The sequence below is a fragment of the Pontiella agarivorans genome (genome assembly GCF_034531395.1).
Lineage (GTDB): Bacteria > Verrucomicrobiota > Kiritimatiellia > Kiritimatiellales > Pontiellaceae > Pontiella > Pontiella agarivorans.
This window is the reverse complement of sequence record NZ_JARVCO010000012.1, coordinates 171,485-1,094,230: the sequence shown is the minus strand read 5'-3', so window position 1 is coordinate 1,094,230 and position 922,746 is coordinate 171,485. Positions and strand designations below refer to the sequence as shown.

Genomic DNA, 922,746 nt, shown 5'->3' with positions numbered 1-922,746 from the left:
ATTTGGTATAGGGCCCAGTGAGGTTATCCGCCATGGCAACACCGTAGCGCCGGTTTCCTCCGGTTGGAAGCGTCGCATAATCCCAGCCTTTATAATAAAGCCAATAACGCCCGTCTTCGTGCTGCACAAAAGCCGGATTACTGGTCACCATATCATCCCATGACCCCGGTGCCCCGACATCAACCATCGGCTGATCCCCCACCCGTTCCCACGGGCCGTCCAAGCTGTTCGCCACCGCCATACCGACGCGTTTGGTTTCAACCAGTGCCTGGAAATACGGTGCATATTCATCGCTGTCCATTTCCATGATTTCATCCAGCGAGACATCAAGGGCTGCTCCGCTGGATCCCATATAAAGCATGACATACCGACCATCCACTTTATAGACGGTCGGATTATGAATGGACCACGAGTCCCAGGAATCGTCACGCTCCCCCTTCAGCACCGTTCCCAGATCGGTGTACGGTCCTTCCGGAGAATCCGCCACCGCATGGCCGACCTCGCAGGCCGCCACCCAACCAAGATGGTCGTACGCGTTCAGCCATTTGGAATAAAAGACATGCACCCGGCCTTGATCATCATAGATGGGTGAGCAGCACCAGACGTTATAATCCGGATCCTCAAGAATTCTTCCCACCGGGCTGAGCTTTCCCGCAAACTCCGAAATTTTCTCTTCCCGGTTAAACAGTTCTTTTTCTGACATCGCCACACCTCTCCTGCATCTAAAAAAACAGCCCCGCCGAAAAAGCGGGACTGGAAAAACTCATCCGTTAAAAGCGATCAACGGCTGTACTGAAACGTTTATCCGATCTTCAGAACGACCCCCGAAGAGGTGTTGTATTTCCCACCGCGAAAAGCACAGAACAGGTATTCCGGATGACCGTCCTTACCCATCAGAAGCTGCGGCCGTTCAAACCGTCCTTCACGATCAAGTCCATTGGCATCCTCATCAAAATATTCATGCGAATTGCGGTAGGCGATCTGAGGATCAGACCAGCGCACCCCATCCTCCGACTCAAAATAGAGACCGTATTCATGGTTCCAGTAGCCCATATCGCGCATAATCATTTTAATCAGACCATCCTCCATCCAGATGTAGGCATCTTCGCTCTGGGCATTTTCGCCAACATATTTCAGGTTGATCATCGGTCCGTCTCCCTGCTTCACCCAGGGTCCGTCCAGCGATTTTGCAATCGTGAGTCCATATTGACGGTTGGTATTCTCGCCGGTCCAGGTGCCCAGTTCATTCGCCAGCTCAATATCCTGCTCCCAGTCGGCAATACACCACGTCTTGTAATAAAGACGCAGCTCATCATCGGACACTTTAAGAAAAGCCGGATTGGTCGTGCACATTGAATTCCAGGCCCGGGGATCCGGATCCGGTTTGATAATCGGCTCCGGTGATCTTTCCCACGGCCCATCCAGCGAATCCGCCGTCGCCATACCGACCCGCTTCGTGTAAACGGTGCCGTCGGAGACCCCCAGATAGAACAGGACATATTTATCGCCCACTTTATGAATGGTCGGATTGTGGCAACTGCCGGAATCCCACCAGTCGCCGCCGCGCGGGGCCACGGCCACGCCGACGGTTTCATACGGTCCGGCCGGATCGTCTGCGACGGCATGCGCAATCTCGCAGCACGTCAGCCAGCCGTCATGATCGGCTTCATTGAGCCAGCGCGAATAGAACACATGGATTTTCCCGTCCGGACCGTAGATCGGCGAACAGCCCCAGATATTATAATCCGGACTTTCAAGGATCCGGCCGACACCGGTCAGATTTCTGCAGAAATCCGATTCCACTTCCGGCTTAGCGTTGATTTTGTTTGCCGTAGCACTTGTCATATCTATTCCCCCATTACAACCTCAACAACCACTTCCCCGCCGCTTACCGTAGCCGGGTCGATGATGTTGCCTTCAATTTCCACACCGTTCACTGTCACGGACTTCACGCCCTTCACGACACCGTCCGGATTTGCAACAGAAATTATGTAGGTACGGCCGCGATATTCGCGGGTGACGCTATAGCTTTTCCAGTCCGCCGGAATGCACGGATCGATTTCCAGTCCCCGGAGTCCCGGGCGCACACCGAGCAGATACTGAGTACCCACCAGGTCCATCCACGCCGCTGTTCCGGTCACCTGCGTAACATTCGCCCAGCCATGACGTTTGTTTTCCGGTCCGATGATGTTGGAAACATAGGCATACGGCTCCGCTTCATAGCGTTCGAGACCGATGTTGTTCAGCGCCGTATGCGGAATCATATCGCCGAAAATCTTCCAGGCATCTTCCGCGCGGCCCAGTTTCGACAGCGCGATAATCACCCAGCCGTTGGCCTGACAGAAAACCGCGCCGTTTTCCGCACAGCCCGGATTGTAACCGGTAAACGGATCGGGATCGTGCGGGTAGGTTTTAAAGCCCGGATGAACCAGGCGCAGGCCGAAGTCGGTTGCGGTATATTTGATCGCATTATCCATACCGCTGTTGTTTTGCTCTTCAGTACCCACACCGGCCCAGACCGACCAGGATTGCGGATTGATGAAAATTTTTCCGTATTCCGCCTCTTTGGTACCGACGATATCACCCTCATCGGTATAGCCCCGGCGCCAGTATTCGCCGTCCCACGCATGATCCTCAAGATTCTTCACCATACGGCTGAGACAATCCTGCAAGCGGTCCAGATCCTTCTGCGGCTTTCCGGCTGCTTTACCGATTTCGATCATCTGGCGCAGAATAATCACATACTGCTGGCCGCAGAAAATCGACTCGCCTTTACCGGCACGCGAGAACCGCAGGATAATATCATTCCAGTCGCCGTCAAACGTCAGCGGGAAGCCTTTTTCCCCGAGGTTGTTTTCGGTGAAATCCACCCCGCGCATCAGATGTTCCCAGACGGTTGCGGAACCATACGTGGTCCAGTTGTCCTCCTCCGACAGCCACGGCACATCCTTTTCGAGCAGGCTGTAATCGCCGGTTTCCGAGAGAATCGCATAAACCACCATCGGCATCCACAAATGGTCATCGGCATGCTTGGAGGCCCCGCGCGACATCGCCGGACCGTCCTCCGGATAGCAGGTGTGCAGGGCATGCCCGTCTTCAAACTGCTGTGAAAGCAGATAGAGGCACATATCCGTCGCCCACTTCGGATCGCGGTAGGCTACGCCGACCATATCAGTGGCGGTATCGCGATAACCGAATCCGCGGTAGCCCGGCGCATGCCAGGAGGTGGAGCGCGAATAACGACCGTTATGCACGGTTTGGATCGGGCTCCAGATATTGATCTGACGCTGGATATCCTTGTTCGGAATTTCACAGTCAAATTTACTGAGGTGATTACTCCACCAGTTTTCCAAGGCCTGGAACTGGCCGTCGATTTTTTCCAGAGACCGGAAGGTTTCCAAATCCTGTTTAATATTGGCCATCGTCTCTTTGTGTTTGATCAGGCCGCCCGGGGCCACGCCGAGTGTGAATACCACCCGTTCGGTTTCGCCCGGTTTGACGGTAACGCTGACCTGTCCGGCCGTGCAGGGATGTCCGCACTCGATGGTATCATTACCGCAGTGCCCCTTTTCGACACCGATCGGATTCTGTTCCCAGCGGTATGGGCCGAGGAACTTTTCGCGATCGCCGGACCAGGAGTCCATTTTGCGGTCGGCCGCCATCCAGATCAGCGGAACATCCTCCACAAACGGTTGCGGCGTGTGCTGATAGCGATAGATAACGGCATCCATATCTTCATCATAGAACGTGGTCACCTGCGACTGAATGTAGTAGCCGTAGAACAGGTCGGTGGTCCACTCCAGCTGGGCGAGATCGGCATAGGCAAAGAGGTCGAGTTCCTTTTCCTCCCCGGAATCGTTTTTAATTTCCAGATCATAGCAAAGTGCATCCGTGTCCATTGCGCAGAACAGCTTCAGCGTGGCGGTTACCCCGTTTTTGGTGCCGACAAATTTTGACCAGCCGGCGTGATGCTCGGCATACCAGTCGTCGAGCGGAGTCTCACACGGACGGAAGGTCGGCGACCAGGTGGTGCCGTCTTTTTCGCGCACATAGGTATAAAAACCCGGACCGTCCATCGGCACATTCTGATAGCGATAGTGCGTCATCCGATAGGTGATCGGGCTTTTCCACCAAGCCATACCGCCCCCCGCCTGCGACACAAAAGCATGCAAACGACCGTTTGAAAGATAGTTAATCCACGGCGTCGGAAGATCGCTGCGGTTTATGCGGATTGACTTCTCCTCATCATTAAATGCGTATACGTTGTTATCGTTCATATAAATTCCCAATTATTCGTTATAAATTCGCTGGACAACATGAGCAACCCCTGCCCATATTGACGCTTCATGTTAATGTAAACATCCTAGAGGTTATGCAGGATATGCCGGAACTTGTCTATAGTTTTTTAGTGATTATGTTAAGCATAACAGTAAAAAATGACGGAAGAGGGGCAGAGCAGTCTCTTGGAGATCAATTTACGCAATGGAGAGAATAATTATGAAACTGAATCAGACCGAACCGATTTCATCGGATTTTGAGAAACACCTGAAGCCTGTCGGCCGAATTCTGGAAGATCCCGACTACAATATCTGGGGCTGCTCCCCCATCTGGGGCGACGACGGAAAAGTACACGTATTTTACAGCCGCTGGAAAAACGAAGCCGCCCACCAGGGCTGGATCACCTGCTGCGAAATAGCCCACGCTGTGGCCGATTCTCCGGAAGACGAATTTGAAACGGTCGATGTTGCCGTCACCGGCCGCGGCGGCGATTGGTGGGACGCCATGACCTGCCACAACCCGACCATTCATAAAGTCGGTGACAAATATGTACTCTTTTACATGGGCACACAGGACGGCACCGTTTACACCAAACGCGTCGGCATGGCCACATCGGATTCACTGTACGGCCCGTGGGAACGCACGGATAAACCGCTGATTGAGCCCGACCCGGATCCCAATGCCTGGAATTCGGTCTGCACCACCAACCCGGCCTTTGTACAGAATCCGAACGGCGAACTCTGGCTGTACTATAAATCGTGGCGCGCCACCGACTGGGAAAAAGACCTCGAAGGCGGACTGCGCGTAGCGACGGCCGATGTCGGACGTCACACGAACCGCCAATACGGCCTGGCCAAAGCCACTTCCCTCGAAGGTCCCTGGGAAAAAGTCGGCGACGGACCGATTATCGACCTCAGCCACCTCGGTGAAAATGCACAGTCTGAAGATGCCTACATCTGGATTGAGGATGGTAAATTTAAGATGATCATGCGCGACATGGGCTACTGGAATCATGAATACGGCCTAATGTTTGAATCCGACGACGGCATCAAGTGGGGCGAACCCACCGTGGCCTTTTACGAAGGGCGCAAATACCTCCCGGAACCGCCGAACGGCATCGAGCGCGAAGGCCGTTTTGAGCGCACCCAGGTGCTGCTGAAAGACGGAAAACCGGATTATGTCTTCTTCGCCATGGTCGGCGGAAAATACAACACCTCCTCCGGTGCGGTGCTCAAAATCGACTAAACGGATTCGGGCCATACCGAAAAACAAAAAGACCGGACGGGGCAACCCTATCCGGTCTTTTTGTGCTTTTCCGGAAACCTGAATGAAAAAACACTCAACGCAGTGCTAACTTCGGGAAGCAATGCCCCTTTGCATTGAAAACAAACGTTTTAAAACAGATCAAAACCTGAGATTCGTGCATATTTTTAACTTCGCGTTATTCACTCGGTCGTGGTTAAACAACGCGCTGATTTTTTGGAGATAAGTATATGAGAGAAATTTTATCCATGAACCCCGGCTGGCGCTTTATCCAGCAGGACGTAAAGAAGCAGGGTTTCCAGTCCATTCACGAAACACTGTATGCCAATCCCGCCTGGATGAAATCCGGAAACCACGGCCTCTCCGAAGTCGGCTATAACGATCTCGACTGGCAGCCGGTCGATCTGCCCCACGACTTTCTTCAGGAAAATCCGTTTACGCCCGACGCCGAAGTCGGCCACGGCTCCATTCAGAAAGGGATCGGCTGGTACCGTAAAACCTTCGTTGTACCGGCATCCGATGAAGGCCGCCGTATCCGGCTTGAATTCGACGGAATTTTCCGCGATTCCGAAGTCTGGATTAACGGCCACTTTCTGCACCGGCATCTCAGCGGATACACCAGTTTTCCCATCGATGCCTCCGACGTGCTGAATTATGGAAAACACAACGTCATCGCCGTTCGCTGCGATGCCAACCTGCCCGAACTATGGTCCTACGAAGGCGGCGGCATTTACCGCGATGTCCGCCTGGTGAAAACCCACCCCGTACATGTCCCCTATTCCGGCATTTTTGTGCACACCGAAAACAACATGGTGAAGATTGAAACCGCCGTTCGCAACGATCTCGACACCGACCTGAACATTTCCCTGCAGTCCACCATCATCAATGCCGAAGACCACGCCGAAATCGTCAACGAAACCGACCTGAAAATCGAAGCGGAAAACACCGCTACGGGGTTCCAGACGCTGGAACTTTCCAATCCCCGGAACTGGCACCCGGACGATCCGTATCTTTACACACTGGTCACCAGCATCCGCATCGAGGGTGAAATTGTTGACGAAGTCCGCACTCCCTTCGGAATAAAGGATGTTCGATTCGATGGAAAAAAAGGCTTTTTCCTCAACGGAAAACCCCTGAAAATCCGCGGCATCTGCAACCATCAGGATCACGCCGGCGTCGGCACCGCCATTCCCGATGCCCTGCAGGAATGGCGTATGATTCAGATGAAAAACATGGGAGTCAACGCACTGCGCTGTGCGCATAATCCGCCCACCCCGGCGCTGCTCGACATCTGCGACCGACTCGGCATCATGGTAATGGACGAAACGCGGCTTACGGGTTCTTCGCCGGAGCTGCTCCAGCAGCTCGAAGACCTGATAAAACGCGACCGGAATCACGCGTCAATCATCATGTGGTCGCTCGGCAATGAAGAAATGAAAGTGCAGTCCACCAACGTCGGCATCAAACAGCTGAAAAAAATGCAGCATCTGGTTCACCGGCTCGATCCCACCCGGCCGGCGGTATATTCCATGAACTGCAACTGGCTCAGTATTGCCCGTTTTCATGACAGCGAAAATTTTCATCTCGATGTCTTCGGCGCCAACTATACCCTCACCCCCGACGGCGTGGACGACGGGCAATACGACAAATTCCATGAACGCTATCCGGACTGGCCCATCATCGGCAGCGAAACCGGCGGATCGTTTGCGACCCGTGGGCTGTACGATACTGAATATTACAATGGAAAGCCGATGGAACTGAATGACTTCGGCCACGGCGGAATCTGCTGGGAAAACGAACACCTCAAAGGGATGGCCAGCGCGTATAACAACGGCCTAACGCCATGGGGATCCACCATCGACCAAACCTGGAAAGCCTGCGCCGACCGCGATTTCCTGGCGGCCACCTTCCTCTGGACAGGCTTTGACTATCGCGGCGAAACCTACCCCTTCGACTGGCCGGCCACGGTCACCCGCTTTGGCCTGATGGATCTGTGCGGCTTCCCTAAGGATGCCTATTTCTACTACAAAGCCTGGTGGAACACGGAGCCGCTGCTCCACCTCTTCCCGCACTGGAACTGGGCGGGTAAAGAGGGACTGCCCATTAAAGTCCGCGCCTACACCAACTGTGCAGAAGTGGAACTGGTTTTAAACGGAAAAACGCTCACCCGCCAACCCGTGGAAACCAACGGTTATTTTGAGACGATGGCCGACTATCAGCCCGGCAGACTCGAAGCGATCGGCTACGACACCGACGGAAAAGAAATTTTACGGACGGTCAACGAAACTGTCGGCGATCCGGCGGCCATCCGCCTGACGGCCGAAGCCGACGGCACGTTTGTGGTGAAAGCCGAAATCATGGATGCCGAAGGCCGCTTTGTCCCCACCGCCTCTAACAAAATCCGCTACACGATTGAAGGCGATGCCGGAATTCTGGGAACCGGCAACGGCAATCCAACCAGCCACGAACCGCCGAAAGGCACGGAAAGTTCCGCCTTTTTCGGCCTGAGCCAGGCCATCGTGCAGATGACCGGTGAAAAAGCCGTGCTTCGGGCGGAAGCTGACGGCCTCGAATCCGCAGAAGTTGAACTGCGTTCCAGCCATTGGAAAAAGCCGCCGCATGTGCCCGGTATCCTCGAAAAAGTGGAACCCATTGAAATTGCCTGGAATCCGGTAGATGGCATCCTGTAACCGCAACCCAGGCGGGCTGCCTGGCAAACGTAAAGGAGACGGTTAAAATGGGCCGGAAGAAATTTCATGGTGATCCTGCGCGGTTTGATGTGCTGGCGGAATTTGTCTATGACCGGTTCGGCAGCGGCATTCAGTATATTGCCGATGTGGCCGGCGGTCAGGGCATGCTCAGCCGCGTATTGCGAAAACACTATAATTACGACGCCGAGGTGATTGACCCTCGCGGTTGGACCATGAAGGGCGTGCCGAACCGGGAGGCGGAATATCTTTCGTCCATGGCCGATTATTATGACCTGATTATCGGCCTCCACTGCGATGAAGCTACGCGGCCCGTGGCCGAATCGGCACTGATCCGACCCGTACTGGTTATTCCCTGCTGCAATTTCTGGTCAAAGGAAAAACTGGGGCGTGACGAACTGGTGGAGGCCATTGAAGATTACTATGTCCGCCATCAGGTTTCTTTCGAGCGGATCACCTTTAATTTCAAGGGCCCGAAAAATATTGGAATCCTTTCCTGTCCAACAAAGCCGTCGCAGGAACGTTTCAAAGCAAACAACTTTGAGACCGATCACAATGACTAAACTTTTTTCCAATCTATGGAAACTGCCCACCCTGGGCGTTTTTCTCACCGGCACAGCGTTTGCGGAGCCGCCGCCGGCCCCCAAAGGATTCATGTGGGTGGTCAATGAGGATTTTACCGATGAATTCAACGGCGATGCGCTGAACTCGGAAAAGTGGTATGATCACCATCCGCGCTGGCGGGGACGTCCGCCGGCCCGGTTTATGCCGGAAAATGTCTCGGTCAAAGACGGTATGCTGCAGCTGACCAACGGAACGCTGGATGAATCGATCAGCAGCAGGCATGGCGAGTTCACTCTGGGCGGCGCGGCCGTCGTTTCAAAAAAAACAGAAGCCTATTTCGGTTATTATGAATGCCGTTTGCGCGCATCGAGCATTTCCATGTCGTCCACGTTCTGGATGAGCAATTCAGGCCAGCATTATCCGGGGGTTGGAAGGATTTCGCAGGAACTCGATATTCAGGAAACGGTCGGCGGTTCAAAGCGAAACGAAAAATTTGCCCGCTATATGAACTCCAACACCCATGTCTGGCACGGCGGCGACAGTGATCACATTGGAAACAAAGCCGAACTGCCCACTAAATCCGACGAGGCGTTTTATGTCTACGGCTGCTGGTGGGAGGATGCCTCGAAGTGCCATTTTTATCTGAACAACGAACATGTCGGCACCGTTGAATTCGACACCACACTCACCGAGGAGCCCTTTCGTCATCCGATGCATATCAATATGGTGACCGAAACCTACGACTGGGAAACGCCGCCGACGCCGGAGGAAATCAACGATCCCTCCCGCAACACCACGTATATCGATTGGGTGCGCGCCTATGTGCTGGTTCCAACCGACGGCTCCCTGGCCGACTGGCAACTTAAAAAACTGAAAGAGCAACCGCGCGAATGGAAATCCGCCAACGGGAAAAGCTCCACAAAGGCAAAACTGGTTAAGGCCAAACACGGCTATGCCTACCTCCGGAAAAAGGGCGGCAAAGAAATCCGGGTCCCCGTCAAACTGCTTTGTAAAGAAGATCGCGAACTGCTCGAAAAAGTCATGGCATCGAACTGACCGTTGAATTGTATAAATTCCTGAAAAACATCAACGTTTTCCGGTGGATTCAACCTACGTTTTCTCCAATCATTTCAGCTCACTTTAGAACATTGGAGAGAGATGATGGCTGACCCGATTCCCGATCAGAATAATATTAAATCCGTATCCGCCGAGGGCGAAGGCGAACAGCGCCTGAGCATTGAAAAACTGCAGGAGTTCATGCAGTGGAAATACGGCATGTTCATCCACTGGGGCATGTCGACGTTCGACGGACTCGAACTCAGCGCCTGCGAACCGATCGAAACCTACAACCCCACCGACCTGAATGTGGACGAATGGATTTCCGTGGCACGCGATGCCGGAATGAAGTATGCCGTCCTCACCACCAAGCATGTGGCCGGGCATGCGCTCTGGCCCAGCGCCTATGGCGACTACTCCGTCAAAAACAGCAAAAACACCACCGATGTCGTCGGCGAATATGTCAACGCCTGCCGCGAAAAAGGCATCAAAGTCGGCTTCTACTACTGCGCATGGGATAACACCAACCTGTTCGGCATGCCGGTGACGAAAGACTGGAACGAATATGCACTCGGCATGACCACCACCAATGATGCCTTCCGCGAATTCATGTGGAACCAGTGCGATGAACTGATCGACACCTACAATCCGGATTATTTCTGGGTGGATATGCCCAAAGTGCTTCCGCTCGATAAACGGATTGAATTTTATGACCGCGTTACCGAGCGAAAACCGGAAATGTTCTTTGCCTACAACCACTCCTGCCAAAACGGCACGACGTTCGATCACACCTTTGCCTGGCCGTCAGACATCATGACGCTGGAACGCAATTTCCCGAACGCCTACAACGGCCACGCGAAACAGGATTATTTTCAATGGAAGGAAATCCTCGGTAAAAACTATTACATTCCGGGAGAAACCAACGACACCATCGGCCGCGAATGGTTCTACGCGGAAGACGATGCCGTTCGTTCCGACAAGGATCTGCTTGGCATGTATATGGGCACCACCGGCCGGGGCGTCAACTTCCTGCTGAACTGTCCGCCGGATAAACGAGGCCGCATGCCGCAGCGCTGGATCGATGCGCTGATGCGCCTGCGCAAAAATATCGATCTCGTCGGACTCGATTAGTTTCCTCAATCATCAAATGAGTCAAAAGGTCAGCCGAACGCCGGTTGACCTTTTTTTTGCGTATACGTATTCTAATTGATTATGAAACCGATCCTGCTCCTGACTTTTCTGACCACCGCCATTAGCGCATTCACCGGCGAACAGCCGAACTTACTGTTTATCATGCTCGACGATCTCGGGGCCGGCCACTGCCAGTTTTACAACGATAACCTGACCGTCGACCAATTTGACCCTTACTTTAAAGAGCGCGTTGCCCGGACCCAGGAATATACCCCGGAACAGGCACTGGAGCTTTCAAAAAAAGCGATGCCGGCGCTGACGAAACTGGCCCGCGGCGGAGCCTATTTTCAACGGGCTTATGCCGCCAGCAGCCTGTGTGCCCCCTCCCGGCTGGCTATTGCCACCGGGAAAATTCCACCCGCCGCCGGCGTCTACACCAATATGGATGTGGAAAGCGGCGGCATTAAACCGGGCGAGCACCTCGCCCATAAACTGCACGATGCCGGATACGCCACGGCACATATCGGAAAATGGCATGTGGGCAAACGGGATCAGCAGGTGATTCAGGATGCTCTGGCAAAACACGGCATCACCGAAACCGTATGGTGGGGACAGCTGGGCAAGAAATATCCGGGAATCTGGAACGAAGCCTGGGAAGCCGGCTACTACGGCTCCGTGGTTCCCGAGCAGAATCCGCTGAATAACGGCTTCGACTACTATTACGGCTACAACAACTGGGCCAGCCAGTTTTATGATTCCACGCTCGTCTGGGAAAACACTGAACACGCCGGACGTCAAAGCGGATACAACACCGAGGTCTTCACCGACAAGGCACTGAATTTCATCAGAAAACAGAACGGGAAACCGTTTTACATCCAACTCCACTATCATGCCGTACACGACTATCTGGAACCCAATGCCCCGAAAAAATACTGGAAAGGATTTCAGTCTACGTCCTACAACCTTTCCAATTTTTATGCGCACCTCAATGCGGCAGACCAGAATATCAAACGAATACTCGATTACCTGGAATCGACCGGCCAATTGGAAAACACCTTGATTGCATTCACTTCCGACAACGGCGCCATGTCGGGTGAAGCGAGCGTACTGCCGGGCAACGCCCCCTATACCGGCCACAAAGGAATGTTCCGCCAGGGCGGTATTCGTGTTCCGCTGATGTTTTACTGGAAAAAAGGAATCAAACCGCAGGGAGCGCTCGAGCAGCTCGCTTCCAGCATGGATATTATTCCAACCTTTATCGCCGCCGCCGGCCTGACCCCGCCGGAACAGATTGATGCAAAAAGCCTGTTGAATATACTCTCCGGAAAAGATCCTTCGGAAGTTCACGACCAGTTGATCTGGGCCGGAATTCACGCCCGGGCCTGGGGCTTCAACCGCCACCGTTCGCTCGTCGGAAAAAATGCAGAACGCACAAAAGCCCCCGGCGGCTGGGCGGTTTTAAAGGGCGAACATGTGCTGCGCTATACCGGAACCATCGAAGCCGGTATCTATGAAGATCAACCGGACGGCTGCCCGGACCGCCTCGAGCTTTTCAACATCCGACAGGATCCAGCCGAAACCCGGAATATTATCGACCAGAACCCGGAACTGGCGGAAACCCTGAAAGCGGAATACCTCAAACGCGCCGCGGATTTTCCCCCTCCTGTTGTCTGGAAGAAAGAGAAGTGGCAGGAACTGGTTCCTTAAACTTCAGCAAAAATTACAGGATCATCCATGCAGACCATCCTGTAATTTCGTCCCGACGACTAATCGTTCCAGTGTTCGTCAATGATCTCCTGAATATGGGGGTAGTCGGCATCGGTTTCGTTCAGTTCTGACCGAAGCGTTTTGAGTTTTGCCTTCAGCTTTTTCCGAATCTCAGCATATTCCGGATTATCGTAAACGTTATTCATCTCTTTCGGATCCTGCTTCAGATCATAGAGTTCCCACGCCGCCGGCGTGCGCCACTCCGATCGGGTACCCCAGTCTTTCCGTCCATTGGGATACACATCGGCCCCATAGAAAAAGATCAGTTTATAGCGTTTGGTGCGTACCCCGAAATGTCCCGGATTCGCATGTTTGTGCGCCATATGCATCCAATAGCGGTAATAGGTCGCCTCGCGCCAGCCGTCGGGCTCGACGCCGGTTTCCACAATCGATTTAAAGGAGTGACCCTGCATGTAGTCCGGAGTTCTCACACCGGCATACTCCAGCATCGTCGGCGCAAAATCGGTATTATTGATCAGCGAATCAACGACGGTTCCCGGCTTAACGGTTTCGGGATAACGCATAATGAACGGCATACGCATGCCCTCTTCATACATCCAGCGTTTATCGATATAATCGTGCTCTCCCAGGAAAAAGCCCTGATCGCCGGTGTAGAAAATGACGGTGTTATCCCACAGATCGTTTTTCTTTAGATAATCAAACAGCCGCTTCAGGTTGTCGTCCACCCCTTTCACACAGCGAAGGTAGCGTTTAAGGTAGGCCTGATAAGCCTGATGCGTGTATTCACGGTCCGGCAGATCCGGATCGATCTTCATGTGCATGCCCATATTCCGGATCGTATTCCGCTTGGAAACCGAAGAGCCGATGTCGTGAATCAGCGCATCATCTTTGCCGCGCGTTCCTTCCGAGCCATGATTGCCCGGATCGTAGAGACTTTCCGGTTCGGGTATCAGTTCATCCTCCAGCCAGGAATCATAACGCGGCGCATTTTCGAACAGGTCATGCGGGGCTTTATAGTGATGCATCAGAAAAAACGGCTGCTCTTTATTCCAGCCGTTGGAAAGCCAGTCGAGCGAGATATCGGTAATCACATCGGAACTGTGCCCTTTATGTTTCACGGTCTTAATGCCCGGAGCCCCGTGCTTGCCGAATTTCATTCCGGTTTCAATGAATTCGGGATCAAAATAAGTTCCCTGCTGACCCGCCGCGACCAGAACTTTGTAATAATCAAACGTTGCCGGTTCTTCCTTGAGATGCCACTTACCGATCATAGCGGTCTGATAGCCCGCCTTTTTCATTTCAATCGAAAGATACTGTCGCTCCGGCGGAAGTGCACCGGACAGATCGAGCACTCCGTTGGTTTGCGAATACTGCCCCGTCATAATGCACGCGCGGCTCGGTGTGCAAATGGCGTTGGTGCAGAAAACGGAATCAAAACGCGCGCCCTCTTTGGCCAGCTGATCAATATTCGGCGTCGGGTTGAACTTTGCCAGCCGCGATCCGTAGCAGCCGAAGCCCTGCGTCGTATGGTCGTCGGACATGATAAACAGAATATTGGGCTTTTTCCGAACCCTGGAAACGGCGACAGCTTTCGAAGCCAGCAGTCCGCTGACGATGGCGGTTCGAGTGAAAATCCTTCTGTTCATCATGTGTCCAATCCCCGGGTTCTGATTCGTCTGTTAATGTAAACATGTATATTTGACTTTTACAGACGCAGACAAGAAATTAATGCATTTTACTCCATCAGGTAAATTGTACTAACGGACAGGCTTTTCCAAGGTCCGGAAGGCTCTCGGCTGCATGGCGGAAAAAACAGATATCTAAAGAACAATGGAATTAAAAAGGGAATCAGGGCACAAAAATCGTCCCTGCAATGCGCAGGCGGACCTGCATGATCAAACAAAGGAATACCGATGAAAAATAAACTGCTTATTTCCGCTCTTCTCGTAAGTTCTATAGCCTTGGCCGGCGCGGCCCGGATGCCGGAAAAAAAACCGAACATTATCTTCCTGCTGACCGATGACCAGCGCTGGGATTCCGTCGGATTTATGGGCCAGAAAATCGGGAAAACCCCGAATCTGGATCAACTGGCATCCGACGGCGTGGTGTTTGACAACGCCTTTGTCACCACGGCCATCTGCACACCGAGCCGCGCCTGCTACATGCTCGGCCAGTTTGAACGCAGACACGGCATCGACTTTAACTCCGGCACATCCATGTCGGCCGAAGCCTGGGCCAAATCCTATCCGGTGCTGGTGCGCAATGCCGGATATTTCACCGGCTATATCGGTAAAAATCACCTGCCGATCGGCGACAAAGGCTATCGCACCGGTCTGATGGACCGCAGCTTCGACTTCTGGTATGCCGGCCATCACCACATCGGTTTCTATCCGAAGGACTACCACAAAATTTTCGACAACGCCCAATCCGATACGCAGGCGGAAATCCTTACCGAAGGCGTCGATGCCTTCCTCGATCCGCAATCCAATGAAGCCTTCATGAGCAATGCCATTCAGTTTCTGCAGAAACGCGATCAATCCAAACCCTTCATGCTCTCGATCTGCATGAACCTGCCCCACGGCTTCAGCACGCAGAGCATGAAAATGAAGCCGACCGACGATGCGCTCTACCGTACCGCCTATCGCGAATATCAGGATACCCTGCCCCTGCCCCCTCACTACATTCCCAAACGTGATCTGAAAGAAAACAAGCTTCCGAATGATCTGCTGCTGCAGGATCTGCGGCAGACCGGCTACAACTGGGTCGAAGACGAAGCACAGACCCGTGAACGCATGATCCGGGTCATGCAGGCGGTCACCGGCATCGACCGCCTCGTCGGTAATATGCGCGAGACACTCGAAAAACTCGGCATCGCCGAAAACACCGTCATCATTTATGCCTCCGACCACGGCCTCTTCAACGGCGAATTCGGTCTCGGCGGAAAATCACTTTGCTATGAAACCTGTATGAAGGTGCCCATGGTGATTTACGACCCGCGCAAAAAAGGCGGATTCCGCTGCGACGAACTGGTGCAGTCCATCGATGTTGCCCCGACCATTCTCTCCATCGCCGGCGTCGAAACACCGGAAACCATGCAGGGAAAAGATATGACCCCCCTGATCGCCGGCGAAAAAACCGACTGGCGCGATGCCGCCTTCGGCGAAAACCTCTGGTCAACCATCTTCGGCAATCCACGTTGCGAAACGGTGCGGACAAAGGATTTCCGCTACATCCGCTACTTTAAAAACGACAACCGTGTGCGTCGCGAAAACACTCCGCAGAAAGACTGGTATCGGGTTTCACAGGAATCGGCCGATCTCTACGCAAAATGGCTCACGGCCTCGATTAAAGGGGAGAAAGCAGTGTACGAAGAACTCTACAAAACCTCGGAAGATCCGTACGAAGCCAACAACCTGATCAACGATCCGGCCTATGCCGATGTGCTGAAAGAACTGCGGGCAAAATGCAAAGAGCTGGTTGCAGAAGCCAAAGGCGATATCAACACGCCGCCGGCCACGGTCCGCGTTACACACGAAGATTTGAAAACACACTACCGGAAATGGGAATAACCATGAAATTTCTGATCGCCCTTCTGCTGGGAACCGCTGTGACCGCATCGGCCTACGTTCATGATATCCGTGACTATGGCGCGGTCGGTGATGGAAAAACACTCTGTACCGCCGCGGTACAGAAAGCCATCAACAAAGCGTCGTCCAGCGGAGGTGGCGAAGTGCTGGTGACCGCCGGAAGCTATATGATCGGCACCATCTATATGAAGGACAACGTGACCCTTCATATCACCGGCGGCTCCAAGCTGATCGCCAGCCCGAACATTCGGCACTTTGCTGCTGACACGCATAAAAACATGTACAAAAACGAGCCGCACATGGATCGTTGCCTGATTTTTGCGCGCGGCGTCCACAACATTGCATTCAAGGGAAGCGGAGCCATCGACGGCAACGGCTCCTGGAATAATTTCAATCAGGAAACCGGACGGCCCATGATGATCCGGCTGATGAACTGCACCAACATCCGGATGCATGACCTTACCCTGAAAAATCCGGCCGCATGGACCTCGGCCTGGCTGTACTGTCAGGATATTGTGGTCGATGGTATCACCATTCGCAGCCGGGTGAACAACAACGGCGACGGACTCGACTTTGACGGCTGCGAAAAAGTCCGCGTCAGCAACTGTACATTCGATACTTCGGACGATTCCATTTGTCTTCAGGCTTCGCGCAAAGACAAAGCCTGTCGCGATATCGTCATCAACAATTGTATCTTCGTCAGCAAATGGGCGGGGATCCGCATCGGGCTGCTCTCCCTGGGCGATTTCGAAAACGTTACGGTGAACAACTGCATCTTCAGAGATATCGAGGATGCCGGTCTGAAAATACAGATGTGCGAAGGCGGGACGATGAAAAACATGACGTTCTCCAACCTGGTAATGAGCAACGTGCCCCGTCCTGTTTTTATGACGTTCGGCCAGCAGCGCTGCTGTGTGGACACCCCGAAAGGTGAACTGCAGCCGATGAAAGAAATGAAAGGATTTGTATTCGACGGCATACGGATCGATTCCTCCACCTGCGGAAAAGATTCCGCCATCGTCATCACCGGCATGCCCGGACATCCGATCAAAGACCTGGTTTTCAGCGATATCCAGATGACCACGGGCGGCGGCGGAACTTCCGCAGATGCCGCCAATGAACTGAAGGAACTGACCCCGGACATACTTGACGGCTGGTGGCCGGAATACAGCCGCCTCGACGCCACCGTTCCGGCCTTTGGAATCTATGCCCGCCACGTCGACGGTCTGGTGCTCAGCAATGTGAATATGAAAACCGCCAAACCGGACCAACGTCCGGCGACCCGGTTTGTTGATGTCAAAAACCTAAGAAATGAAATCCAATGAAAAAATTCCTCTGCAGTGCCCTTCTCATCACGTCTGCGGTATCCGCGGCACCCAAACCGAATATCGTATTGATTATGGCCGACGATCTCGGCCTCGGCGATATCAGCCACCATGTACGCACGTTTCAGAACAAAACACCGGTGGTTGAAACTCCCAACATCGACGCGCTGGCACAGCAGGGCCTCTGGTTTACCGACGGCCATTCCGCCACGGCACTTTGCTCGCCGACCCGATACTGCGTCATGAGCGGCAACAATAATTACCGTTCCTACGCCCCGTGGGGCGTCTGGGGCACCTTCCGCGAAACAGCCTTCCGCGACGGCGAGGTCACCCTGGGCTCCGTAGTCAAAACGGCCGGCTATCAAACCGGGTTTATCGGAAAGTGGCATCTCGGCGGCGATTTTCTCGACCGGAAAACCGGGGAGCTTTACCGCGGAGCCGACCGCGACAACCCGGAGTCGCAGGTCGACCTTTCCCGTTTCGTCGGCCATGGACCGAAATTCTGCGGATTTGATTATGACTTCACGCTGCCCTGCGGGATTCAGGGCCCCATCTATCTCGCCTACGAAAATGAACAGTGGTATCCGATCAAACAGGACTCCGAAATCGTTTTCATGAATAACGAAAATGCGATTCACCCCAAAGATCTGACCAGCAAAGGCTTCGGTTTCGGCGATTCAAACTGGGACACACGGAACATCGGCGATCTCATCTCCCGTAAAGCTGTCGATTTCATCGATGAAAAGGCGAAAAAAGACGCCCCGTTTTTTCTCTATTACTGCTCGCCCATGGTCCATGTCCCCCACTGCCCGCCGGACGAATTTGACGGAGTGAAAGTCAACGGAGCCACGCCTTCGCGCCACATGGATATGATCGTTGAACTCGACCTGCAGGTCAAACGCATCGTCGATGCCCTGAAAGCAAACGGGGTGTATAAAAACACCCTGCTGGTATTCACCTCGGACAACGGCGGCCTCCAGGTCGATCCGGAAACCATGGCTACCCGGCACCGCTCGAACGGCGGCTGGGCCGGTTGCAAAAATTCACCGCTTGAAGGCGGTCACCGCGTCCCCTTCTTTGCGCTGTGGCCGGGACATATCCAGCCCGGCGTTTCCAGCGAATTTATTTCCAACACCGATATGCTTGCCACGTTTGCCGCACTCGTCGGCACACCGGTTCCTAAAAATGAAGCACAGGACTCCAATAACCTGCTGCCCCTGCTGACCCACCGGATGGATCAATTTGTCCAGCGCGATTTCATCGTGCTGCAGGCCGGAGCAAATAACGAAGTGATCTATCGCAAAGATCCCTGGAAACTCATTATCCAATCCGACCACCATTGCTCCTTCTGGAAACCCAAAGCTCTTTACAATCTGGAAGAAAATCCGACCGAAAATCACAAAAAGAATCTCATTAAAAATCCGGAATACAACGATCTGGTCGAAAAGATGAAACAGGAATATCTCGATATCCGCACCAGCGGAGTCCGCACCGCCCCGTATAATTTCCAATGATCGGAAGTTCCGGAAGCTGAAACGGCGAGACGAAAGAGAGCCGGAAAATGCGCCCGGAATCATTCCGGGAAACCGGGGGCGGTTTCATCAAAACCGCCCCGATCAATTAAAGGCCGCTTCCGATTCTCGCCTGCGGAAAAGCGGAAAGGCCGATGGTGAACATAATCTGGTGTTCATTCTCATCGTAGAAATGATAGCCCAGTCCGTAACGCATGCAGCACCAGTTGGCATAAACCATGCCGGCAATCTCTTCCAACTCGTCCTCTTTATCGTTGTAGCGGGCATAACCTTCGAAGCTAAGATCAGATTTTGGAAACAGTTCAAACCGCGGCGTCCAGAGTGATTCACGCTGCGCACGGTAGAGATGCTCAATACTCAGAATCAGATCGTCATAATCATAGGAATAGCGCGTATTGAAAAAGGGAACCTCTCCTGAATTCCAATCCACCACTCCTTCAACATCCACCATTGCACGCTTTGTCAGCGGCATCCGTGCATCAATAAAGAGCGAATCAAAATCGTTGCCGCTTCCATGATCCTCCATCAGGTAGTACGTATACAGGTCGAGATCAATAAACCGCGAAACCCGGTTATCCCGCTTCGTCTGCAGAATATTCCGAAGGCCGACCTTCACTTTATTTTCATCCTGCAGCATATCCACATCATCGAACTGATAAAGATCTGAGCTGTCGACGTCGCTGTCCTGATAAATATAATCCGCATACGGCTGGATTTTATGGCGCAGCCCTTTGCCGTACCAGCGCTCGCGCTCCGACAGCACCTTCGTCGCCTCGAACGAAACCTGCATTCCGGCTCCCGGAATCTGCCGTATCTCTTCACCGCCGGCCGCAGAATCGCTGTAATAGGTTCCCCGATACGTCGCGCGCGGAACCACGCTCAGCACGCCCCAGCGCTGCGGCAGATAAACCGAGTTCAGCGAATCCAGCCGGGTTGCATCATATTCCGCCACCGGGTCGAGCGTCCCCGAAACCCGGTCGAGCTGAGCCACCGCATTTTCACTCTGAAAATAAAACGGCGTACCCGGGATCCGGGTGCGGTAGGCATCCAGCGAATATTCATACCGGTCGGTGTTGTTATAAAAATCGTTCAGCCGTTTATTCACAAAGGCCTCGGTGCCCAGATAAGTATTGCCGTAATCGAGCGAAAAATAGTTTTCCGGCTGGGCATACGAGCGGTATTCCCCTTTAAAAAACTCCTCGATCACCGCCGGATCACTGAGATAGTTCCACTTGGTATTCGCATAAAACGTGTCGTCAAAATACTGATGATGCTCCAGCTTCAGCCGGTATCGGTCATTGCTGATTTCATCGCCGACGGCTCCGTCCGGTGCAGGGTCGGCCGGATCATACCGCGCATATTTATCCTGATCCTTCAGATAGAACCCATGGAAGGTGCCTTTGGCGTTGGGATAATTCCAGTTTAATCCCTGCCCCAGACCGACGCCGCGTTCCGTGTAAAGATTCAGATCCGTCTCCGATTCAACATGCTCCGTCAGAGGAATCGTCGCTTTGGTCAGCAGAAACAGCCCCCATTCAGAACCGAACCCGCCCTGAAATGAAAAAATCGGTTTGCTCAGCTTCTGCCGCCAGTACGGCACATAAAATACCGGCACCTTTCCGACATACACCGTAACCCCTTTTGCTTTCAGATACTCATCATCAACAAGGTAAGCCTCTTTCGCCGTCACATGAAAGTGAGGATGATCCTTGGGGCATGTAGTGAACTCCGCTCCCTGCAGGCGGAATTCATTGGTGGAAACCCGCTCCACCTGATCCACACTCATAAGCACCGGATCAAAATTAAGAGTCGAAGGACCGAAATCCCCCACTTGCGTAATATAGTTGTATTCCAGCTCCGAACCGCGCCATTCAATATTTCCGCGTTTGAAAAAAATGCCGCCTTCCATTTTCAAATCGCCATTGGCGGTATTGCCTTCAACCCGGTCCGCACGAACAACCACATTTTCAAAACGACCGGTTACTCCGCCGCTGGCAATGAGGGTGTCGTTGGTGAATTCAAGACTGGCAGCCGTCAAATCAAACGGCTCATCCGGAATCTCTTTCGGCAGATCAAGATCGGCTGCCACTGCAGCGGCGGCAATCCCGAAACAACAGAAAAGCAGTGCCGGTCTAGCCCTCGACATCCTGTCCGCCTTTCGTAAAGGGAATCGGACGCGACCGCGGGGCATCGGGGGTGCGAGCCTGGGTCGGCATCGCCAGAATTTTTTTCAGTTCTTCAATGCGCTCATACGCTTTCGGCACCAGCTTACTCTTCGGATATTCCTCGATCATCTTTTCATAATAGATAATCGCGGCTTCCGGCTCTTTCGGCACCTTGGCATAAAACGCCCCCTCATCAAAAACCTGCTTTGCCTTCACTTCATAAAGCGAATTCCGCAGCCTGATGATTTCCGTCCGGTATTCCGATTTCGGATACGTTGAAAGAAAAACGGTGGATGCCGTCAGCATACGGTCCAGAATCTCCGGAGCCGCGGGATATTCCTTGCGCAGCTTCCGATAGCACTCAATCTGCTGCCACGCCGCCTCCTCCGCAAACGCACTGTCAGGATAGCGATAGCCCAGCACTTCGTAGGCACTGATCGCCAATTCATACTCACTCGCGCCCTGATTGCATTGGCCCACCATAAACTGAGCTTCCGGCGCACGGCTCCATTGCGGACCGTTACGCACCACTTTTTCAAAATACTCCACTGCATATTCCGGAGCCCGATATCCTCCGAAAACCCAGCGCAGACGACGGTGGTTCATAATTTTCACCGCAATCTCATACTGCGCCTCCAGCGCCGAGTCATAATGCTCCATCTGCCCCGAATAATTATCGATCAGATACTGATACGCCGTAAATGCAGCCTTCCACTCCTTGCGCTCAAAAAGCATATCCGCCCGCGCCCGTGCAGCCCAGGGCGCTTCTTTGCTGTTTGGCCACCGGCGGTACAAATACATCATCCGGCGCTCAGCCGCTTTCAGCCGGCCCTTTTCACGGGTTTCCTGCGCCAGCTGCCACTGAGCAGTCGGATTGTCCATTTTTTTATCGAACGCCGAACGCCACGTAAACTGGCCCTTATCCTCAACCCAGTAAACCGTTTCGTCTTTCGACTGCTCCGTCATGTCCGCCACCGACACCTTCGTGTCGGCGCCGACCTCCGACGCCTCGATTTTTTTGGCCTCCGACTGCGCATGAAGCGCCGGCGGGCCGGTCATCAGAAACAAAAGCGAAGCCAGTAGAGTTGTACGTGAAAATTGCATAATCCGGATAATGTAAATCAGGGTTGAATTTCGGGCAATGGAAATACGTGACAAGTGATTCAGCGGCGAATCTTCCAATTACTGGAAAAATGATCACACCGCATGCATCACGTTCAACATTTAATAACTCTTTGCAAAAACCACGCGGCCGGGGCTCGGCTTGCCGCAGCAGATGCAGGCCCCTTCGCCGCTCTCAGCACGATCGAACGGAATACAACGAATCGTCACCGACAGCTCATCGTTGATTTTATCCTCGCACTCACCGCTTTCGCACCAGTGGCTCAACGCAAAACCGCCATGGGCTTCCGGGCGGTTTTTATTCTCCGGCGTAAAGAACGCCTTAAACTCATCATAAGCGTCGATTTCCCGGGTATGTTCCGCCCGATGGTCCAGCGCCCGCTGCAGCAGACTGTTCTGAATATCATCCAGCGTTTCCACAATGTTCGCCACAAATTCATCTTTATCAACGCCCTGCTTCTGCATCGTATCGCGGCGCGCCATGAAGACCGAATTATTCGCCATATCGCGCGGGCCCACCTCCGCTTTAATCGGAATCCCCTTCTTCACCCAGCTCCAGCCCTTTTCGCCGGCATTGATATCGCGGGAATCAATCACCACCTCCACATCGCGTTCGTGGAAACGCTGTTTCCGAAGGTTGGAAGCAATCTCCTCGCAATACGCCAGAATCGCTTCGCGGTCCTCCTCTTTGCGGATAATCGGCAGCAGCACCACATGACTCGGCGCCAGGCGCGGCGGCATAATCATGCCGTCGTCATCGCCATGCGTCATAATCATGCCGCCGATCAAACGCGTCGAAACGCCCCACGACGTCGTCCACGCATATTCCAGATTGCCCTCGCGGCTGCTGTACTGAATCTTCGACGCCTTCGCAAAATTCTGACCCAGAAAATGGCTCGTACCCGCCTGCAGCGCCTTGCGGTCCTGCATCATCGCCTCAATACACAACGTGCTCACCGCCCCCGGGAACCGCTCGCCGGCGGTCTTTTCGCCCGTCAGCACCGGCATCGCCATATACTCCTCGGCAAAGGTTTTATACACCTCAAGCATTTTGCGGGTTTCTTCCCAGGCTTCGGCTTCCGTCTCATGGGCCGTATGCCCTTCCTGCCACAGAAATTCCGCCGTACGCAGAAACAGGCGCGTACGCATTTCCCAGCGCACCACATTCGCCCACTGATTAATCAGCAGCGGCAGATCGCGATAGCTCTCCACCCATTTCGCAAACGTCGATCCGATAATCGTCTCCGACGTCGGCCGCACCACCAGCGGCTCCTCCAGCTCGCCCGCCGGAACCAGCCCGCCATCCGGGCCCTCTTCCAGACGATGATGCGTCACCACCGCGCACTCCTTGGCAAAACCGTCAACGTGCTCAGCCTCTTTTTCCAGATAGCTCTTCGGAATAAAAATCGGGAAATAGGCATTCACATGCCCCGTATCCTTGAACATTTTATCCAGCGAACGCTGAATATTTTCCCAGAGCGCATAGCCCCACGGACGGATCACCATACAACCGCGCACGTCGCTGTTTTCCGCCAATTCCGCCGAACGCACCACCTGCTGATACCACTCCGGATAATTCTCGCCCCGCGTCGGGGTAATCGCCGTTCTCTTCTGTTTAGCCATAATAAACCAGTTATCTGTTAATTGTTATTCGCTAATCGTCCGCAGGATATTCCAGGTAACAGCCTGATCTCAAATCACCCATAACGATTAACCGCCGGGCATCACCCGGCAAAAATGAAGCGCGCAATCTACCCTCCCGATACCGGGAATTCAAGCCCCCACGCCAAACGCCGCACATTTCCACCCCCCGGAAACAAAATGCCCCTTTTCCAGCAACATCGTCCGCATCCCCCCGGGAACCAATCCCGCACCTGCTCCAGACCTTGCATCTCATAAATTCCGACCAAGGCATCTGACGACGTTTATGGCACTGAACACATTTCGCACTCATAATCTCCGTAACCGGGCCTGCTCAACGAGCCGAACCCTTAGAAAGAAATTGATCGCTTTCGTTTTCGCTGCACACTCGTACGGACCGACTGTGTGCGACGGAAGAGCATCCTGCGTAAAATGTTGAAATCTTCCGGAATCCCTTGCTCGTTCTGCTGCCCGCCATCCGATCCCCGGAGCAAAACCGACATATGCATATAAACAAAAAAAGCCCCGTTATCATTGCTGATAACGGGGCTTTTAAAATGGCTCCGGCGGCTGGGCTCGAACCAGCAACCAAGTGATTAACAGTCACCTACTCTACCATTGAGCTACGCCGGATTTCTCGTAAAGAGGCGCATAAGGTACAGGAATCTTCCGTCTTGTCAACACCCCGAAATTAACTTTTTTATCCTGATTTTTTTCAGGCCTTGGAAACCAATAACTTGCATCGTTTATTCCATAAAAAAAGATGAAATTAATCGAATTTCTGACGCCCTGAAATAGCTTTCGCCAGCGTTGCAGCGTCGGAATATTCAATCGCACTTCCAGATGGAAGACCGAAGGCAATACGCGAAACACGGACTTCCCGGGTCGAAAGAATTTCTTTGAGATAACTGGCCGTGGCATCGCTCTCCACATCGGTACCGAGCGCAATCAGCACTTCGGTGATTTTTTCATCGGCAATACGGGCAAGCAGCTGATCAACCCGCAGGTCGGCTGCGCCGGTGCCGTGCATGGGCGAAAGCCGCCCCATGAGGGCATGGTAACGCCCCTGAAATCCGCCGGACTCTTCAATTTTCATGATGTCGGCGGGCGATTCAACCACACAGAGAATATGGGCATCCCTGCGGTGCCGCGTGCAGAGCTCGCAGGGATTAACAGCCGAGAGCGTTACATTTCCACACCGTTCGCAACTGGCGATTTCGTCGTCAGCCTCCAGCAGCGCATTGGCCAGAATGCGCATCAACCCTTTGCTGTCCTGCACCAACGCCATCGCCATACGCTCAGCCGTACGCCTTCCAATGCCCGGAAGCCGACTGAGCGCTGCCACGAGATTATCAAGTGGAACTAAATGCTGCATGCGCAGTACATCCTAAATCCGAAGTTCGGATATCCAAAACCCATTTTTTAAAGGAATCATTTCCCCTGATTTTGAATGCCGATTTTATACTTTTAAACGACCTTAAAATCCCATGCCTGGAATGTTCATACCGCCGGTGAGCTTGCTCATTTCTTTGGACATGGTTTCCTGTGCAGCACTCATGCATCCATCAACAGCGGCCATCACAAGATCCTCCAGCATTTCAACATCGTCCGGATCAACAGCATCGGGATTGATTTTGACGGAGCGGACTTTCATATCGCAGGTTGCCGTGACGGTAACCATGCCGCCGCCGGAGGTAAACTGGACTTCGGTTTTAGCCAGTTCATCCTGCTTTTTCTTCATATTTTTCTGCAGATCCTGCGCCTGCTTCATCATTTTCATCATGTTCATGCTATCTTGTTCCTCGTTCCTGGTTCTTAGTTCCTTGTTCGAAATTGCGGGCTTTGATTTTCACACACCCATCGTCACGCATTACTCTCTGATATCGGTAATTTCACCATTGAATGCATCGACGACCAGCCTGACAACCGGATTTGCATACCACTGCTGTTCTTTAGTGAGCATCTGAGTCTTGCCGGCGCCGGAGCTGTTCATCGGTTTATCTGCCGGCAACGGGCGCGGATCGTCCGCTTTGAGCGGCTCGTAAACTACGGAAAGCTGACGCCCCAGATACCGTTCAACTGCGCGACTGAGAGCCAGCTTTGCCCGGTTATCCTCCAACCGGCTCCGATCATTGGTAAATTCGGGATCATAGCCTACCACCAGCTGTGTCTCGGTAGTTTTCAGCGGGGCGGTATTCAGCAGGCTGCTTTTAGCCAGCAAGTCGGCTTTGCCGACCTGATCGATGATTTCGTACCAGGTTTTAAGCAGCGTTTCGACTTCACCCGCCGGGGCTATCTTTTTTTTTTGGCCGGAAGTTCCGAAAGAAACCGTGGTTGCGGAGGGACTTCCGGCTACTGCTCCGCCGGATTTAAAGTTTTTTTTTAGGTCGGCCACCTGTTTAAGCAGCTCATTGATCGTTGCGGTTTCGGCGGCCCGCGAACAGCGGATGAGCCCCGTCTCGAGCAGTGTTTTTTTAGAGAGCGCGTAGCGCATCCGCCCGTCGGCCTCCACCAGCAAATCAATAATTTTGAGAATCCGTCCGGCCTCAAAATCCGGTGCAATATTTTTGTAATATGCAAGCTGCGCCTCCGGGAGCTCCAGAGCAGCGGCACCACTTTCGGCATAGATGACCACCAGCAGATTACGGAAGCTTTCCAGCAGTTCCATCACCACCCGCTGCAGATCCTTGCCGGCTTGATCCATTTCGGCAACGATATGGATAATCTGCGGCACATCGGATTTCAGAATGGCCATAGTCAGATTTTCGAGTACATGGCGGGAAACCAGCCCGAACACGGCAAGCACATCGTCTTCACCGATATCCTTACCGCGAAATGAAATAATCTGATCGAGAGCCGATTCAGCATCGCGCAGCCCGCCCTCGGCCCCGCGCGCGATGGCCAGCAGAGCATCTTCTGTAATATTAATCCCCTCTTCTTCACAGCCTTTGCGCAGGCGATCAACAATGTCCTGCACGGAGATCCGGCGGAGATCAAACCGCTGACAGCGGGAAAGAATGGTGGGCAGCACTTTGTGCACATCGGTTGTGGCAAAAATAAACTTCACATGCTCCGGCGGCTCTTCCAGCGTTTTCAACAGCGCGTTGAACGCCTGCGTGGAGAGCATGTGCACTTCGTCAATAATGTAAATTTTGTAGGGTCCGCGCGCCGGTGCATAGCGGGCATTGTCCCGCAGATCACGCACCTGATCGACCCCGTTGTTGGAAGCCCCGTCGATTTCAATGACATCCAGACTGTTGCCGGCCATGACTTCTTTGCAGGAGTCGCAGACATCGCACGGATATGGAGTCGGTCCTTTTTCGCAGTTGAGGGCTTTGGCAAGAATTCGGGCCGAGGTGGTTTTCCCGGTACCGCGCGAGCCGACAAACATATAAGCATGCGCCACACGGTCGGTTTCAATCGCGTTGGTCAGCGTACGCGTTACATGCCCCTGCCCCACAACATCAGAGAACTGCTGCGGGCGCCATTTTCGTGCTAGAACTTCATAGGCCATAATACAAAATTTCCTCATAGGCAAGGGAACGAAAGGGCTCCCGGCTGCGCTCCCGCCGGCGGGTCCGGACACCCGAGAAACATGGTGTACCGCTGCTGCCTTCCGACCCTGACGGGGTTAACCCGATCTCGTCATCCGGATGCCTGCGCTCAACACGCTGCCGGGAACCGTCTCGTTCCCTTCCCTTTTTCAGGGAAGAACGGGGAAGATACTAAGGGCCTCCGGGCATGGCAAGTTCCAAGGACTGGAAACCTCCAATCTCCGGAATTTTACAAAGCACGGAAGCATCAGTCCGCCCGGCGGATCATAAAGAGTCCATAGATCTGACCCAGCACAATCGGAATCCAAGGTAACAGCCAGGGATAATACTGCGGCTTTTTATCAAACGTGTCCGAAAGAATAATAAAGATATAGTAGATAAACATCACCGCCAGACTCATGAGCATCCCGATCGAGGATTCCTTGCGATGCGAGGTGATGCCCAACGGAATGGCCACCAGCACAAACATCAGCGGCGCAATGGCGAGACAAATGCGCTGATGAAATTCAATCAGGTCGCGTCCGTGCTCCACCTGCATATCATATTTCCGCATCCAGCCCATATCCGCTTCCGGATTTCGCAATACATACACCAGTTCTCTGAAGTTCAGGTATTTCCGTTTTTTACGTACCGAACTCTTTTTCGTCAGATCATTCAGATCCACACGAATCGGATGTTTTCTGGCGCTCATGTAGTGAATTTTACCCGGCTCTTCAGCATCGGCAATTTCCATCCGCACATCAAAAAGATCGATTTTCAGGACCATTTTTTCTTCATCAATGGTCAGAATACCGCTGTCGGCCCGGAGTGTATCGGTGATCTCACCGCTGGTCCGGTCTGTTTTATACACCACGAGATCCCTCACTTTATTGCGGTATTTTTTGCCGACATAAATCATGTAGCCCGGAAAATCACGAATAAACCGTCCTTCCTCCAGCAGCTTGATCGGATCCTCCACCCCCATGCTCAGTGCATTCTTTTTCAGACGCTCCGCCGCGAAGGTGGTTTTCGGATAGATCGTGAAACTGTTGTAAAAACAGATGATACTGAGCAACATGGAAAACAGAATGATCGGTGACGAAATCTGAAACAGACTGAGCCCTCCGCCCCGCATCGCCGCCAGCTCACTGTCGGAAGACAGCCGCCCGAACAGCAGCAGCGTTGAAAACAGCGCACTGATCGGAATGGTGAACGAAAGCGAATACGGCAAGGTGTACACGGCAAACTGCCCGATCACACTCAACGGCAGTCCTTTGGCCATATAATCGATCAGCTTGTACATGGTCCCGATGCTGAATGCAAACGTGATCAGCAGCAGCGCCGTCCCGAAAATGGTCAAAAAATCAGATAAAAGATATTTGGTCAGTTTACGCACGCCGCCTAATCTCCTGAAAACTGACGGTTATAGAGTTTGGTATACAACTCGTCACTATTGTAGAGCTCGTCATGACTGCCGACACCGCGAACGTAACCGTCTTCCATCACTACGATCGTATCCGCCATACGGATGGTGGCAAAACGGTGGGCAATCATGAAGACTGTTTTTTCGCACACGAGTCGCTCGAGGGCGACCTGAATCTTTTTCTCGCTCTCCGAGTCGAGGGCTGAGGTGGCCTCGTCCAAAATCAGGATCGGGGCCTGTTTCAGAAAGGCGCGCGCGATGGCGATGCGTTGTTTCTGTCCGCCGGAAAGCCGGGTGCCGCGTTCGCCCACCACAGTGGCATAGCCCTCCTCCAGCTCCAGAATAAAGTCATGAGCAAAAGCGTGGCGCGCGGCCTCGAAAATCTGTTCATCCGTGGCTTCCGGCCGCCCGATCCGTATATTTTCAAGAATGGTGTCATTAAACAGGAAGGTGTCCTGGGACACCACCGAAATGACGCTGCGCAACGCCTCTTTGGAAACGCTCTTCACGTCGATGCCGTCGATTTTAACCTCTCCCTGCTGTACATCGTAAAAGCGGGGAATGAGGTCGGCAATCGTGGTTTTACCCGCACCGCTCGGTCCGACCAGGGCCACCACCGATCCGGGCTTGAAACTCAGCGTCACATCTTTGAGCACCCACTCTTCCAGATAGCGGAAATGGACATTTTCAAAATCAACCTGTCCGCGTACGTTTTCAAGCGGAACCGGATGCCCCGGCTCCGGCACATAGTTTTCGGCATGCAGCACATATTCAATACGCTCCAACGCCGCTTCGCCTTTTTTCATCGCCACATGAATTTCGCCGAACTTTTTGACCGGATCATAGGCCATATAAAGCGCAGCCAGCATGGAAGCCGCAGCAGCAATGATGTTTTTTTCCAGCATGTAGACCACGGCCCCGGAAACACAAAACACCCCGACTACCTCAACCGTGGGACGCACAATATTGCTGTATTTCACCACTTTCATCGATAGATGGCAGAAATTATCCAGCGCCTGATCAAACCGGGTGATCTCATTTTCCTGCAGGTTGAACGCCCGGACCTCGCGCACCGCACTCAGGTTTTCGGATACATATTTTGAAATATCCCCGCTCTGCGCCTGCACCTGCTTCGCCCGCTTCAGAATCCGTTTTCCGAAAACCCGCAGCGGCAGAATGATCAGCGGCATGGTGGCCAGAAACAGCATCAGAAACCAGACATCCTGCTCTTTCACCGCCAGATAAATCAAAGCGGAAACGGCGCCGATCATCGTGACCGGCTGTTTGACCAGATCGTTGGCCACCTTGGTCAGCACCTGCTGCAGCGCCAGCGTATCGCCGGTCACGCGCGCCATAAGATCGCCCACCGTGTTCTCATGAAAGAACCCCAGCGGCAGCGCCTGCAGTTTTCTGAGGACCCGGGACTGCAGCTGAATCAGCACCCGCATCCCGCAGAAGGAAATCAGATAGGTATTGATAAATCCGCTGGCCGACCGGATCAGCATGGCCACCGGAAAAACCGCAATATAGGCTGCCATCTTCCAGATATCCGGCCGCGGATCGGCCGACACCAGCGGAATGATTTTATAAAGCAGAAACGGCAGACCGAACCCGCTGGCCGCTCCATAGAGAATGCCCATGGACAGTCCCCCGGCAAACTGGGTTTTGACCGGTTTGAGCAGCCCGAAATACGGTCTGAATTTTTCTATGCCCGACTTATTGCTTTGTTCCGTAGTTTCCATAAACACCTATGTTCCGGCCGCGGCGTTTGAACTGTCATCCCCCGCCCGCCTGAGTTTGATGAATCAGTCCGACCCCGCTCCGGCGTTCCGGCGACAGATCCCTGTACTGAAAAATCATGGTGCAGGTTCTAACATTCCCAAAACAACGACTCCACCCTAAATCTCCGGAGCCTGCTCCGCCACCCGCTCCGGAAAAACGGAACCTGCCCGCGCCGGCATTGCGCTATAGTTTTTTCAGTTGCATGACCGATAACGCTTCTGCTTGCCATGAGACCGATAATTGCATTCGCCCATATTCCAAAAACAGCCGGAATCACCCTCGTTTCCATTCTTCGGCGCAGCTACAGCTGGCGGCACTTCGACCGCCCCGGCTTCTACCGCCCGCTGACGGCCCGCGATCTGAAGCAGATCCGGAAAGTCGACCGCGGCCTCGCCAGCATTGCCGGGCACACCATTCAGCCGCACACCAACCTGCATCAACAACTCCCCGTCCGCTACTACACCTTTTTACGGGATCCCGCCAAACGGCTGATCTCCGAATTTAAATTTTATCTGCGCCGCAGTACGTACGACGAAAACGTGCACGAACACCTTGAAGCATCCTGAAACACCTGGCTGCCCACCCGCAGCAATTATCAGTGCCGCTATCTTTCCGGCAAAGAGTCGGCGGAAAAAAACCATTGAACTGATCGAGGACCGCATCCCGTTCATAGGCCTGCTCGAACGCTTCAATGAATCCCACCTGCCGTTCAGAAAATGGGCCGATGACCCGCGGGGCGGCCTGCAGCAGCCAACTCACCGAGGCAACCACCGAAGATCAGAAACTCTACGACCATGTTCAGGAGGTCATCTATCCGGCGCAATGCCGTGCCTATGGAAACACTATGGGAAACCGCGCTCCCGTTCCTGCTTTCTGAATAGTGTCTCCATTCCCCCGGCATTAAACTACCGACCAATCCCGAAACACGACGGAACCGGAATGAGATAAACGACATCAACCTTAAAAACGATAACGCGGACAGCGGAACCTTTTTTACTGCCAGCGGACGCTTTACCACTTGCTCCGTTACAGCATTACGCTCTGATTCCGTTTTAGTCCTCTGCTCATGTCGGCACATCACACCTCTAAACCGTATGCAACCGCTCCAATATACTATTTATCCGGCGTCATTAGATAGCGAATCTGCGAGGCATGAAAGAGAGAGGACCAGCGGCGCTCATACCGGAATTGGTTACCGAAACTGAGATTCACCAATCGCTTGATGAGCGAAACCGACAGCCGCTCAAAAAAGGTATACCGATAGAACTCGATTTTAATCCTGTGAATTTGAAAACGGATATCACTGTAAAAAGAGGGAACCTTCCGTTTTTTCGGCTGATGCTCGGGAGAAACAAAATAATACATGGTATAGAGTCCGAAAAAACGAACATGGGTCGGATCGGAGTAGGCAAGGACATTGGAATAGTGCGGCACAATAATTTCAATTTTTCCGCCAGGCTTGACCACGCGATGAATCTCCTTCATCAGCGGGAGAAAATTGTCGATATGCTCAAAGCAGTGCCGACTGTATATTTCATCCACACTATTGTCCGGCAGCAGATCCAGCGGTTCATTCAGATCGGCAACCACGTCCACCCCATCCATTTCCAGATGATCAACGGCGAAAAATCCCTCCACAGGACCCTGTCCACAACCGAGATCCAGTTTGATCTTCCCGCCCTGCTCCAGAGCTTCCTGAAGTTTTTTATTCAGTATCTTCATAATTTAATACCTTTCTCTGTCAGGTGATCATTCAGGCATGCTGCCAACAGAGCACCTACCGATTCGTTGGAAAATTCTTTTTCGGCACGCAGTCTCCCGGCACCGCCACATTTTTTCCTCAGCATTTCCGATCCGTATAGCTCTGCCAGATAGTTTATAAATTCGCCGCTGTCTATAGCGGCAAAACCCGGACCGTCCTTCACAACATCCCGATTCACGCCGACATCGGAAGCCACCACGGGAACTGCAGATGCCATATACTGGATCGCTTTATATGCACATTTCCCGGCGGAATGCAGCGTATCAGGAAGCGGCATCACCCCGACATCAAACTGCGCAATCTCTTTTTCCTGCGTTTCAATATCCCACCTTCGCATGTCAACCTGAACTCCGGGAATCTCCACTGTATCATCTGAAACAATTCGCAGTTCCACAGGAATATCCGCCGACTGCAAGGCCTGCAGCACCGGAGCAAGCATCATCAAATGCGGCAGGTTCACCCGACCGCCGACCCAGCCAATAACAAACCGTCTACCGAGCGTATATTCCGTTTTAACCGCAATATTGCGTGTCTCAACTGCAGACGGAATAACATACGTTTTTATAGCGCCGAACTCCCGGGCCCAGCCTTCCAGAATCCGGTTTCCGGCAATCACAAAGTCCGATGCCTGAATGACATTTCTGAACTTGACCTCCCGACTGCGACTTTTACTCCCTTTTGAATCATGAGGAAGATGCTGCGCATCATCGAAATCGTATCCCAGCTTTCTGCAGTTTTTACGCAGCAGAAAAAGATCAAACGGGCTGGGCATTTTTTTTTGGAGAACAACCAGATTAAAACCTCTGCATTTTCTAAATAGCCGCAACTTATCGCGGAAAGTTTTCGGATAAACTTCGACCTCCACCTCCAACCCGGCCGTATCTAATTCGGGAAGCAGGTTCAGCACACGGATCCGGCTGCTTGCCGCATCAGGATTCAGGATAATAACCAATATCTTCTTTGAACAGTTCATGCTACCGCCTTGCCGCCTTCATCAACAGTTCCATAGTCTGTTCCGCATTCCAGAGATCCGTCATACCTTCCACGGTTCCACATACCGCTTGCGGATCTGAAATTCTCAACGCGCGATCAACCGCATCAGCAAATGATTCGATGTGATCCGGATATTCAAAAACGGCCCCGTTTAGTTCCTCACAGATGAGGTCAGATGTTCCACAGGATTTCGTGGTCACAACCGGTGTTCCGCTGGCCAGGGCCTCTATTCCGACATTTGGAAAAGGATCATACCAAGAAGGCACAAGGGCAATATCGGCGGCATGGAAATAAGAACAAAGCATCTTATCCGGAGCCAGAAAACGCACACGATCATGCACTCTTTTCTTTCGCGCGTATTTTTCCCAGGCTTCAGGACGGTCCCGGCCCATCACCAACAAACCGGCTTCCCGCTGTAACTGAAGCATCTCTATCGTTTCTTTCACGCCTTTTCGCCGGAACCCACTACCGGCAAGAAGCAGCAACGGCCCTTCCCCCAGCCCCAGCTCATTGCGCAACCGGATGCGATTTTCATTCCGATTCACGACAGAAAACATATCCGGATTCACTCCATTATGAATCACTGAAATCCTGGAGCTGTCGAGCTCGGGAAATGAGCGTATGATATCCCGCTTCACCATGTTCGAATTTGCAATCAGAAATGGCGTGGAATGAATGCATTCCCGTTCTGTTTTCAACACTTCACGTTGGAAGGCACTGGCTCGAACGGCCATTTTCTTGAGCGGCGGCTCAAACATCGACCTCATCTGCAGCCAGACACGATGAACCCCTTCTCCTCCCCGCCAGATATCCTGCCCGACAGTCCGCTCCAGACTCATCACCGCATCGAACCGGTTCTGTCTCAGGTATTCCGAGACACCTCGGGAAAAGGACATCAACCGAGCCCGTCTGGAATAGGTTTGCATAGGAATACGGTGAATACGAACCTGATCCGCCACATCTCCTTCCCAGGATGCTGTGATCAAATGAACCCGGGCCCCCTGTTCCGCACAGCGGTCCATCAGCCGCTGCAGATACCCTTCCCCCCCGCCGAACGAAACGAATTTCTGTTTGATAAATGCAATATCCACCCTGTTACACCATACCTTCTGGCAACCGCCGTTTTTCTGATTTAAAGATTAAATCTTTCATTTTAAACTGGTCTCCATCTCGCGGCCTTTAACGTATTTCCAGAAGGTGTACTGACTGTACAGAACAGCAATCAGAAATCCATGCGACCCACCCAGAATTCCCTTTTTGAATACAAAAAGACGCACAAACGTCCACATCGACCTCAATGTAGCGGTGAGCAGACCTGAGGGTTTCACATTGAGCGAAGAATAGCGGTTCTGCTTATCCACAAACTGCTCGATGGAATCATAGGCCAGATGCTCCATGTGGTTTTTCAGCGTTCCCGGCTCTCCATCCAGCACCACCTTTTCATGAACCGCATCTTCCGTAAACCGCCCCGACGTGCGGTTGAAGAGCCGCACGGTATAATCCGGATACAGCCCGCAGTACCGGATCGGCTTTCCAAAAAACCAGTTCAACCGCGCAACCTGATATCCCGGCCGGTCCGGTGCGCTCTTCAGCAGGACCTGGATTTCTTCCGCCAGCTCCGGCATAATCCGTTCATCAGAATCGAGCACAAAGACCCAATCATTGGAACAGAGCTCCACTGCCCGCTGTTTTTGCCGGCCGAAGCCCAGCCACTCCTGACTGAACACCTTGGCCCCCAGCTCCTGCGCCACCGCACAGGTACGGTCTTTCGACCCGCTGTCCAGCACCACCACCTCGTCGGCAAAAGCAGCCGACTTCACCGCATCGGCAATCACCGCCTCCTCGTTGTATGTAATGATCGCCACCGAAAGTTTGTTCATTGTCCACCCCGCAGTGCCTGACCGCTCAGTTCCAGATATTTCTTCACGACCATCAACGAAATCAGCTCATCCGCCCTGTGATCGGTGAACAGCCGGTAATAATGCTGCAAGTTACGGATAATCTCACGGGCCTCCTGCGGATGCGCGGTATAATGCTCCACCTTTTCCGGCAAGTCCGCGTAGTCATCCCGCAGCTCCACATAATGTTCTCCGCCGGTCAGCCGTCCCTCCATCATCCAGGTTTCAAACTTCGGCCGGGTCATGAAACAGAGCGAGTTGGACTGCGCGATCCACTTCAGGTTAGTCGCCACATCATTCCCTTCAATCGACAGAATAAATTTATACTGCAGTTGCTCGGCAATGCTCATCTTCGGCTTCACCCATTCCGCCGGAGCAGTTTCTGATGGCGGATTCACCTGTCCCACATCACAGAGCGGATGATTCCAGTATTGTTTGAGAAAATCCTTACGCCACTTTTTCCATGCCGCGCCCCGCCAAACCAGCATATCTTTCTTTTCGGCATAATCAACCGGGTCATGAATCGGGATAAAATGCCGCACGGAATTGAGCTTGAGCAGAATATTATTTTCATTGCCGGAACCGATCGGACGGCTCTTCACCAACGTCGGGTGCGGCTGGTTGAACGAAATATCCCCGAACTCCACATCGGCCCGGACCTCGACCGGAAAATAGCGCATCAGCGCGCGGTAATCATAAAAATAGGCCGAAGCGACGTCCCCTGTCAGCTCCTTCAGGGCCACAGCGGAATCACTAAGCGAAAAGGGCCGGTCCAATTGATTATAATAGCCCACCCGGTCCAACATCGCTTCCGCATCATAAGCCGAAAGCCGCGCCAGCTTTTTCCCGAGCCGAACACGGTAAAAGGCGTCAGGAATCAGCGCGCGTTCCAGCGCTGAACGCGCATAGAACCGCAACTTGTTTGCTCGTTGAACGGTCAGTAATCCCACGTTTCCAAAACCTGTTTAATCTCGCGCTGCACCCGAATAATACATACCCTTTAAATTGAAGTTCCCGATAGTAGCTGCACCGGGATAAAACAACAGAAAAAACAGACAGGGCAACAAAAGAAACAATTATGCGCGGAATTCAAAACTACACCCCAACAGAGTGGCTGCGGCTGGACCCGCCCATTTGGTATCTCAAGGAAATCCGGAATAAAGCCGTCAGCCGCCGGTTTGTCCGCAGTCGCCCCGCAACCCTCGATCCATTCCTGCAGCGCCTCCAGCACCTGCGCGGAAAAAACATTATCGCCGTGGTGGCTTTCAATTCGCCGTGGGTCATCGAAATCCTGCTGCGGAATATGAAAGAGCACGTTAAGGATGCCGAGGTCATCGTCTGCGACAACTCGAATAAACCGGAGCTCCGTCCTGAAATTGAGGCCGCCTGTCGGGCGGCGGAAACCCCCTATTTCTCCCTCCCGCCCAATCCTGAAAAACATCCCTGCCGCTCACACGGCATTTCCCTGAACTGGATCTATTACAACATTCTCCTCCCCTTGGAACCGAGTATATTTGCCTGTATTGACCACGACCTGATTCCTTACCGGGATGTTAAGCTTGTCGATCTGCTCAACCATCAGCCGGTCTTCGGAAGAAAAAAGGACGCCCCCTGGAGCTGGTTCCTCTGGGCCGGCTACTGCATGTTTGATTTCAGCCACACAAAAAATAAGGCCGTCGATTTCAACAACGACCGTCCGGCCCTGCTGGATACCGGAGGACAGAACTGGGAACCGCTGTACCGCCGGCTCGATGTCCGGAACATGCGCTTTGCCTCACATGTCATTCGAAACGTGGCCCACCCGACGGCCAATGAACATATGCCGCTCGAAGTACTCGACGACACTTGGCTCCATCTGGGGAATGTCGGCCAGACCAAAGGACGTAAAGACTATTTTTCTGATCGGGCTCAGTTCCTATCAGAACTGTTTGATGCCGTCCGGGACGGAAAACAGCTTGCCGGCTTTATCGGCAAACCGGTAGAAATCTGACTATGAACCGTCGAGTTTTTGCATATTTATTATCCACCGCATGTATTTCCAGCGCCAAGACACCGGAACTCCGTCCCAAGGGGCTGATGCTGAACCTTGATTTTGAGGGGGTGAAAGAGGGGCTTATTCCGAACAAAGCGCTTTATCCCCTTTTTGTGCCGACCGGAAACCTGTTTGTGGATCGGATAAAGCATCGGAATCTGCTGGTGGTGGATGAAGGCCGCGGACTGGATATTCCACACAGTTCACTGCTCGATCCGGCCGGTGACGAATGGGTGGTTTCGATCCGCGTTTTTCTCCTGACGGACGGACTGATTCTTTCGCAGGGCAACGACCGGCACGGTTTTGCCATTTACACAAAAGACCATCAGGTATTCGCGCGCGTCCGCACCGGAAATGTTGCCTATACCCTGCAGGAAAAACCGAACAGCGGTATCAGCAAATTCCGCAAAAAATGGGTAACCATTGAATTACGAATCAGTGCCGGCCATGCCTTTCTCAGCCTCAACCGGAAATATGCCGCCATGGTTACCGGCCAGCCGCCGCTCAACGGCGACGGCATGCGGATCCGTATCGGGACGCACCGCGAACTGCCGGGTGTGTTCCGGGAATTCCAGAAACTGAATACCGACGGCTTCAGCGGAGCCATCAACTCGCTGAAAATCCACCGGCAATAAAACGAAACCTCAACAACCGGCTAGAAAGGAACAAAATCGGTTTCCGGTGTAATGTTCTCCACTGTTTTTGCAATCAGCTTCGCACAGGCTTCCAGATCCTTCAGGCTGATCAGTTCACAGGGGCTGTGCATATAACGAAGCGGAATACTCACCAGCGCCGTCGTGACACCGGCCCGATTGAGCTGCAATGCATTGGCATCGGTTCCGGTTCCCCGCGGCTCGGCATTGATCTGCACCGGAATCTTTTCCGCTTTCGCCGTTTTCACCAGAAGATCGAACAGCTTGGCATTGATATTCGGCCCACGCGTAATCACCGGCCCTTTGCCGAGTTCAATCAGGTTTTCACGTTTAACCGCATCCGCCATATTCGGGTGATCCGTTGCAAATGTCACATCCACCGCAATTCCAATGTCGGGATTAATTCCATAGGCCGCCGTCTGCGCACCGCGCAGTCCGATCTCTTCCTGTACCGTCGCCACACAGTGAATTTCCGCTGCCGGATTCAGGGCTGAAAGCTGCCGCGCCGCCTCCAGCACCACAAAGGCGCCGGCACGATCGTCAAAGGCCCGGCCGACCGCCAGCCCGTTGGCCATTTCCTCATAGCCATATGCCACGACCAGCGGGTCGCCGATTTCAACCATCTTTTCTGCATCCGCTTTATCCTTTGCCCCGATATCCACCCACAGATCTTTCACTTCTGAAACTTTTTTACGGTCCTCCGGCGACTGCAGGTGAATGGCCACTTTACCGATCACCCCGCGGATAATGCCCTTCTTCGTATTAATCTGCACCCGCTGGCCCTGCGCAATCTGCGGATCCCAGCCGCCCAATGCCTGAATCCAGCAGAACCCCTGATCATCAATGTGCGAAATCTGAAAGCCGATCTCGTCATAATGCCCTGCAAACATCACCACCGGTGAACCGCCCGGATTTACAATGGCGTGCGAATTTCCGTGCGTATCGGTCCAGACGCGGGAAGCGAAAGCCTTCGCCTCCTTCTTCCACACATTCGCTACCGGTCCCTCATAACCGGAAGGACTGATGCTGTTGATGAGACTGGCGAGAAACTGTTTTGATTCTTTTTTCATAAGCACTCCTGAGTTAACGGCCCTATTGGTAATGCAGATTCCGTATTGTATCAATACGGAATAAACAGTACGACATTCAGGCTATGGAAAACCTACACATTATTCTAACCTTTGCCGGCTACCTGATTTTCATGCTGCTGATCGGTACTCACTTCTACAAAAAAAACGAATCCCTCTCCGATTATCTGATCGGTGACCGACAGCTCAACAAATGGGTTGCCGCCATGAGCGCTCAAGCCTCAGATATGAGCGGATGGCTCCTGCTCGGCCTTCCGGGCTATGCCTATCTCCAGGGAATGGAAGCCGTATGGATTGCGCTTGGCCTCGGCATTGGAACCTATCTCAACTGGAAATTTGTGGCTAAAAAACTTCGGCGCTATACGGAACTCGCCGGCGATTCCATCACATTGCCCGACTATTTCTCCAACCGTTTCAACGACCACAACAAGACTCTGCGCGTACTGTCCGCCGTATTTATTCTCGTCTTCTTCCTCATCTACACCGCATCGGGGTTCGTCGCCGGCGCCAAACTGTTTGAATCCGTCTTCGGCCTGCCCTATCACTCCGCCCTGCTCATCGGCGTGGTGGTCATCATCTCCTACACCGCACTTGGCGGTTTCATGGCTGTCAGCTGGACCGATTTTTTCCAGGGTGTCATCATGTTCTTCGCCATTATCACGGTTCCCATGCTCGGCATTCATGCCGCCGGCGGCTTTACCGAAGCATCCCATGCCTGGAAATCGGCCACCCCCGGATTTCTTGATATGTTTTCCCATGCCGATGGAGAAACGCTGAAAACGATTTCTGTCATCTCACTCATGGCCTGGGGGATCGGCTATTTCGGCCAGCCGCACATCCTGACCCGGTTTATGGCCATCCGCTCACCGGACGAAATCAAACCCGCACGACGGATCGCTATGGCCTGGGTGGTCGTCAGTCTCACCTGTGCCGTACTGGTCGGTATGGCCGGCCGCATCTACCTCACCGAACTGCTGCCGGATTCCGACGCAGAAAAAATCTTCATGATTATGGTCGATCAGCTGACCCATCCCATTGTAGGCGGCATTCTGCTGGCGGCGGTACTTGCCGCCATCATGAGCACCGCCGACTCGCAGCTGCTGGTCACCTCCTCGGCATTGACCGAAGACCTTTATCGCGTAATCATCCGGCCGAAAGCATCAAACAAAGAACTGGTCTGGGTAAGCCGGGGCACCGTCATTGCCGTGGCCCTGCTGGCCTGCCTGATCGCACTCAAACCCGACAGCAGTGTGCTTGGACTCGTCTCCTATGCCTGGGCCGGATTCGGTGCCACTTTCGGACCGCTTGTCATTGTTTCCCTCTACTGGAACCGCATGACCCGTAACGGTGCCATTGCCGGCATTATCGGCGGCGGCATCACCGTACTCGTCTGGAAACAGTTGAACGGCGGCCTTTTCGATCTGTATGAAATTGTCCCGGGCTTTATCATTTCAACCCTTCTGATTGTCGTATTCAGCCTGATCGATAAAAAACCGGAATCCGGAATTACAGACACTTTCGAAACCGCCCGCAACTAGAATGCCCTGGTGGTTGAACGGGGCACATCGCGGCGGTGCGATTTGCGCCGTTTCCGAGCTGCGGATTCGGCAAAAGCATCCCCCGAAGCAACCAGCGCCAGAATCAGCAACAGCCCCATGGCAGTGCCGTACGGAAAAATCATAAGATTACCGAGTGCCAACAGATAGCCCAGCGAAAGCCCCCACGTTTTCTTCCAATGAATTCCAATGGCCGCCAACATAGAGACCATCAGCAGCACAACGAAAAATGCAGGAAGTAAAATTGCGGGCCTTTCGTATTCCGTCCACCTCATCAACGTCCACGCCAGCAAAACCGCGTAAACCACGGGAAGGACAACGCTGAATACACGCAGAAACAGCAACCCGGCACCGACGCCCTCTTTTTTACCCGGCAGTTTTTTATGCATCTTTGCATGCTTATGCGAACGTCCCTTCCATTCATCAATCTGTCTTGGAGCGGTATAGATGGAGGAAGTATCACGGCCCGCAGCTTCATCATCACGCCCTTTCCGATACCGGCCGTCGCCCAAGTGATACTGCTCGCGACGCCGACGCATACTGTTGATCTCAAAATACCCCAGCGTCAACAGCGCCAGCATCGAGCTACTCAACAGTGTAATATTTGAGCGCCGCTCATAGTTGTACTTTTCATACAATGCGCCGCTCTCCTGCATCTTCTTGATGTTATAGGCTGTAACACCGACCAGCACAGAAAAAACAACCACTCCCGTAATACGCAAGAATCTTAGCATGGCTCTCCCCTCTTCTCCTCCTAAGATAACCCCCACACACTAGTCGGCAATTCGTTTTTGTCAACGCCTGCTCTAGTATTTATTACTATCCGACCGCATCAGACCACGTCCATCAGAATATTACAAACGCCGGTTGGTCGCTCAACGCCTGCGCCGAATCCAAGATCTCCACAATCCGCCGCTGCTCCTCCATCGGCGGCAGGACACACCTCCCACAACGTCACCATTTTCTAACCCGGTTTCGTGATAGGCTCCCGCAAAGAAAGTAGGACAGGCATCCTGCCTGTCCGCGGTGGCGCGGCTCCATTCTACGGAAAACGAGCGGGACGCTTGTGCTACGTTGTTGCCCTCTCATTTGAGCATCCCCTTCAATTCCACAATCCCGGCGGTAATGCCGGTTTCGAGTTCGGCAATGCGATCGAGCAGCACTGCGGGCGGATCGTAGATGACCACTTCGCAGACAATCTCTTTATAACGGTTGCTGAAGAGGTCGTATTCATTTCCGGCAACCTCGGTCTTGGGCGCGAGGAACGGTTTTTCGGTGCGGGCGCGGTCCTGTTCGCGTACCGCATTCCCGTCCGGCTGGGTCGGTACATTATTCCAAACTCAGATACCGCGCGACAATGTCGGGAATATCGTTGGCGTCGACGGGCTGGCGTTTGTCGTCGAGACTGAATCCGTCGGCCTGCATAATAGAACCACAGAAGAACTCTGATAACCAAGTGCTTAGAACATGCAAAATGCTCACCTGCTGGAGCACCACCGGATTATCCCATCCTGTTCCCATATCTTTGTTGATCCGTATGTATCCGTGGTTCCTATCCGTTTCTAGGATAAACGGTTTAAACGATAGATTCAGACCCGCTTTTCAGCAAATTCCAACCCTTGGAAAGAAGGCGGATCGGGCGGGCGGAGTTTTTTTACGCTGCGCCTTCTCCGGGGAATCCCTTACGGACACAAAAAAAGGCTGAAACCGAAGTTTCAGCCTGAAAGATGGTGGGCGACGACGGGCTCGAACCGCCGACCCTCTCGGTGTAAACGAGATGCTCTAGCCAACTGAGCTAGTCGCCCGAATGGATCGTTTCCTTTGAAAAAATGGTGGGAAATGACGGGCTCGAACCGCCGACCCTCTCGGTGTAAACGAGATGCTCTAGCCAACTGAGCTAATTTCCCATTCGTTCAAAGGAGCGGACATAGTACCCATTCCGGTTTTTGAGTCAAGGGGTGATGAAAAAAAAGTTAACTTTTATCCGCCATGACCGATTTCAGCGCGTCGAGCATCAATTGATTCTGCTCTGGGGTGCCGATAGTTATGCGAATATAGTCCGGCAATCCATAGGGATCCATCGGACGCACAATCACCTTGCGTTTCTGCAGTTCTTCAAAGATTTCCCGTCCGTTTCCGGTCTTCACCAGAATAAAGTTCGCGCCCGACGGAACCGTCTCGATTCCAAGCTTTGGAAGTTCGGCTTGGAAAAATTCCAATCCCTGGAAAACCATTTCGCGGGTTTCAACCATATGCGTCACATCATCGAGCGCCGCCAGGGCCGCTGATTGCGCCATCAGATTGACGTTAAAGGGCTGGCGCACTTTGTTGAGCAGGTTGATCAATTCGGGATGCGCGACGGCATAGCCGATGCGCAGCCCGGCGAGACCGTAGGCTTTGGAAAAGGTGCGCAGCACAATGATATTCTTTTTCCCGGCGCGGATGTGTTTGAGCACATCGGGTTTCATGGCATCGGGCATGACTTCAAAATAGGCTTCGTCGAAAACCGCGACAACGTGATCCGGCAGCTGTTCGATGAAGGCGTCGATGGCTTCGGGCGGAAGCATCGTTCCGGTCGGGTTGTTGGGATTGCAGATGCAGACCAGACGGGTTTCGGGGGTGATGGCGGCGAGCATGGCATCGAGATCGTGCACGTGCTCCGGCATGGGAACGCGAATGGTTTCGCCGCCGTAGAGGGCGTTGGCCAGAAAATAGACGGCAAAGGCTTCGGCCCCCATAATCAGATTTTTTCCCTGCTCCATAAATACATGGCAGAGGAAAACAATCAGCTCATTGCTCCCGCAGCCGAACAGAAGGTTTTCGGGGTCAACCGAAAGCTTTTCCGCCAATTTCTGTTTCAGATAAAATGCGCCGCCGTCCGGATAGCGGTGCATTTCCGGAATGGCTTCCCGCATGGCTTCCGCCGCCAGCGGTGACGGACCGAGTTCATTTTCATTGGATGCCACTTTCACAATTTCGGCGATATCGTCGAACCCCAGTTCGCGCGCCACTTCTTCGATGGGTTTTCCGGGTTCGTAGACCCGCAGATCGGAAATATATTTTTTGGGTATCATCCCCTGCTCCTTGCATTATCGGTGATAAAAAATGTAAAACGTCTATGTTATCATCCGCCCCCCGCGGAGCAATGCCCAACCGTGATAATTCACGGCGAAGATATGCGAATAAAATGATCATATTTTGCGGGTGCAAAAGTCTGCCTCACGCTTAAATACGTATTGTCTATCCGTATTTAAATGCGCTAACCTGTTGTATTGCGTCGAATCGTAACAATACAGGGGGATGTATCAATGCTGGGGATTGAAGATCCATGGGTCGTTTTGGGTTATTTTCTGTGCATAATCTGCACACTGATTTGCCTCGTCTGGGGGGCGTTCAAATGGAATGTCGATGACACGGTTCAGGAGCCTGAAGAAGAAATTTCGCATTGGGCCGAAGAAGAAAACCGCGTTGAAGCAGAGTTGTAAGGGGAATCGATGTCTATTTGGATGATGATCATTGTCGTGGCGTATCTCTGCGTCATTGGATACCTCGGGTTCCGGGGCTTTAAAACCACAAAATCGGCCACCGACTATATGCTGGGCGGACGTTCGGTTCATCCGTATGTGATGGCGATGTCGTATGGAGCCACCTTCATCAGCACCTCGGCCATCGTCGGGTTCGGCGGTGCGGCCGGCGTATTCGGCATGGGGCTGCTGTGGCTGACGGTTATGAATATCTTTATCGGCATCTTTATCGCCTTCTGGGTATTTGGCGGCCGGACGCGCAGAATGGGACTTCGGCTCGATGCCCATACCTTTCCGGAACTGCTGGGCAGACGGTTTCAATCGCGCTTCATCCAGGGCGCCGTGGCCATCATTATTTTTCTGTTCATTCCGCTCTATGCTTCGGCCGTTCTGATCGGCGCGGCGAAATATATTTCCTCGCAGTTTTCGGTCGACTACAACGTGGCGCTGTTTGTTTTTTCCGTCATCATTGCGCTTTATGTGGTGATGGGCGGAATCAAGGGCGTGATGTATACGGATGCGCTGCAGGGAACCATCATGCTGTTCGGCATGACGGCGCTGCTGATCATGACCTACGTTAAAATGGGCGGGGTTACGGCGGCCCACCAAAGCCTTACCGACATGGCGGCGCTGGTTCCGGAAAAACTGCAGGCGGGCGGACATCAGGGCTGGACGAGTATGCCGAAGTTCGGTGCCCCGAGCTGGTGGGTGCTGGTGAGCACCATCATTATGGGCGTGGGCATCGGCGTGTTGGCTCAGCCTCAGCTGGCGGTGCGGTATATGACGGTGAAGAGCGGCAAAGAGCTGAACCGTGCCATTCCGATCGGCGGTGTGTTTATTATGATGGTGACCGGTGTGGCATATGTGGTCGGCGCACTTTCCAACGTCCATTTTCAGCAGACGCTGGGCAAGGTATCCATTGTGGCGGCCAAGGGTGATGTTGAAGCCATCATCCCGATGTATCTTCAAAGTGCCATGCCCGAATGGTTCAGCATTCTGTTTATGCTCACCCTGATTTCTGCGGCCATGAGCACGCTCAGCAGCCAGTTTCATGTGATGGGCACTTCGCTCGGCCGGGATCTGGTTGAAGAATCCATGGGCCGGAAGAATAACGGCGGAGGCGTTTTGGCCACCCGCGGAGCGGTGTTCGTGGGCATTCTGATTTCTGTTTACCTCAGCTACATCATCGAACTTAAATTCGGCAAAACGGGAACCTCGATTGTGGCCCGCGGGACCGCTATCTTTTTCGGTCTTTGCGCCTGCGCCTTTCTGCCCATGTATGTGGGGGCCTTGTGGAGCCGAAGCATTACCAAAGCCGGGGCCATTGCCGGCATGCTGAGCGGCTCCGTTTTCAGCCTTTTCTGGATGGTCTTTATTCAGGAAAAGGCCTCTTCCGCCCTGCTCCTCTGCAACCGGCTTTTCGGCACCCGGTCGCTGGCCATTCATCTGGTCGACGGGAAAGAGGTGTTTTCATCCATGGGCCCCATTGTCTGGGCCTATGTTGATCCGCTGATGATCGGCCTTCCGCTGTCCGTACTGATGACGGTGGCCGTTTCGTGTTTTTCCAAAAAAACAGCGGAAGATCATCTGGACCGATGTATGGGAACGAAATCATGAAAAACAGCATGAAACAAAAAACTACCTGCATTCTGGCAGCAACCCTGGCGGCCTCCTTTGCAACGGCCGAAAGCGTTGTGAAACCGCTGAACGAAAAGGGCTTCGGCACACTCTCCGGACGCCTGCAATCGGTCAGCATGTACCGCGACTATGACAACGGGGCCAACGCCTACTCAACGACACTGGGTTTTCTTCTGAAATATACGTCCCCGGACTTGTCCGGCTGGTCCCTCGGCGCGGCCTATAACGGCGCGGGCGTGCTCGATTCCATGGATTACGGCAAGACCGCGAATCCCGGCGATTATCTCGTCTCCAACGGTCGCATTCACGTGCTCAACGAAGCGTATGTGAATTATACCTTTCTTGAATACTCCAGCGCCAGCGTCGGACGGCAAATCAACAATGCCGAAGTCTTCCGCGCCGATGACATCCGCCAGAAATCCCGTTCTATCACCGCCCTGCAGGCCCGGTTTAACGACATCGGGCACTGGCGGTTTGCGGGCGGCCATGCCATTGAACAAAGCGGAATTCTGGATGCGGGCGATCGCTGGAAATTCCGGAACTACGGCGAGATATTCGGCAAGAGCTACGACACGGACGGGATGACCTGGGGCGAGGCCGCCTATACCGGAATGGAGGAACTCGATATTGCACTTTTCGATGCCGCCGCATGGGATGTGGCCAATCTGTTCGGGATTCGCGCCGGATATACGCTCTCGGAAAAAACCTCTCTGCTCGGCTACTACCGCAACGAGTTCAATCTCGGCCGCGCCGCAACGCACCACGCGGATGCGCTGGGACTTTCGGTGGTGCAGCGGGTGGGCAAGGTTCGTGTGGAAGGCGGTTATTTCGGGGTGTACGGAGATGGGCTTCAGTTCAATCCCTTCACCACCGGGTTTAATCATGCGCTGGGCACCTCGCTGATGTTTTATACCGACACATTTGCCGGCGGCGCGGACTCGTTCTACCTGAAAGCCACGACCCGACTGGAACGTTCTGAAACGATACTCTATACCCTGCTGCAATACACCAAACAGAATGATCTCGCTGCCTTAAACAGTGCAGGCGAACTAGATCTGATCGTCAAACAACCCGTCGGCGAAAATATGACGGTGTGCGGAAAAGCGGGACTCGGGTATCAGGACGGCCCGAATACCCCGGCCGGTGATTTTCGTTTGTTTCTGACGTATGCGTTCTGAACGCCCCTTGCCGGAAAACAAAAAAGCGCGCTCCGTGCGGAGGGCGCTTTCTGCGTTTCCAGACCTTGGAATTTTCCAGAGATTGGAACTATTCGCTGTCGGGCAGCGGCGTACTGGTTTTATACACCGTCGCATTATAGACCGCAATTTGGTCGCCGGCCTGATTGGTTACCTTAATCCGGTAGTGCGCCAGCTTGCGGCTGGCGGAAACTTCCTTGGCTTTCGCGGTGAGGGTGTCGCCCAGCGGCGTGGCATGAAAAACCTGAATATTGCCGTTGGTCAGCAAGGCCACATTGCCATAGGAGTTCGATGCCGCCGCCAACGCAATATCCGCCAGCGCAAAGATCGAGGCTCCATGGGTAACGCCCGCCGCGTTCAGGTGGCATTTTTCAATTTTCAGTTCGGCGTATGCCCGCCCTTCACTGACTTCGGTTAATTTGACGCCCAGATAATTGCCCAGATTATCGTTCTTCCGAATCAGTTCTTTAATTTTATGCGCACTCATATAAATCTCCGGTTTCCTGTTCGGTCAAAGGTCCCAATGTCAAAGGTCGAAAGTCAAGCAGACCTTTGACTTTCGACCTTCAGACGTTTTCTGACAGGAAGGTCCGTTCCTACTCACCTCTTCCGAGCATGAACGCGGCTTCGTTCACTTCATGCAGGCGTTCTGGAAGCTGTGCGCGGACGGCATCCATCCACTGCTCCACCGAAAACGGCATATGTTTGCTCAGTGCGCCGAGCAGAGCCACATTCAACGTCCGCTTATTGGTCAGTTGATCCACCTCGAAATCGGACGGTTTCACGAGCATACCGCCATCCTTCAGAAAATACTGATTGGCTTCAACCAGATCCTCTCCCATCACCACCAGGAAATCGGCCTGCCCGGCCGAAATCATCGGGCTGAGCACCTTATCGCCGAAACGAAGATCGGAGGTAATGGAACCGCCGCGCTGACTCATGCCGTGCACTTCCGCTTTTTTCACATCGTTGCCCATATCAAACACAACGCGCCCGAGAATGTCGGTGCAGGTTAAAATCCCCTGTCCGCCCAGCCCTGCAAATTTTACATTCGTAACTTTATTCATAGTTCAATCCTTTCAGGAGTCCGAATCCCAATGCCTAAATCGGAGGGTGCTAGCGCACCTTCTCGCCGCGCTTGATTTTTGCATCGCGCGCAACAGCAAGAATGCAGGGACGGCGCGCAATAATTACCGTCAGGTCGTCAGAGGCCAAGGCATCGCGGACGGCCTGCTCAAAGCGTTCCATTTCGCGGGACGGATCAAGCACCACCACTTTATCAACCCCCATGGCTTCGCAGGTGGCTTCGATGGAAACCGTTTTTTCTGCCGGCTGATGATCCAGCGTTTTCCCGGTGCCCGGATGTTCCTGCAGGCCGGTCATGGCGGTGGTTCCATTATCCAGAATCACGATCACGTGGCCATACTTCGGACGGTTACAGATCATATCGGCCACCCCGGTCAGACCGCTATGCATAAAGGTTCCGTCGCCGATTACACTGACCACTTTGCGCGCCTGCTCTTCCGGCAGTACGTGGCGCATTCCCAGACCGATCCCAATCGAACCGCCCATGCAGATGCAGGTATCCATGGTTTCGAAAGGCGGCAGCACGCCCAGCGTGTAGCAACCGATGTCGCCGGTGATGGTGCATCCGATATTTTTCAGCAATTTGAAACTGGCACGGTGCGGGCAGCCGTCGCAGAGCTGCGGCGGCTTTCCGCGCGGCGGTGCCGCTTCTTCGGAGTCGTCGCCATCGATGATACGTTTCACACGAATCACATCGAGCTCGCCATACCGATAGCGCTCCAGCCGCGGGCGGACCTTGCCGCCGGCGGCCTGCACTTCGGTTTGAATGAAGGGATCGGATTCTTCGATAATGATGCAGTCATCCACGGAATCGATGAATTCAAGAATGGCTTTCATGGGCAGCGGATAAACCATGCCCAGCTTCATCACTTTTGCATCCGGCGCCGCTTCCTGCGCATGCAGCGCGGTAACGCCGTTGGCAATGATGCCGAGTTTAGTGCTGTTTCCAATGATTGGATTCGGTCCTTCAGCATTGTTCCATTCTTCGATTTCCGCCAGCTTGGCCCGCATTCTTTTGTGTGCCGGACGTGCATAGGCCGGAATCATCACACGGCCTGAAATGTCGCGCACATAATCGGCCTGCGGAACAGGTTTCGATTCAGAAGGAATCACGATGGTTTTGGAATGGCAAACCCGTGTGCTGAGTCGGAGAATAACAGGCTGACCCCAACGTTCGGAAATCTCGAACGCCAGCTTGGTCATATCATAGGCTTCCTGCGAGTCGGCCGGTTCGAGCAGCGGAACGCCGGCCGCCCGGGCATAGTTTCGTGAATCCTGCTCATTCTGAGAGGAGGCCATGCCCGGATCGTCGGCAACGGCCAGCACCATCCCGCCGGTGACACCGGTGTAGGCCACGGTGAAAAGCGGATCGGCGGCCACATTGAGGCCGACGTGTTTCATGGTGATGATGGTGCGGGTTCCGGCAAAGGCCACGCCGATACCGACTTCCAGGGCGACTTTTTCATTCGGAGCCCACTGCGCTTTACAGTCTTCGAGCTTGGCATAATTTTCGAGAATTTCGGTGGATGGCGTTCCGGGATATCCAACGCCCAGCGCACAGCCGGCATGTTTGGTTCCCAGAGCAACGGCTTCGTTGCCGCTCATCAGTTTACGTTCACTGCTCATATTTCTCTCCGTTTAGTAAATGATTAATCCAATCCGGAATACGGATGGGGCTTCCTTCGGGGTTGGTCAGTGCATGAATGGTAAATCCTTCCGCCACGGGTTTCCCGGTTCCGGCCATGGTGATCACCGTCTGAAATTTAAGCCGCGCCCGCCCCGCCCGCTCGCACGTGGTTTCCAGACACAGCAGGTCATCATAACCGGCGCGCCCTTTAAACTTCAGATTCGCTTCTATAATCGGAGCCATGACCCCCTCGGCCTCCCATTCCGCATAGGCTTTTCCCGCGGCGCGGGTCAGCTCTGAGCGCCCCACTTCCATCCACTCCAGCAGGCGTGAATTATAGAAGGTCCCCATGCGATCCGATTCACTGTAACGTACTCTCAGTTGACAGGTATGACTGAACATGGAATTCCCCAAAGAAAATAAACGTACTTTTTAACCGTATTTTAAGAGGGATTCAACGAAAAGGGCCAAGCTTCTTCGGTGCGATATGGTGTATTCGATGATCACGTATGGCTGTTTCGCTTCTTTTTTCGATTTTCATAAGTCCATACCCCGGTTCGCTTCGGACCGATTGAGCTTTTTCTTTTCGATTTTCAGCTTCAATCCAATACCGGTCCGGCAGCCGGGCTATTTGATACTAAATTTAAATACGTATAGAATTTAAGTATTTTGGTGAGCTATCTTGCTTTAACGGCCGGTATTCAGTAGATCTTTTCAATTCAAATAACGTTACTGAAAGGCATGCCATGCACACACAATGGAATGATCGGGAGAGTCTGATTCATCCTGCTTCCGCGCCGGATTATCTGCGCGAAGAACAGCTTCGAAAACTTCAGCTTCAACGGCTTCGGGCCATGACCCGGCACGCTTATGAAAATCAAACGCTCTTCCGGGAACGCATGGAGGCAACGGGAGTGACGCCCGATGATGTCCAAACGCTGGACGATATCCGCAAGCTGCCGTTCACACAGAAAACGGACCTGCGCGACACCTATCCCTACGGACTCTTCGCCGTCCCGATGAGCGAGGTGGTTCGTTTGCATGCTTCGTCCGGCACGACGGGAAAGCCCATTGTTGTGGCCTACACCACCGAAGATATTGAGGTCTGGAAAGAGGTCATGATTCGGGCTTTTGCCTGTGCGGGATTGCATAGCGGAGACATCGTCCAGAATGCCTATGGCTACGGCCTCTTCACCGGAGGACTCGGCGCGCACTACGGCGCTGAAGCATTAAACGCCACGGTTATTCCTATTTCCGGCGGAAATTCCGAACGGCAGATTATGGTGATGCGCGATTTCGGCACCACCGCCATCTGTGCCACACCGAGCTATTTTCTGCATCTGATTGAGTATGCAGAAAAGATGGGCATCGAGTGGCCCGATCTCCCGTTGCGGGCAGGAATCTTCGGTGCCGAACCGTGGACCGATGAGATGCGCGAATACATTGAAGGGAAAACGGGCATCAAAGCATTCGATATTTACGGTCTTTCGGAAATCATCGGCCCCGGCGTCGGTATGGCCTGCTCCGAACAGAGCGGCCTGCATATTTTTGAAGATCATTTCATGATCGAAATTGTTGACCCCGTCACCGATGAACCCATGCCCGATGGCGAAGAAGGCGAGCTGATCATCACAACGCTGAGCAAAAAAGCGATGCCCGTAATGCGCTACCGCACCCACGACATCACGAGCATCATTCCGGAAAAATGCGAATGCGGCCGCACCATCCGTCGGATCAACCGAATTGCCCGCCGCTCCGACGACATGTTCATTATTCGCGGCGTAAACGTCTTCCCGTCGCAGGTCGAAGCCGCGCTGCTTAACGTGGAGGAAACGCTGCCGCATTATCAGATTGTACTTTCGCGCTCCGGCGGAATGGACCAGATGGAAGTTCAGGTGGAAGTCACGGCCGAAACCTTCACCGACACCGTTCGCGGAGTGGAAGCCGTACACAAACAACTGTCCGATGCCATCGCTCACATCCTCGGCATTCGCGTAAAGCTCACCCTGGTTGAACCCAACATGATCGAGCGGTCCATGGGCAAAGCAAAACGGGTGATCGATAATCGATAAAACAATCAATCTGGAGATAAAAATATGAAACTGAAACAGTTATCGGTATTCCTGGAAAATAAACCCGGCCGGTTACGCGAGCTTTGTGCATTGCTGGCGGATAACGGAATCAACATGATCACGATCTCACTGGCCGACACGGAACAGTTCGGTATTCTCCGCCTGATCGTCAGCGACTGCGAGGCGGCGAAGTCCCTTCTGGAAGAAAAAGGGTTTGTGGCCAAAATCACAGAAGTGATTGCGGTGGAAGTAAGCGATGAACCCGGTGGATTACGGGATGTTCTGCAGGTGGAAGAGGCGGCGGAAATCAGCGTGGAATACATGTATGCCTTCACGATTAAGAGCGGTGAAAATGCCGTACTGCTGTTCCGTTTCGACGACATGGATAAAGCTGTCACGGCGCTGCAGAGCGCAGGGTTCAAGGTGCTGGACCGCGTTGCACTTTTCCCGAATACGGAAAATTAAATGAGCGGCTTTGTGGTAGAAAACCGAATTTGGGATAAAGCGGAATCACTGCCCCGATCCGACCTTCAATCGCTTCAGTCTTCCCGACTGCGGAAAACGGTTGAACAGGTTCAGCGGATTCCGTTTTATAAACAGAAATTTGCGGAAGCCGGCATCACACCGGATAAGATCCGGACGCTGGACGATCTGCAGCGTCTCCCCTTCACCACCAAAGCGGATTTGCGGGAGGAGTATCCGCTGGGCATGCTGGCGGTCGATCGCAAAGAGGTCGCCCGGTATCACGGTTCATCCGGCACCACCGGCCGGCCGACGATGGTGGCCTATACCAAAAATGATTTAAAAACGTGGTCTAATTTATGTGCCCGTTTTCTGACCGCAGGCGGACTTTTACCGGAACACAGCGTCCAGATTGCGTTCGGCTACGGCCTTTTCACCGGCGGGTTCGGCCTGCACTACGGCGTGGAACATGTGGGCGCTTCGGTCATTCCGGCCGCTGCCGGAAACACCTCAAAGCAACTGATGCTGATGAAGGATATGCAGGTCGACGCACTGGTCTGTACGCCGAGTTATGCTTTGACGATTTCGGAATTTATCCTCAAAAATCAAATTCCGAGAGAGGCCCTGAATCTGAAATACGCCCACTTCGGCGGTGAGCCGTGGACGGAGGATATGCGGGCACGGATCGAAGATGAAATGGGGATTCTCTGCTTTAACAACTACGGCCTGAGCGAAGTCATCGGTCCCGGCGTCAGCGGCGAATGTGCCGTGCGGGACGGCATGCATATTTCAGAGGATGCCTTCATCGTTGAATGCATCGATCCGGACACCCTCGAACCCGTGGCGCCCGGCGAGGAAGGCGAACTCGTCTTTACCTCTTTATGCAAAGAGGCCATGCCGATTATCCGCTATCGCACGCGCGATATTGCATCGCTGAACCCGGAGCCCTGCGCCTGCGGACGAACCTCAATACGCATGAGCCGCATCAAAGGCCGCAGCGACGATATGCTCATCATCAAGGGGGTGAATATCTACCCTTCGCAAATTGAGCAGGCTCTGCTGCGCGTTGAAGGAACGGCACCGCACTACCAGATTGAAGTGGATCGTCCGGACCGTAAAGATATCGTTTCTGTGAAAGTGGAGATGACCGAAGAATCCTTCAGTTCAAGTATGAAAAATATGCAGGAACTGAAAGAGCGGATTGAACACGCCATTCAGGCCATCACGGGACTGCGGATGAATATTGAACTGGTTTCGCCGAATTCGCTCGAACGCTTTACAGGCAAAGCCCGGCATGTAATCGACCGAAGGAAAAAATAAGATATTCAGGCGGCCCGGATTGCGGAGCCGCCTGAAATGACCGGCGGATCTTATCAGTCGTCGGCAAAAGGAGACAGTTCACGCAGACGGTTGATAATGACCGGCAGTTTCTCGAGCACGGTATCAATGTCCTCTTCTGTGTTATAGCGACTCAGGCTGAAACGGATTGAGCCGTGCAGGCTGGAGCGCGGAACATCCATGGCGCGCAGCACATGCGACGGCTCCAGCGAGCCCGACGCACAGGCTGAACCCGTCGAGGCACAGATGCCCTGATCGTCCATCATGAGCAGAATGGCTTCGCCTTCCACATATTCAAAACTGATATTTGTCGTGTTCGGCAGACGGTTTGAAGGATCGCCATTCACCTGCGCTCCTTTGCACGTAGCCAGGATACCCTCTTCAAGACGGTCGCGCAGTTTACGCTCATGCACTACATCCTTTTCCATGCGTTCCCGGGCCAGCTCACAGGCTTTTCCAAGACCGACAATGTAGGGCACATTTTCCGTACCGGCACGGCGGCCGCGTTCCTGATGCCCGCCCATGATATGCGGGGTCACCTTGGTCCCGCGCTGCACATAAAGCGCACCGATACCTTTCGGGGCATGCAGTTTGTGACCGGAAATAGAAAGCATATCGACGGGAATATCTTTCACCGAAATCGGCAGCTTTCCGGCAATCTGAACTGCATCCGTATGGAAGACTCCGCCTCCCTCTTTAATGATGTCCGCAATTTCAGCGATTGGAAAAATGACGCCGGTTTCGTTATTCGCCCACATGATCGATGCGACCGTCTTCTTGCCGGACATCGATTTTTCACGCACGACATCCAGATCCAGATTTCCTTTTCTGTCGACCTCAAGCGTAGTCAGGCGAAACCCTTTATCTTCGAGATAGTGGCAGGGACCGAGAACGGCCGCGTGTTCAACGCGCGTTGTGATCAGGTGCGGATGACCTCCCATGGCATCCACCGCGCCGCGGATCGCCATATTATCAGATTCCGAACCGCAGCTGGTGAAAATAATTTCGTTCGGGTGTTCGGCTCCGATCAGTGCCGCTACCTGCTCGCGTGCCGTATCGAGCGCGCGTTTAACCTGTCCTCCGAAATTATGCATCGAAGACGGATTTCCCCAGTGCTCGGTAAGGTATGGAAGAATGGCTTCCGTCACTTCCGGTGCAATTTGTGTCGTAGCGTTGTTATCGATATAAACCGGCTGTTTCATTTTTTATTCCTATCGTTCAAAAAGAGCTAAAAACGAGTTTTCGATCGGCTTCCTGCTCAACGGCTCCTTAAAATGAAAACCTTATATTCAGCCGGAAGACCTTTGCGTTCCTGCCCGCACACCAGATCGTGTTTGTCCGGCGTTTCGAGCAGGGCGCTTCGGGCTACACCGCCTCCACAATAATATTCTGCGAAACCGCCTCGCGAAGCTGGGTTTCGACCACATCTTTGAGGGTTACGGCCGATACCGGACAGCTGACGCAGGCACCGATGAATTTGACGATGACTTTATCGCCGTCCACATCGTGCAGCTCGAGGTCGCCGTTGTCGCGGCGCAGAATCGGCCGCACCTGCCGATCAATCGTCTCTTCGATCAGCTTGATTTTCTGAAGCTGCGTCAATTTCGGTTTCGGCTCTTCTTCCGCCTGTTCTTCGCCGATGACGCGGTTGATGATTTCTTCGATCTCCGGAATACACTGTCCGCAACCGCCGCCCGCTTTACAGGCATGGGTCACATCCTCAGCCGTTGCCAGCTTCTGTTCGCGGGTGATCTTTTCGATCTCTTTATCCGTTGCGCCGAAACAGTGACAGATCACCTCGCCATCAATGTGCTTATCCAGTTTTTTACCGGTACGGTAATTGTAGATAGCCGCTTCAAGGGCTTCACGCCCCATCACCGAACAGTGCACCTTCTGCTTCGGCAGCTCGCCCAGATAGGCAATGATGTCCGCGTTGGTGATCTCTTCGGCTTCTTCGACCGTCTTGCCGATCAGCATTTCCGTGAGTGCCGACGAAGAAGCAATCGCCGAAGCGCAGCCGAAGGTCTGGAATTTCGCCTCGGCGATTTTTTTCTCTTCGTTCAGCCTGAAGGTCAGCCGAAGCGCATCTCCGCAGGCCAGCGAACCGGCCAATCCGTCCCCATCCGGATTTTCAACAGCCCCTACATTTCTTGGATTTTTAAAGTGGTCGGTTACTTTATCCGTATATTCCCACATTCCGGTTACTTACCCCTGGTCTTTCTGGTCAGCTCAATTCGAGCATCCGTTCGATCGAGAGCCGGGCTTTGTCCGCAATTTCCTCGGGGACCGTAATGCGATGCTGCATGTCCTCAAGTGACCAGAGCACCTTTTCCAGATCGATTTTTTTCATATTAGGACAAAGAGCGCGGTCGCTGACGGAATAGAATTTCTTCTCCGGATTTTCATTACGAAGGCGGTAAAGCAGCCCCATTTCGGTGGCCACAATAAATTCCGTTTCGTCCGACTCTTTGGCGTGAGTGATCATCTGACCGGTCGATAGCAGGTAGTCTGCCAAGTCGCGGATCGGCAGCGGACATTCCGGGTGCGCCATGATCTTGGCGTTCGGATGATCTTCAAGCTCGCGTTTAATATCCACGTCGCGGATTCGCGAGTGCGTCGGGCAGTATCCGTCCCAAATCACCATCTCGCGTCCGAGCTCTTCCTGAACGTAGTGGCCGAGATGAGTATCGGGCACGAAAATGATCGTTTTATCGGCCGGTACAGAGTCTACAATTTTCATGGCATTCGAAGAGGTCACACAAAGATCGCTCTCGGCTTTCACTGCCGCAGAGCTGTTCACATACGCAATAACGACCGCGCCCGGATGCTCTGCCTTTTTTGCCCGAAGTGCTTCTGCGGTAATCATATCAGCCATTGGGCATCCGGCAAACTGATCCGGCAGCAGAATCTTTTTTTCCGGACTCAGAATCGCTGCGGTCTCGGCCATGAAATGTACCCCGCAGAAGACAATGACCTCTTCATCAAGCTCGGCCGCTTTGCGGCTGAGTTCCAGCGAGTCGCCGGTGAAATCAGCAATGGCCTGCACCTCATCGGGCTGATAGTTATGGGCAATAATAATGGCCCCTCGTTCGCGCTTCAGTTTCTGAATTTTTTCTTCAATCGTCTGCATAGTTTGTCCTCGGCAAAGCGGCGTATATAAAACGAAGCGTGTAGTAAAAACAAAACAAAAAGGATGGCAGTTCCCCGCCATCCTGTATCTGGAAAACTACATTGTTGTACGGGTTCCGGAAAATCCGGAAATTTTTGACGTAAAAATGCGACGTTTTTTACGCGGTCCGGAGATCAGTCTTTCAACCTTTTCGGTTTGCAGACCTTGCCTTTGTTTTTGACCACGGCACCGCATTTTTTACACTCGAAGTGATCTTTTTTCTTTTTATGGGTCGACTTGCCTTTTTTACATCCCATAGGTCGCACCTCAATTAGATTCTGAGCTGGTTCTATCGCTCAGCGTCGGCACCGTCTACCGAAAATATCAGAAAATAAGCGGCGACTAAAATTCAAGCTGATCCCCCAGGCAGGTATCCACCAGAGCGGCGGTCTTCAGCCATGGATGATCCGCTGGAACCACCTTGGTCCGTCCCGCCACCTCGTTCAGCGGAACCGCCTCGCAGGTTTCTCCTTTCAGCCCCACCATCACATTATAAATCCCGTCGTGCAGCAGTTCACCGGCTTTCGTCCCAAGCCGTGTGGAGAGCAGGCGGTCGGTTGCCGTGGGCGATCCCCCGCGCTGCACATGACCCAGCGAGGTATAGCGCACTTCGATCCCGGCAGCCTGCTGGATTTCGCGCGCCACACGACTGGCCACCGGTTCCTGAATCAAACCTTCAACTTCCCCGTCACGCGGAATTTTCTTTTTTTTACGCCCCTCTGAAGCCTCGGTTTTCGAAATTGCACCTTCTGCAACAGCGATAATCGAAAACCGCTTATTATGGTGACGCCGCGCCATAAGGTGCTCTACAACATGCTCAAGATCATACGGAATTTCCGGCAGCAGAATCACATCCGCTCCTCCCGCAATTCCTGCTCCCAGCGTCAGCCAGCCGGCTTTATGCCCCATGATTTCGCAGACAATCGCACGATGATGACTGCTCGCCGTCGTATGCAAACGGTCAATGGCTTCGGTCGCAATGGCCATTGAAGAATCAAAACCAAACGTAATATCGGTGCCGGCCACATCGTTATCAATCGTTTTCGGCAGCGTCAGCACATTCAGCCCGGCTTCATGCAGGCGCATCGCATTTTTCTGCGTGCCGTTTCCTCCGAGACAGACCAGACAGTCGATATGATTTTTCCGGGCATTGGAAACCGCGACTTCGGTCATATCCAGCACCTTATCGCCCATAGGCATTTTGTGGGGTTTATCGCGACTCGATCCCAGAAAGGTTCCGCCGTGCGTCAGAATGCCGCTGACATCCTTATCATCCAGCATCATCACCCGGTTTTCGACCAGACCGCGAAATCCGTCCTGAATTCCAATCACGGTTGTCCCCTGCCCGAGCGCCGCTTTCGCCACTCCGCGGATAGCTGCATTGAGTCCCGGACAGTCTCCGCCCGATGTTAAAATTCCGATGGTTTTTGTTTTGGTTTCCATACCGAAAATCTATTCTGACTGCCGGGTGTTCCGCCAGTCCAAACATTGGAAATCCCGCCTAAAACCTGCCTGATGCTGCTGGTAAGCAACGGAAAAAGGATCTGAAAACCGGGCTTTCCGTGTGTTTGATTATGTACTCTGCGATTCCGGCCGATGCGGTTCAAACCGGGTGCGACGTTTTTTCTCGGCGTCGACAAGAGCCGAGCAGGCGTTGTTATACAGCACCTCCTGACTTCGGATCTTTTTTACACCGCGGCTGCTCACCCGCTCGTAGGTTCCCGAAGGCTTCAGCACCCACGCACTCTGGTTGTCTGCATTGTGGATCTCATTCATTCTGATCAGTTGATCCCGGCAGCCCGGATCTTCCACCGGCACCATCAACTCCAGCCGTTTGTCCAGATTCCGCGGCATCCAGTCCGCGCTCGCAATATAGACCCGTGGTTTTCCGCCGTGATGAAAATGAATGATGCGAGCATGTTCCAGATAGCGATCGATGATGCTGGTGACGGTGATATTCGCAATCGGTTTCAGGCAGCAGATCCCCCGAACATTCAGGTTGATTTTCACACCCGCCTTCGCGGCTTCATACAGTTTTTCCGAAAGCACCACATCCACCAACGAGTTCACCTTGGCATTCACCAGCGCCTTTTTGCCTTTTTTGGCGCGTTCAATTTCAAAATCAATCATCTCCAACAACTTATCGCGCATACTGATCGGTGCCATGCTGATAAGATTAAAATCGCGTGGCTGAGCATATCCGCAGAGCGCATTGAAAAAACCGGCGGCATCATTGCCCAGATCGGGGTTACAGGTCATATAGCTGATATCGCCATACAGTTTGGCGGTGGATTCGTTATAATTCCCCGTGCCGAAATGGCAATAGCGCACCACCCCGGCCGGTTCACGGCGCACCACCATGCAGATTTTAGCATGGGTCTTATACCCCTTGACACCGTATATCACCTGCACTCCGCACTGCTCCAGCGCACGCGACCAGGAAATATTCTGCGCTTCATCAAACCGCGCCTTAAGCTCTATCAGCGCCGTGACATTCACCCCGTTTTCCGCGGCCCGTTTGAGAGCGGCAATAATCGCGCTGTCGGAACTGGTGCGGTACAGCACCATCTTAATCGCCATGGTATCGGGATCAGCCGCCGCCTCTTCAATAAAGCGAACCACCGGATCGAACGTTTCATACGGATGATAAAACAGCAGATCTTTTTTTGCGATCTGACCAAACATCGGTTCGTTCGGAATTACGTCAGGCGAAGCCTGAGGCGGCCACGGCTCCACCTTGAGCTCATCGTATCCCGGTATAAACATCGACATAAAATCCTTCATGTTCAATACGTCGTCGATCAAAAATATCGCTTCGGCCGAAACCTGCAAACTGGCCGAAAGAAACTTCAACACACCTTTGGAAACGGCAGATTTAACCTCAAGCCGAACGCAATCGCCCGTCTTCCGTTCTTCCAGCACATCCTCCATGCCCCGCATGAGATCCGGCGCTTCATTTTCCGCAACGGCAAAGTCCGCATTCCGGGTGATGCGGAACTGTGCACATTCCATAACCTCATAGCCAGGAAACCAGTCGGCCGCATATTTTTTCACCACCTCTTCACGCAGCACATAAACATAGCCCTCATCGCTCGGCAGCTGCACAATACGAGAACCAGCCCGATCCAGCGACATGACGGCATAAAGATTTTTTCGATCTCCGGACGCTTTGTCCTGCAAACGTACCAGTACATTCAGCGCCAGATTCCGGATCATCGGCACACTCTGCCCATCACACAGCGCCACCGGTGTAATCACCGGAAACAGCTCCTCTTTAAAAAGCTCAAAAACAAATGCATCCTGCTCCGCCGTCAACGCATGAATGTCCGCATGCCGGATTCCGCCCCGCTCCAACGCCGGTGAAACCACATCGTTAAAACAGCTGTGCAATTCCTTCATCATTTTCTGCGAGCGCGGATAGATTTCCTTCAACTGCGCCAGCGGCGTCATACCTGCCGGATCTTTTTTACGCAGTCCCGCTTTACGGGCCATGGCCAGCCCGCCGACACGGACCATGAAAAACTCATCCAGGTTGGAGGCCGTGATGGCCAGGAACTTCAACCGCTCCAGCATCGGATTACGCGGATCTTTCGCCTGTTCGAGCACCCGCTGGTTGAACTCGAGCCAGCTCAGTTCCCGGTTGAAATAGTTAGATTTCGGTGTAGTTTTCGCCATTCTGTATCTGCCTGTTTTTTTTAAAATGTCCGCAGTTTAAGCGGTCTGCATACCCGTTTCCGCACCAAGCACTTATCCCCGTCTTCTTCTAGACCTTAAAACCATGGTGCGACCATAGACCTGTTCAAACAGTTTTGCCTTACCCGCAAGCGCCCGTTTCTCCGCCGTAAAATCACCGGACCGGGTGGTCTCAACCACCACTTCCTCTTCGTGAACACTAATTTTCACATCGCGGATGGCCTGCGTGTGCGAACGGTCAAAGGCATCGGCGGCTCGAAGAATGGCCGCCAGTTTATTCACCGCCAGCCGGTTTTCACGTGTAAGTGTTCCATAGCCCGGATGCCCCGGCCGGGGATTGGCCCGACGATGATACCGCGCCACCAGCGCCACCAGTTTGATATCTTCTTCGCCGAGCCCGAACAGATCGCTGTTTTCAATAATGTACTGACTGTGTTTATGATGACTGCTGCTGCCGATAAACATACCTACGTCGTGAAGTTGAGCGGCCACCGTCAAAATGACTTCATAGCGGAAACTCAACTTATGCTCACGCTTCAGCGCCCGGAAAATCGCACGCGAAATCTCTGTTACGCAATCGGCATGATTCTGATCCAGCTGATAGCGCCGGCCGACTTCGTGCACAGAGTGCAGCACCTGTTCCACAAAGTCCTCACTCCAGGCTCCCCCGCTCGCCGCTTCCGTCAGCAGCCCATCCCGCAAGGAGGCGCCGCAGACGGATACTTTTTTCACCCCGAATGCCTGCGCCAGTTTCACATAAGTTAAGAGCGCAGGCGCAAGCGTCTGCGCCTCTTCAATGGTCATGTGGTATTTGCGGACCACCTTCTCCACATCCATGGACAAGATTTTTTCGGCCAGCTTTTCCAATTCGTTCAGTCTGATATCAATAACCGACTGTTCATCCCAGTCCGCATCAACCGTCTGCGCGGTAAAACGGGCCTCGCCCCCCATCAGAAGAAGTGAAAGCGGTTGTCCGTCGCGCGGCACCGCATCGCGACACTGGCGGATACCGGAATCGATTTCCATCTGCAGCACGTCGCGTTTCCGTGCAACGGAACCTTCCTGACCGTCCATCGCCTCGCGCAGGCGATAGGCCCCCATGCGGTAAATATGGGCAAAAGAAACCCGCCCCTGATCCAACCCCAGCAGTTCGGTACTGCCACCGCCGACTTCTGCCACCAACAACCTGTTTTTCCGGAGACCGGAATATTTTTTCAACGTCGGCTGGATGGCCAGAAAGGTCAGGCGATTGACTTCTGTGCCATCAATGGCCTGAACCTCAATATCCGTCGCCATGGACACCCGATCAATAAATTCATCACGGTTCCGGGCCTCGCGCACAGCACTGGTTGCCACCGCATAAACATCCTTTTTCGGATCAATATTATATTCGTTCAATACACTCGAAAAATTGCGCAGCACCTTGACGGCATCACCGATTGTTGATCGCGAAATGCGGCCACGGGTAAACGTATCACTGCCAATGGAGACACTCTGATTGAGCGTATCCAATGTCTGGAAGGTTCCGTTCCCGAAAACCTGAGCCACCACCATCCGGATAGAGGTGGAACCGATATCGATTACCGCTTTGAGTTGATAGGTTATGGAATGGTCTGATTTTTCTGCCATATAATGTCCTCTTGAGCAGTTTAGGGTAGAACGTGTTCCGGCCAAGCGCAATGAATGTTAATGTTTTGTTTACGCTCCGGCCGATCCGCATCGCGCTTGATTATGGGCGGGTTCCCATTGATCAACCGGCTTTATGGATTGATTCATACAACGCTCAGGCTACACTGTGCGTTTTGATTTTTTTATGGGAGAACGAATGGCGGATAAAAAAGAAACACCGATGATGCAGCAATACCGGACCATCCGGCGTGAGCTGCCGGAAGATACCATCCTATTTTTCCGTCTGGGCGATTTCTATGAAATGTTTTTCGATGATGCCAAAACCGCCTCAGACATTCTCGGCATCACCCTGACCAAACGGCACAATACACCCATGTGCGGGGTGCCCTACCATTCAGCCGGCGGTTATCTCGAACGGCTGGTGAAAGCCGGCGTAAAGGTCGCCATATGTGAACAGATCGAAGATCCCGCCACAGCCAAAGGGGTGGTAAAGCGCGACGTGACCCGCATCATTACACCAGGCACCATTCTCGATGAAGTGACGCTGGAGGGAAATCAGAACAATTTTCTGGCGGGGCTCTATAAAGAGAAAAACCGCTACGGAATGGCTATGCTGGACCTCTCCACCGGCGAATTCTGGATCGAAGAGCCGGAAGATGTGCTGAGTGTGCAATCCAATCTCTCCCGTTATGCCCCGGCTGAATGCATTGTGGCCGAAGAACAGATGGATACTCCGGAGTTTTCCGAGCTGACGCTCGAAGCCACGAATACCCTCTTAACCGCCTGCGAGGACTGGACGTTCGAGACAGCCTCCGCTAATGATTTTCTGTTGCGCCATTTTAATGTCCATTCACTGGAAGGCTTCGGATGTTCCGCCATGAGTGCGGCCCTCGGTGCGGCCGGTGCCGTACTGTATTACTGCAAAACCGAGCTCCGCCGAAACCTCGATCATGTCCGCACCATCCGCGTGAAAAATCCGGCCGACTACATGCTGCTCGACGAAACCACCGCCAGCAATCTCGAACTGGTTGTTCCGATCAACTCCAACCGGCAGGCCTATAAAGCCACACTGCTCAACGTGCTCGATTCCACCTGCACCGCCATGGGCGGCCGCCTGTTACGCGAGTGGGTCCTACGGCCTCTGAACAATCTTGAACAGATCAATGCCCGACACGATGCGGTCGAACTGATGACCAACAACCAGACTTATCTTCGTTCACTGCGTGACATACTCGGCGATATTAAAGACATTGAACGCCTGATTTCCCGCATCGGTTCCACCACCGGAAATCCGCGCGATGTGCGTGCTATGGGGGTTTCATTGCAGCAAATGCCGCTGATGAAGTCGCTGCTCATCAACAAAGGAACGATGCTCGAAATCCTCGGAGAGCAGATTACCTCGCTGCCTGAGATTGTGGCGCTGATTGAATCGGCCATTGTCGACGAACCGCCGATCAACCTGAAAGACGGAGGCGTGATTCGTGAAGGCTACCATCCCGAACTGGATGAACTGCGCGACGCCGCTACACAGGGCCGAAAATGGCTGGCCGATTTCCAGGCATCGGAAATGGAGCGCACCGGCATTAAAAACCTGAAGGTCCGGCATAACAAAGTGTTCGGATACTATATTGAAGTCAGCAAAGCCAATGTTGCGCTGGTGCCGGAGGATTACATCCGGAAACAGACTCTGGTCAATGCCGAGCGTTATATCACTCCCGAGCTGAAAGAATACGAAAACAAAATCTTCGGTGCGCAGGAACGTTCCGTCGCCCTTGAACAGGAAATTTTCAATGAAGTCCGCCGCCGGGTGGTTGACCATCTGGAAACCATTCAGAAAAATGCACTGGCCATCGGTCAGGTAGACGTACTCGCGACCTTTGCAGACCGGGCATTGGCCAACAATTACACCCGGCCACTGATGAACGACGATGGACGGCTTGATATTAAAGACGGGCGGCACGCCGTGGTTGAACAGATGCCCGATGCCGAACGTTTTGTTCCAAACGATACCCGGCTGGATCGCGAGACCCACCAGCTGATTATAATCACCGGTCCGAATATGGCCGGTAAGTCAACCTATATCCGGCAGGTCGCTCTGATTACCATTATGGCCCACATGGGCGGTTTTGTCCCGGCGGCGAAGGCCGAAATCGGAATCGTGGATCGCGTCTTCACCCGGGTGGGAGCAAGCGACGATCTGGCCCGTGGACGCTCCACCTTCATGGTGGAAATGCAGGAGACCGCCAACATTCTGAACAACGCCACACCGAAAAGCCTCATTGTGCTGGATGAAATCGGACGCGGCACCTCAACGTTCGACGGGATCAGTATCGCGTGGTCCGTGGCCGAGTTTCTCTGCAAAAATGAAGACATGAAGGCCAAGACACTTTTTGCCACGCATTATCATGAACTTACCGATCTCGCCCTGACCCTTCAGAATGTGCAGAATTTCAGCGTGCTGGTGAAAGAGAAAGGGGATTCAATTACTTTCCTGCGCAAAATTGTACCCGGTGCGGCAGACAAGAGTTACGGCATTCAGGTGGCCCGGCTGGCCGGCCTGCCGAATGCAGTCATCGAAAGAGCCAACGATATACTGACCAATCTCGAAGAGGGAGAACTCGGAGATACAGGTCAGCCGAAACTGGCCAGGAAACGTCCCCATAAACTTAAAGCGAATATTTCGCAGCTGGACCTGTTCTGATTTCAAAGAATTAGCAACTTGCATTCATAATCCGGTTCGCATTAGCCTGTTTTACGTTAACACGGGAGTATAGTCATGAGTAAGAAGTCGTTCGGTGTATCCGTCCTTTATATGGTTTTGGGACTGGTGTTCATTGCCGTCATCGGCCTGCGCACCATAAGCACTCCGGAACTCTGGACGCATCTAGCGCTGGGCCAGAATAACGGCCCGATCTCCTTTATTGAAGGAGACGCCTTTGTCAATACCAGCTGGCTCTACGATAAGCTGCTCTACATCGTATGGAACCTCGGCGGCGCATCACTGGTCATCATCCTTAACGTAATAGGTCTTGTTGCCGCCTTCTACCTGCTCATTCAAGTATCAAAAAAGTGGGGCGGCGGAATGGCTCAGGGGTTTGCCCTTCTCATTTGCGGACACCTGATCTTCCAGACGGTGGATGTCGGCCCCCGCACAGTGATGATGCTCTTTATTGCTCTCTTTCTGTTTATTTTGAATACCCGCCGCTCTCCGGCGGTACTCTTCGGCAGCCTGATTCCTCTCCAGATTCTCTGGACCAATATGCACAGTTCCTTCATTTACGGCCCAATCATTGTCGCGCTTACCGCGGCACAGGCCGCTCAAGCCGCAAAGGCACCCGGTGCGCGGAAAAAGAAGCAGGAAAATCAGTCCGGTCTGTTCGGTATTCTGACTGCGGTACTGCTGATATGCACGGTTGCGAACCCCTATTTTCTGAATATGCACGCTCAGATGATTACCAACATCAAATCTCCAGCGCCTGCATACTGGTCCTCGCTTTTCATTGAATACTATCAGATTCCGGAAGTTAAACCGCTGATCTTTTTCACCATGATCCTCGGAGCCGCCGGCCTGATTACCCTCAAAAAACGGCTACCTCTTGTACTGACCACACTGGCGATCTACAGTGCGTTTTTGGTTTGGACCTCACCGGCGACCGCAATGCTGTTCGCGGCCATGGCTTTCCCATTCATTGTGCTGAGCCTCACCTCAATCAGTGAATACCTCAACCACTCTTTCAAATCCATTCTCGGTGATAATGCAAAAGTAATGGCTCCGCTGACGGGAGCGATTCTCGCTGTATTGATCCTGCTCTCCATTGTTCCGATTATTCAGAACAAGGCCTATGTCAAAACCGGCAGTGCATCCACCTTCGGTCTCGGAGTGCAGGAAAACCTGTTCCCGAACGATCTCGAACCACTGTTTAACGATCCGGCCTTTCCCGAAACCGCCATCAATCTGGCGGCTGACGGCGGATACCTTGCCTTCAAATATGGGCGAAAATGTTTTATTGATTACCGCTCCGGAACGTATGACAAAGAACTCCTGAAAACCCTGAACAAGACTCTGCTCGGCGACCGCGAAGCCTATAACACTATTCAGGATAAATACCGCCCTGAAGCCTATATTATCAACACGCTCACCCCGGCCTCGGCCCAAGGAGTGGCCACACTCCTGAGCAATCCGATCTGGAAGCTCGCCTACTTCGATGGAACCACCGCTGTAGTACTCCAGAACAAAACCGAATTCCAAAGCCTGCTCAACAACACCGCTTTACAGCAAAGCGGCCTGGCCAAACTGGAGGCCGCGCGTAAAGCCTATGCCGCGCGCAACAGCAAAGGCGGAAATCCTGCCGAGCTGATCGGGGCCGGCAAGATCTATCTCGCCTTCAATCGGCCCGTCGAAGCAAAATCCATATTCTCGCTCATCCTCCGTGGAAATGCGGCAGCTCCGGCTGCATGGATCGGTCTCGGAAGCAGCCAGCTGATGCTAAAACAATTCAGCGATTCGGTAGCTTCACTGCGAAAGGCCACGCATCAGATGCCCGAAAGTCTGCTCGCCTGGGCTACTTATGCATCCGCCTGCAGACATGCGGGACTCTCCGACGAAGCAGAGGCTGCAGTGGAAAAAGCCCGCAAACTGGCCGCAAAGAATCGCGAAGCGAATAAAACCGAGGGCGAACCGAAGAAGGAATCTGTAAAACTGAAGCCAACCGAATCTCTTCAGGATATCACCATTCCCGAATAAGCCTGAATTCAGAATACGCTCATGGCCGGATTGCCTTAAGAACACTCCGGCCTTTTTCTGTTATCTGATGATTTTCCCCGAAAAGAAAGGTGTAGGAAAACAGCGCCAGCCCCCTGCTTTTCGATTTTTTCACCGCTTCAATCTGCCGAAGAATGCGTTCTTCATCATGCTTAAGATAGACCCCGACAACCACCGAATTACGAAACCCCTTCCGCCCTGCAGCCTTCTTCATGCTGCTTATGTAGCGGTCAAAAGAACGGGTGGCATAGTTCATTTGAACAGCCCAATCAATAAGCCCTGCACGAACCCAATGCCCTGAATCCTGATAGGCATGCGACCGTCCCTCGACCGGATTCCCCATCACACTGGCAGAAAGAATACATGATCCCGGACGTTCCACCTGCATCTCATAAGCAAGATCCCGAACAACTTTGGTCACAGAATCCCGTCGGAAATCTTCAATCTGTTTTTTCGTCACATCCCACCCGTATTTTTCATACAACGCGGACTGAGAAACCGAATCATAGGAAAAATCAGCACGACGTCTCAACTCCTGATCGGTTGCATCAGGATAGTTCTGTTTTGCCACCAGATGATAATCGTGCGGATAGCGGATATAGTCGAGGTGAATGCCCGCAACATCGTACGCGCAGAGCTCTTTTACAATCCCTTTAAGATGCTGACGAACCTCAGGCACCACCGGATTAACAAAAGCATACCAACCGGATGTCGGCAGCATCTTATCTCCGAACGAATCAACCATGAACCAGTCGGGATGCGCTGTCCAGAGCTGCCCCGCCGATTCCGGCGGCTCGGCACGGCCCTTCCAGCCCGGCAGCACATTCATATAGGCATGAACCCGAAGCCCGAGCGGCCGGGCCGAATCAACCGCCAGCTGCAGCGGGTCCCACCCCGGATCTTTTCCAAGGTCCGCAATCCGATGGCCGGAAAGTTCGTATGCCCATGGCTCAAGTGAACTGTTATAAAATGCCGTACCATTCCCGCGCACCTGAAAAAAAACATCCGTAAACCCGGCCTCCCCGACATTCCGGATAATGTTTCGGACATCCTCGGGATTGGAATAATCGAACCGGGTCACCCACAGTGCGCGGACCTGAGGCAGTTTCGGAGCAGTGGGCTGCACCCACACAAACAGAACTGCCACCAAAGCGGTGACTGCAATCAGAATAGCCAGTAAAACGCGAAATTGTTTCATTTTCAATTCCCGGGTGCAGTTTCCAGACATTGGAAATTTACACTACGGTGTACAATGTTCTAACCTTAAGGCGTTGTTACATGAAAGGAATTTATGAAGTATAAACGCATCCTCCTCAAAATCAGTGGTGAAGCGCTCCAGAACAGAGAAAAAGCCCTCAACCACGACCCGGAAATCATGGCCATGCTGGCCGCCCAGTTTAAAACCATGCTCGAAATGGGCGCCGAAATTGCCGTCGTGGTCGGAGGAGGTAACATCTTCCGCGGCCTGGCCGGTTCTCAGTCCGGCACGAACCGAACCACCGGCGACTACATGGGCATGCTGGCGACAGTCATCAACTCTCTCGCCATTCAAAATGCCCTCGAAAATGAAGGCATTGACACCCGCGTCATGACAGCCATCACGATGCGAGCCATCGCCGAACCGTTTATCCGCCGCAAAGCGGTGCGCCATCTGGAAAAAGGCCGCGTCGTCATTTTCGGTGCCGGTACGGGTAATCCCTACTTCACCACCGATTCCGCAGCCGCACTGCGCGCCTCAGAGATCAACGCGGATGTCCTGATGAAAGCCACCAAAGTCGACGGCATCTATACCGCTGATCCGGTCAAGGATCCGAATGCCACGAAATTTGAAACCATCACCTATCAGGATGCTCTCAACAAACAACTGAAAGTCATGGATGCCGCCGCCTTCTCGCTCTGCATGGAAAATGACATTCCCATCGTCGTGTTTGACTTTTTCAAGGAAAACGGGATGGTAGATGTCCTGACCGGCGTAGAGTCCGGAACACGGGTAACACACGCATAATTGAGGAAAAACAATGACCGACGAAATACTTTTGGAAGCCGAAGACAAGATGGATAAAACGCTGCAGTTTCTGCAACAGGAACTCAGCGGCCTGCGCACCGGAAAAGCTAATCCGGCCCTGGTCGACACGATCACCGTGGACTACTATGGAACCCCAACCCGACTGCGCGATCTGGCCAACATCTCCACTCCGGAGCCGCGTCTTATTGTGATCAATCCGTTCGATCCCTCATCGCTCGGCCTCATCGAAAAAGCCATTGTTGCTGCAAACATCGGTATTACCCCGATGAACGACGGACGCCTGATCCGCGTGCCGATTCCGGAACTCTCCGAAGAGCGCCGTAAGGATATGGCCAAAATGGCCGGCCGCACCACGGAAGAACAGCGCGTATCCGTCCGCAACATCCGTCGCGATGCAAATGATCAGATTAAGAACCTGCAGAAAAACGGCGACATCACTGAAGATGACCGCGACGCCGCTCTGGAACAGATCCAGAAATCCACCAACGAGCACATCAAAAAGATGGATGAGATGCTCGCGGCAAAAGAAAAAGATATTATGGAAGTTTAAAAGTGGTTATTTCCTGAAAATTTAATGGTTATCCACACCGGATAACCATTGATGAATAACCGATAATTGGAGTAAAGCGATTCTATGAAACCGAAAGTTCTCGTTGGAGTTTCCGGAGGTGTCGCTGCATACAAGGCAGCCGACGTCGTAAGTCAGCTGGTGAAAGCCGGCTGCGACGTCCGGGTGGTCATGACCGAATCCGCCACCAAATTCGTGGGGCCGGCAACCTTTGCCGCCCTGACCCAGGAAAAGGTACTGACATCCATGTTCCCGGAAAGCAACTCCGGCGGTATGGACATCATCTATCCACACCTCTATCCAGCAACAGAAGCAGACGCTTTTCTTGTTATCCCGGCGACAGCCAATACTATTTCAAAGATCGCACACGGTCTGGGCGATGATCTTGTTTCGTGTAGCGCCCTCTCACTGAAATCCGACTGCAAACGTATTTTCTGTCCGGCCATGAATTTTCAGATGTGGGGAAATCCCGTGGTGCAGGATAACGTGAAAAAACTGCTGCACTACGGCTGGCATCAGGTCGGGCCTGAAAAAGGCCGTATGGCCTGCGGAACCTCCGGATACGGCCGCCTGTCCGCCCAGACCGTTATTACGCAGATTGTGCTTAATTCGGTCTTCTGATGAACCGGACCCTGCTTGTTCTCTCCGGACCTACCCACGAATATATCGACCCCGTTCGTTTTATCGGCAATGCCAGCAGCGGACTCATGGGCAAGGCCATCGCGGAAGAGGCCCTGCGTCACAACGATCAAATTATTTTCATTTCCGGTCCGGTTGCTCCGACCCATCTTCCAGACCTTGGAAGTGCGGGACAGGTTGTTCGGGTGACGGAAGCCGAAGAAATGCTCGTTGCCGCACAGAGCCATTTCCACGCTGCAGATGTAATTATTTTTGCCGCTGCGGTGGCCGACTATACCCCGCAAGAAAAACAAACCGAAAAAATGGCCAAATCGGAGGAAGAGCTCATTCTTCGCCTGAAGGCCACACCGGATATTGCAAAAACCCTCTGCGCTTCAAAAACTGAAAACCAGATCGCCCTCGGGTTTGCACTTCAGACCGCTGAGGGAGAAAAAAACGCCCGACGGAAACTGAAATCCAAAAATCTCGACGGTATCGTTTTAAACACCCCGGCCACACTCGGTGCGGAGTCCGGCTCTTTCAGTTTTCTATCCGCAAAAAACGACGCCTTCGAACCCTGGGGAACAATCAGTAAAACCAAATGTGCCGAACACATTTTCCAGGCATTGGAAAAAATCAGCCGTGAAAAATAAAAAACTTCCGGCCGGTATAATTGAACAGCGTGGCAAAAACGATCGCGGTCAGGTTGGATACCGTAGTCTGAACTCCGAAAAACCGGATCAGAGCATCGCCGGACCAGGTACTGAGTAAAAACGCAGCAAACGAAACCCCCAGAAACAGAGCGATCTCGTGCAGCACCTTGTGCTTTCCGCCCTTGAATACAAAAAGCACGTTCGTGACGTAAGCCACAATATTCCCCCCCATAAATCCGGAAGCCTTGCACAGCCAGAAATGCTTCAGCCGCAGTGACTCTGAAATCGGTTCAATCTCGAGCCCGAGCAGCTGCGCAAAAAAATCATCCGGAGTCAAAGCCGGAAAAACAAACAGAGCCGTCAGATAGAAAATCGTAATATCCGTTGCGAATGCCAAACCGCCGCAAAATGCATATTTGAGAAACTGAACGCCCGGATGCTCCTTTTCCAGCAGGATTTTTTTAATGAATTCCATAATCATAAAGTATCTGAACACGTTTGAATTAGCAATTTTCATCTAGGAATTAATGGAGGTAAATCCGATTTTTTCATGGAGCCGGCAATCCCTGAATGCTAGGGTAATTCCAGAAGTTAAGGAAAGGAATGAACGCCCTACGTGGTACGAGTAATAGGTAACTCCTCTTACCCAATGATACACTAAAGGGAGCTTAACTTTCGGCCCGGTGCCTACATGCCGCTGAATAAGTGGTGGTTCTGGAATCCGGATTGATTCGCGCCCACATCTATTACCACGGTGATAGAGGTTCGCCTAGTAGACGGCCAACGCGGGGTTCCTTTTCCTTGCTTCATATTTTCTTCTGATTCGGGATACTCCTCCTCTTGCAACCTTAATCCCGCATCCGTTATCTTCCCCTTATGGATCTTTTCAGCCATCCATCCGAAAAACCGAAGCCGAAAGCCGGAGCAGGCACTGCACCGCTGGCCGCACGCATGCGCCCGAAGAACCTCGAGGATATGGTCGGACAGGAACATATTCTGGCCGATGACAAGTTGCTGCGCCGCGCCATCGAAGCCGATCGAATCAGTTCGATCATTCTCTATGGCCCCCCCGGATGTGGAAAAACGACGCTCGCGGAAGTTATTGCCAAAACCACCGATCGACGGTTTGAGCGAACCAGCGGCGTACTGGCCAATGTGTCCATTCTCCGGAAAATTCTGGAGGCGTCCAGTCATTGGAAAAAAATGAAGGGGCAGGACACCATTCTGTTCATCGATGAAATTCACCGCTTCAACAAATCGCAGCAGGATGTTCTCCTGCCCTATGTGGAAAACGGCGACATCATTATAATCGGTGCCACCACGCACAATCCATTTTTCTTCATCAACACTCCGCTCAACTCCCGCTCACAGATTTTCCAGCTCCAGCCGCTTTCCGAAGAATCCATTATTAAAGTTTTAACCCGCGCGCTTAAAGCTCCGCAGGGATTAAACAATCTTGTAACAGCCGACAATGAGGCGTTGCAACATCTGGCCTCCGTCTGCGAGGGCGATGCACGACGCTCTTTGAATGCCCTCGAAATCGCCGCGCTCACCACCCCGCCGGGTGATGACGGAATCGTGCACCTGACCAAATATGAAATTGAAGAATCCGTTCAGAAAAAAGCGGTCAACTACGACCACGACGAGGATGAACACTACGACACAATTTCCGCCTTTATCAAAAGCGTACGCGGATCCGATCCCAACGCGGCGGTCTACTGGCTGGCCAAAATGCTCTATGCCGGCGAAGACCCGCGTTTCATCGCCCGGCGTTTGATGATTCTGGCCTCCGAGGATATCGGCAATGCCGACCCGCGCGGCATCACCCTCGCCGTTTCCTGCATGCAGGCCGTGGAATTTATCGGTATGCCCGAAGCTCGCATCACCCTCGCCCAATGCACCACCTACCTCGCCTGCGCGCCAAAAAGCAATGCCGCCTATGTTGCAGTAAACGCTGCACTCGACGATGTGGAAAACGGCCGAACTCTCCCCGTTCCCAAACACCTGCAGAGCGGACCGAAGCCCGATAAGGGCGACCGGAAATACCAATATGCCCATGCTGGCGAAGGCCATTTTGTGGATCAGGAATATGTTCCCACCGACAAAATTTATTATGCCCCTACCAATCAGGGCTATGAAGACATCATTCGCAAACGCATTGAATATTGGAACAGTCAGCGGAAGAAAACCCCTTCCACCGAAAGACGGGATCACGGCCCCCGCCCTACATAACGCTGTAGCCGAGGTCCCCAACCTCATTCCGGCTCCAACGCCGCTCCACCGGAACGGCAGAATCCTGGCCCGCTCCGGAAAAATTTCCAGCCAAGTTCATCGACCTCGAATCGCCTGAAAATATCCGTCGCCAAACCCAGAACCCGCGGATCCGCTCCTTGCAAAAACGGCTCGCTCTTAATGCTCCGAAAAGGTTTATTTTGAATATGACCCTGACCAAACAAAAAATCCGAAAAACCATCGCAACCAAACGTACCGTGCTGGATCCCCAATGGCTGGAAAAAACCAGCACTCGGATAGTCGAAAATCTCCAATCATTGGAAGAGTTCCAATCGTCGGAAACAGTCGCGCTGTATAAGGCCATCGGCGGCGAAGTGAATCTGGAACTTTTATTTGAGATCTGCTGGTCGCTCGGAAAACGGACAGCCATCCCGGTTTTCAACCCGGAAACCCGGATTTATGAAATGGCGGAAATTACGGCATCCACGGCATTCGAAATCGGAAATTACGGCATTCAGGAACCTGTTTCTCCGTGTTTACTGCCGCTTTCGGACATTGACCTGATCGCCGTCCCCGGCGTTGCGTTCGACCCCTCCGGAAACCGACTGGGCCGCGGCGGCGGGTATTATGACCGGATGCTGTCCGGTTTTCCGGGAATTACAACCGGCATATGTTTTGATTTCCAATATGTGGAAACCGTTCCGGTGGACCTGCACGACCGGCCCGTAGACCACATCGTATCAGAAACAAAATGCAGGAAAGTTCCAAAGGAACGTTAGACAAAATCCTTCCTCTCGGGTTACTCTTTGTGAACCTATAAACACAAGGGGATCGTGCTGCCCGTATGGTGCCGTTGATTGCATCGGGCTTTCCATGGAGTGCGATCTATCATGAAACGGAGGTTACCGTGGAATTTGCAAGTTACACAGGTTTTGAATTTATCCTGGGCGTCGGATTCCTGGTGCTCGGATTCTTTTTTCATGCCTATATCACGAAAACCAATGCCATTGCCGCGAGCAAACAGGCCAAGGCGATTCTGGATGAAGCCCAGAAAGAAGCCGAAGTGGTGCGCCGCGAAGCAAAGGTGCAGGCAAAAGATGCCATCCTTCGCGCACGCGAAAATTCCGAGCGGGAGCTTTCCAAACAGCGAACCGACATCCTTGATCTGGAAAAAAGAGTCGTCAATCGCGAGAAAAACCTGACCAGCAAACTGGAAATGCTCAATAATAAAGAGCTTCAGCTTACCGGGCGGATGACAGAAATCAGCGAACAGAAGGATGTGCTGAGAGCGAAAGAAACCGAACTCAACCGTTTGATACACGAAGAAACCCTGCGGATTGAAGATGCTGCCAGCCTGTCCCGAGAAGAGGCCCGGAAAATCATCATGGACCGCATGAAGGAAGAGCTGAAGGCTGAAACTGACAGTCTGATTCGGCGCTCGCAGAAAGAGGCCAAAGAAGAAGCCCGTAAACGGGCCCGCGAGATCGTGGTGACTGCCATTCAGCGCTATTCCGCCGAGACGGTCAATGATGTCACCACCAGTCAGGTTAATCTGGAAAGTGACGATGTGAAAGGACGGATCATCGGTAAAGAGGGCCGGAATATAAAATCGTTCGAAGCCGAAACCGGGGTGAATGTCCTCATCGATGAAACCCCGGAAGTGGTTGTGCTCTCGTGTTACGACCCGATTCGACGTGAAATTGCACGCGTAGCTCTGGAACGACTGATCGAGGACGGCCGAATTCACCCGGCGCGAATTGAAGAAACCGTGACCAAAGTCAAAGAGGAAATCGACGACACGATCCGCCGCGCCGGGGAAGAGGCCTTGTTCGGACTGGGCATTACCGGGGTTGCTCCGGAGCTGGTTCATATTCTCGGTAAATTGAAATTCCGGACCAGCTATAATCAGAATGTTCTCGACCATTCCGTCGAGGCGGCCCACTTGATTGCAATGATGGCTGCCGACCTCGGGCTCGATCCGAAAACTGCAAAACGCTGCGGCATCTTTCACGATATCGGCAAAGCACTGGATCACGAAATGGAGGGCGGTCACGCCGAGATCGGAGCAAAAATTCTCCGAAAATACGGCGAGGAGCAACTGGTCTGGGAAGCCGTCGGGTCACAACACGAAGGTCTTGATGTGCACAGTATTTACGGCGTGCTTTGCGATGCCGCCGACGCACTCACCGCCGCCCGCCCCGGCGCCCGCATGGAAACCACCGACATCTATATTGAACGGCTGGAAAAAATTGAGCAGATTTGCAATCAGTATGCCGGTGTGAAAAGCAGTTATGCGGTTCAGGCCGGGCGGGAAATCCGTATTATGGTTGAACCCGAAAAATTCAACGACCATGGGGCCTCATTGCTTGCGAAAAATATTGCCAAACAGATCGGTAAGGAAGTTAAGATTCCCGGCACAGTTCGTGTGACGGTGATCCGCGAAACACGTTGCGTTGAATACGCGAAATAAGAAACGGTCAAAAATCTGAATCTCAAAGTCTGACATCGCCGTGATAAAATTCGGTATGTTACCATTCCGGCGATTTTAGACGTTCGAGAATCCGATTTCCGGCCCAACCAGATTGGATAGAAAAATGAGCAGAGTTGTTGAATTGAAGCACCCGCTGGTGAAACACCATATGGCTATGTTGCGGGATAAAAACACCCCAACTTACATTTTCAGGGATCAGATCCGTCGGCTTACGTTGCTGCTGGCCTACGAGGCTACCGCCACACTCCCCGTTGAAGAGGTGAATATTGAAACCCCGCTCTGCAACACGATGTGCAAACATATCACAACTCGCATCGGTCTCGTCCCGATTCTGCGCGCCGGCCTCGGAATGTGCGAAGCGGTTCAGGAACTGATCCCCCAGGCCGAAGTCTGGCATCTGGGTTTTTACCGCGATGAATCCACCCTCAAACCCGTTGAATATTACCAGAAGTTTTCGGAGCATCCTCCGGAAATCGCCTTTGTACTCGACCCGATGCTGGCCACAGGAGGCTCAGCCGTTGAAGCGGTGAATATGGTAAAGGACTGGGGCGCGGAAAATGTGTCCATGCTCTGCACCATAGCCTCTCCGGAAGGTATCGAAAAGGTTCAGAAGGCACATCCGGATGTCTCCATCTTCTCCTGTGCCATTGATGAAGGTCTGAACGAAAATGCCTATATTCTGCCCGGTCTGGGCGATGCCGGCGACCGCATCTTCAATACCCTCTAACGATAACCCCAAACGAAGGAGTAAACCCCATGAAAAAAACAGCCAAATATATGACTATTATGGTCTTGTTCGGCGCCATAGCCACCGCATCGGTTCAGGCCCACTGCCAAGTGCCCTGCGGCATATATGATGACGAAATGCGCGTAAAAATGATGTACGAACACGTCACCACCATCACCAAAGCCATGCAGCAGATTGAAGCCGGTCAGAACGCAAATCAGACCACCCGCTGGATCATGAACAAAGAAAAGCATGCTGAAGAAATCATCGAACTTGTTTCAGACTACTTCCTCGCCCAGCGCATCAAAGAAGGCATGGACCATTACGAAGACAATCTGAAAACCCTGCATCAGATCATTGTCTATTCCATGAAATGCAAACAGACCACCGATGTGGCGAACGCGAAAAAACTGAGTGAAGCCATTCACAAGCTGGAACACACCTACTTCGGTGAAAAACACCAGCACTAAACTCTACCACCAAAGGGAATAGGCCGGGTCCAGCGAAAAGGCATTTTCAATATGCCGAATTTCAGGATCACCTCCGGGCTCGCCGATCACCTCAATAACGTCAAACCGGATATAATCGGGTTTGGCGTTTTTCTTTTTCAGGTAGTTCACCGCAGCACGGGACAGACGTTTTCGCTTCGCGTTGTTAACTGCAGAAAACGGACGGCCGAAATCTTCATTTTTACGCGTTTTGACTTCGACAAAAACCAGAGCGTTCCCGTCGTCGGCCACAATATCGAGCTCATCGTGTTTTCCCGAACGAACCCGTTCTCCGATAATTTTCCAATGTTTGGAACGCAGGAATTTGACCGCAACCTTCTCCCCCCAGCGACCGGACTTCAGGTGCGGTGCCTCTTTCTTTCTCCAAGGGAGGATTTTAAGCCCTGAAAAGACAGAAGAAACACAAAAACGGAATCGGTCTGCATACCCATACTTTTTGTGCCTTTTACCGGCCATTCCAATCAGTTTCCAATGATCTTTCTGTAGAGTGCAATGTAATCGTTGGCCATATGCGTAACAGAAAAATCCTGCCGCATGGCGCGCTTCATCAGCGTTTTCCAGCGGTTGGGATTCTTATAAATCTTCAGCGCGCGTTCCAAACACTGGAAAAAGGCCTCCGCTGAAAATTCACTGAACTTGAAACCAGTTCCACCTTTATCGGAATAATCGGTCACGGAATCTTCCAATCCTCCGACCGACCGGACCACCGGAATGGTTCCGTACCGCATGGAATAGAGCTGGTTCTGTCCACATGGTTCAAATTCGGAAGGCATCAGGAACAGGTCAGCACCGGCTTCTATCCGGTGCGCTTTAGTATTTGAAAATTCAATCCACGCACACACATTTTCGGGCCAGCGATCGGCCCAGTTCCGGCAGGCGCTTTCATAATGCTCATCACCGGTCCCGAGAATCACCAGCTGTGCGCCGCTTTCCACAATCGGTTTGATGGAATCAAAAAGCAGATCAATTCCCTTCTGCGGAACCATACGGGAAATCATTCCGAGCAGCGGAACATCGGGGTTTACACGGAAGCCGCAAACTTTCTGAAGAGCGGCTTTACACTCCGCCTTTCCGGACAGATCCTTTGCTGAATAGTTCGCCGGAATATGTGTATCGGTTTCCGGATTCCAGCGCTCATAATCGATGCCGTTCAGAATACCGTGCAACACATCCTGCCGGTGATAGAGCACCCCGTTAAGTTTACAGCCGAATTCCGCGGTTTTCACTTCCTTGGCATAGGTCGGGCTGACGGCGTTAATCGCACTGGCACCAACAAGCCCACCCTTGAGCGAATTAATTTCGCCGTAAAACTCCAGCGTCTCCATCGTATAGCAGCTGTCCGGCAACTGCGTCATATAAAACTTTTCTGCCGGTGCCCAGCCCTGATGCGCCAGATTATGAATCGTCATCAGCGTTTTTTCCCGTCCATTACGGAAATTCCCATCGATTCCGTGATACAGCAGCATCGGAACCAGCCCGGCCTGCCAATCGTTGCAGTGCACGATATCCGGCTTCAGTTCCCATTCATCGATCAGCCTCACCACTGCTTTCTGAAAAAAAAGAAAACGCTCAAAATTATCGCCGTAACCGTGATTCGGGGCACCGTAAATACCTGGACGTTCAAAAAAGGCATTGCTTTGGATGAAAAATGTCGTCACCCCCTGCCACTCATTTTTCCAGACCGTACCCTGAAACCAACTGCTGCCCAGCGGAATATGAATATCAAAATCGCAAGGTCCAATGCCAAATTTTTCGCGATCAATGGACTGGTACAGCGGAAGAAAACGTATCACTTCCACCCCCTGCTCCATCAGAGCCCGGGGTAAAGCCGCCAAAACATCTCCTAGACCCCCCGTCGATGCGAATGGTACAATTTCACTACTTACAAAAATTACTTTCATGCAAACCTATAAGCAAATTCCGTGACACAATAAAGGAACCCTCCATGAGCTTCGATACCCAAATCCTTCAATTTATGGCCGCCCCCGGTTACCGACCTATGAAGCAGCACGAACTGGCACGGGCACTTCAGGCCGTTTCAAAGGGGCAGCGCGCCGACTTCCGGCACGATCTCTACCGCCTCGCCGATGAGGGGAAAATTATCAAACTCCGGAAAAACCGCTGGGGACTTCCAGACACCAGAAATGAGATTATCGGCACCATTAAGATGATGCCCAAAGGCGGCGCAATTTTTATTCCGGACGACGAAAATGAATCCGAGATTTATATTTCCGATCGGAATCAGGGTGTCGCACTGCCGGATGACAAAGTGGCGATCGAAGTCTTTCACTCTGAATATGCCGCCCGGCAACGCGAGCGGCGCGGCCAGACCGACCTCCGGGCCGAAGGCCGCGTGACATCTGTGATCAAACGCCACTCCACCACCACCGTCGGTCTGCTGAAACACACGCCCTACTATTCCTATGTCATTCCCGATGCCCAGGGGTTCCGGCACGATGTCCGGATTGAAGACACACAGCATATTCCGGAAAATCATAAGGTCCTGGTAAAACTTCACAACTGGAGCGACCCCTATCATCCGTTGAACGGTGAAATTATCGAAGATCTCGGAAATATGGGAGATCCCGGCGTTGATATCGACAGCCTGCTGCGCGAAGCCGGAATCCGCGAAGATTTCCCTCAGGAGGTCATCGATGAAGCCAACCGCCTTTCCGGCGAAATAACCCCCGAAAAAATGGAAAGGCGTACCGACCTGCGCCATGCCGTCACATTCACCATCGATCCCGAAACCGCGAAAGATTATGACGATGCGATTTCGCTGGAGCCCCACCCTGACGGCGGCTGGATTCTCGGCGTACATATTGCTGATGTTTCCACCTATGTCACTCCAGGATCAAAAATTGATGCAGAAGCGTATCACCGCGGAAACTCCATTTATCTGGTCGACCGCGCCGTCATGATGCTGCCCAAAGAACTGACGACCAAAATATGCAGCCTCAACCCCGAAAATGATCATCTTTCCCATACGGCTGAAATTCATCTGAGCGACGATGCCGAGATGCTCGATTATAAAACCTATCCCTCCGTCATTCATTCCAAATGCCGGATGACCTATACGCAGGTGCAGAAATTTATCGACGGCAAAACGGACCACGGTATTCCTGAACAGATTATCCAGCGCCTCGAAAATCTGTGGCCGCTGGTGCAGAAGGTCCGCGCCCGCCGTATCGCCAGCGGCTCCATTGAAATCAATACCCCCGAAATTGAGATCAAACTCAACGCACAGGGTAAAGTGGAAAAAATGATGCCCCGCTCAGAATCCAGACAAGCCTATGGCTTAGTCGAAGACTGCATGCTCCTGGCCAACCGGGCCGTGGCCGAAACACTGATCAATGCCGAACTTCCGGCAATCTACCGCGTGCACGAAGAACCTGACGAAGAACAATGGGCCGCCATGGGGATGGAATTGCAGGCACTGGGCATACCGATGCTGCCGCAGACCCGCACCGAAATCAACGAAGCCGTAAAAATGGCAATCGGAACGCCTGTGGAATATACCGCCAATCTGGCGATTCTGCGCAACTTCAAACGTGCCGAATATTCAAATACGCAGATCGGCCATTTCGGCCTGGCGTTCGAGGATTACACCCACTTCACTTCCCCGATTCGCCGCTATGCGGATTTGCTGGTGCACCGCCTCCTGAATGCCGTGGAACAGGGAAAACAGTACCCCATCTCTGGAGAACAGATTGCTGAAATTGCACAGCACTGCACCGAAACCGAAAAAAAGGCCGATGAGCTGGAGAAGAAAAGTACCGAAAAAAAACGCATCGAGTATTACAACGAACTGATGAATTCATCACAGGCCCAAACCTTCAAAGGCTATATCGTGGCGATTAAAGGCAAGGGCATGATTGTCGAGCTCCCCGATTCACTGCAACGCGGCATGATCACCTTTGCCTCCGTCACTTCCGACTGGCTGGAAGCCAACGACGAGATGACTCAGGCGCAAACTAAAAACGGGAAAGTTGTCTTTACGATTGGGCAGGAAGTTGAAGTTATGCTGGCAAAAGTCGATACTGCCCGCGGATTCATCGACTTTGTACTGGCCGATCAGACGGCCGGACCCCGACGCCGTGAACGCCGACCGAAAATTGAACCGGATTTACGGACCGGACAGCCTCGCCAGAAAAATAAGCGCCGAAGACGGCGTTGATAACAAATCTTTCCGGCACTCAGAGAGGGCGTTTATCTCCAGAAGACGCTGAATTATCGGCGCTGATTCCTGCTCACCCTAACCGGCGGAAGCCGGCTCGGTGTTTTTCTGGTGCAGGAATTTCAGTGCCGGAATTATGCTGCAGCCTGATGGCCCGATTTCCTGCGAATAGCAGCCGAAACTTCACGCTCCGCTTCGGGCCAGTTAATCACCCGGCCCTCTTCAATCGACATTTCCAGACGGTGATACCCGACGACCCTGCGGTATTCGAGAATCTGACGGTCCAGCATTTCATGGAATTCGCGTTCATCAGAACCGCTTTCCACCACTCCCATAGCTTCAGCATTGTTTATCATCTTGCTTCTCCCGTTAATGACAGGAGATATATAGCAATTACAATGCCAATAAAGATTAATCCTTTTTATTCAGAACGCTTCCGATGGAATAACCTTCAACATTAACCGGGCTGGCTGATCCGACTCTTTGGAACCGATTTTATAAACCCCATTCCCCTTGGTTCCCCAAAGACCGAAGGTTATCACCGGCACTTCCATATTCCGGACTTCTTCGAGCTGGGCGCGATCAACCGTAATGCCGACCCGGCGCTCCGCCTCCCATTCTACATCCGAAATCTGCTTAACTTCATTCCAAAGTCTGGAATCCAACAGGTTTTTAACGGAACGTCCGTTTGCATCCACCCAGTCTTCATCCCGGAAACTCCGCCACTGAAAAGTCGATTCCCCGACTTTTGCATTACGTCCCTGCAACCCCAGATCTCCACCCCCCTCAACCCAGAGCCCATTGCTTTCACCCAGCGCCATCGTGGCAATTGTCAGCGAAAGCGGCGTATCGGAGTCCTCTAGAATTTGGAAATAAAATTCCGCGGATTCAATTTCGTTTGTCACGCCGCTCAGATCAAACCCCACCAGCGTGGTAACTCCCGGCATCCCTGCCAACAACAGGGCCTTCGAGGCTCCGTTGTTCTTGGTCCGGTGATTACTGCGAAAAAACACATCTTTCGATGCCGTCAGCTCAATCACATTTTCCTCTCCGACGGCAGCACCTGCGGCGACAACCAGCATTAAAATCATTCTCAGAACTTTCATAAACACCTCACCTTTAGAAAACCACCATTAGAAGCAGGATTAAGACCAGTCACCCACCAAATTCCGCCTCAAACTGTTCCAGACAATCCCGCAAACCCTCTGAGGTTATCAGCGTTTTGGCCTCCCGAATCGAAACGATACGGCGTTTACGGCGATCATTCTCATCCCATTCGTCGTGTATGATGTTCACTTTCAGCGCAAACAAAGAGAGCCGGACCAGCTCTCCACTCTTAATCAGCACTTTGGTCCGGTAAACGTGTTTTTTATCCACGCGCCCTTCAATTCCCGCCTCCTCTAACGCCTCCAGCGCAGCTGTTCCAGACTTACCGAGCTTGTCCTCGAACCGGCCCTTCGGAAAAATCCAGTACCCGCGGGCACTGGTAATCATCACCACTTTGAGCTGACCTTTCTCATACAAAAAGGGAATAGCACCATACTGTTTCTGCATTATTTCATCCTAAATCAGACACTCAATTTCTTCCCAGACCTCTTCATAGGCCCAAGCCGCCGAACGTTTCCCCGCATACGAAAGCGCCGGAGCACGGTGTACACCCATCTTTTCAATATCGCTCGAAAAAGGAATCGTATGCTGCAGAAACCGCTTATACGTTTTGCGCATACGTTCCATCGACTCCGCATGCAGCTTCTTCCGCTTCTGCACCATCGAAAACACCGGAACGATTTTTTTCTTCCGCAAGCCTTCTTCATCAAAAAATGAATAAAGCTGCTCCAGCGCCCGTTCCGAAAGAGTGGTCGGAATAACCGGAACAATAATCCGGTCCGACGCCTTGAAAACATTTTCCGACAGGCGTGAGATATTCGGCGGACAGTCCAGCAGCAAAAGATCATATTCATTGTCCGCCGCCTTCAGCGCCTTTTTCAGCCGGGAACGGCTATGCTTCATCCGCGAGAGAAAGATATCAAAATCCCGAAAATCCGGATTTGCCGGCAGCAGATCCAAGTGATCAAAATCACTTGCCCGGATTGCTTTAGTAAACCGCTTCACATCTTCAAAAAACCGCTTTTCCCTCAGTTGTTTTGACGGCTTCACCCGGAAATAAAACCCCGACGCCCCCTGCGGATCCAGATCACACAGCAGCACCCGCTTTCCACTCAGAGCGGCAGCATAGGCCAAGTTCACGGCCGCCGCCGTTTTTCCCACGCCGCCCTTATTGCTGTAACATGCCACAATCTTCATTCCGTATATCCTTTTGAAAATAATGCTTCGAATACCCGGGCCGGCTCCGGTTTCACGAATTCTTCCAGCCCCTTTTCCACATCCTGCCGGACCTGCAACTGCAGTTGAAACAACGTTGCCTCCAGCGCGCCCGCACTCTCCGCCAGCATCAGCCCTTTTTTCCCTCGAACCGGATGCGTTTTCACCAAAACCGACAGCGCCTCGCGTTGCACTGAATAATCATTAAACCGCCCGAGCACATCCTGCAATCTCTTCAGCGATTTGATCCGCACCTTATTTTCTTCCGCCGGAAAAAGCGGCGCGAAAAACTCCAGCAGATAACGGAACTTTTTACACTGAATCCGAAGTTCATGGACCGCAACATCAGGCGCATTTTCTGAAATCACCGGCGCAATTTCAACAATCCGCTCATACCGTTTTCGGCTTACCCGCCTCGCAAACTTCAGCGTCGGCATAGCCGCCCGGGAACCTCGGCCCCGGTTTTCGAACCACCGGAACTTCGCCCGAACGTGCTCCATCCGCCGATCGTATTCCGAGGACCGGAAAAACGCGGCGACTTTTTCCTGTTCGCTCAACCGCTCTGCCTCAATCATCCCGAACATAATATCGAGTCCCGCATGCACCGACTCTGGAACCCGTGCATAATATTTTTTCCGGCCCAGCAGATATACATCCAGGTCGCGCAGCCGGTTTGTTCGCTTCATCACATTCCTCAGTTCAGACTTCATTTCCTCCGAAAATCCATCGTCATACACCCCTTTAAAAAGACTAAGTAATGAACGGACACGGCGCAGGCTCACCCGGTAGTCGTGCAGAAATTCAGTATCAACATCATCCGCCGCACCGGCTTCATTCCGCCGGGCAATATCCAGCCCCCTTAGTACAATCTGATTCGCCGTTTCAAAAATCGGCCAATCCGCCTCAATAGCCACAATCGACTTGGGGGTATGGGCCGACCGACCGCTTCCAGACATTGGAATTTTTTCCATATCGCCCGCTTCAAACCCCGCCTTTTCCAATGCCCGTAAAATCCTCGCCGTTTCGGATTCATAACCGCGCAATGCCTCACCGCTCAGCCAGACCCTCCGCTTTTCACCGCAGAGGAATTCAACACTCACTAAACGCATCACCGTTTTCTGCAGCTCATCACACCCCCTCCAGTGCCGCCACTGAACAGTCAGCTCCCCCAACGGTATAAAAGCCCGGAGCTCGGATTTTTCCAGACATTGAAATTGAACAGCTCCGGCATTCAATTCATCCGCAAACTTCCAGCTTCCGGAAAATGTCTGTTCATCAATTTTCCCGGTCTGCAGATGGATGAGGACCAGTTTTTTTTCGGTCTGCAACAGTACGCAGCCGCTTTCCCGCATCACTTCATTGAAGGTGTCCAGCATCTGCCCGGTCAGCACAGCCTCCTCCACCGGCTCAATGGAAAAACCGCGCGGCAGTTTTCTGGCAACATGACAGACATCAAACGTTCCCCATTTCCAGACTCCGGATATGCTACCGTTGGACATGGAATTCATTATAAGCGAGGCACCACATGGATCAAGCGTTGACGACACAACGATGAAGATTTAAACTTTCTTTATTTCCTGGAGGATAATCATGAGCAGAAGCCTTTTTGATGATGCCATGCAGCGGCTGAATACCGCGATGCCGTATACCGACCTCGACGACGAGATTGCGTTGCGTGTCGGAACCCCTAAATCCTGCCTCGAGGTTTCAGTCCCGGTACGGCGTGATGACGGATCTCTGACGTTCTACAGGGGCTACCGCGTCCGGCACGACAACACCCGCGGCCCCACCAAAGGCGGCTTACGTTATCATCCCTCCGTTACACTCGACGAAGTCAAATCCCTCGCTTTCTGGATGACCTTTAAATGCGCAGTTGTCGGCGTGCCGTTCGGAGGAGCCAAAGGCGGGATTTCGGTCGATGCCAAATCGCTGAGCCCCATGGAGCTTGAACGACTCAGTCGCGGATTCATCCGGCAGGTCGCCGACTTCATCGGCCCCGACGTCGATATTCCTGCGCCGGATATGTATACCAATGAACGGATTATGGGCTGGATGATGGATGAATATTCCACCATCCGCCGCCAGCACGTTCCGGCAGTCATTACCGGCAAACCCGTCAGCATGGGCGGAAGTGTCGGACGGGCCGATGCCACCGGCCGCGGCGCCTATTACTGCATCAGAGAACTCGCCCGAAAACATGACCAGTCCCCCTCATCCACGCGCATAGCCATTCAGGGCTTCGGCAATGCGGGACAGCATGTGGCCCGGTTACTTCACAAAGACGGATACCGCATCGTGGCCGTCAGCGATTCCCAGGGGGCCGTCTACCACCCCGACGGCTTCGATATTCCCAGTCTGATCCGCATCAAGGAAAAAACCCGTCATGTACAAACCGTTTATTGCGATAAAGCGCTCTGCACTTCAACCGCAGCCGATCAGTTGACCAATGAGGAACTCCTTGAACTGGATGTAGACATTCTTATCCCGGCCGCACTTGAAAACCAGATCACATCCCGCAATGCCCAGAATATTCGAGCCCGATATATCGTCGAGGTTGCCAACGGCCCGATCACTTCCGAAGCCGATGCCATCCTGAACAGCCGGAACATCGAAGTGGTACCCGACATTCTGGCCAATGCTGGCGGAGTAACCGTCAGCTATTTTGAATGGCTTCAGAACCGGTCCGGAAGCTACTGGGAACTGCAGGAGGTACATCGCAAACTCCAAGCCATCATGGCCCGCGAATTCGAATACATCTATGACCTGCATCACGATATCAAAACCGATATGCGCACCGCCGCCTATGTGCATGCCATCAAACGCCTCGGTGAAACGATGAACGCTAAAGGAACCAGCTCCTATTTTTCCAACGGCAATCAGCGATGACCTTGCCGCACAAAAAAGAATGGCGCACTCTGAGGGAGTCGAACCCCCAATCGACTGGTTCGAAGCCAGTTGCCTTATCCATTAGGCCAAGAGTGCGCATGTGAATTCTAGAAATACCGGTTTTACAGGAGGACCTCAAGGGGTTTCACTCCTCTTCCAATCACTGGAAATTTTTCGCAATCAGGTATTGGACGCCCGGATTTGTTCCTCTATATTCCCCGCTTTCCCAAACCAACAAAGGAAAAGGATTTATGAAAAAACTGGTAATCGGACTGCCCAAAGGCAGCTTGCAGGAATCGACGTATGCGCTTTTCAAAAAAGCCGGATTCACGATTAAGGGCGGATCGCGTTCTTATTTCCCGTCGATTGACGACGAAGAAATTGAAATCCGCATCCTGCGTTCGCAGGAAATGAGCCGCTATGTTGAACACGGCATGCTCGATGCCGGTATTACCGGCCTGGACTGGATTGCTGCCAATGGCTCCGACGTGGTCGACCTTTGCAGCTTGGTCTACTCCAAGCAAAGCAAACGCCCCGTTCGATGGGTTCTGGCCGTGCCGAATAATTCGGATATCAAAACCGTAAAAGACCTCGAAGGCAAAAAAATCGCCACCGAAGGGGTCGGCATTGTTGAGCGTTACCTCAAAGAAAACGGAGTTAAAGCTGAAGTTGAATTCTCCTGGGGAGCAACCGAAGTCAAAGTTCCGGATTTTGTGGATGCCATTGTCGATATCACCGAAACCGGATCTTCTCTGCGGGCAAATAACCTCAAGATTATCGACACACTGATGGAGTCCTACACTAAATTCTTCTGTTCCAAAGATGCCTGGGCCGATGAATGGAAAAAGCAGAAACTTGAAAAAATTGCACTCCTGCTCAAGGCCGCTCTCGATGCCGCAGATAAGGTACTGCTGAAACTTAATGTAGAAGAAAAAAATCTCGAAGCAGTTAAGGGCCTGCTTCCGGCACTCCACTCCCCTACCGTCAACAAACTGACCGATAACGGCTGGTATGCCATCGAAACGGTCGTCGACGAATCCGTTGTCCGCGAAATTATTCCGGAGCTCAAAAACAGCGGAGCCGAAGGAATTATCGAAATTAGCTTGAATAAAGTTGTGGCGTAAGTACTTTACTTGCCCTTTTGAGAACGAATCAGGAGAAATCATGGGTACCATCAAAAAATGGCGTAAGAAAAAAATGTCGAATCACAAACGTCGCAAACGCAGACGCGCAGATCGTCATAAAAAGAAATAAGCCTTAACCGCTTAGATCCATTTCAAGGTTGAAAAAAAATCGGCCTTGCTTTGAAAATTCCTGAAAATCTCTTGAAAGATGAGATTTTCAGGTATTTTTTTGCCCATATTTTCACACATTGCAATGTATGAAAAAAAGAAAACCTCTATACTGAACCGCATTGTCCGTTTCACACATTGCAATGTATGAATTTTCGATTGTATTTCCAGAAGGGTGGGATCAATCCAGAATTTCACCCTTCACGAGGGTAAAACCGTTTAAAAAGGATTTCGCCGGCATACGTTTTTTTCCGGGAGGCTGAACTTCCCTGAGTCGCAGGGCCCCGTCGCCGGCTTGTACCAGCAGCTGTTCATCAAGCAGGGTTCCGGGTTTCTCCCCGCGCCCCTCTTCCACATCCGCACTCCATATCTTGAGCAGGTCACCTCCGGGCATCCTGCAGAAGCTGCCGGGCCAGGGATCAAAAGCACGGATACGGTTTCGTATTTGATCCGCCGATAAAGACCAGTCGATTCGGCCATCGTCTTTCGTGAGTTTTCGCACCTCAACCATTTCCGATTCATTCTGAATGACCCGGCTGACCGATCCCTGACGAATATCGTCGATGGCTTTGATTAAGAGGTTCGCGCCGACAACAGCCAACTTGTCATGAAGGATTCCTGAGGTTTCGTTCCCGTCCAAAGGATAAGTCTCCTGTCGCAAAATATCGCCGGCATCCATTTTTTCAGCCAGATAAATTATGCTGACTCCGGTTTCCTGGTCTCCATTCAGAATGGCCCATTGAATCGGTGCGGAGCCGCGGTACTTCGGTAACAGAGACGGATGCACATTGATGGCCTCATGTGTGGCCAACCGGATTACACGCTGCGGAATATATTGACCGTAGGCGACCACCACCAGCAGATCGGGCTTCAACTGTTCCAAGGTCTGTACCGCATCGGGATCCCCAATTTTTTCCGGCGTCAGGATATTCAGGCCCTGCTCATCGGCATAGGCTTTAAGCGGACATGGTGTGAGAATACGCTTACGCCCGGCAGGCCGGTCCGGCTGGGAAACCACCCCCACCACATCATCCTGCCCGGAGTGGAGAATGGCTTTAAGCGAAGGAACCGCCAATGCGGCTGAACCCATGAAAACGATACGCATGCTACCTCCTTGAATTACTCAGCAGCTTCGGCGGCCCGGGTGGACCAGCGGTCGCGGTCGGACAGGAAAATCTGGTCCTGTCGGTGCAACGAAACCCCCTGTTTAAGCGGGAAGTCGGGGGGAGTGCGGCCACTCATCACGGGAAGCCAGCTTTTTTCCGGACCATCCAGTAACTCTTTCACAAACGGCTTGTTCTTGGTGATGGTCGTGAAATACATGCCTGAAATATACTGTTTATAATCGTTTATTTCGTAGAACTGATCCAGGTCCTGCGGGAGAAGAACCGAAACGCGATCACCGTACCACGCGGTCGCCCATGGCATATCGGTGCAAAGCACTTCGCGTTCATTGAGCATACCGGCGACGCGGGAAATGATGTAGGTGTTATACGGCGGATACGGATGAACCTCATGGGGCGGCATCAAGGTAAGTCCGAACGGGATAAAAGCCAGAAAGACAATCAGGCATTTAAGCGCCAGATTGTAAAGCCGCACTCCGAGGTCGAGCCGATCGATCAGAATATAGAAAAAAGCCAAGCCGTAGAGGATGGCAAACGGCCAAAACAGATGTAGCATGCGAATGGACGACTCTGAGAAAAAGCCAGCGATGATCACCATGAGCAGCAATGATACCCCCAGCCCCCACCGGAGATAATTCACCTGAGGACGGACAAAGTGATAGAAGAACGTAACCAGAAAGAGCGACATAAGAATGCCGCCGCCCATACCGGAAATAACCCCTGCATATTCGCCGGAATAGTTGAGCACCCATTTTTTCTTCATAGAGTCTACGATCTGCCCGCCGGAAATTTCAGGATGGTAATCGCGTTCTACTGAATTATCAGGGAATCGTGGCGATTCGTTCAGCATAGAATACATCGCCATCCCCACGGGATTCCCGCTAATCCGGTAATTCCGTACGAACCACGGTGTGATCAGCAAAAAATATAAAACCGCAAAGATAAACACGAAGCGCGTGCCGCCGCGAAAACGCCCGGCCATCAGCCAGGCAAACAGACAGATGCCCGGCACAATGGCAGCCGTGATAAAACGGGTGTAAAACGCAATCACCGCCGAGATAATCGAAATCAGAAACGGGAGAATCCATAACAGTTTGCCATCGCCGTCGCGCTTATTCAGCATCGAGACGATCATTTGATGAAATGATAATACGGAAAAAAATACGGCCATCGAAATATTCAGTCCGGAAATGGAATCGATCCATACCAGATTACTTAAATAATAGATCGTCATGCCCAGGAAACCGATCTCGCGCGAAAACAGTCGTTTTCCCAGCAAAAACACGAGCATGCCGGTCAGGATGGCAAACAGATGATTGACTGGAAGCACCACCCACTGCTCCGCCGGGAGCAGCGCCGCATGGCTTCCCTCGGGTACCTCAAACGGATCAACACCGATCAACTCAAAGAACCCGAACCCCAACGAAAGTAGCGCCGGATAGGCCGGGGCATTGTAAAGATCCGGATGCAACCCAATCTGAGGGTTTTCATCCGGTGTACGCCCCTCCATCACATGCATGCTCAGCGGGCGCACATTTTTTGTAATCAAACCGTTATCGAACGAAATATTCCGGCCGAGCTGACACAAATCCATAGCTTCGGCCGATTTAAGCCCGCGGAACTGTGTGGCTGTGAATACCATAACGATCACAAGCAACAGGAGAATATAGAGTCCGACACGGATGATTTTCAGTCCGGTGCCCGTGTCGATACTGTAGACGATATCGTGAAGTGTCGATTCAAACGATCTGTTGTCTGCCATTGCTGCTCCGTATGTTCGAAATTCTCTTAAAAAAATGAGCCGCTAAGTATCCATGAAACCCCGGGGAATACAAGTTTCCAACCATTGGAAAAAGGAGGGCGATTCCCGCCCTATTCCGGTGAAAAATGTTCAAAGGCTTTGGCCTCCAGCACCTGCCCATCCAGCCGCAGTATACCTGTTTCCGCTGTAACTCTTCCAATCACCGGAAGTACCGTGCCGAATTTTTCCTGCCATTGGAAACGGAGCTCTTCCGGATCGGGCGCGGTAAGCAGGAGCTCAAAGTCTTCGCCGTCAAACAACGCCTGCTTCAGCGTTCCTGCCTTTGGAACAGCCTGGCCGTCCAATACTGCACCAACGCCGCTCTGCTGGAGAATATGCCGCAGGTCCGTTGCCAGCCCGTCGCTGATATCCATCAGTGCATTCACCAAACCGCTTTCCCGCAGAAAGCACCCCTCATCCACACGCGGAATAAAATCGAGATGCTTTCCGGATTCAAAACTGCATCCGAGCGGCCCTGTAACCAAAATTGAATCCCCTTCATTTGCCCCGGAACGCAACAGCGCCGATTTTTCCGGCAGCAGGCCGGTCCCGAAAATGTGGAGCTCCAGAGCGGGACCGCGTGCCAGATCTCCGCCAATGACCGAAGCGCCGAAACGGTTACAAAGATCCATCATGCCCTTATACATTTTTTCCAGATCATGGATTTCCAGCTCCGGCGGGGCCACCACATTCACCAAAATCCACTGGGGCCGCGCGCCCATGGCCGCGATATCGCTGAGTACCCGACCAACGGCTTTATGACCAATACGCATGGGATTTTCCAACGATTGGAAATGTATATTTTCTATCACGGGATCGGTAGTGAACACCTGATCCGCTCCGGTGCCCGGCAACCGGCACACGGCGCAATCATCGCCAGCCCCGATCCGAAGTTCCGGATGGGTTCCGAGCAGGGGAAGAATTTTACGAAGAGCCGCATGTTCACCAATTTCGCGTAATGTTGACATGAAATAAAAGGTAGCGTTACCAGACCGCTTTCGCATTCAAAAAAACTCGATACCTTAGAAAGCAGTCTGGTAAAAGACTTTCATGTTAAGAAAACGGCTGTTTATTCTGACCTTCTGTATGGCACTCACGTCCGTTGCCCGAACCGAAACCCACCGACCGAAAATCGGCCTTGTACTGGGCGGCGGCGGAGCGTTGGGATTTGCACATGTCGGCGTCATCAGAGAATTGGAAAAGCTCAACATTCCCATCGACTATATCGGCGGAACAAGCATGGGGGCCATCGTGGCGGGCATGTATGCCTCCGGCATGACCCCCGACGAAATGGAACAGTCGTTCACGCAGCTCGACTGGTGGGATGTGCTCAAAGATCAGTCGCCGCACCAATACCTGGTCTACCGACGCAAACAGGACGACAACCGCTACATGGGAGCCGAACTTGGATTCAACCACTGGGCACTGCAATATCGTCCCGGTATGGCCTATGGACAGAAGCTGAATAATGTACTGGAAACCTTTTCGCTGAACAGCACCGGTATCGCGGATTTTGATGACCTGAACATTCCCTATCGCGCCATCGCAACAGACCTGCGCAAAGGTGAGTCGGTGATCCTGAAAGATGGGGATCTATCGCTGGCGATGCGGGCCAGCATGGCAGTTCCGGGGGTGTTCACGCCGGTGCGTATAGGCGACCGAATTTTTGTGGACGGCGGCATTTTCAACAATATGCCGGTGGATGTAGTGAAAGCTATGGGAGCCGACATTATCATTGCCGTCGATGTGGGTGCTTCAGGGGCCCACAAAAGCGAAGTCAGCAACTTTGATTCGGTACCTGAGGTTATCGGCCGCACTTATACTATTATGCAGCGCCCGGGACAGGAAAAGCAGCTCGAATCCGCTGATATCATAATCCAGCCCGATCTTTCCGACTTCTCATCCTCCCATTTCCAGCGGTCGGCTGAAATTATTCCGGCCGGCCAGATCGCCGCCGAAAACAAACTCGATGAGCTGAAACCACTGGGTGTTCCGCCTGCTGAATATGCCGAATTCCTGGCCAGGCAGCGCGCAAAGTACGATAAAAAAATCATCATCAATGAAATTCGGGTGGAAGATGGCAACAGCGGGCTGACTGATCTGATTGAATACAGGGTCCGGTCAAAAAAAGGGCCGCTGGATCTGGAAACCGTCAACCATGATCTGCGCAGAATATACGGGATGGGTAATTTCCAAACGGTCACTTATGAACTGAAACGCAACAATGGAGAATACGCTCTGGTATATAAAACCGAAGAAAAATACTGGGGTCCGGCATTCCTGCATTTCGGTATAAAGTTTGAGATGGCTTCCAATTCCTCGATGCTGTGGAACTTTCTTCTGAATTATACACATAGTGATCTAAACCCGCTCGGAGGCGAACTCCGGGTCGATCTTCAGGGAGGCGAACAGCAGCGTGGATTTTTCGCCGAATGGTATCAACCGGTGACGCATTCCGGGCGTTTCTTCGTTTCCCCTTCGGTGACTGCACTGGACCAGGATATTGATCTTTATAATAATGACGACAGCTACGCGGAGGTCGAACAACAGCACATTCTCTGCAATCTGGACGCAGGAATTTCCGCATTCGAATTTGGAGAATTTCGCGTCGGCATGCTCGGCGGTCACGTATGGGATGAAGGGCGAAGCGGCAGCGTCTCCCTGGGGGAACTGAACGATCGGGTTGTGGGCGTCACCACCCGCCTGATACTCGACCAGCTTGATGATAACTTTTTCCCAAGTAAAGGCTTTCAGGTCTCCGTTGACGGATGTTTTACCGATAAAAAAATCGGCTCGGAGCATGGTTTCGACCGGGTAGAAGTCAAAGCCCTTGTACCGATGACTATCGGCCGCCATACCCTGACCCCCACGCTCTCCGGCGGCAGCAGCTTCGGCACCGAACTGCCCTTTTATGCGTCATTTTTTCTTGGCGGCATGAACAGCTTTGCAGGGTATGCCCCCTACCAGCTTTTCGGGAATTATTACGGCTCTTTCAATTTGGCCTACCGCTATCGGCTGGGCCGGCTGCCGCCCACCTTCGGTAACGGCGTATTTGCCCTGGCCCGTTTCGACACCGGCAAGGTCTGGAAGAAAAAAAGCGACGTCGACATCAAGGACCTTGAATTCGGCGCCCTGGCCGGCCTCGGTGCCGACACCCTCATCGGGCGTGTAATGATCGGCATCGGCCAGGCCCTGGACCTCAACCGTCCGCGCTTCTACATAACCATCGGCAACAACTTCTGAATCCGATTCCGGAGTCTGAAACCACCGATATTTATTCGTGCCGCAACGCCTCAATTGGATCCATCATGGCAGCACGCCGTGCCGGGTAAATACCGAACACAACCGAGACCGCCACCGAAACCGAAAAGGCCACAGCAAAGGCCGGGAATGTCAGCACAGTTTTAACATCGGTTGCGGCGGTGATGAGTAACGGAATAATTGCCCCGAAAACAAGACCAATCACACCACCGGAAATTGAGAGAATTAGAGTTTCCATCAGAAACTGGAGAACAATATCGGTGCGCGTGGCCCCCAGCGCACGGCGAATGCCGATCTCGCGAGTGCGTTCACTGACGGTTGCCAGCATGATATTCATGATGCCAATGCCGCCGACAATCAGCGATATCGCTGCAATTGACCCCAGCACGATGTTAAACAGCTTCCGTGTTTCACGGGCCTGACGAATCAGCTCAAGCGGAACCACAACACTGTAATCCTCTTTCTTATGATTCTTTTTCAGAACACGGCGCACCGCATCCACTGCCCGCACAACATGATCCTGCTCATCGATGGAGAGGATCAGCTCATAAAGTTCAATTTTCTCGAAGGTGCCGCCGCCTTCCGACCACTGAGTAAAAAGATCACCGCGCTTCTGCTGGTAGGTCCGGAGCGGTATGTAAACACTTTGATTTTCTCCCTCAAGCCACAGCTCATTCTGCGACAACTCTACTTCGCCCTGTGCAATGTCCCCGACAATCCCGACCACCGTATAGGCATCGCGATCAATCGTGAGCGTCTGCCCGACAGGGTCATACCCGGCATAGAGCATGCGGGCCAACCGTGTTCCAATCACACAGACGGGAGTTCCAAAAGACTGATCCGCAGCACTGAGAAAACGCCCGCGAACCATGCGGTAATTCTGCACCCGGATAAATGCCGGCAACGTGGCCACCACATCGGTCTGCAGTTTGCGTTCCTTAAACTGCACATCGTAGCGCAGACGTTTGATCGGAATGGAGGCCTCGAGATTCGGCACAAAACGGGTAAGATCGTCTGCGTCGTCATAGGTCAGACCATACGAGGCAATGAAATTCCGCGAGCCTCCGCTGTTGGTCTCTTCTTTCGGCACCTTGACACTTTTAATCAGGATATTACGACTGCCCATCCGCTGAATTTTTTCCTGAATCTCCTGGTTTGCCCCTTCGCCCACACTGAGCATGGCGACCACCGAACAGACCCCGAAAATAATGCCCAGCATTGTCAACCCGGCGCGAAGCTTGTACTGGCTGAGGTTTTTAACCGCCAGTTTCACCATCCGCTCTGGTCGCATGGTATTCATACTTTCGCGGCTCCATTCCAGTCGTTGGAAATAATTTTTCCATCCATGAACCGGACAACGCGCTGGGCCCGATGCGCAATCTCATCATCGTGCGTAACCATGACAATACTTTTCCCTTCGGCATGAAGCTCATCGAGCAGTTCCAGAATCTCCTCACCGGTCCTGGAATCAAGATTACCCGTCGGTTCATCGGCCAGCATGAGAATCGGATCACACACCAGCGATCGCGCAATGGCCACCCGCTGCTGCTGGCCGCCGGACAGTTCCATAGGTTTATGTTTGAGCCGTTTTTCCAGCCCCATACGTTTCGCCAGCTTTTCCGCCTGCATACGGGCCTGCGCTTCCGGAACCCCCTGATAAAACAGCGGAACTTCAATATTTTCGAGCACGTTGAGCTGTGGAATCAGATTATAGGACTGAAAGATGAAGCCCAGCCGCTTAGAACGGATTTCGGAAAGCTCGTCATCATTCAGATCCGACACATCCTGTCCGCCCAGCAGATACGTTCCAGAGGTCAGACGGTCCAGACAGCCCAGGATATTCAGACAGGTGGATTTTCCCGAACCGGATGCCCCCATAATGACGGCGTACTCTCCCCGGTCAATACGGAGATCAATCTCCCGCATAGCCGTCACCCGAAGCGAACCGTTAACGTATTCCTTAACGGAGCTTTTAAGTTCAACGATCGCCTCGCTCATGCTTTATCCCGGGCCTCTGATTTCGAGTTTTCCGCCCGGCCTTTTTCCTCAACATCAAGTGGACTTTTCTTGAGCTGAGCATCGGCTTCGAGCTCAACTTCTGCATAAAGTAAAAGCTCTTCTCCAACTTCCAGACCGGAAACAATCTCGATGGAATACGTGTTGAATTTACCGATTTCAACTTCGCGCAGCTCTTTACGCCCGTGATTCACCACATAAACATAATGGGTTCCGTCACGCGAGACCACCGCCTGAATCGGTACATAAAGAACGTTTTTGAGCTCATCGGTAACGATTTCAACGGTAGCCGACATTCCCGGCTTAAGCTGAGTATTGGTTTCGGAGGTGACATCGATCATAATCGTATACGTCTTAACACCGGAACTGAACCAGTTCTGGGAGTCCGGAACAGCACTGACCTTCTCAATATTGCCCTCAAGGATCAGCCCCGGCAACGCATCCAGCGTCGCGACGGCATGCTGCCCAACCGACACCTTATCAATCATCGCTTCCGGAATACCCACCTGCAGATTCCAAGCCGAAAGATCCGGATATGAGAGGATTTTCTGACGCATCTGAACAGTGGCCCCTTTTTCAATTTTCGGGCGGTGTCGTTCCTTGGGATAAAAAACCTGACCGTCAAAATCGGCATAAACCTTGGTATTGGAAAATTCGGTCTCTTTAGTCGCGAGCTGATTGCGTTCAATTTCCAGTCGGGTCTTTTTGGACTCGATGCCGGCTTCTTTACTCTGGATATCCGCTGACTGGGATTTTTTCATGCGTTCCAGCGCTGACACCGCATTTGAAACCGCATTTTTCAGTTCCATCTGCCGCTTGATATGCGTGTAGTTTTTCAGGATTTCGAGGTCGGCTTTTTTATTTTTCACCTCAACCTCTTTACGCTCCACACCCAGCTGATCGGCCTCCAGCTCCGTCCGGTTGGAATAGCCTTTATCATAAAGCTCCTGCGTTCCGGCCAGTTCATTACGGGCCTTTTTCAGCTCCTGTTCGGCGAGATAAATCTCCGACTGTGCCTTATCCACCTGCTGCTGATATTCCACGTCCACATATTTCTGCAGGTCCATCCGGGCCAGCTCCGCTTTCATTTTTGCGGTTTCCAGATCGGTTGCATTTTTAAGCTTCGCGATGGCCAGATTTTCTATGGCCAGCTTCAGACTGGCTTCCGCTTCGGCAACATCGGACTGCTGATCAAGATAGCGCTCCTGAAGCTGAGCCGATTCCAACTCAAACAGCAGCTGTCCATTGGTCACAAAAGCGCCGTCATCCACAATCGAGGTAATCTTGGCATCGCGATAGGCCTGATTCTGAATATCCCGGCTCTTCTTTGCTCGCAGTTCGCCCGACTGCAAAATACTTACCACCAGATCCCCCTGCTGAACCTGGCAAAGGTTGGCCTCATCCATATCGATTTTATTCGTATCATTTCCCGGATTCAGCAGCAGAACGGCAACAGCAACCAGTGCCACAGCGAGCCCGATCAATACGGAACGTTTACTCAGTAATTTCTTCTTCGGATTGCTCATACCACATTCCCTTGGGGTCAATTTCAAATCGTTCAATGGCGTCCCAGAAGCGCAGGCGGTTAATGGTGTAATCCACCAGCGCGCTGGTTGCCTGGTTACGGGAACTCAGCAGGTCATCCTGCGCATCGAGCAGATCGCGCGTCTGCACCTTTCCCTGTTGCAACAGAAGCTCCGTATTCTCCACCCGCCGTTCAGACAGCCGCACCGACAGCAAGCGGTTTTTATATACGGATCGGTTGCGTTCCAGCTTACGCCACAGCTCCCGGACATCGCGCCGGATATCATCCTCTTCCGCCTGCAGACTCCTCACCGCCCGGTCCAGCCGAATCTGGGCAATTCGGTAATCGTTGCGTTTTTCCGTCCAGTCAAACGGAATATCCAGCGAAACCGTCAAATCCTGATCAACCTGATCGCTGCTGTCGAATTCCGGATCGGCCGTTACATTATAATTGGCATTTAAATCCGGCAGAAAGTTGCGACGGGTAATTTCAAGCAACCGTTCATTGTCTTCAACCGCATCGCGGCGGGTAATTAGATCCAGCCGATTGGAAAGAGCACTGTCCATGGCAGCTTGCTGATCGATATCAAACTGAACCAGGCCGCGTTCTTCCAACAGTTTCAGCTCCCGGGAGTCAGGTTCCACATTCAAATCAATGGGAATGCCGAGCGTGTAGCGGAAATCATCCAGAGCAGACTGATAATTCGAAATGGCCAAAGTCAGACTGTCCGCAGCATTCAGCTCGCTCTGCTTTGCCTGTGCCGCCTCAAACTCCTTAATACGACCGGCCTTCGCCATCGATTCCGTCTGCTCGCGGTTGGCAACCGCACTTTCATAGTTCCTGCGCTGGTTGATCAGCTGATCGCGGGTCTGCAAAGCGGAATAATACTGATCCGCTATATTGATCACGAAACCCTGCTGATAGCGTTTGAACTCCCGCACAGCATACACCATGTCCCGCTCCGCCTGCCGGAGCGTTTCCTTCGCAACCAACGGCCCGAACCCATTCAAAAGGGGTTGAACAATATTTAAGGAAACAGCATTGCCCTCTCCGGAGGTATCCGGAGAAGAAAATGCATTTAAAAACGCATGGGTGAATCCCAGCGAAACCTTGGCCCCGGAAACCAGCGTGCGCGAAATCCCCAAGGTCAGATTTCCATCCACTCCCTGTTCACCGAACGTTTCAACATTACCGTTCTGCTTCGAAATTCCAGTGCTGGCCGCGGCACTGGAAGCACTGGTATCCCAATTGAAGTCCTTTTGCGTTTCCGTCAGGTTCAGCGCCTGGATAAAGAGGTTTTCCTTTTCAAACTGGTAGGATCGACTGTTGGCCATAGCCAGCGCAATCGTATCGGCAAGACTGAGCAGCTGCACCTCTTCCTGCTTCCGGTCGATTTCAAGCAGTTGCTGCAGAAGCTCTTCTTCCTTTACACCAATGGAAAAAATATCGGTCTCACCAAAGGCGGAATGCTGTGCTCCGGCAATATTGCTGTAGGCCGCTTTATTTGCCCGCTTCTCGGCATAATTCCCGATTTTCGTACACGAGGACAGCAAGAGTAAAAACACCGCCCCCACCGTTAATCTAACCGTTCTTAAATCCATAGCTCCCATAGACAATAATAGACGCCCTCTTCCATAAAACCCGGACACTCCAAATCAAAAAAAATACTGTAATGATAATCTATCACCGAGGTTCACAAGCGGGGCATTCTGTGCTACACCCTTTTCCGAAGACTGGAAAACGGATGAAATAATGGAACAGGTTCTCGTACTCATAAACCCAAAATCCGGCGTAGGCGGCCCACACCGCTATATTACAGCTGTACAGGAAACGTGGGATGACCCGTGGCACGATGTCTATTTCCAATTCAGCCAATCGGCCGAAGACGGCATAGAAAAAGTCCACCGTGCTGTGGAACGCGGGGTAAATACCGTGCTGGTTGTAGGCGGCGACGGCATGGTCAACACCATCGGCTCTGAACTGGTCGGAACCGATGTCCGGTTCGGCGTACTTCCCGCGGGCAGCGGCAACGGATTCGCCCGGCACTTCAAAACTCCGCTTCAGCCGGGCCCCGCCACCAAAGCCCTGCTCAACGGACATACCGAAAAAATTGATGTCGGCAAAGTCAATGACCGCCTCTTCTTTGTCACCTGCTCCATGGCCTGGGACGCCGCGCTCGTGGAAACCTTCGAAAAATATCCTTTCCGCGGCATCGTCCCCTACGTCCTCGCCGGAGCGCAGCAACTGCTGGAATATCGAGCCCAGCCGTTTCATGTGGAAATCGATTCCGAGCAGCTGGAACTTAAACATCCGCTGATTTTCACCATCGCCAATCTCACCCAGTTCGGCAGCGATGTAATTGTGGCCCCCGATGCCAAAGCAGACGACGGCAACCTGGAACTGGTGGCCATTGAAACCAAAGACATGCCCCTGGTTCTTGCGCAAGTCCACCGTTTCATTGAAAAAACCTTCCACCAACATCATCTCGTAACCAACCGAAACTTCAAAACAATGACGGTCAGGCGGGAAAACGATACCCCCATTCAGATTGACGGAGAACTGTACCAGACCGAGGGCGATGTGCATATTCAAGTGCTCCCCTCTGCGCTGAATGTAATTATCCCCTCGCTCTGATTTTCACTTTACCCCGCCCGCAATACACAGTAAGCAATATTCCTTATGGACGATTTTTCAGAAGATGAATTCTACATGCACATGGCCCTGCGCGAAGCCCGGCTGGCAGCCGAAGAAGGTGAAGTGCCCTGCGGGGCCGTAATTGTGCTCAACGGCGAAGTAATTGGAAAAGCGCACAACCAGACCGAAACGCTCAACGACCCCACCGCACATGCCGAAGTGCTCGCCATCACCCAGGCCACGCAAACCGTCGGCAATTGGCGACTCAACGATGCCGTGATGTATGTCACCAAAGAACCCTGCCCCATGTGTGCCGGCGCTCTGGTTCTTTCGCGCATGAAAAAAGTGGTCTGGGGTATGACCGATCCGGTCCGCGGCGGCGCAACATCGAAATTCAATATTCTCAACGAAGCAGATCTAAACCATGCGGTTGAAGTTGAAGCCGGCCTGCTTGAAGGTGAATGCCGGTTTGTTATGCAGGAATTTTTCCAGAAACTTCGACAGGCCTCCAAAGATCGCAAAAAACAGCGTCGAATCGACGAAGATTCCGCTGCGAATTAGGCAACCAGCCGACCGGTCAGCGATAACTCGGAAGCCCGGGTGATTTCCACCGTTTGGAACGTGCCCACCAGATCTTCCGGCGCATCGGTAATACGAACAGGAAGCTTGCCTTCGGTCCGGGCCTGCACAGCCCCTTCCTTACGCGGATCAACCCGCTCAACCAACACTTTATATTTTTTACCGATCATCGATTCATTGTGTTCCAGCGACGTACGCTTGAGCACTTCCGTCAGGCGCGCCAGTCGTTCGCTCTTCTGCTGCGGTGTAATGTCATCCTCCCAACGGGCAGAGCGCGCACCGACACGCGGCGAATACTTGGCGATATAGGCCATATTGAACTTCACACCCAGCATCAGCTTCGCCGTATTTTCCAGCTGTTCATCGGTCTCGCCGGTAAAGCCGACAATGATATCGGTAAAGATCGTAGCCGTCGGCAGCAGCTCGCGGATGTCGTCCACAATTTTAAGATAATCCTCGATACTGTGATTCCGGTTCATTTTACGCAGCAGTTTTTCATCGCCGCTTTGCACCGGCAGATGAATCTGCTTGGCGAGACACTCGTAATCGGCAATCGCTTCAATCACATCCCTCGTCATATCCCGCGGATGCGGCGAGGTAAAATACACCCATAAACCCTTGCCGCTGGCCTTACCCAGCTCACCGATTTTGCGCAACAGTTCGGCAAATGAAATTTCTTCGCCTTTTTTATCCAATCCATAGGAGTTCACATTCTGCCCCAGCAGCGTGATCGACTTCACATCTCGGTCAATCAGCTTCTGCACTTCCTGCAGAATATCACCACTCAGGCGGGAAACCTCGCGGCCACGGGTATAGGGCACCGCACAGAACGAACAGAACTTATCACACCCGTTCTGGATCGGCACAAAAGCTTCAAAGTCCGAACTGTAGGTCGGATCCACCTGCCAGAAATCGGTACGCTCATCATGCCGCTCAATATCGGCAACCGGATTCCGGACTGAAAACTCAGTCGCCACCCCGCACTGCTGCAGCATTTTAGGCAGATCCGGGAGTTCGTTCATCCGGAAAACCAGGTCAAACAATTTCAGGAATTTCACTTCATCGGCCGGCAGAATACAGCCGGAAACAAACGTCACCAGCGGACGCTCATTCTTCCATCTGTTCCACTTTGCAATTTTACTGTAAACCTTATCAATTGCTTTCTGCCGCACCGAACACGCCACAATACCAATCAGATCCGCCGCCTCCTCGGAATCGGTCATTTCATAACCGTATTTCTCAATGACACTGCGGATCCGTTCGGAATCCGACTGATTCATCTGACAACCTAAAGTGACAACGCAACATTTCATGACAGTTCTCTGACAGCGCTTTTACGGGATAGAAATGATCACCCCGAATACCCCGTCTTTATATTAAAAATAGACCTCGGTGTGAATCTGAGCAGTGGGAAGACCTTTATCCTGCAGCATATCGAAGGCCTCATAGATCATATCGCAGTTACCACACAGATAAGCATTCGTTTCGGGGTCGATTTCAAGATCCCGCAGATAATCCGTCACACGCCCTTTAAAATCGCCGCCCTCTTCGCGCGATACACAATGAAAATAGTGATCCCCGTAAAAATCAGATTCATAGGCTTCATCCGCGCGGGCCGTGCCGTGGATGAGCCGATAATTCAGTCCGGTATATGACTCAGCAAAACTGTGAAACGGCGAAATTCCAGTTCCCGTGGAAATCAGCAACAGCGGCTTTTCACGCACCTCATCCAGCAGCTTGAAATGGCCGTACGGACCGCCGACACTCACTGCCTCTCCGACGTCGAGATCACACAGCTGCTTGGAAACCAGACCGTCTTCCACCCGGCGCACAAGAACTTCAAGATAGTCCGCGTGGTTGCTCCCGGAATACACCGAATAATCGCGAATCTCCGGATCCCCCTCCAGACCGACCCGGATATACTGCCCCGGCTCAAAATCAAGTCCTTCCCGCTCAAAACGCACCACGGCGGTTTCCGGCGTTAAACGACGGATCTCAAGGACCTTGCACGTACTTCTTTTCTTCGTTGTTGAAAGCATGTTTAACCTCGTTCCACAAACAGACCGTTTTTAGTGCTGTATCGCTAAAAGCGGGTCTTTATAGTTTCCAGTCATTGGAAAGTCAAACTGAACCGCCCGGATTTCCAAACATTGGAAAGTGAGCTTGCAAAAACCGTATAAGCCGATACCTTGGGTCGCCTTCGAAAGGATGTGTAACATCAGCAGAAAACCCGCCAGTTTAACCGCCTATTTCCGGCCGCTTCGTCTCGATATTGCGGGCACCATCCTCTTCGGCCTGCTCACCGTCGGATGCAGCCTGAGCATGCCCATCATTGTCCGCTGGATCATCGACGGACTGGAGGCGGACACCCTCACGAAGCCATTGCTGATCCGCTATTTCCTCTATTTTTTTGCGATTGGTTCCGTCTCCGTCGTTTTTTCCCGCTATCTGCGAAAAATCCCCATGCGCATGTCACATAAAGTGGAGTGCGCACTGCGCCACGATCTCTTCACCCACCTCACTGCTTTGGATCAGGAATTCTTCCGCTCCGAACGCACCGGCGACCTGATGACACGGCTATCGTCCGACATCAACATCATCCGCGATTCCATCGGACAGGGATTTCTCCAGGGCTCGCGCACCATCCTGATGGCCGTCATGGCCTCCGGAATCATGCTGACAACCGACCGGCAGCTCGCTCTCATCGTCATCGGCCTTTTCACTCCGCTCGTTTTCGCTTTTTTTGTGGTGCTGCGCAAAATGCGCGTATACCAGCAGGAACTGCAGGAACACGTCTCCGAGGTTTCGAACTATTCCCAGGAAACCTTTTCCGGCATCCGCTGCGTCAAAGGATTCGCCCTTGAAAAAAGGAGAAACACAGAATTTGAAGAACTGAATTCAGGCCTCATCACCAAAAACATGAAAGTGGCCACCACCCGCCACTTCCTCTTTTCGTTCATGGCCTTCGGATTCACCATCGGCACCATTCTCATTCTTATTTTCGGCGGAAAAAAGGTTATCAGCGGAGAACTGACCATCGGAGTCATCCAGCAGTTTATTTCCTATATCGCCATACTCCAGTGGCCGCTCCTCGCCGTCAGCTGGGTACTTTCCATGTTTGAACGCGGCCGGGTCAGCTGGAAACGCGTAAAGCAGATTCTCGACCGCGAACCCGGAATCCGAAATCCATCCGACGTTCCGGATCTTGAAAAAATTCCGGAACCGACCATTGTTTTCCAAAATCTGGATCTCGAAATTGACGGCCGGAAATTCCTTAAAAACATCAACCTCGAAATTCCGCGCGGTCAAACGCTGGGCATCACCGGCCCGACGGGAAGCGGAAAAACCCTGCTCACCTCCCTCGTTGCCCGCCTTTCCGACCCGACGCGCGGTGCCATCACCGTCGGCGGAACCGATATCCGTGAAATGCCGCTGCCCCGCCTGCGCGGCATGATCGGCTACGCCGCGCAGGAACCCGTACTCTTTTCCCGAACCCTGGAACACAACATCGGCTTCGGACTCGACGACCCCGATTTTCCAACCATTGGATGGGCGGCCGACATCGCTCACCTGCACGACGATGTTGAAGGCTTCCCCGAACAGTACCGGACCATGCTCGGCGAACGCGGAGTAACCCTTTCCGGCGGCCAGCGGCAACGCACCTCCATCAGCCGCGCCATTGCCCGCAAACCCGAAATCCTGATTCTCGACGATGTGCTCTCCGCTGTCGACACCCAGACCGAAGCCGCGATTATGTCCAAACTTCAGCCGGTCATGAACGAGCGCACCACGCTCTTTGTCAGTCACCGTATTTCCACCCTGCGCTATGCCGACACCATCATTGTTATTGAAGACGGTGAAATCACACAGCGCGGCACCCACGAAGAACTCATTGCACAACCCGGCTATTATGCCGAACTCAACACCATGCAGCAGCTGCAGGAAAAACTGGAGGAAGAGCGATGAATAAAACCCGCCGCTTCCTCGCCTACGCCAAACCCTATTCCGGATGGTTGATCCTGGCCTTTACCCTGATCATGGCCACCACCATCACCATCAACTATCTCCCGGTGCTGGTGCAGAAAATCATGGATGAAGTGCTTCGAGCCGACGGAGCCGATACCGGCGGGCGTTTTGCCCTGCTCATGAAATATGCAAAAATTTATGCCCTGCTCACCGCCTGCGGCTACGGTGTCCGCTATATACAAACCCTGCTCACCGCCTGGATCGGTCAACAAATTGTCTACGATCTGCGATTGGCCGTTTACCGCAAAGTGCTGCGGATGCATCAGGGCTATTTCGACAAAACGCCCGTCGGAACCCTGCTCACGCGCGTCACCTCCGACATCGAACGCCTCCAGCATTTTGTAACCGAAGGCGTCGTCGGATCTATCGCGGACCTTTTCATGATTTTCGGCATTATGGGCTACATGATCTGGTTCAGCCCGCGACTGTCCATTTCCATTTTTTCCACGTTGCCCTTCCTCTTCGGCATCATGTATTTCGTGAATGCCAAACTGCGTAATGCCAATCGGGATATCCGCGACCGACAGGCCCGGCTGAATGCACTGATCCAGGAGGATCTCACCGGCATGACCACCATTCAGCTCTTCAATCGCGAAGCCAGCACCATTGAAGATTTCGACGAACGAAACACCCACCTGCGGGCGGCGCACTTTGATGAAGTCCGTTGGTTCAGCCTCTATTTTCCAACAATGGAAACCGGGCAGATTGTGGCGCAGCTCATCACGCTGACCATCGGCGGCCTGGCTATTATGGGCAGTTCCGACGCCGTCACGCTCGGCACGCTGATTGCCTTTCTGGCCTATCTCAAAGGCTTCTTCCAGCCACTCGGTTCGCTGTCCGATAAAGCCGGCTCGTTCCAGGTCGCCATGGCCTCAATCGAACGGGTCTTTGACCTGCTCGATGAAAAAGAACAAATTACCGATCCGGAAAACCCGGAAAATCCGGAAAAGCTGGCCGGCGCCATTGCATTTAAAAACGTGTCCTTTGCCTATGTGGAAAACAACTGGGTCATCAAAAACCTGTCATTCGAAGTACAGCCCGGACAGGTCCTCGCCGTCGTCGGTGCCACCGGCGCAGGAAAAAGCACCATCATCAACCTGATCGGCCGTTTCTACGATGTGCAGCAGGGCGTCGTCACCATCAACGGTTCCGACATTCGCAACTTTTCCAAAAATGATCTACGAAAACGGCTCGGCTATGTATTTCAGGATCCCTTCATCTTCACCGGTTCCGTCGCAGATAATATCAGCCTGGGTCAGCCGGGCATCTCCCGCACCGATATCGAGCACGCCGCAAAAACGGTCAACGCCCACGGTTTCATCAGCGCCATGCCGAAAGGATACGATACCGTTCTGAATGAACGCGGTGCCGGTCTTTCACTCGGTCAGAAACAGCTGTTGGCCATGGCCCGTGCCCTGGCCCAGGATCCGGAACTGCTCTTCGTCCTGGACGAAGCCACCGCCAGCGTCGACACCGCCACCGAAATGCTGATTCAGGATGCCCTGAACAAACTCATGGCCAACCGTACCTCCATCGTAATCGCCCACCGCCTTTCCACCATCCGCAATGCCGACCGTATTCTCGTGATGCGCCACGGCGAACTGATCGACCAGGGCACACACGATGAACTTATGGCGAACGACGGCTATTACCGCCAGCTTTATGAGCTGCTGGAGCATGCCCCCGCCTGATTCAAAAATAACTTCAGTCTTGAAAAAATACTCAACCATCATAAAATATTTTTTCAATACAGGAGGATGACATGAAGGCAGTACTGGCATTCACATGCACTGCGGGGATGGTTATCTGCAGTTCCGCCGACCAGGCCGCGGATGAATTAAGAAAAGAATTCGAGGCCTACAGGATGCAGTCCGAAGCCCGTATCCGGACCCTGGAAAACATGACTGTCAGTCGGGACCAGGATCAGATTCATCAGGGTGACCAGCCGGACCGCACAACCAAAGATTTTGAATTCCACGGCTATTTTCGCGCCGGACTCGGCGTGAACGGAAACGGCGATGCCATGGAGGCCTTTCAGGCCCCGAATGCCGGTTCAAAATACCGCCTCGGCAACGAAGCCGAAACTTATATTGAAGCCACCTATCAGCAGAACTTCCGTACACAGGAACTGATTGAAAATAACATCGATATCTATACCAAACTGACCTTTGCCTACTTTACGCCGACGGTCGACAACAACAACTTCGACACCACCACCTCCCTGCGCGAAGCCTTCGCCGGTGCGCGCGGCGTCTGGGATACCAAAAAGGAGGCGCTTTTCTGGGCGGGTAATCGGTTCTATCAACACCTCGATATCCACATTACCGATTTCTTTTTTCGCGATATGGCCGGCTTCGGCGGCGGGATTGAAGATGTGGCCCTGGGCGACGAGATGAAATGGGCCGCTGCCTGGCTCGGCGGTTCCATCGACCAGCTCGACTCCAGCGGGACCGCATACACAAACGATTATCACTTCAATAAAAACACCCTCAACCTGCGGCTCTACGATATCCCCGTCGGCATCGGTAAACTGGAACTCATCGGAGACATCGCCGACTTCTCCGGCGACCGGTTGGAAACAGCGGGTGCAGACATCATTATCGAAAGTGGATTCGGCTGGGCACTGGGTGCGATTCTTCAAACCCCGCTTTCCGATAAAATCGCCAACCGGTTCACCATGCAGTACGGTGAAGGCGTGGCCGATAATTTCCGCGCCGTAATCACCGCCCCTCAGGGCCTCACCCTCGCACCGGGCGACACCTTTAAAACCGAAGATACCCGCCGGTTTCGGATGACGGATGACGTAGTCATTGATCACGGCAATCCGGTTTCCCTGCAGTGCATGGCACTCTACGAAAATTATGACAACGGGGTGACCGGACCGATGGACTGGATTTCGCTCGGAGCACGGCCGGTCTATCACTTTAATGAATACTGGTCGCTCGCTTTTGAAGCTGGCGCGGACTACACCAATCAGGACAACGGATCAGAAGGAGTGCTGGGAAAATTCACGTTGGCCCCGCAAATCCAGCCGTCGGCCGATTTTTTTGCCCGTCCGTCCATCCGTGCCTTCCTCACCTACGCCACCTGGTCGGACGGGTTTGAAGGGATGGTGGCTCCGACCGGCTACAGCGACGAAACGCACGGCATTTCCGCCGGCGTTCAGATGGAAGCCTGGTGGTAAATCCGGAACGGTCCGGAACTACATCTTCATTTTCTTGAAAACGAATTCCGGAATGCAACGGATGATCAGCATAATCCAGCGCCACATCCAGAGAATGTAGATCACATTCTTCTTTTTTTCCAATCCATGGAAAACCGCTTCCGCAATCTGTTCCGGACTGGCTGTCAGTGCCGCCGGAAGCTCCAGATTCTCTGTCATTTTCGTGCGTGCAAATCCCGGCTTCACCGTCATCACATGCACCCCTTTTTCAGATAGCCGGTTTCTCAGACCGGCCAGAAAAGCCGTAAGCCCCGCTTTGGCACTGCCGTAAATATAATTACTCTGCCGTCCGCGATCCCCCGCCACCGAACTGATGGCCGCGATGGCTCCATTGCCGCGCTGCCCGAAATCCTCGGCAATCACACTGAGCATCGTCGCCATACCCGTAAAATTGATATCAATCGTCCGCCGAATATCTTCAATATCATTTCGGACGTTTTCCTGATCGCTCATATAGCCGAAGCAGGCAATCACCGCATCGGGTTTCACCGACAGCGAATCATAGATTTTCCGATGGCTGGAAAAGTCCGCCGCATCAAATTTAAACGTCAGTACTTCCGATCCCGACCGCACTTTCAGATCACTCGCAATCGGTTCCAGAAGATCGACCTCCAGCGCCCCCAGCGTCAAGCTCCAGCCCTCCGCCGCATATTTCTTCGCAATCGCCTGCGCCATATCTGACGTCGCACCTAAAATTAAAACATTCTTCATTGCCCGTTCACCTATAAATTCAAACCACGAAATACACTAAATACACGAAACGTCAGTTTGCGATTTGTTCGATCTGCACTTTGGGATAATGGCCGAAATTCACCAGAAGTCCTAACCTGTATCCAGTTGCCTTTAAATAATTTTTAACCTGCGCTCGATGCTCATCTGAAAGATCCTTTACCGCTTTGATTTCAACAATGATTTTATCCATGCAAATAAAGTCATGAATATATAATTTTCTCAACAGCCGGCCCTTGTATTTCAACTTTAAAGGATACTGAGCAACAAACTCTATCCCCTGCATCTCCAATTCAATTTCCAGACCTTCCTGATAAACAACTTCAGGAAAACCGCATCCCTTTTTCTTTATACACCTCGAAAAGCACACCTCGTATCTGATAGGTCAGATCTTCATATATCAGTTCACTCATTTTTGCTTCTTCCGTGTATTCAGTGTATTGCGTGGTGATACATTTATTCTGTGATTCCGATCCGTTTGGACTGCAGCGATGCAAATCTCGTTCCGCCTTCGTTCAGCAGCGCAATCACCTGGCGGAACTCATCCGCATTGGGATAGGTTTTTTCAAACATTTCCGCATTCATGCGTGAATCTTTAGCCAGATAAAGCCGGCCGCCGTAATCGGCCACCATTGCATCAAGCTCTTTAAACAGACTCATCGCTTTTACCGAAATGGGGAAATCAAGCGCCAGCGTGTATCCGGCCATGGGAAATGACATAAAACTCTCCTGCTCGCCAAAGAGTTTGAGCACGGCAAGGAACGACCCGAGTCCACTGTCGGTAATCCGCTTCAGGATGGTTCGCATACCTTCGCGACCGGCGGCTTTGGGAATCACAAACTGGTATTGTGTAAATCCGCGTTTGCCGTAAATCCGGTTCCAGTCGGCAATCGCGTCGAGCGGATAAAAGAAGCTGTTGTAATCTACAACATGCTCATGTTTCCCGGGCCGCGTCTTGTTGTAATACGCAAAATTAAAAGCCTTCATACTCAACGGATTCAGCACAAAGTTCGGAAAACTCACCGGCACCCCCAGCTTGCTCCCCTGCTTAACCGACAACGGATAATCCCGATGGGCCTGATTCACCAGATCGGTGGTTGTGGCATGTTCGCCCCGCATCAGAACACTCCGCCCCATCGCATCGCCCTTGGCCAGACAATCGATCCAGGCCACGGAATAGGTCCAGTCATCCGACATTTCGAACCCGTCCATAATCTCTTCCAGATTCGCGGCACGGACTGTTTCCTCTTTGATATACGCCGTCTCGATTTTCCGCAGACAAAACGTGGCATTCAGAATAATTCCGCTCAGCCCCATGCCCCCGACGGTAACATTGAAAAAATCCGCATTCTCCGTCGGTGAACAGGTGATCAGCGATCCGTCGTTACGCATAATATCCATACGGAGAACATGCTGTCCGAACGATCCGTCCACATGATGGTTTTTTCCATGCACATCGGAAGCAATCGCACCGCCCACCGTAATCAGCTTCGTTCCCGGTGTCACCGGCAGAAACCAGCCGCGCGGCACAAAGACATCCAGAATTTCCGAAAGCAGCACTCCCGCCTGGCAACGCAGTTCCCCCGTCGTTTCATTGAAGGAAAGAAATTTATTGAACCGGCGCGTCAGCACAATCCGCTTTTGCAGCGAAGCATCCCCATAGGAACGCCCGTTGCCGAAAGCAATCACGTCACCCGGAAGTTCCAGCTGCTGTTTCAGCTGTTCCGTGCTATCAAAACCGTTCACCTCGGCCTCGATAACCGGATAATTCCCCCAATCAGAAATCTTTCGCATGGACACCTCATTCACGACTTGTTCAATGACCCGACACCATATACATATTTAAGCATGAAGACAGTAGAAATCATTTGCGGGAATTGCGGGGCCGACGCCCTGCTCACACGTGAACCCATCTATGAAGGGTTTAGCAAAATCGGGGAAAAACTCATCTGCTCGGCATGCGGTTTTGAGTTTCCCTCTGAAGCCGACGTACCGTTCAAACATAAAAAAACTGAACCTGCCATTTTCACCGATGCCGACCGCCCGGAAACCGTTAAAATTTTCGAAGAAGATGAAAACGCCGCGCTCTGCCGCTACTGTGCAAACTATATCGTAAATCCTTTCACGCAGTTCTGCTCCGTTCACAAAAAGGAAGTGGAGTCCACCGACACCTGCCCGCAGTTTGAAAAAGCACAGGCCAAAAAAGCCTCGGATGACCTGTTCTAGATCTCCGGGTTTTCCAATGTCTGGAAATCTTCGCCTTCCAGTTCCACCTTTTCAATCTTGGTAAACCGGCTGCTGATTTTTTTCGCCGACGTCTGCACCAGCCCCACATCCTTGTTGGCCTGATCGATATGTGTCGCCAGCTTATCCATACGATTTTGGAACCGCTCAAAATCCTTCGAAAGCGCCACAAGGTGTTCCTGGATAATATGCACCTGTTTGCGGGTGGCGGCGTCTTTCAGCACGGCACGCGAAGTCGTCAGCACCGCCATCATGGTCGTCGGCGATGTCAGCCAGACCCGTGCCCGCTGCGCCTCTTCCACGAGGTCCGGATAACGGGCATGAATTTCGGCAAAAATCGCCTCGGCCGGAATAAACATCATCGCACCGTCTGACGTCTCCCCGGGAATGATATATTTCGAGGAAATGTCTTTGATGTGTTTTCTGATATCCTGACGGAACTGCTGCTCCGCCGCCTTCCGATCCGCATCACCCAGATTGAAATCCACCATTTTCTGATAACTCTCCAGCGGGAACTTGGAATCGATGCAGATCGTCCCGGTCGGTTCCGGCAGAAACAGCACACAGTCGGCACGCACCCCGTTACTGAACGTATGCTGCAGCGAAAAACTGTTTTCCGGCATAATATTGGCAATCAGTGCATTCAGCTGCACCTCGCCGAATGCACCGCGTGACCGTTTATCGGAAAGCACTTCCTGCAGCGAAACCACATTCCCCGAAAGCTCCGCAATTTTCTCCTGCGCCTTATCAATCTCCACCAGACGTTTCAGCACATCCTCAAAAACTTTGCTCGTTTTCTCGAAGCCCTTATCGAGCCGCTCCTCCACTTTACCCGAAATTTCGCCCAGTCGCTTTTCATTGGTTTCGATCAGCTGCCTGACCCGCTCACCAAACTGGCGGCTGTTTTTTTCCAGCGATTCATCCACCCGCACACGAACCGATTCAACATCTTCACGGAGTTCCTTTTCCAGACCCCGGAAAATATACTCCAGCTTCTCAATCCGCTCCGCCCCCTGATCATTCTGAACACCGATCTGCCGGGCAAACTCATCAAGACGTGTATTCACCTTTGTCATTCCGGTGAGCTGCAGCATCAGCACTGTTCCGAGAACGACCAGAACCAGAATCAATAAAACCGTTGTAATCATCAAAACCCTCCAAAGACCGGAGCACTATGCAAAAACTTCCAATGCGTGGAAAGCGTTGAAAACATCCGCCCACCGGAATGCGGCATATGCCGGTTCATTCGGATGAACGAAAGGTTACTGTACCGTGCGCTTGCGATAGTGGAGAGAATCCCCTCGCTCGTTAAACCCGATGGTCTCCCCGATGCCTTTAATTCGCCCACTGAGGCATCCCCGGCACATCGATGAATTTTCATCGGTACAAGGCTTGTTATCGTAAAGCTGATATTTCGGCCGGAATTCCGTTTCCGTCAGATTCGGCATAATCACATTCGCCCCGCATTTCAGCCCCTGTTCGCGACCGGTGTACTCCAATGCCTGAAGCGCTGTGGCAGCCGCAATATTCACATCGCGCAGAACCAGCCGCGTCACAGCAATCATTTTCAGCCCCAGCTGCAGCGCCACCTTTTTTTCTTCGTCGGTATAAGCCGGAATTTCTTTTCCCATCGGCGTATCGGAATGCGGGATATACGGCCCCATGCCGATCATATCAATATCGATTTCTTTCAGAAAAAGGATGTCATCAGCCAGATCCTCCATGGTCTGACCCGGCATACCCATCATCACCCCGGTGCCTACCTGATATCCGGTACGGCGCAGTGCTTTCAGACACTCCTTACGCACGTCCATCGAATGATCCTCCGGATGTATTTTTGCATAAAGCTCCGGATTCGTAGTTTCAATCCGCAGCAGATAACGATGAGCACCCGCCTCTTTCCAGCGTTTGTACACCTCCTCCGTCTGCTCACCCAGCGAAAGCGTAATGCCCAAGGAACCGCCGGTCGCCTCCGCAATCCGTTTCACCACCCGCTCAATCATGGCAATGTATTCCTCGTCCTGCCGCTCGCCCGACTGAATCACGCAGGAGCCGTATTCCGCCTCATACGCCCACATCGCCTCTTTAAAGATCTCCTCTTCATCCATCAGAAACCGTTCGACATTCTGATTACTGCGGCGAATCCCGCAATAGAAGCAATCCTTGATGCAGATATTACTGCACTCGATCAATCCCCGGAAATAAGCGACCCGGCCCACCTCTTCCGCCTTTACCGCATAAGCCGTATCAAACAGCATCTGCATATGCTTCTGATCCGACACCGATAACAACGCCGTGATCTCCGCACGGGACAGATCGCCGGTCTTCCGGGCTTTTTCCAAAATCTCTTCCATCATCATTCCGTTAAAAATAGAGGTCCCGCGCACCTTCACGCACCTGCTGCATACGGTTTAGCAACTCGTCCTTCGCCTTGCTCTCCGGCATGGCTTCCAGTTCCCGGTCAATCTGCTTCAGCCCCGCGGCGAGGGTTTCACCCGACGCATAGTCGTTCAGATACTCCAGAAACGTAAGCACCGCGTTCGGCGTGCAGAAACGCTTCACAAATCCGGGAATAGCAAATTCCATAAAATGCTCTCCGGTGCGCCCCTTGCGGTAGCACCCCGTGCAGAACGAAGGAACAAATCCGGCTTCGCACAGTTCGCGGATGATTTCATCCAGGCTGCGATTGTCGCCCAGCAGGAACTGGCTCTTCTTAAACGCCTCCGGATCCTTCTGGGAATACGACCCCACGCCGATGCTTGAGCCGCCGTCGATCTGGCTCACGCCAAATCCCAGCATTTCATTGCGCAGTTCCGTCGATTCGCGGCACGTCAGAATCAGCCCCGTGTACGGCACTGCCAGTCGCAGAATCGCCACCAGCCGTTTAAAATCAAAATCCGACACCGCATGTTTTTTTGTCAGCGCCTCAATATCCGTCCCGATCGCCGGCTCCAGCCGCGGAAATGAAATCGTATGCGGACCGACATTAAATTTTTTTTCGAGATGAATGGTATGATACAGCAAGGCCATCGTTTCAAACCGCCAGTCATACAGTCCCAGCAGCGCACCGATCCCCAGATCATCAATGCCCGCCTCCATTGCCCGGTCCAGACCGTGCAGCCGCCAGAGAAAATCCGATTTCGGTCCACCCTTATGAACCTGCTTATAGGTTTCACGATGATACGTTTCCTGAAAAATCTGATAGGTCCCGATGCCGGCGGATTTCACCGTTTTAAATCCGTCCACATCCAGCGGCGCCGCATTAATATTCACCCGCCGGATTTCGCCGGGGCCTTTTTTTACCGCATAGACTTCCTTCACCGTATCGTGAATATACTGCGCATCATATTTCGGGTGTTCACCGTAAACCATAATCAGACGTTTATGACCGAGATCCTCCAGCGCCTCGACCTCCGCCACCAGCTCCTCGCTCAGAAGCGTTTTCCGGTGCACCTCGGTATTGTCCGCCCGGAAACCGCAATAGGCACAACGGTTCACACATTCGTTCCCCACATACAGAGGAGCGAAAAGTACAATACGATTGCCGTAAATCCGGCGCTTCAGCTCACGCGCCCCCTCGAAAATCTCCTCCACCAGCTCCGGAGAATCCGCATTGATCAGCGTTGCCATCTCCTCCGGATCCAGCCGGTTTTTATCCAACGATTTCCGGATAATTTCCCGAACCCGTTCCGCATCCGGATGCTTTGTTTTTTCCAACCATTGGAAAATCTCGTCATCGGGGATAAAGCTCTTCAGCCCTTCGGTATCAATCTTCGGTAATCCACTCATTTCGTCACCTCATCATAAGCCGCCAACGCCGCCGGAAACGGGGACAGCACGCGTCTCAAAACGCCCTGCGTCTGCGCAATACACAGGCCGTAATTTGTAATCGGCACTCCGGCCGCCTCGCACTTTTCAATGCGACTCAAAACCTCTCGGCGATTCTGCATGCATCCGCCGCACTGCACCGCCAGTTTATATTCCGACAGGTTATCGGGAAAATCGTGCCCGGCATACACATCAACCTCCAGGTCGATGCCCACATACTGACGCAGCCACCGCGGAATCTTCACCCGCCCGATATCATCCTCCAGCGCATGATGCGAACACGACTCCGCAATCAGCACCTTATCGCCCGGTTCCAACCGGTCAATCGCCGCCGCGCCCATCGCAAATTTTCGAAGATCGCCCTTCAGCCGCGCAAACAGAATTGAAAACGTCGTGCACGGAATTTCCGGCGGCGTATCCGCCACCATTTTCAGCACCATCTGCGAATCGCAGATCGCCACATCCGGTTTCCGGTTCAGCATCGAAAGCATATGCGCATATTCCCGCTCTTTGCAGACCAGCGTCGCCGCATCATGATCCAGCGCATCGCGGATCGTCGAAACCTGCGGCAGGATCAGCCGCCCCTTCGGTGCCTGCAGATCAATCGGAACAATCAGCATCGCCAGCCCGCCCGGTTTCACCAGATCACCGATCAGCGGCGGCGGCGTCAGAAATTCATCGGGGCAGACATTGATCAGTTCCGCTTTCAACGCCGCCAAAACAGAATCGCGGGAACTGAAATCGCATGAATTACACTGTACGGGCGACATGCAAGTCGCCCCAACAGGAAACAGGTCCACCTTATTTGCGATATGGACAACCGGGATTTCTTTTTCCTCCGCCTTCTTAATGACGGACGTTTCAAATGCGGTAATTTCGGACCCTTCGTGCAGCAGCAGAATCACATCCGCCCGGTCAAACACCCGCCCGGTTCGGTCAATCCGTTTTTCCCCAAGCGCCGTCGCATCATCAATCCCCGCCGTATCCAGAAAAACCACCGGACCGATCGGCAGCAGCTCCATCGGCTTTTCCACCACATCCGTCGTCGTACCCGCCTGCTCCGAAACAATCGAAACATCCTGCCCCGCAATCAGATTCAGGAACGATGATTTGCCCACGTTCGTTCGTCCGAACAACGCGATGTGCAACCTTAAACTTTTAGGTGTTTTCTGCATTATCGGTGCCCCAGTGCCATCAGATTCTGCGGCGAGAGTGTTTTTTCCACGACCTCTTCACCCAGTTCTTCCGTTAGATAATTTTTAAAATCGCTCCGATCGGTCTTCTTGAATTTCTCAACCAGCTCCGTCGCTTTTTCGTATCCAATGGTTGGAAGAAAAGCGGTCACAATTTCGACCGATGCATTAAAGTGCCGCTCACATGCCGCTTCGTCGGCCTCGATCCCTTCCGCATGCTGCGAGAGCATAGTGCAGGCATCGCCCAGCAGCTCCATCGATTCCAGCAGGGCCGACGCGAGCAACGGCATAAATTCATTAATCTGCAGCGACCCGCGCGATGCACATTCCGTAATGATCAAATCATTCGCCTGCACTTTGATGCCGACCTGCATCACGCTTTCGAGAATCACCGGATTCACTTTGCCCGGCATGATCGACGATCCCGCCTGCACCGCCGGAAGTATGATTTTTCCGGTCATATGCAACAGCCGAAGATCGCCGCAGATTTTCAGCAGATTCGCTGCACAGGCCTTCATAATCCCCGAAACTTCAACAAATGCATCCGCATTCGCCGTCTGATCCACCAGGTTTTCACCCCGGCTGATTCCGAGTCCGGAAATTTCGCGCAGTTTATCGGTAACCAGAAAAATATAATCACGCGGTGCCGTCAGACCGGTGCCGACTGCAGTCCCGCCGAGATTCACTACCCGCAGCCGTTCCTCACACTTAAACGTACGCCAGCGGTCGCGTGCAAACGCTTCGGCAAAAGCGCCGAACTCCGCACCGAGCGTCAGCGGAACCGCATCCATCAGCTCGGTTTTTCCAAGGGTTGGAATATGGGCAAATTTATTTTCCAACCGTTGGAAAACGCCCTGCAGTTTTTCAATCTTTTCGGCGAGATCGCGCAGTCCGTAAATCGCCGCAACTTTTACGGCGGTCGGATACACATCATTTGTCGACTGATGCAGATTCACCTCTTCAATAGGATGAACGTTTGCCTGGTGTGCAATCACCTCATTGATGAACATATTGGTGCTCGTTCCCGCCCCGCCCTGTAAAGCAGGCAATGGACATTCCGGACGATCCATAATCTGTTCACAGGCATAAATGACCGCATCCGCTTTTTCAGGAGATAAACAGCCGAGATCTTTGTTCGCCAGCGCACAGGCTTTTTTGACCAGCGCCAGCGCGGCGATCAGAGATACCGGAACGGCAGGCCCAGCCATTGGAAAATTTTCCAGTGCGCGTGCGGTATGGATCCCCCACGGCGCATCCGCCGGGATTTCTTTCGTTCCTAATAAATCATGCCCTTTTCTTGTACTCATCGCTGACCGGAACCTATCGATTCTGTCTTCCCGTTTCCTTGATCGCAATCAAGCCTGCTGCGCTTTACTGAGCATCGATTTAACGGAGACGCCGGAGAGCCGGCCGAGTTTGCCCGTAAGTGAACCGAGCTGATCCGTATCGGCATCAATCACCAGCGTGATGGCGGAGCAGTTGCGGTCCGGACACGGCACGCCGGTACGCGCGAGAATGATGTCCCCGTATTCCGATAAAAGGGTATTTACCGCTGCCGCGTTTTTTTCGCGGTTTTCAATAATCAGCCCCACAAAGCCGAGACGCTTTTCCATGATCTCCTCCGTTCCGTTAATCGAAACCGTCAGATTGCGTTTTAAAGAATCCTCACGGCCTGCCGCAGCCGACTGCTCAGATAAATGCACCCTATTTATTTCCTTTCTTCCGGCAAGAGTGAAGTGGGCCTACCGGTCAATATAGATTGCGTATAAACAAAAAAAGCGGCCCGAATGGAGCCGCTTTTACAGATTGCAAAAACCGTTTAATAAAATTTTGACGGACGGGTCGGCCAGCACCGTTCTCCGGTTTCCGGATCGAACGTGCGACCGACAGGGAGATCGCAAAGTTTGTCAGCAATCTCCAGCCATTCGTTCCGCGTTGCTTTCGAAGCAATGATTTCGCCGCGCTCATCCTTGACGACCATCATATAACCGGAATAGCTTTCGCCGCGGCGCTGACCATACGACACGTAGGCTGTCACCGGGATTTCCTGAGTAGATACCGTGAACTCCGACCCATTACCATTCAGCGTAAACGACTCCTTCTGATAACTGTAGAGAATATTCTTATCCCCGTTATTTTCTTCGCCGATATTGAAAAACTCCAGCGTAAGCGGCCGATGATAGGGTCGACCGGAAAGCTGTTTTACCCTGGCAGTAAACGTGTATATCGTTTGACGCGGCAGTTCCGACTCATTGTACGTGGGCGGATAAACCCGTTGATCGGAGGTTTTTCCCAGCTCCAGATCAAGGCGCGGCGGATTGAGAAGCTCTATGTAACGGCGATCCTCTTTGCACAGCCCGGCCAAAGGCACCTTCCGGATCCTGCCCCGGACGGTCTTCAACGTTACCTCCCCGGCAGCAAGGGCAACATATTCCGCCTCCACGGTTTTTCCGTGTTTCAACGTCCACACGTGTACTTCGGCCCGGGCCATCAGGGAAGTCAGAGCCATTCCAAGAAAACTTAAAATCAGTCTGTTCATAACCATTCTCCTAGAAATCCCGGAAAACCGGACCGTTCGTCAGCGTACACTCACCTTCCGGCAGCAACTTATAGATCTCATCCAGCTGATTCCGGGAAAACTCCTCAGTTTTGAAGGCGGGCAGCAACGGTCCGCCCTGACTCGTACGCGGATATTCAACCCCCTCCACTTCCACCAGCAAACAAATCCCCATTTCACCGCCGGTATATTCCCCGAAAATCACTTTCATATCCCGGGGTTCCCCCGCCTTGAGATCAATCCACTCGCCAACTTTCAGCTGCTGATTGGCCACATAATATTTATCTGAGTGAGCCGTATCCGGTGTCGTCCAATGACGCAGATAATCCTTCAGCCGGTTTTCCCAGCCGTTGATCAGCACATTCTCTCCGTCCACATTCACCACGCAGTATGCATCACCCGTACCCCAGAAACGGAAACGAATATCGTCCTTATACACCAGTTTTCCTTCATACTTCACAAGAAAGAAAAAACTGGCGGTCTCCGGTGAACCGTACACATCCGGCGCCAACGGTGAGGTAATCGGCGGAATCATGAAATGTGTGGTATACAGCTTATTCGGTGCCCGATAATATTTATTGAGAATGGATTCCTTCATATTGTTGCGCGCCAGCTCCCTGACGGTCATCATATAAGGCTCTTTCTCCATCGGCGCAGTGCCTCCGCGCCGGTCGCGTTTCAAATCGTAAAATGTACCTTCAAAATCATTACCGATCGACTGACCTCCCCCGAAAACACTGACCTCTTCCAGATTCGGCATAATGTCAAAACCACCGATGCCCCCCACAATATCCCCGCCGATCCCGGACATTTCAGGAAGCTGAATATCGGGCATACTGGCCTTCTGAACTTTCGTGACAATCCGCGTGGTTGATCTCGGCTTCGAAGACTTCTTCACCTTCACTTTCGGCTTCTTCAGCTTCATTTTCGGTCGGTCGACCGGTTTCGGAGGAACAAACTTTTTTTCCTCTTTCTTAACCACATTAAAAACAACCAGCATCCCGGCCAGGGCAAAAGCGGCTGCATGAATGGCTATACTGATAATAAAACCGCTGGGCGCACCTTTAACGACCTTAGCCTCTTTTTTCTTCATTCCTTAAATCCCTCATTTTTTCGCGCACGTTTTCCCTTCAAAAAGAAGTCGTTTCCATGCGTATCCTGCTGTTGTCTCCAAGTAAGAGACTTCCCCTCAGCAGTTAGAGACGGTACCTCGATTGAAAACCGGATAAAAAGCCGGTGTTCCGCCAAAAATATACAATATCCAGCCAGACTGACCGGTTCTCCGATCCCCTCGGTTTTTCGTCTTTTCGGTGAATCTTTATTCTGCTCGCCGATTCATTCTGTTACGTTTTGATGATGTTAACGCTTGAAAACCTGATCAATGAATATGCCGCGCTCGAAACGGAAATACGCAAGATAATGACCCACCTGTTCAGCGGAACGTGCGGCCTGTGCACGGCGTGCTGCTGCCGGGCCGACATCTGTGAAGAAGCGGTGGAAAGCGCGTTTCTCGCCCGCCTGCTCAAAAAGCAGGGCCTCGGGGAAAAGGATATGGACGACCGCTTCGGCTGGCTGGATCTCAGCGGCTGTTCGCTGGATTACGGCCGCCCGCCGGTCTGCTATGCCTATTACTGCGATGAACTGCTCGCCCGCCTGCCTGACGACACCCACCGTTATTCCGCCGGTGTGCTGGGCAAACTGATCCTCCATATCGGACAGCAGGCCCTCGGCAACCGTCATCTGGTCGAGATCATGGATCCGGACGATCTCGAAAAAATTAATTATGATCGCGTTTTCCAAAGGCTGGAAGAAGCCCAGGCCGCCTTCGAAGTGATTAAAGCCTATCTGGCCAGCGGCATGCTCAACAAAGCCGACCGCGAAGTGCTCGCCGTCATTACCACCGAAGAACCGTAAACCTCAGTTCTGCAGCACATCCCACTTCGGCCGCTGCCAGCTGGCTTTAAACGATTCCGCATCGCCGAGCACAATTTCATCCGACTTTTCCACCGCGTCGAGAAAGAGGACAAATTCAAAAGCCCCGCCGTCGCCCATTTCGCGGACCGCCTGCTCGGCCAGCCGGTTCGGCGGCAGCAGGCGGCGCCCGTTGATCACCTCCGGCTCAAGCGGAAGCTCCCCGCCGGCGCGATAGGCTTTATACACCAGCTCGGAACAGACCAGCGCATTTTCAGTGGTGAAATCAAAGTTGAGATCATAGGGCTTGCCGTAGTACGCCAGCGCACCGAGCAGCGCTTTAAACTTTTCCGCTTTTCCAAGGGTTGGACGAACCACCCCGAGATAATCGCACCGCGCACTCGTTTCCAGAGATTGGAAAACAACGCCGGGACGGATGGCCTCGATGACGCGCATGGGGAATCCGTTTTCATCGGATGCTTCCAATGCCTGGAATGCATCGGGATAGAGCGCCTTAATGGTTTCCAGGGGCTGGAAATCCAGCTCACTGAAACAGGCTTCGATTTCCGCCGGCGTTCCGACATAGAGCGCAACGTGGGGCCAGAACCCGGGAATGCCGATATTGGTCATGTGCCAGTTCCGCCGCTGAATCAGAATATCGCCGGGCTGCAGTTCGGCCTGATGCTCCGCAAGAATTTCGGGGGTGATCAGATAGTCGCGTTTCGCTGTGCGGATATAACTCATCTGCACCGCCACATTTTTCTGAACCGGCAGAATTGTTTCAAATGCCGCGCGCTCAAGAATATCGAGCGGGTTGTCGATGAAGAGGTCGGGATGCATACCCATGGTTTTCACAAACGACGTGCGGCGTTCCCGGAAGTCGGCCACAAGCTCCGGCTCAAACGTGATCTCTTTTTTAACCAGTTCAAAATAAGCCGCGCCGGCATTCATCCGCAGGATCACATTCGGATGCGTCAGACGCTGCTTCATAAAATAATAACTGTCGACCGGAATGCCCTCGCCCTCTTCGTTGAGCAGCGTTTCCATGAAAGCATTGCTGCCCACCATTTCAATCACCTGTATGCAGGCGTTGTACTGGGTAATGTAGGCCATGTAAGCCAGCATAAAGGCGTCGGCGTGCAGCGCCGGCTCAGCCACATAATCGATCTGGTAAAACCCGCGATATTTAGCTTTCAGCAAATCAAATTCCAGAAAGGCCATAACACCGTCGCGCCACAGGCGCCGTATGGTTTTGCGCTCGGCCGGGCTCAGTTCATCCACCTTTTTCTGAAGCAGTCCGTTGGACTCGAACGCGGCAATAAAATCATCGGCGGTTTTACGCAGCATATGGTAGCTGCCGAGATCGCGATCCATTTCCGTCCGGATCTTTTCCGGGCTCCATTCGGCCAGCGGACTGCGCTCCACCGGAAACAGCGCCGAGGTGACATAAAACGCCAGCAGCAGCAAAACAGCAACGATCGCATGCGGAAGAAAAGGTCGCGCCTTTTTACGGATCAGCTTTTTCTGCACACGCAGAATCCGGCGGTTGATCTGATAGGAAATCAGCAGCGGAATCCAGCCGAGACCGAGCAGCCCGTAAGCAATGAGCCGGTGCGACGGAAAACCGATTTTCATGCCGAGCACGACAATTGCACTCAATACAAACAACAACGTTAACCAGAGAAGACGCTTATTCTTAAACATAACAACCTACTGTATTGAATGATCCCATCAGATAATAACCGCTTCGGTACGACCGGGTTCAAAATCCCATGCGTCCCGCTCAACGTTCGCCTTCAGCGGTGTCCGGTTCCTCCTTCTCCCGGTTGTCCATATCGATTTTCCACAGCATCTTCTGTGTCTGATAAACCGTAACAAACAAAGCAAAGGTTGCGCCGGCCAGTACAACCGGCAACACCCGCGCAATTTCGAACTTCTCCGCAAAAATAATGATCAGCGTATTGGCCGCGATAAAGATCAGCCGCACCTCGGTCGGGCCGATGCCCAGGTAGCTGATTTTGAATGCCCCCGTTGCCGCGAACGAGAGGAATGAATTCACCATGAATGCGCCGAACAGAGCGAGGATGTAGAAAAGCAGATACTTGTTATGATCCTCCACCATCAGACCGTATCCGATGAGAATGGAGCAGAGAAACAGGTAGTCGAGGAAGTGATCCATGTAGTACCCCCATTTGATCAGGCCGGTGTTCCGCCGCCGTCCCACCTCGCCATCCAGCAGGTCGGTAATGTATTGCCCGAAAATAGCCAGCGAAACCACCCAGAGAAAATGAATGGAGTACCGCGCCATAAAACTGAAGAGAATAATCATGGCGCACCACAGCAGCGTCGTCAGCGTCAGATGATAAGTCTCAATCCCTTTCGGCACCTTGGGCACCAGCCAGTCCTTCAGCCGGTTTTCTGCATCGGCCAGCAGCCAGGTTCCCTCTTTTTTATCGCCATGAAACGCCATTGTCTTCCCCTGTTTTTTCAACTCAGAACGGGATTTTTATCATATGCCGATAACCGCGAAAAGGTCTATCCCCCACCCTGGCCTGTTCCGGATTCGTTTCCCTTGAACTTCTCCGTCCAAACACAAAACAGCTCCTATGCGCCTGAAAATAAACACATTTTTATCAACTGTATGATTTACAAGCATTAACTAAGTATATAGTTCTACCCGCAGCACGTAGGAAAAACGTGGGAAGAAGAAAATCAGGAGAAAAATAATGGCTGCAAAGAAAGCTGCAAAAAAGAAAGCAACAAAGAAGGCTCCGGCTAAAAAAGCCGTTGCAAAAAAAGCCCCGGCGAAAAAGACGGCCAAGAAAGCGGTCAAAAAAGCTCCGGCTAAAAAAACCGCCAAGAAAGCGGTCAAAAAAGCCCCGGCTAAAAAAGCTCCGGCTAAAAAGGCTCCGGCTAAAAAGGCTCCGGCTAAAAAGACGGCCAAGAAGGCTGCTAAAAAAGCCGCGGTTAAAAAAACCGCCAAAGTGAACTACACTGCCGAACAGGTTTATTCCATGATTGAGCAGGCCGCTTACTTTGCCGCTGAAAACGACGGTTTCTCGAAAGAGCCGGCCGAATACTGGGCGCATGCAGAAGCTTCAATCAACGCCATGATCAAAGGCTGATTCCAAAGATCTGAACGTTGAAAAGGCGATCCCGTCGGGATCGCCTTTTTTATACCTCGCTTCCGAAATCCGGAAATTGCACTGAACTTATTTTGAGACTGTAAGTTTCACGCTGTGCTGAATTCCGTCGGTTGCGTATTCCTCGCTTTTGTGGTCAGCCAGCGGAACGGCGTCGTCCCAGGAATAGGCCGTAATTTCAACCTTCCCTTTTTTGTGGCCGGTCACAACACCGAACTTGTCGACCGATGCGATGGAGGAATCGCTGGATTTCCAGATGATGCCGCGCCGGGTGGCGTTTTGCGGATAGATGCGGCACGTCAGCTCCTTGCTGCCGCCAACACGAAGCGGCACCTCGCCTTTGACAATCTGCAGGCGTTGAACCGGAACGTAGGCATTCTGCTTCAGAATCTTACCGAGACCGTCATAAGCGCGCTTCTGTTCCGGAGTCAGTGTATTGATATCGAGTCCGCTGTAGTGCCATTTATTCCAGACCTTGGGCACCTTTTTCTTTTCGGCTCCCGCCTCCTCAAAAAGGTCAGTCCGCAGATCAAAAAAGCGGCCTTCAGGATAGAGCTTGCTCGGAGCATACCGTTTAAATTCCTTGGTAAAAGCATACTCAACCACGTTATCCAGATCGCTGGATTTATTATTTCCGTTATACCAGGTGTAAATCCATTTACGATGATCGGCAGAGGCTTTACCGGTCACCTGCGGCCAGAAACTGATGCCGTCAAGGGCCTCTTTATTCGGCGGTTCAATGCCGACCGCGTCGCACAGCGTCGGCAGAATATCGGTCAGATTAACCATGCCCGAATACGATTTTCCCGCCGGAATTTTTCCGGGGGCCCGAAGCAGCAGCGGAACATGAAGACCGCCTTCTTTATTACTTCCTTTGTCGCCGCGGAATACCGTGCCGTCGGGCAGCACATGTTCGAAACATTCCTTCGTGCCGTTATCTCCCATTACGACAACCAGCGTATTATCATCCAGTCCGAGCTTTTCCAGCTGATCCAGCACCTGTCCCACCATTTTATCCGCATACGCCAGCATATCCGGAAAATAGCGGCGGTCGTCCCCTTTCATAAATCCATATTCAGTGGGTTTTGAAATATCGTGCTCATCAAAGATACTGGCGGGTTTTGTGTCCGGCGTCGGCGTATGTTCGTCGTGCATCAGCACCATGGAATAGTAGAGAAAGAACGGCTTCTCCTGATTACGTTCGATGAAATCGAGGGCGTACCGATTAAAAATATCCGGTCCGTAACAGCGCCGCCCGGTCACCGGATCAATGCCTTTGTAATTCATGATTTCCCCGTTTTCCACAATGTCGGGATCAATCATGCGATACCCCTCGGTCACCACATCAAAACAGCAGAACTCATCCCAGCCGAACTCGGAAATATAATCTTTCCCGGGAATACTTTTCGTGCCGCGCGTCTGTTTCCATTTTCCGACAATGCAGGTTTCATAATCTTCGCGCTGAAACAGATCGCCGAAGGTGATATCCGATGCATGCTGCGATTTGCACTGATGGTAGTTCCGGATATTATTCATGCCGCTCATCAGTGCAATCCGAGTGGGTTCACAAAGCGGATAGGCATAGGCATAATCGCACTTCATTCCATCTTTTGCCAGACTGTCAATACGCGGCGTCTCAAACTCCACGTTTTTAAAAAACCCTTGCGTCGAACTGATCCGGTTAGCCCCATAGGCGGTAATCCCGTAATGACTTAAATCATCAATCAGAATAAATACAACATTGGGTTTTTCAGACGCTGTGACGGATACTCCGGCAAGCAGGGCTGCGGCAAAAAAGCAGGTTACACGTTTCATAATTACTCCATTTATAAATAAACAGAATAACCGCAAACCGACAGGGCTCAACCTATCCTATGGGTTGACTTCCTAAAGACTCGAAAACTTTTATTTGGACGACGTAATCGTCAGATTATCAATACACACCAGGCCCAGCTGAGTGTCCGGTGCAAAAAAACCGATATGGGCACGCGAGGTATTCCACATTTCCTTCGCTACCTTATCTTTTTTATTATCTGAAAATTCTATCTCGGCAATCAGTTCGCCGCTTTCGGCTCCGAGAATTTCCACCCGCGTTTCAAATGAATCAGGCTCGGTCAGCTTCTTTGAAACCAACCGCATTTTATACCATTGTGAAATCGACACGGCATTGTTTTCACGAATGAGGAAATTTTCACCATAAATCCGTTTCGACGATTCATCCGGCATGGCACCCGTCAACACCCAATCGCCAGAGGGAGAAGCCTCCAGCTTTACTTCCCAGCGCGCTTTCGGGCTCAGCAGTGCATTCCCTACCATTACGCTCATCACGGGTTTGGGGATGATCAGTTCCCGAGGATCAGCCGCAATTTTAAAATCAAATTCAGCCTCCAGAGTATAGCCCGGCAACCAGCGGACCGGCTCACCGGTCACACAGCGGATCGGTGTTTTAGACGCTTTGATTACCAGCGCTTTATCCCCGTCGGCTTCACTCGTTCCGACCTGGTCCATAATTGACAGCGCAGATGTATCCGGCACTTTATCGTAGGTATTCCACTCGTGCTGACCGCTGATCGGCCCCGCCTCGAAATCATTAAAACTATACTTCAGGGTCTCCCCCTGTGCGCCGGCACCGATACAGGCCGCTGCCGCGAATGTCAGCCATTTTATATCCATCAAAATCTACCCCATGACGTCTTTATTTAAACGAAATGAATATAGCAGGAGGCTTGCCAACTTCTTGAAAAACCTTTGATCCCGGAAGCAAAAACGCACGAAAGGGCTTTGCCCTTCGTGCGTTTTCACACAAGATTTTTTTTCGGAAGAGGCTACTTTCTGACCGCAGCGCGGATTACCGCAGTGCCCACATAGCCTTCGTCACTGTCCGCAAACGATACGGTAACGACGTTTTCCGCTTTCAATTTAGCCGGATCGATATTGACCAGTTTGGTCACACCGTATTCCCCCTTGCTGAAGCGGTCCGCCGCATCTTCCAGCGGGACATCCAGCGTTTCGCCATTGAGCGTGATGATTGCATTTTTATCGGCATCCGTTTTACGGGTCAGCCCCACGCGCAACTGCGCATATTCAATCTCCTGATCAACCGGAACCTTGATGGTGAACGTCGCTTTTTTCAGCGGCACCATGGTTTTGTCGCCATAGCATGCTATCTCATTCACCACAGCACGTTCTTCAATCACGTCCCCCAGATTCGCAACAATCATAACGGCTTCCCGACCGCGCAGCGTCAGCGTCTCCGGCGTTTTCACGGTTTCCTCGGTGAAATAGGCGGTATAATCATCGTTGCGGCCGAATTTACGGATTTCAACCTGATCGGCTTCGATGCCGTATAGGTTGACGGATTCCGGACGCCAGCTTTGGTTGTTCACAGCCAGATACAAGGTGGAACCGTCCACAAAGGCCCGCGTCTGCAGGTCCGGATCATTGACCAGTGCTTTCACTCGCCGGCCGTTGACGCCCCGGAAAAACTTATAGAAATCGAGCATGTGCGTTTCCACCCACGTCTCTTTGTCGGTGTAGTTTTTCGGCACATACAGACTCGCATAATATTTGGTATCCCACGCCCATGTATTGGGCAGCAAAAACGGAACCGACTTCTGCACGGTGTCGGGATGATCAATAAAAGCCATGGTGTTTGCCAGAATACTGCTCACATGAACAAACGCTACGATGGACCGTTTTTTCAGCTCTCGCTCCCAGGGTTCCGCATCGTTGAAATAGTTTGCCGCCAGCTCTTCGGCCAGCAGCTCACCATCGTAAGCCCCTTTGGGCTGAACATTGATATATCCACCCTGTTCACTGACCACCACGTCGACCTCTTTGCCGAAGGTATTCACCGTAAAGTTCTGCATCAGATCCAGCGAACCTTCCAGGGCAATCCCCGACTGTACACGGCCCCGGAAATCATCATCCTCCCATTTAAAGTAGTCATAGGAATGGAACGAATAGAAATCCATATTTGCATCGGTATTTTTAATAAACCCCTTGAATCCGTTAAAATTCTGATAGTTGTCCCGGAAGAAATAGGAAACCGACTGGCACATCCCGCCGACCTTCACCTCGGGGGTCACTTCGTGCAGTTTTTCCTGCACCGCCAGATGCCAGTCCGCCAGATGCGGATCCACAAAATATTTCCAGTGCGGCTCATTGAGCGGTTCGAAATATTTCGGCCGGTCAAAATCAGTGTAGTTATGCAGGAAAATATCCGCCGCCAGCTGGGCGGCCGCATCGATATTTTCCGGAATCCATTCCGGCGTTCCATGATAATCGGCACCCTCCTGCATGTGCTTACCCATATAGGCCGGATACGCATTATGATTACCGTGCGCCGCTACATCCAGATTCGGCCCGAAATCTTCCAGAAACTGCTTTCCGGGCTTCGGGAGGTTCTGTTTTTTAAGTTTTGTGGTGTCGGCATATCCCGGTCGATTCGGATCCTCCGGCAAGGTTGATGCGGTATATTGCACCGGGCCCAGACTGCGCCCGAAACTGATCCCCAGATCATGCACCAGATAATCATAAATATCTTCCGGCATACGCTTATCAAAACCGGTTCCGTTATCGCTTACCGCAAAATAAGCTTTGCGATCGACTTCAGAAACGCCCCCGATTTCACGCGTGGTATGCGCATCCACCACAATATGCGGCTCATCCCAGTTCACCGTCCGCGCGGCATCCGGTTTCCCGTCATTGGAAACACATCCCGCAGCCAATACCGAGGCCGCGGCCAAACTTCCATAATAAAACTTCATATTCATTTCTCCGTTACTTCTTCTTCAATAAATTCACAAACTTACGCGGCTGGCGCTTACGCGGTTTTTTCACAGTAACCCGCAGTTCAGCAATCGAGGTTTTGTTCCGATCGGCCGCCACCCGGGCCACAATACGTTCCATACCGTTCCCCAGCGAACGGCGCGTATGCTGCTGCATCACGCCATCTGTGCTCCAGCTTCTACCATCTGCCGACCCCTCAATCACAAACCAATAATCCGGGCCCAGTTCTTCCAACCGTTGGAACTCGATTCCCGTATATTCGCCCTGAGCATCGGTCAGTTCCACCTGATGCGGGAGCTGTGCGGCGGTTGGAAGCTTCGGATCCCGCGGATCCCCGCCATGAATATATTCATGAAAATTATCAATTCCATCCCCGTCCGGATCCTCGTCTGGATTCAACGGCCCGAATTTCTGTTCGAACCAGTCGGCAATCCCGTCTTTATCCGCATCCGGCGACGGCAACGGCGCTTCCGAGTCGGTGTCATACAGAGCATACTTTTTCAGCTCCGGCTCCAGCTTTGCTTTCTCCGCCAGCAGCATGTTTTTATATTCACCGTTCGGCAGATCCTCCAGCCGGGTGAACGAATGATAATCGCCGGGACGCTTATTGACGTCATACCACGTGCCCTCCCCGTCTTTCATCACCTTGTCGTTCCGGATCATCTGCGCATCAATGCGCATGGCATAAATATAGTCGCGGTGTTTTTTCGATTTTCCCGTCAGATAGGGCCACAGACTTTTTCCATCGAGCCGATCATAATTCTCCGGAAACTCAAACCCCATCAGTTCGGCCAGCGTCGGCAGCATATCCGTGAAATCAGCGAAGACCGGCAGACGGCCCTGCCGCAGACTCTTCACGCCCGGAGCATAGATCATCAGCGGAACCTGCTGCCCCTGCTGCTGCGTAATCCGGGCTTTCCCGAAATGCCCCGCATTATCCTGCGTACCATTATCCGCAAAAAACAGAATAACCGTATTTTCCAGCTCCCCCATTTCCTTTAGCTTCTCGACATACTGCCACATGTGATAATCGAGATACTCCACATGATAGCTCAGCCCCGCCGGGGTAATATTAATCCGCTCATACGTACCGTCATTGTTTTTAATGTGCTTTGGCTCCTTACGCACATATTTCCCGTTTTTCCACTCAATCTCCGGCGTTCCCGGCCAGACCGTCGGCGTTCCGGGAATGGCACAATCCCTGGCCAGATGTCCCAGATGCGGATGATGCATCACAAAAAACGGATTTCCAGAGGCCTTGGAACGCTCCATGAAATCAAAGATATATTCCATCTCCAGATCCGGCGCATAATCATTGATCTCCGTTTTCACAAATTTAAACGGTTCATCCGGGAAATCAGGATGATTGATCAGCTGAATTTCCGGCCACCAGAAAAAGGATTCATGGTCCCAGTCCTCCGGATTCGCGGTTCTGAAAATCGGATACGGATTGGTGTTCGGCGTTCCGAACGGGTTCCACCCCATATGACGCGCCGGTTCCGCCGGATCAAAAACACACTCGTTAAATCCGAAACTCAACACATCGCCGCCGGCCCCGATATGATTTTTCGACACCCAGATATTCGCATACCCTGCATCGCGGCTCATTCGTCCCAATGTAATGGGGGCGCTTTCATAACCGGAATAGACGTTCCAGCAATCGGAACCGATATGTTTATTATCCCAGTATTTATTCTGATACGCATACGTACCGGTCATCAGCTGCACCCGGCTCGGCTTGCAAATGGTCGAGCCCCAGAACGTCTCCACAAAACAGCCGCCGCCGTCAATCATCCGATCCATCATCGGCGTTTTTGCCCGGCGCTCCCCCGTCCACGTCGTCGATTCATAATACGGGAATTCCCGCGCACTGATATCGTCCGCCATCACCAGAATCACGTTCATTTTTTTCCCGCCTGCCGCACGCAACGTACCGGCAGCCAGCAGGATTCCCAGGACCGGAAACCACATTGCTTTCATCATCTTTCTCCCGCCTTAAAATGAGAACTGAAACACCTTAAGGAATTAAAAAACCCAGTCAACGGAATCCGACTGGGTCATAAGAACTACTTCAGTTTAAACGGCCGGCGCGAAACGGCATCCGCCGTCGGAAAATCATCCGGAACCGGAATCGTCACTTTTCCGGAAGCCGCCCATTCACAGCCCCGCACAAATGTCGTAATGAATCCAACGCCCTCGAAAGCCGGCGTATCGTGTCCCAGCGTCGTATGAAAACAGCGGCCCTGACCGTAATCAATGGCCATCAGCATCGGCTGGTGTTTTCCTTTACGTTTTTCCACACCCTGATCCTCGCCCGTGGCCAGCACCGTCATATTCAGCGCCGGACCGCGCATATTGGCATAGCATTCATCTTTCGACGTCAACCAGGACTTCGGCAATCCCTTCATCACCGGATGTTCCGGCGCACGCACCACAATCGGAAACTCATGCTGCGGACCATGGGAACCGGCATTGCCCGGCGAAGTATCACGCACTTCCTTGCCCTGATCATTGAAATAGACCATCGGACCGCTCTTTTCATTACGACCGCCCCAGCCGCCGACACCGATCATTTTATTGAATTCAATCCACTGCGGCCAGGCGTTGTCGGCCGCATGCACCGACACAAATCCGCCGCCGTTCAGCATATATTCCTCCAGCGCCTTCTCGGTTTCTTTGCTCAGGTTCGCCGCCTTCCAGCCGAAGTTCGAAATGATCACATCATAATCGGAAAAATTCGGTTTAAAATCGGGATCGCTTTTCGGCTGCTTCACCGCCTCGCTCTCAAAGTCACCGGCCATCGGAAGATATTTGGCTTCACGCTCCGATTTCCAGATGTAGCGCACCCGGTCCACATCCACTTCAAACAGGCCGGTTTCCTCCAGATACTGTTTCATCATGATCGTGGACTTCGGCCAAACCGCATGGTTGTTCTGACCATCAACAATCAGTGCTTTCAACTTTGCTTCCGCACCGCCCACAGCCAGCACAGCACACAGCAGACTCCATATAAACTTTTTCATACTCCTGCTCCTTTCTCGGATTTATGAGTTGTAAAACATAAGACGCCGGTCGCATAGAATCTTGTACGGAATCCGCATCCTTTTGTATTTCACAAATACCCGACACCCCGATTTGCGGACTATTCTGTCACATATTCCGACGCGGTGTAGGAAAAGTCCGGATCGAGATTCTCAATCACGCTTTTTCCAAAAGCCGGCGGGATTTCAAGAAAACCGATGGTCTCCACCATCGTGACATCGGTTGAATTGGTGGTTTTGGTGATTTCCGGCACATCGAATTTACGAATGAGGGACAGATATTTTTCGGGCTGAAGCTCCGGTTCCAGCACAATGACCTCTTCAAATTTCAGCGGAGAATCCTCCCAATCGAGCTCCAGCGTATTCGTCCCCGCCGGCAGCGTCATCGTCACAAACGATTCATTTCCGATCACCGCCGCCAGCTCACCATCCATATGAATCAGCACCTCCGACGGTGCCGGCTCCGGCTCAATCCGGATCAGCGTCAGTTTTCCAAAAACCGGAACAGGCGGCTCTGCCGGCACCGCTACCGGCGGTTCCACCGAGGCCGGAACCGTTTCCGCAACCGGGGAATCGACCTTCGACGCACAACCGCTCAACAAAACCAGCAAACAGCATATCGACAGATAAAATTTCACGCTTTCCTCATTTCTGAAGAAAGCGTGACACGGACTTCCAATCATTGGAAGAATTATTCACGCCATGCGTCGATTTTAACGAACCAGAATCACCCAGTCCTCTTCGGCTTCCGACGGCGGGTTCCCCAGATCGGCTTTTCCCCCGCCTTTCACCGCAGCCACAGAGCCGTGCTGCAACGCCCCGCCCCGGCGCGGGTTGAACCAACGGACATTGAAATCGCCCGAAACGCCCGAAAGATCCAGCTCAGCTTTTCCAGCCTTTGGAACATAGATCACATAAACTTCCGGCCGGGAAAAACAGAATCCGGCATTCACATCATTTTTCGGATTTCCGATCAGCGCATTGCTGTTTTCCATCTCCCAGAACGGGATCTTATTTTCGTTGAAGAATGCGAGCGCATAGCGGCAATAGTCCCAGAAACCGTCACGCGAGCGCCAGTCGGTACAGGTCAGATCGGAGTGCGGAACCTTATAGCCGAAATACCATTCCACGCCCCATCCGCCGGCGAGCAGCGTTCCCCAGAGTGCATTTTTACGGGCGTTGTAGTGATTCACGCCGTCGGAATCATTCGCATCCGGAAGCAGCGAAAAGGAGGCATCGCCCGGTTCATCACACGCCACGGCCCACGGTTTTCCATGCTCGGCAGACTGGTTGCGCAGTTTAAGCACATTACCGTGCACATTGCGGAAATCCTTTTGGTTCGTTTGCAGCGAAGGTCCGGTGTATTTGCTCTCCGGCCCGAGAATATCATCGAACCATTTTCCGTTATGAATCACCCGGTGGTGCTGATAAGGATCCTGCAGATACAAACGCTCCGCACAGGCCAGCCGTTCCGGCGTTTCGGCCGGCGGTGTTCTCAGGTGTCCCCATTCGCCACTCTCCTCACAGACATTCCAGTTGAGCGCCAAATGATGCCCGAAACGGGCGATGATTTCGCGATAGTACAATTTGGTCCGAGCCCCCACGGCTCCACCGTCGAGCAGGCCTTGGTTTTCGTGTTCCATCAGCTTGAAATGCAGAAAAAGGCCGTGCCGCTGCGCATGTTCAAATACAATTTCCCACTGATCCAGTTTGGAGCAGTCGAACCGGTCCAGCGTGTCATAATCCACATACGGAAAAGCGTTCTGATCATCCCCGCCGATATTCATCGTCAGAAAAGAAACCGAATTGAGGCCCTCGGATTCCAGATAATTCAGTGCACCGATAATCCCCTTGCCCTTTCCGCCCTGCCAGACGGGATCGCCGTTTTTCCAGTCTCCGGAATGCGCTTCCCAGGTTTTCACGAGATTATCTTTATGCCCGTCGGCATTCTGAGTGCCGTCAAACTCGGCATACGACAAAAAGTTTTCCGGCGCATCGGGGCCCATTTTCAGGAAATATTCCCCGCTGCCCGCAAACTGCAGATAGTGCCCGCCCACATAATCAAGGCGGCCTTTGGAGCGGAAATCGCGCCCGGTTTTATCCGTTTCCGCAATATCGAAAGAACCGGTTTCCCCATCCATAAATTCGCCGGGTTTACCGGTGTCCTTTTTGGAACTGATCGCCGCGTAATTCCCTTTACGGAAATCGACCTCATATTCCCAGGTGCCGGTCCGGTCCGGCGAAAAGTGCACCCGCCATTTATCGCCTTTAACCGCCGAGGTTTCTGCGGCATTCCCATCCGCCGCAAAATAACCCGGAACCACATAGATTTTTCCGGTGGCCGGATGCCGGAAGGTCACATTGAGACGATAGTTCATAAACGGATTTAATTGGGCCTGCTCCGAAGTTTCCGGACCCTGGAACGTCAGGGTGACCTTGTGCCACGTTTTGAGTTCACCCGAAATTTCGGCTTTGCCGAACGCCCATACACTCATAAGGCACAGCAGTGCCGTCCATGCTCGCTTCATGCTCAACTCCCTTGTTTCATAATGGAGGAAAAGGCTTTGTCCGAGCCGCCGTTCACCGGACAGGCTCCGACGGAGCGTCGCCCTCCACTCAATTATTTAGTTTTCGTCACCGTCGTGATCCGGGCCGCAGACATCGTGATGCCCTTCTCCTCGGTGGAGATCTTCAGGACGTTGTCCTTCTTGATCCAGTCCGGATTTACAGAGAGTTCAACATAATCGAAGAAATTAGGCGTTCCTTTTGAATAAGAAAGGTCCGCAGTCCCAACAGCCTGACCGTTCAGCTCAAACGCAACGGGTTTCTGCATGCCGCCTTTACGATAGAATCCCACGCGCAACACGGCGGATTCCACCTTTTTCACATCGACCGGAACCGGCACTTCGATGGCACCGTCGATCTTAACCGCCGTGCCGCGGGCATAGTGAATGCGCTCTTCCAGCGTGGTTTTGATCTTCGGCGCCTTTTCCAGCTCAAGTTCAAAAATGGCGGTAACATCCACCCCCATCGGAATGGTCTTCAGACTTTCGAGCGGCTCATAACTGTACCGGGTTTCGCCCTTCTCAAAAAAGGCCATCCGCCGTTTCACAGATTTCACCGCAGCGCCCTTCGGCACCACGGCATCAATATCCAGCTCCACGCGCTGCCCGCTATGGTTATTCATCACAAGACGAATCAGATTGCCGTCAATCAGTGCCTGTGTACGGACCTTGTGCTCGGAATCGGATACCGGAATACGCGTGCCCTTAAACCCCTTCCACATATCGAGAAGATAGGTGTTTTTGGTTTTCACAAACTCGCCGTCGGGCGTCTGATGAATAAACGTTTCCAGCGAGTCCGGCGCCCAGTGCATGAAGGTCAGCATGAACGGAACCGTAATCTCAAAATCGTGCGGACGGTCGAGAAACTTAACCATCAGCGAATTGATGTTCTTGATATGCATCCAGAAACCGCGTTCATCGCGCACAAAACTGAGCGAGCCGTATTCCGAACAAACCATCGGTTTATTATTTCCGGTCGCCGCCATATGGGCGCGCAGCATATCCACCGTATTTTCCAGCCCGCCCTGCACATAGCTGCTTCCCTCGCGCTGCACCCGCTCGAGCGAATCCATGGCTCCGACTTCATAAAAGTGGTGCGAATAAAAATCGAGTTTATCGCGCGTCAGATCCATAAAACGGGCCTGATCGCGCCACACGCGGAAATCGCCGGCATACGGAACAAACCAGGCCGAAACCGGACCGCCGATTTTGATCTCCGGCAACTCTTCATGAATGGTGTCGGCCATCGTGTTGTGAAAATCGGCCAGCAGTTTCCAGCTGTCGTATCCTTTTTCGTGGTGATAAACCCACTCCGACTTCACGTCCGACTCATTTTTCACTTCCCAGTAATTTGCCGTACGGCCGCTGTCGCGAATCTGCGCTTTCAAAAACTGAAGAGAAAGGTCCGCCGCCGCATGGAATTTATCGACCGCCGGCGTGCCGCGCTGATTCGGAACCCCCGGGAAATTAGTCGGATGCATAAAACGCGGCCAGGAATCGAAGCCCATAATAAAATCCAGCTCAGGGTCCACCCCTTCAAACTGCCAGCAGTCTTCCTGCTCAAAAAACGCCGGATCCGCATAGCCCGAGCCCGGACGCGCCGGATCCTCTTTCAAGGTGGTCATCGCGTTGGCCGCCCCGTAGCGATCCTCATAAGCCGGCCCCAGCTCAGCCAGTTGCCGGCCGGGCAGAAAACCCATCCCTTTAAAATAGGGTTCTTTACCGGAACGGTCGGCATTCGGCATGGCGTAATAGCGGAAATAGCGTTCCGGTTTCAGCTTGGAAATCCCCTCAATCGAACGATAGTGCGTGGCATCCACCGTCACCTGCACACGTTTCACCGGTTTATCCAGCCCCGGCTCACGGTAGATCGAAGCATCAAATTCCATGGCAATGCCTTCGCGATGCACAAATTCGACTTTCTCCACCGTGCCCTGACCCTCGATTTCCAGCGTCAGCGGAACATTCAGCGCGCACATAAATGACGTCACTTTGATCTGAATTGATTTTTCGCGCTGCGCCGTAATCCCGAGCACCGGGTTGCCCGAACCGATACTGATCACTTTCACCTTGGTGACGCCGTCCAGGTTTTCACCCAGAATCTCCACCTGCTTAAAATCAAAAATATGTTCGTTCAGCTCCTGGGGAATCGGAACCTGCAGCATACCGTCAATCTCCGTCGGTCCCTTGTAAAACGGCAGATGGGTCAGCGCCTTCACCCCGGAATTGACCTGCGTTTTCGTCGAAACCTCATAATGCGGCACCACCTCGTTAAACAGACGCTGATGCTTTTCATAGGCCGCTTTTCCGGCCGGACCCAACTGTTCCAGATTAATTTCCGCCGCCCCGGCCGAAACCGCCGCAAGCACGAGCACTGTCAGAAAACTTCGCATGAGAACCATAACATTATCCTTTCAAAAAAGATCCAACGATTGGAACCCCCAACCGTTGGACAAACAAAACTAGGCTTTTGGCGCAGCAGTCGATTCGCGCGTAAGCAGATGCGGCTCAAAACGCATCTGCCGTACCGGCATCTGACGGTCCTTGTTTTCAATGCGGTCAATCACCAACTGAGCCGCCTGCACGCCGATTTCATAAGCGTCCTGATGCAGTGTCGTAGCCGGCGGAATCATATATTCGGAAAACTCTTCATCGCCGAAACCGATCACGGACAGCTCTTCCGGAATGGGCATATTCAATGAATGCGCGGCACGGTAAACACTGGGCAGCATAAAATCGCCGCCCGCAAAAATTCCGGTAACCGCATTTTCTCCAGTAAGAATATCCCGGATTCTGGCCTGATTTTTTTCATCATCCTCAAAATTCCAGCCCTCCAGCATCACCGGCTCTGCCGCATCCGCCATACGGGAAACCGCATATTCAAACCCGCGCTTACGAAGCTTAAGCGATTCAGTATCCGTATAAAGCATCGCGACCCGGCGGTGTCCGAGTTCCAGCAGATGCTCCGCGGCCAGCTGCCCGCCGTGTTCATCAGCCGTACCCACAAAATCAAACTTTTTTTCACTCGTCAGCGCATAATCCACCGAAACCACGGGCATATGATGCTGCTCAATAGACTCGGAAACCTCATCCATCCGCTCCGGATAAGGCCGGATAATCAGCCCCTCCACCCGCCGTTCCGCCAGACGCTGCACCAGCTGCTCGTCTTCGCCATCCTGATTATGCATCAGCAGAATCGGCAGATAATTCCGCTTCATCAGCTCATCATGGGCCCCGCGGAAGATCTCTTCGGTAAAGTTATCCACAAACGGATCAATGATCAGCCCGACCGAATAGGTCTTGCCGCTCTGCATCCCTTTGGCAAAAAGGTTCGGTACGTAGCCCATTTCATTGGCCACTTTTTCGATTTTCCGCACCGTGGCGGCTTTATGAAGATGGGCTTTCCCGTTCAGCACGCGGCTGACGGTCTGAAACGAGAACCCCGTCTTCTCGGCAATATCGCGAATCGTGATTTGTTTGCTCATAGTGGCCAGTTGTTACCACAAACATTTAACTTCAGGCAATATTTAAAAGCCTTTCCCTGCTTTCACCGTATCCTGATCCTGAGAATTAACATGTTTGTCTCAAATTATGAAACCTGCGATGCCGCGGAAACGCACCGCCTTTTCCAGCCCTTGGAAAGAACAGACCGTCCCCTGCCGCACCAAATCTTTGCAAAAGATTATTTTTCACGCTCATCAATATAAGGTAGCTTGATTCCAAATACGGTACGAATGGCCGAAAGGATATACCTGCACCGGAATATGCAATACATATCAACCACACTGTTGGTCTCGGAAAATATAAAATGAATATCTATCGAATTTACGAACATGAAGAAAAGCGACAAGAAACAGTGAAAGTTGGTTTCCTCTGGTTCGCTTTCTTTTTTGGGTGGCTGTGGGCGCTAACGCAAGGATTATTCAAATGCGCTCTTAAATGGTTTCTAATATCGTTAACCATTAGCGTTGTCGCACAAGTGATTAGCCGATTAACCCACAACACAACCATGGGCTCAATATTCAACCTAGCGGCTTTAATAGTGTTATGGATTTGGATTGGAAACATAGCAAGCCGTAGGAAAGAAGCTCACTTGGTAAAAAAAGGATACAAGTTGATATATGAATCAGAAGCTGGCTGTTTTGATGAAGCAATGAGTTCGTTTAGAAAACAGCAGATACCTGAATAAAAAAGACCAACCAGATCCCGGACCCTACTTGAACAACGCCCGTTTTTGAAGGCAAAGTTTGTTTCCCAAGCGGGTCAGGATTAACGTTGGAAGAGGAAAAATATGAAAATAATTGGCGTGATTTTTGGACTCATCGCAATACTTGGAACGTTGCTCGGAATTGCATCGTTATCTGAAGCAACCATGGGTATCGGAATTATTGCTGCATCCGCAGTAGCTGCAATCTTCTCACGCATATCTCAAGCTGATGCACATCATCTTGAACAAAAGAAAAAAATCCAAGAGCTACAAACTGAGATGTACGAAGTTAAACGTATTCTCGCTCATGTGCACAAAGTCAAAGTAGACTAAAAGACTTCCAACCAGCCATCTGAGGTTCTCCGTCAACGCAAAAATTGACTTTCGACAGGCCCGTTCAGCCTAATGGCATCAGGGTGTTCGGCAATGATTTTGATTAATCCAGAGCCTCGTCTTTTGAGTACGCTGATATAGTGCAGCTCGTCGTAAGGAACCCGCTCTTTCCAGCAGCGGTACAGAATACGGTTCCATTTGTAACCCAGTGCCCGGACGGCCTGGTGATGACCCATTCCCTTCTCTCTGGCTTGGATGTAGAACGCCCGAGCCCACAGGGAGTGCTTACGGGTCTCACCGGCCCATTCATGAAAGCTCTGCCGTATAAAGTTCGAGCACTTCCAGCGTCGGTGCACCCAGTGCATTTTTCCGCTGCGTTCAGTGACGGGGGCAATGCCGGAATAGTTCTCCAGTTCCTGTGCTGAGTTAAAGCGGTTGCGATCGGTGCCCAGTGCGGCAATCAACCGAGGGCCGAATACTTTGCCGGTGGCCGGAAAGCTTGAAATGATGGCGACATCGGCATGCGAGGCATAGGTGCGAACGATCTGCCGGTCGTATTCCCGGATGGTTTCCCTCAGCTTCTGAAGCTGGGCCACCAAAGCCAGCATCTGCATGCTGAAGCTTTCAACGATCACCGGATCGCCGGTGACCGGCTCTGCCCGCTCGATGGCGTTCAGACGTTTTTCAATGGCTTTCGAGTAGCGGCTGTTGCCCCGGGTGTAGAAGCTGCGAACCGTCGTTAAACGGGAACGCTTGAGTTTTTCAAACGTGGGCCAGCGAGCCAGAAAATCAAGAGCCAGTTTTTCGTTCAGCTTGTCGCCGGCCACCTCGCAGGCGAGTGGATAGTAGCTTTTGAGACAGGAACGCAGTTCGTTGGTCAGTTTGACCCTCAGATCAACCAGTTTGCGGCGATGCTCGGTCAGCAGCATCAGTCTACGGGTGTCCGGACTGTCCGGACGCCAGGCCTTAAGTTTAAGGGTAAGTGTCCGTCCTATTATTTCGTTATCAGACCCAAAGCTGGCGATCGAGGGTGCGGTACTGAATGGCCTCCGAAATGGGGTTGGGCTGAATAGTTTCGGCGGCGGCGAGGTTGGGGTCGTGGTCTACATTTTCCAGAGGTTGAAAAGTTCCAATGACTGGAGGGTCGAAGGCCTCGGCGACCGGGCGGCGGGTTCGGCGAACCAGCCCTACCCATGAACCGCCTGTCTTTCCTTTCCGTGTATTTCGTGTATTCCGTGGTTCATAATTTTCTGTCCGCGCAAGTCCCTGCGCGGCATCGGTACGGCCTTGGCAAACATCGCGGATCACCTCGTCGTCGAGATCGGGAATGTGCACCGGGGTCAGGTGTCCGGACCGCAGAAACTCCGCCAGCTTACGCGCATCGCGCCGGTCGGTTTTCTTTTTGTCTCCGGACTTCGAGGGAATCAATGAAGGAGCAATAACCACGCATTCGAAGCCGAGTTTAATCAGCCGGCGCGCCAGCACAAACCCCGTCGGCCCGGCCTCATAGCAGCAAAGCACTTCAGCATCTTCAGGATAGCCCAGCTTCTGCTTGGCCAGGACCAGTTCAGCAAGAAACCGTTTGCGGTCACGGGCATCAATATTTTTGCGCCGGATCTTTTCGCCGTTATAAAAAGCCAACAGCCATTTGCTGTTGCTCAGCTCCATGGCAACGAGTAATTTCTCAACGTTATGTGTGGGTGTGTTGTTCATTATGTATCTCCTTATTCTATGGTGATCTAAGGATCATATTTTGAATGACAACCCCCACATAGCATCTACCGTGAAAACGCCCGTCAAGTCAGGCAACGAACAAGGCTTTAACGTTAGACTAGGAAAAAATATGAAAACCATCATCACATTCATTATAGCCATATCAGTAACCATCACGGGCTTTTCTGAATCAAAAGATGAGCTTATTGAAAAACTTATCATTCTCAATGGAGTGGAACTGCAATTCAATGAAGGCGCAGAGAAAATACTCAATCAGCTCATGCAATCATATGAGGGAAAAGGGAAATCATATGATTCAATAAAAGAGATCGTGCGTAAGCACTGCAACTGGAAGAGTTGGAAACCATATTACACATCCCTCTTGGATGAAACATACACAAAGAAAGAATTAGAGAGCCTGATTCAGTATCGAACCTCTATCCCACCTGAAATCATGAAACTGTCAGAAAAGCAGGTCGATATTCAAGTGAGGTATACCTTTGCCCAAAGGAAGTGGGTTGAAGAAATCCAGCCACTAATTAGTGATGACATCCAAAAACTACCCCCGACTCCAGCAGAAGAATTAGAATCATATGCAGACAAATGGAATAGCTGGAGTGAGGGAGAAAAACGATTTTACATTTCTGGATATAAAACCGGATGCGAAGGTGCGATTGCAGAGTTTTCCCGTGAACTAAAACCGAAAAAAGAAGTATTAAACAAGATAACTAAACGCGTTGAGTTAAACTCACACTTCCAAAAATTAAGCGGAGCTGTTACAGATTTTTACGCTGATCCGAAAAATGCAGAAATTCCATACATACCAGCCTTCTATCTTGTTGATGCAAAACTTCAAGGGAACGACATCAGCGAAAAGTTAGAACGGGCAAGAAAACGATCATCAAAAACTGATCCGAACCGGCTATCTAAGGATGTCCGTCAACCATAAAGAAGCCTGCTAAGGGTTGATCAATTTAAAATCTTCCGAATGTTCTGCGATTACTTTCCACAGACTTAACCCCCGCTTTTTAAACCTGCTCAAGTAGTGCAGTTCGTCATAAGGTTTCTTCTCGTTCCAGCATCGATACAGGATGCGGGTCCATTTGAAGGCCAGTGCCCGGACGGCCTGGTGATGGCCCACCCCTCGATCCCGGGTCTGCGCAGAGACGGACTTAAGATTTTGGACCACGGGTTAAGTTAGGTTTTGGTGCATGACTCCTCAAATGAGCAGGTAAAGGAGTTATGAAAAAGCATAGACGGAAACATACCGCTGAGTTTAAGGCCGGGTTGCTCTTGAAGCGCTCAGGGACTTCACCGAACTCAACATATTTCCATCAGGCAACTAACAGCTTCCGTGCAAGCCCCACGATGCCGACCCGTAATATGCCCGTCATTGGAAGGCTTTGGAGGGTGGAATTCCGCGGTGTTTTTTATAGGCACGGGAAAAATAGAGCGGATCTTCAAAACCGCATTTTTCGGCAATCCGGGCCATTCGCCAATCAGGATTGGCTTTCATGAGCCGATCCGCACGGTCGAGCCGCAGCGCCATTTGATATTGCTTGAAACTGACGCCGATCATGGTGGTGAACAGGTGCGAGAGCCGGGATGCGCTTAAACCGACGATTCCGGCGGCGTCTTTAAGACTGAGCCGTTCTTCGGGTTGCCGGCGCATCCGCTGCACCAGCGGATCGAGCAGGTCGTAGTCCCGCCGCCCGACCAGTGCATGACTGGTGATGTGCTGAATCAGCACATCAAACATACTGAGCAGGTCTTCGGCTTTCTGCGGTGTAAAAACCGGCATTTTTTCCAGCGCCTCCGCTTCGTGCGCATTGCGGACTTTTTCTTCGGATCCAACAATACGGAATTGCCCGACCATGGCGTAGCCGATCGGGGTCTCGCCCACATATACCGGCACCACGGCCTCATAGAGTCCGGCGTGGCATTGATAAAAACAAACGCTTTCCATTTCCAGTGCCGCCCGGCGGCCGGCCGCATCGTTGGCGAGACAGGCCTTATCAAAGCCCTTTTCGCGCCGGCGCATCGCACAGTAGTCGCAAATACTGCGGTCCTGACCGATGCAGAGTTCCTCCCCTTTCAACGAAAAAAAGGCAATCCGCACTTCTGTCAGCGAGGTAAAATGATCCAGCAGCTTCAGCATCCGGTCGCTGAAAATATATTCCATATCCCGATTCATGGACTGTTTTTATCCATTGCCGGCAAATTTGTCCATAACTATAGCATCTGCGTCTATGGCTAAAATCACCTACATCCTATTACGTATTAAAAACGTGGCAACGTTGATGTGATGCGTGACGGGATCGTTACGGCCAGGGAATCACAGGTCAATCGTCACAGTTCAACCGGGTGTTAACGAAGGAGATATAACAATGACAAAACGAGAAGTGGTTCGGATGGTCCTGAACGGGGAAAAGCCGCCGTATGTGCCGTGGTCCTATAAATTTACGGAAGAACCGGAGCAGGCTCTGGCGGAATATCTCGGTACCGACGACCTGGAACGGGCCGTGGGCAATCACATTGTGCGCGTCGGCAGTGATATCGGTTTTTTTGACGATCTGGGCAACGACCGCCTGAAGGATGTATTCGGTGTGATCTGGGACCGCAGTGTCGATAAGGATATCGGCGTGTGCGAAAATGTGCTGATTCCGGAACCGACGATGGAAGGCTTTGAATTCCCCGATCCGCTCGACAAACGGTTCTTCGAAAATATTGAGCCGAAACTCAACAAATATGCGGACTGTTTCCGCGTTTTTGAGCTGGGTTTCTCACTTTATGAACGAGCCTGGACTTTGCGCGGTATGGAAAACCTGATGATCGATATGATCGAAGAGCCGGAATTTGTTCATGAACTGATGACGGCCATTGCCGACTACAACCTGGCGCAGGTGGAAGAAGCCCTTAAATATGACATCGATGCGGTTTATTTCGGCGATGACTGGGGCCAGCAGAGCGGCCTGATTATGGGTCCGACGTTCTGGCGGGAATATATTCTGCCGCAGCTTAAACGCATGTATGGCAAAGTGCGCAGCGCCGGAAAATTTGTGATGATTCACTCCTGCGGCGACGTCGACGAACTGTTCGACGATCTGGTTGATGCCGGCCTCAACTGCTTCAACCCGTTCCAGCCGGAAGTCATGGACATTCATGAAATTCTGCCGGCCTATCACGGCCGTCTGGCCTTCCACGGCGGACTCAGCATGCAGAAAACACTGCCGTTCGGCACTGTGGAAGATGTGCGGAATGAATCGCGTGATCTCCTGAAACTCGGAGCCGACGGAGGCTATATTTTCTCGCCCTCGCATTCGGTTGAAAGCGACACCTCCATTGAAAATATCGTGGCCTTTATCGAGGAAGCCTTTGCTCAGGAAACCTATCAGGCGTTGCATCCGGGCGATGGTTTAAAGCTGCCTGCAACGGCATAATTTCCAACCATTGGAAAACAGGGAACGCGCTTTTCCACAGAGAAGCGCGTTTTATTTAATCTTCACGATCTTCACCCGATGGGTCATCGGCTGTGCCATCTCATAGATTTTATCGATGGTATTTTCCAGACGTTGGAAAAGAAGGTCGTAGTCGTCGATACACCGGACATACTGAGCCAGCACATGTTTCACATAATCACTCGGCGGAGCCCACAGGCCCTCGGGCTCGAAACCGGCATCAATCCGCCTGATCATTTCCAGATTTGCGTTTTTGTCTGCGGCATCGTGATCTTTTATTTTCGAAAGATACCCTACCGCCCAGACCACACTCCGAATGTCCGCCATGATTTTTTTCTGTTTCAGCCCCAACAGATAAACCTTTTGGCTCTGCTGTAACTGCGGAGTATCCAGCCGGGCCAGATTAATGCCCGCGTCGAGTTCGGTATGGCTGAAGCGCCCCGCCGTTTTATCCCCGATCTGCACTCGGTACATGCCGTCCGTCAGCCCGGCTACACGCAGGATTTCCCGGTTAAACGCCTCCTCAAACGGAATCAGTCCTTCCGCTTTTTCATAGCTCTGCCGCACCATCGGCAGCGCGTTCGCCGTATAATCAAACTGAACCTGTCCCGCACCCGTTTTCAGAGAAGAAACGACCGCGTTTTTAACCGTCCATTTTTTCTCCGGATCATTCAGCCGAAGCTCCACTTCAGCCACGGGCCCTTCCAAGCCCTGGAATTTCAGAAAGGTATACCCCATCACGGTGTGTCCCGCCTCGCCAGGATGAACCCGATCAAGTCCAACCAGGGTAAATGCCGGATCGTTCTGCTGCCGCCGTTCATTAATTTCCAGCAGCGCCGAATTAAAATCGCAGACCGGATAGCCGCGCTTTTCCGCTTCCTCATCAATCACTTTTTCGCCGAAATCAATAATGGCATCATTTTTCCCAAAACCAAATTTAAGCAGATTGTGCTGCGCCTGGGGATTCACCATCGTCTGATCGTACGGCGATGATTTAATCAATGCGATTCGGTCAATGCGCTGCGCTTCCAGATGATTCAGCAACGAAGCATAATTTGCGCGGTACCATCCGAGTTGTTTTTCATGAAAGCTCATCAGCTGCTCCCGGCTGGTGGACGATTCAAAATGCGAACCGCCGACATCATTCATTCCGAGCATCACTGCGGCCGCCGTCGGCGCATACATCCGCACATCACGCTCCCAGATTCCGTCCCCGTTCACAGAAGACCGCTGCGCACCGCCATGAGCCGTATCACCGCTGATCCCGACGTTGAAGCAGGCCACCTTCCGATCCGGAAAATGCGTGGCATAGAAATACTGGATCAGCGTATGGTAGCTGCCGCCATGCGTAATACTGTCGCCCACAAAAACGACCCGCTCATTTTCACGATACGGCTCCGCATATAAAAAACCCGTCACCAACAGCACAGCCATCAACATCTTAAACTTCATCTTCTCTGCTCCTTCCAGACGCTGGAATTTCCAATGTTCGGAACTATACTGAAGGCTCAAAATGAAACGAGTCGATTGCTTTGCAGAAATCGCGGTTTTTGCATTGGGTAATGTTTGGCGGATGCGTCATAGTTTCCGCCAGTTTAACCAACGAGGATTTTTCTATGGGAACGAGCGTAAATGTAAAGGGTGTGAAATTCGGAGAAAAAGACCCGCTGGCTTTAATTGCCGGACCGTGCGTCATTGAAAGCCGCGAGGGCTGTATGGCCATTGCCGACCGTCTCGTGAAGCTGGCGAAGGAACAGAATATCCCTTTAGTTTTCAAAGCGTCGTACGACAAAGCCAACCGAACCTCGATCAACTCCTATCGCGGCCCCGGCATTGAAAAAGGCCTTGAGATCCTCGCCGAAATCAAAGCCAAATATGACATCCCGGTTCTCACTGATGTCCACAGCGTCGAAGAAATTAAAATCGCCGCCCAAACCGTCGACATCATCCAGCTTCCGGCCTTTATGATCCGTCAGACCGATTTTGTGGTGGCCGCCGGAGAAAGCGGTGCGGTGGTGAATGTGAAAAAGGCCCAGTTCGCCGCGCCGTGGGACATGAAAAATGTGGTTAAAAAAATTGAATCCACCGGCAACAGAAACATTCTGCTGACCGAACGCGGCGCGTCGTTTGGATACAATACCCTGGTCGCCGACATGCGAAGCCTGATCATTATGCGTGAATTCGGCTATCCCGTAATTTTCGACGCCACCCATTCCGTACAGTCCCCCGGCGGACAGGGCGACACCTCGGGCGGTGACGGACGTTTTGCCCCCTATCTCGCCAAAGCGGCGGCCGCCGTCGGCGTGGATGGCATGTTCATTGAAACACACCCCAACCCCGCCGAAGCCCTTTCCGACGGACCCAACATGATTCCCACCCGGGATCTTTCCAGCCTTTGGAAAAAACTGGATGCGATCGACCGGATCAAATAGACCCGCCGTGTCTTCCCGCTACCCCGTTCCCGCCGGCCGGCACCGGGCTGAAACGGTTGAAAAGAAAAGCCGTTTTATCGCCACGCTTCGGCGGGTCTGCTCTCCGGATGAAGCCAAACAGTTTGTAAACGAAATCCGCAGCGAATATCCCGATGCCCGGCACCATTGCTGGGCCTATGTGGCCGGAGCCCCCGGCAGCTCGCATCCCTGCGGCATGAGCGACGACGGCGAACCGCACGGAACGGCCGGACGCCCCATGCTGCAGGTTTTACTCAACTGCGGCATCGGTGAAATCATGGTTATCGTGACACGCTATTTCGGCGGGACCAAACTGGGAACGGGCGGTCTGGCACGCGCTTACTCCGGTGCCGTGCAGGCCGTACTCGAATCTCTCCCGACCGAAGAAGCCGTCGATACAGAACCCGTTATGATACGCACCGCATTTGAATTCGAACCGTCCATCCGGCATCAACTTTCGCTGCTGAAACTCGACATTAAAGATACGGTTTACACCGCAGAAGTTACGTTGCATATCGACGTTCCGGCGGATCAAATGGAAATAACAGAAAACCATTTAAACGCCAAACTGCCCCACAACGCCTTCCGCTGGCTTACAGATTGAGCAGTTCCTGCACGTCTTCCCAGGTGAGTTTCTGCATCACCTGTTCATCGGTGGTCAGCGTCGAATCGATAATGCCTTTTTTGTGCTCCTGCATCGCGAGGACCTTTTCTTCGACCGTGCCCTTGGTGATGAGTTTAACGGAATAGACGGTCCGTTTCTGGCCGATGCGGTGTGCCCGGTCGGTCGCCTGATCTTCGACGGCGGGATTCCACCATGGATCGAAATGAATAACCATGTCGGCCCCGGTCAGATTCAGCCCGGTTCCTCCGGCCTTAAGACTCATCAGGAACACGGGAACGGTATGGTCTTTATTGAACTTCCGCACCACATCCTGACGATCTTTGGTGCTGCCGTCGAGATAGCAGAACTTAATGCCGCGCTCAGTCATCTCCTCTTTCAGAATCGCCAGCATACTGGTGAACTGACTGAAGACCAGTACCCGGTGCTTACTGTCGATCGCCTCGTTGAGCAGTTCAAAAAACAGCTCCATTTTGGCCGACGGATGCTTGCTTTTCACCCCGTCCAGTTTCAGCAGATCGATGTGGTTGCAGGTCTGGCGTAATCGCAACAGGGTTTTGAGGATTTCCATACGGCTCTTATTGAAGCCTTCCTTTTCCACCATTTCATTAATTCTGGCTTTAGAATCCTCAAGCAGCTGCTTGTATACTTTATGCTGATCCTGCGTAAGCTTGCAGGGGGCAACGCGGATAATTTTTTCCGGCAGATCTTTGGCCACATGTTTTTTGAGACGTCGCAGCAGGAACGGATGCAGCTTGCGGCGCAGTTTGATCTGAGCCAGATCCCCTTCCGTACCGCCGTTCAGAATCGGCAGTTCATAGTGCTCACGGAAATCCTTATGATCCCCGAGATAGCCCGGCATCAGATAATCCATAATCGACCAGAGATCCGTCACGCCGTTTTCAATCGGCGTTCCGGTCAGAACCAGCTTGTGGTCGGCCTTGAGCTTTTTGGCCGCCAGCGCATTCTGCGTGGTGCGGTTTTTGATGTGCTGCGCTTCATCCAGAATCGCAATCGAATATGTGTATTCCAAATGCTTTTCAATATCACGCCGCATCAGCGCATAGGAGGTGATAACCAGATCAGATTTCGGAATATTTTTCCATTTCCGGTGCCGGTCTGTGCCATGCAGAATCAATGCCTTGAGATTGGGGGTGAATTTCGCGGCTTCCTCTTTCCAGTTTTCCACGAGGCTGGTCGGACAGATAATCAGCGCCGGTTTGCCGTTCTGCTCACCATCCGCCCGGCCCATCTGAACCCAGGCCAGGGTCTGCAGTGTTTTGCCCAGCCCCATCTCATCGGCCAGAATACCGCAGAAACCGCGGCGCTCCAGAAAACGAAGCCAGTTGACCCCTTCCTGCTGATAGGAGCGCAGCGTGGCCCTCAGCTCCGGATGCAGCTCAACCTCTTCCACGGCAACCTGTTCATTCTGAACTTTCGCACTTTCCATCCACGAAGGCGTGGCTTCAATATTGATTCCATCGAGCGCATTGAGCGACGCTTCGACGTAGCTGCCGTAAATTCCGCTCATCCGGAAGGAACCGATCTTTTCGCCTGCCCCGACGGCACAATCCTCAAAAACTTCACGGGCCTGCATGATGGCATCGCCATCGAGCAGAATCGTCCGGCCGTTGCGTTCAATAAATGAATCGCCTTTCATCAGCGCCCGCTGAATATCGCGCTCGGAAACGCTTCCGGTGCCCACCTCGTATTCATAGCTGACGTCAAAATAGCTGCCGTCTTCGGTTTCATCCACATGCACAACCGGCGTGACATAATCCGCTTTTTCGGCGAAGGGTTTAACCCGCCCTTCCAGCTCAACCTGCCAGCCGAAGCGGCGGATTTGCGGCACACCGGTGCCCAGAAAATTCAGCACCTCGCGCGGACCGACAATATTTTTGAGCGTATCCCCGGCACGGCCGTCAAAACCGACGCTGTGCAGTTTTTCCACAGCCGCCTTTTCTGCCGCCATATTGCGGATCCGGTATTTCAACAGATCGCGCGGATCGGGAATGGCAAAATTGCCTTTCATATCGGCACGGCCGGCCACCAGCTCCACGGCCTCATCATAGCGGGCATAAAGCGTTGCCGCCAATGACGCCGGGCTGCCCTTCACCACCAAACGGAACGTCGGCTTGGCCGGTTTCATAAAAAAGAGATCGGGCGTAATTTCCGTGCGCACGGTACTGAATTTTTCAGCCTGCGGCAGTTCGGTCATGAGAAACGCCGGCACACTCGTGCGCGGAATAACCAATTCAGTCGTGTAAACTTCGTGCAGTGATTTCGGCAGAATACTGCTCAGCGGGTAAAACTCGCCGGCCGCAAAAATCCAACCGCTGTTCTGACCGATGATATACTGCGGAAACAGATCCCGCTCGCCGTCAGGAAGTTCAGTAACCACGTTGAGAATCAGTTCTCCGTCGTCACGGTCCATATCCATTTCAAGAACGGTATCCAACGCACCGCTGTGGACCGTATAGCCCTTTTTCCGGCCTTTATAATGAATGGTCTTTCCCTGATGCAGCCGAAGGATATTAATAAAATCGTAAACGGAAATTTCGATTTCGTTCTTCAGGGCACCGCGGCAAACATCTTCCAGCACATAGAGCAGATTTTCATCGCGCCGCGGAAAGGCAAACGGCACATCCACGGGAACATCCATGGCTTTATACCGTTTTTTCTCATACTCCACAGCGATATGGATTTTAACCTTTTCCGACTCAAGCTGCTTTTCCCAGTCTTTATCAAGTTCGATATAGAGGTTGGCATCCACCGCTCCCGGAGCATCCTGCCGGACTCGGGTGATGCGCGTGCCTTCTGCCGCCTTCACGATCCGGTCAATCCGTTTTTTCTCTGCCACCGCCCGCTCATTACGGCTGGACTCGGAGTGCTGTTTAAGCACTTCCAGACCCATCGCGACCAGATGCGAACAGATCAGTCCCCGTTCCTGATTATCACGGCACGGGCAATGATTTTCCACCAAACCGTTTTTCAGAATCTCAAATTTACTCCGCATCCCGCGGGGCCCCAGATTAAGCTGACCGGTAATGAAGGGAGATTCAAAGGTGACCTTTTCGACTACGCCCCGCTCAAAAAGCGCCTTTCCGTCGCGAAATGCCCGCCAACCGGCCCAGTCTTTTAATTTCTTCTCGGTATATGGAATTTCATCACTCATTCGGTGCGCTCTCTCTTCTCCCTACAGGAAATAGGGGCCATTTTCTCCAGCTGGGCAAATAAATCGATAAAAAACTCTGCTTTTTATCCTCATCCGGACCTATCCCTGTAAATTCCACCCTTTGAAAATCAACATTCTCACCAAAATCGGCTCAAAACAGATGTTGACGCAAAGGATGCCCGATAACATTATGCGCGCCTTTGAAACGAGGAATCGCTATGCAGCGCATCATGAAAAAATCCAAGATACATACCGCCACCATTACCGGGCGGGAACTGTATTACGAAGGCAGCATCACCATCGACCGCGATCTTATGGATGCCGCAGACATGCTGCCCGGTGAACAGGTTCAGGTCGTCAACCTCAACAATGGCGAGCGTTTTGTCACCTACACCATCAGCGGCGAGCGCGGCTCCGGGGCCATCGAGCTCAACGGCCCCGCCGCCCGTCTGGCAGCCCAAGGCGACAAAGTGATCATCATTACATACGGCAATTACGACGAAGAAGAAGCCCGCGCGCTCGAACCCATTGTTGTTTTTGTTGATGACCAGAACCGAATCGTTCAGAAATGAGCGACTACCTCTATCAGACCACCCAGCAGTATTTCGGTCAGCTGGCCGGCGGATCCGAATCCTGCGGTGAACAGGAACTTAAAGCCCTCGGTGCCTCTAAAATCCGGAGAAGTTATCTGGGCTGTTATTTCTGCGCGGACCAACGCACCCTTTACAACATCGTATACAAAACCCGCATTTTTTCCCGTATTCTTGCGCCACTTATTGCCTTCGACTGTCACTCCGAGAAATATCTTTATAAAACCGCGCAGAATATTGACTGGTCCGATTTCCTCACGCTGACCAAAACCCTGGCTGTTACAGCCAATGTGGCAAAAAGCAACATTCGCAACTCCCAGTATGCCGGACGAATCCTGAAAGACGCCATTGTGGACCAGTTCCGCGAAAAAACCACAAAACGCCCGGATGTCGACACCCGTTTCCCTGACCTGCTGCTGAATCTGTATGTCTACGAAAACAAAGCCCGCATCAGCGTCGATCTCGGCGGAGGATCGCTCCACAAACGAGGCTATCGCACCGAATCCGTCGAAGCCCCCATGCAGGAAACACTCGCCGCCACCCTCCTGCAACTGGCCGACTGGAATGGCGAACGACCGCTCTACGACCCGTTCTGCGGTTCCGGCACCATCCTTTGCGAGGCCTTCATGCGCGCCGGAAATGTCCCTGCATCCTACCTCCGGAAAAAATTCGGATTCCTCCGGCTCCCCGATTTTGATGCTGCCGTGTGGAACCAAATCAAAACCAAAGCGAATAACGAGACCAAAGACATTCCGGACGACCTGATCAGAGGCTCCGACCTCAATCCGGAAGCCGTCAAAGCTGTGCGCGCCAACCGCGCCGAACTTCCGGAGATTGGAACCCTTAAAGTGCGCCGCTCTGACTTCCAATCCCTGGAAGGGTTTGAAAACACCGTCATCGTCACCAATCCACCCTACGGCATCCGGCTGGGAAACACCGAACAGGTGACCGGACTGCTGAAAGATTTCGGCGATTTTCTGAAACAGAAATGCACCGGATCCACCGCTTTCATTTATTACGGCGACAAAACACTCGTCAAAAAACTCGGCCTCAAACCTGAATGGCGACACGAACTCCGCGCCGGCGGCCTCGACGGCGTCCTCTGCAGATACCAGCTGTATTGATTTTCCCGCTTCATTTCCCTTCGGTCTAATTAAAAGCTCTCATACATTCTTTTCTTATTGAGATACCGAATTGAGGCGCATTTTCTTCACAAAATGATTTCGAGCGATCGAGGATTTCGCAGATCTTAAACTTTCTTCTTCGCAAATGTGAAAAAATCAGACCCACCACCCGCCCCTCTCTGTGCCCCCCGCTTACAGACTCTTAAAACATAAAATTCCGTTTAAACCGGATATGACCCACCGCGCACCCGCCCTTGCAGCAAATTAATTTGTTTTGAGCGGAGCATAAACAAAACACACCAATGGCATAGAGTTTGCTTAATTGATAATGGCCTCAACCGACAGGATATGTAATCGAAAATAATGAAGAAAGGTCCTCATAATATGGCAATCGCATCGAAAATCGATCATGGGCGTAAAGCTGCACGGAATGGAAAGGCAAAAAAAGGTGGCTTCACATTGATAGAAGTTCTGGTTGCCTCCTTCATTTCCGTAATGGCCGTCTCCTCGGCTTTCATGCTGCTGACCCAGTCCATGGATATTCTGCGATCTTCCTCAAACCGACTTGATGCGCTCCAACAGACTCGCGGAGCTGTTGAATATCTCCGATCCCTTGCTTTTACCGAAGATGAACTGAATATCGGAAATCATACCACCACCCGAAACGGGCAGCAGTTTTCATACACGGTCTCCAAGTATGAAGGAGATGATAATCTCAAGTTGATCAACGTCCGAACCAACTGGCGGAGTGAAGTGGCTGATGCCGACCGTGAACTCGAATTGGAAACTGTAATTTGCGCCCCGCTCCACGCCAACTAGGACTTGTCATGATATCGCACCGCACATCTAAACAGGGGTTGACTTTAATCGAAGTGATGATTTCACTCTCTCTTGCTATGATTGCCATGGCTGGTTTCATGACAGTTTTCATCGCTTATCTATCCCAATCGGATGCCGCAACCGTGTGGAGGGATGCCGATCACAATGCCAACAGAGCGCTGGAACGCATCGTCCGGGGAACCCCCGAAACGGTTGGGTTGCGCGAGTTTTATAAAGGATTAATCCGGTGGACTTCTGACAACGATGGCTGGAGCATTACGGACGACAAACCCAACGCCGGTTATACGTATAACGCATCTGCCGGAACCATCTCTGATTTTAACGGGAATATTTTTGCCCGCAATGTGGAAGCCTCCACCCTGTCATATGCGAACAACCGCATAACACTGACCCTCTCTGTAACCTCCCGGCAAGGACGAAACAGTTCGACACGTGAATACAGCACAACCATCCAACCCAGAAATCCCTGAGGAACGACCATGATGAAGCCTCAATTGATGACAACGAAAAATACAAACCGCAACGGATCCGTTCTGCTCACGATCCTCATTATCATGTTTGTGCTGACGATAGCCATGGGCAGTTTACTTACACTCAGCACGCAGTATTTTTTCTCGACTCAAACGAAGGTGGATGCCGCACAGGCGCTGTATTATGCAGAAGCCGGCGTCGAAGAAGCCTGTCAGTTTGTATCGGAACGTGGAGTGAATATTCCTGACTCATACTCAGGCACCGGGACAAACGGTGTCGGCAGTTTCGACTGGGATCTGGAAAAAACAAACTTCTATTCCGGAAATATTGTTTCCGTCGGCGAATTTAATGGACAGAGAAAAGCCATTGAAATCAGGAATGCCCGAAGCGCAACCTATGCTCAGTTCGCCTTCTGGGCGGAAAATAATCTATCCATCTATTTCAAAAATGGTGAAACCTTCTGGGGCCACATTCATACCGACAGTAAACCCTGGTTCTCCGGTGACCCGGAATTCAATGATGTGTTCACCACTCTGGCCAACAGTTACGGAGGAAGCACCAATTCCGTGGATTTCAAAAGCGGGTTCAAAATGAATACCGCCATGGGATCGATGGCGGAAATCGATTTTGACGACATGAAATACTTCGCGCAAACCTATCCCGACAATGCGCTTCTACTCACCGGGGCCACCTCCTTTAAATTTGACGGAAACCAGGTTTTGATCACCAACGAAGCTTACGGTTGGGATGAAGAACCCTATACCCTTGACTCTGAAAAGCTGATTTATATTCAGGATGGAACCATCGATACAACAGAAAGCTACTATCAGTATGTCGGCAAAAAAAAGGGAGACTACAACTACAGTCGTCGATACGGATATTACTATGCCGGCTATAACAAAGGGTATTATGATTTATCCACACGAACAGTAACTCAGAACTCCCCGGGATCGCTCTCTCTGGATGGCGGTGATCTGGACGGCCGGCTCACGATCGTGACCGAAGATGACATCTATATTAACGATCATACGGAGTATGCACTTGACCCGCTTGATAATGACGCAGTCAATGATGCCATAGCCTATGCGAAGGACAATAATCTGCCGTCTGAATATACTGACGTAGTCAACGATGCTCTGGGATTGATCAGCGGTGACGATGTAATCATTACCGGCTATGCCCCGGACAATATCCATATCGACGCCACGATCATGGCTACCGGTAGTAAGAGCCCCTCAAATGATCCCGGCAGTTTTTACGTCGAAAACTACACCTCTTACGATCCCCGGGGATTCATCAACCTCCTCGGCGGTATCGTCCAGGAGGAAAGAGGACCGGTTGGCTCCTTCAGTACCTATACCGGAAAAACATCGCACAGTTTTGATAAAAATTATGTATTTGATTGGCGGTTCGCCTATATGCCGCCCCCATTCTACCCCCCCCTGTACAGTAAGCTGACATTTGACTCCTGGCAGGAAATCTCCCCGGAATCATGAGTGCAACCGATAAAACCCTGTTAAGTATCTGTATCCTCAGCCTCGTTGCCGGACTGCTTCAGCACGGCTGCTCCAAACGGATTGATAAAAAGGATGCCGCTCTTGCTCAAAAAAGTGCCTCCGGAACATTTTCCGCGCCCGCACAAAACGAAACGAATCCGAATGGAACGTCAATACCGACATTCGTCCACATCGTGAATGATGAACCCGCCGAAAGCATGCCCGAAAACGAGCACGACCGGCGCATGAATGCCATACACAAACACATCGACAACTTAGAAAATCAAGAACCGATCAAACTCCCGGACGATTTCGATCTCTTTACCGCCCGCGAAGGACTGAAAGATATGCTCTTCAGCCCCACCTTCGACAGCGGCACAAATACCATGACCGATGCCGAAAAATGGGAATTCATTGAAGCTGGCAACCTGCCCTGGTAAATGCAGGACACGATTCTCTCCATTACGGACACTCCGCTGAAGCCCACTCCTGCCTACCACGCGATGCCTGAACGAATAGAAGTTTTTATCGGACACGCTATAGAAACCGCAGCCCCCGGTTCCCGCCGCTGTTTTGAAGTGTTTCTTTTCGTTCACCGTGTTGACAGATCCATACGATCGGAAGATCAGCATGCCAGCGTCCGATAGCAATCCAGTCGGCTCCGAAGGAATTCATGTTTTTCGTTTTCAGCAACAGCTATCAAACAGATAAACAACCTTGTTTCATGCAGAATGCCTCCACTTTCATCGCCGCTGAATTAAATTGATCAATCAGATTCTGGAATTTCTATTGCACATGAATCCTTTCCCCCTCATTTCCTTCGTTGCACAGAAAGGAAGTAATGCCGAAGACGTTATGCCTGCTCAAACTCACGCGCTTCAACTAGGACACTATAGTCGGCACTGAAATCCCGAAGAAAATCCGTTGTCGTATTGCTGTTCATGCCCCCGCTCAAACACTTCAGAATTCGCCGACCGAATTTTCCGGCAACACGCACAGTTCCAATCCGGCATTCTCGACCTGCAGCCTTCATGCTCGCGTCAGTAACATACATGACATTTCTAAAAAGAAAGTCCCTACCGTTCAGTGGACTTATTTTCAATCAGCCCCAAACCGGAAAGGCCCCTTTTTCGAAATAGAAAAGAGAACCGGTTGCGCTGCGCCCGTCCCCCATGAGAAAACGCGCCGTTTTCCAATCTCAGGAAACAGCACAATAACACGGCCTTTCAGCGTCTAATTCTTCGAAAGCCCCTCTTACGCCATCATTCCTTGATCACTGCGCTTGACTCCTTCGGATGTTCTGCACAGAATAGTACGGCAAAAGGATGCAAAATCTATGAGCCGAAACCAATATATCCAAGACTTCATGAACACCTTCAAATATGAAGGCCTTACCTTTGATGATGTGTCACTGATTACCCAATATGCAGACTTTCTGCCGGGCGACACCGACATCTCTTCCAGGCTGACCCGCAACGTGAGCGTAAAAATCCCGTTCCTCTCAGCCGCCATGGATACCGTAACCGAAGGCCGCATGGCCAACGCCATGGCGATGATGGGCGGTATCGGAGTGATTCATAAGAACCTCGAACCGGAAGTTCAGGCCCAGCAGGTCAGTCGGGTAAAACACCACCTCAACGGACTGATCTCCGACCCCATCACATTCTCCACGAACGATACGCTTGAAACGATTGCGATTCGGCGAGCCGAAAAAGGATATAGCTTCAATGGATTTCCGATCATGGATAATGATGGAAAACTGGTCGGCATACTGACTTCGAAGGATATCCGTTTTTCGCGTTCAAAGCGCGCCTCCGTCACTGATATCATGACAAAAAATGTTATCACCGCTTCGCCGGACACGAATTTAAAGCAAGCGTATGAAATTATGCAGGAGCATAAAATCGGCAAACTTCCGCTGGTTGATAAAGGCAAACTGGTCGCCCTTTATTCCTATGCTGACGTCCGACGCCTGATTGAAAATGAAGAACCGCTGTTTAATCGCGACGAACAATACCGCCTGCGCGTTGCTGCCGGCGTCGGCCCCGGCGATTACGAGCGCGCGGAAATTCTCAACGACCGTGAAGTGGACGTGCTGGTGGTAGACACCGCACACGGCCACACCAAAGGCGTAATCGATATGGTTTCCTGGGTGAAAAATAAATTCCCCCATATTGACGTGATCGGTGGAAATATCGCCACAGGCGAAGCTGCGCTGGCCTTGCGTGATGCCGGAGCTGATGCCGTAAAAGTCGGAATCGGCCCCGGATCCATCTGCACCACCCGTGTCGTTGCCGGCGTCGGCATTCCGCAGATTTCCGCCATTTATGCTGCAGCAAGTGCACTCAAAGGCGAAATCCCGGTTGTCGCCGACGGCGGCATCCGAAATTCGGGCGACATTGCCAAGGCCCTCGTGGCCGGTGCCGACACCGTCATGATGGGATCCGTATTGGCCGGCACCGAAGAATCCCCCGGTGAAAAAATTATTTATGAAGGCCGTCAGTTTGTTATTTACCGCGGTATGGGATCGCTCGATGCCATGAAGTCCCGCGAAGGTTCCCGTCAGCGCTACGGACTGAGTGATGACGACGATATCGTACCGCAGGGCATCGAAGGCATGGTTCCTTTCGCCGGCACCGTCAGTAAAGTGATGAAACAGTACTGCGGCGGGCTGCAGGCCAGCCTCGGATATTGTGGAGCACGAACCATTCCGGAACTCAAATCCACCGGAAAATTTGTTCGCGTTTCCGGAGCCGGAGCCGTCGAAGCCCACGCGCACGACATCAAAATCACTAAAGAAGCGCCGAACTACAGAAGGTAGATGATGCGAGAATCGTGAGGTGTGATTCCCATGCCTCACGGCTCCATCGTCACGGCTCACATATGAAAACAGCACTGATTCAAATGAATCCGACGGTCGGCGCACTGGCAAATAATGCCGACCGTATCATTTCCAAAGCATGGGAAGCCTTCAACGCTGGAGCCGGACTGATCGTTTTTCCCGAGCTCGCCCTGTCCGGATATCCGCCCGAAGATCTGATTCTGAAAGATCACTTCTGTGGCGATTGTGAAGCCCTCCTGACCCGGCTCGGAAAGGAATTTCCGTCCGAGCCCGTCATCGTTGTCGGAACGCCCATTTCCCGAGAAGGGAAAAAATACAACGCCGCACTGGTTTTCCAAGGTTCGGAAATCATCGGGGAATACCGGAAAATGCTGCTCCCGAATTATGGCGTTTTCGATGAAAAACGACTGTTTGAAGCCGGCTCCCAGCCTCTGATTCTCGACATTCACGGGAAAAAAGCCGCCGTCCATATTTGCGAGGATTCCTGGGCCCCTTCCGGAAAAGCCGTCCAATCGCTGGAAAACAGGAACATTGACCTGCTCATTAATCTTTCCGCCTCGCCCTATCACCGCGGAAAACTGCTGAATGACCGAATCAATGTACTCGCAGAAACCGCGAAGAAACTTAAAAGCACCCTGCTCTACTGCAATCTGATCGGCGGACAGGATGAGCTCGTCTTCGACGGTGCCAGCATGGTTTTTGCTCCCGACGGATCCCGCATTGCCCGCGCAAAACAGTTCGAAGAGGATATTCTCTATTTCGAAGAATCTCCCTCCCGCAAAGAAAAACCTCTTCCGGACCTGGAGGAAGTGTACGAAGCCCTCAAGCTTGGCCTGCGCGATTATGTAAATAAAATCGGCTTCAAACGTGTCGTCGTCGCCCTGTCCGGCGGCATTGACTCCGCACTGGTTCTCGCCATTGCCGTCGATGCTCTGGGTAAAGACCGCGTCGCCTCCGTTACCATGCCCTCCCAGTATTCCTCTTCGGGAACGCTGGGCGATGCCCACGAAATGGCAAAGATCCTCGATATCGAATTTCACGAAATCCCCATCAAAGGCCTTTATAATGAGTTTAAAGGCGAACTGTCAAAAATATGGGGAAAGGACAAAACTCCTGGACTGGCCGAGGAAAACCTGCAGGCCCGTATTCGTGGAAACCTCATCATGGCGCTCTCCAACGAATATGGCTGGCTCGTACTGACTACTGGAAACAAGAGTGAAATGGCCATGGGCTATTGTACCATCTACGGCGATATGGCCGGCGGATTTGCCGTCATTAAAGATGTACCCAAAACCCTCGTCTTTGAGCTCTGTCGATGGCGCAATGAACAGACCGGCGGCATCGTTATCCCACCGGGCATCATCGAACGGCCCCCTTCAGCTGAATTGCGGCCCGACCAGAAAGATTCCGATTCTCTGCCTCCATACGAAGAACTCGATCCAATCCTCGAAGATTATGTGGAAAACGATATGGGCATTTCATCCCTAATTGAAAAGGGCTACGACGAGACCATTGTCCGCCGTGTAGTACATGCCGTCGAACTCAGCGAATATAAACGCCGCCAATCACCGCCCGGCGTAAAAATTACTCCGAAATCATTCGATCGCGATCGGCGCATCCCGATCGTCAACCGCTACCGAAACTAAAGACTGCGCTTAAAAGCCTGTAATCCTTAACTCGCCTTAATTTCATACATTGCAATGTATGAAAAATACAACCAGTCATTAAATAAGGGCCATATATAAACTTCATACATTGCAATGTGTGAAATTTGGAACAGATCAAGTATCTCGATTAGAGCGCCCAGCGACGTCTGCGGCGACCGTGCTCAACAGCCGATTCTTCATCTTGAGTCGTAACCACCGTCTGCTCTGATAATGGCGTTATTTCGATGGCATTCCCTTTTTTGACGGCCGGGCAGATATTCCTGCAGGCCCCGCAGCCCCTGCATTTCAGCGGATTGATTTCCGGCAAAGGGATTCCATCTTTACCATCGTGCATTTCAATGGCGTTATAACTGCAGAATTCATCGCAGGCCATACACTCCTGTCGGTCTTCCCAAGCCAGACAGGCTCCCCGGCGTATACGGGCGGTTGCAATTCTACGCATCTGTTTATTTTCTTCGCTTAAAAACTGTATGGCTCCAGTGGGGCAAACTGTAGTGCAGATATTACAGTACTGCTCACAATATGACCCATCCATTCGATCAAAGTCCATTTCGGGCAGACAGAGCTCTGCCAGCCCCCCCTCTTTCCGCACTGTCAACACACCGGTTGGACAGGCTTTCACACAGGCGTAACAACGCATGCAGGTTGCCGCAAAATCATCCAGCGTTTTGGCGCCGGGCGGCAATACCGGAGGCTGTACAGCCCTGGCATTCTGTTTTAAGACCATGGCTGTCGGAACCCCCAGCGCCAAACCGGTTAAAATTTCACGACGGCTGGATTTTATCGATCTATCAGTCTGCGGCGTTTTCACCTTAAGCTTCTCAACCATGTATCCCAGCGGACAGAGCTGCATGCACCAAATGTGAGGTTGAACAAAACTCAGCAGTAAGAAAACAGGTATCAGCGCTCCGGGAATCCATGCCATGGCATGCGCAGTCCCCTGTCCGAGTACTCCGAACCGGGTGAAAGTCGAAAGCGGGTCAAGAAACAGAATCAAAGGCAGCCCGGCCACCGACGCCGAAATCGTAAACCAGAAGAGGTATCCGTTCAGCTTCCATGGCAGAATTCTTTTTTTTGCACTGAACTGCGATGGAATGGAATAAATGGTGCCTAATGGACAGATCCATCGACAGAAGAAGCGTCCTTTCAACAGGCTGAGCAAAAGAATTCCAAGGGCCGGAAGTGTCCAGACGAGCGAGACATACCATACCTGATGCGCCAATGTGGACGACAATGCCGCGAGTGGACTTAATGCGGGAACCCAGCGTACGGCATGCTCCGGCAACGGTCCGCCGATCAGAAAAAAGATGCTAAGCCCGAGAATAAACAAACGAACCGACCAGCGAATCGCCTGCTTATGTTTTTTATAGAACCCGTCTCCACTCATCATCAGCCAACTTCTATGTTGTGAATATTCATTAAGCTTTTATCAACAACCCCAATTCCCATCTCCCCGGCATACTTCAGGTATTTGATATCCATCGGATCCCGCTCAAAGATATCCATCACGCAGGCATCGGCGGCGACCTGATCCTTTGAAAGAATCAGCAGATGAGGCATCTTAAGATTTTCGGCTGGTCCCTGCGGGCCATGATCCATCATCACGCGTGTAGCATCGACGATGGTCCAGGCCGGTTTGATAAATGTGGAAAAATCCGCAATGCACTGATGCAGATCCGTACGGTGCCAATGACGGCGATCCTTCACAATCCCCATCCAGTTTTTCATAGCGGCGGAAACCGTGGCTCCGCTGTGGTGCTTGGCCACGGGCATATTCACAACAGCATCGGCATCCAGATATTCACCCGCCACCTCGGCTTCCTTGAGCTTACGCCCCCCGGGTATCTCAACTTTGCGGAAGCTCTTCTGCTTCTTCTTCAGGTCGATCATCCTGCACTTATGTTTTTTCGCAACCTTTTCAATGCCGCTCCGATCGAAGGCGATTTTAGCCGCACTGCAGGGATGCTCCGGAATCGTAATTTTTTTAACGCCGCCTGCTTTCGCGTTTTTCAGAAAAACATCGATGAGTTCCGGATGGGTGTTGGCCCCGACCTCCGGCTCCCGTCCCCAGGCGGCATTCACCTTCAGCGCCAGAGTTTCTACATGGGGTCCAAAACCGCCGTTTTCAACGACAATCCCCATGGCTTTTTCCATGAGCTTACGATTGTCTTTACCATGCAGGATCCAGACCTCTACTTTATCCGGAGAAACAGCATGCGCACCGGATGCGGCCGCCACGACCGTACCGGCGGCGGTGGTTTTGACAAATGCGCGACGGGATGCAGATTCGGTTTTCATGATAAGCTCCTTTTGCTTATGGATATAAGACGGAAGAAGCTGTCGTTAAACCACTCTAAAACAGAGGGTCACACAACTTTAGACAGAATCCGGCTAAGCCGTAATCAAAGGTCCAGGAAGTTCTGCAGGAGTTTTTTACCCTCTGCGGTCAGAATCGATTCCGGGTGGAACTGAACACCGTGAACGGGATGTTCTTTGTGTTGAACCCCCATGATTTCACCCTCTTCCGTCCAGGCCGTGATTTCCAGACAGTCCGGCAGGGTTTCACGCTCAACAATCAGGGAATGATAGCGCGTGGCATTAAACGGACTCGGCAAACCTTTGAACACGCTCTTATTGTCGTGAATCATAGGCGACGTCTTTCCATGCATCAGCCGTTCCGCCCGTATGACGTTGCCGCCATAAACATCGCCGATCGACTGGTGTCCCAGACAGACCCCGAAGGTCGGAAGCCGCGGTCCGAACTCGCGAATGATATCGCAGGAAATCCCCGCTTCTTTCGGCGTACACGGCCCCGGGCTGACCAGTACTTTTTCAGGATTCAGTGCCACGGCGTCTGCAACAGAAATTTCATCGTTACGGAACACGCGCATTTCCGCGCCCAGCTCGCCGAGATACTGCACAAGGTTATAAGTAAAAGAGTCGTAGTTATCGATGACCAGAATCATGGTTATTCTCCTCCCGTACGGGCGGCGTGGTAATGCTTGGCCAGGGCCAGGGCTTTCATCATGCCGCGCGCCTTGTTGCGCGTCTCTTCATATTCACTGCTCGGAACCGAATCGGCAACAATCCCGGCCCCAGCCTGAACGTAGGCTTTGTTCTTATCCAGAATCACCGTACGGATCGTAATCGCCGCATCAAAGTTTCCGTTATAATCAAAATAGCCGACACATCCGGCATACGGTCCTCGTTTACTCTTCTCAAGTTCTGCAATAATCTCCATGGCCCGGATTTTCGGCGCACCGCTCACCGTCCCTGCCGGGAAACTTGCGCGGACAACATCAAAAATATCATGCTCATCCGACAGTGTACCGGTCACATCGGAAACAATATGCATCACATGACTGTAGCGCTCAATCACCATCAGATCCGGCACTTCGACGGAGTTGAATTCACAAACGCGGCCGACATCGTTACGCCCCAGATCGACCAGCATAATATGCTCTGCAATTTCCTTCGGATCCGCCAGCAAATCCTTTTCATAAGCCCGATCCTCTTCCGGCGTTGCTCCGCGCGGGCGCGTTCCGGCAATAGGCCGAACCTCCACCTTTTTGTCTTCGCAACGCACCAGAATTTCGGGTGATGTACCGACAATTGCACTCTCTCCCATATCCAGGCAATACATGTAGGGCGACGGATTCACCGCCCGAAGCGCACGGTAGACATCCAGCGAATCGGCCTCATTCTCCACTTCAAATCGCTGGGAAATCACCGTCTGGATCACATCGCCGGCTCGGATATATTCCTTGGTCTTTTCAACCATACCCACAAATTCTTCTTTTGAAGTATTCGATTTCGGTTCCAGCGGTTCCACTTCGGTATGTGTATCAATCAGAACCCGGGTCACCTCCGTTTTCAGCGCATCAGTCAGCTCATCAATCTGAGCCAGAGCCTTGTCATACGCTTCATTCGGATCACCGTCAATGTGGGCATCCGCAACAATCCGCAGGTTATGATTCACCCGGTCAAAAATAATCAGCCCGTCTGTCACCATGAACACCATATCCGGATTACCGATTTCATCATTTCCAATGATTGGAACCCGCGGCTCAAACTGCGATACCACATCGTAACCGAGAAATCCGACCGCGCCGCCGATGAAACGCGGAAGCGTCGGATCGTCCACCACCGGTGAAAACTGCGCCATATGATTTTTCAGCGCTTCCAGCGGATCGATATCTTCGATCACCTGCAACGCTTTATCCCGGGTCTGAATTTCCACCTTACGGCCATAAGCCCGCAGAATAGTGCGCGGATTACCGCCGATAAACGAATAGCGGCCGATATTTTCTCCACCCTCCACCGACTCCAGCAAATAGGTGTGCGACGTCTTATCTTTTTCGCGCAAATATTTCCGCACCCGTTTATAGGCGGAAACCGGTGTTTCCTGATCGGCCAGAACTTCTTTCCAGACCGGCACCAGATTCCCCTGCTTTGCTTTTTCCAGAAATGTTGCTCTATCGGGTATAATCGCCATGAAATCTCTCACTGTTAAAGGGAGCGAGTGTAGCCATTACGCGAACCATCGCAATTAAAAATGTCCAGTGTTAAAGCCCACGGCAGACTCCCCAACGAACTTCATGCATTTAAAGTACATGACGATAAAGATAGAATGCAGGCGTCCCGGAACTTCCCCGATCTATTTTGTCCGCACATCCACTTTAAGAAAATCCGCGTCCGATCCGGAAACCGGAGAAAGCAGACGTTCCGTCACAGCCTCAACACCATCCATCAGCGGATCCGACTGAATGACTGCCGTCTGATTCGTCTGCCACCCGGCCCCTTCAACCAGATTGGTGGAATGCAGCACCTGAATATCCACAAACGGCTGCGCTTCGGAGGCCCGACGATACGTCACCCCGAAATAGTCATCTCCCACCTCGCTGAAAAATTTAAATTCCGGAAGATTCGCGGCATTGTCCTCTCGCGGATTCAGCCCCATCGCAAACTCATCCAGCGCCGTCAAATCGTCGTTGAATTCATCTGCACCCGGCTCCATGGCTTCCGCCTCGCCGGCATAACGGATTTCAAAATCGTCCGACAACCCGTCACCATCAAGGTCGCGCTGCAGCGGATCTCCATACGTCACATCCATCACCGCCGAAGCCAGATGACCTCCGGATGAGGCATAGGTAACAGAAATAACATTGGTCTCTGACAGCATTGCCGTCGGCACATCCACCTCCCAGGCCTGCAACAGATCCGTCGCATCCCCCATCTGATTGGACGGCATGGAAACCGGCTCACCGTTCACCCGCAACGATGAAGGTATCCATGCCCCCACATTTCCAGCGGAAATACGCAACCGCGCATTCAGAATATTTCTGTTTCGATCAATTCCGGAGATCGTCACCCGGACGGGCGATTCCCCGACAATCGGCAAAATCATCGCATCGCCGAAATACGTTATTTTTTCATTTTCCTTCTGCCCGGAAGGCGTCCCTGAAAGGTTCAGTGTCAGCATTACCGCTTCATAACCGCTGAGGGTGAGATCTTCTTCCGAAAAATTGAAGGAGCTGCTGGACACTTTCGTTGCATCGGAAGCGCCGTCCCAGTACAGCCTCGAAATTTCAGCTGAAAGAATTGAAGCATCACCGGTTAAATAAACCGGTTCCACATTCACGTCCGAATCAAGGGTATTGTATATCACCCAGCGAACCGTATTGCCGTCCTGTAACGCATGTACCAGCACATCAGAATTCCCGGATGAAACCTCCAGGCGTGCGCCGCGGAAATCCTGCCAGAATTCATAAAGCCGGATCATATCCGTCCAGACATAATTACCGTTGCCGTCATCCTGCAGCATGGCACTTGCCCACGAGGTCGAATTAGCCGTATTGAACGGAATACTCCGCCCCATCAGCCCGCCGCGTTCCAGAAACTGGAAGAAAAAGGAATTCTGACCCCGCATGTTCTGCCAGAACTTTTCATTCAACGACCCCTCCATATCCGGCAGATGCCCGAACTCGGTAATCATCAGCGGCCGGGTCTCGCCCAGACGGATCATGGAATAATTATTAATCATATCCATAATCGCCTCTGCATTGGGCCCCATGCGGGAATAGAGGTGAACGGAATAGGCATCCATCGATGCCCCGGCAATATCGATAAACTCCACCCAGTCGCGATTCCAGATTCCGAAATTCTGATATTCAAAGGCCGGCCATTTCCCCCCGAATCCCACAAATTTTGTCCCTAGATTATCGGCATGCACCCGATCGGCCACCGTTTTCGCCAATACGCAGATATTGCTCCAGGTCGTGCCCAGTTCACCCGCTTCACCGTTGATTTCATTCGAAAACTCATACCACGTCATTCGTGGATAAAACATCTGGATATATTTCGAGACAAACTCGGCATTCGCGTCATGATCCCAGGTCCGGAATCCGTTGGGCGGCGCATTGGCAATATCTTCGGCCGATGGAAAATGGGTGCCGGTATGACTGGTGGTGATTTTATCGGTCGTATTGTCATGTGCAGGGCTTCCCGCATTTACCCAGCTGTTGGATGCACTGACAACCTGACTGTTCATCTGATCCAGATCCCAATAGCCCGGCCGGTCCGCATCCTCTTTAATCTGATTCATCTTCCAGATGACTCCGAAACTGCGGCCCGCATAAACATCCAAATCTTCATATACATACTCCTGCTGAGCCGCACTGAACCCGCTGGTTCCCGCATGTACGCTGAACAGGTTTTTCCGGATAATATCCAACTGCCCGTTGATCAATCGGCGCCGCGTGACATCCACCCGGACCGGAACTGCATCCGGTTCCGTTTCATCCGGAGTTTCCGGAACGACTGCCGGAAGTCCCGTCCAGCGCAATTCCGTCAGAATAAAATTATACTGCGTTGTATCATCCGTATCCCCGGTTTCAATATAAAGTCCGCCGCCCGTAACAGCCGACAAATCCGGAACCCCCGCAACCAGCGTCACAGGAGCAGCAATCGCGTGCTTGGCATCGGCATCCAGCTCATTCATTTCCAAAGCTGCCGAATCATCCACCTTAAGCCAGCCGACCAGAGACGGATCAACCGCAACCGTCGCAGATGAAACAACAGTCGTTGCCGACGAAAGATACCAATCATAATTCGCATCGCGAACCAGCCAGCGGATTTCCTGCTCCGGCGCGGCCCCGGAAATATCCGCTTCCATTCCCGTCAGCTCCAGCGCCTGCGATGCTGAAGCTGTTCCGTTTGTGTCAAAAACCGCATAAAAATAAGTGCCGCTGTAATTAGCCGAAACGGCAGCATCCTGATTCGTATTTGCATAAAGCTCGAGCCGCTGATGCCCGCCACTGATATTCACATTCGCCCGCCAGCCGCTGGTCGAAGCCTGACTGTACCCGCCCCAGAGATAACCCGATCCCGGCATAACGGCCGGTGTTTCAGATGCGGAATCACAAATCGAAAATCCATTGGTGGTTTCAAAACGTTCCACCAGGCTCGTCTGAGCGAAAACTTCGAATAATCCGGCACAACAGAAACTGAATATAATCCACGACGGAAAAAATTTTCCGGAAGAGATATTCCGTAGCGATTTTATGGACTCTTTCATGCTGTTTCCCTCCGATCAAAAAAATAAAAAATCAGCCTATAACATCTTCCGCACAAACAAAACACACTTTGTTTACGATCTCATTGATCAATAAAAAGAAAGCGGAACCACCATCAGTTCCGCTCATGTCACATTGCAAACCGCATCAGCCTTTCAGCTTCAGCAGCACATCCATCGATTGCTTCTGCATTTCAACCACTCGCTCTTCCGAGTCCGCTTCGTTGTAGCAGCGAAACTCCGGCGCGTTGCCCGACGGACGCATATGCAGCACTTCCGATGACTGGAAAGTCACGCGCAATCCATCCGTGCGGTCAATGGATTCAACTTTTCCGAACAGTTCTCCGAAAGCATCCTCAATTGCAGAAACGTCCTCAAACTGTGCCAGAATCTTACGGCTCTCTTCCGTCGGAAAATCCTGAATGCGGTCACTCGCCGTGAAACGCTGGGGCAGATCCGCCAGCAGTTGCGAGATCGGTTTACGTTCCTGAATAGAGAGCAGAATAATGCTCAGCACCGGAAGCACCGCATCGCGCGTAGGCAGAGCCCGCAGCTCTTTTCCAAACACTGAAAAGGTGGAATTTGTCAGAAAACCACCGTTGGCTTCATACCCGACTACCCCCTTTTTTCCGGAAAAGTCGGCCTCGATCATCGATGCGACCACAAAAGGCGAACCGATTTTCGTCCGGCGGATATCTTCAAACCATCCGCATTTTTCCAGCGCCGTATTACAACTTACCGGCGTGCTGACCGAATCCGCACCCAGATATTTTGCGGCCAGAATACCCGCCACATCACCGCGCAGCCACATTCCGTTTTCATCGGAAATCAGTGGACGGTCGCTGTCACCGTCCGTAGAAAGGATCACATCAAATCCGTTCTGCGCCGACCACTCTGCCGCAAGTTTATAATCCTCCTCGCGAATGGCTTCGGTATCCACCGGAACAAACGTATCCGAAAATCCGAGCGGCGTAACATCCGCTCCCAGTCCGGAAAAAATTTCAATCAGCACATCGCGGCCCACCGCTGAATGCTGATAGATGCCCACCTTTCTGCCCTGCAGGCAGTCTTTCGGAAATGCGCGCAGATAACGCTGAACATATTCAATTCGTGCATCAATGTTTTCTTCAGGAAGTTTAAATCCGGCATCCGTAAAAATCGAATCATCCGTTTCAACGACCTGTTCGCGGATCTGCTCCTCATCAAACTTCAGAATTTCGCCGGTGCATTTATTGAACTTAATGCCGTTGCGGTCCGCCGGAATATGACTTCCCGTCACCATAATGGCCGGACAGCCGTTTTCCAAACCGTACAGTGCCACTGCCGGCGAAGGAATCCGCCCGCAGTTTACCGGCGCATAACCCATATCAGCAGCGGCCTTGGCCACCGCTCCCATAATGCGGCCGGTGCTCGGACGAAGATCACCGGCAATGGCCACCGATTCACCGTTTTTTTTCAGTTCACCCGATTCTTCCAGATACTGGAGAAACCCCTTGGTGTAGGCATAGCAGACCTGATCGGTCATCTCCACCGCCAGGCCGCGCGCGCCGCTGGTGCCGAATTTCACACCGCTCTTTGCCATCAAGTCATTAATTTTAATTTTCATAAAAATCTAAGGTTCCGGGTTTTAAAGGTTGATGAGACCCCCGTTTTACGGGTCCATATTTTCAAGCTTCGTCGGATTATCCAGATCAATTTTGCGGTAATAGCAGTTGCGCGGCTCACCTTTGGAATTCTTGGTGTGACAGATACCGCCGCGATTCGGGCGCACAATGAAGAGCAATGAATTCTGCTCACAGTTCACATAGGCTTCCAGCAGCTCAAAGGTTTCTCCGGAAGTCAGCCCTTTAACCCAAAGTTCCTGACGCGACGAGCTCCACAGCACCAGCATCTTTCGCTTGAGTGATTCCTCAAACGCAAGCTGATTGATATAGGCCACCAGAATCACTTCCTTTGTATCTGCATTCTGCACAGCCACAGGAATAATTCCTTTTGTTCCTTCAACCGCCTTTTCCAGTTTGTTCCAGTCCAGCGCCAATTCAAATCCTTCTTCCAATTCTTTGCTCATAATTTCTCCTTAAAATGAAAACTCGAACTATACGCACCCGCAGCCCCCTTGCCAATCTTCTCAACATACAGATTATAAACCGGACTGTCCGGCCTGCTTCATCAGCGTCGTTATTTCTTTGTATTTTCGCTGCGTAACACGGGGTGCAGCACAACAACTGATAACATGGGGAAATTAATGAAACGACGCAACATACTCGCTGTCGGTACGGCAGCAGGCGGCGGAGCCTGCCTGCTCACACTGACCACCGCCTTTAAAACCAATACCAAGGCCGAAGAGAAAAAGCATAAACTCGAACCGGGCAAGACGGAAACTGAATGGAACTATGGAACACTTTCCGCAGACGACACCGGCCGGATTGCCTATAACGGCTATGCCGAAGGCAGCTGCATGTATGCCGTGGCAAACAGTATAATCCAGCAATTGGCCGACCGGTTCGGCGAACCCTACACCGCGTTCCCCGTACACATGATGAAATACGGCCACGGCGGAGTCGGCGGATACGGAACCCTTTGCGGCGCATTGAACGGAGCGGCGGCCATGATTGGCCTGGTCGTGCCCGACAAAAAAGATCAGAATGCCCTGATTGCAGACCTGTTCCGCTGGTACGAGCAAAGCAACCTGCCGGTGTACTCACCTGAAAATCCGGTAACCGAATACACGCCGGAACCCTCAAAAGCAGGCTCACCGCTCTGCCATGCCTCGGTGAGCAACTGGTGCAAAGTTTCCGGACACGGATCCGCCGGGAAACAGCGGAAAGAACGCTGCAGCCGGCTTTCGGCCGATGTCGCCATCCAGGCCACCGCCATGCTCAACCGGTATTTTGACTGCGAATACCAGACTCCGATGTTCAGCGGTGAAACGTCGAATACCTGCCTCACCTGTCACGGCAAAGAAGGCAAACTGGAGAATACCAGCGGGCAGATGAGCTGCACCGCCTGCCACACCAAATCAATCGGCCACCGGCTCTTTGCCGACGTACACTACAAATGCATCGAAGAAAAAGAGTAGCGGTTCAGAGGCGTACTTCCACACCCTTGTCGCGCATGTATTCCTTCAGCTCACCGACCGTGAGCTCGCCGAAGTGGAACAGCGATGCCGCCAACACGGCATCTGCTTTCCCTTCGGTTACGGCATCCACAAAATGCTGCTTCGTTCCGGCACCGCCCGAAGCAATCACCGGCACATTCACCGCTTCTGAAATCGTACGGGTCAGTTCCAGATCGTAGCCGTCGCGGCATCCGTCGCAGTCCATACTGGTCAGCAGAATTTCGCCCGCACCGCGCTGTGTACCTTCAATCGCCCACTTCACGGCATCGAGCTCCGTCGGATTCCGGCCGCCGTGTGTATAAACGCCCCACGTACCGTCGCCATTGCGCCGCGCATCAATGGCCAGCACCGTGCACTGCGCACCGAACGACTCCGAACACTCATTGAGAATATCCGGATTATTAATCGCCGCCGTATTGAATGAAACCTTGTCCGCTCCGGCCTTCAGCATACGCCGCACATCCGGCGCCGTACGAATCCCCCCGCCGACCGTCAGCGGCATAAAAACCTGCTCTGCGCAACGCCGGACAATGTCCACCATCGTATCACGTCCGTCGCTCGACGCCGTAATATCCAGAAAAGTCAGTTCATCCGCACCCTGCGCTTCATAGGCCTTGGCGCATTCCACCGGATCGCCCGCATCGCGCAGGTCCACAAAATTAACCCCTTTAACAACACGACCGCCGGTTACATCCAGACAGGGTATGATTCTTTTCGCAAGCATGGTAAGTCCCTTAAAATTAAAGGCCCGAACGATATTCCAGCCATTGGAAAAACGCAAACGGGATTTCCCCCTATTCAGATTCCGCCGCTCCGCTTTCTTCCCGCTCCGGCATCACCCGTCGACAGGAAAACGATAAATCGGACAGATCCACGCGCGTGAGCTGAACCAAAACCTCTTCATCCAGCTCCACCTTATCCATACGGCGCAGTTTGGCATCGATCGCCAGTTCGGGAATCAGCACCGTGCCGCGGTCATCCCGCTTATCCACCAGAACGCCGCGATACACCTTTTCCGGCTGCTGCTGCATATGCAGCAGCGTCCAGTGCCGATTGCTCGACCGCTCCGCCCGCGCCGTACTCCCGCCCCCGACATCCGCCTGCGCCGTGCGCGACAGCATATCAGCCTCCGAAATCAACGCTTCGCCGCGCAGCCAGGCGCGCAGTTGCTGATGCACCAGCAGGTCGGAATAGCGGCGCAGCGGGCTGGTGACGCGCGTATACGTTTCAATCCCCAGTCCCGCATGCAGTCCCGGCTCCAGCGACAGCGACGACCGCTTGAACTTTTTCCGATACGCAAACTTTTCCGCCATTGTCTCCGGCGTCGACGGCTCATCCGGCGGCGGCTGCGATGCAAAAGGCGCCGGAATCTCATGCTCCATCAAAAACAGCGCAATGGCTTCACCCGCCATCAGCATGGCGTCGGTAACCAGATCCCGGCTTTTCAGGCGCGGCAGATCTTTCACGCTCACCGAATAATCAGCAGCTTCTCTCCGTTCCAGCGCATGCTCCCCCATCAGATTATACAACCCGCCCTCAACCGAAGCCGACAGCTTCACCTCCGGCAGATCAATCACCGTTGCACCATGGGCAACACGACGCGCCCGGTATTTTTCTGTAAACTTCAACAGATCCGCGAACGGCGCCTCCTCCATGCGTGCATCCACCTCGGCATAACTCAGACGCTCCACCGCCACCCAGCTCGGCACCATTTTTTCGCACCGCGGTGTGCCCGCGTCATCACACGTAATTTTAAACGACAGTGCCGGCGATTTTTCCGCCAGCCCCAGCCCAAGAATTTCCGTCACCCCTTCCGGCAGCATATGAATCACCGTTTCCGGCAGATAAAGATTTGCGCCGCGCGCCCGCGCTTCGACATCAAGTTCAGATTCCGGAGCAATCAGCGCCGCCGCATCGGCCACGTGCACCCAGATCGCATCGCCGTCCAGACTGATCGCATCATCCGGATCGCTGCAGTTGTCATCATCAATGGCATAACTCGCCAGCGCCGTCAGATCCTCGCGCTCCTCATCCGGAAGCGTCGGAATGGCCAGCCCGGGCTCCGCTAACGCGCACCCTTCGCGCGCCGGATAGGGATTGACCGTTTCATTCCAGATCTTCAGCTGCAAAAGCAGCCGGTGCGCTTTTTCCGGCCGAACCTCAATGCCCAGCTCCTTCAGCGTCCGGTTCGTCACAGCCCGCCCATACGCCAGCCGCTCCACCTCGCTCAGATGCTCAAAATCCTCCGGCTCCACAGCCGCGGTCTTCACCCGCTCAAGATAAGCCGTCCAGCGCGCGGCCTCTTCCGCCTTCGCGCGGCGTTTCGCCAACGTCTCAGCCACCTCCGCTTCCGGCTGCGCCGTCACTGACTCCATCGTTCCTGAAAAATAGAGATTTTCCTGCAGAGCCTGCCACGCAAACCAAACCGTCGCCGGCGTCTCCTCACCGTAGATCAATTCCGCCAGCTCCGTCAGCGAAACCGTCTCGCCCTGCAGCAGTTCCCACGCCTCTTCAATATTTCCCGCCGGTTCAGTATCCAGTTCATGAAGCCCCGTGATCGGCCCCTCATGCAGCAGCTCAATATCTTTGGGCCGCACCTTCACCTGCTTACCGCCCGCGCGCTGAATTACAATCTTATCCCCCACCTGCTCCACCAGAGCCGGAGCCTTCTTAAACAGCACTAAATTTTTCGGTTTAAATAAATCCGACATCAAATTTCCTTTTTAGCGGCGTCATACACTTCGCGAACCGCAACCTTGTTTTCTCTGGCCAATCGGCGGCAGTCCTCAATTTCCGGCGAGGCTGTAATCACCTTCCCGCCCCGTTTCCCGATCTTCACCCGCACATCACCGAACGGTGTTTCCAGGGTTTGGAAACTTCGCTCCAGCACCGTCCGTTTCTCCAGTCGCTCACGGATGCCGAACGTGGTTGATTCTGCAAAAATCAGATCCAGCATGCGATCGCGGTCAGCCGGCAAACATAGAACTGTGAGTAAAATTCCGGAGCGTTGTTTTTTCATTTGAACCGGCGCCGTGAACACATCCAATGCACCGGCTTCGAGCAATTGATTGAACAGGCAACCCACCAATTCCGGCGTCGTATCATCCAGATTACACTCCAGCACCAGCACTTCGTCAGCCGTCTGATCCTCGGCTGATTCATAGAGCGTCGCCCTCAATAGGTTCGGCCGACCGTTCAGTTGCCGATGTCCGAAACTGTAGGCCGTTTTAACCGCCCGGCTTCCAATCACTGGAACTTCCGCCGTACGCCAACTGGCCATCAGCGCGGCCCCGGTCGGCGTCACCAGTTCAAACGGCTCATCCACATCCTGTACCGGGAAACCTTCCAGAATCCGGAGCGTCGCCGGGGCCGGATTGGGATACGTTCCATGTGCACATTCAATGGTCCCGTGCCCCTGCGGGAGATTCCGGATGGAAACTTCATCCACGCCCAGCTTTTCAAGGGCCAGACAGCTTCCGACAATATCGACGATCGAATCCATCGCCCCGACTTCATGAAAATGGATCTTTTCAATATCGACGCCGTGAATCGCCGCTTCCGCTTCACCGATTTTCTGAAAAACATCCAAAGCCTGGGATTTTACAGGGTCTGGAAGCGCGCTTGCTTCGATCAGTTTTTTAATCGTGCTCAGGTGGCGCCCGTGATGATGGTCGTGGTCATGCCCGTGGTGGTGATCATGGTCGTGGTCATGATGGTGATGATGGTGCTCGTGCAAAACGACCTCCCCGCGCACCCCGCTCATGCCCTGCTCGACGATTTCATCGACCACAATCTCGAACGGATCCACCTTCAGCGATTTCAGCTCTTCATTCAGCTCGTCCACCGAAACACCCAAACTCACCAGCGCCCCGAGAATCATATCCCCGCTCGCCCCGCCAATACTTTCAAAATGTAAAGTTCTGCTCATAATGCGCGGGAGCATGGCAGGTTTTAGAATCGGAACCAAGCCTCTAGCCGAGATCCCGCCCGCCCCTCTGCAGCCGAGATCCCGCCCGCCCCTCTGCAGCCGAGGTCCCCGACCTCGCCACGCACGCAACACCATTCCACCGAAAGGCCATTCCACCGTCCAGCGGGGTCACGGCCCCCGCCCTACATAAACCTGTAGCCGATGTCCCCGACCTCGCTCGCCACGCAATACCTTTCCACCGAAAGGCGGGGTCACGGCCCCCGCCCTACATACATCGTCGTGATTCAGGGATTTCAAACATAATGTATATGCCCGGAATATTTCCAATCCTTGGAATCTTCAACCAACCCTGCTCTGACGGGGTTTTGCCGGATATAGTCCCATTTTTCGGAATATGATTCATCAGAACGGATCAGATGATCGAAAAATTCCCTTTGCCAAAGCGGTGCCTGAATTCCAATCTTTGAACCAATTGCTTTGGCACTCCATTGTTTCCATGCGCCGATCATTTTAGAAAGCGGGGTTGTACTTCCGACATCCGCACAAAAGAAATGCACATGATCCGGCATGATGACATAAGAACCAATGGGCCACCCGTATAGATCCAATGACTTCGCCCAATGCTCACGAAGGATTTCATGAATCGCAGAATGAGCGAGGAGATTGCGGCGATGATAGGTGCAGGTCGTAATGAAATAGCGGGGATGGCTTTGATAAACGCAACCGAGTCTTTTCAGGTGTCTTCGTTCCGGCATATTTCTCCTCCACCACGGCGGGGTTACAGCCCCGCCCTACACCGATTCAACTTCCGGCGCCCTACACATTCTTCTGTAGCCGAGGTCCCGACCTCCTTAATTGAATCGAACCAACCCGGCTTCGCGCAGGCTGAGAAAATCGGTATTCGAATTTGTGCGGCGATGACCGATGACGATGTGATCCAGCACCTTGATGCCCATCACCTCGCCGGCACCGATCAGCTGCCTGGTGACTTTGATGTCTTCCGCCGAGGGCGTTGGGTCGCCGGACGGATGATTGTGCGCGAGAATCATGGAGGCACAGGACAGTTCAAGGGCTTTTTTAAACAGCTCTCTGGGATGTACCAGACTGCTGGTCAGCGTGCCTTCGCTGATTTTCTGCGGCTCGCCGATCAAACGGTTTTTGGCATCGAGCATCAGCGCCCAGAATACTTCTTTCTGCAGAATGCGCGCGCGTTCCCGCAATACAGCCGCCGCCTGCTCAGGCGTCACCACCATCGGGCTTTCTCCGACGCTCTCTCGCGTCAAACGCTGCGCCAGCTCCATGGCCGCCTTAATCATCTGGGCTTTGACGGGTCCGATGCTGTTGATGGACTGAATTTCTTTCTCCGAAGCTTTGGCCAGTGCCGTAAGCGATCCAAAGGAAGAAAGCAGACGTTGCGACACCTCAACCACATTCATGCCTTTGGTCCCGGTCCGGAGAATCAGAGCCAGCAGCACCGCATCGGAAACATTCTCCGCCCCGACCCGCTCAAATTCCTCGCGCGGGCGGAGCTGTGCCGGCATATCGCAGACCCGCAGCGCGTCGTGTTTTACGGAATAAGAGACCTCTTCATGCATCGGCATTTTCTCCATAGTGCGCCATCGCCTCTTCCACAATTTCACGCCCGATGAGCGCATAGGCGATGACCATTTCGGATTTGACGGCATGCACGACATGGGTCCGGGCGATTTCGAGGAACGAAACAACGCACCCGAACAAATCGGGAGGATCCAGCTGATGATTATCTTTTCGCATTGAGCAAATGTTATTCTAATACAACACCTTTTACCCAACACTTTATTTTACTTATTTTCCCGTACTGCCGAATCCTCCCGATCCGCGGGTGGTTTCGGAAAGCTCGTCCACCATTTCGTAATAGATCGGCGAGCAGTCGCAGGCGACAACCTGGAAGAGGCGCTGCCCCTTTTCGGCCGTGTAGGATTCGTCTTTAATGTTATCGCACATCGCCATCAGCTCCCCGCGGTAGCCGGCATCGATCAGTCCGACGGAATTGGCGAGACGCAACGGGGTCTTGGAGATGCTCGAGCGCGGCATCAGGAAATAGGCGCGGCCGTCTTCCGGCTCGCAGGCAATACCGAGTTTGATCGCTTTGGTTTCGCCCGGCTCAATGGTGATGTCTTCGAGCACATAGAGATCGAGCCCGGCGTCGCCCTCATGAAAATGGCCGTGATCGGAATATACGTCGCGCGCGGCGTCGTTGAGCGGTTTGATTTTAAGATGCATCTTCAATCCTTTTTTGAGTTACAGAATCCGGTTAACTTAAAATATCCCGCACGCTTAATCCACAAAAGAGTTTTAAACTCCCGTTCTTTTTCCTATCTTGTTAACTCTTCGCATCGAGGGGATTGGATTATGGATTGTGTTCAAGGGGAAAATACACCGGCTGCAGAACCGGGGTTGGTATCAATACAGAACGTCACCAAAAAATTCGGCATGAAGGTGGCTCTCGATCAGGTTTCATTTGAAGTTCCTGCAGGTCAGCTATGCGGACTCCTGGGGCCTAACGGCGCGGGAAAAACCACCCTCTTCCGCCTGCTCATGGGCATCCTTAAATCCTCCCGGGGCAAACTGTTTGTGGATGGACGCGATGCCTTCGAAGATCGCGTGGTAGTCAAGACCCTCGTGGGTTTCCTTCCCGATGAACCGGTCTTCTATTCCTATCTTTCCGGCCGGGAAATTCTGGAATTGAGCGCATCCATGCACGGTTTGAATCCAAAGCAGACCATGAAGCGCATGGCGCCGATGATTGATCGGCTCAACCTCAAAGACGATATGCGGAATTTTGCCGAGGATTATTCACGCGGTATGAAGAAGAAGCTCGGACTGCTGCTGGCCCTGCTTCACGAACCCAGGCTCCTGATTCTTGACGAACCGACCAACGGACTCGATGTGGAATCGACCCACCTCTTCTACGAGATGATGAAAGAGGAATCGCAAAAAGGCGTAACGGTCCTCTTTTCCACCCACCTGATGGATCAGGTTTCCAAACTCTGCACACACAGCATTATCATTAATAAGGGTAAGGTGGTTATGCAGGGATCGCTCGATGAACTCCGCGCGGAGTTCGACGATTCATACAGCCTCGAAGAGATCTTTCTGACGCTGACTGCGGAGCCTGCGAATTGATGGATAACCGGGTTTCCATGACCGGGTGGAAGGGCTTTTTCCGAACCCTGAAACTCGTGTTAAAAACTGCTCGCATCCGGGCGGCCGGAAGGAGTCAACGGCAGCAGCAACTGCTTTATCAGCGGACAGGTTCGCACAATGATGCCCTCCGCGTCCTCGGCTTTCTCGCCATGCTGTTTGTCATGGCGCTCGTTCATGGCCTGGCCGGTTTTTCCGTGCACTATTTCGCCTCCGAAGCCTATCGCTATGGACTGGAAAGAGACGGAACCATCATCGTCAGTCCACAATTCTACAAACGGCTGGTCGAATTCAAGGCGGCCGACCCTGAATTGGAACAGAAGGAATTTCTCACCACACGCGACTGGTGGCTGGAACGCGAGGCCGACAGACGGGAAGAACGCTACGGGGGTACGGAAACTGGACATCGGGATATGCTGGTTCAGATGATCCAGCATAGACCCATTGAAGATTTCGGTCATTTGCCCAGGCACTATAGAGCTTTACATTATGCCGACAGACTCGCGCCCTTTCCATTAACTCTTGCTTCTCTGAGTGCACTATGGTGGTTCATCATGCTGATCTGTCAGGGCGAGGGCCTTGAACTGGATATCCAGCGACGGCGTCATCCGATGTGGGAATGGTTTTTCACCCATCCCGTGCATCCCGGCGCGGTTTTCCTGGCCGAAATGCTTTCCCCCCTGGCCGCAAACCCGGCTTTCCTTGCAGCGCCGCTTTTCCCGGGCTTCCTGTTCGGTCTGCAATACGGAGCTCCGGCCGGATTGCTGGCCGCGATCATCACCGGCATCCCGCTCTCGGTCGCATGCGCCTGCCTAGGAAAATCCATTGAAGTGGCCGTCATGCTCCGCAGCCCTGTTCGTAAGCGCGGAGCGGTTATCGGGCTGAAAAGCTGGCTGGGTTATGCCGCCTTCATCTCTTTCCTGCTTGGCACCTTTGCCGCCCCGCGCATTGTGAATGCATTCGGCTTCCTTTTTTACAACCTCACCGAAACCATACCATTCAAGTTCATCCTTCCAATCATTGGAAGCTGGGGCAGCAGCTCCTCTTTCTGGCTCGGGATCCTTTTCTGCCTTCTTCTCTCCCTCCTGATGATCGCTTCAGCGGTCGGCATCAGCGTTTGGGGAACACGGAACGGGCTGGCCGGCAATAGCGATCCCGGCGAAGCCATAACGAATAAAAAGAGCGAAGAAATCATCGTAAAGCTGGGCCGCGATCCGCTCTATCGTAAAGAGCTTCTGTGGTTCATACGCGACCGGAGTGCGTTCATCCAGGTCTTCCTCATCCCCATCACCATCGCTGCAACGCAGATGTTCAACATGCGTTCATTGCTGGAACACGCCGACAATACATGGAATACGCTTTCCGGAGCAGCCGTCATTTTCGGCACCTATTTCCTTTGGATTCTGGGCCCGAAGTCCCTGACCTCGGAAGGGGCCGCCCTCTGGATTGCCCAAACCTGGCCGTGCGGCATGGAGGATCTGCTGAAGGCCAAGGCCCGGCTCTGGTTTATGATCTCAAGTATCGTGGTCGGCCTTATTCTTCTGATTACCGCCCTGCGATTTTCTTCCGATCTCTGGAAAATCGGATTGATCGGCCTGGGTTGGATCGCCTTCGGGCGGAGTATGGCCGAAAAGTGTGTCACGCTGGTGAGCGTTACCAAAGAGTCCGGCGAAACCGAAAAAGTTCCCGCCGGCCGGCAGATGGCCGCGGCGCTTGGCATGCTCAGCTTCGGTATCGGCATATTCACCCGACAATGGCACCTTGCCTGTATCGGCATCATCTACTCCTGGATCACCGCTGCCGCCATGTGGCAGAACTTTCGCGCGCACCTGCCCTATCTTTATGATCCGTGGGCGGAAAAAATGCCCCCCGCCCCTACAGTGATGCATGCCATGATTGCCATCAGCGTGCTGATCGAGGTCGGCGCTGTTTTCACCGGTATCTTCGTGGCCGCTTCCGGGGATGGAAACCTGACCGTTGCCGGAGGAATCGCCTACGCCATTATTTCTTTCATCATGATGTTCATTACCATGGCCAAAATGGGTGACTACTACCTCACACCCGCTGAAACCTGGTCGTGGAACGAAAGTATCGATTCCGAACATCGGAAAAAATGGTTCTGGTGCGGGGATAAATCCCGCCGCCTCGCCTTTTTCAACGCCTGTTTCACCGGCATCGGAATCGGCCTGATCTGGGCGGTATTTGCCCACGGATATATCGAAGTACTTAAGTATTTTGAACTACTCAGGGAACTAATTTCGACATCGGAAAATTACTTGCAGGCTCACAAAGACACACGGACCGCCCTTATTCTGGTGGCGGTCTTCTGTACGCCCTTTGCCGAGGAATATCTTTTCCGCGGGCTGCTTTTCCGGGCATTAGATAGAGAATGGGGCGGTTGGAAGGCGCTGCTCGGAAGTGCAGCATTCTTTGCCATTTATCATCCGCCAATAGCCTGGCTCCCCGTCGGTCTCATGGGCCTCATAAATTCCTGGCTGTTCAAGCACACCGGCCGCCTTGCCCCGTGTGTGCTTCTGCATATGGTCTACAACGCCGTCGTTTTGGCCTGGTGATACAAACCGCGAATACACGAAACACACAAAAACCTTCCTTTCCTTCCTTTCGCGTATTTGGTGTATTTCGTGGTCACTTGCAATTGAAGGGAAACAGACATGTTGAAATTAGCTATTTTCGGATCGGGGTCGGGTACCAACTGCCAGGCCATTATTGACGCGGTTGAAGCGGGGACGCTGGATGCGGAAATCAAGTGCGTTCTGGCCGACAATAAGGACGCCTACATTCTGGAACGCGCCCGCAAACATAATATTCCCGCCATCTATTTTGACTGCGCCCCTTTTAAAACCAAGCTCGACGGCGAGGCCGAACAGCAGGTGCTCCGAACACTGGAAGAACACGACGTCAATTTTATTGCCCTCGCCGGATTCATGCGGATTGTGAAAGACGGGCTGCTCAACGCCTACGAAGGCCGCATGATCAATATCCACCCCTCCCTGCTGCCCAGCTTTCCGGGCCTGGACGGCGGAAAACAGGCCTTTGACTACGGCGTAAAATTTACCGGATGCACGGTTCACTTTGTCGACTCAGGCGTCGATACCGGAGCTATCATCAACCAGCGGATCATCTCGATCGATGATGACGACACGCTGGACACCGTGATGAGCAAGCTGCATGCACAGGAACACATCGCTTATACGGAAGCTTTGCAATGGATTGCAGAAGGCAGAATCAAGCGCGACGGCCGGCGGCTCTCGCTGAAGTAGAGCACGCGTCTCACTTGCCGGAACGAGCAGCATGCCCGTTCTAAACGAGCAGGTCGTCGTCTTCCGGCTTGTGATGGATTTCATCGAGCCGGACCGGGTCCCAGGGAAAATGACTGAGAATAAATGAAACCAAACGGGTGATAAACAGAATGCCGCCCCCGAAAAACAGCAGAGCAATCACCGGATAGTTTTCGTAAGCAGCCATGAATTCATTTCGCAATGCGCCGGCCACAATAATCAGCAACATTCCCGGTGTAATAAAACGAATGGCAACATCCCATAACACCGGCAGCTTTACCGCACTCACCGAATTTACGTGATTGCGCATGACCCCCGACTTCAAGATCCACCCCACGAGAATACATTCAAGAACTCCGCCGATAATCAGGGCATAGTTGTTAATAAAGTGATCGATGATATCAAGAATGAACAGACCGGCCTGTGTCGTAAACACAATACTGCCCGCCAGCCCCAGACCACAGATGATTGAAGTCGATTTTTTCCGGCTGATTTTAAACTTATCACAAATGGAACAACTGAAAGCTTCGGTGAGCGAAATGGCCGAAGAAAGACCCGCCACAATCAGCACGAGAAAAAAGAGTGCCCCGAAAATACGGTTTCCGGCCGGCAGCTGATTGATCGCTTCCGGATAGACGACAAAAGCCAGACCAGGCCCTGCCTTGATGGCCTCCCCGAAGGCAATACCCTGAGCCTGAGCCATGTAGCCGATGGTGCCGAAAACCGCAAAACCGGTAATGAACGAATAGAGGCAGTTGAGCACACAGGTGGTCAGCGCATTACCGACAATATCGGTTTTTTTCGGCAGGTAGCTCGCATAGGTGATCATAATACCGAAGCCGAGCGAAAGCGTGAAAAAGATCTGCCCGAATGCCGCCACCCAGACCTTCCGACCGACATCGGTGAACAGACTTATTTTAGAAAAATCGCAGGAAAGGTAGTTTTCCTTAATGGCGGTCCAGGCCCCCGGAAGCTGCACCGACCAGCCCACAAGCACGAGGGTTAAAACAAAAAGAAGCGGCATAAAAATCATGCTCGCTTTCTCAATACCGTGACTGACCTCGCGGTAACAGATCCCCCAGACAATCGCCCACGTCAGAACCGTCCCGCCTAAAATCGGCCAGCGGATGGAGCCGAGATCGAAAGGTCCATCGCTGATCTGCAGAAATTCGCCGAAGAAAAAAGCTCCGGTATCAGCGCCCCACGAGAGGTTGAACGAGAGTAGAAAATAGTTCATACACCAGCCGATGACGGCGGCATAGAACAAATTGATCCCGAAAAAAGCCACCGTCGGCATCCACCAGCCTAACGGCTCCCACAGCCGGTTCACCCGGGCGAAGGCCAGCGGAGGAGAGGCTTTTTCCCGATGCCCGAGGGCATATTCGAGAATCATCAGCGGAATCCCGGCCATCAATAGCGCCACAGCATAGGGAATCAGAAAGGCCCCGCCGCCGTTTTCATAGGCCATATAGCCGAAGCGCCAGATATTTCCAAGCCCTACCGCCGAGCCGATTGCCGCCAGCAGAAAGCCGACTTTACTGCCCCACAGGCTTCTTTTTTCAGCCATCGCGTCGCTCCGTCTGAATCTGGATTATTGAAGTTCCGGGGTGTTGAAAAATGGAATGCATGCCGCGTCCTTCATTCAACACGCCGACCCTCCACCATTCCATTTAATTTCTATGACGGAATGTGATACGCCCTTTTTCCAGATCGTACGGAGAAATTTCGATGGTTACCCGGTCGCCTACAGCAATACGGATAAAATGCTTACGCATCTTTCCGGAAATGTGCGCGAGAATCTCATGTCCATTTTCCAGTTCAACACGATACATCGTTGCCGGAAGTACCTTTTTAACAACACCTTCTGCTTCGATTACGTCTTCTTTAGCCATTTAAGCCCCTTTCAAAAATTACAAAAGGAGCATGCTACACGCAAAAACAACGTTTGCAACCCTAACAGTTAGCGCTTTTCCAATTTACAGCTCAGCCCGCCGCTCAATCAGCACTTCCACCACCGAAGGATCCGCCAATGTGGAGATATCCCCGAGGTTTCCGGTTTCCTGGCTGGCAATTTTGCGCAGAATCCGCCGCATAATTTTTCCGGAACGGGTCTTCGGCAGACCGGTTGTGATCAGAATATGGTCCGGTGCCGCAATGGGACCGATGTGCGTGCGGACTTCATTTCGCAGCTCCCCTACCAACTCGGCGTCGGGATCGAAACCTTCCTTTAGAATAACATAAGCGAAAATACCCTGCCCTTTGATCTCGTGCGGAAAACCGACCACCGCCGCCTCGGCGCAGCCCGGATGGCTGACCAGCGCGCTTTCCACTTCGGCCGTACCCATACGATGGCCCGAAACATTGATCACATCGTCCACGCGTCCGGTGATCCAGTAATAGCCGTCCTCATCCCTGCGGCAGCCGTCTCCGGTCAGGTAATAGCCGGGAAACGGATCGAGATAGGTCTGCGCAAACCGAACATGATCGCCCTGAATCGTCCGCGCCATTGCCGGCCACGGACGCTTAATGGCCAGCAGACCCGATACGTCGTTGCCATAAATTTCACAGCCCTGATCATCCAGCAGCACCGGTTCGATACCAAAAAACGGGAACGTGGCCGAACCCGGCTTGGTCGGCGTGGCTCCCGGTAACGGGGTGATCATAATGCCGCCGGTTTCGGTCTGCCACCAGGTATCGACAATATTGCAACGCCCCTCACCGACCACATCGTAGTACCACTGCCAGCTTTCAGGATTGATCGGCTCTCCCACGGAACCGAGCACGCGCAGACTGGAGCGATCGTACATTTTCACAAATGCATCACCGTTACGCGCAATGGCGCGAATAGCGGTCGGTGCCGTATAAAACTGTGTAATCTGCAGACGGTCCACCATATCCCAGTAACGACCGGAATCCGGATAGGTCGGAACCGATTCAAACATCACTGTCGTTGCTCCGTTCGCCAAAGGCCCGTACACCACATAGCTGTGGCCCGTAATCCAGCCGATGTCGGCAACGCAGGCAAAAATATCGTCTTCACGATAATCAAAAACATAACGATGGGTCAGCATCGTATAGAGCAGATAACCCGCACTGGTATGAGAAATCCCTTTGGGTTTCCCCGTCGAGCCCGATGTATAAAGCAGAAAAAGGGTGTCTTCGGAATCCATATGCTCGACCGGACAATACGGTCGCTCATTTTTCATGGCTTCATTCAAATCGATATCGCGCGGCTCATAAAACGGAACCTTGGCATCGGTATGGCGCACCATGAAAACATGCTCCACCGTCGGGCAGGCCATCACAGCCTCATCAACCGGTCGTTTCAACGGAATGGATTTCTTTCCGCGACGGCCTTCATCGGCCGTAATCACCGCCTTGCATTTGGCATCAATAATCCGGTCCCGAAGCGCTTCAGCACTGAACCCCGCAAACACCACGCTGTGCACCGCCCCGATGCGCGCACAGGCCAGCATGGCAAATGCAGCTTCAGGAATCATCGGCATATAAATCGCCACCCGATCGCCCTTACGAATCCCGTTATGCCGCAACACATTGGCAAGTCGGCAGACCTGACGATGCAGCTCGCGATAGGTGATTTCACGAACATCCCCCGGCTCATCACCCTCCCAGAGAATCGCCACTTTGTCCCCGCGGGTTTCCAGATGACGGTCGACACAGTTATGACAGACATTCAGTTTTCCGCCCAGAAACCACGCCACCATGCCGTTCGAAAAATCGCAGTCCGAAACCTGGTTAAAACCGTGAAACCAGTCAATATGCTCCCTCGCCTGTTCACCCCAGAAGGCGTCCGGATCTTCCAGCGACCGGTCATACAGTTCCTGATATTCCTCCAAAGTCTGGAAATGAGCCCCCTCGCTCACCCGGGCCGGCGGTGCATACAATGAATTACCCTCTTTCTGACCACTCATATAACTTCTCCGATGTTAAAACAAATATACATTATAAACATGATCACATTTTGAGCAAAACTTTTTCCCGGCCATTAAAAAAGGCGGCTTCCAATCATTGGAAAACCGCCTTTTCAAGGGTTTGATGAGTGTGAGGGCCTACAGAGATTCGCCGCGTAGCGGGATGCCGCGTTTAAATAAGTTGCTCTGCCTCGTGATCCCTGCAAGCAGATCTTTCTGCTTATTGGCCTTGGCGACCTTCGCGGCCCGCTTAGACCATTCAACCGCTTCACCGAAGTGCGACAGTTCCGCATAGGCCGCACTGATCAACACCAATGTCGTGACCTCATTTTGTCCGGTGAGGTCGAGCAGCTTCTGCGCATATTCCAAAGCCTCTACCCCGTTGCGTTCGTCAGGATTTTCATCTGTCGCCAAAATGGTGATCAATTCGCGCAAAGCATCGGTATCGTGCGGGTTGACATGCAGTTTTTTGAGCGCCTTTTCACTCTTCGATGCGTTTTCAGTTTCATCCGCATGCATTTCCAGATCATCGAGCGAGGATACAGACAGATCGAGCCGAATATTCTCCTCTTCAAATTTTTTCTGCAGGAATGCCTTATCAATCGCGTTGCTATACGCTTCTTCCGGGGTAATGATTCCGCGTTTGACCAGACTCAGCAAATCATCGGCAAATGTACACATTCCAACATTTTTTCCCGTCTGCATCAGCGAAGGAATCTGATGGGTCTTACCCTCGCGGATGTTGGCCGCAACCGCCGGAGTTGCCACCAGAATTTCACATGAAGCAATCCGGCCGCCGCCAATTCGCTTGCAAAGGGTCTGCGCAATCACACCTTTGAGCGAGTCAGCCAGCATGGTCCGGATCTGATTCTGCCGGTCGGCCGGAAATTTATCAATGATCCGGTCTACGGTGGTAGCCGCTGTATTGGTATGCAATGTGCCGAAAACCAGATGCCCCGTCTCGGCGGTCTCAATGGCAATCTCCATAGTCTCAAGATCGCGCAACTCTCCCACCAGCACAATATCGGGATCTTCACGCAGGGCAGCCCGCAGCGCACTGGAAAAATTTTTGGTATGAACATGTACTTCACGCTGATTAACCAGACAGCCCAACGAACGATGCTTGAATTCCACCGGATCTTCTACGGTGATCAGATGTTGACGCCGTGTACGGTTGATCAAATCGACCATAGCCGCCAGCGTTGTCGATTTTCCCGAACCGGTAGGCCCCGTAACAATCACCAGCCCTTTATTCAGAAAACAGAAGGATCGCACCCCTTCGGGAATATTCAGCTCCTCGAAAGTGGGAACCCGGGAGGGAATCTGACGCATTACACATCCAATACCCTCATGATCTATAAACACATTCACACGGAAGCGGGCTGCACCGGGAAGCTCATACGCAAAGTCCGTATCCCAATCTTCCTCAAGTTCAGCAATGTTCCGCTGCGGTGCAAATTCATAGATAAGCTCTCTCAGTTCCTCGTCCGTAAATTTTTCAGTGCCCCGCTGAAACTGCATTTCACCGTCAACCCGGTAGCAGGGCTGATGATTGGAGGAAAGGTGGATGTCACTGGCCCCCTTTTCGAGCATTTCTTCAAGATATCGGTCTATACGTCTCATAGTTTTCCCTTAACAAAAACACACAATATCTTTAGCAACATCAGTGCCATACCGACCGGCAATTTAAAATCACATAAATAATCTACTCGTTTCCGCCAATATACTTCTGAATGGTCCGACCCAGCTCTTTCCAGTCAAGTGGTTTGGCCACATAGGCGGCATGACCCAGCGAGCGCAGATCTTCGCCCTCAACCTTTTCCATGTATCCGCTGCAGAGGATGGCCGGAATATCGCTCCGAACCTTGAGAATCTGCTCAATCAGATCATGCCCATTGATTTCAGGCATACTGTAATCTGTTACAACCACATCAAAAGCCTGCGGGCGGAGCTTGAAGGTCTCCAGCGCGCGAAGACCGTTGGGCGCCGAAACCACTTCATAACCGAACGATTTAAGCATTTCACTCCCCATCGAAAGAATCGCCTTATCATCATCCACAAAAAGTATGCGCCCAGCCCCGGACGGCACCGAAAGATCGACGGGATCTTTCTCCGACAGAACTGCCTCGCCCAACAGCGGAAGATAAATTGTAAATGTCGTACCGACCCCCTCGTCACTCACTACGCTGATCTGGCCGCGGTGTTTACGGACGATGCCATGAACAATCGACAGTCCGAAGCCTGTGCCCTCTCCTTTTTTCTTGGTTGTAAAATAGGGTTCGAAAATATGTTCAACGATATCAGGTGGCATACCGCATCCGCTGTCAGAGACTGTAATACAGGCATATTTCCCCGGGTCGAGATCCACCAGCATTTCGTCTTTATGCCCTTCCGCAACGTCGACCTCCTGCAAGGAAACACTCAACGTTCCCTGATCGGTTCTTCCCAGCGCATGAGCCGCATTGGTACACAGATTGATCAAGACCTGCTGAATTTGTGTCGCATCCCCGAGAACAGCTCCGCATGCCGGATCAATATCCTGCTCCACGGTGATATTCTTTTTCATGGTGGTCTGCACCATGTTTAGCGAATCCTCCACCACGGACTGCAGTTCCAAAGACTGGAACTCCTGTTCCTCCTGCCGGCTGAAGGTCAGAATCTGCCGAACCAGCTTAGTGGCCCGATCACCTGCTTTTACAATCTCCTTGAGATAACTGTAAACCTTGCTTTCTTCATCCACGGTATTCATGCACAGCGCCACATAGCCAAGAATCGCGGTAAGAATATTGTTAAAATCGTGGGAAACCCCGCCTGCCAACGCACCGATAGCATTCATTTTCTGTTGCTGACGCATGTGCTTCTCAATCTCGCGCTCCTCCGTGATATCACGGCTGATGGCCACATAGTTGATCATCTCATTACCGTCACCGCGGATGGGATAGATAACCGATTCCTCAACATAAAAACTGCCGTCCTTTTTTTGGTTGATGAATTCCCCCGACCAAGGATCGCCCCGACTGATCGTCTCCCAAAGTTCTTCAAAAAACTGTGTCCCCTGCTTCCCACTGTTCAGAAAATCGGTTTTTCGCCCCAGCACCTCATTGTGAGTATAGCCCGAGGTATTTTCAAAGGCGGCATTCACATATTGGATATTTCCACTGACGTCAGTAATAATGATGGATTCGCTCGACTGCTCAACCGCCACAGCCAGACGACGCATCTCCTGCTCCATCTGGATACGTTTGGTCAAATCGCGGCTGATACTGATCATCCCGGTGGAGCCAGCTGCAGAATCAAGATACGGAATTTTCATCGTTTCATGATAAACATCTTCTCCATCCGCATTGCTGACCCATCCTTCAGATTCCGCAGCTGTTCCCTTTGCCAGAACACGCAGATCTTCCATGTGCGAGGATTTTGATACGTTTCCCGGAAGAATCTCCGACGACGTCCGCCCGTAGATCCCCTCAACTTCAGCCCCTACAAACCGGGCATATGCCGAGTTACATCCCAGATAGAGACCCCGGCTGTCTTTCACATAGATCGGATCCGGGATCGAATCGATCAGGCAGTACATCAGCGCCTGCTGCTCCACCAGACGGCGTCCAACCTGAATACGGGCCAGCAACTCGCCACTGTCGAACGGCTTTTTAATAAAGTCATCCGCCCCGGCCGCGAAACCTTCAAGCACATCCTCTTTATCAGATTTCGCCGTGAGCAGAATCATATAGACCGGGATCGGTGTTTCAACCTGTCGCATTTTTCGGCACAGCTCAATCCCACTGAGCCCCGGCATCATCCAGTCCAGCAAAGCCAGTTTCGGAGGTTCATCCTGCTGCAGAATTTCCCAGGCCACGTCACCATTCTCGGCCGCAACCACATCATACCCCGCCTTGGTCAGTGTTTTTTTCAACAGGGTCCGCGAGAACGCATTGTCCTCTGCAATCAGAATTTTCATCGGGTCATCTCCAGGCAACCGTAAACCATGCTGTGAATTCTCAAAAAAGATCGATTCAAAAGAAGTGTTACAGATCGTTCACAGGGGTTCAATCGTTTTCAAACTCTGTAAAAGCAACAAAAAGCGCCCCGTTGAATATCGAGGCGCTGTGCGGTTATTCCAGACATCGGAAACGCGAAGACCTAATGGTCGGTCACATCCACCACTTCCTTCACTTCCGGCACCCGTTCTTTGAGCAGGGATTCAATCCCGTTTTTCATGGTCATACGCGCTCCCGGGCAGCCTTTGCATCCACCTTCGAGCTCAATATACACAATACCGTTATTAACATTCGTCACATTGCCGCCGCCACCATGGGAGGCCAATGCCGGTGTAACTTCCTCGTCCATTACCGCATTCACTGCATCCAGAATTTCCTGATCCGTCATGGTTTTTTCCTTTTCTATAGATGAAATTGACTTAGCTCTGCTTAATCCCTACTACTTTCCCCCGACTTACACAAGCATCGGGGAGCCATTAATGATCGACTATATTCTGAATATTCTCAAAGGCGCACTCATGGGTGCAGCCAACGTGATCCCCGGCGTTTCCGGCGGAACCATGGCCCTGCTCACCGGAATCTTTGAGAAACTGATCAACACCATCAAATCGTTCGATCTCACGGCCGTTAAACTCGCCTGCACCTTCAGATTTAAAGAACTCTGCGAACACGTCGACCTCAAATTCCTCTCCGCCATCGGCATCGGGGTCATCGGCAGTATTCTCACCGTCGCCCGGATCCTTGAATATCTCTTCGAACATCAAGCACTATACGTCTGGGCCTTCTTTTTCGGCCTGATCCTCGCATCCGTCTATTTTGTCGGAAAAAAGATTCAGCGGAAATCCATTGCGGTCTACCTGCTTTTTGCACTCGGCACCGCCATCGCCGTCGGCATCGCCTTTCTGGAACCGGCCGAGCAGAACGACGCCATCCCCTACCTGCTCCTCTGCGGAGCGGTCTCCATGTGCAGCATGATCCTGCCCGGCCTCTCCGGCTCCTTTGTCCTCTTGCTCATGGGCAACTATGAACTCGTTATGATCGATGCCGTCAACACCCTCAATCTCCGTGTCATTATCCCGACCGGAATCGGTATGGTGCTTGGAATTGCCGCCTTCGCCCGCGTCCTCTCCTGGGTCTTCAAAAAATTTCACGACCAGACCATTGCCCTGCTCACCGGATTTATTTTCGGGTCGCTGGCCATTCTCTGGCCCTGGAAAGATGAAATCATCAAAACTTTTCAGGACGGCGAAAAACTCAAAGAAAAAGTGGTGGGATACCACTACAGCCTGCCGGAATGGAACACCGAAACCGGCCTGGCTTTGGCCATCATGCTGGCCGGAATCATCATCATTGCTGTGGTGGAAACCACCGCCGGAAAAATAAAGGCCGACTGATCACTCTGCCGGCCCGTCTATTCCAAATACCGGAATCATGCCTTCAGCATTTTATCCGCCCGGTATGACGAACGGACCAGCGGGCCCGACGCTACCGCATCAAAACCGATTTCGTAAGCCGCGTCCTCGAAATCGACAAACTCCTTCGGGGTCACAAACCGCTTCGTGTGCGCATGGTCACGCGTCGGTGCCATATACTGCCCAATGGTCAGCAGACGGATCCCGTGATCATAAATATCCTGCAGACACTCCATCACCTCTTCGTTCGTTTCACCGAGACCCAGCATAATACCGGTCTTCACCCGAATCGATCCATCGCCATACTCCGACGCCATTTTCAAAATTTTCAACGAACGCTCATAAGTCGCGCCAGAGCGAATCGAGCGCTGCAGCCGTTTCACCGTTTCCACATTATGATTAAAAACAATCGGTCCGGCGTCCAGAACCTTATAGAGCGATTCCTTCCGCCCCCAGAAATCCGGTGTCAACACCTCTACGGTTAAACCGGGAACCCGTTCTTTGACCGCAGTAATCGTCTGCGCAAAAATTTCCGCGCCGCCGTCAAGCAGATCATCACGCGTAACCGACGTAATCACCACATGTTTCAGTTTCATTTTTTCCACGGCATCCGCAACCCGGCGGGGCTCATCCAGATCCAGCCCTTCCGGCTTCCCGAACGCAATCGAACAGAACCGGCAGTCACGTGTGCAGATATTCCCCAGAATCATCACCGTCGCCGTGCCGTGGTTCCAGCATTCATGCCGGTTCGGACACTTGGCATCTTCACAGACGGTGTGCAGCCCGTTTTTCTTCAGGGCATTGTGGGTTTCAGAATATTCTTTATCCGTCTGAATGGGGCGCCGCATCCATTCCGGAATCCGTGCGGGCCGCACTGCTTCTTCAGTTGTACTCATATCATGATCTCCGATTGCCGCCCAATCACGGCGACTTCAGTGGCAAAACAGGAAGGAACATACCAGAACCTCCGCTCCGGCAAACTCTAATCCTTAATTTATGTAGGACTGAAAATGTGCTGAATGGATAGTTTTGTCAATTATACAGCATTTTAGTCCATAACAATAGCATCTCGGTCTATGGCCAAAATCAGCTTGATCTTATTACCTATATAACATTAACCAAGATATAAGGAGTTTGATCATGCCCGTTCACCCCGATCCATTCAAAGCCGACCGAGAATCGACCGGTCTTCATCACGTCGATGTCGAAGGTGAAAACCTTCCCCTGATTCTCACGCACAAAGAAGTCCGCAATGCCGCACGCGATTATGAATCGTTCAGCAGCAACAACCCTCTGATGTGCGTCATCCATTCCGAAGCTGACGTACGCACTGTCCGTCAGCTTCCCCTCGAAATCGATCCCCCCGACCATACCGACTATCGCAATATCGTAGAGCCGCTTTTCAAGCGCCCGATGGAAGACGAAAAGTATATGGCCGACATGAAAACACTGGTAAGCGAAATGGTGAGTCATGCCGTACACCAGAAAGAAATCGAGGCTGTACGCGGATTTGCTCTTCCCTTGCAGTGCCGCGCTCTGACACGCCTGCTGAACGTTCCGGAAAGCGAAGCGGACGAATGGATCAATTGGGGCGTACACGTCTTTCACGACCGGGACGACGGCGTCGACAGCGGTCCGGTTTTGGAAAACTATACCGGAAAACAGTTTGCCAAAGCGGAAGGAAATCCGGGCAACGATTTTTTCAGCATACTGAATCTGGCGGAATTCCGCGGCAGAAAACTGACCCTCGAAGAAAAGCAGGGGTTTGCCAATGTTGCCTTTGCCGGCGGCCGCGATACGGTGATTAATATGGTCTCCAGCATTCTGGCCTATTTCGGCGATCATCCGGAAGGCATCGACTTCCTGCGGGAAGACGAAACCCGCATCCCTAAAGCCATTGAGGAATTTGTCCGCTATGTAAGCCCCCTGACTGCCATCACCCGGGTCTGTCCCCATGCCAAAGAAGTGCTGGGCCATACCGTTCCCGCCGGCGGACGCGTCGGGCTATGCTGGCCATCGGCCAATCGCGATGCCACGGTCTTTGAAAATCCGGATGAGATCATCCTCGACCGCCACCCCAACCGACACGTCGGTTTCGGTCATGCCACTCATCGCTGTATGGGTGCGCCGCACGCTCGGCTGATCATGCGCAGCCTGCTTGAATCACTCTGCGAACAGGTCGAACGCATCGAACTGATTGAAGCTGTACCGAAATACGACGAGGAAGCCTCATTCAAGCGCATGACCGGATACGAGTCGGTAAACATTCGTTTTATCGAACGATAAACCGCCCGTACCCGCCAAAGAGCGGAAAGCTTAAAATAAGCGATATCAGCCGCGAAGCGTATCGATCATCTTTTCAAGCTTTTCGCTCTTCTCCTGCAGCTCCACCTTGCGCTTGCGCTGAATGTCCACCACATCCTTAGGAGCACGGTCTACAAAATTAGGATTCTCAAGCTTCTTCTTAACACCGGTCAGGAAGCCGTTGACTTCCTCCAGCTCTTTAGACAGCTTTTCGATTTCCGCATCGACGTCCACCAGACCTTCAATCGACATATACACTGTTCCCAGTGCACTGATACCGCTGGGCATTGCACCTTCCGGCGTATAATCAACGTCCACACGAATTTCCTCCGCATTCAGCGCCGCCGAAATCGAGGCAATATCATCCTCGATCTGCTGTGCAACCTCCGCATTGGAGGCGCGGACACAGAATTTAGCCGTCTGCTTATTGGCCAGGTTATATTCAGCCCGCAGAATACGCCCGATGCGGATTAGGTCATGCTTTCCGTCAACATACTTCACCACCGCAGAACGGATACCCGAAACCACGGCGTTCTCCGGCCACGGCGCAATCATGATCGATTCGGATTCATGATTATATCCCATGCCCTCCCAGAGCTCTTCCGTCTGGAACGGCATAAAAGGATGCAACAGCCGCAGGGCCGTGGAAAATGAAAAATGCATCACCTGCAGCGTATGCTTCTTCTGTTCCGGCGTGCCTTTGTAAAGGATCGGCTTCGCATATTCGAGGTACCAATCGCAGTAGCTATGCCAGAAAAAATCATACAGCGCGAGCGTCGCATCATTAAAACGATAGCGGCCCAGATTTTCATTCACCGCCTCAATCGCTTCATTCAGCTTCGCCAGCAGATGCTGATCGTCCGGTGTCAGATCCGCTTCATCAAACGCCAGATCCTTCACATCAAAATCGGTGGAATGCATTTCCATGAAGCGCGCTGCATTCCAGATCTTCGTACCGAAGTTACGGCCGATCTCAAATTTTTCGTCATTAATATAAACATCCTGCCCGGTCGCTGTAATCATCAGCAGCGAAAAGCGCAGTGCATCCGAGCTGTATTTTTCGATGATATCCAGCGGATCGATGGAATTACCGAGCGATTTCGACATTTTCCGTCCCTGGTCATCGCGCACAGTGCCGTGGATGTAAACCGTATCGAACGGAATATCCCCCATCACTTCCAGACCCGACATAATCATACGCGCCACCCAGAAAAAGATGATCTCGTTACCGGTCACCAGCGTATTGGTCGGATAATAAAATTTCAGATCTTTATCATCGTTCGGCCAGCCGAATACAGAGAACGGCCAGAGCCAGGAAGAGAACCACGTATCGAGTACATCCTCATCCTGCCGCACATTGGCTGATTGACATTTCGGGCACGCGGTTTCCGAGGTCTTGGAGGCCCACTCGTGTCCGCAGTCATCGCAATAGAAAATCGGAATACGGTGCCCCCACCAGATCTGGCGCGAGATGCACCAATCGCGGATGTTTTCCATCCAGCCCATATAGGTCTTGTTCCAGCGCTCCGGCACAAACTTTATCCGGCCGTCATTCACCGCCTCGATCGCCGGACGCGCCAGTGATTTCATCTTCACAAACCACTGCGGAGAAAGGCGCGGTTCAACCACCGTATCGCAACGGTAGCAATGCCCCACCGCGTGCATGTGCTTTTCCACCTTTTCCACCAGCCCGCCGGCCTTCAGATCTTCCATCAGCTGCTTGCGGCATTCAAAGCGGTCCATCCCTTCGTACGGACCGGCCTCCTCGTTCATGATGCCGGTATCGGTCATCACATTAATCTGCGGCAGCTCATGACGCAGCCCCATTTCAAAGTCGTTCGGGTCGTGCGCCGGTGTAATTTTCACAATACCGGTTCCGAATTCCGGATCGACGTAATCGTCGGCAATAATCGGAATTTCACGATTTACAATCGGAAGAATAACCGTCTTCCCGACAAGGTCCTTGTAACGCTCGTCACGCGGATTTACCGCAACTGCCGTATCGCCGAGCATCGTTTCCGGACGCGTCGTCGCAACCACCAGCTTTTTCTTTTCGTCTTTCACCGCGTATTTAATGTGATACAGCGCACCTTCCACTTCAATATGCTCGGATTCCTCATCCGACAACGCGGTCTCGCAACGCGGGCACCAGTTGATGATCCGGCTGCCGCGGTAAATCAGATCTTTGTCATACAGCCGGCAGAAGATTTCCAGCACCGCATCGCTCAGCCCTTCATCCATCGTAAAACGCTCGCGATCCCAATCGCAGGAAGCCCCCAGCTTTTTCAGCTGGTTGGAAATCGTGGAGCCATACTCCTCTTTCCATTCCCAGACGCGCTCGAGAAATTTTTCACGGCCGAGATCATCACGCGTTTTACCTTCTTTTTTGAGGGCGCGCTCCACCACATTCTGCGTAGCGATACCCGCGTGATCGGATCCCGGAACCCAGACCGTATTTTTGCCCTGCATACGGGCGACGCGCGTCAGCACATCCTGGATATTATTATTCAGCGCATGGCCCATGTGCAGAATGCCGGTCACATTCGGCGGCGGAATCACAATGCAGAACGGATCGCCCCCGTCCTCGCTTTCGCCATGAAAGCGCTTGTCTTCCATCCACTGCTTGTACCACTTTTCTTCAACTGCCTTCGGGTCGTAGTTTTTAGATAATCCTGCCATAATTTTTAATCCGGGTTGTTACTAAATTCAGAGTTCATAAACTTGAGCCTGGATGTAGGAAATTCACGGCTCACATTTCACGAATCACTTTTTATCCTCATTCAAAAAGAGTTTGTATTCCACGCCGTCAACCAGAGCTTCCCACGACGCTTCGATGATATTTTCCGAGACACCGACCGTACCCCAGGTATTTTCACCGTCCGACGATTCAATCACCACGCGGGTCTTCGCCGCCGTCGCCTCTTCCGGGTCGAGAATACTCACGCGATAGTCCGCCAGCTGCACATGCCGGATACTCGGGTAAAATTCCTGAAGCGCATGGCGCAGCGCCATGTTCAGCGCATCCACCGGGCCATCACCCTCACCCACCGTAAACGCCCGTTTTCCGTTCACATTCAGCTTCAGTGTCGCCTCGGAAACACACGGCGCATTTTTGCCGCGCTTTTCCACCATCACGCGGAACCCCTCGAGCTCAAAGAAACTCTTATGCTCCTTCAGCACCTTCTTGATCAGCATCTTAAAGGAGGCATCGGCCGACTCATACACATAGCCGCCCCGCTCCTGCTTTTCCATCATTTTCAGAATCTCGCGCACTTCCGGCGATTTCCGGTCGATATTATTCAACCCCATCTCAATCAGCTTTTCCATCACATTGCTTGCCCCGGAAAGCTCCGAAATCAGGATACGGCGATCATTGCCCACCGACTCCGGCGGCACATGTTCAAAACTGTGCGACACCTTCCGCACGCCATCCACATGCATCCCCGCCTTATGAGCAAATGCGCTCTCGCCCACAAAGGCCGCACGCTGGTTATCCCGCAGATTCGCCTGCTCATTCACAAACTGCGAAACCGACTTCAGACTTTTCAGCTGCGCCGGATCGGCCAGACAGGTTTTGTCCGTCTTCAGATTCAGGTTGGCCACCACTGAAACCAGGTTGCAGTTCCCGCACCGCTCACCGAATCCATTGATTACGCCCTGCACATGCACAGCCCCGGCACGAACCGATTCCATCGCATTCGCCACCGCGGTTTCTGAGTCGTTGTGCGTATGAATACCCACCGCCACGCCGAATCGATCGCGTACCAGTGTGGTCACCTCAAAAATTTCGTTCGGCATACAACCGCCGTTGGTATCGCACAGCACCAGGCAGTCCGCCCCGCCCCTCACCGCAGCTTCCAGGGATCGGAGGGCATAATCCGGACTGTCCTTGTATCCGTCGAAAAAATGTTCCGCGTCGTAAATGACCTCTTTGCCGTTTTCCTTCAAATAGCGGCAGGTATCCTCGATCATCGCCAGATTTTCCTCCGGCGTCGTTTTCAAAACTTCGGTCACATGCAGCAGCCAGCTTTTTCCGAAAATCGTGCAGACGTCCGTATCCGCCTCCAGCAGCGCCGCCGTACCCTTATCCTCTTCCACCTTCACGTTGGCCCGACGCGTACTTCCGAAAGCCGCAATTTTGGCCTGCTTCAGCGTTTCGTTTTTAATGGCCTTGAAAAAGGCCATATCCTTCGGATTCGACGCAGCGAATCCACCCTCGATATAATCCACCCCGAACGAATCGAGCATTTTCGCCACATGGATCTTGGCCACCGGCGAGAACGTGACGCCCTCCGCCTGCGCACCGTCACGCAACGTTGTATCGTAAATGAAGACTTTATTTTCTGCACTCATGTAGGCTCTCTCTGTCAATAGAAACGCGGAAACATAACGCAGGCCCCGCAATCGAACCAAGCTCGAAGGGGGAATTTCTCCAGATGCAAAATTCGCTGTTTTTCGCTGAACCAGCCGCATTTCGCCGCTATATTTTCCCAATGGACCCGATTCCCGCCAACCGAAGCCTCGCCTATCTGCTCGGTCGCAGATCGGCTCCGCTCTTCCTGAAAGCCAACTGGATATTCAAGGCGCTGGCGGGCAGTGAAAAAGAGAAAATATCCGCTGAATTCCAGATGGGCCTGTTGCTGGCTCAGGCCTACGAGGAGAAAGTTCCAACCTTTGGAAGTAACCGCCTCGATGAAATTGCCGCACAACTCACCGCCCGCCTCCGAAACAAAAACCGGCAGCACCGTTTCCGGCTCGATCAGTCCGGCGAACTCAATGCCTGCGCCATTCCCGGCGGATTCATCTATGTATCGGAAAAACTGTTCGATCTGTGCGGCGAAGATACCGACGCCATCGCCTTTGTTCTCGCCCACGAAATGGCCCACGGCATTCACGGCGATGCCAACGAGCGTTACTTAACCAAAACGGTGATCAGCGGACTGCTCCGCTTGAAAACGCGCGGCCTTTCCCCGGGCACGCAGCAGCTGCTCGCGCGGCTGATTCAACAGGGCTATTCCCGGGAGCAGGAATTCCGCGCCGACCGCTTCGCCGTCGCCCTCACCCGGGCCGCCGGATTTGATCCCGAAGGAGGATGCCGCCTTTTTTCCAATCTTCGGAAAACCTCAAACGACCCGAACCCCTTCGGTGCCTATCTTTCCTCCCATCCCCCGATGGATGAGCGGATCAAACGGATCGAAAAGCGAATCAAAGAACGGGCTTAATCCAGCGCCGCTCCACAGAATTTACAGTATTTTGCATCGGTATCGTGCGGCCCTCTTTTACAAGACGGACAGATTTTTCCTCTGCGCTTCATCGCTGTGGAAAGACCCACCTCCGCCGTAATAATTCCGGTAGGCACTGCAATGATGCTGTAGGCAATAATCATCAGGAAAGCCGCCAGCGTCTGACCCAGCGGCGTCTGCGGCGCCATATCGCCATAGCCCACCGTCGTCACCGTAATGATCGCCCAATACACCGACTGCGGAATACTGTTGAATCCATGCTGCTCGCCCTCAATTGCATACATCAGCGATCCGACAATAATTACCAGCGTCAGCACCGTGACGAGGAAAATACCGATTTTGCGCCGGCTGGCCATCAGCGCATTCAGCAGCAGGTCCGCCTCGCCGACATATTGCGCCATTTTCAGTACACGGAATATACGCAGCATCCGCAGCACTTTTATGACATCCAGAAATTCCGCATTATCAATAAAGAGCCCCAGGTAAAACGGCAACACCGCCAGCAAATCCACCACCCCGAAAAAACTGTGCGCATATTTAACCGGGTTCTTTGCACAGTAGAGCCGCAGAACATATTCAATGGTAAACAGCACCGTGAATACCGTGTTGAGCGATGAAACCAACAGACCGTGTGCATCGCGAACAGAATGCACGCTGTTGAGCATCGTCAGCCCGACGCTGATCAGAATGGCCGCAAAAAGCCCGACATCAAAGGCTTTTCCCGCCGGAGTATCCGCCCCGAAGATAATGATAAACAGCTTTTCTTTCAGCGGCTGATTACGCATGACAACAACATCCGGTCGGTGTGATTTCCAGATGATGCACCGGAAATTCCAGCTCCTTTAAATCCGTATAACCGATTCCGATGGCGCAATCGCCCATGCCCGAACCGGAAATTTTCGCGCCGAAAATATCCGGCGACTGCTGCAGCGCATTGACGATAATCTGAAGCTCCGGCGTATTCACCCCCATCTCATCCATCAATTCCTGATTCCGGTTGAGAATTTTTCCAAACCCTGGAAAATCGTGATTCCGAAGTTTGGAAACCGCGTTCTGCGCACTTGCATTCATTTCCGCATAAATGCGCTCATACTTCGCGGGATCATCCGCCTTGAGCTGTTCCACCCGCAGAATGACATCCGGTGTCGGCGTTTTGTACCCGCAGTAAACCGCGGTCAATGGAATCGAAACTTCAAGGGGAATAAAATCCGGATCAATCGTGTACCCGACAATTCCGCCGAACACACTGGCGGCCAGATCAGAACCGGACCCCCGCCCCTGCACGGTCTGTACTGTTTTCAGAGCGGCCTCAAACAGCTGCTCCGGTGCGGCTTCTATGCCCTCCAGCCAGAACATCAGCGCCGCATGCACGGCCACGGTCACCGCGGCCGACGAACCGAAACCGATGTCGGCCGAAAATTCAGAATGTATCTTCAGACGAAATCCCGACGGGATAGCACCGAGATGCTGCCGCACAGCCTGCAACACAAAACGAAAACGGGGATCGTCCTCCAAACTGCTGAGCGATGCCCGGTAATTTCCGAGAGCGGAATCGATTTCCAGCACATTTTCCGGAGTCTGGAAAAGTTCCACCTGAATGCGCCGGTCAATGGCACCGACCAATGCGCGGTTTCCATGGAGCACAGCATGCTCGCCCAACAGCATCAGACTGCCCGGAGCCGAGGTTTTGATGACGGCAGCTTCGGCCATGAAACTTAAACGATTCGGGTTCCCAGCGGATCGCCTCGCACGGGCGAGACGGCATAGCCGTATTTTTCGCAGATTCCACGCGGCATTTCATCGGCAATCACTAGCACCACACCACCGCACTCGCCGGCTACGGATCCTGCACCGCAGATTTTTGCGGACCCGCCCCACGCTTCGACTTCAGCAATAAACCGCTGAACCTTTTCCGGAACAACCCCGATCGCCGACAGCAACCGGTTATTTTCCCGAACCAGCCAATGCAGCTTCTGTGTGTTATTGCTCCGGATGGCCTGTTCAAATTCGTTGGTCACAGCCTCGAATTCGCTCCAGATTCCGCTGTTTCCAAACTGCTTCTCCACATCCATCACACACTCGCCGGTGGACGTTGCGGGAACGCCGGTCTGCACCATGAACATTTGCGTACGCGGCAGTGCAATGGAAGAGGCCACGCCATTCTGAAAACGGGCGCAACCACCGTGCAGCGAAATATAGGAATCCACACCGCTCGGCCTGCCATGCTGCAGCTTTTCGGCTTCAAGCGAATATTCGTAGTACCAATCAGGTTTAAAATCGACGCGGAAATAGTGGCCGATCGCGCGGATTTCGCTCAGCACCGTGGCCGCCGAGGATCCCATTCCGCAGCCTACCGGAATACTGGAGCGCAACTTCATCACCAACCCGGAATCAAGCGTGCGATGCAATCCATCCATCGTATGGATAAAGGTGAAACGGAACAGATCGGCCGGCGCTCCGAGCACATAGCCGATCCCGACATCGCCTTTCAAAAATTCGCGGTATTTTTTCTCAGCACGGCGCTTCAGATCGCGCAGAGCCATCACCGTATGGGATTCGGAAACGCCGGTTCCGGGAAGATCAAAGGCGACGCCCTGTTCCTCTTTCGGAGTCAGCTCAAATACCGCACTGCGATCGATCGCCATGGCAATGGCCGGTTTCCCGTAAACCACCGCATGTTCACCGCTGAGAATCAGCTTGCCTGGAGCCACTGCTTTCATTCGTCCACTAATGATTCATACTCCCGTTTATGCTGACTGATCCCCGAAAACCGGAACGGCCCGGTTTTGTATTGCGGGAAAATATAATCCCCGCCATCGGTCGGCACGCCGTAATGAAAAATATCTTCGTACTGTTGATACGTAAGTTCCGTGCGTTCGGCGAGCATTTTTGCATGCTGATCCCCAAAGAGGACATCGCGGTAACCGGGCTGAACCACCCCGCTGTAAAACTCGCCGACACATCCCGAACCGTAGCTGTAAAGGCCGATGCGCTTTCCAGTCAGATCCTCTTCCCCCGTTTCAAGCAGGGACGTGAGGCCGACATACATCGATCCGGAATAACAGTTCCCCGTAATCCGGCTGTAACGCAGCGACTCCTCCAGCAGATGCTGCATATCTTCGCGCGAGGTTTTCACCCTGCATTTTCGGCAGAGCTTCTGGTGCGCCTTTTCCGCCATTTTGGTGAACGGAATGTGATAGCAGAAACGGTCGAAATCGGTCAGTTCACGACCGGACTCTTCCGCATACTGCTTCCAGGATTCTATGAGAGCATGGATGTAGACCATCGTGGAATACTTCCCGTCCACCAGCGCTTCCGAGCGATAATTCGGACGCCAGAAATCCATGACATCTTCCGTATAATATCCCGCTTCGGGATCAATCGCCAGAATCCGCGGATCGGCGGAAATCAGCATCGCGACCGAGCCGCAGCCCTGCGTGGCCTCCCCCGGACTGCCCAGTTCATAACGCGCCACATCGGACGTAATCACCAGCGCTTTTTTTGCCGGATTCCGCGCCACAAAACCGAGGGCCATCTGAATAGCCGCTGTTCCGGAATAACACGCCTGCTTCAGTTCAACCGTTCGGCAGCGCGGCCCCAGCTCCAACAGCCCGTGAACATAGACGCCCGCCGCCTTTGACTGGTCAATGCCGGTTTCCGTGGCGAAAAGCAAAAGCTCGACCTCTTCAAGCTCCCCCTCCTTCATCAGCGGATACGCCGCACTTGCACCCAGCGTCACTACATCTTCATCCGGCGCAGGTATACCCATTTTTTCCTGCCCGATACCCACATAATATTTATCGGCATCCACTTTACGCGCTTCAGCCAGTGTTTTCAGATCTACAAAATAATGAGAGGTGTAGAAGCTGATCCGATCAATTCCAATTTTCATTCAGAATGAGTTCCTCTTTGCCTTTCAAATTCTCAACACGTCCCGTTCCCAGCAGAAACATCGCCGTCACAAATTCCCGTTTCAGCCGCTGAATCACCTGCCGCACCGCATCCGCCGATTCCCGCGCCGGATCCAGAAACGGGCGGGCCAGACCGCACATCGATGCACCTAGAATAATACTTTTAGCCATATCTATGCCACTCCGGATACCACCTGAAGCAATCACATTCATCTCATGCCGGAACGGCTTCATCATTTTTAATGCAACCGGCGTCGGAATTCCCCAGTCGCCAAACAGTTCACCCAATGCGGGATTCTCACTGCGGCGGCTCTCCACCATGCTCCATGATGTACCGCCGCTGCCCGCAACATCAATATATTTCACACCGGCCGCCAGCAGATGTTCCACATCCTGCGCGGAAATCCCCGCACCGACTTCTTTGATCACGACCGGTATTTTCAACTGCTGCACAACCGTCGCAATTTTATTCCGAAGGTCGGAAAAATCGGTATCCCCCTCCGGTTGAACCGCCTCCTGCAGCGGATTCAGATGCAGATACAACCCATCGGCATCCAGCACCTGCACAGCCGCTTCGCAGTCCGCAAACCCCACATTATAATTCAGCTGAACCGCCCCCAGATTTCCTAGAAGCGGAACCGTCGGAGCATACTCACGCAGGGCAAAGCTTTCCCGCGCCGCGCGGTCGGAAAGAAAAACACGTTGCGATCCCACCGCCAGTGCCACGCCCTCGGCCTCGGCCGCAACAGCAAGATTGCGGTTGATTTTCACCAGCTCCTCATCCTTCCCCCCGGTCATTGAGGAAATCAGCAGCGGAAATGAAAGTTTCCTGCCGAGAAAGGTTACCGCGGGATCGATCTCCGCCATATTCAGTTCCGGTAACGCACGGTGCGTCAGATGAATCCGGTCAAAATAGAATTTATTGCGATCAATCGCCGCATCGTCCGACACGATATTGATATGATCCAGTTTACGCTGATTGATTTTTGCCATAATTCGGAAGACTGTATAACGATCTTCCAGGCGTTGGAAATCCTAAAACAGGCACTAAACCGCTTCAGGATCGATGACTCGCGGCTTGAAACTTGCCAAATTCCATATTTGAAAGGATAGTTACAGCATGAACAAATTAACGGCTCTATGTATTGGTCTAATCCTCGCAACTGTCGTTCCGGCATCGCACGCACAGGAAAGCATTCAGAATCTACGCGTCGTTTGGTCGAAAGATCCCGGCACCCAGGCGGTTATTGTATGGGATGCCCCCCAGGCAGATGAAACCGCGCGCGTGCTCTACGACACCCGGTCGCATTCGGACGAACAGAAGAATTATCTCTTTAACGCCCCCCTTTCTGAAACCGGTCTGTACAACGAAAGCCGCGCGAAAAAACCGAAATCGGCTCCTGCAGACTGGACCTCCGAATCCTCGCCGGACCTGTTCTATCACCAGATTCAGCTCCAAAACCTGGAGCCCGAAACGATCTATTATCTAACCGTAAAAACGGCCCGCGGAATGAGTCGGGAATATCATTTCAAAACCGCTCCGGAAAAGCAGACGCCCTTTAAACTGATCTATGCCGGCGACTCCCGAACCCATCTGGAGGTTGCCCGGAAAATCAGTTTACAGATCAGAGAAATGATCAAACAGGACGATTCGATTATTGCACTGATCCATGGCGGCGACTATGCCGTCACCACTCGGCGGAAGGTCTGGAAAAACTGGCTCGAAGCCTACGCACTCACCACAACCGAAGACGGACAGCTGCTTCCCATCATTCCAACCATTGGAAACCACGATGTCCCGGGAAAAAGTCCTATTTTCCGTCAAGCCTACGGCTACCCCGGCGGCGAACGCGACTACTATACCTGTCGACTGACCCCCGACGTCAGCATTCTTTGCCTGAACACCGAAATCAGTGCCGAAGGCCGGCAGCGGGCCTTTCTGCAATCGGAACTCGAAAAGCTGAAAAAAGATCATGTAAAATGGCAGCTCGCCGCCTACCACAAACCCGCCTTTCCGGCGATTAAACAACCCAGTGCGGCGAAGGTCAGCTGGGTACCGCTCTTTGATAAATTCAATCTGGATCTCGTGCTGGAATCGGATGGGCACTGCATCAAACGAACGGTACCCATTCGCCATGGAAAAGAAGATCCGGCCGGAACGGTCTATCTCGGCGAAGGAGGCTACGGAGCCCCGCAACGGGACCCGAAACCCGATCGATGGTATCTGCAGGGCGAAAATTCTTTTGCCTCAAAGGGCGATCACATCATGCTGCTGGAATTCAATGGCGATACGATTCATTATTCCACCCTCCTTGATACGGGCGAAACCGTAGACACCGCCACCTTCAAAGCCCGACGCTAGTATGCACCATCAAAAAACTGCAGCATTCCGGCATGCTCCGCCCCATCTGTTGGCTGCGGCATACACTCTGACGTGCCTGGTCTATGCCTGGCGTTTCAACCGCTATTCCTCCAAAACATTCTCCTTCCTCTGGGAAGAAAATGGAATATCCGAAGCCGGAGCCGGACGGGTTGAGACCGCGATGATTCTCCTGCTTCTGTTTTCAGCGGGCTGCATTTGGAGCGGTAAACTGCGTAATCTTTCCCTGCTCGGCATCATTCCGATGTTTTTCGAAATGCTCTCGGAAACCTTCATGCCTTCCGCCAAATATCCCCTGCTCTACTGGGCGGAATGGGCGCTGCGCTATACCGTGCCGGCAGCGGCCATCATCCTGCTCAATCCATCAGAAAGAAACCGGGCATGGAGCATGGGGCTTCTGCGTATTTCAATCGCACTCACCTTTGCCGCACACGGAATTAAAGCCCTGCTTTCCGATCCCCACTTCCTCGATTTTCTGCTGGTATTCCTCCGACGCATAAACGTGCAGACAGTCAACGAAGAATGGATGCTCCACGCGGTGCATCTGATTGGGATATTTGATCTGTGCCTTGCGGCTCACCTGCTGTTTTTCAAGCTGGAGCGCAATCGGGCAGTATTAATATGGATGGCCACCTGGGGCGCCATCACCGCACTGGCCCGCATTACCTACGGGGGCTGGGGAAACTGGCATGAAGTGTGTATTCGTTCCGCTCACAGCATCGGGCCCATCACCCTTCTGCTGTTGATCAGCATCCGTCGATCTGAAACGTCCGATTAACCGCCGGATTTTTTTACCGTGTAGCCCATCGACTGCAGTTCAGCCACCAGCAGATCGCGATGGTCGCCCTGAATTTCAATCGTCCGGCCTTTAACCGTACCGCCTGTTCCGCATTTCTGCTTCAGCTGTTTCGCCAGGTCTTTCAATCCTTGCGGATGCACCGGAACGCCGGTAATCACCGTCATCCCTTTACCCTTGCGGCCCTTGGTTTCACGGCCCACCCGGACAATGCCGTCGCCCTTCGGCACTTCCGGCTTTTTCTTTTCCGGTTTAATCCGACCCTTATCGGTTGAGAAAACAATATCCAGATCGTCAAAACTGTTCATGAGAAATCCTCATTGCATCTCAGCAAAACCGAGAATACCGGCCTGATCTTCAGTTGGAAGGATCACAGCACCCACCTGCTCCAGCTCTGCGCACATCTGCTTGCAGACATCCAGTTGCTTGCCAGCTGTAGGTTTACGGACAACAAACAGCGTATTTTCAGGATGTTCCGGAATACTCTTCAGGCGTTCCAGTTTGCTCTTCCAGGCATCCGCATGGCTTACAATCTGATGCGTTTCGTTTTTATCAAGATCCAGCGGGCGGATCGCCCGTGTAAAACGGTCATCCTGCTGTCGAACAAACGGAAAATGCGCCGTACAAAGATCTCCGGTAAAGGTGTGGTCGGTATAATGCTTTAAAATCTGCTTTGCGGAAAAAACCTGCCGCAAACGCTTTTCCATCAGTTTTTCCTGATATTCCTGTCGCTGAGCAAATCCCCGTTCCACATAATGTTCAAATAGAGTCTCCAACGTTTGGGCAGGATCATCCACCAGACAGGTGCGCGGATTGCTGAAACAGAAAGCCTCTTCCCGCGGACGAACCAGCGTTAAAAACGTCTGATTAAACTGTTTAGCCAATTCTTTAAACTGAGGTTGCCCTTTTTCATATCCGTTATGGAGCACCTCGCGAACGCGCTCCAATTCCTCTTTGAACAACTTTCGCCCTTCAATAAAAGATTCTTTGTTCTGCTTCAGTTCCGGAAAAAATCCGGTAATGCGCTCCACGCGCCGTGTTTCCAGCCGGAAGTCAAACCAGTGTAGATCCGGGCACGCCATCGCAACGCCAAGGTTCACAAACTCTTCGCTTTCCGGATACGGAAGAAAGCGAAGAACCGTATAGTTACATGCCAGTTTATTTTTCATTAGCCTGCCCTCCAAATACATCGAGGAGTTTATCAAAACGGTTTAAAATTGCATTTGCGGTTTCCGGAATAAAATCGCCGGGACGCTCATCCTGTTCCACCCACTCATCCGGAAAATCCTTAATTAAATCTCCAAACCGGCCCGCCATATTCGCGAAGCGCTGTTTTTGTTCAAGCAAAAAGGAGGCCGGAATCCGGCTCCGCTCCTCCCGGAAAACATGGTGCTCAAAAAATGCGACTTCGTCGAATTCCGAATCGAACGCATTGTTGTGGTCGATAACCGTTAATTGTTGGTCAACCGGGTTCCACAGCAAATTCACATTGCCACCTTTCTCGCCGAGCGTACGGTCTTCATTTTGAACCCACCAGTCAAACAACAGAATTTTCCACCGCAGATCCTGCGGGACGGACGAAACTTCCACCGGCAGAAGGGATGAAACATGTTCTACATACCGCGATCCAAAAGCCGGGCCGGCACTCAGATCCCGAATCCCCGGAACCGCGCAAAATTCCAACAACACCTCCGGCACATCCAGCACCTCAAACCCCGCCACCGGCAAACCGATTTCGGATGCAAGTTTTGCGCACAGCAACTCATAACAAAGTTCGTTTCGGTTCCATCCGGTGCCCATTCCCTTAATCCAATACAAGCTGCCGTCATCCGCCCGAACCCGGAACGGACGACTCACACACGTTCCTTCCGCACAACGCGCTATAATTTCGACAACCTGTTTCATTATTCCTCCCCGAAAACCTCAGCCAACGCATCGGCACCATCCTCGTCTATCGCATACGCAGCCTTGAACACTTCGAACAAGGCTTCGATTTCGGCGAAATGCTCGTGTCCACTTCAGGGGCTCAATATCGAAAGCCACACATGCCTCAATGTCCTTCTGCGAAAAGTAGTGAGCGTGCACTAATTCTTCCCGAATCTGGTCGGAAGGATCTGCATACATTCGTTCTTCAATATCCCAGCTATCCAGCAGGAAACGCTTCAAGCAATCGTGAATAACAGGTTGCATGTGAATTTGAATGTGATCAATGCACTGGAGGGCTTCCCCCATTTTCTGATCCGCACTCTGAGAAGCATTGTAGAAGATGTTTCCGTTGGAATGGGCTATGTCGTTGCGCTCCTTAACGAGCTTGGCATATTGCCCTACATCGTTGTTGTCGCATCCGATCAGCTTTAAGAAACGAAAAATGCGGCTCTCATTGATTGTCCAGAATGCAAAAGGTGATGATGCATCCAACAAACCCCTCTCATCGGCTTTTGAAAAACCAACCAAAGAATTTTTGAATAGCTCGGGCTTCGGCTCATAGCGGCGGTGCTCCGAAACAGAACCCGGTGTCGGGAACTTGGAAATGACATACGGATTGCCCTGCTCCAGATCCCAGAAATAGTGAAGGTTTCCATTGGAAAGAATCACAAAGCGGCAGTTTTGGGCATCGGCATAGGAACGAGCCTGTTCCTTCGCACTCAGAGGATTGATAGCCTCGACCTTTGCCTCCAACACCACAAAAGGGAACCCCTTCTCATCCAGCAACAGAAAGTCGATAAATCCGTTTTTGGTCTGCTCAAAATTTTCACCAAGACCGGAAATCTGCGGTTGGGTAATTTTGACATGCGGTTCGAGAACAATATTTGCAGGGCCGGATTCATCGTCAAAAAAATGCCTCCCTGCCTCTTCAAGCAGACGGTTGATCTTAATTCGAGCCTTCGCTTCCTTTTCCACCGTTCTGTCCCCTATCACCATTGATAATCGGAAAAGAATATAAGCTGTTTAATTATTCAGCAAGCCAGACGCCTAACATTTTAAATGTGGCAGGACAAATCTAAACCAATCGCACACCGTCGTCTTCAATGGTGATCAGGCGTTTTTTATACAGGGCACCAACAGCATTTTTATAGGTCTTTTTGCTGACCCCGAATAATGCGTTGATTTTTTCCGGCGAGGTTTTCGAGGTGACCGGCATGAAACCGTCATTTTTCTTCAGGTGTTCAAGAATCACATCCGTGAGATCCGTTACTTTTTCATAGCCCTGTTTCTGCAGCGTCAGATCAATCCGTCCATCCGGCCGAACATTTTTAATGTAGCCCTTAATTCGTGTGCCGCGTTCCAGGGCCTGAAAAATCTCATTATGAAACACCATGCCCCAACGTTCATTATTGATAATGAATTTATAACCGAGGTCCGACTTCTGCCAGACCATCAGATCCACCTCTTCATTATTTTTATAAAAGCGTTTGGAATTCAGATATTTGTCCAGTTTGGCGGAAGCCACAATGCGCTCGCTCGCTTTGTCGTAATACAGATAAACCAGATACGATTCACCTTTGCGCATCTTCATCCGCTGCTCACGGAACGGAACAAAGAGATCTTTCGGCAATCCCCAGTCCAGAAAGGCACCGATCGGCGTGGCGTCTTTACAGCGCAGCAGTGCAAATTCGCCCACCTGCGCCTTCGGTTTCTGCGTCGTCGCGGTCAAGCGGTCTTCGGAATCGAGATAAACAAACACCTCAATTTTATCCCCAAGGTTCCAGGCCTTGGAAACATAGCGGTTCGGCATCAGAATTTCACCGAGCTGAAGCCCGTCGAACACCAACCCGAAATCCGTCTCACGCGAAATCGCCAGCTTATTCCATTTTCCCACTTCAACCATGTTTAGACCTGCGGCTTTTAATCCGCGACGGGCGGCCCCCTTTTCTACCACTCTTCAACCGGCCGTCGGAACTGACCCTCGGCTTGCCACGCTGCTGCCGGACTTTCGGTCCCGGTTTGGCGTCAGCGCCCGTTGCATTCATGGCCTTTTCGGAATGCCAACTGTGGGTCAAATCGCGCGGAATTTCAAATCCGATCAGTTTTTCAATGGCCCGCAGATAATCCCGTTCCGGCGCGCAGCACATCGAAATAGAATCGCCCTCGGCTCCGGCACGGGCCGTGCGGCCGATCCGGTGCACATAGGTTTCCGGCTCCACCGGCATATCATAGTTGATGACGTGCGAAATTTCCTTCACATCAATCCCGCGCGCCGCAATATCCGTGGCCACCAGTGCACGGCATTTGCCCGACTTGAAATCGGCCAGCGCCTGCGTACGCGCGCCCTGACTCTTATTGCCGTGAATGGCCGCCGCTGAAACACCCACACCTTCGAGCTTTCGTGCCACTTTATTGGCCACATGCTTCATCTGCGTGAAAATGATGACTTTATCCAGCTTTTTACTGGCCATCAGCTGAAGGATCAGATCGTCCTTATGCTCTTTTTTAACAAACATGACTTTCTGGGTAATCCGCTCCACCGCCGGCTTTTCAGGCTCAATCGCCACCTGCGCCGGATGACTCACGAGCGACTCCGCGAGCTGCTTGACCTTCGGTTCCATTGTGGCCGAGAAAAAGAGTGACTGCCGTTTCTTCGGCAGCTCTTTAATCACTTTTTTAATATCGTGAATAAAACCCATATCGAGCATACGATCGGCTTCGTCGAGCACAAAGATTTCAACGCCGCCCAGATCGAGCAGCCCCTGCCCCACCAAATCGTTCAACCGCCCCGGTGTTGCCACCAGAATGTTCACCCCGCGGCGAATGGTTTTCACCTGCGGATGCTGGCCAACGCCGCCGAAAATCACGGTGTGCGAAATTTTGGTATGTTTACCGTATTTCTTCACGCTGTCGCCGATCTGCGCCGCGAGCTCGCGCGTCGGGGCAAGAATCAGCACTTCCGGCCGTTTGGAAACCGGTCGTTTATTCTTTTTCACAAGATACTGGAGAATCGGCAGCGTAAAGGCCGCTGTTTTTCCGGTCCCCGTCTGGGCACAGCCGATCATATCGCGGCCCTGCAGCAGATACGGAATCGCCTGCTCCTGAATCGGTGAGGGGGTTTGATAGCCCGCTTCGGTTACTGCTTTTCCAATCTCTGGAAGTAATTCTCCGAAAATGCCCTGAAGGTCGTTTTCTTTCTTCATATAGTTTTTTTCCACGTAGCAATCATCAACCGTTCATCGATCCGCCCTCAATCGAGGAAGGACGAAGGAACAAACTGAACTGCCACAATGTGGCTCCTAACCGGCGAATAAAAATAATTTCAAAACTCGCCGCCGGTGGAGTGAAGAAAAAAGGAGCGGTCCACTTGACCGTCCGAAAGTGGTGGGGGTTCTATAGGTTCAACCCAGCCAAGTCAAGCTCAGCAATCCGGAGTTTCCGGCGAGGCCGTATAGTCCTCTTTACCGAAAAAGGCCCGGAAGCAGAACATCCAGACGGAGAGCAACCCCCAACCGAGACCGAAAAGCACCCCTGCATCCACAATACCGCGCCAGGGCTGCGCCAGATAACGAACCGACAAAATCAGCACAATCACCATCGTCGTGATGCTGTAAGCCACAATTTTCCGTTTTTTCGTGGCATGGAAAAAACCCATACAGAACAGCGGGGCAAAAAGAATACGAATCAGCGTCGGGTTGTTTTTCAGATACAGCGCCCGCGCGGCGACCCGTGGTGAAAATTTAAGATGAAACCCTTTATAGCCTTCAGCATAGCCCATGAACACCAGACTCACCGCCAGACCGATCCATTCGACCGCACTGAATCGCGTCCCGATAATTTCGTCCACAAACGGCCAAATACTGAAGAGCCCGCGCCCCAGAATAATACTCAGCCCGAATATGCCCCAAATCGCTCCAATTGTTCCTGCCATAATATTTCCCATCTCAAAAGCGCGGAAGTCTAACAGCGAACGCCGCAAAACAAAGTTCTTTCTGATACCCAATCCAACCTGGCATGCGGACTGCTATATACTCTGGCACATCTCCTCCTCACCAGGCAGTGAGAGCTCGGGGTCACCCACTCTCCTGCCTGGTGCTCTTAAAACACCAACAAAACCCCTATTTTCAGTGTAATTGTGAGGAATAAGGACTAATAAATTGTCAACAACAGATCCAAACAGTTCTTACTTCAAAACCTCAATTTAAGTACCAAATAAGTATCAAGTTTCACATTAATTTCCGCCTTCAATGTCAGCGAATAAAGTAAGGTTTACTTATCACATACTCGAACTGTGGATTCACATTTATTATGTACTAGAATTGGAATCTCATCTTATCCGCATACAGGCACTTAATTCAGGAATTACGGCTTCCGGTTTTGATAAAGTCCAAGAGATACCGCGTAGATCAAAGAGAAGCTCAAGGGGATGACAGGAGAGAACTGGGAGCAAATCAGGGAGGAGTTGATATGACCGGTACAAATTCACCAGTATCACGTCGCCTTGTGCTTCCATTCCTTTCGTGGATAAACGTGGACATACACATTTCGATCACCGTCCTCCCGGAAGGTAAGCCCCAATATTAAACTCTGCCGCGTCAATATTCGGATAAATATCGGACTCTCGAGCCCTTTTTCGTAGTAATATTTCGGTATCTGTTCGATTACTCATCCCACCCCCTACGCCAACAGTTTGAGTTCGAGTTCGGTTTTTAGCTTTTCCCAGTGCGGGAGCTTGGATTCTAAAAGGGTGCGGAAGGCCTGGTTGTGTTGTTTGTGGCGCACGTGGCATAGCTCGTGGATAACGACGTAGTCGATCTGCGCTTTGGAAGCCTGGATCAGGTCCTGGTTCAGGATGATGCGGTGCGGTTTTTCGAGATAGCTGCCCCACCGCTTCTTCAGCTTACGGATTCCAAGGCTTGGAAGTTCTTCATAGTCGAACAGCCCGAAGCAGACATGGAGCCGCTCGCGGAATACACGCTCCGTCTTTCGGGCATACCACGCATCCAGCAGCTTGCGGGTAATCAGACGGTTTTGCGGGAAGGCGCTATAGACCGTCAACGTGCCGTGCTGCAGCGACACACGCGGTTCGCCCTTGGCTTTCCGCACCAGCAGCTTGTAGGTGCGCCCCAGATAACGAAACGACTCGCCGGAAACATACTGCTTTTCCGATGGCGGCTTGAATCGGAACTCGGTGGCCGGGTGCGCAAGGGAGAGCATGCGTGCCCCGTCGTGTTCAGGAAAATAGTCGAACCCGACCAACAGGAGGAACGGCCCGAGCAGAAAGGCTATGCGATGCTTCGCTACTACCGCGTATTCAATACCGCGCAGTGCTAGGGCCTCGAAGGCAAGGTGCCCGAGGTTGCGGTTCCCCAACGGGAACACGAACCGCTGGAGATTGCCGAGCGGATTCTGACAAACATGCCCGACATCGGCTATGGCCGGACGCTGGCGTCGTATTCGCCATCGATGGACACCATATCCATGCCCTGCCCTGAGTGGTTTGAATCCCGGGAGGAATTTTACGGGGCACTCTGGCACGAATGTGCGCATGGAACCGAAGAGTCCCATTCAAGCGGTCTGGACTGCCCGCCGTCCCGGAATTACCTTCAAGGAATCGATGTTCCACTGGCTGGGCAACCTTAAGTTGGGCTGGCTTTATGGCGCTCCAGTTGGACTTTTGGGATCATCTTACGGTCGGACTTAAAAGTTCCCCTCCGGAGCATGAACTAGACCGCTCAGCCGAGTTTGTTGGCCAGAAGGGCATTACTCTTAAATTTTCCATTTTTGGATATGAGCAGATCGGTATAGGGTGCACGCAACGGATGGTTCCGTTTGATAAAATGATTGAACATAATATCTCTAATGTAATGCTGATCGTCCAACCGGAAACTTACCATCGCTGGCGCAGACCAAAGGATGACAACCCCAAACGAGCGAAGGGTTCCTCTTCTTCCGCTATTTAACTCCTAATATCCTTTTTAATAGGTCTGCTGAAATTTTTATTTCAGGATTAAAACCATCAGATGCACTATAGTTCAGAAGTGATTGAAATAGTGCGCAACCTTCGGCGGTTTGCTGGATGGCTGGGAGATCGATGGCGCTGACGAGGATGCGGCCGTTGCCGACCTTGAACTCGAACAGCGTGCCGAGTTTGTGTGAACGCCACATGTTGTCAATGCTTTGCACAAATGGACGATATCCTTCCGGTGCATCGTCTAAGATGATCGGGCGCGAATTTTTCACCGGTGCCCACCATTGCCAGTTGCTATGAAACTCGGTAGGGAAACCGGCCAATGCCGGATGTTTTTCATCGATCAGCAGCCCCAACGTTCCAGCCGAAGGCTCAACGCCTTGCCTTACTGCAATAGTATAAAACATCGTGTACGACCAAAATTCGGTCATAAACAGTCCTCCGACACTGTTATCCTTGATCGTTTCATGTTCGGGAACCAGCAGAACCCTTCCGCCCTTTTCCAAGGTATGGATCGTCTGATCATCCAGCTTGCGGGTTACCGTTACGTTTTCGGGAATGCTTATTGCCATGGGAGCCGGATAGATCCAGAGAGGGTAAGATTTAACAATGCCGTTCAGTTCCAGTTCGATGGTGGTCTGCAATGCTTTTTCAACGGTTGGAAGTTTAACGTTAATCTGTCCTGCATCAGAGATTCCTCCTTGATCGGCCTCAATCACAAAAGAGCCATTTCCAAATGATGGAATGTTCCAACTAAACATTCCTGAGATATCGGACGGTCCATAGTTGGCCACCTTTAGATCAGCTGTAAAGGTTTCTCCTGCGGTCAGGGTAAAAGTATCAAACTCTGCGAGAAGCGTTACGGGGGCGGAAAACTCCCGCCACTTTTCAGGCGTAATGGTTCCTTTCGATTCCATAAATGCATTCAGCGGACCAACGAGTGCCGTTCCCTGCCCTGGAAAGTCCTGCAGATCAAGCAATTGAAAGCCGCCGAATCCGGGGGTACGAATACCGGATTCCATGTCCTCGCAGTAGAGAATAGAGGCCCACTTTCCTGCAGCTTCAAAAAAATCCGGCCATTGATCATACATGCCCTTTTTTTTCAGTAGTTCACGACCCGCCTCCAAATTCCAAGGTTTGGTCACTCCTGTGTATTTTTCAATCTCATTGTAATCGGGATAATAACAATACTGACCTGTTTCATGACCGATGACCGGGACATCCGTATCCGCCAGCGATTTACTGAAATTCACACGGGTGGACGGGCGCAAATGATTGATCGGGCCGCCATCAAATTGATCAGCCATGGAAAAAGACATACGCGTGACATTGTCATAGTTTTCCCATGTTTTGGTAGACGTCCGCACCGTCGTCCAATAGTCATCCGTCGCACCTTTCTTTGGATCGCGGAAATTATTATTGGAACCCTGCGTATAGAGGCGGCGGTTGTTATCGGATTTTCGATAGCCATCCACCAAGCGCTGCATGACCGCGACATTGCCTTTTAATTCATTCCCGAGCCCCAGCATCACAAAGGAGGCATAGTCGCCGTATTGATCCAGAATCCGCGCACCCTCTTCATGGAAGAACGCTTCGGCTTCGGTCACCATGCTCGGATCAAACTTGCGCCCCGTCTTCGTTTTCTCGGAGCCGAACGCTACCGCATTCACATCCTTGATCTTCACGTTTCGTTCCTGCTCCCAAAGCACGCCCCAGCATGGCAGCTCCGGCTGCATGTAGATGCCCACCAAGTCTGCGGCGGCCAGTGCGGCTTCCGGCGGACACCACGTGTGAAATCGGTAATGGTTGATGCCATATTCCTTGGCGATTTTCAGCACGCGCACCCACTCGACCACGTCCATCGGCGCATACCCCGTCAGAGGAAAAACACAGCCGTCATGCGTACCGCGCAGGAACGTGGTTTTGCCGTTAATCACAAACTGAGAACCGTTCTGTGTGAACTCACGCATGCCGAAGGTACGGCTTAATTTCTGTACCTGCCCATCAGACAACTGCATCGTAATATTCGCTCGGTACAGTGCTGGATCAAACTCATCCCAAAGCAGCATGCCCTCGCCCATCTTAATCACAGCCTTTATCGTCGCGGATTCTGCATTTAACTCAAAGGGAACCATTACGGTCTTTGGAACATGCTTCGCATCGCTGTTAAAGCTTTCTGCGGCAATATGGATCTTTCCGCTCTGCGCACCGTCGAGCTGTTTGTTCAGCGTCAACTCAACCCTGGCCTGACGTTTTCCAATATCTGGAAAAAAGCGAATACGTTCAATCCAGATCATCGGAGTCGCTTCCAGCTGGAGCTTGCCGAGCATGCCATTCCAGTTGGTCTGTGTGTCTTCAACATTCATGTGCGACCGACCACTCGGAGATCCGTCCTTAACGTTATCCACAGCAACCACCAGCTCATGTTCACCGGGTTCCAATTTTCCCAGTTCTACCACATGTGCGGTACTCAGCGATGGATCAACCCCAGCCAATTGCCCATCAATCCAGACTGCGGTTTTGCGCGTACGCTCGATGCGCAATACCACGCGCTTCCCATCCCAATCCTTTGGAATGCTGATCGAGCGACGATACCACGCCGTTCCCTCGAACATAAATTCCCGCGTCAAATGCTTCGTTACCGTCCGGTCATTATTCGGAATACCCTTTTTATTTTCGGTGAGGCTTCCCGGCAGACACAAAAAGTCCTCAAATGCTATGCCTGCAAGCCGAGGCGCGTCTCCCAGAGCCTTGTCTGGCTGAAGCGCCAATTCCCAGTGACCGGCAAGCTCAATGATCTCGCCACTATCCGAACTCAATACATCCGCTGGCTTAGCTGCCCCCCCATTGAGAAGCAGTCCGGCCAAGCTCAACAATATCGTCCACTTCATTTTATTCCGCATATCTTACACCCTTGCCTTCCATCAGTTCTTTCAATCGTTTTGCCATGGCTGCGGCTTTTTCCGGATACTCATCCATGAGATTATTCAGCTCGCCTGGATCGCAATTCAGGTCATAAAGTTCCGCCGGTATGAATGCCCCCGCCTTTGTCTGTTTAGCGGCAATGAATTTCCAGTCGCCAATCCGTAGCGCACGCCCATCGCGCATAGCCTCTTCAATCATAAAAGGCAGACCCTGCTCTGATTTACCAAGGAAGGCATCCAATGTATTGCGGCTGTCGCGTGCTACTCCCTCCGCTAAATCGATTTTCAACAGCGAAGCAAACGAAGCTATGAAATCAATCTGATTAACCAATGCATCTGAAACGCCCGGTTGAATCCGACCCGGCCAGCGGATGATCAACGGAACCCGGGTGCCACCCTCGTATATCGAATATTTCCCGTTTCTCCATATTCCCGATGCATCGTGTCCGCGATCCACCTCACCGATTTCATCCCGGTGCTTAGAACCGTCAACGTATGCATCCTGGTAAACAGGGCCGTTATCACTCGAAAAAATGACAATCGTGTCATCCGCAACCCCCATGTCCGCCAGCGTTTTCATAATCTGTCCCGTCGCCCAATCAAACTGAACCATCGCATCGCCTCGTGCGCTCAACGTCGTTGTCCCGCAGAAGCGTTTGGCTGGCATGCGCGGTGTGTGAATGTCATGCGTGGAGAAAAACAGAAAGAACGGCTTGTCCGATTTTTCCCACAGAAAGGCCTGCGCCTTTTCAACCAAGACATCGCCCATGGTCTCATCATCCCACAGAGCCGATTTTCCTCCAGCCATGTATCCGTTCCGTCCAATGCCGTGAATGACCGTGTCGTTATGTCGGAATTCAGTTTTCAGAACATTCATTGCTTCAGGATTAGACCGCCCGTCCGGATATTGCGTACTCCCTTTAACCTTCCGAATTTCCTTCAGGCTTCGACTCACCACCAGCGGATCATTCGGATTTAAATTCACTACATAATGATTCTTCACATAAACGCATGGCACCCGGTCATTCGTAATCGGCAACAGAAACGATGAATCAAACCCGACTTCCAACGGCCCCGGCTTCACGGCCCCGTTCCAATCCAGCGAACCTTCATTCTCACCAAGTCCCAGGTGCCACTTGCCCACGATGCCCGTGCGGTACCCCGCCTGCCGAAACAGCTTCGGCAGCGTCAGATCCAAGGTTGAAACGGAGAGTCCGGCCGTTGGTCCGAGAATTGAAACTCCGTCCCTGAAAGCATGCACACCGGTTAGCATAGAATACCGCGAAGGCGAGCAGGTGGCCGCCGAACTGTGTCCATCCGTAAAGCGCAGTCCCTCTGCAGCCAACCGGTCAATATTTGGCGTGGGGATAAGTCTCGACCCATATGCGCCAACATCACCGTATCCGACATCGTCCCCGTAAATGATAACCACATTCGGTTGTTCTGCCGCCTGAGAAGTCCCTAACAGCAAGGCCCCCGACACCATCAACAATCCCTGTTTTATTCGATCAAGTTTCATGCCGGAACCTCTATCAAACCTCTATTCGCCAATTTAATCAGCGTCTCCTTAAATTCGCTCTTGTCTCCGATCTCCAATTTGATCATAGGTCAGGGCGCTCGGAGTTGAGTTCTCGAAGCAGATTTTTTTTCATCTGCTCCACTCGTTCGGGATACTTGGCTGACAGTTCGTTCCGTTCCTCGTTATCTTCCGCAATATGGTAGAGTTGGAATTCACCGGTCTTATTGTCCTGAATCAGTTTCCATCCGTCGGAAGTCATAATAGAACTACCGCCCATAATTTTCCAGGTATTGGCCACCACCACATAATCATGCGTGGTGGTCTGCGGTTTTCCCAACAAGGTTGGCAGGTAGGAAATCCCGTCCTTGCCCTCAGGAGCGTCCACCCCGCCAATATCCGCCACGGTTGCCATAAAATCATAATGTGCCGTCAGAAGATCCGTCGTTCTTCCCTTCGGAATGCTGCCCGGCCACCGCGCCATCATTACACACTGGATACCACCCTGATAACCGGAACGTTTCAGCCCCGCCCTGCCTCCTGCTCCATTAAATACATCATCCACTTCCGATGTTCGGAACTTGTTGTCGGTCAGATTATATTTCCTGCCGTCAGGTGTTTTCTGCTTCTTGTAATCAATAAACGGGCCGGAATACATTTCATGGCCGTTATCTGAGGCAAAAAAGACCACGGTATTGTCATCCAGCCCCTGTTTTTTCAGTTCGTCAAGAATCTGTCCCACGTGGTTATCCAGAATTTTAACCATTGTGGCATATTTTTTCTCAGACAGGTCGAGCCGCCTATCATCCACATAATCCGGATGAATGGCCGGAACAGCTGATGGCCCATGCGGTAACTGGGTCGGATGATAGATAAAGAACGGTTTCAAGTCCTTGCCCGAACGAATGGCCTCTCCATGCTCCCGGATATAATCCAGCATGCTTTCAACAAACACATCCGGACAATAGGTTTCTCCGAACTTGCCAACCGGCTCGTCCATGCCGTCCTGACTGGCTTTTCCACAATTCGGGTACGGGTTGCCTTCGAGTTCCACCTTTTCACCATTGCGCCAGATGTAGGGCGGATAAAACCCGTGGCAACGGACATGATCATACAAGCCCTCATAAAAGTCCCACCCAAAACGCTTCACCCGCTCATGCCACGTCAGGAATCCGCGATCCAATTTGCCGAACTGGGCTGTTTTATAGCCCGCTTCTTGTGCCACCTGGGCCAGAAACACTTCATTATCTGCAATGGGGTGAGCATTGGCTTTCAACTCTTCAAGCTGCTTTTGATATTCCTTTTCCGAAATCTCCCCGGCATCCCGTTTAATAGGAAGACCGGCACGGGTATGCTTAAAGCCGCCGATTCGGCCGTCGTGCATGCCGGTTAGCAGCGTCCAGCGTGCGGGCGCGCAGAAGACACCGCCATAATAGTTTTCAAATGAAATTCCCTCGTCAGCGAGCCTGTCAATGTGCGGCGTCGTTACAATCTGTTGCCCATAGCAGCTCAGCATGCCCGGCCCCAGGTCATCTGCAAAAATCAGGATAATATTTGGTTTATCGTTCGCGATGGCATTTACAGCAACCAAGACCATACCGCATAAAGCGATCAATCCACGTTTCATATTTCATTCTCCGTTCAATTAAGGGAAAGCAAGCACTCCTTCGCAGGAACAGAACATGTATCCCTCTATACGTTATTTCACAGTCCTGACTGACAGTTTTGTTCCCACTGAGCATAGGTCTTTTTCATCTCCGAGACCTTCTCGGGCATTTGTTGAGCTAAATTTTTGGTTTCGGTATTATCTGTCGACATGTCGTATAATTCCCATGGATCATCCTTGTACTTAACCAGTTTCCATTTTCCGTCGCGGATCATTTTCCCGAACTTATAGTCATTGCCGATCTTGTATTCGCGGCTCGGCAACTCTTCTTCCGAAAAAGACGGAACCAGACTAATCCCCTCAATCGGCTTAGCAGGTCTGCCATTGAACTGTTCCGGGTAGTTAAGGTCCGAAAGGTCGAGAAAAGTGGCCATTATATCCACGAGGTGAGCCGGCTCACGGCACCAGCGATTTGTTTTTTTAATTCCCTTAGGCCAATACGCAATCATGGGCGTACGGATGCCGCCCTCATGACTTGTTTTTTTAAAATAACCCAGCGGGGTATTCGCCACATAGGCCCACTGTTGGCCAATTGCATCCCATGTAAACGCCCCGCCCTGCACCTCCCTGCCATTCGGCTGATAGGCGTCTTTATCCGGTTTGATATAGACCCGCTCCGCCCCGTTATCTGACAGAAACAGGATCAGAGTATTTTCCAGCTTGCCCTGCGCGGCCAATTCGTCGAGCACTCGGCCGATATTCTGATCCACCCGATCAACCATCGCCGCATGCACTTCCATACGGTTCGCTTCCTGTTGTTGCTCTTCCGCGGACAACGAATCCCATTGTTTTTTTTTCTGCGGGTGCAGTGGCGAGGTCTCCGGATCGATCACCCCCAGCCCGATCATACGTTCATAGCGCTGGTTTTGAATCACCTGATAGCCCGCATCATAGCGGCCGTCATATTTAGCAACATCCTCGGCCCGAGCTTGAATGGGATAGTGCGGTGCTGTGTAGGCCAGATAGAGCAGAAACGGTTTTTCCTCGCCCTCATACTCCTTCAACCATTGGATCCCATTATCCGTAATCGCATCGGTCACATAAAACTCAGGGTCTTGTGGAACAAAGGGCTCCACCCATTGGTCATCAACCATCCACTCCACCAGGCTCGTACTCGAATACGGCAACGGACGACCATCCGCCGTTTCCCGAGCCGGACAGAAGAAGTTTGACAGTCCCCCCTGCAAACCGAAGAAGCGATCAAAACCGCGTTCGGTGGGGCGAATCTTATTATGATTCTTTCCAGCCATCAGGGTACGATAGCCTGCTTGCTGTGCCAGCTCGCCCAACGTCGGTCCAACGGCAAAATTCTTATGCTCTGTCACCCGCGTAACGTAACGTCCGCTTAACAATGCCTCCCGCGATGTGTTGCACTTTGAGGTATTATAAAACTGCGAGTAGCGCAACCCATTCGCTGCCAGACGGTCCAGATTCGGCGTTTCAATTTCACCGCCGTAACACCCGATATCGGAATACCCCATATCATCCACCATAATCAGAAGAATATTGGGCTTCATCCCTGCCATCAGTACAGCTGCATTCAGGAATAGCCCCAAAAACACTATTAGCACCCGCTTCATTTCCATCTCCTTCAGTTCAAATCTGAATTGAACAATATTCAGGAAAACCGAAAACAAGCAATGTACGGATGTTGTAGTTAGGTAGTCAGACGTTAGCCCCTACGAATGAGTCCTATCTGTCAACGGCAGCTGCATCACGTATGCCTAGTGCCCTTCCAGGCATCGACATCCAGCCGTTACCTTGGAGTTGAAAACTTCCTGAACACGACCTCGATCGGTAAGCTTGGTGCTAATGCTGTATAATTTTGATACCTCACAGTGCTTTGAGCTCTCCACCGTCACCGTCGTCGCGTCAAAAGGTTTTAACACTGGAACAGAAACCGTCCCAACGCTTTCTCCATGAATCAAAACTTCCAGCTCCGCCTGATCACTTGAGGCCACCTGACCAAAGTTACTGATTTTCACCTCAAATAACGTTCCCGCCTCACCCACTCTCAATACCGGAACTTCGGCAGAGAGAATGGGTTCGATATATTCAACGTCCGGCAGATGTGACCACCCAAACAACAGCTTCCCCGTCGAGGTCTTGCCCAAAAGCTTCCCGGCAAAATTATCGGCAGTGAAGCCGTGCCCCTTTGCATCAAAAATCAGAATGAGATCCCGGCCGTCCTTCTCCGTACCGGTTATTTTACATCCGCGCCCGAAGTTGACTTCTTGGGCTGCCCCGAAATGCAGCGATTCAATATCTATATCTTTATGCGGATTAAACCCATCTTCGGCTTTTATTTTCACTTTGATTTCGTCCGTATCAGCAGTGATCGTATCTGAATTCAACACCTCCAACTGACGCCCGACGGTCATGGGTATACATACGTTTTTCGAGTTGTGGTTGTCGTTGCCTTTTTCGGTGTCTTTATCCACATCGAGCGCCGCAAAGTTAATCTGCATTGCACGGCCCAGATCATCCTGCAACACCTGCACCCGCTCATAGCGCCACCACTCATTTTCGGTTCCATCCTCATAGAGACACTTCGCGCTCCCATAGCCCAGACCCGGCTCCCGCACCCACTTCACCCCGTCTTTAGAACGCAGATAGTACGCTTCCCAATGATTATAATCATGCGTCAGCATATGATACTGAATACCATCATACCAAAGAGCAGGATCCTCATATTTGGTGGTTTCGTCCTGACGAGGGGGAAACACCGGTCCCGTTCCAATGGCATACCACTTAGTGGTGCCCGTTTGACTGATCAGCATACTACCCTTTTTGTCCACCGCTAGACAGGCACCATCCTCACGTCGCGTAATCCCAAAATTAGATGCATGCAAATAGGCCGGACGCCCGCGCAGATCATATTCATAAGCATTGATCACCCACGGATCTCCCAGATTTTTCGCACGGTAGTAATAAGTCAACGCTCTGCCTTCAGTGCGAATAAAAGCATAAACAACATACGAACCATCGGCTTGCCGATAGGCCGCCGGATTATGCCCCGGCCCGAGTCTTTCAATCACCTCATAAGGACCCAGCGGATTTTCAGAGACCGCATGCACGATTTGCGAGTGCATCCACGCGCGATGCCCACGCTTGTTATCCTCTGACCAGCGGCAGGGAAACATGTGATATTTCCCATCGTCCCCCTTCAGGATTTTACCGCCCCAATACGACCAATCCGGATCCTCAATTCCATTCGATAGATCGCGCGGCAGAACATTCTCCGCGCCCCAGGTATCTGATGTCAGCTCTCCAATGATTGGAACCGGCTCAAACCGATCCGTAAACTGCCCGCCAAAAACAAGTGTTTCCCCTTCCGGCACGCCGACCTGCGATTGCGCAGCTGCGCAGAACAGTCCCAATGCGATAACTCCCATACTCTTTTTCATCTTATTTCCTTTTCCATTCATCCAGCATGTGGCCCCACAAAGGAAGATTCCTGCTCAGGCTTCTGATAACCGGCATTCTGCGCTAACACAAAGATTGCGGAGTCTCCCCGCAGAAAGTCAAAATTTGGGCTGCCCCGAGGGGAAGCAGCCCATCCTCAATGGTTCCACATTACGGGCAGCTGCAACCGGCCGACACCGAGGACTTGAATTCCTCCTGGACACGCTGATCTACAATCAGCTTTGTGATCACAGAATATTTTGCACCTACCTCACATGGGAAGTCCCCAGCCACCGTTACAGTTTTCGTTTCAAACGGCTTGAGTGCAGGAACCGAGGACGAAGCTCTCATGACTCCATCCACATACACCTCAATGACCGCCGTTTCATCGGATGCCACCTGACCGAAATTGCTGACATCCACTTCAATCAGTGCCCCGCCATCGGTCGCTTTCAGTACGGGCGGAATCGCCGATAAGATCGGTTCTATATAGGTCACGCCCGGCAGATGCGACCAGCCGAACAGCAGGTTGCCTGCGGTCGTCTTTCCGAGCAATTTACCTGCAAAATTTTCCGGGTTGAATCCGTTACCTTTTCCATCAAAAAACACAACCAGATCTTCGCCGGATTTTTCTGTTCGGATCACCTGACATCCGTGCCCGAAATTGATCTCCTGTGCCGCACCGAAACGGAGCGATTTCAGATCCATGTCCTTATGCGGCTCAAAGCCGTCTTCCGCTTTAACCTTCACGCGAATCTCGCGCGTATCAGCAGTGATCGCCTCGGTATTCAAAACCTCCAGCTGACGACCGACGGTCATCGGAATGCAGACATTTTTTGAGTTGTGATTGTCGTTGCCCTTTTCGGTATCTTTATCCACATCCAGCGCCGCAAAGTTAATCTGCATCGCACGACCCAGGTCGTCCTGCAACACCATCACACGCTCATAGCGCCACCACTCGGTTTCGGTTCCATCCTCATAAATACACTTTGCGCGCCCATAGCCCAAGCCGGGCTCGGAAACCCAATGTACGCCGTCTTTAGACCGCAGGTAAAAGCCCTCCCAATGATTATAATCATGCGTAATCATGTGATATTGAATCCCGTCATACCAAAGCGCGGGATCTTCATATTTAGTGGTTTCGTCCTGCCGAGGCGGATAAACCGACCCCGTTCCGACCGCATACCACTTGGTCGTTCCGGTTTTGCTGAAAGACATCGTGCCCTTTTTATCCACCTTCAAAAAAGAACCGTCTTCGCGCATAGCGAAGGCGCAATTCGCGGCGTGAGCGTAACACCGCGCCCCTCGCAAATCTTCTTCGTATGTATTGATCGTCCAGGGCCCGTCCAACGTCTTTGCGCGATAGTAATAGTTCTGCGCTTTGCCTTCGGTACGAATAAAGGCATAAACCACATATACACCATCAGCCCGTTGATAGACGGACGGATTAACACCCGGCCCGAGTCTCTCAATCACCTTATACGGCCCCAATGGATTTTCAGAAACGGCATGTACGATTTGTGAATACATCCAGGCGCGATGCCCGCGTTTATTATCCTCTGACCACCGGGCGGGGAACATATGATACTTCCCGTCCTCACCCTTGATAATCTTGCCGCCGAAATACGACCACTCAGGATGCTCAATCCCATTCGAAATATCGCGGGGAACCACATTGTCCGCACCCCACGTATCCGACGTCAGCGGCGACAAAATCGGAACCGGCTCAAACCGATCCATAAACTGCCCGCCAAAAACAAGCGTTTCACCTTCCGGAACGCCGAACTGCGCCTGCACAGATGCGCAGAGCAGTCCCAATGCGATAATTCCTATTCTATTCAACATAACAATTTCCTTCAGTGAACGTAGTTTTTCTCTCACAAGAGTTCCCTCACAGGAAAAGCATTGCACAAAGCCAAACGCGTAAAATTGCTTCAGCTGTTAAGATCCCCTAATTCAAACTCACAAACCGGCTTTGCAGTTCTGCTCCCACATCGAAAATGCCTGCTTCATGGCCGCAACCTTTTCAGGCATTTGTTCAGCCAGATCACGGGTTTCCGTGCGGTCCTTCTCCATATCGTACAATTCCCACCCCAGCTCCTTGTACTGCACCAACTTCCATTTTCCGTCGCGGATCATCTTGCCGAACTTATAATCGTTACCGATTTTATGTTTACGCACCGCCAGAGGCTCGCCCCTAAAGGATGGCAGCAGGCTAATCCCTTCATTTGGTTTGGCCGGCTCCCCGTTAAATTCCGATGGGTACCGCAGATCTGTCAGATCCAGCAGGGTACTCATAATATCGACCAGATGCGCAGGCTCATGAACCCAACCGTTTTTGAGGGGTATCCCCTCGGGCCAATACGCAATCATCGGCGAGCAGACGCCACCTTCGTGACTGGTTTTCTTGTAATAGCCCAACGGGCTGTTAGCGACCATTGCCCAGTTTTTACCCAGAAACTCCCAGCTGAACATGCCTCCCAGCTGCTCGTTTCCCGTCGGGGTATAATAATCTTTATACTCGTCGCCTCTCGAACCATTTGCCCCGTTATCGGACATAAACAGAATCAGCGTATTGTCCAGCTCACCCCGAACTTCCAGCTCAGATAGAACCCGTCCGACATTCTGATCCACCCGATCAATCATCGCGGCATACACCTCCATCCGGTCAGCCTCCAGCTCCTTTTCCTCAGGAGAAAGCGAATCCCATTGAGTAATCTTTTGCGGATGAAACGGCGCGGTTTCCGGGTTGAACACACCATCCTTCACGGCGCGCTTATAACGTTGTTTTCGAATTTCCTGATAACCGACATCATAGCGGCCCTCATATTTTTTAATGTCTTGCTCCCTCGCCTGCAATGGGGCGTGGGGCGCTGTGTAAGCGAGATAGAGAAAGAACGGTTTATCTTCCCCGCTGTATTCCTTCAGCCATAGCAACGCGTTATCGGTAATGGCATCGGTCACATAAAACTCGGGATCGGTCGGGACAAACAATTCTACCCACTCATCATGAACCATCCACTCGTTGACGCTTGTCCCGGTATACGGAACCGGACGCCCATCCGCCGTTTTTCGAGCCGGACAGAAAAAGTTAGACAGTCCCCCCTGTATACCGAAAAACCGATCGAACCCACGCTCCGGCGGACGAATGCTGTTGTGATTTTTCCCCGCCCAAAGCGTACGGTACCCGGCCTGTTGAGCCAGTTCCCCAAGCGTCGGTCCGGAACTGAAGTTTTTATGCTCGCTGACCCGGTTCACATAGCGGCCCATCAGCAGGGATTCACGTGAGGTATTGCACTTCGAGGTATTATAGAACTCAGAGTACCGAATGCCGTTCGCCGCTAAGCGATCGAGATTCGGTGTTTCGATTTCCCCCCCGTAACAGCCGATATCAGAATACCCCATATCATCAACCATGATGAGAACAATATTAGGCCGTCCTTCAGCACGCTTATTCGCTTTACCAAACGCCGTATAACTTGCGATAAGTAATAAAATTACGAATACACCTCGGATAAAAAACTTTTTCATAAATACTCTATGCTATGGGGTTAATTGGCTACGGGTCAATGTGAGGCGATAGATCGGATTCCCAACTTCATCGAGCAACCGATAGGTAACTTCCGGATCGGGCAGCGTGGTATTGAACTCGAATTCACTGAACGCAAATCTCCCCATAATGCCATACAGCTGAGTCGTCCAATTCGGATTCGTCGCCGGCGGACCTCTTCGCCCGCCGAGACTCGCCGCGCCGAACTCGTAAAACTTAAATCCGTTCTTGCGCGGAATGGTGAACCCGCGGGCACCGTGGCGATCTCCGGAGATTAAGAGCACTCCTTTTATCCCCTGCTCTTCGATGAAGCTGAAAAGCTCCTCGCGCCCTTGAGGATCGAATGCTCCCCACGAATCCTTTCCATTGGAAACAAAATCGGTCCACATGGTGCCACAGGAAAGAATAATGAAGGGGCCTTTGCAGTCGAGCAGCTGTTCCTTGAGCCACGCCATTTGCTCTTCGCCCAGAAACGCATATTTCTCGTTCTTTGCACGCCTAAAGGTCCGGTTGTCGGTCAGTATTACGTCCGCCGGACCAATCCGTGTCCTCATAAAAATACCACGCGAGTCTGATTCGCTTCCGTAAGAAGGATTCACCCACGACTGAGTAAACACCCGCCGCGTATTCGCCTGGTCTTCAACGCTGAACTCTGGACTGATGCCCGAGAGATCGTTCGCTCCGTAATCATGGTCATCCCAGGATGCAAATCCCGGAATTTCCGATACAAACCGTTGCCAGCGCGGAGCCAAATCTCTCAACAGCACATCATGACGCTGCAAGCCTAAGTGTCCGAGTCGATCCTGCAGAGCGATATCACCGATCATCAGCATAGCCACCGGTTTACGAGAGCGAATCACATCCATCTGAGGATGGCCAATGCCCCACCGATGCCAGCAACTTCCGAAGGCTATACGGGTGGCAGCGTGATCGACGGGCACCGTTCGAATCGTAGTGCTAGAGTCGGTACGAATCGGCTGATCATCAATCAACACGCGATAGGAATATTCCTTCCCCGGTTTTAATCCCGTAATAACCACGACGGCCGTCAAGTCACTCTCTTCCGTGCTGGATACCGGCCCAAAGCGCATTCCATTAATTTCCACACTTACGCTGGAAGGTCTAAGCGTTCGAATCCAGACACGGGCTCCGGTTTCTGAAATGCCGCCCAGCATCGGCCCGCCCAAATGAGTGATTCCAGACGCACGACACAGTGCAACAAACTCCGGTTGCTGCATCAGTCCGGAAAAAGAACCATCAGGCGCCTCGTTTAAATAAGCAAACGCAAGGCTCAACATCTTCTGCTTATTGGGCGCTGCCTCTCCCCACAAATTCAAGATGGCCATAGACGCGTCCAGCCCAGGCCCCTTCAGGAATTTATGGTCCAGTTTTGTGCTCGTACCTTTCGCCCATACCGGCAAGGCTCCCAGCACAGAAACACCGCCCATGCTTACAATAAAACTTTTTCTATTCACCATGCGTCTCCCTTGAAATTATTTTCCCCACCTCGTTACTTCGCCCTTAATCTCAAGGGCATCCAGCTGTGCCTGCAGCTCCACCTTAACGGTGGTAAATTCCGGATTTTCAGCAAGGTTGGTCCATTCGTTCGGATCATTCTGATGGTCATACAGCTCTTCAGAACCATCTTTATACCGCATGTAGCGGTAACGTTCTGCCTGAAGGGCAAAGCAGTTTTCCCGCCAAGCTGTCAGCGCCGGGTACGGCCATTCTCTTTTCGGATCATTCAGCAACGGCACCAAACTTCGGCCTTCGTTTTTCGGGTTTTCCGGAAGTCCGCACAACTCCAGCAGCGTGGGGTAGATATCCAGCAGGCTGACCACTCGGCCGCATCTTTTTTCTTTCTCAATGCCTGTACCGGCAAACAACAGTGGAACATGCCCGGCGCGATCCCACAAGGAGTGCTTCTGAAAACTGTTTTTTTCGCCCATGTGATAGCCATGGTCCGACCATAGAACAATAACGGTGTTATCCTTGTACGGGCTCGCCTCCAGCGCATCCAGAATACGGCCCAGCTGGTGGTCCATAAAACTAACCGACGCCAGATAGGCATGCAGAATATTCCGCCACTGGTTGTTCTCAATCGCCCACTGGGTTCGCGGCATATTTTTGTGAATATTTACAGCTACTGAAGCCGGCGGAACATCATCTAAATCGTCCGCCTTGTAGGGAGGCAGGGTAAGTTCAGCCGGATCATAGAGATCGAACCACTTCTTATTTACATACCAGGGAACGTGCGGACGAATAAATCCGACCATCAGCATAAATGGATTTTTTTGCTCTTTCTGAAGCTGATTAATCGCCCAGCTCGCTGCTTCGTAGTCAGGGAATTCTTCATCCGGTTTATCGACGGCAAACCAATCGGTGCTGGTACCCGCAGGGCCATAATTCTTACACATGCGACCCAATCCCGCAGTAAAAGACCCACGCCCGCCACTTTCATCCACGCTTCCTTCCGGGACATGATCATGACACAGCTTCCCAACGGCCAGCGTTGTATAACCATGCTCGGAAAAATATTCATGCACCAGTTTGGTCCCCAATTCCCGGGTGCGCTTCTGCAGATCTTCATCCACCCATTTTTCCTTCCCAGCCACAGTGGTCGGCAGCAATCCGGACATAACGCTGTTGCGCGACGGGCCGCAGGTGGGCCACTGACAATACGCCTTTTCAAAAACCACCCCCTGTTTCGCCAACCGATCCAGATTGGGCGTAATCGCATCCGGGTAACGCTCCGCATAGGTTGGATAATCATTTAGGTCATCCACGGCGATAAAGAGTACGTTGGGGGGCGCTTTAGCATCCTTAACTTCACTTCGGCTTTCCGCAGAACTAACGCTCCAGCATAAAGCCATACACAACATGACTACTTCGACACTATTATTTTTCATCTATCAACCCTTCCCTTCGATTACCCGTAATCATCAACTCAACGACTACGCTATAGATCATTAATGCGTCTTATAACTCCAATTCATGACCATCTAAAGAACATGAGAATAGCCACCCTCCCCAAAGGATGCGAAGTACGGATATTGTAGTAATAACAAGACAATAAATGCCTCTATTGCCTTCCTAATTTCTATAGAAAGGCATTCCGCTGGAGTAAAGCGCCGGTTATATGACTCAGATCACGTGACATTTCATTCCAACAGATCGCGCTATTTATGCGGCTACTTACCTATCAATTCGATAGACTTATCCGCTAAACGTTTGCCGAACACCCTATACCCGTCGACGGAGTAGTGCAGATTATTCCTGATCATCTTCCCGCGGGCATTGATGCCGTCGTTTAAGTCATCCGACGATACCCAATCAAACTCTGGATTTGAATCCGCCACCTGCATCTGAGCCTGTCGTACAATCGACCAATGCGGGATACTTTGTGCCCTGCGAGTCATGATCTCTCAAACGACCGATTACAAAACGAACATCATCCCGGCCCGGGTCTGCCTGCAACAGCACATACAAACCTATCAAACTTGCCGCATATACCTCGCCATGTTCCTTGGCATCCGCCTCGCCCTGCATTCGGACAACGGTCATCGTATTAAAGCTTCTCTCTTCCATAGCCAGACGCACTTTTTGCATCAAACGATGCATACAATTTCCCCGTCGCTTTCGGCTCATCCCCCTGCAACGGCGTCCACTGCTTATACCATTCCCGGATTGGCTGGCCGCCCTGCGCATCATACACCACAGCCACGTTTGCGGCACCGAACTCCGCCTCCACGGTGGGCGTGAAAGAAAGATTTGGATCCAGTCTCTCCATAGTCGACAGCCCCGGCAAAATTAACAGATGCTTCTCTACCCCTATGCCTGAACACCGGTCAAAATCAAACTTGCTGCCAATACAGCCACATACCCTATTCTCATATCAACATCGCCCCATCTCTTTCGGTTATTATTCACACTACAGACGCATCTATTTAGAAGCGAAACCCTATCGAATCACACAGGCTGGTGGCTGATCGCCACTCCATAAAATGGCTTCCTCTCTTTTCTTGAGGTCCAATTGAAACACCTTCGATCGTAGCACCTTCTAGCAGAAATCGCGTGCTCCGGAAACCTTCACCTTACCATTTAGGCCGGGCCGAATTTTGCACGGCTCGCCTGCCAGACTTTTGATGGGTATGAACTGCGTTTCGCCTCCTTTTTACGGGAAGCACAGACGAGGAACGCCCATTACTTCAATACCAACCCACAAACAACGGCATGGCCCTTAACCGGATTCAATATGACGCTTACTATTTCGGAGTCAGATAGCGTCACGGGCGCATCCCATTTCAGCGGCTCTTCCGGCTGTACAGAAACGTGCTCGCTGACCACTAATTTTCCGCCAACTCGTACATCCAACTGCATGTCGCTATCGACAGGTGTATTAAACAGCAAGGACAGCTTATAATTACCCGCCGAAACGGGTTCCGGCTTAAACTCGTCAAACACCGTCGTAGCCGGACTGCACCCAAAAGAAAGAATCGGCGAAACCATCAGTGTCATTGGCTGATCACTCATCACTCCATATTGAAAGACTCCATCTGTTGACGTTTCAAAAACTTCTGCACCGGTTTCTTCGGCTCCGAACGTCTGCCAGACCGCTTTATCCGCCTCATAATGGAACGTCAATTGACCGCGCGCCTGCGCCATGAGTTCATGATCCGTCGGACCGAAGTTATAGCGAATCGCATCTAGCCCTAACTGCTGGCGCAAGCGGACAAAATGCGGAATCCAACGCGTATTCATAGAAACCAGCAGCCCCATCTCGCCTTTCGTCGCTCCGCATTTTTTCACCGCCGACGCATAATCCGCGACTACCTTTTCCGGGTTCAAACCCCGTACGATTTCGCGCGCCTGATCGAACTGCGCCTGTGCCAATGCATTGGTCGCCTGCTCATACCCAGCCAGCGTCTGATAGACTTCCAACACAAACAGCTCGTACTCCTTAAAAAATGCATATTGCTTACGCTGCGACTCCGACATTGCGGAAACGTTCGCCTTTTGCAGCAAAGCCAACCGCTCTTCATAGCCCGATTTCACCTTCGACAGATCGTGCCCGATTTCATGGCCGATAAAATATTCATCCGTCTCACGCGCAAACGCCGGCATACCGTCGACCCATTTATCGAGATATTCCCCCATTACGGTTTCATTCGCCGCGCCGAACCAATTCCGTGCGACAAAAGCACACGATTCCGACTGTGATTCATTTTTCGTGGCCGACCAGGTTTGACGGCTATGCGCCGTGTAGTACGGATCAAGCGGGTGCGTCATCCAGTGAATAATCCCGAAACCTCCGGCCATACAAGTCTGCAGGCGGGCTGAAAGATCCTGCACAAAATCAAGCGGTGAGCCGATATACGCGCCATCATCGTGGTGCGACCAGATCACAGGAATAAAACGTTCGGGTCCAATCAAATCCCCCAACCCCTTCAGTCGTTCATAGCTGTTCATGAATCCGGTTCCGCGCAAAATGCGTGAATCCAATGCAATCAGTGGCGTATCGTGCGGTAAAAATTCAACCGCTACTGGTATCCATTTATCATTCCAGCTCCCCATCGCCAGCGTAATATCTTCCCGCCCAGCCTCTTTCAGTGCGCGCTTCCAAGCCGCATACATCTTTGCAATACCAAACAAGCCGACCGACTGGAACTGTTTGGCGACCTTGGGATGCTCCGTTACATACGCTTTATATTCCGCCTGCCACTTCGCCGGATACTCCTCCAGCTTTACATTCAATAACGGTGATTTGTCACCCCGACGCCACAACGTAATCATATCTACCTGCGGATACGCTTTTAAGAGAGCATCGCACTGTGCTTTATAAAACGTGTAGCCTTCGGCCGTATCCGGACGAGCCACCCACAGCCTGGCCGCCGGCACCTTCATTCGCGGACGCCCTGCATAGTCGATTAGGAAACGATCAGCCTCATTCAACGTCGTAATCAAATTCTGCGGTAAGCATGGTGGCATATCGATATCGATCGCAATATTCACATCCACGCCGCGTTGATCGGCATATTCAAACGCCTTCCCCATCATTGCTTTCACCGTTTCCGACTGCGAACCGCTCTCGTCCACCACCGCTTCGCTTCCGAAAAAGTCCTGATCAAACAGCTCACTGCCCTGCATTAGGCGTACGTCGTTCACATGATTGACTGCCCAATCACGCCCGGAACGTGTCGATGCCAACTCGCCGACCGGTTTTTCCTGACCATTAAATGCATAGGAAAACATCGGGTTATTGCCATAAGCATGCACCATCACCGTATTGAATCCGGACTTCTGCGACTGCGCGATCCACTCCTCCCAGTCCTCAAGATCCCATGTGCTGCAGCTGAACAAAAAGTTATGCCAGTTAAAGCTGATACGCACCGGCGTTGTCGGATAGTTTTCCAACTCCCAGCCATCGAAACTAAACGCACCCGACTTCGACAACGGCTTCGCGTCGCCGCTCATAAACAGGCCGTAGCCCAGCTTTTCCAATATTCCGCAGACGCATACATCATGCCCTGCGGATCGGCTCCGATAATGCGCGCGGTGTTGCCATCATGAGAAACCACATACCCTTCAGCTTCGCCAGAACCGTCCGCCGCTAACAAAATCGTCTGCCTAGACCCTGCTCGCGAAGAAATCGTAAAGCGCTTCTTCGGATACAACTCTCCCAGCGCCTCCGCTAGTTCCGCCGCCGCAATCTGTTCAATCGGACCAGCATTTTCCGGTACAACAATCCGAACGTCCTCTTTTGCACATCCCACGCTACAAAGCAACAGACAGCCCAGAATTATCTTTTTTAAAATTTGTTTCATATATCCCTCTATTCTCAAGTTAAGCGGCCCGTCTGTCAGATGCTTCAAAATATCAGACGACCGCCCCGCCATCCAAATATAGATCTTGTAGTACGAACCGATCCGCCAAAATTATTTACCCGCCACCGCCGCAATATCGCTGAACAAACCCAGTAATGACTGCGAACTCATGAAGAGTGAAAAGCAGGCGATCAGCGCAAGCGAAATCCAGCCGGCTTTATTCCGCCGGTGTTACCCTAAAAGTTCTTTGCGGCTCGAAAGGTACATCAGTCCCAACAGAGCCAACGGCATCACCAGCAAATCCGCGCCTGCGATAACAACAGCAGAAACTCGGGGAACCAGTGAAGTATTATAAACCCGCCCATTTGCAAGCACTTTAATGCGATGCCCCTTTTCACCCTTCACCACTCCGCCATAACGGATGACCAGTTCCGATGCACCGGAGGGACCGTCGTTTTCATCGCACTACTGAACAGAAGCATCCGCCTCACCTGTAAAACGAATATAACCTTCTCCCCGAAAGATTCGGCCATGTGCTTTCCCTTCCCTTACAGCTCCCGTAAAGACTGCGCGTTCAGCCTGCTCTCCGGCCGGTATCTCGGATGCTTTCACACTGCTTTTCCAGACAAACCCTTCGCCCGCCGCAAAGCGCTCATCGAGATTCAATACGGGCAGACCGTCGAGGACGACCAGTGCTTTTACCATAGTGCCCAACGTTACAGGAAATGTGCCCGCATAACGCGTCGACTCCGCCGTCGGCTCTGTCCCGTCCACGGTATAATAGATATCAACATTCGCTTTAGGTGCTTTACCCCGAAGCGGAAGCAGCTGGACATCGATACTCACCAGATCTGAGTACACCAGTTTCTTTTCACCAATGAAGATATCTCCCCTCTAGATGCGCCTATACGGTTCGAGCATGGGGGAGTAATTTATTTATTCAGCGTACCAGAATCGAGACCGGTATTATGTTCAACTTTCAATCCAGTGGTTCCGCCTTTGCTCTCTATTCGGATGGGGAATTCGAATCCGGCAAAACTGTTGTTTTTCACTCGTACATCTTTGCAGAAATCCAAAGCGACTGCCGGCAGCCCGGAACTGCTCGGATACGTATTATCGACTTCTACCGTGTTCTCTTCAACGATCAGGTTCTTAACAGATTTCGCATGTACCAGATGGCCGTTAAAATTTTTGATCCTGTTATTCGTGAACCGGATATTCCAGTGATATTGGTCGTCGCCCAGCGTCTGCTCCGGCAGCAGCATGGGTGCGGCGTAGAGAGGGTAACCCTGCCCATTTCCATACCCGTGATTCACAAATGTATTGTTATTGATCGTCACATCCCGAACTCCGCCGGATTCATACCAGGACTTGTTATCTCCCTCGATCAGCACTCCGTGCATCTGAGAAGAAAACCAGTTATCTTCGAGCAGGACTTTACCTTTCGTCGAAATCAGAACACTGCGGGCACGGTTTTCCCGCACAATACATTTTTTCATGATGACGTCCGGATACCAGGTCAGGTTTTCAAACGATAACGGACCTTCCGGATACGTTTCCGGCATCATATCCACCGTCATCAAAAAGCGGGATTCATTCAGAATTCGAGTAGCGGTAACGGTCGACTCATAAAGAGGCTGAACATTTTTACGTGACGTAAGCATCACCTTGTCGCCCGGTTCACAGAAGATCAGCCCTTTCTGTTGTCGATGACTGATTTCACAGAGAAATGTGTTATCACCCATGTACTCAACGACCTTCACATAAGCACCATGCACATTGATTCCATCATCTCCCATATGCTCCAGCAGACAGTTTTCCACATGAATGAGCCCCTTACAGCCGAGAAAATGAGTTGCATCCGCACGTGCAGAAAGTGTTCGGCCTTCCGCTGAAGTTACAACAAATTTATTGAGATGAATATTTTCGCATCGTTCCGCAATCAGTCCCATACCACCGCCGGCATAGACCGTTACATTCTCAATCGTTGTATTCAGAGAATTGCCCAGATGAATAGACTGCGCCAACCGGTTCGGAGAGTTCCCCCAAGCGCATAATACGGCACCCAGCGGAGGAGCAAGGCGTGTGGCGTCCTGAAGCCGCACTCTGTTTTCTCCAACGTTGGCGGCCTTCGCCCCTCTGTATTTCAGGCCATACCTGCGTGTATCCCAATAAGGCGCACCTGTCTTCGGGTCGTACGGAATATTCTGCCCCAGCTCATCTTCCCAACCATAGTGCCCCAGCAGCAGTTTACCGCCCTGTACTTTGAAGCCGTGCTTCATCGGGCTGACTTCTGCCACGAAGGTATTGTTCTTTTCATCACGTTCAACAACGGTCAGCTCGTGATGAAACGGTGTATCCCAGTCAATACTGAAATTTTTCAGCATGATATTTTTTGAATTCTCGACGATCACCGGACAGATACGTCCATAAAACAGGAACGTGGATTCCCCGCCATCAAGGGTAAAGTCTTCAAACCCATACAATGGAAAAGCAATTCGTTTCAGGCTGTTGTCGTGGTTGGTCACGGCTCTATATTTCTCGATTGCATTTTCCGGTTTAAACTCATAACGCCCTTTAGGAAAATAAAGGGTCACCCCTTTTTCTCCCTGAAGTTCTTCCAGAAGCTGATTCACTTTAAACGTTACATCCTGCCCTGGTACAATCCCGTGATCTTCCACATTAACGGTTCGTGCCAATACACTTCCGGCGCAAATCACCAGAAGACAACCGACTCCGAAAAAAGTTCTCATCTCGTTTTTCCTCTTACTTTTTTTGACTGATATGCTCAACCAGCCCAATATCCACAAAGCCACCCTTTAATGGTTTCTCGGCAATCACTGTAATCGTATGCATACCCGGAGTAAGTTGCCCGCAGCGCTCACCTACAGGAATGAGGCGGTATCCATCGCAGCCCTCCTCCAGTGTCAGCACATTGCGACCGTCGATGGAGATGGCAACCCGCCCCGGATTCGCCTGCGAAAGCCGCGCGGTCTGTTTCAGGTAGAGACAAGGATTTTTCACGCCGGACTCATCCACCTTGAACGTTTTCTTCAGGTAAGCCGCTTTGCCCTTCCAGTTCTGATCCGCAATTAACGGCAAACGCGATGTGCCGGCCTCATCCACCTGTTTCCAGATGGCATCCAGATCGGCATACTTTACTTCACTGTCTGCACCGGGAATCCCTTTCACGCCCTTGGCCCGTTTATATTTCGGCATAAGGTCGCTGAAGAAAACCGTCCACTCCGAACCGCTCGGTACAATTTCCTTGAGTACAGAATCGTTTTGAATATCCGTGACCCGATGCCAGACTGCGGTTTCTGCAAACGTACCGGACGATACGGTGATTTTATTTTCGCCCGACTTAAGCGGAACCTTGTTCCAGCGATGAATTCCATATTCAGCGTCAGTGATTTTACCCATGCTCGTTCCGTTCACGATCAGCTCTACTTCATCCAGATTGGAATAGGCCGTGATTTCAGCGGTATCCAGCAGGCGAACATCAAATCGCTTGTCGCAGAGATGAAGCATCGGTTCCGGATTCCAGTTGGCCTTGTAGAAAAAGAAGGCGTCTTTAAACTGCTTGCGGTCTTCGCCCACCAAGCCCTTATCGTGCAGGAAGGTGGCACGGCCCTGATCATAGTTCGGAACAAGAAATTCCGATAACGTCCAGATAAAGGTACCCCATAGCCACGGACGTTGCTGCATTGCCGCCCAGTGCTCCTCGTGACTCCAGTTATAAAAGTCCTGAGGGTGAAATTGATCTTTATTGTAAGGGGCAATCCGTCGATGCTCATCAAAATGGTTACTGGCCGCACCCGCACCGTATTCCGTGATGCCCAGTTTACGGTTCGGAAATTCATCCCGCATGGTGTCGATCCAGCTGAAGTCGCTTGGTCCCCCCTCATACGCATTCCAATACCAGCCCTGATAGCGGTTCCATCCATTGATATCGGGAATATCGTTGCGCTCCCCGGCCTTCCAGCTAACCCCGCAGGTCAAACGAGCCGGATCGATTTCCTTGGCCGTACGGTTTAGCCCCGCAAGAAATTCCAGACCGTTAAACCCTTTCCACTCATCACTACGCAACTCGTTATACAGTCCCCAAATGGCAACAGACGGATGATTATAGAGTTGATAGATCATCTCCTTCAACTGCTGTTCACAGTTGGCCGTATAAGCTTCAGAACCGTTGAAAAGGTTGATCAGCGCCATTTCCGTAAAGACTACAATCCCAGCTTTGTCGCAAAGATCAAACCGGTATTCGCTGTGCGGATAGTGAGACAGACGAACCGCATTCATGCCCAGGTCTTCCATGATTTCCGCATCACGCTCAAAATGTTCCGCACGCATGGCCGAGCCGACACCCGGGTAATACTGATGCTGTGCACAACCATACAGCGGATAGGATTTCCCATTCAGGAAAAATCCCTTATCCCGATCCACTGCAACCGTCTTAAATCCAGTCGTTACATCCACCTGATCAACGGTTTTTCCCTTTAGCTGAAGCTCAACGCTCAGTTGATAAAGGGCCGGATTTTCAAGACCATTCCAAAGGCTGGGCTTCATCACCTCCATGGGCACAGTTACCGTCCACTGCTCGCCGGCCTTGACCTTCACGTTCCTGCTTTCCTTTGCTACAGCTGTACCGGAGGAATCCTTGATGGTGCAAACCACTTTGTACTTACCTCCTGCACCTGCCGGAGCGTTAAGCACGGTATCGATCTCGAGTTCGGCTCTCTCCGGGGAGACATCCAGTTGTCGGCAATAAACACCGCTGGAAGCATAGTGTACCGGACTAATACAAACCTGCGGTTTTTCAATCAGCCAAACCGGGCGTGTAATGCCGCCAAATTTAAGATAGCCGCCACCCAGCGGAGTAATGGCATCATTGAATTCATTATTTACCCGAACCGCGATGACGTTGTCCGCTCCATAGTTTACCTGACCGGTGATTTCATAACAGAATGCAGAAAATCCACCGTCATGCCGTCCGATCTTTTCACCGTTCAGGAAAACATCGGATCGCAGATAGGCCGCATCGAACCGGAGAAACAGGCGTTTTCCCTTCTGCGCCTGATCAACAAACAGGTTTTTGCGATACCAGGCAGGCCCCACATACTGAACCGCTTCCTGTTGCTCGCGGTAGATCTCTTCCGAGCCCGATGGATTATAGGTATGCGGAAGCTCGACCGCTTCCCAATCACTGGAATCAAACTCCACGGCCTCCGCCCCGACAACCTCGCCCTTTTGAAAGAGCCATCCGTCATTGATTCCCAGCTTCGCCGCCATCACCTGATGACAGGTAACTAAAAGAATGATAGCCTCAAATAAATACTTCTTCATTGTATCTCCTTAAATCACTGGAACTTTCGTTTTTTTGCTCTCAGGCCCCTGGACCATCGTCATTCTTGTCACCAGGGCTTCGTGCATAGTTTTTAGAACAGTCTTATACGCGGGATCGGCATAGAAATTAATCAACTCATCCGGATCCTTTTCAAGATCGAACAGGAAGGGTTCGCCTTTCGAGGAATAGATCAGCTTATGTTTCCGACTGACCGTTGCCACCCACAAACCATTGGCCTCCGCCATATAGGAGATGCGGTCATCGAAAATCTTTTGATCCTTGCTTAACAAATCCTCAGAGCAATCAACTCCCTGCGCACTCGGAATGAATGATGCACCCATAAGGCCCAATATGGTCGGCGCAAAATCAGTATTATTATACGCCTTGTGAATGACTTTGCCCGACTTGATCTTTTTCGGATAGCGGATCACGAACGGGATGCGGGCAGAACCATCAAACGGTTGCCCTTTGTTCACCTGGTCGTGCTCGTAAAGCATGTCACCATGGTCGGAGGTAAAGACCACAATGGTATTGTCAGCTATCCCCTTTTCGTCCAGGAACTGGAGAAGCCGCCCGACATTCTCATCGATGCACTTCACCATACCGAAGTATCCGCTCATCTTTTGCTTATCAAACTCCTGGCCGCCATTCTTATTCTCCGATGAACGCCAGCCCGGGAGCGTGCCCGCTGGCATCCTTTTCCTGGTACGCGGCGGCTCGAAAGGGAGATCCGCAAACATGGTATCGTATGGTTTTCGCACGGTATTGGGGGAATGCGGGTCGGGAATCGAAACCATCAGACAGAATGGCTTATGACGATCCCGTTCCAGGATTTCGAGCGATCGATCAGCGAGCCAGTCGGTGGTGAATGATTTTTCGTCGGCATTGTCCAACTTGCCGGTCGGTTTACCCTTGTGGTTTGTTGCCCCGACCCTGGGCGAACCGTCGTCATTCTGCGCCATCTTTTTCCAATGGCCACCGTTCCACATGAAGCGGTTGTCCTCGAAACCAAATTTGCGCTGCGGAGCAAACTGCGGATGTCCTTTACCATCCAAGTGCCATTTGCCCAAATATGAAGTGGCATATCCTTCCCGGCGTAACACTTCTGCAAATGTCACCACTTCATCCTTCATCGGAATGCTGTTTTTCCAGGTTCCTGTCTTAATCGGATACTGCCCGGACATAAACGAGGCGCGCGATGGAGAACAAACCGGTGACGTTGCATAATAGTTCATGCAGATCGCGCCCTCATTCGCAATGCGGTCAATATGCGGAGTGTCCACCTTCACACCCTTGCCCCAAACAAAAGCCTGGTCTTCGCTCAACTGCTCACGGTAGCAACCGAGTGTGCGAAAGTTATGTTCGTCGGTATGAATGACCAATAGATTCGGTCGCTTCTGCTTATCCGCCAGTACACTGCCGGTTCCAGCCGTTAAACCGACCGCAGCCCATTTTGTAAAACTACGTCTGTTCATGAAATTTTCCTAGCTGCGAGTCTCAACAATCAAAGGTTTTTTCGGCGACACCAGCATCGGTTCATTGGCGCGCTTCATTGCATTCATTAGCGCAGTTTTCATCCGCTGGCCGATCTCCTTATATTCCGGCTTGGGATATTGATTGATCAGCTCATCCGGATCCTTTTCCAGATCAAACAGCCAGGGGTCATCAATAGGTGTCAGCACCAGCTTGTAACGTTGGTTAACCGCCGTCACCGCATTTTGGTGCGCACTGGTAACATACGTGATGCGATCATCATTCACCTCCAGTTCCTTGCTTAAAAATGCAGACGATCCATCGATTCCCTCAGCATTCGGAATGGTTTCGGAAATACCCATCATGCCGAGAATCGTCGGAGCAAAATCCACCGTCGTATAAGCAGTATGAATCACTTTACCCGGCCGTATTTTTTTCGGATAACGGATGACAAACGGAATGCGCGCGGATGCTTCGAAGGGCATACTCTTGTTCGTACGCTTATGCTCCCCAAGCATGTCCCCATGATCCGAAGTAAAGATTACAATGGTATTCTGATCCAGCCCCTTTGCCTTTAGGTCTCCCAGAACTCGGCCGACATTGTCGTCGATGCATTTAACCATCCCGAAATATTGCTGAAACTTGTCCTGATCGATTTCGAGACAGGTATTTTTCTGTCCGACCCGATGCCATTTAGGCATTTTTTCCAGCGGCCAGTCCATCGTTTTCGGATTCTTGAAATGCAGATCTTTAAACATGGTGTCGTAGGGTGCACGAACCGTATTGGGGGTGTGCGGATCAGGGATCGAACACATGATGCAGAATGGCTTGTGCTGATCGCGCTCAATAATCTCCATGGTACGATCCGCCAGCCAGTCGGTTGTAAACGATTTTTCATCCGCACCGTCCACCCGCGTGTTCACTTTTCCATTGCTTCCGATGGATGCCACATAAGGCGATCCGTCTTCCTTCAGTCCCATTTTTTTCCAGTGACCGCCATCCCACATATAACGATTATCATCGAATCCGAATTTTCGTTTCGGTGCAAATCCAGGCTTTTCTTTGATTCCTTCCAAATGCCATTTACCAAGGTAGGAGGTGGAATAGCCCTGTTGCTTCAGAACCTCAGCAAAGGTCACTAAGCCTTCCTTCAAGGGAATCCCGTTTTTGTAGACGTTGGTATTAATCGGGTAAAGACCGGAAACAAAAGAGGCGCGCGACGGAGAACAGACCGGTGATGAGGAATAATACCGATCGCAAATCGCTCCGTCTCTGGCTATCGAGTCAATGTGCGGCGTATCCACCTTTACGCCCTTACCCCAGACAAACGCCTGATCCTCGGACATCAGATCCCTGTAGCAGCCCAGTGTGCGGAAGTTGTGCTCATCGGTTTGAAAGATCAACAGATTCGGCTTAGTCTGTTTCGCAGCGAGCGTAGACCCCGTTGCTGCAACCATCGTGGTTGCTGCCAGTTTCGTAAAATCACGTCTTTTCATTTTCTATTCTCCATTATTCTAAAATTGAATATCCACAAACCGCATAGATCCCGCCGGAACGATCAGTTCAACCTTCCCGTCAGTGATTTCCAGTTGCTCCTTCGACAGGATATCGACCGCACCTTTAGGACCCGTTTTTTGAACAGTTATCTCGCTCGGGCAGTCACGCGGATCGATATAGTGCGGATCCACCAGCACAATGCGATAGTGACTTTCATCCAGTTTGATTGCGCTCCAGGATGCGCCCTTCACCAGAAATGGCAGTTTTTTCGCTCCAGCTTTTACTGTTTTTGAAATTGTCGTTCCGAAAGTATCAGCAGACACCTCCTTCCCCCCAACAAGGCCATTCCTTGCATTACTCACAAAGTAAGGCGTGCTATTCTGTTGCAACTGTTTCTGATAATCGAGCGGAGCAATCGGCACCATGCCATGTGGAAGTTTCGGCATGAAATTTAGCCAACGGTAGTCCACTCCCAGCGCTTTCGAGAAATCATAACCCGGCACACTTGCGCCGCCCCAGTGTACATTCACCACAGAGAGAACCGCATCATAGTCCTCTTCGAGATAGGCGTCGATCGTGTGGCCGAGATGCTCCCGCATATGAAAATCATGGGGTACTTCTTTCATCAGATGATAGGCTCCGATGGAAGCCAGATCATCCGCATCTTCAATCAGCGGAAGTACGCCGGATCCCATCATCGCAATCAGCAGTTCAAGCCCCGGTCCATCCACACTGTGAAAATTCCACAGCAAACCGAATCGAGCACCATACGCTCCGCGAATCACACCGCTGCGCAACCATGGAGAGATAGATCGCTGCCGGCCGGGCGCAACCGGGCGCCAGCCCGTCGGATTGTCATCAATTAGCCGCATAGCAAAATCATCAACACAGCCGGCGGTAAACATACCCACACGACCGGCCAGGTTCAGTTCCTGAGTCGTAGAGTTGGTATCTTCCGTCCCCGGCACCAGAAGATCGGAATATTTTCCAGAAAGAAACAGCTCATTCCATGGGTGCGCCTGAACCGTCGTTGCCCAAAACGTCTGCTTGTAGCGGAAATAGAGCTTGGCTTTACCCTGCTTTCGACACGCTTTCGCCAGTCTCGGCATATAATGCTCAATAAAATAATGAATGCGCGGATCTTCCGTATTCGACATCTCCGCATAGGTAAATCCTAAACACGTATTCGGCGCTGCCTCCAGTATGGCTTCCAGTGTCCCAATAGATACATAAAACGGATCGCTACCATGACCTGCCCAGATAATAAACGCCTCGCCTTGGGCCTCAAGATCCTGCGCCTTCCGAATGAGGTCTGCACGGGAATCGCGATAGGGCTTACGCTTGTCCCGTCTGTTTCCATATTGTTCTCCCACTACAGAAATGATATCTGACCGATCATAATCCTCCGACCAGATCTCCTCATCGGCTATAACCACCTCATTGAAATCCAGCGCTGCCACTTCTTCCTGAATTGCACCGCCATAGCCCATCACCCAGGGTTTCTTTGCCGGTGACTGATATTCGGGTGGGTCAAAAGACAGTACCTGCTCATATAATGTTTCCAGATTTGCCTTAACATCGCTCATCCGACCAGTCCATTGGTCATGCTGCATCCACCATTCGGATTGGGTCAGGTCAAACTCATAAACCCCGTTATCTCCGCCGACCGATCCCGCTCCAAACAATTTCCTTGTTGCCGGATGCATACAAATATCACCAAACGGGAAACGGGCGGAATTAGATCCGCTCCATTCCAACAGCTTGCCCTTGGAGTCGAGCACATAAAACGCGCGGCCAAACTGGATCAGGATTTCGTCTCTGGCAGGATAGAGAGAAGTGCCGATCGAATGCGCATAGCGCTGGCGGGAAGCGCGCTCAACTTTTTTGTAGCCGCTGAGATCAAAACCCGCAATCTCTTCAAACTCTCCATTTAACGCAGACAACACCGGGCCGCTATTCAGAAAAACCAACAGATCATCCAAACCGTCACGATCCAGATCCTGAACCCGTAGATCGGTCATGATTCCCGATAACCGTTTAGTTCTGTTCCTTGATGATAAAGATCCCATGTCCTTCTTTAGATGATCCGGATCGAGAAACCCGAATGTCAACCAGCCGGACTTGTCGTGCCGCATGGTCATCACAAAAAGGAGCGGCTCGCCCTTTTTCTTAAAGTCACCGATTTCCAGCTTGCGGATGGCACCGGGAACGCCGTGCTTCGTGATCAGGTTTCCATCGCGGTCCAGCACATAGATGACTTTGTCGTTACCACCCGCAAAAATCTTTATATCCTTTCCGCGTTTTAACACCGCCACTTCATTAAAACGGACTTTGCGGTCCCCGCTGTATTTCCAGCGAAGCGAACCATTGGCATTCCAGCAGGTGATGGATCCGTCACCGCTTGCCGTCAGCAGATCATCACGCCCATCGCCATCCACATCCGCCACCTCAATTTCAAACAATACGGCAGGCGACTTGGTTTCATTCCGCCAAAGTTTCTTCCCGTCCGTAGTATAGCAGGAAACGCTGCCGTCAAGTTCTCCGAAAAAGAATACCGGCGTCGATTTGATCATCCCCGGAGTCATTTTCCGGATGGCATTGCCGTCGGTCACAAAACTTTTTGCGGATACCACAACGGCCGACACCGTAAGAAACAACACTGCTTTGACCAAACATTTACCCATTCACTCATCCTTTAGCATAATTCGATTAAGAAATTAGATGCACCAAGTAAATTTGCAAAGGTACGGATGTTGTAGTCATGCCGGCAGATGCAATCCCTACCCGCTCTTTGCAAACGAGAAGCGTCGACCGAGCCAGGCACACTCCAGAACACTTTGTGCTGCAATCCCAACGGTGAAATCACACTTAGCGTGCATCAAGTCATGAAAAGGATTATTCACTAACCTTTAGTTTGAAAAACTTAGTTGACATGGTAGAGGGAAACACATTGGTCACGGATTCAATGTTACTCGCCCAGTTGCCCGAATCCCATTGCCCACCAAGCGTCACTGCATAGTTCCCTAGTTTTTCCAGCTCGAAACCGGGAGTATTCACCAAGTCAGTATCCGAAAAAATATTATATTTAGGGTACGGCCCGTTCTTTGGTCGGGGATGAATGATCAGAAAGTTACCATCCGCACCAACCATATACCGTGGCAGCCTTCCCGTCGCATCACTGGGATTCCTCGGGTCTCCGCCAAAACCCCATTCTGTTACATTGTCTAAACCATCACCGTCATAATCATTCGTACAGATCGCATCATTCATATATATGCCTTGCGAATCTGCCCAGACCTGATAATCAGTCAATATCGGTATGGCCACAATGCGAAATCCTTGTCCTATTGTTATAGGATATTCAAGGCGGGCCACAGAACTTAAATAGTATGCATCATTAATATATTCTCCTCCTCTAATTACCCGTTTTTCACTCATGTCATCAAGCACACCATCAAATGCACTTTCCGTCCATTCCCATTGGTTGCCCCCCATATCGAATGTACCGTTGTTTTCAACGCTCCCCGACCCTACATTCCATAGGCCATCTTTGTTGTTGTAATTTTCTCCCCCCGCCCTTTCGATCGGTATCGAATCCCCGGTGGGATAAAGAGTGAATGCGCTTCCATCCGACTTAAGATAGGCCGCTTTGTACCACTCATCTTCGGTCGGCAACACATAGACCCTGCTGTAAGCCGCAACTGCCGCCTCGCGATTTACATTGGTCATAGCTCCGCTCCCATCAAACTGATAGGCACCTTCATAGGCGTTACCACTCGTCAACCAGTTTGCAAATTTGGCGGCTTCATTCCAGGTCGCAGAACGCACGGGCAATGAACCGCTCCCATCATCCGAATCCCCCACATCGGGATCTGCCGTGATCACCGTTGCCCACTGCGAAGCGGTCACCTCATACTTGCCCATGCGATAGGCGTAATCCACCGTGCCATAGCCCGTTGAATCTGCGCCGACATTGCTTTGGCCGATGTCTACGAATGTCATATTGACCATCGTTCCTCCATGCTGAATTGAATCAGCTCCGGTCCCGACGGAAAGAAACGTAATTAGTAATGCTGCTCCTGTCATCACCTTCATTTATCGCACTCCGATTTTAGATCATTATTTAACTGCTCAGATACACTCTGAATAAGTCGTTTTTGAAGGCGACTCTATCCACTCAAATTTTCTGATACGACAGAAGGAACAGCAGAGCTTTACCTCTATCATTGATATTCGTTCGTGTGCCCGGGAACGAAAATAATTTACCTAACGATAAATTCCAAAGTACGAATGTTGTAGTCTGCCGACCGGAAACGACTTCTCCCTGAAGCTCAGAATTGCAATTGGGCCGCGATCTGCCCTGAATAGCAACGTTCCCCCTGCGCCATCTTTACCCCCTAGAGAGCGAGACGGATGAGTCACCTCCCGGTTTTCCCGAACAAGTAGACCATTTACATGAACGAAGACAAACTGGGCTTTTTGATTTAATCCAGCATCATCAATCCCTCTATTCACTAAAAGGGATAGATAATAAAAGCCAGGGGGATGAGGACAAAGGTACGGATGTTGTAGTCTCAAATGTCAGCAGAAATCCGCACATTGGAAACGTTGCATCTCATTCAATCAGGCGGTCGCGCAGGGCTTTGGCCACTGCGCCGGCAGCGGAGTTGACCTGCAGCTTTACGTAGATGGAGCGCAGATGATAATCGACGGTGGTGGGAGCCACATGAAGTTTGGCGGCGATTTCCTTTCGGGTATCGCCATTGGCCAGCATTTCCAGGATTTCGACTTCACGCTCATTCAGCTCTTCAAACGGTTGTTTCGGCTTAAAGTACTGCAACACATAGGAGGCAATCGAACTGCTGAGCGGTGCCCCGCCTTCCATCACCTGATGAATTCCCTTGAGAATATCATCGAACGGGTCGTTTTTCACGAGGTAGCCGGCCGCTCCTGCACAGATAGCGTCGAAAACGGTTTTCCGGTTTTCATCAACAGTCAGCACCAGAATATGAATATCGGGATGCTTCTCGGTCAGTTCCCGAATGACCTCAAGCCCGTGCATGCCCGGGAGGTTCAGATCTAGCAACAGCAGGTCGGGATATGCTGCACTTTCGATACTGGGCAGGGCTTCCTCGTAGGACTCAAACTTTGCAGTGCACTCGATCACATCATCCAGATTAATCAAACGGGCCAGATGATTGCGAAAGTGCGCTTCATCTTCAATGATCCAGACCGTCTTTTTCGCTTTTCCCATTATTTCACCTTCATTTTAAGCTCAACCAGTGTACCGGTGCCCGGAGCGGATTCGATCACCAAATCGCCATGAATCCGCTTCGCCCGCCGCTTCATGCCTTCGAGTCCCAGATGCATCTTCCCTTCATCCATATGTTCAGGATCAAACCCGCCGCCGTTATCCTGGATCCGGATAACCAACCGAGGCCGGTTCCAAAGTATGGAAATGTTTATTTCCGAAGCCCCGGCATGTTTCACCGCATTATTCAATGCTTCTTTGAAGAACATCATCACATCGCGCTTTATCTTAATACGAATCGGCCTGTCGGGAATCTGATGCAAAGGCGAATGCTTCAGTTCCAGCATTTCTGCCGGCAATGTACTTTCCGCAATTTCCTTCAACTTGCAGACCAGTTCGCCCAGACGGTCCGTCCTGTTACTCGTAAACCAAAGTACGTCGCGTAACGCCTGCTTCATGTCGGCTGCGATTTCATCAATATCATTCCCGCACTCCTGTGCGACCGGTTCGGGGGTTGCCTTTTTCAGGTAGGTGGAAACCAGCGAGATTGCCCCGATCTTGCTGCCGATATCATCGTGCAGATCCTGAGTCACACGCTGCCGGAACAGGAAGGTCTGCCGACGGCGTAACAGCAGACCGGTGAGACTGATACCCGCCAGGATAAGCACAAGTGTTACCAAACTTCCGTTGAGAGCCAAACGACGGAATTGATCCCCGCGGGCAGTCAACTTTTCCTGCAATGCCACATTAGCCTTCAGCCAAAGGTTAAGATCTCTGCGGAGCGAAAGTCCATCGAGCCACTGCAATACAGGAATCACACGACGGCCTCCGGCAAAGCCATCAGTCAACCGCAGCAGATTAGTTTCAGACAGATCCAGATCGGACTTAACCGCACAGCCCGTACCCATCGATACCCGATCGCGTGTAATCGCTATTTCGCCGAACCCAAGAACATAATCTCCCTCATAATGCGGAAGCTTATCCAGCGTGAACCGAACCCAGCGTATATGGTTTGGAATCTGCCGCACACGAATTACATTATTGCCCGGATTTTTCATATCCCTAACCCATTGTTCTCGTAAAACGGTTCTGGGCACCCCCTCTCCACGGTCACGGATATATTCAATTTTTATTGATCCGGGGAATCCATAACCGGGCACCACGGCGCCCTCCGGAGGCTGAGCAGGATAAAATATAATATCGCCTACTCTTCGGTTTTCCTCCAAATCCAGCTCCAGAGAAATCGCCTTATCAGGTTTGGATGGGAAATGAACCACAAAGTCCCGAATCGATTCATCCGGTTCCGGGAGCACCGGGAGCCCCATACCGGTTTTCCCATCCTGAAGATATTCTATACTCCAGAAAGGCGGAACTTCGAAACTCGAAGAAAGCCGCACGGAATGTATCGGAAGAAGGTTGGACTCTCCACGGATAAACACTTCGTCAAGCGCAAAAAATTCTTTGCCGGCTTCGCTATGCCCCTTGAAAACATCAATCTGAATGCCCACATATCTCCCATGCGGGATAATCAAACGTACAGGAAGACGCCCCGGATCAGGAAAATCCCGGTCGTACCAGTCAGAGAGAACAAATGATTTCCCTCTCGAATCAGTCCCCATGATTCTGAAACGTTTAGGAAATCCATAACCGGGCATGGCTGGATCGCGGCGATCGGCAGCAGGAATCAGATATATTTCCCTTGCCCTTGATCCTTCCATGCCCAGAAACACCGTCCACCGCGGCTCCTCGGGCACTTCATCGAGTTCCGGCAGAAAACTACTATGACATCCATAGGCATCCAACTGCTGCGTGTCCTGCAGCAGGGGGAGTTCCGACAACATGCTGAGAAGCTTATCCTCATCGGCTTTCAACCGGGACAGCATTTCCCCGACATTCCAGCCTGGTTTTTTTTCCGGCACAAAGACACAAGGCCCTTCATCCAAGAGCGAATCTACCGGGATGTCTGCCGTATCATAGATGCGGACATTGGCCAGTTCCATTCGATAACCTGTGCCCCGAATGCCGCCGCTGCCCAGAATTATATCGTCCAGTGCAATATCCGCATCGTTCAGCTGCAGGTCCGGCTTTTTCATTTCGCCTTTCTCGGGGGTTACATAGCACTCCACCGCTCCGGAACGTTTCTTCCGCACCAAGAGATGATACCAAATCCCCGGTTTTTTTATCGCAGAACCGAGATCATACAACTGCAACGACTCACCGCTTCGGAAGCGCAGATTCCCCTGCCTACGCGTGTCACTGTGAACCTGCCAACTACCGCGCATCCTTTTTCCGCCCGAACCGACAACGCTTAGATAATCTATTCGCTGATCAACCTGATCCGTTCGAAACCAGAGAGAAAAAGTGAATTCGTCGAGTCTGCCGGGCCCTTTGCACTCCAGCCAGGACACCGAATCAAGCCCTCCCGAGAACACAGCCGTCCCATATGCACGATTCAGCATCACTTCCGGTAGCACCGCTGCCTTGCTGCGTTGCTCCAATCGGTATTCCGGGCCGACTTCATTATCAAGCAGATCCCCATCAGAAAAGTCATAGTGGGCAATAAGCCGCGCATCGCTCGCAGTGCCCATCAGCAACAATGCAATGAATAACCAGATTGATTTATGCCGTATGAATTTCATTAACATTCCATTTAACAAATGGGCTGCAGATCTTTCGAGAAACAAATTCCACTGAAGAACGATGCCCCCCCCTATGGCTGAATGCGCCTGCCCCCAATCTTAGACCACGGATCGGCGAATTTAAGGTGGAACCTGCCAGTCCCTGTTCCGTGTTCCAGCGGCCAACGAGCCGCCCTTCTATGATGCCGTCGCGAAGCGGAGCCCGTCCCCGAAGGGGTGGCCCGGAGGGCCAAGGGCGGAGCGCAGCGACGGCATCACTCGTGATCATGTTCTGACTACTCCTTCCTTGAATACCTCAGCCGGTGTTCGTTTGTCCAGAGCGCTGTGTTTCCTCTCGTGGTTGTAATAGTTGAAATAACCGTCGAGTCCCTGGAGCAATTCCCACCCGTCAGTGTAGGAGGCCGGATAGACCTTCTCGTATTTTACCGACCACCACAGCCGTTCGATGAATACGTTATCAAGCGCCCGTCCCCGGCCATCCATGCTGATCGTGATGTTCTGGCCGAGCAGGACATCGGTAAAGGCATGGGAGGTAAACTGAGAACCTTGATCTGTATTGAAAATGCCGGGTGTCCCTTGGGTCAACGCATGCTCAAGAGCATCGATGCAGAAGAGACTCTCCATTGTATTCGAGAGCTCCCAGGCCAGAACGTACCGGCTGAACCAATCGATCACGGCGGTCAGATACATGTATCCGTTGCGCATGGGGATATAGGTGATGTCCGTACTCCAGACTTGGTTCACCCGCTCAATGTCCACATTGCTCAATAGATACGGATATATCTTGTGCCCCGTCGCCGGCTTGCTCGTGTGCGGGCCGGGCGTGATCGCCTGAAGCCCCATGCGCCGCATCAGGCGGGCGACACGCTTGCGGTTGACTTCATGTCCCTCATCCTGCAGCCAATCCGTCATACGGGGCGAACCGAACTCGGGATGTTTCATATACTGCTCATCGATCAAACGCATCAGAAGGAGATTCTCTGCCGTTTCCGGGGCGGGTTCATAATAGACCCCCGACCGGGGAACGCCTGCCAGCCGACACGGTCGCCGGATTGAATAATCGGGGCAGGGCTCCACCCAGCTCCGACGGGTTGAAAGCGGCAGGCTCATAGCTTTTTTTCGAGCCACTTCACGTCCATCTTCAGCCGCCCGATCTCCTCGTAAAGTGGAGCCGTCAGCTCCTCTTCCGTTTTGGCCTGTGCCTTTTTTCCCGAAGCAAAAAGCTCCGGCGCATTCGAAAGCAGCTGCCTTTTCCGATCCGAGATCTGGTTCGGATGAACCTGATATTCCGAGGCCAATTCGTTGAGTGTCTTCACGCCCTTTATGGATTCGAACGCCACCTTGGCCTTAAACTTGTCCGTAAATGTCCTTCGTTTTCTTCCCATTTCCATACGTCCTTTCGTACCATTTTAAAGACGCAGATTCCACTTAAGCCAGTGGTCCTAAAATCGGGGTAAACCGCAGAACGAATGAATCCACCGGCTTCCGTAAATATGGAGTTTCCCCTCATCATCCTTCACGATGCGACCATCCCAGTAGCACCAGTTTTCCAGTGTTGCATCTTCCAACCCGTTTTCAATATCGCGGGGCAACACATTCGGATCTCCCCAAATACCCTCTTCGATCAGTTTACCCTGCGGCTCCATAGGAAGAAAATAATCTACCAGTTCTTTAGCCGATGCGCTTCCACAGATCGCTCCTGACCAGCAGCATTAATATTAACTTAAAATTCCTCATTTATTTGCCCTCTTAAACCTGTATTCAACTGCAACAACATACGGTTGTTTTCAGTTCGTACTCTTGGATAAAACGGTTCATTCACATCCCTCTTCAGGGCCTACCTGGCTTCAGTGCCCGTTATACATACATTTCCCATCGCATGGATTATACCCCACCACTCGATCAATCTCGACAGGAAGTGCTGTATGTACACCCATGCAACTTTTCATCCGATCATAAAAATGACAACGCATAGCAGGTTCGACGAAGGAAGAACAACCCGCCTTGGACTGCGCCGACAGGGCCGGCACACCAAGACGTTTCGTGCGCTCATATTAGGGTTGTGTGATCCTTAAACGGAAAAAGAGCTGTTCATCGGAACTTCCGCCTACGCGCCGTTCAGCTTCGATATAACCGGGATCTGTAGGCCAGTTTGTTATTGAATCCCACACATTGCTCCAGGTGCCGTTCACAAGATCTTCCGTCCATTCGCTGAGATAGGTGATGCCGAGATTGGCATTGGTGTTTTCCCAGTTAAAAAAACTTACGCTATTGTCGGGATTGAACACCATGTGAGGCGGATTGCCCTGTACGGCCGAATTGATCGGGTCCCCGCCGAGAGCAAACTCCATGAGATCGGACTCGCCATCCAGATCCTCATCCCCTGAGCCGGACAGGTTTAAGCCGGACTCCTGAGCGACCTGCGCCCAGTAGTTCGGATAGGAATAAACCACCAGTTGCGGCCTATGCCCTTCTTCGGTCTCCCGCGAATTAAAGGTTACGGCACTACCGCTGGAAACCATGCTGAAGGAGAGCAACTGATCGGTAGCGCGTTCAGCCTTTATTACATCGGTAAGATCAACTTCCTGCCACCAAACGGTGTCCAGACAAACAACCGTGGTAATGACCGCTCCTGTTGCCGGTTGGTCACTCCACGTAATGTCGTATTCCTCCCAACTATCGTCATCCACCCGGGTAAAGGTATGTAGCGGGCTTCCGCCATTGTGGTGTCCGACATTAAGTCTGAGGATCACGCGACCAATCAAGGGGTTGGTAATGGATGACAGATCGAACCGCATAAAGGTCTTACGCGTCCATTTGTCCAGACTACCCGTCTGCACCACCAGCTCAGGGCGGATTCCAAAATTCTGGTTGGAATCCCCGCCGCCCTCAATGTAGGCATCTGCCTCCGGGTATAGCAGGCTATAGCAGGCGCCCGCTGGCTCAACCTCAATCAGTAGCTCGGTCGTATTCGTTCCCGCAGATCCGTAGACCTGCACTGCAAAGCTGTTCATCCCGATATCATTCGTGCCCGGCACTCCATAAACCATTCCGTTCGTGGATACATTCAGCCAGGCCGGTCCCGAAACCTTCTCAAAGGTCATGGAATCCTCATTCAGATCAAATGCATCGGCCGTGATGAATGCCGTGTAATCCCAATCGGCAACGGCATTCATGGTGTAAATCGGGTTGGCGCGGAATTCCGGAGCAGCATCAATTCGCCCGCGTTCAAACTTAAAGTTGTCCAGCTGCACCTGCTCAAATCCGCTGAAGGATGATACTGTTCCTCCGACAGTGTTTGTACCGGTGGTATATCCGGCATAAACCTTCGTCCCATTCGTGAGTCCGAGATCCATCCAGTCGCTTTTGAACAACAAGCCTCCTTCGTAGTCATATACCGACACGATGCCTTCGTAGTTGGAAATACCTTCCTCGATATACCACTCCATCCGGAACCGGTCACTCCATCCACCGGCAACCGGATCCACGCCCAGATCAGCATGAGATATCAGTCCGTTGGTCATTCCGGCCAAGCCGATTCCACTGCCCCGGTTCGCCAGCAGCACAAAGCGGTTGTCGCCCGCACCAGACGTTTTGTCCGTGCTGAGCAGCAAGCCGAAAGCCGCTTCGTTCAGGTTGCCCGAAACGACACCCGCCTGATGTTTATACCGGAATTCTGACCCGACCCTTAGAAAGGGACCACCTTCCAAATCGAGACTTCCTGCCAACTCCGGATTTTCCGACAGAGTGAACCCTTGGAAATTAACAGCATGATGATTACCCATCGCCGATGTTGTATCCAGAATACCAACCACGTTGTTGCCATGAATCCAGTTCGTCCCCCCGCCGGTCGTCGTTACCGACCAAAAATAGCTGTTCAAGTTCGTGAAATATTCTGCCGCCGAAAACAGATCATCCGAATACCCATCGCCCACCGCAGTCCCCGCCGTCTGGACCGGTGGAGTATATTCAAAACCATACGCCTTTACCCCCGTCATATAGGCTTCATAAACCGGCGTAAACTTAGCGGTGGCAATCGCAGGCCCATACTTACTCTTTCCTCCATCCGGCGACACACTGGTCAGCAAATGTTCCAGTTCCGGAGGGATCTCCAAGGTCTCCTGCCACTTCAACGTGGCATTGGTTCCATACACTGCGGTGATATCGGTAATCGAAGTCCCCGCCGCAAAAGTGCCCGGTCTGATATCCGGATTGGTGACATCTTTTGTATCAATCGTGTCTCCGCCACCCAGGGTCGCAGCAAAAGCACAGTTCGTTGCATACACCCCCTCAATCGTCACCAAACCGTTCTGCATATTATGCGGCCCCAGCATGACGGCGGACTTGCCGATTTCGCAGGAAATATCTTTTCCGACAATATTATGTGCCCCCCCGAACTGCCGCTCGTTCATGGTACGCGCACCGGTTTCCACACGGAGCGTGCAACCGCCCAAACCATACAGATTCGTAAACAAGACCGAATCTGCCGCCTGACACTGAACCGTTCCATATCCATAATGGCCATAGTACGAACTGATGTTAGCAACCGTACCGCTTACCGCGTATCCGCCCGTATCCCAATCATATCCATCGGAAAACAGATTAATGCAGGAGTGCGTCGTGTATTCGTCATGTACATCCACATTCGCAATATAAAAATTCCTGACATTCCCCGTATTCAGAAAACTGCGCGCATTATCGGCCGCCCGAAGAAACACGGCAAACCGGTCATTGGTGGCTCCGGCAGCCGGAATCCCGCGAATACTGACATTGTGGATCGGCTCAAGCAGTCCTCCACCCATACTGAAAATTACGGCATTACGATCCACGCGAGGTACATACTGCTCAATGGTCGTTCCTCCTTCGATCTTGATGTGTACATCCGATTTAAATGCAATGGCGCCGAACAGATAGTCATCCTGCGGAATAATCAGGTCTCCCCCCCCCGGCAATGCAGATATCTCATCAATCGCCTGCTGCAAAATAGCACTTTCATTAATATTTGTATCACCGACCGCACCGTAGTCGGTTTTCAGGTTCTTGACGACATTGTGCGTCTCAGCCGCGGCGTTATAAAATCCGATCATGTTCATAGTAACCGGAGGCGGAGGAGTGTTTGAGACAATCGTTACCGTAATACTGTCAAAATAAAGATCGCCCGTCCCGTAGGCACCGGCCCCATCGGAAATCGCAATGCCAAACACCGCCAGGTCATCCATATTATCAATAACCGCGGCGACTCCATAGGTGCTCATATCCACCGTAATCGAGTTGGTCTGCCAGGCTCCAACCACTGTATTGAAATGTTTAGCTCCTGTTTTGGAGCCGGAAGGCACCGATTCGCCATCCAGCAAATCCACGCCGGAGAGGTTGTTTGTGGTGATGAGTTTGCCCGGAGCATAGCGAGCGTCCTGCGCAATCATATCCGTTCCGGCCATGCCGTTCGTGTTGCCCGTCCAGCCGAAGAGGGACACATTATAGTCGGCGGCGACATTGGCATACGTCACAAAAGTGAACGTCAGCTGATCTCCTGTTTCATCCGTCACAAGATTGTACTGATGCAGTGCCTGATTTTGCGAAACAGATGTTTTCGAGACCACAGACCGGCCATCGAATGCATTGGTCACCCAGGCCCCCGCTGAGCTTCCCTCCATCCATCCCAATCCGACATGCTCAAAATCAGTATGTCGAATATCAGCCGCCATAGACAGCGTCATATCCGCATCGGATATCAATGCTGCCTGTGTCTGCAAACCCACCAGCCAGCCCAAGGAAATTGCGCCTATTACACTCTTCATATATACCTCTTTCCGTCTACCTTTCCTCATGCAGATAATATTTTTTACCCGAAAAACCCCGCCGGATTAGAGCGGGGTGTTTCCGAATGCACCCCGTGAACCGGGGCACATCATTTGGTTTACGATTATTCCGAGACTTCGACCTTGAAGAACTTGGCATCCGTATCCATCGGCACCGCGTTCGTTACAGCTTCGAAGTCAGACTTATCCGGCCATTCTCCACCGGCACTGATGGCATGCGTGCCTTCATTGTTAAAGAATGGGATGATTGTAAGGCTCGACGTTTCCAGAACCGTGTAGGTTGGACGATTTACACTCTTTAGGCGTGGATAGATGTAGAGGAAGTTCCCCAAACCATCCGCTCCACCAAAGCGCTCGGTAATGCCCTGGTTGTTGGCATTGGCGGGGTTTCCGCCCAGTCCCCATTCAGTACCGTTATCGAGACCGTCACCATCAAAGTCGTTGGTGAAGGCCGCGTCTTCGTTGTAAATACCCATTGAATCGGCCCATTGCATATAGACCGTTGGAGAAGAGCCCTGAGTGAGCGTAGCGCCTTCCAGGTATTTATGTCCACCGCCAGTATCCTCACTGAATATACCTACCGCATTAATATCCGTCAGACCAAGTGAACTGCCGGCAACAGGCGAACCGGACAGCGACATCAACGGACCACCCAATACCCCCGGTGTCACCGAATACCAATTTTCCTCCGTCAAATCGGAAAGACTGAAGGTTGTATCACTTCCTGACGTTTCGCTGGCATACCAGGAGCTTCCATTCCGGATGGCCAGACGGAATACATCTGTCTTATGACCATTGATTGTTGCTCCAACTGCCGATGCCGTGGCATCAACAGATTCGCCGCCGACCTCTTCGCACCACAGCAGGAATGCACCATCCATACCGTTAGGATTCATGCGGAATTTATCCAACCCAGTATAATTACGAACCTGCATATGAGAGGTTGTGCTGCCGTTCGTTACCATCTGGTAGATTCCGCAAAGCACCGCACTCACGCCCGTATCATAAGCCGCATCATCGATCCAGGAAGTTGTGCCCAGCGGACTTGCTACCCCCGCTCCGCTTACGAATAGAATCCCGTTCGATTCTATCTGCGAAATAGAATAATTAACATGGGAGCTAACGAACTCGGTTGCGCCCATACGCATGGCCACACCGAAGTCAAGCGCCCGATTAAGGACCTGATTGGAGAATTCTGAGTCCGTTCCTCCATAGTTGGCTTTGAACACATAGAAGTAGGTCCGCAGGTCACTAAGACCGCTATTATCGACGTATATGATGCTGCTTACATCCGTGTAGTCAACTCCATTGGTGAGCGACGCAATCTTGACATAGCTGGTTCCGTCGACTTCTGAACGGTAGATATCAACATGGTCTTCTTCACCTTTCGTTTTGCAAACTACAGTCAGTTCAAGCGCACCACTGACGGAAGCTCCTGTAGCGTCAGGTGCAAATATGGGCGTTTCACTCGCATTGGTGTGAGTAACCGAAACAGAATCCACCGAAACCTGGAGCAGATCCGGAGTCGTAGGCTCCCATTGAGTTTCACCGTATGCCATAACAAAATGAGCGGTATCCGAGTCCCAAAGGGCAGCAGGTTTATTTGCTGCATATTGCACGTTGCCCGTATAGCTATTTCCGCCTACGTGCGCAATCAGTTCGCCGGTATAGCTGTCGTTACCGAGCGCTTTGCGGATGCGGTAATCGAGCTGTATCGAATCGGTAACCAGATCCACTTCATTACTCGGCGTACTGTTGGCCCAGGTGGGATCCCATCCCAGCTCAGCGGCCGACAAATTAAGAATGTCGTTTTGGCCAATAAATCTTGAGTTCATGCCAAACCTGATGTCGCCGGTATCCGTGTACCAGCTCATGATGGCGGTAGTGACGCCATTGTTCGGCATCACCACCGAATTATCAACATCCGAACTGAGACCGAATCGGAAAAAGTCGCTCGCGCCCCCCCATTCGGGATTGCCTGTGATGTTGGCCACCTGCTGGGTATTGACCCCTTCGACCTTTTCAGTCATAGGCGAGTTGCTGGCATTTACGGTGAACACGATGCTGCCGCTCCATACCGAACCGGCCGTGTTGGTGCATTCGCGAGACCAGTAGACACCTGCGCCATTCGTGGCTGCGGCACCGGCAGTGGATAGCGCATAACCATTGCCATCTGCATCCACCGTGAACGCATTTGCGGCACCGGCAGTGATTTCCAACCAGCGAGACTGCGCGTCCAGGATTCCATCGGAATAGCCATCGGCCGTATCAAATGTAGTGTCAAGGAAGGTTTCATTGATAGCAGCGGTATCCGGCGTTGCATAAACCGGAGCCGAATCGGCATCCGTCGCATCAGCGGCTTTTGAACGAACCACATATTTATACTCCGTTCCATTCGAGAGACCGGAATCGTTGTAAACATTGGTCGTTATACCTGATGCAATCACGACATCATCGCGTAGAATATCGTAGCTCTGTGCTTCAACGACTGCGCCCCATGCAAGATCCACTGTTCCATCATCGGGAATAGCAGAAACAGCCGTCGGATAGAGGGTCGGAAGATTTCCGGTCGAATGAGAAAGGCTGAGCTCGTCCACAGCAACATCGAACTGATTCGTATTCCCGTTATATCCTGCTCCGCCATCGTGTTGCATCAGCAGATATGGAAGGGTGGCTGAATCGTAGGCGGTCTGGCATGTCCCAAACGAAGCGATTGTTCCATCAACCGCCGCGCCGCTCGTCAGGTTAGACAAGGAGCATGTCATGCTATAAACACCGCTGTCGCGCGTCTTGCGGATGGCATAGGCAAGGCGCAGTGTATCGGTTTGCAGGTCTATGCCCGGATCAGGCGCATCCCAGCCGCAAAAAGCCGAGTCCACATCAATTATTGTCGCCCCTCCAGATATACTTACTTTAAGTTGATCAGGAAATCCGCTCGACACATTCACGTATACGTCATCTGCTCCCGCCAAGTTTCCGCCGTTATTAGAGGAAAGCCCCACGGCGAGAATGGCTCCATTCGCAAAGGCTGGATCGGTTCTGCTCACAGCGAAATCAACCACACCGTCCCATTGGTCATCGATAGCATTGCCCGACGACACGGTTTGGTAAACTGCTGCATCAATCCCGTCAAACAGTGTAGGGGCCGAATCGGCCGTACCGGCCGCAGTGATATCGAACGCATTCGTTCCGGCAGCCTTTACCCAGCCCTGTTGGCCCGCCAAATCATTTCCGACAGTATATCCCGTCGAAAAATCGGTGCTGTAAGGCAATTGCGCCCATGTTGCTGATAATATACCCATGCTTATAAGCAGGGTTGTTGCGGATTTTCTGATCATCGTCTTCAACTCCTCAATTATGTGGTTTCATCATCCCTATCCATCTTTCAGCAAGCCAGGAATCTATTCCAGGCTCACATTGGACAATATATTTCGAACACCTATGAAAATGCGAAGTACGGATTTTGTAGTTGCGCCCCTCCTCTGCCGCATTGCCGATTATCACATTTCGACGTATCAAGCCTGTCTTTCAGCTCTTGGTCCACCTTGCATAAGTACTGACAGTTAACGATCGAATCAAAGTTCCAGATAGACGCCGAACCAACAAAGATTTGTTATTTTCCGACAGGACTACAACATCCGTACCTTGCTCAAACCGCAGGTTTTCACGAATATTAGAAACATGAAACAAGAGGAACACATCCCGCAGGTTGCCATTCTCATGAATACGGAAAACGAGTGGTGCAGCAGCCTGGTCAACGGCATCATATCCTATGCCCAAGAGGCCGGTCCATGGAACATATGGTTTCGACGCGCCTCTCCGCGTATTTTTGAACACATACCTCTCGACTGGAAAGGCGACGGCATTATTGCCCGTGTCGCCAACAACAGCTTGGCCAAAGAGATATCAAAATCCGGCATTCCCTTCGTGAATGTCGACGACTCCCCGCCCCCCGGACTTTTTGCACCAAGCGTGATGACCGACAATGCCGCTGGCACGCAGATGGCCGTAAATTTCTTTGTTGAGCGGGGGTTCCACAGCATCGCTCTTGCGGGATCGAGACGTACGCCCATGACGATCAAATATACCGAGTCCTTTGAGCAGGCGGTGGCTGCCTACAAGCTTCCCTTCCAGTTCTTCGAAATTTATGGAAACCGCGGTGAACTGAAAGATAGGTTAGTTGCCTGGTTGCATGAACTCCCGAAACCGACCGGCCTTCTTTCCTGTGGCGTAACCGGCGCCGCCTGGATCGCCGACTGTTGCCGGGAGGAAGATATTTCGGTACCCCACGACATTGCCATTCTGAGCAGCCGTTTCGACAAGATCATCTGTAACTCCTGCTATCCGCCGTTGTCGGGCCTGATTGCCCCTACCGAAGAGATCGGCCACCAGGCTGCAGCCCAGCTCCACCGAATGATGCAAGGGGATAAAGTTACTAATGACAACACCTACCTTCCCCCTCTCGGTATTTTGGAACAGCAGTCCACTGACACCATCGCCGTCGAAGATCCCGACCTGGCGAAAGCCATGAAATTTCTTCAAGCCCATGCATGCGAACCAAACCCCATGGAGCAGCTCGACAGAATCATTCCCATGTGCCGTAGGTCGCTTGAACGCCGATTCGTGAAAACGTACAAGCGAACCCCGAGCGAAGAAATTCGCAAATTGAGAATGAATAGAGCACAGGAACTGCTGGCAGAAACAGACCTACCGATACAGGAAATAGCCGAAGCCTCCGGATACTCCAATTACAACTATCTGTCGCATGCCTTTAAAAAGGCAACCGGTATGACTCCGACAGCTTACCGAAAACAGTTTCGCTAACTTCGACATCCGACCTCTTATCCCGTAAAAGTATATCTTTCGCGGGTAACGATGGGTTCGCGATAATGTGACCTCATTTTGGAAGGCAACTTAAGGCAGGGCCGGGTTGCCGGATAGATGCCCACCCGACAAAGTTTTGATAAATCCCATCAACTCCCCCTCGCAATACATGGCCCGAGAAATTGGAGAACAAAGAACCCCATGCCACAACAAACCTTGTCCTGATCGACTACGTCGATGGAGATCCTTCCAATAGCGTCCACAACACCAGCATCCGGAACGGCGGATTCGAAGACAATCCGGTCGCATCCGTTGGAGCGTCCGACCGGAACCTCCGCGCAAAATGCAATCATCACCGATGTCCCCGAACGCGAAGCCGCCAACCATACCGGATATACGGTTGCCGAAAACGACGCGTTTTCTTTAGCCACAAATGACGCGATGCCTCGGCATGGATCGATGCCAGCAGCGACCAGATCACCTTCCAGTCCTACACCACCACTGACGACACTATCGAAACCAGCCAGATTTTCGAATCCGACCTTTCCGTCCAACAGCAGCTACCAGGAAGCCTCCGGCTATTTCAGTGCTCCCGCCGCAATGAATGCTAAGCATCTCTTCATATCCATCAACGGACTCGACGGAGGTGGTGATCCTGACTTTTTTTATGATCCGTCATCCCCTCAACTAGTTCGCAACGAATCGACTCCCAGTTATCAGAGTTCATTGCGCGTAATTTCTCCATCACCCAAGCAGGAACAGGAATTCGTCCTCCTCCTGATAGCTCAGGCATGTGAAGCCCATCTGCTAATTTAGATACCGTTTCCTCATTAAAGCTTTGATCATAATGATCAGTCATCTGAATAGTTTGATGAGCGGTAATCTGCTTAATGATCGTGTCTGGCACACCGGCTAAACGAGCAATCGTAATAAAACTGTGTCGGAGGCTATGGGCACCGGTCTCCACAATGGCCTTCTGCCCAGTCAAATTTAGATCTTTATGAGCCGCAAGCCCTGCAGCATCAAACACCTTTCTCATTCGGCGAGATACTTCAGATCGATCCCTGTTGTAACTGGCCACGAGATCGGGCAACACGTAATCATCATAGCGTGCAATGCTATCAAGTTCAGCCTGTAGTTGTGGAAGTAATGGAATAAAGACCTCTTTGCCTTTTCGCTCGGTTTTTACGGGGGTCATCGTAATGACCTTTTTTGAAAATTAACTTCTGACCATTTCAGTTTTACGCAATCAACCAGGCGCTGCCCGGCACAAGTCAGAATGATCAGCAATGTACGCATTTACCTTTTTTATTACACAAATTCCTCACCAAGCAGTGAGCTGAGAGCGAATCAGCTCGCTGCCTGTGTGTTTACTTACCCAGGAGAGTAGTTCTTCAGCACCCGGAGAACTGCTCTTTTTCTTTTTAAGGATCGCCACCGCATTTTTCCGCAGTTGTGTTACGCCGGCATAACTGACCGCATTGCCTTTAATCAACCGGCGGATTTCACCAGCGGATGTTTTCAGCAACCACTCGAGGTCAATCGGAATGCGCGTATCGATCTTATCTTTCGGCGGGCAGACCACCGAGCACCAGTCACAACCGAAAAGCCAGTCCTCCATCATTTCCGCTTCTTTAAAATTAAGAACCGATCGTTTCTCAATGGTGAGATAACTGATGCAAAGTCGCGCATCGATCGGCTCGCCAAACTGAATCGCCCCGGTCGGGCATTTTTTAATACACGCCTGACAGTCATCACAGGCAAACGGCATTTTCGGCTCCCGAATCACTTCCGGCAGCTCCCGATCCACAAAAAGGCATCCGATAAAAACGCGGACATTGGTCCGCGTCGGCACACGCAGCAGATCATTCGCGCCACGAATTCCCAGCCCCCCGACAGTGGCAAACAACCGCTCATAGACTGCCTTCGTATCGACCGCAGCTTCCGCCTGAATATCTTCCCCCAGTTTTTCCTTCAGCGCCCCGAGCATAGCCTGTCCGGTGGAATGATAATCCTGCTCCCTCGCATAGGCCGAAATATAGCCCAGCAGCGCATCATTTCCAGGCATTGGAAAGGGATGTGTGGCCGACGGATCCCCCCACTTATTTGTAAACGTCAGCACAATCACCGATTTTGCAAATGGAAAGGCCTTCCATGGATCGGCTTTATCGACCGCCATACGCTCCAGATAATCCATCTCCCCCTGCCTGCCCGACGCCAGCCACGCCTCGTACAAGGCACTGTTTTCAGCAATCCGCCGCCTCAGCACCGGATTATCCATCCGGATACACGCCGCCGAAAACGCACCGAGATCCTGTGCGGTTTCCTGCAGCCATTCTGTAAAGTGTTCTGAATCCATTTTAAGCACCACGAAACACACTGAATACACGGAACGTTCCTGAATTGCTATTTTTTCCGTGTCTTCAGTGTATTCCGTGGTTTAGCCTCCGCTCCCACGATGAGCAACGGTTTAAAAATTCTATTTATCTTTGTGGACGGCTTCGGGCTCGGGTCCGACGATCCCGCCGTAAATCCGTTGCGTGATTCCCGTTTTCCAAACCTTTCCAACCTGCTCGATTCAGCCATTCCGATCGATGCGTGCCTCGGCGTCGACGGTATCCCGCAAAGTGCCACCGGCCAGACTGCGCTCCTCTGCGGCGTCAATGCACCGGAAGCCATGGGACGTCACATCGAAGGCTTCCCCCCGCCCCGCCTCAAAAAACTGATCGAAAAAGAGAATATTTTTTCCAAGCTTCGGAAACTCGGCAAAGACCCCACCTTTGCCAATTCCTACTGGATCGACGACCCCTTCAACATTCCGCTGCGCCGTCAATCCGTCACCACCGTTATGGCACTCGCCGCCAACGGAAAAGTGCGCCATAAAGAAGAACTGATGAATGGGAAAGCCGTCAACCACGACATCACCCGCTGGACGATGCACGAACGCGGGTACGACGGCCCGCATATTTCCGAAGAAGAGGCCGCCGGCCATCTGCTCACAGTGGCCGCAGAACACGATTTCACCCTCTATGAATATTTCATGACCGACCGCGCCGGCCATTCCGACGGTCCGGATCTGGCCTTCCAATGCCTGGAATCGCTCGAAAAATTTCTTCCCATTACCGCAACATTCGGAAACCACCCTAATCAGCTGTTTCTGCTCTGCTCCGACCACGGCAACATCGAAGACCGCACAACCCGCGCCCACACCCGCAATCCCGTCCCGCTGATCGCCATCGGAGAAAACGCCGAACACTTCCAATCCCTGGAAAACCTCGCCGAAGTTACCCCCGCCATTCTCAGTATATTCTGAATGCCGCAAAAAAACGTTCCGGCGGCACCACAACAGGAGCATTTTGTGTGAATACCATACCCCCTTGGGAGAAAAGACGGGTATGCCATGTTCACTCAAACCAAACAACCTGACAGCATTCAGCCTGCTAACTTTACCCCCGACCTGCGCAAAACCACATAATATATTTATTTTACATACTGTTTTATAACTATTTATTTTTTATGAATTTTAAATCGGAGGATGCTTATGAAAACGGTAATTACATTCTCTTTTTTATTATTTTTCTGCCTCTCTTCCTTTTCCGAAATATTCACGCTGGATCTGAACTCGCCCAACCAGTTCACCGATAATTTCCAAACATCGTATACCGGAACGCCCGTGTCACAACAAAGTGACGGCGGACTCGGAGGATCGGGATCCATTGATTTCACCAGCGGCGACGGAACTCAGGGATGGCACACTAAATTCTCATTCGATCCGATTGATGTCGGAGTAAGTCTCTCTTTGTCCTATGCTTTTCAATATCATGACAACGATGCTGGGATTAAAAGTTCTTCAGGAGTAAAAATCGGTTTCTGTACCGATCCGACCTCACCCTCTGATCAATCCGGGATGCCCTCCTCAGGATTGCTTGGCGATCTGGGAATGTGGAGCTGGGGCACGCATCTAAGTGACACACTTTCCAGTGGCTCATCCGGTATGATCAGCGGAGGCTTGGGGAACGCTATTTCCATGACGGATTATGGCTGGTACGAAATCGGACTTGCACTTTCCCGAACCGCGGACACAACGTACGACATCACCTATTCATTCTGGTCGCTGAATGATGACGGGGAAAAAGACACGCAACTCGGATTTAACACTGGAGCGCATGACTCCTCGAAATTTAATACCACACTGTATCCCTTCCTGGCTTTGGAAAATCCGGGAGCCGAGGCAACCTTTAATGCTTTGGACAACATAACCCTCAGCAGCACCGGAACCATAAATGATCTCGCAATCCCCGAACCAAGTTCATTAACCCTGGCCGGATTTATTGCTGCATTTGCTTTTTTCATTCGCAGACGAATGATGATCTAACCGCGGTATTTAAATTCAGAGACGGCTCCGTCTGCGCCGCAATTATTAACCCAATATTGGCTTTGTCGAACGTCCCTGCCATTCGGTACATTCTTCGGATGAAAAAGGAAGAACAGAAACGGCCGGACTGGGACGAATATTTTATGGACATCGCGCATGTGGTTTCCCGACGGGGAAATTGCTCCCGGCGTAAAGTCGCTGCTGTAATTGTCCGGGACCGGCGGATTATCTCCACCGGCTACAACGGCACCCCGCGCGGCATCCCCAACTGTTTCGAAGGCGGCTGTCCGCGTTGCAGCTCGGATGCACCGTCGGGCTCGGACCTGGGCGACTGCATCTGTGCCCATGCAGAGGAAAATGCCATTGTGCAGGCGGCATATCACGGCATCAGCGTGCGCGACGGATCGCTCTACTGCACACTGAGCCCCTGTCTGCTCTGCACCAAAATGATTATCAACGCCGGTATCAAGGAAGTGATTTACGAAGAGGAGTATCGCTTCAGTCCGCAGTCGCGTGAACTTTTTGCCACGGCAGGCGTAATCTGCCGACAATTCAAACGAAAATAACGGCATGAAGTATTGCGCATCAGTTCTGCTCTGCTTCGCTCTGTCGTTTTCGGTTCGGGCCGAAGATTTTTCCAGCTGTTTTGTTCCCGGCGAAATTTCCGGGTATAAGGTTTCCTGGATGGGCATTCCGCTGGCGTGGTCGAAGTCGACAACCGATACCACGAATGAAAACGGCCGGGAGTTGATTCGGATCCGGATGGTGACCCAAACGTATGCGGCCTATAGCCACATCTATAAAGTGGACGACATTACGGAAGTGCTCATTGATCCCAAAACCGCTCTGCCTGTTCGCCTTGATATTATTCTGAATGAAGGTTCCCGAAAAAAAAGCAATGAGACCCATTTTGATCATGAGAACCGAACGGCGGTCTATATCGACCGGCTGGCAGACACGACAAATACGGTGGAAATTGCTGCAGACACCCGGGAAGTGATGAGCTTCCTTTACTCGATGCGGCAAACCGATATTGCCGATCTAACCGCCAACGTCCATACGCTTTTTGTTGATGGAAAACTTCATAAAATGGGGGTCGGCTTTCTGAAAGAAAAAAAAGCAAAACTTCCAACCTATGGAAAAGTGGAGTGCAGCGTACTTGAACCGGTGGCTGAATTTGATGCCCTGTTTCTGCGGGAAGGAAAAATCTTCTTTTGGGTTTCCAAGGCTGACCGGCGCATGGTTACGTTGGTGCAGGCCAAAGTGGCCGTGGGCAAAATCAATGTCAAGCTGCAGAAGGTTTCAGGACCGGGCGACGATTTTTGGGTGAAGGAGAAGGAACAGGAATGAAAATTACGGTAGAGCGTGCAAAAGAGCTGCTGAGCAGCGCATCTCAAAAACGGATTCTCGTGGTGGGCGATCTGATGATGGACCGATTCGTTTATGGTTCCGTCTCCAGAATTTCTCCCGAAGCCCCGGTTCCCGTGGTTCATGTTTCACACGAAAAGGCAATGCCCGGCGGCGCCTGCAATGTGGCCTCCAACCTCCTCGCCCTCGGTGGCGCAGCCGCCATGGCCGGCATCATCGGAAGAGATGCCGTAGGCGGAGAACTTAAAAAACAGCTTTCAGCAAACGGGGTACTGCTGAATGCCGTCATTGAACATGCCGTTCATCCCACCTGCGTAAAAACCCGTATCGTGGCCGAGCAGCAGCAGGTCGTCCGGGTGGATCGCGAGGAATACCTGTCCATTTCCGCCGCCGAAATGGAGGCGTTCTGCTCGCACATGATCAAAGAAATCAACTATGCCGACGGGGTCATTATCGAAGACTACGGCAAAGGCTCCGTTCAGCAGAACGTAGTCGATACCGTATTGGCTGCCGCTCAACAGAAAGGCATTCCGGTCGGTTATGACCCCAAGGATGATCACATCCTTAAAATGGAAGGCGTATCCGTGGTAACGCCCAACCGGAAAGAAGCCTTCGGATCCGCCGGCGTTACAGAGACCAAACCGGCTGATAATCCGCTCGAAGATGACGCACTGCTCGAAACCGGGCGTATTCTCGACGAAAAATGGAAAGCCCGGCACACCCTCATCACGCTGGGGCCCCACGGCATGCTGCTTCTGAACCGGGGAGAGAAAGCGAAACACATTCCCACCCGCGCCCGCGAAGTGTTCGATGTTTCCGGGGCCGGCGATACGGTAATCGCCACCTATGTCCTCGCCCTCGCCTGCGGAGCATCCTATCTCGAAGCCGCAGAGCTCTCCAACTTTGCCGCCGGTGTAGTCGTCGGCAAACTCGGCACCGCCACCTGTACACAGCAGGAACTGTTTTGCTACATGAAGAAACACGCCGACGAGATTTAAGCATGAACATCATGATCACCGGAGCCAGCGGGCTGCTCGGCCGTGCCTGCACAACAGCCTTTGCCGACCTCGATCCCGTCACCTGCGCCTGGAGCCGGGCGCAGGGAAACGACCTCAAACTTGACCTGACCGATGCCCTCGCCGTTCGCGCTGCGTTTGATCAGATAAAACCCGATTTAATTATACACACCGCAGCGGAACGGAAACCCGACATCTGTGAAAACCGGCAGGATCTGACACAGCGGTTAAATGTGGATGCCACACGAACAATCGCTACTTGTGCCGCAGAATTCGGCGCTAAAATGATTTATATTTCCACGGACTATGTGTTCGACGGCACCCAGCCGCCTTATGCGGTGGATGCAGAAACAAATCCGCTCAATTTTTACGGACAGACCAAACGCGACGGCGAGCTGGCAACCCTTTCCGCTTCGGCCGATCACATCGTTCTGCGTGTTCCGATTCTGTACGGAGAAGTGGAAAATATCGAAGAATCCCCGGTTACGCTGATGCTGTATAAACTGCTGAATCCTGCCCCCGCTGCTGAAGACCACTGGGCCATCCGGTTCCCGACCTACGTCGGTGATATTGCCGCAACGCTGCGGAACGGACTTCCAACCCTTGGAAAGGCTTCCGGCATCTATCACTTCAGCGGAAACGAAGCCCTCACCAAATTTGAAATGCTCAGGATCATGGGCGAAGCCCTGCACCTGAACACCGAACATATCTCAGCGAATCTCGACCCCCCGTCCGGTGCTCCGCGGCCGAAAAACTGCCGGCTGGACCTCAGCCGGCTGGCGGCATGCACTCAGTTGCAGCAGACACCGTTCAGCCAAAATATCGGGCGGATTCTCAGTTCTTACCTGAAAGGAACCCATCATGCATAAAATTGTCGGCGTCATTCCCTCCCGCTGGGGCTCCACCCGTTTCCCGGGTAAAAGCCTTGCGCTGATTTCCGGTAAACCCATGATTCAGTGGGTCGTTGAACGCGTTAAGCAGGCAGAAAAACTCGATGCCGTCATCGTAGCCACCGATGATCAGCGTATTGCAGACTGCGTCCAATCATTGGACCTTCCGGAGGTCACGGTAGCCATGACCCGTCCCGACCACCCTTCAGGCACCGACCGGATTGCTGAAGCGGTCCAATCATTGGAAATCGATGCCGTAATTAATGTACAGGGAGACGAACCGCTGATTGACCCGAAACTGATTGACCAGCTGGCCGAGGAGATTCTTTCGAACGAATGGGATATGGCCACCGCCGCCACGCCCATTACCGACGCCACTCAGATTACCGATCCCTCCGTGGTTAAAGCGATTTTCAACCGGCATGGTCAGGCGCTCTATTTCTCACGCGCCGCCATTCCGCACATCCGCGAAGTGAAAGACGTTTCAATGGCTGGAATCTATTGGCGCCATATCGGCATCTATGCCTACCGTCGTGAATATCTGCTTAAACTGGTTGCAGAGCCCCCGTGCGAACTGGAAAATCTGGAAAAACTTGAACAGCTCCGGGCCCTGAATATGGGTTGCCGAATGAAGGTGATTCAGACCGAAGACTTCGGCATCGGTGTTGACGTTCCGGACGATATTCCGAAGGCTGAAGCTCTGCTGACCCGATAAAGCCGATGCAGAAATATGCATCGCAAGGGCTCGTGGTTTGCCTGCGAAATTCAGACTTAAATTTGAAGCATTAAAATCAGTTGCCAACGCGTGCCAGTTTGCTATCTTCCTTGGCTTTCCACCACACGCCGGGGTGGCGAAATTGGTAGACGCAGGGGATTCAAAATCCCCCGGCTTCGGTCATGCGGGTTCGAGTCCCGCCCCCGGCACCATTTTCCTGCAGACTTTCCCTATAACAACGCGTCGTACGATCCATTTTCGCGCAGGGAAACCACCATTTTTTTGATATCCTGAGCACGGTCTTTCGGGCAAACGAGTGTTACTCCTTCAGCCTGAACAACAATCAGATCCTTCACCCCGATCACTGCAGTCAGGTGATCTTTCGAAAGGATAATGTTGTTTTCGGCATCGAGCGTTTCAACGGTACCGATCGGTGTGTTGCCTGCTGCATCCTGATCAAAATGACTTTCAAGAGCCGGCCAGGCTCCGACGTCATCCCAGTAGAACGTACCGCAGGCCATGACAATGTTATCGGCTTTTTCCATGAGGGCATAATCGACGGAAATTTTTCCGAGATCCGGATACGTGGCCTCCATACCTTCAATAATTTTTCCATCAGCAGCATAGCCGGTAAGCGTCTTCATAAGCTCCAGCATTTCGGGGCAATGGGCACCGAATGCTTTTTCCAGAGCCTGAACAGACCAGATAAACATTCCTGAATTCCAGAAAAACTTTCCGGTTTCGAGATATTCAGTCGCCGTGTCTTCATCCGGTTTTTCGACGAAACGCGCCGCCTTTTTAAACGCCACACCCTCTGCAGCCTGAAAATCCGCGCCGGATTCAATATAACCGAAACCGGTTGCAGCATAGGTCGGTTTAATTCCGATCGTAACCAGAATATCGTTTGCTTCGGCAAGATCCATCCCGCCTTTAAGCGTATTGGAAAAGATGTCGAGATCGCCCATCACCTGATCGGCAGTGAGCACCGCAAAAACCCCGTTTTCATCTTTGGCTTTCACCAACGCACCGCCACAGGCCACCGCAGCGGCGGTATCACGGCCAATCGGCTCTCCGACAATATTTTCCGGCGGGAGCAACGGAGCCGCTTCCCGCGTGGCATCCACCAAATCCGCATTCGTTACGACAAAAACATGTTCCGGCGGAACCAGCCCGTCCAGCCGGTCAACAGCCTGTGCAATCAACGGTTTGTCGCCGACCAGTGCCAACAGCTGTTTCGGATGTTTCGATGTGCTGAGCGGCCAGAAACGCTCCCCTTTTCCGCCTGCCATAATTACTGCGTAACGTCCTGCCATAATAATCCCCGGTTATTTTCGTTTGAGATTCTAGGTTTTAAGCATCGAGCACTAAACTTCTTTGACCGCATCAACCATCGTTTTCACAAAAGCGGCAGCATCAGCCCGGCCTTCAGCAGTGTGCGGATTATGGTGAAAGGCATTTACGATGGCACTGCCCACCACCACAGCATCGGCCAGTCCGGCGGCATCTCGCGCCTGATCCGGCGTTCCGATTCCAAATCCAAGTGCAACCGGAAGATCAGTATGAGTTCTGATCCGTTCTACCAGCGCTCCGGCTCCTTCCGCAATGGAGTCCTGCACACCGGTCACCCCTTCACGCGATACGCAATAGATGAAACCAGTCGCCTGCTTTACAATTTTTCCAATACGGTCATCAGGCGTTGTCGGGGTTACCAGCTGGATCCCGTTGAGTGCATTTTTTGACAGAGCCCCCTTATAAGGTTTGGCTTCCTCCAGCGGGAGATCAAGCAGCAGGAATCCATCAATGCCGGACTGAGCCGCCATTTCAATGGATTGCTCAAACCCGCGTGCCAGCAACGGATTCATATAGGCATAAAAAATCATGGGAATTTCCGAGCGTTCACGGATATTCGCAATGCATTCCAAAACGCCTTCAAAGGTGGCCCCCGCCTCGAGCGCACGTGTTGCGGCCTCCTGATTCACACGTCCGTCAGCCAGCGGATCCGAAAACGGCAGACCGAGCTCCACCACATCCACTCCCGCATCTTCAAGGCGCAAAACAATATCTACAGTATCCTGGAGATTCGGATCCCCCGCAGACAGATAGGATACAAATCCCTTTTTACCCTGCTTACGAAGATCGGCGAACCGGCGGTCAATTCTGGTTTTTTTCATGAAATTTCCTGTTTAAAACTGAGAGGAAGATTGTACGTAAATTCGCGTGCATTGGAAGTCCGCGCCACAGTTTTCTGGCGCATAAAACCTTAAACCATCCGAAACTGATTAATTCTGATTCTGCAAATCAGAGATAGCCACCTGCCATCGTCGCAGGCAACCATTACATCGATGTTACGACCTGCAGTGCGCCTGAATCGCCTCTTATAGTGACATAGATCCCGACATTCCGCATTTCCGCGATCTTCCTCAGCCCGATGAACATGAAAAATCAGTCTTAACCGCTCCCGGTCAATTAAAACTAAGTGTACCCTTCAATTCCGCTCTCTCTACCGGGCTTGTGCACTTCAATCGACTCCACTACGGGCTGATCAATCGCTGACCGGAATCATGAATTCCTGGTCTACCGCCTCCAAATCTGAGGAGTGTAATCATAAAAAAAATGAGCCGCAGAAAACTACATCAACATGTAAACACTCCCTGTCGGGTCTACAAGGATCTTTCCCTCAAGTGAATGCGAGCTGCTGGACATACATAAAAAAGCCGCCCCGGTGAGCGCGGGGCGACTTCCAACAACGTACCCTGTTATACGTTACATCGATTTACTGAAGGTCAGACTGTTAACCCCCGCAGCAGCACAAGCATCCATGACATCGATGATTCGACGATGAAGCGCATCGGCATGAGGCAGCACATTCACGAAAAACGGAGAATTCTGTGATGCGGCAATTTCCTTCAGACCAGCGACCTGTACCACCAGATCTTCCAGTTCGCGATCGTCGTAAGAAAAGCGCATACCTTCCACCTGAACGGTTCCATCGCGAGTGATTTCAATCAGAACTTCAACGGGAATTTCCTGCATATCCTCCACGGCGACATTGGCCGGGAGCATGAAGCCGATATCGGCTTCTTTCTTGATCAGCGAAGCCGTGACCATGAAGTAAATAAGCAGCAGGAACACCACGTCAATCAGCGAAGCAATTTCAAGCTTCAGCGGACTTTCTTCATAATGTTGCATTAAATCCATGGTTACCTACTCCTCGAATACCGAATAGATCAGATCCTGTGCACCGACTTCGGCACAGGCCAGGGTGATCTCTTCGTTAACCTTGTATTTTACATCACCGTCCGCGCGGATCAGGATGCGCAGTTCGGGATCGCTTTCAATCCATTGACCGATCGTTTCCTTGATCTGATCAATGTCTTTCGGCTCCGGATCCGAACCAATGAAATATTTTTCATCCTTGGTCACAGAGATCATCAGACGACCGGTTGTATCTTCCGGCACTTTACCGTAGGCGGCCATCGGAATGTCCACTTTCGGTTTTTCGTCGATAACCTGCGAGGCGACGATGAAGAAAATCAGGAGCAGGAACACCATGTCGATCATTGGCGACATATCCAGCTCTAGATCTTCTGTCTCTTTCTGTACGAGTTTCATACCCGATCCCTACCTTCCAGGGGTTGGAAAAATCAGACGATAGAATCAGAAGGCTTATTCGCCTTCCATTTTCTCCAGCGTTTCGAGATCCATGAAGCTCACCGGTTCTTTTCCGGTCTGCAGGGCGTCAAAGAGATAGCCGATGTTACGACCGAGGGTCGCCAGCGTCTTCTGAAACCCTTTCTTAAAGAAGAAGAAAAAGAACATCGACGGAATCGCAATCACCAGACCGGTGGCCGTCGTGATCAGAGCCTCACCAATATTCGCGGCAAGCAGCTCTGGTTTACCCATACCCTGCGAACCCATGGTATGGAAGGCTTTGATCATACCGGACACCGTACCAAGCAGACCCAGCATCGGAGAAGAAGCACCGATGATCGAGAGATAGTCGATCGGCTTCATGAGTTTGGCCATCTGTTCAACCGAAGCTTCTTCAACGGACTCTTTTACTTTAACAAAATCGATTTCCTCTTCACCATCCATACAGCGCTCAAGACCCGCACCGAATGTATTGGTAAACATGGACGGATGTTTACGGCAGTAGATCAGCGCCGTTTTACATTTTTTCTGAAGCATCATTTCCAGCAGTTGCGGCATCTGTTCCGTGTGCAGCAATGTTTTTGGGCGCAGGGAAATAAAGTTCTGAATAATCAGTGCCACCATGAAGAACGAAAAAGCGCCCAGCGGGAACATCGCCCATCCACCCTGCTTCAGCAGCGTCCACAAATCCGTTTTCTGCGCCGCAGCAGCATCCGTAATATCACCTTGAGCCAATGCAGCACCAGCCACAGCCAGCAGCGCCACCATCAAGAGTCTTTTTTTCATTATCTTGCCTCCGTTTCCTTATTCAGATTCCGTTTTAGTTGTCTGTCGTTTCACTAACATCCGTATTCGCGGCATCAGCCTTTTTGGCCGCTTTTTCAGCTTCTCGCCGGGCCTTCTGCTCCGCTTTCCGTTTTTTCGCAGCCTCTTCGGCAGCCACCTTGGCGGCTTCCATCTCAGCTTTAAGCGCCTGCTCTTCGGCCTCAATTTCCCGACCGCCAAGTTCTGCCCAGAGTTTTTCCGCATTGACGGCCACCGCCGTACCGGCATACATATTTTTAACCTGACGCGCGGTATTCATGGCTGAATTAGTTGAGATCACCGAGTTGGTTCCTGTCATATCCAGATAACAATACGCCACCAGCAGTTCACTGGCCGGAAGAATTTCAACATCATTCGGAAATTCTTCAATAATCTGTGTAACGGTGATAATGGCATCTTTTTGTTCGCCCTTGGCACGTTGAATCGCTGCCTTCAGATAAAGGTCCGCAGCAACTGCATCTTCAGGAAGTTCCCCTTTAATTTTTTCCGCAGCGGAGACATTGCCCTGATCCAGAGCGATCTGGGCCAGGCCGACCTGACCCATCAGCTTCATTTCATCGTTATCCATCGCCGCCAGTATCTCAGCATAACGCGTGGCATTTGCATAATCCCCGAGCGACTTATAGCTATTGTACGTTAATACAAATGGCGTACGCATATTGTTTTTGATCGGCATGTACTGAATATACTTCTCCATCACTGAACTGGTCGCATCGATGACCTTCTGGAAATCGCCGTCATTGTAGCTTTGCTCAATATTTTTGAGCACCATTTTAAAAATCAGATCGAGCTTATCCGCCGTGGAAATGTGTTCCTGTTTGAAGACCTCACTCACCTGTTCGTCACTGATGACCTGCTGCTCACGGTAGAAGTCGAAATCCTCTTTACCCATGGAAAAAGTCAGACTGCTAATCTTATCGCCAGGTACCGTCATTGACCTTGAACCGGCCACAAAGGTCAAGTTACCGGCTTCCATTTTTTGCAACGTTACCTTAGCTTTTTTCCCGTTTGCAGTTTCAAGCAGGGCCGGCGTACCAGCCGGACCCTCCACCTGCTTCTGCTGCGCTGTTGCAGCAACTGCACCCAGTACAACAAGACTCAAAAAAACGCGTTTCATTATTCGCTCTCCTCAGTGGAAGACGCTGCTGCCGCATCGGACGAAAAGGCTTTATGCTCATCGTCCCCGCCCTCTGACATTTCAGCTTCAACAGCAATGGTGATGTTTGTTGTGTTCCCCGCATCCATATAGGCCACAATCTCGGCCACTTCCGTGGCCCCCAGATACTCCCGAGCCACATCGGCCTGCGGTAAAGTATTCACATAAGGATCAAACAACAACGCTCGGTAGGTATTACGCACGTCGTTTTCCCGACCCATTTTTTTGAGGATACGTGCACTGGCCAAGTAGCCCTCTGCCGCCCAATAGCCCCCGGCATGCCCTTTGTACTGGAAATAGGTGCGCTGGTACCAGCCGAAGGCTTTAGGCAGATTCCCTGCCAGTTCCTCCACCTCACCGAGCTGGAATGTAGCCTGCGCCACCGGTACACCCCGCCATGAAGGAACCGTACGAATGCTCATATTGGCTTCACGAGCCTCTTCAATTTCACCCTCATCAAGCAGCACCTGCGCTTTCAGCAACTGCGCCCATGCCACATCGTAATCCGTACCGTAAAGCGCCTGCGCATCATTAATCGTCGCCAGCGTACCCTCGTAGTCTTTTTCATCGTACTGTCCGAAAGCCCGCAGCTTGTAAGCGGCACGCATGAAGTCCGAATCCTCAAATTTATTGATAAAGATACGGAGGATCTCTTCAGCACGATCATAATCCTTGTTTTCGAAGGAAGCATCGCAGATCAAAGCAAGCACCGGCGGTGACGCATTATCAAAACTCTCAAGCTCAGCGAGAAGTTCGGACCCAAGTTCCATCTCCGTTTCGAGCAGTTTGGCCAGTGTAACTCTCAAACGCAGCAGCAGGGTTTCATTTTCTGCCGCATCGCGGGCCTCATCGAGTTCGGCAATAAGCTTGTCCTGTGCCTCGATATCGAGATAGATGCGGGAAATTTTAACCAGTTCGTTAATCATCTGGTCAACACCGTCCTGACGCAGGTCTCCGCCGTATTTGACGATAGCTCCGACGTAGGTGTCCACCGCTTCATCATATTTTTTCTGTTGAATTTTCGTTTTGCCGATCCAGAACCGGGCCTTGGCAATATCGGCCTCTTCGTTCCAGTCCTGCTCATAGCGTTCGACCACACGCAGGATATCATCATATTTTTCTTCGGCTTCATAGACTTCCGCCGCCTGGAACGTCGCATACGTGGCCTGATTTACCTTCTTAGAGGCGACATAGGCCCGCTCGTAATCTTCGATAGCGAGATCCAGACCGTTAACTTCATCAGACGCACCGTGCAGGTCACCGCGCATGCTGCAGGCTTCCGGATACACGGAGGAATCCGGATAGGTTTCAATTACATGCGTAAACCGCTCTTTGGCTTTATCATACATTTCCTGACCAAAGAAACATACGCCCCCCTGGAAGTAGCATTCGTCCACATACTGTTCAGACGGAAACATACTGATATATCGATCGAAATTGGTCAGGGCATCGGCATATTTCTGCAGGAATAACTGCGACATCGCATACCAGTAGATACAGTTGGCCTCCTGATGAGATTTCGGAAACTCATCGAGCACGTATTTGAAGCCTTTTTCGGATTCCTCATAATTCTGACCGACCAGATCGGATACCGCCTGCATAAAATAAAGTTCAGTATCATACTTAACGATCGTCTCTTCATTTGTTCGCACAAAGGTATCAATATAGGGCTTCAGCGTTTTGATACGGGGCATCATATCATGTGACTGATAGTAACCTGTCAGCATATAGGCCAGCTGCCGCGGGGTCATACCCTCGGTGTATTTACCCATGTGCTCATGGGCCAGCTCTTCGGCCCTTTCAAGTTCATCGAGATTTTCCAGCAGCATATCCACCAGCTCATAAACACAGCGCTCACCGACTTCCGTGGTCGGATCCGCCCGATACACAGTTTCAAAGAATTTCAGCGCTTCCCAATACCGCTCAACGGTTTTATAGAGATCGGCCATTCGATATTGAATATTCAGTTCGTACGGCGGTAACGCTTTAAGGGCATCAATAAGGGCTTCTAACTCACGAATCGGCTTCGGCACCTCTTTTTCTTCCACGGCGGCCGTTTCACCATCTGCGGGTTTTTCCTCTTCTCCTCCGCCGAAAAGAAGCTTCTCAGCTTCGGTCAGTTCAGCTCCTTCTTCCGGGGCCATATCATACGCAAGGCGAAGATCACGCAGCTTACCCTCCTGATATTTTACCAGCTCATCGCGCGGCATAATCATACGATACAGCGGCAAAGCGGAGTCATATTCAGCAGCATCATAAAGAGCCGCAGCAGCATTCATCAGCGCCAGATTAACACGAATGTCATACCGAGCCTCAGTGCGGTACAGCTGAGGTACCCACTCCAGAATACGGTCAAATGCCGGAATTTCAATCAGCGCATTAATCACCTGCATCATCGCAAAACCTTTGCGCTGATCATCATCGGTATGCTCAATCACATACGAGTAGGCCGGAATACATTCTTCATATTTTTCAATATTGAAATAGGACTCCGCCAACGTCATATGCATGGTCGTCAGTTCATCCTGAGTATAAGGATCTTCAGGTTCGATTTTCTGTTTGGAATAATCTTCTTCGTCGTCATCGTCGTCCGATGTACGTGTCGCGATCAGGACCGGGTTCTCATTGTAATACAGCGCATTGGTCACCGTGGTCGCACACTCTTCATAGGCCTCAGTGTCAAAATAGCACGTCGCCAGCATTTTCATTGCCTGGCGTGGCTTATCCGCCAGCGGAGTATCAATATAATCCTGAAGAACCGCTGCCGCTTCATCATAGCGGTCCTTCTGAATAAGAATCGATGCCAGCTTGAATCGGGTATCCTGAGCAATGGCCACGACGCGCGGAGCCTTGGATGCCTCCACTTCGCCGATGTACTGGTACATCCAGTCGATCGCATCATCATATTGCTTGGCCTGCATCGCCTTCATGGCTGACTTCAGCATTTCACCGGCAGTGGGTGCATCCTCTGCCGAAAAGGCACAGGTTGCAGAACCCAACAGGACGATGGCGAGTACGAGTTGACGAATTACAGAAAAACGTCCGGCTTTTTTCGTTAGCATCTTAAACAGTCCCAAACTGATTCCTCGTTCTTTCAAGTCCGGGAACGCCTTCCGACGCCCCCCGAAACACCAAAACGGGCAATAAAACATTCTGTCTTACCCCTCTACCTGGGCTCGAGATTCGAGTATCCAGAAATAAGGCCGAAATATAGGTGAAAAAAACTTCAGGAGAAAGGTCTAAGTTAGGAAAAAACATATTTTGGACACGCTCAACAGATTTTCTTATCCCCGAACCCTGCGACATCAGCCGACTTACACAAATATTCTTAAAAAAATGATAATTCATAGAATCTTCATTCGGACCCACGTTAAAACGCCCGCCGAAAGCATTTCTCCTTACCAATAATGGCATTTTCCACCCCTTGAAAAAGCCGGACTTGTAATTTCCACCCATTGGAACCACACTCCCGCGCTTTTCCACTTTCAACCGAACAGGTCTCTATGAATCCTTGGGTATTATTAGACGAAGCCGACGTACCAAACCACGGCGGTCACATGAAACTCTACCAGCGCGCCTTTGAATATTCGATCAGCATCGACAACGAAGAGCTCATGAACAGCCGCATGCACGGCTCCGAAGATGCCCTCGCCGAGCTCGCCTGCGAACCGCTCGCCCGCACAGAAAACCCGCGCGTACTCATCGGCGGTCTCGGCATGGGCTTCACACTGCGCGCCGCACTCGACACCCTCAATCCCGCCGCCACAATCGAAATCGCCGAACTCGTCCCCGCCGTCATCCGCTGGAACCGAACCCACCTCGCCGACCTCGCCGGCCACCCCCTCGCCGACCCCCGCACCGTCGTGCACGAATCCGATGTCGCCCTCGTCATCAGAAACGCCGACAACGTCTTTGACGCCATCATGCTCGATGTCGACAACGGCCCCGACGGTCTCACCCACGCCGACAACGACCGCCTCTACACCGCCGGCGGCATCAAAGCCGCCGTCAAAGCACTCAAACACGGCGGCATCCTCGGAGTCTGGTCAGCCGAGCCCGACACCGGATTCACCAAACGCCTCCGCGGCGCCGGACTCAAAGTCGAAGAAAAAACCATACGCGCCCGAAAGACCAAAGGCCGCCGCCATACCATCTGGCTCGCACAGAAAAAGTAGTGCGCCTCTTGTAATTTCCAGCCATTGGAAACATGATGCGCCCCCAAATTCAGGAACCATATTATGAAAAAGCAGATCTTTACCGTACATTACAACGACGAAGGCAAACGTCTCTTCGTTCTCATTGCTGAACAGCTCGACATTTCCAAAAAAGCCGCTCAGGCCCTCATCGACGACAAAAAAGTCCTCGTCAACGGCAAACGCGTCTGGATCCGCAAACATGAAGTCCACGAAGACGACCGTATCGAAATCCTCGTCAGCGACTTCAAAAAACCCGAAGCCAAAAAAATCGCGATCCTCTGGGAAGACGCCGACTACCTCATCGTCAACAAACCCGCCTACTTCGTCACCAACGCCGACGACAACTCCATCGAGGCCAAACTGCGCGTCCAGGAAAAGAACCCGAACATCGTCGCCGTCCACCGGCTCGACAAAGAAACCTCCGGATGCGTCATCTTCGCTAAATCCGCAAAAGCCAAAGAAACCATGATTCCCATGTTTCAAGGCCGGGATATCATGAAAATTTACCGCGCCGTCACCATCGGTCACTTTCCCTCCAGCTGGAAAGAAATCCGTACCGACATCGAAGGTTACATGTCCACCACCCTCGTCAAAACGCTCGACTCCAAAAAGCACGCCTCCTATCTCGAGTTACGTATCGAAACCGGCCGCACCCACCAGATTCGCCGCCACCTCGCCGACAAACGCTACCCAGTTATGGGCGACAAAAAATATGCCGGAACTGGCAACGAACTTTCATTAGAGCAGCCCCGTCAGATGCTTCACGCCTACCGCCTCATTTTTCCCCATCCCAAAACCGGCAAACCCGTCCGTGCCACCGCTCCCCTGCCCGGCGACTTTAAAGCCTGCCTCGCCCAGATGAAACTCCGCTAAAATCCCGATGCACCACGCTCGGCGAAAACCGGCAGTTCGACAGCTTCCGGCCCGGCCCGGGTGAAACCCGCCTGCCGTTCTTTACACATAAAACAAAGACTGATAATTTTAATTGATATCTATATTATCCAAAAAAACAGACCTCTCAGTGCTGAGCGGATAAACGGACTTTCAAAAAAGGAGAATCAGTATGATAAAATGGATCTCGGTTTTATTTGCGGCATTCATCATTAACGGCTGTTCAACTCCTCCGTCCAACCCCGCCCCACATGAAAACAAATATACCGTTCAGATCCTTGAGCTGAAAGTTTCCGTAAAGCCCCCTCATTACACCTTTAGAAACATCGATCATGAAACACAGCTGGGGACATCCATCCTGTTTTCTCTCGGCCACACTGTCGATAAGATTGAAGACACGCTTTCAGATCCGGAAACCCACATTATTGAGTACCCTGTCATCCGCACCGGGCTGAACACCCCCTGCTCTCTCAACGAAACCAAACCGGTTTCGCTTACCGAAAATTTCATCCTCAAAAACGGAAAAATAAAACTCATCAAAAAAAACTATCCGCTGGGAACCACCATCGATCTGAACCTCATTGAAACCAAAGCTGACCATATCACCTATCAGATCGACCTGAAGATCAAACGGCTCAAAGGATCCCAGCCGATGACTATTGCAGAGCAAACCGTTCACATGCCCGTGTTTTCAGAAAAACAGCTCGATACTGAAATTCAGCAGTCCTTCGGCAAATGGGTTTCACTCGGAACACTGGATAAATTTAAAGACCCGGACAACCAACGCTTCAGCATCCAATATGCCGTACGCATTCTGCCCCCGAAAACCCCTTAAGCTCTTTCAAAATACAGGCTGAATATCTTCAGCCGGATAGTTCATTAAAGAAACACAAGGCGGCATGCGTTTAACATTAGAAACAATGCCCGCTCCAGCCGCAAAGGAACGACCATGAAAAAACAAACCGTGATCATCTTTTCTATCCTGCTCATCCTGATCCCGGCATTCCTTATTGGACTGAAAGGAATGATCGTCACGAGTTCGACAATTGCTAAAGAAGAAAAACGATTCTGTCCCCCGACACCGATCGATATTATACAACCGGAAAACCGGAAACTGATCAAAACCGGCGACCTTTCATTCGAGTGCCATAATCTGGATAAAACCCGCCGGGAAATTGAGAACACCGTCAAGCGGTATGACGGATTCATCGCCAAAGAAAGGCTCTATTACGGCTACGACAAAAAAACATCCAATCAGGATCTCAAAATTCGGGTGCCTGCAGAACATTTTGATGCGCTGGTTTCGGACATTTCAAAAGGAGCAAAACACATCGATCAACGCGTCATCGAAATTGAAGATGTCACCGATCAGTATTTCGATATAGAAACCAGACTCTCTGTAAAAAGGCAACTCGAGACGCGTTACCGGGAACTGCTCTCCGATGCCCGGGATGTTACCGATATACTGAACATCGAAGAACAGCTCGCAAACGTAAGGGAAGAGATTGAAAGCGCCGAAGGACAACTCAAACGACTGGATGACCGGATCATTTTGAGTACACTGGACATTACCTATTATATTCATCTGGATGATTCCCCCGGATTCAGCGCATATTTCAAAAATGGGTTCGGCAACGGATGGAACAATCTGCTTTGGTTCGCTGTAGCCCTGCTTAATATTTGGCCGTTTATACTAAGTGCTATCATTCTGATCCTCGGATTCAGATTTCACCGCAAACGGAATGCCGTATAACGGCATAGCAGCACAACGCCCGCACTCCGCCCCCATATCACTCTTTACACCACCGGAAAAGATTCGTTACGGTTCACAAACAATCAGCAGAAACAGTGGAATCAGGGAATATTCCCGTATTGCCACTCAGTTGCACATCAGGAATGTATTAAACACGCTGCCGGAGTCTAATACATTCAATGAGGTGGAATCCCCCTACACACTGTCTCTGCATGGCAATCAGGTACTGAAGCACAGAAAAGAAAGATCTATGAAAAAAACAAATAACATAATTCTCGGAGCAATCATGGTAATGGCCATAACCGCTCAGACATCAAACGCGAAGACCTTACTCGGAACGAACCATGTTCGAGGGGCATTCGGCATGGTCAAATTCGGCGATAACTTTTCAGACGATGTCCTGGGATACGGGTATGGGTTTGAAGGGGCTGTAAACATCGCCGTGCACAGCAATATCGATCTGAATATTACAGGATCATATCTTACGGCAGATGGAGACACCGCAGGAGTCAATATCGATACAACAACACTTTCCGGCGGAGCAAGTTTGCTTTATCATTTTTCCCCCCGTGAAACCGTTAATCCATTCATCAGTGCCGGAGTTGGCGCAGTCCGTTCAGAACTCGAAATCGCGGGATCCGAAGAACATGAAACCGATACCGGTCTTAATGCGGGGGCCGGCATTGAAATTGAAGCTTCGGAAAATATTTTATGCAGAATTCGCGGTGATTATATCAATATCGACAATGAAGACGACATCGCCTTCACCGCTTCAGCCGGCTATTGGTTCACCGCACGGTTTATGGGGGAAGCCGGCCTCTCATACAGCCTGGACTCCGAGGATATCGTTGCAAACCTCGGCCTGGTTTTCAGCATGTAAAAAATGCAGCCCCCCATTCCCTCTGAACAGGAACAAGTCATCACCCTCAAAAGAGATGAATCCGGAGAATTAGTTTCTCCGGATTCAGACCGCAACGGACACCGGATACTCTCGGCTTTACTGACAGCTTCTTCCTGCGCAAATTAAACACGCTGTTAGACAGGAAAATACAAGGAACCGAAAATGAAATTAACCTTTCTGTTTTTAGCCCCTCTCTTCCTCATAGGATGCGGAACAACTCAAACCTATGACGGACCGAAACGACCTTCCAGTGAACTTGCAACAATTGAAGCTGTTCGTTATGTAAAAATGGGGATGCCCTCTCGTATGGAACTTTTATTGATAACCGAATGTAACGGGAAAACCATTGGAACGGAATTCAAGGGTTATCCAAAAACAATCGATGTGCTTCCCGGGCAGACCCGAATAAAGCTCTTTTACAGACACAATTTAGACAAATCCCTTTGGGAAGTAGCAAACAGCACCGGGGTCATCACCTATGATGCTACAGACGGACAAAGCGATATCGATTTAGGTAAAATCACATTCTGCACCCAGGCAGGTCACGATTATAAATTAATGTTTCATCCAGCCCTGCTGACGGGAAAATTATGTCCTCCGGCATTATGGGTCGTTGATCTGAAAACCAAGAAAATCATCTATGGATCTGTCCCTCAGGAAATTAAAGACCCCGCAAATATTCAACTATAAATACCTAACCGCCATCTGCCTCCATCACCGATGCCCTGCGAATAGCCACTCTTCCAACCTTTGGAAAAAATGTAACCGTGCAATTGTCCATCTATCGCAGGATTGCGTCCATGGGATTCTCTTTCGGATTATCTATATTTCATCTCAATAACAAATCCGGGAGAGATCATGAAAGCAACCGACAAACCGCGCTGGTACAAATGCGACGTACCGAAGGAGGAACTGAAACAACTGATGCGGAAGAGCGATATCGCCGGCATTATCCACACCGCACTCTATCTGACCCTGCTTATCGGTCTCGGAACGGCTGCGTATTTTTCCATTGGAACGGTCTGGATGATCCCGGCCTTTTTCATCTATGGCACAGTTTACTGTTTCTGGAACCACATGATGCATGAAACCTTTCACGGCACGCCCTTCAAAAACAAAAAACTCAACGGGTTCTGGTGCTGGATTTCTTCTTTTTTCAATGGCGTCGAAATGGTGCACAACCGCTACGGTCATCTGCAGCATCATAACTTCACCTATTACGAAGAGGACGATCCGGAAATTGAAATCCAGCGCACCATCACCCTGTGGAAAATGCTGCCGAAATTTATCGCAGTCGGACTCTTCAATCCGATCCCGATCGCCCGTCACGCGCTCGGCATCCTGGATAAGGAAACCCGGAGCATCGTCCCGAAAAATGAATGGAATAAAATGATCTGGAGCTCCCGTTGGTGGCTGCTGGGGCACAGCCTCATCATTGCATCCTGTTTTATATTCAACAGCTGGCTGCCGGCGGTCTACACCATCTTTGCCCGCTTTTACGGAGCCCCGCTCGGCCGCTCACTGGATCTGATTCAGCATATCGGCATGGAAGTAAACGTACGCGATCATCGGCTCTGCACGCGCGATGTCTACCTTAATCCGCTCACCCGTTTTCTTTACTGGAATATGAACTATCACATCGAACACCACATGTTTCCGGCCGTTCCGTTTCATGCCCTGCCAAAGCTCCACGAAAAAATAAAAACCCAGTTGCCGGAAACCTATTCCAGCTGGCTCGCCGCCTATCGCGAAATCATTTCAACCGTCCTGAAGCAGCAGAAGGATCCAACCTATTGCTTCACGCCGAAACTCCCGGAGAAAACCCTATGACAATCAAATTCTTCACCCCGCACTGGGGCTTTGAACATCTCGATTTCAACACCTTCTGCCGACAGGTGGCTGATGCCGGGTTCGATGGCATTGAGCTCAATCTTGCGGCTGAGGCCGATGAAGCCGACGCCCAGCTTGTCCAGCTGAACGCAAACGGTCTTGAATATGTTGCCCAGCACTCCGGCACACGCCATCACGACTTTGAAGAACATAAAAAACACTACCGCGAAAACCTTGAACGCATTGCCGATTACCGGCCGCAGTTGCTGAACTGCCACACCGGACTGGACTTCTTCCGTGTTGAGCAGAATCTTGAACTCATCGATATTGCTCAGGAAATCCGCGCCGCTTCCGGTGTACCGATTATACACGAAACGCACCGCGGACGTTTTCCCTATCACGGCCTGCTGACCTTTCACTACCTGAAACAACGGCCCGACCTTCGGCTGACGGCCGATTTCTCGCACTGGTGCTGCGTATCGGAATCGCTGCTCGAAGGGCAGGAAAATCATATCAATGAAGCCATTAACCGCACAGACCACATCCATGCCCGCGTCGGACACGAACAGGGGCCGCAGATCAATGATCCACGCGCTCCGGAAAACGGGCCGGTTGTTGAACGCTTTCTCGGCTGGTGGGACCGTATTGTAGAAACGCACCGGAAAAAAGGTTCCGCGCAACTGACCATCACCTGCGAATTCGGCCCCTGGCCCTACACCCAGCAGCTGCCCCTGACCCAGCAGCCGATTTCCAACCAGTGGGATATTAATCTGTATATGATGAAACTGCTGCGCGAACGCTACCGGTAATCGCGCGGAGCCACACCCATGATTTTTTTAAATAGACGGGAAAAATAATAAGGATCCGGAAACCCCAGCTGCTCTCCCGCTTCACCGACCCGGAGGTTGGTCGTAACCAACAGCTCGCAGGCCCGCTGTATTTTCAGACGGTTGAAGTAGTCAATCGGCGTACTGCTGTAGCGCTTTCTGAAAAGCGCCCCGTAATGATTCATACTCATTCCGGCAATTCCGGCCAATTCTTTCAGACCGAGTTTACGGCTTAGATTGCGGTGCATAAACTCCACTGTTTTATCAAGATTTTCATCCGCTGTTCTCAACCGTAATTCTGAAGAATGCATATGCAATTGAATGACCCCGAGCAGCTGACTGAGAGCTCCGCCGGCCGCCACCAGCGTCTGATGGGTGTGCACCCGGCTCATAAACTGATAAAGTTGCTCAATACAGGCAATCATCTCAGGATGCCGAGGCAGATGGATCACCGGATTTCCGGGGTCCGGAACGATCTGCCGGGCAAAAGCACCGGCCTGCCTCCCCTGAAAGTGTACCCAGAAATTAGACCACGGCCGCTCTGGGTCAGCGCCATAGCGATGCGGAATATGTGCCGGAATCAGAAAGGCCTCGTGCTTTTCAACCGAACGAACCTGCTCATCGATGTCCAGCCAGCCGCGGCCTTCCGTACAGTAAATCAGAATGTGATCATAACTCCCTGCCGGCCGGGGAATATAATGGGCCGGTGACGGCCCCTGAAAACCGACCCGCGTACAGAGCAGATCTTCTGTGAGAGGCCGGCTCAGAAATTCATCCCGCAGATGGGCTGCAAGATGTGCCATGCGCATATCCGGAAAAGCACCGCGCTGCGCATGCCGGATGTCCGGCAACGACAGATCGGACAGTTTCGCACATTGTAATCCGTTTTCACGAAGGAGCCGCAACACCTCCGCCTCACACGCCACTGGCATTTTCTCTATCATATCGGGTTATTATCCATCTTATTCAACAGCTTGTCCATGGTGAATTTAATTTCCCGGACGGTAAAACATAGGGACCAATCAGGAGAATGGATATGCAAACCTTTGACTATAGAACCGAAAAGCGTACCTACAGCGCCGACCTGCACAACAGCGTCTTTAAACCGAATAACCGTATCAAAAAGTTAATCGACCGCCGCGACTGGCTGGCAAAAAATCATAAAAAGGACATCTACTGCGACAACGCTGAGTTTTTAATCTACCATTGGTCGGGCAAAGCCGAAACCTTCGCCGCGGCCACCGGCGAACAGGCCGCCGACGAAGATGAACGCATCAACATTGGCGACCACACCGCGCGCATTGACGGCGGCGGTCCTTTTCCTTTTGCCGATCAAATGCCCTCCAAAGTAAAAGGCTATGAACCGACCGTCACCAATTGGGCGGAAGACTATGCCTTTTTTCTACGTCACTCCGAAGCGGAAGTTCATCCCTACGAACAGATCGTTGGCGAATTTCACTGGCAGCTCGATGAAGCGCGCTATTATAAATATCCCCAATCTCACGCCGAACTAGGTTTGAAAGCCCGTGCGCTGGGTGCCGGCGGGTTCAGTCTGGCTCATTGCTGCCCCGATCTCTCGATCGGTCTCAAACTCGGATGGGGCGGACTCCTTGAAAAAGTCCGGACCTCGCGCAATAAACACGAATCTTTCGGCAACGAAAAATCCGCCACCTACCTCTCGGCCAGCGAACAGATTGTTTTGGCTGTCATCGATTTCGTACAGCGCCACGCCGAAAAAGCGGCTCAGCTCGCCGAATATGAAACCGATCCGGAGCGCAAAACCTCCTATGAAATTGTTGCTCAAAACTGTTCAAACATAGTCTGTGACCCTCCCGGAACCTACCACGAAGCCCTCCAGTGGATTATGCTCTACATGGTTGTGGAACGCATCAACGGACATGGCAACGGCTACGGCCGTTTCGACCAGCTGCTCATGCCGTTTTACGAAAAAGACAAAACCGCAGGTCGCATCAACCGCGAACGCGCCCGCGAACTGCTGGGCGAGTGGTACCTGAAATACGGCCCGCATCTCTCCTACGGCGGCCGAAAGGAAGACGGTTCCGATGCAACCAGTGAAATGAGCTGGATCGGACTCGAAGCCTACGACATGGTCGGCGGCTACAATCAGTTCGGCGTCCAATGGCACGCCGACATGGACCCGGCATTTTTCAACTATGCATGCGATGTTGTCGGCCGCCATGGCTGCGGTGTTCCGGCACTGCTCAATTCCGACGTAATGGTGGCCAGCCAGTTACGTACCGGATTCAACGAAGCCCATGCCCTGAACACCTCGTATAGCGGATGCCAGTGGTACTGTATTCCGGGACGCGAATATCAGGACCAGGACGTCAACTGCATTGTACTCATTTCTCCGATGCAACGGACCATAGATCGAGCCATAGATCAGAACATCAGGGATTGGGATGCCTTCTGGACACTCTATTGCGAAGAAGTGGATCAAACCGCCGAAGCCTTAGTGGCGTTTAAAAATGAAGCCTACAAATATCACGCCAGCCTCTGGCCGGAAATGATCACCTCATTGGTTTCACACGGACCCATTGAAAAAGGCCGCGATGTGACCGATTTCGATGCCGTCGACTACAACTATCCATCAGTCAACATTCTCGGCGTTCCGAATGTCGCTGATTCGATGTATGCCCTCAAAACCGCCGTTTTTGAACAGAAAAGATTCACACTCAAACAGGTGCGCGATGCCTGTGCATCCGACTGGACCGGTGAGAACGAAGAAATTATGCGTCAGGTACTGCTGAACCTTCCAAAGTTTGGAAACGATGAGGATAACGTCGATGCCATGGCCGTTCAGGTTTCAGAACAGATCCGTGAAACGATGGAATCCAAGCGCTGTATCAAAGGCGGTCATTTCCGTGTATCCCTTTTTCAGTATCAGGGCCACACCGTCGCGGGCCCCTATCTCGGCGCCACACCGGACGGCCGGAAACGCAGCGAACCGCTGGCACACGGAATGAACCCGATGCATAAACGAAACCGTAAGGGCATGACCGCCACAGCAAACTCATTCTGCAAACTCGACTTTGCAAAATATCAGGGCGGCTCCTTTCAGGTCGAACTCCACCCGAGTTATTTTCCGGAAGAGAATAACCGAGGCGAACTCGTCGAGCAGTTTGCCCGAACCTTCTTTAAAAAAGGCGGGGTTCAAATCAATCTCAATATTTTTGACCTCGAAGATCTGAAAAAGGCCTATGAACATCCCGAGGATGAAAAATATGACGATATCGTCGTTAAGGTCACCGGCTATTCCGCCCACTTCACCAAGATGGATCGCCAGTTTCAGAAGGAGTTCATCGAGCGCGCAAACTACGAATCGCTCCAGTGACCGGCCATACCTTCAGCATTAAACGCATGCAGACGCACGACGGCCCGGGACTGCGCACCACAGTCTTTATGAAAGGCTGTCCGTTGCGCTGTGCGTGGTGTCATAATCCCGAAAGCCAGTCATCAGAACAGGAAATCTGGCTCGATGAATCGAAGTGCATCGGATGTGGATTCTGCTTCAATGAGACCGGAGAACGAACACATCATTCAAACTGGAACGGCAACCTGAAAACCGTGAAAGACTGCCCATCCAAGGCCTTGAAACAACTGCGCCAGACCAGGACCGAAGAACAGCTTTTCATCGAAATCCAACGCGATGCCGACTTTTTTGAAAACGGCGGTGTCACCTTCAGTGGAGGCGAACCGCTGCAGCAGCCCGTCTTTGTTTCCGCCCTGCTTCAGCGCTGCAGACAGGCCGGATTCCACACAGCAATCGATACCTGCGGCGCAGCATCAGATCGCGCGGTTGCCATGGTCCTGCCCCACACCGACCTGATGCTCTTCGACCTGAAAATCATGAATCCGAATCTACACAAACAATGGACCGGAAGGGATAATCGGCAGACGCTGGAAAACTTCCGCAGAATCAGCGCTTATGCCGCGAAGCACCCCGGACTTAAACTATGGATCCGCACACCGCTGATTCCCGGGGCCACCGACAGCAGAGCAAATATAAGAGCCATTGCCCGGTTTCTGAAGGAACACTGGTCGGAGCAGATTGAACGCTGGGAACTGTGTGCATTCAACAACCTCGCAACGGATAAATACCGAAGACTGCAAAAACGATGGCCTTTTGAAAACACACCGCTGATCACGCGCAACCATGGCGCTGATCTGCTGCAAACCGCCATTGCAAACCTCGGACCGGAAAAGAAGGCCTGTATCGTTTTAAAAGGACGCATGACATGAAAAATGTTTTAATTGTACTGCTCGCAGCGTTTACCAATGTCGGAACAGTGATCTGCCTGAAAAAAGCGAAATTCGCACTGGTGCATGCTCTTCCTTCAGCAGGATGGATTGCCGGCATCGCGCTGACCATCGTCACCGCGCAATATCTGATGTGCTGGGCCGATGTACGGGGCGCTTCACTTGGGCTCATTATGTCCTGCATCATTGTCCTGGTCATGCTCTCCGCCGTTTTAATGCAGGCCCGGGCCCCTTCCGGAAAAATAACCCTGCTCTCCCCGACCGAACTTCCGCCGCTTGAAGGGATAGGCTACGGACTGACGGTAACCGGCATTTTTATTGTTGGCATATCCAGAAGTCTCTCCTGACGGAAAGGTTCGAAAACATTCACCGGAAAATGCGGTCGGGGAATTATCCATTTCAACCGTTACTTTATCCATGGCGGACCCTAACCGCATTCTGGATACTGTTTGTTACCCGTTCTATTTTTTAAACATCTGGAAGGATTATGTATCATGGAAGCAAACAGCACGAGTAGCGGCTCAATGGCCTATCTCTGGTTCATCTGCCTGGTCGCAGCCTGCGGCGGGCTTCTTTTCGGTTATGATGCAGTTGTTGTTTCGGGCACAACCAGTCAGGTCGAAAAACAGTTCAGCTTCACTGAAGCGCAACTGGGCTGGTTCGTCAGCTGTGTGCTATGGGGCTGTGCGGTCGGCTCCGGCATAGCCGGCCCGGTATCGGATGCAGTTGGACGTAAAATCACGCTCATGATTTCCTCTATCATGATCTTTATTTCGGCCATGTGGAGCGGACTCGCCGGCAGTGCCGACCAACTGATCATGGCGCGCCTGCTGGGCGGGATCGGCATCGGCGCGGCGACCATGATCTGCCCGCTCTATATCTCCGAAGTCTCTCCCGAAAAACACCGCGGCCGCATGGTCACCCTTTTCCAGCTCACGATCACCATCGGTATCGTCATGTGCGTTTTTGCCAACTGGGGCATTTTTAATTTTGCACAAAACAACGCAGATTCGAACGCTTTATCCAGCTTCTGGAAACAGTTTGCTGTCGATGAAAACTGGCGGGCCATGTTTATGGCTGAAGCCCTGCCCGGCATCTTATTTCTCATCTGTGCTTTCTTCATTCCGGAAAGCCCGCGCTGGCTGGTCAAAAATCAACGATCCGGAAAAGCCGAATCCATCCTTGCCCGAATCAACGGCCCTCGGAAAGCGGCAACAATCCGGGCTGAAATCGAAGAGACACTGAACGAAGAAGGTGAGGTTCATTTTGCGGACCTTTTTACCCGGCGCCTGAGTAAACCCTTAATTCTGGCGGTGTTGATTTGTGTTCTTTCTGAAGCCTGCGGCGTATCTGTTATTTTCTATTACGGCCCCCGCATTTTCGAAGATGCCGGGCTCGGACTCAGCGGATCGCTCGGCGGATTTTCCATCATCGCCATCATCAACTTCATTGCCACCATCTTCGCCCTGTTCTTTGTCGACTCCGCCGGACGCCGCAAACTGCTGACCGTTGGAGCAAGTGGATCCATGCTCTCCATGCTTCTAATCGGAACGTTCTTTGCCCGCGGCATCATGGGTTGGCCCATCGTCATAGCCATCAATATGTTCATCGCCTTCTTTGCGTGCGCACTGGGACCGGTAAAATTTGTGGTCGTCTCCGAAATCTTCCCCAACCGCGTACGCGGTAAAGCGATATCGTTGGCCACCGTCTTCATCTGGTTGACCAGCGCCACCGTCGCCCAGTTATTTCCCATCGTAGAAGCCAACGCACCGCCGGGCACCCTCTACTTTATTTTTGCCGGAGAACTCATCCTGCTGTTGCTCATGGTCAAATTCCTCATGCCCGAAACCAAAGGCCGAACCATCGAAGAAATCGAACGATCCTGGCTCTCACCTGACAGATCATAATCAACCGGAATTCGACGGCTCATCAGTCTAAAAAAATAAAGCTACCAGCATGCTTCCCGCGAATTTGTTACACGTGAAGCAAGCATAACATCTTTTATCTGGAAAAGATGAAACTGAGTTGAAGACCCGACGTGCTCTTCAAGCGCTTAGGAGAATTGAAATGATCCATGAAGAACACGTCTTCCCTGTAAAATCGGTAAACCAAGGCACAGGACTAACCCATACGCCATCAGCAGAGCTGATTAATATGCGCGGGCGTCGCTTTTTTTCATGAAATTGATGAATGAACGGTTGGCTACGCGGTGGCCGCCGGGCGTCGGATAGTTTCCGGTGAAATACCAGTCGCCCTTGTGATTCGGGCAGGCTTTGTGAAGCCCTTCAATGCTCTGGTAAATAATTTCCACTTCGGCTTTCATGCCTTTGGGCGTTAAAATTTCAGCGATTTTCTTGGAAATTTCATCGGCTGTAAAAGGCTCAAACAGCTTTTTCACCTGGTTTTCGGCCTGGATCATTGGTTTTTCCTCGTCGTCCAGACAGGACATAAAAATGTCTTCCAGCAACTCTTCGCGGCCGGTATCACGAACCAGTTCCACGGCAGCTTCAAACGCAATGAAATCCTTCATTTTCGACATATCAATGCCGTAGCAGTCGGGATACCGAATCTGCGGAGCTGATGAAACAATCACGACTTTTTTCATGCCGAGGCGGTCGAGAATACGGAGAATGGAGGTCCGCAGCGTCGTACCGCGCACAATAGAATCGTCAAGAATCACAAGGGTGTCGTTGGGCTTCACAATGCCGTAAGTGGTGTCATAGACCTGCGCCACCAAATCGTTGCGGTCGGCATCGGCCGTAATAAACGTGCGCAGCTTGGCGTCTTTGGTCATCAGCTTTTCAACGCGCGGCTGAAATGAGAGCAGTTCGTCAATGCGCTCAGCACTCATTCGCCCACCGTCCTGAAGCAACTGCCCTTTCGTGCGCTCAGTCACCAGATCCTTCACACCTTCCACAAGCCCGCGGAAGGCAGTTTCCGCCGTATTCGGGATATAGGAAAAAACGGTATTTTCCAGATCATAATCCACCGTATCCATCACCCGCCGCACCAGAGAACGGCCGAGATTCTTGCGTTCCTGATAAATATCCTTGTCAGTTCCGCGGGAAAAATAGATCCGTTCGAATGAACACGGCGTTTTTTCCAGCGGTTTATTGACCTCTTTCATCACCACTTCGCCGGTACGTTTCACCACCAGCGCATGCCCCGGCTCGATCTCCTTCACGGATTCAACTGGCACATTCAGCGCCGTCTGGATCTGCGGACGCTCGGAAGCAATCAGCACAATTTCATCATCATGATAGTAGAAGCCCGGCCGGATGCCGCTCGGGTCGCGCAGGGCAAACAGATCGCCGTGTCCGATCATGCCGCACATCACATAGCCGCCGTCAAACGACCGCGTCGCCTTTTTCAGAATCCGGATCACATCCAGCTCCTGGATGATTTTGTCCGTGATTTCCATACGGCTCAGCCCTTCTTTGCGATATTTGCGAAAGAGGAAATCGTTGGCTTCATCGAGAAAATGGCCCATTTTTTCAAGAACCATCACGGTATCGGCTTTGTTACGCGGGTGCTGCCCCAGTTCGACGAGCATATCGAACAGCTCGTTGTTGTTCGTTAAATTAAAATTACCCGCAACCACCAGGTTACGGGTCATCCAGTTGTTCTGACGCAGAAAGGGATGGCAGAACGATTCGCCCTGAGCTCCGTGAGTGCCGTAGCGCAGATGGCCGAGCAGCAACTCGCCGGCAAACAGCACGTTGTTTTTCACCCACTCCCCGTCATTCATTTTTTCGGGATTTTTTTCGCGGGCATCGGCAAAGGCTTTCACCATGCGGTTGCGTACCGCCATGATCGGATTTTTGTCGGCCGAGCGGGTACGGAAAATGTAGGGCTCGCCGGGAGGCATATCGAGTTTGATGGCGCAGGCGCCGGCACCATCCTGACCGCGGTTATGCTGCTTCTCCATCAGGAGAGTCAGCTTATTCACCGCATACATTGCGGTTCCGTATTTCTCGATGTAGTAATCGAGAGGCTTCAACAATCGTACCGCGGCAATACCGCACTCATGACCGATCCAATCGCTCATAACATACCGTCCTCTGGTTATGTTCGGGTTTGATTAGGAAAAGGCGCACCGTGCCCTAGATCATTCCCCCGGTCAAGTCCCTCTGCCGACTTTCATCCGCTACAAATTCGTCAACATAATTGCAATTGCCGGAAACCCCTTTATTCACCATATTTTCTGCAACATTTTTGAACATTCCGACCGTCTGGTCGTCTATGGGGCAAACCTTAACAAGGAAGTAAAAGTTATGCTGTTATCGCTCGATCCCGTCTACTGGCTGTTCATGATCCCCGGCCTGATTCTTGCCGGAATCGCCTCTGCAAAAACCAAAGGAACCTTCAATAAATATGCCCGTGTCATCGCCGGCTCGCGCATGACCGGGGCTCAGGCCGCCCGACAGATGCTCGACCGCGCCGGACTGCACGATGTTGCGATCAACCGTACCCGCGGCTTTCTTTCCGATCACTACAACCCCGCCAACCGGACTCTGAATCTGTCGCCCGATGTCTATGATTCGCCGTCGCTCTCCGCTATCGGCGTCGCCTGCCACGAGGCCGGTCACGCGCTGCAGCATGCCCAGGGCTACGTCCCGCTCCAGATCCGCAGCGCCATGGTGCCGGTCACCCAGTTCAGCTCCTGGGGTTCCTACGTCTTTATTTTCCTCGGTATTTTTATGCAGAGCATGGGCATGATCAAACTCGGCGTCATCCTTTTCGGCATCGGCTTTCTTTTTTCCGTCGTCACTCTGCCGGTCGAATGGGATGCCTCCGCCCGCGCAAAACGACAGATGGTCACCGACGGCATTGTTCTGCCCTCCGAAGCCGCCGACGCCGGAAAAGTGCTCGATGCCGCCTTCCTGACCTATGTTGCCTCCGCCGTCACCGCCCTGCTCACCCTGCTCTACTACCTCATGCGCCTCGGCCTGCTCGGCGGCCGCGACGACTGAGCCTTTCCGCCCTCCCAATGTCCGGGGCATCATGCTCCGGACAAATCAAAACCCGCTCACACAACAGCAACGTTTCGCTAGATCTTTATGAACACCGCCCGGCCAAAGTTCCGGACGTTTATGAACATCTGCGACATCATGCCGTTTTACAGCCCGCTGAACGAAGACGTGAGGCACCGCTACGGCATCCGGCCCGATATCGGGCATGTGCTGATCGTGCCGTCGCACCGTAACACCCAACCGCCGAACAGTGCAGGCGGATGAACCCGCCGGACCTCAACCCCCGGACGTTTTCAAAAATCGCTATTCAGGGACTGGTGATCACTGTGATCCTATCCAGTCTTGTACTCCTTTTCACCTCCACAGGCGACACGCTCAAACTGCTGAAAGAAACGGTGCGCCGGCCGAGCGTCGCTCTCCTCTCAATTCCCATTCTGCTCGCGTAGTGCTGCAACGGCGCACGCTTCTGGCTGATGAGCCGCTGCATCGGTCATCCCATCAGCTATCCCCGGGCATGGAGCATTGCCGTCTCCTTCGAATTCGGCGTCATGGCCTCCCCCGGCGGGGTCGACGGCGCCGCCATCCGGCTCGGATTCCTCAAAAAATCCGGCATCTCCTATGTTCACGGCGCATCCCTTCTGGCGGCCGACGTTTTCATCGATATGCTCTTTTTCATCTCCATCATTCCCTTTCCCATTGCTTCCCTGCTCAAATATATACCGCTCGATTCCCTCTCCGGAAATCTGTCCATACAATGGCTCGCCCTCCTGCTCATTCCGGTTCCGCTCTATGCCTGGCGCAAACGGATTTTCCAATCGCTGGAAAAACAGCAGACCTATCGAAAACACCGCATGGGCGGACGTCTCCGGCTCGCCCGCAGAAACCTAACCCACGGTTTCCGGCAGGGCCAAAATGCCGTTACTCTTATTTTCAAAAACCACCGCGGCCTTCTCGCCATCAATTTCGTCCTCGCTGCGCTTCAGTTCACCGCACGGTACAGCATTCTTCCCCTCGCCATTTACCTGCTCGGAACCTCCGTCAATCCCCTGCCCCTCATCGTCATGCAAGGTGCACTGTTCATGATTTCCATGCTCGTCGTCGCTCCCGGAGGCGGCGGAAGCGTTGAAGTCCTCGCCGCCCTCGCCCTGCCCCGTCTAATCCCCCTCAATCACGTCGGCGTTGTCATCCTGCTCTGGCGGATTTTTACCTACCACTTCTATCTGCTTTTCGGCGGAATCATCTTTACGCGAACGCTCAAAAAACTGATATAGCCGAGCAGAACAGCCGGGCTTTGCATTCCTGAAAACGGCACCGCTTCAACACTCTCCAATATTCAGCAGACGCCCCGGCCGCATTTATAATTTCATACATTGCAATGTATGAAATTATGAGGTGTATTTTTTGAAGAGACCTGTGAAGAATCCAACCAATATGCGGGATATGAATCGGAAAAGCGGGTTGCAGCCGAAGCTGAAAAAGTAACCGTAGCGCGTGCCTGTATTTATCCAAGCCCTCTGAAAAGAAGCCGGCTGGCCCCTTTCTCATTACTGCAGTGCCGGCAGCTATGGCCGGTTAATTGCTGTCGGCGGGACCTGCACGGGGGCCGGTCGGGTGAGCTTGGCATACTCCGGTTTCTGCGGAGCGGGAAAGGTCGGAACCCGGGGATTCGTCGTCATGATGTCTGACTCCCCCGTTCTTCCGGTTCGTCTTGCGCAACCGCTGCCTGTTCACACAGGCTGCGGGAAATTACAGTAATCATTTCGGTAAGATGCCCGGTCTTTTTATTGAAGTATTTTTCCACCAGTCCGAGATGACGGGAAAAAAAGCGGCTCACCGCATTTTCCGGGTAGGCATAGACCGATGCCACGTAACCGACGCCCGCGTCACCGCAATCGAGCAACTGCACATGAATAACGGCCTGATAATTTCCGAAGAAACGTTTTCCAGAGGAATAGAGGATAATATCAAACGTGGTGTCGGAGGTTTCGCGGCGAAAGATTTCTGAAATATCGGTGCGTTCCTTTTTGCGGTTCACATAGTGAAATTTCTTTTCGGCGGTCTGCTGAATGGAGAATTCGGGCGCACCTTCTTTCAGCACATGCTCGGAATACGCCGCCTGCACATTCACCAGCAGGTCCGGATGCGCATACACCTTCAGAGCCTGAGCATAATCCACCGGAACCCGTCCCTCGGTTTCGCAGTAGATCGGGTTTCTGCTTTCCAGCAGCGTTTTCGATGCCCCGTCCGGCAGAAGCGGAAGGGTTTCCAAAGCCCTGACGGAAATGCCGCATAGCAGCACGGCAAAACCGAGCGCACCGCGAATCATGCGACACCGATCATGTTTACAATTTTTCAAGGGCGTGCTCCCATCGGCTGTCCTGCGCTTTAAGACCGGCATTGATTTTGAGCTGTTCATAAAGTGCATAATCCCCGGTGACACGCTTCATCGCCTCAAACAGTTCATCCGGTGTACGGGCGTTTACCACCAGCCCCGAGTTGTGCGATTCCACAATTTCCTGCGGACCGCCCTCGTTTGAAACAATCGCCGGAAGACCGGACGCATGGGCTTCGAGCACGACATTCCCGAAGGTGTCCGTCAGGCTCGGGAATACAAACAGATCAGCACTGGCATAGACTTCAGCCAGTTCGTCACCGTAGAGATAGCCGGTAAAAACAATCTGCGGATCGTTGTACTTCAGCTGCAGCTCATCCCGCTGCGGTCCGTCGCCCACCACAATCAGATCCGCATCGCTTCCGCTTTCCACCAGCCGGGTAAAGGCCTTGAGCATAACTTCGATATTTTTCTCCCGCGAAACGCGGCCGGCATAAATAAATTTAAAACTTCCGTTGCGGTTATAATTTTTTTCCCACATGGCCCGGTTCCGATGTTCCGGACTGAACCGTTCACGATTAATTCCGCGCGGCATGACATCGATTTTACCGGCGTCAAATCCGCCATCCATCAACCGGGTTTTATACTGCCGGGTCGGGACGAGAATCTGATCCACCCGGCCATAGAACCAGCGCATAAAGCGCCAGGCCGCCTCGCCCATTTTTTCATCGTCCAGAATATCGGAAAAGAAGCGCGGAAAATCCGTGTGATAGATGCCTTTGGTTTTCAGGCCCAGCATGTAGGCCGCACCCAGCGCACAGATCCCCAGCGTTCCCGGTGTGGAAATGATGACTTCATCAAACTCCTCTTTTTCAAGGTAAGCGAGCATCTCCATGAACGGCGGATAGCTGATCATGAGCGATTCATATTCCGGCATTCTGAACGAACCCACCGGCTTAAAATTTTTAACCGGAAAATCGGCCGTCGGCTCTTCATCGAGACTGGTAATGACGGTGATCTCCTTGTGATTCTCCTTCGCCATAGCGGCCAGGGTGCGAATGGTTTTCGTGACCCCGTTGACATCGGTGAATGTATCGGTGACCCACGCTTTGCGGCCGGTTTTTTCCTTAAGACTTCCAGCCGCTGGAAAACGGTTGGCCACGCGGCGCAGAAATTCCTCGTCCTTATGCTGCGTGGCGAATGCCGTCAGATACGGCGCAATACCGAGCGCAACGGGGCCCAGCGACGAAACCGCCTGCAACGATCCGATCAGTTCGCCCTTGCGGATCTTTTTCGCCGCCTTTTGAATGAACGCAAAACTCAGTTCCTGACTCAGGCGGCAGGCCGACTTGAAATTAACCGAATCCTCATCCTCGACCGGCTGCTGCGGATCATTTTCAAGTACGCGTGTAAGCTCCTCAACAATCATCTGCTCCAGCTCATTCATCTGCGTTTTGACATAGGCCTTCTGAACCTTTTTCTGAAACGCCGCTTTGACGGATGCCCGAAAACCGGTTTTTTCCGGCCCTTTTTCATCCGGTGTTTCCGCCATGGTTTTCAGCACATTACCGATGACCGAACGATCGTTGGTTCCCGGAGAAAGAAGCCGCTCTTTGTAGTAGCAGTAGGCAATACGGTAAAGACTGTTGGCCAGCCGGACACTGGTTCCACCGACCCCGCCGGGCTCGTGCTGTCCCTCACGAATATATTCCAGGAAATCAATCACGCCCGGCGCATGCGGCGTCACCGTATACGCGCTGGCAACATAAAGCCCGCCGTGATCATCTGATCCGCCGGTCAGCGTTTTATTCCACGGCTCCAGCCCGACCGGTTCGAGGTTATGTTTATCCGCCAGACTGGAAATCACATCCGGCGTCAGACTGGAGAAAATCGCATTTCCAATCTCACACGCCCGCGGAACCCGCGATCCGTTGATGCCTTCGAAACGGTTGAACATCACCAGCAGTTTTTCAACCTGCTCTACCGTCAGCTTATCGTTCACCCGGAACAGCGGATGCGCAATCGTATGAATGACCCGGTTCTGATTCATATACTGGCGCAGATCGTAAATATTTTCACGGACCTTCTGCATATCGCGGAACTGGTTTTCCGTAATCCCCGAAACCAGACAATGAACCTTGCAGCCGTTTTCCGGGAAATAGGTGGTCAGTTCAGCCGAGATAAAGGTCCCCGGCAAATGAGCAATCTCCTTCGCACCGCAAATACAGTTATGGTCGGAAATCGTCACAAAATCCATGCCCGCTTTTTTGCAGACCTGGTATACCTCCAGCGGCTCCATAAAACTTTCCGGCGCGCCGATGCGGCGAAGAAACCATTCGGATGGCCGGTTGGAATATTTACTGTGCACATGCAGGTCGGCTTTGGATACAGAAGCATTTGTTTTCATGTGCGCAAATTCACCCGATGCCGTTACCGTCGAATTGGCCGGCCATTAGGATTACATGAGTTTCCGCTCCCCAACTCCCCGCTTGATTTTCCAATCCCCGGAACTATAGTCCCGCACGTTCAATCGAGCTGAACCACAGAAAACATGGAATATACGGAAGTCCTGTTTTCTGAATATTCTGTGCCTTCCGTGGTTACTAATTTTAATCTATGAGTAAGATCGAAACAGGCGGATATGAACATCGGTTCGGCGGACTTTTCCGACTCTACGGAAAAACCGCTATGGAAAAGCTGCGGGCAGCGCACGTGCTGATCGTCGGCGTCGGCGGAGTCGGCTCCTGGGTCGCCGAGGCGCTGGCGCGTTCCGGCATCGGGCACCTGACGCTGGTGGACTGGGACGACATCTGCTTTTCAAACACCAACCGCCAGATCCACGCCATGACCGGTACTGCCGGCCGCGCCAAAGTCGATATTCTGGCCGACCGCATTCACCTCATCAATCCCGAGTGCAAAGTCACCCCCATCCGCGAATTCTATTCTGATAAAAACGCCGACGAACTGGTCACCTCCGGCCTTTCCTACGTCGTGGATGCCATCGACAAAAAAAACGCCAAGATTCATCTTATTACGCACTGCACGAAACTCGGCATTCCGGTGATCGTCAGCGGCGGTGCCGGCGGCCGGGTGGATCCATCCAAAATCCAGACGGCCGACCTGCGCGACTCCTTTAACGATCCCCTGCTCGCAGCCTGCCGCAAACAGCTGCGTAAAAATATTCCGGGCATGCACCTGAAGCACAAAAAGAAATTCGGTATTCCCTGCGTCTTCTCTGCGGAGACCATCCGCTATCCGCACCCCGACGGCGGCATCTGCTTTGAAAAACCCGCAGCCGGCGAAGGCCCCAAACAACTCGACTGCCAGTTCGGTTTCGGGTCCGCCACCTTCCTCACCGGAAGCTTCGGTTTCGCCATGGCCGCCAGAATCATCAACGACCTCACCGCAGAAGCCGAACCGCCTTCATAAAGACCAAAGCCGCAGATCCCCGTAACGTTTCAGCCTAAGAAACCAGTGCAAGCTCCGTGCAGGATCCAAAAAAGCCGATCGGCTGCGTACCGAGGCGGCGTTCGCCTTTCCAGCGCCGGATCAGTTCCTGCTCATTTTTACGGTGTGTATCATCCAGCAGAATACGGCACTCCGGATCGAGATGATTTCCCATCACCGGAAACAGGCCGTAACGCCCGCCCCGGATCGTTCCCGGCGGTCCGTCACAGATCACCATACCGAAATCGCTCGGCAGATCGGCCGGCACGTCATACCACTCGAATTCACCATAGGATTTCAGCGGTGTGTGGCAGACGGTCACCTGTTTCAGGTCCAGCGAAGCGAGTACGTCGTTCACATGAGCGGCCCAGTATTCGTGATGCTCAAAGGCCCAGGCTTTCCGGTTATATTTTTCGGCCAGCAGCGCGATGAGTAGAGTGGTCGCCCCGGATCCGCATTCCAGAACCGCCCCCCGGCTTTCGCGGAAAATACGTTCAACCTGCTGAAGATACCGGGCACTGGCCGAATAGCCGATATTGCCCCAGGAGAGTAAAAGCTGAATCCGCTGCTGCCAGCCCAGCGGCTTTTCGGTGTTTAAATATTCACGGACATTGCCGACGACTCGTTTGAGATTTCTGCTTTCGAGTCTGCGTTTCTGTGCTCTGGAGGACATAAATTCCCTTTCATGGATATGATTACGGTTCGTAAACCGTTTGCGTTCGGCATGAACTATTTAATGAAAGGATTAGCCCGAAATTCGGGAGGGGTTAGCTCTGCATGAGCAACAAACCCCAACTATCACGGAATACACAAATCACAAACGCGCTCCGCTTACGGCATTCCGTGGCGAATCAATAGACCGCAAGAATAATGCCTTCAAGACCGGTAGGCAGTTCAACAAAACCCGCCTCGAAATTATTCATCAGCCGGGAACCCAGTGGCGACTCCGGCGTGATCACCGTCACCGTACAGCCGTCCACCTTGACTTCCGTTCCCCCGCCGCAGTTCAACAGCAGATACGTATCCGACTCTCCGTCAAAATCCACCTCAACCATGGCTCCGACATCGATTTCCTGGCCGGTAAAATCCTCAACCGGCATCGCTTTGAGCTCATCCATCCGATGCTGAAGCTCCAGCGCCTGGCCGGCATAGCCGCGGGCCAGATGCGCCGCTTCAAACCCGGTGGTATCGCGCTGTTTTTCGGCATGGGCCGCGCTGAAGGCCGATGCGGCATTCGACTGCGCGTTCGCGCGCGCCTGCCGCTCGAGTTCTTTTTCCAGGCTCTGGATCACTGCTGCTATAACCGTCTCTTTCATGGCGCGCATTTATAGCCGCAAATTTCCAGCCATTGGAAGTTTGATTCATGATAAACCTGCAGTCATGATCTATGCATCTAATGAGGAAGTATTTATGGCTGAAAAAATGAGCTGGGAAAAGTTACTGAGCGGCAACCGCCTGCTGGATAAGCGTAAGATTGACCAGGGCGGAACACGCACCGGTTTTCACCGCGATTACGACCGCATCGCCTTCAGCCATCCGTTCCGGCGGATGAGCGATAAAACGCAGGTGCACCCCCTTTCGCCGAACGATCACATTCATTCGCGGCTGACCCACAGCCTGGAGGTTTCCATTGTCGGCCGCAGTCTGGGCATGTCCGTCGGCGAACACCTGCCCCTGCCCGATGGGATCAACCCGACGCACATCGGCCAGATTCTACAGGCGGCCTGCCTGATGCACGATCTCGGAAATCCCCCGTTTGGCCATGCCGGTGAAGACGCGATTCAGCTCTGGTTTTCCGATCCGAAAAACGCACACCATCTTGAAGGACTGACCCCGGAACAGATCAGCGATTTCCAATCCTTCGAGGGCAATGCCCAGGCCTTCCGGATTGTGAGCAATCTGGAAAACAATCCCGGTAACGGCGGCATGCAGCTGACCTGCGCTACGCTGGGGGCATTGATGAAGTATCCGTGGACCAGCGATAAAATCCGCGGCAAAAAAAAGTTCGGGGCCTTTCAGGCGGAAAAATATCTGATGGAAATGGTGGCGAAAGAGACCGGCATGATCAAAGAAGAGGACGGTCGCTATAAACGCCACCCGCTGGCCTATCTGGCCGAAGCCGCCGACGACATCTGCTACCGGATCATCGATCTGGAAGACGCCGAGGAAATCGGCGTGGTCTCGCACTCCAAAGTCAAAAGCCTGCTGAGCGATATCTGCGGAAAGAAGCCCGACTCCAAAGTCAGTAAACGCAAACAGATTTCCTCACTGCGTTCCGCCTCCATCAACAAAGCCGTAAATGCGGTATCCGCAGCTTTCCTTGAACATGAAGAGCAGTTTCTTTCCGGAGAAATCCCCTACGATGTTGAGCTGATCAGTCTATGCCCGCCGGACCTGAAAGAAGCGCTCGACCGCGCCAAGCGGTACGCCAAAAAACACATCTACACCGATCCGCGCAAAATGGGGCTGCAGCTCGGCGGATATAAACACATCGGCAATATGCTGGAGCTGTTCTGCACGGCGGCCCGTCAGCGAATCGACCATAAATACATCTCCTACCATTGCGAACAGGTCATTACGCTGCTCAAATCCGATGCTCCGAAATATGGCGATGATCTTTATCCGGCGCTGCTGAAACTTACGGATTTTATCTCCGGCATGACCGACCACTATGCCTCACGCCTCGCCCGGCAGCTGAGCGGCATGGGATAATTCATTTAAAGATCGAATCGATTCCCATAGCGGATTCGGAAGCGAATTCCGGCACCGCCTTTCTGCTGAAACGCTTCAGCAAAGGATACATGACCGAAAGAACATTCAGCATCACGATTCGGTCAAACAGGCGATAGCCGTGCTCGCCGCGGAACATTGTTTTCAGCATCAGATGCAGGTGCGCACGCCGCAGTTTGAATTTTGAAGTATCCAGCATGAGGACATATCGCGGTTCCTCATATTTCATTTCATATTCGGCTTTCATTTTCTGCAGCCGCTCCACCAGCTCATCGGTGAAATCGAGAAAATAATATTCCCGGACCGCGGCAATGATACTGAACGTATCGTACTGAAACTGAAGATCCTCTGCCGGAAGCCCCAACCGCAGCGCGAGCTCCTTCATCCGTTTGATTTTTTTCAATGCACCGAAGCCCTGCTTCACGGCACGCCGTCCGTCGCTGACATAACAGCGCATAAATTTACGCATAAAATGGTTCGCCACAATATGTCGCCAATACACATTCACCAGCGGCGGAACCCGCAGCCGGCGGAAATAAATATTCCGCGATGCGAAATCTTCGGTATAGAGCAGCTCCTTAATGACTTCGTCAGAAAGTTTGAGCAGTTCCTGCAGCGGCCGCCAATGCGGATCGGGGTAATTCCGACGGTAGTATTCCTGAATCACCTGATCCGTGGTCCGTGTCTGATCCCGGAAAAGCCGCACCGTGACAAAGGCGTTGATTTCATTCCAGACCGCGTTGTCATCCAGATAGGTCAGGCGGCGGAAACCGCTCCATCCGCCGGTCTGGCTCCATACCGAAATCCCGGCCATGTTCTGGCCGATCAGTTTATCCCGAATGTTTTCGTAGTCCCAACCGATGAACGACGGGTATTCGCCGAAGCCCTCATATTCCCGCCGCGCCTGAAACTCCACCAACTTCCGGTGCCCGCCCCGAAAGAAAAGCCGGCTCAACGGAAGATAACGAAAAAAATCGGACGGCCCGTATTTCATGGAAATAATAAAATGCTCATGTTCCAATCCCTGGAAAACCGCATCAAAGGTATCCGGATTCCAGATAATGTCCCCCACTTTCCCAACGCCCACACTCCAGGTGCGGAAAATCAGCAGGCGGTCAAATTCCTCAAAAACCGGAATCAGTGCCTCAATCATCCGGCGGGCCTGCAACGGAGTCTTCAGCACCAGTCGACTGTGAAAATCGCCCTCCACATCCAGCCCGTCCGCCTCACCGATACGGACGATCAATCCGCCAATACCTGGAAAATCGGTAAAGAGCTGACGGCAGGCGTCGGCGGCAAAACGTCGCACATCCTCGTCTTTGGTTCCGATATGTTTTTCAATCGCGCGGTTATAAAACAGCAGATCGGTTGTGATGTACGGCGTGAGCCCGTTTTCATCGGCAATTTCGAACAGCTCGCTGAAAAAAAGGCGATATTCAAACAGCTTATGTATCAGTTCCGGTTCATAAAAATCAAAAATACACAGATGCGCCAGATCATCCAGCGTGATGGCATTGTAGCCTGCATCCGCCGCTTTTTCACAGAAGGTACGAAAATCACACCGAATCTGCTCCAGCCGCTTCACATTCAGTCCATCGCCTTTTTCGAGATGAGCAAAAGGGGCTTTCGACCAGTTGATCACCTCCTGGTCGAAGCCCCTGAAAAACGGCGCAATACCGTCGATTAAAAACAGATCCATACTGATCGATTAACTTCGTGTTTTCGCAATGCGCTCTACCTGTTTCAGATAATCTTCAATATCGGAACGCGGCTTGAGCTCATAGGCGCGACGCAGCAGCGGGATGGCATCGGCATATTTAGCCTGACCCACCAGCAGCTGCCCATGGTACAGCCTGGCTTCGGCTTCAAATTTTTCAATCCCTGCGGCACGCTCATAATAAAAGATCGCTTTTTCAGGCACGTTGCGGCCGTAGTGCTGAGCCAGCAGAATAAGGGCCTCGCCGTCCAGCGGATCAACTTCCACCACCTCCTCCAGAATGGCCACCACATCGTCACCGCCCCCCTCGGCCACGGCCACGCGGGCCTGCAGCTTCAACAGCTCCTTGAGATTTTCCTTATCCAGCGATGACTTCCGTTCCGCCACCCGGCTCAGCATTCGAACCGACTGTTCCAGCGATCCCCGGGCCGCCAGAATTTTTGCCGCACGCAGGGCCTTTTCCGGCTCCGCGCCATCATTCAGTTCGTAAGCGCGCAGATAAGCATCGGCCGCCAGATCCCAACGCTCTTCATTCACATAAATATCGCCAAGCATGGTCATACTTTCCGGGGTCGATTTACCCATGGCATTAACATATTCATAATTTTCCGCGGCCCGCATCGGCTGTTTCAGCCCGAGATAGGCATTCGCCTGCAGCAGCCAGAAATCGGCGTTGTCCGGCTTTTTCCGGATCAGCGTATTGCAGAGACTCACCGCATCACCGAACTTCTGCTGCTTAAAGAAACTGCGGGCCAGCCCCAGCTGCCAATCAATGGTTTCCGGATCGAGCAGAATCGCCTGACGATAGGCCGATTCCGCGCAGAGATGATGATCAGTGGAGCCATAGGCGAAACCCAGCAGCCCGTAGGCAATGGATGTGTGTCCCCCCAGCTCAATCGTTTTGGTCAGATACGGCAGCGCCTTTTTAAAATCCCCGTTGCGCACATGAATCAAACCCGCATTTTTATACGCCCGACGGAAATTCGGAAACTGCGCAATGGCCTCATCATAGTACTTCAGCGCTTCATCGAGCTTATCCTGTTGAAAATAGATATTCGCCAACGTGAACTCAAAGGTTGCCGAAGAGGAGTCTTTGCAGTTTTTCAACAGGAGCTTTTCCGCTTTTTGCGTATCATCCTCGGCCGACATGGCATCCAGAATTTTCTGCATCTGTTCGTATTCCACGGCCGTCAGCTTCGGTTCAATTTCGGTATTCACGCCATAGCTGGCCATAAACTGTTTCTGGAACATTTCTTCATCCCAGATCGACAGGTCCTGAACCTTTTTCGGCTTTGTGTTGACCATGGCTGAAGGCGGCTTACGGATACCGGTCATATCCGGCAGTGCATTGATCAGATCCTGCATTTCATCGGCGCCGGCGACGCCGGCGCAAAGCATCAGCGCGGTGATGCCGGCGGTTTTATAATTTCTGGACATATTCATCATGACGTTATCCTACTTTTGGAAGGTGATCGGCACTCGCATCCGGAACTGGACGGGTTTGCCCTTGCGTTTACCCGGCTCAAATTTCCACTGCTTGACCGCCTTCAGGGCCGGATTATTGAAGGCCGGATGCGTCGACTTCTGAACTTTCAGGTCTTTGGTTCGACCATTCCTGTCGACAAGAAATAAAACATAAACGGTGCCCTGCATGCCTTTACGCGCCAGCTCGGGCGGATAAATCGGGGCCGGCTGATACACCACGCGCGGTTTCTGATCGAGATCGGAGAGCGAAAAAATCGCATCGACTTCATCACCGTTACCGGCCACGGCACCGATGTTGACGGAAAAGTCGCCGCCGCCGAATCCGCCGTCACCGGGGTTCAAAGCCAGTTCAAGCTGCGAGAGATCCAGCGGAGCAGCATCGACCGCCGGGGGCGGCGGTTCTTCCGGCTCCGGTTCAGGCGGTTCCTCCTCTTCCATCGGGGGCGGCGGCGGAGGCGGCACGTTGGCCACATCGACCGTGCGGATGGTTAAATCTTTGGCCGGCGGCTGCGTGATGACCTGAAGAATCGGAAGCAGCATAAAAAAGGAAAAGGTCAGGGCTCCGCCCATTGCGACATTTGCCGATTGCTGCGCCAACTGTTTTAAAAATTTAGCGAACGGTTCCACGTTGTCCTATCCCTGGTTCTTAAGGGTGGAAATACTCACTTTGACGGCACCGGCCAGCTTGGCCTCGTCGATCACCCGGACCAGCAGACCGGACATCACGTTCTGGTCGGCCTGAATGATGACCGGCACCTCTTCCTTCTGCATCATGCGCTTCACTAAAGGACGGATACCGGAAATACCGATTTCGTTGCCGCCATAAACAACTTCCCCGTTCTGGGTGATGGCGATCATGATGCTGGTTTTTTCCAGCTGAACCGACGACGCCGCCTGCGGTTTATCGACTTCCACGCCGGTCTCCTCCACAAAGGTGGTGGTCACGATAAAGAAAATCAGAAGAATAAATACGCAGTCGATCAGTGGCGAAATATCCACCGCCACTTCTGTATTATCTTCGCTGCTGTTGCTGAAACGTCCCATTTGACATACTCCGTAATTCGTATTGCGTAAGGGCTACGCGGCATCCTTTTTCAGGGTCTCTTTATAAATTCGCTGGGAACACACCGTCTGCAAGTGGGCCAGAAAGGCTTTGTACTGCGCATGCTCGCGGGCCAGCTTGTACTGAAAAATCAGACCGGGCAGCGCAATCAGCAGACCGGTTTCCGTGGTGATCAGGGCTTCAGAAATCCCGCCGGCCACCATGCCCATGGTTTTATCGCCGCCCGATCCGCCGGCCAGTGCCGCAAAGGTCGAGAGCATACCGGTCACGGTACCAAGCAGGCCCATCAGCGGCGCAATACTCACGCAGGTCTGCATCACTTTAAGATCCCGGTTGACCGGTGCAATCTCGGTCTGGTTCAGCTCATCAAAGAAAATACCGATCTCGTCGAGGTCACGCGCCCCCATCACAAACCGGATCATTTTTCCGACCGGACCGCGCCCTTTTTCCGGAGCCTTGATCCAGCGCTTCATCTTTTTTTCAGAGACATAAAGATAGCCCTTCGCCCGAATGCGCGAAAAGATGCTGAAGCCCATGTAGAAAATGATGAAGGCATCGGCGGCCAGTGCATACATCGCCCAGCCGCCCGATCCCCAGATCGTCAGCGTTTGTTTCCAGAATTCCTGTAAGCTTAAGTCCATGGATCAGATTCCGCTTACGCCGCCGTCGCTTCTTCAGCTTCTCCGGCCGCACGGACCGAACGGTTGATGAAGAGAATGGCCACCTGTTCCATCTGGTCGGTAATCTTTTTGGCCATACGCGAAAGAAAGGCATACATCACCAGCGCACTGATCGCCACAACCAGCCCCATTTCGGTCGTCACCAGGGCTTCGGAAATCCCGCCGGAAAGCGTTTTCACATCGCCGGACCCGAATACCGTGATCATTTTAAAGGTGTTGATGATACCCGTAACCGTACCGAGCAGCCCCATCAGCGGTGCGGTGGACGCGCAGACCGCCAGGACCGGTGTAAATTTATTCACACGCATCCGCGTCGTCAGCATCTCTTCATACATCACCTCTTCAACGAGTTCCTTCGGTTCGGTGATATGCTCGATGCCGGACGTCAGCATGACGGCTGTCGGCCCCCTGAGTTTGCCAATTTCGGCAGCAGCTTTTTTATGGTCGTTCACCAGGATTGCTTTCAGCACGGGCATCGCCCTCGATTCAGACACTTTCGGCACCAGCAGCAGCTGAATGACTTTGAAAATCGAAATCGCGACACAGAGCACAAACATGCCGACAATCACATAGCCCACTTTTCCACCCTTCGCCAGATGCTCTTTGAAGGTCTCTCGGGTTTCCTCGATTTTCCGGGCGTTTCCAAGGCTTGGATCAAACGGAAAGATACCTTTCTTTTCCGCCACTGTACGCTTCACCATTTCCGTATTCAGCGGATCGGCAAACGGCAGAACGGTCGGCTCCAGCGAACCGAGGCGCTGTTCGGCAATCCCCGCCAGCGAACCGTCTTCCGATGCAAAAAGCGCCACCGGTCCGATCAGCAGGAAATTGCCCTGTTTCACAAGACCGTCCTCGCCGGCAGAGGTTCCGGCGAATGCACTGCCGCCGACAATCTCCTGCAGACGCTGAATGGACGTTTCCACCAGTTCAGTCTGTTTAACAAAAATCTCCTGGTCGGAAAGGTTGCTGTTTTCCGGCGCCAGCGAAGCGGCCTTTACCAGATTTTCATATAAATCCAGCTCGGCAATGTGCAGCCGGGTTTCAAAGTTCCGGGTGTATTCAACCAGCAGATTGGAGATGTAGTTTTTTTCGCCCTTGCGGCTTTTAATATCGGAACGCAGGTTATTCAGATCAAGATTGCGGCTGTCGAGCTGACGCATGATTTTCTGATGTTCAAGGCGCACCTCCATCACCTCATCTTCCAGTGCATTGAGCCCCTTCACCATCGGAAGTTTTTCCCTGGCGATTGCGTTCCGGACATTGGAAAGCTCCTGCAGACTGGCTTCCAGCTTTTCCTGCATAGGGACGGCATTCTGAGCGGACGCCCCCAGTGCGGTGAGTACCAGCAGCGCAACAGCAGAAAGAAAACAGTTGCGGCGCGGCGTGCAGTTAAATCCTGATTTTTTCATCGTATAATCCTTAATCGACGCTTACGGGCAACGGCATAAAGGCCGCGACCTTTTCGTTTTTCAAAATGGAGATGGAGTCGGCAACGGTCCGGGCGATGGAATTATCCTGCTCCCATTTCCAGCCTTCGGAAGTCGGGGTTCCGATGAAGGCAACATCGCCGTTGTTGTTGCAGGAATAGCCGGCCGCATAGCCGATATACATCGTCTGCACTTCAGCGCTGGAGCCATCGGAAAGTTTTTTCACTTCGCTCACCACGGTAATTTCACCGGCTCCTTTGTTGAGCTCGTTGATGATTCCGATGAGGTTCTGATAGCGCTCCGACAACGAGAGCTCCGTCTCTTCTGTTTTCGGAATCCGCTGACTCAGCGATTTGATTCGCTCCTGAACCGGCTCCGGCAGCGACGGCAACAGGTTCAGCACTTCGCGCTCCAGCGTGAAGATTCGGTTAACGAGTGTCGCCGATGCATTTTTCAGCGCGTCTTTTTCTTTAACCAAATCCTCACGTTTTTTGTCGGCGTCGGTAATCAGCGACTGTGTCTCGTGGATTTTGGTATTCAGGGTATCGCGCTCGTTACGGACCAGATCAATCCGGTCGCCCAGAATTTCACGTTCCAGCTCCCATTTCTGCTTCTCTTCCGAGATCAGCTTGCGGGTTTCAACCCACTTCGAGAGCGCCTCTTTCGTCTCATCCAGTTCCTGCGCCTGTGCCCCGAAGGCCGCGCCGGAAACGGCTAAAATTATCAACAGTTGTTTTTTCATGTTTACCTCGGGCTAGAGTTCTATTGTCAGAATGTTTTTGAACAGTGAGTGAATTGTTAGCAGGTCGTTACCAGGTGGTGCTCACACCCACACTGTATTCGATGCCCTTTTTATAGGAGGTCCGAATGACATCCTCACCGGCATATTCAGAGCGGTAGACGGACTGAATTTCCGGATTGAGCAGATTTTTTGCTTTGAAACCGACTTTGAAATGATTGCCCAGTTTCTGCGAAAGGGAAAAGTTAAGCACCCCGTAACCCTTTTCATAAATATTCGGAATATACCGGTTGGAATCCTGTGTTCCCGCAGCCTTCAGCGCATCACCTTTAAAGATGTAAAACAGGCCGAGCTCTGTTCCGAACTTCGGAACCGTATAGGTGGCATTTAAATTATACAGATATTCAGGGGTGCCCATCATATCGCGCGTGCCGTCATCATATTCCGCCTCGATGATTTCGGGGAGTCCGGCCAGCGCATCAAGCTCCGCACCCGAAGCATCCAGTTCAGACTGGATCAGCGTCAGGTTGGCCCCCAAATCCAATCCCTCCAGCGGTTCCCACCATTCACCTAATGACTGGCGCATCTCAAGCTCATAGCCGTTGATGGTTCCTTCCGAATAATTGTCCGGCGTGGTCGCCAGCGTTGCTCCCCCCAGAATCTGCTGACGATAATCAATGACATCCTTCAGCTCCTTATAAAACCAGGAAACAGAAACAAGCCCCCCCGGATAGGGATTATAATCAAAACGCAAATCGTAGTTCCGGATGGAGCTCATCTGCAGATCCGGATTGCCGATAAACGGATCATCACCCAGCGTATCGACCTGCTCAATCGGCACCAGCTCCTTAAAAGTCATGCGGGCGATGGTCTCGGTATACGAACCCCGGAATGAAATTTTATCATGAGGAATAAATTCAAACCCGATCGAAGGCAGCACATCGTTCTGATCAATTACCGCATTTGCCTGATCTTCATTGCCCGCGAAATCAAGCGGACCGTAATTGTTGGCCGGAATATATAACTGCGCATTCGGATCAACATCCCGCATGGTGGTATTTAATTCCGTTTTTTCAAAACGGACCCCCCCGGTAATTTTCAAAAATGAAGCAACGGGTAAATCGCCCATCAGATAAAATGCGGTAATATCCTGGGCACCGTCATAATTGACGTCGAACGGATAATCGCTCATGTCAATCCGCTCATCATTCAGGTAGGAACTCCAGAACTCCTCCCAGGCCATGGAAGGCTGTACCTGCAGGGAACTCAATTGCTGCGTGGTATAAAAACTGTTCTGATCAAACGAACGTTCCACCGAGTCATCAAAGCCGCCGAATTTGAGAAATCCTTCTTCATCGTTCCACGCTTCAAACGGCAGGTTGATATTTCCGAAATACTGAAAACTGTCCTCATCAACACTGCGCCAAGTGCGGATAAGACGGGCACGGCCGCCATCATCATTATACATGCGATGAATCCCGTCTCCATCGTCATCTCTCCGCCAATAGGTTTCCAGCGAACGACGGTCCGGGGTATCCATTGTTGATCCGCTCCACGCAACCGTCCAGTCAATCTCCGGTTCATTAAAGGTAAAAGCAGAACCGATCCGCAGGCTGCCGAGCGGAAGAGTGTGATCTCCGCGCAGCTGCAGACTTCCGGCAGTCCGCTCGGTGTAGTCCAGTTCTTCTTTTCGATTAAATGCGGCAAAGCTGGAAAAATCCTGATTCCCGCCAAAAAGCGCTGAATCAGAATCCGCCCCGCCCGGCGATGTGATGTCATCGGGATCATACCCCGGAAAAAAATAGGTTTTTCCCCGCGTATCTTCTGACAGACGGGCCGTACTCTCCCCGGTGAAGTTGTAGGAATAAAGCAGGTTGACCGCATTATTTTCCGTCTCGGCACCGATGCCTCCCAGGGTCCCCCACTGCAGTTCTTCACTCCCCTGCCGGAAATCATACAGTGACGTGCTCAGCTCCGAACCGGGATTCAGATAAGACGTGCCGCCGAATGTAAGATAGGGATTATCCCCGCTGTATTGCGGCGTCATCGTATCCTGCAATCCGCCGTCATTCTCCAGCCAGTATTTATCATTCCGCCCTTCGCTGTACGAAGCATCCCGCTTATAGAAAAGCGATCCGACAAATCCGACTTTCAGATCGGAACCGACCGCAAACTTATCCCCGGCCGTTAACGACCAGTCATACATGGGCCGGCTGTCCCCGCGTTCAACCCCCACAACCCCGGACCATGGCGTGCTGATATCCTGCGGTTGTATGTCATCTGCTGTATGCCCCCACGTGCCCATGTCTATGGCATCATCGACCGGAAAATCGCTGCCGGCATCGCCAACGTTGGTTTTATATTTTGTGCCGATTTTAAACTGCAGCACCCGTTCATCCGGAATCCCTTTGAGTACAATATTCACCGCACCGCCGGAGGCATCGCCCTGCTGATCCGGCGTAAAGGTTTTGGAAACCTGCATACTTTCAATCATGGCCGAAGGAAACTGATCGAGCTGAACGGCGCGTTTATCCGGGTCCGCACTCGGCAGGCGAACGTTGTTCATGAGCGAGGCGACGTAGCGATCCGGCAACCCGCGTACCACCGCATATTTTCCGTCCTGAATCGTCGTACCCGGAACCAGGGTCAGCGCCTGCGCAGCATCGGAAGCCCCGGCTTTGCTCATCAGATCCGCTCCGACCGAATCCATCATCGCCACGCTTTCCATACGCAGATTCAGCAGGCCGATTTCTGACGCACCGCCCAGGCTGATCTCCTTTACGACAAGCTCATCCATCTCTTCATATTCGCCCGCCAGCGACGCATCCATCTCCGCCAGTTTTCCGGGCGACACAATCACCTGCGGCTGTGTGAAACGGGTATAGCCGCCCTTGCTGAACATCAGCGTATAGGCCCCCGGCTCAACCTGTTCGAGGAAGTAGCTTCCCGCATCACCGGTCACCGCCTCCTGGCCGGTTTCCGAAATCACCACTTTAACACCGGGAAGCGGCACTTCAAAATCGGCATCCATCACCATACCGCGAATACCGCCCTGCTGAGCGGATGCTCCGCAGATACAAAGAGACAAAACAAATAAAAGTCGTAAACAGTTTTTCAATTCACACCATCCAAAATCGTACACATTCTGTTCCACCGAAACCGGCGGATCCGTTACCAGGGCGTTCCCAGGTCATTCCGCATTTCATTCAGCCGCTCCCATAGCAGGTTGCCCGGCTCAATATGGTTCAATGCCAGAGAGCAGCAGATCCGGTTTAAATCATCCGCCTGCGGTCTTGAATTGGGATTAAAGGTTCCCTCGGCAATCGCCTCTTCATACAGCTCCAGCGCAACATCGGTTTTTCCCAGCGCCCCGTATACTTCAGCAACAGCACATACCCGGGCAGCGCGTTCCATATTCACAATCAGCTCCCGGTGTTCCCGGTAATAAGCCAGCAGCAGATCCACCTCTTCCGACGCTTTTTCATCCTGCCCGGCCTTTATCATCAGTTGCAGAACCCGGGCGGCTTCTGTTACATAATAACGCGGACCGGATTTCAGGCTTTCAACCATCGATTCGAGTTCCGTAAGAATCGGGAGAACAGATTCGATATCGTTATGTTTCACCGCAATCGCAGCAAATTCCTGATACAGATCAATTTTCATGAATACCGGAACCCTGGTAAGAGCGGGCTTTATTTCCTCATTCAGAATCCGGTTCAGATTCACCGCGTCATAATGCTGATCCACCGCATGCACCAGCGCATGAAAACCGAAGTACGCAATTTCAAAATTTTTGTGGGTGGTTAAGGGCTTGAGCCGTTGAATCGCCTCCGCCGTATCAGCGGCATTTTCCACCATGGCTTCCGCATTGAGAATGGCCGCATTCACCTCACCATACCGCCCTTCCGGAGCGACAGTTCCAACCGTCTTACGGCTCATACGCCGGACTTCCTCCACACGCGTCAGCACCGCCTGGTAACGCTGATCAACCAGCGTATCAATCAGAGGATTTTCTGTGCTGGCGGCAACTTTTCCGGAACGAATATCTTCCGACATTTCCAGCGCCGGATAAACCTTCGCCAGAAAATCCTCCGCCTTCTCCTGCATCCCCAGCTCCGCATAATATGCGGCAATATCCGCATAGCCCATCCAGCGCTGCCAGTTCTGAATATCATTCACAAAGCGTTCAGCCCTATCCGGGCTGTTCAGTTCCAAACAGGTCCGTGCCGTTTTCAGCTGTGCCCGGGACCGGTTTTTAATATGCGGACGCAGCGGCATCTCGGAGACTCCGGAAAAAGCCAGCTCCAACAGCTGTTCCTGAAACGGCGCCATTGAAACCGCAGTTTTCGAAGATGTTTCAGCTCCTGCCACCAGAACCGTCGAAAGCACCAAACCTGTCACTAACCGCATCATATTGCTCACCTAACACATCCGTTTAAAAAAGGCTGGTGGCAGAGCAATCCGCCACCAGCATATTCAGATCATCTATCGCGATGCCTTACTTCACTACGCGGAAGAATTTAGTCTGGTCTGCAGCGGCATCCGCCCAGGCCATTTCCTCCCCGGTACCGATCAGCGTGGCTTCAACAGAAGCCGAAGAGAAACCCGCATCAGCCGAGCTCTGCACGAAGTATTCAACCCCTTCGTCGGTATCGAAGGTCAGAGCCACACCGCCCTGAACCATATCGTTGATCATCACGCCTTCACCATGGCTGGAGCTGTCGATCAGGCCGAACTGGTCTGCAGCAGACCATCCCAGCAACCAGTTATGCGTTGCACTGAAACCGCCTGCATAGGTGGCTTCCGTGAAGAATCCATCCGCAGCAACCGAAGCGCCCATATCCACGGCATCGTTCGCAGCGCACGGATCAAGGCTCAGCACCGGGCTGATGGTTTTACCTTGTGTGCTGGTGAACCCAGTAGTATCGCGGGTAATTGAGGCAATCGGCATGGCCGCCGGCTCAACAATGTTATTGAGTGCCGCATTGGTCTGCCCCAGCAGGTTAAACCAGGTGTAGTTATTGTTGTTGTAGAACACACAGTTTTCAAAACCGGCCAGCGTACCTTCGCCCTGTGCGGTATAGATGGTCCACGGCGCAATACCGATGCTGTTGGAAGGCAGGTTGGTATACGACTCAGAGAAAACCTGATCAAACGTCAGCGTTCCGTTGTAGCCATAACCCTGAGCACCGTCACCGTCATCGCCATCTGCACGAACCACATGTTCAGAAACATCCATGAAGATGCAGTTACGATACTGCAGACGGGCTCCATCGCGCCAGGCCGTTCCGCCGTCACCGTCTTCACCGTTGCCGTTACCCTGCCCGATGGCTGTGAAGTTGGCGATCACGCCTGTCGTTACCGGCTGGGCATCGGAATCTTCCGCACCGTCGTGCTCGAAAATATTGTCCCCAACGCCGGACCCCTGATCATAGTCACCGGAATGCCCCTGAACAATCAGACCGAACTGAGCCTTACCGCGCCATCCCTGGTCGATATCAAAGCTGTCATCCCCCACGTTCCAGATATTCACGTGTTTCAGATTCACTTTACCGCCCCAGATTTCGATGCCGTCATCCACGTTGTTCATGACTTCCACATATTCGATATCCGTGGCTGCGCCGACACCGCCGAGGGAGAGACCATTCAACTCAACATCCGGCTGAGAAGTCTGCTGACCGCCGTAACGAATCGACAGGTATTTGATGGAACCACTGTCATCGTTATCATCGTTACCGCCGTAATACGGGCGGGTATCCCCCACATAGGCCGCACTCAGGCCTTCCATGATTTTATCGCTGTTGCCGTCCGGATCTTTTGTATTCTGCACATTGTCCGAACCGATAATTGCGGAGCCTTTATAATGCGAAGCGGAGATCATGCCGTTACCGCAGATGGCAATAGACCCCCACTGGTTGCACTGCGCCTGCCAGGCGGAAAAATTATCGTTGGTCGAAGTGAAGATCACCGGATCATATTTGGTTCCTTCAACAAACAGCTGGGCACCGCGGGTGACCCCCAGACTGCCGTCGCCCGAGTTTTTAAACACCACTCCGGCTTCGAGCGTCAGTGCAGCACCCGGCATAACGTAAACAACGTTCGTCAGGCTGTAGTAATCTCCATCCGGCAGCGCCGACAGGGTGGTGGACGTCTCGATGTCCTGATCAATATAGGTAGCGGCCGCGCCGGCCATACCCGCTGCAGCCATAGCTGCTGCAATAATAAACTGCTTTTTCATTAATTTCTCCTTTAATGAACATTTGATTTAATTCGATGCGGTCACCCGCGATAAATAAAATGGCGCTAAAGGGGAGAACCGGAGGCCGTTTCTTTTCTACCTTCCGTATTCGACAATCCAATTGAAGCGTTAAAGTGAAAAGGGTTCGTTGATTAAAAACCGTTCCAATTGAATTGCTCCCTTCAACGCCGATGATTTGGCCTTTCCAATGTTTGGAAAACATTAGGGAATGTTATGGATGCTGTTGGCGCTTTATGGCCCGTTCGCTAGAAAAGAGTTAGCGTTCTGTTTACCCCCTTTAAAATCCCCGGTTTTTCAACCCCTGGAAAACAAATCGGCGCCCGGCTTTTCCGAACAGTGGAATAAAAAAACGCTCCGGCACAAATGCACCGAAGCGTTTTATCCACGATCTCATGACAGAAGGACCTCGATATCTGCATCTCTGTTTCCTCTTGAACCCGCCCGCCTGCACAGGCATTTTTCACAACGGTGTAACCTTCAGGATTGCGATGAACAAATGGATCTCCGGAAATTTTCAAACGATTGCGTTAATACTCATAGTCTGCGGAATGCCGGTTGCCCGGGGACTCGCTGCAGAAGCGACCTATAACATACTGAAAACCACGGATCATGATCCGACCCTTTTCACTCAGGGGTTCATGGTCGATGGCGACGAACTGATTGAAAGTTCGGGCCTTTATGGGCAATCCCGAATCCTGCGCTACAAAATTGCCACGGGAAAAGTGATCCATAGCCGGGACCTGCCTGCTTCTGTTTTTGCCGAAGGCCTCCACCTGCTGAACGATTCCGTTTATCTACTGACCTGGCGGGAAGGCTGCGCCTATCGACTGGATGCAGCAGACTTCAGCATTCAGCAGCGCTTTGTGCTCGAAACCGAAGGCTGGGGACTGACGCACGACGGTACGCACTTTATTCAGAGCGATGGATCCAACGTGCTGTATTTTCGCAACAGCTCAACCTTTAAGGTGGAAAAGCAACGGCCTGTTTACAACGGAATGCGGCGGCAGAATAATCTTAACGAACTGGAGTATGCCCGGGGACTGATCTGGGCGAATGTGTACATGACCCCCACCATTGTCGCCATTTCGCCGAACAACGGACGCGTGGTCTTTTCACTGGACCTGTCCGCCCTCGCCGCCCGGCACAACGATGGAGACATCGGCCACGTTCTCAACGGAATTGCCTACGATCCGCAGCGCGACGCCTTTTGGATCACCGGAAAATGCTGGAACAAACGCTACCTGATCCAAATCAATCCGCCCGAAACCGCAGCCCCGGAAAAATAAATGGTGGAGGAAACCGGTCCGGAAAAAGTTCCAACGTTTGGAACGGTCTAACGTGTAGGGTGCAAACTCATTCACCACATCGTCGAATCCCTTTAAAATGAAAAAAATTAACGACCCTTCTATAAACGGAATAGACAGATTACAGATAAAGTCTATGGTGATGCGCTTATTTTGATAACCGGCACGAATCTTATCTGGACTCTGTAAGAATGAAAACAACACTTGTAATCATATGTGCGCTCTCCCTTATAGGAAGTACGGCCTCCTATGCAGACGTAACCCTCTTCGATGATGACTTTTCCGCATCGACAATTGCAAATGACGGACGGATTTCCCGGGATGATGTCGGGGAAGGATGGCGCAAAAATACAAATTCCCTGTGGACTGCGTCCGGTGGGAACCTTGCCAATGCGGGCACAAGTTCCGGGGTGCCATCAGAGGGTGCCGTTGGGCAGGTGATTTCCGTGACCACAACGGATACAAGCCTGACCAAAATCCAGGTTTCGTTTGATTATGTGGTCGGTACGGGATCGACACTTTATTTCCACCTTCACGGCTATACGGAAAACGGATCGCCTGCTGCAAACGAACCACTCGCAAATACCGGCGCGCAAAACGGCCGCATTCAAAATCAGGCGGACGACAAGTACGCTGATATCAGCCTCCTGGACGGCAGTGACCCGGAAACCGGGCCCTCAGGTCACACCTTATTTGCGGCCGGCACATCCGGAAGCTACGCGCAGACATTCGATCTGACTGAATATTCCTGGTCTGCCGATGAACTGCCCGGGGTTTCAGGAAGCATCGGGAGTATCGTTGACTTCGATCTCATTCTGGCGGCTTTCGCTTCAAATGTGACGGAAACGGATGGATCGGGAGCAATCTCAGTCGATAATTTCAAAGTCACGGCCATTCCGGAACCGGCGGCCCTTGGATTAGTTGTACTGTTCGGAAGCAGTTTCCTCTTTGTTCGGCGCTTCTTCGATAAATAACCTGTCCCAATACTCTCAAGGCCCCGTTTTAAGACTGCGTAGATTCGATGAACCAGCCAATCTTGGGAACGGCCCAACGAGCAGGACGCGAACAGCTCTCATACCGCCGGTGATTGGAAGTGAACAGCGCCGAACCGTCGCGTGCCCAAACGAACGCTAGCCGAGGTCCTTGACCTCCTTCGCTCGGCGGCGGGGTCGCGGCCCCGCCCTGGTCCCCGACCTCGCTTTGTACGCATATGAAGCTGCACCGAAAAATAAATGACGGAGAAATCCGGCCCGGCAAATCTTCCACTCTTTGGAACGGTCCAACGTTCAGGATGCGAGCGGCTGAAAGGTTTCATTCTTCAACTGTTTCAGCCCTGCAATCACGCCTCCTTTTTCCAATCCTTGGAAACCCTAGATTCGGGGAGCAGGCGAGCCGCCTGCGCTACGTTTCCGGATCCATTGAAAGTAGAACAAGCGTCCCGCTTGTTTTTACTTCGCTCTATTGCGCAGGAAGCAAGCGGGACGCTTACTCTACGTTGCTAAAAAGCCGTCTGTTTACGGTTCTACGTAAATTTTCTGCTAAAGCTGGCGATTTAAAGAGCCCTGCCTTCCTCTCAGGAATTTATTCGCAACGGATTGATAGACATCATCCGTTGCTTTCTATCAATCCGTTGCCCCTTCCATAAAATTCTACGAAGAGCCTTTAATAGTCAGGTCTTTATTGAGCGGCTTATGCTCAAGGAATACGACTAATCGGTTTCGATGACGATGCCCTTAAAGATGTTCAGCGCGGTGGTTACGTTGGAAAGATCGGGATTGACGGCGCCGTCGCCTCCCGAGATATGCCCGTGCCCGATGAGCTCGGCCAGCACCACAGCAGCTTCCGGTTTCAGTTCGGCGCTATAGACCAACGACGGCTGGCCATTCGGGTTTTTCAGATAGACCGGATCGTCCGTAATGTTCGTTTTGTTGAAGTAGTCATTGTCGTCAAAGGACTTGTTCACCTCAATCATGATTTTCGGATTGCCCATTGCGGAATATTTCGAAACCAACGAAAAACTGGTCAGCGGTGTGGCGGCGGAGAGACCGTCGATGACCGCCGAACCGGCATCCGGCATAAACAGGCCATCGGCCGATTTCACGCCACGTGCATGGCTCCAGACCGGGAGCGCCCCGGGACGGCGGTTTTTCCCGCCACTATAATTTCCGGTGGCCGACTTGCCGGAAACATATAGCGTTTCCAGATAGTTCCCTGCCGCATCTTCCAGCCAGACCGCAACCTGCGGAATGGACACCACCAGCTTGCCATCCGGCAGGGTTCGTTTCGTCATGTATTCCGCCCCGGCAATAAAGTCGATCTGAATGCTTCGGCCGGATGTTTCCGATTTTGTGGTGATGATATATTCCGTCTTTTTCCGGATTTCATCCTGCCTCCGCAGTGTTTTCCCAAAGCCGACAATCTGTTTAAAGGGAAAGAAGGAATAGGAAATTCCCACAATGAAAAGGGCCACAATGCCTGATAAAATCGGACCAATGAAACGCGTCTTCTTTTTGGTTAAATACGTTTTGAGCGGTTTTGTAGTTATTGAAGATATGAAACAGCGCCAGTATCAGAAACGATAAACTGAAAATGACATGGAAGGCCGACAAGCGGTCATTATATTTCCAGATATAACTCAACACGCCGGTCACAGCCATACCGACAAACATAAACGCGATAAACAACGACACTAAAGCTCTTGATTTCATATGGTTCTTTCCAATGTGATTTACAGGTCCTGAGGCATGCGAGGCTTTCCAGACGCACCACCGGTCGATCCGTTCGAAATTAAAACCATATTTCACTCAATTCACCGGATTCCAGTTCCTTGGCGCAGCTCAGGTAATAGTTCCGGTTGGGGGCGTTTTATTTCCACGCGCGCAAAACCGGGGCGGGCCCGGCTTGCAAACGTGGTGAAGGGTTCAAATGCTGCGTATGAGACCGCCTTCGGCACGGATGCAGGATCCGTTGATGACAGAAGCGCGTGCGCTGCATAGGAACGTAACGATGTCCCCGATTTCTTTGGGGTCGATCAGGCGGCCGATCAGGGAAGTCGGTCGGTTCTCGAGCATGAATTTACGTTCAGCTTCAACGGGTGACAGACCGGGGAAAACATCCTGGATAAACTGTTCCACGCTGTCGGTGCGCGTGGGCCCGGGCAAAACGGAATTAACCGTCACCTCGCTGCCTTTGGTTAATTCAGCCAAAGAACGTGAAATCCCTAATTGCATCGTTTTGGTTGCGCTGTAGTGGGCCATCTCCGGAGCCGGACTAACGCCCGATTCGCTGGAGATAAAAATCAGACGGCCACTTCCGCGCTTCAGCATGCCCTGCAGAAAATGCCGGGCAAGGCGGACGCCGCTCATGATATTAATGTCAAAAAGTTTCTGCCATGCTTCATCGGACTCGTCAAAGAAACCAACCGCTTCGTAGATGCCCAGATTATTGACGAGAATATCGACGTCCTTCAGCTGAGTGATCGTTTTGTTGCAGCCCTCGACGGTTCCATTGTCGGCAACAAGAGGGATTAGCTCGGCACCCGGAATGGCGATCTGCTCGATGGCTTCGTCCACTCCTTTCTTTGTTCGGCCGTTAATGACCACCCGCGTCCCTTCTGCAGCCAGCGAGCGGGCGATTTCCAATCCTATGCCGCTTGACGAGGCGGTTACCAGCGCGGTTTTCCCTTCTAATTCAAGGTTCATAATGTATCTCCGTTTAATGTTATTTTTTTTTCGGGTTTAAGGCCAAGGGCGGATCTCAGGATTCCCGCCCGACGTCATGGTTCATGCCTATTCCCCGCGTTCATTCGTTTCGATGAGCGCAAGGTATATCGGCCGGACGGATAACACAAATAATAGTAATTTGACCTATCCATTATAAAACTGATAGATAGGGCGCATGATAAATCTCGAATGGATCCGCACCTTTAAGGCCATCTATGAAAAAGGTAGCATGACCGCGGCGGCCGAGGTGCTGTTTACCTCACAGCCCGGGGTCAGCCTGCACCTGAAATCGCTGGAAAACTATATCGGCTATCAATTGTTCGAGCGCTTGCCCCGCAAACTGGTGCCGACCGAGCGCGGAAAAATGCTCTACAATGCCGTGATCGATCCGTTGTCCCGGCTGGAGGAGATCGAGCGAAACGTGCAGCGCAGCGGGAAGACCGATGTTCCGAGCATTACGCTGGGCATGTGTTTTGAAACCTTTCAGCTTTGCCTGGAATCCTCGGTGCCGGAGCTGCCGTTCAACCTGATTCTTGAATTCGGCGACTACCACGAACTGCTCGGCAAGCTGGACAACAACGTGATCGATCTGGTGGTGACTCCGCGCAAAGAGGCGATCACAGAGATTGAATACCGCGCATTCTCACAGGAGCACATTCTGATTGTGGCCGGCTCCGCCACCGACATCAGCGGATTCAACCGGGTTGTAAAAGCGCAGAAAAAAACGGACCTGCTCGACTGGTTGATCGCAAAACGGTGGTATGGGATCGCGGGGGACAACGAGCATCTCCATCGGTTTTGGATGCAGAACTTTGACCGCCATCCGGATTTCCGACCCAACTATATCGTGCCGAATATCCAGTCCATCCTGCGCTGTCTGGCTTCCGGCGACGGCCTGGCGGTCGTCCCCGACTTTCTGGCCCGGCCCTACATCGAACGGGGGGAAATCAAGATGCTCTGGGCCGGCTCCCGTCCCCTCACGAACACGCTCTATTTTGCCCGCCGGAAGCGGTCTCTGCATACGGAAGCGCTCGACCGGATTGAAGAAATCATCAGCACCCGCATGCCGGCACGTTGTAGGGCGGGAACGGTTGAGCTTGCGAATCCTTCCCGCCGAATCCCGCACCGCCGGGCGCACCGCCGAACCGATCGCCCGCACGGCTGAAAGGTCTCGTTCCTCAACCGTTTCTGCCCTACAAATTACACGCTGCATATAGCGGGGTATTCGGCCTACGGTTTCAGTTCATTTAAAATTTTTGCTTTAATCTCCTCGGGTCGGTCAATGAATACATCCGCCGGATCCACTCCCCGGCCGGTCAAGAACTGCAGGTTCTGCGCAATGAACGCATCACTTCCAATGACGTAAAACTGATGATCCCGATCGTTGGCGTAGTCCGCCAGGTGATCATAAAATTCGGTTCGGGATGAAACCCAATCATTGACATATTGAGGAGGTACCGCGCGCAGTTCTTTCTCATAGACAAAGCTGCCATCACGATCGACATTCAGGTTAACCAACTTCGGTATTCCCGTTTGGTCTGCAAGAAAAGCCAGAATGAGCGGACGAATGGTTGCAACACCAACCCCCATGGAAACCATCACCAGCGGTCTGCCGTTACGGGCCAGTTTGAGTTCATTCTTCGGTTTGAATGCAATCATCTCCGTTCCGACTTTAATGCTGGAGAATCGCTGTTTGTATGTGGACCCGCTTCCGGGAATTCGTGTTGTGAATCCCAGCTGGCCTTCGTGCGGCAACGTCATAATTGAGAGATGCCGAACCAGCGTTTTATAGGTGGTATGCATCATCTAGGCATAGGCCGCCGATTCACGCGTTTCGGTAAAATGCTCTTCAACCTGCCTAATAAATGTCCTGAAATCCTGAATACGATGCTCATCAAACTTTCGCGAAAGTTCATCTGGCCGTTCGCCAAACGTTTTGAAGCACAACGCGGCAAACAGAAGCCGAACCAACGCTGATTCATGAGTCGATCCCAACGCCAAATGGATTTCATCCATCAACACGCCGCAGCTATGCGCCTGTTGCTGGCGGGTAGAAAAGACCGGAACAGCCGTCGCATCAATATGATGCGGCGCAAAAAAAGGAAGCCGAATTTCCGTGCGCAACTGATCGATAAACCGGGCGTGATCAGCAGCATTTTTCCCTCGGGTCGCCGATCGAAATCAAACGCCTGCACCTGATTGCGGTTCACATAAATAATAGAGCCCGGTTGAACCGGATATTCATGGAAATCCACAAAATGGATACAGGTTCCTTTGGTAATGAGAATCAGGTTGTTGAAATGCACGCGGTGCGGCTTCGACGGATCATGATTCTTAAACGGGAACCGTTTATAAAATGCATCCAGCTCGATGTATTCAATGCCGAAATCATCGCGCTCCTTCGCCTTATATTCCAACATCCGGGATCATTGACTTGCTCTACGCAGAAGCACCGCGTTCGATGCGGCGATGAGCATCCATCAGTTCGCCCGGATTGGTCTGGGCGGCAAGGAGCGAAAGTTCCCCGCAAAGCACCTGCGCGGCGCAGAGACAGGCGAGCCGTTTCGAATTTTCGCCGGGTTCGCGGTTTTCGGTCAGGCCCATGCGCTGCATATTTTCCAACACAAAATCGAGGCCCTTTCCATTGCCGACCGTGCCCATAATCAGATTCGGCAGGGTGACGGAAAAATAGAGGTCCCCTTCCCGCTCCTCGCAAATCGTGAACCCCTGCGAACCTTCCACAATGTTGGCGGCGTCCTGCCCGGTCGCCAGATAGAATCCCAGCAGCATATTCGCAAAATGAGCATTCGCACTGCGCGATCCGCCGGCCAGCAGCGTGCCGATCAGGTTTTTCCGAATATTAAGCTGCACCACTTTTTCGGGGGTGGTTTTGAGATAACGCCGACACAGTTTTCCGGGGATGGTCATTTCGGCCACGACATATTTGCCCCGGCCGAGGATGCCGTTGACGGCGGTGGCTTTTTTATCGGAACAATAGTTGCCGGAAATCGAGCCGTATTTCAGGTTCGGGTGGGTTGAAAGAAGGTGATTCATCAGCGCTTCGGCCGCCTGCGTGCACATATTGTGGCCGGAGGCATCGCCCGTCGTGAATTCAAACCGAATGAACAGCAGGTTGGCGGCGATCTGGGAATTGACGTTGATCAGCCGAGCAAACCGGCTCGTCCCCTCCACCACCTTTCCAAGGGTTGGAAAATCGGCCTTAATTTTTTCCAGGGACTGGAAGGCATCCGACGCATCGGGCGCTTCAAAGAGCACGGAGCGGGTCATGCGGTCGTCGATGACCGTGCACTGTATCCCTTTATCGCACTTCATGGAAACGCGGGCCCCGCGATTCACTGACGGCCACAGCGGCGTTTCATAGGTCGCCAGCGGCACCTCGAATTCACCGTCGATAACCGGTCCGGATACCTTTAAAGGTCCTACAAACTGCATGGGGATCTGTGCAAATTCACTCATAGTCTCGTTCCTCGAAAAGAAGAGAATCTAGGGGGGACATCCAGCGGTGTCAAATCCCCTCTTTCATGTCAGCACGTCCTCAGACGCACCCCCTTTTTTTAAAGGCACCCGAAACGCCGCTCAGGCTACACGGCCTTTATTCGGATTTTCCAGCGGAAGCCATACCCTGAAGATGCAACCATGCGGTTCGGCCGACTCCAGCTCTACGCCGCCTCCGTGCAATTCTACAAAGGCCTTTACGAGACTCAACCCAAGTCCGTTCCCCGGAATGGTACGGCTGTCCCCGCCCCGGTTAAAGCGTTCAAAAACTGATGCCTGATCCGACGGAGGTATGCCCGGCCCGTTGTCCACCACTTCGAATCCAGCCTGATTTTCATTCTGGTAAAGACGGACCTCCACCCGGCTTCCGGGCAGGGTGAACTTGATGGCATTATCCAGCAGATTGGAGATCACCCGTTGCATCTTACTTCGATCCGCTTCCACAAAAACCGGCGCTCCCGAAAATGTGTGCTCCAGTGTTATTTGTTTCTCTGCGGCAAACGCAGAAAATATCTCGATTGATTTTTCCAGTTCGGCACCTAAATCGATCGGTTCCCGATGCAATTCCATCACCCCGGTTTCTGCGCGGGCCATATCCAGAATATCACTCACCAACGGCGTCAGTTGGTCGCATTCCGCGATCACCATTCCGGAAATCTCCGCGCGTTCTTCCTCGGAAGCCGCATTCCAGTCCATGGTTTCGACCAGTCCCCGTATGCGGGTGATGGGGGTGCGAATATCGTGGGCAATATTGGCCGTGACCTCTCGTAGTTCCCGCACGAGCTTTTCGATGCGTGAGGCCATTCCATTGAATGAGCGGCACAGCTCCTCCACTTCGGCGCCTGCCCTGCAACTCTGCACCCGCTGTTGCAGATGCCCCGCATCAAACACTCGGGCGGCTTCAGCAACCCGTTTAACCCCTTCCATCGCATGCCGTGAAAGGAGCAGCCCGGCTATCAGGCTGAACGGCAGAAAAACCACCAACAAACTCAGCAAAAAAATGCCCCAGCGCCGAAGCTCCATCATCCCGGCCGAAAAGTCGTCCGAGACACACAGAATATTTCCATCATACATTTTCCGGGCAATAAAAATCCTTTTCATAAAGCCCGACGAATGAACTTCTGAATTTGTTTCCTTCAATTGTTGCAAGAGTGTTTCCCGATTCATAGGAATCGGACCGTCTGCGTCCCCCCCTATAATTCCCCCCTTGGGATCCAGTAACAGCAAACGGACTCCCGGAACCGAGGCATCGCCAAACGGATTTATGAGAAATGCGTCCAACGCATGGAAAATTTCGTCGACCGATTCCGAATGGGCAATCCACATTTGGCCTCCTTCCGAGATAAGGATTTCCATCCGTTCCCGCCCGGTGGATGCAATCACTTCATAGCCCAGGCCATCGTGCTGCCCTTCCGCTTCAATAAGAGCAATTTTTGCCGTAGGAAATTTTTGATAAAACGCGGTCTGAAGTTCTTCCGACCACTGGTTCATCAGGATTTTCTGCGGCTCGTATTCCGGAGCAGTGCCCACATACTTTTCCGTTAGAAATACCATGGCCCGATCCAACTGAGTCAAGGCATCTGATCGCAACTGCTGATACACCATGAATAAACTGATCCCAAAGGTAACCAGAAGCAACACCAGAGTGAGTCCCAGGCTATACCGCACCATCCGAAAACGAAAGGATCGGCTTTTACTGGTCTTTGATGGTGAGCGCATAGCCCGCCCCCCTTATCGTATGAATCAGTTTCGGCTGATAGGCCCGGTCAATTTTTTCCCGCAGTTGGCAAATCCGGGCCTCCACCACATTGGTCTGCGAGCCCGCATTATACTGCCAGACCTGTTGCAGAATCGTATCCTTTGAAACCACCCGATTCTCCTGACGCATCAGATAAACCAACAACATGTATTCCAAGGGTTGGAGCAAAATTTCATCGTCATCCCGATAGACCTTATTCCGAAGAATATCCACCCTGAGATTAGCCACACAGAGTTCCGCCGGCGGATGCTGATCGTAGCGGCGCAGGCGCGCTTCAACCCGGGCCAGCAGTTCCGCAAAAGAAAACGGTTTTACCAGATAATCATCAGCCCCTGCACGTAAACCCAGCACACGGTCCTCAATATCGCTTTTAGCACTCAGAATCAGAATCGGCGTATTCCGCCGGGCATCCCTGAACTGCTGAATAATCTGAAGTCCATCCAGGCCGGGCAGCATGAGATCGACAATGAGCAACGAGTGATTCCCCGCCAGTGCCATCTGCAATCCGTCGTCACCGCGGGGGGCATGCTCAGCGGTGTAGCCCGCCTGCCGCAACCCTTTCAGCACAAACAAAGCAATTTTTTGATCATCTTCTATCAATAATATATCCACGAACCGCCCTTCCTCTCGAAAGGCATAGTATATACCTGCATAACCCAGACCAGCGCAATCAACCGAACATGACGAAATGGTTAAGTTCCTGAAATTGCCTCTCGAGATATCCCGGCACTACGTTCCCTCCATGAACAAGACCGCGGAAACTCAATCATCTGACGCGGAACCAATGGGAGCTAAACCATGAAAAAGCGCGCCAATATTTTAATCATTCGTCTGCGGTCCATCGGAGATATCGTCCTTACCCTGCCCGCCGTTCATGCGGTGCGGGAACACTATCCCGACGCCCGCATCACCTACCTCACCCGCAGTTCGAATTCCGCCCTGCTCGAAGGATTTAAAGAGGTGGATGAGATTCTCACCCTCGATCAGAAAGCGATTACAGACCCGTTGCGGGCGCTACCGGAATTATTCCGGCTGATTTACCGCCTCCGTGCAGGAAGATTTTCATTGGTGGTCGATTTGCAGGGCTATGGGGAAACGGCCTGGTTCTCCTGGTTAACCGGTGCTCCGAAACGATGGGGCAGCATTTACAGCCGGGGCCGGAAATGGGCATACACCCAGAGCATTCCACGTAACACGAATCTGCATCCCATCGAGCGGGACCTTTTATTACTGCGAACCTGCGGGATCCGTATGTCGGAACCCGAAAACCAATTTTCCATTCCCGAAGATGCGATTAACCAGGCAAAGGCGTTGTTCGAAAAAACACAACTGGACCCTGAAAAACCCAGTTTGTATATCCAGCCCTTCACCAGCAACGAAAGAAAAAACTGGCCCTTCATGAACTATATAGCTGTCGCTGAATATTGGCGGGATCAGGGCATTCAAGTTCTATTCGGCGGTGGACCGAATGATGCCCCGAATCTGGAACTGGCCCGGGAAAGAGGCTTCCCTGCCTTCAGCAACACCCCCCTTTTGGTTTCCGCCGGTTTGATGCACCTTTCTTCGCTCATCATCGGAGGAGATACCGGAATGATTCACCTCGCCATGGCCCAAAATAAACGCGTATTGATGCTCATTAACGGTTGTTCTCCCGGACAGGCCAACCTGTATCAACATAACGAATGGGTCATCCAGGCCAACGATCCCGAAAGCTTTAAACAACTCCCTGTCGAAACCGTGAATGTTAAATGCCGGGAACTCATTTTCTCTGCCGCCTGAAGTATTCAGACCTCAACCCCGACCCATCCTGTTCTATGAAACAAACGTTCATAAAACTGCTCGCAGTTTTTGCTCTTGTTTACCTGCTTCCACTGAATTTCCGTCAACTCTCGGTTCCCGATGAAATGCGCTATGGCGAAATTGCCCGCGAAATGCTCGACTCAGGCGACTTCATTGTTCCGCGACTCAATGGCCTGCGTTATTTCGAAAAACCCGCCGGCGGCCATGCGCTCAACGCACTCGCCATGGGAATTTTCGGAGAAACGAATTTTGCCGTTCGGCTGATGTCGGCCTTGGCGACGGGGCTGGGCGCCTTTGCACTGTTTTTACTCATGAAACGCGAACGGGGCCCACAAATGGCTGCGCTCGGAGCGTTCCTTTTTATGACCTGTGGCGAAATTATGGGAGTCGGTACGTTCAGCGTGCTGGACAGTATGGTCACCGGCTTTATTACCTTAACGCTCTGCAGCCTGTATACCGCCCTGAACACCACTGGAAAAAAGAAGCTGGCCCTGCTGGCACTCACCGGAGTTTTTGCGGGGTGCGCCTTTCTGGTGAAAGGCTTCATCGCGCTGGCCGTGCCCGTGGTAGTGACCGTCCCCTACCTGCTGATTCGCCGCCAATGGAAACAGCTGTTTGTACTGCCCTGGATACCGCTGTTTACCGCGATTGCCGTTGCGCTACCGTGGTGCTTGGCGGTGGCCGCAAAAGAAACCGACTTCTGGCACTATTTTTTCTGGGAAGAGCATATTCGTCGATTCTGCTCCAAAGGACATGCGCAACACGAAAATCCCTTCTGGTATTTCATTCCCGTGTTTATCGGGGGAGCCATTCCCTGGATATTCATTGCCCCCATGCCTTTGCGCGACCTGTTGCGGCGCCGCCTTCGCGAACCCCTGGTTCAGTTTGCCCTGTGCTGGCTGATCGCTCCGTTTCTTTTTTTCTCGGCGTCATCCGGAAAACTGGGCACCTATATTTTACCCTGCTTCGCCCCGTTCTCCCTTTTACTGGCCTGGGCGTTGGTTGACCGTTTTGAAGAACAGCGGAAGCAGAAATCACTTCAGGTCGGAATCATCCTGATGGCGACCATCGTCGGAGTGTTGCTGGTTGCGCTGCCGATTATTGTCGGCTTAAATGCTTTTCAGTTGCTCCCCCCGCTCGACACGCACTTCGGCCTAAAAGTGACGGGGTTGCTGATGGGATGTTCTGCGGCATTGGCCTTTCTGATCAGCGCCTATAAAAGTGAGCAAGGCAGACGGAAGGTCGTACGCTTGGGAATCTCGGCGGGCATCCTCTTTATTTCGGCCCAAATCTGCGCGCCCAGAGACATCTCCGAAAGCCTCGGCATTCAAGGCTTTCTCGAATCAGAAAACGACCGAATCACAGCCCATACAGTCCTGGTCGCAAATCCTAAAACCGTGCACGCCGTCTGCTACGTGTACAAACGGGACGATGTCTACCTGTACCAAGGAAAAGGAGAACTGACGTATGGACTCTCCTATCCGGATTCCGAACACCGCTATCTGGCAACCACGCCGGAATTGCAGGAACTTATCCAAAAACGCGGCGACCGGCGGGTCGCACTGGCTATCCGATCAAAACCCGGCGATCCCGATCGGGCCAAGCTACCCCCTCCCAATTTCGAGCGGCAATGGCGGAAAACCTGGTTTGCAGTCTATGAGCCCCTCACTACCGACACCCCGGAGAACTAACTATGCGCACCTCATTTCTTCCTTTTTCCACACCGTCCGTTTCCGATGAGGAGATTTTCGCCGTGGCCGATGTGCTCCGCTCCGGATGGATTACCACCGGCCCGAACTGCGCAAAATTCGAAGCCGCTTTTGCATCCTACTGCGGCGCTGAAGGCGCGGTCGCCGTAGCCTCGGCCACCGGCGGTATGCACTGCGTACTCCAGGCTCTTGAAGTCGGAGCGGGCGATGAAGTCATCACGCCGTCCATGACGTGGGTCTCCACCGTCAACCTGATCTGCCTGCTCGGAGCCACGCCCGTCTTTGCCGACATTGATCGGGATACGCTCATGGTTTCCCGCGCAACCGTTGAGCCGTTGATCACCGAAAAAACAAAAGTCATCATTCCGGTCCACTATGCCGGGGCCCCAGTCGATATGGACCCGATCCGCGAACTGGCCACAGAACACGGTATTGCCTTGATCGAAGATGCCGCCCATGCGGCCGGCACCGAATACAAAGGCGAGCGCATCGGCAAAAAAGGCACCTGCATCTTTTCCTTCCATCCCATCAAAAACATGACGACGGCAGAAGGCGGCATGGTTTGTTCCGATAACTCCGAACTGCTGGATAAAGTAAAATCACTCAAGTTCCATGGCCTCGGCGTCGACGCCTTTGATCGCCAGATTAAGGGGCGGACCCCGCAGGCGCAGGTGATCCAACCAGGCTATAAATATAACCTGACTGACATCTCTGCCGTGCTCGGCCTCGGTCAACTCGAACGGTTGGACGCCTTTAACACTCGGCGCACGGAACTGGTCACCCGCTACCACGAAAAACTGGCTGACCTTCCCGAAATCCAACCCTTGAAATTTCCCGCCTACCCCCATACGCACGCCTGGCACCTGTTCATCGTCCGGCTCGACATCTACAAGGCCGGGCTGGAACGCGATGCCTTCATGGCCGCGCTCAAGGAGCAGAACATTGGAACCGGCCTCCACTTCCGCGCCGTCCACTTGCAGAAATACTACACTGAAACCTTCGGATGCCACCCCGGTATGCTGCCGGAAACAGAATGGAATTCCGACCGCATCTGTTCCCTGCCGCTCTGTCCGTCTATGCAGGACTCGGATGTGGATGACGTCGTGGCTGCCATCAAAACCGTACTGAAAAAAGGCTGACCCATGAAAGCATCCATCGTCATCCCCGTCTACAACGAGCAGGAAAACCTGCCCGAACTGATCCGCCGCAGCATCATCGCGTGCGACGACATGTATATTCCCTATGAAATCATTCTGGTCGATGACGGAAGCCGCGATGACTCCGCCCTGATGATTAGCGAAGCCGCCGAAACATTCGGAGGCAAAGTAGTGGGCGTGCTGCTCAACCGCAACTATGGCCAGCATGCCGCCGTCATGGCCGGCTTCGCCCAGGCCCAGGGAGAGTTGATCATCACCCTGGATGCCGACCTGCAGAATCCGCCGGAGGAAATCCCCAACGTCGTCAAAAAGATGCTAGAGGGCTATGACGTGGTCGGCACGGTCCGGCAAAACCGGCAGGACTCCTTTTTCCGCACGCTGCCGTCCCGCATGGTCAACAAAATGGTACAGAAAACAACCGGCGTGCTGATGCACGACTACGGATGCATGCTTCGCGGCTACACCCGTGAAATCGTGAAAACTATGCTCCAGTGCCGCGAACGAAGCACCTTTATTCCCGTACTCGCTAACACTTTCGCCCACAGGGTCACGGAGATACCGGTGGGTCACAGCGAGCGTGCCGACGGCGATTCGAAGTACAGTTTCTGGAAGCTGATCAATCTCCAGTTCGATCTGCTCACCAGCATTACCACCTTCCCGTTGCGCGTATTGAGTGTGATCGGCGGTATGATCTCTGCCTTTGGAATCGGACTGGGCACCCTAATCCTTGTCCTGCGTCTCTTGCATGGACCGGCCTGGGCGGCCGAAGGCGTGTTCACCCTCTTTGCCATCCTGTTCGTCTTTGTCGGGGCGCAGTTCATTGGTCTCGGCCTGCTCGGCGAATACATCGGCCGCATCTACCACGATGTCCGCGACCGTCCCCGCTATTTTGTCCGCACCGTTGTCGGTCGCGAAAATCATTCATCCCCAAAGGAACAATACGTATGAAAACTGTCGTTCTGGCATACCATTCCATCGGTTGCGAAGGCATCGAAGCCTTACGCGAATCGGGCTATGAAATAGCCGCCGTCTTCACCCACGTCGACAACCCGAATGAAAATACCTGGTTTGATTCCGTGGCCGAAAAAGCGGCCGGACTCGGGGTTCCGGTCTATGCCCCCGAGGACATCAATCATCCACTGATCGTGCAGAAAATCCGTGACCTGCGCCCGGAGGTAATCTTTTCGTTCTACTACCGCGATCTGGTAAAGCAGGAGATTCTGTACATTCCCCCGAAAGGCTGCATCAACCTCCACGGCTCGCTGCTGCCGGCCTACCGCGGGCGATGCCCGGTTAACTGGGTGCTGGCCAACGGTGAAACCGAAACCGGCGTAACCCTGCACTACATGACCCTCAAACCCGACGATGGCGACATTATTGCTCAGAACCGCATTGCGATTGATGACAACGATACTGCAAAAACCCTCTTCGGCAAACTGGGAAACAGCGCCCGCGACCTGCTGCTCGAAACCCTTCCGAAAATCAAGGACGGCACCGCGGACCGCACTCCGCAGGATCATTCCAAATCCTCCTATTTCGGTGGCCGTAAACCGGCCGACGGAGAAATCAACTGGGAAATGGGTGCGGTGCAGATCCGCAACCTCATCCGCGCCGTCACCCGCCCCTACCCCGGAGCCTTCTCCTTCATCGGCGACCGCAAATTCTATTTCTGGAAAGCGTCGGTCGAACCCCGGGTATCCGCCGCCGTACCGGGCACCATCCTCAGTGCCGACCCGCTGGTTATCGTCTGCGGCGACAGTGCCCTATGGATAGAAAGCGGACAGATGGAAGGCGGCGTACTCGAAGGCGGCAGCCAGCTCGCCGCGGATGCCCACCTGCTGCCCAACATGAAGTTCGGACCCAACCCCAAAATCAGACACGAACAGACCCGCCGCAAGAGCGTCCTCATTCTCGGCGTCAACGGGTTCATCGGCAGCCACCTGTCCGACCGCCTGCTGGCCGATGGCAAATACGAGGTCTACGGCCTCGACCTGCGCAACACCTACATCGAACATCTGATGAATCATCCCTCTTTCCACTTCCGCGAAGGTGATGTCTCGATCCACAACGAATGGATCGAATACCACATCCGCAAGTGCGATATCATCATTCCGCTCGTCGCCATTGCCACGCCGATTGAATACACCCGCAATCCGCTGAAAGTATTTGAACTGGATTTCGAAGAAAACCTGCGGATTGTGCGCAGTTGCGTGAAATACAAAAAACGTATTCTCTTCCCGTCCACTTCGGAAGTCTATGGCATGTGCCCCGACGAACAATTCGACGAAGAGGAATCGCCGTTGGTGCTCGGCCCGATCAATAAGCAGCGCTGGATCTATTCGTGCATCAAACAGATGCTCGACCGCGTCATCTGGGCCTACGGAGAAAATGAGGGGCTCGACTTTACCCTCTTTCGTCCCTTCAACTGGATCGGCCCGCGTCTCGACACTCTTATGTCGGCCCGTATCGGCTCCTCGCGCGCCATCACCCAGCTGATCCTTAACCTCTGCCAGGGCGCCCCGATTCAGTTGATCGACGGCGGCGAGCAGAAACGGTGCTTTATCGATGTCGATGAAGCCATCGAAGCGCTGTTCCGGATCATTGAAAACAAAGACGGAAAATGCAGCGGAAAGATCATCAACATCGGCTTCCCCGACAACGAGGCCAGCATCAAGGAGATGGCCGACATTCTGGTGAAACAGTTCGATGCTCATCCCTTGCGGAATAAGTTTCCGCCGTTCGCCGGCATGGTGAAGGTGGAGAGCGGCATCTACTACGGCAAAGGCTATCAGGACATGCAGCGCCGCGTCCCCAGCATTGCCAACGCCAAACGCTGCCTCGACTGGGCTCCCTCCACCGGGCTGGAGGACTCGATTGCCAAAACGCTCGACTTTTTCCTTCAGCAGGCTATTGAACTGGGTGAATTCCAGGATGAAGAGGTGATGGCTTGAAACTGGGGCTGCGCATAGACGTCGACACGCTGCGCGGCACCCGGCTCGGGGTGCCCGCCCTTTGCGATACGCTGGCAAAGCACGGCGTAAAGGGCTCGTTCTTTTTTTCGGTCGGGCCCGACAACATGGGTCGCCATCTCTGGCGGCTGCTCAAACCCGCCTTCCTCATCAAAATGCTACGCAGCAATGCCACCAGCCTCTACGGCTGGGACATCCTCCTGCGCGGCACCTTTTTCCCCGGACCGATTATCGGAAAAAAGTGCGCGTCCGAAATTAAACGGTCAGCCGACGAAGGCCACGAGATCGGTCTGCATGCGTGGGATCACCACGCGTGGCAGGCGAAGCTCGACCGGATGAGCGCCAACGATATTTTCCAGCATCTGGAAAAAGGGGTAAAGCTGCTGACGGAAATCTGCGGCACGGCGCCGACCTGTTCCGCCACCCCCGGCTGGAAAACCACCGATGAGGTTTTACTGCAGAAAGAGCGTTTCCCGTTCGAATACAACAGCGACTGCCGGGGCTCCTCCCTGTTCATGCCGACCGTGAACGGGCAGCGCCTGAAACAACCGCAGGTCCCCGTCAACATTCCGACCTACGATGAAATCATCGGACGCGACGGCATCACCAACGACAATTTCAACGAGCACATCCTGTCGCTCATCAAACCGGACCAACTCAATGTACTGACGATTCACGCCGAGGTGGAAGGTATCGTCTGTAGCGACCTATTTGACGACTTCCTGACCAAAGCCGCCGAGCGGAATATCGAAATCGTTCCCTGCGGCACTCTGTTCCAATCATTGGAAAATCTGCCCTCCGACGCCATCGTCCAGCGCGTCCTCCCCGGCCGCGAAGGCTGGATCGGCGCACAGAAATCCGTCGTGCATAAGTGAGAGATGGAAAAATAAGGTCAGAAATATGAACCCTCGATTTCCAATGTTTGGAAACCATTTTCCAACGAACCCGTCACCATCCAGCGACTCCCTTTGGTGACGCCGATTCCTTAGGGTATTCGGCATCATGCAGCTTCTTCAGATGCTATTTAATGCGCGTTGAAAACGCATCTGACGCGTTGCCCGAAGGTGCAAATGCAGGCAGACCCAATTCGATTTGTTACATTTCCCTGAGTAGCCGTCAGCGTCTCAAATTCCCACCACGGCTTGCTTGATGGCATCTTTGTTTATATCTTACTACAAGTAAGTAGTTACCTTTACTGTTACGACTGTTTTCGCCTATTACAAATTGCTGTTAACGCATCCCTTTACTTAACCCCATCCGATGCATTTTCTCATCCCCCTCAGATTAACAACTGCAATACGGCTTTAACCGTTTTCTAACATTTTAAAGATTGTTAGCATTCGGTAAATGCGAAACATTGACGCCATGGAAAAGATTAAAATTCTGGTTGTTGAGGACGAAGCACCGATTCAGGAACTTTTACAGTTCAATCTGGAGCGCAGCAAATATCGCGTGAAGGTGGTGGATTCCGGAGAAGAAGGTTTAACCACAGCCCAGCAGTTCAAGCCCGACCTGATCCTGCTGGATATCATGCTGCCGGGGGCCGACGGCCTTGAAGTCTGTAAAAAACTCAAAGCCGATCCCAAGACGGAGCGCATTCCGATTATTATGCTGACCGCGCTCTGTGAAGAAGCGGATATCGTGACCGGCCTTGAACTGGGTGCCGATGACTATATCACCAAACCGTTCAGTCCGCGTGTCCTTCTGGCCCGGGTGAAAGCCGCCCTGCGCCGCATATCGGCTTCAAAACCGGCCGCCAATGAAGAGCTGATTAATATCCATAATATCACGGTGGATATCGGCCGCCATAAGGTTGAGGTCGATGGAAAGGACGTGACCCTCACCTTTACCGAATTTAAAGTGCTCCAGCTGCTGGCCCAGCAGCCCGGTCGTGTTTTCACACGTTACCAGATTGTGGATGCCGTTCACGGCGAAGATTATCCGGTCACAGACCGCTCAGTGGATGTCCAGATTGTCGGCCTCCGCAAAAAGCTGGCTGCGGCCGGAAAATATATCGAAACGGTCCGCGGCATCGGATACCGCTTCAAAGAAGAAGAATAGGCCGAAAAACGGTAATGAAAAAAAAACATCTGTTCTGGCTGCTGCTGCCCTCGTACTGGATATTGATAGCGGGTGCCATTCTTGTGGTGGCCCTGTATGCCTTCCACTCCATGCAGAATCTTTATTTCCAGGCCCTGGAAAAAGATATTCTCACCCGGGCCACCTTGCTTTCCGAACAGATTAAAGATTTTCATCTGCAGGATGAAACGGCTCAGATCGATGCCCTCTGTAAAACGGTCGGTTCTTCCTCACAGACCCGTTTCACGATTGTGCTGCCCGACGGGAAGGTCGTCGGCGATTCCAATAAAAAGGTGCAGGAAATCGAACCGCATGATGACCGGCCGGAAATCCGCATGGCCCTGGCCGGTGATCCCGGAATGGATACCCGCTTCAGCCGTACGGTCAGGCAGGACATGATGTATATTGCCGTTCCGCTGAAAAATGAAAATCAGGAAACCCTCTGCGCCGTACGCGCGGCGCTCCCGATGACCGATATCGAAAAAGAACTGGATGCCATGACCGTTCGTGTTCTGGTGGTTTCGGTTCTGGCCGGTATTCTGGCCATGGTGGTCTGCGTGATCATGGTTCGCCGCATCACCTATCCGCTCCGCGGCATGGGCCAGGCCGCCCGGCGCTTTGCCGCTGGCGATTTCATCCAGCGCGTGCCTCGCCAGCAGGCGCTTGAACTCGATGAGTTGGCGGAATCACTCAACACCATGTCGGAACAGCTGGATAAAACGCTCACTACACTGAACGAGCAGCGAAATGAACAGAATGCGGTATTATCCTCTATGGATGAAGGCGTTCTGGCCATTGATAAAAAAGAACGCATCATCCATATGAACCGGGTCGCCGGCGAAATTCTGGGCGTGGATCATCATAAAGTGAAACGGGAAATTGTTCAGCAGGTGATCCGATATGCCAATCTTCAGGAATTCATTAAGGCTTTGCTGGGCTCACAGCGTGCAATCAGCCGGGATATGGCCCTGATCGGTGATGTGGAGAAACAGATTCAGGTCCGCGGAACCGTACTCTGGGATGCCGAGAACGCCGCCATCGGGGCTTTGGTGGTTCTGCGCGATGTTACTCAACTGCGTCACCTCGAGACGGTGCGGTCCGACTTTGTGGCCAATGTATCGCACGAACTCAAAACCCCGATCACCTCGATTAAAGGTTTTGTGGAAACGCTGCTTTCCGATGACTGGAACCACGAACCCAATATTCTCCGCTTCCTCGAAATTATCAGTCAGCAGGCCGGGCGTCTGAATAATATCATCGATGACCTGCTCACACTCTCCCGCCTCGAGCAGAAAGAAGGCCATGTGATGACGGAGCCCGCAAAGCTTCAAAGTGTCATTGAAACCGCAATCTATCTCTGCCAGCTGCAGGCCGGGAAAAAGCAGATAAAAATCGACTGTATCTGCCCGGAGGACCTCGAACTTGAAATCAACGCTCCTCTGCTGGAGCAGGCACTGGTGAATCTGATCATCAATGCGGTAAAGTATTCCGAAGAAAACAAAAAAGTGCTGGTGCTGGCAGAAAAAAAGGAAAGCGTTGTCAGCATCTATGTTAAAGACGAAGGTTTCGGGATTGAACGCAAACACCTCGAACGCCTCTTTGAACGTTTTTACCGCGTCGACACTGCCCGCAGCCGTAAACTGGGCGGAACCGGGCTCGGCCTTTCCATCGTGAAACATATTGTGCAGGCACACGACGGCACCATCCGGGTTGAAAGCAAACTCGGTTCCGGCAGCACCTTCACCATTGACCTTCCGATTCCTAAAGAGCACTGAAATCGTCTGCTTTTCCCGTCCCAAATCGCTGTATTATTTATTAGCTTTTCATTAGTCATGTGGTAGGTTCTCCGCGCAATTTTTATTCAAACAGGGGTGTTGTAAATGAATATCGATTTCATTTTGAAGATTGTCTTTCCGGTGATCGGAGGACTGGGGATTTTTCTGCTGGGCATGAAACACATGTCGGAAGGACTTCAGGCGGTTTCCGGCGACCGTCTGCGCAAAATGATCAGCGCGGTCACCAACAACCGCATCATGGGTGTCGCCACCGGTATTCTGGTCACCTGCCTGGTGCAGTCCAGCTCGGTCACCACCGTCATGGTTGTCGGCTTCGTGAACTCCGCCATCATGAACCTGATGCAGGCCATCGGGGTCATTCTCGGGGCCAACATCGGCACCACCATCACCGGCTGGATTCTGGTGCTCAAAATCGGCAAATACGGCCTGCCCATTCTCGGGATTGCCGCGTTTTTCTTCCTCTTTTCGAAAAATCAGCGAGTGCGGTACATCGGGATGACCCTGATGGGTATCGGGATGGTCTTCTTTGGTCTCGAACTGATGAAAAACGGGTTTAAACCGATTAAAACGCTGCCGGAATTCGAGGCCTGGTTCCACGCCTTCCAGGCAACCAGCTACCTCGGCATCATTAAATGCGCCATGGTCGGCATGATTCTGACCATGATTGTACAATCCTCTTCGGCCACACTGGGGATCACCATCGGCCTGGCCGCAACCGGGGTCATCGAATTCCGCACCGCCGCCGCGCTGGTGATGGGCGAAAATATCGGCACCACCGTCACCGCCCTGCTCGCCTCCATCGGCACGACCACCAACGCCAAACGCGCCGCCTATGCCCACTTCTTCTTTAATGTCATCGGCACCGCCTGGTTTATTGCCCTTTTCCCGGTGGCCATCGGCAGCCTTTCGCATTTGATTGCCGTAAAAACCGGATTCGACCCCACCACCGTGACCCTCACCGAACTTGCCAACACACTCTTTCCCGACGGTGACATTCAGGCCATTATCGCGGATGCCAATCTGGCCGATCCTCTGACCGATTCCGGAAAAGCAGTAGCCGGACGGTTTGATCAGCTGGTAACCGCCGGCATTGCCCTCACGCACACCACCTTCAATGTCGCCAATGTCCTGATCTTCCTGCCGCTTATCGGTTTTCTGGCTAAATTTGTCACCAAACTGGCCCCGGAAAAGGACACAAAGGAAGCCGCACACCTCACCTACCTCGATGTCCGCATGCTGGATACCCCGTCGCTCGGTATTGTGCAGTCGCAAGGCCAGCTTAACTTCATGGCCGACAGCGTGGAAGGCATGATGACCAAGCTGCGCACCTGTCTCGACAACGGCACAACGGAAAAACTGGAACGCAAAATCTTCGAGCGCGAAGAAATCCTCGATAATGTGCAGAAAGAAATCTTTCTCTTTCTCAGCAATATGGTGTCCGGTCAGGTTCCGATGGAAGTCACCAACACCGCAAATAAACAGATGCGGCTGGCCGACGAATATGAAAGTCTCTCCGATTACTCGACCAATGTCCTGAAAGGCCTGAAAAAACTCAAAGCAGGCAATCTTGACCTTGAAGGTTCCGCCAAGGAAAAACTGCTCATCCTCCACGACCGCGTCGCTGCCTATATCATCAAAGTAGACAAATTCATGAAAGACGATAATCCGGACGTGCTCACTTGGGCCAGCACGGAAGGCACGGCCATTTCAAAACTGATGAAAGAGATCCGTGCCGAACATATCGACCGCCTCCAGAAAGAAGAGGCCTCGCCCTACTTCAGTCTGGCCTACACCGATATTCTCAACTTCTACCGTCGTATGAAAGACCACGCCCTCAACATTGCGGAAGTGGTTAACAGCGAAACTTAATACGGATATTCTCCGCACGCAAAGGCTCCCGGACCGGGGGCCTTTTTTTATATATCCCCCCCCTTTTATACTTTCCAATCCGTGGAATTCAGTCGCCGATGCTCACTGATTCACCCCGGAACGGCCCTCCGGGGGTCGGCGAGAATCCTCATTCCAATATCAACGACTAACGCAATGCTCATACATCCCTAACACTCGGAACCTAATCATTTGCTCATATTTAACGAGGAAATGAATTTTTCGTTAACATTTTCCGAACACAACCCCTGAAAAGAGAAATTATATCGGTAAAAAGCGGGTTGAACGGGACATTCACAGGGTCCGGAAAACTGTAACCTAACAAAATGCAAATGAAGGATGAAGGTATGAAAAAAGAGCGTATACAGGGAATGATCGCATTACTGGTGCTGACCGCGCTGACTGCAGTTGCCAAGGAGAGTTCAGTCTACGATGAAATCTGGGGCACAGCGGCTTATGAGAATGACGAGGCTGCCGTACTGCAGAAGCTTGCCTTTGTCGGCCGCCTGCAGGGCGATGCCTACTCATTCGGCGGGGACAGTAAACACAACGAAGACCTGATATGGCGTCGTCTTCGCCTCGGCCTCAAAACCCAGCTTTTTCAGGACTGGCTGATTCATATTGAAGGCGATTTCGATTTGAATGAAATCGAAAACTGGGATGCCTTCAACAACCGCCTAACGGATTCGTACATCGGCTGGGCTCCGTCTGCAAAAGTAAAAATGAAGGTGGGTAAACAGTCTGCCGGCTTCACCCTCGACGGGGCCACCTCGTCCAAAAAACTGATCGCTCCCGAACGCAGTATTGTGGCCGGAAACCTCTGGTTCGGCACGGAATATTTCACCGGTTCAGCAGTCTACGGGGAGGTTGGAAACGGGTCCTATAAAGCCGGCGCATATTCTTCGAGCGGCGAATCCGGTTTCGGGCACTTTGAAAGCGGATACTTCACCCTGCTTTCCGGCGGAATCAAGGTCGGAGCAAACAGTACGCTGCGCCTGGACTATGTGTTCAATGACACCGACTACGATAGCCGTCGCGGATACGGCACCAGCAAACTTAACCACATTGCAGCACTGGTCTACAAAACCCAGCTCAATGAAAAACTCGGTCTCTGGGCCGACATCGCCGGCGGCATCGGCAATTCCGACGAGGGCATGAGCGATCTGCTCGGCGTCGACATCATGCCCTTTTACAATTTCACAGAAAACCTGCAGCTCGTTCTGCAGTATGCCGGCGTGACCAGTCTCGAGGGTGATGTGGATGTCAATATGGCCCGCTATGCCTCCCGTAACGTCAACCGGGATAAAGTGGAAACCGCTCACAATCTCCTGCTCGGCTTCAACTGGTACCTCTATGGCCATAAGCTGAAGTGGCAGAATGCCGTAGAGTATAACTATGGGAAAAACCGCGCCGGATCCGGCGACGACTACAACGGGTACGGATTGACCTCCGCGTTGCGCATCAGCTGGTAATTAAACCGCAACACGCAAATAACCTGCCTCAGGGCACCCGGATACCGGGTGCCCTTTCTTTTTGCAGGCTTGCCTTAAACCGCCGCTCTCTGCCATCCTGTTTCTTCATCCAAGACCGCAAGAAAAAGGTGATCTGTATGTCGAAATCCCCTCATAAACCATCCTTTCTGAAAACCGTTACATTCCTGCTGCTGTCGGGCATGGTCAGCGCACAGGCTGCCCGTACCGCAGATAATTTTCCGCTCTACACGCTCGCCGGAACCTTTGACCCCGTCCTCATCACCGGTCGTCTGCAGGCCGACGGCATCTCATTTCATGAAGGCGCTGACCGTCTGGACGACCTGTTCTGGCGGCGCTTCCGAATGGGTGCAAAAACCGATTTTAAACACGGACTGAATGTAAAGACGGAGCTGGATTTCAACCTCAATCAGGCCGACTCCGGCGACTGGCAGAAGTTCTACCGCCGCATCACCGATGCCTATATCCGCTGGAAACCCATCGATTCCCTGCAGCTGACCCTGGGCAAACAGGCCGTGAATTTCACGCTGGACGGCGCGACCTCCACCACCAAACTGCTCACCCCCGAACGCAGCGCTGTGGCCAATAATATCTGGTTTGCCGCCCGCTTTTTCACCGGGGCATCCGTCGGCGGCCGAACCGACCGTTTTTTCTATACAGCCGGTGGATATTCTGCCAGCGGTGAAGCGGAGTTCAGCCATTTCGATGCCGGTTATTTCGGCCTCTTTTCCCTCGGATACCGGACCGGAAAAAACAGCTCCGTTCGGGTGGACTACGTCTATAATTCGCCGGATTACGCAACCGCATATAAAAACTTTTCCGGTCAGCAGGACGTCGGTTCCGCAGATCACCGACAGGTCCTCTCTTTGGTACTTAAACAAATGCTTTCGGAAAAATGGGGAATCCAGGCCGATCTGGCCGCCTCTGAAGGCATTCACGATTCCGAATATTCGATTGACCAAAGCGATCTGCTCGGACTCGAAATTATGCCCTTTTACAACCTGACCGAATCCCTCCAGCTTGTATTACAGTATGCCGCCGTCGCTGCCCTGAACGGCAACCCCGATGTGGTCATGCCCCCCTGGGCCTCTGCCAACGCCGACCGGCAGAAAGTTGAACAAACGCATAACCTGCTGTGCGGATTCAACTGGTTTATCTACGGGCACCGCCTCAAGTGGCAGAATGCGGTTGAATACAATTACGGTGAAAACGTCGCCGGTGCGGCGGACGACTATTCCGGTTATGGTGTAAGCTCCGCCCTCCGCATCAGCTGGTAATCCTTTTGCGGATTGACCTCTTCAGACGACTCTGGTAGCCAGCCCCATGCATTTACTCATCGCAGAAGACAGCCAACGGATTTCCGCCACCCTCGCCAAAGGGCTGCGCGAATCGGAATATGACGTGACCGTGGTCGGAAAAGGGAGTGATGCCCTGACCTGTTTCAACAATCGCAAACCTGATCTGATTCTGCTGGATCTCGGCCTGCCGGATATGGATGGGCTCGATGTGTTGAACCGGATCCGCGAAACCGATCCCATTCTGCCGGTCATCCTCATTACCGCACGTGATAAAATTGATGATCGTGTTCGGGGACTCGATGCCGGGGCCGATGATTATCTCGTAAAACCCTTCGCGTTTGCGGAACTTCAGGCACGTATTCGCGCCCTGCTGCGCCGAGGGAAGAAACCGGCCGATACCACCATAAAGATTGCCGACCTGGAAATTGATCCGGTCAGGCGGAAGGTTGACCGCGCCGGCTGCAGCATTGAACTCACTCCCCGCGAATTCGATATCCTCTATTTTCTCGCCAGCCGTACCGGCGAACCGGTTCCCCGCGAAATGCTGGCCCGCGAAGTCCTGCAAACCGCCTCACACTCGGTTTCATACGACAACATTATTGATGTGCATATTTCCAATCTCCGGAAAAAGATCGATACCGGTGCACCGGTTAAACTGCTGCACACCCTCCGCGGTATCGGCTTTACCTTGGAGGAACGCTCATGAAATTCCGGAAATCCCCCCTGCGGATCCGCTATTTTCGCAAACTGATTCTTCTGCTGCTGAGCTCCTATCTTATTTTTTTTGTTATTCTATGCATCGTGGAATTCCGCAAAGCGGTTTTTGATCCATCCCGATTCAACGAAGCCGCTCACGAAGTGGTGGTTTTCTTTTTGGTCGGCCTGGCGTCCATGCCGATTACTGCATTTATTGCCTGGCGCTTGACCCGACAGCTCCTACAGCCCCTCCAGGAGATGGTGCAGACCGCGGAAGAGATCAGCGGCGGGCAGTTTTCAAAACGCATCTCATTGAACAACACCTACGATGAGCTCGACCAGCTTGCCACCGGATTCAACCTCGCTTTTGACCGATACGAAACCACACTGGAACGGCTTCGACGCTTCAGCGGTGATGCCGCCCACCAGCTGCGGACCCCACTGGCTGCCGTGCGCAGTACCGGTGAAACGGCCCTGATGTCAGCCCGGACTCCGCAGGAGTATGCCCGTTCCATTGAACAGATGCTCGAAGACCTTCGCCAACTTACCGGCATGGTCAGCCAGCTCCTTCAACTGGCACGCCTGAACGCCGGTACGCTACGGAAATCATTCGTCTCTTTTCTGCTTGCGGATCCCATCACCCGCGTTATCGATCAGTTTTCACCGCTGGCCGAAGCCGGAAAAATTTCCATTCATCACCAGCTGGACACCGGTTTCAAACTGAAGGGTATCCCGGAACTGATCGAACAGGTCATCGCCAATCTGCTGGATAACGCCATCCGCCATGTCCCCGTAAACGGCGAAATCATCGTTTCACAGTCCGGCGGAATTCTCACCATTGAAAATACCGGTCCCGCTATAGCAGAAGAACTCCTTCCCTATATTTTTGAAGAATTCAGAAGCAGTTCCGGCCAGAACGGCCTCGGACTGGCCATCGTGAAGGAAATCATTGAACTGCACAACGGAAGCATAAAAGCCCGCAATCGCGCCCAAGGCGGAGTCCGATTTGACATCCGACTACCTTAAGCAATCTTAAGATATTCTCATTTCATTGAACGACAATGTATTACGGGATTTTCAATCCCATTCTAATTCCAACCTGTCCCGCATACACCTCTTCTCCACGTCTGTGTTAAGGTATCATGAGTATTACACTCATATTATATACCCATCAGCACGATTGAATTTTTAAACGACAGGAGAGTTACCATGAAAAAACAGCTGATTCTAACCGCCGGTCTGCTGACCGCTGCTCTGACAAACGCCGCCGCCCCCGTGGAGCTGGTTCCCGTTCAGAAAAAGGATCTGAGCATCACCACCACCCAGCCGGTGAGCCTGGAAGCCTTTCATTCCGCCGATCTCGGCACACGGGTCACCGGATATGTCCGGGAAGTGCTCGTTGATATCGGCTCACCCGTTAAAAAAGGACAGCCCATGGTTCGCATCGACGCCCCCGAACTGGTGGCTGCAGCAGCTGTGTTGCAGGCGGAAATCCGGAACCGGGAAGCCGCCGTGGCTGCTGCCGAATCCGAAAACCGCCGGGTTCAGGATCTCGCCGCTAAGGGCTCAATCACCGAAAAAGCGGCACAGGAAGCACAATTCCGCTTTGATCAGGCGGTCGCCGCAAAAGCGGTCACCGAAGCTAAACTGGCCGAAGCCGAACAGATACTGCAATACACGGAGATTCCCGCCCCCTTCGACGGAATTGTTTCAACCCGCAATGTGGATCCCGGCGATCTCGTAGCGGCCGATTCAGGCCACGTGCTGCTTGAAGTGGCATCGGTTACCCCGTTGAGAGCCGTCACCTATATCCCGGAACGGGAAGCCGTCTGGCTGAACAACGGCGACCGCGTGGGGCTGACCTTCGATGCCTATCCCGGCCAGACCTTCTCCGCAAAAATCACCCGGTCAGCGGGCGTGCTTGATGGAAAAACCCGACGTATGCGTACTGAAATTGATCTCGATAACCAACAGGGGCTGCTCTACCCCGGCATGTACGGAAAAGTGACCGTTGAACTCGAATACCGCCGCGATGCCCTCATCCTGCCCGCCGGTTCGGTCCGCCTGAACGACGGTGCCCCGCACGTTTACGCCGTTGAAAATGAAAAAATAAAACGGATTCCGGTAACCACCGGTTCCGACACCGGCACCGAAATTGAAATCCTTTCCGGCCTGACCGGCACCGAACAGATTGTCGCCAACAGCCTCGGCCGCCTGCGTGACGGCGACGCCGTATCCGTTAAAGCCCGTAAGTAAGCCGGAGATTCCCCATGCTTGTAAAATTTTCCCTTAAAAACTCATTTGCCGTTTTAGCCGGCGTGCTGGCCCTGGCCTTCCTCGGCTGGGCGGTCTACCCGAAAATTCCGACCGATATTCTCCCCAGCTTCAAAAAACCGGTCGTGGCGACCTACTATTCTTATCCCGGGCTGCCCACGCTCGATATGGAAAAATCGGTTTCGGCCCGCGTCGAACGCGTACTGACTATGGCGGGCAAACGCGACACCATTGAAGCCCGGATCATGCCCGGAGCCTGCATCATCAAAGTCACCTTCCAGGCCGGTGCCGACCCTTCGGCCGCCATGAACGATGTCGTGAACATTGAAATGAGCGACCTCCACCACCTGCCGCCCGGCATTGAGGTTCCTTTCACAATGAGTGGCGAACCGGCCAACCTGCCGGTCGTGCTCGCGGCCATCGGCGGAGAAGGACTGACTGAAACCGATCTCTATAAAATTGGCTACTACGCCGTCCGCAACAAGATGGGCGGAATTAAAGGCGTTCAGATCCCCCACCCGTTCGGCGGAAAATTCCGCCAGATGATGATTTACATCGATCCGGATAAACTGGCTGCACACCACCTCGAACCACTCGATGTCGTGAACGCGCTGGAAAAAGCCAATCTGGTGCTCGGTGGCGGAACCATGCAACTGGGCGGACTTGAATATCAGGTTCATCCGGTCAACACCCTGCCCGGAACAGCCGACATCGACAATGTGCCCGTCGCCGTCCGCGATGGTCAAACGATCTTCATTAAAGACATCGGCTATGCCCAGGACGATGCCGCCATTCAATACAATGTGGTCCGCGTGAATGGTAAGCGCTCGGTCTATTGCCCGCTTCTCCGCGAACCCGGCGAAAACACCGTGCAGGTGGTTGATCGCATCCGCGACGGCCTCGCCGAAAAAATCCCCGCCATGAAAAAGAGCGGCGATATCCCGGAATCCACCGAAATTACTCTCGTCAGCGACCAGTCCACCTATATTCGCCAAGCCATGGCCGGCCTGCAGAAACAAATTATGATCGGAGCGCTTCTCGTGGTCCTCATCGTGATTCTTTTCCTGCGCCGATTCCGGCCGTCGCTTGCCATCCTGCTGATGCTGCCGCTCTCGCTGCTTGCCGGTATCCTCGGCTTTTATTTCACCGGCGAAACCCTCAACGTCATGACCATCGGCGGGCTGGCCCTCGCGGTCGGCACCGTGGTGGACGCCGGCATTGTGGTGGTGGAAAATATTATCCGTCACCGTCAACTGGGGAAAAATCCCGTCGATGCGGCGCGCGATGGAGCTGAAGAAGTCTCGATGCCGATTCTGGCTGGTGTTGTGACCACGCTGGCGGTATTTATCCCGGCCTTATTCCTCACTGGAATGATCAAGTTTATGTTCCAGCCGCTGGCGTTGGCCGCCGTGCTGACTATTGCGGCATCCTATGTGATTGCCATGACGGTCTGCCCGACCTTCTGCGCGCGCTTCCCCACCCGCGCCGGCAAAACACCCAACCTTGAACATAACCTTGAAGAACGTATAGGCGAACCGAAAGGCTTCTACCAAAACATCCTCGCCAAAAGCATGAAAGTCCGCTGGTTGACAATCCTCGTGATCGGTGGTCTATCGGCGGCCTGCTTCCTGCTCACGCCCATGCTCGGCAGGGAACTCTTCCCCGATGTGGATGCAGGCTCCTTTGAGATCCGTATGAAAACTGCTCCGGGTACCCAGCTTGGTAACACTGAAAAAGTGGTCGAACAGGTGGAACAGCTGATCCAGAGCATTATCCCCGAAGATGAAATTAAATCGGTGATCGCCAACATCGGAATGCCCATTGGTAAAGGGGCAGGATTTTCAACCGTGCTCAGCTCCAACTCCGGCGCAGACACCGCTTTTCTGATTGTCAACCTGACTGATCAGGGCCGTAAAACAAGCACTATGGAATATGTTAAACAACTGCGCGTTGCATTGGCGGAACAACTGCCAAAAGAAAAATTCCTGTTTGTTACCGGCGGCATGATTAACGCAGCCCTCAATGAAGGGGTGGCAACCCCCATCGACATTCAGGTTTCCTCCGGATCGCTCGAAGCCTGCCGCGTTGCAGCGGAAAAGGTGGAACGTGCGGTCAAGACGGTTCCCGGCGCTGTTGATGTTCAGATTGCGCAGTCGCTGGATTATCCACAGCTCGACATCAAAGTCGACCGCGCCAAAGCCGCCCTCGTTGGACTGACACAGGAAGACGTGGCCAAAAATGTACTAACCGCCTACGGGTCGAGTGTCGGAATGGCCCCCATGATCTGGGTTGATCCGAGCACTGGCGTCGATTTTTATATCGGCGTTCAGTTTGCCGACAACCGCGTGGAATCGCTCGACGAACTGCGGAATATTCCGCTACGAATCGAAACCCCGAACGGCCCGAGCACCGTCCCGCTTTCAAGTGTAGCGGAAATCAGCCGTGTGAATATTCCCGGCGAAATTGCCCACTACAATATGTCGCGAATAAACGACATCTACGTGAATGTTGAAGATCGCGATCTCGGTTCCGTGGTGAAAGATATTGAAGAAGTGCTCGCCGGAATCACCTTAGACGAAGGCGTGAGTGTTGACCTGCGCGGCCCCGTGCAGACCATGCGTACAGGTGCGGCATCACTCGGCTTCGGATTACTGGCCGCCATCGTGCTGGTATTCCTCGTGCTGATGGCTCAGTTCCGCTCGTTCTCTGAACCGCTGATCATTATGCTCGCCGTTCCGCTGGCCTTGTCCGGTGTGGTGATTGCGCTCTTTGTGACCAATACCAACATTAACATCCAGTCGCTGATGGGTGCCCTCATGCTGGTTGGCGTGGTGGTGAACAACTCGATTCTGCTGGTCGAATTTGCCAACAAACAGATGGAGCGCGGGCATAATGCCTTCGAAGCGGCCTATGAAGCGGCCTGCGTTCGTCTGCGTCCGATTCTGATGACCTCGCTGACGATGGTGGCTTCCATGCTGCCGTTTGCCTTCAACTTCTCGGTCGGCAACGAAGCCATGGTACCGCTGGCGCGGGCGATGATCGGCGGCATGATTGCCTCCACCATCCTGACGCTGTTTCTCGTACCCTGCGTCTACACACTGGCCAAACGTCATCAGCCCAAACACATCTAATTTCCGGAGATTGGAAAATGAAAAAAATTCTACTGAGCATCGCGGCGGGCCTCACTGCCGCATCGTACGGGGAAACCCTCACCATCGACCTGCCTGCCGCTCTCAAACTGGCCGATGAACGGAATACCGAACTGGCGGTTCAGGTGCAGAATGTCACCCAGGCCGAACTCGAAAAATCCGCAGCGTGGTACCAGTGGGTGCCGACGCTGCGCATCGGGGCGGGCTATGCCTATCAGGATGGAGCCCTGCAGGAAACATCGGGGAGTGTGATTGATGCCGAACGCAATTCGCGCTATCTCGGCATGGGATCCATGACCGCCCCCGGTCTGGCCTTCAACCTCGATTTTTCGGAAGCGGTATTCGCACCGCTTGCGGCAAAACAGCAGTTGCGGGCGCAGCAGTTCAGCGAGGAGTCGATCCGCCTGCAGGTGATGCTGGATGTGGCGGCGGCCTATTATGAACTGGTTCGTGCAACGCATGAGGTTGAGGTGACCCGGGAAGCGGCAGGTCACGCTGAAGCTCTGGCCAAACAGACCGCTGATTTCGCGGCAAGCGGTCAGGGGCTTCAGGCCGATGCGGAACGGGCTGAAGTGGAATCGCTCATTCAACAGCAGAAAGCTGAAATGGTGGAAGAACGCAAACACATCGCCTCATACCACCTGGCCCGGCTGTTGCGGCTGGAGCCGGAGGTCGCGCTGATTCCGGCCCATCACCTGATCACCCCGCTTCTGCTGGTTGATTCCGATACCGAACTTGAGGATCTGGTCATCCAGGCCTTGGAAGTCCGCCCGGAAATCGGACAGTACCGCGCCGAAGCCGCTGCAGAACAGGCCCGGCTCAAACAGGAAAAATACGGCATCTTTTTCCCGAAACTGGAGGTGGGATACAGTTACGGTAATTTCGGCGGCGGCACCGGAACCGGTAATGATTATGACGACGGCCGCAGCGATCTTTACGGCATGCTGTACTGGGAATTCGACAGCCTCGGCCTGCGCAACCGCAACCGGATGAAACATCATCAGGCGGAAATGACCAAAGCCAAAGCGCAACAGGAACAGGCCGCAGCCGATATTGCCGCGGAAGTGCGTGTGGCGCACACCGCATTCAAAAGTGCCGCCCGGCAGATCGATCTGGCAAAGCGCGCCGTTGACCGGGCCCGCAAATCCTACGAACTCAACAGCGAGCGCATTTTTGAAAATCAGGGACTCCCCCTTGAAGCGCTTCAATCCATCCGGGCATTGGCGGATGCGGAATCGCTCTATCTGGCCACTGCCGCGAAATACAATATGGCCCAGCTGAGACTGCTTTCCGCCACCGGAAATGAGCTGGAATAACAACCACCGCCGGTAAGTTCCAATGTTAGGAATATATTGGAACTTACCGCTTCTGAATCTTTCTCTAATGCCCGCCTAACATGCAGAGCACAGATTGCCCGTGCCCTTTAAGAAATTCTGTTAGGAATTCATAACAAATCAGGAGAAAGAATCATGAAAATACAGATCCTCGCAATGACGGCCGCGGCAACGGTTGCTGCAACAGCCGGTGCGTCCGATAAGATCGTTATTGACGGCTCCACAACGGTCGGACCGATTGCCAAAGCCTTTGCCGAATATTATATGGCCGCCAATCCCGACGTGAACATCACCGTTTCCGAATCCGGCTCCGGCAATGGTGCAAAATCAATGGTTAACGGCACATGCGATGTCGCCATTATGTCCCGCCCGATGAAAGAGACCGAATTCAAAGCGGCGGCGGATAAAGGAATTCAGCCGGTTGCCCACGTCGTCTCCCTCGACGGCCTGCCGATTTTGGTGCACCCCTCCAACCCGGTGCAGGAGCTTACCGTTGAACAGGTCCGGAAAATCTATCTGGGCGAAATCTCCAACTGGAAAGAAGTCGGCGGCCCCGATAAAGCCATCGTAACGATCTCCCGCGACACCAACTCCGGCACCTACGAAACCTTTGCCAAGCTGGTGATGAACAAAGAGAAAATCGGCGGAAAATGTGAATATGTCGGTTCCAACGGCGCCATCCGCCAGCGCGTCCAGAGCACACCTGCCGCGATCGGCTATGCCGGCCTCGGCTTTGTGGACAAAACGGTGAAAGCCCTGAAGATCAACGGGATTTATCCCTCAGCGGAAACGGTACAGACCGGCGAATATCCGGTTGCCCGCCCGCTGTTCATGTATACCGACGGTTATCCCAAACTGGGCACTCCCCTCTATCAGTTTATAACCATCCACCTGACCGAGGACGGACAGGAAATGGTGGAAGAAATCGGATTTGTTCCGGTCACCGCATACTAACCTGTTTTATTCTACACCTGCCTGCGGGATTCGGCCGAAAGGCTCGAATCCCGCTTTTCGTCAAACGCGCTGAAACGGAAACCGTGCCCACCCGCAACCGGCCGCCATTACCACCCTCTGGAAAATCTACCGCCTTCCGATACTCCGCCTGCACTCACCCAACCTTAATCCGCCACTAATCTTTCACTAACAGTTCTGCCCCATGGTCTGTCGCGATATTTAAGGGATTTCTGTATCTATGAGCAAAACAGCTAATACGAACCTAATCATGAGCGATGCCGCCAGCCGGCGTCAGAGAATCAGCACGCTGCTGGGTCAAAGTTTCCTTTTTCTGATCACTTCGCTCTCCACCTTCGCCGTCTTCTTTATCTTCTATTTCATCCTGAAAGATGCGATCCCGTTTTTTAAACTCGAAGGATTCACAGAATTCTTCTCCAGCACCCGCTGGTATCCCTCCGGATCACCGGCTGAATTCGGGGCCCTGCCCATTTTTGTCGGCACAGGATTGGTTACACTCGGAGCGGTCGCGGTTGCGGTTCCCCTCGGTATTTCCGCCGCGGTCTGCCTCTCCGACCTTCTCCCGTTCAAGGTCCGGCAGATTGTAAAACCGGTCATTGAGGTCCTGGCGGCGATCCCCTCGGTGGCATACGGCTTCTTTGCCCTGGTTGTTTTCGCTCCCCTGCTCCAGAATCATGGCGGCATCATTCTTTCAACCGGCGTCTGGCTGGTGCTCGGGCCGATCCTCGCCCTGCTTGTCATTGTACTCGGCGACCTCCTGATTGATAAACTCCGTAAACAAATCCCCAACCCTAAAATTGCGGGAGCAATCATTTTTCCAATCCTTGGAACCCTGACTCTCATTTTTCTTTTCCAACTCTCAACTCGACTGCTCGGCCTCGAAATCAGTTCCGGCACCAATGCCCTCAACGTATCCATCATTCTCGGCATCATGGCCCTTCCCACGGTAGTCAGTGTTTCTGAAGATGCCCTGCAGGCCGCCGGCCGCGAACTGCGCGAAGGTTCGTATGCCCTCGGGGCCACACGGGCGGAAACCATCATCAAAACCATCATTCCCGCCTCGATCAGCGGCATTCTGGCCGCGGTCATTCTCGGAGTGATGCGGGCCATCGGGGAAACCATGGTGGTCTGGATGGCCTCCGGCAACGCCTCCCGTATTCCGGAACCCTGGTATAATGTACTGCAGCCGATCCGAACCCTTACCGCCACCATTGCCGGCGATATGGGCGAAGCGGACCACGTAACCGGCTCCTCCCGTTTTCACGTCCTGTTCGCCATGGCGTTCTGCCTGCTGGCCTTCTCTTTCATCATGAATCTGGTCAGCGAAATCATTGTTAAACGCTCCCGTAAAAAACTGGGTAAATAAGCATGAGACTGGAAACCCGAAAACTTCTGGATAAAGCCTTCTCCGGACTCGGACTGATCGCCATTGCCGTCATGGCCATGGCCCTGCTGGCAATTCTCACCCCGATCATATGGCGCGGCTCCAAAGCCTTTGTTTTCAAAGGAACCATTGAACACCGCCGGGTGATGCTCGAGCAGTTTGATCGGGGCAACTCTGACCGCTTCAATGAGGAACTCAATCTGACTGCCGCCGCCCGCGCCCCGGTCTACGACATGCTTGAAGCATTTGAAGCCGAAACAGCCGAACTCGAAAAAACGCTTGAAGCACAGGAAGACGAAAAGAAAACGCAGGCCAAAGTACTGAAAAACCAGGCTCGAGCACTGAAACGGGAAGGCGGGAGCGAAGAGGAAATTGCACGGCTCGAAGCTGAAGAAGACCGGCTGAAGGCTGAAGCCAAAGCGCTGAAGGAACAGGCCCGGAGCCTGGGTGAAACCCGCGAAGAACCCTATGAGGCACTCGTGGATGCGGTACAGGAACTCTTCGGTCCGATGCCCGGGCAGAAAAAACCGGTGCTGATACGGCAGCAGTACGGACAGACCCGCTGGGACCGCACCCTCGTGAAACTGCATGAAGTGATGGTCGAAGAGGAGTGGGACTATTCCAATCCCGACGCCATGGGAGTGCTGGTTGAAAACCCGCGTATTGAAAAGTTCCGCGGCACCGGACTCGAACCGTTTTTCCAATATCTGGAAGACCATATCGATGAAATGATGCGCCCGAAAACGACCTTCTACTGGCAGTTCATCACCGACACCTCCAAAGACTCGCACATTTTCGGCGGCATCTGGCCGGAAGTCCTCGGCACCATCTACCTCACCCTCGGTGCCATGATTTTCGCTATTCCAATGGGGGTTATCGCCGCGATCTATCTGTGCGAATATGCCCGGGAAGGCCGCACGGTCAGCTTCCTGCGTATCTGCATCAGTACGCTCGCCGGTGTGCCTTCCATTGTATTCGGACTCTTCGGCCTCGCCTTTTTCCTGAACACCATCCAGGTTTCCGACTCCAAAAGTGTACTCGCCGGATCACTGACGCTTTCCCTGCTGATTCTGCCGACCATTATCCGCTCCTCGGAAGAAGCCATTCTGGCGGTGCCGCGAGCCTACAAGGAGGCCGCACTCGGCCTCGGGGCGGGCCGCTGGCATACGGTAATGACGGTCATTCTCCCGGCAGCGCTGCCCGGTATTCTCACCGGTGTGGTCATCTCCATGGGCCGGGCGGCCGGAGAAACCGCACCCATCATTTTCACCGCCGCTGTATCGGTCGGGGCTCCGCTGAAAATCTGGGAAACCCTGAACCAGCCCACCCCGGCACTCCCCTGGAATATTTACAACCTGTGCACCGAACATGAAGCGGTCGACGAAATCCGCCACGTCCAGTACGGCATGGTATTCACCCTCGTCGCCATCGTGCTTTTACTGAACCTGTTCGCCATTCTGATGCGCGCACGAATTTCGAAGAAACTGAGAGGCTGATATGTCCGATGAAATTACCATGAAACCCATCGATACCTTTGCTGAACACGGCGATATCGATATACATGCAGCACCCCATATCGAAGCCAATGACTTCTCCCTTTTCTATGGCGATTTCGAGGCGGTGCGTAAAGTGAACATGAAGATCCCGCAGAAGATGGTCACCGCCATGATCGGTCCGTCCGGCTGCGGAAAAAGTACGCTGCTCCGTTCCATCAACCGCATGAACGACCTGATTCCCAACACCAGCGCCTCCGGTGAAATGATCTTTGACGGACATAACATCTACGCCAAAAATATTGATGTGGTCACGCTCCGCGCCCGCGTCGGCATGGTCTTTCAGAAACCGAATGTTTTCCCGAAATCCATTTTCGACAACGTAGCCTATGGTCCGCGCCTCCAGGGCATAAAAAACAAACAGGAGCTCAGCGAAGTCGTTGAGCAGAGTCTGCGGCAGGCCGCCATCTGGGACGAAGTCAAAGACCGCCTGCAGGCCAATGCACTCGGCATGTCGGGCGGACAGCAGCAGCGCCTCTGTATTGCACGCGCCCTGGCCATTAAACCGGAAATTCTGCTGATGGATGAGCCCACCTCTGCACTGGACCCGAAAGCCACCGCAAAAATTGAAGATCTGATCGGCGAACTGCGCCGGGAATACACCATCATCATCGTCACCCACAACATGCAGCAGGCGGCCCGGGTCTCCGACCTGACCGCTTTCATGTACGAAGGCGTGCTGGTGGAATTCGGAAAAACCAAGCAGCTCTTCACCAACCCCGAAAACCCGCAGACCGAAAATTATATCACCGGACGATTTGGATAAAAAAAGAGACGTGAAAAGCAAGCCGTGACCTCATCACGCAGCATGCATCACATACCGCAGGAGAAAATATGGCTAAGCATCTGGAAAAAGAACTCGAACGCCTGAAAAAACTGATTTACTCACTCAGTGCCCGGGTGGATGAAAACCTCGAACTTTCGGTGAAATCCTTTCTGGAAAATGACCTCGAACTGGCACAGCAGGTCATCGACACCGACCGGCAGATTGATGAGCTGGAAATCGAAGTCGAGGAGGAATGTCTGAAAGCCCTCGCCCTTTATCAGCCGGTCGCCATTGATCTGCGTTTCATTATTGCTGTCATGAAAATGAACAACGACCTCGAACGCATCGGCGACCTCGCCAAAGATATTGCGAAAAACGGCATGCACATCAACCAGACTCCGAAACCCAAAGTTCCGCTCGATCTGCATCAGATGACCTATCTGGCCAAAACCATTGTCCGAAAAGCACTGGACGCGCTGATCAACATCGATACCTATCTCGCCCGCGAAGTGATTCTTGATGACGATGAAATCAACGCAATGAAACAGGAAATGAAACTCGAAATCGCTGAAGCACTGAAGCGGGAACCCGAGCATGCGGAATCGCTCATGACGCTGCTGGCCATCACCCACCGTCTCGAACGCATCGGCGACCACGCCTGCAATATTGCCGAGGATGTCATTTATATGGTGGAAGCGGACATCGTCCGCCACCAAACGCCCGAACAATAACCATATTTCGGGCCGGTAACGCCACCGCAGATCCGTCCCCTGAAGGCCGAAAAAAAGCCCCGGAATTTTCCGGGGCTTCGGCATTTCCAGAGCGTGGAAACTTAGTTGTCTTCGAAGAGCCAGGTGGAGAGATAGCGCTCGCCGGTATCACAGATCACCGTAACAATCAGCTTACCCGCATTCTCCGGCTTTTTAGCCAGCTCAACTGCGGCGTGCACATTACCGCCGGCGGAGATTCCGCACAGAATACCTTCTTCTTTAGCCAGACGGCGTGCCATGGTTCCGGCGGCATCGCCTTCGATGGTAATCACTTCATCGATCAGGTCGGTATTGAGGTTCTTCGGAATAAAACCGGCACCGATCCCCTGAATTTTGTGCGGACCGGGCTTACCGCCGGAGATCACCGCAGACTGCACCGGTTCAACCGCGACAACTTTCACATCAGCGTTCTTTTCCTTAAGGTATCCGCCCACACCGGTCAGTGTTCCGCCGGTACCGACACCGGCCACAAAAGCATCAACCGTACCGTCGGAATCTTCCCAGATTTCCGGGGCAGTGGTATCGTAGTGGATCTTCGGGTTGGCCGGGTTATCGAACTGCTGCAGCATGATGGCATCCGGATTTTCGTCGACCAGTTTCTGCGCTTCGGCAATCGCACCGGGCATCCCTTTTTCGGCCGGCGTCAGCACCAGTTCGGCACCGAGAACCTGCAGCAGGCGGCGACGCTCAATACTCATGCTTTCCGGCATGGTGAGCACCAGCTTATAGCCTTTGGCTGCTGCGGTGAAAGCCAGGGCGATCCCTGTGTTTCCACTCGTCGGTTCGATGAGAGTGGAACCCGGTTTGATCAGACCTTTTTTCTCAGCATCTTCAATCATGGCAACGCCAATACGGTCTTTCACGCTGTAAAGCGGATTGCGCGATTCAAGCTTCACGGCCACGTTGCCGGGAAGACCTTCCGTGATGCGGTTGAGCTTCACGAGCGGGGTGCGTCCTACTGTTTTTGTGATGTCCTCATAGATAGGCATGATTTATCTCCGTTAGCTAAGGTTAAATACTGAAATTAATCGGCTGATCCGCAGTCTGCTTGTCATAGTCATCGTGCAGTTCACGCAGCGTGATTTTCGAGAAATATTCACGAAGCTCATCGCTGGCCCCCTGCCAGACCCGCTGCACCACGCAGGTGTCGGATTTACTGCAGCCTTCAGCCAGACAACCCACCAGATTAATATCGCCCTCGGAGGCTGCAAGAATGTCATACACCGTGATATCGGCCGGATCTTTGGCCAGCCGGAAACCGCCGCGCAAACCGCGCACACTGTTAACCAATCCCGCATTTTTCAGCGGAACGATAATCTGTTCAATATAGTCGGTGGAAATGCCTTCCTGTTCGGAAATACGCTTTTTCGGAACGGGCTGATCCCCCTGCAAGCGGGAAATACAAAGCAGGATGCGCGTCGCGTAGCGTCCTTTCGTTGATAATTTCATCGATCTTCTCCTATCAAACCGTGAATTGGTTATAGTTTTTATCATGTATAAACGTGACTTTATTACCCGTCAAGCTGGATTTATGGAAATAGTTGTAAGGGTTTTATGGAATAACCCTTTTCCCAGTAAAAACACTGGTTTTACTCGGTTTTCCGCCTAGTAATCAAGCCGCCAGTTCACGCCGATTCCTGCGCGCATCTCCGAACCGGTGTAGGTTTCAACCGAAAAATGGCGGGTCACTTCCAACTCCGCCGCCACTCCGGTCTGCTGCTGCGCATCGAGCGAACGGTTGACCTCCACATAGAGTCCCGAGGTAATATATTTCCCCGCCGCAACCGACGAAGCCTCACCGGCCACCTCGGCCTCGCGCCACTCCAGCGTGTCGAAACCGATGGCCCGACGAATCTGATACATAAATCCCGGACCGTTCAACCCGCCCGAAAGCTGCCGCGCCGCAGCCGCAATCTGATAGGCCTGCCAGGGCGAAATGGAACTCGTGTCGCGATTAAACAACACATGCGACAGCACCTCGTCCTCCGGCATCGCCGGATCGGATTCCAGCCGAAAACGCGGATCGTTTGCCGGACCGTTAAGCACCAAACGCGCGGTTACATCCCGCCGCGAATACTCCGCCGTCAGATTATCCATAACCGCCACCGCCGGCACCGAGCCGTCCAGCACGATTTCCCCTTCCGTGAACCGGAACTTTTTACCGATGAAACTGACAAATCCCCGCCGCGGCGTAATCTCCCCTTTCACCGAAATGCCTTCCGGCGAATCGGTAACCTGCAGCCGGCCGCCCAGCACCGCCTCCACCATCGACGCATTCACAAACACCTCGTCGGGGATATCCACCACCACATCCAGCCCGAACGGCAGCGCTTTTTTCCGAGGTCCGGAAACCACCGTCCGGTTGGTCTCCGAAGCATCATACTCCGTCAAAAGCGGCGGCGGAGGCGGAGTGATATTGTCGAGCAGAATATCCGCACGGTTAAGGGTCAGTTTTCCAGACACATCAGGCCGCAGCGGATGGCCGTCAATCGCCAGATGTCCCGAAACCTGGGCTTCCACTTCATCCCGCCGGATCATCCAGGCATTGGAAAAATCAAGCCCGATTCCCAGGCCCGACCGATACCACCCGCCCTCCATTTTCACCGAGCCCGCTCCCGAACCGGTGGCCGAAACCTGCTCAATAACCAACCCCTGATCCGTGGCCTTCAGATCGGCATTGAAGCGCTGGATCACCAGTCCCCAGTCATAGTGTTCATACGCCCCGTCACGAATCCGCAGAAAACCCGACGGCTCCTGATCCGCATAATCCAGCGACGCCTCAATCCGTCCAGCCAGACGCTGATCCTGAAAAACAGCCAGCCGGTTCAGCAGCCCCAGATCCATATTCGCCTGCATCTGCAGAGCAATTTGTTCCACCTCAGGCGCATACCTGAACGGAGTAAAAGAGAACCGGCACGGCATCTTCAGCGAAGCCGTCAGATGCCCGTCCGCCCCGTTGGTGATGGCGGTATCTGCAAAAAGTCCACCATCTGCCACGCCGCAGTTGATCGAGAAATCGAGTTCCGGAAGCTCATCCAGCGCCTCCTCGGAACTGGCAAACCCCGAAACCTTAATTCCCGAAGTAATCTCCGGTTTTTCCAGCGACCCGGTAATACGGACCGCCCCCTTCACCGTTCCCGTAAAATTGGACGTTCCAGCCATTGGAAAATCAGCAACCGCCATCTCCGCCAAGGCACCGCTCAAATTAACCGCCTCCGGGTCCACCGTGCCGGACAGCTTCACCGCCACCGATTCCCAGCCGCGAATTTCGGCCGATTCCACCTCCACCGCCCATCGCTTGTTCTCCGTTGAAACGCGGGCGGTTCCCTGCAGATCATAACGGTTCGTCTGCACATCCACAAAAACCGCATTCACCGCCACATCAACCTCCCGGTTGCTGAACGTCAGACTCGTATCCCCCGACAGCGCAAATCCGGTTCCGTTATACTGCATCTGCTGCAGGTTCAGCATGCGGTGGCCATACTGCAGCCGGGTCGAAAAACGGTCCCCGTCGAGCTCCAGCGCCAGCTGTGCCTTGACGCCGGTTGAATCAATAACCGCTTCCCCGGCACCTGAAAGCGCATCAAAACCGAAGGTCGGCCGATGCAGCTGCTCCACCTCCGCCTCCAGCACCAGCTGATCATCCGGGCCGCCCCGCAACAGGGCATCGAGATCCACCACGCCTTCCGCATCGCCGCCGATCGCCAGCCGGCCGGTCAGCGTTCCGTCCGGCAGATAGGCCAGACCACCGGAGTGCACCGTATATTCCAGCGGCATGCCCGCCACCGGTTTTTCCAGCCTGAACGAAGCCACCGAAAGATCATCCAGCCAGAGTTCCAAAGGCCGGAAACCACCACCGTTTCTTCGCGGCGCTTTTTTTCCAGACGCTGGAAACCGGTGCCAGACAATTTCATCCGCGCCCAGGCGGGCCAGACGGACACGATCCTCCAGCAGATCACGAATCATCCACCGGCAATGCAGATTTTCAACGGTGAGCCAAACGCCCCCGTCATCTTCAACCTCGAGCGAATCGATGGCCACATTGCCCGGAATCCACCCCGAAATCTTTCCGATACGCACCTGCATCCGTCCCGATGAATTCAGCGAACTTTCCAGTCCTTTTGCCAACAGACTTTTGCCCGGCGGCGTTTGAATCAATCCGAACAACACCACAGGAAGCAGCAGAATAAGAAGCAGCCCTTTCCAGACTCTGGAACGTTTTCCCGCCATCAGAACGCCTGTCCCAGTGAAATATAAAACTGAAGCCGCTCCACCTGCTCATCATCCGGATTCAGCGGAAAGGCCAAATCCGCGCGCAACGGACCAATGCCCGTGAACCAGCGCAACCCTAAACCCGCGCCATACCGCAACGACCGATCCGTCCCCCAATCAAGCAGGTCGGTAAAAACCGTGCCACCATCCAGAAAGAGCGCATATCCCAGCCGATTCCCCGGCTGCATCCGCAGTTCCGTCGAAAATTCAACCACCCGGTTACCGCCGGTCGGCGTTCCGTCCACCCGGGGACCGACCTGCTGATATTCATAGCCGCGGATCGATCCGCCGCCGCCCGCATAAAAACGCTCATCGGCCGGCACCGCCGAAACATCCGTACCATCGATGCTGCCGATCTTGCCGCGCAGTGCCAGAGAAAGATGAATACGCTCCCAGAACAAAATATATTCCCGGGCTTCGATCTCCGACTTCAGATAGGAATCATTCCCGGTGGTATCCTCATACCAGGCCGTGCGCCCGAACAGCTGAAACCCTTTCAACGGATTCAGCCGGTCATCCCGATAATCCAGCACGCCCTGAACCGGAAAAAACACATAGGAAAAACGATCCTGCTCCCCGAACTGATCCACCAGCGAATAACGGTAACCGCTCCCCAGCCCCGCCTGAATATTCGGCGTAAAATCGCGCAGTACCATCCCCGAAATTTTTCCGTTTTTTGCCCGGTACGCATCCGGATCCTCATAGCCCGCCGCCATATCCAGCACCAGCGTCTGCCGGCCATCCAGAAAACCGGCGCGGGTCAGTTTGCCGTCCCACTTCACCTCGATCGGTGATCCGCTCAGCGAAGTTTCGAACCGCTCACCACCGCCGAAAATATTGCGGTGCGACCAGAAGATGCGCCCGCCCGGGCCGATATCCGAATAGTTCACGCCCAGCCGAATCGTACGCATGGCCCGTTCATTCAGTTTAATGTTCAGCGGGATGGCATTGGTCCCCTCGGCCGACCGTTGCGGCACCACCCGGGCCGAACCGAACTGGCCCGTGCCCAGCAGCCGCGTCTCGAAATCGTGCACCAACTGTGCATCATAGCGCCGGCCCGGATTCCACGGAATCTGCCGATACACATATTTATCCGGAATCTGCTCCAGCCCCTCCACCGTCGATTTCCCGAAAAACGACAGCGTTCCCGGATTAAACTCCAGCACCAGATTCACCCGTTTCCGCTCCCGGTCAACCGTCACCGAACGCCGGCTCAGCTCGGCAAACGGATACCCGCGCCGCGCCATCAGATCCAGCACCCGCTGCTGCTCAGTAAACACCGTTGCCGCCACCGCCTTATGCCTGCGACGGATCAGCGGCTTGATTTTCTCCAGCTGTTCATCCCCTTCACCGGAAAACAGCAGATCCACCCGGCCGAACCGATACTGCGCCCCCTGCTCCACCCGAATCGTCACCCGCATCGGATCACGTTCAGCATCCAGATCCATCTGAACCGTGCCGTCATAAAAACCGCGCGCCTCCAGCAGCGTCTCAATCAGCGGAACATCCTTCTCCATGCGGCGGCGCAGCTGGCCGACCGTGGAAGGAGGCCGTTTACGCATCGTGTATGTACGGCACGATTCTTTGATCGATTTTTTAAGCGCATTATTTTCCGCCCCCCGGATCTTCACGCGATACTCCACGCCGTCCGGCCCATCCGCATAAAGCGCAGATGCCCAAAAAACGCAAAAAAGCACAGCTAGAATGTTCCGGAACAGCAGATTCATAACGTGCAGGCAGTCTATGCCCTTCTGCCTGAAACTTAAATCCCAAAAGACAACCCCATTCCCAAAACAGCAGTTATACCACTTGCTGAAACATACGGGTATATTTTGCCCCACCCGCTCCGCTGGAGGACGCGAAGATTCTGGACGACGAGGTTTTTACCGGGAAGGAATCAAACAGAGTATCAGCCCTACCCCTCCCCCCGAAAACACCCCGGAATTTCCATGCGTTTATTTGCACCAACTCACAGCTGGCTCCAACCGGATTTGTGTTTCATACTCCCGCCATGAAAACCGGACGCGGCCAACAGAAACCGGCGGACGGATAAGCCGGACAAAAGCGTAAATCAATATGAACATCCAATCCGGCACACAACCCTCAAACCCAGAAAGGAACCGCATCATGAAACTGCACATCGGCGTACTCGGCCCCCACACCACCACCCCCGAACAATACCAACTCGGCCTGGCCGTCGGACGCAACATTGCCGACGCCGGGGCCATCCTCTTCTGCGGCGGGCTCGACGGCATGATGCGCGCCGCCGCCGAAGGGGCCAAAGCCGCCGGCGGACAAACCGTCGGCATCTTGCCCGGCACCGACAAAGCCGACGCCAACGAATTTATCGACATCGGCATTCCCACCGACCTCGGGGCCTACCGCAACGCCCTGCTCGTCCGCTCCTGCGACGCCGTCATCGCCGTCCACGGTGCCTACGGCACCCTCTCCGAAATCGCCTTCGCCCTCCGCCTCAAAGTCCCCGTAATCGGCCTCCACACCTGGTCCGTTTCCCGCGATGCTTCCCCCGATCCCGCAATCCACGTTGCCCAATCCGCCGATGACGCCGTCGCGCAGGCCATTCGACTCATAACCTCCTGATCAGCCATTCTTATATACAAAAGAAAAGATTGCATAGACTTGCGGGCCGATATCGGGATATAAAGAGTAGAGATACCCACTAAAACTAACGAATCGATATATGCCACTGTTCGCTAACATAAATAATGGAGATAAAAACCATGACAAACACCAAAGCAAAAATCGACCTGAACACCCGAATCATAGAACTCGAAGGAAGCGAGGAGTTTGTCACCAAGTACTTAAATGAGTTTAAGCAGCTCATTGCCGAAGCAGAACAAAGCGAACCAAAGACTATACGAAAGAAGAGCACGAGTACTTCGACTCCTGCCAAGAAGAAAACAGCTCCCGCTAAAGATAACGATGGAGCCAAGGCTCCAAGGAAGAAAAGAGGCGCTCCCAATATTAAAGCAGAAAAATACGATATTCATGGGGGCGATGGGACTCCATCACTAAAAGAATTCTTCGACGATAAAAATCCAGGGCGAGCAAACGGTGATCGAATAGCCGTTATCGGATACTACATTACCGAAATTTTGGAAAAAGCCTGCTTCACGGAAGGGCAAATTGAGTATTCATATAAAATGCTGAAACTTGACCGGCCGGGGCATCTCCACCAAATCATGATTAATAATAAAAACGAGAAAGATTATTACGAAGAAACCGAGAGCGAGGAAGCCGGAGAATGGGTGATGACGCGAGGTGGTGATATTTTCGTCTCTGATCAACTGCCCAAGGCGACTGTATGAATATCGAACATTATGCTCGAAAGGTGTCTCTTGATGAATCCTCAGAGATCAGGAAGGTTGAGCTACTTGCCTTTTTCTTTTCTGAAGACAAGGATCAACAAGAATTCTCTGTTCCAGAGATGGTAGAGATCCTAGTCGCATTAGGGTATGCACGTCCCAATGCGACGAGGCTAAAGGGTCGAATTAAAAAATCCTCAGCATTCATAAACGGTTCGAAGTCCGACCTCTATCGACTGAGCAAATCTTCATTCAAATCACTTCGTGCAGATTTTCCAGACATTGGAGATTCAGAAGAAATCGTCTCGGACAGCACCCTCATTCCTGAGATCTTATTTGAAGAAATTCGCAGACCCTATCTTGTGAAGATAGTTCAGCAGATCAATGCCAGTTATGAAAACAACCTCTTTGATGCCTGTGCAATGATGATGCGACGGCTGTTGGAAGTATTAATTATTCACTCATTTGAGGAAGCGGGTATTGTTTCCGAAATCACGGATTCCGATGGAGGATTCCAGAACCTGAAGACCCTGATAAACAAGGCCAAATCAAGGCCAGAAATTGGACTATCGGGTGGTGTACGAAAAGCTATAGATCAGTTTCGTGAATTAGGGAATTTGTCAGCACACCTCATTCGATACAATTGCCGTAAAGATGATATTCGAACTCTGCGAATGGATTATCGAGCTACAATTGAAGAACTACTCTACAAAGCTGGGCTTAAAATATAAAAAACAGCGAACCACCATTAAGTCCCTCTGAGTAAAGACAAAAAGTTCCCTGTCCCAATCTTCGTGTTTTGCCAACTACCACTACCGATTGAACATTCCAACCTGGTCTCAACTTGTGCCGTTTTTATTTCCGCATGAACGAGTGGAGCAAGGCTCCCAGATCAATCCGAAGTTTAACTCACAGATCAATCCGAAGTTCAATTCATCAATTAATCCAAAATTCAACTCCTCGTTAAATCCAAGATTCAACCGGAGTTATGGCGGACCATATCTATATGACTTAGACCTCAATCAAAAAGCATATCTAGTTAAGGCAGGTGAACTCGTGGATATCATGTTTTCAACCAACGGGGAACATATCCACACATTGGTAACGACAAAAAACAACGTAAAAGTTGAGTTCGACCTAGATGGAAACTGGACGGGCTACTATGTAACCGCAGATGAACATGTTAGCTTGCGTTACACTCCTGATGGGGAATGGACACATATATTAATAAACTAGGCATAACCAGAGGCCTGCCCTTACCGTGAAAACGCCCGTTGAGTCAGGCAACGAACAAGGCACGGCGGGTCACCCGTAACGTTCGCTTATAAAAAAACGAGAACCCCATGAAAAAAACACAGTTTGAAAAAGGTTTCGCAGAGGGAGCCACTTCTTCCATAAACAAAACACTTGAAGAAATTGAAAAAATAATGAAGGGAGAAGAACTCTCAGACGCTGGCCCATTGCGTTCCGATTTGAGAGATGCCATTGAAAATGCACTAATTGAGTTAGCAACGCGTTGGTATAAAAAAGGGTTCAACCGAGGCCATAAGGAAAGTTATGAAAAATATGTGCTCAAGGATAAATTTCCTAAGAGAATAACCACAACAGTTTCAAGGAAACTCCTCCCAAATGCTAAAGAAGAAATTGAGCTGGGATCGACGATAAAAAAGGACTTCAAACTCAGGGTAGAAAAGAAGCTTAAAAAGAAAAAATAGCCAACCAGCAGATGGAGTCTATCGTGACAATGCCCGTCGATGAAGTTGAAGCACTATCCACTCAGGCTCCCTTAACGTTCTGCAAACATAAGGAAACAAATGAAATCATTCATTAATCTAATCGCAATCAGCGTGATATTGACCGGAGTTGCAGCATGTACAACTTCAGACAAACAAGCTGAACCCCAAAATACAAAAGTCCCAGTCGCCCTTCCGATACAAGATCTCAAACAATCAGAAACTATAGTCGTAAATAAACCTATAATTCCGACTCCATCACCAAGCGGACGTAGCGTTGTCAAAGTTGATGAGAATAATCAAATTTTTGTTAAGGATCAAATTGTTGATCTCAATGAACTACCCGTTGAAATTGATAGCTCGAAAGTAATGCTAGCCGTAGATGAAAATGTTCCGCATCGAATTGTCGTTTCAATTATGAATAAGCTTAGAGAATCCGGGGTTGAAGATATTATCGTTGCTGTTACTCCAAATTAAAAACAGGCAGAACCAGCGGCTGGAGCTTACCGTGAAAATACCCGTTGATTAGGTCAAAGTTTATGCGCACGGAAGCTCATCCATAATGTTCTGCAAAAAAAACAACCAAGGGGAATAAAATGAAGAGATCAAAGTTAATAGTCAGCATCATTACATGGGTATCTGCATTCATGATTTGCTCAACAGCCCATGCATTCGAAAAAGACCCGGAAGTTGTGGGAAGATGGAAGACCGTTGATTTCGTAAAAACCATTGATCAATTCAATCCTTCCACAAAATATTGGAAGGGTGATTTATTTCTATTGGAACTGGATTTCCACAAGCGAGGGTATGTTACATGCAGTAACAAAAAAGTTGATAAATATCAGCAGGACTGGACAAAAGGCAAGGTAGATCCGGATAGTGAACATCCTGCCCATTACTATATTAAAGAGATTGAGAATGAATCTTACCTGTTTTTCGAATGGATTAGTGGCGATGTTACTGAACGAGGTCAAAAACCTCATTATTATGTCCTGAAGAAAAAATAAGCAGAACCACCATTCTCAGCAATACGACGATTTGAAAGAGAAAGGAGATGATATGCTGAAGAAACTCATGAGAACGGACACCTCGAAGGCTACCATTCTGATCCGCCTGATGGTTGGTGCGGTCTTCCTGTCTGAAGGAGTTCAAAAATTTCTTTACCCCCTTGCCCGTGGAGCTGGGCGGTTCGAGAAGATGGGATTTCCGAGTCCAGAGTTCTTCGCCAATTGCGTAGGTGTGTTTGAGGTGCTGGGAGGCCTCTTGATTCTACTTGGGCTGCTAACGCGCGGGGGTGCTATCTTCACCTTCATCATCATGTCAGTTGCGATTGCGGTCACCAAGATCCCGATCGGACTCGGACACAGCTTTGGGCCGTTCGCCCTGCGAGACCTTCACACATACGGCTTCTGGGTCATGGCTCACGAGATGCGAACCGACTTTGCGATGTGGTTGGGGAGCCTGTTTCTTCTCATCAGAGGCGGCGGAAGCCTGTCGGTCGATGCCCTGCTCACCCACCAGTCCGGAGAACGAGGGAATCAGTCAGAGACGTGACTAAGTCAACTTCAGCCATAAGATCTAACCATAGAAAAGAAAGGGTATATCATGTCATCAACAAATGGAGGAAAAGCCAAAAAGTTTGACTGGGAATTAATAACCCCACGAATCAGCATTCAAAATCATGAAGGCAGAGTTCATGAATATGAATTAACTGAGATTTTCGAAATCATCAATTGGCTCAAAGACAAATTTTCTGACCAATGGTTCCCTCTTGCAAATAATGTTGAATTAATGAGCAATGGCACAGAGAAAGATGGATTAGGGACTGCAATTCTGAATTCTAAACCCAATGACATCACTCATGCTCAAGGAGCGTCTTACCTTGGCGTAGTTCTCCAAGAAATTGGGATATTTGAATGGAACCATGCAAAAAGAGGGATTGAGTGGAAAATTGTTAACCCTCCAAAAACAATTTCTGAACTACAACAAATGCTAACAGGAAAAAACGGCTAACCAGCGGGTACGCCTCTTATTTCAACAGGGAAAATTGCGGTTGCCCCCTATTTCAGGACCGCTGACTTGAGATGGACCTCGCCACGGAACAAGAGCTGTGGGTAAAGATCTTCAGAAAAAAGATCGGCATTCCAAGTGTGACCCGGGACGATGTCATGGTTAAGGCGCTGTGCCGGCCGCACTGAAAAACACCCCGAAGGCGAAATAATTATGACTCAGACCATCCTCTACATTCTCGGCGCCGCCAATCTCGGTGCCTTCATACAGATGGCGATCGACAAGCGTCTCGCCATCAAAGAGCGACGGCGCATCCCCGAGGCCCAGCTGATTGCCCCGACGTTTTTCGGCGGCTTCCCCGGCATTCTGCTGGGGATGCTCGTCTTTCACCACAAGACCCAAAAAAGGAGCTTCCAGCTGAAGCTCCTAATCGCCGTAATTATTTTTTCCGCTGCGATCTATGCCTGCACCCGCCTGTAGCCGAGGCCCAAGGCCTCGGGCTCGCTCCCGGCACACGTCTACCCCTCAGCGTCATGACCCGCGGTCCGTTTTCCAGAGATTGGAAACCGGACCCGGTCTTTTCCACGGATTGGAACCTGATATCCCCTTTATTTGTTGGCGCGGAAATATTCGATCAGGGCGTTGGTGGAGGCGTCGTGCGCGAGGTCGGCATCGCCTTCGAGTTCCGGAAGAATGGCTTTCGCCAGGATCTTTCCGAGCTCCACGCCCCACTGATCGAAGGAATAAATATCCCAGATAATACCCTGCACAAAGATTTTGTGTTCATAGAGCGCCACCAGCTGACCCAGCACGGACGGCGTCAGTTTTTCGGCCATAATGGTATTAGTCGGACGGTTGCCTTCGAACGTTTTGTGCGGCACGAGTTCGGCCGGTACGCCTTCGGCTTCGAGGGCTTCTTTGGTTTTTCCGAAGGCGAGCGCCTCGGTCTGGGCAAAGAAGTTAGCCATCAGTTTAACGTGATGGTCGCCGATGGGGTTCTGTGATTTGCAGAAGCCGATAAAATCGCACGGGATCAGCTTGGTGCCCTGGTGAATCAACTGATAGAAGGCGTGCTGCCCGTTGGTTCCGGGTTCGCCCCAGATGATCGGCCCGGTTTGCCACTCCACTTTTTCACCATCGCGAGTGATGTATTTTCCATTGGATTCCATATCGCCCTGCTGGAAATAGGCCGCGAAGCGGGACATATATTGATCGTACGGAAGAATGGCCTGCGACTCGGCACCGAAGAAATTGTTGTACCAGATGCCCAGCAGCGCGAGGATTACCGGCATATTTTCGGCAAACGGTGCGGTGCGGAAATGGGTGTCCATTTTATGGTAACCGGCGAGCAGCTCGCGGTAGTTTTCCGGACCGATGGCCATCATCAGCGGCAGGCCGATGGCGGATGTCAGCGAATAGCGGCCGCCAACCCAATCCCAGAATTCAAACATATTGGCGGTATCGATCCCGAATTCAGAAACCGCATCGCCGTTGGTGGACAGGGCCACAAAATGTTTGGCAATCGCTTTTTCATCTTTCAGCGCATCAATGCACCAGGCCCGTGCCGTGTGGGCATTGGTCATGGTTTCCTGCGTAGTGAAGGTCTTGGAAGCCACAATGAAGAGGGTCTCTTCCGCATCGAGGTCGCGAAGGGCTTCCGCAATATGGGTGCCGTCAACGTTGGAAACGAACACAATATTCAGGTCGCGCTGCGTGTAGGGCTTGAGCGCTTCATAGGCCATAACCGGTCCGAGGTCAGAACCGCCGATACCGATGTTAACCACATTTTTAATTTTCTTTCCCGTAAACCCTTTCCAGGTTCCGGAACGCACCAGATTGGAAAATTCCTCCATCTGATCGAGTACCGCATGCACTTTGGGCACCACGTTTTCGCCGTCGACCTCAATAACAGCCTCCTTCGGCGAGCGAAGGGCAACGTGCAGTACGGCGCGGTCTTCCGTGGCGTTGATTTTTTCACCGGTAAACATGGCCTCGATCCACTTCTTGAGATCAGCTGATTCCGCCAGTGCCACAAGTTTTTCCATGGTTTCGGCCGTCATGCGGTTTTTGGAATAGTCCAGCCGCAGGTCTTCGGCCTGCAGGGTAAAAGCACCGGCACGGTCGGCATCGGCAAAAAGATCGCGAAGGTGTTGATCTTTCACATCGGTAAAATGAGCCTCAAGCGCCTTCCATTCTGAACGTTCAGTCAATTTGGCTGTCATAAAAATTACTCCTGTTATCGTCTAAATTTGAGTGCAGGAAAATACAGGCATCGTTACACGGGTTGAAGGTAAAAACTCAGGAATCTAACCCTTAATGCGGCTTGTTTTGGAAATACCCAGCCGATATTGTGAAGTTTATCTAGTCTTAACCAGCAAGGATTTTTATGAGAGTTAAAAGCACACTGTTCGTCTTCGCCCTGCTTGCCCTTCCTATGCTTGGGATCGGTGAGCTGGAAAAAAGTGACCTCGACGTCAAAAAAATAAGCCGGACTGTCGCTTATTCCCTGCCCGTCTTTCATCTCAACCAGCTTCACTTCGACGAGCACATTTCCACCAATGCATTTGATCTCTATATCAACTCGCTCGATCCGTCGCGCAGTTATTTCCTCCAGTCCGATATCGATACATTCTCTCAGGAAGCCGGTTTGCTCCACAAGCAGCTTCGTAAAGGCGATATTGATTTTGCCCGGAATGCCTACGAAATCCTCATGCAGCGCATTGATAACCGCATGACTTTTATCGAGCAGCAGCTCGAGAAAGGGTTCGATCTTGAAGTGGAAGAAGAGTTTTTATGGGACCGTAAAGACGCACCGTGGCCCAAAAACGAAGCCGAGTGGAATGATCTCTGGCGGAAGCGCCTGAAAAATGAATATATCGCGCGCCTCGTTTCCAAAGAGGTCTATGCCGACGACACCAACCATGTGGATACGGTTTCCAGCAATGCTCTGGCTGAAGCCGAAACAGAAAACACGAACGACGTTGCACAAACGGAATACGATGAAGATGCCGAAGACGCCAACCTTTCCCCTGAAGAGTTTATCCTTGAGCGCTACAAACAGTTCCAGCTCACCATGGAATCCTTCGACGAAGAGCTGATTCTGCAACGCTACCTCTCCTCCTTTTCACTCGTCTACGATCCGCACTCCGACTATATGTCGCCCAGCAGTGTCGAAGATTTTGATATCAACATGAAACTTTCGCTCGTCGGCATCGGAGCCATGTTGCGCCCGGACGACGGAACGGCACGCATTGTCCGCATTATTCCCGGCGGACCGGCCGATGAAGACGGCCGTCTGAAAGCCGGCGACAAAATCGTTGCGGTTGCCCAGGGCGACGAAGAACCGGTGAGCATTCTGCACTGGCCGCTGTACAAAGCGGTTCGCCTCATTCGCGGTGAAAAAGATTCCACCGTCGTGCTCACCGTCATTCCGGCCTCCGACCGCTCCGGCACACGCACCAAAAAAATCGATATCGTGCGCGACGAAGTCAAACTCGAAGAGCAGGCCGCCAAAAGTGAAATCAAAGACGTTGAACTCGATGATGGAAGCTTCCGTAAGATCGGCGTGATTACCCTCCCCGATTTCTATGCCGATTTCAGCGCAACCAGCAGAAATCTTGCCGATGCCCGGCGGGCTTCAACCGATGTCCGGCGGCTCACTCGCGAACTGCAGAAAAAAGGCATTGAAGGTCTCATTCTTGATCTCCGCAATAACGGCGGCGGCTCACTGGTTGAAGCCATCGACATTACCGGACAGTTCATTTCCTCCGGTCCCATTGTTCAGGTAAAAGAGAAAAAAGGTGTACAGGTGCTGCCCGACGCCGATCCGACGGTTGAATATGACGGACCGATGATTGTCCTCGTGAACCGCCTCAGTGCATCGGCTTCGGAAATTCTGGCGGCCGCCCTGCAGGATTATAAACGCGCCATCATTGTCGGCGACCGTCAGACCCACGGAAAAGGAACTGTTCAGACCCTTATGCCGCTGGGCGATAAAAAAGGCTCGCTCAAGCTGACCACTGCCGGTTTCTACCGTATCAACGGCGGTTCCACGCAGCTCAAAGGGGTCAGACCCGATATCTACATCCCCGACTATCTCGATGTGATGGATATCGGTGAAGATTCCCTGGAACATGCTCTGCCGTGGGATACCATCCGTCCCGCTATGTACCGCACGAACGACGGATTTGAAGCCTATCTTCCGGCCCTCACCGCGCAGTCTGCAGAACGCCTCGCGGCCAATGAAGAATTCCAGGTTTACCTGGCCCGCCGGGAGCGGCTCAAAAAACGCTATGAAACCAAAACCGTTTCCCTCTCCCTCAAGGAACGGCTGGCCGAAGCCGAAGCGGAAAAGGAACTCGACGATATTCAATCCGGCGCATTCCTCTCCGAGGACGAGGATGCAGAAAATGATCACGACCTGATTCTGGATGAGACCCTGATGATTATGTCGGACCTGATCGATCTGCAGACGCTGGCGGCCCAGGATGCCAATGCCCCGAGCCTGAGCGAAAAATAAGGATCTTGTTCCATTCCCCGAATATTTTTCGGGGATTTTTCATTATCTTGCGACGGGCAGACCCGCCGGTATGGCAGCAAGCACCGACCAAAAAACCAAACCGGCTAGGCCCTGATGTCTTCGACGTGGCCTTCCAGGCCGTTCACATACAACGTCTGGGTCGGGAACGCAAATTCAATACCGGCCTCGTTATAGCGGCGGAGCAGCTCCATATTCACCCATTCGGCGTGCGCGAGAAAATCCCAGTAGGCCGGTGGGTGATACCAGTATATGGCCAGGATATTCAGCGCCGAAGCTTTGAAATCGTTAAAAAAGACGCGCGGCGGAAAATCCTCTTTCATGCCTTCGTGGTTATCGAGAATATCCCGCAGAATATCCAGCGCCTCCTGCACTTTTTCCGGCGGGGTGTCATAGGTAATCGTCACATTCATGACGCGCTTGATATAGGGGCGTTTCCCGATGTTCTGAATCATCTGATTGGCCAGCTCCCCGTTGGGCATGGTCACCAGATGCCCATCGAGGGTGCGCAGGCGTGTGGAACGGAAACCGACCTCCTCAATGGTTCCGTCATGCCCGCCGACCGTAATACGTTCCCCGAGTTCAAACGGCTTGTCCGCAAAGATCACAAGCGACCCGAAAAAGTTTTTAATGGTTTCCTGTGCCGCCAGCGCCACCGCCAGACCGCCGACCCCGAGACCGGCAATGATCGATGTGATCGGTTTATCACTCAGGATCTGCGCAACCTGCACCAGCCCCAGAATCACCACCACGACCCGCAGACTCTTGCGAACCATCGGGGCCATCATATCGTCCATCGTAGTCGGCGTCTTTTTTGTGATGTGTGTAATCGCGAAATCGATGACATCCACCATCGAATAGACAAAGAAAGAGACCGCCACCGTAAAGAGCACACTGAAACAATCGGACACCACATCGCCGACGCTTTCGCTGAAGTGCAGCACAGCCAGCCCGTACCGCAGTCCGATTGTTAGAAAAAGAAAAGGAACCGGACGGGAAAAAGATGAAAAGGCCACCCCCACCCACGGGCGCGACTCAAATCGTTTCGCTTTGCCCAGACTGTTCAGCAGCAGCTGGAGCAACTTGCCGAGCAGCATCGCCCCGACCACCCAGCCCATCAGAAAAAAGATCTGCCCCCAGGTCACCTCACCAAAAACAACTTCCTGCATCATGAACTTTATCTCCGTTCCGTTACTGACGCTGAAGATAGAAGGCTGAACCGGAATGCCAAGTTCCAACGTGTGGAAAAATCAGCGATGATTGTCCACCGTCGGCGGAGCAAAACCACCGGAAGCCTGAAGATCGAGAGCCTCGGGATAATGCCGGTAGTGCTCGCGCACGGCCCGGCAGAGATTTATTTTAACTGCGTCGTCGATCGTACAGATGCCTGCATTCGGCAGCGCACGGATAATGCGGTCGAGCAGCCGGTCCTGCGGATCCGGCATACGCGACACCCACGACAGCAATAGATTTTTATCCACCTGCGGCGGAAGCGAACCCAAAATGCCCACATCATTCTGATCATGCACCATCAGTCCGGTCGTAGTACCGCGGTCCAGCGTGAGCACCTGAAAAAAATAGAGCGTATGATAAGCCAGCTGCGCCGCCCGCTCCGTTTCCGAAGGTTGGAAACCTTTCGCCGCATTTTCCTGCAGAATCCGGAGATACGCATCGATTGCCGCCTCTCCGACACGCCACGCAAGCGCAGAATCCGCTTCAACATCACCGCTGTTCCAGTTTTCGAGATAAAAGTGGGTTATTCCCCGGTGCCGATTCAGAACAGGAATGAAAAAGTAGCGATCGCCCTGCTCCCGCGCTTCTTCATACTGTTCCGGCGCGGCAGCCTGCAGAGCCCGGGCAAACCGCTCCTTATTTTCTTCAATCGGCACCGACGGGTTCAGGTCCGCCATCATCCGCCAATAGCCCCTCCCCGATTTCATCTCGGTCCAGCTGATGTGGATATGAACGGAAGGCTGGAACGGATCGACCGGATGTACGATGGTCGAAATGGCCGTCGCCGCCCCGAGCCTGCGCTCCGGCTCATCGTCGTAGTGCACCTGCGAAACATTCACCGATGCCCTTCCCAGCAATGCAGCATCCTGCACCCCGAACCGCCGGCCGCCACCGTGCCGTCCGTCATCACGAAACCATTCCAGACACTGGAAGTTTTCGCCGCCGAATTTTTCCAGCCCTTGAACAAAGCGGGTCTGCAGCGCTTCAACACCTTCCAGTGCGTGCATCGCCTGTACCGATGCCGCGGGCGTTCTTTTCGTCTCAGTTTTCATATTCAACCACATAGCGAAAACCGACATCACTGGGCACCACGGCGGTATCGGAAGAATTACTGCAAGGCAGAAAATTATCCGGCGTGGCAAAACTGCCGCCTTTCAGCTGGTACATCTCCGAGCTCCCGGGCAGCAACGTGGAGGTCATTTCCCGCACATTCCCCCCCATATCGCGCACGCCGTAGGGCGAAGCGTCGTTCACAAATTTTCCAGGCTCCGCCCACAGCGGATAGGTATCAAAACCCGTAGGATTATATTTGGTATGGCTTAGATGCAGCCCGCGTTCAAAACCATTTCCCCATGGATACATCCGCCCGTCTACGCCCCGTGCCGCCTTCTCCCATTCCTCAACCGTTGGAAGCCGAACTGTTTTTCCCAGCTGTGCGCTCTTCCATTTACAGAATTCAACCACCGCGGCATGCGTGAGGCCCACCACCGGATACTCCACCTTCACCCGGGGATCATTCGGAATTCCGTCCGCGTTCCAGGCATCGACATACCTCCGCTCATCCATATGAAAACGTATACGGCTCATGCAGGCCGCTTTCTGTTCCGGAGTATCCAGCTGTTTCCAGAATTCCAGATATTCAGCAATCGTTACCTCTGTCCTTTTTATAAAGTACGAGGGCAGCGAAATTTCGTGCCGGCGGTAGAAGCGTGAATACGGCCCCCCGCAGAAAAATGAACCTTCCGGAACAAAGACCAGACCTTCGGGCACTTCATCAGGAATGAGCGGCGTCAGCTCCACATTCTCGCCATGGTCGATATAAACAGGATATGGAACCAGCCTGCCCGTCGTGGTCGTGAACTGAAGGATGTAAGACCCTTTTTCCAGATAAGGAATTTCTTTCGGAAAGTGGTCCGCCCGGTCCTGCATATCGGCCTGTTTGAGTCGCGGACCGGCATCAACCACCGGCCAGATGGTTACCTGATCCACATTCGGTGCCGGATTGATGACCAGGCTGCCCCATCCTTCAATACGACGGTGAACATCATTGGTATACGCTTTCGCGTCTTCAGAAAGCCCGCCTCCCAGATCCATCTGCTCTTCCATCGTCGCATCCAGCCACACCCGCGCCGCAGCATAATTTTCGCAATAGAGGGCAAATTCCACCTGCCGCCAGACCGTTTTTTTGTACCCATCCACCACGTTCGGCTTAAGGCGATAGGCCTCAGGTATACTTTTATAGAGGTTAATCGATTGAATGTAGTTGCTGTTAACCTCTTCCTGTAAGGCCTCCAATTCCTGCCTCAATTCCAGCTCTTCCCGGGTCGGTTCTTTTTGGCGGATGGTTCTGCACAGCGCCTTGAGTGCGTCATATTTCGCCCGGGCCTGCTCCATCCGATCTTCCGCTACCCGCCCTTTCTCTTCCGCCATGGCCAGCTTACCCGCATATTCACCTCGCAACTGTGAAACCTGAATGGTTTTCGTCAGGCCGAAAGCCACCAGCGCAGCCATCACCATACTTGTTCTGACGGGATACCGTCGGCAGATATTCCAGCAGCGCACATAAACCGGGGCACGGTATGCACTGACCTCTTTATGCGCGAGATAATTGCGAATATCCTCCGCCAGCTTATCGACTGAACGATAGCGACTCACCTGAAAGCGCGACATCGCCTTCATACAAATTGCATCCAGCTCGCGCGGAATTTTAAGTTGCGGTCTTCGTTCGCGCGGCCGCACAAACCGGCCGGCTTTTACGTTATCGAGCAGCTTCCTTAATTGCGTTTTTTCAAAGGGCGGAAGGTGCGTGAGAATATGATACAGAATTGCGCCGAGACTGTAGACATCACTCTGGAAATCCACATCGTCCACCTTACCCTCGGCCTGCTCCGGCGACATATAATTCGGGGTCCCGGAAATGGCTCCGTCCATCGTGTTATTTCCGGATGCCTCAAATTCCTCCATGCGCAACTGAACCCCGCTGTCCGTCCCCGAATCCCCATCGAGCCGCTTCACCAGCCCCCAATCAAGAATCAGCACTTCCCCGAATTCCCCGATCATAATATTGGCCGGTTTAAGATCCCGGTGAATCACCCCTTTGCTGTGCGCAAACGCCACGCCGTTGCAAACGGCCAGAAAAATTTCAAGAAGACGACTGAGTGGATATTTTTTTAAATACAATGAGGTATTGGCTTCAAGCCGGTCCAAAATCTCCTTGAGATTTTCGCCCTCAATTTTTTTCATCGTGAAATAGATTCCGAATTCATCGGTCACCCCCATTTCATGGACCGGCATGATATTCGGATGTTCCAGCTGAGCATTACCGCGCGCCTCTTTTAAAAAACGGTCAACAATCTCCTCTTCATTGCGGAACTGCTGTTTGAGCGATTTTATGGCCACGTCGCGCCCCAGCAGAGTATCATGCGCACTGTGAACCTGACCAAACGAACCTTTGCCCAGCGGGGTCACTGAAGTGTAGTGCGACTCCGGGGCATCCATTTTGACCGACAGCACGCGCTTCACATTATTCAGCTCAAGCGATGACGAAACACCCTGTGTCTCCTCACTCATTTCCCCCGCCTCCAGCTCACGATCTTCAGGTTGATCCATAATACATTCTCCAAGCAGGAACCTTATTCAAATTTCCGGACATAAACAGCCCGAAACAAAAAAACCCGGCTTCCAATCCTTGGATAACCGGGTTTGTTCAGCCTTTGGGAAATCAGCCGGCAATCCAGGAACGAATGCTGTCCGGCAGTTCATTGATGGATTTAATGGTACATTCACCCGCCGGAATTTCAACGGTATCGCCTTCGGCATGGCCTGCAAGTGCTTTAGCCAAACGGGTTTCACTGGAAATAATATTGAGCGCTTCATCCTGATCCCACACGCCAAGGATGTAATACGTCTCGACGGCTCCGGTTTCCGCATAGCTCAGTTCAACACCAACCCCCGCTCCGACAACATCCGTCTGGGCATCCGCAAAGTCAGTCGGTTTAACCTTTTCAAGATCCTCCGCCAGCTGGGCGCCCTGGGCCATCAACAGGCCCTGACGCTCCTTCGCATATTTGAACTCCGCATTTTCCCGAAGATCGCCATGACTGCGGGCCACTTCGATCTCTTTCGAGTTTTCCGGAATCTCAACGGTCATAATACGCTCAAGCTGCTTTTGGCGTTTTTCATAACTGCTGATCGAGGTAAACGGAACTTCCTTCTTCTGGGCGGTCTGTGAGGCCGTCGGCAGAATAATATCCTGCAATTCCGGATACTTGCGAAGCACCTTCGCCTCAACCGATTTGCGGTCCAAAGCATCCCAGCCATGACCCTCATGAATACGGCGCATAAAGTCGCGGCGCTGCTGCTCAGACATATCATCCATCACATCATGAAGCCATTCCTCCGTCTGGAAACGCTCACGCAGCTGATTCTGCGCACGCAACATCGCACCGGCACTGTTCACCTCAAGCACTTCCTGAATACGGAACGCCAGATCACCTTTTGAAATCAGATCCCATTCCATAATTTTTTCGGTCGACCGCTGGCACCACAGCAGCATCGGAGCACTGGCTGTACGGCGGGAGACCGCATTGGTCATAATCTGCCGGACATCCTCTTCAACCCCGTTGGCGATCAGAGCCGCCATAATCTCATTCAGCACCGGATGACTCACCACCGGAATAACCTGACTCAACGTAGACACCACCGCATCTTTATCATTCTCAATAAGAATCGACAGCAGGGTCTGCAGCGAGCGTGAAGGCAGACGATCGAGTGTTGCAACCAGATCACCGTCAATCAGATCACGAATCAGTTTATCAGTATCCAGCCCGGTAGGCTCGATGCTGAACTGACGGGCAAAGATGAACCCCTGGGCTTTCCACTCCGGACGCGCAGAAGGTGCTCCCTTGATAATGAAGGCGAGCCGGTTGGACAATGTTTCCAGCGCAAACTCCGATGAATAATCAAGTTTTTTATCGATAACCTCGTTAAAACGCTCGAACAGGCTTTCAATATCCCGTTCGTTGGCAATCAGCCCGAACCACTCATCGTCGTAAGCCAGACCGCCCTTATGAAAAACAATATTATCTGAACGCTTCTTCGGAATTTCAACCGAAGCATCGTCTTTCAGCGCCTTGCGCGCACCTTCCCAGAACTTTTTCCAGGCGGCCTCAGGAAGAATGGAAGGAATCATCTTCTCCATCAGACGGGTCACCGACAGGCTGCCGTAGCTCCGCAGCGCAATTTTCACCACTTCCGCCGGTTCCTCTTTAATCATCCGTTCGAGTTCGGCAGCATTGTTGTGTTTGATGGCCAGAATATGATCATCATCGATCAGCTCCAGAGCTTCAGCGGCATAGCTGAAGGCCATTTCATGATCGCCCTTCTTTTCGAAATCAATTTCAAGCTCACCGTAAAAATGGTCGATATCTTCAATAATACCGAAGCCCCAGGTTTCGTTATAACAGAGTTTTCCAGTTTCGAGCGACCGCAGGAAGGCCAGACGGTTGAATGCTTCCGCCACCGGCACCTTATGATTACCGAAGCCGGCCGGCTTCAGCATCCTCAGCACATTGCGATTCTTGCCGAAAAGTTTTTTGAGGCTTCCGGTCAGGTCTTCGACCTTGCCCTGAGCACCGAGCCAGGCCAGTACCACCAGTGCGTCGTCCTCCTTTTCAGCCTCAACGAGTTTCGAGTAAAGCTCCTGAGCTCCGTTCCAGGCCTCGACCCCGCGTCCAGCTTCAACCAGCGCATTCAGCGCCCCGTGCAGTTCGTTCTGATCCACTCCACTGCCGGCCAGTCCGACAATCCACTCTTCGTTAATCGCATCCAAATCCATTACAATAGGCCTCCTGAAAAATTAGCGAAGAAACCTAACGCTTTTTCGAACCGCTGGAAAACGTTTTCGCTGTTTTTCCAAGCACTGGAATAAAATAAAAAAGCCCGCTCAACGGAGCGGGCTTTCAGAATGGTGCACCCGAATGGAGTCGAACCATCACGCCATTGCTGGCACAAGAACCTGAATCTTGCGTGTCTACCAATTTCACCACGGGTGCGATGAAGGGCGAATTTATACGCATCGTTTTGGTGCGAGTCAACGCCCTAAAGTGATTTTTTTTCGATCCCTTCACACGATGTGCTCAGGGCATCAGTCCGGAGGTTGAGTTCAGGCGTTCGACGGCCTGTTTATCAGGCACTTCCTGCCATTCTCAACCTGCAGAATTTCAACTACTTACCATCCTCCATATCACAGATATTACAGGTGGAACAGTCCATCGAGGCCGGCTTATAGCCCTTGCCTTCTTTTTTCGCCTTTCTGATATTCAGCGCATTCATTCCGGCCAGAAAAAGACCAAGAATAATGAATGCACCCGGCGCAGACGTCCAGAGCATGAAATCGGTCGTCCACCCGGGAATCAGCTTAATTTGAAACAGCGATCCGCCGGCAAGAAACTCGCGGACTCCGCCGAGTGCCACGAGTGCCATCGTGAAACCGAGGCCCATTCCAAGACCGTCCATAACCGATTTGGCCACGCCGTTTTTCGAGGCAAATGCCTCGGCACGACCCAACACCACACAGTTAACCACAATCAGCGGAATAAACAGGCCGAGTGCATCGTAGAGTTCTTTCGGCGCATAGGCCTGCATCGAGAGATCAATCATCGTCACAAATGTGGCAATAATGACGATATATACCGGAATACGGATTTTCTTCGGGACAACATTCCGGATCAGCGAAACCACAACATTACTGCCGAGCAACACAAACATCGTCGCCACTCCCATGCCCAGCCCGTTGGTTGCGCTTGAAGTCACGCCCAGCGTCGGACACATTCCAAGCAGCAGCACCAGTACCGGATTCTCTTTCCAGAGTCCTTTTGTGAATTCCTTAATCATTTACTCGGCTCCCTTTGAAAGCTCTTCCAGATGATCGACCGCTGTTCTGCTGACGGCATAAACCGCTTCGCAGACGGCCCGGCTGGTAATGGTGGCCCCCGTTTTTCCATTAACCGCTTCGCCGTCTTTCACGATACCCCAGACTTCGCCGCCGGCTTTTTTTCCGGCGTACCAGTCCAGATAGCGGTTGGGAACCAGCCCCTTGATTTCTTCCGAACCCTGAATCAGATCCACAATGGTCTTCTGCACCTTCCGGTCCGTAACAGCAGTTCCCAGCCCGGGGGTTTCGGTCTGCGCGGTAACAATCACGGCACTGTTCACCACATTTCCGCCATCGATTTCTGCAACGGAACCGTCGGGACGAATCCCCACCATCAGAGAAACCGTACCGGAAAATCCGTCGTCGGTATTATCAACCTTACCGGCGAACCCGGCGATTTCTCCCCCTTTACGGGCGGTATAAAAAGTGACCTCCCAGCCGCGTCCGCAGACAAACGTGTTGGTTTCTGAAGCAGGATCATTGTCGTATTCCGGCAGTACCTGATCCATCGCCCGGCTGATCGCCGCTTTTTTATTAGCCTCAATCTGCGGGGCCGTCATGGCCTGTACTCCGGAAAGCAGCCCGGCCGCAACCGCCGCCACAATACCCAGGAATGTTCCAAGCAGTGGAATATTGATTTTCTGCTGACTCATGATTACGCCTCCCCTTTCGCCGGAGCCACATAGCCAAACGGCTTACGGACGGTTCCGCGGTCAATCAGCGGCACAAGTGCATTCATAAAGAGAATCGCGAAACTGACGCCTTCCGGATAACTTCCCCACAGGCGGATCAGGCTGGTAATCAGGCCGCAGCCCAGACCGAAAATCCACGCCCCTTTATGGGTCATCGGCGAGGTCACCATATCTGTAGCCATAAAGAATGCGCCCAGCAGCAGGCCGCCGCTCAGAATATGAACAAAGGGCGAATGATATTGTTCCGGATTCACCAGATGCATCATGCCCGTGATGACAAAAACGGTGCCGATAAAAGCCAGCGGAACTTCCCACTTAATCAGTTTTTTCCAGATCAGGATACCGCCGCCGATCAGCAGCGCCAGCGCCGAAGTTTCACCCAGACAACCGCCGACATTCCCTAAAATCATATCCTGCAGAACGGTTTCGCCGGGGGCCAGCCCCAGCGGGGTCGCGGCGGTGACTCCGTCGATGACCATGCGTCCCAGTTCCGGTTTATGCCAGGTCGTCATAATCCCGGGAAAACCGATCAGCAGGCCGACGCGGGCAACGAGCACCGGATTGAACGGATTATAACCCAGACCGCCGTACAGCTGTTTACCTAGAATCATGGCCAGCAGACCGCCCAGCACACAGATCCACCACGGCGAACCGGCATTTAAGTTCATCCCCAGCAAAATACCGGAGAGAATGGCCGAGCCGTCGCGCCAGGTCGACGGACGTTTCATCAGCTTATTCCAGCCTTCTTCCGCGAGGATGCAGGAGACCGTGCTGATGACGAGGACCTTCAGAGCTGCAAGCCCGAAAAACAGTACGGCGGCAATGCAGGCCGGCAACATGGCCGCAACCACGGTCAGCATAATTTTATCGATCGTCGGTTTATCCCGCATGTGCGGCGAATTACTGACCATCAGTTTCGATGGATCGGGCATTCGGATGTCTGGTGTTTCTTCTGACATAAATCTTCCCTTATTTCCTCAGGCCGGCACGAATCTCGACCTTGGCTCGTTTAAACTGCTGGTTCAGCGGACGGTGCGACGGGCAGGAATAGGAGCACGATCCACATTCAATACAGGCCATGACATTCAGCCTTTCCGCCCAGTCAAACCGATTATTCTCCACCGCCTGACTGATGGTTGCCGGCAGGATCTGCATCGGACAGCAGTCAACACAGCGACCGCAACGAATGCACGGCTCGGAGGTGTAGAGCGAAACCTCATCCTTTGCAATCAGCAGCACCCCGGAGGTGTTTTTCATCACCGTTACATCAAGTGAACTCTGCGCAATCCCCATCATGGGCCCGCCCAGCAGCAGTTTTGCCGGCTGTTCCTTAATGCCGCCCGCCAGTTTGAGCACTTCATCAATCGGTGTTCCAATACGCAACTTCCAGTTGCCGGGATCATTCAGCGGTTTTCCGGTCACCGTGGTGATGCGCTCAATAGAAGGGATCCCCTTCACCACCGCTTCCGCCACCGCCACGGCCGAAGCGACATTCTGCACCACGCAGCCGACATCGCTCGGCAGTTTACCCACCGGAACTTCGCGCCCGGTAATGGCATAAATCAATTGTTTTTCTGCGCCCTGCGGATAATTCACCGGCAGCGAGGCCACTTCGACGTTGTATTCTCCAGCCACTTTTTCCAGAGCCTGAATGGCATCGGGTTTATTGCTTTCCACCCCGATCACAGCACCTTCCAGCCCCAGAATGCGCGCAAGGATCGCCGCACCGAGCACCACCTCTTCAGCCTGTTCGAGCATGAGCCGATGGTCGGCCGTGAGATAGGGCTCACATTCGGCCCCGTTCAAAATCAGTTTATCCACCGGTTTATCTTCCGGCGGCGACAGCTTGACGTGCGCCGGGAAACCCGCACCGCCCATTCCAACAACACCCGCATCCCAGACCCGCTGCTTCAGCTCGGCCGGATCGGTCTGCCGCCAGTCGGCCATCGGCTCAAACGGACTGCCCCACTCATCCTCCCCGTCGGCTTCAATCACAATACAGGGGACACTGACCCCCGTCGGACCCGGTACCTTATCAATCAGTTTCACCGTCCCGGAAGTGGGAGCATGCAGCGGAACCGAAACAAAACCGGACGCTTTGCAGAGCAGCGAACCCTTTTTCACAGCATCGCCTTTTTTCACCAGCAACTCCGGCGGCGCACCGATATTCTGATGCATGATCACTTTATAGGTGTCATAAAGCGGAGCGGTCTGAATCGCTTTATGGGCTGAAAGCGCTTTGGAATCGTTCGGATGAACCCCGCCCTTGAATTTACGCGGCTTTTCACTCATTTCGATGCTCCTCCATAGGCCCCTTTTGCATGCTCTTCATCGATGCGCAGTGCCGTTGTCGGGCAGCCGGCGGCTTCGACGAGGGAGGCCGGCGGCGGATTTTCATAGTTACTGCGAATCAGGAACCCGTCGATTTCCATATAGTCCTCTTCGCCGGAGGCCTTCACACATTTACGGCAGGCAATGCAGGCGGTTTTGCAGACCTTACGTTTCACGGCCCCTTTTTCCGGCGAATTGCAATAGACGTGGGTCGTGGCCGAAGCCGGAACCATGGTAATGAGATCTTTCGGACAGGCCGCCACACAGTTTTCGCAGCCGACGCAGAGTTCTTTGTGCACAACGGCCAGGCCATCGCGAATCTCAATGGCCCCGAACGGACAGGCTTCCGCACAGGAACCGAAACCGAGACAGCCGTAGTCGCACCCCTTGGCCCCGCCGGCAACCAGCACCGCCGACCGGCAGTCGCGCACACCGTTATAAAGTGATCGCACGGTATTCGGGATATCACCGGAACAGCGCACCAGCGCCACCATCTTTTCCTTTTCCTCGGCCGCAATGCCGAGATAATCGGAAATCGCCACAACATCTTCCGGCGAACAGACCGGACAGCCGGCCGGAGTCGCTTTTCCGGCAACAACGCCTTTGGCAAAGTCCGCACAGCCGGCAAAACCGCACCCGCCGCAATTGGCCCCGGGCAGCATCTCTTCGACCTGCTCGATACGCTCATCGATATCCACCGCAAAAACCTTCGCCACAATTCCGATAATCACACCGAGAAAAATGCCGAGAACACCAACCGTCAAAATAGGTAATAATACATCCATGAATAACACGTCCTTACACTAGCCCGGAGAAGCCCAGAAAGGCCATAGCCAGAATGCCGGCGGTGACCAGTGAGATGGCTGTACCCTCAAATGCCTCAGGTACTTTGGCGAGATCCAGCTTTTCGCGCAGACTCGAAAAAAGAATCAGAGCCAGCGCAAAACCCAGGGCGGAGCAAAATCCGTAAATCGTGGCCCCGTACCAGGTCGACTGTACCGATTCCGGAGCCGACTTGGCGTTGAGCACCACGGCCCCGAGCACCGCGCAGTTGGTGGTGATGAGCGGAAGAAAAATACCCAGACTCTCATACAATTTAGCGCTGAGTTTCTGCAGCATGATTTCCACCAGCTGCACCAGCGAAGCAATCACCACAATAAAGACCAGCGTCTGGAGATATTGCAGCTTCATCGGCACCAGCAACAGCTGATTGATAATCGAGCTCACCAGTGACGCCAATGTCATTACAAAAATAACCGCACCCGACATCCCCAACGCCGTATCCAGCTTTTTCGATACCCCCAGAAACGGACAGACTCCCAGAAACTTCGACAATACAAAGTTATTCACGAGAATCGCGCCGATGGTGATCACGAGAAATTCATTCATCATGCTATATACCCCTGTTCTAAGAACGCGACAAAGCAAGCTATGATACGCAGCAGACCTGCTTCGGCAATCCCATTAACCCGGGACAGGTCAATTTAGAATCAATATCAACAATAGCCCGGAATAGCGCTTGTTATATCGATTGAAATATAGCGTTTGAAACACTTTGATTTTGCGAACCCATGCAGTCTCCCCATTTCAGTTTTTCCGATGCCAAAGCAGCTGGGTGCACGGCGATATCTGCAGCCAAGCCCCCTCTGAAAAACCTCTTGTCGACAAACTGAAAGTGGTCTGACACCTCTCCCCTCCGCGAACATGCGATCAAAGCCGATACTTATTGTATTATAAAAATAATTGAAAATAAATTAGCACTATCCTATACCTCACGCACTAATCAGAAGTTAAGGAGAATCATGGCAAGAACCCCCACAGGAAAAGCAACAAAAACCATCGGGATCAATATGTCCGAAAAAATGGCTGAAGAACTGACCCAGCGCGCGGACTCCATGCATCTGTCGGTCAGTAAATACTGCAAAATAATTTTGCAGCAGTGGATCGATTCCGGGAAACAGCTGAATCTGACCGAACGCTGAATTTAAAACCGCGGGAATTCATTCAGCCGGCCACGTTGAGGTCGGCTTTTTTCAGATATCCCCGAACCACTAGGATATTCACCACCAGCGTAAAGATACTCAGCACCAGTGCCGTATGCAGAAAGACATTCCGAAACCGGTAATCGACCGGAAGCATCAGAATCAATGCCACAGAAAGCGCACCCTTGAGACCTCCCAGGTTCAGCACATGCATCCATGAAAGAGGCAACCTGAACCGGAACACGCTGAACAGCACCCCGAACCCATAGATCACCACACTGCGGGAAAACAGCAGCGCGACCAACGAGATCAAAATCAGGCTCCACTGAAATGCATCGGTATGACTGCCGATCTCAGCCCCCAGAATAAAGAACAGAATCGAATTGGCCAGTTCGCTGAGAAAATCCCAGAACCCTTTGTAAAACCGGGTATCCATATGATTCGGCATCTCAGCCCGCGGAATCTTCCTTACCATGCGTTCCATTGTCAGCGTGGCCGCCATCACCGCAATCACACCCGAAACATCAAACCCGCCCTGCGCCGCACAAAAAACCAGATAGACCGCAATCAACGGCAGCAGCGGGGCGATGAAATGATCTTTCAGGGCTCGCCAGCTGCGCATCAGCAAAACACATCCTGCTCCCGCCGTCACACCCAGCAGCAGCGCCGCAGAAACAGACAGCACAAACTGCATGACCCCGTCAGCAAAAATAAGGTCATGGCCTTCAATCACCCGGGTATAAAGCAATGAGAAAAGAATCACCGTTGTACCGTCGTTGAGGAGCGATTCCCCCTCCACCAGCATTTTAAGTTTTTCGGGAACCGGAAATACGCGGAAGATTGCCGAAACGGCCACCGGATCCGTGGCCGACATAATACCGCAGAACAGCAGCAAATCCATCCCCGGAATTTTCGTAAACACCAACAACGGCATCGCCATCACAAACATACTGACCAGAATACCCAGTGTAGCCAAAACGGTCGCCGGCCAGACCACAGCTTCCGCCTCTTTCAGGCGCAGTTTCCGTGTGGAATCAAATATCAGAACCGGCAGAATCAAATAAAGAATCACATCGGGGTTCAAAAAAATACGCGGCAGTTGCGTAATTAAATGCTCCTGCAGAAATCCGTAAATAATCCCAAACAGAACGATCCAACAGACGATCGGAAGCGGAGACTTCCGGAAATAGTGGGAGGTTGCGCAAAGACCGATCAGAAAAATACAGACAAACACCAGATGGCTTTCAACACCCATATGCACTCCTTGCTGAAAGAAGAATCAACCGGCCTGCTTTTTCAATCGTCGACGGATTTCCTGTCCCTCCAACGGTTTTGTATTCCACCGGCGATGCATCCAGATCCACTGCTCCGGCGCCTCACGCACCGCATCCTCAATCACCGCATTATACCTCCGCGTCGCGGCATACACCGCCTCATCCGAACGATCCGCCGGCGGCTCCAGCATGGGTTGCACTTTCAACCGGAACGTTCCGTCCGGCTTGCGGTAAATGAAAACCGGAACAACCGGCGCCTGCGATTGCGCCGCCATATAGGCCAACCCCGGCGACGTACAGGCCGGCATCCCGAAAAAATCGACAAAAATCCCCTGATCGCGCGTCATATTCTGATCGATAATCATACCGACGGCTTCATTTCGGCGCAGCGCCTTCAGGCAGTCGCGATATGCATTTCTGCTCGAAAGGAACGTCAACCCTTCATGGGAGCGAAGTTTTTCAATCACCTCGTTCACCGCCTCATCCTTGATTTTCTTCACAATGGTACTGAGCTTATATCCCTGAGCCGCCGTGGCCATGGGCATCAACTCAAAACAGCCGATATGCGCTGTAAGTGCAATCATCCCTTTTCCCCGGCTAAACGCTTCGTCCGCATGTTCGCGCCCCTCAATCTCCACGACTTGGCTCACCCGATCCAGTCCCTTCATCGAATACCAGATAAACTCCACAAAATGAACCCCCTGCAGGCGGTACATCCGGTTGATTATCGCCTTACGTTCTCCAGCCGACAGTTCCGGCATCGACCGCTCCAACGCCTGAAACGCATCCGTCCGGTGATGCCGAATAACGTTTCCGAATACAAAACCGATGAATGCACCGAGCCCCCGAACCGCAAACAACGGCATGATCCCGACCAACCAGAGCAGAAATGTGAGTAATACTTTAACCATAGGTTTAAAAGGTGCATGAATCCGCAATTCGGGGCAATGATCTTTGCGTAAAATGATCGTTTACAAACTCCGGAACCGCTATGCTCTGACCTCATGAAAATACACTCTTTTAACACGGCCGAAGACCTGATCCGCCAGACACTGGACATTTTACGCAAAACCCTTCCAACCCCTGGAAATATGATGCTCAGCGGCGGCTCCACACCCTATGTCATCTATAACCGCCTCGCGGCCGCCCCCTGCCCCGTGCATGCACAGCGCAACCTTTTCCTGAGCGATGAACGGATGCAACCGTTCAACTCCGATAAAAACAACGCCCACAACCTGCTTCCCATGCTCCAGGCACTAGACTGCCATGGAAACTTTCTGCAGGTCGATACCGCCCTTTCCCCGGCTGCCGCCGCCGAAAAATATGCACAAGCACTCGAACCGATGAAATCCATCGATCTGGGCTTTCTCGGAATGGGCAACGATGGACATACCGCCGGATTCTTCACGCCCGAACAGGCCCGCATTCAAAACCGGCTCACGCTCCACACCGACCGACCGGACGGTATGCAGGGCGTCAGCGTCACCCCCGCCTTTTTCCAGCGGGTGGAAAAGATCATCCTGCTCGTTACCGGAGAATCCAAGCGCAAAATCCTCAACACCCTGATAAACGACCCCCAATCCATTGCCGCCGGTATTGCCCTTTCTTCCCACCCCGATTGCGAGCTTTGGACCGATCTCGTCCTCACTTAAAACTTCCTTAATCCATTCGCAAAGACAGACCTTATCCGGTATGGATTCACGATTCAATTATGGAGCACTTTATGAACGATTTTGAGTTGATACGCACTGAAGAAGTCAACGAGCTGAACACCACCGCAAAAATCTACCGCCACATTCCCACCGGCGCGGAGATTCTTTCGATGGAAAACGACGACGAAAACAAGTGTTTCGGCATTGCTTTCCGCACCCCGCCGTCGGATTCCACCGGCGTGGCCCACATTCTTGAACACACCGTACTGTGCGGATCCGAAAAATATCCGGTAAAGGACCCCTTTGTACAGCTGCTCAAAGGTTCGCTGCAGACCTTCCTTAACGCGTTCACTTATCCCGACAAAACCTGCTATCCGGTCGCCAGCCAGAACCTCAAGGATTTCCATAATCTGGTGGATGTCTATCTCGATGCCGTTTTCAACCCGCGGATCACCGAAGATTTCTTTATGCAGGAAGGCTGGCACTACAGCCTGGAAAACAAGGAGGACGACCTTAAATTCAAAGGGGTCGTCTATAATGAAATGAAAGGCGTCTACTCCTCGCCCGACTCCCTGCTCATGGAAGCGTCCCAGCAATCGCTCTATCCCGACACCACCTACGGCCTTGATTCCGGCGGAAACCCGGCAAATATCCCCGACCTCACCTATGAACAATTCAAGGCTTTCCACGACAGCCTTTATCATCCATCCAACGCCCGCATTTTCTTTTATGGCGATGATCCGGTTGAGGAACGGTTTAAACTGCTGAAAGGCTATCTGGGGCAATACACTAAAAGTGACCCCGATTCCAATGTGCAGCTGCAACCGGCTCTGCCGGAACCGGTCCGCGTTGAAAAATCCTATGCCGTTTCTACCGACGATGAAGATCCGCAGCCGATGTTCACCGTCAACTGGTCGCTCCCCTCTCCGACCGATGCCGAAACCGTTTTCGCCTTCAACCTGCTCGACCATATTCTGCTCGGCACCCCGGCATCGCCGCTGCGCAAAGGACTCATTGAATCCGGCCTCGGCGAAGATATCACCGGCGGCGGCATTGAAACCCATATGATTCAGATGATGTATTCCATCGGCCTGAAAGGCATTGATGCCGAAAACCTGGATAAAGGCGAAGCCCTCGTTTTCCAGATCCTGGAAAATCTCGTCAAACAGGGCATCGATCCCGACGACATCGCAGCCGCACTGAACACCTTTGAATTCGAACTGCGCGAAAACAACTCGGGCGGATTTCCCCGCGGCCTTTCACTCTGGCTGAAATCGCTCAATGCCTGGATCTATGACGCCGATCCGCTGGAGCTCATCGCCTTTGAAGAACCGCTGCAGCATCTCAAAAAGCGGGCATTGGAACCCGGCTATTTTGAAAACATGATCCGTGAATATTTTATCAATAATACCCACCGTTCAACGGTATTGCTGATTCCCGATCGAGAGTTTTCCGCGCGCACGGAGAAAGAAGAACAGGACCGGCTTGCCGCCATCAAAGCCAGCATGACCGAACAGCAGCTTAACGATATTGTGACCAATACAAAACGGCTTCTTGAATTGCAATCCACGCCGGATTCCGATGAAGCACTCTCTACGATTCCCCTGCTGCAGCGCGAGGATCTTGATAAAAAAGTGAAAACAGTCCCCTTCACCACGCAAAATATTCTGGGTACCACCGTGGTGAAACATGACCTGTTCACCAACGGCATTCTCTATCTGGACATCGGCCTGAACCTCCACGGTCTGGACCAGGAAGATCTTCCCTACGCCTCATTACTCGGCAGTATTCTACTCGAAATGGGCACACAGTCGGAAGATTATGTAACGCTCTCGCAACGGATCGCCAAAGCAACCGGCGGCATATACGGCACCCCCTTCCTTTCTGCGCAAAAAGACAATGAAACGGGAATCACCCGCTTTTTCCTGCGCGGAAAATGCATGACGGGGCAGACCAAAGCGTTGCTGGATATTATGCACGACATCCTGCTTACCGCAAAATTTGACGACAAAGAACGCTTCAAACAGATCGTCCTCGAACATAAATCCGAGCTCGAAACCGGGGTGGTACCCCGAGGACATTCGGCCGTAATGACCCGCCTGAAAGCACAGCATCATGAAGCCCACTGGGCCAACGAAATGATGGGCGGCGTGGAAGCACTCTTTTTCATTCGCAAGTTGGCCGATGAGCTTGATCAAAACTGGGACGCCATTCTTCAACGGCTCGAAAAAATCCGGCAGACCCTTGTATGCCGCGATCATATCCTCATCAATGTCACCGTCGATCCCGGCGCCATGGAAACCACCATCCAGACTCTGGAACAGTTTATCGAAAACCTTCCGGCAACCGGGGCCTTTTCTTCCAAAGTCTGGAAACCCGCACCGTTTCCGGAATCGGAAGCCCTTACAGCACCGACCATGGTCAATTATGTAGGTTGCGCAGCCAACCTGTTCGATGCCGGCTATAAAATGCACGGTTCGGCCATGGTGATTACCCGCTATCTGCAAACCGCCTGGCTCTGGGAAAAAATCCGCGTTCAGGGCGGCGCCTATGGCGGCATGTGCGCCTTCGACCAGCGCTCCGGCGTATTCACCTTTGCCTCCTACCGCGACCCGAACCTTGAAAACTCTCTCGAGGTCTATAAGCAGACCGGAGAATATCTGAAAAACCTACAGTTAAGTGAAGACGAACTCACCCGTGCACTGATCGGTGCCATCGGCACGCTGGATGCTTATCAGTTGCCTGATGCCAAGGGCTATTCCAGCACCATGCGTTACCTGCTGAATTATACCGACGAAGAACGTCAGAAACTGCGCGATGAAGTGCTAGCCACCACGCAGGCTCATTTCAACACTTTTGGCGATGTCCTCATTCAGGCCTTTGAAAATTCAGCAGTATCCGTCCTCTGCTCTCCGGAATCCGCCGAACGCGCCGGACTGCTGACCAGAACCAAAGTGCTTTAATCCGAAGAACCTCACGACGTGCATTCAGCGGGCGGATCACTCTCCGCCGCGTTCCGAATTGCACAAAAAATCCCGGTTTGAACCGGGATTTCACAGACTTTAAAACGGAGCTTAGTTGCTCTGTTTGTTTCCGTATTCTGCCATATATTTGCTATAGAGCTTTTGCTCCTGTTCATTCATGAACTTTTTGATGTCATCAATGACGGAACCATCGGCGTTAAAACTTTTGACAATCGGTCCGAACTGTTCTCCGAGAACACGATTTGCCCCATCAGAATTTTTTCCGGCTTTGGCCAGAACCACAACGTTGATCGTCGGCCATTTCTTTTTGTCCGGCCCATACACATCAAGACACATAGCAGACAGTGCTTTTGCCATTTTCCGAGGATTGTTATCTGATATTTTTTCCCGCTCTCCGTTGGCTTTTGTTTTTGTATCATTCCAACCATCAATATAATTGGTGGTCAGCACAAAAATGGTATCCGGTTTCTGTTCCAGGATCGCCCAGGCCACACCACGGCCCCAATGCATAAATCCACCAGGTGCATCCGGAGCATATTTCTTTTCCAAGGCCGCCGGAACAGAGTAGGGATAAGCCCATTTGGTTGAATAATCAGGCAGGTTATCTACCCGTTTCGGATAGTTGTTATATGCCCTGTTGATGCGTCCGCGCGGCTCTTTCGGAATCGCAAAACAGTATTGATAGTCACCCTCGAGCGGGTTTACCGGATCCATCCAATCTTTGACTTTCTGCTTATTGACGGGGGTTGCAAGCTGCATATTCGGCTCCATGGCCCAGGCATCGCCTGCAAAATAGGCGATTACATTAAAGAGCGTATATTCCGGCAGAGTATCCACCAGATCTTCAAGCCGGTTGCGAATGGTCAGTCCCGTCATGCGCGAAAACGGCGTGTACTTATCTTTTCCATTCTTACTGCCTGCACTGATCGTTGCGGGACCGAAATGGACGACAAATACCACTTTTTCACCTTTGGCTTTGGCGCCGAAAAAATCCATTTCCGGCATGGAAAAGCCTATGCTTTCCATTCCGCTTCCGCTCCCCTCCATAGCTCCCAGCCCACCTTTAACCCCGCTGATTTCAGGCATCTTAAATTCCGGTGTTTTTCGCTGGATATTTTTTACCACCACACGTTTGCGGAGTTTTGGTTTCGGCTTGTTTTTCTTCATCTTCACCGGAACCTGAAGCTTTTTAAGCTTCTGCTTCGGACGGTTCACCGGCTTGGCTTCAAACTGTTTATCTTCCTTCTGAATAACCGTTACGGCTACAAATGAAATGGCAACAAGAATCAGTACGGCATGAATACCCAGACTGATCATTGCCGCACTTGATTTGGCATGCTTTGCAAAAAAACCTTTTTTCTTCGGCTTACTCATAGCGACTCCTCATGATACCGCATTTAATATAACAAGGTCTCAGGACACATATTTCGGGGAAGCAGGATTTTTACTACAGAAAAAGTAAGGCGGTGTTCTCACACCGCCTTATTTTTCAGATTACATATTACATGGACATACTGAATGACATGTTTTTCACGTTGGCCGCCGCACAGGCATCCATGACACGGATAATCCGCCCATGTAATGCCTTATCGGCCGGCATGATATTGACAATCAGATCAGTGCCGGAAGAGTCTGCAGCCTCTTTCAGCGAAAGCAACTGACCAATCAGATCATCCATATTGTTCTGATCTTTTGCAAATACCATTCCATTAATCACGATATCGCCCAGCTCTGAAACTTCGATCAGCACTTCGATCGGGAGATCCAGCGGCTCTGTCACATCTACCTTCGCAGGAAGCATGAAGGAGAGGTCGGCTTCCTTTTTGACGAGGGAGGCTGTTACCATAAAGTAGATGAGCAGCAGGAATACAACGTCAATCAGCGGAGCGATTTCCAGCTCAGCCTTCTTATTCATCATTTCTTCAATAAGTTTCATGACTATTCCTCGAAAGTTGCATAGATGAGGTCGGTTGCTCCGACTTCACCGCAGGCGATCATAATATCCTTACACGTCTTATATTCGACGCGGCGATCCGCACGAATCAGGATGCGCAGATCCGGATTAAGATCCAGCTCCGTTGCAATATAGTCTTTCAACTCTTCAGTCGTTACAGCAAGCGTACCGACATAAACCTGATTATTAGCGTCAATGGACAGCATCATACGGCCTTTTGTGTCTTCAGGAACTTTGGCGTGGGACGATTCAGGAATCTCCACCTCGACCTTTTCCAGTTCCGTTACCACAGAGGCCACCATGAAGAAGATGAGCAGCAGGAACACAAGGTCGATCATCGGCCCCATGTCAATTGAAACATCATCTCTGGATGGTCCTTTAATATTCATTACACACCTCGCTTTGGAGGGTTACACCACACAGGAGTCATACAGACCCCGATTTACTCTTCGCCGCCTTGGAATCCGAGCGGAAGTTCACCGGTTTCCAGGGTATCGAGCAGACCGCCAATGTTACGGCCGAGGGTTGCTGTGGATTTAATAAAGCTGTTACGGAAGTAGTAGTATGCCAGCATGGACGGAATCGCGATCAGCAGACCGGTCGCCGTCGTCACAAGGGCCTCACCAATGTTTCCAGCGAGTGCTTCCGGCTTACCCATACCCTGCGAACCGATGGTCTGGAAGGCCTTGATCATACCGGATACGGTACCGAGCAGTCCGAGCATCGGAGCAGTTGCACCGATAATCGAAAGATAATCAATCGGCTTCATGTAAGAAGTGATCTCCTCCGTAGAGGCTTCATCGATAGCTTCTTTCACTTTGTTCAGATTGATTTCCCGGGTCGTTGAACAACGTTCGAGACCGGCAGAGAATACATAGGTAAAGAGCGTTTCATTTTCCTTGCAAAGGCTATGTGCTTCAACAATTTTTTTATCTTTCATCATCTGAATGAATTCCGGAATGAGGTCCGGACGCAAAAGCACTTTTTCGCGCAGTCCCAAGGCATTCTGAACGATGAAATAGACCATCGCCATTGACATCAGGCCCAGCGGCCACATGGCCCAGCCTCCCTGCTTGATCATCTGCCACAGTGTGGTTTTCTGAACATTTGCAGCCGCTTCAGCAGCTGCTCCGTCTTGGCCGAATGTTGTCACGGCCAAAACCAAACTCAGGCAAAAAGCCGTTGTGATAATTTTCTTATTCATTTTAATTACTCCTTCTCCTGTCGGTTAAGCTTCAGACTCTTCAATGGATTTCTGTAATTCCTGTTCAGCACGGATCTGTTCGATCTTGGCCTTCAGCTGCTGAGCCAGGTCATCTTCATTAGTGTTTTTGTACAAAAGGGAAATCTGCCGGATGACCTCCTCGGCGGAATCAAGCATGATGGGATTTTCCCGGCCCAGTTCGGTGTAAATCTGAGCACAGAGCAATTCAGCCGGCTGCATCCATTCCGGGTCCTGACTGTTGAATGCAATCACTTTGGCAACCAGCTCCATGGCATCGGCATACTGCTTTTTTAAAACCAACAGCTTAGACGAAATATAAAGCTTATCCGCAGAAGCATCCGCGGTCAGATCTGTGCTCCAGCCGTATTCGGTTATCAGCTGTTCTGCGGCGACCGCATCGCCCGAATCAATCAGCGCCAGCACTTTATAAGTACGCGCTTTTTCCTGCAGCACAGTATCCCGGTCATCGGCCGCGATGGTTTCAGCAATATCAATCGTTTTGGGATAATCTTTTGTTTTGTAATAGAGTTCCATCAGCAACGCGTTGTAGCGGGACAGATTGGAAGGGATATCCTTATAATCCTGATAGGGCTTTAATGCCGAATTAAGTGCATTGATCACCCGCTCGTATTCACGATTCCGGTTCATTTCATTGAGTTTTTCCTGATCGATTTTTATATCGAAAACAAGTTCCTTAATGGTGTTTGCACCCAGACGAATCGGTCGTGCCCCCATGTCGGTGGAAAACTCAATCCAGTCGCCATCACGCCCCACCACGTTTCCCTTCCAGGAACGCCCGCCCGGCATCATAAGCTCAGCCTGCAGCGAAGCGGCTTCAACTGCGGCCCCGGCAAGAAAGACACCGGCGAGTGCGACACTGTATATAGATTTGTTCATTATTGTCCCTCGTATTTCTTAAGCTGCAAACGAACCTGCTCTGCCAGCGGATTGGTATTGGTGTACACATCCTCCAGCATCGCCTGAAGCGTTTTAACGGCATCTTCCTCACGTCCCATTTTTTTGAGCACATCGGCCGCTGCAAGATAGCCTTTAGCTGCCCAGTCGCCATCCGAATAGCTCTTGAAGAGCAGATAAACGCGCTGATAGAAACTATGTGCTTTTTCCAGATCACCGGCAGCCATAGCACAGTTGCCCATACCGAACATGGCCTCTGCAAACAGCGGTCCGCGCCATTCCGGAACCCCCAGGATCATATTATAGGAAGCCTCGGCCTCCTCCAGCCGGCCCATCTTGAATTCCGTATCCGCCTTGATGATCTGCGCCCAGCCCATATGAGGTTCGGCACCGAACATACCCTGAGCCTCATCAATCGACCACAGCACATCCTTATAGTTCTCTTCAGCAAGATACATGAATGTCTTTGCGCGGTAGGCATGCCACAACAGATCAGATTCCTCAAAATTCCCGATAAAGTATTCACTCAGGCGCTTCATTTGCTCCACATCGCCCATATCAGCCGCCGCATCACACATCAGTGCAAGGGATGCCGGCGTGGTCAGTTTCAGCGGCACATCGTCTTCAAGCAGTTCCGCACCGAAAGCCGCTGCGATATCTTCGCCTTCGAGTAGAACCTGAGTAACCTGCAACCGAAGGCGCAAAACTTCGTAATGCGGATCGATATTGGTCAGTTTTAATTTAACCCGTAGCGACAAACTGTCACGATCGCCTTCGCTGAGGTGGACATTCGAAATCGAGACCAGCTCATGAATGATTTTATCCACACCATTTTTTTCCGCTTCGTTTCCGAAACGTTCAATGGCATCCAGATAGGCGGTAACGGCTTCATCAACCTGTCCCAGTTCAATCTGGGCCTGCCCTTTCCAGAAGGTGGATTCCGCCACATCAGCCTGCTCCTCCCACCTATCCTGATAATAGTTCATCAGGTCGATAATTTCCTGCCACTTATACTCCAGTTTATAAACCTTGGCCGCCTGAAATGCGGCATAGGACGCCTGCATCGACGTAGTCGCTTTATCAATGCCTTTACGGTAGTCAGCAAGCGCACGATCCAGCGTATAAGGATCTTCATTCGTGGCTTCTTTGGCCGCTTCAATATCACCCCGCATGCTGTAGGCTTCGGAAACAAGCACATCTTCCGGGAATTTTTCGATAAACCTGCTGAATACGGCTTCGGCCTCTGCAATTTCTTCGAGACCGAAACGACAGACCCCTTCACGGAACAGTGAAGCGGACAGATGTTCGCCATATTCATTTTCCGTCTGATACTTCTGAAAATCCTTCAAGGCCATCGCGTAGTTGGCCTGCATCATATAGGTCATACCGCGATAGTAGATGGAATCTCCAAAGTGCGAACTTTGCGGATAGTTATCAATAATAACACCGAACTGTTCTCCGGCCGCTTTATAGTCCTGTTTCTGGAAATAACCGAAAGCCAGCATGTAATTCAAATCGGACTGCAACTCGAGTTCCGTTGAGTCATCAGTCTGCGGAAGTACTTCAATATTATCGCGCATTTCTGTGACACGGTTGAAATTCTGTTTCACGAGGTTGTCACGCAACAGCATGGTAAGCAACGTACGGGCATACCGGCCATCCGGATTTTCCTGAAGATAAAGCAAGATACGCTTCTCAGCTTTTGCAACCTGTCCGATATCGTAGAGAATCAAAACAGACTGCAACATGGATGCTTCACCGATTTCACTTACTCGATCATTCTGATAAAGCTTATCGAAGAGGACGTAGCCCTCCCAATAGCGCTTCACCTCTGCATAAATCTGACCGATCCGAAAGGTAACCTCATCCTCGTATGCCGGAAGATCTCTGAGCACTTTCTGCGATTCACGAATATCATCTATCTCATTACGGCGTTCCTGAATGTCGGACTCAGGAATCCCCCGTTTGACATCCGCATCTAGTTTGGCGCTGAGACTTGCAATACGCTTGTCGGCATGATCCAGCAATTTTTCACGCGGCAGAACCATACGATAGAGCAAAAGTGCGTTAAGAAAATCTTCGTCTTCAAAACGGGCTCTGCCCGCTTTCATCAACGTCAGGTTTAGCGTGATATCATATTTCGCTTCGGTACGGTACACCCGCTGCACCCACCCAAACAACTGTCGCCAGTTCTCCGCCTCCACCAGAGCGCGGACCACCATAATCTGACAAAGTTGCTCAACGTGTGGATCCTTCGCATAATCGGCCGCATAGGCCAGCGGCTCGACGGCTTCCGCCCATTTTTCGAGCCGGAAACGCGCCTGACCCAGCAGGAGATTGGCATTATAGAGATCTTCTTTCTCCAAATCAGGGAATCCGAGCAGTCGGGATGAAATCTCTTCTATCTTATCCCACTCTTCGGTATCAAAAAAACCCTGAGCCATCATGCGCAGAGCCATTCGTTCCCGTTTACGGGGTTCATTTGCCAGATATTCATCCAGCACCTTCACTCCGGCCGGAGCATCCCCAACCCGATAATAAGCACGCGCCAGCTGAAACCGGCAGGTCTGACAGGTTTCCTTCCCCTGAGGATCCGTCAAAGGAGCTGTACGATTAATCACTTCTTTCAGCGCCGGAATAGCGCCCCGGTAATCCCATCGCTGCAACATACGATCAGCGGATGCCACAAGGTCGGTAATACCCATGGAGGAATAATCCTGCGCAAAGGAGGTTCCCGTTGACAGCGCAACGACCAACAGCACTGTTTTTAATGCGTGCCCGTAAGAACGGCAGAAAAACTTCATAAACTTACCCCTCGTTACTTAGTGTAACAAAATCTCAACAGAGCCCGTTCGACCCCAGACTGATCATCCCGCTCAGGCAACCCGCCTGCCCGGAAAATACAACAAATGCGATTCGTAACAGCCTATTCCACCAAAGAAACAATTCAAGCCAATAACCTCAAAAAAACTATTGGTGCCGGGCCTTTCAGAGCCCTATGTATTTTTAAATGTCAGCTATTGTCTCGAGCAATATACGGGCCTGATTCATACGAATATTCACCTCAGCACCGCATCCCTTTGGAATTCAACACAATCGGAATACAGTACTGAAAAGGACCAACTTCACCGAACGCAATGCCGAATGAATCTACTCTGACACCAAAGCCGATTTAAGGAACGCCTATGTTTCTGCACGTTTTAATCCATTTTTTCGGTCAACGACTCCGTTCCGCAGCATTAAAGGCTCCCTCAGCCCCGTCATTCCCCGGCTCAAGCACCCTTTCACCGACCAGCCTGATCGTCACCGCGCCGATCGGAGCGGTGAAAATGATACTCATAACCGACACCGCCAGAATCACCTCTCCCGGACCGGTATCCATTCCGGAAGCCCCCATCGCCATCAGCGGCACAGCTCCCATCGCGGCCTGAACCGTCGCCTTCGGCCAATAGGAAACCACCACAAAAAGGCGCTCCTGCATATTCAACGGACTCCCAAACAGCGACAGACCAACACCCAGACTGCGTGCCATCAAACCGCAGAGAATCAACAGCAACCCCGACAAACCGGTATTCCAGGCCAGCGAAATATCCACCTGTGCCCCCACCAGCGTGAAAAGCATAATTGACGCAAACACCCAGAGTTTCCCGAGCTTGGAAGAAATCTCGTGCGCCATCTCTTCGTGTTTCTCGAGAAATATAAATCCGGTAGCCATCACCGCCAGCAAAGCCGCAAAAGCAATTCCCTGTTCTTCAAGAAGATACTGAATACGCACCAGCAGGATCGAAACCCCGATCAAAATCATCGTTCGTTTAGTCGCCCGCGGATTAAAACGCTCAAACAGCTTCAGCAACAAAACCCCCGTCAGCAGCCCAACTGCAATACCGGCCACCACCGACACCGGAATACCCGCAAATTTCATCCAAAGATGCTCAGATGTTCCGGTATAAAGTCCCAGAAATACCGAAAAAATAACAATCGCCACCACATCATCCAAAGACGCTGCTGCCAGAACCAACGTAGGAATACCCTTTTTCGCCCCCATTTTCCGTTCAATGAAATCAATCATCATCGGAACTACAACCGCGGGTGACACCGCCGCCACAATAAACCCGAGCATCGCAGATTCAAGGCGGGTCAACGGAAGAAAATGAGGCCCCAATAAAGCAATCGTTGCCCCCTCGAAGATTCCTGGAACAAACGACAAAAGCAACGCCTGAATCCCCACCCGGTTCAGCGTGTCGCGATTCAGCTCAAGTCCCGCACGCAAAAGGATAATAATCAAAGCGATCATCCGGAGATCAGCAGAGGCCTCCAGGAAACCGGGTTGCAGAATATCACAGACAAAAGGCCCGCAAACCACACCCAACAAAAGCATGCCGAGCAATCCCGGCATTTTAAGCCGCCGGAATATCCAATCCGCCAGCAAACCCAGCAGAATCATCTCGGCAATGCTTACGGCCATAATATTTATTCCGCCATCAGATAATTCTGCACATAATCCGCCACGCCATCTTCCAGCGCAGTAAATTGCTCAGAATAACCCGCATCACGCAGTTTTTTCAGATCGGCCTGCGTATGATACTGATATTTTCCCTGCAGGTGCTCCGGCATATCGATAAATGAAATATTCGGCTCGCGTCCCATCGCCGTAAACACAGCGGACACCAGATCAACCCACGTACGCGGTGTGCCCGTGCCGCAATTGAAAATACCGCCCGTTTCACAGTGCTCACCAAACCAGAGCGTCTCCTTCACCGCATCCTTCACATAGACAAAGTCCCGAACCTGCTCACCATCTTTATAATCCGGACGATGCGACTTAAACAACTTCACTTCACCGGTTTCCAATATTTGGAAATAGGATTTATGAACCACCGAACGCATATCATCCTTATGCGCCTCCCCCGGCCCGTAGACATTAAAATATTTCATCCCCGCAATCTGATCCGCAATGCCCTCTTTCAATGCCCAAAGATCAAACATATGCTTGGAATAGCCGTACATATTCAACGGCCTGTATTTCGGCGTATCTTCATCGGCATCCGAATACCCCAGATTCCCGTCGCCATAGGTCGCCGCGCTCGAGGCATAAACAAAACGGACACCGTTCTCCAGACAGGTTTCGCAGAGCGCGCGGGTATAGCCATAATTATTTTCCGCCAGATAGTCGGCATCCTTTTCCGTCGTCGCACTGCAGGCCCCCAGATGATAGACCGCTTCAACATCGTTCAACAGGCCATCACCGATTACCGTAAACAGATCATTCTTATCGAGATAATCCTCATACCGCAGTCCCACCAGGTTTTTCCATTTTTCACCCATACCCAGCGAATCCACGACCAGAATATCATCCTCGCCCCGCGCATTCAGCTCTTTGACAATATTGCTGCCGATAAATCCGGCCCCGCCGGTCACAATGTATTTAATACTCATAATTTCACCTTTTCAGAACCTCAGATAAACGCGAATGAACACCTGTAATTTCACGCATAAAATCACCATACTCCAATCCGTGTCCATCCGTGGCTCAACCTGCACCTATTTGCCATACACTTCCAAAATACGTCCGATGACGTTGGTGGTGGAGCGGCCCTCCACCATTTTTGCCAGCACTACTTTTCCTCCGGCGGCCTCGACCTCTTCGCGACCCGAAACGTAATGCGCCCAATCCTCGCCCTTCACCAGCACATCAGGCAAGAGCTCACCAATCAGCTCACGCGGCTCGTCTTCATCGAACAGCACCACATAATCAACGCATTCCAGCGCCGCGATAACTTTTGCCCGGTCCTCTTCGCAGACAATCGGACGATCATCGCCCTTATTGCGCCTCACCGAAGCATCCGAATTCATACCGAGCACCAGCACATCGCCCTGCTCACGCGCAAAATTCAGATACGTCACGTGGCCGGGATGCAAAATATCAAAACAGCCGTTCGTAAACGAAACCACCTTGCCCTCGGCTTTCAGACGGGCCCGTTCCTCAATCATTTCAGAACGGCTCTTGATTTTATTCAGGAAATTTCTCATAGCAAAAAACGATGCCCGTTTATTCCAGGCATTGGAAGCCGGAAAAAAGAAAAGGCACCCGCCCAAAGCGGATGCCCTTGCATTTCCAGTGATTGGAAAACTTATGCCTTCGTAAAGCAGAGCGTGGCATTGTGGCCGCCGAAACCGAGCGAGTTGCTCAGTGCGGCATTAATCTGCATCTCACGCATTTTGTTCGGCACATAGTCCAGATCACAGTCCGGATCCGGTGTATTGTAGTTAATCGTCGGCGGCGCAATATTATCGCGAACCGCCAGCGCCATAATCGCAGCCTCAACACCGCCCGCCGCACCAAGCATATGCCCGGTCATCGACTTCGTGGAACTGACCGCCGTTGCATAGGCCTTCTTTTCGCCCAGCGCGTTCTTAACCGCCAGCGTTTCCCCCTTATCGTTCAACGGGGTACTGGTTCCATGCGCATTTACATAGTCAATATCATCCACACTCAGGCCGGCATCGGCAATCGCAAGCGTCATACCGCGGGCCGACTGCACCGCTGAAGCATCCGGAGCTGTAACATGGTAGGCATCGCCGGTACGTCCGTATCCGGAAGCATAGCAGTAAATTTTCGCGCCGCGCGCTTTGGCATGCTCCTCGGATTCAAGAATCACCATACCGGCACCTTCGGACATCACAAATCCGTCGCGCTCCAGATCAAACGGACGGGATGCTCTTTCCGGATCATCATTAAGCCGGCTTGTTGCACGCAACGCAGCAAAACCGGCCACCCCAAGCATCGCAACCGAAGCTTCTGAACCACCGGCAATCATGACATCCGCATCGCCATACTGAATCATCCGCATGGCTTCGCCAATGGAGTGTGTTCCGGATGCGCAGGCACTCGTAATACAGAAATTGGGCCCTTTAAATCCATACTTAATGGAAACATAGCCGGAAAGAATATTGGTGATCATTTGCGGAATGAGCTGCGGAGAAACACGTCTGGGCCCTTTTTCATAAGCCTTCAGACATTCTTTCTGCATCACCTGCATACCGCCGATACCGGAACTGGCCAGCACCCCTGCACGCTCCGGATCGATATTGCCGGCATGAATTCCGGCATCCTCAATCGCAAGTGCCGATGCCGCCACACCATAAATGGAGAACGGATCCATTTTCCGCGCATCTTTTTTCCCCACAAAGCGCTCGACATCCAGATCTTTTACTTCACCGGCAATTTGTACGGGATACTGATCAATGTCATCCATCTGCTGAACTCTGCCGATGCCTGACCTGCCGTTTTTGATGTTATCCCAGAACGTGCCCAGTTCACTTCCGACCGGAGAAACCACCCCAAGCCCAGTTACAACCACTTTACGCCCACTCATATCCCGTACCTCAAAATGATGTTATGATAAATGGCCGGAACACCCCGCAGAGAAGTTCCGGCCATTGAAAAATCAATGCGTCGGTTTACTCGAAACCTTTTTCTTTCAGGTAGCTGATTACGCCACCGACGGAAGTCAGCTTTTCAGCGTCTTCGTCCGGAATTTCTGCGCCGAATTCTTCTTCGAAAGCCATTACCAGCTCAACCGTATCCAAAGAGTCTGCGCCGAGATCTTCAATGAACGAAGCACCTTCGGTAACCTGGTCGGCATTCACACCGAGCTGCTCAACAATGATATCTTTTACTTTATCTTCAAGTGCCATTTTAACTGTCTCCTTTTCCTAGGTTTACACTTTTAAACGTTACATTACCATGCCGCCGCATGTCGAGAGGACTTGCCCCGTAACATATGCAGAAGCATCGCTTGCCAAAAACAAGGCCACATTGGCCACATCTTCCGGGTCTCCGAAACGGCCCAGCGGAATCAATTCCTTCATTTTATTCTGAATCTCTTCATCCAGTTTGTCGGTCATTGCCGAACGGATGAATCCGGGCGCAATCGCATTGCAACGTACGCCGCGGGAAGCCAGCTCCTTGGCAACGGTTTTACTGAAGGAAATCACGCCGCCTTTCGAAGCGGCATAGTTGGCCTGACCGGCATTGCCCATCAATCCGATCACCGACGCAATATTCACAATCGTACCGGAACGCTGCTTCATCATGCCGCGCATGGCGGCTTTGGTGCAAAGGAACACACCTTTCAGATTAACATCCAATACCGCATCCCAGTCCTCCTCGCTCATGCGCATCAGCAGACCATCTTTGGTAATACCGGCATTATTCACCAGCACATCAATTTTACCGAAATCTTTTTCTATGGATTTAATACACGCCGTCACGCTGTCAGCCTCAGCCACATTAACGCCGTATGCCGCCGCCTCACGCCCGAGCGCTTTTACTTTTCCGACGGTTTCTTCGCACCATTCTGCGTTCAGATCGCACACAGCAACATCCGCACCGGCTTCCGCCATTTTCAGAGCAATGGCCTGACCCAGCCCCCGGGCCGACCCGGTAACGACTGCGACTTTTCCTGTTAAATCAAACATTTGCATCCCCTGTTTATTATTCAAAATTGGTAAGCGCGCCGATGTTACGAACTGCCGCACCCTTGTCAATACGCTTTATAAGTCCTGCGAGAACCTTGCCGGGACCGACTTCAACAATTTCCTTCACACCGTCAGCAATCAGCTTCTGCACCGAAGCCACCCACTGCACCGAGGAAGTAATCTGTTTAACCATATTTTCCTGAATGTCGGCCGAAACATGAACCTCCGCCGTCACATTGGAAAGCACCGGTTTTGCAGGAATTCCCAGCTCCACGCCGGAAAGGAACTCATTCATTTTATCCGCAGCCGGCTGCATCAGCGGCGAATGAAAAGCCCCGGCCACCGGAAGACGCACGGCACGCTTCGCACCGGCATCTTTACAAAGGCCTTCCGCTTTCTCAATCGATTCCACCGTACCGGAAAGTACCGTCTGCGAAAGCGAATTAAAGTTGGCCACATGGCATCCGGCTTCGGCGGCGATTTCAACCAGCTTGTCCCCGTCGAGATTCATCACGGCCAGCATAGCCCCTGGATTTTCCTCGCAGGCGGCCTGCATAAATTCACCGCGAGCCTTCAACACTTTAATCGTATCTTCAAAACTGATCGCTCCGGAAACATAGAGCGCAGTCCATTCACCTAGGCTGTGGCCTGCAAGCACATCAAATTCCAGGCCGGGCTGCTTCAGCTCCAGCGCTTTAAACGCGGCCGCGCTCGCCACAAAAATACCGAGCTGGGCATGATTGGACTTATTCAGTTCTTCCTGCGGACCTTCAAAACAGATCGCGGCAAGATCGTATCCGAGAATTTCGTTGGCCTGATCAAACAGGGCTTTACACTCCGGAATGGCCTCCGCGAGATCCCTGCCCATGCCAACCACTTGAGATCCCTGACCGGGAAAGACGATTGCTCTTTTCACTATTTCCCCCATTCCAACAGATTCGCGCCCCAGGTAAAACCGCCGCCAAATACAGTCAGCACCACCAGGTCGCCTTTTACAATTGTTCCATCCTTCACCGCTTCATCCAGCGCAATGGCCAGGGCAGCGGAGGACGTGTTCGCATATTTTTCAACATTCGCATACATGCGATCGGCCACACCGAGTCGCTTTGAAATGGCATCAATAATACGGATATTCGCCTGATGCGGAATGATACATTTCACCTCATCAATCGAAATTTCATTCCGCTCCAGAACCTGAATAACCGTTTCGCCCATACGCTTTACGGCATGTTTAAATACTTCACGCCCCTGCATTTTCAGATAATGCTCTTTGCGATCGATCATTTCATGTGAAATCGGATTCCGGCTTCCGCCGCCCGGCGTCCACAGCAGATCCGCCAGCGATCCGTCCGAGCCCATGACAGAATCCATCACACCACGTCCATCGCCCCCTGCGCGCAGCACGGCCGCCCCGGCACCGTCGCCGAAAAGAATACAGGTCGACCGGTCCTCCCAGTCCACAAACGTACTCATTTTTTCAGATCCAATGACCAGCGCCGTCTCAACAGACCCTGCCGCAATCTGATTCTTCGCACTGTCCAGCGCATAAAGAAAACCGGAACAAGCAGCCCCGAGATCGTAACAGAATGCATTTTTTGCCCCGATTTTTTCCTGAACAAAACAGGCGGTACTGGGAAAAAACATATCCGGAGAAAGCGTAGCGACAATGATCAGATCAATCTCGTCGGCCGAAATACCTGCATCAGCAATCGCCTTTTCCGCTGCCGCCGCGCCGAGATCCGACGACGCCTGATCGTCGGCCGCAATATGACGCTCGCGCATACCGGTGCGGGTATAAATCCATTCGTCGGAGGTCTCGACGATCTCTTCAAGATCCCGATTGGTCAGCACCCTTTCGGGTACGTAGGATCCTGTTCCAATGATTGAAACTTTTCGCTTAGCGTCCATGCAGTCGTTCCGTGAAAATACTAGGTTTCGGGATTTATACGCTTAAGCTCATCCTCAATCAAATGGTTTACATGATGATCCACCGCTTCGGTGGCCACCCGGATTCCATTGAATGTGGCAAAAGCATTTGAAGAACCGTGGCCGATAATCACAATCCCGTTGGCTCCAAGCAACGGCGCACCGCCATAACTCGACGGGTCGGCATGCGTCTTCATTTCCTTAAAGACACCGCGTGCAAATACATAGCCCAGAATACGGAAGATATTCTGCTTGAACATATCCTTGAGCCAGTTGCCGATCATTTTCGCAACGGCCTCACTGGTTTTGAGCACCACGTTGCCCACAAAACCGTCGCACACAGCAACACTGACCTTGCCGTCGTAGAGATCGCGACTCTCGACATTACCGGTAAAATTAATATCCGTTTCCTGCAGAAGACGGAACGTCTTCTTGGTGGTCTCATTGCCCTTGGCATCCTCTTCGCCGATACTGAGCAGACCCACAGACGGATTTTCAACCCCGAGAATCTCGCGGGAATAAATACTGCCCATCACCGCATACTGTTGGATCATCTCAGGCGTACTGTCCGGATTGGCACCGGCATCGAGCAGCACAAACGGCTTTTCCGGAGTCGGCATCACCGTGGCAATCGCCGGTCGGGAAACCCCTTTGAGCGTACGGAGCTTCAGCGTAGCGGCCGCCACAGCCGCTCCTGTATTCCCGGCCGAAAATACAGCATCGGCCTTTCCATCTTTGACCAGCTCCACCGAACGCGCAATCGACGAGTCTTTCTTGCGACGGATTGCTGTCGCCGGCGATTCACCCATGCCTACCACTTCCGTGCAATGAACAATCTCAATGCAGGAAGGGATCGGTCCTTTGTGCTTGTTCAGCTCGGACTGAATAGCGGCTTCATTGCCTACCAGATAAATTTTTTCCAGGCCCTGAATTTTTTCAGCAGCCTGGATTGAGCCGGCAACAATTTCCCGGGGAGCAAAATCGCCCCCCATCGCATCTACGGAGATACGCATGATCTCTAGTCTTCAGTAGCGACCGTGAGAACCTGACGTCCGTTATAATATCCGCAACTCTTACACGCATGATGCGGCTGAGCCGGAGCACCGCACTGCGGGCAGGAAGATGCACGCGCAATCGGCTTTTTCATGTTCTGCGCCTTGCGGCTTGCTGTTTTGCTCTTCGAAGTTTTTCTTTTTGGAACTGCCATCGCAATCCTCCTTACATCTGCGCTAAGCGCAACGTTATCAGTTAATCATTATCAGCTGTCAGCACATTGTTTCTCCAGAAACACCTTTCCCGGCAACCAACAACTCCACCGCTCGCGCGGTTATTTATAAATTCAATCCATCCAGCGCCGACCAGGCACTCGGGCCTTCATCTTTTTCGCATGCGCATGCCCCCTTATTCAAGTCGGCACCGCACTGCGCACAAACACCCTTACACTCTTCGCTGCACACCGGAAAGCTTGGCACATGCAAAAGAATTTCCTCACGAAAATCCTCCGTAATATCCACCGAGTCGGTGCCTTCCGGGGCGGGACAAGCGCGTAGAAAATCGGAAACCCCTACCGTTGTCGAGAAAAATTCCGAACATCTTGCACACTGCAGCTCCACATCGACATTCAGCTCGCCGCGCACCACCAACTCATCCGACACCCGCTGGACATACAGCTTATAGTGCACATCGCCGGGATTACGCAGAAACTGCTCCTGCTCCGCATGCAGAATATCCCCCGGATCATCACCCTCATAATTCGACCCCTCTTCCGGGATCCTCGCCACTAAAATATTCATAATCGCTTCCTGATTCCTAAAACACGGAGTGTGTCCGCTTTTTCCTTCCGGTTTCAAGTTTCAAGTTTCAGCTTTCCGCGGTACCTTTCACCCATGCAATTTTCCGACTTAATTCAGAACAAAAAAATTCTTCAAGCGATCGAAGATGCGGGCTTCACAGCTCCGACCCCGATTCAACAGCAGGCCATTCCAGCCATTGGAACCGGCCGCGACATCATCGGCCTCGCCCGTACAGGCACCGGAAAAACCGCCGCCTTTTCCCTTCCGCTTATCCAGAAACTGGAAGACAGCTGGACCGCCGCACGCGAAATCCGCGTCCGCTCCCTCATTCTCTCCCCCACCCGGGAACTTGCTATTCAGCTTTTATCAACCATCCGGAAATTTACCGCCCACACCGAACTGACCTCACTACTCGTCCATGGCGGAACCGAATATGAAAACCAGATCCTCACCCTGCGCGAGGGCGTTGATATCCTCATCGCCACTCCCGGCCGCATGCTTGATCTGATCGAACGAAAAGCTCTCAAACTCGACCAAGTTGAGGTTTTTGTGGTCGATGAAGCCGACCGCATGCTCGACATGGGGTTTGCACCGGATATCCGGAAAATCGCCCCAATGCTCCCGCAAACCCGCCAGGCCCTCTTCTTCTCCGCCACCATGCCCCCCGAAGCACTCTCGCTCGCCACCGGCATTCTGCACAAACCCATGACCATCTCGGCCGACCCCGTCTCCGCCGCGGCGGAAAACATTCACAAATCGCTCTATTATGTTGAAAAAAACAATAAAAACGCCCTCCTCAGCTGGCTGCTTAAAAAGCTGAAATATGAACGCATCCTCGTCTTCTGCCGCACCCGGCGCGGCGCTGACCGCCTGACCGAATCCATGAAAAAACAGGGACTTCCAGCGGCAGTTCTTCACGGCGACAAAGAACAGCGCCATCGACAGGAAATCCTCGAAAAGTTTAAATCCGGCGAAATCCCGATCCTGATCGCCACCGATCTCGCCGCACGAGGCATCGACATCGAAAACATCTCGCACATCATCAACTTCGATCTCCCCAACGAACCCGAAACCTTCGTCCATCGTATCGGCCGCACCGCCCGCGCCGGGGCCTCAGGCCACGCCATCAGCTTCTGCGACCCGACTGAAAAAGGATACCTGCGCGACATCCTGGCCCACCTGAACGAAGACATCGACGTCGTTGAAGCGCACCCCTTCCACTCCGAACAGGTGAAAAACTTCTCCGGAAACGTAAAATCCAAACACACCCCGGACAAAAAAAAGCACATCAGTAAAATCCGTGAGCAGACCACCTGGCGCCTCCCCCCCGGCCAACAGAAAAACCTGCATAAAGATGCCGGGCCCGGAAAAAATGCACGCCGCAATCCCAGAAAAAAGCAACAACCATAGCTCATAGCATTCATTCCCCTTTTTCCAGGAAATTGCTCCCGCTATGCAGAAAAGCTCGGACCGCCGGCCGATCCATTCCTCTTCGACATCAGCGGGGACCCGCCACAGCCTCATCAACCGGAGCGGCAGCTTTCCGAAAATCTCCCAACGCGTTGATCTACGCCGCCCTCGAAAAATCTGATTTCACATACGAAACATTAATTATCACAGTCCCCACTCAGGATCCGGTCATATTAAGTTGAACCGACCATATTGTTCATCTCTATCCCCTAACCGCCCGCTAACTGTGAACAAGTCATCGACGCATAAATAAAACGGCCTATTTCCTAACAAATTCGCTCATTTCATCATTTTCAGTTATTAACAGCCTTGTAACTGTACGAACGTTCAGTTATATATTTTTCCAGACATTGAAAAAAATACCCCAAAACGAACGATGCCCAGAACAATTAATTTAGCTGAGAAAATTGAACAATTACGCGCCTTTTACGATGCCGAAGGCCGCGCGCCAAGCTATGCCGAAATGGCTAATCTCTTCGGCTATAAATCCAAAAACGCCGTCTACGGACCTGTTAATAAGCTGTTAAAACTCGGATACCTCGACCGAGGCAGCGACAACCGCATTTTATTGACTACCAAGATTACCGGATCCACCAAACTGCTCGGTTCTGTACAGGCCGGCTTTCCCTCCCCCGCCGAAGAAGAGCTCGTCGACTCCATCAATCTCGACCAGTATCTCGTCCGCCGCCCCGAGGCAACCTACCTGCTCACGGTCAGCGGCGAATCGATGATCGATGCCGGCATTCAGCCCGGCGACCTCGTTCTTGTCGAAAAAGGCGGCGCGCCGAAACAGAACGATATTGTCGTTGCCCAGATCGACGGAGAATGGACCCTCAAATATTTCGGAAAAGATGAAACCGGCGTCTACCTCGACCCCGCCAACTCCGCCTTCACCCGCATGCGCCCCGAACGCACCCTCAGCATCGGCGGCATCGTCAAAGCCGTCGTCCGGAAATACAACACCTGATTTAAGAAGGAGAATTCCATGAAAGCACTGAAAACCCATCCCCAACCCTACAACACCCTCAGCAATTGCCTCGAAGCCTATTTCGGGGATCGCCACACCGCCCGCAATTCTCGCCGTGCAGCTCCCCGAAAACGCAACGAACCGGAACAAGGGCTGAAAACCATCCCTTTCCAGTCCCTGCCGTTACAGCTCGACTACATGCAACGCAGAAAACCCCGCTCTTTAATCAGTTTACGCATGGGTTCCTGAAATCACCCCGGCGGAGAACAGCAACAGAATCAAGCCTCGACCAAGCGCATACCCATTCCGCAAGAGCTCGTCATCGCCCTTACACAGAGTTAAAAGAAGTCCCGCCAGAACGTCTAAAGAAAAGACGTCTGCTCCAGCATTTCTCTGGCGTGTTGAAGCGTGACGTTGGTGGAGTCTTTTCCGCCAAGCATGCGGGCAAGTTCCTCCGGACGGGTTTCGTCGTCAAGCAACTCAACTTCAGTAAAAGTCCGCCCGTCTTCCACCTTTTTTGAGACCGCCAGATGCCGATTACCGCATGCGGCAACCTGAGGAAGATGAGTAATACAGAGCAATTGATGATGCCGGGCAACCTCTGCCAGTTTTCGCCCGACCGCTCCGCCGATTTCACCACCGATATTGGCATCGATTTCGTCGAAGACCAGCACCGGAATCTGATCCTGCTTCGCAAGCACTGCTTTGGTGGCGAGCATAACGCGCGAAATTTCCCCCGAAGATGCAATCATACGTAAAGGCCGCATATCTTCGCCGGCATTCGGGGCGAAACCGAAATCGATGGTATCCATGCCGGTCGGCGTCGGATCGCACGGTGTAATCTGGACATCAAAAAAGCCATGCTCAAACCCGATATCAACGAGCTCGCGAGTGATACATTCGGACAGATGGTCGGCCACATTTTCACGCGCCGCCCTCAGTTTTGCTCCGGTCTGATCCAGATCCTGAAAAATGAGAGTCAGTTGATTTTCCAACTTTTCCCGCTTTTTATCCCGGCCCCGCAATTCCTTAAGCTGCTCTGCCCACTGTGCACCATTTTCAAGAACTTCCTCAACGGTGGTTCCGTATTTACGCTTCAGTGTCTGATACGTGGTCAAACGGTCATCCAACCACTCCATGCGTTCAGCACTGGCGTCAATATCACCGGCAGACTGCTCAATAGAGCGCACAACTTCCTGCACAGATGTTACCGCGCTTTCAAGTTCGTCATGCCAGTCCTGAGCTTCGGGCATCAGTTTAATCAACTGATTCAGCGCCTGCTGCGCGGATACAAGACCTTCAAAAGCACAACCTTCGCCTTCTGTCAGGGCCTGAACCGTCCCGTTGGCCAGCTCAATCACATGCTGCGCATTGGCAATTTTACTGTGCTCTTCTTCAACCTCCGCCTCCTCCTCGGGATTAAGATTGGCGGATTCGATTTCATTGACCCTATAATCCAGAAACTCGATCTGGCGCTGCAGATCCTCCTCATTATCGGAATTAAGTGCCTCGATCTGCTTCTGCACATCGCGATATTTTCGATAGTGCTCCTGATATTCGCTATGATCGATTTGACCGAATGCATCAAGAATTTCGAGCTGCACATGCTGATCCAGCAACGACTGATGATCATACGGCCCATGCATATCGACCAACACCTCACCCAGCCGTTTTAAAGCATTGAGGGTAACCGATTCATCATTAACAGTAGTCCTGTTCGATGTACCGGTAATAACCCGACGGATAATCAGCAGCCCTCCGTCACACGGCTCCAGCCCCACATCTTCCAGGATGGCATCAACGGCCCTGCAGTCCTCCAGCCCGAATTCCGCATGGACCGAGCAGGAGGTTTCGCCGGTCCGGATCAAGGATTTATCCGCGCGCTCACCGAGCAGAAGACGCAACGCTCCGATCATAAGCGATTTCCCAGCCCCTGTTTCGCCGGTAATAACATTGAGTCCTTCAGAAAAGCCGACCTGTACATCGTCGACCAGTGCGAGGTTTTTAATTTTTAACGTCCTGAGCATATTCCGGCGGAGTATCCAAACTTCGCGCGGTTTGCGCAAGCCGGATTAATCAGGATTGAAGTGTTCGCTGGCCATCTGATTCTCCTCCTCCTTGCGTTTCTCCTCAAAGGCAGTGATAAAAATCACCAGCACGCGCATCAGAATCAGAACAAAAACAACACCGCCTATAAAGTAGAACGCATCGGGAAGGTCCAGCGACTGACGGGATCGGCCGCCTCGGTATTTTGCACGGGCATTCCCCCGGGAGGCCTCCTGTTTGATGAGATAATCATCCGCCGTCACACCATACACCGCCGTCACTTTATCCGAAGGATCCATCGATTCCTTCGCTCCGGCATCCTGAGCAGGCACCGAAAGCGAAACCAGCCAAGCAGCTGCAACTAACATTAGCGTTCTGTTTTTCAACATCGTTTACACCAACTAGAATGATAGCAGAATGGTGCCCTAACAGAATTCTAAAACGTTATTTTTTGTTCAGGCCACCACGTATCCACAGGCATTTCCAGCCCCAGACCGAGCATATAATTATATGTTGCACGCTTCAGCATCTCTCCCATGTCATCAAGATCGTGATCGAACGAAGCATCGAACGGAATTTCATTCAGCGCAAATGATGCCGGAGCCGTTTCAGGCACGGAAATGCAATACTGTTCCGGATTCATCGAGATCCCGCTATGGGCCGTCAGTGCAAACCGATGCCAGTAGGCAGAATGCAAAATATCTTGAGCGAAAAGATCGCGCACGGTTTCCAAGGTATGGAAAGTTTCGGCTGCGGTCTGTGTCGGAAAACCATACATCAGATAGGCGTGCGTCAGAATCCCGGCATCGGCCAGGTCGGTCAGCACACGAATCGCGTGCCTCATTACAATCCCCTTGCACATCAGCTTCAGCGTTCGATCGCATCCGGTTTCGAGCCCCCCGGTAACCGCGATGCAACCGGCGGCGGCCATTTTTCGAATCAGATCGCTCGAGAACCGCTTTTCGTACCGGATGTTGCCCCACCACTCAATGTCCAGTTTACGGTGCAGAATCTCATCGCACAATCCATCAAGCAGATCCGGCGGCAACGCTTCATCGACAAAATGAAAACCCCGGAAACCGGTTTCGTTCATCACATGAACAATCCAGTCGCAGATCGAAACCGGATCTGCCGGATCATATCGGCAGATATAATCAATGGATGTATCACAGAATGCACAACGGCTCCAACAGCACCCATGGGCCAGCACCAGCTTATTCCACCGCTCATCCGACCAGAGCCGTGTGACCGGATTGAGCGTCTCAAACACCCCGAAATAATCCCCGAGCTCCAATCCCTGAAAATCCGGCGGCGGCAGCTCCGCATGTGGAATTTCAGGCATTTCCGAAGTTTGGAAAATAACCGCGCCGTTTTCCCGTTTAAATGTCCGCACCGGCTGCCCGCCAGCGGCCAGTTGCCTGAGCGGCAAAAACCCGCTGTCGAGCGTAATGAAATCGACATAGTCAAAAATTCCGGGATCCGCGAGCTCCCTCAATTCGGTATTCACATACCCCCCGCCCAGCACAATGCGCACACCTGCGCAAGTGTGCTTTATACGTCGCGCTGTAATCAGCGCACCGAGCAGACATCCCGGAAACGGAACCGTCAGCACAACCATTTCCGGCCGATGCAGGACCATTGCCGCATCCGTCAGTTCTTCCAGCCACTGAAAAAAAACAGATGGGCTGCCTTCAAGTTCATTCCGAATCTTCGCAAAGTCAGGAACACTGGCGGCAATTTTTTCAGCATAGCGGGAAAATTCAAAATTCGGATCCAGTCCGGCGGCGGCATCGGCAATATCATCGAGATACAGACTGGCCAGATAACGCGCGCGATCCATGAAATCCAACTCCCGAAAATTCCACCCGAGCTGTTCCTCCATTTCATAAGCCCGGGCCAGATGCTCACCCTCCGGCAACCAGCCGCGATCCAGAATATTCTCCATTGCGTCCGGATTACGGTTTTGTAAAAAAGCAAGGACCGGATCGATCGTTTTCAAATACGGCTCGGCAGCATCCGGAGGAATCTCCAATGCCGCACAAACTGCGGAAAGCCCTTTCCGGGAAAACAATTTCAACAAAAGTTGCAGCGAGAGGTCAGATTGTACGGCCTGATGTCCCAGCGTTTTAAGCCAGGCCGTCAGCAATGGCGTGGCCGCATAAGGCGTATTGGGGTGCAGCAAAGGCGGTGTAATGAGCAATATTTTCATGATTACAAGGTTGTAAAGTAGCGGTTCATCATCCGTATTTCCAACTGCAATCCGTAATATGATTGCACGGGAAAAGCTGAATATGCATTAATGAGAATCTTTTACGAATCCGAGGGATTTATACTATGGCAAAACCAATTTATGCGGGCACATACAACAACCGTGGCGGCGGTCGATGGAAAACCGTTTTTGTGATCATCATCCTGATTCAGGTTGCGCTGGTAGCAGCTTATATGATCTGGCAGAAAGACAAAAAAACCGATGATCCCGAAATTGCCGACACACCTGAACCGGCTGTTCCAGCCATGATGAGCACGCCGGAGCCGCTGGTTCCGGGCATTCCGGAACCGATCCATTCCGTTGAAGCATCGCCGGCCATCCTTTCAGCTATTTCCGATGCGGAGGCGGCACTCGAAGCCGGTCAACTGCTGGAGGCTAAAAGCCAGCTCGATGATATTGTTGCCCGTTCACCTAACGATAAAGCCATCGAATTGCTTGGCGATGTGAATATCAGGCTTCTGAAATCTTCGATTCCGATGCCCGGAAAAGAGCGTTATTCCATTCAGCCGGGCGATTATCTTCAAAAAATCGCAAAGAAATACAATACCACAGTCGCGCTGATTAAAGATATGAACGGCATGCAGACCGATACGATTCGGGCCGGAGCCGCATTGGTTGTTTATAACGGCGATTTCAGTATCCGCGTTTCAAAAAGCAGAAACACTCTGGATCTCATGGCCGGCGAAAAACTGTTTAAACGCTATCCTGTCGGAACCGGAAAATTCGGTAAAACACCAGCTATTAAATTCGAAATCGTGGATAAAATCACCGAGCCGCCGTGGACTCGTTTTACAGACGGCAAGCAGATTGAATACGGCGATCCCGAAAATGTGCTGGGTACCCGCTGGATGAAGATCGTATCGGACGAACACCCGGAAATTACCGGCTTCGGGATCCATGGAACCTGGGAGCGCGACAGCATTGGGAAACAATCCAGCGCCGGTTGTATACGTATGCTCAACGAAGATGTTGAAGAGCTATTCGATATTGTTCCGCGCAAAACAACCGTTATAATCAGCGACTAATTTCTCAGGAGAAGAGTATGAGTGCACCTTTCAGTCTGCCATTTGAAAGTCCCATCCAAGAACTGGAAACCAAGCTAGCAGAGCTTGAATCCTTCAGTCAGGAGCAGGATATCGATGTTTCTCACGAAATAGAGAACATGAAACAGAAAATCGAGCAGACCCGCAATGACATCTACACCAATCTGACCGCATGGCAGAAAGTGCAGGTTGCCCGCCATCCCAGCCGTCCCTACACTATGGATTACATCAACATAATGTGTACCGACTTTGTAGAAATCCACGGCGATCGCATCCACCGCGACGACCGGGCGATTATCGGCGGTTTTGCCAAAATTGATGGCCAGAAAGTCATGATTATCGGTTCCCAGAAAGGGCGCGACACCAAAAGCAATGTGGAAACAAATTTCGGCTGTGCACATCCTGAAGGATACCGCAAAGCCCTGCGTCTGATGAAACTGGCCGACAAATTCAATGTACCGATTGTAACACTGATCGATACCAAAGGCGCTTATGCAGGCCTGGAATCCGAAGAAAGACACATTGCCGAAGCCATCGCCGTCAATCTGCGCGAATGCTTCAACCTCAAAGTGCCGATCATCTGCGTCATCATCGGCGAAGGCGGATCCGGTGGCGCACTGGGTATTGGGATCGGTAACCGCATTCTGATCATGGAACATGCCTATTACTCAGTCATTTCCCCGGAAGGCTGTGCAGCCATTCTTTGGAAAGATCGTGCTTATTCCGACAAAGCCGCCGAAGCCCTGAAAATCACCGGCAAACATTTAATGGAACTGAAACTCGCAGATTCCATTATCCCCGAACCTCAGGGCGGTGCCCACACCGACCACGAAGCCGCAGCGGAAAACCTGAAAAAAGCGCTCCTCGAAAATCTGGAGCAACTGAAAGCCATGACGCCCGAAGAAATCATGGAAGACCGCTACAATAAATTCCGCGCAATGGGTGAATTTGAAGGCCAAGTGGCCTAGATCCCTCAAAAGCTAATGATCAAAAGAGACCGTTCGGTCTCTTTTTTTCAAGGAATGGAAATCTTAATTTCATACATTGCAATGTATGAAAAAACATCCGTAAACATTCAGGGGCGGGTGACTTCGACCGCAGATGCACGGGCGAAACGAAGGGCACCGGGTTTATCAATCGTGACGATGACGCGTTCAACCTTTTTGTTTGCCAAGGCGATTTCAGCAATCCGCTCGGCCATCGCTTCAATCAGTTGAAATGAGCTGCCTTCGACGAGTTTTAGAATATCTTTTTTGATTCCTTTGTAATCAACAGTGTCGTTAAGATCATCGGACCGCCCCGCGGCTCGAAGATCAGCATGCATTTCAACATTAATTAGAACATCCTGTTTTTCACGGCGTTCCTCCGGATAGATTCCGATAATACAGCGCAACGCCAAATCTCTGATAAAAATTTTATCCATAACAAGTCCCTCTCCTGATACCGGCTCCAGCCGGCGTATATCGAATCATTCTACAATATGTACCGATCAGACTCCCTGATCAAACACACCATTACCCAGCAAATGCTGGCCTCCATCGACAAACATTACCTGCCCGGTGCAGAAGTCTGCTTTCAGCAGAAAAATGACGGCTTCAGCAATATTTTCAGGTGTTGGAAAAAGCTGCAACGGAATGTTTCCCGCCCGGTCGGCAAAATGCTCCACGCTTTCCCCCGGCGGCGGCAGAATCGGCCCAGGAGCCACGCCGTTCACGCGGATTCCAGGAGCCAGTTCGAGTGCCGTCAGCTTGGTCAGCTCTTCCAGCCCTTTTTTTGAAAGGGAGTACGGCAGTGCCGCAGGATCGTTTGCACGAATGCGACGGTCAAGCAGGTTAATCACCGCACCACGCGTGGTCTGTTTCGCAAAACAGCGGGTCAGCTCCATCGGTGCAAGCAGATTAACGTTCATTTCCCGGAGAGCACGCTCAGGCTGTGCTTCGGCCAGCGTATCTTTTGTAAAAAGCGATGCATTATTAATTAAAATATCCAGTGGTCCCGCCGCCTCAATCAACCCCGACACCTCGTCCAAATTCCCTAAATCCGCACGAACCGTAAATGGCGAAAGCATTTCGGCCTCTTGTTTAGACCCAAAAAAGTGAACCACCACGTCCACACCCTCCGCCTGCAACGCCTGCACAATCGCTTTGCCGATCCGAACCGCCCCACCGGTCACCAATGCTCTTTTTCCTGAAAGATTCATAATAAACATCAGCATAAGCACCTTTTCCAGTCATTGGAAGTTTAGCCTTTCCTTTTTCCCGACTCTGGAAAAAAATGGTCCTGTATCTAACGGAGAACCCCCTATGCTTCGGACATTTCTATTCACACTGGCCGCCTTGCTCCTGTCCTTCCCGGCAAAAGCCCGGGAAACAAACAGCACACCGCTGGTTTACATCGTTCCAATCAAAAACATGATCGAGCCCGCTCTGGTCTACGTGGTCCGACGCGGTGTCGATGAGGCCGTCAGAAAAAATGCCGATGCCATTATTTTTGAAATGAATACCCCCGGCGGCGCAGTGAACGCGGCTAAGGAAATTATTGATATCATCGGGAATACAGAGATTCCGACCTATACCTTCATTGAACAGGATGCCTATTCCGCCGGCGCCATTATTGCCATGGCCACCCCCAACATCTATATGGCCCCCGGCAGTGTAATCGGTGCCGCCACCCCCATGATGATGTCCCCCATGGGCGGCGTCCAGGACATGCCGGATGAAGTGCAGGAAAAGATGACCTCGGCCGTTGCCGCGATGGTTCGTGCCGCTGCAGAACAAGGCGGTTATGATCCCGAGATGGCGGAAGCCATGGTCCGGGCCGATATGGAATACAGCGTCAACGGAACGGTCATCAGCAAAGAAGGACGACTGCTCACACTCACCAATAAAGAAGCAGAACAGCGCGTCGGCGAAGATAACACCCCCTTGCTTTCCAAAGGTACCGTAAAAAATATCGACGATCTGCTGAAAAACATTGAACTGACCGGTGCCGAAAAACGTGTACTCCAAGTGACCGCTGCCGAAAAGCTGGCCCGACTGATTGCCTCCATCGCCCCCATCCTGATGATGATCGGGCTGGGCGGACTCTGGCTGGAATTCAAAACCCCCGGAATCGGCATTTTCGGCATTGCAGGAGTAACCTGTCTGCTGCTCTTTTTCTTCGGGCATCATATTGCCGGGCTCTCAGGCTACGAGGACCTGATCCTCTTTGCTCTCGGCATCGGCCTACTGGGCCTTGAAATTTTTGTAACGCCAGGCTTCGGCGTTATGGGCCTCTCCGGCCTGCTCCTTATCTTCATCTCTTTTGTCAGCGCGATGAGCGAACGAATGCCCGGATCCTGGCGACCAATTGACTTTTCGCCGGAAACATTTTCAGTTCCTCTGCTAAAAGTCATGATCGCCTTCATCGGCACTTTTATCATCGCAATTCTCGCTGGAAAATTTCTCCCGGAAACCAAAGCACTGAAAAGCCTGACGCTTCAGGATGTGGTGCCAGACCCAACAGAAGACAACTCCCTGCTGGACCGGAAGGGAACGGCACATTCCGACCTTCGGCCCGGCGGAACCGCCCTCATAGACGGACGGAAAATCGATGTGGTAACGCGCGGTGATTTCATCGCACACCAAACCGGAATCCGAGTGGTGGAAGTTCACGGAAACCGGATTGTTGTTGAAAAGATTTCCTGATCAGGAATAGAGATTTTTCTGATAATTTATCCATTCATCGAAGCGCCGATCCATCACAGCCAGATCTTTTTCATTATCCGCATCGAGTGCCGCACCTCCGAAATGGGTATAGACAACCTGGACCCGTGCGCCCAGAACATTGCCGATGCCCTCGGACAGGCGGTTGAAACCGGCTATCGACCGAATCCGGTCTGCCAGTTTCGGATGGCCGTGCCGGTCGTAATACAGCGATAGCTGCATCACAATAAACACACGAAGACCTTTGGCAAAACGGAACCCGTGCGTCAGCGCAGAAAAAAATACCCGGACGATATTGGCCAAACGGGTCTGGTAGCGCCACTCATACATTTTTTCAATGTAATCCAAGTGATCCAGCATCAGCGGCTTGGCCACGTGCAAATTATTATGCCGCATCAGATCTTCTTTCACATGAAAATAGATCATACGAATGCCCGGCGTATCCCCATGCGGGTGATAATACCTGAGGATCTTTTTGGAGGTCACTCCGATGGAATAGTCATATTCATGCATATTCGCACGGTTTAAAAACTCATCCACTTCCTCTGCGAGCAGCATCGGGATATCACAGGGAACCACCAGCACCGGGGTGGATTCATACCCGCTCCCCTTCAGATTCCAGAATTCCTGAGTCTCATCGAGGCCCAACGAACAGACATAGCCGACCTTGAAGTTTTCAATCATATTTTCGCGTTGCTCCACCACCGCAACGTCTTCCGAAATACCGAATATTTCCAACGATTGAATCAGGCGCTCTCGCGGCCCCACAATGACCACCTCGCCGACATGTTCTGCACGGAGCAACGCTTCGAGCACATGAATAAACAGCGGCTTTCCGCGAAGATTCAGGAATGCTTTGTTTTCGTTATGAAGCGCAATACTGGCCCGCCGATCACCAGCCAGCAGTACGGCATTCACTTTTGACGTCGTCTGCATATATCCTCCGTCGTTAAAAACGCAGATTAACCAAGCAGAGCGATCCTGTCAAAAGCCCGCAAAAAAAGGCGGCCGCACGGCCGCCTTTTCCAATCACAGGAACCTTCCCTACTGATTGCCCTGCAGGGTCATAAGAAACTCAAGATTGCTGCTGGTTTTTTTGAGCCGGTTGATCAGTAACTCCATGGCTTCCACTCCCGGCACATCCTTGAGGGCCTTCCGCAGCGTCCAGATTCTGGAAAGCTCATCGGGATGAAGCAGAAGCTCCTCCTTGCGGGTACCTGATTTTTCGATATGAATTGCAGGATAAATCCGCTTATTGACACATTCCCGATCCAGGTGAAGTTCCATATTACCGGTACCTTTGAATTCCTCAAAGATGACTTCATCCATGCGACTTCCGGTATCTACCAGAGCGGTGGCAATAATGCTCAAACTTCCGCCGTTTTCGATATTTCGTGCGGCACCGAAAAAGCGTTTCGGTTTATGCAGTGCATTGGAATCCACACCGCCCGATAGAATTTTTCCCGAGTGCGGCGACGTGGTGTTATACGCACGGGCCAGACGGGTAATGGAGTCGAGCAAAATAATGACATCCTGTCCCTTCTCCACCAGACGCTTCGACATTTCGATCACAATTTCAGCAACCTGGGTATGCCGTTCCGGCGGCTCATCAAAAGTGGAGGCCAAAACTTCCGCTTTGGTATTTCGGCGCATATCGGTGACTTCTTCAGGCCGCTCATCAATTAGCAGAATAATCAGTTTTGCTTCCGGATTGTTGGCCGAAATACTATTGGCCATTTTCTGCATAAGAACGGTTTTACCGGTTCGTGGCGGTGCAACAATCAGACCGCGCTGCCCCTTGCCGATCGGTGCAACAATATCAATTACCCGCATGGAAATCTCTTTCGGATTTTCCACTTCCATCACGAGGCGATCATCCGGAAAGAGCGGCGTCAGGTTTTCGAACGGCACCCGCTTACGTGCATGCTCCGGTTCGTCTTTATTGATTCCCTCTATTTTGTAGAGCGCAAAAAAACGTTCTTTTTCTTTCGGTGCGCGGATGGAACCTTCGATGTAATCACCGGTACGAATACCAAAGCGGCGAATCTGTGACGGAGAAACATAGATATCATCGGGCGCCGGCTGATAACTGTTCAGCGGCGAACGAAGGAACCCGAATCCATCGGGCAGCACCTCAAGCACTCCGCGTCCCTGCAGCGGGCCGCCACGGCGGCCATGATTTTTAAGCAGCTCAAAGATCAGCTGATGTTTGCTGTAGCCCGCATAGTCCTGCAGTCCGTATTCTTCGGCCAGGTTTTTAATGTCGTTAATCGGAGTCACCTGCATTTCGTGCAGGGAAAACGGCGGAAGATTTTCGGTATTCGGCGGCGGCTCATCATTACGGCGCTGCTTATTTTTATTCCGATTCTTCTTATTAAATTTTCCGTTGTTCTGTTTGCCGTTGTTATAGCGCGGGTGATTATTCTGCTTTTGACCGCCCCCACGGTCTTTTTCCTGTTCCGGAACCTTCTGTTCCGGCGCTTTCTGTTCTTCGGCAGGTTTGGACGCCGGCACGTCGGCTTTTATTTCTTCCTTCACTTTGCTGCCGGAAGTTTCGGCCTTTTCTGCCGGAACATCTTCCACTTTTTTTGCAGCCGCTTTCTTTTTCGAAGCTTTTTTCTTCGAAGCTTTTTTCTTTGCAGGTGCCGCCGGTTCTTCAGCAGCGGGTTTAACTTCTTCAACCACGTCTTTTTCGTCGCTCATATTTACCTTTCAAGCATGATGGCCTTGACGGTTTCCCGCACGGCCAGCTCCAGTTCCCCCAGTGTGCCCAGATTGTTAATCACCACATCCGCCCGGCTCTCTTTTTCCGCCAGCGGCATTTGGGAGAGAACTCTTTGTTCAGCTTCTTCCGGACTCAGTCCGCGCTTTTCCAATCGTTGGAAAACAGATGGCTCAGCACTGGAGACACAAACCACGACATCCCAGTTAAGATCATCCATCCCACTCTCAAATAAAAGCGGCAAAAGGACTGCCGAAGGTCTGTTTTCTTTTTTCTGAACGGCCATCCACTTTTCCAATTCCTGCCTGACCGCCGGATGTACCAGCATATTCAGCAGTTGTAGGCGGGATGGCTCCTCAAAAACCATCTTTCCAAGATCCGAACGCGAAATCCGCCCGTCTTCCGTCAGCACATCATCACCGAAATGATGAATTATCTGCTGAAAAACCGGCTTCCCCTTCTCCATCAGATCATGTGCAACACGATCCGCATCGCACACAGCAAAACCCATCTCGCCGAGTATTCGTCCCACTTCCGATTTACCACACGCAATACCACCGGTTATCCCTAATGAAATGGCCTTGCGATGCGAATCCGACATGAATGCTGGAATGGAAGGTTGAGTTGAAATTTCCGGAAATAAAGAGGCGTTTCACCCTGAAACTTATGGACGTTTTAGGGGTTTTGTGCGGACCTGTCAACCCTGCGCCATCGCATTCAAGCAATTATCTCTTTGCATTTTAAGGCCTCTGCCCCTAGCTTAAATATTCGTTTTTAGCAGGAGAAACCGACCCGTGGCGGCAGAAGATCAGTATCAAACTCGAGCAACCCTTATTCAGCGCGTTCAGAACCAACAGGATGAACAGTCCTGGGAAGAGTTCGTCCGCGTATACCGTCGCTACATTTACGCCATCATCCGGAGCATGAATATTTCCGAGCATGATACCGAGGATATCCTGCAGCAGGTGCTGATCAATTTATGGAACAGCCTGCCGAAGATGGAATATGAAAAAATAAACCGCTTCCGCAGCTGGCTCAGTACCGTAACCAAAAACTGCGTAACCGACTTTATCCGTAAACGCACCCGCGAGGCCAACCGACTGGAAAAAGCCAGCAAGGACGACACGCTCACCTACCTTAAAGCCATCCGCCTTCCGGAAATCAACGATATTGCAGAACGCGAGTGGGAAATTCACCTCACCAACATGGCGCTGGAGAATATCGAATCGCTCTTTTCCGGAAAAGCGGTCGATGCATTCCGGCTCACCCTGCAAGGCAGAAGTGTAGAAGAAATCGCCCGGGAGCTGGAACTGAAAGAGAACTCCGTTTACCGCCTCAAAAATCGCGTAAAAGAACGCCTGATTCAGGAAATTCGGCACCTTCGTGACGAACTTGAATAGCCGTTATTTCTTTGTGTCCGACCGCTTTCTCTGCTCCGTCTTCCGGCGTTCCTGCGCAATCTTCTTCAGCCGATCGGCCTCGGCATAAGTCCCGACGACCTCCATCCTTTCTCTCAGCGCGGCAATCGTATCTTCCGGAAACTTATTCACATCCATCACAATACGCTTCAATCCCAATGAATTGAGCTGATTCAGCATGGAGGATTTTGATTTTCCGGAAATCGCCACGCCGGAAATTTTCAGTTCGTCCAGCCGCATTCCGCGCAACTCATACAGATGCTCAATCCGGGTATTGCTCAAATCCAGCGATTTCAACTTCAGCGGCTCGAGCACGTTACGGCGATATACGCCGATGATATTAATTGAAAATACAGTATAGGGCGCTCCTTTGAGGTCCAGCGTTCCGCCTTCTTTCGACCACGTATACTTGAGCCCGTTCTTTTTCGCATAGTTTGTATAGTTCAACTTATCCAGCACGGCGGCCGCCAGCGGCTCATAATCCACCGCTTTAGCACGCGAAGGCCGGCGACGCATATGATGGTAATACACATAATAAATGGTCATCTGCTGAGCAGCATTCGATTCATGAATCAGGTCCGCCAACTGCCGGTCGGTGAGCTGCTTTTTATCCACCGTTTTTATTTTTGCATATTTTTCGCTCAGCGTACGCAGCTGCCCGATTCGCTTCGACTCACCGGCTTTCTCGAAACTGTCATTTGCAGCATTAAATTCCTGCAGCACAAAGTGGAGAATACCTTTCTGTTCATAGAGGTTCTGCCGCTTAACCGTATCCACATTTTCCTTCAGCCCGGTTTCGAGCAGAAGAATCATAGAAGCGGCATTAACAAAGTCGCGACTGCGCACAGTATACGAAACCGCTTCCCCCAGATTCACCCCGAGCTGCTGCCGCTGCTGCTGTTCCTTTTTATACAGCTGAAAATTGGCTTCCGCATTTTTCCGTGCAGCAACCGCCTCCGCTTTCTCATGGGCAATTTCAACCAGATAACCGGAAATAACAAAGGCGAGGATAATCAGGAAGGAAATCAGCAGAAATGACATCCGGCTGTGACGTTGTAGCAGCAACGAGGTTTTGATGATCCAGCCCGCATGTTCTGCTTTGGTCGGGTGCCCGCTCAGAAACCGCTGAATTTCAGACCGCAACGCAAGCACCCCGTCATAACGATCCGCCGGATCGAGAGCCAGCGCTTTCATAATGACAGCCACCAGACTCTTCGGAACCCGGCGCTCCTGCCGCCGGCGCCGCGGAGAAATTATCTTTCCCGCCCGTGTATTCTGAATAACTTCATTAGCCGAACTACCCTCCACCGGAAGCTGATAGGTCAGCAGATTATAAAGCAGCACACCAAGCGCATAAATATCGGTTTTCTCGTTTTTTTCTCCATAAGCCTGAGTCTGCTCCGGCGCCATGAAGCCCGGCGTGCCCTTCAGCGTGCCCGACAGCGTCATATCATTCAGAATATCGCCGTCCAGCTCAGGTGAATCTTCAACATCTTGGTCAGGCGTTCCATGAATGACACGTGCCAGCCCCCAGTCGCAAACCAGTACCTCACCGAATTCACCAACCCGGATATTATCGGGTTTAATGTCCAGATGAAGCACCCCCCGCGAATGGGCATAGGCAATGGCTTCACAGATTTTCAGAAAGATATTCAGAAGGGTTTCAATCGGGTAGTCCATCCGGTAGGCGGCATCGCCGTCACGCAGCTTACGGATAATGGTTTTCAGACTGTCCCCGGGGATCAGCTCCATGGAAAAGAACGGCTCACCCTCCTCGTCCAGCCCCATATTATACACCGGCATGATATTCGGATGGGCAAGGTTAGCCGTCAGGCGTGCTTCGCGAAGAAACTGCTCAAGATCCTGAGGTGCTTTATTCCGAACGGCGCGGGCCATGGCAATACGACGGTCGAGCCGGTGATCGTGAACCAGCGAAATCTTTTTTTCGCCCCCTTCAGCAATTTCCTCAATGACCTGATACCGATGCTTATCCTGTTTCAGTGAATTAAGAATCGGCGTCAGAGATTGAACTTCCTCCTCAGACATCGTGAGAGCGTCGGTATCATAAAAACTGGCAAGCGTTTCAAAACGCTCGCTGAAATCGCGTTCAAGTGCCTTGCTGTCCCCGTCGTCCATTATCCCTTCCAATGGTTGGAAACTTCCACTATATCGTCTTTCCAATCATTGGAAACCGTTAAACCGCTGGAAATATAGCAAGCAGCTCTGCCGGATCATTCACCAGAAAATCCGGCTTCACTCTGGCCAGTGCCTCCGGGGTATTCAGCCCCCAGGAAACCGCCACCGTTTTTGCCCCGGCATACCGGGCACTTTCCACATCAATGGTCGTATCCCCGATATAGTAAAGCTCGCCGGGATTCAGTCCTCTGCTTCGGATGTACTGTTCCACCCGTCGGCGTTTGCTCAAAATTGAACGCGTGGATTCAACCTCATCGAACCAGTTAATCCGGTGCCGGGCCAGAAAGGTCAACACATTTTTACGACGGTTGGACGTGAGAATATCCATGATATAGCGTCCACTCTCATGAATCTGCGTAAGCACATCCACCAGACCGTCCGGAGGCAGAATCTGATCCATCGAAGCGTGCATACGCCGACGCGCATGGATCGCAATAATCGGCACCTTCCAAAGCGGTATACCCACATGATCAATAAACTCACGAACGGTCAAATGACGCGCCGCAGAGATCTCCTCAGCCGGAAGATGCCGATATCCGTAAACAGGCGACAAGCTGTTGAACACCTCATGAATCAACATCATGGTTTCTGCCAGCGTACCGTCAAAATCAAATAGAATTGTCTTTTTCGTCTCACTCATTCAGGGCGTTAAGATAGCGTTAGCGAGGTGTCAAAACCAGTAGATTCGCGCCGTCTTATTTAATGAATTCCCTCTTTAAGCACTGTACTTTCCGAGAAAAAAAAACTAGAAAATGAAAACATGAAAAAGCTAACCATACTTGCCGCCCACTCCACAGCACTTCTTTTATCTGCAACCACGGTTTCTGCCATCGATTTCACGGATCAGGGAGAATATCTCGGCTCATCCGACTGCCTGGTCTGCCACGAACGGTTTTATGAACTCTGGAGTACGTCGCATCACGGCAAAGCCATGGAGGCCTTCAGTGCACGCCTCGTGAAAACCATGAAACCGATGACAGAGCCGCTCAAACTCGGTGATGAATCGTTCATTGTTGAATTCGATGATCAGGGCGGTGTTCTTCACGGAACACTCGCCGACGGCACAGAAAAAACCTGGCGAATCCGCCACTCGTTCGGCGGCCGAAACGTGCGCTATTTTCTGATTCCACTGGAAAAAGGGAAACTGCAGGTTGCACCGGTCGCCTATTATGTCCATAGCGGCGAGTGGTATGATGCCACCGGCAGCATGGTGCGCGATTTTCAAGACGACGGCCCCTCCGATGCCGCCGTACACTGGACCGACCGTTCACTCACCTTTAATACATCCTGTCATGACTGCCATGTGAGCCAGCTGGAAAAAAACTACAATCCCGAAGACGATTCCTACAACACCACCTGGCAGGAAGAAGGCATTAACTGCGAGGTTTGCCACGGCCCCGCCGAAGCCCATGTAAAAGCCGCCGAAGAAGCCGCAGCAAAAGGGGAAGAACTAAAAGAGCTCAAACTGCTGCGCTTCCACGAAGACCTGAACCTTGAGCAGCGCGATTCCACCTGTGGTCCCTGCCATGCCAAAGGCCAGATTCTTACCCGCGATTTCACTCCGGGAGAACTCTTTTTCGACCACTACGACCTCACCTCCTACGAAGACCGCGATTTCTGGCCCGACGGCCGCGACCTCGGCGAAAACTACACGCAGACCGCCTGGATGGCCAATCAGTGCTCCATTTCCGGGCAGCTGGAATGCATTCACTGCCACACGTCGAGTGGACGCTTCCGCTTCAAGGACAATCCGAACCAGTCCTGCCTGCCATGCCATCAGGAACGCGTAGATAATATTCTCGAACATTCACACCACAGCGCCGAAGCCGGTGTTACCTGTGTGGACTGTCACATGCCGACCACCGCACAGGCCTTCATGTCGCGCTCCGATCACACGTTCCGCCCGCCATCCCCGCAGGCAACACTTGAATTCGGCTCACCCAACGCCTGTAACCTCTGCCACAACAACCCCGAAGCCATTATGGGCGATTATCAGGGCCACAAAAAAGAGGATGTCGAGTGGGCCGCAAAATATGTCAAAGAATGGCACGGCGAAAAATCCGGCGAACCGGTCCTTAAACAGGGGCGCATCATCAGTCTCTGCCGCGACGGCGATTGGGATCGCCTCCCGGAAATTCTGGCCTTTTTCGACGATAAAGACTGCGACCCGGCAGTAAATGTTGCGATGCTCCGCCTGCTGGTCAACTGCCCCTATCCCGAAAAATGGCCCAAAATGCGCGAACAGCTGAACCATGAACACGAATGGGTTCGTGCCGCCGCCGCCGCATCCATTCAATACGATAACTCCCACGAAGCGACTAAAGGACTGTTAAAGCTCTGCTCCGACCGTTTTCGTACCGTTCGTATCCGCGCCGCACAATCACTGCTGGCCCGAAACCTCGCGGGCTACTCCGACGCCGAACGCGACACCTATGAAAAAGCACACGATGAATACTGGAATTCACTGATCATCTGGCCCGACCGCTGGTCCACGCACTATAATCAAGGCATTTATTACGACCGCATCGGCGATCCCGAACATTCGCTGGCCGCCTACGAAAAAGCGATGGAACTGCGTGACGATGTTGTACAGCCGCTGATTAATGCCTCAATGGTGCATGCCCGTACCGGCAACAGTACCAATGCCTATGAAATGCTTCAGCGTGCATTGAAAATTGAGCCCAACAGCCCGATGGTCAATTTCAACCTTGCTCTGCTGGATGCCGAATTCGGAAAAATGAAAGAAGCCGAAAAACATCTGAAAACCGCCCTGGCTGCCGAACCTGAAATGGCGCAAGCCGCCTATAACCTCGGCATTCTGCTGGCGCGAAAAGGCGAAGACGAAGGATTCCAATGGTTGAAAAAAGCAGCGTTGCTGGTTCCCGAAAACTGGAACTACACCTCCTCTTACCTGTATTTTCTGCAACAGGCCGGACGTGCTTCCGAATCCGAAAACATGATGCGCCGGGTCGTCGATTCCGGACGCGCCGCCCCCGAAGCCTATTTCACGCTCGCAGGCACTCTGGAACAACAGGGTCGTATTTCCGAAGCCCTGGAACTTTACAAAAAAGCTAAAATCGCCAAGCACCTCCCCATGGAAGCCAAACGCTACGCCGCCAATCAGGAACGTCGACTGCGTTCCGGCGCACAATAAAATCCGTACCCTTTCCAAGGGATGGAACCCGTTGATTTCAACCCTTGGAAATGCTACCTACCCGGCATGTGGAAATTCATTAAAATGCTGATCGGCATTGGGCTGATCCCGCTTTGCTGGGCCGTCTCCGTGGCAATTTATGCCCTGTATCAGGATTCCGTCAGCACGGCATCGACTCATCCGCACGAAGTATGGGCCCTCCCGGCCGGATTCACAGCGTGGGTGGTGATCTATTTCATCCTTCCGCGTCCGGTCCGCACTTATGTAATCGCCCATGAACTCACACACGCCCTCTGGGCCTTGATGATGGGCGGACGTATCGGAAAAATGAAAGTCGGTAAAGACGGCGGCCATGTTGAACTCTCCAAAACTAATTTTCTAATTACGCTGGCTCCTTACTTCTTCCCCTTTTACACGGTTATCCTGATTGCCGTGTACTACCTGCTGTCATTCTATATCGATGTCGAACCGTATCGAATCTGGTGGCTGTCCGGCGTCGGCCTTACCTGGGCCTTCCACATAACCTTCACCATCAGCATGCTGGCAGAACGCCAGCCCGATGTTCAGGAACATGGACGAATCTTTTCGTATGCCGTCATTTATATTGCGAATCTTCTGGTGATCGGCCTATGGATGGTGATGGTCGGAACACCGAAAACTGAAACATTCCTGAATCTGCTGAAAACCGACACGGTCGCAGTCTACAGTGATACATGGCAGTACATCGAGCGGGGATGGGAATACTGCGTAATGCGGATTCATGAAACCCGTGTCAGCGATTCCTGAAATTCGAATAACCGGAACCGTTTTACTCGGAAAGTTCGAGTATTTCCGGGGCGATTGTCCGAATCAGATCATGACACAGCCGCTCCACATGCTCGGCCGAATGCGAATTCAACGCTTTCTGGGCCAGCTCAACAGCACTGGAATAGTAGAGTTTCCGGATCACATCCTTAATCAGCGGAGCCTGTGACGGACTGACCGAAAGCTCGTCCACCCCCAACCCGATCAATAACGGCACAAAGGATGCAGTGGACGCCATCTGACCGCAAACGCACGTCCACAGTCCATACTTATGACTCACATTCACAACGTGATCAATCAGTCTGATAATGGCCATATGCGTGGGGGTATACAGATGGGCCACGTTTTCATTTCCACGATCCACGGCCATCGTGTATTGGATCAGATCATTCGTCCCTAAACTGAAAAAACTGACATGCGGTGCAATGATATCGGCGATCAAGGCAGCAGAAGGCACCTCAATCATCGTGCCAATCTGAATATCCTGATTAAACGGAATTCCCTCTTTGCTCAACTCCATCATACACTGGCGCAACAGCGTATTTGCATCCCTCACCTCACGCACACAGCATACCATCGGATACATCATCCGCACGTTATCATACACACTGGCTCTCAGAATGGCACGAAGCTGGGTTTTAAACAGCTCCGGCCGTGCAAGACACAGCCGAATCGCTCGATCCCCCAGAAACGGATTCAATTCGTCCGGATTCTCAAACCCCACCGGCATTTTATCCGCGCCCAGATCCAGTGTGCGGATCACCACCGGCGACGGATACTGACTTTTCGCCGCACGGATATAGGCCTCCGCCTGCTCATCCTCCGAAGGGAGTTTTTCGGCCCCCAAAAACAGAAATTCTGTCCTGAACAGACCGATACCTTTTGCACCGCGCGCATCCACCCCGTCCAGTTCTTCCAACAGTTCAATATTAGCCGTAATCGGAACCAGATAGCCGTCGAGCGTCTCCGGGGCCTTATCGCGCAACGATTCGAGTTCACTGCGGATCTGCTGCTGTTCCTCGGCTCGTTTACGGTATTCCTCCAGGCGTTCCTCGCTCGGATTAACAAATACCAAGCCTTTTGCGCCGTCGAGCAAGACTAAATCCCCGGGCGAAACCACTGCGGTGATATTATGCAGTCCGACCACCGCCGGAACTTCCAGTGCTTTGGCCATAATGGCCGTGTGCGATGTAGAACTGCCCAGATCGGTTACGAAAGCCTTGACCAGATTTCGATCGATACTGGCTGTATCCGAGGGGGCCAGATCGTGCGCCACCACAATACAGGGTTCTTTCACCTGTTTCATGCGGTCGATGGTCTCTCCGGCCAGATTGGCCAGAATACGCTTCGTTACATCCCGGATATCAGCAGCCCGTTCGGAGAGATAGGAATCCTCCATTTTCGAAAGCATTTCCGCATACCGGTTGGACACGGTCTGCAGTATAGGCTCTACATTGATCAGCTCATTTTTAATGGAGCGGATAACCTCTTCAATAAACGTGCGATCATCAACCACCAGAATGTGGGCATCAAAAATGCTCGCATGCTCATCGCCCAGCACTTCAGCCACCTGCTTCTGGATATGCTTAATCTGCTCGTGAGTAGCAATCAGCGCTTCCTCAAAGCGGGCTATTTCAACCGGAACTTCATCCGCTGAGATTGACCGCCGAACCGCTTTTTCAGTCTGAGGAGAAAAAAGCCGGCAGGTATATACCGCAATCCCCGGAGATACGCCGATCCCCTTCAGGGCAATCTCGTTTTTCACCTGTGTTTTAGACACCGGAATCAATCCTCGCCGAATTTGTTAACAAACAGCTCCTCGATCTCGTCCATGGCCTCCCGGGCATCGGCACCCGATGTGGTCACGGTCATGATACTTCCCGGGTAGCCTTCAATGGTCATAAGACCCATAATGCTTTTGCACGAAACCCTATTCCCATCTTTTTCAATGAAAATGTCGCAGTCGTATTTACCAGCGGCTTTCACCAGCAATGCGGCCGGTCGGGCATGGATGCCGTATTCGTTTAGCACCTCAAACTTTTTTTCCAGGGTCTGATCAGCCATTACGCACCCGCCCTCTTGTGAGCCTGCTGATAATTTTATCATCCAGCTCTTTTGCTGCATCATGCCCCAGCTCTTTCAGCTTCTGATTCAACGCAGCCACTTCAACAATATTGGCCATATCACGGCCTGAACGGACCGGCAACGTAATGTACGGAACCTTAACCCCCATGATTTCGATGGTTTCCGGCTGTACCCCCGTGCGATCTTCGTTACCGGTCGGATTTTTCAGGTCCACCACCAAATCGAGTTCGGTCTGCCGGCGAATCGCAGCCACCCCGAACAGACTCGGCACATGAATAATCCCCAGACCGCGGATTTCCATATGATAGCGCGTCACTTCATTGGCCCAGCAAACAAGCCGACTGCGGGAATTTCGACGAACTTCGGTAACATCGTCTGAAACCAGGCTGTAACCGCGCTCGATGAGTGCCAGCGCCGTCTCACTTTTTCCAATCCCCGGATCTCCCCGGAGGAGCACTCCGATACCCATAATTTCAAGACAGGTACCCTGAATGCGTTCTTGAGGAGCGGTCAGCTCTTCGAGAATAACCGTGCACTCGTTTACAAAATTCATAGTCACCATCGGCGTCCGAAAAACCGGAACCCTGTGCTTTTCAGCCAGTTCAATCATTTCTTTCGACGGTTTTCGGTTCCGCGTAATGACAATCCCCGGAATCTGCTGATCAAAGAGATCCACCAGCCGTTTTGAACGCTCCGCCTGTGGAAGGCTTTTCATATACGTAAATTCAGCCAGCCCGAAAATCTGCAGACGCTGATTCGCGAAATACTGAAAAAAACCAGTCATTGCCAGCCCCGGACGGTTCATCGTGGTTTCGGGCAGTTTTCGATCAAGAAACTGCTCGCCCGCAATGATGCTGAGCTGCAGCTTTTCTGCACCTTCGTTCCACAGAGTTTTAACGGTTATGGCCACGGTCGGTCTCCAAATTCTATTTAGTACATCAGAATGAAGAATTTACCACCTGAATAGCAACCCTTCATTCTGAATTCTTCACGTATCTTTACTTATGATGATCCTGCACTTTATCGCGCTCTTTACGCATCTGGCGCTCAGCATGCTCAATGGAGCGATCAATCGCATCATACAGATTCTCCGATCTCTCCTTTGCCGTGACGCGAATATGATTCGAACCCTGTATGATAATTTCCGATATATTTTCCCGCGCTTCCAGATCGAGAATGACCCGAATATTTTCTATTCGGGGGAACACACCCAGACATCGCTCCAGCTTTTCTTCCACATGAGCCTTGATGTTGTCGGTGACATTGAGATGCCGTCCTGTAATGCTAACTTGCATGGGTTGCTCCTTTCGTTTTTTACATACTGAACCGCGGACCCAGATAAAGTTCACGGCTCATTTCGTCATTCACCAAAAAGTCACTGTCCCCCTCACGCAGCACCTGACCGTCGCAAAGCAGATAGGCCCGATCCACCACTTCCAGCGTATCGCGTACGCTGTGATCGGTAATCAAAACCCCCAGTCCCTTTTCTTTCAACGTCTTCACAATTTCCTGCACATCAGCAACCGCAAGCGGATCCACCCCGGCAAATGGTTCATCCAGCAGAATAATCGCCGGGTTCGTGACCAATGACCGGGCAATCTCCAGCCGCCGGCGCTCACCGCCGGAAAGCGTATACGCTTTCTGTTTCGCCAGTTTTGTGATTTTCAGGTCATCCAGCAATTGCTCGAGGCGCTCCTTTCGTTCTTTGGACGAAAGCGGAAGCGTCTCCAAAATGGACATTACATTTTCCTGCACCGTAAGTTTCCGGAAAATTGAAGGTTCCTGTGAAAGATAGCCCATACCCATACGCGCCCGTTTGAACATTGGGGTATGGGTAACATTTTTCCCCCGGAAAAAGACCTTGCCCTTCGTCGGTCTGATCAGCCCCACAATCATGTAAAAACTGGTGGTTTTGCCCGCGCCATTGGGGCCCAGCAGCCCGACAATTTCACCGGCCTTGACATTCACATCAACTTCACGAACGACCTTGCGGCCTTTATATGCCTTCACCAGCTTTTCGGTCCGGATCAGATAGGTTTCTTCAGCAGCCATTTATTCGTCTAAATCTTTCAGGAATTTTGCTTTGGTTTCCTCGTCCAGATAGAGCAGCACACGGGCATTCGGCTCGCATAGCAACCGCCGATTTTCATGCCAAAACAGAATTCGGTCACCCGTCATCACATTAAGTCCCTGCTTCACCTTCGGCTCATCTTCAAGCGTAAATTTTCCCTCATCAGCATGGTACAGCGCACGCCCGGCCAACGCTCTCCTGTCGTCTGATTGGATTATTACCCCGCCGACCGCTTCTATCCAATCAATTTCGTGTTCATCTTTCAGAAAAAGGCGTACCCGATCACAGTTCATGGCCGCTCGCGGATCGCGCACGCGCACATTACCCACCAGTTCAGCAACGCCCTGAGCCTCATCATACACCGCCCGGTCGGAACGTATCTCCGTATCCAGTTCCGCTCCGCCTTCAACCCCTTCAAGTTCCAGGGCTGAATCACCGCTAATTTCCAGTAAAGCATTCGGCTCGCAAATCATTCGTCGGTCATCGCGCACCCACAGCTGAATCCGCTCGCCCGACAACCGGTTACCGGCCTGAGCAACCGATGCCCGCCCCTCCAGCTTCACAAAACCGCTGTGATGATTGTAAATCACATGATCCGCTGTAGCGGTACGATTGCTGCTGACCAGCGTCACACGGCCTTCGGCCTCAATAAACTCCACGGTATTCGAAACAGAAAAGCGCCCGATTAATGCATCTGCCGTCAACCGGCCTTCATCATCCTGCACCACCACCCGCTCATTCAGCATAATGGAACGCAGATCATAATCCAGCGTCAGACCTCGGCCACTCAGCAGTGTTTCCCCCGCTTCGCGCTCCACCGCCTTCATGGCTTCCAGCCGTTGGAAAAACGGAGCAAATTCCTCTCCGACCGCGGGTCCGGAAGTCGGCACCCGGCTTTCCGGCATCCGTCCGGGATCCGGGACCGTTTCGGCATCCGCGGCAATCGCTTCGATATCGGCCCACTGAGACTCATCCATCTTGGTATCGCTCGACGGCGAACATGAGACCAACAGCAACAGCGCCGCAAAAACAAGGAAGTCCCGGATCACAAATCCACCCCTTCCATCTCGCGCGCGCCCTTCTTAATCAGTACCCGGGAATCTTCGAGAATCTCAAAACGATTCTGAGCCGAACTGAAACGGAATCCACGCCCGGCCACCGTCATCTGCTCCATTTCGATCAGCACTTCCCCATCGGAATAAACCCTCAGGACTTTTACATCTCCCGCTTCATCCAGCGTCGTAAAACACTGCGGCGCATAAATGGTCATGATCACCCGGCCCTTGTCATACACATCAATCCGGATGTTTTTAACTTCAACCTTCGCATTATCGAGGAGCTTTGCATACCCTCCGAAAATACGAGCCTGCAGCTCTCCGTTCTCACCATAGTACGGGACATTAATGCCCTCAATCCCATCCCCGGAATCGAAATAATCATACAGATCAACAGAATTTCCAACATCTGGAACCTGCGCAGATACAATTCCGCACAAAACAGTCAAGACCAAGGCTGATTGCAGAGTGAACTTCATAGAATACTTGATAACAGAAGAACGCAAAGGGCGCAAAGCAATCCATGCACACCTTCGCGTCCTTCGCGAACTTCAGATTGAAAGGACTTTAACCAACGGTCACCAAGCTCGGGGTGTAATCCTCCGGTGCTTCATAACCCAGCAGCGTGATACAGGTGGCCGCCAGATTGGCAATACCCGGTTTTTCAACATCGGCCTTTTCAGCGTGCGCCGCATCGGACGGATCATAAACAAACACCGGAACCGGATTCAGCGAATGGGCTGTTTTCGGCTGCGGTTTTCCGTTTTCGTCCAGTTTGATTTCACCGGTTTTTTTGTCCAGCGCGCACATATCATCTGAATTACCGTGGTCGGCCGAACAGACCATAATTCCGCCGGTTTCCTTCAGCGCTTCCATAATGCGGCCGACGCCTTCATCCACCGCTTCAACCGCGACCTTCACCGCTTCGAATACGCCGGTATGCCCCACCATATCACCGTTCGGGAAATTCAGACGGATAAATTTATATTCACCGCCCTTGATCGCCGCAACGACTTCATCGGTGATCTCAGCAGCCTTCATACGCGGCGCATTTTCAAACGGGCAGACATCAGAAGGAACTTCCTTCCAGGTTTCCGTTTCAAATTTTCCGGAATTATTTCCGTTAAAGAAATAGGTCACATGGCCGAACTTCTGCGTTTCAGAAATTGCAAACTGCTTCACTCCCGCATTCGAAAGATATTCACTCATCGTGCGGTCAATGGCCGGCGGCGCAACCAGAAACAGTTCCGGAACCCCCAGGTCGCCGTCATACTGCATCATCCCCGCATACAGAACATCCGGTTTCGGACCACGCGGAAATTCGGAAAGTTCCTGAGCCTCGAAAGCCTTCGTGATTTCCAGCGCACGGTCGCCGCGGAAATTGAACAGAATCACGCTGTCGCCATCCACAATCGGGCCGACCGGCGCACCGTCACGTTCAATAACGAACGGCGGAAGATCCTGATCAAGAATCCCTTCATTTTCAGAACGGAAAACCTCCACCGCTTCTTTCATCGAAGCAAACATCCGACCTTCCGCTTTCACGTGCGTTTTCCAGCCCGCTTCAATCATCGGCCAGTTGGCATCATAGCGGTCCATCGTGATATTCTGGCGTCCGCCCCCCGAAGCCACGCAATAATCAACCGTGCCGTCCGCATTCATTTCCGCCAGAAAATTTTCGATACGTTCAACATATTCCAATGCCGAAGTCGGCGGAACATCCCGACCGTCAATCAGCGCGTGCAGACGGATTTTTTTAATACCGTCCGCTTTGGCCTGTTTCACCATCGCTTCAAAGTGCTCAAGATTCGAATGCACATTACCGTCGGAACAGAGCCCCAGAAAATGGAGCGTCGAATCCTTATCCTTCACATTGCCGGTCACTTTTTTCCAGACCTCGCCTTCATACATAGATCCGGTATTGATCGCATTCCGCACCAGTGCCGCGCCCTGGTCAAAAACCCGCCCGCAGCCGATGGCATTGTGGCCCACTTCGGAGTTGCCCATATCGCCGTCATCCGGCAGACCCGCCGCGCGCCCATGCGCCGCCACTTCGGTATAAATGGCATTTTCCTTCAGCCAGTCCAGATTCGGGGTGTTGGCGATTTTCACATAATCCGTTTCCGGATTTTTACCAATGCCGACCCCATCCATAATAACGAGAACGACCGGTCCCTCAGGACCGCTGAAAGCTTCATTTTTCTTCAACTGTTCCATGTAGTTCATCTCCTGATGTTTCCAATATTCGAAAAAGTCCGTGAAATATGCCTGTCCCGAACCGCCTTGGCAAAAAAATACGCGGGCGTTTTTAACGCGAAATAGCGCCGGCGGATGATTCGGGCCGATATACCAACGGCCTATACCTGCATCTGATTAACGTAATCTGAATCGCTGAAGCATTTCAGCCTAACTTCGACACCGCCTATTGAACGCCTTCAATTACAGCCGCAGACGGCTTATTAAATTCAAAGGAGTAATTCATGTTAAATCTGGTCTCAACGAGCACACCTCCGGGTTTCGGAAAATGTACGCTCAAACCCCTTTTCGCACCCGCATTGGCCGCACTCTGTTTTCTGGGTTCAGAAACAGATGCAGCACTTGTTGCACGATATACGTTTGATGGAAACTACAACGATGTGTCAGGTAATGGCCACCATGCTGCACCGTCCTCCGGAACGGGCTCCATCACCACCGATGCCGTCAGAGGTTCGGTTTTCAGTTCAACGGATACCTATCTCGATCTTGAAGACACACTGCCGCTGCCGCATTTTGCGGCCAATTCCTCCATCACACTGACCGCCTGGGCCAAACAAACCGCAGATCCGGGCAGCAACTATGCCTATATTCTCCAGCTGGGACAAAACGGCGACAATCCCATTGCCAGTCTGGGCATTCTTCCGGATGGCCGATTTGTTTCATACAGCGAAACCTCCCAGCCGGGTTTCAATACCGATCAGATAAACAGCCACAGCGACGGCCCGGTGGAAGACACTGATGCCTGGGCACAGTGGCACCACCTCGCGGCCGTTTATGACAGAACTGCAGATCTGGTTACACTTTACGTCGATGGAACAGTTGCAGGAACCAATGACATCTCGCTGCTCGATGATACGTATGCCTTTAACTGGACCGGGGGCAGAATTGGCGGCGACTACGGCGGCGCCCCTTATTTCCAAGGCCTGATCGACGATGTATGCATCTATGACGAGGCGCTTTCCGCATCGGAAATTGCAGCCATGGTCCCCCCGCGCATTCTGGTGGATTTCGGACTGACCAACGAAACAACCTCCAGTCCGGATGCATTCGGACATCACTGGAATAACTTTTCCGTGAACGGAAGCGCCCTCCCTGCGACAGAAACCCTTTCCACGGTGATCAGCCGCAACGGTGCAACAGCCCCCGGCGTCAGTATCTCGATAACGAATGCATTTTTCCGCGCCAGCTCCAACTCCAGCGGAAATGAAGATATCTATGTTTCAAACGCAACCGGCGATTTCTATTATATCGACAAAGGCAACGACCCTTCCGCCGCCATGATCATTGCCGGGCTCGATCCATCGGGCGATACGGTTTACGACTTCAAATTCTTCATCACCTCAAACCGCTCGGAACCCGAAGTATTTATTACCGACTTCACTGCAATGGGCACGGTTACCAACACTGCTTCTCTGGAAGCCGTCAACAACACCAATACCGTGGCATCTATCAACAGCATACAGCCACGTGCCAACGGTGAAATTGAAATTCTGATCGAAATCAACGACGCCTCCACCTCCTACGGCGGCCTCAGCGTCCTGGAAATACTCGGCCGCTCTCCTTCGGAGGCCGTCACCCCCGACCCGCAGCCGGCAGGAGCCCGCTGGGCGGAATTCGGCTCGACCCCCAATCCGCCGGCAACAGCAGGAGGCGCAAACCCGGAAGGATTGACCGCCTATGTTTTTGAAACAGATGATTCATTCAGCGGATACGTCGGAGCCGGTGAATCCCTGCGCCGCGCCGGCTTTCATGTTCAACCGCTCCCGCTCGACGAACCTCCTTTTGAATTCACTGACGATCCGGAAACCGATGTCGATCTCATCCTGTTCGGCTCTTTTGTCAGTGAAGATCCCCGGTATCAGGCCTACATGGCGGCATATGCCGATATCCTCGACGACTATGTCGACCGCGCCGGCTACCTCGTCCAGCTCACTCAGGCAGACCAAACCGAACCTCAACCATCCTTTCTCCCGGACACCCAGAATGCCACCCGCGAAGACGGAGATTTTACAGAAGCTGTGATCCTGGCACCAACCCACCAGATCATTCAGGAATTCCCGACTAACGCAGCCGGAAAAATCGCCTACACAATGCCGCACATCGGCACCCACAGCAATGATGTCGTATGGGAAGTGTTCAACGCCTTTGCCGGTTTCGAAGTCATTCTTTCCGGCGATACCCGGGCCCGTTATCCCGCTTTAATGGAAGGCGCATACGGCCAGGGACAGCTCCTGCTGGCCGCCATGGCACCGGACAAAATCCTGAATGCGGATGATGGCTCGGAACAAAGCGATGTCGACTACAGCCGATTCAATCAGAAGTTTTTTGAAAACCTCTATATCCAGACCCGTAACGTCCGCGATCGTGAGGCCGATCCAATCACCATCACGCCACAGCCCGGCGATTCCGCCATCGATGACGGTGCCTGGACCATCGCCCTTCTTCCGGACACGCAGATTTACTCCCAAAACCGTCCCGGCGTTTTCTCAGCCCAAACCGTCTGGCTGCGGGACAATGCCCGGAAATACAATATCCGCTACGTTCTGCACCTGGGCGATATTGTAAACGTTAACTCCCAACCCGAATGGGCAGCCGCACGCGAAGCCATGGGCGTCCTCGACGGCCACCTGCCCTACGCCTTTGTTCCAGGCAATCACGATTACGGGCCGAGCGGAAACGCATCCAGCCGCGACACACTGATGAATGATCATTTCCTGTTCGGAGATTATTCAGCACGCCCGCATTTCGGCGGAGCCATGGAAAACGGGAAACTGGACAACACGTATCATCTGTTTGAAGCCGGTGGTTATGACTGGATTATACTCTGCCTGGAATGGGGTCCGCGCGATTCAACGATCGCCTGGGCGGATTCAATTCTCGATGCCCATCCCAACCGCAAAGCCATCCTCGTCACGCATGCCTATATGAACAATAACGACCTGCGTTACGATCACACCGACACGGAAAATCCTCAAAACTACAATCCGCACAACTACAGCACACCGGGCGGAGTCAACGACGGTGAAGAACTGTGGCAGAAACTGGTGAAAGAGCACGATTTCGTGCTGACCGTCAACGGTCATGTTCTGGGCGACGGCACCGGATTCCGCACAGATGCCAACAATGCCGGCCAGAACGTCCATCAAATGCTCGCCAACTATCAGTTCCTTTCGCCCTTTGGAGGAAACGGATATCTGCGCCTGCTGATTATCAACCCGGACGGAACTGTTGAAGTCAAGAGCTACTCCCCGCTCTACAACAACTTCCTCACAGAGACAGACCAGGAATTCGCGTTCGATTTCGAATGGTATGCCCCCGCCGACACCAACAGCAACGGCCAGCCGGATTACTTCGACGATACGCTCGATTCCGACGGCGACGGCCTGAGCAACTACCGCGAATTCGTAGTGCTAGGCACAGACCCCTTCGGAACCGACAGTGACGGCGACGGAATTCCGGACGAAGACGAGATCGCCATCGGCACCAACCCTAGCGTCAGCGACAAGCAGATCAACGATGCCCTGCTCAATCATGGAACCCGTTTCGGCCTCTATACGGAACAGGAGATTCTTGATCTCAATCTGAGTCATCTCATGATTACACCCGACGGAAGCAACTTTGTCCTGAACCTGCAACTTGAGTACTCCGACGATCTTACAAACACTCCATTCGAACCGGTCGGCGAGCCCGTTGAGTGGACACTCCCAAACAACGGCATCAAAGGATTCCTGAGAGTCCGGGGCGAATAATCAAATCATAAACGCCAGGGAGCAAATACAGCTCCCTGGCGCTCTGTCTGAAAAAAACAGCTTCGCTCAACTATCGTGAAATAGCGACTCCCAGCCGATAGCTAAAAGTTTCCTCATCGTAAAGACGCAGATTTTCGCCATATCCGTAAAACAGCTGGCCAACCACAAACAGATTCACCGGACGAATCGGATACGACGCCGTCAATTCCACCGCCCCGTTCCAATCTCTAGAACCTTTGCGCAGCATCACCTCACCGGCCAGACCATCATTTTTACCGGTTTTAAGCGTCAGCTCCCCGAACCCGTAATAGTCCGAAATATCATCCATCTCTTCACCGACATAAAGCGGTGCCCAGATTTTCAGCGCAACTGCCCGTTGCCAATTCCCGGAATCTCCCCAGGTCCACGTCGGTTGCAGATTCAGCCGATCCCACGTCCGGCCGTATTGCTCATCCCGCCCGTTCGATTCATGCTGATATCCAAACTGCAAATCCACCCGGGCTTTTCCAGCCTCTGGAAAAAAGTCGTTCCAGCGCCAGAAGAATTCCGGACTGAAATAGCTGTCCATATAATTGTTCGGATACGGCGCCGAATCCTTTTCCAGATCCCAAAACATCGTCTGCGTGTAAGCAAAAAACAGATTATCGAGCGCCTTTTTCCACCCCTCATCAAACGTACCCTCGTCCACAAAACGATATTTGAACGAAAACTGAAGCTCCGCCTCAAGAATCGGATCCGCCCCGATCACCGCATAATTCGACTGGTAAAAGGAGATGCCCTGCCCCGCGGTTTCCAGAGATTGGAAAACAGACTCCGCCGCCCCGGCCGAAACCGCCAGCCCTGTTGCTAAAAAAAGAGTCTTCATGGCCCCACTCTATCCAATCCCCGGCAACCGGAAACAAAAAAAGCCGCCCGCAACGGACGGCTTTTTCCAAGGTTTGGAAAATTCCGAAGATTGGAATTATTCCGCAGCCTCATCTTTACCCTCTTCCTTCTCGGCCTTTTTCGGCAGATGCAGGCGGAGGTGCAGATCACGGATCTGGTTGAATTCCACGTCGCCCGGCGCATTCATCAGCAGGTCCTGCGCTTTCTGGTTCATCGGGAAGGCAATCACCTCGCGGATGTTCGGCTCGTCGGCCAGCAGCATGACCATGCGGTCAACCCCCGGGGCAATACCGGCATGCGGCGGTGCGCCGTACTGGAAGGCTTTGTGCAGCGCCGGGAACTTGTTGGCCACCACCGATTCATCGTAGCCCGCAATATCGAAGGCTTTGATCATCATTTCCGGGCTGTGGTTACGCACCGCACCGGAAGAAAGCTCCACCCCGTTCACGACGATGTCGTACTGGTAGGCCAGAATATCCAGCGGATCTTTGTTTTCCAGATCATCCATTCCGCCCTGCGGCATCGAGAACGGGTTGTGCGAGAATTCCACTTTGCCCTCATCGTCGAGCTCATACATCGGGAAATCGACAATCCAGCAGAACTTGAAGACATTCGGATCAATCAGGTCCAGGCGTTTGCCAAGCTCGTCACGAACGTGTGCGCCGATTTCCGTCGCTTCTTTCGCTTTGTCGGCAATGAAGAACATGACGTCGCCGTCTTCCACATTACCCAGTTCCTTCAGTGCGCTGAGCGTTTCCTCGGAGAGGAATTTAGCGATCGGGCTCTGCACTTCACCGTTGTTCCAGCGCAGGTAGCCGAGCCCTTTCGATCCGACGCCCTGGGCAAATTTGATCATGTCGTCGAAGAACTTGCGCGACTCGCCGGCACAGCCTTTTGCCGCGATGGTCAGCACCTTGCCGCCGGAAGCAACGACGCCGGCAAAAGCCTTGAAGTCGCAGTCGCGGAACAGCTCCGTGGCATCCTGAATAATCAGCGGATTACGCAGGTCCGGTTTGTCGGTGCCGTATTTCGACATCGCTTCTTTGAACGGAATGCGGGTGAACGGAATATCATCCACCTGCTTGTCGGAGAATTCGGTGAACACGCTGTGCAGCACCTTTTCGTTCACTTCAAAAACATCGTCCTGCGTGGCGAAAGCCATTTCCATATCGAGCTGATAGAATTCCCCCGGCGAACGGTCGGCACGAGCATCTTCATCGCGGAAACACGGCGCAATCTGAAAATAGCGATCAAACCCGGAAGTCATCAGCAACTGCTTAAACTGCTGCGGCGCCTGCGGCAGAGCGTAGAATTTTCCGGGATGCACGCGGCTTGGCACCAGATAGTCCCGCGCGCCTTCCGGCGAGCTGCTGGTCAGAATCGGCGTCTGCATTTCCATGAACCCTTCCGCCGTCATCAGCTCGCGCAGACGACTGATGATTTTCGAACGCAGAATCAGGTTGTTGTGCAGACTTTCGCGGCGCATATCGAGAAAACGATATTCCAGACGCAGCGCTTCGTTGCAGTCTTCATCCTTGGAAACCTGAAACGGAATCACCTTGGATTCGCCCAGCGTTTCCATCTCTTCCGCCACCAGTTCAATTTCACCGGTCGCAAGATTCGGATTAACCGCCTCTTCAAAACGGGCAACAACCTTTCCGGTAAAGCAGATCGTGGATTCAACACGCCAGTGCTCAACGCCTTTGTAGAACGGTTTCGACGGGTCAATGACCACCTGGGTCAGACCGTAGTGATCGCGAAGGTCGATAAAGATAATTCCGCCGTGGTCGCGCACACTGTGCACCCAGCCGGAAATCCTGACGGTTTCATCAATGTGCTCTTTTCTAAGTTCGCCGCAAGTATGCGTTCTGTAACGATGCATTGTTTTCTCCATTAAATTCTATCGAACAACTCCGCAAGCGGCGCATCTTCCTGCGTCCCCTGCTCCATATCTTTAATAATTAAAGTCTGGTTGGTAATTTCATCGTCGCCGCGGATAACCACCTTCGCCGCGCCGGACCGGCCGGCTTTGCGCATCTGCGCCTTCATACTTTTCGCTGCAAGCTCCATACCGCAGCGAATACCTTTGGCACGCAGTTCAGCCGCCAGCTTCATGTTTTCCATCAGAGCTTTTTCACCGAGCGATACCAGCCAGATACCGCCTTCCGGTGCAAACTGTTCGCCGGAAATCCCACAGGCTTCCAGCGCCATGATGGCACGCTCAAAACCAACCGCAAAACCAACGCCCGGAATCCTTTTTTTACCGAGATCAATCAGATAACGACCGCCGCCGGCCAGCGCATCCTGTGCACCGAGAGCAGAATGGCTGATTTCCCAGACGGTGTGCACATAATAATCGAGCCCGCGAATGAGCTTCGGATCAACAGTCACTTCCACACCCATCGCGTCCAAAGCCTGAATGACCTGATCGAGATAGCCGCGCGAAGCCTCGCTCATAAATTCAATCGGAGAAGGAATCTGATCGACGATTTTCTGGCAGCTCTCGTTTTTACAATCGATGACGCGCAGCACATTTTCATCGATCCGGCGCTGACAGTCTTCACAAAGCTCCTGCTCATACGGACGAAGCGCCTCACGCAACCCTTCCGCCACTTTCGGCCGATCATCCGGCTCACCGCGGGTGCTCACCTTGATGGTGGAGCCGGTCAGCCCCCAGGCATCAAGCAGGCTTTTCTGCAAGGCAATGGCTTCCGCATCGGCCAGCGGATTCGGTTCACCGGTGGCTTCAACACCAACCTGATGAAACTGCCGCTTGCGACCGGCCTGCGGACGCTCGTAGCGGAACATCGGGGCAATGTAAAAAACACGCGCATTCAGCCCCTCTTCACCGCGTCCGGCCAAATGACGCATGGTTCCCGCCGTACCTTCCGGGCGCATCGCCAGTTCGTGTTTACTCGGCTTGAAGGAGTACATCTCCTTTTTTACCACGTCAGTGGTTTCGCCGAGCGAACGCTGAAAGACGGTGATTTTTTCAAGCACCGGGGTGCGCAACTCGTCGTAGCCGTAGCTGGTGAAAACGTTGCGCGCCCGTTCCTCCATCATGCGCCAGAGATAAATCTCCGGCGCCGGAATGTCGGACATGCCCTGAAGCGGCTGGAACTCGTTATTTGCCATTGGTTGATTTCCACGTGTTGATTTCCGATTTCCGGGCTGCGACGCTTCTCAATTGAATCGGCAATCGGCATGCTGGAAATCGGTAATTAAATGATTACTCCCCGGTGATCCGTTCGCGCATAATCTTGCCCGGCTTGAATTTAACCACTTTCCGGGCCGGAATGGTGACCACATTTTCCGGCTTATTCGGATTACGACCAATGCGCTGCTTGCGTTCACGGACTTCGAACACACCGAAATTACGAAACTCAACGGTATCGTCGTTTTCGAGGGCCTCAACAATGTAGTCGAGGCTCTTCTGAATCACCGCATAAACATCCTGTTGAATCAGGCCGGTTTCGTCGGCGATGCGCATTACCAAATCACGTTTCGTCATTTTGATGTATCTCCTTGATTTATAGACGTTTCAATAAAAAGAATGAATGTTTTCGCAAAAATGAACCACGGATAATAATCCGCCGCATTTCGCGGTCAAGCTAATCCGGTGATATTTAGTGAATTAGGGTGGTTTTCCAGGAGCTGGAAATCACCGTCCCAGAATATGAATAGCCAGAAACGTCCAGAACGCAAAAAAACTGAAAATTGCGAGACTCTTATTGAACAGATAAAAATGGTCTTTCGGATTAATCAGAATGGCCGGGTCGGCGGCCAGCACATCGCCCTGCTCCACCGTATCACCGTCATGAACTTTGAGGACCTGGGCATCCGCCGCAACCCATTCCTGCAGCTGACCGTTCGCCCCGGAAACGGTGATTTTACGAGCCTCTTTATCCACAGCAACAGTACCGCCAAATTCAGCAGGAACACTGTCCACCATCGTATGAGTCCCCACCCGAATCTCCATCACCTTGCCCTTGGTGGGCGAAAGCAACACAGAGGAATCGATCTTTTCCTTCAATGCATTCACTGTTGCATGAGCTTCCTCACGCGCAACCCTGGCCTGTTCTTCGCTTTTGAGAATATCGGCATAGCCCTGCTCCGACACCCCGTTTTTCTCCGCATTTTTACGGGCAAGCTCCATCATCTGATGTTTTTTCCGTTTCTCGGTAAAATCGATTTTGGCCTTTTCATACTCTGCGGCAATGCGGTCGCTGCGCAATCGGGCAATCACCTGATCTTCGGCCACGGAATCGCCGACTTCCACCAATACATCCTCAACCGTGCCGTCCTCTTCGAACGTGGCCATCATTTCACGAGGGTGTTTTCTAAGGACTTTTTCTGAAGGAAACCACGCATCTTTGATTGCCCAGAGGCAGAGAAAAAAGAAAATCGCGGCAAGCACGATAAAGTCGTTGGTTCCCTTAACATTATACTTACGTTTTGCCGGCATACACATCTCTCCCGATTACAAAATAGATGAGTACACGTTTACAAACTGCCCCGGCCTTGTCCACCCCGTATTTTGCCGGAACAGGATTATGCGAATCCTTTATCGATAAATCCATACCCAATATTTTTGTTTACCATTGCCTGTAAATTTTCTTTGTGCATAATGCACAGGTTTACTTTTCAGGGGGTTATAGAATATGACAGAGAACGCTAAGGGGCTTAACAAGACCAGAATCATCGGTCTCATCGTTGCGGTTATCGCATTCATCATTCCATTTGTGGTTCAGTTCGACGGTCTTTCCGTTGCCGGCCACCGGGTCCTCTCCATCTTTCTGATGGCGATTGCCCTCTGGATTTCAGAAGCAATCCCGCTCCACGCCACGGCGGCTCTGATTATTATTCTGGAAATCCTGTTTATTTCCGACAAAGCCATGCTTCCATTACCGGCCGGATTCGATGCCCCGTCTTATAAAGGCTTCTACGGCGCACTCGCCAGCCCGGTCCTTATGCTCTTCCTCGGCGGATTTTTCCTCGCCGACGGCGCAGCCAAATTCAATCTCGACACGAACCTTGTCCGCGTTTTGATTAAACCCTTCGGCACCATGCCCTCCCGCGTGATTCTCGGCCTGATGCTTATCACCGCCATTTTCTCGATGTTCATGAGCAACACCGCCACCACTGCCACCATGATCGCCGTGGTCCTGCCGCTCATCGCCAAACTGCCGGAAGGTGACCGCACGAAAATCGGTCTCGTCCTCGCCATTCCCGTTGCGGCCAACATCGGCGGCATGGGCACCCCCGTCGGCACGCCCCCCAACGCTATTGCGCTGGGAGCACTGGCTAAAGAAGGCGTCAACATCAGCTTCGTCAATTGGATGATCATGGTTATCCCGTTCATGCTCATCGTGCTGTTTTTCGCCTGGTTTGTCCTTGCGAAATTCTACTCCCAAAACGATTCCAAAATCGAAATCGACATCGATTCCAAATTTGAGACCACCCCGAAAGCCATTCTGTTCTACATTGTCGCCGCCGCCACCATTCTGCTCTGGTTCACAGAAAAGCTGCATGGCATCCCCTCAACCATCGTCGGCTTCATGCCGGTGGTCGTACTGCTCGCCACCGGCGTGATCAACCAGAAAGAATTCCACTCGATGCAATGGAGCGTACTCTGGCTTGTCGCCGGCGGCATCGCCATGGGCAGCGGCGTAGGCAAAAGCGGGCTGGATCAGTGGCTTATCGGACTGATCAACTGGGCGGAAATGTCGCCGGCCTTCATCGCAGGCGGCATGTTCATCGCCGCCCTGCTCATGGGCTCTGTCATTTCCCATTCCGCCACCGCCAACCTGCTGGTCCCGATCGGCATGAGTCTGGCCACCGCCCCCGGCGTCGCCATCAGCCCGGTCGCCTCCGCCGTGTTCATTGCCATCGGCTCATCACTGGCCATGGCCCTGCCGATCTCCACTCCACCGAATGCGATTGCCTACTCCACCGGTGCCATAAAAACCAAAGATATGGCCATCACGGGCATTATGTTCGGTATTCTCGGCACGATCCTTTATGCCGGATTTGCTTCCAAACTCTGGAATCTGCTTGGAATTATGCCTGAATGAGTGAGCCCTTCAACCCCCTTCAAATAGGATTGCTCAATCTCCCCAATGAAGAGATTGAGGACGGCCTCATTTCCGAGCTCGACTACCAGCTCAATTCCCCGCCCCGGCTCAGCATCGAACCGGGCGTCACCCTGTTTGAAGAGAATCAGCAGCTCAACGGCATATGGATCCTGCTCGACGGACAGGTGGAACTCTACCGTAAAGTTAATGGCGAAAAGATCATCTTTCACAAGCAGACCGCCGGGCGCATTCTCGGCCTGATTGCTCTGGCCCGGAATTCACGCGCGGTTTTTTCCTGCTGTGCCCAGACCCCGCTCAAACTGTTGCGGATCACCAACCGGCAGCTCGACGAAGCCCTGCAGAACAGCGATATTCTGCGTAATCTGCTGATTTCCGTACTGCTTCAGTCCATGGGCCGGCGGCACAAACGGCTGATTGCCCTTCAGGAAGAAGTGCTCAAACTCAACAAAGATATCGCCGCCGAACACGAACAGGTGGTCCAAACGCTGGACGAACTTCAGAAAGCCCAGGCCATGCTGGTGGAATCGGAAAAAATGGCTACTCTCGGTCAACTCTCCGCCGGCGTCGCCCACGAGCTCAACAATCCCGTCGCAGCCATCATTCGCGCCTCCGACTTTGTGCACAACGACCTGCTCGCCCTCTCAAATCAGATTGCCAACGGCCGCAGCATGCAGCAAATCCTCGACCGCTCGTTCCACTCGGAATCCGTATCCACCCGCCAGCAGCGGGCAGAACGCAAAAAACTCACTGCCGAAATCAACGATGCCGAGCTCGCCGACCGTCTGGTGAAAATCGGCATTCACAGTGCCGCGGAATATGAGTTGCTGAGCAACGATATTTCCGGCTCACCGACCGAACAGCTGGAGCAGCTCGAACTCTACCACCAGATCGGCTCCGCACTGCGCAACATCAGCAGCTGCGCCGGGCGCATCTCCGGCATCGTGCAGAGTCTGCGTTCCTACATCCACGCCGACCACCCCGAAAATGAATACATCTCCGTCCACAAAGGGATCGACGATACGCTCCTGCTCTTCTCCAACCGGCTGCGCAACGTGACTGTTGAAAAAGAGTACGGAACCCTTCCGGACATCATTGCCAACGCCGGCGAACTGAATCAGGTCTGGACCAATATCATCGGAAACGCCCTCGATGCCATGGGCAATAAAGGCCGGCTGATGATCCGGACCCGGTGCGACACCGACACCGTCACCATCGGCATCATCGACAACGGTCCGGGAATTTCGCCGGAAAATATTGATAAAATTTTTGAGCTCCGTTTCACCACCCGCAAAGGCCGCGTCGACTTCGGACTGGGACTGGGCCTTTCCATCACTAAAAATATCATTACCCGGCACGGGGGCCGCATCGACGTAACATCGGAACCCGGACACACAGAATTTTCCATCACCCTTCCCGTTGAAGGTGCGGCGGAATCTGTATTACTATCAAGTCAGGAGAACCCATCATGAAAAAAATTGCCATACTGTGTGTAGAAGATGAAGCCGAAGTCCGCGAAGCCGTCATCCGCGACCTCAAACCGTTTGCCGGCGCCTTCCGCATCGAGGCCGCCGAAGATGTCAACGACGCCCGCGACGTCCTTACCGAACTCGAAGAAGAAGGCCTTGAGCTCGGCCTTGCCTTGTGCGACCACATGATGCCCGGCGAAAGCGGCGTGGATTTTCTCGTTTCTCTTGAGAACAATGACGAATATCAGGATTCTCGCAAAATTCTCATCACGGGCCAGGCCGGCCTCGAAGATACTGTCCGGGCTGTGAATGAAGCCCAATTGCACCACTATATTTCCAAACCCTGGAACCCCGAGGAACTTCAGAGTGTGGTCAAAAAACAGCTGACCGACTACGTCATCGAAAATGCCGAAGATCTCAAGCCCTACGTCGCCTGCCTCGACGGCGCACGCCTCATGACCGAAATCGCCAAAACCGGTTCCGACCGATAAAACTTTTTAACTGCAAAAACCCGATAGAGCGCAAAAAATACCGCCTTTCGGCGCTTAGCGTTCTTTCTCGGTTAATTCAACGAATTGATCACGAGAACTTCGAGCGTGATCGACATTTTTCAGTCCGCCGCGGTGCCGGAGGATACAAACCGGCGATGTGACTCCACCCGTTCATCCCGAATCTGTTTACGCAGTTTCTTGAATTTTTCCGGGACCGCAACGGGATCATAGATCTCCCTATTCCGCATATCGAACCGCTGCCACTGATTGAGCGCACGCCCAGCCTCGTCCCACCGCTCTGCCTTCATCAATACTTTCACCAGCGTATGGTAGTGAGGATTGCATTCCCATTTTTGGACTCCGTTATAAGCCATGCGAATGGCAATATCGGGTTCCCAGATTTCCGGATTTTCATACATCATCCATGCATGATTATTTTCAGAAGAAGTTGCACCCCACATGGTCGCTTCACGATAATAGGCAGCCGCTTTTTCAACATCTTTCTCCACCCCTTTACCATCGCTGTAAAGAATACCGAGATGGGTCAACCCATCCACATTCCCGGCATCAGCTGCTGCCCGCCAATAATCCATCGCCTTCAAAAAATCCTTTGGCCTGCCTTTTCCCGTATAATGGGCATAGCCAAGCTTAAAAAGGCAGTTGCCCTCACTGAATTCCGCCCCTTGCTCATAATATTCGAGCGCCTTTTTCCAATTCTTGGAAATTCCGCTTCGCCCATATTCATAGACATGTCCCATTCGACGGTACGCCAACCCTCGATACAGGGATTCACCTTTGCCGGCCACTTTTTTTAAAAGGCCGACGGCCTTGTCTGCAGAATCATCCCAATCATATTCAAGAGCTAAATAATAATCCGAGACATTCGGCAATTCTGCAGACTCGGGTTTGACATTGCTTCCCGACAGATCCAGGTCCCATTCCATACATTTCCAGGGACTGTACACATTGTTCAGGTTCCAGAAAGCCGCCTTGTGATACAAATGAACCGCATCAGTCGAACGGTACCGCGTCGAAAATTCCCGCCCCAACAGATAATTCGTCGCGAATTCCTCCCATGAGCTGTACCGTTGTTGTAATTGCTGGGCAGCCTCCATAATCCAATTCCAGGCCTCCTCTTCCTGTAAGTACCCACACAACACCCCCCAACGAGCCAGAGAAACCACCCTGCCAATATCCCAAGCCACCAGCTGCTCCGCCTTAAGGTCATCTTTATGCTCCATAACAAAATTACATCGGTATTGATACTGCGGATCCATTGCATTCCGAATTTTATACTGAAAACCCGGCCACCACCCGGCTTTATCCAGATTCTTGTGGATGCGTTCATAGACTGCCCGATGACCTTCATCGCGTGCCCATCGCATCACTTCCAGAAGCTCTTTGCGGGAATCCACACTCCACCACGTCACCAGTGTTTCTTTTTTCGCATCAACGGCAAGCTGAATTTGAGGCGCGCCGGTTAAGGCAAATAAATCTTCCTGGTTTCGTTCTGTAAGTATAGCTGAAACCGCCAGAGCCCACTGTTTCTGTTCCGCAGAATAAAACTTCTGAGCAACAATCGTTTGCGAAACCGCAACGAGCACCCAAACAACCTTCATAAAATTTTTCATAACTTAACCATACTGAAAGATCAAAACCGTTACCACATATTTAAAAAATGCTCTCATGTGCAAATTGCAGCATCTACACTCTTCGATTCCGCCGTTGCTGCATTGAAGCAGCCCGTACCTGCCTCTGCCAAACAGCTCTATCCGATGGATTTGATCACGAAAGCCTCAGCCGGGGTCGAGATCTCATTCTTCCAGCTACTGGAAAAATCCGGCGCGAAAGAAATCATCTGACCCCCGGAGATGTTGAGTCCCCCTTCGCCAACCGACACCGTTCCCTTACCCTTCAGTACACAGAAATCGACAGGTATCGGCAGCACATGCCCCGGATCTCCCCGCTGGGCTCAATCTCCAGTAGCATATTCATTGCCCGCCTTTTCATACCGCTTCGTGCCCCGGCATCCGTTCTGCTCCGGTACCACGGTTCCGTTTTCCTCTGAGTAAATGTCATTCCGGACTCCATATTAGGCCATGTAAGGTGAAGGCAGAATAATTCCCTGCCCCGGTTTTTCTAAATTATTCCGCCTGTCCGAACGCCCTATTTCCACCCAGTTTCGGTTTCTCTCCGTTCTGCGGATTGTGTTAGTTTCGGCGATCGCTTTTTTGGAGGAAGATTTGTGTATCTGAAAACCCTGGAAATTGTTGGATTTAAAAGCTTCGCGAATAAGACCAAGCTGGACTTCGAGCCGGGTATGACGGCGATTGTGGGTCCGAACGGCTGCGGAAAAAGTAATGTTTCCGACGCCGTTCGCTGGGTACTCGGTGAACAGCGTGCCCGCGCCTTGCGCGGAGCGAAAATGGAAGACGTCATTTTCAACGGTACCGACTCGTCCAAACCGCTCGGCATGGCCGAGGTCAGCATCACGCTGGCCGACTGCACGGAAGCCCTCGGCATTGAATACGACGAAGTCTGCATTACCCGCCGCGTTTTCCGCTCCGGCGAATCGGGCTATTTTCTGAACCGCAAAGCCTGCCGCTTAAAAGACATCCAGCGTCTGTTCATGGATACCGGCGTCGGCACCGATTCCTACTCCGTACTCGAACAGGGAAAAATCGACCAGATTCTTTCGGCGCGTGCCGATGACCGCCGCACCGTTTTTGAAGAAGCCGCAGGCATCACCAAATACAAAGCCGACAAAAAAGAGGCCCTGCGCAAACTGGAGCATACCGAGGCCAACCTGCTCCGCCTCGACGATGTCGTGCGCGAAGTGAAACGACAGATCATCTCGCTTCAGCGCCAGGCCGGAAAAGCCCGGCGCTATAAAGAACTCTCGGAAGAGATGCGCAGCCTGGATCTTTATGTCACAAACCAGCGTCTGAAAGAATATGCCCAGAAGATCAACGAGCTTTCCGGCGAACTCCAGGTGCTGGAACACAAGGTCAATGAGCTCCACAAACAAGTGGAATCCGCGGAAGCAGAAGCAAAAAATTCACGCTCCGCCCTTACCCGGCTGGAAGAAAGCATTTCGCAGGCGATGGAACAGGCTTCCGCCGCCCGGAGTGAACTGGAGCGGACCAGAAACCTGATCACCATGAACACCGACCGGATTGCCGAGCTGACCACGCTGGCCCAGCGCAATACGCAGGAGACGGAGGAGGCGCGGGTGCGCCTGGAGTCTCACCGGGCAGAACTTGAACAAATCATCAGCAACATTCAGGAAGCGGAAGTCGAAAAAGAGGCGGCCGGCATTGAACTGGAAAAAGTCACCGAAATTCAGAAACAGGCCGAAGAAAAAATGAATGCCACACGGATGGCTCTCAACGAGCTGCGCAATGAATCCGTCGCTCTCGATTCCAAAGCCTCCAAAATGCAGAATGAACTGAATGCCCTCGACGCACGCGACCGCGAGGCCATGCTGAAAAAGGAACGACTCGCCACCGAAAAGGCCGAACTCGAACGCTCGCTGGCCTCGTTTACCGAACGTGAAGAGGAAATGACGGCAATGGTTGAAACACTTCAGAGTAAGGTGGCTGAACAGGCCGATACCCTGAACAGCCTCAATTCCGACCGGGCATCGCGCAAAGACCGCATTGTTGAAAGTGAACGCAAGCTCAACGAACTGCAGAAAACCGCGGCCGCCAAGCGCGCCCGGCATGAAATGCTTTCCGGCGGCGAAGCCCGGCAGGAAGGGTTCCCGCCCGGCGCACAAATCCTGCTCAATCCCCCGGATGATTTCACCCCCGACCATTCCGGCATTATCGGACCGCTGGCCGAACAAATGACCACTTCGCCGGAATATCAGACCGCACTGGAAGCCATTCTGCGCCCCTGCATCGATGCCGTTGTGGTTCGCGATGAAGCCTTTGCGCGCGAGACACTCAACTGGCTGCGCGATAATGAAGCCGGCAGTGCCCGCCTGCTGAGTGTGGCCTCAGCCAGGGAAGAAGCCCAACTGGACTCCTCCGCCATCGGCCGGGCGCTGATCGACTGTATTACTTTTGATGATGCCGTCGCTCCGCTGATTCGCCGTCTTTTCTGGAATGTGCGTGTGGTCGGCTCCGAGGTGGAGATTCCCGACGTACTGTCCGCCGACACGGTGGTCGTGACCCAGAACGGTACCGTGATTTCCGGATGCGGCGCATCGGAGATCTGGATGCCGGGCACCGAGGATAAAAGTCCGCTCGCCCGCCATCAGTTACGCGAGCAGTTGCAAAGCGAAATCAACGGACTGGAGGAAGAGATCCTGACACTGGAAAACCAGCTTGAAACACTGCGGTCCGACGAATCAACCATGGTGGAATCCATTAACAGCGCCCGCCAGATGCTCGAAGAATTCCGGCGCGAACTTGCCTTACAGGAAGGTGAACTGCAGGTGGTCAGCCGGGAAACCAAAACCGCACGCAATCGTGTTGAAACCGTAACCTTTGAATTCAATAATCTGCAGGAGAACGAAAGTGAAGGCGCTGAGATGCGCCGGAAACTGGCCACAGAACTGCAGAACTGCCGTAACCGCCAGTCCGAAGTACGCCAGGCCAGTGCGGAGCAGACCCGTATGCTGACCACCGTTGAAGAGGAGCGCAACAGCGCTCTTCAGATCACGTCCGAGCATCGCATTGTTTATTCCCAGAAAACCAATATCCTCGAACACCTCAACAACCGGAAACAGCCGATGGAAGCCCGCATCGCTGAACTTGAGGAACTGATTAACGAACGGTCGAGCGGCGTGGATTCCTATAACCGCCGCATTGAAGACCTCAAGGTTTCCATCGAGGACGAACAGAATAAAATCCAGCCTCTGGAAGATCGGCTGGATGAAACCACCCGAACGCTTGAAGCAGAACGTTCCCGCCGCGAAGAAACCATTCAGATTCTGACCACGGCGGAAAACCGTCTGCAGGTGATCCGGCGCGATCTGGAAAATGAACTGAATAAAAAATCAACGTATGAGGTGGAAAAGGCCGAGTTCACCATGCGCCACGACAATGCCCTGGAGCGCGTCACCGGTGCCTACCAAATCACCAAAGAGGAGCTGGCGGAAGCCGAAGCTCCCCACTGGGAAAACGATGAAGTTCCGGAACGCGAAGTCATCGAAACCCGCGTGGCCGAACTGCAGGCTAAACTCAATTCAATGGGACCGGTGAACCTTGTTGCCATCGAAGAGCATGCCGAACATGAAGAGCGCTATACCTTTCTTCTGAAGCAACAGGAAGACCTCGCCGCCGCAAAACAGCAGCTGCTGGATATGATCAAAACGATCAACAACACAACCACTGAACTTTTTAAAGATACCTTCAATAAGGTGAACACCGAGTTTCAGGAAATGTTTAAAAAGCTCTTTGGCGGAGGTTCCGCCAAACTGGTGCTCACCGACGACGAAGACGTGCTTGAAGCCGGCATTGAAATCATCGCCCGCCCCCCCGGAAAAAAACTGCAGACCATCTCGCTGCTTTCCGGCGGTGAGCGCACGATGACCGCTGTGGCCCTGCTTTTCTCGCTGTTTAAAGTGAAGCCGAGCCCCTTCTGCGTGCTCGACGAGCTCGACGCGGCGCTCGACGATGCCAACATCAACCGCTTTGTCGAAGCCCTGACCGATTTTCTGACTCAGTCGCAGTTTATTATCATTACCCACAGCCGCCAGACCATTGCCGCAGCCAGTGTCATCTACGGTGTCACCATGCAGACCCGCGGCATCTCCAAGGTGGTTTCAATGAAATTTGCCGACTATCAGGCCAACGAAAAGAATATGAAGTAAGTATTCGACTCATCTTCCGAACATTACTCAAACAGACAGGTCCAGTACGTTATGAGCAACGATAAACAGTTTGATTTCTGGTATGCGGTAAACAATACCGAACTGATTACCACACCCACCGGCCAATTGGAGACCTTCGGCGATACCGTGGTGAATTACTATCTGGTATGCCAGCATATGGACAGCCTGGACAAAGTGGTGGTCCGCGAAGGCCACCTGAAGGCACTGAAACCGGCCATCATCACCCCGCAGTCACTGGGCCAGGTGGATGTCGGCGATCTGGGCGCCGAGGCCCAGGAGTATGCCGACTGGCTGCGCGAACATGCGAATGAGCTCCGGATCATTCAATATGGATTTTCGCTGGAAAAACAGGAATTGAAAGAATACGTGGTGAGCGATCACATCAACAATGTGCTCGACCGCGTTAAACAGGAAGTGGCGGAAAAAGATGATCCGTTAAGTTCCATTCTGGTCGGCGTTGATGATCCGTGGGAAGTCTGCCTGATGAAGCTGATGGTCGACCTCGTTCAGCATTCCGCCCAGGGCAATATGCAGGATTTCCAGCAGCAGTCTGTTGATATGAAGAAACGCCTGACCGATAATATCGATCAGGCCTTTCTCGAAGCCTCGCGTGATCCTTCAAAAATAAACGGTCTGGCCAAAATGCTGAAACTCAACAATCTGTGGGAAAAATACGAAGACCGTTTTTTCGCCCTCGTTAAAGCTTCCGGACAATAGCAAAAGCTCCCTGCCGCTTTATTTTCCGAGATCCCGAATCCATATATTACGATACTCAACCGGACTGCCGTGGGCCTGAATCCAGAAAGGCCGACGGGGTTCATGTGCTTCGTAGAGCAGCGCTTTATTGTGTTTGGTCGGTCCCGTAATCTCGGTATTAACGTGGACAAAGACTCCGTTGTGCATGACCGTGACATAGGCCGGAGTCACCAGCGTTTCTTCATCAAACACAGGTGCTTTGAAAAAGATGTCATACGTCTGCCACTCGCCCGGCTTCCGGCAGACGTTGAACATCGGCGGCGTCTGACCATAGACCGCAGCGGCCGAGCCATCGGCATAGAGTTCCACCGAATAAGAATCGAATACCTGAATTTCATATTTTCCCATCAGGAAAATCCCGCTGTTTCCCGAATTGTTGATTTTATTGGTATTAATCTCCGTCGGCGTCCGCCATTCAATGTGAAGCTGGCAATCGCCGAAGGCATCCTTGGATGAAATGCCGCCGCTGACCCGAAGTGCGCCATCGACGACCGGACATTTCGTATTCAGTTTATTCAGTGACGTTCCGTCAAAGAGCAGTATCGCGTCCGACGGAGCCGGCGTCATTCCCGGATACGGAGCGGGTTTAACCCGCGGCGGCTGCGGACGGTCCTTCTGATGAACAATCCACTCCTGCCCCGGAATCTTCGGCGTCCAGGTGACGCCCGGACTTTTATAGATATGAAACCCCTCTTCGGCATAACCCGCGGCGGCGAAAAGGAGTAATGCTGTCAGTGCTGTTTTTTTCATATCGTACCTTTTTCATTGAACGTGAGTCCCGGCCCGGGAACACAGAAACTAAGCATTTTTCCAATCGTTGGACGTTTCGCGGGAACGGAGTGCATTGGCTTCGCTGTCGCCGGGGAATTCTTCCTTTTCCGGATCCCATTTGACCGTCCGGTTCAGCTTCATGGCAATCGATCCGGTCAGCAGTGTCGTGCTCAGACGATGCAGATCTTCAGCATCATAATTTGGTTTTGCCCCATGAAGTACCACATCGAGAAAATTGCGCTGCTCATAGGGCGGCATCTTCCAGATTTTGTTATCTTCATATCTCGCTTTCAGGATGCGCTTGTCATGCGCCATCAACTGGCCACGCCATCCGTCGCATCCGCACCAGCCCTGAGTTCCATAGAACATGATACGGGGCTGCGACGAGAGTACATTCATCGTGACGCCGTTTGCATAGGTGAATTTCAGATCGAAATAGTTCGGCACGTCGTTCATGGAATTTTTCGGAACGATGAACTTAATGGGTTCCGCTTTCACCGCGCTGGTCCGTTCGGAGAAATTGGCGACCTGGGCGGTATCGCACAGATGCATACCCCAATCGGTCAGAACACCGGCGGCAAAGGCATCCTGCTGACGCCAGGCCTGCGGCTCCGTGCGGTTTGCCGTGTAGGGTTTATATGGTGCAGGACCCAGCCACATGCTGTAGTTGAAATCATCGGGCACAGGAATTTCCGGCATGTTCGGATAACTCCAGGATTTGTAGGGCAGCCCCACATCAATTTTAATCAGGTCGCCGATGGCTCCGTTGCGGACGGCCTCGGCCAGCTTGTAATAATGAATAACCGCACGGTCCTCAAGGCCGACCGTAAACACCTTTCCGGTCTTCTTCTGCACCTTCACCAGCTCGCGCCCCTCGGCAATCGTCAGGGTCGGTTTTTCGCTGATCACATGTTTACCGGCTTCCATCGCCAGGATCGACATCGGAACGTGCCAATGGTCCGGCGTGGAAATACAGACCGCATCGATATCCTTACGAGCCAGCATATTGCGAAAATCCGGAATGCCGGCACACCCTTTATCACCGTATTTCTCATTCACAATCTGCTGCGCATGGTCCTGATTATTCGCCTTCACATCGCAAACCGCCACAACGCGGCAGTCGTCCTGCGACAGGAAATTTTTCAAATTCACATTGGTGCCCTGATTGCCGACACCGATAAAACCCATCGTCAGTTTTTTCGATGGTGCCTGACCGCCCAGAACGGAAGCTGGAATAATCGTAGGCGCTGCGACGGCACCTGCGGTGAAGACGCCGGCTTTCAGCGTACTGCGACGGGATAGAGAGGATGTGCTTTTTTCTGTTTTCATAGTGAAGAGATATAACAAAACGACCTTCAAACCCTAAGAAAACTATTTTTCCAATAGTTGGACTATTGTAGCACTCACTATTCTTCCGCTTTTCTCAGCGAACCCGGCGACATCCCGGTTTCTTTGCGAAACTGACGGATAAAAAAGGGCACATCGGTATAGCCCAGTGCAGCGGCGATATCGGCGATGGAACTCGTCGTCATACCCAGCAACTGAATCGCCTGTGCAATACGGTGCTCAATCACATAACGGTTAGGCGAAGTTCCCGTCAGCCGGTTAAACCAACGAGTCAGCTGCGAGCGCGAAATCCCGATTTTCCCGCACATCACGTCCACCCGCCAGTCCAGACCGGGTTCACGTTTGATCTGCTCCAGCAGGGCTTCCACCTGCTGCTGGACCGCACTAATATGCCCGAGATCCAGATTATCCTGCAACAGATGGAACAATTGACGCAGCGCCGTTTCGGTATGGATGCCGGAAGAAGACTCTTCGCGCTGCCGGCACTTCACGGCATATTCCGCCGTCGCTTCAAACAGACTGACCTCACGGATTGGTGCATGAATCAACCCTCGGATATTTTCAACGTCCGGAAGATCCGCAAAATGCGCCGCAAACATCGTTACCGGCCTTTCGTCCATCGCCCGGCCGCTCAGCCGCTGTCCCGGCCGGAACAGAAAACAGGTTCCCCGCGTCGCCCGGACGGTCTGCCCCTCCATTTGATACGCAATATGCCCGCTCATTACATACTGCAGCGTCAGTTCCTTGATCTCCACTTCCCACTTCCAGTTCCGCATATTATGCAGCATATACGGCGTTACCCGCTGCGGCGCATCCGGAAACACCGGTTTTCCCTCTTCAAAAACCGGCGTCTGAAACTTCAAGGGTCTGAATATTCGATTCATGAAATAAACGTTGCAGAAACAGGCCGGAAAAGGAAGAAAATCGGTTCTTCGTCAGATATGAATGCGTGATTTCCGCGTGACCACCCGGTCATCAAACCGCGATCATCTAGGCCGTTTCGGGCATAAACGTCGGCATCACCACTCCTCGAATGGAAGGCCCTTCTCCAGTGGTCTGGCCAAAATGGAGCTCGCAGTTTTTTGCCCCCAGTCCATACATGGCCTGCGTTATGACCGGGCGATCCGACGGCACCAGCCAAACCATCGTTTTTCCTTTGCGGAAATTCAGCTCGCGACGGATCAGAGCAACTGCCGACTCATCGGAGCGCATACACCCCGGCCCCAGCATGGTGCTGGCCGGATGCCAGATCGAAGCCAGAAAACCATCAAGATTTCCTTGCTCATCTTCAATCACGCTCATATGCCAATCGCCCCTTTTATTCTTTATAAAATATTCAAAATCAGAACCACGGCGAATCCCCAGAACATCCTCTTCCAATGCAACCATCGCCGCCACATCGGAAAGCTGAGCATTCCGTACCCGCTTGCCCTCGGGAGTCCGCTCCTCAATGCCCTCTTCCGGCACATCGAAAATCATATCCTGATACACCGCATACGGAGCCAGGCCCGCACGATTATAAAGAGAATAGGAATCCAGATTCATGGCACTCGAAACCAGACGCAACGGTTTCCCCTGCTCTTCTGCAAAATTCAGGATATATTCCAATAACTGCCGCGCAACGCCTTGTCCGGCATAATTAGGGTGGACGTTCATGATACCGAGCGACACATGGGTTTCACGGTCATGATAAAAACAGGAACCGGCAAGGCTTCCCATGGTTTCATCCGCCGCAATGAGGCAGCGGGAAGCATCCAGCTCATCATACACTTCGCAAAAAAGGCGGGTGGAATCGGGAGCTCCCTGAAAGATCGGAGGATTTCCCTTCGCCTGATACCAGGCATTCGTCGACATATAAATCAATTCTGCAACACGGTTCCAATCACTGGATGCGGCATGTCTTAATCCTATCTTTATTTTCATAATCAGCTCCTATCCTGCCTTCGTTACAACGGTTGTTTATCTGCGGAAATTCCAGCATTTTGCGGAATACCCGTAACCGAGAATCCGTTTATCCGGAGGCCTTTTTCAGCCGCAGCCGCAGTCGCATGCTGCCGGCAATCGCGGCCAAACGGAAACAGAGTTTCAGCCCACTCCCGGACCCCGGAATCGGCGGATACAGACAACCCGGCCAACAGAAATAAAATGACAAAATAATTTTTCATCTCCCCCATCACACCTTTAGAAAAACTTTTTTCCGTAGAGAAAATAGAGAAAAATCCATTCAACGCAGATAACTCCCAGCCCGATGATCAGCGGTGCAAAATCTCCAAAATACCGGGAGACTCCGCCAAAGATAAAAGAAGCCGGTTTCCAGAAATCGAAAATTTTAACCGCCAGATAAATCGTGATCGAATTCATGCCGATCACCCGGAAAAACAACGTCCACCTCTGTACTTTCCAGACGTCAATCACGAGGTAGAACAGAGCAAGCAACAACAGGCTCAAACCGCCGGACAGCATAATATACGGCACCGTAGCCAGCCCCTTGATGATGGGGTACCACGTTTTAAGAATCAGGGCAACCACCACAAAGCCTCCCCCGACTCCGGCAATAATCCCGGTTTTTTTATAGGGCGATATTTCATCGCGTTTCAGCAGCATTCCGGCCCACACCCCCATAAGCGTGATCGATGACGAAACCACCACCGCCAAAATCCCTTCCGGATCCATTGTTTTACTCAGCAGTTTCCCGGGCATCAAAAGACGATCGATATATCCATTCCAGCTGCCCTCCCCATTTAAAACCCCAGCTCCATAACCCGGCACCGGGATAAAGAGTTGAAGAACTCCGTACCCCAGCAAAATACCCAACACCCAAATACCGAGTGATTTCGCCGAACGGAAATTAACCGCAATGAGAGCTCCAATGGCATAAGCTCCCCCGATAAGCCCCAGCACACTGGCCACACGCAATTCACTGAATTTAAACTGCAATGCTCCATTATAAACGGCTCCAAGAACGACCAGAATCACAAAGCGTTTTATGATTTTCAGATAAATCGACTTTTTGGATTCTCCTTTATCCAGCCTGCTGTAAAGCGAATAAGGAATAACCACGCCAGACATCAAAATGAACAACGGAAAAATCAGATCAAAAAAATGAAATGATCCCCATTTGGCATGATGCATCTGTTTGGCCAGCGCATCCGCCCAGCCCCATTCCGTAATCTCAGCCAGTTTCAGAAACAGAAAACCGCCGCCAACAATCCATAACATGTCGAATCCGCGCAATGTATCGAGAGAGAGAAGCCGCTCTTTTTGGTGTGGTATATCAGACATCGCTCGAACCTTGTTATTCTGAAGAGGGATTGGGGGATACGCATTCAGAGTCACCATGTTCCGATACCTGCTAAATAGTTTAGCATCCCTTATCTCCACGCTTAACACCCCAAAGATCAAAAGTATTCACAGACCGATATCGAACGGTCACGGCTGTTGACTTTGAAGGCTTCACGTTTTTATTTTTCCCGGTTACACGCAGCGGCTAAAGCCACAGCCCCAATAGGTTTTAAACTCCAACTTCAGCTCGAAATCTACATCGCAAAACAGACCGGCAATCCCTGAACGTATGGCGAAATGTTTCCGACCGCTCCTGCGCAGCCCCGTGTACAACCGTTAATTTTCCCGTCGTTTTTTGAACTAAATGACAATGTAATCAAGATCATCTTCGGAAGCCTTGCCGATAGCCTGTTCGAAGATTCTACGAATCTTCGATTCACGATGTTCAATGCTTTCACAAAGCCGGAACTGAACCCGTGCACGCAGTAGATTTTGCTCGGGTGAGATCACTTTGAAATAACGGTTACCTGCCAGATAATCCTGAAAGAAACGTAACCCCAGCTCGAAGGCAATCAGCCGCACCGCATCAAACAAATATTTTTTATCGTTATCCGTCAGAAAATCGCCGGCATGTTTCATGTAGCCCCGGACAAAAGCATCACACAGATCCAGGTCAAACGTCACCTTCGACAGATTCCGGGCATCTTCACCACCACGGTTGCAGATGGAACGAAGGGCATCGCCGAAATCATAATGAATCAGCCCCGGCTTGGCTGTATCCAGATCAATAATGGCAGTGCCCTTTCCCGTATCATCATCAATCATGATATTACTGACCTTGGGATCACCATGGATCAGCCGCTGCCTGAGCTCTCCCGACTCCAGTGCATCCTGCAGCACATTGGCCAAATCACGACGCTGCGCCACAAAACGATGCAGATTTTTCACCTCCATCGAACGTTCTGTCAGTCGCTGTGAATGCTCCTGCCGAAGCACCTCATCATATTGCTCTAAATATCCCGGTGTTTCATGGAATCCCGGCAGAGTATCGCGCAGACTCATCGGATTCATCCCGGAAACCAAACGATGAAACTGTCCCAGCACCACGCCAACTTCGTGCGCATGTTCCATATTCTGTGCCGTTTCGTACGAGGTTGCCGAGGCAATGAGGGTTAATGCCCGCCAATACTCCCCCGAATCGTCTTGAAAATAATCGCGCCCGTTCCGACATGGAATAATGCGGGGCAGCTGCCACACCCGATCGGCCTGACCCTGCTCCGCCTGCAACTGCTTATGGCAGTAATTCGTGAGAATACTCATATTTTCCATGATCCATTCCGGCTTCTTGAAAACATGCTTATTCACGCGCTGAACAATAATGCGCTCTTCGGAAAAATGCGTCCGAAACACCGCCAGATACGTATCGTTCACATTTCCATTGCCCTCCGGCCGAATGCGAACGAGTTGCCCCGGAACCTCAAATACTTCGGCAATTTGTGCTGGTTTCATCATGCATCCCTCTGCCATTCCGGCTTTCTTTCGTAAACCCATCGGTAATAATCGGCCAGCTTCAGTGCTGAAGCTGCCGCTTCATCGAGGAATAACTTTGCATTCGGATGATGCTGCAGAACCGATGCCGGCATCATCGCCGAAACAGCCCCTTCCACGGATTCTGCAACCGCCGTCGCCTTACGTTCTCCGAAAGCCAGAAGCAGGTTCATCCGGGCCTCCATAATCGTCCCGATACCCATGGTAATGCAGTGACGCGGAACCTGATGCTCAGCACCGCCAAAAAACCGCGCATTATCCTCCACGGTCTGTCTAGTCAGAGTTTTGATCCGGGTACGGGAAGTAAAAGAAGAAGTCGGCTCATTGAATCCGACATGACCGTCCGAGCCGATGCCCAATATCTGCAAATCAATCCCGCCGGCATCGGCAACCTGTTGCTCGTACGCTGCACAGCTGGCCGCAACATCCGGTGCCATTCCATCAGGAATGTGAATATTTTCAGGTTTAACATGAATATGATTAAACAGGTTTTCATGCATAAAATGGTAATATGACTGCGCATGCGTCTTCTCAAGCCCGATGTATTCATCGAGATTAAACGTCGTAACCCGACTGAAATCCAGGTCCTCCTCCCGGTGCATCCGAATCAGCTCTTTATAGAGTTTCAGCGGCGTACTGCCCGTAGCCAGCCCCAGCACAGCCGTTGGTTTTTCCTGCACCAACCGTGCAACCACCCGGGCTGCGGCAATGCTGGCTGCATCTGCACTTTTCTTTATAATAACTTCCATTTCCACTGCTCCAATTCCGGCCGATCAGCAGCCGGAACCTGTATATTTTCCAGGGTTTGGAAAAATTTCCCATGGTTCCATTTCCGAACCCGGTAGAGGGTAGCAAAGGTAAACGCGGGGGCACCGGTGCCCTGCCCCCCGACCAGTTCACTGCCACGGCGAACATTATCCTGCATCCAGGCCGGCAGCATAAGGTGATATGGATTTCGCGCCACTTCCCCTTCATGCAGAGCCGTTGCCGCCACCAGTTCCGCCACCATTTCCGGCCGACCCTCCACCATCAGATTCGGATCATCCATCGCCCCCCAGAATTCAGTTTCCACCACCGTGCAACTGAATGAATCCCCCATACACTTCAGCGCTTCAAGCACAAGAAAATGCACCTCGACATGCCGCGTATTCCAATCTCCGGAATGCGGCATAAAAAGAATTTCTGGCTGAACCTGATCCAACACACGAACTACATCCGAAACCTCCAAAGGCTGGAAATCCGGACGCACACGATGAATGGACCAGCCCAGATAATCGCAGGCATTTTTGAGTTCGTTCATACGCCCCGCCCGACGGTCCGTCTCGCTGCCGAAGGTAACCGGAACGTTAACCACTCTGCATCCGAGCTGCGTCATCAGCCGAAAAGGCAACAGGCCCGTGATACACTCATCATCCGGGTGCGGTGAAAACAGCAGAACCACATCGCCCGAGTCTGCAGCATTACGAACCCGCGCATCCGGAGCAATCGTCCGAGCCGCCTCCTGGTCCTGTTTAATTTTATTCACGAAAGATAAATAGGGATTCATCTGCGCCCTCCAAGACCCGGGAGACTTGCCGCCGCAACCGCCTGACCGTGCCGTTTTTGTTTTTCGCCCGGTGTGCACAGTTCAATCTGTTTTCCAAGCACCGGAAACTCGGCATCCAAAACATCCCGGGCCGTTTTCAGAATGAGCGCTCCGCCTTCACCGCTCATCACACGCCCCATCAGCATGAGCATCCGTATGTCATAAAAATCGGCATAATGTGCAATCGAATACCCCAGACAGGTCCCCATCGTCCGATAGATTGCCGCAGCACGCGGATCCTGCTTCGTCATCGCTTTCTGCACGGCAATCAGCTGCTCAGGAAACGGCATTTCCGCAGCAAATTCAAAGTTGGCTGCTTGAGCCAGACGCGCTACGGCCTGCTGCGAAAAGTACTGTACCCCGCAGCCGGAATCGCCCGACCATTCATCGATCGGGGCTGCCGCACGGTAATCCACCGGTGCAAACGCCAGCTCATTCAGCATGGCCGTAACACGGCCTTCCGGATTCACATAGCCCACCGCCTCGCTGGTCCCCATCGCCACACCGAGCACCCCGTTTTCATGCAGATCCATCGAACCGGCAAGCGCCGTAACCTCCCCGTCGTTCACCACTTCAAAAGGCACATTATTCCAGCGTTTTTTCAGATCGGAAAAAACAGGACGAACTCGCGACACGAAGTCCGCATCCGAAACCCCCCGAAAAAGAGAAGCCACCCGGACTTCATTCTTCACATAAACTCCGGCAGCACTGCCGCCAATCGCATCCACGCGCGGAAGATGCTCCGCAGCGCGCTTCAGGGAATCGTTGATTCCCTCAATATGATAATCCGGATTTTTTTCAAAATACGGGTTCCATTCGACCTCTTCGGAAAACACCACCCGCCCCTCGTTCACCGCAGCGCACTTGCGGTCGGATCCCCCCAGATCAAATCCGATCCGGCATCCATCGAAATGACGACCCACAGGCACATCGGCCTCCTTCAGATCGGGCAAAGCATCGAACGAACAGGGTCTGATTTCCAATGGCTGGAGAAAAATCCGACGGCCGAAAAAATCAGCATCAAAAGCCCGGGCTCCATTCGGGGAATAGATGAAAGCCAGCTTTTCCGTCACCGCCCGGCATCCGGCAATCAGTACCGTGCACGCACCACGTTGCCAAAGCAGAAACTTCAGCAGGCGCTCCATATATCTCAGTGTCAGCGGATCATATTCATCTGAAGGCGGAAGAATCTGTGTTCGGTAAATACTTCCGGTTTCATCCGGCCGAATCAGCGCAACCGCCACCGCCATGGACTTCCCGGATTGAACCATCTTTTCCCGATATGCCCGGTTCCACAATGCCGCAGGAACAAAATCAGGATCCAGTTCGGGTCTGATGGCAGGTTCAACGTTCACCGACCGTTTCCCCCTCTTTAAATACCGCAGCAAAAAGAAGCAGAATCACGCCCGATAAAATGGCCGGGAATAACCAGACCGCCCGCCAGTTGATAATCTCTTCGACCGTAAAATATTTCACCGCTTCACCGGACAGGTTGGCACCGATCACCATACCGACACCATAGGTAATAAAAGCAATGAATCCCTGAGCCTGCGCCTGAATGGCTTTCGGCGCGGTGTTGTCCACATAGATCTGGCCGGTCACAAAGAAAAAATCATAGCAGATACCGTGCAGCAGAATTCCGCCGTAGAACATCCAGACCATCGATTCCGCATTTCCCAGCGCAAAAAACACATAACGCACCACCCAGCAGAGCATGCCCAGCAACAGCATTTTTTTAACCCCGAGCCGCGCAAAGAAAAACGGCATAATGATCATGAAAATAAATTCCGACATTTGTCCCAGGGTCATTTTTCCCGCAGCATTCACCACCCCGACATCATTCAGAAACATATTCGCAAAGTTATAGTAAAAGGCCAGCGGGATACAGATGAGCAGCGAACCTGACACAAACACAGCAAACGAGCGGTTTTTCATCAGCTTCAGCGTTTCAAGCCCCAGCACATCTGCAACCGTCACCTTATGACCCAGCGATTTGGGCGGTGTATCGGGCAGGAAGAGCGAAAGCATTCCCAGCAACAGCGAGCTGCCACCCGCAATCTGAATCGGAACATGCTGCGCCTCAACCTTCATAAACCCAACCAGCAAACCGGCCACAATCCAGCCGACAGTTCCGCATACGCGAATAGCCGGAAACTGCTTTTCCGGATCGTTCAGTTTTCCGAAAGAGATGGCATTCGCCAGCCCGAGAGTCGGGTTATAACACACCGCATAGACCAGCAGTACCCAGAACATCAGGGACGGATCTGTGACCGTGCTGGCATACATCAGAATAACACCGCCCGTAAGATGCAGAAAAGCCATCACCTTCTGAGCCGCAAAAAAGCGATCCGCAATCATACCCACAATAAACGGAGCAATGACCGCTCCCCATGGAATCGCGCTATAGGAACGTCCAATTTGCGCCGGATCAAAATTCAGTGTCTGGGAAAGATAGGTTCCCAGCGTCACATACCATGCACCCCAGATAAAAAACTGAAGAAACATCATGATGCCGAGCCGAACACGAATAGCTTTATCCCCCATGACTCACCCCCAGGCGCTTCGCGGCCAGCTTAATATCCTCTTCCCGAGAATCCCCCGCTTCCCGCTCAATTTCCAGTGCCCCCGAATAACCGATTTTTATCAGAGTCCCGATAAAGGCGTCACCATCCACATCGCCGTCTCCCCAGGGCACTTCAACTCCCCACTCCCCCTTAACTGAAGCAGCTGTTGCATCCTTGATATGAACATGGCGAATCCACGGAGCAAGGACTTCAACGGCCTGAACCGGATCCCCTTTCCCATATAGAATCATATTCGCCGGATCAAAATTCACGCCGAGAGCCGGATGTTCAATCTCATCCAGAAAATACCGGAGATCCTCTGCCGTTTCCTGACCGGTTTCCAAAAGAAGACAGACCCCATTTTCCGCTGCCGCATCAGCCAGTTCAGTCATCCGGCTGCAGAATGTACGGAATCCTTTTTCATCATAGTGATCAATAAAACCGGCATGAAACGAAAGATAATCGACGCCGAGGCTGGCAGTGGCTGAGATCGCCTCGAGCACAATCTGTCGATTCCGTTCCCAGCAGTCATTTGGAATAATGCCGCCCGTCTGCCTGATAGATTCCAACGTTGAATAGTCTTCCTGCGGGAACCCGACCATCGTACTGGTCACTGTAATATTACGTTGTTGAATCCCTTCGCGAAAACCATCCAGCGCCGAAATATCCAGATGCAGGCAGGACAATCCGGCATCTTCCAGAGTCTGGAAAACCAATGCTGCATTGTTTTTTAACGACCAGGTGCACAGACCAATTGATTTCATCATAATTTCATGGTTTCCAATGCCATACGAACGGACTCCCTTGCCTGCTCCGTCGTTATTTCAGTCTTGATCTGAGCGCCTCGAATCAGATCCGAAAAATAATTAATTTCTTCGGTATAGCCATCCCCGGGGTCCAGCTCGACGGTATACGCCTCGCCATCGACCGGAAAGATCTTCAGTTCATGCCCATCAAAAACAGCGGTCAATTTTTCAAATATGATTTCATACGCCATACGGAAGCCATACGATTCCGGCATGAGCCAGCTGGCCGTTGCACGAACCATTTTACCGGCACCGTACTTGAGCTCGGTGACGACATGACCCACCGCCCCGTTCTCAAGCCGCAATCCGTCGGAATGCTGGGCATCAGGTTCGCCGAATAAATGCTGAATGAAATCGAGATCGTGAATATGTAGATCGAGCGCTATGCCCCCGCTCTTGCTTTGATCCGAAAACCAGGAATCCCCGCTCCAGACCGGAGCATAGGTGAGGCGGGAAAATTCAGCCGATTTCACCTCACCGGCGCAACCTTGTTCCATAACGGACTTAATCCATGCATAAGCCGGCCAAAACCGAATGCAGTGGGCCACCATCAGCTCTTTCCCCGCCTCATCCGCCGCCGCCATCATGGCATTGCAGTCTTCAACATTCAGCGCCATCGGTTTTTCACAAAGCACATGCACTCCGGCTTCCAGGCATTGGATGGAGATCGATTTATGCAGATGCGTTGGCAGCGTAATCGAAACGGCATCCAGCTTTTCCGCGGAGAGCATCGCTCCGATTTCAGTATAAATATGAATTCCATCGAGGTTCAGTTCATCCGAACCGGCATCGATATTCCCCTTTGTTTTTCCCGCAATCGGGTTGGCATCGCACACGGCAACAACATCCGCATACCGGTTCTGCTGCCAGGCATTTAGGTGCACCCCCCCCATAAATCCCATGCCGATAATGCCGATACGCATCATGAACGCTCCGTAATTTCCCAACCTTTACGGTACTGTCGTTTCACGAACGCATTCGCCTTTTCCAGATTGGAGATCCGCAGTTTTTCAGCATCCCACTCCAGCGTTTCACCGGGAAAGTGCGAAGCCAGCGCGCCCAGCAGAACGGTCTCGGTGAGCGGCCCGCCATATTCGACAAAATCGGACAGCGGCTTCACCGGTTCTCCGCGAACCGCCTTGATAAAATCATCGTAATGGTTACGCGCTTTAAATTTCGGATAGCGGAAGTCGGCAAACTTTTCGCGCGGATACGGAACCGGAAGTTCATTATGCGGATGCAACAGAATTCCTTCCGTGCCGACAAAAATTGAGCCTTGTTTCGGCATCTTTTCGCCGAACATTTCCAGAAACTTTTTCGGCGGCCGCAACGAGCCGTCAGTCCAGGTCACCTTCACGGTTTCCGCAGCAGTCAGTTCATTTCCGGGAAAAATATACTCAAACTTTTCATTAATGGCCCAGTTCGTCTCATTCGGCTTTCCTCCCACGGATTTGACAGAGAGCGGATGCCGAACACCCAGCGCCTGAAACATCGGGCTGTAAATATGGCACCCCATGTCGCCGAGCGTCCCCGTACCGAAATCCAACCTGCGGCGCCAGTTGCCCGGATGATAATATTGGTCAATATACGGCCGCTCTTCGGCCACACCCAGCCACAGATCCCAGTCCAGCCCCGCCGGAACCGGATCAACGCGTTCCGGCCGCGGTTGCGGGTCTCCCCAGGTTTTATGGCTGAACATATGAACTTCCTTCACCTTGCCGATCACGCCGTCCTGAATCATACGGGCGGTGAGCCGCTCATACGTGGTAGACGTCAACTGCGTTCCCATCTGGGTCACCACACCGGTCTTTGCAGCAACCTCCGCCATCCGCCGCGTTTCATAAAGGTTTTGCGCGAGTGGTTTCTGTCCATAAACATGCAACCCCAGCTGCATGGCCGTCAGGCCGATCGGTCCATGCATGTGATCGGGAGTGGAAACATTGACCGAGTCCAGGTTACGGTGCTCCTTCTCCAGCAGCACCCGCCAGTCTTTATAGACCCGCACCTCGGGAAACAGCTTCTTCACCCGTCCCAAACGGCTTTCATCCACTTCCGCCACGGCTATAAGATTCACCTCCTCATTACGGGTCAGACTCTTAATATCCGAAAAGGCCATGCCGTTTGCCCCGAAGCTGGCATGGTTCACCTTCCGGTCTGCCGGAACATAGTTGACTGAAGAGACTCCGGCGGCACTCAGCAAAGGCAGAGCTGCCCCGGCAAGTGCGGTTTGCGAAATAAATGAACGCCTGTTTTTCATCCTAAAGCTCCTTAAGGTAAATATTACGAAATGCGACCGGATCGTTATGACCCGCAAAACCGAAATGACCGAATGTGCGCTCTTTGCCCAGATGCGCTTTGTTCTGCATGAACTGCGTAACAGCTGCGAGATCGCAATCGAGGATCACCGCGCCGTTAAGCTCCACTTTAATGGAAGAACCCACCACCGTGACCGTCTGTGCATTCCATTCTCCGACCGGTTTCAGGTGTCCCCGCTCGGCGGCCACCATACCATAGGCCGAACCATGATACTGCCGCGGGTCAAGTTTTGCATATTTGGGCGCAGTGTTATCCAGCACCTGCAGCTCGCACATACCCGCATAGGCCGGATTTCCCTGCCCCGGATAACGAATCGCCAACCCGTTGTTTCCACCGGGAGGAAGTTTGAATTCAAACCGCACAACAAAATTGGTGAATTGCTGTTCCGTGTAAATAGTCCCCCCGCGGCCCTTTTGACACCGGATCATTCCATCGGAAAAGTCATAGTTACCGAGCGCCCCTTTCCAGCCATTGGAACTTTTCCCGTCGAACAGGGAAACGAATTTTTCCGGAGCACCGTGCGATAACAAAACCGCAGCGAACAGAATCAGCACTGATAATATCTTTTTCATAGGCTGGCAAAGCTACCAGCCCCCGCTTACACCGTCTTGTAAAAAACTGATGCCATTGTGTAAAGGCCCGACAAAAATCAATTATTTTTTCGATATTGACTTGGAGAAATACCCACTTCTTTCTTAAAGCTCCGGCAAAAATGGCTGTGATCGTAAAACCCGGTTTCTTGCGATATTGAAGCGATTGTATTGTGTGTACTCTTCAGCAGATGACTGGCCGCACGCAGCCGGACATTGAGAATGTGCTGCTTGGGCGAGATCCCGAAAACCTTCTTGAAATTCCGTTCAAACTGTCCCGCAGACAGGTGAACCAGCCTCGCAAGCTCTTCAATGCGGATCTGCTGTGCATAGTTCGTACGGATATATTCCAGCACCTCGTTCATTTCAACATAAGGCCGCAGCGTCTCATGCATGGCCGTCATGTTCCGGGCAATGCATGCCAGACCGACCACTTCACCGCGATTTCCGTATAGCGGAACCTTTGTTGTGACAAACCAATTGATGGAATGATTCGGATCTGGTGCCAGCTCCACCCGGTCCCGAATCGGTTCTCCGGTCTCAAAAACGCGCCGGTCATCATCCACATAACTGTCTGCCCGGTCTTCGGGGAAAATATCGTAATCGGTTTTCCCCCTCATGTCAGATTCTGATTCAAATCCGCAGAGCCGAACCGCAACCTCATTCGCGGCCATCACTCGGCCTTCCGCATCTTTCACGACAAAATACACATCAGGCAGAAGGCGGAAGAGACTGATCAGCTCGCTGGCATTCAGCGAGTCCAGATATTGAGTACAACGATCAGAATGTTCTTTGCGGTCATTCACACAAACACCATATGAGGTGCGGCAAGGAAAACCAATCATAAGTTTCCCAGGCCCTCGATACCCCCGGCCACTCATGCATAAACCACAAAGATAACAGGCTCAGAAAAAGAAAATGCGGCCAGATTTCATCGCAGCCTGCCCCATACAGCAGCCCGGCTCTCCCTCAACGATTCTCATACTTTGTTACGAAACCGGTCCCAATTTGAGGAGTGGTGAGGAGCTCGGAACGCAAAGGAGCATAACGGCCATATATTTGATTCAGAACCCGTTCTCACATGAAAATGAAAAAGGCGAACCCGCAGAGAGTTCGCCTTGAATAAAAATGGTGGGTAATACTGGATTCGAACCAGTGACCTCATGCATGTCAAGCATGCGCTCTAACCAACTGAGCTAATCACCCTCAGGAAAGGCAGGGAATATACGGATGCGACCTGTCCCTGTCAACCGGGCAAAATGTATTTTTTACAACCGTTGAAAAACGAAGTTTCAGGCCGCCGGGAAGTGCTGAATTATACAGCCGTGATTTTCGGTTCCGGCTTCCGCGGTGCAACACCATGGCCGCCCTCATTTTGACGATACTCAGATGGAGAAAAGCCAAAGTGCTTGCGGAAAACCCGGGAAAAATAGAGGGCATCGTCGTAACCGACCGCCAGGGCAATTTCGGCTACCGGTGAATTGGGTTTGGATTTGAGCAGCCCGGCGGCGCGTTCGAGCCGATAGCTTACCTGATACTGTTTAAAACTCAGCCCGGTCACCTTCTTAAAAACACGCGAAACGGTGGAGGCGCTGCGGCCAACGGTCCGGGCCGCTTCATCGAGCTGCAGTTCCTGCTCTGGGTGCTCACGGATGCGTTCAATAACCGGGGCGATCAGATCATAATCCTTGTGCTGAATCATCTGATCGCCAATGATAAAATCGAGCAGATGATGAAACAGCTCGATAAGCGTCTCAATCTTGCCCTCCGGAAACACCGCAGTCTGCTCATAGGCCTGTTGGAGCGCGTCATCACCTTTCGCCTTTTTCCAGTCTCTGGAATACGGCGATTCCTCGGGGGCAGATTCGCTGCGGAACTGACCGAGCATCACATAGCCGGCCAGTTCACGGTTCACAAAAATCGGTGCCGTCACCTCGCGCATCCCGGCATGACAGGTATAGGTGATCATATCCTGCCGCTCAAAGGCCACATGCATCATCCGATGATCCAGCTCCCGGCATTTCATTTCCAGACCGAGATCCTCACGCAACAACCTGCAGTGGTCGCAGTTCGGACGGTTTACGGCGTCGGGATAAATCAGACTGCCATCCGGACTGAACAGCGTTATCCGGATATCATGCAGCTCGGTATACAGATCGAATATTTCCGAGACTTTCTGACTGATTACATGGTGCATGGATTCAAGCATGTGACGAAAAAAGCATATCTCGCTTCTTTTGTCCATGTCTTTGCCGGGTTATCCCATGGTTTTTGCTCGCAACTTTCCATACATTGGAAAGCTCACAAATAGACAAACCAGGAGGACAACCCATGTATGATGAAAACGTAGTTGCAGAAGCACAGGCTATTCACAAAGAGATTTACGGCGTTGAGCCGACCACCGTTTCCTACGCACCGGGCCGCATCGAAGTGCTCGGCAATCACACCGATTACAATGCGGGCACCACGTTCTCCTGCGCCATCAACTTCGGCCACTGCTTCTGCATCTCCAAATCGGACAAGCCAGGCATTCACGTAACGGCCGGTGACGTTCGCGAATCCTACGAATTTTCCGCCACCTGCGATGAACGCATCGACAGCTACTGGGCCAACTATGTAAAGGGGAACTTTTACTACCTCGCCACGGAACACGGCATCCTTGTCGACGGCATCAACTGCACCTTCCTCGGCTCCATCCCAATGGGCGCCGGCCTCTCCTCCTCTGCCGCACTGGAAGTGGCCACCACCTATGCCGCCCTTCAATATGCCGGCAAGGAAATCGGCAAAGATATCAGCAAAAAGGAAATCGGCCAGCTGGCCCAGAAATGTGAAAATGTCTTTGCCGGCTGCAACTGCGGACTGCTCGATCAGTTCTCCAGTATCTTCGGGGTACACCACGGCCTCATTCACTCCGACTTCCGAAGCCTCGAAACCTACCCCGTTCAGCTGCCGGACGATGTCATGTTCCTGATGATCAACCCGCACATCAAACACAAGCTGAAAGACTCTCCTTATAACGCCCGCCGTGAAAGCTGCGAAAAAGCCGCTGCGGAACTGAATGAACTGGTCAGCTACGAAGTGAAAGCCCTGCGCGACATCACTCTGGAAGATTTTGAAGCGAACAAAGAAAAAATTGATGCCGAAGCCGCCCAGCGCGCCACGCACGTGGTCTGGGAAATTCATCGGGTGGAAGACGGCGTAAAACTGCTTGCCGACGGAAACATCGAAGCCTTCGGTCAATATCTGTTCGATTCCCACGAAACCTCCCGCACCGCATTTGAAAACTCCATTCCGGCGCTCGATACGGTGGTTGCAGCAGCAAAAGACGCCGGCGCACTCGGTGCACGTCTTTCCGGCGGCGGCTGGGGCGGCAGCGTCTGCGCACTGGTAAAGGTGGCGGATGCCGACCGCATCAGTGAACAGATTATTGAAGCCTGCAAAGCACACGATCTGGAACCGACCATCGAAAAAATTGTTCCTTCTCAGGGAGCCCAGATTATCAAATAATGAAATCTGACGATTGAGCCGTGATGCAGATTTTGTCTTAATTCCGCGTCACGGCCCACTCATCACGAAAGGATTCTGCCATGAAAGTTTTAGTTGCCGGCGGTGCCGGATATATCGGAAGCGTAACCACACAAATGCTCTGCAACGAAGGCCACGATGTTGTGGTTTTCGACAACCTCGAACGCGGCCACAAAGCGGCCGTTGATCCGCGCGCCAAATTCCTTAAAGGTGATCTGCGCTATAAAGAGGACATCAAATCAGCGCTGCTGGCGGAACGGCCGGAAGCCGTCATTCACTTTGCAGCCTATATTGAAGTCGGCGAATCCATGATCGACCCGATGCCGTTCTATGAAAACAATGTCAGCGGATCGCTCAACCTGATTCATGCCATGATTGAGGCCAACTGCAAAAAGCTGATTTTCTCCTCCACCTGCGCCACTTACGGAACCCCGGAGCGCATCCCCATGGATGAGACGCTGCCGCAGAATCCCGAATCAGTATATGGCGACTCCAAACTGCTCTGCGAACACATGTTCAAATGGGGCCAGGAAATCCACGGTGTGGAATGTGTGTTCCTACGCTATTTCAACGCCTGCGGCGCAACCGCGGAATACGGCGAAGCACACAACCCGGAAAGCCACCTGATTCCGCTCGTGCTCCAGGTCGCCCAGGGCAAACGTGAAAAAATCTTTATGTTCGGCGATGATTATGAAACCCGCGACGGCACCTGTGTACGCGACTATATTCACATTAAAGACCTCGCCCAGGCCCACATTCTCGCCCTCAAACCCGGTATTTCCGGAGCCTTCAATCTCGGCAATGGTGACGGCTATACGGTGAAAGAAGTCATCGAAGTCTGCCGCGAAGTCACCGGACATCCCATCCCCGCCGAAATTCAGCCGCGCCGCGCCGGCGACTGCACCGCCCTCGTGGCCGATGCCACCAAAGCGCGCACCGTGCTCGGCTGGAATCCCCAGCATGCCGATCTCAAAGAGATTGTCCAGAGTGCATGGGACTGGCACCGCGAACATCCCAATGGCTACGAAGACTGATTTTCCAATCGTTGGAAAAAATACAGCCCTCCGGCATCCCGGAGGGCTTTTTTTGTGTATGAAAAGAAGACAGAACTTCCGCAGCGAAATATTTCTGAGGGGATAGAAATACGAGGGGTGCTGCGGAAGCCTGCCCAAAAGGTTACGCGTGTTTGCGGCGCATCTTTGCCCCCGGCGGAACAAAACGCTGCAGCTTTGGAGGCTGCCGTTTTTCAAAGCCGATCCGCTTCAGCTGCGGCAATTTATCGAGCAGCATCCAGCGACAGGCCTCCGCGGCGATACACAGCGGGGAAAAGACCAGCATCGCCTTCAGCAGAATTTCAGCATAGCTGGCAGATTCAGGCGATTTCGCGGTTAGACCCCAGACAACAGAGCTGGCGGCAATGGCATAAACCGGGGCCCAGAGAAGTGCTCCTTTGGCGAGCGCATCGCCAATGCTTTTATCGCTGTCACGTTCATTCATGATGTTTGTCTTCATGTGTCGGTCTCCTTGATCTTCTAACCTTTGCGTTGCTTATTTGCCCAACGTAACGGAGACCCGGCATGGTTTATGGACAGAAATTTCCTCCAAATATTTTTGGACAATAATTTTTATAAAAAATTGATTTTGTACACGTTACACAGAATAAAAAGTGGACATTTTTCTGCATGAAAGATGAATACAAAACAACGATGGACGAACCGGATATAGGACAGAAAATATCTTTTTTCCGCCGCAAGACTCCCGACCTAAGCCCGTAAATCAGACAATCCAAAATTGGAGCAGAAAAGCCCCTGACCGGAATGAATATTTTCTCAGCGACCAAAATGGAGGAAAGGAGCAACGGCATGGGCAAGAAAAAGGAAACACACAAATCGCGGAGACAAACATTTGAACCGGAAAGAACCCATACCGACCGAGACATTCATCAAAACCAGTGATTCCTCTGAAAAGGCACTATTTTTTCTTTGTCTTCTTTTTTGCGGAATTCTTTTGATTGATATCAGAATCGGCCATGTTCATTGCATCGCCGACTATACCATTCAACCTTTCATGCATCGTCCTGATCCGGGCTCTAATCTCCGGATTTTGAGCGAGGTTGTTCCACTCATCGTAATCGCGGTCAATGCGGTATATTTCGAATTCATCCGGATGGAGAACATGCTTCACTTTCTGAGCGGCTGACGGATCGACCTGAGCTGCGATGTTCCACTCCGTCCACACCTCGGCAAACTTCTTGGTATATTCGCCGTTTTCCGGCTTTTTCTCATCAAACCCCTTGTACAACTGTGAGGCATTGCGCTCGGGACTCCACACCAGTTTCCAGTCGTCCTCGATCAATGCACAGCGCCGAGTCGGATTCACACTCAACACATGTACAACATCGCGGTGATGTTGACTTTTCCCTTCCAGTACGGGGCGCAGACTGAAGCCGTCCAGCTTGGGGTCCGGACCTCCTGCATAATCTATTAAGGTCGGTAGAATATCGGCGTATTTACTCAGAACCTGCGTGCGGCCCGGCTGAATAGTTCCCGGCCAGACAAAGATGCCCAGACTGCGGTTTCCTTTTTCATAGATGCTCCATTTACCGCGCGGCATCGCCATCCCCTGCTCGCTCAAGCAGATCAAAATCGTGTTTTCCGTCAGGTTCATCTCATCCATCATCAGACGGATATCGGCCAGCTGCTGATCAAAGGCGGTGACTTCCGCCGCATGACGAACCAACGCCTCGCGGGTTGCGGGAGTATCTACATAATCTTCCGGAACAGGAACCCGTTCAACCCCGTCTTTTTGAGGCGTGCCGACCGTCCATGGATGATGCGCGTGAACAGAGGCGACCACCGTGCAGAAGGGCTGATTATTCTCCTGCGCCTTTTCAATAAAAGATTTTACTCCGCTCAAGTCATATTCAGCGATGTCGTCGTTGGCCCCGACCGGAAAGCCGGGAATTTTTGTAAACTTCTTTCCTTGGTTGAAATGAATCTTACCGGTCAGGCCGACTCGGTATCCCAAGGGTTCCAGAAACTCCACCATACTTTTGACACCCGGTTTTTTTGTGCGCACGGTGTTTGCCACGACTCCTGTACTGAGAGGAAAAAGACCCGTATAGAGTTCCGTTCGTGAGGGACGACAAGTTGCCACCGTGGTATACAAGCGATCAAAAACCAGACCTTCTTTGGCGAGCTGATCCATATTCGGAGTTTGCGCAAAAGCATTTCCGGTACAGCCGAAAGCCTCGTATCCGATATCATCTCCCAACAAAATAATGATATTTGGTTTTTCTGCCTCATCCGCTTGTGCGCATACCCCAAGAAAGGCCAGCGCCAGCATCCTCAAAACATTCATTTTTAACTTCATAACAAAGTAGCTCCCGTCATCCCAAACAACACATACTAAACCGGTTAAATTTTCTTTCTAATACAAATAAAACCATGAGCATTATTCCTATCACAGATCAACACGCCCTTTCTCTATCTCAAATTCACATTCAAAAAGAGCTTTTAACTTTTCCGGACTGCCACCCTTTCTTTTTCATCTCAACGCCCCAGGTCCAGGACTCCTCCGGCTGTTCAGCGTGCACCGATTCGAGATATTGAATCAGTGAACGCTTCAGCAGCTCAGTCTTTTCCGGATAGGTTTTAGACTGGTCCTCGGTTTCTTCAATCCCCTCTTCAATATTGAACAGCAACGATTCCTCATCCCCATCCCAATAGTGGACTAACTTCCACTGGCCTTGACGGATCGCCGACCACGGACGCGTGCTGAAATTTCCGGCATGCGGATAATGAAAAACCAAAGGAGAAGAACGTTCCAAAACCAGTTGACCGTTGCTTTCCAGCAGCGGGCGCAGACTGACGCCATCCAGATCCGGCTCCAGATTTTCGGTAGAACCCGCCAGATCAGCGAAAGTAGGCAACAGATCGACCCCGGAAACCGGAGTGCGGCTGTACGTGCCGCCAGCAACCCCGGGACCGGCAACGAAGAAAGGTACCCGGACTCCGCCATCCCAAATCTGAGATTTTCCGCCCCGAAGCGGTGCATTTAAATTGTTCTTAATCCCAAGACTGCCGCCGTTGTCGGACAGATAGAAAATATAGGTATTATCGGCTACCCCCATTTCTTCAATCGCATCCAGCAGCATACCGATGCTGCAATCCAGATCTTCCGCCATGGCGTTGTAGAGGTCGTTCCCGTGAATCGGATCATCTGGAAGTGCTTTGTGTTTATCCAGCGTTTCTTGTCGCGCCTCATTACGACTGTGATTGGCATAATGTGAAAGCTGCAGATAAAACGGGTGGCCGGCCTCATACTCGGTCTGCATGAAATCGATCGCTTTTTGAGTGAGAGCAAACACAAATTTCGGGTCCTCCACCGTTGTGCTCTTTCCCTTGTTATTGCCGGTACCGTTCCCGTTTGGACCATCCTCCACATCAAATCCGGCACGTGCTGGAGTATGCGTTCGGTCGATACCGCCACTGTTCATATGCCACTTGCCGAAATGTCCGGTTCTATAAGATGGGTTAACCGCCTTCAGAACCCGGGGAATACTCTGAAATTGAGTCAGGTCCGGCCGTCGCTTTAACTGTGCCCGATTCGTAGTGCGCATCAACCGCGCGGGCGTACGCCCATAGAGCAGACTGAACCGAGAAACCGAGCAGATCGGCCCCGGTGCATACCCATCGCTGAATGTCATCCCCATTTGAGCCAGTCGTTCCAACTGCGGCGTCTGAATGATTTGGCTGCCCGTATCGGGCCGACCTTCAATCATCGGTACTGAAGTGTGACTCCAGCCCATATCATCCGTTAAAATAAAAATAATGTTCGGGGGATTATCCGCCTGAACGGCGGATAGGCCCAGCAGGGAGAGTATTGCACTGTAAAGGATTTTCTTTTTCATCGTTTCATTCCGGTTTGATTCGTTCTACGCAGCTGGACCATGTTCGCCTCGCTGTAAAATCGATTAATCACCTTTCACAGGACGACGCGTTTCTCTGGTACCGTATTTGGATTTCCAGTTTTTGAAGGTGACGGCCCACTTGCCCTCACGGGCATCTTCCGGAAATAAAATTTTCTTATCTTTGTTGTAGGTAAAACCTTCTGCAGTTATGAGGGAAAGGGTCACGTCATATTGATCCTCTGACGCGTCATAAACCGGGGCGATGGATGGGCCGCTCATAAACTTGTTGTCATACCAGAGGCGCAGATCCTTGAAGTACGCTTCAGGGATGAGCTGCATCGACGCATTCTTCAGCTGCGCATTCATACCGAACACCGCATGAATATTTTTAATGGAACTGCCCTTTGAAAAAATGCCGGGCTTTGCATTGGGGTTCAATTTTAAAGCATTTGCTTTCACCCCGCCCTGTCCGAGCTGGACGGCATACGTACAGCCGATGGCCTTCACATTTTCAATAGTAACTTTTCCATTCATGGCACTGTGCGGACCCATCATCACGGCACAGCGGCCATTCTCACAAACAATGTTTCGCGCGGTTATATTGAAAACGCCCGTATGTAAAAAGCCAGCTCCCGTTTCAAGCCGCAACGCAACGCCTCCATCGGCATAAAGGTTTTCAAAATGCACATTCTGAGCCCCATGCAACTGAACCAGACCATAGCCCGGACTCCCGTTAAAAATCCGGCAATTACGGATCGTTCCATCCGTGGCCCGCGACACGTCCCAGTTTTCAGCATCGGGATCCCGCGAAGAGGTCGGACTCAAAGTCAGCCCGCAATACACCGTGTAATTATCTCTCACATCGAGGTCAGCAATCAGGAAGTTCCGAACCATTCTGCAAATTACCGCCCGGGCCCCTTCTCCCTTACGCGGGAATCGATCGGAATAGTCGACAGTCCAACGCCCGCCCAATCCGCGAATACTGACGTTTTCAATAAACGCATCCGGTGCTGCACCTGATTCCGGGTGAAGGGTAAAAACGCAGATCTTATCCCCTACCGGCCAGTCGGGCTTAATCACCGCACCTTTTTCAATCAGCAGATGGACATTGGATTTCAGATGGATGTTCCGAAAGGAGTACGTCCCTTTCGGAATAATCAGCCGCCCGCCGCCGGCATCCGCCATATCATCAATCGCGTGCTGGACCTTTTCGCTTTGATCGTTTTCAGCATGGTCATCAACGAGGTTGTAATCTTTCCCCAGATTTTTCTCCAGGCCTTCAGCGGCCATGGTTTCTGTATAGTTGGCCTGAGCCAACAAAGGAAAAACAAACAGGAGAATTGCTATAGCATGCAGTTTTATTTTCATCATTTAGTTCCAATCAGTTAAGTTCTCGCAGGTGTAAAATCTGACCGTTCCCGAAGAAACGATCATGAACATCATTCGGTTATTGTCACGGGCCGGCGCGTTTCGTTCATGCCGAATCTGGACTTCCAGTCTTTGAAAGTAACGGGCCATTCATCCCCCTTCCGCTTATTATTTTTCCGACAGAACAACAGCCTCCCCGGGTTTATTTGACCGGTCTGATCCAGAGGTTGTGCCCTCCCCCGGGCGCGATTTTCACACGAATGACATCGTCTTTTCTGACGATCTTTTTTCGGATCGTGTACAGCTCACGCGTCGTCTTCACCGGAACCAACTCCCGTTTCGCGGCCAGAGCAGCCTTCTTGTTTTCCATACCCGCATAATGGTAGTCCGCGCCTTCGCCATCCTCATACAGGGTTGCGTCGTAGCTTACGCCCTCTTCCAAGAAATCAAGCGTCAGATCAAATGACCTACCGTTTTCGTCCGCCAAAGAAGAGATGAACCAGGCTGATCCATTGCGGCGGGCCATGGTAATCAGGTGCCCGATTTCAGCATGAAGAACCCGGGTCTCATCATATGTCATCGGCAGCTCCGCTATGAATTCGAAGAGGTCCAGTTTACGCCTGTAGGCATCCGGATGATCCGGAAGGGTCAGCAAACCGGATGGGTAGATCAAACACTGAGCAAGCTGCGAGGCAACTGTGGTCGGAAGCTGACGGTGGCACTTTTTACGGGAAATGTAGTCATCAAGATCAAACATGCCGCAGCTCCGGTCTACCGGTCCGGCCAGATTATGAACAAACGGAAAGGTACAGAGTGTCGTGGGAGTGGCGGAAGGTCTGACCCCCGAATCGAGCATACTGTTGACGAACTCGCGAGAGAGGTAGTGCGGATAGGTTCTGCGCATACCCGTCGGCTTATTCGGTTCATGCAGAACATACATGATTTTGTATTCTGCACACTTCTTCATGACCTTGTCCGCGAACTCAACATGACGTTGCGTGTCACCGCTCAGAAAGCCCTGTTTGATACCCACTACCCCCCATTTTTTATAGAGCGAAAGCGTTTGATCCAGATCAAAATATTCAAGTGCACGACTGTTTACATACAACCACAAACCAATGTCCTTGCTTGTTGCATAGGCGCATATTTTCGGAATATCAACCTGCGGCAGATAGGTTTTGGGGTCCGATTTTTTATTCCGTTCAGGACCATACCATCCGGCATCTACCATGACATACTCAACATGATTTTCACTGGCGAAATCAATGTACCGGATATAGCTCTCCGTAGTCATCGCATACTCAAAACCATCATCAGCGATTGCTCCGTGATTGCGCCAATCCCACATCGTTTTCCCCGGCTTGATCCACGAGGTATCCTTTAAAGCGCAAGGTTCATTCAAATTCAGACACATCGAGGATTCGATCAGCCCTGCGGCGGAATCAGTTATGGTAACCGTGCGCCATGCACTCATGGCCGGAGTCGACTGCGTACTTCTTCCCATAAATTTAAGTGAATGCGCTTTATGGTCCAGACTCACATAGCTATCGCCCGCTTTTTCAAGCGCCGCTTCGTGCAGGGAGATATAGCGGTCGTCAGACAATTTAACCGTAAACGGGGTCATTGAATTTTTTGTACGGCCGGCACCACGTACATTTTTATCGCCTTTCTTCGTTTTTTTCTTCGACGGGGGCGGCAGCACCAAGTTGTTGACATCAACGGGGTCGGACACCAGAACTGACGACAACGGATGCCAGGCAATTGGAGCATCTGAAATAAACGCAACCGTGGATTTTTCTTCGGCAAACGTGACGGTATCCAAGCCAACCTGCTTCGGGAAAATATAGCGGAAAGCAATCCCGTCATTGAATGCACGGAAAATGATCTGCATTTTTTTAGGCACAGCCTGATCGTCTTCTACATTCAGAATCAGTTCATTATAGTGATCACGGTATGTTTTGTTCTCACCCCAGACGGTATCCCACGGGGGGTCATGACTCCCCCTCACTGAGTTGACGACGGTTAACTTTCCGGAAAACGATCCGTCGATCAGCGAAAGCCCCAAAGGGGATTCCGCAATAATATTGCCTTTTTTAAAATCAACCGAGTAACAGATTTTTCCTGATTTATTTGTGGTTTTCAGCACAATATTTTTATCCGGCGAAGTGACCTCCTCTCCGGCACAAACGAAACAGCAGGCCATGATGAAAATGAATGTTGTTCGTTCTAATAATTTCATTTTTCACCTCCAAGCTTCCGAATCGCTTCGGCTTCCTGCTCAGCATTATATGCTCGGTTCAGCTGGGTGGGCACCGGTGCCTTCATGGCTTTACGCCATGCCGATAAAAGACTGCGCAGCTCTGCCGCTTTTTCCGGATATTGACTCGCTACATTTTGACGTTCGCCGGTGTCCGCTTCCAGATCATATAGTTCAATACGTCCGTCCTCGAAATATTCATGCAACTTCCATTTTCCCTGGCGCAATGTGGAACCCGGCCGAGTGCGGAACAGCACATCGTGTGCTTCATTTTCGGGGCCGCCCTGCAGATAAATCGGGAAGTGCCAGAAAAGCGTTCGTTCCGGAAATGTGCCCGTACCGGTCAGCAATGGAATCAGACTGCAGCCGTCGAGCACTTTATTTGCCGGAACCGGTGCCATAGCGGCCTCAAGAAAGGTTGGAAAAAAGTCGACCCCAATGACCGGTGTTTTACAGATGGAGTTCGGAGGAACCTTTCCGGGCCAACGAATCACCAACGGCACTCGGACTCCGCCCTCAAAGTACGAGCCTTTAAAAGAACGATACGGTGCCTGCGAGGTGCATTGGGAAATACCTCCGTTATCCGAACAAAAGAGAACCAGCGTTTTTTCGCGCAGCCCAAGCGCATCCAGTTCCGCTAAAATTTTTCCAATTCCCTGATCCATCTTTTCAACCATGGATGCATAAACGGCATGAATGGGTTTGCTTTTATATTTTTCAACCAGCTCGGGAATTTCTTCCAGTGGAGTATGAACGGAATAAAAGGCCATGTGCATAAAGAACGGTTGATCGCCGGTTTCGCGCATGAATCGGATGGCCTGATCCGCGTAAATATCCACCCGATGTGTTCCTGCAGGATATCGGTTTGAAAAAGCTTTCATCTCACCTCTTTTAAACGATGAATAGTAGCCGCCGGTCGGATGCCCCTGCGTTCCGCCGCCGATATTGACATCGAACCCGTTTTTCAACGGGTCCTTGCTGACATGCCATTTACCCAAATGAATGGTCCGGTATCCGGCCGCCTGCAATGCATCGGCCAACGTCGCATTACCGGGAGCGAGCACCGTCGTATTTTTGATTGGCACCAGCTTGCGGTGCTGTGCCTTGCCTCGCTCTGAGCTGTTGACGGTATAGACACCATGACGCGGGCCGTATTGTCCGCTCAACACCCAGGCCCGGCTCGGCGCACAGTTTGCCGCCGGGGCATACGCTTCCGAAAAAAGCATTCCCTCTTTCCGCAACTGATCGATGTTCGGCGTATGGTAGAGTTGCGCGTTAAACCCCACATCCATCACCCCAAGATCATCAGCATTGATATAGATGATGTTCGGTTGAACTTTTCCGGCTTGCGCAAAACTAAGAACGGTCGCGAAAACAATCAGGAGCACTGCTTTGATGTATTTTTTCATTGCCCGATTACTCTCCTGTTGGTTTGCAAGCCGGCGCGGGGCGGATCCACATGCAATGCCCACCGCCTGGTGCCATCTTGGCCGCAACCGTATCGCTACGGGTCACTTCGCCCATACGCACCTGATAACTTTCGCGGTTGGTAACGAAATGAGTATCCGGCGCATCTTCATAATACGTGACCGTGTAGGTGACCTCCTTTTCCAGAAAGTCCAACGGAATTTCCAGCGTGCCGCCATTTTCATCGATCACACTGCCGACGAACCACTCATCGCCGGAACGGCGGGCAGTGGTAATATATTCCGCCATACTGCTGTTAATAATGAGCGAATCATCCCACGTCGCCGGCATCTTCTGCAAAAACTCAAACAGGTCGGCTTTCTTTTCATACTCTTCCGGCGCATCCGGAAGAAAAGTAAGACCGCCGAAACTCACAAGAACTCGCGCAGCTTCAGAAGCAACCGTTGAATTAAAACTCTCTAATTCTTCGGGAGCGTATTTCCGGTTTCCTCGGTTCACGCCGTTGAGACCGAAAATACCATTCGCCTGATCCAGCGGACCGGAGAGCGCATTCAGGAAGGCCATTTTAAGAAAACTGCTCGGAGAAAATGCACGTTTACAATCCTGCTGGGCATGACAATATTCTCGCGTAATGGCATTGGGCAACGTGCGTTCAATCCCGGTCATCGCGCAGGGATCATCATGATAATTCACCAGCAACTGATTTGCCGCCGCACGGCGGGTGGCATCGCGCGTGAAATAGGCTTTGTTTTTCATGAAACCGTATTTTATTCCGGTCGCTCCTAAGCCGCGGTAATAAGGGAACACCCGATCATCATTCAGAATCTTTGCCTTTCGGCGATCATAGTAAAGCTGTACATCGACCCCTTTTTCGGCCGCATAAGCCATAACGGCATCTATATCCAAATCGGCTGGCGGAATGATTTTTCCCGGCGTTGCTTTGGTAATCCATTTGGCGTCGGCCAGAAAATATTCAATGTCGTACTTCGCCGCAAAATCGATGAAGCGTTTATAGCTTTCCGTATTCACCCCATAGGTAAATCCATCAGCTTCATAACCGAGAACGCGCCAATCCCAGAGGCATTTACCGGGCTTGATCCACGAGGTATCATCCAATTCGCATGGGGCGGCCAAATTGAGCGGCATTTGGGAAACGACCAGATCACCAACCTGCTCACCCACGAGAATAACGCGCCAAGGTGTGATGACTTCTTCTCCAGCATACTTAATCTCATGTTTGGCGATCTTTTTAGAGCCGGTATACAACTCGCTTGAAGAGGCACGCATGGTGGACGGATCCACCAAAAGAGAGCTGGCCTCAAAACGTTCCGCGCTATACAGGTCTGATTCCAGGATTCCAATAAACCGGTCATCGTCCGTTTCAATGACCGTCGGCATAACCGCCCGCGATCCGGCTTTGGCTTGATCCAGCATAAAGGGCCCGGCTGCTTCATGGGCGCCCGTTCTTGGGGCCCAATACTCCGCTTTCGGCAACGGATTATATTCCGTGATATATTCAATATCCGCACCATTTTTTCCGGCCTGTTCCGGTACCACAAAACGAAAGGCAACCCCGTCATTATAGGCGCGGCAAAGCAGTTCATACTGAAGATCTCCCGCGTGCATTTTGAGGCGCAGCTGCCTGCAATGATCCTTCATCAAACTGTGCTGACCCCAAATCGGTTTCCAGATTTGGTCCATCGCCTCGATTTCCGAAGCATCGATACTCAACGAGGATTCGGGAAACAGAGAAATTTCTGAATCACGGAGAACGGTTCGGCCTTTCCAGGACAGGGAATACGAAAGCTGCGATTCATGATCAGTCAGCGAGAGTTGTATCCGACCGTCAGGCGATTGAACCCGGTATTTCGTCTCGGCGGCCTGCGCTGCCGTGCAAAGCATCAACACCCCGAGCAGAGTATACTGAATATTTTTTATGAGTTGCCGCATAAACATCTTATTTCCTTTTTACTTTCCGGAAGGGTTTAGAGGGATCGTAGGTCGGGTCCGGGCCGGGAATGACGGCATGCATTTCAACCAGCCATTGTTCCAGCACAGCTTCCAATTCTGCGGCCTTTTCCGGCATGGTGTTTACGAGGTTGTTCGTTTCCCCGATGTCGTCTTTCAGATTATAAAGTTCACGCTTCCCATCCTCATAATGGCGGATGAATTTATAGTCACCGACTCGCGTGGCACTGCACGGGGTTTCTCCAGAACCGTGGTAGTGCGGAAAGTGCCAGTAAAGCGCTGCGTGCCCCTCAAACGGTTTATTTTCAAAAATCGGTTTGAGCGACCGTCCGTCTTTATGAGCGGCCGGTTGCAGCGGAAGTCCGGCCATATCCAGCAGCGTTGGAAACAGATCATTGGAACTCACAATGGCGGCCGACTCTGCACCGGCCTCGACCATTCCCGGTTTTCGAATGATGAGCGGCACACGAATACCACCCTCGTGGTATAAACCTTTACCCCCGCTCAGCGGGTAACATGACGTCAGCTCTTCGACGCCTCCGTTGTCGGAAAAGAAGACAACGATCGTGTCCTCGTCCAATCCCAGTGATTTCAGCGCCTCCAGCACTCGGCCGACATTTTCATCCATACTGTGAACCATCGCCGCATATTTTGGATTTTTCCAAGGATCGGAAGGATGCTTCGCCAGTTTCTTTTCATAATACCTTACCAGCTCCTTCTTCGGCTGAATCGGCGTATGTACCGTGTAGAACGAAAGCATCAGGAAGAACGGAATGTTCCGATCTTTGGAATACTGCCCAAGCAGTTCGATGCACTCATCGCCCAAACGATCCGTCAAATAATGGTCATTCGGTTTGGCACTTATTTTCGGATTTTTGAACGGCGCAAAATATCCGCCCGGCGGAGACCCTTTGTGATAACCGCCGATGTTTACCTCATATCCCTGCTCTTCCGGGAAGCCGGTTTTTTGTCCCTTGTCATTCAAGTGCCACTTGCCCACAAAGGCCGTTCGGTAACCATGACCTTTGAAAGCATCCGCAACGGTTACCGCCTCAACCGGCAGCATCCGTTCAGTGAATACTTCTTTAACCGGCGTATTCGGCATACGCGCCCCGGGAATCCAGTCGGTAATCCCGAACCGAACGGGATACTGTCCGGTCTGAATACTTGCCCGTGTTGGCGAACAGACTGCACACGCGGCATAGGCATCCGTAAAACGGATACCTTCACGGGCCAACCGGTCGACGTTCGGCGTTTCGTGCAGCGTGTTTCCATAACAACCGATATCTGAATAGCCGAGGTCATCGACCAGAAAAAAGAGAACGTTTGGTTGATCCGTTGCCGATGCATCATGAATTCCAACGGCCAGAGCCAACAAAACAATGCTATGAAATAAACGGTTCCGCATTACTCCCGCTCCTTTCGGTAACGATGAGAGATTTCAATGGCACGGGCGCGTTCCTCAGACCCGTAGTCCCAGAAGTCATTGATCACTTTGTTAAAGGGAAATTTCGGATCATCCTCACCCAGTTCAGCCCGGCGTGTCCGGAGCTGTTCTTTCAACGTTTCAATGACGCCGGCGTATTCCGGATTGTCGTAGACATTGTTGTCTTCGGTCGGATCACTTTTCAGATCGTACAGCTCCCAGCCCGGCGGGGTCTGCGGCTGATCGGCATCCATGGGCGCTCCGTAAAACAGAATCAATTTATACCGTTTGGTGCGGATGGCAATGTGGCCCGGATTATCGTGCGAGGCCATATGCATCCAGTAATGATAATAGGCCGACTGTTTAGAATCTGCCGATTCCTTACCGGTTTCGAGAACTCCCTTAAAGCTCCGGCCCTGCATGTAGTCCGGCGTATTGACTCCGGCGAAATCAAGCAGTGTGGGGGCGTAGTCGATGTTTTCAACCATCGCATCCGAGCGGCCGACCTTCACGCTTTTCGGGTAGCGCACAATGAACGGCATGCGCATCGATTCTTCATAGGCCCAACGCTTATCAATATAGTCATGTTCGCCCAGGTAGAACCCCTGATCGCCGGTATAGATGATGATGGTATTGTCGTAGAGGCCTTCGGCTTTGAGATAATCAATAACCCGTTTAAGGTTATCATCCACGCCTTTAACACAACGCAGATAGGCCTTCAGATAGATCTGATACGTGTCGCCCATGATTTGCTCGTCGCTGCGGGACTGATCCAATGTTTTGGCCCATGCCCCGTGCCCCTCGGCCTGAGAATAATTCCTCCTCGTATTGCGGCGACCGACCGAGGTGCCGATATACGATACCAACTCGTCCTTGTAACCGCGGGTTGCAATGGAGCCGTTATTTTTGCGGTCACGCATATTTTCCGGCTCCGGAATGGTAACGTCTGCCAGATATTTTTCATACCGAGGTGCGTACTCGAAATAGTCGTGCGGCGCCTTGAAATGCAGGCTGAGATAAAAGGGTTTCTTCGGATCTCGCTTTTCTTTGAACCAGTCCAGCGCCGAGTCCGCAATACAATCCGACGAATGCCCCGTCATCATGACCGAATCTTCATAGACCTTTTTCCGATACTTATTCACGCCGGTCGCGCCGGTCTCATAAAAGATCGGATCAAAATAACGCCCCTGCCCCGGCAACACCTTGTAGTAATCAAACGCCGCCGGTTTGGCATGCAGATGCCATTTACCGATCACCGCGGTCTGATAACCCGCTTTTTTCAGTTCAAGCGCGAGATACTGACGGTCTGCCGGAAGCTCGTCCTGCAGCGTCGGGCAACCGTTCACCGCGGAACTCTGACCGGTCATAATGCAGGCCCGGCTCGGCGTGCAGATTGCATTCTGGCAGAACGCATTTTCCATGACCATGCCTTCTGCGGCGATCGAATCAATCGTCGGCGTCGGGTTGAGCGCGGCCAGCCGACCGCCATAGGCCCCAATTGCCTGCGACGTATGGTCGTCGGACATGACAAACAGTATATTGGGTTTTGTATCCGCCAAACATGCCGATGCGGCACACAGTACAATGCACAGAATTGATACGACTATTTTCCTGATCACCTATTTCCTCTCCTTCTTGCTGACGGCCTGTGATGGGATTGAAATTGTTCGCTTCAGAGTTTCGATCTGCTGGTTTCCACTATCCGTGCGGACCATTACTTCCTGTTGTCCCCGCTGAATTTGAGTGGCCCCCGTGTTCATGCGGACGATCGTTTTTTCAAACGGTTTCAACGGCGGCACGACGGCGGCCCCTACCCTCACGCCTTCCACCAGAATTTCCACCCGTCCATTCTCGGAGACCACCTGCCCGAAGTTCTGAACTTCGACGGAGAGGTTATACCCTTCCTGCGTCTTGGTAAATTCCGGCATCCGGGCGGAGAGAATCGGCTGGATGTATGCAATACCCGGCAAGCGGCTCCAGCCGAACAACAGTTTGCCCTCTTTGGTTTTGCCCAGCAGTTTCCCCGCGAAATTTTCATCGGTAAATCCGTTGCCCCTCCCTTCAAAAACCAAAATCAGATCCTCGCCGTCTTTCTCCGTTTTAATCAGCTTGCTGCCGCGCCCGAAGTTGACCTCATCCGAAGCGCCGAAGCGAAGGGATTCCATATCCATATCGTTGTGCGGGTTGAAGCCGTCTTCCGCTTTTATTTTAAGACGGATGATTGGGGTTGAAGCCGAAATTTTTTCTGCATTAAGCACTTCAATCCGCCGACCGCGGGTGAGCGGAATCACGATCAGTTTTGAACTGTGATTATCGTTCCCCATATCTCCATGCTTATCGTAGTCAATCACCGCAAAATTTGCAGCATGGGCCCGACCGTATTCATCCTGCACCACGCGAATGCGTTCGTATTTAAACCACTCTTCCTTTCCCCCCGTTTCGTGGACGGCAACCCCCGGCTGATATGCTTCGCCGGGCTCCACCTTCCAGCGTATGCCGTCCGGCGAACGCAAATACCAGGCAATGCGGCCGTACCAGTCGTTTACAATCAGGTGATACTGCACATCGGTTTTCCATATGACCGGATCCTCATAACGTCCCTCCACAGGAGGATATACCGGTGCCGGCGTAACGAGAGAATAGGGAGAAATTCCATCCTGACTGAACCAGACATAGCCGTGACGATTCACCATCGCAAAACTTCCATCTTCACGCTGAGCAAAGGTATTGTTATGCAGGAAATTCGGACTTATTTTTTTAAGGCGACCGCGCGTGTCATATGTCAGTTCCGATGAGACCCATGGTCCTTCCGGTTGGTCTGCAAAGTAGGCTCCTTCGGTATGATAAAGCACATATTTTCCGGAGCGGGTCTGATACCAGGTCGGATTATGACCCGGACCGATTTCCTCCTGCGCCGTAAACGGTCCGAACGGAGAGTCGGAAACGGCGCGAACGATGATGGACTCGTGATAGGCAAAATGCCCTTTCGGATCATTCTCCGGCCAGCGGCAGACCATCAGCTGATACTGCCCACCACGCTTCAACGTATTTCCACCCCAATAGGACCAGTCCGCATGTTCAAGTCCATTGTTTATATCACGCGGGACCACCTCCCCCCAGGTATCCGAAGTCATGCCGCCCAAATCCGGCATCGGCTCAAACCGATCCATAAAGCGACCGCCATACACCAGGTTTTTCCATTCTGCAGGACGCTCCCGTTCCACAGCCTGACCTTTTATTTTCTTTGCCGCCCAACCTTCCTGAGAAATGCAGGCAATCAAACCGATCAGGGCTGCCTGGGAAATTCGTTTATTCATAAATTGATATCCTTTTTTTTCAGCATGCAGCTGAGTTATTCTTCCGTCTCATGATTCATTGGTTATTGAGAACAAAGTTCAACTGACTGATGTTCTTTTTTTTAAGGTCCAGTTTTCGGGTTTCAGATATCCCGTCCTTTGCGGCATAGACTGAACGGCAACCGGGAATCAGCCCCGATAACCGGTAATGACCATCAGCATCGGTGTATGTAAAATGCGTTTCCCCGCTCTGGATCCGAACATTGGAAAGACCACTCCCGTTCGCATCCGTTACGCGCCCGGAAACAGAAAAGGTGCCGGGCTTTCCGGAAACAACTTCGGCCAGCCATTTGCGCAACCGCAATACAGAAGGACGGTTTTCCAGAAACATGGTGTCGGTGTGCGCACCGATACCCGATTCACCAAAAATAACCGGAACATCGAGTTGTTTGAACATAGCGCGCAATTTTTCATGATGCCCATTATCGGTATGAAATGTGGCTCGCCCTTTAATGCGCGGTCCGCGCTCGTTCAAAGCGCTTTCGTATGCGGCACCGCCATACCCATCGCCGTCATAGTGTTGGCAGGGATGAAATGCCAGCCATACATCGGCAATGCGATCGTGGTTTCTTCCAATAAATCCAACCGCCACCGCGCCGCGCGAAAACCCGGTCAAAATTACAGCCGAATGATCGCCGCCATAGTTTTCACAGAGATGGTTGACCAGCTCAATCGCATACTCAATGGTCGCATCCACATTGCCCCAACCATTAAGCGCCAGCGTATTATTCTTCGGATTAACAAACGGAGCATTCACCCAGATATATCCTTTACCTTCCGACATGCCGAACCCCATTCGCGATCCTTCCGGACGTCCGGTTGAATGGCACGGACCGGACAACCAGCGATTGCCCGAATATTCGATAATAATCGGGTAGCGTTTACCCGGCTCCCAGTCCGTTGGCAGATAGAGGGTGTGGTAAAGCGCGGTCCCTTTGTACTGAGGAAGCTGGTCCTTTACCCGGAGGCCTGCCGCCGGCACACCATCCACCATAGCGGGAAGCTGGAGACGATGATATCCCACCGGCTTTTTGAGTGTTGAATCCCCTTCCCGACGAAAAACAGGCCCCATTTCCAAACGGCAGCCTTTCGGGGGCTTTTTCAGCGATACCCGGAGATATTCGATGGAGCGGGTATCCACCTTGTTCACCAGTCCGCCTTTCCAGCGTTGCTGAAGGTTGATAACGCACTCGCCCTGTTCGCCCGGCTCAAGAAACAGAGAGGAAACCGGTGCGTCCCATCCAACTGCTCCGACGGCCCAGAACTCTACCTCGAACGCGGCTTCTCCGGTATTTTTGAAGGAAGCACTAACCTGATCAAAGTTTGACAAATCCCAGCTCCCCTCCGGTGCATGAATCATGACGGTGGGAAATAAATTCTTTTTCTGCTCCATTTCAAGATGCAACAATGCTCCTTTTCCCGGCAGCATTTTCACATTCAATCCTTCAGCCGTCAGTTGCTTTTCTGACAGTTGTGAAATCCAAGCGCTACCGCCATCCGGTGCTGCAATTACGATGTTAGCCATCAGCAGCCCGCCCGTTATACTCTTTATCCATCGATTCATTTTTTATATTTCGTCCTTTTCCGGATCAAAATTCCCTCGAAAGTTCGTTGGGGATCATCTTATCTGACCTCCTGAATTCGATCTGCGATCCGCTTCTTCATTTTTTCAACCGTTGTTTTGTATTCAGGATTCATGGCCTGATTGGAGAACTCGCCCGGATCTTTATTCAGATCATACAGTTCCATGTTTTCAGCGCCTTCCCCCCATTGCGTGAAGCGCCAGTCTTTTGTTCGCAGCGATGCGCCGTCATAGACCGAAAAAGTCAGCACCGCATCTTTAGCCCATTGCGGATCATCCGGGTTCATCAACAGCGGAACCAGACTGGTTCCCTGCAGAACCGAGGGAATGTCGAACCCGGCAAGTTCAGCCAAGGTCGGGTAGAGATCGACCAATTCGGTAAACTGTTCCGTCTGGGCTCCGTGTGCATCGCGAAGCCACGGCACACTGATGATGGAAGGAACACGCGTGGTTTCCTCGAACAAATGTTTTTTCTGCCACTTATGATGCTCGCCTAAATGGAACCCGTGATCGCTGGTAAAGACAACAATCGTGTTATCCGTCAGATTCAGGGCATCCAACTCATCCATGAGGCGTCCGACCTGAGCATCCATATAAGAGACGGCGGCATAATAGGCGCGCAGAATCTCTTTATGGCCTTCCGTGGTAACGCCATAAACTGCGGTGCTGTCATTTCTGCGGATCTTCATGGGCAGATCGTCGAGATCATCCGCGGGAACCTCCGGCAGATGCATCGCGTCGGGATCGTAGAGATCAAAATATTTTTTCGGAGCAACAAACGGTACGTGCGGACGAACCATGCCGACCGCCAGAAAGAAGGGCTCATCTTTGCGCGCTCTCATCACTTCAATTGCTTTTTCGGCCGCCATGCCATCAACCTGCGAAAGGTCCGAGCCCTCCGCCTCAATGGCGCGTAATTGCTGGCTGCCTTTTTTCTTCGGCGAAAAGTTCGTATTTTTTCCCGGCGAACCCAGTTCCAGCGATTTGATATCGAACGCTTGGTTCCAGGAGGCCGGGTCGTCATGCCGCGTTTTTCCGCTCATGATTTCTTTCGGAATTTCCATATGATAAACCTTGCTGACCCGAACCGCATGATAGCCCTGTTGCATAAACAGTTGCGGCATAGTCAAAACATCGGGATTCGCTTTCCGTAAATTCACTTTGTTATCCATCACCATCGATTTTACCGGATATAAGCCAGTCATGAACGATGCACGAGAAGGACCGCAAAATGGAAATTGACAGTGCATCTGCCCGAATCGAACCCCGCGTTCAGCCAGTCGATCCAGATTCGGTGTTTTACAATCCGGATGCCCGAATCCGCTCAATGCGGTATTCAAATCGTCAGAAAGAATTAAGAGCACGTTCGGTTGTTTCGGCCACTCGGTTGCCTGAGTTCCCATACACATTCCAACGGCAAGTAATCCCAAATATGACCTCATAAAAAATTTATACATGAGTGAACCTATTCTTAACGGTCAGGGTGTCGTGACATAGAACTTAAAGAACAACTCCTCTTCCTCTAAATTCTGCAATTGATATTCAATGTATTCGAAAGCGGGGTCTCCGGACGGAAGATTCGTCATGCCGGACCACGAGCGGATCCATGTACCGGTCACAAGATTATCTGTCCACTCAGCAGTATAGAGAATCCCTGAGTTGGTATGCGTCAGTTTCCTGTGGGCGAAGTGCACCACCCCGTCTGTTCCAAATCTTAATTTTGGGTTTTCCGCCAGGATTTGTGAATTTGCTGCATCCCCGAATAAAGCATATTCATACAGATCAGACTGACCGTCTCCATCGAAATCAGTGGTTTCAATTCCGCGAAGGCCTTTACTGTCCATATATTCAGCCCATCCGGTCCGCGGCACTGTCACGACCAGTTCCATAGTTTACATTAGCGACGGTTCCACTCCAGTTCATCGGAGGCAAGGTCACCGGTACCGGCGAAACTCGTATTCATGTTTGTGGTTTGTACTCCTGCAACCGCAACCATGTCCCATGGCTACCCAAACAGGTATAATTTTTCCCCTTCCGTACATATTCCATATCCTCATTCGTTATGCAGCTTATCCCCGTCGCGATCCTTACCGCGAATTCAAAGCCGACATATACAGATTCCCAGCCGAATCAAAATTTGGGACAGCACTGAACGAAAAATAAAGAAGTGAAATATTGATACTTCCGGCGGGTTTCCGAACAACCCATGGTCATCAGCGGAAACCTTTTTCAGAAAAAAAATATGACACAAACTCAGAAATTTAAGCAAAGTCTGTTCGGCACACACGGGATTCCCGCCCGCGCATACTCAGCAAACTCACGTTCGGCAATGAAAAAGCTGAAGTCTGAATGCAACTCTGAAATAGCCGATTGGACTAATCCGTCGTCAGTTTAAATGCACGCTGGGAGATTTTTCCAATCCCTGGAAAATCTGGAGGAATTTCTGTTTGAGTCACAGTCCCGGTCGCCGCCCATTCCACCCCCCGTTTGAAGGTGGTAATGAAGCCGACGCATTCAAACCCTTTGGTGTCGTGACCCAGCGTGGTATGAAAAATCCGGCCTTCGTGATATTCAATCACCATCAACATCGGTTCCTCACGGTGGGTCAAGGTACTTTCGGCAGTTCCTAAAATCGTCAGATTTTCAGCGGGACCCCGCATATAGGCATAGCATTCGTCATAGGCATGCATCCATTTTTCAGGAAGGCCTTTAGTAATGGGATGCTCTTGATTGTAGGTGTTCACGATAAAATCGGAACGCTTCCCGTGTTTACCGCAAATGCCCGGTGAATGATCGCGTACCACTTCACCTAATTTATTCACATAAATATACGGCCCAGCAGTTTCATCGCGCCCGGCCCATCCGCCAACACCGATCATTTGGTTATAGGCCTTCCACTCCGGAAAACAGTTATCTGCAGCATGCACCGAAACGAAGCCCCCTCCTTCACGCATATAGGCTTCAAAGGCGGTCTGCGTCTCCTTCGGCCACGGAGCCGCCCGATACCCGAAGTTGGAAATCACCACATCATATTTTTTAAAATCAGGCTTAAAATCCGGATCGGTTTTAGCGCCTTTGGTTTCCGCGCCTTCTGCAACCCCAGCCAGCGGTAGCCATTCGGCTTCCACCGTACTGTTCAGCAGAAATTTTGTGCGGGCAATGTCCACCTCAAACAGGCCGGTTTCTTCCAAATACTGCCTCATCATGATGGTCGATTTCGGCCAGACCTTGTGATTATTCTGACCATCGATGATCAGCGCCTTTAACGGAACGGCCCCTCCAAACATTGGAAAACAAAGAACGGCCATCAGCACCATTATTCGGTTCTGCTTCATTGGATCCCCTGCATTTTTCTACCGCTCATTTCGCGTTACATCGCGGACATTCGTCAGCATATTATCCGGCGACTCAAATGAAAAAGCGTCAATATAGGCGTTTGTTTTCCCCCGGAACTTTTTGCCGACTTTGAATTCGAGCGTATGTGTCCCTTCGGGCAATAATCTGGTCTGATACAACTTACTCATCGGACCGCCCCATCTTAAAATGATGGTTTCAATAAACCGGCCGTCGAGATACACATCAAATGTGCCCCCTTTTCCACTGTCCAGTGTTCCGTACGCCCGCGCCTTGGAACCGGTGAATGTGAATTTGACCGAGTCTCCGGTATGGGAGCTCGTACGTTCATGGTTCATGTAATATCTCGAATTCGGTTTGGATACAGACCAGTTTCCGGAAAATTCAACCGAACTGTCGGTATCGTCCACCATCCGCCAGAATCCTTCACAGGTTTTCTGCCCAACAATCTTTATGGAATATTCGCAGTTGTTCGCATTCGGATGATCAATATCCATAGACAGTCGATAATTTTCGTAGGGTTTCAGAGCAGGAACCTCAAATCGCTTAAGCTCTTTCCAGCCCGCTTCGCTGTGCTCCATCAGTATCGCCTGTGCCGGCGCAGAGTCGGACAGTCCGCTGTTTTCAATCTGACCTTCCAGGGATTGGAATTCCGCATTTACCTTTACCGGCAGAGCAACCAATGATGCGGCCATCGGAGATTTTTCCGGCAGCAATGCATAACCAATGACCAGATCGCCGCCTTTTGTCTGCCCCAGCAGTTTAAAATCAAAGTCGAAACGATTAAGCCCGTGCGTTCCCTCAAAATAAACAACCAGATCCTTCCCTGCGGGTTTAGAACCGACCGCTTTGCAGCCCCCGCCATAATTGACCAGCGAGTCTGACCCGAAACGCAGCGATGCCAATTCCAGATCCTGTTGAGGATCAAATCCCTCTTCCGCTTCGATTTTCACCGCAATTCTTTCTGCATCTTCCGTAATCGGAGCTTCGCCCACAATGGAGATCAGCTTCTCCACCACAAGCGGCTGAATCATATTCTTGGAACTGTGGATATCTCCGCCCACGTCCTCAAACTTATCAATATCAATCAATGCCAGCGAAAGATGGGTGGCCCGACCCAAAGCATCCTGAATCACCTTGGCCCGTTCAAACTTGTGCCACTCGTTTTTTGTACCATCGGTGTAGTACGTGGAAGAGGTGTCGTAGGGCAGGCCTTCTTCATTTTTCCAGTGGATTCCGTCCAGAGAACGCATATACCCGCTCTGGCGATCCATCGCACAATTGTAGATGCAGTGATACTGATGCCGGCTTCGCCAGACTACCGGATCTTCTCCATAGCCGCTGAGACGGTGATAGTTATCCGTCGAAACCATATTGTACGGTCCGAGAATTCCATTGTTACTGATGGCGATATCGCCCCGCTTTCTCATCAGGAGAATGCTGCCGTCCGGCCGGAATTCGGTGGTCAGATTCGAACCTTTATACATCTTGGGCCGAAACCCCCGTCCATTGATCTTTATCTTTCCAATCCGCGTCCATGGTCCGGGCATCCGATCCGAAGTATAGACCTCGGCTGACGCAGTATGCAGTGCAAAAGAGCCGTCCGGCATTCTCATCACTTCCGGATTATGTGCTTTCTTGATGATGGTTTTCGTGACCACATAAGGCCCGATCGGGTTATCGGAAACGCAATGAGCGACCTCCGACTTCGGCCACCCCCAATGCCCGGCACTCTCCAGCCAGCGGCAGACGGCAAGATGGTATTTCCCATCATTGCCTTTGATAGGATTCCCTCCCCAATAGCACCACTGATTATCTTCAATCCCGTTGTCCTTGTCCCGAGGCAAAACGTTATCGCATCCCCAAAGTCCCTCCGATTCCAAACCATCGATAATCGGAGCCGGAAGAATCAAGTCCTTGAATTGTCCTCCACGAACGAACAGCTCATCCGCATATCCGTTCGTCGCCGACGTTGAAATACAGACTGAAGCCACAACAATGCCTAACGATATTTTACTCATCATCAAATCATTTTCCTTTAACGTTTCCACAGGTCGGAACCGTATTCCCACCCCTTGCGAACCGGCTCTTTCACGTACGCATTTAATTCCGGCCGATTCGTCACCCGCATAGTTTCTGAGTCCCATTCAATCCGCCCGCCAAAACGTTGAGCCAACACACCGATCAGCGCAACTTCCGTCAGCGGTCCCGCATAGTCAAAGTTCGATCCCGGCTCCGGACCGTCACCTTTGATGGCACGCATCAATTCCGCATGCGGACCACCCTTGACCCGCGGATATTTTTCTTCGATTTTCACATTCTTCTTAAATTCAACAAAAGCCTCTCGCGAAGCCAACCGCGGACCATTGGAACGAATATCAGTATAAGCACATTGTTTGTCTCCAAACCAATAGCAGCCGCCATCAAATTCACCCATATCCCAATCATCCGGACGTTTGATGGGGGTCCCTCCATTCAGCAGCCCGTCATACCAATACATGGAACAAGGTGCTTTATTTCCACGCGCCGGAAAATAAAAACGAATGATGGAGTAATCAGGAATCATGCCTTCCAAGGCCGGACCACGCTCTACGCATTCAACAACAGTCGGAGCATAAAGATCGAGCGTCCAAACCGGGCCATCACCGGTGTGGCAGAAAAAGTCGCCGAATTGCCCGGTTCCATAATCGAAGAATCCGCGCCAGGTCGCCGGATGAAAAACGCGGTTGTAATCGGTGTACTTTGCCGGACCGATCCAGCTTTCCCAATTCACACCAGCAGGAACCGGCTGTCCGGGCACCGGAAAAGAGGTGGGTTGTGCAAAAAAACGGCTCTTCCAGTCCGGACCACGGTGCCCCAGATGAATTTCACGTATCTGGCCAAACACATCGGCTTCGTACCATTCCCGCATCTGTCGAATACCACTGCTGGTGTGACCCTGATTGCCCATATTGGTCAGAACACCATACTTGTTTTTGGCTTTCTTCAGCGTCCGCGCCTGCCAGATATTGTGCGTCAGCGGCTTCTGGGTGCAGACATGCATACCGCGCTGCATAGCATCGATCGTAGCCACGAAATGGGTATGGTCGGGCGTATTGATACAGACCGCATCAATCTCCTTGCCCATCTTATCGTACATAACCCGGAAATCTGAAAAGGTCGGCGTTCCAGCATACTCTTTAGGAAACTGTCGGCTATCGATATCACAAAGGGCCACAATATTTTCATCCTGGCACCCGCTATAGGCCACCCGGGCAATTCCCCCGGCTCCGACCATAGCCACATTCACCTTGCTGTTGGCCGAAGGCCCCGGCTTGCCAATGGAAAACAGCGGTATTGCCGCCGAAGCCGCCGCACTGGTTTTAACAAATGAACGTCGTGTGTTTTTCATGGTACTCTCCAATCTCTATTTAAAATTCATGTAGTCTCGCAGTGAATCCAGGTTCAGAATTATTCATAAAACGGTCAGCAGCTGATCCTGCTTAACCCCCTTCGCAATCCGGCCGCACCAACCACCGAGGCTCCTTTTCTACGATTCGTCCCGGCGGTCCATCCGCTCAACTCCGCCACAGATGATGCGGGTTTCAATATCGAAATGCGGCGCACGATTAAAGGAAACGACCGACCTAAAAAAACGGCGGACCAATAACCCTGCCCATTCTTTATTTTTAAACGCATTTCTCATTTTGGATGTGCTTAGCATGGGGTTCTAATTGCTCAAAAATGTTCATTCTTTGTTCAGTAAAACGAACATTCCACAGATCCTTCCAGAGCTGATTAAGCCCCACCCTTTTACTATACTTAGAAGCTGAGAAGAAAACCGGGACAACCGATTGCTGTAAAACGTAAGGCAATCCATCAGGGATCGATCTCGATGATTTCAAACCCCGCTGCCGCCTTGATGTTTTTCCGTAATTTTTCCAGATCAACCAGGCCTCGCGAAATGTAAAGTGTCTGAAGATAAGGGAGTTCTGCTTTATACTCCATGATCAGATTACGGCACGCCCTTACATCAAGCGTTTCAATCGAAAGGCCCGACAACTCATAAAGTTTAACATCACAATTTGCAGCAATTGTTAAGTGCCGAATTGGAATGTATCGAAGCAGGCAGGGGCCGTGGCGCCAATCTTTATAACAAAAGCTAAGTTGTCCTCGATCGGAGTGAATCTCCATCGAGTCAGTTGCTCCCTCATATTCAAAGGAAAAGTGCTTTAAACCCCCGTTGTAAAACGCAACCAACGCTTCCACTTCCCGATACAATTCAGAATGATTTTTCACAATAGTCGCATTGTAGGTGAACGAAGTATGAATCAGTTTACCCAGCTTACTCCCAATCGTTTCTGCTTTAACCAGCATCGCAATGAGCTGTTCGGGTGTAGGTCGATTTTCCTCACCAAAGTTATAGTCAGGAAATGCTCTTGCGAGTGCGAGAAAATCACTTCTTGTTTGATATTGCTCGTCCCGCAAAGCGGCTTTGTAGTCCATTTTTCTCAGGTTATTTTGAAATCGCTCTCGATGCGCAGCAATAGAGTCAGGATCCAGCTCCAAGGCCATATCAATCAATTTTTCCATCTGCGCGACCGTTACCACCGTTCTTTTATCGATCCCGCTTCTCTTTACCCGAACGGCCGCCTCCACTAACTGCTCGGCCAGTACCTCTTTCGACTGTTGAGTGACTTTAATCATGTCATCGTAATGGCTCGACAATGCAGCGACTTCGGACAGCAGATCATGCGCACGTTCGCGCTGCTCATCGGTCGCTTGCTGCAGTCGGTTTAAGCGATGAATGTACGAACCGGAAAGTATTGTCAGAATAAACAGTGCCGTCGTCGCGATCGCAACCGGAATGCGGTTACGACCGATATATAATGCTATTTTTTTTAATATGGGCGGATGTTCCGCCCGTGTTGAAAATCCACTCAGATAACTGTGTATTTCCCGGCTCAACTCGACCACCGAAGAATACCGTTGAGCGGGATCTTTCTCCGTGGCTTTCAACACTACAGCCTCGAGGCTTGCGGGTATTCTTCGTAATGGATACCGCTTTCGCATCGAAGGAACCTTCGAAAGAACCGTCTGCTTTAATATCTTTTCTTTTGAACCGCTGAACGGCGGTTCACCGCAGAGTATCGCATGAAGTATGCAGCCCAGTGCATAGACATCCGTACGTTCATCCGTTTCCCGGTCTGGCACCGCCTGTTCAGGAGCCATGTAGCCGGGACTTCCTTTAATCAATCCCATCTGCGTAACAAGTTCCAATGTATTTGCTGCAAAGGCCTCTTCTTCTGGAATTTCATCAACACGATCCCCTCTGCGGCCGAGCCCCCAATCGCAGATCACAACTTCACCAAATCGGTTGCACTGAATATTTTCCGGTTTCAGATCCAAATGCACCACACCTTCAGAGTGGGCATAGGCCATCGCATCACAGACTTTCAGGTAAATCTCCAGCAGGACAGATCGGGACGGCGGCCGATCTGAGCGGATCAGATTTCCCAGATGCATATCCCCTTTCAGGGCCATGGTAAAATAAGGACGGTCATCTTCATCCATCCCAATATCATAGACCTTAATGATATTCGGATGGGTTAAGGATCCAACCAGCCGCGCTTCCTGAATAAATAAATCGTAGTACTGAAGTCCTCGGTCCGCCCGCAATCGGGCAAGGGCAATCCAACGCATCAGCTTACGGTCATAAGCCCGATATACCTCCTTCAGACCGCCCTGCCCCAACAGTTCTTCATCGCAATACCGCGGCTCATCTGAATTCATATGGGCGAATTCAGGACAGACCATCTCCAGCACATCTTCAGCGTGCTCTTCGGCCGCGTCGTAGATGCCTGCCAAACGGCGGTCCGGCTTATATTGATCATCCATTCTTAACAGGTTTCCAAATCCTGGGTAAGATCAAGCACTTCCAGATAGAGTCTTTTTTTCACCCGTTTTTTCAAGGTATAGACCGATGAAACGGTCAACCCGGTCCGATCAGCAATTTCCGGAGCCGACAGACCGTCAAGTGCCAGTTCAAAAACCTCTATAGCCTGTCCTTGAAACAGCTTTTTCACCCGCTCCATCGCTTGACTCGCAATATACGTTGCCCACTCCTCTTCGATATAGGTGTCGACTTCATTTGCACGACCGAGCAATGCAATATCCTCCAGCGTTCTCCACTTTTCAATCCGTCGTTTTTCATTCACCCTTCGGCGGTAATCTTTAACCGCTGTATTGCGGATAATGGTGCTGAACCACGTACGGAAACGTCCCACCGAACGATCATATCGTGATAAATTATCCAACAGCACCACGAGTACCTCTTGAGCGAGATCATCCAAATCGGAAGGCGGCACATTCAATCCATGAAGCACATAATGTATAAACCGTCTGTAATGAGCCACCAGCTGTTTCCAAGCCTCGTCATCGTTCAGATCGACCGCCCGTTGCAAAAGCGTATAGCTGGTTTTATATTGTTCTTCCATAGGATTAGTGGACTTCTCCGGCAACAACGCTGAAATTACTTTTCAGAATATACCACACCGACGATCAGTCCCCAAAACACTCCAGCTCATTTTTTCTCAGACCGCTTCAGATACAGCCTATCATCAATCAGAGCCGATAAATCCTGAGTCGAACAAATAAAGAATCTCTGGTGTCAGAGCCGCTAGCGCCATAATCCGCCACCAGCCCATCAGAAAACCAGCCAGAAGCAGGCCTATGAATAAAATTTACTTTTTAAATCATCATGCCACAGCCATCCGGCAGCGTAAGCGATCATTTAAAAGTGACCGAAATTTGATCCATAACCACATTCACATTCTGATCCGGTGCCGAAACGGTACGGTATTCAAAACAAAAGCCGTATCCTTCCGGCAGCGAGCTCAGATCCAATCTGGCCGGCGTCGTCTCGACAATTCGTGCAAAACCGGGTTTCTGGGAATAAGTTTCTTTGACCTCCTGCCAATCCGACCATTGATCAACTTTTCCGTCACCGGTCGTATCCACTCCGGCACGGGCCTCAACGCCCGGCACCCAGGGGCCGGGACTGATAAAGTCCACTTTGCCCTGTTGCTGAAGCAGATAAAACCGACCTTCTGCAAACCCTATGGACGGGTCCGGATGCCCTCCGCCAAGCTCACCGCAAAAACTGAATTCTTTATCCAGACTGTCGCTTGTAAAACGCCCGATTCGAATTTTTTCCCCGACGGGATCATAGTCACAGAATAGATAATACTGGCCACCGACCTTAATGGCCGTCCAATCGCCATACGCATTTTGCTCCGGCTCATGAATTTCATATTGAAGCGGAGTCTCACTGGATGAATGCACATATTCACCCCATTTACCGGTCGGGTTCGTGCGGTGGTCTACTGCCGGAGGCAGAATCTTAAAATCGTTAATACCATCGGGACTCACCGCATGGCCGGCGAGCGGCGAATCCCAAGAATGTTCCTTCGCATTAATAGGATCCCAATTCTCATAAATCAGGTGAAAACGCTCGTCTTCATCCCGGAAAATCGCACAATCCGAACCATGTGAAGGATCGGCAAAAACCATGCCCTTATCTTCGCCCATTTTTCCATCACGCAGATCGGAATCGATGATGAGATGAGGGTCCTGATCATTGGGATTATCGTAATAAATATAGAATTTCCCATCGGCATATTCCGCCGTGGTCACCCACCGCTCTCGATATCCGCTAACCGGGCCGTAATGTGTCCATGTTTCCATATCAGTACTGTGCCAGGCATGATATCCCATTTCGTCATAGGTATGATGCTTCAGCGTTTCCTGAACACGCTTGGGATGCGTATCGTATTTGCGGGCCAGCAACCAATAGTCCCCGTCCTTGACCGGAATCAGAACAACAGCATCGAGCGTCCCTTCCGGACCGACATTGGGCACTTCTTTCCAGTTATCCCATGCCGTGGTTTGTTTGAAGGTGATCGATTCGAGCGCGCGTTTTTTATCGAAACGCTTCATGGCACTGGTGAATTGACTCTCCGTCGCAATCGATTTTGCCTGGGCATCCACAATTTCAAGCCGGGAAGTGGATGAGGCGGCATCCAGCCATTCATTCCGGGAGCTGATGGTCCAGGTCTCAGACGTGGCACACCCGGTCATAAGCAAGGGAATCACCCCGACCATCGGCAGGGACTTCAGTACAACATTTTTATTCATTTCATTTTCCTAGGTTTCACATTGCAACACTGTGTTTCTGATTTCAAAAATGCGCGCGATTGGGGATTGACCAGAACGTTAGATTTTCCCGACTGACAACGGCGCAGAAAACAGCATCGGTTCAAAACGTTTTTGTTCCGGGAATATATTTGGCATCCTTTTCTGGAATCAGACGCGCTTTTATTTCCCAGTCCACCTGACGATCCAGCAGAACGCCGTATTCCTGATAACCGTTGTAATCAATGGTCTGCTCCGCCCAACGCCTGACTTGATCATCATATTCTTTACGCATTTTATTCAGCACCGGCTGTGCTTCCGGATTGCTGGCGAGATTCGTCATTTCGAGCGGATCTTTGGTTAAATGAAACAACTCTTCAGTCGCTTTCATTCCCTCACCTTCATAAAACCAATAGATATATTTGTATTCACCGTTGATCACAGAAAGGCAGCGAGTGCCCTCCTGTCCGAAGACCTGAATAATCGGCAAAGTTTCACGCACTTTACTATGTTCGTCAGCCACGATGGGCAAGAGACTTTTCCCGTCATAAACGTCCGGAATGCCAACCCCCGCAACATCCAGAATGGTGGCGGCAATATCCACATTCCCGGTCAACGAAGTTGTACGCCGCATGGTCCCGCGTTTCGGGCTGCGCGGATCGTAAATAATCAGTGGCGCTCGGGCACCTTCTTCGTAAGGCAGCGCCTTTCCTCCCAAACCGTGCGATCCCAGCAAATATCCATTGTCTGAGGAATAAATAACAACGGTGTTTTCCGCAATCCCCAGCTCCTCGACTCCCCGCATAATTTTTCCGACCGCGACATCCACCCCGTAGATCAGCTGATGATACTTCCGCAATGTTGACTGATATTTTTCATCCGTGCTGTACGCCTCGTCCCAATATCGTTTGTACTGACGGTCCTGACGCGATTGTTCCGCTAAATGCAAACCGGCTTCACGACCGTAGTTTCCCGGCTTTTTCCATATCGTGTTTTTATAAATATGATCAAATTGAGGGTCCGGCTCGAGAGGTTTATGCGGAGCTTTGAAACCAACCGTTAAACAGAAAGGTCTGCCCTCTTCAACAGCATCACGCATAAAGTCAATTGAAGCAGCGGCCAATGCCTGAGTCAGATGCGGATTTTCTTTTTCATACGTCCCTAAATCTTTGTTTTTAGCCGTCGTATAATTGCACTGACCACCTTTCGTCAGATATACATCGAAGGTTTCTTTCACGCCGGTTCCTTCGATTCCGCGTTGATCCACATTTCTGTTATCTTTTACAGCAAATCCGAATTTTCCTGCGTTACCAACCCGATAGCCGGCTTCTTTCAGCAATGCGGGATACGAGGTGGACCATTGCTTTGTGCCCATAGCCCCATGATCAAAATTGCACCCGTTTTTGTATTCATACATCCCGCTCATCAGGTTCGCCCGACTTCCCATACAGATGGCCGTTGTATCGTAATGACGGTCGAACACCAAACCATGCTGACCAAGCCGGTCGATGTTGGGCGTCTTAACCTGGTCATTCCCGGTGATGCCTAACGTGCGATAGGCTTGATCATCCGTAAGCAGGAACAGGATATTCATTTTTTTCTCTGCAGATGCGCTTCCCAGCGCAAGCACGAAAAACAATAAAGCATAAGCATGCACAGCACGTCGTCTCTGTTTTTGCGTTTCAGTTTTCTTCATTTTATCCCTGTCTTTCAATTCAACACCCCTCTGCAAACGGCTTCACGGCCCACCAATCGATCGCACCAGAATCATTGTTCACCTCCGGCCAGATCTGGTCGCCCGGAATCCAGTTCACGTTCCAGAATCGTTTTAAGTTGCGATACCTTTTCCGGATATTGATCCGCAAGGTCGTGGCGCTCTTCGTTATCGGTCAGAATATTATAGAGCTGGAAGAGACCACGTTTTTTATCCGCTTCCACCAGTTTAAACCCCTCACGTGAAATCAGCGCACTGCTTCCCATAGTGGTTTTTCTGTTGTTAACAATGACGTAGTCATGTGTTTTTTCCTGCGGCTCACCCAGCAACGTCGGGAGATAGGAAATGCTATCCTTACCCTGTGGAATCTCACCGCCCACCAGTTCGGCCAAAGTAGCCATAAAATCGTAATGCGCAGATAACAGGTCCGTTTCAGTCCCCGGCTTAATCTGCCCCGGCCAACGAACAATCAGCGGACACTGCATCCCGCCTTGATAACCGCTTCGTTTCAACCCCGCGCGTCCCCCCGCCCCGTTAAAGACGTCGCCGCATTCCGATGTCCGCCATTTTTTATCCGTAAGATTTGCTTTCTCCCCGCTGGGCAGGATCTGTTTGGCATATTCACTTTTCGGTCCGTAATAAAGCTCATGCCCATTGTCCGAAGCAAAAAAGACGATGGTATTCCGGTCCAATCCCTGATTCTTCAGTTCCTCCATAATCAAGCCCACATGATCATCCAGCATTTTGACCATTGATGCATACTTCTTCTCCGCCAGCGATAAGTGCGGATCGTCTGCAAAGTCGGGATGCAGTTCCGGAATAGCTACAGGTCCATGCGGAAGCTGTGTTGGGTGATAGAGGAAAAAGGGTTCATCCTTATGCTTGCGAATATATTTCAGGATGTCTTCAATAAACACATTCTGCGAATAGGTTTTGCCGCCATATCCGACGGGCTCATTCCCTGCTTCACTGGTTTTTCCGCAATCAGGAAGAAAATTCCCTTCCAACTCGATTTTATGGCCATTCCGCCAGATGTAAGGGGGGTAGAAACCGTGACAACGGGTATGGTCATAATAGCCCTCATAAAAGTCCCACCCGAATCGCTTGACCCGCTCGTGCCAGGTCAGGAAACCTCGATCAAGCTTGCCGAACTGTGCTGTTTTATATCCGGCGCGCTGAGCAACTTGAGCGAGGAAAACCTCGTCTGGAGCAATCGGATGGCTTTTGGCCTTATGTTCAGTAAATCGTTTTTGGAATTCCTCCTCGGAAATTTCTCCTGAATCGCGAAGAATCGGCAAACCGCCACGGTTATTCGCCCAACCCCCAATCCGACCATCGTGCATCCCCGTAAGCAGGGTCCAACGAGACGGTGCGCAATAGACGCCGCCATAATAATTATTAAATTTCATCCCCTCTTCAGCCAGCCGGTCGATGTGCGGCGTCTTCACGATCGACTGACCATAGCAACCCAGCATACCCGGCCCGAGATCGTCGGCAAAAATAAGAATCACATTCGGCTGTCCCACAGCAAATGCCATGACCGCGCCCAACAACAGCGGGGCGATTAAACAGTATCTAAAAAATCCGGTACTCATTTATTTTTCATCCTGTATTTTATTAAAACGCTCAAGGCGAGAGCTCGACTTCCGCGTTTAAAGTGCAACCCGAACAGTGCCCATTCGAAACCTCACACGATTTTTCCATATTCAACAGAACCCGGATTTTCTTTCGAAGGCAACCGGAACAACAAATACGAAATAATGAAACCCCGAAAAACCGACTCCCTTACGCTTCATCCATTTGATCCCTATGTTTCTAAAAAACCGCGAAGAAACCGAACAGGAGGAAAAAAAAAGGGAACCCCCCGGCCGGAATCTACACGGGAAAAAGTTGAACATACCCCGCAGAATCCAGCGGGGTATTCAAATTACCGTCCATGCTTACATCATGAATCGACGGCGGATAAAAAGAAAACTCCCTCCTGCAACCATAATCAATCCTAATGCTGCCGGTTCCGGGACGACGGCTCCGAAAACCTGCACTTCACCCATCCCCGCGTACTTTGTTGAACCGCCATCGCTACCTGAGGTTGAATCCACCTCAAAAGCCAGATAGCGACCGGTTTGGGTCAAACTGTCAAAAACCGCGTTGGGAGCCGTAATTGTTGTATCCTGCGGATTCACGGAAACAGCGGCAGCCGCCTGCAAAGAGGCCCAGCCTGTTGAATCAAATGCAGCCTTGCTTCCGGCGACATTCAACGTATCCGCAGTAGATCGCACATAAACATTCATGCTCGATACAGAACGGCCGATATATTGATTAGTGCTGGAATTAAAGTTCCAGATGCTGATGGTATCGAGCGCATAGACTGCCCCCAGGTCCAGAATGATCCAGGCCCCGGAATTATTGTTAGCCATCCAGCCCTCGCCCTTCGAAAGATTATCATCGGCCGGATTCATGCTGTACTGCGTCCAGTCATTCACATCCCCGGTATTAACCAGTTCAACACCGTTGTACAGATTGCCAACTCCCCGGCCGCCTGATTCCGAACTGGCCGTTGATCCCGTAGGGATAATCAGAGCAGCGTGTACCCCTACTGCTGTCGTCAGCATAGAAGCCAACACACTATGTATTATTTTCATCATTTTCCCTTTTAATTTTACACCGAAAATATGAATCACATTCAGACAAGTTCACTGGAAAACGCCACAAATCCCCACTTACTGCTTATTTACCTATTCCCACCCGACTTGTTTATTGGGACACCCGTTATTATTTTTCCTGTGCACCCTCCTCGGCACAGCCGCTCATTCCAGTAGAAAGCATCAATCTGACGATCTATACAGCGACCAAATAACCGATAAACCGCGACAGAAGATGCACAGAAAACCGGATGTAAAAATCGTAATGTTTTATGACCGCACCGCAGCCGTTCTCATTGGTATGGCGACCTGAATATTCGCCGCTGAGCGAATCGGTCAGACCTGCTTATAAATGAGAGCATCACGGGTCAAATGCCGGAAAAACCTGTTCATCATACGCTTCATTTTCTCTTTGAAGCACTTCTTTAGGATGAATTCCCAATCTTCTTCCCGAGAGAGGCTTCCCGACTTTTAGACCATATGAATTCGCTCAAGCTCACCAGCGAATTATTGAACATATGCGCGCTGCAGGAATGGCAATATCAGAGCACGAACCAGAAACGAATGCCCGACCGAAGACCCCCAACGCCTTCGGTACATTCACTCAGAATCTAAGAAAAGATGAGATCCGCCATAAAACGCAGCATCAAACTTTAAACCATCCGCATGACCCGCCATCACTTATTTTTCCCAGCAGTTCACCACATCGGACTGCCGACGCGCAGGGGTTACAATCAGTTTTTCTACTCGCCCGTTGCGGAAACAAACCTCAACCGTCGTATTCTTCGGTGCATGCAGCTTAAAATCGACATCCACATCCTTCGGCCAGGCGGGCAGAATCAGGATCTTATCTCCGAACGTTTGCATCAGCATTTCCTGCAAACCGATCATGCCGGCGCCGCCCTGATTCAAATCGGGAATACCATCATAGTTCGGTCCCCAATAGATGGGGAATCGCCGCTTGGTATCATCGCCCAGTTTGAGTTTATGATATTCCAGTGCTTCATCTGTCAGGCCCATCCGTGCCAGAAAAATACCGCTCTGATTCCAGCCGATATGTGTGCGACGCATACTGTTGTCATATTTCCAGGTATTGTGAAACGTTTCCATTTCATCATCCAGCAGCGTAAACCGGTTATACGGAAAGAGCGGATACCATTGGGGCGACTCGCTGCTTTCAGCCGGCGGGGCCCCCTCTGCTGCACTCATCACCCGGTGTCCTTCCAACTCCCCGAACGGAAAATCCGGAACGCGCTTAAGAAAGTCCTGATAGTACTCCTTATCTCCCTGCGAAATATACGGAACGTCGATGGAGAGCAAGGTCTCCAAACAGGCGCGTAACCCCGAAACAGCATCAACCGGATTTTTCACTCCTTTGTAAGCCTCGCATGCCTGCGACGGATAGATCACCAGTTTCCCGTTTTCATCCAGCGTCCGGCCGCTCCGGGCTTTTTCACGAATCTGGTAATGCTCATCATAAAACTTCAGCGACTCGCGAATAAACGGCATGTACCGTTCGAAACTCTCGCCCGTGTAGAGATAACGCTCCAACAGCATATACGAAAATTCAAGCTGCAAGGCATGATAATAGGAAAGCGACGGATTAATCATCACCCCTTTCTCAACCGGCGCCGCTGCGCCGATACGGCCGCGCACCCGGGGATCGCAGAACGGAATTTCCTCGCCACGTTCCGCCCAGTGCCCCGGCGCATTGGTCCAGCCATAACAAAATGGGATATTGATTCCCGAGGGATCTGTATTCTCACAGAACGCTGCGCCGCCATGCCCGAATGCATCACGCACCCGAATCATTGCGCCGGGCAATGCCATCATATAGAGATCAAACTGCGGTATCATCATGTCAAAATCACCCGATTTCAACATTGGCCAGTAAAGCAATCGCTGATTTTGAGCCGTAAAAAAATCGCCGCCCCATCTGCGCCAATCCGGATCATAGCCCGGTCTGTCATCAAACGTCAGATTTCCACCGTTAAACTTGGACGGAAATTCGCCATATGCATTTCCTCCAAGCACGTATCGCATCAAATTATAGTTTCGGCCTATCTGCCAAACCGGCGACGTTTCATCCTTATGATCCGGGTTCACCACAATATAACTGCGCTCCCAGAACTGATTCCACCACGCTTGATTCCTTGCAAAATTACCCTGCGTTTTAAGAACGTCCTTACAGGAAGCATTCAGCTCAGCAACCCATTCTTTTACATCCTCCCGTTGCGCAATATGCGTTGCCACAAAAAGATGATGTTTTTTTGCCGCCGTCTTACTTTCAAGGATCAGGGATTTAAAATCGGTCTTATAATATTTACCTTCGCCCTCGCCCGCCGGAATCGCATTCTCCGCGAACAGCCGGCCGCCCATCGTCCGATTGGCAATCACATTGGTGAGCTGATCTTTGTATGACTCCAGCCCCTGCTGTTGAATCCCGAAATTCGGCGACAGGGTCTCTTCGGGATTCCGGTGATAAAACAGGACCGAGTTTTGATCGAACGAAAAACCTTCATCCTTCCGTTTAATCACTTCAAAAGGAGCCAGCACATAAGCAAACGAACCGAAACGAGACGTTCCAATATGTCCTTTTTCAATCTTATCCTCCGGCTCCGTTAAACTTTTATCCTCGGTACGCCAGCTTTCATAAGCCGCCGACCAGCGGACCGGTTGGTCCGCATCGATGGTCACATTCACTGAATGCGTAAACTGATCAACCCAGAGTTTAATGCGCGTTTCAAAATCGCCCCTGCCTTTGCCCGTGGCCTTAATCGAAATATAACCGTCCTTCAGAACCAAACGCTGGGAGAAGTCCGCACAACCCTTCAGCGGATTTGGATCAAGAGCAATGCGGATACGTCCCAATTTAATATGCTCTCCGATTTCAGAAAACGAACCGCTTCGCTGCATATAGAACATGAGATCGCCGGTCTTCTCCTCCACCCAGACATTGCAGGCCATATCCCCGGCACCAACCGGCATATTTCCCTGCACATCCCGGCTTGGTGTTTTCCATTCAACATCATACCGGTCGGTCCAGTATTCGCTTCCGAACACTGCTCCGCACACACAAATCATCCATCCCCATACTGCGCATCGTCCTGCCATATTATAATGCTCCTATGCATCCGAATGTTCTATTCATGCATGCGGCCCGCACATCCGAATCCCCTACTCGTCCGCAACAACAGCCGTCGGCAACGTTGCAAATCCAAACAGCAGACTGCCATCCGTTTTACGGCCGATTAACTTTGCGGCATAATGATCCGGAGAGATTCCATTTCCCCGGCCAGCAAAGGTAACCAGCAAATCCGCTCCCGAAACCTCTGTTGAAATGGGCGCACAGCCTTTTCCGAAATTAACCGCTTCCGGCGCGCCGAAAGACAACGATGTCCGGTCCACATCCCGACGGGGATCAAAACCTTCTTCTGCCAAAATTTTAACTTTAATTTCCGCAGTAGCCGCCGTGATGGGCGCCGTATTCAAAATCTGAAGACGACGCGGGACCTCCAACGGAATAACTATATTTTTTGAGCTGTGGTTGTCGTTGGCCAGATCATCATCTTTATAAACATCGATCACAGCAAAATTCATATGCGTTGCCCGTCCGTATTGATCCTGCCGGACTTTCGGCCGCTCAAACTTCCACCATTTCTCCGACGTTCCGCCCTCATGTTTCATAATATCCGGGGTATAGGCCAGTCCCGGTGCCCATTTCCATTTAAGTCCATCTTTCGAACGCATATAAAAAGCCGCGCGTCCCCAGCAGTCGTTCACAATCAGATTATATTGCACCTCGTCTTTCCAGATGACGGGATCTTCCAGAAGATATTCGCCGGGCAGTTTGGGATATACACCGCCGGTGACCTGAACAAAATTTTCATCCCCTTTTTCACTGATAAAAACAACGCCGTTCTTGTTCATCATCAGCACACTCCCATCTTCACGGGGCACAAATGTTTTATTGGATTCATTGATGTAACTTCCCGGCTTTTTGATGTGCAGAGTCGTGTCCAGAAGCGTCCAGGGACCATTCAGCGTCGGGCCATGATAGGATTTACGCATCACTCCGATTTTATAGCTTCCGTCCGCCAGGCGATAGATCTCCGGATTGTGCCCCGGACCGACTTCATCGATCACCTTATACGGACCCAGCGGGTTATCGCTGACGGCATGCACGACAACTGAAGACCACCACGTATGATGCCCGGAGGCTTTGCCCCCGCCCTTTACATTATCTTCCGGCCAGCGGCATACGAACAGATGGTTTTTGCCGTCATCCCCCACAATAATATTTCCGCCCCAATAGGAATATTCGGCATCCTCGATTCCGTTTTCAACCGCGCGCGGAATCACATTGGTCGCGCCCCAAACATCAGAGCGCAATTCACCGTGAACCGGAACAGGTAGAAACCGATCAATAAATGCCGCTCCATAAACCAACCCTTCCGGCGGGACATAAGCAGACGGCGGCCGCTTTGCCCGGCACACCCCCATTGTAAGAACCAAAACCGCGAGAACACACGCACTTCGTTCACATCTTTTTTTAATTACTTTATGGATCATATTCTCTTCATACCTCATATGTTTTGTCTTAAAATACAGCATCTGAACTGTACCTCAGATTGATTTAATTACCGCCAGCCGGTTGTGACAGCCTAATGCGGAAAAACATTTTATCTGCACTTCTTACCTGTTGCTCCACCAAATTATATTTCTGATCTTCTGAAACCTAAAATTACTCGGCGAAGAGGCTTCGGTCTAAGGAAACCTGTTGCCCTGCATTCCCGTCAGTGGGGAGCACAATCTGCCGGGCAACACCACCGATGGTGACAGTGATGGTTTCCGCGGAATGAAGCGGATCACTGACGATGACGCGGTCGTTTTTCAACATGAGCAGGCAGGGTTGATTGACTTCAACAAGGATGCCGCTTTGGCTGGCGAGGCTTCCGGCGCTATAAAATACGGCCTGAACACCAACGGAGTTTTCAATGGCTAACAGGTCTTCAGTTTGGCTGAGAATCTTGGTTTCATTATTCAGAATGGCATCAGCCATTTGGGTTCCATCGGTTTGTGGGTAGAGCGTATATGCATAGCTGGCGTTGACGGGTGAGGCCCCATGGTCAATCCAAATGCTGAATACATCACCGGTGATGGCACCATTTTCATAGAACCCATTGATATCCTGCCAGTCTCCGGTTACTTCTCCGAAATTAACGGTGGCGGGTTGGAGAAGATGGTAGCCGATATTGTTGTGTTGAACCCAGGTGCCAGCTGCCAGTGTATTGGTACCGGTTGTTAAAGGGCCTGAAGCGGTAGTTACAGGACCATTGAGCCAAGATTGCTCTACGGAGGTATAAACGGAGCCGGAGGTGCTTCCGCCGATGCCTGCGCCCAGGCACGTAACTGTGTCGGCACCGAAGAACCAGGCTTTGCGGGCGGACAGATTCTTACGCTTATAAATCATCGCGGCCATACCATTTTCGCCGTCGTTTAAGACACCGGCATAGGGCGATTTTCCATACTCATTATTCCAGCCATTGGGGAGCAGGTTGTCGTTCCCCTGATCGCACGTCGTTCCGGGGAGTCGGTGCCAGTCCCATAGGCCGGTTACATCCTCATATTCTGCGCCGGTTTGGTAGAGATAAAGCACACCGTCGGCAAGATGAGCGCCCAATAGATTTTGTTCATTCGCCGTTTCGGTGCCGACGACTCGCGTGGAGGTCATTTTTACGGAACTATACCATTCCGGGCGACGGTGAACAGCCAGCTCGGAGCGCCAGAAGGAACGATGACCGGGACGAGGGTTTGTTGAATCAATCACCTGTTCATAGGCAACCCTTGCGGCGGGATCGATCTTGATCATATCCCGAAGTTGATTGGCCACTTTGGTGCCTCGCAAGGTCTGCGTGTTCGGATAAAAGTTGCGCCCGACTCCGCTGAGATCCATCCGTCCCTTCCAGATCACCCAGGCTTCCCCTTCGAGCATAAAGTTGCGCAAAATTTCAAGACGCGAGGCTACGGGGGCATAAAGGGTATCGCGCATGTATAGGCCTTGTTCAATCATCAAGGCGGTCATGCCTAAACCATAATTACCAAACTGCTGTTGCGGTCCATGCTGGTGGTAACTCCAGTCCGGCTGAATGCCTTCTTCGGTGGTGATGTATAGTTCGTTCCATAGTACGGTGCTGGCCTGATGCATAAGCGAAATATCTTTGTCTAATAAACCGCGCATGAACACTTTTGTGGCCAAACTAACCTGATTGGCACCGGTCATATCCATCGCGGTGTTCTTAAAGATTTTCGAACGCCCTTCGGTATACATGGATACAGGAAGGTCATCCCCAAGCAGGGTGAATGTGCGTAAAAAGTAAAGGGGTACACTGATTTTCCAGGTAAACCAGTTTGGATTTTTATAGTCTTCATCCAACCAATGCTGGAGCCCTAGCAGGATGGCATCGAGCAGGACGGGATCTTTATAAAAACTGGAGCGGCTATCGACATAGGATTGAGCCATCGAGGTCAGTCGGGTCAAATGAATCGTGGTGGGCCAGCCGGAGCGCTGCTGACTCTCATAATCGACATCTGGCCAGGTGCCGTCAGCCTGCATGCTGTCCAGATTGGCTTGCGTAGTGGCGTCGTTGGGGGCGTTCTCTGCGAAATAATCAATAAACTGAGAGTGCACTTTTTGAATATCAATCATCTTGTCCTGGCCGTTGAGGCGAAAAAAGGCGACAGGGGCGTCGTTGGTTTGGTTCCAGCGATGCTCTTTAACGGCAAAAACGGTGCCATCAATTGATTGCCACTCATTCGAAAATAGGTTGGTGCAATATTCCAGATTATATTGGTAATCCAGATCCATTCCGGTGGCCTCGATCTCTACCTGCTGATCATTCAGCGAGGCTACATGGAAACGAGTGGGCGCAGCATGCACCGAAACCTTTAGACCGGAAATGCCTACATTCTTCCATTTTGAGTTGGTGATGGCCCTGCCGGTAATGACAACGGTGCCATTGGTGTCGGGGTAAATGTTTTTCCATGAAAAATAAGTGCTCTTCGTGGTACCGTCTTGAATATATTCTGTCGTGTCGCCTGTTCCGGTTACGATTTTCCAGGTGCTCGAAATACCGGTTGGGCTGGGAATGACGTCAATAGTACAGTGCCCCTCCAAATCCAAGCCAGAAAGGGTTAAGGTGAGCCCGAATTCGCCCAGGTTAGCTGAGCCTCCCGTTCCGGCATAGAGGCGATCATTTGTCAGGTTGGTGCTGATCCCGGATACGGCATCACGCGGAGTTCCAGAGGCATAATTATACGTGCCGGCATAGTGTGCATATTGAAGAGTGATGCCGCTTGTTTTTCCTAACCGGTCTTTCAGGCTGATCGAACTCGGAGAGCTGATATTGTTATATTGATCGGTTACGTCGGAATAGGCGTCGCCAGCAGGGCCGAAATCAACATAGATCACATTCGTTTTAGCTTGAGTGGTCCATACTACCCAGAATGACAGTATCCAACTTATGATTATTCTATTCATTATAAAAACCTTTCTCTTTACGTGATTCTCCCCGCCCGTAATAGCGTCTCCGCAGGTTGTATACAGAATCTCTCGTGCTTTTGTTATGAGGTTCTCGGTTAGTTAAAAATGGAACGGTACGTTCCGGTCCGGTTATTCCACCTCGGCTTTACCGAGGTGGGATGAGCGTGGCTTCTCATATGGCCTCCTTCATACGTTCAAGTTCGTAGAGCCGTTCCATACAGAGGTAGCTTTTGGAACCCCACTGGGTTTCGGCGATGTGACGGAGCCGGGCCGCGACCCGCATCAGGGCCGAACGACCGTCCGGGAAGCCGAACCCTCCCTCAGGAGGGACATAGACTGAAGGCGGCCGTTTTGCCTGACAACCGCTCGCGACCAAAGCGAATACTGCGACTAACCAGATTCGATTACTAAATCTGTTATTCATCTGTTTTTGATCCCAGTTTTCATTATTCATTTTGTGCGATGTTAAAATGCGGCTTCAAATGTTTTTCACTAAGGAACCTCGACGGGGATAAGCTCATAATAACTGTTCCAATTATTTGCACTGTTTCCGTGCGACTGAATGCGAATAAACCGAATGGACTGCGTCCCGGAAAAGTCAAAACGTACCAAACCGGAATTTAACGAACTGCTGCCGGAAAAATATTCACTCCAGTTCTGCCCATCCACCGATCCGCTGATATCCAGACCGTATGTTCGTTCATCACCTTTATAAAATTTGATATCAAGCCCCGAAACCTGCTTCATTTCGCCCATGTCATAGGTAATGGTAGGTGTTCCCTCAGCAGCCCAACGAGTGGACAAATCACCATCCACCAAATGCGGACCGGGGTTACCTGCTTCATAATCGGTTACGGTGATCCCGGAAACAGGGATGACTTCTCCAAACAGAATGTCACAGGTATGCGTGCGCATCACAGAGCCGGAACGCCCGACGGCTGACAGGGTATTTGTTCCATTTGCCAAAGCCACCGACCATGAAAACAGATTGGATTGCGTACCGAGTGAAACGCCGTTCTGGAAAAACTCCACTTCATTCATGTTGGAGAAAACGCGATAGACCTTATTGGAATCGCCATCCCGCGGGGTCCATTCAGCCGCTTCTATGTACACCACCGGCTCATCGTTCCAGTAGGATTTCATCAGATAAAAGCCCGGCTTTTTATCGCGTTTAAAGGTAACCATTCCCTTCTGGTTGATATGCGGCATAGAATCGCCGCGCCACACGGAACCGAAATCGCAGAACGCCCACCAATTGGCTCCGCAAAGCCAATCAATCTGCTGAATCTGTTGCAGATGCGACTCCAGAAAATCATTCTGATATTCAATACTGAAATCCTTTGAGCGCGGGTTCTCCTTTCGAATCGTCAAATCGGAACCCGCCCCGAACTCGGTCAGAATTAACGGTGTATCCGGATCCTTCGCGTGCAGTTCATTCAGTCGATCCGTCAGGTCTGTGTACGAATTACCATACCAACCGCGATAGAGGTTATACCCCAGCACATCGACGGCACCGCCAATGCCTGCATCGGATGTATTGTCAGTATCCCCAGTCACATAACCCGCTTTGCGCAACGGATCCTCCTGATGAACCAGCTCTTTCATTCGAAGCAGATACTGCCTTAAATTCTCGTTCGCCCACACTTCGTTGCCCATGCCCCAAATCACAATGGCAGCATGGTTGAAGTGCTGCTCAATCATCTCTTTCATCATGGAGCGCAACGTGGGTTCCATCGCCGAAATATTTCCTCCAAGGTATGGAACTTCCTCCCAGACCAGCAGCCCCATTTCGTCACAAAGCTGCACGACATATTCATCCTGCTGATAGTGGGCCAGGCGCAGCCAGTTGCACCCCGCTTCCTTAATCAACAGCAAATCGCGCCAATGCTGCTCCAACGAAAGCGCATTGGCTTTCTCAAAATAGTCCTGATGACGGTTGACCCCGCGCAGTTTGTACGGCTCCCCGTTCAGGAAAAATCCATTATTCGCCGTTATCGCGAACGAACGGAAACCATAGCGGGTCGTAGCGGAATCAATTAACGCGCCCGATTGTTTCAGCTCAATAGCCACTTGATAGCGCTCCGGCCGTTCAGGACTCCACAACCGCGGCGTCACCAGACTCGGCATGGCAACCAGGACATTCGTAAAAGACCCGGCGCTGACTTCTACCGTGTGGCTCCCGAAAGAAACCACCGAACCATCCAGATCCAGTACCTTAACCCCGACATCCACGGATTGTGCCGATGCCGATCCGTTATCCACACAGACCTTCACCTTCAGATCCGCTTCCGCCTCACTGACAGACTCACTCCACAGCCTGAATCCGGGGCCGCCATAATAGTTGCGGGCAATCGAAATCTCCGGGGCAGAAATCAGCTGAACCGAGCGGTACAGCCCTCCATACGAATTAAAGTCCGGGGTTTTATTGGCGGGTTTGGCCTGCGGGGCAACATCGCTCACCGTTTCATTATTCACCCAGACATCAACCCGGTTGGTACCCGCCGAAACCTGTCCTGTCAACTCGCAGACAAAAGCGCTGTACCCTCCGTTATGAAACGATAGTTCCGATCCGTTCAGATAGACCCGTGCTCGTTGCGCGGCTCCTTTAAAACGAAGATACAAACGTTCGGAAAGTTGATCCGGCGTAACCACCAGATTCTTCCGGTACCAGGACGATGCCCGCCGGTAATCATTGCTATGCACCGAATCAAAAGCATTCCACGAATGAGGCAGGGTAATCTGTTCATAAGCGCTGTCATCATCCGCCGGAAGTGTTTCGGTATCGCGCTCCAGATAAAGCCAGTCATCATTCATGACCTGCACATTCGCCCACGGATTTTTCAGGGGCGGCATCGTACTTTCGCTAAGACGGAAAAAAGCTGTTGGCGCTTCTGAGGAAACAAGCCAGTCATGCATCGCCGCATTGGAAACGACCGCCCCCTGACTCATCCAGTTGGAAGCGGTCAGGCTATCGCTCCCCTGAAGCTGATAGTCTATTTCGGGAGCAAGGCCGCTCGCCGCCAACACCATGGTAGACGGCCCCTCCGAATTCATTTCCATCGAGATTCCTAATGAGTGCTGTACCAGAAAAAACAGTGCACTAAAGATCATATTTTTCATCAAAGCTTCCTTCTACATTTAATCCAGCAGCAATCAGGGTTCAAGCCATGCCTTGACCCGGTAAAAACCGGCCGTTGAAACGCCCGATGTAACATCCTCAATCCGATTCGTATCCCCATTGCCAAAATTTGCTGATGCCCCGGCACCACGTCCCATTTTCCCGTCACACTTCCGGCCTGTTCAATGGAGTGGAAGCGCGCACTGCCCGACGCATCCAACCCTACCGATTCAAACCCGTTTTGATCCTGATCGATCAGCTGACGATCCCCGCCGACAGCCGCATGCAAATAGCGGCGGCATAATAAACCGCGTTCACCCAGCGGTTATCCCCATAGCCGGGTGCTCTTCCATCCAGTAATCATTGACCCGCTCCACAACTTCAAACACGTCATTCTGCGGAGATAAGCCTTCACACCGACAAACAAAATGCCAACCGCCAGCAAATTGCGATATTTAGCTCTATAGATTAAATCAATCATCTCATCCGCATTCCACATGGGAATCAAAGGTCCCCGACATCGAACACACAAAAGATGAGCACGGCATGAACCCGTCATACCGCGCTCCCCTTACGTATGCTAAATGCCGTATTGCATCTATTTAGCAATCAACCGGAAGAAGCTGGTTGCAGCTCCCGTATCCGGCAGGTTAAAGGTATGCACCGTGTTTGTACCCGTCGTGGCAACCACTTCAACCGGTGCCCAGGTAGGTGCAATCATCAGATTTTCGTCCCACTGGAGCTCATAGGTAAGACCTTCAGCAGCATCAATCGAGATCGTCATATTTGATGAAGTAATATCAATGATGTCGTATGCCAGATCATCGGGATTAAACGGAGGCAGGAACACATAAACGGCCATGTTGTCAAAACTTGCCCGGTCATTAAACGTACCGAACCCAAACTGTACGCCACTGGCGGCCATGCTCATGAAAGCAGGATTATTGGAGGAACTGCCATCCAGCAGGACGTCCGAAAATGAACTAGATCCCGAGCCGCTCAGTCCGCTTACGCTGAAGGACATGCTTTCGGTGTCTGCATCCCACTCGACCATGGTGGTGTACCAGGTATCGTCCGCGAGCGAACTTCCAGTATAATAGACGGTAGGCGGCAAAGTTGCTGTCTGTGTCCCATTTGTGTTGGTCACCAAACCATATTTAACCCCATTGGTTACTGCCCACATCTGTTTCGAAACATCGTTTTCACCCAGACTTAGACGGTAATAGCTTTTATCATCCATATCACCCACAAAGAGCAGTGCATCATCATAGCCGCCTTCATTCTCATATTTCACATCAGCCACCAGCACGAAATCATATTTCGGGTCAACGGAAACACCGTCCCATAATGCCCAGCCTGAAGCCTGATGGTTATCGATGCTTACAAGCCCGTCACCGACATGCAGGGCCGTTCCTTCCTCGGCTCCTGTTTCATGATTGACCCCGTTGATCGTTGAGATTGCATTTTCATTGATGGAAGTCACTGAGTTCATGACCCAGGTAAAGTGGGCAATACCGCCATTCTCAAAATCCTCGGTAAAGGACGGATCGGTAAGCGTACGCAAAGCAGTACCCGCAATAACAACATTGTCACAGCTGGCCCGATCGTTGAACGTTCCGAAGCCAAACTGCACCCCTCCGGCGGCCAGATCCTTAAGAGACACTTTATCGCCGGAACCATCCAGTACGCTCGCAAATATCAGCACATTAGATGAGCCTGCCACTTCCTCTACATGAAGAGTCAGGGTTTCCGCTGCAGCATCCCAGCCAACCGTTGCCGTGTACCAGGTATCGTCAACTAAAGCCGGAGCATACACTCCAAGCGCAGTACCGTTGCGAACGCCGCCTTCAATCAGATATGCACTTTGGGCGTCCGTACTTTCACTGAGTCCCAGTCGGTAATAACTTTTTCCGTTAAGATCGCCGATAAAGATCTGGCAGTCATCGTAATTGGATTCCTGCTCAAACTTGAAATCAACCGTCATCGTAAAGTTCGATGCCGGGTCGACCAGCAGGTCGTTCGCCTGTATCCAGCCGGCGGCAAGCGTGTTGTCGCCACTGGCGCTCAACCCATCGCCGACATGTGCTGCCGACCCTTCGGCTGCTCCGGTAGCATGATTAACGCCTGTAGTAGATGAATACGCATTGGAATTTGCTGCATCAGCCACATTCACGATCCACGTAAAGTTGGTCATTGTGCCTTCAAAATCTTCGTTCAACAACACGGTCGTCACGACTGGAGGAGGCGGCACCGGACGATCGTTCACTGTAACCGTCACAGCATCGTCTTCTGTCACGGTGCCGTAGGTATAACTTGCCGCAACCGTAACCGTCTGAGAGAAATCAACTGCCCCGGCCGTCAGAACCCCGGCGGAAATAGTAGTCGTATCATTGTCCTCAGACCATATGGCGGTATTGGTAACATCATTCGTGCTGCCATCGTCAAAAAATGCCAGACAGGTATATTGACCCGTTGTCTCTTCATAGATCTCCGACGGACCGAAAACCTGAACAGAAGTCAGAGCCAAGCCGCCCGAGTCAGCAATCAGAAGCGAAGCCCCTTTTGTTCCGGAGGCTTCTTCTTTGGAATAAGCGTAAAAACCAAAATTAGCCGCCGGATCATTGTATGGGGCAACAACGAAGGTTACTTCATCATTCCCTGCGGCCTTGGCATCCCTCAGGAAGGTCAACATATTGGCCGATGCCATTTCATAGGCTTCCCCCGCCACAATACCCAGATTCGCATGGGTGGCGTCAGCTGTATCAAACAAAGGCGCAGGAGAGCCGGTCACGTCCCCGTAGGTATTAATATATTTCATCGGTGCGGTATTCCATGTTAGGGCTGTTTCATCCCAGGAGTCGGTGAGCCCGTAAACACGTATTTCACCGGCACCGCTCGTAGAGGCCAAACTCTGTATATGCAACGTCAGCTCGGCACTCACCGCAGCATTCAGCTGCGCTTCTGTTATCGAGCTGATATCAAACTGATAATAGCCCACACGCCCCCAGTTCTGAGATGGGTTGGCAGAACGGACAAACGTGTTCGTATCGCTTCCAAAGTTGGTGTCCTTGGTTGATGCCTGAATGAATGTATCCTGCTGAACATCCAGTATAAAATTCTCCGCATTCACGAAGCCCACGCATCCCAGAATGCTTAATAGCATTGTTAATATTTTACTCATATCTTCTCCTATCTTGATTGTTATTGCCGTGTATCAGACATACGACGATGTTTCAGAATATGTCCCCCATTCTCTTTGTAAGAGAAGAGATCCAACACGCCAGATCAATTCATTCAATTCCCATCTTATTTTTTACCGTTTCTACGCTGATCTCACTTTCGTCGCCTGCAAAATTGCGCCGAAACCACCTAAAAAGAAGTGCTTCACACACAACCCCCTTTATTTAATGCATTCTTATGTCGATATATTTTGAGGGGATTGAGTTTTTTGCAGAACGGAAACGGTTGAGCGTTCAAATCCATCCTGTTAAACGGCGCAGGAACTTCCTCCACCGAGATCGCTAAGAGTTAAATGAAACGGGGATGATTAATTATCGTCTATTAACGAAAACAAGTGGTTCCCGATTGGGTCCGGCTCTATCTGGATTAAGTTAAGAATCCCGGACCGATTCCTGAAAATCACCCGGCACAAGGCCGGATGTTCTCATTGGTAAAAACCGGAAATACGGCTGACTGCGAATGCTTTGTAAACGACCGGTTAGATTATGAGTCGACGACGCACAAAAATAATGGCTCCGCCAAATGCACCGATCAGCCCGAGCGTAGCCGGTTCAGGAATAGCTGTCCCTGTCAGCTGAATATCATCGAAACTGGCCCGGTCATTATGTGTTCCAAACCCGAACTGAATGCCATCAGTGTAATCTTTCAGAGACACATTATATGCTGTTGAACCATCCAGAACCACGCTGTAAGACGCAGATCCGACCGTTGCAGTCAGCGTTTCAGTTGCAGCAACCCATGAATAGGTAGCACTATGCCAGGTGTCATCGGCAAAAGTAGTGCCGAAATCTGCTGAGGCATTCGCGGAATTCCCTTCCCGTTTTCCGTTCTTAGCAATATAGAGCAACGATCCCCCCGCACCTTCTGTAGTATAGGATGTGTAATAATTACCGGCATCCAGATTTCCGAAAGCTAAAATTGCATCGTCGAACGTACCCTCCTGCTCAAACTTAAAACTATAGGACAGGGTAAAATCGGAATTAGCATCAACAGCAATACCATTAGCCTGCAACCAAGCTCCGGCCTGACTGTTATCCCCGTAGGTTACGCCATTTCCGACATGGCCGGCCTGCCCTGTAACCCCGGCAACCAAACTGCTTTTCCCTGCATTGGACCCTGCCGCGGTGCGATCAACCAAGGTGAAGTTATCTAGACCGGCGGTATCAAAGTCTTCAGTAAAACTGAGTGGATCTGCGAGAGCAGACGTAGCAACTGCAAACACAACTGCTGTAACGAGTTCTTTTGTATATTTCATTTCATTTCCCTTTTCTTTGTCAAACCGACCGTTCCGGTCGATTCTCATTGATCACATCAAGCACCCCTTTTAAAAAGGCTGTGCAAGCAATGTAGGACATGAAAAAATAAAAAAGCTCAGAAGCGCCCTCAAAATTGTCTGAACAGACCCTCAATTTCCTATTTACTTTGCAAATAAAGGGTTTTATGGCCCACATCAAAGGGACGTATATGTCTTCTTGGGGTTCAAAAAGGAGTCAATCTTGAAAAAAAGAAGTGCCCGAAAAACACCCTGAAACCGCCTGATAAATAATCCGACACCTCATTGATAAACATGATAAATGCGAATTAATCCTGCCGATTCTGAAACTGATAATCTTTAGGCGTCATCCCTAACTGCTTTTTAAATACGGTCGTAAAATAGTTAGAAGAGTTGAAGCCTACTTCAAAAGCCGTTTCTGTTACGTTTTTTTTCATCAGAATGACTTTTGCCATTTCAATACGAACATCGGTCAAATGCTGATTAACGGTATGACCTGTTGATTTTTTAAACAGGGCCATAAGATAAGAACGACTGACGTTCAGTTTTTCCGCAATTTCACCAACCCCGATATCTTCACCGTAGTGTTCAGCTATAAATGCCAGAGCTCGCTCAACCACATTGTCCACTCTGGATTCGCCGACTTCGGCAATCTGTTTCGCATAGAATATCGTTTCACGGTGTACGATTTCCTCAACCTCTTTTACCGATGCAGCTTGATCGATTTTAACTCCGGAGATCTCCATTCGGTCAAATAATATAACCGGATCGCCTCCATCTGAAATAACAGCATCGGAAATCATAAAAATAATTTCATGTACTCGCTGTTTGAGGACTCCAGATCTCCCATGGCAAAAAGTATTCAATTTTTCCAGCAAAACATGAATGTTATCATTTATGTCTTCGACATGGCCTGAACGAATCTTCAGCAACAGTTCCTGTCGTAAACGGAATGGATAAGTGGCGTTGACGGCTGATTGCGCCAGATCCGTGTACCGAACCACCATGTTACCGCCATTCGATGATGCATGCAGAACGGCTTCATACGCTTCCTGATAAGATAAGCGCAATTCGGAGAGTGAGGAATATGACGTTCCTATCCCAACACTGACCGTAATGGACAGATGCTTCTCAACAGATTCACGTAATGCTTCTCCAACGGCCAGTATGCTGTTTTCATCCAGTGTATTGCCTTCGCAAATACATAACCCGATATTGAGCGACCCCGACGGAAGAAAAACATAATTTCCAGCCTCTAATATTCCATGAAAAATATCGGATCCTAATTCTTGATGTATAAATTCCCCGGAAAATGCGGCCGCATTCACATCATCTACGGATAGATCAGGCTTAATCACAATGAACCGGCTCACCTCTGAAGTAACCCCGACAGCATTGAACAGTTTGCTCAGCGTCGCTTCTGTTGCCGATCGCTTTCCAATACTATGAAATAGTTCTTCATGAATAAGTGGACTGAAAACTTCGGCTTTATCCCGCATCTGACGAATATCCAGATAAATCGAAACTCCCCAGAATATAACGCAGATTATCGAGCTCGAATAAAGAATCCACCATTCCTGCAAGGCTGTTCCTATGATCATGGATATCCCGAAAAGAAGTACCCCGATCAAATTATACCGAACATTAATGTTACCGTCTTTTTTCGAAATAAATAACACGCTGGGCACAACCATCATCAAAAAAGCAGCCGCAATCTGCAGCCCGTGGACATACCAAATAGTTAAATGTAATGACTTAATCTGGCGTGGTGTGTAGCCAAAAAACTTTCCTATTTCACAAATCGAAACGCAGTCCCGGATTAAAATATACAGCAGCGAAAATACGACTCCCGGAACATATGCAATAAAATACCACTTAGTCGTAACCCGGTATTTCATCTGAATGGCGGTTGCCAGCAATAAGGAGGGAATCCCAACCCCGAAAAGAAGAAACATCCTGATATACAAAGCATTAGCGATTCCGGTGGTCGACAACCACTGATGCAGCAAACGTCCGCCGAGAAACAGAATAAACGAAATAATGAACGCAGCGTAAAATGGATAAATTCGCTTAATTTGTTTTTTGATTAGGGTGAAGTAGATCAAAAAAGCTAAAAAAAACTGAGCGGAAATCAGAGGAACGATCTCTCTCAAAAAATATTCAAGCGTCAGTTTCATAGCCTTTCCCCCTATTCAGTCATCAATACTTCTTTTCAACGCCTTCAGAATATTGAATAGCATTGCATCTGCCCCCAAATCTTAGGTCATGGATCGGCTAATTCATGACAAAACCAGCCGGATCCTGCTTGATGCCGTTGCGAAACGCCCTCCGTCCTCCCTTAGGCCTTGTTGAAATTTATCCGATCGCACTCCGGCACGCAAAACAGATCGTGCGCCGGTTAAAAAAATAAATGATGCCCTTTTCAAGGTTTCTTTGTGATTTCGCTGGGCGTTCCCGGAACAGGCAAACAGGCCATTCTTCCAGCTTTCCATTATGCGCAAACGTATGGTCGCCTTCCGTTAAATCGATCACGGAATACTTTAACGAAGCAAGAAACTTAACCTTTCAACACACTATGTGGCGCCTCATTCCAGAGGCGCCACTATTTTAACGGTACAATTACTCGCCCGCCTCTTCGGCAGCCACTACAGCCTGCATATCGCGATCGAAGGCTTCTCCGTCAAAGGGAACAACAATAATTTTACTGCCGTGTTGATCGTTACCACGATCTCCGCCTTTGGTGACGTCGATTACCGAAAAGTTAAAATGTGTAATGTGTCCGTCTTCCGTGTAAGCCGTCGGACGCTGAACAATATACCATTCATCCACCGTACCATCCGGATAACGGAACAGGGCTTCATCTTTACGGTAGGCAATGCCCCGATACTTCCAGTCGTGAATACCGTCTTTCGATGAAAAGTGATAGGTCGTTTTACCCGGCCAATGATTCACCAGCATATGATACATTCCGCCGCTGAACCACGCGGTTGGATCTTCCATGCGCGTCTGGGGAATTTCCGGCATATCTTTGTAAACCCGGTCAGACATGATCTTGTACGGACCGAGAATTCCATCTTCGCTGATCATGACGGCCGTGGAACGGGCAACGATCATATAGCGTCCGTCATTTCGCGGAATAATCATAACATTGGACATGTTTCCCTTTCCGCCGTCATAACGCGCCAGACCGGGATTAAATCCATTGGGATCAACCTTAATTTCTCCCAGCAGTTCAAACGGCCCGTCGGGACCATCAGAGACAAATACTTCACCTCGGGTCCGATCACTGGTGACCATTGCATACCGTCCGTCGAACATCCGAAGACCAACCACATTATGACCGAGACCCTCTTTCCACTGCGGCCAGGTCAGCCCCATATCTTTATACGGCCCCATTATGTTATCACTGACCGCATGCATCCCCTTCGAGTTTTCCTTCCATCCGAGGCTATGCGGAACCGTCTGTGTCCAACGACTGGCATACATATGGTATTTACCGGCATCATCTTTCACAATACTGCCATCCCAGTAGCACCAATTTTTCATGCTCGTATCTTCCAGCCCGTTCTTCGGATCACGAGGCAAAATATCTTCTCCCCAAATCCCCTCGGACACCAACGGTCCCTGCGGCTGCATTGGAAGAATATATGTTCTGAAATCCACCCCGTTCCACGTTTTTTGCGGGGCCGCCGGTGCCGGATCCGTATTGATTTCAAAACGGGAAACCACACGATTCACCACACCGGAATTTTCATCGGAAGCTCCGGCCTGAATCAGCCCAAAGAGCTCATCCGTATTTCCGGATTCAAACGTTAAACCCTGTTTTTCCCAACGCTTGGACCAGTTCGATCCCGGCTTACGGTTTTTAAGAATCACAACTATATTCCACACGTTGCCTTCAGCACGTGTCAACGTCATGGATAGTTTAAGCGGATCGCTCGTACCTACTGCAGCATTATCTTTGAACCCGATATTGGGTTTGAATAATACAATCCCCTCGGCATACCCCTCCATCCCAATGGAATCATAGTCACCCCATCCTTTTCGGTTAAAGGTCGCCATCAGACGGCTGGACCCATTGCCAACGCCGATCCGGATTACTTCCTGCTCATATTTTTTTTTGACCTGATCGTAGGTAAAATCTATCGACACTGTAACCGCATCGCCAACCTTCGGAACCGAAATCGGATGGGCGTATTGAATCAAACTGAATGCTGATGACTTTTCAGCCGCTATCACCATTCCCTTTTCACTTCCGGTAAAAACTTCGTCGGCAGCCGAAGATTTCCAATTGCGGTTTTGCGCTATGGCACGACCAACCGGATATTGCTTTGCTGCGCCGAAATCAACCACATCGGCATGGGAAACCACCGCTAGCCCAACGGCCAGCAGGCTTCCTGTAACAGTTAATTTTCTTTGATTCATAATGATCTCCTTTGACATCAAGTTATTTTTTCATGCGGGCCCATCCCGCGTGTTCCTAAGATTTTTTTATTCAGCGATTTTCCGGACATAAACATAGTAGGCATGTGTCAGCCGCTTTCCGGACTCATCATAAAAGATGGATTCAACCGTGGTTTTTCCTTTAGGCAAATTCACTTCGAACACCACCGATTTATCTGCAGCAGAAACCGAACGCATTGCGTTGAAATCGCCGACCTTCAGCGAAACAGATGCCACAGGCAGTTTTTTGAATTCACTGGCATAAATCAGGTGGGTCCTGGGACGTAATTCCCATGCATCAACTGTTTTGGTTACCGTTGGAATTCCCTGCATGGTGCCGTCGCCACTTTCCCTCGGCCAACGGTAGACTTCAAATTCATAGCGACCTGCCGTTGCCGCCTCGATATGCCATATCCCTTCCACCTCATCGGCTTTCGCAGCTGCACTATGTGCGAATCCACATTTCTCCCGATACTCACTGCAACCGAGTAAAATCTCTTCATCATACGGAGTACCGACGATTGGTGCCGGATAACTGCGATGATCCGGAGTCACATGCTCCCAATATTGATTAAACTCGTCTTTCAGTTGCTTTACCACTTCAGGAAATTGACCGGAAACATCATGTGCCTGTCCTGGATCCTCCTGAATGGCATACAATTTCTTTTGTCCCACCAGCCGCCATTTCTGTGTCATGACAGCACTCCGGCTTCCTTTATGAGGTTCAACCGAACGCTGGCCTTCCACAAACAGCGTCCGCTCCGGCCACTTTTTGCTTGTTCCGCGAAGCAGTGGAACCAAACTTGTTCCGTCAAAATCAATCGACCGGGGCAATTCCATTCCGCACAGCTCGACGAGCGTAGGCAGCAGGTCGATGTGCGCCGAAAGCGTCGGAATATCGCGAGGTTCACCCAACAAGCCACCGGGCCAACAGAAAAAACAAGGCACACGATGCCCGCCGTCAGCGGAAGATCCCTTTCCGCCGGACATCCCTGCATTGAACGATTTACGTCCAAACTTGCCGCCGTTATCTGTCATAAAAATGACCAAGGTGTTCTCACTCAGATTTTCATCGGCAAGCACGGCTCGTAATCGGCCGATATTCTGATCGACCCTCTCAATCATGGCATAGAAAAAAGCTCGATCAGCCGGCACGCCGATCTGTTTGTATTTATCCGCCATGGTTTGATCCGGAACCGTACACGGAGTATGCGGGGCATACGTTGGAAGGTAGACAAAGAACGGCTTCTCGGACGAACGCGTCTTCACATAATCAATCGCCGCATCAAAGAAGACATCCGGATTGTACCCCTCGCGGAATTCCCGTTCGCCGTTGTGCCAATAGGTATCATTGACCCGATCATTCCAAAACCAGTCATCCGTGGTTCCCGGTCCCCCATCACCAAGTCCAATCCATTCGTCAAAACCACGGTCTATCGGACGGTACGGATAATTGGCACCCAGATGCCACTTGCCGAACATGGCCGTATCATAGCCGTTGTGTTTAAAGACATCGCCCATCGTCACTTCTGTTTTTCGAAGATGGTTTCCGCCATGGGTCGTATGCCAGACACGAGCGCGATGCGAATACTTGCCCGTCATCAGCGCCCCGCGAGTTGGTGCGCAGGTGGGATCGACGTGAAAGTCAGTCAGACGGACCGACTCGCTGTGCAATCGATCCATTTCCGGCGTCTGAATCTGCGGATTGCCGTGAGCGGCAATATCGCCATAGCCCTGATCATCCGTCATGATCAGAATTACATTCGGACGACGAGCCGCCATGCCCGTGCAACTTAAAGAGAGGCTGAGTGCCCATATCCACAGTTTCTTCATTATCTCAACTCCATCCCTGCTCAAAACAGGGAGCATTTTATTTTTTCTTTGTCTTCTTAACACGGCCCTGAGCCAGCTCTTTTTCGGTGGGATTGCTTTCTCGCAGTTTGAGATATTCATTCGAAATTTTAACTGCTTTTGCCCGTTCTTCCGGTCCGTAATCCCAGTATTCATCGATCACCTTATTGAACGGAATGTTGGCCCCGTCTTCCTGATACTGCGCACGCAGGCCTTTCAGCTCTTTCTTCAAGCGTTCGATCACCTCGGCATATTCCGGATTATCGATGACGTTATTGTTCTCTTTCGGGTCCAATTTCAGATCGTAGAGTTCCCAGGCGGGCGGCGTAGTCGGAGTATCCATCGACATCCATGTTCCATAAAACAGAATCAGCTTATAACGTTTTGTGCGGATTGCGATGCAGGCCGGATTATCGTGCGCATGCATATGCTGCCAGTAGTGATAATACGCCGACTGTTTCCAGTTATCCGGTTCCACGCCTGTTTCAAGAATGGAGCGGAAACTCTTTCCATGCATATAATCCGGCGTTTCAACATCCGCAAAATCCAGCATGGTCGGCGCATAGTCGATGTTTTCCACAATCGCATCGGAACGACCGATTTTAACCGACTTCGGGTAGCGGACAATAAACGGCATACGCATGGACTCTTCGTACGGCCAACGCTTGTCGATGTAATCGTGTTCTCCCAGATAAAAGCCCTGATCTCCGGTGTAGATAATGACGGTATTGTCATACAGCCCTTCCGCTTTGAGATAATCAATGACCCGTTTCACATTGTCATCCACCCCTTTAACGCAACGCAGATAGGCTTTCAGATAGCCCTGATACGCCGCGCTCTGAATTTCTTCATCGGTCATCGAATCGTTCAATGTCTTTTTCCACTCGCCGGCCATGATGTAATTCCGGTGAGGATTGCGACGGCCGATCGAGGCCCCCAGATGATGCACCAACTCATCATTTTCACCACGCGTCGCAAGCGATCCGTGATTTCCGCGGTCATACATATTCTCCGGTTCCGGAATGGTCACATCAGCCAGATAATCAGCGTAACGCGGTGCGTACTGAAAAAGGTCGTGCGGCGCCTTAAAATGCATTTTCAGGAAAAACGGTCTGGATTTATCGCGGCCGTTTTTAAGCCATTCCAATGATGAACCGGCAATGCAGTCGGAAGAATGCCCCCTCATCTGAACGATTCCTTTTTCAGTGACCATTTTTCCGTGAAAGTCATAAGTCACTTCGTTATCAACGCCTTTTTCCCGAAAGATGGGATCAAAATAGAGACCCTGCCCCGGCAGCACTTTATAATAATCAAAGGCTTCGGGGCGCTCCTTCAGATGCCACTTACCGATTACAGCCGTGCTGTACCCCGCCTTTCCCATTTCGATAGCCAGATATTGTCTTTCCGGCGGAAGCGGGCTCCCCAGCCGCGGACACCCGTTCACCGCACTGCTCTGTCCGGTCATGATGCAGGCTCGGCTCGGCGTGCAAATTGAGTTCTGGGTGAACGCATTCTCCATCACCATACCTTCACGGGCGATCGAATCAATCGTCGGCGTCGGATTCAGCGGCGAGAGCCGACTGTTATACACACCGATCGCCTGCGACGTATGATCGTCGGACATAATAAACAAAATATTCGGTTTTTCAGCCGCAGCGATGCTGCCGACTGCAGCCGCTGCGCAAAGTAACGTTTTTAACAGTTTGGTTATCATTATTTCCCTTCTTCATAATAGGTTTCAGGATTCCATGCAGGAATGCCCTGCTCCGCTTTCTGCTGGTTATAAAGTGTAAAAAGCGGAGGTTCCGTTCCTTCAAATTCACGATCTTCGTTAATCATCATCGGCAGGGTCTTTTCCCACCACTCGTGACGGGCCATGGTGAGCTGCTCCATCACTTCCGGATATTTTTTGGAGACATCTGTGGTTTCCTTCGGGTCGTTGGAAATATCATAAAGAAACTTTCCGGCAACCTGCCGCCAGCGCTGTGTACGTACCCCGCTCCGCCCGTCGCGGTTCGGTTCCTCTCCGCCCCCCCAGCGACCGGAATGAATAAAGAGCATGCGGTCGGCCCATTCCGTATTCGGATTATTCAGCACAGGCAGCAGTGTGCGACCATCCAGTTCCTGTACATTTTCAGGAATGGCCGCTCCGGCCAGGTCACAGAAGGTTTTGTAGAGATCAAGATGAGCTGTCAGTCCGGAAAACGCTTCGCCTTCCGGAAGCTTCCTTTTCCAATACCAGAAACAGGGAACACGGGTGCCCCCTTCTGCGGGCGAGCCTTTTCCGGTTTTGTATCCGTTATTCCATAAAACATCGACTTTCCCGTCTCGGACCTGTGCGCCGTTGTCAGTCATAAAAATGACCAGGGTGTTGTTCAGTGCCCCCCAGGTTTCTAGCTTCTGCATCATCATGCCGAAGTTGTCGTCAATGTTTTCAATCATGCCCCAACGTCCGAGCTGCTCTTTGGCCAACCCCGGATGACGCTTATTAATGCGCTCTACATTTTCTTCCGGCGCAATCAGCGGCGAATGCGGTGCGTTGGGCGTGATATACGCAAAAAACGGCGTCTTTGAATCGAGTTGCTTTTTTATCCACCCCAGCGCCGATTCAAAAAATACATCCGTGCAGTACCCTTTCGACTGCACTGCGGTTTTGTTGTGCAGCAGCACATTGTCAAAATAACGCGGGCTGTGATCATTTGAGCTGTTGGGCGGAAAATCAGCACAGCTTCCCGGATATACCTGCCCTATGCCGCCGGCACCATGGGTTAACGCTTCATTAAAGCCGCGATTGACCGGCCAGTATTCCTCGATATCGCCCAGATGCCACTTGCCGAAAATCCCGGTTTCATATCCCGCGCTCTGTAGAACTTGTGGAAAGGTAACAGCAGACAAATCCATCAGTTCGCGTTCATGGATGGTATGCGTGACTCCATTTTTAAATTCATGCCGACCCGTCAGCAGAGCTGCACGGGTCGGGGCGCAGGTTGGGCTCACATGAAAATCGGTCAACCGAAGTGCTTTTTCTGCGAACGCATCAATGTGAGGGGTCTGCAGAACGGGATGGCCCATACAGGAAAGCAACGGCCCCTGATCATCCGTCATAACCAGAATAATATTGGGTTTTGATCCCGCCAAAGTCCCGGTTTTCCCAACTGCAAATACAGCACAAACACTACTGAGCAGCGTCGCTGTAAGTATGATTTTTTTCATCTAAACCTTCCTTTTTAAAAAAGTAAACCGATGCGGGGCAAACCGCTATTTAACCCAAACTTTTTTAAACATGCTCTGAAGTGCTTCGCTTTCGTGGCCGTGGAGCGGAATCATTTTAATCACAAACCAGTAGGGTTCACCGGACTGCAGTTCTCCTACATCGTAGGTCAATTCAACCGTCCCGGTTTTCTTTTTTAAGCGATGGCGCAGCGCCACAAATTTTTCGTGGGTATGCACATGCTCCAACTCAACATAGAGTTCCGCCGAAACATTCGATTCAACTTCCACTTCAAACGTGATTTTCCCATCGGCGGGAACGAGATCCGGGAAGGTATGATTAACAATACCATCGGTCAGAGGCTGTCCCCAATTGTGCAGCTCCGGATCTTTAAAACGGGCCAAACTCTCTCTATCGGTATCCTGAGATGCAACGGCCATACCGACATAAAATTCATCGCCGAGTTCGACCTCCGTTTCACCCGCTTTTTTCCAGTTCATACGGTTGCTGCTGGAAATATAGGCCGTAATTCTGCCGCCCCGCTTTTCCATCCGCAACCAATACGGCGCTTTCAGCGCGCGGGAAGCGATGACGGTATCCTGACCCTCAAAGATGAATCCACCCGGCCGGGAAATGGAGGCAAAGACGGATGGCGTATCCATCTCCAGACTTTTGCGGAACATGAGCCCCGCTTTTACCGGATCGTCTGAAATATCCTGCGATAATACCTGCACGGTTGCGGAAATATCACCTGTCATTTTCTGATAGACAAAACGGCAGGCGTCCTTCCGGCCGGGTGCTTTAACCCGCATGGTATTAAATTCCGTTTCATATCCGGTATTTCCGCGACGGGAACCCGCACCGGTATTAACGGATTTCCACGGAGCAGGCGGACGGGTCCGGTCGGCTTTGGCCAGCTCCTTACGCACCGTTTTTTTCATCTGTTTGCTGAATGCTTCGCCGTCAAATGGAACTACAACAATTTTACTGCCATGATTATCGTTCCCGCGGTCCCGTCCTTTATGCACATCGATAACGGAAAAGTTGAAGGCTTTTACCAGACCGTCTTCGGTGTAGACCGTCGGCCGTTGAACAATGTACCACCAGTTCGAAGTCCCGTCCGTATAGCGGAAAAAATCTTTCCGCTCGCCGTCAAATGCAATTCCCCGGTTTTTCCAGTTATGAATGCCGTCTTCGGAAGTCAGATGATAGGACACATTTCCGTTTCCATGATAATTAACGACGATGTGATACAACCCATCGCTGTACCAAACGGTCGGGTCCTCCATCTTGATTTGCGGCAACCCTTCGATGCCCCGCCAGGCTTTATCGGCCATAATTTTATACGGTCCGAGAATTCCGTCATCGCTGATCATCGGGGCGCAGTGACGTGCAACAATCATGTACCGTCCATCCGGCCGTACAATCAGCATGGCATTTGATAAATTACCGACTACGCCTGCCTTTACAGCACCACTATCGAGTTCATCATACCTACCCAGCCCGGCATAATATCCGTTCGGATCAATTTTAAATTCGCCGAGATGTTCAAAGGGTCCATCCGGAGAGTCAGATACAAATACATCACCCGGCGTTCCTTCGCTGGCAACCGCAGCATATCGTCCGTCAGGTAACCGCAACCCAATCACATTATGCCCGGCCCCGTCCTTCCAGTCCGACCATATTTCACCCAAATCCTCATAAGGCCCGAGCAGATGATCGCTAACGGCATGTGTGCCCTTGGATGCGGTATTCCAACCTTTGCTGTGCGCATTGGTCTGGTTCCAACGACTGGCATACATATGGTATTTACCGGCATCATCCTTGACAATTTTTCCATCCCAATAACACCAGTCGCTCAGATCCGGATCTTCCAGTCCGTTATGAATATCCCGCGGTAACGCGTTCGTCTCTCCCCATATCCCCTCTGAGACCAACGGCCCCTGCGGTTCCATAGGAAGGAAATAATCGACTAAACTTTTGGACTCAGCAAGTGGAGCCAATGACCCCGCCAAAACAACAAGTAAACTCTGCACTATTTTATATTTCACGATCTGCAATGTCCTTTATGAATACGGTTTAAGGTTGAACTGTTTTAAGACGAACGAATAAATGACGGTTCGTTTTCCCGTAAATCTGTCGTTCAATATCGTTATAATCTGTCGTAACCGGAATGTTGGCGGAGTAGTTCCAGGTATCGTTCCAGTCATTGGAAATCAGATTATCGGCCCATTCAACGACATACATAATACCCGGATTGGCCGCGTTTACCTGTCTGGTGTAAAAACTGATGCTATCGTTTGTGCCGAAAGTTAAGCGGGGAGCAGGAGCTTGAACGGTTGAATTGGTGGGATCTCCTCCGAAAGCGTATTCCTCAACATCGGTTTGTCCATCGGCATCAAAATCTGCAGTTACAGAACCGCTCAGTCCATAGTCGACGACATAATGTTCCCACCCCGTCAATTCCATCCGCAACGCCAACTCGGGACGATCCTTCGGATCCGTCGCTTCGCGGGAATAATATTCAACCCGATCTCCGGCATCTGAAGCAACCGCCAGTGTAAGAACCTTATCCCCCTGCAGTTCCTGCAGCAGCCGATCCGTTACATCAACCTGCAATCGCGAGCGCTGCGGCGGGTAGACCATACTCCCCAGCACTTCGTTCGTTGCGGAACGCGTGTCCCACGTAACCGTTGCCTCTTCCCAATTGTCATCTTCAACAAAATAGACCGTATGCAGATCGGAATACCCGCTACTGCCGGCAACCCGCATTCGAAACAGCGCATTTGTAAAACTGCGTTCGGGCAACGAGGATAAATCAAATTTTAAATAGGTAATGCGGGTATCCCGATGATCCGGTCTCCAACGGTCATTATTTGCACAAACCAACCGATTCGAGGTCCCGTAATTGTCAGTTGCATATTCTCCACCACGCACATAGGAATCCGCCACCGGATTAATACTAACCGTAGAAGCCGCCTCGGTCTTTATCTTCAGTGCCAGATCCCGTTCGAAGGCCTCGCCATCGACCGGAACGACAATGATTTTACTTCCATGATTATCATTACCGACATCCGCGCCTTTCTGCACATCAATGACGGAAAAGTTAAAATGCGACAGGTGGCCGTCTTCCACATAGGCTGTAGGACGTTGCACCGTTTCCCACTCATTCACCGTACCATCCGGATAGCGGAAGATCCCTTTTCCGTGCTGATAGGCAATGCCACGATTAACCCAGTCATGAATCCCGTCTTCGGAGGTCAGGTGATAGGAGGTATCCGTCGGCCAATGATTCACCACAATGTGATATAAGCCCCCGCTGTACCACACCGTCGGATCCTCCATATTCTCTTGCGGCAACCCCGGAATGTCTCCATACGCCCGCCCTGCCACTATTTTATACGGCCCGAGAATTCCGTCATCGCTGATCAGAATGGCACAGGACCGCGCCACAATCTGATAGCGGCCATCCGGGCGCAGCATGATCATGACATTCGACATATGATTCGGTGCCTTGTTATAGCGGGCCAGACCAGGCTTAAACCCGTTTGCATCCCACTCTATCTGGCCCAGATGCTCAAACGGCCCATCAGGTGAGTCCGAAACAAAAACATCCCCGGGTGTAATTTCGCTGGAAACCATGGCATAACGTCCGTCATGCATCCGCAAACCGATCACATTATGCCCGATGCCCTCCTGCCAATTCGGCCAGGTCATTCCCTGATCCACATACGGACCATTCACATTGTCACTGACCGCATGCATGCCTTTTGAGTTAATCTTCCAACCGGAACTGTGTGAATTCGTCTGACTCCAGCGACTGGCGAACATGTGATAGCGCCCGTCATCACTCTTCACAATACTGCCGTCCCAGTAGCACCAGTCGCTCATATCCGAATCTTCGAGGCCATTGTTGATATCACGCGGAAGTGCCGTCGCAGCGGAACCCCAAATTCCGCTCGACACCAACGGACCCTGAGGTTCCATCGGCAGAAAATAATCCATCAGGCTCTGACGCGCTGTTACAGGAGGAACCTCGCCCCCCCATGATTCGGGATCGCCCCATCGAATATTTTTTATCGTGGCGCCCACAACCGTTGGATCATCATTCGAGTCAATGCCGAAACGAATCCCGATATAATCGTAATCACTCAGGTCGGTATAACTCCCGACCGCCACGCTGTTGGTGATCAAAACCGATACGGTCTCCCCGGAACTTGAGATCGCCTGCCGGGCACTGACAGAAGCCTCTCCGGTCGATGCGCTCACAACGGGGAAATTTCCGGCCAGAAAATCGACCACCACCGTGCGCTCGCCGCTGGCAATATCCGTCTCCACCTTCGTATTGAACCAGTTCATTCCTGGAAAAATGATATCCGCCCCATCGGGGGCGGTATTCGTCACCTTAATCCCGACCAGTTCATAGGTCAGCGCAAGCGATGCATTCGTGGCTGCCGGTCCCGGCGTCCAATCGAAGCCGAATACCAGTTCGGAGCCGATATTCGTGCTAACGGAAACCACCTGGGCAACGCCCCAGTTATCCGCGCCGACCACCTGAAGGCCGCCACCGGGAGCTTCCTGCCAATGGGCTTTAGATTGCCAGCCGGAATCGACCATGCTGTAGAGAAAATGATTCTCGTTATTATCCGTATGCGAATCAATCAACAGGTTTGCATGAGAGCTGAGGGTCAGCATTCCCCAAACAACCAATGCCCATTTCCACCGAATTACGTTTCTCATATAATAATCCTTCATTTTCACAACCAACTCCCCACTCTCACAACATCATTTGTTATTGCGCGAATTCTTCCCCGATTGTTTCGTAGAGATTCTTGTTCTGCTTCTCTAACGTCACGATCGGAATGATTTCATAATAGCTGTTCCAATTATTTTCATTGTTCCCTTTGGCAAAAACCTGCAGATAACGGAGCTCCTGCTGACGGTCGAAAAGAAAGGTCTGCAGCTCGGCATCCGGCCGGCTTTCACCGGCAAACAGCACGGTTGATTTTTTACCGCCCGACGATCCCTTAATCTCCAGCTTGTAGGTCCGCGATTCACCCTTGTAAAATTTAATTTTCACACCGTTGACGAGGCTTATTTTTTTCAGATCCAGATCAATAGTCTGCTCACCTTCGGCTCCCCACCGCGTGTTCAGGTTGCCGTCCACCAGATGGCTGGCCGGATTGGCGGCTTCTTCGGCAGACGCCCGGACAAGATACTTCGCCTCCTTATCACCGAAACGAACTGAGAACCCGTGTTCGAGCTGAACATCCCCAGACACCCCTTTGGCAAGCAGCGTATTTTCTCCGTCAACCAGCGTCACAGCCCAGCGGAAACCTTCGGTCTGCTTTCCGAGCGAACGCCCGTTATGAAAAAACTCCACCGTATCCATATTGGAAAATACACGATATGTCTTTTTCGGCTTACCGCTGCGCTCGGTCCAGAACGGCGATTCGATGTAAACCACCGGCTCAGTGCTCCAGCGCGATTTAAACAGATAGAAGGCATCCTTCTTCTGGCGATCAAACGTGACCAGCCCTTTCTGATTCACATGCGGAATGGAATCACCGCGGTGTGCCGCACCGAAATCGCAGAACGCCCATTGGTTTGCGCCGGCCAGCCAGTCGAGCTTTTCAATCTGATCGAGATGTGATTCGAGAAAATCATTCTGATACTCAATGCTGAAGTCCTGCTGGCGCGGTTTTTCCGTATGCACCGCAAGGTCCGACCCCGCACCGTACTCAGAGAGAATCAACGGTGTATCCGGATTCATCGCATGCAGTTCATTCAGCCGATCCGTCAGCGATTGATACCCCGTGCTGCCATACCAGCCACGATAGAGATTGTAGCCGAACACATCCATCAGTCCGACCACCTTGAGTTCCGACGCATAATTGCGGTCCCCGATCACAAACACCGTTTTACGCACCGGATCTTCACGGTGTACCAGATCTCGCACGCCTTTAATCAGATCATAGTTGTGGGCATAGCCGTCTCCACGATCCTTCATCCACGTTTCATTGCCCATTCCCCACAGAATAATCGCCGGATGGTTGAAATGCTGCTCAATCAAATCCTTCATCATGGAGTGCATCACCGGTTCGATCAGCTCCGGTTTCCCCTTATTCACATAAGGAATCTCTTCCCATACCAGGATGCCAAGCTGATCGCAAAGCTGTACAAAATAATCGTTCTGCTGATAGTGCGCCATCCGCAGCCAGTTAACTCCGGCTTCCTTCATCAACTTCACATCGGCCAGATGCTGATCCAGCGGCAGCGCATTGCCCTTGCGATAATAATCCTGATGACGGTTGGTGCCATGCAGCTTGTAGGATTTTCCATTGAGGAAAAAACCCTGGTCCGCCGTAAACTTAAACCAGCGAAAGCCGTGATTGACGACGACGGAATCCAGGATTCGGCCATTCTGTGATAACGCGATTTCCACCCGGTAGAGTTCGGGATGCTCCGGGCTCCACAGCCGGGGATTTTTCACATCGTCCATTTTAAGATCAACCGCACGTGTTTCACCACCCTTGACCTGTACGTCGGCCCGGCCGGTAGAAACGGGGCGTCCATCCAGATCCAACACGCGCGCAGCCACGGTCACGGAAGAGGCTTTTGATGAACCGTTGTCCACCTGTACGGTCACATTCATATCGGCAGAATCATCTCCAACCTGCTCGCTCCAGACGCGATAGCCCGGCCCACCGAAATGCTTACGCGAAATCGAAACTTCCGGAGCTGTAATCAATTGAACCGAGCGGTAAAGACCGCCGTAAAAATTGTAGTCGGCGCTCTGCGGAATCAGATCGTTCTTAATTTTATTCGATACCCACACATCAATGCGGTTTTCGCCTGCTTTCAGTTTTCCGGTAAGTTCAAAGGTGAAGGCGCTGTAGCCGCCGCGATGGGCTCCGAGCTCCTCGCCATTCAGATAAACTTTCGCCTCCTGTCCGGCAGCACCGAACCGCAGATAAAGCCTTTGCTTCAGCTGTTCCGGCGTGATCATCAGATTTTTCCGATACCATGAGGCCGCCTGCCGATATTTCTTGGTTTCCAACGTATCGAGCGCGTTCCACGTGTGCGGCAGAGTCACCGGCTGATAAACCCTATCCGCATCCATCGGCAACTGATCCGTATCCCGCTCGAGATAGAGCCAGTTATCATTCTGAATTTCCGTTCCCGGCCAATACGGTTCGTATTCAAAACCAAAAACCATGCCGGCCAGCAGAGTCACAATACCCGCTAAATAAAGACGCTTCTCCATCATATATTACCTTTTTATTTTACAGCTTTAACCTTCACCGCGTTTCAGAAACGGTGATCTATTCCACATCAAACTCACACTGGTGAGATTCCATTCCCACTTTACAGCAATGGCCGATATGAGCTGCAAGACGATCATTTTTTTACTTTTCCTGAATCTATTACCCAGACCCTATAAATCCTGCGGCCGGCAACGTTGAACGTCCCGACAAATTGTCGGAACGCTCTGATGATGAAGAAACCGCGAATAAAAACTATTCTGCCAACAATTTGATGAACATTTTGCTCTCCACGGTATCGAGCATATTAGTGTAGTCGCCCATGAGCCCATCATTTCCTGTAACAGATACCGGACCGGCATTGGTGCCCCAGGAACCGTTCACCAGATCAAGGTTGGTGAGTACATAATAGTTGAGCGTGTTATCATTTCGAATAGAGAACTGATAGGCGCCGGTTGCGGGATCGAAAGTTGGCCGAGTTCCCTGGTCAAGTGCTCCGTTCGGGGGCACTGGATCCCCGCCGAAGATATATTCGCCTCTGTTACTCAGCCCGTCACCATCGTCATCGTCGGTTTCACTGCCGGTCACGCCTTTGCCCGCAGCCCAGATACCATACCCCGGTTCTATTCCTGAATTTTCGGTCACCAAGGTAATATTTTCGATGGTGGATCCCACAGCGGTTGCATCGCCCGAGGCAATGCCGTCGATGTGAAAGCGAATTCCGAAATAATCCAATTTGCTGATATCATTAAACGCAGCGTCATACCCGCTGATATCAAATGTAACGGAATAATTCGTCGTTATCCCCTGCCCTGAAGCAGTCACAAAGATTTCACTCTGATTCTGTTTATTCGTGAACGAGTTCCCATTCGTCAGATCCACGACACGGATGGCAGCACCGTCCAAAACCCCCGCCTGTCTACCATCAAAATTCATACCGTTAAAAAATGAACCGTTCGACTCGGATCCATCGGTCTGCCATCCAATCAATTGGTAATTCAATTGCCACGCATTGGTTGAGGTCGGCGTCCAGTCAAAACTGAATGTGAGTTTCGACCCGCTTTCATTGGAAATTGAATTCACCTGAGCAACGCACCAGTTATCTCCGGTATCGTGCACCAACCCATCGGCCGTTGCCGTCCAGAAATCTTTTGCTTGCCAGCCGGTATCTTCCATGCCCCAGTCCATGCTGTTGGAATTATTATCGGTTAATCCCGATTTGATCATATTCGGGGGAGCATCTGATGCCGTGAGGCTGATATTTTCGATGGTGGATCCGACAACGGTATTGGTGTTGCCTCCATCAATATGAATGCGAATTCCGACAAACTCATACTCGCTGATGTCGGTTCCGATATTAAATGTCGCAGAGTAACTTTCCGTGACACCGGGAGCCGATGCCGTCACATCGGTTTCCCCCATGTTTGAACCGTTGGTGCTGCCAACGCTGCCGGCAACCAGATCCACGCGTTCGTGCGTCCCGCCGAGCGTATCGACATACCGGCCATCAAAATTCATTCCGGTGAAAAAGTTACCGGAACTGGCCGGCGAAACTTCATTCCACCCGATCAGCTGATATTTAACCGTCAACTGGGTATTTGACGGAATGTTGGCCGGCGTCCAATCAAAATTCAAGGTCAGCAGATCCCCGGATTCATCATCGATCGAAACAACCTGCGCAATTCCATAGTTCAACCCCGGACTGCCCATGACCAGCCCGGTGGCATTCGTGCTCCAGCCGTCCTTGGCCTGCCACCCGGTATCGAGCATACTCCAGTCAATATTGTTCGTATTATTATCTGTAAACCCGGGTTTAAATATATTGGCCTGCGTACCCAAAGCAACAGCCCCGGCCAAACTGGCTATAATCCATTTTTTCATCTCAATCTCCGTATCTGATCAGTCAGCTTTCTATTCTCTCTGTATACTTCCTTTACGACCTGGCGTGAGCCGGCGAAACAGAAGAACGAATAAAAAAGCTTCCGCATTGAAGACGAACTAAAAAGGCCCCTCCTGAACAGCGTTTATCTACAGCTCAACGGGAATGTATGTCCCCGTTCAACCCTATGTTTCAGGATGTGACCCTGCAGTGAATATCTCTCATCAGAGAGCTTATCCACCGGATCTGCAAAGAAAACAGGCCCTGGAGTTCCATGAGATACTATGGATGCATTCCACCGAAAAGCGGCGCAATGTGAAAGGTGTACTCCGCGGGCTCCGCCATAATCTGATATGGTTTCTCGGTCACCGGACCACAGGAAATTGAACCCCTGAGGAATAAAAAGACCCCATCACGGACAGAGCCTGAATTTTTCTATATTTTCATCACGGCACCCCTACCGCACAACGGTTTTATTCGCGTCCGGGCAACGCAACATACCCCATCAGGAGTCCTCCACTCTTCGTTCGTCCAATCATTTTTGCGGTGAAATTATCCTGGCTTACTCCATGTTTTCGGCCCTCAAAGGTCACCATCAGATCGCTTCCGATGGCCTCAGATTTAATCGGTTTGCAGCCTTTGCCGAAATTAACCAGCTCAGGAGCGCCAAAAATCAGCGAACCAACATCCACATCCTCCAAAGGCTGGAACCCCTCTTCCGCCAGAATTTTCACTTGAACAGGTTCTGTATTCAACAGAATGGATTCCTGGTTTAAGAGTTCCAGCCGTCGCGGCACAACCAAAGGAATAACCACATTTTTTGAACTGTGATTATCATTCGCGAGGTCGTTGTTTTTAATCACATCAATCACAGCAAAATTCATATGGGTCGCGCGGCCGTATTGATCTTGCCGCACCTTCGCTCGTTCGAACTTATACCACTGTTCTTTCGTTCCGTCTTCGTGCTTCATCACCTCGGGCGTGTAGGCATAGCCGGGATCCCATTTCCAATGGATGCCATCGGGAGAGCGCATATACAGGGCATAACGACGACGCCAATCATTCACAACCAAATGATACTGCACTTCATCTTTCCAGATCACCGGATCCTCAAAGTCGTTTTCGATTTTAGGGTAGACACTTTGGTCCGTCACCTGACGGAAATGCTCATCGCCATGATCACTGATGAACATATATCCGTTTTTATTCATCATCAGCACCGATCCATCTGCTCGCGGAACATAGGTACGACAGGTGGTATTCAGCTTTTCCTTCTTACAATCGAACGTAGCTTTAATTTTTGTCCAAGGGCCATTCAGCATCGGTCCGGTGTAGGCCATCTCGCCCATAATGCCTATGGTAAACGTGCCGTCTTTGCGCCGATAAATTTCCGGGGTTACACCGGGCCCGATCACATCAATTACTTTATACGGTCCCAACGGACCGTCACTGATCGCATGCACCACTTCAGCGGCCCACCAGGTGTTGTGACCGGATGCTTTTCCGCCGCCCTTCACGTTATCTTCCGGCCAGCGGCAGACGAATAGATGGTTTTTCCCATCGTCACCGACGATGATATTTCCACCCCAATAGGAATATTCGTCATCCTCGAGCCCATTATTCACGTCGCGCGGAACCACATTTGTTGCGCCCCAGACATCAGAGCGAAGGGAACCACTCACCGGAATCGGCAGGAAGCGGTCTATAAACGCCCCGCCTCGGACTAAACCGGACGGAGGAACATATTCCGACGGTGTACGAACGGCATACAGCGTAGTGGATAAGCTGAGAAACACAGCAACCGGGGTGAGTTGTATCAGTGATTTATGGGCCATATTGGTTCCTATTGAATATTAGTTGGAAAGTTTGGCATACCCGAACAGCAGTGCGCCTGATTTGGTGCGGCCGATGAGCTTGGCCGCAAAATCATCGGCAGTGATTTCATGAGCCGAACCGGCAAAGGTGACGACACGATCCTTACCGGCGGTTTCTGATTTCAGCGTTGTAAAACCACGCCCGAAATCAACGGCTTTCGGTGCCCCGAAGGTCAGCGACTTGAGGTCCACCTCCTCCACCGGATCAAAGCCGTCTTCCGCCAATATCCTGACGCGAATCTTTTTCGTGCCTGCTGTGATCGGTTCCGTATTCAGAATCTGCAGACGGCGGGGAACGACGAGCGGAATGACAACGTTTTTCGAGCTATGGTTATCATTCGCGAGATCATTGTCTTTGATCACATCAATCACGGCAAAATTCATATGGGTGGCACGGCCGTATTGATCCTGTAACACCTTTGCACGTTCGAACTTATACCACTGCTCTTTCGTTCCGCCTTCGTGCTTCATCACCTCGGGCGTGTAGGCATAGCCGGGATCCCATTTCCAGTGAATGCCATCGGGAGAGCGCATATACAGGGCATAACGACGACGCCAATCATTCACAACCAAATGATACTGCACTTCATCTTTCCACATAACCGGATCTTCGAAGTCGTTTTCGATTTTCGGGTAGACGCTTTGCTCGGTCACCTGACGGAAATGCTCTTCGCCGTTATCACTGATGAACATGAAACCGTTTTTATTCATCATCAGTAGCGACCCATCTGCTCGCGGAATATAGGTGCGGCAGTGTGTATCCCACTCCTCTTTTTTCGAATCGAATGTAGCTTTAATTAGAGTCCAGGGCCCGTTTATAGTCGGTCCGGTGTAGGCCATCTCGCCCATAATGCCAATGGTAAACGTGCCGTCTTGGCGTCGATAAATTTCCGGGGTTACACCGGGGCCGATCACATCAATCACTTTATACGGTCCCAACGGACCGTCACTGATCGCATGCACCACTTCCGCAGCCCACCAGGTGTTGTGGCCGGACACTTTTCCCTTGATGTTGTTTTCCGGCCAACGGCAGACGAATAGGTGGTGTTTTCCATCCTCTCCTAGGATGATGTTTCCACCCCAATAGGAATATTCGGCATCTTCGAGCCCATTATTCACGTCGCGCGGAACCACATTTGTTGCGCCCCAGACATCAGAGCGCAGGGGACCACTCACAGGGACCGGCAGAAAGCGGTCAATAAAAGATCCGCCGTGAACCAATCCTTTCGGAGGGACATAATCCGATGCATACAGGGAGGTTGATATTCCAAGAAGCAAAGCGAACAGGCTGAATAGGGTCAGTGATTTATGGGTCATATTGATTCCTATTGAATATTAGTTGGAAAGTTTGGCATACCCGAACAGCAGTGCGCCTGATTTGGTGCGGCCGATGAGTTTGGCTGCAAAATTATCGGCAGTGATTTCATGAGCCGAACCGGCAAAGGTGACGATGAGATCCTTACCGGCGGTTTCTGATTTCAGCGTTGTAAAACCGCGCCCGAAATCAACGGCTTTCGGTGCCCCGAAGGTCAGCGACTTGAGGTCCACCTCCTCCACCGGATCAAAGCCGTCTTCCGCCAATATCCTGACGCGAATCTTTTTCGTTCCTGCTGTGATCGGTTCCGTATTCAGAATCTGCAGACGGCGGGGAACGACGAGCGGAATGACAATGTTTTTCGAGCTATGGTTATCATTCGCGAGATCATTGTCTTTGATCACATCAATCACGGCAAAATTCATATGGGTGGCACGGCCGTATTGATCCTGCCGCACTTTAGGCCGCTCGAATTTATACCATTTTTCCTGCGTACCGCCTTCGTGCTTCATGATCTCAGGCGTAAATGCAATGCCCGGCTCGGTTGTCCAATGAATGCCGTCCGGCGAACGCTTATAGTAGGCCACTCGGCCATACCAATCATTGTAAACCAAATGATACTGCACCTCATCCCTCCAGATAACCGGATCTTCATAGTGCCCTTGCGGCGGCCGTGTATAGGCAGATTCTTCTGTGAGGAGGTGGAAGTTTTCATCGCCCTTCTCGCTGAGCCATAGCGTGCCGGCCTTGCACATGGCCAGTACACTGCCGTCCTCCCGCGCCACATAGGTTCGGTTTTCATGCCAGTGCTTCGGAACATCCGTCCGGTCGAAGGTCGACACCACCTGCTCCCAAGGCCCTTCGAGAGATTCTGCACGATAGGCCTTCTTTCCCATCACCCCGATATACCACGTACCGGCAGCCGTCTGATAGATTTCCGGATTGTGTCCTTTGCCGATGGTGTCGACCACTTTATACGGGCCGAGCGGATCATCGCTGACCGCATGCACCACCTCCGAGCTCCACCAGGTATGATGCCCGGATGCTTTTCCGCCGCCCTTCACGTTATCTTCCGGCCAGCGGCAGACAAATAGATGATTTTTCCCATCGTCGCCTGCAATGATATTTCCACCCCAATAGGAATATTCGGCATCCTCGATCCCGTTATTCACATCACGCGGAACCACATTCGCCGCGCCCCAGACATCGGAACGAAGTTTTCCACGCAACGGAACCGGAAGAAAACGGTCTATAAAAGCTCCGCCCCGAACAAGGCCTTCCGGCTCGTGGTATACAGATTCTGCAGACTCGGCAGAGCCCATACCTATACCTAAAAAAATCAAAATGAATAAGCTACTACGTTTCATGTAATTTCCTTTTTCCGTTAAATCAGTACGATTCATTATCCATTTACCGCACCCGGTCATATGGACGGAGAATCAACCTCTCTCTGCGACTCATTTTGCAGAGCAATTATACACTAAAACCACAATAAATCATCGCTTACGGATGGATATCAAATTGCACATTCATCGGTGAGCCAGTCATCATCTGTAGTTCAGCGCCCACTCCACGTCGGAATTAACAGAAGCCGTGAGCGTCAAAGAAGTGAGACCGGCAACAGCATGTGGCAACCGTTCAACGTCGCCGCCTTTTGCGGTTGCTTCCGACACGTTGCCCCCATTATCAGCGACTACAATTCTGAATGGCTCACCACCAATAACATGAGCTGTTCCACTCAATACTTTAGTGGTCGAATCCCATTGAACATTCTTCAGATCAACCCAGCCCTGAAGTAAATGACGATCGGTGCTGATCACCTGAGGGTGAGGCCGTGCTTTTCGCAGAGAAATCATGGCACAACAGTTCGGGTTCAGTTCCCATTCAAGGCGAGCGGTTCCCGGCAGCTTTCCCAGATAGGTATCTGTCCAGAATTCATAGGCATGATAGTCCTCCGACGGATCCAGCCCCACCGCATTCCCGATCCGTTCCCCGCTGATCGCCGTAGAAACCTTTCGCGTCTTTTTCCCGGTGTTATAGAGCGCGATCTGATGCCAGTCAGGCGTGAGCTCCAGATCATAAACCTGAGGATCCCTCACTCCCGTAAAGGCATCCAGTGGCCGCGCGGTAATCGGCTCGCGATAATGCGGATAACTGCGCGATACGATGCGGGTGATCTCCGGAGTAAAAAGGGAGAACGAGGTGGATAGATCCAGGCGCCCGCTAGTCAGAAAATTCATCGTTATCAACGATTGCTGAATTTCTTTGGAAAGATTATGCAGCGCCTTGGTATCGGAATAATAGTTGAAAACAGTGCGGTTTTTATACCAGCGCAAACCGCTGCGAGAGGTCATTTCCGGTTCAAATTTATTGGAATCCCACCAGGTACGCTGAGTATCCACCAGTCCGGCCGTAACATCCAGACAAGGGCGCCCCGAACATCCCAGATTACGTTCATCAATAAGACCGTCTTCTCCCATGGCCTCCCGTAATAATGCAAAAGCACGACGGTAGGCCGAGTTACACGTGGCATACCGATCATCAAAACCACCTTCCGCGCACCATGCCGTGACCGGATAATCAACTTTAACGCCGCGGATGCCATCGGCCCGCAACTTGCTCCAGACCTTCAGGAAGTGTTTAGAAAATTCTTTATCGGTATAATCGTAGGTTACATACGGCTCATGATGACTGTGTTTCAAATGAACCCCTTTTTTCACGATCCCCTTGCCGTATTTTTTTCGATCCACATCCGAACCGTCGTTGAAAAGCATGTATTGCGGAAACTCCCGCACGAAATCATCGGACGGCATCCCCAACTGCATATAGATGTAGGGCACCCCGTTCGAAGCCGTCAACGCATCACTCCACGACGCAATGGTTTCATACGGCGGTACGAGATGCCCGAATTTGCGCATATGTTCATCATCCCACCAACCCTGCTCAGTATCGAAATGATATTTATCGGGCTCAAGACGAAGTGCAACCTGAGTATACCGGGTCAATCCGCACGCATTGGCCGCTGCAAGTTCTTCAACCAGTTTAGCCGAATTGTTGACACCGGGCAATTTACTCATATGCCCCACGCTCCAACCGCATAAGATCGGAAAATCGTAGACATTGGGCTTTGCATGATTGGCCAGACGCATGGTGCGTCCATAGCGTTCCAATGCATCGAAGGGTTCTCGCGTGTAGACATCCAGATAAAAGGTATCCCGGGCCAGATAGGTCTCCTCTCTATCAACTAAACGTCCCACAGGATCTTCGGCGAAGAAACCCGGCGATCCATCTCGTAATGTGGCAATCATTGCAAAATCGCTGTAACTGAGTCCGCCCCACACCACACTGCGCCGTTCGCCGTCAACCCGCGTGGTCAGCATCAGGCTGTTGACCGAAATGCGCGATAAGCCCTTCTTCACAAGAGTCGGCTCCGATCCTGCTGTTCCGTTCAGTGTGATCAGCTCGGTCATCGGTCGTCCGTCAAAAAGCCGGCCTCCGGCCAGAGGCTGACTTTTCATCAGTCGCATACTGATATAATGAGGTGCCTTCATGCCGAATCCGATCACGAGGGCCGGATTGTTTTCATACAATGTATATGAAAACAGGTGCTGAGGGGGCTTCGGCCCACTGCCGTGATAAGATCCATAACGGAGCAGGTTCCAGTCCATCACTTCCAAAATGACGCGTTTTCCATGACCGAGTGCATCCTGCACGTCATCAACCCTCATTACCTTAACGGATGCGGGCGCTTCACCGGACGGCAATGCAAAGCGCGCATCCGAAAGCAGCGGTTCACTGCTTTTTGCATCCTGAATGGAAAAGGTTGCCGCCTTGTAATCAAAGGCAACGGAAATCAGTCCATTGTCCAGCGTCTGTTCATGGAACGACACCGCTTCAGCCTGCAGGGTCAAACTGAGCGGGACGCATAGTAAAAGAACGATCTGCTTGGCTAAACTATGTTTTCGTTTCCGTTTCGTACATTTCATAACACATCCTCTGAAATCATATCTCTTTTCGGTTTATAGTGACGTCATCTCTACCTAAAAGAGATTCGCAGTGCGCCCCGGAATCTGTTGCCCTAAATTCCATGTTTTTGATTCAACCACGAGGCCTCAGCAAAGGACTGCTTAAACAGCACGCGACCGTGCAGATCTGTAATTTGGATCAGCATGCTTGCCTGGTCATTGATCAGCTGCGCATCAATAAGCGTTAACGTTGCCTGTTCCGGCTTCGGACCACCACCGATAAACTGGTGCACGGGCATATCCGTTGTGGGCATGTCATGGCGGGCCACGTGGGTATGACCGCTGATAATGCCTTGAAAACCAGCCGCTTTGAGTTGCGGAAGCCAAAGTCTGGCACCGAAACCACTGTAACGCGCATACCCTTTAAGGGTTGTCCCATCCGGCTGTCCCTCAAGCCCGCGCAATGGAATGTGACAGACGGCAACTTTAAAAGGGGCATTCCGGATTTCCTCCTGCTGCAATACCCCTTTCAGCCAGACGGCTTGGTTTTCCCGGTAGGGTTCGTAAGCGGCCGTTCCGGCAAAGACCGGATGACGGTCCGGTTTGTCTTCGCCCGTATCCAGTATGACTAAAGCCAGCGGGCCAAAACGCAGCGCTTGATTATAAGGAAGTTCGGTTGATTCCGGGCAAGGTGAAAAGATCTTCACAATTTCCCGGGCGCGTTCCCCGCGAACATCGTGATTCCCGTTGGAATAGAGCAACGGACGCGTAGCCGCCCATGCCATGCTTAAATCATTAACTGGGTTAAGCAGAATTTGCTCCGGTGCATCATTGCCATTGAAATCATTACAGGTGTCTCCATTCCAAATCAGTACATCAGGCTGCAACGCTTCAATCTGTGTATTCAGACGGCGCAGGGTTTCGGCATTTTCATGTGTATCATTAATGCTGACCACCCGAATATTTTGAGCATTGGGATCGGGAAGGCGCAAAGCATAGACAGGCGTTGACTGCGGCTCACCGCGCTCTAGTTTATACGCATTTTTATAGTGCAGCGGCTGCGCTACAACACGGTAATAAATGGGTGTATGGGTCGGAAATGCTTCGCTGTGATTGACCCGTATGTGTAAAACCCGATCATCCGCGGCCACCAGTCCATGCTGACTCGCCACCGCAGTAAAGGCCAGGTTATCTTTTTCAAATCCATACTCAACCCACGCCGTGGCAAGGCCGGAAACCGCCAGGCTGATGCCCAGGCCGGCTGCTCGCGGATTCTGTACCACAGGCGGACTGGCAATCAGCGCTTTTCCGGGGCTGGCGGGGGCTTCCGATGCCCGCGCGGCAGCCATTGACGTCATGGCGATTCCATGAACAGAGAGGGTTCCGATAAATTGACAGCGATTCATTCGAGCAGGCATCATGCAGTTCTTTTAATATTTTACATTTATCATTATTCGAGGAGCGTCAATGTCCCGATTCTGAAACCCACTCCAACAGTCCTTCTATATACTCTCTTTACGACCTTGCTTAAGCTGGCGAAACAGAAAAATGAAAAAAGCTTCCTATATTGAAGCTTGATTGAAATGGGGACCATGGATAGCGTTTAAATGCTGATGAACGGGGACACACATGCCTGATGAATGGGTAACAAAACAAACACTGCTTCAACGGGCCAGAAATCGTGATGACGAAGAAGCCTGGAATGAATTTGTCAAATATTACACGGGATTCATTCACGCCGTCCTCCGCCAGATGTCTTTTTTCAGTAAAGATTTTGATGATGTCACACAGGAAATCATGGTTAAAATCTGGCGGAATCTCTCCACCTTCGATGGTGAAAAATATCAGGTTCATTTTCGGACATGGCTATCCAGCCTGATTCGGAACTATGCCATCGACTATATCAAAAAAAATCAGGGATATAACAAACGCCGCGACAAAGCTGCGGAACTGCAAGGTGAAGAACAGCTGATTTCCCAAACAGATTTAGACCAGATCGTTGAACAGGAATGGGTCAGGCATCTGACAGAGGCGGATCTAAAATTAAGGCCCTAGTTTTCTCTGAGGTCAGACCTCGCTTCAGGTGGCGTCGGCAGACACCGGTTTATATCTTTATCGAAGTACCATCCATTCTGCAGATTTTTAAATTTATCCAGATTCCGGAAAAAGTTTTCGCTGGAGCTTTCATAAGCAATAATTTCGCTGCGCTTATCGCGAATAACAACAAGGTAGCCTCCATAGCGTTGCCCCCTCCGTTCATCACTAATAATATAGTCCAGCATTTCCACTTCCCGACCTGAGAATTCATGAATGAAATTATTTTCCCTGGTCAAAGTAAAAGAGGAGGTCGTGTGATCCAGCAAAATATGTTTCTCGCCACCGACTTCCTCCCCGATAGCATAAAATTCAGCAGTCAGTTCCAGACCGTATGGCCGCATGCTGATTTGCTCGACCGAAGCAGAAAACGTATAGAATGATCCGCGAACCGGTGGTGCATCACCGGTATAAGTATCCCCGAATTTGCGAACTTTAGTGGATTTCGAGAAATTAATGTTCAGTTTCGGAGGATTCGAGAGTAGCACAAATTCACGATCATCCTGCGCCAATGCACCCAACGGAATTTTGACCTGCTTACCGCGAATCGTCTTGAGGATAACTTTTCCGGAAACAGCAGATAAATATTCCGCCTCAATCGTTCGGCCCTTTTCCGTAGTCCAGATCCGCATCGTAGATGGTTCAGGCTCAATATCCTCCTCTACCGCCGGTTCTGCATCTCCGAAAGCAACTGGCTCCGGCGTAGAGATCTTCGCGGTATAATAATCATTGAACACGGGACCATTCGTCAGCGAACACTCTCCCTCCGCCAGGAACTTTGAAATTTCAGTCAGCTGATCCCAGGAAAACTCTTCCATTTTGAAAGCCGGAAGCAAAGGACCGCCCGAACGTGAGATCGGATATTCCTCGCCCTCGACTTCAACCAGAAGCATACCGGCCACCTCTCCGCCCTTCCATTCCCCGAACAGCACCTTCATATCCACCGGTTCACCCGCCTTTAATTCAATCCAGTCACCGATCACCATCCGCTGATTACCCAAAACATAAGTACGATCGCCTCCGACAGTACTCGACCACCAGTCAAACCAGGAATGATGAATAGCCAGGGCACTCATCAGAACTTCCTTACCGTCAACATTTACAAAAATATAAGCATCCCCAATACCCCAGAACCGGAATTTAATATCTTCTTTATGAACCAGTTTTCCTTCGTATTTGATAAAAAGAAAATAATCTTCCAGCTCCTGAACACCGAAAATACCGGGAGCTATTGCCGTAGGAACCGGTGGCACCATAACATGTGTGGAATATATTTTTTTCGGGGACTGATAATACTTCGAAAGTACCGAGCCTTTCCACCCGCTTAAGATATATTTACGGAGGATATCACGAAACTGGTCGGGTCCCATACTGATTGTTCCGCCATTTCGATCATGCAGCAGAGAATACACCACTCCTTCTAAATCGTTGCCAATACTCTGTTCGCTACCGAAAACACTCATTTCCGAAATATCGGAGACAATATCAAATCCTCCGATATCACCATCAAAGCCGTTCCCCATAATATTCATTTCCGGCAGCTGAACTTCGGGCATATTCGCCTTTTGCACTTTAGTCACAATGCGTCGCATCGACTTGGGCCGGGCGGATTTCTTCATTTTCACCCTCGGTTTTTTCAACTTCATCTTCGGTCGGTCAACGGGCTTAGGAGGGACAAACTTTTTCTCTTCCTTTTTAGTCACATTAAAGACCACCAGCATACCGGCCAGCATAAATGCCGCAGCATGAATGGAAATACTGATAACAAAACCGCTCGCCCCCCCTTTATTGATATTTCTCCGTCCTTTAACCTTCGTTTTCATCCTGCTCCCTACTATTTGTTTCGTTCTATATAGTGTTGATTAGGCTTGAGATCGCCCGGTTGTCTGGATAACCATTGATTAGGTGGAAATATTCAGGTTCTTCGCGACCAAACTTCCGTAACCGGACGTTCCCTTGTGAAAACAGTCCGTTGAAATCCGTCGAACCCTCCCAGCCACACGTAAAGATCGCGCATACCACGGCGATGACTGCACCACCTGCCTGCTTAATAGCGAACAGTTTACTCTTCCCACTCCTCCTTTTTCCTTCTTCACGAATAGATATCCCCGGGCATGCCCGGGCTTCTATGGCTTCGCTTCGCCAGTTTACAGCCCCATCTGAATCCTTCCATCCCCGGTATTCGACATACCGAATGATTGTTTCTTCATCAATACCCACACTGCTGATGAAGTACCCGGAAACCAATGCAGCATGTTCTTTCCAACACACCTTTGAGAACCATTCAAATTTCTCCCGCAAAACCGACGGCGATTAGCTGTTAAGTGCTCAACCACCTCAACAATGCTGTATTTCGGTGGAATGACCATAACCATTATATACTCCCTCTTACGACCTTGCTTAAGCTGGCGAAACAGAAAAATGAAAAAAGCTTCCTATATTGAAGCTTGATTGAAATGGATGCCATGGATAGCGTTTAAATGCTGATGAATGGGGACACACATGCCTGATGAATGGGTAACAAAACAAACACTGCTTCAACGGGCCAGAAATCGTGATGACGAAGAAGCCTGGAATGAATTTGTCAAATATTACACGGGATTCATTCACGCCGTCCTCCGCCAAATGTCTTTTTTCAGTAAAGATTTTGATGATGTCACACAGGAAATCATGGTTAAAATCTGGCGGAATCTCTCCACCTTCGATGGTGAAAAATATCAGGTTCATTTTCGGACATGGCTATCCAGCCTGATTCGGAATTATGCCATCGACTATATCAAAAAAAATCAGGGATATAACAAACGCCGCGATAAAGCTGCGGAACTGCAAGGTGAAGAACAGCTCATTTCCCAAACAGATTTAGACCAGATCGTTGAACAGGAATGGGTCAGGCATCTGACCGCAACCGCCCTCAATTCTATCCGCAAATTATTTTCAGGGGTGGCCGTAGAGGCCTTCGAACTCTCGCTGGAAGGAAAATCATCCAGAGAGATTGGCAAAGAACTCGGTATTAATCCCGAATCCGTTCGCACATTAAAAAACCGGGTCAGACAGCGGCTGATGAAAGAGATTGCCCAGCTTCGTAAAGAACTCGAACGTTAATGGATAAAATGGATCATTCAGAAACTTCGCCTAAACTTACCCGGCTCATGTCGCTGTATTATGAAAGCGAAACTGCAGAACGCGACTTTAAGCCCGAATTTTCCCCCATCTACTCCGAACTGGAACCCACCACGACTCACTTTCAGACGGATGTCCTGCTTGCACGAGGCGGGATGAAATCTATTTTTCGAGTCTTCAATCCAAAAACCGCACGCTATGTGGCCATGGCCCGGCTCAACCCGGGCTCCCCGGAAGAACTTTATGAGCCTTTCCTGCGCGAAGCCCGCCTGACAGCCCAGCTGGATCATCCCAATATCATCAAGGTCTACGATATTGGCCTGAATGCAGACTCCACGCCCTACTTCATTATGGAGCTGAAAACCGGCGAAAGTCTGGATGTCATCATCAACCGGAATCACAGCAGCCCGAATAAACACCTGAGTAAGGATGTCCTGGCTTCGCTTTTGAATATCTTTCTTAAAATATGCGATGCCATTGACTACGCCCACTCGCAGAATGTCCTTCATCTGGACCTGAAACCTCAAAACATTCAGGTAGGCGCGCACGGGGAAGTGGTGGTTTGCGACTGGGGCCTCGGAAAACTCATCGGTAATCAGGACTATGACGGCGGTGATTTTGATCGACTGCTGCTCAACCCCGATTTACTCAATAATATGACGCTCTCCGGCCGGATAAAAGGCACCCCCGGTTTCATGGCTCCCGAACAGGCTGAAGGAAAAGAGGATAAATCCTTCCAGACGGACATCTATTCGCTGGGGGCCATTCTCTATTCAATGCTGACCAATGCCCTCCCGGTTACCGGGGAAACGCCTGAAAAAGTTCTGGAACAAACCTGTCAAGGCCTCATCATTCCCCCGGCCACCCGCTGCCCCGATGCACAGATTCCACCGGCACTTTCGGCCATTACCCTCAAAGCATTGGCACTGAACCCCAAGCACCGCTATGCCTCCGTAAGCGAAATGCGGCAGGATTTGCTCAACTACCAGAATGGATTTTCAGCGACTGCGGAAAACGCCGGTTTCTTTCGGGAAATGCGCCTCTTCTATCTGCGTCAGAAAAAGATACTCAACCTGTCCGGCATATTTATCCTGCTTTTAATTCTGGCCGCCGGCATTGCTTTTGCGCTCATTCATAATAGCCGCGAAGAGGCCATTAAGGCCCTCGCCGAACTCCAGATTGAAAAAGAGGAACGCCAAAGACTCGGACGGGATGCAGCCCCCCAATATCACGAAAGAGCACTGAATGCGCTATCCAGAGGAAACATTGAAGGCGCATTTAATCACATAAAAACGGCTGCAGTTCTCGACAGCACAAACGTCGAATACCACAATCTTCTGGCGGCCCTCTATTTCATGAAAGGGCAGTATAGAAAAGCCGATCAAACCTTTTGGGAATATCCTCAATCTCTATACCGAATGATTCGGGATGTTAACCAGGCATTCATGAAAAACAACCTGACCCGGGAAGAGGAATATATACAGGTTGAGAAGATGCTTAAAAACTGCAGCCAAATCAAATCGACTCCGCTCACCATGGCCCTCTTCATGCATTGGGCACTGGATGAAAGAGAGGATTTCAGAAAACTCGCACAGACCTATATCCCCTTCAAAAAAGAACTGTGTGCTGAAATTCTGGCCTATCTGGAGCAACAAAATAATTCCGGCGCAGCCTCGGAATTACTCCTTCGGGTTCTCCAAACGCTACAGGCCTCTCCAGACTGGATCGGCAGACGGATTCCTGCCGCCCGCGGGGCAAAACTGTCTGAAAACAAAGAAATGAAAAAACAGTTTGAAGAACTCATTCCCGACAACCTTGTGCTCGGTCAACCCCTCACCTCAATGGGAGGAGTGAGAAGCAATCCGGAATTCGCCGTCGACGGGATCATCACCGAAAGCAACTATTGGTCTGCAGCGCCGCTTCCCGCTCAAATCGATATTGATCTAGGGGATATCCACACCATTTCCAAGATCAAAGTATTCACCAATGATTTCGCCAAGGAAGCCCGCACTTTTCGTTACGACATACTGCTTTCAACACAGCAGGGAAGCTACACCGGTGTCGCCTCCCGAACCCACCGCGATGACCTCGCCTCAACCGTTCACGAATACGAAATCGAGCCATTCTCCGCCCGCTTTATTCGCCTTAAAATCAACTATCACTCCGGCCCGATCCCCCTTCATATCCATGAATTCGAGGTGTACTGAATAGTAAAATGAAGTCCCCGGTCGGTCCCGCAAATTCAGCACATCGACGTGTTCAGACCAGATGCTTTTTCAAATCCGCTATCGCGGCTTTTTAAAGGGCGAACTGGAAAATTTGGATTTAAAAGAACTCTCTCCCGGCTCTTCAAATTCCCGATAATCTCTCGACTCCCGGTGCGGCGGCCGCTTCGGCGCACGTTTTCCCGGCGGAAGCAGCGCCTCACGCTCAGCCTGCAGCGCTTTGATTTCTTCCGGTTTTAGCGGGCGCGGTTTTTTCGGCTTCACCTTAAGGGGAAAACCGCGTTCTCGCGGTTTCAGCGCCATCTGCTCCGGACTCCCCTTCGGCATGCCTTTGTAGACATAAAGATAAAATTCCTCCACGCGGTTTCGCGCCCATTCCGCCTTTTTCAAAAAAGCCAGCGCACTGGGAATCGTCGGCTGGATCCGGAAACATTTCAGTTCAATCGCGGCATCCAGCGTACGCCATCCGTAAAATTCCACCAGCTCCGTCAACATCGCTTCAGCCGAAAGGCCGTGCAGCGGACTGTTCTGCAGTTCTTCATTCTCCATAGTCTATCCTCTATCAAATTTGCAACCCGGACCATACTACGGATCCGTGCGCGAAACAGGGATTAAACCACCGCATTTTTTCATTCAGCCGGCAGGGCACAACGGCCGGGCGGGCCGGTCCGTTGGGTATAAGCGCACCCGGCGATCGCGCCCGGCCCCAACTCATTCTCATTAAACATTTCCCTCCCGTGCGGTTTCCCCTACTCTCCGCCGCCATGCAGAACTTTTTTCCCGGACAACGATGGATCAGCGAAACCGAACCCGAGCTGGGGCTCGGCATTGTCGTTGAAGCGAATACCCGAACCGTGCAGGTCTTTTTTCACGCCGCCGGCGAAATGCGGAACTATGCCGCTTCGAATGCGCCGCTGAATCGCGTGCGCTTTGCTGAAGGCGATGAAGTAAAATCCAACGACGGAAAAACGTTCGTCATCGCCGCCGTTGAAGAGGAGCCCCATGGATTGGTGGCCTACTGCGCAGACGATGGGTTCCGGCTGCCGGAAACCGAGCTCTCCGACACGTCGGGATTCGACCGTCCGGAAACTCGGCTGCTCAACGGCCACGTTGATGAAAACGTCCTGTTTGACCTGCGGCTCGAAACGCTGCGTGCACGGCATCGCTATTCCAGCCTGCCTGTTCGCGGATTGCTCGGCGCGCGGATCGACCTCCTGCCCCATCAGCTTTACATCGCGCACGAGGTGAGCAACCGTCCACTGCCCCGCGTACTGCTGGCCGATGAAGTCGGGCTGGGAAAAACCATTGAAGCCTGTCTGATTCTGCATCGGTTAATGGTGTGCAACATCGTGCAGCGCGTTCTGATTCTCGTACCCAACGCACTGGTGCACCAATGGTTCGTGGAGCTGCTGCGCCGCTTCAACCTTTCTTTCAGTATTTTTGATGAAGAACGCTGCGCTGCCATCGAAACCGGTGATCCCGTAACAAATCCCTTTCTGGATGAACAGCTCGTACTCACCAATATCGAATTTCTGGCCGGAAATCCACAGCGGGCCGCGCAGGCTGCTGCCTGCAAATGGGATCTGATGATTGTCGACGAAGCGCATCACCTGCACTGGTCGCCGGAAAACAGCAGTATTGAATACACCATCGTTGAACAGTTTGCCCGCGCCATTCCCCGCCTGTTGCTGCTGACGGCGAGCCCGGAACAGATGGGGCTCGAAAGTCATTTTGCCCGCCTGCACCTGCTCGATCCGCAACGCTATCCGGATGTTGAGCGTTTCATGGCCGAACACGCGCACTATGCCGATGCCGCGCAAACCATCGAAGCCGAACTCGATACCCTCACGGAGCAGGAATTGGCCGAGGCCCTCGACCGTCACGGCGCCGGCCGCGTGATTTTCCGGAATACCCGTCGGAACATGACCGGATTTCCAAAGCGCATTCCGCATCTCGTTCAACTGGAAGACGAGGCGGCGCCCAGACCCGCCGTTAACTGGCTCGTCGGATTTATCCACGGGCACCCTGCCGAAAAAATTCTGGTCATCAGCAAAACCGCGGCAGAAGTCACAGCACTGGTTGAGGCCATTAAAAAGCAGTCGGGTGTCGATATCGCCAATTTCCACGAAAAGATGCCGCTGGTACAGTGCGACCGCCAGGCCGCCTGGTTTGCCGAACCGGACGGAGCACAGGTAATGGTGGTTTCCGAGATGGGCGGCGAGGGGCGCAACTTCCAGATGGCCTCGCATCTGGTGCTCATCGATCTTCCGGACGATCCCGAACTGCTGGAACAGCGCATCGGCCGTCTGGACCGCATCGGCCAGCGCGGCGATGTGCATATTCATGTCCCCTACCTCAGCGGTTCCGAAGAGGCGCAGACCGTTCGCTGGCTGCATGAAGGGCTTAATGCATTTGCCGAACCGGTGATCGGCGGCTATGAAATGTTCGAACGGTTTAAAAACCGGCTCGATCAGGTTACCGATGCGGTCATCGCGGAAACCCGATCGGAGTATTCCAGGGTTCGGAAACAGATTGAATCCGGCCGGGATCGCCTGCTTGAACTCTCTTCATTCCGGCCGGAAATCGGACGGGAAGTGGTCGAAGAAATCCGATCCTGCGAACAGACCGACGACCTGCAGCAGTATCTGCTGAACCTTTTCGATCAATATGGCATACGAGTCGAAGCCCTGGACCGGCATTCTTTTCATATCCGCCCGGATCAGCTGTTTGATGAATGGTTCCCGCTGCCGCCCGACGGCCTGCGTATCACCTTCAGCCGCAGCGAAGCGCTGGTGCATCCCGACACGATTCTGATGAGCTGGGATCATCCGATGGTTACCGGTGCCGGAGAAATGATCAGCAGTACCGAACGCGGAAGCTGTGCCATTGCCGTGGATCCCGCACAGGATGTTCCGCTGAAACTGCAGGCCGTTTATATCCTCGAAACCGTGGCTCCGCCCGGATTGAATGCAGACCGCTTTCTTCCCCCCACCCCCATCAGCATTTCCATTGACCATGCCGGAACCGAAACCGAGGAAACCACCACCCGCCATCTCAAAGACGGTGAATCGTGGAAACTGCTGGAACACGAAGGCGTTCGCACACAGATGATCCCGAACATGCTCGAAACCAGTAAAACCATGGCGGAACAGCAGGCGGAAAACATCCGTTCCGAAGCGCGGCAGCAAATGCTTAAAACGCTGGGGGCCGAGTTCCAGCGTCTGGAACATCTGCAGAAAGTGAACGATAATATCCGCGACGACGAACTCCGCCACGCCCGCAAATCCATTTCCAGACTCGACCGGCTTCTGGCCGATGCCCGGCTGCGGCTTGACGCCATCCGTATAATCACAGCAGTATGATTCTTCCAACACCATCCCCCATCCGCTGCCCCGTCTGCAGCGAGCCGCTTATGCTGCAAGACAACATGATTGCCTGCCAAAACGGCCATCCGTTTAACATCGCCCGCGAAGGATATGCCAACCTGCTGCTGAGTCATCAGCGAAAAGCAAAACAGCCGGGCGATGATCCGGAAATGGTTATGGCCCGCCGGCGTTTTTTTGATTCCGGGGCATTTGATGTCCTCACCGAGGCTGTAACCGAACTTCCAACGATTGGAAACGACGATAATGCGGTACTGGATTGCGGCTGCGGCGAGGGTCACCTGCTTGGAACGCTGAGCGAAAAATACCGCGGTTTTTTCTGCGGGATCGATATTTCAAAAAAGGCGATACAGGTCGCGTCCAAACGTTGGAAAAATGCCGCGTGGTTCGTGGCCAACGGCATGCGAAACATTCCGGTTGCAACGAATTCAATGGACAGCATTCTCAGCATTCTGGCCCCGCGCAACAACGACGAGTTTCACCGCATCCTTAAGCCGGACGGGGTGCTGATCATCGGCGTGCCCGGCTTTAATCATCTGATCGAGCTTAGAAAACAGCTTCAGTTTTCATCGGGCGATTTCAAGGAAAAGGCCGATACCGCAGCGGAAAAATGCGCCCCCCTTTTCGAGGAGGCAAACCGCATCGCCGTCAGCGGAAAAGTCGCCCTGAACCGTGAACAGATCACCGACCTGATCCGGATGACCCCGATTTTCTGGCGATCATCCGACGCCGCCAAAGCCGCCGTCATGCAACTCAGCTCGTTGACCGTGACTGTCAGTTTTACGCTGCTGAGGATGACGAAAAAATAGTCCCCGGTTCCCACAAGGCAGGACCCGACCCAAACTGTGCGGCCTACCTTATGCTCAGGGCGGCAATGTCGTTGCCGGAAGGCTGCTGATAGACGCGCAGGCCGAACTCCGGAATTGCGGCCAGAATGTGATCAAAAATATCGGCCTGAATACTTTCGTAAGCAGCCCAGTTTTTATCGGCGCTGAACACATAAATTTCAATCGGCAGTCCCTGTGGCGTCGGTTGCAGATGACGGACAAGAAAGGTCATGCCTTTGTGAATTTTCGGATTGCTGCGCAGATAGTTCTCCAGATAGGCGCGAAAAATTCCGAGGTTGGTCTGCCGGCGGCCGTTCACCATTGTAGAGGACAGATCAATATTTTTCTCCGCGTTGGCGGCGTTGATTTCCTCCTGCGTTTTAACGACGTAGTCTTTAAGCAGTTCCATGGCCTGGAACTTTTCAAGCATGGCTTCGTCGGCAAACTGAACCGTGTTCATATCAATACAGATGGAACGTTTAATCCGCCGTCCGCCGGATTCACTCATCCCGCGCCAGTTTTTGAATGAATCAGAGATCAGGGCATAGGTTGGAATCGTGGTGATGGTCTTGTCCCAGTTTCGGACTTTTACCGTGTTCACCGACACTTCGATCACATCGCCGTCGGCGCCGTATTTGGGCATTTCGATCCAGTCGCCTTCGCGCACCATATCGTTGGCACCCAGCTGAATTCCGGCCACAAAACCGAGAATGGAATCCTTGAAAACGAGCATGGTGACGGCGGTCATCCCTCCCAAGAGCGTGAACAGCCCCCACGGCTCCTTATTGAGCAGCACCGATATCATGAAAATGGATGCCAGAAAATAGGTGACCAGCTGCAGCGCCTGAAAAAGCGGGCGGATCGGCTTGCGGTGTTCATCCATGCAGGAGTGATAAACATCCGATACCGCATTCAGAAAGGCCTCGACCGTGCGGGCACCGATAAAAATGATGACTGCAAACACCACGCGCTTAATCAGCACAAAACCGCCCGGCGCAATCCGTTCCAGACCAATGGCAATAACGGTGAGCGGAATCAGCCGCAGCAGGCGGTGAAACACGCGCGACTCCATCAGCTTGTCGTCCCACTTATTCGACGTTTTCTCGGTGATACGGCGAATCACCTTGAGCAGATAGTTTTTGAGAATCCAATACACGGCATAGGCCACAGCAAAAATCAGTGCGGCGGAAATCACCAGTGCAAACTCATCGGCCGACGCTTCCGGCGTGCCGTAGGAAATCAACAGATCCTGAATCCACTTAACCAACATACTATCCTTCCTTTCAAAAGCCGAAAACTCTACCGGGTTATTTTAAAAAATGCACCTGTATATCGTTCCGGGATTGACGAAACCCACCAGAAACTCTCACAGTATCCGCATGAAACTGATGGTCACACTTTTACTTTTAAGCACAGCCTTTTCAGCCCTCGCTGACCCACTGAAACCCAACAATATTGTGCCGTTTAAAGAAACGCCTCAGGGAGAGCTTCGCCTGCACTTCTTCAATCCCGCCGGATTGAATAAAAATAACAAACGTCCAGCCATCATTTTTTATTTCGGCGGCGGCTGGCACAGCGGATCCCCCTCACAGTTCTACCCCCAGGCCAAACACCTGGCGGATCGAGGCATGGTGGCCATCTGTGCCGAATACCGTATCAAAAAAACGCACAGCACCGATCCGCGGGCCTGCGTGATGGATGCCAAATCCGCCATGCGCTGGGTGCGGCAGCGGGCGAAAAATCTGGGGATCGATCCCAACCGTATTGCTGCCGGCGGCGGCTCCGCCGGCGGGCATCTGGCGGCCGCCACAGCCACCCTGTCCTGGTTCGATGAACCCGGCGAAGATTCATCCGTCAGCTGCGTTCCCAATGCGCTGGTGCTGTTCAATCCGGTGTATGACAACTCAGAAAACGGCTACGGCCATGACCGTGTTTCCAAATACTGGAAAGAATTTTCCCCTCTGCATAAGCTCAAACCGGGTATGCCTCCGACCATCGTTTTCCTCGGCACCAACGACAACCTCATCCCCGTTGAAACCGCCGAAAAATTCCAGAAAATCATGAAAGACAACGGCGACCGCTCCGAACTTGTTCTCTATAAAGACATGCCCCACGGCTTTTTCAATCCGGACAAAGAAAACAACAGATACAAAGAAACCCTCGCCGAAACAGATGCGTTTCTCGTTTCATTGAAATGGCTGAAACCGCAAAAGAAATAATCCCCGCTAACCCCGTCCGAATACAGCGCTAAACTTCAGCACAAAAGGTTAACGGAACTTAACTGTTTTTCCGCCGCCGCTTCCCCCACGGTCATTGCAGTTCAATACAGGGAAACAGTTGTGAAAAAAGAGCGTATTCTGATTATCCGTCTGAAGTCCATCGGCGACGTACTGCATACCTTGCCCGCCGTCAACGCCGTGCGGCAGAATTATCCTGACGCACAAATCAGTTTCCTGGTGTGCAAATCCATCGCTCCGCTGATTTCCGGATTCAGCGCGGTCGATGAAATTATCTCCATCGACCGCAATGCGCTGAAACATCCGGGAAAAACTCTCCCGACCCTTTTTTCCCTTTTAAACCGCATCCGTCCCGGACGGTTCTCCCATGTGATCGATCTGCAGGGTTATGGAGAAACCGCATGGATCACCTGGTTCACCGGCGCGCCCCAGCGCTGGGGTTCGGTCTACCGCAGCATGCGCAAACTGGCCTATACCCGGGGCCTCGACCGCGACATCTCCTCCATGCATGTTATCGACTGGTACCTCTCCATGCTTCGGCAATGCGGTCTGCAGATCAACGAACCCGACAACACCTTTCATCTCCCGGAAAACTATACCGAACAGGCCGCCGGTCTTTTCCGTGAACACGGTCTTGATCCTGAAAAACCCACCCTGATGATCCAGCCGTTTACCAGCCGCGCATCAAAAAACTGGCCGTTGCTGAAATATCTCTCCGTCGCCCGATTTTTCAAGGCACACGGTATTCAGGTCTTTTTCTGCGGAAGCGCAGAAGATGAAATCGATCTGGAGCCCGTCCGGGCGCGCGGGCACACCGTAATTACGGGGAAATCACTACTCGTGACCGCCGGACTCATTAAATCCTCATCCCTCGTTCTTGGCGGAGACACCGGTATCCTGCACTTCGGTCTCGCCCTCGACACCCGCATCCTGATGCTGTTCAACCGGAAGACCTCTGAAAAAATATCCACAATTCCCTACCGGCATCTCGACTGGGTCATCGACCCCGCCGGTTTCGACAGCTTTCCGAAAATTTCAGTCAACCGCGTCGTGGAAGAATGCCGGAAAACTTTTCCGCACGTCCCCTCTCCGAAGGCCATTAAAACCGAACCCGGCACCCAGCCCGATCGTCCGAATTAATAGTTTTGAATCTAAACCAGTTTACCTAAACAGGGAAATTAGAAGAGATACGGTTAACCTTCCTCTCGCAACAACTTCTTTTTTATCCTCTGTACACATCCGTCCAAGTCCTCTTCGAGTTGATAAACCCAAAAACGGCACACCTGCCACCCGCACACCATCATTTGCTCATCGCGCCAAATGTCATCATCTTTCCGGCGTCCACCCGCAGTACGATGGAAAGCCTCCCCATCCACTTCTATATCCAGCTTTACAGGAGACAGCACGGCTAAGTCGAGAAAGCGACCTGCAACCGGATATTGCGGCACAGCATCAATTCCAACATCAATCAGTGCCTTATGGAGTTTCTTCTCCCATGGCGATTGATAAAGTTCGCCTTTATCTTCTGGCTTGGTTTGCGCATGAACAGCACGATTTGCACATTTTTGGATAAAAGAAATATCGCAAGAAAGAGCCCAATTTAGATTGCCTACCATTCTCAGTGCTGCACGGGCTCGCGTGATGGCTACATTAAACAGGTTTCCATCCTTCGTTATAAATCCTCGGCTGCCATCGGGCATATCGGGACCACAGCATAGGCTGAAAAACATGACATCACGTTCGTCCCCCTGAAAACCATGAGCAGTATCTACATTAAGATCAGTTCTTTTTATGAATGCCGGCTTTAGCTGTTGATGTATCTCATCTGACAATCTTTGTTTCTGGACTCTAAAAGGAGTCACCACACCTATTGAGCCATCGAAATCATTATTCTGGAGCTCCAAAAGTTCCCTGATAATATGCTCACGTTCCTCTGGAATATGAACGCCACCCTGCCCCTTGCCCGGTCTGATCGTCTCTCCAACCACATCATCCCAGTGAATGCCGGTTTTCCCCCTGACCGAGTGCTTAAAATGATGAGGATCTGTTCGAACCAACAAAGCTGACTGATAGAACGAATCACTTGCAAAATTGGCTATGTCAGGATGAGAGCGAAAATGCTCTCTTAGTGCTACATAATTTGATCCTGGAATAGAAGAACGAACACAATCGAACAGGGAATTTACTCTATAGCTAAATCGCTGAAGATCATTATCAGTAAGCTGATGTGCAGTTAAAAGATCCCGATCTGATTGAATCTGAAGTTTTGTTACATGTTGAAGCTGCATGGGATCACCAACGACAATCGCTCTTCTGCAGCGGACTAATAGAGGAATGGATGATGCTATATCGCACTGACTAGCTTCATCAACAATTAAAAGATCGAAGCAGCCAGGCACCAAAGGAATGGTGCTCTTCATCGACTGGCTCGTACTGGCCCATAGAGGAAATATTTTTTGGATAGATGCACTTTGCTCTAAGAAAGCTGCGTTTAGGCGAGTCTGGCCAAATGTTTGTAATGCGCTTCTCAAAGAACTCAACCCTTGTCGCTCTTCATCACTGATCACGAGCGCACCTCGCGCAACCAGATCGACACATTTCATTAGGCTGGCTTTTACCTTATCGCGAAACTCCTGACCCATTTCATTAAGCTGATTGCGATCAGGAAGTTTCTTCAGATGTTCATCAATATAAACAAGCTCTTGTTGAACAGATTGATACTCCGACCAAAGTAGGCAGGCATCCCAAAAAGAATTATCCACTTTCTTAAATTTTTCAGTAATATCTGAAATCAGCGATATCGCTGCATTGAACTTTGCTTTGACAAAAAGTTGAAAGATCCATTTTTTCAACCCTTTTGATTGGGCGACAGAGAGCAAAGATTTTAGTTCCTTAGGGGAGTGCTCCCCCACTATCCTACAAATTTCTTCCCCTATACGATCAGACCTCCACGTCATCGGTATGCTGGATTTAATCTGTTCGCCTTTATCAGCGGCACACTCTCTCTCTTCTTTCTTTTGTAAGATCACTGACAAATCTGCGCGATTCAGCTCTCTCGCCTCTAGAGCTGCCCTAAGGTGACCAAGCTGCTCCTCCAGCCCTTCACTGTCTTCAGCGAAAGGCCTATTGAGCAATTCCTGAAGTAATTGATGTAGAGGCTGCCTTGCAGTCCAATCCTGTCGGGCAGACCTCACAACTAATGGCCCGTTATCAGACAGCTTATTTAAAGGCAGCTCTACTGCATCGAGCGCCCTATGGTTCTTGCTTGCAAATAAAACCGACCGATTTCGAAGCGCCATATTGATCATGATGTTTCGAGCAACAGCAGATTTTCCAGTTCCTGGAGGACCAGTCACAGCTGCCATAGGGAGGTTCAAAGCCATACGAACAGCTTCCTCCTGTAACTCATTCAGAGGATCTACACCAGCTACGTATGAATTGGGTAAAAGCTGTTGAACATCTTCACCGGCTTGATCCTCACCTTTTTTCTGATGAGGAAAAAGTGACGCTAATGCTGTAGAATCCAGTTGCTCGTCCGAAAGATGATTCGCAATGTAACGAAGTTCGCTCATTAAGCTTTTAGTATACTTATAGCGACCACCCACTGACATGATGCATGAGTTATAGATGCCAGGCTTAGCAGTTTCCCAGTCAGGTGAACTAGACTCATCTAATCGGATTGGGGTCATTAGCTTGTCGCCAAGATAACGTCCAAGCTTTTCTGCCAGTATCCCCACGCGCCTTGCCTCCTGAATCGAATCCTCGTCATCTTCGGCATTTAAGATGCCCAAAAAGCGAAGAAGCGCATTTCTATCATCAGGTCTTCGGAATCGATCATCGAGCCATTTTTGGTTGGGCATTACTACCCCATCCTGCTCAAGCAGCAAGCTGTGATCTCCATCCGTTACCTTAACAGGAGTGAGTAAAATAGGCATTAACCAGCGATTTCCATTTCTGGTTTCTACCAGTTCGATTGGATAACCTATATATAGGGACTGGTCTTCACCTCGCTGCATTCTGTTACGCTGAAAAGCAGCTTGGTCTTCCGAAAAATGTGGTATTGCAACCGGATGCCCTGCATGCAGCCGATCCCATTGAATATTAGATTTCAGTCCCACCCAGGTATCATTTTGGCCTTCAAAATAGGCTCGCACCTGTGGCATTTCCGTAAATTCGATACAGTCTAGATAGTAATCAACAAGCCGCCTGAATGTTGCCCACCGGCCACTTCTAACGGTTCCACTATTTTTGAAAGATTCGTCTAATCCCGGGGCAGTGTAAGTTTTATCTCCTTGCTCCGAAATATCATTGGGCTTTGCTCCACCTACGACATTATTAGATCCAGTCGCAACTGGAGGTGGAGACTTGATTAACTTCCAATTCATGCCCTCAAGCTGAAGCGCGCCCTGCTCTTGCAATTCACCCAGCGCTATTGAAACCTCATATTCCTTTACGTTTTCATTTACATGAATGCATACACGGCGGTACACATCATGCGTCGTTAAAGGAAACCCTTTCTCGGCAATCACTCGCCAACATATGTCCTGCAGATTACTTTTCATTGCTTGCCAGAATCTTGATATCCCCAAGTGTGGCTTCTTCCTTCAATAACTTCAGCATAGCCTTAGCCATGTCTTTCTGCCGATTCATACCAACTTTACTGGCATATTCGAACATCTCATTCCATTCTTTCCAACGTTTACTATCCACAGCTAGAAACTCATCATCAAACCGACGTCTTTTAAGAATATGAGGCGCAATATATAAACAGTTGTTATATTTCGGACCACGGCGATTTGATTCATAATACATTAGACCGATGATATATTTTTCAATCGTATTTATCTGTGAGTCCTTAATGAACTCAGGACGCAATGGATCCACCCTAAATCTGATTAAGTCACGAAAGGCTCTTATCCAGTTATTGTTGCTATCTATGCTGTAGTTTTTTTTGAGCTCTCTAATTCTCTCAACAAACATCTCAACAAACACCTGGATGTGTTCTTTTTTAACAAAGGCCTTTCCCGCAACTTCGAGATCGCATGGCATCTCCTGTCTCTTCTTGATTCGCTCAACCGCAACTTTAATAGCACTTGCCGGACAGGCCTCATACATCCAACCTGCTAACCGAATAAGCTGATCATTTGAAGGAGCCAGATCTATCGCATCACCCAAGTTCCGAGACAACTCCTCCAGTACCTCGGGCCTAGCAAATCGATTAAAGCTGTCAGAACTGGCGATTCTTCCATCATATTGATATGGCTCGTTACCATTTAACCAAAAAGCAATATATTTCCTAAACTCTGACACCGCATGAGGGGTATTCCTCCTCGGCCTGAAATCTGATAAAACTTTAGAAATCTCTTCAAAAGGAGCTAAATCCCAACGCGACACATTTGAATGGACATTCGCAACACCCGGAGGCCACGCATATTTAGGAGCAGGAGGAGGCGTTCCGTCCTTCATTGTTTTCCAGTTTAGTTTTGTTTCAAAGAAACCAGGGCGTTGAGAACGAATTAGAGCGGTAGCAAAACCTTGTCCAGGACGAACTTCAGCGGTGATAACTACATTTTCATTATCTGCCACACTTTCGCGCAAACCAGCAGACACTTGACGGATAATTTGTTTATTTCCAAATTTCCTTCTCAAAATAAGAGTTAGAGAGTCCTGACCTGCTGGAATAAAGAACTCTTTAATCGGCTCTTTGGTTCTCGCCACTTTGCCCGCTTCTACGGTTGTTCCCTCGATAAGCGTCTTCGTGGATATTACAGGATCCCAAAACTCGTCATTTCCTTTATAGAAAATTTCTATCGGTGCAATGCGATCTCGGTAAGTTGGAAGCCCCCGTTCTAATTGTTGAGCCACCAGCTTCGCTCCATTGAGCGTCGCGCTACCATTCGTTACTTCGAAAATCCCATAGTCTTCATACTGATCTAGAACTCGCCCAGCAATGGAAACCCCACCCATACAAAGTCCTGCTAATGAACCATCGGCTATCGTTCCAATACAATCTCTATCTCGTTTCTTAAATTTATTGGCATGCTTTATTAGCTCTGAATTTAATGAATCCGGATTTATAGAGCAGTCTTGATTCGTTTTAGCTAACCGGCCCGACCATTCCTTAACTGCAGAACATGCTCTGTGAAAATCATCCGTATAACAATTCAGGCTTGTGTCATTTAGGAGCTCTTCTATCAGGTTACTGGATACGATCTTGAACCAGACATCTGAGATATCCGCTTTGTTCACACCGATAGCATATGCCGCAAGCATACTTAATCCATCAACGGCAAGCCCACTACTATGCTCCGTGTGATCCCTGACCGGTATAAGAAACTCGGTCTGGCCAAATGAGACTTTTCGTATATCCATAGGACAGAACTCCCATCGATCTAAACCTGCGGATAACACCCAGATATAGCCACAGCAACCGCTGTCCCTATCGATGATCCGAAATTTATCAGGATTCTGCCTACTGCACCAGTCCGTAGCAATGGCTATTGGACGCGGCAGAAGATGGACTGCGGATGTTGCTCCCAGTCGGTCAAGCAAAGCTTGCTGTGCACCTTCACCTATATCATCGGGAACAACAAAACAAATCAGATCATGGTCAGAGAAATTATCAATGCATGCCCCAGCTGCTTCAGAAATAATATCTTCTGCTGAGAAAGAAACCTTAGAGCGATTGTCTGCAGGATTTGGCTGCCAAGAAATTTGCCGTTGAAAAGGCTGATAGTTATCCCATGCTGAATCCTGAGTTTCAAATGATGCTAGATATCGCCATGCTTCAGCCAAGGTAACTCTACCCTTTCCATACTTTGGGTTATTGCTGTAAGGAATTTGACTTTCTGGCGGCCATAGCAATCCTGCCCCACGGCGGTGCAGTTTTGCATCTTTCCCTACAAGAATAGGCTCATCCTGCACCATTGGAAGTATTACAGCAGGAAACCAATCAGTATCTGCACAGGAACTACATTGACTAACTGCATTGGTCAAATCGATGCCTATAGCCTTCATCCACAGCCTCCAGCAGCTTCAAGTGCTATTTCAATTCCAGCTTCAATATCTTCGAAATATCGATGAGCATCCATAGGAATAGAAATCCCCACACACATAGAATTACCTATACCAATCTGCTCAACCTGAGGTCCTTTTTCTTCTACCGAAAGGTCTGCCGCAATAACCAGTCCAACCCACTGATCTTTATCAGACACTGATCGGTCCATACTCTCACGTGCCTGCCGAATCATTTCTTCAAGACTTATCGCATGAGGATCCTTGAGAACATACCAAATTGCTATACCTTTTCCTCCAAACCATAAAACCTGATCACATCCGCACTTTCCGATCCGGTCAAAATCAGGAAAAGCTTCACTCTCCTTCCATAGCGAAGACCAACCAACGGTGTTAACATCAAGTGAATCATAGAGATATACGGGACCTTTGAACGGACCTGGCGCACGAAACGGCATGAGCCACTGCCCAGAAAGTCCCTCAGTTCTAAAAACCGGAGTGGACACTAAGAGCTCACTCCATATTCCTGTGAGAAATGCATGAAATATTTGACGACCCGACTCACCCCACAGCACTCGCTGCCACGTCCAAGCATCTTCAAATACTTGATCTTCCCGCCTAATAGCCAAGTATGTTTCCCAAATGTACTTATAACGAGACTCAAACTGTAAGGGATAGTTGGGTTCTGACGGCAAATCCAAGAGCATATCTACGTCACAAAAAGTTGGGCGGTTTATCCATTCCTGTAAAGAGGACATCAACCTCTTTACAACGGTGTGTCTATGGCTATCTGAAAAACGGCTATTTCGATCCAGCCACTCTGCAGCCATCGCACTCATCCTTGTCAACACCCATAAAGAAACACGGTTCTCTAGAGTGTCTATATTCTCCCTACGCAATACAGAGTAAAGACGTTGTTTTGGCCCCGCTTTTTCGAGCGAATTTCTTCCTGGTCGGTGGGCATAATTTCTGATACACGCAGAATCAAGTTCCTGTATTCTTCCTATTGGTGTATCTGAACGGTAACGCTCCAAGACTCGACGAGGACTTTGAGTAATGAGGTCCAATGCCTGAACAAGGGCTGAGTTACTCGCTAAACGGACAATTAGTGAAATTTCCGGTTCATCTGAATTCGCGTGTATCCACTCACGCCTGACAGAATCCCAAGAACGTCTAACTGCACCACCATATCCAGCCTCAAACTCTCCGAGATTATCATCGGGATGGCTCAGTTCAAAGTATCTAAGTAGCTGCCAAAAGAGCCATTTATCGCGCGATTTAACTTCTACCGAATCGTCTTCTTTAGCCTTTCCCCTTCTAGGACGAGGCATTAAATTCGTTTGTGTTACCTCTATATCCAACACAGACAGCATATCTGTTTTTTTTTGTTCAATTTGCCCCGGGGCACTCGTTAGAGGCAGATCATAGGCTTGGTACCATACCCCCTTATTTAAAAAAGGGAATCCAGACTTGGGTAATTCAAGAGAGCCAAGCCAAATCTCCTTACCCATATCGGCAAGCACAATACGAGCGGAACCACGACCATCCACTGTTGAACTATCAGCTGTTACCCTGTCATCCCAAGGGTGCTTTCTTAACTCTTTTACCCCTTCAATTCTCACAGCGATCCACACCTCGCCAAATAAATGAGTTCATACCGCGAGAATGATTACTTTGACGACCCTCTTCGAATGCAGCAGATAGAACTGGATCTTCCAGATCAGCTAGAATTGTAGAAAGCTTCGAAAATGCGTCATGATGCTCGTTTACATCTAATCCTCTCAGCTTTGGAAGGATACGCTGCTCAACCTGATCTGCCAAAGCAATCTTTTCGCGGCCGCTGATCCAGTCTGGGTAACTAAGCACGTAGTTGCCGATAGCTTTGCCCACACGGTGAGCAAAGGGCTTGCCTGTCATATTGAGAACATCGTTTAGTTGTTCAATAACATCAACTGTATATACGCTCGGCGTATTATCCCCAAGATCAGTCCACTTCATCCAAGTATCTCTCGGCAACATGCCGTCGGGACCCGCGGCTGAAAACGCAGAGCCTTTTGCTTGATTGGTTTGCAGTTGCTTTGGTTTCCCGAAACGCAGTACGCAGGATCTATCCAGTACTTTGTCAGAAAGATTCTGAGTGGATTCGTCCTCATTCATTGTTCCAACGAAAAGAATGTTTCTATCAGGATAGAGCCTGACTTCATCAATACCTTTGCTACCATGCCCCATCTCTAGGGCAATTTCTACCTTCTGTCTATCCGTCAGTTTAGCAGGATCCACATCTCGTCTGATTTCCAACTTTGATAGAAACTCACTGAAGTAGTACTCAACCCGAGCCAGATTCATTTCATCCAAGAGAACCAACATCATTTGGTCCTTTAGATCACCGCCATGAGCAAGCTTATTGTATCGCTCAAACTGTACCATTGCTCTGGCAAGTTCGGTTGCTTTGTATTTTTGTTCCATGTAGTTGTAGAAACCGAACATATCTTGGGGACTATCCCAGCGAGGCTGAACAGCCAACCCAAGAAAATGAATTCCCATCGCATCTGAGTATGCTCTTGGCAGAAGACTTTTGCCTGTACCTGAGATACCCGACAATACGGTCAGAGGAGAAATGTCTGCAACTTTCAGTGCAGTATGGAAAGCATTTAAGGTTCTATCAGCAAACACCAATCCTCTGTTTTCAAGATTCTTGGATAAATCTCTCATACGAGACTCTTCGTTAGCTTCGTTACTGACCCTAGGTGTTTGCGAAAAGACAAAATTAGGGCTCCACAAATCGCCCATAGGATCATCTGTCTCATTTACTCCACCGGCATTTTTATGATCAGCTTTAAGAGCTTCAAGATGCTTCGTACGAGCTTCAATTTCTTTTTCTAACGCTTGGGATTCTCCCTTAAGATAGCTGTATTTTTCAGTCATTTTATCGAGGTCTTTCTTAACCTCATCATGTGAGTTCCTTAACTCTTTCAGCTGACTCTCTACCCGAATGATATCCCCAGTAACATGCTCTTGATGCTGCTTCAAAGAGACCAGTTCACTTTCCGCTAAAGGTATATTTTTTCGGAGTTCTGAGAATCGTTTATTCAAGGATTCAATTTCTTTCGACAATTCTTCAACAGCTTTTTTTCGAGTCTCGATACCCTCCTCTTCACTTTTTTTAACACTCTCTAGACGAATAATTTCTTCTCGGAGAGTTTTTTCTTCTGCCGCCGTTTGGTTCAACTCGTCATGCTTCGTAACTAATTTAGATTCAAGTTCTGCAACTTTCTGCCCAATGGGTTCAAGTTGTTGCTTCTCATGCTCAAGCTTTTCCACCTGGGTCTTCAACAACTCCACATTGGCAGTATCCTGTTTCAGTTGAGCAGCCATTCGAGCCCCCTGCTCAACCTCCGGCTCCAACAACTTATATCTTTGTTCCAGCTCAGAGCATTTTCCTTGTAGGTTTTTAAATTCCCAAAACTTGGGAAGCCTCCACATTATTGCCAAAATACCGACGCTGATAAAGCTGACGACCAGCCAGAGAGATAGGAGTAAAGTAAATGGTAAATTAGTCATTATTTAGTCTCAGATTGGGATTCTTTGATACGAACAGATTCTTCACGAGCCGCTACTTGGCGCTCTCGTTCAGTAACTCTTGATTCTCGTTCTGAAAGTGTTCGATATTTGGCACTCAGCTCTGAATATTCAGTACGCGCCTTCTCAACTTCAGTCTGCAATTCAGCCAACTGAGCTTTTTTCTGTGATACCGCTACATCTAAATCATCCAATCTGGCTTCTTTGCTGGCGAGAGCAGCTTCGCGTTGCTCAACCCGTTTAATTTGCGATGATATTGAAGAACTCTTAACTTCCAATTCACGAATATCCTCCTCGAGAACTGATTTATCCGCGGTTAGCTTTGATACGTCGGATTCCAGACTTGAGTTATCTGCTTTTAGGATTGAGTTTTTCTGCTGTAACTCAAGTAAAGCTGAACGTTCCCGTTCCATTCCCTTCAACTCGACCTTAAGGGAACTAATTTGTTTTTTAAGGCGATCCACATCTGCCTGATATGTTGCTACATCTGCCTGTTTTTCTCGCAAGGACAAATCTGCGGTCGTCAGATCAGACCGTGCATCTGCAACTTGCTCACGAAGTTTGGTTAATCGTTCCTGCTCGGATGTGATATCTTGGGTTATTTGTGCTAAAGAATTTTTTAGAGATGATTTTTCCGACTTGAGCGATACTAATTCCTTTTCGATCGAATCCTTTTTATCTTTTAGAAGATTGAGGTCGCTGGTTTCTGTTCCTAGCTCTAGCTTTTTCTGGAGCAAATCAGAAACCGCTTTTTGTTCTGAGGATTTCTTGGCTCGAGCATTCCCCACAGCAATCAGTAATTCATCACGCTGAGTCTCGAGCTCTTTTATTGTAGCTTCGCCAGCTCTTATTCTGGCGGTGAGATCCGTGTATTCCTGAGAAGCCTGATTCCTTGCAGCAATGACTTCTTTTGCTTTTTCATACTTTGAGCTTACTGTTGCATAATTTTCTTCTAATCCGGCCAGTTCCGCTTTTAATGAGCCGATTTTTTCGGCAAGAACTTCCGCCTCACTCTTATACTTCGGAATTTTCTCCAACAGAGCATTGTACTCTGCAGCAGCCTGTTTTTCTCGATCTTCTGCGCGATCCGCATCACGAACTTGTAACACGAGCCACATACTCATGAGCATGAATGCTACGACCAATACCAATGTGAAGGTAAACTCTAAGCGCGCATTGCGCTTTATCGTGATACCGGTATCAACATTACTTTTAATCTGTTTTTCACCCATTGCTAAAACCTTTTACTTAAAAACTCGTGGCCATAATCAATATGACGACGATACATATCTAAAATATGCATCATCTACAGAACTTCAAAGAAGAACAATTCAATACACTAAAAAAACACGTCTTCACATGACCTAAATTATATAATTCATAAATCAATAATACTGATGCATTCGGATTGTTTATCCATAATGAAACGAACATATGACCTGATATAAACTTGTGTTCATTGTATAATGGAAAGCCCTGTCCCAAAACGGAAACAGGAGAACTACCAACCACCGGGTAATCCGGCCGTGTTCCGCTTGACCCGCAGTCACCGAACGCGGCCGGATTTCCGGTATTTCGCCGGCGTGATACCCATCCACTTTTTAAACTGCTTAATGAAATAGGACTGATCACCGAAGCCGGTTTCATAGGCGATATCGGTGCAGCTCAGATCCGTCTCCTCCAGCAGACGCCGTGCCTCCTGTACGCGCAGATAATGAATATTCTGCAGTGCGGTTTTTCCGGTGGCTTCTTTCAGCAGATGTGCAATCCGGAAGGTGCTGAGTCCGGCGGCGGCGGCAATATCTTCGAGCGCGATCGGCTCGGTATAGTTCGCAGTGATATAATCCAGCGCTTTGCCCACGGCCGGACTGACGGGGCTCACCCCCTGCAGAAAAATGCTGTTCATGAAATCATCAAGTGCCTCACGCAGCACGTTGCACAGATCGTCAAAATCGTGCGTCTCCACAATCTGCTCAATCCATTTCATGTGCCGTTCGAGCAACGGCTCGGAAAGCGGGCTGTCCTCCACGGCAGTGCGCACCAGATATCCCATCATTTCAATGGCGCGGGCACGGACCACCACCGGTTTAGGGGAATACAGAAACATTGCCGCGAGCATTTTATTGAACATTTTTCGGGCGCCGGCACGATCGCCCACGCGAATGAGTGAGAGCAGAATACGTTCGTCATCGTAGGGGTAGGCCCGGTTCTGCTCCACCTTGCGCTGATGGATCTCTTCGGCAATCTGCCGCTGCTGCAGCATTCGGTCGCGATTACGCATGAGCTTCAGCGGCTTCCATCCGCTGTACTGATAAAACGATTCATACAGCGCATCCACCACCGGACGAACCCGCTCCTGCTCAAAAACATGCAGTCCCCGGACAAAGGCTTCGGCATCTTTGCGCCGACCGCCCTCGCCTACAAAATAATTGACCGCGGTATGAATACTCTGCGGATCATCCTCCAGCAGAATACAGCCGCCGCACAACCCGCCTTTCACCTCGACTCCGTCGACCAGCGGAACCAGCCAGCTCATGATGCCCGGCGCAACAAAAAAGATATGGGATTCGCCCCAGCGCACCGCCTCGTTCAGGTTATGAAAACGCAGATGGCACATGGCCGGAAGATTTTCCACCGGGCTCATATTTTCCGGCATCACAATCCGGCCTTCGCAGTCGGACAGGCACAGTTGCAGACCACACTGCTGCAGATAATCCTTTGCTACCGAATTAAACATTCTATTCGACAAGATCGACATATCGTCACCACTCAAATCCCGTTCCAAACTTCAGAAAAACAGATTATAGTCGTGCGTGGTGGCAAGAACGCAACAGTTTAGTATTGAACAAATCCATTTTTTTATCTCGAAGACCGCTGCGGGGTAACCTATTTAAAAGGCAACGGAGGAACCTGATGAATCACAACGATATTGCCGGCCGCGAAGTCGCGGATAAACTGCTGGAACAGATTGCCCTGGACGTGGCTGCCCTTAAAAAGCAGAACTGGAACCCGAAACTCGTCTCCATTAAAGTGGGCGACGATAACGCCGTGGATCTTTATGTGCGCAACCAAAAACGCAATGCCGATAAAGTGGGCATCGAATTCGACGAGCGTCACTATCCCGGAAACATTTCCGTAGAGGAGCTGACCGCCGCCATCACCAACCTCAATGTTGACCCGACGGTCACCGGCATTATTCTCCAGCGTCCGGTCCCCGAACACCTGCCCATTAAAGCACTGCAGGAAACGATTCATCCGCTGAAAGACGTCGAGGGCATGCACCCGAAATCGATCGGCAACATTGTTTACGGCGAACTGGAGCTGGCCCCGTGTACCGCCAAGGCCTCGGTCGAGATCCTGAAAAGCACCGGCATGAAGCTTGAAGGCCTCGAAGCCTGCGTGATCGGCCACTCCGAAATTGTCGGCAAACCGATTGCCTTTCTGCTGATGGCCGAAGGCGCGACCGTAACGGTCTGCCACCATATGACGCGCGAAGTTGCGGTTCACTCCCGCCGTGCGGATGTTGTTTTTGTGGCCGTCGGCAAGGCCGGTCTGCTGACCGGTGATATGATCAAACCCGGCGCGGTGGTCATTGATATCGGCATTAACGTCATTGAAGACGAAAATGGAAAAACCAAAGTGGTTGGCGACTGCGACTACGCCTCCTGCCAGGAAACCGCGGGCTGGATCACCCCGGTGCCCGGAGGCGTCGGCCCGGTAACGCTCTCGATTCTGATGAAAAACACCGTGACGGCCGCCCTGCGTCAGCAACAGCATTATCATGCTCATTTTCAGCGGGCTCCGCTGGAAGGCTGACCCGAGCAACACCCGATTGAAACACAGAAAAAGCCGCACTGCGCCCCCTCTCGGCGGCCCTGAAAAAAGCGATCTGAAACCTGCGGTGCAGCCTTACGTCTGGACGGCTATGGACGGTGCCCCGGAGAAAACCAACGATGCGGTTGAACTGATCGCTGAATTCTGTGACAGTCTGCGGGCTTAATTCAGCATGTTAAGGGGTTTAATTTTTATGAACGACGATCGATACGACGCATACATTCCTGCGGCCATGGCCAAACGGGCGGAGGCTTCGGCCCTGCGTAAAGCCAACCGCGATATCATCAGCGCTTTTTTTCTGGCCGTACAGGCCGGTTCTTTCATTGCTCTCGGCGGCGCATTTTACACCTTGGCCATCACCGGTTCCACGATGGGATTCGGAATGACCAAACTGATCGGCGGACTGGCTTTTTCGCTGGGGCTGATCCTGGTGATCGTGGCCGGGGCCGATCTGTTTACGGGCGATACGCTGGTGGTGATGGGCTGCCTGTCCAAAAAGGTGAAGATTTCCCGGATGCTCAAAGGCTGGGTATTTGTGTTCCTCGGTAATCTGGTCGGCTCGCTCGCCATGCTCCTGCTTTTTCACCTCAGCGGACAGTGGACCGATCACGGCGGGGTGATCGGTGCCAAAGCGGTATCCATTGCAAATTATAAAGTCAGCCATACTTTCACCGCCGCCTTTGTCAGCGGCATGCTCTGCAATATTCTGGTCTGCCTGGCCATCTGGCTCTGCTACAGCTCGCGTTCGGTCACCGACAAAATCCTTTCGATCATTTTTCCGATCACCGCTTTTGTCGCGATGGGCTTTGAGCACAGTATTGCCAACATGTATCTGATTCCCGCCGGGCTGATCCTGAAATCCAACCCGGACATTGTTTCCCAGCTGCACGGGGCTGATCTTTCCAATCTCACCCTTCAAGGCTTCCTGCTGAACAACCTGCTGCCGGTAACGGTGGGCAATATGGTCGGCGGCGCCCTTTTTGTGGGTACCATCTACTGGATTCTTTATCTGCGCAAACAGGAGAACTGATTTTCCAATCCCTGGAAAACCGACAGGAGAAATTGTTATGAAACTTGATCCAACAAAGATGGCGGACTGGCAGATTGCCGAAGCGGCTGAAACCCAGATGAAGTCAATCCGGGAAATCGGTGAAAAACTCGGACTGCAGGACGGCGAACTGATTCCGATGGGACGCAACGTCGCCAAAATCGATTACAATAAAGCCTGGAGCCGCGTCAAAAATTCCAAACCCGGAAAATATGTCGACGTCACCGCCATCACCCCCACTCCGCTGGGCGAAGGCAAAACCACCACCACGATGGGACTGGTGGAAGGCCTTGGAAAAATCGGCAAAAAACCCGTCGGCGCCATACGGCAGCCCAGCGGCGGCCCCACCTTCAACATTAAAGGCTCGGCGGCCGGCGGCGGACTGGCGCAGTGTATTCCGCTCGCCCCGTTCACGCTCGGGCTTACCGGCGATATCGACGCCATCACCAACGCCCACAATCTCTGCATGGTGGCGCTCACCGCCCGCATGCAGCATGAACATAACTACGACGATGAGCGCCTCGCCCAGATCGGCATTGAACGGCTCAACATCGATCCCGACCGTGTGCAGATCAAGTGGGTAATGGATTTCTGTGCGCAGTCGCTGCGCAACATTACCATCGGTAAAGGCGGAAAAATGGACGGACTGGAAATGGAGTCCGGATTTGCCATTTCGGTTTCCAGTGAGCTGATGGCCATTCTGGCGGTTTCCAACAGTTTGAAGGATATGCGCGAACGCATTGCCGGAATGGTGGTGGCTTACAGCACATCAGGAGCAGAAATCACGACCGCCGATCTGGAAGTCGACGGCGCCATGTGCGCCATCATGCTGGAGGCCATCAACCCCACCCTGATCCAAACCATCGAGGGCAATCCGGTGCTGGTGCACGCCGGACCGTTTGCCAATATTGCCATCGGACAGAATTCCGTGATTGCCGACATGCTGGGAACACGCATGGGCGATTATCTCGTGACTGAAAGCGGATTTGCGGCCGACATCGGGTTCGAAAAATTCTGGAACCTGAAGTGTCGCTGCTCCGGTTTGAAACCCGATGCCGTGGTGATTGTGGCCACCGTGCGTGCTCTGAAGATGCACGGCGGCGGACCGCAGGTAAAACCGGGAAAACCGCTTGATCCCGCCTACACGCATGAGGAGCTTGCGTTGCTCGAAAAGGGTTGTGAAAACCTCAAGGCCCATATCAACATCGTTAAAAAGAGCGGTGCCAGTCCCGTGGTCTGCATCAACGGATTTTATACGGACACCGAAGCGGAGCATAATCTGGTGCGGCGCATTGCCGAAGAAGCCGGCGCGCGCTGTGCCGTTTCCAAACATTGGGAACTCGGCGGCGACGGCGCAGTTGAACTGGCCCAAGCCGTGGTCGAAGCCTGCGAAGAGGAAAACCGGTTTGAGTTTCTGTACGATCTGGATATGCCGCTGATGGAGCGCGTGCACAAAATCGCCACCGAACTCTACGGTGCGGACGGGGTCGACTGGTCCGAAACCGCTACGAAAAAAATCGAGGCCATGCAAAATGATCCGAAAACGGTGGAGATGGCGATCTGCATGGTGAAAACCCATCTGAGTCTGTCACACGATCCCGACTTCAAGGGAGCACCGAAGGGCTGGCGGCTGCCCATCCGCGATGTGCTGATTTATAAAGGAGCCGGTTTCATTGTTCCGGTGGCCGGCGATATCAAACTGATGCCCGGTACTGGAAGCAATCCGGGATTCCGGAAAATCGACGTCGATACCGATACCGGCAAAGTGACAGGATTGTTTTAGTTTTCCAGATAGAGGAAAACCCCAAATGCCCTGTTTTACAGGGAATGATTTACACCAACCCCCTTTCCAAACCTTGGAAACGGGGTTTTTCAGCAAGATTATACGATTTTCTCCGATAAATCTTCTATTCCCGCCAGTCGGCAAAGCGTAAAACATGAAGATCGAAAAGGTGCAAACAATGAACTTGGGGGAAGGAAGCCATGGCTAGAAACGAAGAACTCTATGAAGCTGTACTGAAGGGAAAGCGCAAAGATGTTGCCGCTCTCGTTCAAACTGAAATTGATAAGAAAGCCGATGTGGAGGAAATCCTGATGGAATCCATGGTTCCGGCCATGGCGGAAATCGGAGACCGCTTTTCGCGCAATGAAGCCTATGTGCCGGAAATGCTCATTGCCGCCCGCGCCATGCAGGCCGGACTTGATCTGCTCGAACCGCTGCTCGAAGCCGCCGGCCATGAGCCGATCGGAAAAGTCGCGATTGGAACCGTTAAAGGCGACCTCCATGACATCGGCAAAAACCTCTGCGCTATGATGCTTAAGGGGGCCGGTTTCGAAGTCATGGACCTCGGCGTGGACTGCGATGTCGAAAAATACAGAGAAGCTGTCGACAGCGGGGCTCAGCTCGTACTGCTCAGCGCCTTGCTCACCACCACCATGCCGTACATGAAGGAAGTGGTTGCGGGACTTTCCGGAAGCGGCGCAAAAATCCTGATCGGCGGTGCGCCGGTGACGCAGGATTATGCCAACGAAATCGGAGCCGACGGCTATTCCGACGATGCCAACACCTGCGTGCTGGCCGCCAAGGAAGCTCTCGGCGTTGCCGCTTAAACGACCGGAAACCGAATGTTTGAAAGGTCGAAGATCTTGATTCGCTGAAAAGCGGCGGTTTGATCTTCGACCTTTTTACTTTCCGACAGGGGAAGCGATGGCCATTTGCATTCACTTTGATGGGCAAGCGGTGGACGTGGAGAACGAGGCGAATGCTTCGATCATGGATCTCGCCCGCAAAGCCGGTTGGCACATCGAAGCCAAATGCGGCGGCCGAGGCTCCTGTGCAAGCTGCAACGTGCTGCTGGGAGCGGGAGTCTACCGCGTTTTCGAGGAGACGTTCACCGTGGCCCCGGAACAGCGCCGGGAGGTGCTTTCGTGCATGACCCGGGTGCTCAGCAACGACGCCGAAATTTTCCTGCCCGAATCTTCGGTACTTTCTTTCGAGGGGGCTCGTATTGCGGATGAAATGGAACTCCCGCCCCACTCACTCAACCCGCGTTTTTCAAGTGGATTCGGGCTCGCTGTGGACATCGGAACAACCACGGTGGTGGCGGCCCTGATCGACCTTTCGTCGGGAGAGGTCGACTGCCGGGAATCGCTCTACAACCAGCAGATTCTGAAGGCCGACGATGTGGTCTCGCGTATCTCGCTGTGTTCAGAAGAGGGTGAGCTGGAAAAACTGAAAAACCTGGTGATTGAACACACGCTGAATCCCCTGATCCATCGGCTGTGCGACAAAACCGGTATTAAAAAAACAGCGATCCGGCACGCAGTTCTTTCCGGAAATACGGTAATGATGCACATTTTTTTCGGAATTTCGCCGGAAAGCATCGGCGTCATTCCCTTTGAGCCCGTCAGCCGCCACTTTGAAAGCACGGCCGGCGATCTGGGCATCAATATCCATCCCGACGCCCCGATTGAAGATATTCCGGCCATTTCGGGCTACGTCGGCGGTGACATCACATCGGATCTGTATGTCTTCGAACATCGCACCGTCCGGAACCCATCCAGGGTCTGGAAAAAAGGGGATCTGGCCCTGCTGATCGATATCGGAACCAACGGCGAAATGGTGGCCTATCTGGATGGAAAAATGACGGCCTGCGCCACGGCGGCCGGTCCTGCTTTCGAAGGAGCCGGCCTGTTGCACGGTGCGCGCGCCGCCAGCCGCGCCATCGATACGGTCCGTTTTGATGAAAAGCTGGACTTTGAACTCTCTGTCATCGGAGACCCGAATCCCATGGGACTGTGCGGTTCGGCCATCATTGATTTTATAGCCGAAGGCTTTCGCTGCGGACTCATCAATAGGGTCGGACGGTTCAACGTGGAACTGCTGAAACAGCAGGATCGTTATGAACAGGTCGCCGGCATGCACGCCTGCATGCTGGTGGCTCCGCAGCTCTCAGCCACCGGTGAATCAATTACCGTGACCGAAGGCGATGTGGCCGAAATTCTGAAAGCCAAAGCCGCAATTTACGGCGGGCTGAAATCCCTCTTGAGAGAACTGGGCAAAACGGTGCACGACCTCGACCACGTCATTCTGGCCGGCGGTTTTGCCAAACACATCAATCTGGAAAATGCGATCTGCATCGGACTGCTTCCGGATATTGGAAAAGAAAAATACGACATCATCGGCAATGGATCACTGGCCGGAGCAACTCTGGCGCTGCTTGACCGGAAGGTCCGCCCGAAGTGCCTTGAAATGATCCGCCGTCCCGAAGTCATCACGCTCAATCAGACCGACCACTTCGTTAACCACTATCAGGAAGCCCTCGCCATTCCGAATCTCGAACTCGACGACTTTCCAAACACTGGAAATTAAATATCCCGTAAAAAAACCTGAAGAATGCCGCCACAAACCAGTTTAGTTTTCGTGCCTTTTTCAGATTTCTGTGCCTATACTTTTCATTATGAAGCTCAAGCTGATCAGCTGTGAAATTTTCTACCGGGAGATGCAGTTCCTGCTTAAAGCGGTTCCGCACGAAATTGATGTGCAGTTTCTGCAGAAAGGCCTTCATGACATCCCCACAGCAGAGATGCTCAAGCGGCTTCAGGCCGAAGTGGATAATGCTTCCGAAGAAAAATATGATGCCATCATCATGGGCTATGGACTCTGCAACAACGGACTCGAAGGATTAAAAGCCCGATCGGTTCCCGTGATCATTCCGCGGGCACATGACTGCATCACCCTGTTTCTCGGCAGCCGTTGGCGCTATAAAAAATATTTCAACGAAAATCCCGGCACCTTTTTCAAAACCACCGGCTGGATCGAACGCGATTATGTGGCGGAAGATCTGAAAGACATCTCCATCCCGACGCAGCTGGGGATGGACCTGACGTATGAGCAGCTCGTGGAAAAATACGGTGAAGACAATGCTGAATTCCTCTGGGAGGAGCTGTGCGATACCGAAAAAAACTATTCGCAGATTACCTTCATTGAAATGGGCGTGGAGCCCGATGACAGCTTTGAACAGACCGCCCGTGAAGAAGCCGTTTCCAAAGGCTGGAAATTTAAAAAAGTATCCGGCCGTCTCGATCTGCTGCGCCGTATGCTCCATGGCGATTGGGACTCGGATGATTTTCTGGTGATCTCGCCCGGTTCCGGAATCGTGACCACCCACAACGATACCATCATCCGTGCATCCAAAGACATCTAACGGCCGGGCTCCAGCAAGATTGTTTTATTCAATATCCGTAACGGCCTATACGGAATTGATATTCCGCCTATCATGGTCTGATCATTTTAAATAAGGAGCATGGCATGACAGGCAAACAGATTCTTTTAGACGCAATTGCAGGCAGGGAAACCTCCAGACCGGCCTGGCTTCCGTTTGTGGGATGCCACGGCGGTTTTCTGATCGGAAAAACAGCGACCGAATATCTCACCTCGGCCGACCTGCTGGTCGAAGGCCTGAAAAAAGCAAAATCACTCTATAAACCCGACGGACTTCCGGTGATGTTTGACCTCCAGATCGAGGCGGAAATCCTCGGTTGCGACCTGCACTGGGCCGACGAAGTTCCGCCGGCGGTTACCACGCACCCGCTGGCGATGGGAAAAACGCTGGCAGATCTTCCCGAATTGGATGAAACCAAAGGCCGCTTCCCGATTGTGGTTGAAGCACTGAAAACACTGAAAAATGAGATCGGCGAAGACACGGCCCTCTACGGCCTGATCTGCGGCCCCTTCACCCTCGCCCTCCATTTGCTGGGCAACGACATTTTCCTTGATATGTATGATGATGAGGATGCCGTGATTGAGGTGATCAGCTACTGCGCCGAAATCTGTAAAAAATCGGCGGATATTTATCTCGATCACGGGGCCGATGTAATTGCAGTGGTGGACCCCATGACCAGCCAGATTTCTCCGGATCATTTTGAGCAGTTTGTAACACCGGCCATGAATGCCGTTTATGACCACATCCGTGAACGCGGCGGCATCTCCTCCATCTTCGTCTGCGGCGATGTGACCCGGAACCTTGAAGTGATGACACAGACAACGGCCGATAATATTTCGGTGGATGAGCAGATCGACATGGTCCACCTGCGCGAACTTTGCGAAGCACAGGGAAAATCCTTCGGCGGCAATATCAAGCTGACCGCCGTGCTGCTGCTCGGTGATGAAGAGGATTCAAAAATGGAAGTGCTCGATATTATGGAGAAAAGCGGAAATAAAGGCTTCATCCTCGCTCCCGGCTGCGACCTGCCCTACGCCGTCCCGATCAAAAACCTGCAGGCGGTCGCCGATATGGTGCATGATGAATACGCCCGCGAAACGGCAAAATCCCTCCAGGCCAAAGAAATGGATTCTTTTGACGATGTGGAGGTCCCGGACTATCAGGCCGCTGACGGCGTAATTCTCGATGTTATCACGCTCGACTCCACCTCCTGCGCACCGTGCCAGTATATGATGGAAGCCGTGAAAAAAGCCGCCGAAAAAACGACCGCGAAGTGCTACATTAATGAGCATAAAATCAAAGTCCGTGAGGGCATCGGAATGATGGTGAAACTGGGCGTCAAAAACCTGCCGACCATCTGCATTAACGGAGAACCCAAGTTTGCTTCGATCATACCGGATATCACCACGTTGGTGAACGCCATCGATGAGGCGGCGAAATAGAATTCGAACTCCGGAACCCTGCCGGCTTCTCCGGTGTGTTTCGGATTTCGAGTCGCTTTTAACGGAACTGAAACCATGATTCCTATTTGTCTGATAACCGGTTTTCTGGGCACAGGTAAGACGACACTCCTCAAACGGATTGTTGAACAGAACAAAGACCGGAAATGGATCTATCTGGTCAACGAATTCTCCGCCCTTGATGTGGATGGAGCCATCGTTTCGGCAGAAAATCCCGAAGTGGTCTCTATTCCCGGCGGCAGCATTTTCTGCAAATGCCTGGTCACCGAGTTTATCGGGCAGATGAGCCGAATCCACGAGGAATATATCGATACCGAAGGGGTCATTATTGAAGCCAGCGGTATGGCTGATCCGCGCGTTATTGCCGATATGCTGAAAGAGACCGGTCTCGGCGACCATTATGAACTCAGCAACATCATCAGTATTGTGGAACCGCGCAGTTTCCTCCGGCTGATTCACACCCTGCCGAATATCATTCATCAGGTCGAGGCCGCCGATCTCGTGCTGCTTAATAAATGCGATCTGTTCAACGAGCAGCACCTGTTGGAAACCGAAGCTGAGATTCAGCATATCCAGCCCGGCGCACACTTGCGCAGGTGTGAATATGGTCAGGTGAATTTTCCTATCTTTGGAACCGGCGGTTCGCACGCGGACCTGCACGGAGAATATGCGAAATGCCGCGACCCCCGATATTCCGCATTTGCGCTGGAGCTGAATGATGCTGTTGATCCGGAATGCTACAAATCGTTGATTCTGGAACACGAAGATTCCGTCTATCGCGTGAAAGGGTACCTCCGCTCTCCGGATGGCCCGGTTTATTTCGATTATTCCAAAGCGGAATTTTCACTCACACCGGCGTCACCGTGTGAACACTATGGACTGGCCTGGATTTGCGAAGGCGACAAAGCGGAAAAAATGGAACAGCTTGCACGCGCAATCAATTAAAAACAGCAACGCTATTATCAATGCGTTCACCGGCTTTCATGTAGACGCGGTTCCGATCAATCCGGGTGATATCGAAGGTGTAGGTAAAATCCTGTAATTCAATGTACCACTGCTGTCCTTTCCGGACGATATCACCGGTGGTACTCAGAATCACAACTTCATCATCCAGCGACACAAATCCACGAATTGCCAACCGGTTGGCGGCGGCAATCCACGCATCGGTAGCTTCGGCGTCATCAGGCACCAGCACCACCCCCATCGAAGTGGTTACCCGGATATACGGGTTTACCACCTCTTCCTCCTTCGGCGGCGTATCGGCCTTCACAATGATTTCCGGCTTGGACTCCAGAAGTGCCTGTTCCCATTCAAGCTGCGGGTTTTTGCCCAACCTTTTCCAGTGACTGGAAGCCATGCCCTTTAGCGACGAGGGATTCATCATTGCCCGGGTCAGAGGATCCGCAACCAGACGGTCCATTGGGATATCATATTCCGCCTGTATCAGACCGGCCAGAACAGAGCCGTAAAATGCAGTCTCCTCGGATCTCCATATTGTATCAGTCCGAACCTCTTCAATAGCAGATGAAATTCCATCCGAACAGATATACTCAATATAGCACAGAAGCCGGACCTGCTGATCCTCCGTCAAAGAAAATCCATCTACATATTCCGTTCTTTTCTGCAAAAACTGACGCGCTTTCTGAACCAGTTTATGCGCGGCCTTATCCGATTGTGCGCCCGCAAAAAAGGAGGCCAGCAGTATGGTTTTCTGCGGATCTGCAGACTGGATCGCTTTCAACAAATCGCGCCGAACCGCAAATCCCGAACGAACCATCGCCACAGCCATCCGTTCCTTCAGAATCTGGCCGGTGGCTCTCTTTTCTTTCCGGCTTTGAAGCATGGCATTTAAATTTTCAATACGGCCCTCAAACAGCTCGAAGACATTGTGCTGAATTAATGACGTATCAGAAACAACCTTTTCTACTCCCGGTTCAACCTCAACGATGCTCCTTTTCTCGGTTTTTATTTCCTGAAAAAGCGCATCCATCCCGATGTACTGTGAAAACGTGGGCGAATCCGGAAAAATGAGGGAATAAATTGTGGAAACAGAAGCTCCTCCAACCATGCATATGATAACAAGAATTCCCGCAGAAACGGCAGCTTCCCGGAGGGGTACTTCGAAAAAAGCGATGACGAGTGCAATGGAAAGTGCCAGCAGGAGCAACATGGTTAACGGCCAGGGAGACCAAGGGAAATGCACAAGAGAAGTATGAGCAACGAAGACCATCGACATCACATAGACGGTTTTCTTATGTTTGATTTCAAACAGCTCATCGGCCTGTTTGCACAATACATAGTACAGCACCAGACCGGCTAAAATATAGATCCCCAGATGCAGAAATGCATCAAAAAAAATGGCCGCCGAAAACGATATCATTGTGTATTAACCAAATTGTCCCATGCGGTCATACAAGCAACAATTCGGCCAACTAATCACAGAGCTAAAAAAAATAGAAGAGCTTTCATCACTTCAGCAATCAGAACCTCGCGGAAAATTACGAATGCTGACCAAGGACCGTTACTAAACGGATTTTTCCGCAAACTGTTCAAGCGTATCACGTTCAAGAAACTCAAGCACCGAAGCATGAGTCGATTCCAAACGGATTTTCGGGGCACACCCGGCATCATACGCCTGAATCCAGCGGGAAAGACACAGGCACCAGAAGTCACCCTCCTTGCACCCCTGAAACCCGAATTCGGGAATCGGCGTCGAGAGATCATTCCCCACCGATTTCGAATAGGCCAGAAACTCGGCCGTCATCCGCACGCAAATGGTATGCATACCCTGATCCTCCGCCCGGGTATCACATTTTCCATTACGGAAAAACCCCGTAAGCGGATCCAAACTGCAGGGAATCAGCTCCCCGCCGAGCACATTCTTTGCCACTGTTTTTACTCCACGTAAGCGACAGACATCTCTGCCTCGGTCAGTTCAGCCGGCGCCTCATCATAGACCTTGATATTCTCATACTGCGTGGTCCGCTGCGCCGGAATATAGCCCGCCTCGCGAATCAGAAACAGAACGAGATCCTCATCGACCTGATAGTCCACACCGGTGGCACTGACCACCTCTTCGGTCATCAGCACACCGCCATAATCATCCGCGCCGAACTGCAGGGCCAGCTGCGAAACATCCGGGCCTTCCGTCACCCAGCCCGCCTGCAGATGCGGCACATTATCCAGAATAATCCGGGCCATTGCGATCAGGCGCAGATAATCGACACCGTTCTGCGGCCGCGGGCAATCCAAGTCGGTATGATCGGCCGAGAAACTCCAGGGAATAAATGCGGTAAATCCGCCCGTTTTATCCTGCAGATCGCGCACCTTCATAAAATGCTCAATCCGCTGCTCGGTGGTTTCGCCGAAACCGTACACCATCGTCGCCGTGGTTTTCAGGCCGATCGAATGCGCATCCTCCATCAGATCCAGCCACGCTTTCGAACGCGTCTTCTTCGGGCTGATCCGCTTGCGGATATCGTCGTTCAGAATTTCCGCGCCGCCGCCCGGAAGCGACTGCAGGCCGGCATCTTTCAGCCGCTGCAGACATTCCTTGATCGAAATGTGTTCCATCGCCGCCATAAACTCAATTTCGGTCGGTGAAAGCGAATGAATCCAGATATCGACATTATCCCGAATACCGCGCAGGCATTTTTCGTAATAATCCAGTTTCAGCTCCGGATGGAGTCCGCCCTGAATCAGAATCTGCGTGGCACCGGCCTCAGCGGCCTCTTTCACCTGCTGCACAATCTGCTCCGGCGATTTCACATAGGCATCGGACTTTTCCTGCTTGGTGTAAAACGCGCAGAATTTGCAATCCACCACACAGACATTGGTCGTATTCAGATTTTTATCAAAAACATAGGTCGCGATATCGCCCGGAACCGCATCCTGACGGCGCTTCGCCGCCACACGACCCAATTCCTGGAACGGGGCTTCGTCATAGATAATTGCCGCTTCTTCCGCATTGATCCGCTCGCCCGCTTCCACGCGGTCAAGAATCGGCTTCCAACGATTGGAAACCTCGGGGGCGGCTTCGACCGGTTTATCCGCCCGCTCACCGGTATGCTTCATGGTGCCCTCTTCCGGAATCAGCTCATCATAGACGCTGTTCGTCAGAATCGGAGTATGATCGTGATTCAGCAGGAAATCTTCCATCTCTTTGGCGGTAAAGAATTTCTGACTCTGCGGAGCCCCGCCCTCTTTGGCAATCCGTTCTTCCAGACTCGTTCCGCCGATATCGTCGACGCCGCTGTGCGTCAGCACGCCCAGAAGCTTGCGGTCCATATAGTTCACCAGCATGCGGACGTGCGGGAAATTATCACAATAGATGCGCGAAAGTGCCGCCACACGGACCTGCCGGTCTCCGCTCACGGTGTGTTTGATCCCCAGCGCCTTTCCATTTGCCTGAAACGGCAGCGGAATCACCGCCTGAAAACCGCCGGTTTTATCCTGCAGCGTCCGCAATCGGGAAAGGTGATCAATTAAGTGCTCATCCTTTTCAATATGGCCGAACAGCATCGTGGCATTGGTCGGAATACCGAGTTCGTGTGCCGTTTCATGCACTTCCAGCCAGTGCTGCGCCAGAATCTTGGTCGTCGCAATTTTCTTGCGCACATCCGCATGGAAAATTTCCGCCCCGCCGCCGGAAATGGACCCGAAACCGCAGGCTTTCAAACGCTCCAGACATTCACGGACCGAAATTCCCGCATTTCCGGCAATCCAGTGAATCTCAACCGCAGTCATGCCCTGCAGCAATACGCCGGGCAGCATTTCCCGGGCGAGGGAGAAAAGATCTTCGTAATATTTCATGTCCAGCTCCGGAATCATGCCGCCGACAATATGCAGGTCGGTCAGGTTCCAGTTCTGGGCCCGTTCCAGATTTTTACGCGCATCATCGAGCGTTGTAATATACGCATCCTTCGCCCCTTCCGGACGCCAGAACGAGCAGAGATTGCATTCAACCACACAGAGGTTGGTCGGGTTCAAATTATGGCTGTGCACATAGTACGTCTTGCTGCCGTGCCGCGCCCGGCGGATCTGGTCCGCACGGTACATCAGCTCCGCCGTCGACATGTTCTGCAGCATATCCAGCGCTTCTTCATCGGTGATTCGGGGTTGAACGTAATTACTCATCGAAATCAGGCCTCGTTGGTTAATTGGGACTAATTTGGTATAGATGGCCCTCTGAGCCAATCCAAAAACAGCGCCAATCTCTGGAACAAAACGGGCATCATCCATTTTATCGCTTTTCAGTCAACCCTATGAAATATTCTTTGTCGGTGGATGATTATGGAGGTGGGCCATGAATATGGAATTTCTGCGGCAGTTTTTCGGATGGATGACCCTGATCAATCTGGCGCTGTTCATTTTCACAGCCCTCATGAGTGCCTTTTGCCGGGGCCTGATCTACAAGGTCCACAGCCGCATGTTCGGTCTCAGCGAGGAAACCACCAACAAAGCCCTCTACTACTTCCTCGCATTCTACAAAATCATCTTTATCACTTTCAACCTCATCCCCTGGCTTGCCCTCACCATCATGACCTGATCAACGCGGGAAAGTCCTGAAGCCCATGAAATAGAACCGTTTTTGTATATTTCGTGTATTTCGTGGTTTAAAAACTCCGCCGCTCCCGTATTCTGACCCGCATGCAAACGACACTCATTACCAATGCTCGCATCGTCAACGAAGGCAAAATCCGAGAGGGCGACCTTCTCATCAAAAACGGCCGAATTGAAAACATCGCCCCGTCTCTCTCCGGCGAAGCGGACCGGATCATCGACGCCCAGGGAAAAGCGCTGCTTCCCGGCATGATCGACTGCCACGTCCACTTTCGCGAGCCCGGCCTCGAAGTCAAAGCCGACATGCATTCCGAAAGCGGCGCGGCCGTCGCCGGCGGCGTCACCTCCATCATGGAAATGCCGAACACCAAACCCGCCGCCATTTCCAACGCCGTACTCGAAGATAAATTCGCCCTGGCCGCCACCAAATGCATCGCCAACTATTCCTTCCACCTCGGTGCCTCCAACACCAACATCGACGAACTGCTCGACATGGACCCGAAAAAAGTCTGCGGCGTTAAACTCTTTATGGGTGCCTCCACCGGCGGACTGCTCGTCGACCGCACCGAGCAGCTCGAAAATATTTTCGGGCAGATCGAAGTGCCGATTTCGCTGCACTGCGAAGACACCAACACCATCCGCGAAAATGAAAAATCCGCCCGCGAGAAATTCGGCGACGCCATACCTTTTTCCGAACATTGGAAAATCCGTTCCGAAGAAGCCTGCTACGTCTCCACCAAACTCGCCTATGAACTCGCCGTCAAATACGGCTCGCAGATTCACGTGCTCCACCTGACCACCGCCAAAGAACTCGAATTCTTCAAGGCCGGCGCCGTGGAAAACAAAAAGATCACCGGCGAGGCCTGCCCGCACATGCTCTGGTTCTCCTCCGACGACTACGACGAAAAGGGCGCATTCATCAAATGCAACCCGTCCATCAAAACCCCGGCCGACCGCGCCGCCATCCGGCAGGCTGTGATCGACGGCGTCATCGACACCATCGGCACCGACCATGCGCCGCATCTTTACGAAGAAAAACTGAACCCCTACGGCTCCGCGCCCTCCGGCCTCCCGCTCATCCAGAGCGCCATGACCACCGCCGTCGAACTCTTCCCCCTCGAAATGGTCGCCGAAAAAACCGCGCATAATCCCGCTAAAATTTTCCAATGCCTGGAACGCGGTTTCATCCGCGAAGGCTATTGGGCCGACCTCGTGCTGATCGATACCGAAAAACCGCACACCGTCACCAAAGACAACATCAAATATAAATGCGGCTGGTCCCCCTTCGAAGGCGTCACCTTCAAATCCTCCATCGACACGACCTTCGTCAACGGCGAAATCGCATACGCGGCCGACGAAATCAACACCGCCGTCCGCGGTCAGCGCCTCCTCTTCGACCGCTGACCGAAAACAGCGCGGCTCGCTTGACGGCCGGCATCCTATATCCGTACAATATATTCACAGTTTCAGCCGCCCCTTATCCTTCTTTCCGGTAGCTGAAGTGAATATCTATGACGAAGCAACTCCATCTGATTCCGTTGCTCCTGCTGCTGCTCCTGCCGAGCCGCCCGGCGGTTGCCGTCACCACATGGAAAGGCGGCGTATCCGGGTATTGGGATGTGCCGACCAACTGGGCCGGCGGCTATCCCGCAAGCAATACCACGGTGCGGCTCAACCACGATAGACAGACGAATGCCTACACCGTCGTTGTCAGCGGCCCGGCCACCACGGACAAATTATGGATCGATACATACGGCTCAGTCCCGGTTCATCTGCTCGTCAACCCTTCCGGAAGCCTTGAGCTGTACAGTATGCGCATGGGATTCAAAGAGGACGATCGCGAATCCGGATTCACGATTGACGGCGGGAGCGTTCTCGGTATGGAAGCCGCATCATCCGCCATCACCAACACCGCTTTTCTGATCGGAAATAATCCAGGATGCATCGCAACACTGGACATCATCAACGACGGAACGCTGTCGGTGATGGGATCAAACGGTCTGGTCGCAGCCGGCAGCAAAGAGAGCATCGGCCGGATTACCGTCACCAACGGTACAATGAACATCAGAGACTCACTCACGCTGGGAAAAGGCCCGCAGGCCCTCGGCGAACTCCAAATCTCCGGCACCTCTTCTGTTTCCATCACCGGAATGCTGCACATGGCCAAGCTCGAGCTCGGCGCACTCTCACCCACCGGCACCGTGCACGTTTCGGGCGGATCTCTGGAATGCGGCGGCCTGAATATCGGAGCCCGCGGCACCGGCTCGTTCACACTCGAAGGCGGGCAGGTGCAGGCACTTGCCGGCGGCATCACGCTGGGACAGTTTGATTCCTCAGCCCGTCTGAATATCTTCGGCGGAACGATGGAGACGATCGGGTCCCCGCTGACAATCGGCCAACTGGACTCCTCCGCAGACCTGTGCATGACGAACGGGTTTCTGAATATCGACGGGGCCATCACGCTGGGCGCTTCCAGCCGGACAGCAGGATCGATGCTGTTGACGGGCGGAACCGTTCACACCAAAGAACTGATCATCAGCTCCGCGAGCTCTTCAACCGGTACCGTGCACATTCAGGGCGGCACCTTTGACGTCGACGAAACGGTCCAGGTCGGCCCGGAAGGCACCGGCGCCCTGCATCTCGAATGCGGCATACTGCGCACGACCGATCTCGTGGCCGGCGGCGGCGCGGCGGCCGCCTGTACCCTCACCGGAGGAGAGCTCATCATTCGGGGACCGGAAAACAGCGATCTGGCGCTGTCAAACAGTCTGCTCCATCTGGAAAAAACATTAATTCAATGGAGCAACCCGAATCTTTCGGCCTGGGTCAGCAATTCGGTTTCAAGCGGCTCCCTCACCTGGACGAACGGGATGGCCTACGGCACACTGAGCTCCAACGGCTTTGATGGATGTCTCACCAATCAGCATTCCCTGCTCTTCTGGGACAACCTCGATAATGGATCCTTTTCTACTCAGAGCGTCCTCTGGGTCGAGGAATCGCCCTATCTCACCTGGACCGACAGCCACCTGCTCTACGGCAGCAATGCCCTGTGGTCCGCCGACCCGGATCAGGACGGACAAAACAACCTGATCGAATTCGGGCTCGGCGGGAATCCGACCAACGGACCGGATCCGGAAACCCGCACCACCTTCCTGCCCCGGGCGGATCTGAACCAGATGGAATTCACCTATCGACGGCGCAGCCAACCGGCCGCGTATGGATTAACCTATCAGCTGGAACACAGTTCCGACCTGGTGACACCGAACTGGACCACCGCCGAATTCATCCCCTTTGGCGAAAGCGCACCCTTCGAGGACTTCGTAACGGTCACCAACCGGATTCCGATGAATCACGAGCACCGCTACATCAGATTGAGCATCCAGCTTGACTGATGCCGGCGGTGAGGCGCGCAATGCATGTTGTGCCTTGACCACTTCAACTCGAATACGCATAACTCCTGCGTATGAATTCCCCCTATTTAGCCTACAAAGATTACATGCGCGAACACTACGGCGAGCCGCTGTTCCGCGTTCCGATTGACTTTAATTTCGGCTGCCCCAACCGCGAAGCGGATGGATCCGGCGGCTGCACCTTCTGTAATGTGCGCGGCTCCGCCGCCGTACAGACCATCGGTGCAGGCACCGTTAAAGAACAGATGCACGAAGCCATCCGTTTTGCGCGCAACCGCTACAACGCCAAAAAATACATGGCCTACATCCAGGCCTTTTCCGCCACCTTCGGCAAAAGCCAGCAGCCGCTCTATCTCGACCTGCTGGACTCATTCGATTTCACTGCGGTCAGCATCGGCACCCGCCCTGACTGCCTCACGCCGCAGGCCTACGACTTTCTCGTCGAACTGAACAGACACATCGAAGTCTGGGTCGAACTCGGGGTGCAGACCGTCCACGACCGCACGCTCGACCGCATCAACCGCGGCCACGACTGGGCCTCGAGCGAAACGTCGATTCGGAAACTGCATGACCTCGGCCTTAACGTCGCCGTCCATGCCATCCTCGGCCTGCCCGGCGAAACCGCTGAAGATTACCGGCAAACCGCCGACACCCTTGCCGCGCTGCCGATCGATGCCGTAAAGATCCACAACCTTCACATTGAAAAAGGTACAACGCTCGCGCTCGAACATGCCCTCACGCCCCTGCCCGTGCTGATGGAATATGATTTCGCGGAACATCTGATGGATTTTATCCGCCGCATGCCGCCGAATATTCCGATTATGCGCCTCACCACCGACACCCTCGACGAAGAGCTCATTGCCCCGAAATGGCATATGGCCAAAGGCCAGTTCCGTGACTATGTCGTACAACAGATGACCTGCCGCGAATGGAAACAGGGCGATCTCTTTGGAAATCTGAAACCCGAAACTGGAAACTGGAATTTTGAGGCGGTGGAAACAAAGGATGGATCCACTACCTTTTGGAACGAGGAGTATAAAGAGCATTACCACACCCCGGAAGGCGCACGGCTCGAGGCGGAAGAAAAATACCTCGTCCCCGGCAAACTGAAAGAACGGCTGGCACAGGGCGAGGTCCAACTGCTGGATGTCTGCTTCGGACTGGGCTACAACTCATTATCCGCATTGGAATTCGCCGATTCGCCTCACCACTCGCTCAAAATCACTGCGCTGGAAATGGACCGCCGCGTCGTCGGCGCAGCGGCGCAAAACATCCAAACTCTGGAAACGGATTCCAATGATTGGAAAAAAATTCTGGGCGATCTCTATGAAACCCAATCAGCATTCGGCAATCAGCAATCGGCCATTCAAATCGTCTGGGGCGATGCCCGTTACACCGTAACACACCTGCCCGATACCACCTTCGATCTCGTTTTCCTCGACGCCTTTTCCACCCAGCGGAACTCCGAATTGTGGACGGTTGATTTTTTCCGAAAACTGAAACGGGTCATGAAACCGGACGGCGTATTGCTGACCTACTGCGCGGCGATTCCGGTTCGGGCCGGACTGCTGGAAGCCGGCTTCTTTGTCGGTGAAACCGATCCGGTCGGCCGTGCGCGTGGCGGAACATGTGCGGCGTTGCGCGAAGACCTTATTGAAATCCCCCTGCCCGCCCACGAAATGCGCATGATCCGCGAGACCTCCCGCGGGCTGCCCTACCGCGATCCGTACGGCGTCCGGACCAATAAGGAAATCCTTAGGGACCGTCAGGAAAACATCATAAAATGCAAACAAGAAGGGACTTCCAATCCCTGATCCAATGTGTTTAATTCCGCCTCCTTATGAAAAACGAAATGCATCTCACCGAAGACCTTCGCGTAACAGAACTGAAAAAGCTCATTACGCCTGCACAACTGAAAAAAGAGCTTCCGCTGGGCGATAAGCTGACAGCAAAAGTCGTATCCGACCGACGAACCGTTCGCGATATTATTCATCGTAGAGACGACCGTCTGCTGATCGTCATCGGCCCCTGCTCTATTCACGATCCTGAAGCCGCACTGGACTATGCCCGGCGCCTCGCCGCACTCTCCGAACAGGTGAAAGATCGCTATTTTATCGTAATGCGGGTCTATTTTGAAAAACCGCGCACCACCATCGGCTGGAAAGGGTTCATCAACGACCCGCACCTCGACGGCTCCAACGACATGCAATACGGACTGCCCGCTGCCCGCCAGCTGCTGCTCGATATTGCCAACCTCGGCCTTCCGATTGCGACTGAATTTCTCGATCCGATCGTTCCGCAGTATACCGCCGATCTCGTCAGCTGGTCAGCCATCGGCGCACGAACCACGGAATCGCAGACCCACCGCGAAATGTCCAGCGGCCTCTCCATGCCGGTCGGCTTTAAAAATGCCACCGATGGCAACATCGAAATCGCCATCAATGCGATTGAATCCGCCAGCAATCCGCACAGTTTCCTCGGCATCGACCAGGATGGTCATACCGCCGTGGTCACAACCACCGGCAATCCGAATACCCACCTGGTACTTCGCGGCGGAAAAGGACCGAACTTCCAATATCCGGAAGTCACCTATGCGGCCTGCAAACTCGAAGACGCCGGACTGCCCCCCTCGCTGATGGTCGACTGCTCCCACGCCAACGCCAACAAAGTGGCCCGCAACCAGATTAAGGTCTGGGAAAGCATTCAGAAACAGCGCACCCGCGAAAACTGCCCGATTACCGGCGTGATGGTTGAGAGCTTTATCAAAGAAGGAAACCAGAAAATTTCCGGTGACCTCGAATACGGTATCTCTATCACCGACCAGTGCATCGACTGGGAAACCACCGAAAAAATGCTGCTGTCGTAGCACGGCGCTCCGCGCCGTGTATTCAAAGGCGCGGCGCACCCGTATTACTAATTCCCCCCTGTAACACGGTAGAAGCCGTTGGTGGTATTTAAAGGCACGCTGCCTACGAAATCGCGCGTCGGCGCGGTGACCTCCGTCCAGGTTGCATTGGTGAGTGAGCCTTTCTTCTCGATCACAAAAAACGGTACGCCGCCGTTCCACTCAAAATCGGCGCGGCCACCGGAGAGTTCAAAAGAGGTAATAACCAGATCTTCGAGCGGGTCAACACCCGTTACGTCCAGCACAACATCGTTACCCGTCCCTCCCTGGTAGGTGATGAGCAGAGTCGCCATACCGGCGGAAAAGGTTGCCCCCTCTTCCAGCCCCTTGAATGTGCCACTTACTTTATCGGTGCCCATGTTGTCTATGATGGTAAAAGAATCCCCCTCCGCAGGCATGAAATCCCAGAGAACGGTCAGCACGGGATCCAGCAGCGCCAGAATGCCGTCCACGTTCAGGCGGTCATAGTCACCTTCTTGGTAGCCTCCCATCTGCGCCTTGAATCCAGCGCCTGACTGCAACACCGTACTCTGGGCGGTCAAGGTGCCCACACTGTTACCAGGCGACACCATGCCGCGGCTGTTGATTTCTCCCACGGCACCGGCTCCACCGAGGGTTGCGGAAGAGGATATGCTCACGTCGCTTGCAATCTGCTGGCCGTTGACCAGAAGAGTTCCCTCATAGACATAGGTAGTGCCGGAATAGGTGTTATTGCCGGTAAGGTTCAATGTGCCCACTCCATATTTTTTGAAATATCCGCTCCCTTCTATCACCCCGGAAAAGGACGTGGAGGTGCCGTCCGATCCGGCCGCGAGACCTGCAGTGCCGAGCGCAATCCGGCCCTCTCCGTGCAACGAGCCGATGGATTCGGAATAATGGTTCAGATCAAAGAGCCCAGATGATGTCATTGCAACCCGGCTCCCGGCAATCTGGGAACCTCGCCTCAGCCGCAAGACATCCACATCCGCTCCGCCATCGCCATCGCCGATGTATATATCGCCGACCAGGGCGCTGACGCCCAGCTTATACAATTCGAGTGTACCGCGATCTATATGCGTGTCGCCGGTAAAGCTGTTGGCGGAGGAACCATACAGGATGAGTGTTCCGTAATTGATGATCCGCAATCCGCCGGCGCCGTCGATTTCGCCAATATGGCGCAGCTCCGTGCCGGCCGAAACGCCAACGGCCGAGTCGGCAACAAGGGTAATATCGCCAACCCACTCGTTAAAGCCGCCGGCCGATGCGAGTGCACCCCACGTACGGTTGGTTGAATTCAGGGTCAGGTGTTCGCCGGCAATGGTATGCCCGCCGTTTAGGAGCAGCAGGTAGCCGCCCCCGTTGACCGTTGTTCCTCCATACGTGGTCCCCAACCCAAGGTCGTTATCCAGCCACAGCCCCCCTTCATTCACAGCAAACGGCCCGTCGAAAGTATTCGCGCCAGTGAGCTTAAGCTCACCGCCCCCTTTCTTTGCAATTTCATTGTTTCCGGCGACAACGGCATCAATCACGAGGTCAGGGGTGCTGCCGCCGAATGAAATCCCTTGCGCCACCGTGAGAACCGCCGGGTTTGAAAAACGGAGGTTCCCCGAGATCACTGAAGAAGCATTGATCACCGACATCGGGTCAACCTCCAGATTCCCTGACAGTGCCAGTTCGCCGGTTCCGGTATCGACGTCCGCACTGCCGCGCAGGGTCAGGTTTTCGATCGTTTCGAAATACCCATCCAGATCATAAAAGCTCAAAGCGTTGACCACAACGGATCCGGTGATTTCATCGTTGGCGGCATGCCGGACCTCCGCCGACGAAGCACCCGGCACAACGCTGCCGATCGAAAGCGAATGAGGAACGGAGGTGCCGGTTTTCCCGAGGATCAGGGTTCCATCGAGAACCGTCGTATCACCGGCGTGCGTATTACTACCGTAACCGGACAGCACCAGAACGCCCTCTCCGCTCTTGGTGAGTCCGCCGGATCCGCTGATGGTTCCGTTCAGGGTCATGCACGAGGCGGTTAGGTATGGCACCCCGATTTCGACATCACCGGCCAGAGTGATCGCCCCGCCCCAGGAATTGGAGACGCCGAAGCCGTAGTGCTGCAATGCCCCATTCCCATTCCCGCTTCCGTAGAGAGTAAGAGGTTCGTCTGCAACCTCCACATCGCCCAGCCGGATATAGGCCCCGTCCCGGACAACGGTAATGCCGGCACTGCTGCCCAGGGCGTTCCCGTTGGCGATAAACAGCGTGCCCTCGCTGATAACGACAGCTCCGCTGAATGTATTGGAACCATACAGCGCAAGCTCCCCTTCCCCCGTTTTCAAGATGTCGCCGGAACCATTGACACACCCGCCTCCGAACGAAAGCGTCGCGCCCTCGGAAATCTCGAGGGTATGCATTCCCGACATCAAGGTCAGGTTTCCGCTTATGAAAGCATTGCGGTTGGTTGTGACATCAGCCTCAATGGCACCGCCGAGGGCAAGGATTCCGCCATCTGTCTCCGCCCCGGCGCTGGTCAGATACAGGTTCCCCAGGATATCGGTGCAGCCGTTCAGATCGAGGAGCCCCGGAGGGACGACATGGACATCCACATTCTCGTTGACCTGGAAATCTCGCAGCCACCTCACCACGATACTGTCCCAAACACCGCTTCCCGAACCCACATAAAGGCCGCCCGGCCCGGGCAAAGCCCCATCGACGGCCCCCTGCTTGTCAAGATAGAGCGTTCCAAGCTGAAGATAGGTGTCCCCGTCATAGGTGTTGGGTGCGCTGCCGGAGAACGTGAGGCTGCTGATTTCATTGCCCAGAATGGTTAACGACCCCGGCCCACCGACGGCTCCGCTGAGCACCAGATTGCCGGGTTGCGAAGAGAACGCGCCGCTGACATAAATTGCCGAATTCTCATTGAGGATCACATTGCCTGCCCAACCGGTATTATCCCTTGCATAAAGAGCCACACTGTCTAGATCGGTATATACCCGTTCCAACACAAGCTCCTCCTCGCCAATGGAGACATTGTCCAGCAAAACAAGTATTGAGATGTCCGCCGATCCGCCAACCGTGGTACCGGACGCCGTAGAACCCAGTGCCGTATCACTCCCAAGATAAACGTACCCCTCGTTCACCACGGTCGTACCGCCATAGGTATTGTTGCCGCTCAGCAGAAGTTGGCCGTTACCGGTCTTGATCATCCCCCCGTTGCCGCTGATATTGGCCGTGATCTCAAGGTCGGGAGACGCGCTGCCATTCTCGACATCGATTGTCCGCGTCAGCGATCCAAGCCCCAGATTGCCGTCGATGAGCGCAGAGGAGATAGAGGTACTCTGGACGCCGATGTCTCCGCCAACCGACAGTTTTCCGGAAGAGCTGCTGCCGGCGTGTCCACCCGAAACAAACGTAAGCGAGCCGATCGTGTCCCGGTAGTCGTCCACATCCAGCCAACCGGGATAGTAAAGCTTTACGGGGATTGTGCCGATCTGATAATCGGCCTCCTCCCGGACGATGACGGTATCGGCGAATCCTCCCCCTCCCCCTATCTCAAGCGTGCCATAGGGAATGGCATTCCCACCAACCTTGGCCAGCACCATCTCCCCGTCATCCACCCAGGTGTCGCCGGTATAGCTATTTGGATTGCTCCCTTCCAGCCAAAGCGTGCCGTAGCCGTATTTTGACAATCCACTCCCGCCGACACCGCCCCCGGTACCGCTGATGACGCCGCACAGGTGCATGTCTCCGTTTCCATCGACACAAAGCCGATGCGTGCCAAGATTCACATCCCCGTCCACATACAGGGTACTGCCCGAGCTGCATGTATTGGTCTGACTCGCCGCCAGTTCAATGTTCAACTCAACCCGGTTCAGGCTGCCGCTGCTCGTGGATCTGATGCCGGCAATCAGGCCTATGGTTTCTCCGTTGCCGATTCCGCTCAAGACACAACCGTCCCCGTTAAAGGTGATCGAGTGGAAGGTAAGGTTTCCCAAGTTGTTGATATTATTCGGATTCAGGGCTCCGGAACGGAACACCAGATCATCGCCGGCAACCGGCACGACAGCTTCCTCCCAGTTCAACGCAGTACTCCAGTAATTGCCGTAGCCGCCCCGCCAGGTACGGGTTGCGCCTTGCAGAATACAGGGACTCGCCATGAGGATTGCAAGCGGCAGAAGATGGCTGCCCCGGAAGAAATGCACTGGCAACCGTGTTTTCATCGTCTTCCCTCCCGTTGGAAGGGAGCCTCTTGTTCACGGTGCGGACACGCGCCCGGGAAGATCGCGATCGGAAGGGGCTTCCCTTCGAACCGGTGATACTCTATCGCGGTCCTATAATTTGTCAAGAAATCATATACTTATGTGTTTTTTATGATCTATATTATCACAATATTCATGGATAGGTCACATGGCCGCCAGCTCGCCCACAGTGAGCCCGCCCCACCCCGGCTGGCTCAGCAGGTATTCCAGCAGCTTGGCGGAGGCCACGGCATCGTACAGCGCGTCATGCGCCTCCCGCCCGACGCAAAGAGCATCGATCTCGGGTTTAAGATCCAGCAGGACGATCAGATCATCCAGCGCATAGGACGTGCAGCCCGGCCATGCCTTGCGGGCAATACGGAGCGTATCAATCCACAGACCGAAACGGTGCATCGGAGCCATCTGCCGTGTAAATTTTTTCTCGGTACCTACGTTGTGGGCACAGAGCGGGAAATCGGTCAGACGCGCTTTCACCGACGGCCAGAGTTCCTGCGGGGTCGGCGCTTCGGCCAGCTCGGCGCGTAACCGGGCATGGCGTCCCGGTGCATGGGGATTAAACGGCCGGTCCGCATCAACCTTCAGCCAGCTCTCAAACATGGAATCCGGATCCAGCTTCCCCGCCTCAAGCGTCACCATACCAAGCTGCCAGGGCTCCGTCGGAAATCCCCGAACCGAGCCCGTGGTTTCATAGTCCAGCACCGTGATGCGGGTATTAAAAATGGCCATGGTTGAATCCATGGCCATTATCATCCACATCAGGATGGCTATTGCAATACTTAGCCTTCCAGAGCAAGCAGCAGCGGCTCTTCGAGCGCATCCACAATCCAGCGGATAAAGCGCGCTCCGTCAGCACCGTCGATGATGCGGTGGTCGTAGGACAGCGACAGCGGCATCATCATGCGGCCGTCTTTTTTGACCGCCCGGCCAACCCCGAGAATCGCCACTTCCGGCGAATTCACGATCGGCGTAAAGAACGTTCCGCCGATACCGCCGAGGTTGGAAATCGTAAAGGTTCCGCCCTGCATATCCTCAAGGCCGATTTTACCTTCACGGGTTTTCTGAGCAATGCTGCCGAGATCGCCTGCGAGCTGAATCATGTTTTTCTGGTCAGCATCGCGGATAACCGGAACCATCAGGCCTTTCTCCGTATCGACCGCAATGCCGATATTGTAGAAGTCCTTGTAAATGATCTCTGCGTTATCCGTATCAATACTGCAGTTAAAGTTCGGGAATGCTTTCAGCGCAGAAGCCACCACTTTCACAAGAATCGCCGTAACGGTCAGCTTGGCCCCATGCACCTCGGCCTTTTTCGCAAATTTCTTACGCAGCTCATCGAGGTGCGTGATATCCGCCCAGTCCTGCTGCGTCACATGCGGAATGGTGGTCCAGCAGTGCGTCATGTGATTCATGGTCGCCTTACGGATGGCCGACATTTTCTCAACACGGACAGCCCCCTGAACGCTCGGACGGCTTCCTCCGCCGCCACCGCTTTCAATGGTGCCTTTCGCGTGATTCTTCACATCTTCCATACTGATTCTGCCGCCCTCGCGGGACGGTTTGACCATATGAATATCCACACCCAGTTCACGGGCCAGACGGCGGACATTCGGTGCAGCGGAAACCGCATTAACCGGCCGCTGATGCTTAACCGGCTCCGGTTTCTTCGGTTCCGGCGGCCGCACGACAACCGGCTGTTCCGGTTCACGGGCAGCAGATTTCGGCGCGGGAGCGGCAGGAACCGGCTTCGCGGCCGGGGCCGGAGCGGCTGCCGGAGCAGCGCCTCCTGATGATTCAATGGTAAAGGCCAGCGTACCGATGCTTACCGTATCACCCTGAGCCACATGCACAGCTTTGATCACGCCGGCGGCCGGAGCTGGAATTTCCATACTCGCCTTACCCGCTTCGATTTCGAGCAGGCCCTGCCCTTCATCCACGCTGTCACCTTCAGCGACAAGTACGTTGATGATATCGCCGGACTCAATATTTTCTCCAAGGTCCGGAAGTTTAAATTCAATCGTTTCTCCGCCACCGGCCGGAGCCGGAGCCTCCTCGGCCGCCGCCGGAGCTTCTTCCGCGGGTGCAGCTTCCGCTACAGGGGCCGGCTCCTCAGCCGGAACCTCATCAGCAGCGGGCGCCGCAGCGCCGCCATCATCAATGGTGAATGCCAGCTGGCCCACCTCAACGGTATCGCCGGTGGCCACATGAATGGCCGAAATGGTCCCGGCAGCCGGAGCCGGAATTTCCATACTCGCCTTACCCGCTTCAATTTCCACCAGCGACTGGCCTTCAGTTACGGCCTCGCCGACCTCAACGAGAACGTTGACCACGTCTCCGGATTCAATATTTTCTCCAAGCTCTGGAAGTTTAAATTCAAGTGCCATGATTCTTATTCTCCTACCGGATTCGGTTTATCGAGATCGATGCCCAGATCCTTGCGGGCTTTATCGAGTTTCTTCTTATCAAATTCGCCTTTTGCTTCCAGCTCGGAAAGTACAGTAAAGGTAATGGCGTTGGCATCCACTTCAAAGTGCTTCCGCAGCGCACAGCGACCATCGGAACGGCCGAAACCATCGGTACCCAGCGAAACAAGTCCTCCCGGAACCGCTTTATTCAATGCATTCGGCAGCAGTTTCATGTAGTCGGAAGCCGCCACAACCGGCCCGTTTTCCCCTTCCAGACATTCCGTGATATAGGCCTTCGCATCTTTATTTCCGTTACGCACCTGTTCACGTTCAACGTCGAGCGCATCGTTGATCAGGTTTTTATAACTGGTGACGGACCAGACGTTGGTTTCAATTTTATATTTTTTCTTCAGCTGCTCAGCGGCTTTGACGGCCTCGGGCAGGATGGCTCCGGAACCGAGAATCTGCGCCTGGGCTTTTTCCGAAGACTGGAACTTATACATCCCCTTCAGAATTCCCTCGTCGCTGCCTTCCGGTTTGGCCGGCTGCTCATAGTTATCATTCATCAGCGTGATGTAATAGAAGATCTGCTCGTTATCCACATACATGCGGCGGATACCGTCCTTGATGATCAGCGCCAGCTCGTAGGCAAACGCCGGGTCGTACGCCACCATATTCGGATAGGTCAGCGCCAGAGCAAGGCTGTGCCCGTCCTGATGCTGCAGGCCTTCACCCGCCAGCGTGGTACGCCCTGCAGTGGCTCCAAGCAGGAAGCCTTTGCAGCGGGAATCACCGGCCAGCCAGGCGGAATCGCCGATACGCTGGAACCCGAACATCGAGTAGTAGGTGTAAAACGGAATCGTGTTTATGCCGTGGTTGGCATATGCCGTACCCGCTGCGACAAACGAAGAAAACGCCCCGGCCTCCGTGATCCCCTCTTCGAGAATCTGGCCGTCCTTGGCTTCCTTATAATACAGCAGGTTGTCTGCATCCACCGGCTCGTACAACTGACCGGAGTGGGCATAAATACCGACCTGACGGAACAGGGCATCCATACCGAAAGTACGGGCTTCGTCCGGAATAATCGGAACCACAAGCTTCCCGATATTTTTATCGGACAGCAGTTTCGAAAGCACGCGCACAAAGACCATCGTGGTGGAAACCGCGCGGTCGGAGCCGGCATCAAATTCCTGGAAAATTTTATCGGCCGGCATATCAATCGGGTTGAAGTCAGTCAGACGGGTCGGCACATGACCGCCCAGTGCCGCACGGCGCTGGCGCAGATATTCCATTTCCGGACTGTCATCGTCCGGACGATAGAACGGCACGTCATCAATCTCTTCATCGGAAATCGGCAGACCGAAGCGGGTGCGGAATTCACGCAGCGATTCTTCGCCCATCTTTTTCTGGGAATGGGTGATATTCTGGCCTTCGCCCGCAGTACCCAGACCATAGCCTTTAACGGTTTTAGCAAGGATTACGGTCGGCCGTCCTTTGGTTTCAACCGCCTTCTTGTAGGCCGCATAAATTTTGGCCGGATCGTGGCCGCCGCGGCGCATACGTTTGATTTCGGAATCCGACAGATTGGCCGCGAGCTCGGCGGTTTCAGGATAGGCTCCGAAGAAATGTTCGCGGACATATTCGGCGTCTTCAACGGTATATTTCTGATACTGCCCGTCAACGACTTCCCCCATACGCTTCACAAGCATACCGCTTTCATCTTTTTCCAGCAGCGGATCCCAGCTGTCGCCCCAGATCACTTTGATCACGTTCCAGCCGGCACCCCGGAACGCGGCTTCGAGTTCCTGAATAATCTTGCTGTTGCCGGAAACCGGACCGTCGAGACGCTGCAGGTTGCAGTTGACCACAAAAGTCAGATTGTCGAGTTTTTCGCGTGCCGCAAGCTTCAGCGCACCCAGCGATTCCGGCTCATCGGTTTCTCCGTCGCCCAAAAACGCCCAGACATGCTGATCGGTCGGCTCGCGCAGACCGCGGTCTTCAAGATATTTAATATAACGGGCGTGATAAATCGCCGTAATCGGTCCCAGGCCCATGGATACAGTCGGGAACTGCCAGAAATCGGGCATTAGCCACGGGTGCGGGTACGAGGACAGTCCCGGCTTATCATGCAACTCATGACGAAAGTTTTTCAGATGGTCATCATTCAGGCGGCCTTCAAGATAGGCGCGCGCGTAGACGCCCGGGGAAGAGTGCCCCTGAAAATAAACCATATCCCCCGGAAACGAATCGGTGCGTCCGCGGAAAAAGTGGTTAAAACCGACTTCGTACATCGCGGCAATGGACTGATAACTCGAAATATGACCGCCGATGCCGTCTTCCTCGCGGTTGGCACGCACCACCATCGCCATCGCATTCCAGCGGATCAGCGACTTAATGCGGCGTTCCATTTCACGGTCACCCGGGTAGGCCGGCTGTTCATCCATCGGGATCGTGTTAATATACGGGGTGTTGGCGGAAAACGGGAGGCGGACGCCTTTGCGATGAGCTTCGACCTGAAGGTCGTGGAGAATGTCCTTTACGCGGTCTGCACCCTCGTTCTCGAGCATCTCGTGAAGCGCATCGAGCCAGTCCTGTTTATCGTAATCGATCTTCTCACTATTCGAATTACTTGTATCCATAGTTATCAGTTCCTCGTTAATAATCGCCAAAATGTAAATATGACCGAACCAGTACACAATTAAAAAAACTCAAAAAACGCGGCAACAACCCTCACATTTTCGGCATTTAGGTCATATTTTCGTATTTTCCAACCCCCAAAAGAGGCCCATTTATATCATTTTGTTGCAATTTCACGAAATTCAAGGAATACCGAAACCGGTCAAAAGCCCTACTTTTTTATAAAATCCGAAAAATACAAACTCCGGAAGGATCCGTTTCGATGGAAGCTTTTCGCACGGCCCTTAATATGGTTTGATCTTTGCTCTTTTTAACAGAAAGCAGAAAGCCATGAAATATGTCGGAGCCCATGTAAGCGCCAGCGGCGGGGTGGAAAACGCGGTGCTCAATGCGGTCGGAATCGGGGCCAACGCCTTTGCCCTGTTCACCAAGAATCAGCGCCAGTGGGTTGCAAAACCCCTCTCCGAAGAAAATATTGCCGCCTTCAAAACCCACTGCGCCGAGCACGGCTTTGAGCCGCACCAGATCCTGCCGCACGACTCCTACCTCATCAACCTCGGCCACCCCGAGGCCGAAAAGCTGGCTAAATCGCGTACGGCTTTCATCGACGAAATGCGCCGCTGCGAACGGCTCGGCCTCGACCGGCTCAACTTTCATCCCGGAAGCCACCTCAAACAGGTGTCCGAATCGGAATGTCTGGCCACCATTGCGGAATCCATCAATCTGGCCCTCGATCAGACCAGCGGCGTTACCGCCGTTCTGGAAAACACGGCCGGTCAGGGCACCAACCTCGGCTTTAAATTTGAGCACCTCGCGGAGATCATCGATCAGGTGGAAGACCAATCCCGCATCGGCGTCTGCATCGATACCTGCCACGCCTTTGTGGCCGGCTACGATCTCCAGACCCTGGAAAGCAGTCAGGCCGTGTTCAGCGATTTTGAATCCATCGTGGGGTTCAACTATCTGAAAGGCATGCATCTCAACGGCTCAAACAAAGAGCTCGGCAGCCGCGTCGACCGTCATCATTCCCTCGAGCAGGGGTTTCTGGGCCTCGACGTTTTTAAATTCATCATGACCGACCCCCGCTTCGATGGCATCCCGATGATCCTCGAAACCATCGACGAAACCATTTGGAACAAGGAAATTGAATTACTCCGGAGCTTTGAAAATTGAACTGAGAATCATCACGGATGCTCACACATCACTTTTCCAGACCCTGGAACAAGTGCTGCAGAGTAAAAATCAGTGATAAAAGAAAATATGAATATTCTAGATAACATCAGAGTCGTTCTTGTCAACCCGATGCACGGGGGAAACATCGGCGCGGTATGCCGGGCCATTAATAATAACGGCATCACCGACCTCGCCGTGGTGGACGAACGCCCGGAAACCGACTGGAACGAAGCCCGTAAACTGGCGTGCAATGCACGTGAGCAGTTCGAGGCCATCAAAAAGTTTGATACCCTGCGTGAAGCTGTGGCCGACTGCACCGTCGTCGCCGGCACATCGGCCCGCACCGGCTTTTACCGCGACACCTCCTATCCGGTCCGCGATTTTGCGCCGATCGCTCTCGAGAGTGCGAAGGAGCACAAAATTGCACTGGTTTTCGGGCGCGAGGACAAAGGCCTCTTTAATGAAGAGCTGGCGCTCTGCTCCCACATCATTCAGATTCCGACGGATGAACTTTACCGCTCTCTCAACCTGTCGCATGCCGTCTACATCTGTTGCTACGAAATCTACACCGCGCTCGGTATTTTCCAGCCTTCGGAAGAATCTGCGGAAGAAGCGAACTCCGACCTGCGCGAACGCATGTTTGATCTGTGGCGCGAAATGATGACTGAAACCCAGTTTGTGCACGATCAGAAACTCGACCATATGATGATGGGCCTGCGCCGAATTTTCAACCGCGGCAAACTGACCGTGCCCGATTGTAAAATCCTCATGGGCCTCGCCAAGCAGTCCATGTGGGTTGCTGATCAATGGCGTAAAGAACAGAACAAGGACAAAAAAATGCACTGATTTTCACTTATTTTCACTAATCAGTTTCCCAGTTACCGAAAATTAGTGTTGATTAGTGCAAATGAGCAGTTAGGAACACATGAACGATTTTCCAGCGAAAAAACATATGACCAAAGCCGCCATCAATGAACTGCCTATGCGTTCATATGACGGTCCGATCCATCTTTTCAATACCGAAGCCGAGGCCGACGAAGCCGCCGGTAAACTGTTAAAAGAAACCCTGCTCGGGTTCGACACAGAAACCCGGCCGGCCTTTCGAAAAGGCGAAAGCTATGACCCGTCCCTGCTCCAGCTGGCCACAGGGAGCGACGTCTACCTGTTTCAGATTCAGCAGTGCGGCCTCACCCCGAACCTGATCAAGGTGCTCTCCTCGCCCAACATTGTTAAAGCCGGTGTGGCCATCGAACGCGACGTGGCGGAACTCCAGGCAATGGAACCATTCCCCCCCGCCGGCTTTGTTGAACTGGCCACGCCGGCCAAAAGCGCCGGCATTAAAAACCTCGGTCTGCGCGGCCTCACGGCCATTCTCTTCAGCTTCCGCATCTCCAAAAAGGAACAGGTATCCAACTGGGCACGACAGGAGCTGACAAAATCGCAGCAGACCTATGCGGCCACCGATGCCTGGCTCGGGCGTAAGATTTATCTGACGTTCCGGGAACACGGATTTGTTGCATAAAACGGTCTCCCGGGCATTCAGCGGCACGAATACCCTCTATTCCATCTCCACATGGAGGTGGTAGTACCCTCCGACCGCCTCCACCGAATCCGTATAACTGTTTCGGGGGAAAACCATCTCATTTTCCAATGATTGGAACGCATTTGTAAGATGATCCGTCCACGCGATGGAATATACACGCCCCGGCACCGCATCCCATTGCAGCACCTGTCCGGAAGGTGTGTCCCAGGGGTTGGAAATTTTCAATACGGAAGAAGTGTGAGTTGGATCGGTGCCCATGATGCGTTCGGCCCAATTGTCCCGCAGGTCTCCATCCGCGTCGGCATCAGCATAAGCAAGAGGATGGTCGGGGTCCCCGAAATATTGAACTTCCCAGGCATCGGGAAGACCGTCGTGATCCAGATCGCCGGCATAATCAAGTCCATCGCCGCGCCATGCCCTGAAGTCATCCGCAAACACCTGCCCCGGTGAAACAGCGGTGCCTTCATTTTCCACCAGCAAAAGAGCATCGAACATCGTTGCCGCACCGAAGCCCAGTGCGGAAGCATCGATTTCCACCGGAGAAGACGGTCGCCCCCGGAAATAAAACATCGTGCGAAACGCAGGAACCGCTGCATCATATTCAATCCAAAGGGTCGTGTTGCTGACCGGGCCAAGCAGCGAAGAAGCAGCAAAGAACGGCGCGGGAACGAGCCCATCGAAAGCTTCGGTCTGAACTTCGAATTCCCCCGCCCCGGCATGGGACAGTTTCATTTTCACGGCCGCGCCATCCGCCTCCACGCGCAAAGCAGGGGCAATCCCGTTGAGCGGCAGCAGAAAACCGACATCCACCGCCACGGACCAGTTTTGCGTGGCACTCAGCGAGCTGCGCATCCACTGCCATCCCGCAGCCGAGGCACCGCCATCCGAGCGATACTCCAGCCGGCCGTTGATATTCGTCAGCCCCGCATCCGGCGCCGGGTTCCACAACGTCCAATGTGCGGCACGCAGGGTATTATCATTAAAATCGTCATAGCGGGCGGTCGGGCCAAACACGAAATAATCGTGCGTCGTTTCCGCCTGCTTGATGACCACATACGGCACATGGTCTGCGTTATAGTCCCCCCGGATATATCCCTGAAACTGAGCCATACTGCGAATGCCCTCCCGAAATTCAAAGGGATCGGTTTGCGCGGTGGAGAGCGGGCCGTCAATCGGAGGTGCGCCGGGCAGGTTGATGATGGCACCGGAGGAATAGATGGCAAAAATTTCATCGGTCGGATTATCCACTTTTTCTTTCAGCGTATGGTAATTTGCATTCGAAAAAGCAGGCGGCCACGCCAACGCGGTGTTGCGGCGGAGCCGATAGGATCCGTGCAGCGGTTCAGGCCACCCCAGCTGCGGCTCCTCGCTGAATGCGGGGATGGGTGTAAAGCCGTCGTCATGGGTGTAGGGATAAACCGTGGATTGAAAACTGGCGTCATTAAACCCGAAGGTCATAGTCAGCAAGCCGTCCAGCCGCGCGTCGAAAGGCTGGGTATCCGTTTGTTCAATACGCCAAAAAAGGGCCTCATCTCCGGCGACCGCGTTGGTGGAAAAGACATCCAGCCCGCCCGGCGTCTGCATCCGAACCGAAACCACATTGGTGGTGGTTTGAAAATCGAGCGTATACCAATAGAGATCGTCGCCCGTCTCACCCGGTTCGGCAAAGTCGTGAGCATACTCGACCTGCATCATCGCAACCTCATTGCTCAGCACAAACTGCGCCTCGGCTGCAGGCCCTATGCACACCACAAAAGCAACAGCTTCAGACAGTTTCATAACAACCTCCTTCTGAACCGGGAGTGCCTGCTATGCGAGTGCAGCATGCATGAGAAAAAATCCACCCCCTGGAACTTCCAGGGTCTGGAAAACCTCGGTCCGCAAACCGGCACACCACCGACCTTACATATATCTCCTAGAACTCCATCGAGATCGCCGCATAGAGCCGCGCTTCTTCCGGAATTTCCGTTCCTTCATACTCCGCATTGGCACCGATGGAATAAGCGCCGCCGACATCGAACCGCATCGCCCAGAGATTGATCCCCAGGCCTCCGGTGGCAATCCAGTCCTGCCAGTCCGCCGCCAGATTGTTATACGCCCCCAGACGGACCGCCAGCATCCAGAGATCCAGCTCGGCACCGAAGGAGAGGCGCTGAATATCATAATTATCCATCAGCGTTCCGGTCTCCAGCAGGTCATAACTTATTTCAACCATGAACCGCTTCGACGGCACAAACGCCGCGCCCAGCGTCACCTGCGGATCGATCGTATAGTCCGGAACCGTGATATCAATTGGAGCACCCACCGGATTACCGTCTTCATCGGTCAGCTGGATCTGGTCGGAAAATCCGTCAAACTTCGGTGCGTTGATGTTATGCGCAACCGCGCCGAACTGCAGCATCTTCATACGGTACAGCACCCCCAGGTCCAGACCGACGTTGAACGAGGCCTCCGTATTGTCCTCCATATTATCGAGCGAATCCTCGAAGGCATCCCCGTTGGCAAACCGGATTTTGGTTCCGGTCACGGTGCCGTACATCGCCTTGGCCGTAATCCCGATGGAAAGGTTGTCGTTAAAGGCGTGGCCATAGCTGAACGGCACCTCCATCAAGCCGAACCCCCGGGCCGTTACCGTGCTCTGGTTGTTTTCAAAACTGTCGCTGTTCACATTATTAGGATCCTCCCCGAACTTGATCAGGTTGACCATCTCCACAGCATCATCGACCAGATCATCCGTCAGATAGCCGTCGTTTTTCAGCTGGGTCAGTTTAAAATCCACATACGCTTCCTGCGCACCGGCAATACCGCTGGCCGCCAGATCACCCGGGTTGATCGAGGTATAGGTATAGCCGACCGCAGAGAAACCATCCTCCAGTGCGGCATCATCAAGGGCGGTGTTAAACTCCGCGAGCGACTGCTCAACCCCGAACCGCTGCGTATCCAGATAATCAATGAAGCCCGCTGCTTCCGCAAAGCCCCGGATGCCCACGCCGAAGTTGCCGAACCGGAAATTCATGCCGGCCGTAGCATCCACATAAAATGAATTGTCCGGATCCGATCCCAGCCCGTAAAGCACACTGCTCAGCTGCAGCAGTGTCTCCACCTGCCCCGGCAACTCAGCCATCGCGCCATCCAGGCCGCCTCCATCAAAATTATCAAAATCGATCTCCGCCAGCGCCGTGACATATTCCGGCATGTCCTCGGTCATGGTGTAACCGACGCCGACTCCCAGCATATTCCAGCCCCAGTCATTTTCCTCAAGCTTCATGTTATCCACGCGCGCCCGGTCCGGCACCACCGTGATATCCACCACCTCATTGGTGTAGGTATAATAGGAGTTGGTAATATTCAGCATCACCACCTGATAATCCGCGGCCGCATTCGTCACCGAAAGCTCCGCCACCTGCGTCTCCATCACCGCATTGGTCACCGTCACCCCGTTTGTTCCGGTCTCCACCACTTCCGACGGCACCTCATTGGTCACCATCACGGTCTCAACCACATTCGTCGGGACTTCATTCGTGACCGCGGACTGCTCAACCTCAACCACAAGATTAGAGACCACATTCGTCTGCAGGCCCGGCACTTCATCCGCCTCGCGGTTGAAGAAACCGAACGCCGCCGGATTGTGCCACTGCGCCGAAGAATCATTCGCGGTCGCCACACCTGCACCTCCTATACCCTGCGCCCGGTGCCCCACAAACGAATACCGCTCCGCAACCGAAACCTGAACACAGGCAACCCAACCGACAACCAACCATGCTCCTAGCTTTTTCATGAAAACTCCCTTTTGTTGTTTTGACTGAACCCAAGTTTATGCCCCGCCCCGCCTCGTGCAACATCTTTCACAAACTCAACCGCGCTCCGGCCCCGCATCATGGCCTCCGGCTAAAGCGGCTTCACAAGGAACCCGGAGAATGACGTGTACTCAGCATGGGCATTAATGCTGTTACCGCTGCTGGCCGAATATACACCGGGCATCACCTTGTCGCCCGCATGGCGGTGCTCAGGTTCAAAGGATTGTGACCATTCCTCAAAACCGAGTATTGCCGGTCGATCCGCAATGTGTGTTTCCACAACTCAAGCGTCGAAGGAGCCGTCGAACCTCCCGTGATATGACACTTTACCTGAAAAGCGTAAATGCCGGTAACAGGTGCCTCAAAGTATCCAACCGTCGTCCCGATGAAGACGGGGAAATCATGCTGACCGTCACGCATCCGCCTGCCACAAAATCATAATCCGAGCTTGTACTCGTCAACACCAGAGGCTGGTTGCTGCCTGGGCTCAACGCTCCTTTAAGCACAAGACTTCCCGACAACACGCCGCTGCCGGACAGGACCGCACCGTCATCGACCGTTACCACCGCCGCATCGAGAGCCGCCGCAACCACCATGGTCACCGCCAACACAGTTCCGGTTTTCAGTTTTATTTCCTTTTCTCCTTTTCAAATCCCGCCCGTTCGGGGTCCGGACCTATAAACTAAACGCTCGGTAAAGATCGACGTACTGCCTACATGCCAGCACCGAAAACGGCAATAAAGGCCATGGAGGATGGCTCAGGAATCACCGTCAGAAACCCGTTGGCATAAAGATCAGTGATGTCCTAAGAAAGCCCTTCAGCAAGGCCGGATTATGTTATCTCAGCCAAAACGCCGGATACCCCTCCATCCCAGTTAAACAGGTCAAAACCTGCACCGTTGGTCGGGAACCCGGTTGCCTCCCCACTCAGTTCATGAGCTGATGCTATGGACACCATAACCATACCGGCCATCAGTCCCCGCAGTACCGTTTGCGTATAGGTGTTCATTATTTTCGCCCTTTATTTATTTAATTTCAGAAAATCCTTAATCCCGGAAAAAGACATGGAATAGGAGATGTAGGTACTCCATGGGTTCACATCCAGGCCGTTCCAGAACTCTCCGCTGAGGCTGAGGGTACTGGTTTCGAATACCGGCAGATCAAACAGCACCTGCGTGTAGGTTCCGAACTCGGTATGGTAAACAGGCCGCCCGTTTGAATCCGCCTCCACCCAGTTATTCGTCCCCTTCAGCTCAGGGATTTCCACCCAGCCGACGCCAATCCGCGCCAGCATGCGCCACGACCGCTTGGTTTCCGTATCGCGGCCCTGCGCAACAAAAGCCATGACCGCTTTATAGTTCCCCGCAATATCAAAATTCTTTTTCTGCGTAACCAATGTGGCCACCACTTCCGGTCCTACACTCACCTGGACGGCATTGCTCTGCCGATTGAAATAGACGGGATTTCCGGCAGCCACTTCGGCATACATATCCCCGCCGGCTGCGATCGTGCTCCCGTTCGCTTCCCCATCCCCGCTGCTGTTGCCCAGCACAAAACCCAGCTTCGCCTCCCAGTCCCACGGGCGGTGGTGCCTGCTAAATGGATTCAGCCCCACCCATGGATTGATACGCCACTTTTCAGATTCATCATCAGGAAATGAAGACCGCCAGGCATACCGATCAGCAAAGGCCACCTCAACAAAGGCGGACCCGTCCGTACTCGATTCATCAAGCAATAACTCGCCCGGATTCGCGGGATCGTCTTTGATGGTATACGGCGCAAAGGAGACATAGCCGACCTTCACTTTGGTCACTGAATTTTCATACGACCGTGCCTCTTCGAGATCCAACCGGGTTTGGGTGACCAGTCTCTGAATTTCAGTAATTTCATTAGTAACCCCTCCCAGATTATTCGTAGGTATGGTTTCAATCACCATATTCAGCTTGGCAACGGTGTCCTGATCGGCCCAATTCCGACTGATTTTTTCCGCAGAAGAGAGAGCTCTCTCACCAGCCCTGATCGACGTAACCAAACCGGCCGACGCCGCAATCATAATCCACAGATAACTTTTCTTTTTCATCTTTTTCCTCCTTTTCATACGGGACGGCGAGCTCGGCGATCCTGCCCGACCTCTTCATTCCCTCATTCAACTTTCCAATCGGTGATCTCTCTGCCTTTAACGACGTTCCGTCCATGGACCCCAAGGTATTTATTCCCTATTCCGATCCGCTTTTACGCATTTCATGTACATGAACGGCACCGGAAAAAAGAATCCTATCTGCAAATCCACTTTTTTCGGCGAAATCAAAGAAACCGGGAAATTCCATGTTTATTCCGTAAATGAAGGCTATCAGGCTGCAGTTGCGGACGTATATACCTCTTTAGAGGTAATACATTACCACTTTACTCTTATTTTGTTTGCCCAAAAGACGCATACGTTCTATTCATATTTCTGTCCGAAGAAAGAAACTCAATGACAACCACTGTTCACCGGTAAAATTTACTCGTTGGTTTAAAATGCAGGAGAAGGCGTTGGTTAATTCAAATAGTTTCAGAAATCTGTCTCACGCGGATTTACAGCACATTCTGCTGACCTGCGAACTGCTTCATCAGTTCGAGCCGGAGCAGTCGTTCCTCCCCCATTGCCAAGCCACACTGGATGGTATTTTCGCCTGCGTTCACCACTCAACCGAACTGTATACCCTGACACCGTTCGCCCTTTCCGAACTGGAAAATCCAACGATAAACGGTCATTGGCTTGACGTTTTCAATCAGCATATGCATGAGCATCCCTATGTATCACGCATGCTCAGCGGGCAACCCAGCCATCTGGAAGCCGTTCAACAGGAAAAGAATCTGGAATCATTCAAGAAGACGGCTCTCTATAATGAGTTTTATGACAAAGTGCAGGGGCAGAACCATCTTTGGCTGGCCTACCGAAATGATACCAACTTATTAAGCTGTGTCTTTCTGAGGGAGGCCGAATTCAATGAACGTGAACTGTCCATGGCCAGCATTATCCATCCACATGTGGAGTCCGCCTGGAAAAACTGGAGCAGAATGCGCTCGTTTAAACAGGAACTCGACTCGCTGAAAGGAAGCGTTTTCCAAACTCCGGAACAGGAAATAGAGGCCGCACTCATCCGCAGCAGCATTGAATCATTAACCGCCCGCCAGCGCGAAGTGGTTGAACAGGTGGCCTCCGGCAAAGACAACCAGCAAATTGCCGATGAACTGAAGATCTCCGTCCTGACAGTTAAGAAACATTTGCAAGCGATTTTCCTATCCCTGGAAGTCCGTCATCGCACCCAGCTGGCTGCAAAATGGCATCAGGCGCATTCCATCTCAATTTATTAATCCGCAACATGTTTGGCAAAAATGGCCGCGGTTTCCGGCGTATCTTTCAGCAACCTATCTCATGAAATCCGCGACAATCATATTTACGATCCGCTGAAATATTCGCTCAGTAATATTCATTTCAGTACCGGCTTCTACGAATCCGAACCTTTTCTAGTCATCGTCACGAAAGTCTATCCACTCAGCTGATATAGAAGACTGCCGTCAAGCAACATGTCGACGACACATTGCGCCGTTTAAATTCTAAACAGGTATTCATCTCTCATTTTTTGTATAAAAGAGCAGATTGCACGGCTCAGATATATTCCCCTCTCGTACAGCATCATCGTCTGAATATATGAATTCATTTTTGTATTATTAAATTTACAATACTACACTAATGAACATTTAATGCATCATTAAATTTTACCGATATAAACCTATTTATTTGATAATATTATACTTACGACTATCAAGAATACTCTGGCACAGCTGATGCATAACAACATCCCATATTTGACCAATATGGTCATATTTAAAAGTGATAATGAACGAAGCGAGATCCATCATGAAAACGAAAAGCCCCTTGACGGGCATCATGAAATCTATCCGCAACCTGAAAAAACCGGCAGCGGAAACTCTGAACGCAACAGCATCCTGGATGCCCATGTGGAATAACATGGGCCTGACGATCTGTCCTGTACAGAACAGCGCTTCAAAACAAACCTCAACCTTCCATTCTCCGGATCAACAACGCTAAACGCGTTTCCAGCGATCGGAAAATCCGAACCCGGAGGGTCATACGCAGTGTGACCACTGAACAAACCGCATCGCACCCCTCCGACTAAAATAACAGTTCACACCGGTGGACTGTATCCCGAAACAACCTGCACCCCTGTTAAATAAGGAAAGAAAAATGAATACGAAAATACTGATGGAACGGGAAACAGAACGAAATCTGAGCGACGCCCTCGCACGAGGTGCTCTGCTCTGGGCTCCGCTGTACTCGGTCGGAGCCGCCGCCGTCAGCTACATGCTGACGGCGGAAAATCCGTCAACAGCCACTCCATTCAGCGAAGTGCTGATGAAGGCGCTGTTGCTCCTGTCTCCGGTCTGCATGGCGGCAGAAGCCGCAGGCTGGGCCGTGTTCAGTAAACGGAAAAGACTCAAACGTCTGGGCGATCGTAAAGATCCGCTTCCGAAGCTGGTGCATTTTGTACCGCCGCTGGAAGCGAGAAAAGTCCGGACAAAACATGCGGCCTGAGTATCTGCATCCGCCAGGTGCGGCTGATATTTGAGCCCCGGCGGATCAGACACGGTTCCTTGATCTGACAAAGGAGAATGCCTATGCAGCAAACCGAAAAACAAAACCCCGATAAACAATAGACACCCTGTTCGGGTGCGCGGAGCTTCAAGCCCGCAAAAATATGAAAAAAGGCGCCGCCACGGCGTCTTTTTCATTTCCTGCAACAGGACATTCTTCGATTTTTAAGCAACGGAATAAACCGAATACGGCGCAAAGAGCAATATCACGGGAACATTTCCTTTCGAAAAAGATCATCATTTTCGTCGCATTGTTTCCTTTTCAACCTGTTTTCACGCCATAGAATGCCCCCCCATGAACACATATCCCGAAATCCCGAAAGATCAGCTGGAAAAATATTCCTCCGCCATCTCCCTGTCCGACATGGAAATTTTTGTTTTCCCGGAACTGCTCTACAGTCTGGTACTGGCCAATATCATGTCGCCCAGAATCTGGAAATGGAAAGAGCACGAATGGTTTGCCAAACTGGATAAAATGAAGCCCTACAAAAAAATCCAGCGGCTCAAACAGTTCATCATCGATAACTACGAATTCAATCTCGACCTCGACACCTGGGGCCTCACCACCAAAGAAGAAGAACTTGAGCGCTTCAAGCCGTACATCGACGAGAAAACCATTGGACGCTCCAACGCCCTCTTCGGCTACGAAGGCGATAAACACTATTTCTCGCTCGATATCCGCAAACACTTCGGTCTCGATAAATACAACTCCAACGTCATCCCCTTTTGGAAAACCGAAACCCTCGAGGCCATGGATGCGTTTCGTCACAAAGAAAACTACCGCGTCGGTGCCGGCGAATGCGTTTCCCTCTCCACCCTCTACGCCGCAGCCCTCTACATCATCTGCGATATTCCGCTGGAGGATATCTTCCTGATCGCCACGCCGCTGCACTCCCAGAATTTTATTCATGTGAACGACGGCGTACTGACCAACAACCGCCGACTCGTCACCAAAAACATGTGGTTCAACGGAACCGACCTCACCGCCAAGGCGCAACGGGCCCTGCGCAACGAACAGGTAACCATCGTGGCCAACAATACCGGCTATATCCACACGGTCTACGATAACGCCACAATCTCGAAACAAAGCTTCGAACGCTTTAAACAAAAACTCGATGCCTTCACCACCTCGGACATCACCTTCGAAATCCTGGCCAATTTCCTGCGCGAACGTTCCGAGTTCCAGAAATGTTTCCAGATCAAATATCTCCGCCACGGAAAAGAGCAGTATCTTCCGATCGAGCGTGCCTATGCCTACGAGCACGGCAGCCCCTATAAGGTTTCCGATAACGCCACGCGCAACAAACTGCTCGAGCAGATCGATGAATACGATTTCTACACCGAACCCATCGAAGACCGCATCCAGCTGACCAAACTGGCGGATTTCCTAAAAGGCAACCCCATCTCGCATTTCGATCAGGAGAGCATGAAAGCCCTCGCGGAAAAAATTGAATGCACACGCGACATGAACCGAAAAATGTCGGTCATCGAAGGCCTCATCGACTTTGTTCACCTCGAACCCGAACTTCCGGATGATGCAACGAAAACCTTTGAAAGCCCCGGCCCGATCGACCTCCCCGTCGGCACCGGCCGCGAAGAAATCATCGAATATATCCGCAGTCTGCGCAACACCCACCCGGTAGCCGATCTCGCTTTTTATGCCAGCCGCGACCTTTCCATCGCCCACTGGGAGCCCTTTATCAAAGCCGGCCTCGAACGCAATCCGGTTGTGGTCGAAGCCACGGCTGAACTTTCCGACGACGAGCTCATCCAGACGTTGGAAAATCTGGAAAATGAATCCATCTATAACGGCTCCCGTATCGCCCAGCCCGACGAAGTGTGGAACTTCCAGCGCGGCGACGGGCTCGAACGTGCTTTCGCTCTTTCCAATGTCTGGAAAAAACGGCATCCGGATTCCGCAGTAAAACTCACCGCCGACGGATCCGCCGTTCAGCTTGATCTCGACGGTCGCCACGTCAGCTTTGAGTCCGCCAAAGGACTCGAAAAAGTGCTGGAACTTTAGATGATCACATCCGCAACCCACACCGGAAACCACCGGGCATTCAGTCGCCGGAAGAAAGTGAATTCATGATCCGCACCCTTGGAAAAATGCTCCTCGCCATTGTGGTGGGCATCCTTGCCGTCAACCTGCTGTACGGCGGAAAAGGGGACAAACGGGACGGACTTTCCGCCTTGGTGGAAGACGGGGCGCTGCTCATCGATACCCGCACTGCGGGTGAATTCCAGCGCGGGCATGTGAAAGGCGCAATCAACATTCCCCACGATACCATTGCCGGCGTCATCGATCAGCACACCACCGACAAAGCAGCTCCGATCATCGTGTACTGCCGTAGCGGAAATCGCTCGGCCCACGCAAAACGGGACCTGATCAATGCGGGGTACACCAACGTGATTGATGCCGGCAGCATCGGCAACATGCAGCGCAACATGCCGAAATAAACGGGACATGCAGAGCGCTTCTTCTTATTAAAGCTGCTCGCGGTAATATGCGTCGAGCTCCCGGATCAGCCGGTCACGCCTGATCCGGCAGCGAAAACTCCGCCGCCGGCTCCTCCGTCAGTACCGTAATGCCCGAAGCCTGCACCCATGGCATCGCCGAAAAGACGGCCACGGGAACAACTAACAGCTTTCGCACCATACCGGACGCCATAATTGATTGAACAGACCGCTCCCAATGTACAAGATATGCAGTTTCGAGCCCATTACGCTTTACGGAATACCCCTTGCTTCTCATGAAAGTTGTCATCACAGAAAAACCCTCAGTCGCTCGCGACATTGCATCGGTGCTCAAAATCACCGACAAAAAAAACGGCTATATCGAAGGCCGCGGCTGCGCCATCACCTGGGCCTTCGGCCATCTCGTCACCCTGCTCGATCCCGGTGAATACGATCCCGAACTGCGCAAATGGCGCCTCGATGCCCTCCCCTTCATTCCGGACACCTTTAAACTTAAACTCATCGAAAACCCCGGAGTTCCGGAACAATTCGAAGTCATTAAAAAACTCTGCACCGAAGCCGACGAAATTGTCTGCGCCACCGACGCCGGGCGCGAAGGCGAACTGATCTTCCGCTACATCCTCGCGCTGAGCGAATGCGAAGACAAACCCATCAAACGCCTCTGGCTCAGCTCGCTTACGCCCGATGCCATTCAGGAAGCCTTCAAAGACCTCAAAGACGGCCACGACTACGATCCGCTCTACGAAGCCGCCCGCTGCCGCTCCGAATCCGACTGGATTGTCGGCCTTAATGCCACGCGCTATTTCACCGTCAAACACGGCCGCCTCTCCGCCGGCGACGACCGCGTCCTCTGGAGCATCGGCCGCGTACAGACCCCCGTCCTCGCCATGATCGTACAGCGCGACGACGAAATCATGAAATTCCGTCCCAAACCCTTCTGGGAACTCACTACAAAATACCGCGAAACCACCTTCAAATTTACCGGCGAACGGTTCGATAAGAAAAACGAAGCCCAGGCCCTGCTCGAAAAGATTACCGGCCAGCCTTTCGTCATCACCAAAGTCGCCGGTCGCCAGAAAAAAGAACAGCCGCCCCAGCTCTTCGACCTCACCACGCTGCAGCGCGAAATCAATAAAAGCCACGGCCTCTCCGCCGCCGACACCCTGGCCGCCACGCAGAATTTGTATGAGTCAAAACTTGTCACCTATCCGCGAACCGACTCGCGCTATCTCAGTGCCGACATGAAACCGCGGATTCCCGGGATTTTTGAAAAACTGAAAGGGCTGCGGAAAGAACAGATCGAAACACTCGACCTTTCCAAACTGCCCTTCACCAAACGCATTGTTGACGACAAAAAAGTCACCGACCACCACGCCATTATTCCCACCGGCATGATGCCCGGATCGCTCGGCTCCAACGAACAGATCGTCTACAACGCCGTCGTCACCCAGTTTATCGCCGCGTTTTATCCCGTCTGCATCAAAAAAATCACCACCGTCGACGGCGAAAGCGCCGAAGTCCCCTTCCAGGCCAAAGGCACCGTCGTGGTCGATCCCGGCTGGACCGTCCTCTTCCCCAAAAAGAAAAAGAAGAAAAAGGATCCGGAGGCCGGCGACGATGACGACCAGCAGCTTCCAACCTTTGGAAAAGGCGAAACCGGTCCTCACGAACCCTCCACACGCGAAGGCAAAACCAAGCCGCCCAAAGCCTTCAACGAAAACTCCCTGCTCGGCGCCATGGAAGCCGCCGGCAAATGGGTTGACGACGACACCCTGCGCGAAGCCCTCAAAGAACGCGGCATCGGCACCCCCGCCACCCGCGCCGCTATTATCGAAACCCTCCTGCGCCGCAACTATATCCGGCGCGACAAAAAACAGATCCGCGCCACCGACATGGGCCGCTGCCTCATCGCCCTCATTCAGGACCCGCTGCTCAAATCGCCCGAAATGACCGGCGAATGGGAGGAAAAACTCAAGCAGATCGAACGCGGCGAAGCACAGCCCGGCGATTTCATGGACGGCATCGTCGGCTACACCCGCGGACTGATTGAATCCAGCACCGCCAAAAAAATCGACGTCGACCGCCTGGGCGACTGTCCCGTCTGCGGCAAACCCGTTATTCGCGGAAAAACCGCCTATGGCTGCTCCGGCTGGAAAGAAGGCTGCGACTTTGTGCTGCCCGTCGAATACAAAGAGTTAACACTTTCCCCCAACCAGATTCAGGTCCTCCTGCAGATGCACATGCTGCCCTACTCCGTCCGCATCGAAAACGAACAGCGCCTGCTCATCCTCAGCAAACAGGGCTTCATCATGGACATCGACCTCCCCTCCGCCGACCGCCAGCAATCCAGAAAAGAAGAAGCCCGCCCCGCCAAAAAGCCGGCGAAAAAGTAAAACTGTGTCCCGCTTGTTCCGGCAAGCGGAATAACGGCCGACTTATAGCGACCGATAAGACGGTTCCCAACCGGAAACCGCATGCTGCATACTTTGTGTCCATGCGGACTATACAATTAACTCTTAATTAATTCGGCCTTTCGGGGATCATACTTATAATCCGCAACAGTTCCATCAATCACCTTATCCACGGCTTCTCTAATGATATGAAGAGGCACTAAAAACCATTCCCGAGGCCGGAACGGTTTTCCGAACCGGTCTTTGATTTCGATATCAAGGCGGGCGGGTGAAAACAGTTTATGAAACACATTTTCCAGTTTGCCCGCATTCACATTATAAAGTTCAAAACTCGCAACCACTTCCACCTCAGCCAATAGATAGGTTGCCTGATTTACCGCATTCGCAATCCGTTTTTCCACACTTCCTGTCGTGAATCCGATTTTATGAATCAGCTCCCGGTTTTCGACAATGTATGGAAGTTCTGATTGGCTGCGAAGTACGTAGATTACACCTGAAGCCTGATCTTCTTCGCATACACGATCTCCGAATAACGGCCCCATATCGGCAGGAATCACGATGCGCCGGGCGGTATCATCCTCCCATAAAAGTTTCTGAAACGAACGTCGCAGCATCCCGCTTTCGGTTCCATTGCTGAAAATCACCCGCAAACGCCGATCTTCCCGGCCCTCTCCGGTAGTAAATGCCTCACCTTCGCTCACGATATAGGCCGTCAGTCCATCCACGACAAACCAATCCCCAACTTTCACATCCGTTTTATCATTGCATCGGATCATCTGCCGCATATCCGCTTTCAGCTCTTCCCGAACCTGTTCAAAGAGCGGCTTGAACGCATCAAACTCTTCACATTTTTCCCGGCCGGCAATCTCCTCGGCCGCACGGATCTCCCTGCTCGAACGAACATGCTTCAGCTGCTGAATAGAACCCACCGGCGTTTCCACCCCTAATGCCTCGAGCAGTTCGTCATCGTTCAGTTTATCCAACGGCTCCTCTGGACACTCTTTTTTTGCACTTAAAAGTCCCTGATGATCCATCGGCAAAAGCAGTGTATGAAATTTTTTCAGCTCCTTCATACGATCCAGCCGCACGGCATAGAGGCGTTCGAAAATATCCCGATCTTCTCCATGCTGAGGAGGATGCCCGGACTCTTCCACAAAACGCTGAATTTCCTCAAATCCCGCAATAACCCGCTCCTCCTCCTTGGTGTACCTGGTCTTTTTCTTTGCCTCAACATCGACCCCCAAGGCCCCGAGCAACGCATCATCTTCTTCGGTAAACTGATTTTTATTCGTTTTAGCCATTTACCGCCTCCGCCTTTTTCTTCGCTAAAAAGGCAATTCCCTCTGCCATTCGCTTTTCCCACGGATCAGCCGACGTGATGCTCGGCAGGCGGCCCCGTTCAACCTTAAATTTCAGAGCCCGTTTGGCTAATTCTCTGGCCTCATCCATTGAAAGATTGATTTTTTTCGCCGCAATAATGGCCTTGAGCTCTTTTAGACGCGTTTCATTCATGGTCTTGGCCATAATGGCATAGGCCTCGCTGAACGGATTAATCCGGTCAATCAAATCCACATCCAGCTCACGAACATCCATGGCAAACTTCCGCACCCCGTCAATGAGCGCGGTATTGGGCGACTCCTCCTGACCGCCCCCCCCTCCCAGCACATCTGTAAGCGCTTTCTTTGCCTGTTGCGTCAGGTTCAATGCCGCCACCGCATGCTGTCGCACGGCCTCCTGATCCTCCGCATCCAGCTCGGGATATTTTTCGCTGACAATTTTACCGACCCGAAGCTGCGTAATCTCTTCCGGAACCATTTCTTCATCAAAAAGACCGCGTTCAATCGTCTGCTTATCCTGAACGACCGCCGTGATGACCTCGTTTAAATCGTCTTTGCAAATCCGCTGGGCCTCCTCGCTCTTCGGTTCGGCCAGCCCCTTGATTTCGATCTGCATTTCACCGGTATTCTTATTATATCCGGCATTACACTCTCCGGATTTATAACCGCCTTCTCCGTAATCAAAACCCTCTTCCGGACCATTGCCCGGATTTTTCGGCTTGAAATTGAATCGCGGAGCTAACACCTGCTCCATCAGCAGGCTCGCCGCAATCGCTTTAAGCGTATCATTCACCGCTTCCGCCACCGCCAGCTCAGAAGCATCCGGCTCCGCAATCAGATTGGTGAACCGCGCCCGCGTTTTACCTTCGGCATCGCGCGTGGTTCGACCGATAATCTGAACCACTTCGGTTAAACTCGCCCGATAGCCCACCGTCAGCGCATGTTCACACCAGATCCAGTCAAACCCCTCCTTGGCCATGCCCAGCGCAATGATGATATCCACATAATCCCGGTCCGTTTTTATTTTCGGATTTCGCAGACTCTGCTGAATCCGTGCCTGATTATCCTGATCAACCAGCTCCGCAATTTTCAATATCCGGCCACGGGCCGTTTTAACCCGTTGGAATCCCGTCTCCGGATCTTCGCCCAGCCACTCCCCGAGTTCCCCGATAATGTGTTCCACCTCTTTATGCTTATCCTTCGTGCTCTCCCGGGAATTTACATTAGGAATATGGATGATGGTCTTTTCAGCCGGATCCAAAACCGACATGATTTCGTCCGTGTAGGCCCCTGAATAAAAATAATAGCCGATATCGAGTGTTTTCAGATGCTCATACCCGTTCAGCTGCTCGTAATACGTATAGGTCGCCGTTTCAAATTTCGCTTCATCTTCCGGCAGCAGCACCGGCACCGCATCCCCCCGGAAATAGGAACCCGTCATCGCCACAATATGCACCTTATCGCGGATAATAAACTCCGACAGATGCGCCCCCAGTTTATTGTCCGGATTAGCCGAAACATGATGAAATTCATCAATCGCCAGCAGGCAGTCATCGAACGCCTCATACCCCAATTCATCCACCGCAAAGCGGAACGTCGCATGCGTACAGACCAGTACCCGGTCCGGGCCCTCCAGAAATTCCCCGACCGATTTCACTTTTCCCTGCTCCGACGTCGGTGCATTGCACAGATTCCACTTCGGCTCCACCTCCCAATCCGCCCAGAATCCAAACTCACTCAACGGTTCATTGGCAAAACTGGCCCCGATCGATTTTTCCGGAACCGCAATAATCGCCTTTTTCAGCCCCTGATGATGCAGCTTATCGAGCGCAATGAACATCAGCGCCCGGCTCTTGCCCGAAGCCGGCGGCGATTTGATCAGCAGATACTGCTCCCCGCGCTTTTCATATGCCCGCTCCTGCATCGCCCGCATGCCCAGCTCGTTGGAACGCGTCGACGCACCGGTCCTCGCATAATTTACCGATACAGACGGGACGGTTTTAATCGTGCTCATCGCTGCTTCCTTTATCCTTTAGCTGCTGTTCCAGTTTTTCGAGTTCCTTCAAATCGTCCAGATCGGCCGCTTTAGCTTCGGCCAACCGGCGGTTTTCATCAAATGATTCATAGCGGCGGTGCACAATACGTTTCATATCGTCATGGCTGATTTTTCCGGTCCCCTCAAGAACAGCTCGACCGTTAAACTCCAACAGGCGATCCACATTCTCCCGCCAGAAATCAAGTGTCAGCTCCTGCTGCTGTTTCACCCGCAGCTCCGCCTGTTCCAGAAAAATCACCACCAGCCGATTGAGAGTATCCACCTCATCGGCCGACAGATAATTCTTAGCCACAATCACATCCTGCTTGCGGACTCGAGAGCCGCTCCAGTTCGTCAGCGCCATATTCGGCTGAGTCGGATCGGCCCGTTCAACAACCAGCTCCGCCGCGGTATGTCCCGTCACGGCATACAGCAGCTTATTCTGAACCTCTGCAAAAAACAAATGCGTCTCCTCTTCTCGAATCCGGTAATCCGAACTCAGCGCAAACAGATCCCGAACCTTCTGATAAAACCGCTTTTCCGACGCCCGGATTTCCCGAATCCGTTCCAGCAGCTCATCAAAATAATCCCAGCCGCCCGGATTCTTCAGGCGCTCGTCATCCATCACGAAACCCTTGACCAAATATTCGCGTAAATGACGCGTCGCCCACTGCCGAAACTGCGTACCGCGCGATGAGCGGACCCGGTACCCAATGGCCAAAATCATATCCAAATTATAGAAAACGCGTACTCTTTTGACCTGCCGCGCTCCCTCCTGTTGAACTGTCAAGGATTCCTTGACAGTTGCCTCCGGCTCCAACTCACCCTCTTCGAGAATGTTCCGTGCATGGAGGCTGACATTCTGCTTCGTGGTCTGAAACAAATCGGCAACTTCAAGCTGATGCAGCCATACCGTTCCGTTTTCAACCCGCAGATCAAGCCGCGTTTCGCCGTCATCCGAAGTATATAAAATCAACTCACTCATAATCTGCCGCACCCCCGTTGTCCTTCGAAGAAGCGGTCGAAAAGGCATAATGTATCGCCCGCAATCTGCGTACCCCGCACGTTCCGTACCGTGTTCAAGCCGGCCGGAATCCATTCAGCCATCGCCCCCTCCATCATGCCTCTCCCTCCAGCTTATTGATGCGAGGATCACCGGTGAGAATCCGCATCTGCTGAATGGCGGTGCGGTTCAACAGCCTTAATCGTTCCGCTTGCGGCAACGCCTGCTGAATCAGATGGGCATTCAGCGTTTCAAGATTCGCCAGACAGACCAGCTGCGAAACATTGGCATAGTCCCGGATATTCCCTTTTTTGTCCGGCTGTTCTTCCCGCCACTGCTGCGCCGTTTTACCGAACAGCGCCATATTCAGCAAATCCGCTTCCGAGGCATACACAAAACTCACCTGCTGTCCGGTCAGTTCCGGCGGAATCAGGTTTTCCTTCACCGCATCCGTGTGAATCCGGTAATTGATTTTCGTAAGCTGGCGCTTAACGTCCCAGCCCAGCTGTTTTTGCTCCTCTTCTTTCAGCCGCTGGAATTCTTTAATGAGGTACAGCTTAAACTCAACCGAAACCCACGATGCAAACTCAAAGGCGATATCCTGATGGGCATAGGTCCCGCCATAACGCCCCGCTTTGGAAGATAACCCAACCGCACCCGTTAGCGAGATCCATTGTTTGGGCGTCAGTGTAAAACTGTTCAGTCCGGCCTGTTTTCTAATCCCGTCGAATTCGACGGGGTTAAAATCGGGATTATGCAGCTGCTCCCAAATCCCCAGCAGTTCCAGCGTGTTGCGGTTCCTAAGCCAGTTTCTAATCAAGTCGTCGGGATGATCCGGATTTTTTGATTTTGCAATGTCGGTTAGACAGATGAAATCACTTTGGTCTGTGGTTTTTACTTTGACCTCGGTGCTCAACACATTGATTTTCTTATTTGCAGGCATGCTCCCCTCCTTTCCGGATTTTAATTACGGCGAATTCGCCATAATTAAAAACGGAATTATATGATCTGCACGATCCAATGGTACCGGATTCCGTTAGATTAAAGTGGGGTTGTGTCCCTGCGCGTAACAGGCTGGACGCGCAGCGAGGCGTTCGAAACGAAAGCAATGACCGAAGAGAATGGCAACCCTGAGAAACGCACGTGTCGCCGCCATCATGGCAGTTTCGAGGGCCCGCAGGATGCGGGCGGTACGGCAATCGTACCGCAGGTTTCCAGCCTGCCCCGCCGAACAGGATTTCCGCATTACCCATCCTTCCCCTCCGTCATCTTCGTGTAGAGCTCAAACAGCTTTTCCAGCCGCTCGGTATCATTCCGGAAGCGCCGGCCGATGTAGATGCGCTCCAGCACCTCATCATTCTGCTCATGCGCCGCCCGCAGGTTTTCGGGCATTTTGTCGGGCGCATACAAATCCGCAATCGTCGCCGGAAAATGCGCTTCCCGCGCCAACAGAATATTTTCCGCACAGCGCGTCAGATCCGCCTTGTTCTTCTCCGTCAGCGGCGGAACAGGAAACGTGTTCCACCCCAACGTGTTGGAATAGCGAAAATCGGTTTTCATTTTCCCGCAAACGGTAGCGATCCAAACCAGATGAATGCGCGAGGCAATCAGCGCCATATTCCACAGCGGCGCGTCGTAGAGGGCGAATGCTTGATTCGTCGTTCCTGTTCGTCCCTCTATTACCGTTGTGGGAAGATAGTCACGAGACTCAGAGGAAACTTGAGGTGCTAAAATGGTAAGCCTTTCGGCAAGATTACGGTCTCGATATTGATGAGGCCGGGAAGCCAATGCATTGTAGCTTGGATCTTTGCTGTCCTTACGAGTTTGCTTCACTCTCTCAATTCTGGATGCAATTTCAGGCACACGAAGTGCCATTTCCAGATCATCATCGTCGATCCATATGCAATAGCGTTTTAGACCTTTTATGAATTCTTGGGCACCATAAAGAGGAAGAATAAGCTTTGCAACCTCAGGATGCTGTCGCAGAAGATCATCCTTTTCTCTTTGAGACAAAGACAGATGATTGCCATCACCAGGTAGATTGCCATAGTTCATTCTGTGGACTTGAGAAATTGGTTTGCTTGCGGTTGTTACAACAACGGCAGAGCCAGACAACAGGTACGGATTTATTTCTGCCACTTCCTGAACAAGTTCTCCATCGTATATTTTTTTAGCCTTCCTGGTTGTACCAACTCCGATAACAACAACCGTAACGCCTGCATTATGAGCAGCGTTGTTTGACCATTTAAACGAGCGATGGGCAAAAGTGATTTCGAGTCCTTTTGAGAAAAGATGCGGCCAATATATTGGAATTTGAGTACCTTGTGTTACTGAATTTGTTGTTACAAAAGCAAATTCTCCACCCTGCTGGACAATGAAGTCCGAAGCCTTTTCCAGCCATCCAAAAACGTAATCCAAGGACGCGCTCGAACGAACTTTGGAAGCTAACAACGCTTTTAGATCCGCCTTCTGTTTCTTATCTTGATTCCTTCTTCCAATATAAGGCGGATTGCCGCAGATATAGGTTTCACCGCCCTCGTTTTCAAAATCGATTTCGGCCTGATCGAGCGGAGTTTGGAACAAATCGTCGGCGCGGTGTTTTACGCCGGTTCCGGTCGGCGGGCAGATGCTCAACCAATCAACCTGCAGCGCATTGGCACAGGTGATCCAGTTGTCGCGTCGCAGCGGCAGAAAATCCTGAATGGCCTCTTTCTGGCCGCGATAAAGCACGTCGCATTGGTATTCGGCAATAATCAGCGCCAGCCGCGCAATCTCCGCCGAAAAATCGCGGATCTCAATGCCGCGGAAGTTGGTGAGCGGAATCACACTGCGGTTTTCAGGCTCTTTTCGCCGCCGATTGATTTCGGCCTCGATTTCGCGCATCTGTTTATAGGCAATCACCAGAAAGTTACCGGAGCCGCAGGCGGGATCGAACACGCGGATTTTAGCAAGTCTTTTACGCAGATTGATCAGTTTACGGGGATTGTCGCCCGCCGCCGCCAGCTGTTCGCGCAGCTCATCCAGAAAGAGCGGATTCAGCACTTTGAGGATATTCGGCACCGAGGTGTAGTGCATCCCCAGTTGTCCGCGCTCTTCATCGTCCGCCACCGCCTGAATCATCGACCCGAAAATATCGGGATTGATCTTTTTCCAGTTCAGGCTTCCGATGTGCAGCAGATAGGAACGCGCAATGCGCGTGAATTTCGGCACGGCCATACTGCCGGAAAACAGCCCGCCGTTGACATAGGGCAGCTCCCTGGCCCAGCGCGCAATTCCGGCGATCTCGCGTTCCTCAAATTTTGTGTTCATGGCGCGGAACAATTCCTGGATAATCTCATGGGTGTTCGAGGCGTCCGACGCACTCATGCGCTCCACCGTGTCGGTAAACAGGTCGGGGCGTCTGAAAATATCGGTATCTTCCGCGAAAAAACAGAAAATCAGCCGCGCCATAAAATGGTTCATTTCGGTCCGCTTGTCCGCCGCGCCCCAGTCGGGGTTGTCTTTCAGCAACTGAACATACAGGCGGTTCAGACGACCCGTGGCTTTGATATCGAACGCACTTTCGCGGATCTGCTGGACCGTGCTGATGCCCGCCAGCGACAGAAAAAAGCCGAAATGATCCGGAAATTTTTTATAATCACAGGAAATCACATCCCCGGAATTAAGGTCTTCCGCCGCGAACAGTTCGCCGTCCGTGGCGAGAATAAACTTCACCTTGCCATTTTTCGTGGCCGGACTTTCGCGCAGGGCCTTCAGCGTTTCATCAACCGCCCCGTTTTCGCAGATTTTCAAATGGATGTTATTCGTCTGCAGTACCCCGCCGATATCGGATTTATTGGTCGAACCCGCCCGCAGCCGCTTAATCGTCGTCGCCTTGTTTCCAAAGGCCGTCAAAAACGCATACGGAAACTCCGCCGCATCAAAAGGGAGCTCCGCCAGTTCACTGATCGCCTGTTCAATTTCTACTGCATTCATAGGGCTCCACTATAAAGCATTTCCGGCAACAGTCAGCAGTAAGAAATCATCAAACCTGCGTTTTCACTATCGAATAAATTATACCAAACGTTAAAACTATCCGGTATAAATTTGATCCCGCGCAGAGGCGCTGAGGACGCAGAGAAATTCAGTCATAAATGGCTTTGCGTCTCTGCGCGGAATAACTCTGTCGTTAAGACCGGAATGTTTTAGTAAATGGTATTACTGTAAGCCACAGGCCGTTCTGAAATTTACCGAAGAGACATGAACCGCCATGTCCGAAACGATAAAAGCTAAACGGACACCGGTCAACGGGGACGTTGCCCCTTTCCAGCGGCACGCGGTTATCGAGCGCTTCAGCACAGATCAGCGCGTCTCATACGCGCTGTTCAGTCGCGGGATTCGACGACTTTGACCGGGATCGCAGGCGCGGGGTAGTAGATTTTTTCCTGGCCGCGTTTAACTTCGGCGGAGACCACGAGACTGAGTTCGGTGCCGGGTTCGATGGATTCATCGACCGCAATCATGATAGAGCCCCAGGCCTCGTGTTTATGCCATTCATCCCGGCCGTCTTTCTTTTTGGTTTTGATGCGTTTTTTTCCGATCCATCCGTTTTTCGCGGTGGAGAATCCTTCGGGCGGATGATCGAGTTTGACGCTGTAACCGCGCTGTTTCCCGATAATGGTGCCTTCGAAACTGATGCGGGTTTCACGGCCGGCGACCAACTCAATGATTCCGGATTTGGGGACTTTTGCATGAAAAAGAACGGGCGGGCGTTTTTCTACCGGAGCCAGCACCAGCTCGCGGGCCGGAACGAGATGACGATAGAGATAGGCCTGCATCTGGTCATCGACAGGAACCGCCGTATGCACGATGGCTTCGCCGTTGATCATCGCGGTTCCGATGATCTGCGGACTGACCAGTTTTCCGGCCATCTTTTTCGGTGCGGTGATGGTGAAACGGGCGAGATCCGAACCGGCTGCAATCTCGGCCCGGCTCATCACAAATCCTTCGGGAAGCTCGTCCGCCGAAAGTGTGATCTGTTCCCTGAAACCGTCTTTGCGGCTTGCCCTGACGGTGAAAACGGCGGTTCCGCCGGGGCCGATATGCATGCCGGAAGGTTCCATGCGCAACGAAAAGTCGGGGCTGGCTTTGCTGATGCGCAGGCGGTAGCCGTAATCGTGGCCGCCGTTACCCTGAGCATCGGCAATCTCAACATAGTAGGTTCCGGATTCCGGAAGGTTCTGCGTGAGATAGGAATCGGCGTGGTGCGTAACCAGGCCCGCACCGAGATAGAGGTGGCTTTTGTCTTTGACCACATAATCGTCGTTCCGAACCGGTTTTTCGAGCCCGGGTCCCGAGAGACTGATGACGGAATCCAGCGGGGAGTTCAAGCGGCGTGCAATGACTTCAACGGATACCGAATCGCCGGCTTCGGCATAAAAACGGTAGACGTCGCGGTCGCCCTGCTGCTGAATCCGCCCGTTGATCAGCAGCGGCCGTTCCACGGGTTCCCCCTCGGCCGGTGAACTGTTCGGTTCCGCTTCAAAAGCTTCGGGCAGCTCCCCGATGGCAAAAGGCATCGGGTTGGAGCGGTACCCCTCTTTCCGGACGGAGACATGGCGCAGGTCGGTTCCGTCGTCCGGCAGTTTTCCAGTCAGCCGCGATTTCGGAAGATTACGTCCGGTGAGCGCAATATCCACCCGTTCGCCTTTCCGGGCACCCAGCGGAAAAATCGAGGTGATAAACGGCAGTTCACCGATGGCGATGCGGTAGATAAAATCCTCGCGGCCGCGGTAGATCGAATCCCGGATCGACAGGGTGTAGGTACCCGTCTCCGGAACATCAAAAAACAGCACCGGGTCCGGATTGAATTTATAGTCGTCCTGATAGGCCACTTCGTTACCGTCCTCGTCGTACAGCGCAACCACTGCCTGGAACCAGCCGGGCACCGCGTCGGCCAGATAGGGAATAATCCGCCGGGCGTTTACATCGACGACAATGGAATCGCCTTTTTGCGCCTGAAACCGGAAGTGGTCCATATCGCCGGGCCGCACCTGACCATTGATGACCGACGGAACGGGAACGGTCTGGAGATTCGGTTTCATGTGATCGTCGTTGGGTTCGTGTTCTCTCACTTCCTCCAGCGTACCGACCTGAAAGCAGAACGGATTGGAAAGCCCCGACGGCGTATAAACGCGCAGCTCGCGCTCGCCGGACGGTGCATTTTCCGCAACGGTTACCCGTACGCGCAGACGGTCCTGAAGCTGCGGATTAAACTGTTCCTTCTTATTGTAGCCATAAAACTTCCGCATCGCCTTGCGGTCGAAACGGTCTACACCGGGCGGGGCATCGGCCACCCGCAGCTGCTCCTCCGCCCGATCGAAACGCTGTTGGAGTTTTTTGATCTGTTCCGCATCCCCCTTTTCTCTGGCCTCTTTAAGGGAGGCCCGGGTGTTTTCATAGTTATTGAAAAGATTATTGATCCGCCGCGGCTCATAGCGGACCGAAAACTGCTGAATCTCAACAGAGACGCCTTCGCCGCTGACAAACACATTGGTTGCTCCCTTGAAATACTGACCGCCGATCAGCATCTCAAAGGAAGTACCCTGCTGTGCACCGGCCGGATAGGCAAAACCGATGTGCGGTTCATTCGATGCCTGTGCCGCTACAGCCAACAGCAGGACCAACCCGATTTTCCAACCTTTGGAAACGGCGCTCATGACATGATTTCCCGGAGCCGGCCGCCGATGGTAATGCCGTCGGCCTCGGTTGCACACACACGGACATCGATCCCCTGCGGATGCGGCAGTTTTGCATTCGGGTCAATGCCCAGCTGTTCATAGATGCTGCCGATCAAATCCCACGGATAAACCGGACGATCCGTTACTTCTGAACCGGTCTCATCCGAGGCGCCAACCACCTGCCCTCCTTGAAATCCGCCGCCGGCGACCACGTGGCTGAAGCATTTTCCATAGTGACTGCGTCCTCCGTTCCACGGGGCTTCCCACTGAATTTTCGGACCGCGACCGAATTCACCACCGGCCCACACAATGGTGGAATCGAGCAGACCGCGCTGATGCAGATCATCCAGCAGCGTGGCCATACCGCGATCAAATTCCGGCAGACGGGTGCGCATCACCTCGAAATGTTTTTTATGCGAATCCCAATTGGGCGAATAATTATAATTAATGGTGATGTATTTCACGCCCTGCTCCACAAGCCGGCGGGCAATCAGGCAGGATGCGCCGAAGTCGCTGCGGCCATACCGTTCGCGCAGCTTCGGATCCTCATCTTTTATATCGAACACTTTCCCGGCGTCACCGAGAATCAGTTCGTAAGCCTGATCAGTGCACAGATTCATGTGTCTGATCTGTGGATTATCCGCAGTTCTCCGTCCGAAGGTATCCAGTGCGGCAAGCAGATCGCGACGGCTTTCCTGACGTGCCTGAGTGATGCCCTTCTGAATAATGCCTTCAACGGTAAAAGGCGTCTGGCTCGGCCGGCCGCCGGTGGCAAACGGTTTATAGCGCAGCCCCATAAAGCCCGACTCCGAGAAACGGCCTTGAGGTTTGGTCAGAACAATGTAAGGCGGCAACAGCCCTTTATACCCGGCATCGACTCCTTTGAAGCGCGAAACCACAGCACCGGCACAGGGAAAGGTATCGCCGCCGACCGGACGCCCGGTCTGCGTGACGTAGGATGCGGTTTCATGGGCATTAATCCCATGCGTCATGCTTCGAATAATGGCATATTTATCCGCGTGTTTCGCCAATTCCGGCAGCGCCTGACAGATGCGGATTCCGCTGACATTGGTTTCGATGGGGGCCGTGTAGGGCCCGCAGTAATCGGCCCCGGCGTCCGGTTTGGGATCAAACGTATCCAAATGCGAAGGACCGCCCCACATCCAGATCTGAATGACAGCTTTTGCCTTGCCGTCTTTCATTGCGGAAGCCTCCAACGGGGCCCCGAGCATCAGACCGCCCATTCCTGTGGCAGCAAGAGCCATGGCTTCGCGACGTGTCGCATCCAACCCGTTTCTCATTTTCATTGCCCGCCTCCTTCAAGCTCAGTGCTTGAAAATAAATTCTTTGCTGTTGAGCAGCCCCCAGACCAGATCCACCGAAGCGTCATAACGGTTGAGTCCGCTTTCCCGAATATAGGCAATTGCCGTATTGGTTTCCTTTGCCGTCGGGTAGCGTGAAAGAATGGTGAGATACATAGTTTCTATGGCCTCTTCCGGCTTTTTCCACTGAACCTGCGGTTTCTTTTTTCCTTTGACCCTTTTGTACTCCATACCCAACAGTCCTTTATTATTCAGAATTTTGTTCTGAATATGGGAGGAGTTCAACAGGTGCAGTTTCTGCGCGGCGGACGGAGTGTTGTTTCGTTCAGATACATATCCCGTGTCCCGGGACGGGCGACCGTACAGATCCAGAAAAGGACTGGTGATGCTGCCGTCGGAAATTCGAACCGACCGTTCATTTTCCGGAATAAACGTAAACGGCTCGGGAATATCGGAAGAATAGGACTCCGTTGTTTTCGTGATCTGACAGATGGCGTCAATCAGCACCTCCGCATCGAGCCGCCGAATGGAATAGTGCGAAAAATTTTCTTCATCATTGAGATTCCCGGCGGTGTGAATGGATGAGCGCTGATAGGTTTTTGAATTCAGAATAATCCGGTAAATATGCCGCAGATCATATCCGCTCGAAACCAGCTCCTGACTGAGAAAAGCCAGCAGTTCCGGATTCTGCGGCGGATTTCCGGCACGGATATCATCGGGCTCATGAATGATGCCCCGCCCCAGCAGCCAGTACCAAATGCGGTTGACCATATTATCTGCAAACACGCGACTACCGACCAGCCAGTCCGCAAAGGCCACGCGCGGATCCTCATAGTCTCCCACTTCAACTGCGGTTCCATTGGGCAGCACACAGGGCACCGGCTTTGCAGTGCCGGTATAGCAATAAGTTTTGGAGGGATCATGAAATACAATCTCCTCTTTCCATTCCGCCGTACCTTTGTATCCGATCTTCCCGAAAAAGGCGGCCATCCCCTTGAGTTTCTCTTCCTCCCAGGCATCGGTTCGCATGCCCATAAAAGTCAGCGCAACAATGCCGGCAATCGGTTCGGGTTCGCGCTGCGGCATGGCGCGGTAGAAATTAACCGGCGCCGCACGGAAGTTACTTCCGCTGGAAGTGAGCATCAGCCGCGCAAATTCGTCGTAGGGCATATTTTTCCAAAGCGCGGTACGGACAAAACGATAGTAGGCCTGTACGGCATTCGGCCAGAGTTTGCTGGGAAATTCGGCCTTCACGCGGAGCAGATCGCACCACTTCATGGCCCGGTAATCGGCAAATTCCGGACGTTCAAACAACTCTTCAATTAAGGCTTCACGCTTACTCTGTGCGTTGCTGGCCAGGAACTGTTCCGCCTCTTTCACGGTCGGAAGCGTGCCGATCATGTCGAGATAAACACGTCGAAGAAAAACTTCATCGGTGCAGATTTCCGACTGCGGGATATCGAGTTCAACCAGTTTATCTTGGACCAAACGGTCAATCCGGGCACAGGCCAGCCGCGGGACCGCCCCGGAGGTCATACTTCCGGCCGTCAGGAGCACAGCGACGGCGGCCAGAAGGCCCCGACCCTTTGTCACTCTGCTTATGGTCTGTATCCCACTCACACGCTAATGGTCCCCTGTTTTCTAATAGACGTTGACCGCATTCAAAACATGGACGCCCTTCCGGTATTTAAACAAAATATCAAAAAAAAGTTTTCCAACCTCTGGAATCTCCAGGCATTGGAAAACTTTAATCGGAGGGTATAGGCCCGATTTTAGAGAACGCCCTGAAGGGCGTCTACGGCCTTGGCGATGGCATCCTTGGCTTCAACCGCATCTTTGGCGCTCTTGATGATTTTCTCGTAGTCTGAGATCGGCATCTGAACTGCAACAGCATTTCCGTTTCCATCGTAGAAGATCTGTACATTATCGTTATCCATGGCTTACTCCTTATTTTTATCCGTTCTATGTAATTTCATTTATTTCAATTTGCTCAGCAGGTCGAGGTGTCCCCCGAGGAAATCATCCATGTCGAATTTTTCCTCTTCAGATTCGGTTTTGGATTCTGCTGCCACAGTCTTTTCTGCAACCACCGGCTCCTGGACCAGAACTCCGCCCATATCATTGTCGTCCTGCGACCCGGAGGCATAAAGCGCATCATCGAATACGGGGATGTCGAATTCCGGCGGGTCAACCTTCCCGGAGGGATTGGGTTCCCCGTCTTTATCAAGTTCAAGCGGAAAAAAGGGTTCTTCTTTTTTCGGTTCAACCGGAGCGGTTTCGGCCCGAACAGGCTCCGGCTTCGCTTTACGCTTAGGTGCGGTTTGAACGGCCGGAACAATCACCGGCTTTTGTTCAACCTTTTCGACGGGCGCTGCCTGTACTGTTTCAGGCATCGGGATGACGATCTGATCTTCGCCTGTAGCTGTTGCCCCCTGCGCCATTGCAGCATCGCGTTCAACCAGCACTTCGGCTGCGCGTTTCCCGATGCCGAATTTATTCATGATGCTCCATACCGCACCGACGGCCACACCGGCCCCGATGAACGGTAGCGCAACAACATTGAGCAATACCGAAACACCTGCCCTTGAAACCTGGCTGTTTAATCCGGCATCAATTACCAAAAGACCGATGATCACAAAAATAAACGGAACCTGTCCCTTGTTGAAAAAGGCCAGCCGCACCTTTGTTGTGGCGTTGCCAACGGCCAGCGCTCCAAACGCGCCGTAGGTTGCCCCGGCTGTTGTAATCTCTGCCACGCTGATTTCCGTCATATTCCGGACGCCGAAGTAGGCCAGCGCTCCGCCGGCAACATAGGAGCATGTTACCACGAGCGGCTGCAGACCCAGCAAGGTGATGGCCCAGAGGATGGACGCCACATTCAGCACCGCAAATCCGCCCCACAACAAAATGTTGTTGATCGGAGAAACAGCACCGCTTCCTGCAGCCATGAACACTCCCACGTTCAGTGCCACAAGTACTATGGCCGCAGCCACAATCGTTATGATGTTTGTTTTCTTATTCATGTTTTTCTCCCTATTCCTAACTTGCTGTCAGGCCGACCTCCTCGAAGGCTTTAGCCATGACTTTGAGCATCGTGTCATTCAGGTCGTTGACCTGGACACAGACCAGATTCAATCGACTTGAAAGCAGACGCGGCACTTCGCACAGATTGAGCGACTGCAGTGCATCGGTGTACCGCTGATCAAGCGAGATTCTCAGCTGCCTCTCATAAATATCGATAAAGGCAAACTCTTCCCACTCATCATAGTTCCACAGACTGCAGATACCGTCTTTCAGTGTCACCCGGACGGTTCCGCCGCAGGCATCATTAAGAAAAGCATAATACTGTTTAAAAACACTGAACAGACGGCCGGATTCATCGAGTTTATTAAAGTGTACAGAAATATCTTTTTTGATGGGCGGTACGGCCATACCTTCCGGAATCCCCCCCCGCTCGGATGCGGCTCTGCCTCCCGGACGGACAGCCGGTGTACCGGAATCGGCTTCAACCGAAACTGCTTCGGCCGCTTTATCGCTCTGCGGTTCTTGTGCCGAAACATCCTTCCGTGCTGCTGCGACTTTCTTCTGAACCTCGACGGCAGCCACGGCCCCCCCCAGCACCTGCCTCAAATCGGCCATTACAGTATTCTTCACCTCACGCATCCGCCGGCCTTCTTTGACCTTCTCCATGATCGCTACATAATCCTTATAAGGAAGTTGCAAACGACCGTTTTCTTTGGAGACCATAATTTTATCTGCACTGCTCATCGACTCTGACCTTCACTTTCATGTGTGAAATTACGGGTCGATAAGAAGCAAACCGCGTGCCACATATTTGTCACGCCCTGATTTCCTTTCAAATAAAAACAATTTCCGGAGTATCAAACAATAGGCATGCAACCTGCTATATCCAAGGCAACCCCGGTTAGGGAAGAAGTGAGGTAAACGATGAAGAAACTGAGAATAATGGGAATAGCGGCAGCCGTGGTTCTGGGAGGAACCCCGGTCATTGCACAGCAGGTCAATCAGTGGCGCGGCGGCGAAACCGCCGAGAACTGGACGGATAAATATAAATGGAAACAGAACCATACCCCGAATGAAGGCGAATCCGCCCATTTTCGCGAACCGATCAGCGTTATTAATGTCAACAGCACGGTTCAGCTCAGTCATGGCATGCACCTTTATGGTCAGGAACTGTCGCTGCTCGGCAACGGCAACATTAATCTTTGGAGTCAGGTTCCGCATCAGCGCACGGTCAATATTCCGGCCTCCGGCGATGGATTTGCCAGCCTGACCCTTCATGATAATATCTCAATCAACGGACGACTGGCCCTTTCAGCTAAAGGCTTCGGAACCTCGGCCTCCAAAGGATCAGTTACACTCAGAGATCGTTCCAACGTCACCGGCGAGCTGTGCATCGGCAAAGCAGGAACCGGCACCGGCCAGGTTTTTCTGAAAGATCACTCCACATACCGGATCACCGGGCTCGAAATCGGAACTGAAGCCAAATCCGGCGGCTCTGCTGAAATTCATATTCTCAGCGGCACCGTGCGCATTGAAACCCAGAACGACCCGTTCGAGACCTTTAACGCCGACCCCAGCCGCAGAATTATTCTCGGCTCCACAGGCACAGTGCGCTTTGAATACACCATGCCCGTGGCCCACAAAAAAGAAGCCATTAAAGCGATGATCAAAAACAACCGGCTCGTAGCCGCCCCCGGCTGCCGCCTCAAAACGCCGATCATTCAGGAAAAACTGGTGATTGTGCGCGCAGAAGACGAACGGAACGATTCCGCCGTGAAAACCAAGAAACAACTTCTAGCGGCTATTGACCGTATTTCCGCCGCTTCCACAGTCGCGTCAAGCGGCACACAGCCCCAAAAACTGGAATCGCTGCTGAAGAATATGCGCAGTAATAGCCGCAACGTCGCGGCGGCTCCGGCCCCCACTGCGAACTCCACCCCGGTTCCAGTACCGACTGCCGGAGGGAATTCTTCTCTTGCATTGATCATGCAGCAGAAAGGGGTTTCCGCGGAAACGCCGGATGACAACACTCCCGCAACCCGATCCGTTGCCGGCTATATCGCTTTCGTCGGGGCAGCCATGCTCATTCTGCGCCGCAACCCGGCGGTCCCTGAAACCGGGGAAGTCGCGGAGCAGTCCTCCCCGCAGGAAAAAACAAAGACACTGAAAACAAGCAAAAAAAAGAAACGCAGATAAGTTCCGGGCCCCGGCACTTTCCAGATCCGGAAAGAGTTTCTCACTCTGAAAGCCAAGCGGCATGCTTTACAGCATGCCGTTTTTCTGTTCACCCCCCGGTTATACGGGCTCTTTTATAGACTAACCGCCACGAGACGTCATTGGCACATGATCTGCTAAATTGTTTCCGGTTTTACAGTTGGATTTTATAAAGGCGGAATCATGAAACTTTTTTCAGCACAAATGCGGTCTACAGTATTGAGACATACCGGAGCAGCCCTGATGTTCAGCATACTGCTGTTTCCCCGCACGGGACTGGCCCAGCAGGTGGATGCTTTGATCATTCCCCTTCAGATGAACATTATATCCTATCTCTTTATCGGCGTTCTGCTGATCATTGCAGTGACCATGTTTCTGTTGTTTCAACGGCGCTATAAAACGACAAAACGTGAACTGGACGGTTTGACTGAAGAATTGACGGTGACCCGAACCCGACTCACAGAATCCAACGAAAAGCTTGAAGCGGAAATCAACAGCCATAAGGCCACGAACTCCCGCTTCACCGATATACTCTTTGAGGCCGGCACGGGCATGTTCCAGCTCGATCACTCCGGAAAATGCATTTACATCAATCAGGCCCTGCAGGAGATGTCGGGCCTGTATCCCCAGAAAGCGCTGAAAGAAGGTATCCACAGCGCCGTGCATCCGGAAGACAAAGACGAATTTATTGAAGCTTGGCAGCTCTTTGCCGAGCAGGACGAAACCGACTTCGAACATCGTTTCCGTTTCCGGCACTCGCGCGACCGCATCTCGCACGTTGTCTGTCGCGGCCGCCGGGTACGTAATGTACGAAAGGATGTTGAAAGTTATATTTTCTGGGTCACCGACATCACACCGTTCCAGGAAAGGGTCCAGGACAGCGAGGCCGAAGCCCGCCGGATGGCAAACTTTATGTTATCATCTTCCGCCGGATTCTACCGCCTTGTGCCGGAGTCTCCTGTTTCGATGGGTTCCAATCCGGACCGGATTGCTGAAAAAATCATGAAAACCATGGTGCTGGGCGACTGTAACCAAACCTTTGCCGGACTCTACGGTGTCACACCGGATCAGCTGATGGGAAAAACCATCGGCGAAATGAAGGATGGCTGCGGACTGTTCCGCTCCCTGGATGTGCTGAGAGAATTTGCGCGTAATAATTTCAGGGCCGTCAACATTGAATCGGTCCACCTCGACGCCAATGGCACGCGCGTCAACCTCGTCCATGAAGTGAAAGGCATTGTTGAGGCGGGAAAGCTGGTGGGAATCTGGGGCATGCAGCGAGATATCAGTTCCCGCAAACGCGAGCTGGCCGAACGCAACAGCAGAATTCGGTTTTTGCAACGGATTATTGATTCACTGCCAGCCGATGTACAGGTCAAGGACACCCGCTGCCAGTATCTCTATGCCAGTAAAAAACTGGCTGAACGCACCGGAATTTCCCAGGAGGAATGGGTTGGCAAAACCATATACGAGATTATGCCGGGGGCTCCAAGAGACTATGATGTGCTGGCTATCAAGGCCATGAAAACCGGAACCCTGCAACGGTGCGAACGTCAGTTTAATGCACAGGGCCAGAAGGGCTGGATGGAAAACAACCAAATTCCGCTGGTCTCCAAAGACGGCCTGGTTGAAGGCGTGATCAGCCTCTCCTTCAGTATCACAGACCATAAAAACCGTGAAGAAGATGCCCTGAACGAGCGGATGAACATGGAAACCCGGCTCGTCAATACACAGAACGAGCTCGCCGATGAAAAAGAACAGAATGCTCGGCATTCGACTGAGTTGGCAGAGCTACAGAGCCGACTGGACACATTTGAAACCAGCCGGGCTTCCAGAGAACAGGAGTTTGAACACATGCTGGCCGAGACCAGAAAAGTGGAGGAAAGCCTCCGCCGCAGTGAACAGGGATTGCTTACCCGGCAGCAGCAACTCGAAGAACAGCTTTCCAAACGCCTGAACGATCTGAACACCGAAACCGATAAGCGTAAGAAATGGGAGGAACTGCTGCAGATCAAAGAAGATGAATTACGAAAAATCGAAGAGAACTTGGCCGAAATTAAAGAGCACTATACCCAGGAAACCGCCCGTCGCGAAGACAGCGAAAATCAACTGCGCAGTATGCAGACCCAACTGAGTAAACTCCGCGGACAGCTTGCGGAGATTGAAGAACAGCACGAACGCGAGCTGGAAAAGCTGAATGCACAGCACCAGACCGGGCTCGAAGCAGAGCAGAGCGGACGGAAAAAAGCCGAAAACCAGCTGTCCCGCACCCGGGAATTTCTCGAGAGCACACAGGAGCAGGTGAAACGCATGACCGAACAGCACACGCAGGAGCTCGAAGAAGAGGTCACTGAACGTAAGGCTGCGGCCAATAAACTGCTCAACAGTATGAACGAGCTGGAATCCCTGCGCAAAGAGTTCGGCCAGCGACTCGAAGAAGAGACCCGGGCCATTAAACAGGAACTGGCCCAGAAGCAGATTCGCGAAAAAGCCATGCGGAAACATGAAAAGGACCAGGAAAAACGGATCAAAGAGCTGGAACGGACGCTGAACCAGAATAGCAAAGATTATGCGGAGCAGCTCCAGGCGCGCGAGGGAGCCGAAAGCGAGAAAAATGAGATTGAGCAAAAGATGGAACAGCTCTCTCAACAACAGCAGAAGCTGATGAATCAGGAACGTGAAAAAATGAACCTGACCATCGCCGACATCCGTCTGGGTGAGGTGAAAATCCGCAGAAAAGCAAATGAACTCGAAGCGGAAAAAGCCCGACTCGAAGAGCAGATTCATGTGCGTGATGACAGTTTGGAAAAAGCCCGCCGGCAACAGCAGAAACTCGAAGCGGAACTGAACGAAGCTCAGGCCGAAGTGCAACAGCTCTCGGGAAGCCGTTCCAAAATGGTGGCCTCCGAAACCTCCGCCCTCCGGAAACAGCTGGAGAAAATGGAAAAAGCCGCACAGGACATGAAGGTGAAAATCGAAGGTCTGATGGTGGAGAAAAATGAGCTGGGTAAAAATCTGGAGACCCGGAACAGCGAACTGAAAAAAGCCGCCAGAGAATACCGAAAAGTGGTCGACGCCTATAAAGCCGCACAAAGCCAGATGCAGCAAATATATGACAGCCAGAAAGGGCTTGTTGCCCAGCAGACCGGAGATCTCAAAGCCGAGATTAAACGGCTTCAGCGGTCCGAGCAGATGCTTCGCCAGCGCGAAACAGAACTTCAGGGCCGGATCAAAGCTCACGAGGATGAATTTGAAAAACTTAACACTGCCCTGCGTGAGGAAACCGACCACCGTTATGAAGCCGAAAAGAAACTGCGCGAGCTGGAGGTCACCTTGCGCGCCACTTTACAGGACAGCGATGAACTCCTTAAAAAACAGACCGATGCTCTTAAACAAGAGGTCGAACATGCCAAACAGAAAGAAGTCGGCCTGATTACGGAACTGAAGCTGGCTGAAGCCACCGTTAAAAATCGCGACACAGCCCTCGATACCCTGAATAAGGAACAGCACAACATTGCCGAACGGCTGAAAGAGGCCAAACAGAAACTGGCCGATGCAGAACAAACCTATCAGACGAAACTCAACAAATCGCGGGGAGAGATAAAGGCCGTCAGCCAGACCAACGGAAGACTGATCAACGAACTCAGTGGCATGGTTCACGATTCACTTGAACCGGTGGTTGAAACTGCCGAGCAACTGGAAAAATCAAATAACCTTTCCGAAGCACAACGGCATCAGATCGCCGATGCCGGCCGCAACTGCCGCGGCCTGATTGATTCATTAAACTACCGTGCCGAACTCAACCTTTTAAGTCATGGCGACAGCCGGATTAACGAGGATCATCTGGACCTGCACTCCCTGCTGAATGAAATCGACCAGCAATACACGGCACGTGCAGAAGCGCAAAAACTGTTTTTCGCGTTGAGTTTCGCTCAATATCAGGCCTCCAACAATGTGCCGAAACATGTTGTAACGGATAAAGAAAAGATGCGGAAAATCCTCATGATTCTACTGGGTTATGCACTGAAGAAAACCCGTAAAGGCCGGATGGGCCTGCATGTAACCCGGACCTCTTCCGACTCGGAGAACTTCAGCATTGTCTTCGAGCTGGCCTACACGCCCGAAGAGGTAAACGATGAACTGCTGGACGGCATTTTCGCTAAAGAATCCGAAGGTGCAGTTGATATAAAACATGGTCTGACGCTTGCCCGCAAATATATCTCCATGCTCGGCGGTTCATGCAGCACCGAACAGCGGGATGCCGGCATCAGTGCCATCACACTGACCTTCCCCTTCAAACGGGCCAAGTCCGAAATCATTATCCCTAATGGCGATGAAAACTCCAAAGCAGGCGCAGCATAAACACGCATTCTTGACAGGTTTCATGCACCCGCATACCGTGGGTGTATGAATATTATCAGACTCACACTGCTCACCCTCTGCATCGCCGCCAACTCATCTGCCCGGTTCAATGAAACCTGGGCCTATCTGATGAAAGGCGAAGAAAAATATTTCCCTGTCACCTCTCCGATCACCGATATCGGCTGTTTCAGTGCATCAGTGGATCCGGATGGAAACCTGACCGGCGGTCACCAGACACCGCCCCGTCTTTCCGGAGCAAATCCCGGAACGCGCTACCACCTCGTCATCACCATGCCCTGGAGCACCACCCTTTCCCATCTCTATCTCGACCCGGAACTCCCCTTCCGACAGCGCATCATCGATGGAATCACGGAACGCTGCCAACCGTTCGACGGACTGCAGATCGACTTCGAGGCCATCAGCTCCAAAGACCGCGCCAACTATTTCAAATTCCTCGTCGCCGTCAAAAAGGCCTTACCGGAAGACAAACTTTTCAGCGTCGCCGTCATGGCCCGCTGGGCCGATCACAAAAAGAAAAATCCACAGGATGCATTCGATTACTCCTTCATCGGGAAAGTGGCCGACCGCGTCATCGTGATGGCCTATGACGAACACTACCGCGGAGGATCCGCAGGCCCGATTGCCTCACTGCCCTGGTGTACCCGGATCTACAACTATGCCTCGTCAACCATCCCCGGTGAAAAGCTGATCATGGGCATTCCGCTCTACGGCCGCTCCTGGCAGAAAGAAAAAACCACCGCCGCCATGCGGAATCCCGAAGTTTGGACTGATCTTCGCAAACGCGGCGTCGAACTCACCAGCACTTCCGAAAACGGGGGAAGTTATTCCTACTCCACCAACGTAACCATTAACGTCCATTTTGAATCCATGCCGTCGCTCAATGCCAAGATGGACCTCTATGCCTCGCGCCCCACGCAGGGCATCGCCTTCTGGCGCATCTCCCAGGAACCCCTCGGCTTCTGGAATAAAATCGCCGAATAGATTTCGTTCAGAAAAGGGCGCGTCTTGAAGACTTCACATTAAAATATTATCATTTTTAAATATTGAAGGAGATAAATATGAAGATGGAAAACTACATCCGCATCATTGCGGCTCATTCATTTTGATCTCGCTGGCTCTCGCCCACTTCATCAGCCCCAGGTGGCTTTGGTTCACGGTCTTTGTCGGTGCCAACCTGCTACAGTCCGGCATCACCAAATGGTGTCTGATGGAAAGCATTCTCTCCCGAATCGGCGTAGAGAAATAGCCGGTGCTATTCGGGAGCCTCGCATGAGGCTTCCAGCCACGCGGCATATGGTGTTCCGTCGATCTCCCCGGCCGCCAGGGCCAGAGTCTGTAACACCGTACTTTCTTCCGAGGCCTGAAACTTTTTTCCATTTGCCATAAGAAAGATATAGGCTGCCATGAAGCCGGTACGCTTGTTCCCATCAACAAAGGGATGATTCTTCACAATGCCAACCGCATAATCCGAAGCCATCGAATAAATCGTCGGCTCACTATAATGAAACGAATTTTTGGGACGATCCAAGGCCGACTCCAGCATAGCTTGGTCGCGAACGCCGGACAACCCACCGAACCGCGCAAGCAACTCCTCATGCACCGCATGGATTACACGGGCAGAAATCCATCGCGGTTGATTCACTTAGCCAGTTCCCGCAGGGCATTCCTGTAGTCGCGCATACCCTTTTCAGCAATTTCCATCATGTCCTGAAAGTCCTTATCTTCAGGCGTCACCTGAACCGCACCTTCAGCAGCTTCCGTAATATAAAGCGTTGCGCCCTCTTCCACCTTCATCGCCTGCAGCGCTTCTTTCGGCAGCACGATGCCCAGTGAATTGCCGATCTTCCGTACTTTTGTTTTATAAGCCATACCGGCACCCTAGTTATAACTTATGTTATTACAAGCCTAAACCCTTGCGGTTCAGACACAAAAAATCCAAAGGCTGGAAATTTCCAACCCCTGGATCTTCTTGACCCGATCGTTACGAGTCACGGACTGCGAATACTCAATCAGCCGTTAATTTCAGCCTGAAGCGCGGCGTCGGCCGCAATAACCTCTTCGGCCATGGTCTTTTTGTATTCAACCATTTTAGCGCGCAGCTCCGCATCGGCTCCGCCCATAATCTGGACCGCCAGGATCGCTGCGTTGATGGCACCGGCTTTACCGATCGCCACCGTCGCCACCGGAACGCCCTTGGGCATCTGAACGGTGGAGAGCAGGGAATCCAGCCCGTCGAGCGACCAGCCCTTAACCGGCACGCCGATCACCGGCAGCACCGTATGACCCGCCAGCACACCGCACAGATGCGCCGCGCCGCCGGCCGCACCGATAATGACTTCATATCCGTTATCCGCCGCGCTTTCCGCGAATTCCACCGCTTCATGCGGGGTACGGTGCGCCGACATCACTTTCACCGTACTTTCAATGCCGAATTTCTTCAGCGTATTGCGCGTGAATTCCATCACCGGCCAGTCCGTTTGACTGCCCATCACAATGGCCACAGCAGGCTTTTTTGTTGCTTCCATCTTCTTACCCTCTCGTTTCGTTATTTAGATCAATACCCAGACGCTTCAGTTCACGGTGACCAATGTCGTTGCGGTAAAAGTAATCCTTAAAACTGATGGTTTCCACCGAGATGTAGGCCTTCGAAAGCGCATCCAGCAAATCATGTCCCAGCGAAGTAATGCCGAGAACGCGCCCGCCGGCCGTCACCACCTTATCGTCGTCCTGCGCGGTGCCCGCATGGAAAACCACCGTATCATCCACGGCGTTGGCTTTATCGAGATTCTGGATTTCATTACCCTTGGCATAGCTGCCCGGATAGCCGCCGGCCACCATCACCACGCAGACACTGTGCTCGTCTTTCCACGAAATCAGGTCTTCAGAGAGCGTGCCGTCAATCACCCCGTTGATCGCCGGCAGCATATCGCCGTCCCAGCGCGCCAGCACCGCCTGCGTTTCCGGATCGCCGAAGCGGCAGTTGAATTCCACCACGCTCGGCTGATCATTTTCGATCATCAGGCCGGCATACAGTACGCCTTTATAGGTGATGCCGCGCTTTTTCAGCTCGGCCAGTGTGCGGTCATAGACCTCTTCTTTCACCTTTTTCAGCACCGTTTCATTCACAATCGAAGCCGGCGAATACGCGCCCATGCCACCGGTATTCGGTCCCTCATCTTTTTCAAAAATGCGTTTATGGTCCTGCGACGACGCAAGCATCACCACGTTTTCACCGTCGATCAGCGCCAGAATCGACGCCTCTTCACCGACGAGAAAATCTTCGATCACCACGCGCGATCCGGCCTCGCCGAACGCATTGCCTTCGAGCGCATCTTTGATTGCCGCTTCGGCCTGTTCGACCGTTTCGGCCACCGTAACACCCTTACCCGCCGCCAGGCCGTCGGCCTTGATGACAATCGGCGCCCCGCGTTCCCGGACATAGGCACATGCTTCGTCCGGATCGGTGAAGGTTTCATAGGCCGAGGTCGGCACGCCGGCCGCCTTCATGATTTCCTTGGCAAACTGTTTAGAGCCTTCCAGCTCAGCTGCGGCTTTATTCGGCCCGAACACGCGGAGTCCTTCCGCTTCCAGAATATCCGCAAGCCCGGCACAGAGCGGTGCTTCCGGACCGATCACCACCAGATCGGGCTCATTCTCAAGGCACCAGCCCTTGATCCCATCAAGATCGGTGGCCCCGAAACCCAAATTCGTTCCCAGCTCAGCGGTGCCGGCATTGCCCGGTGTACAGAAAAGTTCGGGTTTCGCACTGTCATTCGCCAATTTCCAGGCCAGTGCATGTTCACGTCCGCCGTTGCCGACCACCAGAATCTTCATTCAATCTCTCCTAATTCAGTTCAAAAAAAGCTCCGCGGAACATACCCAACGGAGCTTTCATTGCAAAACACTTTCTCACTCAGGGTGAAAGCACATCCACCGTCACCCCATCCGGAAACACAAAAATCGATCCCCAGTCCCCGTTGGAGATTTCCCCTTCACTGATAATGACCGCTTCCCCGTTTTTCGTGGCATAGGCAAACCCTTTATCTCCAAACGGCTCTTCATCCGCGAGAAAACCGCTGCCGGCATTCATATTCCGGAGAAACACGACCGGCGTATGGCCCGGGGTCGTATCATTTACCCCTTTCAGGATACACCAGGCATTGTTTTCCGGCGAAAAATCCGTCGCACTGCGCGCCGGCGTCATCCCCGGTGCCGCAAAAAAAGCATAATCCACATCCAGATAGCCCTCTTCCACCAGTGATTTCAGAAAAGCGGTGGAAGAATTATACTCCGCCGCCTGGGGCCAGCCTTGACTGAACCGACTCGCCGCCTCTTTCGCCGTAATGGCTTCCACAATCGATTTTGCACGATGCGCCTGCTGCGTCAATTTTCCCCGTAACCGCGCTTTGCCGATCTGTGGAGACACCAGCGTGAAAAGAATCCCGATGATAGCAATCACCACCATAAGTTCGATGAGCGTAAACGCCTGCCGGCGCATGAAAGTCGTGGATCGTTTCATCTTTATTTTCCTCGGGGGATGCGTATCCTTCTGCGGTTTTTGGGAAGCTATCAAATGAAAACCGACCTGTTCAACTATGATCTGCCGCCTGAGCTCATTGCCCAGCACCCGCCCGAACGGCGCGAGCTGGCGCGTATGATGGTGCTGCACCGCGACACCGGAACCATCGAACACCGGCAGATCAGCGACATCGTCGACTATCTCCGCGAGCCCGATGTCGTCGTCGTCAACAACACCAAAGTCATCCCCGCCCGCATCTTCGGCCACAAAGCCTCCGGTGGAAAAGTGGAGTTGCTGCTGCTCGAGGAAACCGATTCCAAGGTCTGGAAAGTGCTCATGAAAGCCTCCCGCCGTCCAAAAGTCGGGGATACCCTCACGCTCTGCTCCGGCAAGGCCTCCGCTGAAATGCTCTACGACGGCGAACAGGGCGAAGCCGTCCTCAACATCCGCTCCGACCGGCCGCTTATGGAAATTCTCGACGAAGAAGGCGTGCCGCCGCTCCCGCCCTACATCGCCCGAAAAGAGCAAACGCCTGAACAGATCGCCGAAGACAAAAACCGATATCAGACCGTCTTCGCCAAAACCCCCGGTTCCGCCGCCGCGCCGACCGCCGGACTGCACTTCACGCCGGAACTTTTCCAGACCCTGGAAAAACAGGGCGTCAGCAAAGCCGAGCTCACCCTGCACGTCGGCCTCGGCACCTTCCGCCCCGTCTCCGCCGAAATCATCACCGATCATGAAATGCACCACGAGCGCTACGAAGTCTCCGAAACCGCCGCCGCAAAAATTTCCAATGCCCGGAAAACGGGCGGCCGCGTCGTCGCCGTCGGCTCCACCAGCGTCCGAACCCTCGAATCACTTCCAAACATTGGAAGTGCCGAAGGCTCCACCAACATTTTCATCTACCCGCCCTACGACTTCAAGCACGTCGACGCCATTCTCACCAACTTCCACCTGCCCAAATCCACGCTGCTCATGATGATGTCGGCCTTCGCCGGCCGCGACCTCATGCTCAAAGCCTACAAAACCGCCGTCGCCGAAAAGTACCGCTTCTTCAGCTACGGCGACTGCATGCTGATTCTCTGATCGCGGATCGGGCACCGCCGCCGGTGCCCGCCGGTTGAGACCGGGAACCACAGTTAATCCAGAAAGGCTTCAACCGTGAAGTAGCCTCTGGGTGCGACACTCATATCTTCGGCCTGGTAATAGGTCTGCAAAATCGTATCGCCTTCATCAATCGGCGCTCCATAGGCCACGAGTGTCGATGATCCGTTTCCGAAGAGCGGCAACGTGTCGGTGGAGACGGGCCGCACGGTCACCCCGGCCGGCGGATTTTTCGGCAGGCGGACCGTCTGCGTGTAATATGTTTTCGCCGGATCCAGCACAGCACTTCCCAGAATTCCGTTTAAAACGGCTCCGGATTCGCTGCCCGCCCCAGGCAACAGCTCGACGGCATCGTTCCCGGCGGAAGGATCGGTTTGGTAGGCCAGTTCAAAGATATTTTTAAATCCGTCGCCATCCGGATCATCCTCTTCGCCCTGCTGCCCGGCGGGCAGGCCAAAGGGTTCCAGATAGAGATCCAGCACGCTGGGTTCCGACTCTTCCCCGACAAACACACGGACCACGCCGGTCTGCCCGCTTACGCGATATCCGCCGCCATCGGAGGAGACGTAATAGACAAAGCCGCGATCATCATAAACCGCATCACCGACGGCCTTCTGTGTATTATAGAACTTGAAGCCTTCTTCCGCGTTGTAGGTCGGATCAAAATCCCCGTTGCTCAGCAGGCGCGCATGGCCGATTGCCCGTTGGGCTCCATAGGCCTCGAACTCGCCGTAGACCACCACTTTGCCCGATGGCTCCGTGATAAAACCGAAAATGGTCCGCTCAAAATCGGTATCGTCCCCGTTGAACCCGGCATCGTACGTTCCATCCGCATTGAGACGCTTCGGCCGGTAGCGGCTGTTGTCCACCGAATAAAGAATCTTCCCGTCCGGCTGCTGGGTGAAGAAACGCAGGGTCCGGTTGGCAATCGGAATATTATCGTTATTCTGGGAAAAACTCAGATCCCGTGCACCACTGCTCTCGAGGCGAACCAGCCCCATACTCGGGATACTATCCCCGTTTGCCCATTTTGCCGACGCAACCTGCACGAGAATTTTTCCGGCGGGCGTCAACTCGAGCTGCAGGGCGCTCGGGGCGTAGCTCGGTGAATAATTAATAAACGGATTTATAAAACCGGGCACCTGGACACCGTCGTAATCCAGCAGAACGAGCGATGGAACCCCAACCCCATTCAAGGTGGTGTTATTATTCACCGCGCACAGGTACCCCTGGCCCGGAAGCTCAATCACATCGTTCAGCCGGATGGTCGTATTGGTTGTCCCGCCGACTCCCGAAAAAGCGACATTGGTAAACGACGGATCAGGCGTCAACGTATCCGGATCGAGGCGCACCACGGAAAATTCGCCGAACCCGACCAGCCGGCCCTGCGAATCAATGAAGCCGCGGCGGATCCGGGAATCGCCAATGAGTTCATTGCGGACCAGCACCTGACCGTTCGTGCTGAGCAGCTGCATGCGCGGGGCCTCAATCTGCAGCACACGATAGTCATCATAAAGCACCAGCGAACCCTGCATGGGAAGCGGCGGCTGCACAAAACGCATATCCTGAAATCCCGGTTCTGCCGGAATCCGTGTAATCAATATCGGCTGGCTTTCAATGGTTCCGCCATCACCGCTCACTTCCAGCGTAAGATTTCCTTCGGTTTCGTCGGTGACTTCAAGATTTAAATCGGGCGCCGTTGCACCGGGGATATCTACACCACCGATTTTCCATTGATAGCTGATATTCGCCCCGCCGGCCAGACCGCTGAAAAAGAGCGTCTGTCCCGGGTTCGCGTACACCGTCGATCCCGCCTCGGACGGATCAACCACAAACTGGGTCGCCGGGCTGAGATTCAGCGAAGCCAGCGTGCGGCGGTATAGACGTGGACCCTGGCTGTCCGTTCCGTAAAGGAAAAGATGGGTTTCCGACGGCTCGATCCAATCTGCGTAAAAATCAGCCGGCAGATTCAGGTCATCGAGCGCATCCCACGTCAGCCCGTCTGTGGCGGAAAACAGCAGCTGCCGCTCCCGGGCCGTAAACAGATGCGTTGAATTTGCACGGATATTAAACCCGTGGCCGAGAAACGGGCTATACTTCCAGTTCCCGCCATCATCGGTGTAATAAACACCGTCGTCCGGGGTAGCGGGCCCGCTGGTAGCATACAGCAGACGGCTGCCGAACCGCACCAGTCCGCCCGGCGTACCGCCCACGCCCCCCGATCGGGTCCAGCTCAGGCCGTGGTCTTCCGATACATACACACCGCCGTTATTCTCGGCGAGAACACTGTAGAGGTTGAGAAACACCTTGCCTTCATGCGCATCCACACTCCGGGCATTCACAAAAGCGCCATAGGGCAGTCCGGTCTCCGGCAGCCCGTTCCGGCGTTCGGTCCAGTGGAGCCCGTTGCTGGAAACATAGCAGCCGGCAAATGCGCTGGCCGCATAATACATGTCCGAACCGGGATCATAACTTACATCGTCCACCGAAACATTAATCGGACCGGTCAGCCCCGGCTGCGCGGCCTGCTCCCAGACCGTATCGCCCGGCTGCAGGCGGTGCATGGCCGTGTAGCCGAGTGTCGCCGTGTAGCTTCCCGGATCGGTGCCGACATAAATATAATCGCCGGCCCGCTCCACAAAACGCAGCGCGGTAAGGCCCAAATCATAGCCCGCCCCACTGACCGTATTCAGCGTGCTAAAACTATTTCCATTATCCGATGTTCGGAAAATCCCGGTGTCGCCGAGCACATAGAGCTCAGAGCCCGTCGCCAGAAGCGGACCAATCTCATTATCGGGTGATAAAGCGCCCTGAACATTGACGGTGATGTCCTGCCAGTCGTTCGACGGTTCCGTTACAAAAGCCGCAACCGTGGCTCCTAAGCTTGAAACGGAACCAGAGGCATTGGAGATCTCCACCCAATACGTCGACGGAGGGTTTGCCGCCGTGACGGTCAGGTTCGATGAATTATTCGCGGGCACCGGCTGGGTGATATCCCCCGGCTCGCCGATATACCATTGAAACGTATGCCCCGTTCCATCAACGCCGACCGATAGCGTAATCGGAGTGCCCGCCGCCAGAACGCCCCCCTGCGGCTGTGAGATAATCGAAAAATCCGCTACGACACATAATTCCATCTCAAAACAAGGGAGAGAAAAATTGTAACCATATGAAGTGATCCCGTTTTGCGTCGAACCGACGGGTTTTAGCCTTCCAACCAGTGTAAGTTCAATCACTCCCGTTTCACCATCGGCAAGAAGTCCGTCATGAACCGCCGCTGTGGCAATTGAGGAGTTCCCAGCATAAAAGTCCGTACCATAAACGAACCCCACGGTTGACCCCGTTACTTCGTAGTAAAAGGGCCCTCCCGACAAACCACTTGCGGTGGCGGGTGCCGGCGTCGGCGTCACCCCCGGCGGCAACGTGGCATGTGAAATGGAAACGAAAAACAACAGAAGAAAAGACAGTACGAATGTTTTCATAATGATTAATGCGGCCCCTTTTAGTCGAACGGCTTCTCTTTGATTGGGGCCCCGCACCCCAAAAATAATTTCAAAGCAGTTTCAAGAATTGATATACCTAAATTCAGTGGTCATTATTTTGTCAAAAAACAAAAAGGAATAATAAACCTGCCCGGCTTTGCAGGCCGTGAATCCAGGCGAGTCTTCCCCGCCACCCTTCCAATGGGCCGCAGAATTACCAGCCCCCGAACTCCGACTTTATTTCGGGACAGATTATACGTGCCTTGCCGATTAAATAATTTATGCTGAACTGGATGAACTTTTACCCAGCCATTCTTCCGGAAGAGACCAACCCCGCCGCAGTTCGGGCATTCCTCTTCCGCAACGGAAAAGATATTCTGACCGACGGAGCATCCGTCCCTATTCTGAATCCCGACAGCCCTTTACTTAAAAATGCGGTTTATCTGGGACGGTATGGCGTTGAGCCGTGTTATACGGCCCGCCTGAACGAATCCGCCGATGTACCCAAAGGATATGAATTGAGCGATATCCGCTCGCTTCACAGCCAGCTTGAGACAGAACTCTATGCTTTGATCGGCTACGCCTCGCAGATTCTAACCTGGCGTGAAAATCATCAGTTCTGTTCCCGATGCGGTACCAAAGCCGAGCCTTCCGAAAAAGAACGGGCTATGATCTGTCCGGCATGCGGGCTTCAGAACTATCCGCGTATTTCGCCCAGCATGATTGTGGCGGTCACGCGCGGCGACGAACTGCTGATGGCGCGCGGTCACCACTTTCCGGAAGGGCTCTACAGCGTCGTTGCCGGATTTGTGGAGCCGGGTGAAAGCCTCGAACAGTGCGTTGCCCGGGAAGTCATGGAAGAGACGGGCCTGGAAATTAAAAATATCCAATACCACTCCAGCCAGCCCTGGCCCTTCCCCCACTCGCTGATGGTCGGCTTCACGGCCGACTATGCCGGCGGCGAAATCCGGATAGACCCCAAAGAAATCGAAGACGCCGGCTGGTACACTGCAGAAAACCTGCCCGAAAAAATTCCGTCAAAATCCACAATCGCCCGCGCTCTGATCGATGATTATCTGAACCGCACCGGAGTTACATCATGAAATACAGCACCGTACTGAGCATTGCCGGCAGCGATTCCGGCGGAGGCGCCGGCATCCAGGCCGACATCAAAGCCATCTCCGCCTGCGGCGGCTATGCCGCAACGGCCATCACCGCCATTACGGTTCAGAACACCGTCGGCGTCAGTAACGTGCACCCGATTCCTCCACAGATCCTCGAAGAACAGATTGAGGCCGTACTGAGTGATATCGGCGCGAACGCCATCAAAATCGGCATGTTGCATTCTGCGGAAATTATCGACGTCGTCTGCCGTGCACTGGACCGGTACGCTATCGAAAATGTGGTGCTCGATCCCGTCATGGTCGCCACGTCCGGCGACATCCTGCTGCAGAACGAGGCCCTCACCGCACTGCGGGAAAAACTCATTCCCAAAGCCCGCATCATTACGCCGAATATTCCCGAAGCCGAAATCCTGCTCGATGCCCCGATCGCTGCCGACGATGATCTGCCCCGCTGCGCCGCTGAGCTGGCCGACCGCTATCAGGTTTCCGTCCTGCTCAAAGCCGGCCACCTCGACGGCGATACGCTGACCGATGTGCTGTACGATTTTGAAAAAAAGGAAAACCTGCTGCTTCAGTCGGAACGCATCCGCACCCGGAACACCCACGGCACCGGATGCACCCTCTCGTCATCGCTCGCCGCCTTCCTCGCCCGCGGCTTCGATCTGCAGGACGCGGTCCAACGCGCCAAAGCGTACATCAGCCACGCCATCATCGGTGGCGCGGCCTACGAGATCGGCAGCGGCCACGGCCCCGTCAAACATTTCCACGAAATGCCCCCCGCCGGCGAATAAAATGCTCCGCAAATGCAGCCGAGGTCCCCGACCTCGCAGGCGGGCCCAGGGAACCCGCCCTACACCTTCCAACCCTTGGAAAGATCAAACCCGTGAAAGTAGAGTAAGCGTCCCGCTTGCTCATCGCTCAGAAGACAAAGCCCGCACCATTCCGCAAACCGCAGCCGCCACTGCAGCCGAGGTCCCCGATCTCACTTCCGGCTCAAAAGCCCACCCTGCAGATTCCGCGCCCTATCCCTTTCACGCTGGAAGGAAGCCTCGCACGTCAGCTATTTGGTTTTGGCGGAAAGCCATTTCTGTTCTGCTTTGTAAAACAGAACGCAGATGATTCCGGTCAGAATGATGACGACGGTGGTGGTGCCGACGGGCGTGTTGTACGGGAGCAGCAGGCGGTACAGAACAAATCCGATGAGCCAGAGCAGTCCGTTTTTCAGGTTGAGGTTCCGGGTCAGGCTGTCTGCACGGCGGAGGATGAAATAGTCGGTAAACAACACGGCGTAGAGCGGTGCAAAGACGGAGCCGATGAAGTAGAGAAAGTTTTCGAACTGCGCCAGCGGTGCCAGCAGGGCCAGCGCCACTCCGGCGATGCAGACGAGGAGGGCGACGCTCTTTTCTCCGGCACGCGGAAAAAGATTGGTGCAGCTGATGCCGGCCGAAAGAACGTCGAGAAACGTGGTGGTTGTGGTGGAGAAAAAGACGACGAAGAGCGCGGGAATACCGAGACCGGCGGCCATGAGGATCTGACCGATATCGGAGGTGCCGGAATAGAGCGCGGCACCCAGGCCGATGATAAACATGAAGGAGCTTCCGACGGCATAGCCGATTACGCCGAAAGCAGTTCCGCGGATTGGACGGCGGGCGGAGCGTGTGTAATCGGCGATGAGCGGAAGCCACGAAAGACTCATGGCGACGCTGAGTTCCACCCCGCCGCCGAAACTCATGGAACCTTCCGCCAGCGGCCCCATGGCCGCGGCGTCGCGGAAAATGACAAATCCAAGCACGACACAGAAGATGAAGAGCAGGCTGACGACGACGGCGTTTATTTTCGCCAGGTTTTTCAGGCCGACAGCAATCCAGAAACAGATGAAGAGTCCGATGCCGATGCTCCACAGCGTCGGGTTGCTGTAGGCAAAGAGCTGCGTTGCGGCTTCGTCGAAAACCGCCGCGCCGCTGGCAATCATGATGGCGGTCCATCCGAGGAGCTGAATGATGTTCAGCAGCGAGAATCCATAGGACCCGTATATGCCGAACGAAAGCCGGGTGGATTCCATGGAGGTCAGGTTTTTCTGCGCCCCGATGACTCCGGCGAGAAACAGGATCAGCGCACCGATAAGGTGGCCGACCAGAATGGTGGCGATGCCTTTGGCCAGTCCCAGCGGCGCAAGAAACGAGCCGGTCAGGATTTCCGCGATGGAGACGGCGGCGCCGAACCAGATGCCGAGCAGGTTGACGGAAGATAATTTAGGGGGTTCCGTGGACATATTGATCTACCTTCTTTTTAAACGTCGTTTATTTCAACCTGCGGCGTTCAGGGTTGTAAAAATGATGCACGGGGACACAGTCTTTCCCCATATTAAAGGTGTAATCGATGGCGGAAGACGTTACACAGCCATTTCAACATCAAAGCGTTACCCCGCCGTTAAGGCGATGATAGGTAAGAGTTCGCCGGAAGATTGTCAACCGCATTCAGTCCTGTCGCCGGATTCCAAACCCTGGAAATTTACCCTTATGAGGCTGCATTAAGCGGATCGCCGAATGCCACTTCGGAGTCACCCCGCCCCAACCGGAAATAGACTGCGTGTTCTTCCGAACGCTGAAAGAAGAAAAAAGGGTATGAGCCGCGCCCATTTCAGCTTTAAAATATTTGAGCGCAGGCTTGAATCCCACCCCCTGCTTTCGTATTTTGCGCGACTGATTTCGCACTAAACTGTAACAAGGAGAGATATAAATGGCTGAAGAAACCATGCAATTCAAGACTGAGTTGGAGCAGCTGCTGCATCTCATCACCCACTCACTCTATTCCCACCGCGAAGTGTTCCTGCGCGAACTGATTTCCAATGCGGCCGACGCGATCGACAAGGTACGATTCGAAGGCCTTAACAACGAGGAAATCCTCGAAGGACATTCCGACTGGAAAATCACCCTGAAAGCCGACGAAGAGGCCAAAACCCTGACCATTTCCGATAACGGTATCGGCATGTCGCGCGAGCAGGTCATCGAAAACCTCGGCACCATCGCCCACTCCGGCACCAAAGCGTTCCTGGCAAAGGCGAAAGAAGCGGACCTGGAAAACAACCCGGAACTGATCGGCCAGTTCGGCGTTGGTTTCTACGCCTCCTTCATGGTCGCCGACGACGTCACCGTCGTCACCAAGGCCCATGGCGCCGATGCGGTGAAATGGGAATCCAACGGCACCGGCGAATTCACCCTGTCCGATGCGGACAAAACGGAGCGCGGTACCGAAATCACCTTGCACCTGAAAGAAGACGCCACGGAATATCTGAACGAATGGACCATCAAATCCACCGTTAAAAAATTCTCCGACTTCCTCGAACATCCGGTCGTTTTGCTGACCACCAAAAAAGACGAAGAAACCGAAGTGGAGGAAGAGGTCGAAGAACAGATCAACTCGCAGAAAGCGATCTGGCTGCGTCCGAAAAGCGAAATCACCGATGAAGAATACGGTGAATTCTACAAACATATTTCACACGACACCAACTCGCCGGCGGAAACCATCCACTACAACGCCGAAGGCGCGATTGAATTCAAGGCCCTGCTCTTCATCCCCGAACACAAACCGTTCGACATGATGATGAACAACGACCCCAAATCGCACCTGAACCTCTATGTGCAGCGCGTCTTCATCGGAAACGACTTCGAAAATCTGTTGCCGGGCTATCTGCGCTTCGTGAAGGGCGTGGTCGATTCCTCCGATCTGCCGCTCAATGTTTCCCGCGAAATTCTGCAGGAAAACCCGATGCTCGACAAAATCCGTAAAAACCTGACATCCCGCGTGCTCAAAACGCTCGCGAACCTGAAGAAAACGGACTACAAGGAATTCGAGATCTTCCACGAAAACTTCAGCACCATCCTCAAAGAAGGTCTGCAGTCCGACTGGGAAAACAAAGAGAAAATCGCCGATCTCCTGCTGTTCGAATCCACGAACAAAGAAGCCGGCGAAAAAACCTGCTTTGCGGATTATGTGGAAAATATGTCCGACGACCAGGAAGAGATTCTCTACCTCGCCGGTGAAAACCGTGCATCCATTGAAAACTCCCCCTACCTCGAAAAATTCAAAGCCGACGGCAAAGAAGTTTTGCTGATGATCGACCCGATCGACGACTTTGTGATTCCGCAGCTGATGGAATACAAAGGTAAAAAACTCAAAGCGGTCAACAAAGGCGACATCGACGGCGATGATCTGAAGGAAGAGGAAAAGGAATTCGAAGGCTACATCGGCTACGCCAAGGATCTGCTCAACGGCGTCAAAGAGGTGAAGCTCACCTCCCGCCTCAAAGATTCCGCGGCCGTGCTCGTGGGCGACGAAATGTCCATGAGCCCGCATATCGAAGAAATGATGCGCCGCATGGGTCAGGACGTTCCGCCGCGCGAAAGTGTGCTGGAACTCAACCCGGAGCACACCGTGGTGAAAAAGGTACAGGCGCTCTACAATGCGAATGAAAAAGATCCGAAGGTTGAAACCCTCACCAAGCTCCTGCACGATCAGGCCGTAATTGCCTCCGGCGCCAAGCTCGACGATCCGGCCGGCTTCGCCGCCCGCCTCAACGAAGTATTGGCAGACTGAAATTTCCAATGATTGGAAATGGAAAACCGCCCGCATTTTTCGCGGGCGGTTTTTCCGTATAAAACATGTTATGCAGTGAACCGATCCCGGAACGTTTACTTTTCAGGGATCGGAATTCCGGAGTCCGGAATCTGCTGGACCGCGCGTTCCAATCCCTGGAAATTTGCTTGTAAGTTTTCATCCTCCTGTTGAGAATTCACCGTAATAATCAACCAAGGAGCTTCCCATGATTGGAAAAATCAGTGCTGTTGTATTCGGCCTCGCGGTGCTTTCCGCCTCGGCCGCCGAAGTATCCCTCGAAAAAGACCTGATGCCGCTGTTCCAGCGTTCCTGCGGGACCTGCCACGCGCCGGACAGCGGGATTCGCGGGGCCATTAAAAACGGCGCCTATTTCAATGAAAAAAAGGACCTCCTGGGGAAAGTCGGCGGAGCGGTCGTGGCAGGAAACCCCGAGAAAAGCGGACTGGTTAAGGTACTTGCCCAGGAAGTGACATTCGGCAAAAGAGCACTCGTTATGCCGCCGCCGAAATCCGGCGTTCCGGCCTTCAGCAAAGAGGAAATTGAAAAGATCAAAGCCTGGATCAACGCCGGCGCGAAAGACAACTGATGAACATCCGGTTTAGGATGGACACCGGTTTCGCCGGTGTTTCCCGCAGCGGTTAATCACCATCCAAAGAAATCGTGCGCCTTGCGTTCGATTTCTTCGTAATTTTCGGGAATGAACTGGTGGGCCTCAATTCCCTGCTCCCGGGCCGTGGCGACATTTTCCGCGAGATCATCAATAAAGAAACACTGGCTGCCGGAGACGCCGAGTTCCTTCAGCACCATTTCATAAATCCGCGGATCAGGTTTACGCACGCCCATGCGGTAGGACATGAACAACCCGGTGGTGCCCTCAAAAAAACCGTTCCAGTTGTTTTCAATGGCTCGAATATGATAGTCGGCAATATTGCTCAGCGTATAAACCCGGGCATCCGATCTCTTCGCCTTATCAAACAGCCGGTTCCCCGTTTCATTCAGGCTGAAAATCTCCTGCCAGATCAGATGTAGATTATCTGTCGTCCAATTGAGCCCTTTGGCTTCATTCAAATAGGCCACATAATCCGCTTCGCTCAGCAGTCCTTTTTCCACACTCACATACATTTCTTCATCCCGGTCGGACTGCGGCTCCAACGAACGGCCGGAGTGGTCCGAATAGGCCTGCAGCAGTTTTTGGAAATCAAAATTGGTGAGTACGTTTCCGATATCGAATAAAAAAGTTTTCATGCAATCACGCTTCCAGACCCCGGAACATTCCGCAATCTCAATTTGAGAGGAATTAACGATAACCTCGTGGTGAAACCCCCATGATTTTTTTAAACAGGCGCGAAAAATAGAAGGCATCCTCGAAACCGAGCAGCTCCCCCACTTCGCTGATCCGCAGCCGGGTCGCCGCCAGCAGTTCGCAGGCCCGTTGAATTTTCAGCCGGTTGAAATAATCAATCGGCGGATGGCCATAGCACCGGTGAAACATCGTTGCATAATGGTTCGGACTGATGCCTGCTACAGCCGACAAATCCTTCAGTGTGAGCCGGCGACCGAGATTGCGCTGCATGAATTCAACGGTTTTGGAAAGACCTTCTTCGGCACCGCGCAACCGGACCTCCACCGCCTGCCTGTTCTGCATTACAGTGACCAGCAGGTGACTCAGCACCCCGCTTGCCGCAATGACTGCCGTATAGGTGTGAACATCATTCATCTGCTGATACAGCTGTTCAAATCCATTTCGAACCGCTTGCGGTTCCGGAAGATGCAAGACCGGATTTTCGGGGTCCGGTGTAATCATCCGCATATAATCCGCAGCCTGCCTTCCCTGAAAATGCGTCCAGTAGGTGCTCCAGGGACAATCCGGATCCGCTCCATAGGCATGCGGAATATGGGCTGGAATGAGAAAACCGGTATGTTTCTCAATGACATGTGTTTTTCCGGAAACCTCGAGCCAGCCCCGCCCGTCTGTGCAGAAAATAAAGATGGTATCCTCGCTGCCCTCCGGCCGCGGGAGATAATGCGTGGGCGGCGCCTGGTGGTGTCCTGCGCGCAGACACAGCAACCCTTCAGTAATCGGCCGTTTCAGGTATTCAGCCTTCAGTTCATCTGAGAGATGAGTCACCCGCATACCGGGAACCGCCCCGCGCTGCGCATACCGGATCTCGGCCGTACTTAGATCGGATAATTGTCCAGCATGAATTCCCCTATCATGAAGAAATTCTAATACAGCAGCCTCAGATCTTAACCGTACGGAATTCATATACCGTAATATAGTCCAGATTTATCTGAAATATGTCCATGGCGTTTTTCGGCGAAATTCCGTTCACTGTTTCGCATCCATCTACCGGAGGTGACCGATGAAAAAAGTAACATACCGACTTTCAGCCGCTCTGATGATTGCAGGCCTGGGCTCTTCAGCACAGACCCATGCGGATAACAACGTGCAGGATGGGGGCATCAGCGTCACAACATCCTCTGCGAAACCCGCCGCAAACCGCCGCATTTTCAAAGAGGAGTGGCCTTCCATTGCGCAGCACCGGACCCCTGAATGGTTCCGTGATGCCAAATTCGGCATTTACACCTGCCTGGCACCTGCCACGGTCGCTACGCAGTACGGCACCACGGAATGGTATGGCTGGGCGATGTATAACACCAATGCGATCTATTGGAATAATGCGCCGAATCATAATTTCAAATGGGATCCCGCACAGGTGTTTAATCTGCATCGTGAAAAATTCGGTGATCAGCATGAATTCGGCTATAAGGATTTTATCCAGCTGTTCCAGCCAACCAACTTTAACGCAGCAGCCTGGGCGGATCTGTTTGAAAAATCCGGCGCTAAATTCAGCGGTCCGATGGGAGTGCATCACGACAACTACTATCTCTGGGATTCCGAATACACCCGCTGGGATATTATGGACACCGTCGGATTCGATATGTGCGCTGAGCTGGAAAAGGAAATCCGAAAGCGGGATATGAAATATGTCATGACCTTCCACCATGCCTTCACCTGGTGGTTTTTCTATCATTCCTACGCCTTCGACGGTGGACAGCCCGGCAATGAGGATCTTTACTGCCGACCGCACGAATTTTCATCGGACAACGACAGTTTTGCAGAATATCCCGATGCGGAATATGAGGAGCTGTGGTTTAAAAAACTGGAGGAGGCCTGTGTGAAGTATGATCCCGACCTGATCTGGTTCGATATGGGACTGGAACTGCTGAGCGACAATATCCGCAAGAAAGCCTTTGCCCGACTGCTGAATAATGCCGAAGAGAACAATCAGGACATCGGACTGTGCTACAAGATTAAATTTGATGTCTGCATTCCGCCGAAGGCCGGAATTCTGGACTATGAAAAAGGGCGCTCCACCGTTATTCGCGAAGATCCATGGCTGACGGATACACCGCTGGGCGGCTGGTTTTACAACGGCCGAAAATCGCGCTCCCCGGAAGCCGTCATTGAAATTCTTGTGGATATTGTCAGTAAAAACGGCTGCATGCTGCTCTGCGTCAGCCCGAAACCCGACGGCACCATTCCGGACGATCAGCAGGCCACCCTGCTCGACATCGGGGAATGGCTTAAAATGAATGGCGAAGCGGTTTATGACACACGGCCCTGGATTATTGCCGAGGAAGGACCCACGAAACTGGCCAAAGACGGTCATTTCAACGAAAACTGGGAAGCCATCTACACCGAAGAGGATATCCGCTATACACGCAGCAAGAATGGCGACACGCTTTACGTGATAGTCCTCGACCGTCCGACGCGGAGCAGCGTGACCGCAACCCAACTGGCCGACATCTATCCCTATTTGGACCGCGGCATTAAAAAAGCGGAACTCATCGGAACCGGCGCGGTTGACTGGATCCGCGACAACAAAGGCCTGCACCTCGACTTCCCGGCTGATGCCAACGGCAAACATGCGTGGTGCTACAAGCTGACCCTGGCTCCAAAATATTCCTATCCTAAAGGCACCGCGCAATTTGATTGGTCGGAAGCCTCTTCCGGCGAATGGTGGAACGCCTATGGATACCGGGAAACGGACAATAACATCACCCTGATTACCGGAGGGCGCACCGCCGCCCATGGCGGCACCGACGGAACCGGCGGTGTCGGCCATGCCATCAAAGCAGCCTATGAAGCCGACTCCGAAGCCGGAACCTTTGAAATCGAATCCGGCGGGGAAAAGAAAACCTTTAAAGTGAATGCCGTCGATATTGCGGCCAACCGTTCCAAGGGAGAGTTCATTCCGTCGCTGACCGGGAAACGAAACGGGAAAACACAATGGACTATCCACCCGGAAACCGATCGGAAATTCCATACATACACCGAAGCAACAACGGGCGATCTCTCAAAACCGATCGACATCATCGAATGGAACACCGGCGTTTCAGCCAACCCCGGCAGCGTTTTAGACAACCTTATTGACAATCTGAATATCTCTATTATGGAGTAGAACATGATCACAAACAAAAAATGGATCCTCCCCGCCCTGCTGACCTTGGGATCTGCACGGGCCCAGCTCGACACCGCACTTCCCTATGCCGATGGTCCATGCGAACCCACGTGGGAATCGCTGGCGGAAAACTACGAATGCCCCGAATGGTTCCGCGATGCCAAATTCGGGATCTGGGCACACTGGGGCGTACAGTGCGTGCCGGGAACCGGCGACTGGTGCGCAAAGTTTTTATACAAACCCACACCGCCCAGAAATGCGTGGTGGGAAGAACGCGGTAAGCAGTGCTACGACTATCATATTGAGCACTACGGCCATCCGTCCGAAATCGGCTTGAAAGATTACATTCCCCATTTCACCGCTTCCAAATGGAATCCGGACCATCTTCTCGATTTGTATCAGAAAGCCGGTGCCCGTTATTTTGTAGCGATGGCCAACCATCACGACAACTTCGATAACTGGGATTCAACATATCAGCCGTGGAATGCGGTAAATATGGGCCCGAAACAGGATCTGATTGCGGGCTGGAGAAAAGCGGCCCGGAAACGCGGGCTTAAATTCGGAGTCTCCGTCCATGCCGCGCGTCAGTGGAGCTGGATGACCCCGGCCTTCGGAGCGGATCGTGAGGGTCCGAAAAAAGGCATCCCCTATGACGGCCACATGACCAAAGAAGACGGAAAAGGAAAATGGTGGGAAGGCTGCGATCCGTGTGATCTTTACGGCCCGCCGCGCACCGCCCGGACACCTCCCTCTCAAAAATATCTCGATACCTTTTATTTACGGACCCGGGAGCTGATTGACCGCTATAATCCGGATCTGCTTTATTTCGATGACAAACAGGCACCCCTCCAAAACGTCGGACTGAAAATCGCGGCGCACTATTACAACCGCGCCTTGGAGCGGCACGGCAAAGTGGATGTCGTGCTGAACACGAAGCTCAACGATGAAACAACCAAACCCGCCCTCGTGGACGATGTCGAACGCGGTTCGAAAAATGATATTGATCCCAACCCCTGGCAGATCGATACCTGCATCGGATATTGGCATTACCGCACAGACGTCACCTACAAAACCCCGGGCAAAGTCATTCACATGCTGCTCGATGCCGTCAGCAAAAACGGCAGCCTGCTGCTGAACATTCCCATGAAACCCGACGGCACCCTTGAACCGCAGGAAATCACCTTCCTCAAAGGCATGGCTGCATGGATGGACATCCACGGCGAAGGCATTTACGGCACCCGGCCCTGGGAGGTCTACGGCGAAGGCGTATTCATTGATGCCGCCGGTCACAACCTCGAAACCAAAATGAATGCCTACACGCAGACCGACTTCCGCTTCACAAAAAAAGACCAAACCCTCTACGCCTTCTGCCTCGCCACACCGAAAACGGATCTTCTGATCAAATCGCTCGCCACCGGCGCACGCAGTAAACCCCACACCGTGAAAACCGTAGAGCTGCTCGGCAGTGACGAACCGCTGGAGTGGGAGCAAACCGGAAACGGTCTTAAGATCAGCAAACCTGAATTTATACCAACGGATTACAGCCTCTGTTTCCGACTTACATTTAAAGACAAAATTTAATCGCAAAAGGATATATACATGAAAATCACGTTTCCAGTGCTACTGATCTGCGGGATCGCCCGTATGAGTCCGGGAATGCTCGACACCGCGCTTCCCTATGCCGAAGGCCCCTTTAAACCGAACTGGGATTCGCTGGCGGAAAACTATGAATGCCCCGAATGGTTCCGCGATGCCAAATTCGGCATCTGGGCCACCTGGAGTGTGCAGTGCGTGCCGGGAACCGGCGACTGGTGTTCCATGTTCCTCTACAGGCCCGAACCGAAAAACAGCTGGTGGGAAGAGCGCGGCAATGCGTGTTATGATTATCACGTGAAACACTATGGCCACCCCTCGGAAGTCGGAGCGAAGGATTACTGCAAGGATTTTACCGCCGCGAAATGGGACCCGGATTATTTGATGGATCTTTATGTAAAAGCCGGCGCACGCTATTTCGTCGCGCTGGCCAATCACCATGACAACTTCGACAACTGGGACTCCACGTACCAGCCGTGGAACTCCGTCAACATCGGTGCAAAACGGGATCTGATTGCGGGCTGGAAAACCGCCGCAAAAAAACACAACCTCCCCTTCGGGGTGTCGGTGCATGCCGCCCGTTCGTGGAGCTGGATGACCCCGGCCTTCGGAGCGGATCGTGAAGGTCCGAAAAAAGGCATCCCCTATGACGGCCACATGACCAAAGAAGACGGAAAAGGAAAATGGTGGGACGGCTATGATCCACGCGATCTTTACGGCCCGCCGCGCCAGTGGAATACCCCGCCGAATCAGACTTATCTGGATACGTTTTTCCTGCGCACCCGGGAGCTGATCGATAAGTACGACCCTTCGCTGCTGTATTTCGATGATAAGCAGGCGCCGCTGGAGAATGTCGGTCTCAGGATTGCAGCACACTATTACAACCGCTCTATGGAGCGGCACGGTAAAGTGGATGTGGTGTTGAATACCAAAATGAATGATAAAATCACCGGCCGGGCACTGGTGGACGATGTCGAACGCGGGTCAAAAAATGAAATTGATCCCAATCCCTGGCAGATCGACACCTGCATCGGCTACTGGACCTACCGCCGCGACGTCACCTACAAAACCCCGGGCAAAGTCATTCACATGCTGCTCGATGCCGTCAGCAAAAACGGCAATCTGCTGCTGAACATTCCCATGAAACCCGACGGCACCATTGAACCCCAGGAAATCACCTTCCTCGAAGGCATGGCGGAATGGATGAACATCCACGGCGAAGGCATTTACGGCACCCGCCCCTGGGAGGTCTATGGCGAAGGCGTATTCATCGATGCGGCCGACCACAATATGGAAACCAAAATGACCGCCTACACGCAGGCCGACTTCCGCTTCACAAAAAAAGGCCAAACCCTCTACGCCTTCTGCCTCGCCACCCCGGAAACGGATCTTCTGATCAAATCACTCGCCACCGGCGCACGCAGTAAACCCCATACCGTAAAAACCGTGAAACTGCTCGGCAGCGATGAAAAACTAAAGTGGGAACAAACCCCGGACGGATTAAAAATCACCAAACCTTCAGTCCTGCCCACCCGGGAAAGCATCGCATTCCGTATTACGTTCGCTGAAAAAATTTAAAGCGAATACAGATCATAAAAAACAAAAGCCGTTTCAGCTCACAAAAAGCTGAAACGGCTTTTGATTTCAAAAACAGTCACGCGAAGCGACTCGGAGCTGTGCGAACGAGAACCCACAACTTGACCAGTCAATTAATGAACCGGGACTTTGTTGCTTCTGATTTCAAAGAACTGTCAATCCACAACGGCGTGATATGCTTGTTTTCCAGGAAAACAGTTGCTTCTGATTTCAAAGAACTGTCAATCCACAACTTTGGGTGATCGGTTTTTGCGTCTGAATCTGTTGCTTCTGATTTCAAAGAACTGTCAATCCACAACAGACACCGAACGCGCCTCTGTTAGAGCGTAGTTGCTTCTGATTTCAAAGAACTGTCAATCCACAACTTCACGGATCAGTGTTTCGCGGTCGTCTTCGTTGCTTCTGATTTCAAAGAACTGTCAATCCACAACCCTTTCCGGGTCTATCTGCAAGTTATCTTGGTTGCTTCTGATTTCAAAGAACTGTCAATCCACAACATTCTATCGATCCATGTTTCTTTACCTCTAGTTGCTTCTGATTTCAAAGAACTGTCAATCCACAACCGCCGGCGCGCAAAAGTGCGACATGTACCAGTTGCTTCTGATTTCAAAGAACTGTCAATCCACAACTAAGGCTTATCGCTGGCCGCAATCTTTGCTGTTGCTTCTGATTTCAAAGAACTGTCAATCCACAACTCGATGGGCAAAAGTTTGAATTCGGCAAAGTTGCTTCTGATTTCAAAGAACTGTCAATCCACAACTATGGGGGGAGGGAGAAAAGTAAACCCTGTGTTGCTTCTGATTTCAAAGAACTGTCAATCCACAACCTGGCAAAAACAATCCAAATTACGGAGCACGTTGCTTCTGATTTCAAAGAACTGTCAATCCACAACCGGATGCGGCGCGGTAATTTCTGCCAATAAGTTGCTTCTGATTTCAAAGAACTGTCAATCCACAACTCACCACGCGCCCTCAACCCCCTAGGCCCTGTTGCTTCTGATTTCAAAGAACTGTCAATCCACAACCCCGCGAAGATATATACGAACATGATTTGTGTTGCTTCTGATTTCAAAGAACTGTCAATCCACAACTAAGCAACCCGTGGGCTGTTGCGGTAAAATGTTGCTTCTGATTTCAAAGAACTGTCAATCCACAACACATGAACACCTGAGGAACTGGATATCTTCGTTGCTTCTGATTTCAAAGAACTGTCAATCCACAACAGCGTGCCGAAGAGATAATCGCTGATCGGAGTTGCTTCTGATTTCAAAGAACTGTCAATCCACAACATAGCCGCCATAACTCTCTATTTTCCAAGGAACTACCAACTAAGGTGCCGAAGGAAAAATGGAATGGCTCCAACCATGAAGTAGATTTACCGTTCATTTTTTTCATTCTACCTATCTCTGCGATACCCGCCAGTCAGAAAAATTCCAATTGGCTGGGTTTCGGGGGAACCGGCGTTGCCGCCTTCCCCCAGAAATTGATAATGCTCCCATACTGTTTGTCGGTAATCCGCAGAATACTGACCTGCCCTTTGGAGGGAACGAGTTTCTTCACCCGTTTTGTATGCACATCAGCACTTTCAGAACTTCCGCAGTGCCGCGTATACACGGAATACTGCATCATGGTAAAGCCGTCACCCAACAACCGCTTGCGGAACACAGCCGCGTCATGGCGCTCCTTTTTCGTGTTCGTCGGCAGATCAAAGAATACAAACAGCCACATGATCTTATACGCGTTAAGCCGCACCTCCGACATTTTCCACCGCCTTCATTAAAGGATAATCCATCTTCTTTTGTTCACCGCGAATACAACGCGCCAGCGAGGCCGTTGTGTACGACAAACCCACCATCAACGGCCGCAGGGTATTCGTCATGTGAACATCCGCAGCGAGCAGCTTGAGCAGCTGCTGTTTGTGTTCCCGGGAAAGTTCTTCAATGGGTTCGTCGGCCGCACTCCATATTCCATACACCACGTCATCGGCATACGGCCGATAGGGCTCCATCACATCGTCCGCCAACGCAAACGCATTGTATTTATTGTGATGGTGAATGCCGATGGCCGGATAAAGACCGGACCCCACCAGCGACCGCGCAACCGCTGCACGTAAAATGGCATAAGCATAATTGAGCAGATGATTCGGCGAACCGCCGAACCGTTCGCGCCGAAAATCTTCACCAAACAGGTTTTGCCAGTAGATCCGTGCGGCGGCCCCTTCCCGGTTATCGGTATCGCCGCTTTTCACACTCGCCGCATGACGGCGCAAGGCCTCCGCCCCGCCGGATCCTGTGCGTTCCAGCATAGCCGCCTGGTTTTTAATCTTTGCCTCGACCGTCTGTTTCCACAGCTGCTTTTTCAGCGGCTCCGACATGTCCAGTTGCGCAGACAGCGTTTCGGCATGCGTGGTATTGCCATCGAACGGGACCGACATCGCTGTAGGATGATGCAGCTTATCGCAGAACACAACGGCCGCATTATTCGCCGTCAGCTCTTCGATCAAGCGAAGCGACAGTGTAATGCTGTGATTATCCAGCACCACAAAACCGATATCCTCCACCGGCACCGTCCGCACCTCACCCTCCGGCTTCGGCGTATACACCAACTGTCCGTTCTTAAAGGAAAGATGCGCCGCCGACTCGAAATAGACCGTTCGCTTTAACATGATTGCTGCTCCGTGAATTCGACTTCACCAAGAACACTTAGCCGGAAATCAACACCTTCAACTAACACCTTCATATTCGATGGGCTTACTTTGATCTTACTTACGGGGAGATCGACAGAGAAACTTGCAGTAGCTTTGTCCTGTTCCTTGTCATCTCTTGCCTCCATATGATGCCTGAATTGTACACGGCCATCCAGTCCATTGATCCCAAATGCTTCGTATAATCGACAACTTAATTCAGCCGACGTAAGCACCTTCAGCTCTTCTGGAGATTCAGCATAAACCAAAACAGCATCTCCTATCTGAATCACCTGCTGTAGCTCGCACTCGACATCCCGCACGTCAATGGAATCGGGACAGCCACCCTCACCTGCATAATTAGTGGCGGTGTAATTATTAAGAACCCTAAAGCCAGCCAATGCCCTGCCTTTGGCAGATTTGCCGTTGTACAAGGCAATCATGTAATTCTCGTCATTTTCAACATAGTACTCTTTCTTCCATCTAGCCCCGTCTCGCTTAGACACATCCCGATGCTTCTTGAGAGGAAACGCCCCCTTGGGCTTTGCTATACAACGCACACGCTTAATAGCAATCCCCTTCTCTTTGTTCATCCATATGGGCTCTAATAAGGCATCCTTAAATGACAATCCCGAAACCATGCGTTGCTGCACGGACTTAATAACTTTATCTCTAACTATCGGGTCAACAATCCGCTCAAAATCCTTCGTTTTCCAGTCTTGGCGTTCGTCATACAGCTCATCCTTCTTGTCGTATGCTTTCGAATCAAACCCAAAAACCCCGCCACCCGGATTGTGCACCAGAGGAACCCTGACCACATACCTCAAATCACCATGCTCACTAATACGTCCATAAAACGTATCCCTATGCAAAGACCCCCTTGCGCTCTTGCCTTGCTGTAATACACGCTTACCTCCTACCTTTACCCGTTTCTTCGTTTGCTTAAGCAGATTGTTGGGCGCGTAATAGGATACGAGCATCTGGTTTTTCAGGTCTTTCATATCTTCGGTAAAGGTTGGCCATGGCTTCCCAAAACGAGGTTTTTGCGGGGTAGCAGAATCGCCGAGTTCGTAGCTTTCGTAGTCGTGGTAGTAGCTAGCAAGAGCATCGTATTGCTCCCGCGTAACACAAGCCGCCACAATTGCATCTACGGTGTGGTGCGCATGGTTGTCCCGGCTTTTATCCACCCCCCAGCACCGGCGAAAATCATCGGTCGTTTTACCATTGACGGTATGCACTGTGGCAAAGACGGTTTTCAGGTATAACCGGGCATACTTGGTGATGATTCTCGTATCGACCAATTGACTATTCTTGAATCCTCCCGTCACTTCTTCCATCGTGAAACGGCGGCATTTCTCTCGCAAGTAGTTTCGCTCAAACTCCAACAGAAGACGCTTCTGGATTGCAGCGTCCTTTGCTTCCTTGGTGGTTGCATACCGACTCTTCGGCTTTTGTTTTTCAATTAGTTTGTTCAGGTCATCGATCCGATCCTCCCAATGCGCGATTCGTTGAAGGATCTCATCGTGCCGGGGACATTCGAACGGTATGCGTTTCTTTTTAACCGTCCGATTATACTCTCGATCACACAGCGTCTTGTTTTCCTGTGAGTTGTCGCAGGAGAGACTTCGGGGAATGGTATGTTCAATGTCGAAAACAGGGTTTTCACCGATGAAATCGCGCAAGCCTATGGTTTTCCCCGTATATGGGCAGATATGCTTTTGTTCCTCCCACAACTGGTATTTAAGAATTTCGTCATCCGTAGCCGCTCGGTCTATCCCCTGTGCTTTTAAGTCTTCTTCGATCGCTTCTTTATACGTTTTACGGGTCGTTTCATTATTTCGCTGCCATCTTCGAATTGCTGCCCGTTTGTTTGCGTCGTTCAGTTCGCGCGCCATTTCCAAATGGACTTGCGTTTGATCTGTAATAACGCCCTGTTTGAGCAATTCGTTAACTACGGCCTTAACCCGATGCATCGCCCGCATGAAAACCGGGTTGCGGATTGAAGATATTCGCGGGTCTCCAAGATAGAATTTGTTATCTTCTGCGCGCTCAGCAGCCTTATACGTCTCCTCCTTGGACGGATGGTACAGCCTTTTGACCGCATCTGAACTGGCATTGAATTGCTCTTTCAGATAGTCGCCGACCCGTTCTTCCAACCGCCTTATCGGTAAATACTCTCCGTTTCCGTTGTTTCTACCGATCTGAGTTGAGATCGTTTTACAGATGCTCTCCTCACGCCCATGTAATTGTTCCGGTAGCTTCAAATCCTGTGGTCTGCGCAATTCATACTTTGCCTCAAAGGTTCGCGGACTTTCCTTGTACTCCCTCACGAACTCATTAATACACCGCGATTCGGTAATATATTGGTTGTGCTCATCAACCAATCTCACAATATCCTCTTTCACCCGTTCATTGTCCGCAGCGGAAATGCCTATCACCTGGTCCAGGTTGGCAAAGAATACTGCGTGCGAATAAATCAGCCCCTGCCGCAGAAACGGGAGAATTTTGCGAATCGCCTTGAGGCTCAATGCACCATAGCCTTGGGGTGGATTGATTTTCGCAAACTTTTCCGCCTGTTCGTCGTCCAGCCCCAACCTAGTTTTGGCATATTCCTTGACCTTCTCCACATCGTCGAAAGAAAACAGTACATGCCAAACTTCATGTAAAATATCTTCCACCGATTTGGCATCACCGTTTTTCCGTGTCTTTGCGCACGTATACGAATCGAACAGGGTTTGGGCATACTCTTCACCCAAAAGGTTTTTCAATTTCGCTATAAAAGGGCACCCGGCAAGTGATTGGCTGTCCCTGAAGTTGAATTTCACGTGAGCTTCACCAGAGTCACGCCCCTTATAATAGGCATGCGTCTGGTTTCGCGGCGTCAACTTTTTCGCAATATCCTTGAAATCGAAATGCGCTTTACTCACCCGGTAAAACAGCGGCATGACCTTCCATTTCTCCTCCATCGTCAATGAACGCAATCGGTCATCATCGAGTGTCTGGATTTTGATGTTGTTCAGCGTTTGCCAAACCCGGAACTCCTCGAACAACGGATGCGAGACTGGCGCACGCTTTTTCTTCGGTTCAAACGGGCAGTTTGCCACCAAACCCTTTTGCGATTTGAGTGGCCGTTGAAAAAAGACCGCCCGATGAAGTTCGTCTTTCAGGGTGCTGGGAATGTCCTGTTTCTTGCAGATGAACTCAAATTCGGCCAAATAATGTTCATCTCGGGAAGTATGCACTCTACGGATTGGTGAACTTTCTTGATAACAATCCTCCCAGAAATACTGCCCCAATGTCCTGCCATCCATTTTTCCAGAAAGCTCGGAAATTTCTTTTTTAACTACCCCATCTGATTCCTGCGTCGTGTCCAGACGATTGCTCTTGAATCCTCGTCGTTGCGCAATGTGGTAAAAAGCACGGCCCAATTTAAAGCGATCTGATTCATTATCTAGATCAAGCTTCGTAGTCGCCGCCAGCCAACGGTAGTAGTACGGATTCTTATATTCTCCCGATTCCGTAGTTTTCGGTTCAGACGTCTTGCACCATTTCCGGAACGCCGGGTTTTCAGGATAAACCTTCTTCGACTGCCATGCTTTCAGCTCATCCTCGGTTAGCGACGGACAAAAACCTGCTTCAGACAAAACCTTCAGCGTTTCGATTTTGCGCAATTTGCGACGAAATTTCAAACGACGCGCAGAGCGATACCCCGTCCGCTCAGAGGCCTTTGAGGATTCGTTCCCTTTCTCGATCTTCACACCCTCTTGAAATATGTGAACCCCCCGTTTAACAAGATCAAACTGCCCATTTCCCAAATCATCCACCACGGCCCAGCCGATGCTGTTGGTGCCCAGATCCAAACCCAGAATACGCTTTCCCATGATTATTTCCTTTCAGCTTCGTATTGACCCTTCTTCAAAAAATACATAAAAACTGACTCAGAAAAGAAATTAGAACTGTCTTTTCACAATAAGGCTATATGCCGAAGGTCTTTGACCTATTACCCCGCCTCGGCGGGGTTTTTCTTTATCTCATCCGCAAGATATTGTTCAGTCTAGTTTTTAGAATGAGATTATTCTAAAGAAAGAAACAACAATCAAGAAATCAGTAGATATCACGCTGTCCGGACAGCAAAATTCCACAGTATTTTCCACGTTCGTTTTGCTTTCAGGGCAGAGCCGCCAGGATGGCGGCACAAGGTATCGTCTGCTTTAGCAGTTAAATGATGAAAGCGTGTATTCCGCGGTCTGTTTTTAAAAGCGCTCACGGTCGCCGAGGTAGCGCCACTGGCCTTCGGGGAGATTTCCGAGCACGACTTTTCCGATACGGATGCGTTTGAGGCCGACGACTTTGAGGTCGACCAGTTCGCACATCCGGCGGATCTGCCGTTTTTTACCTTCACGCAGAATAAAGCGGAGCTGGTCTTTATTCTGCCAGCTGACCTGGGCGGGTTTCAGTTTTTTACCGTCGAGGCTGAGCCCGTGATTCAGCAGTTGAAGCCCTTTTTCAGAAAGATGCCCGGTAACGCGCACGAGGTATTCTTTATCGACCGATGAATCTTCGCCGATGAGCTGCCGCGCGATCCGTCCGTCCTGCGTCAGCACCAGCAATCCCTGAGAATCGATATCGAGCCGACCGGCCGGGGCCAGTCCGCGAAGCTGGCCGTGATGAAATTTGCGCGGCGAGCGGTCCTCGCTCCACTGATTCGGCCGGTCCAGCAGATCGGAAGCCGGGCGGTGCCCGTCTTCCGGCTGGGCCGAAACATAGCCGATCGGCTTATTGATCAGAAACGTCGCCTGCGCCGCCTGATGTTTTTCCGCGGCTTCCACCAACTGAATGTCCGCGTCCGGCGACACCTTTGTGCCCAGCTCGGAAACGCGCTCCCCGTCCACGATAACAAGTGCACGTTCAATAAACCGGTCCGCCTCGCGCCGGGAACACATCCCGCGCTGCGCCATAATTTTGGATAATCGTTGTGGTTCCATAAAAAGCAGTGTCAGGTTTTACGTATTAAGTTTCAAGCGACTTCAGTCTATTCCACCGGATGCCCGTTAATTGTAGGCCGTGATCTGGTAATGCGACGCTTTTGAGCAGTGGATGATGTAGTAGTTGGACGGGGTGAATTTATTCAGCAGTTCAGGATCGGTCAAACGGGGTTTATCCGGATCCGGATTTTCATCGCCGATGTATACGGAAAGTACCCCTCCGCTCATGCGGTAACGTTGATGCGCAAAACCGCCGCCGTAGCCGCCGATATATTCCACCACAATTTCCTGACTGCCCTTCCCCCTCAGGTCCTCTACAAGAATCCCGAAACTTCCGTAGGCGGGAATACGGTGTGAACGGCCGGAAAACGTCTGTGAATAGAGCACATTCCGCCGCGGCGCCCTCCGTCGCTTCGCCGCCCGTTTGCGCGCTTCGTTGCGTTTCCGGATTTCCTCATTGCGCCGGGCCACCGCAGCGAGCCGCCGTTTTTCCTGCTCGATTTTTTCGGCCAGCAGTTTTTTATATTCCGCCCGCCGCCGCTCCAGATCCTCGGCCAGATAGTCACTGAAAAGCTGCCCGCTTTCCGTGTAACGCACATCGTCTTTGAAATACTGAATTTCCTCCTCGCCGTTGCGCGTTTTCACAAAACGTCCCTGCCGCATGCCGTCTTCAAACGTGCCGGCAATCGTCAGCGTGGTCTGTTCATCCGTCACAAACGGCAGCATGGTTCCCTGCCCATGGAATTTACCGTTTTTAAATCCGCCGCGGTAAATCCCTTCATAATCATATTGTCCGACACTGAACAGGTCGGCCGAGCCCATCAGCGCCACCCCCTCCCCGTTCAGGCAGTTGCCCTCCAGGCAGTCATTAACAGCCAGCTGGAATGCACCGCGCTTTGCGGCGGCAATGCGCGAGACACCCTCCGGCAGTGCCAGTGTGCGGATATATTCCGGCACGCCGTCATGGAGCACAAAGGCCTTGATTTCGCCGTTCGGCAGCGTCAGCTCGCCGTAGCCCTGCGCCCGTCCGTTTTCAAAGGAACCGGAAAAGGTTCCAAGGCCTGGAAGTTCCAGCATCCCCTCCCCGTTTTGGCAGTCGCCGGAAACCGGTTTGCCGAAATACACGGCAAACGGCGTTTTGATCAGGAAGCCGGCTTCGCGGTCCTGCGGCTGGTGATGCAGCCAGTATTTTTCGGATTCCATCAGCAGTTCGCCGTTTTCATATTCCTGATACAGATGCGGCAGTAGCAACACTTCATCCTTTGCAGTAAAATAGTGGTCGTCTTTGCGGATCATCGCCAGATCATCACCGCCGGAAAACTGATAGGAAATACCCGGACCGTGGCGCTCTCCGTTTTTGAAGTTTCCGATATACGCCGGCAGCGGATCTTCCGTCGGATCACTGTAACTCATAAACTGCATGCCCAATCCGTCCGGCCGGGCCTCTTTAAAAAATCCTTCGTAGCGGTATTCCGGATCGTCAGTGAGATAGCGAATGCTTGCGTATCCGTTGATGCAGTCGCCCGACAGGCAGTCCACATCGGTCAGGTGCGGATATTTTTCCACCAGCGGACGATAGGCTTCCTTCACCATTTCGAGCACCAGATATTCCCGCCCGCGAAACGCTTTTTTCACCAGCCGTTTTGCCCGGCTGTTTTCCGGTCGGGCTGTCCAGCGCCTGTTTTTATGTTCAACCACCCACCCGTTTTCAGTGAGCAGGTCTTCAAGTTCCTCCTGCGGCAGATTATAGGAATCGAAGCCGTATTTCGGAACAAGCCACAGTTCCAGCTCATACCGCATCGGCCCGGTCGATCGCAGCAGCTGACGGGGTTCCTCCTCCGGCGGATTGAGCACGGTTTCCGGCAAATGGAAAATTTCCGGATCGTCCGTCGCAATACGAACATCCCGAAATTCCGTATCGGCCTCATCCAGCAGCGCCAGCAGGGCCTGCTGTCCTTTTTCTGTTTTCAGCACGGGAATTTCCGGTGCTTCATCCTGAATCAGGTTCGGTGTTTCTTCTGTTTTCTGCGACAGCCGGGCAATGGGCGCGGAACCGGGTCCGATGTATTCAACCCGCAACCACACCATGTCGGTTCCATCCACATTTTCGAGCGCAAGAATTACCCGGGTCTGTGAGCCGGACTCTTTTTTGGTGAAGGTATCCGAGCCATAGAAAAATGTATTGGCCGATTCCCTTTCCCATCCGGCCAGCCGGTTCGAAAACCGGTTGCGGTAAGCCTGAAATTTTTCATGCAGCGTCCGGCGGCCCGCCTCATCGATTTCCGCCAGTTTGACCGACGCCATGTAGCGCGCCTCACCGTTACGGACCCATCCGTCAAACCCCAGAATTTCGCCGCCGTTTTCCAACCCCTGGAAAACATCAGTTTCGGCTACGGCGTTAAACCCGTTCGGGGCATCTGCAATCAGATCCGAAACCAGCTGCTCCGTCGTCTGCGCATGAGCCATCAGGGGAAGGATCACCACAACATGGGTTAACCATCTCATCGCGCTTCCTTTTTCAGTGCCAGATAGGCTTCATATTCCGCCGCGTTTTTCACCCCCGACTTCGTTGAATGGATAACCGTTCCCCTCGAATCCAGCACCACCTCTTCGATCTTTTCACTCAGGTCGGGATTGGAGAGATTAATCATGCCCCAGCCGCCGTCGGTCGGAGGAACACGGGCCTCGAAAAAACGATTTTTCACCAGCTTAATATGACTGTATTTCCGCGGCGGAATAATCATTTCACCCGCTTCGCTGTAAACCGCCGTACCCGGCGCATGCACAAAAAGGAAGGAACCCTGTACTTCGAAACTGTCGCGCGGAAACTGCGGCTCCAGAAAAACCTTTCCTGCGGCAAAGGAAAAGACGCCGTATTTAAACTCCTCGTTGCGCAGCAATCCCAAGCGTTCGGTTACCGGCAGGCAGACCAGCAGATACTGATCGTTCAGCGGTTCGACGCCGGCATAGATTTCGGGAATGATTTTATTCAATTGCGTATCGACCGCACCGGCCTGACCGCGGCCCAGTGAAACCCGATAAAACGTTCGTACCGTGTTTAACGGATCGTCCACATTGAATTTTCCGGTCCAGCCGCTGATGGATGCATAAATCATCGGCAGTTTTTCATGGCCCCGCTCATCGACCATGCCCCAGCGTCCGTTCTTTTTCACCCTCGCCAGCCCGTTGGCATCGAACGCCTCGATTTCTTCATACTCCGGCGGAACAACAAATGCGCCGGAACGGTCGACCACGCCCCAATAAAAATCACGGGCCACGACGGCATATCGGTCATTCTCCCCGACAAATGCGCCGGGTTTGACCGCTTCGTATTCCACCGGAAGAATCTCGGAACCGTCGCCTGCAAATACGCCCCATCGATTTTCCTTTTTCACGCGGATGGCCCGGACGTTCCGCATATCCAGTTCATCGAATTCAAAAGGCAGCATCGCATCGTTGCGTTTATTAATGAGCCCGAACTTTCCATCTTTTTGAGCCGGCATGAAGTCGGTGAAAAACATCATCGGGTTTTCATAGACCACCGGAATGATTTCGCGGCCCTTTTCGTCGACAAACCCGTACCGGCCGTCTTTTTCAGCGGCCGCAACCCCGTTATAAAATGATCCGACGTTGTCAAAGTTGTTCTGCCAATCCGGAGCGTCGGCGAACCCCGCTGTGGCAACAAGCGTGAATACGGCACTACAGAAAATAATTTCAGGAATCTTCATCGCCTGCTTTCTTTGACTGACTTTATCTATCCATCCAAATACAGGAGTGAAGTAATAAAGTATTCAGGAATTGTCAAGAAAGGCCCGAACCGCCTGTCGTTCCGCAATATTCCCTTACAGGCGGGCGACTTGCTGATCCCCAAAAAGCCGGCTTACTTTTTCCAGTAGCTGGGCAGAAACAGAATGAGCACCGTGTAGAACTCGAGACGGCCGAGCAGCATGAAGAAGGTCAGGATGGCCTGACCGAGCGGCGGAATGTCAGCAAAGTTCTGCGTGACACCGACGGCATTCAGACCGGGGCCGATATTGCCCAGCGTGGCCACCACCGAAGTACAGGCCGTCACGAGGTCCGGCGTAAAAAAGGTCATAACAATGGATCCGAGAGCAAAGATAAAAACAAAAATCGCGAAGAAGGCCGCAATGTGGGAGATAATTTCCTGCTCTACCGGTTTTCCGCCCAGCTTCATCTGAATGACCGCCGAAGGCCGCATGAACAGTTTCAATTCGCGCAGCATTTTTTTGAACATGATGAAAACGCGGACAATTTTCATACCGCCGCCGGTCGATCCGGCGCAACCGCCCATAAACATCATCACCACCAGCAGCAGCCGGCTGGCATTCGGCCAGAGGTCAAAATCAGCCGTGCCGAAACCGGTTGTTGTGATGACGGACGTGGCCGTGAAGGCGGAATCGCGGAAGCAGCGCGTGAACGATCCATCCGCCCAGCCGTGCGACCAGATATTAAAGGTCAGAAACAGCACCGATCCGAGCAGGAAAAACGTGTAGAAGCGAAATTCCGGATCCTGGAAATAGCGTTTCGGTTTGCCGGTAAGCGCGTGGTAGTGCAGCGAAAAGTTGACCCCGGCCAGAAACATGAAAATCGTAATAATGGTGTCGATGACTGCCGAATCATAGGCCCCGACACTGGCCGAACGCGTGGAGAAACCGCCGGTGGCCATGGTGCCGAAGGCGTGGCAGAAGGCATCGAACCAGTCCATTCCGCCGGCAAATTTGAGCAGTGCAGCTTCCACGACCGTCATCAGGGCATAAACACCCCAGAGCAGTTTGGCGGTGGTGGCGATGCGCGGCGTGAGGCGGTCTTTCGAGGGGCCCGGCATTTCGGCACGGTAGATCTGCATGCCGCCGACACCGAGGAACGGCAGAATCGCCACGCAGAGCACCAGTACCCCCATGCCGCCGAACCAGTGCGTCAGCGCACGCCAGAAATGGATGCCGCGCGGAATCTCCTCCAGATTGCTCAGCACCGAGGCTCCGGTGGTGGTGAAGCCGGACATCGTTTCAAACATGGCCGCAACCGGATGATGAATCACATCGGAAAAGATGTAGGGCAGCGATCCGAAAATCGTGGCGGAAATCCAGCCGAAGGTCACAATGCCGAAGCCGTCGCGCCGCGATAAATTGATTTCGCCGCGGGTGAAAAATCCCACAACAGAGGCACAGACAATGGCGATGACACCGGAATAGATCAGGTCAAGCTGGACGTCCAGCGGTTCCTGATAGGCCAACGAAATTCCTGCACACAGGATCATCGCCACACCGATGACCAGCGTCATGTACGAAACCAGATGAAATACTGCGCGCTTATTCATAGCTTAAAGGAAAATCGACTGAATCTTCTTCACGGCATCGGGATGGCAGAAAATCAGCACCCGGTCTTCCGCCTGCAACTGCAGATCGCCGGTTGCAGTAACCACTTCGCCTTCGCGCATTACGGTGGCGATAATGGCCGTCGACGGAATTTTGATATCCTTGATCTGCATACCGTCGACTTTATGGTTTGCCGCAACAACCACATCAAGCAATTCGCCGGGCAGATTGTGCAACAGCGAGGCGGCGCGGACCTTTTTGGAGCGCAGCCAATGCAGGATCGCATTGGCCGTGGAAATGTAGGGACTGACCACCCGGTTCACCAGATAGAGCGATTCCACCACCGGAATAAAATCGGTGCGGGTAATCTGTGTGGCGGTAAAAGAAGCCCCCTGCTTCTGCGCCATGAGGCAGTTCATGATGTTGCCCTCGTCGTCACCGGTCAGCGCCACAAAAGCGGTTTTATCATGAAGCCCCGATTCTTCCAGTGCACTTTCAGTCAAAGCATCAGCGCGTAGAATCAGCGTTTTATTCAACTCCGTTGAACAGAACCGGGCGCGCTCTTCATCCTGCTCCAGCAACACGGTATCGACCTCGTTTTCAATACATTTTGCAAGCATGAGGCCCAGATCTCCGCCACCGGCGATAATGACCTTTTCGAAGGGCTCGATATCGGGCTGCACCCATTGGAAGAAATTGGCAATATCCGCACGTTTTCCCACCAGATAGACCACGTCATTCTGCATGAAAACCGTATTTCCATGCGGCACCACCAGTTGATTATTGCGGCGAATCGCAATCACGCGCACGCTTTGGATCAGATCCAGCCGATCGCATTCAGCGGGCGTACGGTCGAGCAGCGGGCTCATGGCATTAATGGCAAAACCGGCGACCATCACTTTCCCGGCAAACAGATCAAAGGCTTCGAGGGCGCCGGGCATCTGCAGCATATTGAACACTTCCCGCGCACATTCCTGTTTCTGGTTGATCACCAGGTCGATGCCCATTTTTTTGAGGTCATATCCGGAGGAGGTATCGAGAAAATCGGGATTCGTGACCCGCGCAATTTTTCCCTGCACCCCGGCGGCATGGCCGAACAGGCAGGAGAGAATATTGATTTCGTCGTTATCCGTCACGGCAATCAGCAGATCCGATTTCCCCACCTGCGCCTCTTCCAGCACCCGCGGGTTGGAGCCCGGCCCGCAGACTGTGAGGATATCCAGCCCCGCCTCGGCCGAGGCCAGCGCACGTGCATCCTGATCAATCATAACGACACTATGCTTCTCGTCGCACAACCGTTTTGCCAGCTGACGCCCTGCGTTTCCTGCTCCGATAATCACAATACGCATTTATTTTCCCCTGCCGAAAAGCGGTCGTATATGCTTAAAGACGGCCAGCTTATCAACAAAAAAACATAAGAACAATCGACAGATTCCGGATAAAAAAAGGACTGCAAGGCATAAACCCCACAGTCCTGAACGCCGATTAAGCGCAACAGCGCCTCAGAAATTCCCCTTAATAATCTGCTCCGCTTTCGGGGCCTGGGCATCGGTCATATAAGGAATGCCGGTTTCGGCCTCCGTCTCCCGGTTGGCGGCCATCAGATCTTCGCGGGCGACTTCCGAAAGCGAAAATTTTCGGGATCCCGCCATAAACTGCTGAAGTCCGCAGGCCAGTTTATCGGCATAACCATACATGGCCACTGCTCCGAACGGGATATGCTTCATTTCATCAGCTCCCACCTTTTTCTTCACCTCTTCCCAACCGGCAAAGATCTCTTCCGGATAGGTGCCAACCGCTTTGACGGTGGCCGGCAGATCCTCCCAGTGACCATGCAGTTTTTCACGATTTTCCGGCTGGAACACCCCCTGAATATTGCTGCCCAGAAAACCGGGAATCATCGGTGCACGCCCCATACAGACCAGTTTTGCATAGGGAGCTCCGAGGGCCAGTGCTTTAAAAACATGATCTTCCCGCGCAAAACCGCCGGCAAAGGAGAGATCCGGCACGTGCACTCCCTGCTCCTCCAGCATACGGCAGTATTCATAGGCTTTGGCATGTAGCGGCAGTGAAGGAATCCCCCAATGGTCCATCATATTCCACGGACTCATCCCGGTTCCGCCGCCGGCACCATCGATGGTCAGCAGATCCAGATTACAGTCGGCCGCCAGACGAATCGCCATGGCCAGCCCTTCCATGCCGTATGCGCCGGTTTTGAGCGAGATCCGCTTAAAGCCGAGTTTGCGCAGATAGGCCACCGAATTCATAAAGTCTTCCTGCACCTGTGCCGGCGTGTCCAGATCGGTGCTGCCGAGCCGGCTGTGCCGGGCGAAGGCGGTTACGGCATGGTTTTTGAAGGCTTCCTGCACCGTCGGGTCATTCGGGTCAGGATCCACCACATACCCGCGGTTTTTCAGGAACTGCGCATATTCCAGCGACTTCACTTGGATTTCACCACCGATATTTTTCGCCCCCTGTCCCCATTTCAATTCGAGAATAATCTTGTCGCCGTATTTCTCGGCCAGATATTCTGCAACCCCGTTGCGGGTATCCTCCACATTCATCTGAACAATGATCGCACCGAAGCCGTCATAGTAGCGCATGAACATTTTGATCCGATGGTCCAGCTCCGGTGCCGACGTAATCCGCCCGTTCTCCAGAGTCGCAGCCCGGTCCACTCCCACGACGTTTTCGCCCACCACAATCGGGAAACCGCAAATGGCCGCGCCAACCGCAAACGAATCCCAGTAATGCGCCGCAATAAAGGTGGATCCCAGCGCTCCCGTCATAATCGGAACGCGACATCGGGTTTTAATTTCACCGCCGAACTCAGTCTCGACATTCACATTCGGAAACACGCAATCGTCGGGATCGTGGCTCAGGCCTTCGGAAAGTCCGTTTGCACCGTACGCATATCCCTGAATGCGAAGCGACTGATAACCGACTCCCACCGAAGTCACATGGGCCGATCCGGCCGTCGTCAACGGATAATCCCGCGGATAAAGCAGTTTGCGCCCGACCAGACACGAACTCCAGGTTTCGCATCGCCCCTTACAGTCCGCCCGGCAGAGGGTGCAGAGGCCCGATTCACACGGTACCCCCCGGTTTGTTGTTCCCAGTGCATCGTTGTTCTTGAGCCAGTGTATCATGACATCCATTCTCCATTGGTTAATATGATCCTTTCCCGGCAAATGAATACCGGACAAGATACACAGCATCTTATAATTAGCGCCATTTTTACGATTTAGACTTCATCTAATTAAACTTTTTCGGCATTTTTGCCGCATAACGCAAAAGGACTCCTATGGAAAAACGTGAACGCAAACGACTGGCTATTCTTGATGTTCTCAGCGCCGGCGAACGCCCGCTCGGCAGCGCGAGAATCACCGATATTCTGGTGGCCCGGGGGATGGAAATCAGCGATCGCACCGTCCGTCTTTACCTTCAGGAACTCGACCGTCGCGGCCTGACCGAAAACCTCGGTCGCCGCGGCCGCCGGATCACCGCCGCCGGAATGCGCGAAGCCGACGAAGCCCGGGTACTCGAACACATCGGTTTTTTATCCGGAAAAATCGATACCATGGCCTATCGCGCCGATTTTGATCCATCGACATACACCGGCAATGTAGTGCTGAATCTTTCACTGGTGCGACCGGCCGACATCACCCGCGAACACCGCCGCCTCATCGGCAGAGTATTTGCCAAAGGGTATGCCATGGGAAAAATGATGGCCCTTTTCGAACCCGGCGAAACATTCGGAACCACCGTTATCCCCGAAGAGATGATCGGGATCGGAACCGTTTGCTCCATCACCCTCAACGGCGTATTGCTGCGCCACGGCGTACCCACAGTTTCACGTTTCGGCGGACTGCTTGAACTCAGAAACAGCCATCCGACCCGCTTTGTGGAAATCATCAGTTACGACGGCACCAGCATCGACCCCCTGGAAGTGTTCATCCGCAGCGGCATGGCCGACTACATCGGCGCAGTAACCACCGGCAACGGCCGCATCGGCGCAAGTTTCCGCGAATTTCCGGCCGAAAGTATAGAAACCGTGCACGCCGTTGCCGCCCGGCTGGAGGAAACCGGACTCGGCAGCCTGCTGTGCCTCGGCCATCCCGGACAGCCCATTTTCGGGGTTCCCGTCGGACCGCAGCGGGCCGGTGCCGTTATCATCGGGGGACTCAATCCCATGTCCATTTTTGAAGAAACCGGGTTGCGCATTCACTCCCGCGCCCTCTCCGGCCTCTGCAACTTTCGCCGCCTTTTCCACTATTCGGAATTCCGGGCCCAGCTCGATTCCCTCTAAAACTCCCGTCCTTTTTTCCAGACATTGGATACATTCCCGCCTATAAGACCTTCAGTTTTTCCAATGACGGGAACGAATTGAAAACAGGGATTTTTATGGACCATCTGATTCAACACCCCGCGCCGGGTGAACACACGATCCACTTCCGCGGCGACACCGTCACGTTCACCCTCACCAACCACACGGGCAGAAAAGGCAAAGCCTGGCTGCGTGCCAACATCGGCCATGCTCACACTCGCCACACCGAGATCATCATGCACGCCGAGCAGGGGCTTCCGCCGCTCTCGCGCGACTGGCATGATTTCCCGATGAAGGCCGAAGGCGAAAACCGGTTCACTCTCACCCTGCCCCTGCTCGGCGTCGGACGGTTTGAAGCCAAGGCCTACTTTATTGAAACCGGAACCAAAAAGATCTGCTGGCCCGACGGCGGCAACTCGGTGCTGAAAGTGGAACCCGCCGAAACCTGCGCCGGCAACACAATGTACACCGCCTTTGTCCGCCAGTTCGGCGAAGCCAAATATAAAGGGGCCATCGACTCGCGCGATGAACATGCCATCCACCAGCTGGATCAGGCGGGCTATACGGTTATTCCAAAGGCTGGAAAGTTCCGCGATCTGATCCACGAACTCGATTTTATTGTCGGTACGCTGCGCTGCAAAATTGTGCAGTTGCTCCCCGTTCACCCCACCCCGACAACGTATGGCCGCATGGGCCGATTCGGCAGTGCCTTTGCACCGCTCGACCTGTTTGACGTCGATCCGGTCCACGCCGAATTTGACAAACAAACCACCCCGCTTGAGCAGTTTGAAGAACTTGTCGACGAAGTGCACAAACGCAAGGCTCGGCTCTATATGGACATGCCGATCAACCACACCGGCTGGGGCTCATGGCTGCAGATCAACCATCCCGACTGGTTTGAGCGGAAGGAAAACGGCAAATTTAAATCGCCCGGTGCCTGGGGCGATGTCTGGGCCGACCTGGTAGAGCTCAACCACGAACACCGCGCACTTTGGAAAGAGCTCGCCGAGGTTTTTCTTTTCTGGTGCCGCAAGGGCGTTGACGGCTACCGCTGCGACGCGGGCTATATGGTTCCATTCGAAGCCTGGCAGTACATCATTGCCAAGGTCCGCATGGAGTATCCCGACACCATCTTCATGCTCGAAGGACTCGGCGGCCATAAACATGTGACCGAACATCTGCTGGCCGACTCCGGCATGAACTGGGCCTATTCTGAAATCTTTCAGAACTATGACCAGGGGCAGGTCGACGGCTATCTGCCGGAATCGATCCGCGTGTCGGAGAGCAAAGGCAACCTGATCCACTTTGCGGAAACACACGACAATGCCCGCCTCGCCGCCGTCTCGCATACCTTTGCACGGCTTCGTGCGGCTTTCTGCGCGCTGACTGCCCACAACGGCGCGTTCGGTTTTGCCAACGGGGTTGAATGGTACGCGGATACGCAGATCAATGTGCACAACGCCCATTCGCTGAACTGGGGTGCGGAACCGAACATGATCGACTGGATACGCCGCATCCACGCCATCATGGAAACCCACCCGTCATTCCATTCCGGCGGAAAGGTGGAAATGATCACCAAAAACTATCACAACTCCGCAGCCGTTCTGCGCACCGACGTCACCGGCGAACACCGTCTGCTGGTTCTGGCCAATCTGAATCATGAAGGTAACGGTTTCGTGGAATGGCAGCATGATTTAAGCGCATTTAAAGCCGACCTGATGTCTGCCGCTGCGGTGACCCACAACGGATCCTCTTTTGTGCTACAACCCGGCCAGGTGCTCTGCCTGACGGATAATCCAACCTGGATGGACGATGTTTCCCAAATACTCCACCTCCCCTATACAGGAACCAGGGCGGCGGAACAGCAATTGCTGAAAGCCAAAATTATGGATGTATTCGTTCTATTAACAGAAAGTTCGCTGAAATCGGGCGGCACCACTTATGTGCCGCAGGCTTCCTTCCCGCCGAACTCCGCTGAGTTCATTGAAAACCCCAAAACATTCTGCGAAGAGCTGGCGGGCGGGAAACCGATTGTCACCACCTGGCAGTGGCCGCGCGACCAGCATCGCACCGTCATGCTGCCGCCGGATCATTTTCTGCTGGTCAAAGCGCCGGTCGGTTTCATTGCCGAGATCAAAGATAAAAATGGGAAAACGCTGGCGCATGAAAAATCGCTGACGCAGCCGGACGGCGGAACTTTTGCCCTTTTCCAAGCCCTGGAAATGCCGGAGCAGCATACCGCCTTGAAGCTGAAGCTGACCGTCTTTGAAGATCAGATTCAGAAGATCCATGCACCCCTCTTGCAACTCTGCGCTGAAAAAAATGCAAAAGTGATCACGACCTGTAAAGCGGGGACGATTCACGATAAAGACCGCTATGCCGTCTGTACCAACGAGCACGGCGCGCTGTCGCAGGTGCGCGTCGCCTGGGGCGAACTGCGCAGCAAATACGACGGTCTGCTCATCGCTAACCTCGACCCGGAAGTGCCGGTGGACCGGCATACCATGTTCTCACGCTGCCGTGCGTGGGTGGTCTTCCGCGATTATTCCAACGAACTGACTCTCGACTGTCAGAAACGCTTTTCCGTGGCCGACGACGGCACGGTGATCTGGGACTTTGCAGTCCCGGTCGGGGAAGGGAAACTGATCCCGCTCAAGGCCGCCCTGCAACTGCATCCGGATACCAATGCCGTCAAACTGAGCTTCGTGCGCGAACCCGCCGGCGGCGATCCGGAACACCTCGCGGACCGGCTGCCGGTCACCCTGATCCTGCGGCCGGATATTGAAGACCGCAACAACCACGAAGTCACCAAGGCCATGTACGGCCCGGAAAAAAACTGGCCCGGTGCCGTCCAGCCGCTGGAAAACGGTTTTGAATTTGCTCCGGCCCACGACCGCCGCCTGAAACTGGAACTGAAAAAGGGCGAATTCCATCCCGAGGAGGAGTGGTATTACATGATTCAGCATCCCGTCGACCGCGAGCGCGGCATTGACGGCGAGGGTGATCTCTGGAGCCCGGGCTATTTCCGGATCGACCTCAAAGGCAAACAGACGGCAGAACTGACCGCATCGATCAACAAGGTTCCAACCTTTGGAAAACCGACGCTGGCGGTGAAACAGGAAACGATCTCCATCGAGGATTCGATGAAGCTCGCTATGAAACAGTTTATTGTGAAGCGGGATGACTTCCAGACCGTGATTGCCGGCTATCCCTGGTTCCTCGACTGGGGCCGCGATACGCTGATCTGCCTGCGCGGCATCATTGCCGCCGGCTTCCTGGAAGAGGCGCAGAATATCCTGCTGCAGTTCGCCAAGTATGAAAAGGGCGGTACCATCCCGAACATGATCCGCGGCAACGACGACAACAACCGCGAAACCTCCGATGCCCCGCTCTGGCTCTTTGTCGCCTGCGATGAACTGATGCAGGCGCAGGGGAATAAAAAACTGCTGAAGACCGACTGCGGGGACGGCCGCTCGGTGAAAGAGGTGCTGATTGCGCTGGCGAACGGCCTGATGAAAGGCACCGAAAACGGCATTCAGTTTGATGCCCGATCGGGCCTGATTTTCAGTCCGTCGCACTATACCTGGATGGATACCAACTACCCGGCCGGCACCCCGCGCACGGGCTATCCGATCGAAATTCAAGCCATGTGGAAATATGCCCTGAATATGCTGGCAAAACTGGAAAAATCCAAGAATTGGAACAATCTGGCCCTGCTGGTGGAAAAATCCATTTCGGAACTGTTTTTGATCGAAGCCGATGATTTCACCTATCTGGCCGACTGCCTCTCCGCCGAACCGGGCGAAAGTGCCTTTGATGCAGAACAGGATGATGCCCTGCGCTCCAACCAGCTGCTGGCGGTTACCCTCGGGGCCGTGACGGATTCCGATCTCTGCAAACATATTATTGAAGCATGCGAACAGTTGCTGATCCCCGGCGCGATTCGCAGTCTGGCGGACCGGCCGGTGCAACATCCCTGCCCCGTGTATAACGACGGTCATCTACTGAATGATCCGCAACGTCCGTACTGGGGACATTATTCCGGTGACGAAGATACCCGCCGAAAACCGGCCTATCACAACGGCACCGCCTGGACCTGGCCCTTCCCGTCCTATGCCGAAGCACTGGTGATGGTCTATGGCGACGACGCCCGCAAGACCGCCCAGTCCATTCTGGGCAGCTCCTCCGACGTGCTGAACCACGGCTGCCTGCGCCAGAGCCCGGAGGTGATCGACGGAAACCATCCGCATACCCAACGCGGCTGCGGCGCTCAAGCCTGGGGGGTCACAGAGCTCTATCGCGTCATCAAGCTGTTAAAGACCTGATGTATAAGCTTGTAAACCCCTCAACCTATTGTTTTGATCATGCTAGCGATTAAGGGGAAACAATGGCTGACCAAAAGAAAAAAAAATCAAGTAAGAAAGCGACAGCAAAACCCAGAAAAAATACGAACAAGAAAGTTCACACAAAAAAAGGTCCACGAATTCTGATCGTGACCCCGGAGATCACCTATCTCCCTGAGGGCATGGGCAACATGACGAACAAGCTCTCGGCCAAGGCCGGCGGTCTTGCGGATGTCTCCGCTTCGCTCGTGTCCGCTCTTTATGAACTGGGGGCCGATGTGCATGTGGCTCTGCCGCACTACCGCAAAATGTTCCATGTTGACATCGGCGGATTCATCGACGATGAGCTACTGATCTATAAAAGTAAACTTCCGGACGACCGCATCCACCTCGCGGAGGACCGGATTTTTTATTATCAGGACCGCGTGTACAGTAACTCCGAAGAGGTGGATATGAAGATTGCCCTCGCCTTTCAGCGCGAGGTCATTAATAACATCATTCCCACGGTCAAACCCGACCTCGTCCACTGCAACGACTGGATGACCGGACTGATTCCGGCGGAAGCGCGCATGCTCGGCATCCCGAGCCTCTTTACCTTTCATAACATCCACACCGTGAAAACCACACTGGCACACATTGAGGACCGCGGTATTGATGCCGCCGAATTCTGGAGTAATCTGTTTTTCGGCTGGCCGTCGGCCAACTATTTTGAAGCGCGGGAAAACAATCCGGTCGATTTCCTGTGCAGCGGAATTTTCGCCTCGCACTTTATCAATACCGTCAGCCCGACCTTCCTGAAAGAGATCGTCGATAATGAGCACGATTTTGTGCCGGGAAATATCCAGTGGGAAGTGGCCAGTAAATTCCATGCGGGCTGCGCCCGGGGTATTCTCAACTCCCCGGATGCCTCCTGCAACCCGGAGACTGATGATTACCTGATCCAGCAATACGGTGTGCTCGACCACTATACGGCCAAACGCGCCAATAAAGTCTGGCTGCAGGAACGGCTGGGACTCGAAATGAATCCCGATGCCCCGCTGCTGTTCTGGCCGTCGCGTCTTGACCCGGTACAGAAAGGTTGCCAGCTAGTGGCCGACATTCTCTACCGCATCGTGGATAAGTACTGGAAAGAGGGCCTGCAGGTGGCTTTTGTGGCCAATGGAGCCTATCAGCAGATCTTTCACGACATTGTCGATCAGCACGATCTTTACAAGCGCGTGGCGATTTGCGATTTCGAGGAAGGCCTTTCCCATATCGGCTTTGCAGCCTCTGACTTTATGCTGATGCCCTCGCTGTTCGAACCCTGCGGCCTTCCGCAGATGACCAGCGCGATCTACGGTTCCCTGCCAATTGTCCGCGACACCGGCGGGCTGCATGACTCGATCAGCCAAATGGATATCGAAAACGGCACCGGTAACGGCTTTCTTTTCCAAACCTACGACGGCGGCGGCATGGAATGGGCCATTGATCAGGCCATGGCCTTCCACGCCCACGATGAACATACGCGCGGAACCCATGTGGGCCGCGTGATGAAAGAAAGCAAAGAACGCTTTAACCACGAAGTGACAGCCCAGGCCTACATCGATATTTATCAGGAAATGTTGCACCGTCCTTTAGTAGATGAAGTGTTTGAAAACGCCAAATAGGATTTTTTATGAGAGACCCAAAACTCGCCAGACTTGCTGACGATCCATGGCTGGAACCCTATATGGGACAGATTCAGCAGCGCGCGAAACATATCCAATTTGTCGAAGAGCGGCTGACCGGCGGAAAAATGTCGCTCGATGAGTTTGCCAACGGGCATGAGTATTTCGGACTCCACTTTCGCGACGGGAAGTGGTCTTTTCGAGAATGGGCCCCGAATGCCACCGCCATGTATCTGATCGGTGACTTCACCAACTGGCAACAGCTGGATGAATTTGCCCTGCACTACGGCGACGGCCATGGGGTCTGGGAGATTGAACTTCCCGCGGAAACCATCGAACATCTCGATTTGTATAAACTGAAAATTTACTGGCCCGGCGGCGAAGGCGAACGGCTTCCGGCGTACTGCCGCCGCGCCGTGCAGGATGAAGAAACGCATATTTTCAGCGCACAGGTCTGGAAGCCGGAAAAACAGTATGTCTGGAAATTTAAAAATCCGGCAAAACCGGTCGGTGCCCCTCTGATCTATGAATCCCATGTGGGTATGGCTCAGGAAGAGGCCAAAATCGGATCCTACCTTGAATACAAGGAAAAGATTCTGCCGCGTATCGTTGAAATGGGCTATAATACCATCCAGTTTATGGGGATCATGGAACATCCGTATTACGGTTCGTTCGGCTACCATGTTTCCAATTTCTTCGCCTCCTCCTCCCGCTTCGGAACTCCAGCAGAACTGAAAGAACTGGTCGATGCCTGCCATGAAGCCGGCCTTGCGGTCATTATGGATCTGGTTCACTCGCACGCCGTCAAAAATGAAGAAGAGGGACTCTCCCGTCTCGACGGAACCCACTACCAGTATTTCCATGATGGAGACCGCGGCTACCACGAAGCCTGGGATTCACGCTGCTTCGATTACGGCAAACCGGAGGTACTGCACTTCCTGCTTTCCAACGCCCGATACTGGCTCGACGAATTCAATTTTGACGGCTACCGCTTCGACGGAGTCACCAGCATGCTTTACCACCACCGCGGACTGGGCACCTCGTTCGGGGACTACGGCAACTATTTTGATGGCTCATGCGATGTCGATGCCTATGCCTATCTCGCACTTTCGAATAAACTGATTCATCAGGTCCGACCGGATGCAATTACGGTAGCAGAAGATGTGTCGGGCATGCCCGGGCTCGGCGCCTTGGTTGCCGAAGGCGGCTGCGGTTTTGACTATCGACTGGCCATGGGCGCTCCCGACTGCTGGTTTAAGCTCTCCAATGACATTCCGGATGAAGAGTGGAACATGAGCTGGCTCTATCACGAACTCACCAGCCACCGCGCCGACGAACAGGTCATTTCCTATGTGGAATCGCATGACCAGGCGCTGGTCGGCGGAAAAACCTTTATTTTTGAACTGATCGACAAAGAGATGTATTACAACATGCATCTCGATGCACAGAATTTGGTGGTAGACCGTGGACTTGCCCTCCATAAAATGGCCCGACTGGCCACAGCTGGCGCGGCCGGACATGGTTACCTGAACTTTATGGGCAACGAATTTGGACACCCGGAATGGATCGATTTTCCGCGCGAAGGCAACGGCTGGTCCTACCAGTATGCACGCCGGCAGTGGAACCTGCGTGATGACCCATCTTTGAAATTCCATTTTCTGGCTGATTTTGATCAGGCGCTAATGAAACTCATCCGCGACCATCAGGTAATCGGTTCTGGTGACCCCACCTTCCGCCTCATCAACGAAGCCGACAAAATGATTGCGTTTGAACGACAAGACCTTCTTTTTGTACTTAATTTCAACCCGACAAAATCATTTACCGACTACTCGGTCGATGCCTCGCCGGGAACCTATAAACTGGCGCTCAACTCTGATGCCCCGGAATTCGGCGGTCATGATCTTGTTCAGACAGATCAGGAATACCAAACCTTTCCGTTCAATGACGGAGAAAATGACCGCAACCTGGTCAACCTCTACATTCCCGCACGTTGCGCATTTATTCTCCAGCGTATGAACAACTGATTCAACCGCAATTAAGACCGTTATTGCAAAACAGGATTAGCAATTCTTATACCATTTAATAATTTTTCGTTTTTTATTAAGGAATTGTATTTTCCCAGTATTCAATCACGGAAAAACACAGTGAATCATACTTAAATTACGGCCTACTTAAAACAGGCACGCATCCTGCTAAATCTTGCCTATCTGAAATTCAACGTGAGTTTAGCATGCCATCTGAATCCAAATTTCCGGGCCATCAGTTCCAGCCCATTAAAGACGAAACTCTGGTGAACGCACTTAATGAACTGAGCCGTTCTATCAACATCGCCACCACATACGGGCGGCAGCACCCCGCTGTTGAAGCCGCCGTTGTAACCGCCGAAGTGGCCATGAACAGTCTCTTTACCGATCGAAAAAAAGTACTGCTCGGGTCATTCAACGGCATGCTGACTATTGATGAAACCCCCGTCAGGGCGGTCAGTACACTGCATAAATCACTGGAAAAGAGGCTTTGCCGGCTAAATATAACCGCCCTGAAAATCAGTCAGGGCATCACCAGAAATGAGCTGATTGATCTCATTCAACTGCTATCCAGCAGAGAGGCCGGAGATTTTCAGGCCGGCCTGAACCGGGCAAACCTTTCGCACATCACTTCCGACCAGGCCCGCTACAAAGCCGTTCACGACAACGAAGCCGTCGCACTTAAAACCGACATCGGCAATGCCGCTGCAGGAGAAGCCTACGATCTCGAACGCGATGGAACATTCGTTCTCGACGAAGAAACTGAACGCAGCTCATCCGACATACATGTTGATCAGATCATCGCTTTTCTCAAAGGAAACAGCGGGCCCGACACCGAACAGCATGTTGGGGAAGGTCTGTCTGAACTGGCCTCCGATCCCGCCAAACTGGGAAAAATTATCCTTGAATCGGTCGCATTACGTCAGAAAGTTACCGATCTCTCCGGAGAATCATTGAGTGATATTATTCTGGGCAGTCTGCGAAGAACCTATGAAGGACTGCGCACCCAAAGTCCCTTCAAGGATAAAAACGGAAAAGCAGACCTCCAGAAAGCCATGCTGCTCCTCGAAAAGAACCTGCTCGATAAAATAAGCGCCCTCAAAGGAGAAAGCAATCCTGCGCTCGACCGAGACATCATCCAGGCCATCCGGAATATGAATGAAGAGCTCAGTTTTGAAATGGCCGCCATGCAGTATATGGAGCACCGCCGGGCCGTGGAGCAGCAGAAACATGAACTGCAGGATTTCATCCACAGCCGCGGTACGGCCGCTGCGGAAGGTCTGCTTGCCGATACCAATTTTCCCTCAGCAGAATGGCGGCGCATTGTGGTGGAAAGCGGACAGGCCCACCCGCAGATTGCCGACGGTCTCAATACACTGGCCACCGTTTTCGAGCGCCTCGAAAAAATGATGAGATCCAAGAGCACGGACGGAACCACGGTTAAAGACCTGCTTGGTCAGGCCAATGAAAATCTGGATGACACCATTTTCACAACAAAAGAAAAGCTCGACCTCCTTTCCAGACAGCTCAAGGACGGCGAAGCCGGTACGATCGGCGGACATGGCCGGCATATGAGCCAGGATGAACTCCTGGCCGCTCTCTCTGAAGTCGCGCAGGAACTGATGCAGCCGCTCACAGCAATCACCGCATCACTCGAAATGATGCTCGGCGGCTTTGTCGGCGAAATCACACACGATCAGCGCGACCTGATCGACCTCGCTGCAAACAGCGGAGACCACCTTAAATTCCTCATGAAAGAGCTGATCGATATTGTAGGCTGCCCCACCAATACCGGCGTCGACCAACGCTTCCACACCACCAGCGAAGAAGTCGTTCAACTGCGCGATGCAGAAGGCCAGGAAGACCTCCCGCTCAGTTATTTCCAATAATCGACAAAAAAAACGCGTCGCCCCCAAAAAAAGGACGACGCTTCCAAATTATGGAAAACCGGTCAGGTTAAATCCTGTCCGCGGCTCATCACCACTTTTCCGGTGCGGACAAGCTCAATAATTTTAAATTTGGCAATCATCTCCTCGAGCGCATCGATTTTGTCGGGATTGCCGACCACCTGCAAAATCATCGACTCTGGCGTGAGGTCAACTGTTTTACAGCCGTAGTGTTCGGCAATCTGAAGCGCTTCCGAACGCCCTTCGCTATCCACCGAAATCTTGATGAGTCCCATTTCCTTGGTAACCGATTCATCGTATGTATGATCGATGCAATGAAGCACATCAATCAGCTTCATGAGCTGTTTAATGATCTGGTCCAGACCTTCCGGATCACCACTGCAACTGATGGTCATACGTGAAAACTGACCGTCGACAGCCGGAGAAACAACCAGCGACTCAATGTTAAAACCGCGACGGGAGAATACCTGGGCAATACGCGCCAGCGCACCCGGTTTATTTGAAACGTAAACACTCAGTGTGTGCATGTTTTTATCATGATGAAGCATTATCTCTCTCCTCGATTAAGTGGAACCTGTCGGTTTATCCAGTTTAATGGTCGGCGGGTCAATCAGCATGTCTTCCAACGCAGCTCCAGCCGGAACCATCGGGAATACGTTATCTGCTTTTTCCACTTCGCAGTTAATCAGACACGGGCCGTCGTTATAATTCAGCGCATTCTGCAGGACGCGCTTAACATCGCCCGGGCGGCGCAGGTTGAACCCTTTGATCCCGAAGGATTCTGCCAGTTTGACGAAATCCGGATTACCCTCAAGATCCACCCCGCTCTTGCGGTCATCATAGAACAGCTCCTGCCACTGGCGGACCATGCCGAGATAATGATTATTCAGCACGACGATTTTAATCGGCAGCTTGTGCAGCGCGGCTGTGGCCAGCTCAAAGAAGGTCATCTGAAATCCGCCGTCTCCAACAAAGCAGACGTTGATATCATTCGGCCGTCCGAATGCCGCACCGATCGTGTATGGAAGACCAACCCCCATCGTTCCCGCACCGCCGGAACTCAGCCAGTTATAGCGGCTGTCATTTTTATAAAACTGAGCGGCCCACATCTGATGCTGCCCGACATCCGTAGCCACCACCGCCTTGCCATCGGTCAGCTTGTAGAACTCATCGATGATATGCTGCATCTTCAGACTGCCCTGACGCTTGAATTTCAGCGGATGCTTTGTTTTATATCCATCCAGAGTTTTCCGCCACGCGTTCGTCTCCAGCACCGGAACATGTTTAATCAGCTCATCCAGCGCCGTCTTCGCATCGGCAACACAGGCTATCTGCGGCTGAATCATTTTACCGATTTCAGCGGCATCAATATCAATATGAATAATCGTCGCATCTTTGCAGAATTCATCCGGCTTCCCCAGAATGCGGTCATCAAAACGTGAGCCGATGTTCAGCAGCAGGTCGCACTCACAGATCGCCTTATTGGCATAGGCCGTTCCATGCATCCCCAGCATCCCCAGCGAAAGTTCGTGGGTTTCCGGAAAAACACCCTTACCCAACAACGTTGTCGTCACCGGAATCTGTGCTTTTTCCGCCAGAGCCAGCAGAGCCGAATCAGCCCCGGAAATCATGGCCCCGTGACCCGCCAGAATTAGCGGACGCGAAGATTTTGAAAGCGCCTCAGCAATCTCCAGAACCTTATCGTTATCAACGGCATAATCGATATGGTATCCGGGCAGGTCCATTTCAGCGTGCAGATCCGCCGTACAGGGGCCCGCGCTGATATCTTTGGGAATATCGATCAGAACCGGGCCCGGCCGACCCGTTGTCGAAATATGAAACGCTTCACGGACAATGCGCGGAATGTCGTTGGTTTCCTTAACCAGATAGGAATGCTTAACCACCGGCATCGTAATTCCGAAGATGTCCGCTTCCTGAAAGGCATCCTTGCCCAGCATCCACGAAACCGACTGCCCCGTCAGAACAATCATTGGAACCGAATCCATTTGGGCCGTCATGATACCCGTCAGCGTATTGGTGGCGCCCGGGCCGCTGGTTACCAGCACCACGGCCGGCTTTCCCGTTGCACGCGCATAACCGTCTGCCATATGAGCAGCACCCTGCTCATGACGCACAAGAATAAACTTAATTTTGGTATTGGTTGTAACCAGCGCATCGAAAATCGGAATCGCAGCACCGCCGGAGTAGCCGAAAATATATTCAACTCCCTCACTCTCCAGGCAGCGGATAAGCGCCTGGCCACCTTCCATCGTCTCATTTGTCATTATATTTCCTCCAGAAACACCAGAACCATAAAACAGCTGTTTATTTTGTCAACATTATAGAGTGCAAAATGAAAAAACCAATATTCGCCCAATAAAACAGACTTTCACCCCAAAAATTATCTTATTTTTACAAATTTAAAGCCTAAATGAAGCCACCAAGCCCAGAACAAAGGCCGAATCATACTCACGAGAATATATATTCGCCCCGCTCCTATCATCCAACTCTATTTTTCCATCAAAATTAACCCCAATAATCGCACTAACAAACCCTCCCGGATAAAAAAAGTAACCAACACTTCCAATTATTGGAATATTTCGATCTTCCCCCACCCCATTTGGTGCCAATCCATCACCATTCAGCCGAAACCGCTTTTCCTCATATCGGCCGGTAACTGCATATTTCCAATGTCTGGAATAATCATAAACCAGCGAAAGCCCCGGTCCGGCCGTCGCCGCGAACCCACCGCCCGTTTCCAGACTGAGCTTTTCAGTGATATTCCAGTTAACCAGCAGTACCGGAAAATAACGGGTCGAATCCTCAATTTGTCCAGACACCAAAAAAGCCGGACCCAGTGTCAGCCGATCCCCGAATGTATAAGACACACCGCCGAAAAAGGTACCAACAAAGGCATCATCCAGATCCGTTCCGGCTTCCCCATACGAACGAACCGAAGGCCCGGCAAACAGCGCCCATTTTTCATCCAGCGCCCAGCGCGCAAACAAACCGAGGCGGTAATTATCAATATTGTCCCAGAGCTGCGTGCCTAATCCGTCAAAATTATAATCATCCTGCCCATAACCGGCCGACACCGCAACCATCCGGTCAAAGCCCCACATTCGGGCAATACCCGCCTCCACAAAATAGCGGTTCACCGAAAATGCCCCTCCGCCATCCAGATCCGCAGGAAAGTCATATACAGATCCGGCCTTCAGCGACGGTCCCCACCGGGGAAACGAAAACTTCGGCGACTCATTCGTCTGGCCACAAACCGCACAGGCCAGCACCACCCCATATATTATCAGTCTGAATTTCATATTTTATCCAGTCCTTGGAAGCGCAAAAGAAAACCATAAAATTGCTGAATTGAACATCTCAACCCGATTAAAGTTCCCCCATGAACAAGGAAGCTTACATCCGGGCACTGGAAATTGAACGGGATGGCGACTGGGACGCCGCCCACCGCATTATACAGGAAATCAACACAACCGAAGCCGCATGGATTCATGCTTATTTGCATCGGGTCGAGGGCGATTCCGGAAACGCGGCTTATTGGTACCGACGCGCCGGACGCCCCGAATGCCACTCCTCATTGGCAGAAGAGCGGCAGGAAATTTTCGATGCTTTAAAAAAGGGCGGTCATACCACCGACCCTGCCTGAGTTTTTCACATCCGCACGCGTTCGCTCAGCAGAAGAATATCCTTAAGCTGCGCCTCGTTTTTCGCTCGCGCCCAGCGTTTTTCAAATTCCGGGTGCTGTACAATATGGGCAATCGCCGCCAGCGCCTTGAGATGCATATTGCGCATATCCCTGCTGCCGGCAATCACGAAAAACGCCTTCACCGAGAGATCCCCCTCAAAAGGAATCCCTTCGCGGCTTCGAATCAACGTGATATTGAACAACCCCTCGCCGTCCACGATGATGTGCGGAATGGCGACAAATGGAGTAAGCACACAACTGCCCTGCTGTTCGCGCTCCACAAAACGGCGTCTGATTTCTTCTGCCGAATGATCCAAATCCTTTTCCAACGTCTCCGACACCACCCGAAGCAGTTCATTCTGATCCGCTCCCGGCCCTAAATCGAGAGCCTCTGCACTCTTCAGAATTTCATCAAATTCATCGTGTACCACTTCATCGCGCTTCTGCAGCACATCGTAGAGCTCCTTCTCCAGCGAATCGGCGGTCAGTTCCTTATTGGTCAGACTCTCAACAATATGCAGCAGCGCATACTCCATATCCGTGCGTTTGCGACCGTAGAAAAAATAGATCAGTAAACCGAAGACCACAAAACCAAGGCTCACTTCAATGGCCGCCATCCCCATATCAACAATCAGCAGCGTGAAACTGATAATTCCGAAGAGCGGAAGCCACGGACACCACGGCACACGGAACGTCGGGCGATAATTGGTCAGCTTACTGTGGCGCATCACCAATACGGCCGCTGCGGAAAGCACATAAGCACTGATTACCACGGCCGATGCCGCCTTCACCAGTTTTTCAATATCCAGCAGCAACGACAGCAGAATAATCGTCGACGTCATAATGATCGCCACCATCGGCTCGCCGCGCTTATTGACCTTGGCAAAAAACGGCGGAAGCAGATTATCGCGTCCCAGCGCCAGCGGATAACGCGAAGCCGACATAATGCCCGCATTGGCCGTCGTCACAAAAGCCAGAACCGCCGCAACGGTAATGGCCCCATAACCAACCGGCCCCACCAGCATCCGCGCCGTGTCGGCAATAGGCGTGTAAGAGCCGGAAAGCTCTTCCGCCGGAAGAACCCCGACAGTCACAAACAGCAGCAGCGCATAAAGCAATGTGATCGCCAACGTGGCTGCAATGAATCCTGAGGGTATATTTCTCCGCGGATTACGCACCTCCTCTGCAATCGTCGCCGTTTTCAGAAGCCCGCCGAACGAAACAAAAACAAAACCCGCCGTCGAAAGAATCCCCGAAAAACCCCCGCCCTCTTTCACAAAAGGAGTAAAATGCGAGGCCTCCAGATTCGGCATACCGGCCACCAGATAGCCCCCCATCAACAAAAACAGCACCAGCACCAGCACCACTTCAAATTTTGCCGCAGCCTCAGCCCCCCGAATATTCAACAGCGCAAACAGCACCGTCACCGGCACCGCCGTCGCAAACAGCGGCACCCGCTCGCCACTCAGCAGATAGATAACCTCAGCCAGACCGAAGATCGCAAACGCGGTTTTCAGTGAAAGCGCAAACCAGCTCAATAACCCCGAAACCGTCCCGATCAACGGCCCCAGACTCCGGGTCAGAAAATAGTAATCGCCACCCGCTTTCGGCATGGCGGTGGCCAGCTCGATCACACTCAGCACCCCGATCAGCGCAAGCAGCCCGGCAATCAGATACGCAATAATCATTGCCGGTCCGGACTGCGCAAAAGCCAACCCCGGCAAAACGAAAATCCCCGAACTGATCATTGCCCCGGAGGCAATGCAAAAGACGTCGATAAAGCCCAGGCCTTTTTTCATACGCTCGCATCCTTTTGTTTATGCTGAACCAACTGACCGCACGCCGCGGCAATATCGGAACCCATGGAATATCGGAGTGTAACGTCAAATCCCGCAGCCTTCAAGCGGTTCGCAAACTGTTCACGTTCCGGTTGCGGCGTGCCGCGCAGACTGCTGCCTGAAAATTCATTATAGGGAATGAGATTGATATGTACCGGAAGGCCTTTCAGATAATCCGTCAGAGCCTGAAAATCCTGATCACGATCATTCACTCCCGCAAGCATCAGATATTCAATCATCACCCGACCGTGGGCAGAAGCCGCCACCAGTGTTTCACGAATCCGTTCCAGCGGAAAAACCCGCGCCTGCGGCATCATACGCTGCCGCACCTCCTGATCGGCCGAATGCAGACTCAACGCCAGATGAACATTCGGATAAGTCTGCGTAAACAGCTCCATCGCCTCCGGAATGCCCACCGTCGAGACCGTGATGCGTGAACCGGCCAGATCAAACAGCTTCGGATCCATCATAAAATCCAGGGACCGTAAAACCTGCTCTGTATTCAGCAGCGGCTCGCCCATCCCCATAAAGACCACATTACGGATCGTCCGCCCCTCCGGCTTCACCATCCGGTTCGCCTGACTGACCTGATCCAGAATTTCAGCCATCGTCAGATTCCGCGTGAACCCCATCTTTCCGGTCGCGCAGAATGAACAATAGCAAGCGCAACCGACTTGCGATGAAATACAGATCGAGGTCCGGCCCGTCTTCGGACGCAGCACCACACTCTCGATCAGATGACCGTCATGCGTTTTAAAAATAAGCTTACTCGCGCCGTCCACTTCCGAATCATGACGTTCCGCCAGTTCCAGACACTGGAAAATAATGCTCTTCTCAAAATCCCCCCGAGCCTCTTCCGGCAGCACCGCCAACGCGTCATTCCAACTTCCGGAATTTTTAAACAACGCATTGCGGAACAGCTTCATCCGGTGCGGCTGCACCGCATTCCGGCTCCGGATGTCCTCGATCGCATCAGTATCGTAAATCGTGATCATAACACCTGTGCAGCAGAAGAGCACAACGATCACGAAGAGCAAACCACGCTCAACGGTGCGCCCCGACGGCCTGTTTTTGATTCCGTCTATTTGAAGGTTTTGCGCGTCGTCTTGTTCAGCGCCTTCCACAGCTCTGCTTCATCAGCACAGTTCAGCAGCATTTCACGCGCATCTTTATCCCGGAACGTTTTAGAAAGTCCGGCAATGAGTTTCAGATAAAACGCACTCGTTGCCGTCGGAATAACCACAAAAAAGAAGATGCGCGACAACGTACGGCCGGGACCGCCGAACTTCACCCCTTTTTTACTGATCCCTACCGCCATCGAAAGGCCCCCGCCCTCCACACCGCGTACGTGCGGAAAAGCCAGGCCGTTATCCACCGCGGTACTGATGATGGCTTCACGCTGCAGTGCAAGATCAAGCAGATGATCGCCATCATTCACAAAACCCTCCTGCTGCATCCGTTGACACATTTCCGCAAGCACCTCCTCACCGGTTCCGCCCTTCAGCGGAAACATCATCAGCTCAGGTGCTGTGAAGCGGGCGATTCCCTTTTTCTGAACTTCGCCGTACGAACGACTTACGCGCTCGCGTTCCACCAGCTGATCCGGATAATACAAAAAGCGGGCACAGTTCGGGCAGCGGTTCAGCGCTTCCGATTTAGCCACACTCTGCACCAAACTCTTGGTCAGCGACATACCGCACCCTGCGCACAGCTCCCCGGAAACCGGAACAATCGCTTCCGGATGCTTCTGCAGCAACCGGTTGAAATGCGACTTAATCTGCTGAGGCACATCAGCGCTCAGCGCCTGGATGGATTTGTTCAGCTCCTCCAGACGGGCATTCGGCTGCGAAACCTTTTTCTGCATGTTCGCAACGATCAGCTCCTGAAGCTGAATCAGCTGATTAATCAAACTATGCGTCGTTGTCATATAAATTCCTCTATGGGTTCAAAAGCTGGCAAATTTTACTAGGGCCAACGCAAAAGAAAAGCCCGGAGCTCATCTTTTCCAAACATTGGAAAACCTCCACCCGCAATTGTTCAAAAAGAATATCAAAATAAGCCGGCTTCATCCCCTCGAAAACCGGTTCAACCTGCAGATGCCTGTAAACGCCGTCAGTTGTCCTGCATAAAATGCTCCTCATACGCCGTTTCAAAACTGAGTTTATGCCCGGCCTCTTCCCGGGCCAGCTTTTCAAACATGGCCTTAAGTTCCGCATTCGAAATCCGGCTGGCCATATCCGCATAGAGCTCCATCGCCGCTTTTTCCCGCTTCATGGCCACCACCAGCGCATCCTGAAAGCTCATCTCCGGCCCCGCATCAACCTCCACCAGATAATCCCCGATTTTGAGATCAACCACGCGACCGCCCGGTTCACCCACGGCCAATCCGGCCTCCTTCGCCGCCAGCAGTTTTTTCTTATGCCCCTTCTCCACACCGGCAAACGCCGTCAGCGCCTTTTTCAGCTGAAGATTATCCGTCCGTCCGGCAAGGTTTTCATAAAACTCAACCGTTTCCTGCTCCCGCCGGACCGCAAAATCAAGCACCGCTTCGACAGTATCAAATGTGTCCATCATTCATCCTCCTTCACGTCAAGAAAAGCACCCGGCTTCAGTGTGGCCACCGCATCGCTCTTCAGGGTCAGAGCACCGACGGGACAATATTCCGCCAACTTCGGAAGTTCCTCGCTGTTAATGAGGCACAGTTTACGATCCAACGCCGGTTTCACACGGGCATCAAAACCGCGTCCCGAAAACCCAACGCAGGGGTCATTCAACAGTTCATCACAGGCCCGCACACAGGTTCCACACTGAATGCATTTATGCTCTTCATATACCAATACCTCATGGGAATCGTCCCGGCGATAACTCCGTTTATCTCCCGCAAAACGCTGAGGCGATGCATCAAATCGCGTGGCAAAATCGCGCAGTGCACATTCATGCGCATCACGGCAGCCGCACGCCATGCACCGCGCCGCCTCTGCCCTCGCCTGCTCTTCCGTAAACCCGATTTCCACCTCCCGGAAAGTCTGGGCCCGGCGTTTCGGCTCGAGCCGCGGCATCACCGCGCGATCCGCGGTATCGAACGGAGCAACAACCTCAGCCGGGATTTCAGCCAGTTTTCCCATGCTGTGATTATATCCTTTCGGATCGCCAACAATGTTTTCGCCGCGCAGATACTGATTCATCGCAAATGCAGCTCGCCGTCCGGCAGCCACTGCATTCACCGCAATATCTGCGCCCGTCACACAATCGCCTCCCGCAAACACCTTTTCAATCTGTGTCTGCCCCGTCTGCTCATCCGCTTTCAAGGAACCCCACGGCGTCTGCTCAATTCCGGAGACCATCGATGCATCCACATGCTGGCCAATTGCCGCAATGACATCATCCGCCGCAACCGTGTATTCCGACCCCTCCACCGGAACCGGCCGGCGGCGCCCTGATACATCGGGCTCGCCCAGCTCCATTTTAATACAGGTCAGAAGCAATTCATCGCCGCTCTGCTCAATCCTCACCGGAGCCGCCAGTGTTTCCAGCATAATTCCCTCCTCCAGAGCATCATCAATCTCCTCGTCCCACGCCGGCATCTGCTCCCGTGCACGTCGATACAGAATACTCACCGACTCCGCACCCAGCCGCAGCGCTGTGCGGGCCGCATCAATGGCGGTATTACCTCCGCCGACCACCACAACCCGGCGCCCGACCGGCAACGACTCATTGCGCGAAACCGCACCGAGAAACTCAATGCCACTTCGAACGCGCGCGAGTTCCTCGCCGGGCGTCCGCATCCCCGAAGCCTGCTGCGCACCGAGCCCGAGAAAAACCGCATCGAACTGTTCCTGTAATTCTTCAAATGTGATATCGGTCCCCAGCCTCGTGCTGTAGCGGAACTCCGCCCCCAGTTCCTCAATCACCGCCACCTCACCATCGATCACTTCGCGCGGCAGCCGGTACGAGGGAATCCCGTAGCGAATCATACCCCCCGGAGCTTCATGCGCATCAAACACCGTACAGTCGACGCCGAATTGCTGCAGAAAATACGCCGCCGAAAGCCCTGCCGGCCCCGCACCGACAATTGCCGCTGTTTTCCCGATATCCGAACATTTTTCCGGCGTCATGTTCCACCCACCTAAAACAGCCTGATCCGCCGGAAAACGCTTCAGCTGACAGATCGCCACCGGCTGTTCGACAAGTTGACGCCGGCAACCCTCTTCGCACGGCCGCGTGCAAACACGGCCCAGACAGCCGGCCAGCGGCATGTTGTTTACAATCAGCTCCAGCGCCTCGCGGTCCCGCCCTTCCGCGATGTGGTTCACAAAACCCGGGATATCGATCCCCGCCGGACACGACGTCATGCATGGGCCGAGACAATCCCCCACGTGGTCAGAGAGCAGCAGATCCAGACACGTCTTCCGCGCATTTTTCACCCGCTCGTTCTCAGTATTGACCACCATGCCCTCCGCCACTTCGGTGGAACACGATGGCACCAGCGTCCGCCGCCCCTCCACCTCTACCGCACAGACAAAGCAAGAAGCAAACGGCTTGAGATCATCCCGGTGACAGAAGGTCGGAATAAACAGCCCCGCAGCCTTCGCCGCATTCAGGATGGTGTCCCCCGCTTTCGCTGCAGCGAGCTTTCCATTTAAGATAAAATTCAATTCCGCCATGACTACACCACCTTCACCGCATCGAAATTACAGACATCACGACAGACTCCGCAGCGCACACAGATGTCGAGATCGATCACATGCGCTTTTTTCCGCTCCCCGGAAATAGCACCAACCGGACACTTGCGCGCACAGACGGTGCAGCCAGTACAGGCCCGCCCATCAATCACATAATCACAGAGACTGCTGCATTTGCCCGCCCGGCATTTTTTATCATTGATGTGCTCTTCGTACTCTTCCCGAAAATATTTCAGCGTCGTCAGCACTGGATTCGGTGCCGTCTGACCCAGCCCACAGAGGCTCGTATCCTTGATCTGCACCGCCAGCTCGTCCAGCGTCTGGAGATCTTCCGGCACCCCTCGGCCTTCACAGATACGGCTAAGCACTTCCAGCATACGGCGCGTACCGATCCGACAGAAGGTGCATTTTCCGCACGATTCCAGCTGCGTAAAATCAAGAAAGTAGCGAGCAACATCCACCATACAGGTCGTTTCATCGAGCACAATCATACCGCCCGAACCCATGATGGCTCCGGTACGGTTGACCTCATCGTAATCGATCCGAGTATCGAGCAGCGATTCCGGAATGCAGCCGCCGGACGGACCGCCCATCTGCACCGCCTTCACGGCACGATTTGTACCTGTTCCTCCGCCGATTTCCTCAACCACTTCACGGATGGTGATACCCATCGGCACTTCCACCAGGCCACCGCGTTTGATTTTTCCCGCCAGCGCAAACACCTTGGTGCCTTTCGATTTTTCCGTACCGATGGAATTATATGCAACCGCCCCGTTCCGGATAATCCACGGCACACTCGACAGTGTTTCCACATTATTAATGGTCGTCGGTTTCCCGAACAGTCCGGACTGCGCCGGAAAGGGAGGACGCAACCTCGGCATTCCACGCTCCCCCTCAACCGAAGCCATCAACGCGGTCTCTTCGCCACAGACAAAAGCTCCCGCTCCCTCTTTGATATGGAGCTTAAGTGAAAAGCCGGTGCCCAGAATATGGTCCCCCAGAAATCCGCGTTCTTCCGCCTGAGTAATGGCAATTTTCAAGCGGGCAATCGCCAATGGGTATTCGGCACGGCAATAGATATAACCCTCGTTCGCGCCGGTTGCAAAGGCCTGAATTGCCATGCCTTCCAGCACTTCGTGCGGGTCCGATTCCAGCTTACTGCGGTCCATGAACGCCCCGGGGTCGCCTTCATCGGCATTGCAGATCACATATTTTTCATTCCGCTCTTCGGCCAACGCAAACTTCCACTTCATCCCCGTCGGGAATCCGCCCCCCCCCCCGGCCCCGCAGCCCGGAAGCCAGAACGGTTTTACAGATCGCCATCGGGTCATTCTGCTTCAGCACAGATTCCAATGCCTTATAGCCATCGGCAGCCAGATATTCATCGATATTTTCAGGATTAATACGGCCGCAATTACCCAGCACGATGCGCCGCTGCTTACCCAGCAGTTCCGGTCCGATTCCCTCATCGGACTTAAACAGCCACTTTTCGATCGGGGTACCGCCGCGCAAGTGATCACGGATGATCCGGTTAAGTTTTTCCGGATTAAGATCCTGATAAAGAAATGTATTATTCCGGGAATCAGTGATCTGAATCTGCGGTTCCGCATGGCACATGCCCAGACAACCCATAATGCTCAGATCATCGCCAAACCCCTCTTTTTCCAGAGTTTGGAAAAGAATGCGTGATCCCGCCGCCATATTGCAGGTCGACATTCCGACAGCAATGTTGAAAGAATTACCCATCGAGTGCCTCCAATTCGTCGATCAGCTTCACCACGGCGCCGCGATCAACCCTCGCACTGATATCATCATCCACCGCCACCACAGGCGCCAGCGAGCAGCAGCCCAGACAAGCCACCGATTCCAGCGTATATCGTCCATCCGCCGTCGTCTCGCCATCGGATATTCCCAAGCGTCTTTCCAGCGCTTCCGTCACACCTTCTGCACCGGCCACATGACAGGCGGTGCCATGGCACACCTTGATGATTTTTTCACCCACCGGCTCCAAACGGAACTGCGAGTAAAACGTGGCGACGCCATACAACCGGGTTTCGGTCATTTCCGTCCGCGCGGCAATCTGCTCAATCGCCTCAACCGGAATATACCGGAATTCGCTCTGCACCGCCTGCAGCAACGGAATCGCCAGATCGTTTGCTGTGCCGATGCGGTCAATCATCCCATCGACTTTTTCCCTGATGTCACACTTACAGCTCATAGTATCCCCACACTGAATTCAGTAGGAAAACAGAGTAGAGCGTGACGCCTCGCTTTAAAAGGCCTATTGGAAAATCGGACCGCGTCTAAAGAATCAGAGATTCAGCTCACCGATAATTCCGACTCCCCGCAGTGTGAGTTTGGGATCAATGACCGCCGCAATATCCCAGTCTTTGAAAATCCACCCGGCATAACCTCCGGTGCAGCAGACCGGAAGCTCCGTGACACCGAAATCGTTTTTCAGCGACTGGAGAATTTCACGCACCATGCCCCGATAGCCCAGACGGGCACCGATCTGCATCGCCTGCTTGGTATTGCGGCCGACGACCGCTTTGGTTTTGACCGGTTCCACATGCGGAAGCAGTGCGGTTTTTTCGGCCAGATAATCAAACATCAGCGGCAGACCCGGGCAGATAATACCGCCTTTGTACCCCTTTACCGGATCGAGAATATCAAAGGTCAGTGCCGTCCCGAAATCACACACCACCGAGGGCGTCCCCATCAGCTTTGCCCCCGCCGCCGCATTCGCCAGACGATCCGCTCCGATATTTTCCGGCTTCGGATAATCAACCGGAACACCCAGCTCAAGTTCACTCGAAACAAACAGCGGCTTCGGCAGCCCGAGTAATTTCACGGCTTTTTTCCACCGGGCATTCACCGGCGGCACCACCGAAGCAATCACCACGGCCTCAACCGGTTTCTTCGTAAGAATCGGCTCAACGTCTTCCAAGGATTGGAACCGCGATGCACACCGCCCCACCGACGTCACCTTCCCGTTCCGATAGTAACCCACCGAAGAACTGGTATTCCCAATATCTATGACCAGTATCGCACTCATCTTATTTTTCCCGCAGAAGCGCGGAACTCACAGAACTTAAACTGATGTTCCCCTGACCACACTGTGACACTGCGGAATCATGTTACTCCACAAAATCGAGCGCAAGATCGATCGATGGAGCCGAGTGCGTGAGAGCACCCACCGAAATGGCATCCACGCCGGTCTGGGCAATGTCATAAATCGTCTCAAGATTGATACCGCCGGAAGCCTCCGTCTTGCAGATGCCTTTGCACAACGCCACACATTCGCGCAGCACCGGCGGCGGCATATTATCCAGCAGCACCCAGTCCGGCCGGGTGGTCAGGGACTCCTTCAACTGCTCCACCGTATCCACTTCCACTTCAATTTTAAGCCCCGGATATTTGGCCCGCGCAGCCGCAACACATTCGCCGACACCGGTACCGTGTTTCTTTTCCCACGAAACAAGATGATTGTCTTTAATCAACACCGCATCATACAGCCCGATACGATGATTCGTCCCTCCGCCGCAGAGCACCGCATATTTTTCAAATGCACGGTGTCCCGGTGTAGTTTTCCGGGTATCCAGGAGCATGACGTCAGGATTGCCGGCCGCTTTGACGTATTCTGCTGTAATCGTCGCGACGCCGCTCATCCGCTGAATAAAATTCAACGCGGTACGTTCCGCGGTCAGAATGCTCTGCGCGGCACCTTTAATCTCCAGCACCGTAGTCATCGCCTCGACAGCACGCCCATCTTCAACCAAAACGTCGCACTGAAGCTCCGGATTAACCCTTCGAAAAACTTCCGCCGCCACATGAATACCAGCCAGACGACAGGCTTCGCGCGCCACCATGTGCGCAACAGCCTGCTCTTCGGGCGGCACCGTTGAATCGGAGGTAACATCGGTATTGATCGGGCCGAGGTCCTCCGTAAGTGCCAGATCGATCAGCTGATTGACTTCAGGTCGTTCAAATATATTCGGTAGTTCCACTGTTCTATTTCCCCTGGGTTTCGTGGGTTTCTTTCCACAGGCTTTTGCCTGAACCCATCAAGATACTGATTGGTTTAAGCGCGTCGATATTTTCGCACACAATTTTAATCGCCGCGGCAATCGGCACCGAAAGCAACGCACCGGTGATTCCCCACATCCACCCGAAGAAAATCAGCGAAAGCAAAATAACCACCGGACTCAGATTCAGGCTGTCGCCCATAATTTTCGGCTCCACCACATTGCCCATCGTCATCTGGATCACCAGCAAAGCCAACGCCGTAAACACGGGTGTCCAAACCGACGGGTAATACTGCACAATCGCCAGCAGAACCGGAGGAATCGAGGCAATGATTGAGCCGATGCTCGGAATGAAATTAAGGAAAAACGACAACGCCCCCCAGGTCAGAGCAAACTCCACTTTCAACAGTGAAAGCACCACCCAGACCATTACGCCGGTAGTCCCGCTGATGGCCACCTTCACCACAAGATACTGCCCGATCTGCTTGGAGATCGACGCCGTCATTTCAGTAAAAACCGTAGCCCGTTCCGCCGGAAAAGCGGCCGCCACTTTATATTTGAAATACGGTTTACCCAGCAGCATAAACACCAGAAAGATCAGGACCAGCATCAGCTTACCCAGAAAGTTGGTCATAAATCCGGCGAGCGTCACGGAGGCTGATGCAATCTTCGGATACACCTGCTGTGTCCAGTTGATATCCGCCAAATAATCCTCAGGAAGATCCAGCCCGGAAACCAGATCCTGATAAATCACATTAAGCTGCTGCAGATATTTCGGCGATTCCGCCAGCACATCACGCACGCGGCCCCCCAGAAAAACGCCGCCCAGATAACAGACAAACAACACCAGGACCAGCACCGCGAAAACCGATAAACCCAGCGGTACCCGCTTGTGCACCAGCCAGTTAACCACCGGTCCGCAGATATAGGACAGCAACCAGGCAATCATCAGCGGAAGCACCACCGTTTGCGCCGCCTTGAATGCCGTTGCCACGGCAAACAGAACCAGCACACTCAGCAGTCCCGCCATTAAACTCGAACGTTTCATTCAAAAACCCCTTTAGAAGTGGCCTATAGATAAACCACATTTACGGACATTGGAAGGGGAATTGATGCGGGATAAAGAACGGGTATACCACAGGTCCTTACCGAAGAAAAATGAGCAAGCTGTGACTACAGACGCTCTGAAATGCACTTTCGGTCCATAATAAATTCGGCGGTCCGTCAATCTTCGAACCCACCCCTACACACGCTGACTGACCATAGACGGGTGCACGATCAATAAAGTATTTTATAATTTTTACATCTTATCCTATACAATAATTCATGCACTACTCATTCGGGGTGAGTTCGAGGGTGCAAAATAGGGCGTCAATGATCTCTGCTTCTATCCAGCTATCAATTAGGAATATAAATGCATCTTATTCCACCCAATCGATCTTCACGCAGTAAAAACAGCTCGGCAAAGCAGCTGGGTTGATTGGCAGAGAATTGAAAATAAAAGCAGGAACCGCCGTTGGCAGGATTGTTTCCCCGAATATATTCCTGTCAGTTTAGATTGCCGTCACCATCCCCATCTTCTTGGGCGATGACCGCTGTTGAGCGGCTCCAATAGTTTCCGTTTTTTTATGCCAACGAATGGGTGACCAAGAGGCAGGACTACACCAATCTAAGAGTGATCAATAAGGCTCATAAGTTCCGAAATGGAGGAACAACGCCAATCAGAATTCCCTGCATCGCACAGAGCATAACAGAAGTTAATCGCATTTGTCCAAGTAGTTGCCCCACTCCCCGATTAGGAATCGGGATCCTTAATCCACTCTAGACCTGTTAGTTCTAGACCTGTTAGTAAATCTGTGATGTAGCCACTTCCCGAATCCATGAAGCGAAGGTTAGGCCAAACCATTCCCTTTTACAAAGCACCATCATCTGCCAGATAACAACTTGTCGTTTGCCCGGTCTGGGCGATTATTGTACCAAGACTGAAAACAGCACCCCCATCATTAATAGTCAAAGTGTCATTCTGTTAAAGAATCATCCCAGTTCGTGCCCGCATTCCCAAACACTTACTTCAAAGCTCCCTTAACAATGCCGGAGCCTACATCTCCAGAAAGAGTAAGGGTCATGAGCGCTGTGTAGAATGGTTAGAGATTGCGGCATTCACAGCAACTTCATTCGTCACATCACTGAAAGCATCATAATAGATGTAGTCCCTTCACGTTGGGCAACCGATAAGCTCGATACGGTTACCGTTGCATTAACCGATATCGAGATAATCTAAAATATCATGATTAATAAGGTTTATTTTTTTAGTGTGCACTTTTGTCTCGCTGCATTCAGCGCGCCCTCTTGCGAGGAGGCACGTCCCACAAACTGCGGCACGTTCGCCACGTGAGCCGAGCTGGACACGCCACCACGCCTCACTCGGGCGAACGAGCCCGGCCTTTTATTCATCCAGTTTCACATTTATGCTGTAGAACCCTTCGCCTTCCGTTGAGTGGACGGTGTCGGTAAAGCTGTTTTGCGGATAGGCGATGCCATTGGTTAGCACCATCAATGAATTCGTCAGACTATCGGTCCATTTAACCCCGTAGCTGCGCCCTTCAACGGCATTCCAGCTGAGTACATATCCGGCGGGACTTGCGCCGGAATCAGAAACTTCGAATACGGAAGCCCCGTTAGTCGGGTTGGTGCCCGCAACAAATTCAGCCCGGTCGTCCAGCTCGTCGCCATCACCATTTCCGCTTGCAGGGGCGTTGGTGGGGTTGCCGTAGTATTGCTGCTCCCAAACATCGGGCAGACCATCACCGTCGAGATCGGAACACTGCGGGTCAACTACTCTGGACAACTCAAAATCACCAAACCATGTCATCGTGTTGCCGCTGACCACACTGGACACGCCGCTTTCGCCATCCATACCCCATTCTCCACAGGTGTCGGTGAATGCCTCCATCGACAATGAAGCACCATCCCAGGAATAGACTCCGCGCTCCATGCCGTCGTATCCATTTGGATCGAAACTCGATTCGCCATCCTGTGCAAAGAAGTAGATGCCGTTTGGCAGGAAAGTGAACACCACATTATCATGGTTGTTTACGGTATCCAAATGGTACCAACCACCTATGATGGATGGCGGAGTGGACGGGCTATAAACGCGCTGGAAGGGTGTAGTACTTTCTGAGGACGACGAATAATTCAAGGCATCACCGTTCACTGTGACGGTAACGCTTCCACCAGGATGCGATAGTCCCCCTTGACCATTAGTATCCACAGTTACAGTCGCAGCAAATGCTCCAGTATTTCCATTCCACGTATAGGTTCCTCTTTCCATCCCAAGTCCCCCGGCAAACCCGGCTGAACTATCGTGAGAAAGAAAATAGGTTCCATCAGCCATGAAGGTAATCATTACCGTGTCCTCGGTGGTTGAATCGCCCGTTACCCAACTGCCCACAATGGAGGAACAGGGAATCAGCGCTTCTTCATTCGGCGGCACAGTTCCAATGTATGGAAACAGTTCCAGATTATCGCCATAGACCGCTCCGCTCGGAATAGCCATCCCCCGGTCACCGCCACCGAGATTCAGCGTGAAGGTGTCCTCATCCGTCATGCCCCATGCGGTGGTATTAAAGGAGGTGAAGGGGAAAAAGCCGTTACCTTCATCATAGAAAAGATGCAGGTGCTTCGTTTTGGAGCTGAAGGTCAATTTAACAGCCAAAAAGTCATTGGTTAGTCTTTTGGTGGCATCCAGCACCTGCACATCATCAACAGCCGCTCCAACACTGAAATCATGTTCCGCTATTCCATAATTTGATTTATCCCGCGAAAAGCTGAAATAGTTTTTTGAAGAGACAAACGTTCCGTTTGATTCGCTTCCGGTAATCCAGAATCCGATCGAGCACTCATTGTTTACAATCGATGTCTCATCAAGCGTATTCATCGTTTCATAGGTCATGGACCAGTCCTGCGCATAGCTACCACTGTTAAGAATCCATGTACGACTGACCGGTCGGAAATCCTGCGGGCCGGTTGAAGAAACAAGTTCCAATCTTCCATTTGTCTCTTCCAAGGCGCATCCTACTTGGGTCTCTGTGTTAACCCATTTAGCCCCATCCATCGAGTTACCATTAAAATCATCCCCTCCGGAAAAGTTGGCCATGGCCGGGATGGCAGCCATCGCAATAATGATTACGGAATTTCCTGTTTTCTTTTTCATTTCCCAACTCCTGCTTGATCAATCTGTACTGTTTTCTGCATTTAAACGTGCGGCGTCATCAGGCCTTTCTTTCGACAACGACTATAAAACCTCTGGGAAAAATGGCACATACGTCCTTTTGCGTAGTTTAATTATCGTATTACTCATATTTTATTGATTTATCCTGTTATCAAGGTAATTTTTTACTGCTGAAGGTGTTATGCATTCCGCACAATCTTCTTTTATTTCACAAGCACTATCGTGGGCATCTCCACTCTTAGCTGCACAAGACAAGGGAGGAAACGATGGAAAATTTTACGAATGCAGGTTACCGGAATCTGTCAGAAGCCGATCTCCAGCGGACGGTTAAAGTCTGTGACCTCCTCCACCAGGCCAATGAAAACCGGTCCTTCACAAAACATATGCATGCTGTTCTTATGCAGATGTTCAGCAACGTTCACTTTTCATCGGAACTCTACCAGCTCGAGCCGTTCACCCTGCTTGAGCAGGAACTGCCCACCGTGGACGATCGTTTAGTCCCTATTTTTAAAAAATGCATCTTGGACCATCCGTACGCATCACAAATGGTCAGCCAGACCGTTCCCGAACTCAGTATGACGCAGTTGGAACCCTCCATGAAAGAATTACTGAAAACGGCTCTCTATAATGAATTCTACAGTAAAGTTGAGGCTCAGAATCAAATATGGATTGGCCTGCGCGATGGCAATGAACTGCTGACCGGCGTCTATTCCCGTGAACGGAAATATTCAGAAAAACACCGTTCGATGATGGGCATAATCCTTCCCCACCTTGAACTGGCCTGGAAACACTGGAAACAAACCCGATCGCTAAAGATGAAGCTGGGCATGCTGAAAGATGCACTTTTCCAGTCGGAAGAGCAGGAAGCGGTGGCCGCCCGATTACGCAAAGCGATCGATGCCCTGCCCTCCCGCCAGCGGGAAGTGATTGAGCAGGTCGCCGCCGGCCTCGATAACCAGCAGATCGCCGATGAATTGAACATCTCGAAACGCACCGTGCAAAAACATCTGGAACTCATTTTCCGAGCCTTGGAAGTCCATCACCGCACCGAGCTCGTCGCCAAATGGCACAAGGCCCATTCCATCCAACTCTATTGAATCTACCCGCCTCGCTAATACCGCTCGTTCCAGCAAAACCCGCACCGTTCCATACCCCTGACTATCGATACGGATTTATTGTTCGCTCTATACAAATCCCTCAAACGAAAGCGAAGGGCATGAATCAGAAGATCGACATACCCGACGTTTCTCCCCACCAGGCGCAGAACTTGCGCCACCAGTTTCCATCGCGGTATTTTTCATAGTCACAGGTATAAATCCGGTTCGGCTCATTGCTCCACCACCGATCAAACGTCTTGCACGCCTTTACCAGATTCGGATCATCCCGCGGCGCGGTAAAAGCCAGATCAGCCTCGCAGTTGAAATTATTCATATTCCGCCGCGTGTAATTACACGAACCCAGCAGTAACGTGGCCGATCCATCCGGATTCTCCACATAAAGCATTTTCGCGTGACACTGTTCCCCGTGCGTATCGGCCCAACGCAATGGAATCCCGGCTTTTACCAGTTTCGCACCGCTCTGCCGGTTCGGCACGCCGTTCTTTGTCCGCCCGAACGAATCTCTGGCCGGATCAAGGATAATGCGTACATCAACCCCGCGTTTTTTGGCGTTGACGAAGGCTTTAATCACTTTTTTTTCCGACATATAAAACATACACAGGTCCACTCGGGCCCCGGGCTGTGCGTTTTCCAGCAGTTCAAGCACCTTGTCGCGAATCCGGATTTCAGATAGCAGCTCGACCTTGTATCCCTCTGAAGGGCGAGGCTCCGTCCGAGCCATGGAGGACGCTGCGGCTCGGACGGAGCCTCGCCCTCCAAACTCCGGAACAAACTTTTCTTCACCCGAAAACTCCAGAACCGCCGACTCCATTTCGCAGGCCTCGGCCATCCCGGCATTCACTTTCAACGCCACATTGCGATGCGCCGAACTCGCACTGTGCGGATTGGCACTGGTCATCAGCAACGCCTGATCCGTCACCACCACCTTCCGATGGTTGGCTTTAAAATTCAGCATCTTAAACATACTGCGCAGCGAGATCCGCCCCTCACCCATCGGATTCGGCAGTATATTTCCCGGCCCGGTCCCCCACGGCTGCGCCAGAATCCTCCAGGGTTTGGAATAAATCGGATTGCTGTCGCGCAGTTTATTCAGATCCGTCACCACCACCTGCACACCGGCCTTTTCCAAGGCCTGGAACTGCGGCGATTCAATTGAACCATATACCGTATTCACCGGATCGGTAATAAAGATAATTTCAACATCCGGGCGGTTGCTCCGTTTCACCAGCAGTTTTTCCGTCAACTCCGGCCCCAAAGCCCGCATGCATGGACCGACCTCAAAACCGAACTCATTCATCAGGAACAGATCGATCAGCACAAACTGCTCGGCCTCATCGATCATTTCATAGATCGCATCAAAAATTTCCTGATCCACATACCGCACACCATTCGTGTCCACCCACGTTTCATCCACCAGAAATTCAACTTCAGACGCACGGGTTTCCGCAGAATAGGCCAACCCGCGTTTTTCATAGTTTGAGACACAGCCGTTCAGAATTGAGGCAAGAAGAGCTGCACCCAGTATCAGAATCAGTTTTCGCATCGGTCGCTCCATCATAAAAGTAAAAATCTTAGCCGGACTTCGAGCTATTGGAAATAAAAAAGAAATCCATGCAATGCGGTAATCGTGCAAAGAATAGTTCCATCCCGTTGCCGGGATCGGACGCCGACGCTCCTGATCGCCCCTATTTCATCAACGTGCCGGACTCATCCCAGAACTTCTTTTTAACAACGCTGCCGTTTCCCATAAGCACCTCGGCCTTTTTCGAGCTGTCCTCATACCAGGCATAGGAGATTCCATGGGGCGTGCCGTTACTGAATCCGGCATCCTCAGCCAACTGACCGTTTTTATGCCAGCGCCGAAATCGCCCATGAATCTGACCGCTGACGATTTCTGCTTCAGACTTTTTTTCACCGGTGATGTACCACTGGGTTCGCAGCCCATGTGAAATTCCATGAGTGAAATATTCGGTCACCTGTAACTGCCCGTTGGTGTACCAGCCCTGAGACAGACCGTCCGGAACACCGTCCGCGATTTCCGTACGGCTTCGCAATTCGCCGTTTGCATAATAGCGCTCCTCAACCGGCTTTCCCGGGGCGGCCGAATGAGGACGCATCAATGTCCAGAACAGGACCAAGCCGATGAAGATGACTCCAATCCCCGCAAAAAAAAGGGCTCTGCTGGTACGAGATGAAAATTCAGGTGCACTCATATCTCTTTTCGCAGGCCGGCACTATTGTACGACACCCCGGTAAAAGACTGCAGGATTGGTTGAGTTCACCTCGATCTCAACAGTCCCCACACGGGATGCCGGATAGGCAATCACCTGATTCGTACGGATCGACGGCACAGAAAATTCCGCGATGTTCCATTCCTGAAGATCGTCAGTTTCCTCGATGGTATAGGTTCTCCCTCCAATAGCCAGGAACTGAAAAACGGTCGCATTCGTCGTGCGTTCCTTCAGATGGAGTTCAAACAGATCGGAATGATCAAAGGCATACGTTCCGGCAATATACTCTTCAAAGTTAGTCATTCCGTCTCCGTCATCATCTCCATCCGGTTCAATATCGCTCAGCGTTAAACCGCCGCCTAAAATATCGATCAGGAACTGCTCCCACGCATCCGGCAGACCGTCTCCGTCCGAGTCCACTCCGAGCGTGAGGTCCAGACGCGTTTTCCGCCCCTCATCTCCCAGCAGCAGATAGTCGCCCTGCATTTGAAGCGGGACATGGGTGGAAGCACCGATCACCACATAAATCCGGAACGGCACCTCGGGAGCTAGAGCATTTTCGTGGTAGGGATTCGACGGATCCACATCCATGGGCACAATCATTTCATAGTTGATCCCCGGTTCAAGATTCTCCGATACCGCCCCACTGAAAGTCTGCCCTTCCGACGTTTCAAAGACGATATACGAAGAATCATTCACCGGCTCACCGTCTTCGCCCCGGATCATGCCATAGAGGGTATGCGGCGGGGCCGGAGGATATGCCATGGCCGCCCCGGCACTGAGCAGCAGACCAACCCATGCCGTTCGCAGGATATTTTTTTTTGCAGTTTTCATAATTACCAACCTCAGGGCACGTACGCTTAGTTTCCGGAATACGAATACGTTACGAAGTGAATCTTAATATCTTCAAGCGCCCGGATTAAGCGACTCAAGCCCTCTTCCTCATCATTGAGCAGGGTTTTTCCAGGAATCACAATTTTCCAGCGGGTATTCCAGACTGAACGGGCAATCAGACGGTTGCTGGTATACTGCGACCGGGCCAGCCCTCCGCTACCGACATAAATATCCGGACTGAACAGCGACGCATCAGATACGGGCCGGAAGGCCGGGTGTTTGCGCACCGAAAACATGGTTTCAGAAAGCGTATCTCCAGACTGGTACATCGGCGTAACCGAAAAGTCGGAGCTTCCGATATTAAACGGCATAGGAAGCGCCACATCATTGACGATCCACGAGCGGATTTCATCCGCATCACCCAACGGCGGACTTCGCATGCTGTCAGCCCCCACGGGAATCAGATAAACATAGGGCGTGGCCGACAATCCATCCGGATTCAGGTACGAGGTGTCCGGATCATCCGGCGATTCCCCCGATCCCTCATTCGCAGCAGGATCATCCATGCCCACATAGCCCTCCAGGGCGAGACCGGCAGCATGGATCTTAGTGGCAAAGGAGCTGCTGCTGAAGGCATGGTCGCCGGCAGCCAGCGGTTTTCCGAACAGGTTGTATCCATCCTGTATCGTTGTACTGAACTCCAGAACAATACCCGGAACCGGCAAACCGTCATCATTGGCAATTTGCATGCAGTGTCGCCGGATATCCCCGTCCTCCATCAGATCGCGTTTTCGGGCCAGATGCAGGATTTCTTTCCAGCGCGCATCACCTTCATCGTCCTTTTTAAGACGGAACAGCTCCTGCCGTAATGAAACCGTCGTGCCGTAGCTGTCCGGATTATTGAAGCCCAGCCGCGTTTTCACAACATCCCAGTCGGCCTTCATTTCGGCCAATGCACTGGAGAGCCCCGGATCCCCGGTGTTACTTCCGGCAAACTGAGGGGTTCCGTCTGAGCTCACCACACCAAGCGCCCGCGACTGAATGATCCGCGCAGCAAAATCGCGTCCTTCATCACTGCCCAGCAGACCGGTTTCGTAGTCATAGGCATTGGCAGCGAGCAAACTGTAACGCGCTGCGAGATCGAACAATGTTTTATAGCGCTCAAGCTTTTCGTTGCGGAAGATCCGGAACGCAGCATCCCGTGTCCGATACCCCTGCACCAGGGCAGCCGAACGTTTGCGGAAAATTTCACGCTCTTCCAGAAGCCGGTCCCCCGATGCAATCACCGCTCGGGTGACCTGTTGCGCATCCTCATATTCACGTGCGGACTTGTTGATACCCCATAGCTGGTCCTGCATATCGATCAGGATGTCCGTGATACTTGCCACAGCATCGCGCATCGCGATATCCCGCTCCAGCGGCTGAATCGAATTAAACTCTGTCCAGCGGCGCGCCGACGACGTTGCCCCTTCCAGAGATTGGATCACCGATTCACGAATGACCGCCGCCACCCGGAATCCGATTTTAATCGAAGCACTGATCGTTTTAATTGCTCCCGAAGCCGCAAACCCGACATCACCGCCCGCCGCAAGCCCGGCGATGAAGCTGTCCGGAACCAGTTCGAGCGATGTCTCTTCGGCTTCCTCGGTCGCAAATTCAAGATTATCCTGCAGCGACTGGAAGATGGCATTGGCGATTTGAGCTTTTTCCAGCACCTCATCCGCAATCAGGAGGGACTCGTTATATTCCCGAATCTCCTTCTGCTTGCTTATTTCACCTTCCAATACGGTGAGCTGGCGCTTCAGGACCGCCTTCGTGCCATCCTGGCCGTAAAGCGCTTCATAGAGCTGGTTCCGCGCAGCGATCTCTTTCGAAATTACCTGCTGGACCTGACCCGGCGACGCCCGCTGCCCGGTCCATCCGGACGGTTTTTCCAGATAGCCGTTCGAACCGATGTGATACGCGATGACCTCTGTAGTGGGATCTTCACCGTCAAAAATGTTCAACGCGTCGTATCCGTAATTGTCCTGGAAATCTGCCGGAAGATCCTGCACGCCCAGACTGAAGGTATAGGCTTCAGCAATGTTGCCGGGATAATTCCAGAGGCTTTCAAAATCCTGCTCCGGATTTTCCACATACATATAGTGCACCAGGTCAGGCCCGTCATATTCCTGATTCCAGGTTTTTCCCGGGCCCATATCGTCGGTATACGGCGTGCCGTAGAGCTCAATCAGGGCATTGCGATATGCCAGCTCCTGCTCTGCAATACGGTTCTGCAGGTTTACCAGCGAATCCTGCTCAGAACGCATCAGACGGGTTACATCCTTGGCATCATCAAAGGCCACCAAAGCATTTTTCAGCGCAACCGTCGCCCGGGAATAGACCTGTTCAAAATGAGTTTCCCCGGAAGCACCGACCACATTCGGGTCAATATCGAAGACGACGGAATCCTCCGGAACACCGAGCGGTGAAACACCGGATTCCGCATTATCCATGGAAATTTGAAGATCATCAGCAAGTACCGGAAGCTCACTCAGTTCCGCCACCGTCGTACGATCGACCTTCTGAATCCCCTCGTGAGACGGATCCGGATCTTCATAGGGCACAATCGCATTACCCACCACCCAGTTCAGGTAACTGCCCTGCCCAACCCGGCTGGCCCATTGATCCATCCCCCAATGACGCGTCACGGCATTCGTCTCCGCCCCGGGGGCCGTATAGGTCCGTTGCTCATTTTCCCGAGTGTCGGAGAACTGCGACCAGCCGACCTTATCCACCGGTGCATAATCCTGACGCCACGTCAGATCAAACACCTGCTGACCGGAACGGGACACCGCGGCCGCGGCCGCAGCAAATTTGCGTTCATCCTGATAATCGACCGAAACCGGCTTCCCGAGAATGTTGACCGCCTCGATTCGCGGCACCCAGTCAAACTTCGAATTCATCAGTAGCGAATAATAGCCCTTCAACGCCGTCAAATAATGGCCATAAGCATCGCCGTGGCCCTGCGGGTACATATACGCCGCATCCTCGGCATCAATCACTCCGTCCGGATCATCATTCGGATTTTCCTGAATATTATAATTCAGGGCATAGATAGACTCACCGGCATCAATTCCCCGGGTGTAGTTCCAAATCAACCGGTTATACACAGGCGTCACCTCAACCCCCGGCTGGAAAACATCATCCCGCCCGCGCAACAGCGCAAGTTCTTCATCAAGCAGCGAAGCCTGCTGCCCCTTGAAAGAGAACAGCGCCGTGGCGATATCCCCGTAGGTGTTATCCGCAGTTCCGATTCCGATCGTCGGATTGGCGGCATCCGCCCAGGCCTCGTTGCCCAGCATCATATACAGATCGCTCAGATACCCCGCAGCCAGCAGCAGCGCATCATTGGCCGGACCGTAATTATAACCCGATTCAATACTCAGTGAACGGCCGCGACGCAGCACCGTTTCGTAGATTTCAATCAAGCCGTAATCGTTGATCGTTTCAAGGTTGAGGGCAATATCCCCTTCCCAGCGCGGGCCGGCCTGCGTGAGGATACTGACATCCGTATTCACCCGATTGTTAAAAAGATCCGTCACACGCTGATTAAAGGGATTGATTCCCGCCAAAACGCGTTTGATCCAACCTTCAGCCAGTGCCGGATCCGTCCACTCCGACCATTGATTATAAAGTGGATGACCGGGTTTCCTGGCTCGATAACGCATAATGACATAGTTATCGCCCAGCGCCTGAATCCCGGCTCCGCCCAACGTGTAGCGGGTAATATCATCGCCGCTCACGAGATCAAGATAACCTGAAGGATCCGCAGGCGGGAAGCCGTCAACCGGCGCTCCGATTTTCCATTCATATTCAAATTCGTCGGAATGCCCGCCCAGATCAGCCGTGTGCTGGAAGGTCAGCAGTTCACTGAGCGGATTCTCAGCCGCAATCACTTTCAGTTCTCCGGGATCCAGTTCATCACCCCCCACTTTGAATACGTGCAGGGCGACCGGATCGCCCGGCTCAGTAAAGGCATCCCCTCCGGATTCTACCATCGTCACATAACCGCTCCCCGGACCAATGGCACTGACCGCATAGGAATCGCGCGGAATATTGTCATCCACAATTTCAACAATATCACGGTACCCCGCGGAGTAGGTCAGCAACTCGTCCGGAATATAGGAACCGGGCTGAAGCGGGTCCTCATGGAAGGTTTCCACAACGGTACTGAGCGCCATAACAACAGCATCCCACGCAACCTTATCCGGATCAGCATCCGGACAAAGTGCCAGCACGGCGTCAAGATCGCCGCCTCGCAGCAGGTTCAGTTGCAGATAATCCCGTCCAAGTGTTTCCTCCTTGTATTCGCCTTTCAGCACAAGGCTTCCGTTCGCGCCCCGGTCAGGATCGAAGAACAGCCGCTGTCCGAGATGAGGCGGCAGATTCGGGAAGTAGATTTTGCCCAGATAGTATTCCGTTTTCACTCCGCCCGGAAGACTATCCAGCCCCTGCCCGGAAATATCAGAGAGTTTGAATACGGTCGGATCGTGCAGAATGGCGCTGTACTGCTCGGACACCAGATCAGAGGCAATCGACTGCTGATACAGCATTTTCGCGGTTCTCCAATCCCTGACGCCGGGGAGGTTATACGCCGGCTTAGCCAGCGTTGCCCCGTACGGAAGCAACGGCAGCGGCTTGGCACTGTCTTTCGGATCCGTCACCGGCCAGACCGGACGATAGACGATTTCCAGCGCGGCAGTGTCCGCAGAAGCACCGTCACCGACATATTGCCCCGTTCCTTCATTGTAGGGGCGCAGATAAGGCACAATGCTGCCGGTTTCCGGCGGATGCTCCACGCCCGGCCAGGCAAAGCCCTCCATGGTTTTATAATAGTAACGCATGGTAAAACTATTGGTCGGCGAGGGAGAAGCCGCCAGGAACGGAGGCCGATTGGAGAAGGTCGTGACCGAACCCGTATATCCGTTTGTACTGTTGAGTACCAGCGCGCCTTGAGCCATCGTGCTCAGATTGGATGAAACAGAAAGCGAAAGCTGATTCGTCACCATGTCGCCTTCATATCGATCTTCGATCAGCAGCGAGAGTGTATCGCTGTATCCCGCCTCATTGGTTGAAGGTGTACCCACCAAAGCCAGCCCTTCGATGCTCATCCAGCCTGGAAGATTCTCCACCGACAGGTCCAGGTACTGATCCTGCCTTGAAGCGTGAACAACATACCGGAACGGTTCATTCATCACAGCCACGGCATCCGGCAGCGGATCAAATGTGCCGCCTGCTTCATTGAAAGACCCCGCCGCTAATTCAGGCCGTCCGGCATGCGGTCCGCGGTAAACCCAGAAATCATCTTTGCGATCCCTGTAGGTAAACCCAATGTAATGCGCATAGGTATTCGTGTTGTCCGCCGTCGCCCAGTTTCCGGGGAGGTCGCCGACCGAGGCCGGCTCCGTGTTGTAGTTGACGGCCGTTTCACCTGTTCCTTCCACCGGTTTAGGCAGCAGCGGCAACGGCATCGGGGCCTGCAGCAGCTGACCGGCCGGAACAATGTAGTCAAAGACAAACCCTTCGGCGGGTTTTTCACGGAGCACTTTGAAGACCAGCATCGCCGGTCTTAAATCACCCTCCACATAATCGAGCAGCACATACGGTTTCGAGGAATAGTCCGGGCCGGTTGTAATATTCAGATCATCACGGGTCGCAAACGGCGTCCCGCCGGACATGATGGCATGCTCTTCGTTCGGATTATAACCATGCAGTTCCGGATCATTCTGGGTATAAATGCTGCCTTTTGCCTGAAGCGAAGACAGCGCCCCGCCGCCTTCATTACTCGCGAGAATAATTTCAGGGGCTTGATCCGGCCACTCAATCGTGTAGCGCCCGATGGCTGACGGCCAGTAAATCGGAGAAAAGCCTTTCGCCCCGTCACCGGCATTGTAACCGGCATTCCCGGTATTCTTCCGGAACCACCAGGCTTCCAGCTTATTTGCTCCCGGTATCGCATTCACCGGAATAATCGCACCCAACGCGGCGGCCTCAAAACCGGCACTGAACGGATCAATATAGGCCTCCGGATGATAAGATGTGCCGATCTCCGGATTCAGGTATCCTGCCTGATCGTCTTCTCCTACTGGGGCCTCGATCCGCTGCCCGACATATACTGTTTCAAACAGAATTCTAGGTGATCCCGGGGTATTTACCCATGGGCTCGATGCATTCGCCGGGGCTTCCGGTACAGCCGGCATTTCATATACCGGATCAAGCAGTTCATCCAGACGGCTGACTGTCGGTCCGGGCACCCCGGGCGGAAGGCTTTCGCCGGCCTGATAATCCGTGGGACGATAAGTCCCGCTGGCAGGAGTCGATACGGGCACGGATATGGCCTGGTCTTCAAAGGACAAATTCAACCCGCTTATTATCGCTCCGCCGCCACCGGCATCGGACAGCAGCGCACACCCCCGTCCCGATGGAGATGCCAGAAAGATATCCCAATCATTCAACCATGCATGACTGATGTCCTGAAGGTGAACCTTAATCTGCACAACAGCACCGGTCAGTCCGGATACCGCTACCACTGAAGGATATGGCGATGCCGTTGCTTCCGGCGCCGGTATCAGGATCGGGGTGGCCTGACTGAAAGTGTTCGTTAAATACACATCCTCATTTTCAAGATAGGATATAACCTCAAGACTCCAGTTTGAAATAGACCCGCCTTCGCTACCGGAAACATCATCACTGACAAACAGGCTCCAATCTCCGTTAACCCCTCGGGTTACATCACTGATATAATTGGTATAGTTCCCGAAATTTACGAGGTATTCGGCATACTCTTCCAGATACTCCGCATAGACTGCCGGATAATTCGTATAATCCTGCCAGGCCTGCAGATCTTCCACAATGGTATCCGCAAAGTTGGTGCCTTTGAGATTATCGTCGAGCCAGGAATACACGCGTTGAAACGCAATGTTGTCTCCAGATGAAAAACGCAGCAGGGTACGGTGTGCCGGAACCGTTGAATCCAACATGGTATAGAAGGCCGATGTCGGCGAAATTTTGGCCCGCGGGCGATCAAACGGATCCTGATACTGAATGAACGGAACATTATCCGGATTCAACTGAACGGCCGTTGCCAGAGCTTCTTCATCCGTCGGCGCATCCGGACGGACATAATGACTGTAGCTGCCGATATCCGTCGGCCAGTCCAGTTCATACCGGGCAAGCCGTTTGGGCCAGCGGATCGATGCCACCCCTTCCTCCATCCAGAAGATCTGAAGGTCAGACTGGTTCAAGGTTTTCCGGGCGGCATAGTATTCAACCTGTGCACTGCCTTCTATGACATGACGATAAGCAAAATTTAATGCATTCAGCTGATTCAGCGGTTCCGGCGTCACCTCATCGACGGTATCCGGAAACGGCGGATGAATGCGCTCACCGAGCTCAGTCCATTCATCCACCGGCTGGGCCTGCCGATAGACATCCACAATTTCAAACCCGAGCTGTTCCCGGGTCACATTGTCATCACGCAGATCCCCGAGAAGCTCAACAAAGACGCGGCCTTCCACGTTATAGGCATACAGGTAACCCTGTTGCTGGTTATACCAGAGCGTGCGCAGTTCCGGCAGCGCATTGGTGGCCGGTGAAGTATCTCCGATAGCCTTATATTCCTCCGCCACGCTTTGAGGGAATGTCACCTCATTGTAAACAATATTCACTGCTCCTACGGAGCCCCCCGGTATCTGGACCGGCTTGCCCCTGGACAAAAATGATTTCTCGGTCCAGTACATATTTTTCGGCTTTTTTACCGGGCTTCCGGATACCAGATATTGCTGCGTATAGAGCAGGTATACATTAGCCCCGTTCGTCACAAAACTTTTGCTGCCCAGTTCATTCACATAGGCCGGTTCGGCCCCCTGAGCAAAAGGAACCCGTTTTCTCCATGTAATGTTCATCGGTCCCGGCTGCACCGTATAAACTTCGCCGGAGTGAGGGCTCCAGTAATAGCCCTCATTTTCATGACTGTTTTCGGTATAAGGTTCCGCATCCCAATAGAGCAACCCTTCGGCGGTATCGGACAGCAGCACACCGGTTTGATCGGTTTCAGGTACCGCGACCACCGAACCGAAAAGATAGGTGATCGGCCGATTCAGAAACGGTGCGCCGATCTGGACCCGTTTAAGAACAAATGTCGCGCTTTCCGTTGAATCTGCCGGTGCCGTGTCATTGACCGCGCCGCCCAGACTGAGCAAAGAGCTGTATTGTTTTCCCGTAGCCGGAGGAACCTCAGGGGCCCGGCCATCGGACCCCGGCGGTGACCCCACAACATGAGAAAGCGGAACTCCATTCGTCGACTGCAGATTATACGTCGTTGAATCCTGAACAATTTGCAACGGAAGCACCTGAGCCCCCGCAGGGGAGGATGTCATAAAACAACCGGTTAAAAGTACAACCTGAAAAAGTTTGCAGATGCCCTCGCTCAAAACCGTTTCGGCCGGAGTATTTTTGGGCACACCCATCTTTTCCTCAGTGTATTGATGATGTCGTTTTTTCATGAGCACCCTCGGGAGGCTAAGTCAAAGAAATGGATTATTGTTCCAGAGAAAGAATGCGGGACTCCAATACATCCAGCCGATCTTTGAGGGCCCTGTTTTCCGCCTTCAGCATTTCCACCTTTGTATTGAGTTCTTTAATGGCGCCGATCGCAATCACTCCGACACGGCCGTATGAAAGACCCAGATATTCTTCCCCATCGTCCACAATTTCAGGAAAATAGGGTTGCACCTCCTGAGCAATAAAACCGAGCTGGAGTTCTCCATTCGGATTATCTTTAAAACGATACAGACGGGGCTGAAGCTGTACCGCCCGATTCAGAACCGAATCCATATCCGTGATATCCTGTTTCAACCGGGCATCACTGTTCCCTTTGAACCCGGACCCATCAGCATCAACCCAACCCTTTAAAGAGCCATTCAAATAAAAGAACAGATCCTCGTCCAGACCGCCGGAATCGTCGGTATCAATTCGCAATGACCAGTCATCCGTGCCGGAATTCGGTGTCGTACAAGACAAACGCAACACCTCAAGACCGCTGGAATTATAATCCACACGACGGCAAATACCCATTAAGCCATCTGCATTTTGAAATAAGGTATAAGTCCCATCCTCATAAGCAACCCAACGCGAATAGTTATCACCGACCCCCGGCTTGATCGTCAGGGCAGTATTAAAGTAACGCTGGTTTATCCCGATACTCCCATTCAGCGTTAAATCACTTTGCAGCTCGGAGTTACCCACCGCATTCGCTGCAATTTCGGAAGCGCCCACCGCATTCGCCGCGAGATCAGTGGCCGTCAGCGAATTATCCTGCACTTCTGAAGTGCCAACGGCTCCGGTCGCGATTTCAGACGCATAAACGGAGTTGGGAGCAAGGTCCTGATACGTAATGGATTCATTCTGAATATCAGAACTGTTGATGGTATTACTCAGAATATCGGCGGAAGAAACCGTGTTATCGGCAATATTTGCACCGCTGATGGAATCCGGGGCAACGTGATGCGCCATAAAAGCGTAAGGAGCCGTGACCAGTTGGAGCCGCGGCAGAATATCCGCATCCGACCCGCCGGACCCGATTCCTTTAACACTGATGCCCATAAAACGCTCTGAAGCATCGCTTCCCGAAAATACTGAAGAAAGAGCCGGCCGAAGCTCCCCGTTCACCTCAGTACCTTCTCCTAGCAGCACACTGAAGTAGCCCTTATCCACCGTCACGGTCTGCTGTTCCGACCATTTCAGGGTCCCGCCGGACTGCGCCGTCCAGATCCTGAAAATAATTTCGAAATTTTCCGGAGCACTGTTGCCGAGTGCGGATCCGTTACCATCTACCACAAAACCCTGATAGGTCATGCGCTCCGGCGGCTCCTCTGCAGCGGAAACCCGGGCAGGCAGGCCAAGCAGCACACTGGCGGTCAGCATTGAAAACAGGATGTTCGGCAGTTTCATGTTGATCTGAGTTTTCATTGTTTTCTCCGTTTCAATAGTCATTTCAAAATTCTGCAGGTTAACATTTCGGCGGGAATCAAAGCGGATCAGTAATTTCTGAAATCTCAGAAACACGACCCATACTGAACAAACCGTGCACTTCAAAAATCTGGGTATCATTTGTTCCGCCGGCACGCGGAAGACCCATGACCCGGATGACTTCCTGATACGATCCGGTCAGCTGCTGATGGGCCTGTACCCGATCCGAAAAGTTGGTACCCGGCGGGGCCACATTCAGCATAATTTCACGTTCAATCGTGTAGGACTCTGCCCCTTGCCCCAGTTCCTGTTTAAAGCGGCTATCCAGATTGTCATGATCCGGATGATAGGTATGCAGAAAAGGATTCGAACGCTGATCATTGAACGCGGTGATTATCCGGGCGCTGATGGCACCGCCCCGCTCCAGCGTTCCATCAAACAGCCAGCCCGGATTTTCCTCGCTCCAGGGCAGATGAATAGCCGTGACACGGCGGGCCTGATCATACTTTTCCGGATCCAGCACCGACTCCTCGCGGGTAATCACCGGCCGGGAAAAAGCATCCACTCCGAAATAGACCTGCTGCATCAGCAGCGCATTTCCCGATTCCGGGCTGTGCACAATCAAACGCAGAGGATAGGGCCGCGCGACCGACTCGATATTGCGGTTAACGGAATCGACAATATAACTGCCCTCTTCCGAGATCTGGAGGTCGTTGGTTACCACCAGATCCGCATTGGTTACAATTAAAGGATCCGTCGATCCGGCCGCATAGGTTTTCAGGTATTGTCCCACTTCGGTAACCAACGCCTGTCCGACCCATAGACCGGCATCCGAAGAAACGTCGGCCTGAATCGGAACATGGATGTCCAGCATCCCGCCCGAATCGGAGAAATTCAGAATACCCGCGAGCAAACTTCCCGGCGGATCTGTAATCGCCGCCCGATCAAGCCCCAGCACCACTTCAATTTCCGAACCCTCTTCATCCTTTTCCGCAAGTGTCCATTGCGAGCCGTTTCCAGCACCCGGAATCAGGATCTCAAACCCGGCCGTCAGTGTTTCCGGATCCGTCGGACCGCGGACCAGCAGTTGAGGCAAACCGTCAATCATCGGTTCCCCGGCGGGCGGATTCTCCGATGGAAGCAAATCCATCTGTACTGTAACCGGTTGTCCGCTCATATTCCGTATGCGTAAACTGAGTGCACTACCGGAATCGCGGTAATTCAGCCCCTCCCTTCCCGATAAATCGACTTCAAAGGGCCCGAAATAGCGATTGAACGTCTCCCCGCCAGACATCCAGTAAGCCTGCCCCCGGTTGAGCGCTTCATTGCGGTAAAGAAAAGGGTGGATCTTTTTCGGATTGGTCGAATCCAGTTGAATTCCGTTGTAGCTGTAAAATGTATAATCCGTCGCCTGAAGTTCCGCCGAAGCATTGAAATAATCTTCAAAAGTCGCCGGGCTCGTTTTGTCGGTCGGAAATCCGAAAAGGTTCAGGCCGTCCACATTCCAGTCATAGGCCGGAACGACCGGACGTCCCTTGATTGCCCAGGAATAATCGCTTCCCGTTTCCACCAGATAAGCCATACCACCGACCATCGTCTGCAGGCCCTTGAAAGGATCGCTGACAATCCACTGCTTCCACCCCGTTGCAACCTGCGTATATTCAAACGGATCCTCATAGAAATTTCCCGTCGACGGGGCATTCCAGCGCCAAATCTGTGTGATCGGACTGTTAATATCCCGGTCCAGCAATTCCGGAATGGATACATGGGAGGGATCAATATGTAAAAAAACCGCATTCCAGCCCTGCTTCAGCTCATAGGTTTCCGTAACCCACTGTGCCTGCACATTGAACAGAGCCAATGCAAAGAAACCGATCAGCGCTCCTGGCCGAAATATTGACTGTTCATAAAAAGATCGGCTACGGGCAGTTGCGAATGCAGTAAAGATACTAGTTTTATAAAAATTCATCGCTGCCATCCTTTGAATTGGAATGGCGACTTTAGGTCTCTTTTTTTGCAATGCAATTTATAATAGTTTAAAATATGATCAGGATTTACTAGTTATTAATAAGCCTATAATTACTAATTATTTAGAAAATCATTACCCGTCCCCTTTACTGAAGAACAGTACAATTCAGCCCACCCTCACCGCCGACTGCGACGAAGCAGCCTGCTGCCAATCCTAGGAAACAAAAAAAATCGGCCGCACCATACCAGAAACAGGACCGATAACGGACATTTCCTGAGGCTGTAAGATTTACCATCCTCAAAAAAATTGGCCCCGCCAGCGGGGGTGCTGACGGGGCCAGGGGGTGGGGTGTTAACTAACCAGGGGAAGTTAGATTTTTCCTACGAGGTCGAGACCCGGAGTGAGGGTATCGCTACCCGGCTGCCAGTTTGCAGGACAAACCTGATCGCCGTGCTCGTGTACAAATTTTGCGGCTTCCAGCTTGCGCAGTGCTTCTACAGCACTGCGGCCGATACCGAGATCATGAATTTCTGCTGTTTTGAGGTTTCCGTCGGGGTCGATGATAAAGGTGCCACGAAGCGCCAGACCTTCTTCTTCAATATAAACACCGAACAGTTTGGAAACCTCTCCAGTCGGGTCAGCACCCATGAGATAGTTCACTTTGCCGATGGCATCAGATTCGTCATGCCATGCCTTGTGAACAAAAGCGGTGTCGGTGGAAACAGAGATAACTTCAGCACCGGCTTCCTGGAATTTAGGATAAAGCGCAGCAACGTCTTCCAGTTCGGTCGGACAAACAAACGTGAAGTCTGCCGGATAGAATACAACCACTACCCATTTACCTTTAAAGTCTGACAGCTTGATATCTTTAATTTCATCATTCTGAAACGCCGCCATTGCAAATTCAGGTACTTCCTGACCGATCTTGACCATTTTTACTCTCCTTGGTTAATCCATTGTTTCCCAAACAACGGATCAAACAGTACCATTTGCGTTCGGTTTGTAAATAGGAATATGGATACTTTTTTAACGTTTTAACAAAACCCCTGTTTTTATTACCTAAAACGGCGAAAATAATTTCTGCGGCATTGATAAAACAGACAAAAACAGGTGCTTCCCACAAATCATATGCAAAAAAACACTCCATTAGCCTAATGAGGATCGATATAATTCTATCTATAACACCTGACATCGCGGGCAGAATGTGGTGCCCCGCTGAGCCACAATCCTTTTTTCAAGAACCGTTTTACACCGAAAGCACGGTCTGCCGGCTTTTCCATAGGCCCTGACTTCACCCCGATTTTCTCCGGAGTCGCCATCGACCTGCCGGTAGTTGGTCTTACCGTCTCCCAGCGAGGTTCCGCGGTTTCTGACCCCCTGCCGCAACACCTCTTTAACGGCTTTGAACAGTTTTTTACCTTCCGTATCAGAAAGTGAATCAGCATGTCGTTCCGGGTGAATCCGCGCATACCAGAGCGCCTCGTCGGCATAGATATTTCCAAGTCCAGCCACCACAGACTGGTCCAACAGTAACGCTTTGATCGCGCGCTTACTTTTCTGCAGTTGCTGCGAAAAATAAGTAAGGGAAAAACACCGCGTCAGCGCATCGGGCCCCAGAGCCCCCAGAATTACCTGCGGGTCATCAACGAGTTTCCAGCGGCCGAACTTTCGGGTGTCCCGATAATAGAGCGTCAGTCCATCTGACAATCCGAGCACAATCCGGTCATGACTCCCCTGCTCCAGTGCAAACGAACCTGCCATCCGCAGATGCACCATCAGTGTCTGTCCCGAACTCAGCGAAAACAGCATCCATTTCCCGACTCTGGAAATGGTTTCAATGGTGCAGCCATTTACATCCTGTAAAAACTGTTCCGAACTCAGCGGCTCAATCATCGGAGCCCAGTTCACCGTCACCGAAAGAATCCTCTTTCCCTCAACACCCCTTCCCCGCAGCTGCGAAGCAATGGTTTCAACCTCTGGCAGTTCCGGCATATCCTCTCCTGTTTTCTTCCGCTTAAACCATCCTTCCGGAAAGACTGGAAAGAAAGCAATTTAAAAAGTGGGCTACCCTAGTAAATTTGACTAGACTAACTTGTTATAAGCTAGGAGAATATTAACAACGGAGTTGATCATGCCCTACCCCCGCCCCAAAAACGAAGTTGAACGCCTTCAGGCATTGAAGAACTACGCCGTTCTGGACACGCCTCCGGAGCAGGAGCTCGACGATCTCACACAGCTCGCCTCCTACATTTGCGACGCGCCGATCGCACTCATTAGCCTGGTGGATGAAACCCGTCAGTGGTTCAAGGCCAAGGTCGGCATCGAGGCACCGGAAACACCGCGCGACATTGCTTTCTGCACCCATGCTATTCTTCAGTCCGAACTCTTTGTCGTTCCCGATGCACTGGATGATGACCGCTTTATCCACAATCCCCTCGTGACCACCGACCCGAAAATCCGTTTTTATGCCGGAGCACAGCTTGTTACTCCCGCCGGCCATTCGCTGGGCACCCTGTGTGTGATCGACCGCAAACCCCGCGAGCTGAGCCGGAGTCAAGTTGACGCCCTGAAAACGCTGGCCAATCAGGTTATTGCACACCTTGAGCTCCGTCATTTAACCTACCGCCTCGAACGGACCAACCAGGAACAGGCCAACCTCATCACTAAGTTGCAGCAGGCCGCCCGCCACATCAACATGCTCGAAGACATTATTCCCATCTGCTCCAGCTGTAAAAAAATTCACAACGGAAAGGGTGACTGGCAACCGATGGAAGACTACATCAGCGCCCACTCCGACACTCGCTTCAGCCACGGCATCTGCCCGGAATGTGCAAAAAAGATCTACCCGGACTATTGCGAACCCAAAGCCCCGTAGAAATTCATTGAGCTCAGCCTGTCGGACAAAAAAAGCGGGATTCTGCTCATTGACCGATGATAATCCGTTTTCATAGCGCAAGAAGGCACGTGCTCTGAAGGACACCAAGAAATTGAGACGTGCGACACTGCACCAAGCACCAAACGAATGAGTTCTAAAAAATATATGAATATAGCTGAGGAATGATCGGCGAGGTAGCACAGCCTAAAAGGAGAAGGATATACATTCCCAATACCGCATACATCTCCATTCTAGATGCAGGAACCTCCCAGGCCCGGTCCCAGATTTCTCGAAGAAAGTGAGCCTGATTCACTTCATTCTGGATATCAAACAGGTTTAAGGAACATTCCATTCTCTTCAACATTTCCGGTCGATAACGGCCCATTTCAAAATCTCTTTTACCCTCTTTTCTGAGCCGTAAAATCATCCCGGACATATTGTCCTCCCTCTTTGCTCCGGCAAACATCGCCATTCCCAGAACAACGAAAAAAACGCATATGTAGGTTGATCATGGCGGCAAAAGGACTTCACATAAAAAAGACTCATCAACAGACCGGTCACAATCCGATAGGCCAACCGTGTATGAGGTTTGTGCAGAAAAATCAAATGCTCAACGACGGAGTATCCATCGAACGGTTTCACCGGCACCAGATTCATGGCGGAGACAAAAATAAGGGCAATTTGCAAAAACAGTAAGTCCGTAAATTCCACTATAAGAACCGCTGATTAAACATAATACAGCAATCCCCCAGCCGAACAGAGGGCCAAACAGGGATACGAACGCCTTCCTTCCGGCAGACAATCCCTCAACGCCCAAAGCAAGTGGACCCAAAATACCGATCCCGAATGATGCGGCCTCGCTTCCTGTAATACGCATACCAAGGTAATGACCTGACCAGAGCGACCACTGTCCATCCCAACGAGATCTCATGGTGCCCCATAAGATTGAGCATTCCGGCTAAATCAATGTAAGAAAATTAGCTCCGACTTTATTCCATTGCGTCGCAGAGACGGACAGTGACTGCAAGCAGTCAAGAATATCGTCTGCAGAATACAGCCTCCCCGACAAGCCTGAGCGTTATTCCCGGATCTTCTTCAGCCATACAGCAGCATCATCCGAACGGCTGAATGATCCGGAGGTCTGGGAAGGCGGCGATTACATCGGAGGCCACTGATTCCAGAAACAGCAGTTTAATATTCGGACCGGCATCGATGGTGAGAAAAAGTTCAAGCCCCTCCCCGCGCAGACGCTGAACGGTGTGAATGATTTCAAGCGATTCCGGCTGCAGATAAATAAGCGGCGGCCAGGCAGCCAACATTGTGGCATGCATTGAAAGCGCATTGTGCTCTGCCGTTTTTCCAAGCATTGGAAAGTCCTTTTCCCGGATAGAGAGACGAATGGCTTCAAGATCGGCATCCGCCTGCGCAGGCCAGCTGTTATACAGCTCAGACGTTGCGACAGTCCGGTTCATACCTTCACGCGAACCGACCGGCTTGTGAACATTGGAAACTTCAAGAATACCGACCCGCAACTCCGGCCATTCTGCATCAATCCGCTCTGCATAGGAATCGCTGCCGTCATCATCGGTACCGGCATACCACTGAACAAATCCGCTGTAAACCGAGCGCGCAGCACTGCCGCTGCCGAGCCGGGCGATTAATGACAGCATGCGCCGGCCGAGCCCCCAACCCGCCAAATCGTTCAATGCCAGAACCAGGGCCGCGAAGCCCGATGCTGAGGATGCCAGCCCCGCGGCCGTTGGAATACTGTTCTGCGTCCGAACTTCAAAATGCGCTCCAACCATTGGAAACAGCTTCAGAAAATCAACCGTTCGTTTATAAAAGAGCGTTTCGGACCCCATCGCTTCACCATTCAGAAAAACCGAATCCTCAGCGGCCACGCGGATTTCAGTTTTTGTTCCGAGATCACCCAGCGAAACCGACAGGCTGGACGTTGCCGGCAGGTTGAGTTCGGCATTGCGTTTTCCCCAGTATTTGGAAAGCGCAATGTTCGCCGGAGCAAAGGCCGAGCCCTTCTCCGACAGCTGCGTCTCAGTACCGGCCAAGACGTTTTTGATAAATTGGGTTTGAATCTGGCTCATGAATTCCCTGTGATATTATGGATTTACTAAAAGGAATACCGTTCTATATGAAGAAAAGCAACGTCACATTCATTGCCCTCGCCCTTATTGCCATTCACGTTCTCGTCTTTATGTTCGTCATCGGCACAAAAAATACAAATTCCCAACCAGACCGGACCAAATCCACACCACAACCAATCGCAGCAGCAGAACCCATTGAGCTTCCGGAATTTAAGGTTCCCGAAGTGGCCATTCCTGAAGCGCCCGCCATTGCCCCGATGCCGGAACCCGTAATCATGCCGGTTGAAGTGGTGGAAATGAAACCTGAAACACCGCTCGAAACCATTGCAACAACTGTAAACGCCGCCGGCTACCTCCGCTCCGACCGCCCGGACAAACGAACTAAACAGGTTTTTGCAGAACTCAAAAACGATCCCTACCAGAGCGCCATCGTCATAAATGCCCGCACCGGAAAGATTTTATATGAAAACCGCTCCGCCGTGTATTCCTACCCCGCCAGCGTCACCAAAATGATGACAATGCTTCTGACCCTGGAACAGATCGATGCCGGTGTCATCAGCCTGAACGACCGCGTAAAAATCACCCAGGAAATTGCCGGCATCGGCGGCTCGGGCGTCTACCTCGATGTCCGGGAATCCGGCGCGTTTACGGTCGACCAGATGCTCGAATGCCTTATGATTCACTCCGCCAACGATGCCGCCGCCGCACTCGCCGTACATGTCGGCGGCTCCATTGAAGGTTTTGTGGATATGATGAATCAGAAAGCACGAGAGCTGGGCATGAATTCCACCAAATATCATTCACCGCACGGCCTCCCGCCCTCCGGCGGGAAACAGCCGGATATCAGCAATGCCTACGACATCGCCATCCTGTCACTCGCCTGCCTCCGCCATCCGCGAACCCTGCATTACACCAGCACCAAACTCTCCTGGCTGCCCACCAACAGTTTGCGCAAAGAAAAGTTTATGCTCGCAAACCGAAACGCCCTGGTCGGCAAAAAGCCCTACCAGGGATGCGACGGCCTGAAAACAGGCTATCACTCCAAAGGCGGCTTTTCACTCGCCGCCACAGCCAAACGAGGCAACAACCGGATTGTCGCGGTGATTCTCGGTTGCGAAAACCGCAATACACGAGATATTGAAATCCGCAAACTGCTCGACAAAGGTTTTGCCGCATTAGAATAATTCAACAACACTTCAGTATATTTCACACATTGCAATGTGTGAAATATTTAGCATGCGAAAGCATATTTTTCCTTATAGGACATCTAACTGAACTTTTCCGCTGCACGTAGATCTCGCACCCAAAATTATGAGCGCCAGAGAAAATTTTTCAGATTAGCGATAAAGGCCCTTTTCACAGGAGCTCACAAAACTTTCCGCAGAAGATTTTAACTCTTCCCATTCCCGTCGGATTTTTTGCGATTCTTCAGGATCAATTTTCCCATCATTTTCGATACTTTCCGTAAGCACGTCGAGCAAATCGGAAAATTCGCGAACGATACGGCGGGTCATGTGGAGCAACGGAATTTTATTAATTTCGGCGGGTGGCACGTTTTCGACAAAATAACCATCAGCATGCTGGCAGAGCCATTTCACCGGCCCCCGATCTCCGGTCAGCTCATAGATGCGGGCCAGCCGATCCAACGGATTTTCAGCACCACTGGCATCTTCAGCACCGGTTGGCTGGCACCATTTATAAATCAATGACGTAGAGAGACCGAGGTCCGAAGCGACAGACTTAACCCCTAAATCGCTGACCGATTTTTTTAATACTTCATGCGATGGTTCCATTGTGATCTCCTGACGAGCGCAACCTATACCTCTCCGGCGCTCCATCCCCTATTTATGATTTCAAAAACTGTCTCCACTCTCGCGCAGATTCACCCATCGACTGGCACTTAAACTGCTATAACTCCAGCTTCATGCTGATTTAGCATAAACAATACAGGCCTATTATCAGATTGATTATTATAAACACATACTTTACAACATTTATAAAGGCGCATATTTACAAATCCGCTGCTAAAAAGGAGACTACCATGCGAAACATGCTGACTTCATGCACCATCATCCTCCTGTCCTCAGCCGCCTTCGGCGCGCCCCCTGTTAATGACGACTTCACCAATGCGACCGTCATCATTAATTACACTAATGGTGTATCCACCGCAATAGAAACGTCCGAGGCCTCAGCCGAACTTGGTGAATCCGCGCATGCCCAAAACGGGCCTTTTCACTCCATCTGGTGGGCATACACCCCGTCCAAAAACGGCGTACTTGAACTGAATACCTTCGATTCTGATTTCGACACTTTGCTGGCGGTTTACACCGGAACAGTGGTTAGTGCTCTGGGAGAAATTGCTTCAAACGATCAGGCTAACGACAGTGGGCAAAGTTATCTTGTTGCTGAAGCTGAACAGGATATTACGTATTGGATAGCGATCGACGGCTTTGATAACGCCACAGGCAATGCCGTTTTAACCTGGAAACTCCGGATTGGAGATACGCTGAGCCCTCCGATCAATGATGACTTCACCAATGCGACACTCATCACACAAAACGCCGGCACATCAACTGTCAACACGCTAACAGCAACGGCAGAAAACGACGAACCGGACCATGCTGCTGTCGGTGCGTTCAATTCAGTCTGGTGGCAATACATGGCTGCCGCAAGCGGGGCTCTTGAAATAGACACCTTTCTATCCGATTTCGATACTCTCCTTGCCGTTTATTCAGGAAGCAATTTAAACTCACTATCAGAACTTAAAGCCAGCGATCAGTATCAACATGACCAGAGTTATGTTCTTATTCCGGTAGAAAACGGTTCCAACTACTGGATCGCGGTCGATGGATATTTCGGTGAGTCTGGCGATGCCGTATTGCGATGGAATTTCTCAGGCAACAACGATACTGACAGTGACGGGGTCGGCGATGCCAACGAAGTGATTGCCGACACAGATCCTGACAATCCGAATGATTGGTTTCACATCACTGCCCTCTCAAACAACACGATCTTTTTTACTTCGTCCACCAACCGGTTATACACGCTACTATCCACCACCAATCTCATGGAACCACTGTGGATCCCTGTAACATCCGATCAGAGCGGCTCAGGCGGGCCCGATTCACTCATCGACCCCGCACATATCCCAACGCTGAAAAAGTATTACCAAATTAAGGTCAGCATCCCTCAGGAAGATTTAGCAGAACCTCTGTTCATTCCATAGCCGCGCGTCCTTCAACATCAGATCTTCCCTTCCTCTCCGTTCCTGAATCCCCAGTTTTCCAAACCCTGAAAACTGTTGGCATTTGATGCAAATCGCCTTGTCGACGGGCTTGACCTGACAAGCCGCTATGCGTATTGTGCGCTTTCTTTGACCAAAAAATCAGTAAGCCGCTTGTCCGATGCTGTCGGAACAAAGGCTGTTATATAGGATTCCGTTATGGGTTATCGGAACAAGCCTTGCCAGCAGATCAGTTGACCTGATTTCCGATGACCCCTAACCGATAACCGGAACTGGAAACCTGCGGTTTCCGGTTCCATTTTACAGGAGAAGAAGAATTTATGAACGTTTCAGTTAAAGACGACAGCGCTTGTCGCAAAATCATGACCATTGAGATCCCGGCCGACAAAATTGCCGAGGAGAAAGCCGAAACTCTCAAGGCTTATATCAAATTTGCGAACATTCCCGGCTTCCGAAAAGGTAAAGCACCGAAACACGTGATTGCCAAAAAATATGCTTCCGACATCAACAAAGACCTGCAGGAACGCGTGCTGCCTAAATTCTACCACGAGGCATTAGCTGAAACGGAACTCAAAGTGGTGAACGTGGTTGATGCCACAGAACCGGAAATCGCAGACGACGCTCCCGTTTCGTTCGACGTCACGGTTGATATTGAGCCGGAATTCACGCTCCCGAAATATACCGCCATTCCAATAAAGGAAGAAAAGGTAGAGGTCACCGACGAGCAGGTACAGGCCCAGATCGACATGATTCTGAACCAGCACGCCAACTATGAAGAAGTGGAAGGCAAAGCCATCGAAGCCGGTGATATGGGCCAGCTGACCTATGAAGCCACCACCGAAGGTCAGCCTCTGCAGGATGCCATTCCGGAAGCCAAAGGCATCGGCTCCGGCGAAGGCTACTGGGTGTCCGCCGACGAGCATGCCTTCATCCCCGGTATGGGTGAAGCATTGGTCGGCCTGAACATCGGCGACAAAAAAGAGGTGGAAGTCACCTTCCCGGAAGACTTCATGGTAAAAGAACTGGCCGGTGTCAAAGCCCTCTACAATATTGAAGTTACTGCTGTGCGCGTCCGCACGGTACCGGAACTGAACGAAGATATTCTCTCCAAACTCCAGGTGGAATCCGAAGAAACCCTGCGTGCCAGCATCCGCGAACAACTCGAAGCCCAGGCGGCCAACGCGGCGCTCGGAAAAAAACACGAACAGATCGTTGAGTACCTGATCAAAAAGACCAAACTTGAAGTTCCTGAAAGCGTAGTGCAGCAACAGACCCGGAACGTAATCAACGACATCGCCAACCGTCGTATGATGATGGGCGAAACCCAGGACGCCATCATGGCCGATCTGGAAAACCTGCAGAAAGAAGCTGCTGATCAGGCACTGGAGAACGTAAAACTTCGCTACATTGGCCTTGGAATTGCTAAAGAAGAAGGATTCGAAGCTTCTGAAATGGAGATCGACGAAGAAATCGCATCGATGGCGATCCAGCAGCGCAAAGATGCTCAGGCCCTGCGCAAAGAAATGATGGAAAACGGATCGATCGACAGTGTAGGAGAACAGATCCGCTTCAACAAAGCGCTCGACTACATGGTCGACAACGCGAAGGTCAAATAACCCCGACCTTTTCGCCGATTCGGGAGGCTGGATTATAGGGTTGATGGGACGCCCATTTAGTCAGATAATTCGGCCATCCTTGCAAAACCAACATAACGGAGTGTTTTTAATGAACGAAATGGCGAACTATCTGGTTCCTACTGTGATCGAACAAACCGGCCGCGGGGAACGTGCTTTTGACATCTATTCCCGCCTGCTCAAGGAACGCATCATCTTTCTGGGAACCGGAATCGACGACAATGTCGCAAATCTGATCATTGCCCAGCTTCTTTTCCTCCAGAGTGAAGATCCGGAAAAAGATATCAGCGTCTACATCAATTCCCCCGGCGGTGTAGTGACAGCCGGACTGGCTATTTATGATACGATGCAGTTCCTCAAGTGCGATATCACAACCTACTGTGTCGGTCAGGCGGCGTCTATGGGTGCAGTGCTTCTCGCGGCAGGTGCTCCGGGAAAACGCTTCGCCCTCCCCAATGCCCGCATCATGATTCACCAGCCGCTCGGCGGTGCGCAGGGTCAGGCCACGGACATCAATATCCAGGCGCAGGAAATCATGCGTATAAAGCAGATCCTCAACGGGATTCTCTCGAGCCACTCCGGCCGAAGCCTCAAAGATCTCGAAAAAGATACGGACCGCGACAACTTTATGTCCGCCGAACAGGCCAAAGAATACGGTTTGATCGACGAAGTTGTCACAAAAGCAAAATAAGGTAAGGAATCTCCCATGGCAGATAAACACAACACTCCCGAATGCTCGTTTTGCGGAAAAAATGAAAAAGAGGTTAAACGCCTCATTGCCGGGCCGGGTGTATTTATCTGCGATGAGTGCGTCGGACTCTGCGATGCCCTGCTGGGGCATCAGTCCGGCGAACATGATGAAGAGCCCAACTCATCTCAGGAAATAGGGGTTCTGGCTCCGCACGAAATCAAAGAAAAGCTTGATGCTTATGTCATCGGTCAGGATCTGGCCAAAAAGGTCCTTTCCGTCGCCGTACACAACCACTACAAACGCATGTTTGCAGAACTTGACGAGGACGGCGTTGAAATTGACAAATCGAACGTTCTGCTCATCGGCCCCACCGGCAGTGGAAAAACCCTGCTCGCCAAAACGCTGGCGCGTTCGCTGAATGTGCCATATGCCATCACCGATGCGACCACCGTTACTGAAGCCGGTTATGTGGGGGAAGATGTTGAAAACATTCTTCTGCAATTGCTTCAGGCGGCGGATTTCGATGTCGCCCGCGCGCAAAAAGGCATCATCTATATCGACGAAATCGACAAGATCGGCCGCCGCACGGATAACGTATCTCTGACGCGCGATGTTTCGGGCGAAGGCGTACAGCAGGCTCTGCTGAAAATCATTGAAGGCACGGTAGCCCGGGTTCCGCCGAAAGGCGGACGCAAGCATCCACAGCAGGAATATCTTGAAATCGACACCTCCAACATTCTCTTTATTTGCGGCGGGGCATTCGTCGGCATCGAAGAGATCATCAAAAGACGCGTCGACAAGAAAACCATCGGCTTCGGCCCGAGCAGCAAATCGGAAGAAGAACTCTCGCCGAACTTTGTCACCATGAACGTTGAATCCGAAGACCTGTTAGGTTTTGGATTGATTCCTGAATTTATCGGCCGACTTCCCGTAGTTACCCGCCTGCAGGAACTGACCGAAGACGATCTCATGCATATCCTCACCGAGCCGAAAAACGCCATGATTAAGCAGTACAAAAAACTGCTCGCCATGGATGATGTTGAGCTCGAATTTGAGGAAGACGCCCTGCGATCCCTCGCCCGCATGGCCATTAAGCGTAAAACCGGAGCCCGCGGACTGCGAGCCATCATCGAACATCTTATGCTCGACGTAATGTACGAGGTGCCGATGCGCGACGATGTCACCCATTGTATCATCACCCGTGATATGGTTGAACACGGACTCCATCCGCTTGAAGGACTCAAACTGATCGAAACCGAAAAGAAATCGGCCTAGTTTTTCCAAACACTGGAAATAAAAAACGCCTTCTGCATCCACTGCAAAGGCGTTTTTTCGTGTCCGAACCCGCGCAAAATCAGAAGGCAGCGGTACTCCTCACCGTTGATCGGCGATTTTAAGTTCAAGAACCGGGGCCTGCTCACTTTCATCCGCACTGAACCAGAAGTCGTTCCCCCCCTTATCCATCGTCAGCACAAACGCATTCCTGCCGGCGGAAAGCAGCGAGACATCCAGATCCAGCTCCAGGTCTTTTCCTTTGCCGGCACCGCCGCTGAAATGGGCAATGGAAATACGCCTTCCCTCCCCCTGCTGATCGGGATCCACCCGATACAGCCTCAGATCTCCGCGTCCTCCGTATTCCTTCTGCCACGCGGTCACACGCAATCTGAGCCTGGCCTCCAGAATACGTCCTTTCACCGCGCCGATATCAAAGACCATGAACCCCTCTGCATTGCGCTCGGGATCAACCACCATAAATTTTTTACGGCTGAAATTCAGCGTCTGCACCAACTCCGGCTTGATCCGCAGTTTCATAAACGGCAGCGCCGGCTCCAGCTTTTCAGAGGTATCCGAAAAATATCCGGCGCTGACGATGCGACTTTCGGAACGGTCGAGCGAAGTAAACTGCACCTTGCCCCTGATCACCGACAAACGCGTACGCTCTTCCGCCACAACTTCGAAGGAGGTGCCCAGCACGACCACCTCGGCATCGCGCGTAACCACGCGCATTGGCCGCCCTTCCGGCTGTCGGGCAACCTCTGCCGATAAATACCCGTGGTCCAACCGAATGCGCTTCGCCCCCTCAACATCCTTCACATGAACCAGCGAATTCCCGCCGAGACGGATATCCGTCTGCTCTTCCAGATATTGGAACGAAAGCTGGCAGCCCGGCGGAATAATCACACGGTCCCCCGAACGAATAGCTGACGTGGAATTCAGTTTGCGAACATGCCCGTTGTTCACCACAGAAATCGCCTCACCTTCCACCGCAAAATAATCCGTAACATTGGCGATCACCGGAGCTGACGGTCTGGAGGAAGCGATCATTTCCGAAATAGTGGCCGACTGGGAAAAGATCAGCATACCAAGCGTTGCAAACAGTGCCGCAGCCGCGGCAATAACCTGAATACTCCGGCGACGGCTCCGACGGGATAGCAGATGAATAATCCGCTGCCCTTCCGCATGGTGCATATGATGAAGCAGCCATTCATCCCGCCCCACGCGCACAAATTCTTCGCGAGCCCCGACATCCTCGGCAAGCAGATCCTGCAGCGTCTTCAGTTCGTCGGCACTGAGCGTACGAAGATAATATTCCGAAATCAGATCGGGTTTGTTTTTGATCGGACTCATTATATCTCCGGTTGAGAAAGCTGAAATTCAACGCATTTCCGCAGCCCCAGCTTCATCCGCTTAAGCAGCCCGTAAATTCCCTGAATCGAACGACCGATCGTTTTCGAAATCTGAGAACAGTCCAACTCCTCGACATAGCGCATCTGCATAATACGCTTCTGCTTTTCCGGCAATTTCTCCACACAGTTTTTCAAGGCCAGCTGACGTTCTGAAATCTCATCATTATCGTACGAGGCATAGAGCGGCATAAAGTCTTCAAGAAGTTCAAAACTGACATTGGCGGCTTCCCGTCCTTTCGTTCGATAAAAGCGGTGAATCTGATTCCGCGCAATACCCATAAACCACGGAAGGGCCGGACGTTCAGAATCATAGGTTACGGCCTTTTTAGCCACAACAATGGCAATTTCCTGCAGAATATCTTCTGTGGCATGATAATCACGCGTCGCGGAAAAAATATATCCGCGCAACCGGCCCTGGTTCGCATAGAACCGGCGCAGCAGGGTTTCAATTAAAGCGGTTTCCGTCATAACACTCCCAATCAGACGCTTATAGCAACTCGTTCATTCCTAATTCACAGAAACAACAACGATTAGTCACCGAAAAGTTCAAATTACACCCCCGCCTTCCCGGCGCTCACCCTGCCCCTACGCACCACCGATCCTTCCGGACTCGATTCTTTCACGAAGCTTTTTAAATTTTTCAGGCAGCTTCAGCGGGTCATAATTATTGCGCTGACGCATATTCAAACGTTCCCAGGCATTCAACTGCGTCCATGCCTCATCCCAGCGCCCGGCCTTGATCAGCACCCGGACGAGGGTGTCATAATGTGGCTGACACGCATCTTTTCGGATGGCGGTATACGCATAGGCCACAGCCTGATCAGCATCCCATACCTCCTCATTTTTGAACATCAGCCAAGCCAATTGGTTTTCCGCACCGGAATCCCCCCATTTTCCGGCCAACTCATAGAGTTCCATTGCTTTTTCAAGGTCCTGCTCCACCCCTTTTCCCTCGGCATACAGAATCCCCAGGTTTCTCAGTGCAGTCACATGCCCCGATTCCGCCGCCCGGCTCCACCAGACGTACGCCCGGTTAAAATCTTTCGGCCGTCCTTTTCCGCGGTAATAGGCCAGCCCCAGATCCAGCATCGCACCGTCCTCACCCAGCTCTGCGGCAGTTTGATAGAAAGACAGTGCTTTTTGTAAATTCGGCTCTATTCCGGGACGACCATACTGATAATAATCACCCAGCTTTTCATGGCACATCGCCCGGGAATAAGCCGATCCCGAATCCTTCAGCTCAAGGAGAGCTCTGACCGTATTGGTATATCCCCCGTACCGGCCGAAACGGGCCCCTTCATAATACGGTTCAGCTTTCGGCAGTTTTTCGTCACCGGCATAAGCTTCGGTCGATCCGGTCAGATCCAGGTTCCAGTCAACTTTCACCCAGGGACTGTTCGGATTTTTCAGCAGCCAGTAAACCACCGGCCGAATCTCCTCCCCGCCGGTACGAAAATGATAGGACGACCAGAACATCCGGCCCGTCACATAGGCCTCGCCCAGCTCCTCCCATGACCCATAAATCCTCTGAATTTCCTGCGCTGCGGGCATGATCCACTGCCAGGCCTCCTCTTCCTCCAGATATCCTGCCGCCACCCCCCACCGGACCAGAGAAATGACACGCGCAAGATCCCAACCGATCAGCGACCGTCCCGCCAGCTCCTCCGCATACCGTTCGACAAAAGCCACGCGATGGGGGCGGAACGCATAACCATATTTCAAACGATGCAGAAAATTATTGATCCAGTAAACGGCCGGCCCGGCCTCCAAACTGTCATGAATCTGCTTAAACGAGCTGCGATGCCCGGTCTTCATCACACGCTCTATCGTCTTGATCAGATCCTCGCGACCGCTCACGTCCCAGCCGTCTCCCTCCAGAAATTCCCTGTTCCGTTCCTGCTCCCACACAGAGTCCGGAACGCCGCGCAACGAAAACAGATCGTGCTCATTTTTTTTCGTGAGTACCGCCGACGCGGCAATACCCCACTGCTTCTGCTCCGCTGAATAGTAGAGGCGCTCTTCGTCGGCAACCCCGCAACCCAGCATACCGAAAACCATAATAACGATGAAACTTTTCATATATTCACGTTAGCAAAAGGTTGAACCCGGAGCCACTCGCATCTATTTTTTTGCCATGGAAAACATGATCAATCCGGCCATGCTGAAAACCGCGACCGCAGAGCTGAAAGCGATGTGGCCGAAGTCCAACGTCAGATGCGGCATCATCCTCGGCTCCGGCTGGGGAAAAGCCGTCGAGGATTTTGACGGCATCGAAATTCCCTACGACCGCATTCCAGGCCTTGGAAACACCGGTGTAATGGGGCATGTCGGAAAACTGCGCTGCACCATCATCGATGACATGGAGGTTTTCATTTTTCAGGGACGCCGCCACTGGTATGAAGGCGAAGGCTGGACTCCGGTCATTCTGCCGGTCTATCTCCTGAAGGCAATGGGAGCCGACACAGTCCTGCTGACCAACGCATCCGGCGGTATTCGCGAAGACCTCGCGCCCGGATCCCTCGTCGCCCTCTCCGACCACATCAACCAGATCGGCTCCAATCCCCTCATCGGCCCGCACCTTCCAGAGCTTGGAACCCGTTTCCCCGACCAGAGTGAAATCTACCGCAAACCCCTCCGCAAAAAACTGATCAAAGCCGGAGCCGCTTCCGAAGGCGTTTACATCGCCACCTCCGGCCCGACCTTTGAAACGCCTGCAGAAATCCGGCAGTACAAATCCATGGGCGCCGACCTCGTCGGCATGTCCACCGTCCCCGAAGCCATCGTAGCCAACGCCATCGGCCTGCAGGTTGCCGGTCTCTCCTGCGTCTGCAACTGGGCCGCCGGTATTGCACAACATCCCCTCACCCACGAAGATGTCAACAACACCGCCCACGACGCCATGCCCCGCATGAAATCCACCATCACCCATTTTCTCAAGGATCTCGCCCGTGACGCCTGAAAAACTGATTCTTCGTGCGTTCCAGGCCCTGGAACATGCACACGCGCCCTATTCCGGTTACGCCGTCGGCGCGGCATTACAGTGTGAAGACGGAACCGTTTTCACCGGATGTAATGTGGAAAACGCCTCCTACGGACTGACCAACTGCGCCGAACGTTCCGCCGTTTTTTCCGCCATTTCCGGCGGACACAAAAGCTTCACCGCCATCGCCATTGCATCATCCGCTGCCCCGCCTCCCTTCCCTTGCGGAGCCTGCCGTCAGGTACTCGCTGAATTCTGCAGTCCCGGATTCAAAGTCTATATCGCCGATGGCGACGGCTTCCAAACGGTGACGCTGGGCGAACTGCTTCCCCACGCTTTTGACCTTGGAGATTCCAATGCCTAAAACCCTCTACCTTGTCCGTCACGCCAAATCAAGCTGGGTCAACCCGAGCTACAGCGATTTCGACCGGCCGCTTAACGACCGCGGCCGGCACGATGCCCCCGAAATGGGACGGAGGCTTAAAGAGAAAGGAATTCTCCCCGAAATCATCATCTCCAGCCCTGCCCGCCGCGCCACAGAAACGCTGGATGGTCTAAACCGCGAACTGCAGGTAAATCCTGATTCCGTTTTCATGCAGAAACGGCTCTATGAAGCATCAACCGAAATCCTGATCGAGATCATCCAGGCTCTGAACAATACCGCTGATTCAGCACTCATTATCGGCCACAACCCCTCCATGAGCTGGGCCATTGAAAAACTCAGCGCAGAACCGGGCGGCAACCTCCCGACCTGCTCTGTCGCGGCCATCAGGCTCGATTCGAACGACTGGAATCTGGCCGGAATTTGCACCGGCGAACTGCTTTTTATCGATTACCCGAGAAAACCGGCCTGATTACGGACCGATTTTCCGAACTTTTTCACCAGATAAGGGTTGCGTCGATGAAGGGGGGTGTGTAGGTTCCTCGCCTTGATTTTTCAACAAATGAATTGAGGTTTGCCATGAGAATTAGAAGAGCAATGCGTAAGAAGCCGCTGCGTCGTCCGGTCAAAAAACCGCGTCTGAAGCGCTACCGCATCAAGCAGCAGAAATCCCGCTTGGAGGGCGCCGGCTACACAGAAGAACAGCTGGTGCACATGAACACCAAGGAGATTCGCGCAGCAATTCGCGAAACCGGTGCTTAAGCAGTACGCTAATGCAGTTTGAAAAACGCTCCTGAACGGAGCGTTTTTTCTGTCTCGGGGGTCATTGTAAGGAGATTGGCATGAAAAACATTGTGCTCGTAGGCTTTATGGGCAGCGGAAAAACCTGGGTAGGCAAACTGATTGCCGAACGCACCGGTATGCCCCTGCTTGATATGGATTCCATTATCGTGGAACGTGCAGGAAAATCCATCAATGAAATCTTTGCCGATGAAGGCGAAGCCCACTTCCGAAAACTGGAACGGGAACTGGTTCAGGAACTGGCTCAGACCGAGGGCAATATCATCTCCACCGGTGGAGGCATTGTCCTGAATCCGGACAACATTGCCGATTTTGAAAAAACCGGTCTCGTGGTCTGTCTGCTGGTTGATGCCGAATCCGTCCTCGACCGTGTGCGCAACGACGACACCCGTCCCCTGCTCGCCGGCGACAAAGAAAAAGCCATTGTAGAGTTACTCGAATCCCGCAAACCGCTCTACGAAGCCGTGACACACAAAATAAACACCAGCGGCCGGCCGTTCCCGCCGGTACAGACCGCGGAAGAAGTTATTGCCCTCTACAACACATTCAATTCTTGATATTCGCAGGATGAATACCGAAACTGTGTTGACCTTTAATTTGATTTGAACCACTCGGGGTACGTTTGATGAGCGAAGAAAAAAAAGAACAAAAGGACTTTCTAAGCGGTCACGAAGCACTGCTGAACAGCATCAACAGTAAAACAGAAACGCCGGAGGAAGAAAACGCAGCGGAGACAGAATCCACTGAAAATCCAGTCCCGGAAGAAACGACCCAGAAACCGGCTGAACAGCCCCGCAATGAACCGGAGCCCGAAGAAGTCACCGCGAAGCCGGTGGAGAGTGAATCTGCTGTAGCCGCAAAAGAAACGGCGACGGAAGAAAAACCGGTTGAAGAGGAGCAGGTCGTCGAGCAGAAGGTGGTCGCCGAAGTGCCTCCGGTCGTCACGGAAGTCCCGGCCAAACCGGCTCCGAAAAAGAAAAAGCCGGCCAATCATGAGCAGGCTGTGAAACAACGGCACGAAGCGGTTGAAAAGGCTGAAGTCAAAGAGGTTCTTAACTTCTACCTGAAATACCTCAAACCAGCGGCCGCCGTCATTATCGTAGTCTGCATTGCGGTCGTGGCCTCCAGTCTCATGCGCAACAACCGGATTCAAAAAGAAGCGGCGGCCGATTCCGCGCTCATGAGTGCCCGTACGGCCGAAGATTATCAGGCGATTCTGGATCAGTATGAAAACACCCCCTCCGCTCCGATGGCCTTGATGGGTCTGGCGCAGAGCATATTCAACGATGCCCGTCCGGGAGAAGCCGCCAAACTTTACAGCGACTTTGTCAAAAAATATCCAAAACACGAAATGGCGGTCCAGGCGGAATTCAATTCCATCTCCTGCCTGGAAGCGGAGCGGAAATACAGCGAAGCGGCGGCAGCATTTGCTGCCTTCCGGAAGTCCCACGAAAAATCACACCTTGCCCCCGTTGCTTTGCTGGGCCAGGGCCGTTGTCTCGAAGCAATGGAAAACTATGCTGAAGCCAAACAGGTCTATGAAGATATCATGGCCTTTTACCCGGACAGCGGATGGGCTCAACTGGCTCAGAGCAATATCAGCATTATCGACAGCAAGCTGAAATAGACACCCCGGATCCTGAAAAAAGGCAGGCTCACATGGGCCTGCCTTTTCATTTAAATCTGTAAATTGCTTTACTCTTATTCCCCGAACTCAGCATCTTCAAGCAGTAGCTCACGCGCGCTGATGAGCGGCCCGGGAAACATCTCAAGAAATTCACCGTCGTTCTCTTCATAGAGCTCAATCATGGAATCATAAGCCGCTCGGCCGTAACGCAGAATCTGTCCAAGCTCCTGACTTTTCGTATTCTGAAGCACAAAACAGAACTCCTCATCCGTCGAATCCTCCACATTCAGTAACAGACGGTGCGTTTTAGGATCCGCCTTTTCCGGATTCCGGGTAAAAATGCTGTATTTAACATATTCCACCACCCGCTGATTCAATCCCTTTTCCAGCATAAAGATCAGCTCCACAAGCTCCACGCGGGTCAGCACCAGACGCACATTGGGCGCCTCCTGCCCTTCCGGCATCTGCTGATGCATGCGCTCAAGCGACTCTTCGAATTCATCGAGAATTTCCTCACGCCCCATCTCCTCCGTTTCCGGTACCCAATGAATCAGCATACCCAGTTTCGGATCATTATACATGAGCGGTTTATCCACACGGAAATTCAAATCACATCCTTTGCAATGAATACGATTGAGCATGTTCTGCATCAACGCATCCTTCAGCTCCGGATCGGTATTCACATTGATAACATCGTAGAGACGTACATCCTGCTTTGTCCCGCAGGAAGGACAGGTGATATTAACTGTTCTGCTGATACTCATACACTGTTTCCCATACCGCCGTTAAGGCGTTCATCATTTAAAATAGCATGATACTGATGCTCCAGATCGGCGATCTCCCGCTGCCAGAACATTTCACTTCCCCAGTCCGGAAAGTTAGCCTGGAACTTAAAGTCGTCCACCTGCGTACTGCACCATGAAAGAAAGTAAATAATACGCATTGCCCGCAGAATTTCAATCAGCCTCAACTGCCGGTCGTCAAATTCCATAAACTGCTCATAACCATCAAGAATCAGATTAATTTCAGTGCGGGTCTGATTCGCATGGCCGGGCAGCAGCAACCAGATATCCTGCACCGCCGGGCCCATAACCATATCATCAAAATCAATTACCATCAGCCCTTCGCCGGGCCGCTCAAGGATATTTGCGCGATGACAATCCCCGTGAATACGCTGCAGCTCAATGCCTTCAAATTCCCGCAGAGCAATCTCTGTAATGCGAGCGGTAACGTCTTTAAAACGGTCCGCCTGATGCCGCGACATAAAGCCGCCATCAAGCAGCATTCCGATCTCCGGAAGCGTTGTGGTTTCCGGATGCATCTGCAGCCGATGCTTCGCAGTCCGCTCCCAGCCCGCCTGATGAATCCGCCCTACCAGACGGCCAAGACGCACCCAGCCCTCGCTATCGCACAGATCCATTTCACGACCCGATTTTTTCGGAAAAACCGCATAAAGAATCTCATCAAAACTACCGATCGTTCCACCCTGCGCCAATTCCAGCGGAGCAACCACCGGAATTTCATCCGCAGCACAATCGCGGACAAAATCATGCTCATCCTGCAACGCCGCGCGCTCCCAGCGCCCCGGGCGATAAAATTTGGCAATAAGCTTCTCCCCGCCAACCGTTTCCAGTTCATAGACCCGGTTGATATAACTCGGCAACGGCGCGGTCAGACCGGTCAACCGGCAGTCCATGCCGGTCTCCACAGCCTCAAGAATGCGATCAGGTGTCAGATCGTCAAATACACTCATACATCCAATGCCTGGAAAAGATGTTCTGCATCCTCAAATGAGTCGACAATAATATCCGGATTCTCACCTTCAAGCATTTCGCGGGTAAACTGACCGTTACAAACCGCAACGGAGGTCATTCCATTGACCCGGGCCGCCTCGATATCCGAAGGTGTATCTCCCAGCAGAAACGAACCGGACGGCTGACCAGCACGCTCAAGGGCCAGTGCCGCCATGCGATTGCGATCACTGTTGTCATCGCCAAATCCGCCGATATCGGAAAAATAGTGTTCCAGTCCGCCGTGCCTGAGCTTCAGATAGGCGGTCCGGCGAATATTCCCGGAAACAAGCCCGAGTTTCCAATGGCTGGAAACGCGTTCGAGAAAACGGCCGACCCCCGGAAAAACGATCGGCGGCCACTTACGCATATTTTCGTCGAGATAAACCGCCATGCGCTCAAAAAAAAGCGCCGTTTTTTCTTCTGACAGCTCCTGCCGGTTTTCCCGGGCCAGCCGGGCCAGCACTCCGAGATCGGTCGCTCCGGCAAAATTAATATGATCCACCGATATCTCAACGCCGTACACATCAAAAAAGGCCGCTCCGAAAGCGGGGCGACCCGACCCTTTCGCATACAGCAAAGTGCCGTCGATATCGCAGAATATGAATCGGTTCTGCACCGCAGTCACCAGCCCTTAATCCACCAGATCAATCAGTTCATTGATGGCATCAGATTCGGACATATTGTCCTTCGGCTTGCGTTCAGCTTTGGGCTTATTGTTGTTATTCCCGTTATTATTGTTTTCGCCTCCGCCGTTTTTCTTCTGACGGCGGCGCGGAGGACGATTGCCTCGCGAACGGTTATTGTTTCCACCTTCGCTGCGCTCATTGCCCCCGTCATCACCTCCGGTGTCGAATGCTTTGCGGAAGGTGCTCACCCGCATCTTTTTCACCTGACTGCCGACGAGCTTTTCCGCGGCGGCATTCCCGGAGATCATTACAGCACCAGCACCTTTGGATTGAGCGGTTTTGACGAGACATTTCGCATGCTCATCCATGGAAGCACTGTAAGCCACAGCAATCCCTTCAAAATTTTTCCCTGCCGGGGCCTTGTTGAGCGGCGTACCGCACAACACAGCAATCACTTCCAGCTTTTCGCGCTGAGCAAAACGTGCGAGGCGACGCAGCATCTGCAACTGATTACGCGGCGGAATCTTGCCTTTCTGACCCGTGGCCTCGTTAAGCGATACGACGTCGACAACCAGCACTGTACGGGCCGGCTTAAATAGGTTGAATAAACCCATATTTATTTCCTTTATGTTGGCTTTTCACTTTTCCATGCACATGCATCGTCGTTCCGGCTGTAAGCGTCTGGTTGAGATTTACAGCGGTGGCGATGTGCTGCCGTGCGTTTAAAGTTCAAAAAAGTACCTCAACCCACCAACCGGCGCAAGCCCCGATTTCCCAACGTCTGGAAGCGGAAGTCCGTCCGTTATTCCGGTTTTTCTACGGCCCGCACCACCTCCCACCAATCCGCTCCAGCCGGATATGAAAGTCTACAATATGGTACCGGACGGAATTACGGTATTCTTGGGAATCACCATGATCCCATCGCGAATCCAGTAAAGATCCGTCCGTTCATTTTCAGGTTTCTCTTCGGGAGAGATGGTTACGCCGTCCCCTATACGGACATTTTTATCGATAATCGCGTTTTTAACGCGGCAGTTTTTCCCGATGCCAATGGGAATACCGGAAGGATCATCCACCAGTCCGTGCTCGTAAAAATCAGCACCCATAAGAATCGAATCTTCAACAACCGATCCTTCCCCCACCAGCGCCCGCAAACCGACCACACAGTGATCAACCCGCTCGCCGGAAATAATACAGCCGTCAGAAAGCAGACAGCGGCTGAGGTTACACTGATTGATCTTGGAAGGCGGAAGATACCGCATACGGGTGTAGATCACCTTGCTCATATCATAGAACGAAAACTGCGGCAACGGCTCCGTCAGCGCCAGATTGGCTGCCCAGAAGGAGCGAATGGTTCCGATGTCCTCCCAGTAATCTTCGAAGATATAGCTGTATACTTTAAAGTTATCAATCGCACCGGGAATAATGTGTTTACCGAAATCGGAATCATCGCAGTTGCAAAGGAGCTCCCGCATCACGTCCATATTGAAGACATAGATCCCCATACTTGCCAGATAGGTCTCATCGTCACGCAATGCCTTGAGCTCATCCAGCAGCCCTGAGTCGCCCGGCTTCTCAGCAAAGCGGACAATTCGACCATTTTTGTCGGTTTTCATAATACCCAGAGCTCCGGCCTCTTCCCGGGCAACGGGCTTGGTACTGATCGTCAGATCCGCCCCTCTTTCAAGATGCTCGTTAATCATTTCCTCCAGATCCATCCGATAGAGCTGATCCCCCGAAAGAATTACCACAAGATCCGGATCTTCATCCCGGAAATACCGCATGGAACGCCGCACAGCATCGGCCGTACCCTGAAACCAGCCAGCGGAATCCGGCGTCTGCTCGGCGGCGAGAATCCGGACATGCCCGCCGCTGAACTGATCAAACCGATAGGTATTCCCAATATGTTGATGCAGCGAAACACTGTTAAACTGAGTAAGCAGGAAAATATTCCGGATACCGCTATTGATACAATTACTGATCGGAATATCGACCAGCCGGTATTTCCCGGCAATCGGCACCGCCGGCTTTGCTCGTTCAGCGGTTAGCGGCTGCAAACGGGAACCGGCTCCGCCCCCTAAAATAAGTCCAACAACGTTCATTCCACTCCCCTTGGGTTGTAATTGCCGAGGCATAAACTGAGCATAGGAGAAGTGAGTATTTTTGCGAAACAAAAGAAAATAAAAATAATCGCTTGCGTCATCAGGGGGGGTTCTGTAAAACATGCGCTCCTTTCACGGGAAAGACCTCACAAACGGTTCGTGAAAAGAAAAAATTTTTGGTCCGGTAGCTCAGTCGGTAGAGCATTTGACTTTTAATCAAAGGGTCCTGGGTTCGAGCCCCAGCCGGATCACCATATTAAACCCCGCCATCGGTAACGATGGCGGGGTTTTTCTTTAAAATCAGATTCCCGTAAAATACGGGGTAAGGGCGAAAATCTATTCGCTTTCGGCTTTAGGGGCACGGCCCATGAGAGCAACAACCGCTTCGCGGGGATCCCTGCCTTCATGAACAACCGCGTTGACCTGATCGGTAATCGGAACCGGAACATTCTTTTCAGCCGCCAGCTCGGCTGCGGCCTGACAGTTCCAGACACCTTCAGCCACCATTTTCATGGAGCCCATAATATCCTCGAGTGTTTCGCCTTTACCAAGACGCTCACCCACCCCGCGGTTGCGCGAATGCTGACTCATGCAGGTGACCATCAGATCGCCGATACCGCTGAGGCCCATAAATGTTTCGGGTTTGGCGCCGAGTGCGGTTCCGAGCCGCGTAATTTCCGCAATTCCGCGGGTCATCAGGGCCGCCTTGGTATTATCGCCGAAGCCCAGCCCATCGGAAATCCCGGCCGCCACAGCAACCACGTTTTTCAGTGCGCCGCCCAACTCGACACCGATGACATCATCGAGGGTGTAGACGCGGAAGGTATCGTTGACAAACAGTTCCTGAATCTGTTCGGCCACAGCATGGTCTTTGGCCGCAATCGCCACAGCACACGGCACACCGCGTGCAACCTCTTCGGCGTGGCTCGGACCGGAGAGCACCGCAACATCGCGCTCCAGAATTTTTTCAGCCACTTCACTCATGCGTTCATAGGTCTTTTCATCAAGCCCCTTGGTGGCACTGATAACAAGGGCGCTTTCGGGAAGGTAGGGTTTAAAGGCCTCGACCGTGTCTTTGTAATAACGCGACGGCACAACGATCACGACCAGTTCGGCTTCATCGACGGCATTTTCATGACACGATGTCCAGTGGATGGAATCGGGCAGCTTCACGCCGGGAAGATAATTTACGTTCTCCTTGAAAATCCGCATTTCATCCACATAACTTTCGAAGGGTCCCCAAACGGTTACCTCGTGTCCGTTGCGATCCAATACCATGGCCAGTGCAGTGCCCCAGCCTCCGTCTCCAATTACGGTTACTTTCATGCGGATGTCTCCTTTTTCTTTCCAAAGCGGTTTTCAGTTCCATTCATCAGTCGTTTGATATTGGCCCGATGCAGCCAAATAACCAGCACGGCCAGAATACTCAGTGCAATACAGACAATTTGACTGTCTTTAATAAACCAGACGCTGATACCGACAGTCAGAGCAGCCAGAATCGAGGCCAGCGATACAATACGCGAAAGCAGCAGACAGATCAGCCAGACCAGGAAGCCGATCCCCACCGATGCCGGAGCCACACCGAGCAGCATCCCCGCACTGGTGGCGACCCCCTTGCCGCCCTTGAATTTAAGATAAACCGGAAAGCTGTGCCCCAGAATGGCCACCATGCCGAACAGCACGCCGTAATCCCCGTTAAGATTTCCAATCATTGGAAACACAAAAGAAGGAATGAATCCCTTCAGCGCATCAAGCAGGAAGGTGAACACCCCCCACCCTTTTCCAACCACCCGAAAAACATTGGTGGCACCGATATTGCCGCTGCCCTTTTCCCGGATATCCACGCCCCGCGATTTCGCCACCAGCAACCCGAAGGGGATTGCACCGAAAAAATAGGCTGTAATTGTCAGTAGTGCTATGGTCATTTAATTCTATGCTTTCTGCCGCAGAACGGATCTGTTCTGTTTAAATTCATTTACGTGTTTTTACGGCTCCGATCATTCCCCGAAGAGCCATTTCCCCAGATTTTTGAGCTCCTGCTTGAGCGCTTCATCTTCGCCGATCTCTTTCACCTCTTCGCCGAGCATGTCAACAATCGCATCCGACACAGTCGGAGGAGGCGCGTTTGTAGCGGAAGGCTCTCCGCCTGCCAACCCCTTTAAAACCTTCTTTACCGCTTCGTTTTCGCCGATTTCCGGAACGGCTTCGCCCAGTGCCTCCACGGCGGCATCAACATTCGCCGGCACGTCAGCAGGGTCCACCCCGTGCTTTTCCGCCTGCCCTTTAATCCACGCATTAAGCAACGAGCCCGCATTCTGACTGATCGCCGACATCAAGGCGCCCTGAAAATCACCGCGCGGTTTACGGAGCGTCCCCGTAATTGGAACCGACAACTCGAGCGACTCCACCGTCGCCATACCGCCGAGCTTACGCGATAATTTATCCTCCAGTTCAATTTCCTGCATGGCCATTCTGATCGTGGAATCCACAAAACGATGTTCACGCACCTGAAGAAGCGGCTCAATGGAAAAAGGCTCCGGCCGAATACCGGCCCGCTTCCAGAGCGATTCCAGTGAGCGCGGATCAATTTCCATGATTTTGCCGAACAGATCAAAAGACAGCTGCTCAACATCCCGCACAGGTGCCAGCCTCAGATTCAGCTTGGTGACATAACTGTTGTGATCATTGCCCAGGGCACCTTCAATCACCGCTCCCCCCCACGGAGCGGCCGAATCCGAAAGAGTTGAGAGATTTGCCGCTTTCAAATTGAGATCCAGCACAATATCCAGCTGATCCAGATCAAAATCGAGATAGCGCACTTCTGCATCGCAAACAATGCGCTCAAACAGCAGCTCGGGCAGCGGCTTCTTCGGTTTTGGCGGAACAGACTCCTGCCCGGATTGCGGCTCCTTTTCAACCGGTCGTTTTCCGGACTCAGGAAAATCCGTGGAGGCTGCCGGATCAGCGGACGATGCCGTCAGCCCCTCTTTTAATTTGTTGAGATTGATCTCGCCGTCTTCATTACGGATCACATTAACGACGGCATTTTCAACCTCGACATATTTCACCACGAGCGGCTTCTGCAGCAACATGGATTTGACATCGACATTCACATTAATACGTTCAATCGAAGCCAGATTCTCCAACAGAAATCCCTCGGGATTGCGCACCTCGACGTCGTCAAGATACAGCATCCCTTTCGCTACATTGATGGACAGCCGACCGACCCCGGCATCAATACCGGTTTCAGCTTTGATCCTCGGCAGCACCACCTCGCGCATTGCTTTTGTCAATCCAAACAGCATCACCAGATGAATGATGATTAAAATCACCGCTCCCAGTCCGAATATCAGTCCCAGAACTTTAAACGTCGCCTTCATAAATCACCATTTGAGAATACCCGAGCCCTGCGTTTTCACCACCAGAAAAACTATAAACTAACCGCCAGCGCCAACAGCTCTTTGCTTAACCCCTCATCCGGCTCCGACAAATGCAGCTTCTCGCCGCCACGCTCCACGAAATTACGGGCTTCAAGTTTTCTGAGATGCCGATAAAGCGCCTGCGGCGAAATTCCCGTTTTCATCGACAGCTGCAGCTCCGCCAGCTCACCTCCGGAAAGCGCCCGTACGATCTCAATTCTACGCTCATGCGTAAACGCCGTCACGGACCGTATCACAGCAGGAACCGGCATAAAGGCATCATATGCTCCCCGCAAAGCTTCCAACAGCCGATCAGCCCCCGCAACCTCCGGATTGGCTAACGGCCGATACAACACAAAATTCTTCTGCCGGCGCGGAAGAATCAGCCCCCGGGCATTCAATGCGCGCAGATAGGAACTCGCCACCGGTTCAGTCAACCCGACCGCCTCGCCCAGCCGGGACACACTCGATTCCCCCTCCTGAAAAAGCTTCCACAGCAAATGCAGCCGATTTTCGTTCGCCAGAACCCGGCATGTTCGCCACAGCGATGGATGTAAATCAGTCATTATTTCCTCCATATTATTCACACATTGCAATGTATGAAACAGCGGAACGTTTATAAAGAAATGAATTTTATATTTTTCATACATTGCAATGTATGAAATCCGCATATCAAACCACGGACTGCTGCTGAAACTCGGATTGCACCTTGTCTCCATTCCATCTATCTTCCTCCCATGGGATTTTTTGAGAAGAAATTTACAATTGTCGTGGCCTGCAAAGCCAACATCACCCGGAGTGCCTATTTGCATGGCTATATGGAGCAGTATTTGAAGGATCATTATCCATATGCCCGAAAAAGGATCCGCATCAAGTCCGCCGGCGTACGTGCCCGGCGCGGCAGCTCGGCCAACTCGGTGGTCAAACACGTTGCCCGGGTCAACGGCTTCAGCCTGAAAACACACCACTCCGACCCGTTCACCAAAAAACTGGTGAAAGAAGCGGATGTTATTCTCGTGATGGAGCAGTGGCAAAAAGAGGAGCTGCTTGAACGTTTTCCGAAATTCGGCGATAAAATCTTCCGAATGATGGAATATCTCTGGCACGAAGATCCCTCTGACATCCGGGACATCCCCGACCCTACCGGACAGAACACCGCCGATTTTGAAGAATTTATCGAAGTCGCCCACGCCGAAGTCGAGCGCATCTTCAGGGAACTCGGACGGGAAGGCATTATTTAAACACGGCTCACATAAACCCAACATTTCGCGGCTAAAGTTCAATCAAACCCAATACAAGGACATTGATTATGAAAAGATCAATTGTTTTAGCCGCCCTGCTCACCAGCTCAGCCTTAGCCCACATCGGCGAACATTCTATGCGGCACTGGGAGATCCCGAGCCCGGATCCCGACCGTATTTTCCTTACGTTCCATGGTGATCCAGCGACCTCTCGAGCGGTAACGTGGAGGACCGACCAATCTGTCGAACAGGCCTTTGCGGAAATTGCTCCGGCGTTGGGAGAACCGGGCTTTATCCATAAAGCCATGCGGATCAAAGCCAGAACAGAAACGGTTGATCTGAGCCAGATCATCAGCAAAGACCGGGAACCCGTCCATTATCACAGCGTTATTTTCCAGGATCTGGAACCGGAGTCCCTCTATGCCTACCGCGTGGGCGACGGCAAAAACCGCTGGTCGGAATGGATTCAGTTTAAAACCGCTTCCGACAAAGAAGAGGATTTCCGCTTTGTTTATTTCGGGGATGCCCAGAACGATGTATTCAGCCGTTGGTCGCGGGTCATCCGTATGGCCCATCAAACCGCTCCCGACGCCGCGTTTGCTCTGCATGCCGGAGATCTGATCAACCACGCCAATGCCGACCCCGAACGGGCTGGCTGGTTCAAGGCCGGCAGCTACCTGCATGCACAGTGGACCGGTGTTCCTGTGATTGGAAATCATGAATACAATCCGGTGGGCGGTGCCAACCGGGCCGATAAAACCATGTCTGCACTGTGGCAGCCCCAGTTCACCCTGCCGACTGATGAATCTCTTCCGGATTCACTGAAGGAAACCGTCTATTCGTTCGACTATCAGGGCGCGCGTTTTATCATTCTGAACTCCTGCGCCGAAAATGCAGTGCAAACCCGCTTTCTGGAAAAAGAGCTGAAGAAACCCGGTGCTCGCTGGAAAATCGTCTCCTTCCACCATCCGATTTTTGCCCCCGGCGGACGGAGCAATTATAAACCGGAAGACCGCGAAGCCTGGCGCGATCTGTTTGCCGAATACAATGTGGACCTTGTGCTGCAGGGTCATGACCACAGCTATCTTCGCGGACAGGTTCCGACCCTTGGAAAAAACGGGCAACCGGAAGATGACTTCAAAACGCTCTACGTGGTCTCCGTCAGCGGTCCCAAGCAATATCCGACCCAAAAAGAGTTTTTAAAACAGTATGAACCGGAACACTACGAGCCGGTTCGCCGCGGCGAAAACTCGCAGTTTTTCCAGGTGATCGAGGTGGGTAATGATGAGCTGGTCTATGAAGCCTATATCGCCACCGGTGAGCGGTATGACCGCGCTGTGATCCGCAAAAATCACAGAACCGGCAAAAAGAAAATCCGGCAGGATTTTGAAGAAATCGAACAGCGCACCATGATCAATACCATTGAGTATTCAAAAAAAGATCTGTAGCGGATTCAACTTAACCGCACGCATCGGGTCCATAGAAAGAGTTTGCGGGAGCCGTTACCGAAAGGTACGGTTTCCTGAGCTTTTATTCTGGAGATTTGTATGAAGAGTTTGTTGCGCGCCGGCTTTACGGTTTTCACTGTTTTTCTGTTCACCCTGCCCCTTTCAGCCAAAGAATTTCTGAATCTGGATACGATCAGAAAACAGGCCGAAGCCGTCACCGTCGAAAAATATCCCGATTCCGATGAAGTACTCGTTGATGATGTAATTGAAATCGAATATCAGACCGACGGAACCTCCGATTCCTGGGACGACACCGCTGTAAAAATACTCACCGAAAGAGGCAAGCGTAACAATCGCACCATGACGCTGGGCTTCGATGTTGCCTACGGAACAAACTATTTCACCCGGGTCCAACTGCTCAAACCCGACGGATCGATCGTCGAAATCGACCCCGAAGCCAACAGTAAGGTGATGACCGATCCCGGGCAGATGAATGCCAACATTTACAATCCGAATTCCAAACAGATGACCCTCTCCATCCCCGGCCTCGAAATCGGTGATACCCTGCGCTATGTCATCCGCCGCCAGCGCCATAAAACCGTAGTACCCGACTCCTTCAGCGACTATCAGACCTTCGAAGGCGCCACGCCCTATGAACGAATGACCTATCGCATCATTGCGCCCAAAGAACGCCCGCTCGTAAAAATTGCACTGAAGGATGAAATTCCCGGCACCGTCGAATTTTCCGAACAGAAGAGCGAGCAGAGCGGAAAAATTGTCTACACGTGGAAAGTGAAGGATGTTCCGCGCATGTTCGACGAGCCGGATATGCCGACGCGCTACACGGTCGTCCAGCGCCTGCTGGTGAGCACCATGGAAAGCTGGGAAGATCTGTCCAGATGGTACTGGGAACTCTGCCTCCCCCGGCTGCAGACCACTCCGGAAATGAAGGCGAAAGCCGAGGAGCTCGTCGAAGGCGCCGAAACAACACAGGAAAAAATCAACGCCGTTTTCAACTTTGTCTCTCAGGATATCCGCTACATGGGCATCACCACCGAGGACGAAGCCCCGGGCTATGAACCGCACGACGTCAGCATGACCTTTTCCAATCGCTACGGCGTCTGCCGCGATAAAGCCGCCCTCCTTGCCGCCATGCTCCGCGATGTGGACGTAGAGGCTTTTCCGGTCATCATCATGGCCGGCCCGAAAAAAGATGAAGAAGTGCCGCAGCCCTTTTTCAACCATGCCGTCACCGCCGCACTCGATGATGACGGAAACTATATTCTGATGGATTCCACCGACGAAAATACAAAAGATATTTTCCCGACCTATCTGCAGAATATGAGCTATATCGTAGCCCGTCCCGAAGGCGATACACTGCGCACGTCACCGATCATTCCGGCCGATGATAATCTGCTGACCATCAGCTCTGCCGGAACGCTCGACAAAGCCGGCAACCTCGAAGCCGAAAGCACAATGGTTTTTGAAGGCATCAACGACACCGCCTACCGCGGCTATTTCTCAAAAATCAAACCGGAAGAACGCCGGCGCTTTTTCGAAGGCCACATTAAACGATCCATGCCGACGGCCGAGCTCCAGTCTCTGGAAATTCTTCCGGTTGAGCTGCGCGACACCACGCAGCCACTAACCATAAAACTCCGTTATTCCGCCGATAATCTTCTCGTCGAAGGCGAAACCAAAAAACTGCTGAACCTTCCAAGGCTTGGAAGTTCGCTGGGCTATGCCAATTTTCTGATCGGCCAGACCGGCCTCGAAAAGCGCAAATACCCGCTTTACACCCGTATGACCGCCGGCATCCGGGAAACTCTCGACCTCAGTATCCCGGACGATATCGGCACGCTGAACATTCCTGATTACCAGATCATCGACAGTGACGAACTGACCTGGAAGATGAAGGTCACCCAGCAACCGGGAATGTTGACGGCCACCAACACGTTTCTGCTGAATGCGGTTGAATTTGCGCCGAAACAATATCTTGCGCTGAAGGACAACCTGAAAGCCATCGAATACAATCTCCGTAAAAAACTGATTCTTGATGTCCCAGCTCCCGGAAATTCCACCGAGCCCGACATCCGTATCCTGTCGCGCGAAACCACCATCGACCTCGAATCTTCCAGTGTCTGGAAAGAGACCCAGCGTTCCCGCATTGAAATTCTCACCTATGCCGGAAAAAAATCGAACTCGGAAATCAAACTGGCCTACAACCCCGCCTGGCAGCACATCGAACTGACCAAAGCGGAAGTCACATTGCCTGACGGTTCCGTGAAAGTGCTGAACGAAGACGAACTCAACATCATGGATGCAGGCTGGGTCTCGGCGGCCCCGCGCTATCCCGCCGAAAAACTCCTGGTCGCCAACCTGCCCGGTGTAGAAGTCGGCAGCGTGCTGGACTATGAATTTGTTTCCACCGTGAACGGAAAACCGTTTTTCTCCACGTTGCAGGCATTCAATGCCCACGAGCCGATCGACCGAAAAACGCTGACGCTGAATGCCCCGGCGGACCTTGATCTTAAAATCCGCAACACCGGCATCGAAGAAAACCGCACCGAAAGCAAAGGAACGGTTTCCTATGTCTGGCGTGCGGCAAACCAGCCGGCGGTTGAAAAAGAAGAGGCCCTGCCCCCATGGTCCACCTTCAATCCCGTCGTCGCCATCGCTTCCAGCGACTGGAAAGGCTACAGCACCATCATCCGCGAAGCCCTGCTCAGCCATACCCGCAACCAGACCAATGCAGTCGCACTGGCCGAAAAACTCACGGGATCGTTGAAAAGCGAAACCCAAAAAGCCGTGGCCCTGCGCAACTGGCTGGCCGAAAATATACGGCAGGCAGGCCCGTCGCTGACGCGCCTTCCTCTTTCCGCACTCAGTGCAGCCGACACCACCCTGACCGATCGTTATGGCAACAATGCCGACCGCATGATCCTGCTGTTCACTTTGTTTAAAGCCTCGGGATTCAATCCGGAATTTATTCTGTCCGGAAGCGTTTCCCTGATTCCCGAAGCAGCAGATCTCCAGCTTGCAGTTCCGTCACGCCGCGCCTTCAGCAAAGTCATGATCAAAGTGGAGATTGACGGAGAAACGGCATTCATGGGCGGCGAATCACAATATGCCGAACTCGGCACAACACCGTACGACCACCGTGCTTATCTGGATCTCCAACATGGCACCACCGGCACTATCAAAGTCGATGGTGAAAAGGAAGACCGCGGGCATCAGATCTATGACATCACCATCACTGCGGATGGAAAAGCCGAAATTAAACAAACGTCTATTCAACAGGGGACCGCCTTCGAAAATTTTCACCGCGGCTATGCGGAAATTACGCCGGAAAAACGCCGGCGTCATTATCTCGAACTGGTGAACAGCGTATCCCAGTCTGCCAAAGCAGCATCAGAACTGATCACGGATTATGCATCCTATCCCGGAAAACTGGAATACACCGTTTCGGCCGAGCGCTATGCCGTCGCCGACGGTGAATACCTGTACTTCAGTGTTCCGGGCGGACTCGGCGGCCTGCTCTCCTACCGTTCCAACGAGCGCACGTTGCCGCTGGCCTGGAATAACTACATCGACAGCATTGTGGAATACACGATTGCCCTTCCGGAGGGCTACGAACCGGTCATCCAGCCACGCGCCTTTTCCTGGCAGGCCCCGCAGGGCGCCGGACTCGTTGAAATGGCTGTGGAATATTCAGAAAAGAACCACACGATCCGCATGGTGCAGATGGCCGACCTCAAACCGACCCTCATTCCGGCCAAGGATTTTCCTGACATAATCCAGGCCATGAAAAAGCTGGCCCATCCTGATATGCGTACTATCCTTTTGAAAAAAACAAAGGAGTAGGGAGTAGAATGAAAAAACTGCACTGGCTTCAGCATGTTCCCTTCGAAGGCCTGGGTTATATCGAAGACTGGGCGGAAGATCAGGGATTCAACATCACCTGCACGCGGCTTTACGATGAAGATGATGAATTTCCCGATGTGGACGACTTCGACTGGTTGGTCGTTATGGGCGGTCCCATGGGGATTTTTGATTATAATGATTATCCCTGGCTTACCGACGAAAAAGAATTTATCGAAACCGCGCTGGATGAAGAAAAGACCGTCATCGGCATCTGCCTCGGTGCCCAGTTGATGGCCGATGTGCTCGGTGCCGACGTCTATCCCGGCCCTCAAAAGGAAATCGGCTGGTTCCCCGTCACCCGCTCACCCGAAGCCCCGGATCTGATCCCTGAACAGATCACCGTTTTTCACTGGCACGGCGATACTTTCGATATTCCCGACGGCGCTCTTCCCCTCGCAACCAGCGAGCCCGGGATTAATCAGGGCTTCATTTATAACCATCATGCGGTCGCCCTCCAGTTCCACATGGAAATCACCGAATACGGAATCGACACACTGATTCAGGAATGCGGAAATGAACTCGTCGATGCGCCCTATATTCAGAATCCCGCCGAAATAAAAAACGGCCGATCAAACATCGAAAGCGTCAATACGGCCATGAATAACCTGCTCAACGCCCTCCTCTGATTCCCCTTTTTACGGGCTTGTTCTCCTCCAAAGGACCCGACCTCATCCCTCCCCCGTCTGCATCCGTCGAGCACATTCGCGCTCGACCGGACGCAGGGCGAATCAATCCACGAGCAGTTGACACCGGCCCGCGCCGTTTGTTACCTTTCATGACAAATTAAGGATTTGCTATGAAATTTGGTATTATCGGTCTCGGCAACATCGGCCGGGTTCACGCAAAAAATATTCAGGACGGTTTAGTAGAGGGTGCCGAATTGGCGGCTGTGGCCAACCAGCCGATTGATACAACCGACGACTTCAAGAAACAGGGTATTGCCTGTTTCGGCGATGCTTCGGAACTCATTGAATCGGGACTGTGCGAAGCGGTGATTATTGCGCTTCCGACACACCTGCACGCCCCTATCGGCATTCAGGCACTGGAAGCCGGGCTGCACCTGGTTATGGAAAAACCGCTGGCCTGCCATAAGGCCGAAGGAGAGCGTATTCTGGCCGCCGTTCAGCGCGAAGATCAGATTGCATCGCTGATGATGAACCAGCGCACCCACCCCTGCTATGTCCGGATCAAACAATGGATCGATGAAGGGGAACTCGGTGAATTGCAGCGTATCTCATGGACCATGACCAATTGGTTCCGGCCCGAAATCTACTACGCTTCCAGTCCCTGGCGCGCCACCTGGAAAGGTGAAGGCGGCGGCGTTTTGATGAATCAGTGCCCGCACAACATTGACGTCCTGCAATGGCTGGTCGGCATGCCCGTAAAAGTCCGTGCGCAGTGCTCTTTCGGTAAATATCACGATATTGAAGTGGAAGACGAAGTGAACGCCTATTTCGAATTCGCCAACGGCGCAACCGGTCAGTTTTCCGCCAGCACCGGCGAATGTCCGGGCAGCAACCGCCTCGAAATTGTCGGAGATCGCGGCACCATTATCACGGACGGTAATGAGGTGAAACTCATTCGCACCAGCGAATCGGTTTCCACCTTCAGTAAAAATACGGATGAAATGTTCGGCACCCCCGAAACCACCGAGGAAATTTTCCAACCTTTGGAAGAGGTAAATCAGCACGCCGCGATTTTAAACAACGTTGTAAAAGCCGCCAGCGGAGAGGCAAAACTGATTGCCCCGGCGGTTGAAGGACTTAACTCGCTTGAACTGGCCGGTGCTATGATTTACTCCACCTGGATCAACGATGAAGTCTGCCTGCCGCTCGACAGCGCAGCCTACGAACAGGTGATTAACCAAAAAATAGCGGAATCCCAACCCCGCAAAATCATAAAAACCGCCGCCAAAGTGGATATGTCAAAATCCTATCGATAACCGAAGCGCACACCTGCGCAGGTGTGCACTTATAAAAAAACAGCATTCAGGAAACAGCATGAGTAAACACCAGATTGCCAGCGGGGCGGATTATGCCCCCACGGCCGAAACCGAAAAAGTCGTTGCCCCGGGCGAATTTGTTTTTGCATCGGCCTTCCTTGATCACGGCCATATTCACGGACAGACCAATGGTTTGCGCGATGCCGGAGCCACCCTGAAATGGGCTTACGATCCCGACCCGAAACGACTCACCGATTTCCTTGAAAAAAATCCGGAGGCCAGAGCGGCGGAATCTTATGAACAGATTCTGAATGATCCGGAAGTGAAACTGGTCTGTTCCGCGGCGGTTCCATCGGAACGGGCGGGCATCGGTTTCCAGGCCATGGAAGCCGGGAAGGATTATTTTACCGACAAATCCCCCTTCACCACACTTGATCAACTGAAACGTGCCCGGGAACTGGTCAGACAAACCGACAGGAAATACATGGTCTACTATTCCGAACGGCTACACAATGAAGGCGGTATGGCGGCCGGGAAACTGATCGATGAAGGGGCTGTGGGAACCGTGCTGCAGGTGATCAATCTTGCCCCCCACCGGCTGAGCAAATCCATCCGGCCGGACTGGTTTTTCGAGAAGGATAAATACGGCGGTATTTTAACCGATATCGGTTCTCACCAGTTTGAGCAGTTTCTGCATTACACCAAAGCCGCAGATGCCACGATCAATTTTGCGCGCGTGGAAAACTTCAACAATCCCGACAAACCGGGTCTGGATGATTTTGGTGAAGCGTCGCTGACGGCGGATAACGGGGCCTCGTTCTACTGCCGGATCGACTGGTTCACGCCGGATGGTTCTCCGGTCTGGGGCGACGGCCGAACCTTTGTGGTCGGAACAGAGGGCACACTCGAAGTCCGGAAATATATGGATGTTGCCCGCGAAGCGCCGGCGAGCAAAATTTTTCTGGTTAATGGGAAAGAAGAGCAGGAAATCCAATGTCTGGAAAATACCGGCTTCCCGTTTTTCGGCGACCTGATTCTCGACTGCATCCATCGCACCGAGAACGCGATGACACAGGACCATGCCTTCAAAGCGGCGGAGCTTTCCATGAAGGCACAGGCCATGGCCGATGGAGTCAAATAAGCCAACCATCCGACTCCATTATCCCGCAAAGAAAAAAGCCCTTTTCCAAACCTTGGAAAGGGCTTTTTTCATAATGAAGCATAACGCTTCATCTATGTTTTACAGCTTATAATACTGCTCCCAGCCCTTGCGGACCTCGTCTTTCAGCAGACTGTCGGCCAGTTTATTATTGGTAATCCGGCGGGTTTCGCGGTCAAAGTGCAACTCACCACCAAGCCGCTGTGCCAGACAACCGAGCACCAACACCTGCGAAAGCGGCCCCGAAACGGAGAACGGCGAACGGGTTTCCTCTTCGCCCTTACAGGCCAACAGGAAGTTGGTATAGTGGTCGGAATTCTTGCCGAAATTTTTCGGCACATTGCCGGCTTTCAGCAGTTCACGGTATTTTTCGTAAGGCAGAATCTGAAGTGTGGAACCGTGGCTGTCCCCTTGGAACACATAGTCCTTTGAATAAATAAACTTGCCCGGTTTATCCTTCTTCAGCTCGCGACCGGCAAATTCTTTCGGAATCGGCGGAAGATTTTCCTGCCCGTCGTACCAGTCGATATCCATCGCCGGCATGTCACCACGTGCCGGAAAGGCAAAATTGATGGTCGTCGCCAACGGAAAAATCAGATCATTGGGCTGAACCCATTTTGTGGCCGAAATTTTCTCCGGCATGCCCAGCTCAAGGAAGCGGTGGATCGTGTCCAGAATATGAGCGCCCCAGTCCCCGAAACAGCCGGTACCGTACTGATACCATCCGCGCCAGTTGCCGGGATGGAATTTCGGATCGTAAACATTCGGAGTCGGCGTGACGCCCAGCCAAATATCCCAATCGAGTCCGGCCGGCTTTTTCGCACCGGTCGGATAAGCCTGCAGATCGCCCCACGGATGCCAGCGGCGCCATTTGTTCATGTAGGCATCCACATGCGTGACATCTTTGATGATGCCGGCCTCTTTCCAGGCTTTGAACTGAAAATAGTTATCGCCGGAATGGCCCTGGTTTCCCATCTGCGTCGGAACCCCGTATTTCTTTTCAGCCGCCATCAGCAGGTCAATTTCCTGGAAAGTGCGGGCCAGCGGTTTCTCGGTATAGACCGGCTTTCCATGGGCCATCGAAACCATCGAAATCGGAAAATGCTGATGGTCCGGCGTCAGATTAATGACGGCATCAAACTGATTGGACATTTCATCAAACAGTTTCCGCCAATCCTGATAGACCTTGGCATTGGGATATTTGGCCTTCATGGCCTGCATGTTCTTGTTATCCACATGCACATCGCAAAGGGCTACGACATTCAGAATGCCTGAACGCTCGAAATTGCTGATAATGCGCGGACCGCGCCCGCCTACGCCGATCCAGGCCACATCGACTTTTTCATTGGCCCCAAGCACCCGGCCCGGAATCATGGATAGCGAAGCCGCAGCGCCGCTGGCAAATAAAGCATTCCGTCGGTTTAAGTTCATATTTTTTCTCCTGTTAAACGGGCACCTCTCCTTTTGAAAAATGCCGATCCTGCTTACACGTTATAATACTGTTCCCAGCCCTTGCGTACATCATCCTTCAGCAGAGCATTGGCCTTTTTACTGTTGGTAATCTGCTGCGTTTTGCGGTCAAACTCAAACTCGCCGCCCAGCCGCTGAGCAATACAGCCGAGCGCAAACATCTGACAGAGCGGTCCAGCCACCGAAAACGGGGAACGGGTCTGCTCTTCACCACGCACCGCATTGATGAAATTCTGATAGTGGTTGGAATGCTTCCCGTAATCCTTGGTAACAACTCCATCGACCAACATCTGTTTAAACTTATCGTATGGAATCACCTGCAACGGACGATGATGACTGTTGCCATGAAAAACGAGCTCTTTGGAATAGATGAATTTTCCTGGCCCGCCGGGGTTGCGATCGCCCATTTCCTTCGGCTTCGGGCACCAGTTTTTCTGTCCGTCATACCAATCGATATCCATCGCCGGAAGTCCGAGGCCGCGTTCCGGGAACTGGAAATTAATAACCGACTTCATCGGGAAAATATAATCGTTACGGCCTTCGATCATTTTTGTGCCGAACTTTTCGGGCAGTCCAAGTTCGAGGAACTGATGAATGGTATCGAGGATATGCGCACCCCAGTCACCGAAACAGCCCGTGCCGAACTGATGCCAGCCACGCCAGTTTCCATAGTGCAGCTTATCGCTGAAATCAACGCTCATGGGCGTGGTGCCCTGCCAAACCTTCCAATTCAACGTGGCCGGCACGTTCTGCCCGGTCGGGTAACCGGTCACATCGCCCCACGGATGCCAGCGCCGCCAATTGTTCATATAGGCATCCACATGCGTAACATCCTTGATAATCCCCGCTTCACGCCACGCTTTGAATTGGAAATAGTTATCGCCGGAATGGCCCTGGTTCCCCATCTGGCAGATCGCATCATATTTTTTTTCGGCCTTCATGAGGAGATCACATTCCTGGAAAGTGCGCGCCAGCGGTTTTTCCACATAAACCGCAATGCCCAGTGACATCGCATGCATCGCAATCGGAAAATGGGAGTGGTCGGGCACCCCGATACAGACCGCATCGATCTGATCCCCCATTTCATCGAACATCTTCCGGAAATCGCGGTATTTTTTCGCCTTCGGATATTTTGCGGCATTGTGGGCCGGAGTGATGGTCGCTTTGCCCCAGCCCAGCTGTCCTTTGGAGTCCTCTTTCACCGGCGAGGAACTGTCGATATCCACATCGCAGATAGCAATCAGATTGACGTATGGATTTCCGGCGAACGCACCGGTAATCCCCCCGCCCTGCTGCCCCAGTCCGATCGCGGCAAAATTAACTTTTTCATTTGCGCCGAGCACCCGGCCCGGAATCATGGCCCAGCCGGCTGCAGCCGCGCCGGCCCCCAATGTCGTTCTACGTGAAAGCTTCATCATCATTTTCCTAGATTTTATAATACTGCTCCCAACCTTTGCGGACCTCGTCCTGCAGCAGGCTGTTTGCCCGTTTATCGTTGGTGATCTGCTTCGTCTTTCGATCGAACGTGTATTCCCCTCCCAGGCGCTGGGCAATACAGCCGAGCGCAAACATCTGGCAGAGCGGTCCTGCCACTGAAAACGGCGAACGCGTCTTTTCATCACCGCGTACCGCATGAATGAAATTGGCATGATGCGTCGAATGCTTGCCGTAATCCTTGGAAACCTGACCGGACCGCAGCATATCCTTGAATTTATCCAGCGGAACAATTTGAAGCGGACGCCCATGGGTTGAACCTTTAAATGTGAGATCGTCGGAATAGATGATCTTTCCGTTCCCCCAGAGTTCCTTGCCCTCGTCTCCGCCCAGCTCTTTCGGCATCAGAGACCGATTGCCCACGCCGTCGCGCCAATCGATGTCCATGGCCGGCAGGCCCGGTCCGCGTTCCGGGAACTGGAAATTAATGGTCGATTCCAGCGGGAAGATATAATCATTTCTGCCCACCAGATGCGTCGCGGAAATTTTTTCCGGCAGGCCCAAATCCAGAAATTCGTGAATCGTATCAAGAATGTGTGCGCCCCAGTCGCCGAAACAGCCCGTGCCGAACTGGTGCCAGCCGCGCCAGTTTCCATAATGAAGCTTATCGCTGAAATCCACCGGTTTGGGCGTAGTGCCTCTCCAGACATTCCAGTTGACGCCGGCAGGCATTTTTTCACCGCCCGGATAGCCGGTCACATTGCCCCACGTATGCCAGCGCCGGATCCCGTTCATCTGGGCATCAACATGGCGGACATTTTTAATGATTCCCATCTCGGTCCAAAGTTTGAACTGATGATAATTATCGCCGGAATGCCCTTGGTTGCCCATCTGCGTCGGCACCTTGTATTTCTGTTCCGCCTGCATCAGCAGTTCACACTCCTGAAACGTGCGCGCCAGCGGTTTTTCCACATAAACCGGTTTACCCATCATCATCGCCGCCATTGTGGCCGGGAAGTGGGAATGGTCTGGCAGGCCGATACAGACCGCATCGATCTGATCCCCCATTTCGTCAAACATCTTCCGGAAATCGCGATATTTTTTCGCCTTCGGAAACTTTGCCGCATTGGCGGCCGGCGTGGCATTCGGATTCATCCAGCCGCGAACCGAATATTTCGGGTTCACATCTTTCGGAACCACCGGAGAATCGCTGTCGATATCCACATCGCACAGCGCAACCACATTCACACCCGGCTGCCCTCCAATTGCACGCAGAATATTTCCACCCTGCTGACCAATCCCGATCGCCGCAAGATTCACCTGATTATTTGCGCCAAGCGCCCGGCCCGGAATCATGGCCCAGCCGGAAACCGCAGCCCCCGCGACCAATGTTGTTCTTCTCGAAAAACTCATCATCAATCTCCTTGTATATTCAGCCGGCCACTTCTAATGCGCACAACTATCAGAACATTTATCAATTGAACCTTGCATACTCAAATCTAATTTGTAACTTTTAATTACAAATATTCCCCGCGCTGTCCAGTTACACGGTATGGTGAGCGTTGGGTGCATGAACTGTTTAATGAATAAACGCCACGGAAACGGAGATTTATACCATGAAAAAGCTGTTATTTTTCGCCTTGTGCGCAACGGTGCTGGTTCCTGCAGTACAGGCCAACACGATTTCTGAAAGTCAGCGGAAATACATTAAAAAATATGAAAAGCAGAAAACCATTCCGACCCCGGAGGAGATGCTGATCAATACGGACAAAGAGCCTGACCTCTGCTGCGGCTTCACTCCGCTTTTCAATGGGAAAGACCTCACCGGATGGACCCCCCGCGGTGGAAAATCAACTTTTGAAGTCGTCGACGGAGCCATCAAAGGATCCTGTGTCAAAGGTTCCCCCAGCACCTACCTCTGCACCGATAAATCGGATTTCAAAGATTTTATTTTCACCTGCGAAATGAAGTGGCTGGTCGACGGCAACTCCGGCGTCATGCTGCGCGCCATTGCAGCCCCCGGCGGAAAACAGGGCTTCGAAAACATCAAAGGTCCGCAGGCTGAAATGGAAGGTTTCAAACCGAATACCGGCAGCCTCCGCGGCTGGTCCGGCGGAATCTACGGACAGGGCTACGGCGGATGGGAATATCCGCTCTGGCTCGAAGCCCACAGCGAAGTGCGTAAACAGCTTAAAAAAGATGACTGGAACCGTCTAACCGTCAAAGCCGAAGGCGATACCATCAAAACCTGGCTCAACGGCGTTCCGGCCGCACACTGGAAAACCACTGAATATATGCAGGGATTTTTCGGTCTGCAGGTCCATGCCGGACATCAGGGAACCATTCTGTGGCGCAACCTTAAAGTGAAAGAACTCTAATGAAAAAACTGCTGATTCTTCCTGCCGTAGCCCTGGCCATCGGCACCTGCGCCAAACCCGCGCCGGTCCCCTCCTACTCCTCTGTGACCGAGGCCGAAAAGGCTCATCCCGATTTTTCAATGGTTGGAGAATATATTTCCAACGATGGGAAAATTGCACTTCAAGCCAACAAACTGCCCGGCGGCAAATTCCTCGTTGCACAATATGCCGGCGGACTCCCCGGCATGGGCTGGAATCAGTCCGCCATCGTCTCCGCCCTGAAAACCCCGGACGAACTGAAAACCGCCGTACAGAATTTCCAGAAGGTGGAACGCGTCTCTCCAACCCTTGGAAAACCCCAGCCCGACCATGCCATTCTGAAATTTCCCGAAGATTTCACCAATGTGAAAAACGGATTTCTGATGGCCGGCGGAAAAACCCGGAAAAACATCGGCTCGTTCTCGATGCATCTGGAATTCATGCTTCCGTTCAAACCGGACCGCAACCTCTCAAGCCAGGACCGCTGCAACAGCGGTATCTACATCTTCAACAACTACGAACTGCAGGTAATGGATTCATTCGGCCTCGACTTTGAGCATCCCGAAAACAATGCCAATACCATTAATTCCAAAAATTATCAGTGGTGCGGAAGTCTATATAAAAAGAAACTCCCCGATGTAACGATGTGCTACCCGCCGCTGCGCTGGCAGACCTACGACATCGACTTTACCGCACCGGTTCTGAAAGACGGCGAAAAGGTTGAAAACGCCCGCATCACAGTCCGGCACAACGGCGTACTGATTCACGATGACGTAGAGCTCGAAACCGGAACCGGCCTCGGCGCAAAACGGCCGCAGCTTGCCGAAGGCCCGATTTTTTTCCAGTCTCACGGCACCCCGGTCATATACCGAAACGTCTGGGCAACCCCGCTGAAAAATTAAGCTGAAATGACTGAGGTGCGTTGTGCAAAAAAAGCACCGCACCTGAATCGTCACTTGTCACACACATCGGCAATCTCTACCTTTGGCGCATGTTTATTCTCAACAGCATCGCCCCGATTTTTCTGCTGATCCTGCTCGGCAAAACACTTCAGAAAACCGGTTTTATGCCTGAGGTGTTTTTCAAGAGCCTCAGCCGTTTTGTCTTCTGGTTTGCCCTGCCGTCACTGCTGATCAGCAGTATCAGCCGGGCAGATCTTAACTTCCCGACCATTTCACGGATTCTGGGAATCTTTTCCCTCGGAACCGTGCTCAGTCTGGCCTTTGCGTGGGGCGTCGCCAAAGTCTTAAAACTTCCTGCACCGAAAACCGGAGCCTTTATTCAGGGATCGTTTCGCGGCAACGGAGCATTTGTCGGCCTGCCCGTCATTGTCTATTCCCTGGGCAGCATCGATGCCTCCGCGGAACAGCTCGCCACCGTTGTACTGGCCCCCGTCGTTGTCATATTCAACATTCTTGCCGTAACCGTTCTGCTGCACTATGGAAAAGACAAACACAGCACTGGAGATTCCATTTCCACCTTCTTTCTGCAGATGGTAAAAAATCCGCTGATTATGTCCTGCGTCACCGGCATTGCGCTCAACCTGCTGAAACTGGAACTCCCCCTTTTTCTAAACCGTTCCCTCGAAGCCCTGGGGCGCGCTGCACTGCCCATGATTCTGATGAGCATTGGCGCAAGCCTGGCCGTCGAAAAACTTAAAGGAGCCGCCTCGCCCTCCCTGATCGCCTCGCTCATCAAAGTGGCCGTCACCCCCGCCATCGGATTCCTGCTGGCTGGATTTTTTGATTTATCGGTCACTGAAAAAATGATCGCCATTTTCTTTCTCGGCTGCCCCACCGCCGGCATGTCCTATGTCATGGCTGATGTAATGGGATCCGACTCCACCCTCGCCGCCCGTATTATCGCGTTGAGCACGCTGCTCTCCGCCATCACCCTGCCTGTCATTATCGCGGTTGGACTATGATTCATTTTGAAAATATAACCCTGAATGTTCCCGGACAGACCCTGCTGAAAGAAACCGGGCTGCGGATCGCACCCGGCGATAAGGTTGTCATACGGGGACCATCCGGAAGCGGCAAAAGTTCACTGCTGAAAGCCGTAGCGGGCGCACGTCCAATCCTTGGAAAAATTTCAGTCGGCGGCATCGCACTGACCGCAGAAAGCATCGCGGAAATTCGCCGCCGCATTGCATTCATCGGCCAGGAACCGATCCTCGGTGCAGAAACCGTCCGCGAGGCACTGCTCCTGCCGTTCACCTACAAAGCCCACCGCGGAAAACAACCGGACGATCAAACAATTTTCCAAACCCTGGAAAAACTGCATCTCAAACCCGGGATTCTGCAGAACGAAGCCAAGCGTATATCCGGTGGTGAAAAACAGCGCATCGTCATTGCTCGCGCCCTGCTGCTGAATAAAACCCTTTTCATTGCCGATGAAATCACCTCCGCCCTTGATCCTGAGAGTAAACAAGCCGTGATAACGCAGCTTCTCCACAGCGAATTCACCGTCCTGTCCGTTTCCCACGATCCCGACTGGATCAAGGCCAGCACCCGCATCATCGACATCATCAACAGCAAACTGCAGGAGGCCGAAGTATGATCGTCGAAATGGATATACTTTCCACACTTTCGATGTTTGCGCTGCTGCTCATCCCGATCGGCATCTTCATCTGGCTGCATCTCGGCCTGGTCCGTGAAACCGTCATTTCCGCCATTCGAATGGCGGTTCAGCTTCTGCTCGTCGGCATCTATCTCAAATATATTTTCCAGCTGAACAACGGGATTATGAATCTCATCTGGGTACTGATCATGATGGTTGCCGCAAACCTAAGCGTACTCGGAAAATCAGGGCTTAAACGAAAGATTTTTTTCTGGCGCACCTTGACCGGGATTGCAGTCAGCACCTTCATCGTCAGTGCATGGTTCATTCTGGTCGCCATTCGCCCGGAACCCTTCTACGACGCACGCTATATGGTTCCAATCATTGGAATGATTCTGGGCAACTGCCAGCGCAGCAATGTCATGAGTCTCGAACGCTTCTTCAGCGGCATCCGAGCAAATGAACAGGAATTCATGACCTACCTCATGCTCGGTGCCTCCCTTCACGAAGCCATCCGCCCCTACCTGCGCACATCACTGAAAGCCACCGTCAACCCATCAATTTCCACCATGGCCACCATGGGCATCGTCTCCCTGCCCGGCATGATGACCGGCCAGATCCTCGGCGGCGCACTGCCGATGCCCGCCATAAAATACCAGATCGGCATCATGCTCTGCATCTTCACCGCCATGGTCATCGCCGCCCTCATCAACATCCTGCTCAGCCTGCCCGCGGCATTCGACGATCACCAACGCCTGAAACCTGATATTTTTCAATAAGCCGAAACCCGATCCTTTAATTTAAAAACCACAAATTTCATACATTGCAATGTATGAAATACCAATTCACTCAATAATATTTATTCATAATAAATATCATACATTGCAATGTGTGATTTTTTCATACCCAACAACTTGTAGAAAAATCCTGCTTCCGGCATTTTTCCGAAGACAAATTCAGCAAAAATAAAAACGTATGTTATGCTGTTCCCGGAGCGATTTTATGAAAAGCAACACACCCTATATCCTGATTGGAATCGCGTCTTTTGCGGCCCTGATCAGCATCGGAGCGGCCATGACTCTGGCGGCGAAGCATAAAGCGGTCAAAGCAGAGAATTTTAAACTTAAAACACAGATTGCCCAAATGGAAGCGACGCTGCCCGACGTTTCCAAAGAACCGGAAATCATCTATCTGACCCACAACGGCGACACCAATGACATCACGGCACTGAAGTCTCAACTGGCCGAAAAGGAAGCGTTACTGCAGGCTTTTCAGTCGAATACCAACCGCCCGGAACAGCGGGACCGCAACAATCGGCAATCCTTTGAAGAGCGTATGGCGCAAATGAAAGAGGAGGATCCGCAAGGTTATGCCGAAATGATCAAGCGACGGGAAGAACGCTCCAGCCAGATGCGCTACAATCTAGCGGAACGCACCGCGACATTTATGGATATCAATACCTCATCCATGACAGAGGAGGAGCTCGCAAACCATGAACAGCTCATTGCCCAAATGGCACAAATCTGGGAAATGACGGAACTGTTTCAGGATCCTGAAGCCGCACCGGACCGCGAAACCATGCGTGAAATGATGGAAGTGGCCCGCGATACGCGTCCTCTGCTTGAAACCGAACGGGAAGTCATGCTCAAACAACTGGGCGCAGATTTGGGCTACGAAGGCGAGGACGCCGAAGCTTTTGCTCTGTATATTGGTGAGATCTATGAAGCCACCACACTAAATATGCCGGGTGGCCGTGGGCGCGGAAGCAGTCGAGGGCGCTGATCATCCTTCCAGAATCCAGAAAAGCGCCGGATAATACGGGTTTGCACTATTTGCAGGTCCACGTATAATTCCGCGCTTATTTTTTAAACAGCCGCAGGCGCATCTACGGATTTCCCTGCGGCAGTTATGTGTTAATCGTTAAGGTTATCCGTTTTCCAGATAACCATTAACTAATAACCGGAGCGGACAGGCTCCAAGAGGAAGAATCATGTCCAGATCATACAATATTACCCTGCTTCCGGGCGACGGCATCGGCCCTGAAGTGATCGCGGAATCCGTCAAAGTACTCGACGCCGTATCGGAAAAAGCCGGTTTCAGCCTGAATTACACCGAACAGAATGCCGGCGGGGCAGCCATCGATGCGCACAGCGACCCGATGCCTGATTCCGTAGTCGAAACCTGTAAAAAATCCGACGCCGTCCTGCTCGGTGCGGTAGGCGGCCCGAAATGGGACGAACTCACCGGGGCCATGCGTCCGGAAAGCGGTCTGCTCAAAATCCGCAAAGAACTCGGTGCATTCGCCAACCTGCGCCCGGTCACGGTTCCCGAATCACTGGCGGAAAATTCCCCGCTGCGTCCGGAAACCGTAGCCGGTCTGGATCTCTTCACCGTTCGTGAACTGACCGGCGGCATCTACTTCGGCGAGCCTCGCGGTACCGAAGGAGAAGGCGATGAAAAAAAATCATGGAACACCATGGTCTACTCCGTTGCCGAAATTAAACGGGTTGCCCGCGTGGCATTTGAATGGGCCCGAAAACGCCGCAACAAAGTGACCAGCGTCGATAAAGCCAACGTACTCGACGTTTCCCGTCTCTGGCGCGACACCGTGATTGAACTCCATGCCGCGGAATATTCCGACGTGGAGCTGGATCATCTTTACATCGATAATGCCGCAATGCAGATGGTTGTGAATCCCCGTCAATTTGACGTGATCCTGACCGGAAATATTTTCGGTGATATTCTTTCCGACGCTTCGGCCACACTCGGCGGTTCACTCGGACTGCTGCCATCCGCCTCCGTCGGTGGTCCGGTCGGCATCTTCGAACCGGTACACGGCTCAGCGCCGGACATTGCCGGACAGGGCAAAGCCAATCCGTTTGCCATGATTTTATCGGCCGCAATGATGCTCGACACTCTGAACGAAAGCGACGCAGCCAACGCGATCCGCGCCGGTGTTGATAAAGTTCTGGCCGACGGCTACCGCTCCGGCGACCTGTGGAAAGAGGGCAACACCCTGGCCTCCACCACTGAACTGGGTGATCTGGTGAAAGATGCCGCTCTGGCAGCGCTCTGATTCATGAACACATGAAAAAGAAAAGGCGTCCGAGCGGGCGCCTTTTTTATTGGTTTCGCAGCGCCGTTGAGCTGATATCCGCCCGGAACAGGTCTTCCGGAACTGGAATAAACAGCGCCTTGAATTCTTCAGGAATGACGACATTTTCCAATGTCTGGAACCGTCCGCGGTGAAGGCGGCCGCCCACAATAAACTTCGTTTCCAGAGTTTGGAACTTTTGCAGCATCGCCGGGACGTCGGGATGATATTTCGGGTCGATGAGGCGAATCGCGGTGTCATAGCCCAAAACAAACCAGGCACCGGGAAAAAGTTCGGCTTTTTCAATAAATGTGGGTGAACGGGTCAACACCACCGGCAGATCAATTCCGGAAAGCCGTCGATGAATTTCTTCGCGTTCCAGCGCAGGCTTATCCACATTTTTTACAGAAAGTTCCAGCACGCCGTTCCGTCCGCTTAGGTTTTCGGCGGTTTTCAGCAAGCCCCGATGTCCCGGATGCAGCGGATTGAAGGAACCGGGATAAAACAGCGGATTTGCAGGCAGTTTTTCACAGCCCATCAGCACATGGTCAATTCCGCCGTCGAGCAGCTGCTGCAGTTTATCGTTCATCGTGTTCCCCTACAAAATCGGCGAGCAGCGTAAGGAGTATTTCGCTGAGCGTCGTATCCTGTTCGGCACGCGTACCCGGCTCCAGATCAATCCGTTTGCAAACGGTCTTTTCCAAAGACTGGATACAGATATAAGCGCGGTCAGCCCCTTTGCGCGCGCGATTGGTTTGAAGTGCGGCCGTGCAGGCAACGCCCAGCGTTCCCGATTCCAGCGCTTTTGCGGCCATCAGCCGCGCGGCGGCTTCAGAACAGGCGGAGACCGGCTTATCCCCGAGAAATTTTTCGAGAGCTTCGGCGCTGTAGGGAATGCGCACATCGAGCACAAAACGCGAGGCACCGGGATGGACCAGCATGGCGTGCACGGCGGCAATGCCCCCGCCGGTAACCGCCCAGACCGAGCGGAAACCGCTGGCCTGGATTCGTTCGATGGTTTTGTTTCCAATCATTGGAAAAAAATAAGGCGCAACAGCCGGTGCTGTCACGCCTTGGTTTTCCAATGTTTGGAACTATTTTCAGTCGATCACGGTGACTTCGTTGATGAATACGGGCTCAACCGGCACATTCTGGTGAGGACCGGCGTTACCGGTTTTCACGCCTTTAATTTCGTTCACGACGTCCATGCCTTCAACCACTTTTCCGAAGACGCAGTAGCCCCAGCCGTCCTGCCCGGGATAGTTGAGAAATGCATTATCGTTTACATTGATGAAAAACTGGGCACTGGCGCTGTGCGGATCAGGCGTACGGGCCATGGCAATGGTTCCGGCATCGTTTTTAAGTCCGTTTTTCGCTTCATTCTCAACGGTATTCGGAGCGTCTTTCTGATTCATGTTTTCATCAAAACCACCGCCCTGAATCATGAAACCGTCCATTACGCGGTGAAAGATGGTGCCGTTGTAGTGGCCGGATTTTGCATAAGCCAAAAAGTTAGCGACCGTTTTCGGGGCTTTTTCGGCATCGAGTTCGAGGTGGATATCCCCCTTCGACGTTTTCATTAAAATCATAACAGTATTCCTTTCTTCTGGCTTGGGTTCGTCAACAGCGGCCGAAGCGGGAGTCGCTTCCACGTTTTCAGTCGGCGTTACAGGTTCCGCAACAACAGCTTTTCCGACGGATTCATCCGTTTCAGCAACGGGATCGATACGGGCGGTTCGGCAGCCGGACATCAGTCCGGCCACGGCCAACAACAATATAAAACGCTTCATTCTTCACTCCTGTTTCGGGGTTACAGCAATGTGTCGAAAAATATTGGTATGTCTGAGGGTTGTCGATAAAGTTTCCGCTCATTTTTGGATCTCACTATGCCGACCCTGAAGAGAAAAATTAAAAGAATCATTCGGAAAATCCGACGCGCAGTACGCCGTCCGTTTGAGGCGGCGGGATATGTCTTTCTGAAATGGACGATTCCCCTGCTGCCGCGGAGGATGGTGATCGGGCTGGCCCGTTTTGCCGGATGGGTCGCGTTGCGGCTGCCGATCCGGGAACGGGAGGTGGGGCTTAAAAATCTGGATGCGGTTTTCGGCGATTCCAAAAGCACGGCTGAGAAAAAGGCGATTCTTGCCACTTCGCTGGCCACCTTCACACAAACCATGTTTGATGTATTCTGGTTCTCAAAAAATCCGGCGAAGCGAATTGCTGATTTCGTAACGTTTGATCCGTCACCGCTCGTAGAACGTTTTTTTGAAGACGGGGCGGTAATCTGCATTACGGCGCATATGGGCAGCTGGGAGATTCTCGGGCAGGCTACCGCCCTGCGTGGAGCGGATCTGGCGAGCATTGCGGCAACCGTGAAAAACAGAACCGTGGACCGCGTCCTGATTGAACTGCGGGAAAAAACAGGGCAGACTATTATTCCTCAGAAAGGGGCACTGAAAACGCTGATTTCCAGACTGCGGAAAAAAGGGAAAACCGCTTTTGTACTCGATCAGCATACCGCCCCGGAAAACGGTGGCATTACCGTCGATTTTCTGGGGCTTCCAATGTCTGTTTCCGCCGCTCCGGCAGCTTTGGCTTATCGCACGGGAACGCCGGTTTATTTCGGTTTCAGCATTCCCGATTCTACAGGCGGTTACCGCATAGAAATCACCGATTCGCTGAAACCGCCTGCCTTTCAAAAAGAAGCGGATATGGACGGCATCGTGCAGCAGCTGACGCAGAAAATTGAAGACCGGATTTCCGCACAGATTCATAAATATCCGCAATTCTGGCTGTGGTCGTATAAACATTGGCGCAGGCAGGCTGGCGGCAACTATCCCGCCAGCTATCCAGACTATTAAAAGCGTAGACTCACCTCCCTCAAATCCGTATGGTTTGCCGCAGCTTTAAATGAGTTAAAACATGTCGGACGTCAATCGGATCAAAGAACGGATCAATTTCTGCATTAAAGGGGAACTTTGGGAACAGATTCCGAAGTTTTTCGAAGAACTGCATCCCGCCGACATCGCCGAAATCATCAACCACGCGCCGGCCAGTTCATACAAACAACTCTTCGAAATGCTCGGCGACGAGATTAAGCCGGATGTGCTGGCCGAACTCGATGACAAAGTCGAGGCCGATATTCTTGACGAGCTGACTGATGAAGAGATTTCGGACATCGTCGAAGAGATGGCTCCGGACGACGCCGCCGATGTGCTGGGCGAACTCGAAGATGAGCAGCGCGAAGATATTCTCGGACTCATGGAAGAGGAAGAGTCGGACGAAGTTCGCGAACTGCTTCAATACGATGAGGAAACCGCCGGGGGGATTATGACCCCCGACTTTGTGGCGGTGCAGGCTGATATGACCGCTGCAGAAGCCACCGATTTCATCGGCTCTCTGGATCTTGATGAACCGGTTTATTATGCCTACGTCGTAGATTCCAAGGGCCGGCTGACCGGCTGGATTCAACTTTGGGAACTGCTGAAACATGGAAACCGCAACCAGACGCTCGCGGATCTGGCAGAATCCGAAACCATTTCCGTTCATACCGACGCCGACCAGGAGGAGGTTGCACGACTGGCTTCAAAATACGACCTCAGCGCCCTTCCGGTACTGGACTGGCAGCACAAACTCGTCGGCCGGATCACCATGGATGATATTATGGACGTCATGGAAGATGAAGCCTCGGAAGATATCTTCAAACTGGCTGGTTCCAGCGAATCTGAGCTGGAATATACCTCAGCTCTACATGCCTCAAAAAGTCGTCTGCCCTGGTTGCTGATCACCCTGACAACCGGGTTTTTCAGTGTACTCCTGCTCAACAGTTACCATGCCTATCTTTCCTTTTCCCACGCCATCATCCTCGGAGCTTTTGTTCCTGTGATCCTGGCCATGGGCGGTAACACGGGCATCCAGTCATCCACCCTGGTGATCCGCGGTATCGCGCTGGGCACCGCCCACACCAAAAACATCCCGAAAATTCTGCTCCACGAAATTACCGCCGGAGCCATTATGGGGGCCATCTGCGGTATTGTATTCGGACTCTACGCCTTATTCGTCATCGGCCGGGAAGAGACCGCCTTCGGACCGCCCTATCTTGCGCTTACCGTGGGCAGCGCTCTTTTCTCCGCCATGGCCTTTGCTGCGGTTTTCGGCGCAGTGGTCCCGGTTATTCTGAACCGGATGAGAATTGATCCGGCTGTTGCATCCGGCCCTTTTGTAACCTCTTCCAACGATATTCTCGCTTTGCTGATCTATTACGGGGTGACCTTTCTGATGATCAGTCTAAGGAGCTGACAGATCACCATGATTATTCGGGCCACAGCTATTCCGCTTGCGATTTATCCCTATTCCAGTACATCACACATTGTCCACTGGATGACCCGTCATCACGGAAAAATATCCACTCTTCTCAAAGGAGCTCTGCGCGCACAGAGCCGGTTCATCGGCGAATATGAACTGTTCAGCACTTCGGAACTGCTCTACTTCGCCAAATCCAGCAGCACCCTGTACACCGCCAAAGAATGTGCCCTGCTGGAGCGGCGCAGCTCGTTCCGGACCAACTGGCGCGCCATGCAGGCAGCCTCCTATCTGGCCGCCTTGTTTAACCGGACCTCGCCGGAGAACGCCCCCCACCCCGAACTGTTTGCGCTGTTCGAAGAACTGCTCGACCTGGCGGAAAACTTCGGCGACCGGCCGCAGTTCATCCCCTGGACAGAGCTGCAGTTCTGCGATGCCCACGGCCATGCCCCGAATCTCGGAAGCTGCATTTTCTGTTCTTCGACGCAATCCCTGAACTTCTGTGCCTCTCAGGGCGGCACCGTCTGCAGCAGCTGTTCCAAAGACCGGAAACTTCCAACCCTTGAAAGCCCGCCGGAAATACTGAGAACTTTACGAAACCTACAGCGAACCGACTCACCCGATGTTGCGGAAAAACCGATTCCGCCGGAACAGGAAAGCGGCATCAGCATCATTCTAAATGCATTTATGCAGGAGCAATTCAACATGAACCCCCAACACCGAATGGCCATCCCTGCAGCATGACCGCTAAAAAGAAAATAGCCTTTATCCACCGTTACGGACTTGAGGGATGGATCTGTTGCGGCGGCCATGCCGTTCCGGCCATGGTGGAACAGCTCCTGCCGGAAACGGAAGTTTATTTCTTCGGCCCCGAAACCACCGAACCCGCAAATGATGCTCTTCGTTCCCGACTGAACCTGCACCTGCTGCCCTGGACATTTGACCGGGCAAATCCGGACCATAAATGGAGCAGAACACTCAAATTCTATCTCGCTCTTCCTGCGATTGGTAAAAAGTGCAGAAAACTGGGTATCGACTTTATCTACTGGGAGGAAACACTCCCGCTCGGTGCCGGAATTCTGCAACGGTTCTATGGCTCAGACATCGGCATCATGGTCATGGACTTCTTTGTTCGCATTTATGCCGAACAACATCCCTGGCTCAATTGCTTCCGCGACCTGGTCGAAAAGTTCGATTGCAAAAACTGGAAAAAAATTCCAGTCGTCTATACTCATGTTGAATATGCAAAGCAGTTTCTGATTGAGCGCGGCCTGCCCTCTGAAAACATTCACGTTGTGCCCAATCCGTGCGATCACTCCAAATTTCACCCGGTCGACGAAAAAGTGCGACGGCAAACCCGAAAGCAACTGGGGCTCTCGGATCAGGACCTGGTGCTGAGTCACCATGGCATCCTCCATCCCAACAAAGGAAACGACTGGATTTTTGAACGTATTGCCGAAGTGAAAAACGAACTCCCCCATCTTAAATTTCTCCTCATCGGCAACGGCCCCGAATACAGCCGACTGAAAAAGCTCGCCGCCAAGCTCGGAATTGAAGACCGCATCATAATGACCGGCTGGCTGCCCGCCGAGGCCGACCTCAATAACGCCCTTGCCTCATCCGACATCGGTCTCGTCATGCGCATCGGCCAGGAAACCGACCATTTCCATATGACCGACACCCTCAACCATGAAATGGCCTGCGGAAAACCCATTCTCGCCGTCAACTTAAAGGGGATCGCCGAATTTATCGATGACCGGACGAACGGCTATCTCTTCAGCGGATCGGAGCCGGAAGCATTCCGCAGCAAACTCATTGCTCTGGCGGGATCAGCCGAAAAACGACGGCAATTCGGCCTCAACGCACTGGCCTTCAGCAAACAGACCTGCAATTATCAGAAATGCGCAGAGCAAACGCTCGCTCCGATTTTAGGTCATCTCGAAGAGGACGCATATCGCGTATGAGCTATCTGGAAAAATACAAAACGGGCTCGTGTCTTTTCCGTACCTTATCCGAAGCCCGCATGCGCCTCCAGGCGGCCCGAAATGCTTTGCGCTACTCGTATCCGGCTCCCGTTGCACTCATTGGAGTACATGACTCCGGGAACGACGGTTCCTATAAAAAATGCACCGATTCCTCTCCCATACCCATTGAAAATACTTCAGTAGTCATTCCGGCAGAAGCCTCCCGCATACTCGAAACACACACGCCTGCCACCTATCCGGAATCGTTTATTTTCCGGTTGCATAACGGACACGTACTGGGCGACGGCACCGTCGTGACCCCCAAAAACAAAATCCTTTCAGAAAGCACCACCGATTTTCATCGCAAACAGAAATACCACCATCTCATCTATGAACGCCGTGTTCCCGCACCGGAACGCTTTAACGGCCGGCTTGCCGTCATTACCTCTCCTGGAAGCGATAACTATTTTCACTGGACGCTGGCCTCCCTGCCACGCCTGAATCTGCTCAATGACATGGACGATGAAATCGATGCCTACTACATCGACTGCTCCAGTCGATTTCATCAAGAATGGATCAGCATGCTCGGCATTTCCGAAAATAAGATTATCGCCGCCGCACCGAACCGCCATATAGAGGCCGACGAACTCATCGTCCCATCTTTCGCCGGACTGCCCAGCCTCCCCACCCCCGCCGGGCTCGATTTTCTACGCAACTTTATACCACCGCACAGCAAAGGACGCCGGCTATACATCTCCCGCGCCGGAGCCCGTCGGCGCCGAATCCTCAACGAAGAGGTGTTACCTCCCGTTTTGCAGAAATATGCGTTCGAAACCATTGAACCCGGCCGAATGACGGTAAAACAACAAATGGAAACGTTTGCTTCGGCGAGCGTAATCATTGCTCCTCATGGTGCGGAACTCACTAATCTGGCCTTCTGCTCAGCAGGAACCCAGGTCATCGAAATGTTCTCGCCCTATTACCTTAATCCCTGCTTCAAACAGCTCGCCGCTGTTCGCGGCCTGCGCCATACCGCACTCGTTGGCAAAGGCGGAACCCGTGTCGTGCGTAAACAGCTCGATGCTCACCATGTGTGGGCCAATATAAATATAGATGCTTTAGCGCTCGAAACAGCACTGGCAACCATGTTGTGATAGAAGGATGGAATCTAGATTTAAAATCGCTATCGTTGGAGGCTCTCTATCCACCTATGGAGGAGGTGCCCCACGTTCCATGGCGCAACAGGCAACGGTGCTGACCGAACAAGGGCACCATGTAGAACTGTTTGTGGGCTTCAGCCGAAAGTATCCGCTGACCCAGGAACAGTTCAGCTGCAGGGAGACGCCGGTCAATGCATCCGTTCTCTGGGGCCCGAGCGTACTGGGACTGTTTCCCCGCGCTTTATTCAAGCTCTGGAAACGGGCCGGTGAATTTGACTTCATTCATCTCAACGGAGCATGGAACCTGACCACCGTTCTCGGGGCCCTCATTGCCCGTTCAAGGAAGACGCCTTATATCATCACCATGCGGGGGCATTTTGGTGAATACCACTTCCGGAGAATGCCCTCACTGAAAAAACTGATCTTCCGGATTTTTGAAAAAACAAACATCCGACACGCCTGCGCAATGCATGCCACAGCACAATGGGAAGTTGAAACGTCAGCGATGGCCCTGCAATACGCCAGACAGGTAATCGTTATTCCCAATCCAGTTGATTTAACCGACTTCAGGAATCCCCCTTTGCGTCAGGAGGCCCGACAGAAACTGGGTCTTTCAGATAAGGACTTTCACATCGTGCATTTAGGCCGACTGGCCAAACAGAAAAATCTGCCTTTTTTAATCGATGTTTTTGCGCAGGCGAATTTAGGAAGCGATTCGTTTCTTACTTTTATCGGCCCTCCGGAGCCGGACCTGAAGTGCGAACTTCTTAACCAGGTTGATGCACTCCAAATTAAAGACCGGGTACGCTTTATAGATTTTGCCAAGGGCAAAGAGCGCAGTAACTGGCTGGCAGCGGCCGATTTATTTGCCCTTCCATCGTTTGACGAAAACTTCTGTATTGTAGCGGCAGAATCCGTGGCCTGCGGAACACAGACTCTCCTCTCCCCTCATGTCGGAGTCACAGAATTCCTGCCGGCCCAGTTGACTCATGTTGCAGAACTTGATCCGAAAAAATGGATTTCTGCTCTTCAGCAATTTAAAGCGGACGCCCTTCCCCAGCGAATCCCGGACCCTGCAGATCTAAGCGGATTTTCAACAGCAAAAGTGTATGCTGAGTGGATGAGCTTCTATCATTCGCAGCAGAGAGCAAACAGCTATGAAGATCAATAATAAGTTATTCCATCAAGTCGACACAGAATATGAACGGTTTCTGGAATCCTTCCGCTCCGTATCATCGGATTACGGAGACAACAAAGCGCACGAATATTTAGTCCGGTATAAAAAAAGAATCAGCACACAGATCACCTGTCAGCTGGCGATCATCAAAAAAGAAAACTTTGAAAATCAACGTATGCTTTCCCTGGGCGGCTGGCCCGGCATTGCCCCTATTATCCTGAACCGCCTGACCGGCGTTCAGAGCACTCTGGTTGATCACCCCGCTCTGCTGACCGGAAATATGGCCGGCTTTTACGAGAAGCAGGGGTTGAAAACCGCTGCCTTCGATTTTGCTAAAGCAGCCGAAATGCCCCTTCCGGTTTCGGGTCCCTTTGAAATGATTGAATGCTGTCAGTGTATCGAGCATTGGAATTTCTCGCCGATCCCTGTATTCCGACAGCTCTTCAGCCATCTGCTGTCGGATACCGGGCGCCTGCTGGTGACCGCACCGAATGCCGCCAGTCTCTACCGCCGGCTGGCAGCCCTGAGCGGCCGGAATCCCTATCCATCGATGCAGTCGTTCATCGATGTAGACACCGAAAAACCGGGAGCAGAGGTTTCCCCGCACTGGCGCGAATATACGCTCGACGATCTGAAAATGCTGGTGGCCCATTGCGGCGGAACCTGCGTTGATACCCGAACCGCCTCCTATCCGCCGGCCAGCTACAATTCACCGGCGCAGCGACTTTACTCCCTGTTCAACAATCTTCATCCCGGCCTCAAAGAAAATGTTGAAGCCATCTGTTCAAAGGCATGACGGCTCAACCTGTCCATCCAGTCGACTGTGCTCCGGTTCTGATTTCCGTCTACGACCGCAAGGCACATCTGCAACGATGCATTGAAGCCCTTTCAAAAAACAGAGAAGCGGCCCGCACCACGCTCTATATCGTCTCGGACGGGGCAAAGGAAGAGCATCATAAACCGGCCATTGATGCCACACGTGAATACATCCGGACGATCGATGGATTTAAAGCTGTCAAGATGCGCTTCCGCGATAAAAACTGGGGCATGCGCGCATCGGCACTGGATGCCATCAACTGGGTCATGAGTGAAAACGACCGGATGATCCGGATGGAAGATGACATCATTTGTTCGCCCTATTATCTGGATTTTATGAACCGGGCCCTATCGACCTTTGAACACGACCCGCGGATCTTCGGAATCTGCGCACACACACATCCCAGATTCACGCCCCCCGAGTCCTACCCGCACGACATCCATTTATGGCAGTCCTTCTCCACCTGGGGATTTGCCATCTGGAAAAACAGATGGACCGCTTTTCTCGCCGATTCAGAAACAGACCACTTACAGCTGAAAGATCCCCGGCAGTGGAAAAAATTCCGCAGTAACCGGCCCATTCTAGGTACACAGGCCCGCTATACCCGCGGAAACCTTCACCTGGATGCCCGTCTGAATCTGCATGTTTTCCTGACCGGCCGCTATGCCGTTTTTCCGAACCGGACACTCACCGTAAACAGCGGATTCGACGGCTCGGGAACCCATTGCGGAACAGGAATCACTTATGCCCGTCAGACACTGAATCCGCACCCCGTCAACCTCCCCGCACATATCGAGCCGTCAAAGAAAATACAGCACAGACTATATAACACCCATTTTTCTTTGCTGAACCACGGCGTTGGAAGTGTATTGCGGAAACTTGGAATTTTTGATCCTCTGTTTAATGCATACAAACAGATAACCGGAACAAACCGCACCGCCGCCGAAAAATAAACAACGGATATAAAATGAAGCCCATTGAAAATATGCTGCACGTCGGAGCTCCAAACATTGGAAGCCGCGATCGTTTCTTTGACCGGGCCAACGAAATGTTCGATCGACGCTGGCTGACGAATCGCGGCCAGCTTGTTCAGGAATTTGAACAGAAGGTGGCCGACTACCTTGGAGTGAAACACTGCATCTCCATGTGCAACGGAACCGTTGCACTGGAAATTGCCATCCGGGCACTGGAACTCAAGGGAGAAGTCATCATGCCTTCGCTCACGTTCATTGCCACCGCACACGCTCTTCAGTGGCAGGAAATCACACCGGTATTCTGCGATATTGATCGCGAAACCTACTGCATCGACCCCGCGGAAATCGAAAAACACATCACCCCCAGAACGTCAGCCATCATGGGCGTTCATCTTTACAGCCGGCCTTGCGATATTGAAGCCCTTCAACGCCTGGCCGACCGGCACGGCATCAAGCTGCTGTACGATGCCGCACATGCCTTCGGCTGCTCCCACAACGGCACAATGATCGGCAATTTCGGCGATTGTGAAGTCTTCAGCTTCCACGCCACCAAATTTTTCAACACCTTCGAAGGCGGCGCGGTGGTCACCAACAATGACGGACTCGCAGAACGAATCCGACTTATGCAGAACTTTGGTTTCAAAGGCATGGACAATGTCATCTATCTCGGCACCAATGGAAAACTGAGTGAAATCTGTGCGGCCATGGGCCTGGTCAATCTGGAGGAGATTGACGGTTTTCTGGAAACGAACCGGCGGAATTATGAAGCCTACCGCGCCGCTCTTGAACATAAAAACGGACTGCATCTGATTGATTTCAACGGTGCCGAAAAATGCAACCGGCAGTATATCGTCATCGAGGTAGACGAGACCTACCCTCTTTCCCGCGACGAACTGATGGAAAAACTGCATGCGAACAACATCCGAGCACGACGCTATTTCTGGCCGGGGTGTCATCGTATGCAGCCCTATGCCGCACTTCAGCCGAACGCCGGCATGATGCTTCCGATTACGGAAGAGGTTGCCGAACGTATTCTAGTACTCCCCACCGGCAGTGCCATACAGCCGGAAACCATCGAACAAATCACAGCACGCCTATGACCCCGTTTTTCATTATTGGAAACCCCCGCTCCGGAACCACTCTGCTCCGGCTCATGCTCGCCAGCCATCCCGATCTCCTGGTCACCCCGGAATGCGGTTTCGCCCTGTGGTTGGCCGGTGAATTTTCCAATCAGGACTGCACCAGCAAATCCGTACGCAAGGCATATGCCCAGCAGGTATGCAATTGCAGAAAATTCGACACGTGGGGGATTACCGCTGAAGCGCTTGAAAGTCACCTTCTAAAATCCACCGCCGGCAATTATGCTGAACTCGCGGCGGAGGTCTATCATTGCTACGGAAAGTTAATCGCGAAAAAAAAATATCTGCGATGGGGAGACAAAAATAACTTTTATCTGAACCAAATTGATCAGATTGCATCTCTTTACCCGAAGGCTCAGTTCATCCACATCATCCGCGATGGCCGGGATGTGGCCTGCTCATACAAGGAACTGCATAAGAAAAATATCACCAGCCGCTTCACCCCGGGCCTGCCCATTAAAACGGAAGATATAGCCAGGGAATGGCGACAGAACATCTTAACAATCCAGACGGGTCTGGGCAAACTCAGCCCCCATCTGGTCCTGGAACAGAAATTTGATTCACTGCTGAATAATCCATCACGCGACCTATCCCTGATCTGTGATTTTCTGGGAATTAAATACGATGACCAGATGCTCAATTATTATCTGCTGAACAAACAAAACCAGCTTGAACCCCGGGAGTTGCTCCCGTGGAAAGAAAAAACACTTCAGCGTCCCCAACGGGACCGATCCGGCCGGTATCATCAGGATTTGACAAAAAGTCAAATCCAGCGATTTGAGAAAATTGCAGGAGATATCTTATCGCATTACCATTTCCTCTGAAGAACGAGAGCATTGAATTATTCCCGGAAGAGCAATTGAAAAAAATCAGCGAAACCTCACAAAAAACGGCCTGTTAAAATATGGAAAACCTCCCGGCAAATAAACAATTTTACAACCGTGCAGGATCCGAAAACGGATTCTACTATCCCTCGAAAGAAGAAAAGCAAAACCATCCATATGCGGATTATCTGAGAGGTGCCATTGCCCGGCATCAATTGAAAAACCAAAAGGTCTTGGAGATCGGCTCCGGCATAGGAGCCTTTCAGGATTTCATTGCCGACTACACAGGCACAGATTTCTCTGAAACCGTGACCAGCAATTACCACAAGCCGTTTTTTTGTGCAGACGCAAAGACGCTGCCGTTTCCTGACAATACATTTGATGCCGTGTTTACCCACGCAGTCTTAGAGCACATTCCTGATCCGGAGAAGGCCTTGAAAGAAATGAGACGGGTCTTGAAATCAGGCGGAATCCTTTTATTGCATGCGGCCTGGCATGTTCCATGGTTTGCTTCCGAAGGATATACAGTCCGCCAATACGCGGAACTCCCCCCTGTTAAGAAAGTAAAAAAAGTCTGCGCTCACCTATGGAAGCATCCCCTTTCCAGAGCACTTGATATCGTAACATGCAGATTCATAATCTTGCTTCGGCATCTTCTATTCGGCTCACCAAAACTTCATTATAAAAAGCGCACCGCAAATTATGAAACATTTTGGTGCTCCGACTCTGATGCCTGCAACTCCATCGATCAGCTGGAAGCAGGGATCTGGTTCGTCAAACAAGGCGATGAGTGGATCGCACCGGGCAGCGCACTGAAAAAGTTTTTTATGGTTCGCGGGGAACTGGAACTCCGAATAAACAAAGACGATCCAGCTATTCAGAGCACCCTGTAAGCCGCTTCACCGTGACACCGAAAACAGCCGGAGCACACAATCCGACAGCGGCAGCAAGCGCCAAAAGCAGCCCGGCTATCTGCAGCACCGGGCCGGTTATATTTGCAGTACACCTGAATACAACCCCGTGAACACCGGCGGGAACATGTACGCCCATGGAGAGCGCATTAGCCCGGTACACCGGCACCTCTTTCCCGTCCACAAAAGCCTTCCACTGAGGCTGAAAACGCTGGGTAAAAAGCAGCACGGCGTCCTGCTTTGCTTCCACCTGCACCTCTACGGAACTGGTCTTCCATTTCACAGAAACCGGTTTAACAAACCCCTTTCCATCCGTTTGGGGAAGATCAGCATCAATCAGGACCTGTTCCATCAAATCATTTTGTTTAGAAAACAGCTCATCCATCATGCGTTCCGGCACCACCTGTTTCCAGCCGTTGAACAAAGCCAGCCGCGGCAAAGTCTTCTTCAGCTCCAGAATCACCTGATCCTGTGCACGCTCCGGACGGGCCATCGACTGAACCATCAGTTTCTGATCCGCTCCCATGCCGAAACGATAGAACATCACCGGTTTAAAGACATCGCCAGGCAGCTGGTTCACCGCACCAACCGGAGCCAATGCGTATTTAACCGAGGAGGACTGAAGCAGCGCGACAATATTTTTATTCGCACCACCCAGATAGTCTTTATATTCCTGACTCAGCCGCGGGGCCTGCCAGAACCAGAATCCGTTAATGCCGTGAAGCAGAAAATCAACCCCGATCCACCGGTTGTAAATCCCATTACGGTCAAAAGTAAATACCCGGTAATCCCCCTGATTTTCCTTCAGGTAATCAATCACCACATTACTGCGCCGCATCTCGGCAAGATCATCAGCCCGGAAATACGGTTTGGTGAGATAGAGCGAATCCACCACCGGAAAAAGACAGATCAGACCGCAACAGTAAATCCCCGGCTTTCTGCATCCTTTCGCTGCCAGCAACGCAAAAAGTCCGGCCGATACTGCGGCATAGAACGAACTGATCGCCATCCGTTTGACAATCAGCGGAGCCACTGCCCCCCAATCGGCCAGATTTTTTTCGAATCCCGATGCCCCCGCTTTCAGGACCAGAGCGCATAGCAGAAAACAACCGCTCAGCACCGCGGAAACTATCCACGCCCGCCGCCTCGCCGCCGCCGAGGCCAGTATGGTGTCGACGCCATATGCCGAAAGAATCCCCAGCACAACGCCGAGATTGTGAAGAAATTTAATGGGCGCCCGAATACTTCCAATCAGTGGAAGCTCAATGACCAGTCTGTACAATGGAGTGAATTTACCGAATGAAAGCACCAGCAAAAGTACCGCAACTCCCCACCAGAAAAGCAGCATTGCGCGTTCGGCCCTTTCCTCTTTCCATACGCCGAGACCCAGCAAAGCACTCAACGCCGCGATGAATGGAACAAGACCCAGATAAACATTATCCAGCCGGAAATTCCGGAACCCCTGTTGCGTTTCCGGCCACTCCGCCGACTGCCCGGTTTTTCCCCAGTAGGGCGCATCCGCATCACCGGTTTTCCAGCCCATAAAACCCGGTGCCAGCAAATCCGGAAACTCTTGCGGCGGCTGGCTCCACTGAGTAATAAAATTCCAGGTACTTTCCGAAGATTCGTTGACGGAAGAGGCCTGCACCACACTGGTTTTATAAGCCGAAAGTGCAGTTCCAACCGAAAGCATCAGGCCGATGACCGCAATCGGCAGCAGAGTCAGAATCCAGTCCATCGGTTTTCCGGAAGCCGTCTGCACCAGGCGGAATAGCGCATAAGGACCCAGCACTAATCCAAACAACAGTCCGATGTCCTGCTGGGAAAGCAGCATAAAACCCACAGCGGTTCCGCAAAGAACCGACCAGCAGAGACGCCGAACACCCTGTGTTTGAATACTTTTTTCAAGTAATACCAACGCCGCTGAAAAGAAACAGGCCGCAGCCAGTTTTCCATAGTGTCCGGCCGCAGCCAGCGTGGCCGACCCCAGCCAGAATGCAGATACCGATCCGAACAACGCAGCCCCCCAGCTTCGCCCACGCAGACGCAGGAAGAGCAGCAGAAAAAAGGAAGAAGCCACCAGAGTCAGCGGCGCAAAAAGATCGTTGAACAGAAAAGGCGGTATTACCGCCTGCAGAAATGCCTTCGGAGAAAAACGCGGTGCCCGTACATTGCCCTGAATGTATCCGCCATAACTCGAAGCAAACATCTCTCCCATCTGAGGACGGCCCGAAACAATATGGCCGATATTGGCATCGGATGCCGCGAAGGCCTTATCCGCCCCCCACGAACAGCGGAATACCACCGCGGCCAAAATCACCAGCAATCCCAGCGCAACCGCATAGCCCATCCAGTTTTTTTTAAAAAAAGCGGTATTCTTCACTTAAACGTCCTCTTCGGTCTTTTGTCGCAGAATCAGCCATGACGTTCCAATCAGACCCAGCAGATTGGCCAGCCCGGCAACAGCGATAATTTCAAATGTACTGTCATGAAAAAGCTGAACTCCGCCATAATAAAGCGCAGCTGCCGCCACTACAATCGCCGCGGCTTTGAAATACCGCTGGGCCAGCAACAGCGTGGTATTGATTCCCAGCAGCACCGCAATCCCCATCACCACCGCCATCCAGCGTGTCTGGGCAATCAAATCGGGCGAAGGTTCCAGAACCCGGAACAGAAACCGGTGCAGAAAATGTGGAAAAAACACACAGAATAAAAAGGAGCCCGTCAGGAAAAGCGCGGTATAGGCCACACCGCGCAGATAGATCTTTCGGTGCTCCTGCGTAAACTTACCGGCCGAGGAAACCTTTGGAAACATCGCCATGGTGATCGATGCCGTCATGAAAACCACCATACGGCCCAGCGTCGCCGCTTTGGCGAAATCGGTTTCCTCCGGCAGAAAATGCTTCACAAAAACCACATCTCCATTGAGCAGCAGAGCCATGCCGAACTGAATAAAAAAGCATTGAAACAGATACAGTCTGAAACTCGGAAGCGTTTCTCCATCGGCGGGAAAACGGTACACCAGCAACAGCATAACTGTCAGCGAAATCAGCAGATTGAGATAGGCCCCGCTCACATGCCCCAGCAGCGCCCAGCCGCAGGCGGGAAAAAGCAAAAGTACCAGCGCAGCTCCAATGGCCACACGTCCAATAGCCCCCGCAACAGAAGAAACCGCCAGCCAGCCGAACTGTTGCATACCCCGCATGGTTCCGCCGACAACAGGCGTCAGAAACAGAGCCGGCAAGGCCGCCGCCGAAACCACCACCGGAGCAACACGCTCCAGGTCGAAAAGCGCGGCAATCTGCCGGGCAAACACAATGCAGACGGCTGAACAGATAATCGAAGGAATGCCGCCGATCAGAATCCACTTGCGCGCCAGCCGTTTCACGCTCCCGGAACGGCCCTCATTCATCAGCAGACTGGTATAATGCGTCGTGGCCGTTGCCAGCGTTCCCAACGGCCGGGTCACAATGGCAAACAAGGACAGGAAGGTGGCAAGCAGCGCATAATCCACCGGCGAAAGCGCCCGCACAACCACCATTTGAAAAGTAACATTGCAGACGTTGGCAACCATCGACGCCATGAAGAGCATCATCGCATGGCAGAACAGAGAATCCTTTCGCAGAAACTCAACCAGCCTCGATAGAAAACGATCATAGATGTGCACGGTGCATTTCAGCGGGGAATAAAGCAACCGCATCCGAACCACGGCAAGGAACATATCCAACGAAGAATTAAAGAACCGCACCTTGGACCCCTCGACATCTTTCCAGACGGTGGGTTCCTCCGCGATACTGTACTGATTCCGTTTCAGTTGATAGAGCAGGTCCACATCAAATGCAAAACGGGTGATCCCGATATGCGGCAGAATGGATTTCCAAGCAGCGGAAGAAAAAACCTTCGCTCCGCACTGGGTATCCTTATATTTCAAACCGAGCAGTATTCGAATGATCCAGTTGAACGCGCGCGACGAAAACAGACGCATCGATTTTTGTGGAATCGTGACATCAGCCCCCTTGATCCAGCGAGATCCAATCACCCCGGCCCGGCCCTGCGACTTTTCATAAAGACGAAAAAATTCCTCGGGCGCTGTCGCTCCGTCGGCATCCACAAAACCGATGTAATCTCCTACAGCCTGCTTGACCCCGAGAATAACCGCGCCGCCTTTTCCAATGCGTTTGGATTCATCAACAACTCGGATATTTGAATTCCGGCGCGCAATATCCTGTGCAACCGAAGCCGTCGCGTCTTCACAGCCATTGGCCACAACAATAATTTCCGCATCATTGCCCATCTGCTGCTGGAAAAAAGATGCATAGGCTTCAAGTACCGGCGGAAGCCGCTTTTCCTCATTATGGGCCGGAATGACGATAGAAAACTTCATTCAGCCTCTCTCCGTTTGAGCATGATAAGCTCGGTATGCGCCTGTCCAAAATATGGAATTTTTTGGAGCAGATCAAAACGTGATTCCAGCACTGAGGAAAAAGATGCCCGCTCCGCCGGACTGATTTCAGTAATGGCCGGAGATTCAATGGCGAGGCCATAGCCGGAAAAGGCGGCAACGGGAGCTGTGGAGGTTTCCAGAGTTTGGAAAAGAAGGTCGCGATTGAGGAGGTGCATTTTTTCAGCCTGCTCAGTCGGCATATCGGGATAGTAGGAAAACGGACCCATTTCCATACCGCGCGGCACCGAGCGGTTGGCCTCAATCGCGAGATAGGTGTCCTGCGTGAGGAGCTCGGACCCCTCCGGCGAATGCTGTTTCACAATTTCCGCCGCATCGCGCAACAGCGCCAGATCGCTCTGCTCTTTAAACTGCCACCAGATCCGGTCGCGCCCCCGCACAAACCAATCCTGATTGATCGGCGATGAAAATGCGGCGGCGATCGATGCCAGCAATAAAAACGAGAGCGACGGGACAACCCATGGGTTTCCAATCCTTGGAAGAATCGTCAGCATCACGGCGGTGGCGAGAACCGGATAGGCAATCGCCTGATAATCGTCGTACGGAAACGCCGCAATGCCGTGAACCAGCGAAATACCGATGCCGCAGCACCAGAGCAGCGCAGCCGTCGGATTCCGCTGTTTTTCCAACGGCCGGAAAATCAGCGCGGCGAGCGTCAGCAGCGTAAAAATAAAATAGGCCTGCACAAAGCGGGAGATAAACCCAACCTTCAGCGTCAGAAGAGCCCCGAGTCCGCCCGGATCGCGCCCCGCGTGATAACCGAGCAAACCGAAATGCGCCTGTTCCGATGATTGGAAAAACGGTGGCGCATAAACGGCCAGCAGCATCACGCCTCCGCCGATGCCGAACCAGAGCCAGTCGAGCTTGCGCTCCGTCTGAAAAATCAGCCAGACGCCCGTAATGGGCAGTACGATGCCCGCCGAAAGCCGCGTCCCCGCCGCCAGCGCCAGCAGCGCACCGCCAACCACCAGCGCGGCTTTGTTCCGCAGCGTCAGCAGATAAAAACCCGCCATCAGAAAAAAAGCCGTCAATCCGTAGGTTTTAACGACCGTCGTGAAATAGCTCTGGTACACATTACCGGCAATCAGCAGCACGACCGCAATCAGTGCAACCCACCGCTTTTCCGACGTCCGGAAGGCCAGCAAGCCGGCAAACCCGGCGGCCAGCAGCCCGAATACCGTAGTAATCGCCCGTCCGCCGGCGACGCCGAATTTCCCAACGATTGGAAACAGCGCGGCATATACCTGCGGCAGCACCGGCCCCTGCGTGAAGGCAAAGTCGGCGTAGGGTTTATGCCCTTCGGAAACCATTTTCGCGGCATAAAGATACCAGCCCTCGTCCTGATTCAGGTTTCCGTGCTGCAGGTTCATACAGGAAAGAAGCAGTGCCAGCAGCACCGACAGACTTCCAAGGATTGGAACTGCTTTTCCCATTATTCAGCCCTTGAATACAAATTTCTTGCGCATGGTGAAGTTTGTCATCATAGCACAGGTGAAAACAAAAAAGTAAGCCCAGGTGACCTGCCAGTCGTAACGGGCAATCAGAAACCGGCTCAGTAAGGTAAAGAAAACAAAAGAAGTCGTGGAGAGTACGTAGAACATGACCACCTCCTTGAACTTCTGATGCCGACCGTCATTAAATACAAAAAGAACGTTGGTAATGTATGCCACCGTATTCGACGAAAGAAACGCCACGATTTTGTTGATCACAAAATTCCGGAGAAGAATATCCTCCGGAACAATACGGATCTGACCGCCCAGCACACCAATGATCATACCGAATGGATCGCCTTCCCGAAGACTTGGCAGAACGATCCAGGCCATTAGATAAAAAACCCCTACATCCACAACGAAGGTAAGGCCGCCGCAAATGAGGTATTTGAAGAACTGAGCATGGATGCTTTCCTTGTTCTGCAGGAAAGAGCTCAAACTGGATAGTAGATTCGCCATAGATAAAAATTTCAATGAGAGTATGCAAAAGCACACCGCTATTGCGAGTGTTTTATCCCCTGCGAAGTATTAAAATACCGGTGATATGGGGCCGAAATGAGCCCCTCACCGCACCGGATGCAAACTTGACCTTAAAACTCATTACTCTATCTTATGGGTTCATTTTGCAAAATGAGAGGTATGCTTTGAGTTCTGAAAAGTTTTTCCGCAAGTCCGACTGGGTTGCCTGCTGGGTTACCTTCGCTGTTTCATTGTTCGTCTACACGCTGACGCTGCAGCCCACATTGGGGCTGGAAGACTCCGGCGAACTGATTGTGGCCTCCGATTATCTCGGCGTACCCCACCCCCCCGGTTATCCGATCTGGACCCTGCTGACCTGGTTTTTTCAGTGGGTCTTTCATTCCGTCACCTTCCACGGTCAGCCCAATCCGGCCTGGGCCGTCAACTGGTTCTCGGCGGTTTCCGGAGCCGGTGCCTGTGGTGTTATCGGACTCCTGATCAGCCGTTCGGGCATGGATCTGCTGCGTAGCTTGCACCGGGAATCCCGTATTCTTGGCGAAAACACCGAACGCCTTTTCTGCACCGCCGCCGGTATCTGCGGCGGCCTGCTGCTGGCTTTTGGTCAAGGCATGTGGTCGCAGTCCGTGATTGCGGAAGTCTATTCGCTGAACATTTTCTTTCAGTCGCTGCTGCTGATCTTCCTCTACCGCTGGATCCGCGAACCCGGTAATACAAAATGGCTCATGCTCTGCGCCTTCGCTTTCGGCCTCGGCATCACCAACCACCAGACTCTCATGTTCATGGGACTGGCCCTTGCTGTGGCGGTCGTATTCAACGAACTGGAAATTTTCCACAAAAAACATCTCGGCTTCACGCTGGGCGCATTTGCCGGCGTAGTGGTTTCGCTGGTCGGAATCTACTTCGGCAACCTGTTTCTGCAGGTGATCGGAATTGCATGCTGCATCATCTCGAGCCTGCTCATTCGCGAAAAGTTTCTCGTCCGCGATTTCATCATCACGGGCTCGATGTACATCCTGCTGGTCGGATTCAATAAAATGGCGGCCGGAAATCCGGAACTGGCTGATTACATGTGGGTTTCCGGCCCGGAACATGCCGGTTTCTGGATCTGGACGATCTATGCCCTCGCCATACCGCTGATCGCCACTTTCGTACTGCCCAACGGTAAAGTGGTCGGCCCAACTTTTCTCGTCATGTTCATCGGCCTCGGCTTCTACTTTTATATGGCCTTTTCGTCAGACCAGAATCCGCCGATCAACTGGGGCTATCCGCGCACATGGCAGGGCTTCATGCATGCCATCACCCGCGGGCAGTATGAGCGGGTCAAACTCGCCCACGTTTTCACCCCTCGTTTCCTTGAACAGGTCGGCACCTATTTAATGGATCTTCGCTCTCAGTTCCTCTGGCCAATCGCCATTCTGGCCATTGTCCCCTTTGGCTTTATCTGGAAAACCGGGAAACGCAATATCGGCTGGTTTGTAACCACATTAACCGCCTTCCTCTCCGTCGGGCTGGTCTTCATGATTCTGCAGAACCCGAAAACCGACATCCAGAGCCTCTTCATTGGCCGCGTACAGTACATTCAGTCGCATGCCATCTATGTAATCTGGCTGGGCTACGGGATCCTGTTTCTCATGGCCTCGCTTGAAGCTCTGGTGAAAAACAACCCGTACACCAAAATCGTGGGCATCGCCGCTGTACTGCTGCTGCCGTTCACCCTCGTTCACAAAAACTATTACAACAAAACTCAGCAGAAAGTGGTCGGCGGATCTGAGCAAAACGGCCACGATTTCGGCTGGCAGTTCGGTAACTGGCAACTCCGCGGCGTCGAAGGCATTAAAGACGACATGAAATACTGGTACGGCGAGGATACCGAGGAATTCAAAAAGCAATGGGCCGCCTACCCCAACAAAAACTACCCGGAACCAATGGGTCCCAATGCCATCTTCTTCGGCGGAACCGACCCCGGACGATTTGTCCCCACCTACATGATCTATTCCGCCAAAGTGCGCCCGGACGTCTATCTCATCACTCAGAATGCCCTGGCCGACAACACCTACATGAACGTCATGCGCGACCTCTACGGCGACCAGATCTGGATCCCCTCGCCGGTCGACTCCAACCGTGCATTCCAGATGTATGTACAGGGCGTGCAGAACGGCACGATCAATGCCGGCGCTGACGTAAAAACCGAAGGCGGAAAAGTACAGGTTCAGGGCGTAGCCGGTGTGATGCAGATCAACGGATTCCTTTCCAAAATGATTTTCGACCACAACCAGTACATCACCGAAACAAAAACCGACGAAGAAACCCGGCCCGTCGGTGCCGCAGTCGTACATGAAGATCCGGTGCACGATCCGCAGACCGGCCTGCCGCCTCTGCGCTCATTCTACGTCGAAGAAAGCTATGTCCTGCCCTGGATGTATCCCTATCTCACTCCGCACGGCCTGATCATGAAGATCAACAATAAACGAACCCCGCTGAGCGCCGAGATCATCAAAAACGATACCGATTTCTGGAACTGGTACTGCGAACGGCTGCTGAACGATGAAAAATTCATCCGCGATATTGTCGCCCGCAAATCATTCTCCAAACTTCGCAGTGCCATTGCCGGGCTCTATGCCGCACGCGGAAAACCCAAAGAGGCCGAAGCCGCATTCCGTCAGGCGGTTGACCTTTATGATCTCAGTCCGGAAGCCAACTTCCGTCTGGCCGATCTGATCTCCAAACAGGGCCGCTATGACGAAGCCATCAAAATATTTGACATTTTCCTGGAGAAAGATCCGAAAAACGACAAAGCCGAAGCCTTCCTGAACAACTTGAAAAACATGAAGAAAATGGGCACCCGCCGGGCTGAACTTCAAGCCGGTTTAAAAACCGGAAAAATCACCTTCCCGGAAATGATGGAGCTCGTTCAGATTCATTACGCCATGAACAGTTCCCGAGCCGGCGAGGCTCTGGTGCGCAACATGTTGAATTCCCCCAACCTACCCCCAGAAGGGATGATGAGCATTGCCCAGTTCATGGCCCAGAAACGGCAGCTCCCTCTCGTCGAACTTGCCCTCAAAAAATATACCGCCGCCCGCCCGAAAGATGCTCAGGGCTGGATTAACCTTGCCGGTCTGCAGCTGGCCCTGAATAAACGCGGCGAAACGTGGCCCTCGTTGCGCAAAGCGGTCGAAGCCGGCGGCGAACCCGCCCGCAATGCCCTCCGCAAAGACAAACGCTTCGATGCGGTCCGGAATACCACCGAGTTCAAAAAAATAGTACCGCCTCTTCAAACCGCAAGCCCCCTGGGCCTGGCTCCCATTCCCGGCCTCCAATGAACATTCTGGTTTATGACGACAACCCCGACTTCGGCGGCCATCAGATTATGGCCGCCCGAGGTATCGAGGCTCTCGTCGAAACCCCGGGGCTGCATATCAGCCTGATGTGCAACCCGAAAAACCGGAAACTCATCCGGATTCTGGAACATCTGAAACACCTCACAATCCTGGAAGCCGATGCAACCCGTATCCAGACCCTGGAACCGGATCGTGTGCTTGTGATTCAGGGCGACATCGCGCAGTCCACCGCCGGCCTATGTGCCGCGCGCGACGCCGATATCGAATGCCTGAGTTATATCGCCATTCCCCATCGGCTTGCAGAAATGGGAGCCAAAATGGGAAAACTTCGGGACATTAAAAACCGACCGCTTTTCCGGAAACCCGACCGCTTTATCACCATCTCCGAAAGCATGGCCGAACGATTACGCGAACGCGGTGCCTGCCAGCCGGTCACCATCGTTCAAAACGGCATTCCCGCCCCGCCCATACCCCGCCTCACCATACACGACACCAAGTTCACCATCGGCATAATCGGCCGCATTGAATTTTCGCAGAAACAGCAGGATTTTTTTGTCCGCACCTTCCGCAGACATCCCTCTCTCTTTAGCGACTGCAGAGTACTTTTCATCGGCAGTGGGCCGGATGAGGAGAATCTAAAAAAACTGATCAAAGGCGACCATACGTTTGCCCACCTGCCCTGGCAGAAAAGTATGGAAGAGACCTACGAAGTACTCGACATGCTCGTGATCCCCTCGCGCTACGAAGGGGTCCCGCTCGTCATGCTCGAAGCTCTCGCCCGGGGAATCCCCGTCATTGGAAGCCGCCGCGACGGCATGCAGGACATCCTGCCCTCAGACTGGACCTTCACCCCCGAAGATGCCGCCTCACTCGCCACCACCTTTTCCAGCGCACGCCAAAACTGGCAACACAAAATCGCAGACCTCCAGAACCGCATTCTAGAAGAACATTCTCTGGAGCACTTCAACACCAACTTTGTGAATGCTGTAACACAGAAATAGCGAAGCTATTTATACGTTATCACTCGCAGCCCGGTTTCCCGTCAAAAAATCCGAACCCATCATGGGCAGAAGACCACAAAAAAAGGCGCCCCGAAGGACGCCTTTTTGTATTTCCAGTGATTGGAAACTTATTCGCCGGCTTCAGCGGCATCGTTCAGCGCAGCTTTACGGCTGAGGCGAACACGGCCCTGATTGTCGATGTCGATACATTTGACCGTCATCGCATCGCCCGGCTTGCAGATGGAATCAACAGAGTCGATCCGCTCGTTCGCCATTTCGGAGATGTGCACGAGACCTTCTTTGCCCGGCATACATTCCACAAATGCGCCGAAGTCTTTAACCGCAATAACCTTACCCTGATAGGTACGGCCGATTTCGATTTCAGCGGTCAGGGCATTCACTTCGCGAATCGCAGCATCCATCGCTTCAGCGTCTACCGCAAAGATGTTGACGGTTCCGTCTTCCTGAATATCGATCTGAGCGCCGGTGCTGTCGGTGATCGCGCGGATATGTTTGCCGCCCGGGCCGATGAGGGCACCGATCTTTTCCGGATCGATCTGAACCGTGGTAATACGCGGTGCGGTTGCAGCAAGCTCCTCACGCGGATTGGCCAGTACGTTTTCCATCTGGTCGAGAATGTCGCAACGTCCCTTGCGGGCAATTTCGAAGGCTTCTTCAACCTGATCCCAGTCCATACCGTGTACTTTCAGGTCAACCTGGAAACCGGTGATGCCCTTACGGGTACCGACCACTTTAAAGTCCATATCGCCGCAGTGGTCTTCCACACCGAGGATATCGATCACTTCAACCGATTTAGCCTGACCGTCTGTAAACAGACCGACGGAAATACCGGCAACCGGTGCTTTCAGCGGAACCCCCGCATCCATCAGTGCCAGGCAGCCGCCGCAGGCCGATGCCATCGAGGAGGAGCCGTTGGAGCCCATCACTTCGGAAACAACGCGCACGGTGTACGGGAAGTCTTCCGGCATAACCGGAGCAATAGAACGTTCAGCGAGATTACCATGGCCGATTTCACGGCGGCTGGTCATGCCGAGACGTCCGCACTCACCGACCGAGTAGGGCGGGAAGTTGTAGTGCAGGATAAAGTTCTTTTCATCTGCACCACCGGTCACTGCGTCGAAACGCTGCGCTTCTTTGGTGGTACCGAGTGTCACCGTACAGAGCGTCTGCGTTTCACCGCGACCGAATACCGCAGAACCGTGCAGCTGCGGGAATACACCGACCTGAATATCGAGCGGGCGGATTTCAAGCATGCCGCGGCCGCCGATACGGGTGTTGTCTTCCAGCACGTTCAGGCGAACGGTTTCCACTTCCAGATCATGGAAGGCATGGAAATATTCGTCTTCCGTCATTTCCGGGAAGAGTTCCTGCATCTGCGGCTTCAATTCTTCCTTCAGCGCACTAACCGCATCCTGTCGTTCCAGCTTGCCGCCGATCTTCATCAGCTCTTTGAACTTTTCGCCGACGAGTTCGCGGGCTTTGTCCAGCAGCGTGGTATCTTTCGCTTCCGGTGCATACACTTTTTCCGGCAGGCCGAGTTCAGCACGCAGCTTCAGCTGGCCATCGATGATTTTAACCACTTCGGCGTGGGCCGTTTTCATGGCTTCAACAAATTCCGCTTCCGGGATTTCCTGTGCGGAACCTTCGATCATCATGACCTTTTCGCGCGATCCACAATAAGTCAGATCGATGTCGGACGCGGCCAGCTGGTCGTGATTCGGGTTGATGATCCATTCGCCATCGTTGCGAACGATGCGGACTGCGCCGATCGGGCCGTCGAACGGCAAATCAGTCAGCGTCAGCGCGGTGGATGCCGCGTTCACACTCAGAACATCGGTATCGAGCGTCTGGTCCGAGCTGACGAGCATGTTGTTGATCTGAACTTCCCGGTGGAAATTGTCCGGGAAGAGCGTACGGATCGGACGATCTGTTACACGCATGGTGAGGATTTCCTTCTCGGAAGGACGGGCCTCACGTTTGATGTAACCACCCGGAAAACGGCCGGCAGCATAAAATTTCTCGCGGTATTCCACCTGAAGCGGGAAGAAATCCACACCTTCTTTGGCTTCTTTCGCGGAAGTGACTGCGGAAAACACGACGTTATTGCCGATGCCGCAGGTAACGGAACCGTCCGCCTGCTGTGCGAGCAGTCCGGTTTCGAGGGTCATGGTTTTTCCACCGACCTCGAAGTCTACTTTGGTTGTACCCTTCATAACTTAATCTGCGCCCTTGCTAATTTCTGTTCTGAAGAGCGCACCTTTCCTTGTTGTTTTTGCCGTCCCGTTGACGGCGATTATATACGAAGCAAGCCCTTTACTTGTGATAAAGGGCTTACGAACGAATTACGGATTGTCGAACATCCGGTCAAACGACTTATTTACGAAGTCCAAGCTTACTGATCAGCTCTTTGTATCGTGCGTCGTCTTTTTTCTGCAAATAGCTCAGCAGCTTACGACGCTTGTTCACCATCATGATGAGGCCCCGGCGCGAACTGTGATCTTTTTTATGAACTTTAAGATGCTCGGTCAATTCCTTGATGCGGGTGGACAGCAACGCAACCTGTACCTCTACGGAACCGGTGTCCTGTTCGCCACGCTTGAATTCGTTTTTAACTTCAGCTTTTACTGCTTGATCCATGAGTATGGACTCCTGTTGATATAGTTCTCTCTCAAAAAGTAAGAGCGGGACTATACGCACCGCCCCACCCCGTGTAAAGCACAGTTTCTCAAGGTTTTTTCGCCAGTTTTCCAACCCTCGGAATACAGACCGGACCGGCAGCGAATGCTGAAAAAAACAACGAATATATATGGTTACAACCCATTCGTTGTTTTTCCTGCATTCGGTGCGCCTGAATCGCCAACCTATTCGATCACAAAATCCGGCTCGGCATCATGATTATTAAATTCCGGCAGGATGTTCTTCAGTTTATCACGTTCTGCACGGTGCGCCGCAGAGACCTTTTCCCAGTCGTTAATTTTTCGAAAACTGATCAGATCATCCGGCAACCGCCCGACATCCCACCATTTTCCATAGCCGTCCTTCATCACCTTTCGGCCCCGGATCAACTGCATTCCGCCACGATAGGCATAGATCCATTCGCGGTGCTCTTTCTGATCCGTGGTCAGGTACGGCCAGAGACTTTTTCCATGGATCTGATAATCGGCCGGCAGCTCATACCCCATAATATCCGCCAGCGTCGGCAGCACATCGGCAATATTCACCAGGATGTCCTGCTCACCTTTTTTTGTAAAATCCGCCCCCGGAGCATATACCATAAAAGGCACATGGCAGCCTTTCTGACGGTCCGGGCTCGCCTTGCCGTAGCCACTTGTCCCGTTATCCGCACAGAAAATCAGTACCGTATTATCCGCAATGCCCAGTTCCTCGAACTTTTTCAGATACTGCCAGATCTGAAAATCGATATATTCCACATGGGAATGCATACCGGGCTCCGTGACCGTACCATGCGTGTCATACTTCCCGTGGTCCCCCGTAACATTCGGTTCCGTCCGGATATATTTTTTTCCATCCCATTTAATGACCGGTGTTCCCGGCCATTTATTCCCCGACTCCGGATGCAGCCAGTCAAAACCGTCGTGCCCCAGATGGGTCGTGTGATAGACGAAGAACGGTTCGTCCTCTTCATGCTTCCGCTCCATGAAGTCGAAAATAAAATCGAGTTCCACATCCGGACCATAGGTATTGACGCCGTAGTTTTTACGGTCCTCTTCCGAAACCGGCCAATAGGTGCAATTCTGTTCTGCGGTAGCCGGCGGAACCGACGGATGATTCATCAGTGCCACAGACGGCTTCCAATACCACGATGTCTGAGCATAGTGCGACAGCTCAACTCCCGTATCTTCATTGACCTGCGTTTTCTTTTTTCCCTTCACCGTGGTCAGCACAAAATCGGTATAGGGATTTTTCGGGAAAAGATAGGAACCCGGTGTAAAAACGCCCTCGTCGAATCCGAACATTCGATGATCACATTTTTTCATCTGGGTTTTACCGGTCCACTGCGTTGCATATCCGGCCTTTTGCGCCACATGGCCGATCAGCAGCGGGGACGAAACATATAACGGAACCACCCAATCGGTTTTCTTTCCGTTTTTAACAATCCCTCCGAGATCACCATTGTGCCACCACTTGTGAAGATTGGCATAGCGCCCCGTCATCATCATTGCCCGGCTCGGTGAACACACCGTCGCCGCCCAGGCGGTTTTAATCCACACCCCCTCTTCCGCCAGTTTATCGAGCACCGGCGTTTTTGCCCGATAAGCTATATCCTGCGTATCCCGGCCCTTCGTATCACTCCAGACCGAACTTCCATAGAACGGAATTTCGCGCGCGGAAATATCATCCGCAAAAACCACGACCACATTCGGCTTATCCAGCCTTGCCGACACACTGACGGCACCCGCGGCCAGCAATCCCAATAGAATTCGTTTCATCATCTCATCCTTTCCAGAAGTTGGAAACCAAGCGATGAACGTAGCATGCCGGCACCCCGCCGCGTCAGCTGACCGAAAGTATTACCCCGTCCGCTCCCGCACGGAACGAATAGCTCTCCCCCTCGCCTTTTCCCGTCAGCGCACCGCCCACCGGCGATTCCGGCGTAATGACCGTGACGGCACTGCCGTCCACCTGCACCTCCGTACCGCCGCCGCACTCCAGCAGAATAAACCAGTCGGAATATCCATCCATCTCGGTTTCCACCAGCGCACCGACGCCGATCGGCCGGCCGGAAAAATCCGCCGGCTGAAAACTGCGCAGCTCCATCACGCCGGCCGAAAGCGCTTCAAACTGTTTCGCCAGGCCGCGCGCCAGATACGACTGCTCCAAACCGCACGTATCCCACTTGCTCTCCGCTTTGGCCTCCACATGCGTTGCGCCTTCCGCCGCCATTGCCTGGCCCTTAAGCTGCACCCGCAGCTCCTCTTCCAGTGCCGCAATCACGGCCTTCAAAATCTTCGCTTTATCCATTTCACCACTCCAGCTCTTCGACCGGGTCGATCGAAAAAGGTTTGCACTGCGCCGCAAGCTGCGGCGACACCCGGACGAGCAGTGCCGCATTCGGACCGTCATATTCCTCTTCAAGAATTGAGGCGTTTTTCTGCAGCGTCGAAAGCAGCTTGCCCTCGCTCAGCGGCACAGAAAGATTCATCTCCACCTTCCGGCCTTTCAGGCAGTCGGCCAGCTCATCAAAAAGAACATCAATATTTTCGCCCTCACGCGCCGAAACCGCCACCGATTTCGGGAACTGACGCTGCAGTCGTTTTGCTGCATTCCGGCCCTTCTCCGTGTCAATTTTATTGAAAACGTAGAGCATGGGTTTATCGAGTCCGCCGATTTCGTCCAGCACTTTATGCACCGCTTCAATCTGCGTATCCACCTGCGGATGCGATGCATCGATGACATGCACCAGCAGGTCGGCTTCGACCACTTCTTCCAGCGTCGCCTTAAAGGAATCCACAAGGTGATGCGGCAGCTTCTGAATAAAGCCCACCGTATCGGTCATCAGCATCGGCTCATGGTTCGGCAGTTCCACCTGCCGCGTCGTCGGATCCAACGTAGCGAAGAGCTGATTCTCCGCATAAATATCCGCGCCCGACAAGCGGTTCAGCAGCGTCGACTTCCCGGCATTGGTATAACCGACAATCGATACCAGCGCCCACCCATGGCGTTTACGCCCGCGGCGCTGTTCGGTACGACGGGTGCGCACCAGTTCGAGATCGCGCTTCAAGGTGCGGATCAGATCCTGCAATCGTCGACGGTCCATTTCGAGCTGTGTTTCCCCCGGCCCCTTCAACCCGATTCCGCCCTTCTGACGCTCAAGGTGCGTCCACATATTCCGCAAACGCGGCAGCAGATACTGATGCTGCGCCAGCTCAACCTGCAGACACCCCTCTTTGGTCTGGGCCCGCTGGGCGAAAATATCAAGAATCAGCTGCGTTCGATCAAGTACGCGGGTCTCAAAAACATTCTGCAGGTTGCGGCCCTGTGCCGGCGTGAGATCATCATCAAAAACCACCAGCGAAACCCGGTTTTCCTTAATCCAGTCGGATATTTCAGCCGCCTTGCCGGTGCCGATATAATGCCCGGCCTTGATCTTCTGCTGGCGGACCATAAAACGGCCCTTCACCTCCGCACCGGCACTCTCGGCCAGTTGCGCCAGTTCATCCATCGTATCTTTAACCCGCCACTCTTCCTCGTTTCTCAAAACGACACCAACGAGCACAACGGTTTCGACACTCTTATCTTCAGTTTCTAAAAGTTCAGGCATAGTGATTATTTAAACCATTAATTTTCACGAATGGGCACTCATTAGTGAAGTTTAGTGTGAATTAGCGATTAAAAAACAACAGGCGCCGGGCCGGTGTCTTTCCAGACATTGGAAACAGCGGCGGCCAGTTTTTCCAGCGATTGGAAAGCGGCGGTATCAATCCATTCCACATTCAGCTGATTGCGGAACCAGGTCATCTGGCGCTTCGCCAGCTGACGGGTACGGATCACCGTTTTTTCCTTTGCTTCATCCAGCGTCATTTCATTGTTCAGCACGGCAAAAGCTTCGGCATAGCCGATCGCCTGCATCGCGGTCTGTGACAGCTCGAGCTTGATCAGCGCTTCCGCCTCATCCAGCAGCCCGGCGGCATACATGGCATCCACCCGCATCTCAATCCGCTCCAGCAACACCGGCCGCTCAACATGCAGCCCCACCAGCTTCGGCTTCGGTCTGCTGTTCCAGGATCGGTCATACCGCCCGCTTCCGGCCGCCCGCTCCAGAATCCGGATCAGGCGGCGCGGGTTCTGCTGATCGTCTTCGGTCAGATTATTATAAAATTCAGCAGCTTCAGTTTGGGCCTGCTTTTCCAAGGTTTGGAAATCCAGCGCCTCCAGCTCATTCCGAAGCCTGGAATTTTCGGGGGCCACATCGTCGAACCCCTCAGTCAGACATTTAACATACAGCCCCGTTCCGCCGGCAACGATGATATCGCGCCCCGATTGGAACGACGGGCGCACGGCATCCAGATAGGCCGCAACATTGAATTTTTCGGTCGGGCCGGCGAGATCAAACCCGGCATAGTCCGCTTTTTTCCGATCCTCGGAAGTCGGCTTGGCGGTACCGATATCCATGCCGCGGTAAATGTTCATCGAATCGGCCGAGACAATCAGCTGCCCTTCCCGCTCCGCGATATACTGCGCTACGGCACTTTTCCCTGAAGCGGTCGGCCCAATCACAAAATAAGCATGCAGGCCGGCATCAGGCATTTTCCGCTTTCTCTTCCTGCTTTTTCTTATCCAGAAAACTCATCACCAGAAAAACCACAAATACAATGCAGATGGCGGAATCAGCGACGTTGAAAGAGGGATATTCATAGGTGCCGAAAGAGAACGAAAGAAAATCGGTCACCCAACCGAAACGGATACGATCAATCAGATTTCCGGCAATCCCGCCGAAAAGCAGCCCCATCAGAATTTCATTCCGGCGTTTCCCCTCAATGATCTGATTACGAAACCAATAGAGCGCCACCATCACACCGAATGAAATCAGAATAAGGATAATGCCGTGCCCGGCAAGCAGATTCCATGCGGCGCCGTCATTGCGCACATAGACAATATTAAAAAAACCATCGATAACCGGAATAGAATCCCCGTAAACCAGATGGGCACGTATCCCCTGCTTCGTCAGCTGATCCAGAAAAAGAACGGCCAAACCTATGATAAGAATGAGCATTTCCCCTCCAGAAAAAATCCGAATCCCGAATGTTGCAATTCAAAACAAGCCCAATACGCTAAACGACAAAACCCGAAACAGTTTCTGTCATTTGAGCGCTCCAAATTTCATCCTGGTTTCGGGTTTTGTTTTTCGTACTTCGGATTTTTCCGAAGCGGTACACCACGTCTCGGCTACATGCCGTGCATGGTGCTGCCGAACGGACGGTAGGTTGTGGCCTGACCCTTCTCAATTTCGTTCTGTGCCTTGATCGAGTAGCGAACGTACGGCAGGGCCTCGAGGCGTTCGATATTAATCGGCTCATCATACATTTCGCAGATGCCGTATGTGCCTTTTTCGATGCGACGGATTGCTTCGTCGATTTCGAACAGCACATCCTGCTCATTGGAAAGCTGATTGAGCGCAAATTCGCGGTCGAAGGTGTCAGTGCCCTGATCGGAAAGCGACGGATCACGCTCCGTGGAACTCAGAGAATCCCGGTTGATGGAGAGAATTTCACCAGTCACCCGTTCACGCAGACTCAGGAGACGGTTAAGCTGCTCCTTCAACTGCTTGTTGGTAAAATGTTTGTTTTTCCCGATTTTTCCGCTCAGCGGACCGCCGGACGTCATTGCCACGGGCGAAGCTGATTTCCCAGCTTTCTTTGCCGCGGTCTTTTTTGCGGCGTCTTTTTTAGCAGTCTTTTTTGTAGCCATTTTCGGTTGTACTCCAGTCAAAATTCAGTTCCGAACCCAAATAAAGGGTTGCGTATTTATCATCTGCCCTATGCCCTGTCAATCAGCATATCGACCTCATTCAGCCGTCGTAATGGACACCGCACAGGCGTGTCCGTTCAAATCTAATTCCGTACCGTTTTCCACACCATTTTCCGCAATTTCACAGGAAAGCGCCAGCGTTTCCCCGGCGATATACGCCCGGTGTCCGGCAACCGCTTCCGCCACCTCTTCATCAGAGCTGAAAGCGACATGGATGCGCTGGGTAATCTCCAGATCCATTTCTTTACGCAGATTCTGTACCTTATTTACAAATTCCCGCGCGAGCCCCTCCGCAATCAGGTCATCGTTCAGTTGTGTATCCAGCCCGACCACCAGTGCGCCTTCCGCGCTCACCGCCATGCCCTCTTTCGGATTGCGGACAATTTCAATATCGGCCGAAGTCAGCTCTACCGTCTGACCTTCCAGCTCAACCGCAACGGTTTCACCGCCGGAAATCTGCGCAATCTGTTCATCCGTCAGACTGTTGATCAGCGGAACGGCCTTTTTCATCAACGGACCTAATTTGGGACCGAGCTGTTTAAAATTCGGCTTCGCCTGAATGGTGGCCAGTTCCGAGGAATCGGTTCCGAATTCCACGGCGCGCACATTCAGCTCGTCGGAAATCAGACTTTCCAAGGCCTGGATATTGGCCAGCAGATTCGGGTCATCGCAAACCACATGCATTTTGGCCAGCGGCTGGCGGTTTTTCAGTTTGTACTCGGCGCGCAGCGTCCGACCCTGCTCGACCGCGCTCATCACCATGGCCATCTGACCTTCAAGCACTTCGTCTCGCTTGGCGTCGGCAGCGGTCGGGAAATCATTCAAATGAACCGATTCCGGCATATCTTCGGTTTTCAGATTCTGATAGATGGTTTCCGAAATAAACGGTGTAAACGGTGCCGCAATTTTGCAGAGGCCCAGCAGCACATCGTAGAGCGTCGAATAGGCCTGCACCTTATCGGTGTCGTCTTCGGTTTTCCAGAATCGGCGGCGCGAACGACGGATATACCAGTTCGTCAGATCTTCAATAAATGCCACAAACGGGCGAACCGAAGCCTGCAGATCATAACGATCCATCGCTTCCGTCACCTGCTGTTGCAGACGCGCCAGCGAGCTCTGGATCCAGCGGTCCATCAGATTATCACGTTCCGGCACCGACTGCGCCGGCGTCCAGCCGTCGATATTGGCATAGGTCACGAAGAAGCTGTAGGCATTCCACCACGGCAGCAACAGATGGCGGAGCGAATGCTTCACTCCCTCTTCTGAAAAACGGAGCGATTCTGCCCGAACCACCGGGGAATAAATCATATAAAGACGGAGCGCGTCGGCACCGTATTCGTTGATCACGTGAATCGGATCCGGATAGTTTTTCAGGCGCTTGGACATTTTCAGCCCGTCTTCCGCCAGCACCAACCCATTGACGACCACATTTTTGAACGCCGGCTTATCGAACAGCGCCGTGGAAAGCACCATCAGCGTGTAGAACCAGCCGCGCGTCTGATCGAGACCTTCGGCAATGAAGTCGGCCGGAAAGTTGGCCTCGAAATGAGCTTTGTTTTCAAAGGGATAATGATTCTGCGCGTACGGCATGGAGCCGGACTCGAACCAGCAGTCGAGCACCTCCGGCGTGCGTTTATAGGTTTTTCCGTCCTTTTCGATGACGATTTCGTCGACGTAATGCTTATGCAGATCCTCGACCTTTTCGCCGGACAGCTCTTCGAGCTGCTCGATGGACGAAATGCAGATCATGTCGGATTTATCTTCAATATTCACCCAGACCGGAATGCACGAACCCCAGAAACGGTTGCGGCTGATATTCCAGTCCTTCGCGTCGGCCAGCCAGTTGGCAAAGCGTTTTTCGCCGACATAGTCCGGCATCCAGTGCACGCCCGAATTATTCGCCAGCATTTTTTCGCGCAGGTCTTCCACGCGGACATACCACGCATCGATGGCGCGGTAGATCAGCGGCGTGTCGGTGCGCTCGCAGAAAGGATAGCTGTGCTGAATCGTACTTTGATGAATCAGCTTTCCGCTATGCTTCAGCGCCTTAATGATCGCTTTGTCGGCGTCTTTGCAGAACTGACCTTCATAATCAGGAACCCTGGATGTGAAAACGCAGTCCTCGTCAAGCGGGTCAATCAGCGGAATATCGACAGCGCGGCAGATGCGGTAATCGTCTTCACCGTAGGCCGGGGCCATGTGCACGATACCGGTACCGTCCTCCGTCGATACAAAATCATCGTTCAGCACCTGAAAAGAATTCGGGTTATCAGAAAAGAAATCGAAGATCGGCTCGTATTTCAGCCCCTTCAATTCGGAGCCCTTAAAGGTTTTGAGGATTTCGTACTCCTCTTCCTTTTTATAGTAAGCCGACAAACGCGCTTCAGCCAAAACAAAGATCTCGTGCGTCTCTTTATCCTTAATAGCGACATAATCGATATCCGGACCCGCGCAGATAGCGAGGTTGCTCGGCAGCGTCCACGGCGTGGTCGTCCAGATCAGCGCCGACGCATTTTCAAACTCGAAATCGAGCAGTTTCACCCGGACCGTGATCGCCGGATCCTGCACATCCTGGTAGTTGCGACCGGCCTCGAAGTTGGACAGCGGCGTGTTCAGCTTCCAGCTGTAGGGCATGATCCGATGGGCCTTATATATACGGTCCTGCTTCCAGAGTTCGGAAAATACCCACCAGATCGTCTCCATGAACGGTTTGTCCATGGTTTTATAATCATTCTCAAAATCGACCCAGCGCCCCATGCGGGTAACGGTTTTTTCCCACTCTTCCACATATTTGGTGACCATCGAGCGACACTGCTCGTTGAACACGTCGACCCCGGCCTCCTGAATGGCCGGCGCTCCGGCGAGCCCCAGCGCTTCCTGCGCCAGCGCCTCGATCGGGAGCCCGTGGCAGTCCCAGCCGAACCGGCGGGAGACATAATGGCCGCGCATCGCCTGATAGCGCGGAATAATATCCTTGATGGTGCCGGCGAGCAGATGACCGTAGTGCGGCAGTCCGGTGGCAAAAGGCGGTCCGTCATAAAAAACAAATTCCTTACTGCTTTCACGAATTTCCAGCGATTTCTTAAAGATATTCCTCTCCTTCCAAAGTTGAATAATCTCCTCTTCCATCTGCGGAAAACTGACTTTGCTGGATATTTCACGGAACATACGCTATACCTCATCTGTTAAAAGAAGCGGAGAATGTAGCGACTGCCCTCCCCCTTGACAAGAAGGCAGATCCGCCAATTTCCGCGCAATGACACCACGAATACCGTCTTTTTATTCAATGGGACGAACAACAGCATATTTCCGGATATCAAAAAATCGGAGTTGGACACAAAATCCCAATTTACGTTCGATTTCAATTGATCGGTAACGGGGCGGGGGTTACATTGTGCTATCTTTTTGTAAGAAGTATTTCGACCAACTACCGAGGGGAAATGGAATGAAGAAGCAATCTATCGTCATCTTTTCATTAATCTGCTCTATGAGCAGTATGGCTATTTATCAGGGGCCGTCGAGGAAAGCTCAGACTGACCAACAGATCGAACTGTCATGGAACGCCCGTTTCAGTTATAACAGCGGTGGAGAGAACTGGAGCAACACACTGGAAAACCAATACTCTGGCAGCTGGGTATTTGGCATAGACGACACGACTGTGGAACAAACTTCGGGCGGCAATGTTAACTTTACCCGGGGCGGAGCAACCACCGATCCCACCACCTTATATCTTAAGAACAATGTCAGTGGCTACATCGGCGGAGTCAATAATGGCGGTTCACAGACCACAAGCACAACTGTTCTGGCTGATCCCGGCACAACCTTCAGCGGATCTGATCGCGCTATTGTACTGATGACGTATTCCACCACCGGCAACGGCGGAAGCCATGGTAACTGGGAATTTATCGGCGGAGATTACAGCGGTGCGAATGAAGCGGCCTATATTGAATCAGTCGGCAGTATCGTATTCGACAGCGTCACGTTTTCCCCAGGCAGCGGCGGTTACTCTGCCGTCCAAATCCTCAACTCATCATCAACCACCATTAAAAATTCCAGAGATCGTAACGATATCAGCTACATTGCTTCAGATGCCTCATCTGGGGATGGCCGCTCCGGCCTGCACGTTGGAGGCGGCACCGGAGCTGTATCCGGAGGCGGCACTTTTATCGGGGGAGATGCCGGAGGCGGAGATTCGAGCCTGGTCAACAATACAAGCGAGCAGGAAGCATTCGGCATGGGGGGTAGCGGCATGTATTTTGGCGGAGCGGTTACCTTTAGCGGAAGCAATAGTTACACCTTCGCCGCTGGAGATGCTGCAGATGCCACGGTTGGCGGAACTTCATCTGAAGCCTGGGCAAATGGCGGAAGCGGAGCTTCCGTCGGTTCAGCCAAAGGTAATATCGATAATTCGATTTTCCGCGGTGCCAACGGCGGAGAAGCCGAAGTTTTAAAGCTACAATACCTGACCGCCAAAGATACCATCGTGGAACTGGCCAACGACTCCAAAGCTTTTGCACACGGAGGCAGCGGCCTCTTCGTGGGAAGCGGAAGCGATACACTGATTTTAAACAATGCAGATGCCAGCGGCGGAACTGGCGGCAGCGCGATTGTTGCGGGCACAAACTCATATGCCGATGCGTCGGGGGGCAACGGCGTCACCAGTGGAGGTAATCTGGTTATCAACCAAGGATTTTTCAAGGGAGGAAATGCGGGCAGCGCGTCCGCTCGAGACGGCGAAGCCTACGCCATTGGCGGCAGCGGCGTTTATGCCTCAGGAACGGTTGAAATCAACGGAGGAAGCTTTACCGCCGGTAAAGGAGGAACAGCTACTACATCAGCTTTTGATGGAGCTGGTGTTACCGTTATTGATGGAGAACTCGACATTAACGGAGGCACATTCAAAGGCACGAGCCGGTCATCCCGGGGTCTAGGGTACGGAAATGCCCTTTGGTTGCAGGACAGTGATCTCACTATTGACGAATCCGTTGCGGATACGGTCATTGAAGGTAATATTCTGATCAACGACAGTACCGGAACATCGGCTACGTTTGACGCAGGGCACATTACCGGTGACATCATAAAAATCGGCAGCGGAACCACTGCCCTCTCCATCAGTGAAAACGCCTCCTATACGGGATCATTCATTCAGGATGGCGGAGGAGCCGTAGACGTATCCCTCACCTCCACGAATGAGAGCAAATTTTTCTCTAACGTAGATATTTATGACGGCGATCTTTCATTTTCCGGACAGGAAGTCGTTACTATGGAGGGAGCCCAGTTCACCCTCTACAGCACAAATAACAACACGCTAAGCTTCAACAATGGCGCAACCCTTTCTCAGGGCACATTAATCGATGCTGGATTCAACACAGCTTCTTCAACAGGCGATTTAAACCTCAAGAAGGATTCTACGATCAGAGTAGCTTATGACGTTTCGCGCGGACTCGAAGGAAACCTGACCGTAACCGGCGGAGATTTGAATTTTGAAGAAGGATCCAAATTCATCTTCGACGGTATTGCAGATGTTGCTTCAGGAACTAAAAAAATCGCAACAGCTGACAATGTCGGTTACACCGGAGACATCAATGACTTTATCGACGTCAACTTTGGATGGCTGACGGCGGTTGACACCAATGCAACCAGCACAGCGGGCGGCATCACAGTATCCTGGAACTACAACTCCCTCACCAACTCCTCGCTGAGCGATCTGGATGAAAATGTGCTGTTGCACGTTGACTCCGTAATTCTCAGCACCAACGTTGACTTCTACTCCCTCAATGCTGCAGGTCAAACCAGTGGCGAAAAACTGTTCCGCTACAACATCTCCCAGCTGCCGGATGCTTCCGAAGCTGTATTCCAGTCAGGACAGCAGGTGAACAAACAGATTGCAGCCCGCGGAACAGAATTCCGTTCAATGAACGGATTTGCATCCACCAAACCTGACTTTGCTCCGGAAGGGGTGGCCGGTCCGACCACTAAAACGGATGAGGAAAAAACCATGCAGGGCTGGGTCCGGGTTTACGGCTCAAAAGGTAACCGCGACGCGGAAAATAACTTCGTTGAATACGACAGCACCGCTTGGGGCACTGTGATCGGTGTTGACAAGAGTTTCGGTAATCTACTGGCCGGTGTAGCCGGCGGATACGGCCGTACCGACATCGATGCCGGTACCGCATATCAGTCTGACATTGAAACTTACCACGGGTCTATCTACTCCACTTATGGCGGGGAATCCCTCTTTATTGACCTGGCCCTTACCTATGGCTGGGGAACCACCGAAGAACAAAGCGACATTGTCAATAAGGGCGAATTCGATTATCAAACTTACAGCCTTTATGCCGGAGCGGGATATGCATTCGACCTCGGCGGAAAAATCGCCCTCACCCCGGAAGCATCGCTACTGGCTTCGTTTTACGATCAGGATGAATTCTCCCGAACCAGCATCCTTGGTGACGCAACGGTTAAGGAATATGACACATCATCCTATCTCGGCTCTATTGGAGTGAATCTGGCTACCCAGCATCAGATCGACTGGCTGAATCGGGGTATCGCATACATTCCTGAAGTTCGCGCTCATTACATCCATGAATTCAATGCAGACCCGGATGACTTCACCTATGTGATCGGCGGAACGGCCGCACCTTTTGCAGTACGTCCGCGGGATGAAAATATCTTCCGCGTAGGATTCGGACTGGATATGTGGAGCTGGAAATATATGAACTCCAAATTTGAAATTGATTATGACGCCCTCTTCTCGGACACCTATTGGGAACATATCGTAAGCGGCAAAGTTACTTGGCGTTTCTAATATTTCCAAAGAGTGGAAAAACAAAGGCGATCCTCCGGGGTCGCCTTTTTTTATGCCGTGTCTCTTTTTTCGCTTTTACAGTCCTCCCGAACAATGCCCGATAAATTACCGGGGCATGGATACGAACGAGAACACTGCAGCGCGACGAATTTGATATACAATGGAGACGCCGAGAGTGGATTGAGAACTTTAAAACGTCTGACTTGACGCCCGTTCCATTTTGCAGGAAAAAAACTCCATTGCAAAACGCTGGCCACAACAGTTGTGCAGGGAAAAATAAGTTTTTTTTTGCGCGATGAAACCGGGTCGTGAAATGGTTTCGGCACATGAGGTGCGGGTTTCACCTTCCGAATCAAACTAAGGAACAACTCCTTCTCAGGAACATCCGGCCATCTTCTGCGGCGTCGATTCCGTGTTATAAGGAGTGTGCTACTGAATCATTACGCTCTATTGCCTATGAGCAGCCGTTGATCTATAGCGGGGATCGCTCAAACCTAGGCATTACCGCTGATATTTTTCATTTGCTTGATTTTGACACCCCGTTTTACAGAGACGTTTTGATCAGATTCCCGCCGAAAAGTAAATCAGACGGCCGCAAGAACGCGTCTTCAGAAAAAGATTCAATGCCTGATGAAAAATACCAAGGTCCGAAAAAGCCCATTATCCGTACAAATACCCTTGAGTCCATCGTTCGCCACCCCAGGGCGCAGTACGCTCAGAATGGCATAAGAGACCGACTCCATATTGATTACACCGGGGTATTACAGACTGACGGCTACGGCACACGCGCCTGCAGGAAATCAAACCACTGAAAACCCCGCTTCGTAAGCCACTCACTACTGATACCCGAAAAGACGGGTACACTATATCCTATACATAAAAAAACTCCCGACTTACACCGGGAGTTTCAATAACATGCACTCGTTGTGCAATTACTTATCAGTCAGAGCAACGATGCCCGGAAGCTGTTTTCCCTCCATGAATTCCAGGGAAGCACCACCGCCGGTGGAAACATGGCTCATCTGATCCGCAACACCGGACAGATTGACCGCCGCAACGGAGTCGCCGCCGCCGATGATACTGATGCTGTCGGATTTGGCCACCGCTTCGCAGACGGAGAAGGTACCTTTCGCGAAGGGTTCCATTTCGAAGCAGCCCATCGGTCCGTTCCAGACGACGGTCTTGGCATTGGCTACCGCTTCACAATAAAGATCGATGGTCTTCGGACCGATATCCAGCGCCATCCAGCCTTCTTCGATAGAATCCTCGACCACTTTTACGTTGGCATCCGCAGAAAATGCATCGGCTACGGTGTTATCGATCGGAAGCAGCAGCTCAACGCCCTTTTCTTCCGCCTGTTTCAGAATCTGGCCGGCCAGTTCAACTTTATCTTCTTCCACCAGCGATCCACCGATGGCCTTGCCCATGGCTTTATAGAAGGTGTAGGCCATGCCGCCGCCGATGAGAATCTTATCGCATTTGTCCATCAGGTTTACGACGACGTCGATTTTACCGGAAATCTTCGCTCCGCCGATGATGGCGACAAACGGTTTTTCCGGCGCTTCGAGGGTTTTGCCGAGATACTGGATCTCTTTTTCGAGCAGGAAGCCGGCGGCGCACTGATCAATAAACTTGGTAACCACAGCCATGGAGGCATGCGCACGGTGGGCGGTACCGAATGCGTCGGAAACATACACGTCACCATAGGAAGCCAGCTCTTTTGCAAATGCTTCCTGTTCTTCAGCGGTACAGCCTTTACCCTCTTCTTCTTTATAGAAGCGGACGTTTTCAAGAACCAGAATTTCACCGGCCGGCAGGGCTTCAACAAGGGCTTTCACTTCGTCACCGATCACATCGGGAGCGAGCGTGACTTTGGCTTCGACCAACTCAGCCAGGCGGTCGGCGGCCGGCTTGAGGGTGAACTCCATGTTCTTTTCGCCTTTCGGGCGTCCGCAGTGGCTCATCAGCACCAGCGAACCTCCGTTTTCGAGCACATAGTTTATGGAAGGCAGGGCGGCCTGAATACGTGTGTCGTCCCCGACAACACCGTCTTTTACCGGAACGTTGAAGTCGACGCGCATCAGTACGCGCTTACCCTGAACGTCCAGGTCCTTAATGGTCATTTTATTCATTTCTAACTCCTGTTGGTTAAACGTCCTTTAAAATAAGCCGTTGACTATAAGCATATCGAAATCCGAGTCAAACGAAACAAAGCTGTTGTCCTGCGTTACGAATCCGATAAATTGCATTCAAACAACGCCCGAGGATTGAAAAATGAATCTAGAAACCGCAACTGACCGAATTGAAGCCAATCTGAAAAATCTCGAAACCGCCATTGGTGAAGCTGTTTTTGATGAATGGGCTATTATTGAAAAAACGTCCGAGGGCTGGAAACTGGTGGAATACCGAGGTGATCGGCACGAAGAATTTGTAGCTGACTTTGGTCGGGATATGGCTGCACTGAAAGAAACCCTTGATCCCTCCAATATCCAGATCGGGGATTTTGCCTTTTCCCACGAGGGCTACGGCTCCGGATTTGACGCCCACATCTGCGCCGGAAAAAATAAACTGGTGATTTTCAACAACACCAGGAAGAGCACCGATGAAATCACGGCCAATCCCAAATGGACATCCGCTCAGGTGCATTTCAACAACCTGCTGGAAGCCTTTATTGCGGATCCTCTGACGTAGAATATTTCGGCTGTATTCAGGCCAATCCCGACCAGAGAAAATAGCCGAAGGCGGCCAGCAGGAGCACCGCCGCAATCCGCGGAAGCTTCCCGAGCACCCCGACAAACAGCAGGTGCGCCGCACTGAGCCCCATCAGAATCAGCAGTGACTGCTGCAAAAAAGCGGACGACGGGACATCCCGGAAAACAGCAAAGATTCCGATACAGAGCGGAATGCAGATATGCGCATCGCCCGACTGAGAGGTATAGACCACATCCATCCGGGCTTTGGAAGCATAGTAAAAAGCCAGAATCGCATTCGGCAGTACCATAAGTACCCCGCTGGCCCAGCCCAGCACCTGTGGCGGGACCGTATCGCTTTCCAGAGATTGGAACCACTGCACCAGCCAGTCCGTCGAAATAAAAACACCGGCAGCCCCGATCAACAGCAAAAGAACTTCAACCGGGAGCGTCAACGGATACCTTTTCTTTTTCAGCAAATTGGTCTTTTTCACATCATAAACGTGGAAACACTGCCAAAAGACAAAAAGAAGCAGCAGCACAAATCCGTCCATCCGTCCGATTTTTCCGTCGGCGGCCAGCAGCCAGACAAACAGGGAAAAGAACAGTGCCGCCACCAGATTGAGCGCCAGCGAAAGACGTCCCATTTTATGCTCCAGCACCACGGCCTTGCTTTTTTTCCGTGGAATACTGGCCATGCCCCAGATCAGTACCGGTGCACCGATCAGCAACGTCAGATTGGTGATGTTGTTAAAGAGGCAGTTGATCAACATATCCTCGCCCGTTCCTGCATTCCGGGCAAGAACCAGCGCAAAAACGATATTACCCATGCCCGAACAGAACGGCATAAAAACGGTACCAAGCACCGTACCTTCCACCCCCTGCCCCGATAGCGCCTCCAGCCGCCAAACCACCAGCAGACTGGCCAGCAGAAAAAGGAGAATGCAGGTGACAGGCGCGTAGGCTCCGAGCGATGCGATTGTTTCGTAAACCACTTCCATAGATAAAAAATATAGCAGGAATAGAACCAGAATGAATCCGAATTCTTCAGCCCTCCACCTTTTGCTGGATGACATCCCATTATCGCTTATGCTAAATGTTAACGTTATACATTCTGGAGTTGTATAGCTTAAGGGGACTTACAAATGCATGTAGTGGACTGGATGATCGTCGCCGCGTTTCTCGGTGTTAACATTGCCATCGGAATTTATTTCAGCCGGCGCGGCGGAAAAAATGTGGATTCCTTTTTTGTCTCGGGCCGATCGCTGAAGTGGTATGTCGCCGGCGCCTCGATGATTGCCACCAATTTTGCCTCTGATACCCCGCTCTGGGTCGGCACCTGCGTCCGCGAATCCGGACTGCATGCCGTCTGGCGCTACTGGTCCCCATTCATCGGCTGTGCGCTGGGCGTCGCGCTCTTCAGCCGCCTCTGGCGACGAACCCGCGTAGTGACGGATAATGAAATGCTGGAACTGCGCTACAGCGGAAAAGGCGCACAGCTGCTGCGCGGTATCACGGCCGGTGCCGGCGCCCTGCTGCTCTGTCCGATGATTATCGGCTGGGTCTGCAAAGCCATGATCACCATTGCGCAGGAAGCCCTGGGCGTCTCCGGCCAGACCTTCTCCATCCTCGGTATGGAAATGCCGGCCGAAATGGCGGTTACGATTGTCGTAATGGCCTGCGCCATTGTCGTTTCAACCTCCGGCGGTATGATGGGCGCAGCCTACTCGGATTTTCTTCAATTCCTTCTCGCCACACTCGGCACTTTTCTCCTCGCCTGGCTGGCCATTAAAGAGGTCGGCGGACTGAGCTCCATGGTGGAACAGCTGCAGGCTAATGAATCATGGCTCGGACGGGAGATGAACATCGGCCCGCAGATCAGCACAACCATCACCTCCGAAGGACAGCCCGGAATGATGTCGATCTGGAACGCCATCGGATTTTTCGGTATTCTCTGGTGGGGCAATGCCCTGAGCGGCGGACACCAGGCCCAACGGCTGCTTTCCTGTAAAAACACCAAACATGCTTCAAACGCTCTCCTGATGTTTGCCATCATTTATTTTGCGGTTATCTGCTGGCCATGGATCGCCGTCGCACTCTCCTCTCTGATCGTTTTTCCGGATATGGGGGAAGCCGGTCACGATGCGGCTTATCCACGAATGATGCTGCACATTCTGCCGATCGGACTCCGGGGCATTATGATGGGAACCATGATTGCCGCTTTCACCTCCACCGTACAGACCATGTTCAACTGGGGATCGAGCTACATCGTCAATGATATCTATCGCCGGTTCGCCGTACGGGAAGCATCGGACAAACATTACGTCCGGGTTTCGCGCATCGTGACCGTGTCGGTCGGCATACTCGGCGGGTTGATTGCCTTTAAAGCGGACAATATTCTCCAGTTGCTGGATATTTTCTTTGTGGTCGGCGTCTGCTCAACACTGGTCGCCGTGCTGCGCTGGCTCTGGTGGCGCATGACCGTCGAGGGCGAAGTTGCGGCTTTTGTGCTCAACTATGTTCTCGGCATTCTTATGCTTTTCGGGCATCGGATTCTCGGCCTGGAAAAACCGCTGTTTGACCGCCCAATGGGCTGGCTGTTCCACCTGCCCGAAGGAATCAGCTTCACACAAAGCGCCGATATGCTCGGTGCCCGCATGCTGGTCGTGATGTTCATCAGCACTGTCGCGGCCATCATCGTTTCACTGCGAACAAAGCCAACCGATCCGGAACTGCTGACCGCCTTTGTTCAGCGAACACGCATCCACCGTTTCGGCTGGGCACCGGTCATTGACCGGATTGACGGATACAAACCCGCTCAAACACTACCGCAGGTTTTAACAGACTGGGTATTAATCATGGCCACCATATGCTCGCTGCTCTTCACCTTTGCCAATATTCTCAGATACCGTCTTCCTGCTGCTGCCGGCGCTCTGCTCCTATTCGGCGCCCTGCTGTTCTGGGTGGTTCGTCGCACCAGAAATGAATTGGACGAAGACGATGCGTAAATAAAAACCCGACTCCAACCGCCCCCCGGCATGACGATACAGCCCCGGCACCTGCCTATGAAATAATTGGACGGAAATTAAAGAACCGTTTAACCTGATTGCGATTCAATCAACATCCCCGGGGAGAATTTTATGAAAAAAGCAATCTGGATTTCATTCGTACTGTTCATCGGCAACGCGAATCTTCCGGCACAGGAGGAACAGATTAAAACGGCGAATAAAAAAGCTTCCCCGATATCCCATATTCAGGAACCTTCGCTGAGCGAATCCCCAAACCGTTTCCGTGACAATCTGTATTTCGGCGGCTTCATTAATTTATCGTTCGGCGATTATTCGGTGATCGGAATTGAACCGATGGTCGGCTATTACGTGACCCCGAAATTATCTTCGGGTGTAAAAGTTCGGTATGACTACATTCGGGACGACCGGTATGGCGACTCACGAACCAGCAGTAATTATGGCGGCAGCCTTTTCGGCCGTTACCGCATTAACCAGATTTTTTATGCCCAGCTCGAACCGGCCATGTATAACTATGAACTCTTTTATCGCGGCGGCGGTTCAGAACGGGAATGGATCCCTTATATTTTCGCCGGCGGCGGCGTCCGCCAGCCGCTCTATGAAAAAAGCTGGATCTATGCAGAAGTCATGTTCGACCTCCTGCAAGACAGCAAATCGCCCTACGACGACTGGACCCCCTTCTTCAGCATCGGCGCCGGCACCGGATTCTGAAAATTATCCAGAGAGATATTCTCCAACATCCAACCGTACGCCAACGGCCTGCTGTGGAACAAAAAAAAGCGCCTCCGCATTGGAGACGCTTTTTTTATCGAAGAATCGATCGGGCTTAGCCGGCGATAACTTTGATCAGGTCGAGAACCTTGTTGGAGTAGCCCCACTCGTTGTCGTACCAGGATACAACTTTAACGAAGGTGCCGTCCAGCTGGATGCCCGCTTTGGAATCGAATACGGAGGTGCAAACTTCACCACGGAAGTCCGTGGCAACAACAGCCTCATCGGTGTAACCGAGGATTCCTTTGAGAGCGCCTTCTGATGCTTCTTTCATTGCCGCGCAGATGTCTTCATAGGAAGCTTCGTTTTTCAGCGTGACGGTCAGGTCGACCACAGAAACGTCGGAAGTCGGAACACGGAAGGCCATACCGGTCAGCTTACCGTTGAGTTCCGGAATGACTTTACCTACCGCTTTAGCAGCACCGGTGGAAGACGGGATGATGTTTTCCAGAATGCCGCGACCGCCGCGCCAGTCTTTCATGGACGGACCGTCAACAGTTTTCTGTGTAGCAGTAGCCGCGTGAACGGTAGTCATCAGACCTTTTTCGATACCGAACTTGTCGTTCAGAACCTTGGCAACCGGAGCCAGACAGTTCGTGGTGCAGGAAGCGTTGGAAACGATATCCTGACCCGCGTAGGAATCGGTGTTGACACCGCATACGAACATCGGGGTAGCATCTTTGGACGGAGCAGAAAGCACAACTTTCTTCGCACCGGCTTCGATGTGTTTGCGTGCAGTTTCGTCGGTCAGGAAGAACCCGGTGGACTCAACAACAACCTCAGCGTCAACATCGCCCCAGGCGAGGTTGGCCGGATCGCGCTCAGCGGTGATGCGGATTTCCTTGCCGTCTACAACGAGGGCACCTTCTTTTACTTCAACAGTACCGCCGAAACGACCGTGTACAGAGTCATACTTGAGCATGTATGCGAGGTAATCAACGTCCAGCAGGTCGTTGATGCCTACAACTTCGATGTCTTCGCGAGCCGCAGCTGCGCGAAATACCATACGTCCGATACGGCCGAAACCGTTAATACCAATTTTAGTAGCCATGATTAGCACCTTTCCTTTTTCGGTTAGAAACACCTGTTTCGTTCAAAATGAGCGCACACCCTACCCAACCGCAAAAAACCCGTCAACCACTCTGCAACGGTTTTTATTAGGAGATCCATACCCTTGTTTAGATTTAATACCATTAATCGTTTGACTTTGTTTTAATCGAGGCTAATTTATCGGATGTTTTCCAGTCATTGGAAAATGTTCTCCCTGTCAGGATAAGCCTGAAGGTTGTTTAGACATATTTTTTGCCGGTACGCGGGTTCTGAGGCTGAACAGCATACTGGATACGGAACCATTTGGTTTAGACAACTTCAATTCAGGAAACTCCCTTGGGGCTCCGCCCCCTCTTTGTCCCGGCTCATCAGCTGCTGAATTGTCCGTCGTACTGTATTCCGATGGTTCCGGTCCGTACACCGGCCCGTTTCAGAAACATAAGGAGATAAGATGAACTGCAGGAACCTACTGATGAGCGGCCTCGCCGCTGCCGCAACTGCCGCCGCTGCTCAGAACGAAGATCGACTCGCCGCCCTTGAAAAAAAGATGGCCGAAACCCAAGCCGAAATCGCCGCCCTGAAAGGCAGTCAAAACGACCTCGCCGCAGTAACCCAAAGCACGGGCAGCAAGTTCCGCCTCGGCGGATACGGGGAAATCCACGCCAACTGGGAGGAAAGTGGCAATGACCTGCTCGATATCCACCGCCTGGTGATGTACATCGGCTACGATTTTAATGAATGGATCAAGCTCACCTCTGAGGTTGAGCTGGAACACGCCTCAACCGACGAAGAATACCTGCTGATCGAGCAGCTCTTCGTGGACTTCCTGTTCGACGACGCCGTGAATATCCGTGCAGGCCGCATGCTCGCGCCCCTCGGCATCATCAACCAGAAACACGAACCCACCCTGTTCAATGGTGTCGAACGCCCGAACATGGCAAAATACATCATCCCCTCCACCTGGATGGTTGACGGCATCGGCCTGTTCGGTTATCCGCTGAGCTGGCTGAACTACGAGGTCTATGCCGTCGCCGGACTGAACGAATCGGGTTTCAGCAATTCCGACGGAATCCGCGGCGGACGCCTCAAAGGCCGCCCGGGGTTGAACGACGGTGCGCTCACCGGCCGGCTCGACGTCTTTCCGGTCTCGACCGACGACCAGGATCTGCGCGTCGGAATCTCGGGCTACTATGGCGGAACCGATAACCAGAACAAGGGCGGAAGCCCGAGCGGAACCAACTCCACCGACAACGTCTTCTCCATGATCTCGGCCGACTTCGAATATCAGATCTCCCGCGTGCAGCTCCGCGGCGTTGCCGCCTTCGGCTCGAATTCCGACGCGGACGGGCTCGATGCCGCATACGGCAACGGCGCCGGAGAGGAAATTTTCGGCTGGTATCTCGAAGCCGGAGTCGACGTGCTGCCCGAAACATGGAAAACCGGCAAACTGAAAGATTCCGCCCTGATTCCGTTCGTCCGCTACGAAGCGTACGACACCGAGCATAAAGCGGCGGACGGCGGATCGGGCGATGCCGCCAACGACCGCACCGAAATCACCCTCGGAGCCAGCTGGTTGCTGACCCGGAACTTCGTCATCAAAGCAGACGTGCAGTTTGCTGACACCGAAGCCGCCAGTTCAGACGTCGTCACTAAATACAACATGGGCCTGGGCTGGATCTTTAACTAACACCGATTCACGCGGCCTCATCACCGTCCCCGCTTTGGTACGGGGGGACGGTTTTCGCTTATCCCCCCGTCAGAAAACCGCTATCCTTGCCGTTGTATTACCCATGAACATATTAAAAAAAACCATTCTTCTCATCGCCCTCGGCACCGCGGCATCTGCTGGGGCGGAAAATGTACATGACACGGTCACCCGCGCGCTCAAAGGCCTGCGGACGGCCGAATCCCCTATCCCCTATTCACGCACAATTAAAGAGCTCTATATCGGCTTCGATGAAAAAGGGATACCGAAAACCGGTGTGGCTTTCCGCGAAATCGAATCCTTTAAAACCATTACAGGTGTGGTCATCGTCGATAAAACCGAAACCGGCTACATCCTGCGCGAAGCGGTTTTTCCAGACATTGGAAAAATAAAAAATGCCAAAGACCGCAAGCAGGTCAAAGCCGTCCTTAAACAGTTCCAAAACGTCCCGTTCGATCCCCATGCGGAAAAATCGGCCGTTGATGCCTTGTCCGGCGCCACACGCTATGGGATAAAAACCTCTGGATATTTAAACTACCTTGCGCGGCATGTTGCTCTGCAGATGGAGTCGCCGCCCGAATGGACCAAACCATAAGAATACATGCGCCGTACCATTAAGATCGATTGGGATAATCTCGTGGATTTCCAGATGCTGGAAACGCCCTTTCCACGTCCCGAACGCATCTACCCCGGCCTCGACAAAATCGACCCAGCAACCTTCCCGGCCTTTCTCGACGAAATCGGCCTCATCGGTATGGGGGGAGGCGGATACCCGACATCGAAAAAACTGCAAGCCAACCTTAATGCACACACGCTGGTCATCAACGGCATCGAATGCGAACCCGGCATCAGCATCGACAAATCGGTCCTGCTTCAGGACTCTTTCTGGGTCGCCGCCGGTGCCAACGCCTGTGTTAAAGCCACAGGATCCACAAAAATCGTCCTCGCCGTCCAGAACGATCCCGATCTGATCAAAGAACTCAATAAATACTATGGCGAGTTCATCATCGTCGGCTTCAACCGAGAATATCCGGCCGGCGCAGAAAAACTGATTATTGAAAAACTGACGGGAAAAAGACCACCTGCCGGAACCCGTCCCTTTGAGCTCGGATTCCTGATCCAGAACGTTGTGACCCTGCGCGCCATTGGCCGGGCCATTATCGACGGCATTCCCGTGGTGGAACGGCCGCTCACGCTGGCCATGCCCTCAAGTGGTTTTTACAAAAACATCATCGTCCCGGTCGGCATCGAGATTCGAAAACTGCTCGAGATATACAACCTTCCCTACGATGCCTCTATGCATCTCATCACCGACTCCGGCCTGATGATGGGCCGCGAGGTCGACCGATTTTCAACCATAAGAAAAACAACCCTCGCAATTTTCATTCTTCGTCGCGATGAAGTATACCGTGAAGAACGCCCCTGCACCCGCTGCGGGGCATGCAATGCCGCCTGCCCGCTCGGCCTTCACCCCTTCACCCTAACCGAAAAAATAAATAAAGGAAAAACGACAAGCACAGCCTTTACCGCCCAGATGACCGAATGCTTTCTCTGCGGCGTCTGCGCCGCCGTCTGCCCCTCCGGAATCCCGCTAATCGAAACTCTCCAGAAAGGGAAAAGATGCCTCTAACACCGCCCTTCATCCGGATCGGGTCCAGCTCATCCGCCGGGGCCGCCTGGGCCTGTCTGGCCCTGCTGACCCCCTGCTCGATTTACAGTTTCCTGTATCATCCAGCCTACCTGCCGCACCTCATCGGCTACTCCCTGCTCGGCTCCATGGCCGAAACCCTCTACACCCTCGTCATCAAACGCAAACGCCGCCTCGTCTGCATGGGCTCTGCCTTCAGCGCCGCGCTGCTCGCCGCCAGCGTTCCTCCCACCGTTCCGTTCCCGCCCATGCTGTTGGCCATTCTGCTGATGGTATGGATCATTAAACTTCCAATGATTGGAAGCCCGCTTCGCTTCAACGCCGCCATGTCCGGCCGCCTCTTTCTGATGCTGGCCTACCCGTCCACCGTTATAAACTGGGGCTCCCCAGCGATCGATACCATCTCCACCGCCACACCGCAGGAACTCTACCGCTCCGAAAGCTATCCGCTCGAATACAGCCACTGGCTTTTCAGCAAAATCGAAGGAAACTGGGAAGGCTTGTTCACTCTGGTTCCCGGAAGTCCAGGAGAAACCTTTCCGCTGCTCCTGATACCGATCGGGGCATGGCTCATTTGGAAAGGCATCATCGGCTGGCGCACCCCGGTATTTTTCCTGCTCTCCTTCAGCATCATGACCACCATTTCCGGAAATGACCCCCTATACAACCTGCTCTCCGCCGCCGTCCTGTTCAGCGCAGTTTTCATCGTGACCGACCCCGTATCCACCCCCATGAGCAAAAGCGGACAGATCATCTGCGGAATCGTCACCGGAATCAGCAATGCCCTGATCCGCCAGTTCACCTTCTATACCGAAGCCATTGTTTACGCCGTCCTGATCGGCAATAGCTGCGCCCCCCTGCTCGATAAAATTGCATTCGAACTGCGCGGACGGATCCTGATGAACCGATAAAAAAAGCCCCCCGAATTTCGGGGAGCTTTTCCAATCATTGGAAGTCGTGCTCAGCCTTCCTGAGCTTCCAGATAACGCTCCGCCTCCAGCGCCGCAGCACAGCCGGTCCCGGCAGCCGTAATCGCCTGACGATAAACCGCATCTGATACATCGCCGGCAGCATATACACCTTCAAATTTGGTTTTTACACCATCAGCAATCAGATAGCCCACTTCATCTTTTTCAAGCTGATCAAACGGTTCTGTATTCGGTTTGTGGCCGATCGCTGAGAAATAGCCCGATGCCGGAATTTCCGTAATTTCATCCGTTTTTACATTACGGATTTTCACTCCCGTCACGCCGGAATCATCACCCACGATTTCCTCAATGACAGAATTCCACGCCATTTCAATTTTCTCATTCTTAACCGTACGTTCAGCCATAATCTTAGACGCACGCAGTTCATCGCGACGGTGCACCAGCGTCACTTTCGAGGCAAAACGGGTAAGGAAGGTTGCTTCTTCACAGGCCGTATCACCGCCACCGACCACAACGACCGGAACATCCTTATAAAAAGCTCCATCGCAGGTGGCGCACGCCGAAACGCCGCGTCCCATAAATTTCTGTTCCGATTCCAGCCCGAGATATTTAGCCGTCGCACCCGTGGCAATAATCACCGTTTTAGCTTCAATCGGATCCCCCGCCATCATTTCAAGCTTATACGGTTTCTGCGAAAAATCAGCCTTAGCCACGGCATCATACTGCAGGAACTTTGCTCCGAAACGTTCCGCCTGGGCACGAAACTTTTCCATCATTTTTGTACCATCGATTCCCTCAGGGAACCCCGGATAGTTTTCCACCTCCGTCGTAGTGGTCAGCTGTCCTCCCGGCTGCATACCTTCAATCACAAGCGGTTCAAGATTCGCACGGGCGCAGTAAATCGCCGCAGTATATCCCGCTGCTCCAGCTCCGATAATTACAACATTTTCCATAATGGTTCCTTCGGTTAAATACATTAAAGTTTATGGATGCTGAAACTACAGGAACGTTCAGCCTTAATCAAATGTGTTTACAACTGTTTGGCCGTTGATCAGCTTCCTCCGCATGCAGAAAACTCACCTTGGACAGATTAAATGAAACATCCATATTTTTCATACATTGCAATGTATGAAATAGATATAATTCCATAAAAAAGCAATAAATGTAATTTCATACATTGCAATGTGTGAAATATTTCCAATTACACTTACTTTCCGGGAAAATGCCGCTCATGTAATTGCCGGATCATTTCGGGAACGATCTCCAGTACATCTCCCACCAGTCCGTAATCAGCATAGTCAAAAATCGGGGCCTCGGGATCGTTATTGATCGCCACCAGAATATCGGCCCGACGAATCCCTTCCAAATGCTGAACGGCTCCAGAAATTCCGCAGGCAATATAAACAACAGGAGCAACCGTTTTTCCGCTGAGGCCGACTTGTTGCTCCCACCTCCTCCACCCCATATCCACGACCGCTTTAGAAGCTCCCACCGCACCACCCAGCACTTCAGCCAGCTCTTCCAGACACTGGAAATTTTCCGGTACCCCGATTCCGCGCCCGCCGGCGATAATAAATTCCGTGCTGTGCAACTTCTCGCGCTCAGCATCGTCCAGTTTCTGAGTTTTCTGCATCCGCTTCCGAACGCTGGAACAATCGGGTCGAATGATGATGTCCTCGAATTGGACCGGTTCAGGCCCGAAAATACCGGAGCGGACGGTGGCCATTTGCGGACGTCGTTTTTCACATATAACTGTGGCAAGAATGTTTCCGCTGTATGCCGGACGGATCATTTTCAGCGTTTGGGTTTCGGGATCAATTTCCAATCCGGTGCAATCGGCGGTGAGTCCGGTTCCAAGTTTGGCAGCCAGTGTCGGCGCGAGCGTTTTTCCAATAGCGGTTGCACCGAACAGCATGATTTGCGGGCGTCGTTTCTGCACCAGCGTCAACAGAGCCCGGGTAAAATAGTCATTCTGAAAGTCGGGCAGGTCCACCGATACCCGACACAACTTCATTCCGGCCTGATCCGCAAGTATCCGGCCTTTTGCGAGCAACTCATCAACAACCGGCTGATTCGGCTCGTTAAAAACCCAGAGTTCATTCATTTCAGTGCTCCCCGCTTTTCCAGCCGGTCAATGAGTACTGCAACCATTTCAGGAACGGAGCCCGTCAGCATTTCACCTTCATTTTCAACAGAGAGGCGATTCAGCGCAACAACACGCGTAGGCGAACCAGACACCCCCACCCGTCCTGCCTCCGGCTTCAATTCAGCACGTCCTAGGATTGGAATAACGGCACGTTTGGCCGACATCCGAAGCTCAAAATGCGGTTCGCGCAGTTCATTATTCTCCTTAATCACCGTCAGAGCACAAGGCGATTGAATATTCCAGCATTGGGACCCGGAATCCGAAATACATTCCACCTCAAATCCGCCGGATACCGGTTTAATAGAACGAGCACAGGTCAGAACCGGAAGATCCAGCAGGCAGGCGGTTTCAGGACCGACCTGTCCGGTATCACCATCAATCGCCTGCCGCCCAAAAAGCAGCAGATCAAAATCAAGTGTTTTTAAAGCAAGAGAGAGAATATAAGACGTTGCCAAGGCGTCGGACCCGCCAAACGCCGGATCGGAAATCAAAAAGGCGTGATCGGCCCCGCAGGAGAGAGATTTGCGCAGTATCGCCTCCGCCTGCGGAGGCCCCATTGAAACCACAGTAATTTCCGCGTCAAAAACATCCTTCAGACGTAACGCCGTTTCCAGTGCACTTTCATCGTATGGATTCATGACGGCATAACCGTCACCACGGTCAACACCCCCGGTTTTCGGGTCAACCCTTATCCGTCCCTGTTCAGGAACCTGTTTAATGCATACAATAATTTTCATGGTCTCAACCGGATAATGTGCACAATATGGAGATTATAATTAGCGGTTTCAGGCCGTTTTGCAGAGTTCCAAACATTGGAAAACGCTTAGGGTTGACTCACCGATCATAAAATACCAATACTCCGATCATTATTTAAGGAGAGCGAAGAATGGATTTTGATGTAATTGTAATCGGAGCTGGACCAGGCGGTTATCCCGCCGCGATCAAAGCCGCGCAGCTGGGCGCAAAAACGGCCATCATCGAACGCGAATGGCTCGGAGGAACCTGCCTGAACTGCGGCTGTATTCCAACAAAAACCCTGATCGCCGGCGCAGAAGTCTATCAGAAAATTCTGCATGCGGAATCGTTCGGCATTAACGTCGGCAAACCGGAAATCGACTATCCCGCCATGAAAAAAAGGAAAGACGCCGTCATTGAGACCCAGCAGAACGGCATTGCCTATCTGCTGAAATCGCACGGCGTCACCCTGTTTGAAGGAACGGGATCCTTCAAAGACGCCAACACCATCGCCATTAAAAAGGCCGACGGTGCTACAGAAACCATTACCGGTAAAAATATTATCATCGCCACCGGTTCCACCTCCACCGTCCCCGGTTTTATTCCCAAACATGAACGGATTGTTGAAAGCCGCGCCTTCCTGGAACTGGAAGAACTTCCCGAAACGCTGATGGTGCTCGGCGGCGGGTACATCGGTTCCGAACTCGCCTGTATGGCAGCTGGCCTCGGCGTAAAAGTTACCATTGTTGAACTCCTGCCCGACATTCTGATGCTGCTCGATAAAGACATCCGCAACGTCGTTAAAAAGCATATGAAAAGTGAACTCGGCATGACCCTGCTTACCGGTGACGCCATGCAGGATATTGCGGCGAACGACAAAAAAGTCACCGCAAAAGCCGGCGACCAAACCCTCGAAGCCGACATGCTGCTCGTATCCATCGGCCGCAGCCCGGTACTGGATGGGCTGAATATTGAAGCTGCTGGCGTGACGGTGAATGAGCGCGGCTACGTTGAAGTCGATGACCTCAGCCGCACCAATGTACAGAACATCTTCTGCATCGGCGATGTTTCCGGCCGGATGCAACTGGCGCACGCAGCGACCTCCCAGGCCATGTATGTCTGTGAATATATCATGAAAGAAGAGGAGAAAATCGAAGAAGTCGTTATCCCCGGCGTCATTTTCACCTCTCCTGAAGTCGCACTTGTCGGGCTCACGGAAGAGGAAGCCAAGAAACTCGGTCGCAAATATAATGTGGGGAAATTCCACTTTAAACCACTCGGTAAAGCACAGGCAGCCAACGAGACCGAAGGCTTTGTGAAGATTCTTGCCGATGCAGAAAGCGACATCATTATTGGTGCCCAATGCGCCGGACCGCACGCCACGGATCTGATCAGTGAAATGGTCGTTGCCGTCCGCGAAGAACTCACCGCAGAAGAGCTGGGCAACACCGTTCACGCCCACCCGACCTTTGCAGAAATCTGGATGGAATGTGCGCACGCCCTGCACAAAGGCTGCGTACATGCCCCGCCGGCGCGTTAAAAAAACGTCCAATTGCCGGAAGTAAAAACGTCTTTTTCGAAAGGCGTTTTTTCTTTTTTAGCGGGATTGACCCCCGAATATCAAAAAGCTACGTTCCGCAACCAACTTGAAAACACGCAAATTAAAGAGTTATGAAATATAACATTTTCAGTCTCATATTCCTGTTCAGCGCAACCATCAGCGGCTTTGCGCAGGATACGATTGTGCTGAAAAACGGCGATATACTGAGCGGGGAAATTCTCGAACAAGCCGCCAGCCATGTGTATTTAAAATCTGCAGCGTTCGGTTCCATCAGCATTAATCCACGCGATATTTCCGAAATCCGGATCACTCAGAAAACACTGGGAGAAATCACCGTTCCAGAAGCCGCTATTGCGAAAAACAAAGCCAAACCCGCCAACCTTCCCGCATCCAAACCGAAAAAAACGGCCCAACCTTCAAAATCGGCCAAAGAATCCTCATCCAAAAAGAAAAAGAAACAATGGTCGGGGCAGGCCGGCCTGGCGATTGCCATGCGAAACAAAACGACATCCAACCTGAGCGGAGTCTACAAAGACGAAAAGTATGAAACCTATCGCATATACGGAAATCTAAACTGGAAGGGTGAGCGAAACTCCCTGCGCTGGGACTGGACCTATCGCTACAGCGAAGATGAATATAAAATCCGGGATGATTTTTTCAACATCACGCAGAAATACAACCGCAGTTTTAAAAATAAAAACCTTTACGCCACGGCCAAAACCCTCTATCAGCGCGATTACAACCGCCGCATTGAAAACGAATATCTCCAGACCGCGGAACTGGGTATTAAATGGTTCGGAAAAGACTCGCGGATAAAACTCTCCACTTCCGCCGGCGGCGGTTATCACGTCTACGACCGACTCGACTCCACCCGAACCAGCACCACATCGGTTTCACAGCCGAAATTCATTTTTGACGAAAGTCTAAACTGGAAAATCCTGCAGGCCCAAGAACTGGAAATCATCCAGAAATACACCCACCTGGGTAATCTGGATGACTATCATTTCGTCTTTTCCTTCGGTATTCAGAACAAACTGGTACGAGAGCTTTTCCTGCGGGTGGAGTATAAAATCGATAAAGACACCGAGGTGTTTTACGATGACAAAGGCTATTACGACAAAGCTCTGCTGACCAGCCTGGTCTATAAATTCTGAGCAGGCGCATTTTGCGGTACAGGAATACCGAGCACGGAATCGGGCGATAAATCTGACCGATTCAGATCAGTAGGAAAATCCTTCTTATTTTCCGTTCCAGCCTCTGGAAAAAAATCATAATCGCGCTTTTTGATCGGCCGCACCGCCGTAGCCGCCAGCTGAATCGTATCATCGTCTAGATCCCAGGGTCTGCCGTAAACCACAATCATATAGCCGGGCTTGGCCAACGTTTTCAGGTAACTGATACGCGCCGGTTTATCCACCGTCCAGCCCGCCTTAATCCGGCCTCCAGATTCAGCAGACAGCCGGTACGGGTTCCCCCTCTTATGATACTTCCAGTCAAAATCACGGTAATCGATATCAAAAGCCACCTGAATGGTGCGCTCGGTTTCCTTGAACTGAATATCATCAATAATTCCGGCCCACGCCACTTCGGTCTCGGCATAGGCCTGAAAATTGGTTTTGACATCGTGAAAATTAACGGCTCGATCAGCACGACCAAAGGCTTTCTTCTCCCGGCTTTTATACGGTTTATACGCCCTCGGCCCCGTCGATGCGCAACCAGCAAGTACACCGGAAATCAGCAGAATAAAAATCCTCATAAATCACTCCAATAATAATACATTCTCCGCCCCGGAGAAAACCGGCTAAATAGTGGCACGACAACAAAAAGAATGCCATGCCGATTCAAAAAGAGCTTAAAATCCTCCACGATGCACCGATTCATCTTTTTCTTCAGCCGCAGCACTCGAACATCTGATGAAAAATCAGGACGCACACAAAAAAACAAGAAATTCAAACGGCCAAAATATCGAAACACTCCCTTATTTCGCTCCAAATTCCGAAAAAATGATTATTACTCAAGGTCCGTCCGCCCACAACCCTTTGATGCCTTTATCCATACTTTATTTTACAGACAAATAACCACCCCCTTTTTCCCCTCGGAAAACCCCGAAAAAAGCCGACGGAATTCGAGTCCCGCGCCAATTGACACCCCTGCCCCGAGCCCTTATATTTACCGCCTTTTATGAAAGGTCTCTCCGAGGCCGCTTGGAGTTAATCCTTATTGGTTAGCCGGCAGTGCTGCACCTTTTCCAATAACGAATAACCATTAACCGATAACTGGAGCGAGACTCCACTTTGAGGATGAGAAACGACATGAATGATTTGGATCGCCTGCGCCACTCCACGGCGCACGTTATGGCTGCGGCAGTATGCCGTCTGTATGATAATGTTCAGCTGGACATCGGCCCGTCGACCGACGACGGCTTTTATTACGATTTTGACCTCGCAGAGCGGATCACTCCGGAAGACTTCGAGCGTATCGAAGCCGAAATGCAGAAAATCATCGATGAAGATCATGAATTTATCTGCAAATCGGTTTCGCGCGATGAAGCAAAAGAAATCCTGAAAGACCAGAAATATAAACTGGAACGGCTTGCGGACATTCCGGAAGGCGATGATATCACATTCTACACCTGCGGTGAGTTCATGGATCTGTGCGCCGGTCCCCATGTGGAAAGCACCGGAAAACTGCGCGCCTTCAAAATTATGAATATTGCCGGTTCCTACTACCGCGGCAAGGAAACCAACCCGATGCTGCAGCGGCTTTACGGCACAGCATTCACCAACCCGAAGCAGTTGCGGCTCTATCTCAAACAAATTGAAGAAGCCCAGAAACGCGACCACCGCAAGCTCGCCAAGGAACTGGACCTGTTTTCAATTTCTGAAAACGTCGGACCGGGTCTGGTTAACTGGCATCCCAAAGGCGGCCGTGTCCGCACCATTATCGAAGATTTCTGGCGCAAAGAGCATTACAAAAACGGTTACGACATCATCTTCACTCCACACGTCGGCAAGGCCAATTTATGGGAAACCTCCGGTCACCTCGATTTCTATCGCGAAGGCATGTTTGCCGCCATGGATGTCGACGGACAGGAATATTTTGCCAAACCGATGAACTGTCCGTTCCACGTGGAAATCTATAAGCAGGGTCTGCGCTCCTACCGCGAACTGCCGCTGCGCTGGGCGGAACTCGGCACCGTTTACCGCTATGAAAAAGCCGGCACCCTGCATGGCCTCTTCCGCGTCCGCGGTTTCACCCAGGACGACGCACACATCTTCTGTACGGTCGAGCAGATCGAAGACGAAGTGAAAGAAGTCATCCGCTTCTGCAACTTTATCTGGAAAACCTTCGGCTTTACCGAAGTGAAAGCCTATCTCTCCACCCGCCCCGAAAAGGCGGTCGGCGAAGAAGCTCGCTGGGATCAGGCCACCAAATCGCTGGAATCCGCAATTAAAGCCGAAGGACTGCCCTACGAAATCGACGAAGGCGGTGGTGCTTTTTACGGACCGAAAATCGACCTCAAGGTCAAGGATGCCATCGGCCGCGAATGGCAGACCTCGACCATCCAGTTCGATTTCAATCTTCCGGAGCGTTTCGACCTTAAATACATCGGCGACGATGGCGAAGCCCATCGCCCGTATATGGTGCACCGGGCACTGTTCGGATCCATTGAACGATTCTTCGGAATTCTGACCGAGCACTATGCCGGCGGCTTCCCCGTCTGGCTGGCACCGGAACAGGTGCGCGTGCTGCCCCTTTCCGATGAGCAGCTCGATTATGCCGACGAAATTCTTTCCAAACTCCGGAATGCCGACATCCGCGTAACCGTGGATAAAAAGCAGGGCAAACTAAACGGAAAAGTAAAGAACGCTCAGCTGGACAAAGTTCCGTATATGCTTATTATCGGGAAGCAGGAAATGGAAAACGGACAGGTTGCCGTGCGCCACCGCCTCAAAGGCATGCAAGGCGAATGTGCTCTGGACGATTTCATCGCCCAGCTCAAAAAAGAAGAGCTGGAAAAAACAACCGCAGACTAGGAGGTCTCAGATTAGCAGGCAAAACTTCAGAGGACGGCAGCAGCGCGAGCCGCAGGTACGCATGAATCATCGTATTCGGGTGCCGGAAATTCGTGTAATCGATCCGAACGGCGAACCTATGGGCGTCATGAAAACCAGCGATGCCCTGAATCGTGCAAAACAGTACGGTATCGATCTGGTCGAAATCACACCGAACGCCAAACCGCCCGTGTGCAAAATCATGGACTACGGCAAGTTCAAATATGATCAGGAAAAAAAGAAAAAAGAGCAGAAGAAGCATCAGGTTCAAACCAAACTCAAAGAAGTAAAATTCCGCGTTAATGTGGGAGATCACGACTACGAGACCAAAATGCGTAACCTGCGTAAATTTATTGAACACGGCGACCGTGTCAAAATCTCTCTGATGTTCCGCGGACGCGAAAACGCCCACCGCGAACTGGGATTGCAAGTGATGCAACGGGTCATTCAGGACACCGTCGATATCACAACGGTTGATCAGGCACCGCGTATGCAGGGCCGCTTCATCAACGCGGTACTCGTGCCGAAGAAGAAACAAAAGTAAACATATTCCACAGAACAAACCGTACAACGGAGCTGTTCCCCTATGAAATCGTATTCAAACCGGAACCCGTTGGCTGGCCATCAGAAAAAGGCAGTGTCGCTTGCGGCATGTGCCTTTTTTTTATGCCTGGCTGCCGTCGCCCAGAACAACGAGGCATCCAACAACGAGGTTTATGGCTCCAACATTGACCGGACCGCCCTTACCACATTTAACGACGGCAGCACCGATCTGGATATTTTCAATCCCCTCACAACATCTCTGGCCCTGAATCATGAAGTATCTGGATATGTAACCGTGAGCAACAGCTTCAATACGTTCAGCATTACCGCAACCGGCGCCTCTTTAGCGTCACCCAATACAGCCTCCCTCTCCATTTTCGGCGGAACTAATCTGCTGATTACCGGGGGAACATTTGGTGCCGGCGTTCTTAATGTGGCATCCAACGCATGGACCGAAGCCGTCGGCGGCCGGCTTTCCGATGTAAAGAATGCCGATATTCAGGATGCTGTTTTCACCGGCCAGTCCGCAGAAAGCGACAGTATCAGCACAGGCGGAGCCCCTCCGCTTCCGGGAGCATCCACGGCGGCTAACGCCTCAGGCTCGACCGGGCTGATTCTGGAAAACGCAACGTTTGCCGACATCTCCGGCAGTACACTGACCGGCGGTACGGCGGGAAACGCCAGCGATACCGGAACCAATACGTTTGCGATTGGCGGAACCGGCCTTTCGCTGTACTCCTCATCCGCTGTACTGAGCAATGTGACGGTTTCCGGCGGAGCCGGTGGAGCAGCAGGTGCGTACGGAAATTATTCCGCGTTTGCCTCGGGCGGCCACGGCATTCAGGCCTCGAATTCCACAGTCGTCATTCACAGCGGAACCTTCAATGCCGGAGCCGCCGGGTCGGTTAACGGAACGGACGATGCCGGCGGATATGCTCTCTATGCCCGCGACGGATCATCCGTTACCAATCATGGCGGCACCTTCAATGCTGCCGGCGAACTCCATTCTGTGGTCATTAAAAACAGCGATCTGACCACCTACGGCGGCACCTATTCCGGCGAAGGCCTGCTCGGAGTCACAACCGGATCCGGAACCAACAACCTGTATCTCTCCGGCGGAAATTTCAACGGACTCTCTTTCATTAACTCATCCAACGGCACACAATTTGTCAGCGTCAGTAATATTTCCGTTTATTCCGAGGTCTATATGGAAGGTGGAACTGTTGAAGTGGATAACATCGACAACACGGCCTTCCAGACACTGGAAATCGAAAACGGAAACATGATATTTAATCAGGATTTCACTCTGAGTGGCACTCTGAGCCTGAACTCGGCCGCAAGCACGGTCAACTTTTCAGAGCTCTCGGTGGCTGATGGAGGAACCATCGATGCCGGAACCGGCTCCATCGTCGCCTCAGGAAATGCCCTTTTTGCCACGGGCTCGATCCTGAACCTTTCCGTGATCACCAACCAGGCCGGAAGCCTGCAGGCCGCCGGCATCACCTTCGAAACCAATTCAAGCCTGACGGTAGACGCCAGCCTCGCCGGTCTTTCGTCGGGGATCACCAATATCAGTATAATCAGCGGAGCTCTTTCCGGCTTCGACACCAACCTGATGAATGCCGAAATCGTTGTTTCCGCAAATACGAATACGGAAAGCCGGACCACCGCCGCATTTGATCCGTCGGGCTCCGGACTGAGCATCATTTTTGACACCCTCAAACTTTCCGACTACTGGAATGCCACAGGCGATTTCGCCTTGCTGGCCAATGAACTGGAAGATCTGGCCCCGACCGAGATGAACGTCATCATTAACAATCTCGGTGCCGAGCAATCTGCCGAATTGGTGCAGGAAACCTACTTCAGCACCATGAACACCTTCCAGGTGGCCAAACAGGGACTTGATTCCGCATTGGGCCTCTCCCTCTCTCGCGGCACTGAATTCCGCGATCAACTCGCTCTTCCTAAATCGGCTGAAGGTCCACGGGGCCCGACGGCAGAGCCCCGGAACGATTGGCGGTTCTGGATGAAATATTACGGTAATTTTTATTCCCGCAGCGAAGAAGGCCTGAACCCGGAATATGATGCCACCATGCATGGTGGCGTGATCGGCATGGATAAAAGCCTCGGCCGCTTGCTGATCGGTCTTTCCGGAGGAATGGGTAATTATAAAATTGATGCTGAAAACGGTGCCGAACAAACCATGAATGCCTTCCAGGGGACGCTATACTCCACCATTGGGTTTGGACATTCCTTCATCGATGCCGGCCTGGCCTATGGTTACAACGATGTGGACTCCGCCACCGCCGATCCGCTTACACTCGAAGGCGAATTCGATACCCATCTAATCAGTGCCCATCTCGGCGGCGGCATTGGATTCGAATTTGCAGCGATCGGAACTGTAATTACCCCCGAAGCCTCCATCCGTTATACGACCTACAAACAGAATGGCTACACCGAAACCGGCACGACCGCCGCGCCGCGCACCTTTGATTCATTCGATTCCGATTCCATGGTCGGCTCGCTGGGCCTCAATGCCGCCATGCTTAACTCCACGGCTCTGGAAACCTTCGCGTTCAAAATCGAAGGCCGAGCCCACTGGCTTCGGGAATTCAACCCGGAACCCGGCGATCTCAACTATCAGCTGGTCGGCGGTGCGAATGATTACACCATAGTCTATCCCTACCTCGATGAAGACACGATTCGCCTCGGTGTCGGCCTCACTTTTTTCAATACAAAAAAACGATCCCGAAAAAATGTCCTGCTGCGCCTCGACTTCGATGAATTGATCGGCGAAGACTTCAACTCACACAATCTCTCGGCCAAAGCCATATTCGCATTCTGACCGCAGCCGCCGGACACAAAAAAAACCCCGTCTGATTTCAGCCGGGGCTTTTTTCCAGTGTTTGGAAACTAGTGCGCCTTCATCCGTGCCACCGAAGCAGCGACAAAATCCTTGAACAGCGGATGCGGATCCACCGGCTGGGATTTCAGTTCGGGGTGCGCCTGCGTGGCAACGTACCATGGATGATCGGCCAGCTCGACCATTTCCACAACACCGATATCCGGATTGATCCCGGAAAGAATCAGACCGTTTTCTTCGAGCTGTTCACGATAGCTGTTATTGACTTCGTAACGGTGACGGTGGCGTTCTGAAACCCGTTTTTTACCATAGGCCGCAAATGATTTAGATCCCTCTTTCAGATCACACGGGCAGGCTCCAAGACGCATAGTGCCCCCCTTCTCCTCAATCTCGGTCTGCTCTTCCATCAGACAGACGACCGGATGCTCCGTTTTCACCCCGCGCTCCTCATCAAACTCGGTGGTATGCGCACCGGTCAGCCCGCAAACATTCCGGGCAAATTCAATGACCGCACACTGCAGGCCGAGACAGATGCCGAGGAACGGGATATTATTTTCCCGAGCATACTGCGCCGCAAGGATTTTTCCTTCCATTCCACGCGAACCGAAACCGCCCGGAATCAACACTCCATCAACGGTGTCCAAAACGGACGGATCATCTTCAATATCTTCCGCCGCCACTTTCACGGCATCAACTTTATATCCCGCCGCATAGCCACCGTGGTAAAGAGCCTCATAGATCGATTTATACGCATCCTGCAGCTCAGAATATTTTCCGACCACCCCGATGCGAACAATGCCCTTGGGATGACGAATGGTATCGATCAGGCGTTCCCACTTTGTGAGCGGCCGCGATGGTTTTGCAATCCGGAAACGGTTGAGAATGATTTCATCGAGTCCGGCGCGGGACAGCACCAGCGGAATTTCATAAATTGAGGTCTCAACGTCTTTCTCCACTATCACGCAGTCTTTCGGCACATTACAGAACAGCGACAGTTTTTCGAGGTGCTCGCGTTCCATATCAACTTCAGTCCGACAGACCAGTACATCGGGCATAATCCCGATTTCGCGCAGTTTGGCCACGCTCTGCTGAGTCGGCTTGGTTTTCACCTCTTTGGCTGCGGCAATGTATGGCACATAGGTAAGGTGAATAAACATGGAATTATCGCGACCGACTTCCAATGCCAATTGACGGAGCGCCTCGAGGAAAATCAGGCCTTCAATATCGCCCACCGTTCCGCCGAGTTCGCAAAGAATAATATCCGGATCCCCTTCTTCCAGCACTTTAATGCGCGCTTTGATTTCATTGGAAATATGCGGAATCATCTGAATCGTACCGCCGAGATAATCGCCGCGTCGTTCTTTGTGCAGCACATCCCAGTAAATACTGCCGGCGGTAATGTTGCTTTTCTGCGAAGTCGGCGCGCCGGTGTAGCGTTCATAATGCCCGAGATCGAGATCGGCTTCCGCGCCGTCATCGGTCACATAAACCTCGCCGTGTTGATACGGGCTCATCGTGCCCGGATCGACATTAAGGTAAGGGTCCATCTTGAGCATGCGGATTTTAAGACCGCGGTTAATCAAAAGACGCCCTACCGAGGCGGCCGTGATGCCCTTGCCGAGCGATGACACTACGCCACCGGTAATAAAGAGATATTTTGCCATTAAATTTGTCCCATATTTCGAGTGCTGGATCGTTCAAAAAATACGGGAAAAGAATCTATCCGCTTTCCGCAACCGGCTCAAAGCCTAAAATCCAACTATCGAAAAAAGACCTCTTCTTCCAGTCGGGCCGGAAGCCGCAAAATTCGGCAAACATGTTTGTGTTTTAGACCTCCCGCCTGTAGATTGCGCAAATATTTTCTGGGGCGGAAAAACCCCGCGATTAACACGGAGTCTTATACTGATGAAATTTACCCGAACCACGGTCTTTCTACCCCTGATTTTTGCGGTCGTATCCGCTCAGGCACAGCTTTATAAACTCAACGATCCCAACGGAACGAATGCAGTCCTTTCGACTGAAGAAACGTATACCCGGATCATCCTCGGCCAGGATCAACCGAACAATGCTCTTGAAATTACAGCAGGCGGACGGGCGAACGTCGGTTCGCTGGTGGATATCGGACAGCAGGTAGGCGCAACCAACAGCAGTCTGACGGTAAACAACGGCGGGCTGCTGGTCATCGGAGCGGCCGACACCAACAACCTGCCTTCCGGCGGCATTGTGGTGGGTGACTCAACCGGAACCGGCGAGCTGAAAGTCGGTTACGGCTCCAGCGTGGAAACCGATAATCTGATCGTCGGTGCCGGGGCGGGAGAAACCGGTGCGGTTGTCGCCCGTAACGGCGGTAAAATTACGGTGCTGGAGGACCTGACCATCGGCACAGCCAACAATTCCGGAAACACGGTAACCATTGAGGATGAAAGTGCGCTAATCATTGCGGACACCCTGAACCTCAAAATCAACAATATCACCGGTGCCACCGAAAACCTGAATGAATTGAATATCAACCGCGGAGGCTCACTTCTGGTTCAGGGCGATGTCAATTCCACGGCACTCTCCTCTTCTGAAAATGTCAATTTTGAATCCGGCTCCACACTGGGCGTCGGCGGCACACTTACCGCAAAAGACAATTCGATCAATAACGGCATCAATATCCTGATCGACAACGCCCTTTCCACCAATCACACCGCCCAGTGGCATGCGGATTATATGGATATCGGAACTTCTTCCAGCGATAATTCACTGATCGTCCGTAACGGGGCCATTGCGGTTTCCACCAACGATATCAGCATCGGAACCGACAGCTCAGCACAGAACAATGCCCTGTCTATTGAAGGCAGCAATTCCACCTTCACGGCGCTGGACCGGATTTTGGTAGGCATTAACGGCAAAAATAATGAATTCAATGTTCTCGATGGTGCTAAAGCGGATATTGCCGCAGATCTCGCCCTTGGGGCCTCCGTATCGTCCGGGAACCGTGTTCGCATCAGCGGAACCAACAGCATGCTTTCCGTTGGGGGTAATACGTACGTCGGCGGCAGCGGCGGCAGCAACACCCTTGAATTGGAAGACGGTGCAGCTGCTGATTTTCAGGGAAGTGTTTATGTGGGAGAAAAGAGTGCGAACAACCGTTTCACCCTTTCTGATTCAACCGCCACAATCGACGGTAAACTGATCATTGGCAACGCCGAAAGCGCATCCGGCTCAACCGGCTCAGTCTCCCAGAATTCGACGCCGAACACCTCCGGCAATATGGCTTCGGTGGGAACAAACTCCACACTTAATCTCAAGAACGGTCTGGTTGTCGGCAAAGAGGGCAGCGGCAGCATTCTGAATATTTATGATGGCGGCAGCGTCGATGTAACCGGAGATGCTGTCATCGGCGAAGCATCCGGCGATAACTATATTTATCTGCAGCGCGATTCCAATACACAGTTCAACGTCACCGGTGACCTGGTGGTTGGGAAATCAGAAGAGGGTTCCAACCGTTTTGCGGTATATGGCGGCACTGCGGACATTGGCGGCGACCTGCTGCTTGGAGCCAGCACCAACCAGCACGAAATCAAAAACTTTATCCATCTGGAAACCACAAATGCCGCACTTCTGGTCAGCGGATCGCTTCAGATCGGGGCATCCAACTCTCTTAACACCCTTGATGTCGTTGACGGAGCAACCGCATCCGCCTCACAGCTTCTCATCGGGGCATATGCCGGAACATCTAACAATACGGTGACGGTTTCAGGAGAAAACGCTTCAATCGCGATTTCCGGAATGGTTCAAATCGGCTCAACCAACAGCGGCGGAAACAGCATTCTGCTGAAAAATGGCGGAACACTGGAAACTGCGCAGGATCATATCCTAATCGGCTCAACCAATGATTACCTTACCGTAGCGGACGGCGGCATTCTAAAAACACTCGGCTGGGATTTCGATGCCCAGACCAATCTGGCCACCAATATTGTATTCGAGTCGGGGTCGACACTGCATATGATGGGCTCGCTCTATGGAACCAATATGGTGGAGGGCGGACTGCATTTCCTCCTCGACGGCACCGGATCGGACTGGGATACCGGAACCAACACGCTGTATGTCGGTTATGAAACCGATAACAACACCCTCTCCCTTACCAACGGAGCAAAAGCAACAACTCTCACCGATCTCCATATCGGCTTCGACTCCTCCGATAATATCGTGAATGTTGGCGGAAGCGGATCGGTTCTTACGGTTGGAAACAACCTGATTCTCGGAGCGGAAATTGAGGACTGGCAGCGAAACTACCTGAACGTACTCGACGGAGGACAAGTCAACGTCGGCAACGACCTGTTTGTTTATCGCGGATCCGAAATCACGATTGATCCCGATTCTAGCGTCGTGATTGACGGAAATTATATTCAGGATGAATATTCAACCCTCAGCATTGGCGTCAGCAGCAACCAGGCCTCCTCCGGAAATATTAATCTGGTTGTCGAAAATGATGCCCGTTTTACCAGTAGCTACAACTCGGATAATCATGACATCATCCGGGTATTCGACTACGGCATCGGCGAATCCAACACAGTCACGATTGTTAAAGCGGGTGGTCTTTATCTTGATGATCATAAAACCACCGGAAGTTCGATTATCGGACATATTGCCACCAACGATCTGCTCGGCTTCACCGTGAACATCTCCAACGAAACGGACTACGCCTACATTATCCTCTCCGATTTCATGCAGGAATCCATCGGCGGCGGTGGGAACCTGACCGGTCAGTTACTCGATATTTCCTCTGAAATTGACGCTATGGCCGATAATGGAGACACCAATGCTGCAGCCATGATCGCTACCATCAGGGCAAACTATTCTACCGAAGCGGAGATCCAGAAAGTTTACGGCGATCTATACGACGAAAAGCAAAGCGCTGTTCCGGCACATAATGTGATCAATCAGGGCATTCAATCGGTGAACAACCAGCTCTTCATGCGCGCCGATACCACCCGGGCACGCTCCGGACAGGCTTCCTCTGCAATGAACCGTTCCGAAGGAGTCGCCGGGCCACACCAACCGGAACAGGAACTTCAGGGATGGATTTCAGGTTTCGGTTCCTGGGCCGACAAAAGCGCTTCTGATGGATTTGCCGGATACAACTCCAGCCTCAGTGGATTCATGATCGGTGCCGACTTATCGGTTGCCCCGAATGTACTCGTTGGACTGGCTGGCGGTAAAGGAAGCGCCGACATCGACAAAGACAACGGCGCATCGGCCGATACCAAATCGATCTATGCCGCCCTCTACTCCTCCATCGGCACCGATTCCTGGTTTGGTGACTTCAGCCTCATTTATGCCAACAGTGATGTAGATGCCCAGCTCGACCACGCTATCGGCACCACCGCCGACTACAACGCACAGAACATTGCCTTCTCGATCGGTGGCGGCAAAGAAATGATCGGAAATTACCTGATCCTTACTCCACAGGCTTCATTGCTGGGCAACATCTATTCCCAGGAGGCCTATAAAGAGGATGCACCCAGTGCCGTCGGCCGGAATGTAGACAGCTACAGCGCCTTCTATCTCCAAAGTGCAATCGGCGGCAGCGCCTCTTTCTATATGGGTATGGGCAATATCATATTCAAGCCGGAAGTCCGGCTGCACTGGCTGCATGAATGGCTTGCCGACGATGAAAGCCTCGACTTCAAACTGGCTGGCGGAGCAAATAACTACAGCATGCTGCTTCAAGCACCGGAGAAAGATATCTTTAAACTGGGCATCGGATCATCGGCTAAAATCGGTGAGTTTCTCGAACTTCGTGCCGATCTTGATACGCGGTTCGGGAAGGACTACAGCGATTACACGCTGCTGGGCTCTCTCCGCTATCAGTTCTAAAATTTCCAACGGTTGGAAATGCCAAAGGGATCGCTGTTGCGATCCCTTTTCAGTACACTGCTCTGTTGCTATCTGCCGCTTATGCTGAAACGACTTCGTTCCGCTGCACCCCGATTCCGTCAACCCCGATTTCCACCACATCCCCGCTTTTCAACAACACCTGCGGATCCCGGGCTGAACCGATTCCGGAAGGCGTTCCGGTAGCGATAATATCGCCGGGATTCAGCGTCATGCCCCGCGAAATAAATTCAATCAGAAAGGGCACATCAAACATCATGTCGACGGTATTTGCTCGCTGCAGCTCTCGCCCGTTGCACGTCTGCCAGACTGTCATATTTCCAGGATCCGGAAGTTCATCCGGTGTAATCAGAAAAGGCCCCAGCGGCGCAAACGAATCAAATCCTTTTCCCCGCATCCACTGCCCGTTTTTTTTCTGTACAACACGCTCCGTCACATCATTCATCAGCGTATAACCGGCCACATAATCCAGCGCATCAGCCTCACGAATCCCGAATGCCGTTTTACCGATGACCACAGCCAACTCAGCCTCCCCATCCATCACCCGCGCGCCATCCGGAATCCGAATTGGATCATTCGGTCCATTCAGCGCTGACGTGACTTTGGAGAATAGAATCGGCTCCTCAGGTATCTTATGGCCGAATTCCCGGGCATGATCGGCATAATTCGCCCCGACGCAGATGATTTTCGATGGCCGGGCAACCGGAACCCCCAGCCGCACTGTGGACGCTTCAACAAAACTTGCGCCAGGATCTTTCAAAAGCTGCTCGAGCTGCCGAATCCCGTGATGCGTGAAAAAGTGTTCATTATAATCTTCAATGTGGAAGGCCAACGCCCGCACATCAAGAATCCGTCCGTCGCCCATCCACACACCGGGACACTCTTCCCCTTTTTCACCAAACCGAACCAGTTTCATTCTATCCTCCAATGCTTGGAACCCCATCGTAACGAGATTGCAAAGTTAGGCAATACCCATTAAGTATTACCTTCATGTGCGGACGATTTACACAGACTAAAATACGCAAAGAGATCATTGAACAACTTAACGGAATCGAACTTCCACCTCTTTTTCAGCGTCGTTACAACGTTGCACCAACTCAACGGATTGCCGTCATCCGCCAGCAGAATCCTTCCAGCGCCGAAGAATCGATCTGGGGATTCGCAAACCCGCGCTCCGGCGCACCAATCATCAATGCCCGATCGGAAACCCTCACCGAACGCCCGATGTTCAAGCACCTGATTTTCACCCACCGCTGCCTCATTCCGGCAGATGGATTTTATGAATGGAAAGGCCGACAGCCTTACTATTTCCAAACACTGGAAAAGAAACTTTTCGCTTTTGCCGGTCTCTGGAAAGATGGCCGATGTGTCATCATCACCCGTGCAGCCGACCGCAATATGCAGGGTATTCACGACCGCATGCCCGTCATCCTTCCCCCGCAACTTTGGAACGACTGGCTACTGGTTCCAAAGGAGGGAAAACCAAAAAGCACCATCGTGAATCTAAAGCTTCCCGAAAAACCAGAATCCTTAACCATGCGCCCGGTTTCACGCCGGGTGAATAAAGTAGCCTACGACGACCCCGCCTGTCTGGAACCCGGAGAAATACAAACATCCTTGTTTCCCGATGAACTCTGATCTATTTTCTCATTTTACGGAGATTTACCGATGAAAATTCTTGTCTTAAACGGCCCCAACCTGAACCTGCTCGGCACACGCGAACCGGATATCTACGGCTATGAAACCCTTGCCGATATTGAAACAGAAATGAAAGCCGTCTTTCCTGAGGTGGAACTGGACTTTCGCCAATCCAACGCTGAAGCGGAACTGATCACCTGGATCGGTGAATCCCGCGGCATATTCGACGGCATCATCATCAACCCCGCCGCACTCACTCACACCAGCCTGGGGCTGTGCGATGCCCTGAAAGCCGTAGGCGATATCGTTCCGTCAGTAGAAATTCATTTGAGCAATACCCACACCCGTGAGGAAATCCGACATAAGAGCCTGACCGCTCCGGCATGTATCGGTCAGATTATGGGATTTCAGGGTTTTGGGTATACGCTTGCTTTGCGCGCACTGGTCCACGCCATCAGCAAATAAGCACCCCGCTATCTGCGGGCAAGCTTACGGAAGGCTTCATCGAAAATCTGCATATCAGGAATATTTCGTTCCACCCGTCTCGACATCGCTTCAACCTCGCGAACCGCTTTAAGAGCGGAGCCCTGTGTATGGATCTTCGCCTGTTCCTCCAGTTTCTCCATGTCCTGAACATGAATCAACTCATCAGAAACCACGCCGGAAACCAGCATCAAGACATCACGCTGCCAGTCCAGCATCACACGAAACACATCGGCCTGCACCTCTTTCAAACGTGCATTGGTCCGCGCCTCAAGAATGATCTTCAGCTTGGATTCATCGAGGGCTTCATCATCCTGATCAAGCTCCTCCATCACCGCATCGGAAATGCCATCTTTCACCCGGTCCAGCAACGCTTTGAGCAGACTCGCCATCCGCGCCGCATCCAAACCGTTCGACGGGGGCATCGCATGCAGAATGCTCATCAACGGTTCGCGCCAGATCTCATCCATCGCCGAAGAACCGCCCTCGGAAAGTACAATTTTCTGACAACGTGAGATAATGGTCGGCAACAGCGATTCCGCTGAATCCGTAATCAGCAACAGCAATGTATTTGCCGGAGGTTCTTCGAGCGTTTTCAGCAGTGCATTTTCAGAACTCTCGTTCATGCAGTCAGCAGAAAGAATTACGCCACTTTTCCAGCCCCCCTCAAAGGACGTCTGCGTCATGCGACGGATTAGCCCGCGCACATCCTCAGCCAAAATCTGCCGCGACTTGCTCAACGGTTCAATCCACAGCGTATCCACATGGCTGTGCGCCTCAACCTGCCGACAACCGGCACATTCATTACAGGGTTTTTCAGCGCGCTCACAATAGAGCAGTTTCAAAAATGATTCCGCAAATTGCAGGGCATTACCCCTTGGCGATCCCACAATGACATATGCATGCGCAAGACGACCGGACTCATAACCGTTTTTAATCCCCTGCCAGGCTTCTGCATGCAGATCTGTCCCATCCATCACAGCAGAGCTCCTTTGACCGCATTCCACACCTCGGAAGCCACCTCGGAAATCGGTAAATTGGCATCAATCACGCAGAACCTTTCATCCTCCCGTTCTGCCAATCGTTGATATCCATCACGCACGCGGCGATGGAAATCGCGCGCCTCAAGCTCAAAGCGGTCGTGTGATTCCCCCGATCCGGCATAGCGTTTTTCCAACCGTTGGAAACCGACTTCAATGTCGAGATCCAACAGAATGGTCAAATCCGGTTTCTTATCATAAATCGCAAATGCATTGATCGCATCCAGAGTCGCGATATCCATGCCTCGGGCATATCCCTGATAGGCCATGGTCGAATCAATGAAACGATCGCAAACCACCCAGTCCCCTGTATCCAGAATCGGAAGAATGACCCGGTCCATCAATTGTGCCCGACTGGCAGTGAACAGCAAGAGCTCAGCCCGATCCGCCAGCGGCTCGCCGGCAGCATCGTGCTGCAGCAGATTACGGATCTGTTCACCGGTAGCCGTTCCGCCAGGCTCACGACTGCAGGTTGCACGAATCCCCTGTTGTTCCAGCTTTTCAACCAGCAATTGGATCTGCGTCGATTTACCGCTTCCCTCGGGACCTTCGAACGTGATGAATTTACCCGGCATTTCAGAGTTTCCGGAGTTTGGGTCCTTCGGGGGTATCCTTCACTGTCCAGCCCAGTTCAGCCAGACGATCCCGAATACGATCGGATTCCCCCCAGTCCTTATCTGCCCGAGCTTTGGTCCGGGCTTCCAGCAACTCGTTTACCTCAGCCGGAACCTCTTCCTCCTGAGGAATCAGCAGACCGAGTACGGCATCAAGTTCTTTCCAGAGGTTGGAAACCGCCAGAGCTTCTGCTCCGCTTATCGGCTTCTCCGCCATCGCCTTGTTCCCGGCATGCACCGCATCGAAGACAGCAGCCATTGCCCCTGAAATATTCATGTCATCGTCCATCGCTGCCGCAAAATCTGCACGCGTATTCTGCGCCCATTCCGGCAGTTCTCCGGCATCGGCCTCAGTACCAATGGCCTCTTTGATATTCGCATAAAATTCATCCAGGCGCTTAAGAGCCGCCCGATTGGCACCCAGCGATTTAAAGGCAAAGTTGAGCGATTGCCGATAGTGCGAAGAAAGCAGTTCATAGCGTACTTCGCGACCGGTATAACCCATATCCAGAATTTCACGCAACGTGTGAAAGTTCCCCAGCGATTTAGACATTTTGCGTCCGTCTACCACCAAATATCCGCAGTGCATCCAGTATTTAGAATAGGTTTTTCCGGTTGCCGCCTCTGACTGGGCAATCTCATCTTCGTGATGAGGAAAAATATTATCTACGCCTCCGGTATGAATATCAAAACTCTCGCCCAGAAGCTTCATGCTCATGGCAGAACATTCGATATGCCAGCCGGGCCGGCCTTTGCCCCAAGGCGAATCCCAAACCACATCACCGTCTTCGGGAACGTACGCTTTCCATAACGCAAAGTCGGCGGCGTTATCTTTATCGTACTCATCCTGAGAAACTCGAGCACCAGACTGCATTCCCTCGCGATCGAGATGCGCCAGCTTTCCATACTCTTTAAATTTATCAATGCTGTAGTAGACGGAACCGTCGTCAGACTGATAGGCATACCCTTTCTCAAACAGCGTCTCGATAATCGAAATCATTTCGGAAACATAATCCGTTGCCGCCGGATAATGCTCAGCCGGTTCGATATTCAGCGTTCTGAGATCCTCAAAAAAAGCATCAATATAAGTTTTCGTATATTCTTTCAGCGGAAGCCCCTGCTCAATCGAGGATCGGATGGTTTTGTCATCTACATCCGTGAGATTCTGAACCTGTGTAACTTCAAATCCGCAGAATTTGATATAACGACGCAACAGGTCTTCAAACATGTAGGCCCGGAAATTTCCAATGTGTGCATAGTTATAAACCGTGGGTCCGCAGGTATACATGCGGATGTGCCGGCCATCAATCGGAACCAGTTCCTCTTTTTTCCGGCTCATTGTATTATAAATTCTGAACGCCATTATTGCTCCCCTCCCACTGCCACACGGGGTGCGTCCTTCCACAGTTTTTCCAGATCGTAGAATTCCCGCAATTCCTGCTCAAAAATGTGTACCATGATGCCGTGATAATCCATAATCATCCAGCCGCTGTCCGGAACACCTTCTTTATGGAAACCTTTAAATCCCGCACCTTTGAATAATTTCTGCAGGCCGTCATACAATGCCTTGAGATGCGGTTTATTCGCCCCCGTTGCAATGACGAAATAATCGGCAATATTTGCATGTTCGCGAAGATCAAGCGTCACGATATTCTCCGCTTTCCGGTCATCCAAAAAAGCGACCACCTCTTCTATGATTTGTAAATCTGTTTTTTCCATTGTTCCTTTCAACCCTGATAAAGACCGTGCTCAAAAATGTACTGTTCCACTTCGGCAGATACCAGATAACGAATCCCCAGTCCTTCGGCTATACGCATTCTGATTTCAGACGAGGAAATGCCTACCATATGGGATTCAAATGTATTGGCAAGCACCCTCTGTCTCAAGGGATCTGTGAGAGCGACCTTTTGCTTAATACTCTTTATGTCATCTTCACCCGGCCGCAAAAATGAGGTGATTTCACAGTATTTCATGATCTCATCTATGCGATACCAATTGTGCAGATCCACGAGCGTATCACTGCCGACAATCAGAAAAAGTTCTGCGGCCGGCATATCTCGCTTCATACTGCTTACCGTATCCACGAAATACGAAACACCGCCACGGCTTATCTCTACATCGGAAACAAAAAAGCGACGGTCGCTTTTAAGCGCTAGCTTCAGCATATTCAACCGGTGTTCGGCCGATGCCTGCTGAAGATGCTGCTTATGTGGTGGAATAGCGGCTGGAATGAAAACAACCTGATCGAGTTCCAGCTTTTCCGCCGCATCCTGTGCGATAATCAAATGACCACTGTGGACTGGATCAAATGATCCTCCGAATAAACCGAAACGACGCACTGGGGCCGGCTCATTCATGTCCGTCCTCCCCTTTTAGGCTACCAAGGTTTCTGCGGCACTTTAATGACATCTCCGGCATCAATCTTAACATCCAGAGACGGGTTCTCTTCCAAATCTTTCATATTGAACCGATAAACTTTACCATGTCGCGTGATCGTTACCCGGCTTTCCCAGGCAAATGGTGTATAACCGCGGGCACCCGCTATCGCCTGCAGAAGCGTTGTTCCACTCGAAAGCGGAAACTGCCCTGGCTGATTCACTTCACCCTGAACATAAAAAACTTTCGCGGTCATTGTGACATTTACCGATACCGTTTTATAAATTCCACCCTCAATATAGGATCGCTCGATTTTAGATGCCAACTGTGACGGAGTTAAACCAGCAGCCATGATCGGATCCAGATGCAACAGGCTGATCTCGCCGTTCTCATCTATGGTTGCTTCAAGCTGCTGTTGTTCCAAAATACCGCTAAACCGAATGTAAAGCGGGTCTAATGCTTTCAGAATCAGTGCCCCCGGTTTTGCAATATCACCGGTCTCCCGCTCTATGATGCTGAAATCAGAATCGTCACCCAACGGGTTAACAGGTTGAATTACACAGCCTGTAAGCAGGGTGGAACACAAAACTACGATTAAAAAAATAAAATTACGCATGGCTACAATCCCCAGAACTATTATGCCTTAATTTTTACGCACCACTCTCATCCAGTTCTTCACTTTGAGAACTATGATAGTAGTCCGAATAATACGAGTGATAGTAATAATAATAATCATCTCGCATCACATTAATGTTATTCAGCACTGCTCCAACGACATTAACACCCAACGTTTCAATCATAGCTTTTGCTTTTATCAGCATATCACGCGGGTATTTACGGTACTGCACCACGATAATCGCCCCGTCGGTTTCCTTGGCAATGATCGAAGAATCACTGATCCCCACCAAAGGGGGTGTATCAATCAATACCACATCGTACTTGGACTTCAGGCTGGAAATCAGTTCACCAATGCGTTTCGGGTCCAATACACCCAGCGAAGTTCGCGGCAAACGGCCGCTCGGAAGAAAGTGCAGATTCGGAACACTGGTCGCCTTGATGGCTTCTTCCACGGGGACGTCACGCAACAGAACATTTGTCAGACCGAAACGATTGGATACACCCAGAATAGTATGCTGAACCGGCCGCCGCAAGTCGGCATCAACCAGCAAAACTTTTTCCCCCTGCTGTGCACAGACAAATGCCAAATTGAAACATGTCGTCGATTTACCCTCGCCTGCGCCGCTTGACAGCACCGAAAAAGCACCTCGATTAGATCCACCTTCAGTAAATGCCAGATTTGTTCGAAGGACACGGTAGGATTCCGCATGCTCACTGTCAGGACCCTCTTCAATCAAGGGGCGAACTTTCTGAGGAATCAAACCAAGAACCGGAAGCCCGAGAATACGTTCCACATCATCCGCTGTTTTGATGGAGGTATCAAGATACTCAATGAAGTACGCCAGACCAACACCGGCACCCAGCCCCACAAAAATGCTCAACAGAACATTCATGAAAAGATTCGGGCTCACTTGACGCCGATTCGGCTCTGCGACATCAATAATTTCTACTGGATTTCGGGGTACTTCTAGCGTGATAATTTCCTGTCGGTGTTTGGATTTCAACTGATTATAAATAAAACGCTCTGTTTCAAGATCTGCCAGCGCATTACGAAACGGGCGGTACTTTGCTCCCTGAGACTCAATGGTTTCCGTTCTGACCGATGCCAATGCCTTATCAAGGCTTTCGAATTTATTCTGAGCAATCAGATATTCTGTTTCCAGACTCAGGCGAAGGTTACTGAGATGATTTTTCAGCGACTCTTCAAGCCGCTTTTTCTGTAAACGGTACCGTTTAACTTCCGGATGATTTGTTCCATAATCCGCATCAAGGGAACTCAGTTGCACATCAATATCCTGCAACTGCTGTATTGTGGTCATCACAAACTGATCAAATGTAATGCGGGAGGCGCGTTTCATCAGATCATCATCCTTAAGGTTATCCAGGATTTCCAATAGACCTTTTTTCTCCAGCATTTGCTCCTGAGCAACAAGACGGTCTCCCTCTAACTGCTGCATTCGAATATCTTCGACATCGATACTGCCCTCGGCTCCGACCACAGCAATATCCAAATTTTCACGAATTTGCTGCACCTCTTCTTCGACGGCCTCAACTCTTCGTGCCTGTTCTTTCAAAGCCTCATCAATTTTATCGATGGCGCCGCGGGCACTTTTGATTGCGAGATCCAGGCGGGAGTCGCGGTAAACTTCAGCCAATTCATTGGCGATATCAGCAGCCTCTTCCGGGTCATCACGTCTCACGTTAATAACGATAAGCGTAGTATCGCGTTGCTGAAAAACATCAATACTGTTAGCCAGAATCTTATGAGCAACATCCCGAGTCAGTTTTTCGCCGCTACTCCCCCATTCTTCCTGAAGGTTAAGCCGGTTTATCACCTCGTACAAAATGGGTTTCGAAGTAAGAATTTCGAACTGGGTACGAAGAAAATAGGGGTTGTATGAGGAATAATAAGATTGCTGAACGGCGAAAGGATTAATTTCAGGAGCATCCTCAGACACGGATATTCGAACCGATGAAGCATAAATGCTGGGGAGCATCAATGTATAAACTGTACCCGTCAACACAACGAGAATGGCGACTGCCAGAACGATCTCTTTCCTTGACCGAATTACACGCCAATAGTCGAGAAAGTGAAGGGTACTCGACTGCTGCGCCGTCTCATTGCTCATAAAATGCTCTCCATTCAAAAAATCAAGATGGTGAAGGTAAACCTCACCACCTTGTCATTCAAATCAAATCTTAAAATAAGACCCAGTTACTACAGGCGCAGTCTCCAGGCTGCATCAAGACGATTACCGTCCCAATCATTGAGGGCTGTGTTCCCGGAAACATTGCGAGTACGGAACAAATACCCCAATTCAACGAAGTTATTACGGTTAACCTGATAGGAGCAACGCAAACCCAAAGAAACAAAGTTATCCTTCGCATTACTACCGGAACCAGCCAACGCATAGGAACCATCATAGTAGCTGTAGATATAACTCAACGAACTCGAAAGGGCGATTTTTGCTGTAATATCATGACGCGCACCAAGCGTTACATTGAAGCGATCTTGCGCATTGTAGATACTGTTTTGCGAACGATATAGCGAGTATCCGAGAGAGGTAGTGACACTGGTACGGGCAGAAGGATTAACCTCCAAGCCCGTCGAAAGATATGGAGAAGAGGTATCTTCACTTCCTCCACCCGCATTATCAACAGAAGTCAGCGTATAACCAACACGTCCGAAACCGGAAACGGTAGGAGTGAAGTTCTGATCCGCACCCACAAGGAAGGTAACCGAATCATAACCCCCGCGATCTCCGTCATAAGTGAGGCTTCCATAATTAACACCACCCATAATCTGGGTTTTTTCAGGGTTCAGCTGACGAAAATACGAACCATCCGCCTTGAACAGATCATAGTTATTACCACCGCCGGCACTACCTTGCCACTCACCATAGTCACTGTCATCCCAGATTCGAAATTCGTATCCCAAACCAAGCTTAATGAAACTTACTTCATTCAGGGTATAATCAACAGAACCCAATAAATCATTTTCGAAATAATTCTGGTTATCCTGTGAGGCATAATCTGACTGCCCGTCTTTCTGCTGATAACGGAATCGGTCAGAAAGCGTCAGGAACGTGCGCTGCGAAAGAGCATGATTCAGCTGAGCATACAAATTCTGATAGCTCACAAATTCCGGATCAGCATCGAAACGATACTGGAACTCCGGTTCCCAGTAAACCAACGCATCAGTTCGGGACGAAAAATTAAACTTAGCAGAGAGATTAATAATATCCGTGATAAACCCAGAATCAGTCGCATTTTTCGTCTGATAAATATTATCATCGTATCCGATGCGGACATGATTCTGAAAACGGATTACACGTTCTTTTGCCGCAAAAGACGCAGCGGAAACAAACGTGAGAGCAATGAGCACTTGAAGTGTTCTATTCGTCATAATGTGTAACTCCCTTAAACAACCTAAATTAATACTTTTCAAAAGTCCGTTTATTCCGGCGTAGCTTCCGAATCACTAGGAGAAATACCCAAAGAAACCCAGAGATTGGCAAACTGCTGCTGATAAAAACCTCTTACCTGATCAGAATCCCAAGGAACATCATAAATATTCGGAATATCATACGGTCTCCTAGCACTTCCTCCCGCATTTTCATTCGCTTCATTCCAATCTTTAACAGCCTCTTTCACATCTTGCGAAATAACTCCATTGAGCGCATCCTTGGCCTTCTGAACGGCAGCTGCAATATCATCAACAGCTGATTGTGCGGCATCTTCATCACCACTCTCTACCGCCTTTTCCATTGACGAATAAGCCTCCAATGCCATGGCCATGGCAGCATCAACAGCATCCGAACGCTCACCAGCCTCTGCAACTTGATCGGCATTGCCAGCCTTAGCCGCCTCAGCCAATGCAACCTTGGCGTCTACCGATATTTTTGCAATTTCAGACAAATCACCCGCAGCACCGGCTGAATCAACAGCAAATGTATTAAGCACAGAGCAGCCTAAACTGATAGTAACCAGCATTATTTTGGAAAGTTTTTTCATAGTCCCTCTCTCCTTATTATTTGGAATATTTTCGAGCAATAATTTTTTTAACTCGGTCATAGTTGAACTGAACCTGAGAACTGGAGGCCAATGCATCCTGCAGCGACGCACGCATAACAGGCAACGCTTCCGCTCTGTCCTCTGAAACAGCTTCAATATAGAGCAGAGCAATTTGAACCACTTTGGCGCCGGAATGAGCAACCCCTGCATTCACTTTTGCAAGCAGGGCATAATCACTAGCAATTTCATCGGAGGAAGCCGTTGCAATTTTATCAGCACTTTCTTGAGCGCCTTTCATCGAATCAATTGCAATTTTCCAGTTTTCAGAGGCCGCTTCAAGAACCATAGCCACATCAGTCATCAACGGTGAATCTTCAGGTATTGCCGCAATGAACTGCTTACCCTCTGCAATGGCTATGCGGGCCTTTTCAACCTCAGCTTTCGCGCTGTTCACTGCCGCCGCTGACTCGGCAATAAGCGCGGAGCTCCCCTCAGAATAAACCTCTTGGCCCATAACACGGCTGGAGCCCAACCCACATAAAGCCGCAACGGCCAAACCGAAGATAAAACTGTGTCTAATCATGCCCCTATCCTTAAGTTAATTTTCCAACAGTTATAAAAAAAACGCACTGCACGCAAGTAAAACTAACGCTTTAAGCGGGACAACATTTTTAATGTGTCGAGCATTGCAGCGTGACCTTCTGTATAATCAACACGATTCATAATACAGAATTCCTCCCAGGATGCAATGCCTATGGGAAGTTTTACTTTGCCCATAAAATATTCAGCCTCACCCGATAAAAGCAACTCAATCTGCCCCATTACCCGAGCACAATCCCTGAACGTAAACTCTGACCCATTAACAACTTCCATTAAACCAAAATAAACTCCGTGTTTGTTGAAAAATTTAACACAATCCGTAAGAGATGCATTTTCATCAATATACTGATCAAACAAACCGAAATATTTCCCGAATACAATTGCCGCATCGGCATGAGTAGGCACCAGGGATGCAGAGGCGAACCTGTCCACCGCGGCAGCACTCCGGCAAACAAAACCGATTAACAGCAGCACGAATACAATTCCTGTTTTTTTCATCTTTGACCTGCCCCGAGTATAATGCACTTTAGGCACCACTTTCCACACACCAACATTTATATAGACTGACTTAATGATAACTATGGATCCTCGATGAAAACCAATTCTTTTACCTACAAACTGACGCCACAACAACAGGAGGCAGCATACACACTGCTGAAATCGGCATCATATCTGCCCGAGAAGGTGCCACACACACGAATAGCCGTCTCCCTTCCAGACTGCCGCATCAACCTCTATAACTCAGGAAAACTGCTCGTTCAGGGAAAAGCTGCCCGGGAATGGATCACATTCACACTCGAAACCGAAATTCTTCATGAAGCCCGTTTGGGCTATGAAGATTTACATGACCCCGAAGCCATCCAGCCCCACATGGGTATTGATGAATCCGGCAAAGGCGATTTTTTCGGCCCGCTCGTAATCGCCTCGGCCTATGTGAATGAAGAGCTCGTCGATAAACTTCGGGAAATGGGCGTACGCGACTCTAAAAAAATCTCATCCGACAATGTTGCCCTGAATTTAGCGCGCGACATTCGAAAACTGCTGGGCGACCGTTGTGCAATGATCACCATCGGCCCACGCTCCTACAACCGGATGTATTCAAAAATCCGCAATGTAAACAAAATGCTGGCCTGGGGCCACGCCCGCGCCATTGAGAATCTACTTGAAAAAGTTCCGGACTGCCCCCGGGCTCTCTCCGACAAATTCGGCCCCACTCATCAGATCGAACGAGCCCTTATGGAAAAAGGGCAAAAGATCCAGCTGGACCAGCGCACAAAAGCCGAATCCGATCCCGCCGTAGCGGCCGCATCTATTCTGGCTCGCGCCGGCTTCATTTATGCCCTCAAACAGATGGGAAAAGCGCATCACTTTGAGGCTCCGAAAGGCGCATCCGAAAAAGTACGACGCGAAGCCGAAAAGCTGGTGGCCGACAAAGGCCCGGGGATTTTATTGGACGTTGCCAAATGCCACTTCCAAACCACCGATAAAGTACTGGCCGAGGTCGGATATTCCCGCAAGGACCTCCCCCGACCCGACTGATTTCAAAACCCGCAATTTCCCGGAAGCTGAAAACTGACCGGTTCCGGAGCTTCCGTAGATCAGAAACTACTCCGCAGTTCCAAACGTTACATTTTTTATTCCGGCACCGGCGCAGGCATTGAGCACATCAATCACGCGTTCATGCACGGCATCATCATCAGCCGCAATGGTGATCACCGCTTTGGTTTTAGAAATCTTTGCCGCCTGAGCATATCGCAAAAGAGTATATTCAAGCCCCGCGAGATCGGCTTTGTCCGGAGAAACATACACCTTGTTATTCAGCACAATTTCGCCCGAAGCAAGCACTTCGATAATCTGCTCATCAGGAATCTCCATCTGAGTTGACACCGAAACAGCACCAGGAAGTGCGAGATCCAGATCAGCCTCTGTGCGTTTTAACTGCGCACTGACCATAAAATAGATCAGCAGCAAAAAAACCACATCGATCAGCGGAGCAATCTGCAGTTCCGTTTTTTCGTTAACGAGCTCGTCGACCCAAGTTTTCATACTCAGTTCCCCGACTCAAACGTTGCAAAAATAACATTCACCACTCCGCCTTCAGCACAGGCCGCCATAACCTTTTTGACGTGCTTATGCTTTGCATAACGATCGGCCCGAAGATAAACCTCGGCCTTCGGATCTTCACTGAGCAATTTGCTGACATAAGGAGCAATTTCCTCAACCTGAACAGGCTTGAGATTCATGATAACATCCACCTCTTCACCTGTTTGATCATGAGACCGAATCGTGATCAGCTGACGTCCATGCGCACGCTCCGGAACCTTTGATTTGTCGGCGACCGGCAACTCAACTGGCGTGCGATCCATCTTTGACATATGCGAGGCCACCATAAAAAAAATCAGCAACAGAAAGACCATATCAATCATGGGGGCCATGTTGATTTCGTCTTCGCCACCTTCCGCTGGAATTTTAAATTTCAAAAAAGCCGCCTGATTTCAGAATCAATCCACTTTGGCATAACGGAAAATATTCATGTAATGCCCGACCAAACGTCCCATGGTCGACATCGTTTTGATGAAATTATTTTTAAAGAGGAAATAAGCAAACATCGCCGGAATCGCAATCACAAGACCGGTTGCAGTTGTAATGAGCGCCTCGCCGATGGAACCGGCCAGCTTACCGGGATCTCCCATGCCGCCCTGGGCAATAATCGAAAATGCTTTAATCATCCCCGAAACCGTACCGAGCAGGCCAAGCATCGGTGCAGTTCCGCCAATGATTGACAGAAAATTGATTGGCTTCATAAAAATCACCATCTGCTCATTGCCCGCTTCCTCGATGGCCTCCATCACATGCTGAGAATCGTATTCATGCTCCTCAGAAATCCGCTCCATCCCGGCATCAAGCACCGCCGTGATCAAACTGTCATTTTCCGCGCAGAGACTGCGAATCCCCTTCACATCGCGTTTGCGCATCAGCGCTTCAATCTGCTCTTTCAAATCCTGCCGCAGCATATTTTTCTCTCGAAGCAGCAGTAGATTACGAATAATAAAATAAAACATCGCTACCGAAAACAGCCCCAGCGGATACATAGCCCAGCCCCCCTGCTTCAAAAGCGCCCCGAGGGTAACCGACTCCGCGGCCTCCGCCTGAACCGCTGCAGCATCCACCCCGACCTCCTGCGCAAGCGTCGTTGCAATCGGCAGCATCATACCGATCAGCAACACAACCATTGCGCAAACTCCTAAATAACCTTTTTTCATAACGCTAACCTCCACGACTTCCTGTTGATTCCACTTTAATCGTTTCGCCCCGCCGACTCCAACGCGAATCGGGATAGGCAATAATCAGCTCCTCCGCAACTGCCGCAGCCTTAACCGGCTGTCCCAACTGCTGATAAATCTCCGCCTCCAGCACCGTAGCCGGCGGAAGCCACTCCTCATCCCGAATATGAAACGCAATAATTTTCGCCACATGCTTCATTGCAGCCTTAAGATCCCCCGCCTCCAACGCAAAACGGCCCTGAATATATTCCGTCATGGGCTCGGAAATATCCGCCGGATATCCAACACTTGAAAAAACAGTCCGGGCATTCTCCACCTTTCCCTGATCCAACAGCATCATAGTGAAATACATCCCCGCCACATCCATATCCCTTTTATTTCCGGATTTCCGGATATACCCCACCGTGGCTCCGGCTCCGGCGGCATTCCCGTTCCAGTATTGGCACCTCAGCCACCATATCAGATAATCCCCCAGATTAGTCGACAGGTGGCTATACTGCGCCACCGGCCCAACATACTGATCCAAAAGCCCCTCAAGCGCTTTACGATCGCCACGATGGAACATCGATTCGCACATATTTAAACCCACACCCGAAAAACGGAATTCAATGGATTGAATCATCGACAAAGCAAATGAAGACTCCCCTGTATCCAGCTTCAGCCGATCCCCCTGAATATTGAGCATCTTCACCACAAAAGAGTTCCCCGAGTTCAGAGTCACTTTCGCGGCATATTCCGATTGAGCCGAAACAGACAGCACCGCCAACAGCAACACCGCCGCCATTTTCAAAACTATTCTCACGGTACCACCTCCCCGGCCTGAAGCGCCTCAAGCCTTTCGGCCGCATCGCTCCCTTCCGGCGTAGCCGCTACACGCTCATTCGCAAGCATCTCACGCAGCGTATTGACAATTTCCTGCTCGTAACCGCCCAACGCTTCCATACATTGAATACTCTTCAGATAGGCTGGCGCCACCCAGTCGGCATACCCCTCATAAAGCACATAAATACGCTGAAAATAAGCAAACGCCTCATCCGTCGCCCCAAGCTCCATTTTACAGATTCCCGACCAATACAGCGCCTCCGGCGTCAGCGCCCCGCGCCATTCGCGAATTGAAAGCACCTCAGCATACGCCTCCAGCGCACGCTCAAAATCACCCGACAGACGAAACGCATCACCTCGCCGCTTACGCGCATACCCAACCGACTTACTGTAACCGAACTTCAACAGAATTTCTTCTGACCGCTCAGCCGCTTCAGTATAGCGCCCCTCCCCGATCAATGCATCGAGATCAGCAATCATGACATAGAGCATCTGGTTCGAAACCGGAAAATTCGCCAAGAACCGTTCGGCTGCCTCATGAACCAACGCCCAATCTTTCAATTTCACCGCCTCGCGGGCGATCAACAGCAACGTACCGGATCCGGCCGCCGGAATATTTTTGGCCTGCACAACGGCCTCCACAAAAGCCTCACGCTCCCCACCCTCTGCAATTTCGGCAAACACCGTCTGATACCGCAACACCAACGTACGCTCAGCCTTCCCGGAAACCGTATGCAGATGCTCATCCAGAGCTTCCATAATCATCGTCTGATTCTTCGCAAGCTCCGGATTCCGGTAGTCGCTCACAATTTCGTTCAGAATGACATCCACCCCACTCAGAGAAGCATCATTTCCGTAAGCATTCACAACCTCAAAATAGCCCTCCAGCGCACGGGAATACTGATCCATCCCTTTATAGGCTTTGCCTTTCCAGTTCGCCGCATTGGCAAAATCGCCCTCGGACCCGTATTGCCCGAGATAGTCCGACATCATTTCCACAATATCGACATAACGCCGTTCCATCTCCAACACCTTGGCCGCCTGAAACAACGGATAATTCACCTGACCGATATTCTGCGCCTTCTCGCGGGCCAATGCATAATAATCGAGTGCCACATCCAGATCGCTCTCGGCTGCACGCAGATCCCCCAGCATGGCATAGGCTTCGGACAGCAGCGTACTCTCCGGATAACGGTCCACAAAAGACCGGAACGTCTCTTCCGATTCAATAAATTTATCCGCACCGTACTGAGCAATCCCCAAACGGTACGACGCATCCTCTTCATAAAGCCTGCCCTCATACTTCGGATTACTCAGATACCCAGCAAAGGCCGACTCCGCCTTCTCAAATTCTCCCAGAAACAACAGAGTCATGGCACGCCAGTATTCCGATGATTCATAATAACGGCTCTCCGGCCACTCCCCGAGCACCCGGGTAAAATGCTGAAGGGCCTCCTGATAATCCAGACTATGGAAACGGATGTATCCCATCAGATACGTGATCTGATCGATATATTTATGATCCGGCGAAAGCTCCAACGCTTTTTGCCCCATCTCATAGGCCAGCTCAAACTGTTGCCGGGTCATACGCACCTGCATCAGATTCAACGTCACATCATCACGGAATTCGCCGTTTGGCATCTGTTCGACGTAGGCATACCCCTCCACCGTGGCCATCGCCCATTCCCGCTCATCAATCATCACCGTAAACGCGGAATACCGAGCCTGATCCGCCAGCTCACCCTCCGGATTTTCATCAAAAATGCGATGATAAATCGCATGGGCCGGCCAGTTCCGCCCCAAATCATTATAGCACTGTGCCATACGCAGCATGACATCCATATCATAATCCTGAAAATCAACGATTACATCATACTGCGCCTTCAGCCGATCAAACAACTGCTGACGCTTCAGCTGACGCTCCTTATATTCCGTCAGCGTCTGCTTCCCGTCCGCAACAAACGGTTTCATAGCCGCCTTGGTGTCGCGCAACCGTTCCTCATAATGTGCAGTCAGCTCGGCTTTTGTCAGCACCAGACGATACAACAGCAGAGCTTTCCGGAATTCCCCGTTATTATAATGCGAATCGCCGGCCTCCAGCAGCGCCAGATTCAGCCCCACATCATGCCGCGACACCCGGTCGCAATGCGGAAGAAAATGAAATAGATTCGGAAAATCATCCAGACGCACATAACAGGTCACCAGCATAACCGCCGCCCCCGACCGGACCGTATCCTTCTGCGCCATCCGGTAAAGTGACGTCAGCGGCTTGATCGCCTCGGCCCATTTTTCCTGCTGATAACGAGCTTCGGCCAGCAATTGCACTGCGGGAATCTTCAGCTCCTCAGTCAGCCGCAGGTTCTGCAACACCAACATCGCCTGCTCCTCCACCGCCGGCCACTGCTGCACCATCGTCAGACACTGGGCCGCCATCACCCGGGCTGACTCCTGCTGAAGATCATCCGGAAATGCATCGGCAAAACGGACAAAATTCCGGGCCCCGGAGACATACTCCCCCAACTGCATCTGACAGTAAGCCAGCTGATAGAGCGTAAAAGCCAGGGTCTGCCGGGCCTTTTTCTCATCATCCCCATCCAGACGAACCAGAATTTCTTTCAGAAAAGGCAGAGCTTCCTCAAGCTGCTCATTCTTCAGCAGTGCCTTAACCGACTCCAGCAGCACACTCGTTGATTCGGATTGCGGATTCAAACGCGCAAGTTCGCTCCGCGTCATTCCCCGCCCCTTTTGCCGCAGCTCCTGCTGGGCATCGGCCGTCACAAGCACCCCCGCCACCAGAAGCCCTGTCAACCGCCCAAATATTCGGTGCACATTCCACATAGGCTGGAAACCCTACTCAAGCCTCCAAAAGGACGGAAGAGCAAAGTAGGAAAAAAAGAAAAATCAGCCTTGCGTCAAGCCCGTCGTTCATATAAAAACCTCGCTCCCTTAACGAACTAGAGGATTTTACCATGAAAGCAGATATTCATCCAAAGTACGAAGAAGCAACGATCCGCTGCTCCTGCGGTAACGAGATCGCAACTCGTTCCACCGTTAAGGAAATGCATGTCAACACATGCTCCAGCTGCCATCCGTTCTTCACCGGCAGTGCAAAACTGATCGATACCGAAGGCCGCGTCGACCGCTTCAAGAAGCGTTTCGCCGAAGGCATGTATTAATCAATTTGCCCTCAGCAAAGCCGAACCTGCGAAAGCACGTTCGGCTTTTTTGCGTTTAAACCTCACAGGACATAAAGCACACTAAAAACCACAAAGCACCCCCTTCAAAAAGGTCGTGTATTCGCGGTAAAAAACAAGGTACTCCATGGTCGATCAAGCCTATTTAGATCAGCTCCAGTCCAACGTCAGCGAACTTGAAACCCGCATGTCGCTGCCCGAGGTTTCGTCCGATCCGAAAAAAATGCAGGAGTGCATGCGCGAATACGGCCACCAGAAAAAACTGGCCGAATGTGCCTCAAAAGTGATTGTCCTGCAGCATTCAAAAGAAGAATCAGAAGCCATCCTTTCCGATGCAGGTTCCGACGATGAACTCAAGGAAATGGCTGAAATGGAGCTGGCCGAAATTTCCGAACAGCTACCCCTCGCCGAACGCGAAATGGAAATTGCACTTATTCCGCCGGACCCCACCGATTCCCGCAACGTTATCATGGAAATCCGCGCCGGAACCGGCGGCGACGAAGCGGCTATTTTTGCCGGAGACCTTTACCGCATGTACACCCGCTATTTCGACGTGCGCGGCTGGAAACACAGAGTCCTTGATGTCAGCCCCTCGGAATCAGGCGGCTATAAGGAAATCTCGTTCTCTGCAGAAGGTGATGATGTCTACAAAACACTCAAACACGAGGGGGGAACCCATCGCGTCCAACGCGTTCCGCAGACCGAAACTCAGGGCCGCGTCCACACTTCCGCGGCCACCGTTGCCGTACTGGCCGAAGTGGAAGACGTTGATATCGAAGTAAAAACCGAAGATCTCCGCATCGACACCTACCGCGCCCAGGGTGCCGGCGGGCAGCACGTCAACACCACCGACTCCGCCATCCGAATCACCCATATTCCATCCGGCGTCGTCGTCCAATGCCAGGACGAACGCTCTCAGCACAAAAACAAAGCCGCCGCCATGAAAATGCTGCGCGCCAAACTCTACGACGACCAGCAGCGAAAAGCCGCGGAAGAGCAGGCCTCCGAGCGAAAATCCATGGTTGGATCGGGAGACCGCTCCGAAAAAATACGGACCTACAACTACCCTCAGAACCGCCTCACGGACCACCGGATCAATCTCACGCTTTATAAACTGGACCGCATCATGGAGGGATCGCTCGACGAAATCCTGACCGCCCTCTACGAACACGATATCGAGGAACGCATCAAACAGCAGATGCAAAAATAATCCGCGATCTCATTCTCGTAAATACTCCTCTCCACGGACCGGCTTTGCAGATTTGCTATGCCTACCCCTTTTAACCTAACCTCCTGCATATAAAACAGGGGGATTTATGAAGATTTCATCATCGGGCACCGGTGGCATACTCGGCAGAATGATCTTCAGCACATTCGGGCTGCTGTTTGCCGGACTTCCATGGATACGGATCCGCAACAGAAGAAAAACGGAAAAACAGGAAAAATCCACAAAATCATTCTTCATTCCCTTCGGCTCTGTATTTGCCGCAGTCGGTCTGCTGATGATTAAGCCGCTCCTCGCTGATCCACTGCTGAAAACGCAGGATGCAAAAACCTGGAATGAAGTTCCAGCCACCGTGGTCTCCAGCAAAGTAAAATCACACGACAGCGATGACGGTACCACCTACAGCCCGTATATTGCCTATCGTTATAACATTGGCAGCACCGAATATTTCGGGGACCGCTACACCTTCATCGGCGAATCAAGCAGCGGCTACGAAAGTAAAGCTGAAATCATCCGACGCTATCCAAAAAACAGAAAATTTACGATATACGTCAACCCGGAAAACCCGGCAGAATCGGTAATCCATCGTAATGCTTCCGGGAGCCTCCTCCTCGGCCTGATCCCTCTGATATTCTGCACGATCGGCTTCGCGATCATCATCGCCGGATTCCGCACAAAAAGTGCAAGCACCCCGCTCAATCCGGAACAGGCCGGCAAACGCATCGTCACACTCAAGGGAAAATCTCCCGCCGCCAAAGCATTCGGACTGACACTATTCGCAGGCATCTGGGGAGGTGTCGTTTTCCTTATACTCAAATCCGATGCACCGATTCTCTTCCCCATCATCTTCGGTCTCTTCGGCATCGCCATCGCCGCCGGCGCCATCTATGCCGTCCTGGCCCTCTTCAACCCTCGCCCCTCCGCCGAAATCACGCCCGGCCAAATTCACCCTGGCACCCATGTTGCCCTGCGCTGGCGCATCAACGGCCGGGCCGAACGGATCGACGAACTGACCGTTTCATTAAAATGCCTGAAGCTCACTGTCGAAACCCGTCGCAGCGGCGGAAAAACCACAACCACCCTTGTAAAAACGCCGATTCACGAAACGGAATTGATGCGCAGCAGCGAACAACACAACATCGCACAACAGGCGATCCGGTTCACCCTTCCCGCCGATCAGCCCGCTTCCCGGCCAGGTAACCACGACGGTATTCAATGGCAACTGGTTTTCCATGGCAGTATCCCGCAATGGCCCGACCTGAAAGAAGAGCTCCCCTTCCTCGTATACCCGCAAGAAACGAACGGCTAAACCTTCCCTTTACCGAACAGGAAACGTATATTTCCCGGCCGAAAGGATAAATAGATGAGCGGAATGAAAAGTGCATATGAGTTGGCCATGGAGCATCTCGGCGGTGAATCCCGGGAACTTTCCGATGAACAGAAAGCGGCCATTGCCGATATCGATGCCAAAATGAAAGCCAAGGTCGCCGAGACCGAAATCATGTTCGACCAGCAGATGGCCACCGAACAGGATCCCGCCAAGGCAGGTCTCATTCAGCAGACCCGCCAACAGACCATCACCAAAATTAAAGCAGACGCCGAAGCCGAAAAAGAACAAGTGAGGCAAGAGGCATAAAACAGTCGGCATCCGTGATAATGAAAGCCATTCATTATTGCCGGTCGGCCTGACACCTAACCCCATTCTCCCATGAAAAACACACCTAAAAACGTAGATTTTCTCGTCATCGGCTCCGGGCTTGCCGGCCTGACAGCCGCCATAGAACTTTCCAAACATGGAAAAGTCCTGGTCAGCACCAAAGTTGAAGCTTCTGAATGCAACAGTTTCTATGCCCAGGGCGGCATCGCCTGCGTCATTGATCCCGATGATACCGTCCAGGCGCACGTAGCAGACACGCTCAGCACAGGATGCGGCCTCAGTAATCCGGACGTTGTTGAAAAGATTGTACGCGGTGGATATGACCGAATCCACGAGCTTGAAGAACTCGGCATTGAATTCGACCTGCGCAAACTGAAGGGCAAGGAAAGCGAATACGATCTGGGCCAGGAAGGCGGTCATTCGCACCGGCGCATTCTTCACGCCGGCGACATCACCGGAAAATCTATGATGCAAACCCTCATCCTTCGTGCTCAGGAAAATCCCAACATCACCCTGCGCGAAAATCTCATGGCCATCGACCTCGTCACCACCGACTGGGCCAAACATCCCGGAAAAAATGCCTGCATCGGCGCCTATTTTATCGACACCAAAACAGAGCAGATTTTTGCCGTACACGCCCGCTGCACGGTGTTAGCCACCGGTGGAATCGGAAAGGTCTATCCCTACACCTCCAATCCCGATGTCGCCACCGGCGACGGCGTCGCCATGGCCTGGCGTGCCGGACTGCCCATCCGCAATATGGAATTTGTGCAGTTTCATCCCACCTGCCTTTATCATCCCGACGCCAAATCCTTCCTGATCTCCGAAGCCGTTCGCGGCGAAGGAGCCGAACTGATGGATATCCGCGGACGGAAATTCATGACCGATTTCGATGAACGCGGCTCGCTCGCCACCCGCGATGTCACCGCCCGTGCCATTGATGCGGTCATGAAAAAACACGGCGATGAATTCGTCTATCTGGACATTTCCCACCGCTCCGAATCCTTCCTGCGCGAACGCTTCCCGAACCTCTATAACGCCTGCCTTCGCTACGGCGTGAATATGGCAAAAGAACCGATCCCTGTCGTTCCGGCCTGTCACTATTCCTGCGGCGGCATTGTGGCGGAAGTGAATGGGAAAACCGCCCTCCCCGGTTTTTATGCCTGTGGCGAAGTCGCCAGCACCGGCCTGCACGGTGCCAACCGCCTCGCCAGCAACTCGCTGCTCGAAGCCCTGGTCTGCGGCCACGCCACCGCCGTCGAAATTTCCAAAGTCTGGAAAGAATTCAGCGAAGATGCGGTCATTCCGGACTGGCGATGCGGCGAAGCCGTTTCATCCGACGAAGCGGTTGTGGTGGAACACAACTGGAATGAAGTCCGCACCGCCATGTGGGACTACGTCGGCATTGTACGCACCGAGCGCCGTCTGGCCCGCGCACGGGCGCGCATCCGCAACTTGCGCCAGGAAATCAAGCAGTATTACGGCGACTATCTCGTCACCGCCGACCTGCTGGAACTGCGAAATATCGCCGACGTAGCGGAACTGATCATCCGCTCCGCCGAGCAGCGCAAAGAGAGCCGCGGCCTTCATTTCATGTCCGATCATCCGGAAAGGGCCGATGCCCTCACCGATACGGTCATCCACGATAACCCCGGCGGTCCACTGACATAACCCGCGCTACAGTCTGTGAACACCCTGTGCGGATTTACGTCCGCACAGCTTCGTTCAAATGACCACACCGGGGACAGCGGTCCATCGGACGGTTTCGGGCAAAGGCATAAACGTGATCGCAGTTGGAACATTCATAGATACTTTCACGCTCTCGCATAGGACGATGCTTCGCGCGGACATTATAAAACACCGCAAGCACACCGGTCACCAACAACGGAACAGATACAAACGCCGACAATAGCATTTCAACATTGATCCCAGTCATTCTTCCTCCCCGGCATCAGATACGGATGGCGGCACGGGCTGGGTTTCCGGAGAATAGATTTCAACCACCCCTTCCACCTGATCGCCTGCACTGAAATTCAACCCGTGAAGCATCTTAAGCACACTCTGGTTGAGCGGTGCGGAGTCGAGCGGTTCTTCGAGAAACACATGCTCGACCAAACCATCCCCGGAAATGCTGACTTCAGCACGTACCGCCCAAGGCTTTGAAACCTCCTGATTCAGTTCCGCCGGCAGCACAACTCCACCAACCAAACGCGACTTCAACTCCGGGGCCAGCGAGACCCGGCGAGCAGCAGGTTTTTCCACATCTGCACCATAAACATCATCCGGAACAGCTGGCTCAGAACCGATCAGTGCGATGAGCATAAGGTTTTCGGAATTCAACGCTTTTCTTCGCCGCATCCCCGGCACATCCAGAAAACGTTCGGGAGTCCCGGACCCCGGATCAAAACGGGGTGTCTGGATACGCTCTCTGAAAAATTCCCGGCTGAATCCCATCTTCGAAGGCAGCGAAAACAGAACCGGGGAAGAAACCGTTCGGACCCGGGGGCCTGACCGTGAAAAAGAGGTATGACCGCCGGACTGATAACGCGTTGAAGGTACGTCCATATGAACCCCGGCCGTGGCTCCCACCAGGGGGCGTATCGGCAGAAAAAGCGCGGCATGGAATACGACGGCAATCCCTGTTGCCATCATCATTCCCCTGGACAGAGGGCGACTCACGGCTCCCCCTCTTCAACGGCGGAAATCCGTGTGGCAATTGACACCTCGGAAATTCCGGCTTCAAGTGCCGCGTTCCAGGCCTTTACAACGGCCCCATGCGATACATGCTCATCGGCTTCGATAATCAATACACTGTCCCGGTGCAACAATGCCGCAGCCCGCAGTGCTTCCCGCAACCCAGCTTCGTCGAGCCGCTCATTATTAAAAAAGTACCATTCCCCGCGCGTAATCGAGAGCACCATCGAGCCAAAACGCGCCCCCCCCGAAAATGGGGATTCCGGCAACGTGATATTAATGCCCGGCTGCATAACAAACGGAGAAACCACCAGAAAAAAGGCCAGGGCCAGCAGAGAGGAATCACAGAAGCCCAGCGCAATGGTAAACACCCCGGCCGGTTTACGGGTGGGCTTAAAATTACGAAGCTGTTGGCTTTTTTTATGGGGATCAAAGGGCTTCATTACCGTCGACTCCGCCTTCGGTACGGTCATAAACCAGAAAATGATAAACCTCTTCAGCCGCATACTCCATATTCAGCGTAATGCGTTCCACCCGGCTCAGTAGAAAATTATAGCCCGCAAAGGCAGGAATGGAAACACAGAGGCCGACCGCCGTGGTTATCAGCGCCTGCCATATGCCCTCCGACAGATCTCCAATCTCAGCCAGCGGTGCATTCTGTTGCATCGCCGTAAAAATCTGAATCAGACCGACCACCGTGCCCAGCAGCCCCAGTAGCGGTGTAATCTGGGCAATGGTCAGCAGTCCGCCCAGATTTTTTTCCAGACGCGGAATTTCACCCAGACCAGCTTTTGTTATGGTCTGTTTGAGCTCCTCCGGTTTTTCATCAGCATGAAGCAGCCCTGTACGAATGATGTGCGCAACCGGCCCAGGAGTCTGGTCACAGATCGAAACCGCCTCGGCCGTATTGCCGCGATTCACGATCGTATAGATTCCGCTTAGAAAATCATCCTGCTTGATCTGTGCACGGTGTAAATGAAACACGCGCTCCAGAAAAAGAACTGCAGCTGCAATGCTGCAGACCAGTAGCGGCCACATAATCCAGCCCCCTTTAACCATCAGTTCCAACATAAGTGCCTCCGGAATTCTGAATACGGTCCCCTGAACTCTGACGGCTATACACGGGCATAGCGGGCCCGCACATCAATCTTCGGCAATCAGAAAACATCGGTTCCTCTATTCACGCTCCTCCTGCTCCTGAAAGAGCAGCCAGTTTTCCTGTTTAATTTTGGTAATACGTTCTTTCGCCCACTGGCTAGCCGATTCATTCACATTGGCTTCCAGCAACCGCTCATAAACCTGCACGGCCTCTTTCCAGGCCCGTTGACGCTCTTTGATCGCCCCGGCCGAACGGGCCGAACGCGTGAACCACGTCACCGTATAGGGCGACCGCTCAACGTTTTCATTAATGAAAGTATAGACTACATTCATGTAGCGGCTGAATGCCTTGTCCGAAACATTCGTCTTTTCCAGACACTCACCGATTTTATTTTCCACATGGAGCTTCAACCCGACCGGTGCAGACGGCCGGTCAAGAATCGCCTGATAGGAACTCATCGCTTCCACATAACGAGCCGGATTATCCACCCCCAGCGAAAACTGACAGTCACCCTTCCGTCCCCAGGCCGAATTCACCAGATAACTGTCGGGATAGTTCTTAATGATCTCTTCAAACGCAAGAATCGCCCGGGCAAACTGACCCAGCTCCGTCAGCGCATCGCCCTGTGCAAAGCGCACCTGCGGCATAACATCGCTATCGGGGTAGGTTTTCGCCACCTCGGAATACCGTTCTATGGCATTCACATAATTCGACTGCGCCGCCGCCGCCCGGCCGGCCCAGTAGAGCGCACGCGCGGCATATTCATGCCCCTTGAAATCCCTGGCAATTCGAAGAAACAGCGGTTCGGCCTCTTCATAGCGTCCTTGATTATAAAACTGTTCGCCCAGCCAGAAAATCACCTTGGGCGACCATTCAGACTCCGGATATCTTTCAACAAACCCCATGCAGGCATCGATTGACTCCTCATAAAACCCCTGCAAGGCCATACTGAACCCCCGCATGAATTCAGCCTGTTCTACATATTCGCTGTCTGGATATTTTTCGATTACCTCTTCAAAGGCTTTCTGAGCCTCAGGATACTGCTTCAGATATTCATAAAGGACCAGCCCCTGCATGAACCGGCAGGTTGCAGCAGTGGAAGCGTTGGTGTAGGTCCCGATAATCTGATCATATTTTTCCAACGAGGCATCCCATTCCCGGTTGGCACGCAGCACATCAGCCGACCGCAGAGCCGCCTGCTCCGCGAACGGACTTTCAGCATGATTGGATTCCAGAATGCCGAAAGTCGTCAGCGCTTCATCGCGACGGCCGATCCGCATCAGAGAAAGACCCAGCTGATAGAGCGCATTCGGCATTTTTTCATGCACCGGAAAGTCGGTTACAAACGATCGATACCGCTTCTCCGCATCCTCGAGCCGGTCCGCCTGAAAATAACTGTCCGCCGCCTTGAACAGCACATTGGCCTTCAGTTCCGGATCCTTCAGCGCCTTGTATGCTTTGTCAAAAACACTGGCGGCTTCGGCATATCGGGCCAGTTTCCAGAGGCACAGCCCTTTTCCGTAATACGCCTCCGCCAAACCGGCTTCATCCACTGCCACATCGAGGTATACCTGATAGGCCTCCTCTGCCGCCTGATACCGTTGGGCCTGAAATAAAGCATTTGCTTTTTCCAACTGCAGCTCAGCGGCGATTTCCTGATCAGGGGCCTCTGCACGGCATTCTTCCAGCAGCTTCAGCGCAGGATCTGTTTTCTCTTCATCCAGCAACACCCTCGCCAGCGCCAGCTTCAAGGGAACCCGCTGCCGGGCATCGGGGGAAAGAGCAATGCCTGCACGCATCGCCGCCTCGGTCGCTTCAATATCACCGGCTTTCTGCTCCAGAGCCGCCAGGTCCACCCAGGCATCAATACGATAAATCAGCCGTGTATTTTCATTCGTAGCAAGCCCGTTCAACAGCCCGCGGGCCCGATCAAAATTTTCGTCTGCGCCCTGTGTATACAACAGATGAGCAAGTTTAAGCCTTGCCCTTTCCGCCGTATTTTCGCGCACCGACTCGCTCAACCCTTCATAGATCGCAATGGCCTCCGGTATCCGCTGCTGCAAGGTGTACACCTCGGCAATATCAAACCGGTTTTCAGTCTGAAAACGGTTATTCGGAAAATCAGCAGCAAATTTCTTATACGTCGCCTCTGCCTCGTCAAGAAGACCAATCTTCTTTTGCAGAAACCCCTTTAGCCTCAGTACAGAAGGAGCATACCGGCTGTTGCCGAGCTCTTCCTCTGAAGCGTTCAGAATATCCAGCGCCTGCGTATACTGGCGCAATTCGAAATGGGCTCGGGCACGCCAATAGACAAATCCCGGATCTCCGGAAAGGTCCTGCAGTTCCCGCAGCAGTTCGGAGTATCGCTTCTGCCCCCACAGCGCATGCGCCAAAAGCAGATTGGCTTCGATCGCCTCCTCCTCTTTCGGCTCAAGCAGAACCACACCGCGGGCCTGCTGTTCCGCCAGCACAAAAAAACCGTCATCCAGCGATGCTCGAATGTTCGGATAACGTGAACTCTGAGGCTTCGGAACCGGTTCCTGCGCAACCGCTTTAAAAACAACAAACAACGAAAAAAGTAATAATATGGATAAATAGGATCGACGCATAAAATGTCCAATAATTAGCCGCCATTATTTCCAATGAACGGGCAATATAAAAGCCCTTTTTCCCAATCTGTCGCCTGTTAATTCAACCGCAGCCGGCTTTCTTTCCGAACAATATCTTCACCGTACTGTCCGTTTGATAAGCTCAGGCATCGTCAACCCTGTTGAAAGGAGCTCTGCCGACCGACCATGAAAAAGCTCGAACCTCAACACTGGAATCACCCATGCGCGGCGCATCTGCTTGCGCGCAGCGGCTTCGGCGCGCCGCCGGATCAGATCAGCCTGGCCGCCTCCCGATCTCTGGAAGATGCCGTCGACGCGCTTTTTCAGACACCGGCAAATATCACCCCGCCGGAATGGGTTACCCCCGAGGCTGCCGTGAAACCGGATCTTCAGATGCTGCGCGCTCTCACCGACGACGAACGGCGACGCTACCGCCGAAAATTCCAGCGCGAAACTGCGCAACAGCAACGGGAACTGACCGGCTGGTGGCTCGAACGTATGATCAGTTCCCCCTGCCCGCTGCAGGAAAAAATGACTCTTTTCTGGCACGGCCACTTTGCCACCAGCATACGCAAAGTCCGCTCGGCCTATATGATGTATGCCCAGAACCAGACCCTGCGGCGCAACGCCTTCGGCAACTGGCGGCAACTCATCACCGCCGTTTCGCAGGATCCGGCCATGCTCGTTTACCTCGACAACACCCGTTCACGGGCCGGTGCCCCGAACGAAAACTATGCCCGCGAACTGATGGAACTCTTCACGCTCGGCGAAGGCCGGTATACCGAAGACGATATCAAGGAAGCCGCCCGCGCGTTCACCGGCTGGATGGTCCATCCGAAGCGATACGCGTTTTTCAATAATGTCAGGAATCACGACCGCAAACCGAAAACCTTCTTCGGCCGGACCGGTAACTTCACCGGCCACGACATCATCCGGATAATTCTGGAACAGGAAAAGGCTGCGGAATTTCTGGTTTCCAGACTCTGGAACTTTTTCGCTTATGAAAATCCCTCCCCGGATATCGTGCAGGAACTCGCCGCACAGTTCCGCGACAATGATTATGAACTGCAGCCATTGCTCAAAAGCATATTCATGAGCGAAGCCTTCTACAGCCCGCAAGCCATGCACACACAAATCAAAAGTCCGGCCCAATGGCTCGTCGGCTCCTGCATCGCCCTCGGCATCCGGAAACCCGACACCAGCCAAAGCATCAATGCCCTGCGCAGCCTCGGACAGGAACTGTTCGCACCGCCCAATGTCAAAGGCTGGGACGGCGGCTACGCCTGGATCACCACCTCTTCACTGACCTCGCGCTACAACCTCGCAAAACAGTTGATCAACCAACGCAAACGGCTTCCGCCCGGCGAAGGTAAAAACGACCGACGTTTCGGAGGATATATCGTCAATACCGCCAACGTGCTGCCCTGGGACAAAAGGAACAGTCTCGAACAGGCGCGCAACCACCTTGAACTGAACGTTTATCAAACCGTTCTCTCTCCGGCCGACCGCAGCAAAATCGACGGTTATTTTGACCACCTCAATCCGGTCAGCGACTGGACAGATTCCGATGTCCGGAATATCCTGCATGTCTTGATGAGTACCCCGCAATATCAGCTCACTTAGGAGTAAAACCATGAAAAGACGCGAATTCATCTACACCACAGCCTTCGGCGGAACCATTACCCTCTCCGCTTCCAGTCTTTACGCAAACACCTCATCAGTCTCCGATCCCGTCACGGTCATCATTCAGCTTGCCGGGGGCAACGACGGACTCAATACCGTCATCCCGATTGATAACGATCATTATTACAACGCCCGTCCGAAACTGGGCATTAAGCCCGCCGCTGCACTGAAACTCAACAACACCACAGGACTCCATCCCAACCTCGGCGGATTCAGAACCCTGTACGAAACCGGCCAGCTCGCCATCGTCGAGGGAGTAGGCTATCCCGATCCCAACCGCTCCCATTTCCGTTCCACCGAAATCTGGCATACCGGTTCCGACTCCGACACGGTTGAACAGTACGGCTGGCTCGGCCGCTATTTCGACCGCTACTGTGCCGGCCAGCCCGCCAGCGTCGGACTCGCCGTCGGCAAACAGAATCCGCAGGCGTTTTCCGCCGCCATGCCCACCGGGGTTACCTTCTCTGATCCCCGCCGGCTCGCCGTGAAAAAAGCGCGTGGCGATGAAGAACTGATGAGGAGTATGATGGGCATGGACGACGATGACGAAATGTCCGGCGGATCCATCGGTGCGCTTTCCGGCGGAGGAGGAACTCCGGCCACCGGAACACTTGACCCCCTCGCCTATCTTGAAAAAACGGCAACCGAGGCCCGAATCAGCGCACAGCAAATCGATACCATTCTTAAAAAGGTCAAACCGCAACGTAACTATCCGCAGAGTCGTTTTGCCCAGGAACTCAAAGTGGTCTCCCAGCTCATCCGCGGCGGCATGCCCTCGAAGGTCTACTATCTTTCGCGCGGCGGATTCGACACCCATACCAACCAGGCCGGAGCACACGCCAACCTGATGAAAGAGATTTCTGAAGCGCTGCTCGAATTCAACATCGAACTTGAAAACACCGGCCACAATCGGCGCGTTGCGGTCATGGTCTATTCCGAGTTCGGCCGCCGCGTCAAAGAAAATGCTTCCGGCGGAACCGACCACGGCGTCGCAGCTCCGGTCTTTATCATGGGCGGCTCAGTGAAAGGCGGTTTCTATGGAAAACGGCCCGGCCTCGCTCCCGACAAACTGATCAAGGGCGATCTCGCCCACACCACGGACTACCGATGCATTTACGCCACCCTGCTCGAAAAACATATGGGGGTGGACTCGACGCCGGTACTGCTGAAAAAATTCCAACCTCTGGAATTTATTTAATTACGCATAGCCGAGTTTTTTGAGAATCCAGAAGTTCTTGCGCCAGTTTTTTTCAACCTTCACCCAGAGCTTGAGTTTAAAACGGACGCCGTACATTTCGTAGAGTTCTTTCTCGGCCTGTTCGCGCACCCATTTGATCAGGCGCCCTTTATTGCCGATAACGATCCCTTTCTGGGAATGGCGCTCAACCATCACCGCAACCTCAACGGTCCATTTCTTTTCCTGCTCATCAATGTCCTCAACCCAGATGGCCAGGGCGTGCGGAAGTTCCTGTTCCAGACGCTGAAAATATTTTTCTCGGATCACATCGGCAATATTCAGTTTCCGCGGATAGTCGGTCAGAATATCGTCGGGAAAAAGCGGCTCCCCTTCCGGCACAGTTTCGAACAGGGCCGTAAGCAGCTCGGGCATCTGATCACCCTGCAACGCGGAAACCTCCATCCAGGAGACCTCTTTGTCCGAAGCCCGATCAGCTTTAACCTCGTCCCACATTTCGCGGTATTGATCGGCGCAGCTGTAGCGGCGGTCGGATTTATTCAAAGCAACAATCACCGGCACCTCTTCGCGGGTAATGCGCCGAAACCAGCCGTCGTCCTCCATCGCAGGTTTTGCGGAGGCATCGAGCACCAGCAGAATGGCATCCACTCCCTGCACGGCGGAACGCGCAGCCTTGTTGAGATTTTTACCCAGTTCCCCTTCGGCTTTGTGCACTCCGGGCGTATCCAGAAAAACAAGCTGCCCCCGTTTTTCGGCGAGTATCGCGCGGATCACGTTCCGTGTGGTCTGGACCGTATCGCTGACAATACTGACCTTCTCTTCGACGAGATGGTTCAGCAGGGTCGACTTGCCGACATTGGTACGGCCGACAATGGCCACAACGCCTGACCTTCCGAGGTCTGTAACTTCTGGATGCTGTTCGTTCATGCGCGCGGGTTTTACAGGGATTGGGAAACCGGATAAAGAATATTCGCTGATTTGCTTTTCGGCGTTGCGCCCTGCGGACCCTTTAACTATGGTGTCCGGATTATGAGATCTGCCTGTAAATTTTTAGTCATCGTCGCACTCCCGCTAAGCGCATTTTCCCAGTTTCTTCCCGGTGCTCAGCCTCAGCCCCAGCAGCCGGTTTCGATTGAAATCGACGGCTATGCCGCAAAGGTGAACGACCGCGTGATCACACGCGGCGAAGTACGCGAAGCCATGGCCCCGGCCCTTCCCGAAATCTACCGCCAGTTCCAGGGCCCCCAGCTCGAGGAGGAACTTCAGAAAGCCTTCAACAAAGCGCGTGAAGAAATCATTGAACGCGTGCTGATCATGGAAGCATTTGAAGAACGCGGCGGAATGATTCCCGACCAGTATGTGAACGACGAAATCAAGCGCGTGATCAATGACCGCTTCAAGGGCGATAAAGCCATGTTTGAGCAGCAGCTGGCCGAACAGAAAAAAACACGCGAGGAATATGCCGATATGATCCGCGAACAAATGGCTGTCGGCATGATGACCAGCGAAGAAGTATCCCGCCGTGCCCGTATTACACCGGAACAGATTCGCGAAGAATACGAGAGCCACAAAGAAACCTACTTTATTCCGGAAAAAGTTAAATACAGCATCATCGTGCTTAACAAAGGCACCACGCCCGAAGATCAGGCGGTGAAACTCGAAGAGGCACAGAAAATCCGGAAAAAGCTGATCGATGGCGCCGATTTTTCCGAAACCGCCAAAGCGGTCTCTGAAGGCAGTCGCGCTGCCGACGGCGGCGCATTCCCCTGGCTGCAGCCCAAAGATGTTCGCGAAGAACTGCGGGAACCCCTGCGCAGTCAGCCGGTCGGCGAAATCAGTGAAATTATTGAGACCGACACCCAGCTGTATATTCTGAAAGTGGATGCCCGGCGCCAGCCGGGATACAAACCGTTTGATGAAGTCCGCAACGACATCAAAAACATTCTCACCGCGAAAGAACGCGCGCGTCTGCGGGCCCGCTGGATTGAACGGCTGAAGGCAAATAATTACATCGTAATCTACGATTAATCGTCGGGCCGGACCCGCCCCCGCATTTTTTTCTTCTGACCCTGTTTCGATTTATCGTCAAGCATACGTGCTTTCGCGCGCCGGGAACGACGGCGTTTCTGGCGGCGTATTTTTTCAATCGCCTGCTGTTTTCTGCTTTTTTCACCGAGGCATTGCTCTTCAATCTGTTCACACAGATCCACGCGGGCCCAATAACGGTTCTCCGCCTGCGACCGGGTTCGCTGGCAGCGGATTTCCACGCCGCTTTTTCTATGGCACAGCTGCACACAGGAAGAGGTCTTATTAATCTTCTGCCCGCCTTTTCCGGATCCGCGGATAAACCGCTCTTCGAGATCCTGTTCGAAAATCTCCAGCTTATTCATCCACCCGCGCAGTTTTTCCCATTTCTCAGGTTTAATCATATCGACAGCATAGATTCCCGATCCGGCCTCCGCAATTGATTTCGCGAAGCGGTCCTGTAAGATGTGCCGAATGGAAGAGTCCGCATCTATCTGGCAACAGGCCCTGCAATGGTTTCTCCTCATCGGCGGAGGAATGGCATTGGTCGGCGTTATTGCACACGAAAAACGGCATCCGGCCGACCGGCATCAGCTCACCGACACGCTGGCCGGCCGATCCTGGGAACCCCGTCAGGTCTTCATTCTGCTGGCTACATTGGTCATGCTATATCTCGCCGCCGGTTTTACCGGACAGTTTTTCCAGGGAGAACGGCGGCAGATGCTGCCCTACGTCCAACTGCTCGTCACCCTGATTATTTATGCCGTCCTTATGCTGGAAGCCGGCATCATCAGCCGTATCCGCGGCGGAAGCTGGACACAGAATCTGGGTGTTGACGCTTCCAGCTTCCGGAAAATCAGGCTCGTTCCCCTCATCTATCTGGCCACCATTCCGCTGATCATCGTCGCATCAAAACTCTATCAGCTACTGCTGACTTTCATCCTCAGAAACGAACCGGAGGTGCAGGAAGTTGTCGAAATTGTTTCGCGCGACATGAGTCTGCTGAAAATGCTGTATATCGGCATGGCCGTATTCGCGGCCCCGGTGTATGAAGAACTGCTCTACCGCGGAGTCTTTCTACCCTACATGGTCAAACGCTCCAACCTGGCCGTCGGCACTGTGCTGGGATCCGTCCTGTTTGCAGTCATGCACAACAATGCCGCCTCCCTGATCTCGCTGCTGCTGCTATCCGCCGTTTTAAGTCTGGCTTACTGGCGCACCGGCTCGCTGTGGGTCAGCATCGGTGTGCATATGCTCTTCAATGCCGTCACGATTATCGCCCTGAATATATAGCCTAAAAGGTCACCAGTCCGGCAATGGCAGCACCGACCACCGGGGCATCGTCAACCTGAATACAGCGGATATGCAGACCGCGCTTTTCCAGCATCGGTTTCAGATAAGCCTGAACTTTATCCGCCATTTGATACGTATAATAATACGTAGATCCGTCAATATTCACACAGACCGGATGCGCCGCATCTTTCCCTGCCCCGCATTTAACCGTCGCCGCACAGAGATTCACCGCCGTCAACAGAGCGGCGCGATCAACCACGCCTTTAAACACCATTCGCATAATTTCGCGGTCGCCCTCCGTAAACCGGTCGGAACCCAACTCACCGATGTCGCGGCCGTTTTCAGCGGCAAGATTGTCGATCTGAATAATATAAAGATCATCCAGTGCAGCCAACGCTTCAGCCCCGCTTTTCGAAAATACCGCCAGATCATGTTGAAGCGCTTTCAGCAATTCCAGCGTGATGGTTCCCATGTAAACCCCGGAAAGCGCCTTCTCAAAAACATGACTTCCCGGATTTTCGCTTTCTGCATCCAGTTTGAGATCGATGGCACTGCGCGGATAAGCCGCAAAACCGCCGGACTCCACATTGATGACCTGCGCACCTTCGTTCATATCGACCAGTTTTCCGATATTCCCGTTCTGTTCTACGTAAGCCGTATTGGTTCCGGTGCCCAGAATAAAGCCGATATAAGACGACGCATTAAAGCCCTGCCCCTGCGCAAGCCCGGCGAGCAGGCAGGCCACGGTATCATTCAGCAACACCACTTTTTTTCCGCTAATCCCGCGCGCCTCCAGCGCCTCAATCAGTCCGCCCCCGACGTGCCGGCCAACCAATTCCGGAATTTTGATTTCTTTCGTCCAGTGCAGCAGCTGACCGTCAAAATTCGGCTTAATTTCAGCCGGATAGGAAAAACAGAATCCAATGCTCTCAAAATCATCTTTCATCGGTTCAAGGGCATCCGCCAGCACCTGATAAAATTCCGCGCGGGTCTTCTCCTCGAACCGGCCCGGCATCGGCTGTTTACTGAATCCTTCAAGCTCAACCTCCCCGGCCGCGTTAAACCGGGCGATACAGACCCGCAGGTTGGTCCCCCCGGCATCAATCACCGCAACCGGTTTTCCGGTCGGCACCTGGCCGGCAACCCCCACGAAAGCCGGAATCATGGCCAGTGAACTCTCATCGCCGTTCAGTCCTTTTTCCATTTCGATCAGAAAATTATTCAGCAGCTCTTCTGCATTATACGCCTCGGCCGAAACCAGCCGCTCTTTCAGCCATGCAACAATTTGTTGGCTCATCCTCTTCTCCTTAAAACCGTTTATACACATATTGAAACCTCCCCCGACAAAGGAGGGATTACTGAAGTACACTCACTGCGATTCAGCACCGGCCGGTATCCCCATCAGAAACTCATTCCGATACCAGGCATGAAGCGATGAATCGTTACGGTAAAGTGTACACCGGGTGTATTCCATCCGGAACCGCGGTTCGCGCTGAAGCCCGTTCAGCACCAGCTGGTCAAACTCCTCCGAATCACCGCAAATCAGGATATCGGGTGCCCAGCGGTAAAACAATTTCCGGTTGAATCCCGTATGATTTTTAAAATGGGCGGCATCCCCCGGCACATGCGCCATTTCTGTTGAATTCAGCCCCATCAGATCGAAAACAAAACCGGCATAGCCCAGCTTATTCCCCCCCGCCGTAATGACGGCCACCGTTGGCCAGGCATCCAGATCCTGAAACATCCGGCTAAGCATTTCCCCGTTCCGGCGCCCTTCTTTCGCAATACGAAATTCGTGCCGAAGATTTCCAGTAATTGGAAAAAGAGTCCAGCCGATCAGAAACAACAGCGGCAAAATATACGGCCGCATGTTTTCGAAAAAACGCCCGGACATCAGACGGCTCCATTCGTGAGCCCCAACCAGGCAGAGCAACGGCCAGATCGGCTGATAAAAACGGAACGATCCGAAATGATCGCCACCCACCAGCACCGGAATCCCGATGCCCGGCAAAAGAAAACACACGATCCGAATCACAGCCGAATCCGCTTTATCCCGTTTTAAAATCACACACAGTAACAGCAGTATAACAACAAAAACCATGGCCCCGCTGAACAGATAACCCGTCGGATAACCGAGTCCGTTCCAGATATTGGAAAAAATTCCCGGTGTAACCTTTGCATAATAGGTATTCGGAACCGGCCATCCGAAATAGACTATTCGAAAAGCAACCAACAACCCCAGCGAAACGGCATAGGTTAGCAGCACCGGCAATACGGCCCTCAAACGCGCGCCTTTTTCCGCGAACACAAATACCAGCAGGATCACCCACACGCCCCACAGCATCGATTCCGGACGGGTAATCACCAGCAGCGGCATCAGCAGGGCCGCCGATCTGCTGCGCCGTTCCGCCACGGCCAGCCCCAGCAGCGTCAGTAACATACACCACAGTCCTGTTTCCATCAGCGTGACCTGACACCAGGCAAACCACGCGGGCGCTCCGGCGAGCATAAGGAGAAATACCGAACGCTGCTTCGTCCGTTTTAAACAGAACCCAACCGCGATCCCTCCCAGAATGAGATTCAGGAAAAATAATGGAATTTCCGGAGATCGGAACACTGCTGCAACCCCGGAGCAGATCAACGTCCAAAGCAGCGAAGTGAACCCCTCCACACGCTCCCCGCCGATGTTGTAGACGAAGCCATGACCATCAGCAAAATGGTTGGCATAAACCAGAAAGATATCAGCATCGTCAATTCCGGTACGCGGCATGCCCAGCATAAGCCAGGCGCCGAGTGCACCTAAAAAAACCACCAGCATTGAATGAACTGTAATCCGGTTGGACATCGGCAAAATCTAGCGAATCGCCCACCGCTTTCCAACCCCTGGAACGGAGAATAAACCCCAGAAAACGCACACCGAAAAGGAATTGGTTTCCAAAGATTGGAAGCCGCGCAACAGTGTGATACAAACACAACATTTTACGAAGAAGATGAGGAAATTTATAATGATGATCCGACTGTTGCCTTTGCTGTTTCTCCTCCTGCTGTCCGGCTGTTCCATGCAGGAACCAGCCGATACATCTGATCCTGCAGCATCGAAAAAATGGATTGCGCACTGCCTCAAAGAAGCCGGAAAAACATCAGGAACCATGAAAGCATCATGGCTTGTAAATGCCTATGAATTTGCGAAAAAGGCAGATCTCGTTTCAGCGCAGGAGGAACAGATTCCTCAACAGGTGCTTCAGCTCGGGCGGCAGACCAAAAACTTTTCAGCGTTCAACTGGGCAATAGACCACGGTGCCGAACCGCCCGTACAGTTTGGAGATCTGCTGGCCTACCGTGAGCTCGGGCGGGAATGGCGCGACAAAGTGGTGCAACATGATCCCGACACCCTCCCGGTTTTCATGAGCCTGGCGGTGGATCAATACGACCGCAAATTTTTCCGGGAACACGCCGCCGAATTTATGAAATATGATTTCGACGTTCCGCAACCCCTGGAAAAAACCGAATTCAGAATCCGCTACCGTCGCTTTCTGGGCGTTCAGCTTCAGGAAGCTCTGGACAAACAGGATGAGGAAAAAATCCGCTTTTTTATTTCTGTCACCCCGAAACTCGAGAATGTCAGCTATCTGGACAAGGCCGCACGAGAAAGCATGCAGGCAACCGGCGATTTTGTTTTGCAAACGCTGAAAGATGATGCACTGTTGCTGCATATGCTGGAGCTGAACTGGCCGCTGAATCCAATCGATTTTTCAAACCCCGTATTGAGCGAGGAATTTCTCGAAGCCTATCGCGCCAAACCCGAATATGTCATCCGCACCCAGGGCCTCGAAGAATGGGACGGCCCAATGTCTCCGGAAGAGGCCCGTTTTCTCACCACCCTTCCGGAAGAAGCCTGGGCCCTGCTCCCTAAATTACACTTCGATGAACTCACCGAGGAAAGTGTGAAAATGGTCGACACCGATGCCGCCGCCCGCGTAATTGCCTTTAAGGCCGCGCAAAAACCACTGACCCAGGCAGACTATAATGAACTGGTCAACTGGGCCCTGATGCATGGCAATAAATCCGTCTTTGAATTTGTGATCCGTGAGTCGGGCGAACTCGACCTCTTCAACATCGATTTCGCCGCTCTGGCCGAAAACCAGAAACTGTTCGAAATGTATGCCCCGAAAATTATGAGCCACATTTACTACACGCTGGACACGGAACCGCGCGAAGACGGCGTAACCATCGGCAACATCAAACGCGTCTTTGGGGCCAAAAATGAAAAAGCCGGGCTCTGGCTGGTGCATAAATACGACCTTTCCGAACCGTGGGCAAAGGCAACAGAGGGTCAGACCCTGCTTATGGATGTCTGCGAAATGGGTAACCTGCTGGCCACCCGCTATCTGGTGGAAAAGCGCGGGGAAAATGTTCGCCAGCAAACCGGTTACACGCAAATGCAGGTCACCATGTTCGGCAATACCAAACCCACCGAAGGAAAACTTTCTCCCATCTTTTTTGCCGCAAAAAGCGGCAATTCCGAACTCATAAAATATCTGGTCTCCAAAGGAGCAAATGTGAATGCCCGCTCAAACTATCGCGCCACACCACTGATGTATGCCGTAAGCGCCGGAAAAGTCGGCGCAGTAAAAACGCTGATCGGGCTGCACGCCGATGTGAATGCGGAAATGAATCCGAATCTCCAGAATATGGACCTGCGGGAACTCGGAATATATCACGAAATAAGCAACCCGTACCGCCGCGCCATGAGTACCCACAATGAGGAAATACAGCGGATTCTCCGGGCGGCCGGCGGCCGCCCCTGATGCGCGGCCCGATTGAAATGCGCACATTTATACTCGGATGCGCTCAACACACGTCCTGTCGAAGCCCGTTGAACAATCAGAAACTGTATCCAATGCCGACGACCAGTTGATAGTCATCCTGCTCCGGATAATCCAGACCGCCAACACCGTCATCCACGGGTTCCGGATCTTCGATCCGGTCCCAGATCAGGGAAATATCGAGATCAAGATCATTAATGATTTCATAGGAAAGTGTTGCCACCATATGGTGCGTATACCGGCCGTTTTCCGGACTCAGAAAACGCGCTGAATAGTCGTAAATAAAATCAAGATCGCCCGTCACCTCATAATCCAGACGCGTACCGATCGTTCCGAAAGCCGACCCGGAGCTCTCATCGGCCGTCGAAACCACCTCATCATAAATGGTTTCCTGATAACCGCCCCCCGCATTAGCCGTCCATTCAGTCCGGGCCGTACGGATGACATCGTAACCAACACCGGTTGCCACCGAGACCTGATCCCTGATATTCACAAATTCATCGCTGTAATATTCCGCATCAAAAATCCGCCAGTAAAAGCGGCCGGTCAGGAACCAGTCGGAGTACGCACTCAGACGATGATTATCAGCCGTCTTCTCCTTACCGTCATCCGAAGTTTCCACTTCGCTGTAATTGCCGATGTAATCCAGATTAATCCGAGAAGACGCTGTACGGCGCTTGATATTTGCCATGGCTGTAATATCGAGCGTTTCTGTATTTCCACCGCGCAGCGTTGCTCCCAGCGAAACGCTGCCGGACCAGTTATCGCGTTCGTTGCTCGATCCGCCCGCAATAGAAACCAGCTGATTCCGCTTAAACGTCTGAACCTCATCCCCGTTGAGAACCTTTACGTTTGCCCCGTCAAGTTCAATAATCCCCTGCAGCACCTCGGTTTCCCGACGTTTTATTTCGAACATCACTTCCTGGGGATCGCACGAACGGATTTTTTTCACGTCATCCAGGTCCAGTTCCAACAGATCCAGCTCATCGGAATCAAATTCCAGCGTGTAATTGTAGAGTACTTTAATTTCACCCTTCAGCCACTCGCCGGAATCCAGCTGCACCCAGTCATATTTTTTATCCGGTGGCGGAACAAAATTATCCCATTCTTTTTCATCCCCGACAGCAAACGCCGAGCCGACCAGAAAAAGCGAAAAACCAGCTCCTAATATCCTGCGAAACAACATGTTTACTCCCTTTTTCATTCATTGTGGTACGGATGATTCTCCACCACCGTAAAGGCACGGTATATTCCTTCAAGCAAAACCACCCGCGCAACGCCCCCGGCCATGACCAGCGACGACAGCGACCATACCGCATCCGCTTTTTTACGCACCGATTCCGCAAGGCCCAACGCCCCGCCGATCACCACCACCATGCGGCGCTTTCCAGCCATTGGAAAAGCTCCCTGCCTCCCGGCTTTAAGCAGATCCGCCATTTCCAGAGTTTGAATGTTCCGGCCCCGCTCATCACACGCCACCAGATAATCACCATCTTTCAGCAGCTTTCGGATCCGCTGCGCCTCCGCCTCTTTTATTTGTTCCGGAGTTCGCGATGAAACCTTTTCATCTTTATACACCGCCACCTCCACCCCGAACGGTTTCAGGCGCTTAATATATTCATCCTGCGCCGCGACCAGCGCTTTCGGCTTAATTTTCCCCGGAAATAAAATGCAGATTTTCATGCGCCGCTTTATGCCTGAATTTTCCAGCCATTGGAAAAGAAAAAGCCGGTTTCCAATACATGGAAACCGGCCGACAAACGCAGCAGAAAACCTGCCAGCGTTTATTTCCCGACGTTACCGATCACTTCCTTCGCCGTAGCCACAATACCCGCAACATCGGAGAGGTTCGACGGAATGATCATCGTGTTATTTTCCTTCGCCAGGTTGCCGAACTCAGAAATATACTGCTCCGCAATACGCAGATTCACCGCATCCGTTCCGCCTTCGGCGTTGATCGATTTCGCAATTTCAGTGATTCCCTCCGCCGTTGCCGTGGCTACCGCCCGGATTTCAGCGGCGCGTCCGTCGGCCTCGTTAATACGTTTCATTTTTTCGCCTTCAGACCGGGCAATCGCCGCCTGCTTTTCACCATCGGCCTGATTGATCGCCGCCTGTCGTTCCCCTTCAGATTCAGCAATTACCGCACGTTTTTCACGTTCAGCTTTCATCTGTTTTTCCATTGCCTCTTTAATACTCTGCGGCGGCGTAATATTTTTGACTTCGTAACGGGTAACCTTCACTCCCCACGGATCCGAAGCTGCGTCCACGGCTTCAACAATTGCCCCGTTAATGGAGTCGCGCTCTTCAAAGGTTTTATCGAGATCCAGCTTACCGATCACCGATCGCATGGTGGTCTGCGCCAGCTGCGTTGAAGCGAAACTGTAATTGCCGATGCCGTACGAAGCATTTTTCGGATCAATCACCTGCATATAAAGAATCCCGTCGACTTCAACGGAAATATTATCTTTCGTAATACACATCTGCGGCGGCACATCCACGGCCTGTTCCTTCAGCGTGTGCTTATAGGCGACACGATCAATAAACGGAATCAGAATATGCATCCCCGCTTCCAGCGTCTTACGATATTTCCCCAATCGCTCCACGATATAAGCATGCCGCTGCGGCACAATCTGCATGGTTTTTGCAATCGCAATAAATACAAAAACCAATACCGCCCCTGTGAAAATCAACCATTCCATCTTCTATCTCCTATACGCTTTTAACAATTAATGTCAGACTCTTCTGACCGCTTACCACCACACGCTGCCCGACCGTGAGAACCTCTTGGGACTCCGCTTTCCACGCCGTTCCGTTCAGCATGACTTTCCCGGCCGACTCCGGCGTTATTTCCCCCGTCACCTCGGCCTCGCATCCGATCATCCCTTCGTGAAAGGTATCCGCATTCACATCCGTTGCATTACCGGTGAAAACCGGTTTGATCAGCCGGCGCAGACCGAAAAGAGAGAGCACCGATGCGATCGTGAAAATAAGCAGCTGCGCCGGAAGTCCAACAGGCAGCAACCAGGCAATTAATCCGGTGAACAAAGCCCCAAGTCCGAAAAAGAACAGAATCAGACCCGGCATGACGAACTCACAGAGCATCAGCCCGATTCCAACAATCACCCACCAGAATGCGGGAGTAAACATATCAACCTCCTTAGTAATGACATAAAAGATAGACTTACAAATTAACCTTTTCCATTACAAAGCGCCACCCCGTTTGTAATACATAAAAAAAGCCGGTTTCCAATGATTGGAAACCGGCATCCCCATTCAGTCAGCTAACAGCAATCAGACTCCGCTGAAGGTCGAGAAACCGCCGTCCACCGGAACCACAGTTCCGGTGACAAATGAGGCGGCATCGGAAATCAGATAATGGATTGTTCCGTAAACTTCATCCTGATTACCAAAACGACGGAAAGGCGTATTGTCAATAACCTGTTGTCCACGCTCGGTATAAGAGCCGTCTTCGTTGATCAGCAGCGCCCGGTTCTGATTGCCGATAAAGAACCCCGGAGCAATGGCGTTGACCCGGATTTTATCCCCGTATTTCAAAGCCATTTCGGCCGCCATCCAGCGAGTGAAATTATCAATGGCCGCCTTGGCGTTGGAATAGCCCAGAACACGGGTAATCGCCAACGGAGAAGACATGGAAGAAAAATTGACCACACAACCGGAACCCTGCTGCTTGAAGGCTTTGGCAAAGGTCATGGTCGGCATAACCGATCCCTTGAGATTCAGATCGAGCACCTTGGAATAATCTTCGATCTTCAGATCGAAGACATCCTGATCCGGACCGATAGTTGCACCGGGCATATTTCCGCCGGCACCATTAATCAGCACATCGATGCGCCCACAGGTTTTCAATACCTGATCGTACACCGAATCGAGTGCACCCTGATCGAGCACATTGCAGGCAAAACCGCAGCACTTGTCGGAAATACTCTTCGCCTTTGCCACTGTTTCATCCACTTTGTCCTGAAACAGATCCAGATAAACCACATACGCACCCTGCTCCTGAAGATACGTTGCAGTTCCTCCGGCCAGCACACCGGCCGCGCCGGTCACAGCAATCACTTTATCCTGAATATTAAACAATTGATTCATATAAATCCCTTTCACCTCAAAGGTTTGAGATATAAATAAATCAAAGTATCCGGAAAATAGGAAGGAATTTATTCCGCCGGTATATGGTAGAGCATCATTCCGTTATAAAATGCGGGTTGTCCCTCCGTCACCAGCCCGACCTGTGCGGCGGGCCAGCGCCCTTCCACCTCGACCATGGGCCGCCCGTTCAGCTCGATGATGACGCGATCGTTCAATTTGACACACCGGAAAAAATAACTTGATTCCACATCCAGCGTAATCACGGTCTCCTGCGGGCGCGACATAGTATCCGACAGTGAATCTCCACTGCCTATCATCTCATTGATCCCTAAACTTTCTCCGGGGGTATAGCCGCGAATATAGCGCCCTGTCCGGCTGTCAATCACAACAGAACCGGAGATATAAAAACCGAACCCGACATAGTTTCCAATGACCGGACGAAACCGGATCGGATTAAAAATACCGGATTGCTGACTTCGCGGCTTAGGTTCATCCGCCTCATCAAACCGGCCATCGTCCCAGAGGTTGGGCTGCTCTCCGCGATCAAGCTGCGCATATTTGATAACCATGGTGTCGGCGGGAATCAGAAACTCCTGACGCAGATGTTCGAATTCCCCTTCCAGCCAGCGGATATCCATGGCACTGATTACCGACTCGGAACGCAACCCATAAACCCACGAAGTCACACTGCGATACGCAGTGCTTTTGTCGTAGAGATGCCGATGGACCACCTTTGTTTTAAGACCTTTTCGGAGCGGCTTAATGTCACGGCCGGCCAGCTTGCCGCTCACCACCAGCTCACGCGCCCGCGTATCAATCATGGCTTTGAGATAATTGTTCCTGTCCGCAAATACCGGAAAAATGCCATAGGTACGCTCTTTGCCCTCCTCCATCTCCTCAAGCTGAACATTAACGGTGAATTCATACTGATCCAGCAGATCCCCCTTAAACGCGCGGCCGGTTTTCGAATGGGCACGCTGTTCCAACCCGAGCTTCCGGTCCATACGCCACTCGCCGCCCGCCTGCGTTCCATCAAGCGCACCGCCCCAGCCCGTGATATACGCATCGTGTTCATCCCAGCCGGCCGTATAGAAAAGCCCATCAAATTCAGCCACAGAATTCCCGCAATAAACACCGGGAACGCCCGGCTCTGAAATCCGGGTAACCAGTGCTTTCTCCGGCAGCAGATCAATCCCGTTGAGTTCAATATCGAAATGGGTACCGTTCCTGGACACCCGGAGCCGATGCAACGGAGCATCGGTCTCTTTCATGCCCGGCGGTTTTTCCAACAGCTGGAAGGTTTTGGGAAGCCGAAACTTTTTCGGCGTAACCCGGCCCGGTTCGATGTGATAAGACCAGGTCCGTTTGGCCGGGTTGATGCTCACAATCAAATCAGATTCTCCATCGCTCCAGGCCACCACGCCCACGTCGCCTTTTCCGGATGGCGGGAACCGGATACCGGTTTCAAAAAGATAATTCATCCGGGGCTCCTGATTGAGATAGGCTTTTGCCTTTCCTGTGGGTTCTGTTTGGCGCATGGCCCCGGCCGTACTCATCCATTTTCCACCGGAAAGCATCCAGCGTTCCCCCCACTCCTCATGCTCTCCCGGAGGAAAATCATCCGCAAACGTCGGCTTTACCGGCGGCGGATGATATCCCGGAGCGGTCTCCGTTGCAGGACCGTTAACCACCAATTCCTTGTCAAAGAAAAAGACCCGGTCAAGTCCCGTTCCCGGAACACCGTTCCACCAGGCCTGATACAGCATCCATTTTTCAAAACCGTTCGGCCCGTCAATCAGACGAGGGGCGTTGAGCCCGTATACCGTCGGCTCCACGGGAAGATCCTTTGCATCAAGCAATCCGAAATCAATAAAACGTGCCCGCGCATTTCTGGAAACCCGTACCCGGACCGCAATGACATTCTCCTCCCGAGAGAACACCCCCTTGCAAGCCTCTGAAATATCGAAATTACTGTAGGCGATGGCCGGCACCGCCGATGCGTGAACTTTTTTTCCATTGATAAACACCTCCACCGCGCCTTCGTGACGAATGTTCAACACCGGCGTTTCCGGAATACCGCGCCGAAGATCAAACTCCCGCCGCACCCAGAGATATTGTCCTTCATCCCACGTTGTCCTACAGGCATGCAACTGCGCACCGTTAATCTCATCGGGCGAACCGAACCCGCCATCTCCGGTTCGCCACTTCGAATATTTATACCCGGTTGCCGTCCATTCCCCCTCCGGTTCAATGGTCGTATATCGACCGCGCCACGGCGTAAACTCGCCGGACGGCAGAATGGTTTCATAGCGATACGAAAGCCGGTCGGCGTTCCGGCGCAACACCGGATCCGGCAGTTTATCCGTATTATCCAGTTTCAGCGGATTTTCATTCATCGCCACCCCCACCTGCCTCAGGCCGGTGCGCGGACTCGGATTGTTGGCCGCATACAGCAGATAGTAGTTCCCCCGATAAGCAAAAATCTCCGGCTCGCCCAAATCCGCACTGTCGAGCGAATCCCACATGCCGCGGCGGCCATCCAGCAGCTGATCGGGTTTCCCGTAAATCTGCCACGATTTGGAATACCGCTGCAGCCACACCTCGCCCTCTTTTTTACTGCCGGACCGACGATTCACCGAAAACAGCACACCGCCCGGATCCTGATACATACGCATTTCATCGCCCGAAAGTCCCGTCTTCCGCAATGCGGAAAACGGCTCAAGCGGCTGCTCCGCCCAGGCATAGCCCTGCCCCTGTGCATACAAATGAAATAAACCGTTTCGGTGGAACAGCTCATAGGGCCCCGCCACGGTATCCGGCAGCACACGGGTGGCCGATTCCCAGTCCACCAGATTATCCGACACCAGCATCACGCCGTTCGTGGAACCATCCATCGCATAATAAGCCCCGTTGTAGCGCACCAAGGCCCCGTCCAGCCGGACCGGCAACGGATTATGCGAGGCCCGCACGTTCGTGCCTCCCCACAGCAGCGACGAAATCACGCAGAAAATACTCAGTTTACCGCCCATTGCCTCTCCCAGTAATTCCGGGGAGTATCCCGGAACACCCCCCGGTAAACCAGCGTATTCTGTTCGTGATCAAGGCACCCCGCCCGATAATTCCCAAAGCGGACAGCACGCAAACCGCCCCCCGAAGCCCCTGTATTTTGCCCATATATTCGGTGCTTTTTTGCCCGAATCAAACAGCGCTTATCGGCCGAAGCACGTTTAAACAAAACGTGCCCTCAACCTTAAAAAGGGAAAACCCAATCACGAATCCGCAGGGATACAAACAGCCCTACTTCAGAATATCGTGCACCACATCGAGCTGTTTCCAGGCTTTATTTGAATTGTAATCTGAAGGCAACCGCGGCCCTGGCGTGCTTCGTCCATTCATAATAACCGAAGCAAGATCATGTTTTAACGACTCGATAACTTCCGGATATTTTTGTGCCAGATTAACGTTTTCTTCCGCATCGATGCTCATGTCGATCAATTGAAGCGGAGCCGCGTTTCTGATCGGTTCATTTTTCCGCGGATCACCGCGGTTCGAACCGCCGAAATCATCAAACATCACTTTCCACTTTCCTTTACGGATAGCGAAAATTCCCTGATCTGAATGGTGAATAACGAGCCGTTCTTTATTTCCGGGAATTGAAAGTCCGTTCAGCGCCGGAAGAAAACTGACACTGTCCTCGCCGGCGTCATCGTTCAGTTTACAGCCTGTAATATCTGCCACGGTGGCAAGAAAATCAGTTGTACAGGTCAATGCGTCAGAAACCGTTCCCGCCTGAACCCGCTCCGGCCACCGAACCACAAATGGAACACGATGCCCACCTTCCCAGTTGGTTCCTTTCATTCCACGGTAAATCCAGCTGGAGTGGTGTCCTTTGGCCGCCATGGCAACAATTCCGGCTTTAGGCGATGTTCCGTTATCCGCCGTGAAAACCACCAACGTGTTATCCGCCATATCCAGTTGCTCCAACGTCTTCAGCACTTCACCAACCACCCAGTCTGTTTCCATGCAGAAATCCCCATGCAGATTTAAACCGCTTTTACCTTTGAACCGTTCGCTCGGAACAATCGGCGAGTGCGGCGATGGCAACGGAAGATAGATAAAGAACGGCTTATCCTGATTTTTCCGGATAAAATCGCAGCTCTTTTCAGCGAGTTTCGCGAGCACCTCCTGCTGAACATACTCTTTTGCTGCATAGCCTGTTTTGGACGGCTGAGTAAATCCCCGCGCCTCCACAGCCGCCATCGTCTCCAGCGCCTCCACTGTTCCCAGCATACGATCATTTTCGATGTAGGCATGCGGAGACATATTCAACGAAGCAGCGATACCGAAATAATAGTCAAACCCGTTGCTGTTCGGACCATTTTTGATCGGCTGCGCGGGATCAACCTGTTTCCAGGAAGCTTTACCTCTTTTATTCGCAGCATCTGCCTGCGCCCAATCCATACCCAGATGCCACTTTCCGAAACAGGCTGTCGCATATCCCTGTTTCTTCAAAAACGAAGCCACCGTTTCACGAGTCGGTTCAATCAGATGGGCGCTATACCCACCCAGCACACCCTTTTTCAGCGTCGGTGTACGCCAGGAATACCGCCCCGTCAGAATTCCGTAGCGCGTCGGCGTGCATACCCCTGAACTGGTGTGGGTATCCATAAACTTCATGCCCTCGCTCGCCATGCGATCAATATTCGGCGTTGAAATTTTTGAATCCGGATTATACGCCGAGACATCGCCCTGCCCCATATCATCGGCCAGAATATAAATAATATTGGGCTTTGACGGATGCGCACCGGATTGTTTTTCCGCCTGGGCAAAACCCGAAACCATCATCGATAGAGCAATAAATACCGCATTTTTCATTTTATCTCCTTGTTGGAACCGTGCCGCAAGCAACGTCTCCCCCTTATATTTTATCCCCGGTTATTCCCGGTAAACACACCGGATACCCGAAGCCGGCCTTCCGGATTCAGCGTTCCCGCTCCCCCTTATTCCTCCCCGCTTTTTCGGGATTTCATCCGCCGCTTCACCTGATCCGCTGGTTTACCGAGCTCCTGCCAGGGGTCGACCGGGCTGTAATCCCCCGCATCATATTCATCGCCGCGGTGACTCTTTTGAGCAGAGGCCATAAATTCCAGAATCTGCCGGCGCATCCGCTGCGCTTTTTCAGGATATCGCGAAACAACATTGTTCTGTTCCGCGACATCGTTCGACAGATCAAACAAACGATCACTGGAAGCATCGGTCGGCGATTCGATAATCAGTTTAAATGTTCCTTCCACCAAACCCGCATACTGCCTGAAACGGAACGGAATCGACTTCTCATGCACAGCCTGTTCCCCGAGAAGAATCGGAAGAATATTCTGCCCGTCCAGCTCCCGGTTCGGCAGCAGCTCTGCACCGGTCATTTCGCAAACAGTCGGCAAATAATCGAGTACCGACATCGGCACATCAATACGCGACCCCGGCGCAATCCTCCCCGGCCAAACCGCCATCCCCGGAACGCGAACCCCGCCATCAAACATACTGCGTTTACGACCGGAGAAAGGACCGGAACTCCCTGCCCGCCGCGTTTTTAAGCGGTCTTCAGGCTCTCCGCCTTCCGGCCCGTTATCGCTACAGAAAAAAAGCGCGGTATTTTCAGTTATCCCGAGATCTTCCAACTCGGAACACAAACGCCCCACCTGATCATCCACTGCGGTAATGCATCCATAATAATGCGCCGCCTCGCCATAACCTTCATACATTTTCAGGTATTCCGGTCCCGCCTTGATATCCTCATGCGGAGCATGAAACCAGATCACAGCCACAAACGGCTTTCCCGCGTTTACGGCGCCCCGGATAAACGAAATCGCCTTATCCATGATCACGCGCGAATCACAGCCCACCGGCGGTTCATCCACAGGCTTTCCATTATGATAGTAAGGATTATTCACCGCGCGCTTTCCCAGCCCCGGATCCCACGTACAGACGGCGGATTCGGTGACAAAGCTTTCATCATAATCGCGTTGCCACGGCGGCGCAAAATTTACATCCGGCCGGCGCCCTTTCCCCTTGGCCGACACCGTTCTGCTCAACGTCCCGAGATGCCATTTCCCAAAATGCCCGGTAGCATATCCCTGTTTTTTAAGCATACGCGCAAGGGTATACTCTTCCTTTGGAAGATGGCCTTTATTCGCCGTCCAGACTCCCATGCGGTAATAGTGGCGCCCCGTCAAAAATGAAGCACGCGTGGGAGAACAGACCGGACCGACCGAATAAAAATGCGTCAGCACAGCTCCCTTTTCTGCCAGATGGTCCAGCTGCGGTGTTTGAATAATGGAATTTCCATTAAAACCAACATCACCCCAGCCGAGATCATCACACATCATCAAAATAATATTCGGCTTTTCCTGCTGCCCATCAGGCAACTGATCCGCACAGACCGTACCGACCATGAAAAGAAATCCGACGAATAAAGACCACCCATTCATTTTTCACTCCTTATTTGCGGATCCGTTCTGCCCATATGCAGATGCCCCGCTCAACCGTATCCCTTCACAACCATCCCATAAACAAAGCCAAAAACTGACATTCATACGCACGCTGTAAATATTTCCGTCCGCATTTTCAGAACCGGGAATATTTACAGCGTCGGACCCGCCTGCAAAGGGGCTGGAATCCTGCTGATGTGCAGCCTACTTCAGCCGAGACAGATCACGTGTTGCTTTAATTCCGGGAGCTGCGTCGGCATCCACATAGTTCTTCGGCTTTTTATGATTCGGAAACTTACCCGCAGCCCGAGTTTCAGGAACCCATTTTTTCATCCGGGCTGCGATGGCGGCATATTCCGGACTGTTGATTAAATTAGTCCATTCCATGGGATCATTCTGAAGATCATAAAGCTCTTCCGTGCCGTCCAGCTGGAGGGCATAGTGCCAACGCTCTCCCATCACAGAAGTGCCGGCAGACGTCACCGTAATACCGGGGCGGTCCCAGGCCGTCTCCGGATTTTTCAGCAACGGAGAAAAGTCCAATCCATCGAGCTCTTTTTCCGGAAGTCCGCAGAGGCTGACCAGCGTTGGATAAATATCAATCAGGCTTACGGTACGATCGCAGACCAGCGGCTTTTTCATGCCCGGAATTTTTACGATAAACGGAGTTTTGGCCGTCTCGTTCCAGGTCGTATTCTTCAGGAAACGCTGTTTTTCGCCAAGGTGCCAACCGTGGTCTCCCCAGATAACCACAATGGTATTATCTGCATATTGACTGTTTTCCAGGGCCCGGAGCATCTTACCCACACAGGCATCCGCAAAACTGATGGATGCAAGATAAGCACGGGTGGCGTCTTTTTCCAGCCCGTGTTTTTTAATCCATTCGTATTCTCCGCTCGGTTTAAAGGCCTTTTTTCCCTTCGGAGTTAGAATATCATCAAGATCATCCTCCTTCACCTCCGGCGGCTGAATGGATTCGAGATCATAAAGGTCAAAAAACTGCTGCGGCACATACCAGGGCAAATGCGGCTTAATGATTCCGGAAGCAATGAAGAACGGCTTTTCAAAATCACGCTGTAATACCTCTTCGGTCCAGGCGGCGACTTTATAGTCCACCATCTCCTCGAACCCGCACTGGGTCGGCCCCCAGCTCAGTTTGGCTTTACCCTTGTATTCAGGTTTTGAGATGCCGTTGATGATGCCCGCGCCGGCCGCAGTAAGCTTTGCTTTATCCGGACGGTTGTTCACACCGCGACGCGCACGGGCATGCTCGTCCCACGCCCAATGACCGAAATCCGTATATTTGCCATCAATACCATGCTTGTGAAAAATCTTACCGTTCGACAGCGTATAATATCCATGCTGAGTAAAATATTCAGGCAGCGTGGCATGCGTTTTCACGATCTCGGAAAAAATCATATTATGACCATTTCCGTAAACTCCGGTTGTACTCGGGAGAAAACCCGACAAAACAGCCGATCGGGACGGTCCGCAGATCGGAGCCGCGCAAACGGCATTTTTGAAAACCATTGCCCCGCCTGCACAGAATCTATCCAGCTCCGGCGTCTTGGCCTGCGGATGACCGCCGAGCGGTCCGATCCAGTCGTTAATGTCATCAATGGCAATCATCAGGATATTCGGCCGTTCCGCACCGAAACACCCGGCGGCCAAGTGCATGGCGGCAAAAAAAACAAGGCTGTATTTGAGCACAATTTTCTTCATCTATTCTTTTTCACTCCTTCAACGTTCCGGTTGCCCATCCTGTAGACGATGGGTTTATTGCAATTGATTATTTCCCGCAGCCTCACTTTATCCGAGTCCCGGTATTCTCCAAATTCGCATGCGCTTTGATCCTATTGTTTCGTGTGATCCGCCCCGTATAACGGACTGGTGACGCGCATCTTCTTTTACCTGAAGCAGAACTCATAAGGGCCCGGAAACAAGACTGCTCATATTCCAACTAATTTATCGGGATGTACGGCATCGTTGCTACATGGTATCACGTAAAGGATGTGCTCTTTCTTGCCACAGAGTTTTCCTCCGGGCGCATTGATAAAATTTCAAACAAAGATACAATCTCTCTTCCGGGGATTGTTCACTCTGCCGAAAAAGGGTAATTAAAGGCCATGATGAAACGTAAATCTTTCCTGTCCGGTTTATTTTCTCTGTCCTTCCTGCCTGTATTTTCATACGGCGGAGAATCAGCCAACCCGCTTAAACCTCCGTTTGAACCGGGCGAAAAGCTGAAGTACAGCCTGGGCTGGCAGTTCATTGTGGCGGGGTATGCGACCCTTGAGGTGCTTCCGGATGAGGAGCTGGACGGCGTGAAACTGCGGAGTTTTCAGATGCAGGCAAAGACCCGCAAGGTGGTGGATTCGATTTTCAAAGTGCGCGACACCCTGTCGTCGCTCACAACCTTTGATGTGGGCCGTTCGATGGGGTATTCAAAGATTCAGCGTGAAGGTAAAACAAAACGGGACATCACCGTGGACTTCGACTGGGAAAATCTGGAGGCGCATTATTTTGAGGCCCGAAAACAGAAATCGCAAACAACCCCGATTCTGGAAAACACGCTGGATCCGCTTTCGGCCTTTTATTTTGTGCGGCAGCAGAAACTTGAAGTGGGCAAAACCATTGAGGGGCCAATGACGGATGGCAAGCGCTGCAAAATTGCACGCATTGAAGTGAAGGAACGCAAAACCATTAAAGTGAACGGCAGGAAGTATGACTGCTTCCGCCTGAAACCGGATATTTCCGATGTCGGCGGCGTTTTCGAGAAAAGCAAAGACGCAAAAATCGAGATCTGGTGCACCGCCGATCACCGTCACATTCCGGTACTGCTGAAAAGTAAAGTCGCCGTCGGCAGCTTTAAAGCGGAACTCATACCGGATGAATAACCCAAATGCATGAAGCTCTGTCCAAATCGAAATCTATCCTGATGTTGACCTGAGCACCGGCTCATCGGAAGATGGCCTTCGGTAAGGAAAATCCAGCCGAATGGGTTGACCGAGAACCACTGAAAGAATCGCTTATCACAACCGCCCCCAAAGCGGGCAACAGAGAAAGGATCAGCATGAAAAAAAGTCTGGCACTCTTTGCAGCAGCAGCCTTGCTGGGCGGCTGCGCGACAACGAACATGAATTCGAAGAAGGAAACCGATATGATTACCCACTCCGTATTCTTTAAACTGAAACACCCTTCAGGGTCAGCAGAAGAAGCCGCATTCCTGGCCGAGGCGCAAAAGCTGGCGGCCATTCCAGGGGTTGGAACGTTCCAGGTCCTGAAAGAAACCAGCCCGAAAAATGAATTCACCTACGGTCTGACCATGCTGTTTAAAGATCAGGCGGCATACGAAGCCTATAACAACCACCCGGACCACGTCGCTTTTGTTCAGCAGATCTGGCTGAACGAGGTCGAAACTTTTCAGGAAATCGACCACATCCCCTTTGGAGAATAATGAAACGTACAGCCTTCACTTATGCCCTGTCCGCAGCGTCCATATTGGCGCTCTCTTCGTGTAAAATGCGGACCCCGCGCCAGGAATCGTGGCAGAACCCTGCATTCAAGGAGTATAAACTCGGGAAAACTCTGGTGCTGGCTACGGCAGACAGTGAATCACGCTGCATGCAATATGAGGCTCTGTTTGTCAACCAGTTGCTCGCCTATGTCGACGCCGGATCGCTGCATGCCAGCGAGCAGGTCACCGGAAAAATCGATAAAGACAATCTGGAGCGTATTCTGAAAGCCAATGCTGTGGAAACCCTGATTGTGACGAGTGTTCTTGACGGGACGAGCCGCGATGAACTCGTAGCGATCGGCTATGAAGCCCATCCCTACTCCAACGATTACTGGGGCTATTACAATTACGGGTACGCGCTGTCGGCCAATTTCGCCTCGGTGAGCAGCTACATGGAGTATGTTCTCGAAACCAACGTTTATGATGTGAAAACCAAAAAACTGGTCTGGAGCGGACGAAAAAGTATTTTTGATGACCGCTCTGATCCGGACAATATGAAAATCATCATCAACGCGGTCGTCCACGAACTGAAGCGCAAAAACATGTTTTAAAAACTGATCGAGGCAGGCCTGGCGGCCTGCCTCGCTTAAAAAACACTGACCCAGCTCTTCAGATCGGCCTATTCGGGCTTAAGCACCACGAAGGTGGGCAATCCTTGAACACCGAATTCGTTCATCACCGCCAGCGTCTTTTCGTTAGTGGGATCTTCAGCAACATATTTGATGAAGGTATAACCTTCGAGACGGGCCTTAACCATCTCATCCTTAAACGTGGTTTTATCCATTGCTTTGCAGTTCTTGCACCAGCTCGCCCAGAAATCGAGAAAGACCGGCTTTCCTGCGGCGTGCGATTCCGCGAACGCTTCAGCCAACCCGGCGTTTGAAGATCCATCAATAACAATATGCCCTTCTATCTCACCCTTGTCGGTGATGTCGGCCGGTTTAAAAGCACGGAAACTCAGATTTCCATAGTAGAGGGCAAAGAAGATAATACCCACGCCGAAACCGTATTTCACATATTCCATCCATTTTCCAGGCTTTGGAAGAAAAGCAAGGCCGGCACCGGCAAACGGCCAAGGCAGCGCCATACCGATACCCAGCACAAACGGCAGCGCCAGGCCGGCCGCAGCGTTGGCTTCATAGACATTTGTAGCCAGCAGAAGCACGGCAATCACCACCGGGGCAACACAGGCCCCCGCCAGAAGTGCCGCCACAGCCCCCATCGTCAGGGCCACTGGAAAACTGCCCTGCTTCTGCTCTCCACCGCCCATTTTTGACTGGAAGCGGGAAAAATCGATATGAAAAATATCAAACATCGCCAGTGCGAGAACGACGAAAATCAGGGCGATTCCCAAATTAAACCAGGGATTGGCCTGAATGGTTCCGAACTGGGATCCGGTCAGCACCACTGCGACACCCAACAAACCGTAAACCAGCGCAATGCCCAGACCGTAAACTCCACCCAGCGCAAATCCGCGCTTTTTGGACCCGGCCTGAGCGCCGGCACCGATAATGGCCAGATTGATTGGAACCATCGGAAGGACGCAGGGCGTCAGGTTTAGCAAGAACCCGCCGAACAGAATAAAAAAGAGGGTCAGCAACAGCCCCGACTCGCGAACAAAAGCCACGGGGTCCGTGAGAAAAAGTTTAAAGCTGCTGACTTCGCCTGCTGCACCGTCATTTTCGGCACGATCCAGAAACCCCGTAAATTCTTCGGCGCGCATATATCCCACTGCTGATCCGCCGACAGCAAACTGCTCAATTTCTGTTTTCCAATCACTGGAACCCGATTCCGCCTGAGCGGTTTCCATCGCGGACGTTGCGGAAGCCGCCGACGCTTCCAGCTCAACCACCTTGGTCTGCGGAAGGAAACAGACTTCGTCGTTACAGCCCCAGTATTTCACGTGAATCGCGGTGTCACCGCCGGGTGCAGGTTCCCAGTTGTATTCGGCGGAAAATGACGAAGCATAAACCGGCTTCGGTTTTCCGGTATTCGGATCGGTGATCTCTTTGCTTTCGGGAAGCACTGTGGCGGTCTGCTCATTTCCAAGTGCATCGAGTACCTTGAAACTGCCGGCATACAGATAATGCGCTTCCGGCACATTGACGTCGATGCGAACACGGTCGGAGTCCGGAGTAACGGTAACCTCAAAAGGATCCCCGAACTGACCGAAAGATGAATGCAGCAGCTGTAGAGTAAACAAGAATGCGAACCAGATTTTCTTCATGTGATAAGTTCCTATTTTTTATTGGTTCCTTCGACACAGCACCCAAACTATAGTTCATTCTTTTACGGGTGAAAGATTATATGAATAAATCAGTCGCACAGAGAGCCGTTGCTGCCGATGTGGTGCAGACGCTTCGGGACCGGGGACATATTGCACTTTTTGCCGGCGGCTGTGTCCGGGACGAACTCCTTGGTCGAACCCCAAAAGATTATGATGTGGCGACCGATGCCTTTCCTGAGGAAGTGGAACGCATTTTTCCGAAAACCGTACCGATCGGCAAAGCCTTCGGTGTGATTGCAGTCATCCGGGATCATCAGACCATCGAGGTGGCCACCTTCCGCGAAGAGATCGGCACGCTGGACGGACGTCACCCGGAAACCATTACCTTCTCCGCAGCCAAAGAGGATGCCCTCCGCCGCGACTTCACAATCAACGGCATGTTTTACGATCCGGTTCACGACGAACTGCACGATTATGTCCATGGACGCCGCGACCTGAAGCGCCGTCTAATCGTTGCCATCGGAAATCCCGAAGAACGCTTCCGCGAAGACCACCTGCGGATGCTGCGGGCGGTGCGTTTTGCACATACGCTGGATTTTGAAATTGAATCGGAAACGGAAAAAGCCATCCAGGCCATGGCCCCGCTTATCCGGAATATCAGTGCGGAACGCATCGAACTGGAACTGACCCGCACGCTGACCGAAAGCAACAAAGCCGGCCGCGCACTCAAACACCTGCATAAACTCGGGCTGATGCAGCAGATCCTGCCCGAACTGGTTCCAATGGACGGTCAGGAACAACCGCCGCAGTTTCATCCGGAAGGCGATGTCTTTGAACATACCTGCCTGATGCTTGATGCCATGAATGAAATTCCGCAAACCGAGGCATTCACCCGGCGCGAACTCGCCTACTCCGTCTTACTGCACGATGTCGGCAAACCGCCCACAGCGTCAATCGGCCCGGGAACCGACGGAAAAAGCCGCATCCGGTTCGATGGACACGCGGCCGTCGGCGCCCGCATGGCCGAAGATATTCTGATCCGGCTGAAGTTTCCGAATGTTGAAAAAAAGCGCATCATCACCGCCGTCGCCGGACATATGCGGTTTATGGATGTCCGGAATATGAAAGCCTCCACTCTGCGCAAAATGATCGGTGCCGACCCCTTTGAACTCGAAATGGCCCTGCATCGACTCGACTGTCTGGGCTCGCACTGCATGCTCGAAAACTATGATTTTGTGCGCGCATATCAGGAAAAAATGGCGAATGAACCGATTCTTCCGAAACCGCTGATCAATGGTCGGGATGTAATGAACCTGGGTATTGCTGAAGGCAGAACAGTCGGGCGCATTCTGAAGGCCGTGTACAATGCACAGATGGAAGATCAGGTCCGAAACCGGGAAGAGGCTCTCGCCTGGATCCGGGAAAAATATCTTTAATCCAGCACCCGGAACCCTCCGACATCCCGGGGCACCAGTTCCAGCGTACCTTTATAAAGAACAACCGGGGCCTCCACCCGTAAACGACGTCCCTCATCCACCGCATCGCGCTCCTCGCCGGACACCCGGCTGTCCCAGAAGAGCAGCTGAATGGTTCCGGTATCATCGGACATAGGATAAATCACCCCGCCGGGAATCGAACGCGGTTCCCCCAGCACCCCCTCCGCAATCACCACCCGGCCTTCCATCAGCGCATGGATGTCGCCGATCTGAATCTCTTCCGGCGGCACCTCAGCCGTTCCGGGGCACTGAATCCACTCTTCGCGGATCACCTTGAGTTCCAGACGTCCGTTATATATCTGAACAATCCCGGTGACTTCAAGCGGCTCGCCCTCCTCAACCTCCGGCGGGTTTTCCAGCCAATGGATAACATCGATCCGGCCGGTGGGATCTTCGAGCACAATTCTGTACGGCGCTTTTGAATCGGGCCGCGGCTTCCAGACGCTGGAAACGACTCCGTTCACCAGCATCGTCTCGCCTTCGCGGTCGGGTGTAATCCGCGAAATCCGGGACTCGGAACCAGCCGATTCCGTCTGACCGGTCATCCGGATGGTCGTTGCCTGGAGACTGATGCGGTTTCCCGCTCCAACCCGAAGATTTCCCTCGGCTTCCACACGGGCGCCGCCGGGCAGCGGCATATCCACCGAAACCGCCGGAACAAACACCGCGAGCTGTCCGGTTCCATCATGCACCAGATGAAAAACAGAACCGCTTTTCAATTCCCGGGCGGGTTCAAGCAGTACCCCTTCAATCCGCACCCGTTTGAAATTCATATAGGGTTTAATATCGGCCACATGCACCGTGCCGGGTTCGCGGCGGTTCACTGCACGCGAAATCACAACCGCGAGAATAATCAGGCCGCAGAAGATCCCCATGCGCGTGACGAAAGCCCACGGTTTCTTCAAACGCACACCGCAGTTTGCGCACCGATCGCTGCGCTCAACAATTTCTCCGCATCCGGAACAGCGAACCGTTTTTCCAAACTGTGGAAAGGCCTTCATCCCATTTGCTAAAACGCACCAAAGAGCACACTGCCGAACGAGGTTACCGGCGATGCTTCACGCAGGTCATCAACGGCGGCGCGGACATCTTCAACCAACAGTGTAGTTTCATTGTACAGCTTGGCATCGCGCACCAGCAGGCCAAGCGTGCCTTCACCCTGGTTGATGCCCTCAGCAATCGCCCGTGCCGCAGCCATGGTGGCATCGAAGTTCTCATAGAGCTCCGAATCTTCCGAAAGCAGTTTACCCATGGTGCTCTCGCCCTTGGCAATCCGGTCGGAAACCATACGCAGGTTTGCCATCATTGCCGAAGCATCGTTATAGACGGCTTCGTCGGTGAGCAGCTTACCCACTGTGCCCTGCCCTTCGGCAACACGGCCGACAATCCCCTTCAGATCTTCTGCCAGCACCGCCATGTTATTATACATGGTATCGTCGTTCAAAAGCTGGCCCAGCGTCCCCTGACCGCTTTCCACGGATTTAATCATGCGCTGCAGCCCATCGACGGCTTCGGAAAGTTCGGCAATCATATCAACCGGTTTGGAACCGAGAATCGTCACATTTTCCCCCAGCAGCGGTGCGTCTTCAGGCCCCTCGTAGATTTTCAGGTATTTTCCGCCGAGCATCGACGCATCGACAATTTCAATCTTATACCCATGACGCAGCTGGAGCGGAACATCCATCGTGACATAAACATGCACCCGGCTGTCTTCAAGCGCGGTCTGCTTCACGCGGCCGACATTCATGCCGCGCAGATAAACCCCATCGCCCTCGCGCAGACCGCCGACTTCAGTGAAAATGAATTCATACTGATAACTCTCGCTCCACAGCTTTTCACGGCTGAGTACAATGGTAAAAACGCTGAGGGCAATGAGCACCACAAACATAAAAAGACCCACCAGGATCTCAACGCTGACTTCACGGCTGAATTTATTCATGACTAAACTCTTCCCACCGGCCTCTCTTCGTAATGTATTGCGACTCAAGAAAGCTCTGCACCGTTTCATTTTTCGACCGGATAAAATCAGCCGGTGCAGCATTTTCCACAATCCTGCCCTGATGCAGCATCATAATACGCGAACCGATGGCCAGCGCACTGTGCAGGTCGTGGGTCACAACAACACTCGTTATACCGAGCTTTTTACGCATATCCACGATTAAATCATCGATTCGCCGGGAGGTCACCGGGTCCAGCCCGGACGTCGGCTCATCATAAAGCACAATCTTCGGATCCATGATAATGGCGCGCGCCAGACCGGCGCGTTTCTGCATCCCGCCGGAAATATCCGACGGAAACTTATCGCCGGCATCGCCGAGACCGAGCAGTTCCAGCTTTTCATCCACCCGTTGGAGAATCTCCGCGTCTTCAAGTTTTGTATGTTCACGCAGCGGAAGGGCTACATTGTCACGCACACTCATCCACTGCAGCAGGGCCGCACTCTGGAACAACACCCCGAATTTTTCGCGAACCGACCGAAGGCTCCGCCGGTTCAGATCGTTAATGATTTCGCCGTCAATCGATACAGTTCCGGAATCCGGAAGCATGAGACGGATCATGTGCTTGAGCGTAACGCTTTTCCCGGCTCCGGAAAGACCCACAACCACAAAAGTCTCGCCTTCCCCGACCTCGAAACTGACACCGTCGAGTACGTTCCGGCTTCCCAGTTTTTTTGTAACCTGATCAAACCTGATCATACGTAAAACAGCCTTGTTATCATGTAGCCCACCACCAGAATCACCAGAAAGGAAATGACGACGGAGCGCCGCGTGGCTTTCCCCACCCCCACCGCGCCTTCGGTGGTCATAAATCCCTGATGACAGGAGACGGTGGTAATGATGATTCCGAAAACGAATGCTTTAAAAAGCCCGACATACAGATCTTTATTCGTGGCAAACTGCGTGGCGTTATCCATGTAGGCCGTTACAGAAACGCCCAGCTGCGTTGCTCCGACAATCGCTCCGCCGACAATCCCGAGAATGTTGGTATACACCGCAAGCACCGGCATCATGACACACAGCGCAAACAACCGCGGCATCACAAGAAAGCGGTTGGGATTGATGCTCATCACCTCAAGCGCGGCAATCTCTTCCGAAACCGTCATGGTTCCAAGCTGCGCGGCAATGGCCGATCCGACACTGGCGGCAATGATCAGCGCCGTCATGAACGGTCCCATTTCGCGAATAATGGAAACAGCCACTGCGGACCCGATAAATTCCTCCTGCCCCCAGCGCTTAAGCTCAAGGCCGGTCTGCAAGGCAAGAATCATCCCGGTGAAGAGCGCCACCACGGAAATAACCGCGAGGCTCTTAATCCCGGTGACATACAGCTGCGAAACGGTTTCAGCCCGACTGCGTTTACCGAATGCATACCGTAGAAACCATATGGCCTCAAACAGCATGAACATGGCGTGCCCGGTATCGTGCAGCACCTGCAGTACCCTCGCCCCCAGCCGCTGGGCCGAATGCACCGGATAGCGCATATAATCTATGTGAAGACGTGTTATGGTTCCGACTCCTTATTTCCGCCGAACCACACGAAGAGAATTCGGTACCGGCGATCATCCTGCTCCTTTTTATAGCCCGCCAATCCCTTGAGCAAGCTCCATTCAAACTGCTCCTCCTCTTTATCACGCACCTGCCGGTATAATCCCCACAGAACATGATGCCCGATCTCGCCCTGATCATCGACCCGCCGGTACAGCGTCCACCACGGTGCCCAGTTCCGTTCAATACCCGGTGTATTCCGAAAAGGCCAAAGTTCCAGTGTCCGGAAACGCGACCGCTCACCGATCCGGTCCCAGCTCATCAGCGGCCACAGTTTCCAATAACCGGTAAATGCCTCACCTTCCGCATACGACCCGGAAGCTTCGGTCATGACATCGGCCTGAGAATAAAAAAACGGAATGATTTTCCGGCGTCGCTGCTCATGCGCGGCATAGGTGGTCTTATTGTTCCAGAACAGCGGCCAGAGCCAGTACTGGCGCTGCGTCGTGCCGAGCGATTTTTTCCCGTAGAACGGCCAGAAAATGCGCTTATTCATTTCCCCGCCGGCGAGCTGAACAAACGGCCATGGCGCATGCAGAATCCACTGCTTGTCACTGCCCGTATAACGGAAAAACGGAGGAAGCACCCAATAATTATCCGCCCGCTCAGTTTTGATCCGTCCATAAAACGGCACCAGAATAAACCCGCCGCCGGGATTGCGCTCGTTGGTATACCTGACCTGACTGTAAAGCGGCCACAGATAATAGGTCTTTTCAAATTCACCTTTAAGCCGGTTATGTCCGTAAAACGGAAGCACCCGGAAGCGGTCGACTTTTTCACCTTGTGCCGACGAAATCAGCGGCCAGAGCACCGTCCACGATTCCACGTCGTTGATCCGGCTGGTGTACCAGGCGGGAAAAAGCACAAACGAAGCTTCATCGCGCGCCATAAATTCATAGAGATTTCCATAGATTGGAAAAAGCGCCCAATAATTTTCCCCTTCTTTACTGGTACCGCTGAACCAGATTGGAAAAATCCAGTTTCGGTGCCGCTCCGTATCCCGCTCAAAATCGGCGGAATGTCCGAAAAACAGAAAACGGCTGTACGTTTCATCCTTGAACCCTTTACGGGTGTAAAGCGGCCAGAAATAATCCTTACGCCAGCGCTCCGGTTCCGTGGAGTGAGAATAGAACGGACGCCAGGCATAAAACGTTTCATTACTCTCTGCAACGCGGGCATAGAGCGGGTCGCCGTCGATCTGCGCAAAGGTGCTGACCGACAAAACACAAGCCAGACTGACCAGCAACCGCCTCATTCATACCTCAACGCATCAACCGGCTGCATCAGCGCTGCCCGAATGGCAGGAAGTACACCCGCCAGAATGCTGAACACCATGACAATGATGCAGACGAGAACCACATCTTCCGACGTCGTGCGTGAAGGCATCTGGCTGAACTGATAAAACTCTGCCGACATCAGGTTCGGATTGAACCGACGGAGAAATTCGAGAATCGCATCCAGATTCCCGGAAAACCAGATGCCCAATGCAGAACCCAGCACGCAGCCCAGCACCCCCTGTACAATCCCGAGAAACAGAAAAATACCGACAATTTTTCCGGAAGAAAAACCCACCGCCTTCAACAGGCCGATTTCATGCGTTTTCTGAATGCCCATATTGATCAGATTGATCGAAACACAGAAGGCCGCCACAACGGAAATCGCAATCAACAGCAGAAACATCATATTTTTTTCCACCGCCAGCGTACTGAGCATATTCTGATGAATTTCCACCCACGACCGGGTGGTCAGAAAACGGAACCAGTTGAGACTGTCGTCGGCCAACATGGCCTCACCGAGTTTTTCACGGATTTTACGGCCGGTTTCATCGACCGTAAACGGATCTTCTGTAATCAGCCGCAATGTCTCCACGCCCTCTTCGAGGGCAAACACATCGCGTGCGGTAGGTAGTGAAGAGATCATGAACTGGGAATCAATCTCATACATATCCACCGAAAAAATACCGACCACAGTCAGCTCTGCCGGAAGCCGCAGTTCATCTTCGCTTACAAAACATTCCGGCGAATAAACGGTGATCGTATCGCCGATCCCCACGCCAAGCTGCATCGCCAGCCGACTGCCGACCACCACGGTTTCCTCCTCCAGCGGGAGTTCGCCTTCAACCAGATACGATTCAATATCGGAAATCTCTTTTTCCAGTTCCGGCTCAACGCCTCGCAGCACGGCCGTAATCGCCTGACCGTAGCGCGTCATCATCACAAAACCTTCAACCGCCGGGGCTGCCGCTTTGATCTCCGGCATTTCACTCAGGACCTCCAGAACCGGCTGCGCATAGAACGTGGAATTTCCGCGGGTCGAAACCTGGATATGCGAGTCCAGCTTGATCATATGCTCTTTGTGCACATCATCAAAACCGGTCATCACCGAAAGCACCACAATAAGAATTGCAACGCCCAGCATAATGCCGCACATCGTCAGAATCGTGATAAACGACACCATCGACCGCTTCGGCTTCAGGTATTTAACGGCCAGAAAAAGTGAAATCGGAAGTTTCATTCAACAGGTGTAACACACGTTAAATATGTTCGACGAGATACTGTTTCACCAGATCGACGTCGTTGGCAATGGTTTCGCAGCGGGTTTCAGCATGCTCGAGCGCGTCGAGCGTCGGATGATGCACCGCCTCGCCGATGGCATCGATAATCGCCTGTGTAAATTTAGCCGGATGCGCCGTCGCAAGACAGATCGTCGGACTTTCCGGAGACCGGAACTTTTCAGCGACATAAACACCGACTGCTGTATGCGGATCGAGTACATACCCGTATTGCTCTTTATAGCGCTTAATGGTTTCAAGCGTGGATGCCGTATCGCCGCGGCCCGCAGCAAAAAGATCGTCGACCACACCCGTTTCATTCAGAGCCACCTTCAGTACGCCCTTGTCCTTAAAGTCATTCATCAGGTCGACGAGTTTCGCCGCGTCTTTGCCCACCTTGAAATAAAGGTAGCGTTCAAAGTTGGACGCCACCTGAATATCCATCGACGGGCTGATGGTCGGAACCGCCTGCGCCTTGCTGTATTCACCCGTATTAAAGAAACGGGTCAGAATATCGTTTTCGTTGGTGGCCAGAATCAGTTTGCTGACCGGCAGACCCATCTGCTGAGCGAGGTACCCTGCCAGAATATCGCCGAAATTGCCGGTCGGCACCGAAAACTGCACCGTAGACGCGCCGGTTTTTTCCAGGGTCCGGAAGGCGGCATAGAAATAATAAACCGTCTGCGCCAGTACGCGCGCCCAGTTGACAGAATTGACCGAACCGAGCGAATGCTCTGTTTTGAACGGCACATCGCCGAATGTCGTTTTCATGATGTTCTGGCAGTCATCGAACGATCCGTCGACCGCCAGATTGAACACATTGGCGTCCAGCACACTCGTCATCTGCTTTTCCTGCAGCGGACTCGTCCGCCCTTCCGGATGCATAATGAAAATATTGATGTTCGGCTTGCCGCGCACCCCGTGAATCGCCGCGCTGCCCGTATCGCCGGAGGTTGCGCCCAGGATATTCAGTTTCCCGCCGCGTTTTTCCAATATGTAGGCAAAAAGATTGCCCAGAAATTGCAATGCCACATCTTTAAAGGCCAGCGTCGGTCCATGAAAAAGCTCGAGGATTTGAAAATCGCCCACGTCAACCGACGGACAGACCTCCGGGTGCTCAAACGTGGCATAGGAATCGTCGATCAGCTGTTTCAAATCCGCATCCGGAATATCCGTCGCAAACAGGCGGATCACCTCAAAAGCCAGCTCGGTATAGGAGAGCTTCGACCAGGCTTCCAGTTTATTTCCAACGTCCGGAAGTTCCTGCGGCAGCAGCAGCCCGCCGTCGGGGGCCAGTCCGGTCATGACAGCATCCTGAAATTCAATGGGCTCCATCTGCCCGCGTGTACTGATATATTTCATGTGGCATTCCTCAAAAATGGTTGACGCGGGATCATTAATGACTTCCCGGAATGATGAAAGCCAAATTTGACACGCAGCTCTCCCAAAAACAAAGGGCCGGAACACTTCGACCGTAATGATCCCTTATTTTTGCTGCGGATACTCCCCAGGAACTCCGCCTTTCAAAAAATCCCTCACTAACTTTAACAACTAATTCGTCAAAATCTGTTTTACCGCCGCGGTTGTGCGCGTTAGCGTTTGATCCATTCAACGAGGATGGTTTTATGAACACGATTCAGCAAATTGAAAAAACGGCACAACAGCTTCTACCGCTTTACGTCCATCAAGATACCGACCGCCCTGACCGGCCGCTCTGGGCACATCCGGAAATTGATCAGGTGATCGAGGCCCTGCGCCTGCTGTCCGACGTCCTTTTTCCGGGCCGCCACATTCCGGAACCGTCCAACTTCAAAGATTTTTTTATTAAACAGCTGAAAAACACGACGGAACTTCTGCAGGAAGAAATTGAGAAAGCCCTGCCGTTCCGCTGGATCGGCGCAGCCTACCTTCACGACCACAAAACCCCCGAAGAAAACCTCTATATCACCGCCAATTCCATCGTAAACGAGTTTCTCTCCAAAATTCCCTATATCCGGGAAATGCTGGTGGAAGATGTCAAGGCCGCCTATAACGGCGACCCCGCCGCGCTGAGTTACGCCGAAGTCAAACTGGCCTATCCCGGTCTCGTGGCCATTACCTCTCACCGCATCGCCCACGAACTCTACAACCTCGACGTTCCGATTATCCCCCGGATTATGAGCGAATATACCCATTCCCTCACCGGTATCGACATCCATCCCGGCGCCACCATTGGAAAAGGGTTCTTCATCGATCACGGCACCGGCGTCGTTATCGGCGAAACCTGCCACATCGGCGACAACGTCAAGCTCTACCAAGGCGTCACTCTCGGTGCGAAAAGTTTCCCGCTCGACGAACACGGCCGGCCCATCAAACACATCCAGCGCCACCCGACCGTGGAAGACAACGTCATTGTCTACGCCAACAGCACCATTCTCGGCGGTGACACGGTCATCGGCGCAGGAACCACCGTCGCCGGCAACGTCTTCCTCATGGAAAGCACCCCGCCGAAGAGTCTCGTCACCCGTTCCGAAGCCGGTGTTATGATCCGCACGCGCGAAATTCACGGCCACGGACTCGGGATTTAGTTCAAGGCGGTTCTGCAGGTGGACATCATCCCCTGCAGCTCAGCCGAAAGTTCAATCCAGAAACAGCATCCCCCGCCCGGCGCCTCATCCACACCGAACCGCCCGGCGTGGGCATCGCAGATATCCGCCACCAGCGCCAGGCCGAGCCCCACGCTCTCTTTGCCGGAACCGGACGTCCGCTCGAACGGGCGAAAAACAGAAAGCCTGCGCTCCGGCGACAGCCCCGGCCCGGAATCCGTGACCGTAATCCGCGAAAATCCGTCCGTCGTTTTGGATAACCCGATCTCGATACGCCCCCCGTCCGGAGAAAATTTCAGGGCGTTATCCAGCAGATTGGCCAACGCTTCGCGCAGAAGGTCCGGAACCCCGACCTGCAGGAACGGCGTGGATCCGGCCTTCAGTTCAACCGCGATATTCCGCGTTTCCCCGATCGCCTGCCCTTCGCGCACCACGTCTTCGGCCAGTTTCCGCAGATCAACTTCCGTCAGCCCTTCCCGCAGCGCCCCGCCGGCGGCTCGCGCCAGCAGCAGCAGCTGATCCACCGTCCGGCTCAGCCGGTCGGTATCCTCCAGAATGGAGCCGATCACCCCCCGGTATTCTTCCTCCGTACGCGGATATTTCAGGCACACCTCACTGTGGGTTCGAATTGCAGCCAGCGGGTTGCGGAGCTGATGCGAGGCGTCATAGCTGAACCGATGCAGCCGGTCCAGCAGCTTCTGATAGTTATCGAACGTCTGATTCAGCGTGGCTGCCAGCCGCCCGACCTCGTCATGGGGATTCTCAACCTCAATGCGGCTGGCCAGACATCCGGCACTGATTCTTTCCGCCTGAACCACCATAGCATTCCAAGGCCGCAGCAGCAGCTTGGCCACCAGCCACGCCCCCGCAAGCCCCGTCGGAAAAAGAACCGCCATCACAATCCCCAGAACCATCAGTTCTTCCAGCTCCTCTTCCAGCAGCGCCGGATGCTGCAGAAACTCAATGAGATCGAAGAAAAACAGCGCCAGCGCAATCAGGATGAAAATGATCAGCGTATGCAGCGCCAGCCACATAAAAAAACGGAAGCGAATCGTGCGGTTTTTCATACATCCTCTTTCAGAATAAATCCGACCCCGCGCACCGTATGGAGCAAAGGCGGCTCTCCGGGCTCTTCCAGCTTCTGCCTCAAACGGGAAATATGCACATCAATGACGTTCGCCATCGAAGCCATCGCCGAATGGACCTTCCATACATTTTCCTGCAGCATCTGACGCGTGGCCACTTCGCCCCGCAGCGACACAAGATAGGCCAGCAGATCAAACTCCCGCGGCGTCAGATCCAGCAGGCGCCCCGCCCGCTCTGCCCGGCGGCTCGGCAGATCGAGGGTAAGGTCCCCGACCGACCGCTGAAGCCGGACCCGGTCCGAATGCCGAAGCTGAATACGAATGCGGGCCAGCAGTTCTTCAAACGCATACGGCTTCACCAGATAATCGTCGGCCCCGCCTTCGAGCCCCCCGACCCGGTCGGTCACCCCCGACCGGGCGGTGGTGATGATCACCGGAAGCTCGGTATCAATCGTCCGGATAAAACGAAGCAGGTCCGAACCGTCACCGTCCGGCAGCCCCATATCCAGCAGCACCAGAGCCGGAAGCTCCTCACACAGCAGGGCTTCGGCCTCTTTGACCCGACCGGCGACCGCGCAGAAATACCCCGCCTCCTCAAGTCCTCTCGAAAGACTCGCCGCAAGCTTTTCATCGTCTTCAACAAGCACGATCCGGCTGTTCTGATTCATAACCCTGCCTTTGATTTTTCCAAGGGTTGGAACCTATCACCACAGACTCCCGGGGTTCAACCTTACAAACCTTACGGGATCTTCAGATTTGTTCTTTTGAAAAACCCGGTGAGCAGGTGGATGTTGGCCTCACACCCCAAGGAGACCCGAATCATGCCCCGAATAGTATATCCGCTTTACCTGTCCTTTCTGCTGGCGCTGAGCCCCCGCGCCGACACCGCCGCTGAAACCACCGCATTCGTCACCTTCAAAGGCACCTCAACCCTCCACGATTTCGAGGGCACCGCAACCTCACAGCCCTTTGCACTCACCTTCACAGAAATCCCCGAGATCGGACAGATCCGCCTATCCGCAACCGCCGATCTGAACGTCAGCACCATGGACACCGCCAACAAAAAGCGCGACCGAAAGATGTTCACCATGCTCGACCGGGAACATTTCCAGCTGATTTCCGGCTCCCTGCCGGAAACCGTAATCCCCGTCTCCGGCAGCGGCCACGCCCGGCTGAAACTGAAAATCAGGGATACCGAACAGTACGTCGAAGCCACCCTTTCCAACTGGCAGCGGGAAGGAAATACAATCCGTGTGGATCTCACCTTTCCCGTCTCGCTGGCGGCCTTCGGCCTCAAACCGCCCTCGGTCCTCGGGATGATCCGTGTGGGCGATACCGTAAACGTAACGTGTGAAATTGAAGGAAACTGCCAATGAAAACCTATATCCACCATATCGAGCCCGTCCTCCCCCGCTATTCCTACCGCCAGGACTACGCCCGCGACCGCATGATCGACTGGATGCCCGGCAAGCGCAACCGCCGCCTGATCAAGGGCATCTACGACCACTCCGGCATCAACACCCGCTACAGCGTGCTGCCCGACTTCGGCCCCGGCGCGGAACCCGTCCTCTTCCGCGAAGATGAAAACGGCCGGATCATCGAGCCTTCAACCCGGGACCGCAACCGCTACTTTGCCGAATGCGCCCGCGAACTCGTCGTGGAGGCCGGACGCAAAGCCATCGATCACTCCAGCGGCTTTTCCGCCGCCGACATCACCCATGTCATCACGGTCTCCTGCACCGGCTTCTATAACCCCGGCCCCGACCTCGACCTCATTCTCGGGTTGGACCTGCCCGCCTCGACCGAACGGTATAACCTCGGCTTCATGGGCTGCTACGCCGCCTTTCCGGCCATGCGCATGGCCGATCAGTTCTGCCGCGCACGGCCCGACGCCGTCGTCCTCGTGGTCTGCATTGAACTCTGCTCCCTGCACATGCAGCTGAACGAAGAGGCCGACAGTCTGCTGGCCAACTCGCTGTTTGCCGATGGCGCCGCCGGCATGCTGATCAGCGCCCGCACCCCGGCGCCGGACCGGGCCGCGCTGGCCATCGATTCCTTCACCTCCGCCCTCGCGCCCGAAGGCGCCGTGGATATGGCGTGGGAAGTCGGCGACCGCGGGTTCGATATCCGCCTTTCCTCCTATGTGCCGAATATCATCGCCCAGAACATCCATGCGATCATGGACGGGGTGCTGGAAAAATCACCCTGGACCCGGGAGCAGATCGGAACCTGGGCCGTGCACCCCGGCGGCCGCTCCATTGTGGATAAGATCGAAGAGGGACTCGAGCTGTCGCCGGAAATGGTCGCCGATTCCCGGCAGGTCCTGCAGGAGTGCGGCAACATGAGCAGCGTCACTGTGCTGTTTGTACTTCAGCGCCTGCTGCAGCGCGCCGGCCTCGACGAGTCCGAACCGGTCTGCGCCATGGCCTTCGGCCCCGGCCTGACCATTGAAACCGGCCTGTTTGAACTTCAACCCGCCGCCGCATCCCGCCCCCGCATGCGCCGCTTCACCGAAACCGTTGCATAAGATCCTTAAAATTTTATCCGTGCTGTTCCCCGTTCTGATTGCGGGGTTCTCCGCCCGGTTCGCTTCCGGCCTGACCATCGAGCAGGACAACGAATCCATGCAGTCCGCCGAAGCCCGGCAGGACCCGGCCTATGTGGCCTTCCGCCGGGCCTTCGATTCGGAATACGAACTGATGCTTTCCGTCACGCGGGAACATGTGCTCGAAGAACTGCCGCATGCCGTTGAATGGCTCCGCAGTCTGGACGGCGTTCAGTCGGTCTACTTCCCGCCCGCGGCCGAGCAGGCCTCCGGTTTCCTCTCGAAAGACGGGCGGACCGCCGGTCTGCTGATTACGCTCCGTTCCGATCAGAGCAGAACCGGCCGGACCGCGCTGATGAAGACGCTGCGCACCGAAGCGCCTGCACAGATTGATGGAACCGTCCGGATCGTTGGACTGCCCCTCCTCAAAGAACGGGTGGCCCGGTATATTGCGAAGGATCAATCCACCATCATTCCTCTGTCGATCATCGTCATGATGCTTATGCTGGCCCTGCTGTTCCGCCGGGCGGCCGGCGTCGTGCTGCCGATGCTCGTGGTCGGCATGAGCCTGATCACCACCCTCGGCTTTTATGCCGCCTGCGGACTGGAGCTCAACAGCATCACCTCCCTGCTGCCGCCGGTGGTGATTGTGCTGTCCGTTTCCGTGGCCGTCCATCTGCTGGATGCCTGGAACCATGCCGTCAACGCCGGCCTCCGCGGCGATGACGCCGTGCAGAATGCGGTGAAGAATGTATGGAAGCCCTGCGTCTTCACCGCCGCCATGACCGCGGTCGGTCTGCTCTCGCTCTGCTTCAGCCCCGTCCCGGCGGTACAGCTCTTCGGTCTGTTTGCCGCAATCGGCGTTCTGCTCTCGGTCGTCTTCGGCTTTACCCTGCTGCCAACCGCACTGAGCTGGACGCCCCCACGCCCCGCGGCCGACAACCCGACCGGGATGCGCCGCTTTCTGCTGCTTCTGGCCGCGTGGCCGGCACGGTATCCCAAAACCATTCTGCTGCTCGCGGCCCTGATTACCGCGCTCAGCATCTGGGCCGGCACCACCGTCGAAAACAACACCGACCTCATCCGCTTTTTCAAGACATCCGATCCCGTATACATCGCCCATGACGAGGTCAACCGCACCCTCGGCAGCGTGCGCTCGCTCAACCTGCTGATTCAGCATGCAGACGACTGCCCGTTCAATCCGCATTCCGATGTAAAGCCGCTCAAAGCATTCACCGATCAGATCAGCCGGATCCCGGATGTGGTCCGTACAGATTCGGTTGCGGATTTCCCGCCCGATGCGCCCGCAGTACCCCCGGAGCTCCGGCGGCGCTTCATCACCGACGACGGAAAAACTCTGCAGGCCGAGGTTCACCTCGGCGACATCGGATCGGCCCGCGCTTCAGCGATCGTGGCGCGCATCCGGAGCCTGTCTGAAGAAACACTCGGAGCGGGATGGATCGTCCGGCCCACCGGGGACTACTACCAAATGGTTCGCGACTCCAATCAGCTCGTTGCCACGCTGCTGAAGAGTTTTGCGCTCTCGCTGTTCGTGGTCATGGGCTCGACCTGCCTGCTCTTCCGCTCCCTGCGCGTCCTGATTCCGGCCTTCATTCCCAACATACTGCCGGTGATCTGGGGGGCCGGCCTGATGGGCCTGTTCGGCATCGACCTCAGCACCGGCACCACCATGGTCGCGGCGGTGGTGATCGGACTGGCGGTGGACGACACCATTCACTACCTCCACCACTTCCAATCCTTCAAACACCTGCCGATTCGCGAGGCCGTGCGCTCAACCACCCTGCGGATCGGCCGCGCCCTGACCGTCTCATCAATCGTTCTGGTCGGCGGGTTCTGGATGGGCGCGTTCGGCAGTTTTATTCCCACCAACACCTTTGCCCTGCTCACCGGCAGCATGATGATTTCTGCGCTGTTCTGCGACCTGCTGGTGCTGCCCGCCTACCTGATTCTGACCCGGAGACCCTCCCATGATGAATGATGCCCATACCTACCGGCCGTCACAGCGGCTCGTCGCACTGATGTACGGCCTCGTCTGCCATCTATCCTTTGCGGCCGCCGTGGCCAGCATGGCACTGGCGCTCTTTTTCGGGATGCGCATCGGCCGCGGCCCGTTCCACGGCTGGGCCGCGCTGCCCGCCAACGTCCTGCTGATCGCCTCGTTTCCATTCGCCCACACCTGGCTGCTCTCACCGAAAGGCCGACGCTTTATGAGCCGCCTCGTCCCGCTGGGCATCGGCCCGAAACTCTCCTGGACCGTCTTTGCCACAATCTCCTCGTTTCAGCTGCTGTGCGTATTCTGGCTGTGGTCGCCCTCCGGCGTCGTATGGTGGGAAACTTCCGATGCCTGGAAAATCAGCATCGGCACAGCCGCCGCCGCGGCGTGGCTGTTGCTCGGCAAATCGATGTGGGACGCCCAGCTCGGCGTGCAGACCGGATACGTCGGCTGGAGTTCCGTCTTCCTGAACCGCAAAGCCACATACAAACCCTTCGCAACGCAGGGCCTCTACCGCTATGTCCGCCAGCCGATCTACATCTCCTTTGCGCTGCTGCTCTGGCTCGCCGCCGTCTGGACACCGGATCAGCTGGTCTTGGCGGTCACCTGGACCGGCTACTGCGTGGTCGGCGCGGTGATTAAGGAAAAGCGCTTCCTCCGCTATTTCGGCGAGGCTTTCCGCAACTACCAACACGAGGTCCCGTTCTGGTTTCCAAAGCTTGGAAAAAACAGCCCCGACGCAAAAGACACCCGCCCCAACGATTTCGATGCGGTGATCATCGGCGCAGGCCCGGTCGGCCTGCTGCTCGCCAACCTGCTCGGTCAGCAGGGACTCAACGTCCTGGTGGCCGAACGCCGCGTCAAGCCGCCGGTAGGCTCCATGGCCATCGGCATCACCCCGCCCTCGCTCAATATTCTCAGCGCGCTGCAGCTCGACACCCTCTTCGAGCAGAACGGCATTCCCATCACCAAAGCCCGGGTCTTTGAGCACGGTGATTTTCTCGGCGCGGTCGATTTTTCCGGCATCGCCGCCGACCACCGCTATATTCTTTCTCTGCCGCAGTGCGAGACCATCGCGCTCCTGAAACAAAACCTGACGCACTATCCATCGGTTCATCTGCAGGACGGCATGGAGCTGGCCGCATTTTCAGAAACCGGCGGCGGCATCCGGGTCCGGCTCAAGGATGTTGAAACCTCCTCCACCTCCGAAATCACGGCATCCTACCTCGCCGGCTGCGACGGCCACCGCAGCCAGGTCCGCCGCCTCGCCGGGATCGGTTTTCCCGGCCGCGCATACCGCTCCAGCTTTTTCATGGCGGATTTTGATGATCAAACATCGCTCGGCCGCGAAGCGCACCTCTATTTCGGGCCGGGCGGTTCCGTTGAATCGTTTCCCCTTTCCGGCAGCCGGCGCCGGTGGATCGTCCAGACCCCGGGGCAGCTCCGCCCGGAACAGGATGCGATCGGCCCGGCCGTCAGCCGGCTGGTGCACGAAAGAGCCGGATTCGATCTGCGCACCGCCGATCTCCGGTTCGAGAGTGCCTTCCAGCCGCAGCGGCGGCTGGCGCGCACCTATACCCGGGGCCGTGTGCTGCTGTGCGGCGATGCCGCCCATGTCATGAGCCCTATCGGCGGGCAGGGCATGAATACCGGATTCGCCGATGCCGACTATCTCGCCGAGGCCCTCACCGAAGCGCTCCGTTCGCCGGATAAAGCCCACAAACTGTTCGCCGCCTATAACCGGGTCCGCCGGCATGCGTTCCGCTGTGCGGCCGGCCGCGCCGCCCGCGGCATGTGGATGGGCACGCGCACCGGAAGCCTCTATTCCGGCCTGCGGAAATGGATGGCCCGTCGCATTCTGTTCCACCCCGCCGTCCGCACCAGACTCGCCCCCCATTTCGCCATGCTCACCCTGCCCGGAAACCCTCAATCAAAAGGAGCCGCATCATGAACGCCCGTTTCCACCTCAAACCGATGGATTATATCCAGACCCCCGAATCCAAACTCACCTTCAACCGGTCCCTCTTCGCCGAAGTGGCACCGAAATACGACTTCATCACCAAGGCGCTTTCGTTCGGCCGCGATACCGCGTGGAAACGCGCTCTGGTCGCCGGTCTTCCGGCTGCGGAACGGCCGGCGTGTATTGACCTCGCCTGCGGCACCGGCGATATCACCCGCCTGCTCGCCGAACGCTACCCCGACGGCGAAATCACCGGCTTCGATCTGACGCCCTCGATGCTCGACCGCGCCGCCCAACTGACCCGCAGCCGGAACATCCGCTTTCTGGAGGGCAGTATGCAGCACCTGCCGTTCGAGTCCGGAAGTTTGGATCTGGTGACCGGCGGCTATGCCCTGCGCAATGCCCCCGACCTGAACCAGACTATCGATGAAATCGCACGCGTACTCCGCCCCGGCGGAACGGCGGCATTTCTCGATTTTTCCAAACCCCGGAACGCCGCCGGACAGCGGATCACCCATTTTGCACTCAAATTCTGGGGCGGCCTCTGGGGCACTCTCCTTCACGGCAATCCGGATGTCTACGGCTATATTGCCGACAGCCTGAAACTCTATCCCGACCGCACGGAACTCCGGGAACGCTTCGAAAAACGCGGCTTCGTCCCGCAGAAACGCACCCTCCTCTTCGGCGGTATGCTCGAAATTTCACGCTTTAAAAAGGGGTAAAATGAAAACATGGATTCCAGACATGCTCTACCGCGCCGCGTGCGATGAACTGATGGATGCGCCGGATTGCGATGAAACCCGGCTTCTGCGCACCGTTCGGCAGTTTTCCTCCATCAACCGGCTGGTCTCGCGCTACCGCACCATTCTTAAACGTGAAGTGCTGGCCGACATGATGAAAGAACCCGGACGGGAATATCATCTGGTCGATATGGGGGCCGGCGGATGCGATATCGACGCCTGGCTCCTGCAGTCCGCGCAACGGCTCGGGCTGAAACTTCGCATCAGCGCCTGCGACCTCGATCCCCGGATCATCCGATACGCCCGGACCACCTACGGCGATACGCCGGGGCTCGATATCCGCAGGCTGGATCTGCTGCAATATCCGCCCGAAGAACCGGTCGACTATGTTTTCGCCAACCATTTCCTGCACCACCTGACCGATCAGCAGATCAAACACCTGCTGGGCGTGTGGGCACCGCGCACACGCCGCCGGATGGTGCTGAGCGATCTCAGGCGCTCTTCCGCGGCTTATCTGGGCTATGCCGCGCTCTCGCTGTTCTATCCCGCCAGCTTTGCCCGGACCGATGGCCTCATTTCGATCCGCAGAGGATTTCTTCCCGGCGAACTGCAGGCGCTCGCCGATACCGCCCTGCCGGAAAACCGGCACACCGTTCTGCAGTACAGTCCCGGCAGACTCGTGCTTCGTATTGAATGTTCTGCCTTGCCAAATGACGAAAGAACCGTAAATTGACGCCGATTCATTTCACGGAGGCAGCATGTGTCCGGAAGCCGCCCGCTCTGCAACGGGCTGCCCGCGGAAAGTCCCCCGCTTTTTTCTCATAAAAAAGGGTGGACTCGCATAAGTGCTTTCCCTATACATAACCCTCTTTTGCGCGATTCCCCGATCTCGCATGGACCTGAATTTAAAGAAATGGTGGTATTACAATGCCGAAAATGAAGACAAAAAAATGTGCAGCCAAACGGTTTAGCAAAACCGGTACCGGCAAACTGAAGCGCAATCACATGGGTGGAAGCCATATTCTGTCCAACAAAAACCGTAAACGCAAACGGAAGCTGCGCAGCCAGGACATCGTCCACTCGGCCGATATGAAGCGCATCACTCCGTACATCTAATTGCCGAGGAGATTAAACCATGCCAAGAGCAACGAATGGACCGGCGTCACGCGCCAGAAGAAACAACCGCCTGAAACTTGCTAAAGGTTTCCGCGGTGCCCGCAGTAAACTGTTCCGTCAGGCTACAGAAGCCGTTGACCGCGCACAGGCCATGGCTTACGTTCACCGTAAGCACAAAAAACGCAACTTCCGCCGTCTGTGGATTGTCCGCGTGAATGCCGCCTGCCGCATGAACGGCATTTCCTACAGCCGTTTCATCGATGGATGCAACAAAGCGAACATCACCATCAACCGTAAGATGCTGTCCGAAATCGCCATCCACGATGCCGAAGGTTTCAGCAAAATCGTTGATGCTGCAAAAGCTAAAGTTGCTTAAGCAACACCAAGCTTTTCTGCAAAGAGCGTCCCGACCGGGCGCTCTTTTTTTGTGCCTCCATTAAAGAAAAGCCGGGCGCGGCCGCCGGGCGCGCCGTACGCAGGCCGAACATTCTCCCCGTCCCTGTTTCCAATCATTGGAAGTTTTCCCTATCGCCGTCCGCTCCTAGGTCACAATGATGAACTGCACATCCTGCCCATCCCGATAATCGGTCAAAAAAAAGTCCGTCCCGTTGAACACAGGACGGACTCGGCAGTGCGTGATGGTTTGGACTACTGAATCGTGACGAAGCGTTCCCTCGGAGTCATGCAGATCCCGCATCTTTCGGGCGCTGTGCCGGCATAGGTGTTGCCGCAGGTAAGGCAAACCAAATATTGGGATGCCAGTGAATCCTCATGGCCCGCGACCAATTTCGCCACGGCATCCTTATACAGCGCCGCATGCTCCTTCTCGGTCTGATATGCATAGTTGAAGGAAACAAGTGCCAGACTGACATTCTCCTTTTGCGCGGTTTTCAGAAACTCCGGATACATGGTGGCAACTTCATAGCCCTCTCCCTCAATGGCAGCCTCCAGGTTTTCCCTCGTGGATTTCACGGTATACTCCGGGGTGAAGGCCTCCATACTTTCGCCGAGCTTCGCCAATACCGCCCGATGGTTTCCGGCGTGGATCGTTTCGGCCTTGGAGGTTGCCTGAAAGAGCAGGGCAATCTTGTCGTACCCCTCATCGGCGGCCTTCTTTGCAAAGGCGGCATACTTGGCACTGGCGGTGGTTTCGCCTTTAATGGCCGCCTTGAGGTTGGCAACTGTGGCCGCCGACGATCCGGCATGTACGGAACTCCCGACAAGCATGGTGGCGGCAAGAACTGCGATAACGTTTGATGTCATGATAAATCTCCTTCGGTTAGTTGTTTATCATCGAACGGAAAGAAACATACCCGAACCGGACTTAACGAACCCTTAAACGCGTCTTAAAATTCGCTTAAAAATCATGCTGCAGGGAACCCGATGCGGAACGTGGTTCCATGTTCGGGGGAGCTGTCCGCTGAAATGGAAAAGTCCTGCAGGTCGACCAGCCGTCTGACAATGGCCAACCCCAGGCCGGTACCCGGAAGATGGGAGGAACGGCATTCATCAATCCGATAAAAACGGTCGAAGACGCGGTTCAGCTGCGGCTGCGGGATGCCGTGTCCGAAATTGGTGACCGAGAGCTCGATATGATTTCCGCCGCGGATGGTTTGCACCTGGATGATCCCGTTTCGGCACGAGTATTTGACCGCATTCGAGATCAGGTTTTCGAGGATAATGCCGGTCATCGCGGCATCCGCATTGATGATATCGGAACCATGGAAGCCGCATTTCACGGAAATGTTTTTTTCGGCGATGGATTCCCGGAAATGGCCCAATGCGGTTTCAGTGCTCAGTTTTAAATCAACCGGCCCCATCATCGGGCGCAGGCCGTTTTCGGAACGGGCCAGCGTAAGCAGCTGCTCAACCAGCGCAGCCATCCGATCCACCTCGCCTATCACATATTCGATTTTTTCCTCATAGTGTCCAGGTTCCCGCTGCTTGCGGATCAAAACCTCCAACGTCCCCCGGATGACCGAAATGGGATTGCGCAGTTCATGCGAGGCATCAGCCGTGAACTGTTTCTCGCGTACGACCGCCTCCTGCAACCGGTCCAGCAAACGGTTGATCGTTTCGGACAGCTTATAAAGCTCGTCCTTTCGCGGAGGAACGGGAATCCGTTCATTCATATTTTCGCGGGTGATCAGATCGGCGGTAGCGATGACCGTGTTCACCGGGGAGATGATCCGACCGGCAATCATCCGCGATACGGCAAACAGAAACAGCAGCACCGTCGGGAACGAGATCAACAGGATATACCTGAGATTCGACAGCACCCTCGCCGACTCCTCAAACGGAATGGCAACAATCAGGTAGCCCTGAATCGGACCGTTGTCCGGCCGCAACGGAGCCTGGATCTGCCGCACAGACGCCCCGGCAACGAGTAAATCATAGAACGCCTTTCGCGTCGCATGCGGGTGGAATTCAAGATTGTTATTTCTCAGGTTAACGGTTTTCCGCAGATTTTTTCCCGAAGGATCCACCACCTGTATGAAGGTGGGGTTGACTTCGATCTGCGCATGCTCCTGCTCGCTCCATTCAAAGGTATTGGCAAAGATCAGTTCATCTTCGATATAGACGATACTGTTTGCCACCTCGGCACATTCGGCCTCAAGATCCTTGTTGAGGTGCGTGTAGACGGTGTTATGGACAATACCGTAGATCACCAGAAAAAGAATGGCCGTTGACAGCGCCGTCACCGCCACAAAGTAAAACGCAATCCGGTTTCTCAGGCTCATGCTATTCTTCACGCGCAATATAGCCCACCCCCCGGATCGTTCCGATGTGGTTTTTCCCATCGCCGGTATCGAGTTTCTTGCGCAGGAAGTTGATGTAGACATCGATCACAGAGGTATCGGAGTCGAAATGAATATCCCATACGTGTTCGATGATGCGTGTTCGGCTGCACACCTTGCCCTTGTTGCGAATCAGAAACTCCAGCAGGGCGAACTCCTTCTGAGTCAGCTTGATTTCGGTTTCGTCTTTAAACACCTGGTGCGTATCGAGGTTCATCTGGATGCTGCCCAGCTCCAGCCGCGCGTGCTCGCCTCCGTGTTCACGAAGCTGCACCCGGATCCTCGCGAGCAGCTCCTCAAACTCAAACGGTTTCCTGATATAGTCGTTGGCACCTGCCTCCAGCCCGAAAACGGCATCCCTGACGGTGTCCTTGGCGGTCAGGAAAATAATCGGTGCCGAGATTTCCCGCTGGCGCATCTGCCGGCAGATTTCGATACCGCTGACCCCCGGAACCATCCAATCCAGAAGAACCATATCGTAATCGTTGGTCAGAGCCAGCTCCAGCCCCTCATCCCCGTCCGATGCGGCATCCACGGCAAAATTCTCCTCCTGAAGCCCTTCCTTCAGGAAGTTCAGTATGCCTTTTTCATCCTCAACAATTAAAATACGCACAGGTTCTCCTGCTTGGTTTGTTGTGTATCAATCGACATCATCACCGCCCAGTGCGCCGAAATCAATCCCCAGATCGAGCTGTACACCGGCTGCATGCTTAAACACAAGCTCGCCGCCATAATATCCGGTTCGGGCGACCGAAAGCACGCCGACCAGGAAAAGCAGCAGGGCCACCGCCTTCACGACACCTTTATATTTTTTCAGGAGCACCGCTGCAATCCGGACGAGCGCTGTTCCCGACACCAGCCACAGCGTAAGCTCCGCTGCCGATTCATGCAACTCCAGCGCCTGTCCCATCGCTCCGGCTTCCGGCATGCCGTCACCGGCATACTCTCCGGAAAGATAAGCAGCGACCACGCCTACGGTTCCGAGAATCAGCAGATAAAATCCGCAATGGTTGAAAAACGCCCTCCTGGTCACCAACCCGATCAAATCGCTCATGAAGCCGACCAACAGTAACGCAATCGGGAAATGGACAATCATCGGATGAATATGAGTTAAATCAAGCACGGGATACCTCCATTGGTTTAGCCCCAACATACCCTGCCTCCCTTAAAAGAAACTAAGTGGAGTCTTAAAATTCGCTTAAAATTCCCCTGCGGAGATTCCACTGAAGCCCGTGGTCCTAAATTTGGAGTTAAGCGCACACAAACATGATCAAAAACGCCATTGCCAAACTCATCAACCAGGAATCGCCCGGCCGCGCGGAGACGGCCGCGACCTCCGCGCGCCGTATGCAGGCCGAACATTCTCCCCTTCCCTACTTCCAATCATTGGAAGCTTTCCCTATCGTTTTCCAATCATTGGAAAATCAGGGAGCACGTATGATCAAAGACGCCATTGCCAAACTCGTCAGCCACGAAACCCTTTCACGCGCGGAAGCCGCCGAAGCCATGACCGACATTATGTCGGGCGACGCCACCGAAGCACAGATCGGTGCTTTTATCATGGGCCTGCGCCAGACCGGCGAAACGCCGGAAATCATTGCCGGCTGCGCCGAGGTGATGCGCGCCAACGCCACCCCGGTTAAATGCGATGACCCGAACGCGGTCGATATTGTCGGCACCGGCGGCGATGGGGCGCATACCTTCAACATTTCCACGACGTCCACCTTTGTCATTGCCGGCGCCGGCGTCACGGTGGCTAAACACGGCTCCTACGGCGTCTCCAGCAAATCCGGCGCGGCCAATGTGCTCGAAGCCCTCGGCGTCAACATTCAGTACACCCCGCAGCGCATGGAAGAGTGCCTGAACGAACTGGGCATTGCCTTTCTGTTTGCGCCCGGTCTGCACCCGGCCATGAAACATGTCGTCGGCCCGCGCCGCGAACTCGGCATCTGGAGCATTTTCAATATTCTCGGACCGCTCTGTAATCCGGCGGGCGTTAAAAACGGTGTCATGGGTGTGTTTAAACCCGAGCTGGTTCCGATTGTGTCCGACGCCTGCGCCCAGCTCGACATGAATTATCAGTTTATCGTGCACGG

The 922,746-nt window shown here is 52.3% G+C and carries 725 protein-coding genes, 8 tRNA genes, 1 other RNA gene, 5 pseudogenes and 1 CRISPR repeat array (2 of these 740 only partly in view); of the genes and pseudogenes, 278 read left to right on the top strand and 461 right to left on the bottom strand.

Annotation, left to right across the window (positions count from 1 at the left end):
- From P9H32_RS17480 to P9H32_RS17470, 3 genes are all read right to left on the bottom strand, one after another.
- A protein-coding gene (locus P9H32_RS17480; RefSeq protein ID WP_322610210.1) for a glycoside hydrolase family protein crosses the window boundary here: on the bottom strand, positions 1-703 show its 5' portion. 356 nt of this gene lie to the left of the window's left edge; only the first 703 of its 1,059 coding nucleotides appear in the window; its start codon is at positions 701-703; its stop codon lies beyond the left edge, outside the window.
- Positions 704-801: 98 nt separating this feature from the next.
- The gene (locus P9H32_RS17475) at positions 802-1,845 is read right to left on the bottom strand and encodes a glycoside hydrolase family protein (protein ID WP_322610209.1); all 1,044 of its coding nucleotides are present in this window, start codon (positions 1,843-1,845) and stop codon (positions 802-804) included.
- A gap of 2 nt (positions 1,846-1,847) precedes the next feature.
- Positions 1,848-4,277, bottom strand: a complete 2,430-nt coding sequence (locus P9H32_RS17470; protein WP_322610208.1) for a GH36-type glycosyl hydrolase domain-containing protein — start codon at positions 4,275-4,277, stop codon at positions 1,848-1,850.
- A 220-nt stretch (positions 4,278-4,497) separates the two neighbouring features.
- On the opposite strand from P9H32_RS17470, the gene P9H32_RS17465 reads away from it, so the two are divergent.
- The 6 genes from P9H32_RS17465 to P9H32_RS17440 all read left to right on the top strand — a co-directional run bounded on the left by P9H32_RS17465 (position 4,498) and on the right by P9H32_RS17440 (position 12,707).
- Complete coding sequence (locus P9H32_RS17465; RefSeq protein WP_322610207.1) at positions 4,498-5,523, top strand: glycoside hydrolase family protein; 1,026 nt, start codon at positions 4,498-4,500, stop codon at positions 5,521-5,523.
- A 248-nt stretch (positions 5,524-5,771) separates the two neighbouring features.
- Entirely contained in the window at positions 5,772-8,231 is a 2,460-nt protein-coding gene (gene galA, locus P9H32_RS17460) for a beta-galactosidase GalA (protein ID WP_322610206.1), read from the top strand.
- 47 nt (positions 8,232-8,278) lie between these two features.
- Complete coding sequence (locus P9H32_RS17455; protein ID WP_322610205.1) at positions 8,279-8,812, top strand: hypothetical protein; 534 nt, start codon at positions 8,279-8,281, stop codon at positions 8,810-8,812.
- Positions 8,805-9,869 (top strand): SHD1 domain-containing protein, encoded by a 1,065-nt coding sequence (locus P9H32_RS17450; protein WP_322610204.1) that lies wholly within the window; start codon positions 8,805-8,807, stop codon positions 9,867-9,869. Before P9H32_RS17455 ends, P9H32_RS17450 begins: the two co-directional genes overlap by 8 nt.
- A gap of 105 nt (positions 9,870-9,974) precedes the next feature.
- Positions 9,975-11,000: an alpha-L-fucosidase gene (locus tag P9H32_RS17445; protein ID WP_322610203.1), complete on the top strand. Its 1,026-nt coding sequence runs from the start codon at positions 9,975-9,977 to the stop codon at positions 10,998-11,000.
- Between the two features lie 81 nt (positions 11,001-11,081).
- Positions 11,082-12,707: a sulfatase family protein gene (locus P9H32_RS17440; protein WP_322610202.1), complete on the top strand. Its 1,626-nt coding sequence runs from the start codon at positions 11,082-11,084 to the stop codon at positions 12,705-12,707.
- Between the two features lie 59 nt (positions 12,708-12,766).
- Here the strand turns inward: P9H32_RS17440 and P9H32_RS17435 are convergent, their stop codons facing one another.
- Entirely contained in the window at positions 12,767-14,377 is a 1,611-nt protein-coding gene (locus P9H32_RS17435; protein ID WP_322610201.1) for a sulfatase family protein, read from the bottom strand.
- A gap of 264 nt (positions 14,378-14,641) precedes the next feature.
- On the opposite strand from P9H32_RS17435, the gene P9H32_RS17430 reads away from it, so the two are divergent.
- Genes P9H32_RS17430 through P9H32_RS17420 form a run of 3 tightly spaced genes read left to right on the top strand, consistent with a single transcriptional unit; the run spans position 14,642 to position 19,154 of the window.
- Positions 14,642-16,297 (top strand): sulfatase-like hydrolase/transferase, encoded by a 1,656-nt coding sequence (locus P9H32_RS17430; protein WP_322610200.1) that lies wholly within the window; start codon positions 14,642-14,644, stop codon positions 16,295-16,297.
- A 2-nt stretch (positions 16,298-16,299) separates the two neighbouring features.
- Positions 16,300-17,640, top strand: coding sequence for a glycoside hydrolase family 28 protein (locus P9H32_RS17425; RefSeq protein ID WP_322610199.1), 1,341 nt, complete (start codon positions 16,300-16,302; stop codon positions 17,638-17,640).
- Entirely contained in the window at positions 17,637-19,154 is a 1,518-nt protein-coding gene (locus tag P9H32_RS17420) for a sulfatase family protein (protein ID WP_322610198.1), read from the top strand. The genes P9H32_RS17425 and P9H32_RS17420 overlap by 4 nt, the downstream gene beginning before the upstream one ends.
- A gap of 106 nt (positions 19,155-19,260) precedes the next feature.
- Here the strand turns inward: P9H32_RS17420 and P9H32_RS17415 are convergent, their stop codons facing one another.
- The 10 genes from P9H32_RS17415 to P9H32_RS17370 all read right to left on the bottom strand — a co-directional run bounded on the left by P9H32_RS17415 (position 19,261) and on the right by P9H32_RS17370 (position 30,798).
- Entirely contained in the window at positions 19,261-21,318 is a 2,058-nt protein-coding gene (locus P9H32_RS17415; protein WP_322610197.1) for an LPS-assembly protein LptD, read from the bottom strand.
- The gene (gene bamD, locus P9H32_RS17410; protein WP_322610196.1) at positions 21,305-22,441 is read right to left on the bottom strand and encodes an outer membrane protein assembly factor BamD; all 1,137 of its coding nucleotides are present in this window, start codon (positions 22,439-22,441) and stop codon (positions 21,305-21,307) included. Before bamD ends, P9H32_RS17415 begins: the two co-directional genes overlap by 14 nt.
- A gap of 120 nt (positions 22,442-22,561) precedes the next feature.
- Entirely contained in the window at positions 22,562-24,082 is a 1,521-nt protein-coding gene (gene proS, locus P9H32_RS17405) for a proline--tRNA ligase (RefSeq protein WP_322610195.1), read from the bottom strand.
- A 576-nt stretch (positions 24,083-24,658) separates the two neighbouring features.
- Positions 24,659-24,733: transfer RNA gene (locus P9H32_RS17400), tRNA-Asn, on the bottom strand.
- Positions 24,734-24,869: 136 nt separating this feature from the next.
- Positions 24,870-25,475, bottom strand: a complete 606-nt coding sequence (recR, locus tag P9H32_RS17395) for a recombination mediator RecR (RefSeq protein WP_322610194.1) — start codon at positions 25,473-25,475, stop codon at positions 24,870-24,872.
- Positions 25,476-25,577: 102 nt separating this feature from the next.
- Positions 25,578-25,889, bottom strand: a complete 312-nt coding sequence (locus tag P9H32_RS17390) for a YbaB/EbfC family nucleoid-associated protein (protein WP_322610193.1) — start codon at positions 25,887-25,889, stop codon at positions 25,578-25,580.
- 81 nt (positions 25,890-25,970) lie between these two features.
- On the bottom strand, positions 25,971-27,614 hold the full coding sequence (gene dnaX / locus P9H32_RS17385) for a DNA polymerase III subunit gamma/tau (protein ID WP_322610192.1): 1,644 nt from the start codon (positions 27,612-27,614) through the stop codon (positions 25,971-25,973).
- A gap of 50 nt (positions 27,615-27,664) precedes the next feature.
- Positions 27,665-27,762, bottom strand: an RNA gene (gene ffs, locus P9H32_RS17380) — signal recognition particle sRNA small type.
- A gap of 139 nt (positions 27,763-27,901) precedes the next feature.
- Positions 27,902-29,029 (bottom strand): LptF/LptG family permease, encoded by a 1,128-nt coding sequence (locus P9H32_RS17375; RefSeq protein ID WP_322610191.1) that lies wholly within the window; start codon positions 29,027-29,029, stop codon positions 27,902-27,904.
- Positions 29,030-29,034: 5 nt separating this feature from the next.
- A complete protein-coding gene (locus P9H32_RS17370) occupies positions 29,035-30,798 on the bottom strand; it encodes an ABC transporter ATP-binding protein (protein WP_322610190.1) in 1,764 nt (587 codons plus the stop codon).
- Between the two features lie 267 nt (positions 30,799-31,065).
- Between P9H32_RS17370 and P9H32_RS17365 the strand changes: the two genes are divergently transcribed.
- Both P9H32_RS17365 and P9H32_RS17360 read left to right on the top strand, forming a co-directional pair.
- Positions 31,066-31,404, top strand: a complete 339-nt coding sequence (locus tag P9H32_RS17365; RefSeq protein ID WP_322610189.1) for a sulfotransferase family 2 domain-containing protein — start codon at positions 31,066-31,068, stop codon at positions 31,402-31,404.
- A 125-nt stretch (positions 31,405-31,529) separates the two neighbouring features.
- Positions 31,530-31,715 carry a hypothetical protein gene (locus tag P9H32_RS17360; RefSeq protein WP_322610188.1) on the top strand — a complete coding sequence of 62 codons (186 nt, stop codon included), beginning with the start codon at positions 31,530-31,532 and terminating at the stop codon, positions 31,713-31,715.
- 236 nt (positions 31,716-31,951) lie between these two features.
- On the opposite strand, the gene P9H32_RS17355 is transcribed toward P9H32_RS17360, so the two are convergent.
- Genes P9H32_RS17355 through P9H32_RS17335 form a run of 5 tightly spaced genes read right to left on the bottom strand, consistent with a single transcriptional unit; the run spans position 31,952 to position 36,441 of the window.
- On the bottom strand, positions 31,952-32,560 hold the full coding sequence (locus P9H32_RS17355; RefSeq protein WP_322610187.1) for a class I SAM-dependent methyltransferase: 609 nt from the start codon (positions 32,558-32,560) through the stop codon (positions 31,952-31,954).
- Positions 32,557-33,573 (bottom strand): glycosyltransferase, encoded by a 1,017-nt coding sequence (locus P9H32_RS17350; RefSeq protein ID WP_322610186.1) that lies wholly within the window; start codon positions 33,571-33,573, stop codon positions 32,557-32,559. Before P9H32_RS17350 ends, P9H32_RS17355 begins: the two co-directional genes overlap by 4 nt.
- Before the next feature lies 1 nt (position 33,574).
- Positions 33,575-34,684, bottom strand: coding sequence for a glycosyltransferase family 4 protein (locus tag P9H32_RS17345; protein ID WP_322610185.1), 1,110 nt, complete (start codon positions 34,682-34,684; stop codon positions 33,575-33,577).
- 57 nt (positions 34,685-34,741) lie between these two features.
- Positions 34,742-35,473, bottom strand: a complete 732-nt coding sequence (locus tag P9H32_RS17340) for a glycosyltransferase family 2 protein (protein WP_322610184.1) — start codon at positions 35,471-35,473, stop codon at positions 34,742-34,744.
- Positions 35,470-36,441 carry a glycosyl transferase family 90 gene (locus P9H32_RS17335; protein WP_322610183.1) on the bottom strand — a complete coding sequence of 324 codons (972 nt, stop codon included), beginning with the start codon at positions 36,439-36,441 and terminating at the stop codon, positions 35,470-35,472. Before P9H32_RS17335 ends, P9H32_RS17340 begins: the two co-directional genes overlap by 4 nt.
- A gap of 128 nt (positions 36,442-36,569) precedes the next feature.
- Between P9H32_RS17335 and P9H32_RS17330 the strand changes: the two genes are divergently transcribed.
- Both P9H32_RS17330 and P9H32_RS17325 read left to right on the top strand, forming a co-directional pair.
- Positions 36,570-37,481 carry a hypothetical protein gene (locus P9H32_RS17330; RefSeq protein ID WP_322610182.1) on the top strand — a complete coding sequence of 304 codons (912 nt, stop codon included), beginning with the start codon at positions 36,570-36,572 and terminating at the stop codon, positions 37,479-37,481.
- Between the two features lie 2 nt (positions 37,482-37,483).
- Positions 37,484-38,158, top strand: coding sequence for a LamG domain-containing protein (locus tag P9H32_RS17325; protein ID WP_322610181.1), 675 nt, complete (start codon positions 37,484-37,486; stop codon positions 38,156-38,158).
- A gap of 20 nt (positions 38,159-38,178) precedes the next feature.
- Here P9H32_RS17325 and P9H32_RS17320 read toward each other — a convergent pair whose 3' ends face one another.
- Positions 38,179-39,246 carry a M42 family metallopeptidase gene (locus tag P9H32_RS17320; protein WP_322610180.1) on the bottom strand — a complete coding sequence of 356 codons (1,068 nt, stop codon included), beginning with the start codon at positions 39,244-39,246 and terminating at the stop codon, positions 38,179-38,181.
- An 83-nt stretch (positions 39,247-39,329) separates the two neighbouring features.
- Here P9H32_RS17320 and putP point away from each other — a divergent pair, with 83 nt between their 5' ends.
- Positions 39,330-40,802 (top strand): sodium/proline symporter PutP, encoded by a 1,473-nt coding sequence (gene putP / locus P9H32_RS17315; protein WP_322610179.1) that lies wholly within the window; start codon positions 39,330-39,332, stop codon positions 40,800-40,802.
- On the opposite strand, the gene P9H32_RS17310 is transcribed toward putP, so the two are convergent.
- The 5 genes from P9H32_RS17310 to hisC form a co-directional block, all read right to left on the bottom strand.
- Positions 40,799-41,554 carry a DNA translocase FtsK 4TM domain-containing protein gene (locus tag P9H32_RS17310; RefSeq protein ID WP_322610178.1) on the bottom strand — a complete coding sequence of 252 codons (756 nt, stop codon included), beginning with the start codon at positions 41,552-41,554 and terminating at the stop codon, positions 40,799-40,801. The genes putP and P9H32_RS17310 overlap by 4 nt on opposite strands.
- A gap of 595 nt (positions 41,555-42,149) precedes the next feature.
- Positions 42,150-42,341: a hypothetical protein gene (locus P9H32_RS17305; protein ID WP_322610177.1), complete on the bottom strand. Its 192-nt coding sequence runs from the start codon at positions 42,339-42,341 to the stop codon at positions 42,150-42,152.
- Positions 42,342-42,548: 207 nt separating this feature from the next.
- Positions 42,549-42,625 (bottom strand) — tRNA-Val (locus P9H32_RS17300).
- A 25-nt stretch (positions 42,626-42,650) separates the two neighbouring features.
- Positions 42,651-42,727 (bottom strand) — tRNA-Val (locus P9H32_RS17295).
- A 66-nt stretch (positions 42,728-42,793) separates the two neighbouring features.
- Positions 42,794-43,894, bottom strand: coding sequence for a histidinol-phosphate transaminase (hisC, locus tag P9H32_RS17290; RefSeq protein ID WP_322610176.1), 1,101 nt, complete (start codon positions 43,892-43,894; stop codon positions 42,794-42,796).
- A 234-nt stretch (positions 43,895-44,128) separates the two neighbouring features.
- On the opposite strand from hisC, the gene P9H32_RS17285 reads away from it, so the two are divergent.
- From P9H32_RS17285 to P9H32_RS17275, 3 genes are read left to right on the top strand one after another with little or no spacing between them, the layout of a single operon-like run.
- The gene (locus P9H32_RS17285) at positions 44,129-44,305 is read left to right on the top strand and encodes a symporter small accessory protein (RefSeq protein ID WP_322610175.1); all 177 of its coding nucleotides are present in this window, start codon (positions 44,129-44,131) and stop codon (positions 44,303-44,305) included.
- Between the two features lie 9 nt (positions 44,306-44,314).
- Positions 44,315-45,961, top strand: a complete 1,647-nt coding sequence (locus P9H32_RS17280; protein ID WP_322610174.1) for a sodium:solute symporter family protein — start codon at positions 44,315-44,317, stop codon at positions 45,959-45,961.
- A gap of 8 nt (positions 45,962-45,969) precedes the next feature.
- Positions 45,970-47,160 (top strand): hypothetical protein, encoded by a 1,191-nt coding sequence (locus tag P9H32_RS17275; protein WP_322610173.1) that lies wholly within the window; start codon positions 45,970-45,972, stop codon positions 47,158-47,160.
- Positions 47,161-47,248: 88 nt separating this feature from the next.
- Here P9H32_RS17275 and P9H32_RS17270 read toward each other — a convergent pair whose 3' ends face one another.
- The 4 genes from P9H32_RS17270 to P9H32_RS17255 all read right to left on the bottom strand — a co-directional run bounded on the left by P9H32_RS17270 (position 47,249) and on the right by P9H32_RS17255 (position 50,293).
- A complete protein-coding gene (locus P9H32_RS17270; protein WP_322610172.1) occupies positions 47,249-47,665 on the bottom strand; it encodes a hotdog fold thioesterase in 417 nt (138 codons plus the stop codon).
- Positions 47,666-47,774: 109 nt separating this feature from the next.
- Entirely contained in the window at positions 47,775-48,245 is a 471-nt protein-coding gene (locus tag P9H32_RS17265; RefSeq protein ID WP_322610171.1) for a 2-oxoacid:acceptor oxidoreductase family protein, read from the bottom strand.
- A 49-nt stretch (positions 48,246-48,294) separates the two neighbouring features.
- Complete coding sequence (locus tag P9H32_RS17260) at positions 48,295-49,890, bottom strand: thiamine pyrophosphate-dependent enzyme (RefSeq protein WP_322610170.1); 1,596 nt, start codon at positions 49,888-49,890, stop codon at positions 48,295-48,297.
- Positions 49,880-50,293 carry an acyl-CoA thioesterase gene (locus tag P9H32_RS17255; RefSeq protein ID WP_322610169.1) on the bottom strand — a complete coding sequence of 138 codons (414 nt, stop codon included), beginning with the start codon at positions 50,291-50,293 and terminating at the stop codon, positions 49,880-49,882. Before P9H32_RS17255 ends, P9H32_RS17260 begins: the two co-directional genes overlap by 11 nt.
- A 344-nt stretch (positions 50,294-50,637) precedes the next feature.
- Between P9H32_RS17255 and P9H32_RS17250 the strand changes: the two genes are divergently transcribed.
- From P9H32_RS17250 to P9H32_RS17240, 3 genes are read left to right on the top strand one after another with little or no spacing between them, the layout of a single operon-like run.
- A complete protein-coding gene (locus P9H32_RS17250; protein WP_322610168.1) occupies positions 50,638-51,963 on the top strand; it encodes a phenylacetate--CoA ligase family protein in 1,326 nt (441 codons plus the stop codon).
- 24 nt (positions 51,964-51,987) lie between these two features.
- Complete coding sequence (locus P9H32_RS17245; protein WP_322610167.1) at positions 51,988-52,428, top strand: ACT domain-containing protein; 441 nt, start codon at positions 51,988-51,990, stop codon at positions 52,426-52,428.
- Positions 52,429-53,745, top strand: a complete 1,317-nt coding sequence (locus P9H32_RS17240; protein WP_322610166.1) for a phenylacetate--CoA ligase family protein — start codon at positions 52,429-52,431, stop codon at positions 53,743-53,745.
- A gap of 53 nt (positions 53,746-53,798) precedes the next feature.
- Here the strand turns inward: P9H32_RS17240 and nifS are convergent, their stop codons facing one another.
- The 7 genes from nifS to P9H32_RS17205 all read right to left on the bottom strand — a co-directional run bounded on the left by nifS (position 53,799) and on the right by P9H32_RS17205 (position 62,254).
- Positions 53,799-54,965: a cysteine desulfurase NifS gene (nifS, locus tag P9H32_RS17235; protein WP_322610165.1), complete on the bottom strand. Its 1,167-nt coding sequence runs from the start codon at positions 54,963-54,965 to the stop codon at positions 53,799-53,801.
- 163 nt (positions 54,966-55,128) lie between these two features.
- Positions 55,129-55,959, bottom strand: coding sequence for a Fe-S cluster assembly protein NifU (nifU, locus tag P9H32_RS17230; RefSeq protein ID WP_322610164.1), 831 nt, complete (start codon positions 55,957-55,959; stop codon positions 55,129-55,131).
- Positions 55,960-55,987: 28 nt separating this feature from the next.
- Positions 55,988-56,893 (bottom strand): quinolinate synthase NadA, encoded by a 906-nt coding sequence (gene nadA / locus P9H32_RS17225; protein ID WP_322610163.1) that lies wholly within the window; start codon positions 56,891-56,893, stop codon positions 55,988-55,990.
- 173 nt (positions 56,894-57,066) lie between these two features.
- Positions 57,067-57,189, bottom strand: coding sequence for a hypothetical protein (locus P9H32_RS17220; protein WP_322610162.1), 123 nt, complete (start codon positions 57,187-57,189; stop codon positions 57,067-57,069).
- An 85-nt stretch (positions 57,190-57,274) separates the two neighbouring features.
- Positions 57,275-58,375, bottom strand: a complete 1,101-nt coding sequence (locus P9H32_RS17215; protein WP_322610161.1) for a 6-phosphofructokinase — start codon at positions 58,373-58,375, stop codon at positions 57,275-57,277.
- 129 nt (positions 58,376-58,504) lie between these two features.
- Entirely contained in the window at positions 58,505-60,607 is a 2,103-nt protein-coding gene (gene ppk1, locus P9H32_RS17210; RefSeq protein ID WP_322610160.1) for a polyphosphate kinase 1, read from the bottom strand.
- Between the two features lie 72 nt (positions 60,608-60,679).
- Complete coding sequence (locus P9H32_RS17205) at positions 60,680-62,254, bottom strand: Ppx/GppA phosphatase family protein (RefSeq protein ID WP_322610159.1); 1,575 nt, start codon at positions 62,252-62,254, stop codon at positions 60,680-60,682.
- 196 nt (positions 62,255-62,450) lie between these two features.
- On the opposite strand from P9H32_RS17205, the gene mutS reads away from it, so the two are divergent.
- On the top strand, positions 62,451-64,955 hold the full coding sequence (gene mutS, locus P9H32_RS17200; RefSeq protein WP_322610158.1) for a DNA mismatch repair protein MutS: 2,505 nt from the start codon (positions 62,451-62,453) through the stop codon (positions 64,953-64,955).
- Between the two features lie 75 nt (positions 64,956-65,030).
- Positions 65,031-66,998 (top strand): tetratricopeptide repeat protein, encoded by a 1,968-nt coding sequence (locus P9H32_RS17195; protein ID WP_322610157.1) that lies wholly within the window; start codon positions 65,031-65,033, stop codon positions 66,996-66,998.
- Positions 66,999-67,017: 19 nt separating this feature from the next.
- Here the strand turns inward: P9H32_RS17195 and P9H32_RS17190 are convergent, their stop codons facing one another.
- Positions 67,018-68,214 carry a glycoside hydrolase family 10-like protein gene (locus P9H32_RS17190; protein WP_322610156.1) on the bottom strand — a complete coding sequence of 399 codons (1,197 nt, stop codon included), beginning with the start codon at positions 68,212-68,214 and terminating at the stop codon, positions 67,018-67,020.
- A gap of 93 nt (positions 68,215-68,307) precedes the next feature.
- On the opposite strand from P9H32_RS17190, the gene pyrH reads away from it, so the two are divergent.
- The 4 genes from pyrH (at position 68,308) to P9H32_RS17170 (ending at position 70,881) form a co-directional block, all read left to right on the top strand.
- Entirely contained in the window at positions 68,308-69,021 is a 714-nt protein-coding gene (pyrH, locus tag P9H32_RS17185; protein ID WP_322610155.1) for a UMP kinase, read from the top strand.
- A gap of 13 nt (positions 69,022-69,034) precedes the next feature.
- Positions 69,035-69,592: a ribosome recycling factor gene (gene frr / locus P9H32_RS17180; protein ID WP_322610154.1), complete on the top strand. Its 558-nt coding sequence runs from the start codon at positions 69,035-69,037 to the stop codon at positions 69,590-69,592.
- An 84-nt stretch (positions 69,593-69,676) separates the two neighbouring features.
- The gene (locus P9H32_RS17175; RefSeq protein WP_322610153.1) at positions 69,677-70,231 is read left to right on the top strand and encodes a flavoprotein; all 555 of its coding nucleotides are present in this window, start codon (positions 69,677-69,679) and stop codon (positions 70,229-70,231) included.
- On the top strand, positions 70,231-70,881 hold the full coding sequence (locus P9H32_RS17170) for a phosphopantothenoylcysteine decarboxylase (protein ID WP_322610152.1): 651 nt from the start codon (positions 70,231-70,233) through the stop codon (positions 70,879-70,881). The genes P9H32_RS17175 and P9H32_RS17170 overlap by 1 nt, the downstream gene beginning before the upstream one ends.
- Here P9H32_RS17170 and P9H32_RS17165 read toward each other — a convergent pair.
- On the bottom strand, positions 70,865-71,362 hold the full coding sequence (locus P9H32_RS17165; protein WP_322610151.1) for a GtrA family protein: 498 nt from the start codon (positions 71,360-71,362) through the stop codon (positions 70,865-70,867). The genes P9H32_RS17170 and P9H32_RS17165 overlap by 17 nt on opposite strands.
- Before the next feature lie 395 nt (positions 71,363-71,757).
- On the opposite strand from P9H32_RS17165, the gene P9H32_RS17160 reads away from it, so the two are divergent.
- The 5 genes from P9H32_RS17160 to P9H32_RS17140 all read left to right on the top strand — a co-directional run bounded on the left by P9H32_RS17160 (position 71,758) and on the right by P9H32_RS17140 (position 76,801).
- Positions 71,758-73,113 carry a replication-associated recombination protein A gene (locus P9H32_RS17160; RefSeq protein WP_322610150.1) on the top strand — a complete coding sequence of 452 codons (1,356 nt, stop codon included), beginning with the start codon at positions 71,758-71,760 and terminating at the stop codon, positions 73,111-73,113.
- A 206-nt stretch (positions 73,114-73,319) separates the two neighbouring features.
- Entirely contained in the window at positions 73,320-73,892 is a 573-nt protein-coding gene (locus tag P9H32_RS17155) for a 5-formyltetrahydrofolate cyclo-ligase (RefSeq protein WP_322610149.1), read from the top strand.
- Between the two features lie 65 nt (positions 73,893-73,957).
- Positions 73,958-75,583: a ribonuclease Y gene (gene rny / locus P9H32_RS17150; RefSeq protein WP_322610148.1), complete on the top strand. Its 1,626-nt coding sequence runs from the start codon at positions 73,958-73,960 to the stop codon at positions 75,581-75,583.
- A 124-nt stretch (positions 75,584-75,707) separates the two neighbouring features.
- Positions 75,708-76,331, top strand: a complete 624-nt coding sequence (gene upp / locus P9H32_RS17145) for a uracil phosphoribosyltransferase (RefSeq protein WP_322610147.1) — start codon at positions 75,708-75,710, stop codon at positions 76,329-76,331.
- 29 nt (positions 76,332-76,360) lie between these two features.
- Positions 76,361-76,801: a superoxide dismutase [Ni] gene (locus P9H32_RS17140; RefSeq protein ID WP_322610146.1), complete on the top strand. Its 441-nt coding sequence runs from the start codon at positions 76,361-76,363 to the stop codon at positions 76,799-76,801.
- A gap of 3 nt (positions 76,802-76,804) precedes the next feature.
- Here P9H32_RS17140 and P9H32_RS17135 read toward each other — a convergent pair whose 3' ends face one another.
- Together P9H32_RS17135 and glgA are read right to left on the bottom strand one after the other, a co-directional pair.
- Positions 76,805-77,296 (bottom strand): YraN family protein, encoded by a 492-nt coding sequence (locus tag P9H32_RS17135; RefSeq protein ID WP_322610145.1) that lies wholly within the window; start codon positions 77,294-77,296, stop codon positions 76,805-76,807.
- A 5-nt stretch (positions 77,297-77,301) separates the two neighbouring features.
- Positions 77,302-78,741, bottom strand: coding sequence for a glycogen synthase GlgA (gene glgA, locus P9H32_RS17130; protein WP_322610144.1), 1,440 nt, complete (start codon positions 78,739-78,741; stop codon positions 77,302-77,304).
- A 44-nt stretch (positions 78,742-78,785) separates the two neighbouring features.
- On the opposite strand from glgA, the gene P9H32_RS17125 reads away from it, so the two are divergent.
- Entirely contained in the window at positions 78,786-81,017 is a 2,232-nt protein-coding gene (locus P9H32_RS17125; protein ID WP_322610143.1) for a ribonuclease R family protein, read from the top strand.
- A gap of 134 nt (positions 81,018-81,151) precedes the next feature.
- Here the strand turns inward: P9H32_RS17125 and P9H32_RS17120 are convergent, their stop codons facing one another.
- From P9H32_RS17120 to P9H32_RS17100, 5 genes are all read right to left on the bottom strand, one after another.
- Complete coding sequence (locus tag P9H32_RS17120; RefSeq protein WP_322610142.1) at positions 81,152-81,373, bottom strand: hypothetical protein; 222 nt, start codon at positions 81,371-81,373, stop codon at positions 81,152-81,154.
- Positions 81,374-81,442: 69 nt separating this feature from the next.
- Entirely contained in the window at positions 81,443-82,123 is a 681-nt protein-coding gene (locus tag P9H32_RS17115) for a hypothetical protein (protein WP_322610141.1), read from the bottom strand.
- 49 nt (positions 82,124-82,172) lie between these two features.
- Complete coding sequence (locus P9H32_RS17110; RefSeq protein WP_322610140.1) at positions 82,173-82,571, bottom strand: NUDIX hydrolase; 399 nt, start codon at positions 82,569-82,571, stop codon at positions 82,173-82,175.
- A gap of 9 nt (positions 82,572-82,580) precedes the next feature.
- On the bottom strand, positions 82,581-83,321 hold the full coding sequence (locus P9H32_RS17105; protein WP_322610139.1) for a ParA family protein: 741 nt from the start codon (positions 83,319-83,321) through the stop codon (positions 82,581-82,583).
- Positions 83,318-84,838, bottom strand: coding sequence for a CHAD domain-containing protein (locus P9H32_RS17100; protein WP_322610138.1), 1,521 nt, complete (start codon positions 84,836-84,838; stop codon positions 83,318-83,320). Before P9H32_RS17100 ends, P9H32_RS17105 begins: the two co-directional genes overlap by 4 nt.
- A 91-nt stretch (positions 84,839-84,929) precedes the next feature.
- Here P9H32_RS17100 and P9H32_RS17095 point away from each other — a divergent pair, with 91 nt between their 5' ends.
- Positions 84,930-86,225 (top strand): Glu/Leu/Phe/Val family dehydrogenase, encoded by a 1,296-nt coding sequence (locus P9H32_RS17095; RefSeq protein WP_322610137.1) that lies wholly within the window; start codon positions 84,930-84,932, stop codon positions 86,223-86,225.
- Positions 86,226-86,245: 20 nt separating this feature from the next.
- Here P9H32_RS17095 and P9H32_RS17090 read toward each other — a convergent pair.
- Positions 86,246-86,321 (bottom strand) — tRNA-Arg (locus tag P9H32_RS17090).
- Positions 86,322-86,476: 155 nt separating this feature from the next.
- Between P9H32_RS17090 and hisG the strand changes: the two genes are divergently transcribed.
- Positions 86,477-87,349 carry an ATP phosphoribosyltransferase gene (gene hisG, locus P9H32_RS17085; RefSeq protein ID WP_322610136.1) on the top strand — a complete coding sequence of 291 codons (873 nt, stop codon included), beginning with the start codon at positions 86,477-86,479 and terminating at the stop codon, positions 87,347-87,349.
- A 349-nt stretch (positions 87,350-87,698) separates the two neighbouring features.
- Here hisG and fmt read toward each other — a convergent pair whose 3' ends face one another.
- The 3 genes from fmt to thiL form a co-directional block, all read right to left on the bottom strand.
- Positions 87,699-88,622, bottom strand: coding sequence for a methionyl-tRNA formyltransferase (fmt, locus tag P9H32_RS17080; protein WP_322610135.1), 924 nt, complete (start codon positions 88,620-88,622; stop codon positions 87,699-87,701).
- A gap of 14 nt (positions 88,623-88,636) precedes the next feature.
- Positions 88,637-90,403 (bottom strand): ArnT family glycosyltransferase, encoded by a 1,767-nt coding sequence (locus P9H32_RS17075; protein ID WP_322610134.1) that lies wholly within the window; start codon positions 90,401-90,403, stop codon positions 88,637-88,639.
- A gap of 110 nt (positions 90,404-90,513) precedes the next feature.
- A complete protein-coding gene (gene thiL, locus P9H32_RS17070; RefSeq protein ID WP_322610133.1) occupies positions 90,514-91,410 on the bottom strand; it encodes a thiamine-phosphate kinase in 897 nt (298 codons plus the stop codon).
- An 82-nt stretch (positions 91,411-91,492) separates the two neighbouring features.
- Between thiL and P9H32_RS17065 the strand changes: the two genes are divergently transcribed.
- Positions 91,493-93,685: a patatin-like phospholipase family protein gene (locus P9H32_RS17065; RefSeq protein ID WP_322610132.1), complete on the top strand. Its 2,193-nt coding sequence runs from the start codon at positions 91,493-91,495 to the stop codon at positions 93,683-93,685.
- 31 nt (positions 93,686-93,716) lie between these two features.
- On the opposite strand, the gene P9H32_RS17060 is transcribed toward P9H32_RS17065, so the two are convergent.
- Genes P9H32_RS17060 through P9H32_RS17045 form a run of 4 tightly spaced genes read right to left on the bottom strand, consistent with a single transcriptional unit; the run spans position 93,717 to position 98,809 of the window.
- Entirely contained in the window at positions 93,717-95,003 is a 1,287-nt protein-coding gene (locus tag P9H32_RS17060) for an ABC transporter permease (protein ID WP_322610131.1), read from the bottom strand.
- A complete protein-coding gene (locus P9H32_RS17055; protein ID WP_322610130.1) occupies positions 95,000-95,701 on the bottom strand; it encodes an ABC transporter ATP-binding protein in 702 nt (233 codons plus the stop codon). Before P9H32_RS17055 ends, P9H32_RS17060 begins: the two co-directional genes overlap by 4 nt.
- The gene (locus P9H32_RS17050) at positions 95,698-97,245 is read right to left on the bottom strand and encodes an efflux RND transporter periplasmic adaptor subunit (protein WP_322610129.1); all 1,548 of its coding nucleotides are present in this window, start codon (positions 97,243-97,245) and stop codon (positions 95,698-95,700) included. The genes P9H32_RS17055 and P9H32_RS17050 overlap by 4 nt, the downstream gene beginning before the upstream one ends.
- A complete protein-coding gene (locus P9H32_RS17045) occupies positions 97,214-98,809 on the bottom strand; it encodes a TolC family protein (protein ID WP_322610128.1) in 1,596 nt (531 codons plus the stop codon). The genes P9H32_RS17050 and P9H32_RS17045 overlap by 32 nt, the downstream gene beginning before the upstream one ends.
- Positions 98,810-98,996: 187 nt before the next feature.
- On the opposite strand from P9H32_RS17045, the gene P9H32_RS17040 reads away from it, so the two are divergent.
- Positions 98,997-99,878: a diacylglycerol/lipid kinase family protein gene (locus P9H32_RS17040; protein ID WP_322610127.1), complete on the top strand. Its 882-nt coding sequence runs from the start codon at positions 98,997-98,999 to the stop codon at positions 99,876-99,878.
- 45 nt (positions 99,879-99,923) lie between these two features.
- Positions 99,924-100,439 (top strand): tRNA adenosine(34) deaminase TadA, encoded by a 516-nt coding sequence (tadA, locus tag P9H32_RS17035; RefSeq protein WP_322610126.1) that lies wholly within the window; start codon positions 99,924-99,926, stop codon positions 100,437-100,439.
- On the opposite strand, the gene miaB is transcribed toward tadA, so the two are convergent.
- Complete coding sequence (gene miaB, locus P9H32_RS17030; RefSeq protein ID WP_322610125.1) at positions 100,436-101,770, bottom strand: tRNA (N6-isopentenyl adenosine(37)-C2)-methylthiotransferase MiaB; 1,335 nt, start codon at positions 101,768-101,770, stop codon at positions 100,436-100,438. The genes tadA and miaB overlap by 4 nt on opposite strands.
- Before the next feature lie 63 nt (positions 101,771-101,833).
- Complete coding sequence (locus tag P9H32_RS17025) at positions 101,834-102,496, bottom strand: ferredoxin--NADP reductase (protein WP_322610124.1); 663 nt, start codon at positions 102,494-102,496, stop codon at positions 101,834-101,836.
- Positions 102,497-102,614: 118 nt separating this feature from the next.
- On the opposite strand from P9H32_RS17025, the gene P9H32_RS17020 reads away from it, so the two are divergent.
- The 3 genes from P9H32_RS17020 (at position 102,615) to P9H32_RS17010 (ending at position 107,667) form a co-directional block, all read left to right on the top strand.
- Complete coding sequence (locus P9H32_RS17020) at positions 102,615-104,423, top strand: ABC transporter ATP-binding protein (RefSeq protein WP_322610123.1); 1,809 nt, start codon at positions 102,615-102,617, stop codon at positions 104,421-104,423.
- The gene (locus tag P9H32_RS17015; RefSeq protein WP_322610122.1) at positions 104,420-106,174 is read left to right on the top strand and encodes an ABC transporter ATP-binding protein; all 1,755 of its coding nucleotides are present in this window, start codon (positions 104,420-104,422) and stop codon (positions 106,172-106,174) included. The genes P9H32_RS17020 and P9H32_RS17015 overlap by 4 nt, the downstream gene beginning before the upstream one ends.
- A gap of 71 nt (positions 106,175-106,245) precedes the next feature.
- Positions 106,246-107,667 carry a maltoporin gene (locus tag P9H32_RS17010; protein WP_322610121.1) on the top strand — a complete coding sequence of 474 codons (1,422 nt, stop codon included), beginning with the start codon at positions 106,246-106,248 and terminating at the stop codon, positions 107,665-107,667.
- An 18-nt stretch (positions 107,668-107,685) separates the two neighbouring features.
- On the opposite strand, the gene P9H32_RS17005 is transcribed toward P9H32_RS17010, so the two are convergent.
- The 3 genes from P9H32_RS17005 to P9H32_RS16995 all read right to left on the bottom strand — a co-directional run bounded on the left by P9H32_RS17005 (position 107,686) and on the right by P9H32_RS16995 (position 110,229).
- On the bottom strand, positions 107,686-108,417 hold the full coding sequence (locus tag P9H32_RS17005; protein WP_322610120.1) for an SDR family oxidoreductase: 732 nt from the start codon (positions 108,415-108,417) through the stop codon (positions 107,686-107,688).
- A gap of 52 nt (positions 108,418-108,469) precedes the next feature.
- Positions 108,470-108,739 (bottom strand): GxxExxY protein, encoded by a 270-nt coding sequence (locus tag P9H32_RS17000; protein ID WP_322610333.1) that lies wholly within the window; start codon positions 108,737-108,739, stop codon positions 108,470-108,472.
- Positions 108,740-108,891: 152 nt separating this feature from the next.
- Positions 108,892-110,229 (bottom strand): FAD-binding oxidoreductase, encoded by a 1,338-nt coding sequence (locus tag P9H32_RS16995; protein WP_322610119.1) that lies wholly within the window; start codon positions 110,227-110,229, stop codon positions 108,892-108,894.
- Between the two features lie 54 nt (positions 110,230-110,283).
- Between P9H32_RS16995 and P9H32_RS16990 the strand changes: the two genes are divergently transcribed.
- Positions 110,284-110,661, top strand: a complete 378-nt coding sequence (locus tag P9H32_RS16990) for a hypothetical protein (protein WP_322610118.1) — start codon at positions 110,284-110,286, stop codon at positions 110,659-110,661.
- On the opposite strand, the gene P9H32_RS16985 is transcribed toward P9H32_RS16990, so the two are convergent.
- The 8 genes from P9H32_RS16985 to P9H32_RS16950 all read right to left on the bottom strand — a co-directional run bounded on the left by P9H32_RS16985 (position 110,658) and on the right by P9H32_RS16950 (position 119,350).
- On the bottom strand, positions 110,658-111,827 hold the full coding sequence (locus tag P9H32_RS16985) for a DNA recombination protein RmuC (RefSeq protein ID WP_322610117.1): 1,170 nt from the start codon (positions 111,825-111,827) through the stop codon (positions 110,658-110,660). The two genes, P9H32_RS16990 and P9H32_RS16985, sit on opposite strands and share 4 nt — an antisense overlap.
- Before the next feature lie 114 nt (positions 111,828-111,941).
- Positions 111,942-113,039, bottom strand: coding sequence for a [FeFe] hydrogenase H-cluster radical SAM maturase HydE (gene hydE, locus P9H32_RS16980; RefSeq protein WP_348534510.1), 1,098 nt, complete (start codon positions 113,037-113,039; stop codon positions 111,942-111,944).
- 4 nt (positions 113,040-113,043) lie between these two features.
- Complete coding sequence (gene hydG, locus P9H32_RS16975; protein ID WP_322610115.1) at positions 113,044-114,468, bottom strand: [FeFe] hydrogenase H-cluster radical SAM maturase HydG; 1,425 nt, start codon at positions 114,466-114,468, stop codon at positions 113,044-113,046.
- Positions 114,465-115,682 (bottom strand): [FeFe] hydrogenase H-cluster maturation GTPase HydF, encoded by a 1,218-nt coding sequence (gene hydF, locus P9H32_RS16970; protein ID WP_322610114.1) that lies wholly within the window; start codon positions 115,680-115,682, stop codon positions 114,465-114,467. The genes hydG and hydF overlap by 4 nt, the downstream gene beginning before the upstream one ends.
- Complete coding sequence (locus tag P9H32_RS16965) at positions 115,682-117,007, bottom strand: aspartate ammonia-lyase (protein WP_322610113.1); 1,326 nt, start codon at positions 117,005-117,007, stop codon at positions 115,682-115,684. Before P9H32_RS16965 ends, hydF begins: the two co-directional genes overlap by 1 nt.
- A gap of 48 nt (positions 117,008-117,055) precedes the next feature.
- Complete coding sequence (locus P9H32_RS16960) at positions 117,056-117,403, bottom strand: TM1266 family iron-only hydrogenase system putative regulator (protein ID WP_322610112.1); 348 nt, start codon at positions 117,401-117,403, stop codon at positions 117,056-117,058.
- A gap of 116 nt (positions 117,404-117,519) precedes the next feature.
- Positions 117,520-118,239, bottom strand: a complete 720-nt coding sequence (locus tag P9H32_RS16955; RefSeq protein WP_322610111.1) for an SHD1 domain-containing protein — start codon at positions 118,237-118,239, stop codon at positions 117,520-117,522.
- 10 nt (positions 118,240-118,249) lie between these two features.
- Positions 118,250-119,350 (bottom strand): hypothetical protein, encoded by a 1,101-nt coding sequence (locus P9H32_RS16950; protein WP_322610110.1) that lies wholly within the window; start codon positions 119,348-119,350, stop codon positions 118,250-118,252.
- A 260-nt stretch (positions 119,351-119,610) separates the two neighbouring features.
- Between P9H32_RS16950 and P9H32_RS16945 the strand changes: the two genes are divergently transcribed.
- Positions 119,611-120,171: a hypothetical protein gene (locus P9H32_RS16945; protein WP_322610109.1), complete on the top strand. Its 561-nt coding sequence runs from the start codon at positions 119,611-119,613 to the stop codon at positions 120,169-120,171.
- A gap of 3 nt (positions 120,172-120,174) precedes the next feature.
- Here P9H32_RS16945 and P9H32_RS16940 read toward each other — a convergent pair whose 3' ends face one another.
- Together P9H32_RS16940 and P9H32_RS16935 are read right to left on the bottom strand one after the other, a co-directional pair.
- Positions 120,175-121,872, bottom strand: coding sequence for a YiiX/YebB-like N1pC/P60 family cysteine hydrolase (locus P9H32_RS16940; protein ID WP_322610108.1), 1,698 nt, complete (start codon positions 121,870-121,872; stop codon positions 120,175-120,177).
- A gap of 79 nt (positions 121,873-121,951) precedes the next feature.
- Positions 121,952-122,638, bottom strand: a complete 687-nt coding sequence (locus tag P9H32_RS16935) for a CDP-alcohol phosphatidyltransferase family protein (protein WP_322610107.1) — start codon at positions 122,636-122,638, stop codon at positions 121,952-121,954.
- Between the two features lie 256 nt (positions 122,639-122,894).
- On the opposite strand from P9H32_RS16935, the gene P9H32_RS16930 reads away from it, so the two are divergent.
- The gene (locus P9H32_RS16930; protein ID WP_322610106.1) at positions 122,895-123,293 is read left to right on the top strand and encodes a DUF2934 domain-containing protein; all 399 of its coding nucleotides are present in this window, start codon (positions 122,895-122,897) and stop codon (positions 123,291-123,293) included.
- 87 nt (positions 123,294-123,380) lie between these two features.
- On the opposite strand, the gene P9H32_RS16925 is transcribed toward P9H32_RS16930, so the two are convergent.
- From P9H32_RS16925 to P9H32_RS16885, 9 genes are all read right to left on the bottom strand, one after another.
- Positions 123,381-125,126, bottom strand: a complete 1,746-nt coding sequence (locus tag P9H32_RS16925) for a sulfatase-like hydrolase/transferase (RefSeq protein ID WP_322610105.1) — start codon at positions 125,124-125,126, stop codon at positions 123,381-123,383.
- A gap of 90 nt (positions 125,127-125,216) precedes the next feature.
- On the bottom strand, positions 125,217-125,984 hold the full coding sequence (locus P9H32_RS16920) for a hypothetical protein (RefSeq protein WP_322610104.1): 768 nt from the start codon (positions 125,982-125,984) through the stop codon (positions 125,217-125,219).
- Positions 125,985-126,136: 152 nt separating this feature from the next.
- On the bottom strand, positions 126,137-128,080 hold the full coding sequence (locus P9H32_RS16915) for a hypothetical protein (protein ID WP_322610103.1): 1,944 nt from the start codon (positions 128,078-128,080) through the stop codon (positions 126,137-126,139).
- 13 nt (positions 128,081-128,093) lie between these two features.
- Positions 128,094-130,085: a sulfatase-like hydrolase/transferase gene (locus P9H32_RS16910; RefSeq protein WP_322610102.1), complete on the bottom strand. Its 1,992-nt coding sequence runs from the start codon at positions 130,083-130,085 to the stop codon at positions 128,094-128,096.
- 83 nt (positions 130,086-130,168) lie between these two features.
- Entirely contained in the window at positions 130,169-131,125 is a 957-nt protein-coding gene (locus tag P9H32_RS16905; protein WP_322610101.1) for a ThuA domain-containing protein, read from the bottom strand.
- Between the two features lie 119 nt (positions 131,126-131,244).
- On the bottom strand, positions 131,245-131,781 hold the full coding sequence (locus P9H32_RS16900; RefSeq protein ID WP_322610100.1) for a hypothetical protein: 537 nt from the start codon (positions 131,779-131,781) through the stop codon (positions 131,245-131,247).
- 75 nt (positions 131,782-131,856) lie between these two features.
- On the bottom strand, positions 131,857-133,671 hold the full coding sequence (locus tag P9H32_RS16895; protein WP_322610099.1) for a DUF5060 domain-containing protein: 1,815 nt from the start codon (positions 133,669-133,671) through the stop codon (positions 131,857-131,859).
- Positions 133,672-133,763: 92 nt separating this feature from the next.
- Positions 133,764-136,109: a hypothetical protein gene (locus P9H32_RS16890; protein ID WP_322610098.1), complete on the bottom strand. Its 2,346-nt coding sequence runs from the start codon at positions 136,107-136,109 to the stop codon at positions 133,764-133,766.
- 60 nt (positions 136,110-136,169) lie between these two features.
- Positions 136,170-137,192 (bottom strand): LacI family DNA-binding transcriptional regulator, encoded by a 1,023-nt coding sequence (locus P9H32_RS16885; RefSeq protein WP_322610097.1) that lies wholly within the window; start codon positions 137,190-137,192, stop codon positions 136,170-136,172.
- 323 nt (positions 137,193-137,515) lie between these two features.
- Here P9H32_RS16885 and P9H32_RS16880 point away from each other — a divergent pair, with 323 nt between their 5' ends.
- Together P9H32_RS16880 and P9H32_RS16875 are read left to right on the top strand one after the other, a co-directional pair.
- The gene (locus P9H32_RS16880; RefSeq protein ID WP_322610096.1) at positions 137,516-137,896 is read left to right on the top strand and encodes a DUF2628 domain-containing protein; all 381 of its coding nucleotides are present in this window, start codon (positions 137,516-137,518) and stop codon (positions 137,894-137,896) included.
- A 102-nt stretch (positions 137,897-137,998) separates the two neighbouring features.
- Positions 137,999-138,247 carry a hypothetical protein gene (locus P9H32_RS16875; protein ID WP_322610095.1) on the top strand — a complete coding sequence of 83 codons (249 nt, stop codon included), beginning with the start codon at positions 137,999-138,001 and terminating at the stop codon, positions 138,245-138,247.
- 32 nt (positions 138,248-138,279) lie between these two features.
- On the opposite strand, the gene P9H32_RS16870 is transcribed toward P9H32_RS16875, so the two are convergent.
- Both P9H32_RS16870 and P9H32_RS16865 read right to left on the bottom strand, forming a co-directional pair.
- Entirely contained in the window at positions 138,280-139,176 is an 897-nt protein-coding gene (locus tag P9H32_RS16870; protein WP_322610094.1) for a transposase, read from the bottom strand.
- A 76-nt stretch (positions 139,177-139,252) separates the two neighbouring features.
- Positions 139,253-139,960, bottom strand: coding sequence for an IS110 family transposase (locus P9H32_RS16865; RefSeq protein ID WP_322610093.1), 708 nt, complete (start codon positions 139,958-139,960; stop codon positions 139,253-139,255).
- 130 nt (positions 139,961-140,090) lie between these two features.
- Here P9H32_RS16865 and P9H32_RS16860 point away from each other — a divergent pair, with 130 nt between their 5' ends.
- Positions 140,091-140,909 (top strand): hypothetical protein, encoded by an 819-nt coding sequence (locus P9H32_RS16860; protein WP_322610092.1) that lies wholly within the window; start codon positions 140,091-140,093, stop codon positions 140,907-140,909.
- Positions 140,910-141,350: 441 nt separating this feature from the next.
- Here the strand turns inward: P9H32_RS16860 and P9H32_RS16855 are convergent, their stop codons facing one another.
- Positions 141,351-142,154, bottom strand: coding sequence for a PocR ligand-binding domain-containing protein (locus tag P9H32_RS16855; protein WP_322610091.1), 804 nt, complete (start codon positions 142,152-142,154; stop codon positions 141,351-141,353).
- Between the two features lie 193 nt (positions 142,155-142,347).
- On the opposite strand from P9H32_RS16855, the gene P9H32_RS16850 reads away from it, so the two are divergent.
- On the top strand, positions 142,348-143,400 hold the full coding sequence (locus P9H32_RS16850; protein ID WP_322610090.1) for a uroporphyrinogen decarboxylase family protein: 1,053 nt from the start codon (positions 142,348-142,350) through the stop codon (positions 143,398-143,400).
- Positions 143,401-143,451: 51 nt separating this feature from the next.
- Here the strand turns inward: P9H32_RS16850 and P9H32_RS16845 are convergent, their stop codons facing one another.
- On the bottom strand, positions 143,452-144,870 hold the full coding sequence (locus tag P9H32_RS16845) for an SGNH/GDSL hydrolase family protein (RefSeq protein WP_322610089.1): 1,419 nt from the start codon (positions 144,868-144,870) through the stop codon (positions 143,452-143,454).
- Between the two features lie 164 nt (positions 144,871-145,034).
- Between P9H32_RS16845 and kdsA the strand changes: the two genes are divergently transcribed.
- Together kdsA and P9H32_RS16835 are read left to right on the top strand one after the other, a co-directional pair.
- The gene (kdsA, locus tag P9H32_RS16840) at positions 145,035-145,850 is read left to right on the top strand and encodes a 3-deoxy-8-phosphooctulonate synthase (RefSeq protein WP_322610088.1); all 816 of its coding nucleotides are present in this window, start codon (positions 145,035-145,037) and stop codon (positions 145,848-145,850) included.
- The gene (locus P9H32_RS16835) at positions 145,828-146,472 is read left to right on the top strand and encodes a YigZ family protein (protein WP_322610087.1); all 645 of its coding nucleotides are present in this window, start codon (positions 145,828-145,830) and stop codon (positions 146,470-146,472) included. The genes kdsA and P9H32_RS16835 overlap by 23 nt, the downstream gene beginning before the upstream one ends.
- Here the strand turns inward: P9H32_RS16835 and P9H32_RS16830 are convergent.
- Complete coding sequence (locus P9H32_RS16830) at positions 146,462-149,665, bottom strand: DEAD/DEAH box helicase (protein WP_322610086.1); 3,204 nt, start codon at positions 149,663-149,665, stop codon at positions 146,462-146,464. The genes P9H32_RS16835 and P9H32_RS16830 overlap by 11 nt on opposite strands.
- Positions 149,666-149,895: 230 nt before the next feature.
- On the opposite strand from P9H32_RS16830, the gene panD reads away from it, so the two are divergent.
- From panD to P9H32_RS16790, 9 genes and pseudogenes are all read left to right on the top strand, one after another.
- Positions 149,896-150,237, top strand: a complete 342-nt coding sequence (panD, locus tag P9H32_RS16825) for an aspartate 1-decarboxylase (protein WP_322610085.1) — start codon at positions 149,896-149,898, stop codon at positions 150,235-150,237.
- Positions 150,234-151,379, top strand: coding sequence for a THUMP domain-containing class I SAM-dependent RNA methyltransferase (locus P9H32_RS16820; RefSeq protein WP_322610084.1), 1,146 nt, complete (start codon positions 150,234-150,236; stop codon positions 151,377-151,379). Before panD ends, P9H32_RS16820 begins: the two co-directional genes overlap by 4 nt.
- A 363-nt stretch (positions 151,380-151,742) precedes the next feature.
- The gene (locus tag P9H32_RS16815) at positions 151,743-152,198 is read left to right on the top strand and encodes a type IV pilus modification PilV family protein (RefSeq protein WP_322610083.1); all 456 of its coding nucleotides are present in this window, start codon (positions 151,743-151,745) and stop codon (positions 152,196-152,198) included.
- Between the two features lie 8 nt (positions 152,199-152,206).
- Positions 152,207-152,287 (top strand): annotated as a pseudogene (locus tag P9H32_RS18190) (prepilin-type N-terminal cleavage/methylation domain-containing protein); the annotation flags it as partial.
- Between the two features lie 9 nt (positions 152,288-152,296).
- A complete protein-coding gene (locus tag P9H32_RS16810) occupies positions 152,297-152,689 on the top strand; it encodes a hypothetical protein (protein WP_322610082.1) in 393 nt (130 codons plus the stop codon).
- Between the two features lie 9 nt (positions 152,690-152,698).
- Positions 152,699-154,186 (top strand): pilus assembly PilX N-terminal domain-containing protein, encoded by a 1,488-nt coding sequence (locus P9H32_RS16805; protein ID WP_322610081.1) that lies wholly within the window; start codon positions 152,699-152,701, stop codon positions 154,184-154,186.
- The gene (locus P9H32_RS16800; protein ID WP_322610080.1) at positions 154,183-154,626 is read left to right on the top strand and encodes a hypothetical protein; all 444 of its coding nucleotides are present in this window, start codon (positions 154,183-154,185) and stop codon (positions 154,624-154,626) included. The genes P9H32_RS16805 and P9H32_RS16800 overlap by 4 nt, the downstream gene beginning before the upstream one ends.
- 896 nt (positions 154,627-155,522) lie before the next feature.
- Positions 155,523-157,007 carry an IMP dehydrogenase gene (guaB, locus tag P9H32_RS16795; protein ID WP_322610079.1) on the top strand — a complete coding sequence of 495 codons (1,485 nt, stop codon included), beginning with the start codon at positions 155,523-155,525 and terminating at the stop codon, positions 157,005-157,007.
- A 62-nt stretch (positions 157,008-157,069) separates the two neighbouring features.
- A complete protein-coding gene (locus tag P9H32_RS16790) occupies positions 157,070-158,674 on the top strand; it encodes an NAD+ synthase (protein WP_322610078.1) in 1,605 nt (534 codons plus the stop codon).
- 148 nt (positions 158,675-158,822) lie between these two features.
- On the opposite strand, the gene P9H32_RS16785 is transcribed toward P9H32_RS16790, so the two are convergent.
- The 7 genes from P9H32_RS16785 to P9H32_RS16755 form a co-directional block, all read right to left on the bottom strand.
- Complete coding sequence (locus tag P9H32_RS16785; protein WP_322610077.1) at positions 158,823-160,085, bottom strand: 4Fe-4S dicluster domain-containing protein; 1,263 nt, start codon at positions 160,083-160,085, stop codon at positions 158,823-158,825.
- Entirely contained in the window at positions 160,085-160,993 is a 909-nt protein-coding gene (locus tag P9H32_RS16780) for a DUF362 domain-containing protein (protein ID WP_322610076.1), read from the bottom strand. Before P9H32_RS16780 ends, P9H32_RS16785 begins: the two co-directional genes overlap by 1 nt.
- A 104-nt stretch (positions 160,994-161,097) precedes the next feature.
- Positions 161,098-161,661, bottom strand: a complete 564-nt coding sequence (locus P9H32_RS16775) for an anthranilate synthase component II (RefSeq protein WP_322610075.1) — start codon at positions 161,659-161,661, stop codon at positions 161,098-161,100.
- A gap of 2 nt (positions 161,662-161,663) precedes the next feature.
- Entirely contained in the window at positions 161,664-163,190 is a 1,527-nt protein-coding gene (gene trpE / locus P9H32_RS16770; RefSeq protein ID WP_322610074.1) for an anthranilate synthase component I, read from the bottom strand.
- Positions 163,191-163,352: 162 nt separating this feature from the next.
- A complete protein-coding gene (locus P9H32_RS16765; RefSeq protein ID WP_322610073.1) occupies positions 163,353-166,271 on the bottom strand; it encodes a hypothetical protein in 2,919 nt (972 codons plus the stop codon).
- Positions 166,272-166,416: 145 nt separating this feature from the next.
- Complete coding sequence (locus tag P9H32_RS16760; protein WP_322610072.1) at positions 166,417-167,874, bottom strand: phosphomannomutase; 1,458 nt, start codon at positions 167,872-167,874, stop codon at positions 166,417-166,419.
- Between the two features lie 45 nt (positions 167,875-167,919).
- Entirely contained in the window at positions 167,920-168,336 is a 417-nt protein-coding gene (locus tag P9H32_RS16755) for a phosphoribosyl-AMP cyclohydrolase (RefSeq protein ID WP_322610071.1), read from the bottom strand.
- A gap of 177 nt (positions 168,337-168,513) precedes the next feature.
- Here P9H32_RS16755 and P9H32_RS16750 point away from each other — a divergent pair, with 177 nt between their 5' ends.
- Positions 168,514-169,347, top strand: coding sequence for a C-GCAxxG-C-C family protein (locus P9H32_RS16750; RefSeq protein ID WP_322610070.1), 834 nt, complete (start codon positions 168,514-168,516; stop codon positions 169,345-169,347).
- Positions 169,348-169,351: 4 nt separating this feature from the next.
- Here the strand turns inward: P9H32_RS16750 and hisF are convergent, their stop codons facing one another.
- The 7 genes from hisF to dut form a co-directional block, all read right to left on the bottom strand.
- Positions 169,352-170,110, bottom strand: coding sequence for an imidazole glycerol phosphate synthase subunit HisF (hisF, locus tag P9H32_RS16745; RefSeq protein ID WP_322610069.1), 759 nt, complete (start codon positions 170,108-170,110; stop codon positions 169,352-169,354).
- A gap of 70 nt (positions 170,111-170,180) precedes the next feature.
- Positions 170,181-172,097, bottom strand: coding sequence for an RNB domain-containing ribonuclease (locus P9H32_RS16740; RefSeq protein WP_322610068.1), 1,917 nt, complete (start codon positions 172,095-172,097; stop codon positions 170,181-170,183).
- Positions 172,097-173,314, bottom strand: coding sequence for a nickel pincer cofactor biosynthesis protein LarC (gene larC / locus P9H32_RS16735; protein ID WP_322610067.1), 1,218 nt, complete (start codon positions 173,312-173,314; stop codon positions 172,097-172,099). The genes P9H32_RS16740 and larC overlap by 1 nt, the downstream gene beginning before the upstream one ends.
- Before the next feature lie 293 nt (positions 173,315-173,607).
- Entirely contained in the window at positions 173,608-174,069 is a 462-nt protein-coding gene (locus P9H32_RS16730) for an REP-associated tyrosine transposase (protein ID WP_322610066.1), read from the bottom strand.
- A 96-nt stretch (positions 174,070-174,165) separates the two neighbouring features.
- Positions 174,166-174,924: a RadC family protein gene (gene radC / locus P9H32_RS16725; RefSeq protein ID WP_322610065.1), complete on the bottom strand. Its 759-nt coding sequence runs from the start codon at positions 174,922-174,924 to the stop codon at positions 174,166-174,168.
- The gene (locus tag P9H32_RS16720) at positions 174,902-175,087 is read right to left on the bottom strand and encodes a DUF1016 N-terminal domain-containing protein (protein ID WP_322610064.1); all 186 of its coding nucleotides are present in this window, start codon (positions 175,085-175,087) and stop codon (positions 174,902-174,904) included. The genes radC and P9H32_RS16720 overlap by 23 nt, the downstream gene beginning before the upstream one ends.
- Positions 175,088-175,138: 51 nt before the next feature.
- The gene (dut, locus tag P9H32_RS16715) at positions 175,139-175,576 is read right to left on the bottom strand and encodes a dUTP diphosphatase (protein WP_322610063.1); all 438 of its coding nucleotides are present in this window, start codon (positions 175,574-175,576) and stop codon (positions 175,139-175,141) included.
- Positions 175,577-175,705: 129 nt separating this feature from the next.
- On the opposite strand from dut, the gene P9H32_RS16710 reads away from it, so the two are divergent.
- The 3 genes from P9H32_RS16710 to purN all read left to right on the top strand — a co-directional run bounded on the left by P9H32_RS16710 (position 175,706) and on the right by purN (position 179,778).
- Positions 175,706-176,479, top strand: coding sequence for an ABC transporter ATP-binding protein (locus P9H32_RS16710; RefSeq protein ID WP_322610062.1), 774 nt, complete (start codon positions 175,706-175,708; stop codon positions 176,477-176,479).
- Positions 176,479-179,070, top strand: coding sequence for a CPBP family intramembrane glutamic endopeptidase (locus P9H32_RS16705; RefSeq protein WP_322610061.1), 2,592 nt, complete (start codon positions 176,479-176,481; stop codon positions 179,068-179,070). The genes P9H32_RS16710 and P9H32_RS16705 overlap by 1 nt, the downstream gene beginning before the upstream one ends.
- 99 nt (positions 179,071-179,169) lie before the next feature.
- Positions 179,170-179,778 carry a phosphoribosylglycinamide formyltransferase gene (gene purN, locus P9H32_RS16700; RefSeq protein ID WP_322610060.1) on the top strand — a complete coding sequence of 203 codons (609 nt, stop codon included), beginning with the start codon at positions 179,170-179,172 and terminating at the stop codon, positions 179,776-179,778.
- Positions 179,779-179,818: 40 nt separating this feature from the next.
- Here the strand turns inward: purN and P9H32_RS16695 are convergent, their stop codons facing one another.
- From P9H32_RS16695 to P9H32_RS16670, 6 genes are all read right to left on the bottom strand, one after another.
- On the bottom strand, positions 179,819-181,363 hold the full coding sequence (locus tag P9H32_RS16695; RefSeq protein ID WP_322610059.1) for a sodium-dependent transporter: 1,545 nt from the start codon (positions 181,361-181,363) through the stop codon (positions 179,819-179,821).
- A 103-nt stretch (positions 181,364-181,466) separates the two neighbouring features.
- A complete protein-coding gene (infA, locus tag P9H32_RS16690; protein ID WP_322610058.1) occupies positions 181,467-181,688 on the bottom strand; it encodes a translation initiation factor IF-1 in 222 nt (73 codons plus the stop codon).
- Positions 181,689-181,772: 84 nt separating this feature from the next.
- A complete protein-coding gene (gene acs / locus P9H32_RS16685) occupies positions 181,773-183,728 on the bottom strand; it encodes an acetate--CoA ligase (protein WP_322610057.1) in 1,956 nt (651 codons plus the stop codon).
- A 138-nt stretch (positions 183,729-183,866) separates the two neighbouring features.
- Positions 183,867-185,351, bottom strand: a complete 1,485-nt coding sequence (locus P9H32_RS16680) for a type IV pilus twitching motility protein PilT (RefSeq protein WP_322610056.1) — start codon at positions 185,349-185,351, stop codon at positions 183,867-183,869.
- Positions 185,352-185,433: 82 nt separating this feature from the next.
- Positions 185,434-187,686 (bottom strand): response regulator, encoded by a 2,253-nt coding sequence (locus tag P9H32_RS16675; RefSeq protein WP_322610055.1) that lies wholly within the window; start codon positions 187,684-187,686, stop codon positions 185,434-185,436.
- Between the two features lie 182 nt (positions 187,687-187,868).
- Complete coding sequence (locus tag P9H32_RS16670; RefSeq protein ID WP_322610054.1) at positions 187,869-188,114, bottom strand: NifU family protein; 246 nt, start codon at positions 188,112-188,114, stop codon at positions 187,869-187,871.
- Positions 188,115-188,205: 91 nt separating this feature from the next.
- Here P9H32_RS16670 and P9H32_RS16665 point away from each other — a divergent pair, with 91 nt between their 5' ends.
- Positions 188,206-189,120 (top strand): DUF368 domain-containing protein, encoded by a 915-nt coding sequence (locus P9H32_RS16665; protein WP_322610053.1) that lies wholly within the window; start codon positions 188,206-188,208, stop codon positions 189,118-189,120.
- Positions 189,121-189,155: 35 nt separating this feature from the next.
- On the opposite strand, the gene lipA is transcribed toward P9H32_RS16665, so the two are convergent.
- Entirely contained in the window at positions 189,156-190,034 is an 879-nt protein-coding gene (gene lipA / locus P9H32_RS16660; protein ID WP_322610052.1) for a lipoyl synthase, read from the bottom strand.
- Between the two features lie 244 nt (positions 190,035-190,278).
- Here lipA and P9H32_RS16655 point away from each other — a divergent pair, with 244 nt between their 5' ends.
- Positions 190,279-191,424, top strand: a complete 1,146-nt coding sequence (locus P9H32_RS16655; protein WP_322610051.1) for a cytochrome P450 — start codon at positions 190,279-190,281, stop codon at positions 191,422-191,424.
- A gap of 45 nt (positions 191,425-191,469) precedes the next feature.
- On the opposite strand, the gene P9H32_RS16650 is transcribed toward P9H32_RS16655, so the two are convergent.
- Positions 191,470-194,121, bottom strand: coding sequence for a valine--tRNA ligase (locus P9H32_RS16650; RefSeq protein WP_322610050.1), 2,652 nt, complete (start codon positions 194,119-194,121; stop codon positions 191,470-191,472).
- Between the two features lie 84 nt (positions 194,122-194,205).
- On the bottom strand, positions 194,206-195,795 hold the full coding sequence (cimA, locus tag P9H32_RS16645) for a citramalate synthase (protein ID WP_322610049.1): 1,590 nt from the start codon (positions 195,793-195,795) through the stop codon (positions 194,206-194,208).
- A gap of 83 nt (positions 195,796-195,878) precedes the next feature.
- On the opposite strand from cimA, the gene P9H32_RS16640 reads away from it, so the two are divergent.
- Positions 195,879-196,664, top strand: coding sequence for a M48 family metallopeptidase (locus tag P9H32_RS16640; protein WP_322610048.1), 786 nt, complete (start codon positions 195,879-195,881; stop codon positions 196,662-196,664).
- On the opposite strand, the gene P9H32_RS16635 is transcribed toward P9H32_RS16640, so the two are convergent.
- The 5 genes from P9H32_RS16635 to fni are packed head-to-tail and all read right to left on the bottom strand — an operon-like array spanning position 196,661 to position 201,589.
- Entirely contained in the window at positions 196,661-197,470 is an 810-nt protein-coding gene (locus tag P9H32_RS16635; RefSeq protein WP_322610047.1) for an ion transporter, read from the bottom strand. The two genes, P9H32_RS16640 and P9H32_RS16635, sit on opposite strands and share 4 nt — an antisense overlap.
- Positions 197,463-198,395 (bottom strand): mevalonate kinase family protein, encoded by a 933-nt coding sequence (locus tag P9H32_RS16630; protein WP_322610046.1) that lies wholly within the window; start codon positions 198,393-198,395, stop codon positions 197,463-197,465. Before P9H32_RS16630 ends, P9H32_RS16635 begins: the two co-directional genes overlap by 8 nt.
- A 5-nt stretch (positions 198,396-198,400) precedes the next feature.
- A complete protein-coding gene (locus tag P9H32_RS16625) occupies positions 198,401-199,405 on the bottom strand; it encodes a mevalonate kinase family protein (RefSeq protein WP_322610045.1) in 1,005 nt (334 codons plus the stop codon).
- A complete protein-coding gene (locus P9H32_RS16620; protein WP_322610044.1) occupies positions 199,402-200,577 on the bottom strand; it encodes a hydroxymethylglutaryl-CoA synthase in 1,176 nt (391 codons plus the stop codon). The genes P9H32_RS16625 and P9H32_RS16620 overlap by 4 nt, the downstream gene beginning before the upstream one ends.
- Positions 200,561-201,589, bottom strand: a complete 1,029-nt coding sequence (gene fni, locus P9H32_RS16615) for a type 2 isopentenyl-diphosphate Delta-isomerase (RefSeq protein ID WP_322610043.1) — start codon at positions 201,587-201,589, stop codon at positions 200,561-200,563. The genes P9H32_RS16620 and fni overlap by 17 nt, the downstream gene beginning before the upstream one ends.
- Positions 201,590-201,716: 127 nt before the next feature.
- Between fni and P9H32_RS16610 the strand changes: the two genes are divergently transcribed.
- Entirely contained in the window at positions 201,717-202,958 is a 1,242-nt protein-coding gene (locus P9H32_RS16610; RefSeq protein ID WP_322610042.1) for a purple acid phosphatase family protein, read from the top strand.
- Position 202,959: 1 nt separating this feature from the next.
- A complete protein-coding gene (locus P9H32_RS16605; RefSeq protein WP_322610041.1) occupies positions 202,960-203,754 on the top strand; it encodes a hypothetical protein in 795 nt (264 codons plus the stop codon).
- Here P9H32_RS16605 and yciH read toward each other — a convergent pair.
- The 8 genes and pseudogenes from yciH to P9H32_RS16565 form a co-directional block, all read right to left on the bottom strand.
- Positions 203,751-204,080, bottom strand: a complete 330-nt coding sequence (gene yciH, locus P9H32_RS16600; RefSeq protein ID WP_322610040.1) for a stress response translation initiation inhibitor YciH — start codon at positions 204,078-204,080, stop codon at positions 203,751-203,753. The two genes, P9H32_RS16605 and yciH, sit on opposite strands and share 4 nt — an antisense overlap.
- Before the next feature lie 9 nt (positions 204,081-204,089).
- Positions 204,090-204,941: a DUF3037 domain-containing protein gene (locus tag P9H32_RS16595; protein ID WP_322610039.1), complete on the bottom strand. Its 852-nt coding sequence runs from the start codon at positions 204,939-204,941 to the stop codon at positions 204,090-204,092.
- The gene (locus tag P9H32_RS16590; RefSeq protein ID WP_322610038.1) at positions 204,931-205,677 is read right to left on the bottom strand and encodes a HipA family kinase; all 747 of its coding nucleotides are present in this window, start codon (positions 205,675-205,677) and stop codon (positions 204,931-204,933) included. Before P9H32_RS16590 ends, P9H32_RS16595 begins: the two co-directional genes overlap by 11 nt.
- Positions 205,678-206,250: 573 nt before the next feature.
- A pseudogene (locus tag P9H32_RS18135) lies at positions 206,251-206,694 on the bottom strand (type I restriction enzyme HsdR N-terminal domain-containing protein); the annotation flags it as partial.
- Positions 206,695-206,773: 79 nt separating this feature from the next.
- Positions 206,774-207,601, bottom strand: coding sequence for a CvfB family protein (locus tag P9H32_RS16580; RefSeq protein WP_322610036.1), 828 nt, complete (start codon positions 207,599-207,601; stop codon positions 206,774-206,776).
- Positions 207,594-208,901, bottom strand: coding sequence for a DEAD/DEAH box helicase (locus tag P9H32_RS16575; RefSeq protein ID WP_322610035.1), 1,308 nt, complete (start codon positions 208,899-208,901; stop codon positions 207,594-207,596). The genes P9H32_RS16580 and P9H32_RS16575 overlap by 8 nt, the downstream gene beginning before the upstream one ends.
- Before the next feature lie 218 nt (positions 208,902-209,119).
- On the bottom strand, positions 209,120-209,629 hold the full coding sequence (locus P9H32_RS16570; RefSeq protein WP_322610034.1) for a hypothetical protein: 510 nt from the start codon (positions 209,627-209,629) through the stop codon (positions 209,120-209,122).
- Between the two features lie 746 nt (positions 209,630-210,375).
- The gene (locus tag P9H32_RS16565) at positions 210,376-210,915 is read right to left on the bottom strand and encodes a M48 family metallopeptidase (protein WP_322610033.1); all 540 of its coding nucleotides are present in this window, start codon (positions 210,913-210,915) and stop codon (positions 210,376-210,378) included.
- Between P9H32_RS16565 and P9H32_RS18185 the strand changes: the two genes are divergently transcribed.
- Positions 210,898-211,032: a hypothetical protein gene (locus P9H32_RS18185; protein WP_431311705.1), complete on the top strand. Its 135-nt coding sequence runs from the start codon at positions 210,898-210,900 to the stop codon at positions 211,030-211,032. The two genes, P9H32_RS16565 and P9H32_RS18185, sit on opposite strands and share 18 nt — an antisense overlap.
- Before the next feature lie 15 nt (positions 211,033-211,047).
- Positions 211,048-211,341, top strand: a complete 294-nt coding sequence (locus P9H32_RS16560) for a zincin-like metallopeptidase domain-containing protein (RefSeq protein WP_322610032.1) — start codon at positions 211,048-211,050, stop codon at positions 211,339-211,341.
- Positions 211,342-211,653: 312 nt separating this feature from the next.
- On the opposite strand, the gene P9H32_RS16555 is transcribed toward P9H32_RS16560, so the two are convergent.
- From P9H32_RS16555 to P9H32_RS16430, 26 genes are all read right to left on the bottom strand, one after another.
- Positions 211,654-214,560 carry a DUF8487 domain-containing protein gene (locus P9H32_RS16555; RefSeq protein WP_322610031.1) on the bottom strand — a complete coding sequence of 969 codons (2,907 nt, stop codon included), beginning with the start codon at positions 214,558-214,560 and terminating at the stop codon, positions 211,654-211,656.
- A gap of 1 nt (position 214,561) precedes the next feature.
- Entirely contained in the window at positions 214,562-216,112 is a 1,551-nt protein-coding gene (locus tag P9H32_RS16550; protein WP_322610030.1) for a sulfatase family protein, read from the bottom strand.
- Between the two features lie 82 nt (positions 216,113-216,194).
- Entirely contained in the window at positions 216,195-217,736 is a 1,542-nt protein-coding gene (locus P9H32_RS16545) for an arylsulfatase (protein ID WP_322610029.1), read from the bottom strand.
- 77 nt (positions 217,737-217,813) lie between these two features.
- Complete coding sequence (locus tag P9H32_RS16540; protein WP_322610028.1) at positions 217,814-219,355, bottom strand: arylsulfatase; 1,542 nt, start codon at positions 219,353-219,355, stop codon at positions 217,814-217,816.
- Positions 219,356-219,499: 144 nt separating this feature from the next.
- Positions 219,500-221,182 carry a hypothetical protein gene (locus P9H32_RS16535; protein ID WP_322610027.1) on the bottom strand — a complete coding sequence of 561 codons (1,683 nt, stop codon included), beginning with the start codon at positions 221,180-221,182 and terminating at the stop codon, positions 219,500-219,502.
- A gap of 169 nt (positions 221,183-221,351) precedes the next feature.
- Positions 221,352-223,025, bottom strand: a complete 1,674-nt coding sequence (locus P9H32_RS16530; RefSeq protein ID WP_322610026.1) for a hypothetical protein — start codon at positions 223,023-223,025, stop codon at positions 221,352-221,354.
- 117 nt (positions 223,026-223,142) lie between these two features.
- Positions 223,143-224,711 (bottom strand): arylsulfatase, encoded by a 1,569-nt coding sequence (locus P9H32_RS16525; RefSeq protein ID WP_322610025.1) that lies wholly within the window; start codon positions 224,709-224,711, stop codon positions 223,143-223,145.
- Between the two features lie 12 nt (positions 224,712-224,723).
- Complete coding sequence (locus P9H32_RS16520) at positions 224,724-226,208, bottom strand: alkaline phosphatase D family protein (protein WP_322610024.1); 1,485 nt, start codon at positions 226,206-226,208, stop codon at positions 224,724-224,726.
- 15 nt (positions 226,209-226,223) lie between these two features.
- A complete protein-coding gene (locus P9H32_RS16515) occupies positions 226,224-227,639 on the bottom strand; it encodes a sulfatase (RefSeq protein ID WP_322610023.1) in 1,416 nt (471 codons plus the stop codon).
- Positions 227,640-228,063: 424 nt separating this feature from the next.
- Complete coding sequence (locus P9H32_RS16510) at positions 228,064-228,351, bottom strand: hypothetical protein (RefSeq protein ID WP_322610022.1); 288 nt, start codon at positions 228,349-228,351, stop codon at positions 228,064-228,066.
- The gene (locus P9H32_RS16505; RefSeq protein WP_322610021.1) at positions 228,299-228,520 is read right to left on the bottom strand and encodes a hypothetical protein; all 222 of its coding nucleotides are present in this window, start codon (positions 228,518-228,520) and stop codon (positions 228,299-228,301) included. The genes P9H32_RS16510 and P9H32_RS16505 overlap by 53 nt, the downstream gene beginning before the upstream one ends.
- A 413-nt stretch (positions 228,521-228,933) precedes the next feature.
- Positions 228,934-231,231 carry a hypothetical protein gene (locus tag P9H32_RS16500; RefSeq protein WP_322610020.1) on the bottom strand — a complete coding sequence of 766 codons (2,298 nt, stop codon included), beginning with the start codon at positions 231,229-231,231 and terminating at the stop codon, positions 228,934-228,936.
- The gene (locus P9H32_RS16495) at positions 231,201-231,554 is read right to left on the bottom strand and encodes a glycoside hydrolase family 20 zincin-like fold domain-containing protein (protein WP_322610019.1); all 354 of its coding nucleotides are present in this window, start codon (positions 231,552-231,554) and stop codon (positions 231,201-231,203) included. Before P9H32_RS16495 ends, P9H32_RS16500 begins: the two co-directional genes overlap by 31 nt.
- A 465-nt stretch (positions 231,555-232,019) precedes the next feature.
- Positions 232,020-232,415 (bottom strand): chitobiase/beta-hexosaminidase C-terminal domain-containing protein, encoded by a 396-nt coding sequence (locus P9H32_RS16490; RefSeq protein ID WP_322610018.1) that lies wholly within the window; start codon positions 232,413-232,415, stop codon positions 232,020-232,022.
- 71 nt (positions 232,416-232,486) lie between these two features.
- Positions 232,487-234,307 carry a right-handed parallel beta-helix repeat-containing protein gene (locus tag P9H32_RS16485; protein WP_322610017.1) on the bottom strand — a complete coding sequence of 607 codons (1,821 nt, stop codon included), beginning with the start codon at positions 234,305-234,307 and terminating at the stop codon, positions 232,487-232,489.
- Between the two features lie 13 nt (positions 234,308-234,320).
- A complete protein-coding gene (locus tag P9H32_RS16480) occupies positions 234,321-236,900 on the bottom strand; it encodes a glycoside hydrolase family 2 protein (protein WP_322610016.1) in 2,580 nt (859 codons plus the stop codon).
- Between the two features lie 9 nt (positions 236,901-236,909).
- The gene (locus tag P9H32_RS16475; protein ID WP_322610015.1) at positions 236,910-238,376 is read right to left on the bottom strand and encodes a sulfatase family protein; all 1,467 of its coding nucleotides are present in this window, start codon (positions 238,374-238,376) and stop codon (positions 236,910-236,912) included.
- Between the two features lie 9 nt (positions 238,377-238,385).
- Positions 238,386-239,870 carry a sulfatase family protein gene (locus tag P9H32_RS16470; protein ID WP_322610014.1) on the bottom strand — a complete coding sequence of 495 codons (1,485 nt, stop codon included), beginning with the start codon at positions 239,868-239,870 and terminating at the stop codon, positions 238,386-238,388.
- 18 nt (positions 239,871-239,888) lie between these two features.
- A complete protein-coding gene (locus tag P9H32_RS16465) occupies positions 239,889-242,555 on the bottom strand; it encodes a hypothetical protein (RefSeq protein ID WP_322610013.1) in 2,667 nt (888 codons plus the stop codon).
- Between the two features lie 211 nt (positions 242,556-242,766).
- Entirely contained in the window at positions 242,767-243,966 is a 1,200-nt protein-coding gene (locus tag P9H32_RS16460) for a formylglycine-generating enzyme family protein (protein WP_322610012.1), read from the bottom strand.
- 520 nt (positions 243,967-244,486) lie between these two features.
- Positions 244,487-245,125 (bottom strand): response regulator transcription factor, encoded by a 639-nt coding sequence (locus P9H32_RS16455; RefSeq protein ID WP_322610011.1) that lies wholly within the window; start codon positions 245,123-245,125, stop codon positions 244,487-244,489.
- Positions 245,125-247,761, bottom strand: coding sequence for an ATP-binding protein (locus P9H32_RS16450; protein ID WP_322610010.1), 2,637 nt, complete (start codon positions 247,759-247,761; stop codon positions 245,125-245,127). The genes P9H32_RS16455 and P9H32_RS16450 overlap by 1 nt, the downstream gene beginning before the upstream one ends.
- 264 nt (positions 247,762-248,025) lie before the next feature.
- Positions 248,026-249,146 (bottom strand): IS3 family transposase gene (locus P9H32_RS16445; protein ID WP_431311704.1). Its coding sequence is split into 2 segments (ribosomal slippage): positions 248,026-248,880 and positions 248,883-249,146, totalling 1,119 coding nucleotides; the frame shifts between segments, so codons are not numbered across the junction.
- 57 nt (positions 249,147-249,203) lie between these two features.
- Positions 249,204-249,407, bottom strand: a complete 204-nt coding sequence (locus P9H32_RS16440; RefSeq protein WP_322610008.1) for a hypothetical protein — start codon at positions 249,405-249,407, stop codon at positions 249,204-249,206.
- Positions 249,408-249,815: 408 nt separating this feature from the next.
- Positions 249,816-253,559, bottom strand: a complete 3,744-nt coding sequence (locus P9H32_RS16435) for a CBM96 family carbohydrate-binding protein (RefSeq protein WP_322610007.1) — start codon at positions 253,557-253,559, stop codon at positions 249,816-249,818.
- A gap of 125 nt (positions 253,560-253,684) precedes the next feature.
- Complete coding sequence (locus tag P9H32_RS16430; RefSeq protein WP_322610006.1) at positions 253,685-256,918, bottom strand: fibronectin type III domain-containing protein; 3,234 nt, start codon at positions 256,916-256,918, stop codon at positions 253,685-253,687.
- A gap of 343 nt (positions 256,919-257,261) precedes the next feature.
- Here P9H32_RS16430 and P9H32_RS16425 point away from each other — a divergent pair, with 343 nt between their 5' ends.
- Positions 257,262-258,404: a helix-turn-helix domain-containing protein gene (locus P9H32_RS16425; protein ID WP_322610005.1), complete on the top strand. Its 1,143-nt coding sequence runs from the start codon at positions 257,262-257,264 to the stop codon at positions 258,402-258,404.
- Positions 258,405-258,553: 149 nt separating this feature from the next.
- Here the strand turns inward: P9H32_RS16425 and P9H32_RS16420 are convergent, their stop codons facing one another.
- The 3 genes from P9H32_RS16420 to P9H32_RS16410 all read right to left on the bottom strand — a co-directional run bounded on the left by P9H32_RS16420 (position 258,554) and on the right by P9H32_RS16410 (position 260,763).
- Positions 258,554-258,958: a hypothetical protein gene (locus P9H32_RS16420; protein WP_322610004.1), complete on the bottom strand. Its 405-nt coding sequence runs from the start codon at positions 258,956-258,958 to the stop codon at positions 258,554-258,556.
- Between the two features lie 74 nt (positions 258,959-259,032).
- Complete coding sequence (locus P9H32_RS16415) at positions 259,033-259,602, bottom strand: tyrosine-type recombinase/integrase (protein ID WP_322610003.1); 570 nt, start codon at positions 259,600-259,602, stop codon at positions 259,033-259,035.
- Positions 259,603-259,728: 126 nt separating this feature from the next.
- The gene (locus P9H32_RS16410) at positions 259,729-260,763 is read right to left on the bottom strand and encodes an epoxyqueuosine reductase (RefSeq protein ID WP_322610002.1); all 1,035 of its coding nucleotides are present in this window, start codon (positions 260,761-260,763) and stop codon (positions 259,729-259,731) included.
- 99 nt (positions 260,764-260,862) lie between these two features.
- Here P9H32_RS16410 and P9H32_RS16405 point away from each other — a divergent pair, with 99 nt between their 5' ends.
- The 8 genes from P9H32_RS16405 (at position 260,863) to P9H32_RS16370 (ending at position 266,980) form a co-directional block, all read left to right on the top strand.
- Positions 260,863-261,717 carry an alkaline phosphatase family protein gene (locus tag P9H32_RS16405; protein WP_322610001.1) on the top strand — a complete coding sequence of 285 codons (855 nt, stop codon included), beginning with the start codon at positions 260,863-260,865 and terminating at the stop codon, positions 261,715-261,717.
- A gap of 228 nt (positions 261,718-261,945) precedes the next feature.
- The gene (locus tag P9H32_RS16400) at positions 261,946-262,779 is read left to right on the top strand and encodes a hypothetical protein (RefSeq protein WP_322610000.1); all 834 of its coding nucleotides are present in this window, start codon (positions 261,946-261,948) and stop codon (positions 262,777-262,779) included.
- A gap of 98 nt (positions 262,780-262,877) precedes the next feature.
- Positions 262,878-263,345: a deoxycytidylate deaminase gene (locus tag P9H32_RS16395; RefSeq protein ID WP_322609999.1), complete on the top strand. Its 468-nt coding sequence runs from the start codon at positions 262,878-262,880 to the stop codon at positions 263,343-263,345.
- A gap of 4 nt (positions 263,346-263,349) precedes the next feature.
- Positions 263,350-264,129 carry a DUF3108 domain-containing protein gene (locus P9H32_RS16390; protein WP_322609998.1) on the top strand — a complete coding sequence of 260 codons (780 nt, stop codon included), beginning with the start codon at positions 263,350-263,352 and terminating at the stop codon, positions 264,127-264,129.
- Positions 264,126-265,145 (top strand): bifunctional heptose 7-phosphate kinase/heptose 1-phosphate adenyltransferase, encoded by a 1,020-nt coding sequence (locus tag P9H32_RS16385; protein ID WP_322609997.1) that lies wholly within the window; start codon positions 264,126-264,128, stop codon positions 265,143-265,145. The genes P9H32_RS16390 and P9H32_RS16385 overlap by 4 nt, the downstream gene beginning before the upstream one ends.
- 2 nt (positions 265,146-265,147) lie before the next feature.
- Positions 265,148-266,032, top strand: coding sequence for a dTDP-4-dehydrorhamnose reductase family protein (locus P9H32_RS16380; RefSeq protein WP_322609996.1), 885 nt, complete (start codon positions 265,148-265,150; stop codon positions 266,030-266,032).
- On the top strand, positions 266,025-266,768 hold the full coding sequence (kdsB, locus tag P9H32_RS16375) for a 3-deoxy-manno-octulosonate cytidylyltransferase (protein ID WP_322609995.1): 744 nt from the start codon (positions 266,025-266,027) through the stop codon (positions 266,766-266,768). Before P9H32_RS16380 ends, kdsB begins: the two co-directional genes overlap by 8 nt.
- A gap of 127 nt (positions 266,769-266,895) precedes the next feature.
- Positions 266,896-266,980, top strand: a tRNA-Leu gene (locus P9H32_RS16370).
- Between the two features lie 18 nt (positions 266,981-266,998).
- Here the strand turns inward: P9H32_RS16370 and P9H32_RS16365 are convergent.
- The 7 genes from P9H32_RS16365 to P9H32_RS16335 form a co-directional block, all read right to left on the bottom strand.
- Positions 266,999-268,081 (bottom strand): mannose-1-phosphate guanylyltransferase, encoded by a 1,083-nt coding sequence (locus P9H32_RS16365; protein ID WP_322609994.1) that lies wholly within the window; start codon positions 268,079-268,081, stop codon positions 266,999-267,001.
- A gap of 51 nt (positions 268,082-268,132) precedes the next feature.
- Positions 268,133-268,939, bottom strand: coding sequence for a tryptophan synthase subunit alpha (trpA, locus tag P9H32_RS16360; protein ID WP_322609993.1), 807 nt, complete (start codon positions 268,937-268,939; stop codon positions 268,133-268,135).
- Between the two features lie 592 nt (positions 268,940-269,531).
- Complete coding sequence (locus tag P9H32_RS16355) at positions 269,532-269,966, bottom strand: ExbD/TolR family protein (RefSeq protein ID WP_322609992.1); 435 nt, start codon at positions 269,964-269,966, stop codon at positions 269,532-269,534.
- 6 nt (positions 269,967-269,972) lie between these two features.
- Positions 269,973-270,380, bottom strand: a complete 408-nt coding sequence (locus P9H32_RS16350) for an ExbD/TolR family protein (protein ID WP_322609991.1) — start codon at positions 270,378-270,380, stop codon at positions 269,973-269,975.
- 54 nt (positions 270,381-270,434) lie between these two features.
- The gene (locus P9H32_RS16345) at positions 270,435-271,205 is read right to left on the bottom strand and encodes a MotA/TolQ/ExbB proton channel family protein (protein ID WP_322609990.1); all 771 of its coding nucleotides are present in this window, start codon (positions 271,203-271,205) and stop codon (positions 270,435-270,437) included.
- A 34-nt stretch (positions 271,206-271,239) separates the two neighbouring features.
- A complete protein-coding gene (locus P9H32_RS16340) occupies positions 271,240-272,361 on the bottom strand; it encodes a tetratricopeptide repeat protein (RefSeq protein ID WP_322609989.1) in 1,122 nt (373 codons plus the stop codon).
- Positions 272,361-275,462 (bottom strand): tetratricopeptide repeat protein, encoded by a 3,102-nt coding sequence (locus tag P9H32_RS16335; protein ID WP_322609988.1) that lies wholly within the window; start codon positions 275,460-275,462, stop codon positions 272,361-272,363. The genes P9H32_RS16340 and P9H32_RS16335 overlap by 1 nt, the downstream gene beginning before the upstream one ends.
- Before the next feature lie 441 nt (positions 275,463-275,903).
- On the opposite strand from P9H32_RS16335, the gene P9H32_RS16330 reads away from it, so the two are divergent.
- From P9H32_RS16330 to P9H32_RS16295, 8 genes are all read left to right on the top strand, one after another.
- Positions 275,904-276,575, top strand: a complete 672-nt coding sequence (locus P9H32_RS16330) for a spermidine synthase (RefSeq protein WP_348534494.1) — start codon at positions 275,904-275,906, stop codon at positions 276,573-276,575.
- A gap of 63 nt (positions 276,576-276,638) precedes the next feature.
- Positions 276,639-277,469: an RluA family pseudouridine synthase gene (locus P9H32_RS16325; protein WP_322609986.1), complete on the top strand. Its 831-nt coding sequence runs from the start codon at positions 276,639-276,641 to the stop codon at positions 277,467-277,469.
- Between the two features lie 190 nt (positions 277,470-277,659).
- Positions 277,660-278,322, top strand: coding sequence for a hypothetical protein (locus tag P9H32_RS16320; RefSeq protein ID WP_322609985.1), 663 nt, complete (start codon positions 277,660-277,662; stop codon positions 278,320-278,322).
- A 114-nt stretch (positions 278,323-278,436) separates the two neighbouring features.
- Positions 278,437-279,240 (top strand): DUF4349 domain-containing protein, encoded by an 804-nt coding sequence (locus P9H32_RS16315; RefSeq protein ID WP_322609984.1) that lies wholly within the window; start codon positions 278,437-278,439, stop codon positions 279,238-279,240.
- A 250-nt stretch (positions 279,241-279,490) separates the two neighbouring features.
- Entirely contained in the window at positions 279,491-280,120 is a 630-nt protein-coding gene (locus P9H32_RS16310; RefSeq protein WP_322609983.1) for a porin family protein, read from the top strand.
- 183 nt (positions 280,121-280,303) lie between these two features.
- Positions 280,304-280,831, top strand: a complete 528-nt coding sequence (locus P9H32_RS16305; RefSeq protein ID WP_322609982.1) for a hypothetical protein — start codon at positions 280,304-280,306, stop codon at positions 280,829-280,831.
- Positions 280,832-280,999: 168 nt separating this feature from the next.
- Positions 281,000-281,971 (top strand): fatty acid desaturase, encoded by a 972-nt coding sequence (locus tag P9H32_RS16300; protein ID WP_322609981.1) that lies wholly within the window; start codon positions 281,000-281,002, stop codon positions 281,969-281,971.
- Positions 281,968-282,780 (top strand): sugar phosphate isomerase/epimerase family protein, encoded by an 813-nt coding sequence (locus P9H32_RS16295; protein WP_322609980.1) that lies wholly within the window; start codon positions 281,968-281,970, stop codon positions 282,778-282,780. Before P9H32_RS16300 ends, P9H32_RS16295 begins: the two co-directional genes overlap by 4 nt.
- Here P9H32_RS16295 and P9H32_RS16290 read toward each other — a convergent pair.
- Positions 282,771-283,730, bottom strand: a complete 960-nt coding sequence (locus P9H32_RS16290) for an AraC family transcriptional regulator (protein WP_322609979.1) — start codon at positions 283,728-283,730, stop codon at positions 282,771-282,773. The genes P9H32_RS16295 and P9H32_RS16290 overlap by 10 nt on opposite strands.
- A 98-nt stretch (positions 283,731-283,828) precedes the next feature.
- Here P9H32_RS16290 and P9H32_RS16285 point away from each other — a divergent pair, with 98 nt between their 5' ends.
- From P9H32_RS16285 to P9H32_RS16270, 4 genes are all read left to right on the top strand, one after another.
- Positions 283,829-286,153, top strand: a complete 2,325-nt coding sequence (locus P9H32_RS16285) for a pyruvate formate lyase family protein (protein WP_322609978.1) — start codon at positions 283,829-283,831, stop codon at positions 286,151-286,153.
- Positions 286,150-287,061, top strand: coding sequence for a glycyl-radical enzyme activating protein (locus P9H32_RS16280; protein WP_322609977.1), 912 nt, complete (start codon positions 286,150-286,152; stop codon positions 287,059-287,061). The genes P9H32_RS16285 and P9H32_RS16280 overlap by 4 nt, the downstream gene beginning before the upstream one ends.
- Positions 287,058-287,426 (top strand): hypothetical protein, encoded by a 369-nt coding sequence (locus P9H32_RS16275; RefSeq protein WP_322609976.1) that lies wholly within the window; start codon positions 287,058-287,060, stop codon positions 287,424-287,426. The genes P9H32_RS16280 and P9H32_RS16275 overlap by 4 nt, the downstream gene beginning before the upstream one ends.
- 147 nt (positions 287,427-287,573) lie before the next feature.
- Complete coding sequence (locus P9H32_RS16270) at positions 287,574-288,986, top strand: sugar porter family MFS transporter (protein ID WP_322609975.1); 1,413 nt, start codon at positions 287,574-287,576, stop codon at positions 288,984-288,986.
- A gap of 242 nt (positions 288,987-289,228) precedes the next feature.
- Here the strand turns inward: P9H32_RS16270 and P9H32_RS16265 are convergent, their stop codons facing one another.
- On the bottom strand, positions 289,229-291,127 hold the full coding sequence (locus P9H32_RS16265; protein WP_322609974.1) for an amidophosphoribosyltransferase: 1,899 nt from the start codon (positions 291,125-291,127) through the stop codon (positions 289,229-289,231).
- Positions 291,128-291,353: 226 nt separating this feature from the next.
- Here P9H32_RS16265 and P9H32_RS16260 point away from each other — a divergent pair, with 226 nt between their 5' ends.
- The 4 genes and pseudogenes from P9H32_RS16260 to P9H32_RS16245 all read left to right on the top strand — a co-directional run.
- Positions 291,354-292,052: a zinc metallopeptidase gene (locus P9H32_RS16260; RefSeq protein ID WP_322609973.1), complete on the top strand. Its 699-nt coding sequence runs from the start codon at positions 291,354-291,356 to the stop codon at positions 292,050-292,052.
- Between the two features lie 120 nt (positions 292,053-292,172).
- Positions 292,173-292,316, top strand: coding sequence for a hypothetical protein (locus P9H32_RS16255; protein ID WP_322609972.1), 144 nt, complete (start codon positions 292,173-292,175; stop codon positions 292,314-292,316).
- Positions 292,313-292,498, top strand: coding sequence for a hypothetical protein (locus P9H32_RS16250; protein WP_322609971.1), 186 nt, complete (start codon positions 292,313-292,315; stop codon positions 292,496-292,498). Before P9H32_RS16255 ends, P9H32_RS16250 begins: the two co-directional genes overlap by 4 nt.
- 18 nt (positions 292,499-292,516) lie before the next feature.
- A pseudogene (locus P9H32_RS16245) lies at positions 292,517-293,323 on the top strand (lysylphosphatidylglycerol synthase transmembrane domain-containing protein); the annotation flags it as partial.
- Between the two features lie 401 nt (positions 293,324-293,724).
- On the opposite strand, the gene P9H32_RS16240 reads toward P9H32_RS16245, so the two are convergent.
- Both P9H32_RS16240 and P9H32_RS16235 read right to left on the bottom strand, forming a co-directional pair.
- Positions 293,725-294,408 carry a hypothetical protein gene (locus P9H32_RS16240; RefSeq protein WP_322609970.1) on the bottom strand — a complete coding sequence of 228 codons (684 nt, stop codon included), beginning with the start codon at positions 294,406-294,408 and terminating at the stop codon, positions 293,725-293,727.
- Complete coding sequence (locus tag P9H32_RS16235) at positions 294,395-296,791, bottom strand: glycosyltransferase (protein ID WP_322609969.1); 2,397 nt, start codon at positions 296,789-296,791, stop codon at positions 294,395-294,397. Before P9H32_RS16235 ends, P9H32_RS16240 begins: the two co-directional genes overlap by 14 nt.
- 209 nt (positions 296,792-297,000) lie before the next feature.
- On the opposite strand from P9H32_RS16235, the gene P9H32_RS16230 reads away from it, so the two are divergent.
- Positions 297,001-297,813 (top strand): tRNA threonylcarbamoyladenosine dehydratase, encoded by an 813-nt coding sequence (locus P9H32_RS16230; protein ID WP_322609968.1) that lies wholly within the window; start codon positions 297,001-297,003, stop codon positions 297,811-297,813.
- Between the two features lie 34 nt (positions 297,814-297,847).
- On the opposite strand, the gene P9H32_RS16225 is transcribed toward P9H32_RS16230, so the two are convergent.
- Together P9H32_RS16225 and P9H32_RS16220 are read right to left on the bottom strand one after the other, a co-directional pair.
- Positions 297,848-298,504, bottom strand: a complete 657-nt coding sequence (locus tag P9H32_RS16225; protein ID WP_322609967.1) for a class I SAM-dependent methyltransferase — start codon at positions 298,502-298,504, stop codon at positions 297,848-297,850.
- A 178-nt stretch (positions 298,505-298,682) separates the two neighbouring features.
- Entirely contained in the window at positions 298,683-299,156 is a 474-nt protein-coding gene (locus P9H32_RS16220; protein ID WP_322609966.1) for a hypothetical protein, read from the bottom strand.
- An 85-nt stretch (positions 299,157-299,241) separates the two neighbouring features.
- Between P9H32_RS16220 and P9H32_RS16215 the strand changes: the two genes are divergently transcribed.
- Positions 299,242-300,543, top strand: a complete 1,302-nt coding sequence (locus tag P9H32_RS16215) for a deoxyguanosinetriphosphate triphosphohydrolase (RefSeq protein ID WP_322609965.1) — start codon at positions 299,242-299,244, stop codon at positions 300,541-300,543.
- A 1-nt stretch (position 300,544) separates the two neighbouring features.
- On the opposite strand, the gene P9H32_RS16210 is transcribed toward P9H32_RS16215, so the two are convergent.
- The 10 genes from P9H32_RS16210 to P9H32_RS16165 form a co-directional block, all read right to left on the bottom strand.
- Positions 300,545-302,260, bottom strand: coding sequence for a hypothetical protein (locus P9H32_RS16210; RefSeq protein WP_322609964.1), 1,716 nt, complete (start codon positions 302,258-302,260; stop codon positions 300,545-300,547).
- 9 nt (positions 302,261-302,269) lie between these two features.
- On the bottom strand, positions 302,270-303,724 hold the full coding sequence (locus P9H32_RS16205; RefSeq protein WP_322609963.1) for a tetratricopeptide repeat protein: 1,455 nt from the start codon (positions 303,722-303,724) through the stop codon (positions 302,270-302,272).
- 9 nt (positions 303,725-303,733) lie between these two features.
- Positions 303,734-304,390: an energy transducer TonB gene (locus P9H32_RS16200; protein ID WP_322609962.1), complete on the bottom strand. Its 657-nt coding sequence runs from the start codon at positions 304,388-304,390 to the stop codon at positions 303,734-303,736.
- Positions 304,391-304,396: 6 nt separating this feature from the next.
- Positions 304,397-304,807, bottom strand: coding sequence for an ExbD/TolR family protein (locus P9H32_RS16195; protein WP_322609961.1), 411 nt, complete (start codon positions 304,805-304,807; stop codon positions 304,397-304,399).
- A gap of 33 nt (positions 304,808-304,840) precedes the next feature.
- Positions 304,841-305,467, bottom strand: a complete 627-nt coding sequence (locus P9H32_RS16190; protein ID WP_322609960.1) for a MotA/TolQ/ExbB proton channel family protein — start codon at positions 305,465-305,467, stop codon at positions 304,841-304,843.
- A gap of 14 nt (positions 305,468-305,481) precedes the next feature.
- Positions 305,482-306,915, bottom strand: coding sequence for a MotA/TolQ/ExbB proton channel family protein (locus P9H32_RS16185; protein WP_322609959.1), 1,434 nt, complete (start codon positions 306,913-306,915; stop codon positions 305,482-305,484).
- A gap of 10 nt (positions 306,916-306,925) precedes the next feature.
- Positions 306,926-307,675 carry a DUF3450 family protein gene (locus P9H32_RS16180; protein ID WP_322609958.1) on the bottom strand — a complete coding sequence of 250 codons (750 nt, stop codon included), beginning with the start codon at positions 307,673-307,675 and terminating at the stop codon, positions 306,926-306,928.
- A gap of 67 nt (positions 307,676-307,742) precedes the next feature.
- Positions 307,743-310,814 carry a TonB-dependent receptor gene (locus P9H32_RS16175; RefSeq protein WP_322609957.1) on the bottom strand — a complete coding sequence of 1,024 codons (3,072 nt, stop codon included), beginning with the start codon at positions 310,812-310,814 and terminating at the stop codon, positions 307,743-307,745.
- 29 nt (positions 310,815-310,843) lie between these two features.
- Positions 310,844-312,085 (bottom strand): hypothetical protein, encoded by a 1,242-nt coding sequence (locus P9H32_RS16170; protein ID WP_322609956.1) that lies wholly within the window; start codon positions 312,083-312,085, stop codon positions 310,844-310,846.
- An 85-nt stretch (positions 312,086-312,170) separates the two neighbouring features.
- Positions 312,171-313,910: a hypothetical protein gene (locus P9H32_RS16165; RefSeq protein ID WP_322609955.1), complete on the bottom strand. Its 1,740-nt coding sequence runs from the start codon at positions 313,908-313,910 to the stop codon at positions 312,171-312,173.
- Between the two features lie 509 nt (positions 313,911-314,419).
- Between P9H32_RS16165 and P9H32_RS16160 the strand changes: the two genes are divergently transcribed.
- Both P9H32_RS16160 and P9H32_RS16155 read left to right on the top strand, forming a co-directional pair.
- On the top strand, positions 314,420-315,217 hold the full coding sequence (locus P9H32_RS16160; protein WP_322609954.1) for a glutaminyl-peptide cyclotransferase: 798 nt from the start codon (positions 314,420-314,422) through the stop codon (positions 315,215-315,217).
- A gap of 209 nt (positions 315,218-315,426) precedes the next feature.
- On the top strand, positions 315,427-316,209 hold the full coding sequence (locus P9H32_RS16155) for a hypothetical protein (RefSeq protein WP_322609953.1): 783 nt from the start codon (positions 315,427-315,429) through the stop codon (positions 316,207-316,209).
- 734 nt (positions 316,210-316,943) lie between these two features.
- Here the strand turns inward: P9H32_RS16155 and P9H32_RS16150 are convergent.
- Positions 316,944-317,705, bottom strand: coding sequence for a T9SS type B sorting domain-containing protein (locus tag P9H32_RS16150; protein WP_322609952.1), 762 nt, complete (start codon positions 317,703-317,705; stop codon positions 316,944-316,946).
- 451 nt (positions 317,706-318,156) lie between these two features.
- Positions 318,157-318,936 (bottom strand): SDR family NAD(P)-dependent oxidoreductase, encoded by a 780-nt coding sequence (locus P9H32_RS16145; protein WP_322609951.1) that lies wholly within the window; start codon positions 318,934-318,936, stop codon positions 318,157-318,159.
- A gap of 196 nt (positions 318,937-319,132) precedes the next feature.
- On the opposite strand from P9H32_RS16145, the gene P9H32_RS16140 reads away from it, so the two are divergent.
- Complete coding sequence (locus P9H32_RS16140) at positions 319,133-320,122, top strand: LysR family transcriptional regulator (RefSeq protein WP_322609950.1); 990 nt, start codon at positions 319,133-319,135, stop codon at positions 320,120-320,122.
- A gap of 65 nt (positions 320,123-320,187) precedes the next feature.
- Here P9H32_RS16140 and P9H32_RS16135 read toward each other — a convergent pair whose 3' ends face one another.
- The 6 genes from P9H32_RS16135 to P9H32_RS16110 form a co-directional block, all read right to left on the bottom strand.
- Positions 320,188-320,763 carry a hypothetical protein gene (locus P9H32_RS16135; RefSeq protein ID WP_322609949.1) on the bottom strand — a complete coding sequence of 192 codons (576 nt, stop codon included), beginning with the start codon at positions 320,761-320,763 and terminating at the stop codon, positions 320,188-320,190.
- Positions 320,764-320,973 carry a hypothetical protein gene (locus P9H32_RS16130; protein WP_322609948.1) on the bottom strand — a complete coding sequence of 70 codons (210 nt, stop codon included), beginning with the start codon at positions 320,971-320,973 and terminating at the stop codon, positions 320,764-320,766. It lies immediately after the preceding gene.
- On the bottom strand, positions 320,973-321,377 hold the full coding sequence (locus P9H32_RS16125) for an AraC family ligand binding domain-containing protein (protein ID WP_322609947.1): 405 nt from the start codon (positions 321,375-321,377) through the stop codon (positions 320,973-320,975). Before P9H32_RS16125 ends, P9H32_RS16130 begins: the two co-directional genes overlap by 1 nt.
- 19 nt (positions 321,378-321,396) lie before the next feature.
- Positions 321,397-322,434 (bottom strand): hypothetical protein, encoded by a 1,038-nt coding sequence (locus tag P9H32_RS16120; protein ID WP_322609946.1) that lies wholly within the window; start codon positions 322,432-322,434, stop codon positions 321,397-321,399.
- 120 nt (positions 322,435-322,554) lie between these two features.
- Positions 322,555-324,027, bottom strand: coding sequence for a HAMP domain-containing sensor histidine kinase (locus tag P9H32_RS16115; RefSeq protein ID WP_322609945.1), 1,473 nt, complete (start codon positions 324,025-324,027; stop codon positions 322,555-322,557).
- 139 nt (positions 324,028-324,166) lie between these two features.
- A complete protein-coding gene (locus P9H32_RS16110; RefSeq protein WP_322609944.1) occupies positions 324,167-324,844 on the bottom strand; it encodes a response regulator in 678 nt (225 codons plus the stop codon).
- Positions 324,845-325,030: 186 nt separating this feature from the next.
- On the opposite strand from P9H32_RS16110, the gene P9H32_RS16105 reads away from it, so the two are divergent.
- The 21 genes from P9H32_RS16105 (at position 325,031) to phoU (ending at position 353,276) form a co-directional block, all read left to right on the top strand.
- Complete coding sequence (locus P9H32_RS16105; RefSeq protein WP_322609943.1) at positions 325,031-326,011, top strand: glycosyltransferase family 9 protein; 981 nt, start codon at positions 325,031-325,033, stop codon at positions 326,009-326,011.
- Between the two features lie 35 nt (positions 326,012-326,046).
- The gene (locus P9H32_RS16100; protein WP_322609942.1) at positions 326,047-327,723 is read left to right on the top strand and encodes a phospholipid carrier-dependent glycosyltransferase; all 1,677 of its coding nucleotides are present in this window, start codon (positions 326,047-326,049) and stop codon (positions 327,721-327,723) included.
- A 2-nt stretch (positions 327,724-327,725) separates the two neighbouring features.
- A complete protein-coding gene (locus P9H32_RS16095) occupies positions 327,726-328,880 on the top strand; it encodes an aminotransferase class I/II-fold pyridoxal phosphate-dependent enzyme (protein WP_322609941.1) in 1,155 nt (384 codons plus the stop codon).
- A 3-nt stretch (positions 328,881-328,883) separates the two neighbouring features.
- Positions 328,884-329,846, top strand: a complete 963-nt coding sequence (locus P9H32_RS16090; RefSeq protein ID WP_322609940.1) for a glycosyltransferase — start codon at positions 328,884-328,886, stop codon at positions 329,844-329,846.
- Entirely contained in the window at positions 329,843-331,849 is a 2,007-nt protein-coding gene (gene arnA, locus P9H32_RS16085; protein ID WP_322609939.1) for a bifunctional UDP-4-amino-4-deoxy-L-arabinose formyltransferase/UDP-glucuronic acid oxidase ArnA, read from the top strand. Before P9H32_RS16090 ends, arnA begins: the two co-directional genes overlap by 4 nt.
- Positions 331,846-332,742: a 4-deoxy-4-formamido-L-arabinose-phosphoundecaprenol deformylase gene (gene arnD / locus P9H32_RS16080; protein ID WP_322609938.1), complete on the top strand. Its 897-nt coding sequence runs from the start codon at positions 331,846-331,848 to the stop codon at positions 332,740-332,742. Before arnA ends, arnD begins: the two co-directional genes overlap by 4 nt.
- A gap of 472 nt (positions 332,743-333,214) precedes the next feature.
- Positions 333,215-333,928, top strand: coding sequence for a response regulator transcription factor (locus tag P9H32_RS16075; protein WP_322609937.1), 714 nt, complete (start codon positions 333,215-333,217; stop codon positions 333,926-333,928).
- A gap of 14 nt (positions 333,929-333,942) precedes the next feature.
- On the top strand, positions 333,943-335,721 hold the full coding sequence (gene pnpS, locus P9H32_RS16070; RefSeq protein WP_322609936.1) for a two-component system histidine kinase PnpS: 1,779 nt from the start codon (positions 333,943-333,945) through the stop codon (positions 335,719-335,721).
- A gap of 105 nt (positions 335,722-335,826) precedes the next feature.
- Positions 335,827-337,611, top strand: coding sequence for a Na/Pi cotransporter family protein (locus P9H32_RS16065; RefSeq protein WP_322609935.1), 1,785 nt, complete (start codon positions 335,827-335,829; stop codon positions 337,609-337,611).
- Between the two features lie 365 nt (positions 337,612-337,976).
- Complete coding sequence (locus P9H32_RS16060; RefSeq protein WP_322609934.1) at positions 337,977-339,101, top strand: porin; 1,125 nt, start codon at positions 337,977-337,979, stop codon at positions 339,099-339,101.
- Between the two features lie 137 nt (positions 339,102-339,238).
- A complete protein-coding gene (locus tag P9H32_RS16055) occupies positions 339,239-340,396 on the top strand; it encodes a porin (protein WP_322609933.1) in 1,158 nt (385 codons plus the stop codon).
- A gap of 46 nt (positions 340,397-340,442) precedes the next feature.
- Positions 340,443-341,123 carry a response regulator transcription factor gene (locus P9H32_RS16050; protein WP_322609932.1) on the top strand — a complete coding sequence of 227 codons (681 nt, stop codon included), beginning with the start codon at positions 340,443-340,445 and terminating at the stop codon, positions 341,121-341,123.
- The gene (locus P9H32_RS16045) at positions 341,120-342,139 is read left to right on the top strand and encodes a sensor histidine kinase (protein WP_322609931.1); all 1,020 of its coding nucleotides are present in this window, start codon (positions 341,120-341,122) and stop codon (positions 342,137-342,139) included. Before P9H32_RS16050 ends, P9H32_RS16045 begins: the two co-directional genes overlap by 4 nt.
- 183 nt (positions 342,140-342,322) lie before the next feature.
- The gene (locus tag P9H32_RS16040; protein WP_322609930.1) at positions 342,323-343,369 is read left to right on the top strand and encodes an efflux RND transporter periplasmic adaptor subunit; all 1,047 of its coding nucleotides are present in this window, start codon (positions 342,323-342,325) and stop codon (positions 343,367-343,369) included.
- A 14-nt stretch (positions 343,370-343,383) separates the two neighbouring features.
- Complete coding sequence (locus P9H32_RS16035; protein WP_322609929.1) at positions 343,384-346,518, top strand: efflux RND transporter permease subunit; 3,135 nt, start codon at positions 343,384-343,386, stop codon at positions 346,516-346,518.
- Between the two features lie 17 nt (positions 346,519-346,535).
- Positions 346,536-347,852, top strand: coding sequence for a TolC family protein (locus P9H32_RS16030; protein WP_322609928.1), 1,317 nt, complete (start codon positions 346,536-346,538; stop codon positions 347,850-347,852).
- Between the two features lie 153 nt (positions 347,853-348,005).
- Positions 348,006-348,824: a phosphate ABC transporter substrate-binding protein gene (locus P9H32_RS16025; RefSeq protein ID WP_322609927.1), complete on the top strand. Its 819-nt coding sequence runs from the start codon at positions 348,006-348,008 to the stop codon at positions 348,822-348,824.
- Positions 348,825-349,062: 238 nt separating this feature from the next.
- Complete coding sequence (locus P9H32_RS16020) at positions 349,063-350,208, top strand: PstC family ABC transporter permease (RefSeq protein ID WP_322609926.1); 1,146 nt, start codon at positions 349,063-349,065, stop codon at positions 350,206-350,208.
- A 2-nt stretch (positions 350,209-350,210) separates the two neighbouring features.
- Positions 350,211-351,722, top strand: a complete 1,512-nt coding sequence (gene pstA / locus P9H32_RS16015; RefSeq protein WP_322609925.1) for a phosphate ABC transporter permease PstA — start codon at positions 350,211-350,213, stop codon at positions 351,720-351,722.
- Positions 351,723-351,741: 19 nt separating this feature from the next.
- Entirely contained in the window at positions 351,742-352,545 is an 804-nt protein-coding gene (pstB, locus tag P9H32_RS16010; RefSeq protein ID WP_348534508.1) for a phosphate ABC transporter ATP-binding protein PstB, read from the top strand.
- A gap of 68 nt (positions 352,546-352,613) precedes the next feature.
- Positions 352,614-353,276 carry a phosphate signaling complex protein PhoU gene (gene phoU / locus P9H32_RS16005; RefSeq protein WP_322609923.1) on the top strand — a complete coding sequence of 221 codons (663 nt, stop codon included), beginning with the start codon at positions 352,614-352,616 and terminating at the stop codon, positions 353,274-353,276.
- 101 nt (positions 353,277-353,377) lie between these two features.
- Here phoU and cysK read toward each other — a convergent pair whose 3' ends face one another.
- From cysK to P9H32_RS15985, 4 genes are all read right to left on the bottom strand, one after another.
- Positions 353,378-354,304, bottom strand: coding sequence for a cysteine synthase A (gene cysK / locus P9H32_RS16000; protein ID WP_322609922.1), 927 nt, complete (start codon positions 354,302-354,304; stop codon positions 353,378-353,380).
- A 22-nt stretch (positions 354,305-354,326) separates the two neighbouring features.
- Positions 354,327-354,764 carry an RrF2 family transcriptional regulator gene (locus P9H32_RS15995; RefSeq protein WP_322609921.1) on the bottom strand — a complete coding sequence of 146 codons (438 nt, stop codon included), beginning with the start codon at positions 354,762-354,764 and terminating at the stop codon, positions 354,327-354,329.
- A gap of 156 nt (positions 354,765-354,920) precedes the next feature.
- A complete protein-coding gene (locus P9H32_RS15990; protein WP_322609920.1) occupies positions 354,921-357,545 on the bottom strand; it encodes a translocation/assembly module TamB domain-containing protein in 2,625 nt (874 codons plus the stop codon).
- Entirely contained in the window at positions 357,545-359,218 is a 1,674-nt protein-coding gene (locus tag P9H32_RS15985) for an autotransporter assembly complex protein TamA (RefSeq protein WP_322609919.1), read from the bottom strand. The genes P9H32_RS15990 and P9H32_RS15985 overlap by 1 nt, the downstream gene beginning before the upstream one ends.
- Positions 359,219-359,714: 496 nt before the next feature.
- On the opposite strand from P9H32_RS15985, the gene P9H32_RS15980 reads away from it, so the two are divergent.
- From P9H32_RS15980 to P9H32_RS15940, 9 genes are all read left to right on the top strand, one after another.
- Positions 359,715-360,188, top strand: coding sequence for a TIGR00725 family protein (locus tag P9H32_RS15980; protein WP_322609918.1), 474 nt, complete (start codon positions 359,715-359,717; stop codon positions 360,186-360,188).
- Between the two features lie 140 nt (positions 360,189-360,328).
- Positions 360,329-360,916, top strand: a complete 588-nt coding sequence (locus tag P9H32_RS15975) for a hypothetical protein (protein WP_322609917.1) — start codon at positions 360,329-360,331, stop codon at positions 360,914-360,916.
- Entirely contained in the window at positions 360,913-361,644 is a 732-nt protein-coding gene (locus P9H32_RS15970; RefSeq protein ID WP_322609916.1) for a DUF4145 domain-containing protein, read from the top strand. Before P9H32_RS15975 ends, P9H32_RS15970 begins: the two co-directional genes overlap by 4 nt.
- Positions 361,645-362,256: 612 nt before the next feature.
- A complete protein-coding gene (locus P9H32_RS15965; protein WP_322609915.1) occupies positions 362,257-362,628 on the top strand; it encodes a hypothetical protein in 372 nt (123 codons plus the stop codon).
- A gap of 99 nt (positions 362,629-362,727) precedes the next feature.
- Complete coding sequence (locus P9H32_RS15960) at positions 362,728-363,123, top strand: ExbD/TolR family protein (protein WP_322609914.1); 396 nt, start codon at positions 362,728-362,730, stop codon at positions 363,121-363,123.
- Positions 363,124-363,242: 119 nt separating this feature from the next.
- Positions 363,243-363,653, top strand: coding sequence for a hypothetical protein (locus P9H32_RS15955; RefSeq protein ID WP_322609913.1), 411 nt, complete (start codon positions 363,243-363,245; stop codon positions 363,651-363,653).
- A 52-nt stretch (positions 363,654-363,705) separates the two neighbouring features.
- Complete coding sequence (locus P9H32_RS15950; RefSeq protein WP_322609912.1) at positions 363,706-364,200, top strand: DoxX family protein; 495 nt, start codon at positions 363,706-363,708, stop codon at positions 364,198-364,200.
- Between the two features lie 51 nt (positions 364,201-364,251).
- Positions 364,252-364,659: a hypothetical protein gene (locus P9H32_RS15945; RefSeq protein WP_322609911.1), complete on the top strand. Its 408-nt coding sequence runs from the start codon at positions 364,252-364,254 to the stop codon at positions 364,657-364,659.
- 210 nt (positions 364,660-364,869) lie between these two features.
- Positions 364,870-365,136, top strand: coding sequence for a DUF1294 domain-containing protein (locus P9H32_RS15940; RefSeq protein WP_322609910.1), 267 nt, complete (start codon positions 364,870-364,872; stop codon positions 365,134-365,136).
- 128 nt (positions 365,137-365,264) lie between these two features.
- Here P9H32_RS15940 and pgi read toward each other — a convergent pair whose 3' ends face one another.
- A complete protein-coding gene (gene pgi, locus P9H32_RS15935; RefSeq protein WP_322609909.1) occupies positions 365,265-366,878 on the bottom strand; it encodes a glucose-6-phosphate isomerase in 1,614 nt (537 codons plus the stop codon).
- A gap of 164 nt (positions 366,879-367,042) precedes the next feature.
- Between pgi and P9H32_RS15930 the strand changes: the two genes are divergently transcribed.
- A complete protein-coding gene (locus tag P9H32_RS15930; protein WP_322609908.1) occupies positions 367,043-369,175 on the top strand; it encodes a carboxy terminal-processing peptidase in 2,133 nt (710 codons plus the stop codon).
- Positions 369,176-369,279: 104 nt separating this feature from the next.
- Here P9H32_RS15930 and P9H32_RS15925 read toward each other — a convergent pair whose 3' ends face one another.
- The 11 genes from P9H32_RS15925 to rsxA form a co-directional block, all read right to left on the bottom strand.
- Positions 369,280-370,365 carry a mechanosensitive ion channel family protein gene (locus P9H32_RS15925; protein WP_322609907.1) on the bottom strand — a complete coding sequence of 362 codons (1,086 nt, stop codon included), beginning with the start codon at positions 370,363-370,365 and terminating at the stop codon, positions 369,280-369,282.
- 78 nt (positions 370,366-370,443) lie between these two features.
- A complete protein-coding gene (locus tag P9H32_RS15920) occupies positions 370,444-371,478 on the bottom strand; it encodes a coproporphyrinogen III oxidase (RefSeq protein ID WP_322609906.1) in 1,035 nt (344 codons plus the stop codon).
- Positions 371,468-374,035, bottom strand: coding sequence for a bifunctional serine/threonine-protein kinase/formylglycine-generating enzyme family protein (locus P9H32_RS15915; protein ID WP_322609905.1), 2,568 nt, complete (start codon positions 374,033-374,035; stop codon positions 371,468-371,470). Before P9H32_RS15915 ends, P9H32_RS15920 begins: the two co-directional genes overlap by 11 nt.
- Positions 374,036-374,147: 112 nt before the next feature.
- Entirely contained in the window at positions 374,148-376,262 is a 2,115-nt protein-coding gene (locus tag P9H32_RS15910; RefSeq protein WP_322609904.1) for a GreA/GreB family elongation factor, read from the bottom strand.
- Between the two features lie 130 nt (positions 376,263-376,392).
- A tRNA-Leu gene (locus tag P9H32_RS15905) sits at positions 376,393-376,479 on the bottom strand.
- A gap of 172 nt (positions 376,480-376,651) precedes the next feature.
- Positions 376,652-377,320 carry an electron transport complex subunit E gene (locus P9H32_RS15900; protein ID WP_322609903.1) on the bottom strand — a complete coding sequence of 223 codons (669 nt, stop codon included), beginning with the start codon at positions 377,318-377,320 and terminating at the stop codon, positions 376,652-376,654.
- Positions 377,321-378,013, bottom strand: coding sequence for an RnfABCDGE type electron transport complex subunit G (locus tag P9H32_RS15895; RefSeq protein WP_322609902.1), 693 nt, complete (start codon positions 378,011-378,013; stop codon positions 377,321-377,323). It abuts the gene before it with no gap.
- A 2-nt stretch (positions 378,014-378,015) separates the two neighbouring features.
- Positions 378,016-379,011, bottom strand: a complete 996-nt coding sequence (locus tag P9H32_RS15890) for an RnfABCDGE type electron transport complex subunit D (protein WP_322609901.1) — start codon at positions 379,009-379,011, stop codon at positions 378,016-378,018.
- Positions 379,012-379,021: 10 nt separating this feature from the next.
- Complete coding sequence (gene rsxC / locus P9H32_RS15885; protein ID WP_322609900.1) at positions 379,022-380,344, bottom strand: electron transport complex subunit RsxC; 1,323 nt, start codon at positions 380,342-380,344, stop codon at positions 379,022-379,024.
- Positions 380,341-381,168: an RnfABCDGE type electron transport complex subunit B gene (locus tag P9H32_RS15880; RefSeq protein WP_322609899.1), complete on the bottom strand. Its 828-nt coding sequence runs from the start codon at positions 381,166-381,168 to the stop codon at positions 380,341-380,343. Before P9H32_RS15880 ends, rsxC begins: the two co-directional genes overlap by 4 nt.
- 13 nt (positions 381,169-381,181) lie before the next feature.
- Complete coding sequence (gene rsxA, locus P9H32_RS15875) at positions 381,182-381,772, bottom strand: electron transport complex subunit RsxA (protein WP_130597156.1); 591 nt, start codon at positions 381,770-381,772, stop codon at positions 381,182-381,184.
- A gap of 413 nt (positions 381,773-382,185) precedes the next feature.
- On the opposite strand from rsxA, the gene P9H32_RS15870 reads away from it, so the two are divergent.
- Complete coding sequence (locus tag P9H32_RS15870) at positions 382,186-382,365, top strand: hypothetical protein (protein WP_322609897.1); 180 nt, start codon at positions 382,186-382,188, stop codon at positions 382,363-382,365.
- Positions 382,366-382,387: 22 nt separating this feature from the next.
- Here the strand turns inward: P9H32_RS15870 and P9H32_RS15865 are convergent, their stop codons facing one another.
- Both P9H32_RS15865 and P9H32_RS15860 read right to left on the bottom strand, forming a co-directional pair.
- The gene (locus P9H32_RS15865; protein ID WP_322609896.1) at positions 382,388-383,620 is read right to left on the bottom strand and encodes a cation:proton antiporter; all 1,233 of its coding nucleotides are present in this window, start codon (positions 383,618-383,620) and stop codon (positions 382,388-382,390) included.
- A 24-nt stretch (positions 383,621-383,644) separates the two neighbouring features.
- Complete coding sequence (locus tag P9H32_RS15860) at positions 383,645-384,550, bottom strand: lysophospholipid acyltransferase family protein (protein WP_322609895.1); 906 nt, start codon at positions 384,548-384,550, stop codon at positions 383,645-383,647.
- A gap of 93 nt (positions 384,551-384,643) precedes the next feature.
- Between P9H32_RS15860 and P9H32_RS15855 the strand changes: the two genes are divergently transcribed.
- Both P9H32_RS15855 and P9H32_RS15850 read left to right on the top strand, forming a co-directional pair.
- Positions 384,644-385,291, top strand: a complete 648-nt coding sequence (locus P9H32_RS15855) for a 6-phosphogluconolactonase (protein WP_322609894.1) — start codon at positions 384,644-384,646, stop codon at positions 385,289-385,291.
- A gap of 71 nt (positions 385,292-385,362) precedes the next feature.
- A complete protein-coding gene (locus tag P9H32_RS15850; RefSeq protein ID WP_322609893.1) occupies positions 385,363-388,254 on the top strand; it encodes an insulinase family protein in 2,892 nt (963 codons plus the stop codon).
- Between the two features lie 111 nt (positions 388,255-388,365).
- Here the strand turns inward: P9H32_RS15850 and P9H32_RS15845 are convergent, their stop codons facing one another.
- The 17 genes from P9H32_RS15845 to P9H32_RS15765 form a co-directional block, all read right to left on the bottom strand.
- Positions 388,366-389,649, bottom strand: coding sequence for a hypothetical protein (locus P9H32_RS15845; protein ID WP_322609892.1), 1,284 nt, complete (start codon positions 389,647-389,649; stop codon positions 388,366-388,368).
- Positions 389,650-389,776: 127 nt separating this feature from the next.
- The gene (locus tag P9H32_RS15840; protein ID WP_322609891.1) at positions 389,777-390,211 is read right to left on the bottom strand and encodes an ExbD/TolR family protein; all 435 of its coding nucleotides are present in this window, start codon (positions 390,209-390,211) and stop codon (positions 389,777-389,779) included.
- Positions 390,212-390,213: 2 nt separating this feature from the next.
- The gene (locus P9H32_RS15835) at positions 390,214-390,618 is read right to left on the bottom strand and encodes an ExbD/TolR family protein (protein ID WP_322609890.1); all 405 of its coding nucleotides are present in this window, start codon (positions 390,616-390,618) and stop codon (positions 390,214-390,216) included.
- A gap of 53 nt (positions 390,619-390,671) precedes the next feature.
- Complete coding sequence (locus P9H32_RS15830) at positions 390,672-391,433, bottom strand: MotA/TolQ/ExbB proton channel family protein (protein ID WP_322609889.1); 762 nt, start codon at positions 391,431-391,433, stop codon at positions 390,672-390,674.
- 24 nt (positions 391,434-391,457) lie between these two features.
- Positions 391,458-392,351, bottom strand: coding sequence for a tetratricopeptide repeat protein (locus tag P9H32_RS15825; RefSeq protein ID WP_322609888.1), 894 nt, complete (start codon positions 392,349-392,351; stop codon positions 391,458-391,460).
- The gene (locus tag P9H32_RS15820; protein WP_322609887.1) at positions 392,351-395,173 is read right to left on the bottom strand and encodes a tetratricopeptide repeat protein; all 2,823 of its coding nucleotides are present in this window, start codon (positions 395,171-395,173) and stop codon (positions 392,351-392,353) included. Before P9H32_RS15820 ends, P9H32_RS15825 begins: the two co-directional genes overlap by 1 nt.
- Positions 395,174-395,586: 413 nt before the next feature.
- On the bottom strand, positions 395,587-396,834 hold the full coding sequence (locus P9H32_RS15815) for a cation:proton antiporter domain-containing protein (protein ID WP_322609886.1): 1,248 nt from the start codon (positions 396,832-396,834) through the stop codon (positions 395,587-395,589).
- Positions 396,835-396,839: 5 nt separating this feature from the next.
- Positions 396,840-397,805, bottom strand: a complete 966-nt coding sequence (rfaD, locus tag P9H32_RS15810) for an ADP-glyceromanno-heptose 6-epimerase (protein WP_322609885.1) — start codon at positions 397,803-397,805, stop codon at positions 396,840-396,842.
- A 105-nt stretch (positions 397,806-397,910) separates the two neighbouring features.
- Positions 397,911-398,360 carry a D-glycero-beta-D-manno-heptose 1-phosphate adenylyltransferase gene (rfaE2, locus tag P9H32_RS15805; RefSeq protein ID WP_322609884.1) on the bottom strand — a complete coding sequence of 150 codons (450 nt, stop codon included), beginning with the start codon at positions 398,358-398,360 and terminating at the stop codon, positions 397,911-397,913.
- Positions 398,361-398,500: 140 nt separating this feature from the next.
- The gene (fabF, locus tag P9H32_RS15800) at positions 398,501-399,745 is read right to left on the bottom strand and encodes a beta-ketoacyl-ACP synthase II (protein WP_322609883.1); all 1,245 of its coding nucleotides are present in this window, start codon (positions 399,743-399,745) and stop codon (positions 398,501-398,503) included.
- A gap of 85 nt (positions 399,746-399,830) precedes the next feature.
- Positions 399,831-400,067 carry an acyl carrier protein gene (locus P9H32_RS15795; protein WP_130594446.1) on the bottom strand — a complete coding sequence of 79 codons (237 nt, stop codon included), beginning with the start codon at positions 400,065-400,067 and terminating at the stop codon, positions 399,831-399,833.
- 39 nt (positions 400,068-400,106) lie between these two features.
- Entirely contained in the window at positions 400,107-400,850 is a 744-nt protein-coding gene (fabG, locus tag P9H32_RS15790; protein ID WP_322609882.1) for a 3-oxoacyl-[acyl-carrier-protein] reductase, read from the bottom strand.
- 16 nt (positions 400,851-400,866) lie between these two features.
- Complete coding sequence (fabD, locus tag P9H32_RS15785) at positions 400,867-401,766, bottom strand: ACP S-malonyltransferase (protein WP_322609881.1); 900 nt, start codon at positions 401,764-401,766, stop codon at positions 400,867-400,869.
- Positions 401,766-402,758 carry a beta-ketoacyl-ACP synthase III gene (locus P9H32_RS15780; protein ID WP_322609880.1) on the bottom strand — a complete coding sequence of 331 codons (993 nt, stop codon included), beginning with the start codon at positions 402,756-402,758 and terminating at the stop codon, positions 401,766-401,768. The genes fabD and P9H32_RS15780 overlap by 1 nt, the downstream gene beginning before the upstream one ends.
- Positions 402,759-402,778: 20 nt before the next feature.
- Complete coding sequence (plsX, locus tag P9H32_RS15775; RefSeq protein WP_322609879.1) at positions 402,779-403,789, bottom strand: phosphate acyltransferase PlsX; 1,011 nt, start codon at positions 403,787-403,789, stop codon at positions 402,779-402,781.
- 5 nt (positions 403,790-403,794) lie between these two features.
- A complete protein-coding gene (rpmF, locus tag P9H32_RS15770; RefSeq protein WP_322609878.1) occupies positions 403,795-403,983 on the bottom strand; it encodes a 50S ribosomal protein L32 in 189 nt (62 codons plus the stop codon).
- Positions 403,984-404,107: 124 nt separating this feature from the next.
- Positions 404,108-404,569 (bottom strand): YceD family protein, encoded by a 462-nt coding sequence (locus P9H32_RS15765; protein ID WP_322609877.1) that lies wholly within the window; start codon positions 404,567-404,569, stop codon positions 404,108-404,110.
- A gap of 93 nt (positions 404,570-404,662) precedes the next feature.
- Here P9H32_RS15765 and P9H32_RS15760 point away from each other — a divergent pair, with 93 nt between their 5' ends.
- The 3 genes from P9H32_RS15760 (at position 404,663) to P9H32_RS15750 (ending at position 407,255) form a co-directional block, all read left to right on the top strand.
- Positions 404,663-405,979 (top strand): DEAD/DEAH box helicase, encoded by a 1,317-nt coding sequence (locus P9H32_RS15760; protein WP_322609876.1) that lies wholly within the window; start codon positions 404,663-404,665, stop codon positions 405,977-405,979.
- A gap of 436 nt (positions 405,980-406,415) precedes the next feature.
- Entirely contained in the window at positions 406,416-407,006 is a 591-nt protein-coding gene (lexA, locus tag P9H32_RS15755; RefSeq protein ID WP_322609875.1) for a transcriptional repressor LexA, read from the top strand.
- 18 nt (positions 407,007-407,024) lie between these two features.
- Complete coding sequence (locus tag P9H32_RS15750; protein ID WP_322609874.1) at positions 407,025-407,255, top strand: hypothetical protein; 231 nt, start codon at positions 407,025-407,027, stop codon at positions 407,253-407,255.
- A 113-nt stretch (positions 407,256-407,368) separates the two neighbouring features.
- Here P9H32_RS15750 and recN read toward each other — a convergent pair whose 3' ends face one another.
- The 3 genes from recN to P9H32_RS15735 all read right to left on the bottom strand — a co-directional run bounded on the left by recN (position 407,369) and on the right by P9H32_RS15735 (position 411,261).
- Positions 407,369-409,033, bottom strand: coding sequence for a DNA repair protein RecN (recN, locus tag P9H32_RS15745; RefSeq protein WP_322609873.1), 1,665 nt, complete (start codon positions 409,031-409,033; stop codon positions 407,369-407,371).
- A gap of 45 nt (positions 409,034-409,078) precedes the next feature.
- Positions 409,079-409,420: a hypothetical protein gene (locus tag P9H32_RS15740; RefSeq protein WP_322609872.1), complete on the bottom strand. Its 342-nt coding sequence runs from the start codon at positions 409,418-409,420 to the stop codon at positions 409,079-409,081.
- A gap of 68 nt (positions 409,421-409,488) precedes the next feature.
- On the bottom strand, positions 409,489-411,261 hold the full coding sequence (locus P9H32_RS15735; RefSeq protein WP_322609871.1) for a B12-binding domain-containing radical SAM protein: 1,773 nt from the start codon (positions 411,259-411,261) through the stop codon (positions 409,489-409,491).
- A gap of 125 nt (positions 411,262-411,386) precedes the next feature.
- On the opposite strand from P9H32_RS15735, the gene P9H32_RS15730 reads away from it, so the two are divergent.
- Together P9H32_RS15730 and P9H32_RS15725 are read left to right on the top strand one after the other, a co-directional pair.
- Complete coding sequence (locus P9H32_RS15730; protein ID WP_322609870.1) at positions 411,387-412,346, top strand: L,D-transpeptidase family protein; 960 nt, start codon at positions 411,387-411,389, stop codon at positions 412,344-412,346.
- 17 nt (positions 412,347-412,363) lie between these two features.
- Complete coding sequence (locus P9H32_RS15725) at positions 412,364-413,332, top strand: acetyl-CoA carboxylase carboxyltransferase subunit alpha (protein ID WP_322609869.1); 969 nt, start codon at positions 412,364-412,366, stop codon at positions 413,330-413,332.
- 107 nt (positions 413,333-413,439) lie between these two features.
- Here P9H32_RS15725 and folB read toward each other — a convergent pair whose 3' ends face one another.
- A complete protein-coding gene (folB, locus tag P9H32_RS15720; protein ID WP_322609868.1) occupies positions 413,440-413,787 on the bottom strand; it encodes a dihydroneopterin aldolase in 348 nt (115 codons plus the stop codon).
- A gap of 66 nt (positions 413,788-413,853) precedes the next feature.
- Positions 413,854-414,579 carry an SDR family oxidoreductase gene (locus P9H32_RS15715; RefSeq protein WP_322609867.1) on the bottom strand — a complete coding sequence of 242 codons (726 nt, stop codon included), beginning with the start codon at positions 414,577-414,579 and terminating at the stop codon, positions 413,854-413,856.
- Between the two features lie 88 nt (positions 414,580-414,667).
- Here P9H32_RS15715 and P9H32_RS15710 point away from each other — a divergent pair, with 88 nt between their 5' ends.
- Positions 414,668-416,050 carry an NfeD family protein gene (locus P9H32_RS15710; RefSeq protein WP_322609866.1) on the top strand — a complete coding sequence of 461 codons (1,383 nt, stop codon included), beginning with the start codon at positions 414,668-414,670 and terminating at the stop codon, positions 416,048-416,050.
- Here the strand turns inward: P9H32_RS15710 and P9H32_RS15705 are convergent, their stop codons facing one another.
- From P9H32_RS15705 to coaE, 3 genes are all read right to left on the bottom strand, one after another.
- A complete protein-coding gene (locus P9H32_RS15705; RefSeq protein ID WP_322609865.1) occupies positions 416,051-417,004 on the bottom strand; it encodes a nucleotidyltransferase family protein in 954 nt (317 codons plus the stop codon).
- Positions 417,005-417,112: 108 nt separating this feature from the next.
- Complete coding sequence (gene rho, locus P9H32_RS15700; RefSeq protein ID WP_322609864.1) at positions 417,113-418,771, bottom strand: transcription termination factor Rho; 1,659 nt, start codon at positions 418,769-418,771, stop codon at positions 417,113-417,115.
- Between the two features lie 2 nt (positions 418,772-418,773).
- Entirely contained in the window at positions 418,774-419,391 is a 618-nt protein-coding gene (coaE, locus tag P9H32_RS15695; protein WP_322609863.1) for a dephospho-CoA kinase, read from the bottom strand.
- Between the two features lie 193 nt (positions 419,392-419,584).
- Here coaE and P9H32_RS15690 point away from each other — a divergent pair, with 193 nt between their 5' ends.
- Complete coding sequence (locus P9H32_RS15690; protein WP_322609862.1) at positions 419,585-420,190, top strand: RNA polymerase sigma factor; 606 nt, start codon at positions 419,585-419,587, stop codon at positions 420,188-420,190.
- A gap of 3 nt (positions 420,191-420,193) precedes the next feature.
- On the opposite strand, the gene P9H32_RS15685 is transcribed toward P9H32_RS15690, so the two are convergent.
- Positions 420,194-422,344 (bottom strand): serine/threonine protein kinase, encoded by a 2,151-nt coding sequence (locus P9H32_RS15685; RefSeq protein ID WP_322609861.1) that lies wholly within the window; start codon positions 422,342-422,344, stop codon positions 420,194-420,196.
- A 58-nt stretch (positions 422,345-422,402) separates the two neighbouring features.
- A complete protein-coding gene (locus tag P9H32_RS15680) occupies positions 422,403-423,044 on the bottom strand; it encodes an HAD hydrolase-like protein (RefSeq protein WP_322609860.1) in 642 nt (213 codons plus the stop codon).
- A 120-nt stretch (positions 423,045-423,164) separates the two neighbouring features.
- Here P9H32_RS15680 and P9H32_RS15675 point away from each other — a divergent pair, with 120 nt between their 5' ends.
- Together P9H32_RS15675 and P9H32_RS15670 are read left to right on the top strand one after the other, a co-directional pair.
- Entirely contained in the window at positions 423,165-425,558 is a 2,394-nt protein-coding gene (locus tag P9H32_RS15675) for an ammonia-forming cytochrome c nitrite reductase subunit c552 (RefSeq protein WP_322609859.1), read from the top strand.
- Positions 425,559-425,642: 84 nt separating this feature from the next.
- Positions 425,643-426,344, top strand: a complete 702-nt coding sequence (locus P9H32_RS15670) for a hypothetical protein (protein WP_322609858.1) — start codon at positions 425,643-425,645, stop codon at positions 426,342-426,344.
- Between the two features lie 22 nt (positions 426,345-426,366).
- Here the strand turns inward: P9H32_RS15670 and ptsP are convergent, their stop codons facing one another.
- From ptsP to gpmI, 8 genes are all read right to left on the bottom strand, one after another.
- Positions 426,367-428,142: a phosphoenolpyruvate--protein phosphotransferase gene (ptsP, locus tag P9H32_RS15665; RefSeq protein ID WP_322609857.1), complete on the bottom strand. Its 1,776-nt coding sequence runs from the start codon at positions 428,140-428,142 to the stop codon at positions 426,367-426,369.
- 5 nt (positions 428,143-428,147) lie between these two features.
- Positions 428,148-428,426: an HPr family phosphocarrier protein gene (locus P9H32_RS15660; protein ID WP_322609856.1), complete on the bottom strand. Its 279-nt coding sequence runs from the start codon at positions 428,424-428,426 to the stop codon at positions 428,148-428,150.
- Entirely contained in the window at positions 428,419-429,357 is a 939-nt protein-coding gene (hprK, locus tag P9H32_RS15655) for an HPr(Ser) kinase/phosphatase (RefSeq protein WP_322609855.1), read from the bottom strand. The genes P9H32_RS15660 and hprK overlap by 8 nt, the downstream gene beginning before the upstream one ends.
- 88 nt (positions 429,358-429,445) lie before the next feature.
- The gene (gene hpf, locus P9H32_RS15650; protein ID WP_322609854.1) at positions 429,446-429,742 is read right to left on the bottom strand and encodes a ribosome hibernation-promoting factor, HPF/YfiA family; all 297 of its coding nucleotides are present in this window, start codon (positions 429,740-429,742) and stop codon (positions 429,446-429,448) included.
- A gap of 19 nt (positions 429,743-429,761) precedes the next feature.
- Entirely contained in the window at positions 429,762-430,499 is a 738-nt protein-coding gene (lptB, locus tag P9H32_RS15645) for an LPS export ABC transporter ATP-binding protein (RefSeq protein WP_322609853.1), read from the bottom strand.
- Positions 430,500-431,567 carry an LptA/OstA family protein gene (locus P9H32_RS15640; RefSeq protein ID WP_322609852.1) on the bottom strand — a complete coding sequence of 356 codons (1,068 nt, stop codon included), beginning with the start codon at positions 431,565-431,567 and terminating at the stop codon, positions 430,500-430,502.
- Positions 431,564-432,052, bottom strand: coding sequence for a hypothetical protein (locus P9H32_RS15635; RefSeq protein ID WP_322609851.1), 489 nt, complete (start codon positions 432,050-432,052; stop codon positions 431,564-431,566). The genes P9H32_RS15640 and P9H32_RS15635 overlap by 4 nt, the downstream gene beginning before the upstream one ends.
- Before the next feature lie 88 nt (positions 432,053-432,140).
- Entirely contained in the window at positions 432,141-433,790 is a 1,650-nt protein-coding gene (gene gpmI, locus P9H32_RS15630; protein WP_348534507.1) for a 2,3-bisphosphoglycerate-independent phosphoglycerate mutase, read from the bottom strand.
- A gap of 263 nt (positions 433,791-434,053) precedes the next feature.
- Here gpmI and P9H32_RS15625 point away from each other — a divergent pair, with 263 nt between their 5' ends.
- Complete coding sequence (locus tag P9H32_RS15625) at positions 434,054-437,578, top strand: laminin G domain-containing metallophosphoesterase family protein (protein WP_322609849.1); 3,525 nt, start codon at positions 434,054-434,056, stop codon at positions 437,576-437,578.
- A 70-nt stretch (positions 437,579-437,648) separates the two neighbouring features.
- Here P9H32_RS15625 and P9H32_RS15620 read toward each other — a convergent pair whose 3' ends face one another.
- From P9H32_RS15620 to P9H32_RS15600, 5 genes are all read right to left on the bottom strand, one after another.
- On the bottom strand, positions 437,649-438,443 hold the full coding sequence (locus P9H32_RS15620; RefSeq protein WP_322609848.1) for a phospholipase A: 795 nt from the start codon (positions 438,441-438,443) through the stop codon (positions 437,649-437,651).
- A 96-nt stretch (positions 438,444-438,539) separates the two neighbouring features.
- Positions 438,540-440,345: an aspartate--tRNA ligase gene (gene aspS, locus P9H32_RS15615; protein WP_322609847.1), complete on the bottom strand. Its 1,806-nt coding sequence runs from the start codon at positions 440,343-440,345 to the stop codon at positions 438,540-438,542.
- Positions 440,346-440,356: 11 nt separating this feature from the next.
- On the bottom strand, positions 440,357-441,598 hold the full coding sequence (gene hisS, locus P9H32_RS15610) for a histidine--tRNA ligase (RefSeq protein WP_322609846.1): 1,242 nt from the start codon (positions 441,596-441,598) through the stop codon (positions 440,357-440,359).
- Positions 441,599-441,692: 94 nt separating this feature from the next.
- A complete protein-coding gene (locus P9H32_RS15605) occupies positions 441,693-441,974 on the bottom strand; it encodes an HU family DNA-binding protein (protein WP_130594406.1) in 282 nt (93 codons plus the stop codon).
- Positions 441,975-442,124: 150 nt separating this feature from the next.
- Positions 442,125-442,928, bottom strand: a complete 804-nt coding sequence (locus P9H32_RS15600; RefSeq protein ID WP_322609845.1) for an efflux RND transporter periplasmic adaptor subunit — start codon at positions 442,926-442,928, stop codon at positions 442,125-442,127.
- Positions 442,929-443,124: 196 nt separating this feature from the next.
- Between P9H32_RS15600 and P9H32_RS15595 the strand changes: the two genes are divergently transcribed.
- From P9H32_RS15595 to P9H32_RS15585, 3 genes are read left to right on the top strand one after another with little or no spacing between them, the layout of a single operon-like run.
- Positions 443,125-444,537, top strand: coding sequence for an SLC13 family permease (locus P9H32_RS15595; protein ID WP_322609844.1), 1,413 nt, complete (start codon positions 443,125-443,127; stop codon positions 444,535-444,537).
- Positions 444,534-446,027, top strand: coding sequence for an ATP-binding protein (locus P9H32_RS15590; protein WP_322609843.1), 1,494 nt, complete (start codon positions 444,534-444,536; stop codon positions 446,025-446,027). The genes P9H32_RS15595 and P9H32_RS15590 overlap by 4 nt, the downstream gene beginning before the upstream one ends.
- The gene (locus tag P9H32_RS15585) at positions 446,024-446,515 is read left to right on the top strand and encodes a response regulator (protein WP_322609842.1); all 492 of its coding nucleotides are present in this window, start codon (positions 446,024-446,026) and stop codon (positions 446,513-446,515) included. Before P9H32_RS15590 ends, P9H32_RS15585 begins: the two co-directional genes overlap by 4 nt.
- A 119-nt stretch (positions 446,516-446,634) precedes the next feature.
- On the opposite strand, the gene P9H32_RS15580 is transcribed toward P9H32_RS15585, so the two are convergent.
- The gene (locus P9H32_RS15580) at positions 446,635-448,134 is read right to left on the bottom strand and encodes a DUF1266 domain-containing protein (RefSeq protein ID WP_322609841.1); all 1,500 of its coding nucleotides are present in this window, start codon (positions 448,132-448,134) and stop codon (positions 446,635-446,637) included.
- A gap of 626 nt (positions 448,135-448,760) precedes the next feature.
- Between P9H32_RS15580 and smc the strand changes: the two genes are divergently transcribed.
- A complete protein-coding gene (gene smc / locus P9H32_RS15575; protein ID WP_322609840.1) occupies positions 448,761-452,336 on the top strand; it encodes a chromosome segregation protein SMC in 3,576 nt (1,191 codons plus the stop codon).
- A gap of 51 nt (positions 452,337-452,387) precedes the next feature.
- The gene (locus P9H32_RS15570) at positions 452,388-453,074 is read left to right on the top strand and encodes a hypothetical protein (protein ID WP_322609839.1); all 687 of its coding nucleotides are present in this window, start codon (positions 452,388-452,390) and stop codon (positions 453,072-453,074) included.
- An 18-nt stretch (positions 453,075-453,092) separates the two neighbouring features.
- Here P9H32_RS15570 and P9H32_RS15565 read toward each other — a convergent pair whose 3' ends face one another.
- The 17 genes from P9H32_RS15565 to P9H32_RS15485 all read right to left on the bottom strand — a co-directional run bounded on the left by P9H32_RS15565 (position 453,093) and on the right by P9H32_RS15485 (position 470,119).
- Positions 453,093-453,863, bottom strand: coding sequence for a 3-keto-disaccharide hydrolase (locus P9H32_RS15565; RefSeq protein ID WP_322609838.1), 771 nt, complete (start codon positions 453,861-453,863; stop codon positions 453,093-453,095).
- Between the two features lie 48 nt (positions 453,864-453,911).
- Positions 453,912-455,213, bottom strand: a complete 1,302-nt coding sequence (locus tag P9H32_RS15560; RefSeq protein ID WP_322609837.1) for a Gfo/Idh/MocA family protein — start codon at positions 455,211-455,213, stop codon at positions 453,912-453,914.
- A gap of 77 nt (positions 455,214-455,290) precedes the next feature.
- Positions 455,291-456,115, bottom strand: a complete 825-nt coding sequence (locus P9H32_RS15555) for a helix-turn-helix transcriptional regulator (protein WP_322609836.1) — start codon at positions 456,113-456,115, stop codon at positions 455,291-455,293.
- Between the two features lie 106 nt (positions 456,116-456,221).
- Positions 456,222-457,154, bottom strand: a complete 933-nt coding sequence (locus P9H32_RS15550) for a GNAT family N-acetyltransferase (RefSeq protein ID WP_322609835.1) — start codon at positions 457,152-457,154, stop codon at positions 456,222-456,224.
- 258 nt (positions 457,155-457,412) lie between these two features.
- Positions 457,413-458,450 (bottom strand): acyltransferase family protein, encoded by a 1,038-nt coding sequence (locus P9H32_RS15545; RefSeq protein WP_431311703.1) that lies wholly within the window; start codon positions 458,448-458,450, stop codon positions 457,413-457,415.
- A gap of 423 nt (positions 458,451-458,873) precedes the next feature.
- Positions 458,874-460,025, bottom strand: a complete 1,152-nt coding sequence (locus P9H32_RS15540) for a phosphotransferase enzyme family protein (RefSeq protein ID WP_322609833.1) — start codon at positions 460,023-460,025, stop codon at positions 458,874-458,876.
- Complete coding sequence (gene nagB / locus P9H32_RS15535; RefSeq protein ID WP_322609832.1) at positions 460,022-460,810, bottom strand: glucosamine-6-phosphate deaminase; 789 nt, start codon at positions 460,808-460,810, stop codon at positions 460,022-460,024. Before nagB ends, P9H32_RS15540 begins: the two co-directional genes overlap by 4 nt.
- A complete protein-coding gene (locus P9H32_RS15530; protein ID WP_322609831.1) occupies positions 460,795-461,607 on the bottom strand; it encodes a PIG-L deacetylase family protein in 813 nt (270 codons plus the stop codon). The genes nagB and P9H32_RS15530 overlap by 16 nt, the downstream gene beginning before the upstream one ends.
- Complete coding sequence (locus P9H32_RS15525) at positions 461,604-463,001, bottom strand: hypothetical protein (RefSeq protein ID WP_322609830.1); 1,398 nt, start codon at positions 462,999-463,001, stop codon at positions 461,604-461,606. Before P9H32_RS15525 ends, P9H32_RS15530 begins: the two co-directional genes overlap by 4 nt.
- Entirely contained in the window at positions 462,991-464,190 is a 1,200-nt protein-coding gene (locus tag P9H32_RS15520) for a nucleoside permease (protein ID WP_322609829.1), read from the bottom strand. The genes P9H32_RS15525 and P9H32_RS15520 overlap by 11 nt, the downstream gene beginning before the upstream one ends.
- A complete protein-coding gene (locus P9H32_RS15515; protein ID WP_322609828.1) occupies positions 464,180-464,977 on the bottom strand; it encodes a sugar phosphate isomerase/epimerase family protein in 798 nt (265 codons plus the stop codon). The genes P9H32_RS15520 and P9H32_RS15515 overlap by 11 nt, the downstream gene beginning before the upstream one ends.
- Positions 464,974-465,942, bottom strand: coding sequence for a Gfo/Idh/MocA family protein (locus P9H32_RS15510; RefSeq protein ID WP_322609827.1), 969 nt, complete (start codon positions 465,940-465,942; stop codon positions 464,974-464,976). Before P9H32_RS15510 ends, P9H32_RS15515 begins: the two co-directional genes overlap by 4 nt.
- Positions 465,939-467,273 (bottom strand): Gfo/Idh/MocA family protein, encoded by a 1,335-nt coding sequence (locus P9H32_RS15505; protein ID WP_322609826.1) that lies wholly within the window; start codon positions 467,271-467,273, stop codon positions 465,939-465,941. Before P9H32_RS15505 ends, P9H32_RS15510 begins: the two co-directional genes overlap by 4 nt.
- A 1-nt stretch (position 467,274) precedes the next feature.
- On the bottom strand, positions 467,275-467,904 hold the full coding sequence (locus P9H32_RS15500; RefSeq protein WP_322609825.1) for a 3-keto-disaccharide hydrolase: 630 nt from the start codon (positions 467,902-467,904) through the stop codon (positions 467,275-467,277).
- Positions 467,905-467,981: 77 nt separating this feature from the next.
- The gene (locus P9H32_RS15495; RefSeq protein WP_322609824.1) at positions 467,982-468,767 is read right to left on the bottom strand and encodes an AraC family transcriptional regulator; all 786 of its coding nucleotides are present in this window, start codon (positions 468,765-468,767) and stop codon (positions 467,982-467,984) included.
- A 284-nt stretch (positions 468,768-469,051) separates the two neighbouring features.
- Positions 469,052-469,128: transfer RNA gene (locus P9H32_RS15490), tRNA-Val, on the bottom strand.
- Positions 469,129-469,237: 109 nt separating this feature from the next.
- Positions 469,238-470,119, bottom strand: a complete 882-nt coding sequence (locus P9H32_RS15485) for a PocR ligand-binding domain-containing protein (RefSeq protein ID WP_322609823.1) — start codon at positions 470,117-470,119, stop codon at positions 469,238-469,240.
- 134 nt (positions 470,120-470,253) lie between these two features.
- Here P9H32_RS15485 and galK point away from each other — a divergent pair, with 134 nt between their 5' ends.
- Both galK and galE read left to right on the top strand, forming a co-directional pair.
- Positions 470,254-471,429 carry a galactokinase gene (gene galK, locus P9H32_RS15480; RefSeq protein ID WP_322609822.1) on the top strand — a complete coding sequence of 392 codons (1,176 nt, stop codon included), beginning with the start codon at positions 470,254-470,256 and terminating at the stop codon, positions 471,427-471,429.
- Between the two features lie 80 nt (positions 471,430-471,509).
- Positions 471,510-472,481: a UDP-glucose 4-epimerase GalE gene (gene galE / locus P9H32_RS15475; protein WP_322609821.1), complete on the top strand. Its 972-nt coding sequence runs from the start codon at positions 471,510-471,512 to the stop codon at positions 472,479-472,481.
- Between the two features lie 142 nt (positions 472,482-472,623).
- On the opposite strand, the gene P9H32_RS15470 is transcribed toward galE, so the two are convergent.
- From P9H32_RS15470 to P9H32_RS15260, 43 genes and pseudogenes are all read right to left on the bottom strand, one after another.
- Entirely contained in the window at positions 472,624-472,959 is a 336-nt protein-coding gene (locus P9H32_RS15470; protein ID WP_322609820.1) for a hypothetical protein, read from the bottom strand.
- Positions 472,960-473,418: 459 nt separating this feature from the next.
- Positions 473,419-474,819, bottom strand: a complete 1,401-nt coding sequence (locus P9H32_RS15465; RefSeq protein WP_322609819.1) for a sulfatase-like hydrolase/transferase — start codon at positions 474,817-474,819, stop codon at positions 473,419-473,421.
- Between the two features lie 130 nt (positions 474,820-474,949).
- Positions 474,950-476,359 carry a sulfatase gene (locus P9H32_RS15460; RefSeq protein ID WP_322609818.1) on the bottom strand — a complete coding sequence of 470 codons (1,410 nt, stop codon included), beginning with the start codon at positions 476,357-476,359 and terminating at the stop codon, positions 474,950-474,952.
- A gap of 63 nt (positions 476,360-476,422) precedes the next feature.
- Entirely contained in the window at positions 476,423-477,730 is a 1,308-nt protein-coding gene (locus P9H32_RS15455) for a glycoside hydrolase family protein (protein ID WP_322609817.1), read from the bottom strand.
- A gap of 199 nt (positions 477,731-477,929) precedes the next feature.
- Positions 477,930-479,966 (bottom strand): glycoside hydrolase family 97 protein, encoded by a 2,037-nt coding sequence (locus tag P9H32_RS15450; protein WP_322609816.1) that lies wholly within the window; start codon positions 479,964-479,966, stop codon positions 477,930-477,932.
- The gene (locus P9H32_RS15445) at positions 479,963-481,393 is read right to left on the bottom strand and encodes a sulfatase (RefSeq protein ID WP_322609815.1); all 1,431 of its coding nucleotides are present in this window, start codon (positions 481,391-481,393) and stop codon (positions 479,963-479,965) included. Before P9H32_RS15445 ends, P9H32_RS15450 begins: the two co-directional genes overlap by 4 nt.
- A 7-nt stretch (positions 481,394-481,400) precedes the next feature.
- Positions 481,401-483,362 (bottom strand): glycoside hydrolase family 97 protein, encoded by a 1,962-nt coding sequence (locus P9H32_RS15440; RefSeq protein WP_322609814.1) that lies wholly within the window; start codon positions 483,360-483,362, stop codon positions 481,401-481,403.
- A 7-nt stretch (positions 483,363-483,369) separates the two neighbouring features.
- The gene (locus P9H32_RS15435; protein ID WP_322609813.1) at positions 483,370-484,788 is read right to left on the bottom strand and encodes a sulfatase; all 1,419 of its coding nucleotides are present in this window, start codon (positions 484,786-484,788) and stop codon (positions 483,370-483,372) included.
- Complete coding sequence (locus P9H32_RS15430) at positions 484,788-486,425, bottom strand: sulfatase family protein (RefSeq protein ID WP_322609812.1); 1,638 nt, start codon at positions 486,423-486,425, stop codon at positions 484,788-484,790. Before P9H32_RS15430 ends, P9H32_RS15435 begins: the two co-directional genes overlap by 1 nt.
- Entirely contained in the window at positions 486,426-488,123 is a 1,698-nt protein-coding gene (locus P9H32_RS15425; RefSeq protein ID WP_322609811.1) for a CARDB domain-containing protein, read from the bottom strand.
- A 55-nt stretch (positions 488,124-488,178) separates the two neighbouring features.
- Positions 488,179-489,726, bottom strand: coding sequence for a carboxypeptidase-like regulatory domain-containing protein (locus P9H32_RS15420; RefSeq protein WP_322609810.1), 1,548 nt, complete (start codon positions 489,724-489,726; stop codon positions 488,179-488,181).
- A 59-nt stretch (positions 489,727-489,785) separates the two neighbouring features.
- Complete coding sequence (locus P9H32_RS15415; protein WP_322609809.1) at positions 489,786-491,147, bottom strand: sulfatase; 1,362 nt, start codon at positions 491,145-491,147, stop codon at positions 489,786-489,788.
- Positions 491,148-491,222: 75 nt separating this feature from the next.
- Positions 491,223-491,588, bottom strand: a complete 366-nt coding sequence (locus P9H32_RS15410) for a hypothetical protein (protein ID WP_322609808.1) — start codon at positions 491,586-491,588, stop codon at positions 491,223-491,225.
- Positions 491,589-492,119: 531 nt separating this feature from the next.
- A complete protein-coding gene (locus P9H32_RS15405; RefSeq protein WP_322609807.1) occupies positions 492,120-493,079 on the bottom strand; it encodes a ThuA domain-containing protein in 960 nt (319 codons plus the stop codon).
- 18 nt (positions 493,080-493,097) lie between these two features.
- Positions 493,098-495,122, bottom strand: a complete 2,025-nt coding sequence (locus tag P9H32_RS15400; protein WP_322609806.1) for a hypothetical protein — start codon at positions 495,120-495,122, stop codon at positions 493,098-493,100.
- Positions 495,123-495,136: 14 nt separating this feature from the next.
- Positions 495,137-496,489: a Gfo/Idh/MocA family oxidoreductase gene (locus P9H32_RS15395; protein WP_322609805.1), complete on the bottom strand. Its 1,353-nt coding sequence runs from the start codon at positions 496,487-496,489 to the stop codon at positions 495,137-495,139.
- Positions 496,490-496,956: 467 nt separating this feature from the next.
- The gene (locus P9H32_RS15390; protein WP_322609804.1) at positions 496,957-498,975 is read right to left on the bottom strand and encodes a serine/threonine-protein kinase; all 2,019 of its coding nucleotides are present in this window, start codon (positions 498,973-498,975) and stop codon (positions 496,957-496,959) included.
- 2 nt (positions 498,976-498,977) lie between these two features.
- Positions 498,978-499,574 (bottom strand): RNA polymerase sigma factor, encoded by a 597-nt coding sequence (locus P9H32_RS15385; RefSeq protein WP_322609803.1) that lies wholly within the window; start codon positions 499,572-499,574, stop codon positions 498,978-498,980.
- A 292-nt stretch (positions 499,575-499,866) separates the two neighbouring features.
- Positions 499,867-501,273, bottom strand: coding sequence for a hypothetical protein (locus tag P9H32_RS15380; RefSeq protein WP_322609802.1), 1,407 nt, complete (start codon positions 501,271-501,273; stop codon positions 499,867-499,869).
- 121 nt (positions 501,274-501,394) lie between these two features.
- Positions 501,395-502,864, bottom strand: coding sequence for a sulfatase-like hydrolase/transferase (locus P9H32_RS15375; RefSeq protein ID WP_322609801.1), 1,470 nt, complete (start codon positions 502,862-502,864; stop codon positions 501,395-501,397).
- 173 nt (positions 502,865-503,037) lie between these two features.
- Complete coding sequence (locus P9H32_RS15370) at positions 503,038-504,522, bottom strand: arylsulfatase (RefSeq protein ID WP_348534506.1); 1,485 nt, start codon at positions 504,520-504,522, stop codon at positions 503,038-503,040.
- Between the two features lie 402 nt (positions 504,523-504,924).
- On the bottom strand, positions 504,925-505,629 hold the full coding sequence (locus tag P9H32_RS15365; protein WP_322609799.1) for a PEP-CTERM sorting domain-containing protein: 705 nt from the start codon (positions 505,627-505,629) through the stop codon (positions 504,925-504,927).
- 678 nt (positions 505,630-506,307) lie between these two features.
- Positions 506,308-508,740 (bottom strand): DUF5703 domain-containing protein, encoded by a 2,433-nt coding sequence (locus P9H32_RS15360; RefSeq protein ID WP_322609798.1) that lies wholly within the window; start codon positions 508,738-508,740, stop codon positions 506,308-506,310.
- A gap of 63 nt (positions 508,741-508,803) precedes the next feature.
- Positions 508,804-510,198, bottom strand: a complete 1,395-nt coding sequence (locus P9H32_RS15355; protein ID WP_322609797.1) for a glycoside hydrolase family protein — start codon at positions 510,196-510,198, stop codon at positions 508,804-508,806.
- Between the two features lie 172 nt (positions 510,199-510,370).
- Positions 510,371-513,166: a polysaccharide lyase family 8 super-sandwich domain-containing protein gene (locus P9H32_RS15350; RefSeq protein WP_322609796.1), complete on the bottom strand. Its 2,796-nt coding sequence runs from the start codon at positions 513,164-513,166 to the stop codon at positions 510,371-510,373.
- A 175-nt stretch (positions 513,167-513,341) separates the two neighbouring features.
- Positions 513,342-513,476, bottom strand: a pseudogene (locus P9H32_RS18130) (IS256 family transposase); the annotation flags it as partial.
- A gap of 185 nt (positions 513,477-513,661) precedes the next feature.
- Positions 513,662-516,289, bottom strand: coding sequence for a glycoside hydrolase family 2 protein (locus tag P9H32_RS15340; protein ID WP_322609795.1), 2,628 nt, complete (start codon positions 516,287-516,289; stop codon positions 513,662-513,664).
- A gap of 596 nt (positions 516,290-516,885) precedes the next feature.
- Complete coding sequence (locus P9H32_RS15335) at positions 516,886-519,468, bottom strand: DNRLRE domain-containing protein (protein WP_322609794.1); 2,583 nt, start codon at positions 519,466-519,468, stop codon at positions 516,886-516,888.
- A 537-nt stretch (positions 519,469-520,005) separates the two neighbouring features.
- Positions 520,006-520,782 carry a PEP-CTERM sorting domain-containing protein gene (locus tag P9H32_RS15330; protein WP_322609793.1) on the bottom strand — a complete coding sequence of 259 codons (777 nt, stop codon included), beginning with the start codon at positions 520,780-520,782 and terminating at the stop codon, positions 520,006-520,008.
- Between the two features lie 326 nt (positions 520,783-521,108).
- Complete coding sequence (locus P9H32_RS15325) at positions 521,109-522,977, bottom strand: helix-turn-helix domain-containing protein (protein ID WP_322609792.1); 1,869 nt, start codon at positions 522,975-522,977, stop codon at positions 521,109-521,111.
- A 442-nt stretch (positions 522,978-523,419) separates the two neighbouring features.
- The gene (locus P9H32_RS15320) at positions 523,420-525,225 is read right to left on the bottom strand and encodes a glycoside hydrolase family protein (RefSeq protein ID WP_322609791.1); all 1,806 of its coding nucleotides are present in this window, start codon (positions 525,223-525,225) and stop codon (positions 523,420-523,422) included.
- A 66-nt stretch (positions 525,226-525,291) separates the two neighbouring features.
- Complete coding sequence (locus tag P9H32_RS15315; RefSeq protein WP_322609790.1) at positions 525,292-527,076, bottom strand: arylsulfatase; 1,785 nt, start codon at positions 527,074-527,076, stop codon at positions 525,292-525,294.
- A 37-nt stretch (positions 527,077-527,113) separates the two neighbouring features.
- Positions 527,114-528,808: a sulfatase family protein gene (locus tag P9H32_RS15310; RefSeq protein WP_322609789.1), complete on the bottom strand. Its 1,695-nt coding sequence runs from the start codon at positions 528,806-528,808 to the stop codon at positions 527,114-527,116.
- Positions 528,808-530,307, bottom strand: coding sequence for an arylsulfatase (locus tag P9H32_RS15305; RefSeq protein ID WP_322609788.1), 1,500 nt, complete (start codon positions 530,305-530,307; stop codon positions 528,808-528,810). The genes P9H32_RS15310 and P9H32_RS15305 overlap by 1 nt, the downstream gene beginning before the upstream one ends.
- 45 nt (positions 530,308-530,352) lie before the next feature.
- Complete coding sequence (locus P9H32_RS15300) at positions 530,353-532,356, bottom strand: glycoside hydrolase family protein (RefSeq protein ID WP_322609787.1); 2,004 nt, start codon at positions 532,354-532,356, stop codon at positions 530,353-530,355.
- Between the two features lie 28 nt (positions 532,357-532,384).
- Positions 532,385-535,045: a CBM96 family carbohydrate-binding protein gene (locus tag P9H32_RS15295; protein ID WP_322609786.1), complete on the bottom strand. Its 2,661-nt coding sequence runs from the start codon at positions 535,043-535,045 to the stop codon at positions 532,385-532,387.
- 52 nt (positions 535,046-535,097) lie between these two features.
- On the bottom strand, positions 535,098-537,575 hold the full coding sequence (locus P9H32_RS15290) for a glycoside hydrolase family 2 protein (RefSeq protein ID WP_322609785.1): 2,478 nt from the start codon (positions 537,573-537,575) through the stop codon (positions 535,098-535,100).
- Between the two features lie 250 nt (positions 537,576-537,825).
- Positions 537,826-539,451 (bottom strand): hypothetical protein, encoded by a 1,626-nt coding sequence (locus P9H32_RS15285; RefSeq protein ID WP_322609784.1) that lies wholly within the window; start codon positions 539,449-539,451, stop codon positions 537,826-537,828.
- Positions 539,452-539,922: 471 nt separating this feature from the next.
- Positions 539,923-541,284, bottom strand: coding sequence for a glycoside hydrolase family protein (locus P9H32_RS15280; RefSeq protein WP_322609783.1), 1,362 nt, complete (start codon positions 541,282-541,284; stop codon positions 539,923-539,925).
- 18 nt (positions 541,285-541,302) lie between these two features.
- Positions 541,303-542,640 carry a glycoside hydrolase family protein gene (locus P9H32_RS15275; protein ID WP_322609782.1) on the bottom strand — a complete coding sequence of 446 codons (1,338 nt, stop codon included), beginning with the start codon at positions 542,638-542,640 and terminating at the stop codon, positions 541,303-541,305.
- Between the two features lie 18 nt (positions 542,641-542,658).
- Positions 542,659-544,005: a glycoside hydrolase family protein gene (locus tag P9H32_RS15270; protein WP_322609781.1), complete on the bottom strand. Its 1,347-nt coding sequence runs from the start codon at positions 544,003-544,005 to the stop codon at positions 542,659-542,661.
- A 180-nt stretch (positions 544,006-544,185) separates the two neighbouring features.
- Positions 544,186-546,624: an alpha-amylase family protein gene (locus tag P9H32_RS15265; RefSeq protein WP_322609780.1), complete on the bottom strand. Its 2,439-nt coding sequence runs from the start codon at positions 546,622-546,624 to the stop codon at positions 544,186-544,188.
- Positions 546,625-546,716: 92 nt separating this feature from the next.
- Complete coding sequence (locus tag P9H32_RS15260) at positions 546,717-548,009, bottom strand: metallophosphoesterase family protein (RefSeq protein WP_322609779.1); 1,293 nt, start codon at positions 548,007-548,009, stop codon at positions 546,717-546,719.
- A gap of 223 nt (positions 548,010-548,232) precedes the next feature.
- Between P9H32_RS15260 and P9H32_RS15255 the strand changes: the two genes are divergently transcribed.
- Positions 548,233-548,658, top strand: coding sequence for an RNA polymerase sigma factor (locus P9H32_RS15255; RefSeq protein ID WP_322609778.1), 426 nt, complete (start codon positions 548,233-548,235; stop codon positions 548,656-548,658).
- Here the strand turns inward: P9H32_RS15255 and P9H32_RS15250 are convergent.
- On the bottom strand, positions 548,655-550,520 hold the full coding sequence (locus P9H32_RS15250) for an SHD1 domain-containing protein (RefSeq protein WP_322609777.1): 1,866 nt from the start codon (positions 550,518-550,520) through the stop codon (positions 548,655-548,657). The genes P9H32_RS15255 and P9H32_RS15250 overlap by 4 nt on opposite strands.
- A gap of 679 nt (positions 550,521-551,199) precedes the next feature.
- Here P9H32_RS15250 and P9H32_RS15245 point away from each other — a divergent pair.
- Positions 551,200-551,799, top strand: coding sequence for an RNA polymerase sigma factor (locus P9H32_RS15245; protein ID WP_322609776.1), 600 nt, complete (start codon positions 551,200-551,202; stop codon positions 551,797-551,799).
- 8 nt (positions 551,800-551,807) lie between these two features.
- A complete protein-coding gene (locus P9H32_RS15240) occupies positions 551,808-554,024 on the top strand; it encodes a protein kinase domain-containing protein (protein ID WP_322609775.1) in 2,217 nt (738 codons plus the stop codon).
- 78 nt (positions 554,025-554,102) lie between these two features.
- Here the strand turns inward: P9H32_RS15240 and P9H32_RS15235 are convergent, their stop codons facing one another.
- The gene (locus tag P9H32_RS15235; RefSeq protein WP_322609774.1) at positions 554,103-554,591 is read right to left on the bottom strand and encodes a VF530 family DNA-binding protein; all 489 of its coding nucleotides are present in this window, start codon (positions 554,589-554,591) and stop codon (positions 554,103-554,105) included.
- A gap of 215 nt (positions 554,592-554,806) precedes the next feature.
- On the opposite strand from P9H32_RS15235, the gene P9H32_RS15230 reads away from it, so the two are divergent.
- Both P9H32_RS15230 and P9H32_RS15225 read left to right on the top strand, forming a co-directional pair.
- Entirely contained in the window at positions 554,807-557,404 is a 2,598-nt protein-coding gene (locus P9H32_RS15230) for an SNF2-related protein (protein ID WP_322609773.1), read from the top strand.
- On the top strand, positions 557,401-558,234 hold the full coding sequence (locus P9H32_RS15225) for a putative RNA methyltransferase (protein WP_322609772.1): 834 nt from the start codon (positions 557,401-557,403) through the stop codon (positions 558,232-558,234). The genes P9H32_RS15230 and P9H32_RS15225 overlap by 4 nt, the downstream gene beginning before the upstream one ends.
- Before the next feature lie 43 nt (positions 558,235-558,277).
- Here the strand turns inward: P9H32_RS15225 and P9H32_RS15220 are convergent, their stop codons facing one another.
- Positions 558,278-559,522: a mechanosensitive ion channel family protein gene (locus P9H32_RS15220; protein WP_322609771.1), complete on the bottom strand. Its 1,245-nt coding sequence runs from the start codon at positions 559,520-559,522 to the stop codon at positions 558,278-558,280.
- Positions 559,523-559,631: 109 nt separating this feature from the next.
- On the opposite strand from P9H32_RS15220, the gene P9H32_RS15215 reads away from it, so the two are divergent.
- Both P9H32_RS15215 and P9H32_RS15210 read left to right on the top strand, forming a co-directional pair.
- Complete coding sequence (locus P9H32_RS15215; protein WP_322609770.1) at positions 559,632-560,471, top strand: alpha/beta hydrolase; 840 nt, start codon at positions 559,632-559,634, stop codon at positions 560,469-560,471.
- Between the two features lie 120 nt (positions 560,472-560,591).
- Positions 560,592-561,629 (top strand): glycosyltransferase family 9 protein, encoded by a 1,038-nt coding sequence (locus P9H32_RS15210; RefSeq protein WP_322609769.1) that lies wholly within the window; start codon positions 560,592-560,594, stop codon positions 561,627-561,629.
- A gap of 53 nt (positions 561,630-561,682) precedes the next feature.
- On the opposite strand, the gene P9H32_RS15205 is transcribed toward P9H32_RS15210, so the two are convergent.
- The 6 genes from P9H32_RS15205 to P9H32_RS15180 all read right to left on the bottom strand — a co-directional run bounded on the left by P9H32_RS15205 (position 561,683) and on the right by P9H32_RS15180 (position 573,819).
- On the bottom strand, positions 561,683-565,051 hold the full coding sequence (locus tag P9H32_RS15205; protein WP_322609768.1) for an AAA domain-containing protein: 3,369 nt from the start codon (positions 565,049-565,051) through the stop codon (positions 561,683-561,685).
- Positions 565,041-567,506, bottom strand: coding sequence for a hypothetical protein (locus tag P9H32_RS15200; protein ID WP_322609767.1), 2,466 nt, complete (start codon positions 567,504-567,506; stop codon positions 565,041-565,043). Before P9H32_RS15200 ends, P9H32_RS15205 begins: the two co-directional genes overlap by 11 nt.
- Complete coding sequence (locus P9H32_RS15195; protein WP_322609766.1) at positions 567,503-569,125, bottom strand: DUF2357 domain-containing protein; 1,623 nt, start codon at positions 569,123-569,125, stop codon at positions 567,503-567,505. Before P9H32_RS15195 ends, P9H32_RS15200 begins: the two co-directional genes overlap by 4 nt.
- Positions 569,115-571,064, bottom strand: a complete 1,950-nt coding sequence (locus P9H32_RS15190; protein WP_322609765.1) for a DUF8727 domain-containing protein — start codon at positions 571,062-571,064, stop codon at positions 569,115-569,117. The genes P9H32_RS15195 and P9H32_RS15190 overlap by 11 nt, the downstream gene beginning before the upstream one ends.
- Entirely contained in the window at positions 571,064-572,314 is a 1,251-nt protein-coding gene (locus P9H32_RS15185) for a hypothetical protein (RefSeq protein ID WP_322609764.1), read from the bottom strand. The genes P9H32_RS15190 and P9H32_RS15185 overlap by 1 nt, the downstream gene beginning before the upstream one ends.
- Before the next feature lie 314 nt (positions 572,315-572,628).
- The gene (locus tag P9H32_RS15180; RefSeq protein ID WP_322609763.1) at positions 572,629-573,819 is read right to left on the bottom strand and encodes a helix-turn-helix domain-containing protein; all 1,191 of its coding nucleotides are present in this window, start codon (positions 573,817-573,819) and stop codon (positions 572,629-572,631) included.
- Between the two features lie 176 nt (positions 573,820-573,995).
- On the opposite strand from P9H32_RS15180, the gene P9H32_RS15175 reads away from it, so the two are divergent.
- From P9H32_RS15175 to P9H32_RS15135, 9 genes are all read left to right on the top strand, one after another.
- The gene (locus P9H32_RS15175; RefSeq protein WP_322609762.1) at positions 573,996-574,898 is read left to right on the top strand and encodes a bifunctional 5,10-methylenetetrahydrofolate dehydrogenase/5,10-methenyltetrahydrofolate cyclohydrolase; all 903 of its coding nucleotides are present in this window, start codon (positions 573,996-573,998) and stop codon (positions 574,896-574,898) included.
- A gap of 16 nt (positions 574,899-574,914) precedes the next feature.
- Positions 574,915-575,082: a hypothetical protein gene (locus P9H32_RS15170; protein WP_322609761.1), complete on the top strand. Its 168-nt coding sequence runs from the start codon at positions 574,915-574,917 to the stop codon at positions 575,080-575,082.
- Positions 575,083-575,109: 27 nt separating this feature from the next.
- A complete protein-coding gene (locus tag P9H32_RS15165) occupies positions 575,110-575,946 on the top strand; it encodes a formate/nitrite transporter family protein (protein ID WP_322609760.1) in 837 nt (278 codons plus the stop codon).
- A 37-nt stretch (positions 575,947-575,983) separates the two neighbouring features.
- Complete coding sequence (locus tag P9H32_RS15160; protein ID WP_322609759.1) at positions 575,984-577,747, top strand: formate--tetrahydrofolate ligase; 1,764 nt, start codon at positions 575,984-575,986, stop codon at positions 577,745-577,747.
- 200 nt (positions 577,748-577,947) lie between these two features.
- A complete protein-coding gene (locus P9H32_RS15155; RefSeq protein ID WP_322609758.1) occupies positions 577,948-578,574 on the top strand; it encodes a corrinoid protein in 627 nt (208 codons plus the stop codon).
- 97 nt (positions 578,575-578,671) lie between these two features.
- A complete protein-coding gene (locus P9H32_RS15150; RefSeq protein WP_322609757.1) occupies positions 578,672-580,336 on the top strand; it encodes an ASKHA domain-containing protein in 1,665 nt (554 codons plus the stop codon).
- Positions 580,337-580,406: 70 nt separating this feature from the next.
- Entirely contained in the window at positions 580,407-581,171 is a 765-nt protein-coding gene (locus P9H32_RS15145; RefSeq protein ID WP_322609756.1) for a DUF1638 domain-containing protein, read from the top strand.
- 104 nt (positions 581,172-581,275) lie between these two features.
- Positions 581,276-582,631, top strand: coding sequence for a uroporphyrinogen decarboxylase family protein (locus P9H32_RS15140; RefSeq protein WP_322609755.1), 1,356 nt, complete (start codon positions 581,276-581,278; stop codon positions 582,629-582,631).
- A 75-nt stretch (positions 582,632-582,706) separates the two neighbouring features.
- Positions 582,707-583,594 carry a CobW family GTP-binding protein gene (locus tag P9H32_RS15135; protein WP_322609754.1) on the top strand — a complete coding sequence of 296 codons (888 nt, stop codon included), beginning with the start codon at positions 582,707-582,709 and terminating at the stop codon, positions 583,592-583,594.
- Here P9H32_RS15135 and P9H32_RS15130 read toward each other — a convergent pair.
- The 3 genes from P9H32_RS15130 to mqnC form a co-directional block, all read right to left on the bottom strand.
- The gene (locus P9H32_RS15130) at positions 583,587-585,029 is read right to left on the bottom strand and encodes a hypothetical protein (protein WP_322609753.1); all 1,443 of its coding nucleotides are present in this window, start codon (positions 585,027-585,029) and stop codon (positions 583,587-583,589) included. The two genes, P9H32_RS15135 and P9H32_RS15130, sit on opposite strands and share 8 nt — an antisense overlap.
- Before the next feature lie 144 nt (positions 585,030-585,173).
- Positions 585,174-585,539 carry a DUF2237 family protein gene (locus P9H32_RS15125; RefSeq protein ID WP_322609752.1) on the bottom strand — a complete coding sequence of 122 codons (366 nt, stop codon included), beginning with the start codon at positions 585,537-585,539 and terminating at the stop codon, positions 585,174-585,176.
- A 5-nt stretch (positions 585,540-585,544) separates the two neighbouring features.
- Positions 585,545-587,785 (bottom strand): cyclic dehypoxanthinyl futalosine synthase, encoded by a 2,241-nt coding sequence (gene mqnC, locus P9H32_RS15120; RefSeq protein ID WP_322609751.1) that lies wholly within the window; start codon positions 587,783-587,785, stop codon positions 585,545-585,547.
- Positions 587,786-587,954: 169 nt separating this feature from the next.
- Here mqnC and P9H32_RS15115 point away from each other — a divergent pair, with 169 nt between their 5' ends.
- The 5 genes from P9H32_RS15115 (at position 587,955) to P9H32_RS15095 (ending at position 594,487) form a co-directional block, all read left to right on the top strand.
- Positions 587,955-588,197 (top strand): DUF6868 family protein, encoded by a 243-nt coding sequence (locus P9H32_RS15115; protein WP_322609750.1) that lies wholly within the window; start codon positions 587,955-587,957, stop codon positions 588,195-588,197.
- Between the two features lie 101 nt (positions 588,198-588,298).
- Positions 588,299-589,615 carry a dihydroorotase gene (locus P9H32_RS15110; RefSeq protein ID WP_322609749.1) on the top strand — a complete coding sequence of 439 codons (1,317 nt, stop codon included), beginning with the start codon at positions 588,299-588,301 and terminating at the stop codon, positions 589,613-589,615.
- Positions 589,616-589,722: 107 nt separating this feature from the next.
- A complete protein-coding gene (locus P9H32_RS15105; RefSeq protein ID WP_322609748.1) occupies positions 589,723-591,603 on the top strand; it encodes a hypothetical protein in 1,881 nt (626 codons plus the stop codon).
- A 71-nt stretch (positions 591,604-591,674) separates the two neighbouring features.
- A complete protein-coding gene (gene mnmL / locus P9H32_RS15100) occupies positions 591,675-593,435 on the top strand; it encodes a tRNA modification radical SAM protein MnmL/YtqA (RefSeq protein WP_322609747.1) in 1,761 nt (586 codons plus the stop codon).
- Between the two features lie 38 nt (positions 593,436-593,473).
- Positions 593,474-594,487 (top strand): 3-deoxy-7-phosphoheptulonate synthase, encoded by a 1,014-nt coding sequence (locus tag P9H32_RS15095; RefSeq protein ID WP_322609746.1) that lies wholly within the window; start codon positions 593,474-593,476, stop codon positions 594,485-594,487.
- Between the two features lie 47 nt (positions 594,488-594,534).
- Here the strand turns inward: P9H32_RS15095 and P9H32_RS15090 are convergent, their stop codons facing one another.
- From P9H32_RS15090 to aceE, 4 genes are all read right to left on the bottom strand, one after another.
- Positions 594,535-598,722, bottom strand: coding sequence for an autotransporter-associated beta strand repeat-containing protein (locus tag P9H32_RS15090; RefSeq protein ID WP_322609745.1), 4,188 nt, complete (start codon positions 598,720-598,722; stop codon positions 594,535-594,537).
- Between the two features lie 183 nt (positions 598,723-598,905).
- Positions 598,906-599,499, bottom strand: coding sequence for a 3'-5' exonuclease (locus P9H32_RS15085; RefSeq protein WP_322609744.1), 594 nt, complete (start codon positions 599,497-599,499; stop codon positions 598,906-598,908).
- A gap of 38 nt (positions 599,500-599,537) precedes the next feature.
- Complete coding sequence (locus P9H32_RS15080; RefSeq protein ID WP_322609743.1) at positions 599,538-601,142, bottom strand: 2-oxo acid dehydrogenase subunit E2; 1,605 nt, start codon at positions 601,140-601,142, stop codon at positions 599,538-599,540.
- 5 nt (positions 601,143-601,147) lie between these two features.
- On the bottom strand, positions 601,148-603,802 hold the full coding sequence (gene aceE, locus P9H32_RS15075) for a pyruvate dehydrogenase (acetyl-transferring), homodimeric type (protein ID WP_322609742.1): 2,655 nt from the start codon (positions 603,800-603,802) through the stop codon (positions 601,148-601,150).
- Between the two features lie 328 nt (positions 603,803-604,130).
- Between aceE and nfo the strand changes: the two genes are divergently transcribed.
- The 3 genes from nfo (at position 604,131) to P9H32_RS15060 (ending at position 606,495) form a co-directional block, all read left to right on the top strand.
- On the top strand, positions 604,131-604,973 hold the full coding sequence (nfo, locus tag P9H32_RS15070) for a deoxyribonuclease IV (protein WP_322609741.1): 843 nt from the start codon (positions 604,131-604,133) through the stop codon (positions 604,971-604,973).
- An 87-nt stretch (positions 604,974-605,060) separates the two neighbouring features.
- The gene (locus P9H32_RS15065) at positions 605,061-605,819 is read left to right on the top strand and encodes an RNA methyltransferase (protein ID WP_322609740.1); all 759 of its coding nucleotides are present in this window, start codon (positions 605,061-605,063) and stop codon (positions 605,817-605,819) included.
- 79 nt (positions 605,820-605,898) lie between these two features.
- Positions 605,899-606,495 (top strand): 3'-5' exonuclease, encoded by a 597-nt coding sequence (locus P9H32_RS15060; RefSeq protein WP_322609739.1) that lies wholly within the window; start codon positions 605,899-605,901, stop codon positions 606,493-606,495.
- Positions 606,496-606,531: 36 nt separating this feature from the next.
- Here the strand turns inward: P9H32_RS15060 and P9H32_RS15055 are convergent, their stop codons facing one another.
- The 5 genes from P9H32_RS15055 to P9H32_RS15035 form a co-directional block, all read right to left on the bottom strand.
- Entirely contained in the window at positions 606,532-608,295 is a 1,764-nt protein-coding gene (locus tag P9H32_RS15055; protein WP_322609738.1) for a hypothetical protein, read from the bottom strand.
- Positions 608,296-608,431: 136 nt separating this feature from the next.
- Positions 608,432-610,294: a conjugal transfer protein TraF gene (gene traF / locus P9H32_RS15050; RefSeq protein ID WP_322609737.1), complete on the bottom strand. Its 1,863-nt coding sequence runs from the start codon at positions 610,292-610,294 to the stop codon at positions 608,432-608,434.
- 345 nt (positions 610,295-610,639) lie between these two features.
- A complete protein-coding gene (locus P9H32_RS15045) occupies positions 610,640-610,921 on the bottom strand; it encodes a hypothetical protein (RefSeq protein ID WP_322609736.1) in 282 nt (93 codons plus the stop codon).
- 224 nt (positions 610,922-611,145) lie between these two features.
- Positions 611,146-611,322 carry a hypothetical protein gene (locus P9H32_RS15040; protein ID WP_322609735.1) on the bottom strand — a complete coding sequence of 59 codons (177 nt, stop codon included), beginning with the start codon at positions 611,320-611,322 and terminating at the stop codon, positions 611,146-611,148.
- 12 nt (positions 611,323-611,334) lie between these two features.
- Positions 611,335-612,393 carry a hypothetical protein gene (locus P9H32_RS15035; RefSeq protein ID WP_322609734.1) on the bottom strand — a complete coding sequence of 353 codons (1,059 nt, stop codon included), beginning with the start codon at positions 612,391-612,393 and terminating at the stop codon, positions 611,335-611,337.
- 452 nt (positions 612,394-612,845) lie between these two features.
- Here P9H32_RS15035 and P9H32_RS15030 point away from each other — a divergent pair, with 452 nt between their 5' ends.
- The 4 genes from P9H32_RS15030 to P9H32_RS15015 all read left to right on the top strand — a co-directional run bounded on the left by P9H32_RS15030 (position 612,846) and on the right by P9H32_RS15015 (position 617,432).
- Positions 612,846-613,670, top strand: a complete 825-nt coding sequence (locus P9H32_RS15030; RefSeq protein WP_322609733.1) for a helix-turn-helix transcriptional regulator — start codon at positions 612,846-612,848, stop codon at positions 613,668-613,670.
- Positions 613,671-614,565: 895 nt separating this feature from the next.
- Positions 614,566-614,913 (top strand): hypothetical protein, encoded by a 348-nt coding sequence (locus P9H32_RS15025; protein ID WP_322609732.1) that lies wholly within the window; start codon positions 614,566-614,568, stop codon positions 614,911-614,913.
- Between the two features lie 354 nt (positions 614,914-615,267).
- Positions 615,268-616,995 carry a hypothetical protein gene (locus P9H32_RS15020; protein WP_322609731.1) on the top strand — a complete coding sequence of 576 codons (1,728 nt, stop codon included), beginning with the start codon at positions 615,268-615,270 and terminating at the stop codon, positions 616,993-616,995.
- A gap of 65 nt (positions 616,996-617,060) precedes the next feature.
- The gene (locus tag P9H32_RS15015) at positions 617,061-617,432 is read left to right on the top strand and encodes a rhodanese-like domain-containing protein (protein WP_322609730.1); all 372 of its coding nucleotides are present in this window, start codon (positions 617,061-617,063) and stop codon (positions 617,430-617,432) included.
- Positions 617,433-617,505: 73 nt separating this feature from the next.
- Here P9H32_RS15015 and P9H32_RS15010 read toward each other — a convergent pair whose 3' ends face one another.
- Positions 617,506-617,631: a hypothetical protein gene (locus tag P9H32_RS15010; protein WP_322609729.1), complete on the bottom strand. Its 126-nt coding sequence runs from the start codon at positions 617,629-617,631 to the stop codon at positions 617,506-617,508.
- Positions 617,632-617,725: 94 nt separating this feature from the next.
- Here P9H32_RS15010 and P9H32_RS15005 point away from each other — a divergent pair, with 94 nt between their 5' ends.
- Positions 617,726-619,843, top strand: coding sequence for a DNA topoisomerase 3 (locus P9H32_RS15005; RefSeq protein WP_322609728.1), 2,118 nt, complete (start codon positions 617,726-617,728; stop codon positions 619,841-619,843).
- A 116-nt stretch (positions 619,844-619,959) separates the two neighbouring features.
- Here the strand turns inward: P9H32_RS15005 and P9H32_RS15000 are convergent, their stop codons facing one another.
- From P9H32_RS15000 to P9H32_RS14950, 11 genes are all read right to left on the bottom strand, one after another.
- On the bottom strand, positions 619,960-621,162 hold the full coding sequence (locus P9H32_RS15000; protein ID WP_322609727.1) for a GIY-YIG nuclease family protein: 1,203 nt from the start codon (positions 621,160-621,162) through the stop codon (positions 619,960-619,962).
- Positions 621,155-623,212, bottom strand: a complete 2,058-nt coding sequence (locus P9H32_RS14995; protein ID WP_322609726.1) for a hypothetical protein — start codon at positions 623,210-623,212, stop codon at positions 621,155-621,157. Before P9H32_RS14995 ends, P9H32_RS15000 begins: the two co-directional genes overlap by 8 nt.
- Positions 623,199-624,218, bottom strand: coding sequence for a virulence RhuM family protein (locus tag P9H32_RS14990; protein WP_322609725.1), 1,020 nt, complete (start codon positions 624,216-624,218; stop codon positions 623,199-623,201). The genes P9H32_RS14995 and P9H32_RS14990 overlap by 14 nt, the downstream gene beginning before the upstream one ends.
- A 133-nt stretch (positions 624,219-624,351) precedes the next feature.
- Positions 624,352-625,179: a KilA-N domain-containing protein gene (locus tag P9H32_RS14985; protein ID WP_322609724.1), complete on the bottom strand. Its 828-nt coding sequence runs from the start codon at positions 625,177-625,179 to the stop codon at positions 624,352-624,354.
- A 302-nt stretch (positions 625,180-625,481) separates the two neighbouring features.
- Complete coding sequence (locus P9H32_RS14980; protein ID WP_322609723.1) at positions 625,482-628,211, bottom strand: class I SAM-dependent DNA methyltransferase; 2,730 nt, start codon at positions 628,209-628,211, stop codon at positions 625,482-625,484.
- Between the two features lie 389 nt (positions 628,212-628,600).
- The gene (locus P9H32_RS14975; RefSeq protein ID WP_322609722.1) at positions 628,601-630,934 is read right to left on the bottom strand and encodes a hypothetical protein; all 2,334 of its coding nucleotides are present in this window, start codon (positions 630,932-630,934) and stop codon (positions 628,601-628,603) included.
- The gene (locus P9H32_RS14970; protein ID WP_322609721.1) at positions 630,931-632,262 is read right to left on the bottom strand and encodes a DUF1501 domain-containing protein; all 1,332 of its coding nucleotides are present in this window, start codon (positions 632,260-632,262) and stop codon (positions 630,931-630,933) included. Before P9H32_RS14970 ends, P9H32_RS14975 begins: the two co-directional genes overlap by 4 nt.
- Before the next feature lie 18 nt (positions 632,263-632,280).
- Positions 632,281-633,870, bottom strand: a complete 1,590-nt coding sequence (locus P9H32_RS14965; protein ID WP_322609720.1) for a DUF1553 domain-containing protein — start codon at positions 633,868-633,870, stop codon at positions 632,281-632,283.
- A 179-nt stretch (positions 633,871-634,049) separates the two neighbouring features.
- Entirely contained in the window at positions 634,050-634,214 is a 165-nt protein-coding gene (locus P9H32_RS14960) for a hypothetical protein (protein ID WP_177433436.1), read from the bottom strand.
- 39 nt (positions 634,215-634,253) lie between these two features.
- Positions 634,254-635,300, bottom strand: coding sequence for a hypothetical protein (locus tag P9H32_RS14955; RefSeq protein WP_322609719.1), 1,047 nt, complete (start codon positions 635,298-635,300; stop codon positions 634,254-634,256).
- Between the two features lie 16 nt (positions 635,301-635,316).
- A complete protein-coding gene (locus P9H32_RS14950; protein ID WP_322609718.1) occupies positions 635,317-636,045 on the bottom strand; it encodes a hypothetical protein in 729 nt (242 codons plus the stop codon).
- 180 nt (positions 636,046-636,225) lie between these two features.
- Between P9H32_RS14950 and P9H32_RS14945 the strand changes: the two genes are divergently transcribed.
- The 4 genes from P9H32_RS14945 to P9H32_RS18125 all read left to right on the top strand — a co-directional run bounded on the left by P9H32_RS14945 (position 636,226) and on the right by P9H32_RS18125 (position 643,144).
- On the top strand, positions 636,226-637,497 hold the full coding sequence (locus tag P9H32_RS14945) for a hypothetical protein (RefSeq protein ID WP_322609717.1): 1,272 nt from the start codon (positions 636,226-636,228) through the stop codon (positions 637,495-637,497).
- 261 nt (positions 637,498-637,758) lie between these two features.
- Complete coding sequence (locus P9H32_RS14940; protein ID WP_322609716.1) at positions 637,759-641,877, top strand: PAS domain-containing protein; 4,119 nt, start codon at positions 637,759-637,761, stop codon at positions 641,875-641,877.
- 45 nt (positions 641,878-641,922) lie between these two features.
- A complete protein-coding gene (locus tag P9H32_RS14935; RefSeq protein WP_322609715.1) occupies positions 641,923-642,879 on the top strand; it encodes a glycosyl hydrolase family 18 protein in 957 nt (318 codons plus the stop codon).
- Between the two features lie 61 nt (positions 642,880-642,940).
- Positions 642,941-643,144 (top strand): YgaP family membrane protein, encoded by a 204-nt coding sequence (locus P9H32_RS18125; RefSeq protein ID WP_348534505.1) that lies wholly within the window; start codon positions 642,941-642,943, stop codon positions 643,142-643,144.
- 6 nt (positions 643,145-643,150) lie between these two features.
- Here the strand turns inward: P9H32_RS18125 and P9H32_RS14930 are convergent, their stop codons facing one another.
- From P9H32_RS14930 to P9H32_RS14910, 5 genes are all read right to left on the bottom strand, one after another.
- Positions 643,151-643,540: a type II toxin-antitoxin system death-on-curing family toxin gene (locus tag P9H32_RS14930; protein ID WP_322609714.1), complete on the bottom strand. Its 390-nt coding sequence runs from the start codon at positions 643,538-643,540 to the stop codon at positions 643,151-643,153.
- Entirely contained in the window at positions 643,537-643,767 is a 231-nt protein-coding gene (locus tag P9H32_RS14925) for an AbrB/MazE/SpoVT family DNA-binding domain-containing protein (protein WP_322609713.1), read from the bottom strand. The genes P9H32_RS14930 and P9H32_RS14925 overlap by 4 nt, the downstream gene beginning before the upstream one ends.
- Before the next feature lie 140 nt (positions 643,768-643,907).
- Positions 643,908-644,423, bottom strand: coding sequence for a 5-(carboxyamino)imidazole ribonucleotide mutase (gene purE, locus P9H32_RS14920; protein ID WP_322609712.1), 516 nt, complete (start codon positions 644,421-644,423; stop codon positions 643,908-643,910).
- A gap of 4 nt (positions 644,424-644,427) precedes the next feature.
- Positions 644,428-645,732 carry a phosphoribosylamine--glycine ligase gene (gene purD, locus P9H32_RS14915; protein WP_322609711.1) on the bottom strand — a complete coding sequence of 435 codons (1,305 nt, stop codon included), beginning with the start codon at positions 645,730-645,732 and terminating at the stop codon, positions 644,428-644,430.
- A gap of 79 nt (positions 645,733-645,811) precedes the next feature.
- Positions 645,812-646,417, bottom strand: a complete 606-nt coding sequence (locus P9H32_RS14910) for a type II secretion system protein (RefSeq protein WP_322609710.1) — start codon at positions 646,415-646,417, stop codon at positions 645,812-645,814.
- Positions 646,418-646,471: 54 nt separating this feature from the next.
- On the opposite strand from P9H32_RS14910, the gene queA reads away from it, so the two are divergent.
- Positions 646,472-647,503, top strand: a complete 1,032-nt coding sequence (gene queA / locus P9H32_RS14905) for a tRNA preQ1(34) S-adenosylmethionine ribosyltransferase-isomerase QueA (protein WP_322609709.1) — start codon at positions 646,472-646,474, stop codon at positions 647,501-647,503.
- 53 nt (positions 647,504-647,556) lie between these two features.
- Here queA and P9H32_RS14900 read toward each other — a convergent pair whose 3' ends face one another.
- Positions 647,557-651,003, bottom strand: a complete 3,447-nt coding sequence (locus P9H32_RS14900; RefSeq protein WP_322609708.1) for an LCCL domain-containing protein — start codon at positions 651,001-651,003, stop codon at positions 647,557-647,559.
- Between the two features lie 293 nt (positions 651,004-651,296).
- On the opposite strand from P9H32_RS14900, the gene nudC reads away from it, so the two are divergent.
- Positions 651,297-652,106, top strand: coding sequence for an NAD(+) diphosphatase (gene nudC, locus P9H32_RS14895; RefSeq protein WP_322609707.1), 810 nt, complete (start codon positions 651,297-651,299; stop codon positions 652,104-652,106).
- A complete protein-coding gene (thiD, locus tag P9H32_RS14890) occupies positions 652,103-652,918 on the top strand; it encodes a bifunctional hydroxymethylpyrimidine kinase/phosphomethylpyrimidine kinase (RefSeq protein WP_322609706.1) in 816 nt (271 codons plus the stop codon). Before nudC ends, thiD begins: the two co-directional genes overlap by 4 nt.
- Before the next feature lie 269 nt (positions 652,919-653,187).
- Here the strand turns inward: thiD and cytX are convergent, their stop codons facing one another.
- Positions 653,188-654,399 (bottom strand): putative hydroxymethylpyrimidine transporter CytX, encoded by a 1,212-nt coding sequence (cytX, locus tag P9H32_RS14885; protein WP_322609705.1) that lies wholly within the window; start codon positions 654,397-654,399, stop codon positions 653,188-653,190.
- Positions 654,400-654,866: 467 nt separating this feature from the next.
- Between cytX and htpG the strand changes: the two genes are divergently transcribed.
- Positions 654,867-656,723, top strand: a complete 1,857-nt coding sequence (htpG, locus tag P9H32_RS14880; protein ID WP_322609704.1) for a molecular chaperone HtpG — start codon at positions 654,867-654,869, stop codon at positions 656,721-656,723.
- A 226-nt stretch (positions 656,724-656,949) separates the two neighbouring features.
- Positions 656,950-657,330: a c-type cytochrome domain-containing protein gene (locus tag P9H32_RS14875; RefSeq protein ID WP_322609703.1), complete on the top strand. Its 381-nt coding sequence runs from the start codon at positions 656,950-656,952 to the stop codon at positions 657,328-657,330.
- Between the two features lie 56 nt (positions 657,331-657,386).
- Here the strand turns inward: P9H32_RS14875 and P9H32_RS14870 are convergent, their stop codons facing one another.
- Positions 657,387-657,989 (bottom strand): HAD family hydrolase, encoded by a 603-nt coding sequence (locus P9H32_RS14870; RefSeq protein ID WP_322609702.1) that lies wholly within the window; start codon positions 657,987-657,989, stop codon positions 657,387-657,389.
- A 52-nt stretch (positions 657,990-658,041) separates the two neighbouring features.
- Positions 658,042-658,878, bottom strand: a complete 837-nt coding sequence (locus tag P9H32_RS14865; RefSeq protein WP_322609701.1) for an AraC family transcriptional regulator — start codon at positions 658,876-658,878, stop codon at positions 658,042-658,044.
- Positions 658,879-659,107: 229 nt separating this feature from the next.
- On the opposite strand from P9H32_RS14865, the gene P9H32_RS14860 reads away from it, so the two are divergent.
- Genes P9H32_RS14860 through P9H32_RS14850 form a run of 3 tightly spaced genes read left to right on the top strand, consistent with a single transcriptional unit; the run spans position 659,108 to position 664,381 of the window.
- Entirely contained in the window at positions 659,108-661,210 is a 2,103-nt protein-coding gene (locus P9H32_RS14860) for an alpha-L-fucosidase (RefSeq protein ID WP_322609700.1), read from the top strand.
- Between the two features lie 3 nt (positions 661,211-661,213).
- Positions 661,214-662,791, top strand: a complete 1,578-nt coding sequence (locus tag P9H32_RS14855; protein ID WP_322609699.1) for an alpha-L-fucosidase — start codon at positions 661,214-661,216, stop codon at positions 662,789-662,791.
- Between the two features lie 18 nt (positions 662,792-662,809).
- A complete protein-coding gene (locus tag P9H32_RS14850) occupies positions 662,810-664,381 on the top strand; it encodes an alpha-L-fucosidase (protein ID WP_322609698.1) in 1,572 nt (523 codons plus the stop codon).
- A 149-nt stretch (positions 664,382-664,530) separates the two neighbouring features.
- Positions 664,531-665,687: a CRISPR direct-repeat array (repeat unit 36 nt; unit sequence GTTGCTTCTGATTTCAAAGAACTGTCAATCCACAAC).
- Positions 665,688-665,820: 133 nt separating this feature from the next.
- Here the strand turns inward: P9H32_RS14850 and cas2 are convergent.
- From cas2 to P9H32_RS14805, 9 genes are all read right to left on the bottom strand, one after another.
- Positions 665,821-666,159 (bottom strand): CRISPR-associated endonuclease Cas2, encoded by a 339-nt coding sequence (gene cas2 / locus P9H32_RS14845; protein WP_348534490.1) that lies wholly within the window; start codon positions 666,157-666,159, stop codon positions 665,821-665,823.
- Entirely contained in the window at positions 666,140-667,063 is a 924-nt protein-coding gene (gene cas1, locus P9H32_RS14840; protein WP_322609696.1) for a type II CRISPR-associated endonuclease Cas1, read from the bottom strand. The genes cas2 and cas1 overlap by 20 nt, the downstream gene beginning before the upstream one ends.
- Positions 667,057-670,962, bottom strand: a complete 3,906-nt coding sequence (gene cas9, locus P9H32_RS14835; RefSeq protein WP_322609695.1) for a type II CRISPR RNA-guided endonuclease Cas9 — start codon at positions 670,960-670,962, stop codon at positions 667,057-667,059. The genes cas1 and cas9 overlap by 7 nt, the downstream gene beginning before the upstream one ends.
- A 372-nt stretch (positions 670,963-671,334) precedes the next feature.
- The gene (locus P9H32_RS14830; protein WP_322609694.1) at positions 671,335-672,066 is read right to left on the bottom strand and encodes a pseudouridine synthase; all 732 of its coding nucleotides are present in this window, start codon (positions 672,064-672,066) and stop codon (positions 671,335-671,337) included.
- Positions 672,067-672,132: 66 nt separating this feature from the next.
- Complete coding sequence (locus P9H32_RS14825) at positions 672,133-674,571, bottom strand: hypothetical protein (RefSeq protein WP_322609693.1); 2,439 nt, start codon at positions 674,569-674,571, stop codon at positions 672,133-672,135.
- Complete coding sequence (locus P9H32_RS14820) at positions 674,568-675,794, bottom strand: WG repeat-containing protein (RefSeq protein WP_322609692.1); 1,227 nt, start codon at positions 675,792-675,794, stop codon at positions 674,568-674,570. The genes P9H32_RS14825 and P9H32_RS14820 overlap by 4 nt, the downstream gene beginning before the upstream one ends.
- Positions 675,795-675,946: 152 nt before the next feature.
- Positions 675,947-677,404, bottom strand: a complete 1,458-nt coding sequence (locus tag P9H32_RS14815; RefSeq protein ID WP_322609691.1) for a TrkH family potassium uptake protein — start codon at positions 677,402-677,404, stop codon at positions 675,947-675,949.
- 3 nt (positions 677,405-677,407) lie between these two features.
- The gene (gene trkA / locus P9H32_RS14810; RefSeq protein WP_322609690.1) at positions 677,408-678,751 is read right to left on the bottom strand and encodes a Trk system potassium transporter TrkA; all 1,344 of its coding nucleotides are present in this window, start codon (positions 678,749-678,751) and stop codon (positions 677,408-677,410) included.
- Positions 678,752-678,904: 153 nt separating this feature from the next.
- On the bottom strand, positions 678,905-680,551 hold the full coding sequence (locus tag P9H32_RS14805) for a glutamate synthase-related protein (RefSeq protein WP_348534503.1): 1,647 nt from the start codon (positions 680,549-680,551) through the stop codon (positions 678,905-678,907).
- A 155-nt stretch (positions 680,552-680,706) separates the two neighbouring features.
- Here P9H32_RS14805 and P9H32_RS14800 point away from each other — a divergent pair, with 155 nt between their 5' ends.
- The 5 genes from P9H32_RS14800 to P9H32_RS14780 all read left to right on the top strand — a co-directional run bounded on the left by P9H32_RS14800 (position 680,707) and on the right by P9H32_RS14780 (position 691,631).
- Positions 680,707-681,711 (top strand): DUF128 domain-containing protein, encoded by a 1,005-nt coding sequence (locus P9H32_RS14800; RefSeq protein ID WP_322609688.1) that lies wholly within the window; start codon positions 680,707-680,709, stop codon positions 681,709-681,711.
- 95 nt (positions 681,712-681,806) lie between these two features.
- Entirely contained in the window at positions 681,807-686,054 is a 4,248-nt protein-coding gene (locus P9H32_RS14795) for an amylo-alpha-1,6-glucosidase (protein ID WP_322609687.1), read from the top strand.
- Between the two features lie 62 nt (positions 686,055-686,116).
- A complete protein-coding gene (locus P9H32_RS14790) occupies positions 686,117-687,718 on the top strand; it encodes a glycogen synthase (protein WP_322609686.1) in 1,602 nt (533 codons plus the stop codon).
- A gap of 8 nt (positions 687,719-687,726) precedes the next feature.
- A complete protein-coding gene (locus P9H32_RS14785) occupies positions 687,727-689,742 on the top strand; it encodes an alpha amylase C-terminal domain-containing protein (RefSeq protein WP_322609685.1) in 2,016 nt (671 codons plus the stop codon).
- A gap of 206 nt (positions 689,743-689,948) precedes the next feature.
- Positions 689,949-691,631, top strand: a complete 1,683-nt coding sequence (locus tag P9H32_RS14780) for a hypothetical protein (protein WP_322609684.1) — start codon at positions 689,949-689,951, stop codon at positions 691,629-691,631.
- Between the two features lie 62 nt (positions 691,632-691,693).
- On the opposite strand, the gene ilvN is transcribed toward P9H32_RS14780, so the two are convergent.
- From ilvN to P9H32_RS14765, 3 genes are all read right to left on the bottom strand, one after another.
- Positions 691,694-692,197 carry an acetolactate synthase small subunit gene (gene ilvN, locus P9H32_RS14775; RefSeq protein ID WP_322609683.1) on the bottom strand — a complete coding sequence of 168 codons (504 nt, stop codon included), beginning with the start codon at positions 692,195-692,197 and terminating at the stop codon, positions 691,694-691,696.
- 15 nt (positions 692,198-692,212) lie between these two features.
- On the bottom strand, positions 692,213-693,934 hold the full coding sequence (gene ilvB, locus P9H32_RS14770; protein WP_322609682.1) for a biosynthetic-type acetolactate synthase large subunit: 1,722 nt from the start codon (positions 693,932-693,934) through the stop codon (positions 692,213-692,215).
- A 135-nt stretch (positions 693,935-694,069) separates the two neighbouring features.
- On the bottom strand, positions 694,070-694,969 hold the full coding sequence (locus P9H32_RS14765; protein WP_322609681.1) for a hypothetical protein: 900 nt from the start codon (positions 694,967-694,969) through the stop codon (positions 694,070-694,072).
- 80 nt (positions 694,970-695,049) lie between these two features.
- Here P9H32_RS14765 and P9H32_RS14760 point away from each other — a divergent pair, with 80 nt between their 5' ends.
- Entirely contained in the window at positions 695,050-695,313 is a 264-nt protein-coding gene (locus tag P9H32_RS14760; protein ID WP_322609680.1) for a hypothetical protein, read from the top strand.
- 5 nt (positions 695,314-695,318) lie between these two features.
- Here the strand turns inward: P9H32_RS14760 and P9H32_RS14755 are convergent, their stop codons facing one another.
- The 11 genes and pseudogenes from P9H32_RS14755 to P9H32_RS14700 form a co-directional block, all read right to left on the bottom strand.
- Positions 695,319-697,151, bottom strand: a complete 1,833-nt coding sequence (locus P9H32_RS14755; RefSeq protein WP_322609679.1) for an amino acid permease — start codon at positions 697,149-697,151, stop codon at positions 695,319-695,321.
- Positions 697,148-698,185, bottom strand: coding sequence for a 23S rRNA (adenine(2503)-C(2))-methyltransferase RlmN (gene rlmN / locus P9H32_RS14750; protein ID WP_322609678.1), 1,038 nt, complete (start codon positions 698,183-698,185; stop codon positions 697,148-697,150). Before rlmN ends, P9H32_RS14755 begins: the two co-directional genes overlap by 4 nt.
- An 86-nt stretch (positions 698,186-698,271) precedes the next feature.
- Positions 698,272-699,117 (bottom strand): PTS sugar transporter subunit IIA, encoded by an 846-nt coding sequence (locus tag P9H32_RS14745; RefSeq protein ID WP_322609677.1) that lies wholly within the window; start codon positions 699,115-699,117, stop codon positions 698,272-698,274.
- Between the two features lie 185 nt (positions 699,118-699,302).
- Positions 699,303-699,764, bottom strand: a complete 462-nt coding sequence (locus P9H32_RS14740) for a ferritin family protein (protein ID WP_322609676.1) — start codon at positions 699,762-699,764, stop codon at positions 699,303-699,305.
- Positions 699,761-701,854, bottom strand: a complete 2,094-nt coding sequence (locus tag P9H32_RS14735) for an FAD-dependent oxidoreductase (RefSeq protein WP_322609675.1) — start codon at positions 701,852-701,854, stop codon at positions 699,761-699,763. The genes P9H32_RS14740 and P9H32_RS14735 overlap by 4 nt, the downstream gene beginning before the upstream one ends.
- 2 nt (positions 701,855-701,856) lie before the next feature.
- Positions 701,857-703,618, bottom strand: a pseudogene (locus P9H32_RS14730) (NADH-ubiquinone oxidoreductase-F iron-sulfur binding region domain-containing protein).
- Positions 703,611-704,090: an NADH-quinone oxidoreductase subunit NuoE gene (nuoE, locus tag P9H32_RS14720; protein ID WP_322609672.1), complete on the bottom strand. Its 480-nt coding sequence runs from the start codon at positions 704,088-704,090 to the stop codon at positions 703,611-703,613. The pseudogene P9H32_RS14730 and the gene nuoE overlap by 8 nt, the downstream one beginning before the upstream one ends.
- 93 nt (positions 704,091-704,183) lie before the next feature.
- Positions 704,184-704,927 carry a type III pantothenate kinase gene (locus tag P9H32_RS14715; RefSeq protein ID WP_322609671.1) on the bottom strand — a complete coding sequence of 248 codons (744 nt, stop codon included), beginning with the start codon at positions 704,925-704,927 and terminating at the stop codon, positions 704,184-704,186.
- 82 nt (positions 704,928-705,009) lie between these two features.
- Positions 705,010-705,879, bottom strand: coding sequence for a carboxylating nicotinate-nucleotide diphosphorylase (nadC, locus tag P9H32_RS14710; protein ID WP_322609670.1), 870 nt, complete (start codon positions 705,877-705,879; stop codon positions 705,010-705,012).
- Positions 705,880-705,883: 4 nt separating this feature from the next.
- Positions 705,884-706,945, bottom strand: coding sequence for an AI-2E family transporter (locus P9H32_RS14705; protein WP_322609669.1), 1,062 nt, complete (start codon positions 706,943-706,945; stop codon positions 705,884-705,886).
- Positions 706,946-708,343: 1,398 nt separating this feature from the next.
- The gene (locus P9H32_RS14700) at positions 708,344-710,110 is read right to left on the bottom strand and encodes a hypothetical protein (RefSeq protein WP_322609668.1); all 1,767 of its coding nucleotides are present in this window, start codon (positions 710,108-710,110) and stop codon (positions 708,344-708,346) included.
- A gap of 284 nt (positions 710,111-710,394) precedes the next feature.
- Here P9H32_RS14700 and P9H32_RS14695 point away from each other — a divergent pair, with 284 nt between their 5' ends.
- On the top strand, positions 710,395-711,225 hold the full coding sequence (locus tag P9H32_RS14695; protein WP_322609667.1) for a response regulator transcription factor: 831 nt from the start codon (positions 710,395-710,397) through the stop codon (positions 711,223-711,225).
- 124 nt (positions 711,226-711,349) lie between these two features.
- Here P9H32_RS14695 and P9H32_RS14690 read toward each other — a convergent pair whose 3' ends face one another.
- From P9H32_RS14690 to mutM, 8 genes are all read right to left on the bottom strand, one after another.
- Positions 711,350-712,789, bottom strand: a complete 1,440-nt coding sequence (locus tag P9H32_RS14690) for a phospholipase D-like domain-containing protein (protein ID WP_322609666.1) — start codon at positions 712,787-712,789, stop codon at positions 711,350-711,352.
- A gap of 142 nt (positions 712,790-712,931) precedes the next feature.
- Complete coding sequence (locus tag P9H32_RS14685; protein ID WP_322609665.1) at positions 712,932-713,459, bottom strand: toxin-antitoxin system YwqK family antitoxin; 528 nt, start codon at positions 713,457-713,459, stop codon at positions 712,932-712,934.
- Positions 713,460-713,480: 21 nt separating this feature from the next.
- On the bottom strand, positions 713,481-714,311 hold the full coding sequence (locus P9H32_RS14680; protein ID WP_322609664.1) for a hypothetical protein: 831 nt from the start codon (positions 714,309-714,311) through the stop codon (positions 713,481-713,483).
- Between the two features lie 26 nt (positions 714,312-714,337).
- Entirely contained in the window at positions 714,338-722,857 is an 8,520-nt protein-coding gene (locus P9H32_RS14675) for a hypothetical protein (protein ID WP_322609663.1), read from the bottom strand.
- A 34-nt stretch (positions 722,858-722,891) separates the two neighbouring features.
- Positions 722,892-724,322 (bottom strand): DUF8740 domain-containing protein, encoded by a 1,431-nt coding sequence (locus P9H32_RS14670; protein ID WP_322609662.1) that lies wholly within the window; start codon positions 724,320-724,322, stop codon positions 722,892-722,894.
- Between the two features lie 58 nt (positions 724,323-724,380).
- Positions 724,381-726,183, bottom strand: coding sequence for a hypothetical protein (locus P9H32_RS14665; protein WP_322609661.1), 1,803 nt, complete (start codon positions 726,181-726,183; stop codon positions 724,381-724,383).
- Between the two features lie 477 nt (positions 726,184-726,660).
- On the bottom strand, positions 726,661-727,224 hold the full coding sequence (locus P9H32_RS14660; RefSeq protein ID WP_322609660.1) for a peroxiredoxin: 564 nt from the start codon (positions 727,222-727,224) through the stop codon (positions 726,661-726,663).
- 243 nt (positions 727,225-727,467) lie between these two features.
- Positions 727,468-728,283 carry a DNA-formamidopyrimidine glycosylase gene (gene mutM / locus P9H32_RS14655; RefSeq protein ID WP_322609659.1) on the bottom strand — a complete coding sequence of 272 codons (816 nt, stop codon included), beginning with the start codon at positions 728,281-728,283 and terminating at the stop codon, positions 727,468-727,470.
- Positions 728,284-728,422: 139 nt separating this feature from the next.
- Between mutM and P9H32_RS14650 the strand changes: the two genes are divergently transcribed.
- Complete coding sequence (locus P9H32_RS14650) at positions 728,423-729,166, top strand: GAF domain-containing protein (protein WP_322609658.1); 744 nt, start codon at positions 728,423-728,425, stop codon at positions 729,164-729,166.
- A 154-nt stretch (positions 729,167-729,320) separates the two neighbouring features.
- Here P9H32_RS14650 and P9H32_RS14645 read toward each other — a convergent pair whose 3' ends face one another.
- Both P9H32_RS14645 and mvaD read right to left on the bottom strand, forming a co-directional pair.
- Positions 729,321-729,638, bottom strand: coding sequence for a hypothetical protein (locus P9H32_RS14645; protein ID WP_322609657.1), 318 nt, complete (start codon positions 729,636-729,638; stop codon positions 729,321-729,323).
- Positions 729,639-730,278: 640 nt separating this feature from the next.
- Positions 730,279-731,268 (bottom strand): diphosphomevalonate decarboxylase, encoded by a 990-nt coding sequence (mvaD, locus tag P9H32_RS14640; protein ID WP_322609656.1) that lies wholly within the window; start codon positions 731,266-731,268, stop codon positions 730,279-730,281.
- 47 nt (positions 731,269-731,315) lie between these two features.
- On the opposite strand from mvaD, the gene P9H32_RS14635 reads away from it, so the two are divergent.
- Complete coding sequence (locus P9H32_RS14635) at positions 731,316-732,452, top strand: D-alanyl-D-alanine carboxypeptidase family protein (protein WP_322609655.1); 1,137 nt, start codon at positions 731,316-731,318, stop codon at positions 732,450-732,452.
- A 153-nt stretch (positions 732,453-732,605) separates the two neighbouring features.
- Here P9H32_RS14635 and P9H32_RS14630 read toward each other — a convergent pair whose 3' ends face one another.
- The gene (locus tag P9H32_RS14630) at positions 732,606-733,061 is read right to left on the bottom strand and encodes a phage regulatory CII family protein (protein WP_322609654.1); all 456 of its coding nucleotides are present in this window, start codon (positions 733,059-733,061) and stop codon (positions 732,606-732,608) included.
- Positions 733,062-733,309: 248 nt separating this feature from the next.
- Here P9H32_RS14630 and P9H32_RS14625 point away from each other — a divergent pair, with 248 nt between their 5' ends.
- The 4 genes from P9H32_RS14625 to clpX all read left to right on the top strand — a co-directional run bounded on the left by P9H32_RS14625 (position 733,310) and on the right by clpX (position 738,112).
- A complete protein-coding gene (locus tag P9H32_RS14625) occupies positions 733,310-734,494 on the top strand; it encodes a hypothetical protein (RefSeq protein ID WP_322609653.1) in 1,185 nt (394 codons plus the stop codon).
- A 338-nt stretch (positions 734,495-734,832) separates the two neighbouring features.
- On the top strand, positions 734,833-736,128 hold the full coding sequence (gene tig, locus P9H32_RS14620; RefSeq protein WP_322609652.1) for a trigger factor: 1,296 nt from the start codon (positions 734,833-734,835) through the stop codon (positions 736,126-736,128).
- Positions 736,129-736,237: 109 nt separating this feature from the next.
- The gene (gene clpP, locus P9H32_RS14615) at positions 736,238-736,837 is read left to right on the top strand and encodes an ATP-dependent Clp endopeptidase proteolytic subunit ClpP (protein ID WP_322609651.1); all 600 of its coding nucleotides are present in this window, start codon (positions 736,238-736,240) and stop codon (positions 736,835-736,837) included.
- 15 nt (positions 736,838-736,852) lie between these two features.
- A complete protein-coding gene (gene clpX / locus P9H32_RS14610) occupies positions 736,853-738,112 on the top strand; it encodes an ATP-dependent Clp protease ATP-binding subunit ClpX (protein ID WP_322609650.1) in 1,260 nt (419 codons plus the stop codon).
- A gap of 99 nt (positions 738,113-738,211) precedes the next feature.
- Here clpX and P9H32_RS14605 read toward each other — a convergent pair whose 3' ends face one another.
- The 3 genes from P9H32_RS14605 to P9H32_RS14595 all read right to left on the bottom strand — a co-directional run bounded on the left by P9H32_RS14605 (position 738,212) and on the right by P9H32_RS14595 (position 741,603).
- A complete protein-coding gene (locus P9H32_RS14605) occupies positions 738,212-739,465 on the bottom strand; it encodes a FecR family protein (RefSeq protein ID WP_322609649.1) in 1,254 nt (417 codons plus the stop codon).
- Positions 739,465-739,992: a sigma-70 family RNA polymerase sigma factor gene (locus tag P9H32_RS14600; protein ID WP_322609648.1), complete on the bottom strand. Its 528-nt coding sequence runs from the start codon at positions 739,990-739,992 to the stop codon at positions 739,465-739,467. Before P9H32_RS14600 ends, P9H32_RS14605 begins: the two co-directional genes overlap by 1 nt.
- A gap of 117 nt (positions 739,993-740,109) precedes the next feature.
- Positions 740,110-741,603 carry a DUF1266 domain-containing protein gene (locus P9H32_RS14595; RefSeq protein WP_322609647.1) on the bottom strand — a complete coding sequence of 498 codons (1,494 nt, stop codon included), beginning with the start codon at positions 741,601-741,603 and terminating at the stop codon, positions 740,110-740,112.
- Positions 741,604-741,658: 55 nt separating this feature from the next.
- Here P9H32_RS14595 and P9H32_RS14590 point away from each other — a divergent pair, with 55 nt between their 5' ends.
- The 6 genes from P9H32_RS14590 to P9H32_RS14565 all read left to right on the top strand — a co-directional run bounded on the left by P9H32_RS14590 (position 741,659) and on the right by P9H32_RS14565 (position 745,314).
- Positions 741,659-742,483, top strand: a complete 825-nt coding sequence (locus tag P9H32_RS14590) for a purine-nucleoside phosphorylase (protein ID WP_322609646.1) — start codon at positions 741,659-741,661, stop codon at positions 742,481-742,483.
- A complete protein-coding gene (locus P9H32_RS14585; RefSeq protein ID WP_322609645.1) occupies positions 742,473-742,868 on the top strand; it encodes a cytidine deaminase in 396 nt (131 codons plus the stop codon). The genes P9H32_RS14590 and P9H32_RS14585 overlap by 11 nt, the downstream gene beginning before the upstream one ends.
- Positions 742,861-743,358, top strand: a complete 498-nt coding sequence (locus P9H32_RS14580) for a SixA phosphatase family protein (RefSeq protein WP_322609644.1) — start codon at positions 742,861-742,863, stop codon at positions 743,356-743,358. Before P9H32_RS14585 ends, P9H32_RS14580 begins: the two co-directional genes overlap by 8 nt.
- 107 nt (positions 743,359-743,465) lie before the next feature.
- The gene (locus tag P9H32_RS14575) at positions 743,466-743,648 is read left to right on the top strand and encodes a hypothetical protein (protein WP_322609643.1); all 183 of its coding nucleotides are present in this window, start codon (positions 743,466-743,468) and stop codon (positions 743,646-743,648) included.
- Positions 743,649-743,728: 80 nt separating this feature from the next.
- A complete protein-coding gene (locus P9H32_RS14570; RefSeq protein WP_322609642.1) occupies positions 743,729-744,244 on the top strand; it encodes a shikimate kinase in 516 nt (171 codons plus the stop codon).
- 68 nt (positions 744,245-744,312) lie between these two features.
- Positions 744,313-745,314: a tetratricopeptide repeat protein gene (locus tag P9H32_RS14565; protein ID WP_322609641.1), complete on the top strand. Its 1,002-nt coding sequence runs from the start codon at positions 744,313-744,315 to the stop codon at positions 745,312-745,314.
- Between the two features lie 74 nt (positions 745,315-745,388).
- Here the strand turns inward: P9H32_RS14565 and P9H32_RS14560 are convergent, their stop codons facing one another.
- From P9H32_RS14560 to P9H32_RS14540, 5 genes are all read right to left on the bottom strand, one after another.
- A complete protein-coding gene (locus tag P9H32_RS14560) occupies positions 745,389-746,078 on the bottom strand; it encodes a CpXC domain-containing protein (RefSeq protein WP_322609640.1) in 690 nt (229 codons plus the stop codon).
- Positions 746,075-747,067 (bottom strand): serine/threonine protein kinase, encoded by a 993-nt coding sequence (locus P9H32_RS14555; RefSeq protein WP_322609639.1) that lies wholly within the window; start codon positions 747,065-747,067, stop codon positions 746,075-746,077. The genes P9H32_RS14560 and P9H32_RS14555 overlap by 4 nt, the downstream gene beginning before the upstream one ends.
- Positions 747,064-747,723, bottom strand: a complete 660-nt coding sequence (locus P9H32_RS14550) for an HAD family hydrolase (RefSeq protein WP_322609638.1) — start codon at positions 747,721-747,723, stop codon at positions 747,064-747,066. The genes P9H32_RS14555 and P9H32_RS14550 overlap by 4 nt, the downstream gene beginning before the upstream one ends.
- Positions 747,724-747,738: 15 nt before the next feature.
- Positions 747,739-748,347: a hypothetical protein gene (locus P9H32_RS14545; RefSeq protein ID WP_322609637.1), complete on the bottom strand. Its 609-nt coding sequence runs from the start codon at positions 748,345-748,347 to the stop codon at positions 747,739-747,741.
- Between the two features lie 252 nt (positions 748,348-748,599).
- Entirely contained in the window at positions 748,600-749,835 is a 1,236-nt protein-coding gene (locus P9H32_RS14540) for a glucose-1-phosphate adenylyltransferase (RefSeq protein WP_322609636.1), read from the bottom strand.
- 178 nt (positions 749,836-750,013) lie between these two features.
- Between P9H32_RS14540 and P9H32_RS14535 the strand changes: the two genes are divergently transcribed.
- Positions 750,014-750,089, top strand: a tRNA-Lys gene (locus tag P9H32_RS14535).
- Positions 750,090-750,171: 82 nt separating this feature from the next.
- Here the strand turns inward: P9H32_RS14535 and P9H32_RS14530 are convergent.
- From P9H32_RS14530 to P9H32_RS14515, 4 genes are all read right to left on the bottom strand, one after another.
- Positions 750,172-751,161 carry an NAD(P)H-dependent glycerol-3-phosphate dehydrogenase gene (locus P9H32_RS14530; protein ID WP_322609635.1) on the bottom strand — a complete coding sequence of 330 codons (990 nt, stop codon included), beginning with the start codon at positions 751,159-751,161 and terminating at the stop codon, positions 750,172-750,174.
- On the bottom strand, positions 751,158-751,760 hold the full coding sequence (plsY, locus tag P9H32_RS14525; RefSeq protein ID WP_322609634.1) for a glycerol-3-phosphate 1-O-acyltransferase PlsY: 603 nt from the start codon (positions 751,758-751,760) through the stop codon (positions 751,158-751,160). The genes P9H32_RS14530 and plsY overlap by 4 nt, the downstream gene beginning before the upstream one ends.
- 72 nt (positions 751,761-751,832) lie before the next feature.
- Positions 751,833-753,215, bottom strand: coding sequence for an AsmA family protein (locus P9H32_RS14520; protein ID WP_322609633.1), 1,383 nt, complete (start codon positions 753,213-753,215; stop codon positions 751,833-751,835).
- Between the two features lie 50 nt (positions 753,216-753,265).
- Positions 753,266-753,820, bottom strand: a complete 555-nt coding sequence (locus P9H32_RS14515; protein ID WP_322609632.1) for an ArsR family transcriptional regulator — start codon at positions 753,818-753,820, stop codon at positions 753,266-753,268.
- A 171-nt stretch (positions 753,821-753,991) separates the two neighbouring features.
- On the opposite strand from P9H32_RS14515, the gene P9H32_RS14510 reads away from it, so the two are divergent.
- The 6 genes from P9H32_RS14510 (at position 753,992) to P9H32_RS14485 (ending at position 762,950) form a co-directional block, all read left to right on the top strand.
- Positions 753,992-754,495, top strand: a complete 504-nt coding sequence (locus P9H32_RS14510) for an arsenate reductase/protein-tyrosine-phosphatase family protein (RefSeq protein ID WP_322609631.1) — start codon at positions 753,992-753,994, stop codon at positions 754,493-754,495.
- Between the two features lie 68 nt (positions 754,496-754,563).
- Entirely contained in the window at positions 754,564-755,943 is a 1,380-nt protein-coding gene (locus P9H32_RS14505; RefSeq protein ID WP_322609630.1) for a metallophosphoesterase family protein, read from the top strand.
- A 99-nt stretch (positions 755,944-756,042) separates the two neighbouring features.
- Entirely contained in the window at positions 756,043-759,807 is a 3,765-nt protein-coding gene (locus P9H32_RS14500; protein WP_322609629.1) for a DUF3857 domain-containing protein, read from the top strand.
- A gap of 8 nt (positions 759,808-759,815) precedes the next feature.
- Positions 759,816-760,493, top strand: a complete 678-nt coding sequence (locus tag P9H32_RS14495) for a type 1 glutamine amidotransferase (RefSeq protein WP_322609628.1) — start codon at positions 759,816-759,818, stop codon at positions 760,491-760,493.
- 170 nt (positions 760,494-760,663) lie between these two features.
- Entirely contained in the window at positions 760,664-761,809 is a 1,146-nt protein-coding gene (locus P9H32_RS14490; RefSeq protein WP_322609627.1) for a Gfo/Idh/MocA family protein, read from the top strand.
- 58 nt (positions 761,810-761,867) lie between these two features.
- Entirely contained in the window at positions 761,868-762,950 is a 1,083-nt protein-coding gene (locus tag P9H32_RS14485; RefSeq protein ID WP_322609626.1) for a Gfo/Idh/MocA family protein, read from the top strand.
- Positions 762,951-763,049: 99 nt separating this feature from the next.
- Here P9H32_RS14485 and P9H32_RS14480 read toward each other — a convergent pair whose 3' ends face one another.
- Genes P9H32_RS14480 through P9H32_RS14470 form a run of 3 tightly spaced genes read right to left on the bottom strand, consistent with a single transcriptional unit; the run spans position 763,050 to position 767,285 of the window.
- Positions 763,050-764,399 carry a Gfo/Idh/MocA family protein gene (locus P9H32_RS14480; RefSeq protein WP_322609625.1) on the bottom strand — a complete coding sequence of 450 codons (1,350 nt, stop codon included), beginning with the start codon at positions 764,397-764,399 and terminating at the stop codon, positions 763,050-763,052.
- Between the two features lie 53 nt (positions 764,400-764,452).
- The gene (locus P9H32_RS14475) at positions 764,453-765,853 is read right to left on the bottom strand and encodes a Gfo/Idh/MocA family protein (RefSeq protein ID WP_431311707.1); all 1,401 of its coding nucleotides are present in this window, start codon (positions 765,851-765,853) and stop codon (positions 764,453-764,455) included.
- Positions 765,854-765,863: 10 nt separating this feature from the next.
- Entirely contained in the window at positions 765,864-767,285 is a 1,422-nt protein-coding gene (locus P9H32_RS14470) for a Gfo/Idh/MocA family protein (protein ID WP_431311706.1), read from the bottom strand.
- A gap of 203 nt (positions 767,286-767,488) precedes the next feature.
- Here P9H32_RS14470 and P9H32_RS14465 point away from each other — a divergent pair, with 203 nt between their 5' ends.
- From P9H32_RS14465 to leuB, 7 genes are all read left to right on the top strand, one after another.
- Complete coding sequence (locus P9H32_RS14465) at positions 767,489-768,250, top strand: 3-keto-disaccharide hydrolase (protein ID WP_322609622.1); 762 nt, start codon at positions 767,489-767,491, stop codon at positions 768,248-768,250.
- A complete protein-coding gene (locus P9H32_RS14460) occupies positions 768,250-769,170 on the top strand; it encodes a 3-keto-disaccharide hydrolase (protein ID WP_322609621.1) in 921 nt (306 codons plus the stop codon). Before P9H32_RS14465 ends, P9H32_RS14460 begins: the two co-directional genes overlap by 1 nt.
- Positions 769,171-769,190: 20 nt before the next feature.
- Positions 769,191-770,192, top strand: a complete 1,002-nt coding sequence (locus P9H32_RS14455; RefSeq protein ID WP_322609620.1) for an AEC family transporter — start codon at positions 769,191-769,193, stop codon at positions 770,190-770,192.
- Positions 770,189-770,827 carry an ABC transporter ATP-binding protein gene (locus P9H32_RS14450; protein ID WP_322609619.1) on the top strand — a complete coding sequence of 213 codons (639 nt, stop codon included), beginning with the start codon at positions 770,189-770,191 and terminating at the stop codon, positions 770,825-770,827. The genes P9H32_RS14455 and P9H32_RS14450 overlap by 4 nt, the downstream gene beginning before the upstream one ends.
- Entirely contained in the window at positions 770,824-771,606 is a 783-nt protein-coding gene (locus P9H32_RS14445; protein ID WP_322609618.1) for an ABC transporter permease, read from the top strand. Before P9H32_RS14450 ends, P9H32_RS14445 begins: the two co-directional genes overlap by 4 nt.
- Positions 771,607-771,829: 223 nt before the next feature.
- Complete coding sequence (locus P9H32_RS14440; RefSeq protein WP_322609617.1) at positions 771,830-772,609, top strand: hypothetical protein; 780 nt, start codon at positions 771,830-771,832, stop codon at positions 772,607-772,609.
- A gap of 208 nt (positions 772,610-772,817) precedes the next feature.
- A complete protein-coding gene (gene leuB, locus P9H32_RS14435) occupies positions 772,818-773,903 on the top strand; it encodes a 3-isopropylmalate dehydrogenase (RefSeq protein WP_322609616.1) in 1,086 nt (361 codons plus the stop codon).
- Positions 773,904-773,949: 46 nt separating this feature from the next.
- Here the strand turns inward: leuB and P9H32_RS14430 are convergent, their stop codons facing one another.
- From P9H32_RS14430 to P9H32_RS14420, 3 genes are read right to left on the bottom strand one after another with little or no spacing between them, the layout of a single operon-like run.
- Complete coding sequence (locus P9H32_RS14430; protein WP_322609615.1) at positions 773,950-774,510, bottom strand: nucleotidyl transferase family protein; 561 nt, start codon at positions 774,508-774,510, stop codon at positions 773,950-773,952.
- Entirely contained in the window at positions 774,500-774,991 is a 492-nt protein-coding gene (locus P9H32_RS14425; RefSeq protein WP_322609614.1) for a CinA family protein, read from the bottom strand. The genes P9H32_RS14430 and P9H32_RS14425 overlap by 11 nt, the downstream gene beginning before the upstream one ends.
- A gap of 30 nt (positions 774,992-775,021) precedes the next feature.
- Positions 775,022-775,510, bottom strand: a complete 489-nt coding sequence (locus tag P9H32_RS14420) for a peptidylprolyl isomerase (protein ID WP_348534502.1) — start codon at positions 775,508-775,510, stop codon at positions 775,022-775,024.
- A gap of 297 nt (positions 775,511-775,807) precedes the next feature.
- Between P9H32_RS14420 and P9H32_RS14415 the strand changes: the two genes are divergently transcribed.
- From P9H32_RS14415 to P9H32_RS14365, 11 genes are all read left to right on the top strand, one after another.
- Entirely contained in the window at positions 775,808-776,782 is a 975-nt protein-coding gene (locus P9H32_RS14415) for a lysophospholipid acyltransferase family protein (protein WP_322609612.1), read from the top strand.
- Positions 776,783-776,843: 61 nt separating this feature from the next.
- On the top strand, positions 776,844-778,220 hold the full coding sequence (gene mgtE, locus P9H32_RS14410) for a magnesium transporter (protein ID WP_322609611.1): 1,377 nt from the start codon (positions 776,844-776,846) through the stop codon (positions 778,218-778,220).
- A gap of 9 nt (positions 778,221-778,229) precedes the next feature.
- On the top strand, positions 778,230-778,967 hold the full coding sequence (gene recO / locus P9H32_RS14405; protein ID WP_322609610.1) for a DNA repair protein RecO: 738 nt from the start codon (positions 778,230-778,232) through the stop codon (positions 778,965-778,967).
- On the top strand, positions 778,964-780,187 hold the full coding sequence (locus P9H32_RS14400; RefSeq protein ID WP_322609609.1) for a glycosyltransferase family 4 protein: 1,224 nt from the start codon (positions 778,964-778,966) through the stop codon (positions 780,185-780,187). Before recO ends, P9H32_RS14400 begins: the two co-directional genes overlap by 4 nt.
- Positions 780,184-781,341, top strand: a complete 1,158-nt coding sequence (locus P9H32_RS14395; RefSeq protein ID WP_322609608.1) for a glycosyltransferase family 61 protein — start codon at positions 780,184-780,186, stop codon at positions 781,339-781,341. The genes P9H32_RS14400 and P9H32_RS14395 overlap by 4 nt, the downstream gene beginning before the upstream one ends.
- A gap of 7 nt (positions 781,342-781,348) precedes the next feature.
- Positions 781,349-782,518, top strand: a complete 1,170-nt coding sequence (locus tag P9H32_RS14390; RefSeq protein WP_322609607.1) for a glycosyltransferase family 4 protein — start codon at positions 781,349-781,351, stop codon at positions 782,516-782,518.
- Positions 782,505-783,320: a hypothetical protein gene (locus P9H32_RS14385; RefSeq protein ID WP_322609606.1), complete on the top strand. Its 816-nt coding sequence runs from the start codon at positions 782,505-782,507 to the stop codon at positions 783,318-783,320. The genes P9H32_RS14390 and P9H32_RS14385 overlap by 14 nt, the downstream gene beginning before the upstream one ends.
- Entirely contained in the window at positions 783,317-784,294 is a 978-nt protein-coding gene (locus P9H32_RS14380; protein ID WP_322609605.1) for a glycosyltransferase family protein, read from the top strand. Before P9H32_RS14385 ends, P9H32_RS14380 begins: the two co-directional genes overlap by 4 nt.
- 14 nt (positions 784,295-784,308) lie before the next feature.
- Positions 784,309-785,415 (top strand): DegT/DnrJ/EryC1/StrS family aminotransferase, encoded by a 1,107-nt coding sequence (locus tag P9H32_RS14375; RefSeq protein WP_322609604.1) that lies wholly within the window; start codon positions 784,309-784,311, stop codon positions 785,413-785,415.
- A complete protein-coding gene (locus P9H32_RS14370) occupies positions 785,412-786,278 on the top strand; it encodes a sulfotransferase family protein (protein WP_322609603.1) in 867 nt (288 codons plus the stop codon). Before P9H32_RS14375 ends, P9H32_RS14370 begins: the two co-directional genes overlap by 4 nt.
- An 80-nt stretch (positions 786,279-786,358) precedes the next feature.
- A complete protein-coding gene (locus P9H32_RS14365; RefSeq protein WP_322609602.1) occupies positions 786,359-787,171 on the top strand; it encodes a class I SAM-dependent methyltransferase in 813 nt (270 codons plus the stop codon).
- Here P9H32_RS14365 and P9H32_RS14360 read toward each other — a convergent pair.
- From P9H32_RS14360 to P9H32_RS14345, 4 genes are read right to left on the bottom strand one after another with little or no spacing between them, the layout of a single operon-like run.
- Positions 787,152-789,572 carry a hypothetical protein gene (locus tag P9H32_RS14360; protein ID WP_322609601.1) on the bottom strand — a complete coding sequence of 807 codons (2,421 nt, stop codon included), beginning with the start codon at positions 789,570-789,572 and terminating at the stop codon, positions 787,152-787,154. The genes P9H32_RS14365 and P9H32_RS14360 overlap by 20 nt on opposite strands.
- Positions 789,573-791,573 carry a glycosyltransferase gene (locus P9H32_RS14355; RefSeq protein WP_322609600.1) on the bottom strand — a complete coding sequence of 667 codons (2,001 nt, stop codon included), beginning with the start codon at positions 791,571-791,573 and terminating at the stop codon, positions 789,573-789,575.
- The gene (locus P9H32_RS14350) at positions 791,570-793,084 is read right to left on the bottom strand and encodes a hypothetical protein (RefSeq protein WP_322609599.1); all 1,515 of its coding nucleotides are present in this window, start codon (positions 793,082-793,084) and stop codon (positions 791,570-791,572) included. Before P9H32_RS14350 ends, P9H32_RS14355 begins: the two co-directional genes overlap by 4 nt.
- A 3-nt stretch (positions 793,085-793,087) precedes the next feature.
- Positions 793,088-793,600: a GtrA family protein gene (locus P9H32_RS14345; RefSeq protein ID WP_322609598.1), complete on the bottom strand. Its 513-nt coding sequence runs from the start codon at positions 793,598-793,600 to the stop codon at positions 793,088-793,090.
- Between the two features lie 185 nt (positions 793,601-793,785).
- Between P9H32_RS14345 and P9H32_RS14340 the strand changes: the two genes are divergently transcribed.
- Both P9H32_RS14340 and P9H32_RS14335 read left to right on the top strand, forming a co-directional pair.
- Positions 793,786-796,944 carry a protein O-mannosyl-transferase family gene (locus P9H32_RS14340; RefSeq protein ID WP_322609597.1) on the top strand — a complete coding sequence of 1,053 codons (3,159 nt, stop codon included), beginning with the start codon at positions 793,786-793,788 and terminating at the stop codon, positions 796,942-796,944.
- Complete coding sequence (locus P9H32_RS14335) at positions 796,941-797,963, top strand: glycosyltransferase family 4 protein (protein WP_322609596.1); 1,023 nt, start codon at positions 796,941-796,943, stop codon at positions 797,961-797,963. Before P9H32_RS14340 ends, P9H32_RS14335 begins: the two co-directional genes overlap by 4 nt.
- A gap of 128 nt (positions 797,964-798,091) precedes the next feature.
- Here the strand turns inward: P9H32_RS14335 and pnp are convergent, their stop codons facing one another.
- From pnp to ileS, 9 genes are all read right to left on the bottom strand, one after another.
- Complete coding sequence (gene pnp, locus P9H32_RS14330; protein WP_322609595.1) at positions 798,092-800,197, bottom strand: polyribonucleotide nucleotidyltransferase; 2,106 nt, start codon at positions 800,195-800,197, stop codon at positions 798,092-798,094.
- Between the two features lie 160 nt (positions 800,198-800,357).
- Entirely contained in the window at positions 800,358-800,621 is a 264-nt protein-coding gene (rpsO, locus tag P9H32_RS14325) for a 30S ribosomal protein S15 (RefSeq protein WP_322609594.1), read from the bottom strand.
- A 224-nt stretch (positions 800,622-800,845) separates the two neighbouring features.
- The gene (locus P9H32_RS14320) at positions 800,846-802,438 is read right to left on the bottom strand and encodes a sulfatase-like hydrolase/transferase (protein ID WP_322609593.1); all 1,593 of its coding nucleotides are present in this window, start codon (positions 802,436-802,438) and stop codon (positions 800,846-800,848) included.
- 61 nt (positions 802,439-802,499) lie between these two features.
- Complete coding sequence (locus tag P9H32_RS14315) at positions 802,500-802,967, bottom strand: hypothetical protein (RefSeq protein WP_322609592.1); 468 nt, start codon at positions 802,965-802,967, stop codon at positions 802,500-802,502.
- A 1-nt stretch (position 802,968) separates the two neighbouring features.
- Positions 802,969-804,267, bottom strand: a complete 1,299-nt coding sequence (hflX, locus tag P9H32_RS14310) for a GTPase HflX (protein ID WP_322609591.1) — start codon at positions 804,265-804,267, stop codon at positions 802,969-802,971.
- Positions 804,268-804,335: 68 nt separating this feature from the next.
- Complete coding sequence (gene miaA, locus P9H32_RS14305; RefSeq protein WP_322609590.1) at positions 804,336-805,253, bottom strand: tRNA (adenosine(37)-N6)-dimethylallyltransferase MiaA; 918 nt, start codon at positions 805,251-805,253, stop codon at positions 804,336-804,338.
- On the bottom strand, positions 805,246-805,719 hold the full coding sequence (gene lspA / locus P9H32_RS14300) for a signal peptidase II (protein ID WP_322609589.1): 474 nt from the start codon (positions 805,717-805,719) through the stop codon (positions 805,246-805,248). Before lspA ends, miaA begins: the two co-directional genes overlap by 8 nt.
- A gap of 173 nt (positions 805,720-805,892) precedes the next feature.
- On the bottom strand, positions 805,893-806,414 hold the full coding sequence (locus tag P9H32_RS14295) for a TraR/DksA family transcriptional regulator (RefSeq protein WP_322609588.1): 522 nt from the start codon (positions 806,412-806,414) through the stop codon (positions 805,893-805,895).
- A gap of 96 nt (positions 806,415-806,510) precedes the next feature.
- Positions 806,511-809,642, bottom strand: a complete 3,132-nt coding sequence (ileS, locus tag P9H32_RS14290) for an isoleucine--tRNA ligase (protein WP_322609587.1) — start codon at positions 809,640-809,642, stop codon at positions 806,511-806,513.
- A 277-nt stretch (positions 809,643-809,919) separates the two neighbouring features.
- On the opposite strand from ileS, the gene P9H32_RS14285 reads away from it, so the two are divergent.
- Entirely contained in the window at positions 809,920-813,282 is a 3,363-nt protein-coding gene (locus P9H32_RS14285; protein ID WP_322609586.1) for an autotransporter family protein, read from the top strand.
- 932 nt (positions 813,283-814,214) lie between these two features.
- Here the strand turns inward: P9H32_RS14285 and P9H32_RS14280 are convergent.
- Positions 814,215-815,414 carry a phosphoglycerate kinase gene (locus P9H32_RS14280; protein ID WP_322609585.1) on the bottom strand — a complete coding sequence of 400 codons (1,200 nt, stop codon included), beginning with the start codon at positions 815,412-815,414 and terminating at the stop codon, positions 814,215-814,217.
- Positions 815,415-815,556: 142 nt separating this feature from the next.
- Between P9H32_RS14280 and P9H32_RS14275 the strand changes: the two genes are divergently transcribed.
- Positions 815,557-815,973: a hypothetical protein gene (locus tag P9H32_RS14275; protein WP_322609584.1), complete on the top strand. Its 417-nt coding sequence runs from the start codon at positions 815,557-815,559 to the stop codon at positions 815,971-815,973.
- Positions 815,974-815,989: 16 nt separating this feature from the next.
- On the opposite strand, the gene P9H32_RS14270 is transcribed toward P9H32_RS14275, so the two are convergent.
- Positions 815,990-816,967, bottom strand: coding sequence for a hypothetical protein (locus P9H32_RS14270; protein WP_322609583.1), 978 nt, complete (start codon positions 816,965-816,967; stop codon positions 815,990-815,992).
- A 150-nt stretch (positions 816,968-817,117) separates the two neighbouring features.
- On the opposite strand from P9H32_RS14270, the gene P9H32_RS14265 reads away from it, so the two are divergent.
- Together P9H32_RS14265 and P9H32_RS14260 are read left to right on the top strand one after the other, a co-directional pair.
- Positions 817,118-818,980, top strand: coding sequence for a sodium:solute symporter family protein (locus P9H32_RS14265; protein ID WP_322609582.1), 1,863 nt, complete (start codon positions 817,118-817,120; stop codon positions 818,978-818,980).
- A gap of 132 nt (positions 818,981-819,112) precedes the next feature.
- Positions 819,113-819,709, top strand: coding sequence for a hypothetical protein (locus P9H32_RS14260; RefSeq protein ID WP_322609581.1), 597 nt, complete (start codon positions 819,113-819,115; stop codon positions 819,707-819,709).
- Positions 819,710-819,824: 115 nt separating this feature from the next.
- Here P9H32_RS14260 and gap read toward each other — a convergent pair whose 3' ends face one another.
- Positions 819,825-820,820 carry a type I glyceraldehyde-3-phosphate dehydrogenase gene (gene gap / locus P9H32_RS14255; protein ID WP_322609580.1) on the bottom strand — a complete coding sequence of 332 codons (996 nt, stop codon included), beginning with the start codon at positions 820,818-820,820 and terminating at the stop codon, positions 819,825-819,827.
- 450 nt (positions 820,821-821,270) lie between these two features.
- Here gap and P9H32_RS14250 point away from each other — a divergent pair, with 450 nt between their 5' ends.
- From P9H32_RS14250 to P9H32_RS14235, 4 genes are all read left to right on the top strand, one after another.
- A complete protein-coding gene (locus P9H32_RS14250) occupies positions 821,271-822,506 on the top strand; it encodes a porin (protein WP_322609579.1) in 1,236 nt (411 codons plus the stop codon).
- Positions 822,507-822,609: 103 nt separating this feature from the next.
- Positions 822,610-823,119 carry a hypothetical protein gene (locus tag P9H32_RS14245; protein ID WP_322609578.1) on the top strand — a complete coding sequence of 170 codons (510 nt, stop codon included), beginning with the start codon at positions 822,610-822,612 and terminating at the stop codon, positions 823,117-823,119.
- Positions 823,120-823,125: 6 nt separating this feature from the next.
- Positions 823,126-824,154: a 4Fe-4S dicluster domain-containing protein gene (locus P9H32_RS14240; protein ID WP_322609577.1), complete on the top strand. Its 1,029-nt coding sequence runs from the start codon at positions 823,126-823,128 to the stop codon at positions 824,152-824,154.
- A complete protein-coding gene (locus tag P9H32_RS14235) occupies positions 824,145-825,083 on the top strand; it encodes an RnfABCDGE type electron transport complex subunit D (protein WP_322609576.1) in 939 nt (312 codons plus the stop codon). Before P9H32_RS14240 ends, P9H32_RS14235 begins: the two co-directional genes overlap by 10 nt.
- 50 nt (positions 825,084-825,133) lie before the next feature.
- Here the strand turns inward: P9H32_RS14235 and trxB are convergent, their stop codons facing one another.
- The 3 genes from trxB to P9H32_RS14220 form a co-directional block, all read right to left on the bottom strand.
- Positions 825,134-826,054 carry a thioredoxin-disulfide reductase gene (gene trxB / locus P9H32_RS14230; RefSeq protein ID WP_322609575.1) on the bottom strand — a complete coding sequence of 307 codons (921 nt, stop codon included), beginning with the start codon at positions 826,052-826,054 and terminating at the stop codon, positions 825,134-825,136.
- A 254-nt stretch (positions 826,055-826,308) separates the two neighbouring features.
- The gene (locus tag P9H32_RS14225; RefSeq protein ID WP_322609574.1) at positions 826,309-827,205 is read right to left on the bottom strand and encodes an electron transfer flavoprotein subunit alpha/FixB family protein; all 897 of its coding nucleotides are present in this window, start codon (positions 827,203-827,205) and stop codon (positions 826,309-826,311) included.
- Positions 827,202-827,984 (bottom strand): electron transfer flavoprotein subunit beta/FixA family protein, encoded by a 783-nt coding sequence (locus P9H32_RS14220; protein ID WP_322609573.1) that lies wholly within the window; start codon positions 827,982-827,984, stop codon positions 827,202-827,204. The genes P9H32_RS14225 and P9H32_RS14220 overlap by 4 nt, the downstream gene beginning before the upstream one ends.
- Positions 827,985-828,133: 149 nt before the next feature.
- On the opposite strand from P9H32_RS14220, the gene lpdA reads away from it, so the two are divergent.
- Both lpdA and P9H32_RS14210 read left to right on the top strand, forming a co-directional pair.
- Entirely contained in the window at positions 828,134-829,522 is a 1,389-nt protein-coding gene (lpdA, locus tag P9H32_RS14215; protein WP_322609572.1) for a dihydrolipoyl dehydrogenase, read from the top strand.
- Positions 829,523-829,653: 131 nt separating this feature from the next.
- Entirely contained in the window at positions 829,654-830,697 is a 1,044-nt protein-coding gene (locus tag P9H32_RS14210) for a DUF481 domain-containing protein (RefSeq protein WP_322609571.1), read from the top strand.
- Here P9H32_RS14210 and P9H32_RS14205 read toward each other — a convergent pair.
- Positions 830,685-831,299 carry a hypothetical protein gene (locus P9H32_RS14205; protein ID WP_322609570.1) on the bottom strand — a complete coding sequence of 205 codons (615 nt, stop codon included), beginning with the start codon at positions 831,297-831,299 and terminating at the stop codon, positions 830,685-830,687. The two genes, P9H32_RS14210 and P9H32_RS14205, sit on opposite strands and share 13 nt — an antisense overlap.
- 556 nt (positions 831,300-831,855) lie before the next feature.
- Here P9H32_RS14205 and thrS point away from each other — a divergent pair.
- From thrS to P9H32_RS14190, 3 genes are all read left to right on the top strand, one after another.
- Positions 831,856-833,580: a threonine--tRNA ligase gene (thrS, locus tag P9H32_RS14200; protein ID WP_322609569.1), complete on the top strand. Its 1,725-nt coding sequence runs from the start codon at positions 831,856-831,858 to the stop codon at positions 833,578-833,580.
- Positions 833,581-833,641: 61 nt separating this feature from the next.
- A complete protein-coding gene (gene infC, locus P9H32_RS14195; protein WP_322609568.1) occupies positions 833,642-834,142 on the top strand; it encodes a translation initiation factor IF-3 in 501 nt (166 codons plus the stop codon).
- Positions 834,143-834,184: 42 nt separating this feature from the next.
- The gene (locus tag P9H32_RS14190; RefSeq protein WP_322609567.1) at positions 834,185-836,986 is read left to right on the top strand and encodes an autotransporter family protein; all 2,802 of its coding nucleotides are present in this window, start codon (positions 834,185-834,187) and stop codon (positions 836,984-836,986) included.
- A 68-nt stretch (positions 836,987-837,054) separates the two neighbouring features.
- On the opposite strand, the gene pyrG is transcribed toward P9H32_RS14190, so the two are convergent.
- Complete coding sequence (gene pyrG / locus P9H32_RS14185; protein WP_322609566.1) at positions 837,055-838,668, bottom strand: CTP synthase; 1,614 nt, start codon at positions 838,666-838,668, stop codon at positions 837,055-837,057.
- A gap of 241 nt (positions 838,669-838,909) precedes the next feature.
- Between pyrG and P9H32_RS14180 the strand changes: the two genes are divergently transcribed.
- Complete coding sequence (locus tag P9H32_RS14180) at positions 838,910-842,869, top strand: autotransporter domain-containing protein (RefSeq protein WP_322609565.1); 3,960 nt, start codon at positions 838,910-838,912, stop codon at positions 842,867-842,869.
- Positions 842,870-842,948: 79 nt separating this feature from the next.
- Here P9H32_RS14180 and P9H32_RS14175 read toward each other — a convergent pair whose 3' ends face one another.
- Positions 842,949-843,803, bottom strand: a complete 855-nt coding sequence (locus P9H32_RS14175; RefSeq protein ID WP_322609564.1) for a fumarylacetoacetate hydrolase family protein — start codon at positions 843,801-843,803, stop codon at positions 842,949-842,951.
- 74 nt (positions 843,804-843,877) lie between these two features.
- On the opposite strand from P9H32_RS14175, the gene P9H32_RS14170 reads away from it, so the two are divergent.
- Positions 843,878-844,525 (top strand): SOS response-associated peptidase, encoded by a 648-nt coding sequence (locus P9H32_RS14170; RefSeq protein ID WP_322609563.1) that lies wholly within the window; start codon positions 843,878-843,880, stop codon positions 844,523-844,525.
- A gap of 30 nt (positions 844,526-844,555) precedes the next feature.
- Positions 844,556-844,990: a type II 3-dehydroquinate dehydratase gene (locus P9H32_RS14165; protein WP_322609562.1), complete on the top strand. Its 435-nt coding sequence runs from the start codon at positions 844,556-844,558 to the stop codon at positions 844,988-844,990.
- 8 nt (positions 844,991-844,998) lie between these two features.
- On the opposite strand, the gene P9H32_RS14160 is transcribed toward P9H32_RS14165, so the two are convergent.
- The 11 genes from P9H32_RS14160 to P9H32_RS14110 form a co-directional block, all read right to left on the bottom strand.
- Positions 844,999-845,985 (bottom strand): hypothetical protein, encoded by a 987-nt coding sequence (locus tag P9H32_RS14160; RefSeq protein WP_322609561.1) that lies wholly within the window; start codon positions 845,983-845,985, stop codon positions 844,999-845,001.
- Complete coding sequence (gene tmk / locus P9H32_RS14155) at positions 845,985-846,623, bottom strand: dTMP kinase (protein ID WP_322609560.1); 639 nt, start codon at positions 846,621-846,623, stop codon at positions 845,985-845,987. The genes P9H32_RS14160 and tmk overlap by 1 nt, the downstream gene beginning before the upstream one ends.
- Before the next feature lies 1 nt (position 846,624).
- Complete coding sequence (cysS, locus tag P9H32_RS14150) at positions 846,625-848,025, bottom strand: cysteine--tRNA ligase (protein WP_322609559.1); 1,401 nt, start codon at positions 848,023-848,025, stop codon at positions 846,625-846,627.
- Positions 848,025-848,381, bottom strand: a complete 357-nt coding sequence (gene rsfS, locus P9H32_RS14145) for a ribosome silencing factor (protein WP_322609558.1) — start codon at positions 848,379-848,381, stop codon at positions 848,025-848,027. The genes cysS and rsfS overlap by 1 nt, the downstream gene beginning before the upstream one ends.
- 8 nt (positions 848,382-848,389) lie before the next feature.
- Positions 848,390-849,019, bottom strand: a complete 630-nt coding sequence (gene nadD / locus P9H32_RS14140) for a nicotinate-nucleotide adenylyltransferase (RefSeq protein ID WP_322609557.1) — start codon at positions 849,017-849,019, stop codon at positions 848,390-848,392.
- Between the two features lie 20 nt (positions 849,020-849,039).
- The gene (locus P9H32_RS14135) at positions 849,040-849,654 is read right to left on the bottom strand and encodes a polysaccharide biosynthesis/export family protein (RefSeq protein ID WP_322609556.1); all 615 of its coding nucleotides are present in this window, start codon (positions 849,652-849,654) and stop codon (positions 849,040-849,042) included.
- A gap of 34 nt (positions 849,655-849,688) precedes the next feature.
- Positions 849,689-851,785 (bottom strand): GumC family protein, encoded by a 2,097-nt coding sequence (locus tag P9H32_RS14130; RefSeq protein WP_322609555.1) that lies wholly within the window; start codon positions 851,783-851,785, stop codon positions 849,689-849,691.
- Between the two features lie 89 nt (positions 851,786-851,874).
- Positions 851,875-853,062: an outer membrane beta-barrel protein gene (locus tag P9H32_RS14125; protein WP_322609554.1), complete on the bottom strand. Its 1,188-nt coding sequence runs from the start codon at positions 853,060-853,062 to the stop codon at positions 851,875-851,877.
- 50 nt (positions 853,063-853,112) lie between these two features.
- Entirely contained in the window at positions 853,113-853,730 is a 618-nt protein-coding gene (locus P9H32_RS14120) for a hypothetical protein (RefSeq protein WP_322609553.1), read from the bottom strand.
- Entirely contained in the window at positions 853,687-854,253 is a 567-nt protein-coding gene (locus P9H32_RS14115; RefSeq protein WP_322609552.1) for a hypothetical protein, read from the bottom strand. Before P9H32_RS14115 ends, P9H32_RS14120 begins: the two co-directional genes overlap by 44 nt.
- A 62-nt stretch (positions 854,254-854,315) precedes the next feature.
- Positions 854,316-854,768, bottom strand: a complete 453-nt coding sequence (locus tag P9H32_RS14110) for a hypothetical protein (RefSeq protein ID WP_322609551.1) — start codon at positions 854,766-854,768, stop codon at positions 854,316-854,318.
- A gap of 93 nt (positions 854,769-854,861) precedes the next feature.
- On the opposite strand from P9H32_RS14110, the gene rnhC reads away from it, so the two are divergent.
- Positions 854,862-855,809 (top strand): ribonuclease HIII, encoded by a 948-nt coding sequence (rnhC, locus tag P9H32_RS14105; RefSeq protein WP_322609550.1) that lies wholly within the window; start codon positions 854,862-854,864, stop codon positions 855,807-855,809.
- 66 nt (positions 855,810-855,875) lie between these two features.
- Here the strand turns inward: rnhC and P9H32_RS14100 are convergent, their stop codons facing one another.
- The 5 genes from P9H32_RS14100 to P9H32_RS14080 are packed head-to-tail and all read right to left on the bottom strand — an operon-like array spanning position 855,876 to position 861,205.
- Positions 855,876-856,316: an ExbD/TolR family protein gene (locus tag P9H32_RS14100; protein WP_322609549.1), complete on the bottom strand. Its 441-nt coding sequence runs from the start codon at positions 856,314-856,316 to the stop codon at positions 855,876-855,878.
- A 2-nt stretch (positions 856,317-856,318) separates the two neighbouring features.
- On the bottom strand, positions 856,319-856,750 hold the full coding sequence (locus tag P9H32_RS14095; RefSeq protein ID WP_322609548.1) for an ExbD/TolR family protein: 432 nt from the start codon (positions 856,748-856,750) through the stop codon (positions 856,319-856,321).
- A 21-nt stretch (positions 856,751-856,771) separates the two neighbouring features.
- Positions 856,772-857,503, bottom strand: coding sequence for a MotA/TolQ/ExbB proton channel family protein (locus P9H32_RS14090; RefSeq protein WP_322609547.1), 732 nt, complete (start codon positions 857,501-857,503; stop codon positions 856,772-856,774).
- Positions 857,504-857,537: 34 nt separating this feature from the next.
- Positions 857,538-858,356: a tetratricopeptide repeat protein gene (locus P9H32_RS14085; protein ID WP_322609546.1), complete on the bottom strand. Its 819-nt coding sequence runs from the start codon at positions 858,354-858,356 to the stop codon at positions 857,538-857,540.
- Positions 858,353-861,205 (bottom strand): tetratricopeptide repeat protein, encoded by a 2,853-nt coding sequence (locus P9H32_RS14080; protein ID WP_322609545.1) that lies wholly within the window; start codon positions 861,203-861,205, stop codon positions 858,353-858,355. Before P9H32_RS14080 ends, P9H32_RS14085 begins: the two co-directional genes overlap by 4 nt.
- A gap of 140 nt (positions 861,206-861,345) precedes the next feature.
- On the opposite strand from P9H32_RS14080, the gene rpmE reads away from it, so the two are divergent.
- From rpmE to nadB, 5 genes are all read left to right on the top strand, one after another.
- Positions 861,346-861,552 carry a 50S ribosomal protein L31 gene (gene rpmE, locus P9H32_RS14075; RefSeq protein WP_322609544.1) on the top strand — a complete coding sequence of 69 codons (207 nt, stop codon included), beginning with the start codon at positions 861,346-861,348 and terminating at the stop codon, positions 861,550-861,552.
- A gap of 145 nt (positions 861,553-861,697) precedes the next feature.
- Entirely contained in the window at positions 861,698-862,780 is a 1,083-nt protein-coding gene (gene prfA / locus P9H32_RS14070; protein ID WP_322609543.1) for a peptide chain release factor 1, read from the top strand.
- Between the two features lie 292 nt (positions 862,781-863,072).
- The gene (locus P9H32_RS14065; protein ID WP_431311702.1) at positions 863,073-864,104 is read left to right on the top strand and encodes a DUF3592 domain-containing protein; all 1,032 of its coding nucleotides are present in this window, start codon (positions 863,073-863,075) and stop codon (positions 864,102-864,104) included.
- 54 nt (positions 864,105-864,158) lie between these two features.
- Positions 864,159-864,431: a hypothetical protein gene (locus tag P9H32_RS14060; RefSeq protein WP_322609541.1), complete on the top strand. Its 273-nt coding sequence runs from the start codon at positions 864,159-864,161 to the stop codon at positions 864,429-864,431.
- Between the two features lie 72 nt (positions 864,432-864,503).
- The gene (nadB, locus tag P9H32_RS14055) at positions 864,504-866,123 is read left to right on the top strand and encodes an L-aspartate oxidase (RefSeq protein ID WP_322609540.1); all 1,620 of its coding nucleotides are present in this window, start codon (positions 864,504-864,506) and stop codon (positions 866,121-866,123) included.
- 34 nt (positions 866,124-866,157) lie between these two features.
- Here the strand turns inward: nadB and P9H32_RS14050 are convergent, their stop codons facing one another.
- The 5 genes from P9H32_RS14050 to P9H32_RS14030 all read right to left on the bottom strand — a co-directional run bounded on the left by P9H32_RS14050 (position 866,158) and on the right by P9H32_RS14030 (position 870,854).
- Positions 866,158-866,388 carry a hypothetical protein gene (locus P9H32_RS14050; RefSeq protein WP_322609539.1) on the bottom strand — a complete coding sequence of 77 codons (231 nt, stop codon included), beginning with the start codon at positions 866,386-866,388 and terminating at the stop codon, positions 866,158-866,160.
- Positions 866,385-867,107 (bottom strand): hypothetical protein, encoded by a 723-nt coding sequence (locus P9H32_RS14045; RefSeq protein ID WP_322609538.1) that lies wholly within the window; start codon positions 867,105-867,107, stop codon positions 866,385-866,387. Before P9H32_RS14045 ends, P9H32_RS14050 begins: the two co-directional genes overlap by 4 nt.
- Before the next feature lie 20 nt (positions 867,108-867,127).
- On the bottom strand, positions 867,128-867,589 hold the full coding sequence (locus tag P9H32_RS14040) for an ExbD/TolR family protein (RefSeq protein WP_322609537.1): 462 nt from the start codon (positions 867,587-867,589) through the stop codon (positions 867,128-867,130).
- Positions 867,576-868,217 (bottom strand): MotA/TolQ/ExbB proton channel family protein, encoded by a 642-nt coding sequence (locus P9H32_RS14035; RefSeq protein WP_322609536.1) that lies wholly within the window; start codon positions 868,215-868,217, stop codon positions 867,576-867,578. The genes P9H32_RS14040 and P9H32_RS14035 overlap by 14 nt, the downstream gene beginning before the upstream one ends.
- A gap of 105 nt (positions 868,218-868,322) precedes the next feature.
- Complete coding sequence (locus P9H32_RS14030) at positions 868,323-870,854, bottom strand: tetratricopeptide repeat protein (RefSeq protein WP_322609535.1); 2,532 nt, start codon at positions 870,852-870,854, stop codon at positions 868,323-868,325.
- A gap of 186 nt (positions 870,855-871,040) precedes the next feature.
- Here P9H32_RS14030 and P9H32_RS14025 point away from each other — a divergent pair, with 186 nt between their 5' ends.
- Entirely contained in the window at positions 871,041-872,477 is a 1,437-nt protein-coding gene (locus P9H32_RS14025; RefSeq protein ID WP_322609534.1) for a DUF1800 domain-containing protein, read from the top strand.
- A 10-nt stretch (positions 872,478-872,487) separates the two neighbouring features.
- A complete protein-coding gene (locus P9H32_RS14020; RefSeq protein WP_322609533.1) occupies positions 872,488-873,735 on the top strand; it encodes a DUF1501 domain-containing protein in 1,248 nt (415 codons plus the stop codon).
- Here P9H32_RS14020 and era read toward each other — a convergent pair whose 3' ends face one another.
- Entirely contained in the window at positions 873,736-874,749 is a 1,014-nt protein-coding gene (era, locus tag P9H32_RS14015) for a GTPase Era (RefSeq protein WP_322610332.1), read from the bottom strand.
- A gap of 12 nt (positions 874,750-874,761) precedes the next feature.
- On the opposite strand from era, the gene P9H32_RS14010 reads away from it, so the two are divergent.
- Entirely contained in the window at positions 874,762-875,760 is a 999-nt protein-coding gene (locus P9H32_RS14010) for a peptidylprolyl isomerase (RefSeq protein ID WP_322609532.1), read from the top strand.
- On the opposite strand, the gene P9H32_RS14005 is transcribed toward P9H32_RS14010, so the two are convergent.
- Entirely contained in the window at positions 875,757-876,161 is a 405-nt protein-coding gene (locus P9H32_RS14005; protein WP_322609531.1) for a peptide chain release factor family protein, read from the bottom strand. The two genes, P9H32_RS14010 and P9H32_RS14005, sit on opposite strands and share 4 nt — an antisense overlap.
- A gap of 70 nt (positions 876,162-876,231) precedes the next feature.
- On the opposite strand from P9H32_RS14005, the gene P9H32_RS14000 reads away from it, so the two are divergent.
- Positions 876,232-877,050 (top strand): CPBP family intramembrane glutamic endopeptidase, encoded by an 819-nt coding sequence (locus P9H32_RS14000; protein ID WP_322609530.1) that lies wholly within the window; start codon positions 876,232-876,234, stop codon positions 877,048-877,050.
- Position 877,051: 1 nt separating this feature from the next.
- On the opposite strand, the gene P9H32_RS13995 is transcribed toward P9H32_RS14000, so the two are convergent.
- Together P9H32_RS13995 and P9H32_RS13990 are read right to left on the bottom strand one after the other, a co-directional pair.
- Entirely contained in the window at positions 877,052-878,347 is a 1,296-nt protein-coding gene (locus P9H32_RS13995) for a hexokinase family protein (RefSeq protein ID WP_322609529.1), read from the bottom strand.
- Positions 878,348-878,419: 72 nt separating this feature from the next.
- Complete coding sequence (locus tag P9H32_RS13990; protein ID WP_322609528.1) at positions 878,420-879,868, bottom strand: hypothetical protein; 1,449 nt, start codon at positions 879,866-879,868, stop codon at positions 878,420-878,422.
- Positions 879,869-880,055: 187 nt separating this feature from the next.
- Here P9H32_RS13990 and P9H32_RS13985 point away from each other — a divergent pair, with 187 nt between their 5' ends.
- Positions 880,056-881,858, top strand: coding sequence for an ankyrin repeat domain-containing protein (locus P9H32_RS13985; protein ID WP_322609527.1), 1,803 nt, complete (start codon positions 880,056-880,058; stop codon positions 881,856-881,858).
- Between the two features lie 76 nt (positions 881,859-881,934).
- Here P9H32_RS13985 and P9H32_RS13980 read toward each other — a convergent pair whose 3' ends face one another.
- The 9 genes from P9H32_RS13980 to P9H32_RS13940 form a co-directional block, all read right to left on the bottom strand.
- Entirely contained in the window at positions 881,935-883,062 is a 1,128-nt protein-coding gene (locus tag P9H32_RS13980) for a DUF481 domain-containing protein (RefSeq protein ID WP_322609526.1), read from the bottom strand.
- A gap of 14 nt (positions 883,063-883,076) precedes the next feature.
- Positions 883,077-883,559 (bottom strand): 23S rRNA (pseudouridine(1915)-N(3))-methyltransferase RlmH, encoded by a 483-nt coding sequence (locus P9H32_RS13975; protein WP_322609525.1) that lies wholly within the window; start codon positions 883,557-883,559, stop codon positions 883,077-883,079.
- 101 nt (positions 883,560-883,660) lie between these two features.
- Positions 883,661-884,578, bottom strand: a complete 918-nt coding sequence (locus P9H32_RS13970; protein ID WP_322609524.1) for an SPFH domain-containing protein — start codon at positions 884,576-884,578, stop codon at positions 883,661-883,663.
- A 10-nt stretch (positions 884,579-884,588) separates the two neighbouring features.
- On the bottom strand, positions 884,589-885,026 hold the full coding sequence (locus P9H32_RS13965) for an NfeD family protein (protein ID WP_322609523.1): 438 nt from the start codon (positions 885,024-885,026) through the stop codon (positions 884,589-884,591).
- 144 nt (positions 885,027-885,170) lie between these two features.
- On the bottom strand, positions 885,171-885,986 hold the full coding sequence (locus P9H32_RS13960) for an SDR family oxidoreductase (RefSeq protein ID WP_322609522.1): 816 nt from the start codon (positions 885,984-885,986) through the stop codon (positions 885,171-885,173).
- A 68-nt stretch (positions 885,987-886,054) separates the two neighbouring features.
- Entirely contained in the window at positions 886,055-889,015 is a 2,961-nt protein-coding gene (locus P9H32_RS13955) for a glycoside hydrolase family protein (protein WP_322609521.1), read from the bottom strand.
- A 268-nt stretch (positions 889,016-889,283) separates the two neighbouring features.
- Positions 889,284-890,861 (bottom strand): sulfatase family protein, encoded by a 1,578-nt coding sequence (locus P9H32_RS13950; RefSeq protein WP_322609520.1) that lies wholly within the window; start codon positions 890,859-890,861, stop codon positions 889,284-889,286.
- A 125-nt stretch (positions 890,862-890,986) separates the two neighbouring features.
- Positions 890,987-892,471: a sulfatase family protein gene (locus P9H32_RS13945; protein ID WP_322609519.1), complete on the bottom strand. Its 1,485-nt coding sequence runs from the start codon at positions 892,469-892,471 to the stop codon at positions 890,987-890,989.
- A gap of 204 nt (positions 892,472-892,675) precedes the next feature.
- Positions 892,676-894,193, bottom strand: coding sequence for a sulfatase (locus tag P9H32_RS13940; protein WP_322609518.1), 1,518 nt, complete (start codon positions 894,191-894,193; stop codon positions 892,676-892,678).
- Positions 894,194-894,597: 404 nt separating this feature from the next.
- On the opposite strand from P9H32_RS13940, the gene P9H32_RS13935 reads away from it, so the two are divergent.
- The 3 genes from P9H32_RS13935 (at position 894,598) to P9H32_RS13925 (ending at position 896,539) form a co-directional block, all read left to right on the top strand.
- Complete coding sequence (locus P9H32_RS13935) at positions 894,598-895,368, top strand: DUF3108 domain-containing protein (protein WP_322609517.1); 771 nt, start codon at positions 894,598-894,600, stop codon at positions 895,366-895,368.
- A gap of 263 nt (positions 895,369-895,631) precedes the next feature.
- Positions 895,632-895,928, top strand: a complete 297-nt coding sequence (locus P9H32_RS13930; protein WP_348534499.1) for a Dabb family protein — start codon at positions 895,632-895,634, stop codon at positions 895,926-895,928.
- On the top strand, positions 895,928-896,539 hold the full coding sequence (locus P9H32_RS13925) for a DUF4136 domain-containing protein (RefSeq protein ID WP_322609515.1): 612 nt from the start codon (positions 895,928-895,930) through the stop codon (positions 896,537-896,539). The genes P9H32_RS13930 and P9H32_RS13925 overlap by 1 nt, the downstream gene beginning before the upstream one ends.
- A gap of 68 nt (positions 896,540-896,607) precedes the next feature.
- On the opposite strand, the gene P9H32_RS13920 is transcribed toward P9H32_RS13925, so the two are convergent.
- Complete coding sequence (locus P9H32_RS13920) at positions 896,608-898,215, bottom strand: protein-disulfide reductase DsbD family protein (protein ID WP_322609514.1); 1,608 nt, start codon at positions 898,213-898,215, stop codon at positions 896,608-896,610.
- Between the two features lie 80 nt (positions 898,216-898,295).
- Here P9H32_RS13920 and P9H32_RS13915 point away from each other — a divergent pair, with 80 nt between their 5' ends.
- Positions 898,296-899,651, top strand: coding sequence for a CCA tRNA nucleotidyltransferase (locus P9H32_RS13915; RefSeq protein WP_322609513.1), 1,356 nt, complete (start codon positions 898,296-898,298; stop codon positions 899,649-899,651).
- Here the strand turns inward: P9H32_RS13915 and P9H32_RS13910 are convergent.
- Genes P9H32_RS13910 through thrC form a run of 7 tightly spaced genes read right to left on the bottom strand, consistent with a single transcriptional unit; the run spans position 899,648 to position 907,169 of the window.
- Positions 899,648-900,712 carry a hypothetical protein gene (locus tag P9H32_RS13910; RefSeq protein WP_322609512.1) on the bottom strand — a complete coding sequence of 355 codons (1,065 nt, stop codon included), beginning with the start codon at positions 900,710-900,712 and terminating at the stop codon, positions 899,648-899,650. The genes P9H32_RS13915 and P9H32_RS13910 overlap by 4 nt on opposite strands.
- A gap of 8 nt (positions 900,713-900,720) precedes the next feature.
- Positions 900,721-901,650, bottom strand: a complete 930-nt coding sequence (locus P9H32_RS13905; RefSeq protein ID WP_322609511.1) for an MlaD family protein — start codon at positions 901,648-901,650, stop codon at positions 900,721-900,723.
- Positions 901,643-902,407 carry an ABC transporter ATP-binding protein gene (locus P9H32_RS13900; protein WP_322609510.1) on the bottom strand — a complete coding sequence of 255 codons (765 nt, stop codon included), beginning with the start codon at positions 902,405-902,407 and terminating at the stop codon, positions 901,643-901,645. The genes P9H32_RS13905 and P9H32_RS13900 overlap by 8 nt, the downstream gene beginning before the upstream one ends.
- On the bottom strand, positions 902,404-903,192 hold the full coding sequence (locus tag P9H32_RS13895; protein ID WP_322609509.1) for an MlaE family ABC transporter permease: 789 nt from the start codon (positions 903,190-903,192) through the stop codon (positions 902,404-902,406). The genes P9H32_RS13900 and P9H32_RS13895 overlap by 4 nt, the downstream gene beginning before the upstream one ends.
- Positions 903,193-903,212: 20 nt before the next feature.
- Positions 903,213-904,511, bottom strand: coding sequence for a hypothetical protein (locus P9H32_RS13890; protein WP_322609508.1), 1,299 nt, complete (start codon positions 904,509-904,511; stop codon positions 903,213-903,215).
- Positions 904,508-905,770 (bottom strand): ABC transporter permease, encoded by a 1,263-nt coding sequence (locus P9H32_RS13885; RefSeq protein ID WP_322609507.1) that lies wholly within the window; start codon positions 905,768-905,770, stop codon positions 904,508-904,510. Before P9H32_RS13885 ends, P9H32_RS13890 begins: the two co-directional genes overlap by 4 nt.
- 19 nt (positions 905,771-905,789) lie before the next feature.
- The gene (gene thrC, locus P9H32_RS13880; RefSeq protein WP_322609506.1) at positions 905,790-907,169 is read right to left on the bottom strand and encodes a threonine synthase; all 1,380 of its coding nucleotides are present in this window, start codon (positions 907,167-907,169) and stop codon (positions 905,790-905,792) included.
- A 263-nt stretch (positions 907,170-907,432) separates the two neighbouring features.
- On the opposite strand from thrC, the gene epsC reads away from it, so the two are divergent.
- A complete protein-coding gene (epsC, locus tag P9H32_RS13875) occupies positions 907,433-908,374 on the top strand; it encodes a serine O-acetyltransferase EpsC (protein WP_322609505.1) in 942 nt (313 codons plus the stop codon).
- On the opposite strand, the gene P9H32_RS13870 is transcribed toward epsC, so the two are convergent.
- Positions 908,371-909,459: a sensor histidine kinase gene (locus P9H32_RS13870; protein WP_322609504.1), complete on the bottom strand. Its 1,089-nt coding sequence runs from the start codon at positions 909,457-909,459 to the stop codon at positions 908,371-908,373. The two genes, epsC and P9H32_RS13870, sit on opposite strands and share 4 nt — an antisense overlap.
- Complete coding sequence (locus tag P9H32_RS13865; protein ID WP_322609503.1) at positions 909,456-910,145, bottom strand: response regulator transcription factor; 690 nt, start codon at positions 910,143-910,145, stop codon at positions 909,456-909,458. Before P9H32_RS13865 ends, P9H32_RS13870 begins: the two co-directional genes overlap by 4 nt.
- Positions 910,146-910,298: 153 nt before the next feature.
- Between P9H32_RS13865 and P9H32_RS13860 the strand changes: the two genes are divergently transcribed.
- The 8 genes from P9H32_RS13860 to rplT all read left to right on the top strand — a co-directional run bounded on the left by P9H32_RS13860 (position 910,299) and on the right by rplT (position 918,228).
- Positions 910,299-910,853, top strand: a complete 555-nt coding sequence (locus tag P9H32_RS13860; RefSeq protein ID WP_322609502.1) for a YceI family protein — start codon at positions 910,299-910,301, stop codon at positions 910,851-910,853.
- A complete protein-coding gene (locus tag P9H32_RS13855; RefSeq protein ID WP_322609501.1) occupies positions 910,850-912,004 on the top strand; it encodes a type III polyketide synthase in 1,155 nt (384 codons plus the stop codon). The genes P9H32_RS13860 and P9H32_RS13855 overlap by 4 nt, the downstream gene beginning before the upstream one ends.
- Positions 911,997-914,021 (top strand): efflux RND transporter permease subunit, encoded by a 2,025-nt coding sequence (locus P9H32_RS13850; RefSeq protein WP_322609500.1) that lies wholly within the window; start codon positions 911,997-911,999, stop codon positions 914,019-914,021. The genes P9H32_RS13855 and P9H32_RS13850 overlap by 8 nt, the downstream gene beginning before the upstream one ends.
- Entirely contained in the window at positions 914,011-915,987 is a 1,977-nt protein-coding gene (locus P9H32_RS13845) for an FAD-dependent monooxygenase (protein WP_322609499.1), read from the top strand. Before P9H32_RS13850 ends, P9H32_RS13845 begins: the two co-directional genes overlap by 11 nt.
- A complete protein-coding gene (locus P9H32_RS13840; protein ID WP_322609498.1) occupies positions 915,984-916,718 on the top strand; it encodes a ubiquinone/menaquinone biosynthesis methyltransferase in 735 nt (244 codons plus the stop codon). Before P9H32_RS13845 ends, P9H32_RS13840 begins: the two co-directional genes overlap by 4 nt.
- Position 916,719: 1 nt before the next feature.
- The gene (locus P9H32_RS13835) at positions 916,720-917,469 is read left to right on the top strand and encodes a methyltransferase (protein ID WP_322609497.1); all 750 of its coding nucleotides are present in this window, start codon (positions 916,720-916,722) and stop codon (positions 917,467-917,469) included.
- A gap of 194 nt (positions 917,470-917,663) precedes the next feature.
- Positions 917,664-917,852, top strand: a complete 189-nt coding sequence (rpmI, locus tag P9H32_RS13830; RefSeq protein WP_322609496.1) for a 50S ribosomal protein L35 — start codon at positions 917,664-917,666, stop codon at positions 917,850-917,852.
- A 19-nt stretch (positions 917,853-917,871) separates the two neighbouring features.
- Positions 917,872-918,228, top strand: coding sequence for a 50S ribosomal protein L20 (gene rplT / locus P9H32_RS13825; protein WP_322609495.1), 357 nt, complete (start codon positions 917,872-917,874; stop codon positions 918,226-918,228).
- A gap of 272 nt (positions 918,229-918,500) precedes the next feature.
- Here rplT and P9H32_RS13820 read toward each other — a convergent pair whose 3' ends face one another.
- The 4 genes from P9H32_RS13820 to P9H32_RS13805 form a co-directional block, all read right to left on the bottom strand.
- Entirely contained in the window at positions 918,501-919,115 is a 615-nt protein-coding gene (locus P9H32_RS13820; RefSeq protein WP_322609494.1) for a rubrerythrin family protein, read from the bottom strand.
- 101 nt (positions 919,116-919,216) lie between these two features.
- The gene (locus P9H32_RS13815) at positions 919,217-920,593 is read right to left on the bottom strand and encodes a sensor histidine kinase (protein ID WP_322609493.1); all 1,377 of its coding nucleotides are present in this window, start codon (positions 920,591-920,593) and stop codon (positions 919,217-919,219) included.
- A gap of 1 nt (position 920,594) precedes the next feature.
- Positions 920,595-921,263, bottom strand: a complete 669-nt coding sequence (locus P9H32_RS13810) for a response regulator transcription factor (protein ID WP_322609492.1) — start codon at positions 921,261-921,263, stop codon at positions 920,595-920,597.
- Between the two features lie 27 nt (positions 921,264-921,290).
- The gene (locus P9H32_RS13805) at positions 921,291-921,773 is read right to left on the bottom strand and encodes a DUF2231 domain-containing protein (protein WP_322609491.1); all 483 of its coding nucleotides are present in this window, start codon (positions 921,771-921,773) and stop codon (positions 921,291-921,293) included.
- A 314-nt stretch (positions 921,774-922,087) separates the two neighbouring features.
- On the opposite strand from P9H32_RS13805, the gene trpD reads away from it, so the two are divergent.
- Positions 922,088-922,746 carry the 5' portion of an anthranilate phosphoribosyltransferase gene (trpD, locus tag P9H32_RS13800; RefSeq protein WP_348534498.1) on the top strand. 352 nt of this gene lie beyond the right edge of the window, so only the first 659 of its 1,011 coding nucleotides appear in the window; the start codon lies at positions 922,088-922,090; its stop codon lies beyond the right edge, outside the window.

Coding starts and splice junctions, on each gene's coding strand:
- rpmE (WP_322609544.1), top strand. CDS start 861,346: ATGAAAGCAGATATTCATCCAAAGTACGAAGAAGCAACGATCCGCTGC.
- P9H32_RS13885 (WP_322609507.1), bottom strand. CDS start 905,770: ATGAAACTTCCGATTTCACTTTTTCTGGCCGTTAAATACCTGAAGCCG.
- P9H32_RS15795 (WP_130594446.1), bottom strand. CDS start 400,067: ATGGCACTTGAAGATAAAGTAAAAGATATCATTGTTGAGCAGCTCGGT.
- P9H32_RS14335 (WP_322609596.1), top strand. CDS start 796,941: ATGAACATTCTGGTTTATGACGACAACCCCGACTTCGGCGGCCATCAG.
- P9H32_RS17255 (WP_322610169.1), bottom strand. CDS start 50,293: ATGTTCAGTCATACCTGTCAACTGAGAGTACGTTACAGTGAATCGGAT.
- P9H32_RS15425 (WP_322609811.1), bottom strand. CDS start 488,123: ATGAATAAACGAATTTCCCAGGCAGCCCTGATCGGTTTGATTGCCTGC.
- hisG (WP_322610136.1), top strand. CDS start 86,477: ATGAAAAAACTGGTAATCGGACTGCCCAAAGGCAGCTTGCAGGAATCG.
- P9H32_RS14060 (WP_322609541.1), top strand. CDS start 864,159: ATGAGCGGAATGAAAAGTGCATATGAGTTGGCCATGGAGCATCTCGGC.
- P9H32_RS16545 (WP_322610029.1), bottom strand. CDS start 217,736: ATGAAACGTGGATTGATCGCTTTATGCGGTATGGTCTTGGTTGCTGTA.
- panD (WP_322610085.1), top strand. CDS start 149,896: ATGAAAAAATCCAAGATACATACCGCCACCATTACCGGGCGGGAACTG.
- P9H32_RS15565 (WP_322609838.1), bottom strand. CDS start 453,863: ATGAAAAAAACAGCACTGACAGCATTACTCCTTTTCGCCGCCGCGGGT.
- ilvN (WP_322609683.1), bottom strand. CDS start 692,197: ATGCTTCATCATGATAAAAACATGCACACACTGAGTGTTTACGTTTCA.
- P9H32_RS16630 (WP_322610046.1), bottom strand. CDS start 198,395: ATGGCCGAAGCTGCCGTCATCAAAACCTCGGCTCCGGGCAGTCTGATG.
- P9H32_RS15180 (WP_322609763.1), bottom strand. CDS start 573,819: ATGTTTAATTCGGTAGCAAAGGATTATCTGCAGCAGTGTGGTCTGCAA.
- P9H32_RS16225 (WP_322609967.1), bottom strand. CDS start 298,504: ATGTCCTCCAGAGCACAGAAACGCAGACTCGAAAGCAGAAATCTCAAA.
- P9H32_RS16990 (WP_322610118.1), top strand. CDS start 110,284: ATGAAGACAGTAGAAATCATTTGCGGGAATTGCGGGGCCGACGCCCTG.
- P9H32_RS15705 (WP_322609865.1), bottom strand. CDS start 417,004: ATGCAGACGACGTCAAAAGTGAATGCCGTACTGCTGGCTGGTGATCGG.
- ilvB (WP_322609682.1), bottom strand. CDS start 693,934: ATGACAAATGAGACGATGGAAGGTGGCCAGGCGCTTATCCGCTGCCTG.
- P9H32_RS15735 (WP_322609871.1), bottom strand. CDS start 411,261: ATGAAAATATTGCTCATTACACCGCCTTTGCTGCACCCCAATACGCCT.
- P9H32_RS16155 (WP_322609953.1), top strand. CDS start 315,427: ATGAAAACAACACTTGTAATCATATGTGCGCTCTCCCTTATAGGAAGT.
- P9H32_RS17065 (WP_322610132.1), top strand. CDS start 91,493: ATGTTAAGAAAACGGCTGTTTATTCTGACCTTCTGTATGGCACTCACG.
- P9H32_RS16400 (WP_322610000.1), top strand. CDS start 261,946: ATGAAAACGGTAATTACATTCTCTTTTTTATTATTTTTCTGCCTCTCT.
- P9H32_RS14830 (WP_322609694.1), bottom strand. CDS start 672,066: ATGGAACCACAACGATTATCCAAAATTATGGCGCAGCGCGGGATGTGT.
- P9H32_RS13990 (WP_322609528.1), bottom strand. CDS start 879,868: ATGCTGGTGGTTTTTTTAGGTGCACTCGGCGCCTGGCTTATGCTGGGC.
- P9H32_RS15670 (WP_322609858.1), top strand. CDS start 425,643: ATGCTGATCGGCATTGGGCTGATCCCGCTTTGCTGGGCCGTCTCCGTG.
- mutM (WP_322609659.1), bottom strand. CDS start 728,283: ATGCCGGAACTGCCAGAGGTTGAAACCATTGCTTCGCAGCTGCGGGGA.
- P9H32_RS14010 (WP_322609532.1), top strand. CDS start 874,762: ATGAGATCTGCCTGTAAATTTTTAGTCATCGTCGCACTCCCGCTAAGC.
- P9H32_RS17025 (WP_322610124.1), bottom strand. CDS start 102,496: ATGCTTTCAACAACGAAGAAAAGAAGTACGTGCAAGGTCCTTGAGATC.
- P9H32_RS15375 (WP_322609801.1), bottom strand. CDS start 502,864: ATGAATATCCTGTTCCTGCTTACGGATGATCAAGCCTATCGCACGTTA.
- P9H32_RS14035 (WP_322609536.1), bottom strand. CDS start 868,217: ATGTTGGAACTGATGGTTAAAGGGGGCTGGATTATGTGGCCGCTACTG.
- P9H32_RS15715 (WP_322609867.1), bottom strand. CDS start 414,579: ATGCTGATGTTTATTATGAATCTTTCAGGAAAAAGAGCATTGGTGACC.
- P9H32_RS17415 (WP_322610197.1), bottom strand. CDS start 21,318: ATGTCGAGGGCTAGACCGGCACTGCTTTTCTGTTGTTTCGGGATTGCC.
- P9H32_RS14780 (WP_322609684.1), top strand. CDS start 689,949: ATGCCATCTGAATCCAAATTTCCGGGCCATCAGTTCCAGCCCATTAAA.
- thrC (WP_322609506.1), bottom strand. CDS start 907,169: ATGAAATATATCAGTACACGCGGGCAGATGGAGCCCATTGAATTTCAG.
- rpmI (WP_322609496.1), top strand. CDS start 917,664: ATGCCGAAAATGAAGACAAAAAAATGTGCAGCCAAACGGTTTAGCAAA.
- P9H32_RS14555 (WP_322609639.1), bottom strand. CDS start 747,067: ATGAGTGTATTTGACGATCTGACACCTGATCGCATTCTTGAGGCTGTG.
- P9H32_RS15845 (WP_322609892.1), bottom strand. CDS start 389,649: ATGAGTAAGCCGAAGAAAAAAGGTTTTTTTGCAAAGCATGCCAAATCA.
- P9H32_RS15555 (WP_322609836.1), bottom strand. CDS start 456,115: ATGAATCGAATATTCAGACCCTTGAAGTTTCAGACGCCGGTTTTTGAA.
- P9H32_RS15520 (WP_322609829.1), bottom strand. CDS start 464,190: ATGGGGGATAAAGCTATTCGTGTTCGGCTCGGCATCATGATGTTTCTT.
- P9H32_RS16320 (WP_322609985.1), top strand. CDS start 277,660: ATGATAAAATGGATCTCGGTTTTATTTGCGGCATTCATCATTAACGGC.
- P9H32_RS17340 (WP_322610184.1), bottom strand. CDS start 35,473: ATGAACAAACTTTCGGTGGCGATCATTACATACAACGAGGAGGCGGTG.
- acs (WP_322610057.1), bottom strand. CDS start 183,728: ATGAGTGGTCAGAAAGAGGGTAATTCATTGTATGCACCGCCGGCCCGG.
- P9H32_RS16520 (WP_322610024.1), bottom strand. CDS start 226,208: ATGGTGAATAGAAAAAGTTTTATTGTAAGCATGGGCGGTGTTTCTGTG.
- P9H32_RS14440 (WP_322609617.1), top strand. CDS start 771,830: ATGAAAAGCAACACACCCTATATCCTGATTGGAATCGCGTCTTTTGCG.
- tadA (WP_322610126.1), top strand. CDS start 99,924: ATGGACGATTTTTCAGAAGATGAATTCTACATGCACATGGCCCTGCGC.
- P9H32_RS14205 (WP_322609570.1), bottom strand. CDS start 831,299: ATGAGGATTTTTATTCTGCTGATTTCCGGTGTACTTGCTGGTTGCGCA.
- P9H32_RS14940 (WP_322609716.1), top strand. CDS start 637,759: ATGTTCAGCATACTGCTGTTTCCCCGCACGGGACTGGCCCAGCAGGTG.
- P9H32_RS16515 (WP_322610023.1), bottom strand. CDS start 227,639: ATGAAAAATAATAGTGTCGAAGTAGTCATGTTGTGTATGGCTTTATGC.
- P9H32_RS16430 (WP_322610006.1), bottom strand. CDS start 256,918: ATGATCAGAAAATCCGCAACAACCCTGCTTATAAGCATGGGTATATTA.
- P9H32_RS15065 (WP_322609740.1), top strand. CDS start 605,061: ATGAATATTCTAGATAACATCAGAGTCGTTCTTGTCAACCCGATGCAC.
- P9H32_RS14540 (WP_322609636.1), bottom strand. CDS start 749,835: ATGAACGTTGTTGGACTTATTTTAGGGGGCGGAGCCGGTTCCCGTTTG.
- ileS (WP_322609587.1), bottom strand. CDS start 809,642: ATGTTCCGTGAAATATCCAGCAAAGTCAGTTTTCCGCAGATGGAAGAG.
- P9H32_RS15980 (WP_322609918.1), top strand. CDS start 359,715: ATGAAACTGCACATCGGCGTACTCGGCCCCCACACCACCACCCCCGAA.
- P9H32_RS14690 (WP_322609666.1), bottom strand. CDS start 712,789: ATGCGAAAACTGATTCTGATACTGGGTGCAGCTCTTCTTGCCTCAATT.
- P9H32_RS14575 (WP_322609643.1), top strand. CDS start 743,466: ATGAGAATTAGAAGAGCAATGCGTAAGAAGCCGCTGCGTCGTCCGGTC.
- P9H32_RS16235 (WP_322609969.1), bottom strand. CDS start 296,791: ATGAAAACAAATGCTTCTGTATCCAAAGCCGACCTGCATGTGCACAGT.
- P9H32_RS15570 (WP_322609839.1), top strand. CDS start 452,388: ATGAGCAACGATAAACAGTTTGATTTCTGGTATGCGGTAAACAATACC.
- fabF (WP_322609883.1), bottom strand. CDS start 399,745: ATGAGTGGGCGTAAAGTGGTTGTAACTGGGCTTGGGGTGGTTTCTCCG.
- P9H32_RS16830 (WP_322610086.1), bottom strand. CDS start 149,665: ATGAGTGATGAAATTCCATATACCGAGAAGAAATTAAAAGACTGGGCC.
- lspA (WP_322609589.1), bottom strand. CDS start 805,719: ATGCTCATTCTTATCATAGGTTTGGCCGTTCTTTTTCTGGATCAGCTG.
- P9H32_RS14210 (WP_322609571.1), top strand. CDS start 829,654: ATGAAATATAACATTTTCAGTCTCATATTCCTGTTCAGCGCAACCATC.
- lpdA (WP_322609572.1), top strand. CDS start 828,134: ATGGATTTTGATGTAATTGTAATCGGAGCTGGACCAGGCGGTTATCCC.
- rfaD (WP_322609885.1), bottom strand. CDS start 397,805: ATGAGTATTAAATACATTGTGACCGGCGGGGCCGGATTTATCGGCAGC.
- dut (WP_322610063.1), bottom strand. CDS start 175,576: ATGCATCTTAAAATCAAACCGCTCAACGACGCCGCGCGCGACGTATAT.
- P9H32_RS17100 (WP_322610138.1), bottom strand. CDS start 84,838: ATGTCCAACGGTAGCATATCCGGAGTCTGGAAATGGGGAACGTTTGAT.
- P9H32_RS16300 (WP_322609981.1), top strand. CDS start 281,000: ATGAAAGCAACCGACAAACCGCGCTGGTACAAATGCGACGTACCGAAG.
- P9H32_RS16635 (WP_322610047.1), bottom strand. CDS start 197,470: ATGCGTAATCAGCCGCTGAAAGAAAAGCTGTTTATCATTATCTTCGGG.
- cysK (WP_322609922.1), bottom strand. CDS start 354,304: ATGCCTATCTATGAGGACATCACAAAAACAGTAGGACGCACCCCGCTC.
- P9H32_RS14505 (WP_322609630.1), top strand. CDS start 754,564: ATGAAAAGATCAATTGTTTTAGCCGCCCTGCTCACCAGCTCAGCCTTA.
- nadD (WP_322609557.1), bottom strand. CDS start 849,019: ATGAATGAGCCGGCCCCAGTGCGTCGTTTCGGTTTATTCGGAGGATCA.
- P9H32_RS15295 (WP_322609786.1), bottom strand. CDS start 535,045: ATGAGAAACGTAATTCGGTGGAAATGGGCATTGGTTGTTTGGGGAATG.
- trpA (WP_322609993.1), bottom strand. CDS start 268,939: ATGAAAAAAACCAGAATTGACCGCCGGTTCGCCGATCTTCGTAAGCAG.
- P9H32_RS17125 (WP_322610143.1), top strand. CDS start 78,786: ATGAGCTTCGATACCCAAATCCTTCAATTTATGGCCGCCCCCGGTTAC.
- P9H32_RS16205 (WP_322609963.1), bottom strand. CDS start 303,724: ATGATGAATATGTCCAGAAATTATAAAACCGCCGGCATCACCGCGCTG.
- P9H32_RS17195 (WP_322610157.1), top strand. CDS start 65,031: ATGAGTAAGAAGTCGTTCGGTGTATCCGTCCTTTATATGGTTTTGGGA.
- P9H32_RS14500 (WP_322609629.1), top strand. CDS start 756,043: ATGAAGAGTTTGTTGCGCGCCGGCTTTACGGTTTTCACTGTTTTTCTG.
- P9H32_RS16355 (WP_322609992.1), bottom strand. CDS start 269,966: ATGGATTTAATGCAACATTATGAAGAAAGTCCGCTGAAGCTTGAAATT.
- P9H32_RS16055 (WP_322609933.1), top strand. CDS start 339,239: ATGTCGAAATCCCCTCATAAACCATCCTTTCTGAAAACCGTTACATTC.
- P9H32_RS14545 (WP_322609637.1), bottom strand. CDS start 748,347: ATGGGTTTATTCAACCTATTTAAGCCGGCCCGTACAGTGCTGGTTGTC.
- P9H32_RS16930 (WP_322610106.1), top strand. CDS start 122,895: ATGGCTGCAAAGAAAGCTGCAAAAAAGAAAGCAACAAAGAAGGCTCCG.
- P9H32_RS15920 (WP_322609906.1), bottom strand. CDS start 371,478: ATGAAAACTGAGACGAAAAGAACGCCCGCGGCATCGGTACAGGCGATG.
- P9H32_RS16605 (WP_322610041.1), top strand. CDS start 202,960: ATGCACCATCAAAAAACTGCAGCATTCCGGCATGCTCCGCCCCATCTG.
- P9H32_RS13965 (WP_322609523.1), bottom strand. CDS start 885,026: ATGTTTACTCCCGCATTCTGGTGGGTGATTGTTGGAATCGGGCTGATG.
- P9H32_RS13870 (WP_322609504.1), bottom strand. CDS start 909,459: ATGAAAAACCGCACGATTCGCTTCCGTTTTTTTATGTGGCTGGCGCTG.
- P9H32_RS15750 (WP_322609874.1), top strand. CDS start 407,025: ATGAAAGCACTGAAAACCCATCCCCAACCCTACAACACCCTCAGCAAT.
- fabG (WP_322609882.1), bottom strand. CDS start 400,850: ATGTTTGATTTAACAGGAAAAGTCGCAGTCGTTACCGGGTCGGCCCGG.
- P9H32_RS13955 (WP_322609521.1), bottom strand. CDS start 889,015: ATGGGCGGTAAACTGAGTATTTTCTGCGTGATTTCGTCGCTGCTGTGG.
- P9H32_RS16555 (WP_322610031.1), bottom strand. CDS start 214,560: ATGAAGTGGACGATATTGTTGAGCTTGGCCGGACTGCTTCTCAATGGG.
- P9H32_RS15020 (WP_322609731.1), top strand. CDS start 615,268: ATGAACACATATCCCGAAATCCCGAAAGATCAGCTGGAAAAATATTCC.
- P9H32_RS15310 (WP_322609789.1), bottom strand. CDS start 528,808: ATGATAACCAAACTGTTAAAAACGTTACTTTGCGCAGCGGCTGCAGTC.
- P9H32_RS14045 (WP_322609538.1), bottom strand. CDS start 867,107: ATGATGATGGCAACAGGGATTGCCGTCGTATTCCATGCCGCGCTTTTT.
- miaA (WP_322609590.1), bottom strand. CDS start 805,253: ATGCCTGATGCCGGCCTGCATGCTTATTTTGTGATTGGGCCGACCGCT.
- P9H32_RS14820 (WP_322609692.1), bottom strand. CDS start 675,794: ATGAAGATTCCTGAAATTATTTTCTGTAGTGCCGTATTCACGCTTGTT.
- P9H32_RS16985 (WP_322610117.1), bottom strand. CDS start 111,827: ATGATTACAACGGTTTTATTGATTCTGGTTCTGGTCGTTCTCGGAACA.
- P9H32_RS14460 (WP_322609621.1), top strand. CDS start 768,250: ATGAAAAAACTGCTGATTCTTCCTGCCGTAGCCCTGGCCATCGGCACC.
- P9H32_RS17265 (WP_322610171.1), bottom strand. CDS start 48,245: ATGAATAAAGTTACGAATGTAAAATTTGCAGGGCTGGGCGGACAGGGG.
- P9H32_RS15260 (WP_322609779.1), bottom strand. CDS start 548,009: ATGAATCGCTGTCAATTTATCGGAACCCTCTCTGTTCATGGAATCGCC.
- P9H32_RS15530 (WP_322609831.1), bottom strand. CDS start 461,607: ATGAATCCCTATTTATCTTTCGTGAATAAAATTAAACAGGACCAGGAG.
- P9H32_RS15835 (WP_322609890.1), bottom strand. CDS start 390,618: ATGAATATTAAAGGACCATCCAGAGATGATGTTTCAATTGACATGGGG.
- P9H32_RS15460 (WP_322609818.1), bottom strand. CDS start 476,359: ATGAAAAAGAAAATCCTTTACAGTGCAATACTCTCCCTGCTGGGCCTA.
- fni (WP_322610043.1), bottom strand. CDS start 201,589: ATGGCAAAAATCAATCAGCGTAAACTGGATCATATCAATATCGTGTCG.
- P9H32_RS16335 (WP_322609988.1), bottom strand. CDS start 275,462: ATGCTAACGAAAAAAGCCGGACGTTTTTCTGTAATTCGTCAACTCGTA.
- P9H32_RS14315 (WP_322609592.1), bottom strand. CDS start 802,967: ATGGATAAAGCGAAGATTTTGAAGGCCGTGATTGCGGCACTGGAAGAG.
- dnaX (WP_322610192.1), bottom strand. CDS start 27,614: ATGGCCTATGAAGTTCTAGCACGAAAATGGCGCCCGCAGCAGTTCTCT.
- P9H32_RS17435 (WP_322610201.1), bottom strand. CDS start 14,377: ATGATGAACAGAAGGATTTTCACTCGAACCGCCATCGTCAGCGGACTG.
- P9H32_RS16710 (WP_322610062.1), top strand. CDS start 175,706: ATGGATTGTGTTCAAGGGGAAAATACACCGGCTGCAGAACCGGGGTTG.
- P9H32_RS17120 (WP_322610142.1), bottom strand. CDS start 81,373: ATGATAAACAATGCTGAAGCTATGGGAGTGGTGGAAAGCGGTTCTGAT.
- P9H32_RS14800 (WP_322609688.1), top strand. CDS start 680,707: ATGGAAAAACGTGAACGCAAACGACTGGCTATTCTTGATGTTCTCAGC.
- P9H32_RS14935 (WP_322609715.1), top strand. CDS start 641,923: ATGAATATTATCAGACTCACACTGCTCACCCTCTGCATCGCCGCCAAC.
- P9H32_RS16215 (WP_322609965.1), top strand. CDS start 299,242: ATGGCTGAAAAAATGAGCTGGGAAAAGTTACTGAGCGGCAACCGCCTG.
- P9H32_RS15380 (WP_322609802.1), bottom strand. CDS start 501,273: ATGAATAAAAATGTTGTACTGAAGTCCCTGCCGATGGTCGGGGTGATT.
- P9H32_RS16640 (WP_322610048.1), top strand. CDS start 195,879: ATGCAAAATTCGCTGTTTTTCGCTGAACCAGCCGCATTTCGCCGCTAT.
- P9H32_RS14700 (WP_322609668.1), bottom strand. CDS start 710,110: ATGAAAAAGAAAACAGGAAATTCCGTAATCATTATTGCGATGGCTGCC.
- P9H32_RS17280 (WP_322610174.1), top strand. CDS start 44,315: ATGTCTATTTGGATGATGATCATTGTCGTGGCGTATCTCTGCGTCATT.
- P9H32_RS16740 (WP_322610068.1), bottom strand. CDS start 172,097: ATGTCGGATTTATTTAAACCGAAAAATTTAGTGCTGTTTAAGAAGGCT.
- P9H32_RS14225 (WP_322609574.1), bottom strand. CDS start 827,205: ATGAATGAACTCTGGGTTTTTAACGAGCCGAATCAGCCGGTTGTTGAT.
- guaB (WP_322610079.1), top strand. CDS start 155,523: ATGAGCCGAAACCAATATATCCAAGACTTCATGAACACCTTCAAATAT.
- P9H32_RS14945 (WP_322609717.1), top strand. CDS start 636,226: ATGAAGAAACTGAGAATAATGGGAATAGCGGCAGCCGTGGTTCTGGGA.
- P9H32_RS15760 (WP_322609876.1), top strand. CDS start 404,663: ATGCAATTTTCCGACTTAATTCAGAACAAAAAAATTCTTCAAGCGATC.
- P9H32_RS15825 (WP_322609888.1), bottom strand. CDS start 392,351: ATGAACAAATCTATATACAGTGTCGCACTCGCCGGTGTCTTTCTTGCC.
- nudC (WP_322609707.1), top strand. CDS start 651,297: ATGAACTTTTACCCAGCCATTCTTCCGGAAGAGACCAACCCCGCCGCA.
- trpE (WP_322610074.1), bottom strand. CDS start 163,190: ATGGCGATTATACCCGATAGAGCAACATTTCTGGAAAAAGCAAAGCAG.
- P9H32_RS17450 (WP_322610204.1), top strand. CDS start 8,805: ATGACTAAACTTTTTTCCAATCTATGGAAACTGCCCACCCTGGGCGTT.
- P9H32_RS16315 (WP_322609984.1), top strand. CDS start 278,437: ATGAAAAAACAAACCGTGATCATCTTTTCTATCCTGCTCATCCTGATC.
- P9H32_RS15455 (WP_322609817.1), bottom strand. CDS start 477,730: ATGATGAAAATAAAACTGCATGCTATAGCAATTCTCCTGTTTGTTTTT.
- P9H32_RS15105 (WP_322609748.1), top strand. CDS start 589,723: ATGACGAAGCAACTCCATCTGATTCCGTTGCTCCTGCTGCTGCTCCTG.
- P9H32_RS16910 (WP_322610102.1), bottom strand. CDS start 130,085: ATGATGAAAGCAATGTGGTTTCCGGTCCTGGGAATCCTGCTGGCTGCC.
- P9H32_RS16405 (WP_322610001.1), top strand. CDS start 260,863: ATGAGCAACGGTTTAAAAATTCTATTTATCTTTGTGGACGGCTTCGGG.
- P9H32_RS14995 (WP_322609726.1), bottom strand. CDS start 623,212: ATGAGCACGATTAAAACCGTCCCGTCTGTATCGGTAAATTATGCGAGG.
- P9H32_RS16865 (WP_322610093.1), bottom strand. CDS start 139,960: ATGAACAACACACCCACACATAACGTTGAGAAATTACTCGTTGCCATG.
- P9H32_RS16220 (WP_322609966.1), bottom strand. CDS start 299,156: ATGCGCGCCATGAAAGAGACGGTTATAGCAGCAGTGATCCAGAGCCTG.
- P9H32_RS17325 (WP_322610181.1), top strand. CDS start 37,484: ATGAACCGTCGAGTTTTTGCATATTTATTATCCACCGCATGTATTTCC.
- P9H32_RS15205 (WP_322609768.1), bottom strand. CDS start 565,051: ATGAAAAGTAATCTGCAGGACATATGTTGGCGAGTGATTGCCGAGAAA.
- P9H32_RS14370 (WP_322609603.1), top strand. CDS start 785,412: ATGACCCCGTTTTTCATTATTGGAAACCCCCGCTCCGGAACCACTCTG.
- P9H32_RS16950 (WP_322610110.1), bottom strand. CDS start 119,350: ATGAAGAAAAAAGAGGCTAAGGTCGTTAAAGGTGCGCCCAGCGGTTTT.
- P9H32_RS14635 (WP_322609655.1), top strand. CDS start 731,316: ATGAAGAAAAGCAACGTCACATTCATTGCCCTCGCCCTTATTGCCATT.
- P9H32_RS15320 (WP_322609791.1), bottom strand. CDS start 525,225: ATGAATCAAAGAAAATTAACTGTTACAGGAAGCCTGCTGGCCGTTGGG.
- P9H32_RS13970 (WP_322609524.1), bottom strand. CDS start 884,578: ATGGAATGGTTGATTTTCACAGGGGCGGTATTGGTTTTTGTATTTATT.
- P9H32_RS16730 (WP_322610066.1), bottom strand. CDS start 174,069: ATGCCGGAACGAAGACACCTGAAAAGACTCGGTTGCGTTTATCAAAGC.
- P9H32_RS16955 (WP_322610111.1), bottom strand. CDS start 118,239: ATGAACAGACTGATTTTAAGTTTTCTTGGAATGGCTCTGACTTCCCTG.
- P9H32_RS16550 (WP_322610030.1), bottom strand. CDS start 216,112: ATGAAACTTGATCGAATAAAACAGGGATTGTTGATGGTGTCGGGGGCC.
- P9H32_RS17445 (WP_322610203.1), top strand. CDS start 9,975: ATGGCTGACCCGATTCCCGATCAGAATAATATTAAATCCGTATCCGCC.
- P9H32_RS14870 (WP_322609702.1), bottom strand. CDS start 657,989: ATGAAAACTTTTTTATTCGATATCGGAAACGTACTCACCAATTTTGAT.
- P9H32_RS14165 (WP_322609562.1), top strand. CDS start 844,556: ATGAAAATTCTTGTCTTAAACGGCCCCAACCTGAACCTGCTCGGCACA.
- P9H32_RS15000 (WP_322609727.1), bottom strand. CDS start 621,162: ATGGCTAAAACGAATAAAAATCAGTTTACCGAAGAAGATGATGCGTTG.
- P9H32_RS16775 (WP_322610075.1), bottom strand. CDS start 161,661: ATGATTCTGGTCATCGATAACTACGACTCTTTTACTTATAACCTTGTG.
- P9H32_RS15435 (WP_322609813.1), bottom strand. CDS start 484,788: ATGCGGAACCGTTTATTTCATAGCATTGTTTTGTTGGCTCTGGCCGTT.
- P9H32_RS17430 (WP_322610200.1), top strand. CDS start 14,642: ATGAAAAATAAACTGCTTATTTCCGCTCTTCTCGTAAGTTCTATAGCC.
- P9H32_RS13910 (WP_322609512.1), bottom strand. CDS start 900,712: ATGAAGGCCTTTCCACAGTTTGGAAAAACGGTTCGCTGTTCCGGATGC.
- nagB (WP_322609832.1), bottom strand. CDS start 460,810: ATGGAAGTTATTATAAAGAAAAGTGCAGATGCAGCCAGCATTGCCGCA.
- P9H32_RS14100 (WP_322609549.1), bottom strand. CDS start 856,316: ATGAAAACTTGGGTCGACGAGCTCGTTAACGAAAAAACGGAACTGCAG.
- P9H32_RS14865 (WP_322609701.1), bottom strand. CDS start 658,878: ATGCGGGTGACTCATCTCTCAGATGAACTGAAGGCTGAATACCTGAAA.
- P9H32_RS14910 (WP_322609710.1), bottom strand. CDS start 646,417: ATGAAACGATCCACGACTTTCATGCGCCGGCAGGCGTTTACGCTCATC.
- P9H32_RS15360 (WP_322609798.1), bottom strand. CDS start 508,740: ATGGCAGGACGATGCGCAGTATGGGGATGGATGATTTGTGTGTGCGGA.
- P9H32_RS16345 (WP_322609990.1), bottom strand. CDS start 271,205: ATGAAAAAAAGACTCTTGATGGTGGCGCTGCTGGCTGTGGCTGGTGCT.
- P9H32_RS17050 (WP_322610129.1), bottom strand. CDS start 97,245: ATGAGCAATCCGAAGAAGAAATTACTGAGTAAACGTTCCGTATTGATC.
- P9H32_RS16365 (WP_322609994.1), bottom strand. CDS start 268,081: ATGGCAGGACGTTACGCAGTAATTATGGCAGGCGGAAAAGGGGAGCGT.
- P9H32_RS15545 (WP_431311703.1), bottom strand. CDS start 458,450: ATGTTATGGATTGTTGGCGGCGGTTTTCTGTTTCTGAAACTGGCTGAG.
- P9H32_RS16450 (WP_322610010.1), bottom strand. CDS start 247,761: ATGAAATTCATACGGCATAAATCAATCTGGTTATTCATTGCATTGTTG.
- P9H32_RS13915 (WP_322609513.1), top strand. CDS start 898,296: ATGAATAAATCAGTCGCACAGAGAGCCGTTGCTGCCGATGTGGTGCAG.
- P9H32_RS16455 (WP_322610011.1), bottom strand. CDS start 245,125: ATGGGAAAAGCGAAAAAGACGGTCTGGATCATTGAAGATGAAGCGCAC.
- P9H32_RS15540 (WP_322609833.1), bottom strand. CDS start 460,025: ATGATGAAACCAGCACAAATTGCCGAAGTATTTGAGGTTCCGGGGCAA.
- P9H32_RS13945 (WP_322609519.1), bottom strand. CDS start 892,471: ATGAATGGGTGGTCTTTATTCGTCGGATTTCTTTTCATGGTCGGTACG.
- hydE (WP_348534510.1), bottom strand. CDS start 113,039: ATGATGATGGAAGAGATTTTGGAAAAAGCCCGGAAGACCGGCGATCTG.
- P9H32_RS14900 (WP_322609708.1), bottom strand. CDS start 651,003: ATGAAAACATTCGTACTGTCTTTTCTTCTGTTGTTTTTCGTTTCCATT.
- thiD (WP_322609706.1), top strand. CDS start 652,103: ATGAAATACAGCACCGTACTGAGCATTGCCGGCAGCGATTCCGGCGGA.
- P9H32_RS14020 (WP_322609533.1), top strand. CDS start 872,488: ATGAAAAGACGCGAATTCATCTACACCACAGCCTTCGGCGGAACCATT.
- P9H32_RS17420 (WP_322610198.1), top strand. CDS start 17,637: ATGAAAAAATTCCTCTGCAGTGCCCTTCTCATCACGTCTGCGGTATCC.
- P9H32_RS15250 (WP_322609777.1), bottom strand. CDS start 550,520: ATGAAAACGAAGGTTAAAGGACGGAGAAATATCAATAAAGGGGGGGCG.
- nuoE (WP_322609672.1), bottom strand. CDS start 704,090: ATGAGCTGTAAGTGTGACATCAGGGAAAAAGTCGATGGGATGATTGAC.
- P9H32_RS14090 (WP_322609547.1), bottom strand. CDS start 857,503: ATGGTTGTGTTGCTGATCGGTATGATGCTGCCGATTGCAACGACGCTT.
- P9H32_RS13985 (WP_322609527.1), top strand. CDS start 880,056: ATGATGATCCGACTGTTGCCTTTGCTGTTTCTCCTCCTGCTGTCCGGC.
- P9H32_RS14445 (WP_322609618.1), top strand. CDS start 770,824: ATGATCGTCGAAATGGATATACTTTCCACACTTTCGATGTTTGCGCTG.
- galE (WP_322609821.1), top strand. CDS start 471,510: ATGAAAGTTTTAGTTGCCGGCGGTGCCGGATATATCGGAAGCGTAACC.
- coaE (WP_322609863.1), bottom strand. CDS start 419,391: ATGTCGGATTCGCATCGCAAGGCCATTTCATTAGGGATAACCGGTGGT.
- P9H32_RS15315 (WP_322609790.1), bottom strand. CDS start 527,076: ATGAAGAAACTGTGGATATGGGCACTCAGCCTCTCTTTAAGTTGCACG.
- P9H32_RS15390 (WP_322609804.1), bottom strand. CDS start 498,975: ATGGATGATCAATATAAGCCGGACCGCCGTTTGGCAGGCATCTACGAC.
- gpmI (WP_348534507.1), bottom strand. CDS start 433,790: ATGGAACAGTTGAAGAAAAATGAAGCTTTCAGCGGTCCTGAGGGACCG.
- P9H32_RS15225 (WP_322609772.1), top strand. CDS start 557,401: ATGATTCTTCCAACACCATCCCCCATCCGCTGCCCCGTCTGCAGCGAG.
- lptB (WP_322609853.1), bottom strand. CDS start 430,499: ATGGCTGCTGAAGAAACCTATCTGATCCGGACCGAAAAGCTGGTGAAG.
- P9H32_RS14350 (WP_322609599.1), bottom strand. CDS start 793,084: ATGGGAAAAGCAGTTCCAATCCTTGGAAGTCTGTCGGTGCTGCTGGCA.
- P9H32_RS16485 (WP_322610017.1), bottom strand. CDS start 234,307: ATGAGAACTTTTTTCGGAGTCGGTTGTCTTCTGGTGATTTGCGCCGGA.
- P9H32_RS16255 (WP_322609972.1), top strand. CDS start 292,173: ATGAACATCTGCGACATCATGCCGTTTTACAGCCCGCTGAACGAAGAC.
- P9H32_RS16925 (WP_322610105.1), bottom strand. CDS start 125,126: ATGAAACGTGTAACCTGCTTTTTTGCCGCAGCCCTGCTTGCCGGAGTA.
- P9H32_RS16665 (WP_322610053.1), top strand. CDS start 188,206: ATGATCGACTATATTCTGAATATTCTCAAAGGCGCACTCATGGGTGCA.
- P9H32_RS16580 (WP_322610036.1), bottom strand. CDS start 207,601: ATGGTTGAAGTGGGAAAATGGAATAAGCTGGCGATTTCGCGTGAGACG.
- P9H32_RS13905 (WP_322609511.1), bottom strand. CDS start 901,650: ATGAATAAATTCAGCCGTGAAGTCAGCGTTGAGATCCTGGTGGGTCTT.
- P9H32_RS16325 (WP_322609986.1), top strand. CDS start 276,639: ATGAAAAAGCAGATCTTTACCGTACATTACAACGACGAAGGCAAACGT.
- P9H32_RS15285 (WP_322609784.1), bottom strand. CDS start 539,451: ATGAAAAAATGGATTATAGCCAGTTTGGCCGGGGCTGTTGCTTTGGGT.
- P9H32_RS15415 (WP_322609809.1), bottom strand. CDS start 491,147: ATGGGAACTCAGGCAACCGAGTGGCCGAAACAACCGAACGTGCTCTTA.
- P9H32_RS16425 (WP_322610005.1), top strand. CDS start 257,262: ATGAAACAAGAGGAACACATCCCGCAGGTTGCCATTCTCATGAATACG.
- glgA (WP_322610144.1), bottom strand. CDS start 78,741: ATGAAAGTAATTTTTGTAAGTAGTGAAATTGTACCATTCGCATCGACG.
- P9H32_RS15625 (WP_322609849.1), top strand. CDS start 434,054: ATGTTAAATCTGGTCTCAACGAGCACACCTCCGGGTTTCGGAAAATGT.
- P9H32_RS15010 (WP_322609729.1), bottom strand. CDS start 617,631: ATGGTGCGAAAGCTGTTAGTTGTTCCCGTGGCCGTCTTTTCGGCGATG.
- P9H32_RS15365 (WP_322609799.1), bottom strand. CDS start 505,629: ATGATGAAAATAATACATAGTGTGTTGGCTTCTATGCTGACGACAGCA.
- P9H32_RS16385 (WP_322609997.1), top strand. CDS start 264,126: ATGAAAATTACGGTAGAGCGTGCAAAAGAGCTGCTGAGCAGCGCATCT.
- P9H32_RS15675 (WP_322609859.1), top strand. CDS start 423,165: ATGAAAAAGCTAACCATACTTGCCGCCCACTCCACAGCACTTCTTTTA.
- P9H32_RS16290 (WP_322609979.1), bottom strand. CDS start 283,730: ATGCCAGTGGCGTGTGAGGCGGAGGTGTTGCGGCTCCTTCGTGAAAAC.
- P9H32_RS15275 (WP_322609782.1), bottom strand. CDS start 542,640: ATGACCCATAAATCACTGACCCTATTCAGCCTGTTCGCTTTGCTTCTT.
- infA (WP_322610058.1), bottom strand. CDS start 181,688: ATGGCTAAAGAAGACGTAATCGAAGCAGAAGGTGTTGTTAAAAAGGTA.
- P9H32_RS17440 (WP_322610202.1), top strand. CDS start 11,082: ATGAAACCGATCCTGCTCCTGACTTTTCTGACCACCGCCATTAGCGCA.
- epsC (WP_322609505.1), top strand. CDS start 907,433: ATGAACACGATTCAGCAAATTGAAAAAACGGCACAACAGCTTCTACCG.
- P9H32_RS15880 (WP_322609899.1), bottom strand. CDS start 381,168: ATGGATGTATTATTACCTATTTTGACGGTTGGTGTTCTCGGCATTTTT.
- P9H32_RS16195 (WP_322609961.1), bottom strand. CDS start 304,807: ATGGGACGTTTCAGCAACAGCAGCGAAGATAATACAGAAGTGGCGGTG.
- lexA (WP_322609875.1), top strand. CDS start 406,416: ATGCCCAGAACAATTAATTTAGCTGAGAAAATTGAACAATTACGCGCC.
- P9H32_RS16095 (WP_322609941.1), top strand. CDS start 327,726: ATGCGCACCTCATTTCTTCCTTTTTCCACACCGTCCGTTTCCGATGAG.
- P9H32_RS16785 (WP_322610077.1), bottom strand. CDS start 160,085: ATGATGAGTGGAGACGGGTTCTATAAAAAACATAAGCAGGCGATTCGC.
- P9H32_RS17390 (WP_322610193.1), bottom strand. CDS start 25,889: ATGAACATGATGAAAATGATGAAGCAGGCGCAGGATCTGCAGAAAAAT.
- P9H32_RS16815 (WP_322610083.1), top strand. CDS start 151,743: ATGAAGAAAGGTCCTCATAATATGGCAATCGCATCGAAAATCGATCAT.
- P9H32_RS16160 (WP_322609954.1), top strand. CDS start 314,420: ATGAACAAATGGATCTCCGGAAATTTTCAAACGATTGCGTTAATACTC.
- clpX (WP_322609650.1), top strand. CDS start 736,853: ATGGCAGATAAACACAACACTCCCGAATGCTCGTTTTGCGGAAAAAAT.
- P9H32_RS14975 (WP_322609722.1), bottom strand. CDS start 630,934: ATGAGCGCCGTTTCCAAAGGTTGGAAAATCGGGTTGGTCCTGCTGTTG.
- purN (WP_322610060.1), top strand. CDS start 179,170: ATGTTGAAATTAGCTATTTTCGGATCGGGGTCGGGTACCAACTGCCAG.
- P9H32_RS16170 (WP_322609956.1), bottom strand. CDS start 312,085: ATGATGCGGTTAGTGACAGGTTTGGTGCTTTCGACGGTTCTGGTGGCA.
- P9H32_RS15270 (WP_322609781.1), bottom strand. CDS start 544,005: ATGAAACGTAGTAGCTTATTCATTTTGATTTTTTTAGGTATAGGTATG.
- P9H32_RS15410 (WP_322609808.1), bottom strand. CDS start 491,588: ATGGACAGTAAAGGCCTTCGCGGAATTGAAACCACTGATTTCGATGGA.
- P9H32_RS15140 (WP_322609755.1), top strand. CDS start 581,276: ATGACAGGCAAACAGATTCTTTTAGACGCAATTGCAGGCAGGGAAACC.
- P9H32_RS17055 (WP_322610130.1), bottom strand. CDS start 95,701: ATGAGCGAGGCGATCGTTGAACTTAAAAGCTCCGTTAAGGAATACGTT.
- P9H32_RS15355 (WP_322609797.1), bottom strand. CDS start 510,198: ATGATCCATAAAGTAATTAAAAAAAGATGTGAACGAAGTGCGTGTGTT.
- mvaD (WP_322609656.1), bottom strand. CDS start 731,268: ATGAGCCAGATTCAAACCCAATTTATCAAAAACGTCTTGGCCGGTACT.
- P9H32_RS14030 (WP_322609535.1), bottom strand. CDS start 870,854: ATGCGTCGATCCTATTTATCCATATTATTACTTTTTTCGTTGTTTGTT.
- P9H32_RS17260 (WP_322610170.1), bottom strand. CDS start 49,890: ATGAGCAGTGAACGTAAACTGATGAGCGGCAACGAAGCCGTTGCTCTG.
- P9H32_RS16885 (WP_322610097.1), bottom strand. CDS start 137,192: ATGAGCAAACAAATCACGATTCGCGATATTGCCGAGAAGACGGGGTTC.
- rsxC (WP_322609900.1), bottom strand. CDS start 380,344: ATGAGTGAAAAGCCGCGTAAATTCAAGGGCGGGGTTCATCCGAACGAT.
- P9H32_RS13960 (WP_322609522.1), bottom strand. CDS start 885,986: ATGAATCAATTGTTTAATATTCAGGATAAAGTGATTGCTGTGACCGGC.
- P9H32_RS14605 (WP_322609649.1), bottom strand. CDS start 739,465: ATGAGTCCGATCAAAAACAAACCCGATCTGATTTCGGAATATTATCTT.
- P9H32_RS16305 (WP_322609982.1), top strand. CDS start 280,304: ATGAAATTAACCTTTCTGTTTTTAGCCCCTCTCTTCCTCATAGGATGC.
- P9H32_RS14805 (WP_348534503.1), bottom strand. CDS start 680,551: ATGATACACTGGCTCAAGAACAACGATGCACTGGGAACAACAAACCGG.
- P9H32_RS16880 (WP_322610096.1), top strand. CDS start 137,516: ATGAATATCTATCGAATTTACGAACATGAAGAAAAGCGACAAGAAACA.
- P9H32_RS15850 (WP_322609893.1), top strand. CDS start 385,363: ATGAACGATTTTGAGTTGATACGCACTGAAGAAGTCAACGAGCTGAAC.
- P9H32_RS14120 (WP_322609553.1), bottom strand. CDS start 853,730: ATGACCGAGTTAAAAAAATTATTGCTCGAAAATATTCCAAATAATAAG.
- P9H32_RS15055 (WP_322609738.1), bottom strand. CDS start 608,295: ATGAAACTGTCTGAAGCTGTTGCTTTTGTGGTGTGCATAGGGCCTGCA.
- P9H32_RS16810 (WP_322610082.1), top strand. CDS start 152,297: ATGACAGTTTTCATCGCTTATCTATCCCAATCGGATGCCGCAACCGTG.
- P9H32_RS15220 (WP_322609771.1), bottom strand. CDS start 559,522: ATGTTGGTTAAGTGGATTCAGGATCTGTTGATTTCCTACGGCACGCCG.
- P9H32_RS17455 (WP_322610205.1), top strand. CDS start 8,279: ATGGGCCGGAAGAAATTTCATGGTGATCCTGCGCGGTTTGATGTGCTG.
- P9H32_RS17245 (WP_322610167.1), top strand. CDS start 51,988: ATGAAACTGAAACAGTTATCGGTATTCCTGGAAAATAAACCCGGCCGG.
- P9H32_RS16780 (WP_322610076.1), bottom strand. CDS start 160,993: ATGAAAACCGAATCTGCATCCCGTCGCGCATTTGTCAAAACCACCGCC.
- radC (WP_322610065.1), bottom strand. CDS start 174,924: ATGGAGAAAATGCCGATGCATGAAGAGGTCTCTTATTCCGTAAAACAC.
- hydF (WP_322610114.1), bottom strand. CDS start 115,682: ATGCAGAAAACACCTAAAAGTTTAAGGTTGCACATCGCGTTGTTCGGA.
- P9H32_RS14985 (WP_322609724.1), bottom strand. CDS start 625,179: ATGCCTGCAAATAAGAAAATCAATGTGTTGAGCACCGAGGTCAAAGTA.
- P9H32_RS15135 (WP_322609754.1), top strand. CDS start 582,707: ATGATTCCTATTTGTCTGATAACCGGTTTTCTGGGCACAGGTAAGACG.
- P9H32_RS15950 (WP_322609912.1), top strand. CDS start 363,706: ATGCTGAAGAAACTCATGAGAACGGACACCTCGAAGGCTACCATTCTG.
- P9H32_RS15995 (WP_322609921.1), bottom strand. CDS start 354,764: ATGAAATTATCAACGAAAGGACGCTACGCGACGCGCATCCTGCTTTGT.
- P9H32_RS16905 (WP_322610101.1), bottom strand. CDS start 131,125: ATGAAAAAGTTTATATGGAGTCTGCTGTGTGCTGTGCTGGCTGTGGGC.
- P9H32_RS16475 (WP_322610015.1), bottom strand. CDS start 238,376: ATGAACAGACGTAGTTTTACAAAATGGGCTGCGGTCGGTTTAACGGCT.
- P9H32_RS15970 (WP_322609916.1), top strand. CDS start 360,913: ATGAATATCGAACATTATGCTCGAAAGGTGTCTCTTGATGAATCCTCA.
- P9H32_RS15185 (WP_322609764.1), bottom strand. CDS start 572,314: ATGGGTGAAAAACAGATTAAAAGTAATGTTGATACCGGTATCACGATA.
- P9H32_RS16540 (WP_322610028.1), bottom strand. CDS start 219,355: ATGAAGCGGGTGCTAATAGTGTTTTTGGGGCTATTCCTGAATGCAGCT.
- rsxA (WP_130597156.1), bottom strand. CDS start 381,772: ATGAATGAATTTCTCGTGATCACCATCGGCGCGATTCTCGTGAATAAC.
- cimA (WP_322610049.1), bottom strand. CDS start 195,795: ATGAGTGCAGAAAATAAAGTCTTCATTTACGATACAACGTTGCGTGAC.
- P9H32_RS14115 (WP_322609552.1), bottom strand. CDS start 854,253: ATGATTAGACACAGTTTTATCTTCGGTTTGGCCGTTGCGGCTTTATGT.
- P9H32_RS15005 (WP_322609728.1), top strand. CDS start 617,726: ATGAAAGTTGTCATCACAGAAAAACCCTCAGTCGCTCGCGACATTGCA.
- P9H32_RS16940 (WP_322610108.1), bottom strand. CDS start 121,872: ATGTTTAAGAATAAGCGTCTTCTCTGGTTAACGTTGTTGTTTGTATTG.
- P9H32_RS16270 (WP_322609975.1), top strand. CDS start 287,574: ATGGAAGCAAACAGCACGAGTAGCGGCTCAATGGCCTATCTCTGGTTC.
- P9H32_RS15580 (WP_322609841.1), bottom strand. CDS start 448,134: ATGAAGGTTGTTTGGGTGCTCGTTGCGGTTTCGCAAACGATTGTTGCT.
- P9H32_RS14265 (WP_322609582.1), top strand. CDS start 817,118: ATGCATGTAGTGGACTGGATGATCGTCGCCGCGTTTCTCGGTGTTAAC.
- P9H32_RS14390 (WP_322609607.1), top strand. CDS start 781,349: ATGGAATCTAGATTTAAAATCGCTATCGTTGGAGGCTCTCTATCCACC.
- P9H32_RS13855 (WP_322609501.1), top strand. CDS start 910,850: ATGAAAACCTATATCCACCATATCGAGCCCGTCCTCCCCCGCTATTCC.
- P9H32_RS16310 (WP_322609983.1), top strand. CDS start 279,491: ATGAAAAAAACAAATAACATAATTCTCGGAGCAATCATGGTAATGGCC.
- pnp (WP_322609595.1), bottom strand. CDS start 800,197: ATGAAGGGTACAACCAAAGTAGACTTCGAGGTCGGTGGAAAAACCATG.
- P9H32_RS14240 (WP_322609577.1), top strand. CDS start 823,126: ATGCGCCGTACCATTAAGATCGATTGGGATAATCTCGTGGATTTCCAG.
- P9H32_RS14495 (WP_322609628.1), top strand. CDS start 759,816: ATGAAAAAACTGCACTGGCTTCAGCATGTTCCCTTCGAAGGCCTGGGT.
- P9H32_RS15395 (WP_322609805.1), bottom strand. CDS start 496,489: ATGAAAAACACACGACGTTCATTTGTTAAAACCAGTGCGGCGGCTTCG.
- P9H32_RS14950 (WP_322609718.1), bottom strand. CDS start 636,045: ATGAGCAGTGCAGATAAAATTATGGTCTCCAAAGAAAACGGTCGTTTG.
- P9H32_RS14420 (WP_348534502.1), bottom strand. CDS start 775,510: ATGATTTTAATGAAAACGTCGAAGGGGGATATCCACCTCGAACTCGAT.
- P9H32_RS15780 (WP_322609880.1), bottom strand. CDS start 402,758: ATGGACGCTAAGCGAAAAGTTTCAATCATTGGAACAGGATCCTACGTA.
- P9H32_RS16835 (WP_322610087.1), top strand. CDS start 145,828: ATGCGATCGACCGGATCAAATAGACCCGCCGTGTCTTCCCGCTACCCC.
- P9H32_RS16805 (WP_322610081.1), top strand. CDS start 152,699: ATGATGAAGCCTCAATTGATGACAACGAAAAATACAAACCGCAACGGA.
- pyrG (WP_322609566.1), bottom strand. CDS start 838,668: ATGGCAAAATATCTCTTTATTACCGGTGGCGTAGTGTCATCGCTCGGC.
- P9H32_RS16030 (WP_322609928.1), top strand. CDS start 346,536: ATGAAAAAAATTCTACTGAGCATCGCGGCGGGCCTCACTGCCGCATCG.
- rnhC (WP_322609550.1), top strand. CDS start 854,862: ATGAAAACCAATTCTTTTACCTACAAACTGACGCCACAACAACAGGAG.
- P9H32_RS16875 (WP_322610095.1), top strand. CDS start 137,999: ATGAAAATAATTGGCGTGATTTTTGGACTCATCGCAATACTTGGAACG.
- P9H32_RS13900 (WP_322609510.1), bottom strand. CDS start 902,407: ATGATCAGGTTTGATCAGGTTACAAAAAAACTGGGAAGCCGGAACGTA.
- cas1 (WP_322609696.1), bottom strand. CDS start 667,063: ATGTTAAAGCGAACGGTCTATTTCGAGTCGGCGGCGCATCTTTCCTTT.
- miaB (WP_322610125.1), bottom strand. CDS start 101,770: ATGAAATGTTGCGTTGTCACTTTAGGTTGTCAGATGAATCAGTCGGAT.
- P9H32_RS15160 (WP_322609759.1), top strand. CDS start 575,984: ATGAAACTTGATCCAACAAAGATGGCGGACTGGCAGATTGCCGAAGCG.
- P9H32_RS15685 (WP_322609861.1), bottom strand. CDS start 422,344: ATGGACGACGGGGACAGCAAGGCACTTGAACGCGATTTCAGCGAGCGT.
- P9H32_RS16525 (WP_322610025.1), bottom strand. CDS start 224,711: ATGAAAAAGTTTTTTATCCGAGGTGTATTCGTAATTTTATTACTTATC.
- P9H32_RS16100 (WP_322609942.1), top strand. CDS start 326,047: ATGAAACAAACGTTCATAAAACTGCTCGCAGTTTTTGCTCTTGTTTAC.
- P9H32_RS16105 (WP_322609943.1), top strand. CDS start 325,031: ATGAAAAAGCGCGCCAATATTTTAATCATTCGTCTGCGGTCCATCGGA.
- P9H32_RS14685 (WP_322609665.1), bottom strand. CDS start 713,459: ATGAGTGCACCTGAATTTTCATCTCGTACCAGCAGAGCCCTTTTTTTT.
- nifU (WP_322610164.1), bottom strand. CDS start 55,959: ATGTGGGAATATACGGATAAAGTAACCGACCACTTTAAAAATCCAAGA.
- P9H32_RS14025 (WP_322609534.1), top strand. CDS start 871,041: ATGAAAAAGCTCGAACCTCAACACTGGAATCACCCATGCGCGGCGCAT.
- P9H32_RS14570 (WP_322609642.1), top strand. CDS start 743,729: ATGAAAAACATTGTGCTCGTAGGCTTTATGGGCAGCGGAAAAACCTGG.
- P9H32_RS17190 (WP_322610156.1), bottom strand. CDS start 68,214: ATGAAACAATTTCGCGTTTTACTGGCTATTCTGATTGCAGTCACCGCT.
- P9H32_RS17060 (WP_322610131.1), bottom strand. CDS start 95,003: ATGAATACCATGCGACCAGAGCGGATGGTGAAACTGGCGGTTAAAAAC.
- cas9 (WP_322609695.1), bottom strand. CDS start 670,962: ATGGGAAAGCGTATTCTGGGTTTGGATCTGGGCACCAACAGCATCGGC.
- P9H32_RS13820 (WP_322609494.1), bottom strand. CDS start 919,115: ATGACATCAAACGTTATCGCAGTTCTTGCCGCCACCATGCTTGTCGGG.
- rplT (WP_322609495.1), top strand. CDS start 917,872: ATGCCAAGAGCAACGAATGGACCGGCGTCACGCGCCAGAAGAAACAAC.
- P9H32_RS15200 (WP_322609767.1), bottom strand. CDS start 567,506: ATGAAGGCTATAGGCATCGATTTGACCAATGCAGTTAGTCAATGTAGT.
- P9H32_RS17155 (WP_322610149.1), top strand. CDS start 73,320: ATGACCCTGACCAAACAAAAAATCCGAAAAACCATCGCAACCAAACGT.
- P9H32_RS16595 (WP_322610039.1), bottom strand. CDS start 204,941: ATGAAAAATAAACTGGCATGTAACTATACGGTTCTTCGCTTTCTTCCG.
- P9H32_RS15095 (WP_322609746.1), top strand. CDS start 593,474: ATGCATCTCACCGAAGACCTTCGCGTAACAGAACTGAAAAAGCTCATT.
- P9H32_RS13835 (WP_322609497.1), top strand. CDS start 916,720: ATGAAAACATGGATTCCAGACATGCTCTACCGCGCCGCGTGCGATGAA.
- frr (WP_322610154.1), top strand. CDS start 69,035: ATGACCGACGAAATACTTTTGGAAGCCGAAGACAAGATGGATAAAACG.
- yciH (WP_322610040.1), bottom strand. CDS start 204,080: ATGAACAGTTTTGACGATCTGGATATTGTTTTCTCAACCGATAAGGGT.
- purD (WP_322609711.1), bottom strand. CDS start 645,732: ATGAAGATTCTGGTGGTCGGCAACGGCGGACGTGAACATGCACTGGCC.
- rny (WP_322610148.1), top strand. CDS start 73,958: ATGGTGCCGTTGATTGCATCGGGCTTTCCATGGAGTGCGATCTATCAT.
- P9H32_RS17170 (WP_322610152.1), top strand. CDS start 70,231: ATGAACCGGACCCTGCTTGTTCTCTCCGGACCTACCCACGAATATATC.
- P9H32_RS16230 (WP_322609968.1), top strand. CDS start 297,001: ATGAGTAAGATCGAAACAGGCGGATATGAACATCGGTTCGGCGGACTT.
- mutS (WP_322610158.1), top strand. CDS start 62,451: ATGGCGGATAAAAAAGAAACACCGATGATGCAGCAATACCGGACCATC.
- P9H32_RS16330 (WP_348534494.1), top strand. CDS start 275,904: ATGAATCCTTGGGTATTATTAGACGAAGCCGACGTACCAAACCACGGC.
- P9H32_RS16415 (WP_322610003.1), bottom strand. CDS start 259,602: ATGACCCCCGTAAAAACCGAGCGAAAAGGCAAAGAGGTCTTTATTCCA.
- P9H32_RS16395 (WP_322609999.1), top strand. CDS start 262,878: ATGAAAAAGGAAGAACAGAAACGGCCGGACTGGGACGAATATTTTATG.
- traF (WP_322609737.1), bottom strand. CDS start 610,294: ATGAAAAAGCTAGGAGCATGGTTGGTTGTCGGTTGGGTTGCCTGTGTT.
- P9H32_RS14395 (WP_322609608.1), top strand. CDS start 780,184: ATGAGCTATCTGGAAAAATACAAAACGGGCTCGTGTCTTTTCCGTACC.
- P9H32_RS15635 (WP_322609851.1), bottom strand. CDS start 432,052: ATGAAGTTCACTCTGCAATCAGCCTTGGTCTTGACTGTTTTGTGCGGA.
- kdsA (WP_322610088.1), top strand. CDS start 145,035: ATGGGAACGAGCGTAAATGTAAAGGGTGTGAAATTCGGAGAAAAAGAC.
- P9H32_RS17350 (WP_322610186.1), bottom strand. CDS start 33,573: ATGAACTGTTCAAAGAAGATATTGGTTATTATCCTGAATCCTGATGCG.
- P9H32_RS13845 (WP_322609499.1), top strand. CDS start 914,011: ATGATGAATGATGCCCATACCTACCGGCCGTCACAGCGGCTCGTCGCA.
- P9H32_RS14040 (WP_322609537.1), bottom strand. CDS start 867,589: ATGAAGCCCTTTGATCCCCATAAAAAAAGCCAACAGCTTCGTAATTTT.
- P9H32_RS17365 (WP_322610189.1), top strand. CDS start 31,066: ATGAGACCGATAATTGCATTCGCCCATATTCCAAAAACAGCCGGAATC.
- P9H32_RS15280 (WP_322609783.1), bottom strand. CDS start 541,284: ATGGCCCATAAATCACTGATACAACTCACCCCGGTTGCTGTGTTTCTC.
- P9H32_RS16020 (WP_322609926.1), top strand. CDS start 349,063: ATGAGCAAAACAGCTAATACGAACCTAATCATGAGCGATGCCGCCAGC.
- pstA (WP_322609925.1), top strand. CDS start 350,211: ATGAGACTGGAAACCCGAAAACTTCTGGATAAAGCCTTCTCCGGACTC.
- P9H32_RS15925 (WP_322609907.1), bottom strand. CDS start 370,365: ATGATGCAGGAAGTTGTTTTTGGTGAGGTGACCTGGGGGCAGATCTTT.
- P9H32_RS15240 (WP_322609775.1), top strand. CDS start 551,808: ATGGATCATTCAGAAACTTCGCCTAAACTTACCCGGCTCATGTCGCTG.
- P9H32_RS17270 (WP_322610172.1), bottom strand. CDS start 47,665: ATGAGTGCGCATAAAATTAAAGAACTGATTCGGAAGAACGATAATCTG.
- gap (WP_322609580.1), bottom strand. CDS start 820,820: ATGGCTACTAAAATTGGTATTAACGGTTTCGGCCGTATCGGACGTATG.
- P9H32_RS16505 (WP_322610021.1), bottom strand. CDS start 228,520: ATGGAGAGACTGGATCCAAATCTTTCTTTCACGCCCACCGTGGAGGCG.
- P9H32_RS15940 (WP_322609910.1), top strand. CDS start 364,870: ATGACTCAGACCATCCTCTACATTCTCGGCGCCGCCAATCTCGGTGCC.
- P9H32_RS14260 (WP_322609581.1), top strand. CDS start 819,113: ATGAAAAAAGCAATCTGGATTTCATTCGTACTGTTCATCGGCAACGCG.
- P9H32_RS15620 (WP_322609848.1), bottom strand. CDS start 438,443: ATGAAGACTCTTTTTTTAGCAACAGGGCTGGCGGTTTCGGCCGGGGCG.
- P9H32_RS14600 (WP_322609648.1), bottom strand. CDS start 739,992: ATGACGGAAACCGCTTTAATTGAAACCCTGCTGCGCCGGTTCTATGCG.
- P9H32_RS15510 (WP_322609827.1), bottom strand. CDS start 465,942: ATGATGCGTATCGGCATTATCGGCATGGGATTTATGGGGGGGGTGCAC.
- P9H32_RS14815 (WP_322609691.1), bottom strand. CDS start 677,404: ATGAATAAGCGCGCAGTATTTCATCTGGTTTCGTACATGACGCTGGTC.
- P9H32_RS17330 (WP_322610182.1), top strand. CDS start 36,570: ATGCGCGGAATTCAAAACTACACCCCAACAGAGTGGCTGCGGCTGGAC.
- P9H32_RS14675 (WP_322609663.1), bottom strand. CDS start 722,857: ATGAAAAAACGACATCATCAATACACTGAGGAAAAGATGGGTGTGCCC.
- P9H32_RS13935 (WP_322609517.1), top strand. CDS start 894,598: ATGATGAAACGTAAATCTTTCCTGTCCGGTTTATTTTCTCTGTCCTTC.
- P9H32_RS14365 (WP_322609602.1), top strand. CDS start 786,359: ATGGAAAACCTCCCGGCAAATAAACAATTTTACAACCGTGCAGGATCC.
- P9H32_RS16140 (WP_322609950.1), top strand. CDS start 319,133: ATGATAAATCTCGAATGGATCCGCACCTTTAAGGCCATCTATGAAAAA.
- P9H32_RS16125 (WP_322609947.1), bottom strand. CDS start 321,377: ATGTTGGAATATAAGGCGAAGGAGCGCGATGATTTCGGCATTGAATAC.
- purE (WP_322609712.1), bottom strand. CDS start 644,423: ATGGAAGCAACAAAAAAGCCTGCTGTGGCCATTGTGATGGGCAGTCAA.
- P9H32_RS15485 (WP_322609823.1), bottom strand. CDS start 470,119: ATGCACCATGTAATCAGTCAGAAAGTCTCGGAAATATTCGATCTGTAT.
- P9H32_RS14345 (WP_322609598.1), bottom strand. CDS start 793,600: ATGGCGAATCTACTATCCAGTTTGAGCTCTTTCCTGCAGAACAAGGAA.
- P9H32_RS15840 (WP_322609891.1), bottom strand. CDS start 390,211: ATGAAACTTATTGAAGAAATGATGAATAAGAAGGCTGAGCTGGAAATC.
- P9H32_RS14760 (WP_322609680.1), top strand. CDS start 695,050: ATGAACAAGGAAGCTTACATCCGGGCACTGGAAATTGAACGGGATGGC.
- P9H32_RS15235 (WP_322609774.1), bottom strand. CDS start 554,591: ATGGAGAATGAAGAACTGCAGAACAGTCCGCTGCACGGCCTTTCGGCT.
- P9H32_RS16705 (WP_322610061.1), top strand. CDS start 176,479: ATGGATAACCGGGTTTCCATGACCGGGTGGAAGGGCTTTTTCCGAACC.
- P9H32_RS16750 (WP_322610070.1), top strand. CDS start 168,514: ATGAAACGACGCAACATACTCGCTGTCGGTACGGCAGCAGGCGGCGGA.
- P9H32_RS15470 (WP_322609820.1), bottom strand. CDS start 472,959: ATGAAGACAAACATCATGAATGAACGTGACAGCGATAAAAGCATTGGC.
- P9H32_RS14530 (WP_322609635.1), bottom strand. CDS start 751,161: ATGAAAGTAACCGTAATTGGAGACGGAGGCTGGGGCACTGCACTGGCC.
- P9H32_RS16285 (WP_322609978.1), top strand. CDS start 283,829: ATGGATATGCAAACCTTTGACTATAGAACCGAAAAGCGTACCTACAGC.
- P9H32_RS15370 (WP_348534506.1), bottom strand. CDS start 504,522: ATGGCATTTGCTGTGGGACAGCCGAATGTGATTCTTATTTTTGCCGAC.
- P9H32_RS15190 (WP_322609765.1), bottom strand. CDS start 571,064: ATGACTAATTTACCATTTACTTTACTCCTATCTCTCTGGCTGGTCGTC.
- P9H32_RS15230 (WP_322609773.1), top strand. CDS start 554,807: ATGCAGAACTTTTTTCCCGGACAACGATGGATCAGCGAAACCGAACCC.
- P9H32_RS14470 (WP_431311706.1), bottom strand. CDS start 767,285: ATGAGTTTTTCGAGAAGAACAACATTGGTCGCGGGGGCTGCGGTTTCC.
- P9H32_RS15855 (WP_322609894.1), top strand. CDS start 384,644: ATGAAAATACACTCTTTTAACACGGCCGAAGACCTGATCCGCCAGACA.
- P9H32_RS14825 (WP_322609693.1), bottom strand. CDS start 674,571: ATGAGATGGTTAACCCATGTTGTGGTGATCCTTCCCCTGATGGCTCAT.
- P9H32_RS15495 (WP_322609824.1), bottom strand. CDS start 468,767: ATGATTGGTTTTCCTTGCCGCACCTCATATGGTGTTTGTGTGAATGAC.
- P9H32_RS16675 (WP_322610055.1), bottom strand. CDS start 187,686: ATGAAAATTCTGATTGCAGAGGACAATGCGTTCTCGCGGACCCTGTTG.
- P9H32_RS16575 (WP_322610035.1), bottom strand. CDS start 208,901: ATGAAGAAAGAAAACGACCTTCAGGGCATTTTCGGAGAATTACTTCCA.
- P9H32_RS13895 (WP_322609509.1), bottom strand. CDS start 903,192: ATGCGCTATCCGGTGCATTCGGCCCAGCGGCTGGGGGCGAGGGTACTG.
- P9H32_RS15915 (WP_322609905.1), bottom strand. CDS start 374,035: ATGGATCAACCTGAAGATCGTGAGCTGGAGGCGGGGGAAATGAGTGAG.
- P9H32_RS17015 (WP_322610122.1), top strand. CDS start 104,420: ATGAATAAAACCCGCCGCTTCCTCGCCTACGCCAAACCCTATTCCGGA.
- P9H32_RS15155 (WP_322609758.1), top strand. CDS start 577,948: ATGGCTAGAAACGAAGAACTCTATGAAGCTGTACTGAAGGGAAAGCGC.
- mnmL (WP_322609747.1), top strand. CDS start 591,675: ATGAATTCCCCCTATTTAGCCTACAAAGATTACATGCGCGAACACTAC.
- proS (WP_322610195.1), bottom strand. CDS start 24,082: ATGGCTAAACAGAAGAGAACGGCGATTACCCCGACGCGGGGCGAGAAT.
- P9H32_RS15245 (WP_322609776.1), top strand. CDS start 551,200: ATGCCTGATGAATGGGTAACAAAACAAACACTGCTTCAACGGGCCAGA.
- P9H32_RS17475 (WP_322610209.1), bottom strand. CDS start 1,845: ATGACAAGTGCTACGGCAAACAAAATCAACGCTAAGCCGGAAGTGGAA.
- P9H32_RS15015 (WP_322609730.1), top strand. CDS start 617,061: ATGATCCGCACCCTTGGAAAAATGCTCCTCGCCATTGTGGTGGGCATC.
- P9H32_RS14320 (WP_322609593.1), bottom strand. CDS start 802,438: ATGATGAAACGAATTCTATTGGGATTGCTGGCCGCGGGTGCCGTCAGT.
- P9H32_RS14250 (WP_322609579.1), top strand. CDS start 821,271: ATGAACTGCAGGAACCTACTGATGAGCGGCCTCGCCGCTGCCGCAACT.
- cysS (WP_322609559.1), bottom strand. CDS start 848,025: ATGGCGTTCAGAATTTATAATACAATGAGCCGGAAAAAAGAGGAACTG.
- P9H32_RS16915 (WP_322610103.1), bottom strand. CDS start 128,080: ATGAAGTTTTATTATGGAAGTTTGGCCGCGGCCTCGGTATTGGCTGCG.
- mgtE (WP_322609611.1), top strand. CDS start 776,844: ATGTCGGACGTCAATCGGATCAAAGAACGGATCAATTTCTGCATTAAA.
- P9H32_RS14480 (WP_322609625.1), bottom strand. CDS start 764,399: ATGAACTTAAACCGACGGAATGCTTTATTTGCCAGCGGCGCTGCGGCT.
- rfaE2 (WP_322609884.1), bottom strand. CDS start 398,360: ATGATTGAGGAACGGGCCCGTCTGAAAGCCGAGGGCAAGGTGGTTTCG.
- P9H32_RS15305 (WP_322609788.1), bottom strand. CDS start 530,307: ATGAAAAAAATCATACTTACAGCGACGCTGCTCAGTAGTGTTTGTGCT.
- pyrH (WP_322610155.1), top strand. CDS start 68,308: ATGAAGTATAAACGCATCCTCCTCAAAATCAGTGGTGAAGCGCTCCAG.
- P9H32_RS15060 (WP_322609739.1), top strand. CDS start 605,899: ATGAACGATTTTCCAGCGAAAAAACATATGACCAAAGCCGCCATCAAT.
- P9H32_RS17110 (WP_322610140.1), bottom strand. CDS start 82,571: ATGCAGAAACAGTATGGTGCTATTCCCTTTTTGTATGAGAAAGGTCAG.
- kdsB (WP_322609995.1), top strand. CDS start 266,025: ATGCATAAAATTGTCGGCGTCATTCCCTCCCGCTGGGGCTCCACCCGT.
- P9H32_RS16565 (WP_322610033.1), bottom strand. CDS start 210,915: ATGCTCTCCCTTGCGCACCCGGCCACCGAGTTCCGATTCAAGCCGCCA.
- nifS (WP_322610165.1), bottom strand. CDS start 54,965: ATGAAACAGCCGGTTTATATCGATAACAACGCTACGACACAAATTGCA.
- P9H32_RS15085 (WP_322609744.1), bottom strand. CDS start 599,499: ATGGATTCAACCATGGCCATTTTTAATACCCGCATCACGGTGCTGGAC.
- P9H32_RS15350 (WP_322609796.1), bottom strand. CDS start 513,166: ATGAATAGAATAATCATAAGTTGGATACTGTCATTCTGGGTAGTATGG.
- P9H32_RS15290 (WP_322609785.1), bottom strand. CDS start 537,575: ATGATGGAGAAGCGTCTTTATTTAGCGGGTATTGTGACTCTGCTGGCC.
- P9H32_RS16250 (WP_322609971.1), top strand. CDS start 292,313: ATGAACCCGCCGGACCTCAACCCCCGGACGTTTTCAAAAATCGCTATT.
- P9H32_RS15660 (WP_322609856.1), bottom strand. CDS start 428,426: ATGGCTGATCAGACCCTGGAAAAAAAGTTTGAGGTGCTAAACGAATAC.
- P9H32_RS14955 (WP_322609719.1), bottom strand. CDS start 635,300: ATGAATAAGAAAACAAACATCATAACGATTGTGGCTGCGGCCATAGTA.
- P9H32_RS16120 (WP_322609946.1), bottom strand. CDS start 322,434: ATGAGTGAATTTGCACAGATCCCCATGCAGTTTGTAGGACCTTTAAAG.
- P9H32_RS17115 (WP_322610141.1), bottom strand. CDS start 82,123: ATGAAAGTTCTGAGAATGATTTTAATGCTGGTTGTCGCCGCAGGTGCT.
- P9H32_RS14980 (WP_322609723.1), bottom strand. CDS start 628,211: ATGAATGCAGTAGAAATTGAACAGGCGATCAGTGAACTGGCGGAGCTC.
- rpsO (WP_322609594.1), bottom strand. CDS start 800,621: ATGGATCAAGCAGTAAAAGCTGAAGTTAAAAACGAATTCAAGCGTGGC.
- P9H32_RS14220 (WP_322609573.1), bottom strand. CDS start 827,984: ATGAAAATTATTGTATGCATTAAACAGGTTCCTGAACAGGGACGGATA.
- P9H32_RS15090 (WP_322609745.1), bottom strand. CDS start 598,722: ATGAAAACACGGTTGCCAGTGCATTTCTTCCGGGGCAGCCATCTTCTG.
- P9H32_RS17355 (WP_322610187.1), bottom strand. CDS start 32,560: ATGAAGATACTGAATAAAAAACTTCAGGAAGCTCTGGAGCAGGGCGGG.
- P9H32_RS16470 (WP_322610014.1), bottom strand. CDS start 239,870: ATGAAAAGACGTGATTTTACGAAACTGGCAGCAACCACGATGGTTGCA.
- P9H32_RS15815 (WP_322609886.1), bottom strand. CDS start 396,834: ATGGCCGTAAGCATTGCCGAGATGATTCTGCTGGGTTTGCTGGCGGAT.
- P9H32_RS17105 (WP_322610139.1), bottom strand. CDS start 83,321: ATGAAGATTGTGGCATGTTACAGCAATAAGGGCGGCGTGGGAAAAACG.
- P9H32_RS16265 (WP_322609974.1), bottom strand. CDS start 291,127: ATGAGCGATTGGATCGGTCATGAGTGCGGTATTGCCGCGGTACGATTG.
- P9H32_RS15420 (WP_322609810.1), bottom strand. CDS start 489,726: ATGAATCGATGGATAAAGAGTATAACGGGCGGGCTGCTGATGGCTAAC.
- P9H32_RS17250 (WP_322610168.1), top strand. CDS start 50,638: ATGCACACACAATGGAATGATCGGGAGAGTCTGATTCATCCTGCTTCC.
- P9H32_RS14135 (WP_322609556.1), bottom strand. CDS start 849,654: ATGCGTAATTTTATTTTTTTAATCGTAGTTTTGTGTTCCACCCTGCTT.
- P9H32_RS13925 (WP_322609515.1), top strand. CDS start 895,928: ATGAAACGTACAGCCTTCACTTATGCCCTGTCCGCAGCGTCCATATTG.
- P9H32_RS14450 (WP_322609619.1), top strand. CDS start 770,189: ATGATTCATTTTGAAAATATAACCCTGAATGTTCCCGGACAGACCCTG.
- P9H32_RS16755 (WP_322610071.1), bottom strand. CDS start 168,336: ATGAGCAAAGAATTGGAAGAAGGATTTGAATTGGCGCTGGACTGGAAC.
- P9H32_RS16895 (WP_322610099.1), bottom strand. CDS start 133,671: ATGAAGCGAGCATGGACGGCACTGCTGTGCCTTATGAGTGTATGGGCG.
- P9H32_RS17160 (WP_322610150.1), top strand. CDS start 71,758: ATGGATCTTTTCAGCCATCCATCCGAAAAACCGAAGCCGAAAGCCGGA.
- P9H32_RS16275 (WP_322609976.1), top strand. CDS start 287,058: ATGAAAAATGTTTTAATTGTACTGCTCGCAGCGTTTACCAATGTCGGA.
- P9H32_RS15680 (WP_322609860.1), bottom strand. CDS start 423,044: ATGAGTGAGACGAAAAAGACAATTCTATTTGATTTTGACGGTACGCTG.
- P9H32_RS13920 (WP_322609514.1), bottom strand. CDS start 898,215: ATGAAGAAAATCTGGTTCGCATTCTTGTTTACTCTACAGCTGCTGCAT.
- P9H32_RS15965 (WP_322609915.1), top strand. CDS start 362,257: ATGAAAAAAACACAGTTTGAAAAAGGTTTCGCAGAGGGAGCCACTTCT.
- P9H32_RS15595 (WP_322609844.1), top strand. CDS start 443,125: ATGACAGAGAACGCTAAGGGGCTTAACAAGACCAGAATCATCGGTCTC.
- P9H32_RS14560 (WP_322609640.1), bottom strand. CDS start 746,078: ATGAGTATCAGCAGAACAGTTAATATCACCTGTCCTTCCTGCGGGACA.
- P9H32_RS14515 (WP_322609632.1), bottom strand. CDS start 753,820: ATGACTGATTTACATCCATCGCTGTGGCGAACATGCCGGGTTCTGGCG.
- P9H32_RS16165 (WP_322609955.1), bottom strand. CDS start 313,910: ATGAAAAAGCAGTTTATTATTGCAGCAGCTATGGCTGCAGCGGGTATG.
- P9H32_RS16260 (WP_322609973.1), top strand. CDS start 291,354: ATGCTGTTATCGCTCGATCCCGTCTACTGGCTGTTCATGATCCCCGGC.
- recR (WP_322610194.1), bottom strand. CDS start 25,475: ATGCAGCATTTAGTTCCACTTGATAATCTCGTGGCAGCGCTCAGTCGG.
- upp (WP_322610147.1), top strand. CDS start 75,708: ATGAGCAGAGTTGTTGAATTGAAGCACCCGCTGGTGAAACACCATATG.
- P9H32_RS14415 (WP_322609612.1), top strand. CDS start 775,808: ATGCCGACCCTGAAGAGAAAAATTAAAAGAATCATTCGGAAAATCCGA.
- P9H32_RS15865 (WP_322609896.1), bottom strand. CDS start 383,620: ATGGGTGTTGAAAGCCATCTGGTGTTTGTCTGTATTTTTCTGATCGGT.
- tig (WP_322609652.1), top strand. CDS start 734,833: ATGAACGTTTCAGTTAAAGACGACAGCGCTTGTCGCAAAATCATGACC.
- P9H32_RS14650 (WP_322609658.1), top strand. CDS start 728,423: ATGCCCTACCCCCGCCCCAAAAACGAAGTTGAACGCCTTCAGGCATTG.
- P9H32_RS16655 (WP_322610051.1), top strand. CDS start 190,279: ATGCCCGTTCACCCCGATCCATTCAAAGCCGACCGAGAATCGACCGGT.
- P9H32_RS16295 (WP_322609980.1), top strand. CDS start 281,968: ATGACAATCAAATTCTTCACCCCGCACTGGGGCTTTGAACATCTCGAT.
- P9H32_RS16800 (WP_322610080.1), top strand. CDS start 154,183: ATGAGTGCAACCGATAAAACCCTGTTAAGTATCTGTATCCTCAGCCTC.
- nadA (WP_322610163.1), bottom strand. CDS start 56,893: ATGCAGACGATTGAAGAAAAAATTCAGAAACTGAAGCGCGAACGAGGG.
- P9H32_RS14790 (WP_322609686.1), top strand. CDS start 686,117: ATGGCTGACCAAAAGAAAAAAAAATCAAGTAAGAAAGCGACAGCAAAA.
- P9H32_RS16390 (WP_322609998.1), top strand. CDS start 263,350: ATGAAGTATTGCGCATCAGTTCTGCTCTGCTTCGCTCTGTCGTTTTCG.
- P9H32_RS15450 (WP_322609816.1), bottom strand. CDS start 479,966: ATGAAATTATTAGAACGAACAACATTCATTTTCATCATGGCCTGCTGT.
- P9H32_RS15115 (WP_322609750.1), top strand. CDS start 587,955: ATGAATATGGAATTTCTGCGGCAGTTTTTCGGATGGATGACCCTGATC.
- P9H32_RS14005 (WP_322609531.1), bottom strand. CDS start 876,161: ATGATTAAACCTGAGAAATGGGAAAAACTGCGCGGGTGGATGAATAAG.
- lipA (WP_322610052.1), bottom strand. CDS start 190,034: ATGAGTACAACTGAAGAAGCAGTGCGGCCCGCACGGATTCCGGAATGG.
- P9H32_RS15725 (WP_322609869.1), top strand. CDS start 412,364: ATGAGTGCACCTTTCAGTCTGCCATTTGAAAGTCCCATCCAAGAACTG.
- P9H32_RS17240 (WP_322610166.1), top strand. CDS start 52,429: ATGAGCGGCTTTGTGGTAGAAAACCGAATTTGGGATAAAGCGGAATCA.
- P9H32_RS14990 (WP_322609725.1), bottom strand. CDS start 624,218: ATGAGTGAGTTGATTTTATATACTTCGGATGACGGCGAAACGCGGCTT.
- P9H32_RS15035 (WP_322609734.1), bottom strand. CDS start 612,393: ATGAAAAAGAAAAGTTATCTGTGGATTATGATTGCGGCGTCGGCCGGT.
- hisS (WP_322609846.1), bottom strand. CDS start 441,598: ATGGCAAATAACGAGTTCCAGCCGCTTCAGGGCATGTCCGACATTCCG.
- P9H32_RS14765 (WP_322609681.1), bottom strand. CDS start 694,969: ATGAAATTCAGACTGATAATATATGGGGTGGTGCTGGCCTGTGCGGTT.
- P9H32_RS16610 (WP_322610042.1), top strand. CDS start 201,717: ATGAACAAATTAACGGCTCTATGTATTGGTCTAATCCTCGCAACTGTC.
- P9H32_RS14630 (WP_322609654.1), bottom strand. CDS start 733,061: ATGGAACCATCGCATGAAGTATTAAAAAAATCGGTCAGCGATTTAGGG.
- bamD (WP_322610196.1), bottom strand. CDS start 22,441: ATGCAATTTTCACGTACAACTCTACTGGCTTCGCTTTTGTTTCTGATG.
- prfA (WP_322609543.1), top strand. CDS start 861,698: ATGGTCGATCAAGCCTATTTAGATCAGCTCCAGTCCAACGTCAGCGAA.
- P9H32_RS14180 (WP_322609565.1), top strand. CDS start 838,910: ATGAAATTTACCCGAACCACGGTCTTTCTACCCCTGATTTTTGCGGTC.
- P9H32_RS15600 (WP_322609845.1), bottom strand. CDS start 442,928: ATGCCGGCAAAACGTAAGTATAATGTTAAGGGAACCAACGACTTTATC.
- P9H32_RS15830 (WP_322609889.1), bottom strand. CDS start 391,433: ATGAATAAGAAAATTATCACAACGGCTTTTTGCCTGAGTTTGGTTTTG.
- P9H32_RS14490 (WP_322609627.1), top strand. CDS start 760,664: ATGAAATTTGGTATTATCGGTCTCGGCAACATCGGCCGGGTTCACGCA.
- P9H32_RS16075 (WP_322609937.1), top strand. CDS start 333,215: ATGCGAAACATTGACGCCATGGAAAAGATTAAAATTCTGGTTGTTGAG.
- P9H32_RS15895 (WP_322609902.1), bottom strand. CDS start 378,013: ATGAGTCAGCAGAAAATCAATATTCCACTGCTTGGAACATTCCTGGGT.
- rsfS (WP_322609558.1), bottom strand. CDS start 848,381: ATGGAAAAAACAGATTTACAAATCATAGAAGAGGTGGTCGCTTTTTTG.
- P9H32_RS15585 (WP_322609842.1), top strand. CDS start 446,024: ATGAAAAAAATTGCCATACTGTGTGTAGAAGATGAAGCCGAAGTCCGC.
- P9H32_RS16440 (WP_322610008.1), bottom strand. CDS start 249,407: ATGGAGCCGCAGGGTAAACTGATCGAAGAGGGTATTTGGGGAGATCCG.
- P9H32_RS16050 (WP_322609932.1), top strand. CDS start 340,443: ATGCATTTACTCATCGCAGAAGACAGCCAACGGATTTCCGCCACCCTC.
- P9H32_RS16945 (WP_322610109.1), top strand. CDS start 119,611: ATGATGTTAACGCTTGAAAACCTGATCAATGAATATGCCGCGCTCGAA.
- P9H32_RS15265 (WP_322609780.1), bottom strand. CDS start 546,624: ATGAAATGTACGAAACGGAAACGAAAACATAGTTTAGCCAAGCAGATC.
- P9H32_RS17470 (WP_322610208.1), bottom strand. CDS start 4,277: ATGAACGATAACAACGTATACGCATTTAATGATGAGGAGAAGTCAATC.
- P9H32_RS15550 (WP_322609835.1), bottom strand. CDS start 457,154: ATGAAAATAAAGATAGGATTAAGACATGCCGCATCCAGTGATTGGAAC.
- P9H32_RS16025 (WP_322609927.1), top strand. CDS start 348,006: ATGAAAATACAGATCCTCGCAATGACGGCCGCGGCAACGGTTGCTGCA.
- P9H32_RS15870 (WP_322609897.1), top strand. CDS start 382,186: ATGGCAAGAACCCCCACAGGAAAAGCAACAAAAACCATCGGGATCAAT.
- P9H32_RS13930 (WP_348534499.1), top strand. CDS start 895,632: ATGATTACCCACTCCGTATTCTTTAAACTGAAACACCCTTCAGGGTCA.
- P9H32_RS17165 (WP_322610151.1), bottom strand. CDS start 71,362: ATGATTATGGAATTCATTAAAAAAATCCTGCTGGAAAAGGAGCATCCG.
- plsX (WP_322609879.1), bottom strand. CDS start 403,789: ATGCGTATCTCCGTAGATGCGATGGGGGGCGATTTTGCTCCCCGGGAA.
- P9H32_RS16680 (WP_322610056.1), bottom strand. CDS start 185,351: ATGAGACGTATAGACCGATATCTTGAAGAAATGCTCGAAAAGGGGGCC.
- P9H32_RS16185 (WP_322609959.1), bottom strand. CDS start 306,915: ATGAAAAAATCAGGATTTAACTGCACGCCGCGCCGCAACTGTTTTCTT.
- P9H32_RS13890 (WP_322609508.1), bottom strand. CDS start 904,511: ATGAGGCGGTTGCTGGTCAGTCTGGCTTGTGTTTTGTCGGTCAGCACC.
- P9H32_RS15515 (WP_322609828.1), bottom strand. CDS start 464,977: ATGATGAAATCAATTGGTCTGTGCACCTGGTCGTTAAAAAACAATGCA.
- P9H32_RS16720 (WP_322610064.1), bottom strand. CDS start 175,087: ATGCGAAAAGATAATCATCAGCTGGATCCTCCCGATTTGTTCGGGTGC.
- P9H32_RS14970 (WP_322609721.1), bottom strand. CDS start 632,262: ATGAAAATGAGAAACGGGTTGGATGCGACACGTCGCGAAGCCATGGCT.
- P9H32_RS15900 (WP_322609903.1), bottom strand. CDS start 377,320: ATGATTAAGGAATTCACAAAAGGACTCTGGAAAGAGAATCCGGTACTG.
- P9H32_RS16890 (WP_322610098.1), bottom strand. CDS start 136,109: ATGGTTCTCATGCGAAGTTTTCTGACAGTGCTCGTGCTTGCGGCGGTT.
- P9H32_RS17175 (WP_322610153.1), top strand. CDS start 69,677: ATGAAACCGAAAGTTCTCGTTGGAGTTTCCGGAGGTGTCGCTGCATAC.
- P9H32_RS16045 (WP_322609931.1), top strand. CDS start 341,120: ATGAAATTCCGGAAATCCCCCCTGCGGATCCGCTATTTTCGCAAACTG.
- P9H32_RS15025 (WP_322609732.1), top strand. CDS start 614,566: ATGAATACGAAAATACTGATGGAACGGGAAACAGAACGAAATCTGAGC.
- P9H32_RS14380 (WP_322609605.1), top strand. CDS start 783,317: ATGACGGCTCAACCTGTCCATCCAGTCGACTGTGCTCCGGTTCTGATT.
- P9H32_RS14125 (WP_322609554.1), bottom strand. CDS start 853,062: ATGACGAATAGAACACTTCAAGTGCTCATTGCTCTCACGTTTGTTTCC.
- P9H32_RS15710 (WP_322609866.1), top strand. CDS start 414,668: ATGCTTCGGACATTTCTATTCACACTGGCCGCCTTGCTCCTGTCCTTC.
- folB (WP_322609868.1), bottom strand. CDS start 413,787: ATGGATAAAATTTTTATCAGAGATTTGGCGTTGCGCTGTATTATCGGA.
- P9H32_RS17140 (WP_322610146.1), top strand. CDS start 76,361: ATGAAAAAAACAGCCAAATATATGACTATTATGGTCTTGTTCGGCGCC.
- P9H32_RS15890 (WP_322609901.1), bottom strand. CDS start 379,011: ATGTCAGAAGAAACACCAGACATCCGAATGCCCGATCCATCGAAACTG.
- P9H32_RS14520 (WP_322609633.1), bottom strand. CDS start 753,215: ATGAAGGCGACGTTTAAAGTTCTGGGACTGATATTCGGACTGGGAGCG.
- P9H32_RS17360 (WP_322610188.1), top strand. CDS start 31,530: ATGAATCCCACCTGCCGTTCAGAAAATGGGCCGATGACCCGCGGGGCG.
- P9H32_RS15215 (WP_322609770.1), top strand. CDS start 559,632: ATGAAACTGATGGTCACACTTTTACTTTTAAGCACAGCCTTTTCAGCC.
- rho (WP_322609864.1), bottom strand. CDS start 418,771: ATGAGCGACGAAAAAGACGTGGTTGAAGAAGTTAAACCCGCTGCTGAA.
- P9H32_RS16035 (WP_322609929.1), top strand. CDS start 343,384: ATGCTTGTAAAATTTTCCCTTAAAAACTCATTTGCCGTTTTAGCCGGC.
- P9H32_RS14925 (WP_322609713.1), bottom strand. CDS start 643,767: ATGGCTTATAAAACAAAAGTACGGAAGATCGGCAATTCACTGGGCATC.
- aceE (WP_322609742.1), bottom strand. CDS start 603,802: ATGGATACAAGTAATTCGAATAGTGAGAAGATCGATTACGATAAACAG.
- P9H32_RS14170 (WP_322609563.1), top strand. CDS start 843,878: ATGTGCGGACGATTTACACAGACTAAAATACGCAAAGAGATCATTGAA.
- P9H32_RS16460 (WP_322610012.1), bottom strand. CDS start 243,966: ATGAAGGTGATGACAGGAGCAGCATTACTAATTACGTTTCTTTCCGTC.
- P9H32_RS16870 (WP_322610094.1), bottom strand. CDS start 139,176: ATGCTGCTGACCGAGCATCGCCGCAAACTGGTTGATCTGAGGGTCAAA.
- P9H32_RS14785 (WP_322609685.1), top strand. CDS start 687,727: ATGAGAGACCCAAAACTCGCCAGACTTGCTGACGATCCATGGCTGGAA.
- P9H32_RS16410 (WP_322610002.1), bottom strand. CDS start 260,763: ATGGATTCAGAACACTTTACAGAATGGCTGCAGGAAACCGCACAGGAT.
- rlmN (WP_322609678.1), bottom strand. CDS start 698,185: ATGATCACGATTTACGATACTGATGCGATCGAGGACATCCGGAGCCGG.
- P9H32_RS15335 (WP_322609794.1), bottom strand. CDS start 519,468: ATGAGTAAAATATTAACAATGCTATTAAGCATTCTGGGATGCGTGGGC.
- P9H32_RS13980 (WP_322609526.1), bottom strand. CDS start 883,062: ATGTTGTTTCGCAGGATATTAGGAGCTGGTTTTTCGCTTTTTCTGGTC.
- P9H32_RS14680 (WP_322609664.1), bottom strand. CDS start 714,311: ATGAAAACTGCAAAAAAAAATATCCTGCGAACGGCATGGGTTGGTCTG.
- P9H32_RS16760 (WP_322610072.1), bottom strand. CDS start 167,874: ATGAAAATTAAAATTAATGACTTGATGGCAAAGAGCGGTGTGAAATTC.
- P9H32_RS17285 (WP_322610175.1), top strand. CDS start 44,129: ATGCTGGGGATTGAAGATCCATGGGTCGTTTTGGGTTATTTTCTGTGC.
- P9H32_RS15960 (WP_322609914.1), top strand. CDS start 362,728: ATGAAATCATTCATTAATCTAATCGCAATCAGCGTGATATTGACCGGA.
- P9H32_RS16920 (WP_322610104.1), bottom strand. CDS start 125,984: ATGGATATAAAATGGCTGACATTCGCGGCAGCGGCCTGTATCGGTGCC.
- P9H32_RS16845 (WP_322610089.1), bottom strand. CDS start 144,870: ATGAAGTTTAAGATGTTGATGGCTGTGCTGTTGGTGACGGGTTTTTTA.
- pstB (WP_348534508.1), top strand. CDS start 351,742: ATGAAACCCATCGATACCTTTGCTGAACACGGCGATATCGATATACAT.
- P9H32_RS17010 (WP_322610121.1), top strand. CDS start 106,246: ATGAAGGCAGTACTGGCATTCACATGCACTGCGGGGATGGTTATCTGC.
- plsY (WP_322609634.1), bottom strand. CDS start 751,760: ATGACCATAGCACTACTGACAATTACAGCCTATTTTTTCGGTGCAATC.
- P9H32_RS14580 (WP_322609644.1), top strand. CDS start 742,861: ATGCCTAAAACCCTCTACCTTGTCCGTCACGCCAAATCAAGCTGGGTC.
- P9H32_RS15465 (WP_322609819.1), bottom strand. CDS start 474,819: ATGAAGTTAAAAATGAATGTTTTGAGGATGCTGGCGCTGGCCTTTCTT.
- P9H32_RS14485 (WP_322609626.1), top strand. CDS start 761,868: ATGAGTAAACACCAGATTGCCAGCGGGGCGGATTATGCCCCCACGGCC.
- pgi (WP_322609909.1), bottom strand. CDS start 366,878: ATGACAGCCAAATTGACTGAACGTTCAGAATGGAAGGCGCTTGAGGCT.
- P9H32_RS13860 (WP_322609502.1), top strand. CDS start 910,299: ATGCCCCGAATAGTATATCCGCTTTACCTGTCCTTTCTGCTGGCGCTG.
- P9H32_RS14400 (WP_322609609.1), top strand. CDS start 778,964: ATGACCGCTAAAAAGAAAATAGCCTTTATCCACCGTTACGGACTTGAG.
- P9H32_RS15955 (WP_322609913.1), top strand. CDS start 363,243: ATGAAGAGATCAAAGTTAATAGTCAGCATCATTACATGGGTATCTGCA.
- ppk1 (WP_322610160.1), bottom strand. CDS start 60,607: ATGGCGAAAACTACACCGAAATCTAACTATTTCAACCGGGAACTGAGC.
- P9H32_RS17310 (WP_322610178.1), bottom strand. CDS start 41,554: ATGCTAAGATTCTTGCGTATTACGGGAGTGGTTGTTTTTTCTGTGCTG.
- P9H32_RS16790 (WP_322610078.1), top strand. CDS start 157,070: ATGAAAACAGCACTGATTCAAATGAATCCGACGGTCGGCGCACTGGCA.
- P9H32_RS16435 (WP_322610007.1), bottom strand. CDS start 253,559: ATGAAGAGTGTAATAGGCGCAATTTCCTTGGGCTGGCTGGTGGGTTTG.
- fmt (WP_322610135.1), bottom strand. CDS start 88,622: ATGCGTATCGTTTTCATGGGTTCAGCCGCATTGGCGGTTCCTTCGCTT.
- P9H32_RS14695 (WP_322609667.1), top strand. CDS start 710,395: ATGGAAAATTTTACGAATGCAGGTTACCGGAATCTGTCAGAAGCCGAT.
- P9H32_RS15080 (WP_322609743.1), bottom strand. CDS start 601,142: ATGGCACTTGAATTTAAACTTCCAGAGCTTGGAGAAAATATTGAATCC.
- P9H32_RS17320 (WP_322610180.1), bottom strand. CDS start 39,246: ATGAAAAAAGAATCAAAACAGTTTCTCGCCAGTCTCATCAACAGCATC.
- P9H32_RS16145 (WP_322609951.1), bottom strand. CDS start 318,936: ATGAACCTTGAATTAGAAGGGAAAACCGCGCTGGTAACCGCCTCGTCA.
- P9H32_RS15910 (WP_322609904.1), bottom strand. CDS start 376,262: ATGGATTTGGATGCGATTAACGAAGAGTGGATTGTCGGACTGGCCGGC.
- P9H32_RS17005 (WP_322610120.1), bottom strand. CDS start 108,417: ATGAAGAATGTTTTAATTTTAGGTGCGACGTCAGATATGGCGCAGGCG.
- P9H32_RS16040 (WP_322609930.1), top strand. CDS start 342,323: ATGAAAAAACAGCTGATTCTAACCGCCGGTCTGCTGACCGCTGCTCTG.
- P9H32_RS14625 (WP_322609653.1), top strand. CDS start 733,310: ATGCGAAACATGCTGACTTCATGCACCATCATCCTCCTGTCCTCAGCC.
- P9H32_RS14645 (WP_322609657.1), bottom strand. CDS start 729,638: ATGGCGATGTTTGCCGGAGCAAAGAGGGAGGACAATATGTCCGGGATG.
- P9H32_RS14130 (WP_322609555.1), bottom strand. CDS start 851,785: ATGAGCAATGAGACGGCGCAGCAGTCGAGTACCCTTCACTTTCTCGAC.
- P9H32_RS14740 (WP_322609676.1), bottom strand. CDS start 699,764: ATGATGGACACATTTGATACTGTCGAAGCGGTGCTTGATTTTGCGGTC.
- hisC (WP_322610176.1), bottom strand. CDS start 43,894: ATGATACCCAAAAAATATATTTCCGATCTGCGGGTCTACGAACCCGGA.
- P9H32_RS13815 (WP_322609493.1), bottom strand. CDS start 920,593: ATGAGCCTGAGAAACCGGATTGCGTTTTACTTTGTGGCGGTGACGGCG.
- P9H32_RS16620 (WP_322610044.1), bottom strand. CDS start 200,577: ATGAAAATTGGAATTGATCGGATCAGCTTCTACACCTCTCATTATTTT.
- P9H32_RS14275 (WP_322609584.1), top strand. CDS start 815,557: ATGAATCTAGAAACCGCAACTGACCGAATTGAAGCCAATCTGAAAAAT.
- P9H32_RS16935 (WP_322610107.1), bottom strand. CDS start 122,638: ATGGCGTTTCATGGCGATAAAAAAGAGGGAACCTGGCTGCTGGCCGAT.
- P9H32_RS17220 (WP_322610162.1), bottom strand. CDS start 57,189: ATGGGATGTAAAAAAGGCAAGTCGACCCATAAAAAGAAAAAAGATCAC.
- P9H32_RS15150 (WP_322609757.1), top strand. CDS start 578,672: ATGGCCATTTGCATTCACTTTGATGGGCAAGCGGTGGACGTGGAGAAC.
- P9H32_RS16350 (WP_322609991.1), bottom strand. CDS start 270,380: ATGAAACTCGTACAGAAAGAGACAGAAGATCTAGAGCTGGATATGTCG.
- rpmF (WP_322609878.1), bottom strand. CDS start 403,983: ATGGCAGTTCCAAAAAGAAAAACTTCGAAGAGCAAAACAGCAAGCCGC.
- P9H32_RS14465 (WP_322609622.1), top strand. CDS start 767,489: ATGAAAAAGCTGTTATTTTTCGCCTTGTGCGCAACGGTGCTGGTTCCT.
- P9H32_RS16535 (WP_322610027.1), bottom strand. CDS start 221,182: ATGAAAAAGAGTATGGGAGTTATCGCATTGGGACTGTTCTGCGCAGCT.
- P9H32_RS14175 (WP_322609564.1), bottom strand. CDS start 843,803: ATGAAACTGGTTCGGTTTGGTGAAAAAGGGGAAGAGTGTCCCGGTGTG.
- P9H32_RS14000 (WP_322609530.1), top strand. CDS start 876,232: ATGGAAGAGTCCGCATCTATCTGGCAACAGGCCCTGCAATGGTTTCTC.
- P9H32_RS15975 (WP_322609917.1), top strand. CDS start 360,329: ATGACAAACACCAAAGCAAAAATCGACCTGAACACCCGAATCATAGAA.
- hydG (WP_322610115.1), bottom strand. CDS start 114,468: ATGAGTGGATTACCGAAGATTGATACCGAAGGGCTGAAGAGCTTTATC.
- clpP (WP_322609651.1), top strand. CDS start 736,238: ATGAACGAAATGGCGAACTATCTGGTTCCTACTGTGATCGAACAAACC.
- hflX (WP_322609591.1), bottom strand. CDS start 804,267: ATGCCTGAACTTTTAGAAACTGAAGATAAGAGTGTCGAAACCGTTGTG.
- P9H32_RS15165 (WP_322609760.1), top strand. CDS start 575,110: ATGAACGACGATCGATACGACGCATACATTCCTGCGGCCATGGCCAAA.
- P9H32_RS14280 (WP_322609585.1), bottom strand. CDS start 815,414: ATGAATAAAATGACCATTAAGGACCTGGACGTTCAGGGTAAGCGCGTA.
- P9H32_RS16570 (WP_322610034.1), bottom strand. CDS start 209,629: ATGGCAGGAACAATTGGAGCGATTTGGGGCATATTCGGGCTGAGTATT.
- hisF (WP_322610069.1), bottom strand. CDS start 170,110: ATGCTTGCGAAAAGAATCATACCCTGTCTGGATGTAACCGGCGGTCGT.
- P9H32_RS15765 (WP_322609877.1), bottom strand. CDS start 404,569: ATGAATATTTTAGTGGCGAGGATCCCGGAAGAGGGGTCGAATTATGAG.
- queA (WP_322609709.1), top strand. CDS start 646,472: ATGAAAACCGACCTGTTCAACTATGATCTGCCGCCTGAGCTCATTGCC.
- P9H32_RS16530 (WP_322610026.1), bottom strand. CDS start 223,025: ATGTTGAATAGAATAGGAATTATCGCATTGGGACTGCTCTGCGCATCT.
- P9H32_RS14660 (WP_322609660.1), bottom strand. CDS start 727,224: ATGGTCAAGATCGGTCAGGAAGTACCTGAATTTGCAATGGCGGCGTTT.
- P9H32_RS17305 (WP_322610177.1), bottom strand. CDS start 42,341: ATGGGAACAGGATGGGATAATCCGGTGGTGCTCCAGCAGGTGAGCATT.
- P9H32_RS14745 (WP_322609677.1), bottom strand. CDS start 699,117: ATGACAACGACGCATAGTTTGATTAATCAGCTGATTCAGCTTCAGGAG.
- P9H32_RS16210 (WP_322609964.1), bottom strand. CDS start 302,260: ATGGATCTGTTTTTAATCGACGGTATTGCGCCGTTTTTCAGGGGCTTC.
- recN (WP_322609873.1), bottom strand. CDS start 409,033: ATGCTCAGGACGTTAAAAATTAAAAACCTCGCACTGGTCGACGATGTA.
- P9H32_RS15175 (WP_322609762.1), top strand. CDS start 573,996: ATGAATCACAACGATATTGCCGGCCGCGAAGTCGCGGATAAACTGCTG.
- P9H32_RS14755 (WP_322609679.1), bottom strand. CDS start 697,151: ATGAAAAAAGGCCTGGGCTTTATCGACGTCTTTTGCATTGCCTCCGGG.
- P9H32_RS15445 (WP_322609815.1), bottom strand. CDS start 481,393: ATGAAAAAATACATCAAAGCAGTGCTCCTGATTGTTTTCGCGACCGTT.
- P9H32_RS15130 (WP_322609753.1), bottom strand. CDS start 585,029: ATGATATCGTTTTCGGCGGCCATTTTTTTTGATGCATTTCTGCATCTG.
- P9H32_RS15945 (WP_322609911.1), top strand. CDS start 364,252: ATGTCATCAACAAATGGAGGAAAAGCCAAAAAGTTTGACTGGGAATTA.
- P9H32_RS16650 (WP_322610050.1), bottom strand. CDS start 194,121: ATGGCAGGATTATCTAAAAACTACGACCCGAAGGCAGTTGAAGAAAAG.
- P9H32_RS16695 (WP_322610059.1), bottom strand. CDS start 181,363: ATGGCTGAAAAAAGAAGCCTGTGGGGCAGTAAAGTCGGCTTTCTGCTG.
- P9H32_RS16855 (WP_322610091.1), bottom strand. CDS start 142,154: ATGAATCGGGATATGGAATATATTTTCAGCGACCGGATGCTGAAGCTG.
- P9H32_RS16480 (WP_322610016.1), bottom strand. CDS start 236,900: ATGAAGAAGTATTTATTTGAGGCTATCATTCTTTTAGTTACCTGTCAT.
- P9H32_RS13950 (WP_322609520.1), bottom strand. CDS start 890,861: ATGAAAAATGCGGTATTTATTGCTCTATCGATGATGGTTTCGGGTTTT.
- P9H32_RS14850 (WP_322609698.1), top strand. CDS start 662,810: ATGAAAATCACGTTTCCAGTGCTACTGATCTGCGGGATCGCCCGTATG.
- P9H32_RS13840 (WP_322609498.1), top strand. CDS start 915,984: ATGAACGCCCGTTTCCACCTCAAACCGATGGATTATATCCAGACCCCC.
- P9H32_RS17370 (WP_322610190.1), bottom strand. CDS start 30,798: ATGGAAACTACGGAACAAAGCAATAAGTCGGGCATAGAAAAATTCAGA.
- P9H32_RS14375 (WP_322609604.1), top strand. CDS start 784,309: ATGAAGCCCATTGAAAATATGCTGCACGTCGGAGCTCCAAACATTGGA.
- thiL (WP_322610133.1), bottom strand. CDS start 91,410: ATGTCAACATTACGCGAAATTGGTGAACATGCGGCTCTTCGTAAAATT.
- P9H32_RS16065 (WP_322609935.1), top strand. CDS start 335,827: ATGAATATCGATTTCATTTTGAAGATTGTCTTTCCGGTGATCGGAGGA.
- P9H32_RS17040 (WP_322610127.1), top strand. CDS start 98,997: ATGGAACAGGTTCTCGTACTCATAAACCCAAAATCCGGCGTAGGCGGC.
- pnpS (WP_322609936.1), top strand. CDS start 333,943: ATGAAAAAAAAACATCTGTTCTGGCTGCTGCTGCCCTCGTACTGGATA.
- aspS (WP_322609847.1), bottom strand. CDS start 440,345: ATGCATCGTTACAGAACGCATACTTGCGGCGAACTTAGAAAAGAGCAC.
- P9H32_RS15255 (WP_322609778.1), top strand. CDS start 548,233: ATGCCTGATGAATGGGTAACAAAACAAACACTGCTTCAACGGGCCAGA.
- P9H32_RS14960 (WP_177433436.1), bottom strand. CDS start 634,214: ATGGATAACGATAATGTACAGATCTTCTACGATGGAAACGGAAATGCT.
- P9H32_RS17425 (WP_322610199.1), top strand. CDS start 16,300: ATGAAATTTCTGATCGCCCTTCTGCTGGGAACCGCTGTGACCGCATCG.
- P9H32_RS14705 (WP_322609669.1), bottom strand. CDS start 706,945: ATGAAACGTTCGAGTTTAATGGCGGGACTGCTGAGTGTGCTGGTTCTG.
- P9H32_RS16495 (WP_322610019.1), bottom strand. CDS start 231,554: ATGAAACAAATTTTAAAAAAGATAATTCTGGGCTGTCTGTTGCTTTGT.
- P9H32_RS14795 (WP_322609687.1), top strand. CDS start 681,807: ATGGACCATCTGATTCAACACCCCGCGCCGGGTGAACACACGATCCAC.
- P9H32_RS14590 (WP_322609646.1), top strand. CDS start 741,659: ATGGAAAACATGATCAATCCGGCCATGCTGAAAACCGCGACCGCAGAG.
- P9H32_RS15860 (WP_322609895.1), bottom strand. CDS start 384,550: ATGGTTAAAGTATTACTCACATTTCTGCTCTGGTTGGTCGGGATCATG.
- P9H32_RS15730 (WP_322609870.1), top strand. CDS start 411,387: ATGGCAAAACCAATTTATGCGGGCACATACAACAACCGTGGCGGCGGT.
- P9H32_RS16995 (WP_322610119.1), bottom strand. CDS start 110,229: ATGCGAAAGATTTCTGATTGGGGGAATTATCCGGTTATCGAGGCCGAG.
- cytX (WP_322609705.1), bottom strand. CDS start 654,399: ATGTCCACGGAACCCCCTAAATTATCTTCCGTCAACCTGCTCGGCATC.
- P9H32_RS16510 (WP_322610022.1), bottom strand. CDS start 228,351: ATGCATCGTTTGATGCAAAAAGTGCGTCTGGCTATGGAAGAGAGAAGC.
- P9H32_RS14065 (WP_431311702.1), top strand. CDS start 863,073: ATGATTAAGCCGCTCCTCGCTGATCCACTGCTGAAAACGCAGGATGCA.
- P9H32_RS14875 (WP_322609703.1), top strand. CDS start 656,950: ATGATTGGAAAAATCAGTGCTGTTGTATTCGGCCTCGCGGTGCTTTCC.
- P9H32_RS14235 (WP_322609576.1), top strand. CDS start 824,145: ATGCCTCTAACACCGCCCTTCATCCGGATCGGGTCCAGCTCATCCGCC.
- galK (WP_322609822.1), top strand. CDS start 470,254: ATGTATGATGAAAACGTAGTTGCAGAAGCACAGGCTATTCACAAAGAG.
- P9H32_RS15990 (WP_322609920.1), bottom strand. CDS start 357,545: ATGGCGGGAAAACGTTCCAGAGTCTGGAAAGGGCTGCTTCTTATTCTG.
- P9H32_RS16765 (WP_322610073.1), bottom strand. CDS start 166,271: ATGAAAGAGTCCATAAAATCGCTACGGAATATCTCTTCCGGAAAATTT.
- P9H32_RS13975 (WP_322609525.1), bottom strand. CDS start 883,559: ATGAAAATCTGCATTTTATTTCCGGGGAAAATTAAGCCGAAAGCGCTG.
- P9H32_RS17075 (WP_322610134.1), bottom strand. CDS start 90,403: ATGGCAGACAACAGATCGTTTGAATCGACACTTCACGATATCGTCTAC.
- P9H32_RS14160 (WP_322609561.1), bottom strand. CDS start 845,985: ATGGATGGGACAGATCTGCATGCAGAAGCCTGGCAGGGGATTAAAAAC.
- P9H32_RS15385 (WP_322609803.1), bottom strand. CDS start 499,574: ATGGAAGAACAATATAAAACCAGCTATACGCTTTTGCAACGGGCGGTC.
- P9H32_RS16590 (WP_322610038.1), bottom strand. CDS start 205,677: ATGAAACAGGTTGTCGAAATTATAGCGCGTTGTGCGGAAGGAACGTGT.
- P9H32_RS14475 (WP_431311707.1), bottom strand. CDS start 765,853: ATGAAGCTTTCACGTAGAACGACATTGGGGGCCGGCGCGGCTGCAGCC.
- recO (WP_322609610.1), top strand. CDS start 778,230: ATGATTATTCGGGCCACAGCTATTCCGCTTGCGATTTATCCCTATTCC.
- P9H32_RS16850 (WP_322610090.1), top strand. CDS start 142,348: ATGACAAAACGAGAAGTGGTTCGGATGGTCCTGAACGGGGAAAAGCCG.
- P9H32_RS14385 (WP_322609606.1), top strand. CDS start 782,505: ATGAAGATCAATAATAAGTTATTCCATCAAGTCGACACAGAATATGAA.
- P9H32_RS16820 (WP_322610084.1), top strand. CDS start 150,234: ATGAGCGACTACCTCTATCAGACCACCCAGCAGTATTTCGGTCAGCTG.
- P9H32_RS14595 (WP_322609647.1), bottom strand. CDS start 741,603: ATGAAAAGTTTCATCGTTATTATGGTTTTCGGTATGCTGGGTTGCGGG.
- P9H32_RS14050 (WP_322609539.1), bottom strand. CDS start 866,388: ATGACTGGGATCAATGTTGAAATGCTATTGTCGGCGTTTGTATCTGTT.
- mqnC (WP_322609751.1), bottom strand. CDS start 587,785: ATGAGTAATTACGTTCAACCCCGAATCACCGATGAAGAAGCGCTGGAT.
- P9H32_RS16115 (WP_322609945.1), bottom strand. CDS start 324,027: ATGGTATTTCTAACGGAAAAGTATGTGGGCACTGCTCCGGAATACGAG.
- P9H32_RS16090 (WP_322609940.1), top strand. CDS start 328,884: ATGAAAGCATCCATCGTCATCCCCGTCTACAACGAGCAGGAAAACCTG.
- trxB (WP_322609575.1), bottom strand. CDS start 826,054: ATGGAAAATGTTGTAATTATCGGAGCTGGAGCAGCGGGATATACTGCG.
- infC (WP_322609568.1), top strand. CDS start 833,642: ATGAATCATCGTATTCGGGTGCCGGAAATTCGTGTAATCGATCCGAAC.
- nfo (WP_322609741.1), top strand. CDS start 604,131: ATGAAATATGTCGGAGCCCATGTAAGCGCCAGCGGCGGGGTGGAAAAC.
- P9H32_RS15560 (WP_322609837.1), bottom strand. CDS start 455,213: ATGAAAACAGAAAAAAGCACATCCTCTCTATCCCGTCGCAGTACGCTG.
- P9H32_RS17215 (WP_322610161.1), bottom strand. CDS start 58,375: ATGGAAACCAAAACAAAAACCATCGGAATTTTAACATCGGGCGGAGAC.
- P9H32_RS15400 (WP_322609806.1), bottom strand. CDS start 495,122: ATGATGAGTAAAATATCGTTAGGCATTGTTGTGGCTTCAGTCTGTATT.
- nadB (WP_322609540.1), top strand. CDS start 864,504: ATGAAAAACACACCTAAAAACGTAGATTTTCTCGTCATCGGCTCCGGG.
- P9H32_RS14285 (WP_322609586.1), top strand. CDS start 809,920: ATGAAGAAGCAATCTATCGTCATCTTTTCATTAATCTGCTCTATGAGC.
- P9H32_RS14245 (WP_322609578.1), top strand. CDS start 822,610: ATGAACATATTAAAAAAAACCATTCTTCTCATCGCCCTCGGCACCGCG.
- P9H32_RS14735 (WP_322609675.1), bottom strand. CDS start 701,854: ATGGCGGAATTGAATTTTATCTTAAATGGAAAGCTCGCTGCAGCGAAA.
- P9H32_RS15590 (WP_322609843.1), top strand. CDS start 444,534: ATGAGTGAGCCCTTCAACCCCCTTCAAATAGGATTGCTCAATCTCCCC.
- P9H32_RS14190 (WP_322609567.1), top strand. CDS start 834,185: ATGAAATCGTATTCAAACCGGAACCCGTTGGCTGGCCATCAGAAAAAG.
- P9H32_RS16965 (WP_322610113.1), bottom strand. CDS start 117,007: ATGAGTACAAGAAAAGGGCATGATTTATTAGGAACGAAAGAAATCCCG.
- phoU (WP_322609923.1), top strand. CDS start 352,614: ATGGCTAAGCATCTGGAAAAAGAACTCGAACGCCTGAAAAAACTGATT.
- P9H32_RS16625 (WP_322610045.1), bottom strand. CDS start 199,405: ATGAAAGCAGTGGCTCCAGGCAAGCTGATTCTCAGCGGTGAACATGCG.
- trkA (WP_322609690.1), bottom strand. CDS start 678,751: ATGCGTATTGTGATTATCGGAGCAGGAAACGCAGGGCGTCAGCTGGCA.
- P9H32_RS16340 (WP_322609989.1), bottom strand. CDS start 272,361: ATGAAACGCGTTTTTTTGAGTCTTGTTGTACTGGGTGCAGTTGCTGCA.
- P9H32_RS16860 (WP_322610092.1), top strand. CDS start 140,091: ATGAAAACCATCATCACATTCATTATAGCCATATCAGTAACCATCACG.
- P9H32_RS17465 (WP_322610207.1), top strand. CDS start 4,498: ATGAAACTGAATCAGACCGAACCGATTTCATCGGATTTTGAGAAACAC.
- P9H32_RS15505 (WP_322609826.1), bottom strand. CDS start 467,273: ATGAAAAACAGGCGTTCATTTATTTCGCAAACCGCACTTGCCGGGGCA.
- P9H32_RS16465 (WP_322610013.1), bottom strand. CDS start 242,555: ATGGGTAAATGTTTGGTCAAAGCAGTGTTGTTTCTTACGGTGTCGGCC.
- P9H32_RS14355 (WP_322609600.1), bottom strand. CDS start 791,573: ATGAAGTTTTCTATCGTCATTCCGGCCCATAATGAGGAAAAGCGGCTT.
- P9H32_RS13940 (WP_322609518.1), bottom strand. CDS start 894,193: ATGAAGAAAATTGTGCTCAAATACAGCCTTGTTTTTTTTGCCGCCATG.
- cas2 (WP_348534490.1), bottom strand. CDS start 666,159: ATGTCGGAGGTGCGGCTTAACGCGTATAAGATCATGTGGCTGTTTGTA.
- P9H32_RS17275 (WP_322610173.1), top strand. CDS start 45,970: ATGAAACAAAAAACTACCTGCATTCTGGCAGCAACCCTGGCGGCCTCC.
- P9H32_RS15820 (WP_322609887.1), bottom strand. CDS start 395,173: ATGAAGTTTTTCTGCCGTTCTTACGGGCACGCATTAAAAACAGTGCTG.
- hpf (WP_322609854.1), bottom strand. CDS start 429,742: ATGCAAGTTAGCATTACAGGACGGCATCTCAATGTCACCGACAACATC.
- putP (WP_322610179.1), top strand. CDS start 39,330: ATGGAAAACCTACACATTATTCTAACCTTTGCCGGCTACCTGATTTTC.
- P9H32_RS16135 (WP_322609949.1), bottom strand. CDS start 320,763: ATGATGCATACCACCTATAAAACGCTGGTTCGGCATCTCTCAATTATG.
- thrS (WP_322609569.1), top strand. CDS start 831,856: ATGAATGATTTGGATCGCCTGCGCCACTCCACGGCGCACGTTATGGCT.
- htpG (WP_322609704.1), top strand. CDS start 654,867: ATGGCTGAAGAAACCATGCAATTCAAGACTGAGTTGGAGCAGCTGCTG.
- P9H32_RS17205 (WP_322610159.1), bottom strand. CDS start 62,254: ATGGCAGAAAAATCAGACCATTCCATAACCTATCAACTCAAAGCGGTA.
- larC (WP_322610067.1), bottom strand. CDS start 173,314: ATGAGCAGAACTTTACATTTTGAAAGTATTGGCGGGGCGAGCGGGGAT.
- tmk (WP_322609560.1), bottom strand. CDS start 846,623: ATGCCGGGTAAATTCATCACGTTCGAAGGTCCCGAGGGAAGCGGTAAA.
- P9H32_RS15340 (WP_322609795.1), bottom strand. CDS start 516,289: ATGAAAAATATGATCTTTAGTGCACTGTTTTTTCTGGTACAGCACTCA.
- P9H32_RS13995 (WP_322609529.1), bottom strand. CDS start 878,347: ATGAGCCAACAAATTGTTGCATGGCTGAAAGAGCGGCTGGTTTCGGCC.
- P9H32_RS16380 (WP_322609996.1), top strand. CDS start 265,148: ATGAACATCATGATCACCGGAGCCAGCGGGCTGCTCGGCCGTGCCTGC.
- P9H32_RS15930 (WP_322609908.1), top strand. CDS start 367,043: ATGAGAGTTAAAAGCACACTGTTCGTCTTCGCCCTGCTTGCCCTTCCT.
- P9H32_RS17095 (WP_322610137.1), top strand. CDS start 84,930: ATGAGCAGAAGCCTTTTTGATGATGCCATGCAGCGGCTGAATACCGCG.
- P9H32_RS14715 (WP_322609671.1), bottom strand. CDS start 704,927: ATGAGTGCGATACTGGTCATAGATATTGGGAATACCAGTTCTTCGGTG.
- P9H32_RS15440 (WP_322609814.1), bottom strand. CDS start 483,362: ATGCGGCAACTCATAAAAAATATTCAGTATACTCTGCTCGGGGTGTTG.
- P9H32_RS15605 (WP_130594406.1), bottom strand. CDS start 441,974: ATGACGAAACGTGATTTGGTAATGCGCATCGCCGACGAAACCGGCCTG.
- P9H32_RS14510 (WP_322609631.1), top strand. CDS start 753,992: ATGGGATTTTTTGAGAAGAAATTTACAATTGTCGTGGCCTGCAAAGCC.
- P9H32_RS16060 (WP_322609934.1), top strand. CDS start 337,977: ATGAAAAAAGAGCGTATACAGGGAATGATCGCATTACTGGTGCTGACC.
- P9H32_RS17135 (WP_322610145.1), bottom strand. CDS start 77,296: ATGGCCGGTAAAAGGCACAAAAAGTATGGGTATGCAGACCGATTCCGT.
- P9H32_RS16130 (WP_322609948.1), bottom strand. CDS start 320,973: ATGGATGAAATCCATTTGGCGTTGGGATCGACTCATGAATCAGCGTTG.
- P9H32_RS15740 (WP_322609872.1), bottom strand. CDS start 409,420: ATGTTAGTTGCAGCTGCTTGGCTGGTTTCGCTTTCGGTGCCTGCTCAG.
- P9H32_RS14565 (WP_322609641.1), top strand. CDS start 744,313: ATGAGCGAAGAAAAAAAAGAACAAAAGGACTTTCTAAGCGGTCACGAA.
- P9H32_RS16670 (WP_322610054.1), bottom strand. CDS start 188,114: ATGACGGATCAGGAAATTCTGGATGCAGTGAATGCGGTAATGGACGAG.
- P9H32_RS16180 (WP_322609958.1), bottom strand. CDS start 307,675: ATGAAAAAACAACTGTTGATAATTTTAGCCGTTTCCGGCGCGGCCTTC.
- P9H32_RS14670 (WP_322609662.1), bottom strand. CDS start 724,322: ATGAAAACTCAGATCAACATGAAACTGCCGAACATCCTGTTTTCAATG.
- P9H32_RS14110 (WP_322609551.1), bottom strand. CDS start 854,768: ATGAAAAAAACAGGAATTGTATTCGTGCTGCTGTTAATCGGTTTTGTT.
- P9H32_RS14430 (WP_322609615.1), bottom strand. CDS start 774,510: ATGAACGATAAACTGCAGCAGCTGCTCGACGGCGGAATTGACCATGTG.
- P9H32_RS15110 (WP_322609749.1), top strand. CDS start 588,299: ATGCAAACGACACTCATTACCAATGCTCGCATCGTCAACGAAGGCAAA.
- P9H32_RS14860 (WP_322609700.1), top strand. CDS start 659,108: ATGAAAAAAGTAACATACCGACTTTCAGCCGCTCTGATGATTGCAGGC.
- arnA (WP_322609939.1), top strand. CDS start 329,843: ATGAAAACTGTCGTTCTGGCATACCATTCCATCGGTTGCGAAGGCATC.
- P9H32_RS15325 (WP_322609792.1), bottom strand. CDS start 522,977: ATGAAACTGACGCTTGAATATTTTTTGAGAGAGATCGTTCCTCTGATT.
- P9H32_RS15500 (WP_322609825.1), bottom strand. CDS start 467,904: ATGAAAAAGATATTATCAGTGCTGATTCTGTTCGCTGCGGTTTTGTTA.
- P9H32_RS16190 (WP_322609960.1), bottom strand. CDS start 305,467: ATGGACTTAAGCTTACAGGAATTCTGGAAACAAACGCTGACGATCTGG.
- P9H32_RS14855 (WP_322609699.1), top strand. CDS start 661,214: ATGATCACAAACAAAAAATGGATCCTCCCCGCCCTGCTGACCTTGGGA.
- P9H32_RS13865 (WP_322609503.1), bottom strand. CDS start 910,145: ATGAATCAGAACAGCCGGATCGTGCTTGTTGAAGACGATGAAAAGCTT.
- leuB (WP_322609616.1), top strand. CDS start 772,818: ATGTCCAGATCATACAATATTACCCTGCTTCCGGGCGACGGCATCGGC.
- P9H32_RS15405 (WP_322609807.1), bottom strand. CDS start 493,079: ATGAAGCAGAACCGAATAATGGTGCTGATGGCCGTTCTTTGTTTTCCA.
- P9H32_RS15330 (WP_322609793.1), bottom strand. CDS start 520,782: ATGAAATATACAAAAGAACTCGTTACAGCAGTTGTGTTTGCAGTTGCT.
- galA (WP_322610206.1), top strand. CDS start 5,772: ATGAGAGAAATTTTATCCATGAACCCCGGCTGGCGCTTTATCCAGCAG.
- P9H32_RS14295 (WP_322609588.1), bottom strand. CDS start 806,414: ATGGCTACAAAAAAGACTGCTAAAAAAGACGCCGCAAAAAAGACCGCG.
- P9H32_RS15040 (WP_322609735.1), bottom strand. CDS start 611,322: ATGAACACCTATACGCAAACGGTACTGCGGGGACTGATGGCCGGTATG.